This is a genomic window from Sorangium sp. So ce128 (assembly GCF_051525245.1).
Taxonomy (GTDB): Bacteria; Myxococcota_A; Polyangia; order Polyangiales; family Polyangiaceae; genus Sorangium; species Sorangium cellulosum_B.
In genome coordinates, this window is the sequence record NZ_CP150313.1 from 1,608,354 (window position 1) to 2,531,099 (window position 922,746).

Sequence of the window (922,746 nt, forward strand, 5' to 3'; positions counted from 1 at the left end):
ACAACAAGGCGTCTTGACCGCGCACGCCGGCTCCGCGCGGCGGGACCACGACAGGAGGCAGCTCGGGTGCGCACGCTTCGCTTCTACGGAACCTTCTCGCTCGCCGCGCAGCTGGCGCTCGCGGCGCTCGCCGGCTGCGGCGAGCGGTTCACGGCGGCCGGCGCGAGCGCCACGTCCACGTCGTCGAGCGGCGGCGAGGGCGGCGCCGGGGGCGACGGGGGCGACGGGGGCGGGGGCAGCGGGGGAGGCGGGGGCTCGGCCTCGTCGTCCGCCGCGTCGGGCGGGGGCGGCGAGGGCGGGTGCGGCGCGTGCAAGGAGGGGGAGTTCTGCACGGCCAGCGAGACGTGCGTCTCGTGCGCGGCCCGCGGCGGCGTGCTGTCGTTCGGCGCGCTCTCGGAGATCGAGGTCGCGGGGGCGATGCCCGCGTTCCCGCGCGTGCGCGCGGAGACCGGAGAGGGTGAGGCGACGCTCCGGCTCGTCTACACGGCGAAGTTCGGATCGGACGACACGAAGATCGCCACGGCCACCGGGCGGCCCTGGACGGCTGGCGAGGTCGTCTCCAGCTTCATCGTCGACGAGGAAGGCCAGGAGTCGGGCCCGCTCCTCCTGCCCCTGGACGCGCCCTCGCCGCAGGGCGGCTTCCCTGCGGGCTCGCTGCTCTTCGATCGCCTCCCCACCGCACCGGGCAGCCTCCCGCAGCTGCTCGTCGCGGATGGGCTGGAGGCGACCCAGGCGGGCGCGCTCCCCGCGCTCAACCCGGACGGGGGGAGCCGCTCGGTGGCGGTCGCCCACGGGCAGCGGCCCTCTTACCGGTACTGGTTCATGACCAGGCACCAGGACGCCGGCGGGACCGCGAGCCGGCTCGTCACGAGGCGCGCGGAGGACGCGGAGGTGCAGGTGCTCGACATCCACCTGCCAGGCGACTGCCCGGCGCAGGGAGACGACCTCGCCCCGTGGGTGACGCCCGACGGCCGCCTGCTCTTCTTCCAGGCGCCCTACAGCGCGCGCGGCGAGTGCGAGGAGGCGTCGGTGCTGCGGAGCTTCTACGTGGCGCTCGGGGACGACGGGCGGCCCGTGGACGATCAGCCGGCGAGGATGCTGCTGCCGAACCTGGACCCGAGCGTCGCCGTCATGACGCCGTCGCTGTCCCCGGACGAGTGCACGCTCTACCTGGCGTCCGACAAAAACGGGCAGCAGAAGCTCTACGCCGCCTCTCGGCGGTAGTCGGCGCGGCGAGCAGGGCCGCCTCGCGCCTACCGGGGGCGTGGGGAGAGACGGGGGCTCACTGCGCGCGGAAGCCCTCGGCGGGGCGGAGGCGCGCGGCGTAGAGGCTGGGGACGATCGTGGCGGCGAGGCAGATGAGGATGGCGATGCAGCCCGTGATGAGGAACTCCTGCGGGCGCGCCTGGACGGGGAGGCGGGAGATGAAATAGACCTTCGGGTCGAGCGGGAAGCCGTACACCAGGAGCCCCTTGCACACCGCCACGCCGAGCAAGAGGCCCAGCGTGGTGCCCGCGACGCCGATGATCCCGCCCTGGTAGAGGAAGATGCGCAGGACGGCGCCGTCCGTCGCGCCCATCGCCTTGAGGACCGCGATCTCCTTCTTCTTGTCGAGAACCACCATGATCAGCGTCGCGATCACCGTGAACGCGGCGACCACGATGATGAGCGCCAGCACCGCGCTCATGCCGATCTGCTGGATGCGCAGCGCCGTGAAGAGCCCGTGGTTCAGCTCCTCCCAGTCCATCGTGTAATAGAGCCCGCTGCCGAGGAGCTTGCTGATCTCGCGCGCGATGCCGCTCGCTTTGTCGATGTCGTCGACCTTCATCTCGACGCCGGTCACCGTGTCGCCCTGGTCGTAGAACGCCTGCGTCTCGTAGAGATCGGCGTACGCCAGCTTGGTGTCGTACTGCTCGAAGCCGGCCTCGAAGATCGCGATGACCCGGAATCGCTTGGCGACCGGCGGCTTGATGGCGCCGTTCGCGAACGAGAAGCCGATCGTGGGCGAGGTGACAGTGACGCACTGGCCGAGGTCGAGCGACAGGTTCTTCGCCAGCGCGGCGCCGATCACGATGCCCGGCATCCTGGCGATCTGCTCCTTGTCGGCGCAGGGGTCCGGATCGACCTCGGGCGGCAGCTCGTCGTCGTCCGGGAGAACGCTGCCATAGCCGCCCTGCGGCTCGATCGCGCCCCGCGGGGCGCCCTCGTCGAGCGCGACCTCCGCCTCCTCGGCCCCGGCGCCCGGCGCGCCTTCCGCCTCGGCCGCGGGCGTGAGCGCGGCGTCGCGCGCGGCCGCGGCGCGCTCGTCCTCGAGGATCCGCGCCTCGTAGGCCTTCAGCAGATCGAGCTCGGCGCCCGCGTCCGGCGCGAGCGCGCCCCGCGCGCCAGCGTCCGGCTCCAGGAGGGGGACATCGGGCAACGACGGCACGGCGCGCTCGGCGGGCTTCGAGCCAGGGCGCCGCAGCCCGGCGAGATCGCCGCCCGGGAGGATGTGACGGGGCAGGTCGAGCACGGCCGTGGAGGCGCCCTCGGCCCCCACGCCGAGGCTCCTGGCCGGGTCGACCCCCTTGACCAGGACGCCGGTCGCCGTCGCGTCGCCGTGCGTCAGCATCATGGGGTTGATGCTGAACGGCGCGACGCCGACGACGCCGGGAACCTTGGAGACCTGCTCCATGATCGAGCGGTACTCACGGAAGTCCGTCGAGTACTTGATCACCAGGACGTGCGCGTTGACGCCCAGGACCTTCTCGCGGAACTCCGCCTGAAAGCCCCCGGTCACGCTCATCACGGTCGCGAGCGCCGCGACCCCGAGCGCGACCCCGAGGATCGCGAACGTGGTGCCGACCGAGATGAACGCCCGCTTCTTGGAGCCGAGATATCGCAGCGCGACCTCGATAGGGTAGCTCATCGCGGTGCCCTCCTAGCAGAACGCGGCGCGCGCGGCACGCTGGGCCGCCATCGTCGGCGGCGGGCCGACACGCCGTCGATGCGCGCTCGCCGCGCCCTTTCGCGCGCGGGGTCCGCATGATCTCGCTTCCCGGACCGAACGCCTGCTAGAATCCAACCCTGTCGCAGCTGCCGGCATGTGGCGTGCACTTCTGCCCGCGAGCCTTTCATGAGCGCCACCAAAAACGAGCACCACACCGCGCGCAGCAGGGTCTTCAACGCCGAGGAAGGCGCGCTCGAGGAGCCGCCCCCGTCGCGCCCCAAGAGCGCGGCGGGCGGGCCTCGCTCGTCCGGTGTCGCGGCCGCGTTCGTTCCCTCCTCCATGGAGCCGAGCGGCGCAGACGACGACGTGCCGGTGGAGGTCGAGCTCCGCCCTTCGTCGAGGCCCTCCAGGGCAGGGTGGGTCGAGGGGCCCGCGAGCGAGGTGCCGCCGAGCTTCCGGGCGCCGCCGCCGCTGCGCCAGATGGCCCCGCGGTTCGGGCGGCAGAGCGAGCCCGACGCCGGCGAGATCAGCGGGCGAACGAGCCCGGTGCCGATCAGCGAGGGGGAGCCTTCCCTGGAGATCCCGCCGCCGGACGAGGTCGAGCCGCGCGAGCGGCGGCCGCCGGGCGCCAAGGACCCTTACATCGGGACCACCTTCGATCACCGGTACAAGATCGAGCGGCTGCTCGGCGAGGGTGGGATGGGGTTCGTCTACCTCGCCCGCCACAAGGTGATCGACAAGCGCGTCGCGGTGAAGGTGCTCCGCGCGGAGCTCGCCAGGGACCGCGAGATCTTCGAGCGCTTCGTGCAGGAGGCCCGCTCCGCGTCGAGCATCGGCAACCCGCACATCGTGGACATCTCCGATTTCGGCGACCTGCCGGACGGCTCCACGTACTTCGTCATGGAGTACCTGGAAGGCGTGAGCCTGGCGCAGCTCATCGACTCGCCGAACGAGCTGCCGATGGAGCGCATCTGTCACATCGCGCTGCAGCTGTCCGCGGGGCTCGCCGCCGCGCACGACGCCGGCATCATCCACCGCGATCTCAAGCCGGACAACGTCTTCGTGGTCGCCCGCGGCAGCGATCCGAACTTCGTGAAGATCCTCGACTTCGGGATCGCGAAGGTGTCGACGAGCACGACGACCAAGCTGACGCGCGCCGGCGCGGTGTTCGGGACGCCGCACTACATGTCCCCGGAGCAGGCCGCGGGGGCGCCCATCGATCACCGGACCGACATCTACTCGCTCGGCGTGATGCTCTACGAGCTCGTGAGCCGCCAGCTCCCGTTCAACGCCGACAACTTCATGGGGATCTTGACGCAGCACATGTACAAGGCGCCGGTCCCCATCCGCGCGCTCGTCGGCGGCCCCGACTGCCCGCCTGGGCTCGAGGCGGTGATCCTGAAGTGCCTCTCCAAGAAGCCGGAGTCGCGCTACCAGACCATGAGCGATCTCCACGCCGACCTCGAGCAGGTGAAGTGCGGGGGCGTGCCGGGCGCGGTCGCGGAGATGATGGCGCGCTCGGGCGGCTTCAACGTGCCGCACGATTACTTCAAGACCTCGAAGGTGATCGTCCCCGCGACGCCGCCGTCGCTCCCGCGCTCGCCTTGGCCCCGCTACGTGTGGGTCGCCGGGGCGGCGGCCGCGGTGGGGATCGTGACGGCGATCTTCGTCATCGGCGCGAGCGGGTCGGCCAGGGACAACGCCCAGAAGGCGCAGAAGCCGCCGGTCGAGGCGCCCGCCAAGCCGGCGCCCCCCGAGCCGCCGCCGGTCCAGAAGACGGTGGTGGCGCTGGCCGCGGTGCCGGAGACGGCGGTCGGCTACCGCAACGGCGTGGAGCTGAAGCTGCCGGCGAGCATCGACGTGGAGCACGGGCAGACGGTCACGATCGACATCCGGGCCGAGGGGTACCAGACCAGCACGGTGGTGCTCGACGGCACCGAGCCGAGCAAGCTCGTGAAGCTCGAGGCCGACGAGAAGAGCGGTCCGAAGGCGAGGCCCGGGGCGGGACGGCCGCCGGCGGTGCCGACGACCCGGACCCCCAAGAACCCGGATGTCCGGGACCCCTGGGCTCACCCGAAGAAGTGAGCGTGCGCTCGGCGGGGGCCCTGCTCGCCGTGCCCCGTGATAAGCCGCAGGCGTGACCCGGATCGATCACCTCATCGAGGCCGTCCCCGAGGACGTGCTCGGCATCTGTCGCCGCCTCCGCGAGCGCGGCAAGCGCGGCTGGATCGTGGGCGGCTGCGTGCGCGACCTGCTCCGCGGGCAGGACGCCAAGGACTGGGACGTCGCGACCGACGCGCGGCCGGAGGAGGTCGTGGCCGCGTTCCGGAAGGTGATCCCGACCGGGATCCAGCACGGGACGGTGACCGTCCTCGTGCGCGGCGTGCCGTACGAGGTCACGACCCTGCGCGGCGACGGGACCTACAGCGACGGCAGGCGGCCGGACCGGGTCGAGTTCGTGGACGACATCACCGCCGATCTCGCGCGGCGGGACTTCACCATGAACGCCATCGCGATCGATCCGGTGGACGGGCACCTCATCGATCCGTTCGGCGGGAGGAGCGATCTCGAGGCGAAGATCATCCGCGCGGTCGGGGATCCGGGCGAGCGGTTCGCCGAGGACGGGCTGCGGGTGCTGCGCGCGGCGCGCTTCGCCGCGACGCTGGAGGGCACGCTGGACCCCGAGACCGAGCGCGCGATGGGCACCGCGCGGTCGCACCAGACGTTCCGCTGCGTGAGCGCGGAGCGGGTGCGCGACGAGTGGCTGAAGGCGATGCGCGCGCGCCGCCCGAGCGTGGCGTTCGAGATCATGCGCCGGACGGAGCTGCTGGCGATCACCTGCCCGGAGATGATCGAGTCGGTCGGGTGCGAGCAGAACCGATGGCACGCCTACGATGTGTGGGGGCACGCGATGGCCTGCCTCGACGCGTGCAAGCCCGAGCCGATCCTCCGCGTCGCGGCGCTGATGCACGACATCGGGAAGCCGAGGACGCGCGAGTTCTCCGACAAGACGAAGGACTACACGTTCTACGAGCACGAGCGGGTCGGGGCCGAGATGGCCGACCCGATCCTCACGCGGCTCCGCTTCTCGAACGACGAGCGCGCGCGGATCGTGGCGCTCATCCGACACCACCTGATCTGCTACGACGACACCTGGACGGACGCAGCGGTGCGCCGCTGGCTCCGCCGGGTGACCCCGGCGCTGGCGCCGGATCTCTACGAGATCGGCGTCGCCGACGCGCTCGGCAAGGGGCGCGAGGCGACCGAGGACATCGCCACGATTGGGCGGCTCCGGGAGCGCGTGGACGCGCTGCTCGCCGCGGGCGCGGCGCTCTCCGCCAAGGATCTCGCCGTGAACGGCAATCGATTGATGAAGGAGCTCGGCATTCCGCCGAGCCGGCTCGTCGGCGAGCTCCTGGAGCGCCTCGTCGAGCTCGTCACCGAAGAGCCCGAGGCGAACACGCCCGAGCGCCTGCTCGCGGCGGCGCGCGAACTCGTTGCCTCGAAGAGCGCAGTCTAGCGCTACCCCCCGCCGCATCGTTGCGATTCCCGTCGCCGAGCGGCCGAGGGGAGCCGTCAGGATGGCTGTGCGCCGCGCTCGCTGCGTGTACCCGAGGGTGGTCTCGCCGGGCTGCCCTGGGGCCGCCGCGTCGTGCGGCGCTCCGGTTCACCCGCCCTCGGCCATGTCCTCGCTCCTTTGGTGAGCCTGTCCCAGAGGGCGAGTCGAACGGTCGTGGACAAGGTACCTTGACCGACAACGGTGGTCGGTTGTCTACCTCATGTCGGTCTAGATTATTTCATGCCGATCGCGTCCACTGGGACGTGAGTCTGGTAACATCCGTCGCTGCGCATTGTCGCGTTCCCCAATTTGGAGGTCATTTTGAAGCTCTCGACGAAGACGCTTGTTGGGCTGGTTGGTCTGGGTTTGCTTGCGGCGGCGGCAGCCATCGGTGGGTGCTCCGGCGGGGGTGGTGGTGAGGCGAACCCCGGCAATAGCGGCTCTGGAAGCGGCAGCGGCAGCGGCGGCAGCGGCAGCAGCGGCGAGACGTCCGGGAGCGGGATCGGGGACGGCGGTGGGTTCGATGTCGACGCAGGGACCGGGGACAAGGACGCGTCGCTCAATGGCGATACGGCGTGCATCGCGACCCGATTGCAGGCCGATTACCAGCAGCGCCCGGCCGACATCATCTTCATCATCGACAACTCGGGGAGCATGACGGACGAGATCAACAGCGTCCAGCGGAACATCAACCAGAACTTCGCCTCGATCATCGCGGCGAGCAAGATCGATTACCGCGTCATCATGCTCTCGAGACACGGCAGCTCGACGCTGGAGCAATCGGTCTGCATCGAGGCGCCGCTCGGCAGCGGGAGCTGCTCGCCGGTTCCACAGAACCCGAACACCAACCCGCCGCACTTCTACCAGTACAACCAGGATATCGGCAGCCTCGACTCGCTCTGCATGGCGATCGACACGCTGAAGGGGGCGATCCAGCCCCGGGGCGAGACCACGTCGCCCGGGTGGTCGCAGTGGCTGCGGATGGACTCGCTGAAGGTGTTCGTGGAGATCACCGATGACGGCGTCGACTGCACGACGACGTCGCTCGGCGCGAACAAGGAGGCCTTCGATGACGGCGACATCAAGCTCCTCGACACCGCAGATGATGAAAACAAGAACGTCGCCGGTGGCACCCAGGCGGCAGAGCTCTTCGACGCGGCCCTGACGGCGGCCGCGCCGGAGTTCTTCGGCTCGAAGGACGCGCGCAACTACAAGTTCTTCAGCTTCGTGGGCATCAAGGAGAACGACCCACTGACCGCCCCCTGGCCGCCGGAGGCGCCAGCCACCTGGGAGCAGTGCCGGCCAGACTCGGTCGATCCCGGGACGACCTATCAGGTCCTCAGCGTCATGACCGGCGGGCTGAGATACCCGATCCAGCAGCACGCCACCTACGATGCGGTGTTCCAGGCCATCGCAGACAGCGTGATCTCGGGCGCAAAGCTGTCGTGCGAGATCGAGGTGCCCAAGGCGCCGGATGGGCACTCGATCGACCTGAAGACGGTGCAGATCGAGTTCACGCCGAGCGACGGCGGGCAAAAGAAGACCTTCTCCCAGGTGAAGAGCCTCGAGGAGTGCGCCGGGGCGTCCTCGTCCTTCTACATCGAGGAGGGGCTCATCAAGCTGTGCGAGGACACGTGCGCCATGGCGGCGCAAGACAACACCGCGGGCATGGAGCTGCTCTACGGCTGTTCGGTCAACCCGAACTGAGCGAGGAGGCGCTCCCGGGCGCGACACCCCGGGAGCGCCGCCATTTCGGGGCGTCCGGCCGGGCGAGCCCTCTCCGTGGAGGGATCGCGGGAGCCAGGCGCCCGCACCTGCTACCCTGCGCGAGAGGCAGATGCGGGTCGATGTGGCGTGCCGTGCCGGCCACGGCGGGAGCGAAGAGCCCGAGACGGTCACCCTGGGGGAGCGCCGCGTGCGGGTGACGGAGATCCTCGACCGGTGGCCCGGGGGCGATCACCTCTACTTCAAGGTGCGCGGGGACGACGGCGCACGGTACATCCTGCGGCGAGATTTCGAGATCCTCGTCTGGGAGCTCGAGGTCTATGAGGCGGCCGAGGACGAGAGGGGGACCGGTCAGGGGTAGACTGGCCGGCCGCGCACGAACGCGCGCTGGACGGTCGCGTCGGACGCGAAGACGAGGTGGTTCAGCGTCTCGGCCTCGCCGAGCACGTGCTCGGGGAAACGCACGGCGATGAAGTCCGCCTCCTTGCCGACGTCGAGGCTGCCGACGACGCGGCCGAGGCCAACGGCGTCGGCGGTGCCCTGCGTGGCCATGACGAAGAGATCCGCCGGGGTCAGGCGGTCGCCGAGGCAGAGGGCGTTGTCGAAGGCGCTCGACATGCTGCGGCGCATGTCGAAGCTGCGGCCAGCGCCGACGTCGCTGCCCAGCCCGACCGAGACCCCGCGCGCGCGCGGGTCGGAGAGGCGCATGCGGCCGCTGCCCAGGAAGAAGTTCGAGTCGGGGCAGTGGACGACCGAGGAGCCCGTCTCCGCGAGGCGGTCCCACTCGCGCGGCGAGAGGTGAATGGCATGCGCGAGCAGGGCGCGCCCGGTGAGCAGGCCGACGCGGTCGTAGACGTCGACGTAGTCGCGCGCCCAGGGGTGCGCGCGCAAGGTGGCCTCGCCCTCGGCCGGGTTCTCGGCGACGTGCGTCTGCACGAGGAGGCCGTGATCGCGGGCGAGCCGCGCGGCCGCCTCCATCAAGGGACGGGAGCAGCTCGGGGCAAAGCGGGGGGTGATCGCGAACTCGAGGAGGCCGCCGCCCTCTCCGTGCCAGCGCTGCGCGAGATCGCGGGCGGCGGCGATGGCCTCGTCGCGAGAGACGCGGAGCGCCTCCGGGCAGCTCTGGTCCATGAGCGTGAGGCCGGCGATGCCGCGCAAGCCGGCGGCCAAGAGGGCGCGGAACAGCCGGTCGGTCGCGCCGGCGCACGAGCTGGAGAAGACCACGCAGGTGGTCGTGCCCGACGCGAGCAGCCGGCTCGTGAACTCGCCGGCGACGAGCGCGGCATAGGCCTCGTCGCGGAAGCGCGCCTCCTCGGGGAAGACCGACCGCTCGAGCCAGTCGAGCAGCGGGCCGCTGGCGCTGCCGATGATGCGCGTCTGCGGGAAATGGACGTGCGCGTCGATGAAGCCCGGCATCAACACCGCAGGCCGCAGGTCCAGCACCGGCCCGCGGAAGGCGCCCGGTGCGAACGGCGCTGCCTGGGCGATCCGACCGTCGCTGCCGACCACGAGCAGCGCGTCGTCGATGGTTCGGACCCGAGCGCCGTCCGGCGACGCGGGGATCGGGGTGAGCAGGCGACCGCGGTAGGCGCGCGGCGACTCCAGCGGCCGCGCGCTCATCGGATGGCGATCTCGCTCCGGCGGGCCCAGCCCATGAGCAGCTCGCCCCCGCCGTTCGTCATGACGAGGGCCCACGCGCCCGACTCGCGCACGATCATCACGATCTCGCCCGCGGCGATGGCGCCGACCCGTGTGCCGTCCGCCCGCGGCTCGTCGAGCAGCGTGATGCCGCGCGAGGCGATGCCCGCCTGGAGGCGCGCAGGCGCGCCCGGGTCCTCCTCGTCGTCGAAGGCAGGGCCGTCGTCGTGAGGGGATGGCCGCTCGTCCGAGCCAGGATCGTCGTCGAACGGGAAACGAGGGTGGACCTGCGCGCGCCGGTCCGCCGGGGAACGCCCATCGAGGAGGTGCGCGAACCGGCCAGCGCTCTGCGCCGGCGAGCGATCGCCGGCGACCGCCCGGAACACGACTGGCGCCGTCGGGAGCAGCACGACGACGGCGGCGGCGAGGAGCGCGAGCCCGGTCAGCCGATCGAGCTGGCGCGCGCGCGGCGGGGCCGGCGCGGCGCCCGGCGGCTCCGCCCGGGCAGCGAGGCGCGTGCCGGCGTGCTCGGCGCGCACGTCGCGGGGGCCAGGCGAGGCGCCCTGTCCGGCGGGGGGGTGGTCCATCAGCGCAGAGGATACGCGCTGCGGCGAGCGCGGTCGACTGCGCGGCGGCGCGAGCTCCGATGACGCTCGACCCGCCGCGCCGGCGAGCGCGTCAGCGGACCTCGCGCGGCAGCGGGGCGGCGGCAGGATCGCCGGAGACGGCGCGCTCCGCGGGGACGCCGATCGTGGCGCCGCGGTCCGCGCAGCAGCGGAAGCCCTGCTGGTAAAACATGTGGTTCTCGTCGTGCGAGCGGGTCGAGGGGCGGCAGCGCGTGCGGACAGGACCCCAGTAGCCGCCCTTCAGGATGGAGGGGCGCTCGCCCTCGCGGACGGAACGGGTCCACTCATCGATGTTGCCGGTCATGTCGTAGACGCCGAAGGGGCTCCGGCAGCGGGGCTGGACGCCCGCCGCCATGCCTTGCCAGAGCCGGTCCATCTCGACCATGGCCGCGGGGCCGCCCCGCGGGCGCAGCGCGGTCTCGATGTACGGGCGCCATGCCTGATCGACGACGCACGCTTCAGGCTCGCGGACGTAACCGTAGGGGTAGGGGCGCGCCTCCTCGCCCTCGCAGGCGAAGGTCCACTCGGCCTCGTCGCAGAGGCGCTTGCCCTCCTCGGCGCAGAGCTCGTTCGCCTCGTAGAACGAGACGAGGATGAACGGATAGACGCCCTTCTGGTTGGGGTACTCGTAGCGATCCATGCAGAAGTGCATCGGCTTCGTGTCGAGGTCCTTCGACATCGAGAGCCACTTCTCGCGATCGAACTCCGCGCACCGCTCGGGGTAATCCCTGCTGATCCAGTGCTTGCAGGTGGTCCGCTGCATCTCGTCGATGGAGCGCAGGTCGCCCTGGGCCTTCGGGGCAGGGTCGAGCTTCATGAGGCCGGAGACCTCGACCATGCCCGTCGGGCAGGTGCCGCGGGTGCCCTCGATCTGGTCGGTGGCCTCGCGCGACTCGGCAGGCGACGAGGCGATCTGCCAGTGGCGATCGCGCACGAGGCGCCACTCGAACCGGAGGCGCCGCGGCAGCGAGCCCGTGATGGCGCCCGCGCCGAGCGTCAGCGGCACCGACGGCGCCTCCGCGAGCCGCACGACGAGCAGCGCGAGCGAGGCGAGGCCCAGCGCGAAGCCGACGGCGACGGCGGCGCGCAGCGCCCTCGCGCGGGGGGACGCGGGCTTCCGCGTCGAAGGGGCGAATCGGTGCATGATCCCTCGCAGTAAACTCTACTGCGAGGGAGACTCGAAGGCAGACAACTTTTGGCGGAGCCGCCCGAGGTCGGCCTCGAAGCGCCGCTCGCCGGACAGGTCGCGGGTCTCCCGGGGATCGCTCCCGAGATCGAACAGGAGCAGCCGGTCCCGCTTCTTGCGCTGGATCACGAGGAGCTTGAGCTGCCCGTCGACGATCGCGGCGCGGCGCGCCGTGCGCGCGAACACCGGTCCCCGGGGCGCGCGCTCGGCGCCGGCGGCGATCGCGGCCAGGGAGGCGCCTTCGACGGCCGTGGCCTCCGCGCCGCCGACGTCGAGGACGGTGGGCGCGATGTCGACCGTGCTCACCGGATGCGGGTAGCGGCCAGGCGCGGCGCCGGGGAGGGCGATGACGAGGGGGACGCGGATCGCCTCCTCGTAGAGCTCGACGCCGTGCCCCACGGGGCCGTGCTCGCCGAGCCCCTCGCCCTGCGAGCCGTGGACGATGACCGCCGTGCGGCCGGCGCGGGGGCCCCTCGCCACGGCGTCGAGCAGGGCGCCGAGCTGCCGGTCGACGTAGGCGATCTCGCCGTCGTAGGCGGCGGTCCTGCCGGCGCCGAAGCGGATGCCGGGGTGGGCGAGGTAGCGCTCGTGGGCGTCGAAGAGGTGGAGCCAGAGGAAGATCGGCTGGGTGCGCTGGGCAACCCCCTCGAGGAGCTCGATGGCCTTCTCGACCGCGAGGTGGCCTGTCGCCTCGCGCTCCGGGTGGGCGTCGCCGTAGACGGTCTCGAAGCGGTCGAACCCTTGATCGAAGCCGCGCTCCTGGCTGATCCACGTGAACGAGCTGACCGCGGCGGTGAGGTAGCCGGCGCGCTTCATGCGCTCCGCGAGGGTGTCGTTCTCGGGCAGCAGCGTGGGCCACTCGCGGCGGTCGCGCGCCGCTCGGTTGAGGCGGCGGCCGGTGACGAGCGGCGAGATGGCCCGCTGCGTCTCGCTCGAGGCGGCGTAGGCGCGCTCGAACAGCACGCCGCGGGCCGCGAGCTCGGCGAGCCGCGGGCTGGTGTCGCGGCCGTAGCCGTAGGCCGACGTGTGGTCGGCGCGGACCGTGTCGAGCGTGACGAGGAGGACGTCGGGGCGCGGCGGCGCGGCGGCGGGCGCGGGGGACGCAGGCGTGGTCCCGGCGGGGGTGATGGTCTTCGTCAGGACGGCCGGGACGACCGCGCCGCCCTCGTCGCGCCCGGCGGGCGTGGAGGCGGCGCGCACGTGCGCGGCCGGCGCGGCTCCGGCAGGAGCGGCCGGCGGGGCGCCGGCGGGAGCGGTCGGCGCGGCTCCGGAAGCGGCGGCAGGCGGGGCGCCGGCAGCGGTGGCAGGTGGGGCGCCGGCGGCCGCGGTCGTCAACGTGCCGGTCGGCGAGCCCGCGACGGCCCTGGCGGGCAGGGGGGCGGCGCCCTCGTGGGCCCCGTCGCTGCAGTCCTGATCGATGCCGTCGCCCGGCGTTTCCCGTGCGCCGTGATACCGGGTGGGATCGCCCTCGTCGCAGTCGAGGCCGCCGAAGTGCGAGCCCATCCCGTCGCCGTCGCGGTCGGTCCACTGCTCGAGCGCGCTGAAGAGGGTGGCCGCGAGCCCGCCGCCGGCGCGCACGGCCTGGCCGAGCGGGGGGAACGACTCGATCCGGGCGGTCGCGGTCATGAGGACCAGGGCGGCGAGCGGGACGCCCGCGACGCCGGCGATGCGGCCGACGGCCGCGCTGAGGTCGACGCTCGAGACGAGCGCGGTCGCCACGAGCGCGATGGCGCCGTCGACGATGGCGGCGCGCACGGCGGCCCCGGCGTCGCCGGTCGTGCTGGCCGCGTGGGCGGTGAGCGGAGCGAACGCGGCGACGAGGGGCACGACGCCGATGGCCGTGCCGGCGACGGCGAGGAGCCACGGCTTCACGCCGCGGGCGGCGAGGCGATCGCCGAGCGCGACGAGGCGCTGGGTGACGAGCGCCGCGGCCACGACGCCGGCGAGGCCGAGGACGCCGAAGGTCGCGCCGGCGAGGCCTCGGTGGTGGGTCGTCGCCTTGAGGAGGGCGGCGAGCGCGGCGAGCACCGGGAAGGCGACGCCGATCCAGAGCGCGACGCGGAGGACGGCGAGCCGCTCGCCGCCCGTGCCGACGATGCCGCGGAAGCCGCGGCCGGCCGCGCGCGAGAGGATGAGCGCGAGCGTGACGAGCGGGAGCAGGACGGCGGTGCCGACGAGGAGCCCGTCGAGGAAGGACGCGCCGGCGCGGGCGGTGCGGAGCGCGGTCGGCACGGCGGAGAGCGAGGCGACGCCGAGGCCGAGCACGCAGGCCTCGCCGAGGCGGGTCGTCCAGGCGCTGCGGCGCGGCGGGGGAGGGGCCGACCGCCCCGGCGGGGGGACGGACCGCCCCGGCGGCGCGCTCTGCCGGGCGGGCGGGCCGCTCGGCGATCGCGGCGGGACGCTGTCATGAGAGCCGGCGGCGCTCGGCGGCGGCGGGGGACCTGGTTCGGCGGTGATCATGGGCACGCAGGGGGGGAGGGCCGCGGGGGCGCCTCGCGAGGGCCTGTCGCGCCTGGCCGCGAGGTCGTGCGCCCTGGAGAACGGGGCCTACCATCGGTGTACCGGGCCGCAAAGTATCCTGCGGGAGCGGACGAGCCGGGGGCGCCGGCGGCCGCAACCCGGAAGCGGCGCGCTCGCAGTCGAGGCTGCGCCACGCGAGGCCGGCAAGACGGCTGCACGGATGCGCCAGGAGCCTGCGCGGCGCCTGGCACGTGCCCGCTGGCGGGCTCCGCGCGGGTACGGCACGATGGTGGAGCCGTGTCGCTCCCCGCGCGCAAGCTCGCCACGATCGCGGATCTGCTGGCCGTCCCCGAGGCGCAGCGCTTCCACGAGATCATCGACGGCGAGCTCGTCCCGAAGGCGATGCCTTCGCCGAAGCACGGCGGCGCCCAGGCATCGCTCGCCGGGATCGTGTTCCGCCCCTACAACCGGCGGCCTGGCGGTCGCTGGCCAGGAGGGTGGTGGTTCGCCACCGAGGTCGAGGTGCAGTTCGAGGAGCACGAGGTCTACCGCCCCGACGTGGCGGGCTGGCGGCGTGAGCACCTCCCCGAGCTGCCCGAGAAGACGCCGATCCTCGTGCGGCCCGACTGGGTTTGCGAGGTGCTGAGCGTCTCGAACACGCGCAACACGCGCAATGACCTCGTGAAGAAGATGCGCACATACCACCGGTGCAAGGTGCCCCATTACTGGATCGTGGATCCAATGAACGAGGTGCTCGCCGTGCATCGCTGGATGGATGACGGATACCTGAACGTGCTCACGGCAGAGCGGGGCGAGCGCGTCAGCGCAGAGCCGTTCGACGCGATCACGTGGTCCGTCGGGGCGCTCTTCGGAGACGATCCGGACGAGGAGTAGAGCGGCGTCTCGCCGAGAGGGGGCACCGCGCGGTCGCGCAGAGCGCCCTCGACGGCGCGCCCCTCCCGGGCTGGTCAGGCCTGAGGCCGAGCCGGCGGGGCGTTCGTGAGCGCGCTCATCGGCAGTCCGCTGGACCAGCCCCTCGCCATGCCCTGCACCATGGCCTCGTAGTCGGTCGCCTTGCTCCTGCGATCCCTCGCCTCGCAGAGCGCAGGATCGGTCGCGAACAGCGAGCGCGCCAGGTCGCGGGCGCCCGCGTTGATCGCGGCGTTCTTGGCGTGGCGGCGCTTCGTGAAGGCGGTGAACGCCTCCTCGAGGGAGGCCGCGCTGCCCAGGCAGTCGGCCAGGTGCCAGGCGTCCTCGAGGGCCTGACTGGCGCCTTGGCCCGACGTGGGCAGCGCCGCGTGCGCGGCGTCGCCGATCAGCAAGACGTTGTCTCGATGCCACGCGTCGATGGGATCGTGATCGTGGACGTAGATCTTGTTCATGCGCTCGGGGGGCGTCTCCTCGATCAATTCCGGTATCGGGCTCGGCCACCCGCGGAAGAGGGCGCGGAGCTCGGCCCGGTAATCTGCTGGCTCCCTGCCCCGAGCTTCAGGGCAGGCCGCGGCGCCGGCCCAGTACGCCTTCGACCGAGATACGGGCACGACGCCGAAGCGCACGCCGACACCCCAGCAGTCCATCACCTCGATCTGCGATTCCGAGAACACCGCGCGATCGCTCTCGAACGTGCCAAGCCAGTTGACGAAGCCCTGATATCTCGGGCGATTGTCGCCGTGCACGAACGCCCTCGCGACCGATCTCATCCGCCCGTCCGCTCCGAGGATCACGTCCGCCGCGACGGTCGCTCCGTTCGCGAAGTGAACGCTCGCCGAGCCGGTGGCCGAGGGCTCGATGCGATCGGCGGCGTGCCCGTACCGCACGCGGACACCCAGCTCGGTGACGCGCGACAGCAGCGCCGCCTGGAGCTCTCTCCTCAGCACCGAGAGGCTCGGGGATCCCATGAGCTGGTCCAGCTTCCGGATGTCCAGCGCGCCGAGCTCCTCGCCGGTCCACGAGACCCTCCGCATCCGGGTCGGGCGCCCCGCCAGCCCGGCGACCGATTCCAGGAGCCCGAGCTCCTGGAGCACGAACGAGGCGTTTGGCCAGCAGACGATCCCCGCGCCGATGTCCGTCGGCGCAGCGTGTCGCTCGAAGACCTCGACCTCGAACCCCCGTCCGGCGAGGGCGATCGCCGCGCTCAGCCCGGCGATCCCGCCTCCAAGAACCGCACTCCTCAACATGAACCTTCCCGTGCTCTCTCGTGGCCTCCCTGCGACCACGACCCTTCCAGCGACGCTGCCGGGCGTTCCCTACCACATGCCCCGCGCGCCGCACGCGGGGCCGTTCCGAGGCCTGCGTCCTCGGTGACGCGTCATGTTCGGTCGCCCAGGCCCTCGAGCCGCGGAGGCCGCCCCCATCCGAGTCGCCGCTCCCGACCTCGACCCCACCTGGTCCGGACGGCGCAACGGCGGACACCGTCGGAGATGTGCGCCGGCGCAGCCGCGACCCCGGTTCTCCTTGCCCATGCCCCCCCGGCGACTTGTATCGTCGCAAAGACGCTGCCCTTGCTTCATCAGCCGCCCTGTCCTTCATCCCCTTCAAGGAGCTCTTCATGACGCCGCTGCGACGCCGCGCTTCCGTCTCGGCGCTGATCTTGCTCGCCGTGTCCGCCTGCGGAGACGACGATGTGGTGAGCGAGACCGGGCTGTCGTGCGGTCCAGGCACGAAGGCCGAAGGCGGCGTGTGTGTGCCTTCAGCGACGAGCCCCGGTGTCGTCTGCGGCGAGGGCACCGAGGACGTCGACGGCGCGTGTGTGCCTTCGGCGACGAGCCCCGGTGTCGTCTGTGGCGAGGGCACCGCGGACGTAGGCGGGGAATGCGTCCCGACAGCGCTCCAGCCCGGGCATTTCCTGAGCCCGCTGGTGCAGCTGCAGAGCTTGCACGAAGTCGGGAGCCATACGGATGAGGTCCGCGTCCGCGACGATGACTTGCTCCTCAATTGCAGCTACACATTCAACGTCATCGATGCGGAGGACCCCGCCGACATGGAGGTGCTCGCGGGGGGGCTCAAGCACACAATCCCCGGCGACACCCGCACGCCCGGCTGCAAGCACCTCGCCTGGGACGGCGATCTCGTCTTCACCACGCACCTCGGCAACATCCGGAACCCGGCCTTCCTGAGCGGCTGGGACATCAGCGATCCCGAGGCCCCGGTGCAGCTCCCCGTCCTGCAGGAGGAGGGGATCAGCTACGAGGGAGTCGACGTCGCGAACCACAACATCTTCGTGGGGCTGCACGGAGATGGCCTCGGCGTCTACCGCTACGACGGCGCGGTCGGGTTCACGCGGGTCGGCAGCCTGGGTGGATTCACCAATGCGTGGGGGGTCGCGGCGCGCGACAACCATGTCTTCGTCGCCGACGGCGTGGACGGGCTCGTCACGGTCGACGCGACGGACCCGACGGCGCCGGTGGAGCTCGGGCGCGTGGCGACCGGCGGCCAGGCGAAGGGCGTCGTCGTGGACGGCGACTTCGCTTATGTGGCGGCGGGCTCTGCGGGCGTCGCCGTTGTCGACATCTCCGACCTCGCGCGCCCGGTCGTTGTCGGTCGCGCCGAGATGCCCGGGACGCCGCTCCGCCTGGCCTACTCCGGGCGCCGCCTCTTCGTCGCCGCGTGGAACGACGTGCGCGTGTACGACGTGTCCACGCCCGCCGCCCCGACCTTCATCGCGGCCGTGCGCATCCCGAGGGCGTTCGAGTACGACGATCCGGATCGCGAGCTCCCCACGATGCGCACCTTCGGCGTCGCCGCCCGGGGTCAGGACGTGTTCATCGGCACCTGGGAGAACCCATATTCCTACCGCCTCGAGCCGGACCGCCTCGCCCCCAACCTCCGTCTCCCGGAATCCGCCGCGCGGATCGATTTCGGCCCGGTCGCGGCCGGGGACACGAAGACGCTCCCGCTCGAGGTCACGAACCAGGGGACGGCGCCGCTCACGCTGGTGGACAACTGGGTCAGCGGCTCCGCGTTCAGCGTCGAGCCGCGCCAGGCCCGGATCGCGCCCGGCGAGAAGATCGAGCTCAACGTGACCTACCTCGCCTCGGCGACGGACCAGGAGATCGGCTATCTCCACATCACCTCGGACGACCCTGCGGCCCCGGTGCGGAAGACCTACCTCGTCGGCAACGCGCCCGGCGTGAGCGTCGGGGCGCCCCTGCCCGCGACCACGGGCACGATGCTGGACGGCACGACATGGACCTCGGAGGAGTCGGCAGGGGGCGTGCTTCTGCTCACCTACTTTGCCACCTTCTGTCCGGTCTGCGCCAACCACCTGCCGGACACCGAGGAGCGGTTCTGGCGGAAGTACAAGGACCAAGGCCTGCAGATCGTCGCCCTCAACCCGAGGGAGCCGGTCGATCAGATCGGCCAGGTGCAGGCGTATTGCGACAACATCAAGGTCAGCTTCCCGGTCGGGCTCGAGGAGACCGCGAGCACCTACGCCGCCGTGACGTCCAATTTCCCCGGCCCCAACCCGTTCCCGGTCGACGTGATCGTCGGCAAGGACGGCATCGTCCGGTATGTCACGCATGAGTACGATCCGGATGCGATGACGGCTGTCATCGAGCAGGCGCTGGCCGAATGATGAAGCGCGCCCTGCTCCTGGTGGTCGCGCTGATTGCGTCCGGTTGCGACGGAGGCGGCGGCTCGACCAGCGGGGCGGGGGACGCCAGCGGCGGCGCTGCGACGGGCGGCGGCGCCGGAGGCGGCGGCGCAGCGACCAGCGGCGGCGGCGCAGCGGGAGGCGGCGGCGCGGCGGGCGGCTCCGGCGCCGGCGGCGCGCCGGCGGGTCCAGGCGTGACCGGCGTGCTCGCGGACGAGGCGGGACAGCCCATCGGCGGAGCCACCGTGCTGTTTTGCAATACCGCGGTCTGCTACTCGGACCGATCGAGGGCGGATGGTCGCTTCACCTTCCTCTGCGACGCGGAGCCGCCTGTCGACTTCGTGGTGAAGTCGATGGAGGACCCGGGCACGACGCCGCGCCGGGGAACGACCATGTTCCCGCTGCGCTTCACCGACGTGGTCACCGTCGACGCGGGATCGCTCTTCGTGCCGCACCTGCCCGCGGGCGCCGTCCTCGGGCCGAACAGCGACGATCCGCAGGTCCTGGAGGTCGGCGATGGCCTTCAGCTCACCGTGAACCGCGCCGCGCTCGCGGCGCCGCTCGGCGAGGCCCTCCACGACATCGCGGCCCGGAGGATCCCGCCGGAGCGCGTGCCACCGCTCCCCGATCTCGGCGGGGAGGAGATCGTGGCGGTCTACGCGCTCTACCCGTTCGCGACGACCAGCGACTCGCCCGTCGGGGTCCAGGCCCCCTCGGACCTGGCGCCAGGAACGCCCGTGAGGTTCCGGACCATGAGCGAGTACGACGGCAAGCTCTCGGCGCCGGCCGCAGGGGAGGCCGACGGCGCGGCCGTCAAGACGGCGCCGCTCTCCGGGATCGACGAGCTCACCTGGATCGTGATCTCCAGGTAGCGATCATCGCACCGCTGTTCCTCACGTCAGGACCGGCTTGATGTCGACGACCGGTGTGCCGTCGATGGCCTCGATGGGCCCGATGCGCAGGCGGTCGCCGTCGATGGCACGGACAAAGGCGGGATGGAGGCCGAGAGGGTTCGGTCTGTCCGGAGATCGCGTCGCGAAGACGCCCGTGAGCGGATTGCGCGCGTCGGACCGCGGGTGGACTCGGAGGACGTCGCGACGCGCCTGGTGAAACCACGTGATGACGATGATCTCGTCCCCGACGGCGAGGCCGTGCAGCCCTTCCGCCGCCCACGGGTACACCTCGATCCAGGCATCCGGCGCTCCCTCCGAGCCTTGCCTGGGCGCCTCGCTGCGCTCCTTGAGCAAGGACCGGATCACGCCGACCGGGCGCATCCGAGCGCCATCCAACGCCGCCTCGAGCGCCATCGTGCTCATGGAGGGGAAGGGAACGCCAGACGATGCACGGGTGTCAACGGCGAATCGTCACGCGCGCTAACTCTCCGGGTTTCAGCGTGATCGGTGTTCTAAACGATGCCTGCCATGCGATATTCCACATCGGTTATCGCGTCTGCCCCATGACGGATGGGATGCGGCGCCGGCCCGAGCGCGCAGACATCTTCGGCAGTGTGTCTCTGTCTTCACGGTCTACCGAGCTTCACGGTCTACCGAGGCGCCGACGAGGGCCCGTATCCCGCGCCGGCCTTCAGCCCGCTGTCCACCGTCGCGACGCCGGCGCTGGCCGCCCGCGAGGGCACGAGGACCGTCCTGCGGAGGCGTCGCCAGCGGGTGGCGGTGGAGAGCGCGGAGGCCTCGGAGGTTCGCTGATCCGAGGAAGCTCGGGCCACGGCGGCTGAAGCGGCGGCTCGAGGCGCGCGCGGAACCCGCTTGACGCTCGTCGCGCCCGCAAGCTATGTTCCCCGCATGCCCCGCGCGCTCCCCGCGTCCTGCGCTCGCCGCTGCTCCGAGGCCTTCGTCCTCGGCGGCGCGTCGCGCTCGGCCGCCGAGGTGGGTTCGTGCGTGGCAGGGCTGCGCTGGTGGCGCTGGTGCTCTACTAAGGCGGGCCCTTACCCCGGGTAACGCGCCTCCCTGCAGGGAGGACGACCTGAAGGAAAGAAGAAAGAGGGCCCGCCGAACAACGGTGGGCCTTTTCGCTTTTGTCCGCTATGCAGGGCGCCGCAGCGCGACGCCCGAGTCCCGAGGATCCGTGTCTGCCAGAACAGCCGTGAAGATGAGGAGAGAACCATGATGCATGCAGTCATCGATGCGCTCTGCGCCGGCGTCGACCTCTCCGCGGAGCAGACCGAGGCGCTGTTCCGCGACCTGATCGCCGGGGCGCTGACGGAGATCGAGCTCTCCGCGCTGTTCGTGGCGCTCAAGGCGAAGGGCGAGACCCCCGCCGAGATCGCGGGCGCGGCGCGCGCGCTCCGGGGGACGTCGGTGCCGTTCGCGCGGCCGGCTTATGTCTATGCCGACTGCTGCGGCACCGGCGGAGACGGGCAGTCCACCGTGAACGTGTCGACGGCCGTCGCCTTCGTCGCGGCCGAAGCAGGCCTGCCGGTCGCCAAGCACGGCAACCGCTCGGTCTCCTCCCAGTGCGGCTCCGCCGACGCGCTCGAGGCGCTCGGCGCCCGGCTCGACCCGCCGGCCGAGGTCTCGCGCCGCGCCCTCGATGAGGTCGGCTTCTGCTTCCTCTTCGCGCCGCAGTACCACGCCGGGCTCCGCCACGCGATGCCCGTGCGCCGCGCCCTCAAGGTGCGCACGATCATGAACCTGCTCGGCCCCCTCGTGAACCCGAGCGCGCCGCCGATCCAGGTGATGGGCATCTACGATCCGGAGCTCGTCACCCACGCCGCGCGCACGCTCGGCATGCTCGGGTGCCAGGCCGCGCTCGTCGTCCACGGCGGGGGGCTCGACGAGGTCGCCCTGCACGCCCCGACGCGCGCGGCCCGGCTCCGCGATGGGGTCGTCGAGGAGCTCTTGATCGACCCGGCCGACGCGGGGGTCGCGCCGGCGCCGATCGAGGCGCTCCGGGGCGCCGGCCCGGCGGCGAACGCGGCGTGGCTCCGCGACCTGCTCGCCGGGCGCGGCGCGCCCGCGCACCGCGACGCCGTCGCGATCAACGCCGGCGCGCTGCTCTGGATCGCCGGGCGCGCCGAGGGGCTGCGGGAGGGGACGGCCCTGGCGCTCGAGGCGCTGGGCTCCGGGCGCGCGGCGGAGCGGCTCACGCGCTTCGTGGCGCTGAGCCGGGACGGGGCCCAGGAAGCGCGGAAGGAGGCGAAACATGGCTGAGCAGGGCAATGTGCTCGCGCGCATCGTGGAGCGGAAGCGGGCGGACGTGGCGGAGCGCGAGCGGCGGACCCCGCTCGCCAGCCTGCGGGCGAACGCGCCGCCCACCTCGCGGAGCCTCCGGCGCGCGCTCTCCGCGCCGGGCGCGCGGTTCGTCCTGGAGTGCAAGAAGGCCTCTCCGTCCGAGGGCCTCATCCGGCCGGATTTCGACCCGCACGCCGTCGCCGCCGCGTACTACGGCGTCGCCGACGCGGTGAGCGTGCTGACCGACGAGCCCTTCTTCCAGGGCAGCTTCGAGATCCTCCAGGCCGTGCGCGCGGTCGTGGACGTCCCGATCCTCTGCAAGGACTTCGTCGTGGCGCCCTACCAGGTGATCGAGGCGCGGGCGAACGGCGCGGACGCGATCCTGCTCATGCTGTCGGTGCTGGACGACGCGACCGCGCTCCTGTGCCTGGGCGCCGCCGAGGCGCTCGGCATGGACTGCCTCGTCGAGGTCCACGACGAGGCGGAGCTCGAGCGCGCGCTCGCGCTGCCCGCGCCCGTGATCGGCATCAACAACCGCGATCTCAAGACGCTCAAGGTCGATCTCGCCGTCTCGGAGCGGCTCGCCCCGCGCGTGCCGCGCGATCGCATCGTCATCGCGGAGTCGGGCGTCGAGTCGCGCGCCCACGTGGAGCGGCTCGCGCCCTCGGTGGACGGGTTCCTCGTCGGCACGTCGCTCATGCGCAGCCCCGACATCGCGGACGCCGCGCGCGCGCTGGTGACCGGCAGGGTGAAGATCTGCGGCCTGACCCGGCCCGGGGACGCCCGCGAGGCGGAGCGGCTCGGGGCCCGCTTCGGCGGCCTCGTCTTCGCCGAGAGCTCGCCGCGGCGGGTGACGCGCGAGCAGGCCGAGATCGTGGTCGCCACGGCCGCGGGGCTGCCCTTCGTCGGCGTTTTCCTCAATCAATCCGTGGACTTCGTCGCCGATACGGCGCGGGCGATCGGGCTGCGCGCCGTGCAGCTCCACGGCGACGAGGACGCCGCGTTCATCGAGGCGCTGCGGCGCGAGCTCCCCGAGGGGTGCGAGGTCTGGAAGGCGGTCCCGATGGCGCCGTCCGGGGAGGCCGCCGGCGCGGCGGGCGCCGCGGGCGCGGCCGGCGAGGCGGGCGACGACGGCGCGGGCGCGGAGGTCGAGCGCAGCGCCGATCGGCTGGTCTTCGACACGCGCACGGCGGAGGCGCGGGGAGGCACGGGGCGGACGTTCGCCTGGAGCGCGATCGACGGCCACCCGGCGCGCGCGCGGAGCTTGCTCGCGGGCGGGCTGAACCCGGACAACATCGCCGCGGCGCGCCGGGTCGGGACGTGGGGGCTCGACGTCGCGTCGGGCGTCGAGCGCGCGCCCGGCGAGAAGTGCGCCGACCTGCTCGTGCGCCTGTTCGACAGCGCGCGCGGCCCGTCGCGCCACGACCATGACGCCGCGGCCCCGGCGGACCGCGCCTCCCCCTGACGGCAGCTCTCACGACGCACAACGCACAACGCACCACCGACGATCGAGGCAATCACATGCAGCAAAGCGGCCGCTTCGGCGCCTTTGGCGGCGCCTATGTCCCGGAGATCCTCGTGCCCGCGCTCGAGCAGCTCGAGCGCGCGTACCTGGAGGCGCGCGGCGATCCGTCGTTCGCGGCGGAGTTCGACGCCTTGCTGACGACCTACGCGGGGCGACCGACGCCGCTCACCCTGTGCCGCAACCTGACCGGCGATCCGCGCGTGAAGCTGTACCTCAAGCGCGAGGACCTGCTCCACGGCGGCGCGCACAAGACGAACCAGGCGCTCGGCCAGGGGCTGCTCGCGCGGCGCATGGGCAAGCGGCGGCTCATCGCCGAGACCGGGGCCGGCCAGCACGGCGTCGCGACCGCCATGATCGGGGCCCTGCTCGGCATGCCCACGCGCATCTACATGGGCGCGAAGGACGTCGAGCGGCAGCGGCTCAACGTCTTCCGGATGCGCCTCATGGGGGCCGAGGTGGTGCCCGTGACCTCGGGCTCGCAGACGCTGAAGGACGCCCTCAACGAGGCGCTGCGCTACTGGACCGAGAGCTACGAGGACACGCATTACCTGATCGGGACGGTCGCCGGGCCTCACCCGTTCCCCACGATCGTGCGCGATTTCCAGTGGGTGATCGGCCGCGAGGCGCGCGCCCAGATCCTGGAGGCCGAGGAGCGCTTGCCAGACGCGGTGGTCGCGTGCGTGGGCGGCGGCAGCAACGCCATGGGGATCTTCTCCGAGTTCATCCCGGACAAGGACGTGGCGCTCGTCGGCGTGGAGCCCGCCGGCCACGGCCTGTCGACCGCCATGCACGGGGCGACGCTCCTCAAGGGCCGCCCGGGGGTGCTGCACGGGTCGGAGACCTACATCCTCCAGGACGAGCACGGACAGGTCGCCGAGACGCACTCGGTCTCGGCGGGGCTCGACTACCCCGGCGTCGGGCCGGAGCACGCGCACCTCATGACGTCGGGCCGGGCGACGTACGTCGCGGCGACCGACGACGAGGCGCTCGACGCGTTCCAGCGGCTCGCGCGCAGCGAGGGCATCATCCCGGCGTTCGAGTCGGCGCACGCGATCGCGCACGCGCTGAAGATGGTGGCGGAGGCGGCGCAGGCAGGGCGCGAGACGGTGCTCGTCGTGAACCTGTCGGGCCGCGGAGACAAGGACATGGAGCAGGCGCAAAAGCTGCTCGATCCCGGGAGGTCGACATGAGTCGGGAGACGGTGACGACGCGCTACGATCGCGCATTCGAGCGGCTGCGGCAGCGCGGCGAGGGGGCGTTCATCCCCTTCCTGATGCTGGGGGATCCGGACCTCGCCACGAGCGCGCGGCTGCTGCGCGCGGCCGTGGAGGGCGGCGCGGACGCGATCGAGGTCGGGATCCCCTTCTCGGATCCGATCGCGGACGGCCCGACGATCCAGGCCGCGGCCGTGCGGGCGCTCGAGGCCGGCGTGAGGCCGGGCGACTGCATCGAGCTCCTGGCGCGGTTCCGGGCGGAGGCGCCGGAGGTGCCGATCGGCATCCTGACGTACGCGAACCTCGTGAAGCACCGCGATCTGGCGGGCTTCTACGCGTCAGTGGCCGCGGCCGGGGTCGACAGCGTGCTCGTCGCCGACGTGCCGGTGAGAGAGTCGGATCCGTACGTGGCGGCGGCGCGCGCCGTGGGGGTGGCGCCGGTGCTGATCGCGCCGCTGAACGCCTCGGAGGCCACGCTGCAGCGGCTCGCGGAGCGGTGCAGCGCGTACACGTACTGCGTGACGCGCAAGGGCGTGACGGGGGCGGACGAGCAGCTGCGCCTGGGCCACGGGGCGCTCTTCGAGACGCTGCGCAGGTTCGGCGCGCCGCCCGCGATCCTGGGGTTCGGCATCTCGAAGCCCGAGCACGTGCGCGACGCCCTCGCCGCCGGGGCGTTCGGCGTGGTCAGCGGGTCCGCGGTCGTGCAGCGGGTCTCGGCGAACCTCGGTGATCCCGAGGCGGCCGCGCGCGCCGTCGCGAGCTTCGTCCGCGAGATGAAGGCGGCGACGGCGCGCTGAGCGCGCCGGGTTCCACCCGCCGAGCCGGCCAGGTTCACGGCGGAGCGCCGTCGCTACCGCGCCCTGCGTGGTTCGCCTTTCGGGCGGCGAGCCGAGCTCACAGGCACGTGACGTCGCACAGCCTCTCCGAGAGCGCGACGCAGCCCTCGTCCCACCCGATCGTGCAGCAGAAGCTGTCTCCGTCCTCTCCGCACACGGTCTCGACGCAGCTGTTGCAGGTCGCGTCGAGGGGCGCGCCTTCCTCGCAGAGGTCGTGGGCGCACCCGCAGGCCCGCCCGCAGGCGGCGGTGAGGCCGGCGACGCAGTGGGTGTCCCAGTTGCTCATGCAGCACGCCGGGTCCTCCGCGCACAGCTCGGTCACGCACGGGTCGCAGGCCATGAGGAGGGGCGCTCCTTCCTCGCAGAGGTCGTGGCTGCACTCGGCCGGCGGGCACACGCCGCAGTCGGTGGCGCACGCCTGGCAGTTCTCCCTGTCGGGCTCGCACACGCCGTCACCGCAGACCGGCGGGCACACGCCGCAGTCGTCGGCGCACGAATCGCACGTCTCGCCGGTGTCACACCGCAGATCGCCGCACGCCGACGCCCCACCCTCTCCGCCGCCGCCGGCGGCGTCGCCGCCGCCGCCCGTCGAAGCGCTGCTCGCCGAGGCGCTGCTCACCGAGCCGCCGCCGGCCCCGTCGCCGCCGCCGCCGCCGCCCGCCGAGGCGCTGCTCGTCGAGGCGCTGCTCGTCGAGGCGCTGCTCGTCGAGCCGCCTTGCCCGCCCGCTCCACCGCCGCCTGTGGCATCGCCGCCCGCCGAGGCGCTGCTCGTCGAGCCGCCTTGCCCGCCCTCTCCGCCGCCGCCCGTGGCATCGCCGCCAGCCGAGGCGCTGCTCGTCGAGCCGCCTTGCCCGCCCTCTCCGCCGCTGCCCGTGGCATCGCCGCCAGCCGAGGCGCTGCTCGTCGAGCCGCCTTGCCCGCCCTCTCCGCCGCTGCCCGCCGATCCGCCGGCCCCACCTTGCCCGCCGGACCCGCCGGCGCCGGACGTGCTCGCCGCGCTGCTCGGCGCGGCGCTCTCGTCGTCGCCGCAGCCGGCGATCGTGAGGGTCGATGTCAGGGCGAGCAAAGCACACATGCGGAGTGAACGGTTCATCAGGGGAGCCTCGTCATCATCATGCGTTGGGAGCCGCCTCGCGCGCGTCGCGCGCGAGGCCGCCTGTCAAAAGAGCCCCACGGAGAAGTGGAGTGCACCGTCGATCTCATCCAGCTCGTCGCGCGGATCCAGGTTGAAGCCGTAGTCGAAGGCGAGGGGGCCGATGGGCGTGTTCACCCGCAGGCCGGCGCCGAGCCCGTAACGCAAGAGCCGCGGATCGAGGTTGACGTTCCTCGCCCTGATCCAGAGGTTGCCCGCGTCGAGGAAGAGCCCGAGCTGGAGCAGATCCGTCAGCGGAATGCGCAGCTCGGCGCGGGGGTTCACCATCACCGTCCCGCCGCGCGGGATATCGTCGGTCGATACCTCGGCGTCCCCGCCCAGCGCCTTTCTCGCCTCCTCGAGCCCGTCCTCAGGATACAGCGACTCGGCCAGATGGGAACGGAGCGAGTCGACGCCGCCGAGGAAGAACAGGCGATCTGGGTACGTCCCGCTCTCGGCCACGAGCGGCTGAATATACCCTCCGGACAGGCTCAGGGCGAGGGTGAGCCGCGACCGCGGCGCGAGGGGGATATAGCCCGACACACGGCCCGTGAATCGCAGGAAGTGGCTCTCGGGGAAGCTCGATTGGGCCCGGACCGAGGCGAAGGCGTCGAAGGCGTCGACGTGCTCGACGCCGCCGGAGAGGAGGAAGCCCCGGGTCGCGGCGAAGGGGGTGTCCCGCGTGTCCCAGGACGCGTCGATCCGCTGCGCCAGGGCGATCGTCTCGCCCTCGGGCATGCGCAGCTGGTCGAGGATATCCCGCTTGTCGGCGCCGACGGCGCCGGGGAAGAAGCCGACTTTGTTCAGCTCGGTCGACAGGGCGAGCTGCGTCGTGACGGCGCGCCGCGGGCGGTAGGTGATCGCGGGGATGATCGCCGTCTTCGTGACGCCGAAATCCAGCTGGTTGTCGCGCACGTTGATGCCCGCGAGCGACATGCTGACGAGCGGCCCGAGGCCGATGTCCGGGAGCGTGACCGAGACCGCGATGCGGCGCTCCAGCTGGTCGTCGATCTGGAGCTCCTCGTAGTGGCGGCTCGCCGCCTTGTCGACGATCATGAACTCGAACAGGTAGCTGAGCTGGACGCCCATCGTGAGGCCGATGGCGAGGCCGCCGATGTTGCGGTGTCCGTACTCGAAGGCGAGGCGCGCGCCCTCGCCGGTCGAGAACCCGATCTGCGGGTTGAGGTACTGCGGCAGCTGCTCGACCACGTGGATGACGACCCGCTTGTTCTTCTGAGGGACGTCGGGATCCTCGAGCGATATCGACACGCTGGAGAACGGGCCGAGCGCGGCGATGCGCTCCTCGCTCAGGCGGGCCTGCGACTGGCGGAACGGCGCGCCCTCGCGGAGCAGCACGCGGCGGAGGATCAGCTGCTCGTCGGTCCGTACGGCGCCCTTGACGACGATGCCGGTGACGAACACCCGATCTCGCTCCGAGACGATGAACCGCGCGCGGGCGCGCGTGCGGTCGGGCGAGGGCTCGATGGCCGTGCGGACCTCGGCGAACGCGTAGCCCAGGTCGCGGTAAGCATCCATGATGCGCAGCCGCGCGGCGTCGAGCGCGAGCGTCGAGAGGGGCTGTCCGACCTTCAGATCGACGAGGTCGCTGAGCCAGCGCTCGCTGAACGGCCGCTCCTCGGCGCAGAGGGCGCGGTCGCGCTCGCTCAGGCCGGCCTGGCCGCAGAAGCCCTTGTTGCCCTCGAAGGCGAGATCGTAGAGCTGGGTCTGCGGGCCGGGATGGACCGGAATGCGGAGCGTCACCTCGGGGGAGCACGCGATGTGCCGGGCGGCGTCGGGGCGGCACGTGAGGGCGGCGGGGACGGGCGGCTCGGGGAGGGGCAGCCCTTGCGCGTCGGTGAGGCACTGGGCCGTGACGCGCTCGGCGACCGGCTCGGGGATGCAGGCGCCCGGCGGGGAACGGCGCGAGCAGGTGGCGCGGAGCACGGAGACCGGGCCGACGACGGCGTTCAGGTAGCCCTTGCTGAAGTAGAGATCGCGAAGGTGCTTGAGGGCGCGCTCGTAGGTCTCCTGCGCGTACGTCATCGAGGGGATGAGCTCGACCGGCCTTGCCCGGCCGCCGGCGCCGCGGGTCGGGCCGAAGAGGTCCGAGATGCCTCGCGGGTCGGGCATCGAGAAGGCGTCGGCGCCGGGCAGGTCCTCCTCGAGGAAGCTCTCGATCTCGCGGCCGAGGTCGTCCGGGCTGAGGTCGCCCGTGAGGCAGGGGAAGACGCGCTTCGTGACGCGCACCTGGTCGTGCTCGCGGACGGTGAAGGTCAGGTAACGGACCGCATCGTCGGGCTTGCCGCCCAGCGAGGGGGTGACCTCGGCGTCGAGGAAGCCGCGCTCGACGTAGAACGCGCGGAGCCGATCGGTGAGATCGTTCGTCTTCGTCTCGGTCGTCTCGCCGAGATCGAGCGCGGCCTCGAGGGCGTCGTCGTCGAAGGCGCGGTTGCCGTCGAAGGCGGGGACGATGCGCGCGCCGGGCTCGAGGTAGACGTAGAGGTAGTTGTGCGGGCCGACCGCGAGCACGCGGTGGGAGACCTCGGCGTCGTGAAAGCCGCTCCGGCGGAGCAGCTCGGCCATCTCGCGGTCGGCCTCGGCGAGGGCGGGCTCGTCGACGCGGGCGCCGACGCCGAGGCCGTAGCTCTGCTTGAGCGAGCCGAGCTCCCGGTCCGCGCGCGGCGCCACGACGAAGACGCGCTCGGAGACCACGCGTGGAGCGCCGGCCTCGATGTCGAGGGCGAGGACGACCTGGGAGGGCTCGTCGGTGTCGACGGCGCGGACCGTGACGGCGGCCGCGGGGTAGCCGTGAAGCGCGTAGAACGCGCGGATGCGGGGGCTGATCTCGGCCAGCGTGGCCGCGGTGATCTCGCCGCCCTCGGCGATGCCGGCGGCCTCGAGGGTGTCCTGCCGGTCGAGCGCGCCGCCGGTGATCTGGACGTTGGCGATGCTCCGGCGGGGGACGACGAAGATCCGGAGCGCGGCGCCGTCCGGCACGAGGTACGCCTCGGCCGACGCGCGGGCGAAGTTGCCGGAGGCGAGCAGCTCGCGCATGGCGCGGCGCGCGGCGTCGGGGCTGAGCGGCTCGCCGAGGTCGACGCTGGTGACCGGCGACACGATCTGCCATCGGTCGCCCTGCGCGGTGACATCGATGCGGACGATCGGCTTGCCGACGAGCTCTCCCAGGGCCAGCGGCTGGCCGAGCGACGGCACGTCGGTGGCCTGGGTGCCGGCCTCGCCCGAGGGCACGGCACGTGCCGCAGGGTTGACAGGGTCGACAGGGTCGAGGCTGGCCTGACCGGGGTTGAGGTTGGCCTGACCGGGGTTGGGGCTGGCCTGACCGGGGTTGGGGCTGGCCTGACCGGGGTTGAGGCTGGCCTGACCGGGGTTGAGGCTGGCCTGACCGGGGTTGGGGTTGGCCTGAGCCGGACGTGCGGGGGTCGGGTCGGCGTGCGCCGGGATGGCGATCGCGCCGAGCGGCAAAAAGCCGAGCAGAAGGGGAATGAGGGTGGAACGGAAGCGAGCCATCAGGCGCGGAGCGCCGGGGGACGAAACGGAAATGAACCGGCGCCGGCGTGCACGACGGACGCAGCGTAGCCCGGTTGGGCGCTGGATGGGCAAGAGGCCGCCCGCGAGGCCCCGATGTGCGAGACGTGGGGCTCTCGGCGGGCAGAGCTCGTGCTAGCGTCGCCGCCCGTGCGAGGCACCGGATGAAGGACCTGGCGATGCTCGTCGGCGCCGTGGCGCATGACGCCAAGGTGGTGACGCTGTGGGAGAGCCTGCGCGAGCACTTCCGCGAACATGGAATCCTGATTGATTTCGCGCTGTTCTCTACCTACGAGCGCCAGGTCGAGTCGCTGATCCGCGGGCACATCGACGTCGCCTGGAACAGCGCCGTCGCGCACGTGCGGGTGAAGCGGCAGACCGAGGGCCGGTCCCGCTCGCTCGCGATGCGCGAGATCGATCGCGACTTCCACAGCAAGCTGCTCGTCCGCCGCGACGCCGCCGTCGGGGCGCTCAGCGATCTGGAGGGCAAGGCGCTCGCTGTCGGGAGCGTCGACTCGGCGCACGCGCGCATCCTGCCGCTCCACTTCCTCCGGCAGGCGGGCGTGGCCGTGGAGAAGATCCAGCTCATGCCGTTCGAGGTGGACGTCGGCAAGCACGGGGACACCGCGACGAGCGAGGTCCAGGCGCTCGCGGCGCTGCACGAGGGCAAGGCGCAGGCGGCGGCGGTCGGGGACGCGGTGTGGCTCGCCGAGCAGGCGAACGGCCACATCGACCTCCGCCGGGTCGACGTCCTCTGGACCACGCCGGCCTACGATTTCGCGATGTTCGACGCGCTGCCGGCGCTGCCCGAGGCGAAGGCCGAGGCGTTCCAGCGCGCGCTGCTCAGCATGACCTGGAAGAACCCGAAGCACCGGCGCATCTTCGAGCTCATGGGCCACAAGCAGTGGGTCTCCGGCCGCGACGACCGGTACGGCGCCCTCGACGCGGCGCTCGCCGCGGCCACCTGACGGCCGCGGATCGATCGCCGCGCGAGCGTCCTTCGAGCGCCGTCCGCGGCTCGAACGTCACTCGAACTCGAGCCGCCACCTCAGGTCGGCGCCCACGTTGCCGACCGGCGAGCTCGAGGCGTCGCTCGAGTTGTCGTACGACCCCTGGAGGCTCATCCGGTCGCTGAGCTTCACCTCGACGCCCGCGCGCACCTGGCTGCCCTGCGAGAGCCCCGTCGTCACGTTGGCGCGCACCGCGTCCGTGATGCGCTTGCCGATCGTCACCGTCGGCTCCGGGGCGCCGTTCTTGGACGAGTAGCCGGTGCCGAAGCGGAACTCGTCGATGAGGGGGACCATCGTCTTCACCGCCTTGTCGGCGCCCGTCAGCGACGAGAGCGCCTCGAGGCCCATGGTCTCGCCGAGCGACGACACGACGCCCTGGTTGAGCTCGGCGCGCGTCATGCCGAGCGTCAGCAGCAGGACGATGTCCTCCTGGCTGAGCGGCGGATCGCTCGTCAGGTTGAGCTGGAGGTTGTCGGCGTCGCCCTGGGCGTGCAGCTTGATGCGCCAGAGCCCGCTGGAGTTCGCGCTGCTGCCCGCGGCCGCGGCCGTCGGCGCCGTGGGCTCCGCGCCCGACGTCGCGTCCGCCGCGGCGGCGGTGCTCGTCGACGTGTAGCGGCGGTACTCGCTCTCGGCGCGCACGTCGACCTTGGGCGCGATGCGGAACGGATCGTCGAAGCGGACGTAGCCGTCCCGGACCTCGAACTCGGTGCTGCGCAGCATGAGCTTCGAGTCGGGCAGGATGCGCAGCGTGCCGCGCGCGCCGAAGCGCTGGTTCGTGCCCGAGAGCGCGAGCCCGGGCTGCGAGACCTCGAGCCGCATGTCGGCCAGATCGTTCGAGAAGCGGAGCGGGTTCGGCGAGGCGACGGTGACGTCGAACCGGACCACGTCGGCGGCGGGGTCGTAGGTCTGCACCGTCGTCCGCTGGCGCCCCGTGAGATCGCCGAGGTCCATGCTCATCAGGATGGGGCGCGTGTAGCTGAACGACGTGAGCGTGATCTTGCCCTCGACCCGCGGCAGGTTCTTCTCCCCCGACGCCTCGTCCTCGACGCCGGGCCGGAAGCTCGCCGTCAGGTTGGCGTTCGCGGTGAGGTTCACCCCGTCGGCGACCGGCAGCTTCACGCCGGTCGCCACGATGGATGCCTGCGCCGTGCCGAGGGTCAGGCCGCGCACCGGCATGTGCCCCACCGCGGTCACCGTGCCCGTGCCGACCCGCGCGCTCGCCTTCGTGAGGCGCACCTGGTCACCGCCGATCGCGAACTCCACGTCGATGTCGTCGAGCGACACCGGCAGGCCGACCACGTCGAGCTCTCCCTCCTTGAGCGTCGCCGAGCCGGTGTAGCGCAGCCCCTGGAGCGGCCCGGCCACCTGGACCTCGGCCTGCACCGTGCCCCGCGCGTGCCGGATCTGCGGGATGTCGGCGCTGAGCCGCGAGAGGCTCGTCGGGCTTACCCGGATCGCCACGTCGAGGTCCGGCGCCGTGAACACGCGCTTGACGTCGCCGGACGCCGTGAACGCGGCGGACAGGCGCGAGGCGGTGTGCGCCTCGAGGTGGAGCTCCGGCACCTTCAGCGTGTTGCCCGCGAGGCGGATCGGGCCGCTCGGGCTCGTGAGGTGGACCCCCTGGCCCTCCCGATCGAGCTTGAGCGCGTCGACCGTGAGCGTGAGCGCCGCCTGCCGGAAATCCGTGAGGGGGAGCCGCTCGATGTCGAGCGACCCGGTCATCGTGCCCTTCGGCGCCGCCGCGAGCGCGGCGCCCGGGATCAGGTTCGCGAGCGTGCCCAGGTCGAGCGCGTCCATGCGCACGTCCCCGTCCACGATCTTGCGCCGCTGGCGCGTGACGCGGAGCCCCTTCAGCGCGACCTGCCCGCCGAACAGCGAGCCGTTCGCGACGAGGGAGCCGTCGGGGAGGTCGCGCTCGTACTCCGCCGGGTCGAACGGCGCGCCCTGGGGGTTGCCGCAGATCGGCGTCCTGCCGATGACCTTCGGCGCCTTGTCGTTCGGCACGATCGTGAGCGCGACCCGCGAGGGCGGCAGGCTCGCGTGCGTGCGGCGGATGCCGACGCGCGAGACGTGCACGTCCGCGAAGCCGGAGAGCCTGCTCACGGTGCCGCCCAGGCTGGCGACGACCGACACCGAGCCGTCGAACTGCGAGGCCGCCGCCCCGAGCCCGTCGATCCGCGAGAGCGGGAGGCCGCTCGCGATGACGCTCCCCTTCAGCGCGCCGCCGTGCGCGACGGAGGCGCTCGCCAGCACGGAGCCCGTGCCCTTGCGCAGCGACGCCGAGCGGACGTCGAGCCGCATGCCGTCGGCGCCGGCGGCCTGGTCGTCCCAGATCATGTCGAGGTCGACCTCGCCCTCGTCGAAGCGCTCGTCGAGCAGCTCGACGCCGGTGAGCCGCATGCCCGCGTTCACGGCGAGGTAGCCGCCGCCGCAGCGGTCCTCGGGGCCGCCGAGCGCGAAGTGGGCGCGGGCCGTCCCGCTCGCGGTCGCCTTGTAGTCGGCGAACCGCGGATCCTTGTCGAGGCGGAGCACCTCGAGCAGGTCGCGCGCGGAGAGGTGCGGCGCCTCGCGCGTGTCGACGGTCGCGTCCACGACGACGATCCCCGCCGAGCTGTCGAGCGGGCGGCCCTTGGGCAGGTTGCCGGCCGGGTCGAAATCGATCTTGATCGACGGGACCCGGACGCGGCTCGCCCCGTGCCGGACCCGCGCGTTCTCGAGCGTCAGGGCGAGCGGCTCGAACGCGACCGGCGAGGGCTCGAGGTCGCCGATGGGGAAGCCGCCGAACACGAACTTCTCGACGCCGATCTCGCCGGTGAGCTTCGGGTGCTCGTAGGAGCCGTGCATCGCCGCCTTCATCGTGGCGACGCCGGCGAGCTCGAGCGCGGCGAGCGGCGAGATCTCGGCGAGGTCCACGCGCGAGCCCGGGTGGACCTCGACCCCGAGCTGGTCGTTGAAGCCGAGCGAGACGGTGGTCCTGAGGTGCGAGCTCGGCGTGTCGACCGAGAAGCCCGAGAGCACGACGGCGTTCGGCCGCACCTGGAACGAGCCGCGGACCGTGGCCTCCTTGACGCCCATCAGGCGCTTGCGGGCAGGGTCCTTCGTCGGGTGATCGAAGATGTCGAAGCCGTGCGTCTGCACGGCGAGGGGGCCCTCGAGGGAGAGCGGGGACAGCGTGCCGCCGAAGCGATCGAACCTCCCCTCGCGCAGCGTCCACGCGACGTGCGCCTGCGGGTGGACCGCGAGGTCGCGGAGCAGGCCGGGCAGCTCGACGTTGGCGAGGTCGATCGGCCCGGCCTGGAGCGGCACGCCCTTCTCGAACGGCTTGATCTCCACGCTCGAGATCTTCAGCGTGCCGTCGGCCCAGGCGACGTCGGTGTCGGAGAGCTGCACGGCGTCAGGGGTCGTCGAGACCTTGCCCGCGAGGCGCGTGGCGAAGACCCTGCCGTCGAGGCCCGGCCGGTCGAGCAGGAGCGTGCCCTTGAGGCGGGGGAGCGCCAGGCCGAGCGGCGCGGACGCCGCGTCGTACTCCGCGTCGACGTCGAGCGAGACCGAGCCGGACGCGGGCGGCAGGTTCACGAAGCGGTGCACGATCGGCACGGGGAGGCGCGCCCGCACGCGGCCCTCGATCCGGTGGGGCATGCCGTCGCCGAGGCCGACGGCGCGGAGGGCGCCGAGCTCGAGCTCCACCCGGCGCCAGTCGCCGTCCTGGAGCGCGCAGGGCGGCGCGGTGCCGGGATCCGGGTCGAAGTCGGTGGCGCCCTCGAGGATCAGCCGGCGGACGAGCGCGCGGCCCGGCTCGACGCGGACGCGCGTGTCGAAGCGGCAGACGACGTCCTCGTCGACGCTGTCCTCCTCGGCCTCGTGGCCGGGCGCGGGGTGCGTGCGGACGACCGAGACGAGGCCGGAGCGCATCGCGATCTCGAACGCGTCCGACGGCTCGGCGGAGACGTCGACGTCGACCTCGGTGGCCTGGACGCGGACGTTGTCGATCGTCAGGTCGAGCCGCGCGTCGGTGATGGCCACCGAGGAGAGCGGCGCGCGGTCGAGGCCGCCCCCGCCGCCCTTGCCGGTGCTCGGGAGGGTGAGGTTGCGGAGCTCCCCGTCCTTCAGCACCGCGCGGACGCGGGGGCCGATGATCTCGACGTCCCCCGCGTCGATGTGCCCCGCGAGCAGCGAGAACAGGCGCGGGCGGATGGCCACGCGCTCGAGCTCGAGGAACGGCGCGCCGCCGTCCGAGGAGTCGACGACGAGCCGGTTCAGGCCGACCATGAGGGGCCAGGCCTGGACGCGCACGTCGTAGCGGGCCGTGATGCCGAGCTCGCGCTGGAGCAGCGCCGCCGTCTCGCGCGCCGCCCAGGCCCGCACCGTCTCGGTGCGCACGAGGAAGCCGAGCGCGAGCGGGATCGCGCCGATCACCGCGAACACGGCGCACACAACGCGCACGGCGAGGCGCCCCCAGTCCCTGCGGGCGCTCGGCGGGGAGCCCTTTCTCCTCGTGCCGTGCATCGGGGCGCAGCTTAGCTGATGCGCGGTCGGACGCTTACGTGGGCGGGGGGATCCTGTGACGGGAAAATACCGGTGTGTGCGCGTCGCACCCGACCGGAAACGTGCTCCAGGGTGGAACGCCGCGGGGGCGCCGTGCGAGGCGCGCCGGGCCGGGTCAGCTCGCGGTGAGCTTGCGGTAGCGGAGCTTGCGGGGCTCGGCGGCGTCGGCGCCGAGGCGGCGCTTCAGGTCGGCCTCGTAGTCGGCGTAGTTGCCCTCGAACCAGACGACCTTGCTGTCGCCCTCGAAGGCGAGGATGTGGGTCGCGATGCGGTCGAGGAACCAGCGGTCGTGGCTGATGACCACGGCGCAGCCGGCGAAGTTGAGCAGCGCGTCCTCGAGCGAGCGGAGCGTGTCGACGTCGAGGTCGTTGGTGGGCTCGTCGAGCAGGAGGACGTTGCCGCCGCGGCGGAGCAGCTTGGCGAGGTGGAGGCGGTTGCGCTCGCCGCCGGACAGGTCGCGGACCTTCTTCTGCTGGTCGCTGCCGGCGAAGTTGAAGCTGGCGACGTACGCGCGCGAGTTGACCTCGCGCTTGCCGACGAGGAGGCGGTCCTCGCCGCCGGAGATCTCCTGCCAGACGTTGTTGGTCGGGTTGAGCGCGTCGCGCGACTGGTCGACGTACGCGAGCTCCACGGTCTCGCCGAGCCGGAGCGCGCCGCCGTCGGGCTGCTCGAGGCCCATGATCATGCGGAAGAGCGTGGTCTTGCCGGCGCCGTTCGGCCCGATGATGCCGACGATGCCGCCGCGCGGGAGCGAGAAGCTGAGGTCGTCGATGAGGACGCGGTCGCCGAAGCCCTTGCGGAGGTGCTCGGCCTCGACGACCACGTTCCCGAGCCGCTGGCCGGCGGGGATGTGGATCTCGTTCTCCTCGACCTTCTTCGACCTGTCCTCGGCGAGCAGCGTCTCGTAGGCGGCGAGGCGGGCCTTGCTCTTGGCCTGGCGGGCGCGCGGGGCCATGCGGACCCACTCGAGCTCGCGCTCCAGGGTGCGCTTGCGCGCGCTCTCCTGCTTCTGCTCCAGCTCGAGGCGCTTCTTCTTCTGCTCGAGCCAGCCGGTGTAGTTGCCCTCGTACGGGATGCCGGCGCCGCGGTCGAGCTCGAGGATCCAGCCGGCGACGTTGTCGAGGAAGTACCGGTCGTGGGTGACCGCGACGACGGTGCCGGGGTAGTCGTGGAGGAAGCGCTCGAGCCACGCGACGCTCTCGGCGTCGAGGTGGTTGGTCGGCTCGTCGAGCAGCAGGATGTCCGGCTTCTCGAGGAGGAGCCGGCAGAGGGCGACGCGGCGGCGCTCGCCGCCGGAGAGCTTGGTGACGTCGGCGTCGGGCGGCGGCAGCCGGAGGGCGTCCATGGCGCGCTCGACGACGCGGTCGATCTCCCAGCCGTTCGCGGCCTCGATCTTGTCCTGGAGCGCGGCGTACTCCTCGAGGAGCGCCTCCATGTCGGGGGGCGACTCGCCGAGCTTCGCGCCGATCTCCTCGAAGCGCTGGACGAGGGAGCGGACGTCGTGGACCGCCATCTCGACGTGCTCCTGCACGGTCTTGCCCGCCTCGAGCTGCGGCTCCTGGGCGAGGTAGCCGATGCGGATGCCGTCGGCGGGCTTCGCCTCACCGAGGTACTCGTTGTCGACGCCCGCCATGATGCGCAGCAGGGTGCTCTTGCCGGCGCCGTTCGAGCCGAGGACGCCGATCTTCGCGCCCGGGTAGAAGGAGAGCCACAGGCCCTTCAGCACCTCCTTGTTCGGGGGGTGCACCTTCCGGACATCCTGCATCGTGAAGATGAATTGAGGGGCCACGTCTTCGCCTGCCTGTGCGTGCCCGGCGCGCCGTGGGGCTCCGCTCGGCCTTCGAGCGGGCGCGGCGCTGGCCGGGCTGGGGGGAGAGGCCGTATGCGAGATCGCCGGCTGACGGTCAAGAGGGCGCGGAGGCGGCTGTAGGCGGGCGCGCAGGGCGCGCGTCGGGACGGACGGGCGGAGCTAGGCGCGCCGCGCGCCGCGCCCGAACGCCTGCTTGAGGGCGGCGAGGTCCTCGCGGCCGACCTCGCGCGTGGCGACGAGGACGGCGAGGTACACGAGGGCGACCAGGATCGCCTCGCCGAGCACGGCGATCTTGCCGAGCCACGGGAGCTGCGCGCCCACGGCGATCCCGGCGAGCAGCGCGGCGCCGACGCGGAGCGCCGTCCGGGCGGGGACGAAGCCGCCGGCGGCGCGGTGGAGCAGGGCGCCGCCGGCGACCGCGGCGGTGGCCAGCGCCAGCGAGGTGGCGACGGCGGAGCGCACAAGCATGTCGGGGCCGAACGCGGCGCGCGGGACGGCGATCGAGCAGCCGGTGGCGACGAGCAGGACGGTGGTGGCCGTGAGGGCGGCGGCCACGCGCTCCCGGTGCAGGCTGGTGAGCGCGGCCGAGGCGACGCCGAGGACGGCGAACGCGCCCATGCCGAGGGAGAGGACGCGGAGCGTGTCGCCGCCGCGGCTCCAGATCTCGACCGGGAAGGCGAAGCGCAGGACGTGCGGGGCGAGGCCCGAGATCGGGGCGCAGAGGAGCCCGGTGAGCAGGAACGAGAGGCGGACGCCCGTCATGGCGTAGCGGCGGACCGCCGCGCGATCGTGCTCGGCGTGCGCGCGGGCGAGCATCGGGAAGAGGATGAACGTGACCGAGAGGAGCAGCTGGTACGGCAGGAACGCGAAGAGCTGCGCGCCGCGGTAGACGCCGATGAGGTCGTCGGCGGCCTTGGCGCCGAGCGCGAGCCCGCTCGTGGCCTGCCCGAGGAAGCGGCGGAGGAGGAAGAAGTCGGTCTGGAGCAGGAGGTTCAGGAACGTCTGCGAGACGGCGAGCGGCAGGAGGAAGGCGGCGTGCTGGCGGATCGAGGGGCCGGCGCTGCCGGGGCGGCCGAGGCCGGTCCTGGTGAGCGCGAGGGGGACGATGACGGCGGCCGCGGCGACGAAGCCGGCGATCGCGCCGAGGACGCCGCTCTGGCCGGCGCGCAGGAAGAGCAGGGCGAAGGCGGCGATGCTCGCGGTGCGGAGCGCGCCATAGCCGACATCGAAGGCGGCCTGCGTGACGAAGCGCCGCTGGCCGTTGAGCGCGCCGACGAGCGGGGCGTAGAGGCCGTAGAGGAGCACGACGGCGGCGGCGAGCCGCAGCGGGCCGGCGACGTGCGGGGCCTCGGAGAAGTCGGCGATGGCGCCGGCGAGGAGCGCGAAGCCGGCGGAGACGACCACGGCGAGGAGGGCGTGCAGGGCGAGCGTGCGGCGGAAGGCGGCGGCCACGTCCTCTTCCGCGACGCTGGAGACGGCGCGCGAGACGCCCTGGATGCCGGTCGCGACGATGACGTTGTTGACGACGCCGACGCCCGCGAGCACGACGGAGACCGCGCCGTAGCCGTCCGTGCCGAGCAGCCGCGGGAGGATGAGCTGCTGGACGAAGCCGAAGAGGATGAAGGAGACCTTGGCGCCCGCGATGGCGAGGCCGCCGCGGCCGGCGGAGCGGGCGGTGGCGGCGGAGGGGGCCGGAGAGGCGGCGGCGGGGGCGGGGGAGGAAGCGGCAGGAGCCGGGGCGGCCTGCGCGGGGTCCGCGGCGGTTCGCGAGGGATCCGGGGCGGAGTGCGGGGGATCCGAGGGCGCCGGGGCGTCCGGCGGATGCGGCGGGAAGGGCACGGCGGCGCGCTGCACGGCGGCGTTGTCGCAGAAGCACGCCGGGCGGGCAATCTCGCGCGGAGCGGGCGAGCACACCGGGCGTCACGTAAACTTCAGCGGCGGTGCGGATTCGCTTGACGGGAAGGCCTCGCTGACTATCCTCGCGCCCGTCTCCAACGCATTCCAGCTTAGCTCAGTTGGTAGAGCAGGCGGCTGTTAACCGCCGGGTCGCTGGTTCGAGTCCAGCAGCTGGAGCTACTCCTGCGGGATCGCTGAAACGCGATCTCGCTCTTTTAGAACCGGCCTCGGAGAGCGATCTCCGGGGCCGGTTCGTTTCTGGCCCACGCTTCCGCGATCATCGGCGCGCACGACGCGCGCGTGGGTAGCGTTCGAGCAGAGAGCGCCGCGAGCGTGAAGGCGCGCGCGACGAGGGCGTTCTGCACGGCGCTCGCGCTCTCTCTTCTGTCCTCCGGATGAGAGAAGCCGAGAGCGGCTAGCAGCGGAGGGCCTTCGGGCGGGACGATGCCGTTGACGTTTAACTGGCCAGGCGTGCCCTGATACACTGTCAAGCTGTGATTGACCCCGAGAGCATGGCGCAGCTGCGCAAGGAGCTTCGGGAGCGGATGGTCGAGGACCGGAAGCTTCTGGAGGAGCTGCGCGCCGAGGTGCGCTCGGGGCTCGTCGATGCGCGACGGATCATGCCGAGGCAGACCACCGCCGTGTCTCTGGTGGGCACCGACGGCGGGAACAACCGCGTCGAGTTCGACCCCTTCATGGCGCAGCTCATTCGCGTCGTCGACTCGAGCAACAACGAGTACTGCCTCGAGGTCGTCACGCCAACGTCGGACCTCGTCGCGCTCTCGAAGCGCCACCTCGAAGACGGAAGCGCCAAGACCCCGCTCGGCAAGATGATGAAGTTCCTCGGCGTGACGTTCCTCTGGGAGCTGTCGCCGATGATCAAGAAGCCGCCGGCGACGCCCTCGCCAAGCTGGGTACAGGTCTACCGGGAGCTGACGGAGTGGGCGGTGCTCTTCTCGCTCCTGCGCGAGAAGGACTACGGCACGGACACGGTGATCGTCTGGGACGGCCTGCTGCGCAGCAAGGTGTTCTCGACGACGCTCTTCGCCGACCTTCGCAAAGGCATCGAGGAGGCCCTGCGCACGCAGAAGGCGAAGCGCCGTAACATCTACGTGGTCGGGGTCGCGAAGCACTCCAAGGTGCTCCAGCGATACCGGCTCGCCATGATGCTTGAGGGCACCATGCGCACCGACTACCCCTGCTACTCCGACGTTTCGCGCGAGCTGGAGCAGAACGCGTACGTCTGGTCCGAGTACGCGCGCGGCGGCGAGGTCGAGACCGGCGAGGTCAACAAGTTCGTCGCCGGCAAGATGTTCTTCGTGAAGTTCGGTGGCCGACCGCGCGACCCGATCTGGCCCGTCGATCTGCTCGAGACGCAGCTCAGCGACGCCCAGCTCATCTTCGGCAGCCTGCTCGCTGATGCGATCGAAGGCTTCCCGGTGCCGTTCTACCCGCGGTGCCTCCAGCGGGCGCACGAGAACGCCGCACTCGTCGACTTCGACATGGACATCCTCCAGCAGGGAATCGTGAACGCGATCCGCGAGTCCCTTGGCGAGAGCGCTCCCGTTCTCGACGAGCTGGCCCTCATCGACGCGGACCCTGCGGGAAAGCGGTACGGATAAAAAATGGCGGACCTCAACCTCTTCCCTGACGCCCAGGTCGTCGGCGTCTTCCGTGGCTTCCGCGAAGGTGGCATGGAGTTCCACGCCGACCTCGCGCTGCCCTACCGCACCGAGTTCCACAACACGCCCATGCACGGCCAGTTCTTGCTCGTGCAGCTCGAGACGCCCGACGAGGCCGTGCTCGGGCGCATCACGTCGCTCTCGTCCGAGGGGCGCCTGAGCGGCCCGTCTGGCGAGGACTTCAACATCCGCGCTGTGCGCGAACGGCGTGCCGTCCCCGAGGGGCTGCGCGAGGACTACCTGAAGTACCGCGTGAACATCCGCGTGCTCGGCGTCCTCCGCAAGAACAACGGTTCGCTCGTGTTCGTCCCCTCGCACCGACGCCTGCCGCACGTCGGCAGCCCTGTCGCGTTCCCCTCCGGTGCCGTGCTCCGCGAGATCGCGGGCCACAACCAGCTCGGCGCCGAGCTTGGGTTCTTCGCGCTCGGCGAGTACGTCTTCGCCAAGGGCGACGAGCGACTGAACGCCGAGAACTGGATGCAGCTCCGTGACCCGACGATCACGGTGAAGTTCGACATCGCGAATCTCGTGTCGCGCCGGTCGTTCGTCTTCGCGCGTGCCGGCTTCGGTAAGTCGAACCTCAACAAGCTGCTCTTCAGCGCGCTGTACTCGCAGACGCCCACTGTCGAAAAGCGCGGCGGCAAGAAGGTCCCCGTCGGCACGATGATCTTCGACCCCGACGGCGAGTACTTCTGGCCGGACGACAAGGGTCGCCCCGGGCTGTGTGACGTGCCCGCGCTCGAGAACCAGGTCGTCGTCTTCACCTCGCGCGCGGCGCCGAGCCCGTTCTACCAGTCGTTCGTCGCGGGCACGATCAAGCTCGACATCCGCCGCCTTCGCCCTGCCGACGTCATTTCGATCGCGCTGCCACCGGAGCGGCAGGACCAGCAGAACGTCAGCAAGCTGCGGGGGCTCGATTCGAGTCGATGGGAGCAGCTCGTCAACCTCATCTGGTCGGATCGCAACGGCGCCGACCTGGACGAGATCAAGGAGTTGCTCGGTCTCGCCGATGGCCAGGACGCTGAGGCTCTCGCTGCGCGCGGCAACATGACGAAGATCGTCTCGCAGCTTCATGACCCCGCGAGCCGGCTCCTCGACCTCCTCATTCAGGCGCTGCGCGACGGCAAGCTGTGCATCGTCGACGTCTCCCAGCTTCGCGGCGGCGCGTCGATGATCCTCTCCGGTCTCATTCTTCGCCGCATCTTCGACTGGAACCAGGAGCAGTTCACGCGCGCCGACTCTGCCAGCATTCCGACGATCGCCGTGGTCGAGGAGGCGCAGAGCGTGCTGAACGACAAGGCCTCGGCCGCCACACCCTACATCGAGTGGGTGAAGGAAGGCCGCAAGTACGACCTCGGGGCCGTGCTCATCACGCAGCAGCCGGGCAGCATCCCCGTCGAGATCCTCAGCCAGGGCGACAACTGGTTCATCTTCCACCTGCTCTCGGCGAGCGACCTGCAGAACGTGCGGAAGGCGAACGCGCACTTCAGCGATGATCTCCTGAGCAGCCTCCTCAACGAACCGCTGGTCGGTCAGGGCGTGTTCTGGAGCAGCGTGAAGGGCAACGCCTACCCGGTGCCGCTGCGCATCCTCTCGTTCGAGAAGATGCACAAGACGCGCGACGTCAGTTACTCGCTTCCGGCAGTCCAGAACTATGCGACGAAGCTGAGAGAGAGCGGTCCCACTGCCTCGCCCGTAGCTGCAGCACCACCTCGATCTTACACCACCACCGCTGACGTTCCGGCGCAGGTCGATGATGAGGACACGCCCAGCATCGCTGAGACGCCTCCCGACGCGCTTCGCTCCGACATCGACATCGCAATCGACGCGGTCGCGCAGGACGCTGAAATCAGGAAGTCACTGCTCCAGGGCAACGGCATCCCGTGGGGTGTATTGATGGGCAAGGTGAAGGCGGTGCTCCCCGCGAGCCTTCAGCAGGACAACAACCGCGTGAACCGCCTCATCGTCGAAATCGTAACGAAGATCCTCGGTGGCCCCCAAGACAAAGCCTGGGCGACCGAACAGCGAACGGTTCAGTCGGGGCGCTCGGTTCGGTTCATCATTCGGCGCTGACCCTCTATGCGGCTGGCGCAGCTGCAACAGTCAGTGGGCTCCAGACCAAGTCGTCATCGGCCGCGAGGGCAACCAGCTTCGCGTCGGCGCTCTTGGGGAACTTGAAGTCCAGGCCGACGCCAACGCCCGTGGGCGCGTTCGCGTTCACCGCCAGTTCCGGCACGTCGGCATCATCGACTCGTAGGCTCTGGATGCGTCCCCAGCGAGCTCCGGTGGACTCCACGACGACAAACACCGGTTGGCCGACGAAGAGCCTCTGAGCAGGCTTGTCGACGACGACGACCGTGCGGCCCCTGAAGGGCCCATCCCCGTCACGCAACGCCAGTTCGATGCGGCCGCTGGACGCTGCATGGTGGGTCTCCAGGTAGCGGCCGACGACCAGCCCGAAGATCGAGGTCGCCAAGCTCTCGATGAAAGCCACAGCCTCGCTCATGTCCGCGCCTCCGAGGAGGTTCATGGGGTTGCCTCCACGGTGGGCGACCTGGTTCCTCCGCTCGACGATGTCCTTCAGACGCTCGTCGATCACCGTTCGTTTCACGCCGTCCTGCGGCGGCGTGTCGAGCCCCTGCGCGGTGCAGTACCAGGCGACGATCGCGTCGGCGCGACATGCGCGGTCGCAGATCTGCTCGATGCCAACCGCACCGAAGAGAGCATCGACCTCGCCCGCGCGCAGGTTCGCGTCGTGCGCGATCACCACCGCCTCGTTCAGCTCGTAGGGCCTTGCGCCGCTCAGGCATTCGAAGAGGTTCTTGACCACGCCCAGCTCGCTGAGGCCGACGTAGCGGCTATACCCGCGTCGACCGCGCCACAGGAGTTCTGCCGTTCCGGCGAGATGCTTGTCCGTCAGCTTCTTCGGGAGGGCCGCGTAGTCGAGGCGCCCGGCCTCGAGCCGCACGTACGCGGTGACGAGATTCTCGACGAACTTCTCGAACGACGCGTACAGCGCGACGACGAAGGCCCCGTAGTCGAAGCGACGCCGGATCGAGACGTACTGCTGCACCACCGTGTCCTTGTGGCCCACCAGCGCGGCGTTGACCGGGTCGATCGACGCCACGAGCGCCTTCAGCTCGGCCAGCTCCGTGATGAGTTCATCCAACGTAGAACGCACAGGCAGGCTCCGTCGCGATCACTTTTTGGTCTTCGTGATCGCGGCGGCGAAGGCCTCGCTCACGCAACGGTTGCGGTCCTGGGTGTCCTTGAAGTTTGTGCGACGCCCAGAGAACAGCTCGTGATTCGTCTTGTACATGGCCTCGAGCTCGTCACGCAGGACGGCCTTCTTCGCGACGAGCTTCGCTCGATGCGGGACAACGTCGGCGCTGTTCGCCACGAACATCAGCGGGTCGTAGACGATCTTGGTGGGGCGCTTCGACGAGCCGCGCACCGTGAAGGCCTCGGTCCCCAGCACCTCCCAAAGGAAGGCCACCGTTGCCTCGAACATCGCCTTGTACTTGGCAAGCAGCGTCGGCGCGAAGCTGTTGCCCCCCATGATGAAGCGGTCGAGGAACTCGGAGATCTTGTTGAGGTTGAACTTGGAGGTGATCTGCCGGTACGCGAAGAAGCGCAGCACGAGTTCGACGTCCTCCATCTTCTCGAACATGCGCGTCCCCGCTTTGGTCGGCTCGTCGACGGCTTCGTCGGCCTCTTCTTCGTCGGTCTCCTTCTCCTCGGGCGACGGATCGAGCGGAATGCCCCACATGCGCCGGAAGCTCTCGTTCTCCGATAGCGCGAGGCACAGCGAGTTGAGCGGTCCGCCATAGACCGCGTTGCGGGTCTCTTGGCTGCCCAGCTTCACGCCGCCGGAGTTGAGGCGCTCGAAGACCATCTTCTTCAGCATCGCGGCCTGCTCCTCGGTCGTGGCCGTCTCCTTGAGGAGGATGATCGACGAGATGTAGCGGCGGTCGATGCCGTCTTTGACCTTTGACGGAAGTGTTGAGTAGGTGCGCCCATCAAGGTCCGACCAGTACTGCAGCCCGGTGAGCTCGAACTTGTCGGCGTAGAACTCGCTCAGCGCAGTCAGACGCTGGCGCCCGTCCATCACCTCGAAGCGCGCGAGCTCGCGCTCGTAAAGAAACACAGGTGGCACCGGTACGTTCATGAGGAACGACTCGATGAGCCGGGACTTCCGCTCGACGCTCCAGCGATGCCGACGCTGGTACTCGGGATCGAGCTTGTAGCGGAACTCCTTTTCACCGCCTTCGCCGTCGATCTTCTCCTCCAACATCTTGAGGATGCCAGCGAGCGGATAGCGCGCCTGCTCCGTGACGATGCGGATCTCGCCCTTCGCGTAGCGACTATTGAGCTCCTCGTCGCTGACCTTCTTCTCGGTCACGTCGTCGTCGAAGGAGACCTTCTCGCCCTTGAGGAGGTGGCTCGCCGCTGGCTGTTGCGTCTTCGCGCCTGCCGCCGCCTTCTTCTGGTTGCCCTTCGTCACTGGCTCTCTCCCTCAGGCACGGTGGCAATACACGTCATGTTCGGTGATCGCCTTCTTCGGCACGGCCTGGAACTGCCGCACCTGTCGGCGGCCGCTGTCGGAATCAGGCACGGCCTTCGCCGTCTTCATCCTCCAGCCGGAGTCGACCAGCGACTTCTTCAGCACGTCCATCGGCACGGCATCGCGGTCGTGTATGCCTCCGTAACGGATGATGAGCCGCGCGTCGTTGGTCGTGTGCTTGGCGACGTTCTTCCATACGCGCCCCATCTCCGCAGCGAAGTGGTCGGCCCCCGAGTGCTCGAGCTGCCCCTCGGGCTGGCGGTACTCGACGTAGTCGGGGCCGCCAAGGAACCAGAGCCGAAGCCACTGGTCCGGCAAGTACGTGCGCATGCCGAAGTACGGAGGCGAGGTGACCACGAAGCGCGCCTTGGGCGTGTCCGTGAACGTGTCGGCCACGCGGCTGTCGCCGAGCAGCACCTTGCCGCCGACATTCGGTGGCGGCTCCGTGAGGTAGCGGTCCGCCCTCGTCTTGATGATCGACAGCACGTCGACATCGACCGGCTGCATGCCTCGCGCTGTCCAGAACTTCACTGCGTACTTCGGCTTCGGGGCGAACGTCCTCGGCGACTGGTTCGAGAAGTACGACGGGGCCCCCTTGGGGCGCGGGCCGTGGAGCGCACCGAGCACGATCGCTCGCAGCAGGATGCGCGTGTCCGAGGAGCAATCCGCGAGCAGCGCCTCGCGGACCTGGCAGATCTGCACGAGTGTGTGCTCGTGGTACGCGAGCCTCCAGAACTCGCCCGTGGGCAACGACGTCGGCTCCTTGGCCGCCTTCAGGATGGCTCTGGCGCTCGCGGTGACTCCGCTTGGCGTTGCCGTGGCGAGCTTCGCCTGCGCGAGGGCGGCGGCCACCGGGCTGCTGTCCACCCCGACCGAGGGCATCTTGCGTAGGCGAGCGGCGAAGTTCGTGGTGCCGCGCCCGCAGAAGGGATCGATGACCCAGTCGCCTCGCTTGCCGTACTGCTCCAGCACGCGCAGCGGGAAGTCGAGCGGGTACATCGTGTAGTACGGGCAGACCGCGTTGAGAGCTTCGTTGCTCATGGAATGCCTCCGGCGGACGGACAAAGCCTCAGAGCAGCCGCCGACGGGGACGTGAGGGAGAGTGGGTGCTTCATGGCGGGCTCACCTCGACCCAGCCGATCAGCTTCGCGGCGTAGCTGCCGCCCTCGGGAACGATCTCCCGGTGCTACAGCTCGCGCTCGAGCATCGGCTCGACCTTCTCGTGGAGCAGCGCCTTGCGCGCTGATGCCGTCGTGCCGTTGACGTGGCCCGTGCGCGTGAAGACGCTCGCACCGAGCCGTTCGAGGCGCGAGTTGCGCTTGCCGTCGTCGCTCACGCCGAGGGGCAGCACGGTGGCGCGGTGCTCGCCCGAGGGCCCGCGCGTCTCGACAAGCCACCAGGTCAGCACGCCCGGGCCTTCGGAGCCCGACACGGCTACGCCGATGCTCTCGGGCGAGACGGCCTGCCAGCGCTTGATGGCCTCCTGCACAAGCGGATGTTCGAGGCCGAGGAGTTCGAGGTCGGCGAACGCGCACGCCCTCGTAGTCCGCGTCCTCCTTGATGCGCTCGGTCTTCACGGTGGCCGGGTCGAACACCATGTCGTCGGGTTCGACGTCGGCGGCGCAGACCTCGCGGACCACGCGCTCGAGGTTCCCGAGTGAGTTGTCGAGGCGGCCGAGAAAGTCGAAGTCCTTCGTCGCGCGCGCCAGCGGCGCGTCCCACACGTGCAGCATCAGCGCGCCCTTGAGGACGAAGCGCGCGCGGTGAGGGGTCGTCGCCAGCCGGTAGAGGAACCGCTCCATCGCGTAGTACTGGAGCAACTCCTGGAACGGTCGCTTCGAGGCGTGCGCGTGGTTCTGGAGACGAGCCTGCACCGAGGCAGCGAGGTTCGAGACGTTCTTGACGGTCACAGCGAAGCCTCCAGGTAGGGGCGCATCGCGCGCTCGACGTGGCGCATGCGGGCGTACTTCAGGACGACGTCGAGCTTCCTGCGGCGGCGTTCACGCCAGAGCCGCAGCGACTCCAGCACGACGTTCATGCCGAGCTGGTTCCGGTAGCGGAAGCAGTCGACGAGGGTCTTCTCGGGGTCGTAGATGCGAACTGGCGCGCCGTCGAGCTCGTGGGTCTCGATGCCCTCGTGGAACGCCGGCCCCGAAAACCAGAAGAACCGCGTCGGCGGGTAGTCGAGGCGCGGCTTCGTCTTTCCTCGCTCGAGCGCCACCTCGATCGTGTGCGGCACCTGCGTCGTCAGCTCGTGGAACGAGAGCGCCGAGATGAGGCAGAGCACGCCCTGCGGGACGCGCTTCGCCACCGTGACGATGTCCGGGTGCGCCAGCGGATCGAGCGACGCGAGGCGGTACACACCTCGGGAGATGGGCTCGACGACGCCGGCGTCGCGCAGGGCGTAGAGCGTCTTCCGGTTGATGCCCAGGCGCAGCGCTTCGGCCATGCGGAGGCCGCCGCCATGCTGGCGGAACAGCTCGACCTCGCGCTTGAAGACCTGTGCAGCCACGGGGACATATTGCCTGCAAACCTATATGATGTGAAGTGGTTTTGTCCCCACGCCTGGACCCGAGCGGGGTGACGAACGGCCCCGCACCCGTCGTGGGACGGTGCGAACGCTGGAGAGCGTCCCGGTCGTCCCTCTCCAAGTGCCTGAAATCCTGCGCTCGGCTTCTCGCTGGGACGGTACGAGCGGAGAGAACTCGTCCCGCAGAAAGCCCTGCGAACGGGTTGGTTACGAGCCACAAGTGCGGAGCCATTCCTCTCTCCTTGCGAACATCGCGGCGAGGCGCGGTTCACGGAGCGCACCGAGGCACATGCCTCGGGGGGCTTCGTCTCTTCTCCCGCGCCTGCGTTCCGCGTGACGGCCTCGCAGGCCGCGCCGGTTCGGTGGTAGACGGTTCGGCAAATGAGGACGCTCCTTCGGCGCCCTGGCCTCTGGCTCCTGATCGCGTTGCTCGCGGCCTCCACGATCGTGATGGCGGTGCGCGCGCGCGGACCCAAGGTGAAGGTCGCCGTGGCCGCTCGAAAGGATCTCGAGCAGCGCGTCGTCGCGAGCGGACGGGTGAGGGTGCCGACGCGCGTTCAGGTCGCGGCGTAGGTCCCGGGCCTCGTCGTCGCGGTCGGCGCGATCGAGGGGCAACGCGTGAAGGCGGGCGATCTCCTCGTGCAGATCGACGACGCCGAGGCGCGCGCGGCGGTGTCGCAGGCGAAGGCCGCCGTCGACCAGGCGAACGCGCGTGTCGAGCAGCTCCGCCGCGTCGGCGCGATCGTCGCGACAGAGGCGCTCCGTCAAGCGGAGACGAACCTCGAGCGTGCCGAGGTCGAGCTCGCGCGGGTGCGAGAGCTCTCGGCGTCGGGGGCGGTCGCTCAAGCCGAGCTCGACAACGCCCAGCACAGCGTCGAGCTCGCGCGCGCGCAAAAGGTCGCGGCGGAGGCGCAACGCATCGCGTCGACGCCGATGGGCGCGGACTCCCGCGTCGCGCTGACTGCGCTCCTCCAGGCGCAGGCGCAGTATGTCGGCGCGAACGTTCGCCTCGCGCAGACGCGGATCGTGGCGCATCAGGACGGCGTCGTGCTCACGCGCTCCGTGGAGCCCGGCGACGTCGTGCAGCCGGCGCGAACGTTGATGGTGCTCGCCGCGGACGGGAGCCCGCAGCTCGTCTTCCAGCCCGATGAGCGGAACCTCGCGTGGATCGCGCTGGGGCAGAAAGCGCGTGTCCGCGGACGCCTATCCGCAACAGGTGTTCGACGCCGATGTGAGCTACATCGCGCCTTCCATCGATCCGCAGAGAGGCAGTGTCGAGGTGCGCCTCGCGGTGCCGCGCGCGCCAGCCTTTCTCTTGCCCGACATGACCGTCTCCATCGATCTCTCGGTCGCTCGGCGCGAGAATGCCCTCATCGTTCCGAGCGACGCCGTGCGCGACGCGGCGACGCCGGCGCCTTGGCTGTTCGCGGTCGAGGGCGATCGCCTCGTGCGCAAGGACGTGAACTGGGCATCCGCGGAGAGGGCGCCGTCGAGGTCGTCGAGGACCTCGGCGAGGGGAGCGTCGTTGTGTTGCCCGACGGACGGGTCCATGCGCCGGGCCAGCGCGTGCGCACGGAGCTCGATTGAGATGCCGTTCGAATGGTTCGTGGCGCTGCGCTACCTGCGCGACGCGAAGGGGCAGACCGCGCTGATCCTCGCGGCGGTGTCGGTGGGCGTGAGCGTCATCGTCTTCCTCTCCGCGCTCATCAACGGCCTCCAGGTGTCGCTCATCGACAAGACGCTCGGCTCGCAGCCGCACGTCACGTTGCAGGTGCAGCGCGAAGCGGCGCGTCCGCTCGTCGACCCCTCGAACGATCGCGCCGTCGCGCGCTCCGTGCAGCCCGCGCCGCAGCGCCTTCGCTCCATCGACCACTGGCCGCTCGTCATGGCCGACGCGGAGCGCACCGCCGGCGTCGTCGCCGCGTCGCCGGCGATCGTGGGCGCCGGCTTCGCCGTCCGCGCCGAGGCGAAGAACGCCGTCGTCGTGCGCGGCGTCGATCCCGAGCGCTTCCTCGCGATCATCGACGTCCGGAAGCGCCTGCTCGGAGGTCGGTTCGACGTCACCGAGGGCGACGCGGTCATCGGCGCCGTGCTCGCGAACGAGCTCGGCGTCGGCGTCGGCGACAAGATCCGGATCACGACCACCGAAGGGATCGACGATGTCGTCGCGATCACGGGCATCTTCTCGCTCGGCAACGAGGCGGTCGACAAGACCTGGGTGATCACGTCGCTCCGCAGGGCGCAGACGCTCTACGCACTCCCCGACGGCGCGACCTCGATCGAGCTTAAGGTCGCCGACGTGTTCGCCGCCGAGGCCGTCGCGGGCGAGCTGCGCGGGAGGACGGGGCTGAAGGCGGACAGCTGGATGAAGATCAACGCCGAGCTGCTCACCGGCCTCTCGGCGCAGAGCAGCTCGAAGAGCATGATCCAGTTCTTCGTCGTCCTCGCGGTCGCGCTGGGAATCGCGAGTGTGCTCATCGTGTCGGTCGTCCAGAAGTCACGCGAGATTGGCATCCTCCGCGCGGTCGGCACGTCGCGGGGCCGCGTCCTGCGCATCTTCCTGATCCAGGGCGCGGTCCTCGGGCTCCTCGGGTCGTTCGTCGGATCGGCGCTCGGGGCGCTCCTGTCGAAGCTCTTCGAGGGCCTCGTGCGCGGGCCCGACGGCGCCCCGAAGTTTCCCGTGCAGCTCGATCTCGAGCTCTTCGTGCTCGCGACCGTCCTGGCGCTCGGCGTGGGGCTCCTCGCCGCGGTGCTCCCCGCGCACCGTGCCTCCAGGCTCGATCCGGCGTCGGCGATCCGCCATGGCTGATCCGCTGCTTGTCGTCGAAGGTGCGGTGAAGGAAATACGGCCAGGCCGTCGTCACGCGCGCTCTCGATGGAGTCGATCTCCGCATCGAGAAGGGCGAGTTCGCCGCGCTGATCGGTCCGTCCGGCTCCGGCAAGAGCACCCTGCTCAACATCATCGGCCTGCTCGATCGGCCGACGCGCGGGCGCGTGGTCGTCGACGGCAAGGACACGACGGGGCTCGACGAGGCGAGCCTCACCAGGCTTCGTGCGCGGACGCTCGGCTTCGTATTCCAGTTCCATCACCTCTTGCCGATGTTCACCGCGCTCGAGAACGTCATGCTGCCCGCCTGGGGCGACGAAGGCTTCCCTTCGTCGGCCATGAAGGCGCGCGCGGTCGAGCTGCTCGGAGCGGTGGGGCTCGCCGACCGGATGAACTTCAGGGCGACCGCGCTCTCGGGCGGCCAACAGCAACGCGTGGCCATCGCGCGCGCTGTCGCGCCGACCGCCGCTCATCCTGGCCGACGAGCCGACAGGGAACCTCGACACCGAGTCGTCGGCCGAGGTCTTCGCGTTGATGCGCCGATTCAACCGCGAGCTCGGCACGACGTTCCTCGTCGTCACCCATGATCCGCGCATCGCCGAGCAGTGCGACCGCGTCATCGAGATCGTCGACGGGCGCATCGCCAACGACCGCGCATGACGGTCATCCAGGCCCCAAGGTTAGAGAAATTGTCGCCTGACCTGATCCGCTTACGGCGGATCACGTCACCGGGGCCGGGGAGCGGAGACAGGCTTTGAGGTGAAAGAGTCGGCCTGTCTCACCCGATGTTGGCACAGAGGGGATGAGCGCGTTCTGGACGGCGTTCGCGCTCTCGGTTCTGTCCTCCGGAAGAGAGACGCCGAGAGCGTCTAACAGCAGAAGCCTTCGGGCGGGACGGAGCAGCTGACATTTAACTGGCTACGGGCGAAGACGAGCACGTGCAGCGCCCACGTTGGCGCGTGGCACGGGCCTGTTATTGAACGCCGGGGCACTGCTGTCCCGCGTGGGGCTCACGTCGGCGCGCCCTCTCCTTCGGCGTCCGTTGTGGCGACCTCGGTCATGTGCCCTGGGCGGCTCACGATGATGGCATCGACGACGCGCGCGTACTTCCGCATGCCCTCGCGGATGATCGCGTGGTCCTCGGAGTGGGCGCTGTTGTCCCAGACGAACACGAGCAGCCGATCGTAGAAGCCGGGCATCGTGAAGTAGTTGGAGTTGTCCTGCGCGATCTCGTTCACCGTCTCCTTCAGCGCGCTCCGCGTTCGAGCGAACTTCGCTTCAATGAGGAGCCGGAGCGATGGGATGCCGAAGTCGACTCGGGGCTGGATCGGACCGACCTGCGGCGCGTACTCCTCGCGCCTCAAGTCAGGGAAGATCGGAGCGAGCATCGCCCAGAGCAGCGCCTGCACGTGGTACTCGTTGTCGACGTGCCACTTCGCCGCGCGGCTGTTCTTCGTCTTCGGCTTGTCCTCCCAGGGCCATTGCTGAAGAGCACGTGGCGCTTCGGCGAGTAGCCGCGCGACCATCTCCGGCGTTGCCTGTCCCGGCAGAGCAATCGGTGCCGCACGTCGCGTCCAGTTGAGGGCCGCGAGCATCACCTGCGCGTGAAAAGCATCGTCGGGGAGTTCGTCGCTCTTCAAGCGCTCCAGCAGCGTCGTCGCATCAGCGTCGGAACTCGTGGCCACGCCGCGTGCGGCCAGCGCGAGACGGAGCTCGACGGCGCCGGACGTTGCATCGCCACGACCGGCACGGCCACCATCGCCAAGCCACCCGGGAGCGACCGTCTCCTTGGATCGCACGAGCACTTGTTCGTGCCAAGTCGCGAGCCAGGGGCGCTCGCGAGCGGCGAGGCCGAGGATGACGTGCGCAAGCCCATCGGAAATGACCGGCGCTGGAACGCCAGCGCGCTCAAGCGCGACTTCGACGAGCCATCGGAGCCCTTCGTCGAGGTTCGACTTGTCCACCTCCCACCCTGCCGCCTCCACGAGACATGCCAGAGCGACATGCTCATACTGGCGCAGAGGGTGCGTGAGCGCGTCCACGAGTGCCGACGGCGGTAGCTCCGCTCGCAACCACGCGACGAAGGCGGCCTCGAGCAGCGAAAGGTCGCCAGTTTGCGCGGTGAGCCGGAGCGCTGCCTCGGCCTCGCGAAGAAGGATGCCGGTTGCCGTCACAGGAACCACCTCGACGTTCCTACGTCCCCGCGAAGGACGTCCGGGTCCCAACGAGACAGGCTTCCAAGTCTGCCCAGGAGATCGGCGATCAGCTCCGCGTACAGTACCGTGATGGGCACGGACGTCGGGGTGAAGTTGCGCCACGAGAGCGCCGCGAACGCGATGGCTTGCTCGCTGAGGTAGTCGAGCTTCGTGAACGTCGAGCCTTCTTGGAGCTTGATGCAGACCGGGCGCGGAAACCCGACGCGGTCGTTGCGGATCTCGTTTGGCCCGAGAACTGCGACGAGAGCTTCGTAGCGGCCCAGTTGAACGACGGCCCCTCGCGGTGGAATCTGCTGCTGCTCGCTCGGGTCGAAGAGCAGGATGGGATGCTGCTCGGCGAGGTGAAGGAACGCGAAGTCGACCTTCAGCTCGGAGCCAGCAGCGGCCAGCACGGCGCTCTTCAGCGCGTCGATGTGCTTCCGTCTGAGGTCTTTGAAGCTGTGCAGAACGATGCGGACCGGGTCGCCCGTTCGCCAAGCCATTTCAGTTCGCACACGCTTGAATGCCGCGACCGCGCTCTCGACGACCGCGCCCTCGTGCTCCTCGTACTTCACCGTGCGCGAGGTCTCGGTCAGGTAGTACCTGCCATCGCCGCTGAACGCGGTGGTGAGACCGACGACGCGGTCGCGAGCGCCAAAACGGCTCGTTCCTAGGCTCGCACTGCCCAAGCCGAGAATCAGCTCATGCTCCTTAGTCTTGGTCTGGAGGAGCCAAGGAACACCTCCGAGCTTCGCGAAGACCTGAAGGCCGATCCCACCTAGCGCCCACTGTCGCTGGCTGGTCGGCTTCTTCATGGTTTCGACGCGGAACTCCTGCACGGGAACGTTGCGCGCGAGGAACTTCGCCTTCGTGACGAGGTAAGGATTCTCGTCGCCGTGAGCGTCCTGGGTATCGCTCGGCACTTGGACGAGCGCGAGCTGCCACCTCGAGCCTTCGTCGACTGACGCCTGGAACGCCTTCTCGTAGTCGGTCGCCGAGCTGCTCGCCGCCTCGAAGATCGTGAACGAAACCGCGCCAAGCTTCCACGTCTGCCTCAGAGGGCGATGCGAGCCCTCGCCATCGCTCAACGCGGTCAGGAACGCCTCCACCTCGCGGCGCCGAGCTCGCTCGCAGATGACGCAAGCCCGAATGCTGTTCCGCGCGCTCGCGGGCACGTGAACCGGCCCGGACTTGAAGAGTCCGCGCGTTGAGTCGGCTTCCTTGTTGCCCCCTACGATGTACCGAGGGAGCGCTGCTGTCGTCTGCCCGAGTTCGAGCCCGGTCACCCAGTCGCCAAGTCGCGCGCGCACGCCCGGCGCAATCTCGAAGCTGCCCTCGGCGAGGCGCCCCACGAACTTCGAGATGCGGTCCCATCGCTGGCTTCCCGTCGCGAGCAGATTCCGCTCATCCGACAGCTCTTCGTGTGCTTCGGCGCCGACGTAGTGCGCGACCAGACGAGGGAGCGCTGCCGGACCAAGATCCAGCGCCAGGGCCGACGCCTCGTACTGCGTTCGTTCGCTGCGCCGATCAGATCCGAGATGCACCGTCATCCCATCGACTCGAACTACCTGCCCGATCATCGTGGGGCGCCCATGCTTCGCGTCCGCAGGATCGAGACTGAGCACGTAGAGACCGCGAAGGTCGAACCCGTCAGAGATGAGGTCCGCGCACGTGGCGTCCCCCAAGTCCGAGTGCGTGATCGCGTCTACAACGAGCGCAGGTGCCGGACCTGCCTTCCGATAGACAGTGCGAGCTTCGATGCGGAAGCCCCGTCGCACATGAAGAGGGAAGCATCCCTGCGTACGTCGACCGAAGAGGGTGTTCGCGACATCGTTCTTGGGTTCGAGGGACACGATCGTTAGCGGCTTGCGACGAACGAGCGCGATCTTCGGCTTGATGACGTATCGCTCGAAGCCGCGCTCGACGAGCGCGTTGAGCAGCTTGCCAATGTCACGCACCGATCGCTTCTCGAACGCCATATCGAGCAGCTCGGCCATCGAATTGGTTCGTACCGCTTCGAGAGAATCGCCCCGCCGCCGGAAGACGTAATCGTTCCCGTGCGCGTCCTCGAGCGCACGATGGCGCTCTTTGTTGTAGGTCGCGAGCTTGCCGACGTCGATCTCTGCGTCGTCGACATCCACGAGAACGAAGTTGGTCTTCAGCGCCCCCAAGTCTTCTCCTTCGACAAGCGCTTCTCGATCACCTCCACGACGTTCCCGTCAGGATCGAGGCAGTGGAACGAGAGTTCGCCCCAGGGAAGTGGCACGATCGGGTGGACCGGCCCACCGAACGCGGATATACGCGCATGCGCTGCGCGAATGTCGTTGACGTGCAACTCAACGCGGTTCCTGCGGTTCGCGGGCTCCAGTGCGACAAGCCCACCCGAGAGTTCGACCGCCGTCTGCGCATCGACCAGGGAAAGCGCGCCGAACTGCACGAAGCGATTGCTCTTCCTCGCATGCGCGAGCCCGAGTCGTTCATAGAACGCAGTTGATGCTGCGAGGTTCGAGACCGTCAGCTTCACGCCTCCGGCACGCCCCTCGAGCTTCTCCTCGATGCGCGCCGGAGGCTGCTTCGCGGGAGGTTCTGAAGGTCGGCGCTGCGTGGCAGCCTGCGCCGTCTCCTCCTTCGAGTTCTTCCCGATCTTCGTGACGTACAGCGTCTGCCCATCCGACATCGCGAGTTGCCAGCCAGCCACGTTGATCGATGGCGTCGAAGGAGTGAGCCGATAGATGTCCACGACTCGCGCCCGCCGCGCGCCGCCGAAGTCGAGGTCGCCCGCGTGCCCTCGGACGAGGCTGTTAATGATGGTGTCGAGCGCCTTCGCCGTGACCGGAGGATGCTCGGGCGTCGCTCCCTCCGGCGTTGCTCGGGCCGCTACCTTATTCGCGATCTGACGAAGGTACTGGATGTCTTGCACCGCACCCCACTCGGGCGGCAGCCAGTCCGATCCCCCAAGCGCTCCGACAAGACCACCCGTCATCGCCGCGATCGTGTCTGTGTCCGAGCCAAGGGCGAATGCAGCCCGCAACACGCCCTGCAGCGGTTGCGCGGCATGGCGGGCAGCGAGGTAGGCCGCGGCCGCAGCGCTGATCGTGCCGGAGCCCTTCTCCTTACTGAACGCTCCCATGCGGTTTAGCACGTCGTCGTCGTCGGCGAGCGCGCCCTCCTCAAGCCCCTTGCGCGCGAGCTGGAGCAGTTGGCGCGTCTCTTCGACGACGCCGGCCCACAGCTTCTCGTAGTTGCGAAGCGAGCTGTTCGCCGCATCGAACCAATCCTTCTTCGCGGACGACGGTGCCGCCCCCCAAACCGATGGGGTGTCGAGCAAGGCCGTAAGGAGCTCGCCGAAGCCGACCGTGTGCTGAACGCGCAGGAGCCACCAGGCGGCATAGGCATACGCGGCAGCACCCACGAGCGCGCGCGGATGTCCATGGGTCGCGGTGCCGTCGACCAAGACGTCTTTGAGCAGCGCGCTCGGGTCATCGGCCTCCGCGTGGAAGACGGCGTGCGGGACGACGCGCATCGCAACGCCGTTGCCACCAGCCTCGAAGTAGCGCGCCACGCCCTCGACATCGGGCTGATTCCACGGCGCGACGCCGCGAACCCAGCTCGCTGCCGCTCGTTTCGTCGCGCCGCCACCGCCCCGCTCGTAGAGCGTCCAGAGGGGCAGCTCGTTCCTGGTGAAGTACGACCACCACGATGAGCCAGCCGTGAGGCGCGACCGTGCGATCGCCAGCGTGAGCTGCGTGTCGTCGCTGTACTCGCCCGCGCGGATGATCTCGGTGTGCGGGTAGAACCGCCCACCACTGCGCCGTTCCCAGTCCCGGAACGACGCAGTGGGCTGGATGCGGTGCTTGCGGCTGATGAATTCTTGCGGCCAACCGAGGGCATCGCCTGCAGCGAGCGCCGTGAACGCTCCTTCGACGCGAGATCGTGCGACTGCCGGCCGGTCCGTATTGCTGCTGCTCACAGTTGCCCTCCAAACTTGAACACCGTCTCCGACGGTGCGGTGCCGCTCAGGAGCCACGAGCTGAGCCTGTACGGATTGAAGAAGTCGGGTGCGATGACGATCGGCGGGATGTCCGCCTGAAGCTGTGTAAGCCTTGCGTGCTCGCGCTTGGCTTGAGGCTCAGAGGCGACGGCCACGCCAAGGATGTCTTCGCGCGCGACGCGATCGGGAATGAGCACCTCCGCCTGCTGGTCGGTGGTCAGCCACGTCGGCTGCGCTGCCTTGCGCGTAAACGTCTTGCCGTACGCCCCGGTCACCGACGGCGCGAACATCGAGTCGAAAGCGTGCTCGCCCTCCGCAACGCCGCTGCCGTAACCTGCTGCCGCGTTTCGCGCGGAGAACTTGGTTCCCGGCGTCCATAAGGGGTCCGGCTTGAGGAACAAGACGACCCAGTCAGCGAAGAGGCTCTCGTTCTCTCGCGCCTTCCGAAAGTACCAAGCGTTCGGGTACTGCACGGAGCAGCACACGTGGTCCGGGAACCCGTCGAGGCGCTGTGCGTCCGTCGCGTTGAAGACCGCCTTCTCATCCTCGCGAAGGCGAGCGGAGGACAGAACGCCGTTTGGATCGGTGGCGATGTGCACGAGGTTGCGGGAAGGTGTGAAGTGGCAGAGGCGCGAGATTCCGCGCGTTGTCACCTTCGCTCGAATCGAGGCGCTCATCGCTGGCTCCTTTGCAAGAGCCCGGCGGTGGTCGGCAGCAGCGGCGTCGAGTTGCCGGTATGCGTGATCACCAAGTTGGACTTGGCTCGGGTCACCGCGACGTAGAGGAGCTTCGTGTTGCGCGCGGCAGCGTCGTCAGGACCGAAGGCGGTGACATCGGGAGGATGCGGTAGCCGCGTGCTCGATGCGAAGGGCACCAGCACCGAGTCGAACTCCAGCCCCTTCGCCGAGTGGTACGTGCCGTAGAACAACCCCGGCCCTCGCGGCCATGCGTTGAGTTCTCGATGGAGCCGCGTCGGTGTAACCGAGACGAGGCGCGGAAGGAGTTGCTCAAGCTCCCTGTCCCGGAAGAGCACCGCGACCGTTCCCGTCTCGGCGAGCTTCTGCGCCCGCGCCGCAACGAACTGCATCTCCTCGGCCTCCGTCTTGAAGCCGACGAGGGCGGGCGGCGGACCATCGGCGGTCGGCGACTTAGGCTCGACGAGATCGGCGATGCCTCGGTAGTGACGAGACTTCGCAATCGCGAGAGCGAGCTGCGCGATCTGCTTGGTGTTCCGGTAGTTCTGCTCGAACTTCCAGATATCACGGTCCTGAACGTTGAGCCCCGCGCTGCGCCACGAGATCTTATGGCCGTAGATCTGCTGGGCCATGTCGCCGAAGAACGTGAGGCTGCCGTCGGCCGGGATTGCTGCGGCGAGCGACTGCAGCATCACGGGCGAGAAGTCCTGGCCCTCATCGATGATCACGTGCTTGTAGAAGCGTCGGGTGCTGTCATTCGCGAACTCTGAGACGACGGTCTGCGCGAGGTCGTCCCAGTCGTAGGGCTTGCCGTTCGCGTTCCGCAGCACCCGGTAATGCTCGTACGCCGTGAAGACCGCCGCTCGCTCGGACTGCGGAACACGAGCCCCCATGCGCCCGTCATCCTCCGCGTCGACGTAGTCGTCGGCCGAGCGAATGCCGTTCTGCGAGAGCCACTGGAATTCCTCGACGAGGAACTCGATTGGTAGGCCGAAGACGTGAGCGTTCCAGCCGGCCTGCTTCACGGCGTCGATGGCCTGCTGCCCGTAGGTGGCCGCAAGGTTCGGCGACGCGATGGCGTTGTTGGACATCTTGCCCCGATTCGCGAGGTAGCCGCGCGCGAAGTGGTGGTAGTTGCGCACGTCCACCTTGCCGAGGCCGGCGCCCAATGCTTGCAGGTATGCGACGAGGCACTTGTTAAACGTGACCAAGAGCGTGCGCCCGCCGTGATCTGTCGCCGGGTTGGCGAGGTACGCTGCACGGTGGATCGCCAGCGTGGTCTTCCCGCTGCCCGCGGTGCCCAGCACAACGGTGTGACCGGCTGCAGGCAGGGCCAGAACCTCTTTCTGACGGCCGACGGGACGTGGAAGCAGTGCGGTCATTGTCGAGCCTCTCGTGTTGCGTGGCGGGTTCCGTTGCGTCGGCGTGCGATTTCGGTGCGAGGCAGCACGCGCTGCTCCTCCAGCTCACGCCATCCAGGCACGTGCGCGCTCATGAGCGCCTTGAACAGACGCCCGTGGGTCGGCACGCGCAGGTGCAGCAGCTCGTGCGCGATGACAAAGTCCTGGAAGTGCGGGTCCTGGTCGACGAGGTCGCTCGCCAGCGTGACAGTGCCCGCCGACGAGCACGAGCCCCACTTCCGCCTCATGTCCTGCACGCGGATCACCCTCGGGTTCACGCGCAGTTTCACCGCCTCGGCCAAGGCCCGGCGTCGAAGTTCCTGCGTGGGGTAGAGGGAGCTCTTCATCATCGGCTACTCGGCGAGGAGCGTCGCAACGACTGGGTCGACGACGCGAGAGCGCTCGTCCTTCTGGAGCGCAAGCAAGGGTCGGTACCGGCTGGTGCGCAGACGACGCTGCTCGTCTGGGTTGATTGCTATATCGCTTCTTGCTGGTCAACCCCCTGGATTGCTGCTCTGATGTTCAGTGTGTGCTCGGCCCACGTTGCCGCGTGCGCGACAGCCCGGAGGGGCGGCTCGGCCCCGTCGACCGCTTCGAGCGCTAGGATGGCCTCCTGAAGATCGGGCGTGAAGAAGGACCAGGTAGAGCAGCTGCGTGACCCGCGCGCGTGAGCCCGAGCTTGCTCGCCACCGCGACCTCGTCGGCGACGAGGCCCCAGTCGATGGCACCCTGCAGGTCGTGCGCGAGAGCGAGCATCCGGGCGACCTTCGCGGGACGCCGGACCGGCTCGGGCTTCGGGGGGCAACGGCTGGTCGGTGAGGACCACGCGCGAGCTGCAACGGCTGAACAGCGTGCCCATAACGACGTGACGGTCCTGCGGCGTCGACGAGTCGGTGCTCGTCGTGCGGCGGTCTCCTGCGAGCGGGCGTCGGCGCTGAAGTTCACGACCTCGACGACGCCGGTCTCGTCCTTCACGCGCACCGTAGCGACGAGCGCACGCAGCAGGCTCCCGCGGCTCTCGGGCGTCATCAGGCTCCAGACGTTCGCGAAGTCGCGCAGCGCGCCGATCCTCCACGTCGCCTCCGCGTCGGCGGCCTCAAGGTCGGCGAGGTCGCGCTCGGTCTCGGCGAGCTGTCATGCGGCGGCGACGAGGCGATCGGCCTCGACGCGCAGCCCGGCCTCGGCGAGCTCGCCCGCGAACCGGGCATCCACGCGCAAGGCCCTCGGCGCCACCATGTGGCCCGTTGCCGGCACCCCCGCCGTTGGCGCCCCCGCCGTTCGCGCGCCCCGCCGTTCGCGCGCCCCGCCGTTCGGACGTCCTCCCCGCCCATCTGGACACCCCCACGCTTTATCTGAACATCCCGCCCTCCCATCTGGACAGGCGGTAGGCTCATCTGGATATGCCGCCCGCCCATCTGGACAGGGGTCGGGCTCATCTGGACATCCCACCCCGCCGCCTCACCTCCCGGCTCCCCCCACCCACGTCCAGATCCTGCTCCGTGCCGGACCTCTCCACGACCGAGCTCATCCTTGCCGCTTTGCGTCGTGGCCCGAGGGGCGCGGGTCGCAGGAGGAGGGGTCAAGCAGTCATGGCGAAGCAAGGACAGGACTTCGATCGCTGGGTCAAGGTCGCCGCCGGGTCGGAGCGGACCGACAACCCGCTGAACATTCCGTACGACATCGCTGTGCGCGAGGCGGTTGCCGCCGCGGCGTTCGTGAAGAAGTACTGGGAGCCCGACGGCGATCGCCCGGGCCTCAAGCGGGTCAAGAGCCGCCTGCCCGCATCGAGCGGCGAGGAGCTGCTCTCCATCGTGCACGCGGTGCAGGAGGCGCAGACGCGGCTGCTCCTCATCGTCGATCCGGCCGTGGCCGATCTCGGAGAGCGCGCCCGGTTCGTCGTCGATGAGCTCGAGTCGGCGCTCGAGTTCCTGCTCGACGACGATGTCGACGAGCCCGCCGACGCGCAGCTCGCGCGCATCAAGGAGTTCCACGCGCAGGACGGCCAGCGCTCGAGCGCCCTCTCCCAGGCGCTCCGCGATTACGCGGGGCTCGCGGAGTCGCTCAAGGACCGCCTGGTCGAGGCGGACGAGGCGTTCGACGTGCGCCTCATCGTCGAGGCCAGGAAGCTCGCGGAGGATCTGCAACGGCGGGCACTGGAAGCGGCCCCCGAGGCCGGCGCCTCGACCGCCGCGACCACGATCCGCAACCAGCTCCTGCACCTCATGGTCGGGCGCGTCGGCGCCATCCGGAAGACCGCGGCCCACGTCTTCCGGCGCCACCCCGAGATCGCCCGCGAGGTGACGAGCGCCTACGAGCGGCGCCGGCGTGCGGTGGCGCGGCGCGAGAAGGCCCGCAAGGCCACCGAGTCCGGCCAGGCCAACGGCAAGCCGGCGGCGACGCCCGCGCCCGCGACCCCCGCGCCCGCGACCTCCTAGGTATCGGCCGGCGCTCGGCCGCCGTCATCTCCGCCGGTTCGCCGTCCGCGCGGAAACTGCGCTCCGCGGCGCGTTCGCCCCCCATCCACCATCGCCCATCGCCGTTCGCAGCCATCTGAGACGACGCCGCCGGTTTGGGGGCGCCGGTAGCCGGTCGTTGCGCCGGGCCGCGGCTCGGCCGGGCGGCGGCGGCTCCGGCGAGCTCAGGCGATGCAGCAGAACGTGGACGGCTCGGCCGGCTGGAGCTCGCCGACGGGCTCGCCGCCCTGCGGCGCGCACGCGCCCGGCTCCACCGCCACGACCGCGGCCGACTTGCTGCCCAGGCCGACGCCGGGCGGTGTCACCCCGCAGAACGGAACGCTGGAGTCGACGAGGGTCGATGCGACCAGGTCCGTGCACGCCGCGTCGCGGTACACGGACGCCATGATCGTGCACGAGGCGCCGGTCGGCTCGCCGCAGCTGCATGGAGTGCAGTCGCGGCCGTCGAGCACGTCTTTATAGAAGACATGCCTCTGGGCGTAGCCCTTCGGACACTCGGCTTCGCCCTCGTGGTAGACGCAGGTCAGGAACCCGGGCGGCGCTGCCGGCGCGCACGTGGTCGCGTCGGCGCACGCGGTGTGCGCCCCGGCGACGCAGGCCGTCGCGCGCGTCGCCCACCAGAGCGCGTTCTGGGGGATGGGCTGCGGGGCTTCGATGCGCGGCGTACACGCGCCGGCCGTCATCGAGGGCGCCGCGATCGTCAGCGACTGCACGCAGGGCTCGCCGTTGCAGTCCTGATCGGCGGGGATCGCGGCATCGGCGGTGCAGGCGCCGTCCCATGCGTCGGGCGCGGCGAACGGCGTCGCGACGGCGTCGGGCTCGTCGCCGGCGCACGAGGACGACGATGCGGCCCACGCAGTGGGGAGCGCGCACGAGACCTCGGTCGGGTCGCATGCGCAGGTCGGGCACGCCTTCGGCATCTGCTGGAGATCAGCGAAGCCCTCGTACCCGCTCGTCGGTGCGTCAACGGGGCATTCGGGGGCAGCCTCCGGCGGGCCGAACCAGAGGAGCGCCGGGCCGGACCAGCCGAGCGGGGCGGGGGAGACGCACTGGCCGGAGCACAGCGCGCTGTGCTCCTCGCCGCCAGCGCCGCCCTGACCGCCGTCGCCGCCTTGACCGCCGTCGCCGCCCTGACCGCCGTCGCCGCCCTGACCGCCGTCGCCGCCTTGACCGCCGTATTTCTCGCACCACTCAGGATAGTGGGCGCGCTCTTCGTCCGTACATGGGCCATAGAGGATACCTGGCTCTTGGGTGCACCCAACGCTCAACAGCGCTCCTGTAAGGGCAACGCATGACACGCGCATGCGTGGAACCCTACTCGAACGATGGCCTTCGGCGCAAGGCGGGTATCGCCCTGCGAGCCTCGTAAGGTTTGAGCATTCGGCGGATTGAGGAAATTTTCTCATGCTTTCTCATCTTCGGGTACGGCAGATGTCCTTGCCGCCGGATCCCCGTCACAGGTTCAATTGTAGACCCATCCCGAACGCCACACCGAGCGCGGGAGCGCTCCAGGTCGCGCGTTCTGATTCGGCGATGTCTCCGCGGCGGAGGAGTGACCAGTCGACCAGGCGCTGAACGGCCTCGGTATACCCGTACCCAGAGAGGCTCTCTGAAAACGGCCACGTGACGCCCGCTCGCGCACCGATTCCGGCACGAAGACCCAGCAGGGATTCCGGGGTGATTGGAACCTCGGGCACCGCACGGAGCACGCCGAGCTCTCCGACGCCGCACGCGAAGAGAAAATGCCGGTGAAGGCACAAGGCAGCGTTCACGGTGAGCGCCGATGCCGTCACGCGCACGCTATCTACGTTTGTCGACAGTGACGAGAGCCCGCGGGCTTCCAGCGCGACCGACCATGCCGGCCAGCGTCCCGTGACCGCCAACGTCGGTCCAACCGCAACGCCGGGCGTCAGCCCCAGCGCCATCGTGGCGCCGGCGCCAACGCTCCACCGGAAGCGCTCCGCCGCAGCCTGCCCCGCACTGCTCGAGGGCGGCGCCCGCACGGATCGCAGCTCGCGCGCCGGCGCCGCCTTGCCCGGCCGGCGCGCGGGTGGCGCCTCGCTCGGCGGCAGCGCCGGCTGCCCCGCGCACGGGCGCTCGGGGGAGCATGGCGCCTCGGCCGGCGTCGCGGGCTCTTCCTGCGGGGCCGGCGTTGCCTGCGGCGGCGGGCGCTCGCCCGGGTCGTCGAGCTGCACGGCGATGGACAGGGCCACCATCGAAACCAGCGTCTTGCAGTCGCCGCGGGTCCTGTAGCCGTCGGTCCAGCGCAACCTGCCGCCGCGATCGCGAAGGTACATCGACGCAATGAGCTCGCCCTGCTCTTGTACTATCGACACCGCCATCGTGAGCGGAGCCTCCGCATCGAAGGGGTCGAAGCTCATGCGCCGGGCGATCTCCGCGCGCAGGAACTGCTCGTCGGGGCAGTGCTCTGTGCCCGGACCGCGCGTGAGATCGAGCCGCACGCGGGCCCGGCGCGGTCCGCGATCGGCCCGGACCGGCGTGGCCGCGAGCTGCGCGATGGCGACCGCGACCAGCGAGGCGAGCGTTGCGCGCCATGCCTGCTTTCCCCATCGCCGGCCGTTCGACGGGGGGCGCGCGCGTCGCGGCGGCTCTGCGCTCACGGCCGATCGTGCCCCGCCGTGCCGCCGGTCGTGGTGACCGGCAGCGCTCCTGCGCTCGACCGCAGCCGCTCGCGCAGCAACGTCAGCCGGCCGTGAGGAAACCGCTGAGCATGCGCATCAATGTGCTCCAGGGCGGCGGCTCGCTCGCCGTGCAACAGCGCCTGCCTGGCCGCATCGAGCAGCGCAAGCTCCTCGTCCAGCCGATCCTGGCTTTGGTCTGGGGGCGCCGGGGCGTACCTCGATCCTGCCGGCTTGCGCTGTCCTGGCCCATCGGTCGTCCGTGCCGCGGGCGCTCGGGGGCTCTGGGTGTCGTCAGGGCGCGTGGCGTCGTCGGCGCGCGGCGCTTCACCGAGAACGCTCCGGGGTCGCGGCTCCGGCGTCGGGGCCGGATGTGTGCTCCGCGCGACGAGGAGGGGTATCGCACCCGGGCCGAGGTGGCGCGCCCAGTCGACCGGTGCTCGAGCGAGCCAGGCGGCCAGGAGCACGCCGCCGGCGACGCCTGCCGCACCCCACCCGAGCGCCGGGCGAAGGGCCCGGGCGACCGGGCGCGCGAGGCGCACGAAGCGTGCTCGCCACCGTGTCCCATCGACGCGTGCTCCGGCGCTCGGCGCGGCCGGGTCGCTCGCGGGCAGGATCGTCTCGCGGAGCGAACGCAGCGAGGTCGCGGAGAACAGCGGGAGCACGAGGACGCTGGACCGGAGCGCCCGTCTCTCTTCGGGGCGCAGCCGCTTCTCGGCGGCGCGGTAGTCCCGGCGCGCGAGGCGCAGCCGGCTCGCGGCGGTGTGCTCGTTGAGCGAAAGGGCGCGCGCGATCTCGCGCATCGGGACATCGTACGCGTCGGCCAGGAGGAGGACGGCGCGGCGCTCGGGCGCGACCTCCGACAGGAGACGGATCGCGAGCGCGAGCCGCTCCTTCGCGGCGATGTGATGCTCGCTGCTCGCCGCGATGTCTGCCTCCTGGAAGCAAGCGGCGTCCGCGAGCCCTACAGGCACCTCGCGGCGCCGGTAGGCGCGCTCCAGGTGATGGCGGACCTGCCGCCAGGCGATCCCGAAGAGCCACGACGCCTCCGCCCTCCAGTGCTCGCCGAGGCGCTCCGGTCGCGCTGGATCGGGCATGCCCGTGGGTGTGCTGCGCGGCCGGGGAGGCGTGTCACCCGGTGCGCTGTCTGCGGCGACGACGGCGGCCTGCGCGGGCGCTGCGGCGTATCCCACGGTGTCTGGCGAGGCCACCAGGGCCGCGGCGCGCGCGCTGCTGGACCGCATCGGGTCGTACCGGGGGAAGCTGCGGTAGGCGCCCAGCAGGACGTCCTGGCACAGGTCGTCGAGGTCCTCCTCGGCGACCCCGAGGAACCGGAGCATACCAGGGAGGACATGAACGGCGGTTGTGTGCATGGATGTCCAGGCGCCGTGCTGGACCGGGTCGGCCGGAGGACGAGAAGGGCTCATGCTCAGAATTACGGGGCGTTTCTCGCAGCCGTCACAGAATCGGTCCGGGCCGAGGCCCCCTCCGACCCGATGCGGCCCCCCCTTCGACCCGGTGCGATCCCAGCTCGGACGAGGGGCGACCCCTCGACCGGGTGGGACGCCCGATGGGAGGGGAGCAGGTCCTCCAGCAGACCGGGGCGTCCATCTGCTGTGCGCCGCGTGGCGAACCTGCCCGACCCTCCGATCTTCCGGGAGTTCGATGTCGGCGCCCTGCGCCTCGAACGTCGTGATGTCACGATAGCGCGTGCGTGTGCTGGTTCCCCGTAAACGTGACGGCGGTGCGGGGACGATGACGTAGAAGGCGTGCCGGGCCGACGGGCCGAAATGCATGGATACCGGACCCGACTCGATCACCGACGCCGGGCAGCATCCTCAACGGCCCACGACGCCCGTAGCAGCTGGATCGCCGACCGCGGACGGCTCGTCGGAGCGCACCGCGCGAGGACAATCTTCCAGCCGTTCCGTGCGCTCACCGCCTCCGCGACGATGTCTGCGACCTCGCTCGCGTCCACCCGCTCTTCGGAGAGCGGCGCCGTCGCACCGTACTCCGCGGCGAGCGCACGGCGCTCGGCCGGGCCCTTGGCGCGCGCGAGGATGCACGCGTAGGCCTCGCACGAGTACGCGAACGTCTCGCGCTTGCGGTACTCGATGTCGAGGAGCCACTCCTTCGTCCGCGTCTCGCGAAGACCGACGGTCGCGCGCTTGCAGTTGTGGAAGATGTGCGCCGCCTCGTGAACGATGAAGTCGGCGAACGGATCGTCGTCCGCGAAGTACTCGGCCGAGACATAGCAGGTCGTCCCCTCGCTCAAGCCAACGAGGCGCGGCGCGTCCTCGCCGAGCAGATCCGCGCCGAGGCTCGCGAGGTACAGGTTGGCGAGCGTCCACGCCGAGCTGTCGTATCCATGCTCCAGCAAGAGCGGCTCGATGTTCGCGCTCGTGACGAACACGACCGACTTCTCGAGCGTCGCGAGCACCGCGTCCTGCTCGACCCGCGGGAACAGCCCCCGCACCATCGGCTCGACCTTGCCGCGCGTGATGGCGACGGCGTCGGCGTGCGGCAGGGATTCGTGCGAGAGTCCTTCGGCCCGCCGCCGCACCTCGCGAACGAGCGCGCCTCGGAGCTCCTCGTGGGCGCGGTTCGCACGCTCCATGAACTCGCCGGGCCATGCCGCGTTGTATGCGTCGGTCTCGCCGGTGCGGAGGTACCGCTCGACCTCGTCGGCGGCGCTGGGCACGTTGCTCACTGGCGCATTCTACTCGGGCAGCGCTTCCGGGCTGGCAGCAATCGACGCGGACGGTGCGCGCCGGGCGGCCGCTTTTGTGGCAAGGCGGCTATTCGACCCGATGCCGCGCGCGCCGAGCTTCAGAAGGAGACCTTGCCCGCAGCAAACCCCGCGATGAGCGGCATGGAGAGCGCGCCGCCGTGCCAGCGCTGATGCTCCACGGGGGCCTGCCGCCGCGGCTACCGCGCTCTGCGCGTGTGGGTGCCGCGGCTGTTCCAGGACCGCGCCATCGCCCGCGCCGGCAGCTCGTACGGCGTGAGCGTTGCGGATCCTACGAGGGAACCCGGGTGGCCCCATGACCCTGCAACGTGCCTCGGCCAGGGTGCTCAGCTCGTCCTGATCGTGAGCTCGTTGCCGCGTCCCGCGTCCAACGGGAGCGGCTGGGAGAGGTAGCCGTTCTGCGGGTCGCGCACGTAGTCGATATAGCCCGAGGCCTGCTCGAACGCGTTCTCGCCGATGATGATCGCGCCAGGCTTCAGATGCGGCTCGAGCAGCTTGAGGACGTCCAGATAAAGGGTGAAGGCGCCGTCGAGCAACACCATGTCGATGTCACCGCCGATACCCGACTTGAGGGTCTCTCGAGCATCACCGACCCGGAGCTCGACGATACCGGACAGCCCGGCGGCGGCGACGTTCGCCCGCGCCCGCTCGACCTTGCTGGGCACAAGGTCGGTCCCGATCAAGCGGCCGCCGCCCATATCGCGCAGCGCGGTCGCCAGATAGATCGTGGAGATCCCCATCGAGGAGCCGAACTCCACGATGCACTTGGCCTTGCATGCGCGGGCACACATGTAGAGGAAACGTCCAAGATCCGGGGAGACATTGAGGAAATTCTCCGCGAACCCGCGATACGTGCCTTTCAGATCGTCGGCTTCGTCCTTGAGGAGCTGGGTGATCATCTCTTCCCTGGTGGCCGCCTCGCTCGCTGCGCTGGCGGCCAGCGGCGCGTCCGCTGCCTCCGCTTCCCGATGAAGACGCTCGAGGACCTCTGCGACCTGGCCGTCGCTGATTGAATTCATATCTATAATCCATTTCCTTCTGAATGAACGGCCATGCGCGCGGCGCTTGGTCGTCGACTGGGTGACCAGGCGATTCCTTGCGACCTTCATGACCCTGCGTGATTGGTAACGTTTGACAACCGAGTCGTCCAGGACGATATTGGGCTCGATTTGAGACCTGCTGAGCATCGATGGGGGGCCGAGACCAGCCCTGGGATCGAGGACCAAACCGATGGAACTCCGTCACCTGCGCTACTTCATCACCATCGCCGAGGAGGAGAACTTCAGGCGCGCGGCAGAGAAGCTGCACGTATCGCAGTCGCCGTTGAGTCGTCAGATGCAGCAGCTCGAGGAGGAGATCGGCGCGGAGCTCTTCGAGCCATCGGGACGCGGCGTGAAGCTCACGCCCGCCGGGCGGCTGCTCCTGGACAGAGCGAAGACGATCCTCTCAGGCGTGGACGCTGCGGCGAAAGAGGCGCGGGAGACGGCCGAAGGCCAGATCGGGACGGTCACGATCGGCTTCGAGAGCGGCTCTGCGTATGTAGGGCCGTTGTCGACGATCCTCACGCGGTTTCGGGAGCAGGCGCCTCGAGTGAACGTGGAGCTCGTGCCCATGAGCAGCGCGCAGCAGTGGGACGCCTTGCGCGCGGGGCAGATCTCGCTCGGCTATGGGAACTACGTCCCGGATGACTCCTCGCTCCAGAGCGTCGTGCTTGCCCGGCATCGCCTGGGGATCATCGTGCCGGAGCAGCACCCTCTGGCGACCGAATCCATGATCAAAGTCAAGGACCTGGCGAACGAGCCCATGCTCATGGATCCGCGGAAGAGCAACCCTCGTTTGTATGACGACATCATCGCCGCCGTTCGCGCGCGCGGCGTGACCCTGAACGTGGCTTCGGAGATCCTCGACGGAGAAGCCCTGTTGACGCTCGTGGCGAGCGGCTTCGGATTGACCTTCGGCGCGGAGCCCGCGGCGCCCTTCCTCGCGGTCGGCACCGCGATCTGGAAGCCGGTCAGCGATCTCGGCCTGGAGATGCGCAACATTGCGATGTGGCGGCCCGACGCGCAGTCTGTCCTGCTCCGACCGCTCGTCGACCTGGTACGTGAATTCGGCGCCGCGCTTCGCGATCGGGAGATGGGACCGCGCAGACAGGAGAGCGAGCGCCGGCGGCGACCGCGACGCGGCTAGAAACAACGGGCCGAACGCTTCGAGGAGGGGGTCGCGCGGTGCGCTGCCTGCTAAATTAGCGTATTTGTTCGGATTTCTTCCCGTTTGGCGCTCTGGTTCACCGTCGACGCCGAGCGCATGATAGTGCTGCACGTGGCCCGGCAGCCGACGAGCGAGGCGGGCCTGCCCTCCCTCTTCCAGGAGCTCAAGCTCTTCCAGGAGTAAAAGATGACCGTGAAAGCCTTTGGTGCCCATGCCGCCGACAAGCCGCTGGAAGCGCTCGACATCTTTCGTCGCGCCCCGGGCGACCACGATGTGCAGATCGACATCGCCTACTGCGGTGTCTGCCACTCGGACTTGCACACCGTCCGAGGTGAATGGGCGGGCACGCTCTATCCGTGCGTTCCTGGGCACGAGATCGTGGGGCGGGTGTCCGCTGTGGGGGCCCAGGTATCTCGCTTCAAGAAGGGCGAGCTGGTCGGCGTCGGTTGCATCGTCGACAGCTGCGGCCGCTGCGCGTCCTGCACCGAGCACCTCGAGCAGTACTGCGAGAGGGGCATGACGCTCACCTACAACTCTCCGACCCCGGACGCCCCCGGGCACACGCTGGGCGGCTACTCCCAGCGGATCGTCGTCAACGACAAGCACGTTGTGAAGATCACCCATCGTGAGGATCAGCTGGCGGCCGTGGCCCCGCTGCTCTGCGCCGGCATCACCACCTATTCGCCGCTTCGGCACTGGAACGCCGGGCCCGGCAAGAAGATCGGCGTGGTGGGCATTGGCGGGCTCGGCCACATGGGCGTCAAGCTCGCCCACGCGATGGGCGCGCACACCGTCGCGTTCACGACGTCGGAGTCGAAGCGGCAAGACGCCAAGACCCTCGGCGCGGACGAGGTCGTTGTGTCGCGCAACGCGAACGAGATGGACGGCCACGCCGAGAGCTTCGACATGATCTTGGACACGGTCGCGGTGAGCCATGACCTCGACGCCTTCACGAGGCTGCTCAGGCGGGACGGCGCCCTGGTGCTCGTGGGCGTGCCGAAGGACCCCCACCCGTCGCCCGCCGTCTTCAACCTCGTGCTCAAGCGCAGGACGATCGCCGGGTCGACGATCGGCGGCATCGCCGAGACGCAGGAGATGCTCGATTTCTGCGCAGAGAAGGGGATCGTCGCCGACATCGAGGTGATTCCGATCCAGCGGATCGAACAGGCGTACGAGCGGATGCTCAAAAGCGACGTCAAGTATCGCTTCGTCATCGACACCGCCAGCCTGGCCGCCGGGCCACAGGGGTAAAGTCCTAGGTCATCGTCAAAGCTGAGGGGCGGCACTAGCCCCTTCGCCTCTTCCGTGGCTCGCGGCGCTGCCCAGCACGCCCGTTCCGCGCCACCGTCTCTTCCCCGCCTGCCACGACCTCCCGCACGCTGTCGCGCAACCAGCGGTGAGCTGGGTCCGCGTCCAGCCTCGGGTGCCACAGCAACGAGACGGTGATCTCCGGCGCGGCGAAGGGCAGCGCGAAGCTGAACAGGCCGTCGCGCAGGCTCCGGGTGTGGTGCTCCGGAACGGTGGCGATCAGGTCGGTCGCGCGCGCCAGGGCGATCGCGGTAGCGAACCCGCCGACGATGGTCACCACCTCGCGCGCCAGGCCGAGCGCGGCCAGGCTCTCGTCGATGCGGTCCTTGGCCACGCCGCGCCGCGAGAACACGACGTGGCGTCCGGCGGCGTAGCGCGCGGGCGTGATCTTCGCGTGGCCGAGGGGGTGGTCGCTGCGCACGACGCCGATGAGGCGGTCGCGGAAGAGCGCCTGCGTGCGCAGCTCGGGGCTGGTGTCTTCGTCGACGACGCCCGTCTCGAGATCGACGGCGCCAGTGCGCAGCGGCGCGCTGTCCTTGTCGGCCTTGGCCACGAAGCGCAACCGGACGCCTGGCGCCTCGGCACCGGTGCGCTCGATCAGGGCTGGACCGAAGCTCTCGACGAAGCCCTCGCTGGTGCGCAGCGTGAAGGTGCGCACCAGGCGCTTCAGGTCGAGCTTCTCGGCCGGCCGCAGGACGGCCTCGGCGCCCTGTACCAGGTGGCTCACGCGCTCGCGCAGCTCGAGCGCGCGTGGGGTCGGCACCAGGCCGCGTCCAGCGCGCACCAACAGGGGGTCGCCCAGGGTCTCCCGCAGGCGCGCGAGCGCCCGGCTCATCGCCGAGGGGCTCAGGCTCAGGCGTCGGGCGGCGCCGGTGACGCTGCCTTCCGTGAGCAGCACGTCGAGCGTCACGAGCAGGTTCAGATCAGGCAGCGACATGCCGCCAGGCTAGCAGAGGTCGGGGCGAACCATGGCGTCAGACGCACATAGTTGTTGCGATCGTTGCGCCTTCCGCAATCCGTGCCGGCGCTCTAGCTTCGACGTCGAAGGTCGGATCACCTCGATTCGAGCCGAGCCGGAGGCCACCCATGACCGAGAACGCCCTTGAACTGTTCGTCCATCGCACCCGCGCCAGCTGGGGACCGCTCAGCAGCGACCTTGTCGCCAGCTGTCGCAGCCACCTGGAACAGCTGGCGAAGGCGCACGCCGCCGAGCCCTGGCTCGCGGCGCTGCACGAGGAGGCGCCCGCGTCCAGGGAGCTCTACCGGGATGCGAAGCACGGCTTCGTGCTGCAGGCTCACACCGAGCAGGCCGGGCTCTATCGCCCGCCGCACGACCACGGCCGCGGCTGGGTGATCTACGCCCTGCAGCGCGGAGAGATCGCGATGTCGACCTACGCTCGCGTCGAGACCGGAGCCGGCGTCCAGCTGGTCAAGCGTGACGAGACGCTGCTGCGCGCCGGGCAGGCGCAGCTGTTCTTGCCGGGAGACATCCACGACACGCGCTGCGTCGCCGGCCCGGCGCTGCTGTTCCGCTTCACCGAGCGCGATCTCCGACAGGAAGATCAGGTCGCGCGGCGCGTGACCCGCTATGTCGAGCGCGACGGCGTCTGGACGGTGGGAACATGATGGCGCTGCGCACCTCGATCGCGGGCGCGCCCCTGCCGAGCGAGGCGCCCGATCAGGCGGCTTCCGGTGTGCAGGGCCCGGCGCGGGCGGAGGCGATCGCGTGCGTGCTCGCGGCCATGGTGCTTGTGGTGCTCTCCGCGGGCATCGCCAACGTGGCGCTGCCTGCGCTGGCGCACGCGTTCCAGGTGACGCCCGCCGCGTCGGTGCGCGTCGTCAGCGCCTACCAGCTCGGGCTGGTGATGGCTCTGTTGCCGTGCGCCGCGCTGGGCGAGAGCCTGGGCTATCGCGCCGTGTTCACGGCAGGCGTCGGGCTGTTCACGGGCGCGTCGGTGCTGTGTGCGCTGGCGCCATCGCTCCACTGGCTGGTCGCCGCGCGCTTTTTGCAGGGGCTCGGGGGCGCCGCCGTGATGGCGCTCGGGGTGGCGCTGCTGCGCTTCGTGGTTCCGCAGGCGCAGCTGGCAGCCGCCATCGGCTGGAACGCGCTCGCCGTGGCGCTGTCCTCGGCCGCGGCGCCCACGGTCGGCGCCGTGCTGCTCTCGAGCGCAAGCTGGCCCTGGCTGTTCGCCGTCAATCTTCCGCTCGGCGTGGCGGTGCTGCTCGCCTCGCGCGGCCTCCCCGAGGTCCCCGGCACGGCGCGGGCGCTGGACGCGACAAGCATGGCGCTGAACGCGGGGGCCTTCGGCGCGCTGATCGCAGGCGCGGAGCTGCTGCCGGCGGCGCCGGCGCTCGGGGCCGGCCTGCTCGCCGCGGCCGCCCTGAGCGCGACGCTGTTGCTCCGCCGCGAGCTGCCGAAGGAGGCGCCCCTGGTGCCGCTCGACCTGCTGCGCGGCCGTTCGTTTCGCGTCTCCGTGATCGCCTCGGTCGCGTGCTTCGCGGGACAGGCCTCGGCGCTGGTCGCGCTGCCCTTCTATCTGCGGCACGGCTTTGGCCAAGAGGCTCTGAGCACCGGGCTGCTGATCACGCCCTGGCCGCTGAGCGTGGCCCTCCTGGCGCCCGTCGCGGGCCGCCTCGCCGACCGCATCTCGACGGCCTGGCTGTGCGCGACGGGCGCGGGGTGTCTCGCGCTGGGGCTCGCTGCGCTCGCGCTGTCGCCGGCGCAAGGCAGCGCGCTTTCGCTGGTGCCGTTCGTGGCGCTGTGCGGCGCGGGCTTTGGCCTGTTCCAGGTGCCGAACAACCGCAACATGTTCCTCGCGGCGCCGCGCGCGCGGAGCGCCGCCGCGGGCGGCATGCAGGGCACCGCGCGGCTGGCCGGCCAGACGGCGGGCGCTGTCGTCATGACCTTGCTCTTCACGCTCATGCCAGTAGATGCCGCGCCGCGCATCGGCCTCGGTATCGGCGCCGCGCTGACGCTGAGCGCCGGGATCGTCAGCGCGCTGCGCGCTGGCTCGCACCGCAGCCATGACGGTGAGCGGATCGGCAGCTGAAAGCCGCGGTGTCTTGACCGTGACGGATACGAGCTGTCAGCGTCGGGGGCGCTTGAATCGCTCGCGCGAGCGCTCGACGTCTCCTCGGATGACGCAGCCCTCGACGTGATCGTTCACCAGCCCCATCGCCTGCATGAACGCGTACACCGTCGTGGGGCCGACGAACTTCCAGCCGAGCTTCTTCAGGTCCTTCGAGAGGGCGACCGACTCCGGTGACGTCGATACGGTCTGCGGGCGCGCGAGCCGCTCCGCGGCGGGCTCGTAGCGCCAGACGAACGCCGCCAGCGAGCCCTCGCGCGCGACGAGCTCTCTGGCGCATCGCGCGTTGTGGATGACCGCCTCGATCTTGCCGCGGTGGCGGATGATCCGCTCATCTCCGAGGAGCCGCTCGACGTCTCGCCCGGTGAAGCGGGCGATCTCGTCGACGTCGAAGCCGTGGAACACCTCGCGGAAGCTCTCACGCTTGGCGAGGACGGTGCGCCAGCTCAACCCGGACTGGAAGCCCTCGAGGCTCAGCTTCTCGAACAGCCGGCGGTCGTCGCTGACAGGAAACCCCCACTCGCGATCGTGATAGTCGATGAACTCCGGCGCCGCGCCGGACCAGCGGCAACGCGCTCGACCATCGGGTCCCACGATCGTCGCGGCGCTCATGGCGCGTCGCCTCGCAGGAACCCGAGCCGCTCGTCGACGCGAGACGGCGCGATCTCGAGGATCTCGGCGCTGACGACGCCCGCGGTGACGAACGGATCGCCGTTCACCCTGTCGCGGAGCTCGTCCATCGTGGTCCGATGCGCGAGGATCCCGCCGCCGCCGTGGGGCTTCAGGCTCCCGACCAGCACGAACACGCCTTCGTCGAAGCCACGCCGGATCCAGGCGTTGTGTTGCTCCATGTGCAGGCTGGCTTGACCCTTGTTGTCGGAGAACTTGAGAAGGACAAGAAACACGGCGCATGCTCCTGGGGTTACGGCTCACGTCTGCCGCCGGGGCGGCCACGTGTCGTCTTGCGTTGCGTCGCCTGGAGCCCCCGCTCTGACCGAGCGTCGGGGCCGGGCGGGCCGGCGCTGGTCGTCAGCGACAGCAACCACGCGTGCATCTGCTCCACTTCCTGCGCGATGAAGGTCTCGTCGTGGAAGGCGCTCGCCAGCGTGGCCACCCCCTGGCTCCGGGCCAGGAGGTGCATCGCGAGCTGATCGGCGTCGTCCGCCCGGCCGAGCAGGACGAACTGCCGACTCAGCCACGTCCGGAAGAGCGTGAACAGCCGGTTGGCTCCCGGTCGAGAAGGGTGGTCGAGCTTTGCGAGCTCAGCGCACAGGGTGCCAACGGGGCAACCGTATCGTTTGATGCTGGCGCGGTTCGCGATCAGGATACCGATGAAGCTACGTATGCGGTCCGCGGGGCTGTTCCCCTCGATCTCCCACCGATCGAGCATCTGCCGCGTGCTCGCGAGGCGCTCGTCGATCACCGCATCCAGGATCTCGTCCTTCGTCTTGAAGTGGTAATAGAAGTTGCCGCGTGAAATACCGACGGCCTCCGCGATATCAGCGAAGGATGTGTGCTCGTAGCCCCGTCGATAGAAGAGACCATCCGCCGCTTGAACGATCTGAGCGCGCGTCGTCGGGTTGCTCACAGCGTCGCCTCGCCGGACGGCCGCTGTCGCAGCCGCGGAGAGTCGATCTGGTAGGACGATTGTCCTAGGATGTCAAGCGTCGCTGCGTCCGCGCTGCCACGACTCGGGGCGCCAGCGGGCACGGGCGCGGACCGGCGGCGCCTGCAGCACCACCCCGCCGTCGCGCCGGTCGACACGCTGGAGCGGCGCGAGGGCCCGCTGTCATCCACGAGCGGCGGCCCCGGTCGTGTACTCCGCGAACAGCTCGCTCAACGCTTTCGCCATCGCGCGCATGCGCGGCGCCTGGCGCAGCTCTCGATGCATCACGACGTAGAACGGGACCGACGGACCCGCGGCGTCGAGCGCCACGGGCTCCAGACCCGGAAGATCGACGCCGGCCGCGTGCACGACGAGGCCCATGCCTGCCCGCGCTGCCTCGATCCGCGTCTCCACGGCGTTCGAACGAAGCGGGAAGTTCTGCGCGCCGCGCTCCACGAGCCAGTGGAAGGGGCCGAGTCCCTGGGTGACTCGCTCATCGACGATGAAGCGCTGGCCTGTGTAGTCGTCTCTCGTGACCAGGCGTCCGGGCAGATGCGCTGCCAGGTAAGCGGCGCTCGCGTACAGAGCCGGCTTGACCTCGCCGACGCGCTTCTCGATGAGCACGTTCGAGGCCGAACGACCCCCGCGGAGCCCGATGTCGGCCTCGCGCTCCGCCAGATCGACGAGCCGCGACTCGACCGACACCTCGACGATGGTCGTCTGGTCCTGCTCCCAGCATCGCCGCGCTGCCTGGGCTGCCACGGCGCCAAACCCCTCCGGCACGGAGAGGCGCACGGTGCCAGCTCGCTCACGATCGTGCGCCCCGAGCGCTTGCTCGAACCCGGCGGCGATGTTCACGAGCGCGAGGGCCTCGCGTTCCAGCCGCACCCCGTGGCTCGTCCGGTGGACGACGGAGCGCCCGAGCGCGCGCTCGAGCGTCGAGACGCGCCGCATGACCGTGGAGGCCGACATGCCGAGGCGCTGTCCGGCCGCGAGGAAGCTCCCGCGGCGGTGGACCTCGAGCAGCACACGACAATCGTCCCAGTCCATGGGACGACCCTGCCACCCCGACGGATCTTCGTCCATGCAAAACGGGTTTGTACCCGCGCAAAACCCCCGTGATGCGGCGCAGGTTATGCTGTCTCCATGAAAATGGCAGTGCTCGGTACAGGAGCCATCGGCAGTACATTCGCTTACCAGCTGGTTAAAGCCGGCCACGAGGTCACGGCCGTCGCGCGCGGCGCGCGGCTGGAGCGCCTGCGGGAAGACCGCGCCATTGTTCTGAGCGATGGCGCGCGCGCCGCTGTGGCCGTCGCCGGCACGCTCGACCCGAGCGTCCCGTACGATCTCGTGCTCGTGACGGTGCTGGCGCCTCAGGTCGACAGCGTCTTACCCGCGCTGCGACAGAGCGCCGCGAGACACATCATGTTCATGTTCAACACCTTCGAGCCGCTGGATCGACTGCGGGACGCGGTGGGCGCCGAGCGCTTCTCGTTCGGCTTCCCCGGCGGCGTGCTCGCGCATCTCATCGACGGCAAGCTGCGGAGGCGCATCCTGCCCGGCACCACCGTGGGCAATGCGGCCTGGGCGAAGGTGTTCGGCGCTGCAGGGATCCCGACCGTGACCAGCGCCGATATGCACGGATGGTTGCGCTCGCACGCCGCCATGGTGATCCCCCTCATGTCGATCGGCGTCGTCGTGGCGCACCGGAACGCCGGCATCACCTGGCGTGAGGCGCGCCGCTACGCCGCCGCGCTCGCCCAGGGGTTTCACATCGTGCGCGGCCTGGGCCACGCCATCGAGCCCACCGTGGTGGCGCTGCTCAGCCGTCTGCCGCGCACGCTCACCACCGGCTTGTTGTGGCTCATGAGCCGCACCCAGGAGCTCCGGAACCTCGGCGCGCTCGGCGCCGCGGAGCCCCGGATGCTCATCGACATGATGGCGACCGCGGTGCCGAATGAGGCCGCCGAGCTGCTGGCGATCCGCCCGTAGACTGGAGCTAGTCGCGATCGGCCGGCGCGCCGCCCGGGAAGTAGTGGCGGTAGGGTCGGCCGCCCTCCACGGCGCGATCGACGGACGGGCGCTCGCGCAGACGGCGGTAGTAGGCGCGCAGGTTGGGGCGGTCGTCGAAGGGGTGGACCCAGTCGGCGTAGAACAGCGACGGGGCGGCGGCGCAGTCGGCGAGGGTGAAGGCGTCGCCTGTCGCCCAGGTCCGGCCGGCGAGCTCGCCGTCGAGCCAGGCGTAGACCTTGTCCAGGGCGGCGCGGGCCTGAACCTCCCCGTACTCATCGCGCGGGTTGGACTGCATCTCGCGGATGCGGTTGTTCACGATCACCTGCATCGTATTCATGACGTAGTTGTCGAAGATGCGGTCGAACATCCGCGCCTGGAGCGCGGCGGCCGGATCGCGCGGGATCAGGCGGGCAGGACCCGGATGGGTCTGGTCGAGCCACTCGACAACGATGGTCGCCTCCCACAGGGCGAGGTCATCGACCCTGAGCACGGGGAACTTGCCGAGCGGCCAGAGCGCCGCCACCTCGGCGCCGGCCTGCGGGTTGGAAGGCTCCAGCACGCGCAGCTCGAAAGGGACGTGCTTTTCGTAGAAGGCGATGAATGCCTTCTGGGAGTAGGACGAGAAGGGGTGGGCGTAGAGGATCGGTGTCGTCATGGTGGCCTTGCTGCTTCGCGTGTCTGCGAGCGGTTCGTGTCTGCAAGCGTCCGGCGAGACCGTCGAGCGTTCCATCGGAGCGCCCGAAATTCTCGCAAAATCAGCCGGATCGATGTTCTAGCCGGGCCTCTGCGCGCCCCTCGCCAGCTCCTCGCCGAGCGCGTCCAGCATCTGGAGCCAGCTCGGGTGCGCGCCGGTCCGGCGAGCGAGCGCCTCGCTCACGTTCTGCTCGAGCCTCACGAGCGTCCGCCCGTTTCGCTCGACGAAGGTGATCGACACGAGCGTCTCCTCGGGCCAGTCCCGGTCGTGCCCCTGGCTCTCGGAGGAGACGGGATTCCCGTTCGCGTCAGCGATCCGCATGGTGAACGCGAGCCGCTCCGGCCGCACGACCTCGCGGTAGACACCGATGGTCCAGCAATCGCCGAACTGCGGGTTGTGGATGCACGAGTGGAAGCCCCCTCCCGGTCGGACGTCGATCCGCGCGAAGCGGATGGTGCACCCCCGCGGCGCGAACCAGCGCGCCAGCAGGTCGGGGTTCGTCCACGCATCGAACACCACGTCGCGCGGAAAATCGAACGTGCGCTCGATGAGGACTGTGGGCTCATGAGGGGTTTGAGAAAATTGCATCGTGACGTGATCACCCTTTCTTCGGCGGATGCAGCTCGTGCAGGAGGTCGTCCAGGCGGCCGAACGCCTCGTCCCAGTGCTGCCGGTACTGCTCGACCCAGCTCGCCACCTCCCGCATCGGCGCGGGATTGAGCTGGCAAACGTGCTGCCGCCCGTCGCGCCGCTTCTCGATCAGACCCGCTCGTTCCAGGGTTGCCAGGTGCTTGGAGATGGCCTGTTGCGAGATCTGAAACGGCTGCGCCAGCTCGTGCACCGACGCAGGCCCCGTCTTGAGCCGCACGAGGATCGCGCGCCGGGTGGCGTCGCTCAGGGCGGCCAGGGTCGTGCTCAGCGAATCCACAACCGTATGGTTGTGGATAGGCTCCCGGAAGTCAAGCGAAGGTCTTCCACCTCGAGATCTCGAGGTGGAAGACCCCCTGAAGGCGTCGTCGGACGCAAGGCTGGAGCTCGCCCGCCTTGCTGGCGCCGGACGCCACGGTCGCGCTGTGCGGATGATGTGCAATCAAATGGTTGCACTTCGTTGCGCTGCTTGGTATTGTGCATCCAGGAGGTTGCACATGGCATCGACGGACAGGATCGAGAAGCGGGTCACGCTGCGCGCGCCCGTGTCACGCGTGTGGCGGGCGATCGCCGACGCCCGGGAGTTCGGGCGCTGGTTCGGGATCGAGCTCGAGGGCGAGTTCGTCGCGGGCAAGACGCTCACCGGCACGTTCGGCGAGGAGCTCAACGAAGCCGCCATCATCGACTACCAGAAGAGCCGCGGTCTCCGGCCCTCGAAGGTGAAGCTCCCCGAGAAGGGCGCGGTGTTCTGCACGGTGGAGCGCATCGAGCCGGAGCGGTACTTCAGCTTTCGCTGGATCCCGTATGGCATCGACGCCGAGGCCGACCCGGACAACGAGCCGACGACGCTCGTCGAGTTCCGCCTCGAGGGGGTCGCTGAAGGCACCCTGCTCACCATCGTGGAGTCCGGCTTCGCCCGCGTGCCGTCGCATCGACGCGAGCGCGCGTTCCGCATGAACGAGGGGGGATGGGCCGCTCAGGCCGAGAACATCGCGAAGTATGTCGAAAGCGTGTGAACCGGCGGTCGCTGACGTCTTCTTCGCCCTCGGCGACGGGACGCGGCTGTCGGTGGTGACCCGGCTCGGCGCCGGAGGGGCGCTGTCGGCGACCGCGCTCTCCGACGGAGCGAAGGTGACGCGGCAGGCGATCGTGAAGCACCTCCGGGTGCTCGAGGGCGCGGGCCTCGTGACGCACGAGCGGCGTGGCCGCGAGGTCCTGTACGCGCTCGAGCCGCGGCGGATCGAGGAAGCCCGCGTGTTCCTCGACGGCATCTCCGCAGGCTGGGATCGCGCGCTCGAGCGGCTGCGCCGGATGGTCGAGGAGCCGTCGCCTCCGCCGAGGAAACGGGAAACGCGATAGAAGAGCGGCTTATCGGCGAGGTCCTGACCGAAGCTCCGCCGAGGTGCTGGGCCAGCGTTGACCATCTTGCGAACGGTTCGTATAGTTCCCCGCGTGCGCCATGTGACCCAGCCGCCCGCGCTCGACGAGGCCGGCCTCGAGCGGGCGCTGGAGCGGCTGCGGCGCACGGTGCGGCAGCGCGGCCTGAAGGGGTCGTCGGTCCGCGACTCCATCGCGCGCGCGGCGCTCCTCAGGCGAGGCCACTTCTCGGTCGACGACCTGCTGAAGGAGCTCCGCGAGAGCGGCGTCGTCGATGCCCACCCCGCCACGGTCTACCGGGTCCTACCCCTCCTGGTTGAAGCGGGGCTCCTCCAGATGACGCTCGTGTCGAAGGGCGACGGCGCGCGGTACGAGCGAGCGTTCGAGCGTGAACATCACGACCATCTGATCTGCACACGCTGCGGCAAGGTCGTGGAGTTCGAGTTCGAGGCGATCGAGGTTCTTCAGCGCGATGTCGCGGAGAGATTCGGCTTCCGCTTGACGGGCCACGTCCACGAGCTGCTCGGGGTCTGCAAGGACTGCAGCGCTGCCGGCGTCGAGGGCTGACGCGCGAGAGGCGCCCTGCCGGCGCCGCAGCGCGACCGGATCACCGGCGTGCCCGACCGCGAGGCAGGCGGCGTACATGAGCAGCGACCCGGACACCGCCGTCAGGTAGCCAGGCCACTCGATCCAGCCGGCGCTCAGGGCGACGAACGCGCCGACGAAGCCGAACATCGCCGCGCAGCCGGCCACGGCGACCCACCGGCCAAGGCGCCCCATGGCCGCGCACGCGAGCCCCCGGACCCGCACGCCGAACGTCCCCCAGGGCCCGTCCAGCGGAAGATCCGTCGAGGCCGCGCGCGCGAGCGCCCGGGCCCTCACGCGACACCTCGCCTCACGACGCTCATCACCTCGGTCGTCCTCCGCGCGTGGAGCTCCGCGGAGGCCTCTCCGAGCACGGCCCACAACGCCTCCAGGCTGGAATCGTCGAGCCGGACGGAGACGGGGCCGAGGTGAATCGAGATACCCCCGCAGTCCAAGCACCGCTGGACGTGCGCGACGCCGTTGTACGCGAGGGTTTCGTGACGACAGTCCTTCGGGTTTGACAAGTCGACCTCCCGAGCGAGACGGTAACGCGAATGATTATCATTTTCAACATGATCGCGCTGGGTGGCGACTGTGACTGGGTGGCGACTGACCGACGGATGGCCTCGCGACCGGAGATCCGGCCGTGACAGGGGGTCTTCGCTGCTCCTTGCTGAATTTTCAGGCTGAATCCGCGCTCGAGGAGGGCGGCGCGTCGCCGGCGCTGCGCGCCGAGGCGACGAACTCCTCCACGAAGGGCGACGCCGGTCGGGCGGAGAGCTCCTCCCAGGTGCCTGCCTGCGTCACGCGCCCTGCCTCGAGGACGGCGATGCGATCTCCCAGGAGCCGCGCGTCCGTGGCGTCGTGCGTGACGACGACGGTGGGGAGGGCGAGCGTCCGCAGGTAGTCCGAGAGGAACGCCCGGACCTCGCGGCGCGAGTGGACGTCGAGCGCGGCGAGCGGCTCGTCGAGGAGCAGCGCCCGCGGGCTCACGGAGAGCGCGCGCGCGAGCGCCACACGCTGCTTCTCGCCCCCGGAGAGCGCCTGTGTACGCCGGTGCGCGTGCGCGGCGATGCCGAGGTCGTCGAGCATGGCGTCGACGACCTCGGCGTCGGCCGCGCGCCCCCGCCGCGCGGGATCGCTCCGCACCGCGAACGCGACGTTCTCACGGACGCTGAGGTGCGGGAACAGCGCGTAGTCCTGGGGCACATAGCCGATCCCGCGCTGCTCGACGGGCACGTCGATCCCGGCCGCCGTGTCGAGGAGCACCGCCTCGCCGACCTCCACGCGCCCTCGCTCCACGGGCAAGATGCCCAGGAGGAGCGAGAGCAAGGTCGTCTTCCCGGCGCCGTTCGGCCCCACCAGGACGAGCGACCCGCCGCCGGTGTCGAGATCGGCGTCGATGCGCAGGCGCCCGATGCGCGCGGTCACGCGGGCGCGGAGGCGCTCCGCCGCCATCACCGCGCCGCCTCGGGGCGCTCGGCCTCGGTGGAGCGCCCCAGCACGGCCCGCACGAACAGGAGCAGCGTGAACGCCACGACGACAAGGACCATCGACAGCGCCTGCGCGGCGCGCAGCTCCGACTCGAGCGCCGTGTAGATGGCGAGCGGCAGCGTCTGCGTCCGCCCCTCCAGGTTGCCGGCGAACATGAGCGTCGCGCCGAACTCGCCGAGGGAGCGGGCCCAGCTCATCGCGGCCCCCGCGGCGAGCCCAGGGGCCGAGAGCGGCAGCGCCACGCGGAAGAACACCCGGAGCGGCGACGCGCCGAAGGTCCGCGCCACCACGAGGAGCCTCGCGTCGACCCTCCGGAACGCGCTGGTCGCCGCCTGCACGAAGAACGGCGCCGAGACGAACACCTCGGCGACGACGACCGCCGTCGTCGTGAACGAGACGGACCACCCCACGGGGTAGAGCCACCCGGCGAGGAGCCCGCGGCGGCCGAACGCGAGCAGCATCGCGACGCCGGCGACCGCGGGCGGGACGACGATGGGCAGCTGCACCACCGTCTCGACCGCGCGCGAGAGCCGCCCGCGCGAGCGCGCCAGCGTCCAGGCGAGCGGCGTCCCCAGGACGACCACGACGGCGAGGCTCGCGGAGGTCGTCAGGAGGCTCAGGCGCAGCGCGGGCCACACGAGGGGGTGGCGGAGCCCCTGCGCGACGTCCCCCGCCGTGGCCGTCGCGAACAAGGCCAGGATCGGGACGGCCAGGAAGGCCACGAGGACCGCGCCGACCGCGGCCAGGGCGACCCGCTCCGCGCGGAGGCGCCCGCTCACCGAGGCGCGCCCCCGCCGGAAGGCACCAGGAACCCGGCGCGCCACAGCGCCGTCCGGCCGGCCTCCGACGTCACGAGATCGATCCACGCGCGCGCGTGCCCGGGGTGCGCGGCGCCGGACACGACGGCGATCGGGTACTCGGCGAGGACGTTGACCTCGGGCGGGATCGCGACGACGACCACGCCGTCCTGCGCGGCCTGCGCGTCCGTCCTGTAGACAACGCCCGCCTGCGCTTCCCCGAGGCGCACCTTGGCGAGCACCTGCCGCGCGTTGGGCTCGCGCGAGGCGACCCTGGACTCCACGCGCGCGCGGAAATCCGCGCCCAGGGACGCCGACGCGCGATCGAGGATCTGCAGCGTGTAGCGGCCGATCGGGACCTCGGGGGTGCCGATGACGATGCGGGTCGCGGCGGGGAGGTCGGCGAGCCTCCGGACGATCGCGGCGCTCTCGCTCGCGACGACGAGGACGAGCTCGTTGCGCGCGAAGACGACGGGGCCCGCGGCGCGCTGGGATCTCACGAGCTCGTCCATGTGGCGCTGATCCGCCGAGGCGAACACGTCGGCCGCGGCGCCGTGCTCGAGCTGCGTGCGGAGCTCCTGCGTGCCGGCGAAGTTGAACGTGACCTCGACGCCCGGATAAGAGCGCTTGAAGTCCTCTCCCAGCGCGGTGAACACGTCCCGGAGGGAGGCGGCGGCGAAGACGACGAGCCTGTCCTCCCGCTGTGCGGACGCCGGCGGAGGGCGCTCGCAGCCGCCGAGGACGGCGAGGCACGCCGCGAGGATCAGGAGGGGGAGGGCGCGCACCAGCTGTCGTCGGGGGCAATTCATCCGGGAGACTCCTCTGTTCCGTCGTTCCCTGGCTCGGTCCGCGCCGTCATGCCGCTCGCACCTCGGCGACCCGCTCGCCCGCCTGCCGAGCGTCGTAGGCGAGCGCCGAGAGCTCACGGCGGAACTCCCCTGAGACGAGGACGTCGAGCAGGCGCTGCACCCTGCCGTCATCGAGCCCCTCGCGCGGGACAGCGAGGTCGTAGCGCTCCTCGGCCAGGGGCACGAAGCCGAGCCCGAACGCCATCGCCGCGTCGCGCGTCGCGACGCCGGTGTCCGCCGCGCCCATCGCCACGGCGCGCGCGACGTCGAGGTGGCCGGCGACCCGCAGGTGCGGCTTGCGCGCGAGCTCGAGCGGCAGCCCGTGGCCGCGGACCTCGCGCTCGAGGAGCCGCTGGGCGCCGGCGCCCGCCTCGCGGCCGGCGAGGCGCAGGCCGGGGAGATCGAGGTCGGCCACGCCGCGGATGCGGCCGGCGTCCTCGCGGCGAACGAGGAGGCCCGCCTCCCAGCGCGCCAGCGTGATGAGGACGATCGGCTCGGCGTGTCCGAGCCGGCGGACATCGGCGACGTTCGCCTCGCCGGTGCGCGCGTCGACGAGGTGGACGCCCGCGACGTGGGTCCGCTGCCGGGCCAGCGCCTGGAGGGCCGCGGTGCTCGAGCGGGGGAACCAGAGGAACCGCCCCGGCCCCGGCCTCGTGTTGAGCCGGTCGGCGAGCAACCCGAGGCCGGCCGCGCAGCCCATCACGACGACGTTCTCCTCGACCTCGGCGAGCGCCCGGAGCGGCTCGACGACAGCCCTCCCGCGCCGCTCGCCGGTCACGATGCCGTCCGCGGCCATCCGCACCGCGTCCTGCTCGAGGGGGTAGGAGACCCAGCGGTCCGCGATGCGCGCGACCGCGGCGCGGCCCAGCGCCGCCGGAGCGTCGGTCTCGGTCGCGAGGTCCGCCGCCGCGCTCGGCTCCCCGAAGAGGACCTCGACCGAGCAGTCGAGGGCGCTCGCGAGGCGTAGCGCGACGTCGACCGCCGGGGTCGCGCGGCCCGCCTCGATGGCGCCCACGCTCTGCCTCGTGAGGCGGGCGCGTTCGGCGAGCGCCACCTGGGACAGCCCGCGCGCCTCGCGCCGCGCGCGAACCCGGTTCGCCGCTCGGTCCGTCATGACGCACACTCTTTACACCGAGGAACGCTTGCTTGTCATCCGTCGGCGGCCCGAGGTGCCCCTCGTCCCCTCGACAGGTCGAGCCGCCTCGCTCGTCGCGCGTCGTCCTGCCACGCTCCCGCTCGCCGCCGGAGCGCGTCTCGCCGTGCTGTGTGGCGCCGGGGCGCCTTGCTCTTCGCGCAACGCGGCCTAGCCTTCGCGAAGTGGCTCAGCCCCACGGATCTGCCGACGCCCGCCGAGAGGACGGAACTTCGGTCATGCCGACGCGGACGCGCTTCGAGGCCACGGCGAGGATGGGTTACGCCATCCTCACCCTGCTCCTGGCGCTCGGCATGGCGTTCTCGGTGCGGCGCTTCTCGTCCGTGGCCGAGGCTCAGATCGATCGGCTACGCGCCAAAGAGCACGAGATCACGCTCGCTGAGCGGCTCCGGTGGAGCAGCGAGCTCATCGTGTCTGACGGCAGGGGCTACCTCATCTCCGGCGATCGCGAGCTCCTCGAGCAGGCGAAGAGCGCCAGGGCGCGCTTCGAAGAGCACGTCAGCGCGCTTCGAGACCGGGAGCTCAGCCCGACCGGTCTCCAGCGGGTGGCCGAGGTCGAGCAGGCGGCCAGGCACTTCGTCCGGATTCAGGAAGAGCTGCTCGCCGCCCGGCAGCGGACCGGCGACGCGAGCGAGCTCGTGCGTCGATTCGATGAGGAGCTGAGGCCGCGTCACCGCGATCTCGAGGGCTCCCTCGCCCGCCTCGTCGACCATAAGCAAGACCTCCTCAAGCAGCTCTACGATGACGCGAAGGCGGAGCGAGCCCGGCTGGAGCTGTGGCTCGAGGGCCTGCTGGGCTTGCTGGTGCTGGCCGGCCTGGGGATCGCCTGGTACTTCACGAAGCTCCTCGGCGGCCCGTACCACAAGGCGCGGGAGGCGCGCGACGCCGCGCGCCTGGCGCTGGCGGCCCGCGACGAGCTCATGGGCATCGTGGCCCACGATCTGCGCAACCCGCTCGGCGCCATCGCGCTGAAGGCCGCGTGGCTGCGGAGGGGCGCCGACTCCGAGCGAACACGGCAGCAAGCGGAGTCGATCGAGCACGTCTCGCTGCGGATGGAGCACCTCATCAGGACGATGCTCGACGTGACGACGATGCAAGCCTCCAGGTTCTCGGTGACGCCGAAGCCGTGCGCGGTGGAGGATCTCCTGCACGAGACCATGGAGATGTTCGGGCCGCTCTCCGAGTCGAAGCAGGTCCGGTTCGAGCAATCCCTGAAGGAGCCCGGGCTCGTGATCCGCGCGGAGTGGGAGCGCGTGCTCCAGGTGCTGTCGAACCTCCTCGGGAACGCGCTGAAATTCACGCCCAAGAGCGGCCAGGTGACCCTCTCGGTGGACCGGGACGGGGCGATGGCCCGCTTCGCCGTCCTCGACTCGGGGCCGGGGATCCCACCCCAGAACCTCACGAGCATCTTCGAGCGGTTCTGGAAGGACGAGACGCCCGGGAAGAAGGGCACCGGCCTCGGGCTCTACATCGCCAAGGGGATCGTCGACGCGCACGGCGGCCGCATCTGGGTGGAGAGCGAGGTCGGGCAGGGGGCCCGGTTCTACTTCACGCTCCCCATCGCCGAGGCGGCGGGGCACGAGGCGCCCGCGGCGGCAGAGGCGCCCGCGCCCTCGGCGGGAGGCGAGGGCCGCCCGCGCGGGTGAGGCGTCGATCCACGCGGCGCGCGGCGCGCGGCGGCGCCCGTGCCGCCCGGCGCTTCACGGCTGCCCGCCGGCCAGCGCGTCCTCCCGGACGCGCGCGTAGAGCAGCACATCGCCGAGCCGCCCGTCCTTCACGACGTGGCGGCGCATCCGCGCCTCGAGCGCGTAACCCGCCTTCTCGAGCACGCGGGCGGACGCCCCGTTCCAGTCGAAGACGCCGGCCTGGATGCGCTCGAGGCCCAGCTGCTCGAAGCCGTACCGCGTCAGCGCGATCACCGCCTCGGTCGCCAGCCCGCGGCCCCAGTAGGCCGCGCCGAGCCAGTAGCCGAGCTCCGCGGTGTGCCGGTGCACGTCGTCGAGGCGCTCGAGGCCGATGCCGCCGGCCGCCTCGCCGGCGACCACGATCGCCAGGGCCTCGCCGGGCCGCGCGCGCGCCGCGCAGTGGGCGATCCAGCCCTCGGCGTCGTCGCGCGTGTACGGGTGCGGAAAGCGATCGCGGAGGTTCGCCCAGACGCGGCGGTCGTTCGCGTTCTTCACGAGCGCGTCGACGTCGACCGCCGCCCAGGGACGCAGGGTGAACGCGGGCATCTCGAGGATCATGGCGTCTTTCCCTCCGGTCGAGCCTCGCCGGCCCGAGCCTCCGATCGATCGAAGAGCTTCACGAGGATCTCGCTCCCGATGCCGGTCGCGACCATCCGCTCGCGGCGGTTCGAGAGCAGCGCGCCGAGCCACGGCAAGGCGCCGCCGTCCCCGAGCGGGAGCTCGAGGCCGTCGTCCCGGCGGACGACGAGCTGGATGAACGGCCCGGCGTAGTAGCCGAGCCCCTGCAGCCGCCCGAGATCGTGCACGACCTCGACCTCGGGGCGCGCGCGGGCGAGCGGCTCGCTGACCTCGGCGACCCAGCGCTCGGCGCGCGCGAGGAGCTCGGGGCGGAGGCCGAGGGACCGCGCGGCCCCCACGAGATCCGCCGCGCGCCGCGGCAGATCGACGCCGGCCTCGCGCAGGGCCGCCTCGGATGACCCGGGCTCGTGCGCCTTCGCGCGCCGCGCCATCGCGTCCGCGTCGACTCCGCGCGCGCCGAGGCTCGCGCGGACCAGCGACGTGTCGGAGAGCACGACGCGCAGCCCCGCGGCGCGGAAGCCCGCGTGAGGCAGCGCGCGGACGAGGTCCGCCCAGACGACGAGGTGCTCGAGCAGGGCGCGCCGCTCGCACGCGTCGTCCTCGCCGCGGGCCGGCGAGCGGGCCGCCGTCACGAGGGCGAACAGGCGGAAGTGCGGCGTGAAGCCCGGCTGGGTCGTGGGCTGCATGCGCAGGACGCGCTGGCTCGCGCAGAACCGCAGCGGCTCTCCGCCCCGGCTCCCGCGCCGGCGCCGCGCGGCGTGCAGCGCGAGCCCCGTCGTGGGATCCGCGGCGACCTCGGCGAAGCGGACCGTCGCGAGCACGTTGTTCGGCTCGACGCCCGCGCACGCCGTGGCGCCGAGCGGCCCGATCGGGGCGAGATCCACCGCCTCGAAGCCCGCCGCCGCCGCGTACGCCGCCGCGTCGAGGGCGTGCAGCCGCCGGGCGTCCGCCGTCGAGGCGTGCGTCATGGGCGCGCGCTCCGCGTGATCGAGGACGTCGGCGAAGCTCCGCCGCAGCGCGCGCCGGCGCAGGCAATGGAGCAGGAGCGTGGTCAGCTCGTTGCCCGGGAGGTCCTCGGCGAGGAGCCGATCGAGCGGCTGACCGGCGTGCGCCTCGGCCGCCCGGCGGGCGATGCGCGACGAGAGCTCGCCCGTCTTGCCGTCTTCGAGCGGCCGCCGCGGGGGAGCGGTGGGCCGCTCGCGGGCGGTGGGCCGCTCGCGGGCGGTCAACAGCGTCGTGAGGTCATCGGCGGTGGGCATGGCTGGCTCCTCGTCGACACGGTGCCCGGGATCTGGCACCCTGGAAAGGTCCAGATCCGCCGGTTTCGATGGTGCCAGCGCGCTTCGCCTCTCACGCCGCCCACGCCTTCCTCCACCTGCAGCGCGGCGCGCCGGCGACGCTGGCCGCCCAGCTGGTCGAGCAGCTGCGCCGCGCCGTGCTGGACGGCGTCCTCCAGCCCGATCACCTGCTCCCGTCGTCCCACGAGCTCGCGCGGGAGCTCGGCGTGTCGCGCAACACCGCTGTGGCGGCGTACGAGGCGCTGGCCGCGGATGGCACCATCGTGGTGCGCCCTCGGCGGGCGCCGGTCGTCGCGCACGTGCCGGCGCGCGCGGGGTGGCAGAGCGCCGCCCGCGTCCAGCCGGCGGCGGCCGCGCCGCGCACGTCGAAGAGCGCGCGGCGGCTCTCGGCGGTGGTGCCCCCCGACAAGCTCGACGCGCTCCTCGGCAGCCGCGCGCGGTCGCGCCCGTTCGGCGTCGGCCTGCCGGACCTCGAGCTGCTCCCGTGGCGCATCTTCGAGCGGTGCCTCGCGCGCCGCGTCCGCTCGATGTCGGCGGCCGACGCGCTCGACCACGATCCGCGGGGCGCGCCGCTGCTCCGGCGCGCGGTGCTCCACCACATCGCGGTGGCCCGCGGCGTGCGCGCGACGGTCGACCAGGTGTTCATCACGGAGGGATCCCAGGCCGCGGTGGACCTGTGCTGCCGCGCGCTGCTCGATCCGGGCGACGCCGCCTGGGTGGAGGACCCGGGGCCGCTGGCCCTCCGCGCGGCGGTGCGCATGGCGGGCGCGCGGCCGATCCCGATCCCGGTCGACGAGGACGGGCTCCGGGGGCACGCCGGCGCGCATCGACGTCGGGGCGCTCCGCGCGCGCGGGTCGCCTTCGTGTCGCCGGCCTACGCGTTCCCCTCGGGGGCGCGGCTCACGCTGCCGCGGCGCATCGAGCTCCTGTCGTGGGCCGCCAGGGCGGGCGCCGCCGTCGTCGAGATCGACTACGAGGGCGAGCTGCGGTTCGACGGCACCCCGCTGCCCTCGCTCCTCAGCCTCGACCTCGAGGGCGTGAAGGATCGCGTGATCCACGTGGGGACCTTCAGCCGCTCGCTGTTCCCGGGCCTGCGGCTCGGCTTCATGATCGTGCCGCCCGCGCTGGTGCGCGCCGTGGCCATGGTGCGCGCGGCGTCGACGCGCTCGCCGCCCTACCTGCTGCAGGCCGCGCTCGCCGATTTCATCGACGAGGGCCACTTCGCGCGCCACCTCAGGAAGCTGAAGCAGGCGACGCGGCGCCGGCGCGACCTCTTGCTCGCGGAGCTCGGGCTGCTCTTGCCGAGCGCCGTCCGGGCGCGGGCGCCCGCGGGGGGCTCGGTGCTGACGCTCGACCTGCCCGCGGGCGTGGACGACGTCGCCATCGTCCAGGCGCTCGCGGCGCGGGGCGTGGACGCGCAGCCGCTCTCGCGCAGCACGGCGGCGCGCGCTTCGGCCCGCGCGCCGCGCGCGCCCGGGCTCATCCTGGGGTTCGGCGCGCACTCGGAGGGCGCGCTCCGGGATGCGGCGCGGACGCTGGCGGCCGTGGTGAGCGAGGCGATCGGCGCGGGCGAGGCCGGCGCATGGCCGGGGTCGCCGCCGCGATAGGACTTGTCCCCCAGGGACGCGGTACCGCCCGTCGTGAGCGAGCGCCGCGCCCACCGCCGCGCCGTACGAGCAGGGCTCGTCCGCGATCCGGCCCGCTGGTCCGGGCGCGTTCCGGAGAGCACGCCGATGCAGGCCATCGCCGTGTCACCGCCTGCCACACCTGACACCTGTCACACCCGGTCGGTGTGGCAGGCCCTCCGGCGTCGCAGGACGGGCGCGCGAGCGCCGAAAGCAGGAGCGGACCGCGCGCACGCGGAGATCGCGCGGGTCCTCGCCGCGAGGACGGGCTGGCATCGAAGTCGCAATCCGCGAGACCCGTGACCTCGTAGACGGAGGAGACGCTCATGCTGCTCAAGAAGATCGTGGGGATGTCCGTGCTCATGCTGTCGGTCGGCTCGGCTGGAGCCTGTGGCGGGCTCGAAGGCTCGAAGGGGACCGACGTGGAGGAGGTCGAGGCGTTCGCCGGCCCGATCGAAAACGAATATCAAGGGTTCGGGTGCGTTCCCGTGGCCATGTCGATGTTCGAGATGGAGGCGTACGGCGTCGGCTCGTCCTGTGCCCTCATCGGGCGGAAGAAGAACGCCGAGAGCCGCGCGATCGACGCGCTCGAGGCCCACGCGGAGAACGAGTGTGAGGCGATCCGGGACGATAACCCGGAGGTCTGGGACATCCTCTGTCGGGAGATCTGCGAGTTCAACGGGTACGACGAGACGACCGGCACGGGGATGTGCTCGTACGAGGTGACGGACACGGACACGTGGGAAGAATCCGGCTGTGCCATCGGCTCGCGGCAATACAACCAGCAGGAGGCCACCGTCCAGTGCGGCTGCGACTGCCTCATGGACCTCTGAGGCCGAGCGCGCGAGCGGCCCGGCTTCGCCCCTGGCAGGGCGATGCAGCGACGTCGCCAGTCCCTGGCCGAACGGCTGGCGGGCGGAGCTAGCGGCCGCCGGCGACGTCCAGGAGGGAGCCGGTGCAGTAGGAGGACTCGCTGGAGGCGAGCCACAGGATGGCGCGCGCGACCTCCTCGGGGCTGCCGGCGCGGCCCAGCGGCAGGCTGGCCTGGAGCCGCTCGACCCGCCCTGGATCGCCGCCGCTCGCGTGGATGTCGGTGTCGATGATGCCGGGCCTGACGGCGTTGACCCGGATCCCCTCGGCGGCGACCTCCTTCGCGAGGCCGATCGTGAGCGTGTCGACGGCGGCCTTCGAGGCGGCGTAGTCGATGTACTCGCCCGGGGAGCCGAGCTGCGACGCCCGCGAGGAGACGTTCACGATGGCGCCGCCCTTGCCGCCGCGGAGCGTCGACATGCGCCGGACCGCCTCGCGCGCGCACAGGAAGCTGCCGACGACGTTGGTCGAGAGGATGCGCTCCACCCGCGCCGCGGTCATGTCCTCGAGGCGCGCCTGCCGGTCGAGCACGCCCGCGTTGTTGACGAGCGCCGCGATCGGGCCGAGGTCGCGGTCGACGCTCTGGAACAGGCGCACGACGTCCTCTTCGCGGCTCACGTCGGCCGCGATCGCGAGGGCGACGCCGCCGTGCGCGCGGATCTCGTCGACCACCCTCGCCGCGGCGCCCTCGTCGCGCAGGTAGCTCACGGCGACCGCGTAGCCTCGGCTCGCGGCGAGCAGCGCGGTGGCGGCGCCGATCCCGCGGCTGCCGCCCGTGATGAGCATGATGTCGGCCATGGCGCGGGAGCCTACGCGAGCCCGCGGCGAGGCGGGGTGCTGTGAGGCTCGCGGTCGCGCTGGAGCGCTGAGCAGCTTGGAAACCAGAGAAATGAGCCGCCAAAACGCCAAGCACGCCAAGCAAGCCAAGAAGACATGAAGATGAGCCGCCGAGTCGTCAGGAAGACAAGAAGATGAGCCGCCAGGTCGCCAGGAAGACACCAAAATCTTGGCGTCCCTGGCGACCTGGCGGCTCAACTTCTTGCTGTTTGCATGCGGCTTCGACCCGCTGGTCGCTCTAGACTCGAGTCTGGTCGCCGCACCCACCGCGCGCCGCGGCCGCTCCCCGATGGCCCCGATCCGCCTGTGCGCTGCCGCTTTGCTCGCCGTCCTCGTCGCCGCGTGCGCCGGCCGGACCACGGCGGTTCCTCCGGCCGAGCCGGCCTTTCCGCCTGGCCTCCCGGCCCCCTTGCCGGAGCGCGCGCCTGCCGCGGGGGAGCCCCAGGCGTCACCACGTGCTGCCGCGGCCGAGGCCGTGGAGCCCGCCTGGGCGCCGCCGATCGTGCACACGCTGGCCGTGCTCACGGTGACCCGCAGCGTCGAGGCGGTGCTGTGGCCCGAGCCCTTCGCCGACCTTCGCGCGGAGCGATGGGGATACCACTATGGCGAGGCGCTCACGAAGCCGCCGCTCTTCGACGCCGCTCAGCCCGCCTTCCGGTGGGATCACGACCCGTGGCCGATCAACGTGGTCGGCCACGGCCTGCTCGGGAGCGAGATGTACCTCAGGGCGCGGATATGCCGCTTCGGCGCCCCGGCCGCGCTCGCGTTCGCCATCGCCGGAACCCACCTCTGGGAGTACGGCTACGAGGCCAACGGCGTCCGGCCCTCGGCGCTCGATCTTGTCTACACGCCGCTCGCCGGGGTCCTCCTGGGCGAGCTCCGGTACGCGACCTGGCGCGCGGCGGGGGGCATCGAGAGCGCGCCGGCGCGCCTGATCCTGCGCGCGCTCATGGATCCGTTCGGCGAGATCGAGCGGGGCGCCGGGGTCTTCGACTGCTAGTCTCGAGGTGGGCACAGCTGCCCGACACCGGGCAGCTGTGCCCACGTCGAGACTACAGCGGTTTCCGCCCACCTCTGCACCATGCAGAGCAGAGCGGCGGTCTCCCGCACAGGAGACGGGCCCAGATCGGCGTCTTCGGCGCGCAAGCGCACTCCGGTGCGCTGAGCACCGAAAACGTCGAGGTGGGCCCGTATCCGAAGCGGGTGACCGTCGCTCCAGGACCTGTCAGCAGAGATACGCGTAGAAGTTCCCGAGGGCGCGAAGCGACTCGATCACTTCCTGCTTGCCGCCCGCCAGAGCCGATTGCCTCCAGCGAATCGCTCTGTCGAGCATGGCTGCAATCCTCCGCTCAAGCTCGGGATCCCTCATGAGCGGCGCCCAGAGAAGCATGCCTGCGCCGCCGACACCTGCGCCACCGTATGCGACCCAGCTGGCGGGATTCTCCCGCCGGAACTGGAGCAGAAACCTGTGAGCCGATCCGTCAGAGAACTCCAGACTGTTGATGGTGCCTGAGCGCCACGTGACCAGGTCAGCCACGTCGAGCCCGTTCATCACCGTCGAGCGCCAGGTTGCTCCCAGGTCACTCGAGCTCCTGACGGCCTCGGGAATGAGCCCGTCACCAGCGTTGAGCTCCACCGATGGCAGCACTCCCACGAAAGCCCAGGTGCCGAACAATGCGCCGCGACGGTGTGAGCCTCGCAGGAGGTCCCCACAGTCGCAGCGGATCGTCCACCGCCCATCGTCCAACCGCACCGGCTTGCCGATGAGCGATGCGAGCGGCAGGCCACAGGCGTCGCACGCCGTGGGAGGTCGCCAACCGGGAACACCCTTGCGCGCGCCGAACGGAAGCCGCGAGAAACAATTGTCGCACAGGGTAGTGCCTGCCAGCTGGACGCTTCCCGCGGTAAACGGGCATTCGATGTGCGCATTGTGCAAGCCGGTCGCTGTCGCGCCTTCCAAGTGCCCACTCCTTTGCCGAACTTGGGGCTAGGAAATCGAGACGCGACTCGAAAGTCAAGCTCCTTGCCTCTGGTTCGGGATGTTCACTCGATTTCTACGCAGATGGCATCACCGAGCTCGCGAGAGTCGGTCGCGCGGACGCCGCAGCCGTAACCTGGACCGTCGATGGATCCCCCTCCACCGATCCTCGCAATCCCCCAGTACCCGACGTGAGTGCATATTTCATCCGAGTACGCGGAGGCGGTAGCGAAATCCACGTGCTCGAAGCCTTCCAGGCACTGATCTCCGCCTCTCACTACCGCGAAGGTGGTCCCGTCAATCTCAAAGAGCTGGTAGTTGGGCTTGCAGAGGATGTAGTCCAGCTCGCGGGTATCGTCGGCGTGCTGCTGGCAGTTGTTCCACGGGCCATCTATCGAGGACCCGTCTGCGATACGAAAGACCCCTGAATAGGGGAGCTCATCGCAGCGGGCGAAGAACGTCCAGAAGGCGTCGAGTGGGGTCAACGGTGTGTACCCTACGGGGCAAGATTCTCCTTCGTATACTCCGAACTCCAGCGCCTGAGCTTGAGCCGGTGCGCTCAGCGAGATGCCTCCGGCGACAAGGCCGCAGATCAGGGCACCCATGGGCATCGTGTGACAGAAGTGTTTCATTTGTTCGCCAATGTGTTGTTATGATGGGTTATGTTTCCAGGCCAAGCGCGTGGTCGTGCGCAGGCGTTCCTTGGTGCATCCTGGTCACGCCGCAAGATGCCCCGTGGGCTCCGCAGTGGAGAGCCCGCTCCGTGCTTCATCGGCCAGCGCGGAGGCATCATTCTCAGAAGCGGAAACGCTGTCAATGTCTAAACGGGCGTGTTGTTTTCGTGGATATCTCTGATTGGAATGGAATTGGCAATCTGATCCCAGTTACCCGGTCAGTGGAACAGGCCTTGCCTTTCGTCGAGCTCTGCAATTCGCTCGTGGGTCCCGGAGCTCGGCGAGGCGCGTGCCGCTCGCGATGTCGTCTCCCTTCACGGCAATCGCCAGCCTCGAAGAGCCGCAGCGCCCGCGCTCGATCTTCGCGCTGGAAGGACGCGCCCGGAGCATCGCGGCGAATCAGCGAGGGCAGGTTCCATCCGCCGTGATGTCCTCTGCACCGGCGGAGCCACATGATGAGCCCGCTGCAGCCCGAGGTGCGGAGGCAGGCGCATCCCACCCGCCCCGCATCCGCGCCGGGATCACGTCCAGAGTATGCGGCGACACGGCGGGCGACGCCAGACGGCGGGCTGGAACGGCGGCGTTCGAGAAATGAAACAGTGCTATCGAGCGCAGGGCGCCGCCTCCGCGCAGCGTCGCGCCGTACCCTGCGTGGCCATCGCCCCGCAGGAAGGTCGATTCGTGTGAGGACCGCCACGACCTCCCCGCGCTCCTGCAACACCAGGTCCTGTGACATTCAGCCGCGGCGGGAGGCCGTCGGCCGGGATGGCGGGGCAGAAGGCTACTCAAGTGTGACCTTCACAAAGGTGGACCGACTGGCGATGTCGCGCAATGCTTGAACAAACTGCCCATCGCGGAGTCGATCCAATGACCGTGTGTTGACGAGCTTGAGCTCACATTCGCCCGGCCACCCAGGACCGCCGTTCAGGCCGTCCCAGAAGGCGTCAAGGTTCCGACCAAAGTACGCCGCACCTTCCGGCTCTGCCGCAATGACGTACGCGGACCAGAAGTCAGCTTCTGTCTGGACGGGGCCGCAGTCAACAACGATGGATCGCATGCCTTCTCACTGTTCCTCGATGGGTCAACCGAAGCCGCCGGACCAGGTCTGTCGAGCTCGTCGCCTCTCGTGGCCTCCCCCACGAAAGGTCTCATGAATCGGCTCTGCGCCGCAAGGCCCCGATGCTGTCCAGCGCCATGGGGTAGGTCCGTCGAGCACCGGCGGCAGTCGACGCGTCTCCAGCGGGCCGGGGCGCCCTCCGCCGCCGCATCGCCCGCGACGAAGGGCCCGCGGCATCACCGGTTCCACCGTACAGCCACGCTGTACGCGCTGGTTGACATCGAGCACCTCACGCGATCCGCCTCCCTCCTTGAAAAGTGACGCTGTATCGACAACTTATCCATCTGTCGAAGGGCCGCTCTCGCGCCACGGCCTGCGGGCTTCGCTGTCGCTCTGGCGCCCGCTGCTGAACGACGGTATTGGGGATCGAAGATGCATCCCGCCTTCGCCGTCATTCAATTCGGTCCCTTTGCGAGCGCCTACCACTCGGCAGCGATGACCCCGGAGTTCAAGGAGGCGCTCGGCGCATTTCTGGAGAAGGAATTGCTGCCGCAGGTCGAACAGCCTTTCGACTCGACGAGCGGAGCCTTGGTGGCGGCCTACGACGCCGAAAGGTACTGCGGTCCGAACAGCGCGGTCCGCGACATCTACAAGTTTGAGTTCGCGTTCCATCGTTCGTCGGGCGATGACACGATCGAGGTCGAGCTGGTGTTCCATGCGCAGGCCAGGGCGTTCTCCGCAAGAAGGAGCAAGCCGCTCTACCTCTGGACTCCCGCCCGCCGCGATCGATACCAGGCGGAAGGTCGACAGCTCCAGCACCTCTGCAGTTGCATCGCGAGGCACGAGGGCGTGGAGGCCGTTTGCCCCTTGTGTTCGGCGGTGCTGAGCGTCCACGATTCGCCAAACCTGTTTGATGTGAGCTGCCCGAGCCGCTGCTTCAAGTACAACGTTCACCGAGATCCGGCGGACGGGCAGTTCCTGCACGGTCACTTCTTCCGGAAGGAGCCCGGTGATGTCTGACCCCGCTCCTGTCGGATGTCGCGCAGCTGGTAGACGCCGCCGTCCTCACGCCGATCTTCCTTGTGGTGAGGGCATGAGACGTCGGACGGCCACCGACGTTGCCAACCGACGATGTCGACCATCGCGAGCCTTCGCCGGCAGCGCACAGGGGCCTGACACGATCGCGAGCGCCCCCTGTGCACCGGCCTGGTATCGTGCCGGGAATGAGCATCCGGCACAGCGCCGTCTGGGGACGAGGTCGCCTGATTGTCATCGCGGGATCCGAGGGGCACGTGCTCCGCTCGGAGGACGGCGGCCAGCGCTGGAAGAGGGCGCAGACGTCCACCCGCCAGGACCTGAGCGCGCTCGCAGGCACCGGCGCGGCGCTGATCGCCGCCGGACACTGCGGGACCCTGCTGTCCTCGCGCGATGACGGGCAGCGCTGGTCCGACGTGGGCTGCGGCGCGACGGCGGACCTGCGCGGCGTCGCCCTGCGGGACGACGGCGAGGCCATCGCGGTGGGGCTCGGCGGGACGGTGCTCCGCTCCGGCGATCACGGCCAGACCTGGGGAGCCGGGCCGAGCCCCGGAGACCTCTGCCTGGAGGCCGCCGCGGTCGACGCCGAGGGCCGCTTCCTCGCGCTGGCGCTCGAAGGGCAGCTCGCCACCCTGCAAGGGGCGACATGGACGCGCCACAACGTCCCGGGCCGGAGTCCGAGGGCGCTCTGCGCGCGAGGCGGGCTCGTGATCGTGGGCGACGGCGACGGCCATGCCCACGCGAGCCGGGACGGGGGCGCCTCCTGGGAGTCGCATTCCACCGGGACCGGGCGCTCGATCAAGGCGCTGTGGCTCGGCGCCGCGGGCGTCGTGATCGCGTCCGGCGAAAGCGGCATCCTGGCGATCAGCGAGGACGAGGGCCGCACCTGGAGGCGCACCGCGCTCCGGTCCGATCAGCACCGCTGCGCGGCGTGGGGCGATGACGAGGGCGCGATCTGGTGCGTGGGAGAGGGCCCCGCCGCCCGATCCCTCGATGGCGGGAAGAGCTTCACCAAGGTGCCAGTCCAGGCAGGGGACGCGCCGCTCGACGGGCCCTGGGAAAAGGTGCCTGTCCGGGGGAAGTTCCGGGGTCTCTGGGTGCAAGTCCAGGGGGTCGTGCTGGTGGGCGACGGAGGCACCATCGCGCGAACCCACGACGGCGGCCAGACCTGGGAGAGGAGCGCCGTGGAGGACGCCGGCACGCTGATCTCCGTGTGGGGCAGCGGCGAGACGATCCTTGCCGTCGGCGAGGGCGTCTCGCAGATCCGGACCGAGGACGGCGGGCGCTCCTGGATCGACGTGACAGGCAAACCCGGCGGCGCCTCGGTCCACGGGCAGAACGAGACAAGGGCGTTCGCCGTCCTCGATGGCCGGGTCTGCCGCCTCGTCGCGGGCGGCTCACGATGGCTGGAGCTGGAGGTCCCGCGCGAGCCGCGCCTCCGCGCCGTCTGGGCAGGGCCGGAGCAGCGCGCCGTGGCGGTCGGCTCCGGCGGAACCATCGTCCGCACGATCGACGACGGCGCCACGTGGGAAGCCGCGGAGAGCGGCAGCTCCCGCGATCTGTCCGCGATCTGGGGCAGGGGCGACGAGCTCTTCGTGACCGGTGGACTGGGCGTCAGCGACGTGCTGCGCTCTCGAGACGGCGGCGCGACCTGGGCGGTGGTGGCCCAGGTCTCCGGCAGCCTCAGGAGCCTCTGGGGAGACGACGCCGGCACGCTGTGGGCGTGCGGCGCGCACGGCGTGCTCCTGCGATCCATCGATGGCGGCCACACCTGGCGAGGCGAGGCGTCCGGCACCTGGGGCACCCTGTTCGAGGTGCGCGGGGACGGGGCCGATGTGTGGGCGCTGGGGGAGAACGTCCTGCTGCGCCGGCGACATCGGGCGTCGACAGATTAACTGCCCGCACATTCCTCAGAAATACGTTCGAAACAGAGCGATTGCTACACCAGGGAGAGCCTCCTCGACGCGCTCGGTGAGGGTGGCCGACGCGACTCCATGGCACCGCGCTCTTCCCTCCGGCTCAAGATCGTCACCTCCGAGACGACCACGCACACCCACTGTCCTTACTGCGCCTTCCAGTGCGGCGTGGTCATGACGGATCGCGCGGACCACGCGGGGGCGATCGACGTCCGACCGGACGACGATTTCCCCGTCAACCGCGGGCAGATGTGCATCAAGGGGTTCACCTCCGCGGCGCTGCTCGATCACCCCGAGCGGCTGACCGTGCCGAAGATCCGCGGGCGCGCCGGCCGCCTCCTGCCGGCGCGCTGGGACACGGCGCTCGATTTCGTCGCCGAGCGGCTCCTCCGGCTGCGCGAGCTCCACGGCCCCGCGGCGCTGGCCGCGTTCGGCAGCGGCGCCCTGACGAACGAGAAGACCTACCTCCTCGGCAAATTCGCCCGCCTCGCCCTCCAGTCGCCGAACGTCGATTACAACGGCCGTTATTGCATGTCCTCGGCGGCCGCGGGGCACAACAAGGCGTTTGGCATCGACCGCGGCCTGCCGTTCCCCGTGTCCGACATCGCCCACACCAAGGCGCTCCTCCTCTGGGGCGCGAACTGCGCGGAGACCCTGCCGCCGATCATGCAATGGATCTTCGCGCAGCGCGACAACGGCGGCGCGCTCATCGTCGTCGACCCGCGGCGCACCGACACGGCGCGCGCCGCGGCGCTCCACCTCCAGCCCACGCCCGGGTCCGACCTGGCGCTCGCCAATGGCCTGCTCTACCTCGCCCTCGAGGAGAAGCTCATCGACACGGCGTACATCGCCGCGCGCACGGACGGGTTCGACGATCTCCGGCGCGTCGTCCTCTCGTACCACCCGGCGCACGTCGAGCGGCTGACCGGGGTCTCCACGCAGGATCAGCTCAAGGCCGTGCGGCTGCTCGCCGAGGCGCCGAGCAGCATGCTGCTCTCCGGCCGCGGGCCGGAGCAGCAGTCGAAGGGGGCAGACACCGTGCTCTCCTTCATCAACCTGATGCTCGCGCTCGGCAAGGTCGGCAAGCCGTACAGCGGCTATGGCTGCCTCACCGGACAGGGCAACGGCCAGGGGGGCCGCGAGCACGGCCAGAAGGCCGATCAGCTCCCCGGCTACCGGCATATCGAGGACGCGGAGCACCGGGCGGCCATCGCCCGCGTCTGGGGCATCGACCCGGCCGAGCTGCCGGCCAAGGGGAAGAGCGCCTACGAGCTGCTCGACGCGCTCGGCCCCGAGGGGGGGATCCGCGCGCTGCTCGTGTTCGGGTCCAACGTGGCTGTCGCGTCGCCGAACGCGCTCAACATCGAGCGGCGGCTCGCCTCGCTCGATCTGCTCGTGGTCTGTGACGCCTTCGTCAACGAGACGGCCCGGGACGCCCACGTCCTCCTTCCGGTCGCCCAGTTCGCCGAGGAGGAGGGGACGATGACGAACCTCGAAGGGCGGGTGATCCTGCGGCAGAAGGTCCGCCCCGCGCCCCCCGAGGTGAAGACCGATATCGAGATCTTCTGCGAGCTCGCGCGCCGCCTCGGCGCGGGCAGGCACTTCCAGTACACGTCCGCGGAGCAGGTGTTCGACGAGCTGCGCCGGGCGACCGCGGGCGCCAAGGCGGACTACAGCGGCATCACCTACGACAAGATACGCCGGCACCGAGGCGTCTTCTGGCCGTGCCCGTCGGTCGAGCACCCGGGGACTCCGCGCCTCTTCGCCGAGCGGTTCCATCACCCGAACGGCCGGGCGCGGTTCCACGCGGTCCACCACCGCCCCGCCGCCGAGCTCCCCGACGACGCCTATCCGCTCTACTTCACGACGGGCCGCTACAAGGAACACTACAACTCCGGCGCCCAGACGCGCCGGGTCTCCAAGCTCGAAGAGGCCAAGCCCGAGCCGAAGGTCGAGGTCCACCCCAGGCTGGCGGCGCGCCTCGGCGTCGTCGACGGCGACTCTCTGCTCGTCGAGAGCCGGCGAGGGGCGGTCACCTTCCGGGTAGCGGTCGTGCCTTCGATCCGGCCGGACACGCTCTTTGCTCCGTTTCACTGGGGCGGCAGGAAGGCCGCCAACATCCTCACCGTGCCGGCGCTGGACCCGACCAGCCGGATGCCGGAGTTCAAGGTGTGCGCCGTCAGGGCGCGCCGGGTCTCGGAGTCGAACTGATGCGAAGGAAGGACCTTGTCATCGTTGGCAACGGCATGGCGGCGTGCCGCCTGCTGGACGAGCTGATGTCGCGCGGCGCCAGGGACCGCTACGACATCACCGTCTTCGGCGAGGAGCGGGGCGGCGCCTACAACCGCGTCCTGCTCAGCAAGGTGCTCGCAGGGGAGGCGCCCGACTCCATCGTCACGAAGCCCCCCGCCTGGTACGAGCGGAACGGGGTGCGGCTCGTCAGCGGGACCTCCGTGGCGCGGATCGACACCGGGTCGAGGGCGGTCGTGTCGGCGGACGGCGCGCGCCATCGTTACGACGTCGCCGTGCTCGCGACCGGCAGCCAGCCGCTCGTCCCGCCGCTCGAGGGCATGACGACCTCGGAGGGCGATCTGCGCCAGGGCGTCTTCGTGTACAGGACGATGGACGATTGCGTCCGGATGCGCGGCTGCGCGCGGGCGGGCGACAACGCCATCGTCGTCGGCGGCGGGCTCCTCGGCCTGGAGGCGGCCAAGGTGCTGAGCGACATGGGCCTCCACGTGACCGTCATCCACGTCGCGAAGAGCCTCATGAACGCGCAGCTGGATCAGATGGGCGGCGACATGCTCGAGCAGCACATCGAGCGCTGCGGCATCTTCGTCCGCACCGGGCGCACCGTCGAGGCCATCTGCGGGGACGAGGCGGTCGAGGGCTGTCGCCTCGACGACGGCAGCGTCCTGCCGGCGGACATGGTCGTCCTCGCGTGCGGCGTCCGGCCTCGCGTCGACGCCGCGCGCGCCTCCAACCTGCCCATCAACAAGGGCATCGTCGTCAACGACACGATGGCCACCCAGGTGCCCGGCATCTACGCGATCGGCGAGTGCGCGGAGCACCGGGGCAGGCTCTATGGCATCGTGACGCCCATCTGGGAGCAGGCCGCCGTCCTCGCCGACGTCCTGACGGGCGCGAACCCGCAGGCGCGTTACCGAGGCACGAAGATGTATACCCGGCTGAAGGTGGCGGGCGTCGACGTCACCTCCATGGGCAGCACCGAGCCGGAGCTCGAGAGCGACGACGTGCTCCAGGTCGTGGAGACGCGGAAGAGCACGTACCGGAAGCTGATCCTCCGCGACGGGCGACTGTTGGGCGCCCAGTTCGTCGGCAACACCGCGGCCGCGGCCACGCTCGTGCAGCTCTTCGATCGCAACGATCCGCTGCCCGCCGATCCTCTGGAGGCGCTCTGCGCCGGCGGCGGCGCGGGGCCGGCGGCGCAGGCCGAGCGCATCGTCTGCAACTGTCACAAGGTCAGCGAGGCGACCCTCCGGGAGGCCATCGAGGGCGGCGCCTGCTCGCTCGATGCGGCGTGCGCCGCGACGAAGGCCGGCACGGGGTGCGGCTCCTGCCGCGGCGAGGTCGCCCAGCTCGTGGCCCGGCACGCGCCCTCGCCGGAGTACGAAAGCGGCCGCGCCGTGGCCGCCGGATAACGTGGAAAGCACGCCGGGGCGAGCCGAGCGGCGCGGAGGCGCCCTTGGCGCGCGAGGATCCGCCCCGCTATAGACGCCGGCGAATGCACCGCACGCCGCGCGAGCGCCTCCACGAGCTCTTCACCAAGGTCGACGCGTTCTTCGCGAGCGCGAGCGCCCGCCACGGCGGGCGGATGGCCTGCCGCACCGGGTGCAGCGACTGCTGCCGGCGGCGGTTCTCGGTGACGTCGATCGAGGGCGACGCGATCCGCGAGGCGCTCGCGGCGCTCCCGGAGGCCGACCGCGCGGCGCTGGCCGAGCGCGCGCGGGCGGGCGATCCGGGCGTGTGCCCGGCGCTCGACGGGGAGGGGAGGTGCGCGATCTACGCGGCGCGGCCGCTCATCTGCCGCACGCACGGCCTGCCCATCCGGTTCGCGCCGGCCAGCGAGCGCGCGCTGCCGGTCATCGACGCCTGCCCGAAGAACTTCGTGGGAGAAGACCTCCACGCCGTCGAGGCGTCGTCGGTCCTGGACCAGACGACGCTGTCGACGGTGCTGGCCGCCCTCGACATGGCCCACGCCGACGCAGCGGGGCAGCCGCGAGGGCAGCGCGTCGCGATCGCCGCGGTGCTCTCGGGCGAGGGGTAGCCGCCGCCGGGCCGTCGGCCTGATGACGAGCCGGTCCGGCTCAGCCGAGCAACGGTCGCCGGCGCCAAGAGGCTCCTGGCCTCGGCTTGCGTGCGCTCGCAGTGGCACAGATCAGGCATTGGCACAGGCCAGCTATGGCCCAATAATCTGGCTCAATATGGGCCAGGTGCTGAGCGTGTGCCCATGAGTACACGCTGATTTTCGGGATATTCAGGTTGGCCCGCGGGTTGCTTTCAGGTGGTGGCCCACTCTGGACCGATGGCAGGTCACGGCACACGCCGTCATCGGACCGGAGGGGCAGCTTATTGGGAGGATAGAATGACCAAGTCGATCAGAGGGTTTGGGTTGGTGGCGGCGGCTGGCGTGGTGTTCTCGGCCTTGCTCAGCGGTTGCGGCTCGCAGGGTGCCGATCGCGGGCCGGACGTCGGCTCGATCAGCTTGCCGCTCGCGGCCGATGCAGCGTCTGGAGCGCGATATCGGCTCCGCGACGCCACGTTCGAGATCTCGAACGGTTATTACTACTACGAAGATGAGAATACCTCGGCCATGGCTGTCGGTGGTGGCTACGGAACTGTGGTGACGGTCAGCAGCGAGGACGAGGATCCGGACGCGAGCTCCATCCTCGTCGATCTGGAGCAGGGCAACTACGGCGTCAGGCTCCTTCCGGGCTGGCACTTCGAGAAGGTCGAGGACGGCACGGTGACGGATCCAAACGTGGAGGCCACGCTGCTGTCGTCGCAGAATGTCTACGTTAACGTCTCGCCGCATTCGACGAGCTGGGTTCAGTATGCGTTCGGTATCGGGAGCAGCGAGCTGTGGCTCAACGGCAAGGTGAACCTCGACATCAACGTCTACGAAGATCCGGACGACTACTACTACGGCGGAAACGTAACTTCGGGCGGCCCCGGGGGTGCGGGCGGCGGCGACTACAGCTCTGGATACAGCGCGGCGGGGGTCGGCGGCAGCGGCGGTTATTAGCGCGGGCGAGAGGAGCTGAGCGGAGCGGAGCGAGCGACGTTCTCGCCCGTCAGCGAGGGCTGCATTGCACGACGCAGAAGGCCGTGGCGCCCTTGGCGCGGGCGCTCGCCTCGCACGACCGCTTCGCTTGCTGCGACGCCATGAAGCGGTCCTTCGCCGAGCCATTGCCGAACACCATCTGATAGTTGCACGCGCCCGCGAAGCCGCAGACGCGCACGGACGCGCTCGCCGTACACCACCAGGACGTCCCGCCCGCCGCGCTTCCGTTGCTCGGGCTCCCATTCGAGGAGCCCTCGCTCGGGGAGGCGGGCGTCCGCGCCGCTGTCGACAGAGGCGCCGGCGCCTCACCCGTCTCGTCGTCGGCACCAGGCGACGGGGCATCACCCGCGGCGCGGTCGCCGGTGGACGGGTCTTCGCCCGCCGCCTCGTCGGCCTCCTGGTCGGGGCGAAGCGGGGTGCTCGTCGACGTGGGCACCACCGGCGAGAGGCCGCCGGCGGTCGACACGCCGGAAGGCGTGGTCTCGACGACGGTTTGCTCCGGCGATGCGCTCGCCACCAGGTACACCGCGCCGCCGATCACGAAGATGGCGCCCACGCCCAGCGCGAACAACCCGCCGAGGACGATGAGCACGATCACGAGCGGCGACAGGCCTGACTTCGGGCGCTGCGGCGGCGGTGGAGGGTAGTAAGGCGGCGGCTGCGGAGGGTAGTGATGCGGCGGTTGCGGAGGGTACTGAGGCGGCTGCTGCGGAGGGTACTGAGGGCGCCCTGGACCAAACATCTCGCAGTCATAGCGCAGCGGAGCCGTCCGCGCTGCGTGAGACGAACACCCACGCTGTCGGCGAACGAGCGATGTCGCGTCGGACGAGCCCGCCCGCAGGGGCGCTGTCCGCGGTGGTGTCGCTCCGGAGCCGGCAGAGCGGCGCTCCGCGGCCCGCTCACACCCAGCCGGTCGTGGCGCGCAGGAGCAGCCCGAGCCCGAGCGACGCGCCGTTCGCGAGCGCCGAGGCCGCGATGGCGTGCGTGGCAGGCAGCTCGCGCAGCGCGAGCCGGTAGACGCCGAGCTCGAGCAGCACCGCCCAGAGCTCCGAGAGGGCCAGTCGCGCCGTGGCGCCGATCGCGAGCGCGGGGAAGATGAACCACACCGCCGGGTGACTCGCGAGGTTGGCGACGGCCACGAGCGCGGCGCGGCGGCCTCGTGCCCGCTCCGCCGCGCCGAGCAGCGGTGAGGCGACGGCGAGCTCGATGAGCAGCGTGAACGCGAACGCGCGCGCCCAGGCGGCCACCAGCGGATCGGTGAAGACACGGCTCATGGTGCGGCCGGCTGCGCGGCGATCTCGGGCCCGCCGCGGTCCGCCCCGCGCGCGCGCCCGGACCGCTCCTGGCGCGCCTCCTCGGCGCGCCGGCCGACGTCGCCGCGGACATAGAAGTACGCGAGCAGCGCGAGCTCCAGGTACCCGTGGAAGGAGGCGAGCGAGAGCACCAGGTTGCGCGTGCCGAGCGCGCCGCGCAGGGCGCCGAGCAGCACCAGGGCGGCGATGAGCGCCACGGCGGCGAGCCCTGCGTCCCCGAAGTCGCGCCGGAGCGAGCGCGCGGACATGCGGAAGGTGGTTGTCCGCTGGCCCGGGTGATCTTCCTGGGGAATGAGCAGCAGCCAGACCGCGTAATGGACGGACTGCAGGAACGCATAACATGCGGTGAGCGCGACCGCGGAGCGGGTCGGCAGCCCGGGAGCGAGCCAGTCGCTCGCCAGGAAGAGGTGCAGCCCGAAGGCGTCCAGCCAGCCGGCGCGCAGGGTGAGCGAGGTCATCGCCCCGCTCGCGAGGAGCGCGGTCCCGGCCAGCACGAGGCCGAGCGGCCAGGCGACCGCGCGCACCCGGCGGCGGAAGAGCGCGAGCCACAGCGCGAGCGCGACCAGGTTGTGCGCGTGCGCGAGGACGAGCCGGAAGCCGCGCGGCGCGGCGAGCGCCGCCGCCGACAGCGCCACGGCGGCGGCGGCGGCGAGCGCGACGCGCCGCCACGCGCGCGACGCGAGCGCGCCGGCGACGACCGCGGCGCCGAGCCAGGCGGCGAGCAATGCGTGCTCGGCGCGGAGCAGCGCCGCTGCCGAGCCAAAGAGCTCCTGGGCGCCCCGCAGCCCCAAAAGCGCGGCGCAGGCCGCCCAGACGACGCCGCGCCACCACGACGGCAGCCCGCGCCGCAGCACGAGGTAGCGCACGTCGGCCGCGACGTGCAGGACGCCGAGCAGGACGGGCCCGAGCACGAGCAGCGCGCTCGGCGCAAAGACCGCCATGGTGAAGGCGCCGAGCGCGTTGGCCGCGGCGAGGGTGGCTATCCTGCGATCGGGGCGCGCCACGACCGCGATCGCGAGCTCGCTCCTTCGGAGCAGGCCGAAGAGGCGCCGCCGCGCGCCGTCGAGCGGCGCGACGCCGCGCTCGAGCAGGCGGGCCACGCTCGCAGGCGGAGGACCGGGCGCGCGCACGGTCGACGCCCGGTTCAGCGGCGCCGGCGGGCGGCCACGAGCGCCGCGGCGCCGCAGAGCAGCATCAGCCCCGCCATCGCGCCGCCCGAGGCGGCGCCGCTCATGGCGCAGCCTCCGTCGTCCGATGACGCCTTGTCCGCGCCCGCGCTGCCGGCCGACGTCGCGTCCCCGCCCGAGGTCGACGTCGCGCTCCCGCCCGAGGAAATGCACAGATTGCAGTCGTATTCCATCGTGGTGAAGCCGCCGTCCTCGCCTGGCAGCGTTCGCTGGCACTTCTGCTGCGTGCACGTGCCAGGCTCGTTGTAAGCGGGCCCTGCGTTGTTACAGCTCGACCCCGGCGTGTCGCAGCTCTCGGGCGGCGGGACGTCCGCCCGCGCTGAAGAAGAGGTGAGCAGCGGCGCTGCGAGCAAGGCGGCGATCGCCACAAGGCACGAGGGCTTCATCATCCCGCCACTCTGTGCTTTTGCACGGAAAACCGCAAGAGCGGAGCCTCCGAGCCACGCTCGTCGCGCCTGGCCCTTGCCAGGGAAATATACCCGGGTAATATTGTCGGCGTCATGAGCGACCCGCCGACGTTGCCGACCTTCACCGCCTTTGCCGGCGCCGAGCGCGTCGTCCGCGGCACGCTGGAGGAGACGCTGCGCGAGGCCAAGAGGCGGCTCGACGCCGATCCGGAGCTCCGGCTCCTGATCTTCGAGGACGCCTCCGGGAAACAGGTCGACTTCGACTTCCGGGGCACCCTCGATCAGGTCCTCTCGCGCGCCAGGCCCGAGCGCCCGGCCAGGGCGGGCCCCGGGCGCCCGAAGCTCGGGGTCGTCTCGCGCGAGGTGTCGCTCCTGCCCCGCCACTGGGAGTGGCTCGAGCGTCAGCCGCAGGGGATCTCGGCCGCGCTCCGCAGGCTGGTGGAGGAGGCCAGCAAGCGCGCCCCGGACGAGGACCGCGCCCGGGAGGCGCGCGCCGCGGCCAGCCGCTTCATGTGGGTCATGGCCGGCGACCTGCCCCTGTTCGAGGAGGCGTCGCGCGCGCTCTTCGCGTCGGACAAGCGGCGCTTCACGGAGCTCACGCGCTCCTGGCCCGCGGACGTGCGAGAGCACCTGAACGAGCTCTTGCGCGAGGGCGGGGCCTTCCCTGCAGCGCGCGAGGGCAAGCCGCGGCGAGCGAGGTAGCCGCGGCCGCCGAGCCGCCATCCACGAGACGGTCAGATACTACCCGGTAAAAATATATGGACACCAACATCGAAGTCGAAGCGCCGTCCGCGCCGCGCGGCGTGCACGACATGACGCAGGGCAAGCCGCGCGCGCACGTCGTGCGCGTCATGCTGTTCATCCTGGCCGGCATGGCGATCCAGACCCTCTATGGCCTGATCGACATCTACTGGGTGGGTCGCCTCGGGAAGGAGGCCGTCGCCGCCGTGGCGGTCTCCAGCAACCTGATGTTCGTCTCCCTGGCCGCGACGCAGATGCTCTCGGTCGGCTGCGTGGCGCTCGTCTCGCAGGCGGCCGGAAGAAAGGAGCACGGCGAGGTGCAGCGCCTGTTCAACCAGGTGCAGAGCCTCGCCACGTGGGCGGGCGCCCTCTTTCTCGTGCTCGGCCTCGCGCTTCACCGCACGTACGCCGAGCGGCTCTCGGGAGACGCCATGACCGCCGAGCTCGCGAGCAGCTTTCTGCTCGCGTTCATTCCGGCGCTCGCGCTGCAGTTCACGATGGTGGGGCTCGGCTCGGCCCTGCGCGGCATCGGCGACATGAAGCCGGGGCTCGTGGCCCAGACCGCGAGCGTGCTGCTCAACATGGTCCTCGCGCCCTTCCTCATCTTCGGCTGGGTGTCGGGGCGCCCGCTCGGCGTATTCGGCGCGGGCCTCGCCACGCTCCTCGCGACCGCGGCCGCCGTCGTGGGGCTCGCCGTCTATCTCCTGCGCGGCAAGACGTTCCTTCGCCTCCGCCTCGCCGACTGGCAGCCTGACCTCCCCACATGGCGAAAGCTGGTGGCCATCGGCTTGCCCTCGGGCGCGGAGTTCTTGTTGCTGGCCGTCACCATGGGCGTGATCTACGTGGTCACGCGCCCCTTCGGATCGGAGGCGCAGGCCGGGTTCGGCATCGGGCTGCGGCTGATGCAGGCCGGCTTCATGCCTGCCGTGGCGATCAGCTTCTCCGCTGCGGCGGTCGTCGGCCAGAACTACGGCTCCAGCGCCTACGCTCGCGTCCGCGAGACCGCGCTCGAGAGCGTGAAGCTCGTGCTCGGGTTCATGCTCTTCTTCACCCTGGTCTGCCAGGTCTTCCCTGCGCAGCTCGTCGCGCTCTTCTCGCCCGCGCCGGACGTCATCGCGGCCGGCGTCGACTACCTCCAGGTGACCTCCTGGGGTTACTTCGCGAGCGGCATCGTGTTCGTCTGCGCCGGCGTCTTTCAAGGCCTCGGCAACACCTGGCCTTCGCTCGCCGCCTCGGGGGCGCGCGCGCTCGCGTTCATCCTCCCCGTGCTCGTCCTGAGCGCGCGCCCCGGCTTCCGCATGCACACCATCTGGCTCGTCTCGGTCGGCACCACGCTCGGCCAGCTCGGGCTCCAGCAGATCCTGCTGCGGCGCGAGCTCGCGCTCAAGGCGCCCGTATCGCCGTGACGCGCTGCCGGGGGGGGCGCAGCGCTCGGCCGAGCGCAGCTCAGGGACGTGCGCCCGCCGTCCTGGCAGGCAGGGCGCGCACCTGGTTCTTCCGCATGACCTCCGCCGTCAGGCGAGCCGCCATGGCGCGCGGCACGAAGCGCGCGAGGTTCGAGAGGATGTAATTGCCGAGGCCGTGGATGGCGTGGGTTCGCCCCGTCGAGAGGGCGCTCAGGCCGAGCCGCACGACGTCGCTCGCCTTCGCCTTGGCGCCCACGGCCGCGGCTTCCCCGGCGATCTCGAAGAACGGCGTCTCGGTCGCGCCGGGGCAGAGCGCGACCACCTTCACGCCCCGCTCGCCGAGCTCGGCCCAGAGCGCCTCGCTGAACGAGAGCACGAAGGCCTTGGTCGCCCCGTACACCGCCATCGAGGCGATCGGGTAGAACGCCGCCGTGGACGCGACGTTGAGGACCGCGCCGCGCGTCCTCACGAGATCGGGCAGGAACGCGTGGGTCATCGCGACGAGCGCGCTCACGTTGAGCGCGATCTCCTCGAGCTGCCTTTCGATCGGCGTCTCCTCGAAGCGGCCGTGGGTCGCGAATCCGGCGTTGTTGATGAGCAGGTTGACGGACACGCCGCGGCGCGCGACCTCGGCGTGCACGCGCCCGATCGCCCCCGCGCTCGTGAGGTCGTCGGCGATCACCTCGACGCGGACGCCGTGCGCGGCGCGCAGCTCGGCGGCGAGCGCCTCGAGCTTGTCGCGCGAGCGGGCGACGAGGATCAGGTGGCATCGCTGCCCGGCGAGCTGGCGGGCGAATTCGGCGCCGATGCCGGTGGAGGCTCCAGTGACGAGGGCGTTCCGGTTCTCGAAGGGGTGTCGCGTCATGCCTCCATGTGTAAGCTCTGTGTGGGTTCGCGAGAACGGACATCTTCGGGCATCGGAGTTCCACGGATGAAAAACGACGCCTTCTCCTGGGACGACCTGCGCGTGCTGCTCGAGGTCGACCGACGTCGCAGCTTCCTCGGCGCGGGCAAGGCGCTCGGGCTCTCCACCTCGACGGTCGGGCGGCGCATCGACGCGCTCGAGCTCGCGCTCGGCCGGAAGCTCGTGCACCGGACGACCGCCGGGACCTCGATCGATCCGGCGGCGCGCGCGCTCGTCGCGCTCGCCGAGGGCATGGAGAGGGAGCTCCGCGTCGAAGGGAGGGACGCGCGCGGCGCCGAGTCGCTCGAGGGCGTGGTGCGCGTCTCGATCAAGGAGAGCTTCGCGCGCCCGATGGCGAAGGTCCTCTCCGCGTGGCGGCGTATCCACCCCGAGACGCTGATCGAGCTCGCCTCGGAGGCGCGCCTCGCGGACGTGGCGAAGCGTGAGGCCGACCTCGGCGTCCGGACGGTGCGCTCGTCGTCGAAGGCGCTCGTCGAGAAGCGCCTCGGCACGTTCTCGTACGGCCTCTGGGCCTCGAACGAGTATGTCGAGCGACACCTGCGCGACGGCCACCTGCGCGAGGCGGACTTCCCGCGGCACGACTTCGTCGGCTACGACGGGCCGGGGCGGGAGTCCGAGCAGGAGCGGTGGCTCGTCGCCCGCGGCGCGCGTCGGTTCCCGTTCCGTTCGAGCTCGGACGACGCGATGCTCACGGCCGCGAGCGAGTCCCAGGGCATCTGCATCTTCGCGGACGCGCTCGCGCGCGACGTGCCCGGGCTGCGGCGGCTCGCCTGCGCGACGCCGCTCCCGACGGTGAGCGTGTACCTCGTGGTTCACCGGGATCTGCGGCGCGTTCCGCGGATCCGCGGCGTCGCGGGGGCGATCGAGGAGGCGATCCGCCAGATCGCCGTTCGGGAGAAGGCTCGCGGCTAGTTTCGGCCGCCAGGAGTCCGAAGGGAGAGTTCAACGCAAAGACGCAAAGACGCAAAAATGCATGAAAATTCTTTCTTTCTCTCTCTCTCTCTCTCTCTCTCTCTCTCTCTCTCTCTCTTGCGCCTTTGCGCCTTTGCGTTGAACTCTCCATCCCCCGAACGCGGCAGTTACAGCCTCAGAAGAGCACGCGCTCGACGCCCGCCGCGTCGAGGAGGTAGTCCCTGGACGCCTCGAGGCCGGCGCGGAGCCGGCCAAAGTTCACGCCGACGAGCTTGCCTCGCCATTTGCGGATGCTCCCCGCGACGATGACCGTGTCCACATTGCTACGGTCCATCAACGTCACCACGGCCCCCGGTACGTTGTTGAGCGGCGCCACATTGATGGCATCCGCTCGCAGCAGGATGATGTCGGCCTCCTTGCCCGGAGTCAGCGAGCCGACCTTGTGGGAGAGCCCGGCCACCCGGGCCCCCTCGACCGTGGCCAGGCGGATGACATCGCGGCACGTGAGGAGCTCGGGCAGATCCGTCTCTCCGGCCAGCGCGCGTTCGTTGATGAGCGCCCGCTGAAGCGTGAAGACGGTCCGCATCTGGGTGAAGAAGTCCGCGGTCATGGTGCACTCGACGTCGGTGCTGAGCGCGGGCTGGACGCCATGATCGAGCGCGGCCTGGATAGGCGGCATGCCGTGCCGCATGGTCATCTCGATCGGGGCCGCGATCGAGACGTTCGCGCCCGAATCGGCGATCGCCTGCCAGGAGGCCTCCGAGATGGCGCTGGCGTGGATGAACTCGAGATCAGGCCCCATCAGACCCTCGCTCTCGATCTGCTCGATGAGCGTGCCCTGGCCGATGCTGCCGACGAGGTGCGTCACGATGGGCAGGCCGTGCTGGCGCCCGATCGCCCAGGTATCGCGCCACGCGGGGTCGAACACCTCCCCGCCCATGGCCAAGGTCAGGAGCTGGTCGGTCGAGGAGAAGTACTGGCTCTGGATCCGATCGAGATCGTTCGGGAAGATGTTGCCGGGGCCCGCGCCCGGCGAGTACACGAAGAGCGCTCGGCGGCCCGATTCCTGCAGCCCATGGATGACGGCATCGGTGTGCTCCGGCGTGTGGCCCACCTGGGACGTGTCGACGACCGTCGTCACGCCGGCATCCAGCTGGCTGAGCGAGGAGGCCAGTATGGCGAGGAAAGCGTCCCGTGGTCGGAAGACCGGCGTGATGGTGAAGTGGATGTAGTCGAGGTAGTTCTTCTCGCCGTGCGGCAGCCCGTCGTTGGCCAGGAGGCCGTCCGAGAGGAAGCTCCGCAGCGCGGTCTGGTACTGGTGGTGATGGGTGTCGACGAACCCCGGCATCACGATCGTGCCCGCCGCGTCGATGATCTCCGCGCCTGGCGCGTGCAGGTGCGGCCCGACCGCGATGATCTTCTTGCCCTGCACGAGCACGTCGCCCCGGGCGAAGTCCCCCACGTTCGGATCCATGCTGAGCACGGCGCCGCCTCTCAGGATGTAACGCCGGTGCGGGGCGCCTGTCCCGTGCGGCATGTCCTCATCGTGCTCCGCCCTTCCCGTCGCCGCCGCGGGAGTCGAGAAGGCCGCCGCAGCACCGAGCGCTGAAGCTCCCACCGCGAGAAACCGGCGACGAGACGAGGCCGCCTCGCCTGGCTCTCGGTCGTGGTTCGAGTCGTTTCCACAGAGCTTCTGGCACATACCAAGTTCCTCCTGCTCAGTTCACGCGTCCTTCTGTCGTGCCCCCGCCTCTCGAGACACCGACCACTGCGTTCTGGTGGGCTGAGCAAAGCAAAGATTAACCCGGTGCGGAAGCCAGCGTCGAGCCTTGCGAGATCACCTGCCCAGCGCAATCATCCTCTCGTTTACCCAGTCGTCGCCGGCGAGGGGGTGCACGCCGGCCCCGTCCCGATCGAGCGCGAGGCCCACGGAGAGCAGCCCACTCTTCACGAGGAACGCTCCCCTGGGGGTCTGCCCGTCGGACTTCGTGAGCCGCCCGCGGATCGCGAGATCGCCCCCCTTCGCCTCCAGCAGCCTGAAATCGACGCCGGCGTCCGCGCGCCTCACCTTCGCGGATGCCTTGAGCCCCTCCATCGTGAGGAGCCCCGCGGCCCAGCCGGGAATGGCATCCTCTGCGTCGAGCAGCATCACGGCCGGCCGCGCGTCCTTGCATTCCACGCGGATCGCCGCCTCCATGAGCCCCCGCCTCACCTCGGCGTCCTCGATGTCGATGTGCGCCCACCAGCCAGGGATCGCCTCGCCCTCGTGCTCGATCGCGAGGTCCTCGATGTCGATGCGGCCCTTCCGCAGCTTGGCTGCCTGATTCAAGACGTCCGCCGCGTCGAGCGTCATGCGCGCCGCCACGTCGCCCTTCACCCTCGTCTTCTTCCACTGCAGGGCGCCGTGTTTCAGCAGCAGGTTCAGCGAGCCCGTCCCCCGGCCCAGCGGGTCGACCTCCAGGCTGCTCCGCATGAAGGCTGCGCCGCCGGTGAACCGCGGCGCGTCCGGCGCGGCGCCCTCGACGTTCAGCCAGCGCAGGTCCGGGATCGCCGCGGCGACGACATCCACCTTCGACGCGAACCCCGGCTGCAGCCGCAGGAGGTGGAGCTCCGGCGCGTCGAAGGTGGCGCTCGCCCTCTCCACGACGATGGGCGGCAGCCCGCTTCCCGGGCGCTCGAGCGTCGCGCGGGGCAGCGTCACGGCGAGGCGCGCCGCTCCGCGCTCGTCGACGCGGAGCGCCGCGCGCGCCTCGGCGGTCGCGCGGAGCGACGCGGTGGAGGCCACGAGGTGGCTCGTCTCGTAGGACGCGGTGCTGCCCGGCTCGACGCTCCCCCGGTTCACGACGAGGTCCGTCCGGAGCTCTCCGCTCCCGTCCTCGAGCCGGGGTCCGGCGCCCTCGCCCGCGGGAAGGGGGATGAAATCGAGCCCCGGCAGCTGCGCGTCGAGGCGGACGCGCGCCCAGGCGGTTTCGAGGACGTCGAGCCCGTCGACGTCCCGCGGATCGAACGTGCTCATCGTCACGTCGGCGTCGGCGTCGAGCCGCGCGACGACGCGATCGGCGACGTGGACCTCGCCCGACCGGAGCTCCAGGGCGACGGGCCCGACGCGAACGGCGCGGAGCGGCTTGTAATAGAACCCTCCCCGCACGCGACCGCCGCCGGCATACCGGACTTGCTGGATCCAGACCTCCTTGAGCGTCGTGTCGATGCCTTCCAGGTGCACCGTCCACAGGTTGTAGCCCTCGTCCGAGTTCTCGAGATCGTGCTTCGGCGGCAGCTCCGGCTTGAGCGGAGGGTTCGCGAACTCCGGGATGGGCGGCAGCGCCTCGATGTGCGGCGCCTCCAGATCGCGCTCGCTCGTCGGATCCACGAGCATCCGCATCCGGAACACGAAGCCCGTGGCGCGGATGTCCTCCGCATAGAACTTCTTCCGGAGGAGATCGGTCAGGTGGATATCGACGTCCGCCTCGTCGAGCTCCACCGCCCACTGAAGCACGCTGTCGGAGCCGCTGAGCCGGAGCTCTTTCACGTGAACGACGCCCGGCCAGAGGCTCCACGCCGACCCGTAATAGAGCGAGGCGTCGACGGGGTTGTAGCTGACGAGCCTCGCGATGAGCCCCGTGCTCAGCATGACGTTCACGACGACGACGTAGCCGAGCCAGAGCGCGAGAGGCAGGATCAACAGCGTTTTCAGCGCCCTCCTGGCCCGTGGCCCTAGCCGCCCGCTGAGCGCAGGTGGGGACTTCAGCGCGGCAGCTTCGTGCAGGAGCGCGTGCATGAGCCCATCCGATCGCACGGGCCATGCCGCGAGCTGAGCCGCGGCGCGAGGGGGCAGGCTCAAGCGTGGCCGTGGCGATCTGCCCCGTTCGTGGCGAAGGTCGACATGCGCGGACCGCCGGGAGGGCCCGCTCTCGCGCGGACGCGCCGGGAAATGGCCCTGCCGCGAGCGCTCGGCCCCCGTCGGACCCGACAGGCACCCGGCTTGCTAACCCCGCGAACGCCGGCGCTGGCGAGCCTGTCGCGTCGACGCAGCTGGAGGTCCGCTGGAGTCGATCTTCCGGCTTTCAGCCATCACCCGAGGTCATCATGAACCACACTGTCCATCACGACCTGAACGACGAAGAAGCGAAGAGCGCCGTCCTGCGGGCGATGGCGAAGTATTGTGATCGATACGCGGAGTACGCTCCCTCCATTTTCTGGAGCGACGAGCGGCGCGCGGATGTCGGCCTCTCCTTCAAGGGCTTCACGCTCTCCGGGCGGCTCGAGCTCCGGCCCAGGGCCGTCGACTTCGCGATCGACATGCCGCTGCCGCTGCGCATGTTCAACCGGATGGCGATCGCGGCGATCGACGCCGAGGTGAGGCGGTGCATCGATGACGCGCACCGCGATCGCGCGCGGCGGCGCGCTCCGAGCGCGGTCGCGCAGGAGGCGCTCTGAGCGGTCCGCGCCATGAAGAGCGGAAGCGCCACGACCACCCATGAAAGGCGCCGCCCGCGGAGCGCTCCGCGCCGCTCCGCCGCGAGTGGCGTCGTCCTCCGCCGGCGCCGCGTCAGCGTGTCGATCAAGTCCGTCGAGACGGTCGAGCTCGCCCGCGCGAACGGCGAGCTCGCGGGGACAGGGCAGCTCACCCCGTCACCGGTCGAGTCCGCCGAGTCGGCCGGGCTCCGGTACGTGAACGACGGTGAGCCGGGGATCTCCAGGCGAGGGGCGGGCAAGGGCTTTCGTTACGTCGACGCCGACGGCCGCCCCGTCAAGGACGAGGCGACGCTCGCGCGGATCCGCCGCCTCGCGATCCCGCCCGCGTGGACCGAGGTGTGGATCTGCCGGAGCGAGCGCGGGCACATCCAGGCGACAGGGCGGGACGCGCGCGGCCGAAAGCAGTACCGGTATCACCCGCGCTGGCGCGAGGTCCGCGACGAGACGAAGTACGACCGCATGCTCGCGTTCGGCGCGGCGCTCCCGGCGATCCGCGCGGCGACCGAGCGGGATCTCGCGCTGCCTGGCCTGCCGCGCGAGAAGGTGTTGGCGGCCGTGGTGCGCCTGCTCGACGAGACGTCGATCCGCATAGGGAACGACGAGTACGCGCGCGACAACGACTCGTATGGACTCACCACGCTCCACGACGAGCACGTCGAGATCGAGGGGAGCCTCATCAGGTTCCACTTCAGGGGCAAGGGCGGCAAGGAGCACGCGATGACGGTGCGGGATCGGCGGCTCGCCCGCATCGTGAAGCGCTGCCAGGACGTGCCCGGCCACGAGCTGTTCCAGTACATCGACGGCGAGGGCCGGCGGCAAAGGATCCACTCGGACGACGTGAACGAGTACCTGCGCTCGGTCGCGGGCCACGACTTCACGGCGAAGGACTTCCGCACCTGGACCGGCACCGTGCTGTGCGCGTCGTTCTTCTGCGAGATGGAGATCGCGAGCTCGGTCCGCCAGGTGAAGAAGCGCGTGGCGCAGGTGATCGACAGGGTGTCCGCCCGCCTGGGCAACACACGCGCGGTCTGTCAGCGTTGTTATGTCCACCCCGCCGTGATCCGCGCTTACACGGAGGGCGCCCTGCAGTCCCTGATCGACGCGGAGGAGGCCGTCGCGGACGGGGCGCTCGCGGCGCTCCGGCCCGAAGAGGCGAAGATGCTCCGGATCGTCCGCGGCTTCGGCGAGCGAGAGGCCGTGCCGCTCGTGACCCGCCTCCGCGAGAGCGTGCGCTCGGCGCGCGCGGTGAACGCGCGGCGAGCCGGCAAGAGCGCGAAGCGTCCCCCCAGGGAACGACGCGCCGCGGCCTGAGCCGCGCCGCGGCGAGCGCCGCAGCGGCCGCGCGGGGATGCGCCTCGCGCCGCTGTTCCCGACGAGTCTGCCGTGTCGTTGCGTCACAGCGTGATCGCCCCGCTGTGGCATCGTGCCGCGGACGCGACGGGGGCTGTTGCTGGGGTCGCGAGCGGCCCGCGATCTCGCGCCGGATACGCGCGCGGTACGGTTCGTGTTGTGCGTAGCTCCTTGGAAACCAGCGCGCGCGGCGCGAACCCTCAGCCAAGGAGGTCTGCATGGCGAGCCAGAGGTTGATCACCGGGATGGTGCGAGCACGTGGGGAGGCCGAAGACGTCGTCCGGCGCATCCTGGACAGCGGGCACACGCGACGGGACGTCTGCGCCATCGTGAGCGAAGCGACGCGCCGCCAGCACATCTTGCGCTCACGCGCATACGGTGCGGCCTCGCACGGGAGCGCGCTGACCTCCGTCCTCGCCGCGGCGAGCGCGGGGCTCGTGGTCCCGGGGCTGCGGCTCGCGGTGGCCGGCCCCATCGCGGTGAGGCTCGCGGACGCGAGCTCGGCGAGCGAGACGGCCAGCCTGAGCAGCGTGCTCGTCGACGCCGGGATCCCCGAGCAGAGCGCGCCGGAGATCGAGAGGCGCCTCAAGGAAGGCGCGATGCTCCTCGGCGCCCTCGCGCGCGACGAGAAGGACGCCGCGGCGCTGCGCGCGATCCTGCGAGACGCGGGCAACGGCGATTTCTGCGGCACGGGCAAGGGAGCCCGTGTGTTCGCCGCGCTGTGAGCCGCCGGCGCTCACCGCTCCGCGTCGCCGCTGGAGGGAGCCGCCGCTGGATCGATGAGCTCGCTTCATGACCGCGAAGTCCCGGACATTGGAACGGGACTTGAAGGGAATGAAAGGGTTCAGCCGAGACTGATGCAGTACAAGGCGAACCTGTACCCCTGAGGCAACAGGGGGCGCGCGCCTTCCCGCAGCGGCGACGATCCCTGGCGATCGCGGCTCCTGCGCGGACGTATGGCGTGGTGGCCCACCTTGGGAGGTAAGGAGGAGAGGAATCGGGCGTTCACCAGACATCTCAGGAGAGTACCCCATGGAACCGGTCGCATTCGCAGACGAGAGCGTGGGCCTGGACGGACTCATCGACGATGACTCGATCGAGCAGCTCAAATCGTTCTGCCGTGGCGAGATGTCCGCGGTCGAGACCTACCGTCAGGCCATCGCCGCGGCACGCCAGGGCTGGGTTGCTCACCACCTCCGGCTCAACCTCGCGTCGCACGAGGCGCGGGTGAAGGTGCTGCGCCGGCGGATCGAGGAGCTCGGAGGCGACCCCCCGGCGAGCTCCGGGCCATGGGGCGCGTTCGCCAAGGCCGTCGAGGGGACCGCGCTGGCGCTCGGCCACAAGACGGCGCTCTCGGCGCTGGCCGAGGGGGAGGAGCACGGCCTGAAGGACTACCGGAACGACATCGAGGAGCTCGACACCGAGTCGCACGCCCTGGTGCGGGACGTGATCTTGCCGCAGCAGGTGTCGACGCGCCGCTCGCTCGCGGATCTCAAGCGGCAGCTGCCGTGACGCGGGAGTTCGTCGGCGGATTGTTCGGGCGGGCCCCCCGTGCGATACTTTCGGGCGTATGGGCAGGGCTGCGCTGGACATCACCCGACTGAGCCGCGACGAGCAGCTCGACCTCCTCGACGAGTTGTGGGCGAGCCTCGGGCGAGACCCTGACGCGCTGCCTCTCAGCGACGCCCAGCGGGTCGAGCTCGATCGGCGCCTCGATGAGCTCGAGGCCGAGGGGCCGGTCGGGCTCACCTGGGATGAGGTCGTCGCCCAGGCGCGCGCTCGGTCACGGTGAGGCCGTACCTCGTTCGGCCCGCTGCCGCGGCGGACATCGCGCGGGCATATGCCTGGTACGAGCGAGAGCGCGACGGGCTAGGAGAGGAGTTCCTCGTGGAGGTCCGCGCGGCGATGCAGGCGGTCGTCGAGGCGCCGACGGCCTGCGCCGTTCTGCACCGCCAAACACGACGAGCGCTCGTCCGGCGCTTCCCCTATGGGCTGTTTTTTCGTCTGATGGATGACGTCGTCGTCTTCGTCGCGTGCTTTCACACGCGCCGAAGGCCCGAGTCATGGAAGCGGAGGCGCTGAGGGCAACTCCGGTATTGGGACGGGGGTGAACTCCCCCGCTCAGCCCTTCGCGTCGTATCCCGCCTGGAGCAGCTTCGCGATCGTGGAGAGCTGCATGTTCGACGTCCCCTCGTAGATCTTCCCGATCTTCGCGTCGCGGTAGAGCTTCTCGACAGGATAGTCCTTGGTGAAGCCGACGCCGCCCATGAACTCGATACAGAGCGACGCCGTCCGCTCGGCCACCTCGGACGCGAACAGCTTGGCCATCGCCGCCTCCTTCACGAACGGCTGGCCCGCGTCCTTGAGCCGCGCGGCGTTGTAGACGAGGAGGCGCGCGGCCTCGATCTCCATGGCGACGCGCGCAACCTGGAACTGCACGCCCTGGAAGCTCGCGATCGGCTGCCCGAACTGCTTCCGCTCGCCCATGTAGCGCATCGCGTGGTCGAACGCCCCCGCGGCCAGGCCGAGCATCTGCGCGCCGATGCCGATACGGCCCTCGTTCAGCGTCTCGATGGCGATCTTGTAGCCCTTGCCGACCTCGCCGATCACGTTGCCCTCCGGCACCTCGCAGTCCTCGAGGACGAGCTCACACGTGCTGGAGGCGCGGATGCCGAGCTTGTTCTCCTTCTTGCCGACCGAGAAGCCGGGGAAGGAACGCTCGACCACGAAGGCCGTGATGCCCTTGTAGCCCTTCGTCGGATCGACGTTGGCGAACACCAGGAACACCGAGCTCTCGTTCGCGTTCGTGATCCAGAGCTTGCGGCCGTTCAGGATCCAGCGGTCGCCCCGGCGCTCGGCGCGGGCCGCGAGCGCGAACGCGTCCGAGCCGGAGCCCGCCTCGCTCAGCGCATACGAGCCGATCCAGTCGCGGGAGAGCCGCGGGAGATACCTCTCCTTCTGCGCCTCGGTGCCCCAGCGGAGGAACGCATTGGCCACCAGGGTGTTCTGCACGTCGACGAGCACGCTCACGCTCGGGTCGACCACGGCGAGCGCCTCGATCGCGAGGATCGCGCTGAAGAAGCCCGCTCCAGAGCCCCCGTACGCCTCCGGGATCTCGATCCCCATGAGGCCGAGCTCGAACAGAGGAGGGAGCAGATCGTGGTCGAGCGCGCCCTCTTCGTCCATCGCCGCCGCGCGCGGCGCGACGCGCTTCCGGGCGAAATCAAGCACCGAGTCGCGGAAGAGGCGCTCCTCGTCGGAGAGCTGGGTGAGCGGGGGGTGGGACACGACGGTTTCTCCTTGTGGGCCCATGGCGCAGCGCGGCGCCGTGGCGGCGTCGCCCCACTATGCTACGCGAGGGCCACGAGCGAAAGCCGTTCGAGCGCGCCCCGCCCGGTCATCGCCGCAGCGCAACGCAGGCCACGCCGCGTCGGCGGCGGACGGGGCGCGCCGCCCCGAGCCGCCTCATCCGTGGTGTCGCCGCTCGCTCCGGGGCCGCGATCGTCCAGGCTGCCACGCGCGTTGCTTCACCTGGACGCTCACGCGCGCTTGCCCGCGGGCGCGTCGCGCCGGCGGCACCGGAGCAGCGTGTGGGCGAGGCCGAGGTGGTCGATCTCCGCCTCGACGACGAGGCCCGCCTCATCGACGCAACGCCGGATATCGGCGGCGCTGTACATGCGGCTGTTCCCGTTCGCCAGGCACGTGAAATACAGGGAAGAGCCGTGAAGACAGTGGACCGCCACCTCGTTCGTCTGCCGATCCCAGAACGTGTCGAGGATCCAGAGCACGGTCTCGTCCCCCATGGCCGACGCGGCCCGCCGGAGGATCTGGAGGATGTCCGCCTCGGAGAAGCACACGAGGAACTGGCTCATCCAGATGGCGTCGAAGCCCGTCGGGAACGCCTGGCCGTGATCCAGGAAGTCGATGGGGGTGCCCACGATCCGGCCGAGCAAGCCGTGCTGCTCGACGTTGACGCGCGCGTCCTCCAGCTGGCCCGGCAGGTCGAGCAGCGTGACGCGCACGTCGGGGTCGTGCGTGCAGCACTGGATCGCCCACCGCCCCGTGTTGCCGCCGATGTCGAGGAGCGTCCTCGGCCTCCGCTCGAACACGACGGGCAGCGCCTCGGGGAACGCGGAGTCGGAGTAGAGGTGATCGAACGCAAACCAGCTCTCCCTCACCTTCGGCGGGAGCGCCGGGAGCGCCTCATAGACCGTCGGCCACTCGCCAAAGACCTTCAGGCCAGCCGGCTTGCCGCCCTCGATGGCCTCGTCGAGAAAGCGCATGCCCTCGTAACAGACGTCATGGATGAAATCCATGTTGATGCGGGTCATCCTGTCATTCTCGACGATGAGCCCAACCCGCGTGATCGTGTAGCGCTCGCCACGCTCTCGCGGCTCTGCGTGGGCGTTTGCGCCGCCTGCGACGCCTGCGCGCTCCACCAGGCCGAAGCTCAGGCTCGCCTCCAGCAAGGTCTTGGCGGCATAGGCGGAGAGGCCGGTGTCCTGGGCCACCTCCGCCGGTGTCCTGCCGCCCTTGCCAGCGCGCTGGAGCGCTTTGAGGACGCCGCGGTTTCGCATCACCCGCGCCACCTGGAACATGACGGGCGCAAACGCGATGCGCTGGGCGGCGAGCATGGCGTCGAGGGTGGGATTCGGGGCGGGATCGTTCTTCATCGAGCTCCGGTCGTCGGGGGTGGGGTCAAGGCTAGCGTGCACCCTAGCGCTGGAGGAGCAAGACGAAGCCGCAGACGCCCGTGAACAGCAGCGTGCACTCTGCCCGACCCTCGTCGGCGAGCGAGATCCCCGTCACGCCGCAGAGCATGCCGAACACGAGGCTCGCCACGCTGATCCGCCGCCGCTGGTCGATCGACCGGACACGCGGCGGAGTGGGCGGTCTCGTGCGGTACGGGCTTGCCACCCCCTGATGATACCACCAGCGCCGCGATCACAAGGACGCCGCCGCGATGTCGAACAGCTCCTCGTCGGTGAGCGGCAGCGGGTTCGCCTTCATGCTGCTCGCCGCCCTGGCCTTCGCGACCAGCGCCGGGAGGTCCGCCTCATCCATGCCGTAGCGCCGGAGCCCCGGGATCGCGAGGTCACGGCAGAGCTCGCGGACCCAGGCGATCCCTTCCTCGGCGCTGGCTCCGGCGCGCCCCGTGACGAGCGCGGCCAGCTCGTCGAAGCGCGGCAGCGCGCGGTGAGCCGGGTCGCGCGCGCGCAGCGCCCGCAGGTTGACCTCCAGGACGGCGGGTAAGAGCGCCGCGCACACCGCCCCGTGCGGCGCGTCGAACATGCCCCCCGCGGGCCCCGCGAAGCCGTGGACCGCCCCGAGGCCGGCGTTCGCGAGGCAGAGGCCGCCGAGCAGGCTGGCGATCGCGAGGTCGTCCCGGGCCGCCGCGTCGGCGCCCTCCAGGACCGCGCGGCGCAGCGAGCGCACCGAGCGGCGGATGCCCTCGCGCGCGAGGCCGTCCGTGAGCGGGTTGCTGCGGCTCGACAGGAACGGCTCGATGAGCTGCGAGAGCGCGTCGAGCCCGCTCGACGCGAGCACCCCGGGCGGGGCGCCCGCGAGCAGGTCGGGGTCGACCACCGCGAGGCGCGGCAGCATGTGCGGGCTGCGCAGGCTCGCCTTCACGCCGGCCTCCCGCGACGCGAGCACCGCGTTGCGCGTCACCTCCGCGCCGGTGCCCGCGGTCGTGGGGATCGCCACGAACGGCACGGACGGCCTGGAGAGCGCTCCCCCCTTGCCGATGACCTCCAGGTAATCGAGCGGGTCGCCGCCGTTCGCGACGAGCGCGGCGATCGCCTTGCCGGCGTCGATCGCGCTGCCGCCGCCGAGCGCCACCACGACGTCGCACCGCTCGGCCGCGGCCCGCGACGTCCCCTCGCGGGCGACGTCCACCGTGGGCTCGCCCGCGACGGCGAAGCGCACCGCGGCGACGCCCGCCGCGGCGAGCGCGGCGAGGAGCGGCGCGGCGCGGCCGGGATCCTGCCCGGTGACGACGAGCGCCCGCGTCCCGCCGAGGCCCCGCACGGCCGCGGGCACCTCGGCGACCTTGCCAGCGCCGAAGGCGATGCGCGTCGCGGTGGCGAACTCGAAGGCGGGTTCATGTCCGGGAGGCGTCATGTCAATACCCCGCGTCGTCAGGGAAGACATTGACGTATTTCCGGCTGGTCCGCGGCTCGGCCATCATCTCCGCGACGGTGTCCCGCCACCGCTGGTAATGCGCCGTTTCCTTGTGTGCGGCCGGCGCCTCCTTGGTCCTGTAGACCTCGACGAGCACGAACCGCGCGGGATCCTCGGTGTCCTGGACGACGTCGAACCGGGCGATCCCCGGCTCCTTGACGCTCTCGCGTGCGTTCTCGATCGTCGCGCTCCGGAAGGCGTCGACGAGCTCGGGTCTGACACGTACATGCACATGCACGACGAACAGGCTGTTGGACATGCGCGCAATCTAGCTCGGGCGCGCTGCCGCAGGAACCCGGCTCGCGCCGCGGCCGGCCTTCCGGGAGAGCGCGCGGGCCGCGCCGGCTCGGCCGAGCGCGCTGCCTCCGGGCGGGGCGCGGCGGCGGATGGCAGGGCGGGCGCGCGGGTGGCGGCGCGGCCGGCAGAGCGCCGTCGCCCCCTGCGTGGACTCCCGACTTGGCCCGGCCGGCTCGCGCACTACGATCGTCGTGACCCGGCGTGCGGCTCGGCAAGCGTCGAGTGCATGAGCGCCGCGAGCGAGGAAGGTCGATATGGCGGATCCGACCATGGAGAGCCCGGAGCCCGATGCGGTGCGGTCCATCGCGCTGCATTCCATCGAGTTCAGGTCCGATCACGGTCTCCTGAAGGACTGCAAGGGGGAGAGCGGCTGGAGGAACGAGGGGGCCCTGTGCCCACGGCCGGAGTGGACGCCGGGGGGCGCCGTCCCCCTCTCGATCTCGATGGGCCGGCACATCGTCGTCCGGCTCGGGATCTCGCAGCGCGACGCCTACAGCGCGGCGGCGGCCGAGATCCGCGCCGTGGGGCCGGGGGGCATCGTCCTCGAGAGCCGCGGTAGCGGGGCCGTCGGCGCGCCGCTCGATCTCTTCTCCTCGCGGCAGATCGAGAGGAAGATCCAGAAGTTCAACCTCGCCCTGAGCTGGTCTGCAGGCGCGGGAGCTGCCGTGTCTCCCGCCCGGACCTCGAACGTCGTCTATGTCACGATGGGCAGGCCCCAGACCGACAGACAGGATGTCTGGCAGGAAGATGGGGTGACCTTGAAGCGGATGGACAGGGCAGTTTCCTGGATCGCGCCGATGGATACCCTCGATCCCCACGAGATCGTGGAGGGGGTCATGGCCAGGTTCCCGACGTACACGCTCCTGCCGAGCCCCAGGGTGCCCCGGCGGTACCATCACCCGACGTACGTGAACGGCGAGGGCGGCGCCTGGCCGATGACCGATCACGTGGAGGAGAGCGGGGAGTGCCAGGCGATCGTCCGCCTCCTCCGCGGCATGCTGCGCCAGCTCGGGATCCCGGGGCGGACGCGCATGATCGTGGTCTGGGGCGACCCCAACGTGGGCGGCGGGCGCAAGACGCTGTCGGCCGATGTCGAGCAGAATCCGTGGGCGGGGCTCGACGTCACGAAGGTCGAGGGCGGCCGCGTGTGGCGCGCCGCGCTCGTCGACGGGCCGGTGGAGGTGGGGAGGACCTATCCGGCGTCCCATACGCGCCTCCCCGACGGGACGGTCAGCCCGGGGCTCAACCGGTACGAGGCGTGCCTCGAGTTCTCCCACGGCGGCGTGACCAGGTATTACGCGGGCGGCGCCGGCGTGTTCGATTCCGTGGAGCCGATCCTGGGCGTCTTCTGGGGGCTCATCTGGTTCAGCTCGGCGCCGGACGAAGGGTTCCGCGTCGAGCAGATCGTGGCGACCTACAGAAACGGAGGCTGGGGATGAGCGCGCACGCATTTCAGAAGCAGGACGTCGACGCGAGGATCGCGGGGTGGCTCGCGGCCGTGGCGCGCGTCGCCCCGGAGGGCTTCACGCCCGTCGAGCGGTTCGACGACGTGCCGGCCCAGGCGCGCGCGGAGTCGTTCTACTGGTGCGACTCCATCTTCCGGGACGAGCTCAACCCGCACGGCGAGGCCGTGAACGCGCGCCACGCGTTCCATGCCGCCACGGACGATACGCCCGACCTGCTCCGCCACGAGTACGCCGCGGGCGGGCTCGGGTTCACCGTCATCGAGGGGCGCAACTTCATTCTCGTCCAGGTCGATCGCGCGAGCCTCGATATCCTCTCTCTCTGCGGTCCAGACCGCGCAGCCGCCGTGCGCCGGGTGGCCGAGGCGCTCTTCAACACGGGCGTGGAATCGAGCGCGGTGGGCATTCCGTTGACCTCCGGCCCGGCGGTCTGCCCGGACGCCGCCGAGACACAGGAGCTCGACGAAGGGACGGTGCTTTCGAGCAATCCGGCCGTGGACCCGGATCTCCTCACCTGCTGGAAAGACCGTACAGAGTGCGGTGTTCAGGGCGGAAGGCTCTACTTCCTCTGCTACAAGAAATCATCCCAGCGCGTGGGGTTCGCGAACGCGTGGCAATGGTTCGACGACCGGAGGGCCGGGGTCGGGTGAGGCGGGGGTAGGCGCGGAGCGCGCGGGAAAGCGCGGGAACGCGCGGGAACGTGGATCACCGCTGCGCCGGTATTGCGTCTGCGCGCCGCGCGCGGGATGTTGCGCGCGTGGCGGGACCACAGGCACCCAGGATCCTGATCTTCCCAGGCGGCCCCTCGGGCGCTGCGCAGGCGCTCGCCGCGGCGCGCGGCTATGTCGCGGTCCCGGCGCGGGACGTCGAGGCCGGGCTGGATCTCCTGGCGACTCAGCCGTTCGACGTGGCCGTGCTGGCGGACGAGGGGCCGCTCGAGGACACGCTCGCGCTCTGCCGGCGGCTGCGCGCGGCGCCCGGGGGCGATCGCGTGGCCGTGGTCGCCGTCACCGGGAGCGCGGGCGCGACCGCGGCGCTGCTCGAGGCGGGCGCGACGGTCGTGGCGGCGGCGCTCGAGCCGTCGATCGCCATCCAGCTCGACGCGGCGGTGTGGTGGGTGCGGCGGCCGTCGGCGCACGTGGCCGACCGGGCGCCCGCGGAGCGCGCGCTGCTCGAGCGCGCCGCGCGCTCCTTCCGCGACGCGTCCGCGGAGGTGATCGGCCTTTTCGTGTGGGACGCGGCGGGGGGCGTGCTCGACGCGAACGACGCGTTCCTCGGCATGGTGGGCTACACGCGCGAGGACGTCGAGGCGGGGCGCCTCAACTGGATGGCGATCACGCCGCCAGAGCACCGCGCCGCGGACCAGCGCGCCCTCTCGGAGGTCCTGAAGAACGGCGTCTGTCCGCCGTTCGAGAAGGAGTTCCTGGCCCGCGACGGGCGGCGCGTGCCCGTCCTCATCGCGCCTGCCCTGGTCGAGGGGGCGCGCGATCGGGGCGTCTGCTTCGCCTTCGACATGAAGGCGCGCAAGGCCGCAGAGGACGCGCTCCGGACGAGCGAGGAGCGCATGCGGCTCGTCGTGCGCGCCACGAGCGACGCCTTCTGGGACTGGGATCTCTCGTCCGGGCGCGTCACCGGCAGCGAGCGCATGCGGAGCTTCTATGGCACGGGCGGCGCCGACATCGAGGAGGACGCGGTGTGGTGGTTCGAGCGGGTCCACCCCGAGGATCGCGATCGCGTGATGAACGGGCTGCGGCGCGCGATGGAGGGGGATGGGGGGACGTTCGAGCTCTGGTACCGGTGCCTGCTCGCGGACGGCAGCTACGCCGACGTCCACGACCGGGGCATCGTGCTGCGCGACGCGACCGGCAGGGCGTACCGGATGCTCGGGGCCGTGTCCGATGTCACGGAGCGCCGGCAGATGGAGACGCGGCTCCAGCTCGCCGATCGCATGGCCTCGCTCGGCACGCTCGCGGCCGGGGTGGCGCACGAGATCAACAACCCCCTCGCGTACATGGTCGCGAACGTCGATTTCGCGCGCAAGGAGCTCCGCGCGAAGGGGGCCGGCGCGCGCCTCGACGCGCTCCTCTCGGCGCTCGACGAGGCCGCGGAGGGCGGCTCGCGGGTGCGGCACATCGTGGGCGGCCTGAAGACGTTCTCGCGGGCCGACGACGGCGAGCTCGGCCCGGTCGACGTCGACCCGGTGATCCAGCTGGTCCTGCGGATGGCGCAGCAGCAGATACAGAGCAAGGCGCGGCTCGTCCTGGCGCTCCGCCCGGTGCCGGCCGTCCACGCGAACGAGGCGCAGCTCGGCCAGGTGCTCCTGAACCTGATCGTGAACGCCGCCCAGGCGCTGCCGGAGGGGAAGGTGTCGGAGAACGAGATCCGGATCTCCACCGCCCCCGCGCCGCCCGGACGCGTGTGCATCGAGGTGTGCGACACCGGGCCAGGGATCGCGCCGGAGCTGCGGAGCCGCATCTTCGACCCGTTCTTCACGACGAAGCCCATCGGGGAAGGGACGGGGCTCGGGCTCGCGATCTGCCACGGCATCGTGACGAGCTTCCGGGGCGAGATCGACGTGGAGAGCGAGGTCGGCAAGGGCGCGTGTTTCCGCGTGCTCTTGCCTGTCCATGACCATCGCGCGGGGGCAGGAGAGGAGCGCAACGCCGCCTCGGGCGGGGCCTCTGATGAGCTTCCCGAGGAGGCCGCTCAGTAGGCGCTCCGCCGTCCTTGGCGGACGGGCTCCGACAGTCGGCGCGCCGTCCGTGCTCCGGCGCGCCGCGGGGCCGCTCCGCGGGACCGACCGCTTGCCAGGGCCGCGGCGTTCGCTCAAGTTGCGTCACCGGCCCCATGAACACTCGATCGGTCAGGGCCGCAGCTGGGCTGCTCGGCGGGGCGGCAGAGGAAGCGCGCCGCGCGGCGCAGTCCGGTCGTGAGGTTCGGTCATGATCGAGAAAACTGGCCGCATCCTGGTCGTCGAGGACGATCTGGATATCAGGAGCATTCTGACGCAGCTCCTCGTGTTCGAGGGGTACGACGTCGAGGAGGCGGCGGACGGCGCCGAGGCGCTCGCGCTGCTGCGGCGGGACGCGCCGCCCGCGCTGATCCTGCTCGATCTGATGATGCCGGTCATGGATGGGTGGCAGCTCCGCGCCGAGCTCCAGCGCGACCCGGCGCTGGCGTCGATCCCGGTGGTGATCGTGTCCGCCGACGTGCGGGTCGAGCAGGAGGCGTCGCGGCTGCGCGTCGCGGGCCTGCTGAAGAAGCCGCTCCAGATCGAGCCGCTGCTCGAGCTCGTCCACCGCATCTGCGGCGCGCCGGCGTGATGAGCCGGGCGGGGCGCGCGCCCATCGAGATCGCGCGCCTGGGCGGCGCTGGGGCGGCTCCGGGGGCCCTGATCAGGCTCCGGGGCGCGGCGCTACCTGACCGGCAGCGCCCGCGGCGGGCGCCTTCCCCTCCGCGAGGCGACCGGCGCCGTGCTCGTGGAAGTACTCCGAAAGCCGCCGGTCGGCCTCGTCCCCGAAGAGGAGCTTGCACGCCTCGCGGAGGCCGGGCGACCTCGCGAGCGCCTCGCGGCGGAGCAAGAGCGAGATCTTCGTGCGTCGCCGCAGGAAATCATCGAGCTTCGCGATCATCTCGTGCTTCGCGGCGTGGGCGACCTCGCAGCGCAGGTCGTCCGCCCCTTCGAACAGCGGATCGGCCATCCTCGGATCGCTCTGGATGTCCTCGAGCAGCCCGATCGCCTGCGCGCCATAGCGGCGCCATAGCCGCGTGCTGAGCGTCTCCGAGGCGCGCGGCGGCGTCAGCGCGTCGAGATCGAGGGCGCGCGCCTTGTGAAAGAACTCTTTACGAAGCGCCTCGCCCGGCTCGCCATACCAGCGCTGCGCAGGGCGGGGCAGCGCGACGCCGAGCCCCTGCACGGCGGCGCAGACCTCGTCGCCCACGTTGATGCAATCGGTGAGCTTGCCGCCGAAGATGCTCACGTGGGCCTGCGCCCCGTCCACCTCGAGGGCGTGCTTGCGCGAGAGCTGCAGCCAGTCCTCGCCCTCCCCGCCGCCCTCGACGGCCAGGGGACGCACCCCGCAGCGCTCCGCGATGACGTCGGCCTCGGTCAGCGGGCGGGGCAGGTTGAGGCGCTTGTTGATGTTGGAGAGCACGAAGCGCCGATCTTCGGGCGTCACCGCCGCGCGCGGGCCCTCGACGCGGGTGTCGGTCGTGCCGATGCACGTCCTCGAGCCCATCGGGATCACGAAGAACAGCCGGCCGTCGTCCGCGAAGAACGTGAGCACCCGCCGGCTCGAGGTGAGCCGATCCACGATGAGGTGGATGCCCTTCGAGAAGATGTGGCGGTGCCTCGTCCGCTGGCCCGTCAGCTCGTTGTGCGCGTCCACGAACGGCCCGCAGGCGTTGACGAGCACGCGCGACCGGACGGCGAGCTCCCTGCCCGACAGGACGTCGCGGGCGCGCGTGACCCACGCGCCCCCCTCGCGCCGCGCGCCGAGCGACTCGACGTAGTTGGCCGCCCGCGCGCCGTGATCGAGCGCCGCGCGCACGAAGCCCCAGACGAACCGCGCGTCGTTGTCGACCAGGTACGCGTCGGAGTACTCGAATCCTCCGTCGCAGCCGTCCAGGTTGATGATCGGCTCCTCCCGCGCGATCGCCCGGCGGGAGAGCAGGCGGGGGATGCGCGTGAAGAAGCTGCCGATGATCCAGTAGAGCCAGGTGCCGAGGAAGAGCTTGAAGAGCCCGTGGCGGAAGCCCCGCTCGTGCGCGGCGTAGAACCGGATCTCCTGCACCGACGACGGGTAGCTCCTGAGGAGGAGGTTCCTCGACGTGCAGAGCTTCCGCACGAGCGGAAACTCGAAGCTCTCCATGTACTTGATGCCGCCCCAGGCGAGGTTCGACGACTCCTGGCTGGTGAATCCGGCGAAGTCGCCCCGATCGATCAGCGCGACCTTCGCCCCCCGCGCGGCGAGGGCCGCGGCCGCGACGGCGCCGTTGATCCCGGCGCCGAGGACGAGGACGTCGAACGTGTCGCGGCTCAAGCTGTCGATGTTCGTGGCCCGCAGCATCGATGGCGATCCGGCGAAGGCGCGGCCGGCGCGCGCCCCATCTGCTCTATCACGTCCTCGCCGCCTCGGGGCGGCGGACGGCGCCCGACGCCTCGCTCAGCCCATCAGCCCATCGGCCCAGCTGCCGTCCTCACTGCGGTACGCGTCGGACGACGGCGCCGGCTGGACGCGGCGCGGGCTGCTCTTCGCCGCGGCGGCGTGGCCGGTGTGGAGGTGCTGCCAGCGCGCCATCTTGGTGTAGACGCCGCCCCGCCGCAGGAGCTCTCCGTGCCCGCCGTTCTCGACGATGCGGCCGCGCTCCATCACGAAGATCTGGTCGCAGTCGACGACCGTGCTCAGGCGGTGGCTCATCAGGACGATCGTCCGCTTCCCCTTCAGGGCCCGCAGCGCCTCGCCGATGGTCCGCTCGTGCTCGGCGTCGAGCCCGTCGGTCGGCTCGTCGATCACCAGGATGGGCGCGTCCGTCAGCAGCGCGCGCGCGATCGCGATGCGCTGCCGCTGGCCGGTCGACAGGTTGAGCCCGCCGTCGGCGATCGCCGTCCGGTAGCCGTCCGGCAGCGCCTCGATGAAGCCGGCCGCCCCCGCCATCTCGGCCGCCCTCCGGATCTCCGGGTCGGTCGCGGAGGGGCGGCCGTAGGCGATGTTCTCCGCGATCGTCGCCGGCAGGAGGATGCTGTCCTGGAGGACGAGCGCGATGTGCCGGCGCAGGTCCGCCACGCGGACCGCGCGCGTGTCGATGCCGTCGAGCCGCAGCGCGCCGCAGGTCGGGTTGTGGAAGCGCGGCAGCAGGCCGAGCAGCGTCGTCTTGCCGGCGCCGACCGAGCCCACGAACGCGACCATCTCGCCCGGCCGGATCGTCGCGTCGAGCCCGCGCAGCACCGGGTGGCCCGGGCGGTACTCGAACCCCACGCCATCGAGCGAGAGCGCGCGCGGCTGGGGCGGGAGGGTGGCCGCGTCGTGCCTGTCGACGACCGCCTGGTCGCGGTCCAGCACCTCGAAGACGCGCTGCGCGCCCGCGACGCCGCCCTGCACCGCGGCGCCGGCGCCGGTCAGCTTGCAGAGCGGGTCGTAGAGCATGCCCAGGTACCCGAGGAACGCCGTCAGCGCGCCGAGCGTCATGCCGGCCTCGCCCCCGCCCGCCCGGGCCTGGACGATGAGGTAGCCGCCGTAGCCGAGCACCAGCGCGCCGCCGAGCCCGAGGATCGAGCCCATGGCGAGCGTGTGGCGGAGCTCGTCGTGGTGGAGCCGCAGCCACGCCTTCACGCTGTTGCGCAGCGTCGTGTGGAAGCGCGCCTCCTCGTCCGCCTCGCGGCCGAACGCCTGGACGAGGCCGATCGACGCCATCGAGCGCTGGACGGACGTCGCGAACTCGCTCTCGACCTCCTTCGCCTCGGTGCACTTCTTGTGCAGCACGCGCCCGAACCTGACGTTCGTGAGGAGGAGCGGCGGGACGACCGCGAGCGCGAGCAGCGTGAGCTCCAGGCTGCGCGAGGCCATGATGCAGATCATCACGGCGAGCGTCAGCGCGCTCCCCATCACCGCGACCGCCACGTTGAGGATGCCGTGGAACCCGGAGGCGTCCTGGTTGAGCCGGTAGAGGGCGTCCCCCTGCGGCTGCGCCCGGTGATAGCCCATATGGAGCGCCTGGAGCTTCCGGTACACGTCGCGCCGCACGCGCGTGAGCCCGCCATAGCCGATGCGGAACGTGAGCAAGGCGCGGCCCATGCCCACGAACTCCTGCGCCACGCGGAGGACGAGCGTGAACGCCGCGAGCCCGAGGACGCGGCCGAGCAGGCTGTCCGGGAGCGGCGCGAGCAGGATGCGATGGACGAAGTCCCCCGCGCGCGGGCCGGTCGAGATGAGATCCACGATCACGGCGACGGGCCACACCTGGAGCAGGCTGATCGCGATCGAGACGCAGACCAGCACGGCGAGCGCCCCGAGGCGCGCCCACTCGCCCTTGAAATAGGCGCCCACCCGGACGAAGAAGCGGACCCGCTCCGCGCCGGCCGGCTGGCTGACAGCCGCGCGCGCGGCTGTCAGCTGCGCGGTCGTCCGCGGAGAATGCCTCGAAAACCTGACCCTGCCTTCGCGCCGAGGCGAAGGATGATAATGCTTGCGGTGAGCCGGTGCGCTCATGGTTCGCTGAGCTCTCTCCTGTCTACGGCTGAGGTGGTCGTCGGCGGCCCATCTCGGGCCCGGCCTGACGATCCATCGGTTACGACCGGTAGCGAGGTATCGCCGCTGGTGTAACAGCCCGACGCGGACGCGCTCTACGTGAGTGCCGGAGAAGAGGTCGGCGCTTGCTGATTTGCTGCGCGGTTGTCCGGGACTCCAGGGCCAGCGACGCCGGCGCGGCCAACGGCACAGGCCGACGGCGCGGCCGGCTCTCCGCGCCTACCCGCGAGTCCGGCTCTCGAGCAGCGCGAGCCTGCGGCCGAGGGCGCGCGCCGGCGCGAGGTCGAGCTCCGCCGGCGCGTGATCCGCGCTCGCCTGAGGCGGGCCGTCGCGCTGCGCGGTCCTGCTCGTCGGATCCATCTCCGCGCGGGCGGGGGCCTGGAGCAGGACTCCATGGCCGGCGAGGGAGGCGAGCGTCGCCTGGAGCGTCGCGCGCTGCGCTCCCTCGACCGCGGACGGCGAGCAGAACACCGAGGCTACCTTGCCGGCGAGATCTCCCGAGGGCTGCCTCGATCCGTCGAGGAAGCGCCGGATCTCCGCGCACATCGCGCCATAGCGCGCAGGCGAGCCGATGGCGATGCCGTCCGCCCAGAAGAGGTCGTCTTGCCGCGCCAGCGGGACGGAGGCGAGGTGTTCCTGCGCGGCACGGATCCGCTCATTCGCCGCGCTCCACCGGTCCTCGATCGCCGTCAGATCGGCGACGCGCCGGAGCCGCACGGTCGCTCCGGCCTGCCTGGCGCCCTGCGCGACGGCGGCCGCGAGCGCGGCCGTGCCGCCATAGCGGGAATAGAAGATCACGGCCACGTTCATGCCGAGCGCGCATGCAGCCCTCATACCGCCGTGATCACATGGCCGGAGCGCTTCATGCCAACCCCGATGAGCTCGCCGCGCGCCCCTCCATGGCATCGTCGAGAACGGCATGAGCGGCCCGCTGGCAGGCCCTGCAGCCGTGGATGACGCATGGCGCAGGGCGCGCGGCGCGATTCAAATTGCGCGTCGCGGCTCCACGCCTTATGGGTCCCTTGATGGTCCGGAGCGGATTGCGCAGGGGCGGCGGCGTCGATGTCCCGTGCGCCCCCGGAAGGGGGTGCGGCGCGGAGCGGGGCGATCCGCCGGCCGCGCCGCCGTGCCCTCCGGGCGCGATGGGGCGGAGGCTCGCCGAGCAGGGCCCCTCTCGACGGAAGACGATCTTCATCATCGAGGACGACCCAGGCGTCTGCGATGCGCTCGTGACCGTCCTGCGCGATGAGGGATACGATGTGATGACGGCCGGGGACGGCGCGGATGCGCTGGCCAGGCTCCGCGAGGCGCCGACGCCGGCGCTCATCGTGCTCGATCTGATGATGCCGGGAATGGACGGATACGCGTTCCGCGCAGAGCAGCTGCGCACGCCCGCGATCTCCGACGTCCCCGTGGTCGTGCTGACGGCGGGGGCGGCGCCGCGGGCCACGGAGCTCGGATCGGTCGACATCCTGAAGAAGCCTGTCGATCTCGTCGCGTTGCTCGACGTGGTCGGTCGCAACACCTGAGTCGGCGCCGGGACGCCCGAAACAAACATCGCTGAGAGCGCGGCGCGACGGGCGCGTTACAGCGCTCGTTTCCGCTTGCCGGGGCGGCGGTGCGTGCGTCATACGCAGCTCACCGCACGCGGTCGACAAGGGGAGAGATCATGTCGATGGCCCGGCGAAGCATCCTTTGCAGCGTATCCATGTTCAGCCTCGCTGCGCTCCCCGGATTGTCGGGCGGCTGGGGCGCCGCGCCGGACGGCGACGCTCCTTTGCCGGCGTCGGGGGACGCTCCGTCGCCGGCCAGCGAGCTGTCGAAGACGGTATTCCAGCACGGCGTGGCGAGCGGGGATCCGCTGCCCGATGCCGTCATCCTCTGGACGCGCGTGACGCCGGGGAAGGCGGGCGCGGTGGCGGTGACATGGCAGATCGCGCTCGACGCTGGCTTCACGCGGATCGTGGGCTCGGGGGCGCTCCTGACGGACGAGGAGCGCGATCACACGGTCAAGGTCGACGCCGGCGGGCTCGACCCAGGGAAGACCTATTATTACCGGTTCATCGCCCTCGGCGGATCGTCGCCCGTCGGGCGCACGAGGACGGCGCCGCGCGGCCGCGCCGGGCGGCTGCGCTTCGCCGTCGCGTCGTGCTCGAGCTATGCGCACGGGCTGTTCCACGGGTACCGGCACATCGCCGCGCGCCTCGACCTCGACGCGGTGATCCACCTCGGCGATTACATCTACGAATTCGGCGCCGGCCAGTACGGGAGCGCGCGGCATTACGAGCCCGCGCACGAGATCGTGACGCTCGCCGACTACCGCGCGCGTTATGCCCAGTACCGGCGCGACAGGGACCTCCAGGCGGCGCACCAGCAGCACCCGTTCATCACGGTCTGGGACGACCATGAGCTGGCGAACAACACCTGGAAGGGCGGCGCGGGGAACCACGCGTGGCCTGCCGAGGGCTCGTGGGAGGAGCGCAGGGCGGTCGCGCAGCGCGTCTACGCGGAGTGGATGCCGATCCGCGAGCGCGGCGAGGAGCGGCGCGGCGCCGGCCGGATCTGGCGCGCGCTGCGCTACGGCGATCTCGTCGACCTCTTCCTGCTCGACACGCGCTCCTGGGGGCGCGACCGGCAGGCCGACCCGAGCGACCGCGGGGCGCTCGAGGCGCCGGCGCGGACGATCCTCGGGCGCGATCAGGAGGCGTGGCTGCGCGCGGAGCTCGCGGGCTCGACGGCGGCGTGGAAGGTCATCGGCCAACAGGTGCTGATGGGCCAGATCCCGCAGGACCTGAACACGGACGCGTGGGACGGGTATCCGGCGGCGCGCCAGCGCTTCTTCGAGCTCCTCGACGAGGAGCGCGTGCGCGACGTCGTCGTGCTCAGCGGCGACACCCACGCGTCGTGGGCGATCGATCTCGCGCCGGCGCCGCTCGATCCGGCGCGCTACGACGCCGCGACGGGCCGGGGCGCGCTGGCGGTCGAGATCGCGGTGCCGGGGATCACCTCCCCGTGGCTCACCGAGGAGCAGGCCCGGGCGGCCGAGCCGCTGGTCCTCGCGAACCCGCACGTCAAGTACGCCGACCTGTGGCGCCGCGGGTACGCGATCCTCGACGTGACGCCGGAGCGCGTGCAGGGCGCGTGGTTCCTGTACGATGCGCCCGAGCGCCCGGAGGTCGACGAGGTGTTCGCCGCGGCGTTCGCCGCGCGCCGCGGCGAGAGCCACCTGCGCCGCGAAGAGGCGGCGGCGCCCGCCATCGACGACCCGCCCGAGGCCGCGCCTCGGGTGAGCTGACCTGGAGCTGACGTGCGGCGGGCCCGCGAAGCCCGCGAAACCACGCGGATTCTCCGCCGGTTGGTGATAAGATCCGTCCCCGCGATATGCTGTGCGGGCGTTCGGCTGGTCCTTTCGTGAGCTTCTGGCTCGCTGTCGCCGCGATCGGGTGTGCGGGCGAGCGTCCGTCGCAGCCCGAGGGGTGGGACAGCGCGGTGGCGCTGCGACCGGCGCGCGATCTCGACGCGAGCCCGGGGGTGCTCGAGGTCGATCTGACGGCGCGCGTCGAGGACGTGGAGATCGTGGCCGGCAAGAGGACGCCGACGTGGACCTACAACGGCGGGCTCCCCGGCCCGCTGCTGCGTGCCACGGTGGGAGATCGCGTGATCGTGCACCTCCGCAACGAGCTGCCGGCGCCCACGACGGTCCACTGGCACGGCGTGCGTTTGCCGGCGGAGATGGATGGCGCGCCCGGGCACAGCCAGCCCGAGACGCCGCCGGGCGGCGGCTTCACGTACGACTTCGTGGTGCCGGACGCGGGGCTCTACTGGTACCACCCGCACGTCGACTCCGCGGTGCAGGCGGGCAATGGCCTCTACGGCCCGCTGCTGGTCGAGGATCCGGACGAGCCAGCGGCGCTCGGCGACGAGCTCGTGCTCGTGCTCAGCGACGTCAGCCTGCGCGACGACGGCTCGCTGGAGGACCCGGAGGCGGGCGGCAACCTCGGCACGCTGTTCGGGCGCGAGGGCGACCTCCTGCTCGTCAACGGGCGCGTCAACCCGGTGATCGGGGCGCGCGCCGGGCTCAGGCAGCGGTGGCGCATCGTCAACGCGGCCAAGTCCCGTTATTATCAGCTCCTGATCACGGATCACCGCTTCACCCGCATCGGCGGAGACGGCGGGCTCCTGGAGCACCCGGTCGAGGAGGACAGGATCCTGCTCACCCCCGGAGAGCGCGCCGACGTGCTGGTGACGCCGCGCGGGGCGCCGGGCGCGACGCTCTCGGTGCGCTGGGTGCCCTACGATCGGGGCTACGGCACGACCTTCGGGAGGCCCGAGGTCGAGGCGTTCCGGCTGCGCCTCGCGGACGAGCCCCTGGCCGAGGACGATCCGCTCCCCGCGATCGCGCGAGGCATCGAGGCGCTCGACACGGCGGCGGCGAGGCGCGTCGATCTGCAGCTGACGCGGGAGGAGGGCCCGGGCGACCTCGTGATGGGCATCAACGGCGTGCCCTCCTGGGAGGCGGAGCCGCTCGTGGCGGCGGTGGGCGAGACCGCGGTGTGGACCATCGAGAACACGATGGAGTTCGATCACCCGTTCCACCTGCACGGCTTCTTCTTCCAGGTGCTCGGCGCCGATGGCCAGCCGGTGAGGCCGCTCGCGTGGAAGGACACGGTGAACGTGCCTGTGGACGGCGCGGCGCGCTTCGCGGTGCGTTACGACAACCGGCCTGGCATGTGGATGTTCCACTGCCACATCCTCGATCACGCCGACGCGGGCATGATGGGGATGCTGCAAGTCGTGCGATGAGCGCGGTGAGCGCGGTGAGCGCGGTGAGCGCGGTGCGAGCGGTGAGCGCGGTGAGAGGCGGCGGCGGGAGGGCGGCGAAGCGCGCGGAGCGGGACGCGGGGGGCGAGCGGTGCGCGGGCTGGTTGATAACAGGGCTGTAGAAAAACAGGGGCTCTGTCGGTATCTCGCACAACACATCACCTCCGCCGCGGCGGGAGGGGGCTGCGAGGGGAGGGGGATGCGAGGGGAGGGGGATGCGAGGGGAGGGGGATGCGAGGCGCGGAAAGGCATGATCCCGAGACGGGGACGCCCTGGATCGGGTAGGATGGGAGCGTGGTGGATCTCGATGTGATCTCGGACCGAACCTACGTGGCTGCGGGGGCGGACTTCGCGTTCGTGATCACCCGGCGGGGGCGGGTCATCACCAAACGCGTGCCGCGCGACATGCCCAGGGAGGGCCGCAGCCAGATCGTCGACGCGGCGCTGGGCCTCGGGGAGCGAGGGCGGCTCGGGTGCGTCGAGCTGCGGCGCGAGGATCTGGTGCCGTACGGGGGCGCGGCGCCCGTCGACGTGTACTTCGGCGTGGCCGCCGAGGCGATCCTCTGCGTGGTGATGCCCACGTGGGCGGACCGGCGGGACGTGGTGCCCGCGATCGAGCGCGGCCTGCGTGCCATCGACGAGGGGACCCTGGCGGCGCCGCAGCCGATCCGGAGCGCGCCGCGGCGCACCCGGTCGCGGCCGCGGGGGGAGGCGGTGCCTGCCTCAACGCGCCGGCCGGTCGCCGAGGTGCGCGAGGTGCCGCCGGCCATCTGCGGGGCCGCGGTCGTGTGCGAGGCGCCGGCCCCGGCCTCGAGGCGCCCGCCGCCGCCGTCGCCGCCGGCCCGCAAGCGGAGCGCGGTCGCGGGGCTGGCCCTCCTTGCCAACGGGGGACCGCCGCGGTCGCTGGCGCGCCCGGTGGCGCTGCGCGAGGCGCCGGCGTCGCCCGGGGCGCCGGCGCGGCCGGCCGGGTCGCTGCCGGACATCCGCATCGGCGAGGCGATGCTCGGGCGCGAGAGCCTCGACGCCATCGGGCGAGAGCTCGGCGGGGCGTGGCCGTCGGCGCCCGAGATCCGGGTCGACGCGGCGTCGGCGGGGGAGGGGGACGCGGCGGCGATCGGGGCGGAGATGCCGGAGCCCGCGCGGGTGGGATCGATGCCGGAGGCGGTGCGCCTCGAGCTGGTGAGCATCAGCCGCGAGAGCCTGATGGAGATCGCGGCCGAGGAGGGGCGCACGGCGGCGGCGGGGCCGAGGCCGTGGGTGCCGCTGGTGCGGCCCGCGCAGGTCACGCGGCCGTGGGAAGAGCCGCCCGAGGAGGCGGGGCGCATGGGCGAGGCCGAGCGCGGGGCCGGCGAGGCGGCGGCCGCGGAGCTGGGGGGCGAGGCGGGCGAGCCCGAGAGCCAGATCGTCGAGGTCGGGCTCGCGGGGCGGGGCGTTCGCGCGGGCTGAGGCGAGAGCGGGGGGAGCGTCTCGCTCGGCGCGGCGCGCTCGGCTTTGCCCACGGCGACGCACTGGCCGCGGCTCCCGTCGCTGGGATCGACGCACCAGGCGCAGCCGCCACGGGAGGCGCGCTGGCCGCAGTAGGCCAGCCGGTCCCCGGATCGAAGGCAGGCGTTTGCGCGGAGGCGAGCGGGATCAGCGCGAGGACGAGGCAGAGCATTCTTCTCACGGGGTGTCTCCTCCGGCATGGGCCAGGCGTAAGTGTCGCCTGCCAGGCGACGACCTCCCGGCGCGATGTGACTGCCGCGCGACAACTCGCTCGCCCACGGAGACTGCCAGTCACGCCGAGCACCACGAATCCAAGCCTCCCGCGCTCCCGGAAGCCCGCGGCACGGGCGCTGCAAAACGCGGCTGCGGGCGCGGACAGAGGGCGCCGTTCCCGACAAACAACAGTCGCCCTCCGGAGAACTCTTCACATGAGCACCACCTTCAAGAGCTTCCTCCTCGCCGCCGTGGCCGCCGTGGCCGCCGGTGCTGTCGCCGCGCCCGCCGCCGCCAGGACGACGACCGCCAGCGCCGGGACCACCATCGTGGCGTCCGATCGCGCGTGCTTCTCGGAGTACTGGGGCAACATCTACAACAACGGCTCTACCGGCTGCGCTGGCCCGCGTGCCTGGCTCGTCCCCGCCGTCGTGGACCACGCCGGCTGGACCAACTTCTCGGTGGGCGGCGTTGCCTTCAACCTCAGCAGCGACGTGAGCTGCCGCGCCATCGGCACGAGCTGGGACGGCTACGTCTGGGATCTCTATGCGGCGAAGTCGCTCACCTCCGTCAACGTGTTTCAGCAGATCAACGTGACGAGCTATCACACCGCCAACGGGTCGTCCTACCTGGCGTGCGACATCACGCCCAACGGCCGCATCACCACAGTGACGTACTGAGCACGACGGCCGGCCCCGGGAGCGAGCCTCCCCGGGCCGTCCCGCAGCGAGCGACACTTGCTCTGGAGACAGCCATGAAGAACGGTCATGTCATCGTCACATTCGTCGTGCTCGTCGGGGCCGCCGCCGGGCTCAACGTGATGAGCGAACGCCGGCACGAGCAGCAGCTCGCGGGCCTCCGCACCGAGATGCAATCGCTTTCCGTGTCGGTGGAGGCGGCGCAAGATCGCCCGCCGAGCAAGGTCTTTCTGACCGCGGCCGCGCCCGTGCTCGCGCAGCAGACGGCTCCGCTCGCTCCGGAGCCGGGGCAGGATGATGAGGACGAGGCGTCGCCCGGGAGCGACGCGCAGGACGAGCCGCCCCGCCCCACGCTCGAGCCCGCGGAGATGAAGAGCGAGCTCGACACGGTGTTCGCGTCCGAGCGCCCCGACCCCGCCTGGACCTCGGAGGCGAGCCGCACGGTCAGCTCCCGCATCGCCGCGGTGCTGCCCGAGTCATCGGCGCTGCGCAACGTCGACTGCCACGACAGCATGTGCCGTATCGAGACGAGCCACACCGACTTCGAGAGCTACCGGCGCTTCGTCCAGGGGGCCTTCATGACCCCCGGCTCCCGGATCTGGAACGCCGGCTTCTTCGCCTCGCCGCCGATGCCCGACGCGAGGGGCGAGCTGACCGCCACTGTCTACCTCGCGCGCGAAGGCGAGCCCTTGCCGGTGAGCATGGTGCAATGAGCAGCCGTCCGCGCGGGAGGATTGCCCATGGGGCGCTCAGGGACTCATCGTGGCGACGAAGACATCGGCGCCGGCCGCGTGGGGGATCGGCCCGGTCCCGAAGTCCGTCGGTCCCTCGGCAGCGCCGGTGATGGCGATCGTACCGTTCGGAGAGACGGCGATGTCGTTCGCGCTTGCGTCGAAGCTGCTCGTCCAGAGCGCCGTCCCGCCCGCGTCGAGCCTGGAGAGCCCGTCGCCGGCGATGACGATGCCGCCGGAGCCATCCAGGGCGATCGCATTGCCGAACGGGATCGAGCGGCTGAAGACATGCTCGCCCGCGGCGTCCAGCTTGACGAGCACCGAGCCCTCGGGGAGCACGCCGCCGCCGACGTCGACGGTCCCGTCGGTGTAGGCCGTCAGGAGGATCTCGTCTTCGGCGGTGACCGCCAGCGCGAGGGCCGACGCTCCGAGTTCCGCCTCGGAGGGATCCGAGGGGCCGAACTGGCGGCTCCAGACCACGCCGCCGGCCGGGGTGCGCTTCTGGACGGTGAACTCGTGAGGGCAGGGGCAGGACGGCTGACCGGAGATGGACGCGCTCGTCGTGATCACATTGCCGGCGCTGTCGACCGCGAGAAGAACGTTGTCGCTTTGGTGCTGGTAGTCGTTGTGGGACGGGATTGCCGTCGCGAGCGGTTGACTCCAGAGGATGTTTCCTGCGGGATCCAGCTTCGCCAGGGAGGGAGTCGACGGGTTCAAGAGCGGGGCAAACGCCACATAGGCACTCCCGAGGGCGTCGACGGCGAGCTGCCCGAAGAGCTTGTAACCGAACCGGTCTGACGCGACGGATCTCTGGCTCCAGATGTGATTCCCCTCGGGGTCGAGCTTGGCGACGAAGATCGCTTCTTCCCAGCCCGACGCCTGGAGCGCGCAGCCGCCGAAGCTCACGGCCGACATTCCTTGCCAGTATATGCCGGCTAGCAACACATTGCCATTTCCATCGACGGCGAGGGTGCGGCCGGTCTCCGCCAAGTCGCTGCCGAAGCGCTTGCTCCAGAGCAACGCGCCGGCGGGATCGAGCTTGAGGAGGAACACGTCCGTCTCACCTGCGCTGGTCAGCGGGCCGGCGCCGAAGTCGACGGTACCTTCGAAGGTGCCGATGACGTAGTAGTTGCCTGCGGCGTCGCTCGCGATGGACCAGCCGACGTCGGCGCCGGCGCCGCCGTATCCCCGCGACCATGGTGGCTGTGGAGGGCAATGGGGCTCGCCGTCGCAGCTCTCGTCCTCCGGTGTCACGCAGACCTCTGCGGCGGGCGTCACCTCGCCGATGCAGGGCCCATACCCAGCACCCTCGGGGAGGCATGTCTGCGTGCCAGGAGCGCAGCGCCCGACGCCCCGGGTCCCGGCGGGGCCGGTGTAACATGCGACGACCGAGCCTGGCACGCACGTCGCTGGCGGGTCGCCGCCGCCGTCACCGCTCGATCCTGCTCCGCCGCTGCTGTCGTCATCGCCGCCGCTTGCCGGCGGATTGAAGACGGCGACGTAGGCGTCGTTGGAACCTTCATAGGGAATCGGGCCGGTCCCGAAGTCCACGGGGCCACGCGCGAGACCGGTGACGGCGATCGCGCCGTTCGGGGACAGGGAGATATCCTTCGCATCTGCATCGAAGTCGATCGACCAGAGCTCCGTCCCGCTCGCGTCGAGCTTCGCAAGGCCGCGTCCGGCGACGACGATGTCGCCGGCGCGATCCAGCGCGATCCTGTCGCCGAAGCGGACCGAGCGGCTGAAGATGGGCTCGCCCGCGGCACCCAGCTTGAGGAGGACGGAGCCGGCGGGGAGGGTCCCGCTGCCGAAGTCGATGGATCCATCCGTCGTGCCCGTCACGAGCATCTCGTCCGCCGCATCAATCGCCACCGCGTGCGCCGTCACGCCGCCGCCGAACACAGGGTTCGCGCTGGATTCGAAATGTTGCACCCAGAGCGGCTCGCCGGTCGGAGTGTACTTGGAGACCACGAACCTGGTTGCAATGCCCTCGAAGCCTAAGCCGTGGGTCACCACCGCCACGGGGTTGCCGGCGCTGTCGAGCGCGAGCCGCGCGTCGCGGACGTAACCTCCTGGTAACGTCTCTATCCAGAGGTGGTTCTTGCTCGCGGCGTCGATCTTCATGAGGTGGGCGCGCTCCCACTGGAGGTACACGACATACATATCGCCGCGAGCATCGACGGCGATCTGCTCGACGGAGTGCACCGCCGGAAACGCGTAGGGACCATTGCTCCAGATGTGATTGCCGTCGGGATCGAATTGGGCCACGAAGAAGGATACCAACGGGGCGATGTCTGGGAGGGGGAGGGCACACCCGCCCAGATCGATGCTCGGCTGCCCGTAAGAGTCCATGTACACGCCGGTGAGGAAGACGTTGCCGTTCTCGTCGACGGCCACGGCGCCCCCCCGCTCGTCGAGATCGGTCCCGATGCGCTTGCTCCAGAGTACCGCGCCCGAGGGATCGAACTTGATAAAGATGATGTCCGTCCCTCCGGCGCTGGTCACGGGGCCGGTGCCGAAGTCGACGGTTCCTGTGAAGGTGCCCGAGACGTAGTAGTTGCCCGAGGCGTCGCTCGCGACGGCGAAGCCCTCGTCGATGCCAGGGCCGCCGAAGCCCCGCGCCCAGGCCGGCGGCTGAGCGCAATGGGGCTCGCCGTCGCAGCTCTCGTCCGCCGGCGTGGCGCAGCGCTCTCGAGCGGGTGTCACCTCGCCTGCGCACGCGTCGTAGCCGAAGCCGTCGGGGCGGCAGGTCTGCGTCCCGGAAGCGCAGCGCCCGACGCCCTTCGTCCCAGCAGGACCGGTGTAGCAGGCGACGACCGAGCCCGGCACACATGTGCCCGGCGAGCCGCCGCCACCGGTCGAGCCGCTGCCGCCGCCGGTGCCAGGCGCGCCGCCGTCGCCGCCGGTGCCAGGCGCGCCGCCGTCGCCGCCGGTGCCGGTGCCGGGTGTGTCGTCGTCGCCGCCGGTGCCAGGCGCGCCGCCGTCGTTTGATCCTCCCGCACCCTCTGTGACGCTGCTGCTGCTCGCCCCCGGAGAGCCGCCGCTGCCGTCTGTGCCTCCTGCACCGCCGCTACCCCCGCCGCGTCCGATGGGCTCGCACGCGGCGAGGCCAACCAGGGCCGTGATGGTCAGTGCGGATGCTGCTCGGGTGCGACCCGTGAGGCGCCAACCACGACGCGCAATGTGCTCGGCCATGACCGCTTCGTTGCTCGACATGAGCCACGTATTCATCCGGCCTCCACGAAAACGCGGATCGACCCCTCCCTGGCTCTGCGACCCCCGTCCCGCGATGTTCGCGCTCGCGTCGAAACTGACGCGCGACGTTGAACGCCGGATTGCTCGGGTCGCACCCGGGCACGCCCAGCTACGAGACATTCTCCTCAGGAACGACAGCGGCTCGATCGCCAGGCCGCTTTGGCCGGCGAAACCATGGAGGAGCTCGCCTGCGAGGAGCAGCGGCGTAACCCTCAGCGATTGTCACGGCTACGAACGTCCTTATGAGCAGCTCCCCCGCTCCTCCAGCGCACCTTTGCCATCATGGGGTCTGACGCGCCCTGGCACACGCCATGCATCGCTTCGGGCCGAGGCGCGACGGCGTCACACGATCGAGGTAACGCAATGGACAGTTAGGCGTGTAGGGAGCAAGCGAATGGGGCGGAAGTGAAGTAGGGGGGCGCGTGCGCTCTCGCGTCTCGCGCGATGAGGTTCGAGCTGCATGTGGTCAGGGACCATGCCCTCGGAGAAGAGAGGATGCGCGCCGTAGCTGTCGCCCCGTCCATTGAACGAGAATGCCTATGCAAGTGCGCGACATCGTGCCTGAAGTCACCCTGATCGCCACGCTGACGAGGCCGCCCTCGCGCTCCGGCGAGGAGCTCACGGCGCCGCCGGCCATCGAGCCGGCGCGGAGGTGACGCTCGTGAACCGGGGCCTCGAGCGTGGCCGCTTCGCGGCGTCCCCCTTGGGCCTGCCGTTCGCGCCGCTCGCTGACTTCGCGGTGGGCGACTACGCCATCGTGGTCAATGCGACACCGTGCGCGGGCCACGATGGCAAGTTCTCCTTCGATGTTCGAGGGCTGGCGAGGGGGGCTATCGTCGCGGATCTGGTGGTAGGGGCCGCGCCGACGCCGCTCGTTCGTGCCGCAGAGGCGCTGGGTCATACGGTGATCGATGGTCGAGAGGTGCTCCTCGTCGAGGCACGCCGCCAGTTCCGCCTGATGACCGGGCGGCTCATGGCGGCCGAGTCGGCGCGCGAGTTCCTCGACGGCCATGGCAACGAGCCTGCCGACGAGGCAGCGGAGCGACGGCAGGCGACCGCGTGAGGGGAGGAGAGGAAATCGAGTTGTCGGTGTTCAAGCTCCCTCCGGAAAGGCAGGCGCTCGTCGAACGCGTCCACGCCCTCGCCAGTGAGCGCTTCGCTCCGCGCGCGGGCCGCTATGACCGCGCGGCGGCCTTCCCGGCGGAGGATTTCGAGGATCTGTCCCGCGAAGGCCTGCTCGCGGCGGCGGTGCCGGTAGGGTACGGCGGGCTCGGGCTCGGGCCGCGCGGCGGCGACGCGCTCACCCTGTGGATGATGACCAAGGAGCTCGCGAAGGCCGATCTGTCGCTCGCGCGCTGCTGCGAGGGCCACGCGAACTCGATGGTGCTGCTCGACGCGATGGCGAACCTTGCCCAGAAGGAGCGGTGGTTCGAGGGCGTCGTGCGCCGAGGCGAGAAATGGGTCGCGTGGAGCGGTGAGCCGCAATCTCCGGCCCCCTGGAGAGAAGGCGCGGTTCGGCACCCACGTCGAGCGCGCCCCGGGCGGATGGATCGTCGACCGCTCAAGGTCTTCTCCACGAGCGCGGGCGGGGTCGAGTGGGCGATCCTGCTCGTGAACAGCGCTGGGCCCGGCGGCGCGAGGCACGCGCAGGGCTCGCCGGAGGCGCTGCTCCTGCTCGCGTGCGAGCTCAGCGATGGCTCGGTCACCTTCGACGGCTCATGGTGGGATCCTGTCGGCATGCGTGCGACCGTGAGCCACCTCGTGAAGTTCGACCGTACGTTCATCCCGGAGGCGAACCTGATCGGGGCGCCGGGGCAGTATCTCCGCGAGGGGTGGCAGACGGCGTTCACGCCCCATTACGCGTCGAGCTTCCTCGGCGCGGCGGAGGCGGCCTATGACGATGCGATCGAGTGCATCACGTCGCAAGGCAAAGGGGGCGATCCCTATGTGCAGCAGCGCGTCGCGCGCATGGCGGTGAACCTCGATACCGCGCAGCTCTGGCTACGCCACGTCGCCTCGCTCTGGGACGAGGCGCGCCTCGCCGACGCGCAGCTCGCGGGGGTCCGCGCGCGGCACGTCATCGAGCACCTCGCGGCGGAGACGGTGGACCACGCCATCCGCGCCTGCGGAGCCCGCTCGCTGATCCGCCCGAGCCCCGTGGAGCGCGTCCTCCGCGATCGCACGTTCTACCTGCGGCACGACAACGACGACCAGCTTCTTTCGACGATCGGAAGAGCGGTGCTGGGGCAGGTGTTTGACCCCTCGTTCTTCAAGCCATGAGCGCCGCGCTGCCATGCTCGCTCCGGCGAGGTGGCAGCCTCGTCCTCGCTGCCGCTCTCAAAGAGATCCATCACGCCGTCAGGGACCTGGTTCGAGAGGGCGCCCTGTGCTCGCACCGATGGACGTCCTCCTGAGGGGCTCTCGCCTCAAACGTCGGGGCGGTCGGTCCTCCTGAAGCGAGGAGCCTCGGGCGGATTTTTCTTTTGAATGATCCTGTGTACTCTCTCACCTCAAAACCTGCCTTCGCACCTCGAAAACGATGACCTGATCCCCTGCAAGCGGATCAGAACGGGCGATAGCGTCTCTGATACGGGGATGTGTAATGTAATTCACAGAATTCCGTTTCAGGGGCACGTTGGTGGCGAGGGGAAGTTTAGTGTGAGGCGAATTTTCTCATGGAGAGGTGCAGCGCATGAATCAACAAGCTCGAACCGTTTTCTCGGTAGTGCTCGTGGCAGCTTCGATGGGCGCGGCCGGGCCGGCCTATGCCGGCGTGTCCGTCTCGGGGAGTGTGACGCCCGCTGTCGTTGACCCGGGCGACCCGTGGGATCTCGGGGCGAATGCGCTGCTGGTCGGCAGCGCGCTCAACGCTGAGGAGCCCATGGGAGAGGTGATCGTCAGCCACCAGGGGACGTTGATCAGCGCCGGCGCCTCGGTGGCGGCGGTCCCCTACTCGAGCGGCAGGGTCCAGGTCATCGGATACGGTTCGCGGTGGATCAACCATGGGCAGCTCGCGCTCGGGCTTCGCACCGGGGCGTCCGGCTCGCTCCTCGTGAAACGGGGCGCCCAGGTGACCACCGACGACCTCGTGCTCGGCGTGCGCGGCTATTCGGCCTTCGGATACGTGCTCGTCGAGGGGTACGACGCCTCCCTGACGAGCCAGACGAACGCGTACATCGGCCGCTCGGAGGAGCTCAGCGTCCTCGAGATCAAGCAGGGAGGGAGCTTCTTCTCGAACAACGTATTCATCGCGACGTGCCAGATCTGCCAGGGCGACGTGAACGTCACGGGCTCCGCGACGAGGTGGGTCAACACGGGCGAGTTCGTCGTGGGCGCGAACGGCGGCGCGAGGCTGCGCATCGAGCAGGGGGCCCAGCTCTTCACCGCGAACGCGCAGATCGAGAGCCGCCCCGGCGGGCCCTACAACTTCGCGAGCTCGGCGATCGTGAGGGGCTGGGACGCCACCTGGACCAACGAGGGGCTGCTGCGCGTCGGGGCCGCCGGCCATGGCGAGCTCACGGTCGGCGCTTATGGAACCCTCGTGACGGAAGACACGGAGATCCGCTCCACGTACGGCTACGGGTTCGTCCGGGTGAACGAGCCCTACGCGTCATGGCGCAACAGCGGCGATGTGACGATCTACGCGACCTTCTCGATTTCCCCGTCGCTCCTCGTCGACGGGCGAGGCGAGGTCAGCATTGGCGGCCTCCTCCGGATCACGCCCTTGTTCGAAGGCGGAACGCCTGGCCCGGAGCCCATCGTGCGCCTCACGCGCGGGGAGCTCGTCGCGGGCGCGATCGAGATCCAGGCGCGCGACTTCGACTTCGCCGGCGGCCGCCTGAGCACTGGCAGCTTCGTCGGCGATCTCGCCAATATGCAGGCCGGCGCGCTCGCCGTGGGTGAGGTCTACACCTCGACGGACGTGGCCGGAGATTACAGCCAGGGCCCGAGCGCCACGCTGAGCGCCACCGTCGCGGGCCCGGGCGCCGCGCCGCTCCTGGTCGTGGACGGGGACGTGAGCCTCGATGGTGTGCTGAAGGTGGTCCCGGCAGGCGACACGGCGCCGTTCCAGGCCGGGGACACCGTCGCCCTGCTCGGCTGGAGCGGAGAGCTCACAGGGACCTTCGCTGACGTGCACATCGCCCTGCCGCTCGCCCCCGGGCTCGCCTGGGATACCTCCGCGCTGTACACGACCGGAGAGATCACCGTCGTGCCTTCCGCCTGAGCGGAGGCGCGGCGCGACGGGAGCTCCACGTCGCGCCGCGCTCGCCCGAGCGGCGACGGGCCGGCCGGCGTGACGTCACCAGGTCCGGGGCGCGTACGTTGCCTGCCGGATCGCTGGGGGGGTCGGTGAACGTGATTGTGGATTGCTTGACAATCCGATGGCCCTTCGCACGATTCGTCATCGTGGGGGAGCATGCGTACCGGACCCGACGATCAAACGGAGCCAGGCGCGCTCGTTGTCGACCATGCCCGCCACCCGGGGCCGGGCGAGCCCGCGCGCGCTGAGCGCCCGGGCCTCGGGCCGCATAAGGCCGCCTCGGGCTGCCCGCCGGAGCAACGTACGGACGATCTCGGGACGAAGAGCCCTCCGCCGGGGAGCGGCCGAACAACCCAGTCGAGCACGGTCGCGACCGACATCCCGACGGACATCGCTCGCAAGTGGCAGGAGATGACCGATCTCCTCGCGGAGATCCTGCGCGTCCCGGCCGCTCTGATCATGAGAATCGAGCCGCCGGAGATGGTCGTCTGCGTCTCCAGCGAGTCGAAGGGGAACCCTTTCGCGCCCAACGAACGAGCGCGCCTCGGCTCCGGGCTCTACTGCGAGAGCGTGATGAAGACCCGAACGCCGCTGCTGATCCCGGACGCCCTGAAAGACGAGCAGTGGAAGTCGAATCCGGACATCGAGCTCGGGTTGATATCCTATCTCGGCTTCCCGATCACCTGGCCCACGGGGGATATCTTCGGAACCATCTGCGTGCTGGATGACCGCGCGAACCATTACAGCAAGGCCTACCAGGCGCTCATGCAGCAGTGTCGCGACGTGATCGAGATGGACTTGAAATCCATCTTCGCCCTCGATGCTCGCCTGACAGAAGAGGCCCGGGCAAAAGAGCGGCTGGAGCAGCAGGTCGCCGAGCGCACCGCCGACCTGCGCCATGCCAACGCCCAGCTCAGGCAGAAGATCGCCGAGCACGAGCGGACGGAGGCGGCGCTGCGGAAGGTCGCGGAGGAGTGCAGGTGCGCGGAGGAGGCGTTGCGCACGAGCCAGGAGCTCCTGCGCGCCATCATCGACAGCTCGACGGCCATCGTCGCCGTCAAGGACATCGAGGGGCGCTACCTCCTCGTCAACCGCCGCTTCGAGGAGCTGTTCGGCGTCGCTCGCGAGGCCATCGTGGGCAAGCGCGACGATGACGTGTTCTCTCGGGAGCACGCCGAGGCGCTTCGCGCGTTCGACCGGCGGGCGCTCCTCGCCGGGACGGCGCTGAAAGACGAAGAGGTGATGCCCGAGGACGACGGCGTGCACACCTATCTCACCATCAAGTTCCCTCTGCGCGACGTCGCCGGCGTCCCGTACGCGGTGGGCGGCATCTCCACGGACATCACGGAGCGGAAGAAGATCGAGGCGGAGCGCGCCCTGGTCCTGGAGCACGAGCAGAGGGCTCGGACCGCCGCCGAAGCAGCGGTGCGGATGCGCGACGACTTCCTGTCGATCGCCTCACATGAGCTCTATACCCCCATCGCGGGCCTGAAGCTCGCCGTGCAAGGCTTGATGCGCGAGGCGACGACGCTCCCCGCCGGCGCGACGAAGCTGGCCAGGATGGCCGAGCGGCAGTGCCAGCGGCTCGTCAGGCTCATCGAGGATCTGCTCGACGTGGCTCGGATCCAGGCAGACAAGCTCGATCTGAAGCTGGGAGACGTCGATCTCCGGGCGCTTTCGCAGGAGGTCGTGGAGCACTTCGACGTGGAGCTGAAGCAGGCAGGAAGTGCGGTGAGTTGGCGGGCGGACGCGCCCGTGGTGGGCATGTGGGACAGGGCCCGTCTGGAGCAGGTGGTGACGAACCTGGTGCTGAACGCCATCAAGTATGGGAGGGGCAAGCCGATCGAGATCAGCGTCGCGGCCGAGGGCGAGGTGGCCAGGCTGGTCGTCGCCGATCGCGGCATCGGGATCGATGCGAGCTGCGCGCCGTACATCTTCGAGCGCTTCGAGCGAGGCGTCTCGGCGCAGCACTACGGCGGCCTCGGCCTGGGGCTGTACATCAGCCGCCGGATCGTGAACGCCCATGATGGCTCGATCCGGGTCGAGAGCGAGCTCGGCGCGGGGGCTGCCTTCATCGTGGAGCTCCCCCTGCGCCGGCGCTGCCACGCTCTGCCGACCGAGGTGTCTCTGCCGGCTGGAGGTCCCGATGAGCCCGCAGGATGATCATCACGACGGTGTCATGATCGTCGATGACGACGGCGGGTTTCGCTCCGTCGTGGAAGAGCTCTTGCAGGCATGCGGCTACGAGGTCGTCTGCGCGGAGAACGGCGCGGTGGCGCTGGATCTGCTCCGCCGCGGCCTCCGCCCGAGCATCATCCTGCTCGACCTCATGATGCCGGAGATCAACGGCTGGGAGTTTCTCGCGCTCAAGCGACGGGAGCCCGCGCTGGCGGACATCCCGGTGGCGATCCTGTCGGGCGTCGACTCACTGGAAGCCAGAGCAGCCACCCTGGACGTGTGTGCGCTGCTCAAGAAGCCGATCGATCTCGACACCCTTCTCGCCGTGGTCGCGAAGACACGATGAGCTCGTGTCGGGGAGCTCGTTCGGCGCTCGAGACATCATCCAGCGACGGCGTCGACCCCGGCGAGAGCGGCGAGGGGTCGCGCCCATGGCGATGGCTGGTCGCCCACGGCTGACCTGCTCACCCGCGCCGACCGGCGGCATCGAAGCGCGGAACCTCCGGGAGCTCCGGGGCATCGAGCCCCGCGAACGGATCGCGCCAGGCGTCGAGCTGCCACAGGCGCGCGTGCCAGGCCGCGACGCGCGGGTAGTCCGAAAGCGGCAGGCCGGCGAGATCCGCGAACGGAAGCACCGACGCCACGCGAAAGTCTGCATACGAAGCCGCGCTCCCGACGAGCCAGTCCCTGCCGCTCAGGACCTGTTCGAGCAGCGTCGCCGCTTCGGCAAACCCCGAAAGCCCCTCCGCCACGAGGTCGTCGCGGATGGGACCGAGCCCGTAGCGCTGCTTCGTCACCCGCTCGAAATGGACCTTGTCGCACGCGGCGACGAAGTTGTGCGTGCCCCAGCTCAACCAGCGGATCATCTCCGGTTGCGCGGTGCCCGTGCGCCAGAAGTCCGAGCCCGTGAGCTGCGAGAGGCGGCACGCGATCGCGTCTGTCTCCCAGAGCGACTGGTCCCCCTCGACCAGGATGGGCACGCGCAGGTTCGGGTTCAGCGCTCGAAACTTCTCCCGCTGTGACGGGTCGAGAGGAGCCGCGTGGACGTATTCCACGGGCGCATCGAGGTGGCGCGCCACGGCGACGGCGACCCGTGGATTCAAGTTTCGGCTGAAGTACAGTTTCATGGATCTTCCTCTCCAAGGCCCTGCGATCACAGGCCGCAGATGGCTGTTGCCCGATCAACTCCTCCATGCATCGACGATGAGGCCGCCCTGAGGTCACCTCTCGCTGTCGAGCATCGCCATCATGGGCGCGGGGTAGCGGGTGCCGGCGATCTCCTCCGCGGGGACGGCGGCCTCGAGCTCGGCGAGGTCGGAGGGCGAAAGCGCGATCTCGAGGCCGGCGAGGGCATCCTCGAGCTGCTTCCGCGTGCGCGCGCCCATCGTCGGGATCACCGTGACGCCCTGCGCGGCGCCCTTGGCGCGGACCCAGGCGATGGCGAGCTGCACGGGGGTGACGCCGCGCCTCTCTGCCAGGCGAACGAAGGCGTCGACGAGGGCCTGGTTCTTCCGGGCGTTGTCGCCCGAGAAGCGCGGCAGGTGGGCCCGCATGTCGCCCGCGCCGGCCGGCTTGCTCCCGGCCAGCAGGCCGCGCGAGAGCACGCCGTACGCGGTGACCGCGACGCCGAGCTCGGCGAGCGCGGGGAAGATCGTCGCCTCGGGGCCGCGGCTCACGAGCGCATACTCGATCTGGAGGTCCACGATCGGGTGCACCTTCGCGGCGCGGCGGATCGTCTCCACGCCCACCTCGGAGAGGGCGATGTGGCGGACATAGCCCGCCTTCACCATGTCGGCGATGGCGCCGATCGTGTCCTCGATCGGGACCGCCGGGTCCAGGCGCGCGGGCCGGTAGACGTCGATGTAGTCGACGCCGAGGCGCGACAGGCTATGGGCGAGGAAGCTCTTCGTCGCCATCGGACGGGCGTCGAATCCGAGGAAGGCGCCGTCGGGCGCGCGCAGGCCGCCGTACTTCACGCTGAGCACGGCCTTGTCGCGCCGGTCCTTGATGGCCCGGCCGACGAGCATCTCGTTCTTGCCCATGCCGTAGAAGTCGCCGGTGTCGAGGAGGCTCACGCCCCGATCGAGCGCCGCGTGGATGGTCGCGATGCTCTCCGCCTCGTCGCTCTCGCCGTACCAGCTGCCCCCGCCCATGCTCATGCAGCCGAGGGCGAGGGGGAAGACGGAGGGGCCAGTTTTGCCGAGCTTGGTGCTGTTCGTCGTCGTCATGCCGTCACCCTAGGCGCTCGCGTTTCATTGCTCCAATGAATAGTATGTATTCTCGACATGCCTGAAGTTTATGGGAGAAACCTCGACCTGAACCTGCTCCGCGTCTTCGCCGTCGTCGCCGAGGCGGGCAGCGTCACGGAGGCGGCGAGCCGGCTGTACCTGACGCAGCCGGCCGTGAGCGCCGCGCTCCGGCGCCTGACCGCGACGATCGGCGCGCCGCTCTTCGTGCGGAGCGGGCGCGGGGTCGCGCTGACGAGCCGCGGCGAACGGCTGCGCGCGTCGCTGAAGCCGCACCTCGGCGCCCTGATCGACGCCGCGCTGGCGCCGCCGACCTTCGACGCGAAGACGTGCGAGCGCACCCTCCGCCTCGGGCTCTCCGACACGGCCGAGGTGTGGCTGCTCCCGCCGCTCTTGCGCGCGCTCGAGCGCGAGGCGCCGCGCATGCGCGTCGTCGCCGTGCCCGTGCAGTTCCGCACCGTGGGCGCGGCGCTCGCCGGCGGCGTCGACGCGGCGATCACGGTCGCCGACGATCTGCCTTCGAACGTCCGCCGGCGGCGGCTCTTGAAGACCGGCTTCACCTGCCTGTACGACCCGCGCCACGCGCGCCTGCGCAAGCTGACGGAGGCCCAGTACTTCGCGCACGATCACGTCATCGTCTCGTACAACGGGGACCTGCGCGGCTTCGTGGAGGACCTGCTCGGCAAGACGCGGAGGATCCGGTGCTCCGTCGCGAGCTTCTCCAACCTGGGCGCGCTGATCGACGGCACGGCGATGCTGGCGACCGTGCCCGAGATCGTCGCCGACGACATCCGCGCCGTCAGGCCGCACCTCCGGACCAAGCCCCTGCCGTTCGAGGTCCAGCCCGGGTACATGGAGCTGCTGTGGCCCGCCGCCACGGACGACGACGAGGCGTGCAAGTTCGCGCGGGAGAAGATCGTCCAGATCGCGCGGCCGCTGAGCAAGAGATGACCGGCGTGCCCGAGGGCACGGAGGAAAGCGAAGCGCAGCAAGAGCTGCGTGCCCGCCCGCGCCGCAGCGGGTGACGCGGCGCTCGGGGCGGGCGCGAATTGGCCGGAGTGTGCGGAGCGCTGTGAGCAAGAGATCCTTCGCGAGGCGCTCCGGATCGCCGTCGAGCATTCCGTTGCTCGACCCAACGCAAGGGTTGGCTCGAAGGCTCGGCCGCCGGGGACAATACGAGGCGAAATCTCCGAAAGCCGCTCGCGAAGACGATTGGCACGCCGAGTGCTCATGGCGAGGGCGCGCCATCACGGCGCAAATCATCTTCTCGAAAAAGGAACCTAGTTATCGTGCGTACCATCTCGAAACTTCACCTCGGCTTTCCTCTCGCTGGAATTTCCGCCTCGTGCCTCCTGCCTGCTTGCAGCGGAGCGCCGGTGGAGGGCGGCGAAGAGAGCGTCGACTCCGCTTCCCAGGAGATCATCGGCGGCGTCGACGCCAAGAGCAACGCGCTCGACGCCATCGGCAGCCTCGGCGTCGCCCTCGAGGCGGTGAACGAGGAGACCGGCGCCGTCGAGGTGCAATACCGCCCCTTTTGCTCCGGCACCCTGATCGGCAAGTCGACCGTCCTCACCGCGAAGCATTGCGGCCAAAACCGAGGCGGAGGGCGACGAAGGCGAGGGGGCGTGCGCGGAGGACGGTTTCGATTGCATGCTCCGCATGTTCTACGACGAAAACGTCCTGCTCGCCGGGTACGAGGCTTTCGTGGGCGCGGGCGAAGGCGACGCGCAGACGTGTTATGGCGACTCGGGCAGCCCGCTCGTGCGTATGGCGGGCGGTAAGCTGCGCGTCCACGGCGTGGTCTCCGGCGGGATCTCGACGAACCAGCTCGCCTGCGATTACGGGACCGTTTACGCGACGCTCGGCCCCGACGTGCTCGCGTTCGCGAAGAAGGCGAGCACCTGGTCCGATCCCTGCGGCGACATCACGGTCGACGGCGTTTGCGAGGGCTTTACCGCCAAGCGTTGCACGGCGGTCGACGAGGGGCCGCGCCGGGTGACGACGACCGACTGCAGTCTGCTCGGGCAGACCTGCGGGCAAGACGAAGCCGGCGCAGTCGCTTGCGTGGATCCTGGCAACTGAGCGGGCGCCGGCGGCGGGGAGTGGCGGGAACGTCGTCTGTTCCAGCGCGATGCAGCGACGCCCTCCCCCCGCCGGTCCTCTGGGCACCGGATCGCTGAAGCCCGCCTGAGGCCGCCGCTCGGTGCCCGCCGGGCGGCGGCGTTTGCCGAGGGGCGGCTCCAGGCGTGGCTCTACGCGCCCGTCGCCCCGCGCGGCTGCCGCGCCGCGGCCGTCGCGTAAGGCGGCTCGCGGCCGGCGCGCACGGCGGCGAGATCGGCGCGCATCGTCCTCGCGTCGGGATAACGCTCCTGCTTGAGGAAGGCGAGGGCGCGGTCGACCACGGCGCACAGGCCGGGCGGCGCCGTGGGGGCGTGCATCGCGAGGGGCGGCGCCTTCTCCGTGGCGACCGCGATGAGCAGGCGCGCGTCGTCCAGGTTGCCGTGGATCGTGCGGCCCGCGAGCAGCCGGAACATCGTCGCTCCCAGGCCGAAGAGGTCTGTCCGGCCGTCGATCTCGCGGATGAGGCCCAGGGCCTGCTCTGGCGCCATGTAATCGTCGGTGCCGATCGACACGCCCGTCTTGGTCTTCGTCATCTCCGGCATCCCGGCGACGTCCTCGAGCAGCGGGTCGAGGACGCGCGCGAGGCCGAAATCGAGCACCCGCACCCGCCCGTCGTTGCCGATGTGGAGGTTCTCGGGCTTGAGATCGCGGTGAACGACGCCGTGCTCGTGCGCCACGATCAGCACGTCGAGGACCCGCTCGCCGAGCGCGATCACCTGACCGACAGGGAGCGTCCCGTGCCGGGCCATGCGGTCGAACACTGTCTCTCCCTCGAGCACCTCCATGGCCATGTAGACCAGGCCGTCCGCCGTGGCCGCGGCCTCCAGCACCTGGGGGAGCCCCTCGCAGAGCGGCGCCACGGCGGCCAGCGCGCTCCCGATCGGCCCCTCGCGCAAGAACCGCTTTCGCACCGCCTCGATCTCGGCGAGCTCGGCGTGCAGGAGCTTGACCGCCGCCACGCACCCGTCAGCCCGGCGGCAAAAGAAGACGCTCGCCATGCCGCCGACCCCGAGGACGCTCTCCACCGCCCAGGGGCCGATCCACGTGCCGACGCGCTGCTCTGCCAGCTCCTCTTCGGTCACCATGGAGCGATGCTACCACCGGCGGCTCCCCGCAGGGCGTCGTCCCGCAGGGCCTCGTCCGCGCCCCTCTTGCAGGGCCCCGGCCACGCGCCTCTTGCAGGGCCCCGGCCGCGTTCCTCGGGACGAGCGGCGCGTTCCTCGAGGCGAAGACTGCGCTCACCCTGGCGACCGCGGGTCAGAAATCCCGCCAGAAAGACCAGCCGTTGACGAGCGGTCGCCGGAAACAGCAGCAATCTTGCTAGCTTTCGCCTGTTTCGCCGCTGAGGAGGGCTCCGGTGTGGCCCATCGGGGCGCCCTGCGCCGCCGCATTGCCCGCGGTGAAGGGCTCGGGCAGCGTGTGGCACGGTGGGAGGCGAGCGGCCTGAGCGCCGCAGCGTTCGCGACGCGCGAGCGCATCGAAGCGAAACGGCTGGTCTGGTGGCGCTGGAAGCTACGAACGACACCGCCGGCAGGTTCGGCGGCAGGGATCGACTTCCTGCCCGTCCGGGTCGACGCGCAGCCCGCTCGACCGAGCCCGGCCGGCCCCATCGCAGCGTACGATGCATGCTCGCAGCGTACGACGAGATCGTCGCAGCATACGACAGGTTCGTCGTCGCGCACGACGAGTACGCCGTGGGGCACGATGAATACGTCGCCGTGCACGAGTACCCGTTCCGCGCCGCCCGTCCGAGATGGCCATCGACATGCGCCCGGATTTGATGTTGGGCGCGCCGCCGATGCAGCGCTGCTGGCCGCGCCGGCGGTCCAACGTCACGAGCGGCGTACAGCGCCTGGTACTCACTCGCGGGCAGGCCGCCGCCACGGGCCCGCTCCGCCGCGGAGGGGATGCGCTCCCCCTCGGTGCCCTGCCCTGCGGCTCGTCCTCGAAGGGCCTCGTCGCGGCGGAGATCTTCGCGGAGCTCGCGGCCTGGTGTCCGTGAAACGGAGCCTTCGGTCGCATCCGAGCTCGAGACCGGCACCGTGACAGGCCCGCTCGGTGCGGCGTCGAGCGCCACGCTCACGGTCACCCTCCCGCCGGACCCCGAGGTGTTGAGCGCTGTGCCCGCCGTCGTGATTCGCAGTGAATTGCTCGGTGATCCGGTCGACGCGCCCGGCGCGTCGGTCGAGGGCCCATCCGAGCACCCGACCACCACGGGCAGCGCGGAGAAGGCGCAAGCTGCCGCCGTGAGCGCAACGCGTGGCGCAGAGAGGGAAGTGCACTCTGGGTGGGCAGATCTCGGTGCGCACATGATAAAGTGAGACTCCAATCATCGGTGGGAAGTGTCAAGACGAGGGCGCAATATACATGCTGAAGGTGTCCTCCGGGCATGCCGCGCACCGCCGGTCCGCCGTGGGCGAGCCCTCGGCGCTCGCGAAGGTGCCTGCGGCGCAGGCCGTCCATGCGACGCAGCTCGTCTCGCCATCGCCATCGTGATCCCAGGTGCCCTCGGAGCACGCGGGGGCTCGGCCTCGGGTCCCGCGTCTCCGCCGGTCGTCGTCACCGGGTCGCTGCACCCGGAAGTCCACAAGAGCGCCACCAACAATCGTGCTCTCGAGCTGCTTTTCAAACGTGCCATATCGCTCCTCGATTTCGCGCGTAGTTGCAGCGCCGATGGGCGAATCACGCACCTTTGTCCCCGACGGCCGAGCGAGCTGAGCCGTGCCGGGATCGATCCCGAGGACGATCGCCCTGCGCGTACGACGGCCTGTCCTGTACGAAGCGAAAGGATCGTTCGGGAGCGACCGTGAGCGCTCACATCGGCGGCGTCAACCGAAATGGGCCGGCGACGAGCTCACGGCCGACCTCGATTGCCCGAGCAGGAAGACGTGAAACACAGGCTCGGTCGGGCCTCCGCCGGTGCTCGTGCCTCAGTATGACGACCCTGGTCCTGGGCAGCGCCAGCGGGGCCTCGGGACCAAATGTGAGCGTTCACAAACACGATGTCAATTCGAAACGGCCGCCGGCGACCGCCCTCGCGCCCCGAGGGCCGACAGGTCTCCTCCCGGAGCGCCGCGTAAAGAGGGGCGGGCATCGGGCCGCGGTCACATAGGCGCTGCAGCGCCGCCGCCACCGGCGCGCGGCGGCGCGACCTCGAGCTGGCGATGCGGGCACCACGCGCCGCGTCGCGCGCCAGCCGCCGATGCGCTGATCGGCTTCGAGCTCGTCGACCGGGCCGGCGATGATCGCGGCAAGGCGCCCGCACCTCTTGCCGCGGCGCTGCGGAGGAGCCCGCCAGCCTCGTGATCCCTCGGGACCGAAATGCTTACGGACCTGTCGATTGGAATTGACGGCGGACATGTGAGCGTTCACATTTGCGTCGAGGGGTGTCCCTGTTGCTGCGCATTGCTCCGGTCGCCACGCCTGCCGAGGCCTTCGTCGTCTGAACGATTTTTTGCACCAGCTTTGCTCGCTCGGTCGTCGCGGAAGCGATCGCTGAACGGTGGAGATTGGCATCGGGCCGAGGGGGCTCCACCAGAGAACACGGCATACCGCGCTCGCTCGGCGGCTATCGTGAAAACTCGAGTGCTGTTCACCGGCGACGGCCGCTTGGCGCGGCGTGGTCTCGCTTTGAATTTCCTGGATGCGATGCATTCGAGATCTGAAAGGAGCATCATGAGCAAGAGGATTCTGCAGTTGCGGCGCTCGCTCTCGGGCGCCGCCGCGTTGACCGTATCTCTTCTGTTTGGCGCCCTCACTCCAGGGATGGCGTCCGCCGCGGACTCCGTCGAGAAGCTGCAGGAGTTCGAGCTGGATGAGGTGAGCGTGACCGACGCGTACTACCAGAACATCTCTTCGAAAGAGCTCGCGTACATCATGAGCCTCGACCCCAACCGACTTCTGGCGGGCTTCAAGGCGGTGTCGCAAGGAAAGGACCCTGGGAGTTCGTCGGGCCTCAATCTCTACGGCGGGTGGGAGGGTGGCTGGAGCCTCTTGCGCGGGCACACCATAGGACACTACATGTCCGCCATGGCGCAAGCGTACAAACAGCTCAAGAACTCCGACGCGGAGCAGAGCGCCGCCATCGCGCAGAAGCTCGACTACACGATCGGTCAATTGAAATCATTTCAAGACGCGAGTCCCAGAGGATACCTGTTCGCGTCGCCGGAGACGCATTTCGACGTCATCGAAGGGAAGGCCAGCGGCTCCAGCTGGGCTCCGTGGTACACGATGCACAAGATCATTGCAGGCCTCATCGACGTCTACGAGTTCGAAGAAAATGCGACGGCCCTCGAAATCGCGAGCAAGCTGGGGGACTGGGCCTACAATCGCAGCTCAACCTGGAACGCGGACCTTCGAAGGAAGGTCCTGGGCGTCGAGTACGGCGGCATGAACGACTGCCTGTACGATCTGTACAGGCTGACGAACAACCCCAATCACCTCGCGGCAGCCCACATCTTCGACGAGGACTCGCTCTTCACGCCGATTTCTCAAGGCAACAACATCCTGCCAGGCAAGCATGCCAACACGCAAATCCCCAAGTTCATTGGCGCCCTGAACCGCTATCGAACGCTGGGCGAAACGGAGAACTTTTACCACACCGCGGCAGAGCAGTTCTGGTCCATCGTGTTGAGGGATCATACCTATGTCACCGGTGGGAATAGCCAGCTCGAGCATTTTCACGAGCCCAGGCAGTTGGACGCGCAAAGAGACAATGTGAACAACGAGACGTGTAACGCGTACAACATGCTGAAGCTTTCGAGAGGGCTCTTCAAGGCCACGGGGGACGTCAAGTATGCCGACTACTACGAGCAGACCCATATCAACGAGATCATGTCTGCCGTCAATCCGACGAACGGAATGACGACCTACTTCAAGCCGATGGGAACAGGGTTCTTCAAGGTGTTCGGCAAGCCGGAGGACACTTTCTGGTGCTGCAACGGAACCGGCATGGAGAACTATACCAAGCTCAATGACAGCTTGTACTTCCATGACGATACGGATCTGTACGTCAACATGTTCCTCAGCTCGACGTTGACCTGGACCGCGCGGGGGCTGTCGTTGAAACAGACCTCCAATTTTCCTCTCTCCGACAAGGCAGTTTTCGAGATCACCGCTGCCCCGGCCGATGCGGTCACGATCAGATTCAGAAAGCCCTCCTGGGTCGCTCGTTGTCAGCCCGTGACGATCACGGTCAACGGTCAGGCATGCGACGCAACGGAGGCGGACGGCTATCTCACGGTAGGTCGCACCTGGAAGCCCGGAGACAAGGTGGAGCTCACGCTGCCGATGGAGGTGAAGGTTTCGAGGCTTCCCGATAACCCCAATGCGGTGGCGTTCGTCTACGGACCGGTCGTCTTGAGCGCCGGTCTCGGGACGGAGAGGATGCTGTCGGAGCCCCAGTGGGCATCCGAGAAGGCCACCATTCCCGCTGGTGTTGTCATCAAAGACACCATCGGCATCAACAACGGCATCACGATTAACGAGTGGATCGCCGACATCGAGAACAACTTGGTTCAAACCCCGGGTAAGGTGGAATTCACGCTCCGGAACACAGACTCCAACAACGCGTTGACGTTCACTCCGCACTACCAGCGATACGCAGATAGGTACGGCATCTACTTCCGTCTCACCGGGACGGCGGGTGAAAACATCCCAGACGCCGGCGAATGCTCGCCCCCTCCTGGGACTGGCACGCTGTGCGATAGCGTCTCGCCTTCGGAGAGCGACGGCTCGACTGGTAGCGGCTCGACCGGCAGCGGATCGACTGGCAGCGGCTCGACTGGCAGCGGCGCGGCCGGCAGCGGATCGACTGGCGGCGGATCGGCCGGCGGCGCGTCCGAGGGCAGCTCCGGTGGCTCGGGGGGCGCGGATGATGGCACCAGGGACCAGGGCAGCTCGGGTTGTTCCTGCAGTCTCGGCCGTGATTCGTCGGAACGCTGGCAACTCGCCGCGCTGTTCGGCCTGGGCCTGGTCGCGTGGCGCCGGGGGAGACGTCGTGAGGCGCCGCAGGGGTCGCGGATCTTCGGTGCGCGATAAGCCTCGACATCTGCCAGCGCCCGAGTGATCTTCGCCACTCGGGAAGCATGAACATGGTTGGGCAGGGGCTCGACGAGAACGTGAACGTGTCGGTGCTCGACGGTGAGGCGCCGCGCCAGGGACCGTATCGTTGATCGATCGCGTCCGCCCGCGTCGTGAAGCCATGCAAGCGAGCTTCCGCCGGAAACAGCAGCAATTCCGATGGCTTCCGCCTGTTCGCCGCCGAGGTGCGGCTCCGCGCCGGATCTCGTCCACCCGCGCGTCGATGATCTGGCGCGCCCCGCTACAGTCGAGGTGGTGATGTCCGAAACCACATCGGCGCCCTCCGCATTCCGGACATCACCTCTCGACACCCGCCGGTTTGAATTTCAATTCTCCCGGGAGGGTCCTGGCAGCGCATGGGACCGTGATCGAGGAGGCGCGCCGGGGTGGCCGCCGACCCCTCCGCGGGTCAGCCAGAGCGCACGGATGTCCCCGCTGGCCATCACCAGGAGGATGAACCCGTAGAACGTCAGCCAGCCCAGCCCCGTGGCGATCCCGACGACTGCAGGAAGGACCCCCAGAACGACGGCCGGCAAGAGCAGCGACCGAACATAAGCGCGGCGGCTCAGCGGCGCGTGACATCGGACGAAGACCAGGAGCTGCGAGAGGCGGACGACGAGCTCGATCCGCCGCCACGGCACCCGCCCGAAGACGACATACCCGACGGCGTGCAGCAGCTCGTGCACACCCAGGCTGACCGCGAACACGAGGACGATCGCCCACCGCGACAGATCCACCGGGAAAGCAAAGGCGCCGCGATCGATGAGCTCCTCGTGGAGAGGTCTGCCCCACAAGAGGCGGTGCGGCACGAGCGTCGCGAGCGCAGCTGCCGGGAGGACCAGCGCCGCCGTCAAATACGCGCGCGCCGACGGCTGCGCGGCGCGCGCCGGCGGCGCGGAAGGGATGGAGGAAGGGGCGCCGCTCATGACTGGCTCGCTGCTCTCCGTCCTTCTCTCCCCTTCACGCGGTTCACCCAGCCTCGGCAAAGCGCTTGATCTCCCGGAGGAGGAGCAGCGCGTCGTCCCGCTTCGCGTCGGGAGCCCTCGTCTTGATGTAATCGGCAAGGGCAAGCCGCTCCCCTTCAGGGACCTTCCCCTCGGCGAGGCGCAGCATCATCGGATAGGTCCGATCCGGGAAGTAGACGGCTTGAATCAACCGCAGCAGCGTGCGCTCCGTCTCGGCACGGATCACCTGCTCCCGGACGGCACCCTCGAGCGCGATCCGTATGTTGACGAGAGGCACCGACGTCGCCCGCCCGCTGTCCGCGTCGTAGACGAGGGCCACCTCGTCTTCCGCCGTGAGGACCTCGGTGTGGTACATCTCGAAGATGCGCCCCACGCCGATCATGCCGTAAGGATGGAGCTCGACGGCGCGGAGCGCGCCCATGCTCGAGGAGCCGAAGACCTTGACGCCGGCGTCGAGCGCCGTCAGGAGCTCCTTGGGCGAGATGGCGAAGCTCTGAAAGAACTTCCCGTCGATGACGCCGATCAACCTGGGCGGCGCCTTCATCAGCGCGTCGATGTCGCCGCGGCGGATCGGCGGGCGGTAGTCCGCCTCCAGGACCCGCCGGGCGTCGTCCACCGGAAGGCTCGGGCCGATGAAGACGACGATCTGCTCAGGAGAGAGGGGCATTGTCCAAACCTCGCGGCCGGCGCAGGCGGTTCGCGTTCCAGTACTTCGTCGCGCGCTTGCCGATGCGACAGTGATCGGCGGCCCATGACTCGGCGCCCGGCACGATGACGCGCGTCACCGGGACGCCGAGGTCCGGATGCGTCAGGTCGACCTCGATCGCCGTATCGAGACCGACGGAGCGGAGCCTGTCCAGCATGAGCTTGATGTCGTCCAGCGTGTCCTCATTCCTGGTGCGCTCGACCTCCTGCAGCGACTTCTTCTCCTCGCTGGCCCGGATGAGCCAGTTTTTCTGGTTGATCCGGGCAACCCGCCTCGTGTGCGCCATGAACGGGGGGACGTCGTCGGTGGGCTCGCTCATGTCCTCGCGCACGCCCTGGATGTCCACCGCGCGGCTCTGCGCGACCTCCGTCAAGGCGCGTGTCGCGGCGATGATCCTGTCGGGGTGCGCCCCCGCGCCCAGGTGCGCGCGCGGCAGCGCGGGCGCGACGTCCTCCACGACCGTCGCGATCATCACCGGGATCCCCGTGTCGGACGAGACATGGCGGATCCGCGCGGGCAAGCCCGCGGCCGCGAACATCTCGAAGACCCTCTTCAGGTCCCCCTCGAACGTCGCCGGGTCCAGCTCCGGATAGAGGTCGCCGTCGTCGTCGAAGGGCTGCTCCGTGCTGCCCACCCACTCGATCTTCGGGAGGCCGGCCTTGGCGCGCGCGGCCTCCCAGTGCGCGCGGGGGAGCCAGTGAGAGAGCACCTCCGCGATGGTCCACGAGTCCCGCTCGATGATCTCGCAGAGCGCCTGCGACACCGCCTCTTCGTAGGTGTTGCCCGCCGAGAGGCCGTTGCTCGAGCTGACGGCGAAGCTGCGCAGCCCGGTGTCGAGCTCCGCGAACAGCCACGCGAGGTCGTACGGCACCAGGACCTCCTCGCCGGTGGCGAGGTCGTGCCCCACGGTCCACGCCGCCTCCTTTTCGTGCGTGTAGCCCTCGACCAGCGGCAGCAGGATCGTCTTCGGGTCGAGCGCACGGCGCTCCCTGGACAGCCGCGCATAGGACCCCCGGATCATGGGCCCGCGACCGCCGAGGCCGGACTGACGCTCGAAGGCTTCCATGATGGCGCCGGCCCTGGATCCCTCGTGGGTCGCCCCCTTGCCGTTGTAGACCGACAGGATGTCGCGGGATCGAGGCACCACCGAGCTCCACACCGGAAGGCCGATGCGGTCGAGACCGGTGATGTCAGCCACGCGGGTGATCCCCGCGCGCTTCATCAGCGGCCTCACGTGCTCGAGCGTCTCCTCCGGCGTTCTACAGCGGTGAAAATTGGGCAGCTTGGGCGAGCTCTTGAGTCGCATGTCGCTCCTCGAAACCGGTGAAGGTCATACGATGTCCAGCGGGGCGAAATCGTCCGACGAGCCTGGGTTCAGGTACGGGGACATCGGGTTCACCCCCCCGTGCTCGAGCTCGCGCAGGATGTACCGTCTCCGGCCCTCCGCGCTCTCGACAGCATCGGCGAACGCGCGCGTGAGGCCGCGAGCCACCAGGGTGCAACGATGCTGGCCGAAGCTCGGCCGGAACACGCCGTCCGTGGCCGGCTCCTCGGCGACGGCGATGCCCGGCGCGAGCGGGCGCGTGAGCGACGGGGTCTCCGCGTTGAGGTGAGCCCTGAAGGCGCGGACCATGCCTTCGAGGACCGGCTTGACCCGCCCGTAATCCTCGCGCAGGACGTAGGCCACCGCGGCGTCCGGGCGGGGATAGAACCGCGGATTGTTCAGGACCTTGAGCGAGAACTGCGACAGCGAGGGGCTCAACGCCGCCGTGAGCAGCTCGACGAGCGGCGGAGCGGCCTGCGGATCGACGTTGATGTAGATGCGCAGGAGCGGCTTGCCCGCTTCAGGGGCCGCCGGGCCCCGATCCCCGACGGCCGTGTAAAAGCCGGGGTACATGTAGGGCCGATGGTGGGGGAAGCGAATGGACACGACCGGGGGCGCGCCCGGCGGCACATCGCCGGCAAGGTCGCTCTCCCGCACGAGGAGCGTGATGCCGGCCTTGCGCGCGAGCCACTCCTCCTCGTGGCGACCGACGATCTCCCAACCGCCGTCGGCGTATCCTTTGCCTCGGTTGGCCGAGCGGAGCGAGAGGCCGAGCGCCTCGTCTTCGCGCGCTCGAATGGGGACCTTGGAGATCTCGTTGCTCCGCGCGTTGGCCGCCTCCCTGGGATCCCTCAGGTAGAAATGGCCGTAGATGAAGTGCGCGAAGCCCGCCGGAACAGCGGGCGCCCGCGCGTCCGGCGAGAGCGCCGGCAAGCCGTGGTCCGGATGGTCTTCGACGTCGGGCTGCGCGACCGGAACATGGACGAAGTCTCCATCACCCGACACGCGGAGCTCGGCGGCCATCCTCCCGAACACACGAAGGTACGGGTTGTTCGCTGCGGTGCGCGTCACAGGAGCCCCTTCGCGATGATCCGCCCAGCGTGCCTGGGCTGGCCGACCAGGGTTCGCCCCAGGTGCAGAGAGTAGAAGGCCGCCGGGTGGATCCCCCCGATGCTCTCGAGAGAGCCCAGGACGCGATGCAGCAGGAAGACCCCGGCGAGCTGCACACAGCGATCGATGAAGCCCTCGGGCCCGGACAGCGTGCGCCCGGAGGCCTCGGCGTAGCTCTCCAGAACCACCTGGATGGCGTGCTGGACACGATGGAACGGGATCGACGCGCCTCGAACCCAGGAGGCGAAGTCGCTGCCCTGTTCGGCGCGGATGGATTCGACCCAGTAGTAGAGGAGCTGCCCGATCAGGGCGCCGAGATCCCACAGCGGGTCACCCCAGCCGCCCATCTCCCAGTCGATGAACACGGGGCTCGGGTCGCCTCCGGCGGCGGGGTCGATCAGGATGTTGTCATCCCGGAAATCTCCGTGGATGAGGCAAGCGGGGCGCCACCCCGCGCGCGCCGCGCCGAGGGGCTCGCTGAGGGCCTGCATGACCGCGAGCAGGAGGACGAACCCGTTTCCCGGCGCGCTGGCGAGGTCGTCCGGCGTGATTCGATCGTAGCTCGGAACGGGGTTGATCGCCTGGTAGGTCGCGCGCTCCTCGTCCGTGAGCTCCGCCGCCGCCGATACGGTGTGCATCGTCGCGAGCCGTCCGGCGGTCGCGCGCAGCAGGGGATCGGCCGGCGGGACCCCGAGGGAGTGGATCGTCCGGTGAAGCGGCAGGCCCGCCGTCACGGTCACGTTGTCGGGCTCGTCGTAGACGACGAAATTCGCAAGGACGTGCCTGAGCCCTTCGAGATCTTCGCGCTGCGAGACGAAGCGCAAGAGCATCCCTTCTCGGCGAGCACCCACGGGGGGGATGGCGGCGAAGGGCTGCTTCAAGAAGAGCGGACGGTCTCCTTCGGTCTCGACGAGCGCGGCGAACGCTCGCCCCGACAGGAGCGTCACCCGGACGTCGCCGCGCGGGCGGAGCAGGCCGTGACGCACGAGCCACCCCTCGACGCTCGCAGCCTCGAGATGCTGGATGTTCCCCAAGGAAGCCAGCCGCGCGTCGCGGTGGAGAGGAGACGGGAGGCTGCCGCCCCATGTCATCCCACCGTTGGGGCCCTGCGGTGAATCTGACCGAATCTTGGTCATGAGAGGATATCGACGTCGACGAGGGGTTCAGGACGTGGGGGACGAGACGCTCGTCCCGGTCACGACATGGCAGCCTGCGAACGGAGGGGTCGAGCGCGCGGGCTCCGCGGCTACTTCAGGACCTGCGCGAGCGCCAGGGCCGATAGCAACGACGACTGCGCGGCTGTTGTGTAGTTGGCGAGCACGTACCGCTCGAGGGCCTCGGGCGTGATGTCACAGCCGAACAGGTCCATCTCGCTGGCGCCTTGCTCGGTCACCTTGTCGTCCTGCTTGATCTCTTGCATGGGAATGTTCCTTTGCGGTGAGAGAATCCATTGCTCGCCATGGCGGTAAAGGTCATGGCAGCATGAGCAACTTACGTAGCCATGTCGGTGCCCGTCAATCGATTTCCGGCGAGCGGACCCGCCGGAATGGCCATGCGGTGCGCGATGCGCGATGCGCCCTCGCCACGACGGCGCGCCGGCGGGCATGACGTCAGCGCAAGAAGTTACCAGGCCATCTGTAAATGGGGTCGAGAGAGCGATGCTGGAGGTCAGCGCCCCGTGGGCGTCCCCGACTGAGCGAGCGCCTGGACCGCTCGCCATAGCTGGGTCACCACGTCGCGATCCAGGCCGACGGTAGAGAGCTTCCCGAGGCACCCGGCGCAGATGTGACCGGCCTGGAGCTTGATAGCCACGTCGGCCTTCTGCTGGCAGAGGTCGAAGAGGCAGGCGAGGGTCTCGGTGTGCAACAGCTTCGCGGGCTCATAATCGGCGGAGAGGGCGTGCAGCCCGTAGAGGAGCAGCTCGTACGCCACGAAGGACGCGGCTGGCAAGGAGATGAGCTGATCCAGGCCGGCCAGCGAGATCACCGCCGTCCGGTGTCCCGGATGCCAGTGCGAGAACCAGCGGTCCAGCAGGGGCTGCTCCACGAAGACCACCTTGAGGGCGCCGGGATCCAGCGAGTCCGCGTAGGTGGCCAGCTCGTCCTCGCCGCGCTGCGAGAGCGGACCGGCAGGGATCGAGGCCCCCTGGAACGACACGTCCACGTCGAAGGCCGGCGCGCCCTTCACACCGCCGAGCGCCTGGGATGCCGTCCGGAGCAGCGGGCCCAGCCGGGCAGCCGTGGGGACCCCGAGGACCCGAGGGCCGGGCCGGGCGCGGCCGCGGCCGCGGCCGCCCATCTTCATGGCCATCATCGCGTCGTAATAATGGCTCTTCTTGCTCAGGGAGGACATCGGCCTGGAATAGGCGTCTCGCTCGGCGTCGAGCCGGTCCGCCTCGGCCCGGATCTCGGGATCCCCGTCGGCGTAGCCCCGGAGCCGGCTGGCCGCGTCGGCCAGCGTGGACGCGGCTTCCTGCCACCGGCGATCGTCGTTGAGCCCCAGGGCCACCCGGCGAGCGCGGGCGGCGTCGAGCGCAGCCGCGGCCCGGAGCACCTCCGGATCCGCCGGCTGGGCGCACGCCTGCTCCTCCGCGACCCGAGGCCATGCCAGCGTCCAGGGCTCCTTCGACAGCGCGCCGTCCCGGTCCGCGAGCGCGACGTCGACCAGGAGCGTCTCGCCGATCGCGCCGGCGGGGAAGCGCAGCCGGAACATCGGGGCCAGCACCATCCCGCCCGGGAGCGAGCCAAGCGAGAAAGAGCAAGTCCCGCCGTCGCGGGCGCAGGGGTAGTCATTGAGCGACTCCACCTCGACGCCCTCGGGCGCGCGGATCAGGAGCGCGGCGTCGCGGGCGACCACGGAGAGCACCTCGCCGATCTCCCGGCCGACGAAGCCGGGGAGCTCGTCGGCGCGCGCGGCGAAATAGAAGTTGCCGCCGCCCTCCTCGGAGAGGCGGCCCAGGAGGAATTCATTGAAGCCCTCGCCCAGGCCAATGGTGCTGGTGGTCACCCGGCGCAGCCGCTGGGAGCGGGCGTGGGAGGTCAGCTCGTCGGGCGAGGTGATCCCGTGGTTGGCCTGGCCGTCGGTGAGCAGGAGGACGCGGCCGATGGCATCCTCGGGCAGGTGCGCGCTCACCTCGGCGCAGCCGCGGAGCCAGCCGCCGCCCAGGTCGGTGTTGCCTCGCGCGGTTACCGTGTCGAGCGCGGCCTCGGCGCGGAGCCGCGCCCCGGGCGTGGCCTCGGTGGAGGGGATGGGCACCTCGACCTGGTGGTCGAAGGTGACCACGCTGAAGCGGTCGCCGGGCTGGAGGGTGCGGATGGCCTGGCGAGCAGCTTCCAGCGCGAGCCGGAGCTTCTCGCCGGACATGGAGCCGGAGCGGTCGATCACCAGCGAGAGGTGGACAGGCTTGCGGGCCTGGCTCCCCTCGGGCCGGGGTACCGTGATCTCCACCCGGAGCAGTCGCTCCGCGGGCTCGGCGGGGAGCCATGGTCGATCGGGGCGGGCGTTGAACATGGCACCATGGCACACCCTGCCCCGGGCTGCCGTCAACGGGTCGATGGCTCTCGCAGGCCGGCAGATCGCAACGGTTCGGCCCCACGGAACAGTCCTGCCAGGGATCTGCCTCGCGAGCCGGGAGAGAGTTCAACGCAAAGGCGCAAAAATGCACGAGATTTGTTCTTTTGGCGCCTTCGCGCCTTGTATGTTCCGCGAGCGTTCTGGATCCACGTCGTCGTCGTACCGAGGGGGGGCCGGGGGGGAGACCGGCAACCTGTGGATTTGTGGACAATTTCGCGGCGAGCCGCCACAAAGCTACGCGTGGCAGACCGTTCGCGCCTTGGTCTTGAGGCCGTCGCAAAGCATGGGTCGCCACGCCGTAGGTCCTGGATAAGCCCGCACGGCTGCCTGAGGCATAGCTCGCATCGTTCGCAAGGATGGGCTTCTGGGGCTGATGTTTCCGCGTTTCAGTGAGGGAAAGGTCGACGTGTCCACGTTCGTAGGGATCGATGTCTCGAAGGAGCACCTGGACTGGGCCGTTCATGGCTCCAGCGCAGGGGGGCGGCTGGCGCATGACGAAGAGGGCCTGCAGGCGCTGGTGGACCAGCTACGCGAGCTGTCGCCGACGCTCGTCGTGCTGGAAGCTACCGGTGGGCTGGAGATGCGGGTGTTGGCGGTGCTGAGCGTCGCGGCCGTGCCCGTGGCGGTGGTCAACCCGCTCCAGATCCGCAACTTTGCGCGCGCCACCGGCCGGCAGGCGAAGACCGATCGGCTCGATGCCAAGTGCATCGCGCACTTTGCCGCCGCCGTGCAGCCGCCGCTGACGCCGATGCCCGAGGCCACGACGCTGGAGCTGGAGCTGCTGCTGGCGCGCCGGCGCCAGTTGATCACCATGCTGGTGGCCGAGAAGAATCGGCTCTCGGGCTTGGTTGGGCCCCGCCGCGTCGCGCGCGTCGTCAGCAGCATCAACCGCATCATCGAGACGCTCGAAAAAGAGCTGAAAAAGCTCGACGGCGAGCTCAAGGACAAGATCGAAAAGAGCCCGCTCTGGCGCGCCAAGGACGAGCTGCTGCGCTCGGTCCCCGGCGTCGGGCCCGGCACCTCGCGCACGCTGCTGTTCGACCTGCCCGAGCTGGGCACGCTCAACCGCAAGCAGATCGCCGCGCTCGTGGGCTTGGCTCCGTTCAACCACGACAGCGGCAAGATCAAGGGGCGCCGAGCTATCTGGGGTGGACGAGCCTCGGTGCGATCGATGCTCTAGCCTGCATGCGCTTCAACCCCGTGATCCGCGCCTTCTACGACCGGCTGAAGACCGCCGGCAAGCCTACGAAGGTCGCCCTCACGGCGTGCATGCACAAGCTGCTCACCATCCTCAACGCGATGGTGAAGGCGAACCGACCCTGGCAGGTCGCCGCCGCTTGACAAAGAACACGGCTGCTTTGCGTTGAACTCTCTCTCCGGAGCCCTGGCAGGCGGTGCTGGCGACCGCCGCATCGACGCGCGTCGAGCTTCACGCCAAGGAGACTCCCTCGATGCCCGCCATGCACTCGCTCCCGCCGGTTCACCGCCCTCTCGAGGACGCGCTCGCGCTCGGCCCCGCGCTGCTCGCGCGCGCCCGCTCCGCAGGGGAGGCGCCCTGGCTCGCCGCCAGCCTCGTCGAGGGGCCTGCCGTGGTGCTGGGCGCGGCCCAGCGCGCAGCGCGTGTGGTCGACCTTGCGGCCTGCGCCGCGCGCGGCGCGAAGGTCCTGCGGCGCGCCACGACGGGCACCGCCGCGTTCCTCGGCGGGCGCGGCGTCGTGTGGACCCTCGCGCTGCCGCACGCCGCCGCGCTCGCGCCCGACGCCACGGCCCGGACGCTCCTCAACCGCAACGTGCGCGGCTTTCTCAAGGGCTTCTCCCGCGCCGGCGCGCCCGCCCATTACTTCGGGCGCGAGTGGATCTCGCTGCAGCACCGCCCCGCCGCGCTGCTCGGCCTCGACGCCACGCCGGACGGCGCGGTCCTCATCGAGGTCTTCGCGGGCCTCGACGCGGCGCCCGCGATCCCCCCGGAGCTCGCGGCGCCGGACGAGCGCGTCATCGACCGCTGGCTGGGCAAGGCCCCGGCCGCGCTCTCCGAGGTCCTCCCGGCGCGCCTCTCGCTCGAGGCGCTCGCGCGCGCCGTCGTCGAGGGGGTCGCCCTCCGCGCCGCGCTCCCGCTGATCGACGGCGGCGAGGCGCCCGAGCTCGCGGCCGAGCGCTTCCAGCCCGTGACCGCGCCCGACGACCCGGTGCCGCCGGGCGCCTCCGCCGCGGCGCTGGCGCGCGTGCCCATCGGCTGGATCGAGGCCGCGGCGCTCTCCGACGATCCGCACGTCCCGCACCTCCCGCACGTCCCGCCGGCGCGCGCGTGGCTCGGCGGCGACGTGCTCACGGCGCGCTGGCTCCTCGACGCGCTCGGCCGGGGGGATGCGCCGGCGCGCGGCGAGGACGTCGACGCCGAGGCCTCGCCGCTGGAGGGGGCGACCCTCGCCGACCTGCGCGCGCTCGCGCGGCGCGCGCTCGCCCTCGCGCCCGGGGGCTGATCCGCCTCAGGGGGGCGCCTGGCAGGGCGCGAGCTGGCTCGCCAGGGGCCCGAGCGCCGCGCTGGCCGCGCCCCCGGCGAGCAGGCCCGCCAGCGCAGGGCGCGGGCGAGGATCCGGATCGGGGACATGCCGCCCTCCGTCGAGGCGATAACGCCAGCGGGGACCCCGGGCGACGAGCTCGGCGATCGCGAGGAGGAACCGATCGATGTCCGCCGCGCTGGTGCCGACGCCGAAGCTCGCCCGCACCGCGAGGGGCACCGCCGCCGCGCTCCCGCTCGCCTCCGGCGCGCGATCCCCGGCGAGCGCCGTCATGAGCGGGTGCGCGCAGAACGAGCCGTCCCGCACGCCGATGCCGTGCTCGGCGCTCAGGGCCGCGGCGACCGCGCCGGGATGGAGGCCCCGGACATTGAACGTCACGACGCCGATCCGCGGGCTCTCCGGGCCCCACATCGCGAGGCGCTCGACCCCGGGCACGGCGCACAGGCCGCGCGTGACGCGGTCGAGCAGGCTCGCCTCGTGCGCCGCCACGGCGGACATGCCCACCTCGGAGAGCGCGCGGCACGCCGCCGCGAGCGACACCGCGCCGACCACGTTGGGCGTGCCGGCCTCGTGGCGGGGCGCGCCGCTCGCCCATTCGACGCCGTCGTGCGTGACGCGCCGGACCGCGCCGCCGCCGGCGAGGTAGGGGCGCGCGGCGTCGAGCCAGTCGCCGCGGCCGACGAGCACCCCGCCGCCGAAGGGGGCGTAGAGCTTGTGACCGGACAGCGCGACATAATCGGCCCCGATCCCGGCGAGCTCGATCGCGCGGTGTGGAGCGAGCTGGGCCGCGTCCACGGCGAGCCGCGCGCCGTGGCGATGGGCGACCGCGGCGAGCTCCGGGAGCGGCCACAGCTCGCCCGTGACGTTGCTCGCCCCCGTCACGGCGAGCAGCCGATGGCGTGAGAGCACGCCGCGCAGCGCGCCGTCGGCCCGCGCGATCGCCTCGTCCGCGCTCGCGGGCACCGGGAGGACGACGGACCGACCGCGCCTCCACGGCAGCTGGTTCGCGTGGTGCTCCGAGGCGAACATCACCACCGTCGTGTCCTCGGGCAGCGCCGCGGCGAGCAGGTTGAGCGCGTCGGTGGTGTTCCTCGTGAACACCACCGTGTCCTCGTCGCGCGCTCCCACGAAGTCCGCCACCTCCTGGCGAGCGGCGGCATAGAGCTCCGTCGTCACGGTGGACGCGAACCCCGCCCCGCGGTGCACGCTGCTGTACCAGGGCAACAGCGCCGCGACCGCGTCGAGCACCGAGCGCAGGCACGGGGCGCTCGCCGCGTAATCGAGGTTCACGTAGCCCACCCGCTCGCCGGTGACGAGCGGCACGGAGAGGTCCGCCCCGACGACGGGCAAAGGGAGCGCGCCGAGGGCAGGCGGCGCCGGCGCGCCCGCGGCAGGGCGCGAATCCACGAGGGAAGCGATCGACATACCACCTCACGAGTCCAGGGGACTCCGGGCGACCAGAGTCCGCGCTTGCCCGCCGCACATGCGGCCGGCCAGGTCGTCACCCGGGACACCCCACCGCGGATCGGAGGGTTGTCGGCCAGCGAGCCGGGGCTACGCGCTGGCGCTCATGACCTGCCGAACCCATTACCGCGATGGTTGCCTTGTGGCAAGGACCGGCTCGACCTCACAGCCGCCCGCTCGGCTGCGAACGCCGGTACGGCGGTTGCATTGTGAATCTCCGGGGCCGCACATCACGGTCAGCGACGCCGCCGGGAACATCGTGTCCTATACCTGCACCATCGAGTTCGAGGGCGGCAATGGCATCGTCGTCCCGGGGTACGGCTTCCTGCTGAACAACGAGCTCACGGACTTCAACATCCCGCCCGACCCGAGCTCGCCGCACCCCAACGCGGTCGAGCCGGGCAAGCGCCCGCGCAGCAGCATGAGCCCCACGATCGTCCTCAAGGACGGCAAGCCCGTGCTCGCGCTCGGCTCGCCAGGCGGGTCCACCATCATCACCACGGTGCTGCAGATCCTCGTCGGCCATATCGATCTGGGCCTCCCCATCGACAGGGCGCTCGCGGCGCCGCGCCTGTCGCAGCGCAACTCGGGCGACGGCGCCACCGACGCGGAGACGGCGTTCCTGAGCGCCCCGGAGGCCGAGGGGCTCGCGTCCCTGGGCCACGTCCTCTCCGACGCGGGCACGATGGGAGGCGAGATCGGCGCGGCCACGGCCCTGCGCTTCGACGGCGATGGGACCGTGACCGCGGTCGCCGAGCCGGTCCGGCGCCACGGCGGGAGCGCGATGGTCGAGCAGGAGCGGTGAGCGCGGCGCGCGCGCCCTCGGGGCCCGGACCCGACGGCTGCCCCGAGCCTCCCGGAGGCGGGGCGCTCAGGGCGCCGGAAGCCAGGCGCTGCGCCAGCGCGGTGAACCAGTCCTCGAGGTGCCACCTCCGCGCGATCCGGTCGGGCGAGGCCCGTCGCGCGATCCTGGTGTTGATGGGGCAGCAGTCGGCAAGCAACCGTGATGCTTCAGCAGCAACGGCATCGTGACCCGCGAGCGAGCGCCAGCGTTGATGCCGTCCACGCGCAATCGATGATCGGCTGCTCTGGCAGCTGTGCCAGTCGAGCTACCACGCTCCCGCGGTCGAGCTCGGCCTGTTCTGCCTTCTCGAGGGCGCCGCCCTCGACCCTCAGGAACCCTCGTGGAGCGCCGAGTGATGGATTCGAGGGTGCGGTCCGACAACGGATCTCGCCGGACCGCACCGTCCCTGGGTCGCGGGCGGCGCTCACGCCTTCCAGGCGTCCTTGTGGCTCGATATCCGAACGCACCCGCGCGTCGCTCCTTCAGGCTCGCTGTGCGTTGTTGCGGCGCACATCCTTTGCTTCCCTGCTACCTGTCTCCCTACCGCCTCCCTTCCAGCTGCCTTCGACCTCCATGAGCTCCCGGTCGCGGAGCTCGCGCGCCTGGTCCGCGCGCGATCGCTGTCGCTGCGGGGATGGCGCCTCCACTCGAGGCCGCGCGCTCCGGCTCCAGGCCCACCAGCGCCTGCCCGCCCGCATGCCACCAGCGCCGTGGCCGCGAACCTCATGGAGAGGATCCGGGCGAGCCGGTAAATCATCGCGACCGACAGGGACCAGATGCGTGCCTGTTGCAAATTTCTATTGGAGGTTCCGCCTGCTCTCGTGGTAGGGTGATCCTGCTCGGGGGAGACGCCCTGCTGGCAGGTGGCTGGCAGGTGGCTGGCAGGTGGAAGAGGGGGAGTCGTGCTCATGCGCGAGGGCACAGCCGCGCCATGTCCGCTGAATCGGATCGAGGGGGGCAACGATGCCGCGGAAGAAAATCCTGCTGGTCGACGATTCTCAGACCCTCCTGCGTATCGAGCAGATGGCGCTGAGCAAGCACTAGAGATCGTCTTCCGGACGAGCGACGGCGCCATCTCGATCCAGCCTCTGTGAGCCGCATGGACAGCGATCGCGACGAGCTGCTCCAGACGTTCACGCCAGAGGCGCACGAGCTCCTCGACGAGATCGAGCGCGCGCTGCTGCAACTCGAGACCGGCCGCGACGCTCACGAGGTCCTCCAGCGCGTCTTCCGCGCCACCCATACGCTCAAGGGGAGCGCCGGCTCGGTAGGCCTCGGCGGCTTGAGCGATCTCGGGCACGCCGCCGAGGACATCATCGAGGCGCTCTGCCGCGGCGAGCTCCCGCTCTCGACGCCCGTGGTCTCGCTGCTGCTCGAGATGGTGGACGCAGCCCGCCGGCTCGTTGCCGAGGTCGAGCGGGGGCAGGCCGAGCGCAGCACCTCGTACAGAGGGGTCGTCGCGCGCCTGGAGGAAGCGCGGCGCGGAGGGCTGAAGGCGGAGGAGGACGCGGGGGCGACGAGCGCGCGCCGCGCGACCGAGGACGACGCGGAGGGAGCGACCGGCATCAAGAGCATCCGTGTCGCCGTCGAGAAGCTGGATTGCATGGCGGATCTCATCGGAGAGCTCACCCTCGGCCGGAACAGGATCGCCCGGACGCTCCGCGCGGTGCGCGGCGACGCCGGCGCTGCGCTGCGCGACGAGATGGAGGAGCAAGATCGGCTCTGCAAGGAGCTGGAGGAGGCGGTGCGCGCCGCGCGCATGGTGCCGGTCGGCCCCTGGTTCCGGCATTACGAGCGCACGGTGCGCGATCTCGCCCACGCGCACGGCAGGCAGGCGCGCCTTCTCGTCGTGCACGGCGACGTCGAGGTGGACACGGCCGTGGTCGAGCGGTTCCGGGACGCCCTGACGCACATCCTGCGCAACGCGATCTGTCACGGCATCGAGCCGCCCGAGGCGCGGCGCGCCGCGGGCAAGGACCCCTGCGGCACGATCACCCTTCACGCCGCGCACGAGCGGGGCGGCATCGCGCTCCGGATCTCCGACGACGGCGCCGGGATGAGCCGCGAGCGCATCGCCGCCCGCGTCTGCGCGCTGGGGAGGCACCCGGAGCCCGAGGCGCTCCCCGATCATGAGCTCTTCAGCCTCGTGTTCGAGCCCGGGTTCTCCACGGCGGCGGAGTCGTCCCACCTGGCGGGGCGCGGCATGGGCATGGATGTCGTGCGGCGCAGCGTGGAGTCGATCCAGGGCACGATCCGGATCGAGAGCCGCGAAGGGCACGGCACGTCGCTGTCGATCCAGCTCCCGCTCACCCTGGCCACCATCGAGGGGCTCTCCGTCGGGATCGGCGGCGAGCGGTACGTGATCCCGCTCCGCGCGGTGCTCGCCTGCTGCGATCTGCCCCGCGGCGCGCTCGCGCACGGCGGCGCCCAGGGGCTCATGATCCGGCGCGGACGCGCGCTGCCGTGCGTCCGCCTCCGGGCGCTCTTCGGGCTCGGCGGATCTCCCCCGCCGGATGAGCGCGTCGTCATCGTCGCGCACGACGGCTCCGAGGCCGGCCTCGTGGTCGACCTCCTCGACGGCGAGGGGCGCACGGTGGTCAAGCCGCTCGGCCAGCTGTTTCGCCGCGTCCGGGGCATCTCCGGCTCGACCATCCTCGGCGACGGCAGCGTGGCGATGATCCTCGACGTCGACGCGCTGCTCGGCGGCGTCCTCGGGGACCTCGGCCCGGTCGAGGCCCCCGACGAGCGCAGGGCAGCGCCAGCGGCCGCCGGAGGCAGCCCAGGATGAGCCGGCGCCCCGGCGCGCAGGGCGCCCGTTTGCCATCTCTCTCCATGGAGGCGTCATGATCTCCGACGCGTCGAGCCCCGTGTCGCAATATATCTCCTTCATCATCGCGGGGGACGAGTACGCGGTGAACATCCTCCGGGCGCGGGAGATCGTCGAGCACAGCGTCACATCGCGGGTCCCGATGATGCCAGCGTGCATCGTCGGCGCCATGAACCTTCGGGGCCGCGTCGTGCCGGTCATCGATCTCGCGGTCAAGCTCGGGCTGCCGCCGACGAGGGTGAGCCGGTGGACGTGCGTCCTCATCGTCGAGACCGAGCTCGACGGCGAGAACACCCGCCTCGGCCTGCTCATCGACGGTGTGGGCGATGTGCTCACGCTCTCCGAGGACGAGATCGAGCACGCGCCGGCCTTTGGCGCGCAGGTGCGCGTGGATCAGCTGCTCGGGATGGCGAAGGTGGGCCAGAAGCTCGTGCTGCTGCTCAACATCGACCGCATCCTCTCGCCGGCGGAGCTCTTGGCCTCGACGACGCCCGGCCCCTCGGCCCCCGGGGCCCCGCCGGCGCTCCCAGGCGGCCACGGTGCGCCGGCCGGCGAAGGGGACAGGCCATGATCCCGCTCGCCGAGCTGGGTCCGCGCGCCCTCAGCGACGAGGAGTTCGCGCTGTTCCAGAGGCTCGTCAAGCACGCCTCGGGCATCGCGCTCGGCCCGCAGAAGAAGCCGCTCCTGCTCTGCCGCCTCGGGCCCCGGCTCCGCGCGCTCGGGCTCCGCAGCTTCGGCGAGTATTACCGCCGCGTGACCGCGCCGGGCGGCGAGGACGAGCTCGTGCACATGCTCGACTGCATCTGCACGAACGAGACCCATTTCTTCCGGGAGCGCGATCAGTTCGATCTCCTCGAGCGCGAGATCCTCCCGGCGTGGCACGAGAGCGCGGGCCACGGAGCGTCCTTCGCGCGCGGCCGCCGCCCGCTGCGCGCCTGGAGCGCGGCCTGCTCGACAGGGGAAGAGCCCTGCTCGATAGCGATGTCGTTGCTCGACAGCCTGCCCTCCCGGGATCGCAGCGACGCGGCGAGACAGGCGCCGCCACGGGCCGCGGCCGCGTCGACCGCCGCTCCGGGGATCTGCATCCTCGCGACGGACCTGTCCGTCCGCGCGCTCGACCAGGCGCAACGCGCGGTGTGGCCGATCGAGCGGGCCTCGGAGATCCCGGAGGAGCGCCTGCGCACCTACATGCTCCGCGGGACGGGCGCGAGCGCGGGCCTCATGAAGGCCCGGCCGGAGCTGCGCAGGCTCATCACCTTCCGGCGCTTCAACCTGCTCGACGCGGCACCCAAGCGATTCGGCCTGTTCGATCTGATCTTCTGCCGGAACGTCCTCATCTACTTCGACGCCGCGACGAAGGCGTCGATCGTGGCGAGGCTCATCGCCAGCCTCGCGCCTTCAGGGTACCTGTTCCTCGGACACGCCGAGGGCCTCCACGGGACGGACCACCGCGTGCGGTGCGTCGCGCCCTCCGTGTATCGGCTCCCGCCCCCGGCGGGGCTCGAAGGAAGCCGCACCACATCTAGCCCGGAGCATGCATCATGCTTGCGCATATCGGAGTAGGCCGGAAGCTCTACCTCGGCTTCGCCGCCATGGTCGTCATCGTCCTCGGACTGGCGGGCACGGCCTACCAGAGGTTCGCGGAGCTCGACGAGGCCCGCTCGTGGGACCAGCACACGTACGAGGTGATGCTCACGACGAGAGAGATCATGGCGTCGCTGCTCGACACCGAGACAGGAGAGCGCGGCTTCGTCATCACCGGGGCGGAAGCGTTCCTGGAGCCGTACCGCAGCGGGCGCGACCGGTTCGAGCAAAGCCTGAGCCGTGCCCGGGAGCTCACCAGGGACAACCCGCGCCAGCAGACGCGCCTCGAGAAGATCGACAAGCTCCACGACGAGTGGATCTCCTCCGTGCTGGCGCCGATCATCCAGTACCGCCGCAGCGCGGACGAGGCGAGGGCGCCGGCGGATCGCGCCGTCGAGGAGGTCAGGCAGGGGCGCGGGAAGAGCCTCATGGACCAGATGCGCGCGGCGCTCAAGGAGATCGACGACGAGGAGGTCGCCCTCCTCGGCCAGCGGCAGGCGGCGACGAACGCGCTCGTCAAGACGATGTACGTGACGCTGCAGATAGGAGGTCTGCTCGCGATCGTCGTCGCCGCCGTGCTCGCCCTCGTCTTCAGCAGGATGATCCTCTTGCCGCTCACCCAGGCGGTGTCGATCCACCAGCGCATCGCCGGGGGCGACTTCACGGGCCACGTCGCGGTGAAGAGCTCCGACGAGTTCGGCCAGATGCTCGGCGCCGTGAAGGCCATGTCGGAGCGCCTGGCGGGCCTCATCGGCGAGGTCCGGAGCGGCGCGGTCTCGGTCTCCTCGGTCTCGGTGCAGCTCTCGGCGACGGCGCAGAGCCTGTCGCAGGGCACCAGCGAGCAGGCGGCGTCCGTGGAAGAGACGATGACCAGCCTGCAGCAGCTGAGCGGCACGATCGCGAAGAACGCCGCCAACTGCAAGCAGGTCGAGGAGACGGCGCACCGGAGGACGAGGGACGCGGAGCAGAGCGGTCAGGCGGTCCGGGAGACGGTCGAGGCGATGAAGGCGATCACCCAGCGGATCGTGATCATCGAGGAGATCGCGTACCAGACGAACCTGCTCGCCTTGAACGCCGCGATCGAGGCGGCTCGCGCGGGCGAGCACGGCAAGGGCTTCGCCGTGGTCGCCACGGAGGTGCGGCGGCTGGCCGAGCGAAGCCGGGATTCGGCGAAGGAGATCGGCTCGTTCGCCGCGTCGAGCATCGTCGTCGCGGAGCGCTCGGGACAGCTCATCGCGGAGCTCGTCCCGTCGATCCGGGAGACCGCGGAGCTGGTGCAGGGCGTCGCCGTGGCATCCAAGGAGCAGTCGAACGGCGTGGCCCAGATCAGCGGGGCGGTGGAGCTGATAGAGCAGTCCACGCAGCGCAACGCGGCGATCTCCGAGGAGCTCGCCAGCACGGCGGCCGAGCTCTCGGCGCAGGCAGAGCAGCTCCAGAACGTGATGGCGTCGTTCCGCCTCGCGCAGGAGAGCGACGGCGACCCGGGCCAGAGGCCAGCGGCGCCGGGGCGTTTACCGGACCGCCGCGGCGGCAAGGCGCTGTGGAGGCCGCCGCAGAAGGGCCCCCCGAGCGGCGGCGCATCGAGCAACGGGCGCGCGTCGCGCGCCGCAGGCGATCAGGACTTCGTCCCGTTCTAGAGCGGCGGTCGCCCGCTTCGGATACGGGCCCACCTCGGTGTTTTCGGTGCTCTGCGCGCCTTCGTACGCTTGCGCGCCGAAAACACCGATCTGGGCCCGTCTCCTGCGCGGGAGACCGCCGCTCTGCTCTGCTCCTCGAAAAAGTGACGCTGTATCAGTAACTCATCGATGCATCGAGGAGGCCGCGTTCACTCCGCAGCCTGCGGGCGTTACAGCGCGCAAAGCCGCAGAACCCGCGAGCGGGCTCACGTCTCCTCTTCGATCACGTCCTGCGCTTCCTTCTTCATCGGCTTGTACTTGAAGATCGCGCGAATGATGCCGTGATCGTTGGTGCCGTCGGCCTTGTGATCCTCGAAGTTCAAATGATCATTGTTCACCGTCATGCCGTCGAACATCCATAAGCGTTTGCGGCTGTTGTCGTAAAACTCCTGGCTCACCAGGATGTGATCGAGCGATTCGCGTATGTCCTGATGGACATGCGTGTAGTAGACGTCCCTTGTGTCGCGATACTCCTGCAAGGTCTGCGCGGTATAGAGTGCGGTGTCCCCACCTCCAGCCGAATCGCCTACCAGGTACCTCGGTTGGCCTGTCAATACATTGGCAGTGTTGCTCTGCTGCCCATCGTTGATATCGCCGATCACGATGACGGGTGTATTGTTGCCCTTCATCTGTTCTGTCAAAAGGAAGCGAAGCGCTGCCGCCTCCGCCGTTCGACGGATCGTCGAAAGCGCCGACCCGAGCCCGGTCGAGTGCTTTGAATATGCAGTCCTGTCTGCCTTGAACCAGGCTTCGTTGAATACTTTCGTCGGCGCCTTGGATTTGAAGTGGCATACGTAGACATGAATCGCAGGGTCGTTTTCGCGCGGTTTTATCGTGAAGTGGAGGACCGGTCTGGAGAAGCCGCTGATGCCCACGTTGATGTCCGGCGTTTGCGGATCGTCGCCGCTGGATTGCAGAACGAATTTTCTGGGGAAACGCTCTGTCCAGCTCGGCTGGCCTTCCAGGAGTCCCTTGCGTACGATGGCGGCACAGACGATCTTCGTTCCCGTAGCCTCTGCCGGCGTCAGCACATCGTAATTTTCCGTCATGCCCGCGGTCTGCAAGCATTTGTTCAAGGAATCTCGGTGCCATAATTCCTGGAACCCGCAAACGTCGGGTTTCAGTATTTTTAGCTGCCGGGCGACCCATTTGAGCTTGAGATTGTATTGATCCTGGGTCCAGCCCTCCGGGTCCGAGTACATCGGTAATCCGGGTTCGTTGAGGTTGAAGAGGTTGAAGGTTGCAATGCTCAGCTCTCTCGAATTCATGGTCGTTTTATTTCCTCCAGGGGTTGCCGCTCAAGTATGAGCGACGAGTCCGACGAATCGTGGATTCGCCGTCCTGCGACGCTTCCTCCGCGTCGCTGCTCCAATGCGCGATGCGCCGCAGGTGCAGCGTCGGTCGGTTTACCATTGAGCGCCACAGGAGCCAGGAAATCCAAACGCGATCCGAATGTCAATCTCCTCGTCGTGGCCATCCCACCATACAGCCACGCTGTACGCGCTGGTTGACGTAGAGAACCGCATCCCTCCTGAAAGCGAGCTCGATGACGCGGAGCGGGCGGAGTAAGCGCTCCAGGTAGCCGCGCATGTCCGCATCGTCGTCGGCGACGATGCGCGTCCTCGCGCCCTCGGAGGTTTCACCGACCGGCGCTTGCATCGCGACGTCCGCGGCTCACTTCGAGGCCGCGACTCCGGCGAGGATCAGGTCGATCCCGGCGAGGAACTCTTTGCGGTCGTCGTGGCCGGCGAGGTGGGCGGCGACGTTTCGGGTGAACGGGTACTCACGGGCGTCGAGCTCGCGCCAGCGCGCCGCCGCCGCCTCGAGGAAGTCGACGCGGTTCGTCGACGGCGCGAGCTCGCGGCGCGCGAACTGGCTCGCCGTGGCGTTCTGGACGCTCACCCCGATGACGTAGCTGAGCAGCGTCGACGCCGCGGTGAACTGGGCGCTCCCGCGGACGCCCAGCGCCTCGACCTGGCGGCCGAGGCGCTCGTAGATCCGCAGCATCGCCGTCTCCCACGGAGCGCGTGAGAGCTGCGCACCCACCCACGGGTGCGCCTCGATCGCGTCGAACACGCCGAGCGCGACGCGATGGATCGCCTCGTGCGGCCGGGTCGAGCCGCGCACTTCGCCCATCGAGCGCGCGACCACGGCGTCGGTCGCGGCGGCGAGGAGCTCGCTCCTGTTCGTGACGTGCCAGTAGATTGCGCCCGGGCCCGTCGAGAGGCTCGTCGCGAGCGCGCGGAACGTCAGCCCATCCTCACCGTCCGCGTCCAGCAGCGCGATCGCCGCTTCGACGATCCGCTCGCGCGAGAGCGCATCCTCGCGGCGTTTCTCGCGCTCCGGCCCTCGCGCCGCCTTCTTCGCCACGGCTCCATCTTGACAGTTCTGGAGCGGCGTTCCAGGTAAATTAGTGGAACGATGTTCCAGGCTGAAGACCGAGAGGAATCAAGATGACTTCCATCACCATCATCGGCGCCGGACCGGGCGGGCTCACCCTCGCGCGCGTCCTCCACGTCCACGGGATCCGGGCGACCGTGTACGAGGCGGACGCCTCCGCCGAGGCGCGCACCCAGGGCGGGATGCTCGACATCCACGACTACAACGGCCAGCTGGCGCTCGAGGCCGCCGGCCTCTTCGACGAGTTCCGCGGCATCGTCCACGAAGGCGGTGAGGCGATGCGCCTGGTCGATCCGCGGGGCACGGTCCTCCTCGACCAGCCGGACGACGGCTCCGGCGTTCGCCCCGAGGTGCTCCGCGGCGACCTCCGGCGCATCCTCCTCGACTCACTCCCGCCTGACACCGTGCGATGGGGCCGCAAGCTCACGGGCGCGCGCGCGCTCGGCGACGGAAAGCACGAGCTCACCTTCGCGGACGGGTCGACCGTGACCACCGGCCTCGTCGTCGGCGCCGACGGCGCGTGGTCGAGGATCCGGCCGCTCCTCTCCGACGCGAAGCCCGAATACGTCGGCACCACCTACATCGAGACGTACCTGCTCGACGCCGACGCGCGGCATTACGCCAGCGCCAAGCTCGTCGGCGGGGGCGCGTTCTACGCGCTCACGCCCGGCAAAGGCATCATCACGCACCGCGAAACGAACGGCGTCCTCCACACCTACGTCGCGCTCACGAGGCCAAAGGCGTGGATCGAGGACATCGACTTCACCGACCCGGAGACGGCGCGGGCGCGCGTCGCCGCGGAGTTCGACGGCTGGGCCCCGGCCCTGACCGCGCTCATCACCGACGGCGAGACCGATCCGGTCCCGCGCATGATCCACAAGCTCCCCGCCGGGCATTGCTGGGATCGCGTGCCCGGCGTGACGCTCCTCGGCGACGCCGCGCACCTGAGCCCGCCCGACGGGGAAGGCGCAAACCTCGCGATGGTCGACGGCGCGGAGCTCGGCAAGGCCATCGCCGCGCACCCGAATGACCTCGAAGCCGCGCTCGCCGAATACGAAGAAGCGATGTTCGTCCGTGGAGCGAAGGCCGCCCCCGAAGCCGCGGCGACCTTCGAGCTTTGCTTCGGCGAAACCGCCCCGCACGGCCTCATCGCGTTGCTGTCGGGCGTCCACCCTCACCGGGGCGCGTCGCGCTTCCTGAACCACTTGGAGAGGTAGCGCTCTTCGAGGTCGATGAAGGCTTCGCGCATCATGGCCTCGTAGACGATGGCCTCGAGGACCCCAGGGCGCGGGGCGGGGGTCTGCTTTTGAATGAGCCCGGCCGGGACCTTCCGCGAGATCTTGTAGCTCGTGAGCAGCGGCTCCGCGTCTCCGGGCAAGATGAACTCCGTCTTGAAGAAGAACTTGAGCCCCATGATGATGAGCTGCGGCTTCTTGCTGGCGTGGGCGATCCCGGACGACTCGACGCGATAGCTCACCACGAGGGAGGGGGAGGTCACGGTGAGCTGCTCCTCGGCGGCGCCCTCGAGGGGCGGGCCCGGCTCGAAGGTGACGAACTCCGGCTCGAACCCCCGCGCGAGCCCCTCCACCAGGGCCGACGCGGTCCGCTTCTCCTGGGGATCGAGGCGGGTCGCATCCACGTAGCGGCTCGGCAGGGACGCGGCGCCGCTGAACATCGGGATCTTCCTGACGATCTCGTCGGCGCGCTCCAGGTCCTGCGACGGAAGCCGCCGGAAGCGGACCTGGACGGCCGGGCCGCGGAGGCCCTGCGGCGTGCTCCTGGGCCCCACGCGCTCCGCGTAGGCGAGGAGCCGCTGCACGAAGCCCGCGTTCTGCTCGCTCCCTTCGGGCATCTCGCTCTTGTACCGGTCGAGCGCGCGCGCATAGAGCGCGTGCCTGGCGTCGTTGAACGCCTTGTCCAGGCCGTGCTTCGGGTAGCGCTCCGCGAACGCCAGCAGCGCCGCGAGCGTACCCACCTCCCGCGCCCGCTCGAGCTCCGCGGCGAGCGCGGCGCGGCGGGCCGCGGCGACCTCGGCCTGGATGCCCGTCCTGGGGTAGGCGCGGAGGAAGTCGTCGATGGCCTCGACCGAGCCTTTCGCCACCGCGAGGCGCAGCTCGGCCCGCGGCAGAAGCACCTGCGAGACGACCTCCGCGTGGCCGCGGCCGCGCGCGACGTAGCTCTGGTACGCGGCCACGTCGTCGCGCTCCCGCGCCGCGGCGTACATCCGAGCGTCGCTCATCCGGTTGCGGAGGAAGAAGAGCCCCAGGCCGAGGGCCACGCCGACCGCGGCCGCGAGGAGCCATGCATAGCTCTGCCACCCCGGGACCTCGCGCGAGAGCGGGATCGGCGACGCGAACGGGCTCTCGATGGCAGGCGGCTCGAAGGGATCGAGCCGGCGCAGCTCCGCGGCGTCGGGCTTCGCCTTCATGCGGCTGCACGCCGCTTCGACCTCCCGGATCACGTCGTCCGAGCGCGACGGGTCCTCGAGGGGAAAGGCGTGCTGCGTGCCGCCGAACGTGAGGACCACGGCGCCCCGAGGGCCCGCCGAGACGCGCGAGAGCTCCGCGAGCGAGAAGACCCGGAGCCTGTGGTCGCGCGCGTCGACCAGGTTCGCGGGGAAGACGAACAGGCCGGGCGCGAACGGCAGCGTGATGAGGTCGGCGTTGTAGGCGAGCGCCCGGAGCACGCCGATGACGGTGATCGCGGCGAGCAGCACGTACGCGGCGGCCGCCGACGTCGGGTGGAGCGCGAGAACGCTGTTGACGTCGCCCAGGCCGGCCGCACAGAGCGCCGCCAGCAGGAGGCCCGAGGCGGCGCTGACCGTGAGCCAAGCCACGATGGTGCGCCGAGTCCCGAACCGGCTGACGATCGGCGCAGGCGCGAACCGCCCGCGGAACGCCTCGATCACGCCGTCCTGGATGGTACGCGGAAGCTTGTAGAAATTGATCTCGTTCATCGCGCTGCTCCCACTCGGCGCCGGAGCGCGGCGCCCTTCCACGCCTCGACCTGAATTCGACTCTAATGCATTTCGCCCCGGGCTCCGAGACCGGAGATGGCAACTCCTTGCAGCTGGAGCGTGCGGCGATGCGTCGACTTCTGCTCCTCTGGCACTTATGCAGCCTCGTCGGCGCCGGCGCTGCGGTGGGCTGCGGCGACGACGAGCCCCGGAGGGATCGAGCGCCCAGCGCCAAGGGCATGTCGCTGATGCTCGGCGGAAGATTTACAGGATCTCGAGCTCGCCGAAGCGGGGGAGGCGAGCGCCGCGAGGACCGGAGTGGTGGGGCAGCGCGCTCCCTGGGTGGGGATGGGTCATCCGTCCGTCTGCCAGCTCGAGCCCGCCGCCATTCCGTGGAGGGCCGCAAAGCCGCGATCGATCAGCGCGATGAACGCAGCGTTCGCCTTCTTCGCAGAGCCTCCGCGCTCGAACACGCGGATCGCTTCGGCGTACGCCGTGCGCCACGTCAGCACGACCATGCCGGCGACGAGCCGCGCGAGGCCATCGGGCTTTGGACCACCGAGCTCGACCGCGAGCCCCTCGACCACCTCGTCCCCGATCTCGCGGAGTCGCGCCTTGAGCGACGGGCTCGCCGCAACGACGCGCCACCAGCCGACCGTCTGGCCGTCGATGCGAGCGAACGGATGCTTCTGCTCGCACAGCCTGTCGACGAGGCGGCGGAGCGCGTCGATCGGCGGCTGCCCTTGCGGCCTCCCGCGGATTGCCTCGCGCAGGAGCAGCTTCACCTCGTCCTCGCGATCCAAGAAGAGGTCCTCCTTGCGCGCGAAGTAGTTGAACACCGTCATCTTGGAGACATTCGCGGCGGCGGCGATCTCTTCGACGGTCACCGCGTCGAAGCCGCGCGCGAAGAACATCGCCGTCGCGACGTCGGAGATCCGCTGCCTGGTCTCGCGCTTCTTGCTTTCGCGGAGCTCGCCCATGGACCAGATAATAGACCAAGATAAAAATTTTGTCTTGCACAAAGTTTTACCTGGTCTAATTTTACGTCATGATTCACAACGTGGTCATCGTGGGCGCTGGCCCGGTCGGGCTCTTCCTCTCGATCGAGCTCGCGACCGCGGGCGTGGCGCCGCTCGTGCTGGAGCGGCTCGCGGAGCCCGACCGCACGATCAAGGCGGCCGGGGTCGGCGCGGTGGCAGCCGAGGCGCTGGAGCGACGCGGGCTCGCGCGTGCGCTCGACGACGAGCGCCGCGCCACCATGGCGCTGATGATGCCGGCGCTGAAGGCCCGCTTCGGACCTGGACCGATGAAGAGGCCGGGAGGCCACTTTTCTGGACTGTTCTTGATCGACCCGAGCCTCCAGCGCGACCCGGAGCGCCACATGCGTCTCGTGCCGCAAGAGGCGCTCGAGAGGATCCTGATCGCGCGCGCGACGGAGCTCGGGATCGAGATCCGCCGCGGCGTCACGGTGGAAGGTTTCGAGCGGGACAACGACGGCGTGACCGTGCAGACGGGCGCGGGCCCGCTGAGCGCGAAGTACCTCGTCGGCTGCGACGGCGGCCGGAGCCGCGTCCGCAAGCTCGCCGGCTTCGAGTTCCCCGGCACCGATCCGACCATCACCGGCTATCAAGCCGTCGTCGAGCTCGATGCGCCCGAGAAGCTCGCGACGGGCTGGCACCGAACGCCGCGCGGCCTCGTCGCGTCAGGACCGATGCCGGGGCGCGTCTTCACGGCGGAGTTCAACGGGCCGCCACCCCATCGGGATGCGCCGATCACGAAAGCCGAGGTCGAAGCGGCGATCCAGCGCGTGAGCGGCACCGACGTCAAGATCGTGTCGATGACGATGGCGACGCGCTGGACCGACAACGCGCGGCAAGCAACGACCTACCGGATGGGTCGCGTCCTTCTCGCCGGTGACGCCGCGCACGTCCACTCGCCCTTCGGCGGCCAGGGCTTGAACCTCGGCCTCGTCGACGCCGCGAACCTTGGCTTCAAGCTCGCCGCGGCGGTGAAGGGGCGCGAGCATCTCCTCGACTCGTACACCGCCGAGCGCCATCCCGTCGCTGCGCGCGTCCTCGAGAACACCCGCGCGCAAGTCGCGCTCATGCGACCTGACCCGCTCACGAGCGCGCTCCGCGCCATCGTGAGCGACCTGATGCAGCTGCCCGAAGGCAATCGCTACTTCGGCGAGATGCTCACGGGCGTCGGCGTTCGTTACGACCTCGGTGACGACGACCCGCTCGTCGGCACCCTCGCGAAGGACGAGCTCCTCACGCTCGAAGGCGGCAGCGAAGAGCGGCTCTATGTGCTGATGGAGAAGGGCGGCGGCCTCTTCATCTCGCCTTCGGAACGGTCACTCCCGCAAGACGTGCACCATGCACGCACCAAAGACGGCCCGTCGGTGCTCGTCCGACCCGACGGCTGCGTCGCATGGACAGACGCGTCGTCGACGTCGCTCGACGACGTGCTCGCGCGCTGGTTCTGAATCAGCGCGACGCGCGCGTCGCCACGCCGCCGCGCCGCCGCCACCATGGTTCGGCGGATCGAGCTCGGGCAGGCGGCTCCATGACCCTGCGACGTGGCAGAGTCCGAGCCCGCCTCCAGGGCTACACGCATCGCCTTCCTCTTGTTTTCGTACCGACGACATCCGGCCTGGACTATCGTGCTCGACCATGCGCCCGCTGGCCCTGCTCTTCGGCTCGTGCACCGTCCTGTTTCCTCTCGCTTGCGGCCCTGCCCAGCCTCAGGGGGGCCCGGGAGCACCGCTGAAACCCCCGGGCGCCTCGGCGGAGGCGGGCGCAGCGGACCCCGCGAGCGAGGCGCCTCCGCTCGCCGTGAAGCCGCGAGGCGACGTCACCGTCACGCTGCTCTACACGACGGACGAACACGGCTGGCTCGAGAGTTTGTCCGAGGGCGGCGTGAGCCGCGGAGGCGCGGCCGAGCTGCTCGGGAGGCTCGTGAAGTACGAAGGGCACTGCCCAGGGCCTGTTCCCGCGGGCATCGAGGCGGCAGGGGCGCTCACGCCCGCCGCGCCCGAGGATTGCACCTCGCCGCGCACGCTCCTCCTCTCGGGCGGCGACAATTTCACCGGCCCCGCCATCTCGACGTATTTCAACGGCGTGTCCATGGCGAGCGCGATGGGTCGCATGGGTTATGCCGCATCGGCGTTCGGCAATCACGAGTTCGATTTCGGCGTGCCTCAATTTTCGAAGCTCCGTGACCTCGCGCGATTGCATTACCTCGCGGCGAACGTGAAGATCGACGACGCGAAGCTCGCGGGCGAGCTCGCCATCCGGCGTTACGAGGTCTTCGAGCGCAAGGGCGTGAAGATCGGCGTCGTGGGGCTCGCCGCAGCAGAGACGCTGAAGGCCGCGATGGCCGAGCGCTTTCGAGGGATCACGTTCGAGCCCACCGAGGCCTCGCTCGACAGAGCGATCCATGAAGCGCGGGAGACGGGAGCCGCCGACGTCGTCGTCGTGACCGCGCACGAATGCCCTGACGATCTCGTGCCCATCGTGACGAGACACCCGGAGTGGCAGCTCGCGTTCGTCGGAGGGGGCCATTGCCACAGGAAGATCGACGCGCGCGCGGGCGATACGCCCGTCATCACCCCCGGCTGGCGCCTGCACCAGTACGCCCGCGTCGCCATCACCATCAACCCGAACAATCCCCCGCGGGCTCGCGTCGTCACCATCAGCCATTCCATCGTCGACGTGGCCGCCGATCCGCAAGCCCCAGCGGATCCTCCGCTCGCGCGGCTCGTCACGGCGTGGAGAACGAAGGTCGACAGCGCGCTCGGGAAGGTGATCGGCTATTCGGAGGGAGGGATCGGCCCGGAGGAGGCCGTCGGCAAGATCGTGAGCGACGCCTGGCTCCACGAGCTCGGCGGCGACGTGGCGATCATGAACCGAGGCGGCGTGCGACAAACCATTCCGCGGGGGCCGATCTCGCACGCGACCATCTGGAGCGTGCTCCCGTTCGACAACCGCCTGGTGAAGGTGTCTATCGACGGCGCGTCGCTCGCGCAGGACCTCGAGGCGAAGTCGTTCATCATCTCCGGCGCGAAGAGAGCGCCAAACGGAAACTGGTCGGTGGGCGGCAAGCCGATGGATCCGAAGAAGCGCTACACGGTCATCATCACCGACTTCATGTACGGGGGCGGAGACGGCGCCGTCTTCGCGGCGCGAGATCCGAAGCCCGTGGGGACGGGGGTGTCGTGGCGAGATCCGGTGATCGCGTGGATCGAAAAGAAGAAGAGCGCGGAAGCGGGGCCGCTCGAGAGGAAGCTCCACGAGAGGCCGGCGCCAGCGGGCAAGCAGAGTCCGTGATGTGCCGAGCGATGGAGGCTGTGTGCAGACCGTGCCGACGTGCGCGCCCGTGGCGTCGCGCGGCTCGTCGGCAACGGTCGACACCACGTTCGAGGTGTCGCTGAGCTACCCGGCCGAGGACATCGCGTGGTTCGAGCTCGGCTACGACAACACCGCGCCCGGCCTGGGGGAGGACGGACAGCACCGTTCCCTGTTCCACAGCCCTGGTGCGCAGCTGTACCTCTCGATGACCCTGCTCCTCGATAGCCTCTATGCGAGGGCGACAACCCCGCCTGCCAAGCGGCTGACCGCTGCGCGCTGGGTCGGTGGATCCTAGGCGAGAGCGCCACGCTCGGCGCGCAGGGCGGCGGCCAGGGCCAACGCGGCTGTCCGAGCGGGCTCAGAGAGCGAGCTAGCTCACGGGTTCGCGTAGAAGTAGTAGGTCGCGCTGTAGTCGATGCGCGCCTCGGCGCCATCGTGCGCCTTGTCGCAGCCGTCCGCCGGAGCTTTGCCGCCCACGGTCTGAACGCGCTGAATCCACGCGACGTGGCTGAGCACGCCTTGCCCCTCGGCCGACTTGATCTCCAGGAGCAGCCAGGGGATCGCGGCGGTGTCGGGAGCATCGACCTTGGCCTTCATCGCACCAACGATCTTGCTGCCGTCTGCCGCTTCCCACGTCGGGCCGCCGTAATGCTTGCCCAGCGTCTTTCCTGCCTCGTCCGAGAGCGTCGCGTCCGGGGCTTTGAGCGTCCATTCGAATTTCGCCTTGGGCTCCTTCTTCTTGCCGCACACGTAGATCTGCGCGCCCTTGGCGTTCGCCTTCAATACGAGATTGGCCGTGCTCGGCGCCTTGATGGCATCGGGTGTTTCGGGGGGCGCTAGCTTGGGGACGCTCGCAGTCGCCGCGGGCTCGGCCGCGGGCGTCGTCTGCAAAGGTGGCGACGGCGCGGGCGCGACGGGCGCGGGCGCTTCGGCGCTCGCAAGCGGTTCGCTCGGCGGCGGGCTCGAGGCGCTCGGCGTCGATCCCGCGCAACCACAACCAACGACGATGAGTCCAATCGCATAACGCGCATTCATGATGAAGTCCTCTCTGATCGCGGCGGCACAGGGGCCAGGAAATCCAAACGCGATCCCAAAGTCAATCTCGTCGTGGCGGCCGTCCCACCGTACAGCCACGCTGCACGCGCTGGCGCAAATTTCTTGACAAAAAGAAATGGATTTGCGCGGACTATCTTCCCAATCGCGGCTCATTGCAAGGTGATGTCCAAATGCGCACACATGGCGGAGTTCTGGCATCGGCGTTCGTCATCTTCTGCAGCTATGCGTGCGGGGACGTTCCGTCCGATCAGCCCGTCGGTCAGGGCGGCGCCGGGGGGCTCGGCGGTCAAGGCGGCGTGGGCGGCGTTGGCGGCACAGGCGGCGTCGGCAGCACGGGCGGGAGCGGCGGCACAGGCGGCACGGGCGGGAGCGGCACAGGCGGCGTCGGCAGCACGGGCGGGAGCGGCGGCGCCGGCAGCACGGGCGGGAGCGGCGGCACAGGCGGCACGGGCGGGAGCGGCGGCCAAGATGGCGCAGACGGAGCAGGTGGGGGGGCGCCTCAGGCCGCGGAGACGATCGATTTTGATGTCGTCAGGTTCTATGCGACCGGATCGAGCTATGGCGGCACCCCATTCGCGCTCACGGACCTCAATGGCGATGGACTGGCCGACGGCGCGATGGCGCTACGCAGCGCGAATAGGGTCTCGGTGCTCCTCGCCGATGGCAAGGGTGGGTTTCTTCCTCGGACAGAGCACGTCGTGAATGGCGCGCACGACGTCGCCGTGGGCGACGTGAACGGCGACAGGAACCAGGATCTGGTCGTCACGCTCCTGAGCGCCGACGCTGGCGTCCGCGTCCTGCTCGGCAACGGCGACGGCACGTTCCAGGCCCCGATCTCGAGCCCGGGAGCGGACTACGTCTCGCCCGTCCTCGCCGACGTGAACGGAGATGCGAAGCTCGACATCGTGGCGAGCCGCAATGGCAATAGCATCACGATCCTGGCGGGGGATGGCGCGGGCGCGTTCACGACGTCGAGCACGCTCACCGGGACCACGAACTGTCGCTTCATCACGCTGGCCGACCTCGATAGCGACGGCGTGCGCGACATCGTCGGCTATGACACGGAGATCTCCGCGCCGGTCGTCAGCGTGCGCTTCGGTCAGGCCGGCGGCGCGTTCGGCCCCGTGACAAGGACCACGATCTCCGCGCAAGATGGCGTGCCGGTCGGCAGCGCGGCTGATCTGGCGGTCGGTGACCTCGACGCCGACGGCAACCCCGATATCGCTGCCGTGGATACGAAGGGAATGACCCTCTTGATGGGTAGCCCGTCGGGCGCGCTCTCGGCGACCAAGCGCGTCCCGGCCGGCCTCGCGCCGAGCGGCGTCGTCATCGGCGACTGGGACAGCGACGGAAGACAAGACATCGCGGTGGAGAGCATGGACGACTCGATCCTCAGCGTTTTTCGGGGTGACGGGCTCGGAGGGCTCGAGTCGCGGGTGACGTATTTCACTGGACACCGTGGCTCGCGCGTCCGGTCGGGAGATCTCGACGGGGACGGCAAAGCGGATCTCGTCATGTCGATGAGCGGCCTCGTGGTCGCGCGAGGTCGCGGAGATGGGACGTTCCACGCAGCTCCGGCGCTCCTCGGGGGCAAGGGCGCGAGAGGCGCGGCGCTCGGCGATTGGAATGAAGACGGCGAGGCCGACGTGGTCGTTGCGTATGCCGATGGCCAGTCGCTCTCGCTCTTTGTCGGAAAAGGGAGCGGCGCGTTCGATATGCCCGTGACCATGCCTGCCGGCGGTGTGGATCCGGAGCAGGTCGTCGCGTGGGACGTGAACGGCGACGGGCATCTCGATGTCGTGTTCGGCACCATCGCGGCGGGAAAGGTCGGTGTGCTCCTCGGTGACGGCGCAGGCTCGTTCGGCCCCGTGACGCTCCACGAGGGCGGGAGGAGGATCGCGCTCGCCGACATGAACGGAGACGGCGCCGCCGATATCGCCGCGATCACCTTCGAGGACGTGCGAGTGCTCCTCAATGACAAGGCTGGCGGATTCCTGCCGCCGATCGCGTATCCCGCGGGGATGAACATCCTGGATGTGACGGCGCGCGATTTCAATGGCGATGGGAAGGCGGATCTGGCGACGGCGAGCTACGACAGCGATGATATCCGGCTCCTCATCGGCGACGGAGACGGCACGTTCGAGGCGGCCACGAGCCTCCCGGTCGGCAGCTCCGCGTGGACCGTCGCGCCCGCCGATTTCACGGGCGACGGCGTGCTCGACATGGCTTTCGCGACGGTGGGCAGCGCGAGCGTCGTCGGCGTGCTCCCCGGCCAGCCACGGGGGATGTTCGGCGCGCCCATCACCATGCCGGTCTCCTTCCCCATCAAGGCAGCGCTCAGCACGGCGGATTTCGACTCCGATACGCGGCCCGATATCTTCCTTGCGCTCGGCGGCGGTGGGACTGTGGGTGTGTTTCGCGGCAAGGGCGACGGCACGTTCGACGCAGCGCTCCTGTATCAAAGCGTCTTCACCAGGGCGCTCGCGATCGGAGACGTGAACGCCGACCAGAGGCCGGACGTGCTCGTCGTCTCCGCCCCGGTCCAGCAGGACGGGAGCGTGAACGTCTTCATCAATATCTCTCATTAGGGCCATCTCAGGGCAGCGTGTCGTCGTCGTCGCCGCGCACCTCGGAAGACGCACACGCGACGAGCTGCTCGAACACCGATGCGTAGCCGTCGTCGGCGAGCGCGAACATCGCGGCCTTGGGGAACGGCCGGACCGCCTCGCGCACCCGCGCCAGCACCTGGTCGATGTCGAAGGGCCGCTTCCCGGGAGCGTCCAGGTCGGCGGTGGCCGCCTGGGAGGGGGCTCGCCTGCTGCTCACCTCGCTTTCTCCGCGTTGCCTTGCATCTCGCTCCCTCAGAGAAGCCATCTTCGAGCAGCGGTACCTCGATGACCAGCCCCCACGAGGCGGCGGGCGAAGGCGACGGGGACACTGCTGATGGCGCGAAGGGGCTCTGTGCCATCACGGCCGCGGCACACTCCGCGACGCGGATGTCACGGCTGCGGCCCTTCGAGCGCCGCCTCCGGCGGTAGCCAGCGCTGCCGCCGGCCTGGCACCACGCTTGCTCGACCCCGGCCACATCGGGGAGGGAAGCCCAATCGATGCAATTTGGGACCTTGGCTCCAGGTTCGGCCTTGCTTTTGGCAGTCGCGTTGACCGCATGTGGCGATTCCTCGGCCGTGAGCGCCGCCGGCGCGGGGGGAGCGCCGGGGGCTGACACGGAGTATCTCACGGAGCTCGTCACGCGCGACGACTACACTTCCCTGGCAGGCGAGGGCGCGGAGGTGAAGTACCTGACGATCGTCGACGGCCGCGAGCCTCCGGCGATGTTCGCCGGCGCAGCGTGCCTGTTTCAGAATACCGACGACCACCCGTACCATTTGCAGTTCCTCCGTACCTTCCCGGAGTACGCGGCGCTCGCGCCGGAACGTTATGCGGACATGGTGCTTCGCCGCGCCAGCCGCGTGATGTGGGGCGGCGGCCTGAAGCTCTACCCGGCCACGCCTCATCCTCTGACCGGAGCGGCGGGCGTGCTGGCGTACACGGTCTACAGCGAAGCCGCGCCCGATGAGCTCCTGACGGTCGACGACATCGTGCAAGCCGACCGGCGGCTCAAGAAGTGTAGTCCGTTCGCTGAGGACTTCCTGGTGTTCTCGCCGGATGGCTCTGCCCAGACCGCGGCGGTGCAAGCCATCGCCGGCGAGCTCGTGGCAGCAGGCGTCGCGCTGGTCGATCCGGATACGCTGTTGAGCGGGCTGTCCGCCGAGACGTACAGCGAGGGCGAGGCGTACGGTTACCTGAAGATCGTGGATGGCGCCGCCGCAGGCCGCGCCGGACCGCGCGACGTGCTGGTGATCGACGCGGCGCCGAGCGATCTGGGGCTGGTCGCCGGCCTCGTCACGCGGCAGCCGCAGAGCCTGGCCAGCCACCTGAACCTGCGCTTGCGCGAGAAGGGGATCCCGAGCGCCGCGGTGCCGGGCGTGTTCGACAACAGCGTGCTCCGCGCGCTCGCCCATGGGCTGGTCCACCTCACGGCCCGGGGCACCCACGTGGAGATCGAGCCCGCGCGCCTGGAAGACGCCGAGGCGTTCTGGAGCACCCGCCGGCCGCCGCTCGGAGAGCCCGTCGCGGACCTGGAGGTCGCCACGCCGGCAGCCCTGGCCTCGCTCGGCTCGGCGGATGTCGCGGCGTTCGGCACCAAGGCCGCGAACCTCGGAGAGCTGTCCCGGATCCTGCCCGAACAGAATCGCGTGGACGGCTTTGCGATTCCGTTCCGCGCCTATGCAGATTTCATGGAGCGGCGCGGGTTCAATGCCGATGTCGCGGCGCTGCTGGCCGATCCCCGGGTGTTCACGGACGCCGATACCAAGCAGCGCCGCCTGTCGGACCTCCGGGGCCGCATGCGCGCCGCCGAGCACGTGCCCGAATTCGGCGCGGCGCTCGAAGCGGCCGTTCGCCAGGCCTACGGCGCCGCGGGGCTGGTCACCCGGCTGCGTTTCCGCAGCAGCACCAACGCCGAGGACCTGCCGGGTCTGTCGGGAGCAGGTCTGTACGACTCCCGGAGCGGCTGCCTGGCCGACGATCTCGATGCGGACACGCTCGGTCCGTCGGCCTGCTTGAGCCCGGAGCACGAGGCCTACCTGCGCGCCGAGCTCGAGCGGCGAGAGCTCGAGCTCGCCGAGCACCCCGACCGGAGCCATCTGCTGCCGATCATCGAGGATCTGGAGCAGGACTTGACCGAAGAAAAGAGCGCCCTGCTCGCGGTGCGCCGGGTCTGGGCCAGCTTGTGGAACGAACGCGCGTTCGACGATCGCGAGTACCATGGCATCGATCACACCAAGGTGTTCATGGGCGTCGCGGTCCACCCCACGTTCGTCGGTGAACGCCTGGAAGCCGTCGCGCTCACGGGGCTCGAACCCGGCGCGCCGGAGCCTTTGTATCGTGTGGTCAGCCAGGTGGGAGAGGTGGGCGTCGCCGAGCCGCTGGATCCCACCGCCAGCCCTGAGATCCTGACGTTCCGGCGCTCTCCCGGCGGATCGCCGAGCGAGGTCACGCTGGTGTCACCGTCCTCGCTGGCGGCGCGCGGCGCTCGGCTCTGGTCCGATGCAGCGTTGAACGAGCTCGCGGGGCTGTTGTTCGTGGTGCAGGACCATTTCGCGGCCAGCGTGTACCCAAGCCTCGCCCCGCTGTCGCTCGACGTGGAAGTGGACGTCACGATGGACGGGCGCACCGTGATCAAGCAAGCCAGACCCTACACGCCATGATGGAGCCAGACATGACCTTGAAAACGATCCTGTACGGCCTCGGGTTCTCGCTGGCGTGCGCCGGCTGTTCCAGCTCCGAGCCGGGGAACGGAGCGAGCGCGGGCGGAGGCGGCGGAGCACCGCCGGACTCGAGCGACGCGCTGTGCGGCGAACGTCCCGGCGGCCGTCTCGGAGCGACCCACGTGCTGCGCTTCGAGGCCTCTGACGGGCGCGCGGTGGTCCAGCTCAGGCGGACCTGGGAAGACTTCGGTGTCGGCGAATCCTCCTTGTATCGATTGGACGGTTTCAGCGTATCGCTCGACGGAACGACGGCGTGCGTCGCCGAACCGAGCCGCCTCGAGTACGTCAACAGCCATCATAACTGGACGGACGTCGCGCGAGCCGATGCGGGCACGGCTCGCTACGAGCTCAAGTTCGATCTCGGCGCTCCGTTCACGTTCAGCGCCTTCGCCGCCGACGGCGCCGTGCTCGTCGACGCCGTCCCGATGATCTCGACCGGCAGCCCGGCGTTCTGTTGGGGGTGTCCTGCGCCGCTGCCCGTGTCGATCTCGGAGGTCATGCTCAACAACACGACCACGCTGGCGGATGAATCCGGCGAGTACGAGCCGTGGATCGAGCTGTTCAATCCGTCGGCGGGGGACGTCGATCTGACGGGCTGGACGCTGTCCGACGACTTCGCCGAGCGCGGCAAGTGGCCGCTGCCCGCCGTCACCCTTCCGCGTCACGAGGTGCTCGTCCTGTTTGCCGACGGCGATACGGACCAGGGCGAGCTCCACACGAGCTTTGCGCTCGATCCGAGCGGCGGCGAGCTCGTGCTGACGGCACCCGGCGGCGTGAGCGATGGCGGCCTCGTGCTCGAAGCTCAGGTACCCGGCGTGAGCCTGGCCTACCAATGGGCCGCGGACGGCTACGTCGTCGGGCCGCCGACCCCCGGCGTGAAGCCGCCGGAAGAATGATCGCGCCTTCGCGCTGGACCGTGCTGGCCACGCGCGCGCCGCCGCGCGCTCGCTCCCGGGACGCTGCCCGCCGACCGAGCTGGGGCATGGCTCGGCGTCAGCGAGGCGAAGATCGCAGGATGGGCAGGCGGCCGTCCGCCTCCCCAGCTGCACCAGCGTCGTCGAACTCGGTGAGGAGCAGCGTCTCTCCGTATCGCATTGCAGCGTGCGGCGACCTCACGCCCTCGGGGGCGGCGCGCCCTGCGCCGCAGAAGCCGCCGGCGCGGCCGCCGGCGCCGCCGGCGGCTGGGCTCCCTGGGATGCAGCGGCCGGCGGCGGAGGCGCGGTCACGGGCGCCGCGCCCGAGCAGCCCGCCAGCGTCACGACCATGATCGCGAGGGCCCCTGGCCATCGGTGGAATGTGCGGCGAGCCGCGCGTGTACGCTCCATGGACTGGCGCTCTCCTCTCTACGCCCGCGCGCTGTTCTCGAGCTCTGCACGCGCGGCGCTGACCACGGACATGAACTCGCGCGCGCGCTCCGTGAGGACCTCGTCCTTGCCCGCCGCGAGCGCCGCGGCGTCCACGAGCTCGCCGCCGACCCCGAGCGCCACGGCGCCGGCCTCGATGAAATCCCTGGCTGTCGTCAGGTTGACCCCGCCGGTCGGCATCATCTTCACCTCCGGGAGCGGCGCGCGGAGGGCGCGCAGGTACTTCGCGCCCCCCATCGCGGAGCACGGGAACAGCTTCACCGTGTCGGCGCCGGCGTTCCACGCGGTGATCACCTCGGTCGGCGTGAGCGCCCCCGGGAAGACCGCCTTCCCGAGATCGTGCGCCGCGCGGATGACCTCCAGGTTGAGCCCCGGGCTCACGATGAACTCGGCGCCGGCCTCGATGCACCTGCGGGCCGCGTCCGCGGTGAGCACGGTGCCCGCGCCGACGAGGACGTGGCCCCCCATCCGCGAGGCGATCTCGCGCATGACGGACAGGGCGTCGGGGACGGTCATCGTGATCTCGATGACCTCGATGCCGCCCGCGCACAGCGCGCGAGCGGCCCGCACGGCGAGCTCTCCGCTCGGCGCGCGCACGACGGGGACGATGCCGATCTCCTCGATGCGGCGGACGACTTGCTCCCTGTTCATCGCTCGATCCTCGCGCCGGCTCCGCTCATGGCCCTCCGCACCTCGGCGAGCGACGCCATCGAGGTGTCCCCCGGGGTCGACATCGCCAGCGCGCCGTGCGCGACGCCGCACTCGATTGCCCACTGCGGGCTCTGCTCGGTCAAGAGGCCATAGATGATCCCCGAAGCGAACGAGTCGCCGCCGCCCACGCGGTCCAGGATCTCGATGTCTCGCTGCGGGACCTCGTGGAACTCGCCGTTGTAGTACAGGATGCCACCCCAGCCGTTCACGCTGGCGGTCTTGGCCGTCCGGAGGCTCGTGGCGACGACCGAGATGTTGGGGTACGCCGCGACGACCTCGGAGATCATCCGGCGGAAGCCGCTCGTGTCGAGCTGGCTGTAGCTGCTGTCCACGCCGGACACCTCGAAGCCGAGGCCCGCGACGAAGTCCTCCTCGTTGCCGAACACGCAGTCGACGTACGGCATGAGGGCGCGATTGACCTCGCGCGCCCGCCGCTGGCCGCCGAAGTTCTTCCACAGCGAGGGCCGGTAGTTGAGGTCGTAGGAGATCCGCACGTCGTGCGCGCGCGCGACCTCCATGGCCTCGTGCGCCACGCCGGCCGTGGTCTCCGAGAGAGCGCAGAAGATGCCGCCGGTGTGGAACCAGCGCGCGCCGCGCTCGCCGAAGAGGGTCTTCCACGGCACGTCGCCGGGCCTGAGCTTGGACGCCGCGCTGTGGCCGCGGTCCGAGCAGCCGGCGGCGGCGCGGGGCCCGAAGCCGCGCTCGGTGAAGTTGAGGCCGTTGCGCACGTCCCGGCCCACGCCGTCGTAGTCGACCCAGCGCAGGAAGGACGTGTCGACGCCGCCCTGGAGCATCAGGTCCTCGATGAGGCGCCCGACGGCGTTGTCCGCGAGCGCCGTGACGATGGCGGTGCGGAGCCCGAAGCAGCGCCGGAGCCCCCGCGCCACGTTGTACTCGCCCCCGCCCTCCCCGACGTCGAACGTCCGCGCCGTGTGGACGCGGCGCTCACCCGGGTCGAGGCGCAGCATCACCTCGCCGAGGCTCACCTGGTCCCACTGGCAACCTTTTGCACTGCGAATCTGCATCTTCTTCTCCTCAACGGCTCATCCAGCCGCCGTCGACGACTGATGCCCCACGCGGCGCGCGTGGCAAGCGAGCCGGCAGCGTGCGGCGCTGCGCTGCGACTATGCTGGAAAACTTATCGAACCGTTCTCCAGCGTCGCTTCTCCAGGGTTGGTGATCGATCCCGATCCCAGGGACGAAGGGCCGCCGCGCATGATGGCCTGCTCAGGGAAGAGCGAAAAGAAACCCCAAGACAAATTGTGAACGTTCACATTCCGGGTGTCAACGAAAAAGGATCGGCGCGAGGCCATCCTCGATCCCGATGGGCGCGCAGCGGCGGCCGGCCACGGCGCCCATGACCCAAGGTCGAGGAGATGGCGGGTCGCCGCCGCCGCGCCGTCGTGTTGGTCGACGGCGACCACCGGGACCGAATCGTCCAGCCCGCCCGCGACAGCGGTGATCCCAGATGCTCTCCACTGGGATGGGCCCTTAACCGGGGGCAAGCGGATTGGAAATTGGAATCTACATCGAACATAGCCGCGGCCCGGTGCCCGCCTCTCTTGCCGCGGCGCTCCGGAGGAGACTTGCCCGTCACCCGAGTCCGAGCTTGGCCTCGGGGGCGGATTGGTGTTGACATCGCTCATGTGAACGTTCACATTAAAGCCTCCTTATTCTGCTTTGCCATGAGGGGGGTCGTCATGCGCAGCGACACCTCCGCTATCGGGATCGCGTTCGGCACCGACTCCAAAAAGACTCCACCATGAAAATACTCACGAGTATTCCGGCGACTTTCGCCAAGTTGTGCCTGATGATGACGCTCTCGCCGCTCGCGGCGTGTGCGTCGTCTTCCGCGACCACCGCGACGCCACCCGAGACGGCGGGCGACACGAGCAAAGCGGCGGCCCCGCTGGCCGTGCCGGCGAAGCAGCGTGGTCCGATCCTCGACACGCACATCCATCTCTACCAGGTCACGCGTCCGGGCGGCGTCGTTTGGCCGGAAGCCAAGCAGAAGCCGATTTACCGCGACGTGTTGCCCCCGGAGTATGAAGCCATCGCGAAGCAGAATGGCATCATCGGCACCGGCATCGTCGAAGCCAGCCCCGTCGTCGACGACAACTTCAAGGTCCTCGAGACGACGAAGGGCAACGACTTCTTCAAGTTCCTCGTCGCGCAGCTCGAGATCGGCTCGCCGAGCTTCAGCGCCGATCTGGCGCGCCTCGTCGCGGACCCGCGCGTGGTCGGCATTCGCGGCTTCCTCTGGAGTCCGAAGCTGGCGCTCGACGCCAAGCAACTCGCCTCGCTGGAGGAGCTCGCGGCCAAGGGCATGACCCTCGACATCATCAGCCGCGGCACCCTGAACCCGAAGGACAAGGTCGAGGCGCTCGCAACCGCGGTGCCCAAGCTCCGTATCATCATCGATCACCTGGCGGGCGCGAAGGGGCCGACGCCGGATCCGGCTTGGGTCGACGCGATGCAGCGGCTGGCCAGGCACCCGAACATCTACATCAAGTTCTCGTCGTTCTTCGACATGTACAACCCGGCCGCCACCGAGGACGATCCCTGGAAGGCGCCGACCGACCTCGCGGCGTACAAGGCGCACTTCGACGTGCTGATGAAGGCCTTCGGCGAAGACCGGCTGATCTGGGGCAGCAACTGGCCCGTGGTCGACATGGGTGGCAGTCTCGCTTCGGAAATCGAGATCGCCGAGCTCTACCTCAAGGAGTTTGGTCAGGAAGCACGTGACAAGGTCATGTACAAGAATGCGCAAAAGTTCTACGCGCGTCACCCCTGAACAGCGGCGTCCCGAGCGCCACGGCGAAGGCGGCGCCTGCCGCCCCGCTCACGGATCGTAGAGCAACGCCACGTCGCTTCGGCTTCGGCCATTCGACATGGCGCTCTGTTCTCTGGCAGAACGAAGCGGCCCCGGCTGCGGAGCGCGCCGTGAAAGCCGCGAGTGAACGAAGTCGCTCAGTGAGGCAATGACAGCATGAAAGCCCTGACGATCACCGGTCCGTCGGTTGCACAGGTGAGCCAGATCCGCGAGCCCAAACCGGCGCACGATGAGGTGTTGATCCGCGTGCAACGGGTCGGTTTGTGCGGTTCCGACTTGAACACGTTCTTGGGCAAGAACCCGATGGTGACGTACCCTCGGGTGCTTGGGCACGAGGTGGCCGGCACGATCGTGGAGCTCGGCTCGGGCGTCGAGGCGGACTGGCGCGTCGGTACCGACGTCACGTTCACGCCGTACACGGCGTGCGGCGGGTGTCCCTCGTGCCGCGCGGGGCGGCGCAACGCCTGCCGCGACAACAAGACCATGGGCGTACAGCGCGACGGCGCGCTGACCGAGCTCGTGGCCGTGCCGTACCAGAAGCTCTTCACGTCACGGAAGTTGAGCCTCACGGAGCTCGCGCTCGTCGAGCCGTTCTCGGTAGGCTTTCACGCCGCGGCGCGGGGGCGCGTCGAGGCCGATGAGACCGTGCTGGTGATGGGCTGCGGCGGCGTGGGGCTCGGGGCCGTCGCCGGCGCGGTGAGCCGCGGCGCGCGCGTGATCGCGCTCGACACGCAGGACGAGAAGTTCGCGCTCGCCCAGGCGCTCGGCGCGCGAGAGGTGGTGCTCGGGAACGCCGACGCACGCCAGCGCGTGATGGACCTGACGAACGGCGACGGGCCGGATGTCGTGATCGAAGCCGTGGGCGCGACCGCGACTTACCGCAACGCGGTGGATTGGGTGAAATTTTGCGGCCGAGTCGTGTACATCGGGTACGGCAAAGAGCCGGTGAGCTACGAGACCAGGCTGTTCGTGATGAAGGAGCTCGACATCCTCGGCTCGCGCAACTGCCTGAACGAGTTCTCGGACGTGATCGCCTTCTTCGAGCGACGCACGTTCGACCCGAGCATTTTGATCTCGAAATCGATCCCCATCGAAGGCGTGCCCGAGGCGCTCGCCGACTGGGCTGCCCACCCTGGTCGAACCTCCAAGATCATGGTGGGTATGTCGTGAGCGTGCGCGATTCGGCGCCCTCACTGAAGGGATTTCGGATGAAGACGATCCACCAGTTTCTGCGGATGAAGAACCTGCTCTCGAAGCACGATCCCGAGTCGACCGTGTCGCCGAGCGCGACCGGGAGCCTCGCGCACACGAGCCTCGCGTGGGTACGCGCCCGCTGAGCCGCCGGAGCACTGACATGGGCAATCCGATTCTTCAGTTCGGCACGAGCCGATTCCTGCAGGCTCACGCGGACCTTTTCATCTCGGAGGCGCTTCTCGCCGGCTGCGCGCTCGGGACCATCACCGTGGTGCAGACCACGTCGAACCCCGAAAGCCGCGCGCGCATCGACGCGCTGCGCGCGCAGGGGCGTCACCCCGTGCGGATTCGGGGGCTGCGCCGCGAAGAGGTCGTCGATACGACGATCGAATGCAGCTCGATCACGGAAGCGCTCGACGCGAACACCGATTGGCCGCTCGTGCGCGAGCGCTTCGCGAAGGATGCGCGCGTCGTGATCTCGAACACGAGCGACAGCGGATACGTCTGCTTGCCCGAGGACACGGCGGCATTGCTTGCGCCCGGCGCGGGCGTGCCGCGCGGGTTCGCCGCGAAGCTCGTCATCCTGCTGCGCGCGCGCTTCGAGGCGGGCGCCGCGCCGCTCACGCTGCTGCCTTGCGAGCTCGTCTCGAACAACGGTGACACGCTGCGTGCGCTCGTCGCCGGCGTCGCGCGCCAATGGGGCGCCGATGCCGCGTTCCTGCGCTACATCGAGAACACGTGCATCTGGGTGAACTCGCTCGTCGACCGGATCGTCTCGGAGCCGATCCGCCCCGTCGGCGCGATTGCCGAGCCCTACGCGCTCTGGGCGATCGAGCGGCGCGAGGGGATGGTGCTGCCGTGCCAGCATGAAGCGATGATCGTGACGGACGACCTGCTCCATTACGAACGCTTGAAGCTGCTGTTGCTGAACCTCGGGCACACCTACCTCGCCGAGCGCTGGCAGCTGGACGGGCGCCCCGCGGACGAGAACACGCTGCACGCGATGCGCGATCCGGCCTTGCGCGCCGATCTCGAGGCGCTCTGGCGCGACGAGGTGGTGCCCGTCTTCGATGCGCTCGGCAAGGGTGCTGCCGCGCGCGCCTACCTCGACGAGGTGCGCCAGCGCTTCCAGAACCCATTCCTCGATCACCGGCTCTCCGATATCGCGCGCAACCATGGCGAGAAGAAGCGACGCCGGTTCGGGCCCGTGATCGAGCTCGCGCGCGAGCTCGGCCTGAACCTCGATCAGCCCCGGCTGCACGCGGCGCTTCGCACGGCCGTGCCCGCATGAGCAGGTGAGGCTGCCACGGGCGGCTTCGCGCAATCGACGGGCCGCGCGAGCCGCCGCGATCGCCGCGCCGACAACCACGACAACCCGATGCAGTCGCCGTTGCACCACCCGCGCAACGTACCGCAAGGCAGCGCCGCTCGATGGGCAGCGCGCGAGAGCTGCCGATTGCACGAACAGACACCGTATCCAAGGAGACATGCAGATGAGGAAGATGCGTTGGGTCGTGCTTTTCCTGTGCTTTCTCGCCGTCGCCATCAACTACATCGATCGCGCCAATCTCGCGGTCGCGGCGCCCCAGATCGAGAAGGAGCTCGGCATCGGCCCCGCCCAGATGGGGTTTATCATGAGCGGCTTCTTCTGGACCTACGCGCTCATGCAGATGCCGTTCGGCTGGTTCGTCGACCGTGTGGGTGCACGCATCGCGCTGCCGATCGCCGTCGGCTGGTGGTCGCTCTTCACCGCGGCGACCGCCGGCGCGTCGAGCGTCGCGGCCATGTTCGGCTACCGATTGCTGCTCGGCGTGGGCGAGGCCGGCGCCTACCCGGCCTGCGCCAAGCTCGTGAGCCAGTGGTTCAAGCCGCGCGAGCGCGCGCTCGCGACGGGCATCTTCGACAGCGGTGCGCGCGTCGGCTCGGCGCTGTCGATTCCCCTCGTCGCGCTCATCATCGACACGCTCGGATGGAAGGCGGCCTTCATCATCACGGGCCTGTTCGGCGCGGTGTGGATCCTCGGCTGGGTCGTCATCTACCGCAGCCCCGCACATGGCGACATGACGGGCGAGCAGGACGTCGTCCACGCAGCGCCCGCCGAGGACGCGCAAAACAACGTGACGTGGGCGTCGCTCTTCCGCCATCGCACGCTCTGGGGCATGATGCTCGGCTTCTTCTGCCTCAACTTCACCAACTACTTCTTCATCACGTGGTTCCCGAGCTACCTCGTGCAAACGCGCGGCTTCTCGCTCAAGTCGCTCGGCACGCTCGGCATGATCCCCGCGCTGATGGCGATTCCGGGCGGCTGGATCGGCGGCTTCGTCTCCGACGCGCTCTATCGCCGTGGCTGGAGCCTCACCGCCGCGCGCAAGACCTGCATGGTCGGCGGCATGCTGGTGTCGTCGGCGATCACGTTGTCGGCATTGACCTCCAACATCCATCTGATGCTCGCCTTCTTCGGCCTCTCCTACGCGAGTCTTGCGTTCGCCGGCGCCAGCATCTGGTCCCTTCCCGGCGACGTCGCGCCCACGCCGCGCCATGTGGCTTCGATCAGCGGCATCCAGAACTTTGCGTCGAATCTGGCCGGCATCGTCATCACGACGTTCACCGGCGTGATGCTCTCGCTGACCAAGGGATCGTTCACGATCCCGCTCGTCGTGGCGGGCGGCTTCTGCCTGCTCGGCGCGTTCAGCTACCTCGTCATCGTCGGCAAGATCGAGCCGCTCCAGGTCGGCGCCGATCGCCGCGAGGTACCCCAGCCCGGCGTTTGACCGAGGTAGTTCGCCCAGTAGCGCAGCATGAGGCCGTCCGCCCGGCTGGGCGGCCGGAGGAGGCTAGGCGGGCCGTTCGACGTGCGGCGGAGCGAGGCCGAGCCTGGCCTCCGACAGGCGCCTTCGGCTCAAAGGGTGACGCCCCGCTTCCAGAGTGCGATCTCGCGCTCGCCGTTCTCCTCGGCGCGGGTTGGACGGCCCGAGGCGGTGGCCAACACCAGGTCCATCAGGGCGTCGGCGGCCGCGTCCATGGATTCGCCCGAAGCGATGCGGCCGGCGTCGAAGTCGATCCAGCGCTGCTTGCGCTGGGCTAGGCTGGAGTTGGTGGCGAGCTTGAGGGTCGGCGCGGGGAAACCGAGGGGCGTGCCCCGGCCGGTGGTGAAGAGGATGACCGTCGCGCCGGCGGCTGTGAGCGCTGTGGACGAGACCGCATCGTTGCCGGGGGCCTCCAGCAGAGCCACGCCCGGCGTGCCGCGGATCTGCCCGCCGTAATGGACCACTTCGGTCACCGGGGCGCGGCCGGCCTTCTGCACCGCGCCCAGGGACTTCTCCTCCAGCGTTGTGATGCCGCCGGCGATGTTGCCGGGCGAGGGGTTCTCCGACACCGGCTCGCCGTGGGCGATGAAGTAGCTCTTGAAGCTGTTCACCACGCCGACGATCTCCTCATAGACCGCCTCGCTCTCGGCGCGGGTCATGAGCAGGCGCTCGGCGCCGAAGATCTCCGGGATCTCGGTCAGGATGGCCGAGCCGCCGGCGGCGCAGACCTTGTCAGCGATGCGGCCCACCAGCGGGTTGGCGGTCAGCCCCGAGAAGCCGTCCGAGCCGCCGCACTTGAGGCCGATCACCAGGTCCGAGGCGGGGCAGGGCTCGCGGCGGTCCTGCTCGACGATCCTCACCAGTTCCTCGACGGCCTCGAGGCCCGCCTCGATCTCGTCCTCGGCCGTCTGGGCGGTGAACGACCGCAGGCGATCGGGATCGAGGTGCGAGGCGCTCCCGAGGAGCGGGCCGAGCTGGTTGTTCTCGCAGCCCAGGCCGATGATCAGCGCTCCGCCCGCGTTCGGGTGGCCGGCCAGAGCCACGGTCATCCGGCGGGTGGCCTCGAGGTCGCCCCCCAGCTGGGAGCAGCCGAAGGGGTGTGTAAGGGCGTAGACCCCGTCCACCCGGCCCTTGAAGCGTTTGTCCGCCTCGGCGGCCACCTTCTGGGCGGTGCGCGAGACGCAGCCCACCGTCGACAGGATCCAGATCTCGTTGCGGGTGCCCACCCGCCCGTTCTTCCGCCGGTAGCCCATGAAGGTGCGGTTCTCGGTGGCGGGCAGGGGCTCAGGGTTCGTGGGCTCGTAGGCGTAGGTGTCGAGGCCGGAGAGCGCGGTGGCCAGGTTGTGCGTGTGCACGTGGTCGCCCGGCTGGATGTCCACTGTCGCCCGCCCGATTGGCCAGCCATACTTCCGCACCAGCTCGCCAGCGGCCATCGCGCGCAGCGCCACCTTGTGCCCGGCCGGGATGTCGACGCGGGCGGTGATCGCGTCGGCCACCGAATCACCGGCGGTTATGCCGCGCACGGAGACGGCCACATCATCTCGGGGATCGATCTGCAACAGGGAGTCTGCCAAGCTCATGTCATCGACGGTAACCCGTGTCGTTTGGCGCGGCAAGTCCGCGCGACGCCGCAAGGACGCGTGTCGCGAGGAACCACCATGGCCAGGCCGCTGATACTGCACAAAGACCGCCTGTCCCCGCCCGGGCCTGCGGCGCGGGGCGTCGCGCGGCGACGGTCGACGGCGCGACGATGCAGAACAACGACGCTTCGTTCACGATCGAGCGGGAATGCGATCGTGGAATTCACCGCCTCGTGCTGAGCTCCCCACCTCGCTGCTCGTGCTCGATCCCTCCGCGAAACAGTCAGTCGCCGATCGTGTTCGCGCCGTTCAGGAGCGGTACGCCGAAGTTCGGCGTTCCGTCTGCATTCCATTCGAGCCGCTGGACGCGCGTGTGACGGTTCGGGTCGTAGAGCGGGTCCCCCGTGATCTTCTCGTAGTTCCGCGCGTGGTACACGAGCACGTCGATCGATCCATCCGCCGAGGTCGTGAACGAGTTGTGGCCCGGGCCATACAGCCCGTTTGCGCTGACGAACACTGGATTCTCGTTCTTCGTCCACGAGCTGGCGCTCAGCAGGTCGTCCGTCGCGCTCGCCGTGAGCAGGCCGAGGCAGTAGCGGTCGTCCGTCGCGCTCGCTGAGTAGCTGATGAAGACCCGCCCATTCCGCCCGAGCACGGCAGCACCTTCGTTGACCGCGAACCCCGCCGTCTCCCAGGCGTGCTCGGGCCTGGCGATCCGCACGTTGGGCCTGGCCAGCGTCCACGGGTTCACCATGGCCGCGATGAACAAGCTGCTGTTGTCGCCCACGACGCCGGGGTCCTCCTGCGCCCACACGAGATAGCGCTTGCCGTCGTGCTCGAACGTCGTCGCGTCGAGCGCGAAGGTGTCCGAGTCCGTCACGATCTGCCCTCGCTCGATCCACGTGCCATCCATCGGGTTGGCCGATGAGCTCTCGAGCGCATACATGCGAATGGCCCAGATGTCGGTCGAGCTTCCGGCGGCGAAGTAGATGTACCACTTGCCGTCGATGAAATGTAGCTCGGGCGCCCAGATGTGCGCCGCCATCGGGCCGGTCGCGTGCTTCGTCCAGACGACCTTCGGGGTCGCGCTGGCCAGGCCTCGTATCGTGGTCGCGCGCCTGATCTCGATGTGATCGTACGTCGGCACGCTCGCGGTGAAGTAGTAGTAACCGTCCGTATGCCGCTTGATGTGGGGATCGGCGCGCTGCGAGATCAAATAGCCGAGCGGTTCGAGCGCGAACGACGCCTCCGCGTTCTTGACCGCCGTGCCGTCGAGCGCGTGCGTATAGATCTGGTAGTTCAGGCGCCGGAGATGACGCGTCGCATCCGAGTACCACTGCAGCGAGACCATCGCCGGATCCCCGTTCAGCGCGGGCACGATCCGGAACGTGGCGTCCCTCCGGAACGTGATGGTATCCGTGAACGCGTCGATCCACAGAAGGTGACTCCTCTCTTCGGGTGGGGTCTGCCAGAGCCCGCCAGCCCGGTTGGACGCCTCATTCTGCAGCGGGTACCGGGTCGAATTCGCGCTGTCGACGTGCAGGTAGCGACCGCCGAAACCCACGGACTCGAACGACACCAGCGTCGGATCATCCCGGTTCGCGAGGCCGGGCACCACTCTCCACTGGAAGTCGGCAGGAACCTGGTTGTTCGCCCTGTCGTCGAGGTGGGTGATCATCGCATGATAATAGGAGTGCGCGACGTAGAGCGGGGCGTCGCTCTCCGTGTGCGTCGTCCGAAGCTGGTAACCCCCTCCGACGTCGTCGTCGAGATTGGAGAGCTCGAGAGCAGCGGGGGCGGCGAGGGCCGCAACCTCGGGGTCCTCGCTGGCCGGTGAGCCGAAGACGACGCGTACGGGCTGAGCTCCGTCGGCCTGCCAGTCATCGACGCTGCTCAAGGTCACGGTCTGCGCCGCGTTCCAGTTCGCCTCCGTGAACGTCAGGTCCGCATGGCTCAGCGTCGCCTCGGTCGTGTCGCTGACGCTGAGGGCGATCGTCACGGGCGCGCTCGGCTGCGATGCGAGGAGCACGGTGAATGTCACGGGCGCGCCGCGTTCGGCGAGGGGCCCCGACGGGTCGCTGACGACGATCGCTGCCGTCCCTGGAGCGTCGTCGTCCGTGTTCGTGATGTCGGCGGACGCCGCGACGAGGCCGTCGCACGCCGGGTCTGCAGAGACCGAGGGCCCGAAGCGGACGCGGAAGATCTGATCCCCGTCGCGCTCCGCGTCGTCCACCCCCGTGACCGTGATCTCTCGAGGGACGCTCCAATCCTCCATCGTGAAGGAGATGGTCGCCGGTGACACGGAGCCTTCGGTCGCATCCGAGCTCGAGACCGGCACCATGATCGGCGCGCTCGGGGCGCCGTCGAGCGCCACGCTCACGGTCACCCGCCCGCCGGACTCCGAGGTGCTGAGCGCTGCGCCCGCGGTCATGATCCGCAATGAATTGGTCGACGCGACCGGCGCATCGGTCGAGGGCCCATCCGAGCACCCGACCACCACGAGCAGCGCGGCGAAGGCGCGAGCTGCCGCCGTGAGCGCAACGCGTGGCGCAGAGAGGGAAGTGCACTCTGGATGGCAAGATCTCGGTGCGCGCATGATAAGGGGAAACTCTACCCGTCCGTGGGTCCGGTAGGATGTTCAGTAGTGGGCGATGATCGCGTCGAGCTCCGCCTGCGTGACCCGGACCGCGTTCGCGTGGCGCACGCCGGACGGAAAGCGGTACTGCGCGCTCGGGAGCTCCGTCCAAGAGCCCGGATCCGCGTCGAGATCCGTCGTGCTCCAGCACCCGAACACACCGCCGTTCAGGTAGTAGTCGGCGAACAGGTACCATCGATTCTGGCGCGGATCCTTGATGACAAACGGTCCCTCCGTCGCTCGTCTCCTGCTCTGGGTCGGCCCGCGCGTGATGTAGTCCGGACTCCATCGCGTGAACGTCGCCGGATCGAGCGCGAGCGTCGAGGAGCGCGCGATCTGGATGTCCTTGCCCGATCCGGTGAGCGCGCTCCCGCTACTGTCCGTCTCGTCCTTGAAGAAGAGGTAGTTGCGGTCATTCCATTGCGTGATCGTCGCGTCGATGACGCTGTAGCCCGGGTCGAAGAGCACGTCGGGTGTCGGGTTGACGATGGTGACGAAGTCCTCGGTGTAGCTGACGTAGATGCGGTTCGCGCCCGTGGTGTCGTTCCCGGACCAGATGATCGCATAGAGCTTGCGATCGGGGTCGTAATAAGCCTCCGGGGCCCAGGCGTGCATCGGGGTGGCCTCGGGGCCCGGGAGGTTCGTGAGCGTGATCAACCGGGGATTCGTGAAGGTGATGAGATCGGTCGAGTCCGCCACGAAGACCTTGGAGCTCGGATGGTTCCAGTAGTTCGAGTCGTTCTCCGAGAGCGTCCAGTCCGTGGCGATATAGATGTACGTTCCATCGTTCTTGCGGAACAGGAACGGATCTCGGATGTGATTCGTGCCCATCCCGGTGAGCTGGTACGCAGGCTGTCCATTGGCGAGGGTCGACCACTGAAGCCCGTCGGTGCTGTAGGCGAGATGCAGCGAATCGCTCGCCACGTCCTGATGCGGCCCGAAGTAGCTCAGCACCCAGGCACCCGGGGAGCAGCTGGTTGCGTTCATCGTGGCCGTGTGCTCGCCGTTCGTGCACGTGAGGCAGCTGCGGTCCGTGGTGCTGCTCCCCTCCGTGCCGACGAGCTCCCCTGGCACGCAGTCGGTCCACGCGACGCATGTCGTCGCGGGATCGGCGTCGTCGTCCCAGGTGCCGTCCGCGCAATCGACAGCCGCGGCGGTCCCGCCCGCGCAGTACGTGCCCGGCGAGCAGCCGTCACACTGCGCGGGCGTGGCGCTCGTCCCCGGCGCGGTCTGCCTCGTCCCCGGCGCGCAGGGCGTGTGCATCCTGCAGCTCGGCGCGTTCGTCGTGTCGCTGAAGGTGTCCTCCGGGCACGCCGCGCACCGCCGGTCCGCCGTAGGCGAGCCCTCGGCGCTCGCGAAGGTGCCTGCGGTGCAGCCTGTCCATGCGACGCAGCTCGTCGCGCTATCGCCATCGTGATCCCAGGTGCCCTCGGAGCACGCGGGGGGCTCGGCATCGGGTCCTGCGTCTCCGCCGGTCGTCGTCACGGGGTCGCTGCACCCGGAGGTCCAGAAGAGCGCCACTAGGAATCGTGCTCTCGATCTGCTTCCCAAACGTGCCATCTCGCTCCTCGGTTTCGAGCGTGGTTGCCTGTCCGCGATGACCGAGCGAGCGGAGCCGTACCGGGATCGATCCGAGGACGAGCGCCCCGCGCGCACGACGGCCTGTCCTGGACAAAGCGAAAGGGTAGTTCGTGAGCAATTGTGAGCGCTCACATCGGCGGCGTCAACCGAAATGGCCCGGCGACGGGCTCACGGCCGCCGTTCCCCTGGAGCCCATCCACCTCGACGCAGGTCCGACGCGGCTCGCCCAGGTGGTCTCGAGCCTGCTCGCGAAGTGGCCAGGCACGACGCGCCGGGCGGCCGTATCTGGCGCTCGGTAGAGCTGCATGGGGGGATGGTCGGCGACGGCATCAACGACGCGCCCGCGCTCGCCGGCGCGGCCGTGGGCATCGCCCTCGTCAGCGGTGCCGAGGAGCGGCGAGCTGGCCTACCGGATGACGTTCCCGACCCGAGGGGGCGACGCATCGCATCGTGACGCCTGCAGAGCTGCTCGCGCGGCCATCCACACGTGTTCCCCCGCCGAGGTACCCTCTTCTCCCTCGGGCTGGAGGACACCGCGGGCCGGTCGATTGGAATTGACGTTGTCTATGTGAGCGCTCACAATCTACCCGATCGGTATCCTCTTGCTTCGCCATGGATGGGTCGTCGTGAACACGGAGATCTTCGTCATCCGATGGATCTCGGCGCCGACTCCGTCCGGATGGTCTGCACCGCCATCGTCGGCAAGAGGAAGGCGGATCGCGTACGGAACCTTCTGTCACCTGAGGTGAGCGTGGCGATTCGCCAGCGACATCGCCGGCGTCATGTCGTCGCAGCCTTGCTTGGTTCGAGAGAGCAAATTTATACACAGGAGAGGACTCGATCATGAGCCGAAATTGGACTGCTTGGGGCGCCTTGCTGGCAGCCATGCTGGGGCCGGTACCCTCCGCGGGAGCGGCGACGTTGCAGCAGATCAACGGCTGGAAGGTGAGCGGTCTGCCTGGTGACGTGAGCATGTACGTCTACGTCCCGGACCGCGTGGCGCAGAATCCTCCGATTCTGACGCTGGTGCACTACTGCGGCGGGACCGCCAGCGCAGTGTTTGGTCAGGCGCGGGGCGGGGGCATCGTCGACGCGGCGGACGACCATGGCTTCATCATGGTCGTCCCCAGCAGCGGAAGATGCTGGGACGTCGTCTCGGACAAGACTCGCACGCGCGAAGGCGGTGGCGACAGTCACGCCATCAGGCAGATGGTGAAGTACGCGCTTGACACGTACGGAGGCAACGCGGATCGCGTCTATGCGACGGGAGATTCGTCCGGCGGCATGATGACCGAGCTCCTGCTTGCCCTCTACCCGGACGTCTTCAAAGCAGGCGCCGCGTTCGCGGGCATGCCGGCCGGGTGCCGCGCAGCCAACGAATCAGGCAACAACGGCGGATATAGCGGAGCGTGCGCGGGCGGCTCGGTGACCCACACAGCGCAAGAGTGGGGGGACATCGCCCGTACGCTGGCCCCGGGGTATGCGGGACATCGCCCGCGGCTGCAGCTTTTCCACGGCGACGCGGACACTACCATCAGGTACCCGAACCACACGGAGGCCATCAAGCAATGGACCAATGTTCTGGGCGTGGGCGCGAGCCCGATGTCGACGGATACGGGAGTCCGGCTCGGCAATCACGATGCGACGCGGCAGCGCTGGGAGAATGAGTGCGGCTACGTGGTCCTCGACGCGTTCACCTCGATTGGCGGCGATCACGGCCCCTCCGACGCGTTATTCCCCGCTGAGTACGTCATCCCCTTTCTGGGTCTCGACAAGACCGGGCCGGTCGATCCCGAGATAGAGCAGTGCAGCGGTGGGGCGGGCGGAAGCGGCGGCGCAGGCGGAACCGGTGGAGAGGGTGGGGGTGGCGGACAGGGGCAGAGCGGCGTGAGCGGCGGGACCGCCGGTAGCACGGGGTCGAGCGGCACCGCAGGCGGAAGCGGCACCGCAGGCGGAAGCGGCACCGCAGGCGGAAGCGGCACCGCAGGCGGAAGCGGCACCGCAGGCGGAAGCGGCGGGAGCAGTGGAACGGGTGGCGCCGTCACGGCCGGTAGCGCTGATTCTGGATCGTGCGCGGTCGGCAGGGCCGATTCGGGGGAGTCCGTCGGGACTTCCCTGGTTGCTCTGGCAGTTGCACTTTCGACCTTGATCCGTCGTCGTCGTCGGAGGACGGCGGTGGGGTGAACCTGAACCGGGACCACCGAGGGGAGAGTGGTAGCGGCGAGGACGCAGAGGGTGGCTCGTCGACGGGAGGTCTCGGTGGTGGCGAAACCTGCGGAGATTGGCGCGGCGCGTCCGAGCTCAGCGTACGCTCGAGGTCGCCTCGCTCGCCGGCGCCCGCTGCTACGGCCGGTCGGGGAAGCAAGGTGGGCGCCACTGCTGTAGCGCCCACCGCGGCACGTCAGCGCACCCGCAGTTGCGCCGCCGATTCACCGAGCTTCTCGCCCTGCGCATCGACCACATGCAGGTTGTACGTTCCGGCGCTGGCCGGCACGGCGATGGACGTCGCGTCCCCCGCCGCCTTCGTCATCGTCGCGCCCTCCGTGAACGTGCCGGTGCCGGCCGGCGCGAGCCAGACGGCGTTGGCCGCCGCGCCGGTGCTCCTGATCTTGATTGTCTTGGTGCCGGATGCCACCGAGGCGCTCGCCGGGAACACGTAGTCTTGAACCGCGAGCAGCCTGCTGGGGATGATGCCCCGGTGCTCTTCCTGGATGCCGGAGCTCAGGCAAATTTCGTATTGCGCTGCAGGCCACATGTTGTCCGGAACCGCGACCGGCGGGTCGATCCTGCTATCGGGCGGGTTGATGCCCATCTTGTTCACGGTGGCGTACGTCCTCAGGATGGTGAGGTGGTGCTTGGCCCCGAAATCCTCGCAGTTGATCGTGTATTTTACGCCGGGGTCGATGTCGAGCACGTTGTCGTTCTGCGTGATGTGCGCGCTGCCCTCGTCGTTGTGCAGGCCGTACGTGGGGCCGCTCGTCGCGGGCGGAATGCCCTTGACGTAGTTCTCGTTGATGGTCGTGCCCGGCATCTGACCTAGCGTGTAGACCGCGCCGCTGTCGTGTAGCCTGCTCAAGGTATCGATGAAGCGATTGTTGTTGATCGCATTGTCTTTGCAGGTGGTCGAGTCGGGGAAGTTCCGCCAGCCCCAGCCCAGGTTGATGCCGTTATAGGCCGTCTTCTGGATGTGGTTGTAGGTTATCTTCAGGCCATCCACGAAGAAGGCGGTGATGCCCGAATGGCCACCGAAACCCGGCAGTGAGCTCACGTCGTACAGCAGGTTGTTGCTGATGGTGTCGTTCTTACAGACGCCTTCGACACCCGGGCCGAACTTGTGGTGCGGGCCGGAGTCGCCCGCGTACAGGTGCTGCGGGTGGCCGACCGTGATGCCGCTGCCGGCGATGTCGGTGATGTAGTTGCCGACGATGCTGGAATTCACGACGTCGTTGATGAAGGAAATGCCCTCGTTGCCGCTGTGCTTCACCACGTTGCCGATGAAGTTGATCGAGTCGGCGTTGTTGACCGTGATCATCCCGGGCAGCGTGTCGATGATTTCGTACTTGCTGTTGTGCCAGTTGCCGTCGCCGTAAGCGACGTAGATGGTGGCGCCCTGTACCGTCGCTTTGCCGCGCGATCCGTCTACGCTGTATAGGTTGTAGTCGGTGTTGGCGAAGGTGATGCCCTGGAAGGTGAGGTTTTTGACGCGGCTAGCGCTGGAGGCGCCGACGATGTCGATCAGCTTCTCTGCGATCGGCGCCTGCACGTCGGCTTGAGCCATGTCTTCGCCCTGCCGCGGGTAGTAGTAGAGGGTCCCGGTCGTCTTGTCGAAATAGAACTGACCGGGTGAGTCCAAGAACTCGCGCGCGTTGTAAATCGTGTGGGAGCCAGAGACGCTGAAGCCCGAATTCCAGCCGGGGGTTTGCGCGATGGCGCCGTAGGGCTGTTGAAAGAGCAGCGCGCGGAGGTTGTCTGGCGTGGTGATGACATCACGAACGCAAACGATATTCTCGTTCCAGGTGGTGCCGTTCACGATCTCGAGGTCGTCTTTGTTGCTTGCGATGGCAGGTACCGCGTTGAGGTCGTACTTGGCGCCGTCACTGCCGCTGCCGGTCGCCCAAGCCCAGCTGTGCTGCCCGGCCGTCACGCTGTACGTCCCGACCCCTCCGCGCGACGTGACCCGCTTGCTCGTCATCAGGGCACGAGCATCGTTCACGTACAGGTTGCGCAGCTTCGTCGTTCGGTCCAGCTTGGCCTTGTAGATATTGCCTGCGTCCGGCGTCCATCCGGTCACCTTCGTCGCGCCGTTCAAAACGGGCTTTTCCCCGGGGTAAGCCTGATAGTAGATGCGATGGCCATTCGTGCCCGAGTCCGACGGCGCGAAGGCGATGGCGTCGGTGAGGCTGTACGTGCCACCTCGGAGGTAAACGTAGATGTCGCCGGTCATGTTGGCGTTGAGGGTGCGGACGGCGTCGCGCGCCTTGGTGACCGTCTCGAACGGCGCGCTGGCCGTGCCTGGATTGTCGTCGCTACCGGAAGGCGACACGTAGTACGCCGCCTGCCGCGTCCCGGTCTCGTCTGGAACCTCGCCGCCGCCGCCGCCGCCGCCCGTTCCGCCACCGGCCATCGCGCCGGCGCTGCCGCCGCCCCCGTCCGCTGCCGCTCCTCCGGCTCCTGCAGTGGCGTCGGCTCCGCCGGTTGCGCTGCCGCCAGCCGAGCTGTCGCCGCTGGCCAGGTTGGGGCTCGTCCCGTCCGATGAACAGGCAGCCAACCCAGCGAACGCCGTCAGGGATGCGGTGACCAGCAGCTTGACGTGACGAACGGTGGAATCGTGACTCTCACGCATGATTTCTGCCTCGAAGGTAAGGTGAGCCAGCCGCCCACGCGGAGCACCGCGCCGCTTCCAGATCACGTCAACTCAGTGAGGAACCGACCCGCAGCGACGCTGCCGCGAGCCCTGCCAGAGCCTCGCGAAGCAGAGATGCCGACCGAGCACGGGCGCCGGCACGCTCCTCCCACTGCATGCGCCTCACCTGGAGCCAGCAGCCCGACCGGCACGGCGAACGCGCACAATGAGAAAGGCCCGGTGCGCATGACGCACCTATCCAGGGCAACGCCAGAGGATACCTGGTGTAAAATGTGAACGTTCACACGGCTGGCGTCAATCGAAATGAACCGGCGCGCGGATGTGCTCGATCCGGAGCGGTGCGCAGCGGCGGCCGGCCGAGGCGCCCGCGTGAGCTGTCCCGCGAGCCCGGCTCGCGCGAGCTCGTGTTTTCCGGGGGACCTGGGCGGTGCTCGGGCACAGGACCAGCTCGGCCATCGACGATGGCAGCCACGCCTGGTTGTCGCCGCCGCGGTTGGTCCATCGCTTCAGCGCGATCCCGTCGGTGGTCGACTCGTCGGGGGCGTCCAGCACCTTGCCGCTCTTGACGCTGGTCAGTCGGAAGCAGCCCGATCCAATGCAGTTCACAGGCGGTCGATGGCCAGGTGGTCCCTGGCACGCGGGGTTACACGGCCACGTGGAGGGGCTGCACCACCGCCGCGAACACCGGGAGCGCCTCGCAGCGCGCCGCGTGCGCGGCCAGCGCCGGCCGCCTCGCGGCGTCGGTGAGGGCCGGGTGCGCCTCGGAGGCGAAGCGCAGCGCGCAGGCGACCGCGATGTCGGCGTGGCTGAAGGCGCCCAGCCACCAGGTGTCGCCGCGCCGGGCGGCGCGCTCCCGCTCCAGCAGGTCGAGCGTCTCGCCGATCTGCGCGGCGCAGCGCTCCACCCAGACAGGGCTCCGGCGCTCGCCTGTGCGCAGCACGTGCTCGTAGAGCAGGCTCACCGCCTTGTCCGCGAGCCCCGTGGCGAGCGCGGAGACCCGCAGCCCGGCGCGGCGCGCCTCGCCCGAGCGCGGCAGGAGCGCGCGATCGGGCCCCACCAGGTCGTCGAGGGCGTCGAGGATCGCCGCGCTCTCCACGAGCGGCTCCCCGCCGTCCGTCACGAGCACGGGGACCCGCCGGAGCGGGTTGTACTTCGCGATGGACTCCGCGTCGGCCCACACCGACCACGGGCGGTGCTCGTACGCGAGCCCGTAATGCTGGAGCGCCACGGCGACGCGGCGCACGAAGGGAGAGTCGTACTGGCCAATCAGGATCATGGCGGCTCGTTTAACCGAGCCTGCCGCGCGCGGCTACCAGACAGCGCACGTCCTGGTCGGCCGCATCGGCGTGCCCGGCGCGCACTTGAAGGCCTCGCCGAACTCCGGGAGGTTCGCGAGCGGGCCGTTGACGCGGAACCGCGGCGGGGAGTGCGGGTTCACCTGGACCATCAGCCGGAGCGCCTCGTCGCGCAGCTTGCCGCACCAGGACTGCCCGTGCGCGAGGAAGAACTGCTGATCTTCCGTGAAGCCGCTCGCGACCGTCTGCTCCGCCGCGCCCTTGCGCATCGCGCGGTACGCCATGAAGGCGAGCTTCACGCCCCCGAGATCCGCGATGTTCTCGCCCAGCGTCAGCTTGCCGTTCAGCTTCAGCCCCGGCAGCGCCTCGAAGGCCGAGTACTGCGCCTCGACGCACGCGGTCTTCTCCCTGAACGCCACCCCGACCTCCTTCGACCACCAGTCCTCCAGGTTGCCCTTCTGGTCGAACTGGGAGCCCTCGTCGTCGAACCCATGCGTGAGCTCGTGCCCGACCACCATGCCGATGCCGCCGAGGTTCACCGCCGCGGCCGAGCTCACGCTGTAGAACGGCGGCTGCAGGATGCCGGCCGGGAAGACCATGTGGTTGCGCTGCGGGTCGTAATAGGCGTTCACGGTGGGCGGGCTCATCTGCCACTCGTCGCGATCGAGCGGCTTGTCGATCTTCCCGAGGTCCCACTGCGTGTGGAAGGCGCGCGCGGCGAGCGCGTTCTTCGCGTACGATCGCGGATCGACCTCGAAATCGTAGGTCCTCCACTTGTCGGGATATCCGATGAGGTACGCCATCGCGGCGAGCTTGGCGAGCGCGCGCTGCCGCGTGCCCTCATCCATCCAGTCGAGCGCCCGGACGTTGCGCGCGAACGCGTCGCTGATCTGGTGCACCATCGCCTCGGCCGCAGGCTTGCTCGCGCCGGGGAAGCTCGTCTTGACGAACGGCTGCGCGAGCAGCTCGCCGAGCGCGTCATCGGTCGCGTCCACGCAGCGCTTCCAGCGCGGCCGCACCTCCTTCTGCCCGGTGAGCGCGGCCTGCAGCGTGAAGCTCTCGTCGACGAACGCCTTGGGCAGCGCGGGCGTCATGGAGCGCACCACGTGCCACGAGAGGTAGCTCTGCCACGCGGCGGGCTTCACCGACGCGAGCAGCCGGGAGAGCCCCTCGAAGAACCGGACGGAGGTCACGTTGACCTCCTTGACGTCCTGGAGGCCGAGCCCCTGGAAATACGCGTCCCACGAGAACGCCGGCGCTGCCTTCGCGAGCGCCGCCCGGTCGAGCTTGTTGTAGAGGCCCGCCGGGTCCCGCCGCTCGACCCGCGTCTTCGAGATCTTCGCGAGCTCGGTCTCGATCTGCACGACGTCGAGCGCCGCCGCCTTCGCCGCCGCCTCCTGCGCCCCGGCGAGCCGCATCATCCGCGCGACGTGCTCCTCGTAGGTCTTGCGGAGCGCCTTCGATTTGTCGTCCTCGTTGAGGTAGTAGTCGCGGTCTGGCAGGCCGAGCCCGCTCTGGTCGAGCTGCGCGATGACGCGCGTCGCGTCCTTCATGTCCTGCGCGGATTCGATGTCGAACAGCGCCCAGATGCGGCGGCGGTGGAGCTCGGTGACGAGCGCCCCGAGGCCCTTCGGGTCGCGCACCCGCCGCGCCTTCGCGAGGAGGTCCGCGATGGGCTTCGCGCCGGCGGCCTCGACCGCGGGCTCGTCCATGCACGCGCCGTAGTAGGCGCCGATCTTCTTGGTCACCGGATCCCGGTCGCCGGCGCTCGCGGCGTCCTCGAGGATGCGCCGGAGCTCCGCCTCGTTGCGCTTCTCGATCTCGTTGAAGCTCCGCATCCAGGCGGACTCGTCCCCCGGGATCTCGGTCTTCGCCAGCCATCCGCCGCACGCGAACTGATAGAAGTCCTCGCAGGGGTTCGCCGATCGGTCGAGCGCGGCCTCGTCGAGCCCGACGCTCTCGAGCTTCGTCTCGACGACAGGGAGGCCCTGCGGCGCCGGAGGCATCAGCGCCTTCACGGCGGGGGGCGGGGGCGCCGGCGGCGGGCTCGCGGCGGGGCCGCAGGCCGCCAGCGCGGAGAGGGCCACGGTGAGCGCGAGGGGAGCGGCAGGCTGTCGGAGCGTGCGCATACAGCGCTCTACCACAGGCCGGCCGTTGCGCGGGCCCGCGATGGCCGCCCGCCGCGGGAATCCGCCCGGAGCGGGCCGGCCTCACTCCCGGTCGAGCTTGCCCATCAGGCTCAGCGTGAAATAGGCCCCCATGTACTTGAGGTGCGGGCGCACCTCGAGGTGGACCCGGTACCAGCCCGCGCTCCCCTCGACCTCGGTCACCGACGTCCGTCCCTTGCGGAGCGGCCTGCGCGAGCGCACGGCGGGCGACACGACATCCATGTCCGCGACATACTGGCTGAGCCAGCTGTTCAGCTCGCGCTCGAGGTCGCCGCGCTCCTTCCAGGTGCCGATCTGCTCGCGCTGCATGACCTTGAGGTAGTGGGCGAGCCGGCTGACGAGGAAGACGTAAGGCAGCTGTGTGCCGAGCCGGTAGTTGACCTCGGCGGCGCGCCCCTCCTCGCTCTGGCCGAAGTACTTGGGCTTTTGCGCCGAGTTCGCGGAGAAGAAGCAGGCGTTGTCCGTGTCCTTGCGGAACGTGAGCCCGATGAAGCCCTCCTCGCTGAGCTCGAACTCGCGGCGCTCGGTCAGCATGATCTCGGTCGGGATCTTCGTCTGGATGGCGCCGAGCGCCTCGTACTCGTGGAGCGTGAGCCCCTCGACGGTGCCGCCGGATTGCGGCCCGATGATGTGCAGGCACCAGCGGTGGCGCGCGAAGCTCTCGGCGAGCCGGGTCGCCATCGCGTAGGTGGGCGCCCCCCAGCAGTACGCCGCGTGGTTGCCGACGACGTCTTCCTCGTAGGAGAACGCCCGGATGGGGGCGGTGCTCGCCCCGTAGGGCAGGCGCAGGAGGAAGCGGGGGAGGAGCAGGCCGACGTAGCGCGCGTCCTCGGACTCGCGGAACGCGGTGTACTTCACGTACTGCGGCCCCTCGAAGAGCGCCTTGATGTCGCCGAGGTGCGGCACCTTCCGGTAGTCCTTGAGCCCGAAGAACTGCGGGCCCGCGACGGCCAGGAAGGGCGCGTGCGCCATCGTCGCCACCGCCGCGCATTTCTGGAGGAGCGCGATGTCCTGGGGCACGGGGCCGAACTCGTAGTTCGAGATGACGGCGCCGAACGGCTTGCCGCCGAAATTGCCGAACTCCGACGAATAGACGATCTTGTAGAGGCCGCTCCTCACGACCTCGGACGAGTCCTCGAAATCCGCGAGCAGATCGTCCTTCGAGCAGTTGAGGATCTCGACGCGGATGTTCTCCCGGAAGTCGATGTGATCGATGGCGAACTTCAGGCCGCGCCACGCGGCCTCGAGGCGCTGGAACACCGGGTGATGCAGGATCTCGTCGATCTGCCGCGACAGCCGCTGGTCGATCTCCGCGATCCACAGGTCGATGAGGGCGCTGTCCAGCGCCGCGCCGGCCTCCGGGCGGCCCGCGACCTTGCCGACCACCGCCTCCACGCCCCGCTTCACATCGTGGTAGGCGCCGCTCGTGGGGGCGACCCTCGTCTCCGCCAGGAGCTCCGCAAGGAGAGAGCCATTGCTCCCCATCACCGGCTCTTCGTGCTGCCCCGCTTGCATGTCCGGAAATTTACCACGGTCGCTCGCCGGCTGGAAGCGACGGACACGCCGGCGCCCGCGCGCCCCGCCCCGCCCGGGCCCGGGGCGGCATGGCGCGGCGCTGCCACAGGAGAAACGCGCGCTCGGCGCGCCTCGGACGCCCGCGCGGAACGCTCCCTCAGCACGCGAGTCAGGTGTCGACCGGACATGAAAAGCCCATGGCGATGGCGCGACTGCAGTGTTACAAATCACATGTGGGTGCTCCCACGGAAGCCGAAGACATAAGGGCTTTCGTTCGAGTCTTCCCTCTCGCACTCCCGGAACAGGCGCCGACGCCCCCGCGTCGACGCCCGTCCTGGTCGTGGCCGCGCGGCGCCGCGCGGCGCCAGCGCCCCGAACGGCTCGGGACCGAGTGAAATGGGCAGTGGGAACACGGCGGGACAGCGGACATCGCCTGTCTCTATCTCTCCGTGTGCCCCGTGCCTGTGTGATCCAGATTCTCTGTCTTTCGGCGCGCGTCTGCGCGTCGTCGGCATCGCGCGCCTTCGCGCGTCGTCGGCATTCGGCACGCCAAGGCGCGCCATCAGCGTTCGGCGCGCCAAGGCGCGCCATGGGTCGTGGATTTCGAGGAGAGGAGTGGGGATGGAACGCCTCGGGCTCGGCATCATCATCGGGATAGGTCTCACCAGCTTGACGAGGATCACCCGTCCGACCGTCAAGAGGGCCATGAAGCTAGGCTTCGTCGCCGTGGACGCGATCAGGGGCGCGCTCGGCGAGGGCAGGGAAAGGCTCGCCGACCTCGTCGCCGAGGTGAGGGAGGAGATGGCGCGCCAGGAGCAGCGCGCCGGCTCGGGCGGCGCGCAGGGGTGGTCGCGCGCGGAGATGGAGCCGCCCGGGAGCTGACGAGTGGAATGTTCCGGTGACCCGGCCTCGCGGGCCGGGAGGTGAGCCATGCCGAGCGATCGAGGGGTCGTCATCATCCACTGGGTTCCAGGGCGCGTGCGCCTCGCCGTTCCCGCGCTGCGCAGGGACCCGGCGAGGGCGGAGGAGATCGCGGAGCTGGCGCGCGCCTGCCCCAGCGTCGTCGATGCGCGGGCGAGCGCGTGGGCGGGGAGCCTCACGGTCGAGCACGAGCCCGATGTCCCGCTGGAGGACGTCTTCTCCGAGCTCGCGCACATCCCCGAGCTCTCGGGTTGTAGCTGTCGCCCGATCGATGGGCTCACGCCCTCGCCCTGCGCGGCGCCCGCCGAGCCGCCGAGCCCGGGCCGGACGGCGCGCCTCGTCGTCCAGGCCGCGGACAGGCTGAACGCGGCGTCGCAGGTCGTCCCCCCGCCGCAGGTCGACCTCAAGCTCCTGGTCCCGGCGCTCCTCGTCGGGTCCGGGATGCTCCAGGTGCTGCTGCGGCGCTCCCCGGCCATGCCCCACTGGATCACCCTGGTGAAGTACGGGGTCGACTTCTTCGTGGTGCTGAACCACGGCCGTATCCAGAGCTTCTTCGCGGGCGCGAGCGCGGGCGCGGGCGCACCCACCGGCGGCGAGGCGGGGTGACGATGGCCGCGCTCCTGTCGACCGCGACCGAGCCGGTCTCGGTGGTCCATGCGATCCCGGGCAGGGTCCGCCTGCTGCTCCCGCGCCTCGGGAAGGACGCGGCCTTCGGCCCGCTGCTCGAGGCGGGGCTCACCGCCGTGCCCGGGGTCCTGTCCGTGCGCATCGCCGAGGGCGCGTCGAGCGCCGTCGTCGAGCACGACCCGCGGCACGTCGACCTCGACGCCATCGTGCGCGCCGCCGCCTCGGCCTCCGCCGCGCCGGCCCCGCGGGGGGCGCTGCGCGCCGCGCGCGCCGCCCGAGAGGCGCGCCGCGCGGCCGCCCTCGCGAAGCGCCCTCTCTACCTGTCGAGCGTCGGCATGGTCCTCTCGCTCGGCAGCTTCGTCTCGCCGCTGCTCGCGTACCCGTTCATCGCCGCGACGTCCGCGCCCATCCTCAAGAGGGCCTGGGACTCGGTGGTGCGGGACCGCAAGCTCAACGTCGACCTGCTCGACAGCCTGGCGATCGCGTCGGCCGTGGCGACCGGAAACGCCATCAACGCGGCCGGCATCATCTGGCTGGTCACGCTCGGCGACCACATCCGCGATCTCACCCAGGCGCGCGCCCGGCGCGCGATCAGCGGCCTGCTCGAGTACCAGCAGGACCTCGCGTGGGTGGTCCGCGGCGACGCGAAGGTGCAGATCCCGGTGGCCGAGCTCGCCGCCGGAGACGTCCTCGTCGTCTACACCGGCTCGGTCATCCCGGTCGACGGGACGGTCACGGACGGCGAGGGGCTCGTCGATCAGCAGACGCTGACCGGCGAGTCGATGCCCGTGCTCAAGGGCCCCGGCGACCGCTGCTTCGCGGCGACCGTCATCAAGGACGGCAAGCTGTACATCCGCGCCGAGCGGGTCGGCGGCGACACGACCGCCGCGAGCACGGCGCGGCTCATCGAGAACGCGCCCGCGCTGGAGACGCGCGCGCAGAACTACGCCGAGCTCGTGGCGAACCGGCTCGTCCCGCCGGCCCTCGCCTGCTCGGCGGTCGTGCTCGCCGCGACCAGGGACCTCGGCCGCGTGTCCGCGATCCTGACGATCGACTTCGGCACCGGCCCGCGGGTCTCGGCCCCGACGACGGTGCTCGCGTCGATGAACGCCGCGGCGCGGCGTGGGATCCTCATCAAGGGCGGCGCCTACATCGAGAAGCTCGCGAAGGTGTCGACCGTGGTCTTCGACAAGACGGGCACGCTGACCTCCGGCATCCCCGAGGTGACGGACCTCCTCGTCCACGACGCCCTGTCCGAGCGCGAGGCGGCGACCCTCGCCGCCGCGGTGTCCGCGCGGCAGACCCACCCCGTATCGCAGGCCGTGCTCCGGCTCGCCGAGGCGTGGTGCCTGACGATCCCGGACCGGGAGGAGTCCCGCTACCTCGTCGGCCGGGGCGTGCAGGCCAGGGTCTTCGGCAAGGTCGTGCAGCTCGGCAGCCCCCGCTTCCTCGACGAGCTCGGCGTCGCCTGCCGCGCCGAGCCCGGCGCCAGGAAGGCGCTCGAGGCGGCGGCGAAATCGCTCCTCTTCCTCGCCGTCGATGGCCGGCACGTCGCCACGCTCGCCTGCCGCGACGCCATCCGGGCCGAGAGCCGCGCGACGATCCGCAGCCTGCGCGCGCGGGGGATCGAGGATATCGTCATGCTGACGGGCGACAGCCGCGAGGTGGCCAGGCAGGTCGCGCTCGAGCTCGGCATCACCCGGTACTTCGCGGAGATGCTGCCCGAGGACAAGGCGGAGATCACGCGCCGGCTGACGCAGGAGGGCCGCACGGTCGCGGTCGTCGGGGACGGCATCAACGACTCCCCGGCGCTGTCGTACGCCGACATCGGCATCAGCGTGTCCGCGGGCGCCGAGATCGCCCGGGAGACGGCGGGCGTCGTCCTCGTGGAGGACGACCTGTCGAAGCTCGTCGAGGCGATCGACATCTCGCGCGCCGCGATGCGCCTCATCCACCAGAACTTCTCGATGATCCTCGCCGTGAACGCGGTCGCGTACGCGCTGTCGATCCCCGGGCTCCTCAACCCGGTCGCGGCGACGCTCATGAACAACGGCTCCGCGGTCCTCGCCTGCGTGAACGGACTCCGTCCGCTCATGGGGGCGCCGCGCAGGAAGGCCCGCGCCGGCGGCCCCTAGCGCGCTCGTCCGCGCGCCGCGCCGCAGCCCGGCACGCGCGCTGCACGGGGAATGGAATGGTTGGAATGCAGAGCGAGACGCGCGGCGGATCGAGATCGTCCGCCGCGGACCGGGCGCGCGCGGGGCGCCGGACTGTGCAATGGCTGCCCGGCGCGGCGCTCCTGGTGTTGATCGGCTGTGCAGCCGTGTCACGGGCGCCTGCCTCGCCGCACGTCGCGGCGGGGAGCCCGGAGGAGGCCGGCCGGTACCTGATCCTCGTGGGCGGGTGCAACGACTGCCATACGCCCGGCTGGGACCGATCGGGCGGCAGGCTCCCGACCTCGGAGTGGCTGACGGGCAGCGACGTCGGCTACCGAGGTCCGTGGGGGACGAGCTACGCGGCGAACCTCCGGATCTCCGCCCACAACCTCAGCGAGGAGGCCTGGGTGCGGATGTTCCGCGAGGCCGCCGGCCGGCCGCCGATGCCATGGCTCAACTACGTCACCCTGCACGAGGGCGACCTCGTCGCGATGTACCGCTTCATCCGGAGCCTCGGTGAGAAGGGCGTCCCCACGCCCCGCGCGGCGCCGCCGGAGGAGGAGCCTTCGACGCCGTACATCCTCATGGTCCCGCAGCAGCCGAAGAGCAGGCCGTAGTCATTCCCTCGCGTCGTCCCGCGTCAGGCGTGCAGGCCGCCGAGCGTCGCCGACGCCGCGTGGCTCGCCGCCGGCCGCTCGCAGGGCAGCTCCACCGTGAACCGCGCCCCCTCGTCCGGCCGGCTGACGACGCGCACCGCGCCGCCGAGCGCCTCGACGATGCTCTTCACGACGTGGAGCCCGAGCCCGAGCCCGCCGAAATGGCGGCTCGACACCGCGCGCTCGAACCGGTCGAACACGTGCGGGAGCCGCCCCGCCGGGATCCCGATGCCCTGATCCTGCACCACGAGCTCTGCCGTGCCGTCCTTCCGCGCGACCGAGACGTCGATCGGCTTGCCCGCGCCGAACTTGAGGGCGTTGTCGAGCAGGTTCGAGACCACCTGCTCCAGCCTGCTCCTGTCCCACGATCCCACGACGGACGGCTCGGCGTGCACGCTCACGGACGAGCCGGAGTGCGCGATGCGCTCGGTGAGCCGCTCCAGGACGTCGTCCACGACCTCCGCGAGATCGACCGGCTCGACGTGCAGCTCCAGCCGGCCGGTGTGGAGCTGCGACACGTCCAGCACGTCGTCGATCAGCCGGACGAGCCGGTGCACCTGCCGATCCATCCTTTGCAGGGCGCGCGCGAGGCGCTCGTCGGACGCGTGGTCTCCCCGGCGGAGCAACGCCTGGAGGCCGAGGCGCAGGGAGGTGACGGGCGTCCTGAGCTCGTGCGACGCGACGCTGAGGAACTCGTCGCGGACGCGCACCGCGTGCTGCGCCTCGCGGTAGAGGCGGGCGTTCTCGAGGGCGATCGCGATCTGGTCGGAGAGGAGCTCCAGCACGTGGACGCGAGCGCGCGTGAAGGCGTACGTGGTGAGGTTGTTCTCGAGGTACACCACCCCGAGCCGCGCCTCGTTCCGCTGGATGGGCAGGACCAGGACCGACCGCGAGCCGCCCTCGGCGAAGTGACGATCGCGGTCGCGCTCCGGCGCGCTGTCCGCGTCGTCGAGCACGACGATCTCGCCCGCGCCGTGCGCGCGCTCGACGATCCGCCGGGGTACCTCGCACGACCGGGAGAGCGGCGTGCGCTCGATGGAGACCGGGGTGGCCACGGACCCCTGGGCCCGCACGAAGAGCTCCCCCTCTTCCTCGAGCACGAGCGCCCCGCACTGCGCGCCGGCCGCCTCCAGGCAGACGCCCAGGAGCTTCTCGAGCAGCCGATCGAGCACGATCTCGCTCGAGAGGGTCTCGGCGGCCTTGAGCAGGCTGAGCGCGTCGAGGGCGACCGCCGGCAGGCGCTCCTCGGCGAGCTCGGGCTCGTCGCCGGACCCGCCGAGCCCGAACTCCTCCGCGAGCGCGCGGGCCTTCTCCGAGGCCCCCCAGCGGGCGAACCCCTGGCGCGCGGCGCGCAGGTACATGGCCGCGATCCGCGCCCGCCCGAGCCCGTGGTAGAAGCGCCCAGCCAGCTCGTTGCCGAGCGCCGCGATGTGGACGAACCCCCCGCGCGCCGCCGCCTCGACCGCCTCGTCGTACAGCGCTCCGGCGAGCTCGAACCTGCGCTCGACGCGGGCGATCTCCGCGTCGACGAGGAGGCGCCGCGGGCGGAAGTTCTCCGCGCAGCCCGACTCCCACCCTCGCAGGAGGCGCTGCAGGTCCGCCGCGCGCGCGAGCAGCGTGGCCCTCTCCCGCTCGTCGGCCTCATCGCACCGCCACAGCAGCGTGAGCGCGGCGTACAGCGTGTACTGGCACCCTGGGATGTAGCCGCCGAGGAAGTGAATGGACGGGGCCGACGCGTCGGCGTGCGCGGTGGCCTGGGCCAGGTCCCGGAACAGGTACGAGGCCTGGAGGCGCAGGATGTGATACACGCACTTCGCTGGCGGTTCCCGCTGCACCGCTTCGAGGAAGGCCCGCTCGTCGAACTCGGCGTCTTCGGGCGCGTTCCGGCCCTTCGTCAGCCCCTTGAGGCATCGGATCATCTGCCGGTAGGAGAGCTGGTAGAAGAGCGTCGACTTGTTGCCGGTCTGCTGGCTGAACGCGAACCCGTCGTTCAGGTCGACGAGCACGAGATCGAGCTCCACCCCTCCGGCGAACGAGTGCCCCATGAGCCCGGTGCGCGCGTAAGACGAGAAGCGGAGCTCGCCGGACGACAGGCCCAGGGCGATGATCTCGCGGAACGGCTCCCCGCCCGAGGCGAGCGGCGCGATCCACGGGTGAACGAACTCGTTGTACATGTACCGGGCGATCGTCTCCTGGGCGCGATCCTCGAACCTCCGCGCGAGCTCCACGGCGAGCTGGCCGAAGCCCTGGGCGCTCGAGAGGTCGCCCTCGGCCGCCAGGAGCATCGCGTGCCCTGCGTAGGAGAGGATCGACTCGCGCGCGTTGCCGTGCTCCAGCGCGAAGCGGACGCCGAGGGAGGTGAGGAGCACGAGCTGCTTCCGGTCCGCGAACCAGGCGGGGGCCACCATCTCGGCGAGGAGCCTCATGCGGGCCCGCTCTTCCGGGCTGGTCACGCGGGGGAGATCGACGAGCGACTCGGGCGGGCGCTCCGCGAGGTGGCTGGCGATGGCCCGCCGCTGGGCCGTGATCTCCGCGTCGAGATCCGCCGCCGACAGCTCGACCCCGAAGTGCGCGCGCAGCGCGTCGCGCCCCCAGCCGAGCGCCAGATCGTGCTCGCCGGTGATCGTCGCGCTCATGATCCGGAGCGCCTCCAGGTCGACCTTCTCCGGGATCGACGCCGCGTGGCGGAGCCCCTCCTCCACGAGCGCGCGGGCCGTCGCGTGTTGATCGGTCAGCGCGGCGCACTCCGCCGCGTCGCGGTGGAGGGAGAACCAGAGCTCGTAACGCGAGCGGAAGGCGCCTTCCGGCAGCAGGCGGAGGCCGCTGCGGAAGTAGGCGAGCGCCGGGCCGAAGGCCGCGGCGCGGCGCGCCTTCACGCCGGCGCGGTGGTTGAGCTGCGCGAGGTGGTCCCGCTGCGCCGCGTCGAGCAGCGCGGCGCCGAGGTTCAGCTGGTCCGCGGCGTCGAACAGCGCGGCGTCCGTCCCGTTGGTGCAGGTGGCCTCGAGGAAGCGGCCGATCTCCAGGTGCAGCTGCATCCGCAGCTGCTCCGGCCCGAGCTCGTAGGCCGTCTGCTGGACCCGGTCGTGGACGAACCGGATCGCGAGCCCCGCCTCGCGCTCGCACGTGCCGTCGGGCACGACGAGCCCCTCGCGGAGCGGCTGGACGAGCGATGCGGTCGTCTCGTCGACGGATCGGCCGAGCACCGCCGCGATGAGCCTGAGCTCCGCGCGCCTGCCGATGCACGCGGCGACCTGCAGGAGCTCCTGCGCCGCTTCGGGCAGCCTGCGGACGGACTCCGACATCAGCTGGACCACGTTGTCGGTGACCCCGACCCGCTCGATCCGGCCGAGATCCCACGTCCATGTCGAGCGGAGCGCGTCGAAGAGGAGCAGGCCTTTCTCCTGGAGCGACCGGAGGAGCTGGCGGATGAAGAAGGGGTTGCCCGCCGTCTTGGCGAGGAAGAGCTCTGCGAGAGGGCGCGCCCGCTCCGGTTCGCAGCGGAGCGCCTCGGCGAGCATCGCGACGACCGCCTCGACGCCGAGCGGGCCGAGCGAGAGGTGCGTCATCGGGGGGACCTGCGCGCCCCGGATCTCCTCGATGGTCTGGTGGAGCGGGTGCGCGGCGCCGACTTCCCTCGAGCGGTACGCGCCGAGCAGGAGCACGTGCTTGCTGCCCGGATCCGCGGCGAGGGCGCGGAGGACGCGGAGCGACGCGGAGTCCGTCCACTGGAGGTCGTCGAGGAAGATCGCGAGCGGCGGCCGCTGGCTGGCCACCGCGCGCACGAAGTCCTGGATCGCGAGCAGGAAGCGGTTCTCCGCGCGCATCGGATCCGCGGCTGACAGCGCTGGCGCGTCCCCGAGGAGCTCGGTGAGCTCCGGGCAGAGCTCGCCGAGGGCGCGGCTCCGCTCGCTGACCGCCTCCCTGAGCTGCGCGCGGCTCTCCTCCGGCTCGGCGCGCAGCGCGGCAGCGAGGGCGCGGAGCGCCTCTGCCAGGGACGCATAGGGGACGTTCGCCGCGCGCAGGTCGAACTTGCCCTTGATGAACCGCCCGCCCCGCTCGGCGACGGCGGCCTGAAGCGCCTCGACGAGGGCGGTCTTCCCGACGCCAGCCTCCCCGGTCACCAGCACGAGCTCCGTCCCGCCGTTCGACACGCGGGCGAGCGCGCCGCGCAGCGCGGCGAGCTCGCGCTCGCGGTCGATCAGGCGCTCGGGCAGCGGGAGGCGCCGCGCGAGATCCATGCGGCCGAGCTCGAACGGCGCGATGGTGCCTGCGGCGCGCCATCGCCTCTGCGCATCGTCGAGGTCCTGGGCGAGGCACTCGGCGCTCTGGTATCGCAGATCCGGCATCTTCGCGAGGAGCCGCTGCACCAGCTCGGAGAGGGCCGCCGGGACACTCGGGATCACGACGTGTGCGGGCACGGGGCTCCTCGCCATGTGGGCGTGCACGAGCGCGAGCGGATCGGGGTCCTTGAAGGGCGGCGCGCCGGTGAGCATGGCGTAGAAGGTCGCTCCCAGCGCGTACAGATCCGAGCGCGCGTCGATGAACCAGCAGGTGCGCCCCAGCTGCTCGGGGGACAGGAAGGGGAGCGCGTCGAGCTTCTCGAGCTCCACGGCGCGGGGCATGCTCGTCAGCTCGGCCGCGTCCGAGAAATGGACGAGGGTGACCTGCCCGTCCTCGCCGAGGACCACGCGGCCTGGGGCGATCGCGCGGTGGACGACGCCGCTCCCATGGATGCGCGCGCACGTCTCCGCGAGCGCGATGGCGACGTCGAAGAACGCGTCCAGCGCGAGCGGCCCTCGGGCGAGCCGCCGCTCGAGGTCCTCGGGGCCTGCGTCCTCGAGGAGCAGCGCCGGCATGCTCTCCGGGCCCTCCAGCGCGAGCGGCCGCACGACCCCCGGCACGTCGAGCCGGCGCAGGAAGGCGTGCTCGCGCAGCAGGAGGGCCGCCGCGCCCGGGGCTGGATGACGCCCCCGAACGGTTTTCTGCACGACCCTCCTCCCGGCAAGCCTCTGTCTGCGGAGCAGAAATCGGCTGCAGCGGTGGACCTCAGTCGCTTCCGCCCGAGTCATACGCGTTCCCCCTCGCGCGTTGCCGCGAGAATATAAAGCAGGATGTGTGCTGGTGCGAGCCGGGAAGTCCCGGGTCTCGTGATTTGGGAGAGACGTCGGGTTGTGCGCTTCGCGCCATCGCGCGGCGGCTCCGCCCACTTCACTTCCTCTCGGCACGACGACGCGCGCTGCGCGGCCTCACCCGCGTCGCGAGGGCACCCTCCAGCGGTCATTTGCCAGGCCGTCGGGCCGCGCGGGCAAGGGGTGAAACGGGCGGGGGTGAGATGGGCAGGCGTGAAAGGGGCAGCGCGGCGCTGGCCTCGAGCTCCGGCGACGACCGGCGACCGCCAATCCGGCGAGCGAAGGTGCTAGGATGAAGCTGCGCATGTACGGGGGGCGGGCGGCTGCCCCCGCGCCGATGCGCGCTGCGGGGAGCTTTGATGAACGCACCTGTCGTCGCAGGGGACGTGATCGCCGAGAAGTACCGGGTCGACAGGATCTCGGGCAGCGGTGAGCAGGGGACGGTGGCCTTCGCGAGCCACCTCGTGCTTCCGCAGCGGGTCGCGATCGAGCTCCTGCTCGCCGACGGCAGCCCGGAGCGCGTGGAGCGCTCGCTCCGGGAGGCGCGCGCGGCCGTGGCGCTCAAGGGGGAGAACGTCGCGCGGGTGCTCGACGTCGGCCAGCTCGCCTCGGGGGTCGCGTACATCGTCACGGAGCACCTCGACGGGCAGGACCTCGCCGAGCTGCTCCGCGGCCGCGGCCGGATCGAGCTCTCGGAGGCCATCGACTGGGTGCTGCAGGCCTGCGTGGCGGTGGCCGAGGCGCACGCCGCGGGGATCGTGCACCGCGACCTCGAGCCGGCGCGCCTGTTCCTCGCGACGACCCCCGGCGGCGCGACGCTCCTCAAGGTGCTCGGCTTCGGCGCGTCCAGGGAGCTGCCCGGCGCGAGCGACGGCGGCGCGCCGGCGCAGACGCGGGAGGAGCTCGGCGCGCCGCTCTACATGTCGCCGGAGCGGATGCGATCCTCGGTCGCCGTCGACGCCCGCGCCGATGTCTGGTCGCTCGGCGCGATCCTGTACCGGCTCCTGACCGGGCGGCCGCCGTTCGAGGCGAGCTCGCTCGCCGATCTCGCGCCGCGCATCGCGAGCGCGGCGCCGGCGCTCCCGAGCGCGCTGCGGTCCGACATCCCCCCTGCCATCGACCGCGTGCTCCTCTGCTGCCTCGAGAAGGACCCCGCGCGGCGGCCCGCGAGCGTGGCCGAGCTGGCGATCGCGCTCGCCCCTCACGCGTCGGCGGAGGGCCAGGATCACGTGGAGCGGGCCGCGCGGCTCCTCGGCGCGACGCTCCCGCCGCGCCCCCGCGCCTCGCTCCCGACGATCGGGCTCGGGCTCAGCGCGAGGCCCCGTCCGCCCGAGAGCGCCGGACCGAGCTCGGAGGCGGGCCCGGTGACCCAGCGGCACGGCGCGTACGGCGCGCAGGACACGGGGCGCAACAGGGCGCGCATCGCGCTGATCGCCGCCGTCGCGTCGCTGCTCGCGATCCTCGGCGTGGCCGCGACGCAGCTCAGGTGAGCCGGCGCCGGCCGAGCCGCCGCGGGCGCAGGAGCGCCGCCTCCGGCCCTCGCCGGAGGGGCATCGTCGCCGCGAGCGCGGCAGGCGTGGAGAAGCCGGAGAGCCGTCCTGTCTCCCACGGACGCGGTCGCAGATCCTCGCGGCTATGCCGAGAAAACGTGACATCCGCGTAGACCGGCTGTCGTAGAATCCGCCGCATGCCGCATTCTCTCCCGCATTCCGGGGGCGGTCTCGCTCCGCCCGCGCGCATCGGCAAGGTCGCATTCCTGGGGTATGGCCGCTTCGGTGCGGCGCTCGGGTCGTTGCTCCACGATGCGGGGATCTCGGTGCGCGCGTTCGACCCTTCCGCGGAGATCCGCGGCGCCGCGCGGGCCGCCTCGCTCCCGGAGCTCGTGGACGGCGCGGATCTCGTCATCGTCGCCGTCCCGGTGCCGGCGGTGCGCGAGGCCCTCCTGTCGCTGCGGCCGCACCTTGCGCCGGGGCAGCTGGTGGCCGACGTGGGCAGCGTGAAGAGCGTGCCGGCGAGCGCCATGGCCGAGGTGCTCGGCGAAGGCCGGCCCTGGGTGGCGACGCACCCGCTGTTCGGCCCGGCGAGCCTCGCTCGCGGCGAGCGCCCGCTGCGCGTCGTCGTCTGCCCGAACCCTGCGCACCCGGACGCGGTGCGCCGCGTCATCGCGCTGTTCGAGCGGATCGGCTGTCAGGTGCTGGAGCAGGCGCCGGAGGAGCACGACCGCGTCATGGCCTTCACGCACGCGCTCGCGTTCTTCATCGCGAAGGGCATGATGGACGCGGGCGTGCCCGCCGGCGCGCCCTACGCGCCGCCCTCGTTTCAGGGCATCGCGCACACGATCGAGACGGTGCGCGTGGACGCGGGGCACCTGTTCGCCGCGCTGCACCGCGAGAACCCCTTCGCGGGCGAGGCGCGCCGCCGCCTCATCGACGCGCTTGTCGCCGTCGATCGAAGCCTCGACGTCCCGACCAAGGACGCCGCGCCCGAGGTCCTCGCCGCGCTCGCGATCCCCGATCTCGGCGCGCTCTCTCCCGAGCTCCGCGAGGCGCGGGAGCTCATCGACGACCTGGATCTGGAGCTCGTCGGCCTGCTCGCGCGAAGGGCCGAGCTCGTCCAGCGCGCCGGGCGCGCCAAGGCCACGATCGGGGCGGCGGTCCGGGATCCGGTGCGCGAGGCGCGGCTGATGGAGTCGCGCCGCCGCTGCGCCGTCGAGCTCGGCCTCGACCCCGACGGCGTCGCCGAGGTCTTCGAGGTGATCCTCCGGCACTCGCGCTCGCTCCAGGAGCGGCGCTCCGCCGTCTAGCGCGCGGCGCAGGCGGCGGGCTCCTCACCACCGAAACTCGAGGCACACCAAGCGCGTCGAGCGGGTATCGACAGAGGGTCAGGAGAGCGTCGATGCATCGCTGTCCACGCCACTTGCGTCGGTTTTCTTCGTGTTCTCTCCGATTCTCGCGCTCCTCTCATGGCCTCTTCGAGGGGGAGCCTCGGTGGCGCACGAATTCCTCTTTCCACCCTGGCGTGCTCCGGTGTAGGGTCTGCGTGCGGGGATCATGCACCGGCGTCAGGCGCCCCCTTGTGGATACTGCAGGCGAGACCTGGGTCGCAGGTAAGACAGCGCCTCGATTACGATACGAGCTCGTCGGCGCAGCGCAGCGCACGGGAGGAGCTGGATGGATCTGCGGAGCGGCCATGCCGGGCGGGTCGAGCGTTCCGGGGCTGAGCGTGGCCGGCGTGCGCTCCGCGCGCCGGCGCCCCCGCGCAGGGCCGCCTCCGGGAAGGCTCTCCGGCGCCCAGGGGGCGCTCCGGCAGGTGGGCGGGCGTGCTCACCCTCCGCCGCGGGCGCGCGCTGCGTCCCTGCGGCGACGTGGTTTCCCCGAGCCTCCTCGCACGGAGCGCTGGAGCGGGCTGGAGCGGACGCGGCAGACGCCGCCCGAAAGCGGTGGACACCGCCCCATTCCTGAGGATGCTGCGAGGCTGGCCGCGGCGCTGACAACGGAGCAAGGGGGGCAAGGAGACGCGGGATGAGGGCAGAAGTAGGCAGAGTCAACATCCTGATCGTTGACGACAGGCCTGAGCAGCTCCTCTCCCTGGAGGCAGTCCTCGCGCCGCTCGGCGAGAACATCGTCAAGGCGGCGTCCGGGAGGGAAGCGCTTCGCCATCTCCTTCAGGAGGAGTTCGCGGTCATCCTCCTCGACATCAAGATGCCTGAGATAGATGGGTTCGAGACGGCGACGCTCATCCGCAAGCGGCGGAGCACGCTGCACACGCCGATCATCTTCCTGACGGCGCACACCGAGCGCGTCTATGTCGAGCGCAGCTATTCGCTCGGGGCGGTCGATTACATCATGACCCCGTTCGCCCCCGAGGTCCTCCGCACCAAGGTGTCAGTCTTCGTCGATCTCTTCAAGAAGACACAGAAGATCAAGCTCCAGGCGGAGTCGCTGCGCGCGCACGCGGAGCAGCTCCAGCGGCTCAACCGCGCCGCGCTCACGATCAACTCGGCCCTGTCGCTCGACGCCATGGTCGCGGCGATCACGGAGGCGGCCCGCGACGTCGGCGGCGCCCATCAGGCGATGACCCTCGTAAAGCTGGAGCGGCCCGGTGAGCGGGCGCGGACCGCGGTGTCGCTCTCGGAGCGGTACACGACGTTCCAGAAGGAGGCGCCTCCCCCCATCGCCGGCAAGCTGTGCGCGCTCGTCTGCGCCAGGAACAGGCCTCTCCGGCTGACCCAGCGAGAGCTCTCGCTGCACCCGGAGTGGCTGGACAACGGCGGGCAGAGGCCGCCGCCGCGGGGGTACCTCGCGGCGCCCCTCACCGCCGCCGACGGCCAGAACATCGGGACCATCCAGCTCTCGGATCGGAACGACGGCGAGTTCTCCGACGACGACGAGACCGTCCTCGTGCAGCTCGCGCAGCTCGCTTCCATCGCCATCCAGAACTGCGTGCACGCCGAGGCGCGCGAGGCGAACCGCATGAAGGACGAGTTCCTCGCCACGCTCTCCCACGAGCTGCGCAGCCCGCTGAACGCGATCCTCGGCTGGACGCACCTCCTGCGGTCCGAGCCGTTCGATGAGCAGCGGGTGTCCCACGGGCTCGAGGTGATCGAGCGCAACGTGGCCGCGCAGACGAAGCTCATCGAGGATCTCCTCGACGTCTCGCGGGTCACGACGGGCAAGCTGAGCATCAGCGCCGCGCCGATGGCGCTCGCGCCCGTCGTGGAGACCGCCATCGACGCGATCCGCCCCGCCGCCGAGGCAAAGGGCCTCACGATCGACGTCTCGCTCGACCCGGACATCGAGGTGAACGGCGACGCGGATCGGCTGCAGCAGGTCGTCTCGAACCTCACGTCCAACGCGCTCAAGTTCACGCGTCCCGGGGACCATATCCTCGTCTCCCTCCGGCGGGCCGGCGCGACGGCGGAGCTCACGGTGCGCGACACGGGGGAGGGGATCGCGCCGGATTTCCTCCCGCTCGTCTTCGAGCGCTTTCGCCAGGCCGACAGCACGAGCCGCAGGACACACGCGGGCCTCGGCATCGGGCTGTCCCTTGTGCGCCAACTCGTCGAGATCCACGGCGGCTCGGTCGTTGCCGACAGCCCTGGGTTGCACAAGGGGTCCACGTTCGTGGTCCGGCTCCCGCTCCTCGGGGTCGAGCGCAGCTCGCTCCCGGCGCTCATGAGGGAGGGGAGGTCGCGCTCGCTCGCTTGCTCGGAGTCCGCGTCCAACCTCGGCGGGGTCCGCGTCCTGCTCGTCGAGGACGACGCGGACGCCAGGGAGCTCCTTCAGGAGGTGCTGTCGCAGCACCACGCCGAGGTGACGGCCGTGGCCTCGGCCCACGAGGCGCTCGCGGCGTTCTGCGCGGATCTCCCGCACGTGCTCGTGAGCGATATTGCCATGCCGGGCGAGGACGGCTACGAGCTCATCCGCGCCATCCGCCAGCGCCCGCCGCAGGCCGGCGGTGATCTGCCCGCGCTGGCCCTGACGGCCTATGCTCGCAAGGAAGACCAGAAGCGCGCGCTCGAAGCCGGCTTCCACATGCACGCCACGAAGCCGATCGAGCCCGCCGCCCTCGTTGCCGCCGTGGCCAGCCTCGCGGCCCGGGCCCGCGCAGGCGACCTCCCCTGCGCCCGGGAGCGAGGGTCGAGCGAGGAGATCAACCCGTGAAGATCGCGCGGAGACGACGGGCCGCGGGCGCTCCATAGCGGCGCGCCTCCGCGTTCTCTGCCGCTCGCATATCCAACCTGAGCTCGCCCGCTACCTTGCCCGACCCGCCGGCGATATCGGGTCTCTCCCCAGCGTGCCTGCGCTCATGAGCAGGGACGAGGACCATGGCCGATGAGCATTGGGCCTGAGACTTGCACTTCATGACGCGAACGTGTCCTCATGACCAGACCGGGAGCCGACCCATCGGTGGCCAGACGAGGCGCGTCCGCGCTGCAGTCGGGCTCTGTTCGCGTGTTGCGCGGCGCCGGCGCCGCTCCTCCAGGTCGCTCACGCGAGGAGGCTTTGGCTCATGGGGCCCTCACCTCTGGAGGTCAATCCGTTATGGCGGATGAGCTGTCAGGCACAGTCGCTCTTCACGCGTCATGTTCGCCCGCGCCGATGTAGGCGAATGTGCTTGACCGGTGGGCGCTCACGGGGGGGCACCCACATGCAACGATGATGCAGTGAGACAAAAAGCTTGCGTAATCCAGTATGGTGGCCTATCGTCCACCATAACGGAATCGCCACGGAGTTGACACCGGCCCATCGAATGCAGCGTGCTCATAGCGCTTTTTAGGGCGCACATTTTGCGCGAATTTGCGCGGATTGAGTCGCTTGGCGGTGTGGAGCGGTGATCGGCGCGGGGTTCTGCCGAGTCATTCTTTGGGGGGGACAACCCAACGGAGAGAACGAACCATGAACGCTTCGAAGAGCATCTTTGCAAGCGCGCTGCTGCTAGGCGCGACCATGATGATGATCGGCGCCGGATGCGGCGATGACGGGGAGACCAACACCACATCCTCCTCGACGACGACGAGCTCGGCGTCGGGCACGGGCGGCGAAGGCGGCGAAGGCGGCGCCGGCGGCGAGGGTGGCGCGGGTGAGGGCGGCGGCACCGGCGGCGAGGGTGGCGCGGGCGAGGGCGGCGGCACCGGCGGCGCGGGTGGCGAGGGTGGCGCGGGCGAGGGCGGCGGCACCGGTGGCGCGGGCGGCGCGGGCGGCGCCGGTGGCGCGGGCGGCGCGGGCGGCGCCTGAGACGAGCGCGTCGATAGCGGCCATCCCCCGCCGAGCCCGCGGTACGGCGGGCGGGGGATAGGCTGCGGAGCGCCACTCATCACCTCCCGTCCCCATGCGCCATCGCGGCTGCATGGCTCGGTCTGGCTTTGTTCGGCGCTCTATCGCGATGTGCAGGTTCGTGGGATGCTAGCTCGACCGCCAGGCCAGCGCGTTAGGCGTGCGAACGTGCGCTGAAGCGAGCCGAACGACGCGGATGAGCCCGTAGCGCACGAAGTTGCGCCGCGCTGTAGGCTCGGGAATCACGGGTGGGCTGGGAGACGGCAAGTGCTTTGTGTCCTCCCACCGTCCCGTGGTGTCCCGAGCATTTTGATTTCAGAACATGTGCCTGTCAGCGCCGGCCTCGAGGGCTGTGTGCAGGACGGCGTCTGCGCTGCTGCCGCGCGCTCTACCGCGCTGCCACGTGTCTTTCGCGCTGCGGCGTATCTTGTTCGCACGACTGCGTTCCCCTTCGCGCTTGCACGCATCTCGGACGGAGCCATGGCGCGCGGACGCGCCCACGCTATGCATGTTTTGCGGCCCCTCTGGTGCCGGCGTCATGGATTTTCCAGAGGGGGTGTCCCCTCCGCGATGTGAGCTTTGCCCACGGCGCCCCGCGAAGCCTCGCTGAAGCTCTCCCCTTCCTGGCGAGGAATCCTGTCGGGTGGGATGGACCCCCCGGACGTACCTCGCTGTAGCGGGGCTAGCGCGCCTCGTTGCAGCGCCGAAGCTCGCTCGTGGGGCTAGCGTCGCGGTTGCACGCGCGGAGCTCCTCGGTGAGGCGAGCGACCTCGTCGACGAGGGCCTCGTTGCAGCGACGGAGCTCGCGCGAGGTGCTCTGCGCGTCGCGGTGGCGCAACGCGTTGTGCACGGCCACCGCCGCCTGCGATGCGAGGAGGCCGCAGAGCTCGACCTGGCCGGCGCGGAACGCGCCAGCGGTCGCGCCGTTCTCCGCGTAGAGCACGCCGGTGAGGCGGCCCTGATGCGTCATGGCGAGGCACAGGATCGATCGAAGGCCGCCCTCGAGCAGGTAAGGGTCGTCCGCGAACCGCTCGTCCATGGCCGCGCTGGTGAGGGCGATCGGCTGCTGTGTCTGGGCGACGTGCTGGACGACGCTCGCGGCGAGATCGGCGGTGGACTCGAGCGGCGTCGCAGGTCCGAGGCGGACCCCTCCGCGTTCGCCGTCGAGCTCGGCCTCGATGGTCAGCGCGCCGTCGCGCGCGAGGAGCAGCACCGCGCGCTGCGCCCCCGCGCTCTCGCTCAGGGCCCGGAGGAGCCGCTCGAAGAGGCGCTCCAGGACGAGCTCCCCGCAGATCGCGCGCGAGACGCGGAGGAGGGCGAACGCGTCGAGCGACGTGGGGCGCTCCGTGCTCGCCGGGAGCGCGGACTCCGGCGGACGGCTCTGCTGCCCGACGAGCGCGGCGCGCGCCACGAGGTGCGGGTACTTTCGCGACAGCTGTCGCGCTTTGGCCTGCGCGCCCCACCGCAGATAGCCCTCGTGGGCGTCGGCCATGTAGACGTGGGCGATCCTCTCCCTGCCGCTCGCCAGGTGGAACTTCGCGCAGAGCTCGCTGGCGAGCGCCTCGTCCCGGACGAAACCGTTCACCTTCGCCGACTCGATCGCCTGATCGTAGAGCTTCATCGCCGCGAGCTCCTCGCCGGCGGCGCGCGCGGACTCCGCGCGGAGGAGGAGGTGCTTGTGACGGTAGTTGTCCGGGCACCGCTCGGCCCACTCCGAGAACCGATCCCGGTAGCTCGCCACCGAGACGGTGGTCAGCTGCCGGCCGCGCGCCAGCGCGGGCGAGAGCAGCGTCAGGCAGGTGTAGAAGAACACCTCGGTCGCGAGGTGATCGTCGACGCCGCCCTGCATTCTTGCCTCGGCCAGCGAGCCCATCCGCAGCGCCCCCTCGTGGTCCTCGTTGAGGAAGCAGATCTGCTGCCGCAGCGCGTAGTGGACGCGCGCGGCGGCGCCGTGCGCCGGCGCCGAGAGCTTCGCTTCATCCCCTGCGTCGTCGAGATCGCCGTGGCTGGGCGGGCGTGACGCGCCGGCGCGCGTCGCGTCCATCAGGTCGTCGAGCGCGCGGCGCACCCCGGTCAGCGCGAGGGCGGCGAGCTCCTCCCGCGCGCGCCGCACCAGCGAGAGGAACCCGTCGACCTCGGCCCGCACCGCCTCGCACTCGTCGCCGAGCCCGAATCGAACGAGCGCGGTGTGGACGCACGCCTGGGACAGGTAGGTGAGATCGCCCGTCCTGTGCCCCGCCTCGAGCGCAGTCTGGAAGAGATCGAGGCTGGAAAGGAGGTGATCGGTGAAGACGCTGACGTGGGCTCCGAGCACGACGCGCAGCCGGCAGGAGAGCTCGGGCTGTCCGGACCGCTCGTTCATCTCGAGCGCGAGCTGGCCGAGCTCGTAGGCCTCGTCGTAGCGGCGGAGCACCCGCGCGGCGACCCAGGCGTAGGCCATGAAGCCGTACGGGGAAACTCCGCCGTGGCCGCGCTCCAGCGACAGGTTGACCTGCCTGGCCGCGATGAACGTGCAGAGCGGCGGGTTCACCGTCGCGGCGGGGAGCATGAGGGCCATGAGGAGCCGGAGCGCCGCGCGGGTCCGGGCGTCCGACGCCTCGGGCTCGTCGAGCAGATCCTTGAGCCGGCGCGTGCCGAGCGCGGCGCGCGCGGCCGCGAGCTCGGCGTCTGCCGCCGCCTTCCGCCCCGGCCCGTCCTCGGGGAGGGGGACGCCGAGCATCGCGAGGGCCGTCTTTCCGAGCGCCACCGCCTCGTCGAGCCGGCCCTGGGTTGTGTACACGGCGATGCGCAGCTCATGCGCCCTGGCCCGCTCGAGATCCGAGCGCGCCTCCGCCGCGAGCACGTCGAGCAGCGCCTCCGCGCGATCGAGCCGGCCGCCGAGGTGCGCGCACTCGGCCGCCTCCGCGTGCAGCGAGAAGGCGATCTCGTGGTCTCGCTTGAAGCTCCCGTCTGGCAGCGCCGCGATCCCGGCCTCGAAGAGATCGGCGGCCGCCGGGGTCGCGCCCCGCTCCCTCGCCTTGCGTCCCGCGGCGAGGTTCATCGCGGCGAGCGCCGCCCGCTCGCGCGGCTCGACGATCAAGGGCGCGCCGAGGTTCAGGTGGTGCGCGGCCTCGAAGAGCGCCTCGTCCGAGCGCTCGCGCTGCGATCGCGCCTCGGCCATGCGCCCGAGGCGGAGGTGGACCGCGCGCCGCTCCGCGTCAGGGAGGGCGGCGTAGGCGTCGATGTCGACCTTCAGCACCTGCGCACGCGCGGTGCGCTCGTCAGCGGGCTTGCAGAGCAACTTCATCGCCATCTCCGAGGCGATCGCGGGGGGCACCGGCGGCGAGGGCGGGGCGGGCGCGGGGGGGCCGCGCAGTCGCGCCTTCGCTCGCAGGGAGCTCCGTCGTGATCGTAGATGGATAGGGGGTCATGGAGCGGCCGGCGCCCGCGGTCGCGGGCTCCTCCAGCGGGAATACGTCCGCCGGAGTCGTGTGACAGCATCCTACCTTAAGTGGGCGTGGGTGCGCTACGGTGGTAGGCGCCCGTCTTTCCGGTCTGCGCGCGCCGCCGGCCACCCGGGGGAGCCGGGGGAGGGCGGCCTCGGGGTCCGCGCGAGCGCCCCGCCCGCGGCTCGCGGCTCGCGGCTCCCGACGCCCGCCCCGGCGTCAGGGCCGCCCGGCGTCAGGGCCTTGCGCGCGAGCAACCCTCCCCATCGCCTGCGCCTCGCCGGGCCAGGCGGCGTTCAAGATGCCAGTCGCTCGCGCCTCGACGGCAGCGGCGAGCGACTCGGCCAGATCTCGACCATCGATGATCTGGATCCGGAACAGGCGGTGTCCAGGGCGAGAGATGCCCTATCCATCTCTGTCGACGGCGCCTGCCAGTGCGTGAGTCGATCGAGCGCGCGACCGGGGTCGAATGGCCGGTGCGCCCGGGAGCGACGGTGTGAAGAGGACATGAAGCGGCGCTGAACGAACGCGTCCTCCTGCCCCGGATGAGCCCGCATCCAGCGAGAAAAGTTTGGATTTTTCAACTTCGCGAGAAGCTTGAAAGGCGCGGGCCATGGTCCGCATCCTGCAGTGTTTCCAGTGTGCCCGCGTCGAGGCGGGAGAGGAGATGCAGTATGTGGTCTGTCTTGAGAGCACGGAGCGCCCTCTGCGGCGCCATCTGCTGTGGCGCCGGGTGTATGTCCTCGGAGGCTGCGGACATTGTGGCGGAGGGCGAACCGGGAGGCGACAGCGGCGGTGCGGCGCGGGCGAACGCGGAGCACGCCTCGCCTCCCGGGATGTGCGAGATGGGGGCAGTCGGTCCCGGAGGCGTGTGTCTGGGTGCCGCGGTCGTACCCGGCGGGCGGTTGGCCGGCGCGGCCGGGCTCGGCGACGGCGAGCGGGCCGAGCGGGCGTGCCGGCAGAGATCGTTCAGCCGGCAGTATCCTGGCAAGGGTGCGACGCTGCGCGGCTTCACGATCGACGGTGCCGGCCGCGCGCTGCTCGCCGGCTCCTTCGAAGGGGAGCTGACCTTCGGCAGCACCCGGCTGCGGAGCGCGGGCGCGACGGACGCCTTCGTGGCCGAGCTCGACGCGTGCGGCGCTCCGCTCTGGAGCAAGCAGTTCGGCGACGGCACGGCGCAGAGCGCCATCGACGTGGCCGCGAGCGGCGGGGGTCAGTCGCTCGTGCTCGGCGATTTCTCCGGCACGGTCCGCTTCGGCGCCCACCGGCTCACGGCGGCGTCGCCCTCGGGCGCGGACCTGTTCCTCGCGAAGCTCGGCCCGCGCGGCGCGGCGAGCTGGACGGCGCAGATCTCCGCGGAGGAGGACGCGATCCTGAGCGGTACGGCGCTCGCCGCCGATGGCCGCGGCGGCGCGCTCGTGCTCGGCAGGCTGGAGGGGGCCGCGAAGGTCGCCGGCGCGCGGATCGAGCGGCGGGCCATCGGCGCCTTCGTCGTCCGGCTCGACGCCTCGGGTCGCTTCGCGTGGGTCAGCCTGCCGCCGAGCGGCTCCGACAGCGACGAGATCGGCATTGAGGTCGATCGCGACGGGAACGCGATCCTCGCGAGCCAGGACGGGCGGGGCACGGCGACGTTCGTGACCAAGCTGGACCGGAACGGAGAGCTCGTGTGGCACAAGCGGTTCCGTGGCTCGTCGGATCAGCTCGAGGAGGCGTACGACCTCGCCGTGGATCCAGAAGGCGCCGCGCTGCTCTCCGGCAGCGGCGTCTTCGGCGAGCCCGATCTGCCGGGCGGCCCGCGGCCGTTCGTCGCCAAGATCGGCCCGGATGGCCGCGTGATCTGGGTGAAGCGCTTCGACGCGCGGAGCCCCCGCCGCATCACGGCGAGCGGCGAGCGCGTGGTGCTTGCCGGCGATGCGCTGTGCGAGTCGGCGGATGAGCCGGCGTCGTGCAGCGCGTGGGCGGCCGGGCTCAGCTCCAGCGGAGAGGAGCAGTGGACCCGGCGCATCGGCGCGGACGTCCACGTCTCCGGGCTGGAGATGGACCCGTGGGAGAGCCCGATGCTGGCCGGGTCCTTCCAGGGCACGATGGCGCTCGGGGGCGAACGCCTCTCCAGCGACCAGGGCGCGCTCTTCCTGACCCGCTTGCCGGACCCGGGCTGACCGCGCGGGGGCGCTCGGGTTCTCCCGGAGAGATCGCCTGGAAAGCGCCCGGCGCCGGCAGACGGCGCGGCGCGGGTCCGGCTCACACGCCGAGCGCGCGGCGGACGGCGGCGACGATCTCCTCGGGGGTGCCGCCGACGTCGACGCGGATCGCGTCCTCGGGCGGCTCCAGCGCGGCGAGCTGCGTCGACAGGAGGCCGGGGGGCATGAAGTGATCCTTGCGCGCCGAGAGGCGCGCGGCGATCAGCGCTGGATCGCCGGTCAGGTGCACGAGGCGCATCCGCGCGGGGTCGACGAGCAGCTGCGCGCGGTGCGCCGCCTTGAGCGCCGAGCAGGCGATCACGGCGCCGCGCCCCTCGCCGAGGAGCTGGCGGATGCGCGCGGTGAGCGCCGCGATCCACGGCGCGCGATCCCGATCGTCGAGCGGCTTGCCGGCGCGCATCTTCTCGATGTTGGCGGCGGGGTGGAAGTCGTCGGCGTCGACGAGCTCCCATCCGAGCTCGCGCGCAAGGCGCGCCCCGACCGTCGTCTTCCCGGCGCCGCTCACGCCCATCACGAGCACGATCACGGGCGCCGCGCCTCTCCGAGGGCTGTATCTCGCGCTCTTCGCATGGTGGGAGCCATCCTATCATGGGCGGTCCGGCACGCCCCCTGCTGCGCCGGGCGCATGCGTAGGCCTCCGATCCCTGTGGTCCTGTTGCCATTTTCCCTGCTCTGCGCCGGTTGCTCCTCTGCCGGCGCCGAGCCGGAGCCGCGGCCCTCGCCGTCCGGGTGCGCCGATCCGGGCACCGCGGGCTGCGTCGTCGCCTCGGACAGGCAACGGGCCCGCGCGCCTCGGGTGCCGGAGGCCGACGCCAGGGAGCTCGCCCTCGGCAACACGGCGTTCGCGCTCGAGCTCTACCGCCGGATCGGCGCCGCGCCGGGCAACCTCTTCTGTTCGCCGTACAGCGTGTCGAGCGCGCTGGCGATGACAACCGCCGGCGCGCGCGGGGAAACGGCGGAGCAGATGGCGCGCGCGCTGCGCTTCACGCTGCCGCAAGCGCGGCTCCACCCGGCGTTCAACGCGCTCGATCTGGCGCTCGCGCGCCGCGGCGAGGGCGCCGAGGGGCAGGACGGCAAGGGGTTCCGGCTCCACGTGGCCAACGCGATCTGGGGGCAGGTCGGCTCCGCGTTCGTGCCGTCGTTCCTCGACGTGCTGGCGGAGAGCTACGGGGCCGGGCTGCACGTCGTCGACTTCGTCCAGGCGCCCGACGAGGCGCGGAAGATCATCAATGGCTGGGTGGCCGAGCGCACCGAGGACCGCATCAAGGACATCCTGCCTGAAGGCGCCCTCGGGCCCTCGACCCGGCTCGTGCTGACGAACGCCATCTACTTCAACGCTGCCTGGCAGTTTCCGTTCGAGGAGGAGGAGACGACTCCGGGGAGCTTCACGCTGGCGGACGGCTCCACGGTGTCCGTTCCGATGATGACCAACCACGCGCAGGTCCGTTATGGCGAGGGCGACGGCTACGAGGCGCTGGAGCTGCCCTACGACGGCGGCGAGCTGTCGATGGTGCTCGTGCTGCCGTCGGAGCTCGGGGGCTTCGAGGCGGGGCTCGATCGGGAGCGGCTGGAGGGCGTCCTCGCCTCCCTCGGGTCGCGGAGCGTCACGATGGCGCTGCCGCGGTTCAAGATCGCCTCGACCCTGGATCTCGCCCCGCCGCTCGAGGATCTGGGGATGCCCGCCGCCTTCTCCGATCGCGCGGATTTCTCGGGGATCGACGGCCAGGGCGGCCTGTTCATCACCGATGTGCTCCACGAAGCGTTCGTCTCCGTGAACGAGGCGGGCACCGAGGCAGCGGCGGCGACGGCGGTGGTGATCAGCGAGACGTCGGCGCCCGAGCCCGCCACCATCCGCTTCGATCGCCCGTTCCTCTTCGTCATCCGCGATCGCGCGACGAGCGCGATCCTGTTCGTCGGCCGCGTGGCCGACCCGTCCAGGTAAGAGCGCCGCGTCCGGACGAGCGAGGCATCCTGCGACAGGCGTTGCATCCTGTCCCATGGCGCCGCGTGCCCGCCTCTATTGAGGACGCGCGCCCTCCTCAATAGAGGCGGGGGACGAGCCGCGCGGACGTCCGGCGCGCGTAGTCGTCGTATTCCGGAAAGGTGTCGCGCAGCACGCGCTCCTCGTATCCCATGCGGATGACCTGCAGGATCATCTCGACCGTGTAGATCAGGACCGCGGCGATGGACGGATAGATCAAGACGATCCCCGTCCCCTGGATCAGGGTGGCGAGATAGACCGGGTGGCGCACGAGCCGGTAGGGGCCGCTCGTGATGAGGCGTCGCGCCTCGGGCATGACGCTGAACGACTTGCCCAGCCACCCGATGCTGACCACGGCGAGCGCCATTCCACCGATGATGAACAGCGTGCCAACCACCTGACGGCCGGGCATCGGCGGGGCCTTGGGCAGCCATGCGATGCTCGCCGGCAGCAGGCCGGCGGCGAGCGCGGTGATGCGAGGTACGATGCCGCTCAGCTTGCGTACAGGGCGGAGGCGAACGAGCGTGAACGCCGCGACGAGCAGCAGGTAGGCCTCGGTGGCCACGAGCGAGGCCACCGTCGTCCCGTACGTGAGCCCCCTGGGCCCGCTCCAGAGAAACAGGTGAGCATAGATATCGCGCCCGACGAACAGGGCGTTATAGAGCATGAGGACGGCGAGCGGCAGCCGCATCGCGAGGTCGTAGAGCACCGCGCCATTCATTGTATCCCCCCTTACTTCGCATCGTGAGAGGGAGGGCGAGCGAGGTCAAGCCAGCGGGGCTTTCGCCGCGTCGGATCCATCATCCATCCACCGCGGGCGCAGCGCGCTTCGACGGCGGCGGGGCCGCGGGACGATCGAGGTCTGTCGGAGACAGCGCCTGCGGGGGAGAAGGAGAGTTCAGCCGTATCGGAGCTTGAGGAGGAACACGGCGCCCGAGAGCACGAGGGTGACCGCGTTCGCGACGACGATGGGCACGTCCTGCGTGAGCAGGCCGTAAACGAGCCACAGGCCCACGCCGGTGACGAACGCCGCGTACATGCCGACGGAGATCGAGCGTGTGTCGCGCGTGCGCAGGGTGCGCAGCACCTGTGGAAGAAAGGAGATCGTGGTGAGGGTCGCCGCGACGAGCCCGAGCGTGGTCACTGCTGCTGGCGTCATCTGTTCTGTCGTATCCCTTCGGTTCGCCCGAGGTGCATAGGGGAGGCGTATCCGGAGAGACAGGGAGATAGGGATGTTTTGTCGACGCCTCCACGCTTCCACGTGGCGCGGCGTCCACCTTCGGGACTGCCGCGGCGCCCAGCTGGTCCGCCCGCCTGGGCGCTCACACCGCCTCGACCATCCTCTCCACCGCATCGCTGATCTCCCGCTCGTCCAGCGCCGCGAACCCGAGCCGCAGGAAGGGGCGCTTCTTGCCGTCGAACGCGAACCGCCGCCCCGCGGAGAACGCCACCTTCCGCGCGAGCGCGCGCTCGGCCCAGGCGTCCGCGTCGATCGCGGCGTCCACCTTGGCCCACAGGGCCATACCGCCGGCTGGCACGGCGAAGTCGAGCGCGTCGGGGAGCCGCGCGCGCAGCGACGCGACGAGCAGATCGCGCCGCGCCCGGTAGGCGCGGCGCGCGCGCTGCGCGTGGCGCTGCACCTCGCTGTCCTCGAGGAGCTCGGCGACGGCGCGCTCCACGGCGTGGTCGCCCTGCCGGTCGACGAAGGTGCGATGGAGGGAGAGGCGCTCGATCAGCGGTCCGGGGGCGACCACGAAGCCGATCCGGAGCCCGGGGGCGAGGATCTTGGACAGGGTGCCGATGTAGACGACGACGCCGGCCGTGTCCGCGCTGGCGAGCGGCAGCACCGGGCGGCCGTCGTAGTGGAACTCGTGATCGTAGTCGTCCTCGAGGACCGCGATCCGGCGGGCGCGGCAGAGCTCGAGGAGCGCGATGCGCCTGCCGGGCGCGAGCACCGCGGTCGTGGGGTACTGGTGGTGCGGGGTGACGTAGACGGCGCGCAGGCGCTCCCGCTCGGCGAGCTCCGAGAGCGCGTCGACGGAGAGGCCCGCGGCGTCGACCGGCAGCGGGAGGAGCCGCGCGCCGGCGAGGCGGAGCGCCTCCCACGCGGGGCGGTAACCGTAGGACTCGACGGCGACCGTGTCGCCCGGCGCGATCAGGGCGCGGGCGACGAGGTCGAGCGCCATCTGGCTGCCGCGCGTGACGAGGACCGACTCCGGCCCTGCGGCGAGGCCGCGCACCGCCGAGAGCATCGCGGCGAGGGCGGCGCGGAGGCGCTCGTCGCCGCGCGGATCGGCGTAGTCGAGCAGCTGCTTCGACCCGGCGTGCAGCGCGCGGCGGTAGGCGCGCGCGAGCGCCGCGGTCGGGACGAGGCGCATGTCGGGGAGGCCGCCGCTCATGCGGAGCGTGCCGGGCGGGATGATGGGCACGTGCCGGAGCGAGGTCGCGCCGAGATCGAAGCCGAGCCGCGCCGGCACCTCCGCCCGCGCGGCCGCGCGCCGGGCGAAGCCGCGGGGCGCCGGCGCCGGCAGCTCCGCCGAGACGAAGGTGCCGCGCGCGGCGCTGGCCTCGATCCAGCCCTCGGCGGCGAGCTCGCGGTACGCGGCGAGGACGGTGTTGCGATGGACCGACAGGGACCGCGCGAGCGCGCGGCTGCCCGGCAGCTCGGCGCCGGCGCGGAGCCGGCCGCGGCGGATGTCGTCGGCGAGGGCGCGCGCGATCTGAAGGAAGATCGGCTGCTGTGCGGCGGGATCGACCGCGAGGGCGAGCTCCCAGGGCATGCCAGCTGGTCTAGCAGAAATCGGCGAACCGGATCTTTCGAGAGTACCAGGTGCGCGCCAACCTCGGTCCATGCGCAGGGAGATTTTTCGCATGGAGAGGGCGGAGGCCGAGGCGCTCCTCGGGCTCGCGGAGGTGATCCACCTGGCGTCGACGACGGCCGAGGGCGAGCCGGTGCTGAGGACGGTGCACGGCGTCGTGGTCCGGGGCGCGATCGCGTTCCACGGCGCGCCCGTGGGCGAGAAGACCGAGGCCGTCGGCCGGCCCGCGGTGGTGTCGTGCGAGCAGGTCGTCGCGTCGATCCCGAGCTACTTCACCGATCCGGAGCGGGCGTGCCCGGCGACGACGCTCTACCGGAGCGCGCAGGTCCACGGGGTGATCGAGCGCGTGGACGATCCGGATCACAAGGCCGAGGTGCTGGAGGCGCTGATGCAGAAGTACCAGCCCGAGGGCGGGTACACGCCGCTCGACGCGTCGAGCCCGCTCTACCGCAAGGCCATCGCTGGGATCCTCGTGCTCGCGGTCCCGCTGTCGCGGCTCGACGGCAAGGCGAAGCTCGCGCAGAACCGGACGCCCGAGGAGCGGGCGCGCATCCTCACGAAGCTCTGGGAGCGGGGTGCACCGGGCGATGCCGCGGCGATCGAGCTGCTCCGCGGCGCTTGCCTGGACACGCCGGTGCCCGAGTTCCTGCAGGCGCCGGCGGGCTGCGTGCTCGCGTGCGCGCTGGGCCCGCGCGACGTGGCGGCAGCCGTCGATCTGCTGGAGGGCGGCTACTGGAACCAGGGCGTGTCGCGCGAGGCGATCGCGCGGGCGCTGCTTGGCTCGTCGGCGTGGGTGGGCGCGCGCGACGCGGCGGGCCGGCTCGTGGCGACGGCGCGGGCGATCAGCGACGGGAGCAGGCGCGCGTGGATGTACGACGTGATGGTCGCGCCCTCGTTGCGGGGCCGCGGCGTGGGCGAGGCGGTGGTGCGGCTGCTGCTCGGGCACCCCGCGGTCCGCGGCGCGAGCCACGTCCACCTGGGCACCCAGGACGCGCACACGTTCTACGCGCGGTTCGGTTTCCGTGACCGCGCGGCGCTGCCGCCGCGGCCGTTCACGTCGACGGAGATGGTCTTCGCCAGGGGGTGAGGGGAGCGTGGCTCGTCGCGCGGGGGGCGCACACCCGCACGACGCAGGGGGCATTACTGGATCGCGTGGTCTGCCTGGGTGGGCGGCGCGGTGAGCGAGCTCAGCGGTTGGAACTGCTCGCCTTGAAACGGGACGAACCCGTCTGGCCAGCGCGCTTCGAGCCGACCCAGCACACGATGGTGCAGCGGCGCCGGCGGCAGGTTCACCCTATCGACGAACACATCCATCGACACGCGGTAGTCGATGAGCTTCGCGATGTCCGGCACGAGGTAGTCTGGAATGTAGCCTAGCAAGCACTTGTCTGCGCTGCGGAGCGCGACGGCGTTGGGGTTCGCCTCGTTCTGCGCATCGAGCATCCAGAACAGCCGTTCTCCGGACACGAGGCGTGCGATGCGTTCTTCTGCGCCTGGGATGTACCGGACGCCGCGGAGGAGGAAGCGAGTTGTGTAGCCGCCTGTCTCGTCCTGCTCCGGCGCAGGTACCACTTCGATGCGATCCGTCTCCCGCCTGCCCCCGCTCCGCGCCAGGATCTCGACCGAGTCCGCCTCCGCGGGGTTAAGACCCAGCACTTGCAGATACGCCAGGTAATCCGGGCGGGTCGAAGGCATCACCCGATTTGAGAAGAAGGGGAACAGCGACGGGCTGCGATAGACCTTGTAAAGTTCGGGGAACGCAATGAACGGCTGGAAGCCCCGCTCCATCGCCTCCAGCGCACCCTGAATGTACTGGAATTCGTAGAGATCGCCGTCCGTCCCGCCGTGATGAACGAGCCGGGCGACCGGAATGATCGCGCTATGGTTCGAGTCGTACCATGTGACGAAGAGGGTTCGGCCGGCCGTCATGGATGCGTTTCCAGCAGTGAGGGCAACGCGCGGCGGTTGGTCGACATCACCGCAAGGGCGAGCTGGCGAGCCGGCTCGCTGATTCGATGGGCAGGGATGCGGTCCACGATGGAGGATACCGTAGCATGATCGGTTGCGCCGAGTCGCTCGAGCCAGTGCCTGCCGGCCAGCTGCGCGTGCCGCATCGCCTCCGCGAAGGCATCGAGCGGGCTCATTGGCGCTGGATCCTGGGCGTTCCGGTAAAGGGCCGAGCGCGCCTTCTTGCAATACGCATCGACGGAGCGCCGCCGGTCCCGGCCTTCGAGGCGTGCGCGCCGCTCTTCGTCCTTGAGCTCCCGGCCCAAGCTCGATGCGTGGTCAGAGCTGGGCGCGAGTGCCGCATAGCGCTCTGCCTGTCCGACGCGCACGAGCACGGCCCAGTTCTCGTGATGCCGATCGGTGTTGCCGATCAACGCGTCGAGCATGAGGTAGCCGAGGAACCAATCCACTGCCGTCGCGAGATCGGCCGAAGCTGTACCTTCGGGTGCACGAATGAAGCTCTGGCTGAGCGCGTCGAGCACAAGGTAACGGTGTGCTCGGACGCGCTAGGCAGCGTGCACGGGGTACTCCGGACGGCGCTCCTGCAACAGTTCGTTCCCATGCGCTAGAGCATGCTCGTCGTCGGTGATGGCAAGCGTAAGCGTCCCGGGTTGCCCCTCGTAGACGGCGAGATCCACCTCCGCATGTGGAACGCCGAGGGCGCCCGCGACCTCGGCGGCGATTTTTTCCGCCCAGTCTTCCCCAGTACTGGCGCGGGCGTACTTGAAGAGGTAGCGACGGTGGTCATCGGCGTGACACCAGAACTTGCGCTTGGTGCCCATGGGCTCCTCTCCAGTCCGCCAGACAGGAGAGACCTCGCGGATGGAGTACGCCTCTGCCACTGCATCACCTCGGAACGCAGTGCATGCTCACGAGCGCGTCGTCTGCCCTCGAACCCGCCAGTGCAACGGTCGAGCCGGCTCGCGACAGCGCCAGCGATGCACACGTCACCGACGCCGCGAACCAGGCGAACAGCAGCGGCGTATGAAATCTGAAAACCCTGCGCGCCACAGTGGATTCGAACCACTGGCCTTCGGCTCCGGAGGCCGACGCTCTATCCAGCTGAGCTAGTGGCGCATTCTCGCGGGGTTTCGCGAGGGCCCCGAACCTACCCAAGGCTGGGCTCAAGCGCAACCCCATTCCAGCATCTTCGCGCACCGCCGGCAGCAACCCTCCGGAAGGCGGACCTCGCAGCGGCGTCCGTGGGGGGCTCCTGGCCGGCCGCGCGCCATCCGCCAAAATTTGGCCACCGGCCCGTCTGTCCGGCATTCCGGGGGTATGGATGCCCGACAGCGAAGCTCCGCGCTCCCGGCCCCGGCGCGCGGACCCCTCCCGCTCGCCCTGGCCGTCGCCGCCCTCGCCCTGCCGGCCCTGTCGGCCTGCACCGGCGGGGAGAACGCCACGCCCGAGGGCATCATCAGCCTCTCCGCGGGCGCGGCCCAGAAGGCCGCCGAGAACGACCCCGCCACCCTGCCGCGCCCGGACGGGCCCCGGATCGGCGCCGTGCAGATGGTCGCGCCCATCTACGAGAAGGCGGACCGGCGCTCGGCCAAGCTCGGCTACCTCCGCGCGGGCGGGACGGCGCCCCGCGGGGAGAAGCCCGCCGCGTTCGACGACTGCCAGGGCGGCTACTACCGCGTGCTGCCGGCCGGGTTCATGTGCGCGGACAGTGACGCCACGATCGACACGCAGCACCCGATCGTCCGGGCGCTCACGCGGCGGCCCGACCTGTCCAAGCCGATGCCGTACCCGTACGCCTTCGTCCGGGCCATCGCGCCGAACTACTACCGGATGCCGTCCACGAAGGAGCAGCTCCAGTACGAGATGAGCCTGGAGCGGCACCTCCGCAGCTACAAGAAGCTCAAGAAGAAGTGGGACGAGGTCAAGGTCGGCGCCAACGACGTGCCGCTCGACCCCGCGGGCAACGCCGTCGCCGACCCGCCCGCGGAGCCGCCCGACCTCGGCGACAGCGAGCTCTTCGGCGGCAACGGCAGCGACGAGATCCCCTGGTTCTTCAAGGGCGGCCGGCAGCTCCCGAACATCTCGTCGTTCAAGGTCCCGGGCTACGCGATCATCACCAACCGGATCGCGCGCAAGGCAGGGCTCGCCCTCATCGACACCTTCATGGGCGACGGCGGGCGGCGCTTCGCCCTGACCACCGACGCGCGGCTCGTGCCCACCTCGAAGCTCAAGCCCGCCCGCGGCTCCACGTTCCACGGCGTCGACATGACCAAGGGGTGGGAGCTGCCGCTCGCGTTCGTGCACCGGCAGGACGCGAAGCGCTACGACATCTCCGGCGGCGAGATGGAGAAGGCGGGCGAGCTGCCCTGGCACACCGCCGTGCAGCTCACGGGGCGCTCGAAGAAGGTCGGCGGCGCCCGCCTCGTCGAGGCGAAGGACGGGACGTGGGTGCGCGACTCCGACGTCGCCATCGCGGTGAAGCCCTCGGAGCTGCCGTCGTTCGCGCAGGGGACCGTGAAGTGGATCGACATCTCGATCCTGAGCCAGACGCTCATCCTCTACGAGGGCAAGAAGCCCGTCTACGCCACCGCGGCGGCGACGGGCCGCGACGGGCTCGGCGACCCCAAGAAGACCTTCTCGACCGTGCGCGGGACGTTCCGGATCCGCGACAAACACGTCACGACGACCATGGACGCGCACGAGGTCGACAACAAGTTCGAGCTCCGCGACGTGCCGTGGGTGCAGTACTTCGAGGCCGGCTACGCGATCCACGCGGCGCCGTGGCACGACGACTACGGCAAGCCGCGCAGCCACGGGTGCATCAACCTGTCGCCGATCGACGCGCGCCGGGTGTTCCTCTGGACCGATCCCCCCGTGCCCGACGGATGGCACGGGGTCAGCGCGGGGAAGGCCACGGGGGAAGGGACCATCGTCCACATCCATCCCTAGAGCGGCGCGGCGGGGTCAGTCCTCGTCGGCCTCGGCCTTGAAGCCGCTCTCCTTGATCACCTTGTCCTGCACCATCGGCGGGCAGACCTCCAGGTGCTCGACGTTCATCGTGAACGTGCCTTTGCCCTGGGTCATGCTCTTCAGCTTCGACTCGTACTCGAGCACCTCGGCGAGCGGGACGAACGCGTTCACGATCGTCTGGCTCTCGACCGAGTCCGTGCCGATGATCCTCCCGCGGCGGCTGTTGATGTCGCCGATGATGTCGCCCATCGCGACGCTCGGCACCGTCACCGAGAGCCGCACGATGGGCTCGAGCAGCACCGGCGCGCACTGCGCGGCGGCGGCCTTGAAGGCCTTGCTGCCCGCCATCTGGAACGCCGCGTCCGAGGAGTCGACGTCGTGGTACTTGCCGTCGAAGAGCCGGACCTTGACGTCGATCATCGGGTAGCCCGCCAGGACGCCCTTCGACATCGACTTGACGATGCCCTTCTCGACCGAGGGGATGAACTGCCGCGGCACGGCGCCGCCCACGACCGCGTCCTCGAAGACGAAGCCGCCGCCGCGCGGCAAAGGCTCCATGTCGATGTAGCAGACGCCGAACTGGCCATGTCCGCCCGTCTGCTTCTTGTGCTTGCCCTCGATGTTCGTGGCCTTCTTCGAGATCGTCTCCTTGTAGGCGATGTGCGGCGGGCCGAGCCGACAGTCGACCCCGACGCGCCGGCGGATGCGCTCCACCGTGATCTCGAGGTGCAGGGCGCCGAGCCCCGAGACGACGAGCTCGCGGGTCGACGCGTCCTGGTGCACGCTGAGCCCCGGGTCCTCCTCGGTCAGCCGGTAGAGCGCGTTGCCGACCTTGTCCTCGCCGCCCTTGGCGTCGAACCGCACGCCGCGCGAGAAGAGGGCCGGCGGCAGCTCCGGCGCGGAGAGCAAGAACGCGTGCTTCTCGTCCGAGAGCGTGTGCCCGCTCAGCGTCGCCTTCAGCTTGTGCAGCGCCACGATGTCCCCGGCGCGCGCCTCGTCCACCTGCTTGTGGTCCTTGCCGACCACGCTGTGGATCTTGCCGAGCCGCTCCGAGCCGCCTGTGCTCGCGTTGAGCATCGTGGCGTCGGGCCGGAGCACGCCGGAGAGCACGCGCACGAACGAGGTGCGGCCGGCGTGCGGATCGATCGAGGTCTTGAAGACGAACGCCGCGGCCGGGGCCTCCGCCGACGACGGCCGCTCCGCGGCCTGCGGCGCGGCGCCGGGCTTGCCGGTCGGGACGACGCCGCTCCAGGCCGGGTGCTCGGTCGGCGGCGGCACGAGCTCGACGATGCCGTCGAGCAGCGCGGCGACGCCGCTCGGGCGGACCCCGGAGGCGAAGTAGACCGGGATCAGCGCCCCCTGGCGGACCGCGGCGCGGAGCCCCTGATCGAGCTCCTCCTGCGTGAGATCGCCCTCGGTCAGGTACCGCTCGGTGAGCTCGTCGTCGCTGCCGGCGACGTCGTCGACGAGCTTCCCCCGGGCCTTCTCGACGGCGCCCGCGGCGTCGGCCGGCACGGGAGAGCCCGCGGCCGCGGCGGGCGCCTCGGGTTTGTCGAGCCAGGCCTTCTTCGTCCGGATGGCGACGACCCCCCGGTGCTGGAGCCCCTCGCCGACGCGCTCCTCCATCACCGCGAGCGGCGCCTTGAGGCGCGCGCGGATCTCGGCGAGCACCTCGTCGGGGCGGGCGTTCTCGGCGTCGACCTTCGTGACGACGATCATGCACGGTAGCTTTGCGTCCCTCACCCAGCCGAATACACGCTCCGTGATCGGCTGCACGCCGTCCTTGCCGCTCACGACGAGGATGGCCGCGTCGACCGCCGCGAGGGCGAGCCGCGTCTCGGCGAGGAAGCTCCCCTCGCCCGGCGTGTCGACGAGGTTGACCTTCTTCCCCGCCCAGGCGAGGTGCGCGACGCTCGCCTCGAACGAGCAAACGTGCTCTTTTTCCTCGGCGGTCTCGTCGAGGACACTCGACTTGTCGTCCACCTTGCCGAGCTTGGCCGTCGCCTTGGCGACGTACAGCATGGCCTCGGCGAGCGATGTCTTCCCAGCCCCCTTGTGTCCGATGATTGCAACGTTCCTGATGTCCCCTGCCTCAGTCGTTGTCATCCCTCGTTCGTACCAATCCCCGTCGAGATCGAGAAGGCCGGCACGCGATTTTTGCGGCGCTTTCCTCGAGGCAGGAGGTCAACGAAGGCGGGCAGCGAGTCGCTCACCCGAGCTCTGCCGCGACGCGCTGCGGCGTGCTCTGGCGATTTGCGCTTGTCCGGCGCTGCCTGAGTGGAGCGCTCGCCCGGGAGCTCGGCGCACGAAATGAGCACTCTCCGCCTCGCGCTCCAGATGGTCCTCGGTATCGCGCTACCGTTCGCGCTGCAGCGCTGGGACCGACGGCGGCTCACGCCCGAGCAGCGCGGCGCTTGCTGGAACGGAGCGACCTGGGGCGCGGCCCTCTATGCGTTCGGCCCGCTGTCCATGCTCGGGTGGTGCTGGGTCACGCGCGGCGTCCAGCACGGGCGGCCGGGGGCGCGTGGAACACGCGGAACAGCGCGCTTCCGCGCGCTGAAGGCGCTCGGGCTCGGCGCGGCGTCCGCCGCAGCGCTCGTCCTGATCCTGAGCGGCGTCGATACTCTGGTCGCGCTCGCATTGGGGCTCCCGCCGTGAGCCGCGTGGATGGCACGCGGAACGCATGGAAGCGATGTCGATGGCTCGATGGCCCATGACAATAGCCGCGGATGCCGCTGATGGAGATGGCTGCAGGCCGGCCGGCCGGCCAGCTGGCCGGCCAGCCAGCTGCGCCAAAATGCGTGAAGAACGGACATTTTCGTGCCCGAGTGTCACTAGACGACACGTCATGGACGCGATAGCAGCACTCTGAATCTGTTATTCAGGGGACAGGCTTTGACTCTGTCCGCGGAGCTCGCGGACACACACCGAGGCAGTGCGTTGACGTCGCTGAAGCCCAGAGCAGAGGATCGCGCGGCCGCACGGGAGCGGACCGACGCGTGGACCGACGCTGAACGTGCGCCGCGGGCGGCCGAGGGCGGCCCGAGGTGGCAAGAGATCGTCGCCGGCAGGTACGCGGTGGAGACCCGGATCGGCGCCGGCGGCGTGGGCGTCGTCCAGCTCGCCACCGATCGCCTGTCCGGCCAGCGCGTCGCGCTCAAGCGCGTCGATCCGAGGCTCGTCGAGAACAGGCACGCCGTCGATCGGCTGCTCCGGGGCGCCCGCGCCGCGCGCGCGCTCAAGGGCAGGTACGTCGCGCGGATCCTCGACGTCGGGGTCGAAGGTGGCGCGCCGTTCGTGGTCAGCGAGTACCTGGAGGGCTCCGACGTCACGAGCTACCTGCGGCGCCGCGGGCCGATCCGGGTCAGGGAGGCGGTGAAGTACCTCCTGCAGATCTGCGAGGCGGTCGCCGAGGCGCACGGCATCGGGATCCTTCACCGGGATATCAAGCCCGAGAACCTCTTTCTCAGCTTCGGCGACGGCGCCCCGAGCGTGAAGGTCCTCGACTTCGGGGTGTCGGCCGTCGCCTGCGGTGTCGAGAGCGAGGGGCCGAACGCCGCCTCGGGCGCCATGCGGACGTCGCTGCTCTTCATGGCGCCGGAGCAGATGCGGTCGGCGGGCGGCATCGACGAGCGCGCCGACATCTGGTCGATCGGCGCGGTCGCCTACGCGCTGCTCTGCGGGGCGAGCCCGTTCGATGCGCCGACCGAGCTCGAGATCTGCACCAAGGTCCTGACCGAGCCGCCCGCGCCCTTTCCGGCGGGCGTCGAGCCCCCGGAGCTGCGGGCCCTCCTGCTGCGCTGCCTCGCCAAGGACCCGGAGGCGCGCCCCTCGGACGTCGCGAAGCTCGCGTTCGCGCTCGCGCGCTTCGGGGGCGAGGGCGCGGAGGACGCGGCCGAGCGCGTGTGGGAGGCGCTCCGGGCGGACGAGACCGTCCGCATGGCGACGCCTGCTCCGGTCGCCGCAGACGAGTGGGAGGCCGACACGCTGGCGGACCTGCCGAGGATGTCGCCCGACGATCTCATGAGCGACCTCGAGACGACGGCCAAGTGGGAATCTCCCGCAGGCCGTCTGTCCGACGCCACGCTGGTGTCGCACGCGGGAGCGGCGTGGGACGGCGGCGATCACCTCCGGGCGAGCCGGACTCCGCCCCCGCCGGTCCTGACGGTGAGCCCGCCGGAGCGCCGCTCCGATCCCCAGGCGGGCGGGCCAGGGCAGCCGCCGACCGCCGAGGACACGCCCGTTCCGCTCGGCCGCAAGGTCGTGCACCGCGTCAGCGACGGCGCGGCGCCTCGCGTCACGCCGGCGCTCACGGCGCGTGTCCTGGCCGAGGCCGATGCGGAGCGGCTCACGGTGGTGCGCCGGGGGCCGTCGCCGTGGCCCCGGCGGTTCGCGATCGCGTTCGCGCTGTTCGGGATGCTCGCGGGGGTCGGCGGCGTGTGGCTCGTGCAGATGCGCACGCTCGACGGAGGCGGGAGCGCGCTGCCTGCGGCGAAGGGGCTGGCGAAGCGCGCGGCTCAGGAGGCGCGCTCGTCGGTGGTGGCGGGACGATCGAGCGCGGCCGTCCCTGCCGCGCCGGAGCCCTCGCCCGAGCCCACGGCGGTCGAGCCCCCGGCGGCCGAGCTGGTTCCCGCGAGCGCCGCGGGTCCCGAGAGCGAGGCGCCGCGTGTGGCGCAAGCGCGAGGGGCCCGTCTCGACGCGCGGCGCCCCGAGGTCATCTACGACGAGGTCGAGCGCGAGCGGCGGCGGCGGCGCGAGAAGCTCGAGCGCGAGCGGGCGTGGCGTGAGGCGACGACCCGCGCGCGGCAAGAGCGCGACGCGTCCCGGCGCGAGCCGCCGCGGCCCGAGGAGGGCGCGGTTGGGCCGGCGCAGCCCGCCGAGGGCGCGCGCGCGCCGCAGCAACCCGCGGAGAGCGACGGCGCGCAGCGACCTCAGGCGAGCGACGGCGGGTGACGTCCGCGGCCCGGCGGTCCGCCTGCCTGGTATAAGGCGGACCGTGCCAGGGATGAGTCGAGGAGGTTACGCGCTCGCCCGCGCGGCGGGCGCCGCGCTCGCCGTGTCGGCGGCGGCGGTCGGCGCTCCTGTGCGCCCTGCGAGCGCCGCGCCGCAGGCCGCGCAGCAGGCGCCACGGGTCGCGCCGGAGCACCTGCCGTACGGCGCGGCGGGGTGGGCCGTGTCGGGCTGGGGCGGCGTGCGCGGCGTGACGATCGGGCCGATCGAGAACCTGCGTCACCCGGGCCGCGGCTACGGCACCGCGGCGAGCGGGCGGGCGATGGATGAGGCGGTCGCCATGGGCGCGACGTGGGTCAGCCTGACGCCGTTCGGCCGCGTGTGGGACGGCAAGGGCACGGGCGTCGATCTCGTCTTCGAGGCGCCGTTCGAGGAGAACCGGCGCAACGTGCTCGCGGCGATCGCGCAGGCGCACGCGCGCGGGCTCAAGGTGCTGCTCGTCCCGCACCTCTGGGTCGAGAGCGGCGAGTGGCGGGCCCAGATCGATCCCGGGGACGACGCCGGCTGGGCGCGCTGGGCCGAGTCGTACCGCCGGTTCCTGCTCACGTGGGCCGCGGTCGCGCGCGAGGGAGGCGCGGAGATGCTCAGCGTGGGCGTCGAGCTGCGGAGCTGGGTGACGACGCCGCGGGCGGCGAGCTTCCTGCCGATCATCGAGGCGGTGCGCCGCGTGTACCCGGGGCTGCTCACCTACTCGGCGAACTGGGACGACGTCGAGCACACGCTGATCTTCGACGCGCTCGACCTCATCGGCATCAACGCGTTCTACCCGCTGGCGGAGCGCGAGGGCGCGTCATTCGAGGAGCTCCTGCGCGGCGGGCGCAAGGTGGCGGCCGGGGTGGACGCCGTGGCGCGCGCGTGGGGCAAGCCGATCCTGCTGACGGAGATCGGCTACACCACGCGGCGCGATCCCGCCGTGCGCCCGTGGGAGTGGCCCGATCGCATGAAGGGCGTGGTGGTCGACCAGCGCTCGCAGGCCGAGGCCTACGCCGCGGTGATCGCGCCGTTCCTCGACGCGCGCACGTGCGCCGGCTTCTTCGTCTGGCGGCTCTACGCCGATCCGGACGACGTCTCGCAGGAGGCCGAGTGGGGCTTCTCGCCGAGGGGCAAGCTCGCGGAGCTCGTGCTGCGCGACGCCTTCGCCACCCGCTGGGCCGCCGACGGCCCCCGGCTGCCCGGCGACGCCCTCGGCGGGCACCGCGCCCGCACCCCGGGGCTCTTCGGCTGGGAGCTCGATCCCGACGAGCCCGGGAGCCTGTTCCCGTAGCCGGACGAGCGGACGAGCCGCTCCTTGCGGGACGATGCGCTCATGACGGCAGGCGGAGGGTGAAGGTCGAGCCCCTGCCTGCGGTGCTCGTCACCTCGATGCGCCCGCCGTGCGCCTCGGCGATGCGAAGCGCGGCCCACAGGCCGAGGCCGACGCCCGGGGCCACGCCGCTCGACGACGGGGCGCGGAAGTAGCGCTCGAACAGCCGTCGCTGATCGTCGGCCGCGATCCCCACGCCGCGGTCCGAGACCGCGATGGAGACCTCGGCGCCTACCCGCGCGACGGTCACCTGCACGGCGCCGCCCGCAGGCGAGTACTTGATGGCGTTCGCGACCAGGTTGTTGAGCACCTGCTCGACCCGGATCGGGTCGCAGCACAGCGGGACGGGCTCCTCGGGGAGCGACAGCCTGAGCTCGTGCGCGGTCGCGGTCGGGCGGTAGAGCTCCACGACGTCGCGGGCGAGCTCGCGCGCGTCCCGGGTCTCGCGGCGCAGCTCGAGCTCACCGCCCTCGAGCCGCGCGATGTCCATGAGGTCCGTGAGCATCCGGTCGCAGCGCGCGGCCTCCTTCCCGATGCGGGTGAGCATCGACCGGAGCCGCTCCTCGTGGGGGAGGGGCCGATCCGGCCGGAGGCTGTCGACCGTGAGCTTCAGCGCGGCGAGCGGGTTGCGCAGGTCGTGCGCGACGCTCGCGAGGATCCCGAGCTGCCTCTTGCGCTGCTCGGCCAGCGCGGCGGCCATCTCGTTGAACGCGACGGCGATCTCGCGCAGCTCGTCGAGCCCGCCCTGCGGCGCGCGGGCGTCGTGCGAGCCGGCCCCGTAGCGGTCGATCGCGGCGCGGATCGAGAGGAGCGGGCGATAGACGCACCTGCGCAGCTGCCAGAGCGCGAGCAGGACGCCGGCCAGCAGCATCCCGGCGGCCCCGAGGCTCACGATCTCCGAGAGCCTGTGCACCTCGTCGACGCGCTGCCGGGCGATCCGCGCCTCGGCGAGCCTGGTGGCGAGCAGCCGCTCGAGCGCGGCGAACGTACGGTCGACCTCATCGTGGGACGCCCCGGCCTCCCGGTGCTCCTGCGTTTGCGTGTGCGTGGCGAGGTAGCGCTCGATCTCCCGCTCGGCCTCCTCGAAGACGCTGGCGCTCTCCGCGGTGACCGGCTGCGCGCGGGCGTCCTCGAGCCACCGGGAGATCTCGCGCCTGGCGGTATCGCGCGCGCCGACGTGCTCGGGGAGCTGGGTCAGCGCCACGCGGGCGCTCTCGCGCTCGTGGGAGAGGAGGTGGACCTCCAGCTGCGTGATGGACCGCACCTCCCGGACGATGTTGAAGAGGCACGTGACCTCGCGGGTCATGTACGTGGCGCTGAGCGTGAACCCGCTCGCCGTCAGCAGCGCAAGGGCGGCGAGCCATGCGGTGCTCGCCGCCGCGAGCGTCTTCAGCTTCATCGTCGTCCCCCGGTTCCGGCCCAGGTCGCGCCGGGAACGAGCGGAAGCGTAGCGCCTCGAGCGCGCGCGGCCCGTCCGCCGGGCAATCCGGAGCTCAGGAGCCGCCGGGGAGGCGGCCGAGCCCGGGCGCTGCGGGAGCGGCGCGGCTCCCGTCGAGGCTGCGCTGCGCGCGGCCTCAGGCGTGCGTGGTTTCCAGGCCCTTCGGGTTCGACAGCGCCGCCCGCGCGATGGCCATCTGCCGCTCGAGCTCCGCGGGCGACGCCGGGGTCTCCAGGATCAGCGCCGCGTCGTCAGGGAGGTGGGCGGCGATCCGCTGGAATGCGTGCGCCGCGCTCTGGCTCAGGGCGCCGTGGCGGCTCCCCGCGTTCACCTCGCTCACGTGGAGCTGCTTCAGCCGCGTCCTGTGCTCCCGTACGAGGAAATGGGCCTCGGTCATCGTGCGATCGACCTGGTGCGCATGGCCGATATCGAAGCAGAACGACGCGTCCGGCAGCGCGTCGAAGAAGGGCCCGAGCTCCTCCACGGTGCGGCCTGTCCGCTTTCTCTTATCCATGTTCTCGATGGCGAGGAGGCCGCCGAGCTGCCGGAAGGCGCCGAGATCATGGAGCGTGTCGGGGTGGAGGACGATGAGCCATCCGAGCGCGGCCACCTCCGCCATGGCGTCGGCGACGGCGCGCTCCTCCGCCGCGTCGAAGCGGCTCGGAGCGTGGAACGAGACGTAGCCGTACCGCGACAGGTCGAGCGAGCCGAGGAGCCGGAGCAGCGGCTTGAGCTCCGAGATCCGCAGCGCGGAGAGCTCCACGGCGGTCGCCGAGCTCCCTTCGAGTATCGAGAGCGCTCGCTCGACGTCGCTGAGGGCGAGCGCCCCTGTCGAGTAGCCCACGGGTCGCATCAGAGCACCCCATAGGTCTGGAGGAGCATCAGAACACCCCATAGGTCTGGAGGAGCTTGCGGAGCTCGTCGTCTTCCTTGAAGAAGAGCCGGTCGAGCCCGCCCTGGAACTCACGCGCGATGTCCCGCACCCGCTTGAAGGTCGGGTCGCTGCCCAGCTGATCGTCCAGCGGCAGCTGCTTCAGCCGGCCGCGCTCCTCTTCGTTCGAGAGGAGCGCGAGGAACGCGTCGTAGCTGTCGAACAGCGTGCGCGCCGTCTCCGCGGAGATCGAGGGCCGGAGCAGCACCTCGGCCAGGCTCTCCAGGGGCGTCACCCGGATGCGCTCTCGCAGGAAGCGCACGAGCGCGGGCGTCGAGAGCCGCTCGCCATCGTCGGTCAACGTCGCCCGATCCTTGCAGAACAGCTCGAAGCCGAAGCAGGTGAGGAGCCCGCTCACGAAGATGAGCTTCCGCGACATCCTGAGCTTCGCGTTGCGGAGCGCCCAGCCCGAGCTGCGCTCCCGCTGCTTGTAGACGAAATCGACGGCGACCGTGCGCCAGTACCGGACGATGTCGTTCAGGAGGAACATCGGGAGGATCTCGCGCTTGCTGCCGTAGCGCAGCCCGCGGTCGTCCTCGATGTACCGCGAGAGCACGAGCCTGAGCACCCGCTCGTGGGCGTCCGGCTGGCCGATCGCGAGCGACTCCAGGAGCAGCAGGATGCGCTGGGTCGTGTTCTTGTTCGTGTCCTCCTGTCCGCCGATCTGGTGGAGGATCGGGTGGCTGAAGGCCACGTTGCCGAACACGCCCGTCGGGCCCGGCTCATGGAACTTCGCTTCCCTCAGGATCCTCGTGATGGCCTGGACCTGGCTGAAATGCCCCTCGTCGGCCTGACCGTCGATGAGCAGCGTCCAGTCGAGATCGCTGCCGGTCGTGTACTCGCCCCGCGCCAGCGAGCCGAAGACCACGACGCTCGTGTCGCAGGGGATCTGCTCGCGGAGCAGCGCCGCGAGCCGCGTCCGGGTCTCCGTCGAGAGCCGCGCGGCCGCCTCGATGCTCGGCCACGATCGCCCCGCCCTCTCGCCGATCCGCTCGATGGCGCTCCGCGGCGCCGCGTCTTCATCTCTCGTCATCGATCGCACCCTCGATCGCGGGAGCCGTCCATCGAGCCCACCGCAGCGCATTGCAGCGCGCCGCGTCGCGCCGCGCGCCTCACGCCCCGCCGTCGCCGGAGAGCGCGAGCCCGAACCACCGGTTCACGAGGTCATGGTGCTCGTCGAGGCGATCGCGGTAGCGGGGGGTGCCCTCGAGCGCGGCTCGCTCGAAATCGATCCAGTACAGGGCGCCCGTCTTCTCGCCGATGAGCACGTTGCCCAGCTTGACGTCGAGCGGCGCGACGCCGCGCGCGTTCATCGCCCGGACGATCTCCTCGATCCGGCCGCGGTAGGTCGCGCCGCCGCCGCTGGCGAACGCCTCGATCTCTCGCCGGTCGCGGTCTGGATCGAACAGCTGCCCGAGCGGCGCGAGGTCGATGTCGAGCACCTTCTCCCCGCGCTCGGCGACCTGATGTTGCAGCGTCCGTCCGCGCACATAGTCGAGGTAAAGGGTGCGCGTGGCGAGGCTGAGATCGCGAATCCTCGGGACGCTGGGGAGGTCGCGCAGGCGGAAGAGCGCGGCTGCTTCGTTGTAGAAGAAGAGACCGAGCAGGGCGAAGAGGTGCGCCTGGAGCGGCGCGTTCTGCGGCTGTCCGACGAAGCGCTTGCGGACGCAGACGTAGCCGTTGCGCAGCACGACGTGCAGCCGGTAGCGCAGGCGCGGCATCTTCTGGCTCCGCCGGTTGAAGAAGGCGACGTCGGCCGGGTGGACCGCGAAGGCGAAGCCGTCCTGATCGAGCTCCGCGAGCACCCTGTCCCCCGGGCCGAGCTCGGCGACCGATGGGATCTCGCTCGGGGTCACGGCGTCGGGCACGGGGAGCGGGTTCTCTGCGAGCCGGCGCGCAAGGAGCGCTCTGACCGTCTCGAGCCGCACGGCGAGCAGCCTCGTCGCGGCGTCCATGCCGGGCACGCGGCGCATGCCTTCGTCAAGGGCGCGCCGAAGCTCAGGGTTCATGCCCGTCTAGTAGCCGCTTCCGTTCGGCAAATCAAAAGGTGAGGAGACGGCGAGGCGAGGTGGTACGCTGATCCATCGATCTTGGGCGCGCGCGTCGGCGGGCGGCGACGCGCGCCAACGAGCGTGGACGAACGTCGACGAACGCGGACGAACGCGGACGAACGCCAGAGGCCACGACCGCCGGCGTGCCGGGTGGGCGTTTGGCAGCGCGTGTGGTGATGCTGGGTGCGGTTTGCGCTTCAACAGGGGACCCGATTCGGGTAGCAAGCCTTCATGGGGAATTCGACGCTGCGGATCGTCCATGTCGTGAGCAGCCTCAATGGCGGAGGTATGGAGCATTTCGTACTGCGCCTCGCCGAGGCGCAGCGGCGCCACGGCCACGACGCCTCCATCCTCGCGCTGCGCGGCGGGCCGCTGGCGGAGCTGGCGCGGCAGCGGACGCTGCCGACCACGGTGCTGGGCGGGCGCCTCCCCACGCGGCTCGCGCACGCGGCCCTCTCCTTCGCGCGCTCCCGCCCGCACGTCGTCCACGCGCACAACCCCACTGCGCTCCATTACGCCACGATCGGCAAGGTCCTTACGCGCGCGCGGCTCGTCTTCACCGATCACGCCCAGACGCGCGGGATCATCCGCGTTCCGTCGCGCTTCGAGTGGCGTGAAACGGACGCTGTCGTCGGCTGCTCGCAGGACACGGCCGACAAGAGCGGCGCGGTCGGCGTGGCCAGCAACATCTCTGTCATCCACAACGGGATCGACATCACCCCGGCCAAGCGGACGCGCGACGAGGTGCGCGCCGAGTTCGGGCTCGGCCCGGACGTGTTCCTTGGCATCATGCCCGCCGCGTTCCACCCGGTGAAGGCGCACGACGTGCTGCTGCGGGCGCTCGCGCGGCTCCGGGAGCGGGGCGTCGCGGTCGCGGTGCTCGTCGTCGGCGACGGCGACGAGCGCGATCGCATCCATGGGCTCGCGAGGGAGCTCGGGGTCCACGGCGCCGAGGCGCGCTTCCTCGGCTTCCGCAAGGACGTGCCCGATCTGCTCGTCGCCGCCGATTTCTTCACGCTGCCCTCGCGCGACGAGGGGCTGCCGCTCGCCGTCCTCGAGGCCATGGCGCGCAGCCTGCCTGTCGTGGTGACGCCGGTCGGCGGGGTCCCGGAGGTGGTGCGGCACGAGGAGCACGGCCTGATCGTCCCGGTGGACGGGCACGACGCGCTCGCGGACGCGATCGAGCGGCTCGCGAGCGATCCGGCGCTGAGGCGGCGGCTCGGCGAGGCGGGGCACGCGCGGGTGCGCGACGACTTCTCGTTCGAGAAGATGACGCGCAAATACGAGCAACTCTATCTCCGCCTCACGTGACAGGCGAGCGCGCGATGAAGGTACTCGTCTTCACCCATCATTACCCTTCCACGCGGCTGCCGACGATGGCGCCGTACAGCTATCACACGTACAGGGCGCTCGCGCGCCGCTGCGAGCTCCGGCTCGTGGCCCCGATCCCCTGGTGGACGCGCGCGCGCGGGGCGTCACGGGAGCTCTTCGGCGGCACGCGCGAGGCGCACACCGGCATCGACGCGCTGTTCCCCACGTACTGGTCGGTCCCGGGGCTGCCGAGCCTGCACGCGCGGGCGCTCCGTGCATCGCTCGGGCGCACGATGGCGGGGCTGCGGCGCGAGTTTCCGTACGACGCGATCCTGGCCGCGTGGGCCTATCCCGATACCGTCGCCGCGGAGGCGTTCGCGCGGGAGGCGGGGGTGCCGGTCGTCACGACGGTGCTCGGCAGCGACATCAACGAGCAGCCGAGGAACCCCGCGCTGCGGGCGCAGATCGCGCCGGCGCTCCAGCGCTGCGCCCGTGTGGTCGCGGTGAGCGGGGCGCTCGGGGAGCGCCTGGTGGAGCTCGGGGTGCCGCGGGAGCGCGTCGTGGTGCAGCTCAACGCGGTCGACGGCGCGCGGTTCGCGATCCGGGATCGGGCCGAGCCGCGGCGGCGCTTCGGCGTCCCGGCGGACGCGAAGGTGGTGCTGTACGCCGGTTATCACGTGCCCGAGAAGGGCGTGGACGTCCTCGTGGAGGCGATGGCGCACCTCGACCGGACGGGCCGCCGCGACATTCACCTGATGATGGTGGGCGGTGGCGAGCTGCTCGAGCCGCTGCGCGCGAAGGTGAGCGCGCTCGGCCTGGGCGATCGCGTGCGGTTGTTCGGCTGGGCGCTGCCCGTGGAGATCCCGGACTACATGGCCGCGTGCGACGTTTTCTGCCTGCCGAGCCGCCGCGAGGGCTGTCCGAACGTCGTCCTGGAGGCGCTCGCCTCGGGCCGCCCCGTCGTCGGAACCCGGGTCGGCGGCGTGCCGGAGCTCGTCCGCGAAGGGCACGGGGGCAATGGCCTCCTCGTCCCCCCCGGCGATCCCGGGGCGCTCGGGGCCGCGTTGGCGCGAGCGCTGGATACCGCATGGGACCCGGAGGCGCTGCGGGGCAGCGTGGGGGCGCTGTCATGGGACGTCGTGGGGGAGCGCTATCACGCGCTCCTGAAAGAGGTCCTCGGCGAGCAGCGCGGTCGCGGGCCGGGCTGAGGCGAGCTGTCCGGCTCGCGCGACGGACACGCCAACGTAAACGTGAACGTTTACGTGGTCGTGGTCGTGGTCGTGGTCGTTCACGGCCTACCGTTGACGACCACGACCACGACCACGTTCACGACCACGACCACGACCACGTTCACGACCACGACCACGTAAACGTTCGGAGGTAGGAGAACGCGGCGCGAAGATTGGTTAACGCCTACGCGCCGAGGGCCTGCGGTGTTGTCGGAGGGGGGAGTGGTTGCGTCAGCTCGCGCAGGGCGGCGGCTTCAGGCGGTGATCCCTGTAGTCACCGGGATTGCCCGTCTTCCCCTCGAGCGCGGCGATCGCGATATTGTACATCTCCCGCGCGGTCACGTAGTGGAGCACCCACTCCTTGCCATCGTTGTAACGGGTGGTGAGCTCCCGGTGCAGCTCGTGGCCCCCGGCGCCGAGCAGCGACGCCGCCTGCTCCTCGGGCGCGCCGTGCGTGTAGACCTTGACGAACACCCACTCGGGCCTCCCCTCGATATGGATGTTCTGATCGACCCACGTCTTCACCCGATCCGGCGTCGGCGGGTCGATCGCCTGGAGCGCGCCGTACTCCATCCGCATCCGCACCCGGCTTCCCCGGCGCGTCAGCGCGAGCGCGAGCGGGCCCTCGATCATCAGGATCCGGTCTTCCAGCACCTCGCCGACCTTGGCTCGCGCGCCCACGGCGTGGGCACTCCGGCGCGCCAGGTTGCCCGTCGGCCAGTAGATCTGGTTCACGATGGAGTGCTGCGACTCGTCGGGGGCCGACGGGAACGTGTAGTCGGCATAGCAGCCCGTCTCGAAGAGGAGCGGGAGCTCCGCGTCGACTCCGCAGTTCCGCGAGTCCCGCCCGGAGTTCGCCAGACACCAGTTGCCGTGGATGAACCCGTAACGCATGCGCCCGTCCGGGTCGCGCGAGAAATGCCCGTGCTTCCCCAGGATGTCCAGGTACCTGAGGATGTCCGCGCGCAGGTTCTCCTCCGTGTCGTTGTGGTGGTGCAGGTGCAGCTCCACCTCGCCGAAGCCGCGGCGCGTGAGGTCCGCCAGCGCGTCGAGCCACCCGGGCGTGTACTGCTCCCCCGGAAAGAAGAAGCTGTGACGCGGGTTCCGGCCGTCCGCGTCGCGGTACGCGCCGGCCATCTCGGGATACCCCTTCGACCACGCCCTCACCCGCGCGTCGCCGACCTCCGGTGTGGGGTTCTCCCACCCTGGCTCCCAGTGATCGCAGACCGCGAAGAGCAGGTGCCGCGGGCCGAGCGGACGCGGAGCACGGGCGTTCTCGATCCTCTGCCGGGCGTAGCCGCCGAGCCAGTTGTGAAGGTTCTTGTTCTTGAGATACTGGATCTTCGCCTGGAGTGTTCCGATCATGAGCTCTCTCGACCGCGACGCGTTGGACCGGCGGCCGCCGCGGCGGAACGGATACTAACCTGGCCCCCCCGGGCGTAGCCATAGCCGCCTCGGGGCCCGCAGCGATCAAGATCACCTCGCGGTCTCAGGCGACGTAGCGCGGAGCGCGGCCCACCTGCCCCCCGGACGGCGCGCGCGACGGGGCGTGCGTCGTGATCGTGCTCGCCGCGTTCGCCCCCTGCGAGGCGCACGACGCCGTCCTCGGCCCCGCAAGCAGCGAGCGCACGCGGCCCGCCCGCCACGGAAAGGGGTGCGCAGAGGCCATGGAAACTCAAGCACACCCCAGCAGAGCCCGAACGGCCGTCCCGAACAGCCACCGTGCGGCGAACCCTTGCGGCATGCATCGTGTCTTCAATTTTGTCGCCTGGCTGTTCGGTGAGCCGCGCCGCTTTGCCGAGCGAGGATGGCTGTGAGGGGGACAAATCGCCCCACCTGTGGCGATTTGTGCCGCCCAGCCTGTCGGCTGACCACCTACCGTTGTGTCTGTGGTGAGCATCCCAACGGGAGCCGCGCTGGCACGATGCCTGCTCTGGGGGGTGCGGACCGCAGCCATCACCGATAAGGAGCCAGGCATGATGTCAACCGCGATGACGCCGAGCGAAGAGATGGTTTCCCTCCCGCGGAGGGCCTCCCTGGAGTCACCAGCTTCGATGACCGAGGCGTGCGAGCTAGCCCGGCGGCTCGTGGACATGATCGAGCGCCTCAGGATGTGCACCCCGGAGGGCGATCAGGCCCAGGCGCTCCGCATCGCGGAGGGGATGGCACGGAGCGTCGCGGATGTCGTGACCGACGTCATGGGCAGCCGGCGCGCTCACGCCGCCTAGCCCGCAAATATGCCGGCCGGGGCGACGGGGCCCGAGGGGGCGCCGCGCCTCGATTGTGGATCCCGAAACCGAGACCAGCATGAGCTACAAGCGCAAAGGAATGCGCCCCGGGGATCCGTACCCGCTCGGCGCGACATGGGACGGCGCTGGAACGCAGTTCGCCCTCTTCTCGGAGAACGCCGAGGCGGTGGACCTGTGCCTCGTCGACGACGAGGGGAACGAGCAACGCCTGCCGGTCCGTCACCGCACCTCCCTCGTCTGGCACGTCTACGTGCCGGAGGTCGGGCCGGGGCAGAAATACGCGTATCGCGTGCACGGCCCGTGGGCGCCGGAGCGGGGGTTGCGCTTCAACCCGCGGGTGCGCCTGCTCGATCCGTACGCGAAGGCGCTCGCCTCGCGGGTCCAGTGGGACGCGGGCGCGTTCGCCCACCGGAGCGGTGAGCCCGACGGCGACCTCGCCATGGCCGAGGGGGAGGCGCTCGGCGCCCCGCTCGGCGTCGTCATCGACCCGTCCTTCGACTGGGGCGGAGACCGGCGCCCGTACGTGCCGTTCCACCGCAGCGTCATCTACGAGGCGCACGTCCGCGGCATGACGATGCAGCACCCGGAGATCCCGGAGGAGCTCCGCGGGACCTACCTTGGCATCGCCCACCCGGCCATCATCGGATACCTGCGGTATCTCGGCATCACGGCCATCGAGCTCCTGCCCGTGCACGCCTTCGTTCACGAGAAATTCCTGCTCGACAAGGGGCTACGGAACTACTGGGGATACCACTCGATAGGCTTCTTCGCGCCGGACGTCGGCTACCGCGCCGGCGCCGAGGTGGCGTCGGAGGTGCGGCAGTTCAAGGAGATGGTGAAGGCGCTCCACGCCGCCGGCATCGAGGTCATCCTCGACGTCGTCTACAACCACACGGCGGAGGGCAACCACCTGGGCCCGACGCTGAGCCTGCGCGGCATCGACAACCCGACCTACTACCGCCTCGTCCCTGGCAACGAGCGCTACTATTTCGACTACACGGGCACGGGGAACACCCTCAACGTGCGTCACCCGCAGACGCTCCAGCTGATCATGGACTCCTTGCGGTACTGGGTCCTCGAGATGCACGTGGACGGGTTCCGCTTCGACCTCGCGGCGGCGCTGGCGCGCGGCCTCCACGACGTCGACCAGCTCTCGAGCTTCTTCACGATCATCCACCAGGACCCGGTGCTCAGCCAGGTGAAGCTCATCGCCGAGCCCTGGGACGTGGGCCCCGGCGGCTACCAGGTGGGCAATTTCCCGGTGCGCTGGGCCGAGTGGAACGGTCGTTATCGGGACACCCTGCGCGACTTCTGGCGCGGCTCGGGCGGCATCGCCTCCGATCTCGGGTTCCGGCTCACGGGGAGCAGCGATCTCTACGAGAACAGCGGGCGAAAGCCGTACACGAGCATCAACTTCGTCACGGCCCACGACGGCTTCACCCTGGCGGATCTCGTCTCGTACAACGAGAAGCACAACGAGGCGAACGGGGAGGGGGGCTGCGACGGCGCCGACGACAACCGCTCGTGGAACTGCGGCGTCGAGGGGCCGACCGACGACCCCGAGATCCTGAAGCTGCGGGCGCGGCAGGCGCGGAACATCATGGCGTCGCTCCTGTTCTCGCAGGGGACTCCGATGCTCCTCCACGGGGACGAGCGGGGGCGCACGCAGCAGGGGAACAACAACGGGTACTGCCAGGACAGCCCGCTCACGTGGCAGCCGTGGGACTGGGACGAGCCGTCGCGGGCGCTCCTGGAGTTCACGCGCAAATGCCTCCGCATCCGGCACGAGCACCCGGCGCTCAGGCGCTCGATCTTCTTCAAGGGGCGCCCGATCCGCGGAGGCAAGACCTACGATATCCAGTGGTATCGCCCGGACGGAGAGCTCATGTCCGACGAGGACTGGTCGAACCCGTGCACGCAGTGCCTCGGCGTGTTCCTGTCGGGGGAGGGGCTCGACGACGTGGACGAGGAGGGCGATCGGCTGATCGACGACGACTTCGTCCTGCTGCTCAACGCGTCGCCGTGCGATCTGGGCTTCCTCCTGCCCTTCGCCGATGAGCCCAGGCCGTGGCAGCTCCTCGTGGACACCCAGGACGACGCCGCCGTCGAGACGCGGAAAGGCGGCGAAGAGACGGCGCTGGCGTCGCGCTCGCTCAAGCTCTTCCTCCGCAGCCGGCGCTCTGCATGAGGGTGCAGAGGGGGCGGGAACCGCTGTAGAGCAGGGCGCTCAGAACGCGTTGAAGGCGCCGAGGAAGAGCGGGGGGCCGGCGAACGCGGCGTCGAGGAGGGCGGCCGCCTTGGCGCTGCCCACCACGAAGCCCTGGCTCAGGAGATCGCGCGCCGAGGAGGCGCCGAAATAGATCTGCGTGAGGCGCTCGATGGAGAGCGAGAGGCGATCGCCCGCGGTGCTGCCGGGCGCCGTCTGGACGCCGCGCGCCGCGAAGGTGACGTCGAAGGCGCGCGGCGCGTCCGTGAACACCGGGTCCTCGACGTCGACGCCGATGGCGCCCCGGACGCCGTGCTTCCGCGGCGACGGGTGGAGCGCGAGCGCGGCGGCGACGTCGACGATGCGCCCCATCGCGCCCGCCGCCGTCAGGCCGAGGACGCTGCGGCGCTGCGCCGTGTGCGCGGGCGGGCACAGGCCGGGGTGCCGGGCCGCCGTCTCGTACACGATCGGCTCGTCGCGGATGCCGGGCTCGTCGAGCAGCGGGGCGCCCTGGCCGCGCGGGAGCGCCAGCTCCACGACCTCGTACTGATCGCCGAGCGCGCCGAGGAAGCCGATGAGCCCGCGGTAAGCGCCCGGCGTCGGCGCGTGGAGCTCGCGGACGAGCAGCTGCTGCGCGCCGTAGGCGCCGCCCTCCGGGACGTCGAAGAACAGGTAGCCGGCGATCGCCTTGGAGCCCGGATCCACGTAGACGGCGCCGCTCGGAGAGCGCTTGAAGACGCGCACGTCCCACCAGTAGTCGCTCCGCTTCAGCTGCCCGGTCGTCTCGGCCCGCGCGACGTCGTAGGCCTGCTTGATGAGCGGCTCGTCCCGCGGGCGGGAGAAGGCCCGCACGTGGCGGCGCAGCACCGAGTCCGGGAGCCGATCGGGGGAGGTGCGCACGACGTCCCGGAGCTCGCAGACGCCGAAGCCGAACCGCCGGTAGAACGAGAGCCGGAAAGGGTGGAGCAGGGTGAGCGCCTCGCCCCGGCGGCGCATGCGGCGGAGGCTCTCGCGGACGAGCCGATCCGCGATGCCCCGGCGGCGGAACTCCGGCAGCACCGCGACGGACGAGAGGCCCTGGAACGGCACGTCCGCGCCCGCGAAGCTCATCGTCAGGTCGAGCGAGGCGACGTACCCGACGAGCTGGCCGTCGGTCTCCGCGACGATCACGTTGTCGAGGGCGAGGTGCGCGTGCTCGGTGAAATACCGCAGCCACGCCTCTGGATCACCCGCCTGGAACGCGCGGTAGGCGACCGTCGCGAGGGTGCCCTCCTCGCCCTTGCGGGCGCTGCGAAACACGAGCTCATGGTTGGAACGGCTCGGGGTGCGGGTGCGCGCCATGCCGGTCAATCTACCCTGGGAGGTGCGCTCCCTGGGCCCGGCGGCCCTTCGGCGGCCCGGTGAAGCGCTTCGGACATCTCCTCGGCCGATCCGAAGCGGCCGGACGGCTCACGGGCAAGCGCCTTGACGAACCACGCGTCGAGGGCGGGCGTGATCTCGGCGCAACGCTGGCTCGGAGGCGAGAAGGTGCCGAGCCGGATGGCGCCGAGGAGGGCCTCGATCCCCTTCTGCTCGAACGGCGGCGCGCCGGTGAGCGCGTGGTACGCCATGATGCCCACGGACCAGAGATCCGAGCGGCCGTCGACCAGCTTCGGGTTGAAGAACTGCTCCGGGCTCATATAAACGAGGCTGCCGACCACCGCGCCCGTGTTCGTGAGCGTGGTCCCATCCGGGTCGACATCCCCCCTGGCCACCCCGAAATCGAGCAGCTTGACGCAGGTGCCTCCGCCGGTGTCGGCGAGGAAGACGTGCTCTGGCGTGATGTCCCGGTGAATGACGCCGAGCTTGTGCGCCGCGGTGAGCCCCGTGCAGAGCTGCGAGACGAGCGCGAGCGTCTCCTCCAGGGGGAGTCGCCCGGCGCGCGCTAGCCGGTCGGACAGCTCCTCGCCCCGCAGCAGCTCCATCACGATGTACGAGAGGCCGTTGGCGGCGACGCCATGTTCGTACACCTCGGCCACGTGAGGGCTCTTGATCCTCGCCATGAGCGCGCCTTCGCGGTGGAACCGGGCGACCGCGGTCGCATCGGTCGCGAGCGACGCAGAGATGAACTTGACGGCGACCTCCTTGCCGAGCCCGAGGTGATGCGCCGTCCAGATGCTGCCGACGCCTCCCATCCGGAGGAGGGTGTCGAGCATCAGGTGCGGCGCTACGTGGGAACCAGGCTCAAGCCGCATAGACAGTCAGTATGAATGATGCTCGCACCAGTGCACGTTTCTCTCTCTGTCCATCGGGCGGGCGGCCGGCTCAATACAGTCCATCGGGTGGTCGCCCGTCGGACATGAACTTCTTGGCCACAGCCGCGATCCGGCGCGCGGAGAGCTCCGGACGGACGGGGACGACGTGGGTGAGCAGCGCCGCGAGGTACGCGCCGTCGGGCTGAGGATCGGACGAATCGAGCCGCTCCAGCGCCTCGAGCGTCTTCACGGCGTGCGCCGTGAAGATGGGCCTCACCGCGGCGTCGAACGCGGCGAAGGGGGCGAGCTCGGCGAACGCGCGCCGGCGACCCGCGGCGTCGAGCTCCCGCGCGATCGCGAGCGCCGCGCCGACGTCGCGCGCCTCCACCGCCTGGAGCAGCCCGCCGCCTCGCGCGCGGGTAGCCGCCGTCGTAGCGGACGCGTGCGGCGCGGCGGCGTCCGCCTTGCGGAGCTTGCCGACGAAGCCGGCCGCGAGCACCGCGAGCTGCGCGGCCTCGCGCGGGAGGGCCTCGCGCCCGAGCGCCGCCGCCGCCTCCGCGAAGGTGACGGCGTGCGTGACGTCGAGCACCCCGACCTCGGCGTCGATGCGCGCTTCCCAGGCCGAGTCGAAGCGCGCGAGGCGGACGGCGGCGGCGTGGCCGATCGCGCCGAGCAGCGCGAGCGGCCCGGCGCCGCGCGCGAGCCAGCGCACGGTCGCCTCGACGGCCGGCTGCTCTCCGGCGAGCACCTCGGCCTCGAAGGCGGCGCGCTCCGCGCCCTCGAGCGGCGCGGCGTCCGGGCGCGTGGCCGCCGCGGCGCTGTCGGGGCCGGGCAGGGGCAGATCGGCGAGGCGCGCGAGCGCGGCGCGCGTGGCGGTGAAGGGGGGCAGGCTGGTGTCGGCGGTCGCCCAGGCGAGCTGCACCGTGGAGGCGGCGAGGACCTCGTCGGCGGCGGACGAGAACCGCTCGGCCAGCTCGAGCGCCTTCGAGAGGAAGATGGCGCCGTGCCCGTAGTCGTACAGGTGCTGCGCGACGAAGGGCATGAGCGCGCGGCGCGCGCCGGCCGTGCCGCGGATCTCGACGAGCTCGCGCATCCGCGCCTCGGCCTCGTCGCGGCGCTCCGCCGCGAGCGCCTCGCTCACCTTCGCCGGCTCGTCGAGCTCGAAGTCGGCGATGCGCGCGAGGGGCGAGCGCGCCCCCACCTTGCCGGGGCCCTTGCCGCGGGGGCCCAGCCGGGCCGACGCCTCGCCGATCGCGTGGGCGGCGACCACGAACGCCTCCTCGGCCGGGATCCTGCCGCGCTCGACCCAGGCGCAGAGGTCCGCGAGCAGGGCGAGGCCGTGGTCGAAGCCGTACTCGGCGCGCTCCGCCCCGTCCCTGGTGAGCACCTCGAACGCGAGGTGCAGGCTGCCGAGGCCGGTCTCCCCCCGGTGGAGCCCGAGCGCGCCCAGCCGGAGGCCCTCGCGCAGCGCGCGCGCCGGCTCGTCGCGCAGGATCGCCTCGCGCATGCCGGCGACGAGGCGCCGCACCTCGGCCGCAGTGTCGACGGCCCGGTTGAGCTGCACGCGCCCGCCGTCGATGCGGGTGGCGTAGCGCCGCACGGGCTCGCCGCCGAACGTGCAGGCGCCCGAGGCGAGCTCGAACTTCCAGTTGTGCCACGCGCAGGTCAGCACGCCGCCGCGCAGCGCGCCCTGCGAGAGCGGATAACCCTGGTGCGGGCAGCGATCGTCGAGCGCGTGGACCTCGCCGCCCCGGAGGACGCAGGCGAAGCGCCGCCCCGTGTCGTCCTTGCGCAGCACGGGCACCTCCGCCGGAAATTCGGAGAGGGGGCCCAGATCGATCCAGTCCGACTTCATGGCTTCTCCGCGCCGCGGCGCGCGCCGCGGTGGGTACGCGGCGCGCGTTGTGAGAGCGACGCGCATCGTAGCCGAGAGCGGGGCGGGGAGGGGCCACGAACGGGGCCGCCGCGAAAAGTTCCCTGTCAGGACCCGCGCCGCTCGTTCACCCCTTCACGCAGAGGACCTGCCGCAGCTCGGCGACGACCTCCACGAGATCGCGCTGGTCTTCCATGACGCGCTCGATCGGCTTGTAGGCGGAGGGGATCTCGTCGAGGACACCGCCATCCTTGCGGCACTCGACCCCGGCCGTCTGCGCGGCCAGGTCGTCGACCGTGAAGCGCCGCTTCGCCTCGCCGCGGCTCATCTTGCGCCCCGCGCCATGCGAGGCGCTCTCGAACGCCTCGGGGTTGCCGAGGCCGCGGACGATGTACGAGCGCGTGCCCATCGAGCCGGGGATGATGCCAAGCTCGCCCTTGCCCGCCCGGATCGCGCCCTTGCGCGTCACCAGCACGTCTTCACCGAAATGACGCTCTTCTGCCACGTAGTTGTGATGGCAAGTGATGGCTTCCTGGATCGCGAGCTCGGGGAAGTGCCGGCGGAGCACGCCCTCGGCGAGGTGGAACATGGCCTCCCGGTTCGTCCGCGCGTACCGCTGCGCCCAGAAGAGGTCGTGCCGGTAGGCCTTCATCTCCGGGGTGCCGGCGAGGAACACCGCGAGATCGCGATCGGGCAGGTCGCGGTTGTGGGCGAGCTTCTTCGCCGTGGCGATGTGGATCTCGGCGAGCTCCTTGCCGATGTTGCGAGAGCCGGAGTGGAGCATCAGCCACACGCCGCCGTCCGTGTCGAGGCAGAGCTCGATGAAGTGGTTGCCGCCCCCCAGCGTGCCGAGCTGACAGCGCGCCCGCGTGAACAGCCCCTGGACCTTCGGGCTCAGGCTCGCGAACTCGTCCCAGAGCGCGAGGCGCTCGAACCCCTCCGGCGGGGCGTCGTGGGCCGCGAACCCGACGGGGATCGCCCGCTCGAGGTCGCTGCGGATCCGCCGGAGGTCGTCGGGCAGATCGGCCGCGGTCAGGTTCGTGCGGAGCGCGCCCATCCCGCAGCCGATGTCGACGCCGACGGCGGCCGGCGCGACCGCGTCCCGCATCGCGATGACCGAGCCGACGGTCGCGCCCTTGCCGAAGTGGACGTCGGGCATGGCGGCGACGTGGTGGAACACCCAGGGCAGGGCGCTGATGTTCCGCAGCTGCTCCAGCGCGATCCCCTCGACCTCGTCCGGCCGGGTCCACAGCTTGATGTCCACGTTCTTGCCCTTGATCTGCGCGGGTCCCATCCGGGCAGAATAGCGCGGGGCGCACGCAGGCGAACAGCGAGGGACGCATGCGGTCGAATCGCGAGGGCGCGGGCGGGCGATCGCGAGGCGCGCGGCTACCCCGTTCGGCCTTGCGGGGCCTCTGGGTTCTTGATACGCGTCGAAATCGCTGCTTCCGGGGTCCTTGTTCATGCCGTCTGCTCGCGCGCTCTCCATCGCAACCCTGGCGATCTTTGCCGCTCTGTCGTGTGGGGCCACGAGCGGTTGTGACGGCTGCAAGCCGAGCGAGGACCCTGCGGCCGGGAAGCCCGCCGCCGCGGCTTCCGCGACGGCCAGCGCCGCGGAAGCCGCGGAAGGCGCGGAAGGTGCGGAAGGTAGACCGCGCGCCCTGCCCGCCGGCGACGACCGCTTCGCGGCCCAGATCGCGGCGAACCTACCCCGGGTGCCCGATCCGGCGATCCAGGCCCCGGAGGGCGGGAGCGCGGGCGCCGAGCTCGACAATGGCACCTTCCGCGATCGCGCCATCGCCTTCGTCCGCCAGGTGGCAGCGGGCGGTGACAAGGTGACGTGCGATCTCGCCCTCTCGTCCAAACGCCCCTTCCGCGCTGTCGTGATGGGCTTTCAGGAGGGGAAGCAGATCGCCCGCGGGGAGGCGTCGGACGCGGGGCTCTGCGTCGCGCTGAAGGGGGCCGCGCGCAGGGCCGTGGCCGCGGCGGGAGGCGCGCGCGAGGCGCTCGCGGGCGCGCGGCTGGTCGTGGAGCTTCCGGATCATCACGAGTCGATGGTGGAGAGCGTCGAGCACCCGGGGAAGGGCGTCGAGCTCGTCGAGGGGCTCGTGCCGGTGCGCGTCCTCGACAAGCCCCTCCTCGCGCGGCGCATCGAGGATGGCAAAGGCTATCTCCTGCGCGTCATCGATCCGCGGCACAAGGGGGTTCACAAGTACTACCACGCCCCCGCGGACCGGTTCGAGCGCGAGCTGCACACGATCTACACCGCGTCCACGGCGCTGACGCTGCTGAAGCTGCACGCCTACAAGCCCGACGAGCGCCTGCTGCGGCTGGCGACGGAGGCCGCCGGCTTCATGATGGGCATGCAGAGCCGCGAGGCGCGCGATCGCACGGCCGGCGGCTTCTTCTATGCGTTCGACCTGGAGCGCGAGCGGCCCGAGCGCCGGCTGGTCGTCGGCACGGCGTCGAAGTCGATCTTCACGCTCCTCGAGCTCCACGGCGTCACGAAGGACAAGAGGTACCTCGAGTCCGCCGTGCTCGCGGCCGAGTGGCTGATCTCGATGCAGCGGCCGGACGGCAGCGTGCGCTCGGCCCTGACCGGGCAGGAGGGCGGGGCGTGGAAGGTCCAGGGCAAGGACTCGACGCTCTACACGGGGCAGGTCCTCTCCGCCCTGTCGCGCACCTACCGGGCCACGAACAACAAGAAGTACCTCGACGCCGCGGCCCGGACCGCGGACTACCTGCTCGCCAGGATCGCGGAGAAGGGGTGTTTCCTCGGCGACGATTACAGGAAGCCCAACCCGATCTCGAGCTCGTGGGCGGTCCAATCGCTGCTCGACTTCGCGAAGGCCGGCGGCGACCAGCGCGTCGAGCAGACCGTCTTCCGCTGCGCCGACGACCTCGTGAAGCGGCAGTGGCGCAGGCCCGAGGACGCCTACCGCTACGGCCGCTGGCAGCGGTCGCTGTCGAGCAGCGGGAGCGGCTGGCTCGCCGAGGTGATGTCGGAGGTGTACCACCACTGCCGGAAGAAGGGCATGGAGGGCTGCGATCGGTACAAGGACGCGGTGGTCGCCGCGATCCGGTTGCTCTTGCAGTACACTTACGGTCCGGAGAGCTCGTTCGTGGTGAAGAACCCGCAGGCGGCCGCCGGCGGGGTGTTCTGGAGCGTCAGGGATCGTTATGTGCGCACCGACTCGGTGTGCCACGCGATGAACGCGTACCTCAACGTGATCGGCGAGCTCGGCGACGGCCCGCTGCTCACGCTGCCCGAGCGGCCCCTCGCCGAGCGGATGGCGCTCGCGGCGGAGGCGCCGGGCGCGGCGGACGCGGGGCTCCCCGAGGACGACGGCGAGGAGGCCGCCGCGGGGCAGTCCGGGCCGAAGGGCGAGGACGCGGACGACTGAAACGAAGTGACGTGGTTCCAGGAGAACTCCCCATGGCTCAGGTGAAGATTTACGGAATCAAGGAGAAGCTCAATCCGGTGAAGGAGGCCCTGTCGAGGGTGATCCACGCCTGCGTCATGGAGGCGCTGCAGATGCCGCAGGACAAGCGGGCGCATCGCTTCTTCCCGATGGAGCGCGAGGACATGCTGGCGCCGGGCGGGCGCACCGACGCCTATACGATCATCGAGATCTCGATGATCACCGGGCGCAGCGTGGAGACGAAGAAGAAGCTCGTGCGGCTCCTGTTCGACAAGATCCGGGACGAGGTCGGGATCGACCACCAGGACGTCGAGATCTGTATCTCGGAGTCGCCCGCCCACGACTGGGGGTTTCGCGGGATGCATGGCGACGAGGTCAAGCTGAACTACAAGATCAACCTCTAGCGTCCGGGCGCTCGCGGGCTTGCCCGCGCGGCAGCGCGGGCCGGGCGCCGGCGCGGCTCCGGCGGTCAGCGCGGCAGCACGGCCACGATGCGCAGCGGCCCGCCGGAGCCGGCGCGAATCTTCATCGGAAGCGCGATGACGAGCGCGCCTCGCGGGGGCAGCGACTCCATCGAGGCGACGTTCTCGAACGCCGGGATATCCGCCCCGAGCAGCGCCCGATGCGCCATGAAGCTCCTCGATGGGCCGTGATCGATGCTCGCCGTGTCGATGCCCACCGCCCCCACGTTCCGCTCGATGAGCGCCCGCGCGGCGTCCTCGCCGATACCCGGAAAATGCAGCGCCTCGGCGTGGCCAGGTCGATCGTCGCCGAGGTAGCGCTTCTTGTCAGGCCAGCGCGCGCCCCAGCCCGTCCGGATCATCACGATGGTGAGCGGCTCGATGGCGCCGTGCGCCCGCTCGAACGCCTCGATGTCCGCCGGGGTCACGAGGTAGTCGCTGTCCCTGGCCGCGGCGGCCGACACGTCCACCACCACCGCGGCGCCCACGAGGCGGGACAGGGGCACGGCGTCCGCGGTCGATTTGCCCTCGGCGAAGTGGATGGGCGCGTCGAGGTGCGTGCCGCCATGCTCAGGCGCGCAGAGCGTGTACGCCGAGTAGAAATAGCCGCCCTCGGTCTTGCCGTGGTGCACCGTACCGTGGGTGAATCCCGTCGTTGCCGTGGGCCAGTAGATGGTCTTGTCGTCGAAGGGATAGGTCAGGTCGACGAGCCGCGCGCCCTCGGGCAGGCGGATCTCGCTCGCGCCAGCGCCTCCTGGGGTGTTGCCCCGCGCTCCCGCCTGCTCCGCCGCGCAGCCCGTCGAGACCGCGGCGAGCACGAGTATCGTCGTGATCAACGTTCGCATCGAGCCCCTCCTGGCCGGCCATGCGACCGGCCGCGTGAGATGATTCTGTCACCGGCCTCGCGCCGGGGCATCGCTCCTGACGTCGCGCGCGGGAGAGAGTAACGCGGGCAAGAGCGCAGGGAGCGACGAGGACGGGAGCGAGGTGAGCAGCAGGCGATCGCGGCGCTGCTCGGTCGGCTCTATCTTGGCGGAGCCCCGCGGCTCGTGCGGCCGCGACCCGCACCCGCCATGGCGCCGCCACCTGCCTGACGCCACGCCACGCCCTGGATTCCCCGGATTTCGGCCGCCTGCGCCCCTGGTACGCGCGCTGCCATGGACACCGCGCATGACGCGCTGGTGCGCTGGCTCGCGGAGCCGCTCCGCACGTCGTGAGCTCCGCGGGACGATGGTTCTCCGCGCGCGTGATCGCAGCGATTCGATCCAGGTAGGCGTAGCCGCCGCACAGCAGCCGCAGCGGCGCAGCCCAGGTCGGGAGCGACCGTCGACCCGAGCGGGCCGGCCATCCGCGCGGGCGGCGGTCAGCCGATCCGGCGGGGCGCCCGCTTCTTGGCTCCGGCGTGCGGCGGGCTCTTGGACTCCCTCGGTCGCGGCGCCCCTTCGAGCTCCGCTTCAAGTCCCTTGAGGATCAGCGCCAGTCCATACCGGAACCGCGCGTCCGTGTCGGTGCTCAGGAGGTGCGGGAGCGCCGCCGCGAGGTGCGGGTAAGCTCCTCGCTCCACCGCCGCGCGGAAGAGCGCAGGATCGGCCTTGCCGGGGTCCGCTCCCGGGCGGACCACCAGGGCCTGCTCCTCGAGGGTGAAGCCGATCACGTAGTACACGATCGACCAGCACCCCCACGCCGCGGCGCGCGGGGAGAGACCGGCGCCGCTCAAGGCGCCGAGCAGCACCTCCGAGACCCGCAGCGTGTTGTCCTGCGCAACGTAGGTCCCCGCGAACACCCGCGCCCCATCGCGGTGCGCGAGGAGCGCCCTGCGGAGCCGCTCGGCCATGTCCGCCGCGCGCTCCATCCCCGAGAGCGCTGCCGGCACGCTCTCCGCGCAGCCCGCCAGCATGGCCTCCGCCATCGCGTCGAGCAGCTCCTCCTTGTTCTTGATGTGCCAGTAGAGCGTCGCCGCCTGGACATCCAGCTCCTGCCCGAGCCGGCGCATCGTCAGCGCGTCGAGCCCGACGTCGTTCAAGAGGCGCAGCGCCGTCGCGACGACCTGCTCACGTCGTAGTCGCATCGCCGGCCCTTCCCTCGTTCGCGCCCGGAAGTCGAAGCACGGCCTTGACTCTAACACCGTTCAATTTACTCTAACGTTGTTAGATTTTGGGACGAGGAGGTTTCAGTGTCGACGCAAAATGATGTTGTGGTGGTTGGAGGTGGCCCCGTAGGGATGTTGCTGGCCTCGGAGCTCGCGCTCGCGAAGGTCCGGGTCCGTGTGCTGGAGCAGCGGCGGACGCGCACCGAGCAATCGCGCGCGCTCACGGTGCACCCGAGGACCCTGGAAATCCTCGATCAGCGCGGGATCGTGGACCGCTTCCATCGCCGGGGCGTGCCGATGCCGGCAGGGCATTTCGCGTGGCTCGACACGCCGCTCGACTTCTCGCGCCTCGATACGCGGCACCCGTACACGCTGTGGCTGGCCCAGGCGCAGACAGAGGGGCTCCTGGAGGAGCGGGCTCGCGAGCTGGGCGTCGAGATCCAGCGTGGTCGCTCGGTCGTCGAGGTCGCGGAGAGGGGAGGCGAGGTCGCGCTGCGGGTCGAAGGCCCCGCGGGGCAGGCCGAGGAGCGCGCGCATTACGTGGTGGGGTGCGACGGGGCGAGGAGCGTCGTACGACGCTCGATCGGCGTCGGGTTTCCGGGCACGGAGACGACGGTGACGGCCATCCTGGGCGACGTGGAGCTCGACGAGCCCCCGGCCAGGCCGTTCAGGCATACGTGCGCGCGCGGCTCCGTGCTGGCGGCCCCGCTTCCACCCGGCGATCACGAGGGCGCCTATCGCTTCGTCGTGTTCGATCCGCAACGGGCGCACGTGAGCACGTCCGAGCCGGTCACGCTCGAGGAGCTGCAGAGCGGCGTCGCGCGGATCGTCGGAAGGGACTTCCGGATGCGCAATCCACGGTGGCTGTCGCGCTTTGGCAATGCGACGCGGGTCGCCGAGCGGTACCGGCGCGGGCGGGTCCTCCTCGCGGGCGACGCGGCGCACATCCACTTTCCCGCCGGCGGCCAAGGGCTCAACGTCGGGCTGCAAGACGCGATGAATCTCGGCTGGAAGCTCGCGGCCGAGGTGAACGGCTGGGCGCCGCCCCACCTCCTGGACAGCTATCATGCCGAGCGTCACCCCGTGGGCGTGGCCCTGGGGCGCAACACGGAGATTCAGACCAAGCTCGGCGACTTCTCGGAAGCGGGGCTGGCGCTCCGCCAGATGATGAGCGAGCTGCTCGCCATGGATCCCGTCAATCGGCGGATCTCCGAGATGATCAGCGCGCTCGACGTCGCGTATCCGGCCGGCGGGGCAGCGGAGGCGCACCCCTGGGTCGGTAGGCGGGCGCCCGATCGCGCGCTCGTGACGGACTCCGGCGCTTCGCGGCTGTACGAGCTGCTCCACACGGCCCGGTTCGTCCTGCTCGACCTCGCCGGCGCGGTCGATCTGCGGGAGGCAGGCGCGGCGTGGGGCGATCGCGTCGACGTCGTCCGTGCGACCGCTGCCCCGGAGAGCGATCTCGCCGCCGTCGATGCGATCCTGGTGAGGCCGGACGGGCACGTCGCTTGGGCGAGCGACGCTGCCCGACGGTCGACGCGGCTCGCCGATCTGAGGAGCGCGCTCGCGTCCTGGTGCGGGCCCGCGTGAGGCCGCGAGGGCGCGCTCACACCTTCGGCTCGGAAGAGGCGGAGAAGGTGGAGCGCCGGCGCTCGTTCGCCCGTTCGCGCGTTCAGCGCCCGCACGCTCCTGGGTTCGGCCTGGCGCGCCCCGACGCGAAGCGCTAGCGTCTGGCCAGGGTGCGCAGGGGCGCCCTCCCCGCCGGAAAGAAGCCTTTCACCCTGCGACGCGACGACCGCGAGTCACCTCGCACCGTCATGACCACGTCGACATCCTCGGGCCGAGGGAGCGGGTAGCGGCCGATTCGAGAGGAGACGTCCATGATGGATCCCGTTCGCGAGCTGAAGACCCGCGCTGAGCTGCTGCACAAGCAGCTCGCGTCGAACGACGCCAAGGCGCTCTTGCGCCTGCGCGCGCTGCCCGAGCTCGGGCGCGCCGACGAGGCCGCGCTCGCCGCGGCCGTCGCCGGCATCCGCCGGAAGCACTGCCTCGCGGTGGTCGCGCGCGAGTGCGGCTTCTCGAGCTGGGAGCGCGCGCGCCTCGCCCTCGCGGGAGAGCCCGGCGCGCCCGAGCTCGGGGCGCTGCTCTACGGCCGGGATGGCGGCGTGCTGCACCACTGGTTCGCGACCTACGAGGAGGCGCGCGCCCACGTCGAGGCGCTGCCGGAGGCGTCGCGCGGCTATCTCCTCGCGTACAAACACCACTTCTTCGTCGCCGATCGCGCGTTCGTCGCGTCGCTCGGGCTCGATCCCGGCGACCCGGACTGGCAGGCGATCGGGTGGGACTGGGCACGGCCCGCCGATCTCGCCGCGCGGAGCCGCCTCTACGCAAAGCGGCTCGCCTCGATGCGGGGGTGGGCATGAGCGCCCCGGAGCTGCACCCGGACCTCACCGCCGCGCTCGAGGCTGCTTTCCCGGGGCGCCCGGTCCAGGACGTGACCTCGCTCTCCGGCGGGTTCTCCGGCGCCGCGCTGATCGCGTTCGTCGTCGACGGCGCGCCGTACGTCGCGAAGCGCTTCGCGCTCGATCCGAGCGATCCGGAGCGCCCCGCGCGCGAGAGCGCGTGCATGCGCATCGCGTCCGAGCGCGGCGTCGCGCCGCGCCTGCACCACGCGGACGCGCGGACGGGCGTGACGATCATGGATCGCATCGCGGGGACACAGCTCCGCCCGACGCGCGATCCGGCGCAGATCGAGCGGGTCGCGGCGGCGTTGCGGCGGCTCCACGACGGTCCGCCGTTCCCGCGCAGCCCGTCGCGCATGGCCTTCCTGCGCTCCCTCGACGCGCAGTGCGCCGCGCTCGCAGGAGCGGGCCTGCCAGCCGAGCTCGTGCGCACGGTCGTCGAGCTCGAGCGTGTGAGCGCGCCGCACGCGCACGCCGCCGCGTGTCATCGCGACCTCAACCCGAACAACGTGCTCGTGGCGGCCGAGCGCGTGTACTTCGTCGACTGGACCCACGCGGGCGCGGGAGATCCGTTCATCGATCTCGCGCAGCTCGGCGTCTTTGCGTGCCCGCGGCCCGAGCAGCGCGAGGCGCTGCTCGAGGCGTACCTGGGGAGGCCAGCGAGCGACGGCGAGCGCGCGCGGGCGGGCCTTGCGCGCGCCGTCGCCCTCGCCTTCTACGCCGCGAGCTTCTTCTTCGGGGCAGCGCGCCTCGGCGGGCCGCCTCCTGAAGACGACGCGTCCCGCCCGCTCGCGGAGGTCCTCGCCGCGTTCGGCGCCGCGCCGGAGCGAACGCACCCCGGCGTCGTCGCCGCCGCCCTCCTGCGCGAGATGCGGCAGGAAGCCGGGGCGCTCGACGTCCTGCGCGGCTGGCCATGACGTCACGCTGACGGCGTGGGGCGCGGACCCCCGGCAAGGATCGCGGCCCACGGCGGTGCTGCCCGGCGAGCTCCGCGGCCCGGGTGACGCTGCCAGTCGCGCCGCGGCCTGACGGCTGCGCAGCACGACAGCAGTACGTTCAGGGAGACGCGGAGTCCCCTCGTGGGGACTCCTTGCCTTCTCCTCGGGTGAAGTGCGCTCGAACGGGCTGAGCTCGAGGTGCGCGCCACAGGAAGGCGCTCTGGCGTCGAAGGAACAATGACGCTCCTCCGTTCACGAAGATCAGGGCTTCAGCGAGGCAAGGTGCGTTGGGCGGCGGCGCGTGGGATTGCGATGATTGCGCCCGGTGCACCGCGCGGATAGCGTGGGTGCATGAGGAGCTGGGAGCAGCAAGTCCAGGCCGCGGCCGCGACGCTCGGCATCGCCGCGCGGGGCCGCGACGCGGAGGGCCTCATCGCGGGACGCCGCGTCTCCGTGGAGCTCAGCGAGAACCAAGACCATCCGTACGTCTTCGTCCATGGCTGGCTCCGGCCACCCCTCGATCTGGGCCTCGAGATGGACCGCCGGCTGACGACCCTGGGCATCGTGAACGCGGTCGTGACCGGCAGCGACGACCTCGACAGCGAGTTCTCGATCGCAGCGGATGACCCCTCCCGGACAGGGGATCTCTTCACCGTGGCGCTCCGCGAGCACCTCGTCGCGCTGCACCGCACGCCCTACGAGCTCCGCGTCCACGACGGCGGCTGCACGCTCTCCGAGCCGTACGGCTCCACCGATGAGGCGTGGATCGTGCGCGCCGCCCACAGCGCCGTGCAGACCGTCGAGCTCCTCGACGATGCGCGCGTTGGCCTCCGCGCCGCCGCGTCGCTCGCCGCGCACGCCGAGGCGCTCCGCGCGCTCGCCTCGGCGCGCGGCCTCGCCTTCGCGAGCGTGCCGCTCTCGGTCACGGGCCGGATCGAGGGGGGCCCCATCGAGGTCGGCTCGGCGCGCGCGGCGCGCGGCCGCCACCGGATCACCGCGCGCGCGAGCTTCGAGACCGAGCTCGGCCTTGGCCTCGCCGTCCGGCGCGAACGACTCCTCGACGGCCTCGTCACGATGCTGGGCGGGCAGGACATCGTCGTCGAGGACGAGGCGTTCGATCGCCGCTTCCACGTGCGCGTGGATCCGCGGCAGACCGACCGAACCCCGGCGCTGCTCGACCCTACCGCCCGTGTGGCCCTCCTCGCCCTCGACGAGCGCGCTGGCCCCGTTACCATCGACGATCGCGGCGTGACCGTGGGACCGATCGCCCCGTCGATCGCGCCGGACACGATGGTGTGGGCCATCGACACGCTCGACGAGGTGCGCGCAAGGATCGAGCGCAACCTCCTGCGTGGCCCAGGGGGCGGGCCCTACCGCTAGCGACGGCCAGAGCGCGAGCCCCGGTCTCGACGATTGCAGCCTTGTCCCGCTCCTCGGTAGCGCACGCGTCCGCCGGTCGAGCGCCTCGCACCGTGCTTCTTTGATATACAGGCCAGGACGGAACCGAGGTGCGGATGAACGGTGATGCGGATTACATGGCTGTCGTTGCGGAGAACCAGCAGCTGAAGCAGCGCATCCGGGAGCTGGAGGAGGCCGAGGAGGCGCGGGATCGCCTCCAGGCGGAGCTGCGCCAGAGCGAGGAGCATGCGCGCGTCTTTGTCACCTACAGCCCGGCTGCGGTGGCCATGTTCGATAAGGACATGCGCTACATCCTGGCCAGTCACCGCTGGCGGGAAGATTTCGGCATGAAGGAGAAGGACATCATCGGCCGATGTCATTACGATCTCTTCCCCGAGATCCCCGAGCACTGGAGGGCGATCCACCGGCGCTGCATCGCAGGGGCCTCGGAATCGAATGATGAAGAGCCCTTCCCGCGGGCCGACGGGAGCGTCGACTGGGTGCGCTGGAAGATCTTTCCTTGGTACAAGTCGACCGGCGAGATCGGCGGGATCATGCTGTTCACGGAGGTGATCACCGACCGGAAGCGGCTCGAGGATACGCTCCGGTTGCAGGCGAAGACGCTCCTGGAGCTGTCGACGCCCATCGTGCCCATCAGCCAGGGCGTCCTCGTGCTGCCGCTCGTGGGCGTGCTGGACGCGGCGCGGGCGCAGCAGATGATGGAGAACCTGCTGAGCAAGGTGGTCGAGCGGCAGGCGCGGGTGGCGATCATCGACGTCACCGGCGTGCCGCACATCGACGCGGCCTCGGCGAGCGCCCTCCTGCAGGTGGCGCGGGCGGTCCGGCTGCTCGGTGCGCAGGTCGTCCTGACGGGCATCCGGCCGGAGGTGTCCCAGGCCATCGTCAGCCTCGACATCGATCTCGCCGGCGTCGCGACCCGGCGCGACCTGCAGAGCGCAATCTCGTTCGCGACCGGGATGAGCCTGGCGCCCGCGTCGCCGTCCCAGCCTTGACGCACCTTGCCCGGGGGCTGCTGCTGGAGCAGCACCCGGGCAGCACGCGCCTGCTGCTCCCGCAGCAAGAGGCTGTCCGGTATAACGGATCCATGTCTTTTGAAGCGGACATAAGCCTGGTACGCCGCATGCAGAATCGCATGCAGGATGCCGAACGAAACCCGCAGCGGCGCAACGAGCGTCGAGCTGCATTCCTGACAGCGTGCGCGGCGTGCGCCGCGCGCGGCTGAGTTTCCTTCGCTGCCGGGAGGCGTCGGGGCCTTCGAGCCCTCTCTGTATTCTCCCCAGGGGCGCGCGCTGGAGCGTGAGGGCGCGGTCACAAGGCCGAGCGCATCGATGGTGCTTCCGCCCGACCTGCCCTGCTGGCCGCGGTGAAGGCTTGGTCCGCGCAGTGCAATGCGTCAGGACGATAGTTGACCTGAAGAGAGCCATGAAAGATCCAGTGACCGCGCTCGGCGCGGTCTCATCCACCCTCGCGATCACGACCCTGACGAACGCCCTCCCGGGCGCGCCAGCCGTCGTGTGGCGTCGGGTCGCGAGGCGCGCTGCGCGCTGCGCGCAGGCGCGCTCCGCGGCGCTCCTCCGGCGCTCGCAGCGGTTTGCGCCCCGCCGGCTCGGCGCTGACGTCGAGCGATGGACCGCCACGCGCTGTAGGGGCGCCGCGCTCGCGGCGCTCTAGCTCGAAGGCCTCTCACATTCTCAGCACAGGAGCGGGCGCCTGGTCGGCGCGCGGCCTCGTGCGCCCTGGGCGCGGCTGCCCGGCGCCGACGGCCGCCGCGCGACCGCGCGATCGCGCCATGGAGTCATCGTCATGAGCGTCTCATCCTCTCACCTCTCGCTGAAAGACGGCAAGAAGACCTCTCGCTCGCGGGTGGTGCGCGACAAGCTCGATTATCCGGTGATCGACACCGATCTGCACACGATCGAGTTCGCGCCGATCCTCGAGGATTACATCGCGAAGTACGGCGGCGCGAAGTCCGTCGACGAGTTCCGCGACGCGATCAACCGGGGGTTCGGCTACCTGAGCAACGAGTGGTACGAGCTCACGCCCGAGCAGCGCGCGGCGCAGCGCGCGGTCCGCCCGCCGTGGTGGGCGCTGCCGACGAAGAACACCCTCGATCTCGCCACGGTGTCGCTGCCCAGGCTGCTGCACGAGCGGCTCGGCGAGTCGGGGACGGACTACGCGGTTCTTTTCCCGAACGTCTCGACGTTCGCCACCCACGTCGGCAAGGAGGACCTGCGCCGGGTGCTCATCCGCGCGGTCAATGCCTATCACGCCGACGTGTACCGGCCGTACGCCGACCGCCTCACGCCTGTCGCGGCCATCCCGCTGCACACGCCGGAGGAGGGCGTCGAAGAGCTCGAGTTCGCCGTGCGCGAGCTCGGCCTCAAGGTCGCCCTCATCCCGGGCAACCTCCGGCGGCCGATCCGGTCGGTGGCCGAGAAGTACCCGTCGCGGCACCACCCGGACGTCGCGCGGCACGCGAACTGGCTCGACACGTTCGGCGTGGACAGCGAGCACAACTACGACCCGTTCTGGGCCAAGGCGGTCGAGCTCAGGACGGTGCTGACCACCCACTCCGCCGGGATGGGGTGGACCAGCCGCAGCTCGGTCTCGAGCTACATGTACAACCACATCGGCCACTTCGCCTCCGCCTCCGAGGCGCTCGCGAAGTCGCTCTTCTTCAGCGGCGTGACCCGCCGGTTCCCCGATCTCCGCGTCGGCTTCCTCGAGGGAGGTGCGGCGTGGGGCGCGACGCTGTTCGCGGATCTGGTGGGGCACTGGGAGAAGCGCAACGGCAGGGCGGTCCAGAACTACAACCCTGATCTGATCGACGCGAAGCTGCTGTACGCGCTCTACCAGCAGTACGGCGGCGAGGAGGTCGGGGCGCGGCTCGGCGATATCCACGCTGTCCTCGGCGGGGCGCTCGGCGTCTCGAACAACTCGCGGAGGCAGCCGCAGGACCCGGGCGCGCTCGACGACTTCGCGGCGGCGGGCATCGAGCGGATCGAGGACATCCGCGACCGGTACGTGCCGAACTTCTACTTTGGCTCCGAGGCGGACGACCCCACGATCGCGTACGCGTTCAACACGAAGGTCAACCCGCTCGGCGTCCAGCTCAACGCGTTCTGGGCGTCGGACAGCGGCCACTGGGACGTGCCGGATCTGACCGAGGTCCTCGCGGACACCTGGAGCCTCGTCGAGCGCGGGGCGCTCACGGAGGCGAACTTCCGCGATCTCGTGTTCACCCACCCCTACAACTTCTTTGCCGGCAAGAACCCCGGCTTCTTCGCCGGGACCGCGGTCGAGCAGAAGCTGCGGAAGAGCAAGGCGGCCTGACGTGGAGCGTCGGGCGGGGCGACGGAAGCAGCCCCGCCCGACCGTAGCTGTGAATCAACGAACCCCTCTGGATCCATTCATGCGTTTGCTCGACCGCTCAAGAACCGCCATTTCATCGATCCTCGCGACGAGCCTCGTCCTTTGCGTGACGCAGGCGAGCGCGCAGAACCCGCCCGGCAGAACCCAGGGCGAGCGTCCCGCGCCTGCGCCTGCCGGCGCGGCCCCTGCGCCTGCCGGCGCGGCCCCTGCGCCTGCCGGCGCGGCCCCTGCGCCTGCCGGCGCGGCCCCTGCGCCTGCCGGCGCGGCTGCGGCGCCTGCTGGCGCAGCCCCCGCCGCGCCGGGCGCCGCGACCGCCGCCCCGGCTGCTCCCGGCGCCACCCCCGGCGCGCCGGACCCCGGCGCCCCGCCCGCGGGCGACGCGGCCGCGGAGGCCTTCGTCGAGCCGGATCCCAACGCCGTCACGCGGGACGACCTGCAAGGGCTCGTCACCGACCTCGAGAACTTCAAGTTCCAGTGGCAGCGAGAGCGCGATCTCCACACCGCCCTCTCGACCCGCTCCCTCCTCGTCGGCGGCGTCATCCAGGCGCGCATCGGATGGACGGAGCAGCCGGTGAACACGGCGACCTCGAACGATCGCAAGGTGACGTTCGACACGGGCGCCGCGACGCTCACGTTCAATGGCATCCTCTACAAGGACTACGAGGAAGGCCGCAACCTGACCTACTCGGTGCGCTTCGGCGCCTCGCCCCAGCAGGCGAGCAACAACAGCTTCCTCAACCTGCTGGACGCCCAGCTGGCGTACTCCGTGCTCCCCACCCTCGCCCCCGAGGACTGGGTCCTGCAGGTCACCCTGGGCCAGCAGCTCCTGCCCTTCGGGCTGGAGGTCCCCGCGAGCGAGGAGCTGAAGCCGGTGATCACCAACGCGCAGTTCACGACGAAGCTCGGGCTGAACCGGCGCGACCTCGGGCTCATCGTCCGCGGCGACGTGCTGCCGCAGGTGGACTACGGCTACAACTACCGGGCGCCCCTCCTCGCCTACGCGATCGGCGTCATCAACGGGAGCGGGCCGAACACGCCCGACGACAACAGCGAGAAGGACATCATCGGCCGCCTCGCGTTCACCGTGCCGTCCGACTACAACTCCATCCTCCGCCAGATCACGCTCGGCGGGAGCGCGTACATCGGCTGGCAGAACACGTTTCTCAAGGACGAGAAGAAGACGCTGTCCGGCAAGGGCGTCAAGCGCCGCTTCGGCGGCGACATCTACTACAACCACTATCCGATCGGCGTCACCTACGAGTTCATCTACGGCCAGGACGACGTGACGCTCGGGACGACGGCGGAGGACCCCCGGAAGACGAGGCAAACCAGCCTGTCGCACGTGGCGACCTTCTTCTACAACTGGGGCGAGCAGTTCCTGAGGGGCTACCGCAACCAGGGCCGCTACGACGACTGGTGGCCGAAGACCTACCAGCCGTTCCTCCGCGTCGACCTCTTCGACCCCAGCACCGAGGTGAAAGAGAACCGGGTCGACGTCTACACGCTCGGCTTCAACGTCTTCTTCGCGGAGACGACGAAGTTCCAGCTCAACGTCAACCGTCGAGACGACCGCACGAGCACCGAGGGGGCCAAACACGAGGTCCTAGCCCAGCTCCAAGGCTCCTTCTAGAGGGGGGCTCACCCGCTTCGGATACGGGCCCACCTCGGCGTCTTCGGTGCTCGGCGTACTGGAGTACGCCTGCGCGCCGAAGACGCCGATCTGGGCCCGTCTCCTGTGCGGGTGAGCCCCCCTCTGGGGGCGGTGTGTGGCAATGAGTTCAGAGAGGAAATTTATGAGACGAGCTTTGATTTGGGTGCAGATACTGGTCGCGGCGATTTTGACGTTGACGACGCATGTGGCGCGGGCGGAGGCGCCTGGCGTTATCCGGGTGGCATTTGCGGGGGTGGGGATCGGGAACCGGCCGTTCGTCGGCGGTAGCAGCTTGAGCGTGGTGCACGCGCGGGGGCTCCTGGAGGAGGAGTTCAAGAAGGACAATATCAAGATCGAGTGGTCCTTCTTCAAGGGGGCCGGGCCCGCCGTCAACGAGGCGTACGCGAACCGGCTGCTCGACTTCGCGCTCCAGGGAGACCTGCCGTCGAGCATCGGCAGGGCGGGAGGGCTCAAGACGAAGCTCCTCGCGGGGGTGTCGACGAGGCAGCATACGTACCTCGCCGTCCCGGCGGACTCGTCGATCGCGTCGCTCGCGGACCTCAAGGGGAAGAAGGTCGCCCTCTTCAAGGGCACGAACCTGCAGCTCGCCGTCAACAAGATCCTCGCGGGCAGCGGGCTGTCGGAGCGCGATCTCCGGATCCTCAACATGGACAGCGCGACCGCGAAGGCGGCGCTGGCGACGAGGGACATCGACGCCGCCTTCGGCGGGTACGACCTGCTCACGCTCCAGGATCAGGGGGTCGCCAAGATCGTCTACTCGACGAAGAACGACTCGCCGGCCTACCTGCGGCACGCCCACCTGATCGTCACCGAGGACTTCGCGAACAAATATCCCGACATCACGAGGCGCGTCGTCAAGGTCGTCGTGCAGGCCGCCCACTGGATCGCGCAGAACGAGGCCAACCCGGCGCCGATCTACCAGCTCTGGTCCAAGTCGGGGGTGCCGTACTCGAACTTCAAGGCGGACCAGACGGGCGACTCGCTCAAGGTGCGCGCGAGCCCGCTGTTCGATGAATACCTGATCTCCCGCTACAGGGCGGCCGTCGCCGACGCGAAGCGGTTCGGCCTGATCAGGAACACGTTCGACGTCGACTCCTGGATCGATCTGCGGTTCCTGAACGCGGCGCTGAAGGAGCTGAACCTCGAGGGCTACTGGCCCGAGTTCGACGTGAACGGGAAGGTCAAGCACCCCGGGAGGTCATGAGAGGAGAGTGCGCGGCGAAGGGGCCTAGCGCAGGGCGGAACGCCACGAGAGAAAGGCAACCAAGATGACGCAGCAGGGAATTCAAGAAAGCCAGACCCAGGCCGGCTACAAGCTCGCGGCGCCCGACGTGGCGCTGCCCGCGGGCGGCGCCTCCCGGCTCCTGTCGCGGAAGGTGGGCAACGTCGCCGTGGGGCTCGTCTTCCCGGCGGCGCTCCTCCTCGCGTGGAGCTACGCCTCGCAGCGCGAGCTGATCCCGGCGCAGATCCTGCCCGCGCCAGGGCTCGTCGTGCAGACGCTGACCGAGCTCGCGAGCTCGGGCGATCTGCACACGAACATCGCCATCAGCCTCGGTCGCGTCCTCGGCGGCTTCGCCGCGGGCGGCGCGGCGGGCCTCGCGCTCGGCATCGCCATGGGGCTCTCGCGGCGGATCGAGGAGCACGTCCACCCGCTCTTCAAGGCGCTCGCGCAGGTCCCCGCGCTCGCGTGGCTGCCGCTCGTCATGATGGTGGCGGGGATCGGCGAGTCGCTCAAGCTGATCCTCATCGCGCAGGCGAGCCTCATCCCCGTGGCGATCAACACGTTCGAGGGCATCAAGAACGTGCCGAGATCGTACATCGAGGTGGCCCGGGTCTTCCGCTTCAGCCATGCTCAGCTGCTCCGGAGGGTCGTGCTCCCCGCCGCGGTGCCGTCCATCGCCGTCGGCATCCGTTACGGCCTGACGCAAGCGTGGCTGTCGCTCGTCACGGTCGAGCTCCTGGCCTCGTCCGAGGGCGTCGGGTTCCTGATCGTCTGGGGCCGCCAGCTGTTCCAGCTCGACGTTGTGCTCGCGGCGATCCTCGTCGTGGGGATCGTCGGGCTCGTGCTCGACAAGGGGCTCGAGGCGATCGAGGCCCGCCTCCTCCGCTGGCGGCGCGCCGCCCTGTAGCGGCGCGCCGCCCTGTAACACCTCACCGAAGACGCCCTTGTACACCTCACCGAAGATCACACACGATGAGCGCCATCACCCATGCTCTGATCCAGCCGCGGCTGCGGCGCGGCCTGGTCCTGCCCGTCCTGCTGTTCGTCGCGTGGCTCGTGGTCTGCCGCTACGAGCTCGCCAACACCCGCATCCTGGTCCCGCCGCTCGCGGTCTGGAAGGCCGCGAGCGCGCTGCACGAGAGCGGCGATCTCTGGGCACACCTGCGCGCCAGCCTTGTCCGGGATCTCCTTGGGCTCGCGCTCGGGATCCTCGCGGGCGGCGCCGTCGGCGGCCTGCTCGCCGTCTCGCGCACCGCCGACAAGCTGTTCTCACCGAGCTTCCACGCGGCGAAGCAGGTCGCGCTGTTCGCGTGGATCCCGCTCATGTCGGTGTGGCTCGGCGTCGGCGAGCAGGCGAAGATCGCCTTCATCGCGCTCTCCGCCTTCTACCCGGTCGTCGTGAACACCTATGAAGGCGTGCGCAGCGTCGGTGTCGAGCACATCGAGGTGGCGCGGGTGCTCCGCCTCTCGCGGTGGCAGATCCTCCGCAAGGTCATCCTGCCGTCCGCCGCGCCGTCGCTCTTCGCGGGCGTGCACCAGGGGCTCATCTACGCGTGGCTCGGCACGCTCGGGGCCGAGTACCTGCTCGAGCCCGCCCCCGGGATCGGCAGCCTGATGGTGGACGGGCGCGAGCGCTTCGCCATGGATGTCGTGCTGGTCGGGCTGATCGTGTCCGGCCTCGTGGGCTTCGGCCTGAACGCGCTGGCCAAGGCCGCGGAAGACCGCCTGTTGCGGTGGCGCGTCCGCGGCGTGTGAGCGTCGTCAACGTCGTCAACGTCTGATTCCGTCTGCTTCGTCTGCTTCGTCTGCTTCGAGGAGGAACTCATGGGCTCGCCTGGAGTCATCAACATTCGCGATGTCAGCAAGAAGTACGTGGTCAAGGACAAGCCCCTGGAGGTCCTCCGGGGGATCGGCCTGACCATTCACCCCGGCGAGTTCATCAGCGTCGTGGGCACGAGCGGTTGCGGCAAGTCGACGCTCCTCCGGCTCCTCGTCGGGCTGGACGGCGACTACGAGGGCGATATCCTCGTCGGCGGCGCGCGTGTCCAGGGGACGAGCCTCGATCGGGGCATCGTCTTCCAGGAGCACCGGCTCTTCCCCTGGCTCACCATCGAGCAGAACGTCGCGCTCGGGCTCGAGAGCTCGGCGTGGACACACGCGGAGAAGACCCGCGCGGTCGACGAGCACCTCGAGCTCGTGGGCCTGTCCGGGTTCAAGCGGGCGTACCCGCACCAGCTCTCCGGCGGGATGGCCCAGCGGGCGGCGATCGCGCGAGGGCTGGTCAACCGGCCGGGCATCCTGCTGCTCGACGAGCCGTTCGGCGCGCTCGACGCGCTGACCCGCGCGAAGCTGCAGCAGGAGCTCCAGCGCATCTGGCAGGAGGAGCAGATCACCATGATCCTCGTCACGCACGACGTCGAGGAGGCGGTGTTCCTCGGCGATCGCGTCGTCGTGCTCGAGCCGCGGCCCGGGAGGATCAAGCGCGTCGTCCCCGTCAGCGCGCCGCGACCGAGGTCCCGCACCGATCACGAGATCAAGGCCCTCGTCGACGAGGTGCGCGGCTACCTCCTCGAGGCCTAGCGCGACGGATCGAGGCGCAGCGTGACGGGAAGCCCGAAGCCATCTGGGACAACCGGTGGGGCCGCGCCAGAGAAAGATCTCTGGCGCATGGCAGGGCCATCCGTTATAATGGACGAACCATCCGCTATTATGGTGAGTGAAGCCCGATGACGATGCCCTTGCTCACGCTTCCCAACACGAGCTCGTTGGCCCTTTCTGTGCGCGCCAAGGCGCTTGTCTTCGAGGATCCACGCTCGCAGGCGATCCTCGAGCGGATCCGGCAGCTCTCGCCGAGCGACGCGACGTTGCTCGTGACGGGGGAGACCGGCACGGGCAAGGAGATCGTGGCCCGTCACATCCACACGTTGAGCCACCGGCGGGGGCGGCCCTTCGTGGCGGTGAATTGCGGCGCCTGGTCGGAGTCCCTCGTCGAGAGCGAGCTGTTCGGCCACGAGAAGGGCGCCTTCACGGGGGCGACGACCTCGAAGGCCGGGTGGTTCGAGGCGGCGGACGGCGGGACGCTGTTCCTCGACGAGATCGGGGATCTGTCGCTGCCGCTCCAGGTCAAGCTGCTCCGCGTGCTGCAGGAGCGCGAGGTGGTGCGGCTCGGCTCGCGCCAGCCGATCCCGATCGACGTGCGGCTCGTCGCGGCGACCAACGTGAACCTGGAGGAGGCGGTGATCGCGCGGAAGTTCCGCGAGGATCTCTTCTACCGGCTCAACGTGGCGACGCTGGCGCTCCCGCCGCTGCGCGAGCGGCCGGGCGACATCCTCCCGCTGGCGCGCTACTTCCTCGAGCTCTACACGCACCGGCTCGGCTCGGGGCCGGCCGTGCTCACGGCGGAGGCGACAGCGCGGCTCCTCGGGCACCCGTGGCCCGGGAACATCCGGGAGCTCGAGAACGCGATGCACCACGCGCTCCTGGTCTGCAAAGGCCAGGAGGTCACCCCGGCGGACCTGCGCCTCACGGCGCTCCAGCCGAAGGCCGGGGCCAGCATTCCTCCGCCGGAGCAGGGGGCGACGGACGCCGTGTCCCAGGTCAGGCCGACGCCGCAGGCGACGGCGCTGGAGGGCGCGCTGCTCGCGATGTTCGAGCAGAACCTGCCGAACCTGCACGAGCAGATCGAGGAGACGATCATCCGGACGGCGTACCGCTACTGCGATCGCAACCAGCTCCAGACGGCCAGGCTGCTCGGCATCAGCAGGAACATCGTGCGCGCGCGGCTCGCGCAGTTCGGGGAGCTGGCGCGCTACCGGGCGTCGCGCGGCGGGACGGCGGCCGCCGCGTTCGGGCGAGGGGAGGCGAGCCCCGCGCCGCGCGCCCCTGGGACGACCTGAGCGAACGTTGAGCCAGCGCGTCAGCTCGGCTGTGATTCTTCAACGCCACGCCTGCCTCGCCGGACGCGCAACGCTTGATTGAAGACGCGCTGGTGACGTCGACCAGGCCGTCGCGTCACCCGCTCTTCCCGGCTCCCAGCTCCCCAGCTCCGCTTCCTGCAGGCAGGGCCCGCAGCGCGGGCTCAAGTGTGGCTCGCGCCCGTGGAGGGCTGCCCGGCCTTGGTCTCGATCCAGCGCTCCAGATCGGCGCGCGAGGTCACGCCGCTGCGGCGATCGAGCTCTCGCCCTCCGTTGAAGAGCACGAAGGTGGGCACCCCCTGGATGCGCCGGCGCCCGGCCTCCGCCGGATCGGCGTCGGTGTCGAGCTTGAGGACCAGCACCCGGCCCGCATTCCTGCGGCCGAGCTCGTCGAGGGCCGGCGCGACGACACGGCACGGGCCGCACCAGGTGGCCCAGTAGTCGACAAGGACGGGGACAGGAGAGCTCGCAATCGCCTGCTCGAGCGCGGCCCCGTCCACCGGCTGCGGAGCGCCCGTCGTCTCGAGGTGAGCCTTGCAGCGGCCACAGACCGGCCGATCCTTGACCCTCTGGTCCGCAACCCGGTTGATCGAGCCGCAACGGCCGCAACGGTAGATAGCCATGCTCCTTCTCCTTGCCGTCGCCGCGTGCCGCGGCATTGCGAGCAACTTGGGTCCGGCGTACGCCTTGGCAACCAGGGGGCGTGCGCGCCGTGCGGCGGACGCGGCGGTCGGCGAGCCGGCTACCGCGGCGGGGCTTCGCAGGCCCGTCGCGTCACCTCGTGGCGGTAGTCGAACATCCGCTCCAGCTTGCGCCGGACGAAGAGGCCGCCGCCGAGCCGGCCGATCGCGCCGAGCGGGAGCTCGTACTCCACGCGGTCCGTGAGGTAGCAGCCGCCCGAGCCGTCGGGGTCCATGCGGTGCGTGTGCACCCAGCGCTTGAACGGCCCGCTGCGCTGCGTGTCCTGGAACATCCGGCCCCGCTCGTACTGCGTGTGCTCCGCGACCCAGCGCAAGAGGACGGGGCCGACGCGCGTCTCCACGACCACGCGCGCGCCGACGAGGATGCCTCCAGTCTTCTCCAGCACGCGCGCGTGCTCCCAGGGGGGCGTGAGGCGCTCGAGGGCGTCAGGCTCCTCGTGGAAGGCGAAGACCCGCTCGGGGGGCGCGGCGATGCGCGTGCGCTTCTCGAAGGTGGGCATGCGCGAGCATGGATCGCATCACGCCCCTCTTCGAGGAGCGCACGCGCATCACCGCCGCTCCTGGCGACAGCACGCCGGAGAGGGGATGTCGCTTGGTTGTTTCGCTGACGACATATTCTCACAGGAGCACGCGAGTACCGTCCGAACTTCAATCCACCCAGAGGAGAGCGTCTCATGATCAGGAAGAGCGCCAGAATGAGCACGGCCACGGCGCTTGTCGCGCTGCCTGTCGCTGCGCTGAGCGCGTGCTCCAGCGGCGACGAGGCGGTGCAGCCCGCGCCGCTGCCGGCCCCGCCGGCCGAGGATGATGCCGCGCAGCACGGCGTGCAGCTCGGCCCGCGGCCGTATTACCTCGTCGCGGACATGGAAGAAGGCGAGCTGAAGGAGACGCTCCTCTCGTGCTCCGAGGGGCCCTTCGAGCGCACCGATTTCTCCATCGGCCATCGCGGCGCTTGCATGCAGTTCCCCGAGCACACGAGGGAGTCGTACGAGGCGGCCGCCCGCATGGGCGCCGGCATCGTGGAGTGCGACGTGACGTTCACCAGGGACCGAAAGCTCGTGTGCCGTCACGCCCAGTGCGATCTCCACACGACGACGAACATCCTCGCGATCCCGGAGCTCGCCGAGAAGTGCTCGGAGCCGTTCGTGCCGGCCGACGCCGAGGCCGGAACGCCCGCGTCGGCGAAGTGCTGCACGAGCGACATCACCCTCGCCGAGTTCAAGCGGCTCTGCGGCAAGATGGACTCCGCGAACCCGGACGCCGCCACGGCCCTGGAGTACATGGCCGCGACGCCCACGTTCCGCACGGACCTCTACGCCACGTGCGGCACGCTGCTCACGCACGCCGAGAGCATCGAGCTCTTCTCGAGCCTGGGCGTCAAGTTCACCCCGGAGCTCAAGGTCCCGGAGGTGGAGATGCCGTACGAGGGCGAGTACGAGCAACAGGACTACGCGCAGCAGATGATCGACGAGTACAAGGCGGCCGACATCGACCCGAAGCAGGTGTTCGCGCAGTCGTTCCGCCTCGACGACGTGCTCTACTGGCTCGAGAGAGAGCCGGAGTTCGGCGCGCAGGCCGTGTACCTCGACGAACGCGTCGACACGGCCGAGGGGTACGAGGAGGCGGTCTCCGGGATGCAGCGCCTCGCGGATCAGGGCGTGAAGATCGTCGCGCCGCCGATGTTCGCGCTCGTGACGCTCGACGGCAAAGGAGGGATCGTGCCCTCGGACTACGCCGAGGCCGCCAGGGCCGCCGGCCTCGACATCATCACGTGGACGCTCGAGCGCTCGGGCCCGCTGGCGAGCGGCGGCGGCTACTATTACCAGTCGGTCGCGGACAGCATCGACAACGACGGCGACACGATGGTGATGCTCGACGTGCTCGCGCGCGACGTGGGCGTCCGCGGCGTCTTCTCCGACTGGCCAGCCACCGTGACGTACTACGCGAACTGCATGGGCCTCTGAGGCGGGGCGACGGGGGAGCGGGGCGCAACCGCGGCCGCCGAGCCCCCGGCGGCCTCTCGACGTGGCATCAGAACGCCCACGACCAGGTGACCGCGGCGGGCTCGGGGGGCGGGCCGGGCATCACGCCGGCCGCGTACCTGGTCTCGCTCGGCTGGATCGGGTGGACGGCCGCGATCGCGAAGCCCGTCACGTGGCCCAGGATCATGCCGGCGCCGACGTCCTGCCACGAGTGCGCGCCGGCGCCGATCCGCAGCGCCATCGTCACCACCGTGGCCGCCTCGGCGAGGGCGAGCGCGCCGAGGCGCGGCGCGGCGTCGCCGGTCGTGCGCAGCGCGAGGTTCAGGCGCGCGCCCGCGATGGCGGCCACCGGGGTCGTGTGACCCGAGGGGAAGGCGTCGAAATCGAGGTCGGTCTCGCCGCACCGATCGGTCCGCCACGAGCGCGGACGGCACCGGCCCGACAGGCGCTTGATCACGTTCGAGAGGCCGGTCGACAGCGCCACCGCCTCGACCTCGATGAGCGATGTCCTGAGCGCCCGCGAGTAGGGGCGGGGGACGCCGGCGCCCGCGAGGTAGCTGCCCTCGAGGGCGTACCCGCTGCCGAGGAGGAGCAGCGTGCCCGCCGCCGCGCCGGTGATATCGCTGGCGAGGCCGACCGCGTCGTTGCGCTCCTCGCTGGTGGCGGCGCCCCACCCGGAGCGCCGCTGCGGGAGCAGGTACGTCGCGAGCGACGCGGTGCAGGCCGCGGCGAGGGCCGCCTCGCCGCCCGGCGTGCCGAACGCCCAGTCCGGGGCCGCCGGCCCCGCCTGCGCGGCGGCGGGCGCGCTCCACGCCAGCGCGCACACGCAGGCGAGCGGCGCGGCGTACCTCACGGCTTCTTCGCTGCGGGGGGCGCTGCAGGCTTTGTGGGCTGGGGCGCGGCAGGCTGCGCGGGCGCCGCGGGCTTCGCAGCCTGGGGCGCGGCGGGCGTCGCCGGCTTGCTGGCCGCCGCCGGCTTGCCGGCCGCCGCCGCCGGTCCGGCCGTCACGCCTGGCGCCTTCTGCACGATGACCTCACCGAGCTGCAACGCCGAGAGCTGCTCTCCGACAGCGCCGGCGTCGCCCACAAGGACGACCCGGAGCTGCTCGGGCACGAGGTACTTCTGCGCGACCCGCTGCACGTCCGCGGGCGTGATCCGCTGGAGCCTCGCCGGTCGCGTCGCGTACTCGTCGAGCGGCAGATCGTAGACCGCGAGGCCCGCGATCGTCGACGCGGTCGCGTCCGCCGTCTCGAAGCGCGCCGGCAGCTGGCGGATGAGGTTCGCCTTGGCGTCCGCGAGCTCCTCGTTCGTGACGGGCTCCCGCCGCATCCGGTCGATCTCCGCGAAGATCTCCCTCACGGCGGGGCCCGTGTTCTCCCGCACGATGGCGCCGCCCGCGGAGAAGGGGCCCGCTCCGTGGCGCATGTCGAAGCCGGAGCGCGCGCCGTAGGTGTAGGCGTGCTTCTCGCGCAGGTTCAGGTTGAGCCGGCTCGAGAACTGCCCGCCGAGGAGGGTGTTCATCACGAGCAGCGCGTCGTAGTCCGCCGTCGCGCGCGGCACGCCCGGGAGCGCCACCGTCACGGTCGACTGCGTGAGCCCTGGCCTGTCGACGACCACGACGCGCGGCGCGCCGGCGGCGATCGCCGGCGGATCGGCGGGGATCGCCGCCTTGGCGGGGGCGGGCGGCGCGGAGGCCAGGCCCTTCCAGGCGCCGAAGACCCGCTCCACCTCCTTCACCGCGTCGGCCTTGGTGATGTCCCCGGCGATGGCGACGGTCGTCAGCTCCGGCCGGAACTGCGCGGCGTGGAACTTCGCCAGGGCGCCCGCCGTGATCTTCTTCAGCGCCGCCTCGGTGCCGATCAGCGGCGCGTTGTACGGGTGGCCCTCGGGGTAAAGGACCTGGGCCTGGGCGATGGAGAGGAGCGACGCGGGGCGATCGTTCATCTCGGCGAGCTGGGTGATGCGGCGCGACCGCTCGCGCTCGATCTCGGCCGGCGCGAAGGCCGGGTTCATGTACGCATCGCCGAGCAGCGTGAGCATCTCCCCGAACCGCGGCGTCACGCTCTGGCCCTGCACGCCGCCGCCGTCGAAGCCGACCGCGGACGAGAAGCTCGCGCCGAGCTTGCCGAGCGCGTCGCTGAGCGCGAGCGCGCTGCGGGTCCTGGTGCCCTGCATGAGCATCGCGCCCGCGAACGCGCCGACGCCCGGCTCGGCCTGATCGGCGCCGCGGACGGTCGTCACGTCCACGGCCACGATCGGCAGCTCGTGCCGCTCCACGACGAGGACGCGGATCCCGTTCGCGAGCTTCGCCTCCTCGATCTGCGGCGGCCGGAAGACCACCTCCGGCCCCGGGGGAGGCGGCGATTTGCGGAAGTCGTCCGCCGCCGCGGCGGCGGGCGGCGCCGCGGCGGGGGCCTGCGCGCCGGGGGGCGCGGGGGGCGGCGTCGACGTGACCGGAGCGCAGGCGGCGAGCGCCACGGCTGCGAGCGAGGCGGAGACGGTTCGTTTCATGCGCATGGGCTCAACCCCCCTTCGGCGCGGCCGGGCCGGCCGCAGGCTTGTCGACCGCGGGCTTGTCGCCAGCGGGCTTCATGATGGCCGGCGCGGCCGCCGGCTTGTCGGTCGCCGGCGCGGCCGCGGGCTTCGCGCCCGCCGGCGTGGCTGCGGGCGCCGCGACCGCGGGCTTCACGCTCGCCGCTGCCGGCGGCGCCGCGGTGGTGGGCTTCGCGCCCGCCGCCGCGGGCGTCGCCGCCCCGGTCTGCTTCACGAGGCGCCCGGCCTTCGGAGCGCCCGGCTTCGGCGTGACGAGGGCGATCACGCGCCTGCCCTGGGGCAGGAGATCCGCGGTCGCCTTCTGCAGGTCGGCGGCGGTGGCCTTCTCGTACCTGGCCACGTCCTTCGGGAAGTACCCCGGATCGCCGGTGAGCTGGTTGTAGTTGTTGATGGCGTTCGCGCGGGCCGTCACCTGCTCCATGCTGAAGACCAGGTCCGAGAGCACCTTGGCCTGGGCCCGGTCGTGCTCGTCCTGCGTCGGCGGCGCCTTGCGCAGCCGCTCGAGCTCGGCGTCGATGAGCTTCAGGGCCTGCTCGGGCGACTTGCCCTTCTTCAGCGTGGCCGTGATCTGGAAGGTGCTGGCGAGCTGGCTCGATTGCTGGAACGCGAAGACGTCCTGCGCGATCTGGAGATCGTACACGAGCTTCTTGTAGAGGCGGCTCGTCTTGCCCGAGGCGAGGACGTTGGCGACGAGGTCGAGCTCGGCGTCGCCGGGCGCGAAGCTCGGCGGCGTCACCCAGCTGATCGTCACGCGGGGCAGCTCGACGTCCGCCTCGATGTCGAGGCGCTTCTCGGTCGCGAGGTCGCCGGGGTCGGGCTTCGTCGCCACGGGCGGCGGGGCGCCCTTCGCGATGGGGCCGAAGTACTTCTGGATGAGCTCCTTCGCCTTGCTCCGGTCGATGTCGCCCGCCACGACGAGGGTCGCGTTGTTGGGCACGTAGAACGTCCGGAAGAAGGCCTTCACGTCGTCCATCTGCGCCGCGTCGAGATCCTCGGGCGTGCCGATGGTCAGCAGGTGGTAGGGGTGGCTCTCCGGGAACTGGGCCGCGCGGAGGAACTGCGGCACGAGGCCGTAGGGCGCGTTCTCGTAGTTCTGGCGGCGCTCGTTCTTCACGACATTGCGCTGGCTCGTGAAGGTCGCGTCGTTCGCGTGGTCGAGCAGCCACCCCATCCGGTCGCTCTCCAGCCAGAGCACCAGCGCGAGCTCGTTGGCGGGGACGGTCTCGAAGTAGTTGGTGCGGTCGGTGTTCGTCGTCCCATTGCGATCGCTCGCGCCGGCCCGCTCCAGGTACTTGAAGAACATGTCCTCGCCCACGTGCTTCGAGCCCTGGAACATGACGTGCTCGAAGAGGTGCGCGAAGCCGTTCTTCCCCCGGGGCTCGTCCTTGGAGCCGACGTGGTACCAGACGTTGACGGCCACGACGGGCGTGCGGTGATCCTCGTGCAGGACCACCTCGAGCCCGTTCTCCAGCGTGTACTTCTCGACCGGGATGGCGACGCTCACGCTGGTCGCCGCCGCCGCAGGCTGCGCCTTCGTCGCGACCGGCGCCGCCGCGGGCGTGGGCTTGGCCGCAGGTTGAGCCGCCGCAGGCTGCGCCGGCGCTGCGGCCGGGGGCGCGGCGTAGGCGGGCAACGTCAGGCCGAGCGCGGCGACGAGCGCGCTGGACAGGGACGAGAGCGCCCGGGGGCGCGTCCGTTCGGACCGATGGTGGGCTCGCATGAGCGCGGTTTTAGCGCAGATCGCCCGAGGTCGAGCGCAAACTTCGCTCGTGGAAAGGGAGGCGCGGCGCAGCGCGGTTCACGCTCGGCGCTGCGCTCCTGTCACTGGAATGGCGCGACGAAGAGCTGGTACGGCCCGAAATCCACCGGAGTACGCCCCTTCACGGTGATGGCGCCGAGGCTCCCTCCCGGTCGTGCCCCGTAAATCCGGGAGTTCACGCCCTCCCTCTCGCCCGCGCATGCGCTCAGCGGGCCGAAGCACTCGATGTTGATGGGATTGCATGCGTCGTCCGCGGTCTTGATCGTCATCGGGAAGTCGGTCAGGCCGCACGAGGACACCACGGTGGACATCCCCGGGCAGACCGGGACATAGAACGTCTGCTCAGGGCTGCTCGCGCCGCACACGGAGCTGGGAGGGATCGGCGCCCCGGTGGTGTCGCCGCTGACGAGGCCGCTGCCCGAGATGACCCCGGCCCTCTCGCCGAGGCACGACGCGCGCTGGAACCTGAGGCGGACCGTGCCGAGCGCCTCGGGGTGCGCGGCCTTGACCACCACCGTGTAGGTCCCGGCCCGGAGCCTGGCCGCGAAGTGCGCGCCCGGCGCGGCGTCGCCGCAGCTGCTGGCCGCGCAGCCGACGGGGGGGCCGCCGCACCCGTCGCCCTCGAGCACCGCGAGCGCCGTGTCGATGTCCGACGCCAGGGTGCCGAGGTACACGACCTCGTCGGACGGGAGCGTGAACCGGAAGAACACCTCGCCGCCGCTGCCGCCGCACGGCAGCGCGACGTCGGAGGTGTTCCCGGCCGTGATCTCCGCCGCGTAATCCATCGAGCCCGTCAGCTCCCCCGGCGTCTCGCAGCTGCCTACGCCCGGGATCGGCGCGCAGCCGTCGTCCGGGACGCCGTTGCAGTTCTCGTCGACCGCGTTGCCGCACACCTCGGGCACCGGGGAGGCGCACCCCTCGCCTTCGCAGCCGTCGTCGGGGAGCCCATCGCAGTCCTGGTCCACCGCGTCCCCGCAGATCTCCGGCTCGGGCTCGCAGGGCGCGAACGCCGGGACGTGGACGGGCACCTCGACCACGTTGTTCTCGATCGCTTGCTCGGCGATCGCGCCGATCGGGTTGACGGTGACGCGGAGCGTGTAGTCCCCCTCGGGCACGTCCGTCACGTCGACCCACTGGCACGGCGTGCCGACGTCGTAGGTGTCGGCCCACCCCGCGCTCAGGAAGTTGCACCCCATGCCTCCCGAGGTCGGGTAGCCGCGCGGCGCGGGGGACGAAGGATCGAGGGGCTCCATGTCGACGAGGCAAAACGCCTGCTTGTGCCCCAGGGAGACGACCTCGCCCTCCGCGTCCACCAGCCGGTAATCGGTGAAGTCCAGGAAATGGAAGTGCTGGTGGCACTGCGCATACTCGAATAGCGCGCTGTTGAACTCGGGCCCGGGGTCGAGGTGGCCGGGCCCTGCGTTCTCGACGCGCCCCTCGAACTCGAGGAGATGCCGCCGGCCGGGGCCGCCGATGCACCTTTCCATGAGCTCGCAGGCGTCTCTGGGGAACGTCTGGTACGAGAACCGGATCGTGTCGACGATGCGCTGCCTGTCCGGGCGCAGGTCGGGCACGATGCAGACGCCGGCCTCGCACGCGTGGCCGCCGGGACAGCACGCGCCGCCGCAGATCGCGCCGTCGCAGGCGGGGTAATCGACCGGGAGGACGATCGTGTTGTTGTCGAAGCGCGCCTCGGCGAGGGTCCTGCTCGGGTTCACGGTGATCTCGAGCTCGTAGAGCCCGGCCGGGACGCCGGTCACGTCGAGGGCGTTGCACGCCACGGTGCCGGGCTGCTCGACGTGCTCTCCCGGGCCGAGGCCCTGCGCGTCGCAGCCGTACTGGCCGCCTGGCATCGCGACGCAGCGCGCGTCGAGCTCGGCCTCGGCGACCACCGCGCCGCCCTGGCTGAGGCGCGCGCGGAAGAAGCGCGGGACGACGTAGCTGTCCTCGCAGAAGTTCGGCTCGAAGACGTCGCTCTCCGAGGGCGCGCCGAGGTCGAGCGGAACGTCGCCGGCGTTCTTGAGCGAGACGTGGAAGCGCATGAGCGCCCGCCGGCCGCTCGCGCCGAAGCAGCCATGCAGCAGCTCGCACGCGTCCTCCTCCACGCGGACCGTGGCGAACGTGACGGGCTCTCCTCGCTCCGGGGGCCCGAGCACGAGGTCCGCCGCCTCGCAGCCGCCGCGCACGCACGCGGCGCCGGGGCTGCAGCACGCCGCGTCGCCGCAGGCGCGCGCCTCGTCGCACGCGGCGGCGCAGCCCGACGGCTTGCCCTCGGCGTCGATGTGACACCGCGCGCCGCCGGGACACACGATGTCCGAGCCGGGGCAACGGATGCCTCCGGGCGCATCGCCGCCGCTCCCGCCGCCTCCCGGGCCCGAGGGCGGCTCGGTCGGCCCGTCGTCGCCGCACGCGGCGGCCGCCAGGAGCCATGAGCCCATCAACAGCGCTTCGACGACGTTCTTCATGTGCACCCTGGTCAGCAGTAGCAGACGAGCCGCGCGGGCCGGAAGGCGTGTGCCGCTCCGGCAGGCCGCCAGGCAAGCTGCGTATCGTGAGGGGGCGCGCGGGGAGAATCGGTACGGTCGAGCGGGGGCGCAGGATTTCGACCGGTCAGGGGCTCGGCAGCGGATACGGGAGTACCGCTGGATTGACGCCGAAGTTCCTTATGAACATGATCCGCGCGCCGCTCGCAGGGTCGGATGAGGCCCAATCTCCCAGGAGGACGGCGGTGAACCAGTAGTTCTGCACGGCTGCCGAGACGCTCCGGATGGCATCGGCCGAGCCGACCGGTCGAACGCCCACCCACTGCTGGCCGGCGCCGCGCGGCGCCGCGAACTCGGCGCCGGTGCTCGCGCTCGCCGACGCGTACGCGACGTCCGTGAGCACGGGTGTAAAGGTGTCGCCTCGGGTCCCGTCTGCATTGACCGACCAGTGGCCGAGATCCACCGAGGGCGCTGTCGCCGAGGCGTTGATCAACATGACGCGCGGGGTGGTGAACGTCCCGGGAAGCTCCGGCTGAACCCTCCACAGCTTGAGCTGCAGCGCCTTGTCGCCCGCCTCTCCGGTGGTGCCAAGCAAACCTCCCAGGTAGATCGCGCCGGGCTCCAGCGGGCCCGTCCGCTGAGCGCCGACCACCTTGACATCCGAGCCCGCCTCGCCGGCGCCGGGCGCGACGAGCGAGAGCGTCGACTCACCCGGCGGAAGATCGGTGTACGTCGGCGCCTGCGCATACCTCAGGTTGATGGCGACCCTCTCCGTGCCCGAGTACACCTCGAGGGGCGACGGCGTGGGCGGCAGCGATGCGTGGAAGAAATAGACGAGCGGATCCCGCTTGACGAACACGGCAGGCGAGTCGTCCCCTGCCGGGACGACGAGCAGGCCGTGTGCGCGCGTGTCGCTGGCGACGCGGGTCGGCTCCCCGGTCTCGATGACGAAGTACGATCGCCCACCGACGAGCGATGCCGCAGAGAGCGAGAACGGCGCCTGACCCGTCGGACCGAAGTTCCTCGACGCGGTGACCGTGATCGACCGGGTCGACAGGGGCACGAGCACGCCTTCTGGAGCGCTGGCGGTGAACCAATCGAGCGCCGCGGCGGCCGCGGCGCTACGGTCGATGTAGAACGATTTCGGATTCCACGAGTTGGAGTCGGCGCCCACGAAGCGCAGGGCGACCTCGCTGCATGAAGGCGTCGTGAAGTTCTCTTCTGCGATGAGAAGCCGCGGCGCCGTCGTGCCTGTCGTGCCCAGGATTCCGACGGCCACGATCGTGTAGCGCGTCCCAGGGGCGACCGTCAGTGGATCGGCCGAAATCGTGAGCGCGTCGCCTACGCCACCACCGGTTCCATCATCGCTCCGTGCCGAGAAGGTGATCGCGTCCGCCGTGACTTTGGCGTACCTCGTGACGGACGCGGCGACCACGCCGGGCGACACTGCCTCTGTGTCGGGTACCGGCGCCCCGTTCGCATAGAGGCGGAGCGCGGGCGGGTCGCTGACCCCCACCGGTGTGTTCGTGCGGTTCGGCAAGAGGGCGTTGATGAGCCGGATCTTGGGTTCAGGGTCGGTGTCCGGCGGCAGGCCACACTCCGCCGGATCGCCGCCGCCCGTGCCGCCTGTGCCGCCAGCGCCGCCCGTGCCGCCGGCGCCACCCGCGTCGCCGCTGCCGCCCGTGCCGCCAGCACCGCCCGTGGTGCTGGCGCCCGTGCTGCTGGCGCTGGCCGCGTCGCCGCCGCCGCCGCCCGTGCCGCCCGTGCCGCTAGCGCCGCTTGTGCTGCCAGCACCGCCCGTGCCGCCGGCGCCGCCCGTGCCGCTGGCGTCGCCGCCGCCCGTGCCGCTAGTGCTGCCAGCACCGCCCGTGCCGCCACCGCCCGTGCTGCCAGCACCGCCCGTGCCGCCGCCGCCGTCAGAGCTACCGCCCGACGAAGTGCTGGCGCTCGTGGTCCCACCTCCGCCTTGCCCCGACTGTGATGAGGTATCGTCGTCCCCGCAAGCGCTCGTGAAGATCGAAAGCCCGGCCAGCGCACCCACCATGATCAGCCATCGTTGACGCATCTTCATCGTAACACATCTCCGTGTAGCGCGTCGTACGCGCCAGAACGATTCACTACTTCGGGAACTTCAGCGCGCAGGCGTCACGCGGAACCGCGATGACTCCCTTCGTCAGCTCGTCACGCATGTAGATGTAGGCCATCACGCCGGCGTTGAAGACGGCTCTCCGGAGCCATGCGTCGACCTCCGGCGAGCTCGCGTCCGCGGCGCGGAGCTCAGCCGAGAGAGGGTTCCTGAGCGTGCACACGTCCCTCCACATGGGCACGCCGAACTCCGGAGCCACCGTATTGCTCAGGATGAGACTCCAATTCCCGCTCGCGGCCGCGGCGTCGTAACTGGCTCCGAACCGATGCGCATCGGTGCGGATCTCATCGCAGGCGGCGCGCGCGACGCCGAGCATGTTCGCCCTCGATCGCCTGAAGGCGGCCTTCGCGGTCTCCGGATCGAGCGGGATCGGCACCGCGGCCACGATCCGATTGCTGACGAAGACGTTGAAGAAGGTCCTCTCCTCCTCCGCGGTACGGCCGAACGAGACGGTGGTGCCCCCGGTCGCCATCCAGACGAGGTACTTCGCCGCCCCGTCGGGCCCGAGGTCGTTCTCCCCTGCGTCGGGCCCATGGAACGTGGCGAGGTTCTCGTTGGGTGCCCAGCGCGGGCCGAAGAGCCCGTCGACGAAGCTCGCCACCCTTGCCCCGGAGGTCGCGCGGAGCGCTCTGGCCGCGCCGGTCTGGGCGTCTCCGTAAATTCCATGGCAATTCGAGCAGATACCGGCGTAGATATGCTCCCCTGGGTTGGACCAGTAGATCGCGCTCCACGGCTGGCGCGGCCTCCCGGTTCCCGGATTGATCATCCACTGCTCCACCGGTTCGGGCTCCGGCGCGTCCCCGGGGAACGCGCAGCCTGGGGCGAAGAACCCCTGAGCATACACCTTCTTCGCCAGCGCCTCGTGCTCGCTCGTCACCTCCTCCGCGCGGATCCAGTCGTCGAGCTTCGTCTTCCAGTCGATGTTGCGCGGGACGTACGGATAGCGCTCGGTCGTGTCCTCGAGCACCCACCCGAGTTCGCGATGCTCCTCGCAGTCGTGAAGGGCGCGCGCCTCCGCGGCGTCCGCCGCGCGCATGGCGAGCTCGATCGCCTCCGGATCCCCCGGCGCCTCCCGTCCTCCGCGCTCGTAATCGCGCGGCACCGACGCCCACCAGCGCGCCACGAGGACCGGCAGGCGGCAGTCCACCGACGCCGTGTGCATCGGCATGTGGAGGCTGAAGAACGCGCTTGCCTCCTCGTTGTCCACGGGCAGGCCGAACGCGCGGGGAGTCCACGCTCCCGTGGGCAGGACGACGCGACGGTAGATCCCTCCGACCGGGATGGAGTTCTGGATGACGAGCTCATCGAAGGACGCAGGCACATCAGGAAAGTAGTGCAGCCCGTCCGAGCCCACGGTATCCATGCGAAACCCGAAGATGCTCCCGCCGGGCGACATGTCCAGGCCTCGCAGCGTCGCCTTGCTCGCCACCGCATAGCCGCGCGGGTTATGGCAATGGGCGCAGTTGCCTGCCATGTAGGCCTGCATGTTCAGCTCGTCGGCGTTGCGCGGTCGGCGGGGCAGCGCAGAGTCCTCCAGCTTGGGGAAGTCGTCGGGCGTGAGGGTCGCCAACGTGCCGCGCACGACACCGTACGCGAGGAGACGCTCGAGCTGATTGAGCTCGTCGGCGAGCACGTCCGGCGTGTAGACGCCGCCTTCCCCTTTGGGTCGCTTGTGGAGCTGGAAGGGCGTGATGCCAAGGATGAAGCTCTCGCTCTCCGAGCCCGTGTGGCACGCCACGCATCGCGTCGCGCCGGGCACGGCGTAGCTCTGCAGTGAGCCGGTGGTCTCGTCGGCCGTGTAAGGGCGGACGTAGTCGGGGAACGGATCTCCGTTCAGGTAGAGCTCCCTGCTGTCCGGTGACGCCGGATCGAGCCCGGTCCCGAGGAGCTTCGCGCTCGTCTCCTCCGCGTTCCACACGTACGTGCCGAAGATCGCGTCCTCGGCCTGCTCGCGCGTCACGATGATGCGTGTCTCCATCTTGCGGTATCGCGTGACGCCGTCGGGCTCGACCACGGCCCTGAAGAAGGTCTTGTAGAAGCGGGTGTTCGGGGGGATGCGGAGGCTCTTCGCCTCCGGGTCGTACGTGATGGCCTGCCCCGCCGGGACGTGCACGAAGCGCAGCTTCGCCGCGTCGTCCGACCAGAGAGGGTAGGTCGGCGCGTAGGCGAGCGTCCCCCTGCGCGCGAGCACCTCGGCGTCCAGCGAGACGAAATCGGTCTCCGAGAGCTTGACCGGGAGGTCCGCGAACGATCGCATCGCAGCGAAGCGCTCGTCCACCGCCTCGTCTCGACCGACGATCTCGGCGTCGGGGATGCAGCTCCCGAGCTCGGTCAGCGCATCGCCGATCTCGCGCGGGGTCACGAAATCTCCGTCCGGATCGACCTCCATGTCACCCTTCGGGAGGACGTACGTGCCGGAGGGGCAGCCCTGCGCGATCCACGCCTGGAGCCGCCGGCCGAGCGCCTCTTGCCCGCCGATCTTGTAGGGCATCTCCCCGCTGAGCATGACGTCAACGGGCGTCTTGCCGCTCTTGCCGCGCGCATTGCACAGGTTCTCCGGGGTGCCGGCGTAGGAGAAATCTCCTTGCTCTGCCGGGGCCTTGTGGCAGTTGCCACATTGAATCTCGATCTCCCCCGAAAGGTTGCTGAAGGTATCGAGGGCATCTTCGACCGTCGCCGAGTGGCGCTGAGGGATCGGTTCGTGCGATCGGGCCGGGGCGCATAGACGCGGCTGCGTGCCCCCCCCGTCACCGCCGCTGCCGCCGGTCCCGCCGCTGCCGCCGGCACCGCCGGTCCCGCCGCTGCCGCCGGCACCGCCGCTGCCGCCGGTCCCGCCGCTGCCGCCGGTTCCGCCGCTGCCGCCGCCGTCTCCTCCGCTGGTAGCGCCGCTGCCGCCGGTTCCGCCGCTGCCGCCGCCGTCTCCTCCGCTGGTAGCGCCGCCGCCGCTCGTGCCCTCCGGGGGCGAGATTTCATCGGTGTCGTCACCTCCGCAGCCGTACCCGGCCACGGACACGACCCCGAGCAACAGCACCATCGACCTCATCGTCACCCAACGCCGACCTTGACCCATCGTTGCCAGCTCCCCGGGCTCGCAGCGGCGAACCCCCTACCGTCGCAGCGGCCGAAATGACACCGGTGAGCTCCTGGAACAACCGTGAATGCCGGCTGTCACGGACCCGTGACGCCATTGCGGTCCCATCGACGTAGATGATTGCGCTTTCATTGATTTACGCGCCGCAAGCTCGCCTCCCCCGCCGGTCGCTGATGGGGAGTAAGCGTTCACCGGGCAGACCTCCCACGCTGGGCGGTGTTGCGGGGTGGGCTGCCGCTGGGGCTGTCGGTGCCGAACCTGTATTGCGTCGTAGGACGCCGTGCCGAGCTCGGAGCTTGGCAGCATTGCTCGTCGGCTCGACCTCAGTTCATCGATGCGTTCGTCTCACCAATCACGTGCCACGACGAACGAACTCTGGTATTACAGTTGCAACTGGCCGCCTTGCGAACCTGCCCGACGTTCCGGCAGTCCGATGTCGAGCTCGGCGAGCGTGTCGCGTCGACAAGGATCGGATCCTCGTCGACGCGACACGCTCGCCGCACGTTCTCGGACCGCCAGGATCTATACACGAACCGCTCCCCGCGGTTGCGGTACACACGAGCCTCTCCTCACGGTCCGGCGTGAGTTCGCGCAGCATTCGCTCGTGGCGGCCGTTCTGCTGCGGCTTGCCGGGCTCGATCCGCTCGGGATGAATGCCGAGCTTGATCCAGCTGACCGATAGCGCTGAGAGCCCACCAACGCCCGGCGTCGCAAACGGCGGACCGTTGTCCGAGCGGATACGGTGCGGCAGCCCGAACTCGCGGAACGCGCGCTCGAAGTGCGGGCGTACCGAGGCCTCGTCCGGCTTCGCCACGCCCTCGCACTTGAGCAAGTATCGCGACGCTTGATCCGTCAACGTGAGCGGGTGGCACCGGCTCTTGTCGCCGAGCGCAAAGTGTCCCTTGAAATCGGCGCACCATGTGTCATCAGGCGGAGCGCACTGCGCGAAACGCCGCGCCCGGGGAGGTCCCGGACGCGACGCGAGGACATGGGATAGTTGTATGCTCAGCTGGTTGGGCAACGGCGGGTTGGAGCTTTTGTGTCGGCGCGCCTCGCGAGGGCTGAACGCTGAGCGCGCGGCGGAGGCTCTTCGCCGGGTCTCACGTCCTCGTGCGCGGATATGTCTATGCGTGCCGCTCTGTGCTAGACGGTCAAGTCCCTATCTCCCGCGGCGCGCGGCGCTCAGCGGGTGATGAGGAGGGGGCGTGCCTGAGCGCGCCGCGCTGGCCATGTGCGTCGAACGGAGCGCGCCTGCCGCATGGATCGCGCGGCGCGCTCCGTCCTTCGTCATCAGCCTATCAGCTCACAGCGAGGAGGGGCACGTGGTGCCGGTGCTACCGCAATTGAGCGGCGTGCGGGGCGAGTTGGTCGTCGGGGCGCACGCGAGGAAGCCGTTGGCGATCAGGATATCCTCGAACGCAATAGCGTCGTTAATATCGTTCACGCCGAAGGCCCAGTCCAGGAAGTCCTGCTCCTTGATGTCGCGAGTTCCGTTGCCCTCGTTGAGGTACAGGAAGCGAGCGAGCGGGTACTTGTTGCTCGGGTCCGTGATGAGTTTGCGGATGTTGGCCTCTGTCGGCGCGACGCCGTTGATCACGAGGGGCTTGTTTTCGTAGGTGCCCGAGGCGACCTTCGCGTCGCCGCCCGCGTAGCCGATCGCATCGACGTTCGCGCCCACGAGCTTGCCGATGCAATCGGTGGCCGAGTCGGTCGCCGCGCAGGGCGTGGGCACGAGCGAAGAGGTCCCCGGCGTGTCGGTCGAGAGCCGCGGCCCGGCGATCGGGTCGTCCACCACGATCTGCACGTTCGCGCAGAAAGCCGTGCAGCCGGTGAGGGCCTTGAAGACTTCGGTCGTGCCCGAGATGTCGTCGCGGCGATACATCACGAGGGCGTTCGAGGGGTTCGTCGACCCCGAGGTGAACTCGCCCCACGTGTTGAAGCCGGCGCAGCTGGTGGCGTCCCCGTCGCCGTCGCCGCAGAACGCGCCCTTGACGTTCGCCAAGTTCGCGCCGGTCGCGGTCTGGTCCGCGTTCTTATCCGCCCAGATATACACGGCGTCGAGCGCGATGCGATTGCTCTTCTGACCAGTGCCACTGCTGTCACAAGAGCCCTGCAGGTCCCTGGACATCGGAGCGATCGTCTGCGCCTTCGTGTTGCAGGGGGCGGCGCCGGTGCCTTCCAGGCACTGCTCGCCTTTGCCCGACCCGGTACCGTAGTAGGTGAGGCCCGTGACGCCCGACGCGGCGATCGCGGCCGTGGTCGCGTTGAACAGCGTGTCCGACCCGTAGAAACCCCCGCTGATGAGCGCCTGCTGCGATTCGCCGACGAACTCCTCGTTCGTGCTGCCCACGGCGCACGCCGCGAGGCCGAGGACCGAGAGCGCCGAAAGGACCAATTTGCCCGTGTTCTTCATGTTCATCTCCATCGTTCAGAGTGACGGTGCGCCTGTGCACCTCGATCGTCTCGGTGCACCGGCGCACATCGATCAATGCAACAATCCAAGGAAAACCGCCTGGCCGCCGAAGCGCTCGCCGTCAGGCGGTCAAGTCTCTATCTCTCGCGACGCGGCCGCTCAGTGGGTGGTCACCGTGCGGATCTTGCCGAGGCGCCGCCCCAGCCGCTCGGTGAACCAGACGTCGAGGATGCCGCACCCCAGGAGCGACGGGCGCAGCGTGATCCCGAGCGGACGAGAGTTGGCGATCGGGAGATCGAACTCGGTGACGACGCCGCTCGTGGTGATGCGTCCGATCTTGTTCCCGAACTGCTCCGTGAACCAGAGATTGCCGTCCACCCCGAGGGTGATGGCCGTGGGGCCGCGGTCCAGCGCGGGGAGCGCGAACTCCGTCACGGTCCCGCTGGTGTCGATCTTCGCGATCTCGTTCGCGGTGGTGAACCAGATTTTGAGGTCGGGCCCGAGCGTCACCGCGTTGGGGTTCGAGGCCGAGGCCGGCAGCAGGTACTCGGTGACGGTTCCAGACGTGCTGATCCGCGCGATCTTGTTCGTGAACGACTCCGCGACCCAGAGGTTTCCATCGGCTCCAGCCGCGATCCCGCGCGGCTGGCTATTGGCGGTCGGCAGCGCGAACTCGGTGATCACGCCGGCCGGCGTGATGCGCCCGACCTTGTTGCCGAGGAGCTCGGTGAACCACACATTCCCGTCGAATCCCAGCGCGATCCCGAACGGGTTCGAGTTGCTCGTCGGGATGTCGTACTCGGTCACGACGCCGGTCTTCGTGATCGCCCCGATCCGGTTGGTCCCCGGCTCGGTGAACCAGATCCGGCCATCCGGACCGAGGGTGATGCCGCTCGGGTTCGATCCGGCCGCGAGCGGGTACTCGGTCACGTTGCCGCTGGAATCCGCGGCCGCGATCTTGCTGGCGGAGCCCTCGGTGAACCAGACGCGGCCGTCAGGGCCAAAGGTGATGTTCCCCGGCGTGGAGTTCGAAGGAATGGCGTACTCCGTGATGTCACCCGCGGACGCCGCCGGGCAATGCCCGGCGCTCGCGTGCTCCGCCTGCGCCACCAATGCGGCGCCGACCATCATCGACAAGGCAACAATCGACTTTTTCTTCATTTCATTCTCTATCAGGGTTCGAGGTTGAGAGCGTCTCGCGAGATCTCCTGTTACGAATCTGTGAATGCCGCGGCTACGCCGCGCGCTGACGTTGCTCGTCGAGAGCGGCGCTACGCGCGCTCGACCGCTGCCTCTTCGCGCTCACGCTCGTCAGCGGTCCGTCACGATCCCGCTCGGCGCCCCGTTCGGAACTGCGCTGGCAAACTGCGTGCACACCCGGTGCGTCCCCCATTCCCTCCCCGTAACCAGATTCCATCCTATGTCGATCCGTACCTGTTTGCTCGTAAGACGAGCCATGTAGCCGCGGAGCGAATCGCCTCCAGCGCGTCGCTGGGGTGTCGGCGCCAGGCGCGCGCGATGAGAACGCGACGCAGAGATCGCGCCTGCCGGACCCGCCAAACAGGTTGTATGAACGGCCATGGCTTCGTGGAGCTGATGGCCGGGCCCATTCGGGTCACCCCCACGATCGCGAACGGCCGCCGCGGCGCTGCCAGCCAGCGGAAGGAGGACGAGCCGCGCTCCCGCCTCTGCTGGTCACCCCGCGTCAGAATGCAATAGTGACGCGCTCGGAGGCTCACGCATTTGCGCGATTCGGGCGCGTCGATGCAATCGAGACCCGCACGTCATAGCTCGCTATGCGGGGGGGGACGGCCAGCCAGCCCCCCCCGGCGGCTTCGTGTGGGGCGGACTATAGTAGGCGCGAAAACGAAATGCGCGAAGTTTGTGTTACGTAATACCGACGTGTGTCCTGTGATGGCGTGATCCTGTTGTCCTCGATGGGCGAGCTGATGCATTCGAGAACGATTCGGCTGTCAGCTCTGCGACGGTCCTGTGCCGGAACGGTAGAACGCCAGCGCCGGATATCGCTTCTCGAGAACGATTCGGCTGTCAGCTCTGCGACGGTCCTGTGCCGGAACGGTAGAACGCCAGCGCCGGATATCGCTGCTCCTGCGAGGGCAGGCGTCGCGCCTTCAAGCAGCTGCGCCCGAGATCGGAGAGGGAGGGAGCGCGGCCGCCGGCGGCCCGCCCACGGCCGTGCGACCGGCGGCAGCAAGTTTCTCCTCGCCGTCACGAGGTCGTGTACTCTCGCCGACATGGCTCCCGTCGTCGTCATCACCGGTGCATCGAGCGGAATCGGTCGATCGCTCGCGTTCTCCTGGGCGAAGCGCGGCGCGCGCGTGGTGCTGAGCGCGCGCGGGCGGGACGCGCTCGAGGGGGTCGCCTCGGAGGTGCGCGCGGCGGGCGGCGCCGCCCTCGCGGTGGCCGGCGACGTGACCGTCGAGGACGACCGCAAGGCGCTCTGCGAGCGGGCGCTCGGCGCGTACGGCCGGCTGGACGTGCTGGTGAACAACGCCGGGCGCGGTTATTACACGCCATCGATCGAGATCGATCCCGCCGAGCTCGAGGCGCTCTACCGGCTGAACGTCGTCGCCCCCGTGCGCCTCGCGCAGCTCGCGATCGAGCCCCTCGCGGCCACGAAAGGCACCCTCGTCATGGTCTCCTCGATCGCGGGGCTCGTCGCGGCGCCGCGGATGGGCCCGTACGCCTCGTCGAAGTTCGCCCTGGAGGCGCTCGCGATGTCGCTCCGCGCGGAGCTCTCGTCGCGCGGCGTGCGCGTGCTCGTGGTGCGGCCAGGGCCAGTCGAGACCCCGTTCCACGCGAACGCCGTCGTGACCGACGACAACGTCGGCTACCGCCCGCCCGGCCACAAGAAGCAGAGCCCGGACGAGGTCGCCGAGATGATCGTGCGCGCCGTCGAGGCGGGCCGCGACGTCCTGGAGACGAGCCTGTTCGTGAAGACCGCGAGCCTCGCCGCCCGTGTGGCGCCTGGCCCCATGCGCTGGCTCTCGAGGCGGATGGCGCGCCGGTCGGGGTTCTGAGCGGAGCGCGCCCCTCCTGCCCCGGGAACGCCGAGCGGGTCGAGCACCCGAGCAAGCCGAAGGAAGGCGGGGGCGGGGAGGGGGCGCCCGGAGCGAGCTCCGCAAGGCGGGCGCTCAGAGCGAGCGCAGGATGGCGGGCGCTCAGAGCGAGCGCAGGAAGGCGACCACCGCGTCGCGATCTTCCGCGGGGAGCGCCACGAAGCGCTGCTTCGCGGCGTCCGCCTCGCCGCCGTGCCACAGGATCGCCTCGACGACGTTCCGCGCGCGGCCGTCGTGCAGCAGCTGGGTGTGGCCGTTCACGGCCTCGAGCAGCCCGATGCCCCACAGCGGCGGCGTCCGCCACTCGCGCGGCCCCGCGAGGTGGTCGCTCGTCGACGTGTCCGCGAGCTCTTCTCCCATGTCGTGCAGGAGCAGATCGCTGAAGGGCTGGATGAGCTGATCCCGCAGCTCGACGAGCGGGTGGCGGCTCCCCGTCTTCATCGAGGGGACATGGCAGCTCGCGCACCCTGCCTGGCTGAACAGCGCCTCTCCGCGCTGGACGGCCGGGTCCGCCGTGTCTCGGCGCGGCGGCACGCCCAGCATGCGCATGTAGACGGCGAGCCTGTCGAGATCCTCGTCGGAGAGCTCGGGATCTCCGCGCGTGCCGTCCTGGCAACCTGACTGCGCCTCGCCGCACTCCTCGACCGGGAACAGGCTCGTCGTCACGCCCATGTCCGCCACCAGCGCGTCGGCGACCTGGTGAGGCACGCTCACCTTGCCCGCCTTCCAGCCGAAGCGCCCTATCTGCAGCGCCCCCGAGACAGGGTCCGGGATCAGGTTCGGACGGCCCGAGATACCGTCCTGATTGCAGTCCATCCCGTCTGCGCGCTCGAGCACCGCGTCCTCTGCGATCGCCTCGAGGAGGCCCATGCCCACGAGCGGGCGTGCGACGCGGACCGAGTAGCTCGCGATAGGCCCTGCGGAGAGCCCGTCGAAGCGGAACGTGGGCTTTCGCAGGACGTACGGCGTGCCATCGGGGAACTGCCCGGGCTCCTCGGTGTAGGCCACGGTGGCCGTACCCTCGCTTTCGCCCCCGCCCTGCGCCTTGTCCTGCAGCTGCCGGCCGTAGCTCGGGTCGGCGGTGGGCCCGCCGTCGGCGTTCGCGCCTGCGCCGAACAGCTTCACGACGGCGGTCTCCATCGCCTCGCCGGGCTCGGGCGGGGCGCCGCGACCGTTGTTGATATGGCAGCTCACGCACGCCGCCTGGTTCGAGAGCGGCCCCGCCTTGCCGGCGTGCTCGTCGAAGACGGGGTTACCGCCCTCGCTGTGCTCGCCGGTGGCAAAATCCGTATGGAACAGGCGGCGCCCCTCGAGGAAGGGCTGGATGGAGCTCTCCTGGATGTTGAGCGCCATCTGCTCGTAATAGAGATGAGGCTCCTCGTAGATGTACGGTATCGTCCCGTCGCCGCCCGACAGGGCCGCCTCGTTCGGCTCGTCGAACGGCGTCAGCTCGCCGCTGCCGACGCGGTAGCGGAACGTGTCGCTGTAATAGCTCGTCCTCCCCTCGACGGTGCCCGCGTCAAGGAACACCCCGAACTCGAACTCGAGCAGATCTCCCGCGCGGATCTCCCTGCTGTCCCTGGCGTTGCGATCGACGACGAACTCCCAGTGGGTGCTCGTGATGCGCTCCATGCCGTTGTTCGAGTCGAACACGTTGCCTTCGCCCGAGTACCAGCAGCGGAAATTGATGGTCTGGTTGTTCGACGCGTTTGCTTTGGGGAGCCAGGTGAACTTGACGGTGCTGCCGCCCGCCGGGATCGTGTCCTCGACGATGAACTTGTAGCTTCGGTTCTCGAAATAGCGCGGCTGGTACGGGCTGAACTCTTCCTCTTTCTCGTGGCGCCCGCGCACGCGCCCTGCGGCCTCGAGCGTGATCGTCCCATCGGCGGCCGTCGTGGTGATCGGCTCGCCCGCCGCCGCCGAGGGGAACAGCGGGGAGATCTCGCCGTCCACGCCGGAGCACTCGCCGGGATCGACCTCGCCGCCGTCGCAGGCCGGCGCGGGCGGCGCTCCCGCGGAGAAATAAGCGAAGATCGCCTCGATGTCGGCCGTCGCTATCTGCTGCTCGCCGAAGGCCGGCATGCGCGCGTCTCCCGTGCGCTCCGTGCGCACCTGCGCCGTGAACTCCTGCAGGGTGCCGTCGAAGGCGAAGAGATCGGGAAACCCGCCGGTCGGCTTGCCGTGGGCGCTATGGCACCCGCCGCAGTTCAGCGCGAACGCCTGCGGCAGCGCTGGCCCGTCGCTCGTCTCCTCGCAGGGCGGCGCGCCTTCCGGACCGCCGCCGTCGCCCGGCGAGGGCGACTCCGGCGAGGGCGACCCCTGCGAGGGAGACGCGGGCGACAGGTCGCTCGAGCACCCGAGCTCTGCTGCGCAGGTCGCGAGCAGCCCGAGCACGACACGGAGACCCCCGGACACCAACCGACGTGAGCGGCTTTCGAACATCGCGTTTCGACCTCCGGTGTGAGCCCATCCATCGAGACCGTGAACGGCAGAGCTACCGCAGGATCTCCTCGAGGAGCGCGTTCGGCACGCCGCGGCGATCCTCGCCGAACGACGCGACGCCGAGGTTGTAGTACTGGTTCATGATGGTGAACCACAGATCGCGGAGCTGGCGATCCTGACCGAGGGGGCCATATGCGACGTGCGCGTCGTTCAGGAAGACGCCGTCGCCGCCCAGGAGGACGATGGGCAGATCGTACGCGTCGTGGTCGTGCGTACGCATCTCGCTCATGTAGACCATCACCGAGTGATCGAGCACCGTTCCATCCCCCTCGGGGATCGCGTCGAGCCGCTGCGCGAGCTGCGCTGTCTTCTGGCCGAGCCAGCAGTTGATCGCCGCGAAGTCGAGGTTGCTCTCCTCGACGACCGCGTAGCGGCCGCCCTCGTCCGTGGCGCCCAGGTTGCCGGGGCCGTGCTGGCAGGAGTGATAATGGAGGCTGCTGCCCTCCCTGTACTCGAGGCCCACCTTCGCGCGGACGTCGGCCGGGATGCACCGGTACTCGAACTCGGAGCGCGCGTCGTCGAGCATGTGGGTGATCACGCGCGTCACGTCGCATTGAATGGCCATGACGATGAGATCGATCATGACGTTCGCGTGATCGTCGTGTTTGTACTCGCCGGCTTCCGTGCTGTCGTTCTCGTTGAGCCCCTCCTGCTGCCCCGGCGGCTCGGGGACCACGCCGGGCTCGCCGATCGGGCTGCAGCCCAGGCTCGACGGGGTCATCGTCGACTGGACGCGGGTCACGTTCTTCTCGGTCTCTCGCAGGGCGTCCAGGTACTGCTGGACGATCTTGCGATCGTCCGAGCCTACCTTGCGCATGAGCGAGTTCGCGTCCCCGAGCACCGCGTCGATGACGCTCTTCTCGGTCGCCGCGCGGCGCTCCGCCTCGATCCTGGCCTGCTCGTCGGTCTGCCCTGGCACGGGGGGCGCGCTCGCGGCGCCCGCGTTGATGAGCGCGTCGAACACCGCCTTCGGGTTGACCGAGCGCTTCAGCGGCTCGCGCGGGCTCTTCCAGGAGACGGCCTGATTGTAGGCGTAGCTGCGCCCGTCGAAGAAGCCGGGCTTCACCCCGAGCCCGGTCTGGAGCGACGGGATGCGGGTCGCCTGCTCCGGGCCTGCCTTCTGGACGATGAGCTGGTCGACCGAGACGCCGTTGCCCACCCACTCGCCGAGGTCCTGCCCGGCGGCCCTCCCGAGCTCATCGGCGTCCACGCAGGTCGACAGCGCGGCCATGCAGCGCGAGTGGGACGGCTCGAGGAACGCGTTCTGCTCCTTGCTCCACGTGTGGTTGCCGAGGCGGCTTATCATGAGCATCTTCGACTTCACCGGCGCGAAGTGCTCGAGCACCCTCGGCAGCTTGAAATCGGCGCCCTTCAGCGTCTTGCCGAACGCGGGCGCCGTCTCCCACCAGTGGTGGGGCGCCCCGTTCGGGAAGGTGCAGAGCAAGAAGCGCTTCGGCGTGCCGGGCTCCCCCGCCCGCGCCCCGCGCGGCGCGAGGCTCTCGAGAAACGGCAGCGCCAGGCAGACGCCCGCGCCGCGCAACAGGTTCCTGCGTGTCATTCCGCGTTTCATGTGCGCATCGCTCCTTCGTGCCTGGTTCCGTGAGGAAACAACGCCTGCGGCTTCACTTCGCCACGACCTTCGCTGCGCGGAGGCGGAACGCCTCGCTGGTCACCACCTGCTTCACCAGATCCGCGATCGTCCCCTTCTCCCAGCGCGCGGCGATCACCTCGAGCGTGCGCCTGTCGCCGCCGATCGGGCGCCGGCGCAACGCATACGTGAAGAGCTGCTCGGAGGGGCAGATCCCCAGCTGGGGGTCCTTCTGGAGCTCCGGGATGAGGCCCGAGATGTCCTGGAACGCCGCGCCCCCGTACTCGCCTGTCGCGTCGACCGCGTCGCCGTTCGGGTACTCGGTCCGGTAGGCGCCGATCGCATCGAAGTTCTCGAGGCTCAGCCCGATGGGATCGAGGACATTGTGACAGCCCGCGCAGTCGGGCGACTCGCGGTGCTTCTCGAGCTTCTCGCGGACGTTGTCGACGGTGCCCGTGTCGCCTCCCGCGGCCTCGAGCTCCGGGATATCCACGCCGGCGGGCGGGGCCAGCTCGGCGCAGTAGAGCTGCGCCAGGATCGTCTTCGCGCGGGACGTGGGGGAGGTCCGATCGGCGCGCGAGGACAGCGTGAGGAACGCGGGGAGCGTGAGGAACCCGGCGCGCCCGGCCTCGGGGTCGTTCGCGTAGAGCGGCGCGAGCAGCGGGCTCTCCGGGTGGGGCGCCGTGAGGAACTCGGACCACGGCCGCTCGCCGGTCGTGAAGCCGGTGAAATAGGCGTTGGCCTGGTCGATCATCGCGCCCTTCATCTCGTCGTTCCAGCCGGGGAACAGCGCTGTGTCGACGCTGTGGCTCGGGAGCGTGCGGGTCCCGAGCCACTGCCCGAAGAAGTTCTGGAAGAACGCGGCGCTCTTCGGGTCGGCCAGCATGCGGTCCACCTGCTCCCGGAGCTCGTCCTCGGTGGCCAGCTCGTCGCTCTCTGCGGCGTCGAAGAGCTCCTCGTCCGGGAGCGAGCTCCAGAGGAGGTACGAGAGGCGCGACGCGATCTCATGGCCGCCGAGGGCGCCCGGCGATCGCTTCGAGTCGGGGCCGACCTCGATCCGCAGGAAGAAATTCGGCGACGTCAGCAGCGTCCGGACGACGTGCTCCACCGCCTCGACGGGGGACATCTCGAGGGTGGTGCGCGCGTCGTCGTACTGCGCCGCGTACCGGTCGACCTCCGCCGCCTCGAGCGGGCGCCGGAAGGCGCGCAGCCCGAAGCGCTCGATGATCTCGCGCGCGCACCCGTCGCCCGCGCCCTCCGCCGGGTCGCACACGAGGATCTGGGCGCGCTGCGCCTCGTTCGAGAACGCGTCGGCCGCCAGCTTCTTGGCGGCGTCGTAATACCCCTGGACGAGCACCTGCGAGAGGCTCGAGAGCGCGCTGGCGTTCGCGTCGAAGCCCTTCGCGCCGGAGGCGGGGAATCCGTCCGCCGGCCGCAGGCGCGTGCCCAGGAGGTGGGCGACCGTGTTGTTGTACTCCGATGCTGTCATGTGGTGCAAAGGCATCCCGCCCGGCGCGACGACGGCGTCGTCTCCGGGGTCCTGTCCCGGTCCCGGAGCGTCATCACCTCCGAGGATGCCAGTGCACGAGATGCTCAAGAGACATCCCCCGGCGGCGAGCCAGGGACCTGCGAACACTCGGTCAAGTCGGCACATCATGGTCGGCTCCCGCGTGTGGAATCAGCACTCTCCCCCTCGTTGCCGGAGCGCGCGCCTTTCGTGATCGAATCGACCGCACACCCGCGCTAGGATCAGCCTGTGTCGTGCGCGCGGAAGACTACGATGATGGTGCTGCTCCTCGGCTTGTCCGGATGTGGGGCAGATGTGGATATTGCGGTGGGCCGTATGACTCCGACGTCGGTCGTGGGCGGCGGCGGGGAAGGTGGTCGTGGCAGCGGGGAAGGTGGGCGTGGTGGCGGGGCGCTGAGCGGCGGTGAAGCGGGAAGCGGCGGTGAGGCGGGCGGCGGCGGGGAAGGGGGCGGCGGCGCGGCCCCTTGCGATGCGCTGCCGTCGCTCGCTCATCGGTACTCGTTCGACGGGGCGGGGGCGGTCGTCGCCGATACGGTCGGCGGCGCCGACGGTGAGATCTTCGGCGGCGCGAGCCTCGACGGCGGAGGGGTGCTCACCCTCGACGGAGAGGACGACTACGTCGATCTGCCCGCGGGTCTCCTCACGGGGTTGAGCGACGTCACCGTCATGGTCTGGGTCGCCCGCAACGGCGGAGGGGCGTACCTGCGCGTCGTCGACTTCGGCATCGGCAGCACAGGTGAGAATCCCGTCGAAGGCGACTCGAGCGTTGGGCGGTCCTACCTCGTCATCACCCCATCGACGGGCTTCGACCCGCCGGGTATCGCCGCGCTCGCGAGCGACAGCGGCGCCGCGGGCCAGGTGCAGGTCGCCACCGCGCCCACGCTCGATGACGCCGAGATCCATCAGCTCGCCGCGGTCTTCGACGGCGGGGCGGGGACCCTTTCGCTTTACCTCGACGGTGCGCTCCTCGGCAGCACGCCGGTCGGCTTTCCGCTCTCGGCGATCCAGGACGCGAACAACTGGCTCGGGCGATCCCACTTCGATCAGGATCCGTATTTCGGAGGGCGTTACGACGAGCTGCGCCTCTACCGCGAGGCGCTGGCCGGCTGCGCGATCGAGGCCGCGTGGCGCGCCGGCCCGGAGTTGCCCTGAGGCTCAGAAGGCCAGCGCGAGACCGAGGCGCGCGCTGAGGCCCGCGGCCGGCGGGCGGTAGACGATGCCGTCGAGGTTCTCGACGACGAAGCGGGGCCGCCTCAGCGGGACGACGGCGTGCAGCGCGCCCTCGACGCTCACGGGAGCGGCGATGCGCCATTCGAGCAGCGTCCCGAGCCCGGCTGCGAAGATCGGCGTCGTGAGGGTGAAGGGCTCATCGACGTCCCGCCCCCTGGAGCGGAGCCAGTGCTGGCGGCCGAGCGCGCAGACGTAGACGCGGATGGGGCGCTCGAGCGAGAGCGCGCACGCGTCGACCTCGAGGAACCAGAGCCGGAACTCGGCGCCTGCAGCCAGCCCCGCGATGTGGCTCGAGCTCGACGGCACCACGCCAGCCGCGCCGTCCGCGCGGAACCAGCCGCTGCGGATCCCGCCGCCCGCGGCGAGCCCGACGCCGATCGTCGGGACGAGCGCCTGCTCGAGCTGCGTGCTCACCCAGAGCGCTCCCTCCACGTCGCGCTCGGTCGTAGCGGACGGCCGCGCTGCCGCGGGAGGTGGGCGGCGCGGCGCGGGAGGCGGCGGGCGCGGCGCGCTGGCGGCGGGGGCGGCGATCGCCAGGGGCGGCGCGGGCTGCGCGGCGGCGCTCCGCGCGACCGCGTCGGGATCGATCGACATCGCGACGATCAGCGCCGCTGCCCGCGACATGGACGCGCAGTCGTCGCCATGGATCACCCGCTCGCCCGGCGCCGGCGCGCGGATGCGCAGGTCGAGCCGGTAGCGCTCGTCGCGCTCGCGAGCGATCGCGATCTCGACCTCGATCGGCTGGCGCTGCTCCGACGTTCCCAGCAGCCGGGCGATCTCGCTCCGGACCTCGTCGACCGGCGGGCACCCCGCCGGCGCTTCCCAGCGGAGATCGATGGTGCGCGGCTCGGCGGGCGCCGCGAGCGCGCGCGCGGGCAGGAGCCCTGCCGCGGCGATCAGCGCCGGGAGGATCGACGGCGCGTGCGCCCACCTCGATACGTGCACCCGCGCACTCTACTCCTCCTGTCCGCACGCGGCGCGCACGCGCGTCGCGAGCGGCGAGCCCGGGCTCTTCGCGAGCAGCCTCGCCGCGATCGCCCTGCCGGACGGCGCGCGGCCGGAGCGGCAGAGCGCGATCGCGCGCGACGCCTCGCGCTCGGTCGAGAGCACGCCCCTCGGGTACCGGCTGGCGTGCTCGTCGAGCTTCGAGAGCGCCTGCGCGAACTGGCCCGCCTGCAGCGCCTGCTGCGCGTCGCGGAGCAGCGCGATCTCCGCGTCGAGCCCCTCGGAGCCCTGCTTCGCGGCGGCCGCCGCCCGGGGCGTGCGCGACGCCGTCGCGCGCGCCGCGGCGGCCGCCGGGGGCGCGGCGCTCGGATCGGCCGGTGCGCCGGACGCCTCGGGAGCGTCGCCCTTGCTGGAGGCGCTCGCCTCGGCGGACGCAGGCGTCCCGTCGCTCGGGGCGCTGGAGGGCGCGGCGGCGTGCGCCGCGCGGGGCGCCTCGGCCGCGCCCGCCGCCTCCTCCTGCGCGCGTTGCGCGTCGGGCGCCTCGCCCGGTGTCGGGAAGTAGAGCGCGGCCCCCGTCGCGAGGCCCACGACCAGCGCCGCCAGCCCGATCTTCATCGGGGCGCCGAGCAGCGTGATGGCCGCGCCTTGTGCGACCGCGGTGCTCGCGCTCGCGGCCATGCTCGCGGCGGCGGGGCCGACCGCGTGCGCGGCCGCGCCGGCGCTCGCGGAGCCGGCGGCTCCGGCGCTCTCGGCGCTCACGGCCACGGCCGTGGCCGCCGTCCCTGCGAGGCCGAGCCTCGCCCACACGGCCGCGCGCGTCCGACGTCTGTCGTCGTCGGTCGGCTCGTCCTCGTCACGAAGGGCGTTCAGGAGCGCTCGCTCCCCGGCCCCGAGCTCATCCATTGCGGCCTCCTCGGATCCTGGCGTGGTGGCGGTGCACCGCGTCGGAAAACGCCTGTCGAGCGGCCCTCAGCCGCGCATACACGGTGTTGACGTTCACCCCGATGCCCCGCGCGATCTCCGCCGCCGACATCTCTTCCAGCTCGGCGAGGAGGAGCACCACGCGCTTCTCCTCGTCGAGCGACGAGAGCAGCTCGTGCGCGACGCGCGCGGCCTCCGCCCTCGTCATGGCCTCGTAGGGGCTGAGGTTGCTCGGCCCCGCGAGCAGCTCGGGATCCACGGTCTCTCCTGTCCCGCGGTGGGCGGGGCTCTTGCGGCGCAGCGATCTCCGGTGCGTCTGCACGACGTTCACGACGATCCCGAAGACCCACGTCTTCAGCGACGAGCGGCCCAGGAACTCCGGGAGCCGCCGGTGCACGACGACGAACACCTCCTGGCACACGTCCTCGTGCGCCGAGGCGTCCACGCCGAGCCGGCGCACGGTCCGCCAGACGAAGGGGAACATCTCCTCGTACACCTCGGCGAAATCGAGCGGCGCGGCCTGCACGCCGGCCGCGGGGACGGCGGGCACCGCCCCGGCGGGCGAAGGCGTCGACGGCGCGACCGCCGCGCGGGCCGTCACGGGCTGCGCTCCTCTTCATCGGCGTGCCCCGCTTCGCCGCCGGTGCCGCTGGGGTCCACGGGTCCGGCGCCGCCCTCACCCGCGCCGCTCGTCTCATGGAGATTTCCAGTGCCGCCGCCCGCGGTCGCCTCTGGGGGGAGCGTTTCCTCCACGCAAGCCGCGGAGAAGAGGATCCCGGGCAGGGGGCTGATACCGCAGAGGAGGGCCTGGCGAGCTCGGCGCATGGATCGAGGGGCTGGTTACCGGAGCCGCCGCGTTCCGTGAAGGAAAGTGGAGGGACGGGGGGCGACGTTCATCGGGCGGTCGTCGATGGGCTGGCGCTCCACGGCTCGCGGGCGGATCATCCGCTGCGGCGCACCGCGGCCGACAGCGCGCACCTCCGCGCGCTTGACGGCCGCGAGGAGCGCATCGAGGAAGACCGGATGACACCCCCTCGCTGGCTTGCCGCGCTCGCGGCGCTCACCGTTCCATTGGCGGTCTCGGCGACGGCCTTGACCCAGGGCGACGCTCCCCTCCCGCCGCCTCCTCCTCCAGAGCCGCTCCCGTCTGCCTCCGCGCAGCCAGCACCACCGCCGTCTCCTGCGCCGACACCGGTGCAGCCTGCGCCCGCGCCAGCGCCGGCGCCCGCGCCAGCGCCGGCGCCGGCGCCCGCGCCGACACCGGTGCAGCCGGCACCCGCGCCGACACCGGTGCAGCCGGCACCCGCGCCGACACCGGTGCAGCCGGCACCCGCGCCGACACCGGTGCAGCCGGCACCCGCGCCGACACCGGTGCAGCCCGCACCTGCGCCTGCACCCGCGCCTGCGCCGATTCCGGTGCAGCCCGCGCCTGCGCCCGCTCCCATGCCGTTCCCGCCGCCATCTCCCACGCCGGTGCCGCCTGCGCCGCGGCCTGCGCCCGCGCCGCGGTCGACACCGGCACCTGCACCGCCGCCCGCGCCGCGGTCCGCGCCAGCGCCTGCACCGCCGCCCGCGCCGCGGTCCGCGCCAGCGCCTGCACCGCCGCCCGCGCCGCGGGCCGCGCCGCCCGCGCACACGCCCGCTCCGGAGCCGCCCGCGCCGGTTCCGCCCGCTCCCGAGGAGAAACCGGAGGAGCCCGAGGACGACGAGAAGGACGGGATGCGCTTTCGTTTCGGTACGACGCTCGGCGGCGGGATCATCGAGTCACCCACGGGCGTGGGGGCCGTCTTCGCGCTCTCGGGCCGGCTCGGTGTCCAGGTCAACCACTATTTCGGGATATACTACCAGAACACACCGATGGTGACGCTCACCCCCGAGAGCACCGAGAACAGCGCTGGATTCGAGGCGGGGTTCATCGACTACAACTCGGTGCTCGCGGGCTTCACGCTGTTCCACTTCCTCGATCTCGGCGCGGGACCCTCCATGGATTACGTGGCCGTCGCGACCTGCGGCGCGGAGGTCCCGGAGGGCGGCATCCCGCTCCCGAGCGCCGGCTGTGAGAGCACGGCGGCCTGGTATTTCGGCGCTCACGCGCGGGGCGCCCTGATCCTCGGCGGCCTGGCCGGGAGCGGCGCGCGGCGGAGCGGCTTCGCCATCAGCGCGGATCTCCACCCGGTGTTCCTGCCAGAGGGGCCGACATTCACCTTCACGCTGGGCCTCGGCAGCGAGTGGTACTGAGACGAACGGCGCGCCGGAGCGCGGCGCGCCGCCTCGCCGGTCGAGCCGCTCCGCTCGCTCGGCGCTCCGGGCAGCGGCGGGCAGCGGTTTGCCCGTCCGCTGGCTGAGCGCCCTTCGAGTGGAACCTTCGTTCCCCAGGTCACGAGAGTTCCTTGCAAATACCCGGGTCGCAGGGGCCCTGCCTCACGTCTGCGCGGCGCTCGGCGCCAGCGCCTCTGTGGCGCGCCACCCGCTGTGATCCCCGACACCCCGACCCTGCGTTCGCGGCTCGCGAGGGTTGCTGTGTGGCGACCCGATGGACTACAATCCCATTGTCGGAGCGATTGTTGGCGGGACGCCGCACCGGAGAGCTGGACGCCACGATCGTCCTGCGCCAGTGGCAAGCGCCAGCAGGAGAGCGCCAGCGGCAGAGCGCCACCAGCAGAGCGCCAGCGGTACGCAAGCGGTAAGTAGAACGAGCGCGACGCGCGAGCTTTCGAGCTCGGTGGCAGGGAGCGAAGGCGCACCCATGGATCCGCTGTTTGTGCATGACAAGGTGAAATTGCCGGACATCACGATGCACCATCGCTCACCATGTAGGTCGACGAGGCATGATGTGTCGCGCGGATCCGGGGCGCCATCTGCTGGTCTCTCGGAGGCGCCATCTCTTGCTTACGCGGTGCGGGGGACATGCCGCCCCTGGGACTCGAGATCGAGCCCTGAGACCGAGGTGCGTGAGGAGCGTGTCAAGCGCTCGCCCCGGTATTGGGCGTGCTCGGCAGCGCCGGCGTGGTCGTGCTGGCCGGCTGCTGGCGGGGGAGCGGCCGTCGGGTGTCGTCACCCTCTCCGGCGTCCCCATTTCGCCAAGCTCGGTGGGACCGCGGGGGCGCCTCCCAGGGGGCGCTTGACAAAAAGGGTTAACCATCGGCTACGCTGCCTACCCATGATGACCGGGAGGGCATGAGCCTGGTGGAAACGAGCTGCAGGCGCTCCACGGGGGCACGGCGGTCAGCGGTCGAGCGGGCCCTGGGGCACCTCGCGTGTCGGGCGCGAATCGCAACCCGCTGGGCATCATCGTGGGTGCCACGAAGTAACCGCGCGGCTCCTCCGGTTCGGTGCGGGGGATTTCGCTCACTCCTCAGCACCCTCGCCGAGCGCGCTTGGCCCGACAGGACCGGAGTTCCGCTTCGCCGGGGGCTCCGAGCGACGCGCGCGCCGGTGGCACTGCTCGCGGCGGCTCTGCTCATCGGGTGCTGCCTTCTGCTGCTCAGCCCGCCTATCACGGCTGGGCCCGTGGCCACGCTCTATGTGTATGCGGTGACACCGCTCCGCGCTCGCGCCCTCGAGCAGAAGATCGAGGAGTCGATGCCCGGCGTCGATGTCACCGTGTTCGGAAAATTGAGCGATTTCAAGGCCGCGCTCGAGTCGGCGCCGCCCGACGCGGCCCTCTCGCCAAAGCCGGTCCTGGCTTCGCTCAATCGGACCGCCGACATCCAGGGCGTGAAGGCGGGGAACGACGCGGAGCAGTACCTCCTGGTCTCGACGAGGGCGCTGACCAAGGAGATGCTCTCCGGTCTCAGATACGGGATCGTCGATCTGGTCGAACGGAAATCGCTCCCTAAGTTCGTAGCCGGGCTGCTGGGTGTGAGCACCGCGCCTGAGGTCCAGCGCGTCACGAAGATCGAAGATCTTTTGCAGCTGCTCCAGTTCCAGACGGCTGATGCGGTCCTCCTCCCCGAGCGATTTCGTTCTGACTTCGAGTCGAGGAGCAAGATGACGTTCACGATCCTCAGCCTCTCGACGGCGAAGGTCGGGCTGGTGGCGGTCACGTTCCTGAGCGAGCGCCAGACGCTGGAGGGCGCGATCCGGAGGCTTCCGAAACACGTGCTGGCCGATCTGGGGGTTGACGAATGGAAGTAAGGTCGACGCGTCCCCTCTCTCGGCGCTCGCTGCTGCGGGCCTCCGCCCTCGCGGGGCTCGCGCTGTCCCTGAGCTGTTCGTCGGGCCCGGCGACACCCGTCGCCAGCGACCCGGCGCCGACGCTCCAGCCGCCGCCTCCGGACGCGAGGCCGGTCATCTCCGTCATCGCCCCCTCGGATCCGCAGCTCGACGACATGCTGAGATCGCTGCGCGTCGAGCTGTCCGGGGAACACCGTGTCATCATCTCGCTGCTGCGCAGCGAGGAGTCGGGCCCCGACCTCGTGGCGCGGATCGTCGCCCGCGATCGCCCGCGGGCGGTGGTGCTGGTCAACAACTCGACCGTGCTCCTGTATCGCGAGTGGGCGCGCACCGTTCCGACCCCGCCGGTCGCGCTGATCCTGATGGCGTCCTTCGCCGAGGAGCTCCAGCGCACCGTCCCCAACTCGGTCGCCATCTCCTACGAGGTGCCGGCGGTCACGGCCATGGTGGGCCTGCGGACGCTGGGCCTCGACGCTCATCGGGTCGGCGTCGTCTACCGCCAGGGCTTCGCGGATCACATCGCGCGACAAGAAGCGCTCATGCACGTCGAGAAGCTGGCCTTCGTCAAGGAAGAGCTCTCGAACAAGCCGCGCGTGCAGGACCTCCGCGCCGCGCTCGTGAACCTCCAGCGGGCGAAGGTCGACGCGATCTGGCTGCCGAACGACAATGGCCTCCTGAGCCCGAGGTTCTTGACCAACGTCTGGCTGCCCTATGTGGACCGGCTCGGCGCGCCGGTGGTCGTGGCCGTGCGTTCGCTCGTGAACGAGCACGCGGAGTTCGGGACGTTCGCTGCCATCCCCGACACCCAGGCGCTCGCGGTGCAAGCGGCGGATCTCCTCTACGAGCTCGCGGACGCCGACTGGAAGCTCCAGTCGTCGGGTGTCCGCCTGCCCATCTCGGTGAAACGCCTGGTCGACGTGAGGCTCGCACGGCGCTTCGGCCTGAATTCCAGTCAGTTCGGCCAGGTTGACTTTCTCATCGGTAGGTGAGCGCGTATCGGGGGGGAATGGAGGCGCCGTGCGATTACCTTTCCAACCGGGCACATGGTCACGATGCGACGGGCCAGCTCGAACCATCGAGCGCCCGGGCAGGCCTGCCATCTGCTGCTCGTCGTGTGGAGAGCGTCGCACGCATGGCTGCCGTCCCTGGAGCGCGCCGTCATGATCCGGGTGCTCGTGATCGATGACGACGAGATCGCTCGCGAGGCGATGCGCGCCGTCCTGGTCAGGGCCGGCTTCGACGTGGTCGAGCTCGCCACGCCCATCGGCGCGACGGCGGTCATCAAGCGAGACAAGATCTCCGTGGTCGCGCTCGACATCAACATGCCGACCATCAACGGCGACAAGCTGGCGAAGCTGCTCCGCGACAACGCGCAGCTCTCGAACCTGGGTATCGTCCTCGTCTCCAGCTGTGATATCGACAAGCTGAGCGCGATCGGCGAGAAGGTCGGCGCCGACGGCATCGTCTCGAAAGCGAAGCTGCACGTCGCGCTGGCGCCGGCGGTCGAGCGCGCGGTGGCCTCGCGCGCCGGGAAGACCAGCCCGCCGCCGTCTTCGTCTGCGGGGTCTTCTGCGGCGTCGTCCTCCTCTAACCCGCCGCCCTCGATGAGGCGCCCAAAGTAGAGTGCATGGCAACCCCGAACACCCACGGCTCGCTCCGCATCAAGCTGCTGCGCCTGATCCTGGGCGCGCTGCTGCTGCTCGGGGGCACCACGCTGCTCGCGAGCGGCGCGCTCATCTATTCGACGGATCGTGCGGTCCAGGCCAAGCGTGAGCAGGAGCTCCTGAGCGGTCTGGAAGAGAAGGCGCGCCTTCTCGGCTTCAATCAGGCGCTGGCCCTGCGCAGCCTGGTGGCGGACAACCTCTTCGGGGATGTCAAGGCGCTCATTCACCAGACCGTCTCGGAGAACAACGACATCGCCTACGGGTTGTTCTTCGACGCGGAGAACCGGGTCTGGGCGGCGAGCGGCCTGGCCCGGGTGCCCGCCTCGAAGGACGCGCCCAGCCCGGCGGCGCCGAACTTCACCGCGGCGGACCTGGAGTCCCTCGGGATCAGCACCGTGCACCCGTCCCGGCTCGCGCTGCGGCGGCGGCAGAACCCCCTGGGCGGGGAGGATGTCCTCGAGGTAGCGGCCCCGGTCATCTCGGAGGGGACCCACGCCGGGACCGTGATCTACGGCATCAGCACGAGGAGCGTCGTCGAGCGCATGGTCCAGGCCCGGGATCTCGCCGCGAACCGGCTCGTGACCACGCTCGGCCTGATCGTGGCGCTGATCCTCGGCAGCGGGGCGGCCAGCTATTTCCTCGTCAAGCGGGTCGCGGTCCACATCACCGAGCCGCTGCTCGCGCTGCGCACGGCGGCGGGGGCCATCGCCACCGGGCTCCGCTCGAGCGCGCCGCCGACCGAATCGCCCATCGTGGATCGGAAGAAGTGGGAGCGCGTGCAGATCACGAGCGGCGACGAGCTCGAGCTGCTCGGAGCGGCCTTCAACAGCATGGTCGAGGCGAACGAGCACGCGTTCGAGGAGCTGCGCGTGAAGACCGAGCAGGCGCTCGAGGCGTCCCGGATGAAGAGCGAGTTCCTCGCCAACATGAGCCACGAGATCCGGACGCCGATGAACGGGATCCTCGGGGTCATCCGGCTCATGCAGAACCAGTCGCTCGACGGCAAGATGCGGCGTTACGTGGAGACCGTCGACGCCTCCGCCAACACGTTGATGTCGATCATCAACGACGTGCTCGACTTCTCGAAGCTCGAGGCCGGCAAGTACGTGGCGCAGCACGTCTCCTACGATCTGCGCCTCGTCATCCAGGAGGTCGCGGAGCTGATGGCGAGCCAGGCGCACGAGAAGGGCCTCGAGCTCGTGTACCGCGTCGAGCGCCGCGTCCCCACGGGCATCGTGGGCGACCCCGACCGGTTCCGCCAGGTGCTCACCAACCTGGTCGGCAACGCGATCAAGTTCACCGATCGCGGCGAGGTGCTGATCGACGCCTCGATCTCTCAGCAGGACAAGGCCACGGCGCTCATCAAGCTCGCCGTGGTGGACACCGGCCCCGGCATCGCGCCCGACGACCAGAAGAAGCTCTTCGCCGCCTTCTCGCAGGTGGACGGCTCGCTGGTCCGCAAGCACGGCGGCACGGGCCTCGGGCTCGCGATCAGCAAGCGCCTCGTCGAGGTCATGGGCGGCGAGGTCGGCCTCGACAGCACGCCGGGGCAGGGCAGCCGGTTCTGGTTCACGATCAGGGTTGGTGTCACGGCCGGAGGCGAGCAGATCCGCTCCGCCGAGTGGGCGAGCGGGCGCCGCGCGCTCGTGGTGGAGAACAGCAGGAGCTGGCGCGACGTCGTGGTGGAGCACCTGGTGGCCTGGGGCTTCGACGCCGAGTCCGCGGCCTCCGGGAGGGACGCGATCAACCGGCTCGAGCTCGCGGTGCTGGAGAAGCGGCCGTTCAGCGCCGCCGTCGTCGGTGTCCAGATGGACGACCTCGGCCTCGAGGAGTTCCTCAGGACCATCCAGTCGGTCCCGGCGCTGCAGACGTTGCCCGTGGTGGCGCTCTATCACATGGGATCGAGCGTGACGTTGAGCGGGATGGACTCCAGCATGGTCACGCAGCTCCCCAAGCCGCTCCGCGTCTCCGAGCTGTACAACACGCTGCAGAGCGCGCTCACGGGCGCCTCGACCCCGCCGCCTAGCAAGCCCGGCGTGGAGCCGGGTAAGATCGCGAGCAAGCTCCCCGTGCTGGTCGTCGATGACAACGAGATCAACCGCTACGTGGCGATGGAGCAGGTCGAGCAGCTGGGTCTGCGCGTGGAGACCGCGTGCAACGGCCAGGAAGCCCTCGAGTGCGTCAAGCGAAATCGGTATGTCGCCGTGCTCATGGATTGCCAGATGCCCGTGATGGACGGGTACACCGCCACCCAGGAGATCCGCGCCTGGGAGCGCTCGAGGAATCGCCACACGGTGATCATCGCGCTGACGGCGCACGCGCTCGTCGGCGAGCGGGACCGGGTGCTCGCGGCGGGGATGGACGATTATCTGGCCAAGCCGGTACGCCCTCAATCTCTGCAGAAGACCTTGTGGCGGCACGTGGTCCTGAGCCGGGACGAGCCTGGGTCGTCGCCGTCTCCCTCCGGCCCCGAATTGGAGGCGGCGCGCGCGCCGGTGCTCGACCCGGAGGTCCCGCGCTCGCGGAAGCTGATCGAGCTCGTCCTCAAGAACGTGCCGGCGCAGCTCGACGGCCTGGAGGGGGTCATCCGGAGCGCCGTGGCTGCAGAGATCAAGGCGAACGCTCACAAGCTGAAGGGCAGCATGCTCTCGATCGGCGCGGCGCGCGTCGCGGAGCTGGCGGAGAAGATGCAGCTCGCCGCGGGTCAAGGCGAGCTGCCGCAGGCGGGCGACCTCGCGCGGCTACGTAACGAGTTCGACTCCGTGAGCGCTGCGCTGAAGGAGGAGCTCGCCGCGACCGCCAAGGCGACGTGACGATCGCGCCGAATCGACGATGGACGAATGTCTGGAGCCCACTGAACCCGCATGATGCTTGCCTCACTCGAAACCCGGTGGATGGTTGCGCTGGTGATCGCTTCGATCCCCGGTCTCGCATGGGCCCAGCCGACGACCGCGACGGCGCCGGGAGCGCCGAAGGCGGTGGGGGGTGAGCGCCGGAACGACGCGCTCGAGGACGTCGACCTGCTCCGGCTGCTCGACGTCGAGGTGTCCACTGCCACCAAGACGCTGGAGACCCTCGACGACGCGCCCGCCATCATGACGGCGATCACCGCGGAAGAGATCCAGCGCTGGGGATACACGAGCGTCGGCGAGGTGCTGGAGCACGTCGTCGGGTTCTATCTCATCGACGACCACATCCTGCCGAACGCCGGCGTGCAGGGGATGACGGGCGGGCTGGGGGCCGAGAGCGGCGGGATCAAGGTGATGATCAACGGGCGATCGGCGGCGTTCCGGACCACCAGCGGCAACTGGCTGGGCACGGAGCTGATCCCGCTGTCGGCCATCAAGCAGATCGAGATCGTCCGTGGTCCGGCGTCGGCGCTCTATGGCGCCGATGCGTTCCTCGGGGTCGTCAACATCATCACCCTCGATCCGGAGGACATTCCCTTCGTCGACGGCACGGTGCAGGTCGGCGTGACGAAGGACCACCCGCGCGGCCGTTTCGACCTCGTGGGCGGCATGTTCACCGACCGCTTCGAGATGATGCTGACGGCCGCGGGGGAGCTCGATGATCGAAGCGGCCTGGAGATGCCCACCCTGTCCCCGGCTCCCGTCATCCCGCCCTACAACGCGGGGCGCCTGGACGCCCAGAACCTCGAGCGCATGTCGGGGGTCGTCGGGGCGCGCATCGGGTTTCGCAATCCCGAGCGTGGGCATCACCTCAGGCTCAGCGCGTACTGGTCAGGCCTCCGGCGCGGCGGGGATTTTGCGCAATGGGCGCAGCTCACCGGCGGGACGGACGACGAGGGGAACCGTGCCGGCACGGTGATCAGCCTCCAGCAGCGTCGCGTGGCGGTCGACGGGCTCTTCCAGCTGAACCGGGAGCTCGCGTTCGCGGTGCAGGGGATGTACTTCCAGGGTGGCGTCCTGCCGGACGACCGCATCGACGTCGCCGGCGGCTGGTACTACATCGAGCGGCGCATGGCGTATCGCGGCGTGGACGCGAGCGTCGAGGCCCGGTGGATGCCGTGGGACCGATTCAACCTGATATTGAATCTGGAGTCCGTCTACGACAAGGAGGACCTGCCGTCCTTCCGTCGGGTCACCAAGGAAACGAAGCAGTCCTTCGGCTCGCCGGAGCGGGAGCAGCAATCGGCCGAGCTGGTCGACATCGGGGCGCTCCTTAGCGCCAACCTCAAGGTGCTCGATCCGTGGCTGAAGGTCACGGGCGGGCTCCGCTACGATCACCACAGCAAGTATGGCAATCAGCTGACCGGTCGGTTCGGGGCGACCTCGCACCTGGGAAAGACGGTCGTGGCCAAGCTGCTGTACGGCAGCGCCTTCAAGGCGCCGTCCCCGTATTTGCTCTTCGCCGAGCCCCTCGTGCCGGGCGACGTGATCGGGAACGAGCGCCTGTCGCCTCAGCTCATCCACACCGTGGACGCGGAGCTGACGTGGAGGCCTGCTGTCTGGGCCTCGGCGAGCACGGGGGTGTCGTACAGCCTCTTGAACGACAAGGCTGAGTTCGTCCCGCGGGGCATCAACCAGACGGCCCTGAACATCGCCAGCCAGAAGTCCTTGATCTGGGCGACCCGCGCCGAGCTGCGCCACGGCGACGCCTTCGGGGGCTACGGGTCGTTCGAGACCGTGCACTCCACCCGGGACTCCGGCCAGGTGGGGTACCAGGCGGATCTGGTCGGCTCGTCGATGGTCGCCTACCCGAGCTGGATCGCCCGCGCCGGCGCCTATGTGAAGCTGCCGTCGCCGAGCTCCGTGCCGCTGGAGCTCTCGACGCAAGGGATCCTCGTCGGGCCCCGGCAGTCCGCGGAGGCGAGCACCCTCGAGGCCGGCGGCGCGTTCGAGCTGCCCACGTACTTCAGGTGGAACGCCAGCCTGGTCGCGCGCAACCTGTGGATCATCCCGGGGCACGAGACGACCCTGGCCGTGCGCGCCAAGAACATCCTCGGCACCTTCGGCCCGGATCCCGGGTTCTCTGGCTTCGAGTACCCGCTCGCGCCGCGCGAGATCTTCTTCGAGCTACGACACCGTTACTGAGCTGCACCGCTCTGGAGCGACGGTCACCCGCTTCGGATACGGGCCCACCTCGGCGTTTTCGGTGCTCAGCGCACCGGAGTGCGCTTGCGCGCCGAAAACGCCGATCTGGGCCCGTCTCCTGTGCGGGTGACCGCCGCTCTGCTGCCGCTCTGCTCTGCATGGTGCAGAGGTGGGCGGAAACCGCCCTAGATCAGTGCTGGATCACACACCTGGCGTCAAAGTGATCGCCATCGACGAACTTGTCGCCTTTGATGGTCCACTTTTGCATGATGTGATTCTGGCTCGCCCCGTAGGTGTCGAACTCGTATTCGGCGGCCGCCCCGATGTAGCGGAGCGGGGTCCCCGCGCGGAGCTTGGCCATCGCGGCGTTCAGATCCCACCACAAGGCCACATCGTTCTTGGGGTCGTTGAGCTCGAGGATCTTCTGCCGCAGCTCATTCCCGGACGTGATGATCTGCCCGGTGGTGGCGTACCCGTACACGAGGCCCATCGCGATGAGGACGACGCCGTCGTAATAGAAGTGCGCTGCGGGGAACGGCACCTCGTCGTTCCACCGGCGGGAGAAGTGATAGGTGAAGGCGTCGGCGTTCCAGTGCGTGCAGCTGAGCGCCTCCCCGGTTGGGTCGTTGGGGTTGGGGCTGCACTCGCTCCGCAGGCTGAGCGAGGGCGAGACCCCATAGGAGTTCTCATCGAGGGTGCCTTGAGGGATGTTGGCGAGGAACACCTCGGTGTGCAATGCAGGGCCGAGGAGCCATCTGCCCGGACGCCCGTGGACGGTCCATTCGGTCACGATGGTCGAGGCGGCGGCGGGATAGGCGGCCAGCAGCGTGCGGCCGGCCGTCCGTTCTGGGTTGAAGGCGGCTTTGATCTTGTCCTTGTACGTCTGTGCGCCCGGCTTGAACGTCACCGAGGGGAGGATCCTGCCCTGGAGCGCCGCGAAATGGGTCGTGAACTCGGTGCTGACGGCGGTGTTGTAGTCGTCCCGCGCGGAGAGGCTATTGGCAGTGCGGACACCCTCGCTAACGATGTATTTCGCGAGCGCGCAGCCGATGCCGAACGGGGAAGGGGCGAGCCTCACCCTGCCGCCGTCGTCCTCACGGCGCGCGATGGAGGGCGCGGCATAGCTTGGCAGCATGTGGAGAAGGTTCTCCTTCTTCACCTCGATCGCGATGTCGCGGGCGAGCTCGTTCTCTTCGGGTCCTACCAGGTAGCGGACATCATCCGTGTAGATCAGCGAGAGCAGCTGGTCGAGCCCGCGCGCCTGGCTCGAATGGCTGTCTCGGCTCACGATGTCGAACGGCCTCCCTTCGAGCCCCCCCGCCGCGGTCAGGTCTTCGACCGCGAGCAACATGGCTTGCTCGAGGTTGCGGCCGACGGCCGACTCGCCCCCGGAGAAGGGGAGGAGGGCCCCAATTTTGATGGCGTTCTCGGGCTCATCGGGCTCATCGGGCGCCATCGACGAGCAGGACGCCGAGAGCAGGGACGCGAGTCCCACAATCAGCCCGGTCTCCACACAGCGCGTGCGTCGCCTGCGAGCACCCAGCCACGCGCCGGCTCGATGGAGGCAGTCCCGAACGGTAGGCATCCCAGTGTACATGGTTGTCCTTCTAGACGATGACATCGCATTGAGGGCGGAGCTGTCAAGGGCCGTGGGTGCGATGTGCACCACAAGGTTCGCTGTTTGCGTTTAGCGATCGATGCACGTAGAACGCGGCTGTCGGGCCGTGGTCAGAGCGTGACCGAGAGAGAGGGACCCCGGGTGGGGCCCCGGCCGCGGCGTCGTGCCGTGGGCGGCGCTCAGGTTGCGCCCCCGCTCGGATTGTGATGGACGCCCGCCGCTCCTCCGCGAAACCTTTGCGGACCGCCCGTGTCCAAGGAGACGTGATGCCCTCCAACCTTCGCTCGCACTTCGCCTTCAACGCCCTCGCCGCCGCGATCGGGCTCTCCCTCGCGGCCTGCGCCGGGGCGCCTCCGCCCGCGCCGAACGCGCCGGTTTCGCCGGGCGACGGTCGTCCGGCGACCCCGCCGCCGGCGCCGCTCCCGGAGGAAGAGGCCTTCGCCGTCCACGGCACGCTCAAGGACGAGTGGCTCCCGATCCTGAAGCCGGCGCCCTTCGACCCGAAGACCGCGCTGGTCCCCCCGGCGCCGGCCGGCGTGCCCGCCGCGCCGCGCGCCTGCGAGGCGTTCGTGCGGCGCGCCGCCGTCGCGCCAGCCCAGCCCTGCGGCGACGCGCAGGGCGCGATCGATGCGCTCGACGCCGCGCTCGCCGAGGACGACGCGGCGAAGCGCGACGCGCGGCTCGCGGGCGTCGAGGCGTGCGCGGGCCTCGAGGCGGGCCTCGCGCGCGCGCTCCGGGCCGAGCTCGCGCCCATCACCTGCGGCGACGCCATCGCCGCGCCGCTCCTCGAAGCGCCGCCCGGCGCGCTCCGGGGCGACCTCTACCAGGTGCTGCTCGGCCTGACGCTCTCCGCCCGGCTCGCGCGCACCGCGACCGAGCCGCCCACGCTGCGGCCGCCCTACGATGTCCAGCGCGTCCTCGCGTTCACCAAGGGGCCGCTCTTCGCGTGGGTGACGGAGCAGGCCCGGGCGATCGAGGATCTCGGGCGGCGCGGCGTCGAGCTTCCGTTCTACGCGAAGGGCATCGTCGCCGTGGAGTCCGGGCGGGCCGACATGCGGCTCGTCGAGGCGGTTCGGTCCGCGCCGCTGCCGGACGCCATGCGGAAGGACGCGGAGCTCGCGAACGTCTACTACGGCGAGCTCGATCAGCTGCTCGATCCCTGGAAGGCCCGCGGCCGTGACGCCGCGCTCGTCGGCCTGCGCGAGCTCTCGTCGGTCGGCGTCCTCCGCGACGCCCGCGTCGACGGCGCGCGCGAGATGCTCTCCCGCCTCTACGGCGGCCGGCGCGTCGACGCGCTGGACGCGCTGGAGCTGCCGCCGCTCGCGGCGGGCAGCCCCCCCTCGTCGGCCGTCGAGCGGCTCGCGGCCCGGCTGCCGACGTACTACGCGGGCCGCCTGATCGCGCCCGAGGCGGCGGCGCGGCCCGAGCTCCTGCGCGTCCTGCTCGGCCGGGGCGTCCCGCTCCAGCACCGCGCGGCGCTGCGCACCGCGCAGCTCTCGCCCGAGTCGAGGCTGCTCTATGCGAGGGCGCGGCTCGAGCTCGGCCGGCTTTACTGGCGGGCCGTGGACTTCGATCAGGCGACCGCGCTGCTCGCGGCGTGGCCCAAGGACACCCCGCGCCCCGCCGAGGCGACGGCGCTGCTCGCTGTCGCGCTCGGCCTGCGCAACGGCCCCGAGGACGCGGCGCTCATGATGCGGCGGGCGCCGCTCGCGGGGCTCGGCCTGGGCGACATCGCCGCGCTCGACTGGGTGGCCCGCGCGAAGCCCGCCTCGGCGTACGCGGGCATCGCGGCGTACGACGCGGCGCTCATCAAGCAGATCGCCGCCCCGCAGGGCGCGGAGGCGAGCTACTGGTCCGACGTGGCGGCGCGCTTCCGCGAGGCGCAGGCGCTCCTGACGGGGCCGCTGTCGAAGTCGGCGGAGGAGAGGGCGCGGGCGGCCGACGAGATCGCGCGGGCGGCGCGGTAGGGGCGGCGCGCGCTGGGTGGCGCGTCGGATCGCCGAGATCGGCTCCTTGCGAGCCCGCGCCGCCGGTGCCGGCCGCCCTACCCGAGGCGTTGGCGCTGCCAGCGATCTACGGATCGATGATCCAAGGACCGCCCGCGCCGCCAGCGCCGCCCGCGCCGTCGGTAGCCCCGTCGCCGCCCGCGCCGCCGGTAGCCCCGTCGCCGCCCGCGCCGCCGGTAGCCCCGGCACCGCCGGCTCCCGCGCCGCCGCCGCCCTCCTCGTTACCGGGGATGGAGCCGTTGCCCGCGCCGCCGGCGCCGTTTCCGGGATCCACGTACGGGCCCGGGTCGATGACGCCGCCGCCGATCGCGGCCAGATCGTAGATGAGGTCGGTATCGAAATAGACACCGATTGGCCTGTAGGCGATGCCAGAGCCCACGACGACGGTCTCTGCTGCATTGTTCTCCCAGTTCCAGCCGACGGTGCTGACGATATCCCAGGTGTATTGCTGGTAGACCGGATAGGCCGAGACCCGCGCGAGCGCGGCCGTGGGCACGAACAGGACCGAGGTCGCGTCGAGCGCGACGGTCGCGCTCACGTTGAACCCGACGGCCTTGGAGATCTGCTCGTTCGACGGCACGCAATCGTCCAGCGGGCCCGGTGTGGGCTGGGCGCCCGGGGACGTGTCGCCGCCCGACGTGGCCGAGGAAGGCTGAGGACCCCAGGTGCCGCCGCCCGGCATGCCTGGCGCGGGCTGATAGCTCCAGGCGCCGCCGCTGCCCGGCATTCCCGTCGAGGGCTGAGGGCCCCAGGTGCCGCTCGGCATTCCCGGCGCCGGCTGAGGGCCCCAGGTGTCACCGCCGCCCGGCATGCCCGGGAAGGGCTGGAAGACCCCGAACGGGTCGTCTTCCGAGAGTGCCGGGAAGGGCCAGAGGTTGTTGCGCGCGCGGCTGCCCGTCGTGCGCGCCGCTGGCTCGGGATTCGTGGGGGTGATGGTGTGCACCACGCTCACCGACGGCGAGACGCTCGCCGACACGGAGACGCTGAGCGTCCGCGGGCCGAACCCCTCCGCCACGCGGAGCAGGTGGGCGGCATCCTCCCAGTGGAACGTCTCCGGTAGAACGAGGACGTTCGTGATCGTCTGACCGAAACACAGGGACTGCCGGGCCTCGCCGACTCCGGCTCGTACGCCGCTGTCCGCGCGCTCGGGTACCTCGGACGCCTCGCGCGGGCTCACGCAAGTGATGGATGGAACGAGCATCATCGCCGTACCGAGCACGAGCTTCACGTCAGGAACGAACATGTGCACTCCCCTGGGTTGCAATCAACGCAGCGAAGAGACGAAGCCGAGCCGGCGTGCAGAGCGCCGAGGAGCCGATGGTCTCCCTCGGCCTCCCGAAACCATCGCGCAAACGCGGCAAGCACCCTGGGTCCAGGGGCGCGACCAGCTCGATGTGCATCGAATGCATCTCCAACGACCATGGATGCAAGAAGCGGGGATTGGCCGTGTGGGCGCACAGGTGGCGCCGCGCCCAGGTCCGGCGCAAAGCACGGTGTATGCGTCACCGCCCGGACTGCCTGCCCCTGAGAACCATACCGGAACATGCTCGGTTGCTTGTGTAGCCTCGCAGAGCACCTAGCATTACTGCGGGAAGTCGCCCCGGATCAGCAGAAAAACCGCCGAGGCCGCCAAGAGGCGAGGGGAAGGGCTGTTCCTGCATTTGCCCTCCTATTCCCCTGGTTCCTTGGCGCCCTTGGCGTCATGGCGGTTCGCCTCCCGACTCCCCGCAGTAGCGCTAGTTGCCTGCGAGCGGTCCGGGGATGTTCCGACCCGGCGCAAGGAACTGGCTGCCGTTCATCAGCCACGTGGCCATCAGGTCCTGTTTGGCATTGCCCCATAGCACGTCCGCCATGCCATCGAAGTTGAAATCGGCAACGCCCGACGCGGGCACCCACCCATCACCGAGCGGTCCGGGGATGTTCGGACCCGGCGCAAGGAGCTGGCTGTCGTTCATCAGCCACACGGCCATCAGGTTCTGTGCGGCGTTATGCCACAGCACGTCCGCCATACCGTCGAAGTTGAAGTCGAGCGCCGTGATGGTGACCCATCCGTCTCCGATCGGTCCGGGGATGTTCGGACCGGGGGCGAGCAGCTCGGTGCCGTTCATCAGCCATACAGCCATCAGGTTCTGTCCGGCATTGTTCCAGAGTATGTCCGCCATACCGTCGGAGTTGAAGTCGGCCGTTGTCGAGGCGATCCATCCGTCTCCGATCGGTCCGGGGACGTTCGGACCCGGCGCGAGCAGCTGGGTGCCGTTCATCAGCCACACGGTCGCCAGATTCTGTCGGGGGTTGTTCAAGACCACGTCATTCATCCCGTCAAAGTTGAAGTCGGCAGCGCTCGTCACGGCCACCCACCTGTCGCCGAGCGGTCCGGGGATGACCGGCCCCGGTGCAAGGAGCTGGCTGCCTTTCATCAGCCATATGGCCAACAGGTTCTGTGGGCTGTTGTACCAGAACACGTCCGCCATGCCGTCGTAGTCGAAATCACCAGCCGAAATCGCCTCCCACCCGTCGCCGATCGGTCCGGGGATGTTCGGACCCGGCGCCAGGAGCTGGCTGTCGTTCATCAGCCACACGGCCATCAGGTTCTGTCCGGCATTGTTCCAGAGCACGTCCGCCATGCCGTCGCGGTTGAAATCGGTCGGGTAGATGGGCTTCCACCTGTTGCCGTCCAACCGCTGCGCCGCCACGCCGGGCGATGGACTCTGGCCTTCGGAACGCAGACCATTGGCTTCGCGCTCGGCGCCATCCGCGCAGGCAAACATGGCACATATTGCAGGAATTGTGCTCATGAGATTGGCCACCATGACGAGTCGCATGCCCCTGCCTTCCTCTTGCGTTCGTGCACAGGCTCAGGCCGTCGATGCTTGCCAGAATAGCCAATGCGCGAAGATTGTTCCGTTACTCCTGGCGCACGCTGTGCGCCGCGGTGGCCATGCAAACATCTCTCACCTGCGACCACTCGTGCCGGGCGGTGCGCTACGACGACATCATCGAATATGGTGTAACGCAGTCGACAACGCCACCCGAACCTCATTGCGCTACGCAAGCGCCATCGCGAAGAGCCACCCTCTTCGAGGTCATCGCACGCCCTCGTGAGCCTTCTCCGCCTCGGTGGACACCCCGTAGGAACCCAGTGATCCTGGGTCCCCACGACGGCGGGTGACCTGGCTCCGCCGCCCGCCTACGCGGGCGGCGGAGCGGGTCAATGCCGCCGCTTGTTCTGTACACGCGACTGCGGCAGTCCGGCGCGGTTCTTCTGGAGGTAGCAGATCTCGACGAGCGTCGGCCACAGCTCGAGCGAGCCCTTGAACTGGCTGATCACGTCGTCGACGATGCGCACGAGGTTCTGCTGAAAGAAGTCAGGCTCGAACCCGTAAAAGGTCTTCTCGAGGGTCACGGCGAAGGTGCGCAGGGCGTCGGCGCGCTCGTGGCTCACGGTCGCCGCTGCCGCGCCGAGCACCCGCGCGTGGAGCGCGGTGATCCGTCCCAGGATCCGGTCGCAGTCCTCCGCGGTCACCTCGCCGCCATAGTCGAAGCCGATGCTGAGGTCCTCGATCTTCGAGAGGGTCGACTTGATCTTCAGCTTGAGGAGGTTCGACACCTCCTCGTTGAACACCTCGGCGGCGAGCGGGCTCCGCATATAGTTGTTCTTGACGTGCGTCTGGGCGGCGTCGACGTGGGCGGCGGCCACGCCTTGCTGCTGGATCCAGAGCCGGTAGATGTAGTCCTCGAACCGGAGCCGCGTCGGGAAGAACGGCGGCAGTCCGAAGCTGTTGTCATAGCCGGCCACGCCGCAGTCGATGCGCCAGTTCTTGTTGGTGACGGCGGGGCGGAAGTTGACGAGGACGTAGACGTCGCTCAGCTGGTCGAGCTCCACCTGCCCCTCGTCGTCGAGGAACAACTCCACGTAGTCGATCGCGTCGATGTCGTTCGTCCCGGACCGGAACGTCTGCGCGACCTTGACCACCGCGTCCTCGGGCACGTCGCCCGAGTCGAGGAGCAGCGAGTTCTCGCGGGCGAGGCCCTGCGTGGCGTTGGTCTCGAGGTCCATGGCGCTGTCGCGGAGCAGCTCTCCGCGCACGTGGTTCGACGGGACGTCCGTGACGCGCTTGCCCAGCACGTCGAGGAACGCAGCCAGGATGTCGAACGATTTCCGGGTGAAGCCGCCGCCGTTCGCCCTGATGAGCTTGCCCCGGCAGATCTCATCCTTCTCCAGGGACTCCGGGCTGTCCTCGACCAGCGCGTAGGGGCGCATGTCGTCGTCGGCGCTCAGCATGCGGCTGCCCAGCGTGTACATCAGGGTGTAGTTGCGGTTCCCGCCGTAGCTCGGCCGGAACAGGTTCCTGACGAGCGGCTCGAGCTTGCGGTCGCGGAGCCTCTGGTTCAGGTATGCGATGAACGCCTCCTTCTCGCGCGGGCCGACGTAGTAGAGGTCGCTGTAGGTCGCGGTCTCCTCGAGCAGCGAATAGTACTTCTGCTGGTTGTGGATGTTCGAGTCGTCGAAGACGATCATCGCGATCGCATGTCCGTTGCGCCAGAAGTGCTCGTCGTAAAGGTGGATGGTCTCGCCCACGTCGCGCAGCCGGTACGTGGGGATGACGAAGAGTGGTGGCCTGTTCTGCATGACGCGCGCAAAGCTAGGTCCGCCGGCTTCAAGAAACCGTCAAGAGGCGGTCGGACACCGTCAAGAGATCGTCAAGCCGCTCGCAGGCGCGAGGGGACGGCTGAGAGGCGCGATCCCGCCGTCTTGATACTTTCTTGACGGTGCGCCCCCTCAGTTTGATGGTCCCTTGACCCGCGCGGGACTACGTTCTGTCCCGCTCGGTCGGCGCGGGCGCCGCGGCGCCTGCGGCGTCCGATGGCCCCCGATGAGGTCGCCATGGACATGGTCTACCTGGGACTGACAGTCACCTGTTTTTTGCTGTTTGCAGGGCTCATCCAGCTCTGTGAAAGGGTCTGAGCGCCATGAACGCGTTCACCTGGATCTCGGGCACACTCGCCCTGGGGCTCCTGTTTTACCTGATCTTCGCCCTCCTCAAGCCGGAGCGCCTGTCATGACCGCCAGCGGCGCGCTTCAACTAACGCTCTACCTCGCCGTCCTCATCGGCCTCTCCGTCCCGCTCGGCACGTACATGGCGTGGGTCTACCAGGGCGAGCGCGGCCTCATGGCCAGCGTCCTCGGGCCGCTCGAGCGGCTCGTCTACCGCGCCGCGGGCGTGCGTCCCGAGCAGGAGATGCGCTGGAAGGACTACGCCTTCGCGGTGCTCGCGTTCAACCTGGCCGGGCTCCTCGTCCTCTATGCCCTCCAGCGGCTCCAGGGCGTCCTGCCGCTGAACGCCGAGGGCATGGCCGCCGTTCCGCCCGGTCTCGCGTTCAACACCGCAGCGAGCTTCGCCTCCAACACGAACTGGCAGGCGTACGGCGGCGAGTCGACGCTCAGCTACCTGACGCAGATGGCCGGGCTCGGGGTGCAGAACTTCGTGTCCGCCGCGACCGGAATGGCCGTGCTCGTCGCGCTGATCCGCGGGATCACGCGGAAGACAACGGACACCGTCGGGAGCTTCTGGGTCGATCTCGTCCGGAGCACCCTTTACATCCTCCTGCCGCTCTCGCTCCTGCTCGCTGTCCTCCTCGTGTCCCAGGGGGTCGTGCAGGGCTTCGGCGGGTACCAGAGCGCGTCGCTGCTCCAGGCCGTCAAGGACCAGGGCGGCAACGCGGTCGTTCATCAGGTGATCCCGATGGGGCCAGCGGCCTCGCAGATCGCGATCAAGCAGCTCGGGACGAACGGCGGCGGCTTCTTCAACGTGAACTCGGCGCACCCGTTCGAGAACCCCACGGCCCTCTCGAACTTCCTCGAGATGCTCGCGATCCTGCTCATCCCCGCGGCGCTGTGCCACACGTTCGGCCGGATGGTGGGCGACAGGCGCCAGGGCTGGACGGTGCTCGCCGCGATGACGGCCATTTTCGCTGTCCTCCTCGTCGCATGCGTCGCCTCGGAGCAGGCGGGCAACCCTGCGCTCTCCGCCCTGGGCGTCGATCAGGCGGCGAGCGCGCTCCAGGCCGGCGGCAACATGGAAGGGAAGGAGGCGCGCTTCGGCATCACGAGCTCCGCCCTCTGGGCGACCGCCACCACGGCGGCCTCGAACGGCTCCGTCAACGCGATGCACGACTCCTTCACGCCCCTCGGCGGGCTCGTGCCCCTCTGGCTCATGCAGCTCGGCGAGGTCGTCTTCGGCGGGGTCGGCTCGGGCCTCTACGGCATGCTGATGTTCGTCGTCATCGCAGTCTTCGTCGCCGGCCTGATGGTGGGGCGCACGCCGGAATACCTCGGCAAGAAGATCGAGGCGTTCGAGATGAAGATGGCGTCCCTTGTCGTGCTCTTCCCGGCGATTACGGTCCTCGTCGGCACCGCGATCGCCGTGATGACCGAGGGAGGGCAGAAGGGCGTCTTCAACCCGGGGCCGCACGGGTTCAGCGAGGTGCTCTATGCGTTCTCGTCCGGCGCGAACAACAACGGCAGCGCCTTCGGCGGCCTCGGCGCGAACAGCCCCTTCTACAACACCGCCATCGGCGTCGCGATGCTCGTCGGCCGCTACGCGGTGATCGTCCCCGTGCTCGCGCTCGCGGGCTCGCTCGCGAGGAAGAAGCTCGTGCCGGCCGGCCCGGGCACGCTGCCCACGCACACGCCGCTGTTCGTCGGGCTCCTGACGGGCACCGTGCTGCTCGTCGGAGCGCTCACGTTCGTCCCCGCGCTCGCGCTGGGCCCGGTGGTCGAGCACCTGGAGATGACGCGATGACCATGAACCTTCACACCTCCGGACAGGCGATCGCCAGGGCCAAGCCCGGCGCCCCCGCGCCCCCGCGCCCCGAGCTGTCGCCGCCGCCGAGGCCGCGCCACCCGTCCCGCGACGTGGAGGGGAAGAAGAGCGCGGCGAGGCCGCTCTTCGACCCGGCGATCGTCAAGCCGGCGATCGTCGCGGCGTTCCGCAAGCTCGACCCGCGCCACCAGGTGCGCAACCCGGTGATGTTCGTGGTCCTCGCCGGGAGCGCGCTCACGACGGCCCTGTTCGTGCACGCGCTCGTCGGGGAGGGCGAGGAGCCGGCCGGGTTCACCCTCGCCATCTCCCTCTGGCTCTGGTTCACCGTGCTGTTCGCGAACTTCGCGGAGGCCGTGGCCGAGGGCCGCGGCAAGGCGCAGGCGGACACGCTCCGCAAGGCGCGGCGCGACGTCGAGGCCGTGAAGCTCGCCCGCCCGGAGCGCGACGCGGAGCGGGTCGCCGTGTCCGCGTCGAGCCTCCGGAAGGGAGACCTCGTGCTCGTGGAGGCAGGCGCGATCATCCCCGGTGACGGCGAGATCGTCGTCGGCGTCGCGTCGGTCGACGAGAGCGCCGTCACCGGCGAGAGCGCCCCGGTGGTGCGGGAGAGCGGCGGCGACCGGAGCGCCGTCACGGGCGGGACGCGCGTCCTGTCCGACTGGCTCATCGTCCGCATCTCCGCGAACCCCGGCGAGGCGTTCCTCGACCGGATGATCTCGATGGTCGAAGGCGCGAAGCGGAAGAAGACACCGAACGAGATCGCGCTCGACATCCTGCTCGCCGCGCTCACGATCGTGTTCCTCCTCGCGACCGTGACGCTGCTGCCGTACTCGGTCTTCGGCGTCCGGGCGGCAGGGCAGGGGGCCCCGATCAGCATCACCGCGCTCACGGCGCTGCTCGTGTGCCTGATCCCGACGACGATCGGCGGGCTGCTCTCGGCGATCGGCATCGCCGGCATGGACCGCATGATCCAGGCGAACGTCATCGCCATGTCAGGCCGCGCGGTCGAGGCCGCCGGCGACGTGGACGTGCTGCTGCTCGACAAGACCGGCACGATCACGCTCGGCAACCGGCAGGCGACGGAGCTCATCCCGACGGACGGGGTCGAGGCCAGGGCGCTCGCCGACGCCGCGCAGCTCGCGTCGCTCGCCGACGAGACCCCCGAAGGGCGCAGCGTCGTCGTGCTCGCGAAGGAGAAGTACGGCCTGCGCGAGCGCGATCTCTCGACCCTCGGCGCCCGCTTCGTCCCCTTCACCGCGCAGACCCGGATGAGCGGCGTCGACAGCGGTGCGCGCGAGGTCAGGAAAGGCGCCTTCGACGCGATCGAGGCCTACGTCAAGGAGAAGGGCGGCGCGGTCCCGGCCGCGGTCCGCTCGGTGACGGAGGCCATCGCCCGCAAGGGCGGCACGCCGCTCGTGGTCGCCGAGGGCAGCGCGGTGCTCGGCGTCATCCACCTCAAGGACATCGTGAAGGGCGGCATCCAGGAGCGCTTCGGCGATCTCCGGCGCATGGGGATCAAGACGGTGATGATCACGGGCGACAACCCGCTCACCGCCGCGGCCATCGCCGCCGAGGCCGGCGTCGACGACTTCCTCGCGCAGGCCACGCCCGAGGCGAAGCTGAAGATGATCCGCGATTACCAGGCGGGCGGTCGGCTCGTCGCCATGACCGGCGACGGGACGAACGACGCCCCCGCGCTGGCGCAGGCGGACGTCGCGGTCGCCATGAACACCGGCACGCAGGCCGCGAAGGAGGCCGGGAACATGGTGGACCTCGACTCGAACCCCACCAAGCTCATCGAGATCGTCGAGATCGGCAAGCAGCTCCTGATGACGCGGGGCGCGCTCACGACCTTCAGCCTGGCGAACGACGTCGCGAAGTACTTCGCCATCATCCCGGCCGCCTTCGTCTCGACGTACCCTGCGCTCGGGCGGCTCAACGTGATGGGGCTCGCCACGCCGCGGAGCGCCGTGCTCTCCGCGGTGATCTTCAACGCGCTCGTCATCGTCGCGCTCATCCCGCTCGCGCTCCGGGGCATCCGCTACCGGTCCGTCGGCGCGGAGCGGATGCTCCGCAGGAACCTGCTCGTCTACGGCCTCGGCGGGCTCGTCGTGCCGTTCGTGGGGATCAAGCTCATCGATCTGCTCCTCTCCGCCCTCGGCCTCGCCTGAGGTCCCAAGGAAAGAACACCATGCTCGCGCACCTGCGACCCGCCCTCGTCCTCCTCCTCGTCCTCACCGGCCTCGCGGGGTTCGCCTACCCGCTGCTCTCGACCGCCATCGCGCAGGCCGCGTTCCCCCATCAGGCGAACGGCAGCCTCGTGCTCAAGGACGGCCGCGTGGTCGGATCGAGCCTGCTCGGCCAGCCGTTCGACCACGTGCGCTACTTCTGGGGCCGCCCCTCGGCGACGAGCCCTGTGCCCTACGCGGGCCAAGCCTCCGCCGGGAGCAACCTCGGGCCCACGAACCCCGCCCTGGCCGAGGCGGTCAAGGCTAGGATCGAGGCGCTCCGCGCCGCGGATCCGGAGGCCAGCGCGCCGGTGCCGGTCGATCTGGTGACCGCCTCCGGCAGCGGACTCGATCCGCACATCAGCCCCGCGGCAGCGGAGGTTCAGGTGCGGCGCGTGGCGCGCGCGCGCGGCCTGGAAGAAGCCGAGGTGCGCCGGCTCGTCGCGCGGCACACCGAGGGGCGCCTGCTCGGGCTCCTCGGCGAACCCCACGTGAACGTGCTCCTCCTGAACCTCGCCCTCGACGGCGCCCGCTGAGGAGAGCGCGAGGTGGTGGACGCAAGCGACGATCGGCCGGATCCCGAGGCGCTGCTCGCCGTGGCCCGCGAGGAGGAGGAGCGCGGGAAGAAGGGCAAGCTCAAGATCTTCTTCGGCGCCGCGCCCGGCGTCGGCAAGACGTACGCGATGCTGGAGGCGGCGCGGTCGCTCCGCGAGGAAGCGGTCGACGTCGTCGTCGGCTGGGTCGAGACGCACGGCCGCGCCGAGACGGAGGCGCTCCTCGACGAGCCCCCGCCGCTGCCGCGCCTGCCGGCGATCGACGTCGAGCACCGCGGCAGGACGCTGCGCGATTTCGACCTCGAGGCCGCGCTGAAGCGCCGGCCGAAGCTCCTCGTCGTCGACGAGCTCGCGCACACGAACGCGCCGGGGCTCAGGCACCCAAAGCGCTGGCAGGACGTCATGGACCTGCTCGACGCCGGGATCGACGTCCACACCACCCTCAACGTCCAGCACATCGAGAGCCTGAACGACGTGGTGGCGCAGGTGACCGGCGTCGTGGTCCGGGAGACGGTGCCCGACTCGATGATCGAGCGCGCCGACGAGCTCGAGCTCATCGACCTTCCCCCGGACGACCTCCTCGAGCGGCTGCGCGAGGGCAAGGTCTACCTCTCGGAGCAGATCGAGCGCGCGGCGACGAACTTCTTCCGCAAGGGCAACCTCATCGCCCTGCGCGAGCTCGCCCTGCGGCGCACCGCCGAGCGCGTCGACGATCAGATGCGCGGCTACATGCGCGCCCACGGGATCCAGAAGACGTGGGCCGTCGCCGAGCGGATCGTCGTCTGCGTCGGCCCGAGCCCCATGTCGGCGCGGCTCATCCGGGCGACGCGGCGGATGGCCGGCGGCCTGAAGGCGGAGTGGCACGCGGTCTATGTGCAGACGCCGGCCCAGGCGCGGCTGTCCGAGGCCGATCGCGAGCGGGTCGACCGGAACCTCGCGCTCGCCGAGCGCCTCGGCGCCACCGCGGTCCAGCTCCACGGCGCGGAGGTCGCCGGGGTGGTGCTGCGGTACGCCAGGCAGCACAACGTCAGCAAGATCGTCGTCGGCAAGCCGACCCACCCCCGCTGGAAGGATTTCATCTACGGCTCGCTGCTCGACGATCTCGTGCGGCAGAGCGGCGACATCGACGTCCACGTCATCCAGGGGGTGGCGGAGGCGGCGAAGCCGGAGCCCGGGCCGCCGGAGCGGCGCGGGCTCCGGCCGCTGGCCTACGCCTGGGGCGCGTGCGCGGCGGTGATCTGCACGCTGGTCTCGTGGCTCATGCACCCGTTCTCCGACCTGGCGAACCTGATCATGGTGTACCTGCTCGGGGTCGTCTTCGTCGCGAGCCGCTTCGGCGCCGGGCCCTCGGTGCTCGCGTCGGTGCTCGGCGTCGCCGCCTTCGATTTCTTCTTCGTAAGGCCGTACCTGACCTTCGCGGTCAGCGACCTCCGCTACCTCCTCACGTTCGCCATCATGCTGGGCGTGGGCCTCGTCATCGCCAGCCTCACCGCGCGCATCCGCGGCCAGGCCGAGAGCGCCAGCGAGCGCGAGCAGCGCACCGCGGCGCTCTACGCGATGAGCCGGGAGCTGGCCGCCCTGCGCGGGATCGACAAGCTCAGCCTGGCTGCCGCGCGCCATGTGCGCGAGGTCTTCGAGGCCGACGCCGTCGTCCTCCTGCCCGGCCCCGACGGCCGCCTCGCCGTCCGGGCGGGCACGGCCGAGGATCTGGTCGCGGGGGAGCAGGAGCGGGCGGTCGCGGAGTGGGCGTATGCGCGCGGCAAGGCCGCGGGCGCCGGCACCGACACCCTCCCGAGCGCGGGCGCGATGCACCTGCCGCTCCAGGGCTCCTCCGGGCCGATCGGCGTCCTCAGCGTCCGCGCGAGCCGACCGTGGCCGTTCCTCGACCTGAGCCGGCGCGAGCTGCTCGGCGCCTTCGCCACGCAGACGGCGCTCGCGCTGGAGCGCGCCCTGCTCGCGAGGCAGGCCCAGCGCGCCCGCCTGAAGGCGCAGGCGGAGGAGCTCCGCAACGCCCTCCTGAGCTCCGTCTCGCACGATCTGCGCACGCCGCTCGCCACCATCACCGGCGCGGCGGGGGCGCTGCTCGATGACGGCAACGACGGGGCGGCGCTCGACCCGGCCGCTCGCCGCGATCTGACGCAGACTGTGCTGGAGGAGGCGCAGCGGCTCGAGCGCCTCGTGCGCAACCTGCTGGACATGACGCGGCTCGAGTCCGGGGCGCTCGCGGTCAAGAAGGAGTGGCTGCCGCTGGAGGAGGTCGTCGGGGCTGCGCTGAACCGGGTCGAGGAGCACCTTCAAGGCCGGGAGGTCTCGATCGAGCTCGATCGGGCGGCGGAGCTCGTCCCGATGGATGGTGTGCTGATCGAGCAGGTGCTCATCAACCTGCTCGAGAATGCGCTCAAGTACTCGCCCGCCGGCAGCCCGATCGGGATCCGGGGGTTCACCGAGGGGAGCATGGCGATGCTCGAGATCAAGGATCGCGGTCCGGGCCTCCCGCCCGGCGAGGAGGAGACCATCTTCGAGAAGTTCTACCGGGGGCGTGGCCACACGCAGCGGGGCATCGGCCTTGGCCTCACGATCTGCCGTGGCATCGTGACCGCGCACGGCGGGCGGATCGCGGCGGAGAACCGGCCTCACGGGGGCGCGACCTTCCGCGTGATGCTGCCCATCGAGGGCCGCCCGCCGAACGTCGCGAGCCCGGAGCTGCCGGCGGCGGCGGGCGCTTGATAACGTGGCTGGGCGAATGTCGGACGCGTCCCCCCTCGTGCTGCTGATCGAGGACGAGCCGCAGATGCGCCGGTTCCTCCGCGCGATGCTGGCGGCCCGCGGCTACCGGCTCGTGGAGGCGGAGACGGGCAGCGACGGGATCGCCCAGGCGACGACGCGCAATCCGGATCTCGTGCTCCTCGATCTGGGGCTCCCGGACATGGACGGCCTGGAGGTGACCCGGCGGCTCCGGGAGTGGAGCGCCGTCCCCATCATCGTGCTGTCGGCCCGCGGTCAGGAGCAGGACAAGATCGACGCGCTGGACGGCGGCGCCGACGACTACCTGACCAAGCCCTTCAGCGCCGGTGAGCTCCAGGCGCGGCTGCGCGTGGCGCTGCGCCACGCCGCCAGCGCGGCGCGCGGGGCGACGGCGGAGGGCCACCGCTTCGCGGTCCAGGACATCGAGGTCGATCTCGCGCGCCGGGTCGTGCTGCGGGCGGGCGAGGAGATCCACCTGACCCCCATCGAGTACAAGCTGCTCACGACGCTGATACGGCACGCGGGCAAGGTCCTCACCCATCGCCAGCTCCTCGGCGAGGTGTGGGGGCCTGCCTACGCGGGGCAGGCGCACTACCTGCGCGTCTACATGGCGCAGCTCCGGCACAAGCTGGAGCGCGATCCGGCGCGCCCGTCGATCCTGATCACGGAGCCAGGCGTGGGCTACCGGCTCAAGAGCCCTTGAGTCGATCCTGGCATGTAGGGGTGGGATTGCCGGGAGCGCGCGGCGCGTGTCGACCGGTCACCAGCAGGCACCCTGCGGGCAATTGCCATCGGACGTGGCGTGGGTGTTCGTCCTGATCGTGCGAAGGCGCTCGCAGGGTAGCCAGTCAGCCGGCTAGTTGAGCGGCGGTGCGCCGCCCGGCGCCGCGCTGGGCGCCGCCGGCGCCGGCGTGCCCGCCGGTGCAGCGCCGGGCGGCGCGGCGTCGTCCGACGCAGCAGCGGTGTCGCTGGACGACGCCGCGCGGCCACGGCCCTTGTAGAGCGACGGCGCGATCGTGTCGGCATCCCCCTCGTCCCACCGCAGGTAGGCGACGGCGCGCCGGGTCTGGTCATAGGCGTGCACGAGCAGCGCGAACGCGCGCGCTCGCCTGTCTGCGGCCTCGGTCGGCCCGGGCCCTGCGCCGTGTTCTCTCACGCCGAGGGAGGCGAGCAGCTGCGGCCCGATCTCCCCGGCTCGCTTCACCTCTTCCTCGGTCGCCGCCGTCCTGCCGGCGATCTCGGACCAGCTGCCGCTGAACAGCGCCGACAGCGCGACGAGGTCGTTGGCTGTATCGATGTGCCCTTGTCCCGCGCGGATCTCCGCGACCGCCTCCGCGTCGAGCAGGCCGCGGCGGGCGAGCGCCTCCGCGTCGCTCAGCAGGTTCTCGCGGAGCGGGACCGCCTCTGCGAGGAGCGGCTTCACCGCGCTCTCGGGGTCTCTGCTGGACAGCCACATGAGGTGCGCGTGCCAAGCGGCGAGCGCGTAGGTCTCGAGCCGGTCGAGCAGCGCCAGATCGTGCTTCTGGAGCTGCTCCGCGATGGCGGGGCGCAGCGCGAGCAGGCCAGGCAGCACGCCCAGCACCTGGGAGACCGCGCGGGGGATATCGAGATTGATGGCGACGAGCCGATCCGGGTTCAGCGCCGCGATCTCGGGGAGAGCCCTGTCGAACGCCGCCGCCGCCTGGGGCGGGGCTGCGGGCTTCCTGGGAGCGGGCTTTTTCTTGATCGGAGTCGAAGGCTTGGCCATGAGGGGAGCACCTCTCGTTGATGTCCTTCGCCGGGCGCCAAGAGAACATGGACTGCCATGCTCCCCGACCCCCCGCGCTGGACGTGATGTGAGCGTCCGGCGCGCGCCGGACGTTCCGGCCAGGGGTAACTACGCATCGTGGGGTGTCAACGGTGCCGGCTGAATTCATGAACGAGGTGCCACCAGAGTCGTAATCTTGCGCCATGGCCTTCGCGCCTGCGTCGACCTGGAGCGAAGGCTGTGCCATCTGCGACGAAGGGCATCGACGGCGACCGCGGCCGGTGCGCCGAGGGCAGCGGAGCTAGCCAGGGAAGACCGCGGCCGGTGCGCCGGAGGCAGCGGAGCTAGCCAGGGAAGACCGCGGCCGGTGCGCCGGAGGCAGCGGAGCTGCCCCAGGAAGACCGTGTCCGGTGCGCCGGAGGCAGCGGAGCTAGCCAGGGACGACCGCAGCCGGTGCGCCGGAGGCAGCGGAGCTGCCCCAGGAAGACCGTGTCCGGTGCGCCGGAGGCAGCGGAGCTAGCCAGGGACGACCGCAGCCGGTGCGCCGGAGGCAGCGGAGCTGCCCCAGGAAGACCGTGTCCGGTGCGCCGAGGGCGGAGCGGGTCGCCTGCCACCGCGGGCGGCGTGCAGCGCGGGCGAGCCTCCAACCCCGCGCACCGGGAGGCGCATTTTACAAACAGCCCCGGAAAGCTCCGCGCAATTTGAGAATATGAGCGCACTTCTTTCCCCCGTTGAAGGCTCCTACCGCGACCACACATGGAATTCCGTTCACGCTGCCGCGGTGGAAATTCTCCCCCGCGCGCTTCGGCTCCTGGGGGTCGCCGAGCCCGACATCGACGACGTCGTGCAAGACGTCCTGCTCGCGGCGTACGAGAGCCTGGATCGGTTCGACCCCGGCTGGTCCCCGCCGGAGCGCGAGGCTTGGATCGCCAGCCATCCGCCGCGCCGGGACCGCCGGCGCCAGCACAGCAGCCCCGAGGCCCGCTGGGTGTTCGGGATCGCGTGGCGAAAGGTCAGCCACCACCTGGACCGCGCCTACCGCCGCCGCGAGGTGCCGGACGGCCTGCGTCCGGCGTCGCGCTACCAGGCCATCGATCCCGCGCCGCTCAGCGAGGAGCGCATCGCGGAGCAAGAGCGGCTGGAGGTCGCGAGGGAGGTGCTCTCGACGATCGCGCCCGAGCGGCGGGTCCTCCTGGTCCTTCACGAGGCCTACGAGGTGCCGCTCGTCGACATCGCGCGCGAGCTCGGCCTCAACTACAACACCGCCAGCAACCGGCTGCGCCTTGCCCGCGAGGACTACCGTGCCGCCGTCAAGCGGCTGCGCCCGGAGCGGCGACAGGCGCTGCGCGCCTGCTGGCTCGTGTTTCCCCTGGCGTCGGACTTCCTTGTGCGCGACGGCGGCGCGAGCACCGCCGTACCGCCGGCCGGGGTGCCGCACGCGCCTGCCGGACCGAGCCCGCGATCGTGGCTCGCCCGGCTCGGCCGCACCCTCGGCTCCGCCGCGGCGGGCGGCGCCGGGACCGCGGCCGTGCTGCTTGCCCTCGCCCCGTCGCGGCCCCTCTGGGCGCGCCGCTTCGAGGCGGCGCTGGCCTACGAGCTACCCGCAGCCAGCGCCGGCCATGCAGCACCCCCGTCGCAGCCATCGCAGCAAACCCTGGAATCGCGTCCGGTGGCGCCGGCGGTCGAGGCGCCCGCGCGCCCGTGCCCAGCCGCGCCGCGGGCGGCACCGCCGGCCGGCGAGCGGGAGGACGCCTTCGCGGAGGAACGCCGGCTGCTCGCCGCGGCGCAAGATCGCCTCTCCACGGGCGATCCCGCCGGGGCGCTCCGGCAGCTCGCCGCGCACGAGGCGCGCTTCCCCGCAGGCCGGCTGAAGTCCGTGCGAGAGCAGCTTCGCACGGCGGCCCGGGCGCGCCTCGCCCATCCGGCGCCGGGCGCGTCAGCAAGAGAGCCGGCGCGATGAGCCGGTCCAGGGCGAGACCGCGACCGGGGCTCGGCGCGCGACCGGCCCGCGGCCTCTGCGCCACCGGACCGCTCCGGGGCGCGGGGGGCTCGGCGCGCTTCGCCGTGGCGGCGGCCACCGTCCTGCTCGGCGCCGGGGACGCCCGCGCCGCGCCGGACGCGCCGCGCGCGGCGATTCGGATCGAGGTCGTGCGAGGCCCGGGCGCCGAAAGCTGCCCTGGCGACGCGTTCCTGCGCGCGGAGGTGGCGCGCCGGCTCGGCGCCGACCCGTTCCAGGAGGACGCGCCGCAGGTGCTCACGGTCCGCATCGCGCAGGAGGGGCCGGAGCTCACCGCCTTGCTGGCGCTGCGCGACGGCGCGGGCGATACCCGGTGGGCTGACGGGTTCGGCACCCGGAGCGGCTGCGAGGAGCTGCTCTCCGGCGTGGCCCTGGCGATCGTGGCGCGCGTCGTGAGCGCGCCGGAGCCCTCCTCGCCGCCGCCCGAGCCCTCCTCGCCGCCGCCGGAGCCCTCCTCGCCGCCCGCGGCGTCGCCCCCGCAAGCGCAGCGTGCCGCGCCGGAGCCACCTCGGCCGGCCGAGCCGTCGCAGGCGTCGTCTCGGCCGGAGACGGCGCCGGCTCCGCCGGAGCGGCTGCGGCTCGAAGCGGGGCTCGGGGCGACCCTGGGCCTGGGGATCACGCCGGGAGCCGCGGTCGGGATGACGCTCTCCTTCGGTGTTCGCCGGCACGACTGGTCGATCGCGGTGGAGGGACGCGGGCTCGTGTCCCTGGCGCAGGAGGTGGAAGCGGTACCCGTCCGCACCAGGGCATTCACGGCGGCTGCACTGGCCTGTCGTCGCGGCCAAACCCTGTTCGGTTGCGGGGTCGCCTCCATCGGCGTGGTCCGGTTCGTCCCTCGGGCGCCGTGGACCATCAGCTCACCCGGCCAGCCGATGCTCGGCGTCGGCCCGCGGTTCGGCGGCGCGTGGCCCTTGTCGGCCGGGTGGTCCGCGCACGCTTACGCCGAAGCTGTCTGGATCGTCGCGGACGCGGTTCTTCGACGCCAGAAAGATGGAAGTGAACCGCCTTCACCCGTCACCTGGTCGTCACCCCCGGTCGGCGCTGCGCTCGGATTCGGTATCACGGCAATGTATTGAACGAGCTCGAACGACGCCGGGGACCTTCCGCATCCAACATGACAATTTTTAGAAGAGATCCGCAATGTGGCATGCAATCGCCTGTGTCGTCATGCATCTCCGTTGTCAGCGTGAAGTCCCGTCAGGTAGCTTCTCCGGCATGCGCCTCTTCTCCTGGTTGTTCGTGGGACTGTTCTCCTTGGTGGGCTGCTCCGGCGACGCGATCATCCACGGTCCCTGTCAGCCTCAGGAATATGGCCACCCAGGCTGCCCGTGGCCCGAGCAAGGTGGCGGAGGGGCCGGCGGCGAGGGCGGTGCGGGTGGCAGCGGCGGCGGGGCCGGCGGTGGCGACGAGACTGCCTGTGCCGGCGATTGCGTCCCACCGGCGCCACTCGGCTGGTTCGGACCGGCGCTCCTCTGGTTTGGCCCGCGGGACCAGGTACCCGCATGCCCCGCCGCCGCGCCGAACGTCGGCTACGAGGGGTTCGCCGACCTGGCACCTGCGCCGCTCACCTGCGCGGCCTGCCTGTGCGATCCGCCTGACGCGGCCACCGCCTCGTGCCAGCTCCCGCTGGGCTGGTCGGCGCACACCTCGACCTCGACGACGTGTTCCGGCGACCCCGGCAGCGTCGAGACCACCTTCGCGGCGCCCGGCGGCTGGGACGGCGCCTGCACCGCCGAGAACGCCATCCCCGCGGGCCAGGACTGCGGCGGGCAGCCGTGTGTGAAGTCGATCTCGATCGACGCGCCCGCCGTGCTGGTCACCGCCGCCTGCACGCCGAGGGTCGACGAGCCCCCGCCGCCGGCGCTCCTCGACCCGTGGCAGACCCGGGCGCTCGCCTGCGTGCCCGGCGCCTATACCGAGTGCCTGGGCGATCGGAGCACCTGCATGCCCTCGCCGGACCAGCCCGGGGTCCCGCCGCCCGGCGGCTTCCTGACGTGCATCTTCCACGAGGGCGACGTGACGTGCGAGGCGCCGTACCTGGACAGGCATGTCTTCTACGGCGGCGCCGACGACACGCGCGGCTGCTCCGAGTGCGGCTGCGGGGAGCCGGAGGGCGCGTCGTGCATCGTCATGGCCTCCGTCTACAGCGACGGCGCGTGCGTCGAGCAGGTTGCATCGAACCTCGTCAGCTCCGTGGCGCCGTTCTGCGGGGTCACGCCGCCCGGCGTCGCCCTCGGCAGCAAGTCGGCGGAGGTCGTGGCCGTGGATCCCGGCGGCTGCGCCCCGAGCGGCGGCGAGCCGTTCGGCGAGCTGCTGCCGGCCGAGCCGTCGACGTTCTGCTGCCAGGCATAGGGCTCGCACCGGCATCACGCCTGCATAAGGAGGGGCGGCGCTCTCCAGGCGGCGACGCTTCCGCAATCTGGATCGGGTCGCCTCGCCCCAGCCTGAGCACTGCATGCGCGTCAGGAGCTCCCTCGACCAGGCGGACGGCGACATTGACACGGTCCCGAGCTCGCGGTGCCCGTAGAGCCTGATCCCCCCAGGAATCCGGGCTCTTCGTGCGTGGGAGGGGAGCTCAGCCGCCTCTCGTGACGAAGAACCGCAGGCCGTAGCGCAAAAGCGGCATGCTAGCCTCGTGAGGCGCCGCGATCTCGCTCAGCCACGCACAACCCGCAAAGTAGTCATTGGCCTGCGCCATGGACGCAATCCGAAGCGGGCGCACTGCGGACAGGTCGCGCAGCCGTCTACCGACATCGTTGATAGCGTCGCCGAGCGAGAAGCTGTGGATGAAGAACACCGTTCCATCCCCGGAGTCGGCATCGCGCGCGTTACCCTGGCGCAACTCGACGGCGTCGAGGTCGAGACGCGCCAGGGCGCGGTTCGCCTCCTCCACGCGCGCGGCGATGAGTTCAACGCCCCGGAGCGTGGCCTGGCAGATGAATCCGCCATAAAGGAGGACGCGGCCATCGCCCGCACCAAGGTCGTAGACGACGTCCCCTGGTCGCGGTGCGGCCCACCGGTAGAAGCGTCGAATCGAGGCGTACGACGCCCCCTCGTAAGTCGAGCATTCGTCGGGAAACTGAATGATTCGTTTGAGCGGAACAATGCCAGCTTCCACGCTCTCTATGCGAAGATCGAGCAGCTGATCAATCGCTGGGTCATCCAGCGGCTCCTCGGACGTTTGCCAGGCAAGCAGCTGCGCACGGAGGGATCGGAGGTCGAGGAATGTTGCATTCATCGAGATGCCTCGTGTCAGTCGCCCGCAAAGGTCGCGTCTGCGGGAGGGCCGTGCTCCCACAGCCAGCGCACCGCTTCTTCGAGCGCCTGCAGCGGATCGGGCTCATTCACGCCGAGCACTTCGCGCAGCCGGCAATCGCTGATCAGGACCGGGCTCGACACCTTGTAGGGGTGGTCGACCGCCGCGAAGGGAACCACCGCCGGCTCCCATTCCCAGTCGAACATACGTCCGATTACGGCCGCGAGGCCAGCGTATGTCCACGTATAAGGGTCGACGACATTGCAGGCCCAAAAGCCCCGCGGCGCACGCTCGACGGCTGCAATGACGGACCGGGCCACGCGATCGAGCGCGACCTGATGACATACCTGGACGCCGCGGTCAGGCAGCTCCAGGCGGCGCATGCCCGAACGGATCTTCCGGATCAAAGGCCACGCCCGCGATCGAGGATCGTTGGGCCCGTAGATGGCTCCGGGCCGCAGCCGTCGGCGAGGTTGGCTGCGTAGCGTGAGTCCAGCACGGCGACGTCACCGCCGCAATGAGGGCAACTCGTCGTGCCTGGCAGCACGTACTGCTTGCACCCGTGGCAGAGCTCGAGCACTGGAGGCACACTCCCCCCGCTCCGGCGCGGGCGCCCAGCTCGCCAGGCTGCAACGGCCACCACCGAGCGACGAGATGCCCAGGGCACCCAGAATCCTCACTCGGGCTTGCGTGGACGGTTTGCTATGTCGCGAACGCCGCAAATTCCGGCTCTGAGGCGCAGCTGCTGCTGCGGGTTGAGCGCCGCTGGGCGCCACGCTGCAGCCAGTGCGGGATGACCGAGGGAAGAAAGGCGCCGCCGGGCGGGTGGGACGACACGCCGGAGCCGGAGATGCCGGCCGAGGATCTCCTCTACTGGCCGGAAGGAGTGCCTGCGCTGCTGAGATGCAAGAAGCGAGGTCGTGGGGGCCACGACGGCGGCCGGTCTCGGATGGACTGGCGCTTGCCGTCCCAGGAGGCGCGTGAGCGGCGTGCCCACGGGCGAGGTCGCGCATCCCCCCAGGATCGGCGCCCGTGCCGCGCGCGCGGCGCAAGAGAGGCGAGCGTGACGAGTCGTGTGGTCGTGACCAAGTATCTGTGTGCCGCCGCTGCGATTCACGCCGTGCTCGGCTGCGCGGCCGGCGTCGACCTGCTCGACGAGGGCGGATCCGCGGCGACTGCGACGCCCACCCTCGGGGTCGCAGAACAGCGGGCCAGCACCTACGGGTGGAGGGTCATCGAGGTGATCGACTACAATTTCGACGGAAAGCAGGATTTGCTCTGGATCGACGCCGAGCGCAGCCTCATGGCCGTATGGTTCATGGACGGAGTCCAGCTGCTCACGCCGGGCCCGATCGTCCGTGGGCCGGCCGGAAGAGGCTGGATCGCCATAGGGCACGACTTCAACCTCGACGGCCTGGCGGACGTGCTCTGGCGTCACGATGAGCGGGACCTGATAACGATCTGGCTGACGGACGGAGGCCGGCCGTTCGCGCAGGGCCCGATGCTCCCCGGGCCGCGCGGCGGAGGCTGGGTGATCCGGCCGAACGACTTCAACCGCAACCTCGCCTCGGATGTGCTCTTTTACAGCGAGGAGCAGAACCTGATGACGGTGTGGCTGCTGGATGGCGTCCAGCTGCTCGCGCCGGGCCCGTTCATCCCGGGGCCGGGCGGCGACTGGGATATCGGCCCCACGCCGGACTTCAACTTCGATCGCATCGCGGATGTGATCTGGAACGACCAGGTGCACAACCTGATGACGGTGTGGCTGATGAGCAACACGGAGGTCCTCGGGCGGGGGCCGGTGATCCCCGGGCCGAGCGGCGAGGGATGGGACGTCCTCTGGGCGGCCGACTTCAACGCTGACGGCATGGCGGACGTGCTCTGGACCAACGAGGAGAGGGGCCTCGTGGCGATCTGGCTGATGAACGGCGTCGAGCTCCTCGACGCGGGGCCGGTGATCCCCGGGCCGATCGGCGACGGCTGGACAGCGGTCGCCGCCGGTGACGTCAACGCCGATCTGATGTCGGATGTCGTGTGGCAACGCCTGGGGACGAGCCAGGTTGCGGTGTGGTTGATGAACGGCACCCACGTCCTCTCGCCAGGGCCGGTGATCCTGGGCCCCCCCGGCGGCTGACCGACCCGGGCGATCCGCGGCGTGGTCACGTCAGTTCGACACGCCCGCCGCGCGCAGGCCGTCCCGGGCCAGCGCGTGCTTGGGCGCGATGTCGAGGACCCGCCGGAGCTCCCGCGCGGCGTCGCCGCCCTTGCCCATCTTGAGCAGCGACCAGCCGAGGCCCGAGCGCACCTCGACGTCGCTCGGGTACATCTCCGCGAGCCGGCCGTAGATCGTCGCGGCCTCCGGGTAGCGCGCCAGGTTGTACAGGGCGAACGCGAGCCGCAGGCTCGCGAGGTAGTTCGCGGGGTCGAGCTGCAGCGCCTTCCGCGCGGTCGCTTCCACGTCGGCCCACCGGCGCAGCGCCATCTGCGGGAGCAGCGCGCCGACGCGCGACTCGACCGATCTCGGCTCGAGCGCGCTCGCCCTGCCGTACGCGTCGACGGCCTCCTTGTTGCGCCCGAGCTTGTGATAGAGCCAGCCGCGGCGGAGCTCCGCGACGTATCCATCCTTCTGCGGCGCAGGGAGGCGATCGAGCGCGGCGAGCGCGTCCTGCGCCTTCCCGGCGGCCTCGGCGTCATAGGACAGCTGGAACAGGTCCGCCGGCCTCCCCTCCGCGTCAGCGGCCCCGGAAGGGACGCCGCTCAACGCACAACCGACCAGCATCACGAAGAACCATCGACTCGCTCTCATGACGTCTCCTCGCCGACTGACACGGTGAATTTCCTGCCGGCGTCCTGGACCCGCTCCGCCACCCGCGTGCGGCCCTGCGCCGTGACCTCGACCCTGCGCGGCCCTCGGCCCCTCGTGAGCTCCGCCCGCGTCCGCACGAGCGGCTCGCCGCGGCGATCGCGCCGCCGCGACTCGCCGAGGACCACGAGGAGGTCGCCCTCGCGGCGCATCCTGAGGTCCATCTCGATCCCGTCGCCTGGCAGGAAGGGGGCGACGAAGTCGGCGAGCACCCGGAGCGCGAACGCGCGGAATCGCCGCGCCGGCAGCGTGTCCGCCCAGCGGAGCGAGGCGCTGCCCTCGAGCGGCACCCGCGGGAGCGCCGCGCGCAGCAGGTGAACGACCGACGCGTCGTCGCCCACCGCGTCGAAGCTCGTGAACAGGTCGTCGCTCCTGCCGTAGAAGAGCGACGCGGCGCGGTCCTCCGAGCGGATCAGGAGCCGCCCGTAGACGTCGACGTCGCACGTGACGCGCTCGACGTCCGCGCCGACGCGGTACGCCCAGGTGTCGGCGCAGGTGAAGCCGAAGTACGCGGACACGTCCTCGTCGGCCTCGATGGAGCGCACGGCGTCGCCCTCCCGCGGCTCCAGGCTGGGCCAGAGCCGCGCCTCCTCGCCGACCGTGACCACGTCGCTGAACCGGCACGGGAGCGTCGGCGCGCCGAGCTTGTGGGTCGACTGCAGCTGGAAGTGCAGGTGCGGCTCGGGCGATCGACCCGAGCTGCCGGCGAGCCCGAGGACGTCGCCCCGCTTCACCCATTGCCCCTCCACGACCTTGAGCGTCCCGCGCGCGAGGTGCGCGACCATCGAGTACACGCCGGGCGCGTGGGCCACGATGACGTGGTTGCCCCAGTTCTGCTCGAGGTTCATCGCGCCGACGTCGCTGTCGGGCACGCTCGACTCGACCTTCACCACGGTGCCGTCGGCGGCCGCGACCACGGGCAGCCGGTGGCAGTGGAAGTCCTGCGGCGCGCTCCCGGCGCCGCGGAAGGCCCGGCCATCTTCGCCCATCACCTGGAAATCGAAGGCATGGCGCCATTGCTCCTTGTGCGTGAACGCGCCGTCGACCGCCTGCGTGCACGTCCACGTGCCGCGGAACGGGAGCCGGAAGCTCACGGCGTGCGGCGACTGCTGGAAGCGCGCGCGCCGCGTGCGGAGGTACGCGAGGTTCTGCTCGGGCGTGCCCGGGAGGAAATCCACCGCCTTGGGCCGCTCGTCGCGCGCGCGCCGACGCATCGCGAGGAGGACGGCGACGACGGTGACGTTGAACGGCAGGATCAGCGGCGCCGCGCCGAGCCGCGCGAGCGGCGCCATCGCGCCGGCGGTGACGAGCGCGGCGGCGACGGCGCCGGACAGGCCGAGCGCGAACGAGGACGCCGAGGGGACGAACCAGACGCCGCCCAGCCCGACCGCCGTGAGGACGGCGTTGTAGCCGAGCACGTCGAGCGCGCCGTCTGGGAGCGAGAGCCATCGCGAGGCGAGCCCGAGCGCCGCCGCGAACGCGAGCGCGGCGAGGAGCGCGGCGATCCGGCTGTGGACGAGGAGCGCGGCGAGCACCAGCGCGCCCGCGTCGGCGCGGGGCAGGAAGAAGAGGCCGCCGAGGCACCGCGCGAACAGCGCGATGGGCGCGGGGAGGCCCTCGAACGCGAGCGGGGCTTGCGCGGGCGCCGCGAGCGTGAGCCCGGAGAACGCCGAGGTGCTCAGCGTCAGGTGGAAGACGACGATGAACGGGAGCGACAGCACCGGCAGGCCGGCGGCGCCGCCGGAGCCGGGACCGGAACCGGTGAGTGAGCGCAGCGCCGCCGTGACCACCACGCACGCGGCGGCGCCGAGCAGCGCGACGGCGACGGCGGGGCCGTCCGCGGTGAACGACTGCGCCACGCCGAGGCCGACGAGGAGCGCGTTGTACGCGTACGACCCGTCCCTCACGGCGTCCTTCTCGAGGTCGAGGAGGAGCGCGGCCCCGTTCGCCGCGCACGCCGCGATCACGCCGAACACGAAGGCGCGAGGCACGGTGGCGGTCGCGAGCATCACGAGCAGCCCCACCGCCGGCGAGCGCGAGAACAGGATGTGCGCGTAGACCCGGAGGAGCGACTCCCCCATCTCGACGACGCCGCTCCTCGCGAGCAGCGAGCTCACGGCCGCCGCGACCCGGCGGCGCCGGGCCGTCCCGGTCGCGCGCGCCGCGCCGCCCGCGTCGCTCGTCGGCGCGGGGATCACCTGAGCCATGCCGGCACGTCCTCGACGGCGCGGAAATCGTCGAGCGTCTCCGCGCGGCGGATGCAGGAGGCGCCTCCCTCGCCCACCATCACCACCGCCGGACGGAGGGTGATGAACTGGTGCCACTGCGTCACGTTGTAGGCGCCCACGTTGCGGAACACGAGCCGATCTCCCGGGGACGACGCCGGGAACTGCATGGTGTCGCGCACCACGTCGATGTTCATGCACAGCGGGCCGAACATCACGGTGGGCTCCTGCATGGCGCTGAACTCCTGCGCCGGGACGACATCGTGTTTGTACCAGAACGAGGTGAAGAGCAGGTTGACGCCCGCGTCGAGCACGAGGCCGCTGCGCCCGTCGGGGAGGCGCTTCTTGGCCTCGACCGTCGCGATCAGGTACCCCGCGTCGTCCACCAGCGCGCGGCCCGTCTCGAGGACGAGCGTCGGGAGCTCCCGGGCGGGACAGTCGAGCTCTCCGAGGCCGTCGCAGATGGCCTCGGCGTAGCGCTCGAACGACGGAGACGCCTGCTCGCCGAGCAGGTACTGCGCCTTGAGCGTGTTCTTCGAGGCGAAGCCGCCGCCGAGGTCGAGGAACGAGAGCCGGATCCCGTGCGCGGCGCGTATCTCGTTGGCGAGGCGCGCCAGCTTGGACGCCGCCTTGCCGTAGGCGCCCGGGTCGAGGATGAACGTGCCGATATGGCAGTGCAGCCCGGTGAGCTCCATGCGATCTCCGCTCACGAGGCGGCTCACCGCCTCCCTGGCCTGGCCGGACTCGAGGTTCAGGCCAAACCGGCTCCACGGCGCGAGGCCCTCGATGTTCATGTTGACCCGGATGGCCACCTTCGGGCGCGCCTTGACCCGCTCGGCGACCCGCTCGATCCGCGCCAGCTCATCGAGGTTGTCGATGTGGATGATCGAGCCGCCGGAGACCGCGCGCGCGAGCGCCGCGTCGGGCTTGTAGGGGCCGTTCCAGTGGATCCGCTCGGCCGGGACGCCCGCGAGGATCGCCTTGTCGTACTCGAAGGGCGAGACCACCTCGGCCCAGGCGCCTTCGCGGTGGAACGTGCGGCAGATCGCCTCGAGGTAGTTCGTCTTGTACGACCAGGCGATCCGCACCTTGGCCCAGCGGCGCGCGAACGCGCCGTGGAGCTCGCGGTAGCGGCTCACGAGCGTCCGCTCCGAGAACACGAAGAGCGGTGATCCGTGCTGGGCGACGAGATCGGCGATGGCGACTCCGTCGATGTGGGTGAGCGGCCGCACGCCCTGGAGGCGGCCGAACTTGTTCATCGCCCCCATCTGGTGCCGGACGATGCTGGGCGATTCGTAGACCGGGCTATTCACGAGAGGCCTCCTGAACGGACGAGCTCGCCCGTCGTCACCATGCTCTGAAAGTCGCTGATCCGCGCGACCTGGTCGATCGAGATGCGGACGAACATCGCGCCGACCTCGTAGCCGCGGAGCGGCTCGATCGGCGCGCCCGCGGCGAGATCGACCACGGCGCGAGGCAGGTTCATCCCGGCCGCCACGCTCAGGTACACCCACGCCGGGAAGCGCGGGTTGACCTCGATGAGGTGATAGCGCCCGTGCGCGTCGCGCATCACCTCGACCTCGAAGGGGCCGCGCCACCGCGTCGCCTCCGCGAAGGCCTGCGCGATGCCGACGAGCTCGGGGTCGCGCACGGTGATGCCGGCCCAGCCCTTTCCCTTGTCGGTGAGGAGCATCTTCTTCATCGGCACGGCGCCGACGAGCCCGCCTTCTCCGTCGCCGACCGCCACCACATCGAACTCCTCCCCGGTCACGTGCTCCTGCACGAGGACCGGGAGGCCCCACTGGGCTATCACCTTGTAATAGGCCGACACCGCCTCATCGAAGGTCGTCGCCAGCGTCGCGCCGTAGAACACGCCCTTCACGTGGAAGGGGTAGGGCACCCGCTCGTGGATGCGCAGGAGCTCGTCGGCGTCCGAGAGGGCCGCCGTGCGCGGGACCCGGATGCCGGCGCGGGCGCCGAGCGCAGCGAGGCTCGCCTTCGAGCGGAGATCGAGCTGCTCGCGCGTGGGCAAGCAGGTGCCGATCCCCATCGCGCGCAGCCGCGGCGCGATGTCGATGAACGAGGGTAGCTCGGCGTCGAGCGTCGGGATGATCACGTCGAGCCCGACCCGCCGGTGGACGTACTCGAGGCGGGACACGAACGCTTCCAGGCCCTGCGATGGATAGGGGATCATGAACACGTCGCTCACGATGTCGCCGGCGTACGCGCCGGGATCGAGCGCGTCGTACGCGAGGCCGACGAGGCGAATCGAGGCGTCGCCGCCCGCGCGGAGCGCCCGGATGACGCCCACGCCGGGAGCGGGGTTGTCAGTCGCGTTGAGGCCGGTGACGGCGATGGTGCGGGGCCGCGTCTTCACTGGGCTCCCTCCGGCTCCGCGGAGAGGAGGCCGTGCTGCCGGAGGAGCTCCAGGAACTCGCCGACGTCGCGCGCCGGGTCGCCCCCGCGGATATCGAATCGCTCGCGGAGCCGGGCGGCGACCTCCTCGCGCGAGAGCCCCTCTTTCATGGCGTTGAGGGCGCAGAGGCCGGTGGGATTGACGGTGAACGTTGCGCCCGACGCGGGATCGAACACGAATCCGGTATCGCTGAGTGCAAGCTCTTTCAATCGCAGGATCGCGCTCACGCGAGCCTCCTCGTTCTAAGGGTGTTGGGGCGCCGACCGTGAAATTCTTAGAAAATTCACAGGGGGGCGGGGAGACGGGGAGGAGAGACTCAAAATACTCCCTGTCTCCCAGCCTCCCTGTTTAATTCGCTGAAAAGGGCCACGAAATGAGGGTATTCCTCAGGCCTCCAGCCGCGCCTCACCAGGTGCGGCTGGAGTAGTAGAGCGGGGCGCTTCAGGCGCGGCTGCCTGCCCTCCTTGTGCCCGCCGGGGGCGAGAGCGGGTCAATGAATTTGACGGTGTGTCGCGAGGAGGATCAACGCTCCATCAATGCTCGGTCGCGCCCTCGGCGCGGGCGCGCAGCCGGGCCGCGTAGACGCTGTCGCCGTGGCGTGAGAGGAAGTCGTCGATCGCGGCCCGCTCGTCGCTTCCGCGCCCGAGCTGGCGCAGGGCCTCGATGCGGCCATAGCGCGCCTCGGCGCCGAGCCCGCCGCGCCCGGCCGCGAGGTACCGCTCGAAATAGCCGAGGGCCGTGGCGGGATCTCCGCCGGAGAGCGAGAGCCGGCCGAGCGATACGAGCGCGACGCGCGCCTCGGGGCTGCCCGGATGGCGCGCGAGCAGCGCGAGGTACGCGGCCGACGCATCGGCGTCGCGGCCCGCGGCGAGCGCCAGCTGGGCGTCGCGCAGCAGCTCGTCGGCGCTCGGACCGGCGTGCGCCTCGCCGCGGTGGCCCTCGCGCGCTGCCCTCGGAGCGACCGCCGCGCCGGCGGCCTCCACCACGCCCGCGTCGGGCGGCGCCTGCGGCGCGGGCGCCGTGGCGGCGGGCTGGACGTCGAGGGAGCGCGGCGGCGGCTCGAGCCAGGCGCTGGCCTGCGCGGGCGCCGCGTCTGGCGCGCGCGGGGGCGGGGGCGCCACGTCGCGGTCGTTCATCAGCTCGGCCGCGAGCGCGGCCAGGAACGTCGCCGCGAGCGCGACGCCGGCGAAGGTGCCCGCGACCCCGCGCCGCACGATCGCGCGCCGCCTGGGGCGCTCCTCTGCCGCAGGGACGCGCTGCGCCCCCGCCTCGCCGGCGGCCTGCGCGAGGATCCGCGCGGCCAGGGCGTCGTCGTCCACGGGGCCGAGAGCCCCGCCGCGCCGCGCGCCGAGCCGGCCGAGGTCGGCCCAGAGCGCGGCTTCGCCGGCGAGCTCCGGGTGAGCCTCCTCGTAGCGGCGGCGGAACGCGGCGTCCTCGGGCCCGATCGGCGTCCCGCGACCTTCGGCCGCGACGATCGCGATCCAGCGCTCCTCGTCCGAGGCATGGGCCATCATGGTCTTCACGGCGATCTTCTCCGGCCGACGGCGATGTCCTGCCGGACCCGCTTTCGCAGGGCGGCGATCCCGAGGCGCAGGCGGCTGCGCACGGTGTCCGGGCTGACGTCGGTCATCTCAGCGATCTCATCGACGGTGTGTTCGAGCGCGTGGTGCAGGATCAGCGCCTCGCGCTGGGCTTCGGGCAGCTCCCCCAGGTAATCGCGCACGTGGCGCGGGAGCGCCTCCTGGGCGCTCCCGCGCGACGACGCCGGGACCTCCTCGGCGTCCGACAGGTCGCCTGCGATGGGGGCGTCGCGCCGCCGCAGGGCGCGGAGGTACCGCAGCACGGTCCGCACGGCGATGCGCCGCGCCCAGCCCTCGATGACGGCCTCGCCCCGGTACGCGGGCACGGCCCTCAGGATGGCGAGCATCGCCAGCTGCGCCGCGTCGTCCGCGTCGGCCGAGCGCCGCAGGAACGCCTGCGCGACCTGCCGGACGCCCGGGAGGAGCCTGGCCACGAGCCACGCCTGGGCCGCGGGATCACCCGCCCCGGCGCGGCGGGTCCGCTCGAGATCGATGGAAGAGACGAGGGGACCTTCGGCCTGGTGAGCGCGCGTCCCCTCCGTGACGCGCACACCCATGAGGAGAGCCTGTCCATCCACGATCACGGTGACCCTGTGCCTCCCGCGGGCACGATCGGGTCATTTTTATGAGGGTGGCCCGGCGCGACGGTGGCCCGGCGCGGCGAGAGCCCGCCGCGCCCCCGTCGTCACCGCCCCGCGACCGTACGAGGCGGGGCGCTCCGCGCGGCCGGCCCGAGCTCGAGGCCGATCCCACCGAGGAAGCGCAGGGGATCCGGCTGGAGATCGGCGACCCGCGGCGCGGGGGTCGAGAGCCGGTTCAGCGGCACGTCGAGGCTGGTCCAGAGGGCGATGCGGAGCTCATCGGAGATCCGGAGGCTCAGCCCCGTCGTGGGCGCGACGCTGATCAGCAGGTCGGTCACGCGCTTGTCGGACGAAAGATGCGGTCCTTCCGGCGAGGACGCTTCCGGCGGACCCGGCGATCTCCAGGGCGCGTGCGGCGCTCGCCACGCGCCGCTCCGCGAGACGACGTCGAAGGTGGCCCGGCCGCCGAGATGGAAGGCCCAGCGCCCGCTCCCGATGTCGAACCGGTGGCCCCCGCTCGCGAAGAGCGGTGTCCGATCGAGATCCAGATCGAGGCCCGCGCGCTCCACCTGGAGGTGCTGTGTGTCCATCCAGTCGTAGCCGGCGCCGACGTACGAATCGGGCGTGGGCGCCCACGACAGCGAGAGCGAGACGGCGCTTTGCCAGGGGACGTGCTCTCCGAACGTGCCGCCCGCATAACCGGCCGAGAGGAACCACCGCCGCCACCACGCGGCGTCGGCGTGCTCGAGCGTCGAGGGCGGCGGCGCGGGGCGCTCGTCCGGCGCTGGTGCGGGCCGCGATGGTGGCCGGGCAGGAGGGGCCGCGGGGGGCGCGGGCGCGTCCGGCGGCGGCGCGGCCTGCGCCGGCGAGGGCGCCAGCGCGGCGGGCGTGGCCTGCTCGGCGCCGCCGACGTCGACGCTCGCCATCCCGGCCCCGGTGATGGGCCCCTCCAGCGCCTCCGCCGCCGCCGAGCCCGCGACGTTCGCGAGCGCCTCGACTGCCGCGGACGTCCGCCCGGGAGGCGCAGGGAACCGCCGCGAGTACACGCGCTCTCCGCCGCGAGGGAAGAGATACAGGGCGAGCTCGTTGCCCGGACCCGCCTCGATCCACAGCGCGCCGTGCGCGGACCATTGCTCCACGAGCGAGCGCGCCGCCGCGACGCGCTCGTGCAGATCGAGCGCGGGCGCCGGCGCGCGCCGGACCACGTGGAGCCCGACGCCCGAGGGCCGGACGTGCGCCGCGACGAGCGCCGCGGCGTGCGCCTCGAGCGGCGAGCCCGGGCGCCCGGCGACGATCAGCACGAGCGCGCGCTGCGCCGCGGGCGCATCACCCGCGCCGGCGCGCTCCGGGGCGCGCGGCTCGTCCGCCGCGGCCGCGCCCGGCGCCAGCGCGAGCCACCCCGCCGCGAGCAGCGCGGGCGCCTTGCGCCGGCGCGCGGCGCAGCGGGGGTAGTTCGGTCGTGCGGCGCTCGACGTCATGACTCACGATCCGCGACGCGGTCCAACGTGTCCGGCTGACGAAGGAAGAAGTAGAGTCGACCCGTAGCAGCAAACGAGCGACGACGCCACCGCGCAGCACGGCGCCGCCGCGGGCGTTCGGCCTTCAGCTCAGCGCTTCGGCGCTTCACCGCGGCGCGCGGGCGGCGAGGCGGTACAGAAGAGCAGCACCGATGCGACAGATCCTCCACATCGACATGGACGCGTTCTTCGCGTCGGTCGAGCAGCTCGACGACCCGTCGCTGCGAGGCCGCCCCGTCCTGGTGGGCGGCGCCTCCCGGCGGGGCGTCGTCGCGGCCGCGTCGTACGAGGCGCGCGTCTCGGGCGCCCGCTCGGCGATGCCGATGGTCGAGGCGCTCCGCCGCTGCCCGCAGGCGATCGTGGTGCCGGTGCGGCACGCCCGCTACGCCGAGGTGAGCGCGCAGGTCTTCGCGATCTTCCGCCGCTTCACGCCGCTCGTGGAGGGGCTATCGCTCGACGAGGCGTTCCTCGACGTGACCGCGAGCCGCGCGCTCTTCGGCGACGGCGAGGCGATCGCGGCGCAGATCAAGCGCGCGATCCGCGACGAGACCGGGCTCACGGCCTCCGCGGGCGTCGCGCCCTGCAAGTTCGCCGCGAAGATCGCGAGCGATCTGCGAAAGCCCGACGGCCTCGTCGTGGTCCCCGGCGACGTCGCCGCCTTCCTCGCGCCGCTGCCGCTCGAGCGCATGTGGGGCGTGGGCCCGCGCGCGGCCGAGCGGCTGCGCGCGGCGGGGCTCGCGACCATCGGCGATCTCGCGCGCTGCCCCGCGCCGCGCCTCCACGAGCTGCTCGGCCCCGCGTGGGGCGAGCACGTGCGGCTGCTCGCCGCGGGCGTCGACGAGCGCGCGGTCGTCCCGGGCCGCGCGGCGGAGTCGATCGGCGCGGAGGAGACCGTGGAGGAGGACCTCCGGGGCAGGGAGCCGATCGAGCACTGGCTGCTCGATCTGTCGGGCCGCGTGGCGCGGCGCCTGCTCAAGGCGGGCCTGTCCTGCCGCGCGGTGGTGGTGAAGCTCAAGTACTCGGACTTCACGCTGCGGACGCGCCAGACGACGCTGTCCGAGCCGGTCAGCGACACGGACTCGATCTACACCTGCGCGAAGGGGCTGCTGTCGCGCTTCGATCTCTCGCGGCCCGTGCGGCTCGTCGGCGTCGCCGCGAGCGACCTGACGAGCGAGACCGGCGGCCCGACGCTGAGCCTGTTCCCGGTCGCCTCCGAGCGCCGCCGCCGCCTCGAGGGCGTCGTGGCGGAGGTGGCCGAGCGCTTCGGTGGGATGGGGCTCACCCGCGCGGCGCTGCTGGGACCCCCGCCCTCGGGCCGCGCGACGTCGCGCGCGGCCCCGGGCGAGCGCGAGAAGAAGAAATAGACGGTCTCGAGCTCGTGTAGAGTGGGACGATGGCTCGTATCGTCGATTCCAGGTGTCCGCGCTGCGGCGCCCCGCTGCCGATTCAGCCGGCGATGGATGCAGTCACCTGCCAGTACTGCGGTGCGCGGTCGCTCATCGATCGCGGCAGGAAGCCGACCACCGCGCCGATCCCGCAGGGCATGCACGTCGTCCGGGTCGCCCCGCCGTCCAGCAACGCGGCGGGGGTCATCGTGATGTCGGTCGTCATGGCCATGGTCGTGGCCGGCGCGGCCGCCGGCGCCTTCGTGTTCAGCGCGTCGGGGCCGTCCAAGGGCCGGTCGGCGCCGCTCCTCGGCCTGGGACCGAACACGTACTTCAGCGATCGGCCGATGCTCGCCGACGTGAACGGCGACGGCGCGCCGGACGTGATCGGCAAGAGCAACGTCCCCGCCGGCGAGGAGTGGATCGCGGCCTACGACGGGCGCGACGGCAAGCCGATCTGGAAGACGGCGGCGCTCACCAAGGACGCGGCCAACCACGAGGCGCGGCGCGCGATCGCCTCCGGCCGTCTGATCTCGATCGACGCGCTCGGCAAGGTGCAGGCCTATGATCTGCGCACCGGGACGCCGTCGTGGTCGGCGTTGCTCGGCGAGAAGGCGAGGCGGCTGTGCCAGGGCGACGGCGTCATCGTCGTCGAGACGGTCGACGACGTGAAGCACGGGCTCGATCCGGCGACCGGGACCCGGCGCGAGCTCGCGAAGGGCGCGGCCTGCAAGACGGTTCCGAGCTCGATCCAGGAAGAGGCGCCCGGATATCGGTTCGCCCGCTGGCACGAGTTCGACGAGCTCGGGCTGCCCGGGTCGCATGAGGTCGAGGGCATGTCGGTGAGCGGCGCGATCATCCCGAGCGGGCCCGGGCCGCGGTTCCTGCTCGGCGGCCGGAGCAAGGGCAGCCAGGTCGGCATGGTGGCCGCGGTGGACAAGAAGAAGGTCCTCTGGAAGATGGTGGTGCCCGGCGTCGACCCGCTGACCACGAGGCCCACGGGGGTGGACGCGGGGGCCTATGAAGGCGGGTTCCTGGTCGTCCCTTATGACATGAAGGATCACAAGGACGGCACGCGCCTCGCCTGCTTCGAGGCCGGCACCGGCAAGCGGCTGTGGGACGTCCAGGTCCACAAGAAGTCGCAGGTCTCGTCCGGGATCTCGATCTCGGCGAACGACGTCTTCTTCGCCAGCTGGACGGCGCTTTACGTGTTCTCGCTGAAGACGGGGCAACTCAGGTACATGATCGGGACCGAGTTCTAGGCTTCCGGCGCGCCCGCGGCAGCGCGGGCTCCAGGGCTCCCCGCCATGTCGTCCGTCCAGCAGAACCCCTGGCGCATCTGCGTCTACCACGGCGTTCAATCGCTGATGTTCCCGGCGGCCATCTTCCCGCTGTTCTGGACGCAGGACATCGGCATGAGCGTGGCCACCATGATGACCGTGCAGGGCGCGTTCAGCCTGAGCATCGCGCTCTTCGAGTTCCCGTCGGGCTACATCGCCGATCGCCTGGGCCACCGCCGCGCGCTCGTGATCGCCTCCTTTTGCATCCTGGCCGGCTGGGTCCTCTACGCGCTCTCGCGCGGGCTCTGGTCGGTGCTGCTCGCCGAGCTGGTGCTCGGAGTCGGGTTCTCCCTTGTCTCGGGGGCGGACTCCGCGCTCCTCTTCGACTCGCTGCGAGAGCAGGGCAAAGAGCACGAGTTCGCCCGCTGGTACGGCCGCATGCGCTCGATCGCGCAGATCGCCTCGGGGAGCGCCGCGCTCGCCGCGGGCTTCCTCTATGCGCGCTGGTCCCGCCTGCCGTTCGCGATGGAGGCCGCGGCCTGGGCGCTCGCGGCGGGGATCGCCCTCCGGTTCGGCGAGACGCGGCGCGCCGAGCCGAAGGTCGAGGACCACCTGGGCCGCATGCGCGCGATCGTGCGCGACGCGCTGTTCGAGCGCGCCGACTTCCGCGCGGTCCTGCTGCTCGGCGTCGCGCTCGCGCTCGCGTCGTACCTGCCGACGTGGCTCATGGCGCTGTACGCGACCGAGGCCGGCGCCCCGGTCGCGTGGATAGGCCCCATGTGGGCCCTCGCGAGCTTCACCACCGCGCTCGGCTCGATGCTGAGCGAGCGCGCCGGCCGCCGCCTCGGCATGACGGGGACGCTGCTCGCGTGCGTCGTCCTGGTGGCGGCCGGGTACCTCGGCCTCGCGCTCTCGCGCCACGTGCTCGGGGTCGCGTTCTATTTCCTGCTCACCCTCGTGCGCGGGCTGCACATGCCGCTGCTCCACCACGAGGAGCAGCGCCTCGCGCCCGACGGCGATCGCGCGAGCTGCGTCTCGCTCCGCAGCTTCCTCTTCCGCCTCGCCTTCGTGCTGCTCGGGCCCGTCGTGGGGATGGGCGTCGATCGCTACGGGCACCGCCCCGTGCTGTGGGCCTCGGGCGCGCTCCTCGTCGCGCTGACGAGCGCGGCGTTCGGCCTCTTCGTCGCGCGCGCGGCGCGGCGTGATGAGGCGCCGGCGCCGCGGTGCTAGGGCGCCTGTCATGAAGAAGATCGAGAGAGAGGACGAGGTGGACCGGCTCATCAAGCTCGTGGGCGCCGGGTCCTGGGACGTCATCCACGGGATCCTGGAGCGGCAGTTCTCCGTGCTCCACAACCGCGCTCAGGTGCTCATCGGTCTGTGCGGCATCGTCATCACCACGACCGGCTTCTCCGGCCGCCTCATCGCCGGCACCAGCCCCCACGCGCAGGGGCTGATCATCGCCGGCGTGGCGATCGTCCTGCTCTCCGCGACCCTGATCGTCTGGGGTGTGCAGCACATCCGCTGGCTCACCGAGCAACCGGGCGACGACCTGCGCGGCTGGCTCTTCGCCTCGCTCGCCTACCGCGATCGCAAGACAACGATCTACCGTGTCGCCATCGCGTTCCTGCTGGTCGGCCTCTCGTTTTATGTGATCGCCATTGCCATGATGCTACTCCACCCCACCGCGGCCCCGTCGTCGGGTGGGCGCTGAGCCCTGCGCCCCGATGACCGATGGGGCCTCGCCACGGGCACCGCGCGCCGCCGTCGCCTCGACATCACACCACGGCCGAGCAGCCAGGGACGCTCAGCCGCTGGCGCCGGCGGGCGCCCGCGCTCCGGACGCGACTTCGCAGGTGGCATGATGTGGCCTCTTCACGCGCATTGGCGCCGGCGTCGCTGATCGTGAAATGCGCTGAACTGTAACGACGGATCCACACGTCCGTGTTGTTGAGAAGTTGCTCTGTCCAGGATAGTCTCGTCCCGTGCTGTTTGGCTCGGAGGAGCTCGGGCGCGGTCGGAGCCGCTGAAGGCGAACGGCGGCATTGGCCGCGGGGCCTCGCGGGATGGATCTAGGAGGGGCTAGGATGAGAACAGTTCGTTCCACGGCGGGGTGTGGGTTGTTGGTTTTCGCGTTCGCCGTCATGGGTTGCACGGACAACCCCGCGAACCAGGACGGTACGGGCGGGGGCTTCCCCTTCCCCCCGAGCACATCGTCGGGCTTGACGGGCGCGACCAGCAGCTCGAGCGGCGCAGCAACCACCGGTGATGGCGGCGCAGGTGGTGGTGCCGGCGGCGGTGTGGGTGGAGGCGTCGTTGATCCGGGCGATGGCTGCCCTGGCTGCGCGCGGCTCTCCGTGCCGCTCACGAGGGCGATGCAGGCCACGCAGTTCATGATCTTCTTCCACGAGAAGGTCGACCTGACCGGCGCGACCGTCACGTTCCGCGTGAGGACCCGTGCCGGCACGAGCGGCGGTCTGCAGCCGTTCGTGCAGAACGGGGGCGATCTCGGCTATGCGAACATCGGCTACTCGTGGAATGCGCTTGCCGACCTGGGACAGTGGACGGAGATCAAGATCGATGTCGATGCGCTGGCTCCGACAAATACATTCTTCAACCGCACCGTGGTGGAGATGATCGGGGTTCAGGTCACGGCGGGCAACACGGGGCCCTGGGCCAATCCGACCGTTGTTGATGTCGACTACGTCACGGTCACGAGACCCGGCACAGGCGAAGGGGCTCCGAGCAGCCAGCGCTTCTCCTTTGGCCCCAGCGGGGAGCGCGGCGAAGGCGGCGCCGGGGGCGAAGGCGGCGCCGGGGGCGAAGGCGGCGCCGGGGGGATGAGCGGCGCAGGAGGCGCGGGCGGCACCAGCGGCGATGGCGGCGCGGGGGGTATGAGCGGCGCAGGAGGCGCGGGGGGTATGAGCGGCGCCGGAGGCGCGGGTGGGGTGGCCGGGGCCGGAGGCGCGGGCGGCGAAGGCGGCGGCAGCGCGAGCAGCAGCAGCAGCGCGAGCAGCAGCAGCAGCGCAAGCAGCAGCAGCGCGAGCAGCAGCAGCAGCGCGAGCAGCAGCAGCGCGAGCGGCGGAGGCGGCGGCGGCGGCGGTGAAGGCGGCGGCGGCGGCGAAGGCGGCGAAGGCGGCGAAGGCGGCGGCTCCAGCGTCGATGTGATTCATGTGAGGGGTCCGTACGAGTTCACGACGAGCGAGGAGCCGATGGTGGTCAACGACTACCAGCCCGTGGAAGGCTCGACGGTGACCCACGTCGCCCCGTGACCCCTGGCTATCCCGTGGCGCCCCCTGTACCCCGTCAGGGAGGTCCACGAGACACGTGTTGAAGCATCCATCTGCACCGATCTGACGACGATTCCGGACGCGACGGCGAGGGCTCGGCACGCTCGGCGAGCCGAGCGCGCTGCCGCGTCCGGAGGTGCCTTGAATGAACGAGGTGCGCTGTCGGTGGCGTCGTCGCGGCGACGACGGTCGCTGAGGCAGCGATTGGCATGAGAGCGGGCTGATCTGCGCTCTCGGGATGCCGCGCTGTGCTCGGGCTCGACTCCGCAGGTGGTCTCATGTGGCTGCCGCGCCTCGCTTTGCTCGACTCCGTAGGTGGTCGCATGTGGCCGCTGCGCCGCGCTCGGGCTCGACTCCGCAGGTGGTCTCATGTGGCTGCCGCGCTCGCAGCGGCGCCAGCGCCGAGCGATGCCAAGCGCGTTGGGTTTTGGTGACGGATTCGCACGTCCGGGCTGTTGAGAAAGTTGTCTGTCCAGGATAATGTCGCTGCTTGCGGGGCTGGCTCGGCAGAGATCGACTGCGGTGAGAGCCGCTCCGGCGAACGGCGGCTTCGGCCGCGCAGCCTCGCGGGGGCCTATCCAGGAGGGGTCACGATGAGATCAGTTCTTTCTTTGGCGTCGTACGGGGTGCTGGTCGGCGCGTTCGCCATGACGGGTTGCGGTGACGACGAGTCGACCGGCAGCGGCGGTGCGGGCGGGACGGGCGGCGGGAGCTCGTCCACCTCCAGCTCGTCGTCGAGCTCGACCAGCTCGGGCTCTGACGGCGGCGGCGGGGCGGGCGATGGCGGTTCAAACGCGGATGGCGGCGGGGGTGCGAGCGACGGCGGCGGCGGTTCGAGCGACGGCGGCGGCGGTTCGAGCGACGGCGGCGGCGGTTCGAGCGACGGCGGCGGTGGTTCGGGCGACGGCGGCAGCAGCCCGGGTGTCGGCGGCGGCGGCAGCTCGGGTGAAGGCGGCGGCAGCTCGGGTGAAGGCGGCGGCGGCTCGGTCCCGGAGGAGCGTTGCTCCGGCTGCGCGCGGCTGTCCGTGCCGTTCACGACCGCGAATACCGCGACGCAGTTCTTCATCGAGTTTGCCTCGCCGGTCGATCTGACGGGGAGCACGGTCACGTTCCGTGTGAAGACCCACGCCGGTACGAGCGGCGGCGTGCAACCGTTCGTGCAAAACGGGGCGGACCTGTTCTATGCGAACATCGGCTATTCGTGGAATCCGATCGCCGGGCTGGCAGACTGGAAAGAGATCACGATCGATGTCGACGCCTTGGCCCCATCGCGTCCCAACTTCAACCGCGCCCGGGTGAAGTTGATTGGACTCCAGCTCACGGCGGGCGGCACCGGGCCTTGGACCAACCCGACCGTCATCTACGTCGACTCCATCACCGTCACGAAGCCCGGCACTCCGAGCGCCGCGCGAGGCGCCGCACCGAGCGGCGAGCGCGGCGAGGGCGGCGCCGGCGGTGAGGGCGGCGCCGGCGGGTGGAGCGGCGAAGGTGGCGCCGGCGGCGAGAGCGGCGTGGGCGGCGCCGGTGGAACGAGCGGTGATGTCGGCGCCGGCGGCGAGAGCGGCGTGGGCGGCGCCGGCGGCGAGAGCGGCGTGGGCGGCGCCAGTGGCGAAGGCGGCACGGCCGGTGTCGGCGGCGAAGGCGGCACGGCCGGTGTCGGCGGCGCGGGCGGCGAAGGCGGCACGGCCGGTGTCGGCGGCGAAGGCGGCACGGCCGGTGTCGGCGGCGCGGGCGGCGAAGGCGGCTCGTCCGGTGTCGGCGGCGCGGGCGGCGAAGGCGGCGGCTCCAGTGGAGAGGTGATCCACGTGGTGGGTCCGTTCGAGTTCACGGCCGGCGCGGAGCCGATGGTGGTCGGCAACTACATGCCGGTGGCCGGCTCGTTGCTGACCCACATCGCCGAGTGATCCCGGGCCAGCCGGAGAGCACGCTGCACCGGACGCAGCGAAGCACGCACGGCGCGCCAGAGCATCCAACAGCCTGAACTCGTGACAACGCCAGCCGGAGGGGCTCGACAGCCCCCCGGCGAGCTTTCTCTGGTTGCGCCGGCGCGAGCTGCGCGATGAGAATGGCTTCGACGCGCCGAGACCCGGCGCGCTCGATGGATCGACCCACGGCGAGCTCAGGACAGCGTTTCAAGGAGGATTCGAATGAGAAAGATCGTCTATGACGTCGCGGTGACGGTCGACAACTTCATCTCGCACGAGGACGGCTCGGTGGACGGCTTCGCGATGCAAGGAGAGCACGCCGCCGATTACGTCGAGCGCCTGAAGGGCTACGACACCGTCGTGATGGGGCGAAGGACGTACGAGTGGGGCTATCCGTTCGGGCTTGTCCCGGGGAAGCGAGCCTACCCGCACATGGCACATTACATCTTCTCGAAGACCCTCCGCTTCGGCGAGGGCGCCGAGGTGGAGGTCGTGGACCGTGACGAGATTGCGGTCCTGAAGCGGCTGAAGGAGGGCGACGGGGCCGATATCTATCTCTGCGGGGGCGGCGCCTTCGCCGGCTTCCTCCTCGATCACGACCTCATCGATCAGCTCGTCCTCAAGGTGAATCCCATCGTCTTCGGGCACGGGGTCCGGCTCTTCGGCGGCAGCACCAGAAAGGTCGAGCTGGCGCTCCTCGGCGCGACGTCGTACACGAACGGCGTCTCGCTCCTCCGGTACGACGTGAAGCGCGGGGGCGCGGCCTGAGCGGCCGCCCGGGCGAGGGCGTGTCGCACGATTCCGTCGCGGCGCTTTTGTCGGGCGGGCGCTGAGCGCCGCAACTCGACGGGGCTGAGCCTGTTGCCGGGGCGGACAATACCAACAGGTTTGAGACAGGCCGCACGCCGCGTTCAACGACAAGGGCGGGACGCTCGTGTACATGCACGCTTAGCCTTCGCGCCGCTCTCGCGTGTCGAGCGCGTGAAGGACGCGTCTGGATGCGGTGCGCGTGGCGACGTGCATGGGGTCGCGAGCCTCTGGAGAGGCGACCGTTGCGCCTGTTCGCACCGAAGCGCGCGGAGCGTCGCTCAACGTGGCGGAAATTTGAACTTGACCGCGAGAAGCGAATCGACCAGATGGTGTGCGCTGTCTTTCAAATTTGCATCAACTTCTGATTTTTTTTGATCGAGAAGCGGGGTTCATCCGCGCCTGGGACGCGAGCCGCGATGGCGCATTTGGCCGGAAGCCGAGCTCTGCGTCGCCGTGTGCGGCGTGCGATCCCCGACCGCTCTCGATCGCAAGTCTCATCGAGCTCCATACCATGGGGGCCTGATGGGCTTTTCTTCCTGCCAAGGGAGTATCCATGACGCGTGTCCGTTTCGTGCTTCGGGGTTTACCTTTCGCATCATCCATATGGCTCACCGCGCTCCTCGTCGGAGCGATCTTCCTGAGCGGCCTCGGATGCGCGCTTGACGCCGGGCCGCCGGGGGGCGACGAGCTGCGTTTCCGCTTCCCTGGCCAGGCGGCACAGGTGCTCGAGAGCGACGAGGGGTTCGTCGCGGTCGACGAAGGCTTCGCGCTCGCCTCGACAGGCGGCTCGACCCGCGAGATCGAGGCTCTGTTCGAGCGCCGCGGCGGGCTGCAGGCCGCGCTGCCTGCGAGCGGAGAAGGGAAGGTCCGCTTCCATCTGCCCGGCGGCTTCGAGATCGGCGTGCGCGAGATCGGCGCCGAGGGCGAGGGCGCTGTCGTCGAGCGCGCCGTGGCGTATCGGCGCCAGGGCGGGACGTCGTTCTGGTCTGCGGTCGACGCTGGTTACGAGGAGTGGCTGCTCCTCGATGCCGGCGTGGCGCACGGCGGCGCACCGGTGGCGGCGTGGGAGGTCGACGGCGCGACGCTGCGACAGCAGGGCGACGCGGTCGAGGTCGTCGACGACGCGGGCGCGACGCAACTGCGGGTGACGGCGCCGGCGGCGTATGCGAGCGGCGGTCGGCCGGTTGAGGCGCGGCTCGAGATGCGCGGGGCGACGATCGCGCTGTGGGTCGACGCGGGCGGCGAGGAGGTGCTGGTCGACCCGGTGTGGGCGCCGACAGGAGCCATGAGCGCAGCGCGCTCCAGCTACACGGCGACGCCGCTCGGGAATGGCCAGGTGCTCGTCGTGGGCGGGCGCAGTCCGTCTGTGCTGGGGAGCGCCGAGCTGTACGATACGGCATCCAATACCTGGTGGTCGGCCGGAACGTTGGCCACGGCCCGCTACGGTCATACGGCGACGCTGCTCGGCAACGGCAAGGTGCTGGTCGTGGGCGGGAAAGGCAGCGGCTCGGTGGTCCATACGAGCGCCGAGCTGTACAATCCGGCATCCAATACCTGGACGGCGACCGGCGCGCTGGCCGCGGGCCGTGGCGGCCACACCGCGACGCTGCTCGGCAACGGCAAGGTGCTGGTCGCCGGGGGGGATAACGGCTCCGGTGTGGAGTTGGCGACCGCCGAGCTGTACGATCCGTCGACGGGCGTCTGGTCGCCCGCTTCAACGATGGGGGCGAGCCGCTCCGGGCACACCGCGACGCTGCTCGGGAACGGCAAGGTGCTGGTCGCCGGGGGGCAAAACGGCTCCGGTGCGGCGTTGGCGACCGCCGAGCTGTACGATCCGTCGACCGGCGCATGGTCGCCGACGGCCTCGATGACCGGGCCCCGCCATAACGCCACCGCGACGCGGCTCGTGAGCGGCAAGGTGCTCGTCGCGGGCGGTTACGACATTTCTGCCGACTACCTGCAGAGCGTCGAGATCTACGACCCGTCCTCGTCGCCACCCGCCTGGACGACGGCGACGCCGATGAGCAGCAAGCGCGGCGACCATACCGCGACGCTGCTCCCGAACGGCAAGGTGCTCCTGACGGGCGGGTGGAGCGCCCCCATGGTCGTCAGTGCAAGCGCCGAGGTCTACGATCCGGGAACCAACTTCTGGGCAGCGGCCGGGTCGATGAGCACCGTCCGCACCAGTCATACTGCGACGCTGCTGGGCAACGGCAAGGTGCTACTCGCGGGTGGGCTCAACTTTGGCATTCCATCCAGCACGTACTACTCGAGCGCCGAACTGTACGACCCGGCGGCCACGACGTGGGGGGCGGTCACGTCGATGTCTCACGCCCGCATTGCGCCGACCGCGACGCTGCTCAACGATGGCAGGGTGCTCGTGACGGGCGGTGACTCGTTGGGAACGAGGACCGAGCTGTACAATCCGGCGACGGACACCTGGGCGGCGGGGCCGTTGATGGCAACGGGACGCCAGTATCATACGGCGACGCTGCTCGGCAACGGCAAGGTGCTGGTCGTGGGCATTCGGAGCGTCGCGTCCCCCGCGAACGCCCAGCTGTTCGATCCCGCGACCGACACATGGTCGTCCGTAGGCTCGTCGACAAGCCCAGACCTCAACCGCATGGGGCACACCGCGACGCTGCTCCCGAACGGCAAGGTGTTGGTATACGGAGGGGTCAATCCCTCCGCCGCCCCCGACGACTACATGTACTCCTCGGCGCTGTTCAATCCGGCGAACAACGCCTGGTCGCCCGCCGACGACATGCCGATTGCCCATGCCTATCATGCCGCGACGCTGCTCCCGAACGGCAAGGTGCTCTTCTCGGGAGGTAGGAGCGAGTACGCAGCGCAGCACGCCGTTGCCGCGCTCTACGAGACCGATCTATGGACGGCCGTAGATCACATGGTGAAGAGCCGCGCCTATCATACGTTGACGTTGCTGAACACCGGCGAGGTGCTGGCGGTGGGAGGATGCGCCACGAACGTGACCCCGACCGTCGAGGTCTATAACCCGACGTCCGATCTCTGGTCCTCCGGTACTGAGCAGTTCTCCTATCGCTCGCATACCGCGACGCTGCTCAACAACGGCAAGGTGCTGCTCGCCGGGGGCATCGACAACACAGGGAACGTGACCCGGAACGTCTACATCTACGATCCCGCGACCGGTGACATGGACCTGACCGGGCAGATGAACGATGAGCGGTACGCTCATGCAGCGGTCCGGCTCGGGAACGGAAAGGTGCTGGTCGTAGGCGGCAGTGACGGCTCCGCCCTGCCGACCGCCGAGATCTACACCCCCTGACGTCGTTGGGGCGCCCCGTCCACGGGCCAGCCCGTCCGCCGACGACGCTGCCGGCGCGGCGCAGGCGCTAGCAGCGCGCGCCGGCCGCGCCGCCTGCCGTCCGCTTCCGCAAACCAGCCAAGATCCCGCGTGCGGCAGCTGAACAACGCCGCCGTGCGGCGCTTCCGCCCGCGAGGCGCCGCGCAGGTTGTGGGCGGCCGCCGCCTTGCACTCGACAATGATTCGACGATGACTCGACCACGCGGAGATCGCCCTCTACTACGCGCTCGGGAACCTGCCGGCGCCCGAATGGCTCACCCACAAATTTTTCTCAGGCATCTATGCTCTGCGGGGGCGGCGCCTTCGCCGGCTTCCTCCTCGATCACGACCTCGTCGATCAGCTCGTCCTCAAGGTGAATCCCATCGTCTTCGGGCACGGGGTCCGGCTCTTCGGCGGCAGCTCCAGGAAGGTCGAGCTGGCGCTCCTCGGCGCGACGTCGTACACGAACGGCGTCTCGCTCCTCCGGTACGACGTGAAGCGCGGGAGCGCGGCCTGAGGGGCCGCCCGGGCGAGGGCGTGTCGCACGATTCCGTCGCGACGCCGTCGTCGGGTCCGCCGCGGCGCTTTTGTCGGGCGGGCGCTGAGCGCCGCGCCTCGACGGAGCTGATCTGGTTACCGAGCTCACACGTTCGGGCTGTTGAGAAAAATTTCTGCCCAGGGTAGTTTGCGCCACGCGGCTGGCTCGGAGGAGCTAGCGGGCGGTGGCAACCGCCATGGTGAACGGCGGCCCGGGCTGCGTGGCCTCGTGGTGCACATCAGGAGAGGGTCAGGATGAGATCAGTTCTTTCTTTGGCAATGTGCGGGATGCTGGTCGGCGCATTCGCCATGACGGGTTGCGGTGATGACGACACCACCGGCAGCGGCGGTGCGGGCGGTGGGACCAGCTCCAGCACGACGTCGAGCTCCTCCCGCAGCAGCTCGACCAGCTCGGGCGGCGGCGAAGGCGGCGAAGGCGGCGCGGGTGGCAGCGACGGTGGCGCGGGCGGCGAAGGCGGCGAAGGCGGCGAAGGCGGCGCGGGCGGCAGCGACGGTGGCGCGGGCGGCGAAGGCGGCGCGGGCGGCAGCGCCCCCGACATCGGTCCCGGTCCGGAGGAGAGCTGCTCGGGTTGCGCCCGGCTGGCTGTGCCGCTCACCACGGCTTCCACGGGGACGCTGTTCCAGTTCGACTTCGCTCAGCTGGTCGACTTGACCGGCGCCACCGTCACGTTCCGTGTGAAGGCTCAGGCCGCCACCGGCGGTGGTCTGCAGGTCTTCGTGCAGAACGGCAATGCACGGAACGAAAATGAACAGAGCTGGGCGGGCGTCCCCTGGGCGTGGACGAGCTTCGGCGACCTGAAAGAGTGGACCGACCTCACCATCGACGTCGATGCCGCTGATGCGGCCGATGCCGCTGCCGGCGGGAAATTCGAGAGCACCGCGGTGAAGCGCATCGGCGTCAAGGTCGACGCAGGTGCCGAGGGGCCCTGGGCCAACCCGACCGTCGTCTATATCGACTCCATCACCGTCACGAGGTCGGCTAGCACGAGCGGTTCGGGCGGCGCGGGTGGTGCCGGCGGCGCGGGTGGTGCCGGCGGCGCGGGTGGTGCCGGCGGCGCAGGCGGCGAGGGCGGCTCGGCGGGCGCCACCGGCGAGGGCGGCTCGGCGGGCGCCACCGGTGAGGGTGGCGCTGGCGGCACGAGCGGCGAAGGCGGCTCGGCGGGCGCCACCGGTGAGGGCGGCGCTGGCGGTACGAGCGGCGAGGGCGGCGCCGGCGGCGCGAGCGGCGAGGTGGTTCATGTGATCGGTCCGTTCGAGTTCACGGACGGGCTGCAGGGCTTCCTGCTCGGCGATTACCAGACCGTGCCAGGCTCGAGGCTGGATCGGCTGGATCCCCTCGGCGAGTGATCCACGGGCCTGCGGCGCTCGCTCTCGCGCTGCTGCGCGGAGCGAGCGCCCGGGCCGCCTCCTCGATCATCGAGGGCGCGCTCCCCGGTGCGCCCCAGCCCGACCCAGCTTCCCCGTCTCACATAGCTGGGGGTGAGGGCTCTGTCCCAAGGCGGGCTCTTTTGAACCGCCAAGCCCGCCAAAGACGCCAAGAAAACACAAGAATCTTGGCGTCTCATGGCGTATTGGCGGCCCCATCCTTCCGGCGGGGCGCGGGATCCCCTCACCACCCGCTACGCTGACGCGGCATGATCCGAACCGTCCACACGACCCGCTACGTCACCCCGCTCCGAGAGGGCGGGTCGCTGCCGGCCCTCGTCGAGGCCGATGACGACGGGCTCTATGTCCTGAAGCTCCGCGGCGCCGGCCAGGGGCCGAAGGCGCTCATCGCGGAGCTCGTCGCCGGGGAGATCGGGCGCGCGCTCGGGCTCCCGGTGCCGGAGATCGTCTTCATGGAGCTCGACCCCGCCTTCGGGCGGGCCGAGCCGGATCCGGAGCTGTCCGACCTGCTCTCGGCGAGCGCCGGCTTGAACCTCGCCCTCGACTACCTGCCCGGATCGCTCGCCTTCCAGCCGCTCGCCGGCCCGGCGATCGACCCGGGGCTTGCGGCCGCCGTCGTCTGGTTCGACGCCTTCATGAGCAACGTGGACCGGACGCCCAAGAACCCCAACCTGCTCCTGTGGCACCGCCGCCTCTGGCTGATCGACCACGGCGCGGCGCTCTATGTCCACCACGCCTGGACCGACGCGACCGACCCGCGCGCCGACGCGGACGACCGCTTCCCGCTCGTCAAGAGCCATGTCCTGCTCCCGTTCGCGGGCGATCTCGCCGCGGCCGACGCCGCGCTGAGCGCCCGGCTCACGCCCGAGCGCATCGCGGGGATCGTCGCCGCGATCCCGGACGCGTGGCTGGCCGACCAGGACCCCCGCGCCCGGCCCTCGGGCGAGCGGCGGTCCGCGTTCTCGCCCGACGCGGCCGAGGCGCCGCAGCCCGACGCGGCGCCGGTCGCGGCGCGGCGCGCGGCGTACGCCGCCTACCTGACCCGCCGCCTCGCGTCGCCGCGGGGCTTCGTCGAGGAGGCGCTCGATGCAGCCCGTGCCCGGCGGTAGCCCTCCGGGCGCGCCCGCCGCCGACCCGTTCGATTACGCCGTGCTGCGCGTGGTCCCGCGCGTGGAGCGCGGCGAGCGCGTCAACGTCGGGGTGGTCCTCTTCTGCCGCGCCCGGGGGTTCCTCGACGCGCGCTTCGAGCCCGACGAGCGGCGCCTGCTCGCCCTCTGGCCCGACCTCGACCTGGAGGCGGTCCGCGGCCACCTCGACTTCATCCGCCGCGTCTGCGCCGGCGATCGGGCGTGCGGGTACGTCGCCGAGCTCCCCCAGGCCGAGCGCTTCGGCTGGGTGGTGTCCCCGGCGAGCACCGTCGTCCAGCCCTCGCGTGTCCACGCGGGCCTCGGCGCCGACCCGGCCGCGGCGCTCGATCGGCTGGTCGCGACGCTGGTGCGGCCAGGGCGGTCCGGACAGGGCTGATCGGCGCGGCGCGAGCCCGCGCTCCAGGGTCAGTGGCCGTCCTTTTCGCGGTTCATCGCCTGCTTCACCGCGGTCACGACGCCCAGCACGACCGCGCCGGCCGCGACGCCGACGATCATGTTGGCGAGCGACGGCACCACCGCGCCGAGCACGGCGCCGGCGCCCTGGGTCATGTCCTCGATGTGGTGGTGCAGCCACGGCACGCCGTGCGTCAGGATGCCGCCGCCGACCAGGAACATCGCCGCCGTGCCGGCGACCGACAGGCCCTTCATCAGCCACGGCGCCGCCTTCAGGATGCCGCTGCCGAGCGACTGCTGGAGACCGCCGCTCTGGCGGCTCAGGTAGAGGCCGGCGTCGTCGAGCTTCACGATGCCGGCGACCAGGCCGTAGACGCCCACGGTCATGAGCAGGGCGATGCCGGTCAGCACGGCGACCTGCGTGCCGAACGGCGACGCCGCCACGGTGCCCAGCGTGATCGCGATGATCTCGGCCGACAGGATGAAGTCGGTGCGCACCGCGCCCTTGATCTTGTCCCTCTCGAACTCGACGAGGTCGATCTTCGGATCGGAGAGCGCCTGCACGAGCTCGGCGTGGTGCGCCTCGTCCTCGTGCTTGCTGTGCAGCACCTTGTGGGCGACCTTCTCGAAGCCCTCGTAACAGAGGAAGGCGCCGCCGACCATCAGCAGGGGCGTGACGGCCCAGGGCGCGAAGGCGCTGATCGCCAGCGCCGCCGGCACCAGGATGGCCTTGTTGAGCATCGAGCCCTTCGCCACGGCCAGCACGACCGGCAGCTCGCGCTCGGCGTTGACGCCCGTCACCTGCTGCGCGTTCAGCGCCAGATCGTCGCCCAGCACGCCGGCGGTCTTCTTGGCGGCCACCTTCGTCAGCACGGCAACGTCGTCCAGCACGGTGGCGATGTCGTCGATCAGGGCGAGCAGGCTGCTTCCGGCCATGGAGTGAGGTCCTCGTCGGGTGAATGGGGTAGGGAGCGTAGGAGCGTAGGAGCGTAGGGAGCGTGGCGAACGTCACGGGCGGCGCCGCACGGCAGCCGTCGCGGTGGGCATGGTAGCGGGCGTCGGCGGCCTTCGGGTCGAAGATCCTGGGCGCCCACGTCGATCGGCCGGCCTGGCCGTCGGCGCCGCGCCGCGGCTCACGCGCTCTCTTCGATCCCCGACGGCGACTCCAGCCCCGGCGGCTCTTCCAGGCTGATGCGCCCGAGCCGGCCGGCGCGGAAGTCGTGGACCAGGATGTCCGACGCCTTGTGCAGGTCGACCGCCCCGCCGCTGCGCAGGCAGCCGCGGCGGCGGCCGATCTCCTCGATCAGCGCGGCGGCGGTCTCCGGCAGCTCCTTCAGCTTGTAGCGGGCGACGAGGAGCTCGGGGTAGCGCCGCAGGAAGTACCCCGCCGCGAACAGGGCGACGCTCTGGTAATCGATGGCCGTGTCGGGGATCGCCCCGCCCACGGCCAGGCGGAACGAGGCCGCCTCATCGTCGATCTTGGGCCAGAGGATCCCCGGGTTGTCGGAGATGGCCATGCCGGTCTTCAAGGTGACGAGCTGCTGGCTCTTCGTGACCGCGGGCTCGTCGCCGACCTTGGCGACCTTGCGCTCCATGAGCGCGTTGATGAGCGTCGATTTGCCGACGTTGGGGATCCCCACGATCATGGCCCGCACCACCTTGCCGGGGCCGTTCTTGGGGGGCGCGAGGCGCTTGCAGAGCTCCGGGATCCGGCGCCGCGCCTCGGACGACTGGCTCGCGGAGATCGCGATCGCGAGCACCTGGCCCCCCGGCGAGGCGCCGCGCTCCGCCTCGTCAGGCGGCGCGGCGCCCTCCGCCTCGAAGTAGCGGAGCCACGCCGTGGTGACGGCCGGGTCCGCCAGATCGCTCTTGTTCAGGACCTTGATGCACGGCTTCTGGCCGCGCAGCTCGGCCAGGACGGGGTTCTCGCTGGCCAGCGGCATGCGGGCGTCGAGCACCTCGATGACGACGTCCTGCGACGGCATCGACTCGGCGATCGTGCGCCGAGCCTTGGTCATGTGGCCTGGATACCATTGGATCGACATCCGCCGCGGAGCTCTATCACGCCCGGCGGGTCACGCGCACCCGTCCGGTCCGCAGGCCGCCCCCTCGGCGAGCGCCTGCTCGGGCGCGTCCGCCGCCTCGTCCCACGCCTTCTGGAGCACGCCGAGCAGGGCCTCGGCCGGCTGCGCGCCGGAGACGCCGTACCGCCCGCCGAACGCGAAGAAGGGGACGCCCGTGATGCCGATCGCGCGCGCCTCGGCCTCGTCGGCCCGCACCTCGCGCGCGTGGGCGTCGCTCGCGAGCGCCGCGCGGACCTCGTCCGGGTCGAGCCCCGCCTCGCCGGCGAGGCGCGCGAGCACCTCCGGCTCGCCGATGGCCTCACCCTCGGTCATGTAGCCGCGGAGCAGCCGCTCCTTCACCGCGTCCTGCATGCCGCGCTCGGCCGCGAGGTGGAGCACGCGGTGCGCGTCGAAGGTGTTGCCGGGCCGGACCTTGTCGAAGCGGAGATCGAGGCCGTCCGCCGCGCCCACCTCGGTCATCTGCCGGATCATCGCCTCGGCCTTGGCGACCGGCACGCCGTACTTCTTCGCGAGGCGCCCGGCGTAGGAGACCTCGGTGCCCTGCACGCGCTTCGCCGAGGGGTCGAGCTCGAACGCGCGCCAGACGACCTCGACGGCATCCCGGCGCGGGAACCTGGCGAGCGCGGCCTCCAGCCGGCGCTTGCCGACGTAGCACCACGGGCACGCGATGTCGGACCAGACATCGACACGGAGCTTCTTCATGGGGGTCAAGGTAGGGCGCCGCGGCGCCTCCGGCCAGGCGGCGTGCGTCGCGAGCCGGGGTTGGACAGTGGCGAGGTGCGCCAAGCCGCTCAAGAGATACATGCTTTGGCTGAGCGATGCGCGCGAGCGTTGAAAGGAGGTGATGTGTCGCCTGCTGGATGAGCCTTGCCGCGCAAGCCCAGCCGCGTCACGACGACGCCTGTGCATCCCGTCCTCGTCGCAGTTCGCGCCGTCCTGGCCGCGGGCCCGGTCGCCGCCGGTCCGCCTCCTGACCCGTGGCACGCATGGCTCCTCGTGGCGCTCGCGCGGCAGGTCGATCGGCAGCGCTGGCTGGTACGGGTCCAGCGTGAGCGCCTCTCTCATGCCTCCCGCCGTGGCGACGTACCGGGCATGCCGGGCTGGAAGTTTTACTTTCACGGCATCGGCCTCTGCCTGACGGCACCCGACGGCGAGACGATCGACGTCGATGATCACGGCGATGACGGCCTCACGATCGATCCTTGGTTCTTCACGCAGCGCATCCTGAGCCTCCCTTACCCCGCGCTCCCCGAGCGGCGCCTGCTCGCATTCCTTCCGACCGCTGACGCCATGACCGCCGCGATCGGCGAGCTCACCCGGGAGGGACTGCTCGTCCGCAACGAGCATCGGCACGTCTTCCGCGTCGTCCCTGAGATCGAGGAGAACGCCGGGGCGTTCGCCGCGATCGATTTCTCCGACGCGTCCCTCCGCGCTCGCTGGGCGGAGCACCTCGGCGATCACGAATTGCTCGCCGTCGAGCGGCCCTCGGCGGCCACCCAGGCGCGAGCCGCCGCGCAGCGCGACGCCTACAAGCGGTACTTGCGCGCGGGGATCGCGCGCGAGGCGACGGCAAGCGCGTTCATCGAGCCCCTCGAGACAGTGCTCGATCCGCCGGAGTTCGTCGATGTGTGCGCGGGGCTGATCGACGCGTCGGTGAACGCGACCTCTGGGCACGCGATCGAACGGCTCGACGTACACCCGGACTACCCGGTCTGCCCAGCGGTAGCCAGGCTGCTCGCCCGCGCGGATCCGGCGCTGCATCATCCCTACGCCGTGCACGCCGCGGCCCGGTACCTGCTGCGCCGCGGGATCGAGCGCGATCGCGCGGTCGAGGTGGTGCTGGCGTTCGCGGGCGTCGAGGTCGTCGCGGGCTACCTGGGCAACCCGTTCCTCGGCGAGCTTGCCCTGCTGCTCCTCGAGCACGCGCCTCCGCACGCGCTCGCCGCGCTCCGCCGGGGGCTGCGATCGAGCACGCCCGCGGTCCGGACGGACGTCGCCGCGGCGCTCGCGGCGCTCGGTCAGGCGTGGTGCCTTCGAGAGCTCCTGCTCGCGCTGGACGACGCAGCCACGTTCGAGGAATCGGCCTCCGTGCGGGCCGCGCTCTCGTGGATCGGATCGGACGAGGCGCGCGCGGCGGTCGCGCACTGGACGCAGACCCACGTCCTGCGGACGACGGAGGGCCCGGGCTATCGATGGGAGGAGATCCAGGAGGCCTGTGTCGATGAGTCTCTCGCGTACGAGTTCGACGAACGTCGCGCCTGGGCCGACGCGATCCGACCGGGGATCGATCCGGACTTCGACCGCGTGGTGTGGGGATGAAATGCAGGTATGCGCGCACGCGATCTCGATAAAGGGGTGCGGGGATGAGCACGTCACGCTGGAATGCCCTTCCCCCCGGGTGACGCGGCGCCGCCTCGCCGTCGCCCGGTCACCCCCGCTTACCGCGGCTCCCCCGCGCCCATCAGCGTAGAGAGGCTCTGCCGCTGGCGTCCCGCGCCGTCGAAGTTCGACGGGTCGAGCCAGCGCTCGAACGCCGCCTTCGCCGCCGGCCACTCCTTGTCGATGATCGCGTGCCACGCGGTGTCGCGGTTGCGCCCCTTGATCACCATGGCCTGCCGGAACACGCCTTCGAAGCGGAACCCGAGCCTCGCCGCCGCCGCCCGCGAGCCCGCGTTGAGCGCGTCGCACTTCCACTCGTAGCGCCGGTAGCCGAGCTCGTCGAACGCCCGCCGCATCATCAGGTACATCGCCTCCGTCGCCGCAGGCGTCCTCTGAAGGAGCGGCGAGTACCTGAGGTGTCCGACCTCGATCACGCCGCTCTTGGGGTCGATCCGCAGGTACGCCGCGACGCCGACCGCCCGTCCGGTCGTCGCGTCGATGATCGCATGGAACAGCGGATCATCGCCCAGGCACGTGGCGTCCATCCAGGCGCGGTAGTCCGAGAGGGTCGCGAAGGGCCCATAGGGCAGGTAGGTCCACCCTCGCCCTTCCGCGTCCGCCAGGTTGGCCGCATGGAGGTCCGCCGCGTGCTTTTCGGGGTCGAGCGGCTCGAGCCGGCACGTGCGCCCGATCAGGACCTCGCGCGGCGGCAGCGGCCGCGGCGTCCAGCCGGGGAGGGGGTGGCCGATCGGCTGCATCAGAGAATTCATGTGCTCCACGGGATCGCTATCTCCGCAAGGTGGTTTGCTCACGGCGCCAGCCGCGGGCGCCGACAGCCGCGGTTTACTGCGCTCCGATCGTCGCCGCCACCTTCTCCTCGATCCCTTCCCACGTCGCCGGCCGATCCGCCGTCGAGTAGGCCTGGAGCATCACCTCGCGGTCCCCGAGCACGACGACGTAGCTCACCATCTGCACGCCGTTCTTGAGCCCGTTCTTGACGCTCACCGCCGGCCGCCCGCCCAGCGTGACGCGCGCCGCCGGGCCCTTCGTGACGGTGTTCGCCGGCCGTTGCTCGTCGAGCACCTTGCGCTCCTGCTCGAGGAGGGCGTCCAGCTGATCGGGCGGCACCGGGCCCTCGAGCGGGAAGACGGCGACCTGGAACACGACGGGCGTCCGGGGCAGCTGGCCGTACGTGTGGAAGCGGACGCCGGACAGCTCCTCCACGGATGCGGCGCCCGCGAGCGCCTCCGGCAGGTCCAGGGCGACGCCCGTGTCCGCGACCGCGGTGCGCGTCAGCGCCGGCGGCGCGCGGAGCTCCCACGGGCGGCCGGCGGCGAACGCCATCGCCACGGACAGCGCCATCGCCGCGGCCGTCAGGGCGGCCGCCGCCGTGAGGAGGGGGCGCGGCCTCGGCTCGGCGTCCGCCGCGCGCTCGCGCCGGTCCACGGGCGTGAGGCCCCGGGGGAGGACCGTGACGACGAGCGCGAAGCCGACGACGCCGCCGCCCAGGTGCGCGAGAAGGTCGACGCCGGGCTGAAAGCTGTAGACGAGGTTGAGCCCGAGCGGCAGCCACGCGCGGCTGCGCATCTGCGCGATCATCGCGGGGGGCAGGAGCCCGTGCGGCCGGAGCGCGACGCCGATGCCGGCCGTCATGAGGCCCCAGATCGCGCCCGACGCGCCGACGCTCCACCGGTCCTCCAGCATCGCGCTCGCGAGCGACCCGCCGAGCGCCGAGGCCCCGTAGAGCAGGAGGAAGCGCCGCGGGCCGAGGAGCGCCTCGAGCATCGGGCCGAAGGACCACAGCGCCAGCATGTTGACGAAGAGGTGGATCGGGTCGGCGTGCAGGAACGCCGAGGCGAGGAGCCGGTAGAGCTCCCCATGGCGCACCGCCTCGCCGCTGTTGGCGCCCATGCGCCACAGCGCCGCCTCGTGGGTGCCCGAGCCGAAGGCGTAGCTCACGGCGAGGAGCACGGCGCACGCGATCATGAGCGTCGCCGTGACGCGGCGGCTGCCCCTCAGCCGGTCGGCGATCGCGCGCTCCTGCTGCGCCAGCGCCTGCCCCTCGGCGAGCGCCTCGGCGAGCGCCTCGGGCTCGAGCGGGCCCGCCTCGGCGAGGCGCTCGTGGGCCCGCTCGAGGGCCGGCAGGGCCTGCCCCTTCACGCGCGCGAGCCCGCCCGCGGCGTCGAGGTGGTGGAAGCCCATCGGCACGGGCTGCACGAACGGCGCGACCTTGGCGAGCGCGGCCTGGCCTGGGGCAGCGCCGCCGCCCACCAGCACGACGTGCGTCGGCGGCCCGCCCGGCTGCACCGCCTTCACGAGCGGCTCGAGCAGGGCGTGGAGCTCGTCGGCCGACGGGTCCCCCGGCGCCGTGACGAGCGCGATCTGGAGGGGCGCCGACCTGCCCGCGAGGAACGCCATGCCCGGGTCGCAGCGGAGCAGCACGAGGGCGTCCGGCCCGCCGAGCAGCGCGGCGAGCAGGCGGTCGCGTCGAGCCGCCGCGTCGTCCCCGGGCGCACGGTCCATGATCGGTAGATCCACCACGCTCGCTTCTCCTCCTGCTTCCTCCTCCTGCGAGAGGTCGCGCGGCGAGCGTAGCCGAAAGGCGGCGCGCGCAGGATCACGGAGCGCGCCCGGCGAGCTGCCGCGCTCGTCCCGGGCCGGCGCGCCCGGCCTCCTCGCTAGGGCATGTGCGACGCCCGCGCCGCGTGCGCCGCCACCTCGCGGCGGAGGGCCTCCGTGACCCCCGGCAGCTCCCTGAGCCAGTCCCGCGTCGGGCGATTGCGCATCAGCCAGGCGACGGCGTCGTCCATGGTGCTGAACACCTCGTAACGAAGCCGCGAGCGGCTCAGCAGGATGAACTCGATGGCCACGTTGCGCACGAGCGACGCCTTGAAGCCGTGGCCCTCGAACACCAGCGCGGCGCACATCCCGTGGGCCGCGAGCTCCCTGGAGAGCTCCGCGAGCGAGCTCCGGACCTCCCGCCCCGCCGGGACGGTGTTCTCCTCGAGGATGACCAGCGTCGCCTGCAGCTCGCTGCCGCGCTCGCGCAGGATGCTCCGGACCTCGCTCACCGCAGCTGCCGTGGTGTGCCGGCGCCAGATCTGGAAGAGGAGGCCCTTCCAGGTGGCGACGCAGTGATCTTCATCCAGCGCGTGGAGGAAAGGCCTCGTCGCCCAGCTTCCCCCCTCGCTGCGCGGCGGCGGCGAGCTCGCGGGCGGCGCGGGATCGTCGTGATCCCTGAGCGGCGGGGCCGCGAGCGTGCTGTTGAAGCAGGCGGTGACCGGGGCGGGCGGCCTCGCCGTGACCATGCCGGCCGGGGAGGCCTCGGGCGGAGGGAGCGAGCTTCGGCGACGCGCCGCCGCGGCGCCGAGCGACGCCTCCGGCGGCGGGAGCGAGGTGCGGCGACGCGACGCCGGCGCGGTCGACGCCGGCGCGGTCGACGCCGGCGCGGTCGACGCCACGCGCGCGGCGCCGTCGAGGAGGCGCTCGAGGACAGGGCACATCGCGGACGCGCTTTTGAAGCGGGCGAGGGGGTCGCGCTCGACACAGCGAGAGAACCAGGCGTCGAATCCGGCGAAGAAGGGCGGCAGTCCGAGCTCGCCCGCGCGCCGGCTCGCGGTGGGGATGGGCTCGAACAGGATTTCCCGGAGGAGCGACGGGACCTCTCGGCCCTGCCAGAAGGGCTTGCCGGTGAGGGCGAAGAACGCGAGGAGCCCGTAGGCCCAGACGTCGCTCTGGGGGAGCGCCCCCTGGCTCTCGCGCGCTTGCTCGGGGGCCATCCAGAGGGGCGTGCCGACGGCGGCCGTCAGCGAGGCGCGCGCGTCGGTGATGATCTTGGCGATGCCGAAATCGAGGAGCTTGACCCGCGGCGCGGCGCCGCCGCCGGCTTCCTCGAGAAAGACGTTCTCGGGCTTGAGATCGCGGTGAACGATGCCCGCGCCGTGCGCGTCCTCGAGCGCGCGCCCCAGCTGCCCGAGGACGCGGCGCGCCTCCGCGAGCGGGAGCGGGCCTGCCCGCGCGACGCAGGCCGAGAGGGTCTCGCCCTGGAGGAGCTCCATCGCGAGGTAGGGCAGGCCCGTCACGCCGTCGACGCCGGCGATCAGCACCTCGACGATGTGCGGCGACCCGATGAGCCCAGGAGCTCGCGCCTCTCGCTCGAAGCGGCGGCGCTCCTCCGGGTCGACGGCGCGCACCGGGTGCATGACCTTCACGGCGCGCTGGCGCGCGGTGCTGTGCTGGCGGCAGAGATAGACGCTGCCCATGCCGCCCGAGCCGAGCGGGCGCACGACCTCGAAGTCGCCGCCGATGATGCTGCCAGCTTGCAGGCCGTAGGGTGAATCCATGGCGCGGACCGAAGCGTTTGCGTACCGGAGCCCCCCGCGCGGGTCGCGCGCGATGCCGCCGATTCAATCATGTTGTCGGCCGCTGGCGAGCCGAAGACATCGCATCGTGTGCTGTTCCAGTGGCGTCGTCCCGGTCCGACCCGGTCACACCGGCGCTCCGTCCGTCGCTCGGGCGCTGCCGCCACCGCGCTCGCCGCGAGGATTGCTGAGCGAACGGTGCTTCGCCGTTGCAGTTGCAGAGGCGTGGACGGATCCGCGGCGCGCGGTGTCAGGAGAGCTCGGCGATGACCGCGTGGTGGTCGGACGCGGCGCCGACGTCGATGACGTCGGCCAGCGCGAGCCGGCCGGCGAGCCGCGGCGACAGCAGCACGTAGTCGGTCCGCGTCTCCACCTGCGCGCCGTCGCGCCCGCGCAGCGCGGTGAACCAGCGCGAGGAGCGCGGCCTCAGGAGCAGGGCGTCGGCCCAGCCGAACGCCTCGATCGAATCCATCGTGTCGAACCGCGGCGGGCTGCCGTACTTCTCGATGCCGGCCGCCGCGAGGCGCGCGCCGAGGTCCGCGGGGTAGGGGTCGCGGCGCGACAGCGCGTTGAGGTCGCCGGCGAGCGCCCAGAGGCCCGCGGCGAACCGGGCGGGCGGCACGAGGGAGAGCAGCCAGCGGGCCTCGGTGAGCCGGCGATCCTCGCTTCCGGCGTTGAGGTGGGTGCCGAGCACCACGAGCGGCTCGCCGCCCAGCGAGAGCTCGACCTCGACGAGGCAGTGCGCCAGCGCCTCGGGCGCGTGCACGCGCGCGCCGGCGAGCGGCGCCCGGCTGACGACGGCCACGTGGTTGCGCCTCCCGTTCGGGCGCGGGTTGGCGTTGCCCAGGACGGCGTGCCGCTCGCCGGCGGGCGCGCCGATCGCCTCGGCGACGGCCCGGAGCCGGGCGCCGTCCTCCCAGCCCACGCACTCCTGGAGGACGAGCAGATCGGGGTGCGCGGCGGCGACGATCGCGAGGATTGCCTCGAACCGATCCTCGCCGCCGAAGAGGATGTTGAAGGTCATGATCTTCACGGTCCGATCAGGCTAGCTCCTCCGAGGCCGGGGCGTGTGCGCGGAGCAGTCAAAAGGCGCGCTGAATCGGGTGGACGCAGCGCCCGAGACGGCGCACGAAGCGGGCATGGCCGGCGACGTCCTCCCGATCCGCAGCGACTCGCCGCTCTACGCCGCCGCGCTCCGCCTCCGGCGCGAGGTCTTCGTCGTCGAGCAGTCCGTGCCCGAGGACATCGAGATCGACGAGCTCGATGCCGTCGCGCAACACTTCGTGGTCCTCGACGGCGGCGAGGTCGTCGCGACGATGCGGATCGTGCCGTACGAGGGCGCGCTCAAGGTCGGCCGCGTCGCCGTCAGGAAAGACCTTCGCGGCGCGGGCCTCGGGCGGCGGCTGATGGAGGAGGCGATCCGCGTCGCCGGGGCCGAGGGCGCGCGCGCGCTGGTCCTGAACGCCCAGGTCGCTGCAGCGGCGTTCTATCGCAAGCTCGGCTTCGTCGAGGAGGGACCGATCTTCGACGAGGCGGGGATCCCGCACACGAAGATGGTCCGGCGGATGGCCTGAGCCCGCGGGCGCTGGGGATAGGAGTCCTGCCGGGGGGCGACGGCCCTCTGCGTGCTCGGCGCGCCACAGCAGGTCGCGACCTCTGCCGTTCCATCCGCGGCCGGACGGACCCCACGGTTTCGCCTGGGCTGCCCCTGTACCGATCGCAGACCCGAAGATGCCAAAAAACTCGTGGAGCGCGGCGCTGGGAGGCGTGACGAGAGGGCAGCGCGCGACTCCGCGCACGTTGCGCATCGCGGTGTTCGAAGACAATCTACCTGATCGATGATGTCGAAAGCGGGCGGGCGAAGCAGCGGATTGGACGGGCCTGGCCGCCCGCGCGAACGCCTTGGCTCACCTCTGCTCGGCTGGATCGGGATCATCCCACGAGCCGCGTGCGCCATCACCGTCGTGACCGCCGGGGCCGTCCTGGTGGGCTGGTGGCTCGATGTTCAGACTCTCAAGAGTGTTCATCCGACCTTCGTGACCATGAAGGCGAACACGGCGCTGGCCTTCCTTGCCGCCGCCGCGTCGCTGTGGCTCCATTGCCGCGCGGGAGCGAGCCTGTGGACGCGCCGGCTTTCGCGGGCGTGCGCCGGCGGAGTCGCTGTCATCGGGCTGCTCACCTTCCTGGAATACGCGCTGAACCAGCCGCTCCATGTCGATCAAATCCTCTTCCGGGAGGGGCCGGGCGCCGTCGGCACCCCTCACCTCGGAAGGATGGCTATCACGACGGCCATCTGTTTTCTCCTCCTCGGCTCGGCGCTGTGGCTCCTCGACGCGGAGGCGCGGGGCGTGCGCCGGCTCGTCTTCGCGATGGTCGTGCCGATCGCGTTGTTCGGGCAGCTGGCGGTGCTCGGATACGTGCTCGAGGTCGGGTATCTCTATGGCGTCGGAGCGACGACCGAGATGGCGTTGCATACGGCGCTGCTCTTTCTGGTGCTGTCTGCCGGCGTCCTGTGCGCGCGGCCCGAGCTGAGCGGCGTCGAGCTGCTGATGAGCGCGGGGGCAGGCGGCGTGATGGCACGCCGCCTGATTCTCGCCGCGTTCGGCGCGCCGTTCCTCCTCGGCTGGGCGATCGTGACGGGGCGGAAGCTCGGCCTCTACGATTCGGCGTTCGAGTCGTCGCTCCTCGTCGTCGGCTGCATCGTCCTCATCGTGCGCCACCTCTGGAAGAGCGCTGCCGCGCTGGAATGCATCGACCGGGATCGGGGGAGGGCCGTAGAAGATCGCGGCCGACTCGCTCTCCGTGAGGAGGCCGCGCAGGCTGCCGTCCGAGAGAGAGACGAGTTCCTCTCCATCGCGTCCCACGAGCTCAGAACGCCCATCGCCGCGCTCCAGCTCACGCTGCAGGCGCTGGAGCGCAGGCTCGGCGGCGACGAGCCGGCGACCCTCCGGCACGACCCCACCGCCCGAGCGGTGGAGGGGAGCCTTCGACAGGTCGCGCGGCTGACGCGGCTCGTCGATCAGCTGCTCGATCTGTCGCGCATCAAGGCGGGGCGCCTCGAGCTCGAGCCGGAGAGGGTCAATCTCGCCGAGGTGGTGCGTCAGGCCGTCGAGCCCCTCCGGGGGGTGCTGATGCAGGCGGGCTGCTCGCTGCGTCTGCACGTCGAGCGCGAGATCCTCGGTTGCTGGGACGCGCTGCGGATCGAGCAGGTCGTGACGAACCTCGTGTCCAATGCGCTGAAGTATGGCGCGAACGCCCCCGTCGAGCTCAGCGTACAGCGACGCGGGGACACGGCGGTGATCGCGGTGCGCGATCATGGAATCGGCATCGCCCCCGAGAACACGGCGCGGATCTTCGAGCGGTTCGAGCGCGCTGTCTCGTCGCGCGACTACGCCGGGGTGGGCATCGGCCTCTTCATCGCCAGGCAGATCGTCGAGGCCCACGGCGGCTCGATCCGGGTCGAGAGCGCGCTCGGCATGGGTTCGACCTTCGTCGTCGAGCTGCCCATCGAGCACGCGGTGGAGCCGCTGGAGGCAACGCGAACCCGGCCGGAGCGGAAGCGCTCGCAGGCAAAACGACGCTCGCCGGAGAGGACGAAGTCCGTCGTCGAAGACGATGCCGAGCTGAGTGCCAAGCTGGTCGACCTGCTCGACAAGCCGTCGATTCCTTGAAGAAGCCTATCCAGATCGACAGGTTGCTCCGCATCGTCGACCGGCCCCGCTCGGAGCCCGCCCCTCCCTCTCCGCCGCTCTGCCTCACGAGAGGCTCTCCGGTGTACGAGACAAGTCGAGCCCTCGAAGGCAGAATTCTGCTCCGACGAGCGGCGCCGTCCGCTGTCGTGGGATGATGGCGTCATGAGCTCTGTACGCCGCTCCGTCACGCTCGCCCGTTCTGTCCCCATCGTCATCGTGTATCTGGTCCTCGCGGCGTGTGGCGGGGAGCCGGGCCCAGGCGTCGCGTCTGCCGAGGAGATCGGCGTCATCGAGAAGGGGGCGTGGATCGAAGGGCGTGACGGTGGGGACAGCGCTGTCGCGTGGGGCAAGTCGGTCTGGGTCTATGGCGATACCGTTCTCACGCAGGCTGACGAGGCCGGGACGAACTGGCACCATAACTCGTTCGACATCTCGGACGATCTCGACGCGTCCGACGGCATCGGTGGCTTCTCCTCGCCGGCCGACGGCGTGGGGGCGCCGGGGTATTTCATCGCGCCCACCGCGGACGAGCAGGCGTTCAACGACGCTCACGCCGGCGATGACTGCGCCGAGGCGCCGTGCGGCGCCCGCTGGGCCGTGTGGCCCGGCGCGCCGGTGTTTGACGCGGCGCGCGACCGGGCCTTGATCCCTTACGGCCTCATCTACGCGGAGCCGGGCGACTTCAACTTCCGTGGCGTGGGCCAGTCGTTCGCGATCTGGGAGGGCCTCGATGAGGCGCCGGAGCGGCCGATCGTCGATGCGAGCGCGGAGCACCCCGATCTTCTCTTCGGGGAAGGGGACCCAGGCTGGGGCGCCGCGCTGGTCACCCACGGCGATGACCTGTACACCTTCGCGTGCGACGGCAGTCTGTCCAAGCCGTGCAGCCTCGCGCGCGTGCCGCTCGAGACGCCCCTCGACCGGGGCGCCTTCCGCTACTTCGACGGCGATGGCTGGAGCGACGACGCCGGGGATGCCGCAGAGCTGTTCGACGGCGCGCCCATCATGTCCGTCTCGTACTGTGAGCACCTCGGGGCGTGGCTCGCGGTTTACTCGCCCCCGTTCGACCACCGTATTGTGGCGCGCACCGCGCCGGACCTCACCGGCCCCTGGTCGGACGAGGCCACCCTCTATACGGCCCCCGAGGAGCGCGCGCCGTACGACTCGGTTCATCACGCAGAGTACGAGGAGGACGGCGGCCGGGTGCAGTACATCACGTACTCGCGGCCGACGAGCGGCTGGTTCGGGTCGGAGTTCGCGCTCGTCCGCGTCGTGCTGAAGTGACGGGCGAGCGCTCGCCGCCGCTCGTCACCCCCTGTCGCAGGCGGCCGAACGGATGCGGCGCGACGCGCGTTCTGCTCTGCATGACGGGGTTGGGGACGCCGTCTACGTTCGGTTGGCGATCGACCTACTCTCGGAGGGGATGACCATGACGGCAAGAGCTTGGCTGGTGGCGCTCGCGATGTTCACGGTTGCCGGGTGCGGGAGCGACGGGGGAGAGACAGGGAGCGCGACGTGCACGGGTGCAGGGTGTGCGTGCAGCGGGTTCGACTGTGAGTGCGTGGCGGGCGCCGATTGCAAGACCGAGTGCGGCTCGACGTCGTGCTCGCTCGACTGCACGACGGACGCCAAGTGCAACGGCAGCAGCGAAGGCGCGCTCACGCTCCAGTGCATCGACACGAGCGAGTGCAAGGGCAACGGCGGCGACGGCAGCGTGATCACGTGCGCGGAGCAGTCGAACTGCGACCTGAAGGCGGACGGCGGATCCACGGCGGTCTGTCGAGATCAGGCCACGTGCAAGTTCAACCTGGGCCCCGGCGCCACGATCCGGTGTGAGGACGAGAGTCACTGCGATCTCAAGTGCGACGTCGATTGCGTTGCGACGTGCGCCGAGACGGCGGAGTGCAAGGTGAGCTGCGGCGCTGACAGCACGCCCGGCGTGACGTGTCCAGACGGACGGCTGGTATGCGGCGCGGACTGCTGAGGGGCAATCTCCCGCGGGAGCTCAGCGGGTGAAGCGGCGGATGGCGTGCCGGATCTGCTCGGGCGCCATGGGATCCGTCGACAGGGCGCTGTGCAGCACGAGGCCCTCGATCAGCGCGTCGAGCTCCCGCGCGGTCACCGGGTCGAAGTGGAGCTCCAGCGCGCGCCGGCTCCGCAGCATCCAGGCCTGGGTGACGGCGCGCAGCGCGGGCCTCCTGGCGGCGGCGACGTAGAGCTCGACGCTGAGCACCAGGTCGCGCTCCGAGCCGAGCAGGGCCGTGGTGAGGTGCTCGACGAGGAGCTCGACCGCGGCCCCGCGGTCGCGCGCGGCGCGCATCTGCTCCTCGAAGCGGGTGGCCATGTCGTCCGCGTGCCGGGTGAACGCCGCGGCGAGCAGCTCGTCGATCGAGGCGAAGTGGTACGTGGTCGAGCCGAGCGGCACGTCGGCGGCCCGGGCGATCGAGCGGTGGGACGCGCCGGCGACGCCCTGCTCGGCGATCACGTCGAGCGCGGTCGCCAGGAGCCGCTCCCGGCGCCCGGGGTCGTGGCGGCGGGCCCGCCGCGCGGGGGCGGCGCGCCTCGCCCTGGCGGCGCTCATCGCGCTTCCGTCACCCTCGCGCCTCGCCCGGCGCCTGCGCGGCCCCCGCGGCGTCGAGGGCGCGGATCACGCGGGCGGGGTTCCCGACCGCGACCACGTTGGCCGGCAGGTCGCGCGTCACGACGGAGCCCGCGCCGACCACGGTGTTGTCGCCGATGGTCACCCCCGGAAGCACGATGGCGCCGCCGCCGAGCCACACGTTGTTCCCGATCGTGATGGGCTTCGCCGCCTCCCATTTCTGCCGCCGGGGCTCGGGCTCCACCGGGTGGGTCGGCGTCAGCAGCTGCACGTTCGGGCCGATCTGCACGTCGTCGCCGATCGTGATCGGCGCGACGTCGAGCGCGACCAGCCCGAAGTTCGCGAAGCAGCGCGCCCCGAGGGTGATGCGCGAGCCGTAGTCCACGTAGAACGGCGGGCGGATCTCGGTGCCCTCGCCGATCGCGCCGAGCAGCTGCTCCAGCAAGCGGCGGCGCAGCGGGCGCTGCCGTGGCGACGTCGCGTTGTAGGCCGCCATGAGATCGAGCGCTGCCGCGCTCTGCTCGGCGATCTCGGGATCGTCGGCGATGTAGAGGTCGCCAGCGAGCATCCGCTCGCGCATGGACCGGGGATCGTGAGAGGTCGCCATATGGACGAGTGTACACTCCATAGGAACGGATGTCCACATCGGCGGCCGGGACGAGCGCGTCGGCGTTCAGGCGAGGAGCGCGAGCGCAGCCAGCCAGCCAGCCAGCCTGGCGAACGACGCTGCTGCGATGTTCCATCAAATCATGTGCGCAGGACACGCCGGTGGGCGCGGCGCTCGCTCGCTCGTGCGCGGCCGCCCCGGAGAGGTCGATTCTCAGGGGTAGACATAGGGCGCGTCCAGCCCGAGCGGGAAGCCGAGTTGCCAGTACGCGAGAAGGAACAGCGTCCAGGCGACGAGGAAGGTCACCGAGTAAGGGACCATCAGCGCGACGAGCGTGCCGATCCCCGTACCCTTCACGTACTTCTGGCAGAAGACCACCACGAGCGGGAAATACACCATCAGCGGTGAGATGATGTTCGTCGTCGAGTCCCCGATCCGGTACGCCGCCTGCGTGAGCTCCGGCGAGATGCCGATCGACATGAGCATGGGCACGAGGATCGGGGCGAGCAGCGCCCATTTCGCCGACGCGGACCCGATGAGGACGTCGGTGATCGCCGTGAGCAGGATGACGCCCACGATGGTCACCGCGCTCGGGAGCGCCAATGCCTGCAGCCCCGCGGCGCCCTTCAGCGCGAGGAGCGCGCCGAGGTTCGAGCGGTTGAAGAGGTAGATGAACTGCGCGGCGAAGAAGGCCATGACCAGGTAATAGGCCATCGTGCTCATCGTCTTGCTCATGCCGTCGATCACGTCGCGGTGGCTCGTGAACGTGCCGGCCGCGTAGCCGTAGACGAGCCCGGGGACGAGGAAGAAGAGGAAGATGAGCGGCACGATCGCGCCCATGAGCGGCGCGCCGCTGACCGTGAGCTGCCCGCTCGGCGCCCGCAGCGGCGACGAGGCCGGCACGCTCGCCGCGACCAGCAGCGCGACGCTGGCCACCATCGACGCGAGGGCCAGCCAGAGCGCGCGCGCCTCGCGCGGCGTGAGCGCCGCCGTCATGCGCTGCTCCCCCTCGGGCGCGGCGTCCACGGGTGTCCGGGCGACGCGCGGCTCGATCACGCGGTCGGTGACGTACCAGCCGACCGCGACGATCACGAGGCAGGAGGCGCTGCAGAAGAACCAGTTGCAGAGCGGGTTCACGGTGCGCTTCGGGTCGAGGATGCTCGCGCCGGCCTGCGTGAGGCCCTGCAGCAGCGGGTCGAGGCTCGACGGGATGAAGTTCGCGCTGAAGCCGCCCGACACGCCCGCGAACGCCGCGGCGATGCCCGCGAGCGGGTGCCGGCCGGCGGCCTGGAAGATGACGCCGCCGAGCGGGATGACGAGCACGTACCCCGCGTCCGCCGCGGTGTGGCTCGCGATGGCCACGAGGATCAGCATCGGCGTGAGCAGCACCCTCGGCGTGACCGCGAGGACCTCCTTCAGGCCGGCGTTGATGAACCCCGAGCGCTCGGCGATGCCGACCCCGAGCAGGGCCACGAGCACAACGCCGAGGGGCGGGAAGCTCGTGAAGGTCTGCACCATGGTCGAGAGGAACTCCGTGATCGCCTTGCCCGAGAGCTGGCTGTGGATCACGAGCGGCTGCTTCGTGCGCGGGTCGATCTCGCTGAACGCGAGCGTCGCGAGCGCCGCGGAGAGGACCACGACCACCGCGGCCAGCAGGACGAAGAGCACCGCCGGATCAGGCAGCCTGTTGCCGGCGCGCTCCAGCGCGTCGAGGACGCGGCTCGCCCCGCGGAGCTCGGCGCGGGGCAGGGGAAGGGACTGCTCGGGTTGCTCGCTGGACATGCGCTCATCTTAAAGCGATCACCCCGCGGAGCGTGACGCGCTGAGCCCTGATCGGTTGCTCGGGCCGGCGCCGGTGTGCTTGTGCAGGAGCAATGGATCAGCACCGATTGCTGCTGGAGCAGCAATGGGCGCCAGGGCCGCCGCGCAGATCAGAGCAAATGGCGCGCTTTGATCTCGAGATACCGGTTGATGAGCTGCCCGGTGAGCTGGCCGGGCGCGACGTCGAGCACCAGCGCGCCGTGGTTCTTGAGGTCGCGCACGAGCCGGTCGCGGAAGCTCGAGAGCTCGGCGGCGGCGCCGCGCGTGTACGGGTCGGCGTCGCCGCCCTCGACCAGCGCGTCGATCTCCACGTCCCGCAGCAGCACCATGAGCGGCAGGTGGCGCGGCATCACCCCGCGCATCAGGCGGAGCAGCTCGCTCGCGGCGACGTCGTCCACGACCTGCGTGAAGAGCACGATCAGGCTCCGCTTGCGCACGCGCAGGCCCACGTGCTGGAACGCCGAGCCGTAGTTGGTCTCGACGAGCTCGGGGTAGAGGTCATAACCGGCGGAGAGCACGTGCTTGGCCGCGCCCGCGCCGCTCACCGGGGGCGCGTAGCTCTTGATGCCGTCGGCGAAGGCGAGCAGGCCCACGCGGTCGCCGCCGCGCGCGGCGACGTGCGAGAGCATCAAGCTCGCGTTGAGCGCGTGATCGAAGAGCGAGAGCCCCTGCGTCTGCGCGGTCATCAGGCGGCCCGCGTCGAGGAGGAAGAGGAGGTTCTGGTTGCTCTCGAGCTGGTACTCGCGGCTGATGATCTTCTTCTGCCGCGCGGTCGCCTTCCAGTCGATGGAGCGGAACTCGTCGCCGCGGCGGTACTCGCGCAGGCGCTCGAACTCGCTCTCGCCGCCGCGCTTGCGCGAGGCGCGGAGCGCCGACGGATCGCGATCCTGGCGCGCCATGAGCTCGAAGGTGCGCACGGCCTGCACGTCGGGGTACACCTTGACCGGCGTCTCGGCCGGCACCGTGACCTGCCGGATCCAGAGGCCGAACGGGGAGAGGTAGCGCACGTGGTGATCGCCGATCGTGTGCGCGCCGCGGCGGGTGGGGCGCACGTGGTAGCGGGCCGTCGCGCGCTCCCTGGGCGGGAGCTCGAGCTTCACCGGCAGGTCGTCGCTCTCGGCGTGATCGAAGAGATCGTCGGCGACCTCGATCGAGAGCTTGCGGCGGGAGAGCGAGCGGATCTCGAGCGTGATCAGGTTGGGGCGCCCGATGGAGAGCACCGCGGGGGCGTGGCGCTTCACCGTCACCAGCGGCCTCCGCGCGAGGAGCGCGTCGATCGCGGCCCAGAGCGCGATGCCCGCGTCCGCGGCGAGCATGGGCAGGAGCAGCGTGCGATCGACGAGCGTCGCCACCGCGAGCCCGAGGGGCACGATCGCCAGCAGGACGAGGGCGCGCGAGGGGATCATCGCGCTCAGGCCGCCGTCTTCGGCACCTTGGCCTCGCGGAGGATGTCGTCGACGCAGTCGTCGGCGCTCACGCCCTCGATCTCGGCGTCGGGGTGCAGGATGAGCCGGTGGCGCAGGATCGCGGGCGCGAGCGCCTTCACGTCGTCGGGGATGACGTACTCGCGGCCCTCGCTCGCGGCCATGGCGCGCGCGACCGCGAGCAGGCCGATCGACGCGCGCGGCGAGGCGCCGAGGTAAACCGAGCGGTGCACGCGGCTCCGGCCGACGATGTCGGCGATGTACTCGATGATGCCGTCGTCCACGCGGATCCGCGCGAGCCCCTCGCGCATCTCCACGAGCTCGGCGGCGGTGGCGACGCGCTGGATCTCGAAGCGATCGAGGCGCGCCGCGTGGAAGCCGTTGACGTGGTTCTTGAGGATCAGCCTCTCGACCGCCTGCGAGGGGTGCTTGACGTTGACCTGGATCAAGAAGCGGTCGAGCTGCGCCTCGGGCAGCGGGTAGGTGCCCTGCGACTCGATGGGGTTCTGCGTGGCGATGACGAAGAACGGATCCGGCAGCGCGCGCGTGATGCCGTCGGAGGTGACCGCGAGATCTTGCATCGCCTCGAGCAGCGCGCTCTGCGTCTTGGCGGGCGCGCGGTTGATCTCGTCGGCGAGGAGGAGCTGCGTGAAGATCGGCCCCTCGTGGAAGACGAAGCGGTCTTCCTTCTGGTTGAAGACGTTGCCGCCGGTGACGTCGCTCGGCATCAGATCGGGCGTGAACTGGATGCGCTTGAAGGTGGCGCCGAGCACGTGCGCGAGGGTGCGCACGAGCAGCGTCTTGCCGAGGCCGGGCACGCCCTCGATGAGCACGTGACCGCCGGCGAGGACGGCGACGAGCGTGTGCAGGATGAGATCGTCCTGGCCGAGGAGCACCTTGCCGGCCTCGCGGCGGAGGAGATCGAAGCGATCGCGGAATTCAATCGGGTTCATGTCGTCTTTCGATCGGAGGTTCGCTGACCGGTCGCGTCGAGGAAGCCCTGGAGCTCGCGCACGAGCTCGAGATCGGCGGCGGCGCCGTCGCGCGAGCGAGGCGAGGGCCGCGCGCCGCGCGCGCTCTCGGGCGCGCGGAGCGACGAGGCGGGCGCGGCGTCCTCGCGGGCGCCGGAGGCCTCGACCAGCACGCGCATCACCTCGGCCTCGGGGCGGCCGGTGCGCGCGGCGATCGCCTCGGCGAGCGGGATGAGGCCCCGCCGGCCGGAGCGGTGCACGCGCTCGCGCAGGCGATCGAGCGCCCAGCTCGCGTAGAGGCCCGCGGCGTGGCGCGAGGCGCGCGCGCGCCGGTAGGCGAGGCCGAGCGCGCGGGCGTGATCGGCGAAGGCGCGCCGGCCCGCGGCGGGCGGATCGCGGAGGCGCGCGAAGGCGCTGCCCTTCCAGAGGTACAGCAGCGCGAGGAGCAGGAAGAGCTGCGCGATCACGGGCCAGAGGTTCGCCTCGCGCACGGCCTCGAAGGGCGTCTCGGCGCCGACGCCGGTCCACTCGTCGACGATCTCGACCTCGGTCGCGTACGGCGCGAACCGGAGCAGATCGAGGAAGAGCTGCGCGTTGTCGGGGGCCGCGAGCGAGACGTTCGACACGAGGCGATCGTCCGCGACGACGACGACCTTGCCCTCGCCGAGGCGGCGGACGACGCCCGCGGTCGAGGACGATTCGCCCCGGAGGATCATGTAGAGGTCTTCGGGCTCGTCGCCGTTCGCCTCGACGAGGCGCTTGCCGGGCGGGAGCGAGGCGCGGAGCCCGCGCGACCAGTCCGCGGCGAGCGCCGTCGACGTCTCGGCGTCCTGGGCCACGCGCAGGCCGAGCTCGACCTCGTCGGGCAGGCGCGGGAGCCCGGCGAGGAAGAGCGTGCCGCCCTTGTCGCTCACCCACGCGAACAGGTCCTTCCACGTCGCGTCGTCGATCGTCGCGCCCGGCAGCACCACCAGCGCGAGCGCGCGCTCGGGCGCCGCGAGCGCCTCGCCGCGGCGCCGCGCCTTGAAGCCCTGCTCGTCGAGCACCTCGAGCACCGCCTGGGTGCCCGAGGGCGACCGATCGCCGCCGCCCTCGTCGCCGCCGGCGTGCGGCGTGCAGGAGACGCAGGAGAGCGCGGCGGAGAGGCCGAAGGCGACGAATGCGAGCGCGAGAGCCCGGCTGACGAGCGGGACGACGCGGTCCATCACCGCGCGGAAGATCGGCTCGGAGGGCGGCGTGACGCCGAACTGCACGCCCTCCACGTCGCGCACGATCGATCTCATCGCGCCCTTGAGATCGGGCCGCTCGCGCAGGCTGCGCACGTAGTCGCCGTTGGTGCGAGAGGGGTGGATCTCGATGAGACCATCCCCGTCGAGGCGGCGCAGGAGCGCGGCGTACGCGTCGTCGATCGCGCGCGCGTGGTCGCCGCGGGACGCGTGGCTGCGCGCGCGCGCGAGCAGGCGCTGCACGTCGGTCTCGACCTCGCGCCTCGCCGTCTCCTCGGGCGTGGGGCCGCGCGCGGGCGCCTTCTCCTCCTTGGCCTCGTCGGCGGGCGCGCGATCGCGGAGCAGGTTCTTCAGCAGCGCGTGGATCACCCCCCCGAAGAAGACCACGAGCAGGCCGATGAAGAGCACCGACGCGAAGAGGCTCATCCCCGAGAGATCGACGCGCATCTCGGGCCCGGGGCGGCGGCGCTCGTCCTCGTTCGGGCCGCGATCGGTCGGCGCGCGGCCCGCGCGATGTTTGCCGGACGCGTCGCGGCCGCCGCGGCCGGACACGGCCGATCGCGAGAGCTCGACCGGGGGCAGCTTGCACGCGGCGGGGAGCTCCGGGCACACGTCGCTCGATCCGGCGATGATCGGGCACCACGCGTGCTCCTCGGGGGTGAGCGGGTAGTCGTCCTCGTGGCAGAAGCGGTAGCGATCGTCCTCGAGGACGTCGCGCACGCTCCAGTGAACATTCTTTTCCGCGTCCTCCGCCCGGGCGTCTCGCGCGAGCGGCGCGCCCGCGGCGAGCGCGAAGAGGGCGGCGAAGAGGCGCGCGCGGCGGCTCACGCGGCGGCCCTCTTCTCGCTTTCGCGCGCGGCGATCGCGAGGAAGCGGAGCTGGATGTCCCAGCCGTCGGCGCGCGTGCGCGCGTCGATGTAGTGGAGGAAGCGCGCTGTCGCGACGTACGGGATGCCGGCGAAGAAGCCCGCGAGCGCGAAGGGCGAGCCGCCGTCGTCGAGGAGCGCGCCGAACGGCTTGCCGAGCTGGAGGATCGCGTCGACGAGCGACTGGCCGAGCAGCTCCACCGTGAGCGCGACGCCGGCCTGCGCGAGGAGCAGCGCGATCAGCGCGCCCAGGACCGCGGCGACGCGGCCGGTGACGAAGCGGCTGCTGCGCTGGATGGCGTCGCCGGCGTGCGCGGCCTCGAGCAAGCTGGCCTCGTGCACGAAGACGAGGCGCGGCCAGGCGAGGGGTAGGCCGAGGAACATCGGGAGCGCGGCCGCGGCGAGCAGGAGGCGGCTCAAGAAGAGCATCCACAGGTACGACGAGAGGCGCGCCCTGAACAGGCGGAGCACCTGGCCCGCGCTGAGCTCCTCAGAGAAGAGCAGGCGCCCCACCGCGACGGTGAACACGCCCTGCGCGACGCCGCCGAGCGCGATCGCGACGCCCCACACCCCGAGCCACGACCAGCCCGCCGCATGCCGCAGCGCGAGGCAGCCGGCGAGCATCGGAAGGAAGAGGATCGCCGAGAGCCGCGCGTAGAGGCCGAGCGCGCGCGACATGCAGAGGCGGCAGGCGAGATCGAGGATCTCGGAGAGCGGGCGCGGGCGCAGCACGATCGCGGAGGCGCCGAGGTTCATCGCGAGGCCTCCTTCGCGGGGCGGCCCGCGAGCGCCAGGTAGAGGACGATGAGCAGCGAGAAGACGCCCGAGGCCGCCCACTTCACCGGCGGGGGGAGCCCCGAGGGGGACCAGAAGCCCTCGATCCCCGCGGCGATCAGCAGCATCGCCGCCGCGCCGAGGATCTGGCGCACGATCGACGGCGCCGCGCGGCGCAGCGAGCCGACGCGCGTGCGGCCGCGCGTCTCGACGAGCGCGTAGCCCATCTCGAGCCCCGCGCCGCCGGCGATCACGATCGCGGTGAGCTCGAAGGGCGCGTGGCTGCACATGAACGTCCAGATGTTGCCGCCGTGGCCCACGCTCATCACGTGGCCGACGACGGTGCCGGTGAAGAGGCCGTTGTAGATGAGGAAGAAGATGCTGCCCGCTCCGAAGAGCACGCCGGTGGCGAAGCAGCGGAAGGCGATGCCGACGTTGTTGAAGACGTAGAACCCCGCCATGCCCGTGTCGGTGCCCGCGTCGCGCCCGCTCGGGCCCTCGCTGTACATCTGGGCCATGCCCTGGAGCACCGGGCTCGGGAGCACGTGGGTGGCGAACTCGTCGGAGGCGAGCGCGCCCGCGATGCCGACGAGCGAGGGGAGGAAGAAGAGCGCGCAGGCGATCGCGAAGAAGCGGCCGTTCGCGCGCAATGCGCGCGGGAAATCGCGGGTGAAGAAGGTGACGATGTCGGGGAGGCGGAAGGGCTCCGCGCCGTAGAGCGTCGCGTGCGCGCGCGCGGCGAGCGCGTCGAGGTACGCGATGAGATCGGGCGTGTAGCGCGCCGCGCGCGCGCGCATCAGATCGGTGCAGAGCGAGCGGTAGAGCGCGGCGAGGCGCGAGATGGCGGCGCCGTCCTTCTTGGCGAGCGAGCCGCTGTCGTGGAGGAGGAGGCCATCGAGCTCCTGCCAGTCCGGCCTGCGGGCCGCGACGAACTCGTCCTGGGAGCGGGCGCCGATCACGCGCTCACCTCCTTCTTGCGCTTGCGGCGGGGCTTTGGGCCGCTCGCGGCCGCCTCCTGGCCGCCGCGGTGCGCGTGCGCGCGGTGGTGGAGGACGCCGAGGAAGCGCGTGGCGTCCTTGTAGCGGACGCCCATGCGCTGCGCGAACACGGGCGCGGTCATCTCCGCGAGCTCGCTCGCGCGCGCGGGCGAGAGGCGATCGAGGCGGCGGAGGAAGAGCTCGATGGCGTCGAGCTCCTCGCCCGAGAGCGGGAGGCGCGCGGGCAGGCTTGAGAGCTCCGCGGGGCTCGGCGGCGGTCGGAGGACGAGCGGGCCGGCGACCGTGTGGCGCGCCTCGACGATCACGAGGGTGCCGCCCACGAGATCGCCGAGGCGGCGGAAGCGCGGATCACGGCCCATGACGGCGAGGCCGACCGCGTACGTGCCGAGGAACGAGAGCGGATCGATGAACGGGGGGAGGAGATCCGCGGCGCGCAGCAGGTTGCGCAGCAGGCTGTCCCCGAAGCGGAGCGGCTGGCCGCCGTCGGTGACGACGCGCAGCGAGAGGGCGCGCTTGCCGGGCGTGCAGCCGCCCCAGAGGGTCTCGAAGAAGACATAATACCCCCACTCGATCGCGAAGAGGACCAGCAGCACGAAGCCCGTCGACGCGCCGCGCAGCGCTGGCCCCACGGCGACGCCGCCGATCGCGGCGAGCATCCCGATCGCGAAGACGATGACGCCGCGCACCACCAGATCGATGAGGTACGCGAGCGCGCGCCGCGCCGGGCCCGCGATCTGGTGGCGGAACCGCACGTGCTCCGGCGTCTCGATCTCGGCGCTCGTGTCGAGCGGCTCGCGGAGCGTCTCGCGATGGATCATGCGGCGAGGAGGGCGATCAGGATCCCGCCCTGGGCGGGGCGAGGACGACCTTGGTGCCGGCGATGCGATCGTGCAGGCAGCGGCGGTCATCGCTGAAGATCATGAGGCCGTCGACCAGGTTGACGATCGAGCTGAGCGCCTGGCCGACGGCTGGGATGAGGCCGGGGAGCGCGATGAGCCAGTTGCGGACGATGACGCCGGACACGAAGTCGACGCGCGAGCCGTCCGCCTTGATGATCTTGATCTTCGTCCACTTCTTCCCGAGCGTCTGCCCGCGCGTGGCGATGAGGTACCACTGGTAGATGACGAGCGGGAGCGGGCCGAGGAGCGCGCCGACGCCGATCATCAGGTAGAGCTTCCCTTCGGGGTAGGGCGTCCCCTCGTCGGTCGCGACGCCATCCATCGCGCCGGTGGCGACGAGGAGGATCACGGCGGGGATCACGGAGCCGACGAGCAGCAGGTTGTCGAGGATCCGCGCTCCGAGCCGCGTGCCGCGTTCGGCGAGGATGTGCTCGTCCGGCTCGTCCTCGCCATAGGAGCGCGCGTCGTCGGTCGTCGGTGCGGCGTACGGGTTGTACTCGTGCCTGGGATCGTCGAGCTGCATGCCCCCTCCTCCTCGTCGGAATTGCATCACCCGAGCGGCAGCGCGTCAATCGGCCGAGCCGCTCGGCCCCACGGCGCACGCGCGGCGGCGCCCGGCCACGGGCTCCCTGAAAGACGAGCACGTCGGCGAGCCGAGGGCCGTCCCCCCGGCGGCCACCGTGGACGACCTCCTGACTGCACCGCGTGAAGTCACGTGTGGAGTCGTCGACGAGTACAAAGGTCGTCGCTCGGCCCCGCCGGCTGGGGGTAAATCGACTGTTCATGCAACCACGGAATCCTTCGCGTGGACTCCGTGCCATGGCATCAGGGGCTCACGCAGGTCGCAGCGTGCGATTTGCGCTCTGCGCCTGCTAGGGCGGATATCGGTCGGGCGCCCGGGGGAGCGAGAAGGTACCGCGGATCCGCTCGGCCGGGCGGTTCAGGCGCGCGCTCATGGTCGCCTCGAAGGTGCCCTTCACAGGCGCTCCGACGCTCGTGAACCCGGTGACCCTGAGCTTCGCGGTGTCCGAGGTCCACTCCGACCCTGTCTTCGGATCCAGGAAGCGCACCCGGATCACCTCGAGCTCTCCCGGCAGCTTGAGGCCGGTGGCGACGATATCGAAGTGCGTGCCTCCCGCGCCGCACGAATCGAGGATGAGCCGCGGCGCCTTCGCGTCGGGATCGAGGACCTCCGCGTAGGGCCCGGGCATGGGATCCGCCACCTCGTAGGTGAACTGGCACGGACCCTCGAGTCGACGCACGCTCCCGCCCTGCTCGATCTCGATGCGGCCGTCGCCGCCGATGCGCGATCCGCGCCTTTGCAGAGCGGCGCCCGGCTCGGCGCTCGGGGCAGAAGGCGCTTCGACCTTCGGCAGCGCCGAGGCGAGGGGCTGGGACGGCGCGGGGGCGCGCGCGGGCGAGGCGGGCGGCGCGGCCGCCGGAGCGGACGACGCCGGTTCTGCGGTGGTGCGGTCCCGCTCGGGCGACGACGGACAGGCAAGGAGCTGCGATGCCACGAGGCCGATTGCCCCGACCTGGCTTGCCGCCCGCCTGCGCGCGCCGCTCAGCGCCGCCTCTCCTGTCCGCTCACCCCTTGTTCCGCCCACCCCGCGACCTCCGGTACTCGTCGAGCTCCTCGCGGCCTGCCTTCCCGTTCCGCTCGAGCGTCTTCAGCCAGCCGTCGCGGTATTCCCGCATCGTCTCCGCCACTGTCTCGGCGACGACGAGGTTGCGGTACCACTTCGCGTCGGCCGGCACGATGCACCAGGGCGCGTGCTTGGACGAGCAGCGCCGGAAGACCTCGTCGTAAGCCTCGGTGTACTCGTCCCAGTGCTCCCGCTCTTTCCAGTCGTTCACGTTGAGCTTCCACGCGGTCGACGGGTTCTCCTCGCGCTCCAGCAGCCGCTTCTCCTGCTCCTTCTTGCTGATGTGCAGGAAGAACTTGATCACGATGGTCCCGTGCTCGGCGAGCAGCTCCTCGAAGTCGTTGATGTGACCGTAGCGCTCTCCCCACAGCGACTTGGGCGCGAGGTCGTGCACGCGCACGACGAGCACATCCTCGTAGTGAGAGCGGTTGAAGATGGCGAACTCCCCCGCGCGCGGCGCCTGCCGGTGGATACGCCACAAGAAGTCGTGCTCTCGCTCCTCCTTCGTGGGCACGCCGAACGAGCTCACCGTGACGCCGCGCGGGTTCAGCGCGCCGACGACGTTCTTGATCGCCCCGTCCTTGCCGGCCGCGTCGCGGCCCTGAAGGACGATGAGGATGCTGTGCGTCCTCGCTCCCCACATGAGCTCCTGCAGCTCGAGCAGCTCTTCGCCGAGCTCCTTGAGCCGCTCCGCTGCCTCCTGCTTCGTCGCGTCCCGAGGCGGATCGGTCGAGACGTCATCGAGGCGAAACTTCGAATCAGGCTTCGTGAGTCGCGTGATGGGCATGCCCGCGAGCCTACACGATCCCGCAGCGTCGCCATCGCCGGAGTGACGCGCGACGTCACGGCGCCGCGGCGGCGGCGAGCCGCCCGATACGGACGAGCGGGGCGCCAGAGGGGAGGCGAACGCGACAATCCCCTTCATGCTTGGCGAGGATGATGGCAGGAACGCGCGTTCAGCGCGCTGGCGCCGCCTGGATGTTTTCGTTGAGCGACGGCGCGGAGCGAACGTATCCTGAAGAATGGGATTCCGCGCGACGAACCGCCGTCCACCGCCTGACGAGGCCCACCGGATGCGATCTGCCGGCAGGACGATTCCAACGCTGCCGTCGGGGAACCTGCTCGGTCACTACGCTGAGTTTCGCCGCAATCCGCTGACGGTCCTCTCGCGCCTGGCGGCGCTCGGACCGATAGGGCGGATCCGGCTCGGACATCGATTCCTGCACCTGGTGAACGATCCCGAAGGGGTGCGTCAGGTATTGCTCGACGGATCGGACAGCTTCGTTCGGGGCGCGGGCAGCCCCGACGTGCTGCGGCCGTTCATCGGCAGCGGCGTGCTGACCGAGAGCGGCGCGGCCTGGAAGCAGCACCGACGGGAGCTGCAGCTGCCGCTCGTCGGCGCCATGCAGGACAGGAACGCGCAGGCGGCGGCAGAGATCGCGGCGCGCGAGCTGCCGCGGTGGCAGCAGCGCGCGGACGCCTCGTCCGTCCTGCCGATCTCGGTCGAGATGATGAAGCTGACCTACCGCGTGACCACGCGGGTGTTCTTCGGCGTCGAGACCGACGAGCGCGAGGCCAGCGAGTTCGTCGAGCAGTTCGGGATCGCGCAGGTCGACGTCTTCCAGATCCTCGCGAACGGCGTCCTGTCGCTCCGTCATCTGCCGACCCGCGGCAACCAGAGGGCCCGCTCCGCCAGCGCGGCGCTGCGCGGGATCGCCGCGCGGCTCGCGCGCGACGCGGTCGACACGGCGGGCAACGGCTACATGGCGCGCGTCCGAGCGTCGGCTGCCGGCCACGAGCAGCGGCTTCAGGGCTGCCCTTACCATCGGCTGCGCGGCAGCGCGCCGGACGCCGCGCGCGCGCAGGTCGTCGACCAGGTCATGGGCGTCCTCGTCGCGGCGCCCGAGAATCCGTCGAACACGCTCACCTGGTGCCTGCACCTCCTCGCCGCGCATCCGGACGTCGAGGCGCGCCTGCGGGCCGAGGTCGACCGGGTGCTCGGCGGGCGCGCGCCGACCTCGGCGGATCTTCGCAGGCTCGAGTACTGCACACAGGTGTTGCAAGAGACGATGCGGCTCTACCCGGGGGCCTGGGCGTTCGAGCGGGAGTGCACAGAGGAGCGCGAGGTCCTCGGCCATCGGCTGCCGCGGGGCGCGGTGATCGTGGTCTCGCCCTACCTGCTCCATCGCCGCGCGGACCTGTGGCCGGACCCCGAGCGGTTCGACCCGGATCGCTTCGCGCCCTCGCGCGCCGCCGCCATTCCCAGGCATGCTTTCCTGCCCTTCGGGCTCGGCCCCCGGCGCTGCGTCGGAGAGCGCCTCGCGCTCGTCGAGATGCAGATCCTGTTGCCGATGCTGCTCCAGCGCTATCGCTTCGACCGGGCGCCGGGCGCCGCCGCCGATCCACACCCGCTCTTCACGCTGCGCCCGCGTGACGGTCTGCGCCTGCGCATATCGGCGCTCGCCGACCGCGCGCCGCTGAAGCCGCCTGGGGTCGCGGAGGCGCTGGCGGGCTACCAGGGCCGCTCTGCCGCGATCCAGACCAGAGACCCCAGGCCGCCGGGGCCGATGACGGGGTCGGGTGACCGGTAACCCGGTGAACCCGTAAGCGTGCGGACGCGTGGACCCGTTGACGCGTGGATCTGTTGACGCATGGACCCGTTGCCGTTGACGCGACGAGCGGACAGCCACGTCGGCGGCGCGCGAGGAAAATCCTGTTGCAGAAATGAAATGAACTACGTACCGTCGAGGTCGGAAGGGCATCGCCATGCGCCTGTCCTCGTCCCTCGGGTGCTTCCGATGGTGCGCCTGGCGAAGCTTCTGCCGTGGAAGGGGGCGCGGATGACGCACGCTCTTGGATTCGACCATTTCTTGGCTCGGATACGGCCTGCCGCGCCGAACGCGTGATGTTGGTCTCTGCCCCTGTCTCCCGGCCCCCAGCGGCTCACCGGCGGCGCACCGGCGTTCAGCTCGGCATCGGCGTCAAGCTCGCCGCAGCGACCGTGGTGGTCCTCACCAGCGTCACCGTGCTCGTCGCCAATCAGGTGATCCAGAAGACACGAGATGACCTCGTGTCGGCGAAGGCGAACGCCGCGTCGATGATGGCGGATCTGCTCTCGGGCTCCCTGACCGCGCCGCTCGATTTCGGCGATCGGGACACGGCGCAGGGCGACCTCGACCAGCTCCGGTCGAACCGCGCGCTCATCGCCGCGGTCGCGTGGGGCAGCGACGCCGAGCCCGTCGCCAAGGTCGGTCAGCCGGAAGGCGGCCTGTCGGCGTTCACCGCGCGTGGCGCCGAGAACCAGGTCCTGGAGCGCGAGATACGCGTCACCCGCCCGATCGTGCGCGACGACGGGCGGCGCCTCGGGACGCTCGTCCTCGTCTTCTCCCTCGAGCCCGAGAACGCCGCGTTCGCCGCGGCCCGCCGCAACATCCTCGAGTTCGCGGGCATCGTCGGCGCGATGACGGCCTTCCTGCTCCTCGCGTTCGCAAGGTGGCAGATCGTGCGTCCGCTCTCGAGGCTCGTCGACGCCGCTCGGCGCGTCGGGGAAGGGGACCGCGCCGTCCGCGTGAACGTCCGCACGAACGACGAGCTCGGCCGGCTCGCCGACGTCTTCAATGCGATGAGCTCTGCCATCCTCGAGCGCGAGGGCAGGCTCGAGATGGCCACGGAGAGCCTCCGCGAGCTCTTCGACAACATGCGTGAGGCCATCGTCGCCTTCGGCCCCGACGGCCGGCTGGGCAGCGAGGCCTCGAGAGAAGCCAGGCAGATCTTCGGCGACCGCGCCGCGGAGGGCAACCACGTCGCGGAGCTCCTCTACCGCGGCGGGCCGCTCTGCGTCGAGAGCCAGGCGCTCCGGCAGTGGGTCGACGCGGCGTTCGACGCCGAGGTCGACGCGTTTCCGGAGATCGCCGAGCTCGCCCCGCGCGAGGTGTGGTTCGAGCGCGCGCCGGGCGACCGGAGGTTTTTGCGGATCGAGTTCTGCCCCATCGTCTCCGGCCAGAAGATCGCGCGCATCATGCTGCTCGCGACCGACCAGACCGAGCTCAGGCGCCTCACGGAGAGCGTCAAGACGAAGGACGAGGAGCACGCGCGCCAGATCGCCGCCATGCGCCGCCTCATCGCCGGCGGCGGCCAGGTCTTCGTCCGCTTCATCGAGATCTCGCGCGAGCGAGTTGCCCGGTGCAGCGAGATCCTTGGGCCCGGCGGGGAGCTCGGCCCCGCGGACATCGACGAGCTCTTGCAGCAGCTGCACACCATGAAGGGCGAGGCCCGGTCGTTCGACCTGGAGCGCCTCGCGGACGAGATCATGACGCTCGAGGACGAGCTCTCCAGGGTCCAGGCGCGCGCGCGCTCGGAGGACAGGCCCTCGGTCGAGGGGCACTCGGCGTCGTGGCGCTCGCGGCTCACCCGCGTCGCGGACGAGCTCACGCGCGCGCAGGAGACGTTCGTCGACGCCTCGCCCGTGGGCAGCGCGATCCTCGACCAGATCACGGTCCGCCGCACGGACGTCACCCGGCTCGGCGAGCTCGTCGGCCCGCAGGGCGGCGAGGCCGCCGAGATCGTCCGCCGCCTCGCGGCCCGGCCGTTCGGCGAGGTGCTCGCGCCGCTCCTCGAGCGCGTCCCCCGCTGGGCCGAGCGGGAGGGCAAGCGCGCCCGCCTCGAGATCGACGGCCGCGAGGCCTCCATTCCTTCGGATCTCGCCCGCTTGCTGCCGGGCGTGTTCCTCCACCTCGTGCGGAACGCGATCGCCCATGGAATCGAGCCCCCCGACGCGCGCACCCGGATGGGCAAGCCCGAGGTCGGCGTGATCCGCGCCAGCTGCATCGAGGACCGGTCGCGGCCCACCCTCCTCGTCGAGGACGACGGTCAGGGCATCGACTTCGACGCCCTCGCGACGAGCGCCGGCGTCGATCCGAAGGATCTACGCCGGACGCGCGAGCTCCTGTTCACCCCCGGCGTGAGCACGAAGGGCGACGTGAGCGACCTCGCGGGCCGCGGCATCGGCCTCTCCGCGGTCCGCGCCGATCTCCTCTCGGTCGGCTGGCTCATCGAGGTGGACGCGTCGCGCCAGACCGGCACGGCGTTCGTGATCCGCCCCCAGGCTGTCCCTCTCAGCAACGGAGAATGACTCGATGTCACACGGCGGACGCATCCTGGTGATCGATGACAGCGAGATCGTGCTGATGCGGATCCGCGTCGAGCTGTCGAGCGCGGGCTACGAGGTGGTCACGACGACGCAGCTCGTGGGCACGGCCCGTCACCTGCGCGGCTGCGATCTCGTCATCGTCGACTTCTTCATGCCGGGCCTCGACGGCGCCGCCGTCCTCCGGTCGCTCAAGGCCGCGGTGCCCGAGGGCGAGAAGCCGCCGCTCTTCTACCTCTACACCACGGACGCCGAGGCCGGATCGCGGTACGCGGAGCTCGGCTTCGACGGCGTCTTCAGCAGGAAAGGCGATCTCCTCGCCCTCACCCCGCAGGTGCAAGCGGCGCTCCGCATCCGCAAGCTCGCCGGCCTGTCGCGCGGCAAGGAACGCAAGACATGACGCCTCGCCGGCGCGCCCTCGTGCTCGGCCTCTTCGTCGCGGCCGCCCTCGTCCCGTTCCATGTCATGGCGGAGCCGGCGACGGCGCCCTTCGCCGTGCAAGCGGAGATCGTCACGCGCATCCTGCCGTACGACAGGGGCTTTCCAGAGCGGGTGAAGGGACAGGTCTCTTTCCTTTTGCTCTCTCGGGCGGGCGACGCGGACTCGCTGAGCGCCGCGCTCCAGATGAGGAGGGCGCTGAACGACATCGGCAAGGTGCGTGACAAGCCGATCCGCGTGGAGAGCGCCGAGTACTCGAGCGCGTCCGAGCTCGCCGCGACGTGCCGCGCGCGCGACATCAACGTCGTGTACATCTCCTCGGGGCTCGGCAGGGAGGTCGCCTCGATACGCGGCGCGCTCACGGACACGGGCATCCTGAGCTTCGCGGCCGTGGAGCCCTATGTCTCGCAGGGGGCCGTGCTCGGCGTCGACGTCGCGGACGGCAAGCCGCGCATGAGCATCAACCTCGCGCAGGCCCGGGCCCAGCACATCGACTTCCCTGCTCCCATCCTCAAACTGGCAAGGATTTACTGAGTGAGCTCGACCCGTCTCGCACTGCTCTGCGCCGCGTCGCTCGCGTGGTCGACCGCTGCCCCGCGCGAGGCGCGGGCCGAGGACGTCAGCTCGCTCCTCGAGATCCTCGAAGAGAACGTCGTGTCCGGCGCCTCGCGCTCCGCGGAGCGCGAGAGCGACGCGCCCGCCATGTCGTCGGTGATCACGGGCGCGCAGCTCAAGCTCTTCGGCATACGGCGCCTCGCCGACGCGCTCACCTTCCTCGCGAGCGGCGTCTTCGCGCACGACCGCATGTCGGTCCCGGAGGTCGGCGCGCGCGGGGTCGCCCTGACCCGGGACTCGAACAGCCACGTGCTGATCGTGCTCGACGGCATGGTCGTGAACGAGCAGGGCGGCGGCGCCGTCTTCCTGCACGATATCCCGATCGAGATCGTCGACCACATCGAGGTGGTCCTGGGCCCTGGCTCCGTGCTCTACGGCGCGCAGGCCATGCTGGGGGTCATCAACGTCGTCACGAAGAAGGCCGCCGATCACCAGGGCATCCGCGCCTCCCTGACGCTCGGGGCGTCGCCGCCGCTCGACGAATCGGGCGACATCAGGGCGCCGGACCTCGAGGGCGTCGGGGGCGAGGGCACGGCGGCGCTCGCCTTCGGGCGCCGCCTTACGCTGCTCGGGCAGCCCGCGGGCGTGGTGGCGGCGGTCGACATGCACCGCTTCGAGGGGCCCGAGGTGAGCTTCCCGAAGCAGCGGCTCCCGGTCCTGGCGGACGGCGTGTCCGTCATGGATCTCGGCTCGCACGCCGAGCCCGGCTTCTGGGGCGGCACGGTGGAAGAGCAGTGGTTTCGCCGCAAGGCAGGCGCCTTCGTGCGCCTCGACGTCGGCGACCTGAGCGCCGTCGCGCAGGCGACGCGCTCGTCGTGGGCCGCGCCCTTCATGGATCTCCACGAGAACCGCGTCGGGGCCTATGACGACGCGCGCAACGACAACACGCAGACGCTCGTCCTGACCAGCGTGCGTTATCGCGCCCGCCTGAGCGAGCGGCTCGAGGGCGTGGCGCGCGGCTACTTCGGGTTCAGCCGGATCGAGCGCTCGCGCTACGTGGTGGGCCACGACCCGCTGGTGCCGCACGTCCCGATCGACGTGCTCGATCCGGAGCAGTGCCCGCGCGGCCCGTCCGGTCCCTGCCGGAAGGACGCGCTGTTCCTCTCCCGCTGGGTCGGGCTGGAGCTCCAGGCGCGGTACGACTGGGCAGGCGACGGCGCCTTCACGACCATGGCGGGCCTCGATGGGCGCCTCCGCACGTCGGCCTACGAGTTCGTCGCGTTCGACGAGCTCACGGGGAAGAGTTATGGCTCCGACCCGGCGCGCACGCGCTGGCACGGCGGCGGACACCGTCTCGAGGACGAGGCCGCGCTCGGGGCCTATGTGCAGCAGACGCTCCGCCTGTTCCGGCCCCTCTCGCTCAACGCCGGGATCCGGGTCGACCTCGACTCGCGTATCCCGCTCGAGTACGTGGCGAACGCGATCTCGCCGCGCGCCGCGCTGATCCTCACGCCGGACGAGCGCGTGTCGCTCAAGCTCATCTATTCGAGCGCGTTCCGCGCCCCCAGCTTCGTCGAGCTCTACACCGTGAGCGGCAGGCTCCTGCCGAACCCGGACGGCCTCAAGCCGGAGAAGGTCTCCTCCCTGGAGGCGGTCTCGTCGTTCCGGAGCGGCGCGTACTCCTTCACGGCCGGCGGCTTCTACTCGGACTGGCGGGACGTCATCGAGCTCCAGCTCCTGAGGGCGAAGGCGCCCAGCGTCTCGAGGTACAACAACGTGCCAGGCATCGAGAACTACGGCGCGAACCTCGGCTTCGAGACGAGCTTCCTCGAGCGGAAGCTGCGCGTCGGCGTGAACTCCACGTTCGCCGCGACGCGACGCCGCATGTCCGCCGAGCAGATCACCCGGAACGCGCGGTTCGGCACCGGCGACGACGTCCCCATCACGGTCGCGCCGCAGGTGTACGGCAACGCCCGCGTATCGTACGAGGTCGGCTCTGGCGCCGTGTCCCTGGCGGCCGCCTACATGGGCCGGCGGATCGCCGACCAGGCGTACTATGGCGGCGATCCGTCGAACATCGCCCCTCGCCCCGAGGTGCCGCCGCAGCTCGAGCTCCGCGCGGCGGTGACGGGCGCGATACCCGGGGTGAAGGGCGCCGGGTACACGCTCGGCGGGCAGTACGCGTTCTCCGCCCATGAGCCCTACGTCGTCGGGCCCAACCAGGGGCAGCCGCGCTACCTCGTCGAGAGCGGCCCCACCGCGGATTTCGCGTTGAGGAACCGCCTCACGCTCTTCGCCGGGATCGAGCTTCACCTCGACGACGACGCCGCAGGCAGCCCGGCCGCGGCGGCCAGGCCCTCCTCCATCGCGACCGTCGGGCGCGCGAGCCACGGAGCTTCACCGTGAAGAGCACACGTTTTCCCGCGCTCCTCATCCGCCTGTCGGCCACGACAGGCCTCCTGGCGGGGGGCTGCGTCGAGGTCGGCCACCCCATCGAGGTGGGCTGCTTCGTCGAGGACGACAACCCGAACTGCTTCGACACGGGCGTCTCCGCGAGCTCTTCTCAGGCGAGCGGGACCACCGGGGCCGGCGGGGCTGGCGGAGGCGGCGCGAGCGCCGATGGCGGAGGCGGCGCAGGCGGGAGCGCCGATGGCGGGGGCGGCGCAGGCGGTGACGGCGGCTCTGCGGGCTCAGGCGGCTCGGGCGGCTCAGGCGGAGCCGGGCTGTGAGCGCGCCGGCTATCGCCTCATCACGGTGGATTGCGTCAACCTATCGCCCCATGAGGGGCCGAATCGTCCACCGTGGAGTCATCTCCGACGGTACCCTACTGTCGATTGGCATGCTCTCCGGCTGGAACTCGCATGGTCGGCATCGTTGGAACGAGGACGTAAAAGGCGTTGACAGTCGATCCTGTTTGCCATAGTCGTAATGATGCAACTCGGCTGGACCGCCGTGTCCCTGTCGTGAAGGGGGAGCGTGCACGACCGAAATTTCTCTGGCGGTCTTCTCCTGCCGACGCGCATCAGGGAGCCATCGACATGAAGGCGAGCGCCGTCCTCATCGATGTACCACGAGAAACGAAGTGTGATCTCCTGCCCTGACCGGGCAGGGAGCTCTCGAGAGAAGTCCCCCCGATGCCCGCGATGAACGAGACCGAGGCCAGCCGGATGCAGGGCGCGACGATCTCGCGAGCCCAGCGGATACTCGACGCCTTGCCGGTGATCGTGTGTGTTCTGGACCTCGCGGGACCGCGGCTCACGGGGCATAACGCCGCGCTCGTCCGGGCGCTCGGCTGCACGGAAGAAGAGCTCCTTTCGCGGGGCGTCGAGGCGCTCTCGGCGCGAATTCACCCCGACGATCTCGCCGGCCTCGCCGCGCGCGCGGCCGAGCTCGCCGCGGCGCGCGACGGCGGGGTCGTCGAAGGCGAGCTGCGGGCGCGCAGCATCGAGGGAGGGCAGCGCGAGCGCGTCTTCGCCGTGCGCGCGGAGGTCTTCACGCGAGGGGACGACGGCGCCGTGCGCGAGGTCGTCCTCTTCGCAGAGGACGTGACTGCGCGAAAGCGCCGCGAGCAGGGCGGCCGAAGGAGGGACGCGGTGTTCGCGGCGCTCTGCGACCGCGCCCCTGTCTTCATGTACGCGAAAGACCGTGACGGCGCCTTCCTCCTGGCGAGCCGCTCGACCGAGGAGCTCGTCGGGGCGACCCCGGGCAACATGCTCGGAAAGACCGATAGGGACTTCTGTCCGGCGGAAGTTGCGTCTATTTACAAGGACGTCGATGACCTGGTGCGGAGGACCGGCGCCCCGTTCGAGGCCGAGGAGATCGTCCCGCAGGCCGAGGGCGATCGGACCCTGTACACGATCAAGTTCCCCCTCCGCGGCGAGGGCGTCCCGGAGGGCGCGGTCGCCGGGATCTCCGTCGACATCACGCGGGTCAAGGCCGCGGAGCGCGAGCGAGAGGTGGCGCGGGACGAGCTGATCGCGGCGCAGCAGGACACGATACGGGAGCTGGTGACGCCGCTCTTGCCGATCGCCGAGGGGGTGCTCGTGATGCCGCTCATCGGCTTCTTCGACAGCGCGCGGGCGAGCCGGATCATCGAGACGCTGCTCGAGGGCGTGGAGAGGCACTCGGCTCGCATCGCGATCATCGATATCACCGGGGTCAAGGCGGTGGACGTCCAGGTCGCCGAGATGCTCGTGCAGTCCGCGCGCGCCGCCGGGCTGCTCGGGGCCCAGGTGGTGCTCACGGGCATCCAACCGGCGATCGCGCAGACGCTCATCGCGCTCGACGTCGATCTGCGGGGCCTGGTCACGGCGGGGACGCTGCGGAGCGGCATCGCGTATGCGGTTCCGGTCGGGCAAGCTCGCGGTGGACAGGAGCCGCGCCACTTGCGCCGCGAATGAGCGCGAGGCGCGCGTAGCCCGCGCCATCGCAGGGGGGGTCCCGGATGTCGGCGCGCGCACAGCCGCGCTGAACCGTCAGGGGACGGTGAAACGGGTCGAACGATATCGAGAAAAGGAGGGGATTCATGGTTCATCGCGCCATCTCTGGGGGCATCTTTCTGGCGACCAGCGCGCTTGCCTGCAGCTCGGGCGAAAGCACGGCGGAAGCGCCGCTGACCATCGCTTACATCACCCACAACAAGTGCAATCGGTTCCACGATCTGGGTCGCGCGGGCGCCGCGCAGGCGCAGCGCGAGCTGTCGACGACGAGCACGCGGCCGGTCAACGTGATGATCCTGGACCCTGAATGTCCGGAGCTCACGGAAGACGGCAAGCCGCTGGACCCCGACGACGCCTGCTACCTTTCCCGGCCGCAGATGAAGGTGCTGCAAGAGGTCATCGACCTGAAGGTGGATGCGATATCCGTCGATGTCTTCGACGGTGTCTGCGAGAACGATCTCGTCAACCAGGCGGTGGACGCCGGCATCAAGGTCGTCACGTACGGCGGCGACGCTCCGGCCAGCAAGCGCCACACCTACTACGGCATGGACAACAAGGCCGCTGCTGCCTTCCTCATGGATGCGCTCGCGACCATCAACGGGAAGACCGGCAAGGTCGCCTTGCAGACGATGATGGATGACGACGGTAACGGAGTCTACACCCCCACCCCCGCGGGGACGTTCATCGACCGGCTCGCCGGCTTCTCCGAGACGCTGAAGAAGTACCCGGACATGACGAACGCCGTGAGCCTCCCTTGCGTGTGCTGCGACTACGCGATCCCTTTCTGCGCGCAGACCGCGGAGGAGGCCCTGGAGATGGACCCGGAGATCACGGGCTTCTTCTTCTCCTACAGCAAGCTCCTCGGCGAGCCCGACCTCGCGAAGAACGCGCCGCTCCTCACCGCGAGAGCGAAGGAGAAGACCATTCACTCGGTGGCCTTCGACACGCTGCCGGAGTACATGGATCGCATGCGCGCGGGGTACGTGGATGTGCTCCTCGGTCAGAAGCTGTTCGGCTGGGGCTACGATACCGTCATGCTCGCGTACGATCTGGCCACCACCGATCGTCAAGTGAGCGCCTTCACCGACGCTGGCTGGTACGTCGTCTGTCCGAACAACCTGGAGGAGTTCGAGCGCAACACCCAGGCGATGGACTACCGGACGCCCCTCTCGAAGTGCAGCTTGCTCCCCTGAGCCTCGCGTTGCTCAGCGCGGCAGGCCGCATTGCGTGACGCGCGCCGCGATCGTCGCTTGCGCGGGTGGGCCAGGCTACGGCGCCGCGCCGGCCTGCCGGCCGGCTGGCCGCGACAGCGAGGCGGCGCCGCGTCTTCGGTTTCGCCGCGCGCGCGCCGTGGCTATCATGGGTCGAGCTCTGGTCCGCGCGTCCGCCGCCGGGCCTGGAAGGAGCCGCCATGAGGAGAGGCCTGCCGCGATGAACGAGACCAGGGCCAAGGAGCAGCAGGACGCGCTCAGCGCGCGAACCCAGAGGATGCTCGACGCGGCGCCGACGATCCTGTGTGTCGTGGGCCTCGACGAGCGGCGGCTCATCGCACATAACGCCGCCCTCGCCCGCTCGCTCGGCTGTACGGGCGAAGAGCTCTCGACACGCGGCGTCGAGGCGCTCTCGGAGAGGATACACCCGGGCGACATGGCCGGCCTCGCCGCGAGCGCGGAGCGGCTGAAGCGGGCGCGGGACGGCGAGGTGATCGAGGGCGAGCTCCGGGCGCGAGGCGGCGAGGGAGACGAGCGCATCTTCGCCGTGCGCGCGGAGGTCTTCGCGCGAAGCGAGGATGGATCCGCGCGCGAGATCTTCCTGTCGGCAGAGGACGTGACAGAGCGAAAGCGCCGCGAGCAGCATCTCCACAGGAGCGAGGCGCTGCTGGCGACGTTCTGTGATCACGCGCCGGTCCTCATGTATGCAAAGGACGGGGAAGGAGCCTTTCTCCTGGTGAGCCGCTCGGTGGAAGAGCTCGTCGGGGCGACCCCGGGCAGCATGCTTGGAAAGGCCGATAGCGACTTCTTTCCATCGGAAGTTGCGTCTATTTACAATGACGTCGATGACCTGGTGCGCAGGAACGGCGCCCCGTTCGAGGCCGAGGATCCCGTCCCTCACGCCCGAGGCGAGAAGACGTTCTACTCGATCAAGTTCCCCTTCCGCGGCGAGGGCATCCCGGAGGGCGCGATCGCCGGGATCTCCGTCGACATCACGCGGGTCAAGGCGGCGGAGCGCGAGCGGGAGGCGGCCCGGGACGAGCTGATCGCGGCGCAGCAGGACACGATACGTGAGCTCGTGACGCCGCTCTTGCCGATCGCCGAGGGGGTGCTGGTGATGCCGCTCATCGGCTTCTTCGACGGCGCGCGGGCGAGCCGGATCATCGAGACGCTGCTCCAGGGGGTGGAGAGGCACGCGGCCCGCATCGCGATCATCGATATCACCGGGGTCAAGGCGGTGGACGTCCAGGTCGCCGAGATGCTCGTGCACGCCGCGCGCGCCGTCGGGCTGCTCGGCGCCCAGGTGGTGCTCACCGGCATCCAGCCGGCGATCGCGCGGACGCTCATCGAGCTCGACGTCGACCTGCGGGGCCTGGTCACGGCGGGGACGCTGCGGAGCGGCATCGCGTACGCGCTGAAGCGAACGTGAAAGCCGGCCGACGCGTCGGATTTTGTTGACGCGTCGGAGATTTCCGACATATTGAGGACATGGCTGAAGTCGACGTGTTCTCGGCGCTCGCCAACCCGGTGCGGCGCGAGATCCTGATGCAGCTCCGCATGGGACCTCGCGCCGTGAACGACCTCGCGCGTAGCTTCGACCTGGGCCGCCCCGCGGTGTCCGAGCACCTCCAGGTGCTCCGCAAAGCGCGCCTCGTGCGCGAGGAGCCGCGCGGACGCGAGCGCTACTACCACCTCGATCCGCGCCCGCTGAGCGAGGTCGACGAGTGGCTCGACACGTTCACTCAGTACTGGAAGACGCGCCTCGCCGCCCTCGAAGAGCTCCTCAACGAAGAAGGAAAAAAATGAACGCCCCCGCAGTCATCCACCTCGAACATCGTTACTCAGCACCTCCGTCCGCCGTCTGGCGGGCGCTCACGGATCCGGAGCTGCACGCGCGCTGGTGGGCTCCGGGCGACGTCAGAGCCGTCGTTGGACACCGCTTCGAGCTCGACATGGGACCCTGGGGCAAGCAGGCCTGCGAGGTGCTCGCCGTCGAAGCGGAGCGGCTGTTCTCGTACCGGTTCGCCATCGGCAAGCTCGACACCCTCATCACGTGGCGCCTCACGCCGGAAGGGACGGGCACGCTCCTCACGCTCACGCACGAGGGCTTCAACCTCGACTCGGCGAGCGGCAGGAGCGCGTTCGAAGGCATGAAGCCTGGGTGGCCCAAGGTGCTGGAGAGGCTCGGAGCGACGCTCTGAGCGACCGCCGAGCGAAGCCGGACACCGGACCCTCGACGATGGTGTACCCGTCCAGCGTCTCGAAGCTCGCAAAGTGCTGATCGCCGAAGCTGCGGACCCGCAACGAGGCCCCGTCGGGTTGGTTGAACGGGAACTCCTTGCCGTGGAACGGAGTGCTCATCGTCTGTCTTCTCGCTGGCCGGTCAGGCCGGGGGAGACACTCGGTGTCGTCGTGCCTATCACGGCGCCTAACCCGCTTGTGGGCGCCCAGTCCGGCAGGCTCCGCTGGAGCCGCAGGCGCTCGGTCTCGGACAGCGCCTCCGCGATCACCTGACACACGGTTCGGCTCGCGCGATTGGTGCAGCTCACGCTCAAGGACACGCGCGGGAAGCTCCGAGCCGCTATTTGCTTTCTTTCTCTCTTTCTGCCCATGCGCTGACGCTCGAACGGATGCCCAGCCGGACCGGCGAGCTGCGCGGCGCTGATCCTCAAGCACCCTTCCCGGCCTGCGGACATGAAGCGCGCCGCATCCAGCGCGGCTGCCAGCGAACCCCGGTAGTCGCCGTGCGCCGGCCGTAGAGCGTGTCTGCTGCGGACCGAAGCCGCCGAGCGCAGACAGGGCAAGCCGTCGCTCCCGGGAAGCATCCTGTTGCGCGATCGCGCAACGGAGATGACCGGCCGGCCCGGCGGAGCCTGGCACAACGGGCCTCGCAGAACGCTCCGCGCCGGGCATCGCGGAGCGCGCGTTCGGGTGAGGACGGAGTGGCATGGGATGTGATTGGGCTTCCACCCGGTCGCCCGCGCCGCGAGCACACCTCCCGGCGAGCGGGCGATCCACCGGAGAGCGATATGAAAAGAACTGTGCACGGCGTCGCTGGGACACTCGCGCTCTGCCTCGTCTCGACCTTCTTCCTGTCCACGATGCTCGCGGAGCTCTCGGGGAACGTCGAGACCATCGTCACGGTCAAGCGCGGCATCCTCTACGGGCTCGCGCTGCTGATCCCGAGCATCGCGGCGGCGGGGGGCAGCGGCAACTTCCTGGCCCGCTCTCGCAGGGGCAGGATCGTGGACGGCAAGCAGAGGCGCATGAAGTTCATCGCCATGAACGGCCTCCTCGTCCTGGTGCCGTGCGCCTTCGTCCTCTACCGGCTCGCGAGCCGGGGGAATTTCGGGCCGCTGTTCGTGGGACTCCAGGCCGCCGAGCTGATGGCTGGGGCGACGAACATCTACTTGCTCAGCAAGATGATGCGCGACGGCTTCAGGCTGAGCGGCCGCCTGGCCCCTGCAAGGGCGAGCAGCAGAGAGAGCTGAGTCGCGACACGAGGATTGATGGCAATGAACACAAGGGACAGGAACCTGCAGATGAACTTCTACCAGCACACGATCGAGGTCGCCGCTGATGTCAACGACGCCTACGCGCTGTCGGCCGAGGTGGAGGCGTGGCCTCAGATCTTCCCGCCCTGCAAGGGGGTGAGGGTCATCGAGCGGACCGATAGCTCGCAGCTCGTCGAGATCACGGCGCTCGCAAATGGCAAGCTCATGACCTGGCGCTCGACCAGGGAGCTCTTCCCCGAGCAGCGCGCGATCTCGTTCCGCCAGGTGCAGCCGTCGCCGCTCCTCAGGTCCATGGAAGGGTCCTGGCGATTCTTCCCGGTGCAGACCGGGACGCTCATCGTCCTGGAGCACCGGTTCGAGATCAAACCGGACGTTCGTGGGCTCGTCGACGGCGTGTCGACGCCCGAGGAGGCGCTGCGCTTCATGTCGAAATCGACGGACACGAACAGCAAGCGCGAGCTTCAGGCGATCAAGCAAGCGCTCGAGTCGAGGACGTTCCATGGCCTGCAGAGCGAGCTCTACGGCGAGTTCCAGGAAGAGATGGTGATCGCGGCTTCGCCCGAGGCTGTGTACTCGCTCCTTGCGCGCGCACAGGACTGGCCGCAGGTGCTCTCGCACTGCCACCGCGTCGAGATGCGATACGACGACGGTCAGCACCAGGAGTTCATCATGACCGTGGACGTGAAGGGGCAGATGGAGCAAATCCGGTCGATCCGACGCTGCACGCCGCACGCGAGCATCAGTTACTTCCAGCCGGAGCCGCCGCCGGCGCTGCGCCGACACAGCGGGAAATGGCTCATCGAGCGCGTGCCAGGCGGGGTCCGCGTCGTGTCATGGCACGCCGTCGAGCTGAGGCCGGACGGGATGAAGCAGGTCTGGGGCGATATCAGCCCCGGCGACGCCTTGGCGCGAGTGACCAAGGCGATCAACGACAACAGCCGCGGTACGATGCTCGCGATCAAGGGACGCACCGCGGAGCAAGCACAGGGGAGATCGTCGTGACGAATCAGGGTCGGAAGGTCGCTCTCATCACGGGTGCGAGCCGCGGGATCGGCAAGGCGGCGGCCGTGAGGCTCGCGAGGGACGGATTCAGCGTCGCTCTCCTCGCGCGTTCGAGGCAGCAGCTGGAGGCGACCAGCGCCGAGGTCCGCGCCGCGGGGAGCGTCGCGACGATCGGGATCTGCGACGTCACCTCGCCGCAGGAGGTCGATGCGGCCGTCCAGGCTGCCGTCCGGGAGCTCGGGCACATCAGCGTCCTGCTCAACAACGCGGGACGGGGCGGCGGAGGGATCACTGCCGACATGAACGTCGAGCTGTGGCGGGAGATCATCGACACGAACCTGAACAGCGTATTCTACGTCACCAGGTCGGTCCTCAACCACACCCCCGAGGGCACGTTGAAGACGATCCTCAGCGTCGCGTCGACCGGCGGTAAGCAGGGCGTGATCCACGCCGCGGCGTACAGCGCGTCGAAGCACGGGATCATCGGCTTCACCAAGTCGCTCGCCCTCGAGCTCGCGCCTAAAGGCATCACGGTGAACGCCGTTTGCCCGGGGTTCGTGGAGACCGAGCTCGCGGAGAAGGCGCGCGGGAATTACGCAAAGATCTGGGGCGTGAGCGTCGACGACGCGAAGAGGCGCATCGAGCAGCGCGTCCCGATCGGTCGCTACATCGACCCCGACGAGGTCGCGGAGATGGTGGCTTACCTGGCGTCGGACAGCGCCCGCGGGATCACCGGACAGGCGATGAATATCTGCGGTGGGCTTGGAAATTATTGATGATGACCGGTGTCGGGCAGACACATGGCTGGCGAGAGGTTTAGATATCGTGAAGTTCGTTCAGAAGGGTAATCGTCGTAGGGCAGTCATCACCGGACTCGGGATCATCGCTCCCAACGGCATTGGCGTCGAGCAGTTCTGGGCTGGCGCGATGGCCGGCCGGTCCGGGGTCCGCGCGATCGAGAGCTACCCGGTGGACGGGTTCAAATCGAAGATCGCCGGTCAGGTCCAGGGATTCGACCCGAGGGCGCACGGCCTCAGGGAAGATCAGCTTCGGCGGCTGGACCGATATGCGCAGTTTGCCGTCGCGGCGAGCAAGATGGCGATGGATGACGCGGCCTTCGCCGGCGGCGTCCCTGACCCCGACCGGTTCGGTGTCTGCATCGGCAACGCGATCGCCGGTACGAGGTTCATGGAAGAGGAGTTCCTGGCCCTGACGGAGCGCGGCACCGCGCCGTACGATCCGACGTGGGTACAGCGCTCGCTCTATCAGGCGTCCACGTTCAACGTGGCCTCGGCGGAGGTCGCCGGCCTCTATGGAGCCCGCGGGCCCTGCTGCACGCTCAGCACCGGTTGCACGGGCGGCCTGGACGCCATCGGGCTGGCGCTCGACACCATCCGCACGGGCGATGCAGACGTGATGATCTGCGGCGCGTCGGAGGCGCCCATCACGCCGATCGCGCTGGCCGCGTTCGACATCCTGGGTGCCCTCTCGAGCAGGCGCAACGACTCCCCGCAGCGCGCCTCGCGGCCGTTCGACGATCAGCGCGACGGCTTCGTGCTGGGCGAGGGCGCCGGGGTCCTGATCCTCGAGGAGCGGGAGCACGCACTGCGGCGCGGGGCCACGATCTACGCCGAGCTGGGCGGCTTCGCTTCGTGCAACAACGCGTACCACATGACCGACCTGTCCTCGGACGGGATCGATCTGTCCCGCGCGATGAGGCTTGCGCTCCTCGACGCGGACATCGCGCCGAACAAGGTCGATTATGCGTGCGCGCACGGCAGCTCGACGAAGCAGAACGACACGAACGAGACGGCGGCGCTCAAGCTGACGCTCGGAGATCACGCCTACAAGGTGCCGGTGAGCTCGCTGAAGTCGATGGTGGGGCACCCCCTGGCCGCGGCCAACGCGCTCGAGAGCGTCGCCTCGGTCCTCTCCATCCTCAAATCCGAGATCTTCCCCACCATCAACTACGAGAACAAGGACATGTCCTGTGATCTGAACTACGTCCCCAACGAAGGTATCCAGCGGAGAGTGGACGTCGTCCTGAAGGCGGCGAGCGGCTTCTCAGGAATCCACAGCGCGCTGGTGTTTCGCGCCCCGAGCTGAGCAGGAGCACGACAGTGAATCGTCAGGTAGTAATCACCGGAATTGGGCTCCTCGCCCCGAACGGAGTCGGTAGTCGAACGGTCTGGTCCAACACGCTGAACCGGAACGGCGCCGTGCGCAGGGTGACGAAGTTCGACACCAGCCGCTTCCCGGCCGTCTTCGGCGGCGAGGTGACCGGCTTCGAACCCATCGATTTCATGCCGTCCCGCCTGGCCCGCAAGCTGGACCCGTACACGCAGTACGCGATCGCCGCCTGCGCGATGGCGCTCAAGGACGCCGAGGTGGACCTCGAGAAGGTCGATAGGCAGCAGTTCGGCGTTTACGTGGGCAACTGCTTCGGCGGCTGGACGGTGACCGATCGCGAGCTGCGGCACCTGTACACAAAAGGGGTGCGGGACGTGAGCCCCCACCAGGCCACCGCCTGGTTCCCTGCCGCGCCGCAGGGGCAGGTCTCGATCCTGTTCGGGCTCCGCGGGCACAGCAAGACCATCGTGTGCGATCGCGCCAGCGGCCTGGCCAGCGTCGGATACGCTGCGCGGAGCATCGCGCAGGGCCACTGCGACATCATCCTCGCCGGCGGTACGGAGGCGGTCATGTCGCCGCTTCCCTACTCTGCGTGCCTCACGGAAGGCATCCTGAACCAGGACCGGGACACGCCACCCGAGGCGGCGTATCGCCCGTTCGACGCCGGTCGCCACGGGCTCGTCCCGGGCGAGGGGGCGGCGTTCCTCGTGCTGGAGGACCGGGCTCACGCCATCCGTCGGCGCGCCAGGATCTACGGTGAAATCAGGGGCTTCGGCCTGTCCAGCGACGCATGCCACCCCGCGCCGCTGCCGAGGGAGGAGCGCGGCCTGAGCATCGCGATGCGCAAGGCGATCGACGAAGCCGGGATCGAGCCGAGCGACGTCTCCTTCATCATGGCGGACGGCATGGCCACGATCGACGGAGATGCGCAGGAGGCCGCCGCCATCCACAAGGTGTTCGGCGCGCTCGGCAGCAAGGTCAAGGTGACGGCGCCTAAATCGATGTTTGGACACCTGTACGGCGCCGGCGGCGCGATGGACGCCGCCCTCGCGGCCATGGGTCTCTTCTCTCAAACCGTCCCGCCGACGACCAACGTCGACGCGCTCGACGCGAGCTGCGACCTCGCGGTGACCACGGACGCGATCAAGGACGGCGAGCTTCGCTTCGCCCAGATCAACAGCCGCGGCTCCGGCGGCATGAACGCGTCGATGATCATCGGCCAGGACCGGAGATAACGAAACTCGAACCGCACAAGAACGTCAGACAACGTGATTTAACAATGCAGAGGCAAGCGATGCAGAGTGCTCAGACCGTCGATATGCAGGTGAAGAAGATCCTCGCCGAGTTCCTCGGGAGACCCATGAAGGACCTCTCGGACGACGCCTTGCTCCAGGACGACCTGGACGTGGACTCGACAGAGATGATCGAGATCGTGTGCGCGGTGGAGCGGGCCTTCCAGGTCAGGCTCGGGGACGGCGCGGAGAAGGCGCTCAAGACGGTGGCGGACATCCACAGCGCCGTCGACCGCGCGAAGCGTTCGTGAACCCAGCGGGGGAGAGGGCTCACGGGATGATCATCGGTGTCGGCGTTGATTTTTGCGTGATCGATCGCATCGCGGCGGCGATCGAGAGGCACGAGGGCCGCTTCGAGGAGCGGCTGTTCACCGCGACGGAGCGCGCCTATTGTCGCATGCGGGGCTCCCCTGCTCAGCATTTCGCTGGCCGGTTCGCCGCCAAGGAAGCCTGCGTCAAGGCCCTCGGCGCGCCGGCGGGGCTGGCATGGCACGAGCTCGAGGTCATCCGCGCCGAGGGCGGACGGCCGACGCTCGAGCTCTCCGGCGCGTCGCTGAAGATCGCGAGGGAGCTCGGCGTCGAGAAGATACATCTGACCATTTCCCATCAGGCGAACTTCGCGGTCGCCACTGTCGTGGCAGAACGGTGACGGTGAGGGCGAGCACGCCTGGGATGCCCGGCGAGAGGAGACGTTGATGCCAGCGTTTTTTGTACCGCAGATCGGCGGTGACAGGATCAGCACGGACCGGGGCGAGGTCCGGCTGGAGCACCCTGCTCCAGGCGTGCTCGTGGTGCGCTGCAGCGGCCACGGGGAGGCCGCCTTCGTCCCCCCGCTGGTCAGCCTGTTCGAGGCGCTCGCCGCGTCCGGCCACCCGGCGGACCTCTTCGTGGACGCCGAGCGCCTCACGGACTTCGACCGCGAGTACCGCACCGGGATGGTGATGTGGATCAAGCGGAACAGGCCACGCGTCCATTGCATCAATGTCCTCGTCCGGTCCAAGTTCGCGGCGATGGGCGTCTCGCTCGCGAGCCTCAGGGAGCGGGGCCTCCTGGTCCCGTTCGTCCGTCGCGAGGATTTCGAGGACACGCTCCGAGCGGTCGTCGAGCAGAGGACTCAGGACGCGGGTCACGCGCAGGGCGTCGGCTTCGTGGAGCCGATCGCGTAGCGCCGGTCGGAGCGGAACCATGGCCGACCAGCCAACAGGGCGAATCATGTAACGCGCCCGCGAGGGCGTGAAGAGAACGGGTGTAGAGCGATGAGACAGAGCAAGGTTGCGGTGGTGACGGGGGCGTCACGCGGGATCGGGGCTGCCGTTGCGAGACGGCTCGCGCGCGACGGCGCGGACGTGATTGTCAATTACACATCGAACGAGGTGGCTGCAGCGCGCGTGGTCGAGGACATCAGGGGCATGGGACGGCGCGCGACCGCGGTGCGCGCCGACGTCTCCAGCGTCGAGGAGATCAAGGTGCTCTTCGAGCGCGCCGCCGCGGCGTTCGAGCGGGTGGACGTCCTCGTGAACAACGCCGCCGTGTTCGAGGCGTGCGCCCTGCGGGACGTGAGCCGGGCTGCGTTCAGCAACATCTTCGATCTGAACGCGCGCTCGGTGCTCTTCGCCTCCGAGGAGGCAGCGCGCCTCATGGGCAACTCCGGGAGGATCATCAACATCTCCTCGGATCTCTCGTGCATGGCCATGCCGGGGACGTCGCTGTACGCCGGCGCCAAGGCGGCGATCGAGGCGTTCACGCGCGTCCACGCCGCGGAGCTCGGGCCGCGTGGGATCACGGTGAACGCGATCGCGCCGGGTATCATCGACACCGACGCGCTGCGCACGCAGATGACCGACGAGAGGATCCAGGGGGTTGCCTCGATGACGCCGCTCGGCAGGGTCGGGACGCCCGAGGACGTGGCCGACGTCGTGGCCTTCATCGCGTCCGACGACAGCCGATGGATCACGGGCCAGGTCCTCCACGTGAACGGCGGCGTGTTGATGAGGTGAGCGCACCTGGCGGGGAGTCACCCGGAGGTCGCCCTGCGCGCTCCAACTCCAGCGAAGAGCGCTGCCATGATGCTGAGGCCCGTTCGTCCCCACTGCCACTTGGACCACGACGTGATGACCTCGGGCACCTCCCGGACGTCGATCGTCTTCCCGATCAGAGCCTCGTTCGCGCGTGCGAAGTAGAGAGGCAACAAGATGAGCGTGCCGGCCATGCACGCGGTGGCCAGCCCCCACGGCAACGGGTGCTGCTTCCGCTTGATGGCGCTGAACAGATTGTATCCACACGCCACCGTTCCCCCGACGTTCAAGGGGAAGAGCGTCATGCCCATGCGCGGTCCATGGACCGCGAACCAGTCCAGGAACTCGCTCGGACGCATGGATGAAAAACTGGAAGCCACGGCGGTCGACACCAGCAGGCTGCCGCCGGCGAACGCGCTGGTGAACACAACGGAAGCGACCTCGAGTGCTCGTGCCATCCTATGACCCTCCCCGCGCCCATCGCACATGCTTCCGTGCTCGTGGCGCATGCCTGGGACCGGCACGCCGGCGTGGGAGCTCCGCGGCCGGCTCTGCCACGCGTCGTCATTGTAGCAGCGGTGCGCCCGGGCGGCATCGAGCGATGCCTGGCTTTGCGCACCGGGACGAACGAGAAGCGGTGGGCAGGATGATCCCCCGATTCCGCGGGCAACCCGAGGGGGCGGGAAGGCAGGGATGGCATGGATAAAGAGGAGGGCGACCACGCCCGGCTTCCTGGGGGCGTCGAGGTTCCATCCTGAAACGAGTTTGCGCTGAGGCCGCCGTCGGCCGGCCAGTGCTGGGAGTGAGGATCATGGTCACCCGTTTCGATTTTTTTACCCTGTCCTCGGCGAGCGCTCACCCCGCGAGGGCAGGCGAGCAGCTCCTGCGCCGGGGGTGTGGACGCGCCGGCTTCTCCGTTGCCATCGAGCAAGATGACCTGGATCGCGATGGCTATGGCACGGCACCGTACGTTCTCATGACGGTCTCGACGACGCCGGATCGACTCTCTCGAGATGACCCCATGGACGCCTCGTCGCCGCAGCCGTCGCTCAGGCTCGACGCTCGCACGGTTGTCCGCGCTCGCGGTCGTCGTGACGGGATCGCGATCACCCGAGCGAGCTCCTCGGCTGGCGTCCTGCTGATCACGCTGTGCGCGCTGACGCCGCAGGATCGCGCGCGCTTCCTGCGGCAGTTCGACCGCGCGACTGCCTATATGGTAACCCAGGCAGGGTTTGTCATGAGCCGCCTGTTCGAGGCTGTGCCCGGCGAGCGCGCGGGCTGCTTCGTGAACGTCGCGCGCTGGACCAGCGTCTCCGCGTTCCAGGCTGCGTTCGCGAGCCCCGCGTTCAAGGCGATCGTCAGCGGCGGCTTCCAGCCGAAGAGCCAGATCATGCTAGCCCACCTGCCCGCATCATTGACCAGATTGGCATTCACATGATCGCACAAATAGACATCGTAGAGACCGACAGAGCCGACGCGCTTCGGCGGTCGTGGGTTGGAGCAGCCCGTGAGCTGGCCGCGTGCCCCGGGTTCCTCAATGCCCGGCTTCACGTCGTCTTCAAGCGCTTCAACGCGCGCGGATACGACCTGATCAGCGTTGTTCGATGGACCGACATCAACGCTCACTACGCTGCCCGGGCGGCCGGCCTGGAGCGGCCGCTGGAGGCCGATCGCGGCATCAACCTCTACGGGCTCGTCGATCGGAGCGAATTCGTGGAGCAGCCGGCGCGAGGATCGCGCCTCGTCATCACCAATCCTTACCGCATCCGGCAGCCACAGGCGGCGGAGAACGCGATGATGTGGGGCGCGACGAAGGCCCTCATGGCCGGACGGGATGGGCTCATCTCCGCAGAGCTCTTTCAGACCTACCACCCGGAGCACGACGCCTACTACTTCATCAGTCGCGCCGAGTGGGAGAGCGAAGACGCGTTCATGAAGCAGCTCGCCGGCAAGGACTACAAGAATCTCGTTGCCCCGTTCGAAGGTACATTTCAGATATGCCTGTCACACGTCGTCGATGAAATCGCGAAGGGCGGATGAAGCCCTCGCCGCTGACACCCATCCACAGTGAAAGAATTTGATCCATGGTTATGGTCATCGATCTTCTTGAGACAAGAAACCGCCCCGTCGCGGCGGATGCGTGGCGCGCCGTGTGCTCCTTCCTCTCCGAGCAACCAGGCTTTGAGGGGGGGCAGCTGCTCGAGATCTTCCAGACGCTCAGGCCACGCACCGGCTGGGAGATGGTGAGCGTCTGCCGGTGGAGCTCGGCGGAGGACTGGGAGCGGGCCCGCGCCGCGGTGAGACAGAGCGCAGAGCTTGTCTCGGTGCTGGGCGCGGCCGGCACCAAATTCACCGGTTTCAAGATGGATCTCGTCGACGGCTCCGAATACCGCTTCCGCCCGCCTTCCGGCAAGTTGGTGCTGGTCGACCTCATGTTCCTGCCCGAGGAGCGCATGGCAGCTTATGCCGCCATGTGGGCCGAGGCGGCGCAGACGATGAGCCAGCTCGCCGGGTACGTCAACTCCAGCCTGTACCGGACCAAGAACCTGGCTGACGAGGTCAAGTTCATCAACGTGGCGGAATGGGACAGCGCCGAGCGCTTCTTCGCTGGGATCCACGGCGACCGCTTCGTGTCGATCGTCGAGCCATTCAAGAGCGATTTTGCTCTCCATCTGAGCCGCCGCGTCGCGCTCTACACGGCGCCGCGCTGAGGTCTGGACATGATCTACTGGATAGACGTCGTCGACGCCGTGGCCGCGCCGAGCTATGCCGAGCGCTGGCAGGACCACGCGCTGGCCCTGCGGAAGCGGTGCGGCCTGCGAACTGCAGAGTTGTTCCATGTGTTCGAGCCGATCCGCGACGTGAATTACACGCTGCTCTCCGTCTACGCGTTCGATGACACCGATGTCGGCGAGGCAGCGCTGGGTGGTGTGTCGCCCCGCGGTGCATCGGCTGGCCTCGTCCAAGGCACGAGGTGCCGACTGGGTGTCATGTTGTCGGAGCTGTCCCGGGGGCTCCCTGGCCACGCGTGGCTGATCAATCCTTTTGAGATCAGCGAGGCCGACATCCCGGACGTCCTCGCGATGTGGGACAGGGCCAAGGACCACATGGCAGCGCACCCGGGCTTCCTGAACGCCCGGCTGTTCCGCTCCGCCGCCCCGTCGGCCAGGTACCGCCTGTTCAACGTCTCGCAATGGCGTAGCGCCGAGGACTTCAAGGAGTCTCTGCGTGATAGAGCGTATGACCGCCATCGAGAGAGGTCGATGACATATCGGCTCCATCCCTCGTTGTGCGCGCAGGTCCAAAGTATCGGCTTCGATGGGTGATCCGCGTGGCTATTGGTGTGTTGGCTGGCGGCTCGTCAGGCTCGATGCGACCAGCCGCCCCCATCTGTGTGGCAGAGACCGCAGCGCGGCGGCTGCGTTGCTCGTGATCGACAAGGAGAGGACCATGTCTCAAGTGGCGCTCGTGACGGGCGCGAGCCGCGGGATCGGACGAGAGATCGGGCGCTGGTTCGCCAGCCGTGGCTTCGATCTCATCCTCGTGGCCCGTGGACGTGCATCGCTGGCAGAACGCGCGGAGGCTCTGCGCCGGGAATATGGAAGGACGGTGAGCGCCGTCGCGGTGGACCTGTGCGATTTCGACGCCGCGCGCGGCGCCGTTCAGGCGGAGCTCAGCCGCTGGGGGCGCCTCGACGTCCTCGTGAACTCGGCCGGCATATTCCGCTTCGGTACCAGCAGCATGGCGATGGAAGATCTCGACGCGATGCTGACGACCAACGTGAAGGCGGTACACAACCTGTGCGTCGCCTGCCTGGGCTCGCTGGCCGAGGCTGGGTCGGCCCACATCTTCAACATCGCGTCCGTCACGGGCGTCGAGCCGTTCGCTGTCGTCGGCGGTTATGCGGCCAGCAAACACGCGCTGGTCGGCTACGGCCGGTCTCTGGCACGGGAGCTGTTGCCCAAGGGGATCAAGGTGACGACGTTGTGCCCGGATGTGGTCGACACCGACATGGCGGCCGGGTCGGGCCTCCTGGCGGAGCAGATGCTCGCCACGACGGACATCAGCCGGGCGATCGAGTTCGTTCTGTCGCTATCCAATGCGGCGCTCGTCGATGTCCTGGTGATCGGAAGCAAGCCTGTCGCGGGCAGCGCGCGCACGGAGGCGTGACTCGTGGAGCGCTTCAGGGCGTTCGCTTTCGTGACGCTGGAGGTCGGTCGTGGCTCGACCGGGGGCGCGTGGGGAGGGAGGTCGCGCCACGGCCCCTCGTCGCCCTGCCGGGCTCGCGGTCGACAGCTCCAGGTCGGCGCGTCAGCTGAACGACCCGAGCCCGCGGAACCTCCGGTACCGATCGTCGACGATCGCCTCCGTCCCGAGCTCGTCGAGCGAAGCGAGCGTCGTCCAGAGGGCCTGATCGAGCAACGCCGCGGCGCCGTCGTAATCCTGATGGGCTCCCCCGGTGGGCTCCTCGACGATCGCGTCCACGACCCCGAGCCGCAGCAGGTCCGGCGCGGTGATCTTGAGCTGCGCAGCCGCGTCGCCGACGCGCGCGGGGTCGTGCCAGAGGATCGCCGCGCAGCCCTCGGGCGAGATGACCGAGTAGCAGCCGAACTCGAGCACCAGCACGCGGTTGGCGAGCCCGAGCGCCAGCGCGCCGCCGGAGCCTCCTTCGCCGATGATGGTCGCCACGATCGGCACCTGCACCCGCGCCATCACGGCGAGCGCCGCGCCGATCGCCTCGCTCTGCCCGCGCTCCTCGGCGCCGAGGCCCGGGTAAGCGCCGGGGGTGTCGATGAACGTGAGGATCGGCAGCCGGAACCTCTCCGCCAGCTCGTAGAGCCGCACGGCTTTCCGGTACCCCTCCGGGTGCGGCATGCCGAAGTTGCGCTTCACGTTCTCCTTCGCATCGCGCCCTTTCTGGTGCCCCACCACCACCACGCTGCGGCCGTGATACCCCGCGAGCCCGGCGACGACCGCGCAGTCGTCGGCGAAGCGGCGATCCCCCTTCAGCTCGCACCAATCGGTGAACATCCGTTGCACGTAATCGAGCGTGTGAGGACGGTTCGCGTGCCGCGAGAGCTGCACCTTCTGCATCGGCGTCAGCGCAGCGAAGACCTCGCGCGCGAGCCGGTTCATCCTCTCCTCGAGCTCGGCGAGCTCCGCCACGAGGCTCCGATCGGACGCGACGAGCGCGCGCAGCTCCCGGACCCTGGCGATGAGCTCCGCGACCGGCTTCTCGAACGGCAGGACGACATCGGCCATGAGGATCTCCCCGGTAGCTCTGGCGCGCAGCCGGTCGCGGCGTCACACCCGCGGTGTCGGAGCGCCGGACGTCGCCTGAGAACAACGCACCCAGCTCGCTACCTAGTCCTCCTTCGCGTCGGTGGACACCCCTGATGGCACAAGGAGGCAGGGATGGGACGGAGAACGAGGAGGGCGTTCACGCCCGGGTGCAAGGCGGGGGCGGTCCGGCTGGCGAACGCGGGCACCCGGAGCTCGAGGCGCCCAGCCTGGTCACGGGCGCGCGGTCATGGACGCCGTGCCATCCGGGCCGTCCGGTGCCATCGGGCCGGACGCGGCGCGCTGCAGCTCCAACGTGACGGCCTCGACCAGCGCGGCCGCGAGCAAGACGAGGCGCGACGCCTGATGTCCTTGAGCGAGCAGCTCGCGAACGAGCGACTTTGCCACGATCTTGGTCGCACGCGCGGTGTCCTCGGGGCCTGGCGCCCCGCCGATGGCGTGATCTCGGCCAGTCGCTGCCTGCGATGGCTCGAGCTCGATGTCTTTCGTGTTTGACATGGTGCTCTCCTGCATTCGTGTGCACGCCGGGGTCGGGCTGGTCTCTCGGGCCATCGCCCACTCGCCGGCACCTGACTCCTCGGACCTCTGTGAGGGCCTCTTCGTGGCATTAGCAGTCTTTGTGCCCGGCGCGCCTGCGGCCGCGGGCCGCCGTCTCCGCGCGATTGCCTGCGCCGGGCGCATAGGCGAGCGCCGCGCGCGGCGCTCGCCACCATGGTGGCTTGCTCGATCAAGCAAGATGCTGCAAACGGCGCCACGCGGTGGGGGTATCCACCAACCGCTCCTCCGCCGGCAACGGCGCGAGGGCCCTCAGGCAACGCAACACGCGGAGACGGTGCAAGATTTGCCCACCAGGACCTCCGTGTTATCACTATTTGCAGACATGAATGCATCCGAGAGCGCCACGGAGGTCATCCGACATCACCACGACGGAATCCGTGCTCCTGCCGGCAGCATCGCCCCCGGGACGACTACCCCCCGCCCCTCCGCCACCTCGACCGCGCTCTTCCGCCCCACCCGGTACGGCGCCTCCATGCGCTCGGCGAGCCGCGCCGCGAACCGCCGCCTGCGAGGTGCTCGCCGTCGAAGCGGAGCGGCTCCTCTCGTACCGCTTCGCCATCGGCAAGCTCGACACCATCATCACGTGGCGCCGCGCCGGTTGGCGCGTCATTGCAGCGTGCAGATGAGCCGCTGACCGCGCACGGAGTAGGCGCCGTCGCGTTGCTCGATCCAGGCGACCAGCAGCTTGACGCCGAGCTGCGCGACGGTCGAGCCGAGGATCTGCGCGCTGCTGCCGTCCGGAAGGGAGAAGACAGGTTGGTTGGGGAGCACGCTCTCACCTGTTCGCGTGAACCAGCCCAGGTTCACGCTCTTTCCAGGCGGCGGCACCAACGTCAAATACACGTTTTCGCCGTCGCTCGCGACGGGGCCCGGGGGGTTGTACTGGTCTACATTCTGGAGCTTGAAGACAGGGATAAAGCCGGGCGGGGGAACCTGGCCGAGCGACAGGAAGTCCTTCACGACGCCTACCTCCGCCGAGAGGGCGAGCCTCGGCGGAGGAACGAGGTGCACCATCAAGAGCGTGACGCCGTCGCCCTCGGGCAGCGGGAACGCCCCGAAGAAAGACTCCACCTCGTCAGGAGACGGGCTGAACTGGATCTGGTGCGCCACGCCGAGATCGGCGCGCGAGGCGCCCGTTCTGAAGAACGCCTCTCCGGTCGCGTTGTCATCCAACAAGAGGAGGTGCTGGCCGTTCGTGACGGTGTAGTAGTGAACGTTGAGCGAGGCATCGGTACGTGGTCCCTGGGCCACCAGGGTCGGCGCAGGTTCGGCCGATCCACCGACGACGAGCGCTCGCGTCGAGCCGCCCGGCGCCGCGCAGGTCGCGGCGTAAAGGGTGTTATCGCCCGCCTGGACGAACGCCATCGACGTTGCCACGTTGGGGCTCGCGCACTCCGGTGCGAGCGCGGGAAACCGCTGGAACGTCCCCTCGGACGAGACGCCGTCGGCGGTCGTGGGGAAGACGAGCTGCCCGATCTCGTACCCCACCCTGCCCTGAAGGATGACTTGCCCTCCCGATTCGCGGCCGGTGACGAAGGCCGCGCCGTCGGTGAAGGGGAACTCCGTCTTCGACCCGGCTGGCTCTCCGATCTCGTGCACCGTCCCGATCACGAGCCGGCTGGCAGTCTTGTCGACGACCGAGGCAAATACGCGATCGGGTCCGCTTGCCAGCACGAGCGAGGAGGTGTCGACCTCGTGGCCGCCGAGGTCTTCCGACGTGAGGATGTCGAACGGCTCGAGATCGAGGGCGCACCTCGCCTCGGCCGGCTTGCAGACGCCGTCCTGACAGACGCCGCTCGGGCACTCGGAAGCAACGCTGCACGCTTCGTCGCCGCTGCCTCCTTGGTTCAGCTCCGCGTCGGCGCGCACACCCGCGATGATCTGGCAGCCGGCGACGAGCAATGCGCCCCCGACGATGACGAGCCCCCATGGTCGCATCGGGCGCATCTCAGAAGCTACCTCGCAGCGACAGCCCCGCTGCTCCCGCCCGGACCGGAGGCTCCAGGCGCACCTCCAGCACCGTCGACGGCGCGGCGTCGCTCGACGGCGCGGTCAGGAACACGACCAGGCCCGTGATGAGCGCCGCGCCTCCCGCCGCGAACGCCACGTTGGAGATGTTGGCGGTCGTGTTGGCGTCCTGATGGAGCTTGACCCCCTCGGCGTCACAACGGGGAGGGTCGTCGTCGGTACACCCGTGCTGGCTGCGCGCCTCGCTCACCTTCGAGAGCGTCTCGACACCGAACACAGCGCCTACCGCGATCCCCGCCAAGCTCACCCCGCCCAGCACGAGCCCAACGGTCCGCTGCGCGCTCCACGAGCTCGCCGCGGGCGCAGCGCTCGTGGCCGCGGGCGCGGGCGCTCCCCGCCCTGGCGCGGGCGTGTCCTCGAGCAGAGGGACGCGCACCGTCCTCTGCCCTGGCTTCGGCTCGACGACCACCTTCGCGCTCCATGCCTTCTTGCCAGGCGCCACCGCCGCGATTGCATGCTCGCCCGGATCGACCGGGATCGCCGAGCCGAACATCGCCGCATCGAGCGGCTTCGCGTTGCGCCGCACCTCGAGCCCCTCGACCCGGGCCTCCGGCGCCACCTCGATGACGAGCCTCGAGAGCTGCGGCTCGAGGAGGCCAGCACGCCGCCCCGCTTCCTTCGAGCGCCGCCCGTCGCCCGCTTTGCGCGCCATCGCTTCGGCGTCGTTGAAGGTCGCCCAGGCGCTCGCCGTCGCGCCATTGAGCTCGTAGCAATCCGCCAGGGCGAGCAGCGTCCCGGCCATCGGGTCCAGCTTCTGGCTGGCGGCGAGCTTCGAGCACCCCAGGGCGTAGCTGCCCTGCTTGACGAGCGCGCGCCCCTCGCGGAAGAGCACATCGGCGGCCGCCCGGTCCTCTGCGGTCGGGTCCGCGAGGACGCGCGGCGCGAGCGATAACGACAGGATCAGCGCACCCGCAGCGGTGACACTGCGCTTCACACGCATCGGTCCTGGGCCACGCACCGATCCCAGTATATTGGCACCCCGCGCCGTTGTCCCAGGGTTAGCGACGCTCGTCGTACGAGAACGCCGGCTCGGGCTTCGGGGTGAGAAGGTCCTTGGCCGGGGGCTTCGCCCGCAGGGAGGGCTTCGTCGCCTTCAGCGCGGCCGTCGCCGCCGGCGAAGGCGAGGTGGGCTCCGCCTGCGCTTTCGCGCTCGCGTCGGGAGAGGCGGGCGCGGAGGGGGGAGCTGGAGGTTCAACGGGCGCAGACGGGGCCGCGTTCAACGCCCCGAAGGAGGCCGCCGGCGGGCCTGTCGGTGCCGGGGATCGCGCCCCCTCCTGCCGCCCCCCCCAGGCGATCACCGCCAGCGCAGCGCCCGCGAAGAACGCACCGCCGAGGAGAAGGGGAGCCCAATAGCGCGGCTTCGACAGCAGCACCTCGAAGGCCGATAGGGCTCCATGGCGCCAGGACGCGGTGGGCGCTGTGTCCGCCATGGCATCCGGCGGGCGCGGCGCGATCGACCCTGCTGCCCCGGCGCTGGCCGGCGGCGAGGAGGCCGCCACGCGCCGCGGCTCCGGCGCGTCTCTGGCTCCCGGCGAAGACGACCGCGACATGTTGAGCACCCGCCAAACCCGCTCCGGATAGCCCCGCGCTCGCAGGGGCGCGTGAGGCGCGAGGGCGCCGGCGAACGCTGCCACGTCGTTCCAGCGCTGCTCGCGCTCGTGCATCATGCACCGCTGGATCACCGCGTCGATCTCCGGGGGCACGTCGCTCCGGCGCTCGTGGAGCGGCGTGGGCTTCGCCGCGAGCATGCGCCCATAAAACTCCGCCAAGGTCTCCGCGTGAAACGGCGTCTGCCCGGCGATGAGCTCATACAAGAGGACGCCGAGCGCCCAGAGGTCGCTGCGCGCGTCGACATCCTTCGGCGAGCTCATCTGCTCGGGCGACATGTAGTAGGGGGTGCCGAGCTGCTCGTCGTCTTCTGTGAGGGCGAGCTCCGCCCCGCTGATCTTCGAGATCCCGAAGTCGAGGACCTTGATGCACGGCGCGCCGCTGACGTCCTCCGTGACGAAGAGGTTCGCCGGCTTCAGGTCGCGGTGCACAATCCCGGCGGCGTGCGCCTCGCCGACGGCTTCACACGTCTGGAGAACGTACTCCACGGCGTCGTCGAGCGAGAGACACCCACTCTCCTTGAGCAACGCGGCGAGATCACGCCCCTCGAGGAATTCCATGACGATGTACGGCGCGCCGCTTTCGAGCGTGCCGACGTCGAACACGCGGGCGACGTGCTGGCTGCGCAGCCGTACCGCCGCGCGCGCCTCGCGCAAGAAGCGCGCGCGCGCGTCGGCGGAGACGTGGTGGGCCGAGCGCATGAACTTGACGGCGACGCGCTGGCCGAGCTCGACGTGGACCGCCGCAACGACGACCCCCACGGCCCCCGCGCCGAGCAGACGCTCCACGCGGTACTTGCCCGCCACGACGTCGCCGGCCCGCACCGGGGCGTTGATCATGGCTTGCCATGTGGTCTCAGCGGCTCCGGGAGGTCAAGCGTCGCTTGATGGGCTCGCGCGCGTGCCGCCGCGCTATCCCTATAAAGCTCGCTGGCGACTCCCGGTAGGTCCAGCGCCGGCCGCCTGAGCCCGTGTCACGTCCGCTGGGAAGCTCGTCGTGAAATGAAATCGCCCGGACGCTCTGGCCCGTGAGGAGACAGGCGATTCCTTCGGCGAAGCTCACTGCCCTCACCGACTACCCCGCGCGCGCGTAGCGACCCGGAGGCTGGCCCACGTGGCGGCTGAACGCGGTGCTGAAGGTGCTCGCCGAGCCGTAGCCGACGCGCTCGGCGACCTCGGCGATCCCGAGATCGTGCCGGCGGAGCAGATCCCTCGCGACGGCCATGCGCCAGGCGAGCAGGTATTCCATGGGCGGCATGCCCACGGTGCGGGTGAAGCGCTCGAAGAACGCCGAGCGCGAAAGGGCCGCGGTCTTGGCGAGCTGGGCGACCGTCCACGAGCGCGCGAGCTGAGCGTGCATCTGCCGTATCGCCGGCGCGAGCCGCGGATCGGCCAGCCCGCGCAGGAGCCCCGGAGGCGCGTCCTCAGCCGAGGTCGACCGCAGCGCTTCGATGAGCAGCACCTCCACGAGCCGCGTGAGCACGAGATCGCGCCCCGATCTCTGCTCGTTGGATTCGTCGCCCACGAGCCGCACCAGCACCGAGAGGCGCTCGATGCCGCGCACGTGCAGCAGCGCTGGCAGCAGCGACACGAACAGCGCCGCGTCGGGCGAGTCGAAGAGGAAGTAGCCGCCGAGCAGCCGCACGTCCGGGCGTCCACCGCGCGTCCCGTGGCGGACTTCACCCGTCGGCGCGGGCGTCACCTTCGGGTCGATGCGCTCCGGCCTCACCGGCTCGAAGCCCGACAGGGTGAACCCCGGCGTCGCCGGCAGGAGCACGAAGTCGCCCGCCTCGAGCGTCAGGGCGCGCTCGCCGTCGACGGCGAGACGACAGCTGCCCTCCAGCACGGCGCAGAAGCTCGGCTGGCCGAAGTCCGCGTAGCGGACCCCCCAGCGACCGGCGCCGCTGATGCGCTTCGAGAACACGGCGCGCGGCTGGAGCAGCGCGATGACCTCCGAGAGCGGGTCGTTCATGTCCGGACTCTAGCAAACGAAACGTGGACTACCAATGATAGATAGTCCAGCGCGCCGCCGCTATCTTCCCTTCATGAACACTGTGCTCATCACGGGTTGCTCCTCGGGATATGGACTCGAAACCGCGCGCCACTTCCACGCGCAGGGCTGGAACGTCGTCGCCACCATGAGAACGCCGCGCGAGGACGTGCTGCCTCGGTCGGACCGGCTGCGCGTGATCGCGCTCGACGTGACGAAGCCCGAGAGCATCGCGGCTGCGCTCGAGGCGAGCGGGCCCATCGACGTTCTCGTCAACAACGCCGGCATCGGGCTCCTGGGCGCCTTCGAGGCCACGCCGATGAGCACGGTGCGCGATGTGTTCGAGACCAACACGTTTGGCGTGATGGCGATGACGCAGGCCGTGCTGCCCCAGCTCCGCGCGCGGCGATCGGGCGTGGTGGTGAACGTGACGTCGAGCGCGACGCTCGCGCCGATGCCGCTGGTCGCCGTCTACACCGCGAGCAAGATGGCCATCGAAGGGTTCACCGCGTCGCTCGCGTTCGAGCTCGAGGCCTTCGGCGTGCGCGTGAAGCTCGTCGAGCCGGGCTACGGCCCGACGACGCGCTTCACGAGCAACGGGGGACCCCGCATGGAAGGCCTGATTCCCGACGCCTACGCGCCTCTCGCGCAGCGTATCTTCGCCTCCTTCGGGCAGCCGGCGCTGGTGACGAGCGAGTCCGACGTGGCCGAAGGGGTGTGGCGCGCCGCGAACGACGTATCGGGGCAGCTCCGTTTCCCGGCCGGTCCCGACGCGGTGGCGCTGGCCCTGGCCAGATGAGCGACCCCATGGGGCACCGGGGCTGGTCGCCCGCGCTTCATTCGTTCGTGAACTCGCCGCAGCGGCCGCTCCCGCGGCAGACGCCGCTCGCGCAGCTCTCGTGTCGATGACACCGCCGGCCGGGCGCCAGCTTGCAAGCGCCCGCGCCATCGCAGACCTTGTCCTCCAGCTCGCAGTCCGGCTCGTCCTCGACTCCGGGGCCGAGGGGCGAGCACGTGCCGACCGACCGCGCGACGTTGCAGGCCATGCAGGTCTCGTCGCAAGCGGTGTCGCAGCAGACGCCGTCGACGCATTTCCAGCTCGCGCAATCCCTCGGCCCGCCGCACGCCCGGCCGTTCGCGCCCCTGCACGCGCCCGCTGCGTCGCAGGCGCGGCCCTGGCCGCACGGCGAGCCTGCAGCCACGACGTGCGTGGCGATCCCGCGTTGACACCCGTCGCTCGTGCATGGGTCGCCGTCGTCTTCCGCGTCGGCGCCGTCCGGCGCAGGATACGGCTGTCCCGCAGCGCAGGTGAGGATCTGGCAGTCGCCCGCGATCTGCCCGGACGGCAGGGCCGGAACGCCGTCGAGCGGGACGTTGACGCACGCGCCTGCGGTGCACGCGTCCGCGGTGCATGGATTGTCATCGTCGCAGTCGGTCGCCTGCGTCTCGGCCGCGCACGCAGGGGCCTCTCCGTCCCAGCCAGCGCCGGGGTCACCCGCCCCGACCCCGTGATCCCCGCCGCTGCCGGCGCCCGCGCCGCCGGAGCCCTGGAAGCTGCGGGCCCTGGGCGAACAGCCCGCCAGCGCGACGACGAGGCACAGCGGCACCGATGTCGCCTGCACGCGGCTCGTGCGGCGGAGCGGAAGTGCTGAGATGTGAAATGTCCACATGCGCCGAACTCTACTGTCGGTCCAGCTCACCCGCTAATCAGACTTCTTCCTTCGAGCGGCCATGGACGAACGGCGCGCTCGGTTTGCTGGCGGCGGAGCTCGCAGCTGGGATTCCGCTCCGTTCGAGGCGCGCCACCGCCGTCCGGCTCACCACCCCACCGCATCTGCCCGCCGTACACCCGTGTCGCGCGCGCCGCGCACGCAACACCGCTTCTCCTGATCTTCTCTCTGACGTACAAGAACGGAGAACTTGAGTACGGCCCTCAGACGAGGCGCGGCGCCTCGCCGATCTCGCCGCCGCGCCGCGCCGCGAGCGCCTCGAGGAGCGCGATCCACGCCCCGGGCCCATCGAGCGTCAGGCCGGGCTCGACCGCGGTGTCCGGCCGCTCGGACGAGGCGATGTAGACGCCCACGCCGCCGATCGCCCGGGCGTGGGCGATCGCCGGCTCGTCGGTCGTGTCGTCGCCCGCATAGACCACCAGCGTCCCCGGCGGCAGCCGCGCCAGCAGGAACGCGAGGGCGCGGCCCTTGTCGTGCGCGGCGTCCCGGGCCTCGTGGATGCTGCGCCCCCTCATGACCACGAACCCCCGCCGCGCCGCCGCGTCCGCCCACGCCCCGAGCGCGTCGAACGCGGCCGGCCGGGCCTCCGCCGGGACGAGCCGCCAGTGGAGCGCGATCGAGCAGCGCTTGCGCTCGACCCACAGCGCAGGGACCCGCCGCACCGCCTCGTCTGCCTCGCGCTCCAGCGCGTCGAGCGCCTCGGTCGGCGACTCCGCCCGGTACACGAGCTCCCCGCCCGGCGTCGCGATCTCCGCCCCGTGCTCGCCCACGCGCCACGCCGCGCCGACCGCCGCGGTGCGCGCCGCGACGTCCTGGATCGTCCTCCCCGTGACGATCGCCACGGTCGTGCCCGGCGCCCGCGAGAGCGCTTCCAGCGCCCCGAGGGCGCCCGGCGCCGCCACCGCCCCGCCCGAGACCGCGGTGATCTCGGAGATGGTCCCGTCGAAGTCCGTCGCGAGCAGCAATGACGGCGCGGCCGCCGCGCGCTCGACCAATTCAAGAACGTCCATGCTGCACCAGATCTACCACTGGGCACGCCAGGAGCACGATGGCAAAGCCGGCGCGATCGGGAGCGACCCGGTGGCCGGCTTTGCTGCTCCACGACGGACAGGTCGCCGCCGCGCGCCGCGCGCGTCAGAACCGGATGATCACCTCGTGGACGCGGCGCCCCTCGGTCTTGCCCTCGGTGGACTCCGCGGGCGCGGCGTCGCCCGCGGGCGACCCCTCCGCGGCGGCCGCCGGCTCGTCCGTCTTGCACTCGTACTTCACGCGCCACTCGGTCTTCTGCACCGTGTGCGTGCTCTCCTGCTTCCGCTTCTTCGGCCCGAAGAAATCCTTCTCGCGGCGCTCGCTGGACTCCGACACGGACTCTTCCCCGACCACGGTCTCGCCCTCTTCGACGATCTCGTAGCTCTCGGGTCCGCCGCAGGTCGTGGCCATCGTCTGGCTCGCCTTCTGCATGGCCACCTCGCGATCGCCCAGGATCGCGAGCTCGCCGCCGACCTTCGTCCGCCTCACGACGCGGACCTCGCCATACGGCTGCCACGAGCACGCGGCCGTGGAACAGAGCGCGCACGCGGCGATCAATGCATGAATCGCAGAGAATTTCATGCCTTGCACCAGTACCACCCTCGAAATGACGAGGGCAACAACAAAGCGCGGGCGGTTCCGTGCAAAACCTGCTACCGGCGGCGCGCTCGTCTGGTCGGTTGGTCGCCTGGTCGGTTGGTCGGTTGGTCGGTTGGTCGGTTGGTCGGTTGATCGCGTCGCGCCGTCGTAGCGGTCCAACGTTGCGTGGTCGATCGAGCGCGCGCCTGCTCGCGCCGGGGCACCGGATCACCACCCGCTGCTGCCACGGCAGCAGCGAGGGAGCTCTCGGCCCCGCGTTCCGGCCCGCTCCGGCGCGGCATGGGGGTTGCTGACCGCGGGTGTTCGCCGGCGCGGATCAACAGGCTTGATCCGCGCCGCGCACCGAGGTCCAACTGCGCTCCTTCATCGACAAGAACCGCTTCCTGCTGGTGTTCGCGGCGCTGTCCTCGGTCATGGGCCTCAGCGTCGGCGTGGCCAAGGTGAGCACGACGCTGTATGCGCTGGAGCTCGGGGCGAACGAGGCGCTGCTCGGGCTGATCTCCGGATCGCAGAGCGTCGGGGTGCTCCTGATGAGCATCCCCATCGGGCTCCTCGTGGATCACCTCGGGCCCTCGCGGCTGTTCGTGCTGGGGAGCCTCGTGGCCGGGTCCCTCTACATGGCCTTGCCGGCGGTCCCGTCTCCGGTGTTCCTGCTGGCCTTCACGACGGCGATCAGCTTCTTCATGCCGATGCGCTTCGTCTCGCTGAGCACCGTGTTCATGAAGCAGCTCGAGACGGTGGGCGAGGGCAAGGCCGGCTGGTACCGCGGCACGCATATGGTCGGCATGTTCCTGCTCGGCCCCATGCTCGCGGCCAGCCTCACGAAGGCGCTCGGCTTCTCGGGCACGTACCGGCTCATCGGGCTCTCGTTCCTGATCACCGTGCTCATGTCGCCGATCGTCTTCGGCCCTTACACGGCGCGGTCCGCGCACCCTCGAGCGCTCCGCCTCTCCGGCGTCCGCTCCGACCTCGCCCTGCTCGCGCAGGACGTCGAGCTGCGCAGCGTGTGCCTGATCGAGTTTGCGGCCCAGTCGATCAACTCGTTCTTCATGTTCTTCATCATCCCCATCGGCGTCACCGTCGCCCACCTGACGGCGGCCGAGGCGTCGGGGCTCCTGGCCTGGCAGGGCGTGACGTTCATCTTCGCGCTGTTCGCGCTGGGGGGCCTCGTGGGCCGGGTGGGGCACGAGCGCGTCTACCTCGCGAGCCTGGTCCTCGTCCCGAGCGCGCTCCTCTTGCTCGGCCTCTCGCGCGATCTCATGCCGCTGCGGGCCGGCGGCCTGCTGCTCGGCCTCGGGCTCGGCATCCTCCAGATCGCGAACCTCACCCGCATCGCCCGGATCGGCGCGCGGGCGGGGCGGGGCAAGGTGGCCGGCTTGCAGGCGCTCGTGGGGCCGTCCGGTGGCCTGTTCGGCAGCACCGTGGGCGGCCTCCTGGGCCGGAGCCTGGGGCTCCAAACGATGTTTCTGCTCCTGTCCGTGTTCTTCGGCCTGCTCCTCGCCGTGGCGCGCAGGACGTCCAGCGCGGCGGCGGCGGCGAGCACCGCGCCCGCCGAGCCCGCCGCCGCCGAGTAACGGCCGAGGAGAGACAACCACCATGCGAGAGCTCGACACGCCATCTTCGATCGCCACGACACGCCGCAGGCTCGCGGCGGCCCTCTGCGCCGCGCTCGCGCTCGCGGCCTGCTCGAAGGGAGGCCCCGGCAACGGCGACGGCGCCGCCGGCGACTACGAGGTGCAGGAGCTGCGCTATCAGGGGTTCTCGGGCATGGTCTCGGTGCCCGAGCTGGCGGAGGATCTGGGGTACCTCGCCCCGATCAAGCTGAGCTACGTCGGCAACACGATCAGCGGGCCGCAGGACATCCAGACCGTGGTCACCGGAGACACCGATCTCGGGCAGGCGTTCAACGGCGCGGTGATCAAGCTGATCGCCGCCGGGGCGCCGCTCCGGGCGGTGGTGGGCGGCTACGGGATCGACGCGAAGCGGTGGAGCGGCTTCTACGTGACCGAGGACAGCCCCATCCAGGCGGCGCGGGACCTGATCGGCAAGAAGGTCGCGATGAACACGCTGGGCGCGCACCACGAGCTGATGCTGAAAGAGTACCTGTCGCGGCAGGGGCTCACGAGCGCCGAGATCGCGCAGGTCACGCTGGTGGTGCTGCCGCCGGTGAGCGCGGAGCAGGCGCTTCGACAGAGGCAGGTGGAGGTCGCCGTCCTCGGCGACATCCTGCGCGACAAGGCGCTGGAGCGCGGCGGCGTCCGGGCGCTGTTCTCGGATCACGAGCTGTTCGGCGAGCTCACCGCCGGCAGCTACGTGCTGAGCAAGCGATTCTTGAAGGAGAGCCCGAACAGCGCCCGCAAGTTCGTGGAGGCCGCGGCGCGCGCCATCGAGTGGGCCCGGAGCACGCCGCGCGAGGAGGTGGTGGCCCGCTTGCAGCGGATCATCGAGCGGCGGGGCCGCAACGAGGACGCGTCGCTGGTGAAGTACTGGACCAGCCTGGGCGTCGCCGGCAAAGGCGGGCTCCTGTCGGCCGGGGAATACCAGATCTGGATCGACTGGCTGGTGAAGGACGGCGACCTCAAGGCGGGGCAGATCAAGGCCGAGGACCTGTTCACGAACGAGCTCAACCCGTTCGCGGCGACACAGGGGAAGTGACGGCGCCGGCCCCGGCGCGTCCCGCTCGCCACCGCTTGCGGTAGAGGAGGAATTTGCCGTGGTTCACGGCCCGTGCGCGGTGGCGCTGGCCTCTCCTACGATCGCCGCCGGAGGATGTGCTGGAGCAGCTGGCGCGAGACGTTCAGGAGCTTTGCCGCCTTCCGGCGGTTTCCTCCGGCGCGCGCGAGCGCCTCGTCGACCATGACGGTGCGCACCTGCTCCTCGACGTCCTGGATCGACGCCCGCCCCACCGCCGCGCGCACCTGAGGCCGGAGATCGGGCGGCCGGCTCAGCGCGTCGTCGATCGTGCGCTCCAGCTCCTCGAGGCGCAGCGGCTTCGCCAGGAACGAGCGCACGCCCATCTGGGCGAGCCGGAACGAGACGGCCGGGCTCGCCGAGCCGCTGATGGCCACGATCGTCGGCGCGACAGCGCAGGTCATGGCCCGCTCCACGACGTCGACGGCGTTCCCGTCCGGGAGCATCACGTCGGCGATGATCCCTTGAAACGCCCCGCCTGCGAGCGCGCTGTGCGCCTCGGCCACCGACGCGCACGCGACGACCTCGGCGCCGCGCGCCTCGAGCGCCTCGCGCAGCGCGCGCCTGAGCCTCGCGTCATCCTCCACGACCAGCCAGCGTAGCATCGTGTGGTAGCATGCCCCCGGTTCATGGGGGCGCATAGTCTCAAGCGGGCGGAGCTGGCCAGCCTCCCGGCGCTGTCGGCGCCGTCGACTCGCGCGCAGCTCGACGCCCTCATCACGCGCGAGGCGCTGCGGGGTGAGCGCACCGCCTCGATCGCGCGGAGCGTCTTCTGCGCGGCCCTCCTCGCGCGGTTCCTCGCCGTCGGGGGTTTGACGCCGTCAGGCTCTCACGCGCGCTCGCTCATCGAGGTTCCGCTGCTCCTCGGCGCGGTTGCCGCCTCGCTGTACGTGTGGTGGCGGAGCCGGAGGACCGATGCCCCTCCTCACCTGATCCTCGTCTCGGTCGGCCTCGACGCGCTCCTGTGCTTTCTGGCGCTGCTGCCGAACGTGCTCTGGCCCTGGGACGGTTACCCGGGAATCTTGCACCTGCCCGATATGGCCGCGCTCCTGATCACGGTGTCCGTGAGCGCGTTCCGGCTCGTCCGCCGGGCGGTGCTCCTCGCGACGGCGGCGAACGCGCTCTCCGCGCTCGTGCTCATCGTGCTCGACCGCGCGCTGAACGGCGGCCAACACGACGACTTCTGGGCGCCGGCGTCGCTGTTCTTCCTCCTGCTCCTGACGGCCGCCAGCGCGGCGCTCCTCGCCACGATGCGCACGGTCCGCGTCGTCGAGCTCGGGGCGCGCTCCACGCTGCGCGCCGAGCGCGCGCAGCGGAACCTGAGCGTCATGCTGCACGAACACCACGACGTGAAGACCTCGCTCTCGGCCGCCCTCATCGACACCGATCTCCTCCGGCGCGAGCTCCTTCGGGTCGAGTCCGCGAGCGCAGAGCGCATGTTGCGGAAGCTGGAGCAGCTCCGCGAGAGCGTCGAGGATGTCGCCTCGACCATGGGGCACATCCGCGATCGGACGATACGCGAGCTCGACGCGCTGCGCGCGACGGCCCCCGCCGAGATCGGCGAGGCGACCCGCGGCGCGCTCCGGGTCGTCCGGCGGCGCTACCAGGCGGTGAAGGTCGACGTCACGGATCGCGCGGAGCGCACCGCGGTCCTGTTCGCGGGGGGGCACGACGTGCTGGAGCGAGTGCTCCTCAACCTCCTCGTCAACGCGTGCGAGGGGACGGGCGAGCGCGGGGCGTCCAGCGTGACGCTGGACGCGCGCCCGCTGGGCGGCGGACGGGTGGCCATCGAGGTGAAGGACGACGGCCCCGGGTTCCACGACGCGCCGAGCCCGAAGCCGGGCGGGTCCGGACAGGGGCTCGGCTTCGTGGCCGGCATGGTGGAATCGAGCGGTGGGCTCGTCCTGCGCGCCAACCTCCCGGAAGGCGGCGCCAAGGTCACGATCGAGCTGCTCGAAGCGCCTGTGTGACGACGGAGCGCGCGGCGCGCGGACAGGGTGGCAAGAAAATTTGCCCTCATCGCGCCACTGGCCATGCGGTACCACTCGGTGGCGAAGTGGGTACTCGCATGGACTCCGTCGCTCGCAAACCTCTGAAGGATAACTTGGCATGAAGAAAACAAGCCCAATGACAGGTCCTGCGCTGGCTCCAACCTGGATTGCGATCGCCGCGGCCGCGGTGACGTTCGCGGCCCCCGGCCCCGTGAGCGCGCAGGCGCGGCGTTCGCCGATCTTCGATTCCGCGCTGAACGCTCCCGGCCGACCGCTGCGCGGGTTCGCCGATCTCCACACCCATCCGATGGCGCACCTCGGCTTCGGCGGGCACGTGCTCCACGGCGCTCCCGACGTCGACGTGCTCATGGCGCCGGGGACCATCTACGACCCCAGCGGTCAAGGCGTGTCAGGCGCCACGTGCAATGCGTCGGCGCGGCGCGCCGCCAGCATCGCGGAGGCGCTGGGGACCAGCTACAGCACCCACCGGGGTCACGATTTTCTAACGAACAAGTGCGGGAATCATGTCCGCCAGATCGTGCTCGGGGAAATGGCGAAATCCTACGGCATCCGCTCGTTCGAGGTCGAGCGCCCCGTGGGCTATCCGACGTTCGCGCACTTCCCGGCGCATAACGATATCCTGCACCAGCAGATGTGGGTCGACTGGATCCGCCGCGCGAAGGAGGGTGGTCTCCGGGTGATGGTCGCGCTGGCCGTCAACAGCCGCACGCTCGCCCACGGCATCGAGGCAAACCCGCCCGTCGACGACAGGGCGTCGGGCAATCTCCAGATCGAAGAGCTCGTCCGCTTCGTCGGCAAGCACGACGCGTGGATGGAGATCGCGCGTTCATCCGCCGATCTCCGGCGCATCGTGGAGAAGAACAAGCTCGCGGTGATCGTCGGTGTCGAGCTGGACGACATCGGCAACTTCGTGTGGAACAGAGCGTCGCCCACGGAGGCCCAGATCCGCGCGGAGATCAAGCGCCTCCACGTCCTCGGCGTGCGCTACGTGTTCCCGGTCCACCTCACCGACAACCTGTTCGGCGGGACCGCCGCCTACGAGGACGAGGTAGCGCGCGCCAACCGCTTCCAGACGGGGAAATGGTGGGACCTCGAGTGCTCCCGCGGAGAGGGCATCACGAAGCAGATCCAGTCGGGGAACGACCTCTTCAAGCTGATGAAGCTCGGCGACGCCGGCGGTCACATCCCGCTCCCGAGCTGCCAGCCGGGGGAAGGCCACAAGAACCGGCTGGGGCTCCTGCCCATGGGCCGCGTCGCCCTCAACGAGATGATGAGGCTCGGGATGGTCATCGACATCGATCACATGTCGCAGCGGATGGTGAGCGACGTGCTCGCATTCACCCGAACGACGCCCGGCGGCGCGTATCCGCTCGTCTCGGGGCACAACGGGCTCCGCGGCTCGAGCGGCAACGAGAACGGCCGGACCAACGCCCAGTACACCGAGCTCGCCGCGCGCGGCGGGCTCGCGGGCGTCGGCTTCGGCGACTCCGATGCACGGACCTTCCTGCGGAACGCGGCCGCCGTGGCGGCGATCACGTCAGGCGGCAAGCCGCTTCAGATCACCCTGGGCTCGGACATCAACGGGATGGTCGTCATGCCGCGCTCTCCCGAGTGCCAGGCGCCCCGGGACCAGGTGGTGACGGTGCCAGGCGACGCCTGGAACCACCCGCCCGCGCAGCTCCGGTGCACAGGGGCCGAGATCGACGTGCGCTCAGCGCGCATCGGCTGCCTCGACATCCAGACCAGCGGAAACCTGACGGGCCTCGTCGGCCGCGCCTGCAACGACAAGACGTCCTGCTCTTACAAGGCGCCGACTCCGGACGAGTACAGCCGCGCCGGCGTCCAGGCCGCGACGCGCGCGTTCTGTACGCAGGCCATGGAGATCGTGTACCGGTGCGTCGATCCGGCGGCCGAGGCGTGCGTCGATTACTCGAGCTTCCCCAGGGCCCGGATGGGGAGCCGCTCGTGGGATTACAACGAGGAGGGGGTCGTTCACATCGGGCTCTTCCCGGATTTCCTCAAGCACGTCGAGGCGCTTCCGGGCGGAGAGCAGCTCATCGACCGGCTCTACAGCGGAGCCGAAGGCTTCGCGCAGATGTGGGCGAAGGCCGAGACGGTCGGCCGCTCCGTCCCCTGATCCGCGCACGTCCGTCCCGGGGTTGTGGGACCCGACCCGGGTTGGCCCTGCGCGGCAAAGCTGCGCCGCGCCGCCGACCTGGGTCGGGTCCTGGTCCCGCCGCTACTGGCGCATCCACGCCACGAGGAACTTGGTCGTGTTCGCCCCCGGGTTGAACGCGTCGCCCTCGCGGATGCTCGCCGAGAACTCGATGGTCCGGGGCCCGGTCTGGGACGCGCTGAACCCGACGGCGCCGTTGTGGCCATCGATCTGCACGGTGATCGTGCCGGCGACGATGTCCGTCGCGCTCGTGATCTTCTTGAAGCAGCCCCGCGTACCAGGCCAGCCGCTGTTGCAGGTCACCGACGTGAGGCCGATCTGGAGCGCCTGCTCCGCCTCTTCCACGGTCTCCTCGCTCAGGTCCTCCTCGCTCAGGGCCTCATCGCCCTCCTGCGCGATGCAGCCCGCGAGCGCCATGGAGGCGAGGACGGCGATCATCCCGCTGAGCTTCGTGAGAAACCTCATGCCTCGGCCCTTTCCGCTCGACCGAGCTCGTCGGTCATCTTCGGATCGGGCCGCGGTGCAGTCGTCCTGGCCTTCGAGGAGTGTGCCTTGTGCGCTCTTGATGTCGTGTGCCATGCTCTGCCTCCATTCATGCTTTCGGTGTCCGTCGCTCCAGCGGGGTGGCCGTCGCGTTGCGGAGCTCGTACGAGCACCGTGATCTGGTATGGAGGTGGTACCGCACGGTCAGAGACGCGATAAGGGCAAACGTTCTTGCCCCACCTGGCAATGGTCCGGCTCGCGCCTCGTCTCCGCGGGCCGGGTCACCAGGCGAGGGACCCATGGACCTTGGTCATGACCTCGTTGGCCCGGATGTCACCGAGCATCCAGTCGAACTCCTCCCAGGAGATCTTGCCCGTCGCCGGGTCGACGGTGAAATGGTCGTACTTCGGCAGCCCGTGGTTCGTGAGCAGGATCGTGAACATCTCGCGGCTCGGCTCGGGATCGACCACGATGAGCGTCCCTGCGGCGCCTGTCTTGCTGTAGGCGACGGTCGATGTCGACTCCCCGCCGGGCCACGTGCCTGCGTCCCACATCTCCCAGCCGTACCCCTTGCGCGAGTAGATCAGGTTCTCGGAGTACGTCCAGGCCGACCTGTTGAGGTGGAGCGAGCCCGTCTGGGTCGTGGTCATGTCGAGCACGGCCTGGGCGGGGAGCAGGGTGGCTATGCAGAGGTTGAGAGGCCACTGGTTGCAGCTGTAGGCGTGCTTGCCCCGGTTCAACAACATCTGGGCGAACTTCGCCAGATCGCTCGCGGTCGAGAACAGGCCGTCGCACCCGGTGAGGTGCTCGGCCGGGTCCGGGCCGTCCCCTTCGAGGAAGTAGTCGGTCTCGTCCTGCACCTCGCCCCGGAGATAGCGCTCGCGCGCCGCGGACCACGCCGTGCCGACGAAGCGATCCTCCTTCTCCGGCATGTTGAGCCACGGCTGAAAGCCCGTGTCATTCATTTGCAGCGGGTCGAAGATGTAGGTCTTCATCAGGTTCTGGAGCGAGTCGCCGCCGACCGTCTCCAGCACGTGGCCCAGGATCCGAAAGCCGAGATCGCTGTAGACGACCTTCGTCCCCCGCGGGTGGGCCAGCGGCGCGTCGAGCATCGAGTGCCAGGGGTCGGCGTCGTCGAAGAGGCCGTTCGGGTTGGTGTCGTCGAAGTAGTCGATATCCTCCCCCGATACGTAGCTCATCAGATCCTTGATCGTGACAGAGCTCTTGTTGTTGACCGAGGAGACGGCGAACTCCGAGAAATACGTCGCGACCGTGTTGTTGATGTTGAACCCCGGGTAATCCCCGGACTCTTGCATTCTCATCGCGAGAAAGACGGTGAACGGCTTGGTCATGGACTGGAGATCGAAGATCCCATCGGGCGGCATCGGCACCGAGGGCATGCTCGGATCGTCCTCGTTCAGGCCGTCTCTCGTCCCCACGGCGGTGTGGAGCACGACCCGGCCCCGGCGGGCGACCAGGAGGACCGCGCCATTGATATCCCCGTCGTCCACCGCATTCTCCAGCTCGTTGACCGCCTGGTCGAGGAGGGCGCTGGACAGACCCACCGATTCCGGTGTGCCCGGGCGGACGGAGTACCTGATCGCCGGCTCCAGAGGGTACGTGTCCTGGGCGTGCGCCGACGGCGCCATGCCGACGATGGCGGCGGCCGCGGCTCCACAGAAGATCAAGCTACTGGCTCTCATGTTCGCGATTCCTTCCTTGAAGGGTGCTGCAGCCTCAGCGCGGGGCGGGGCGAAGGGCTATCGGGGTCATCGGCTGCGGTCTCGGAGCGCCTCTTGGCCCGCGCCCCGTCAGGGGCTTATCCACCCTTCGTGCCAGCGGGCCGCACGGCGCTCCGGCGAGCAGCGCACCCCGCGCGGCGCGCGCGCCGTGGTGGCCGCGACGACGGCCGGGCGCCCCTCGGGAGCGGCCGTGGCGCCGCCTGCAGTCCGCGAAAATGCGTTTTATATCAACTACTTGCGAGGACCATGACGCCCCCGGTAGCGCCGCGCCGGGCGCCGCCCCCGCCTGGCGCCGCGCCGGTCGCGAGGGGGAGGGGAGAGGCTCGGCGCGCTGCTGCGCCGCACGAAGGCACGCTCGCGGAGCGTGACATCGTGACGTTGTCACGGCGTGACATCGTGACATTGTCACGGCGTGACATCCAAATCTTGGCGTCGTATGGGGTCTTGGCGACCCCATCATTCCGGCAAGGTGGGGTAAGTCCCCCACCACCCGGCGTTCTTCAGGACGCTGCTTGCCCAGGAGCTCGACGCGAGCGAGGCTGGCTTCAGCGGTTAGGCCCGCCCGGAGGCGGGGGCGGCGGCCCTTCAGGGAGGATCTCGACCGCCATCCCCTCGCTCAGCTCCGCGCTCGCGAGCTTCACGACCCGCTCGCTCCCGTCGAGCCCGGTCGACACCTGGATCGTCGCGCCCGTGTCGCGCTCGACGACGATCGGCGCGAAGCGGATCCTGCTCCCGGGGTCGATGACGGCCACGCGGAGCCCCTTCGCGTCGTTGTAGAGCGCCGTCGCCGGGATCTCGAGCACGCGGTGCGGCGTGGGCAAGGTCAGCGCGACCTCCGCGTACATGCCGGCGAGGAGCCGGCCGTCGGGGTTCGGCACCCGCACCTCCGTGTTCATCGTCCGGGTCGCCGCGTCGAGCGCGCCGGCCGTGCGCGCGATCGTGCCCTGGAACGGCTGCCCCGCGAACTCGCGCACCGTGACCTTCGCCGGCGCGTCGACCCGCACGCTGGGCGCCACGTCCTGCGGGACGCCCACGAAGACGCGCACGGGGTCGGTCGCCGCGACGGTGAAGAGCGGCGTCCCGTTGCCCGCCGTGACCAGCGCCCCGCGCTCGGTCGTGCGCGAGGTGACCGTCCCCGCGAACGGCGCGGCGACCTTCGCGAACTTCTTCTGATCGAGGATGCGCTGGACGTTCGCCTGCTGCGCGGTGATCGCCGCGCGCGCCACGGTGACGCTCGCCTCGGCGACGTGCGCCTGCCCCTGCCGCTGCTCGAGCTCCTCCTGCGGCGCCACGCCCGCGGGGACGAGCTGCTCGTAGCGCTTCACGCTCGACCTCGACAGGTCGCGGTTGGCCTCGGCCTGCACGAGGCCGGCGCTCGCCTGCACCAGCTGCGCGCGGGCCTGAGCGAGCTCCTGATCGAGCTCGGGCGTGTCGATCTCGGCGAGGATCTGCCCCTCCTCGACCTTGTCGCCGATGTCCGCTGTCCACCTCCGCACGTAGCCGCTCACGCGCGGGTAGACGACCGTCTCCGCGAGGGGCTGGATGCTGCCGGGCAGGACGAGCGCCCGGTCGCTCGACACCGGCTGCGGCGCGACGACCCCCACGCGCGGGGCCGCGCCCTCGGCGGCCCGCGCGCCCTGCTCGAGCGCGGCGCGGGCGTTCCGGCGGGGCAGGTAGGCCGCGGCGAACGCCGCCCCGAGCACGACGACGAGGCCCACGCCGAGGGCGAGGCCGCGGGTCCTCGTCAGCACGGCTGGCGGCGGCAGATCGAACCCGAGGTCGTCGGCGGGGCTGCCCGGGGGCGGGGGGGCGGAGGTCGGGGGGGCAGCGGAGCGGCGGGCGGGGGAGCTCATAGGTCCTCTGCGAGCAGGTCTCTGGCCGGGGCCTTGTTCCTGAGGAGGCTGTACATCACGGGCACGAAGAAGAGCGTGCTCAGCGTCGCGACGAGGAGACCGCCGATGACCGCCCGCCCCAGCGGGGCGTTCTGCTCGCCGCCCTCGCCCAGGCCGAGCGACATGGGCAGCATGCCGAAGATCATCGCGAGCGCCGTCATGAGCACCGGCCTGAGGCGCGTCATGCCCGCGGCGAGGGCCGCTGTGCCCGCGTCGCGGCCCAGCTTGCGCTGGTCGTTCGCGAACGTCACGACGAGGATGCTGTTCGCCGTGGCGACGCCGACGCACATGATCGAGCCCATGAGCGCGGGCACGCTCAGCGTCGTGTGCGTCACGAACAGCACCCACGCGATGCCCGCCACCGCGCCCGGGAGCGCCATCAGGATGATGAGCGGGTCGAGCCACGACTGGAAGTTCACGACCATCAGCAGGTAGACGAGCACGACCGCGAAGAGGAGCCCGTAGCCGAGCCCCGTGAACGAGGTGTCCATGCTCTCCGCCTGCCCCTTGATGGTCACCTTCGTCCCGCGCGGCAGCTCGGGCCTGAGCTCGTCGACGACGCGCGAGACGGCGCCCGCGACCGAGCCGAGGTCGGTGCCGTCGACGTTCGCCTGGACGTCGAACGTCCTCGCGACGTTGTAATGGGTGATGTTCGCCGGCCCGGTCGCGCGCGACATCGACGCGACGTTGGACAGGAGCTGGGGGCGGCCGTCGCCGGTCGACAGCGGCGTGGCGTTCACGTCGTCGATGGACCCCATCGCGTACTGGGGCGTCTGCACGGCGACGAGGTACTGCACGCCGCGCTTGTCCAGCCAGTAGGTAGGCGACGTCTGCCCGCTCGACGAGAGCGAGACCAGCACGTCGCTCGCCACGTCGCGCTGGCTGAGCCCCAGCTGGTCGGCCATCGTGCGATCGACGTCGATGCGGAGCTGCGGCCTCGCCGGCACCTGCGCGAGGTGGACGTCGACGGCGCCGGGGATCCTCTCCATGCGATCGGCGATCTTCAGCGCGACGGCGTAGGTCTCGTCCTCCTTGCCGATCGGGCCGACCACCTGGACGTTGATGGGCGCCGCGAGGCCGAAGTTCAGCACCTGCGTCGAGATGTCGGGGGCGAGGAAGAAGAACGTCGTGTCGGGGTACGCCGCGTTGAGCCTCGCGCGGAGCGTCCGGACGTGGTCCGCGGTGGGCCGGTGGTGCTCCGCGAGCGCGATGAAGATCTGCCCGTCGGCCGACGAGATCTGCGCGCCCTCGCTGAGCGACAGGTTGATGCCGCTCGCCGGGATGCCGATGCTGTCGAGCATCGTGCGGATCTCGCCCGGCGGGAGCGCCCCGCGGATGGTCTCCTCGATCCGGGCGAAGCGCCGCTCGCTCTCCTCGAGGCGGGTGCCCGGCGGGCCGCGCACGTGGAGCTTGATGAGCCCCGCGTCGACGGTCGGGAAGAAGTCGCGGCCGAGGAGCGGGATCAGCGCGACCGAGGCGGCGACGAGCGCAAGGAACGCCCCGACGAACAGGGCGCGGTGGGCGAGCGCCCAAGCGAGCCACCCGCCGTACGCCGCCCGCAGCCGGTCGAACGCGCGGTTGAACGCGGCGAAGACGCGCCCGAAGAGGCCTCGGGGAGCGGCGTGGCCGTGCGCGTGCTCCGCCGCCTCGCGCTCGAGCAGGAGGCGCACGAGCGTCGGGACGAGCGTCCGAGACAGGAAGTACGACGTGAGCATGGCGAAGACGACCGCCATGGCCATCGGCACGAAGAGCGACCGCGCGGCGCCGGTGATGAAGGCGACCGGCACGAAGACGATGCAGATGCAGAGCGTGGAGACGAGCGCCGGGACGGCGATCTCCTGCGCCCCGTCGACGATGGCGCGCAGGAACGGCTTCCGCTGCCCGAGGTTCCTGTGGATGTTCTCGATGGCCACGGTCGCGTCGTCGACGAGGATGCCGACCGCGAGCGCCATCCCGCCGAGCGTCATCACGTTGAGCGTGTGGCCGAGGGCGTTCAGCGCGATGATCGAGACGAGGATCGAGAGCGGGATGCTGATGACGACGATGAGCGTGCTGCGCCAGCTCCCGAGGAACAGCACGATCATGAGCGCCGTGAGCCCCGCGGCGATCAGCGCCTCGTGCACGACCCCGGAGACCGCGGCGCGGACGAACACCGACTGATCGAAGAGCAGCGAGACCTTGAGCTCCTTCGGGAGCTTCTCCAGCGTGGCCGGCAGCATCGCGTGGATGCGCGAGGCGACGTCGAGCGTGCTCGCGCTCCCGTTCTTGAGGATGCTCAGGAGCACGCTGCGCTTGCCCTCCACGTGCACCATGTTCGTCTGCGGCGCGCTCCCGTCGCGCACGCTCGCGACGTCGCGGAGGGTGATGGTCCTGCCGTTCACCGTCTTGAGCGGCAGCTTCCCGAGCTCCTCGAAGGCCGCGGGGCTGCTGTTCATGATGACGGGGTACTCGTTCTCCCCCATCTTCGCCGTGCCGGAGGGCAGGGTGACGTTCTGCAGCCCGAGCGCCGCGTTCACGTCGCGCGGCGACAGCCCCCAGGCGAAGAGGCGCTGCGGGTCGATGTCGACCATGATCTGGCGCTGCTTGCCGCCGTACGGGTACGGGATCTGCGTGCCCCGGATCGTGGCGATGTCGGCGCGGATGAAGTTGACCGCGTAATCGAAGAGCTGCTGCTCGCTCAGCGACTCGCTCTCCAGCGCGGCCTGGAGGATCGGCACGTTCGAGGCGCTGTAACGGATGATGAGCGGCGGGCTGATCCCGGGCGGCATCTGGCGGATCGCGGTCTGCGAGATCGCCGTGACCTGCGCCGTCGCGGCCTCGATGCTGGCGCCGGGCTGGAGGAAGATCTTGATGATCGAGATGCCGGTGAGCGACTGGCTCTCGATATGATCGATGTCGTTGACGGTGGTTGTGAGGAAGCGCTCGTAGTTGTTGACGATGCGCTTCTCCATCTCCTCGGGGGGGAGACCGCCGTAGTTGAAAATTACCGACAGGACCGGGATGTCGATGTCCGGGAAGATGTCCGTCGGCATCCGGGCGACGGTGAACACGCCCAGGATGACGATCAGCATCGACATCACGATGAACGTGTACGTGCGTTGAAGCGCGATCCGGACGAGCCACATGGGCCAATTCCCGTCCCCCTCCGGAGCGCCCCGGCCGGGGGTGGCGCCTGAGGGCAGGCTCCGCATTTAGGGTGCCCTTGACGTTCGTCCAATCTATTCTTTCGTATCACACGATACCTTCAAGGTATGGATCTACGCCACCTCCGGTACTTCACGGCCGTCGCCGAGGAGCGGCACTTCGGCCGCGCGGCGCAGCGGCTCGGCATCGCCCAGCCGCCGCTGAGCCGGCAGATCCAGGATCTCGAGTCCGAGCTCGGGTTCTCGCTCTTCGATCGCTCGCGGCGGCGCGTCGAGCTGACGCCCGCGGGCGCGGTGCTCCTCGCCCATGTCCGGCGGGTCTTCGACGCGCTCGATCTCGCGGTGCACGAGGCCCGGCGCGCGAGCGTTGGCGAGACGGGGCGCCTCGTGGTCGGGTACCTGTCGTCGCTCGCCTACAGCGGCATCACCGAGCTGGTCCGCACCTTTCGCGGGGAGCTCCCCGCGGTGGAGCTCGCGCTCCGCGAGATGCCGCCGCAGGAGCAGATCGAGGCGCTCAAGGACGGGCGCATCGACGTCGGCTTCGTGAGGGCGCCGCTCCACGACGCCCGGCTCGCGTCCGAGTGCGTGCGGCGCGAGCCGCTCCTGGTCGCCCTGCCGGCCGATCACCCGCTCGCCGCGCGGAAGCGCATCCCGCTCGAGCTCCTGTCGCGCGAGCCGTTCGTCGTGTTCCCGCGCCAGCGCGGGTCGGCCTTCTTCGACCTGGTGATGGGGCTCTGCCGCGCGGCGGGCTTCTCCCCGCGCATCGCGCAGGAGGCGCTGCACCTCGACATCCTGAGCCTGGTGGCGGCGGGCTTCGGCGTCTCTATCTTGCCGGAATCCATCAAGAATGTCGGTCGCAAGGGGCTCGCGCTGCGCCCGATCGTGGGCGCGCCGTCGACCGATCTGCTCGTCGCGTGGCGCGCCGACGACGCGTCCCCCACGCTCGAGCAGTTCCTGTCGTTCGTGCGGCGGGTCGGCGTCAGCAAGGGCAAGCCGCGCGCGGCGCGCGGCGCGCCGGGGGAACCGGGGGAAGGCAAGCGCCGCCGCCGTGCCCGCGGGGCCGCCGCGGCGAGGCCAGACGCAGCGGAATAGCGGAGCCGAGGCGCGGCGCGCGCCGACGGATCAGGCCCGGGGGACCCGCGGCGCGTCGAGCGGCTGCCGTTTGCGGCGCAGCGCCGAGAGCGCGCTGCCGAGGGTCTGGTGGAGCGTCATCCCCTGGAGGTCGATGCCGAGGCGGATGAACCCCTGCGCGACCTGGGGCCGCATCCCCACGACGATGACCTCGGCGCCGAGCAGGAGGGCGGCGCGGGTCGTCTTCATCAGCGACGCCGCGACCTGCATGTCGGCGAAGGGCACGCCGGTGATGTCCATCAGCAGCACCTCGGCTTCCTTTTGGCTGAGCTCCGCGAGCACCACCTCGAGCACGTGGCGCGCGCGCTCCAGATCGATGGCGCCGACGAGCGGCACGAGCAGCACGCCCTGGTCGAGCGGGATGACCGGGCACCCGAGCCGGCGCACGTCGTCCGCGAGGGCGCGCTCGCGCTCGTAGGCGGCGCGCGCCTGCTGCTCCTGCGCGACCAGCGACTCGATCAGCGACGCGCGCTCGAACGCCGCGGTGAGCATCGCCACCCACATCTCCATGTCCCGGTGATCCAGCCCGAGCGGGCTGCTCACCGGGGCGCAGACGGCGAGGATGCCGCGATCCTCACCCTCGCTGCGGAGCGGGATGAGCCGGAGGACGTGGTCGCTCCGCCGGGCGGCGGCAGGCAGCCAGTCGCCGCGCGGGAACGCCTCGGCCGCGACGCGCGCGCCCGCTTCCGGCGTGGCGGCCGCCGCTCCGGGGGAGCAGCTCTCGACGACCCGCAGCAGACGACCCGAGTCCCCGGGCGCCTCCCACACGGCGAGGCAGCCCCAGCTCATCTGCACCGCGGAGAGCCAGCTCAGCTTGCTCCCGCTGCCGCCCGCGTCCGCCAGGAGCGTCTCCCGGATGACGAGGTTGATGTCGAGCAGGCCGTTCAGGTAGTCGGCGCGGGCCGCCTCGATCGCGACCCGGCCCTCCATCATGGCGCGCCGGGCCGCCCGGATGTACGCCGCGACGCGCCGCTCGGCGGCGGCGTCCCCCGCGCCGCGGAGCATCGTCTGGCCGGCCCGCTCCAGCCGGTCGACCATCTCGAGGAGCTGGTCGATGTCGGGCATCTGCTCCGCGGCCTCTCGCCAGGCCCTCTCCAGCGCCGCGGCAGCCGGGCCGGGCCTGCCCCAGACGGCCGCCTCGAGCCCGAGGACCACCTCCGTGGCCCCGGGCCAGGCCTCTTCCGGCGGCGAGCTCGGATCGAGCGCCGTCGAGGCGCTCGCGAGCGCGGCGAGCTCCCGCGCGAGCGCGCCGGCCCGCGCAGCGGCGCTGCGAGCCGACGCGGGCGCGCTGGCCGGCGCCGCGGCGCTGCGGGACGACGGGGGCGCGTCGCGCAGCGCCGGGGCGGGCGAGCAGCCGCAGGAGCGGCGCAGGACCAGGGTCGTCGGCGCGATGTGCCCCGCGCAGGGGAGCTCCCGCCCGGCGAGGAGGTCGATGAGCAGCTCGGCGGCCGTCCCGCCGAGCCGGTCGAACCGCTGGCGGACCGTCGTCAGCGGCGGCGACGCGTACCGGGCCGCCTCGATGTCGTCGAACCCGACGAGCGCGATGTCCTCGGGGACGCGGATGCCTGCCTCGGCGAACGCGTCGAGGACCCCGAGCGCCTCCTTGTCGGCCGACATGAACATCGCGGTGCAGGTGACGCCCTCTTCCAGCAGGCGCCGCACGGCGAGCCGCCCGCTCGCCCGCTCGTTGTTCGGAAGATCGAAGACGAGGTCGGGGTCGAACGAGATGCCGCGCTCCTCGAGCGCGTCCCGGTAGGCCTGGAAGCGCTGCCGGATGTCCTCGTGCGCCATGTGGCCCGCGAAGACGATCCGCTCGTGGCCGTGGTCGAGCAGGTGGCGTACGGCCGAGAGGGCGCCACCGTGGTTGTCGGGCAGGACGTAGGGACAGCGCGCGTCATCGTTTGCGCGCGCGCTGAGCGTCACGACGGGCCGGCCGTCGTCGAGGAAGGGATCGAGTTCCGCCGCGTCGATGAGCGCGATCCACCCGTCGACCTGGTCTCGCGCGAGCCGCAGCCTGTGGACGTCTCGCGGGGACGCCCTGATGGCGATCACCCGATATCCGGCGCGCGCCGCGGCCGACTGGATACCGCCGAGAAGCTCGCAAACATAGCTGCCCCAGATGTCGGGGCACATGATGCCGATGGCTCTATCGAGCGACATGGTGGCAGCATCCTCGGTGGTCCTCAGCGCCCGCGTCCCGTCGTGACGCGATCACAAACGCAACCTGGTAGCACGCGACACCCGTGTGGCCATGCCGCTCTGCGGCGCGCTCGCGGCGGGAGCGGGCGCTCGTCGTCGCGAGCTCCAGCGTTCCCGCGTCCCCACGTCCGGCTCCCGGTCGCCTGCTGATGGCCGTGCTGTGCGGCAAGCGGCGCGAGTATCGGATGGACGGCGATGCTTGTCAGCTCCGATTGTCGCGCGCCGGAAGGGCGCCGCGGCGGGCGGCCTCAGGGGGCCCGCGCCCCGCTGGCCGATGTCATGGTCTCCCCTGCCCGGACTCCGAAACGCACGTGTCGTCCTCGGAAGAGCACACTTTGCCTGTGCGCAGGTCCACGAAGTACCACGCGAGCGTCATCAGCATCGGGGAGGGGTTGCACGGCGGGGCGAGGTGCATCCGGACGTGCGCGCTCGCCCTGTCGACGCTCTCGGGCCGGAAGGCGATGCAGGAGGCGCCGGCGGGCCCTCGTTGCTTCAGCGCCCAGGCCCTGGCCAGGAGGACGGCCCTTTGCCCCTTCCGCTCCAGGTCCTGAAGAAATCGCTCGATGGGCACGTAGGCCTTGCCGTCGTGCCACATCGCCGCGCCGCGCCGCATATCGACGCGGAATCGCTCCGTGGCGCAGATGCGGCTCGCCGGGGAGCACGTCTCCCCGGCCCGGGCGACGAGATCGAAGGCGTGGCCGTGGGACGCCTCCAGCGTGAGCGAATCGACGCCGGACCACTTCCATTCGAGCAGCTGGCCGAGCGCGGTGACCGCCGGGTGATGGTCCCGGTACCAGCTCGCCTTGAACGCCGCGTAGCCGCGGAGCTCGCCGTTGTCGTCCCACGAGAGCTCGCGCGTGCGCCTGTCGACGCGGAAGCGCGCGAGCCGCTTGCGGCCGTCGGGCGAGAGCACGGACACGTGGAGGTGCATGGCCGTCTCGTCCTCGACGCGCAGCTCGGTCGTGCCTCCCCAGGTGATGGCGTCGTCGATGAAGCGCTTCTCCAGCGCCGAGACGGCTGCTCTCAGGGACCCCTCGCGCGCGGCGAAGAACTCGCGCATCGGCCGGGGCGCCGCCTCGTCCCACCAGCGCACGGTGCCAGCGCGCCTGTCGACGGCGAACGTGGCGAACGGCGCGAGGCGCGCGCTGAACGGAGCGCACTGGACGGGGCCGCGCTCGCGCCGATGCAGCGCGACCATCGCCAGCCCGGCTGCGTCCTGCTCCGGCGCCAGCTCCCAGCACTCCGCCGGCAGCTTCTCCACGCTCACCCGCGGCGTCAGCCACATGTCCTGATCGTCGGCCGCGCTCGTTCTCGGGGCGGCGAAGAACGGGGCGAGCGCCGCTCTCACGAGGTCCGTGGCGTCGTCCGTTGGGGGGGCCGTTGGGAGGGCTGTTGGAGCGCCGCGCGTCACGGGCCGCGCTGCCGGTCGAGGTACCAGAGGTCCTCTTGCCTCGGGCGCGGGGGCCGCGCACGCCGTGAGCGCGAGCGACAGGCAGGCCGCGCAAGAGAGGGCCAGTCCGCGCAGGCGCCGCCGCGCCGGCCGCGCGATCGCCGCCGCGGGCATCCTGCTCTCGGCCGAGCCGCTGCCCGGACCTCTCATGGCTTCACCCTCGAGAACACGCGCTCGACGCAGCGGTCCGCGCCCTGCTTCGCCAGGAGGACGTGGGTTGTCGCGGTGGACCGGGCGAGGCCCGGGCGCGTCAGCCACAGCTCCACGTCCTCGCACTTCGTGGGATCCTCCCCGTCGGGGCCCCCGCACGCGCCGAGCTGCGGTGTCGACGCGAGCCCTGGCAGCGCTGCGCGCAGCTCCCGGTGCCAGCGCTCGCCCGCGGACGGCGACGCCGCTGCGCAGAGCCAGCGCTCGGCCTCTGCCCACTCGATCCCGAGCCAGGCGACCACGAACGACTCCGCGTCAGGGGCGAGGGGCGGCGCTCGACGCACGCTGTCGCCTTCCACCGTGTAGCGCGCGGCGAGGGCGTCCCAGCGCGGGTACCATGGGAGGAAGGTCGGGTCGCCTGTCCAGCGCAGCGTGAAGCCCCCGGCGGACACCGCGAGGGTATAGCCTGCCGGCATGTGGAATCGGAGGCTGTTCGCGAAGGCCGCGCGCGGGTGCAGCGGGTCAGTTCCCTCCAGCAGCACCCTCGTGGTCAGCGTCCTCCAGAGCGAGACACAGGACGACTCCGCGCTCGAGACGGCCAGCGCCCAGCGCCCCTTCGGTCGGCCCGCAAGGAAGCCGTAAGACAGCCGGTTTCCCTCCGACGTCCGCTCCGACAGATTGCTCTCGTGAGCGAGCGCGAGGCGAAAGCCCGCCCGGCCCCGCTCGAAGACGTAGAGAGACGAGTCCTCGCCGCACGGGACCGCGAGCGTCAGGAGCGCGACGCGGAGCTCGGGGTGCGCCGCGGGCTGCTCGATGCGGAGGTCGAGGAGGCTGCCCCACCGCCGTTCCTCGCCGGCGGGGCGGACGCCGAGCCGCCCGAGCTCCGCCATCGCCCGCGCGCGTGCGTCGGCCGGCGCGCCCTCGACCGCGTCGAGCGCGCGCCCGACGACGCCTCGGAGCTCGGCCTTCAAGGCGCGGAGCAGCGCGGGAGCTCCCGCCGGGGACGCGCTCAGCCCGATGCCTTCCGCGCTGGTGTCGAGCGCGGCGAGCGCCTGCATCGTGGCCACGACATCGGGTGGAAGCGGCGCTTCGCCCGGGGCTGGCCCTGGCGGGGGCGCCGGCGTCCTCTGGCGCTCCGCGGGCAGCGGGCGCGGTGGTGTTGCGTCTTCCCGCCGAGGCGGCGCGGGTGACCGGCGCGCTCCGCTCACGGGCAGAGCTCCGGGTGGAGCTCCTCCCGTGCAGGCGAGTTGCCAGAGCAGCGCGGCGGCCAGAACGCCGCCTCCGGCGCGCAAGCGAGGAGCTCGGGGTGGGCTCGGGGACATCGGCGCAGCCTAACGCCGATCCCGGGTTTCCGATTCCTTCGGCGGCGCCTTGGTCGCGGCTCAGGTCCCGTGCGGCGAGTGTTGCTCGGAATCGCTCGAAAAGAGAAACGCCTGCTGCTCGAGGGCCACCCGCCCCTTGCGCTTTGGCCGGCGCGGCGGCGCCCCGGACTCCGTCGGCTCGCCCTCGGTCTGCTCGGCGCAGCGCGGGCAGACGGCGGGCGGCGCGGGCGGCTCCGGCGCCGCGATCTCGAGCCGGGGTGGCAAGGGGGGGGCCGGCGCCGCCTCGGGCTGCTGGGGTTCGACCGGATCCGCCCGCTCGATCTCGGCGCGACCGCGCGCGTGCTCGGCGGTGACCAGGGCGCGGAGGGCGCGGGCGGCGGCGCGGTGCTCGGCGGCTGCCCGGCGCAGGCGCGCGACGAGCTCCAGCGCTGCCCGCGGCGGCGCGTGGAAGCGGGCGCGCTCGCGGTGCGCGCAGCCGTCGTGGGCGCCGCCGCTGCTGCCGCAGTCGACGCAGATCCGCTCGAGCGAGAGCGGCTCCCGGATGGCGGAGGTCGGCTCGTCCGCCGCGGTGTCGTCGGGCGGGAATGCGTCGATGGGTTCCTCGGCGGGCGGCAGCTCTTCGACGACGACGGCGGCGGCGGCCTTGCGGTGGCGCATGCCGATCGGCTAGCAGATCATTGAACGGATGTACAGTTGTCCCTGGCGCTCGTGGCGCGGCGGACCGTCCGGGCTTGGCGGACGCCCGGGCATGGCGGACCAAGGAAACGTCTGTGTCTGCCGTGTCCATTGTGATTGAATCCCTGGTTCATGGCTCAGGATGCGGTCACGCGGCTCGGCAGGGAGGCGCTCTCGCAGTACACCCGCGATGAGCTGATCGAGCTGGCTGACCGCGAGCTGGCCCGCACGGCGGAACCGCTCGTGTTCCTCGCGGAGGCGTCGCGCCGTGAAGACGCGCTCGACGACCGGATCGCGTCGCTCTACGAGCGCGCGCTGCGGTCTCCGTCTCCGCTGGTCAGGTTCCATGCGGCCTGGTGCGTATACGACACCAGAGCTTGCTGGGCCCGGTTCATCCCCGTCCTGCAGGCCGCCCGCGAGGCCGAAGACGACGAGCCGAACCGGGAGAACATCGACGTCGTGATCGACCTTCTGCAGACCGAGCTCCGGGAGGAGGAAGAGGAGCAGATCCGGTGGGCGCACCGGGGGCTCGCTCGCGTCGAGTACGACGTGACCAGGCGGCGAGCGCTGTCCAGCGAGGAGCTCACGGCGCTCAAGCAGGCCGTCGACTTCCTGCGCATGCCGTACGATATCTACCATTGGTACTCCGAGCGGAGCCTGAACATGTCGCTGGAGCGCGCGCTCGCGTCGCTTCGCCAGCTCGAGCGCTGGTGGGACGAGATCGCGCCTTCGTTCCAGTCCGAGTCTCCCTATCGACACGCGGATCCGTTCATGGACGAGGACGGCATCCACCCGCTGGGGGCCTATATCATCAGCAGCCAGTTCCTGTGGCATTATCACGAATCGGAACAGGCGGAGCGCCATCTCCTCCGCTCCTTCCACCTGGCGGAGACGCTCGTGACGAGGGCGCAGGGCGGAGCGGCTCCGGTCATGCCTCGCGCGCCCCTGAAGGAGCGGTATCAGGACAGCGTGTCGCGTTGCTACCATGACCCGCGCCTCTACACGATCAACCATTTCTACCTCGGAGAGCTCTACGAGCGTCGGGGCGCTCATGAGCAGGCCGCGCGGCACTACGCGCGCTTCGCCGAGCTCGAGCCCGATTTCTCCCCGAGGAACTCGTACTCCTCCCACCCGGATTACTACGACGTGAAGCGGTTCTATCCGGGGACGGTCGAGGCGTACGGCAGGCTCGGGAACCTGTACCGCGATCGGCTGGGCAATCCGGATCGGGCGCGGTTCTACTACGAGGAGGCCCTGCGGCTGAGCCCGTCGCACCACACTCCGTACCGGGAGTACGCGCGCCTCCTGCAGCAGGCCGATCCTTGCGGGGCGCTCGACCTCCTGCGGCAGGAGATCGAGGTGCTGACCTCCTATCCGGATCCCGATCCAAGCCCGAACTCGCGCTGTCTTCCGTTCGAACCTCGGGAGGTGGTCCAGCGGTTCCATGCATGGCGCTCTCACCCGATGGCGCCGCGCCACGACGTGGACGTCATGGCGCGGTCGGTTCTCCGGTTCCTGAAGCGCCTGTCTGTCGAGCCGTACCGGTTTGCGTACTCCCAGTGGAATGAGCTCGCCCAGCAGGTGGAGAGCGCGTCGTCTCCGACCGCGTGACCCCCGGCGCCGTCGGGGCGCTGCGTCCGGCGGGGGGCCGACGTGGTAGCCTGCCGGCATGATCCTCACGCTCGCGCCGCTCGCGCAGAGGAGCGCGCTGCCCCGGCCAGCCCGGGGTGTCCGGCTCGCGCGCGCGGCCTTCCTCGCCGGGGCGGCCGCGGCCTCCCTCGCGCTCGGCTGCCAGGGCATCCTCGGCATTCACGACGTCTCGCGCGACGGGGCCGGCGGTGACGGCGGCGCCGGCGCCGGCGGGGCCGCCGCGTCGGGCGGAGGCGGCGGCGACGACCTGTCCGCGCACGGCAGCGGCGGCGGGGCGCCGCAGGCGGGCTTCTCGATCGCGCTCGACCCGGCGGCGGCGCGCGTGGCGCGCGGCGGCTCGACGTCGCTCACCGTCGCCGTCTCCCGCTCGGGCGACTTCGTGGGCGACGTCGCGCTCTCGCTGTCGGGCCTGCCGAGCGGCGTCACGGCGAGCCCGGTCGTGGTCCCGGGCGGCGAGGTTACCGGCGTGCTCACGCTGACCGCGGAGCCGCTCGCGGCGATCGGCGGTGCCGCGCCCTCGCTCGTGGCCAGCGCGCCCGGGCTGGAAGATCGGGAGCTGCCGGTCTCGCTGCTCGTCGCCGATCCGCCGGGGACGCTCGATGCATCGTTCGACGGCGAGGGCATCGCCACCAGCGGCACGCCCCACGAGGCGCGCGCCATCGTCGTCCAGGAGGACGACAGGATCCTCGTCGCAGGGGTCGATGGGGACACCTGGGGGCTCGCGCGCTTCCTGCCGAGCGGCGTGCTCGATCCGGAGTTCGGCACAGGCGGCCTCGTCGTCGGCCAGAAGGGGACGGTCGAGTCGCTGGCCCTGCAGCCCGACGGGCGCATCCTGGCGGTGGGGACGCGCGATCACCAGCTCGCGGTCGTCCGGTTCCACGGGAATGGCGGGATTGATCAGGCCTTTGGCGCCAGCGGGGTCGCGAAGCTCGATCCGGCCACGATCAGCGACTCGGAGGGGTTCGATGTCGCCGTCCAGAGCGATGGCGCGATCATCACCGTCGGTGTCGGCCCCGGCAACCGCGGCATCGTCGCGCGGTTCTCCTCGACGGGCGACTTCGATCGCGACTTCGGCGGCTCGGGCCTCTTCTCGATGGACGAGCGGCCGCTGCACTCCGTCGCGCTCGGCGAGGACGATCACATCGTCGCCGGAGGGACCGAGCGGGACGCGGGCCCCACCTTCCTCGCGGTTCGGCTCGATCGCGACGGGGTGCCCGATCCTGGCTTCGGAACGGGCGGCATCGCCTATCTCTCGCAGACGCCCTACAACGATTCCGACCTCGCCCTCGGAAGCGACGGTAAGCCGGTCCTCGTGGGGTACGCGCTCGACGGCGTGAATCACTATGCCTTCGCGCGCTTCAACGCGGACGGCTCGGCGGACACGACGTTCGGCGGGACTGGCATGGTGAACGCGAGCGGTGAGGAGAGGCCCTATGTGCGGGGCTATGGCGTCGCCCTCCAGGCCGACGGCAAGATCCTCGGCGCGGTCGCGGGCGGCACCCCGAGCTCGGGCATCACGGCCTCGATCCTGCGGCTCCTGCCGGACGGCTCCAGGGACGCCGGGTTCGGCGCCTCGGGCGCTGTCGTGCTGGACGACCATCCGGACCAGAACTACCTCTACGCCGTCACCGTCCAGCGCGACGGCCGCATCGTGGCCGCGGGGAAGCGGTCGAACCTGGGCCTCATGGTCGTGCGCATCTGGGATTAGGCGCTGTTCGTGCCCGCCTGCACCGTGAACCCGACAGTTCGACGACCCAGCGACCAGGGTGTACCGGCGCCAGCCAGGGGAGGGGATGCTGGCGCGCGCAGGCAGAGCCACGAGGACTCCCCCTGGCTCCCCCGGCATGCCGTTGCCGGCCGGGCTTGCCCTGGCCGGGTTGATGGGCGATAGGGAGGCGAGATGACGACGAGGAAGGCAGCGGCGGGCGGAGCCAAGCGCCGGGTCGCGCGGAAGCTGGGGCCGAGCAAGGGCGCCCGTGGCGTCTACTTCTTGTCGCTCACGCTGGAGGACGTGCGCTGCTTCGGGCCGGCGCAGACGCTCGACCTGTCGAACGGCGAGGGGAAGCCGCGGCAGTGGACCGTGATCCTGGGGAACAACGGGGTCGGGAAGACGACGCTGCTGAAGGCGCTCGTCGCCAGCCGGCCGGTGTTGGACGGAGAGTTGGCGGGGTACGTCTCCTGTCACATCCTATCTGGCTCGCCATCAGCTTTCTTTATCAACGATGGAGAACTGCGGCGCACCTCGGCAGGAACTGCAACCCTCGAGAGCCGTATTTCGTTCGGTGGCCTGATCTCGGTACCTGGATCCAGCTTCCGCACGGAAACGCTGCGTGCCAGGGTCGAAGACGGCGGTGGCACAATCAAGGCTTCCGAGCGGGTCGAGTTGGCCGATCTGTTCTGCGTTGCCTATGGAGCCTCGCGTCGCATGGGCGCGAGCGCCTTGACGGATCCCCGTGGCGACGATCCGATCGCTACCCTCTTCGACGAACACGTTCCCCTGCGCAACGCCGAGGAATGGCTCCTCCAGGCCGACTACGCCGCGAACAAGCCCTCTCCGCACCAGGCGCAGGCTCGCGCCCGGCGGGACGCGGTCCGGTCGATGCTCATCGAGCTGCTGCCCGAGGTCGAGGACATCCAGATCCTCGCCGATCTGGACGATAACCCTGCACGCCCCCGCCCCGGTATCCTGCTCGATACGCCCTATGGCCGGGTGCCCCTCCAGGGCCTGAGCCTCGGCTACAAGACCCTTCTCGCATGGATGGTCGACTTCGCCAGCCGCCTCTACGAGCGTTACCCCGACAGCGAGAACCCCCTCGCGGAACCGGCGGTGGTCCTCGTCGACGAGATCGATCTGCACCTGCATCCGGCCTGGCAGCGGAAGCTGCTCAGCTATCTCTCGGAGCGCTTCCCCAACGTCCAGTTCATCGTCACCGCGCATAGCCCGCTCGTGGTCCAGGCGGCGGAGAACGCCAACATCGTCGTCCTGCGTCGTGAGGGCGACCACGTGGTCATCGACAACAGCGGCGCGGCGGTCCGAAACTGGCGGGTCGATCAGATCCTGACGAGCGACCTGTTCGGGCTGCCGAGCGCGCGGCCGCCTGTGCTCGACGCGCTCCTCGCCGAACGCCGGGAGATCCTGACCAAACCCCGCCTCTCGACGGCCGATCGACGCGCGCTCGAGCGCGTCGAGCGAGAGATCGGCGAGCTGCCGACCGGCGAGACGCCCGAGCAGATGGAGGCCATGGACATCATCCAGCAGGCCGCGCGCTCGCTGAAGAAGGCCGGTGGCGGCGCGTCCAGATGATCCGGGTCAAGAAGCCGGAGCAAGCGCCCGGGAAGCTGCGAGACAAGGCGCCCGCGGCGCGCGCGGCCGTCTGCGCTTCGTACCGCGGCGCGCGCGCATCGATCCAGCGCGGCGCGGCGACGCTCGACTTCGAGGTTGCCGTCTATGCCCATCCCGCCGTGAAGACGGCGCTGGAGGCGGCTCACCACGGCAAGTGCTGCTACTGCGAGTCGAAGGTGAAGCACGTCGCTCACGGGGACGTGGAGCACTATCGGCCCAAGGCCGCGGTGCAGCAGGCGCGGACGGCGCCCGTCGAGCGCCCGGGGTACTACTGGCTGGCGTACGCGTGGGAAAATCTCCTCTTCTCGTGCGTGCTCTGCAACGAGAAGCACAAGAGGAACCTGTTCCCGTTGCGTGATCCCCGGAAGCGCGCCCGCTCGGCGCGCGCCAAGCTGGCCGCGGAGGCGCCGCTCCTCGTTCATCCCGCGCAGGAGGATCCCGAGCAGAGCATCGGCTTTCGCGACGAGTACGCCTATGCCATCGAGGGGGATCCGCGCGCCGAAGCCACGATCGACGAGGTGCTGCAGCTCAACGAGCGGCCATCTCTCCTGGAGCGCAGGCGCGATCACCTCGCGAGAATCCGCCTCATGCAGGTGATCGCGGGCCAGCCAGAGGTCGAGCCTGCCGTGCGGGCGCAGGCCCGCGCGTGGCTCGATCGCAGCGTCGCGGACGACGCCGAGTACGCGGCCATGAGTCGAGCCGCGCTCCGCTCGCCCTCACCTCGCCGGGACGCCTCCCCGCTTGCGCGCTGACCCTCACTCCTCCCGCAAGAGCCCGTAGCGGGCGAGCTTCCGGTACAGCGTCATCCTCGGGATCCCGAGGCTCCTCGATACCTCGCTCACGTTCCAGCGGGAGAGCTCGAGCGCGGCGCGGATCCGCTCCTCCTCGGCGCCCTGGTGCTCGGCGCGCGACCGGCCCCGCGGCGCGGGCGCCGCCGCCGGCAGCTGGATGTCGGCGGCGCCGATCTCCGGGCCCGGCGAGAGCACGCACGCGCGCGAGAGCACGTTCTCGAGCTGCCTCACGTTGCCGGGCCAGCCGTACGACGAGAGCCGCCGGAGCGCGCCCCGGGACAGCCGGAACGCCGGGCGGCCCTGGCGCGCCGCGAGCTTCTCGACGATCGCCTGCGCGATCGCCGGGATGTCGTCCGGCCGGTCGCGCAGCGGCGGCAAGCGGATCTCGATGACGCTGACCCGGTAGTAGAGGTCCTCGCGAAAGCGCCCCCGGGCGACCTCCTCCCGCAGATCCCGGTTCGTCGCGCAGACGACCCGCACGTCGGCCACCGAGACGCTCCGGTCCGACCCCACCGGGCGGATCGAGCGCTCCTGGAGCGCGCGGAGCAGCTTCACCTGCACGCCGAGCGGCACCTCCCCGAGCTCGTCGAGGAACAGCGTCCCGCCCCGCGCCGAGACGAACAGCCCGCCGTGATCGCGGACCGCGCCGGTGAACGCGCCCTTCACGTGGCCGAAGAGCTCCGACTCGAGCAGCGCCTCGGGCAGCGCGGCGCAGTTGACCGCCACGAACGGCCCGTCCCGCCGGGGCCCGCCCGCGTGGATCGCGCGCGCGACGAGCTCCTTGCCCGTGCCGCTCTCGCCGGTCACCGTCACGGTCACGTCGCTCTCCGCGACGCGCTCGCAGAGCGCGAGCACCGCGCGCATCGGCGCGCTCCTCCCGGCGATCTCCGGGAAGTCGCGGCGCGCGTCCGCCCGGGTCCGCTCGAGCTCGTGCGAGAGCCGCTCGATCTCGTCGGCCTGCGAGCGCATGAGCTCCGCGACCCGCCGCTGCTCCTCCTCCAGGGCCCGCGTGCGGTCCCGGAGCTCGGCCATCAGCCTGCCGTTGTGCAGCGCGACCGCGATCTGGTCCGCGAACGCGCCGAGCAGATCCGCGTCGCCCTCCGCGAACTTGCCGCGCTGGAACCGGTTGTCGAGGTAGACGGCGCCGAGCACCGCGCCGTGCGCGCGGATCGGCACGCACACGATCGACCGGAGCCGCAGGCCGTGCACGGACGCGTTCCCGTGGAACCGCTCGTCGGCCAGCGCGTCGACCGTGAGCACCGCCTCCCCGCGCTCGACCACCCGCTTCGCGATCCCGTGGCTGAACTTGAGCTGGCTCTTGCCGACGCGCTCGCGATCGAGGTTCCGCGCGACTGCGACCTCGAGCCTGCCCTTCGCGTGGCCTCCCGGTTCCGGCGACGGCGACGCGAGAATCACGAACCCCCGCTCGGCGCCGGTCAGCTCGATGGCCGCGTCCATGGCGAGGCGGAGCACCTCCTCCGCGTCGAGCGTCGAGCTCAGGCGCCGGTTCACCTCGAGCAGCTTCAGCACGAGCTCCATGCGGGCCCCCGGCGGCGCGGGCCCGCCGCGGAGCGCGGCCCGCCGGGGGTGCCGCCAGAAGACCTCGGCGAGCTCGGCGGGGAGCGTGCTCCCGATGCGCTCCCAGCACTCGAGCGCGGCCGTGCGGTGCCGCTCCGCCAGCGCCGCCGCCGACCGGAGGCGGAGCACCTCGGCGGACACCTCCTCGTGCTTCGCGTGGAGCTCGAGCTGCGAGACCCTCGCCACGAGGCCCGCGCCCCGCTGCACCTCCGCGAGGGCCGCGCCCGTGTCGCCGCGGGCCAGCGCGAGCTCCGCGCCCGCCGTCGCGTGGCGCAGCGCGAGGTCCGCCGCGTCGGCCTCCCGGAGCAGCGCCGCGGCCTCGGCCAGCCGCGCGCCCGCCGCGGCCCTGTCCCGCGCCGCGAGCGCGACCTCCGCTGCGTGGATCACCGCCTCGCACGCCTCGCGCTTCGAGCCGCGCGCCGCGTGGCCGGCGCGGGCCTCCTCGAGCAGCCGCGTCGCCTCGCCGAGCGCGCCGCGCGCGGCGGCGATCTCCGCCGCGAGCCCGAGCGCCGCCACGGCGATCTCCTCGGGGGCCCTCGGGCCCTCGGGCGCTCGCATCCGCGCGACGGCGAGCTCGGCGCGCTCGAGCAGGCCGACGTCCGCGTGGATCTTGGCGAGGTTGAAGCGCAGGGTCGCCTCGGTCCGCTCCTTCGCGAAGGCGATCGCCGCCCGGAGCCCGCGCTCGTAGCAGCGCAGCGCCGCGCCCCAGTCGCCGAGCTGGTGCCTCGCCGTCCCCAGGTTGAGCGCGGCCGTCGCGAGCAGGTCGCCGAGGCCCTCGGCCTCGGCCAGGTCGAGCGCCTCCTGGAACCCGCGCGCCGCCAGGGCCGCGTCGCCGGCGCGGTAGGCGTGGAGCGCGTGGTAGCTGAGCGTGCGGGCGCGGGCGCGGGGCGAGCCCGACGCCGGCCGCAGCGCGACGGCGCGCGCCAGGCTCTGGAGCGCCCCGGCCTGGTCGCTCAGGTACCCGAGCGCGAGGCCCAGCGTCTCGGCCAGCTCCGCGGCGGCCTCGCGCGCCTCGCCGCTCGCGAGGGCGCCGTCGGCCTCGCGCGCCTCGCCGCTCGCGGGCGCGCCCTCGACCTCGCGTGATCCGACCGCCGCGAGCGCCCCCTCCGCCTCGCGCCGGGCCTCGTCGTAGCGGCCGAGGCGCAGCAGGCAGCGCGCGGAGAGGCTCGCGAGCCGCCCGCCCCAGGGCCCGGGCGAGAGGGCCCGCGCGCGCCCGAGCTGCCAGAGCGCCCGCTCGACCTTGCCGAGCTTCTCGTAGCAGCGCGCCGCCCGGTACGAGAGCTCCGCGCCGACGTCGGCGGGCGGCCCCGCGCGCCTCGCCCGCGCGAGCAGCGAGAGCGCGCGCCGCGGGTCGCCGGCCGCCTCGATCGCGGACGCCGCGGCCACGAGCGTCCGCGGCGCCGGCAGGACCTCGCAGGCGGCGTCCGCCGCGCGCACCCAGGCGCGCGGCGCCCACTCGAGCATCGGCCCGGACGCGGCGAGCGCCCGCCGCGCCGCCTCGTGGTCGCCCGCGAGCACGAGCGCCCTCGCCCGGTCCGCCGCGCGCTGGCTGCGGAGCGCCGGGCCGAGGGCCGCCTCGTCGGCGCCGGCGAGCTGGGCCGCCATCGCGGCCGCGATCTCGCGCACGACGCCCGCGTCGAGCCAGGGCAGGAGCGCCCTGGCTTGCCCGGGCTGGCCGAGGCGGAACCCCTCGCCGTCGAGCCGCGCGAGCCCCGCGGCCTCGATCGCGTCGAGCGCCGCGCGCCCCACGCCGAGCGCGGCGGCGGCCTCGGGCCCGAGCGGGTCCGCGACCGCGAGCGCCGCGAGGGCGCGCGCCTCGCCGCGGTCGAGCGCCGCCACGCGCCGTCGCCAGAGCTCCGGGGTGCCCGTCGTGTGGACGAACCTGTCGAGCTCCGCCTCGCTCAGGCTGCGCTGCGCCAGCGCGGCGCAGAGCTCCTTGAGCGCGCGCGGCCGGCCGCCGCTCGCGCGCAGGAGGTCCGACGTGCGCGCCGCCGTGGCGAGGGGCGCGGTCCAGACCCGGACCGCGTCCTCGCCGAGCGGGCCCAGCGGCAGCTCGACGACCGCGCCGCCGCCCACGTCGAGCCGCTCCGCGGAGGCGATCAGCCAGAGGACGGCGTCGGTCGGCTCGGTCGATCGCACGAGCGCCTCGAGCAGCGCCCGGTCGTGCGCGCCCAGCCTGTGGGCGTCGTCGATCGCGAGCACGCGCGGCCGGCGCGGCGCGGGCAATCCGTACGGATCCCGCACATCGCGCGAATCCCCCGGGCCGCGCGCCGCCTCGCCCTCGCGCCCGCGCGCCCCCGCGAGCTCGCCGCGGGCCCCGAGCAGCGCGTCGACGCCGGCCGGGAGCTTCGCGCCGCCGAGCGCCCGGACCAGCAGCGCGCGCAGCGGATCGTCGCCGCGGGGCGCGCCCTCGACGACCTGCGCGCGGAGCTGCGCGCGCCACTTGAGCTCGCGGAACAGCCGCGATTTGCCCGCGCCTTCCTCGCCCGTGACGATCACCGCGCGCGGCCCGCGCTCGCCGCGGAGCAGCGCCTCGAGCGCCGCGCCGAACGCCTCGACCTCGCGCTCCCGGCCGACGATCTCGCCCGGCTCGCTCACGACGGCGGGCGCGCGCCGCGGCAGGCCGCCCGCGGAGAGGGCCTCGAGGACCTCCTCGACCCCGGAGGGGCGGCTCGCCGGATCCTCGGTGGTGAGCCGCTCGGCGAGGCGGCGAACGGCGGCGGGCGGCGCCCCGGAGAGGAGCGGGAACAGGGCCTCGAGCGTCCGCCCCACCGCGAAGAGATCGGAGCGCGCGCTCGGCGGGGCCCCCCGGAGGAGCTCTGGCGCGAAGAACCGCGCCGTCCCCGAGAGGTCCCCCGCGTCCGCGCGCATCCTCCGCGCCGCGCTGAGGTCGATGAGCACGCCCGCGCCGTCGTCCCGAACGAGGACGTTCTCGGGCTTGAAGTCGCCGTGGACGATGCCGGCGCCGTGGAGCCACCCGAGCGCGTCGAGCGCGTCGAGCAGGACGGGCAGGGCCGCGCGGAAGGCGCGCCCCCGCGCGTGCTCGGCCAGCGTCCGGCCGCGGATGAGCTCCGTCGTGGCATACGTGAGCGGCTGGCCCGGCGCGCCGCCGGACGTCGTCCGGGCGAAGTCGTACGCCCGCGGGAGGCGCGGGTGAGCGCAGGCGGAGAGCAGCGAGAACTCCCGCCGGAACGCCTCGAGCGCGCCCGCGGAGCCGAAGCTCAGCGATTTCATCGCGACGTCGCGATCGAAGAGCCGGTCGCGCGCCTCGTAGACCGAGGCGAGCCCGCCGCGCCCGAGCGCGCGCACGACCTCGTAGCGGCCATCGACCACGGCCCCTGGCGCAATGCCGTGGTGTACCATCGGTACAATATGGTACAGAATGGTACAAAATGGGGCCGCGATCTCCGCGGAAAGCAGCGGATCGCATTGGCGCGACTCTTGAACAGAGGGGCGGCGTGATGCGCTGGCTTGCGGTCCTTCTCGTCGCTTGCGCCGTCGGGTGCGGGGTGAACCCCATCCCGGAGCCGCCCTTCGAGCGACCGCCGGCGCTCGCCGGCGACGTCGTCGGCGCGGTGTGCGACGAGTGCGACGGCGCCCCGCTAAAGCTCACCGGCGCGCCCGGGAGCGTGACCGACGCCGACGTGGTCTGGGCGGTGAACCTCGACGGGACCGCGCCCCCGGTCGTCGCGCCTGTCGCGGGCGACGGCAGCTTTGCGCTCGACATCGACGGCCTCCGCGGGAACGAGCTGCGCCTCCAGGCGCGGCGCGGCGCGCTGCGCTCCGAGCCGGTGGACCTCATCGCCGGGGCCGGCGCCCTCGAGCCGTCGCCTCGCCCGCTCGCGGACTGCTTCGAGGTCGAGCGCGAGCTCGCCCTGCCCGAGGCGGCCGCCGGCGCGACGTCCAGCAGCGCCGTCGCGCTCGCGCACGCCTGCGGCGCGCCGCTCGCGATCGACAGGATCGCGCTGCGCGCCCCGGCGCCCGAGTACAGCCTCGAGGGAACGGCGGCCCCCGTCGTCCTCGAGGCGGGGAGCGCCGGAGAGCTCCGCGTGGTGTACCGGCCGACCGGCGCCGCCGCGCGCGAGGAAGTGGCGCTGATCGAGGTGTCTTCACCGGAGGTCTTCCGGCGGGCGGTGACGCTCTTCGTGCCCGGCGCTCCCTGAGTCGATTCCAGCTCTCTGCTCCTCCGGGAGGCTCGAGACGGGCCTCGAGGGGGAGGTGCATCTCCCAACCCACACGAGAAAGATACGGAGACCAACATGCGAGCCTGTGCCTTGTTGCTTCTTGCGGCCTCTTCGATCGTCGGACTGCTCGGCTGCGACCCTCCCACGGGCGGCGGCGGGGCGTGCCCGGATCCGAGCGATCCGGGCGTCCACTACGTCTCTCAAGATCCGGACGAATGCGCGCTCATCGACTTCGTCTGCGCGGAGGGACAGCGGCTGATGACCGAGCCCGGGTGCGGCTGCGGCTGCATCGACGAGGAGCCGCCCCCCGCGTGCCCGGATCCGAGCGATCCGGGCGTCCACTACGTCTCTCAAGATCCGGACGAGTGCGCGCTCATCGACTTCGTCTGCGCGGAGGGACAGCGGCTGATGACCCAACCAGGGTGCGGCTGCGGCTGCATCGACGGGGAGCCCACGTGCCCGAACGAGGGCGATCCAGGCGTCCGTTACGTCTCTCACGATCCGAACGAGTGCGCGCTCATCGACTTCGATTGCTCACCGCCCGAGAAGCTCTTCTCCAGCGAGTGCGGCTGTGGCTGCGTCGGCCCCGCGCCGGAGACCTGCCCTGACGCTGCGGATCCGGACGTCCGCTACGTCTCTCACGATCCGGAGTACTGCCACCTCGTCGACTTCATCTGCGCGCCGGGAGAGGAGCAATTCTCCGACGCGTGCGGCTGCGGCTGCGTCGGCCCGGCGCTCCCCGTCGGGCGCGCTCAAGGCAACTGACCGCGCCCGCGGTCTGCCGCCCTGAGAAAGGTGCTCGCACGGCCGTCCTGCGCGGCCGGCGCCGCGCGTGAACCTCGGCGGAAGCAGCCGCTCAGGATTGTTTACATGCGCGCACCCATCGCATCACACAGGATCGAGCGGCGGCTGGCCCACGCGCGAAGTTCTTGAGTCGTTTCATCCAGGACGGTGATAGGCTCGCCCGGGGGATGAGGGGGCGAACGCGACCGGGATGAAGACTGGGCCTGTCGATCAGCGCACATCGAAGGTGATCGGCGTCGCGTCGGTCTTCCTCGACAATTCCTTCAACACCACGGCCTTTCGAGGCATGCACCGCGCCGCGCGAGCCCGGGGCTACGAGCTCCTCCTCATCTACGCGACGCCTCGGCGCGTCTTCGAGCGCGGCGTGGCGCTTCGCCAGGTGGCCGGCTGGATCGCGATGTACAACATCGACGGCCTGGAGGAGCTGCTCTCCGATGGGAAGCCGGGCGTCATCTTCTGCGCGCCCCCGCTCGGGACGCGCTGCCCGGTCGTCCGTGCGGAGAACCACGATTCGATTCACGTGCTCGTCGATCACCTCATCCGGCTCGGACATCGTCGGATCGCTTACATCGGCATGACGGGGTCGGACGATTTCCACGAGCGGGGCAGGGCATTCGATCAGGCGATGCGCGCGCGCGGGCTCGAGGCCGACCTCAACCTGCTCTCCGAGTTTCACGAGTGTGCGATCTTGTATACCGAGCAGCGCTTCCACGAGCTGCTCGCGCGCAATGGCAAGTTCTGTACCGCGATCGTGGCGGGCAACGACGAGATGGCGATTGGCGCCATCAACGCGATCCGGGCAAACGGCTACCGCGTGCCCGAGGACATCGCCGTGGTGGGGTTCGACGACATCAACGCCGCCCAGCACTGCGATCCGCCGCTCACCACGGTTCGGCAGGACCCGGCGCTCCTCGGGAGCACGGCCGTCGAGCGGCTCATCGACTTGCTCGACGGCCTCCCCCCTCGTGAGCTCGTGACCCGCGGCCCGGCCGAGCTGGTGGTGCGTCGCTCGTGCGGAAGCGGCCACGCCGCGTGGAACGCCGCGCCGGTCGCGCCAGCGATCGAGGCGCCGGAGGGCGGCTGGCAGCACGCGCTTTCCCGGCAGATGAGCCTCCTCCTGGATGGGTCGGGGCGCTCGCCGTCCGGCGACGCGCCCCTCGGCTGGCCCGAGGCGGAGGTGATCGCGCAGGGCCTCGGCGCGGCGCTCGCCGGGGAGGAGCCGCTGGACGTGGGGACGCTCCAGCGCGCTTTCGTCGCCGGGGTCGCGCAAAACGACAAGATCGAGGTCCTGCTCGCGGTGGTGAAGCTCGTCGAGCAGACCGCCGCGCGGCGGCTCGCCGGCGCGCCGGAGCCTGAGGCCGCGCGCCGGCTGGAGACGTTCCTCGACCGCGTGCGGCTCGCGCAGCAGCGGGCCCTCGCTGCGTGGGAGCGGCGGAACGTGAGGAGCCTCGAGCGGCTGGTCCGCGCCAAGGTGCACATGAGCAGGCTCCTCGCCTCGAAGCACGCCTGGACCGAGGAGCGCCTGGAGTGGCTGGCGCAGACCTCCGTCGGCGTCGGGTGCGTCGCGCTCTGGGCGGATGCGTCGGGCTCGGCCGAGCCGGAGTTCCTCGTCCACTCCGTGTACCCGAGCGATACGGCCTTGACCGCGCTCGTGGGGCACCGTTATCCGGCCCCCCACTTTCCGCCGCCCGCCCTGCGCGCGGCTGCCTTGCCGGACGAGCCGGGCGGCTATCTCCTGCTGATCCCGCTCGTGAGCGCGACGCGCGACTGGGGGACTCTGGTGCTGGGAGGCCTGCACCTGGAGAGCTTCGTGGACAACCTCCATCCGCTGGCCATGTGGGTGTCGCTCCTGATCGCCGCGTTCGAGCACCATGACATGGAGGCCACGCTGCACGCGGAGCGCGACATGCTGGCGGCCGCCTACGAGCGCGAGCGCGCGCTGGCGAGCACGGTGCGGGAGCTCGGCTGTCCCGTCATCCCGCTGCTGCCCGGGGTGCTGCTCGTCTCGCTGATAGGCGCGATCGACGCCACGAGGGCGCAGCAGATCATGGAGGCCGCGCTCTCTGGCGTCGCGCGGGAGGGGGCGCGGTGGGTGCTGCTCGACGTCACCGGCGTGCCGTACGTCGACGAGGCGACCGCGGCGGCGCTGGTGCAGACGGCGCAGGCGACCCGGCTGCTCGGCGCGCGCGTGAGCCTCGTCGGCGTCGGGCCCAGGATGGCGCAGGGCATGGTCGGCCTCGGGATCGAGCTGCACGACATCTCGATCTTCCAGTCGCTGGCCGCCGCCATCAGCGAGCTGACCAGGCCAGAGAAGAAGACGAAGGCGAGGCGGGCAGAGTAGCGCCGCAGGGCGCGCCGAGATCGCTCGAATCACTTCATCAGGAGCTTCACCGCCGCGCGCCCGGCGGCCTCGGTCAGCCGCCGCATGTAGTCCCAGTTGAGCTGATCGACGCGGTCGCAGCGCTGGTGGTAACAGGGGTTGCCGTCGTCGCCGAAGAAGTCCTGCGATATGGCCACGGCCGGCGCCCCGTAGCGCCAGAACGCCGAGTGATCGCTGCGGTTCGTGCAGGCGTCCACCCGGGTCAGCCCGAGCTCGCCGTGCGACGCGGCCTCCTCGACAAGCGCGGCCAGAGCGGACGACGTGTTCTCGTTGCAGTGGATGACGTGATAGTGCCCGTCGTCGTTGGAGTCGTAGCCTGTCATCTCCAGATCCAGGACGCCGACCACCTGATCCATCTGCCCGTTCCGGTAGAGCTTGCTCGCGTAGGCCCGTGAGCCGAGGAGGCCGTCCTCCTCTTGATCGAAGGCGACGACGCGGAGCCCGATGCTCAGCTTCGCGTCCTTCAGCGCGCGGGCGATGGCGAGCGACGACACGATGCCTGAGCCGTCGTCGTCGGCGCCGGCGTTGCTCATGGAGTCGTAGTGCGCCGAGAGGATGAGGACGCGCGACGGATCGGCGCCGGGCCTGTCCGCCGTCAGGTTGACGCCCCGGCTCCAGCCGCTTTGATAGGCGTGCTCCTCGACGGTGAACCCGATCGCCTCGTATTGCTGGCGCATCCAGTCGCGGGCGAGCGCGCGTCCGTCCTCGGAGCCGCGCTCGCGGATGACCGCCGAGCGGCCGCCTATGGTCACCGGCGCGGCGCCGGAGAGCTCCTTGAGCCGCGCCTCGAGGAACGCGGCGTCGATGTGGAGCTCGGGGAGCTCGGCGGCGTCGCCGTCGAGCCGCGCGCGCGTCCCGGCCGGAGCGCGGGTCCCCTGTGCTCCCGGAGCGCGCGACAGGGCCACCTCGTGCGCCCCGATCGGCTCCGCGTGAAGGCGGTGCGAGCCGAGCCAGTCATGGGGGTCGCGGCCCGTCGGGACGGCGACGGCGGCGATCCCGCCGACGCGCGCGCGCTCGCCCGGGAGCGTCGCGCTGGGCAGCGGCCCCTCCACGAGGTAGAGCGAGGCCCCGCGCTCTTCTCTCAGAGTGACGCTCTGCCAGGCGTCATCGACGCTGGCGCGGGTCACGACGACCTGGCCAGTCTCTGTCGCGAGCCGGTTCAGGAACGTGCTGACCGTATCCTTGCCCACGTGCGAAACGTGGATCTCTCCGGCCGCCGGCGCGCCCGGATCTCCGGACGCGCACGACGTCGAGACGAGCGCGAAGGCGGCACACAGCGCGGCGACGGCGCTCGAACGATTGCGGCAGGTTGTCATGGCGTCTTCCCCTTTCGGCGACACCGTACGGATCTCAAACGAATTATCCAAGCACTATCTCGCGATGAGTCGAGCTTTGGATCGGGCCGCGTCAAATGCAATGAGGGACACATGACCGCTCCACCGGAGCTCTGGAGTCATGGTCCAGCTCGTCAGTCCGTGCGCGATGACGAGGCCGCTCGGCCTGTTCGCGCAGACAAGCGTCCCGCTGTCCGGCGCTCCAATCCTCGCGCCGCGTTCTCCTATATCCCAACGTTTACGTGGTCGTGGACGTTTACGTGGTCGTGGACGTTTACGTGGTCGTGGACGTTTACGTGGTCGTGGTCGTGGTCGTGGTCGTGGTCGTCAACGATAAGCCGTGAACGACCACGACCACGACCACGACCACGTTTACGTTTACGTTTACGTTTACGTTTACGTTTACGTTTACGTTTACGTTTACGTTTACGTTCACGTTCACATCGGCTCGGGTCACTCTTCGGGCGGGGTTCCGTCTCGCAGCGAGAGCTGCCCTCGCCGGCAGGTATCGATGGCGGACGCGAGGATGCGCATCGCCTCCTGCGGCGCGTGGAAGCCGGACGAGTTCTCCGCCTCGGCGAAGTCGACGAAGAACTGACACTTCCGCTGCGCCGCGCGCGGCCCCGCGAGCGCCTCTTCGGCCATCCCGGCCTCCTTCGCCCGGCGGATGTCGCTGATGAGCGCGGTCACGGCGTCCATCGCCCTGCTCCGCGCCTCGAAATGGCGCGACTGGATCGTCTCCACGCGCTGCCGGAGCTCGTCCTCGGGCCACTTGTGGCACGTCTGGCACGCGCGGTTCACGTTGAGGAGCGGGCTCTGCACGTGGTGATCGCTGATCTTCGTCGCGCCGACCCGCTGGTAGGGCATGTGGCAGTCGGCGCAGGCCACGCCGGAGCGCGCGTGGACGCCCTGATTCCACATCTCGAACTCCGGGTGCTGCGCCTTCAGCACCTTCGCGCCCGACTCCGCGTGCGTCCAGTCCGAGTGGCCGCTCTCCTCGTAGTAGGCGTAGATCTCGTCGACCTTGAGGCCCTTCGCCCACGGGTACACGAGCCGCTTCTCCGGGCCCTTGAAGTAATACTCCACGTGGCACTGGCCGCAGACGTACGAGCGCATCTCCTGGCGCGTGGCCATGGTGTTGACGTCGTAATCGGCCTCACCCATCGACGCCTTGAGCGCGCGGATCCCCTCGATGAACCCCGGCCGCGTCACCCGGAGCTGCATCGACTCCGGGTCATGGCAATCGATGCACGAGACCGGGTGCGTCACCAGCTTGCGCGCCTCCGGGAAGGGCATCTGGTTCATCGCCTCCCACCCCCGCATCAGGTCGCCGCCGCCGAGCTTCTTGTACGGCACGTACACGGACGCATGGCAGTGAATGCAGGTGCCCGGCTGCTTCGCCGCGATCTGCCGCTCGGTGTACACCTGATCCTCGAGCATGTGGGCGTGCCCGCGCTCCTCCCGGAAGTCGCGCGCGAAGGCGTAGCCGGCCCACATCGTCTTCAGCCGCCCGTCCTCCTCGAGCTTCGATTGCGCGACCACGCTGCGCGGATCGGCGTCCGTCGGCGTGCGCGGCACCGCCTCGCTCCCGCCGAAGCGCGTGCGCTTCTGGTCGACCGTGCGCCGGTAGCCGTCGTACTGGAGGGGGAAGTTCTTCCCCCAGACGGCCGGGTCGTCTATCGTGTCGTCAAGCTCGACGACGCGATAGAACGGGCTCTTCGCCTCCTGCTTGTGCTCGAAGATGTTCACCAGCAGCGCGGCGATCCCGGCGGTCGCCGCCGCCGCGGCGAGCGCCGCGAGCGGCAGGTAGCGCCAGCGCGCCGGCCGCTTGCCGGCGCGCTCGCTCTTCTGCGTGGATCCTTCGTCCTTCGGCTCCGTCATCGATTCCATCCCTCGTGCAGCGGGCGCCCCTCAGTGCAGGTGGCCCACCGATTCATGGCAGCGCACGCACGAGAGCCTCGCGGCGCCGTGGTGCTCGCTGTCGATCGCATCCACGACGTCGCCGTGGCACCCGCGACAGGCCTCCTCCGTGATGCGTAGATTGCTGGGCTTGATCCGGATCGGGTCCGGGAAGCGGCCCGAGGTGAAGGCGAACGAGTGCCAGAACCCGTTCGACGCCTTCGTGGCATATTTCCCCAGGAACGTGTGCGGCGCGTGACAGTCGTTGCACCCTGCCACGGCCCGGTGGCTGGAGCGCTGCCACCCGGCGAACTGCTCGTTCATGATGTGGCAGTTGGCGCACGCCGACGGATCGCTCCCCAGGTACGAGGCCCCCTTCGCATAAACGAAGGTGTACCCGCCGAGCCCGGCGGCCACGCCGAGCGCGACGCAGAGCGCGAGGAGCAAGGCCCCCGTGGAGCCGCGCCCGCCGCGCGCTCGCTCGCGCGCCGGCGGCTCCGGCGGTTCATCTCGCCGTTGCCCTTCCGTCATGGAATCTTGCTCGTGGGTCATCTATCGCCGGACCGGTTCATCGACTCTCGATCCTCGACCCGCCACTTTGCAAAGCAGGTGCCGCTACGTCTCGGCCGGAGCGACGATCGACGGTCCGGCGGCGGGGACGAGCCCACTCGGCGCGAAGGGCGACCGCGGGACGCCTTGCGGCCCGGCCCACGCGGCCGCAAGGCGTGCGCAGCGGTGCAGATTCCGCGCTGGCGGGCGCGCTCCCTGCGGCCGCTGTTCCCGCCGCGGCCCGTCTGCGCTAGGGAGATGGCCAGGAGACGTCACGTGACCGCCCCGCGCGACACGCAGCCAGCCGCCGCCACGCCCGCGAGCGCCGGCCTGCCTCCGGCGAACCACCGTATCCGGCTGCCGGATTTCGAGCTCGGCGGCGCGCTCACGGCCGAGCAGCGGGGCTTCCTCGACGAGCACGGGTTCATCCGCTTCCGCGGGTTCGAAGGTCGCGGCGCGGTGCGCTCGCTCGTCGAGGAGGTCGAGGCCGTGGACCGGCGGCTCGTCGGGGAGGGCAGGGCGCACATCAACGGCGTCCCGCTCCTCTTCGGCACGCGGAAGGACGGCTCCCGTTACATCCAGCGCATGGTGTTCGCGTCGCTCTTCGGCGAGCGCCTCCGCGCCTTCCTGCGCGACCCTCGCTTCGGCGCCATCCTCGATGTGGCCGGGCCGGGGTACCGGATCGGCGCGCGGGAGCGCGACGGGCTCGTGGTCAATCATTACCGCAACGAGGAAGGGTCGACGCACCGGCGCCTCGGCTGGCACACCGACAGCCTGCGCGACCTCTTCTATCTCGAGAAGCCGCGCCGGTACCTGAACGTCGGCTTCTATCTCGACGACTCGCCCCTCTCGAAGGGCGGCGTGCGGCTGATCCCGTCCTCTCACCGACAAGGCCTCTTCGAGATGATGACCCGGAAGGCCTATTTCCTCGACCACCGGCCCGATCCGGACGAGTTCGCGCTCGAGGCCGCGGCGGGGGACCTCACGATCCACGACGGCCGCATCTGGCACCGCGTCGCGCAGGCCACGGCCACGGGCGACGCCAGCCAGCGGCGCGTGATGTACCTGCCGCTCATGAGCGGACCGCTCAAAGAGAAGCACGAGGGCAGCCCCACGCCCCTCTATTTCCGGCTGAAGCGGCTTGCAGGGTACTGAGCGCCTCGAACGGCGTTATCGCGTCGACGAGCGCCCGCTCGGAAGGAACAGGTGATATGACGACAGCTGCCCCGCACCAGAAGACGCCGTTCACGCCGTACCAGCGGCGGCTGTTCTGGTTCCTGAGCGTGGCCTCGTTCTTCGAGGGCTACGACTTCCTGGCGCTCACGCAGATATTGCCCAACTTCGGCGCGCAGATGGGCCTCTTGCCCCGCCACGAGGGGCTCCTCGTCGGGGTCATCAACTCGGGCACGATGATCGCGTATCTGCTCGTGCGCAAGGCCGACCAGTGGGGGCGGCGGCGGGTGCTCTCGGTCACCATCGCGGGGTATACGATCTTCTCCGTGCTGACGGCGTTCTCGCCGAACGTCTATGTCTTCGCCGTCTTGCAGCTCCTCGCGCGCATCTTCCTCCTCGGGGAGTGGGCGGTCAGCATGGTGTACGCGGCCGAGGAGTACCCGAGCGATCGGCGCGGGATGGTGATCGGCGTCATCCAGGCCTTCTCGAGCCTCGGATCCATCGTGTGCGCGGGCGTCGTGCCGCTGCTCCTCGCGACGCCGTACGGGTGGCGCAGCGTGTACCTCGTCGGCGGCATCCCGCTCGTGCTCATCGCGGTCGCGCGGCGCGGCCTGCGCGAGACAGCGCGGTTCGAGCAGGCGGCGGCCGAGCGAAAGGGGGAGGGGACGCCGCCGTTCACGCGCATCCTGCGCACGCCGCACCGCGGGCGGATGCTGCAGCTCGCCTTGATCTGGGGGCTCACGTACGTTTGCACCCAGAACGCGGTGACGTTCTGGAAGACGTTCGCGCTCCGGGAGCGCGGGCTCAGCGACGCCGAGGTGGGCGGCAGCATCACGTTCGCCGCGCTCGTCTCGATGCCGCTCATCTTCGCCTCGGGCAAGCTGCTCGACGTGGTGGGTCGCCGCAAGGGCGCGGTGATCATCTATGTGCTTGCGGCCGCCGGCGTGCTCGGCGCTTACTCGCTGGGCTCGCGGGGCGCTCTCACGGCCGCGCTGGTCTTCGCCATCTTCGGCGCGAGCGGGGTGCTCCCCGTGCTGAACGCCTACATGACCGAGCTCTTCCCCACGCACCTCCGGAGCGACGCGATCGCCTGGTCGAACAACCTGCTCGGCCGGATCGGCTACATGCTCTCTCCGATCGCCGTCGGCTTCGCCGCGGAGGAGATCGGCTGGGGACCGGCGGTGTCCGCGACGGCGCTCTTCCCGCTGGTCGCGCTCGCGCTCATCCTGTGGCTCCTCCCGGAGACGCGCGGCAAGGAGCTCGAGGAGACGGCGCGGGTATAGCCCAGCTTCGTGTGTCAGAGATCCGGCCAAGGATTGCCGACACGCTACAAGACGTCGAGAAGACCACAAAAATCTTGGCGTCTTGTGGCGTCTTGGCGGTCTCCAGCATCCTGGTAGGCTGGGGTAAGCACCACACCACCGGGCGGTGAGCGCAAACGAGCGGGCTGATATGTGGTTGCTGTCGGAGGCTCACAGGCTGCCGAGCCGACCCGGCTGGTGAGCGTGACATGACTGAGCCCGCCCGCGAGGCTCAAGCGATCGCCGCGGCGACCGAGCGGTTCCGCACCAAGCAACAGGTGTCGAGTTCCTGCGGTCTGGAGTTCGTCATCAATTAATTTGGTGGGAGCGCTGGGCTGGTCTAGATCCGCCCCGTCCGAACGATCCCGAACGGTCTGTACGGAAGAGCCCGACCAACGCGTCGTCGCACGTCTGTGTGCGAGCGGCCGAGGTGCGTCCGGAATGCAGACCGCCAAGACATTCAGGTCGCCACGTCGCCCCTATCGACGTCGCGCGCGAGAAGTCAGCGAATATGCAACCTTTCACGCTGCCCGACTTCTACATGCCGCATCCGGCGCGCCTCAATCCGCACCTCGAAGGTGCGCGCGCGCATACCAAGGCCTGGTCCTACGAGATGGGTATCCTGGAGGAGAACCCGCAGGGAAAACCCATCTGGACCGAGCGCGACCTCGACGCGCACGACTACGCGCTGCTCTGCGCGTACACCCACCCCGACGCGCCCGCGCCCGAGCTCAATCTGATCACGGATTGGTATGTCTGGGTGTTCTTCTTCGACGACCATTTCCTCGAGATTTACAAGCGCACCAAGGACATGCGCGGCGCCAAGGCGTACCTCGACCGCCTGCCGCTCTTCATGCCCGTCGTGCCCACGGGGACGCCGCCGGAGCCGACGAACGTGGTCGAGCGCGCGCTCGCGGACCTCTGGGCGCGGACCGTCCCGCTCACCTCGGTGCACTGGCGCGAGCGCTTCCTCGAGGCGACGAAGAACCTGATGCTCGAATGTATGTGGGAGCTCGCCAATATCCAGGAGAACCGCGTCGCGAACCCGGTCGAATACATCGAGATGCGCCGCAAGGTCGGCGGCGCGCCCTGGTCCGCGGGCCTCGTCGAGATCGCCGTGGGCGCCGAGGTCCCGGCCGCCGTCGCCGCGACGCGCCCCCTCGAGGTCCTGCGCGACACGTTCTCGGACGGCGTCCACCTGCGCAACGACCTGTTCTCGTACCAGCGGGAGGTCGAGGACGAAGGGGAGAACGCCAACTGCGTGCTCGTCCTCGAGCGTTTCCTCGGCGTGCCCACGCAAAGGGCGGCCGATCTCACGAACGAGATCCTGACGTCGCGGCTCCAGCAATTCGAGAACACGGCGCTCGTCGAGGTGCCGGCGCTCTGCGTGGAGCACGGGCTGACGCCGGCGCAAGCCGTCGACGTCGCCAGGTACGTGAAGGGGCTGCAGGATTGGCAGTCTGGCGGCCACGAATGGCACATGCGGTCGAGCCGCTACATGAACGAAAACGCGGACAAATCCGCGGGCGTCCCCGATTTCCCCGGGACGCCGACGGGGCTCGGCACCTCGGCGTTCCGGATCAGGCTCACGCCCGCCGCCCTGGGTTTGCAGCGGATCAAGACCCTCACCCACGCCCCGTTCCGGCCTGTGGGCAGGACGCCGCTCCCGAAGATCTACATGCCGTTCAAGCTCCGCTTGAGCCCGCATCTGGCCGCAGCGCGCCGGAGCACCGTCGAGTGGGCCCGAAAGTTCGCGATGCTCGACGTGGTGCCGGGCGTCTTCGGGTCCGGGATCTGGGACGAGCGTAGGCTCATCGGCTTCGATTTCGCCATCTGCGCCGCGAGCATTCACCCGGACGCGTCCCCGCACGAGCTCGACCTGACCTCGGCTTGGCTGACGTGGGGGACGTACGGCGACGATTATTTCCCGCTCGTGTTCGGCGCGGCGCGGGACATGGCGGGCGCGAAGCGGTTCAACGCCCGGCTCTCGATGTTCATGCCCCTCGACTGCGCGGGCGCCCCGGTGCCCGAGAACCCGGTGGAGAGCGGCCTGCTGGATCTCTGGATCCGTACAGCTTCCCCCATGTCGATGAAATCGCGGCAATCGCTCCGCCGCAGCGTCGAGACCATGACCGGGAGCTGGCTCTGGGAGCTCCTGAACCAGACCCAGAACCGGATCCCGGATCCGGTCGATTACGTCGAGATGCGCCGCAAGACGTTCGGCGCCGATCTCACGATGAGCCTGTCCAAGCTCACGCTCGGCGATGTGGTCCCGGCCGCCGTCTTCCGGACGCGGACGATGCGAGGGCTCGACAACACGACGGCCGACGTGGGCGGGTGGATCAACGATCTCTACTCGTACCGCAAGGAGATCGAGTTCGAGGGCGAGCTCAGCAACCTCGTGCTGGTCGCCGAGCGGTTCCTCGAATGCGAAGCGCAGCGGGCCAAGGAGGTCGTCAATGACCTGATCACGGCGCGCGTGCTGGAGTTCGAGCACATCGTCGCGACCGAGCTGCCCCGCATCCTCGACGAATTCGACCTCGACAAGGCGGCCCGCGAGGCCGCGCTCGGATACGTCGAGAAGCAGCGATTGTACATGGCTGGCGTCCTCAACTGGCACGTCGTGACGAGCCGGTACGTGGACGCGGAGCTCGAGCGCCAGCCGATCGAACGGGCGATCGATGGCGCGCGTGGGTTTGGCGCCTCTGCGGCGCGTATCAGCAGCTTCTTCGGCGCCGGAAGAGCCGGCGCCGCGGCTCCTGCTGCGAAGGCGGATCTTTCAATGGGTACGGCGCGGTCCGTGCCGGTGAAGCAGGGGCGGCCCTAGCCGTCCGGGAAAGAGGGACTCATGTCTATCACAGGGAATCTGGGTTCGATCGATCAGCACCAGACCAGCCTCGCGACGGCGGCCGCGAGGCAGCTCGCGACGACGACCAAGTCGGCGCCGCAGATGCAGGGCATCTCGTCGCGGTGGCTGGTCAAGCTCCTGCCGTGGGTGCACGTCAACGGCGTGTACCGCGTGAACCGCCGCCTGAGCTATGCGGTGGGCGACGGACGGGTGACGTTCACGAACACCGGCGCGAAGATCCAGGTCATCCCGCAGGAGCTCTGCGAGCTGCCGCTCCTCCGCGGTTACGATGACGTCGAGGTCCTCACCGCGCTGGCGAACCGCTTCGTGCAGCGTGAATACAAGCCCGGCGACGTCATCACCGAGCGCGGCAAGGAGGCCGATCACATCTGCCTCATCGCGCACGGCAAGGTCAACAAGATCGGCGCGGGCAAGTACGGCGATGAGACGGTGCTCGCGGTCCTCGCGGACGGCGACCATTACAGCTACCAGGCGCTCCTGGAGGCGCAGGATTACTGGACGTTCACGGCCAAGGCCGTCACGACGGTCACGGTGCTGACGCTCCAGCAGAACGCCTTCGAGGAGCTCGTCGCCCAGCACCCGTCGCTGAAGAAGCACCTCGACAACTTCAAGGCGCTCGCCGCGAAGAAGCAGGACAACACGGGCGAGGCGGCGATCGAGATCGCGGCGGGCCACTCCGGCGAGCCCGTCCTCCCCGGCACGTTCGTCGATTACGAGACCTCGCCCCGCGAGTACGAGCTCAGCGTGGCGCAGACCGTGCTCCACATCCACACGCGCGTCGCGGATCTGTTCAACGAGCCGATGAACCAGACGGAGCAGCAGCTGCGCCTGACCATCGAGGCCCTGAAGGAGACCCAGGAGCACGAGCTCATCAACAACCGCGAGTTCGGCCTCCTGCACAACGCCGACCTGAAGCAGCGCATCCACACCCACAGCGGCCCTCCGACGCCGGACGACATGGACGAGCTCCTCGCCACGGTCTGGAGGGAGCCGTCGTTCTTCCTCGCGCCCCCGCGGGCCATCGCGGCGTTCGGCCAGGAGTGCAGCCGCGTCGGCGTCTATCCGCAGAGCATCGAGGTGAACGGCCACCGCGTCCCGGCGTGGCGCGGCGTGCCGATCTTCCCGTGCAACAAGATCCCGGTCTCGGAGACGCGGACGACCTCGATCCTGCTCGTGCGCGCGGGCGAGAAGAACCAGGGCGTCATCGGCCTGCACCACGCCGGCATTCCGGACGAGGTCGAGCCGAGCCTCAACGTGCGCTTCATGGGGATCAACGACAAGGCCATCATGTCGTACCTCGTCAGCCTCTATTACTCGACGGCCGTGCTGGTCCCCGACGCGCTCGGCGTCCTGGAGAGCGTCGAGATCGGACGCGCCCACGAATGAACCTCGAGCGGTAGCCGCCCCGCGTGTGCCCCGTGCAGGCGCGGGGCACACGCGGAGCGCTCTGCTCTCCGAAGCGCGCAGAAGGAAAGGTACGTCATGGCAAACGCCGAAATACTTGGGATCGGGGACGAGGTAGAGCGTTCGAGCCTCGGGACGCCGGGGGCGCGAAGGCTCGCGACGACGACCAAATCGCACCCGCAGATGCAGGGGATCACGCCCCGGTGGCTCTTGCATGTCTTGCCCTGGATCGAGGTCAAGGGCGGCACGTATCGCGTGAACCGCCGGCTGAGTTACGCCGTCGGCGACGGGCGGCTGAGCTTCGGCAACGTCGGGGCGAAGGTGCAGGTGGTCCCGCAGGAGCTCTGCGAATTGCCGCTCTTGCAAGGTTTCTCGGACGACGCCGTGCTCGATACCCTGGCGAGCCGGTTCATCCAGCGAGAGTACAAGCCCGGCGCGCTGATCGCCGAGCGCGGGAGACCCGCGGAGACGATCTTCCTGCTCGCGCACGGAAAGGCCCAGAAGCTCGGCGTAGGCAAGTACGGCGCCGACACGATCCTCGACGTCCTCGCGGACGGGGACCATTTCGGGGATCAGTCCGTCATCGAATCGAACGACGTATGGACCTATTCGGTCAGGGCCGTCACGCCGTGCATCGTGCTCGAGCTCCCGCAGCGCGTCTTCGAGGAGCTGATCTCGCGATCCCCGGCGCTCCACGCGCACGTCGAGTCGCTCAAGGAGCGGCTGAAGAAGCCGCAGGACAAGCTCGGACAGGCGGCGATCGCCCTCACAGCCGGTCACAAGGGCGAGCGCGCGCTCCCGGGGACGTTCGTCGATTACGAGACCGCGCCGCGTGAATACGAGCTCAGCGTCGCGCAGGCGATCCTCCGGCTCCACACGCGCGTCTCGGATCTCTTCAATGATCCGATGGATCAGCTCCAGGAGCAGCTCCGCCTGACCGTCCAGGCCCTGCGCGAGCGGCAGGAGCACGAGCTCATCAACAACCGTGACTTCGGCCTCCTGCACAACGCCGACCTGAAGCAGCGCCTCCATCCCCGGAGCGGCCCTCCGACGCCCGACGACATGGACGAGATCCTCTGCCGGCGCCGCAAGTCGCAGTTCTTCCTGGCGCACCCGCGCACGATCGCCGCCTTCCACCGGGAGTGCAGTCGCCGCGGCATCTACCCGACCAGCGTCGAGCTCTCCGGCATGCAGGTCGCGGCGTGGCGCGGCGTCCCGATCCTGCCTTGCGACAAGATCCCGATCAACGAGGACAAGACGAGCTCCATCCTCGTCATGCGCACGGGGCAGGAGCATCAGGGCGTCATCGGCCTCCGCCGCACGGGCCTCCCCGAGGAGATCGAGCCCGGTGTCTCGGCCCGCAGGATGGAGACCGACGGAAAGGCCATTACCTCGTACCTCGTGAGCACCTATTACTCCGCCGCGGTGCTGGTGCCCGACGCGCTCGGCGTCCTTGAGAACGTCCAGATCGGGCGGTAGTCTCCACGGCACCGATGACTCTGCATCTCGACCTGCTCCTCCACAACCTCGTCGCGCTGTGCATCGCGATCGTGGCGCTCCTCCTCCTCTCGGAGCTCGTGGTCAGGCTCATCCATCGGGGCTACGCCTTCGCCTTGCGCTCGCCGGCGCTGGAGCACGTCACGGCCGACGAGCGCAAGTCGTTCCGACGTCGCGTCCGTCGCCGCGCGCTCGTCTGGGTCGCGCTCGTCGGCGCCGTGCTCATGGGCGGCGCGGCGTTCGCCGTGGTTCGCGGAATTCGCGCCCTCGACGTGATGAAGAGCGCGCTCGTCGGGCTCGCGGGAGACGATCCCGCGATCGCCAGGATGCGGTTGCTGAGCGCGCTCGGGATCGCCGTCGGCGCGCTCTTCGTCGACGCCCTCGCCCGGGGGCTCGCCGACGCGCTGGGAAAGGCGGTCGCGCGCTCGGACTGGCTGGAGAAGCGGCGCGAGCCGGTCGCAGAGGTCACGATACGCCTGCGCAAGGCGCTCCGCGTGGTCGTCCTCGGCGCCGCCGCGGTCCTCCTCACCGAGAAGCTCGCGCTCGCGACGGGGACCCAGCGCGCCGTACTGCTCGCCAGCTACACGCTGGGCGCGTTTTACGTGAGCCGCCTCGCGACGGGGATCGGATACCTCCTCCTCGATGTCCTCTTCGACAACTCCACGAGGCTCGCCCGTCTCGAGAGCCCTCTCAGGTACCTCGGGAACCTGTCGCACCTGCTCGGGATCACGAAGCGCGTCGTCGATTATTGCGTGTACATCACGGCGGCGACGTGGGTCGCCGACGCGCTCACGCCCGACACGTGGCTCTCGCAGGCGGGGCGGGTCGGGCTCCGGATCATCGCGATCGTCTATGCGAGCCGGGTCCTCGTCGAGATCTGCGTGCTCCTCATCAACGACCTCTTCCTCGGGAAGGTGGCGGAGGAGAACCCCCAGACGCTCCAGCAACGAAAGACCCTGGTCCCCGTGGCCATGGGCTTCGTGCGGTACGCGATCTACTTCTCGGCTCTCGTGATGGGCCTGCGCGAGGCTTCCATCGATCCCACGCCGCTGCTCGCCGGCGCCGGCGTCATCGGCGTGGCCATCGGCTTCGGCGCGCAGACATTCGTGGGGGACATCGTGGCCGGCTTCTTCATCCTCTTCGAGAACCTGCTCCTCGTCGGGGATCTCGTGGAGATCGGCGGCATCCAGGGGCGCGTCGAGGAGATCGGCGTTCGTATCACGAAGATCCGCGACGAGATCGGCGTGCTCCATTCGATCCCGAATGGCGAGGTGCGCAAGGTCGCGAACCATTCGCGATCCTACGTGAACGCGGTGGTCGACGTGCACGTGCCTTACGAGGAGGACGTGCAGCGGGTGCGTGAGCTCCTCGCGAGGGTCGCCGAAAAGGAGGTCGAGCTGCAGACGGGCGCTCCGGGGCAGGTGGACGTCGGCGTGGAGGAGCTCAACGAGGGTTCGATCGTCCTGCGTATCAGCGCGCGCGTGCCGCCCGGCAAGAACAAGGAAGTGAACGATGCGCTGCGCGGCCGCGTCGTCGAGGAGCTTTGCAAAGCGCAGGTCAGCGCGCCGCGCCCGCGTCGAGCCGTCCTCATCGACAGCCAGCTCTCCGTCAAGAACCCGCCCAGGCGAGAGATCGAGGAATCCGCGCCCGTCATGCCTTTCTCGCCCACGAACGACGACTGACGAGCGGCTCGCCTCGCGGCCGCGCTCAGGCCCCGACAGCGCGAGGCGCGCCGTGTCCTCGATCGGGTCCCTCCTGCCAGGAGCACAAAACCGGCGGGAAGCGAAGCCAATCAACGGAGGTCCACGGCGTCCCTTGCTCCATCGAGGTGTTCGAATGGACCTTGCCAGATCCCTTGTCCGCCCGGGAACGTGGCTCGCTGCCGTCTTCCTGGCGTCGTGCGTGGCCGCGTGCTCGGGCGCCGATCCCGCCGCTCCAGGGCAATCGCCGCCCGACGACACGGAGCTGCAGCCCGAGCCTCCGACCGAGCCCGAGCCCGAGCCGCCGCCAGGCCCGCCGATCGACGTCCAGCGCTACGAGGTGACGGGAGAGTTCGACTGGAGCCGGGGGCGGCTGGTCGCGACGGTCGCGGTGACGTTCCTGCCAGGCGACGACGGCCTGCGCTCGCTGCGCCTCGACAGCGCGGTCGCCGAGGTCAAGGCGGTCCGGCTGGCCGGGGGCACGGATCTGCCTTTTGCGGTCGACGCCGAGCTCCGGGCGCTCCTCATCGACGTCTCGCGCGTGCCTGACATCTCGGCGGACCAGGCGATCACGCTGGAGATCGACTACGAGGCCGCCGAGAGCGACGCGCTCCACGCGATCCCCGCCCGCCGGGGGGACCCCGCCGCGTCGCGCGCTGTCTACACGCTCTCGGAGCCGCTCAACGCCGCGCTCTGGATGCCGTGCCACAACACGCCCGAGGACCGCGCCGTCTTCTCTATCGACCTCGGAATGGGCGCACAGGAGACGATGATCGCGAACGGCACGCTCGTCTCCGACGAGCAGGGCGCGTCCGGCCGCCGCATGAAGTACGCGACGGACTACACGGTGCCCATCTATCTCATGGCCTTCGCGATCGGCGACTTCGAGGTCGAGGGCACGATGAAGGGGAGCCTCCCCGTCTCTGTCTGGCACCGGCGCGGCGTCCCGGGCGATTACGACCGTCTGCTCGACGAGGTGGTCCGCTCGATCGGCCTCTTCGAGGAGCTGCTCGTGCCGTATCCCTTCGAGAAGTACGCGCTGGTGCTCGTACCGGAGTACGGCGGCGGCCTCGAGAACCTCGGCATCACCTTCCAGGGGGAGTCCCGGAGCACCGCTCCGACCAGCTCCGGCGACCTGAGGCTCACGATCCACGAGCTCGGCCACCAGTGGTTTGGAGACCTCGTGACCGTCGAGACCTGGGACGATCTGTGGATCAAGGAGGGCATGGCGACGTTGCTCGCAGAGGAGGGCGCGCGCCTCTACCTGGATGAGAGCGGCGAGGGGACGCTGAACGGCGACTCCTTCGCGGCCGTCGTGGACTCCCTCATCGTGGATCCGGACCGCGATCCCGACGACAAGTACACGAGCGGACCTTACGGCCGCGCCGCGTGGCTGCTCACCCAGATCCGGAGCCTCATCGGGGAGGAGTCTTTCTGGGGCACGCTGCGCGACGTCCTCAACGACCACCGCTTCGGCGCCATCGGTACGGACGAGTTCCTCGGCGCCTTCGCGCGGCACCTCGGCCCCGACGCGACCGCCCGCGCGCGGCGGGCGCTCCGGGCCAGCGCGCTCCCGCACCTCGATCTCGGGCGGTCCCCCTCCGGCGGCGTGCTCGTGACGCTGCGCGATCCGGACGGCGCGCTCGTCGCGCCGCTCGAGCTGCTCTGGATCGCGGACGACGGAACGACGCGCTCGCAGGTGCTCGAGCTCGATCAGGGCGCGGACGTCGCCCCGCAGCAGGAGGGCGAGCTGCTGATCTTCGATCCGCTCGACCGCCACATCCCCTGGTTCTACCTGGTCGACGACTCCAGCCTGGATCCGGAGGGCCACGCGGCGCGCTTCTCCTCGTTTCGCCTTCCCACGAGCCCCTCGCAGGTCGCGAACCTCCTCGAGGCCGGCGGCGTCCACCAGACGGCCGCCCTCAACGTCGGCTTGCCGGAGACCCTGGCCCCGGGCGCGTTCGCGGCCTTCCTCGACGGTCTCGACGCCGAGGACGCCAAGGGCGTGGCGGTCGCGGCGGCGTGCGTCAGGGCCGCGGATCCGGCGCTGGATCCAGCGCTGCGCGCGGCGTGGTCGAGCGCGCTCGCGCCGCTGCTCGCGGGGCCGCCCTTCGCGCGCTGGACCGAGTTCACGCCGGGGCTGGAGTACGGGGCGTGCGGCGAGGTCGTCGACGCGCTGGCGCTCTACGCGGACGAGTGGTCGGCGCTCGCGGCGGGGCCACCGGCCGGCGACCTCTCCGACGCGCACCTGCAGTTCCTGTACAACTTCGAGCTGCCGCTCGAGACGGTGGTATCGGCGTGGGGGAACGTCGCCAGGCAGTCCAGCTCGCTGCGCGCGCGCTCGCTCGCCATGACAAGGATCCGCCTCGACATCGATCGCGCTCGGCCGGAGCACGTCCCCGCCCTCCGCGCCTTCTTCGCCGAGATCGTCCCGTCCACGGAGGTGTTCGACCTCCTCTACCAGGCGCTCGACGGGCTGAGTCGCACGAAGGCGCCCACCGCGACGGAGAACGCGGAGGCCCTGGCCGCGCTGCGCCAGCAGCTGCGCGCGGCGTCGACGACGCCCCTCGACGGTTTGGTGGTGTGCGTCGCCCACGAGCTGACCCAGGGCGACGCCGCGGCGTGGAGCGAGTTCGTCGGGGGCCTCGACGGCGTGGAGCTCTCCGCCGAGGCCGCCGCGATGCTCGCGGACCCGTCCAGTTGCTGAGGACGACGCCGCGCCTCGACCCATCCGATCCGTCACGTGCAGGCGCGCGAGGGCGCCGTCGCCGGCGCTGCGCGGCCGTGTGCCGCGCGACGGCCGCGGCCGCATGGCGCGGCTGCCCGGGGCCATGGACAATCAGCGCATGCCTCCCGGCGCTCCCGCGTCCGCCTCCCCGCGCCACGGCGCGATCACCGACGTCGCCGGCATCGAGGTCGGCCATTTCACCGACAGCCGCCGCCCCACGGGCTGCACCGTGGTGCTGGCGCGCGAGGGCGCCGTCGCCGGCGCGGACGTGCGCGGCGCCGCGCCGGGCACGCGCGAGACCGACGTGCTCTCGCCGTTTAACGTGGTCGAGCGCGTCCACGGCGTCCTGCTGGCCGGCGGCAGCGCCTGGGGCCTGGACGCGGCCTGCGGCGTGATGCGCTGGCTGGACGAGCGCGGCGTGGGCATGACCGTCGGCCCCGCCCGGGTGCCCATCGTGCCCGGCGCCGTGCTGTTCGACCTGGCGCTGGGCGACCAGCGTATCCGTCCCGACGCCGCCGCTGGCTACGCCGCCTGCGAGGCCGCGTCGAACACGCCGCCCGCCGAAGGCAACGTGGGGGCCGGGGCCGGCGCCGTGGTCGGCAAGATCTTCGGCTTCCACCGCGCGATGAAGGGCGGCATCGGCGGCGCCTCCGTCTGCGTCGGCGGCGTGACCGTGGGCGCCATCGTCGCCTGCAACGCGCTGGGCGACGTCGTCGACCCGGAGACGGGCCAGGTGCTCGCCGGCGCGCGCACGGAGCGCGGCACGCACCTGCTGGACACGCGGCGCGCGCTGCTGCGGGGCGACACGCCCAGGCCCATGCTCGCGGGCAGCAACACAACCATCGGCGTGATCGCCACCGACGCCGTGCTCACCAAGAGCCAGGCCTGCCGCCTCGCCACCGTGGGGCACGACGGCCTGGCGCGCGCGATCAACCCGCTGCACACGCTCTCCGACGGCGATGCCCTCTTCGCGCTGGGCACGGGCGCGTCCGGCGCGACGCTCGGCATGATGACTCTGTGCGTCATGGCGGCCGAGGTCTGCACGCTGGCCGTGGTGCGCGCCATCCGCGCGGCGCAGGGCGTGACGCTCGGCGCTGCGTACCTGCCGGCGGCGGGCGACCTGGAATGAAGCCTGTCGACGCGCGCTGAAGCCAGTCACGGTGCTGCGCTCGAAGCCGCGACTCGTCCTCGTACTTCCTCGTACTTCCGCGACGGAGGCCGCGACTCGTCCTCGTACCTCCGCTGCGGAAGCCGCGACTCGTCCTCGTACTTCCACTACGCTGGTCAGAACCACGGAGGGGTGACGGTAGCGACAATGGATCCGCCGGACGGAGCCGCCGCGCGAGGGGCCTTCGCCGCCGCGATCCGCTCCCGTGATGTCGCCGTGGTCGGGGGCGCCGAGAGCCCGGCGGACCTCGCATGCCGTGAAGCTCGCACGCACAGCTGAGAGGAGATGAGGACAAGGATGCCCACCATTGCGATCGTCGGCGCCGGCGTGGCCGGCCTGCATCTCGCGCTGCACCTCCAGAAGGAGGGCCTCGACGTGAGCCTCTACGAGGAGCGCACGCCGGACGAGATCCGGACGGGGCGCCTGCCCAGCACCGTCGGGCTCTCCCTGCTGACCCGGGAGCGCCAGCGGGCGCTCGGCGTCGCGCACTGGGAGGGACCCGAACATGCCACAAGGACCATCCGGATCCGCGTCGCGGCCGCGCCGCCGATCGACTTCGTCGGTCGCCTCGCGGATCAAGCGCTCTTCATCGACATGCGGGTCTATCTGCCCCAGCTGTTCGAGGACTTCGTCGCGCGGGGCGGCCGTGTGGTGAGGGCCTCGCTCGACGCGGCCGGCGTCCGCGGCCTCGCCGCGGCGCACGACCTCGTGGTCGTCGCCACGGGGCGGGCGGGCCTCACGAACCTCTTCCCGAGGGTCCCCGAGCGAAGCCCGCACGCCGCGCCGATGCGGCGGCTCTTCGCGGGCATCGTCCGCGGGCTCCGCATGCCGCCCGGGCCGATGGAGTTCATGTTCCAGCTCTCCCCGGGGCACGGCGAGATCTTCGAGAACCAGTACATCACGCTCGGCGGGATCGTGCCCTCGCTGCTCATCGAGGCGATCCCCGGCGGCGCGCTCGAGCCGATCACGCGGATGCGCTACGAGGACGATCCGGCGCGCTTCGACGCGGCGCTGCTCGACGCGGTGCTCGCGCACGCGCCGCTCACGGCCGAGCGCGTCGACCGGGCGAGCTTCGGCGTGGCCGGCCCGCGCGACTACCTGACGGGCGCCGTGACTCCGGTGGTGCGCCGCGCGTACGCGCCCCTCGGCGGCGAGAGGTTCGCGCTCGCGCTGGGCGATCTCCACATCACCCACGATCCGATCACGGGCCAGGGCGCGAACATGGCCACGCTCGCGGCGTCGCTCGCCGCCGAGCAGATCGCCGGGCAGGCGGCCGCCGGCGCCGCGTTCGACGAGGCGTTCTGCGCGGACCTGGAGGATCGCCTCTGGAACGGGCTCCGGGCGGCCACGGAGTGGACGAACGCCTTCCTCCTGCCGCCGCCGGACCACGCGCTGGCCCTCCTCGTCGCGGCGTCGCGCAGCCAGCCGGTGGCCGACGCGTTCGTCACGAACTTCTCGTACCCGGACCGCCAGTGGGCGATCCTCTCATCGCCCGAGGCGACCGCCAGCTTCATCGCGAGCCACGCCTGACGATCAGCTGAAGCGCGCCCGGATCGGCGCAGGGCTCTCGCAGATCGGGCACGCGTCCGCGCGCTCGGCGATCTTGCCGCAGTCCTTGCAGTCGACGCGATAGCCGTGGAAGCCGGGGTCGTGCAGCTCGACGCTCGTCTGTGCCCTGTCCGCGCGCTTTCCCTCGTATTTCACGCGCATTGGCACGAACGCGATATAACGCACCTCGATGTGCTCGCACCGCGAGCACCGCTCCGGCACCGCGTACGTGTTGGTCGTCGTGAGCCCGCGCGCGAGGCCGCCTTCGGCGTGGCACCTCGGGCAGCGGTCGTCCGTGAACACGAGGTGCTGGCACGCGCCGCACGTGATCTCGTACAGCCCGTCGACGAACATCTCGCCCTTGTAGACCCACTTGACCGGCCCGACGGGCTCGCCCTCCATGAGCGGCACGAGCCCGTCGACATACGAGCGCAGGTTGAGCTTCTGTCCCCCGCACGCGGGACACCCCGCCTCGACCATCTCGGCAAACGCACGTTCGGAGAGCCTGCTCATGATCGTCGCCTTCTAGCACGCCTCGTCGGCGGGAGGACCGAAATGGCGGGGCCGCGCCAGGGCGGCGCCCTTATGGGCCCTGGCGCGTCGCGCTGGAGGGGCCAGCCTCCACACCTGGAGGCCTCGGCCTCCAGGGCATGGCCTCCGAGCGGGGCCCGGACCATTCCAGCAGGCACCCGGGCATCACGCGGAGCCGGCGCTCGCTCCACGACCAAGCGCTGCGAGAGTGGGGATATGCCGCCCGGCGCGCGGCCTCCGGCGGTGCCGCGCATGGCCCCCAGCCGTGCCTTCAGCGCATGGCCTGACGATTGCTATTACGTTCATCCGTCGGTCGCACGGTCGGTCAGGCGATTCCCACCATGACGTCGAGGGACGGGAAGAGCGCCTGCCCGGCATCCCCATCCTCGCGCTCGCGTGAGACCAGCGCGCAGGCCTGCCGGCGCGGAGGCGCTGCGGCCGCGCGTGCCGTCGAGGGGGCGAGGGCGCCCGAACACGAACCGAACCCGAGGTGAACCATGTCGTCGGTCTCCATCAAAAAAGCGATGATCTTCATTCTCATCGGCGCGGCCGCGGGCTGCGCCGTGCCCGCCGAGAAGGACGCGCCGGAGGAAACGGCGGTCGAGTCGCAGGCCGTCGAGTGCAGCAAGGAGTGCATCCTGGCGATGGTGAACAGGCAGCTCTCGCTGATGGGCGAGTTCGGGAACGAGGAGGAGTTCACGCGGGCGCTCAGGGAGCTCGTGGCCATCGGCCCGGCGGCCGTCCCCGTGGTCGCCGAGGTCTACAAGGCGTGGTCGGTGTCGGTCCCGCCGGACAAGGCCGAATCGGCGAGGCCCGGCGAGATGCGCTGGCGGGCGGCTCACCTCCTTGGCCTGCTCGGCGCGCGCGACGGCATCAAGCCGCTGAACGAGATCGCCACGACGAAGCTCCCCGACCCCGAGGCCGACGAGCAGCTCTTCGCGGATGAATACCGCGTTCGCCTGCGCGCGATCGCCGGGCTCGAGGCGCTCGGCGCCGCGGGGGAGCTGAAGGCCATCTACGCCGCCGGCGACCTCCTGCGCAACCCGGCGGCGGCGAGCCTCTACGCCCTCGGGATCGACGTCGGCGGGATCCAGCTGATCGACGCGCGCAAGGCGCTCGCGGACGATATCGCCGACATCAAGGATTACAACCCGAACAACGGTCGGCCGGCGCAGCCGGAGAAGCCCGGATCGCGGGTATTCAAGGTGGCTCCTCGGACCGACACGCCTGCCATCACTCGTTGAGGGATCGATCATGAAAACCACGATCAGCGCCATTCTTGCGTCTTGTTTGCTCCTCGGCGTCGCCTCCGAGGCCCGCGCCGACACCTGCGACACCGTGAGGGGGACCGATCCCGGCGTGATGACGAGCTTCTGGTGCACGCAGCCGTGGATCGACTTCTTCTGGGACGCGTACGATTTCGACAAGGGGGACTGGGACAACGGCTTCGGCTGGGAGGCCGCGTGCGACCGGAGGCGGCCGCTGGCGCGCACGTTCCAGGCGATCCAGCTCCTCAACTATGCGTCGCCGAACGAGCCGCACCAGACGAACGACTTCAACGGAAACATCCTGCGCTGGGGCGGCAACTACACGATTCGTGAGTTCGACGAGCTCGACGCGCGGTGCGGGGACGGGTCGAAGCGGGCGTACACGACCTGGGGCGGGTTCGACGACTACACGGAGCTCTACATCCCGTTCTTCTACAACGAGAACGTCGTGGAGCGCGCCGGGACGTTGATCCACGAGTCGCGGCACTCGGACTGGTGCGGCCACAGCGGCAACGACGGCAGCAACAAGTGCCCTGCGAAGAGCGAGTCGTGCGACGAGAAGTACCTGGATGGGTGCTCCGGGATCGGGTCGCCCAGCGGGCGGGGCGCGGACGGCTATCAGGTCCTGTGGCTGTGGTGGTACGCTTTCGAGGCCGACGCGCAGCACAGCTCGTCGACGATGAAGGCCTTCGCGAGGGACGAGGCGAACCGGATCCTGAACACGATGTTCGACGTCAATCCCTGCTTCAACATCACGAGCAATGGCAGCAAGATCATCACATGTTAGGAGGGGGGTGCTCGGCGGCCTCCTGTGGGGCACGCTGTGCCTCGCAGGGTGCGCCGGGCATCCCGGGTCGGACATCCCGCCGGCGCCCTGGGCGCAGCTCGAGGTGAACCGCGGCGCAGGCGACGAGACCGTCGTCTGGATCGAGCTGAGCGGCACGTTCGAGGGGCACCAGGGGACGACGGCGCTCCGCGGAGAGCTCAGCGCCGAGCAGATCTCGGCTCTTCGAGAGCTGTTCCGGGACGAGCGGCTCGCGATCTACCGGAGCGACGCGCTGCCCGCCGACGGCAGCGTCGACCTCGCGGGCACCGCCGAGCGGCCGATCTTCCGCGTCGTGGTGCGCGAGGAGAGCGACGCGATCCGGGCGGGCTCGGAGAAGCTTTCGGCGTATTTCGCCGAGGGGGCGCAGCGCGCCGAGACGACCGAGATGCTGCGAGAGGTCAAGGCGATCATCGCCGCAGCGGCGCAGGTCCCTTAGTACCACAGCCGCACGTCGCGGAATCTCCGCGGATTTCGATGGGCGGGCGGGCGATCGTGACGCTTGGCTTGTCCGCACACTGGTGGAGCCCAGCTCGTTTGGCGCTCACCGACGTGCGGCTGTAGTACTAGAGGCAGTACCCATGACGCCCTCAGATCGTCCTCACGTGCCGTCGAGCCTCTCACGCGGTGAGCCGATGGCGGCCGGCGAAGCACTGCGCAGGCTGCGAGACGGCAATCGCCGCTTCGTCCAGAACGTGCGGAGCGTCGACACAATGCTCAGCCAGGCCGCACGCAACGCGCTGGTCGCAACCCAGGCGCCGATCGCGATCGTCCTGTCGTGCTCGGACGCGCGCGTCCCGGCCGAGCTCGTGTTCGACCAGGGGCTCGGGGACCTGTTCGTGGTGCGCGTTGCCGGTAACGTCGTCGCCCCGACGCTGGTCGGCAGCGTCGAGTATGCGGTCGCCGCGTTCGGCACGGCGCTGGTGATCGTCATGGGGCACACGCACTGCGGCGCGCTCGCCGCGACGCTGGACTGGATGACGGAGCGCGGCGCCCCGCCCTCCGGGGCTGTCCACGAGATCCTCGCGCGGATCAGGCCGGCGGTCGAGGAGGCAAGGCAGCCCGGCCTCGACCGCGCGGCGATCCTCGCCGCGGCCACGCGCGCCAACGTGCGCGCCTCGGTTCGGGAGCTCAGCCAGAGCGGGCAGCTGGCCGAGATGGTCGCGCGCGGCGACGCCGTCGTCATCGGCGCCGAGTACTCGCTCGCGACGGGCGCCGTGGATTTCTTCGACGACGTCCCGACATGAGCGCCCGGCGCGTCCTGCCCGGCTCGGACTTCTGGTACGAGGCGTTCGCGCTGCAGGGCGCCGTCGCAGCGCGGCTCCTGCCGCGGATGCTCGTCTTCGCGCTGGCGGCCGTCGCCTCCGTGCTGGTGCACCAGCGGGCACCTTCCGTCGCCCTTCGGCCGGAACCGATCGAAGCATCGACCGTGGACGCTGCCTGAGGTCGTGACGCTGGTCGGCGCGCCCGACGCCGCTTTCGTCCTCCGGATCCGCGTCACTCCTCCCGAATCAGCGCCTCGATCGCCTCGAAGACGCGCGGCACGACAGGCAGGCTCGGATCGGTGTACGCGTCGGCCTGCGACGCGTTCGACAGCGTCGCCTCCTTGAGCGTGTGGCTCATTCCCTCGACGATGACGAGCGTCGCGTCCGGCCGCGCGCCGGCGAGCCGCTCCGCGTCCTCGACCTTGGTCTGGAGATCGGTCGTCCCTTGCAGGAGGAGGATCGGCGCCGTCACGGCCGCGAGCTCCACCGCGGGGTCGTGCTTCATCCAGGAGATGACGAACGGCTGCACGCTCGGCCGAAACAGGCTCATGAACACCTGACTTTGCGGGATGTCCGTGACGAGCTCCCCGGCCTCGAGCTGGTCGAGGATCGCGTTTGCCTTCTCGCGATCCTCGTCCGGGAGGCCTTCGAGCTGATCGCGCAGGACATCGCCGATGGGCCGGCCCGCGCCGGCGATCGAGACGAACCCGTCGATCTCGGTCTCCCGGGCGACCAGCATACCGAGCAGCGAGCCCTCGCTGTGCCCCACCACCGTGATCGTCGCGAAGCGCCCGTCCGCCCGGAGCTTCTTCACCCACAGGCCGGCGTCGTCGGCGCCCATCTCGAACAGCAGCTCCTGCTCCGTCCGGGGGGCCGCGGAGGCGCTCGCGCCGATGCCGGCCTTGTCGTAGCGAATCGACGCGACGCCCCTGTCCCGGAGCCCTTCCGCGAGGAGCCTGTACGTGTCCGGCTCGATACCCGCGGCGACCTGATTGCCGTCCCGGTCGGTCGGCCCCGACCCGGGGATGATCACGACCGCAGGGAACGGCCCGCACCCGGCCGGCACCACGAGCGTGCCAACCAGCGTGCCTCGCGCGTTCTCGACCGTGGTCCTGGCGCTGGACGCCGCCGGACACTCCGGCGCGTCCGGCGTTGTCGGCGTCTCCGTGTCAGGCACGTCCGTGTCGTCAGGGAGCGCGCCGCTCCCGCCAGCGGACGACGCGCGCTCTCCGGCGCCGCAGCCCGCGCAGAGGGGCGACGACGCGAGCGCGGCGGCGCACGAGACGGCGAGCGCGGCGCGGCGCGCCGGGACCACGAGAACCGATCGCAATGACATGACGAGCCCTCCGAATTGAGAGAGAGGTGCAGCGCCGCCCGGGGCGCACCGGTGCGCCCTCGCGGTCGCGCGAGCACCGCAGAGCGCGCCGCGCGAGCTGGGCGGCGCGCCGGGGAGATCGATGACTCAGCCGAGGTGCGCGAGCGCGACCTTCGAGAGGATCTCCGACAGGAGCACGAGGCCGATGAGCCCCGCGATCAGCGGCGCGCCCCGCAGGCCAGAGGCGTTCCTGAAGCCCCGAACGAGGAGCGTCAAGGACCACACGAGACACACCGTTCCGAGGACGGCGATGACGGCCAGCTCGGGGGTGAACGCGGGCGCGCCCGCCGGCAGCCGCGGGGCGAGCAGGCCGAGCGCGACGGCGGCGAGCGCGAGCGGCGCGCGCGACAGCCCGATCACACCGAGAAAGTCGATGAGCCGCACGCGGCGCCGCAGGAGCCGCGCATACGTCCAGAAGAGCAGGGCGGGCAACGGCCACGCGACGACCTGCTCGAGGAGCGCCGTCTGGTACGGGATGACGGCAGGCGCCGCGTGCAGGTCGAGGAAGCCGTCGAAGCGAACGCCGAGCCTCGTGACGGCGACGCTCAGCGCGGCGACGGCGAGCCCCGCCGCGGCGGCGAGCCCCCCGCCGAAGCGCTCGAATGGATTCAGCGCGAGCCGCCATCCGCGCAGGGGAGGCCGCGGCGACATCGTGGCGAGCAGCCGCTCGCCTTCCGCGGGCTTGATGACGTTGTCGCGCACGAGCGCGCGCACTCTCTCGTCGGGCGTGGTCATCATCATAATCCCACCTTGCGCAGAGCCTCCTCGGCCTCCTTCGCGGAGAGCCTCCCCTTCTCGAGCGCATCCAGGATCTCGTGCCGGCGGCGCGCGACGCCCTGCTCCAGCGCGTCGAGCCGGCCAATGATCTCGTCGAGGCGATTTCGCACCGTCGGGTAGCTGATCTGAAGGACCTGAGCCATCGCCTTCAGGCTGCCTGAAGAGCGCACGAACGCGGTCACGAAGGCGAGATCGTCCGGCGACAGCTGGAGCAGCGCGGGGATCTCGAACTGACCATCCAGGTTGGTTCCGCAGCTCTGGCAGCCGAGCCGCGTCGCGCGCAGCTCCCCATCACAGCTGGGACATCGGACGACAAATCTTGCCACGGGATGAGTGGATTATCCTCACCGAGGTCAATATTGTCAATGTCGATGTGATGAAAATTGATCCGAAAATCAATTTTGTTTAGGAACCGCCCTCGTCATGTGTTCGGCGCGGCTTCGGCCCGCCCGGGGCGCTGCGGCTCGCGCCGCTCGCGACGGCTCAGCGCCGCTCGCGACGCCGCGCGGACGCGAGCGCCGCGATGAGGCCGAGGCCGGCGAGGGCCATGGGCGCGGGGGCCGCGGGCGAGCCGGCGGTGCGGCAGCTGCAGCCGTCATCGCCCTCGGCCATCTCCACCTCGTCCGTGCCGCCGGTCCCCGCGCCGGTGGAGCCGGCGCCGGAAGCGGCGGAGGAGGAGCTCGAAGCGCTGGGGCCGGGCGCCACGTCGCCGCCCGCGCCGTCGCTGCCGCCCGTGGCGCCGCCGCCGGCGGTCCCGGTGCTCCCGCTCCCGCCCGAGCCGTCCGCGCCGCCTGCACCGCCCGCGCCGCCGGAGCCGCCCGCGCCACCGGCGCCACCGGCGCCACCTTCCCCGGAGGAGGGCAGCGCGGGACGGACGTCCTCGAGGGTGTCCCCCTCCACGGCGTCATCGAGGACGATGACGGGGCTGTCCGTGAACTCGGACGGGTTGCGCAGCAGGCCGATCTGCGTGAAGTGCGCGTTGTTGTCGGCGAGCGTCTGCGCCTTTCCGCCGGTGACGACCTGCTTGCCGTCGAACCACACGTCGACGGAGCCCTGGTTCGGGTTCGTCGACCACCGGATGTGCAGCGCGATGCGGTGCCACACGCCGGGCGTCACCGCGCCGTCCGCCTCCCAGTGCACCTTGTTGTCGGGCTTGCGGGTGGCGAAGCTGATGTGCTGTCCAACGACCTCGAACGACATCATCTGGTTGTAGCTATTTTCGGACTCCCAGTATCCGATCTGCGTCGGCGGGTCGGCCGCGAGCGCCTCGGGGAGATAGAAGCTCCAGGCGAAGTAGGTCTGGGCGCCCTCGGCCGTGCGCCCGGCGGCCGGCTTGTGGTTCAGCTCGACGCGCTTGATGCCGTTCGACCACCTCGCGTCGTTGGTGAGCTGGACCCTCCCGGCCCTCGTGCCCTGGAGGACAGGCGACGTCACCACGGAGATGTGCTCGCCGTTCAGGGTCGTGTTCCACTGGTTCAGATTGCCCGTCTCGAAGTCTCCGGTCCAGACCGGCGCCGCGGAGGCGCCCGCGGTGAGCGTCGTCGCCAGCGCGGCTGCGGCCAGGGTGGAGAGCGAGCGGCGAGGTCGCCGCGCGAGGAGCGCTCGGGAGGGGGCGAGCAGGGATCGATGTGCGGTAAGGAGATCGGTAGAAGTCATGGCGGGATTCGACGCGTTTTCCGGCCGGCAGTCAACCGAGAAGCCGCGCGTCGCCGCCGGCGCGGCGCGGCTCCTCGGGCTCTCCAGCGCGTCGCGGGCGCGTCCTCCAGCGCGTCGCGCGCGCGGCGGTCATCGCTTCAGGCGGAGAGCTCGATCCAGAGCGCCCGAGTCTCGCGCGACCGGAGGTGGATGAGGCGCTCTCCGGTGTTGAGGGCGTTGCCGGGACAGGTCCAGGGCTCGAGGCAGACGAAGTCCTTGCCCTGCAAGGTCCACACGACCCAGTGGGTGAACTCGGGCGAGCCGCGGACGGCGATGCGCACCCCCGGGGCGCCCTCGATCGAGAGCGCGCTCTCGGTGGAGCCGTGGTCGAGCAGGTGGAGGTCGACCTCGGGCCGGGTCAGGTCGAAGCCGGAGAACGGCGCTTCCTGCTTCGTTGTGTTGTCGAACGCGCGCGTCGCCCGCGTCTCGATCGAGGCGCGGGCCTTGTCCGCCTGGGAGACGGCGAAGTAGGGGTGAAACCCGACCCCGAACGGCATCGGCGGCGCGCCGTCGCCTGTCTCGTTGGTGATGCGCATATCGATGCGGAGCGCCCTGCCGCGCAGCGTGTAGGTGAACTCGGCGCGGAAATCCCAGGGGTACTGCGCGCGCGTCGCCTCGCTCGACCGGAGGACGAGGCGGGCGTACGCGCCGCCCGACTCGAGGGTGCCATGGTCGTCGAGCGACCACGGCAGGGTGCGGGCGAAGCCGTGCTGGCGCATCTGGCCCGCCGCGCCGGCGGCGGACCAGGCGTCGCCGGCGAGCTTGCCGGGCGAGGGGAAGAGCACCGGGTTGCCGCCGCGCACGTTGGCGGTGCGATCGTCGAACGTGCCGCGATCGAGGTAGAGCAGCGCGCGGCCGCCGACGGTCAGCTCGGTCAGGATGCCGCCGCGGGCCGGGGCCAGCACCGCGCGGCTCGCGGCGTCGCTGTCGGCGAGCTCGATGGTGGGAATCGCGCCTTCGACTTCCTTCACGCTGAACATGACTCCTCCGGTCTCTTCAGTTGCTTTGCAGCCACGCGAGCAGCCCGACGATCAGCGCGAGCGCCGCGATGGGCAGCGCGATCCACCCGAGGACCGTCGCCCAGCCGCGGCGGAGGGAGCGGCCGCCGCGATCCTCGCACGCGAGGCAGATCGCCCAGACGCGCGCGCCGCCCTCCGTGAGCACGCAGCAGTCGCCGCACACGGGCGCGCCGCAGCGCGCGCACGGCCCCGCCGCCTCGGCGCCGCAGCGCGTGCAGCGCGCGACGGCCCCGCCGCCGCCGTCGTGAAAGATCAGGCCGCCGGACATGGGGCTGCGCCCTCCGGCGGCGGAGACGAGCGCGTCGATGACCGCGGGCGCGCGCGAACGGGGGGCTCCTCGTGGACGGGCACGGACGTCTCCACCGCCGCGATTCTGCAAGCTTTGTGGGCTGCAGACAACGCTGGAGACGACAGGGCGCGCTGGGCCTTTGCCAGGACGGCGCGCCGCCTGACGCTGCGCTGCGCGCGCCTGCGTGGCAGCGCCGCGAGCGCGCCCCCTGTGAGGAGTGCGCCGACCGCGGCTTCCGCTATCCTTGGGCCATGATCGTCGGCGAGGAGCTGGAGCAGCTCCGGTTGCTCCTCTGGAACAGGGAGGATCACGCAATCACGGAGGAGGAGGCCCTCGCGCTGTACGAGGCGAACCGGCAATGGGTCGATCGCGCCTCGATGAGCGAGCGCGAGCGGCGCTTCTTCGACGATCTCGTCGCGCGGTACGGCCGAGGCGTATTCAATGGCTGAGCGCGACGAGCACCGGCGGATCCTCGACCTGCTCACGTCGCTGGATGCAGCCTTGCTAAGGCAGTCCGAGTGCTGGTTTGCGGGCGGGACGGCGATATCGCTCCGCTGCGACGAATTCCGCATCTCGCGTGACATCGATTTCCTCTGTGCCTCCCGCGAGGGGTACAGACAGCTGCGGCAGCGCGTCTACGAGGCCGGCGTTCGCGGGCTCTTCGTCGCCGACATGGCGGTCCGACGCGAGCTGCGCGCCGATCGCTACGGTATTCGGGTCGTGCTCGACGTGGGCGGCGCACCGATCAAGCTCGAGATCGTCAGCGAAGGCAGGATCGAGCTTGCTGGGGTCGAGGACCCGGCGCTGCCGGTGGCACGCCTCGCCGACGAGGATCTCGTCGCCGAGAAGCTCCTCGCCAACGAAGACCGTTTTCTCGACGATGCCGCACTCGCACGCGATGTCATCGATCTCATCTTGCTCGAGCATGTGCTCGGCGGGCTGCCGCAGGCCGCCTGGGACAAGGCGCGCGACGCCTACGGGCCTTCGGTCGAGGACGCGTGGAGCCGCGCGCTGCGCAGGTTGTGCGATCAGCCTGCGTGGCGTGCGCGAGCGCTCGAGGCGCTGTGCGTGACGCCCGAGGCGAGGGCCGTGGTCGAGGCGAGGGTCGAACGGGAACGATGACACGCCCGAGCGGCCGAGGCAGCTCGCTTGTTCGTCGGTCGCGGCAGCCCTCCTCAGCGCAGGCCGGGGAGGGGCAGGGCCGGGAGCGAGTTGCCGATCGCCGTGACGAGCTGCTCGTGCGTGATCGTCCCCGCGAGGCGGAACGGCACATCCACGTTGAGCGTCTCTCCGCCGATCGCGACGGTGCCGCTCACCTGGTACGGGATACCGCGGCTCTGCGCCGCCAGCGCCGCGATGCTCGTGAGGTCCTGCCACTTCACCGAGATCGGCGCCTCGATCCGGGTCCACTTCTTCGCGGGCAGCTCGAGCGGCGTGAGCGCGGTGACCGTGCCGACGTCGTACTTGCCGTCGAGCAGCACGTTCGCCTTCATCGAGCGCGTCGAGAGATCGATGCTGTTCGGGTTGTACGCCTGGATCTGGACCCGCAGATCGATGCCCTGGATGGTGACGGCGGTCACCGTCGCGAGCTCGGGCTTGAGCGTCGGCGGCTCGGGGCGCGAGCACGCGACCAGGGTGACGGCGGCGACGAGGAGAGGCGATCGCACGGCGGGAGATGTGGCGCGGATCTCCATGGAGCTCAACGGAAATCGGGCGCTCCACCGGGCCTCGTCCGCGTCCCGCCGATCGCTCGACAGCCCCAGCGCTCGCGCCTGCGCTTCCGCCCCCGCGGGAACCCTGTCGATCTGCTATGCCCGGCGCATGGGCATCCTCCCGCTCGCCGAACGCCTCGCCAAGAAGGCGCTGAACAGGTCCGGGGTGCAGAGCCGCTGGGTCGACACGTCGGTCTGCAGGCTGCACCTCTACGATGCTCCGGGCACGGGGCCGCTCCCGACGGTGGTCCTGCTCCACGGCATCGGCTCCTCGGCGCTCCCGTACGCGCCGGTGCTGCAGCGACTCCGGCGGCGCGCCCGCCGCGTCATCGCCGCGGAGTCGCCTGGGCACGGGTGGAGCGCGGCGCCGGCGTCGTCGTTCACGCCGGAGTGCCTCGCCGCCGCCATGCACGAGCTGCTCGACCGCGAGCTCGACGAGCCGGCGATCGTCGTCGGCAACTCCCTCGGCGGCGCGGTCGCGGTGAGCTACGCGCTGAGCTCGCCGGACCGCGTGCGCGCGCTGGTGCTCGCGTCGCCGGCCGGCGCCGGCATGGAGCAGGCCGAGCTCGCCGAGCTGCTCGCGGCGTTCAACCTGCGGTCGCGGGCCGACGCCCACGCGTTCTTCGCGCGCCTCTACCACCGCGTCCCGTGGTTCACCCCGCTCATCGCCGGCGACGTCGTGCGGACGTTCTCGCGCGAGACCATCCTCTCCTTCAGGCGCTCGGCCCGGTGCGACCACGCGTTCACGCCCGAGCAGCTGGGCGCGCTCTCGATGCCGATCCTGCTGATCTGGGGCCGCTCGGACCGCCTGATGCCGAGCGCCAACCTCGAGTACTACCGGCGGCACCTCCCTCCGCACGCGGAGATCGAGGAGCCCGAGGGCATCGGGCACTGCCCGCAGGTCGACGACCCGCGCCGCTTCGCCGAGCGGATCGCCGCGTTCGCGTGGTCGGCGCGCTCGACGGCGTCGCCGGGCGCGGCGCCGTCGCCCTCGAGCGCGGCGCCGGCGGCGTAGGGGGCGGCGCCGGCGCCGGGAGAGGCGCCGGCGTCAGGCGTCCTCGGGGAGCGCGCCATGCCGCTTGAGCAGGGCGCGGGTCAGGCTGCGGCGCAGCGGCATGATGCGCTCGCCGTCGCTGCCTGTGCCGAGGAGCACGGTCGCGAAGAAGTAGGTGTCTGCCCCGCGCTCGACGTAGCCGACCAGCCAGCCGGTGCTCGATCGCTCGTCCATCTCCATCCCCGTCTTGCCGCGCAGCGTGTAGGCCGGCGTCTGCTCCAGCACGAGGATCCGCTTCACGATGTCCACGCTCCGCGCGGAGCAGGGCAGCGCGCCGGCGCGGAGCCGCCGCAGGAAATCGATCTGCTCGTGCGGGGAGATGCGGAGCCCCCCGGTCAGCCAGAACTGGTCGATGCCCCCCGAGATGTCGCGGTTGCCGTAGCCGAGCCCGTCGAGGTGCGCCTGCATGCGCTCGGGCCCGATCCGGCGCGCGACCTCCTGGTAGAACCAGACGACCGAGTGCTTCATCGCCGACGCGAGATCGTGATCGCGGTTCCAGTCGGGCACGCGGCGCTGCACCCCGTCCCACCGCAGCGTGAAGCGCTCGTCCGGGATGACCCCGGTCTCCAGGCCGATGATCGTGTTCGGGATCTTGAAGGTCGAGGCGGGCACGTACCGCGCCGCCGCGCGGTCGGGGTTCACGACGCGGGTGACGCCTCGCGCGGCGTCGAACAGGACGAACGCGCCGTCCACGCCCTCCGCGCGGAGGAGCGCCGCCCCGCCCTCGTCGATCTCGGTCCGCGCCGCGGCCGGCGCGCTCGCGCCCGGCGCCGCGGCCGGCGGGGCCGCGGCCGGCGGGGCCGCCCCGCCGCTCGCCGCCGGGGGAGCTGACGGCGGCGGCGGCGCCGTGGCGCAGGCGCTCGCTGTCGTGACGATCGCGAGGAGCGCGCAGGAGAGCAAGGGACGCGCCGAGGCTAGGGCGCGGCGCGAGAGGCACCCGGGGAGCGGAGAAAGCATGGCGCCCTCAACGCGGCCGGGGGCCGCGCGCATTCCCGAGCCATCGCCGCGGTCGTCACCGCCGTCGCCCCGCTCATTCCCGCGCCGCCGCCGCGGTCGTCGCTGCCATCGCCGCCGCGGTCGCCGCCGTCGCCGTCCGCTCGCCCTCCGAGAAGTCGACGTCGATCCCGATGATCTTCATGAGCCGCAGCGCGTTCGCGCTCGTCACCACGCCGGGCTTCAGCTTGTAGTCGAAGGTCATCCTGTCCTCGACCACGAGCTCCTCGAAGTGCATGTTGCGCACCCGTCCCGCGGTCTCCTGCTCCAGCACGGCGAGCCCCATGTCGTGCGACGAGACCGCGCCGATGGCCCCCCGCGCGACGAGGTGCCGCACGACCGCCCTCGCCCCGATCTGGCGCTCCCGCGCGTTCGTGCCGTGGAGGATCTCGTCGAGCAGGAACAGCACCCGCTCGCCGCCGTTCGCGCCGTCGACGACGCGCTTCAGGCGGGTCAGCTCGGCGTAGAAGTGCGAGACGCCGTGCTCGAGCGAGTCCTTGATCCGCATGCTCGTCCGCACGCGGACCGGCGAGAGCGACAGCGACGAAGCGCAGACCGGCGCGCCCGCGAGGGCGAGGGCGGCGTTCACCCCGACGGCGCGCAGCAGCGTGCTCTTGCCCGACATGTTGGATCCCGTCACGAGCAGCGCGGCGCCCGCGCCCTCCAGCGAGACGTCGTTCGTCACCCGCCGGTCGCGCGGGAGGAGCGGGTGGCCGAGCCCAGCCGCCGTGAAGCGCGGCTCGCCGTCCTTCACGTCGGGGTACGCGTAGTCGGGGTTCTCGTGCGCGAACGTCGCGAGGCTCGCGAGCGCCTCCATGTGCCCGAGCGTCCGCATCCACGCCTTCACGTGCCGGCCCGCGCGCAGCTTCCACCGCTCCAGCGCGAGCGCGCACCACACGTCCCAGAGCAGGAAGAGGTTGGCGACGATGTGGACGAGCCCGCTGTGGCGCAGGTCCGAGTAGCCGACCCGGCTCTCGAGCGCCGTCATCTCCCGCGAGGCGAGCACGCCCGAGGGCCCCGCGAGCTCGGCCTTGAGCTCGCGGAGCAGCGCCGACGAGAACGCCTGCTCCTCGACGCGGGCGAGGATCGGCCGGTACCGGGCGAACGGCGCCTCGCGCGACGAGGCCGCGGCGACGATCGGCTCGACCGCGGGCCGCAGCAGGACCAGCACGAGGATCTGGGCGGCCAGCGGCAGGAGGTAGGCGTGGCGGAGCAGCCCGAGCTGCTCCGCGGGGATGAACCGCGGCGCCGCGAGCAGCGCCAGCGTCAGCGGCACGAGCACCTTCGCCGCGGTCAGGAGCGCGCTCACCGGCAGGCCGCCGGCGCGGGCCTCCGGGCCGAGCAGCGCCGGGGGCGCCTCGGCCCACGCGATGAGCGGGCCGGCCTCGCGCCCGCGCGCCCCGGCCTGCATGCCCACCACCGCGAGATCCTCCCGGAACGCCCCGAGGCCGGCGAGCTCGCGCACCGCCTCCTGCCGCGCCGCCACGGCGGTCGCCGGGGCGGGCTCCGCGAGGAAGGCCGCGAGCGTGGCCTCGCCCTCGCCCGTCTGCGCCACGTTGAGCAGCTGGAACAGCGACGCCTGCCCGAACACGTCGAGATCGCCCGCGTAATCGTGGTCCGGCGCGGCGAACCGGTCGCCACGCTCCGGGAAGTCCGCGAAATCGCCGGCGACCCGCCGCTTGCCGCGCACGTAGAGGCCGATGCGCTGCTCGAGCTCCGTCATCCGGGTGACGAGGCGCGCGTGCGCGACGAGCAACCCGAGGAACACCGCGGTCACCGCCCCGGCGGCGTACGTGACCCACCGCGGCACGTCGCCGAAGAGCGCGTACCCCCCGGCCACGGCCGCCGCCAGGAACGAGACCCCGCGCAGCAGCGAGAACGTCTTCGAGCGGCGATCGAGCGCGCTGGCCTCGGCGCGCAGGACCGAGAGGCGATCATCGTAGGCGGACAGGACGCGCTGCGCGACGGCGTTGGGGGGCGGCTCCACGGGGCCCTCTCCATAGGCCACCGCCGGCCGTGCATCCAGCCGGAGGGGGGGCCTCACACGAAGGACACGAAAGCTTTGAAGCGTCCTGGCTGGCTGCTCGTACAATGCCGCCCATGGACCAGAACCTGCTGGAGCGCCTCAAGGCGTACACCGTCGTCGTCGCGGACACCGGCGACATCAACTCGATCGAGAAATTCCGCCCCCAGGACGCGACGACGAACCCGTCGCTCATCACGGCGGCGGCCCAGATGCCCGAGTACGCCGACATCGTGAGCGGCGCGCTCGCCTGGGGCCAGAAGGAGGCGGGCCGGGGCAAGGAGCCGGGCGACGTCGTGAGCTTCGCGTTCGACCGGCTCGCCGTCGACTTCGGCCTGCGCATCCTGAAGATCATCCCCGGCCGCGTCTCGACCGAGGTCGACGCGCGCCTCTCCTTCGACACCCAGGCGACCATCGAGAAGGGCCGGAGCATCGTGCGCCTCTACGAGGAGGCCGGCGTCTCGCGCAAGCGCGTCCTCATCAAGATCGCCTCGACGTGGGAGGGCATCCGCGCGGCGGAGGTCCTCGAGAAGGAGGGCATCCACTGCAACCTCACGCTGCTCTTCGGGCTGCACCAGGCGATCGCGTGCGCCGAGGCAGGCGTGACGCTCATCTCGCCGTTCGTCGGGCGCATCCTCGACTGGTACCTGAAGGACACCGGCCGCACGAGCTACGCGCCGGCCGAGGACCCCGGCGTCGTCTCGGTCACGAAGATCTACAACTACTACAAGAAGCACGGCTACAAGACCGAGGTGATGGGCGCGAGCTTCCGCAACATCGACGAGATCAAGGAGCTCGCCGGCTGCGACCTCCTGACGATCTCGCCGAAGCTGCTCTCGGAGCTCGCCTCCGCGCGCGGCGACCTGCCGAGGAAGCTCGACCCCGACGCGGCGCGCGCCCTGCAGATCGCGAAGATCCCGATGGATGAGGCGGCGTTCCGCGCGATGCACGCCGCCGACCGGATGGCCAGCGACAAGCTGAGCGAGGGCATCGACGGCTTCGCGAAGGCGCTCGCCTCGCTCGAGGTCCTGCTCCGCGAGCGCCTCCAGCAGGGGGCCGCCTCCTAGGGCTGGCGACGCGCGACGCGCGACGCGCGACCGCGACGCGCGCGCAGCGGAGCTCCGGGGAGCGGGCCCGGGTGCCCCGCGCGCCGCACCTACGCGGCGACCCCGCGCCGCGTAGGTGCGCGTGCGTGCGCCTGCGTGCGCCTGCGTTGAGGAACGGAGGCGCGGGAAGAAGGCGGAGGGCCGGCTTGCATGTGAGCCACCCCGTCCTCTAGGATTCGACAAACTGGACGAATTTCGGGCAGCATTCGATCGCCCGCGCTGCGCGTGGTCGACTGCGGTTCTCCGGGAGGCTCCTCATGGAGCCGCCCTTTTCGCGATGGCATCGAGGAGGCGACGTTGAAGCTCACGTCACAGGAGTACTGGGAGAACCACTGGAAGGGCTACGTCGGCACCGACGATCTGGGTGGCGGCTGCGAGATCTACGACGACGTCGCTCCGTTCCTGCCGCGCGGGGAGGGGTTGTCGTTCTTCGAGATCGGCTGCGCACCAGGCCGTATCCTTGTCGACTTCTGTGGGCGCCTGGGGTTCACAGCGTACGGCCTGGATTACGCCTGCGACCCGGAGGTCGTCGAGCAGGAGATCCGGAAGCGCGGCATCAAGGTCGGCAAGATCGAGAAGGGGGATTTCTTCAACTGGAAGCCCCAGCAGAAGTTCGATATCGTTGCTTCCTTCGGGTTCATCGAGCACTTCGATGACGCCGGGGCGGTGATGGATCGGCACTTCGAGCTGGTGAAGCCGGGGGGCACCGTGGTCGTGGGCATGCCGAACTTCGCCGGCGGGCAGAGGGCGCTCCACTGGCTGCTCGATCGCAAGAACCTGAAAGGCCACAACACCCGCATCATGAACCTGCCGTTCCTGGAGGCCGCTGCCCGCCGCAACGGCGCCGAGATCGTCCAGGCCCGCTACACGGGCGGCCATTTCGATTTCTGGCTGGACGACGAGGCGCCGCTCCTGGCGCGGCGTGTCGTCTGGAAGGTCGTCCCGCCCCTCAAGGCGATCGCGCGCCGGGTGGTCCCCGGCGAGACGAACCCCTGGTTCTCGCCCTTCCTGTTCGCCATCTACCGGGCGCCCCTGCTGCCCGCAGGGACAGCCGACGCTTGAGCCTTTCCCCGATGAGCGAGCCGAGCCAGAGCGCCGCCACCCCGCCGGCTGTCCGCGATGCAGACGCCGATCACCGCTTCCGCGAGAGCGCGCGGCGCCACGGCTGGGATCCCGACGATCCGTGGGTCGGGGGGTATGCCACGTGGGAGTGGCGCCGCAGCCGCCACGCCTACGACGACCTCTTCACGTCGGTCCGCGGCAAGAAGGTGCTCGAGTTCGGCTGCCACTTCGGCGGGACGGCGGTCGTGCTCGCGACCCTGGGCGCCGAGGTGACCGCGCTCGACGTCGACCCCATGTACGTCGAGCTGGCGCAGCTGAACGCCGAGCGCCACGGGCTGTCGGACCGGATCCGCGTTCATCACGTCCCCGACACGACCGCGATGCCGTTCGCCGACCGGGAGTTCGAGCTCGTCTCCTGCAACAGCGTGCTCGAGTACATCCCGCCCGAGCGCCTGCCGGCCGTCCAGCGCGAGATCGATCGGGTGCTCGGGCCGTGGGGGTTCATCGTCATCCTGGGCACGAGCAACCGCCTCTGGCCGGTCGAGTGCCACAGCCGCCGTATCCTGATGAATTACGTGCCTCGGCTGCTGCGCCCGCTGTTCCCGGGCAGGTCGATCTACAGCGTATTCCCCTGGGAGCTCCGGCGCGGGTTCGGCGACTATGTCGACATCTCGCAGCAGGATCGGGGCCGGCTGATCGTCGACCTGAAGGCCAAGATGGGGCTGTCCGGGCCGCGGCTCATGGCCTACTCGGCGGCGAACCGGCTGCTCGGCCCGCTCGGGATGCACGTGGGCTTCGTGTCCCCGACGATCACGATGGTTCTTCAGAAGCGCGGTGAGGGAGGAGCTGGCGATGGCTGACGGGAGGACGCGGGTATACATCACCGTGGACGTCGAGTGCGCCGAGGAGCGCATCCTGGGCGATACCAAGTCTCCCGCGATGGGCTACGACCTCCGGATCTGGGGCCGCTTCGTCAACCAGCGCGAGCCCCTCGGCATCGAGCTCATCATGCGCGAGCTCGAGGCGTACGGCCAGCGCGGGACGTTCTTCGTCGAGGCCATCGGCTCGTACAGCTTCGGGATGGACGGGCTGACGAGCGTGTGCCAGGCGCTCCACAGCCGCGGCCACGACGTGCAGCTGCACGTGCACCCCGTGCAGCGGCGCGCGGACTGGCACACCCGGGGCGAGCCCCGCGTCTCCGACGACATCGCCGACTACCCGGTCGAGGAGCAGACGCGGCTCCTCCTCGAGGGGCGCGACCTGCTCGTGCGCGCGGGCGTCCCGGCGAGCGAGCTGCTCGGCTACCGCGCCGGCAATTTCGGCGCGAGCAACGACACCTGGCGGGCGATGAAGCGGGCGGGGCTCGTGCTGAGCAGCAACTACAACCCCTGCTACTTCAGCAAGAACTGCAAGATGCAGTATCCGGGCGCGCGGCTCGGCCTCTTCGAGACGCCCGAGCCGGGGGTGTACGAGCTGCCGGTCACGAACTTCATCGAGCCCACGAAGCGCTTCAGGCACCTTCAGATCACGGCGGTGACGCTCGACGAGATCAAGCACTGTCTCCTCCGCTACCGTGCCCTCGGGGTGAAGGAGGTCACGCTGGTGACCCACTCGTTCGAGTTCTATTTCCTCGACTCGGCGGAGGCGCGCCGCGGCTTCCCGAACCGGCTCAACGTCGAGCGGCTCCGCGGGCTCTGCCGCTTCCTCGACGAGAACTCGAAGGACTTCGAGGTCGACACCGTGGGCGCCCTCGCGGGCCGGCTCTCGGACGCGGCGTCTTCCACGCACGGCGCGCGCGGTGTCGACGAGGGCGCGCCGCCCTCGCTGCAGTTCCCCCACTCCAACGCGATCCACCACGCTCGCCGCGTCGTCGAGCAGGCGTACAAGCGCGTGGCGCAGCGGTTCACGTTCGGCTAGCTCCGTCGGCCAGGGGCGGCCGGGCTCCTGCTCCGCCGCGCGGCGGATCGCTCACCCGGCCCCCGCGCCCCTGCTGCCCTCCACGCTCGCGAACGTCGTCGACGATGGCGCCCCGCCGCGGTGCTAAGTAGCGCGTATGCGGCTCATCGGACAGATCCACGTTTCGCTCAAGGGCAGCATCATCCAGCGCAACCCCACCGTCTGGGAGAAGCTGAAGCGCAGCTTCGGCGCCACGGTGGATCTCGACACCGATCGCGTGCGCGTCGAGCTCGAGGCCACCGCCGTGGTCGATCAGGTGCGGGGGGCGCTCGTCCAGCTCGGGGTCACGAACGCCCTCTCGCTCGTGATCGACGACACGGTCATCTTCCAGGACACCGACGGGAAGCCGGACGATCTTCCCGATCTCGTGCTCGCGCTGTCCGAGCATTCCGCCGTGTTCGGGCGCGGGTTCAGCGAGCTCAGGTTCGCCGCCGAGCACGAGGAAGCAGGGCTGCACCTGGTCATCGAGACACGGGCGCGCACCGAGCACGCCGACGACGAGCCGGCGGGGCTCGTCTCCATCGGCGGGCGCCTGCGGGATCTCGAGCCGCGAGCCGGCGAGTCCGCGGAGGACTACCGCCGCCGCGTCGAGCCCCTGGCGAAGGATCCGGCGCTGTTCGAGGCGGCGCGGCTGCAGTTCGAGTCCTTCGTCGGGCGGGTCGAGGGCGCCCTCAAGGCCACGATGCCGGAGGCGCGCGTGGAGCATCACCACGCCGACGCGCGCGTCGTGCACTCTCCTGCGGGCGATGGCGCGGGCGCCGAGCGGCCTCCCGTGGGCCCCACGCACCCGGGTTATGACCCGTTCGTCGTCTATTACCCGCCCAGCCCGCTGGGGATGATGCTGGACGTGATGCTCATCACCTCGTTCATGCACATGCTCACGCCTCCACACGTCCTCTTCGTGAACCCCGCGGGCACGATGCTCGGCACAGCGCAGGAGGCCGCCGAGAATCCTGACCTCTTGAACGGCGCGGATCGCGGCGGCGATGACCTCTCGGCGGGCGACGAGGGGGACGGGGCGGATGACGGCGATCCGTGGGGTGATGACGGCGGCGGGGTCGATGACGGCGGTGGGGTCGACGACGGCGGCGGGTTCGACGGCGATTTCGGCGATTGAGCCGCTCGCGCCGGCGCGCCGGGCCGCGGCGAGGCGCCGCGGCAGGGCCTCGCGCGTCTGTCGCGCGTAGGTTCGGGCGCGCAGCCCGCGACGCGCTGACCTCGCGGTCGAGCGGGCTCGTCCGGCCATGGACGACGACTGGCGATCATGGTACGCCGCGCTACGGCCGTGACCGGCGCTGGCATGAGCATCTATCGCGCTGGCGTGTTGATGGTCGCGCGCGCCGAACCCTGGACTGGAGAGCGCGATGAACAAGAGCGAGGCGGCGCTTCGGAAGCAGCCGCAGGTGGCGGGCGGGGGAGATCCGGAGATCGCCAGAGAGGTCCGTACCATCATTGCAGAGCGATGTGGGATGAGCGTCGATGCCGTGACTCCGGACCTGTCGCTCGAGAGCGGCCTCGGCGTGGATTCACTGGCGCTCATCGAGGTCAATGTCGCGCTCGAGGAGCGATTCCAGATCGTGGCGCCCGATTTCGCGGCGCCCGATCAGGCGCAGATCAGCACGGTCGGTGACGTCATCGCCTTCGTCGAGGCGCAGATCGCGGCGCGGGGCGGCCGGGGAGGGGCGCCTTGATCGCCCCGCGCACGCGCGCCGAGCGCGAGGCCGCCGTCCGGACGCCCGAGGAGCAGCGGGAGCACGAGCGGCGCGAGGTCGCCGCTCATTACCAGAACGACCCGGAGATATTCTCCATGGTCCTCGACAGCCGCCTGGCCTACGCGACGGGCATCTTCCTCGATCCCGCCGAGAGCCTCGAGACGGCGCAAGAGCGGAAGTACGACTGGGTCCGCCGCGAGCTCGACATCCACCCCGGAGAGCGCGTCCTCGACGTGGGGTGCGGCTGGGGCTCGAACCTCATCTATCTCGCCGAGCACACCGGCGGGAGCTTTCAGGGCGTCACGCTGAGCGACAAGCAGCGGCAGGAGGCGCTCCGCCGCGCCGACCGGGCGGGCGTCGCCTCGCGGGTCCGCATCGACCTCGCTCATATCGAGGACATCGACCTCGCGCCCGAGTCGCTCGACGCCGTGCTCTTCGTGGGCAGCATCGTGCACATGCACAACCGCGAGCGGATCCACCAGAAGATCGCCGCCGCGCTGCGCCCAGGCGGCAGGCTGCTCATCTCCGACTGCTATTTCCCGGCGCGCGCCCGCGGGGACCGGGAGAGCGCTGCGACGCAGTACATCTTCGTCGAGGCGCTCGGCTATTGCCGCCTGATCTCGCTGGCCGAGGAGCTCGGGATGATCGAGCAGGCCGGCCTCGATGTCCGGCGCGTCGAGGATCTCACGAGCTCCTACGTGCACACGGTCGCCCGGTGGATCGACAACGTGCGCACGAACCGCGCCCGGATCGACGCCCGCGCTCCCGGCTTCTCGCGGCTGCTCCAGACGTACATGACCGTGGGCCGGCTCTCCTTCGCGCGCCGCACCGCGCTCGAGTACATGATCGTGGCGACGAAGGGCGGCGGCCGCGAGCGCCTCGGCGTCGCGCCCTCGCCCGAGCCGGGGCGCGCGCCGTGAGCCGCGGGCTCTCCGCGCGGACGGTCGCGGGCCTGCTCAGGGCGCGGGCCGAGGCGACGCCGGATCGATTCGGGTTCTATCACAAGCAGCAGGGCGAGTTCGTCGGGTGGTCGTGGGCGGAGTACTGGCGCCGCGCGTGCGCGGCGGCGTCGGGCCTGCTCGCGGCGGGGGTGCGCCCGGGCGATCGGGTGCTCCTGCTCGTGACGGACGTGGAGGTGGCGGTGCCGTGCCTCTTCGGCGTCTGGGTGCTCGGCGCGGTGCCGATCCAGGTCGGGGTGCCCTATCGGCTCACGGACGTGGCGGCGTTCCTCGGCGAGCTCCGGAGGACGGCCGCCCGCGTCGGCGCGCGCGCGCTCGTGGTCTCGTCCGCGCTGCTCGGCTTCGCGCAGGGCGAGGAGGGGGCGGACGGCCTCCTCCAGCTCGCCGCCGAGCCGCTGCTCGACGCGCCCCTCGCGGGCTCGCTGCCCGATCCGGAGCGCGCGCCCGGGCCCGCGCTCATCCAGCTCACGAGCGGCAGCACCGGGCACCCGCGCGGCGTGGTGATCCCGCACGAGCGGCTGATGCTGCACCTCGACGCGATGAGCCAGCGGCTCACGGTGCGCGGCGAGGGCGCGGGGGGCGTCTCGTGGCTGCCGCTCCACCACGACATGGGCCTCGTCGGCGGGCTGCTCTTCCCGCTCTTCAACGATTTCCCCGTTCACATGCTCTCGCCGCTCGAGTTCCGGACGCGGCCGTTCTCGTGGCTCGCGGAGATGTCGAGCATCCGGGGCGTCATCTCGCTCGGGCCGCCGAGCGCCTATTCCATCTGCATCGGCCTCGCCCGCCGCGCCGTCGAGGCGGGCCTCGATCTCGGCGCGTGGCGGTGCGCGATGATCGGCGCCGAGCCGATCTCCCCTGCCTTGCTCCGCCGCTTCGCGGAGGCGTTCGCGCCCTGCGGCTTCCGCGTCGAGGCGTTCTTCCCCGTCTACGGGCTGGCCGAGGCGACGGTCGCCGTGACCTTCCCCGACCTCTACGCCGCGCCGCGCGCCCTCACGGTGGATCGCGGCCTGCTGGAGCGCGAGGGCCGCGTCGAGGAGGCCGCGCCTGGCCCCCTCTCGCTGGAGCTCGCCGGCGTCGGCAGGCCGATCCCGCACACGGAGATCCGGATCGTGGACGCCCAGCGCGGCCCCGTCCCGGAGCGCACGGTGGGGGAGATCGAGGTGCGCTCGGAGACGGTGATGGAGGGCTATTTCAACGAGCCCGAGGCGACCGCCGAGGCGCTCGTGGGCGGGTGGCTGCGCACGGGCGATCTCGGGTTCATCGATCGCGGGACGCTGTTCGTCACCGGCCGGAAGAAGGAGGTGATCATCAAGGGCGGTCACACGATGATCCCCGCCGTGATCGAGGAGATCGCCTCCCGGGTCGACGGGATCCGGGCCGGGTGCGTGGTCGCGGTCGGGCTGTTCGTCGAGGAGCGCCAGACCGAGTCGGTCTACGTGGTGGCCGAGACGCGCGCCGAGGCGTCCGAGCAAGCCGGCCTCGCGGAGCGCGTGCGAGAGGCGCTGCGGGCGAACGGCGTCACGGTGGACCAGGTCGTCCTGGTTCCGCCGGGCGAGCTGCCCAAGACGACGAGCGGCAAGCTGCGACGCCGGGAGGTCGCCGAGCGGCTGCGCGCGGGGGCGCTTCGCTGAAGAGCGCGCCGGCCCCGCCACCCCACCATCCGTCACCAACGTGAACGTGGTCGTGAACGTGGACGTGAACGTGAACGTGAACGTGGACGTGGACGTGGACGTGAACGTGGTCGTGGTCGTTCACGGCCTATCGTTGACGACCACGACCACGACCACGACCACGTAAACGACTACGACCACGTAAACGTTCGGATGTAGGAGGACGCGGCGCGGATTGGCCGATTTCGCGGGCGCTGCAGGGCGGTGCGCGATAGATCCCGGAATCGCTCTCCGGAGCACAACCGAACGGGACCGTCCATGTTGAGCAGCCTGCGAGACCACGAGTCCACCTGTCCCGCCCCGCTTTCGCCCGAGGCGCGCGCGTGGGAGCTGGAGCAGCTCCGGGCGCTCGGCCTCGAGGACGACGACTGGTGCTCGGACGATCAATGCCCCTTCTGTGCCGGGCGGCCCCTGTCCGTGGAGAGCAAACGAGCGCACGGGTGAGCGGCGCCCTCGGTCGGGGCCGGGTCACCGGCGCGAGCGGCCGGTGACCCGCGCGGGGATCACTCGGCGATCTTCCCCTTCACCCACTTGCCCGACTCGGTGAGGTCGTTGTCGGTCCAGTTGCCCATCTGGTTTGCGTTGGGCCTGAGCGCGGAGCACGCCTCGGCCTTGTCGCCCAGCGACCAGTTGGCCCAGCTGATGTTGTGCGCGTCCAGGAAGTCGAGCCAGGTCTGCGACTCGCCGAGGTTGAGCTGGCCGTTGCCGTCGGCGGAGCAGGTCCCCCACTCGGTCACGAACAGCGCCAGCTTCTTGTTGATGGCTTTCTGGGCCTTGTCGCGCAGCGACCCCTTGTGCGTGTTGGCGTAGAAGTGGAGGGTGTACGCCACGTTCTGATCGCTGAGGGGATTGTCCGCGGCGATGTCGACGTCCTGCGACCAGTTCGGCGAGCCGACGATGACCAGGTTGTTCGCGCCCTGGCTCCGGATCTCCGAGATCACCGCCTCGGCGTAGGACTTCACCGCGGGCCAGGTGTTCGTGTTGAGGGGCTCGTTGAAGACCTCGAAGATGACGTTGGGCGTGTTCTTGTAGGCCTGCGCCACCTCGCGGAAGTAGCTCTTCGCCAGATCCAGGTGCTGGTGCGCGTTGTGATCGTGCCAGTCGAGGATGACGTAGATGCCCTTCGCGATCGCCGCGTCGGCGATGGTCTTCGCCTTGGCCTTCTGGGCGCCCGCGTCCTGGAGGTACCCGTCTTCGCCCTCGATGCCCATGGCGGCGCGGACGACGGTCGACTCCCAGTTGTCCGCGATCGAGTTGACGACATTGCCGTTGTAGTAGTTGCTCCACTGGCTCCAGAACAGGCTCATGCCCTTGAGCTGGACCGGGGATCCGTGCTCGCCGACGATGTTGCCGTTCATGACCCGGAGCCGGCCATGACGCTCGGCCGGCGTGCCGTCCGTGGGCACCCCCCCGGTGCTCGCGCTCGTCGTGGACGAGGCCGATGTCGTCGCCGAGGTCGTCGAGGCGCTCGAGGTCGTCGCGCTCGCGGAGGTCGTCGAGGCGCTCGAGGTCGTCGCGCCCGCGGAGGTCGTCGAGGCGCTCGAGGTCGTCGCGCTCGCGGAGGTCGCCCCGCCGCCGCCCGCGCCGCCCGCGCCGCCCGCGCCGTCGTCCGTCCCCGCGTCACCGCAGCCGATCAGCACGGTGGCTTGCAACGCAACCACCGCAAGGCCGAATGACCACTTCGACCTGCCGAGCACACCGCGAAGCAAAACACTTTTCATCATGTCCTCCAAGAGAAGTATCCGGATGGCGCGGCATTAAAAGGGCAGTTCAGCGCCATGGCAAGCCCTCTGCGTGCCTCTGATCAAGGGATAAAATCCACGCTGTTTGTATGGCAGAATACAGTATTGGTGCGCGCAGGTTACAACCGCGGCCGGTGGTCTCCAGCGAGAGCGTGAGGCGAAGCCTTCACGGGCGCCGATCTGAGGGAGCTGTGGTGTGCAGGCAGCAGAAATTTCGCAAAAAATATGCCAGTTGCGGAGCCCGTGATGCGGACGCTGCTGCGCTGCGTCTCTGGTCTGCGCGCGGGCTGTGCCGCGCGGGTCCACGCAGGCTACGGTGTTCCCCTTGGTGGTCGGGTGACCACCCTGGGCAACCGCCTATCCATGCGCAGGGCGTCAATATCGCTCAGGAAATTGCGAGCGAGCGCCTCCGCAATGTCAAGCCGCGAGCGCCGCGCCCGTCGAGGCGCTCGTCACGTCGGCACCGGCACCGGGGGCGGCTCGTCGTCCGGCGCGATGCAGGCGGACAGGTCGAACAGCATGAAGAGCAGCGCCTTCTCCTGGGCGGTCAGCTCATGCGTCGCCCCGTCGCGGTCTTCACAGCCGCTCGGGAACGGCGCCCCGGCGACGTCGCTCGCCGCCACGTGGATGTCCGTGTACACGAACCTGCCGCACTGCTCTTCTTCCGGCGCGCCGATGGGCGTGTTGAACGTGAAGTATTTGACCCCCGCGGGCGCGTCGAAATCGGTGTTGGCCTCGTTGTAGAGCCACCGCGTCGCGATCTCCTCGTTCACCGAGTCGACCCAGTGCTGCGGATCGTCGATCTCGATCTGCCCGGGCACGGTCGACGCTCCCACGTTGGCGAGCCAGTCCCGGAGCGCCAGGCCCTTCGGGAACGTGGTGTCGACGAGCACGGGGAGCCCGTCGTCGGGATCGCTCTCCTCGTCCCATTCCGCCGTCTCCGGGAACCGCTCCGGCCCGAGCCGGAGCCAGGTGTTGTGCCAGTGCGACGCGAACACGCGGCCTCCCGCGGAGGCGTAGTCGAACATCGCTCGCAGCGCGGCCTCCGGCTTGTCGTCCCCGAACTCGGATCCCTCGCACGACAGGATCACCATGTCGTATCGACGCAGGTCGTCGAGCGAGCCCCAGAACTCCCGCGCGAGGGAGAAGGGGGCGCCGTCGTTCAGGCCGTCTCGGTACCTGCTCGTCGCGCTGTCGCCCTCGATGGCGCGCCCGGCGAACAGGTTCACCCGCCCGTCGCCCGCCTCCGGCGTGAACTCCGACGCGTCGATTCCCATCTTGTACAGCAGGCACTCCAGCACGTCCGAGCCGCCGGTCGTCAGCGCGATCTTCGGGAGGTGGCCCTCCGCCTTGCTGCGCGGCAGGCGGACCGTCCTGTCCACGGTCGGGTTGTCGACGCACCCCTCGACCTTCGGCAGCGTGATCTGGCGCCGCCATTTGCCGAGCTGGACGACCAGCGGGATATCCACCCCGACGGGCACGTTCTCCAGCACGAAGCGCCCGTTCGTGTCCGTCAGCGCGGTCGCGATCGGATCGCCGGAGAGCGTCACATCGCACCGATCGCAGCTCGCCCCGTCGGTGATGGGCTCAAGCTCCCTGTTCGGGACGTACACCGTGACGTTGTACAGCGGGAGTTTGCCCGCGGGCTCGTACACGGTGCCGCTCACGGTGGTCGTGCCGCTGCCTGGACAGGCGATCTGCTGGCACTCGAGCCCTTCGCACCCGCCGCTCGTGACCCCTGACCCGCCGCTCCCCGCCAGGAAGGGGATTCCCCCGGAGCCGCCCCCCGCAGGGAAGGGGATTCCCCCGGAGCCGCCCCCACCCGCGCTCTGGTCGGCTCCGCCGCCGGACGTCGCGCCGATCGTCCCGCCGGAATCGCCGCAGGAGCATCCGCCAGCGACAGCCGGCGCCATGGCCGCCGCGGCCAGGAGCCATCGGGCGCTGCCGTGCACTATCCCCATTTGATCCTCCAGGCGCAGAAGGACGAGTGTGCCCTGTTCCGCCCCTTCCCAGAGTAATCGAACCGCGGGGACACGGGAAGGGACAACCATGCAAGGATGCGAGCGAGAACACGCTCTTGCGTGCGTTGACGGAAGCCCTCCTCTCCATCTGCGCCACCGGGGGCGGCGCGGGGCAGTCGGGTGTCTTTTGCTCGGTCTTGCTCGGTCTTGCTCGGTCTTGCTCGGTCTTGCTCGGTCTTGCTCGGTCTTGCTCGGTCTTGCTCGGTCTTGCTCGGTTTCGCTCTGCCTCGCTAGGTTTCCGTGCGATCGCGCGGACCGTGAGGAGATAGGCGACAGCGGCACCAACCTTCGTTCCGCGTACCACCGCGCCCCGCGGCCGCGCGACCACACCGCGCGGAACAGCGGGGAACAGCGGGGAACGGCTGCGAACAGCGCAGGACATCGCCGGACATCGCGGGACTTCCCGAGACCGCGCGACGGCGCCGGCGCGGCCGTGTTCCGTCATGGCGAGATGCCCCTCGGCAGAGTAGGATGCGGCGCTTTGCAATCGGTCCTACCTGCCCCCGCTCTCCCTCGCCCGCGTTTGCTGGAGATCACCTGGCCCATCTTCAGCGAGAACCTGCTGCACATGCTCGTCGGCGTGTTCGGCGTATGGCTGGTCAGCCGCCTCTCGGACGAGGCCGCCGCCGCGTACGGGCTGTCCAACCAGATCATGTTGACCTTCATGATCACCTTTCGCTTCGTCAGCGTCGGCGCGAGCGTGGTGGTCACCCAGTATCTCGGCGCGCGGGACCGCGCCGGGGCGGAGCAGGTCGCGCGGGCGTCGCTCGCGGCCAATCTCTGGCTCGGCGTCTTCAGCTTCGCCGTCATCGCGATCGGCGCGAGGCCGCTGCTCGAGCTGATGCGCCTGCCGCCTTCCCTGTTCCCTATCGCGGAGCCTTATCTGATCGCCGTCGGCGTGATGCTGGCGTTCGACGCGGTGAATTTCTCGATGGGCTCGGTGCTGCGCGCGCACACCTACACCCGCGACACGCTGCGCCTCATCGTCGTCATGTACATCGTGCAGCTCGCGCTCAGCCTGCCGCTCATGTTCGGTGTCGCCGGAGCTCCGGGGCTCGGCATGATGGGGCTCGCGCTGGCCGCGGTGGTCGGGCGCGCGCTCTCGTTCTGGATGCACCGGCAGCTCTGGATCTCGCGCCTCGGCATCCGCCCGACCTTCGAGGATTTCTGGCGCATTCGCCCCGAGCGCCTCCGCGAGATGCTGCACATCGGCCTGCCGGGGGCGGGCGAGAACGTGGTCTATCGCATCAGCTTCATGATCATCCTCGCGATGGTCGCCAACATGGGGCCGACGGCGCTCACCACCCATACGTACACGATGCAGATCATGCACTTCCTGCTCCTGTTCGGCATGGCGATCGGCTTCGGGACCGAGATCGTGGTCGGGCACCACATCGGCGCCGGCGATCTGCAGGGCGCCGATCGCCTGGTGCGCGGCGGCCTGGCGATCGGGTTCTGCGTGTGCGTGAGCCTGGTGATCGCCACCGCGCTGCTCGGCCCCCACCTGCTCGGCCTCTTCTCGCGCGATCCCGAGGTGATCGCCACCGGCTCCCGGCTGCTCTGGCTGACCCTCCTCGTCGAGCCGGGCCGCACGCTCAACCTGGTCGTCATCAACGGGCTCCGCGCCACCGGCGACGCCCGCTTCCCGGTCGGGTTCGGCGTCTTCTCGATGTTCGCCGTGGCCGTCGGGCTGTCCTGGCTTCTCGGCGTCCACCTCGGCTGGGGGCTCGCCGGCGTCTGGGTCGCCTACGCCGCCGACGAGTGGGTCCGCGGGCTGGTCATGGCCGCGCGCTGGCACTTCCAGGGCTGGGTGCCCCACGCGCGGCGCACCTTCCGCCGGGTGCGGCTGAGCAGCCGCCCCGCGTGAGCGCTCGCGCTTGCGCTTGCCGAGCAACCGCCCCGAGCAAGGGTGAAGCGCCGCCCGGCGGAAGGCGGCCGGGCGCCGGTCATCCCGCGGGCGCGCTCACCTTCTCGGTGACGGCCATGCACAGCGCGGCCACGCCGCGCCTCGGGACGGTGACGAGCTTGTCGCGGAAGCTGGCGCGCTGATCGGTGTACAGCTTCGACACCTTGTGCGAGAGGATCGTCGAGCTCCAGACCGCGACCACGTCCGCCCAGCGGAGATCGGCGTCGGCCTTCGTCGCATTGCGGTGACCCTCTCCGTCCACGATGCGGATCTCGACCTCGCCCGCGAGCAGCTGCCGCAGGTCCTCGGACGTGCCTGGTCCGCCGCCGACCACGAGCAGCCTCCGCAGCCCGCGCGCGTGGAACGCGCCGATCATCGCGAGCGCTGCCCGCTTGTTCGCCGAGCTGCCGCAGAGGTCGCAGACGGCGTCGGTGCCGACCTCGACCACGCGGAGCCCGGCCTTCGGCGGCAGCTTCGCGCACTCGGCGCAGCGGCGCTCGACCCGCTCCTCCGCCGGCGCCGACGGCGGGGGGCGACCGAGCGCCTGCTGCGCCTGGCCCGCGAGCTCCGCCGGGAGGAAGTCCGCGGGGTGGCGGAGCTCCGTCGCTGGCGCATGCTCCGCGAGCCAGAGGAGCAGATCGGTTTCTGAAATATTCAGAGATTTTGCGAGGTTGCGCACACGGACGGATCGCGCCATTGCGACGCGACTGTGACATGTGCAGCACCGCTGCGCCCTTTTCTATCGCAGGGGTGGTGGCCTCGGGCTGGCCCCGATGTGGCCCGGCATGCCCGGCTCAGTCGAGGGCGGCGGCGCGGCGCAGCCCGTGGCGCTGGAGGAGGCGGTGGAGGTACATCCGGTCGAGCCCTGCTTTACGCGCGGCGCGGCTCACGTTGCCGTTCGACCACTCCAGCAGGGCGGCGAGGTAGCGCCGCTCGAACTGGTCGATGATCGCGTCCTTCGCCTCCTTGAAGGGCATCTCGATGTTCGCGGCGGGCTCCTCGGGCGCGGCGCCCGGCGGCGCGGCGCCCGGCGGCGCGGAGCTGCGCTCGGGCGGCGCCGCCCCCATGGAGGCGCCCTCGCCGAGCACGACGCGGCGCTCGACGTAGTTCCTCAGCTCTCGCACGTTGCCGGGCCAGTCGTAACGCTTCATGTCCTCGATGACCTCGGGGGGGAAGAGGTGCACCTTGTCGATGGCGCCGAGCTCGTTCAGGAAGCAGTGGACGAGGAGGCCGATGTCCTCCTTGCGCTCCCGCAGCGGCGGGACGCGCACGGTGAGCACCGAGAGGCGGTAATAGAGGTCCTCGCGGAACCTGCCGCTGTTCACCTCGCGCTCCAGGCGCCGGTTCGTGGCGGCGATCACCCGGATATCGACCTTGCGCACCCGGCTCTCGCCGAGCCTGCGCACCTCGCGCGAGGCGAGGGCGCGGAGGAGCTTCGGCTGCATCTCCAGCGGCAGCTCGCCGATCTCGTCGAGGAAGACGGTGCCGCCGTCGGCCTCCTCGAAGGCGCCGGCGCGGTCGCGCGTGGCGCCCGTGAAGGAGCCGCGCACGTGGCCGAACAGCTCGCTCTCGATGAGGCTCGGCGAGATGGCGCCGCAGTCGACGATGACGAGCGGCTTGTCGGCGCGGGCGCCGCGCTGGACGAGCTCGGTGGCGATGACCTCCTTGCCCGTGCCGTTCTCGCCCTCGATCAGCACGTCGGGCGCGCTCTTCGCCACGCGATCGAGGACGGGGAAGAGGCGCCGCATGGGCACCGACACGCCCTGGAGCGCCCCGAAGCTGACCGCGCGCGCGAGCTCGGTCTCGGCGACGGCGTCGGCGTCGCGGATGCGCACGACCGACTCGCCGAGCTCGATGCGGCACTCCGGCAGGATGGCGTCGGCGTCGCGCACGCGGACGCCGGCGATGGTCGTCCCGTTGAGCGAGCCGACGTCCGTCAGCCGGAAGGTGGACTTCACGCGCTCGAGGATGCAGTGGAAGCGGGAGACGGCGCGGTCGGCGAGCACGAGGTCGTTGCTCTGGTGGGAGCCGATGCGGATGAAATCGCCGTCGAGCACCATGGCCCGGCTCGCGGGCTTGCCCCCCTCGCGCTCGACGCACAGCTCGATCCGGGGCACCGCGAGCACCTCGCCCTTCGCCATGCGGGGCTCCGTGGAGGCCGCGAGGCTCGGCGGGCCGGGGTCGTCGGGCGTGGCGGGGGGGCGCGGCATGCGCGCCATCTTACGCGCGAGCCTGTGCTCGTCCAGAGGTGGCCCTGCCGGCGGCTCAGGGCGAGAGGTCGCCGCCCGCCGCCTTGAGCCACACGACGGTGGCCCCCCACCCGCCGCGGGAGGCCGGGGCGTCGCGGAAGCCGTCCACGGCCGGGTGGCGGGAGAGGACGGCCCGGACGACGCGGCGCTGCACGCCCTTGCCGCGGCCGTGGATGATGCGCACCTCGCGGAACCCGCGCAGCTGCGCCTCGTGGAGGTACTCCTCGACCACCGAGGCGACGTCGCGCGGGGCGAACGTGTGCAGGTCGATCGCGTCCTCGATCGGCATGACCACGACGTCGTCGTCGCCGGGCGGCTCGGGCGCCCCTTCGGGTGGCCCGGCCACGGGCGCCCCGATCTCGGCGAGGTCGGGCGGCGCGGGCGCGCGGGGCGAGAGCGCGCGGTCGAGCCATGCGCGGAGCCGGCGGAGCATCCGCGCGGTGTAGCCGAGCCGGAGGCGCCCGCCACCGCGCGCCGACCGCGGCGCATGCCGGCGCGAGGGGCGTCGGCGCCGGTGCCGCAGCGGGATCACGGCTCGTCCCGACGAGCGGGCGGTCCGCTCATCGGCAAGCTCAGTCGGAACGTCGCGCCGTTTCCAGGAGGGGAGCTCACGGCCAACGTGGCCCCGTGGGCGGCGGCGATCCTGCTTGCCAGGTACAGCCCGAGGCCGATCCCCGATGCATGGCCGTTCGTGACGAAGCGGTCGAAGATGCGGGGAAGGATCTCCGGCGGCACGCCGGATCCGCGGTCGACGACGTCGACGTGGACGTACTCCATCCCCTTTATCAGCTCGCTGGTGAGCTTGATGAGGACCCCCTTGCCCGGGGGCGAGTGCTTGATCGCGTTGCTGACGAGGTTCTCCAGGGCCTGGCGAAGGCGATCCCTGTCGGCCACGACGACGAGCTCGGGCGGGCCCTCGACACGGATCTCGACGCTGGGTGTCCCGAGCGCAGCGACGATGTCCCGCGCCACCGAGACCAGGTCCATGGGCGCAGGCGCGATCTCGAAGAGGCCCTGCTCGATGCGCCCCACGTCCAGCAGATCCGAGATGAGCTGACCGAGCCGGGCGACCGAGCCGATCGCCCGGTCGGCGTCGCGCACGTCGTCGGCCCGGCCGTCGAGCTCCGCGCGCCGCTGGAGCATACCAAGGCGGCCCATGAGCGGGCTCAGGTAGTTCCGTAGATCGTGCGCCAGCACGGTGATGAGCTCCTCCGCGGCCTCGCGCCGGCCTTGCGCGAGCGCGGCGGAGGTGACCTGCTCGACGAGCTCCGCCCGGTGCGTCAGGGCGCCGATCCAGTGCGTGGCCGCGCTGAGGAAGCGGAGATCCTCGTCGGAGAAGAACTCCGGCGCGGCGGAGTGAGCAGAGACGACCCCGCGCCGCTCGCCCTCGACGACGAGCCCGACCGCGATGTGCGACCGCACGCCGAGCTCGTGGACCAGGCCGGGCAGCTCGCCGGGCTCCTGCTCCGCATGCCCGGTGATGTGGGGATCGCCGGTCGTGAAGACGCGGGCGATCGAGCCGCCGTTGGCGACCGGGTGGATGTCGAGCCCGAGCGACCGCTGGAGCCGGCCCATGGGCGTGTTGCTCGTCCCCAGGGCGTGCAGCGTCTTCCTGCTGGGGTCGAAGAGGAAGATGTCGATCTTGTCGGCGCCGAGAGCATCGATGAGGAGCTCACTCGCCTGGTTGAGCGACCGCCTCAGGTCGGCCGCCGGCAGCTCGAGCAAGCGCTCGAGTGTCGATATCAGCCTACCTTCCTTCGAGGTGGCTTCCTTTCCGTACATGCTGCTTTCTCGCTCCGTGATCCGCTCGACGCCGTGCGCTCGGCAACGGCGCGTGAGCAGAAGATGGATGGTGAATTTCGTCGTTATGACGAAGCTGTCGTCGAATCGGTAGATGTGCGCGGCGCTGGCTGCCGCTCCGGCGCGGGTCCAGGCGAGCGACCGGCGACACGGACGAGCTCGGGCCGACGCGCGCGGCATCTCGGACAGAATGACGCGCGCGGTTCCATGCGCACGCGCCGTGAGCTCGCCGGCGCCGTGGCACCCGCGGTTCTCACGGACACGGCGTGCAAGCGCGGAGGCGGGACGCCGGCCGGCCACGATTGACTCGCACGTACGGGCCTGCGATCGTCTCGCCCGGGGACGCCGCCATGCTCACTCGCTTGCTTTCGCTGCCCCTCGCCGCGCTCGCCCTCGCCTGTGCCTCGCCGGAGCCTGCGCCCGCGGCCTCGCCCGCGGGGCCCGCTGCGCCTGCGCCGCCTCCGGAAAGCGCCGTTCTCCTGTCGAGCGGTGACCCGGGCTTCGACCACGATGTGTCGGGCGTCGTCGGGGCGCCGCCGCCTGCGTGGGACGTGGGGCCTTGGTACAACTCGCCGCCGCTCACGCCGGCGGCCCTTCGGGGCAAGGTCGTGCTGGTCCGGTGGTTCATGTCGCCGAGCTGCCCCTTCTGCAGCGCCACCGCCCCGGCGCTCAAGGCGCTGGACGAGCGTTATCGTGAACGAGGGCTCGTCGTCGTCGGGATGTACCACCACAAGGATCCCGAGCCCCTCGATCCCGAGGCGGTCAGAGGCTACCTGGCGCACTTCAAATACACCTTCCCGGTCGCGATCGACCCGGACTGGCGCACGCTGAAGCGCTGGTGGATGGATGGCCATCCCAAGCGACAATACACGAGCGTCAGCTTCCTCCTCGATCGAGCGGGGCTCGTGCGGCACGTGCACCTCGGGGGCAAGCTGGAGCCCGCCACCCCCGAGTTCGCGGCGGTCGAGGGGCGCGTCCGCGCATTGCTCGACGAGCCCGCGCCCTGACACACCACGTCCAGCATCGTCTCAGCCGCTGGTTGCCGGCGGCGCTCCCGCAGGCCGCTCCGAGGAGCGAGATCGCGCAGAGCGCGCCCAGAACGTCGAGACGATCCCTGGCGAGGGCATGGTTACGCGGCATTTCTTTCGCTATGCGGGGCGACCGCTTGCGACCGGCGTGACGCGATTCGACCGGCCGGCGATCTGGCCTGGAGCCGGCTCACGCAGACGATGCCTTCGGCGGTGTGAACGGCGTGCAGGGGCCGCTCGTGCGTCCGAGCGTAGACCAGGACGGCCCTCACGAGATCGAAGAATGTCTGTCGCCTGCAGCGAGCGGCGCGCTGCCCTTCCCTTCGACCTATTCGTGGTGGCACGACGAGCGCGCCGCACGGAGGCCCGCCGCGCTGGAGGAGCGGCGTCGCTCTTCCAGACAGCGGCGCCGAGGCGGGTGAGGGGTGCCGAGCAGCTCAGCGCTCGCTCGCGTGCGCAATGGTCTCGATCATGCGCGGGATGGCCACGGAGATGAGGATCCCCAGGTTCGCCCGCTTGTTGTCCACCAGCATGCCTTGGAGCAGCTTGCCGTGGTTGACCACCACCACGGTGTGGTTGCCCGCCATGTCGAGCAGGTAATACCGCCCTAGCGGAGGGAAGTTCGAGTCGCGCAGCGAGCTGTCCAGCTCCTCGGTGATGCGCGTGAAGAGGGCCACCGCCACCGGTTGCTGGTTGAAGCCGGCGAGCGACAGGCCCGCCGAACGTTCCCAGATGTCGGTGGCCAGCAGCCCGTCGCGGAGGATGTTGCGGAGATCATGGACTGCGGCGTCGAGGACTTTGGTATCGATCATCGTGCTTCCGTCGCTCCTGGGCGCGCGCGCCCGCATTGAAAACCCGGATGTACTACAGCCCGCGCAGGGTCGTCGCGAGCGCCTCCTTCAGCTGCTCGAACGACCGCGTGGAGAGAGCCTCGTCGCCGACGGTGCCGAGGCAGAAGCCGCCGCGCGTCGTGCGCGCCTCGACCCAGGACATCATCTGCGCGCCCAGCCAGAGCGCGCCCGCCGTGGCGTCGACGCCGGGGATGGAGCGGACGCCGACCAGCGCCGAGAGCAGCGGCCCCACGAGGGACACGTGCGCCTCGGAGATGCCGTGCGCCGCCAGCGTGAGGCCGTTGTCGTCGGCCACGAAGGCGCCCACGCACGGATGGTGATCGAGCGTCCAGGCGACGAGCGCGTCGAGCCGATCGGCCGGGTTGTCGGAGGTCTGAACGAGGCGCGGCACCTCCTTCACCTCCTTCACCTCCTTGGGCGCGGCCTTCGCCGGCACGGGCGCCGCCTTCCCCGGCGCGCCGGCGCGCGCTGCCCCCATGGCGGTCACGAGCGTCGCGGGCTCCCGCGACCGCGTCGCGGTCACCCGCGCGAGGAGCGAGGTCACCCGCTGCGCGTCAGTCCACGAGACGGATCGGACCGTCATCCTCGCCTCCTGCATTGGAGCCCAGGCGCTCCTCGATCTCGGCCACCAGCTTGTCGAACACCGCGGAGACCGCCGGAGGGCGGCGGCTGAGCAGGCCGAGCGGCACGCCCGCGCGGCTCGCCTGGAGGAACGTGCTGTCGCGCGGGACCGCGGTGTCGAAGACCTGATCGCGGTAGAGGGACCACAGCTCCTCCAGCGAGGCCAGCAGCACCGGATCGCGGAACGAGCTCATGGTGCCGACCACGCCGAGCAGGGAGCAGGCGGAGCCGATGTCGCGGAGCCGCGCCAGGAGCTCGAGCAGCCGGGGCATGGCCCGCAGCGCGAGCGGCTCGCACTGCGCGACGGCGATGACGCTGTCCACCTCTTCCAGCGCGATGCGCGACATCCCGCCGAGCCCGGCCGGCGTGTCGAAGAGGACGAGGTCGAAGTCGCGCTGGCTGTGCTCCAGGATGCGCCCCACGATGTTGGCCTCGCGCGCGTTGATGGCGAAGCGATCCTCATCGAGCGCGTCGACGGGGCCCATGGGCAAGAGGCAGAGCTCCGGGAGCCGGGTCTTCACCAGACCCTCGAGCGGGGGGCCGCCTCGCGCGAGGTTCGCGGCCAGGCCGGGCCGGTCGCTGACGCCGTCGAGCGACATGCCGATGGCGCCCTGCAGATCCGTGTCGACGAGCAGGGTCCGCGCGCCTCGGCGCGCGAAGGCGAAGGCGCAGTTGAGCGCCACGGTGGTCTTTCCGACTCCGCCCTTGAGGCTGGCGAATGCGATGGATCGGGTCATTTGGGGTATCCGAGCTTGCGTAGCTGTTCCAGGTTAGCGCGCACGAGGCTGGATGCGGGGTCGAGCGTCGAGAGGTCGATGAGGACGCAGGCCGCCTCGCTGTAGCTGCGTTCCATCAAGAGGCGCCGCGCGTCGGAATTGAGCTGCTTGATGCGGGCCGCGCGCTGCTCCGGCGAGATGAGCGCGATCTCGATCCGCCGCGACGAGATCGGCGGCGGCGCCTCCACGCTGCCTTCGTCGATCCGGCGCAGCGAGTCGAGCACCAGCTCCGCCAGATCCTTGAAGATGGTGCGCTCCTTCGTCGAGCCGACGGCCGGGGTGACGCGCACACGCATCTCAGGGCGGATGAGCCGCGCGAACGCCTCCTCACCCACGCCGAGACCGTCGAACGCCGTCCACACCTGGCCGCGCCGCACCTCGATCAGACCCACGTCGGCGCTCGCGTTGCTGACCACGAGGACGTGCGATTCGCCGGACATGCAGATCATCTGCAAGAAGTCGACGGGCACGAAGTTCATCCCGATCGGCGCCGACTGCGCGCCCGCGGCGTGCGCCATGAGGATGAGCGTCTCCTCGGCGATGGGCCACGTCACCCGCGTGGTGCTCGCCGCTCCCGGGACCTCCACGCCATCGTTGACGGCGAGCACCAGCCGCGCCGTGCGGCGGAGGAGCTGCGCGACGGCGTCCTCCGGCCCACCCGGGAGCGACGGCGCATAGATGATGAGCTCCGCGCTCTGCACGCCATCGAGGGCTTGATCGAGCTCCTCCCAGGTCGCGGCGCCGAGGGCGCTCACCGGCGCCTGCCCGGCGATGACGCGGATGCACCGCATGCGCTCGCGCAGATCGGGAACGGCGACCACGACGATGGCCATCAGCCTCCCGTGTCGCGCCGCACTCGGCGCAGCATGACCGACGACGCCGTATCACCCGGGCGCATGCGCGCGCACGCCTCGAACGCCTCGATCGCAGCGTCGTAGCGGCGCTGCACGAACGCGGCGGTGCCGCGGGCGAACGCCTCGCGGTAGAGCCGATCCTCCTCGGTCTCGTACACCCGTGGCGTGAACGGCGCGCTCGCGGGGGGAGCTGGCGCGCTCGCGGGGGGAGCTGGCGCGCTCGCGGGGGGAGCTCCCGGCGGTCGCCGATCCAGACCGCGCTCCGGCATGGTCGGCGGCCCCGGATCGGCGCCGGCCTCGGACGGCAGCGTGTCCAGCTGCGGCCTGAAGGAGACCGACGGCCGGTCGCTGAACGGCGACGCCACCTCCCTCCCCGTGTAGAGGCCGACCAGCACCTGCAGCGTGCGGAGCCGCCCGAGCGGGCACATTTGAATGATGTCGTCGAACGTCGAGGCGCCGTCGATGTACCGCGCCACCAGGAGCGCGTCGGGCGAGCGACCCGCCGACACCGGGATGGGTCCCGCCACCTGATCGAGGCCGCCGAGCCGCTTGGCGTAGGCGCCGGCGAGGAACTCTTTGATCCGCTCGATGCTCGCCTGCAGCTCGCGATCGCCGGGCGACTCCGAGCGCGCCCGGTACAGCACCGCCAGCGCCTCCTCGTAGCGCTTCTCACGGACCAGCCGCACGATCTCCGCCCGCATGGGTCCGCTCTTCGGGAGCGCGCGGCTCTCGGGTTCCACCATCAGAGCTGAGTCGTGTTGGTCTTTCACGGACAACTGGCAAGTTACATGCCTCGACGGCCGGCATTCAAGCTGTTTGGCTGCACCTTCGCGGCGGCCGTCCTCGGTCGGCGCCGTCGATACCGGCGCGCCATCGTTCAGGTACGCGCGTGTGGGACCAGCCAGCACCCCACCAGAACACTGGGAGCCGCGACATGCGCCCCATGTGAAGGCGGGGGAGATATGGGACGAGGCAATGACCACGGCCCGCTTCCACATTCGGTCCATTGAGTCGCCACGTGCTCTCGGGCGTCCCGCAGGATCAATCGTCAGCCAATCGCGAACGTCGCAAGCCGTATCGCACCTCAGCGCCGGTTCGCCCACCGGCCGCCGTTTCAAATTTGAATGGTGATCCCAAAATTGTGGGTGCAACTTACGTTGGGCTTGCGCTACAGTGGATGCACCGGCTGGACGCACCCCGCAGCGTTGCAGAAACGTCTGAGGTGGTTGGTGGAAAATTCCAGTAATCGAGCAGCAATCGAGCTCGGAATGCAGCGCGAGGGGAGAGCGCAGGATTTCAACCGAGGTGAGGTCCAGCAGCGTCCATGCTCGGTGCGTCGTGATCTTGCCTTGAGGCTTCTCGAGGCGCTCACGGCGCTTGGTTCACGCAAACAGAGGGATTGTTCAACTAACTGACACCCCACAGCCGAAAAGGAGATCGCTCATGCGGCAGGTCTTGCGGCACATCTTCGAGAAGAAGCAGGCATACGCTCGTCTACCCCTGTTCGAGCACATGCGTAACGAACTGCTCGATCCGAGCGAGCGGCTCGCGTTCTATCCATGCATGGCGTACTTCATCCTGAGCTTCGGTGATCTGAACAAATTCGTATTACGGGAGGAGCACGCCGCGGACAAATACCAAGAGATGGTCAACGCCCACACTCGCGAGGACGACCATCACTGGCCGTGGTACCTGGAGGATCTGTCCAAGCTCGGCTACGACGTCGAGGGCCGGAGCACGGACCTGCTGCACTTCCTCTGGGGTGAGGAGACGATACAGAATCGGATCCTCACCGCGCGGCTCACCGCGCTCATCAAGGGCACGACGGGCCTCGAGCGGCTCGTCATCATCGAGGCGATCGAAGAGACCGGCAACGTGCTCTTCGGGGCGATGCTTCCCCTGGCGGAGGCCCTGGAGAAGCGCCTCGACACGCAGCTGCGCTACTGCGGCTCGTTCCATTTCGAGCGCGAGTCGGGCCACGCGGTGAACGCCGACCACGCCGAGCTCGCGCGCATCCCGCTCGACGCCGAGACGCGCGCGCGGTACATCGCGCTCGCGGACGAGGTGTTCACGATATTCGAGCCGTGGACACACGAGCTCTTGCGCTATGCCCTCGCGCACCCCGTGAGCGCCCCCGTGGCCGACCCCGAGACGGACGGCGTGAGCCAGGTGATGACCCGGTCGTCGGTGCTCGCCGCGTGAAGCAGCGCGGTTAAGCCTCGCCCGTCGCACCGCCCCCTCTACGGGACCCACCCCGGGCGCTCGTCATGCGACGAGCTCTCTGCACAAGACGTTGACGCTCATCTTGTCCCGACAGCGGTCGCCGACCGCGCGAGCGGCGGGGGGGCCTCACGGCGCGCTCGCCGCGCCTTCCGCCCCGACGCGCGGCGCGGCGCGGCGTCCCGCTTGCCGCGCCGGCTCATCCACACCACATCCACCACCTGCATGGCTCCAGAACGCAAGACGCACCGCGCCCTCACCGTCGCCGGGCTGATCCTGGCCCTCGCCATGGCCGCCCTCGAATCGACCGTCGTCGCCACCGCCATGCCCACCGTGATCGGCGATCTCGGCGGGATTCACCAGTACGCCTGGGTCACCACCGCCTACTTGCTCACCTCGTCGGTGCTGGTGCCCATCTGCGGCAAGCTGTCGGACATCTACGGCCGCAAGCCGATCATGCTCTTCGGCATCGCCGTCTTCCTGCTCGGCTCGATCGCGAGCGGCGCGGCGCAAACGATGCCGCAGCTCATCGCCTTCCGCGCCCTCCAGGGGGCCGGCGCCGGGGCGATGCAGCCGATGGCGATGACCATCTCGGGCGACATCTTCGATCTCAAGGAGCGCGCGCGGATCCAGGGCGTCTTCGGGGCCGCCTGGGGGCTGTTCGGCATCATCGGCCCGATGGTGGGCGGGCTCATCGTGCACTATTTCTCCTGGCGCTGGGTCTTCTACGTCAACATCCCGTTCGGTGTTGCGTCCGTCGCGCTCGTGGCGACCTCGTTCCACGAGCGCATCGACAGGCGGCCTCACGAGCTCGATTTCCTCGGCGCGGCGCTCCTGTCCGCCGGCGTGGTCGCGCTGCTGCTCGCCACGGGGAGGCTGGGCGGGGAGACGACGCTGCTCGCGGCGGTCGCGTCGGCGGCGCTGTTCGCCGCGTTCTTCGCGGTCGAGCGCCGGGCCCCCGAGCCGATGATCCCGCTGCCGCTCTTCCGGCGCCCGGTGATGCTCATCTCCAACGTGGCCGGCGCGATCCTCGGCGGCGCGATGATGGGCACGATCACGTTCGTGCCGCTCTTCGTGCAGGGCGTGCTCCGCGGCACCCCCACCGACGCCGGCAGCGCCATCGCGCCGATGCTCATCGGCTGGCCGGTCGCGAGCGCGATCGGCGGGCGGCTCATCCCCCGGGTCGGGTTCCGCCCGCTCATCTGGATCGGCCTCGGCGTCACGGCGACGGCGGGGCTCGCGCTCGCGCTCGGCGGGGCGCACGACACGCCGCTGATGCTCCGCGCGACGACGCTTGTCTTCGGCGTGGGCATGGGGCTGTCCAACGTCGCGCTGCTCATCGCGGTGCAGAGCAGCGTCGCGTGGGATCAGCGGGGGATCGCCACCGCGAGCACGATGTTCTCCCGGCTGCTCGGCGGCGTCGTGGCGGTGGGCGTCATGGGCGGCGTCCTGACGGCCCAGCTCGCGAAGGACCCGTCGATCCCCGCGGACGCCGCGAGCCGGCTCCTGACGGCGGAGGGGGCGCGCGGCCTCGATCCGTCGATCCTCCAGCACCTCGGGGAGGCGCTCACGTCCGGCCTGACCACGGTGTTCTGGATCATCGCGGCCATGGGGGTCACCGGCTTCATCGCGGCGCTGTGGTTCCCCCGCGTGCCGCTCCAGGCCGCCGGGGAAGACGCGGCCGTCGCGCCGCCGAGCGAGGCCGGCGTCGGGTGAGGCGACCCGCCCGCGTCGCCAGGGACGGGGCTCGATCCAGCGCACATGGGCGCGTATGAACGGGGGTGGATGAGGTGGCGGTCCCGGGGGATCACGGTGGCGTGCGGGCTCGCGCTCGCGCTCGGCGGGGCGGGGTGCGAGGACCAGCGCTTCGTGATCGGCGTGTTCGCGCCGGGGCAGGGCGGGGGAGGGGGGGCGGCGGGCGCGCCGGAGCGGCCGACGTTCGATGCGCCGGCGGCGGTGGCGGAGCTGAACAGCGACGCCAGGGAAGAGGACCCGACGCTGACAGGCGATCTCCTCGAGATCTACTTCATGTCCGATCGCAGCGGCAGCCGCGATATCTGGGTGTCGCGGCGGGCGGCGCCAGGCTCGCCCTGGGAGGCGCCGCGCGCCGTGGAGGCGCTCAACAGCGCCGATAGCGTCGAGGACACCCCCTGCGTCTCCGAGGACGGGCTCAAGATCTGGTTCTTCAGCGAGCGCGCTCCGAAGGGCATCTGGCGCGCCGAGCGCGCCGGCCGAGACGACCCGTGGGGCGCGCCGGCCCGCGTGGACGCGCTCGTCGCCGGCGACGGCGAGGTGATGTCCCCCCACGTCGATCCCTCCGAGCTCCGCGTCGTGGTCGGCGTCGAGCCCCCGGGCGCCGAGACGTACATCGCGATCGCGTCGCGCGAACGCCCGGAGGACCCCTGGGGCGCGCTCGCCCCGCTCGCCGGGCTGGACGGCGCGGGCGACGAGCACGCTCCGTTCCTGTTCGACGAGGGCCGCCAGATCCTGCTCCGATCGAGCCGCGAGGGCGGAGGAGACCTGTTCTGGGCGCGACGGCCGTCGACCGAGGCGGCCTTCGAAGAGGCGGAGTCGCTCGGTGAGCCGCTGAACCTTCCCGCAGAGCGCGACACCGATCCACACCTCTCGCCCGACGGGGCCGTCCTGTTCTTCGCGTCGACGCGGAGCGGGGTGGCCGACATCTACGAAGCTCGGCGCGTCGCACGATGATTCGTGGCATCGCCGTCTCGGTGTAAAATTTCTGCGAAGACGGTTTTTGACGCTCCACGAGAAGCTCGAGCAACCCATGGTTGATCGTGGGCGCTCCGGCCCACGTGGGAGAGCGGGACGACTCGTCCCGGAGGACATCGAGCCGACCTCATGGCCAGCACCTCGACGGATGATCCGCCCATGGATCCTCAGGAGTTCACGATGCGTCTCACGCTTTGCCGATCACGGCGGCGACGGGTGTCCTCGCCCACGTTGAGCCTCCTGATAGGCGTCGTCGCAACGCTCGCGGGCTGCAGCACGGAGCCCTCGGCGCAGGGCTCCGTGTCAGGCGGCCAGGACAGCGGCGCCACCGGCGCCGGCGGCACGACCACCGCTTCCTCCACCACGGCGAGCAGCGGCGCGGGAGGCCATCCGAGCGCGACGTCCGGGGTGGGTGGCGCCGGGGGCACTGGCGGGAGCGGCGGCGCGGGCGGGAGCGGCGGCGCCGGAGGCAGCGGCGGCGCTGGCGGCAGCGGCGGCGCGGGCGGGAGCGGCGGCGCGGGAGGGGCCGCGGACAGGTGCGCCGATGCCCTCTACGACCCGGCGAGCCCGCCAGAGGCGCTGCCCCTGTCCGGGAACCTGGGGACCCACGACCCGGCCATCATCCAGGCCGGCGACCGCTACTACCTGTTCCAGACGGGGGACAGGCTCCCGATGAAGAGCTCGTCGAACCTCACCGCGTGGCAGGCCGCCGGTCGGGTGTTCGACGCGAAGCCTGCCTGGCTGGAACAGAGGGTTCCGGGCGTGAGCGACCTGTGGGCGCCCGATATCTCGCGCTTCGGCGACACCTACCATCTCTACTACTCCGCCTCCACGTTCGGCAGCAACCGGTCGTGCATCGGGCACGCGACGAAGGCATCGCTCGACTCGGCAGGTCCCTGGACGGACCGCGGCGCCGCCATCTGCTCCAACGACGGCGCGGCGCGGGACGACTGGAACGCGATCGATCCCAACGTCGCGATGGACGAGGAGGGGACGCCGTGGCTCGTGTTCGGGAGCTTCTGGGGCGGTATCAAGATGGTGAAGCTCGCCCCGTCGGGGGAGCGGGCCGACAAGGAGCTCCACGCCCTCGCCGCCCGCCCCGACGCCCGCGGGGCGCTCGAGGCGCCCTTCATCGTCCGGCGCTGCGGCTTCTATTACCTGTTCGTCTCGTTCGACGCCTGCTGCCGTGGGACGGACAGCACGTACAAGATCGCCGTCGGTCGTTCGAAGAGCATCACAGGCCCGTACGTCGACAAGGAGGGGACACCGATGATGTCCGGCGGCGGCAGCATCATCGTGGAAGGAGGCTCCCGCTGGCGAGGGCCCGGGCACAACGCCGTGCTGTTCTCCGGCGATCGCGCTTACAACGTCTATCACGCCTACGACGCGCAATCGAACGGCGCCCCCACGCTGCGGATCTCCGATCTGGCGTGGGACACCGACGGCTTTCCGCGCTCCGGAGGGCCCTAGTCGCGCCACCGCCGCCGGGCTCCGCGCTGCGCGCCCTGCTGATCGGGACTCATGGACTCCACCGTCGTCGCCAGAATGCGAAAGCCCGTGACTGACCTCCACGCGCCGCCGGAGGGGGCGCCTCCGCGGGCGGACGAGCTGCTCGGGCTCGCGCGCGCCGCCGCGGGGCGCGATCCGGCGGCCATCCGCACGCTCATCACCGAGCTCGGCGGCGCCATGTTGCGGAGCGTGCGGAAGGTGCTCGGCCCGCATCACCCCGACGTCGAGGACGTGACCCAGGAGGCCGTGCTCGCGCTGCTCCAGGCGCTGCCGTCCTTTCGCGCGGAGTGCACCGTGCTCCACTTCGCCAACCGGATCGCCGTGATGACCGCGCTCGGCGCGCGCCGGCGCCTCAGCGTGCGCGCGCGCTTCGACGAGCCGGGCGCGCCGATCGACGTGGCCCCGGACGAGAGCGGCGCGTCGCCGTTCGCCGAGGCGGTCTCGAGCCGGCGGCGTAAGATGGTGCTCGAGGTGCTCGACAGGATGCCCGAGGCGACCGCGGAGGCGCTGGCCCTCCATTTCGTGCTTGGCTACACGGTCGACGAGATCGCGGCGCTCGCCCGCGTCTCTCCGAACACGGTCTGGAGTCGGCTCCGGCTCGGCAAGGAGGCGCTGCGGCGCGCGCTCGCCAACAACGCGAAGCTGGCCGAGCTCTTCCGGGGCAGGGAGACATGACCGCCGACTGTCGGAGCGAGCTCCTCACGCGGGTGCGCCGCGGCGTCGCGACCGAGCCGGACCGGCTCGCCCTCGACGCCCACCTCGGCACCTGCGCGTCGTGCCGGATGAGCTGGGTGCTCGCGCTGGACTTCGACGCCGCGGGCGCGGCGGAGCCCGGGGACGCAGAGCTCCTCGCGCGCATCGCGAACGTCGCGATCGGCGGGGCCGTGATCGACCTGCCCTGCGAGGGAGCGCCGGCGCGGCGGCGGCGCGAAGGAGCGCCCGTGCGGCTCGCGAGCGCGCCCGTGCGGCCCGACAACGACGTCCGGCGCGGAGACGGCGGCGCTCGGCCGGGGACCCTCCTCGCGGGGCGGCGCTGGGCCGGATGGACGCGGAGCGCCTGGCTCTGCGCCGCGGCGGCCGTCCTCGTCGCCGGGGTGTCGCTCGCGACCTCGGCGCTCGTCCAGCCGCGCCCGGCGGCGGAGATGGGGCGGAGCGCCCGCCTGCTCGATCCCTCGCTGCGCGCGGCGGTGTCCCGCGCGCGCGCCGCCGAGATTTTCGGGGCCGGTCCGTCCGACGGCGAGGCCGCGCCGGCGCCCACCGGAGCGGCGCCGCCGGAGCTCGCGCCGGCCGCTCCGAAGCCGCGCGAGGCCGAGCGCGGGCCGAGCGCGGCGGCGTCCTCGCCGAGCGCTTCTCCGACCGCCTCGACGGCGGAGCAGCTGTTCCGGGAGGCCAACGACGCGCGGCGCGCCGGCCGCTCCCGGCGCGCCATCGAGCTCTACCGCGCGCTCCAGAAGGGGTTCGCGTCGTCGCCCGAGGCCACGCTCTCCCTCGTGTCGCTGGGCGGCCTGCTCCTCCAGGACGGCTCGCCTGCCGCGGCGCTGGCGCAGTTCGACCGGTACCTCGGCGTCGCCGGCCCGCGCCCGCTCGCGGTCGAGGCGCTCTATGGCCGCGGGCGCGCCCTGCGGGCGCTCGGGCGCGCCGGCGACGAGGCGCAGACCTGGCGGCGCCTGCTCCGGGAGCACCCGGGTTCGCCGTACGTCGAGCACGCCCGCCGCCGCCTCGCCGAGCTCGGAGGGTGATCACGGAGCGAGCGCCGATCTGGCTCGGGGTCGCCGCGGCGATCGCGCTCTCCGCGGCGCGCGCCACGGCCATGGAGGAGGGGCCTTCGGCGGCGTCCGCGTCGCCCGGCGCGCCGGTGGTCGAGATCGTGCTGACGGGCCCCGCGCCGAACCTCGGCGCGATCCGGGCGGCGCTCGAATCTCAGGCGCTCTCCGCGTTCACGCTCCGGTTCCGGGTCGCGCCGACGTTCGACGCGGCGGCGCTCTTCGCGGCGCGGGCCTCCTCCGGGGTGGCCCTCTCCTGCTGGATCGACGTGAGCGATCCGCGCCGCGCCGCGCTCTACTTCACCGATCCCGTGGCCGATCGCTTCCTGGTGCGCTCGATCGAGCTCTCGGGCGGCTTCGACGAGCTCGATCGCGAGTCCGTGGCCCAGGTCGTGGAGCTCTCGCTGCGGTCGCTGCGCGGGGGCGCGCGCGCGTCGCTCGATCGGGATCAGGCGCGCGCGCTCGTCCTCCGCCAGGCGGCGCCTGCGGGCCAGGCGGCGCCGGCGGGCCAGGCGGCGCCACCGCCACCGGGCGGCGCGCCGGGCCAGGCGGCGCCGCCGGGAAGCGCGCCGGGCCAGGCTGCGCCGGCGCTGCGCGGCGCGCTGGAGCTCGGGGCGTTCTACGGCGTCACGGTGCACTCGACGGAGCTCGGCTGGACGCACGGCCCCGGCGTTCGCGTCGCGCTCGGCGGGAGCTCGGGGCGGCAGCGGCTCGCCCTCGACGCGCTCATCCAGTACCAGTTCGAGCGCCGCTACGAGGAGCCGCGCATCGGCCTCGATCTCCGCACGATAGCGCTCCGCGCGGGCGCCTCCTGGCTCTACGCCCTCACGCCCGGCGCGAAGCCGCTGGAGCTCGGCGCGCGGCTCGGCGCGGGCCTCGATCACGTCGAGGCGGCGCCGCGGCCAGGCAGCGCTGGCGCGCCGTCGTTCGTCCCCGCCGGGGCGAGCGCCTCGAACGCGCTCGTGCTCGTGGCCGGCGCCGTCGCCAAGCTGCCGCTGAGCCGCGATGTCCGGCTGTTCACGGAGCTCTTCGTCGAGCTCGATCCCGCGCGCGTCCGCTACGATCTCGCGCTCGAGCAAGGGACCGAGACCGTCCTTGCGCGGTACCGTTTCCGGCCTGGCGTGCTGCTCGGCGTCGAGCTCTGACGGCGTCGCGTCGGCCTGGCGTCGAGCCGTGGGATGGTCATTGTTATGAAAATTTGCGCTTTGACGCGACGGCCAGGCGCCCGCGAGAAAGTCGAACGACGCGTGATTGATCGCAGCCGCCTCGGCGCACGTGGGGAGGACAGAGCGGTGCTTTGTGGTGGTCGCTTCGCGGTCTCTTCAACCGCGTTGACCACGTACGTCCCTCCGGGCACGCACCCGACGCGTGCTCGTCGTGCACTGTCTTCCTGCAGGAGCTCGTCATGCGAATTCGGACCATCTTCATGACCGTCGTGCTTCATTCTTTCGTCGCCGGCATCGGCTTCGCGTCGGGGGGTTGCAGCTCGGGAGACCCCGACGATCACCCCGCCGCGCAGACCACAGGCAGCGGCGGTGGCGGCACCAGCGCCAGCGCCAGCACAAGCGCAAGCGCCAGCAGCGGTGCGGGCGGTGCGAGCAGCGCTTCCGGCCCCAGCGCCGCGGGTGTGGGCGGCGCGGGAGAGGGCGGCGGCGGTGCGGCCGGAGGGGCGACGAGCGCTTCAGGCGGCTCGGAAGGCGGCGGCGGGAGCGCCGAGCTGCCGGATGTCACGGTGTACATCGCCGGCGACTCGACCGTTCAGACCTACGTGAACAGCGCCCTTCACCAGGCGGGCTGGGGCCAGATGCTGGGAGAGTTCTTCGATGAGCGGGTGCGCGTCGAGAACCGGGCCATCGGCGGCCGGACCGCGCGCCGGTACATCGACGAGGGCCGCCTCGACGACGTCCTCGAGGACATCCAGAGCGGAGATTACTTCCTTGTGCAGTTCGGCACGAACGACAGCAACAAGACCGCGACGTACGAGCACGACGGCGAGACCATTCCCTATTACCTGGACCCCGCGACGGACTTCAAATCGTACCTCGAGCAGTACATCACGGGCGCGCAGGAGCGCGCCGCGACGCCGGTGCTTGTCACCCCGCCCCCGCGGCGATCGTGCTCCGGGGACAGCCACGAATTCGGCAACGGCCTGAGCGCCTATGCGCAGGCGATGCGGGAGCTCGGAGACGAGCTGGACGTGGCCGTCATCGATCTCAACGCGAAGACGCTCGCCCACCTGAACTCGATCGGGTGTGTGGCGGCGGGCGAGGACTTCTTCCTCGTCCGGGCGGACGGCTCGGTCGACGGAACCCATTTCAACGAGACCGGCGCCCGGGTCATGGCGGGCCTGGTGGCCGACGGCACCGAGGACGCCGGCCTGACGCTCGCGCAGTACCGGAAGTGACCTAACACCACAAAATCTTGCCGTCATGGCGCCCCCCACCGGCCACCAACCTGGTCGTAGTCGTGGTCGTAGTCGTAGTCGTGGTCGTGGTCGTAGTTCGTAGTTCGTAGTTCGTAGTCGTAGTCGTGGTCGTGGTCGTGGTCGTGGTCGTGGTCGTCAACGACTCGGCCGTGAACGTGAACGTCACCAGGAAGTCGCCGCTCTGATCTCCCACGATTCTTCTCGGCCAGCGCCCTCTTCGTGAGCAGCGACAATCGTCGGTCAAGGTATCGGCCTAACGTTCACGTCCACGAACGTGTCGTCGACGACCACGACCACGACCACGACCACGACCACGACCACGACCACGACCACGACTACGATTACGATTACGTTGATGATTGATGAGAGGGAGGGGGGCGGGTTTTGGACCTTGAGCGCGACCGAACGGGCTTGGTGAACCCCGATGGGGAGTTCCTTTACCACCCTCGCGTGGGCCGACCCGCCGCCTGGCGCGTCCGCGTCACCTCACATGGATGTCCGGCTTCGGGGGCGCCGCCATTCCGCCGCCGATATGGAAGCTCGGGTGGGGCGGCTGGTTGTAGGCGGTCTGCTCCGAGCTGACCTGCATGCGGTACTGGGGGTCGTGCATCAGCGTGTAGAGCCGGCGCGTCGTCACGTTCGTCGTGGTGTACAGCCGCAGCGCCGAATTGTCGGACTCGCGCCACACGATCTCCTCGCGCCAGTCGCCGAGCAGGTCGGCCGTGAGCGCCGGCGTCGACTTCGTGCCGTTGTTCGAGGCGCACTGGCTGCAGCTGAGGAGCGAGCCGCCGCCGTACTTGGTGATCGACGTGTTGTTCTGCAGCTCGCGCAGCTCGTCCGCGTCCCACCAGATCAGGAAGTTGGCCGACGCGGGCTGGCTCCCGACGTTCGACCCGCTGGTCGCGGACAGGAGCCCTCCCGTGGAGTTGGTCCACATCTCCGCGCCGGCGTTGCTCGCGAGCACGTCGCCCGCCACGCCGCGCCCGGTGTCGGCCCCCGTGACGGGGCCCTGCTTGAGGATCGCGCAGGAGTTCGCGTCGTGAATGTCGTAGGTCGGCTTGGTGCCGTCCTCGTGCGGCATGAACACCTCGAGCCCCGGGCGTGAGAGGACGAAGTCGCTGACGTGCAGCGCGTCGCCGTGCCCGAGCGCCGTCGAGCACTTCCGGGTGCCGTTGCTGTCGATCGTCGAGGCCCCGTAGATGACCTCCTGCGCCCCGTCGGCGTCGACGTCGGCCACGACCATCGAGTGGGCGCCCTGGCCCGTGTAGGCGGTGTTCGCGTTGCTGTCGGCCTTCCAGATCTGGGTGAGCTTGCCGCCGCGGAAGCTCCAGGCGGTCACGGTGGCTCGCGTGTAGTAGCCGCGGGCCATCAGGATCGCCGGCTTGCCGCTCGCGTCCTGGCCTGTCCCGAGGTCGCTCACGAACGCCGCGCTCGCGAGGAACCGATCGACCCGGTTGCCGTACGAGTCCCCCCACGAGGAGACCGTCCCCCGGGCCACATCGAAGGCGACGGTCGCGAGCTCCGCGCCGCTCGCGCCGCTGAACACCGTCAGGTACTCGGGGCCGGTGAGCACGTAGCCCGCGGCGTTCCGGTAGTCCGCCGCGTCGTCGTCGGAGGCCGCGGGACCTCGGCTGAGGTAGGCGCCCGCGCCGTCGCGCGTGCCGGGAGCGGTCTTCACCGCGATCTCCGCGTTGCCGTCGCCGTCGAAGTCGTACACGACGAACTGCGTGTAGTGCGCGCCCGCCCGGATGTTCCTCCCGAGGTCGATGCGGAAGAGGCGCCGCCCGTCGAGCTTGTAGGCGTCGAGGTAAACAGGCCCCGTGCAGCCAGCCTGGGAGTTGTCCTTGGCGTTCGAGGGATCCCACTTGAGGATGATCTCGTACTGCCCGTCGCCGTCGACGTCTCCGACGCTCACGTCGTTCGCGGAGTACGAGTAGCTCTCGCCGGCGTTATCGCACTTCGATGGAGTCGTCCCGCCCGCGGGGGCCGTGAGGGGGATGCGGAGGTAGTTCTGGCCCCAGGTCGCGGCGGCGGGGGAGGCGGCCTGAGCGACGCCGCCGACGACTGCCCGGACCGTGTAAGTCGACGAGCTGGTGCCGGCGGTATCGAGGGTGTTGGTGCTGTTCGTGACGTTCGCGATGCGCGTGCCGTTGCGGTACACATCGTACGAGATCGCGCTCGGGTTCGCTGCGTCGTACTCGTAACCGAACATCCGCCATCCGACGTAGACGCCGTTCGAGACCTTGACGGCGACCACGCCGCGATCGAGGTCCTCCATCTGGTAATGCCCGGTCGGGGCGGCGCCGCCGCTGCCGCCGGAGCCGCCCGCGCCGCCGGAGCCGCCGGAGCCGCCGGAGCCGCCGGAGCCGCCGGAGCCGCCGCTGCCGCCGGAGCCGCCCGCGCCGCCGCTGCCGGTGCTGGCACTGGTGCTGCTGGCGCTGCTGCTGCTGCTGGCGCTGCTGCTGCTGCTGGCGCTGCTGCTGCTGCTGGCGCTGCTGCTGCTGCTGGCGCTGCTGCTGCTGCTGCTGCCGGACCCGCCCGCCGTCACGCTGGTGAGCGCTGGGCGCTGCGAGGGGCCGCTCGCGTTGGCGCAGAACCCGAAGCTCGTCGATGCCCCCACCGCCAGGGTCGCGTTGTGCGCTGCGGGCGTGGCGACCAGCTGCGACCCGCTCACGCTCGTGGTGGCGCTCCACGCGTTCGTGAGCGTGGAGCCGTTCAGGTTGGTGGTGATCCGCCAGCTCGTCGTCGTCGTGGTTCCCGTGTTCCGGATGGCGACGTCGGCGCAGTACCCGGTCCCCCAGTCCGACGCGACCGTCAGCGTGGCGGTCAGCCCGTCGCCCGTCAGCGGTTGATCCCAGGCTTCCTGTTGCTCGAGCCCCCCTTCGGGCCCGTAGGCGTCCTCCACGACGCACGCTCCGAGGAGCACGAGGGCAGCGGCGGTCGCTGCCGACAAGCAAGTTCGCATGGAAAGTTCCTTTCAGAGCACGCGGAGCGCGAGGCGATCCGCGAAAGGTCCTCGGCTTCCAGCGCCGGTGGCCCTGGGGCCGGCGGCGCTCGGAGACCGAGGATCAATGAATGACCTCCATGGTTGCTCGAGCAGCTCGGGCCCAATCACGAAAGCCACTCGTCCTCCGCGTTTTTCGGCAGATGGGAGTTTTTGCGGCGTACGAGAATGCGTGATCGTCCCGCGAAGCCTGATGATGGCGGGCGCCCACCGAGGTTCCCTTGCCCGCGATTTCTCGACATCTTCTCGACATCCCTTGCCGATCTCGTGCAGACGAGTGACCGTGCTCGTCCACGACGATCGCCGCCGCCACCGAGGCAGCGCCGGAGCCGCCGATTCTCGTCGGACACCGGGAAGGGGTGGCGTGTGTGAGCCTGCGGCGGCGTGCTAGCTCGACCACTGCCCACAGATAGTCCACACGGTGTGGACAAATGTTCAGGCGTCTGTGTGGCCGGGCGCTGCCGGTGGGCCTGGCTGCTGGCGCGCCTGCTCGGCGCCCGACGTCAGCGGAAGCCGGACCTGCCGCCGCGCCCGCGAGCCGCGCCAGGGATCAGGGCGCCGGCGGGCGGATCTGCTTGCGGACCTTCTTGCCTCCGCAAATCCCGCACGTCTCTGCCATCTGTCGGGTGTACTGTACTTCCTGTGCGCGAGCAGGCGTTCTCTCGCGTCCCGGCGAGAAATGTCGCGTCAGGCGCGGCGCGGAGGCCCAGCGCGGGGCCAGGCGTCCGCTGATCGAGCTGGGTGAGAGCGGACGAGCTCCGCTGCCCTGGCTCGGCCATCCCTCGCGGCTCGCGCCTGCTGCGCGCGGCTCGCGCAGCTCGGCGGAGGACGTGCCAAGCTCCAGCTCACGTGGGCTCGGTCTCGCGGTGCGACGCCTCGCTCACGCGACGAGGGCGGGCGCGGCTAAAGGCACTCGGACTCGCACGACTGCGCGCACTGGCTCGGCGTGAGCCGGCCGTCCTCGCGGCACAGATCCATGCACGAGTCGTAACACGCATCCGAGTTGTTCCGCACGAAGTTCACGGTCACGGTCCTCGCCGCCGACATCGTCACGAAGCAGCCGTTGCCCAGGACGCTGTCGCACCCGGTGAACACCACGTCGTGTCCCGCCGACGAGGCCAGGAGCATCACCTCGCTGCGCGTCGGGAACGCGGCAGAGCAGCTCGAGGTGCAATCGAGGTTCAGCGGCGTGCTCACCACGCGGCCCGCGCCGCTGCCCGCCGCGCGGACCACGCTGAGCGTCGATGTGCCCAGCTGCGGAGGGGTGACCTCCAGGAACGACACCGCGCTCGCCAGGCCGGCCCCGAGGTCGAACGTGGTGCGCGTGTGGCTCTGGCACGCGCCCGCGCCGGTGTTGCCGCTGCCGGCGTCGCTGCACACGCGCGCCGTGAGGGACGGAGGCACGACGAGCGATACGATCCGGTTGTCGCCGATCGCGTTGAGCGCCGCGCCGGCCCAGCGGCCAGCCCCGAAGCTCACGCGGGTGCCATAGAGGTCCTTCTCGGTGAAGGCCGTCACCACGCGCACGACCTCCGCGTACGAGGTGCCCGCGAGCACGGTCGTGGGCGTCGGCTCATCGTAGAACCGGCAGGTCCCGACGCCGTGCCCGCTCGTCCCGCCCTCGTCCGTGCACACGCGCACGCGCGCGCCCGGCGGGACGTAGATGGAGCGCGTCTGGTCGTTGCCGACCCCGGAAAAACCCCCGGTGTTGGCGCGGTGCTCCCCGTAGCCGAAGGCCGACACGCTGCCCCGGTAATCCTGCTGGCTGAAGAGCAGCACCATCGGCTCGATCTCGACGAACGAGATCGCGTTCCTGTAGGCGGCAGGCACGTTGTGCGCGCCCCCGTACTCGATGGTCGGGTTCTCGATCGTCGCGCAGCTCCCGCCTGTCCCGCTCACGCCCTCGTCGATGCAGTAGCGCATCCGGCTCGCGGGCGGCAGGCGCACGCGCGTGATGCTGTTGTCGCCCACGCCGCCGAGGTGACCGAAGCTCGCTCGATGGCGGCCGATCCCGAGCTCCTGGGCGCGGCCGTCCTCCGCGGAGACGCTCGCCCGGCCGAGGATGCCGGCCGAGCGCATGCAGCGATCGGCCATGTGGGGGACGCTGTGGAGCCCTTGGTCGTACTCGCCTTCAGGATAACCGCAGCTGTCATGGCGATAGTCCTGCTGGTGCATCGCCTCGTGCCAGATGACGCCCGCGACGCCGGCGCGCTCGAAGTCGCTCATCCCGGCGGCGGCGACGCCGTCGAGGTAGCCCCTGTCGATGTCCATCCGCTCGTGGGAGTCGCCGTACCCGTCGTACAGCGCGTGGCCGATGGCGTCGGTCAGGTCGGTGCACGTGGCCGTCACGTCGGCCACGTTGCCGCTGCGCATGACGTTGCGGACCTTGGTGTGCTGGGTGCTCCTCGGCTCGTTCGCGAACGGATCGTCGCTACCCTGGTAACAGGGCTTGTACCACTCCATCATCCGGTACCGCAGGCAGGCGTCGAACTCCTTGGTCATCGCGATCTGCCGGCCGGCCTGGTGGGCTTCCTCGAGCACGTCGCGCTGCGCGAGCGTGCACGAGCTCGTGTTCAGGTCTCCGTACAGCGCCTCTTGCGCCTCGGCGATCTCCGGGCCCGCGGGCTCCTCGATCGCGTCGGCCCCGCACCCGGCCAGCACGGCGGCGATACCAAGTAAAAGCGACTTCGTCTCTACCCTGTTCATGGTCGTTCCCTCGAGTGGCCCTGCCCGAGCCATCCCCGGAGCGGGGCGCTCGGGCGAGCGTGCCGGGCTCATCGCAATCGATGTGCCCGGCCCCTCGGGCGCGGCGCACCGGCGAAAAAGGCGGGAGATCGAGGCCCGCGCCGCGCGGCCTGCGGGCGTCCGCCGGCGCGTTGCGCGAAGGTTCGCTCAAGCTGGGCGGAGGCTCGCTCAACGGATCGGGCTCGGCCAGAGCCCCGTGGCGGCGAGCAGCTCGACGGCCCGGCTCATCGCCTCGATGAGGCGACCCATCTGGCCGCGGTCACGCCGCGAGCCGATGCTCTATCTCGATCGGCGTGAGCTGCGGCGGCTGCTCGTCGACGACGAGCGTGCTCCCCGGGTGCCGGCGGACGAGGTCCTCCGTGGACTCGATCGCTTCCTGCACGGTGCCATACGGGAGCGAGCGGGTGACGTATCCCTCGGCCGCGACCACCCAGCCCCAGCCGTCGGGGTCCGGCATGACGTGGTAGGCGAATCTCTGTGTCATGGCGTGTCCTCCCTCCGGCAGGGTGAGCCCGGCGCGCGCGAGCCGCAAGAGATCGGCGCTCGCGAAGGCCCTATCGCTGGCGGCGCTGCACCTCCTTGAGCGCGAGCTTCGAGATCGCCCTCAGGGTGTCGAACACGCCGCGCCCGCTCGCCGCCGCGGCCTCGAACTCGGGCGCTCCGCCCGGGTTGAGGAGCTCCCGGAGCTCGTCGATATCGGCGATCCCGTCGAGATCCCGCTTGTTGTACTGGACGACGAACGGCAGCCGCCCGGGCGAGCGGCCCTCCTCGGCGAGGTTGTCCCACAGATCGGCCATCGACTCGACGTTCGCGTCGAGCCGGGCGCGCTGAGAGTCCGCCACGAACACGACGCCATCCAGCCCCTTCAGGATGAGCTTCCGGCTCGCCCTGTAGAAGATCTGGCCCGGCACCGTGTAGAGCTGAAGGCGCGTCCGGAAGCCCGACAGGCCCCCGAGATCGAGCGGAAGGAAGTCGAAGAACAGCGTGCGATCGCTCTCGGTCTTGAGCGAGATGAGCCGCCCCTTGGCGCTCGGCACCGTCCGATCGTACACGTAGTGAAGGTTCGTCGTCTTGCCGCAGAGGCCGGGCCCGTAATAGACGATCTTGCAGTAGATCTCCCGGCTCGCATAGTTGATGAACGCCATCGGCGTGCTCCTCCAGAGTCGACGTTCGAGGGGGAGGCAAGGCCGGTCCCCGCATTGAAATTGAAAGCGACCGGAGGCCACCGCATTGGAAGCGATGGTCGCGGTCGTCCAGCGCAATGAAAACGAAGGCGGCCACCGGTGCCCGCGCTGGAAGCGGCGTCCGTGGTCGATCCCGCGCCGGGAGGCGAGGCGCTGGCCGCCCCCCACGCGTCCCGGCGTCCTGCGCCGCGCCGGGGGCGCCCCGCGCGCCGCGAGGCGCGCCCCCGGCACGTCGCGCGGCGCGCCGCGCTGCTCGCTCCCCGGCGCTACGTCACGCGCGGCCGGCGGCGAGCGGACGCGCCGCTGCTGCCGCCGCGAGCGGCGCCGCGCCGGCGGCGATCACGAAGACGCGTCGGCGATCGCGTGGAGGGCCGCCACGAAGCCCTCCAGGGAGGCGTCGCGCGCGTCGCTGTGCTTCACCAGCCGCTCGTTCACGGCGATGAGCTCCACCACGTCCGGGCTCGCGCCCGGGACCCGCCGGAGCTCGTGCACAGCGCGGCTCACCCGCGACGGCGGGTCGAGGCACGCGAGCGCCGACAGCGCCGCCGTCGCGCCCGCCTCGCGGCCCGCCGCGAGGGCCTCCCGCGCCATCCCGAGCAGCACCAGCGCGAAGGCGACCTGGATCGCCTCCAGGAAGCCGCGGGAGACCTCCTTGCCGCCCTGGCTGGCCTCGCTCCACGCGAGCGTCACGAGCTCGCCTATCTCCGAGAAGGCGCGCCTCGACATCAGCGTGGAGAGCGTCTCCAGGCCGTGTTTGTCCCACGCCGCCCGCGTCGTCAGCTGGCGCGCGAGCCAGGAGAGCGCGGCATACGCGTCGTCCCCCGCCCGGATCGCGCCGAGCGCGATGTCCATCAGCGCGGCCCGCGCCACGCCGTGCGCCTCGAGCCAGCCGAGCAGGTTCGCCCGCTCCGCGCCCCGCGGCGTCCGGCGCGCCTTCTCGAGGATCGCGTCCCGGAGCGCCGGGGGAAAATGGAGGATATCGACGCTCCAGTCCTCGTCCGAGCCGCGCGCGCGCTCCATCGCCAGCGCGGCCAGCGCGTCGTCGTCGAGCGAGAGCGCCCCGGCCCGCCTCGCCGCGAGGATCTTCGGGACGGGCAGATCGCGCAGCGCGGGGCGCTCCCCGTTCAGGCCGTCGAGCTCGTCCCCGTCGAGCAGCGGCGGCAGCCCCTTGTGGACCTTGGGCGCGAGGATGAACCCCGAGGGCCACTGGACAGGCTCGCGCCGGCAACGCTCGAGCACGCGCTCGTAGATCCCCGCCGGGACCTTGCCGCGCACGAGATCCGACAGCTCGATCCACTCCTCCTCGTCGAGCACGAGGCGCGGCACGCCGAGCACCTCGTGCTGGAAGTGCGCGGGATCCTGGATCGCGAGCCGCGCGAGCTGCCGGATCACCGGCCCGCTGAAGCCGCTCTCGCAGCGCGCCCTCCAGCGCAGGAGATCGGATGTCCCGAGCTCGTCGATGTGCTCGGACAGGAAGGCATGATCGTCTGGCTCCAGCGACGGCTGACGGAGCACATGAAAGAACGCGACGGGACGGGCACGGCCCCGGTGCGCGCGCACCAGGGCCTCAATCTCCGCCTTTCGCATGGCGCGACCTCATCACCCGAGACCCCATGTGGGATCAGGGACACTCTCAGGTCCATCGTCGCCAGGCGCAAGCGCGGCCCGTCATGACTCGTCGGTCGGTGGAATGACGGATCCTGTTCCTGACCGGTATGCCCAGGGTAGCGCCGGCGCGCCCGCTGTCAACGCGCTCGTCGCTGCTCAATCTTCGATGCGCCGCCGCCGCGGCTCCCGGCCGCTCGCGGGCGGCGTGACGTCGTGCGAGAGCGGCAGCTCGACGGAGAAGGTCGAGCCCTTGCCGATCTCGCTCGCGACGCTCACCCGCCCTCCGTGCGCCTCGACGATGGTGCGCGTGATGTAGAGGCCCAATCCGAGCCCGCCGTAATGACGCGACGAGACGCCCCGGCGATACCGCTCGAAGACCTGCTCTCGCACGTCGGCGGGGATGCCGATGCCATGATCGGTGACCGAGAGCCGGGCCGTCTCTCCGTCCGACGCGATGGTGAGCTCGAGCGGCTTGCCCCCGCCGAACTTGATGGCGTTGCTCAGCAGGTTGGTCACGACCTGCTCGATGCGCTGCGCGTCCCAGCGGCCGACGACCGGCCCGGCGGCGCGCACGTCGAGCGCGCAGCCCGCCCGCGCGAGCTGGTCGTCCAGGTACGTGGCGACCTCTCCCACGATCGCGCGGAGATCGATCTCGATCGGGTCGAGCTCAAGGCGCCCCGCGTGGATGCGGGAGACGTCGAGGAGCATGTCGACGAGGGCGACGAGGCGCTTGATCTGCCGCTGCGAGAGATCGACCGACGCGCGCGCCCGCTCGATGCCCTCCGGGCCGCGCGAGAGCTTCTTCTCCATCGAGTGGACGGCGAGCTGCAAGCTGGTCAGCGGCGTCCGGAGCTCGTGCGAGGCGACGGAGAGGAACTCGTCCCGCGCGCGGACGGCCTCCTCCGCGCGGGCGCGCGCCCGCTGCTCGTCCGCGAGCAGGCGGTCCCGCTGCTGCTCGGCCTGCACGCGCGTCGTGACGTCGCGGAAGCTCCAGACCCGCCCGACGATGCGCCCGCTCACGCGCTGAGGCTGGGAGTAGCGCTCGAAGACCCTGCCGTCGTCGAACGTCAGGGTGTCGATGCCGCTCGCCTCGCGGGGGTCGTCGACGCTCCCCGTCATCCTCGCTTCCTGGAGGAGCCGCTCCGAGTCCGCGAGCTGATCGAGGCAGAGCGCCAGGCGGTCGTCCTGCGAGAGGAGCACCTGCTCGGGGATCCCCCACATCTCCCTGAACCTGCGGTTGTGCCGCACGGGGCGGCCCGCGTCGTCGACGACCAGGATGCCGTCCGCCGTCGAGTCGAGCGTGGCCTCGAGCAGCGCGTGCGAGTGGCGCAGCATCTCCTCGGCGCGCTTGCGCTCGGTGACGTCCGTCGCGATCCCGCACACCGCATACGACGTCCCGTCCGGATGGCGCAGCGGGAACTTGAGGGAGAGGTACGCGTGCAAGCCGTCGGGCGCCGGAACGAACTCGTCCCTCTCGATGGGGTGATCCTCCCGCAGCGCGGCGAGATCGTTGGCGCGCACCGCGTCGGCGATCTCGGTCGGGAACAGCTCGTGGTCGGTCTTGCCGAGGATGTCCTCGCGGCTCACGTGCACGACGTCCTCGTAACGGCGGTTGATGAGCAGGTACCGCCCGTCCGGGGCCTTGACGAACACGACGGCGGGCGTGTTCTCGAGGATGGCGTGCAGGAGCGAGCTGCTGTCGTGCAAGGACGCTTCCGCGCGCCGGCGCTGCGTGTTCTCCTGCTGGAGCTCGCCGTAGAGCCGCGCGTTCTCGAGCGAGATGGCCGCCTGCGACGCGAGGACATCGAGGACGCCCAGCTCCGCGGTGGAGAAGGCGCCCGGGACCAGGTTGTTCTCGAGGTAGAGCAGGCCCATCGCCTCGTCCTGGCGCACGATGGGCACGCCGAGGACCGAGCGCCGGCGGCGCACCGCGTCGCCGAAATAGGGATCCATCGCGAACCGGTGCGGCGCGGCCGCGTCGGCGATCGCGATGGGCTTGCGGGTGCGGAGGACGGCTGCGCAGAGCGACAGGGGCACCTGCGACGGCGCCGCGAGGTGGCCGGCGGGGCCGAAGGCCCACTCGCCATCGCCGCTCGCCTCCGCCAGGACGAGGCCCTCCGGCGTCGAGAGGAGCAGGCAGCCGCGCTGCGCGCCCACGTGCTCCATGGCCACGAGCAGGAGCCGGGCGTGCAGCTGGGGCAGGACCAGCGCGCTCGAGATCTCCTGCGAGGCCTTCAAAATACCGAGCATATCCAGGTATTTGACGTCGCCACCCCCGGACGCGGGCCGCCGCGCGAGCTCGGGGTGCTGCTGGAGCAGGGCGCAGACCTTTGCCCGCGCGCCCCAGGCCTCGTAGCTGTCGCGGGCGCGCGCGAGGTAGGCGCTCGCCGCCGTGTCGAGCCCCCGCTGCTCGTAGAAGCGCGCGCAGAGCTCGCTGGCGAGCGCCTCGACCTCGACGAACCCGCCCGCGCGGGCGCCCTTGAGGGCCTGCTCGTACCCGCGCTCCGCGGCGAGCTCGTCGCCCGAGAGGCGCGCGAGCTCGGCCGAGACCAGGGCCACCTGGTGTGCGAAGTTCTCCGGGGACGCGTCCGCCAGCGCCGCCAGGTGGGCGAGGTGCGCGCGCACGGCCTCGAGGCAGGCTGGCGGGGGCGCGCGAGCGTGGCCGGCGGAGCGCGCGACCGCCGCGTAGAAGTGAACCTGGGCGGCCCCGAGGAAGCGGCGCGCGGCGTGCAGCAAGGCGCCCGCGCGCTCCGCCGCTCCGGCGGCCTCGCCCAGATCGCCGAGGAGCACGCGCGTCTGCAGGTCGAGGAGATGGCCATAGAAGGCCCTGATCGGCGCCCTCCGCGCGAGCTCGTCCGCGGAGCGCTCCGGAGGGCGGCCGGGCGCGGGTGGGTCGCGCAGCCGCGCGAGCAGCCGCAGCTGATCGCGGAAGATGTCCTGGTCCACCGGGCCGCAGGTGCGCTCGGCGAGCGCGAGGCGCCGCGAAGCCTCCTCGGCGACGTCGTCGAGGGAGTCGCCGACGAACAGCTGAAACGCGATGAGCTGGTGGCCGAAGTAGCACGAGAAGGGGTAGTTGCCGGCGGAGAGCGCCGCGTCCAGCTCGCGCCGCGCGAGCTCCAGACAGCGTCGGACAGGCATCTCCAGGTAGCCGAGCAAGACGATGAACGTGAAGCTCGCCCTGGGCCTGTAGGGCGAGTGCTCCTCGCGCTGGGCGAGCCGATAGCCCGCCTCGCCGAAGGCGAACGCGTCCGCGGGGCGCCCGCGCCGCTCGGCAAGGACGAGCCCGAAGGTCGCGTAGGCCGCCGCGGAGCTGCTCGTGTTCCCGTGCGTCAGCGAGAGCTCCACCGCGGCGCTGGCGGCGGCCGCCATGACGTCCCAGCTCGCGTGGTAAGCGGGCTGGTACAGCGTGGCGGCGAGATCGCAGACGGCCCGGGCGCGCGGGTCGGTCATGGGCGGCAGGTCCGGGAGGGCGGCGATGGCCAGGGCGCCGCCCTCGAGGCGACCCAGGACCGCTGCGACGGCGGCGTCCACCGCGGCGGCCTCCGGGTGGCGCGGCAGGGGGAGCCCGCAGTTGCCGAAGCCCGCGACGCAGCTCTCGACGGCAGCGTCCATCGCGCCTTGCGCGACCTGGATCTCGGCGAGCAGGGCGTACACGGTCGCGGCCACGCACCGCCCGGAGGCGCGCTCGCACAGCGACGCGCAGATGCGCTCTGCGGCCGCGAGCTCGCCGGTCGCGAACCGGCACTGGGCCAGCGCGAAGTCGAGCTCGAACGCGAGCCCGGCGCGCGCCGCCTCCCCGCGCGCGCCCGCGAGCAGCTCGGCGCCCAGCAGGAAGAACCCGATGGCCGCGGCGTGGTGGGTCGCGGCCTGGGCCTTCCGGCCCGCGCGCAGGTTGAGCTCGGCGGCCCGCGCCCGCTCCTCCGGGGACGTGATCCGCGGCGCTCCGCGGGTGATCTGGCGCACGATCTCGAAGAGCTGGGCCTCGACGCGGTCGGGCGGGAGGCCGTCGAGCAGGGCGCGCGCGGCGGCGAGGTGCGCCTCGGGCCGCTGCTCGGCGGGGGTGAGCTCGTAGGCGACCTGGTGGATGCGGTCATGCAGGAAGCGGATCTCGCGGTCGATCCGGACGATGAGCCGCAGGGCGAAGGCCGCCTGCAGGCGCTCGATGACGGCGTCTTCCGGGCAGCCGAGGAGGAGCGCCAGCGTCGTCAGATCCGCGGCGTCGCCGAACAGGGCGAACCGCCGCAAGGCGTCCTGCGTGCCCGCGTCGAGGCTGCGGAGGTTCGCGGCGATGATCTCGGCGACGTCGTCCGAGCACGCCTTCGCCCGGATCTTCTCGAGATCCCACCGGAACGCTCGGGCGGTGGTCGAGAAGCGGATCAGCCCTTCCTGGTGGAGCGTGCCCGCGAGCTGCGCGATGAACAGCGGATTTCCCCCTGTCTTCTCGTGGAGGCTCGCCGCGAGCGGGGCGACCTCCTCCCGGGGGGCGCGCAGCGAGTCGGCCACCCACGAGGTCACCGCGTCGGCGGACAGCGGGGCGATCGCGATCTCGGTCACGGCGACGTCCTGCGCGCGGAGCCGGCGGATCATCCGGCGCACCGCGTGGGAATCGGAGACCTCGTTGCTCCGGTACGCGCCGAGGATCAGCGTGTCGCGGACGTCGGGGTCGGTCGCCCAGCGCTCGACGACCTTCAGCGTCTCGGCGTCCGTCCACTGCAGATCGTCGAGGAAGACGATGAGCGGCTTCCCCGGCCGCGCGAGCGCGCCGAGGAGCTGGCGGAGCGCCAGCAGGAACCGCGCCTCGGCCTCGGGGGGCGGGATCTCGGGCGGCGGGCTCTGCTGGCCGAGGATCCGGGCGAGCGCCGGGAGCATGCCGGCCAGCAGCGACGCGTTCGCGCCCAGCGTCCCCGCGAGGCCGCGCTGCAGCTCCGCGCGCGACGCTTCGCCCTCTTCGAGGGCCTGGACGAGCGCGCCGTCCAGCGCCGCGAGGAGCGCCTCGCACGGGGCATGGCGCGGGGCCACCTCGCACCTGCCGCCGGTGAAGCGCGCCGCGGGCGCCCGGACCGACTCGCCCAGGTGATGGACCAGGCGCGTCTTGCCCACGCCCGGCGGGCCCGAGATCAGGACGAGCTCCGTCCGGCCATCGCGCCCGACGCGCGCCACCGCGCCCTCCAGCCGCGCGACCTCGCCGGCGCGGCCGTAGAGCCCGGGGGTCAGCCGCAGAGGCGGCGGCACGTCGGCGAGACCCGGCTGGAACGGCGCGATCCGCCCCTCCGTCCGGAGCGCCTCCCGGCACCGGACGAGATCGTGCTGGAGGCCGGCGGCGCTCTGGTACCTGTCCTCGGGGAGCTTCGCGAGCAGCTTCAGGACGAGCTCGGCGACGGTCGAGGGCAGCCCGGGCACGGACACGAGCGGCGACGGGGGGACGACCGCGGCGTGGCAGTAGAGCCATCCCAGCAGATCGTTCGCGGCGAACGGCAGCCGTCCGGTGAGGAGCTCGAACAGGATCACCCCGAGGGAGTAGAGGTCTGACCGGTGATCGATCGCGACGCCGAGGCGCCCGCCCTGCTCGAGCGACAGGTAGGGCCAGGTGCAGGGGGACGGACGGGCCGATCGGGGGCTACACCGGCCCGGCGAGAGCGACCAGGGGCTGAACCCGGTCAGCTTGATGGCGTCGCCGGGCAGGAGCATCACGCGGTGCGGGGTGAGGCCGAGGTGGACGATCTGCCGCCCGTGGATCGTCGCCAGCGCCCCGGCGATGCCGGTGGAGAGCCTCAGGAACCGGCCGAGATCCATCGGGGTGCCCATGAGGCGGGCGAGCGGCGTCGCTCCGTCGTCCTGGATCACGAGCGCGGGCTGGCCATGGAACGTGCAGATCCGCGCCGCTTCCATGGCCACGTCGCAGCCGACCAGCCGCGTCGCCTCCAGCTCGCGCCGCAGCGCCTCGTACTCGGCCGTCGAGGGGCGAGCGACCTTCAGGGCCTTGACGAGGACGCTCCGCCCCGCCGGCTCGCGCGCCCGGTAGAGCGCGAAATCCGGTCCTTCGTCCAGCACGGCCTCCGCGAGGTATTCGGTCGCTGTCTGCATGGCTCTGGCGTGCTGGGCGTCACACACGTCTCCGGGGCGCGGCTGCGCTCGAAAGCGCCTGCGCTGCGCTGCCGATCGGCAGGCAGGATCGGTACCAGCGGTGAGCGGTCGGCGCCGCGGCGGTCCAGGCGTCCGATGATCGACTCGACGCGTCGGCTGCGGCGTGACGGCCGGTCAGGGCGAGCCGCGTCGATCGCAGCGCCGTCGGGCGCTGCCTGCCGAGCTCGGCCTTGAGCAGAACCCTCACCGTATCGTCCGCTGGCGCGCGAGAGCGCGAGTGACGGGGGGAGAGACGACGGGAGAGGAAGCGGGGGAGACGTCAGGCCACGAGGGCCCGTGACCCCTCGGGAACAGCGCGTTCATTCGTCCGCGGTCGTCCACGGTCGTCCAGGATGTCATCTGCTTGCGTCATCCCGCAATCGATTGCGCTTCCATTCCAGTCGTGCCAACTCCATTGAAGGGGACGCGCCGGACCTCTCAGCTGAAACCAGCGGCCAGGTAGCAGCTCTTTTTTGCGGTGCAGCTCGAAGGGGAGACGGCAGGTCACGCTGGCGTACAAATTGCGAGCCTTCACGCCAGACGCCCACGCTGCATGCGCCTCCGGTCCTCCGGGGGGCAAACGCCGTGGAAGGATTCGTTCTTCACGAAAGCAAGGTTGAGAAGAGCCATGATCGATCAACGACGAGCGGTCAACCGCAGGATGTTCTTGCAAGGGATGACCCAGTTCGCCTCGGTGGCCGCCGCGGCGCCCGCGCTCGGTTCGGACCCATGGAGAGGCGCCTGCTCGACGACGCTCACCGCGGGGCGGCCCGAGGACGTGAGCATGAGCTCGGAGCGGCTGGAGGACGTCTTCGCGCGGATCCAGCGCCGCGTGAACGACGCCCTGTTTCCCGGCGCCACCGCGCTGGTCGCGCGGCGCGGGGTCATCGTGGGTCACAGGGCCTTCGGCAGCAAGGTCGCCGGCGCCGACGAGCCGGTGACGCTCGACACGATCTTCGACGTCCAGTCGATGAGCAAGGTGCTCTCGACCGCGGCGGCGGCCCTCGCGCTCGTGCAGGAGCGCGTGATTCGGCTGGACGCGCCGGTCGCCAGGTACCTGCCGGAGTTCGCCGCCAACGGAAAGGCGGCCGTCACCGTCTACGACATGCTTCGTTACTCGTCCGGTCTGCCGCTGGACAACCAGTGCTTGGATGAGGACGTCGAGACGGCCTGGTGCATCATGGCCGAGACGCCGCTCGAATACGCGACGGGCAGATCGGCGCTGTACAGCGATCTCACCTACCGCCTCCTCGGCCGCATGATGGAGGCCGCCGCGGGGGATGATCTCGACGCCATCGCGAGAGAGTGCGTCTGGCGCCCTCTCGGCATGAGCGACACGATGTACAACCCGCCCCCGGAGCTCGTCGAGCGCGTCGCGGCCACGGGGTACTCCGCCCGCCGGGGCTGCCTTGTGCGGGGGCAGGTGCAGGACGAGCAGGACTTCGCGCTGGGCGGCATCGCCGGCTGTGACGGCGTGTTCACCACCGCGCTCGATGTCGCCGTCTTCTGCCAGATGATCTTGAACGGCGGCACCTATGGCGGCGCCGAGGTCCTGCGGCCCGATCTGGTCCGGCAGATGAAGAAGAACAACACGCCCTACGTGACGGAGGCGGAGACCGACACATCCCCCATCAACAACCTGCTCCTCGCCCCGAAGGGCCTCGGGTGGGAGATGCGGACGCGGCGCTTCTCGAACGGCGGCATGCGCCTGTCGCCGCGCGCCTTCGGCAAGGCGGGCGGCGCCGGCACGTTCATGTGGGTCGATCCGGATCTCGAGATCATCGGCGTCCTCCTGACCAACCACGGGCTGCCGCAGCCGTTCGACGAGCTCGGCTGGAACCGCATGCTCGACAACGTCGGTTGCACCGAGTTCTTCGACGGCATCATCAACGCCGTGCACGGGTGAGCGTCGGCGCCGTCCACCCGGTTGACGGCGGCGCAGATGGTTTGATATCCGTCCAACGGGTCAGCTAGGTGGGCCGCGGCGGCGCGGGCCCGGACGGAGGTCAGATGAAACTCTACTACTCGCATAACTCAAACCCGCGTCTCGCCGTGGCAGTGGCACGGCATGTCCAGGCGCCGGTGGAGTTCATCCGCGCGGCCCCGTTCGCGCCGGACCAGATCGAATTCTTCCGAACGCTCAACCCCAACACCCGCGTCCCGATCCTCATCGAGAACGGCACGCCCCTCTGGGAAGCCGATGCCATTGCCTGTCGCCTGTGCCAGCTGACTGGCTCGGAATTTTGGCCCGCGCCCGCTCGTCTTCCGGAGCTCTTGCGCTGGCTGAGCTGGGCGCACCAGCACTTCAATCCGCCGGCGAGCGCGCTCTACTTCGAATACATCGTCAAGCCCACGTTCACGACCGACCGAGAAGAGCAGTCCGTCATGGACCGGCACGTGAAGGAGTTCCGACATTTCGCCGAGATCCTGAACGGTCTGCTGAAGGGCCGCCGCTGGCTGATCGACGACAAGCTGAGCTATGCCGACTTCCGCGTGGCTTTCGTCTTTCCGTATGCCGCACGCGCGCGGCTGCCCTTGGCCGACTACCCCGAGGTGCAGCGGCTGTCGAACCAGCTGGACGAGCTCGAGGCCTGGCGCGAGCCGTTCAAGGATCTGGAGGGTTAGAAGAGGAATCCGCGGGCGCGCGCGGCGGCTGAGCGACCCTGCCGCGGCTGTCTGCTACTTCGCCCAGAGCACCGAGAGATCGAGCTCGATGGCCTCAAAGGGTTCGACGCGGACGCGAGCGGCGTCGCGGTGGATGACAGCGGGCCCCCAGCGACGATCCGCATCGAGCACGTGGACCTCGAGAGTCCGCGCGATCGGGTCGACGAGCCACGCGTACCGCACGCCCTCGCGCGCGTAGATCGGCATCTTCTCGTCGCGGTCGACATCCTCCGTGGATGCGCTCAGGACCTCGCAGATCCAGTCGGGAGCGAGCGGGAAATACGCCGTCTCGGGCAGCTCGGGCATGCGCTCGCGGCGCCAGCCGGCGAGGTCGGGCACGAGCGCGTCGATCTCGCTCGGCGCGTCCGGATCGGGGAAGTGGAGTTCGGGCTCGACCAGGAGGGTCCAGCCGCCGGGCCCGCCGCGACCGCGGTCGAACGGGCCGAAGAGCTCCCCTTGCAGCGCGCTCTCCGCCCTGGAATGCCGCGGTGCCGGCCGGGGGAACACGTGCAAGGTGCCCCCGATGAGCTCCGCCACCTTGTTCGCTGGGACGGCGTCGAGGTCGGTGTAGGTGGCGCGGCGCTGCTTCTCGGCGGGCTGGCCCATGACCGGAGACTGCCCGGGGGCGTGCGGCGAAGCAAGGCGTGGACGGCGCTCTCGTGCTCGGGCAGCTGGTGCAGGGCCTCGAGGAAGGCAAGGCGCCGCTCCTGACGCTCGAGAGCGTGCTGCGCCGCCTCGTCGGAGAGCGCGGAGGCGTGCAGCCCGCCGAGGACCACGGACGGTGACGCCCTCGGCGCGCAGCGCGTCGGCGAGCGCGCAGGCGTCCGCGCGAGCTCCTCGTCCTTGACCCGGACGCCGCTCATCGCGAGCAGAAGCGCGCGACGCGATCAGCACCCCATGGTCGTCGTGCAAGGCATGTCGCGTTCCTTCCCCGCGGAAAATGAAGTTCGTGCGAGATGTGGTCGGCGCCGAAACCGCGCGCGGTGGGCGCCGTAGACGGGGGCACGGGCCGCGGAGCGAAGGCGGCCCCTTCGATGCGTGGATCGATGATCGAGATCTCTTGGCCGCCGCACGAGGGTGGGCCGATCGCATCAGGGCACGGTCGTCCGAGGTAGGCGTGGCGATTGCCGCGTGAGGCCCCGGGATCGCATCGTTTCCGCGTCCTCGCGGGACGGCTGTGGCCAACGTGCCACCCATTGCCGGTATCCTGCTGTGCAATAGCTCGTTTCCCGTAAAGGCATAGGCTGGACGTGACGAATCACGGTGTGCGTCTCGCGAGCCGTGCGACGCTGGCTCACGACGCTCCCGTGGGGAGGAGAGCATGACCAAATCTGCAAACGTCGATGACCCGGGCGCCGCCGCGCACACAGGGGAGATCTCGCGCCGCTTCTTCTTGCGGGCGTTCGCCGGGGGCGTGGCGGCCCTGTCGGGTGCGTGCGATGGGATGACGCCTGTCGAGGAGCCTGCGGCGGAGGCGCTGTCGGAGCTCACGCGGGCGACCGGGGGGCAGCTGGCGGATCTCATCCGCCGGAAGCGGGTGTCGTCGCTCGAGGTCGTGGAGGCGCACCTGGCGCGCATCGCGAAGATCAATCCGCGGCTGAACGCCGTGGTGAAGCTCCGCGCCGACGAGGCGAGAGCCGAGGCGCGGGCGGCGGACCAGGCCCTGGCGAGAGGCAAGCACCTCGGCCCGCTGCACGGCGTGCCGATGACGATCAAGGATTCGATCGATACCGCCGGCGTCGTGACGACCGGCGGGACGAGCGGGCGAACGAATTTCGTTCCCGCAGAGGACGCCACCGTGGTCCGGCGCCTCAAGGAAGCAGGCGCGATCCTGCTGGGCAAGAGCAATACGCCCGAGATGACGTGGTCTTACGAGACGAACAATGCAGTGTACGGGCGCACCAACAATCCCTATGGCCTCGACCTGTCGCCGGGCGGCTCCAGCGGGGGGGCGGGCGCCATCGTGGCCGCGGGCGGCTCGCCGTTCGACGTGGGCAGCGACACCGGCGGGAGCATCCGCGTGCCGTCGCATTTTTGCGGGATCGCCGGGCTCAAGCCGACCTCCGGCCGCATCCCGCGGACGGGCCATATCGTCCCGGCGGAGGGGCTGCTCCAATCGTTCACCGTGCTCGGGCCGATGGCCCGCTCGGTCGACGATCTCTGGCTGCTCTTCAGCATCCTGGCGGGGCCCGACTGGCGCGACGCGGCGCTGATCCCGGCGCCGCTCGGCGACCCGAAGCACGTGCGGCTCAGCGAGCTGCGGATCGCGATGCACACCGACAACGGGATCGCGACGCCGGACGCGGCGGTGCGCCAGGCGGTGGTGGACGCGGCGGCGGCGCTGGAGGCCGGCGGCGCGCGGGTGGAGTCGAAGAAGCCCGACGCGCTGAGCGACGTGCTCACGATAGACGCAGACATCTTCCGGGCGGACGGCAGCGCCTGGCTGAAGCGGCTCCTGGACCTGGCCGGGACCACGGACCCCGGCGCCGAGGTGGACGCAGCGCTCGCGAGCGAGGCGCTGTCGAGCGGTGAGCTGACCGCGGCGGTCGAGCGGCTGGACGCGTGGCGAGGGCGGATGCTCGGCTTCATGAAGGATGTCGACGCCATCGTCTGCCCGCCCTGTGTCCTCGAGACGTTACCCCACGATGCGTGGGTCGAGCACGGGGTCTACGCAGGATTCAGCTACTCCTTCGCTTACAACATGACAGGGTGGCCGGCGGTCGTCGTGCGCGCGGGCACCTCGTCGCGAGGAACGCCGGTCGGCGTCCAGATCATCGGCCGCCCCTTCCGCGAGGATGTCGTCCTCGCCCTGGCCGGTCACATCGAGCGGGAGCTCGGCGGCTACCGAGCGCCGATGATCTGACGGGAGCTCGGTCCGTTCTGCCTTGTCGGTCCGGGGGGGCCTCCGCGGGCCCCAGCCCGACCCGTGTCGGGTTCCCGCATCTCTCGACGGTGCTTATCTCGACGACGCTCCGGACGAGGGGGGACGCGACTACCGGGGGACCAGCACCGACACGCTGTGGGCCGGCATCGCGTAGGTGAACGCGTTCGTGGCGCGCGGCGCAATGGGATCCGCAGGCACGAGATCGGCCTTGGTGGACGTGAGTTGCCACGCGTCGATGGCCGTGTAGCTCTCGTGGGCGGCGAGGGTCACCGCGGCCGTGAGCGGCGCAGCGGTCTTGTTGATGGCGACGAGGACCATTCGGCTCGGATCGGCCTCATCGATGCTCGCGTACACGGTGGCCTTGGCGACGTCGCTCGTCTCGGCGCGGACGGACGTATCGCCGAAGCGCGCGCCCTGCCCGTCGTAGCTCGTGAAGGCGCGCACGCCGGCCCGGAGCATCGAGACCTCTTCGCCGGGATCCCAGATCGTCGCGAGGAACACGCCCTCGCGGCCGAAGACGCCGAGGGCGTCGGCCTGCGCGATCGCGCCGGAGATGTGGTTGCCGCCGCCGTAATTGTACTCGGTGATGCCGAGGGCGGTGCCCGGGTAATGGGCGTCGATGAGGCCCTGGAGCCAGGGGATGAGCGTGATCGGGCCGTTCACGACGTCGTTCGCGATCCAGCTGTCCTCGACGAAGGTCGGGTCCCAGAGCGAGCGCGGCGCCTGGACGCGGGCCTCGACCGACTCGGGGGAGGCGTCTGAGCCCGTGAGGCGCTCGCCGTTCGCGTAGATCTCCGTGTACCAGTGCAGGTCGAGCACGTCGACCAGGCGGCGCCCCTCGCTCATCTCGGCGGCCTTCATGGCGTCGAGCCAGTGCTCGATGAAGTTGCCGTCCGCGTCGGGCGCGTCCTGGAGGCTGACATAGCCCGAATACCCGTAGGAGACGAAGCCGGTGACGAGCGCGCTCGGCGCGACGTCCTTGATCGCGGAAGCGAACTCGATGTTCTTGTCGACGAGCTCGGCGTAGCGCACCGGCTCCGGGTGGATGCGCTCGTGGCTGTGATTCCAGAGGTCGGGCTCGTTGTCGAGCGAGAACAGGACGCTCGCGACGTCGCCTTCGAAGGCGTCGGGGAAGGCCTGCTTCATCCAGGCGACGAACTCGTCCTGGTACACGGCGTTGTCGTCGAGATCGGGCGACGAGGAGAAGGGAGCGCCCTTGCGCGCAATCGTCGGGTGAAAGCGGGTCTCGAGGTAATTCGGCGTCTGCTCGACGTCGCCGCCGCCGTCCTTGTCCGCCGCGACATAGCCGCAGATGGGGATGGTCGCGATGAAGGCGGCGCCGTGCGCCAGCGCGCTCTCGGCGTGCATGCGCACCGCCTCCCCGGGGACATCGCCGTTCGGGCTGTTCCCGACGAGGTGCGCGTCGTTCTGGTGCATGTAGTCCGAGCCGGCGTTGGAGGCGTTGTTCTCCCAGTTGTACGCGGTCATGCGGTTGCCGCCCATGCGCACGACGGTGGTGCCGCGCTGCTCGCCGTCCAGGTCTTCGGCCCAGTTGGCGCCATAGATGAGCCGGCTGATGGGGCGCACATCCCGATCGGCGCGCACGGTGAAGGTGACATCACCCGGCCCGGGATCGCCGGGCTCGACGAGGTTCGCCGGAGGATGGCCGCCGGACCCGCCCTGACCGCTGCTGGCCGTGCCGGTGCCGCCGCCAGAAGCGCCGGCGCCGCTGCTGGCCGCGCTGGTGCCGCCGCCGGAAGCGCCGGCGCCGCCGCTGCCAGCAGAGGAGGTGTCGGCGTCGTCGCCGCAGGCGAGGAAGGCGGCAGATGAGAGGAGGACCAGCGTGGCGTGCAAGAAGGGAGCATGTCGAGGAAGCATGCGGTGCATGGTATTCCATCCCTCCGCGGGATCGCGGCGCGTGCTGGCGCGGTCAGACCTGGATGCCCGCGAGCGGCGACGTGACCCGTCCCGCGTCGACGCCGATCTCCGTCACGTTCAAGCCCATGATCTGGGCGACCGTCAGGAGCGCCTTGCTCAGGTTGTCGCCGGGGAAGTTGCGGTGCTCGTCGCCGCGCAGCCGCCCTCCGGCTTTCCCGGCGAAGAGCACCGGCCATTCCGTCCTCGTGTGCACTTTACCCCACGCGGTGTCGGACGTGACGTACACGAGCGAGCTGTCGAGCAGGTTTGAGCTGCCGTGCGGCGTGCTCTTGAGCTTCGTCAAGAACTCGTTCAGGCAGCGCATCGTGTACATCACGCCCTTGTCGACGCGAGGCTGACTCGATTGATCCCCGGCATCTCCGTGGCAGATGGTGTCGTGAAAGTCGTCGTTCATGTCCTGCGCCAGGTGCCGATAGTAGACGTGCGCGGCGGGCAGCGAGAACATGAACGAGAGCACGCGGGTCCGCTCGCAGGCGAGCGCGAGCGCCGAGAGCTCGACCATGGCGGTGTTCACCGCAGGGGGGGCCTCGCTCTGCGCATCCTTGCCGGCGGTGGGGGCCGTCGGGCTCTTGCACGCCGACGTCGGGCCGCCGCCGGACGGCATGGTCTCGAGGCGCTGCTCGATGGCGCGGATCGACTCGAGGTGCTCCTCGATACGATGCCTGTCGGCCGCCCCGAGCCGCTGCCTCAGGCTCGCGCCGTCCTGCAGGACGGAGTCGAGCACGCTCTTCCGGACGTTCGCGAGCTTCGCGGCCTGCTCCGCGCCGTCGTCGCTGGGCTCGGGCAGGCCGTTCATGAACAATCGATTGAACACGGCCTTTGGATCGAACTCCGGGTTGTTGCGCGCGTTCGGCCCCCTGTGCGAGACCGTATGCAGCGAGTCCGGAGCGCCGTTCGGCGTCGCCGGCGTCACCCCCACCTCGAGCGAGCGGTACGGCGCCCCCTCCGAGATGGCGTTCGCGACGACCTGATCGATGGACGCGGCCCGCACGGCGTTCCCGCTGAGCGGCGCGCCGGTCGTGGCCCCCGCCGACCCCGTGGGGTGCTCTGAGCCGGAGACCACCAGCTTGTTCTCGAGGCCGCTGATCACCGTGAGATACGACTTGAGATCCGCGAGGGGCTCGAGCTCGGGGCTGAGGTCCCAGGCCTGACCGGAGCCCGTGCGCGTCGGCTTCCAGCGACCGGGCAGCGTGCCGTTCCCGAAGAACCACGTGACGTAGAGCGGCGAGACCGGGGTCTTCGTCTGAGCGTGCGCCGTGCCGCTCTCGTTCAGCATGATCTCCAGCAAGGGGAGCGGGATGGTGACGGCGGCGCCCGTCGCCAGCATGCCCCGGAGAACAGTTCGTCGGCTCAAAGCTTTGTTCGTCATTGGGGGTACCTGCGATCAGGGTTGGGGGGCGACGGACGAGAAAGCGTCGTTGGTCACGACGTCGAGGACCAGCTCGCGCAGCTTGTACCCCGACCCTTCGAACGAGGCGGTCAGCGCGTCCAGCACGCGCTCGTCCACGTCTCTCTCCTCGTGACCCGCTGCATACGTGTAGTACTTGCGGACGAGGCACTCCGCGACCGAGGCGTCCGAGCTGAGGGTCACGCCGAGCGCGCGCGCGTCGGCGACCGGCACCCCGTCGAACTCGCCGCTCGGGTCGATCGGCAGGCCGTGGTCGGTCGTGCGGAAGCGGCCGATCGCGTCGAAGGTCTCGAGCGGCAGGCCCAGCGGGTCCATGTACGAATGGCAGCCGGCGCAGGCCGGCTCGGTCCGGTGGATCTCCAGGCGCTGACGCTTCGTGAGGGGCTTGTCCGCAGGCGGCTCCGGGAGCTCGAGGGCGACGTCGCCGGGGGGCGGCGGGATGGGCGTGCACATGAGGGCGTCGCGCATGAACTTGCCGCGCAAGGTGGGAGAGCCCTCCTTCTGGTTCGCGAACTGCGAGAGGAAGCCCGCTTTGCTGAGGATCCCGATGCGCGGGCCGTCCGCGGGCAACGAGCGGACCTCGAAGGCGCCCGAGCCGAGGCCGGCCGCGTCGAGACCGTAGAGCTGGGCCAGCTCGGTGTTGACGACGACCTTCGTGGTCGAGAACAGGTCGAGCGCGCTCGTTCGATCGTCGAACGCGAGGACCTCCCAGGTGCCTCGCATGTCGCGGACCATCGCCGCTCGCAGCGCGGGGCTATACTCAGGAAAGAGCGCCGTGTCTTTTGCCTGCGTGCTGATCCGATCGAGCCGCATGTACTCCTCGGCGAAGGCGCCGACCGCCTCGCGCCCGGCGGGCGCCTCGAGCAGCCGCGTCGCCGCCGCGCGGATCCCCTCCACCGTTCCGAGCGCCCCGCTCGCGGCCTGGTCGAGCAGCTCCTGGTCTGGCAGGCTGTTCCACACAAGGAACGCGAGCCGGGACGCCATCTCGTAGCCCGTCAAGCGCAGCGACCCGTCGGCGCTCGGAGCGCCGAGCTCCGGGCGATACAGGAAGTTCGGAGACGTGAAGAGGGCCACCGTCGCCCAGCGGGCCCCCTCGACGGCGCTCTCGAGCTCGGCCGCGGCCTTCGTGGCGACGGCCGCGAGCCGGTCGACCTCGGCGGCCTCGAGCGGGCGGCGCCACGCGCGAAGCCCCAGCGCCTCGATGAAGCCACGCACGCAAGCGTCGTTCTCCGCGCCGCTGGGCGCGCAGCCGATGAACCGGTCTCGCCTCGCGGGATCCGAGAACACCGCGTCGACGGCGCCCTCGATGGCCGCGTGGTACTGCTCGACGCCTCGCTCCGAGGTCACGACGGTCGCGGCGCCGACGACAGCAAAGTTCCCGTTCCAGCTGTCGGCGTCGAGCTGATGGATATCGACCTCGACGCCCAACATGTCGCGCACGGCGTTGCGGAACTGCGTTCTCGTCAAACGGCGCAGCATCCCGGCCGCGGGCTGGAACGGCGGCGGGTCCGAGCCCGTCGGTGATCCGTCGCCGTCGACATCCGAGTCCGTCGGTGATCCGTCGCCGCCGACAGAGGATGACCCAGCGCCGTCCGTCGTGTCACCCAGCGCGCCCGTGCACGCGGCCGCGAATGCGAGCGCGCAAACGGCGGCGACTTCTCTCGAGAAACGGAGCTCGTGCGAGGACGGCTTCTTCATCTTGCTCTCCGATGATGCGACCGGGTGACCCGGCGGACCGTACCGAGGATTTCTCGACCCCCGTCGAATCGACGAGGTCTGTGGTGTCCTCCGGTGGCTCACCCTCGGTAAGAACACCAAGCACCATCGCTCGGCCATCGCTTTCGCGGCGGTCGGGCGAACGGAGCTCCAGAATCGACAAGAACTCGATTGGATGACGAAGGGCGCGGCGCGCAGGGCGACCCGCTCGTGCGCGAAGCTAAAGGATGCCCCTTGAACCAAATGTGAACGATCACATGGTCGAGGTCAACGCCAATCGACCGGTCCGCGCAACTCCGCGAGGCGAGGGAGGGCAGGGCTGGCGAGCTCCTCCGGATCGCTGCGTCAAGAGGGCGGGCGCCGGCCGCCGCGATCGCGCGAGGTGCGCCTGCGCCGGATTTGTGAACGTTCACAAATTGGCGAAACGGTATCTTTTTGCTTCGACCTGAATGGGATGTGCACGTCGTTCGAGTGTCCGGATGAGCGACATCCCCTCCGCTGGTGCGCTCGACGGAGGGGGCATCGGCGTCAACCAAGCGCGTTCAGGGCCCTGAGCGCGACCGAACGAGCTCGGGTAACACCGATGGTGTGGGTACTTTGGCTGAAGGCGGGGCTTTTTTGAGCCGCCAAGACGTCATAAAACACCAACAGAAATCTCGGCGTCCCATGGGGCCTCGGCGGGGCCATCGTTCCGGCAGGGCGGGGGAACTCCCCACCACGCGTTGACGGACGCGGGCGCGGGCGCGCTGTGCCCCCTTCAGTCCGGATCGAGCGCGTATACGGCCGTGGTCGTCTTTCGCCCCGTCAGGTTGCGCTCGCCCAGCGCGCGCAGCGGGAAGGCGTCGCCGGCGAGGTTCCGGGTCGCCTCGGAGACCAGCACCTGGTTCGGCGCCGCGATCGCCTCGAGCCGCGAGGCCACGTTCACCACGTCGCCTATCACGGTGTACTCCATCCGCTTGTCGGAGCCGATGTTGCCGACGATGGCCTCTCCGGAGTTCACGCCCACGCCGAGGCGGACCTCGACGTCGTACCGCTCGCGCCACTCCTCGTTCGCCGTCTCGAGGAAGCGCATCATGTCCTCCGCGGCCGCGAGCGCGCGGCGCGCGTGATCCTCCTGCGCGATCGGGGCGCCCCAGACGGCCATGACACAGTCGCCGATGAACTTGTCGACCGTGCCCCCGTGCCGGAACACGATCTCGGTGAGCATCGAGAAGAGCTCGTTGAGGAGGGCGACCATCCGCTCGGCGTCGCGCGACTCGGCGAGCGGCGTGAAGCCGACGACGTCGGCGAAGAGCACCGACACGGCCGCCCGCTTGCCGCCGAGGGCGAGCGGGTGCTCGCCCCGCACGATCGCGTCGACGACGGCCCTGTCCATGAACCGGCCGAGATCGCCGCGCAGCTTGGCCTCCCGGGCGATGTCCGCCTCGCCCTGCTCGAGGTCCTGGGCCATGCGGCCGAGGGAGGTCGTGAGCTCGCCGATCTCGTCGCGCCGCCCCCGCAGCGCGTCGCCGAGCGCGATCTCGCGCCAGCGCCGGGCGCCGATGAGCCGCGCCTGCGCGACGAGGTGGAGGATCGGGCGCGTCACGTGGCGGGCGGTGACGAGCGCGAGGGCGAGCGCGAGGACGAGCGCGCCCGCGGCGACGGCGAGGCCGCGGCGCCGCATCTCGTCGAGCGCGGCGAAGGCCTCGGGCTCGGGGCGCCAGATCGCGACCGCCCAGCCGAGGTCGGGCACCGTCTCGATGGCGCCGATCATCCGCTGGCCGCCCTCGTCGTGCGGCGCGAGCACGCCGATCCTGTCGTTCAACCCCGCGCCCGAGGGGAGGTTGCGCCAGATCGGCAAGGACGAGACGTCGCTGCCCGGCGCGACGCCCGGCACCCCGAACGCCGCGATCGCCTGGCGGTCGTGGCCCGCGATGAGCAGGCGCACCGCGCGGCTCCCGAGGCGGCGCCCGGCGATCACCTCGAGGTTGAGCCCGAGCATGTCGAGCGGCACCTCGGCGACCACGTAGCCGGCCGGGCCGCCCGGGGGAGGCGGCGCCGCGGCGCCGGCGCCCGCGTCCCCGGCGGGCCGCACGCGGGCGACGAGGAGGCCGCGGGCCGGCCCGATCACGCCGAAGCCGACGCCGCGCTCGTCAGCGAGCTGGCGCAGCGCTGCCGGCGCGGCGGGGACGTCCGCGTCGGACGACGCCTTGCGGATCAAGGTGCTGATCCCCGCGTCGGGCACCTCGAGCCGCACCGCGTCGACGAGCCCGCGCGTCGCGACGAGGGCGCGCACCGACGCGACCGCGTCCTCGTCCCGGATGGCGCCGCCCGCGGCGTGGCCGAAGATGGCCGCCGCCGCGACGGCGTCGCTCTCGACGTCGCGGATGAGCTGGATCGAGGCCGAGGCCACCTCGGAGAGGATCGCCGTCTGCAGTCTCTCCTCGGAGGTCCGCACGGCGCGCCGGTTCACGTCGATGAGGAGCGTCACGGCGACAGCGACGGGGACGAGCGCCATCGCCGTGAAGAGCGCGATCGCCTTCGTCTTGAGCGAGAATTCCCTCACGTGGAGGCCTCCGCGGGCGATGCGTCACTCAAGAGGACCGTCTTTCCAGCCGGCCGCGCCCTCGTCGGTGCGCTTGCGGATCTGGAACTCCACCCTGCGGTTCCTGGCCCGGCCGTCTTGGGTGCGGTTGTCGGCGAGGGGGCGGCGCGCGCCGAAGCCGCGCGCTTCGAGGCGGCGGGCGTCGATGCCGTGCGCGGTCAGCCACGCGACGACGGCGAGCGCGCGGCGCTGCGAGAGGCTCAGGTTCGCCTGGGCGGCGCCCTGGTTGTCCGTGTGGCCGTCGACCGCGACCCGGGCGATCTCGGGGTGCTCCTCGAGGACGGCCGCGACCTCGGAGAGCAGCTCGAAGCTCTCCGGCTCGATCTCGGCCCGGCCCGTCCGGAACTGGACCTGCTGCAGGATCACGATCTGCGAGCCCTCGATGCGCACGGCGAACGGGCAGCCGTGCGTCGCGCGATCCTCGCTCGGCTTGCCGCGCTCGTAGGGGCAGGCGTCCGCGGCGTTGGGGATGCCGTCGCCGTCCGTGTCCGCGGGGCACCCGTGCTTCGACGCAGGCTGGGACCCCGCGCTCGCCGGTGCTGCGGACGTGGGTCGGGACCCCGCACGCGCAGGTGCCTCCGACGTGACCCCAGACCCCGCGCCGCCCGGTCCCGCGTCGGCGGCCGCGCTGCTGACCCCCGGCACGTCCGGGCAGCGATCGTCGACATCGTAGATCCCGTCGTCGTCCCGGTCCGGCGGGCAGCCGCGGCGGAACGCCGGTCGGGCGCCCGCCGCCGCGGCCGGCGGGCGCGCCTCGCCGATGACCCGGGGGCAGGCGTCCTCCGCGTCGGGGACCGAGTCCCCGTCGAAGTCGGCGGCCGGAGGCGCGGCCCGCGCCGCGCCGTGAGCGCCCTTCGTCCCGGTGGACGCGCCGGCGACGGCCGAGGGGGCAGCGGCAGGGGGCGCCGACGGAACGACGTCCGCGGCGACGCCGAGCGCCGCGAAGAAGCGCGCCTTCGGTATGCCGGGCAGCCGCCCGAAGCCAGGGCCCGCGCCCGCGTCGAGCGTGAGGGGGCCGAGCGACCAGCGCGCCGTGAGCAGGATCTCGGCCCCCGCGCGGCCCGGGACCTCGAGCGCCGACCCCTCGCCGGCGGCGGCCCAGACGGAGAGCTCCGACCCGAGCTGCAGCGGGCCTTTGCGGACGCCCGCGCCCGCGGAGAAGAGGACCTCGCTGCCCGTCAGGCTGTCCGCCGAGGCCTTCTGGAACCGGCCCCCCGCCGAGGCCGACCAGCGGAAGCCCGGGTGCTCGGCCCCCACGATCACCCGCGGCGCGTAGCGCACGGCGCCCGCGCCGGCGAACGCCGCCTCGTCTCCCGTCGGCAACCAGACGGAGAGCCCGAGCGCCGCCGCCGGCCGGAGCCCCTCCTGGGGCAGGAGCGTCACCCTCCCTCCCGCCTGGAGATCGCCGAGCGTGGCGCCGCCGGCGGGCGCCGTGACGCGGATGCTCCCGAGCGCGCCGGACGCGCCGCCCTGGTCCAGCACGAACGGCGCGTCGAGATCGAGCTTGATCCGGCGCAGGAGCTCGACGCTCGCGAGCGCGTGGAGGATCGCCTGCCGGCCCACCCACGTTACCGACCCGGCAGGCGCAGTCCCGCGCAGGCTGAGGGGTTGATGAGCATAGGAGAACAGAAGTCCGACCGCGGGCCGGAGCTCCCCCGATACGCCGGCAGAAGGGACAGTGGATAGCCCGTCGCCCGCGGGCGCGGGAGCGAGCCTGTCGAGCGCTGTGGCCTCCTGCGCTGCGGCCGGCATGGAAGCCGTGGCCGCTGCGACGAGCAGCGGGGAGGCCAGGAGGGGCGCGATGACGCGCGCCGACCAATACGCCATCGGTCTGCTCGTATCCTATTGCCTGGTCCCTTGCAACGCCGATCTCGATCCGGTAGCGTGCCGCTGCCGTGGCACCGTCAAATGGCCAGTCCGTCGCTATCGCGGTGCTCCTCGGCTGCGCCACCCACGCTGCGATCCACGTTGGATACGTCGGCGTGTCGAGCGCCGGAGAGCCGACGCCCGGATATCCGGAGGCGGTCATTCAATGGGGCGTGCAGGCGGGAGAGACCTGCGACGACATCGCGGCGGTCCTCTACGGCTCGTCCAGGCATGCAGGGCTGATCCAGCGGTACAACCGCGTCGCGTGCGGCCCGGGCACGACGCTCGCCGAGGGGCTCACGCTGGTCCTCCCGGCCGAGGTGACGTCGATCCCCGACGCGAAGCTCCGGTCGATGCATCCGGACGTGCGCGCGCGCCCGGCCGGCGGCGCCTGGTCGCCCGCGGCTCAGGGGATGCCCCTGCTCACGAACTCGAGCGTGAACACGCTGGATGAGGGGAGGGCAGATATCGAGTTTGTGGATCGGACTCGGGTGCTCCTCGCGCCGAATACGCTCGTCGTCATCTACGGCACGGCGAGCCGAGCGCGGGTATCGAAGACGCCGCCCGCGGCCGTCGAGCTCGCGGACGGCGAGGTGAAGGCCGCGCTCGCCGCGCTGCGGGGCCAGTCGGTCGAGGTCGCCGCGAGCGGGGGCGGCCGCGTGAGCGCGTCGTCGCGGGACACGGTGGTGCAGCGGCGCGGGGAGCGGACGACGGTCGCGGTGTTCGACGGCAAGGCGGGCGTCACGTCGGGCGGCCTCTCCGTCGTGGTCCCGAAGGACCACGGCACCCGGTTCGTTGGCAGAGCGCCGCCCGCGCGCCCGCGCCCGCTGCCGGCGCCGATCGAATGGACGACCGCGGACGCCGCGCAGATCGCGCTCGCCCCGGAGGGGCTCGGCGTCCTGTCGGCGTCGTGGAAGCCGGCGCCGGCCGCGGCCGGCTACCGCGTCGAGATCGCGCGCGACCCGGAGTTCAACGATCTCATCGCCCGCGAGGAGGTGAAGCCGGACGTGCTGTCGTTCCGCGCGGAGAAGATGCCGGCAGGCGCCTATTTTCTCCGGGTCCGGGTCGTCGATCGCGAGGAGTACCTGGGGGTGGGCGCGGTGCGCAGGTTCCACCTCGTCGCCGCGCGGGCTGCCGGGGGCGTCGTCCCGGCGGCGCAGGAGATCACCGCGAACCCGTACGGGATCATCGAGCTCACGCCGTCTCCCGAGCTCGAGCTCTCGCTCGACGACGGCCCGTTCGGCCCCGTCCCCGAGCGCATCGATCTGCTCCAGCGCGCCCCGCGCGCGCTCCGGCTGCGCGAGCGCGGCAGCGCGGTTCCCGGCGCGGCGACGTCGCTCCCGGTCCGGTACACGAAGGTGGGCGCGGTGGTCTCGGCCTCGCGCGCGGCGGCGGCGACGCCGGGCGGGCCGGCGATCGAGGCCCGGGTCGAGCTCGAAGGGCTCGCCGGGGTCGACGTCGCGCGGCGGGTGGCGCCGCGGCTCTTCGCCCACCTGCCGGGGGGGGTGCGCTCCGTCGCGCTCGCCGGCGGCGATCGCGGCGGCGCCCTGACGGCGCGGATCCCGCTGCCCCGGGAGGCGCTGCGCCCCGGCGAGCCGCTTCGCGTCCGGCTCGACGTCGCCGACGGCCGCGGCGGCGTGATCGGGACGAGCGACGCCGAGCTGCCCGCCGAGCCCGAGGCGCCGCGCGCCGCGCCTCCGCCTGCGCCCCCGGCCGCGCCCGTGCTGGGCGCGTACCTACCGCTCCTGCCGATGTCCGGGGTGGCCGACGGGCTCTGGCTCGCGCCGACGCCGCCCTCGGTCGCCGCCGTCGGCGCGGCCGCGGCGCGCTCCGGGGGCGGCTGGGTCGCCGCGGGGCAGGTGCGCGCGAGCGGCGCGATCGGCCCGCTGGGCCTCGACGTCGCGCTCCGCTCGAACCCGGCCGGTGCGGGGGATGGCGCGGGCGCGGGCAGCACCGGCTGGTTCGGCGCGCGCGCGCGCGTCCTGCGCCTCGGGCGCTCGGAGCTCGAGCTCGGCCCCACGCTCCGCCTGGGCGTGCCCATGGCCGACGGGAGCCCGCCGCTCCGCATCGAGCCCGGGATCGCGCTCGGCGGCGCCGCGGGCCGGCTCACGTGGGTGACCGATGTCGGGGCCCGCATCCGCGCCTCGGGCGACGGCGCGGCGGTGGGGGCGGGCGACGGCGCGGCGGGGGGCGAGGGCGCGGCGGCGGATGGCGAGCCGGCCACGCCCGCCGTGCAGGGCTTCCTGCTGGCGGGGGCGACGGCGGATCCGGCGCCGTGGCTGCGGCTGCACGGCGCGCTGGATCTGCACATCGTCTACCGGGAGGTCAGGGCGGACGACGTGCTCGGCGGGCTGTCGGCGGGCGTGGAGGCGGGCGGCGCGCTCTTCGGGGCGCTGTCGGTGCGGGTGAGCCCGTGGCGCGACGAGGGCGAGGGCCCGGTGACGGCGCAGATCGCGGTGGGCTTCCGCGAGGCGTCGCCGTGAGCGCGGGCGACGGCGAGCGCCCGCCGCCGGACGGGGACCCCGACCGCACCGTGCTGAAGGGCCAGCGGGCGCCGGACGGGCGGGCGCCCGCGCCTCGAGCGCGCGCCGACCGCTTCGCGGCCGCGGAGACGCTCCTCTCGGATGAGCCCGGCGCGGGCGCGCCGCAGCGGGCGCGCGCCGGGCGGGTCCTCGGCGGGAAGTACAACCTCGTGCGGCTGCTCGGCGCTGGCGGGATGGGGGAGGTCTACGAGGCGGAGCACGTGCTCCTCGGCGTTCCGGTCGCGGTGAAGACGATGCACCCGCACGTCGCGATCCTCCCGGAGAGCCGGCGGAGGTTCTTCCGCGAGGCGCGCGCCGCGTCGCGGCTCGTGCACCGGAACGTGGTCAAGGTGCTCGACCTCGGGGGCGACGAGGACGGCGGCGACGGCTCGATCTACCTCGTGATGGAGCTGCTCAAGGGGCAGTCGCTCGGCGCGCTGCTCCGGGCGTCGCGCGAGCTGCTGCCGCTCGCGGAGGTCGCGGCCCTGTTCGCGGACATCCTCGACGGCGTGGGCGCCGCGCACGCGAGCGGCATCGTCCACCGCGACCTCAAGCCGGAGAACGTGCTGCTCGCCGAGCAGGACGGCGAGCGCGTCGCCAAGGTCGTCGACTTCGGCCTGGCGCACATCGACGACCCGCTCGACGCCGGGCCGACGCTCACCTCGAAGGACATGGTCGCGGGCACGCCGGAGTACATGAGCCCGGAGCAGTGCCGCTCGCTCGCGGTGGGCCCGAGCACCGATCTGTACGCGTGCGGCTGCATCCTGACGGCGCTGTTGCAGGGAACGCCGCCGTTCGTCGGTCTCCCTGCGGTGGAGCTCATGGCGATGCACATGTTCTCGATCCCGCCGCCGCTGCGCCGGCCGCCGGGGGCTCCGCCGGTCCCGCCGCTCCTGGAGCGGCTCCGGCTGGATCTGCTGGCGAAGCTGCCCGAGAAGCGCCCGGAGAGCGCCGCGGCGGCGCGGTCGCGGCTCGACGAGGCGATGTCGCGGGAGGCCGAGGCGCGGCGGCTGCCCGCGCGCAAGGCGGACGCGCCGCTCGGCGGCCGGGCGGAGCGGGCGGAGGCCTGGCCGGACGGCGAGACCGCGCAGCTCGCGTCCGTGCCGGAGCGTACGGTCGCGCTGCTCCGGCTCGCGCCGGCGGGCCAGGGGCTCAGCGAGGCGTGCGAGATCGGGCTCGACGCGCAGGGGATCCACCTCGCCGAGGTGCCGGACGCCGCAGCGCTGCTCGATGCGGGGCTCGGCGTGGCGGTGATCGACGCCGGCGCCGACGTGGAGGCCGCGTGCGCGCTGCTGGAGGCGCTCGGCCGCGCGGCGCCCGGCGTGCGCGCCGTCGTGTGCGCGTCCGGGCTCTCCTCGGACCGGATGAACGCGCTCGTCGCGGCGGGCGCCGCGGACGTGGCGCGTTATCCGGTCGCGCCGGACGCGCTGTCTCGCAAGATCGCGCGGGTCGTGCGCCGGGGGCGCTAGCGCCAAGCCCCTCTTCTGCGACTTGCGCGACGCGTTTACTGCGTCAGACGAACGAGCTTCACGCTATCCACGGTGACGGCCGCGGTTCCTGCGTTGCCGATGTTGAAGTCGAGGAGCGCCGCGGAGTCCTGCGGGACGTTCGGGAGCTCGAACGAGTAGATGACCCATTCGGGGCCCGCCGCCGCGGTCACGCGACCGTAGCTCGCCCAGTTGTTGTCGCCGTTGCCGTTGCGTCCCAGGTTCACCACGAACGTGCGCACGTCGTCCGCCTTGGCGCGGAATGTCAGCAGGTAGCTTCCCGCCTGCGGCAAGTTGACCGTGGTGCGAGCCTGGATGTGCCACATGTCGGAGCCGGGCTGCTGCACGTTGATGCGCATCTGGCGGCCGCTCCAGTCCGCCCACGCCGAGGCGCCGTTCCAGTTGAGGAGCTGCCAGCCGCTGCTGCTCTGGTTTCCGGCGAGCGTGGTGTTGGTCACATTATCGAAAGAACAATTCGTCACGAGGTTGAGAGGATCTCGGCAAGCGTCGATCAGGCTGGCCTTCTCGTGGATCACGCCGCCCAGCAGGCCCGAAAAGGCGCGCCAGCCGAGCACCAGGTCATCACCTACGAGGCCGATGGGATCGATGCCGCCGTACCCGCTGTTGGAGCTGTTGACGCTCTTGTAGAAGTCGCGAATCAGGCCGGTCTCGTAGGCCCACTGCCCCGACGCGGCATCGCGCTTGTAGAGCGAAAGGCCCTCGTCTCCACTGCTGACCGTACTGGCCAACGTGTCGCCGTGAAGCGCCAGGTGCACGTGCGGGTAGGCAGTCTCCAGAGACTGGTGCGCAGAGATCGCACCGTCGGCCGCCACCCGGTAAAACGAGAGGTGCTGCTGCGGCATGACGACGTTGACGAGGAATGTCGCGCCGGACGTGACAGCCAAGTTCCCGGAAGCCATGGCGAGACTTCGCCCGAAGGCGCCGGTCGAGAAATAGCCGTTCGTGTTGGCCACGGCGCTCCAGGTGCTGTTGCTGGCATTCCTGCGGAAGATGCGGACCGAGCCCAGCTCGGCCCCGGCGGTGCCACCCTCGGACCACGGCGATCCGACCGCGACAAGGTCGCCGTCGATCGCGACCGCGGCGCCGGTGAAGCGCTCGTCCGGCTCGTCGAGCGAGAGCTCGAGGACCCACGTGTCGTTCGAGGTGTTGTAGCGGTAGATCTCGAGCACGCTGTGTCGCTTGTAGCCGATCACGAGGTAGTCGTCGGACAGGGCGAGCGCGATGTCTTTGAAGCTGTTGAGCGCGGGGTAGGTGAGCGGGATGCGAGTGAGCGCGTGGCTGATGTTCTGTCCGTTCTCGCGCACCGCGCCGTTGCAGTTTCGCTGACCGCTGACCAGGGGACACTCCGCCCATGAGCCGTTGCTGTTCCGGGCGATGAACACGGAGTTCGCATGCGGAGAGTTGGCGGCGTTCGAGCCTCGCGTCGCGAACGCAAGGAAGCGATTCGAGATGGCGAGCTGGCTCCCGGCCTGGAGGTTGTGCTGGACGACCCCCGGGAACTGGTAAACGCGCGCGGGCGTGGCGCTCGTCCCGTTCATCAAGTAGACGGCGCCCTGCATCGTGCTGGGGAACGTGGGCTCTGCCTCGCCGCTGATCTTCACGTGCTCTTGAAGCGCGCCGACCAGCGTGAAGGTTCCTGCCCGCGCCATGGTTGTCCCGGCTTCGGGGTACGCAGTGTTGCCGTGCGGGGTAGGCTTACCCACGACCACGCCTGCCGACGCCTGAGCGGCGACCAGACCGACACAGCTAGCGAGCACGCCAGCGAGGCTTCTAAACTTAATCTTCTTGGAAACCAACATCATGAACCAACCTTCTTCTTCGAAACGAGGAAGCGCAGGCTCAGGGCTCGCGCGCACGGGAAGCGTGCATCGCGACTCCAAGCTGCGTCGATCCTCTCCATCACTACATCCGTCAATCGCCGCGTCGCACCGACGGGGATGAAAGTAAACAAGCCCGATCCTTCAAGCCGAACCCTCCCGAGCGCGCCTCCCTCTCGTGCTGATGACGGAAAGACCACGCCGCCGAGCCCTCAAGCCCCGCGCGCCTTCGCTTCACGCCGGCCATCACGCGCGCTCACCCCGCGGGCGGAGCCTCGGCCTCCGCCGCTGAGCGGCCGGCCCTTCTAGGGCGAAGTCGACACGTAAGGCGGCTGCATCGGGCTCGAGTTGACGATTGTGGACGCAATGGGCGGATACAGCCGCAGGTACTCCTGCTCTTCCTGGTCGCACTGACGCGAGAGCGCCTCGCAGCTCGAATGTATGCTCCTAAGCAATACTTCCCGCCAGACGCGGCCCAGATCGAGCCGCGCCCCGAAGCCGGTGGCGAGCGATCCAAGCAGCGCCAGCATCGATGCAGGCGGAAAAGTGTTCGATGCGAGCGCGGCCGTCAAGCTCTGGCGAATAAAATTTCATCGTCTGAATCTTGAGTTCAATTGTGAAGAGTTGTAAAGAGAGGCCCGTTTGCGCCGAGCGTGTGACAGGCTCGTCGGGGGCGCTGCGAGGGCCTCGATTGGACATCTGTCAACTCGCGTTCACGGCCCGCGCGGCGCGATGAACGAAGGCATGCGCCGATCGAGGCGAACTCGCCTGGCGGATGAGCGGCGACGCGTCGGCCGAGCGCCGCTCGCGCTGCCCTTGCGCTCCGCAGGCCGCTGCGGTGGGTGAACGACGGACGCGCGCCGCAGATTGGGCTCGACAGGCGCCGCCTTCGCCGAGCAGCGTCCCGTTCTCGATCAGGTAGATAGGGCGCAGCGCATCCCAGGTGTCGCGCTTCATCGCGGGCACATCCCAGCCCCGGCTCCCCGATGTGCTGGGCCTCGTCGACGCGACCACCGACCGGCTCCTCGCCTTCCTCGCCCTCTTCGTGCATCCGGGACAGTTACCCTCGGTGGCGTGCACCGGAACGTGGTCAAGGTGCTCGACCTCGGGGGCGACGAGGACGGCGGCGACGGGCAGATCTACCTGGTGATGGAGCTGCTCAAGGGCCAGTCGCTCGCGGCGCGGCTCCGGGCGTCGCGCGAGCTGCTGCCGCTCGCCGAGGTCGCGGCCCTGTTCGCGGACATCCTCGACGGCGTGGGCGCCGCGCACGCGAGCGGCATCGTCCACCGCGACCTCAAGCCGGAGAACGTGCTGCTCGCCGGGCAGGACGGCGAGCGCGTCGCCAAGGTCGTCGACTTCGGCCTGGCGCACATCGACGACCCGCTCGACGCCGGGCCGACGCTCACCTCGAAGGACATGGTCGCGGGCACGCCGGAGTACATGAGCCCGGAGGCTATCGCCCCAGTCGAGGTGCGACACCACGATGGCGCGCTCCACGGGCTCGTCCGTGATCACGACGAGCGCCCGGTGAAGGAGCATCGCGACGAGCAGCGGCTTCACCACATGGCCGATCCGCCGGTTCACCGCGCTCTTCGGAGACGATCGCGGGGACGACGACGAGGTCCGGGCGAGCGCGCGACGCGGGCCGATGAGCGCGTCGAAGCCCGGCATCCATGCGTGCAGCGCGCTCCCGCCTGCGGCCACGAGGCGCGGATCCGGCTCGATGCGCCCCCCCGGGAAGTGCAGGAGCATGCCGCCGCGCGCGAGGTGACGCGCGGCGACGCGGAGCGCGAGGCCGGCGCGCGCGTCGGGCTTCGCTGTGAGGAGGTGCGCCGAGACGTGGGAGAGGCGAGGAGCAGATCTCGCTCGGCGGCGATGACGGCGAGGTCGTCGCGCCCGACCGCCGAGAAGAGCGCGAGGGCGTCGTAGATCCCCGGGTCCCGGCCATCTCGCCCCGCGATGCGGACGATCTTCCCGAGGTCGGCGGGCGGTCGAGTGTTCACGGTTCGGCGGAGGAGGATACGCGTATTGCGCTGGGAGGGCGCTCATCGCTATCGTTGGAGGTATGATGCCGAAGCGTCGAACCCTCGCATTCTGGACCGCACTCACCATCGGTCTCATCGTCAATGCCTGTAGCTCGACCAACGGCGGAAGCAGCGCCGGCGGAGGGCAGGGGAACGGTGGCCCGGGTGGCGGAGGGGACCATGGCGGCTCGGGTGGAGGAGGGGACCATGGCGGCTCGGGTGCCGGAGGGATGAACGACGACGCCGGTGTCCCCTTCGACGAAGGCACCAACCCTTGTTCATCGCAGGACAACCCGGCCGGCGAGGTGAAGGAGCTCGCCTGGCCGGCTGCATCGAACACCGGGCACACGATCGAGCCGGGTCAGACGCTGCGCTTCAAGTGGAGCGGCACGCACAGCGTCGTCCAGGTCGCCGACTGGGACGGCACGCCGATCGATGCGAGCCTCGGTCGGAGGATCGACAGCGGCGCGCCGACGAACGACGGGACGTTCGACTGGAACGTCGGCGGATTCGCCTGTGGCTATCGCCCCGGCCTCTACTACTTCAAGGACGGCGCGGGTGGCGGTGGCGTCACGGCGGTGTCCCTCACCGAGCCCGAGTTTGGACAGAACCACTTCGATCCAAAGCCTTGCAGCACGCTCTCCGACGTCACTGCCTACGGTGGGCGGTACGCCTCGTACGCGGGCCGCGAGGACTGCACCATCCACGAGGTCAACAACTTCCAGACCGAGCCGCACTACGACTGGGTCGATCCGACCTTCGCGGCGCAGCAAGGCGATCTTGTCCTCTTCCGCTGGACCGGATACCACAGCGTCGTCCAGGTTCACGACGTCACTCAGGACACGCTCTTCGGTCCGGGCGGCATCACGAGCGGAGCGAAGCGCAATTGCGCCGGAGGTCCGAACTATCTGTGCTCGAACGGCTCGTCGTCGCTCGGCGAGCACATGATCGACACGACCGACTGGCGCCCTGGCATGATCCACATTTCGGACGAGTGCGCGTACAACCATGCCGACTGCCCGAGCAAGACCGGAAACCCGAGCCCCACCGGGGTCAACATGCAGTACTTGCTCCGCACGCGAAGCTCTCCGATCGTCGGTGCGAAGGGGAGCTGCTGCGCGATCGACAAGGGCAAGGGCCAAGCATGCCGCGTCGTCGACTTCTACAACGACCGCGACGGCTTCCAGTACGAATACAACGTCGGGGTCAACCGAGGTGACATCGTTCGCCTTCGCTGGTCCGGCAAGGTGCGCATGGTCCAGGTGCAGGCCGCGCCCGGGAGCGACGAACCCAGCACGACGCCGCTTGCGGGCGGACTGTCGGCGCCCGAATACGACTGCGTACCTGGGCCGAAGGGCTCGTGCATCGGCGGCGACGCCAGCAGGGCGGAGCTGATCCTCGACGTCGACGCGGCCATCGAGAGCGGGAAAGTGCACAACGGAGGCGGCGAGACGTTTTTTCTCTTCCGCGCCTTCGGAGAGAACATGGACGGCTATTCGTCGGCTGACGCCAACGTCAGCCTCTATCTCGCGCAGGAGACGCCCTACTCGGACAACGACGCGTGTCCTTGAGCGGCGCCGGGCCGGCGAGCAGCGACGCGCGAATAACGCCCTTCTACTGAGCGCGCCGTCGCGCCGCTCCGGCTCGCGCCGGCGACCCGGGGGCTCAGCTCGTCCACACGGTCGGGCGCGAACGGCTCGAGCGCGGTGCGCGAAGGGCAGAGGCCAAGCCGCTCGTCAGGGTGCCCCTTTTTCTGTTCTCTTCTCGTCGGCCGCTTCGAAAAGACGAATCTGGTCGGCCTGGGCTTTCTTGAATGAGGGGCGATCCGTCACACGGGTTACATAGGCCTCGGTCGCCGGCCGATCACCGAAGGCGCGGACCTCCCGGACCCGTAGCACATCCGCCATCAGCAGGTCTGCGACGGTGAAGCGGTCGGCCGCGAGCCACTCTCGCTCGCTCAGTATCTTTTCGAGCTGGTCGAGGCGCTTGCCCATCCATCCGGCAAGTTGATTGTCCTCATCGCCGCATATTTTCAGGAACCACCACGGTACGGTGACCATCTCGATCGAGTTGAGCGCGGCGATCGTCCATTGCAATGTTTCCGCTTCACCGGCCGGATCAGGCGGCATCAGTTTGTCGCTCTTCCGGGCCAGATGCAGCAGCCCCGCGCCGCTTTCGAATATCTCCAGCTCTCCGTCGTTCAGGAACGGAGCTTGGCCAAACGGCTGGCGCTCGAGATGATTGGTCTCGCGACCATCGAACGGGATCGTTTTGACCACGTAGATGAGGCCGGCTTCCTCACACGCCCATCTCAGCCTCAGATCACGCACAAAACCACGAGGGCCTTCAGGCACCCAGTCGTAGGTCCAGATGATCAGTTCGCTCATCGCAGCAAGCCTTTCCTGGTTCGGTCGGCTGGGAATAATCCTCAACGTGGTGTGAGCAGTATTGCACGGCCGAGTGAACTCGTTGGATCTGTTGGTTTTTATAGGCGGATCAGTGGATCGTACTTTTTGTACGTTGTGTCAACCGCCGGTCGTTGGCAGAAAATTCTTGACAGGTCGGCATGGCTTTGCGCGGCCTACCCTCGCACAGATCGCATCCCCTTCTGCTTCATGTCCGACGAGCACAGCGCGAGGCTCGCGCAACATTGGCAGATTCTCGACGATCTCGTCGGCCAGGGCCTGGACTGGCGCGAGCTCTCGCCCCGTCAGGAATAGCCGTGCGCCTTCTTTGGCGGACGCGGCGCCGCTGGCGCCGGCCGCGCCGTAAATCGCCGTGATTTCGTTGCTTGGCAGCATGGACTCGCTCATGAGGTGGGCAGCTCCGACGGCACGCCGAACAGCGGGTACACCTCGGGCAGCATGAAATGGTCGACGGTCGCGATCGCGCCGTCGCGCGTGGTGACGAGCTGAATCGCCGACAGGGTGTGTGGCCCGCCGGCGGCTCGGGGACGATAGAAGGCCAACGCCGGTTGTCCGTTCGCGGCGATGCGCAAGTGCAGGAATTGCCGAGGGACGATGCTGCCGAACATCCGCCGGTAGAAGCGCTCGTTGGCGGCGCGCCCGGAGACCCAGGTTGGCGCCGGCGGCATGGTGGTGCGCATCTCTTCGTGGAACAACGCGACCAGGGCGTCCAGGTTCGCCTCCTCGAAGGCGCGCACGTACTGTTCGAGCAAACGCAGATCCACTTGCGTGGTCGTCGCGATGTCGACCGGCTCCGCCCCGCCGAGCTTGCTGCCGATCGCGCTGCGGGCGCGGAACAAGGCGCTGTTCGCGGCCTCCACGCTCGTAGCGAGCGCCTGCGCCGTCTCCGCCGCCGACAGTCCGACCACGTCGCGCAGCAGCAGCGTCGCCCGCTGCAGCGGGGACAGGCATTGTAGCGCCGCCACGAAGGCCAGGGCGACGCTCTCCTTGAGCGCGTAGCGCGCTTGGGGGTCGCGCTCCTCGACGCCTTCCAGCCAGGCGCTGGGCATCGGCTCCAGCCAGACGGGCTCTTCGACGCGCGGCAGCGGCGGCTTGGCGTCCTCCGTCGCGGGGAACGCGTCGGTCGGAAACAAGCGCCGCGGCCGGCGCTTCAGCTCGTCCAGGCAGACGTTGGTCGCGATGCGGTAGAGCCACGGCTTGACCAGCGCCTCGTCCTCCAACGAATCCTTGGCGCGCCAGGCGCGCAGCCAGGTCTCCTGCACCACGTCGTCGCCGTCGTGCGCGGAGCCGAGCATGCGGTAGCAATGCAGGCGGATCGCGCCGCGCAGGGGCTCGACCGATTGCAAGAACGTGGCGTCGTCTTTAGGCGGCATGGGGCCTCATGGCGGCTTGGGCGTCGGCGAGGGCGCGGCGCATGCTATCGCGGCCGAGCACGCGCGTGAGCCACGACTCGAGGTGCGGAAACTCGGCCAGCGAAAGCCCGCACAGGGGCGCCAGGCTGTAGTGCGACGCGAGCGCGAAATCGGCGAGCGAGAGCGATCCGGCCAGGTAGTCGCGCCCGGACAGCGCCGCGTCGAGCACCTTGCTGAGGTGCGCGAAGTCGGCGCTGCTGGTGGCGATGACCGCCTCGTTGGGCGCACCCTGGCCGGTCAGGCGCTTCACGATGCGCTCGAACGCGACCGCGGTCATGGCCGGTCCGAGGTGCGCGAGCTGCCAGGCCAGCCAGCGATCCAGCTCGGCCTGGGCCCGCGCCGTGGCCGGCACCAGGTCGCCGCCACATTTGGCGGTCAGGTAACGCATGATGGCGGTCGACTCCCAGAGCACCAGATCGTCGTCCACCAGCACCGGGACGCGCCCGTTCGGGTTCAGCTCGAGAAATTCGGGCGCGCGGGAAGCTCGTTGAAATAGGTCGACGTGGACCGGCTCGAACGAGACGCCGAGCTCGTAGGCGACGGCGCGGACCTTGCGGCAATTGGGAGAAAACGCGAAATCGTACAGTTTCATGGTAATCTTGGCCTCTCCCATCCAAGACTGCCGCCGAGGCCGAAACTGTTCGGGGGCCGCGAAAGTTTTTTCAACGGCGCCCAGTCCGGCCAGGAGCGCGTCCACCTGCTCCAGCAGCGCGGCGGCATCCTCGTAATCGCGAGCGCGCCCGCCAGGTCCGCGTCGCTGCGCCCGTCGCAGCGGAGCGCCCATCCGCAGCCTGCGGGGCGCGGGTGAAGCGAGACCCCCGCTGGTGCTCCGGACAACAAAGAATGCGCTTGCCAGGCCGATCTGTGAGGGCATCATGGCCACCTGATCCCCCGGATTCGCTCCGAGAGCCGCAAGCATGCCTTCGCAGACCCTCTCGACGAAGCTCGCCCCGCTCCTGCCGGAGCGCGGCGGCGCAGCGCTCCGGACAGCTCTACCGGGTGGGCGGGGTGATCTTCGCCGGGGCGCTCGCGGCCTTCCTCGTGGCCCCCGCCGTCGCGCACCTCGTCGGCCGCGGCGTGGAGCCGGCCTCGACGCTGCCTGTCTTCGCGCTCGCCAGCGCCTGCCTCGGCGCGGGGTTCCCGCTCCTGTGCCACTTCGGGATCCGCGCGGACGAGCTGGCCGGCCACGTCACGATCGTCCGGCCGCTCATCGAAATCCGCGGAGATTCGGCGGCGTGCGGCTGTAGTACTAGGGCAGATTGGCGGAAGAGACGTTCCAGGTCCTGTCGGTGCAGAAGCGGCAGCTCGCGCCGACGAGCATGCCCTTGCCGGTGGCCGATTCGTCGCCCTTGAGCCACCAGTTGAGCCACGCCAGGTTGACCTGAGTGAACTCGCCGCCGTTGCGAGCCCACAGGTCGCCCCCATGGTCCGCGCCGACCTTGGCGAACATCATGACCGGGATGTCACCTCGGGCGGCGATGTTCTCGAAGTCTCTCGCGCCGTTCTCGTGCGCGCCCAGGCTATCCGCGGTGCCGGTGACGATCAATACGGGTGTGTGAATCGATTCATAGAATGCCCGATTCACCGAGAAAGAGCCGCTGCTCGTGTGTCCCCAGGTCGTCATCCTGGGATCTGCGGCGGTCCCCGCCGCCATCAAGCCGCCGCAGGAGAAGCCGTTCGCGGCGACCTTCGTGGTCTCGATCTTCCGGTAGAAGGCGCTGCAAGGCTTCTCATTCTCGGCGATCACCCAGTCGACGTAGGCGAGCAGCACGTCGCCGCCGCCCCCGAGCTCGCGGTTCGGCTCCTTGCCTCCCGGTGTCCCGTCCGCCACCACGACGTAGCCATGCGACGCAATCTCGACCATGGCCGCCTCAGTCGCGAGCCCGTCTCGCGAACATGCGCCCTGCCCCCAGACGAAGATCGGATACTTGGCGTTCCCACCGAGATCCTCCGGACGAAAGATGGTGCCCTGGTTGATGCCCGGGTCTGAATTCGTCTCGACGACCACCTTGTGAGGGCCGCTCCCCGACCGGCTTCCACCGGCCGGTCGTGACTCGGTGCACGTGCCGGTAAAGCCGCCGCCGTCGCCGCCCGAGCCTCCGTTCCCGCCCGCCATCTCCCCGCCGCCGCCGCCGCCGCCGGCAGGCGCTCCTCCGCCCGCGCCCGAGCCGGAGGGGTCAGACCCTCCGGCGGTGCTCTGCGAGCTGCCCGAGCCCGAAGGCAGAGGCCCGCCGGTGGTGCTCGCCTGCTCGCCGCCCGAGCCGCTCACGCTCCCTCCTGCGCCCGCCGGGGCTCCGCCGCTCCCCCCGACGTCGCCGTCGCCATCGGAGCCGCCGCAAGCGCCGACGATCATGCCCAGCGCGGCCAAGGTGAAAGCCAAACTCGATTTATTTCTCATAACGACACCGTATTACCTCGAGCGATCGAAGAAATGGACTCCACTCGCGTCTCTCCGCGATTCGAGTCGCAGGTGGCCTGGTGTGCCCCCGAGGCGTCGCCCTCGGCTCGACCCACGCTATAAGTCTTTGTCGCAGCTCGGATGCGGCAGAACCCGGCCCGGCGCCGGCCGGGGGGGGTCGCGATATGCAATCACGACGCGGGGCGAGCGCAGGGCTGCCTGAGCCGACGGCAGAATACGCAGTTTGAAGTCGAAATGGTCCAGGTTGAACAGCCGATCGGACCGGTCCCCCGCGAACGCAGGCGAAGGTCGTGCACGCCATCGGCCGGTGTCATGGAACATTCGATGTCTATCTGACCTTGCCATCCTCCCGCGGTGCTGACGGGGCACGTGGACACGGGTCTTCAGGCGCCCCACGGACCCTGGCGGCACGCCGTCGATCGTCAAAGCAAAAGGAGGCCCCTCGAGGAGGAAAGTGAACGCTCACATTCCCGATGTCAATTCCAATCGACCGGCCCGCGGCCGTCCTCGATCCCGAGGGAGGACGAGGCTGGCGGGCCTCCTTCGGAGCGCCGCGTCGGGTCAGGGCTCGTTCGGAGCGCCGCGTCCGGAGGGGTGGGCGCAGGATCGCGATCTTCGCTGGTCCGCTCGGCCGGCCCTGAGGCGACGTGGCCATGGCCGCGTGTGTGTACGTTCACAAATAGGGGATGGAACGGAATGCGCTGGAGGCTGGAGAGGCTAAAATCTCTTGACATCCGCAAAGCAGCCGTGTTCTTTGTCAAGCGGCGGCGACCTGCCAGGGTCGGTTCGCCTTCACCATCGCGTTGAGGATGGTGAGCAGCTTGTGCATGCACGCCGTGAGGGCGACCTTCGTAGGCTTGCCGGCGGTCTTCAGCCGGTCGTAGAAGGCGCGGATCACGGGGTTGAAGCGCATGCAGGCGACGCTCGCCATGTAGAGCATCGATCGCACCGAGGCTCGTCCACCCCAGATAGCTCGGCGCCCCTTGATCTTGCCGCTGTCGTGGTTGAACGGAGCCAAGCCCACGAGCGCGGCGATCTGCTTGCGGTTGAGCGTGCCCAGCTCGGGCAGGTCGAACAGCAGCGTGCGCGAGGTGCCGGGCCCGACGCCGGGGACCGAGCGCAGCAGCTCGTCCTTGGCGCGCCAGAGCGGGCTCTTTTCGATCTTGTCCTTGAGCTCGCCGTCGAGCTTTTTCAGCTCTTTTTCGAGCGTCTCGATGATGCGGTTGATGCTGCTGACGACGCGCGCGACGCGGCGGGGCCCAACCAAGCCCGAGAGCCGATTCTTCTCGGCCACCAGCATGGTGATCAACTGGCGCCGGCGCGCCAGCAGCAGCTCCAGCTCCAGCGTCGTGGCCTCGGGCATCGGCGTCAGCGGCGGCTGCACGGCGGCGGCAAAGTGCGCGATGCACTTGGCATCGAGCCGATCGGTCTTCGCCTGCCGGCCGGTGGCGCGCGCAAAGTTGCGGATCTGGAGCGGGTTGACCACCGCCACGGGCACGGCCGCGACGCTCAGCACCGCCAACACCCGCATCTCCAGCCCACCGGTAGCTTCCAGCACGACGAGCGTCGGCGACAGCTCGCGTAGCTGGTCCACCAGCGCCTGCAGGCCCTCTTCGTCATGCGCCAGCCGCCCCCCTGCGCTGGAGCCATGAACGGCCCAGTCCAGGTGCTCCTTCGAGACATCGATCCCTACGAACGTGGACACGTCGACCTTTCCCTCACTGAAACGCGGAAACATCAGCCCCAGAAGCCCATCCTTGCGAACGATGCGAGCTATGCCTCAGGCAGCCGTGCGGGCTTATCCAGGACCTACGGCGTGGCGACCCATGCTTTGCGACGGCCTCAAGACCAAGGCGCGAACGGTCTGCCACGCGTAGCTTTGTGGCGGCTCGCCGCGAAATTGTCCACAAATCCACAGGTTGCCGGTCTCCCCCCCGGCCCCCCCCTCGGTACGACGACGACGTGGATCCAGAACGCTCGCGGAACATACAAGGCGCTTGGGCTTCCTGCCCGCCGGAGGTCTCGATGTCGACCGCTCGACCGCGCCCGGCCAGCGAGGCGACGCGACGAGGCGGAGGCTCTGCTGCCGGCTGCGCGCCGCGCGCGGAGCCCCGGAGGAGACGCCTCCTGCTCGTCCCGCCGGTGGCGTCCAGCAGGAGAAGGGCGGCAGCGCCGGTTCACCAGGTGACGCGGTAGGTACAGGAGTCGGCGCCGCGCTTCCGCGACGGGCGGGACTCGTCGAGCACGACGTCGACGCGCGGCCTGACCCCGCGCGACGCCGCTCGCCGCGCCGTGCCGAGCAGGATCCCACGATCGAGCTCCGAGGGATAAGGCGTATCGCAGACCATGATGATCTGGTGCTTCTCCGGATGACAGCGGTAGTGGCCGATCCCCTCCCGCATGACGCCGGTCGCCGGATCGAACATCACCTCTCCGTCGAGCCTGTGATTCATGTGGTATGCCACGTCGATGATCTGGAGGGCATCCACCATGGTCGGCGGCATGGCCGGCCACACGGCGTGATCCACGATCGCCTTCCCGATGCCGAGCAGCGTATGGTCCCCGGTCGCCCGGGCCACGCCCTTCAGCATGTCGAGGAGCATCTGGAGAGGGTACCACTCGCCCACGACCAGCTCGGACACGCCCAGCGTCGAGAGCACCTTCTTGCCGATGTCTCCGTGCGCCCCGAGAGCCGTGGCGACCGACGCGAAGGTGGCCCCGGGGCCCTCGAGCCCGGGATGAGGAGAAACGTATTGAACCATATCCGATGGTGGTTGAGGCGCTCCTTCCGCCGACGACCGACGATATCGAACATCGCGCGATACCGCAAGACGCCCTGCTCCGGAGAGCCGGAGCCCTGGCTGCCTCGCCGGCGAGCCAAGCGATGTTCGTGAGCTTCACGCCAGGCCTCGTCCGGCCGTCCGTCTTCTGTCGCTCGCCCGTTTGCCCGCTCGCCCGTCCGCGCTCCTGCCTTTGGCGTGGACGTGGAGGTCGATGTAGGAGGACGACCCGTCGACCCTCGCTGCCGGCGAGGACGATCTCCGGCGCGCGGCGTCATGCGACCAGGGGCCGGGAGATCTCGCCGGCCTGCTTCGCCTGGACGATGGCCTGAGCGAACCACAGGTACTCGTCGAGGAACCTGTCGGCCGCCTTCGCGACCTGCTCGCTCCTGAGCTGGAGCGACTCGTCAAAGGCGCTCTGGACCTCCGGGACGAGCAGCTTGAGGGGCAGGGGGAATGCTCCCAGGCTCAGGATCACGTGCTGGAGCTGCGTCGAGGCGTTGATGCCCCCGAGCTTCCCCGCGGAGACCGCGACCACGCCGATCGGCTTCTTGCTGAACTCCTCCCAGAAATGGTCGAGGGCGTTCTTGAGCACGCCCGAGAAGCTCCCGTGGTATTCCGGCGTCACGAACACGAGCGCGTCCGCCCCGCGGAGGCGCGCGCTCAGACCCTGAACCGTCGCCTGGAGCTGCGGGGGGCGACCCGACCGGTCCTCCAGGATGGGCAACGGCGTCTCCGCCAGATCGATCCGATCGGCCTCGGCGCCCCGCTCCCGGAGCTTCCGCTCCAGGTGATGGGCGATCTTGTGCGACTGTCTCCCGCTCCTCACGCTGCCGGTCAAGATGGCTACCTTCATGGTGGTGCTCCCCAGGAGGACGTTCTCCCGATGCGACCAGGGTAGATCCGGGATGTCCGCCTGCTGGAGGCGGCGCCAATCCATTGGACAATGGTCAATCCGTCGTCAGGGCCACGCCCCGCGGGCGCTCGCGCCCCGGGCCGCGCCGGCTCGATGCAGCGTGTGCATGAGGTCCATGGCGCATATGAATTGGTGCGCGCCTCACGAGGAAGTAGATCCCCCTCGCTGAGAACAGGACGAGCGTGCCACTCGGAGGTCCTTGCTTGTCGGGCGTCAGAACCTTGCTCGACGCCGGTCAGGCATTGACACGTCGTCATCGGGCCCGCCCGGTGATCCTCGCTCTGCCTCGAACACTTGGGAGCTTGTCATGAGAGCGAACCACTTCATCATTGCTGCTGGCTTGTTGTCCGTGGGGGCCGCCGCGGGGTGCGCGGCGCCCGCGCCTGCCGGGGAGGAGGCCGCCGGCGAGGCCCGCTCCGAGGTCATCTATGGCCAGGATGACCGCGAGGAGCCCTTCACGTACGCGGATCCCGCCTGGGCCGCGCGGGCGCTCGACTTCACCGTGGCGCTCGTCCCCGCGTCGGCCGTCGACGACTCGGACCCGAACGACATCCAGATCGCCGGGCCCACGTGGGCGGGGCGCGACGGCGTGTGCCTCGACGAGCGCTTCGCGTCCCAGCCGGCGCTCGCCGACTGCAGCGGAACGCTGATCGACGACGACCTGGTGCTCACGGCCGCGCACTGCATCAACAACTGCAACAGCAGCCGCTTCGTCTTCGATTATGCGATGACGCCGTCCGGCCAGCTCGGCCAGATCACCAGCGATGACGTCTACAGCTGCGTGGACTTCGTCAGCTATTACCAGGACCGGCGGGGAGCGGACTACACGGTCGTGCGGCTCGATCGGCCGGTCGTGGGGCGGACGCCCGCCGCGGTGCGTGTGTCGAGCGATCCCCTGGCCATCGGCACGCCGCTCGTCGTGCACGGCTTCCCCCGCGGGTTGCCGCTCAAGCTGGCCGACGGGGCCGCGGTCCGGAGCAACGCGCCGAGCCTCGACTTCTTCGTCGGCAACCTGGACACGTTCGTGGGCAACTCCGGGTCCGGGGTGTTCGACCTGAACACGAAGGAGCTGGTGGGCATCCTGGTGCGCGGCGAGCGTGACTTCGTGCAGGACGGCGACTGCGTGCGTCCGTTCACCTGCGCCGACGACGCGTGCCGCGGCGAGGACGTGACCTATGCCTTCCGGGCCATCCAGGCCATGTGCGAGCGCACGGCCTCGGACCTGTGCTCCTGCGGCGACGGCGCCTGCGGCCCGCTCGAGAGCCCGGCCTCGTGCGCGAGCGACTGCTCCTGCGGCGACGGCGTCTGCAGCAGCGGCGAGAGCACCACGTCGTGTCCGGCGGACTGCCAGCTGGAGGTGCTGTACGACTCCCACGCGCCGCAGCCGAGCTGGGTGACGCCCGGGATCCAGGTGCGCAACACGGGGAGCGAGAGCGTGTACCTCGCGGGCTCGACCGTGCGGTACTACTTCAGCCAGGAGCCGCCCGGCCCGCTCGAGGCGACGTGCTGGGGTTGCTCGAGCGAGCTCGAGATGAGCTTCCACGAGGTGCCCGGCGGCGGCTGCGCGGGCGCGACGCATTACCTCGACGTGCGCCTCCCGTTCCTCTCGGTCGATCCCTCGTCCTCCACCGACCGGTTCAACATCGCGTTCCACGCGTCGAGCTGGCAGGCGTTCAACCAGTCGAACGATTACTCCCACGCCGGGGGCAGCTGGAACTGGGCGCCGAACCCGAAGATCACGATGTACCGGCTCGGCTCCAGGGTCTTCGGCGACGAGCCCTGCCCGGGCCTCTTCATCCCGCCCGCCAACTGACCGCGGCGTCTCGTCCGACCCGCCTGCTGGACGCGGGAGGTAGCTCAGGGCGGCGGCGCCCTGCGCTTCAGGGCCCTTGGCCGCTCGATGCGTCGCTGCTCCACGACGCGGGACGCCTCTGCTCATAGCGGCCGATGATGAAGAACGGCAGGTACGAACAGGCCGTTGATGGCTGCATGGTAGATCAGAAGTAGTGAGCGCGCATGTCGTCGACGAGGCCCGGTTGCTCCGGCTTCCAGCCGAGCAGCGCACGCGTCGCCTCGCTCGAGGTCCGGTTATCGAGCCCGACGGCCATCGACATCCATCCGAAGTGAGCGCCTGCCTCAGCGGCCGGCACGCTCTTCGTCGGCACACCGGTGCCTTCGCCGAGCGTCTCCGCGATCGCCCGCATCGTGATGCCTTCCTCGGCGGTGCCGTGCAACACGGATCCCGGCGGTGCGCTCTCGACGGCGAGCCGGTACAACCGCGCCGCATCGTCGCGATGCACCGCGGGCCAGTGATGGTTGCCATCGTCGACGTAACCAGCGGTCTTCTTCTCGCGAGCCAGCTTGATCAGCATTGCGATGAAGCCCTTGTCACCAGCGCCGTGCACCGTCGGAGCCAGCCGGATGACGCTGCCACGCACTCCGCGCTTCGCAGCATCGACCACGAGACGTTCGGCCTGCAACCGGACCGCGAACGGCGAGCTCGCCGGCGACTCGTCCGCCTCGAACGCGACCTTGCCGGGCTTCGAGACCACCAGCGTGCCGTTCGTGCCGACGAACGCCTTGTTCGTGCCCGCCATCGCGTCGAGCATCGCGCTGATGGCGTCGCGATCGATCCGGTTTATCCCATGGAAGTCCGAGAAGTCCATGTGGAACGCCAGGTGGATCGTCGCATCGGTCGCGCGGACGCCCTCGACGAGGCATCTCGGATCCCTGATGTCGCCGCGATAAACCTCCACGCCCTGCGCATTCAACTTGTCGGCGCCCGCATCGCTGTGCGCCATGCCGAGGACGCTGTGGCCGGCCCGGCGCAGCTCCTTCAGCACCGCCGTACCGATCCAGCCAGTCGCGCCGGTGACGAACACTCGCATTGACTTGGTCATGCGAGGACCGTACGTTCGGACAGCTCGTCCGAAAAGACGGGCTCCTATACTGGTATGGCGGCTACCACCCTCCCCACGTTCCTGCGCGACCGCCGCGGGCGCGTCCATCCCGCGACCACCGCGCGCCGACGCACTCCCGGATTGCGCCGCGAGGAGGTCGCCGCCCGGGCCGGCGTGAGCATCACCTGGTACACGTGGCTCGAACAAGGTCGCGGCGGCGTGCCATCGGACGACGTGCTCGAACGCCTCGCCCGCGCCCTCGAGCTCGACGATACGAACCGCGAGATGTTGTTCCTGCTGGCGCACGACCGCCCGCCGCCGCGCAAGCCCGCGCCGCCCGTGGCGGTCACGCCGTCGCTCCAGCGCGTGCTCGACAACCTCTCCGTCCCTGCGTTCGTGAAGACGCCGACGTTCCAGATCGTCGCGTGGAATCGCGCGGCGGTCGCGGTGCTCGGCGATTATGCGGTGGTACCGGAGCGCGACCGCAACTTGCTGCGCCGGGTCTTCCAGCCGGGTTCAGAAGACAAGGTGCACGACGTCGAAGACGTTCGCCGCACCTGTCTCGCGTCGTTTCGCGTCGACATCGCGCGCGCCGGCCAATCTGACGAGGCGACGGCGCTGATCGACGAATTGATGGAGACGAGCCCCGACTTTCGCCGCCTGTGGGACGAAGGTGAGATCCGGTCGCACGCCGGGTTCCAGAAGCGGCTCGTCCGTCCCGACGTCGGCGAGATCGTGCTCGAGTCGTCGGTGTTCCACGTCGAAGGCAGCGACGGCCTCTCGATGCTCGTGTTCTCACCCGCGAACGAGGCAAGCGCGCGCGCCATCGCGCAGCTGGTCCAACGGTCCGGAACCTGACGACGATCCGAACAACGACCCGCCGGTGAAGACGGCCCTGTTTTGCACGGGTTGTCACTCGCATTGACGAGCCGCTGGCAAGCGGCTCCGACGCCGACGGCGGACGCGCGGGTGACCGGGCGGGCGGGGATTGGCAGCCGACCGAGGTGCGGCGGGTGGAACAGGAACGCGATCTCGCCGGTGGCCGCGACGCTTGACGACGGGGGGCCGGTCTCGATGTTGCGCGCATGGGGCGACCATCCACCGGGCGACGTCCGCAGTTCCCTTCCACCGTGCCACGACCGGTCCGGGCGCGCGCGGGGCGCACACCGACGGAGCGGACCCCGTTGGCGGTGCGGACCTTCGGCGTCGGCGTCGACGAGGCGACGAGGGCGCACGTGCGCCAGACCCTCGGGGCGAAGCTCGGGCGGTTCGCGCCCGACATCGAGCGGCTCACGGTGCGCTTCACGGACGTGAACGGGCCTCGCGGCGGCGTCGACGTCGCGTGCGACGTGAAGGTCGTCCTGAGCGGGCACCCGAGCGTCGTCTACCAGATGCGAGGTCGAGAGCCGCGCGAGACGATCGACAGAGCCGTCCCGGGGATCGTACGGGCCGTGCAGAGCGCCCTCGAGCGCGCGCCGCGCGCCGCGTCACGCGCGCCGGCGCGCGGCCCGAAGCCCACGGCGCGCGCGGCGAAGCGCGGCGCGGCGGCCCCGGCGCGGCCCGGTCATCCATCGCCCGAGGGCAGCTTCATCGGGCGGCGCGTGGGGCGCAGCAAGGAGAACCTCGAGCGCGCGCTGGAGCGGCCCGAGAAGTCGCGGCGTGACGTTCCCGTCGACACGGCCGCTCCGGGGCAGAGCGCGACCGACCGGAAGGCGGGCGGCGGCTCGACGGCGCGGCGTAACACGATGCGGAGGACACGGAAGGCCACCGCGACGCTCGAGGACTCGGCGCAGGACCGCCCGTCGCGCAAGTCGACGCGCAAGAGCGCCAATCGCGCGAAGCAGGGCTCGAAGCTCCAGCAGCGCCAGGTCCGGCGCGCGGCCGCTCCGAGCACCAGGGCCGCGAAGGCCGCCGCCCGCTGATCATGCGGTGCGCTGCTGGCCGCCCTCGGCCGTGAAGCCTCCCGCGAGCGCCAGGCACAATGTTCCCGCCGGCGCGCTGGCACGGACGATGCTCGAGGCGGACGCGGTCCCGGCCACCTCGTCCTCGCGCGGCGGGTGACCGACGGGACACGCGTGCTCCACGAACCAGAGAGGTCGCCCATGGTTGCTCCGCTCGGAGAGTCCCCGAGGTCGCTTCGCTTTGCGCAGGTCGACTTTCACACCGTGCGGCAGAACCGCGGTTGGTTCCTGGCGATCGGCGTGGCCTCGATGGTGCTCGGGGTGCTCGCGTTCGTCATGCCCTTCGTCGCCTCCCGGGTCACCGCCATCGCCCTCGGCTGGTTGATCGTGCTCGCCGGCGTGGCCGAGGGCTGTCACGCCATCCAGAGCCGCGGCTGGGCCGGCGCCAGCTGGGAGCTCGTGAGCGCCCTGGTGCAGGTGGCGTTCGGGCTCCTCCTTGTGGTCGCCCCGATGACCGGCAAGCTCGCGCTGATGGTGATCGCCGCGGCGTACTTCGTCTCCGAGGGCGCGCTCAAGCTCATCCGCGCCTATCAGCACCGCGGGCTGCGGGGCTCGGGATGGCTCGTGTTCGACGGCATCCTGGCGCTGGGGCTCGGGATGCTGATCATCACGGGCGGCGTCACCACGGCCGTGAGGGTGCTCGGCTTGCTCGTCGGGATCAGCCTCCTGACAGGCGGTATGTCGATGATCCTGATCGCGCTGGGCGGCGCTCGCGTGCTCCACACGCGACCGTGAAGAGGCCATCTCCGCGCCGTGCAGAAGGGCACACCCCTTGCTCGGGGCGAGGAGCGCGGCGAGCGCGAAGGCCAGGTTGGCAAACCGGACACACTTCATATCGCAAGCAAGAAAGCTCATCCAGGATCTCGCGGCAGGACGCTACGACGCCCGCCTGCGAGGAACACGGAAGGTGTGCGCCGTGCAGCTCAGCGACGACGAGCGCGTCGTCGTGGAGATCGCCGACGGGTCCTTCGGAATCGCGCCCGAGGGCGCGATCGAGGACTGCCAGCTCTCGTGCTCACTCGACGATTTCCTGCAAATCTTTCGCGGTGAACAGAACCTGATCACGGCGATCATGCAGGGACGCGTCGGCGTGCGAGGAGACCTGGGCGTCGCCCAGATGTTTCAGAGCGTCTTCTCCCCGGGAGATCAACAGGCTCCGGAAGCGACGCGCTGAGCCACCGTCATCGGAGGGGGCCCCATGGAACGGCAAGTGAGCATTCTGGACGGCGGCACGTTCGTCGTCAGCGATCTGCGCGGCAACATCGAGCACTCCGTCAGCCGGCCGCTCGGTCTCTTTCACCTCGATACGCGCTTTCTCTCCGAATGGATCCTGACGATCGACGGCGTCGTCCCGGCCGCGCTGTCCACCGACGACGTGCAGTACTTCCAGGCCCAGTTCTTCCTCGTCCCGAGGCCCGCCGCGATGTACGTCGAATCGACCCTCTCGATCGTCCGGAGCCGGTTCGCGGGCGATGGCTTCCACGAGGATCTCCTGCTCATGAACCACGGCAAGCTCCCCGTCGAGCTCGAGGTCCGCATCCAGGCCGGCGCCGATTTCGCCGACCTGTTCGAGGTCAAGGACATGCTCCCGAAGAAAGGGGAGCGCTATCACCGCATCGAGGACAATCGGCTCGTCCTCGGCTATCGACGCGAGCGCTTCGTGCGCGAGACGTGGATCTCCGCCTCGCAGCCCGCGCAGATCGATCCGGGCGGCTTGACGTTTCGAGTGAGCATCGCGCCGCACGGCCGCTGGAGCACGTGCCTCGACGTCGTGGCGGCGATCGACGGCCTCGAGGAGCGGCACACCCGGGTGAAGTACGCCCACGGCGAGAGCCACGCGCGCCCGAACATCGGCATCAGCCTCGAGAGCTGGATCGACCACGCGCCGCGGCTCCTCACCTCGAACGAGACGCTCGCCCGGACGTACGAGCGGAGCCTCATCGACCTGGCCGCGCTGCGCTTCTTCTCCAAGCTGATGCCGGACGCCGCCATTCCGGCCGCCGGTCTACCGTGGTTCATGGCGGCCTTCGGCCGCGACAGCATCATCACGAGCCTGCAGGCGTTGCCGTTCGTCCCCGAGCTCTCGCGCTCCACGCTCCGCTATCTCGCGCGCCGCCAGGGCAGCCGCCGGGACGACTTCCGCGACGAGGAGCCGGGAAAGATCCTCCACGAGGTTCGCTGGGGCGAGCTGACCGCCTTCGAGGAGCGGCCGCACTCCCCCTACTTCGGCTCTGCCGACTCGACGCCGCTCTTCCTGATCCTGCTGGACGAGTACGAGCGCTGGACCGGCGACGCGGAGCTCGTCCTGTCGATGGAGCACACAGCGCGCGCCGCGCTTCGATGGATCGATGAGTGGGGCGACCGCGACGGGGACGGGTATGTCGAGTACGACACGCGCAACCCCGAGACCGGCCTGGAGAACCAGTGCTGGAAAGACTCGTGGGACTCCATCGTCTTTCATGACGGAACGCTCGCGCGGCGGCCTCTCGCTTGCTGCGAGATCCAGGGCTACGTCTACGACGCGAAGGTGCGCGGCGCCCGGCTCGCGCGCGAGTTCTGGCGGGACCCCGAGCTGGCGGCGCGCCTGGAGCGAGACGCGGCTGAGCTGAAACGTCGATTCAATCAGGACTTCTGGCTCGACGATCGCGGGTTCTTCGCGCTCGCGCTGGATGGCCAGAAGCGCCGGGTCGACTCCTTGACCTCGAACATCGGCCACTTGCTCTGGAGCGGTATCGTCGAGACATCCAGGGCCGAACGCGTGGTGGAGCACCTCCTCGGACCGCATCTGTTCAGCGGCTGGGGGGTGCGCACCATGGCCGACGACGAGGGCGGGTACAACCCCATCGGATATCACGTGGGCACGGTCTGGCCGCACGAGAACTCGCTGATCGCGCTCGGGCTCCGGCGTTACGGCTTCAGCGTGGAGGCCGGGCGCGTCGCGACGGGCAACCTGGCTGCGGCTCCCTTCTTCCACTACCGCTTGCCGGAGGCGTTTGCCGGGTATCCACGAGAGCTCACCAGTTTCCCTGTCGAGTATCCGACCGCGTGCAGCCCCCAGGCCTGGGCCACCGCGGCTCCCTTGCTCTTTCTGCGCGTCGTGCTCGGGCTGGAGCCGATGGGCAATCGCCTGCTCATCGATCCGGCGGTCCCTGCCGAGCTCGGAGAGATCCGACTGCTCGACATCCCCGGGCGCTGGGGCAGGTGCGACGCCTTCGGTCGAGCGCGCCCGGAGTCGGGGCTCAGGGCGGCGTGAATCGCCTTGGCGACGGCCAGCTCGTGGCCGTCGCCATGGATTCGCAAAATCCGCGCAGGCAGCGTCGTCCCCTCTTCCTGCGAGCACCTGCCCGCCCGTCGTCGTGTGTTCACGAGATGCATCATTGGACGGGCAGCAACGGGGCCACGCCCCGGTTCTTCACGAGCACGACCAGGAACTTCGCGGGCTTCTTGGTGCTCGCGTTCCGGCCGACGGTGTGGATGTCGTTGGGCCCCTCGTAGAAGGTCTGGCCAGGGGTGAGCGTCACCTCCTTGCCGCCTTTCACGCCCATCACGATCGAGCCCTCGAGGACATAGATGAAGCCGTGGGCGTCGTGACGGTGCACCGGATCGGCGCCGCCGGGGGGGTAGTCGACGAGGAGCATCATCACCTCCTTGCCGGGGATGTTCGCGAGCTCCTTCGTCAGGAGCTGCGTGACGACCGGCTCGGGCGCGGCGACAGCGGGGCGGGCGAGCAGGCCCACCGCGACGGTCGCCATGGTGGCGGCGCTCTTCACGAACCGCGAAGTGCGAGAGGCGAAACGGAGATTCTGGAGCATGGGATCCTCGTGGTCGGTCAGGGAGACTCGTCGATCGCGAGCGCCTTCTGCGCGGCCGGGTCGGCGCGCATGCGTTCGCTGAAGCGGAGAAGCTTGAGGGCAGCGAGGAACTGACGCGGCGTGAAGATACGCTTGAAGGCCTTGTGCATGTCGGCGTTGAGGAACGCTGCCCAGTGCATCACCTCGGCGCGAGCACGCGGCGTGCCGTCGCCGAGGTGCCGCGTGTCGGGGAACGATCCGCGAGTGAGCGCGCGCCGCGCATGTGAACGCGCTTCACCTGCACTGCCAGGCACCGGAGAACGGTGCCGTCGATTCATGACGGGCTCGTCGCGCGCCCGAGTCATGAATGCGCCGCGGGGGCCCGGTGCTCCGGCGCTTCGCGCTCATGGCATATTTCCGTCAATGGCGGCGCAACCTTCGGCGCGCGTGACGGCGTGAGCTCGAGCCGCACGGCTTCGCCGGGCGCCAACCCTCACCCCAGGGCATCGCCTGAGCATATACTGGGTGGCGGAGGTTCGGTCATGCCGGTGCGTAGCAGGCGGGTCTGGTGTTGGGCGCCGATTGCGGCGGCAGGGCTCGTCGCAGCAGGAGGCCCATTGGCTTGCGGTAGGGTGCTTCTTGACGATCCAGGCGTCGCGGGCGACAGGGAAGGCGGAAGCTCCTCCGAGGTCGACGGCTCCGGGGAGGCCGGGAACACGGCGTCAGGAGGAGGTGTTGGAGGAAGCGGCGCGGGCGGAGCCACGGGCAACGGCTCCGGCACGGGTGGCCTGTCCGGATCGGCTGGGTCGAGCGACGGCGGCGCGTCAGCGAGCTCGGGCGGCATGGACGCGGGCAGCACGAGCGGCGGGGCTCCGGATGGAACCGGCGGGAGCGCGGGGGCGCCCGCGGAGCTGGATTGCGCCACGGCGCGGCCCATCTCGAGCTCGCTCGATTTGAAGTACCAGGTCGACGTCGACGAGTTGCCGCTCATCTCGGAGGTCCAGGGGGACCTGACGCTCAGCGAAGGGGTGAACCGGCTGCACCGCCTTGGCTGTCTGCGGCGCGTCACGGGCACGATCACCATCCGGTACACGCGTAATCTGCCCACGCTCGAGGGGCTCGAGCGGCTCGAGTCCATCGCGGCGGGGTTGACGATCGTGAACAACGATACGCTCGCGAGCATGACGGGGCTTCAAGGCCTGAAGGCGGTGGATGGCTCATTGAACATCCATTCGAACCTCCGCCTCGCTGACCTGGGCGGACTCGAGAGTCTGACGACGGTGCGCCATGGCATCCAGATCGAGAACAACCCCGTCCTGGCGAGCCTCGCCGGGCTGCGCAACCTGACCGGCACGGGCGCGGTGGCGCTCAAATCCAACCCGGCTCTCAGGAGCTTGCAGGGCCTCGACGGCGTGAGTCAGCTCGCCAGCCTCTTCGTCATCGGCAACGCGAAGCTCGAGAGCCTCGATGGGCTCTCGGCGCTCGAGACGATCTACCAAGATCTCACCATCGGGAGCAACCCCGTGCTCACTTCCATCAATGGACTCTCTGCGCTCCGGGCGATCGAGCAAAATCTCACCATTTCAAACAACCCGGAGCTCACCAGCATCGATGGACTCTCTTCGCTCGAGCGGATCCACTACGGTCTCGAGATCACGACGAACCCGAAGCTCCCCACCTGTGAAGCGGAAGATCTCCGTGAGCGGACCGGCGTTCCACGAGCGTCCGTGATCAACAACGACGACTCGGCGACGTGCCTCTGACCCGGGGCGTGGCGCGCAGTTGCGCGCGGGGCTGCGCAGCTGCGCGGGCGTTCGCTCGACGCGCCTGGTGAGCGAAGGGCACCGCCGCGCCGTCTACCAGCGCAGGAGGCGTCCCTGCCGGGTCTTGCTCGTCAGCGCGCCGTCCTGCGCCACCACCGAGTCGCCCGAGCTGGCTGACCGGCATCGCTTTAAGATCTGTTTAAGGAGCGCCCCCGCCGCCCGCTCCCATAGTTCCTCCGTACGGCGAAAGCGCCCGCCGAACGGAGGACCTCATGCCCCGCTCCATTGTCGCTCCTTTCCTCTATGCCGTTGCTCTCCCCGCCGCCCTTGCCGCCTGCGGCTACGTCGAGATCGCCCCGTACGGCACCTCGGGTGGCAGCGGCGGCGGTGCTGCCGTCGCGGGGAGCGGCGGCGGTGCTGCCGTCGCGGGGAGCGGCGGCGGTGCTGCCGTCGCGGGGAGCGGCGGCGGTGCTGCCGTCACGGGGACCGGCGGCGCCGGTGCCGGTGGCGAGGATGCTCCCTCGACCGGCTCGACCAGCACATCGACCGGCCCGGCGCCGGCTCCCTCCTGCGCTGCCGCAGAGTGCGCCGTGCGCATCGCGGAGGGCGCTCCGAACTGCGCCATCACCGCCTCCGGAAAGGTCTTCTGCTGGTGGCGCGGAGTCCTCCGGCAGGAGCGCCTGGCCGGCCCGGTCGAGCGTCCGGGCCTCGGCGACGTCGTCGCTGCGTCTAACCATCCCATGCACATGTGCTTCCTCCACGCTGACGGGCGCGTCTCCTGCCATGGTTCGGACATCAACGGGCCGCTCTTGCTGCGCAGCATTCCCGAAGAGGAGATCAGCGAGGTGCCCGTCGTGCTTCCGGAGCTCGAGGGGGTCGTCCAGCTCTCCGTGGGTTTCGAGTATGCCTGCGGCGTCCTCGGCTCGGGCAACGTCATCTGCTGGGGCGACCCCTTCTCGCCGTTGCTCGGCGTCGAGGGCGCCGGGCGGATGGAGGCGCCGGTCCCGGTCACGGTCACCGGTGTCGACGACGCGGTGCAGGTTGGGGCGAGCATCATGCACACTTGCGCGCTGCGGGGCACTGGAGAGGTGGTGTGCTGGGGACGGCTCACCACCGGTGAGACGACGGACACGGCCGTGCGCGTCGAGGGCGTCGAGGGCGCCGTCGAGATCGCGGTCGGCTGGTCCAACGACTGCGCCCGCCTCGCGACGGGCAAGGTCGTCTGCTGGGGCAGCGATGGCTCCTCCTCGCACGCCGAGCCGGTCGAGGTGCCCGGGCTCGACGATGCGATCCAGGTGAGCGCCGGGTACTCCCGGTACTGCGCGCTCCGGCAGGGCGGCAGGGTCGCCTGCTGGCGGTTCTCCGCGAGGATGACACTGGAGGCGATCGACATCCCGGAGGCCGTTCACGTCACTGCCGGCTACAAGGAAGCCTGCGCCGCCCTCGCGAGCGGCGAGATCGCCTGCTGGCCCACGAGCAACAGAGATGTTTACGTGTTCGGGCTGTAGCCTCGGCGCTCTTTTACAGGGTCGTCCGGACACCGTCGCCGCGGTGGAGCCCGAGCGCGCGCGCCTCGCCTCGGAGCAGCGCCCGGCGTACCTGGTCGCGGCCGTCGAGAGCCCGCGCCGAGACGACGGTCCGGAGACCTGGCGGGACTCTTCCGCGGGGGCGAACCGTCGCGATCCGGTGCTTTGCCCGGGATTTCAGGGAGGCCTGACGACGGATCGCAGCCCGTCGGTGGGGGTGGGCCCAACCCGGGCCCAACCGGCGAGCCTCGATCCTGGGAAGCTCGCGTCGGCCGACGCGTCGCCTCGGGCCGTCGTGGTTGCCTCGCTCGCCGGCACCCTGAACCGCGCCGTCGTCCTTGGGGATGAGGAGGCGGCGCGGATCGTTCACGAGGCGATCGGTCGGCTGCTCGGCCTGGTGCCAGCACCGGAGGGGAGAGAAAGGTCGCGCCGACGGTAGCAAGCCGCATTGACGAGGCGCCCGGATAGGACAGGTGCGGAGCGGGCGAGCAACTCGCTGCAGCTCGATGAGATCATCGCGCTCTACGTCGGCAAGATCATGAACGACCCGCTGCCTGTCGCCCTGGTGCACAACCATCACCCCATGGTGCCCAGATCGACGCTCGAGGTCGGCTCTCGGTTGACGCTGCACGGCCTCGACTCCGAGACCTTGCACGGACACCTGGGGAAGCTGAAGGCAGAGGCGAAGAGAGAGGCGGTCCGGGGCAAACGGTGATCACGTGATCACGTGATCACGAGGGGCGGTGAGCGTGAGCGCCGAGGAGGCTCCGGGTGAGCGGCCCGCCGTCGACGAGCAGCTCGTGCAGCGCCTCCTTGAGGTGCTCCTCGTCGACCGCCGTGCCGCGCCCCGCGTCGGCCGCGAACAGCGCCGCCCGCCTCAGGAGCTCGCGGATGAACGCCGCGCTCACCCCCTCGGTCCGCGCGATGAGCGGCGCGAGGTCGTCGCCCTTGAGCGAGAGGCCGCGCCCGTAGAGCGCGAGCAGCTGCCGCCGGCAGTCGGCGTCCGGCAGCGGGATCTCCACGGCGAGATCGATCCGCCCTGGCCGCGCCGCCAGCGCCGGCTCCAGGGCCTGCGGGCGGTTGGTGGTCAAGACGAAGATCACGTCGGTGTCCTCCGCGAGGCCGTCCATCTGGTTCAGGAGATCGAAGAGCAGCGGTGAGCGGCAGCTCGTGTCCGCGCTCTCGCGGTCTTGGGCGATGATATCGACGTCCTCGAGCACCACGAGCGAGGGCTGGAGCGACCGCGCCATCGCGCAGGCCTCCTTGAGGAGCTTCACCCCGAGCCCGGTGACGAGCAGGGTGGTGCGCTCCCGCATCTGGCCCGCCAGGTACATCGCGGTCAGGGTCTTGCCGGTGCCCGGGGGCCCGTAGAGGAGCAGCCCGCGCTTCAGGTGTCGCCCCGAGCTGAGCAGGATCTCTCTGTGCCGGGAGAAGCCGATGGTCGACCGCTCGAGCCGCGCGAGCAGCGCCGCGGGCAGGATGAGCGTGTCGCGCTCGATCCGCGGGAGGCTCTGGAGCTCGATCTTGGTCGCGGCCGAGAAGCCGTCCGTGGTCTCGCTCAGGGTGACGACGCGGCTGCGGTAGACGTTGAGCCGGCGCATCAGGACGCGCAGCTCGGCGAGGAGGCGCTGGGCGCGCTCGTTGTCCCCCGCCATCAGCTCGACGGTGAGCTGGCTGCGCCGGAACCCGGCGTCGCTGGGGCCGCGCACCAGGAGCGCGAAGCGGTCGCCCCCGCGGGCGAAGAGATAGAGGCCGCCGACGACGCAGGCGATGAGGCGCTCCGCGTCGAGGTGGACGTTGCGGTACTGCACGGGCCCCTGCGAGGGCGGCGGTCCGCCGATCCCGGGCATCGCCGGGGGCGGCGAGAGGAGATCGGGAAGGCTCACCCCCCGGAACATGTCGCCGCCGGAGACGCCGAGCAGCTCGGAGGTGAACTCGCCGTCGCGGAGGTGGGTATCGATTGCGAGCTGGAAGTTCGGGTGGTCCGAGGCCGGGAACTCCTCGGCGACAACGGGGAGGGTGCGGGGGTCGGCGCCGAAGTGCCCGCGGAGGCGGCCGAGGAAGAACGGCTCCTGCGCGGCCTGGGCCGCCGCCATCGCGCCCATCAGATCCGTGAGGGAAGGCGTGGGGGTTTGGGGCTTGTCGTTATCCATGGTCTTGTCGCCAGCGTGGGGTGGACAATCTCACACGAATGAGTGAACTCAATGTTCCGTTCCTCGAACGCCGCCGTTCCAGAACGCCCCCTGACATCGTTCCGGCCATCTTCGCATACTCCGGACGTAATCCTCAGCGTCGCGGCGACGGGGCGGCGTCCCTCCTTATGGCGACGCGCGCGAGCCGCCCACCGCCTTGGCGCCCCGCAGATATGCTCTCTCGCACGCTCGATCTCCTGTACCCTGCGGGCATGCGACCTTTGGTCCAGGGGCTCGCCTCCGCCCTCGCGCTCTCCTGTTCCAGCGGCACCTCGCCCGAACACGCTGCTCCACCTACCACCGCCGCTTCCACCCCTGGCACCAGCCCGACCATGACCTCGAGCACACCTACCTTCGTCGATCTCGTTCTGACCCTTCCCACCGGGCTCACCCTCCAGGCCGATACCCGCGAGGAGGTCTCCTCCCTCATCCCGGGGAGCCCCGCCGTGGAGCACTTCCGGAGCTACCAGGACGCCTCCGGACAGGGCCTCTATTTCTTTGCCTGGGAAGGTACACCTACGCGCGACCGAGGCCCCATGAAAGCCGTGGAGACCTGGAAGGTCCAGGTGGGCTCCGCCGAGGCCACCGTCAGCCGCACCAGCCACTTCTTCGGCCATGAAAAGGAGGTCCTCGTCGCCCACTTCGAGGGTCCTCCTCCCGCGCGCCGCAGGTACATGATCTACACCACCCGCCTCGACCGCGCCGCGTTCGATGCCCTGCTCGTGGCCATCCGTTTCTCCCCCAAGTGATCGGCCGAGCACCTCGCGACCTTTGTCGCGCACGCGGCGCGCACCTCCACGGCCCCGTTGCCGAAGTACGCTGTCGCCGCCTTCGCACCCGCGTCGCCCGCGCCTGCGTCGCCTAGAGTTGTTCGCAACGTCGCGCTACGTCGATTGGGCCGTGCTCATGAGACGCACCTTCGGATTCGATGCTTTGCGATGCCCGAGATGCGAACGGAAGATGCGCGCGCGTTCCACGAACACGGACCCAAACACATGCGGAGAGCGGCGCATGACAGCCCTATAGGCTAAGTTTTCCCGAGCTCCTACCAGAGCGACACTGAGCGGCGCTCTAGGGGCAGAAGGCCGGAACGCAAACCAGGTCGGCGCCGCTGCTGTCGCACTGCCCCGAGGCGCAGTCGCGGCCGCTCTGGCAGGTTTCTCCGTCGTCGAGCAGCGCCGCGCAAAGCCCCGAGCTTTGCCCCTCGGGGATGTCGCAACGCAGACCTTCCTTGCAGGAGAAGGTGAGGCAGGTGGAGCCCTCGCTCCCGTCGCCCAGGGCCACGCACTCGCCCTCCGAGCAGTACGCGGCGCTGGGGTCGCAGAACTCGACCCCTCCGCAGCTCTCGCCCGGCATGCGGCGGTTCGGGCTGGTGCAGGACATGCCCGCGGCGGCGTCGAGGCAGACGGCGCCGTCTTCGCAGACCTCGTTCTCGTCGAAGCACTCCGCGCCCGCGGCCGTCGGGGGCACGCAGGTGCCCTCGCCGGCACCCGAACCCGACGCCTTGCACCAGAGGCCGGCAGCACAGGTCGTGAGCTTGCCGGTGCCGTCGTCGTTCACGACCAGCCCGCAGGGTTCGTCGGCCCCGGCGCTCGTCTCGCTGACGCTGAGCGACATGCAGCTGCCGTCGACGCAACCAGCTCCGTCGGCGCCGGCTGCGGAGCAATCCTGGCGGCTCTTGCACGCGGCGCCTGGTGCACCGCGCTCCTGACACGTGCCGCCGCAGGCGCTGCCAGCCCCGCCACAGACCGCAGAGCCGGCGCACTCGACATTCTGGCGGCAGGCGCCGCCGCTCGCGACGTCCCCTTCGAACACGTCTTCGCACACGAGCTGGAAGGCGTCGCCGAACTCCTCGGCTTCGTAGACTCCGCAAAGCTCGGGGACGCGATTCACGCAGCGCCGGGCGGCGTCGGCGTCGTAGGAGAGGTCGCCGTCGGTGACGCCCTGGATCCAGGGGTTCACCATGGCAGCCACGCTCGACAGCATCCCCGCGGTGCATTCGTCTACCGTTCCGCGCAGGGCGCGCAGCACGAGCGCGTCCTCGTTGGGCTCGAGGCAGCCGTGCAGCAGCTCGCACGAAGCTCGCGTGAACGCCTCGACGAAGCCGTCCATCGCGAGCGGCCCGGCCGCGGTCGTGCCGCCTTGGCCCGAGCCCCCTGTTCCGCCCTTCGAGCTCGAACCGCCGCTGCCGCCGTCATTGCCTTGCTCGCCCTCGCCGCAGGCGAAGGCGAGCAGGCAGCACCAGAGGCCCAGGCAACAAAACCCCCTAAATCCAATTCCCATGTCCCTCAGGGTCTCACGGCGCCTCGACCCGACAAAGAAAAACGGGACTGCGATCACCATGACCGCAGCCCCGTGACGGTCGGAGCACGCGCATCCTCCGTTCGCATCTCGGGCAGCGCAAAGCATCGAATCCGAAGGTGCGTTTCATGAGCACCGCCCACTCGACGTAGCGCGACGTTGCGAACAACTCCCCATCGAGCAGCCGCCCCCAGTGCAAGACCGAGATCAGGGTCGGCTCAACTCGCACCGTGGGCTCGGCATGCGCGAGCGACCTCGCTGAGAGCGCCGGCGGAGCGCACGGCGACGCGGGCGCGGGCGATGCGGGCGCGGCGGGCAGAGGCGCGTGCCCCGCGCACGGCTCAGACTTCGCGGAGCGGGACGGAGGTTTGGGTGTCACGAGAGAGCGCCACGACGAGCGAGGCGCGAACACGCCATGGTATCTCACAAGCGGGATCTTCGGCGGAGGAATCAAAGCCGCGAGCCGGGCCATGAACTCCATTGGACTCATGACGCGGTGAGTGCGTCCCCGCCGAGGTGTGCGACCGCCTCGGCGGCGATGCGGTGCTCCTTCGGGGCCGTGGCGCGCGGCGTCGGTGAAGTCGACGACGACCACCGCGCCGTCCGGGCGGAGCGCCGCCTTCAGCTTCGCCGCGTACGCGGGGCGGTCGGGGATGTGGTGCCAGGTGTTGACGACGAGGATGCGGTCGACCGAGCCGGGGTCGAGCCCGGGATCGTCGGGGCTGACCGTCCGGGCGGTGACGTTGGCGAGGCGCTCGCGGGCGGCGCGCTCCGTCATGTAGCGGCCCATGTCCCGCTCGATGTCGAGGCCGATGACCGCGCCGGTCGGCCCGACCGCGCGCGAGAGGTGCGGCAGGAAGTAGCCCGTGCCGGCCCCGAGATCGGCGACGCGCATGCCGGGGGCGAGCCGCATGGCGGCGATGACCTCCGCGGGCTTCTGCCAGGCGTCGCGCTCGGGGCCCTCGAACGCGGGAACCCAGTCGTCGGCCCGCTCGAAGCGGTGCACGAGCGGTCCTCCGCCGTGGGCGTGCCCGCCATGCCCTCCGTGGTGGCCGGCGTTGCCGCCGTGGCGGCCGGCGTGCCCGCCGTGGCGGCCGGGGTTGCCGCCGTCGTGGCCGGCGTTGCCGCCGTGGCGGCCGGCGTGCCCGCCGTGGCGGCCGGCGTGCCCGCCGTGGTGGCCGGGGTTGCCGCCGTCGTGGCCGGCGTGCCCGCCGTGGCGGCCGGCGTGCCCGCCGTGAGCGCCGGCATGACCGGCTGGACCGGCGCCGTGCTGCCCGTGCGCGGGGGCCTGGTCAGGGGAGGCGGCGTCGGGCGTGGCGCTGCAACTGCTGAGGAGCGCGGTGAGGGCGGCGCAGGAGGCGGCGGGGCGAAGGCGGCGGTGCATCCGCGCTCCCTACCAAGAACCGCGGGCCGGAGTCCCCTGCGGGGCGCTGTCGCGCAAGTTGCGCAAGCTCTCGCCCATTTGAGCAAGCCCCTGCCCGATCCGGACCGCCCGGGGACCGCGGAAAGGCGTGAACCCCGCAAAAGCCGCGTGGCCCGACTCCTGCCAAGGGAACCACGCCTCCGCAACACGGCGACGGACCCCCGATGGCGCGTCGCCGAGGCCTCCTCGACACGGCGATCGCCGCGTCGAGCAACGCGTCGATCCTTCGCTTCGACGCTGCGCATGTCGCCGCCGCGGAGGGAGGTGCTCGTGCATTGCAACCGCCTCGCCGGGAACGGCGCGGCCCCATGGAGAGACATCATGAACGTTCAGCGTCGTATCAACAATCATCGATTCGCCTCCGCGCTCTGGCTCGCGCTCTCGATGGCCCCGTTCGCCGCGGGCTGTCAGGTGGAGGTGGCCGACGAGGCCGTCGAGCCGATCGCCTCCGAGGCGCAGGAGGCGAGGGCAGGCGGCACCATCTCGGTGGCCCTCTGCGGCGGCCTGCTCGGCCTCACCTGCAAGCCCGGCTTCTTCTGTGATTACGAGATCGATGCCATGTGTGGCGCGGGCGATCAGTGGGGCGCCTGCACGCCCATCCCGAAGATGTGCACGAAGGAGTACGACCCTGTCTGCGGCTGCGACGGCAAGACGTACGGCAACGAGTGCGCGGCGAACGCGGCGGGCGTGTCGGTGGCGTCGCTCGGCGCGTGCGGGGCTCCCGAGGAGCAGGCGTGCGGTGGCATCGCCGGCCTCGCGTGCGAGCGCGGGTTCTTCTGCGACTACGGCCCGGAGGCCCAGTGCGGCGCGGGCGATCAGACGGGCACCTGCGAGCGCATCCCGGAGGCGTGCCTGGACGTGTACGACCCGGTCTGCGGCTGCGACGGGAAGACGTATGGCAACGCCTGTTATGCGAACGCGGCGGGCGTGTCGGTTGCGTCGTCCGGCGAGTGCGGGGATGTCGGGGAGCAGGCGTGCGGCGGCATCGCCGGCCTCGCGTGCGAGCGCGGGTTCTTCTGCGACTACAGCCCGGAGGCCCAGTGCGGCGCGGGCGATCAGATGGGCACGTGCGAGCCCACCCCGCAGGCCTGCCTCCATGTGTACGACCCGGTCTGCGGCTGCGACGGGCGGACGTACAGCAACGCCTGCACCGCGAACGCAGCGGGGGTGTCGGTGGCGTCGCGCGGCGCCTGCGACGCGCGCCTGTGAAGCGCGGCGCCTGCGACGCGCGCCTGTGAAGCGCGGCGCCTGCGACGCGCGCCTGTGAAGCGCGGCGCCTGCGACGCGCGCCTGTGAAGCGCGGCGCCTGCGACGCGCGCCTGTGAGTGGGCGCTTTGGGCACCCTCTGCCACACCGGCGGTGGAGCGGATGATCCGATCGACGCACAGCAGGGCGTCGGCCCCTCGATTCCCCTGAATCGAGGGGCCGACTGCGCCTCGCACCGCGCTGAAGGAGGCGCGAAACCGCCTCCCGCGTGCGCATTTTATGACACAATCGTAGCATGATTGTCATAAGATCGCCCCGGGACTGCCGAGCTTAGGAGCGATCGATGAACGTAAGAATCCTGCATTATCTTCGAGCCGCCGCCGGAGTGGGTCGAGGCCTGCAACGGGCTCGTCGTCGGCGACGACTGCACGATCGAGCGGATAGGAAACCATAGAGCTCTCGCCCGTGGGGTGCTGCCGTTCGGGGCTGCGAGGGCAAGTTCAGATGATCGAGGATGCGGCGCACCACCGCTGAGTCGGTGATCGTGGAAAGCACGCGCATCCTCCGTTCGCATCTCGGGCAGCACCGTGGGCTCGGCATGCGCGAGCGACCTCGCTGAGAGCGCCGGCGGAGCGCACGGCGACGCGGGCGCGGGCGCGGCGGGCAGAGGCGCGTGCCCCGCGCACGGCTCAGACTTCGCGGAGCGGGCCGGAGGTTTGGGTGTCACGAGAGAGCGCCACGACGAGCGAGGCGCGAACACGCCATGGTATCTCACAAGCGGGATCTTCGGCGGAGGAATCAAAGCCGCGAGCCGGGCCATGAACTCCATTGGACTCATGACGCGGTGAGTGCGTCCCCGCCGAGGTGTCTTCAGCAAGTACGCTATACGCCCATCGGGCAGGAGCTCGATTCGATCGAGTGCGAAGGCCGGGCGGGAGCAGTACCGCACGCGCCTCTCGCGCCCCTGATCGTCATCCGCTGCGATGCGGCACTGTTACCCGATGGACTACGTAGCGTGGAGCCCTGGTCGCACGCCGATGCTCAACGAGTTCCTCGAGGGCGTATTCGCGGATTGCAGTGAAGAGGAAGCGGCAGCCAGAACCGCGCTGCTCCAGGAATTCGTGGGCGCCTGCCTCATCGGTGATGCCGTTAGATACCAGCGCTGCCTGATTCTATACGGCGAGGGTGGTAACGGAAAAAGCGCGGTGATCAATCTTGTGCGCGCGATGTTCCCACCAGGCGCACTGGCAAGCTTGCCGCCGCAACGATGGACGGAACGGTTTGCGCTGTCCGCCCTAGAAGCCAAGCTGGCTAACTTCGTGTCGGAAACACCCACCGGAGAGACCCTCGACGGTGGGGCGTTCAAGGCAGTGGTGACGGGTGATCCGGTGATGGCGGAACGAAAGCACCGCGACCCTTTCGAGTTCCGGCCGGTCGCGGGGCACATGTTCAGCACGAACTGGCCGATCGCAGCATCCGATTTCTCCGCGGGTTTTTGGCGGCGGCCTATGATCCTGCCCTTTGCCCGAAGATTCGATACGGCACCGGAGAGAAAGATAGCGCCCGAGGCGCGCGTCGTCGAACAAGAGCTGTCCGGGGTTGTTGCTTGGGCTCTTGAGTGCCAGTTCGCAGGCTCATGGGGCCACCTGACGGCGTTTTTCGCAGGGTCATGGGGCCACCCCAATCGCAGGAGGATGGGGCCACCCGCGCGGGGGCGTGACCCAGTTTTTCGCAGGGTCATGGGGCCAGCTTCCGAGGTTTTTCGCAGGGTCATGGGGCCAGCTCGGGACGCCGCGGTCGGGATCTGAGACGGCCTCCTTCCGACGACGGCGCGGGTCGCCGTCGGAAGGAGGCCGATGCCCTACCGAGAGCTGATCATGGTTGACATCAAGGAAATGCTCCGCCGACGTGCGGCGGGGCAGAGCGCGCGTCAGGTGGCGCGCGAGACGGGGTTCGATCGCAAGACGGTCGGCAGGTACTTCGAGGCTGCAGCGACGCTGCCACTGCCACGCGACCGCGAGCCAACGGACGAGGAGGTTCATGCGATCGCCCAACGCGTGCAGGCGCGCCCGACTCCCGACGCGAGCGAGGAGTGGAAGCAGATCGGCGAGCATCGCGTCCGTATCGAGGCCTGGCTCGCTCAATCTCGCCCGCTGAAGCTGCGGAAAATCCACACGCCGCTCCAGCGCGACCACGCCGTCACGGCGAGCTACGACACGCTCTGGCGCTTCGCCAGGGAGGAGCTCGCGTGGCGCAAGAAGACGCCGACGGTTCGTGTCGCGGATACCGAGCCCGGCGAGGTCGCGCAGGTCGACTTCGGCCTCATGGGCAGGCTGTTCGATCCTGCGACGCAGCGAGTTCGCAACCTGTGGGTGCTCGTGGTGACGCTCGTGTACAGCCGCTACCAGTTCGTGTGGCCGTCGTTCGACCAGACCACCGCGGCGGTGTGCGCGGGCCTGGACGCGGCGTGGCGGTTCTTCGACGCGATGGCGCGCGTGATCATCCCGGACAACATGAAAGCCATCGTGCTGCGCGCCGACGAGCTCGCCCCCGTGCTCGTGCCGGCCTTCCTCGACTACGCGCAGACGCGCGGGCTGTTCGTGGATGCCGCGCGTGTCCGGTCGCCGAGAGACAAGGCGCGTGTCGAGAATCAGGTCGCCTACGTGCGGGAGAGCTGGTTCGACGGCGAATCGTTCACGAGCCTCGACGACGCGCGCGCGTCGGCTGAGCGGTGGTGCCGCGACGTCGCCGGCGCGCGCGTCCACGGCACGACGCGCGAGGTGCCGCGCGAGGTGTTCGAGGCGCGCGAGAGGAGCGCCATGAAGCCGGCGCCGGCATCACCGTTCGACGTGCCGCACTGGACCGACGCGAAGGTCCACCCCGATCATCACGTGCAGGTGCTCCGGTCGCTCTACAGCGTGCCCACCCGTCACGTCGGCAGCACGGTGCGCGTCCGCGCCGACAGCGCGTCGGTGAGAATCTACGCCGGCACGGAGCTCGTGAAAGCGCACGCGCGCGTCGCGCCGGGCAAGCGTTCCACCGATCCGAGCGACTACCCCATGGGCAAGGACGTCGCGGCGGTGCGCGACGTCGCCTCGCTCATCGCGAGCGCGAAGAAGTGCGGAGTGCACGTCGGCGTCTACGCTGAGCGACTGCTCGCGGTGCCATTGCCCTGGACGCGCATGCGGCTGGTCTACGCGCTGCTGCGTCTGTGCAAGAAGTTCGGTAACGGGCGTGTCGAGGCGATCTGCCAGAGCGCGCTCGCGTTCGATGTCGTCGACGTGCAGCGCGTGGCGCGCATGCTCGAGACGGCGAAGACGCCGGCGTCACCGTCCACGGGTCAGCGCACGGTCGTCGCGCTGCCCGCGCCGCGGTTCGCGCGCAGCACGGAACACTTCGCGACGCGCATGCCGGTGGCTGCCGCGACCAGGGAGGACTCGTGATGAGCTCGATCGATGTCGACCCTGCGCTCATCACGGCGCTCAAGCGCCTTCGTCTCGGCCGCATCGCGGCGACGCTGCGCGAGCGTCTCCTGGTCGCCGAGAAGCAGTCGATGGGACACGAGGAGCTGTTGCTCATGCTGCTCACCGACGAGATCGCGCGCCGCGAGGCCAGCGCGACGGAGAGCCGCGTACGCGACGCCGGGCTCGACCCGGCCATGCGCCTGGAGCTCTGGGACAAGACCGCGAAGGTCAGCTTCGACAAGCGTCTGCTCGGCGGGTTCACGAGCCTACGCTTCCTCGAAGAGCACAAGCACATCGTCATCCTCGGCTCTGTCGGCGTGGGCAAGACCTACCTCGCGAACGCGCTCGGACACCTCGCGTGCCAGCACGGCTACAGCGTGCGCTTCTTGCGCGCGGACGCGATGCTGCGCAGGCTGCGCCAGAGCAGACTCGACAACTCACGCGACGCCGAGATGGTCGCGCTCACGACCGTCGACCTGCTCATCCTCGACGACTTCGCGCTCGAGGCGATGAACAAGGAAGAGAGCCGCGACGTGTACCAGCTCTTCCTCGAACGCACAGGCAACGCTTCGATGATCGTCACGAGCAATCGCGACACGGCTGAGTGGCTCGCGATGTTCGACGACGTGCTGCTCGCGCAGAGCGCCGTCGATCGGTTCAAGAACGCGGCGTTCGACTTCATCATCGACGGGGAGTCGTACAGACCGCGGCTCAAGCCGAAGCTCGACGAGAGCACCACGGCCGCGCTGGTGCCCGCGCGCAGCAAGCCGCCCACCCACCCACGCGGCAGGCGGCGATGACCGCTGCGGCCCCGGCGAGGACGTCGAGCCTGGGGCCGCGCCTCTGACCCCTCGCTCCGATCGGCGTGCCTCGCCCACCCTCGTCGATGGGACCGCTGGTGTCGCTGGGGGCGGGGCGAACCTGCCTGCTCCTGAGCGTCGCGGACCCTGCCGGGATCTACCGGGGGCCTGGGTGGCCCCATGACCCTGCGAAAAGAGAGACGTCGCCGGTCGCTGCGCGCCCGGCTCCGGGGACCTCGACACGCTTCGCGGTCTCGGGCATGGTCGAGACCGATCACGGCGTCTCCCCCTGGCCCCATGACCCTGCGACGGGGTGGCCCCATGACCCTGCGACGTGGCAAGAAAACCTCGTGATTACGAGGCCTTAGGTGTAATTCAAAAAAAGATCGCCCCGCGTGTCGATCGCGTGGTCGCCCGTTCGTCGTGACGGTGGAGACAGGGGCCGGGCAGTCGAAGCCGGCGGGGCGCTCCTCTTCGAACCGGAAGGAAACTCGACGATGCGATTCATGATCACCGCGGCACCGGCGACCGACGACGCGAAGCACGACGCACAGGCAGCGGCGGATGCGCCCCCGGACGAGGCGCTGTTCGCCGCGTACATGAAATACAACGAAGACATGCAGAAGGCCGGCGTGCTGGTCGCGTCCGAGGGCCTCAATCCCGCCGGGGCGCGCGCGCGCGTCGGGATTTCGGGGGGGAAGCGCGTCCTGCTCGACGGGCCCTTCGCGGAGTCGAAGGAGCTCGTCGGCGGCTTCTACCTGATCGAGGTGGGCTCGAAGGAAGAGGCGATCGCCTGGGCGCTGCGCTGCCCCGTCGGGCTCGGCAGCGCCGAGGTGCTCACGATCCACCAGATGACGGAGCTCTCGGACATCCCGCCGCGGTTCAGGGAGATCATCGCCGAGGTGGCGCCGACGTGGAGCGTGTCCTTCTCGAGGGCGCAGTAGGCCGGGCGACGAAGCGCCGGCGTCATTGGCCACGTGTCTGTCGATTCAGCGCGCGGTCCCGCGGAAGGGGTGGCCAGGCGTCACTTTCAGCCCCGCGCGGCATCTCCGGTCATCAATGTCCAACCCGGCCCGACCACGACCGACAGAGACCCCGGGAGAAACCGGCGCGCCGACGTATTACCGGGAGGTCTACCCCATCGTCCGGCAGACGTGCGTGGGTTGCCATGTCGCGGGCGGCATCGCGCCCTTCCGCTCGAGGAGTCGGCGACGGTCGTGTCCTTGGCCAACCGGATCCGCGACGTGACCCGGAACGGGTCGATGCCTCCCTGGGCGCCGAGCGAGCTGTTGGTGCGGCAATACGACCAGCATCCGACCTCGTTCGGCGGCGGCCCACGTCCCTCGTCGGCACGAGCGCCCCTTGGGGACGTGCCGCGGAACAGGGCGTCGTAGAGTGCGTGGGCGTCGGCTTGGATGTGACCCGATTTGTGTTTCAAATTACATGATAGCGGTCTGGGCCGATGGGCGTTCGATTTTTCTCCCCCGCGTTTTTTTCAGCGATGAGTTTCCTCGGGCAGCGGGGTCTATGGGGTACAGCCGGTCGCGATCATGACGCCGGCTGTCGCCGGGGACGGCGGCGGCGCTCGGGGCATGCGCTCTTCGTCGCCGCCGCGACCGGGAAGAGCGGTTCGAGCCGCCGGATGAGACGCTGCACGAGCTGTCACGAAGGGAGAAGGAATATGGTCATGAAGCGCGTCTTGATCGCGATGTGCCTGATCGTCGCTGCATGTGGGGGTGAGGAGGACGACGCGCCCGTCGCGTGGGAGGACATGAGCTTCGATCAGCGCTTCGCGTTCATGGAGGATGTCGTCCTGCCGGAGATGAAGGAGACCTTCGTCGCGTTCGACGCGAAGTTCGAGGGAATGACGTGCGTGACCTGTCACGGCAGCGGCGCGGCCGACGGGACCTTCGCGATGCCGAGCCCCGACCTCCCCCCGCTCCCCGCCACCGAGGAGGCGTTCGCCGAGTACGTGAAGGATCCGGAGATCGAGCGGTGGGGCACATGGATGTTCGAGACGGTCATGCCTCGGATGGCCGATGTGCTGCAGATCGCCGCGTACGACCCGATGACCAACACCGGCGACTTCTCGTGCAATGGCTGCCACACGCTTGAGGGCGTCGAGCAGTGAAACCGCCGGGCACGCCGCCGGCGGAGATGCAAACGTAGCGGATGGGTGGGTCTCGAAGTCGAGCGTGAAAGGTGAAAGGCTCCGGCGGCGACAGCTCAATGCGCTCGGCAGGCAGATGCTCGGGCAGCTTTTGCCGTCCGTGCGGGCGGATGTGACGCCCCTTGTCCCCGCCTCCGGATGAGCTGCCTGGCGCTGCGCCATCGCCCTGCGGCGGAGGGCGCCCCGCTCGGCCACACCGGAGCCGCCCTCAGCGTCGAAATAGACGGAAACCATAAAAATTGCTACTGTTTCCGGCGGCCGCTCGTCATCGATCGGTATCTCTGGCGGGATTTCTGACATGCGGAACGATGGAGCCATCGCTCATCTCGCGCTCCGGCGCGATCCTGTTGAAGCGGTCGGAACCGAACGTCCCTGAGCGTCAACGAAGGGTATGGCCGCCCCGCCTACCTGCGCAGGAGGCGCCCCTGCCGGGTCTTGCCCGTCAGCGCGCCGTCCTGCGCCACCACCTCGCCGGTGATCAGGACGGCGCGGATCCCCGTCGGCGGCGCGTCGGCCCGCCGCGGCGTCGTGTTGTCCGCCACCGTGGCCGGATCGAAGACGACGAGATCCGCCCAGTGCCCGGGCAAGATGCGCCCCACGTCGCGGAGCCCGATCCGCTCGGCGGGCAGCGAGGTCATCCGGCGCACGGCCTCCTCGAGCCGGAACAGGCCGACGTCGCGGCTGTAGTGGCCGAGCACCCGCGGGAACGTGCCGAACGACGCCGGGTTGTGCTGGCCGCGCCGGGTGAGGATCGCGTCGGTCTCGAACGCGCAGAGCGGGTGCGAGAGCACGGCCCGGAGCGGCTCGTCGTGCGCGTCGACGCCCGAGTACGTGTTCAGGAGGACGCGCGCCTTGCCGTCGCTCACGCGGGCGACGTGCACGTAGGCGTCGAACTCGCTCCCGCCGAGGCGCCCCGCGATCGCCTCGAAATCGAGCCCCTCCAGCGCCGCGAGCTCCGGCGCTCCGCCCCAGAGCAGCCGGATGTCGGCATACGAGAGCCCGAGGAGCCGCCGGAACATCGCGAACTCCCGCCGGAGCCGGCGGAGGACGGCCGGGTCGTCGATGCGGGCGCGGAAGCCGTCGAGCACCCAGGCGGGGAAGAGGGCGTTCACCGTGGTGTTGCCGACCGTGTAGGGGAACGCGTCGAAGGCGGCATCGACCCCTCTGTCCACGGCCCGCTCGATCGCGCGGAGCACCCAGGGCACCGTGGGCCACGTCCGCCGGCCGATGAAGATCTGGTGCGAGAGCTGGATCTTCGCGCCGCTCTCCTCGGCCAGGCCGAGCAGCTCGCGGACGGAGCGGAGGTTGTGCGGCGGGCCGAGGAGCAGCGGCCTGTAGAACGGCGATATCCACGTGTAGGCCCGGCCGTGGACCGTGAACACGCCCCCTTCGTCGGCCACCGCCCGGAGCAGCGTCAGGAGCTCGTGCCTTCGCGCGAAGACCCCGGGCGTGTAGGCCAGCCCGGCGGAGAGCCCGAACGCGCCCTCGCGGAGCGACGCGCGCGCGAGCGCGCAGAGCGCGTCCATCTGCTCCGGGCTCGGGGGAGCGGCGCTGTTGCCCATGACGGCCTGGCGGAGCGTGCCGTGGCCGACCAGGAGCGCCGCATTGACGAGCAGCCCGCCGGCCTCGAGGGCGCTCAGCAGCTCGCCCATCGAGCGCCACCGGTAGGCGAGCGCTCCGTCCTTCAGGATCTCCGCGGAGTGCTCCACCAGCGGAATCGACGCCTCGGTGACCGGGGCAGGGGAATGGCCACAATTGCCCGCGACCACGGTCGTGATGCCCTGGGCGACCATCGGCGCGAGGACGTCCTCGTGGTCGGGCAGCGCGAGCAGCCAGTCGACGTGCGAGTGGATGTCGATGAAGCCGGGCGCGACGGCGAGCCCGCTGGCGTCGAGCGTCCGCCCTCCCGCGAGCGCGCCCGGCCCGGCGATCGCGGCGACCTTGCCCTTCTGGATCCCCAGGTCCGCCACGTAGCGAGGCTGGCCGCTGCCATCGAGGATCGTTCCCCGCGAGATGACGAGATCGAAGTCCATCTGCACGCCTCCTCGAGAAGCTCGTTCGCGGACCACGCGGAACCGTGGAAAGCCCACCGGACCGGGGCATCGCCGTGGAGCGGAGCATGAGCTCCGCGCGGGCTGCGCGCCCCTCGATCCGGGCTCCGTGGCGCTCGCGCCCCGGCGGCCGCGCGCTTCGAGCCGCTGCCCTGCCAGCATGAGCCCGGGCGCTCGTCCGGTTGCGCTCGCGCCGCGCGCCCCTCGCATGAGCCCGCCGGTGTGCAGCCCGAGCCCAGCGGCCTGCCCCGGCCGGGTCCAGGCCGCGTCGCGCAGTGCAGTTCGCTCCGGGCGACCGCGCGAGATCGCCTGGCCCCGCGATTGTATCCGCGGCTGTCGCAGTCCTGCTGCGGGTCGACTCGACCCGCGAGAGACCGGGGGAGTCCATGGATCGAACAGCGAGCGCGCCTCGAGGCGGGCGTCTCTCTCTGCGCCCGCTCGCCGAGCGGCCGCGGTGCAGCATCGTCATTCCCTGTTACAACGAGGAGCGCTACATCGAGGACGTCCTCCGCTGCGCCCTCGAGCAGCGTTATCCTCCAGAGCTCCTCGAGATCTTCGTGGTCGACGGCGGCTCGACCGACAGCACACGGGAGCTCGTCGGCCGCGTCGCGGCGGAGGATCCACGGGTGACGCTCCTCCACAACCCCGACCGGATCCAGGCCGCCGCGATGAACATCGGCATTCGCCGGGCGCGAGGTGAGGTGATCGTCCGGATGGACGCCCACGCCGACTACGCCGGCGACTACGTGGCTGCGTCGGTCGCGGCGCTCCGGAGGACCGGCGCCCTCAACGCGGGCGGCGCGGCGCGGCCGCGCCACCGGAACGGCTTTCAGCGGGCGCTCTGCGCCGCGCTCTCGAGCCCCCTCGGCGTGGGCGGCTCGGCGTACCGGGACCCGTCGCGCGAGGGGTTCGTCGAGTCGGTGTTCAACGGGGCTTTCCGGCGCGAGGCGTTCGAGATCGCCGGCCTCTACGACCCGGCCGCCATCACCAACGAGGACGCCGAGCTGAACCAGCGCATCATCGAGGCTGGCGGCGCGGTCTACCTGTCCCGGGAGATCGTCGCTCATTACTACCCGCGATCGTCGTTCGCCGCGCTCGTCCGGCAGTATTTCGCGTATGGCAAGGGGCGCGCGCGCACCCTGATGTGCCGCCGCAGGTTCCTGTCGCTCCGGCCGGCGCTGCCGTTCTGCATGGTGACGGCCGGAGCGCTGCTCGCGCTCGCGTCAGCGCTCGCGCCGGCGGTCCGCCCGGCGCTGGCGCTCGCCTCGCTCGCCTATGCCGCGCTCGTGATCGCGGAGTCGCTCCGGCTGGCGCGGCGCGCCTCGCCGCGCGATTTCCCCCTGCTCTGCGCCATCTTCCCCGCGGTGCACGCCGCGCACGGGCTCGGGTTCTGGGCCGGCCTGCTCCGCGGCGCGCGGGACGGCGCTGGCCGGCGCGAGGCCGAGCGCCTTCCGGCGCCGTGAGCGCGAGCAGCGCGGGTGATCCCCGGGTTCAGCGGCTCGGACGCGGATCGAGCGGCGGCGCGGCGCGTTGATCGCCCGCGTTCGCTTTGGTATGTTTGCGCCGTGAGCGTACGCGGGACGCCGTTTGCATCGTTCTCCTCGGCCGCGGCCGAGCTCATCGAGCTGTCCCGCTTTTGCCATGAGCGCGGCTGGACGCCGGCCACGAGCGGCAATTTCTCCGCCCGGCTCGGCGACGGCACCCTCGCGATCACGGCGTCCGGGCGGCCCAAGGGCGCGCTCGGCGTGTCGGACATCGTCGTCGTCAACGCGGACGGCCGCCTGACCGGGCCCTCGCCGGCCCGCCCGTCGGCCGAGACCGCGCTGCACTGCCAGCTTTACCGGCACTCCAGCGAGATCGGCGCCGTCGCGCACACCCACTCGCGGGCGGCGACGGTGCTGTCGCGCCGGTGCGCGCAGGAGGGGTACGTGACCCTCTCGGGCTACGAGGTGGCGAAGGCGCTCTCCGGGATGGCGACGCACACCGCCACGGTGCTCCTCCCGGTCTTCGTCAACACGCAGGACATCCGGAAGCTGGCGGAGGACGTCGATGCGTTCATGTCGGCGCATCCGCCCGTGTACGGCTACCTCATCGCAGGTCACGGCCTGTACACATGGGGCTCGGACATCGCGAGCACCATCCGCCACATCGAGGCGATCGAGTTCATGCTGGACTGCGCGCTGCTGGAAGGAGGGCTATCATGAGCCGATTGCGGGTTTACCGGGAGAGCGACCCGACGAGGGCCGACGAATACACGACGCTCGAGGACATCGCCCGCGTCGCCGCAGAGGCGCAGATCCGCTTCGAGCGCTGGTCCGCCGAGCGCCCGCTGCCGCCGGGCACGGCGCAGGAGCAGGTGCTCGAGGCGTACGCGGGGCCGGTGAAGCAGCTCTCCGAGGCGTGCGGGTTCGTGACGGCGGACGTCGTGTCGGTGTCGCCGGGCACCCCCAACCACGCCGAGCTCAGGCGGAAGTTCCTGGACGAGCACATCCACACCGAGGATGAGGCGCGCTTCTTCGTCGAGGGGCGAGGGCTGTTCTGCATTCATCACGGCGAGCGCGTGCTCTCGTTCCTCGTCGAGAAGGGCGATCTCATCAGCGTACCGGCCGGGACGCGGCACTGGTTCGACATGGGGCCGGAGCCCTCGTTCACCTGCATCCGGTGGTTCTCCGACCCGAAGGGGTGGGTCGCCGAGCACACCGGGTCGGACATCGCGTCGCGCTTCCCGCGGCTGGAGGCGTGAGCGTGGCGGCGCTCTCTGCGCGCGCGGTGCTCGTCGACATCGAGGGGACGACGACCGACGTGCGCTTCGTGCACGACACGCTGTTCTCCGTGGCGCGCCGGGATCTGGCCGCGTACGTCGCGGCGCACGCCGGGGGCCCGGAGGTCGAGGCCGCCCGGCGCGCGGTCGCGCGCGAGCGGGGCGAGAGCGAGCAGGCGGTGAGCGACGGCGAGCTCGCGGCGGCGCTGCTCGCGTGGATCGACCAGGATCGCAAGGAGACGACGCTGAAGGCGCTCCAGGGCAAGATCTGGCGCAGCGCCTACGAGTCGGGGGGGCTCCGGAGCCACGTGTATGCGGACGTGGAGCCGGCGCTGCGGAGATGGCGAGACCTCGGGGTGACGCTCGCCGTGTTCAGCTCCGGGTCCGTCGAGGCGCAGCAGCTCCTCTTCCGGCACACGACGGCCGGCGATCTCACCGGCCTGTTCACGGCGTTCTTCGATACGACGACCGGGCCGAAGCGAGAGGCGGGCGCTTACCAGCGGATCGCGGAGGCGCTCGGGCTGCAGCCGGGAGAGGTGCTGTTCCTGTCCGACATCGTGGCCGAGCTCGACGCCGCGGCGGCCGCCGGCATGCGCACGGTGCAGCTGCTCAGGCCGGGGACGGCGCGGGACGCGGAGAGCCGCCACGCCGTCGCGGAGCGCTTCGACGACATCGCGCCGTAGCTCGCCCGGCGGCGGCTCGTTCCGCTTGGCGCGTGAGTGACCGCGCTGACATCCTTGGCACGCATGCTTCACGGCAGACTGCTCGCCGGCCGGTTCGAGGTGATCGAGCTCGCGGGAACGGGAGGGATGGGCACTGTCTACCGGACCGTGGATCGCGCGAGCGGCGATGTCGTCGCCGTGAAGCTGCTCGGCGATCTCGACGCGCAGGCAGCGGCGCGCTTCGGTCACGAGGCGCGGGCGCTCGCCACGCTCGATCACCCGCACGTCGTGCGTTACGTGACGCACGGGGTGGCGCCCACCGGGGAGCCTTACCTGGCGATGGAGTGGCTCGCCGGAGAGAGCCTCTCCATCCGGCTGTCCCGGCGACCGCTGGACGTGGAGGAGAGCGTCGCGCTCGTGCGCGCGGTGGCGGATGCGCTCGGCGCCGCGCACGCGCGCGGGATCGTCCACCGCGACATCAAGCCGAGCAACCTGTTCCTTCCGGGCGGGGCCGCCGACCGGGTGAAGGTGCTCGACTTCGGCATCGCCTGGCTCTCGGGCGCCTCGGCGCGGCTGACGCGGACGGGGGCCCTCGTGGGCACCATCGGCTACATGGCCCCCGAGCAGGCCAGCGGGGAGCGCGCGCAGCTCGACGCGCGCGCGGACGTCTTCTCGCTCGGGTGCGTGCTCTTCGAGTGCCTGACGGGTCGTCCGGCGTTTCACGGGCGGCACTTCATGACCATCCTGACCAAGCTCCTCCAGGAGGAGCCGCCGCGGGCGAGCGCGCTGCGGCCCGAGGTGCCGCAGGCGCTCGACGAGCTCCTGGCGCAGATGCTGGCCAAGCGCCCGGAGGGGCGCCCGGCCGACGGCGCGGCCGTGGTGCGCTGCCTCGACGCGCTCGGCGCCTCGACGGCGGGCGGCGCTCGCTCCAGCCTGGCCGCCGTCGAGCTCGTGACCGCCGCGGAGGTGTGGCTCTGCTCGATCGTGGCCGTCGGGCCGGCGGACGTCAGCGCGCCGGCGTCGACGGAGATCGTGCCCGCCGGTCGATCGCAGCGGAGCGCGGTCGCCGCCGTCCGGCACGAGGCCTCGCCCCTCGGCGCGGTCGTGCAGGAGCTGGCCAGCGGGACCGTCGTGGCGATCCTCGCGGCGGGGGCGGGCGCGGGCAGCGCGACCGACCAGGCGGCGATCGCGGCCCGCTGCGCGCTGCGGATCCGCGCGTCGGTCCCCGGAGCCAACGTCGTGCTGGTGACGGGGCGCGGCGAGTCGACGGGACGATCGCTGCTCGGCGAGGTCCTGGACAGGGCGGCCGCGCTGCTCGACGACGCGGCCGCCCGGGGCCGCCCGGGCCGCCTCCGCGTCGCGGTCGACGCCGTGACGCGGGCCCTGCTCGACGCGCGCTTCGAGGTCGCGGAGCAGGACGGGCTCTCCTGGGTGGAGGCGGAGCGCGAGGTCGCCGACGGCGCGCGCAGGCTGCTGGGCAAGCCGAGCCCCTATGTCGGGCGCGCTCGGGAGCTGCGCAGCCTGCTCGATCTCGTCGAGGAGAGCTTCACCGAGCAGCGCGCCGCGGTGGCGCTCGTGACCGCGGCCGCGGGGGTGGGCAAATCGCGCCTGCGTCACGAGCTGGTCCAGGCGCTGCGGCCGCGCCATCCCGAGCTCGTGCTGGGCGTCGGCAGCGGGGACTCCATCGGCGCGGGCTCCGCGTTCGCGATGCTCGCCGGGTCGCTCCGGGGCGCGCTCGGGATCGCGGCCGGCGAGGCCCCCGAGGCGCAGCGGGAGAAGCTCGCGCGGGCCGTGGGCCAGCTGTTCGCGGGGGAGCAGCAGCAGCGCGTGGCCTGCTTCCTCGGCGAGCTGCTCGGCGTTCCTCTCGCCGACGGCGGGCCGATGGTGCGGGCCGCGCGGCAGGACCCGGCGCACATGGCCGACCGGATCCAGGAGGCCTACCTGGACTACGCGCGCGCCGTGACGAGCGCGCGGCCCATGCTCGTCGTCCTCGAGGATCTGCACTGGGGAGATGCGCCTTCGGTGAAAATTTTCGATCACGCGTTGCGGGCCCTCTGCGAGCGCCCCTATGCGGTGCTCGCGTTCGCGAGGCCCGAGGTCCACGAGCTCTTCCCCCGGCTCTGGATCGAGCGAGGGCTCACGCAGATCCGGCTGCGCGAGCTGTCCGCGCGGGCCGCCGAGCAGCTCGTGCGCGGCGCGCTGGGCGCGTCGGTCGCGCCGGGGACCGTGGCGGCGATCGTGGATCGGGCCGCGGGAAACGCCTTCTACCTGGAGGAGCTCGTCCGGGCCGTGGCCGAGGGGCGCGGCGGCGCGTTGCCGGAGACGGTGCTGGGCATGGTCGAGGCGCGCCTCGCGGCGCTCGATCCCGAGGTGCGGCGGCTGCTCCGGGCGGCGAGCGTCTTCGGGGACGTGTCGTGGATCGGCGGCGTGAGCGCGCTCCTCGGCGCGCGCACCCTGGCGTCGGGGCCGAGCGACGCGGACGCCTGGGCGGAGCTCTTCGATCGCGAGATCCTCGAGCGCCGCCCGAGCTCGCGCTTCGTGGGGCAGGAGGAGATCGCGTTCCGCCACGCGCTCCTGCGGGAGGGGGCTTACGCGATGCTCACCGAGCGCGACCGGGCGGTCGGGCACAGGCTCGCCGGGGAGTGGCTGCTCTCGGCCGGCGAGCAGGATCCGATGGTGCTGGCCGAGCACTTCGCGCGCGGCGGGGATGGGCCGCGCGCGGGGGGGTTCTACCTGCGCGCCGCCACCCTGGCGCTCCACGGGGCGGACGTGCAGGCGGCGCTCGCGCGGGTGGAGAAGGGGATCGCTTGCGGGGCCGAGGGCGAGCGGCTGGCCGAGCTCCACCTGCTCCGGATGAACGCCTTCATCTGGACCGACGACGCCGCGCGCGCCCACGCGAGCGCGCTCCAAGCGCTCGAGATCGCCGCGTCCGGGAGCCTCGCTTCCTGGCGTGCCCTGAGCGGCGCGATGTACTGCGTCGCGCTCTGCGACGACCGGCGGGCCGTGGAGGTGCTGATCCCGCGCCTCCTGGCCGAGGAGCTCCCCGTCGACGTCCTGAGCCCGGAGCTCGCGACCCGGATCGTCTTCAGCCTGCTCTGGGACGGGAGGACGGCGCTGGCGGAGCGGATCGTGCGCCGGCTCGAGCTCGTCATCGCGCCGGCCGTCGAGGGTGATCTCCATGCGGCCCTCTGGATCGAGCTCACCCGCGGCTTCTGGCGCTGCCATGCGGCGCGGGACCTGTGGGGAGCGCTCCAGGCGAACCTCGCCGCGGCGCGGCGCGCCGAGTCCCTCGGCAGCGGGCTGTTCGTCGCCTGGGCGTGGATGCTGGTGGCGATCGATTACACGAGGCTCGGCGACATGGCCGCCGCCGATGGGTGCCTCGATCGCGTGCTCGCGACAGAGGGCCTGCCCGACTACGTGTTCACGACCTCGGTGACGTGCCGGATCGTCTCGCTCCTCGAGCAGCGCAGTCTCACCGAGGCGGTGGAGATGTCCAGCAGCCTGCTCCAGCACATGCTCGCGCGCGGCCATCGCAGCCGGAGCGTGATCCCGCGGCAGCTCCTCGCCGAGGGGCGGCTGCTCCTCGGCGATCTCGCCCAGGCGGAGGAGGAGCTCTGCGCGGCGGGGGATCCGGCGGTGATGGCGCCCTTCGCCGGGGCCGTGCATCTCTCGTTGTTCGCCGAGATCCGGCTGCGGCAAGGGCGGACGGAGGAGGCCTGCGCGATGGCCGGCGAGGCGCTCGCGCTCCAGCGGCAGGCCGGCACGGTCTTCCTGATGCGGCAGGAGGTGATCCCTGCGCTGTACGCCGAGGCGCTGCACGCGAAGGGCGACGCGGAGGCGGCGCGCGCGGTCCTCCGAGAGGAGCGCGCGGCGCTGCTCGCTCGCGCGGCCAGGATCGAGGAGCCCGCGTTCCGGAGGAGCTTTCTCGAGAACGTATCCGCGAACGCACGGACTCTGACGCTCGCGCGGGCGTTGCTCGGGGAGTGAGCTCGGACGGCTGCAGCGGAGCCAGCGGTGGAGGGCGTGCTGCGCGGGGGGGCGGCGGGGCTGTCCCACAAACTCGCGCCTTTTGGGGGGCCATTGCCCGCTGTGCGGGAGGCGAGATCGGGGGGCGACCGGCTGCGCTGCGGGCCGGCGCTCGGGGTTTGTGGGGGCCTGCCCCGCCGCCCCCCCGCGCAGCACGCCCTCCACCGCTGGCTCTTTCCAGGGGGCCGCCAGATCGAGGTGCTGTACAGTCGGGCGCGGTTGGCCGCGTGAAGAGGGATCGGGTCATGAAGGATCTGGAGAATTTGAGACCGCCTGCTGTGCTCGAGGAGATCGAGCGGGCCACCGCGGAGATCGGGTTTGCCATGGCGAGTGACAGGCAGACGGGCTCGATGCTGCGTACGCTCGCCGCCACCAAGTCGGGCGCTTTCCTCGAGCTCGGGACCGGCACGGGCATCTCGACGTGCTGGATCCTCGATGGCATGAATGCCATTTCCACGCTCGTCTCCGTGGAGCACGACGAGAAGGTCCAGGCCGTGGCACGCCAGCACCTCGGAGGCGACCCCCGCCTCACGCTCAAGAACATGGATGGCGAAGCCTTCTTGCGCTCGGTCCGGGGTCAGCAATTCGAGCTCGTTTTTGCCGATACATGGCCGGGCAAGTACTACGCCCTCGACGAGGCGCTGAGCCTGATCAAGCCCGGCGGGCTCTATGTCATCGACGACATGCTCCCTCAGCCCAACTGGCCTGATGACCACGCCCCCAAGGTGGCAGAGCTGATCGCCGCGCTCGAGCGACGCCAGGATCTCGTGCTGACCAAGCTCTGCTGGTCGTCAGGGCTCATCATCGCGACCAGGATCGGTAGCGCCTAGAGAACGACGGGGCCCGGAGCTGCCGGCAGCTCCAGCGACGGCTGTCACAGCAATCCTGCGCCGGCCCAGAGCCCGGGCTCGTACGCCACGAGCGCGTCCACGTCGTCCGAGGCGAGCACGAGGAAGCTCAGCGGAGAGAAGCCGAGGAACAGGTGTGAGGTGATCGGGAACTGGATCCCCCACCCGAAGCGAGCGCCGAAGGCGCCCGCGCTCTCGAAGTAGGGGGAGTCGAAGAAGACGCGGTGGTAGCCCGGCGTGATCCCGACCGACATCTCGACGTGCGATCCGACCCCCATCACGAGCCGGAGGGGCACGCCGATTGCGAGCTGGTTGACGTCGGTGGTCGAGACGGTCCGGAGCTCGGCGCCGACCTCGAAGCGGCGCGTCTCGCTCAGGCGGAGGCGCGCGAGGACGTCGAGATCCACGGACGTCCCGTCCTTCACCGCGAAGCGCCCCGGCACGAAGTAGCCGGAGATCCCGAGCGAGAGCGCCATCCGCCGCGCGTTGGCCTCCGCCTGATGACCCGTCGCGGGCCGCTCCGCGGCGGGCCCCGGCGACGTATCCGGGGTGCGCCTCTGCGGCTGTGCGGCAGCCGCGGGCGAGGGAGGGGGGGACGCGGGGTATCCGCCCGCCGGCGGCGGGTAGTAGGGGTAGGCCGCGGGAGGGCCACCTGCGGGCGGCGGCGGATAGGGGTAGGGCGCGGGGTACCCGCCCGCGGGCGGCGGGTAGGGGTAGGGGGCGGGATACCCGCCCGCGGGCGGCGGCGGGTAGGGGTAGGGCGCGGGGTACCCGCCCGAGGGCGGCGGGTAGGGGTAGGGCGCGGGGGGCCCGCCCGCGGGCGGCGGCGCGTACGGGTGGGGCGCTGGTGCCGGCGACGGCCTCTGAGCAGGCGCCGGAGCCGGCGCGGAGCTCGCGGCCGCGGGCGTCGCTGCCTCGGGCCTTGCTGGCGCGGGCGGCGCGGGGCGAGCCGGCTGGGCCGCTGCCTCGCCCGCGGCGAGGCTCAGGGAGGCGAGCGCCACCAGCGCGGGCGCCACGGCGGCGGCGCGCCGCGCGCTGCGAGCCCGACGCGCCAGCACGACGGCCGCCGCGAGCCCCAGCAGGAGCGCCAGCGAGACGAGCTGGCCGGTGCTGAGTCCCCCGTACACGCCGCGCCCGGCGTCCCCGCGGAGGAGCTCGATGAAGAACCGGCCCGCCGCGTAGAGCGCGAGCCATGTCCCGAACGCGCGCCCGTCCCGGTGCCCCCGGACGAGCCAGAGGGCGGCGAGCGCGCTCGCCATCGCCCCGAGCGCCGCCTCGTAGAGCTGCGTGGGGTGCACGGGCAGGCTCGGCGCGCCGAGGGGCACCCAGCCGGCCGCCGTGTGGTCCGCCGCCGCGGGGCTGCCGGCCGGGAACCGGACGCCCAGCGCGCCCCCGGTGACGCGGCCGTAGTCGCACCCCGCGAGGAAGCACCCGGTGCGCACGCAGGCGTAGGTGAGCCCGAGCCCGGGCACGAGCCGGTCGAGGAACGGGAGCACGGCCGCGCCGCGGCGGTAGAGGACCAGGCCGGCCACGGCGACGCCGGCGATGAGGCCCCCGTAGGCGGCGCGGCCGGCGTGGAGCACCGGACCCCACGAGCCCCCCGCGACCGCCTCGGGCGCGGCGCGCAGCGCCTCGAAGACGTAGCCGCCGAGGAGCGCCGCGACGTAGCCCGAGAGGAGCGCCCGGCCCTCCACGGCCACATCCCCTCGATCCCGGCGAACGAGCCAGAAGAACGCCGTCGCCCCGAGGAGCCCCGCCACGGCCACCATCACCGCGTAGGTCGGCGCGAGCCACGGCGGCAGGCCGTGGCGCTCGAGCCAGAGCATCACCGCCCGGTTCACGGCCGCCTCCGGATGTGCAGCAGCATGTAACCCGCGGGCAGGAGCAGCCAGAACGCGGCGCCGAGGGGCACGGGCGCGCCCGGGAGGCCTCCTCCGGGATCGCGCCGGCCGGCGCTCAGCTTGCAGCTCGAGTTGCTGCCGGTGGATGGATCGCCGTCCTTGCAGTTCTGGTCGCAGTCGCGGCAGTTCTGGTTGCAGTCGTGGCAGTTCTGGTTGCAGTCGCTGCAGTTCTGGTTGCAACCCGCGACGTCCTCGTTGCAGCTGTCGCAGCCGCCGCAGCTGCCGCAGCCGTCGCTGCTCGACGTGCCGCTCGGCGCGCTCGGGGTGACGGCCGGGACCGTCGGGCTGCCGTACTGGAGGCAGCGGTCGAGCAGGGCCATGCAGCCCTCGTCCCCGGCGAACGCCAGCGCGCCGTCGCGCCCCGCGATCGGCAGCGCGGCGCACGCGCCGCTGCCCGCGGACAGGACGCACTCCTTGACCCCGTTGATGCTCAGCAGCGCGAGGATGCAGAGCGCCTCGGCGTTCAGCGCCCCGCCGTTGACCCAGGAACACTCCGCCTGGGCGTCCGCGAACGTCGGGTCGGTGCGGTCGTGCTCGCACTGCCCGGCCACGGCGCAGGTGCATACGTCCCGCACTTCGGCGGCGCACTCCGCGACGGACGAGGGGAGGTGATAGGGGTTGAAGCGCACGGATCGCGGCTCGCTCCGGGGCCACGCGGGCATCGCGGCGCCGTCCGAGGGGGCGGGGAGCGCGGGCGCGTCCTCGGGCGAGAGGGCGCTCAGCGCGACGAGCCACGCGGCGTTGACGTACACCGTGTGATCCTGGGCGATGACGCCCGCGGGCAGGCCGGTGACGCGGACGAGGTCCTGCGCGTCCGCGCGCCGCGCGAGCTCCGCCAGGATCTCGCCCGCCCGGCCGCCGAGCGCCGCGTCCTCCAGCGGCGCGGTCTCCGGCGATGCCGGCTGACCCGCGAGGGCGGGTCGATCGAGCGGCCCTTCGGACACGTGTCCCGCCGCGAGGGAGCGAAGCACGAAGCCCTCCTCGGACGGCTCGATCGCGCCGAGGACGATCGCGTCCTTCCCCACCGCGTCCCGCGACGCGTCCGCGCTGCGGAGCAGCGCGGGGACGCTCGCGATCTCCGCGCCGTCGATCGCCGTCTCGTCTCCTTGCTCGCCGTGCGCCTCCTCCAGCCGCACCGCCACGTCGCGCAGGACCTCTTCCGGCAAGGTAGCGAGGACCTCCGGCGCGGCGCTCAGCGCGTCGCGCAGCGGCAGGTCGTCGTACGGCGGTGTCTCCGCGCCGCACGCGCCGAGCGCCGGGAGCGCCAGCAACGCGACAGCACGGAGGATCGCTCTCTCGATGAAAGCCATTGTTCGCATGCCCCTCCCTCGAACCCCACCAGGCGCGCGAAGCCCGACACGGTGCGCGCTGCTCGACCGAGCGCGCATCAGGCCTGCGAGGCGCCTGCGACCACAGTACCAAAAGATCTCCCCACGAAGATCGCCGTAATTCACCGGTGAGCGATGGAGCCCTGTGTGCGAGCCGGTGCTCGGTGCAGCCGCCATGGCGTCCGCCCCGCAGGAAGGGGCCTCAGCGCCCGGCCAGATGCGACCGGCCGCGCTCGGCCCGCCGGTTCATCCACCGCACGGGCGTAATGTTGCCTGGACCACTTGCTCGCGCCGGGGGCTCTGGGAGAGGACCGTGCGCATCCGGAATGAGGGTGAAGACACCATCGTGTCCCACGGCGCGCGACGTTGACGTGGGCGAAGGTGCCGAGTCGAATCCGCCGGAACCGCTGCGGTCGTGAGCGCCCCGCTGCTTTGCGCCCCCTGCCTCAGCGTGACAGGCGCGCCGTCAAGTACTGACGCATGGACATCGGCGCTCGGCCGAGCAGGCGCTCCAGGGTCGGATCCACCGCGGCGAACTCGCGCTCTCGGCTCGCCGCGAACATGCCCAGGAAGAGGTCCGCCCGGTGTTCAGGGGCGCCGTGAGACACCATCTCTGCCCTGAACGCGTGATCGCTGACGGTCACCCGCGCGATCGAGCGCCCGGTGAGCTCCGAGGCGATCGCCGCGATGTCCGCGAGATCGAGGGCCGCGGAGGCGGTGAGCGGCGGTGTCACCCCGTCGAGGCGCGCCTCGTCGGTCAGCGCGATCACCGCCGCGTCGGCCAGGTCGCCGTGCTCTGTCCACGAGACCGGGCCGTCTTCTGGCGCGAGGAGCTTGCCCGTCTCGAGCGCCCGCTCGAGGAGCATGAGCGCGGACGCCGCATAGAACCCGTTGCGGAGCGAGGTGAAAGCGACCCCCGACCTTTGCAGCGAGGCCTCGGTGGCCGCGTGGTCGCGCATGGGCGCGAAGCGGGACGTCGGGCTCGAGCCCATGTGGCTCGTGTAGAGGACGCGGCGGGCGCCCGCCGCGCGAGCCGCCTCGAGCGCGGCTTCATGCTGGCGCACCGCGGTCTCGCCTGCGCTGTTGATGGAGACGATCAGGACATGCGAGGCGCCCTCGAAGGCGTGGCGCAGGCTCGCGGCGTCGTCGAAGGCCCCCCGGCGCACGCGGACGCCGCGCTCGGCGAGCGCGCTGGCCTGCTCCGGGTCGCGAACGCTGACGCCGAGCCGAGCGGCGGGCACGCGCTGAAGGAGCCGCTCCATGATGGCTCGGCCGAGGTGACCGTTGGCTCCAGTGACGATGATCATGACAACCTCCTGCTGCGTTCGGCGCAGCGACCCTGCGCGGTCATCCCAAAGATCACGCGGGCGCGGCGCTCCGTTCCCCGCGTGGCCCGGTGACGATGGGCTTCTTCACGTCGTCGAGCCTAGCGGCGGCCGCCGGAGCGCATTAGTGTGCCTGGAGGGAAGGGACTGTTGCCGTGGACGCACGAATCGATCTGGATCTGAACGACGCCGCGCTCCTCGTGCGCGTCGTCCGGACGCGCAGCTTCTCGGCCGCCGCCCGCGAGCGCGGCGTGCCGGTCTCCACGGTGAGCCGGCGCATCGCGCGGCTCGAGTCCGCGCTCGGCGTCCGGCTCCTCGAGCGAACCACGCGGCGGCTGGAGCTGACCGAGGCCGGGCGCGCGTACTTCGGCCACGCCGAACGGGCGATCGACGACCTCACGCAAGGCACGCATCTCGTCCGCGAGCTCCAGAGTGAGCCGCGCGGACGCGTGCGGATCCTGGCGCCGATCACCCTCGGCGCCGCGGTGGCGAGCGTCGTCTGCACCTATCTCGCGAAGCACCCCCGCGTGTCGGTCGACCTCGAGATCGATTCACGGCGGGTCGACCTGCTCGCCGGGGGCTTCGACATCGCGATTGTCCCGGGCCACGTGGAAGACACCACCGACTTCGTGGCGCGAGAGCTCTGGCGGGCGACGCGGAAGCTGCTGTATGCGAGCCCTCGCTACCTCGAGGCGCGGGGCGTTCCCCAACGGATCGAGGACCTCGCGCGTCACGATTGCATCGCGGTGCACGCGACGGACGGAATGGCCACGTGGACGCTCGGGCAGGGGCGCCGGAGGCGACGCGTCGCCTTCGAGCCCCGCTTCTATGTGAGCGAGTCCTCCGCCGCTTACCGCGCGACGCTCGCGGGCGTCGGCATCGCGATGCTCCCGGAGGTGTTCTGCGCCGAGGACGTGGCCGCGAAGCGCCTCGTCCGCGTCCTCAAGGGCTACGAGGCCGAGGCCGGCGGCGTCAGTCTCCTCTATCGCGCGCATCGCGCCCTGACGGCCGCCGTCCGGACCTGCATCGACCACCTCCTCGGGGAGCTGCCGGCGACCGACCCGGCGCGCGCCGGCCGCAGCCGCCGCGAGTAGGTTGCGAAACCGATGCCGATGTCGGCCGTAGCTGGACCTGACGGCTGGATCGCTCGCCTGGGCGAAGGAAGCCGCAAGGGAGGAATCCATGATCCGTTCCAGAGTCGGCCTGTTGTTCTCGCTCTCGACGCTCGCCCTCGGAGCTGTGCAAACAGGTTGCGGGAGCCCCGACGTCGAGCCGCTCGATGACGTTTCGTCGACGTCCGAGGCGCCCGCCGCGCGTACCGGGTTCATCGCCCTGACCCCGATCTCCGCGGACAGGACGCCGGTCCTCCATCACCTCGCCGGCGAGCTCCAGGCGACGTCGGCGCAGGGCGCCCTGGACTCGCTCCGCTCCGGCGCCGCCGAGCGCAGCGACCTCCTTCGCCGAACGGGCGCGGTGATCGCCGACATGGACGAGCTCGGTGAGGCGGATCTCGCGACCTACCGGTCGCTGGTCGAGGCTGCGAGCGCGGCCGGGGTCCCGTTCGTCTTCGAGAACGTCCGCGACTCGGCGCGCATGGCCGCGGTGTTCGGCTACGGCGTCGCGGGCGACGTGGCGATCGTGGAGCCATCGCGCGGGGGAACGCGGTTCGACATCAAGCTCTACGGGAACATCGAGACGACGCCGGTGAAGTCCCCGTCCGCCACGATCAAGGTGAGCCACGAGGCCGCTACCTTGTTCCCCGAGGAGCTGGCGGCGCGCGCGCCGGACCGTGAGCTCGCCGGGCAGGCCGCGGAGGGCGCCACGCCCACGGCCGGTCCGTCACGCGAGGACGTCGCGGCCCAGGTGACGGCGCGCATCCGCGCGCTCGCGGCTGCGCCCGTCGTGCAGCCGTTCGCCCTCTCCGTCGCGAGCGCGGCCCCTCCAGGCACCTACCGCCAGTTCATCGTGAACGGCTCCTCGTGGTGGACCGTCCCCGGCACCTCGCAAGTCGCGACCCTGGATCTGAGCTACGAGGTCGAGCTCGTCGCTTCGACCACGCCCAACAACAAATTCATGGTCATCACCGGCGTGGGCGCGGGAGCAAACCCGGGACCGCTGAACACGAACAGCAACTTCAACCGGGGCTATTACCAGCAGCAGCTGAACGTCAGCGTCGTGCCTGGCAGCACGGCGCTGAGCCCGTACGCCCACGTGCCCAGCTCCCCGAACGGGCAAAACTCGTTCACGCGCTCCGTCGGCTGCAGCGTCGGCGCGCAGGGGGGCACCGACGCGGCCAGCGCCAGCTTCTCGTGCAGCTTCCAGGACAGCGCCACCGTGTCCTTGTCCGACTTCACCGCGATCGATCAGAGCACGGGCCTGACGTCGGCCTGGAGCTACCGGATGACCTCGGCGCAGGGCTATCCGTACTGGAACCCCGTCGACCTCATCGACCAGTGGACCGGGACGCTCCACACGCTGCCGTTCCTGGCGGTCTCGACCCTCCAGCCGACGTATCAAACCGTCTATTCCGCGCCGAGCTCGTTCAACGGCAAGGTGCCGCTCTCCGTCATGCACACCCAGGTGCTCCAAGGGATCTATGTCGACTGGAACTTCTTCTACGTCCAGGCGCATCCTCAAGGCTACTCGGTCTCCCCCAAGCTCGACACGACCGTGGACTTCGGGAGCGTGAGCAGCACCAACCCGGCGGTGACCTTCACCAACCAGAACAGCGGCCTCAACATGGACGTCTATTACTCGGAGACGACGCCGCTCTCGCCGATCATCCAATGGCCTGCGACCGGCAACCCCAACCAGAGCTTCGAGCTCATCCCGACGGGAGACCCCGACGGGAGCGTGTTCATCAAGCCGAGGCACAGCGGGCTCTGCTTCGACATCTATTACTCGAGCCTCGACGACGGCGCCGAGCTCATTCAATACACCTGCACGGGCAACCCCAACCAGAAGTTCGTCCTGCGGCCGGTGGGCGCTTATCGGTCGATCATGAACGTGAACAGCCAGAAGTGCCTGAGCGTCGAGGATGCCAGCGCCGCGGGCTATGCGCAGATCGTTCAGGAGCCCTGCAACACCGCGCTCCCCGAGCAGCTGTTCCTCCCGCGCTGAGGCGCGCGGCGCTACCCTGCTCCCTATCGAGCAGCGGGAGGGGGGGCGCTCCCGCGCTCGCCGGAGCCCTCGCCGCCGGTGCCGAGCGACCTGACCCACCGCCCAGCGCAGCGTTGCCGCAGGCGCCTCCGGCCGCCCGGCGCACCGCCCCCGCCTCTCCCCGGCCGGCCGTTCCCCTGCTGCTCCCTGGTCCCCGGGCACGCCTTCCCACCCCGCCTCGACCAGGATACGCTCGTGGTGCTCTTACGTTTGCGTCCAGGCCGGGACGTCTCCGTCCAAACGTGGTCGTAGGAGATCGGGCTTTTCCACCGGCCAGAGCGGCCCGCGAGCAGTGTCGTGGGTCGCCTGGAAGCGAGACCCGCTCCGGTCACTGGAGCGCGGAGGAGCACGGCGGGCCAACGATGACGAACCATTCCAATGAACGGAGAGATCGATGATCGGATATGTCACGCTGGGCACGAACGATCTGGAGCGCGCCGCTCGTTTCTACGACGCCTTGCTGGGCGGGCTGGGCGCGACGCGGCTCTTGCAGATCGAGCGGTTGATCATCTGGGCGGTGAAGCCGAACGCGCCCGCGCTCGCCGTCGCCCTGCCCTTTGACCACCAGCCGGCCACGGTCGGCAACGGGGTGATGGTCGCGCTCGTCGTCGATAGCCCGGCCAAGGTGGACGCGCTCCACAGCAAGGCCCTGGAGCTGGGCGGCAAGGACGAGGGCGCGCCGGGGCCGCGCGGACAGAGCTTCTACGGGGGATATTTCCGCGACCTGGACGGCAACAAGCTCAACTTCTTCACCATGGTGCGCTGAGCTCCACCCGCCGGCCCGTCTTCCGCAGTCGGCCCGCGCAGCGCCGCGAGGCGGCGCTCGTCTCTCGAAGCAACCGCTTGGAGCAGGCCCACGACGACCCCGCCTGCGTGCGGCGGTGTTCAATGTGTACGCTCGCGCGGCGCGCGGCGCGCGGTCACGTCCGTCGTGAATACGCAGCACGGGCCTTGAACGCTCGCGCAAAGAATGATGTAAAAACATCATGCCGGCGCTCCTCGTCAAGACCGTCGATGTGATCACCCTGAACGACGCGGGCGATGTGCTCCGCGGGGTCGACATCGCCATCGAGGGCGGTTCGATCGTGGCCGTTGGCGAGGCGCCCCCCGGCTTTCTGGACGGATCTCGCCGGGGCCGTGGATTTTGCCCGCCGCTTCCAGGGCGCGGCCGGCGGCCGGATCAAGTCTTGCAGAAGGCCCACCTCCGCGACGCCGAGGCCCTCCCCGGCGACACCGTGCTCCGCCTGGCCTCACGGAACGGCGCGCGGGCCCTGGGCTTCGAGGCGAGCGGCGTCATCGCCCCGGGCGCCCCGGCCGACGTGATCCTCTTCGATTCCCGCCGCCCTCACCTCCGGCCTCGCAATAGCCTGGTCGGCAACCTCGTGTATTCGGCGAGGTCCAGCGACATTCGCCACTCGATCATCGCGGGCCGGCTCGTCATGAAGGACCACGAGCTCCTCACGCTCGACGAGGAGCGAATCCTCTGGGAGGCGGAGCGCCGCGCGTTCGCCATGCTGGGCCGCGCCCGGGGCACGGCGCTGCGCGAGTACCGCGGATAACGGCTCCCTCCGGCCATGAGACGATTGTGGGTCGACCGTGAAGGCGAACCGCGCCGGCAGCGGTCCGGCCGACCTCGAACACGGCCCCGGCGAGATCCGTCGCGGCCGAAATCGACTCGAAGCGCGCCTTCCGCCGCGCGAGCGAATCCATGATGAATTTGATGTACCTGTAAGTAGCGTGCGCCTCGGCTTGGCGCTGGCCGCTCGAGAGATGATGGGGTTCCGGCGTCAGCTCCCTGGCGTTCCGCTGCATAGACCATTGCGTGACAGGGCGGCGGAATTTCCGAGTCCACGGGCAGTTCAGTCTTGACTTCAAAAAAATGACGGCTTCACATGGTGTAGAAGGCGCTATCGCGCGTTCCATTCAACACCCGTCGGTCACCGGCTCCAAGGGGGGAGCGCATGCCGGATGATTCATCACCATTCGAAGCAGTGAAGTAGGGTTTTGATACTATCTCACAGGCGGGCACCGGCCGTGCTCAGCCGATGGATGCGGGAGGCAACATGCCGCTGAAGAGCTATGGCGTATTGAAGGGTACAGTGATCGATCGGCGTTTCGCGTCGGGAGCGAACCCGCACTATCAGATCCACGTCGTGGACGACACGATAGACTATCGCATCGCGGTCAATGTGCAGTCGCAGGACGGCTCCCAGGTCGAATATGTCGTCAAGTCCCATTTTGCGCACCCGCTGCTTCAAGAGATCCACGAGCTGAAGCCGGGCTTTCATCCGCTGGAGAGCAAGCCGGGCGGGTTCGGGCTCGACTTCATCCGGGGGAACCTCGTGGATCGGACGGAGTTCGTTCCGCTGCCATTCTCCGCCCCGGGCCCTGACAACGACCTCAACGAGAAGCTCGACCACTACGTGCAGCGGGCGATGGCCGACGAGACGGCGCTTCTGTACGCCTTCGGGGAGCGCTGGGGCCCGGAGAACGGGAAGAAGGACAAGATCTTCGGCTTCCTGCCGGGAAACGGCATCCACGATATCCACATGAACCAGGGCAACGACGCCCGCTTCAAGAAGGACGACGGTGTCTGGCAGGACGGCGGCCTCCTCATCCACTTCCCGCGTGGGGACCAGTGGGTCGCGATCTTCCTGAAGTTTCAGACGCAGGCGTGGCACACCGACGACCAGACGGGGCACACGCTCGACATCCCGGTATCCGGACCGCCGTCGGACGTGGCCGGTGGAGGCGGTGGGCTCCCCACGGTGGAGCAGCCCGACGGGATCGTGCGGATCGTCGCCGCCCTCGTGAACGATGCGCGTACGCCCGAACGGGAGACCGTCACACTGGTGAATACGTCGAACCGGAAGATCAACCTCGCTGGCTGGTCGCTGGCCGACAAGGCCAAATCGAAGATGGCGCTCACCGGAGAGCTTCAGCCCGGCGGGCTGACGACGGTCGTCGTCCAGGCTCCGATGGTCCTCTCCAACAAGGGCGGGCTCATCACGCTGCTCAACGCGGAAGGGCTGAAGGTCGACGGCGTGTCCTATACGAAGCAGCAGGTGAGCAATCCCGGCTGGACGATCGTGTTTTGATGCCACGCGGTCGTTCGCGTGTGGCGAGCGTTAACGAGACTGTTACCAGCCGTCCATCGGATTGACGCAGCGGCGCGCGGAGGGCGGAGGGCGCGCCGTTCAAGCGTTCTTCCGCCGCATCGCCTCTCCGGTGCTGTTGACATGCCGAGCAGCTCATCGTAGCCCTTGATCCGGGCGTGCATCGGTGCGAAAACTCGACCGCCTCGACTCGATATGGCTGGTTGCGCGCGGAGAGGCATCGGCCGAAGCGGCGCTCGGAAAGGTGTTCACGATGACAGGTCGAGTCGGACGGATAGCGTCGATTTCCTCGCTGATTCTGGCCATGACCGCGCTGACCGCGTGCGGCGATGACCAGGGCGGCACGGGCTCATCGACCTCCAGCTCCATCTCCTCCTCCAGTTCCTCAGGCTCAGGCGGCAACGGGGGAGGCGGCGAGGGAGGAGGAGGCGCGGGGGGAGGCGACCAAGGGGGAGGCGGCGAGCAGGGGGGCGGCGGCTCGGGAGGAGCGCCCGCGACGCCGAGCGGAGCCACGGCCGACCTCGCGCTGCTCGAGACCACCGATCTCCATACCAACATCCTCGGCTTCGATTACTTCAAGCTGGTCGCTGAGCCATCGATTGGCCTCGAGCGCACCGCGACCCTGATCAACCAGGCGCGGGACGAGTTCTCGAACACTCTCCTGATCGATAACGGCGACACGATCCAGGGCACTGTCCTCGCCGACCATCAGGCGCTCGTCGAGCCGATCGCGTGCGGCGAGACGCTGGCCATGTACAAGGCCATGAACCACCTCGGGTTCGACGTCGGCGGGATCGGCAATCACGAATTCAACTTCGGCCTCGCCTTTCTCTCGCAGGTGACCCACACCCCGTTCGACGTCGACGGGCTCGATCTCGCCGCATCGGCGGACTGCGAGGGCCCTCGGTTCCCGCTGGTGAACTCCAACGTCTTCAGCCTGAAGACGAGCGAGACGCTCTTCCCGAAGACCGTCCTCGTCGAGAAGACCCTCACCGCGACGGCGCCGGGCGGCGGCGCCATCGAGAGCGCGGTCAAGGTCGGCTTCATCGACGTCACGCCGCCGACGATCCTGAGCTGGGACAAGAAATGGCTCGAGGGCAAGGTCTTCACGAAGGGGGTGCAGGAGGTCGCGGCCCCGCTGGTGGACGATCTCCGCTCCAGGGGGGCCGAGCTCGTCGTCGCCATCGTCCACGGCGGCCTCGACGACTCGCCGTATACGCCTACCCTCGAGAACCAGGCGTGGCACCTCGCCCAGGTGCCCGGCATCGACGCGATGCTCATGGGCCATTCGCACCAGATCTTCCCCAACCCGAGCAGCACCGTGGCGCAGTTCAGCCTGCCGGAGGTCGACAAGGACGCGGGCACGGTCGGCGGCGTCCCCGCCGTCATGGCGAATTTCTGGGGCCAGCACCTCGGTGTCATCAAGCTGGGGCTCACCCACGACGGCGAGGGCTGGACGGTCGACAAGGCGAAGACGGTCGTCGAGGCCCGGCCGATCGCCACGACCTGCAAAGGGGGGCTCCCCGAGGCGTGTGATTCAATGCAGCGCTGGCGCACGGGGGCGTCCTGCGCGTTCGCGACGCTCTGCGACGCGCAGCCGGACAAGACGAAGGTCCTCGTCGCGGCCGACGCTTCCTTCGCGCCGCTGCTCGACGCCGAGCACCAGGCGACGGTCGCCTACGTCAAGACGCCCATCGGCACGAGCGATTTCGCGATGTCGTCGATGTTCGCCGACGTGGGGGACGCCAGCGCGATCCAGATCGTGAACCAGGCCCAGGCCGACTACATCGCCCGCTACATCGAGGAGAACCTGCCCCAGTACGCGTCGCTCCCCGTGCTCTCGGTGAGCGCGCCGTTCAAGTCCGGCTTTCAGGGTGGCAACGACTACACCGACGTGCCGGCGGGGAGCATCGCAATCAACAACGCGGCCGATCTCTACCTGTACGCGAACACGGTCCAGGCGGTGAAGGTCACCGGCGCGGACATCCTCGACTGGCTGGAGAGGGCCGCGACGCGCTTCAATCCGATCGATCCGAGCAAGACGGAGCCGCAGCCGCTCATCAACAGCGCGATGCCCGGATACAACTTCGACATGTTCACGGACAGCAGGATCACGTACGAGATCGACGTGACCCAGCCGCTCCCGCCCGCGGGGATGAAGGCCAGCGGCCGGATCAAGGACCTCCAGTGGAACGGCGAGCCCATGGATCTGGCCGCGGAGTTCATCGTGGCCACGAACAACTACCGCGCGAGCGGCGGCGGCAGCTTCCCTGGCCTCGACGGGTCGAAGACGATCTACGCCGCGCCGGACACGAACCGCGACGTGCTCATCACGTACATCAAGAAGGTCGAGAACCTCACGCGGGCCCAGAACGGCTCTGCCCGCAGCTGGCGCTTCGCCCGGGTCACGACGATGGGCCCCGTGACCTTCACCTCGGCGCAGAACGCGCTTCCGAAGGCGGAGGCCGCCGGGCTGACCAACCTCTCGCTCGTCGCGCAGGATGACGGCAGCGGCAAGATGCTCTCGGTTTACTCCATCGACCTGAGCCGGTGAGCGCCCCGCGTCCCGTGCGGCTCGCTGTGCTTGTCGGCGGCGTCCTCGTGCTCGGCGGCGCCGCCGCCCTGTCCCTTGGAGGGCTGCGCGAGGGCGATCGTCCCGAGGCGGACCGCCCGACGGCCGCCGCGGCGCCCTCGCCGCCGTCGCGCCCTGGGGCGCCGCCCCCGAGCGGCATGGAGGCGCGGGCGCTCGGTTTTCGCCTGCTCACGCTCGCGGATCCCGGGGAGGTCCTCGCCGGGATGGATTCACTCGCGCGGGCGGCCGAGCAGGGAGACGTCGAGGCGCAGGTCTCGCTCGGAAGGATCTACCTGAAGGGGCTTCCGTCGGTCCCCAGGGACGCGGCGCGCGCCCGCGCCTGGCTGCTGCGGGCCGCCCCCTCGCAGCACCCGAGCGCCGCGTATTTCCTCGGCGTGATGAGCCAGAACGGCGATGGCGTGAAGGCGGACCCCGCGGAGGCTGCGCGCTGGTTCGAGAGCGCGGCGCGCGGAGGGTCGCCGGACGCGATGTTCCTGCTCGCCAATGCGTACCGCGCGGGCGCCGGCGTGCCGAGGAATGACAGAAGAGCCGTGGAGCTCTACGAGAGCGCCGGCGAGCGGGAGCACCCTGCGGCGCTCCAGGCGCTGGCGATGGCCTATCGCTATGGTGAGCTGGGGCTCGACCCCGACGAGGCCGAGAGCCGCCGGTACACGATGGAAGCCGAGCACGCCATCCAGCACCGGCAGGCTCCTCCGTAGGCGGCAGGCCCCCGAGGAAGCGTCACCATGGGTGAGGCATGCGCCCGCGGCGCTGCCCACCAGCACGGTCTTTGCCCACGTCATCCAGGAACGATTCGCCATCATCTAGCCACCGGGTTCGCCGCAAACCTTATCTCGCCTGCGCGCAGCGCGAGCATGCAAAAGTCGCTCTCGTTCATCGGTGCCGACGACGCATCGTGGCCTCGGTTCAGAAATCGTGTGCGCAGGCGTCAAGCTCTCGATGGCACATCTCCGCGATGCATGGCAGACACCTCACGTTCATCCCGAGCCCCAGGCACTCGCTCGACTCGCACACCTCGGCGCACGGGCCTTGGCACATGCAATCGACGAATGTTTGGTAAAGCGCCTGCGAGCTCACGCCGTTTGGGCCCACCGTGCAGTAATCGGAGGCCGGACTTCCGAATTCGGCTATCGCGCAAGGCTTGCAGCCGGGAGGGCTGGGCTGGACCGTGCCGTCGGCGGTTTCATCTGATCCGCATCCGGCGAGCCACGCGCCGAACACCAGCACAGAGATAGTCGAAACGTCTCTCCTCATATCCGCTCCTCCAGTCCTCCATCCCACCACGTCCACAGAGTCCGCAGACGAGAGATCGCCCCTTCGAGTCCGCTCTCGACCGTTTCCGCCCGCGCAGGCAGCGCCCGCTGTAGCCGTGCTGGCAAGCACGCTGCGCTTGGGACAGGGTCAAGGGAGAGTTAAGTACAGCGTGAGCCTATCCTGATCGTTGACCACGCGTCTGCACGGGGCAGCCATAGTGGCGGGATCAGGGCTCGCCCTGAGGCCAGGGCAACCTGACCCAGGTTGGGGTAGCAGCCGCCCTGTACATAACAGAGGTGGCGCAGGTGAGCTCATGCCTGGCAGCAGAAGGTCGACGGTTCGGCCGGCAGCAGCTCGCCGGTGGGCTCGCCGCCGCTCGGGGCGCAGCCGCCGGGATCGACGTCGACGACCTCCGCCGACTTGCTGCCGAGGCCGATGCCGGGCGGCGTGACCCCACAGAACGGCGCCCTGGAACTGACGAGGGTCGAGGCGACCTGCTCCGCGCACGCCGCGTCGCTGTAGACCGAGGCCATGATGGTGCAGGAAGCGCCCTCCAGCTCCCCGCAGCCGCACTCGGAGCAGCCGCGCCTGTCCTCGGCGCCGCCATAGAAGACGTGCCGGTCGAGGTAGGGCTCTTCGCACGTCACGTCGCCCTCGTGGAAGATGCACGTCAGGAAGCCGCCGGGCGGCGGGACTCCGGGCTGGTCCGGCGAGGGCATGCAGGTGCTGCGGTCGCCCAGGCACTCCGTGTAGGCGCCGGGCACGCAGGCGAGCGCCCGGGTCAGCCAGGGATCGAGGAGCGCCGGCGGCGGGGGCTCGTCGACCCTCGGCGTGCAGGCGGCGGTGGCGGTGACCAGCACGACCGGCGCGTCGATCGAGATCGACTGCACACACGGCTGCCCGCCGCAGTTCTGGCCCGCGGGGACCGCGTTCGCGGCGGTGCAGGCGCCGTCCCAGCCGCCGGGCGCCGCGAAGGTGGTCTCGACGCTGCCGGGGTCGCCGGAACACGTCGTCGAGGTCGAGGTGTGCGCAGACCAGCCCAGCGGGAGCTGGCACGAGGCGGTGGCCGCTTCCGGCGGATCGCACAGGCAGGGCGCGCAGGCGAGCGGCGCGGGCGCCAGGTCGGCGAACCCCTCGTAGCCGACGTTCGGCGCGGCGGCGGGGCATGCGGGTACCTGGTCCCGCGGGCCGAACCAGAGGAGCGCCGGTCCGAACCAGCCGAGCGGCGCCGGTGGGACGCAATCGCCGGCGCAGGCGGTCTCGTCGCCGCCGCCTGTCCCGCCTTCGCCGCCGGCATTGTCGGCACCGCCGCCTCCGCCCTCACCACCGGCACCGCCGCCCCCTTGCTCGGGCCAGGGGCAGCCAGGGTGGCCGTATTCCTGGGGCTGACAGGGACCGGTGATGGTCGGATCGCCGGGGCAACCTGCCAACAAGAGGATTCCGATGAGCATGGACGGGACGATTCGCATCTCGAGCAGAGTACTCAAAGACGCCTTGCGCTGACAACGGGCGGCTCTCGCGAGACAGTCGTTCACGTCGAGCATTGTGGATTCCCTTTGATGATTCTCATGTTTCTTTGACTTCTTGCGAGAAGGACACGATGTGGACGAGCCTGTTCAGAAGGCTGCCGTGATTCCGAGCCCGAGCGTCGCAGCGAGCGGAGGTGACGACCACATGATGGCTCCAGGGACGTTGCGCGGATCGCTCTGCCGCCGGAGCACGGCGTCCGCCACGATGACGGTGGCCTCGGCGTATCCGTGCGCGGACCACCTGTCCGAGAGGGCCCAATCGCTGCCGAGCCGCGCCCCGCACCCTAGCAGTGCGTCGTTGCGCAAGGCCAGGTTCCACGGGCTCCGAGCGGCGAACCGGACGACGCCCACGGATGCGACCCCGCAGCCGAACAGGCGGCTGCTGCGAAGACAGCCCACGGCAGCCATCGTGAAGGCGCTCGTGCCGAGGGGCACCGCTTCGACCTCCTGCACCAGGGAGACGAGCCCTCGCCCCTCCACCGCGATCGACCAGGCGGGCCGGCGAACGCCGAAGGACAACGTCATGCCAGCCGCGGCCCCCGGCGTGATCCCCAGGCCCAGGGTCGCGCCGAGCCCCGCTTCGAGCCGCAGCGGCTCCGACGGGGATGGGGCTGCCTCCGGCGGTGTTGGCCGGGCAGCTGAGCATGCCCCGGCAACCGGGGACGGTTGTGGCCGGGAAGCCGACCATGGTTCCGGCAACCGGATCCGGTTACGGGCAGACAGCTGAGCAGCGGCGGAAAACCGGATCCGGTTACGGGCAGACAGCTGAGCAGCGGCGGAAAACCGGAGCCGGTTACGGGCAGACAGCTGAGCAGCGGCGGAAAACCGGAGCCGGTTACGGGCGGGCAGCAGAGCAGCCCTCGGGGAGCCGGATCCGGTGATGGGCAGGCAGCAGAACAGCCCTCGCGCAATCGGGCTGTCCGAACCTGTAACTTTCCACCTTCCAGGTCCCGCACACCCCCCGTCCCGCGGGACGCCAGGCGTGCGAGAGGGCGCCGGGCAGCTCCCCCGTCGACTCGCAGGCATGAATGCCCTTGAGCAAGATTACGACGTTGAGGGGCACGCGTCCTGAAAATCACCCGGAAGATGAATTGACACGAAAGCGAGCATGATTATCCCTGCCGGAACGTCCGGCGTGTTCCGGGCGTTCACATCACATCCAGCGCGGGGGGTAGGGGGCATGGCGTATCCATTCTTTCGCCGCTCCGCGACGGACATCAACGAGAGGTAATCCCCTCATGGCCAGACCGTTCTCGAACAAGAAAAAGGCAGCTCCCAAGAAGCCTGCGACCCCGCTCCTGGCGGCGAAGGCGTTCGACGATGCCCTTCGCGAGATAGAGGCGCTGAGCGCCGATCGGCTCATCACCATCAACCTCGATATCCCGCGGGTCGTCTCCCAGGTGCTGGGGGTGCTGCCCGGCCTCCTCGCGTTGCGCCCCGCCATCGCCGAGCACCTCCAGAAGCATGATGTCGCGCTGCTCGACCGGCTCGAGACCTACGCGCTCGCCGCGTGGTACGCGCACCTCCTGTGGCTGTCCAGCGAAGGCGCGGAGAACGCGCTGAAGCCGCTCCTCGAAGAGGCCGTCCCGCTCCGGGAGAACCTGCTGAGCGACGCCGAGGCGCTCGCCCGCCGAGGCCTGCTCGACGCGGAGACGGTCGCGGAGATCCGCGCTGGACAGGGGCACATCGATACGGCCAACGATCTCGTGGCGCTCTCGGCGCTGTTCAGCGGGAGCTGGCCGGAGATCGCCGGGAAGACGGCGGCGACCGAGAAGGAGGTGAGCCGCGCCGGAGAGATCGGGCCGCAGCTCCTCGCCGGCCTCGGCGTGAGGGAGCACGGCAAGGGACCCGGGCCCACCGAGGCGGCGGACAAGCGGGCGCGCGCGTTTGCGCTGCTCGTGCACGCCTACGATCAGACGCGCCGGGCCATCGCCTATCTCCGCTGGGACGAGGGGGATGCCGACACGATCGCGCCGTCGCTCTACAAGGGCCGCGGTGGTCGCACGGCATCATCGAGCGACGCCGCCGCGACGCTCCAGGACGCTGGCCCGCCCGGCCCGACGGCACCCTCATCGCCCGGTGCCGCACCGCCCGGGGGAGCGCCGGGCGCGGCAGTCTCCGGCGCTCCGTCCAACGGCGCGCCGCCTATCCTCTAGTTAGTTCCCGTCCCGAAAGTCGCATCTCCGCGTGGCCTCGGCGTGGGGGAGACGAGCATCCGTACAGTAGGAACGGCAGGGCGGAACGTCTCCCGGCGCCGGAGCGCGCCGCAGACGCACCACGGCCGGGGAGCAGGCGCACGAGTCCTGACGGCCCGCGCTCGCGGGGCCCAAGATCGGCCAGCGATCGTGAACGCGCGCGCTACCCGGCGGAGGCGCGTGCGACGATCAGCAGGTTGGCAGCGAGAACCGAGCCCAACACATACGCTTTGAAGGATGTGCACGTGCGCCAGTCGCAGCGGTCGAGACCGAACGATCTCTTAAGGAATGAGATGGTGGCCTCGACCCCAGCTCTAAAATTGCGCAGTGCTCGGTAGAGCCGCGGGCTCTTGGTCATCTCGTCGACGGCTATTCCTTTGCCCTTGCTGAACGCGACGTCGCGGACGCCGAGACCCTTGACCTGTTCAAGATTTGCTCTCGAGGTGAAGCCGCCATCGAACGCCGCCTGGTGCGGAGGCTTGCCACAGATCTCGATGTGCCGCTCAACCATCCCCACCGCCATCGAGGAGTCCGTGGGGTTGCCCAGCGGCACAACGACGTCGAACACGACGCCTGATTTGCCGGCGGAAAAGAACACTTTGTGACCGTACATGGTCTCGCGGTTGTCCTTGACAATCACGTCGACATGCGGCTCGAAGATCGACACGATCTTCTGCTGCGCTGGAACGACCTCGCCCTCCAGCACACGACGGCGGGTCTGCTCGATCACGTGACGGGCGGCCGCGAGATGGTACTGCATCTGCCTGTTCAGACGGTCAATCTCGTCGCGTTGCGGTGTCTGTACGCGTACCTGCCGCAACGCCTCCACTGCGCGGAGCGCCGCCCTCGTTACTTTCTCTGTGAGCCTGATCAGGTCTCGATACAGCGGCTGACGTTCTTCGGCAGACCTTGCGCGCTTGATCTCCAGAGAGCGCCGCTTGGCTGCTCGGCGGTGGTCCTTCGACTCGACCTTCACCCATCGTCGAGCGCGGCGCAGCAGCCGTGTGAGTACACGAACGCTGTCCTTCAGGAGCGAGGAATCGCTCGGCTCGTGGATCGCGGCACGCACTACCGTGGAGTCGATGCGCGTGCGCTTACCATCATCAACTCCCTCACGAATCGCATACGCCACGATCATCCGATGAATCGCCTCGAGCGTCTGCTCCGAGACCGCCTTGATGTTCCGCTGTAGCGTCGATTTGCTCGGAGCTCGATCGGCCATCCCGAAGCCGCAAAAGGCTCGGTACGTCACCGAATCAGCGAGGTGGAACTCCAGCTCCTCGTAGCTGAGGTCATGCATCTGCTTGAGGAGCAGCACCCGCAGTACCTGCTCGGCGCTCAACCCCTGCCGTCCCCTGTCGCCGTCGATCCCTGCCCCGGTCAAATCCGTGAGCACGACGTCTGCTGCGGCAGGCACTTGCTCCAGGACTGCCGAGATTGTCTGGAGCTCCCTGGCGTGAGGATGCTCGATCGAAGGCGGAACAAGCGGTCGCTGCTGAAAAAAGGCTTTGCGCATCGGAGTGCCGTCCTCCCTGACGGTGCTGGGGGACCACACGGCGGACAGGATCCCTCCGATGGACAAATTCCGCTTGGGGCGCGAGTTTTCTCACCAAATCGATGCGACCTGGACCCGGCCGGCGATGCTGGCGCCTTCAGCGGCCGAGCGCGTCGGCATCCCGCGGTCAGTGAGGGCAGCGGTCCGCTCGCCGCCAATCGAGCTGCGGGTGCGCCCCCAGCGCCACGTGGACCCTACAAAGCAAGCTGTTTTCGCTTTTCGGGACGGGAACTAGTTAGTGGCCTGCGGCGTCCCGGTCCACGTCATCTCCGGGGCGCTCGCATCGCAGCGTGCTGTCGCGCCGGGTTGAGCGCCAGGATACCCCGTCGAGACGCGGCGCGACTGTCGCGGGCCGGCGCTGCCTTTCTGGCATGCGCATGCGTTAGACCCGACCGCCTTCCAGACGCCGCGCCTGTTGCTCGAACCAGCGTGCGAACCCCTCGGCGGCTGCAACGAGCCCGGCCCGCGACACCTCCACGCCGCGGCCCATGTGCCCGGGTAGCTGGCGAGAGAGGATGCGAATCGAGCCGCCGGGCGGACAGAGGATGAATGCTTTGCATCCGGCGAACTGCTCGCCCCAGTTGGTCAGGAAATCGTGGGCGCTCCAGAACGTCCAGTCCCGGCGGCGCTCCTCGGCCGTTCGGGTATCGGGCACTTCGACGTCTCCATGATGGCCGTACAATAGCCCGTCGAGGAAGTTCCAGGCAGCGATGTCGTCCAACCCGGCCAGCTTCTCGGACCACAGGCGGTCGAGGTTGGAGGGCAGCGAGCGAAAAGAGCGGTAAGCCGGGTACAGCGCACAGTGCGACTCCCCGAGGTCTCCGAGAGCCACCCCGCGGCACCAGACGCACATGCGCCCCCACACTGCGCTCGGGGGCTCCAGGTTGGGCTCCACGTCCGCTTCGATGGCGAAGTCCTGCCGATCCCCGAACAACATATCGACTCAGCCTCCTGCCGCGCAACGTTCTGTCGACCCAACGGCTTCGAATTCACCGGCGAAGCCCGCTGACGAAACGTCCCAGCCTACCACGAGTAGCCGGACGATGGAGGCGCGTCCGCGCGGCGAGACGGCGGGCTTCGTCCGGTGCAATTCGTGGTTGGGCGGCTCGCGCGCCGGGTTGGCGGATCGGTTCACCTCCTGAAGCAGGACGTGTCTCCATCTCCGCCCGCGGGCCCCCTCTCTGTGCTTGCACCGATGGACGCGCGCCTCGATTTCGTGGCGCTACGGCCGTCGAGGCGCGAGCGTGGGCAGCTCCGCGATGTGCGGGCTCTTCAGCATGCCGTTGCCCGGCTCGAGGAGCAGCGCCCGCGCCTCGCCGGCGCGCGTCTCGTCGGGTACGTTCATGAAGGCACGCACCGCGTAAAACGCGAGGTCGTCGCAATGCTCGGCGAGCGGAGAGACGCGTACGAGGCGCGTGGCCTCCACGCATCGAACGGCGCGCGCGAGGTACCACTCGCCGGCGCGTGCATACGCGACCGAAGGAGGCACATCCAGCTTCTCCGGAACCTTGCATCCACCCCCGCGTTCCACGGCGCGCTCGATCTTGTAGAGCAGATAGCACTCGCTCGGGTGACGCAGGTCTTCTCCGCGCTCGCAGTAATGGCGCTGGAGGGTCGGCAAGCGATTGACGAGCTCGTCATGACAGCTCGGCCGGGGAGGGTCGATCTGGCTTCCAAGCAGGTTCAGGCCCGCGAGGTAGAGCATCGCGGCGACGATGCCGGCGTCCTCGCGGGGGTGCGCGATCGCGATCTCGCCGGCCACCCGCGTGGCCTCCGGCCACTCTCCAGCGCCCCACAGCGCGCGCGCCCGCGCCAGGGCGCGTACGGCCGGGTCGTTCTCCTGATCGGGGCGGGCGGCGAGGAGGCGATCGGCGTCCACGAGGAGCTCGGTCTGCTCCTTGGTCGGGCGGATCGCTTGGCATACGGCTCAGGTCCATCCGCCGGATTCGGCCATCGCAAGAAGGGGTGGCGCCGCCCGACAGCCCGCGCCCGGGCGGGGCGCGCTCGTCCGAGGCTCTCGATCACCGAGCGAGCCAGGCGCTGACAGGGGCGATGACGCGCTCGCTGAACGCCTCCTTGTCCAGCGCAGCGCCGAGATCGACGCGGAGGTAGCGGTAGGTGCAAGGGCGCCCGCCGGCGTCGAGATCGTGATCGTTTCCGTCGTAGAGGGTGTCCTCCTGTCCGCTCAAGGACGACCAGATCTGGTTCCACGGCAGGTTCCGAACGGAGGAGCGCATCAGGCTGATCTGCAGCTCGGAGCCCGCCGCTCGCGCGTCGCCGAAGCGCGTCGGATCCGGCTCTCCACCGCCGTCGCGCGTGAAGCCCGTGTCCGACACGACCTCGAGGACCACGCTCCGCGAGGTGCTGGCCGATGACTGCCAGACGAGCTGGAGGCGATACGCAGGCAGGAAATCCCAGGCCCAGTACTTGCGCCGGAAGAACTCCGAGGTCGATTTCGGGTGACGCGAGAACAGGGACGGGTCCCAGCGCTCGAACGTGAGCCCGATGCCCGCGAGCGCATCGGACAGCTCTGCCAGCCGATCGAAGACGCGGCGCTGAACCTGGTGGACGAGCCGATAGCTCTGCCTCACGAGCGCCATGTCCATGCCGCCGTCCCCCGCGGTCGTCTCGAAGCTTCGAGGCGTCGCGGTGGCGGCGGCGGGCGGGGCGGGCGCCGCCTCGGTGACGAGCGCGCGGTGTGCGACCCGGGTGACGGGAGGGACCATCACCTCGACCTCGTCGGCGAGGAACGCGAGGGGCCCAGCGGGGGCGGGGGACGGCGCGGCTGCCATCTCGAGGCGCGCGGTGGGCCGAGGGGCGCCCGCCATGAGCGGCGGCGGCGTGGTGGGCTCCCGGTTCCCGGCGGAACCGAGGGCGTGGACGAGCGCCACCAGGGGATCGCCGAACTCCTCGAATGTAAGGAACTCGATGCAGCTCAGGTCCCTCAGGCGCCGCTGGGTGTCGCGCAGCTCGCGCGCCCGGACGAGCATGTAGTGCGGCCCCGCGGCGCCGCCGAATGCCTCGTGGACCCACGCGATCTGGTTGCCGAACATCGCGTCGTCGAGGCTGAAGCCGACGAACAGGAACGTGCGCGCCGCAAGGAGGTGCCGCAGCGCCTGCAGCGCGCCGCGGTAGCGCACCTCGTCCTCCTGGCTCGGGTACAGCTCGCGGTAGCCGTCCGGCGTCAGGATCAGCCGCTGCGGCTGCTGGATGAAGCCGTGCAGGTGCCAGACCGTCGGGCGATCGATCTCGTCGCGCAGCATGGCGGACGGCCATGGACACGCCGGCGCCGACGAAGGGCACGACGAACCGGTCGCGCAGCGCGTCCTCGAGCGTCTTGGGAATCGCGATCAGGGCGCGCGATGTTGCCGGTTCCGGCCCCGCGCGACAAGGCATGAGCGCATCGCTGACGCGCGCGGCCGCCGCTGCGCGCAGCAGCCGCTCAGCTCATCTCCAGGAACAGCCGATCCGGATCCTCCAGGTACCCGATGATCTCGTAGGCGAACGCCGCCCCCACATGGCCGTCGATGATCCGGTGGTCGAACGACAGCGACACCAGCATCACCTCGCCGATCACGATCTGCCCGTCGCGCACCACCGGCTTCTGCTTCATCTGGTGGATACCCAGGATCGCGACCTCGGGGAAGTTCAGTATCGGCGTCGCGAACAGCCCCCCTTGCTGTCCGAGCGACGTGATCGTGAACGTCGAGCCGCCGAGATCCTCCGGCTTCACCCGCCCCGACTTCGTGTCCTCGCCGAGCCGCGCGATCTCCTGCGCGATCTCCAGCACGCTCCGGCGATCCGCGTCGCGCACGACAGGCACGATGAGCCCGGCCTCGGTCGCGGACGCGATGCCGATATGATAGCTCTTCTTGACGACGATCTCCTGCGCGGCCTCGTCGAAGGCGCTGTTCAACGTCGGGTGCTTCTTCAGCGCCGCGACGACGGCCTTCACGAAGAAGGGCAGGAAGGTCAGCTTGACGCCCGCCTTCTCGGCCAGCGGCCGCAGGCGCGCGCGGCGCTCCTTCAGCGCGGAGACGTCGCACTCCTCGACGAAGGTGAAGTGCGCCGCCGTGTGCTTCGACCGCGACATCGCCTCGAAGATCCGCTTGCGCACGCCCCGCAGCGGGATGCGCTCGTCGCCCGGCGCCGAGGGCAACCCCCGTCCGCGCTCCCCCTCGGGCCGCGCCGCCCCGTGCCCCGGCTCCTCGCCCAGCTGGCCGGGCCCCGCCGCCGCCGGCCTCGGCGCCGCCTCGGGCAGCGCCGGGGCCGCCCGCCTGGGCGCCGCCTCGGGCAGCGCCGGGGCCGCCTCCTCGGGCGCCTCGAGCGCCCGCACGTCGTCCTTCGTCACGCGGCCCGCCGGGCCGGTCGGCGGCACGCGCCGCAGGTCGACCCCGAGGTCGCGCGCCAGCTTGCGCGTCGCGGGCGTCGCGAGCGGCTTCTCGTTGAAGTAGGCCGCCGCGCGCGCGCCCGCGCCGATGCTGCCGTTCGCCCACGCCGACCGCGCCGGCGCCACCAGGTTCATCCCCGGGAGGTCCTCCCGGATGTCGCCGACCGCCGTCGCCGCGGGCTCCGCAGCCCCGGACTTCGCGGCCGCCGCCGCGGGAGGCTCCGCCGGGCCGGGCTTCGCAGCGTCCTTTCGCACCCCCGCCCCCGACGCGGGGGGCGGCGCCGCCGCGGGCCGGTCGTCGAGATCGAACACGACGAGCACCGAGTGGACCGGGACGACCCCGCCCACCTTGCCCCGCGTCTCCACGATCCGGCCCGTGCGCGGCGACGTGATCGTCACCGTCGCCTTGTCGGTCATCACCTCGACCATCGGCTGGTCCTCGGCGACCATGTCGCCCGGCGACACCAGCCAGGTCACGATCTCGCCCTCGGTGACGCCCTCGCCGATGTCCGGAAGCCTGAACTCGTACTTGCCCATGCGTCAGTACCTCGCCGTCTCCAGGATCGCCGGAAGGATACGATGGGACAGAGGGAGATACTCGTTCTCGAGGGTGTACGGGAACGGGGTGTCGAAGCCCGTGACCCGGAGCGGCGGCGCCTCCAGGTGGAGGAACGCCTTCTCGTTGACCAGCGCGACGAGCTCGCCCCCGAGGCCGCAGGTCTTCGGCGCCTCGTGCACCACGATGAACCGGCCCGTCCGCTTCACCGACTCGATCACCGTGTCGATGTCGAGCGGCCACAGCGTGCGCAGGTCGATCACCTCGCACTCGACGCCCTGAGCGGCCGCCTGGTTCGCCGCGTCGAGCGCCTCGTAGAGCATCGCGCCCCAGACCACGAGCGTCACGTGCCAGCCCGGCCGGACCACCTTCGCCTGGCCGAGCGGGACCGTGTACTCGCCCTCGGGGACGTCGCCCTTCGCGGCGCGGTAGATGCGCTTCGGCTCGAAGAACAGCACCGGATCCGGGTCCCGGATCGACGAGAGCAAGAGCCCCTTCGCGTCGGCCGGGTTCGACGGGCACACGACCTTCAGGCCCGCCACGTGGACGAACTGCGCCTCGGGCGACTGCGAGTGGTAGTGCCCGCCGCGGATGCCGCCGCCGAACGGCGTCCGGATGACCAGCTTGGACGGGTACTCTCCCCCCGAGCGGTAGCGGTACTTCGCCAGCTCGGACACGATCTGGTCGTACGCGGGATAGATGAAATCGGCGAACTGGATCTCCGGGATCGGCACGAGCCCGTAGAGCGCCATCCCGATGGCCGTCCCCACGATCCCGTTCTCCGAGAGCGGCGTGTCGATCACCCGGTCGTCCCCGAACTCGTCGAACAGGCCCTGGGTCACGCGGAACACGCCGCCGACCTTGCCGACATCCTCGCCGAGCACGACGACCCGCGCGTCCCGCCGCATCTCGTGGCGTAGCGCGTCGTTGATCGCCTGGACCATGTTCATCTGAGGCATGCTCTTCGTCTCCGTCTCTCGGCCAACAGGTGGGGGTACAACCTCACCGGCGCCCCGGCCCCCCGAGGGTCCCCGCCGATCGCGGGCAGCGGCGCCACCCCCGCCGCGCCGCCGTCCGGCGAGCCGCCACGCCGACGCCGCCGTCCGCGCGGCCTAGTGGCCGCCGTGGCCCTTGGGCCTCGGGCCCGCCTTGAGCTGCTCCCGCTGCTCCACGAGGTGCCAGGGCGGCTCCGCATAGACGTCCTCGAACATCGAGTCGAGCGGCGGCGGCGGGACCTTCTCCGAGACCGCGATGCAGGCCTTGACCTCCGCGTCGACCGCCGCCTCGATCTCGCGATCCTGCGCCTCCGTCCAGCCCTGGGTGCGCTCGACGTGCCGCCGGAGCCGCGCGATCGGATCGAGCCGGCGCCACGGGTCGAGCCACGCGTCGGGGCGGTACGCCTTCGGGTCGTCGCTCGTCGAATGGCCCGACAGGCGGTACGTCATCGCCTCGATGAGCGTCGCGCCCTCGCCGCGCGAGGCGCGCGCGATCGCGTCGCGCGTCACCTTCACGACGGCGAACACGTCGTTGCCGTCGACCCGCACCCCGGGGACGCCGTAGGCGACGCCCTTGCTCGCAAACGTGTTGCTCGACGTCTGGCGCTCGGTCGGCACGCTGATCGCCCAGCCGTTGTTCCGGCAGAGGAAGATGACCGGCACCTTGAACACGCCAGCGAAGTTCAGGCCGCTGTGGAAATCCGACGAGCTCGTCGCGCCGTCGCCGAAGTAGGCCAGCGTGACGAGCTCGTCGCGCTTCAGCTTGGCGGCCCACGCGAAGCCCACGGCCTGGGTGATCTGCGTGCCGATGGGCGAGCTCACCGAGCCGAAGTGGCCCTCGCGGTAGGTGTAGTGGTCCGGCATCTGCCGCCCCTTCACCGTGTCGTTCGCGTTGCCGAACATGTTGTCGATGTACCGCTGGAGCGGCAGCCCTCGCCAGAGCGCCGCGCCGAACTCGCGGTAACACGGGAACACCCAGTCCTGGGGCCGCGTCGCGGACACGCTGCCGAGGACCGCAGCCTCCTCACCCAGCGAGCCGATGTGGAACCCGATGCGCCCCTGGCGCTGCAGCGCCACGAGCCGCTCGTCGAGCAGGCGCGTGCGCATCATGGCCTTGTAGAGGGCGATCACCTCCGATGGCTCGAGCTTCGGATCGTGCGCGGGGTCGAGCGAGCCGTCGTCGCGCAGGACCTTGATCACGTCGTCGGCACACGTATCGAGCGGGTGCCGCGCGACGGCAGCCTGCGGCTCGAGGCTTGCCCCTGAGACGTTCGGCGGGCGGTCGGTGGAGTACGTCGCGGTGCTCATCGGTTCGCGGGACACTAACCAAAGGCGCTGCCCGAGACCAGTGCCCAGACGCGGCGTACGCTCATTCGCTTTACGCGTGACGTTGAGGTGACGTTGACTCGTCGCAGCGATCGCGCTCGGGGTTTGACTCGCCGCGGCGAGCTCGAACCCGCGCGCGCCCTGATGCGCGTCTCCCGCCGTACGCGGCGGCGCTGATGTCCACGCTAGACGTTCACGGGCTCGGCTGCCTGCGCGAGGGCCTCGTCGACGGCGGCCACGTCGAGCTTGAAGCCGCGCGCGAGCTGCTCGAGCACGCCGTGCTCCTGCGCGCTCACGCCGCCGGAGGCGTGCGCCATGGAGGCCGCCACGCGGAGCACCTCGCGCTGGTGCTCGGTCCGCGCGATCGTGCGGGCGACCATGCTGATGCGCTTCTCCAGCCCGTCCTCGGCCAGCATCTCGCCGAGATCCGCGAGGAGCGCCTCGAGCTGCTTCTCGTGGACGAGGTTCTGGCAGGCGCCGGCGACGATCGCCTGGAAGCGCCCGCGCTCCTCGTCGTCGAAGTGGCCGTCGGCGTTCGCGACGAGGAACGCGGCCTCGATGATCGTCTCGAAGAGCGCCACCGCGGCGGGATCGAAGCCGGTGGGCATCGTGATGTCTTCGATGGGAGGGCGCGCGCTGTAGGCCCTCGCGGCCTGGGCCAGGATCGACGCCACGCGCACGCGAGGCGTCTCCGAGCCGAGGCGCGAGGCGCCTGGAGTGATGCCGCCGAGGCGCCTGTTGATGGGAGCGGACATCGTGGTGTTGGACCCTCCTGCCGTCCAATACGCTCGGCCAAACGCCGGGAAGCGTCAAGGCGCTTGCTGAGCGGTGCTCGCCCGCTTCGGATACGGGCCCATCTCGACGTTTTCGGTGCTCAGCGCACGGGAGTGCGCTTGCGCGCCGAAAACGCCGATCTGGGCCCGTCTCCTGTGCGGGTGAGCACCGCTCGGGTGGGCACCGCTCTAGCGGCGGACGAGGGAGGCTGCAGGGACGAGCCGCGCGGGGCTCGCCGACGCCGTCGCTGGGCCGTCGAGCGGACGGGGCTCGTCCGGATCGAGCTCTGCGGTGAGGCGGGCGGCCTCGCGGCGCGCCACGGCGAGGCGCTCCTCGAGGAGCGCCTCGACGGCTGCCGGGCCTGCGGGATCCTCGCCGGCCGGGGAGGCGCCGGCGGGCAGCGCCGCGCCGCCTCGGTCCATCAGGCTGCGGACGAAGACCTCGGCCGCCTTGTAGCTCGACCGAACGAGCGGCGCGCTGGCGGCGTAGAGGAAGCCCATCTCGAGCGCCGCGCGCTCGAACGCGGCGAACGTCTCGGGCTCGACGAAGCGCTGCACGGGCGCGTGCTTCGAGGAGGGGCGGAGGTACTGGCCGATCGTCACGATGTCGACCCCGGCCTCGCGCAGGTCGCGGAGCGCCTCCAGGACCTCGTCGTCGGTCTCGCCGATGCCGACCATGACCGAGCTCTTGGTGAGCCGCCGCGGCGCGGGCGCGCCGGCCTCCGCGGCGTCGGCGGCGAGGCGCCGCTGGCGCTCCTTCGCGCGCCGGAGCACGGCGAGCGACTGGTCGTAGCTCGACCGGACGTCGCGGATGACGCGCGTGATGCGGCGGACGACCTCGACGTTGTGGGCGAAGACGTCGGGCCCGGCGTCGACAACCATGTCGACGGCGCTCATGTGGCCCTGGAAGTCGCCGACAAGCGTCTCGATGAGCAGGTCGGGCCGGAGAGCGTGCAGGCGGCTCACCGTGCGGGCGACGTGCTCGGCGCCGCCGTCGAGCAGGTCGTCGCGGTTGACCATCGTCATCACGACGTACTGGAGCGAGAGCCGGGCGATGGCGCGGGCCACGTGCTCCGGCTCGCGCACGTCGACCGCGCCGCGGGGATCGCCCGTCGTGACCGCGCAGAAGCGGCAGCCGCGCGTGCACACGTCGCCGAGGAGCATCACCGTCGCGGTCCCCTCGCGCCAGCACTCGCCGACGTTCGGGCAGCGCGCCTCCTCGCAGACCGTGTGGAGATCGAGCTTGCGGAACGTCTCCTTGAGGTGGTGGTAGGTGTCACCCCCGGGAGCGCGGACCTTGAGCCATTCAGGTTTGGGCGAGAACTGCGCCATCAGGGGTGTCCTTAGCCCATGCGGCGGGGGAGCGCGAGGGGGAGGTGCGCTAGCCGGACGGCGGCGCGGGCGGCACGGAGCGGCTGATCTCGCGCGTCGTCAGCTTGCCGCGCTCGGTGAAGACGGCCGTGACGAGCTCCGCGGGGGTGACGTCGAAGGCCGGGTGCCGGACGGGCACGCCGGGCGGGACGACGCGGCGGCCGCCGACGACGGCGAGCTCGTCGCGGCTCCGCTCCTCGATCGGGATCGACGCGCCGCTGTCGGTGGCGAGGTCGATCGTGCTCCACGGGGCGGCCACGTAGAACGGGATGCCGTGGTGGCGCGCGAGGCAGGCGAGGCCGTAGGTCCCGATCTTGTTCGCGACGTCGCCGTTCCGCGCGATGCGGTCGGCCCCGACGACGACGGCGCCGATCTCGCCCTTCTGCATGAACCACGCGGCCATCGAGTCGGAGATCACCTCGACGGGGATGCCGTCCCGCTGGAGCTCCCAGGCGGTGAGGCGGGCGCCCTGGAGGTACGGGCGGGTCTCGCACGCGAGCACGCGGAGCGCCTTGCCCTCCTCGATGGCGGCGCGGATCACGCCGAGCGCCGTGCCGTAGCCGCCGGTCGCGAGCGCGCCCGCGTTGCAGTGGGTGAGGACCGTGCCCGACTCCGGCAGGCGCGCGGCGCCGGCGCGGCCCATCTGGTGGCAGGCGGCGACGTCTTCCCGGTGGATCTCGCGGGCGAGCTCGGCGAGCTCCCGCGCGCGCTCCTCGCCGCGGCGCCCGGCGTTCTGCAGGGCCGCGGCGATCGCGCGCCGCACCGCCCACCCGAGGTTCACGGCGGTGGGCCGGGCCGAGGCGAGGTGCTCCCCCGCCGCCCGCATGGCGGCGACGTAGCTGGAGGCGCCCTCGTCGCGGGCGGCGCGCGCGGCGAGCGCCATCCCGTACGCGGCGGCGATGCCGATGGCCGGGGCGCCGCGGATCGCCATGGTCCGGATGGCCTCGGCGACGCCGGCGGAGTCGGTCACGGTGAGGTAGCGCTCGCGCTCGGGTAGCTCGCGCTGCTCGAGGAGGAACACGCGGTCGTCGCCCTGCGCCAGCTCGACGGCCGAGTAGTCGGCGCCGGAGAGGGCCGCGGCCGGCTCCCAGGGCGGCGCCGGCCGCACGCCATCGCCTGGCCTCGGTGTCTGCTCTGCTTCGAAGCTCGTGCCCATTCAGCGCCTCCCGTTCGAGCGTGACGGCTCCCCTGGCGATCCGTCGTCCGGCCCCTGCGCCTCCGCGCTCGCGGCGAGCCGGCCGCGGATCTCCTCCGCGACGGTCGCGAAGTCCTCCGCCGCGTCGCCCTTGCGGCCCGCGAGGTAGGCGCGGAGCGCGTCGGCGGCGAGCAGCGCGAGGCTCGCGTTGATCCCGCGCGCCGTGAGCGCCTCGATCACGTCGCCGTTCTTGAGCAGCGTCTCCAGGTCATCGAAGACCGCGGCGAGCTCTGGCCCGGGATCGATGCCGCCGCCGGCGGCGGGGCGCGTCTTCTTGTCGTCCTCGCGGGTCACGGGTCGCGCCTCATGGGTGTTTGGTGGTCGTCGCCTTGGGGATCGCGGTGAAGGGGAAGTGCGGCGGCTCCACGCCGGGCACGCACTGGTACTTCGAGAAATCGGTGACGCCCTCCTCGCGGAGCAGGGCCTCGTCGATCCACGCCTTGCCGCGCCGTGCCGACGGCTCGCGCGAGAGCAGCGCGAGCGTCGCGTCGGCGAGGATATCCGCCTTGCGCCAGAGCTCCGGGCCGCCGAGGCCGAAGTTGATCGTGGCGAAGCTCTCGATCGCGGTCGCGGGCCAGAGGGCGTGGGCCGTGATGTTGTGCTCCGCGTACTCGCCGGCGATGGCGTCGGCGATCATCGTCATGCCGAATTTGGAGACCGCATAGGCCCCGTGGTGGGCGCAGGCCTCGGCGTCGACGGGGGGCGACATCATGATGATGTGGCCGTATTTTTGCGCGATCATCTGGGGGAGGACGGCCTGCGAGAGGGCGAACGACGCGCGCACGTTGATGCCCATGATGAGGTCGAACTTCTTCATGGGTGTGTCCACGACGTCGGCCCACCAGAGCGCGCCCGCGTTGTTGATGAGCGCGTCGATGCGCCCGAGGCGCTCGACGGCCGTGGCGACGGCGCCCCTGCAGGCCTCGTCGTCGCGGACATCGAGCTTGATGGGCAGCGCGCGGCGGCCGAGCTGCTCGACCTCGCGGGCGACGTCGTGGATCGTGCCCGGGAGGCGCGGGTTCTCGGCGACCTCCGTCTTCGCGGCGACGACGATATCCGCGCCTTCTCGCGCGCAGGCGAGGGCGACGACCCGTCCGATCCCGCGGGAAGCTCCTGTGATGAAGACAACGCGGTCCTTGAGGCGCATGGTCGGCGGTCATAGCACAGGAGCCGCCGCGGGTGCGGCCTCGCGGTTCGCAGTCGAGCCGCCGTGCTGCGGGGTCGCCGCGCTGTCATCGGGGCGTCAGGCCGTCAGGCCGTCGGGGCGCCTTTCCACCTTTCCACGAGCGCGGCAGCCGGCCTGCCGCGCGGATGAGATGGCGCGCGCGTACGGCGGGAGGCCACATCCACCACCACCCCGCGCGTGGCGCAGGGACGAGCTCTGCCGCGGACGTGAGCGGGCGAGGGCCCTCAGGCGAGCGGCGTGGCGGTGCGGCGAGGAGCGGGGGAGTCGCGCGGAATTTCATGGGCGTTCGATTGACCTGCTGCCGACATGCGGCCTGTGGCTCCCCGCGGCGCGCGTCGACGCGCGATCCACGGCGGGCGGAGGCTCGCAGGGTGTCGTCGCCCCCACGGGCTTCTGATCGCGGTCTGTTGTCGGACACGGACACCCACCCTTCGGACCAGGGGAGATGTTGTGTCCTGATGGCTCCATGTCTCACACCGATTTTGCGTGAAGAAATCCTGTGTCGTCGAGCTCCGGGGAGCTCGGTTTCATGGGTCTTGAAAAGATCCAGCGATCCGGCGGCAAATCATGCGTGCCAGAGTGTTTCGTATCTGGACATGCCAGCGGTCAGGTGACACCGTGGTGTGAGCGAATCGAAGGGAGGCGCTGCGCTGCGTGGGATCGCGCTGTGCGCTACTCCGCCCCCTGAACAACGCTGTACTGGGGTGGCCCGTCGAGGTGTCGTGTGCCCCGGCGTACGTGCTGGCGCGAGCCGCGACGCAGGGGCGGGCCGAGCTCGGACGGGCCCAGAGAACCAAGGAGCATGCATATGAGCGCTTTGCACAGGACGCTTGTCCTCGCCTTCATCGCTGGCTGTTCTGCAGTCGGCTGCCTCGCCTCGACCGAGGTCGACGAGGAGCCGTCGGCGGAGCTGTCGGAGGACCAGTCCTCGCCGCTCGCGGGGGCGGTCTGCGATACCGCGTCGGAGGGCTCGGATGTGGAGCTCTCCTGTCCTGCCGGCGAGGTCATCACGGCGATCCAGTTCGCGAGTTATGGCAGGCCGCGCGGCGTCTGCGGCGGCTACGCGGCCACCTCGTGCAACGCGCCGACGTCGAAGGCCGTCGTGGAGCGCGCGTGCCTCGGAAAGGCGAGCTGCGCCGTGCGGGCGAGCAACGCGACCTTCTCCGGTGATCCGTGCAGGAGGACCGCGAAGCGGCTCTACGTGCAGGCGGCGTGCGGCCCCGCGCCGGGCAGCGGCGCGGGAGGCTCGACGAGCGGCACCGGAGGCGCGGGAGGGGCGGGAGGCGCGACGAGCGGCACCGGAGGCGCGGGTGGCGCGGGAGGCTCGACGAGCAGCACCGGAGGCGCGGGCGGCTCGACGAGCAGCACCGGAGGCGCGGGCGGCTCGACGAGCGGTGAGGTCTGCGGCAATGGGGTTTGCGGCGCGGGCGAGGACTGCTCGAGCTGCTCGAGCGACTGCGGCGCATGCCAGGTGTGCAGCGGCGCCGGGCCCAGCACGACTCCGCTCGACACCGAGGAGCAGGCGTTCCTCACCATCATCAACCAGTATCGCGCGCAGAACGGCCTCGGGGCGCTCTCGGGCTGCACCTCGATGAACCGCGCTGCTCAGGGGCACAGCGAGGACATGCGCGATCAGAACTACTTCTCGCACACGAGCCTCGACGGCCGGACGCCCTGGACCCGCATGTGCAACGCCTGCTACGAGCTCGGCTGCGGGGGCACCGCCATGGCCGAGAACATCGCCGCTGGCAACTCGACGGCCCAGGCGACGTTCACGCAGTGGAAGAACTCGGACGGCCACAACAAGAACATGCTCGGCTCCGCCTACAAGGTCATCGGCATCGGGCGGGCGACCGGAGGCGGGACCTACGGGTCCTACTGGACCACGGTGTTCGGCGGCAGCTCCGAGGCGAGCTGCAATTAGGCCAGGCACCCGCGGCGGTGTCCGCCTGCTCGCAACAGCGTGTCACGCATGAGGCGTTCTGCCATGGCGGGGCGGCGCGACCCGGGAGCCGAGGTGGCCCGGGCCGCGCCGCGCTCCACAGCCGGAGAGCAGCGGCCGAGTGGCGGCCTGGTGATTGCTTCACACCGGGACGGTGGAACAGCAGACCTCCGCGAAAACACATGTCATCTATCTCCTTGGTCCGTACCGAATTCCCGGCTTCCACGGGGAGCGCAACGTGCGTGTCTACCTGCCCGACGAGGGGGCGCGTGACGGGCGGCCATCGCCTGTGCTCTTCCTGTTCGATGGGCAGAACGTCTTTCACGACGACCCCTCCTACAGCGGAGGGTGGCACCTTCACGAGGCCGTCCATGATCTCGCAAATCGAGGTCTCGAAGCGCCGGTCCTGGTGGGGATCGATCACGGCGGACCCGAGCGGTTGACGGAGCTGTCGCCGTTCCCGGGCGACGGAAGCGAAGGGAAGCTCGACGAGTATCTGGGCTGGCTCACCTCCGAGATCGTGCCGGCCGTACAGGAGCGCTTCGCGGTGAGGCGCGACCCGGCCAGCACGGCGATCGGCGGCTCATCCATGGGGGGCCTCGCGGCGCTCTATGCTCATTGGCGTTGCCCCGACGTGTTCGGGGCCGCGCTCTGCATGTCGCCGTCGCTCTGGTTCGCCGAGCGCAAGATCTTCGACGTCCTCGCGTCTCTGGCCGTCCCGGCGAGCTCGAGGCTGTACGTCGACGCCGGCGCTCAGGAGGACGGGGGCTCGGTGCTGCGCGACGCCGCGCGGCTGGTCGAGCAACTTCGCCAGCAGGGCTACAGGGAGGACAACCTGCTGTTCTGCCTGGACGAGGACGGGACCCACTCCGAGGACGCGTGGCGCCGGCGCGCCCCGGGGGCGCTGCAGTTCCTGTTCAGCGGGGACGCCAGGGAGCCGCAGAGCGGCGTCGGAGCGCCGGAGGGGTCGCAGCAGGCCGCCTGATCTGCTGCGCTTCGGCGCTCTTCACACCGGCGGCCCAGGCCCGACCGTCCCCTACCGCCGCCCCTTGCTCCGCTTGCGCGTCCCCTGGACGATGCGCGCCGCGTAGCGCGGTATCGGGGCGGTCGCGCCGAGCGCCGCGGACAGGCGGTCGACCTCCGCATCCGAGAAGGACGCCTTCCGGAGCGCCGCGATCGCGTCCGCCACGACGTCGCGCGACTCGGGGCGCTCCGCCCGCGTTTTCTCCTCCAGCCAGCGCACGACCTCGGGGAAGCGGCCGGCGAGGGACGCGATCTGCGCGGGCATCCCCTGCCGGAGGAGGCGCAGGCCCTGCAGCCGCTCGTCCGCGCGCGGGGAGCGATCCGACAGCACGAACGCCTCCTCGAGGCGCTCGACCACCTCCGCGCCTGCCGAGAGGCTGGCGAGCAGCGTGCGCTCGGCGAGCGCCTCGAGCGCGACGTACGCCTGCAGGTAGCCGTCGGTCCAGGACGAGAGCTCGCCGACAACCGCGTCGCCGCGCGCCGCGATGACGGCGCGGAGCGCCGCCACCACCCCGTCGCGCACGACGCGCCGCGGGTCCTCGGCCAGCTCCTCGAGCGCCTCGAGCGGATCGAGCCCGCCCTTCCCGCGGCGCGCGCCGCCCGCGCGCGGCGCCTGCCCCGCTCCGCCCGCCGGCGTGGCGCCCTTCACCGCGAGCGACGCGAGCGCCTGCGCCGCCACGATGAGCGCGTACTCCTCGGTGGTCGCGCAGAGCGCCCGCACGAGCCGCTCGGCCGGCGCGCCGCGGTCCGCGATCGCCGCGCCGACCGCCCGCGCGAGATCCAGGTTCACGCGCGGCAAGGGGGCGTTCGGCCCGAGGTCGGGGCCTGGCGCGCGCACCCCGCCGCGCCGGGCGGGCAGCCCGGAGCTCCGATCGAGCAGCGCGAGCAGCTCGGCCGGGTCGCCGCTCTGCACGGCGCGCTCGATCGCCGCATCGATTTTCGGGTTGCGCAAGGCGCCCGGGGGAGTCGCCCCCCGGCGCGTATCCGAGGTGTCAGCCATTCAGAACCCCAGGGAAAGACCGACCTCCGGGGAGAGGACGGTGGTCACGGCAGGAAAGGTGAGGCTCGCGCGGAGCGCGAGGTTCAGCGAGAGGGCCTCGATCGGCGCATAGGCAACGCCCGCGCCGACCGACGCGAACCCCTGGCCCGCTTGCCGGGTCGCGGTGAGCGTCTGTCGCCGAGCCTCGACTCTGCCGCTCGCTCCCGGCCTCGTGCAAGGGCTCGTCCTGTCGGCAAGGTCGGCCCCGCAAGCGGTCGCGTCCTCGAGGACCTCCACGTCGACCTCGGTGTCGACCTGCGCGACCCCGGCCGCGGCGAGCACGAACGGGCGCGCGCCGAGCTGCTCGAAGGGCCGCGCGCCGAGGAAGTACTGCGCGCGCGCCTCGAGGTGGAGCGGCAGGAACGAGGCGCCGCCCTCCGTCGTGCCGCCGGCCGCGAAGCCGACGCGGCCGCCGACCGTGAGGTTGTCGAGGACCAGCCGATCGTAGGCGATCGCCACCCGCAACGTCGCGAGCGCGAAGCCGAGGTTCACGTCGTTCGCGACGTCCGGCGTCGGCGTGCCGTCGTACCGGGTCCCGTCGCCGCGCAGGCACACGAAATGGTCGCTCCGCTGCGACGCGACGGTGCACACGTCCTGGCCGGAGAGCAGCGCGACGTCGGGTGAAAAGGTGAGGGTGACCCAGCTCCTCCGGACATCCGGCGCGGCCTCCGCGGCGGCTCGCGTGACGCACGCGCCGCCGACACAGGCGAGCCCGCGGTCGCACTGCCGGTCGTCGAGGCACTGCCGCGGGCGCTCCTGCTCCGGGGCCGCGCACTCCGCCGGCGGAGCGTGGCCGGGCCAGCGGGGCGGCGCCGAGCTGATGCTCTCCCTGATCTGCGTGACCAGCGGGGCGTCGCGCGTGCCCGCGCTCGCGAGGATCGCGCCGTCCTCGTCGACGGCCGCGACGTGATAGAGGAGCTTTCCCGTCCTTCCCACCGCGGCGCAGGGCACGTTGATGCCGAACCCCTGGCCCCGCAGCTTCTTCATGACGAGGGAGCGGACCTCGCGCTCCCCGGGCGCCAGGTACCAGACGGTCACCTGCTTCACGCTGGGCAGCAGCTCGGCGGGGACCTCGGCATGGAGCGGGACGGGCGTGCGGACGCGCTGCTCGGGCATCGGCGCGATCTGGAGCTGCGCTTCCGCCGCGCCGGGCGCCGCGGGTGACCCGGTCGCTCCGGCCGCCGCGGGCGCTCCGCCCGTTCCAGCCGCCGCGGGCGCCCCGGTCGCCCCGGCGCCGGTGGCCGCGCGCGCCTGCTCGAACGCGGAGGAGACCTCCGGGGTCGTCAGATCCGGGTCCAGCTTCGCCGAGGGATCGACGCGGAGGGCGTCCGCGAAGGCGCCCCGCGCGTCCTCCAGCCCCTTTCTGCTCTGAGCGAGCACGGTGCCCAGCGCGACCAGCAGCCTCGCCTTGACCGCGGGCGAGCAGCCCGACTCGCCGCAGGCGTCCAGCGCGGCCCGGAGCTTGCGCTCCGCCTGGGCGAACCGCGTCTCGAGGTAGTCGGTCCCCATCGCCTCCTTCAGGGCCGCCTCCGCCTGCGCGTTCCGCGGCGGAGCCTGCGCGGCCGCGGCGCCCGCAGCGAGCCACCCGGCGAGGCTCCCCGCGATCGCGAGGGACGCGCGCGGCGCGCAGGAAACAGGGCCGTGGCGTGCGGACATCGGCGCGCAACGTAGCCCACCGGTGTGTCCGCGAGCGCCAGAAAAGCTTGGGGACGGGAACCCCGCTCACCCGATCCTGGAACACGCCACGCGCAGGAGGGACAAATAATCCACAGGTTGTTCCCAGGTTGTGGAAACCCCGTGGGACCCTGGCAACTCAGTTGCCCGTCCTGCGCTGATCGCGGGGCGGCAGCCCCTCCAAGCCCCGGCGCCAGCCGAAGCCAGCCCGGGCATGGACGCGCCGCCCACACCGATGCAACCGATTTTGCTGCGATTTCTGGCGCTCCGTGGCCCGGCGCGCCTCCCAACTTCCGGGCGCTAAACTCCCTCCTTCGGAACCAATCTGCAACCCAAAAATCACGCTCCCGAGCCCGGTTTGACAGTCCACATGCTTGTCCACAGATTGGCCACCTGATGGCCCCAGACGGCGCGCAGGTTTCGTGTCGGATGGGGGGCGCCGGGCGAGTTCTCGCTTGTCTTTCGGGTGGCGATCGACATGCGATTGACAAGCTCGCGATGACCTGGGTGGGGGAGGCAGCGGGCGCCGGGGCTCGGCCGGAGCGCCCGGCGAGCGGCCATCCGGCGGACGCGCGGGCGCCGGGGCTCGGCCGGCCGGAGCGCCCGGCGAGCGGTCCATCCGGCGGCCGTCCGGGTGAGGCGGGCGCGCCGGGCGCGGTGTCGCTGGGCCGCGCGGCGCCGCGGCCGGCGTGCTAGCGGGTGCGCATGCGCGTTCCGGAGATCCCCGAAGAGATGGCGTCGCCCCTGCGCGCCGGCGACCCGCCGGCGCAGGTCGCAGGGCGCCCGCTGATCCGGAGGAGCGCGCGTGTCCCACGTTGGAGCGCGCGGCTTGCCGACCACGACGCGGCTTCGCTCGCGGAGCTGCTCCGCCGGGCCGGCGGCACGGCGTCAGCGGCGCGCGCGGTCTCCGGCAAGGTGGTGCGCCACGCCTTCGGCGCCGAGCCGGGCGCGCCGGTGCCTGCTCCGGCCTGGGACGCGCGCGCGCTCGCCGCCCTGGGCGTGGGGGCCTGGGCGCACGAGGCGTTGCTCGCGCTCGATCCGGCGCCGTCGCTCGAGATCGCCGAGCGGGCGCCGGCGCAGGACGACACGCTCCGGCTCGTCCTGCGCGCGCGCGACGGCGCGCTCATCGAGTCGGTGCTGATCCCGGGGCCCGCCCGCACCACGCTCTGCGTCTCGAGCCAGGTCGGCTGCGCCCGGGCCTGCTCGTTCTGCGAGACGGGGCGGCTCGGGCTCGAGCGCCAGCTCGCCGCCGGCGAGATCGTCGATCAGGTCCGGATCGCCCGGGCGCTCGCGGCCGAGCGCGGCGGCGCGCCCCTCAGGAACCTCGTCTTCATGGGGATGGGCGAGCCGTTCGATAACCTCGGCGAGGTGCTGAAGGCCATCCGGCTGCTCACCGATCCGCGGGCCTTCCGGTTCGCGCCGTCGCACGTCACCGTGAGCACCGTCGGGGTGGCGGACAAGATCGAGCCGTTCTTCCGCGAGGCGCGGGCGGAGCTCGCCGTCAGCCTCAACGCCCCGGACGACGCCCGCAGGCAGGCGATCATGCCCGTGAACGCGCGCTTCTCGATGGCGGCGCTGAAGGAGGCGATCGCGCGGGCGTTGCCGCAGGGGCGGCGCGTGCTCTTCGAGTACGTGCTCTTCGATCAATTCAACGACGCCCCGGAGGACGCGGATCTGCTCGCGGCCTACGTCGCCGGGCTCCGGTGCAGGGTGAACGTCATCCCCTGCAACCCCGGCCCGGATCCGGCGCTGCGCCCGCCGTCCGCCGCGCGGCTCGACGCCTTCGTGGCGCGGCTTTCCGGCCATGGCGTGACGACGCTGGTGCGACGGCCGCGGGGGCGCGACGTGGGCGGCGCCTGCGGTCAGCTCGCGGGGATGGCCCGCGTCAGGCAGCCAGAGCCAGCGTGAGGGCGGCGCCGCGGGCGAGCGGGGCCCCGACGCGGAGCGCCCCATGGCCCGCCGCGAACGTACGGGCGATCTTCCCCGAACGCTGGTCCATCCGGGCGAGCACCGCGCGCTTGCCCGTCTCGCCGGTGTGCCCGAGCGTCGCGAGCAAGGAGAGCAGGTCGGTCCATACCCGGTCGCGCCAGCCCCTCAGCAGAAACATCACGACGCTCGAGATGGCGCGCTCCACGTCCCGGCTGAAGGTCGCGATCCGGGCGAGCGGGCAGCCATAACGAGCGCGCAGGATTGCGAAGATTTCCGGCATCGCCGCCGCGAGAATTTCATTCACAAGGTCGTGGTCGTGACGGTAGCGGTCGAGAAGCCGGGCGTCCTGCGCCGCGCCGTGCTGGACGATGTTCCGGTAGAGCCCGAGGGCCAGGTCGTAGTTGATGTGCGCGTTGATGCCGAGCAGCCCGTGCACCGCCGCCGCCGCCCCGCCCGCGCTGGAGCACTGGAACGCGACGTCCCACGCCTCGACGCCCGTCGACCGCCCGTCCAGCGACGCCGCGAGGGCCGTCAGGTAGTACTCGCAGAAGATCCCCGCCAGGCGCGAGATCCACGCCGGCTCGAGGAACCGGCCATCCGAGCCATCGATCGCCTCTTTCACGCGGCGCGTGATCACGGCGTAGACGTCGGGGAACACCGCCCGCGGGTCGTTCCTCTCGCGCAGCCGCGCGGCGACGGTCTCCAGCGCGATCAGCGCCTCGGAGACGTTCGCTGGCGCCATCGTCACGCCCTTCAGGACGGGATGACGCGCGGTGGACGCCGCGGGACGGGACGCAGCCAATGACCGCGTCTGCTCGCTCCTCACCAGGGGTCGATCCGAAGTAAGGGTCTTCATGGCTGCGCTGAGCGAGCGAATTCAAGGATCGTGCCCGTATGTCCGGTCCGCAGTCGTACACAGCCACGAGATGTACGAGGGCACGTACAGCGGAGCTCGATCGTGCGTGATCACCGCCGGCATGCTCGTTCGCCAGATCTCCCTTCACATCGGATTTCCTGCGAATCCAACGGAGATCGCTCGCCCGTACATCCGGGCGAGCGCGCGAGGTCTCGGTGACGCCACGCGGCTACCTGCGGCGGACCGTCGCGCGGTGGCCTCGTCAGCGTCGTGTCCCCGACACGGTGCGAGCGCAGGTCGGTACCAAAGTGCCCCATGAGGCAGTTTGTGACGCGCGGACGGGTCCCCTCCAGGCAAAATGCGGGATCCCCCGACGTCCGCGCACCTTGGTGACCTGGGGCGCCGGTGTGTGCTGCGTCGGGCGGGCGTTTTCGGGTTTCGGCCGGCCGGGTGATGCGCCGTATCCTGGCGCGGAGCGCTCCGCGCCTGCGCGCGGCCCTCGACGCCGCCTGGCGGCGGCGAGGGCGGTTGCGCTCCTCCGCGGATGCCCCTGCCGAGCACCATGAGCTTCCTCAAGATCGTCTGTTCCGAGCCCAGAAACGACCTCGCCTCCTTCCTCCAGTCGCTGCCGATCGAGCCCGCGGGGCCGGCCATCGCGCTCGTGATGGGCACCGCGGATCTTGCCTATCCGCTCGTGGCCGCGCGGACCTTCCTCGCGTCGGCGAGGGAGGTGGGCGCGTCGCACCTCCTCTGGGTGGCGCCGTACTTCCCTCCCTCGAGCCGGGTTGGGCAGCAGATCCGCGACGCCGAGGCGTCCCTGCGCGCCTCCGGCCAGGCGGTGACCACGGTGTGGCACGGACCTCTGCTGAGCGCGCTCAACCTCTGGCGCGAGGACATCCGGCTCCGTCGCACGCTGCCGCTGCCGCTGGGCGGCGGCGCGTTGCCCTGGGTGGCGCCCGCGGACGTGGCCCGCAGGGCGATCCGCGCGCTGGAGCAGCCCGCCGCGCCGGCGCCCGTCGTGTGCGGCCCCGCCGCCTCGGGCGCCGAGGTGGCGGCCGCGCTCTCCCGCGGCCTCCGCGCCGGCCTGATGAGCGAGCGCTTCGCCTGGCGCCGGTTCGAGGAGATCGATCGCGACCACGACCGCAAGCTCAGCGAGGATGAGCTCCTGCCGTACCTCACCGGCCTCGGGATGCGGGCCGACGAGGCGAAGGCGCTGCTCCTGGCTGCGGACACGACCGGGGACGGGACCGTCGACTTCGAGGAGTTCACCGCCGGGCTGCGGGGGCGGCTCGACAACCTGGTCCAGCAGCTGCTGCGCGAGGACCCGTTCGAGCTCCGGTACGTGGACACGCCGGCCGATCGGGCCGCGGCGGCGCTCGTCCAGACGGGCCTGCGGAAGGCGGCGGCCGAGGCGCTGATCGAGGGCTGGGCGAGCCTGGCCAGGGAGGGGATCCCCGCGGACGTCCGCGGGTCCGACGAGGCCTGGCTCGAGCTGCCGCCCGCGAGCGTCGATGCCTGGGCCGAGCGGCACGCGCTCGATTTCGTCAACGTCCACCTCCTGCCCGGGCAGGGGCTGCTCTCCCGGCGCGAGGGGGTCGTCGAGAGCAGCGCCGCGATGGGCGCCCTGGCCGGCAAGGAGGCCGCGATCTCGAAGATCGTCGACGGCGGCGGCCGCATCCTGTCGCTCTCCCGCGCGCTCGACGGGAGCGGCGTCTCGGCGCGGTGGCTCGACGCGCCCATGGAGAGCCTCCGGTGGGTGCCGTGCGGGGATCGCGACAAGCGACGCGCGCTGCTCCTGTCGAGCGGGCAGCTCACGGGGCTGCACGTCGAGGGGGAATGGAACGACCTCCCCTCGGCGATGCGGCTGCTCATGGCGCGCGGCCCGCTGCCCGGCTGGCAGCTAACGACGTTCCGGGAGCTCGGCGAGCTGAAGATCGATCAACCCGCGGCGCTGTTCGAGCCGAACGAGGTCGTGTGCAACTGCGCCGGGGTCAAGCGCGGGCAGATCACGAGCCTCATCGAGGCCGGGTGCGCGACGCCCGCCGAGCTGTCGGAGCGGACGCGGGCGGGCCAGATCTGCGGCGGCTGCGCCCCGGCGGTCGCCGAGATGTTCGGCGGATCGAGCCTCCAGCAGGCCGAGGTGAAGGCCGCGCGGGAGCTCTCCCCCGGGATCTTCCAGATCACGCTCTCGCCGGTCGGCGGCGCGCCGGCGGCGTCGGTGCCCGGGCAGCACGTCCTCGTGCAGGGCTACCTCGATCGGCGCTGGGTGGCGCGCGCGTACACGCTCTCGGCGCCGGCGCGCGCCGGCGGCGACTACGAGATCACGGTGAAGCGCGAGGAGCTCGGGGTGTTCTCGCGGTGGCTGTGCGAGCGCGCCGCGGCCTCGCTGCTGCGCGCGTCGGCGCCGAAGGGCAGCTTCGTCCTTCCGGCGCCGCCCGTGGAGCGGGTGGTGTTCCTCGCGGGCGGGATCGGCGTCACGCCGGCGATGGCGATGCTGCGGGCGCTCGACGGCAGGGCCGGCCGCCCCGACGCGCGGGCCTTCCTCCTCGACTGGTCGGCGTCGCGCGCCGCGGATTTCGCCTATTTCGAGGAGGATCTGCGGGCGATCGCCGGCCGTACGCCCGGCGTCGCGCTCCGCTTGCGCGCGACGAAGGCGGAGGGGCGGCTGTCCAGGGAGCAGGTGGCCGAGCTGTATCCTTACCGGCCGGGATCGCAGGCGCTCGTGTGTGGTCCCGATGCCTTCATGCGCGACGCGCAGGAGCACCTGCGCGCGGTGGGCTGGCCGCCGGACGCCATCCAGCGGGAGCTGTTCAGCTCGAACGTCGACACCGCCGGCGAGGTCCGCCCGACGCCGCTCCGGCGCGCCGGCGTGGCGCGGGCGGTCGGCGGGGTGTGTCCGGTCGAGCACGGGTCGTTTCACGTGACCCCCACCGCGCCCGAGGCGGTGCCGACCGAGGCCGAGGCGTTCCTGCGCCAGTGCTACGCGGAGCTCGGGGTGCCCTCGGCGGTGGACGAGCGCTGGCAGGAGGTGCGGGCGAGCCTGGAGAAGCACGGGACGTACACGCACCTGCCCGACGAGCTCGCCTATGGCGCCCGGCTCGCGTGGCGCAACAGCTCGCGCTGCATCGGGCGCTTCTTCTGGTCGACGCTCCACGTGCGCGATCTGCGCCACCTGAAGACGGAGGAGGAGATCTTCCAGGCGCTGGTGGAGCACCTCGATCTGGCGACGAACGGGGGCGACATCCGGGCGACCATGACGGTGTTCAGGCCGGGTGAGCCGCGGATCCGCATCTGGAACGGCCAGCTGGTCCGCTATGCGGGCTACCGGCTCCCGGAGGGCGGCGTCCTCGGCGATCCGGGGAACGTGGAGCTGACGGACCAGGCGCTCGCGCTGGGCTGGCCGGGCGGGGAGCGGACGCGCTTCGATCTGCTGCCGCTGATCATCCAGATCGGCGACGGCCGGCCGAGGTGGTTCGAGCTGCCGCGGGAGAAGGTGCTCGAGGTGCCGATCGAGCACCCGCGGTATGCGTGGTTCGCCGAGCTCGGGTTGAAGTGGCACGCGCTGCCGGCGGTCTCCAACCTGGCCCTCGATCTCGGCGGGATCCAGTACACGGCGGCGCCGTTCAACGGCTTTTACATGGGCACCGAGATCGGCGCGCGCAACCTGAGCGACGTGACGCGGTACGACCAGCTGCCGCTCATCGCGGATCGCCTCGGGCTGGACCGGACGCGCAGCGACACGCTGTGGCAGGACGCCGCGCTGGTCGAGCTGAACGTCGCGGTGCTGCACTCGTTCCGGCAGGCCAAGGTGCGGATGATGGACCACCACACGCTCTCGGAGTACTTCAAGAAGTTCGAGCAGCAGGAGCGGCAGTGCGAGCGCCCGGTGTATGCGGACTGGACGTGGATCGTCCCGCCGATGTCGGCGTCGACCATGGCGGTGTTCCACACCAACATGGAGAACAAGATCCTGAAGCCGAACTACCTGTATCAGGACGATCCGTGGAAGGAGCGGAAGGGGTAGCGGCGAAGGCGCATCCACGAGCGGACGCCGGAACCTGGTCTGGTACCCGCCGTACGTCGTGGCCGTTGAGGAGGGGCGGATCCCGGCGGGGGCCCCGCTTCCTCGTCGCTGAGGGAGCCCACCTCGCCAAGGGCGCCCTGCGCGGTCGCGGCGCGCGTCAGCGGCCGCGGCCGCAGCGGAGCCGGCCGTTGTCGTTCTCGATGTCTCCTCTGCACCTCCTCCAGTCCACCATCCGTGTATTGTGGAAGTTGCCCCTCCGATCCTCGCAGCGGGCGAACAGCGTGCCTCGCTCCGTCCGGACGTTCCTGCACGTCTGGAGATAGGAGCCGCGTGGCGGACGACCCCTGTCCTGGGCTTGCGCCACATCGCTGCTGGACAGCACGGCGGACAGCGAGAGCGCGCCGAGGATCAGCGCGACGAGCATACTCTTCATGGTTCCCCCCTTGGCACACCGCCCCGCAGAGCGATGCAGTTGAGGATTGTCTAGGGCGCTCGCTCCGGAGGCGCAATCCTGCTGGAACTGGGGCCTCGAGACTGAGCCAGAGCGTTCGAGCCGCAGAGGCATCGCGGTTGCAGAGGCGAGTGGAGAGCCGGAGCGCTGGTCTTTCTGTTCTCTCGAAGCGCTGATTCTCTATGTCGCCATGGATCGAGCTCTCTGCGTCTTCCAGGAATGTCGGCCTGCTCCTGCTCTGGCATGCGGGGGGCGCACGCTGATGGCGCGTCCAGTGCGCTGGGATGTGATATGCGAGGATGAATAGACGGGGCAGGGAATGAAGACATCGCGCGGATCCTGGTCGGAGCCTGGCCTTCGCGCGCAGCTCATCGCGCTCATGGACACGGTGTTCCCCGGCCTGGCGCAGGTCATCGATCGAGCGCGCGCGCTCGGCGCCGCCGGCGCCGGTGCGGCGCGTGGAGCTCTTCGCCTGCCCGGACGCGCTCGGCGTGGCGGGGACGGCGGAGCCGCACGTCTTCGTGGACGGCGACGATGCCATCGGCGGCGCGGGCGCGTCGCGGCGCATGGTGCGAGGGGCCTTTCCGGAAGGGACGCTGATGCTGCCGCGGCCGTTCCGGTGCTGAGGAGCGCCGGCCGCGGCGCTCTGCGCAGGACCTGCTGTGCGCTGGACGCCGCGATCGCCTGACCGAGCCACCGCTCCAAGGTCGCGAGGTCGGCGCACGCCTCGATGCGCGCCTCATCCTCCGAGGCGAGCGGGATCTGCCGGTGTGCGAGCGCGCGGCGAAGGGCTGCGCGTGCCTCGTCGAGGCGGCCGTCGAGGCGACCCTCGTCGGCCAGCCGCTGCCTCATCCGAGGATTGGCCGCGAGCAGGACCTCGAGGAGCCGTCGCTGCCGCGCGTCGATCTCCGGGTCGTCGGTCCTCGCGAACCTCCACAGGAGCTCCTCATGGATATTCGTCGAATATGGGCAGGTGCTTTAGCATGCCAGCACCCATTCAAGCGGCCGGTGTTGTGATACCCAGCGGGCGAACTCGTCGAGCGGCTGCCGCTCGAAGCACGATGAAATGTGCAATTCTCGAAACAACCGGGCTGTTCCGTAAAGCGCCTGTTAGGCGCGTTGCAGTCGATATCTCGCAATCAATGGCTTCGCAGAGTCGTTGAGATCATGTTATGCAGGTCGGCGTGAGAGCCTTATTGAAGATTGCGATTTGGGTCACGTCGGCTGCCGTCGGCTTGAGCAGCGCCGGTTGCGGAGACGAACACGCACCTGCGTCAGGAAGCCAATCCGGCGGCGGCGGAGGGGGGGGCGGCAACGCCCTCGGCAACGACGGCTTCGACAGCGACGGCCCCGGCAGCGACGGCCTCGGCTGCGGGGGCCGCGGCGGCGCGGCGGCGTCGTCCGCATCATCGAGCAGCGCAGCGGCGTCCAGCTCGGCCGGCGCCGGGGGAGGGGAAGAGGGACAGCGCGACAGGTTCGGGATAGCGATGCTGCGGCCCACGCTGCCTTCGGGCAAAGCGTGGTTCTCGACCTGGGACAACGGCGTCGCGCGCACCTTTTCGGGGATCGACCCGCGCGATGCCTGGTTCGACGCCAACCACGGCGATGCGTCCTATCGCACCGACGGCCGGGGCATTCTCAAGATCAGCGGCAGCGTCCCGCGGATGTACGTGCACGACCCCGCGCTCGCCGACCAATGGCGCGACGTCGAGGTGACGATGTATTTCCAGCGGGTGGCCGACGACGGGACAGCCTGGGGCGGCCTCGTCTCTGTGGCGCGCACCAACCACGGCACGATCGGCGACGAGGACGTCAACAAATGCGACACGCGCGGGATCGCCGCCCGCATGCGCTACGACGGCAAGATCGATTTCGAGAAGGAGATTAATCACCCCGCCTCCGCGGCCATCCTCAGCAAGAGGTACTGGGAAGGTGGCATGCCGAAGAATGTATGGATCGGGTACAAGCACCTCGTCTACGACCTGCCGAGCGGCGATGTGAAGCAGGAGCTCTGGATCGACAAGACCGACGGCGCGCGCGGAGGCACCTGGGTGAAGATCCACGAGCACGTCGACAAGGGGACCGACTTCGGCGTGGGCCGCCAGCCCTGTAAGCGGGGCATCGATCCCGCAATGAGGCTCACGCGGGCGCGGACCCGAGCGGGGTCGGAGACCGGCAAGCCCAACATCAGCGTCTATTTCCGGAGCGACGGGGTTGGCACCAACGGGCTCCTGTACAAGAAGGGCAGCGTCCGCGAGATCGTGCCCTGACGGCGCCCGCGCAGGAACGCACGAGCGGACGAGGGAGAGCGCGAGCGACCGGTTCCTGCGGGAGCGCCGGGGTGGCTAGGATATGCTCGGCGGCGGATGACCAGTTCGTCGCCGAATCCCTCCGGAGCCCCGCTCGGGCACGGCGCCCGCCTCGGTCCCTTCCGGCTCGTCCGGCAGCTCGGCAGCGGCGGGTTCGCGCCGGTCTGGCTCGCCGAGGAGATCTACGAAGGCAGGAAGCTCCGCGACGTCGCCATCAAGCTCTTCTTCGTGCCTGAGCAGCTCGCGGGCTCCCCCGACGCGACCGCCGCGTGGCGAGACACGATTCTCGACGAGGCGCAGGCGCTCTGCCGGGTCGAGCACCCGAACGTCGTGCGGTTCTATTCGTTCCAGCGCGACGACGCCCTCGGCGTGGTCGGCCTCGTGATGGAGTATGTGGCCGGCACGAGCCTCGATGAGCTCTCTCGCGAGGCAGGCCGCCTCCCCGAGCGCGCCGTCCTCGAAGCGGCGTCCGCAGTCGCCTGGGCGCTCTCCGCGGTGCACACCGCCGGGCTCGTCCATCGGGACGTCAAGCCCGCCAACGTCGTCCGCGGGTCGGGCGTCTACAAGCTGATCGATTTCGGGATCTCCGGGGGAAACGCGCGGAGCTGGGTCGAGCGGGGGCTCGCCGCCCCCACCGGGCCGCCGCCCACCGTGGCGGTCGACGGTTACTCCGGCACGGTGCTGGCCGAGGAGCCGGCGGGCGCGACCATGACCTTGAGCGTGCCCGCGGTCGCCGGCGGTGTCCGGGAGCTGGGCTCCGTGCTCGCGGGCACACCCGGCTACATCGCTCCAGAGTGTGCCGTCGGCCAGTCCGCCACGCCCGCCAGCGATCTCTACGCGCTCGGCGTCCTGATCTTCCGCCTGAGGACCGGCAGCCTCCCCGCCGAGATCGAGCAGCGCAGCGGGGAGCCCGCGCACTGGCTCCTCGTGCCGCGGCGACCGGCTCCCCCGCTCGAGGCGCTCGTGCCCGACCCGACGACGGCGACCGGCCTCCTCTCTCGCCTCACGGCAACGCTGGTCGCCCTGGATCCTCAGAGCCGCCCCCGGCACGCCGATCAGGTCGCGCGCGAGCTCGATCGCATCCTCGCCGCGCTCGATCCCGAGCTCGCCCCGCCAGGAAGCAAGGAAGGATCGCAGCCGCCGGTTCGCGGGTCCGACCGGTCCGCGCGGCCGCCGCCCGAGGACCGTCCCGCGCGTCCGCCGCCCGAGGACCGCCCCGCGCGTCCGCCGCCCGACGGCCGGCCGCCGCTCCTCGGGCGGCGAGCCGAGCTCGACGCGATCGCGCGCGCTGCGCAGGCCGCGCAGGAGGGCCGCGTGCGCGGGATCGTGGTGGGCGGCCACCAGGGGATCGGGCGCAGCCGGCTGCTCGATGCGGCGGTCGAGCGCACCGGATGGGACCTGCGCCACGTCGTCCGGCTCCGGTGCCTGCCCGAGCGGCGGAGCCCGTTCTATCCGCTGCGCCGCGCCGCCGAGGAGCTCGGCGAGAGCGACCTCCCCGAGCTCCGCGCGCTCCCCGCGGCGCTGGAGCGGGCGCTGTCTCCGGCGCTGCTCCCCTCCGCGGACGAGGTCGCGCACACGGTCGAGGCCATCGAGGACGCGCTGCTGCGGGCGAGCGCCCGCGAGCCGCTGCTGCTCCTCGTCGACGATCTGCAGTGGGCCGACGCGGCGACGCTGGAGCTGATCAAGCTGCTCCTGCGGCGCGCCGCCGCGGAGGCGCAGGGCCGGCTGCTCGTGATGGCGGCAGCGCGCAGCGAGCCGAGCCGGCCGGCGCCCCTGCGCGCCCTGCTGGGCGAGGTCCGGGCGCGGGTGTGTCCCGGGGTGACCTACCTTGGCCTCGCGCCGCTCGACCCTGAAGCCGCCGCCGAGCTCGCGCAGGCGGTGGGCCGCGGCCTGCATCCAGAGGCCACGCAGGGCGGGGCCGCGGCGCTCGTCGTCCCGCTCGCCCCGCTCGCGCCCGCGCTGGAGCGGGCCGTGGTCGCGACGTCCGGAGGCGTGCCCTTCTACATCGTGCACGCGCTCATGGCGTGGCACGAAGGCGGCGCCCTGGCGCTCCGCGACGGGATCCTCTGCGCCGCGGACGACCGGGCCCTGCGGGGGGAGGTCCCCGGCGTGGCCGATCTTCTCGAGGCGCGGGTGGCCTCGTTCGCGGCCGACAGCGCCGCCGAGCGCAGCGCCCTGCGGACCCTCGCCGCGGTGGCGCTCTGCGGCGGCGGGCTCGGCGTCGACGTGCTCCTGCGCGTGGTGGGGGACGACGAGCGCGCCGAGGCGGCGCTCGAGGCGCTCGGCGGGTCGGGCGTGCTGACGGCCTCCGGCGACGCGCAGGAGTACAGCTTCCCGCAGGAGATGCTGCGGCAGGCGGCGCTCCACCTGACGCAGCGGCGGCCGTGGTTCCAGCGGCTGCACCGGGCGCTGCTCGACGCGCTCGCGGAGGGCGCGCAGGGGCGCGTGGACGCGGGGCTCCTCGGCGCGGGCTACGAGCGGCTCGGCGCGGTGGCCGAGGCGCGCCGCTGGCTCGGCCGCGCGATGGCCGAGGCGGCCGCCGCGGGGCTCTTCGAGGAGGCGGCGGCGTTCGCGGATCGGCTGGCCGCGCTCGCGGCGGATCCCGAGGTGCGCGCCGGCCTCGAGATCGACGCGGTCCGGGCGCTCATCCAGGGGCGGAAGCTCGAGGAGGCGAGCCGGCGGCTCGCGCGCCTCTCGGAGCACGCCGTCGTGGCGCGCGGCGGGCCGCTCGACGTGCGCCGGCGCATCCACCGGCTCGAGGTGGCGCGCGGGCTCAGCGAGGCGGGGGCCGATGATCCGGGGCTGCTCGCCGACGCGGACGCGCTCGGCGAGGCCGCGCTCCGCTGCGAGGCGCGGATGGCGCTCGCGGGGGTCGCCGCCGGGGATCGCGCGATGGAGCTCGCGGGTGAGGCGGTGGAGCTCGCGGCGGGCGCGGGCCCCGCGGCCGAGCTCGCGGCCCGCGTGCTCCGGTGCGAGCTGAACTACGCGCAGAACCGCCGCGATCACGAGCTGCTGGAGCGCGATCTCCAGCGCGCGCTCGCCATCGCGGCGCCGCTGGCCTCGGCGTGGCACAGGGTCCACATCGGCGGCGATCTCGCGGTGCTCGAGGCCGAGCTCGGGCGGATCGGCGTGGCGATCGACCGGCTGCGCAGGCTCGTCGCCGAGGCCGAGCAGCAGGGGATGCGGGGCCAGCTCCGGCTGCTCCTGCAGAACCTCTCGGCCTTCCTGATGCGCGAGGGGCGCGCCGCCGAGGCGGCGGAGGTCGCGCGGCGGACCGCGGAGCTCGCGGCGCAGGACGGGGACCCCGCGCTCCGCGCGGCGGCGCTCTCGCTCCTGGCGGCGGCGCTCACGCGGGCGGGCCGCCCCGCCGCCGCGCTGGAGAGCGCGGATCAGGCCGAGCAGCTCCAGCGGGCGCGGGGGGACCGATACCACGCGCTGACGCTGCTCCGGCGCGCCGAGATTCACTGGGAGCTGGAGCGGGTGGGGGAGGCCCTCGAGGACGCGGTGGAGGCCCGGCGCGTGGCCGAGGAGCACGGCGACGACAGCATCGCCGCCGGCGCGCGCCTCTGGGCGGCGCTGCGCCGCGCGCAGCTCGTCAAGAGCGAGGCGGAGCGCCGGCGGCTCGTCGGGGAGGTGCGCGCGTCGAGCCCGCGCGTCATCGGCCTCCTGCGGGGCCTCGTGCCGGAGATGGCGGCGTGGCTCGACGAGGGATGAGCACTTCGCCGGCTTGGGCGCCATGGCCGGCTCGAGAAAGCGCGTGACGACGCAAAGGCGGACGAGAAAGCGCCGGAGCGCGAGTTTACCCTCGCCCAGCTCGTCGTTCTCCTTCTCGCAATCGTCGTTCACGACCGGCGCTTCGCACCAGGGCGCCTCACGTCTGCCGAGCTTGGCGTGCAAGCAGGCGTCGTCAGCGCTCTCGTCGCGCGCTACCTCCGAGGTCGCCGGGCGACACGCGAGGACGTCAGAGGCTTCGCGCAGGGCGACGTGATCGTTGCCCACGACATCTTCGAGATGTCGATTGAGGACGTGGCCGAGCAGCAAGACGCGCCGGTCAGCACGGCTTACAGGTGGCGCTCCCGCGGGATCGATGCGCTGATCAGGGCGCTGCGGCCGCGGCGAGGGTGAGCGACGGGCGGACCTGAACGCCTTGCCCCGCCGCCCGCCCACGGGCAGGCTTCCGTCGTGGGCCAGTCCGCCGAGAAGCAGCGCCGCGCGACGTACGCCGACCTCGAGGCCGTCCCGCCGAACAAGGTGGCAGAGCTCATCGGGGGCGTGCTCCGCGTCATGCCCCGGCCGGCGCCGCGACATGCGAACGCCGCGTCGTCGCTGGGGGCCGACCTGCACGGCGCCTTCCAGCGCGGGCGAGGGGGCCCCGGCGGCTGGTGGATCCTGGACGAGCCCGAGCTGCACTTCCCCGACCCGCGCGCGCCTGGTGAGATCGACGCGCTCGTGCCGGACATCGCCGGCTGGCGCCGCGAGCGCATGCCCGAGCTGCCCGAGACAGCGTACTTCGCGCTCGCCCCGGACTGGATCTGCGAGGTCCTGAGCGCCTCCACCGAGGACGTCGACCGCGACGAGAAGATGCCGATCTACGCGCGCGAGGGCGTGCGGCACGCGTGGTTGGTCGACCCCATCCAGCGGACGCTGGAGGTGTACGTGCTCGGCGCGGATCGCCGCTGGGGGCCCGCGGTCGTCCACCGCGACGCCGCCCGCGTTCGCGTCGCGCCATTCGACGCCGTCGAGCTCGATCTCTCGGTGCTCTGGGCGAGCTAAGGGATCCCCTTGTCCGTCACGGAGCCGGGAATCCATCGCCCGGCGGATGGTTGATGCGGCCTGATACCGCCGGCTCGCGTGCGCTGGCGTTGCCGGCCCTTCGGGTGCAGGATACGCCCATGGGCAAGCCCGCGCTCGATCTCTCCAAGCTCACCGCAGACGAGAAGCTGGATCTGATCGATGACCTCTGGCGAAGCCTTTCTTCGGACGACCTGCCTCTGAGCTCCGAGCTCCGCGCTGAGCTTGACCGCCGCCTTGATCGCCTCGATCTCGAAGGCCCCGTCGGTGTCCCGTGGGAGGACGTCCGTGCCGAGATGACCACCGACGAGCTGTGAGCCGCGTTGTCTTCCTCGCCGAAGCTCGCGCCGAAGCCCTCGAGACCTTCCGCTGGTACGAGGAGCAGCGGTCTGGGCTTGGCGCCGTCTTCCGGCGAGAGCTGGACGACGCCATCCAACGCATCCGGAGCGCACCGCTCGCGTACCCGCCGCTGTAGCGAGACGTCCGGCGCGTGCTCGTCGAGCGTTTCCCGTACGCGGTCTTCTACCTGATCCTGCCCGCCGCCATCGTGGTTGTTGGAGTGATTCACGGCCGCCGACATCCTCGCGAGTGGAAGCGCCGAGCGTGAGCGAATTCCGGAATGGCAACCACCCATCCGATGAAATATCGTTCTGTGCTCCACGGGGGCGCGTTCTGGAGGGGGTCGCGCGGCGGTTCGTCGCGCGGGAAGGCGCAGGGGCGGGCGCGCGTCAGCCGCCTGACTCGATCCAGCAGCCGTTCGCCTGTCCTCCCCACGCGCCCGAGAGGTGGAACTTGTCCGGCGGGTAGACGCCACCCGGGGGGCGCCCCGCGACGGTGATGCGGCGTTCGTGGTCATAACAATACGAGCCGCTCAGGTAAAGATAGCGATCCTTGCCGCCGTTGATCGTCGTATTGAGCGTGACCTGCGTCCCACTCACGGTCTGCCAGCTTCCGCCGACGCGCCTTTCCATCTTCACCGTCAGGTCGTCGTTGCCGTCGCCCTGGCTGACGAAGCACGCCCCCGCGACGATGCGCGAGTATTTGCCCAGGTAGCCGCTCGCCGTCCAGCTCGGCAACGACGTGGTCATGCTCGGGAGGTGCTCGGAATCGTCCACGCCGCCGAACGAGAGCGCCTCATTGTCGAAGTAGCTCTGCCACGACGCCGCTGCGCAGTTCCCGGCGGTCACCTCCGGCCCCGCGTCGTAGACCACGGAGAGCATCCGTGTCCCGCCGGTGATCGAGACGTGCTGCTCGAAGAGCCGCGGCGCGACGTCGGCCGAGGCGTCGGCGCTCAGCAGAACCTCGAGCGGCGTGATCTCGGTCCCGTCTTCGTGGACGAGCGGCATGAGCTTGTCGTCCTCGGGCGAAGAGACGACCAGGACGCCGATCTGGGGCGCCGCGCTGCTCGGATCCTCGTCGATCAGCGATACCGTCCCGACACGCGGCACCACGAATCGATTCAGCACCTTGCTCTCGATCCTCTCGATGGCCTGAGCGGGCTGGTTGCCGGCGCTCTCCTCGGGCGTTTCCCGCCCGAAACCGTGCGAGGCCTGGCTCGCGGACGCCTCCTCCGAGACCTGCCCCGTATCGCCCGCCTCGACCGCGCAGCCTGCCGCGAGCAGCGTAGCTGCGACGAAAACACCCGGAACGCGCCTATCGTTCAACATACTCGCCTCCATTTCTGGTGAGGTCCCCTGCGCATTCCGAGCAGTGCATTGGCCGTACCTGCGCGCGCACGGCGCTGATCGCCCGGATTTCAGCCCATCAGGAGCGAGCGACGTGGGCAACGTGGAACAACGTCGTGACGCTGTCACGCAGGCGCGACGCCGGGTGTCATGCCCGTGCGACAGGGGCCCGCCTGCGGCGCTCGCCGCCGTCGCGGTCCACGCGGACGGCGCGGACCTCCGGCTCGACGTCGTGATGTCGCTCTTCGTGTCCGGCGCCGATCCGGCCGCCCTGCAGGAGCTCGCCGCGTTCGGTGAAGAGCGCGGAGGCCCGGAGGGCCGGTGCTCCAGGTTCGACGCGAGCCCCGTGGTGTCGTCCCGCGGCGGCGCGCCGCCGTCCCGGCGGGGAGCGCCGCGAGCGCCTTCCCGGAGGTGCTCTGCTCGGCGCGGATCATCGCGGCCATCTCCGCCGGCGGGGGAGGGAGCGGGCGGCGAGGCGGCCGGCGAGGGGGATCCGCGTGGCCACCGTCGGCCCTGGGAGAAGAGCGTGGGGGCAGGTCGACCTCGCCGCGACCAGCCGCGAGCTCCTTCTCGTGCCGCCGCGCCACGGTCGACCGGGCTCTGGTCGCCCGGGGTACCCGGCCGTCGGCGCGAATCTTGCGCGACGACACGCCGTCGCCGTCCGAGACCTGGCAACGGGAATACGTAGTTACGCAGCGGCGGCCGATCTGCGGGATGACGGGGATAGGTCGCGGAAGGTCACAGCCTATCTGCGGGATCATGGAGATAGGCCATGACGAGCCGCGACGTATCCTCGGGAATATGGAGATAGGGTGCCTTGGTTCGCGGCCTACATGGGGAAATGCGTAGATATGTCGCGCATCACAGCTGATTGCGACGTTGGGCGGGCGTCGACCCGAGATGACCGAACCCCGGGAGCCGCCATGAATGTGCAGCGATGCGGTGCCGCTCGTTGGCGGCCGGCACGGGGTGGAGCCTGTCGATCTCCGTAGCGACGCGACCCGACCGCGGGCATGGTGGGCGCTGTGACGACCACGCCCCACGACGCGCTGTTCAAGGGGGCTCCTCTCCCGGGTGTCGGCGTTACGTCAACGGGCACGTGGGGCAGAATGGTACTTGGCCGCAGGAACGCCGCGGGAACCCCTTTGGATCCTCTACGTTCCACGTGCTACGGTGGGCGGATGCGCCAGATCAGAAAAGCGGATTCGAGATGACGCTGATCCTCTCGACGGGCAGCCGGGACTACATCATCCAGGCATGCGACCGGCGACTCACGGCCGGCAAGATGCCCGTCAACGACGACGCCACGAAGATGTCCAACCTGGTGTTCGGGAACGGATGGGCTCCGCTCGGCGGCGCACGCGCGGGCTGATTGGCAGGGCGTTCGGCGAATACAGGAGATGTATGCAAAATGGGTTTATCGGCAAAAGCAAAGAAACTCGTCGCTGAGATCGCGAATGGAAACGTGATGTTGGGCGACCTGCGAACGCGTGGCAAAGAGATTAAGAAAGACCACGACCTGGCAATGGAGCTTTGGTCAACGGGCGAATACTACCCTCGTCTGCTCGCGACCCTCATCTTTGATAAGAAGCTCCTCACAGAAAACGTCATCGATCAGCTTGCGTCGGATGTGCTTCGGCATGACGCGGAAGAAAGCAGCCAATTGGCTGACTGGCTGTTGGCAAACCAGCTCGCCAAAGACAAGAAACTGGTCTCCCTTATCGCGACGTGGGAGAAGGGTTCTTCCCCGATTTTGCGTCGCTGGTTCTGGTATCACCAAGCGCGCTTGCGCTGGGTCGGGCAAGCTCCTCCCGGTAATAGTGCAGAGCTGCTTGACTCCCTGGAAAACGATATGGCTGATGCTGAGCCCGTGGTTCAATGGGCAATGAACTTCTGCGCTTGCCAGATTGGTGTTCACGAGCCTGAATTTCGATCCAGATGTATCAAGCTCGGGGAAGCATTGGGGCTCTACAAGGACGACCATGTCGCCAAAAACTGTACGCCGTCATACCTGCCCGAGTTTATCAGAATCGAAGTGGCCAAGCGTGAATGACACCGAAAGGGACAAATAGCATCGTGGGCCAGCCAGGCAGCCACGCCGAACCAGGCGCTGCACCTGACCGGCGGGGCATATAAGCATTCCCAGATTCGTAACTTTCAGGGAGGTTGTCGCCTCCTCAGCCTGGCAGTCACCGCTCGCTCACCCCGGCGCGTCGGCGCGCTCACCACGAGAAGCGCAACGTGACCTCATCCGCGTCTGGCTGGTCGAACGACCAGCCCGTCTGGGTCGCGTCGACCTGCTTGCCGGTCACCTGCTCCAGCGCACGGCCGGCGAAGCCGACGCACAGCGGTCCGAGGTGCTCGAACCCTGCGACCTCGGTCACGAGCAACGTCGCCTCGTTCCGATCGATCTGCGAGCAATCCACCCGCAGCGTCCCGCCGACCATATCCTGCGCCCAGAAGTCGGGGAACTTCCGGAGGAAGAGCCGAGCGTTCATCACCCTGAGAAGCAGCTTCATCAAGGTGTTCGCTTCCTTCTCGAAGACAGTCCGGCCGCACCTCACGACGTCCAGGTAGCTCTGCGATGGCTCGTTGTGAACCTGGACGATGCCGCGCAGCACCTCGACGTAGTAGGCGCGAGGGTACCACGCCGCGCTGGACATGGTGGCCAGCGCCCTCCTGAGTTCCTGAGAGAGCCCGTGACGAACCCGGCGGACCCCAGCCTCGTCACACAGCACGTCCGAGTAGGCTGCTGCATTGAGTATCAGAGAGCCCCGGGTCATCGGTTCTTGCATACATGCACTCTCGTGGAAGATCTCGCTGACACAGCAGAAGAAGAGAGCGACGGGTCGCCTCCGTCAAGGCGGCTTGAGCGCGCAGGTAAAGGAAGCCGGATCGCAGCGCGAGGAAGTGTGGCGCGGCACACCGAAGTGGCGGGCCTCGCCGAGCGTGGAGAAAGTCCTCGCCAGGCTGGAGGCGGAGCGCCGGCGGCTCGTCGGGGAGGTGCGCGCGTCGAGCCCGCGCGTCATCGGCCTCATGCGAGGCCTCCTGACGGAGATGGCGGCGTGGCTCGACGGGGGGTGATCACTTCACGGCTTGGGGGCCGTCGTGCCCGGGTTGTAGTGCACGATGATGCCGCGGTCCTTGTTGCACTTCTGGACCTTCTCGTCCCACACGCAGCCCGCCGGGCACGGCTGCACGCTGGGATCGCCCGTGGGGCAGATCTCGGCCTCGCCTTCCTTGGCGGCGGGCTGCTCGGGCGCCTGCGCGCCTCCGCAGGCAGAGAGCACCCAGGTCAGGACGGGGAGCACCAGAACGATCGCCGATCGACGCATGCAGACCTCCACGAGCCCGCGATGGGTGGGCTCCGGCGTCGACGTCTACCAATTCCCAGCCCTGCGGGGCCAGCGCTTCCGCGCGACCAGGACGAGCGCCGCGGCGAGCGCGGCGAACGCGGGCGGAGCGCTCGGGCCGCCCTCGCCGGCCGCGCAGGCGCACCCGCGCGGGTTCGCCGCCGCGCGCGGGAAGGCCGGCGCGACCTGCCTGCCGTCGAGCGCGGCGCCCTCGCCGGAGGTGATGAAGCCGGCCCACGCGTGCGGGTGCGGGCGCTCACGCCGGATCTGGAGCTGCGCCGACCGCAGCGCCTCGCTGCGCCCTCCGCCGCGCGCGAGCGCCGCGTAGTAGGACGTCATGAGATCCCGCGTCGCCATGTCGCCGACCTTCCACAGGCTCATCACCTGCGTCTCCGCCCCGGCGAGCAGCAGCGCGCGGCGGAGCCCGTAGACCCCGTCGCCGCGCGGCACCTCGCCGAGGCCGGTCTCGCAGGCCGAGAGCACCACGAGCTGGGTCCCGTGGAGGTCCAGCGAGGAGATCTCGAGCGCGGTCAGGATGCCGTCGTCCTCGTCCGAGCTGCTCCGCCGCGCGTTGGCCCCGGCCAGCGCCAGGCCCGAGCGCAGGAGCGGGTTCTCGCGAAAAGCGTGGCCCTCGATCTCGGCGCCGCGGGTGCTCGCCGGCTCGCCCGGGGAGCCCTGGTCCGGGAGGAAGAAGCCGTGCGTCGCGATGTGCAGCACGCGCGGCCGCTGCGCCCGCTTGAGGGCCTCCTCGGTGGCCGACGGGCCGGTCAGGACCGTCGCGCTGGCCAGCGCGCTCCGCACCGCCTCCGCCTCGCGCTCCGTGCCCGGCAGGGGCGGGAAGCGCGCCCCGGCCAGCTCGGCGGAGCGCAGCCCGCGCGTGGCGTCGTCGTCCGGCGCGAGCTCCGAGAGGCTGCCGAACGCGGGGTCGGCGATGACCAGCACGCCTCCACGTGGCGCTCCGGCCTGCGGCGCCACGGCGCCCGCGGCGCGCAGCAGATCTCGCCCGCTGGTCAGGTAGGTGAAGGAGGCGCGGTCGATGAGATAGCCGCCCTCCTCGTCGACGAGCGCGGAGAACGGCACGAGGTTCAGCGCGCCGTCCGGGCTGAGGAGGAGCCAGCGCGCGGGGCCGAGGGCGCCCCGGATCGGCTGCATCACGAGCGCGTCGAGGTGGCGCGCGCGCTCCCGGGGGTCTCGCTCCGGGTTCGAGAGGTCCCGCGAGAGCTCCGCGGCCGCCGCGTCGATGGCGGCGGCGTCGCCGAGATCCACCCCCGTGACGCCCCCGCGCCGCCCGACGACATAGGCCGCGTAGCGAGGCTTGCCCCACGTGGGCCTCACCGGCGGCCCGAACGGGTCGTGGGGCCGGTACTGGACGATCTCGACGAGCGCCGCCCCGTCGGGGATCGCCGCCTGCACGCCCTCGACGGTGATCGGCGGCTGCTTCGCGTCCGCCGGGCGCGCGGCGCGCGTCCGCGCGGCGAGCTGGAACTCGAGCCGCTGGCGCTCGGCCTCGAGCTGCTGCACCTCGCGCTGGTGCTCCTCGGCGGGGAGGTCTATCGGGCCGCGCGTGATCGCGGTGGACAGCTTCGCGTCGAGCTGCGTGAGGGCGGCGAGGAGCGCCCGGCCCTCGGCGTCGAGGCTCTGCCGCAGCGACGCGAAGCTCTCGGCGATGGCGTCGAGCGCGAGCCCCTTGCGCCGGAGGATCGACCGCAGGGCGAGCCGCGCCGCGGCCTGGTCGCGCGGGGCATCCTGGAGGTGCAGCGAGAGGGTCGCGTCGGTGTCGCGCTGGACGAGGCCCATGTAGAGGCGCTTCTGCCGCTCGGAGCCCCTCGCCAGGTTGGCCCGGGCGCTCCGGTCCTGGAGGCCGGCGGCCCGCTCGCGCGTCCGCACGGCGACGGCGGTCCGGCCCTGCGCGACGTACAGGTTCGCGAGGTGCCCCAGCGCGCGGACGATGGCCGGGTGATCCGGCGCGAAGACCCGCTCGCGGATCACCAGCGCCTGGAGGAGCAGCGCCTCCGCCCTGGGATCACCTTTGCGGGTGAAGAGCACGCCGAGCTCCTCCAGCAGATCGGCGCGCACCGCGCTCTGCGCCGGGAGCGCGGGCTCGAGCCGCGGGCGAAGGTCGAGGAGGCGCCGCTCGGCCTCCTCGACCTGCCCGCGCCGCAAGGAGAGCTGCGCGGCGCGCAGATCCGGGATCGCGTAGGCCCACCCCGAGCCGCCGGTGGCCTCCCTGAGGATCACGCGCATCCTGTCGAGCGCCTCCGCGAAGGAGCGCAGCGCGCGTCGCTCCAGGTACAGCCGCGCGAGCGAGTCGACGGCATAGAACTCTCCCCAGCCCTGGAGGAGCGGCTGGGCTCGCTTCAGGAGCTCCTCGGCGCTCTGGAGGTCCCCGAGGTCCAGGTAGACGTTGCCGAGCCGGGCATAGAGCATCCCTTCATCGTTGAAGGAGGGCTGCTCGCGCGTCAGCCCCCGCACCAGCAGCGCTTCGGCGCGCGCGTAGTCGCCGTAGCCGAGGTAGAAATGCGCGAGCTCGTGATCGAGCTGGGAGGTGCCCTCCAGCAGCGCAAAGTACCTGTCGGCGAGGGCGGCGCTCTCGGCCAGATCGTCCCTCTCCACGGCCGTTCTCCAGCGCTGGCGGGCCGCGGAGAGGTCCTCGCTCGCCTGCTCGGCGGGGCTCGGCTGCGCCGCGATGGGCGCGGGCCGGGCCGCCGAGACGAGCGCCGCCACGGCGAGCGAGAGGAGCCGCCCGCGGCGGCGGGCACCGCGCGACGAGGTTGACCCGAGCGGGGTGCGTTCTGCCGAGCGGCGGGAGCGAGGATCGATGTCGCGGTCGGCGCGCTCGGGGCGGCGGGGTGGCATCGCGGAGCAGCGTAATCTGCCCCTGCGCGCCTCGTCGACCGTTCGGCTAGGCTCGCCGCCCTCGTCGCCCATGCTCCGCTCTCGACTGATGATCCTCGCCGCCGCGGTCCTCTGGTCCACCGGAGGGGCGGCCATCAAGCTGATCTCCCTCGACGGGTGGCAGGTCGCCTCGGCCCGCGCGTTCATCGCGGCGCTCGCGCTGGGCCTGGCCATGCCGGGCGCGCGCCGCCTCCCCTCGTGGCGCACGCTCGGCGTCGCGGCGATCTACGCCGCCGTCATGGTGCTGTTCGTGCAGGCCACCAAGCTGACGACGGCGGCGAACGCGATCTTCCTGCAGTCCACCTCGCCCGTGTACGTCCTCTTGCTCAGCCCCTGGCTGCTGGGCGAGCGGCCCTCGCGCGGCGAGAGGATCGCGGCCCCCATCTTCATCCTGGGCCTCGCGCTCTTCTTTCTGGATCAGCTCTCGGCGCGGCAGCTCCTCGGCAACGCCCTGGCGCTCCTCTCCGGGCTCGCGTTCGCGCTGTGCATCATGAGGTTCCGCGCCGCTCCGGACGACAACCCCGCGGTGCTCGTCTGGGGCAACGTCCTCGCGTGGCTCGGCGCGCTGCCGATGGCCCTGGGCGGCGCGGCCCGCCCGGGGCTCGTCGACCTCGGGCTCCTCGTGTTCCTCGGCGCGGTGCAGATCGGCGTGGCGACCGCCCTGTTCAGCCGCGGCATGCGCCACACGCCGGCCGTCGAGGCCTCGCTGCTGGTGCTCCTGGAGCCGGTGCTCAACCCCGTCTGGGCGCTCCTCCTCGTCGGAGAGCGCCCCGGGATCTGGTCGACCGTCGGCGGCGCCGTCCTTCTCGGCGCCACCGCATGGCGGGTCCTGATGGCAGCGCGCGCCACGCCGCAGCAAGCGCCGGCGCCGAGCAGAGGAGGATGAACGTCGAGGCGTGACCGTCGACGCGTGAACGTCGACGAGACGGAGGAGGCTCGAGTTTGGCTGGATCAGGCCCGCCGCGGGGCGCGGCGAGCCGCTGGAACGGCGTCGCGGCCGCCCCTCGCGGCCGCGGCGCACCTCACTTCGCCTCGACCTTCACGTTGGCGTTCGCCTTGAAGCTCGCCTTCCCGCCCGCTCCGCCGCCGTCGTCGTCCGCGGGCACGGTCGCCTTCAGCTCGAACGACGGCGGGGTGTTGGGATCGCACTCCGGCGGCGGCCCGAACCCGTCGGCGTTGAACTTCCACGCGAGCGACCCCGAGGCCGACGGATCCTTCTGGATCGCCTTGATCTCCACCTCGTGCTCCCCCGCGCGCGCCGGCGTGCAGTACGAGAGCAGGTAGAAGCGCTTCATGTGCGCCTCGATCTTCGCCGCGATCTTGTCGAACGACTCCTTGACCTTCGCCTGGTCCGCCGCGAGCTCGGTCCCGTCGCGCCCGATCTCGTCGAGCCGCGCCTTCTCGATCTCGGCGCCGACGCCGACGACGAAGATCTGGTAATTCTCGTACTCTTCCTTCTTGAGCTCGTTCAGCATGTCCTCGCGGCTCACGCGGTTCGCGCGATCGGTGCCGTCCGAGAAGACGACGAGCGTGCCGAACTTGAGGGGGCGCCGGTCCTTGTCGAGCTGCTTCTTGAGCTCCCGGATGCCCTCCACCACGCCGCCGTGGAGGTTCGTCGACGTGTCCTTCGGCTTGTAGCTCCGGAGCCCCTCGAGCCCGCCCTCGACCGAGCCCTGCGCCTCGGTGAACGGCACCACCGAGTGGATTTTTACCTCGCCGTCGAACGCGTAGACGCCGACCTTCTGGCTCTTGCCCACCCGATCGCTGAACGACTGCGCGGCGTCGACGAGGGCGTCGGCCTGACCCGACTCGGTGATGCTGCCGCTCATGTCGACGAGCAGCATCGTGTACATGACCGCCGCGACCTCGGGGTTCTGGATGGTCTGCTTGCTCTCGAACTTCGAGACGATCTCGCCGTCCTCGTAGATCTCGAAGTCCTCGGCCGTGAGGCCGCCCACCGGCTCGTCCTCGCCGGCGTCGACGCTGAAGAACACCCAGACGTTGTTCGGCTTCTTCTGGGCGGAGTTGATCCGGGTCACCCGCAGCCCGCCGCCGCACGCCACGCTCGACAGAGCGAACAGGGCGGCGAGCAGGATCCGGAACGCTGGAGAACAAAGGAGGATTTTCACGCGCGCGATTAGCGCGCATCGGACGCCGCGATGTCAATTCGCTGCCGCAGGCGGCCCCTCCCCGAGGCCGCCCCGCCGGGCGGGCACGGCCGCGCGGCCGCGCCGGCGGGGAGGGCGGCGCCCCACCCCGAGGCGCTGGCCGCGCGGCCGCCTCGCCGATCGTGCAGGGAGGCGCTCGCGCTGGTTTACTCCGGGAGGGAGACCGCCGTACATAGGCCCGCGCGCCTCGAAGACCGCGCGCGTCGCCTCCGGGCGCTCAGCGAGTTGGTCTCCCCGGGCCGATTTCCGTTACCCTGTCGCCGCATGGCACGCATCCTGATCGTCGAGGACTCGCCGGCAATGCGAGCGTACATCCGCTCGACGCTGGAGGACCGCGTGCTTGGGCTCGCGGGCGACGTCGACATCGTGGAGGCCGTGAACGGCTTCGACGCGCTACGGCTCCTGCCGCGCGGCGCGTTCGACCTCGTGATCACCGACATCAACATGCCCGACATCAACGGGCTCGAGGTGATCCGCTTCGTCCGGCAGAGCGACCGCTACCGGCACGTCGCGATCCTCATCATCTCCACGCAGGCGACCGAACGCGACATCCAGCGCGGGCTCCGCCTCGGCGCCGACCGCTTCCTCCCGAAGCCGTTCACGCCCGAGGCCCTGCGCGACGCGGTGGTCGCGAGCCTCGACGCGCGGGCCGAGGCGCCGCAGGCCGGCGCCTCGCCGTCCGCTGACGGCGCCGCCGGCGTCGACGATCGCGCCTCCGCTGCCTCCCCGCGCGCGGAGGAGCCCGCGGCCCGCGCCAAGCAGCCCGGCTCCGGCGAGGGAGGCGGCGGCTGATGGTCGAGAGCGGCGATCGGGCGCGCGAAGAGTTCTTCTCGGAAGCGCAGGAGATCGTCGAGGGGCTCGGGCGCGACCTCCTCGCGCTCGACGAGGCGGTGCGGACCAACAAGGTCGACCCCGACGTCATCAACGACGTCTTCCGCGCCGTGCACACCCTGAAGGGGCTCGCCGGGCTCTTCGGCGCGACCCGGATGGCCACCCTCTCGCACGAGCTCGAGGAGCTGCTCGACAACCTCCGCCTCGGGCGCATCGAGATCAGCGCGTCGGTCCTCGACCTCCTGTTCCGCAGCGTCGAGCTCTACGGGCGCATCCTCCAGAACGAGAAGGACGGGCGCGACTCGCCGATGCCCGAGGTCGACGACCTCCTGCGCCAGCTGCACCAGGACGCAGGCCCGAGCGCGGCCGGCCTCCCCGACGACAACTACGATCTCGATCCCGGGCTGCTCTCCGTGCTCACCGAGTACGAAGAGCACCGGCTGCGCACGAACATCGCGAGCGGGATGACCCTGTTCCGGCTCCGCGTGCAGTTCCACCTCGCCACGATCGATCAGGCCCTCGACGACCTGAAGATCACCGCGAAGCCGTACGGCGAGATCATCACCTACCTGCCGACCGGCGCGGGCGCGGACCAGGACTCGATCGAGCTCGACATCCTGATGGCCTCGCGCGCGCCGCTCGAGGAGCTCCAGCGCGCGCTGCACCAGGCCGGCGCCGCCGTCGAGGAGATCCCCCGGCGCAACAACAACGGCCACGGCCGGGTCGCCCCGCCGGGCATGCCGTCGATGTCCGCGGCGCTCCGGGGCGGCGCGCCGACAGGCGTGTCGCGGGCCGTCGACCTGACCGGCTCGATGTCGGCGGCGAGCCCGCCGTCGAGCGCGCGCGGCAACCGCAAGGGGGAGCTCAGCTCCATCCGCTCCGTCGCGCAGACGGTGCGGGTCGACATCCACAAGCTCGACCGGCTGATGAACATCGTCGGCGAGCTCGCCCTCGTCCGCTCCGCGCTCGGCCGCCTCGTCGAGCGGCTCCGCGCGGCGCCCACCGAGCGCGAGCTCTCCCTCGATCTCCACAGGCTCCAGCGCACGTTCGACCGGCACCTCGCCCAGATGCAGGCGGGCATCCTCGAGGTCCGGATGGTCCCGCTCGGGCAGGTCTTCGACAAGCTCGCGCGCGTCGTCCGCCAGATCAGCCGCGACGCCGACAAGCTCGTGAACCTCGTCATCACGGGCGCCGAGACCGAGGTCGACAAGCTCATCGTCGAGGAGCTCAGCGACCCGCTCATGCACATGATGCGCAACGCCATCGACCACGGCATCGAGTCGAAGAGCATGCGCGAGGCGGTGGGCAAGCCGGCGGTCGGCACGATCGCGCTGAACGCCTTCCAGAAGGGCAACCACGTCGTCATCGAGATCGAGGACGACGGCAAGGGCATCGACGTCGACAAGCTGCTCGACGCCGCCCTGCGCCGCGGCGTCATGACCCAGGAGGACGCGCGGACGACGAGCTACCGCGAGGTGCTGAACCTCATCTTCCAGCCGGGCATCTCGACCAAGACCGACGTCAGCGAGATCTCGGGGCGCGGCGTCGGGATGGACGTCGTGAAGACGAACATCAGCAAGCTCGGCGGCGTCATCGACGTGCACAGCGAGCCCGGCATCGGCACCAAGATGACGGTCACGCTGCCGATCACGCTCGCGATCATCAGCGCGCTCATCGTCCGGGTCGCCGACCGGCTTTTCGCGATCCCGCTGACCAACGTGCAGGAGGCGGTCGCGCTCGACGAGGCCACGGTGCGCCAGATCGACGGCCGCGAGATGATCACGCTGCGCAACAGCACGCTCCAGCTCTGCTACCTGGCGCGGCTCTTCGGCCTGAACGAGGAGGAGGAGCTCAGCGCGCGCATCGCCGGCCTGCTCGGCGGCGCGCGCGGCGGCTCGGCGGCGCGCGCCGCGGTGGGCGGCGGGCGCCGGGGCGACGGCGGCCGCGCGACGCTCGGGCTCCAGGGGGGCAGCAAGCGCAAGTACATCGTCGTCGCGTCGGTCGGCGCGCGCAGGCTGGGCCTCGTCGTGAGCACGCTCATCGGGCAGCAGGACGTCGTGATCAAGGCGCTCGGCCCGTCGCTCTCCTCGGTGCGCGGCTTCTCCGGCGCCACCGAGCTCGGCGACCAGCGCATCGCGCTCGTCCTCGACGCCCCCGCGCTCATCGAGGAGATCCTCCACGGCGGGGACCGGCAGCGCAACGATCCGCGGAGCACCCATGGCTAACCTCACCCGAAGGCCCGCCCGGATACCGGTCTCGAAGCGGAACTCGCGCGCGCAGGCGAGCGGCCCGCGGACCGAGTACCTCGCGTTCACGCTCGCGGGCGACACCTACGCCGCGCCCGTCTCGCTCGTGCGCGAGATCCTGAAGCCGCCCCCGCTCACCCCGGTGCCGCGCGCGCCGGACTCGACGATGGGCATCGTCAGCGTGCGCGGGCAGCTCGTCACCGTCATCGATCTGCGGCGGCGGATGCGGCTGCACGAGAGCGCGGCGCAGCGGCGGGCGCGCATCCTGCTCGTCGACGCGGCGAACGGCGAGACGCTCGGCCTCTTCGTCGACGAGGTCCAGCAGGTCTACCGGCTCGCCGACGCCGAGATCGAGCACGCCGCGACGGCGCTCGGGGGGGACGTGGCGGGCTACATCGCCGGCATCGCCCGGCCCATGCACGGGGCGAGCGCGTCGGATGGCACCCAGGGCGAGGCGCAGCCGCGCGTCATCATCCTGCTCGACCTGCAGGCCATACTCGCGTCCTAACGGACGATTCGTCCGCGCCCGGGCGGCTCGTAGAGCCCGGGCGCTCGGAGGCTCAGATGCCGTTGACTGGAGAGCGCAGCCGTCCCGACCCGCAGAAGAGCCTCGTCGGCTTTGTGGTCGGCGACGTCCACTACGCGATCGACATCACGCGGGTCCGCGAAATCGTGAATCCGCTCGAGGTGACCACGCTGCCGCACACGCCCCCCGAGGTCGCCGGCGTCGCGAACCACCGCGGCGAGGTGGTGCCGGTCATCGAGCTCCGCGTGCGCTTCGGGCTGCCTCCGGTCGATCCGACCCGCAGCACCAAGTGGATCCTTGTCGACGTGGGGACGCATACGGTGGGGCTCGTGGTCGACGCGGTGACGGAGGTCTTCGGGACGAGCGGCGATTACCGGCCGACGCCGCCGGTGGGCGGCAGCAGCGATCTGCGCGGCATCACGGGGGTGACGACCCACGACGAGCGGATGATCTTCGTGCTCGACGTCGGGCGCTTCATCGAGCTCGCCCTCGCGCTCGCCGCGTCGGGCGCCCTCCTGGAGGCCCCGTGAGCCGCGCGTTCGACGATCTGGGTCCGTTCGAGGGCCCGCGCGCGGGCGACGCGGGCTCCTGGCCGGCCGAGCCGGAGTCCATCTCGCCCAGCGTGCGGAGCACGCCGATGCCGATCGCGGTCATCGCCGCGGCGCTCTCCGCGGACGACGCCGAGGAGCGCCGCCAGGCGGCCGCGCGGCTCGGCAGGGCCGACGTCGTCGAGGCGCTGCCGCTGCTGCTCCGCGCGCTCGGCGATCCCGACTGGCGCGTCCGCAAGGAGGCGACCTACGCCTGCCACCGGCTGATCCAGGCCGCGCCGGCCTCCGCGCCGGCGCAGGCCGCGGAGGGGGAGCGGCCGGCCTCACACGGCGCCGGCGCGGAGGGCGAGCGGCCGTCCGCCCCGCAGCTCCTCGTCGAGGCGCTCCTCGACGCGCTTCAGAAGAGCGAGGACGTCGGCCTCAGGAACGCGGCCATCGAGGTGCTCGGCTACTGCGGCCGAGACGCCACGCCGGCGCTCGTCGACGCGCTCGGCGCGCTCGCGGGGGACGAGCGCAAGCTCGTCGTCGACGCGCTCGGCCGCACGCGCGACCCGGCGGCGCTCGACCCGCTCTACGCGGCGCTCGCCGAGCAGGACGACAACCTGCGGCAGAGCGCGATCGAGGCGATCGCCGGGATGGGGCTCATCGCGCGCGAGCGGGTGACGGACATCCTGTACGAGCGGCTCTCCGATCGGGATCGCTTCGTGCGGCTGACCTCGCTGAACGGGCTGAACGGGCTCGAGGCGCCGGTGCCGTGGCGGGTGCTCTCGTCGCTCATCGACGACCCGATCCTCCGGCCGGCGGCGCTGGTCGCCGCGGCGCTCGCGGAGAGCCCGGAGGCGCCGCGGGCGCTCTGCGCGGCGCTCGCGACGGCGCGGGGCGGCGCGTTCGCGCAGCTCGTCCGGGCGCTCGCGCGGCTCGCCGAGGGGCCGCTCGCGTCGCACGCGGTGGACGCGCTCCGGGCGGCGCCGCCCGAGGTGGGCGCCCGCCTCGTGCAGGCCGCCGCCGGCGCGCCGGGCTCGGGCGGCGCGGAGCCCCCGTCGTGGCGCGGCCTCGGCGCGGATCCGGTGAGCGGGCGCGCCCAGGCGCTCTTGCTCGCGGCGATGGCGCGCGCCCCGGGCGCGGCCGACGCCGCGGTGCAGGCCATGATCGAGCCCGCGCTCGTCGAGACGGCGCAGCGCGCGCTGGGGCTGCTCGGCGCGGAGGCGCTGCCCTCGGTGCTGTCCTACCTCGAGCGCCACATCGATCCCGACCCGGATCTCTGGGAGGGGGTCGACGACGCGACGGCCGCGCTCCTCGACGGCGCCGTGGCGATCGCGGAGCAGGGCGGGCGCGAGGGCGCGCTGGACGGCGAGCGGCCCGACATCGACGCGACGCTCGCCGAGCTGCTCGGCGCGGTGCGGCGGTCGGTCCGGAGCCCCTCGACGCTCGTGGCGACCAGCGCGCTCTACGGGCTCGCGAAGATCGGGGCCGCGGTCGACTTCCCGCTCATCGTGTCGCAGACGCGCGCGATCTCGCTGCCGGTGGCGCGCGCGGCGGAGAGCGCGCTCGCGGGGCTCACGGAGCGCTACCCCGGGACGGCGCGCGAGCTCGCGCGCGGGCTCGCGCTGGCGGAGGACACCCAGCTCGCGGCGGCGATCGTGATCGAGGCGCTCGGCGACGCGGAGCCGGAGGAGATCGCGTTCCTCACGAGCGCCGCGTCGGCGGGGGACGTGCGCGCGCGCCGCGCGGCCGTGACCGCGATCGCGGCGGCGGCGGGCGTCTCTGCGCTCGACGTGCTGAGCCTCTCCCTGGCCGACGAGGAGCGCGAGGTCCGGCTCGCCGCGGCGCGCGCGCTGGGCCGCCTGTACGCGTCGCTCTCGGACCGCGCGAGCGACGAGCGGGCGCGCGCGCGCGAGCTGCTCGGGCTGGTGCGCGCGTCGGGGGAGCCCGATCTCATCGCGGCCGCGGCGCAGGGGGGCGCGCCGTTCCGCTCGGATCCTCCCTGGAGCGACGCCGCGGAGCGGCCGAGCGCGCCCGTGGCGATCGACGGCGGTGAGGCCCCGGCGTCCCCCTCGGGGATGACCGGCGGGCCGCCGTCGGGGAAGGTGCTGTGAACCGGCGGCGGGACGACGAGATCCGCCTCTTGCCTGACGAGTTCCAGAGGCTGCGTGACCTGTTCAACAAGCACTGCGGGCTCCAGTTCGGGCCCGAGGCGCGCACGTCGATGGAGCGCCGGCTGCGCGAGCGTGTGGTCGAGCTCGGGCTCTCGTCGTTCGCGCAGTATTACGAGTACCTGCGCTTCCACAGCCGCGGGCGCGCCGAGCTCGACGAGGCGCTCGAGCTCATCACGGTCAACGAGACGTATTTCTTCCGCGAGGACTACCAGCTGCGCGCGCTCATGACCGAGCTCGTGCCCATGATCGTCAAGGCGGGGGGCGCCAAGGGCCGGCTGTCCATCTGGAGCGCGGGCTGCTCGACGGGCGAGGAGGTCTACTCGATCGCGATCGCCGCGCGGGAGTCCGGCGCCGCGGAGCGCCGCGAGGTCCGCATCTTCGGCAGCGACATCTCCCGCCGCTGCGTGATCGCGGCGCGCAGGGGGGTGTACGGCGCCTCGTCGTTCCGCGCGACGCCGCCCGAGCTCAAGCGCCGCTACTTCGTGGAGCGCCCGGACGGGTTCCACGTGGTGGACGAGCTGCGGACGCTCTGCCAGTTCGGCCACCTGAACCTGCTCGACTCGTCGCGGGCGGCGGTGATCGGGCGCGTGGACGTCATCTTTTGCCGCAACGTCCTCATCTATCTGGACGAGGAGTCGCGGCGCCGCGTGATCGACATCTTCTACGAGCGCCTCTCGTCCGGCGGGTTCCTCCTGCTGGGCCACTCCGAGTCGCTCCTGAACGTCACGACCGCGTTCGAGCTCGTGCACCTTCGGGAGGATCTCGTGTACCGCAAGCCGGCGGCCACGCTGCGTCTGGGGATCCCGGAGATCTCGCCCGATCGGGGCGGCCCGGAGCGGGGCGGCGGGGAGGAGGGCGGATGAGGCGCCGACGAAGTCGAGGCTGCGCAGGCGACGGTTGGTCCCATGGCGCTCCGGGTGGGGTAGAATGAACCTCCGGCGGAAGGTTTTGCGCTCATGACATTCGCTCCCCTGCGCGTGCTCGTCGTCGACGACTCCGCGTACAACCGGCGCAACATCGCCGAGATCTTGAGCGGAAGCGACGAGATCGAGGTCGTGGGCAAGGCCGGTGACGGCGACGACGCGCTCCGTCAAGCCGCGCAGCTCCGGCCGGACGCGATCACGCTGGATCTCGAGATGCCGCGCATGGACGGCTTCACCTTCCTCCGCATCCTGATGGCGAGGCAGCCGACGCCCGTCATCATCGTCTCGAGCTACAGCCACAAGGAGAACGTCTTCAAGGCGCTCGAGCTGGGCGCCGTCGACTTCGTGGCGAAGCCGGACCGGCAGTTCACGGCGGACGCGCAGATCCGGCGGGAGATCATCCAGAAGGTCCTGCTGGTGCGCTACCTCCGCCCCCGCTCTCCGATGCCGGCCGCGCCGGCCCCGGCGCGGGCGGCGCAGCCTGCGTCGCCGCGCGCGGTGCAGGAGTCGTCGCGGCTCGGCGTCTCGCTGCGCCACCTCGTGGCGGTCGGCTCGTCGACGGGCGGGCCCACGGCGCTCCTCGAGATCTTCAACCGGATCCCGGATCGTTTCCCCGGCGCGATCTTCATCGCGCAGCACATGCCGGACAAGTTCACCCGCACGTTCGCGGAGCGGCTCGATCGGAAGGGCGGCCTCCGGGTGGTCGAGGCGCAGAACGGCGAGCAGGTGGTGGCCCGCAAGGCGTATGTGTGCCCGGGTAGGATGTGTATGGAGATCGCGGTGACGCCGGGCAGCGGGGTCGGGCTGAGCGGCGACATCCGGATCCGGGTGGGGGCGCCGGCGCCTGGGGACCGGTACGTTCCGAGCGCGGACCGGCTGTTCCGGAGCGTGGCGCAGGTGGGCGGCAGCCGCGCGGTGGGCATCATCCTGACGGGGATGGGCGACGACGGGGTGAACGGCGCGCGGGCGGTCCGCGCGGCCGGGGGCACGGTGGTGGCCGAGAGCGAGGACTCGGCGGTGGTCTACGGCATGCCCGGGGCTGCGGTGCGGGCCGGCGTCGTGAACGAGAGCCTGCCCTTCACCGCGATCGGCGACTTCATCGCGCTGCTCTCCTGAGCGGCGGTCACCCGCTTCGGATACGGGCCCATCTCGACGTTTTCGGTGCTCAGCGCACTGGAGTGCGCTTCCGCGCCGAAAACGCCGATCTGGACCCGTCTCCTGTGCGGGTGACCGCCGCTCTGCGACGCTCGTACCAGGGCGGGTGGGAACCGCTCTAGGGTGAGCTGGGTTCCAGCGGGCAGCCAAAGTTGACCCCTCGGGCGCATCGTGAGACAGGTCGGTCCCTGACATGCGGATCCGACGCGCCGCACGCAGGCTTGTATGTCTTGGCTGGTTGGCCGCCCTCTCGGGCGTCGCTTTCGACGGCCTTGCGGCGCCTCCTTCGGAGGTAGCGGGGCCTGCGGCCGGTGCGCCGAAGGCGGAGCCGGCGAAGGCCGACGCGGCCAAGGCGGAGCCGGCGAAGGCCGACGCGGCCAAGGCTGAACCGGCGAAGGCGGAGCCGGCGAAGGCGGAGCCGGCGAAGGCTGAACCGGCGAAAGCTGAGCCCGCGAAGGCGGAGCCGGCGAAGGCCGACGCGAAGAAGGACGGGCCGGCCGAGGGCAAGGCGGAGAAGCCGGCGCCGGTCAGGGTGGCGGCCGTGTCTGGCGGGAAGGGCGGCGCGAAGAGCGCGGCCAAGGCGCCGGCGAAGGCCGCTGCGCGATCGAAGCCGTCGAAGAAGGGCGCGGCGAAGAACACGCGCAAGGCGGGGGAGCCGGGCGCGCCGGACGAGGCGGCGCGGCGGGTCATCGCCGGCACAGCGACGCCGGCGGGGGCGAGCACAGGCGAGTCGCCCGAGCTCCGCACGCTGCGCGCGATCGACCTGGCGCTGTTTCCCGGCGCGGCCCCGAGCGCCGGGCCCGCGTGGCCGGTCGACGGCACGCTCCTGCTCGGCGCGGGCGAGCCGCGCCTCGAGGTCTCCGGCCTGCCGCCCGCGGGCCTGCCCGCCCCGCTGGCGGAAGCGGAGGAGACCCGCGACATCTCCTGGCTGCGTCAGCTCGAGCTGCCCGAGATCCCGGTCCGCTGGGACGGCCGGGTGGTGCGCTACCTCGAGTACTACAAGGACGACCCGCGCGGCCGCTCCGCCGTGGTCACGTGGATCAAGAAGAGCGGCCGCTACGGCGCCGCCATCCGCCGCGTCCTCCGCGAGCAGGGGCTGCCGGAGGATCTCCTCTGGCTCTCGCTCGTCGAGAGCGGCTTCGACCCGACCATCCACTCCCCGGCCGGCGCGGCAGGCCTCTGGCAGTTCATGCCGGAGGGCGCGCGCATCTATGGCCTCACCGTCGACCGCTGGGTCGACGAGCGCCTGGATCCAGAGCGATCCACCTTGGCGGCGGCGCGGTACCTCTCGGATCTGCGGCGGCGTTTCGGCGGCTGGGAGCTCGCGTTCGCGGCGTACAACATGGGGTACGGGGGGCTGCTCGCGTCGATCCGGAAGTACAACACGAACGACTTCTGGGAGCTGTCGCGGCTCGAGGCGGGGATGCCGCTCGAGACGGCGCTCTATGTACCGAAGATCCTCGCGATCGCGATCGTGGCGCGGAACCCGGCGGTGTTCGGCTGCGACGACGTGGAGCTCGATCCGGCGGTGACGTTCGACAAGATCTCGCTGGGCTCCGGGGTGTCGCTGCAGGCGGTGGCGGCGGCCTCGGGCGCGGCGGCGCCGGAGATCGAGGCGCTCAACCCGCAGCTCGTGGCGAAGCGCACGCCGCCGTCGCCGGTGGACGCGAAGGACCAGGCGCGCTGGGAGGTCCGGGTGCCCGCGGGTGCGGGGGCGCGCGCGGCGAAGTCGATGCCGAAGCTCCTGGAGCGCGAGCCGAAGCTCGAGCGTTACCTGGTCCGCTGGGGCGAGTCGCTCGACGACATCGCGACGTTCCGGCGGACGACGCGGTGGACGTTGCAGACGTTGAACGGCCTGCGGGCTGGCGAGCCGGTGCGTCCCGGGGCGCTGCTGTTCGTCCCGGCGGCGGAGGGCGTCGGGGCGGCGGCGGCCGAGCACCTGCTCGCGAGCGGCGCGCCGCTGTCGTCGGAGGGGAAGCCGGTCGTGGTGGTCCCGGCGCAGCGCTTCTCCTACGAGGGGCGCCGGCGGGTGTTCTATCGGGTGGTCGCGGGCGATGCGCTGCGGGATCTGGCGGCGGTGCTCTCGGTGACGCCCGACGAGATCTGCCGCTGGAACACGCTGGCGCCTGGGGCGTCGCTCCATGAGGGGATGACGCTCCAGCTGTTCGTCCCGAGGTCGCAGCGCCACGACGGCGTGTTCTTGCTCGACGAGGGCGGCGCGCGCGTCATCGAGGTCGGCTCGGAGGAGTTCTTCGCGCACTTCGAGGGGCTGAAGGGGCGGAAGCGCATCGAGATCGCGGTGCGAGAGGGGGATTCGTTCAGCAAGATCGCGAGCCGGTACGGCCTCAGCGTCGGCAGCCTGGAGCGGATCAACCAGCGCTCGCGGCGGAGCCCGCTGATGCCCGGGGATCGGCTGGTGGTGTACGTGCCGACCTCGCGACCGGACGACCCGGCGCCGGTCGAGCCGCGCGAGGATGAGGTCCGCGTGGCGTCGGCTCAGGCCGCGGGCGCGGTGGACGACGGCGACAAGGCGGCGGCCGAGCCGGTGAAGTCGGCGGTGCTGCTGACGCCCGTGGCGCCCGTCGAGGCGGGCGCGGGCGAGGGGAAGCCCGGCGGCGCGGCGGCGGCGGGCGCGGGCGACCTGGCCGGAGCGAGGCCGGAGGAGAAGAAGGCCGCCGAGGGCGAGAAGAAGCCGGCGGCGGATGGAGCGGACGACAAGAAGTCCGCGGGGCGTGGCGCCGCCGAGCCGCAGCCGGCGGGGCGCGCCAAGGGAGCGCAGGACAAGGAGAAGCCCGCGTCTGGCGCTGGCACCGCGCTGTGAGGTCCGGGTGAGCTCGGGCTTCCAGGGGGCGAGACCCCCGCCTCGTTGTCTCAGGTCTTGCCAGAGGGCGTCGCCCCGGTCTCGTCCCGCCCGTGGACGCCGGCGGGCGGGCTCGTCGCCTCCACGGCGGTGAACGGTTCGATGATCTTGTAGGAGTGCGACGCCCCCTTGGGGACCGTCCAGGAGTCGCCCGGCTCGAGGCGCACCATTTGCCCCTCGATGAGCAGCTCGGCCCGTCCAGCGATGACGAACCCTACGGTCTCGTAATCCCGCGCGGTCGGCTGTTTGGCGTCGCCTGGCGGCTCGCGTTCCCAGAGCCGCATCGACACCTGGATCCCGGAGGCCAGGTATTTTTGTCCCATCTGGCCTGTCGGAGAGCGGCCGGAGGAGACCTTCATGACGGTTGTGTCGCTCATGTGCGCCTCGCTTTCCTCCACGAGTGATTTGCCGGTTGGCGACGAGCGTGGGTCCGCGCCTGGCTAGAGCGAATCGGGCTTCTCCCTCTTTCCTCGTCGGTTTTCTTCGTGCGTTCGTCCTTGCAGGGAACGTATCGCGCCAGGGAGATCTGCTGTAGGATGCCCGCACAGGAGGCTGTCCCGTGGACCTGGGGACCGGATGTCATGTCGCGCGGGCGCAGGTGGTTGACGGATCGCGCGGCGTGAGCGCTGGGCGGCGGGGGCGTCGTGGGTGCGCCGTGGCTCGCATCGCTCTGCTGGTCGCGGCCGTCCGTGCGCGCTCCGTGACGGCGGGGCGCGCCGCGCTTCCGGAAAGCCGATGATGCCCTCGCCGAAGAGCTCGACATTGCTCGCGTCCGGTGTGCTGATCGACAGGAAGTACCGGCTCCTGCGCCAGATCGGCGAGGGGGCGATGGGCGTGGTCTGGGCGGCGGTGAACGTGGCGACGGCCCGCGAGGTGGCGCTGAAGCTGATCCACCGGCCCGAGACCGAGTTCCGGCTGCGGCTGCAGCGCGAGGCGCGCAACTGCGGGGCGCTGCGGCACCGGAACGTCATCGACATCTACGACATGGGGGAGACCGAGGCCGGGGAGCCGTTCCTGGTGATGCAGCTGCTCACGGGGGAGACCGTGGCCGAGCTGCTCGCGCGGCGGCGCCGGCTCGACCCGCCCGTGGCGGCGTCGATCGGGCGAGACGTGGCGAGGGGGCTCGCGGCGGCGCACGCGATGCACATCATCCACCGCGATCTGAAGCCGGCGAACATCTTCCTGCACCGCGAGCCGGACATGGACGAGCCGGTGGTGAAGGTGCTCGATTTCGGGGTCGCCAAGAACCTCTCGGTCAACGACGGCCTGCACACGGTGCAGGGCGGCGCGGTCGGGTCGCCGCTCTACATGAGCCCGGAGCAGGTGAGGGCCGAGCCGAACGTCGATCACCGGGCCGACATCTGGGCGCTCGGCGTCGTGTTGTTCGAGATGCTGACGGGCATGCGCCCGTTCCAGGGGGACGCGCAGGCGGTGTTCATGGGGATCTTGACGGGCGAGATCCCCACCGTGTCCAAGTACCTGAGGCGGGTGGACCAGGGGCTCGTCGACCTGATCGCCCGCTGCATGCGCAGGGATCGCGCGGACCGGATCAGCTCTGCGGCGGAGGTCGCTGCGCTGCTCGATCGGTACGCGGAGCGCGGCGTGGGTCCGGGCAGGGACGCGGCGCTGCGGCAGTCGTCGCCGGAGGGGCGGGGGGCGCTCCCGGACGAGGATGTGGACGGCGGCTGGGAGGAGTCGCAAGGCGGCACGGTGGCGCTTGCGGCGCAACCTGGGTTGGCGCTCGCGGCGCAGCCTGCGTCGGTGGCGCAACCCGGGTCGGCCCTCGCGGCGCAGCCTGCGTCGGTGGCGCACCCCGCGTCGGCGCTCGCGGCGCAGCCTGCGTCGGTGGCGTACCCCGCGTCGGTGGCGAACCGGTCGGGGAGCGTCGAGGGGGGCGCGGGAGCGCTGCCGCTGGCGCTGCTCGGTGGGGGGCCGCGGGCCCCGGTGCCGGTGCAGGAGTCGCCCGAGGCGCACAGGTCGCTGGGGCCGGGGCAGGGGGCTGCGGGGCCGGCGTCGGGCATGAGCCGCGCGGCGGATGGGGGGCCAGCGTCGGGCGCCGGCCATGCGGCGGGCGCGGTTCCTCGGCGTCCGGGCAGCTCGGGCCAGCACCTGGCCGCGGCGTCCGTGGTGCGCGCGCTGCGGGACGAGGACGTGGCGACCTTGCCCCTCACGCGGCGGAACGCGGATGCGGCCGGGGCCGCGGGGCCGCGCGCCGGGTCGGGGACCTATCCGGCGGCGGGGCCTGCCGCCGCTGCGCCTCGGCCCCCGTCGTCGTCGGTGGCGGCGTTTGCAGCGCCGGAGCCGTCCCAGGCGAGCGCGGCGCAAGCCGCTCCGGTGCAGCCTGCGCCCGTGGCGGCGCCGCAGCAGGGCTCCTGGGCGATGACGGTGCGCATGAACGCGCCGCCGATGCCAGAGGCAGGGGCGGGGCCAGGTGGCCTCGGCCCTGCTGGCGCGCTGCCGCCGGGAGGCATCTCCGCGCAGCCGAGCTGGAGCTCGGCGCCGGCCGCGAGGCTCGGCCCGGAAGCGGGCGCGAGCGCCTCGGACTCCAGGTCGGGCGCGACCACGGCAACGGGCGCGCCGCGCCAGGCCGGGAGCTCGTCGACGACCCCGCTCGTCTCGAACCACCCGTCGGTCCATCAGGTCGGGGTGCACCAGGCCCAGGACGCTCAGGAGCGGGCCCCGCACGGCGGCGAACCGAGGCGCAAGCGTACGGCCGCGACGCTCGCGATCGTGGCTGCTGCGCTGTCGCTGATCCTCGTGGGGATGCTCATCTCGCTGAGGTCGCCGGAGACGTCGTCGGCCGCGCCGGAAGTGTCCGGGAGCGCGATGCCGTCGTTGGACCGCGCCGGAGGAGACACGGTCGCCGCGCCGGAGCGCGGGGGAGCGCCGTCGCGGAACGAGGAGCTCCCAGCGCAGGAACCCTCGGCGCCATCCGCGGAGGCGCCGCCGGGCTCCTCGGCGCTGGCGCCGCCGAGCTCCTCGGCGCTGGCGCCGCCGGGCTCCTCGGCGCTGGCGCCGGCCGTGCCCTCGGCGCCGAGCGCCCTTCCGACGAGCAGCGCGGCCGGCGCGTCGGCGCCAGGAGGCGGCGCGGGCACGGCGCCGGGGGCGGCGAGCGGCGCGAAGCCGGGCAGCTCGACGCTCGGGGCGCCTCCCGCGACACCGCAGCCCGCGAAGGCTGCTCCTGCCCCATCCGCGGCCTCGTGCGCTCATCTCAGGTTCTTGGCGAAGAAGCAGTGCGAGGCGAAGCTCAAGAAATAGACTCGGCCTCTCCGCGGCTCGGGGCGCCCCTCCCGAAATGACGCCACGGTAACGCCGCGATTCCTGGGCAGCGACGACGTGGCGAAGATCACGTGCGCTGAGCGCGTGCCCACACCGGAAGCGCCGGAGCCGGCTTCGCGCTCTGCGAGCCCGGCCGGCAGCTTTTCTTGACGGTGCGCTGCCTCACCTGCGACACTTCTTCCAAGCACCGTCGACCTGCTGCCACGTCCGTCCTCCAGCGAGACCACCCCATGCAGTCCCCTTCGGCTCCTGCCGCGCCGCCGCCAGGTGCGCTCATTTGCGGCAAATACCGCCTTCTTCGGCGGATCGGCGAAGGGGCGATGGGCGTCGTCTGGGCAGCGCACAACGAGGCTACCTCTCGGGAGGTCGCGCTCAAGCTGCTGGTGCGGCCCGACCCGGAGCTCCGCGTCCGGCTGCTGCGGGAGGCGCGCGCTTGCGGCGCCGTGAGCCACCGGAACATCGTCGATATCTACGATGCTGCCGAGTCGGAGAACGGCGACCCGTTCCTCGTCATGCCGCTGCTCTCCGGCGAGACGCTCGCGTCCTTGCTCAAGCGCAAGCGCAAGCTGGAGATCCACGATGCCTCGCGCATCGCTCGGGACATCGCGCGCGGCCTCTCCGCCGCGCACGAGCGGGGCATCATCCACCGCGACCTGAAGCCGTCCAACATCTTTCTCCACACCGAGCCTGGCGAGGGCGACGCCATCGTCAAGATACTCGACTTCGGCGTGAGCAAGTTCCTCGCGGGTCCTCAACAGGTGAAGACCGCGACAGGCATCCTCATCGGCTCGCCGGCGTACATGAGCCCTGAGCAGGTGCGGGCGCAGAGCGATATCGACACGCGCGCTGACCTCTGGGCGCTCGGCGTGGTGATGTTCGAGATGCTCACGAGCAGGCGGCCGATCCAGGGCAAGGCGCATGAGCTCCTGAGAAACGTGCTGCACGGCGACATCCCGGCGGTGTCCCAGTCTGTCTGGCAGATCGATCCCGGCCTCGATGCCCTGGTGACGCAGTGTCTCCAGCGCGATCGCGAGAAGCGACCGCGCTCGGCGGCCGATGTCGCGGCGGCGCTCGAGCCGTTCGTCACGCCGTCGGCGCCGCAGCGCGCGCCCTCGAGGCCGGGGTCGTCGCCGGAGCTGCGGCACGAGATCCCGCAGCAGCTCGGGCGAGGGTCGTGGGGTGGGGCCGCTCCCGGGCGGTCGCCGACGCCGGCGACCGGGACGCCGCTCCCGGCGTCCGTGGCGCATCTGCAGGCCCCGCAGGGACACCCGAACACGCCGGTGTCAGGGCCGCGCGGGGCGGTCGCGGCGCCGCAGCAGCCGGCGGCGGGCGCGTGGCCGGGGCAGCCGGCGGCGGGCGCGTGGCCGGGGCAGCCGGCGGCGGGCGCGTGGCCGGGGCAGCCGGCGGCGGGCGGGGCGGCGGCACCGGGGCATCGGGAGCGGATGGCGAGCAATCCTCTGCTGGGGGACCGCGGGACGATCAAGATGTCACCCGAGCAGGCGGCCGCCTATCGATCAGAGTCCAGCGCGTCGCTGGCGCGTCCGGCCGCTCCCCTCGGACAGGCGCTGTCGCTCGGCGGCACGGTGCCGCTCGATCCGCTCCCCGAGCCGAAGAGGCCGCTTCCTGTGCCCGCCCGCTCGCCTGTCGTGTGGATCGCGATGGCCGTGGTCGCGGCGGCGCTCCTCCTGGGGATCGGCATGGCCGCGGGGTATCTCTTGCGGCGCGGCGAGGTGGAGCGGCCGAGGGACCCCGGCGGAGAGCGTGCTACCTTCCGCGTCGCCCTCTCGTTTGCGCTAGGTAAAGCGACCTCGCCCGCCGCGGCGACGCGCCTCGACCCACCCTGCTGAGCTCGATGTCCACCTCCTTCACGCAGATCGCTGCTGGCCTGGTGATAGCCGAGAAGTACAAGCTTGTGCGGCGGCTGGGAGAGGGATCCATGGGCGTCGTGTGGGCGGCGCTCAACCTGTCCACCTCGCGTGAGGTGGCGTTGAAGCTGATTCACCGCCCGGATCCCGAGCTCCGGAGGCGGCTGCAGCGTGAAGGGCGCAATGGCGGGGCGCTGCGGCACCGCAACGTCATCGACATGTATGACATGGGGGAGACCGAGTTCGGCGAGCCCTTCCTGGTGATGCAGCTGCTCACCGGAGAGACGCTCGCGGACCTGCTCGTGCGCAGGCGGCGGCTCGACGCGGACGTGGCGGCGTCGATCGGGCGAGACGTGGCGAGGGGGCTCGCGGCGGTGCACGCGCTGCACATCGTCCACCGCGATCTGAAGCCGGCGAACATCTTCCTGCACCGCGAGGCCGACGCGGACGAGCCGGTGGTGAAGGTGCTCGATTTCGGGGTCGCGAAGAACCTCTCCGTGAATGACGGCATCCGCACGGCGACGGGCGGCGCGGTGGGATCGCCGCTCTACATGAGCCCGGAGCAGGTGAGGGCCGAGCCGAACGTCGACCACCGGGCCGATATCTGGTCGCTCGGCGTGGTGCTGTTCGAGATGCTGACGGGCATGCGGCCGTTCCAGGGGGACGCGAGGGCGGTCTTCACCGGCATCCTGACGGGCGAGATACCGAAGATCTCCCGGTACGTGCGGCGGGTGGACCCGGGGCTCGTGGAGCTCGTGGCGCGGTGCATGGCGCGCCACAGGGACGAGCGGATCGGGTCGGCGGCGGAGGTGGCGGACCTCCTTGATGGGTACACGGCGGCGGGGGCGAGGGCGGCGGGATTTGCCGTCGGGGGCGGGGGCGGCGGGCAGGTGGCGGCGATGGAGGCGCCCGCGTTTCCCGGCGCGGCGCCGGCAGGGGCGGCGGTGTCGCCGACGGCGAGCGGGGCGGCGGTGTCGCCGATGGCGAGCGGGGCGGTGGTGTCGCCGATGGCGAGCGGGGCGGTGGTGTCGCCGACGGCGAGTGGGGCGTCTGCGCCGGAGTGGAACGCCGAGCTGACCCAGAGGCTCGAGCCGGAGGCCATGGCGAGCGCCGAGGCGGCGCTGGGCGCGCCGCCCGCATGGGGCCACGGTGAGCCGGGGAAATCGACGACCGCGCCGCTCGTGCCGGGCCCGGAGGCAGGCCGAGGCGCGCAGCCGTCGCCCTGGGCAGCGCGCGCAACGCCGGTGCCTCTGCAGGCGCCGCGGACGCCGCCGCGGCGGCAGGCAGGCTGGAAGCGCCTTCCGGGCCCGGCTATCGCGGCGCTCGCCGCCGGCGCGGCTGGCCTGGTGGGCGCAGCGCTCTTCGTCGCGCTGCGCTCGCCAGCGCCCGCGGAGAACGCAGCTGGGATCGAGGCGCTGCCGGAGGCCGGGATCGAGAGCGCGGCAAGGCCGCCGGATCCGCCGACCCCGCCTGCGACCGCTGCGCCTCAGGCTTCGGTGGCGGCTGAGCCGCCCAGGGTGGATGAGCCGGTGGATGCCGGCGGGGCGAACAGCGCGCCGGACGCGGGGCCGGCGGGCGTGGAGCCGGCGTCGGTGGAGCGGAGTCAGCCGGCGGTGGAGGCGCCGACTCCAGCGGCGGCGGCGCCGGTGGTCACGACGCCGCCGGCTGCTGCGGCGCCCGCGCCGGTGCGGTCGGTGGTTGCGGCGCAGCCCAGGAGTCAGCCTCCGGCGCAGCCCGCGCCCGCGCCGTCGCGGTCTGCGCAGCAACCGGCCGCCCGGCGGCAACCCGTGGATCCGTGCGCGGGCAAGACAGGGTTCATGCGGACGAACTGCCTGCGGGACCAGGCGAAGAAGAAGGACCCCTACGCTCCCTGAGCGGTGTTGCGCGCGGGCGAGCCAGGCATCCGAGGAACTGAGGGCGCATGTCGCCTTCGGCAGGACAGCAGACCCGAGCCTGGCGATCCCTGGCTATTGGCCGGCCATCTTAGGCTTTGAAAAAGCGGTCGTAGGCTTCGGACGATCGGTTCGAACGTTCGAAGATCGGTGGAAGGCTTCAGAAATCGGTCGGACGCTTCGAACGACCGGTGCGAGGCGTCCAACCATCGCGGCCCCGCAGCCAGAAGTCGAGGCGGGGTAGCGGACGGAAGTTATCGATGGCGCGCATCCCTGGAACCCGGGCGGGTTTCGGTCGAACGATGTGCGATGTCCCTGCGAGGCTGTCGAACGTCTGTCGGAGCAGACCGAGGCGGAGATGCCGGCGGGGCATCACGGCTCTGGCGCAGGCGGTGAAGCCCCGAAATCCAGGAGCGGGAGCGCTCGCCCCGGGGCGCCGTCCTGCGCGACGGCGCTGCCTTCGCCGCCGGCGCCGGGCGTGCCTAACTCAATGATGGTGCCGTCGAGCGACGGGATAGTCTCCGACGTGCCCAGGAAGGCGATGCCGAGGGAATGGCCGCCCAGACCGCTGCCGCCGTTGCCGCCGTTGCCGCCGTTACCTCCCCGCCCGCCCCCACAGGCATCACGAACGGAATTGTTGGGACTAAAATTCTGGCCCACCCCGCCCTTCCCGCCGCTTCCACCCGACCCGCCGGTCTGTCCGGCAGCGCCGTCGCCGCCCCTGCCGCCATCGCCGGCGATCAGATGGACCTCATGGAACGTGAGTTTTGAGCTGAGGCTCACCAGGGCGATGCTGGACCCCCCTGGAGCGCCGCCCTTGCCGCCTGCACCGCCGCAGCCGCCAGCGCCGCCGTTGCCGCCGCTGGCGCCGCCGTTGCCGCCGTTGCCAGTGATCGTGGAGCATTCGGTGCTCCCGCGGGAGCCTCCGCCGCCCCCGCCGCCCTGGGCGGTCTTCCCGCGTTGGCCATCACCGCCGGGTTTACCGGCGTAGCCGATGCTGGAGAGCTGGCCGATGCCGCGTGCGCCTGCGCCAGCTACGCCAGGGTCGCCGTCGCTACCCCTCCTGCCCGCGCTGCACGTCGCGGTTGAACTATTGTATCCACCGGCGTTGTCGTTGTTCTTCTCGTCTGGATAGCCTATGTCACCGGAGGTCCCGCGGGCATCCAGGCCATTTCCTCCCTGACCGCCGCGCGAGTCGTCGGTGGTATCCATGGTGGTGCCGCAATCATTCGCCTCCGGCGGTGCTGTTGCCACCGCAGTTGCCGAGCAAGCGGGATTGCCGTCGCTGCCGTCGGGTGCCGGTTCGCGCGGCGAAGGAGGTGCGGCCCCCGAGGCCCCGGGGGCTGCATCCCCTGCTTCGAGCACGCACCGGACCAGGTCGACCTTGGAGTGATCGGCGATCGCTGCGATGGCGGAGGTCCCTGCGCCCTCCTCGGCGATCGACGGAGCGATGATATGGAGATCCTCCAGGTGCACCGTGCCGCCGCCGACGCGCGTCGTCAGCGGCACGGCTCCGGGCGTCGCCCTCAGCGTGGTCTTCGGTTGATCCCCCCACCGCCAGTTCGCGGTGCAATCGAGCGCGCCAAAGACGGTCACGCTCGAAGTCACGGTGAGCGTTTCCTCGAACTCCTCGGCGCACGCGTACACGCGTCGCCCGCTCTCGTCCTCGCTCTGCGCGGCGAGCGTGATGGCCTCGGCGAGCGTCTTTACCGGTGCCTCGGGCGTCCCGTTCCCGCCGTCGCTCGCCGTGGCCGACACGAACACGCCGCAACTCGCGTCCGCGGTCCAGTCCTGGTCGCTGGGCACGCACACCAGGGGCGGCGGCCCTCCGCCTGTACCCCCTGCGCCTGCGGCACCCCCGGCCCCAGCGGCGCCGCCCACTCCTGCGCCGCCGGTTCCAGCGGCGCCGCCCGCCCCGGCGCCGTCGCCTGCCTCGCCACCCCTCCCGCCTTCGTCTCCACATCGATGCAGCTCGCTGCAGTCGGGGCCGAGGCAGCTCGTTGTCTGGCTCGCCACCGCGAACGACGCCAGGACCAGCGTCGAGGCCCCGCGCGCAGCCAGCCGTATCCCCCTCTTGATCGGTCGGTTCATGGGGTCCTCGACTCAGAAGGCGCCGCCCGCGACGAGCCCGCCGCCGCCCGGCAGCACGAGCGGTGCGAGGCGCACCTGGTGCTCCGGCTCGCTCGGCGCCGCAGCGAGCCAGACGTAGCCGAGCGTCCCGATCGCGCTGGCGCCTGCGCCGACGAAGCTCCACAGGGCCAGGTTGCTGAAGAGATATTGATCGTCGACCAGCGAGCGCAGCTCGCCGCACTCCTGCGTCTGGTTGAAGCCAGCGGGGTACCTGCAGTCGACGGCTTCGCCCTCCATGGCATCGACGATGCGCCACTGCCGCTTCGCGTCGCTCGCTTTGCCGTTGGCGACGAGCGTGAACACGACGCCCGCGACCACCCCCGCGCCCGTCGCGACCCCGCCGCCGACGAGCGCGGCGCCGCGCACATCCATCCCTGCGTCTTCGCGCGAGGTGGCTGGCGTCGCGACCGCCGGCGCGGGGGGCGGCGCCAGATCGAGGGTGACGCGCTCTTTCCCTCCCTCGCTCAACCGGATCGTCTTCGTCACCGGGCGCTGGCCCCGCACGGTCGCGGTCACCGTGTGCTCGCCGGGGTCGCGCTCCACCGGCCCGGTTTGTACGACGCGCTCACCGTCCAGCGTCAGCTCCACCGCGCCCGGCGCCACGCCCGCGATCGCGATCTCCAGGGTCGGGATGCGGGATGCGAGCGCGGTGAGCTCGACCCGAGCGTCCGCCTGGGCCTGCTGGAACTCCTGCGGAGCGCTGGCGGCGAGCGGCTCGTCCACGACGCGCTGGTAGAGCGAGCGCGCCTCGAGCAGGCGGCCGAGCCGCTCGCAGGAGCGCGCCGCGAAGAGCAGGAACGGCGGCGCGTGGACCTGCGCGTCCGCCTCGCGGAAGGCTGCGAGCGCCTCCTCGTAGCGGCCGGCGTTGAAGTGCTCCCAGGCCTTGTCGGCGAGGGCTCGGGCCGCCGCCTTGGTCTGCGCGGTCGACGGGGCCGGCTGGGAAACCGCAGTGGCCGGCACGGCCGGGAGCGCGAGCACGAGGAGCAGACCCAGGCGGAGTCGTCGGCGGGATCTCATGGCGGAGAGGTGCATGGGAGCCGTGGGCGGTCGAGTTAAGTTTCAGCGTGTCGAAGAGGGCCGTCGGAGCTCTGCGCGGGCGAGCGGCAGACCGAGGCGGAGATGCCGGCCGGGCATCACGGCCCTGGTGCAGGTGGTGGAGACGCGAAGTCCAGGATCGGGAGCACTAGCCCCGCGTCGCCGTCCTGCGCGACGGCACTGCCTTCGCCGCCGGCGCCGGGCGTGCCTAACTCAATGATGGCGCCGTCGAGCGACGGGATGGTGTCCGGCGTGCCCAGGAAGGCGATGCCGAGGGAATGGCCGCCCAGACCGCCGCCGCCGTCGCCGCCGTTGCCGCCGTTGCCTCCGCGCCCGCCCCCACAGGCATCACGAACGGAATTGTTGGGACCAAAACTCTGGCCCTCCCCGCCCCTCCCGCCGTTTCCACCCAACCCGCCGGTCTGGCCGGTAGCGCCGTCGCCGCCCCTGCCGCCATCGCCGGCCATCAGGCGGACGTCCTGGAACGTGAGTTTTGCGTTGAGGCTCACCAGGGCAATGCTGGACCCCCCTGGAGCGCCGCCCTTGCCGCCTGCACCGCCGCAGCCGCCAGCGCCGCCGTTGCCGCCGCTGGCGCCGCCATCGTTGGCTCCAGGGCATTCGGTACTCCCGCGGGAGCCTCCGCCACCCCCGCCGCCCTGGGCGGTCTTCCCGCGTTGGCCATCACCGCCGGGTTTACCGGCGTAGCCGGTGCTGGAGAGCTGGCCGATGCCGCTTGCCCGCGCGCCAGCTATGCCAAGGTCGCCGTCGCTACCCTTCCTGCCCGCGCTGCACGTCGTGGTTGAACTATTGTATCCCCCAGCGTTGTCGTTGTTCTTCTCGTCTGGATAGCCTATGTCACCGGACGTCCCGCGGTCATCCAGGCCATTTCCTCCCCGACCGCCGCGCGAGTCGTCGGTAGTATCCAGGGTGGTGCCGCAATTATTCGTCTCCGGCGGTGCTGTTGCCACCGCGGCTGCCGAGCAAGCGTGATTGCCGTCGCTGCCGTCGGGTGCCTGTTCGCGCGGCGAAGGAGGTGCAGCCCCCGAGGTCCCGGAGGCTGCATCCCCTGCCTCGAGCACACACCGGACCAGGTCGACCTCGGAGTGATCGGCGATCGCTGCGATGGCGGAGGTCCCTGCGCCCTCCTCGGCGATCGATGGAGCGATGATATGGAGATCCTCCAGGTGCACCGTGCCGCCGCCGACGCGCATCGTCAGCGGCACGGCTCCGGGCGTCGCTTTCAGCGTGGTCTTCGGTTGATCCCCCCACCGCCAGTTCGCGGCGCAATCGAGCGCGCCAAAGACGGTCACGCTCGAAGTGACGGTGAGCGTTTCCTCGAACTCCTCGGCGCACGCGTACACGCGTCGCGCCTGCTCGTCTTCGAGCTGCGCGGCGAGCGCGATGGCCTCGGCGAGCGTCTTCACCGGTTCCTCGGGCGTCCCGCTCCCGCCGTCGCTCGCCGTGGCCGACACGAACACGCCGCAGCGCGCATCCGCGGTCCAGCCCGGGTCGCTGGGCACGCACACCAGGGGCGGCGGCCCTCCCCCGGCACCTCCGCTTCCCCCAGCACCTCCGCTTCCGCCCGCGCCCCCGCTCCCCGCGGCGCCCCCGGTCCCTCCGGCGCCCACGCCCCCCGCTCCCCCGGCGTCACCCCCGCTCTCGCTGCAGAACATGGGCTTGTGCTTGCAATCGTCGTGGTTCGAGTACGGGAAGCAGCCAGCCAGATCGAGGGCGGCGGCCGTCGTTCCGAGGACGAGCAGCGCGGCGGTACGAGCAGTCCGAGGCATCAGCCATTCTCCATCGTCTTGAGTTCAGATCCCGGTCGTCAGAACGCCCCGCCCACCGAGAGACCCACGTCGTTGAGTCCCACCCTGGGCGTCACCTGCACGCGCGCCTCGGGGCCGCTCACGAGGGCATAGAGCAGCGTTCCGAGGCCAACCGTCCCGGCCCCCGCGAAGCTCCAGAACGCCACGTTGCTGTACAGCAGCTTCTCGTCGACCGCTTGGCTTTGCTTTGTACACGCCGCTGGAGCGGGCCGGGCGGTGCACGGGTTCCGATTTCCGGCGAGCAGCGCGGTCTTCTGCGTCTCGGCATCTCCGGCCCGCTTATTGGCCAGCACCGTGAAGAGCACGCCCGCCGCGGCGCCAACGCCGGTCGCGACCCCACCCGTGACGAGCACCGCCGTCCTCCCGCCGCCCCACGGCACCTCGGGAGCCGGCGAGCCGCTCTGTTCCGCGCCGGCGCGCGTCGTGTCGGGCGCCGGGGTGCGCTGCAGATCGACGACCACCGCCTCCGTCCCGCCGGCGGTCGCCTCGACCGAGCGCGTCTGCGGGACATACCCGTCGAGCTTCGCCCCGACCTCATGCCGCCCCGGATCGAGGAACACGGGATCTGCGAGCGGCGCTCGCCCGACGCTGGCTCCGTCGATGGTCACCTCGGCCCCGTCCGGCGCGACGCGGACCGTGACCGCCGCGACCTGCGCCCGCGCCTCCTGCAGCGACGCCTCCGCGCGCTGCCGCTCCTGGACCTTCGTCGCGGGGGCCTCGCGGAGGTAGCGCGTGAGGTACTCGGCCGCGTCGCGGGGCTTGCCCACCCGGAGGCAGGCCACGCCCAGGTTCGAGGCGATCTGGTAGTGCGGCTTGAGCCCCCACGCCGCGAGGAACGCCGCGTGCGCGTCGGCCCACTTTCCCGCGTTGGCCGCCTTCACCCCGTCTTCGAAGAGCTGGCGCGCCTTGTCCGTCAGCGCGTCGCTCTCCTGCGCCTCGGCCCGAGGGGGCGCCGGCTGTGCTCCGGCGGCAGGTGCCAGCAAGGCGACGGCGATGCTCAAGGTCCACAGCAGCGGGCGGTTCGTCGTCATAAGGAGTCCAGCGGTGTTCCAGGGAGCTGCGGTTCGGAAGACGCGTACAGCCGTACTTTACCCACCCTGGAGCGCAAACCGTACTTCTTCCGCGCTGTGACGGAAGCTTTTGTCCACCCGTTCCACGCAGGGCGTGACGGTGCAGCGGCTCCGCAGCACGCCGCCCTGCCGCCGTGCTGCGCGGCGACGGCCTCGGCCCAGGGGCTTCCCGGAAGGAGAAGCGTGCTCTCGGAGCTCTGGAGACCGCTGCTCCCCTCCCTTCGACTTCCCTCAGATCCCCCAGCGCGGCTTCGTTTGCTTCGACGTCTGCGGCGGGCTGGGGGTTGTCGGCGGAGACGGTCGCCGAGGGGATGTGCTGTGGGGGGCGGTGCCGCTCGGGGGCTGTGTGGCGGCGGTTGGCGCGACAGGGACGCGATCGTCGCTCGGCGCGCCGGTGCGACCCGCTGCCGGCGCGCCGGCGCGAACGGCCGCCGGCTCGCTGAGCGGCGTGGAGTCCTGCGCTGATGGCTCGGAGGCGGTGTCCGAACCCGCATCCGTCGCCGGCGCAGACGGCACGACGAGAGGTGCAGCGGCCGACGTCTCTGCAGCAAGGCGACTCGCAGGGGGCGCGGGCGGGGCGTCGCGGGGGGTGATCTCCGGGCCGGAGACCGCGAGCTCGGCGGTCGCCGGGGCGTCTGCGGGAGACGGAGCCTCGGCCTGCCCGCCATAGTACGCTCCGAGCGTCACGCCGAGCCCGCTGACGGCAGCCGCGGCGCCCGCGGCGATGAGCCACGTCGTCCACGCGACCGAGCGCCGTCCACCGGACGGCTTGGCGGGATCGATCGTGCCAGTCAGCGTGCCCGCCGAGACAGAGCCCGCCAGCGGCGCCGGGGAAGAGGCGAGCGGCCCGCCGGGGGTCGTGCCGCCCGGCCCCAGTGGCATTCCGGGCAGGGGCGTCGCCGTCCCTGGAACGAAGCCGGTGGGGGCCAGGGGGAACGGTCCGTGCGCGTCGGACACGGAGGACGCGAACCGCGGCGCGCCCGCGATGCGCGCGAACTCGTCGACCAGCTCGCGGACGGTCTGGAACCGGTGGGCCCGATCGCGCGCCAGCGCCCGGTGGAAGAAGGCGTCGATGGTCGGGGGCAGGCCGGGGGCGAGCTGGGTCGCGGAGGGGATCGGGTCGACGAGGATCCTGGTCATGACCTGCGCGAGCACATCGCCGGGGAAGGGGAGGTATCCCGTGACCATGCGGAACAGGATGACCCCGAGCGCCCAGAGGTCGCTGCGCGCGTCGACGTCGCGCTCGGCGCGGAGCTGCTCCGGGCTCATGTAGTGGGGCGAGCCCATCACCTCGCCCGTCGTGGAGGCGTCGGCGACGAGCTTCGAGGTGGTCTCCTTGGCGATGCCGAAGTCGAGGAGCTTCACCATGTCCTCGTCCTCGCCGTCGACGCGCGCGAGGAAGAGGTTGGCGGGCTTGAGGTCGCGATGGACGAGGCCGGCGTCGTGCGCGCTGCGCAGGGCCTTGCCGGTCTGGGCGAGGATGCGATGCGCCTCCAGCAGCGGGAGGCGGCCGCGCCGCAGGAGGCGCGCGTTGAGGTCCTCGCCCTGGAGGAGCTCCATGACGAGGTAGGGGACGCCCTCGTGAATGCCAAAATCCTGCACCTTCACGACGTGCGGGGTCCTGAGCTGGGCGGCCGCGCGCGCCTCGCGCTCGAAGCGGGCGCGGAACGCGGGCGAGTTGGCGTAGGCCGGGTCCATGAACTTGACCGCGACCGGCGTGCCGAGCTGGAGGTGGTGCGCGACCCAGACCGAGCCCATGCCGCCGCGGGAGAGCGGGCGATCGAGGCGGTACTTGCCGATGAGGACGGAGCCGGCGCCGAGGTGCATGGGCGGGAGTTCGGGAGGAGGGAAGAGGCTAGCGGATCCGGGCGTGGGAGAGGAAGAGGACGAAGGCGAGCGGGGGTGGATCGGGTGGCGGCGGCTGGCGGAGGGAGGCGCGGGGCAGGCGGCGATGCGATGGCGACCGGGATTCTCCCGATGCGGGCATGGCGGACGGAAGCTCCGGCGCGCGGCTGATGCTGAGGTCAGGGGTGCTGACAGCGTGTCTGTGCTCCTCTCGGTGGAGCGATGACACCTCGGGAAGCGGTCCGCGCCGAGCGACGCCGCTGGCGCGACCGCGGGGCCATCGGGGGAGCGCGAGATGCACGAGGGGCCATTGATGGGGCCATGGCGTCACGGGGAGGCGAAATCGAGCGTCGACTCCTTGGCTCCGGGGGCGCCGTCGCCGTTGCTCCCGTCTCCCTCGCCGCCGAGGCCGGGCTCGCCGAGCTCGAACTGGAGGTCGTTCGCGTCCATGGGCGGCGGCGTGCCACGAAAGGCGATGCCGATGGAGTGACCGCCGCGGCCACCGCCGCCGCGGCCGCCCTGACCGCCCTGACCGCCGCGGCCGCCGTCGCAGGCGTCGTTAAGGCCGGAGGAGTCCGATAGCGCCTTGCCGCCCGGGCCGCCGGCGCCGCCATCGCCGCCGCGCTGCCCTGGAGCGCCGTCGCCGCCCTTGCCTCCGCGGCCTGTCTTCAGGGTGACATCGTGGAACTGGAGGGTGGCGTCGAGGCTGATGAGCGCGATGCTCGCGCCGCCCGCGCCGCCCCCGAGGCCGCCCTTGCCACCGCAGCCGCCCGCGCCGCCCGAGCCGCCGCTGGCGCCACCGACTCCTTTGGCATTGGGATCAGGGCAGGAACGCCCGGGGTTGGGAGTGGTGGGAACACCGCGAGCGCCGCCACCGCCGCCGCCACCTTGAGCCGTGTTTCCGGGCATGCCGGAAACGCCGGATAGGCCGATGTAGCCACCTTGTGTGAGGGTACCGAGAGCCGTGGCCCCGGTGCCTGGCCCGCCGGGCGTGCCATTTGCGCCAGCGTCGCCGGGGCGGCAGAGAGTTCCTCCTGCCGTCTGCCCGGCTCCGCCATTGGCCGAGCCACCCGGTGTGCCATCACTGCCAATGACACCGTTGTTCGGCTGTCCTACTCCGCCAGCGCCGACGATGGAGACCTCGCCCCCATCTTCGCAGTTGTTGACTGGCTCGGCGCCACCGGGGATAACAGCCGCCGTACACCCACCTTCACCTGGGTTCCCATCGCTACCGCGCGTGGCGCTGTTCGTGTCTTGGCTTTGATCGGCGCCAGGTGCGGCATCACTTGCCTCAATCGTGCAGCGCGCCAGCGAGACCGTGACACCATCGGCTACGGCCGCGATGGACGACGCACCGGACGTCAGAACGGATTCAGCAAGGACATGCACGTCCTCCATCCGAACTGATCCGCCCCCATGCATCGTGAGAGGGATGGTCCCAGCCTCGGCCGTCAGCGTCGTCCGCTTCTGATCGCCTATCCAGGCCCAGCCGTTCGCGCAGTCGAGTCCACCAAACAGCGTCACAGCTGCCTGGATCTCGACCTTCTCTGTGAACGTCTCGGCGCAGGCATACACGTTCTTCTTCGTGGCATCGGGGAGGGCGGTCGCGAGGGCGATGGCTTTCCCCAACGACTTCACCGGCGCGTCCGGCGTCCCGGCGTTCTCATCGTCCCCATCGGCCCTCACGAAGATCCCACCACACAACGCGTCGGCCTTCCACCCTTCACCCTCTCCTGGCACACAGTTCGGCGGCGGATCCGGCGGCCCTCCTGCTGTTCCGCTGGGGGCACTTTCCAGCGCCAGGATCTTTATCTCAGACTCGCTGTCGCATCGAGGCCCTATGGATCCCATGGCCATCGTCGCCAGGAGGATCACAGCAGCAAGATGGGCACGACGACGCATGGTACGGCCTTCTCCCTTCGACGTACGTAAGCTCAAAAACTTCCGCTGAGCGAAACCCCGGCAGTGCCCGGTCCGAGGAGCGGCGCCACGCGTGCGCCCTGACCCGGTTTCGGAGGCTCGGCATTCATCGTTACCAGTCCGTAGACCAGCGTGCCGACCCCGACCGTGCCTCCCGCGACAAGGCTCCAGAACCCGATGTTGCTGAAGTGGATCTCGTCGAGCACCGCGTCCTTGAGCTCCCTGCACTTCGGGACGTCCCCGTCGGGGCATAGACGCTCGCCGTTCCAGCGACCGCTCAGCTCGTTCCTGACCTCTTCCGCGCGATCGGCTCGATTGCCGGCGAGCACCGCGAAGACCACGCCGGTCACGATGCCGGCGCCCGCCACGACCCCGCCCGTGACGAGCAACGGCGTCCGCAGCTCATCGCGTGGCGCCACCGGCTCCACCACGAAGGGACGCGCTCCCACGCCAGCGACCGGCGCGCGCTCCAGCTGCACCACCACCGTCTCCGCACGACCCGCGACCGCCGCGATGCGACGCGTCGCAGGCGCATACCCCTCGAGCTTCGCCCCGATCTCGTGCTTGCCCGGTGCCAAGAACACCCGATCCGCGAGCGGCGCCTTGCCCACGACCGCCCCGTCGACCGTCACCTCCGCCCCTGCCGGCGTCACCTGTAGCGTCACGGATGCGACATTCGCGAGCGCCTCCTGCGTCCGCGAACCGGCGTTGCCTGCCCTCCGCTCAGCCGCCAGCGGCGCGCCCAGGGTGACCTGATCGATCTCGACCCGTTCCCTCGGTCAATTGAACATCCCGGGTCAAGGGACGGCGTCCAGGCCAGCGTACGACCAAGGTGTGAGTGCCGGGATCACGCTGCACCGGGGTAGAACGCTGGATGGGCAGGCCATCAAGCGTCATCTCCAGCCCGGCAGGAGTGGCACCCGTGATGGTGACTTCCACGGTCGGGGTGCGCGCTTCAACCTCGGCAAGTTCCTCCGTTGCGCTGGCTTTCGCCTCCGCGAACGCGGGTGGAGCGCCAGGGGCAAGCTTCTCGTCCACGATGAGCCGATATGCGGCGCGGGCGTCGAGCAGGCGTCCCAGCTTGACATTGCAGCGCGCCACCATGAGCAGGAACGCGGGCGCATGGGCTTTCGCCTCGGCCTCACGAAAGGCGTGGAGCGCCTCCGTGTATCGATGAGCCTCGTAATGGTCCCAGCCCCGCTCGGCAAGCGCGACGGCGACGGCTTTGTCCTGCTGCGGCGAGGCTCCTGTGGTTTGCGCCGCAGCAGGAGATGCGCAACACATGCTGGCCAGGAGCAGGTAGATTCCTGTTGAGCCGTACCTCATTGCGCTCTCCGTCGCAGGAGCCGTCCTTGTGAAGGCTGAATTCGTCCGCTCGCAGAGGATGCCAACGGTGGCTCCGCTCGGTAGCACGATCTGAACGACGTCACGCCGCCGGTCCGGCACGATTGGTCCGGGTCGATACTGTCGATGGACGTCGACTCAGGCCCGAATCGCATGTGTATAGGAGTGCTGAGCCTGGCCATCACCGTATGTTATGACATGCCGCTACATGGTTCGCACAGCGTCGATCTGCCTTGTCGTCCAGTGAATGGCCGATGCATGGGCACCGTGCTCTAGAATTCGAGTCTATCCTCCCGCAGACCTTTCTTACCGTTGTGGTCGGCGTCGCTTCCGGCGCCGCCATCGCCAGCTGTGCCAAGCTCGAACGTCACGCCCGTGAGAGCGGGCGGCTTACCTTGGAATGCGATTCCGACGGAGTGACCACCGCGTCCTCCGCCGCCTGTGCCGCCGTTGCCGCCTGTCCCACCTGGGCCCCCGTCGCATCCATGGAGCAGATTGCTCGATCCGTCAGGAGCTTCCCCCCGCGGGCCGCCCATTCCCCCCATTCCGCCGTTCTGTCCAGGGCCACCGTTGCCGCCCTTGCCCCCGTTGCCTGTCTTGATCGTGACGTTATCGAATAAAAATTCGGTGTTGATGCTGATGAGGGCGATGCTTGCGCCACCTGGACCGCCACCTCTGCCGCCGGCCCCGCCACAGCCGCCCGCGCCGCCTGAACCGCCGCTGGCCCCTCCGAGCGGCGGCGTGCCATCTGGGCACGCACGCGGTGGACTGGTTGTTGACATCGGAACGCCGCGAGCGCCGCCCCCGCCGCCCCCGCCTTGGGCTGTGGTGCCGGGAGTACCAGGAGCGCCGGAAGCGCCGATGTAACCCTCGGGCGTGATGCTGCCGTCGTCCGTGGCACCGTTGCCCGGATCTCCGTTCGTGCCATTTACACCGGTCAGGCCGGGCGCACATGAGTTCGTTCCTACTTGCCCGAGGCCGCCGTTCTCAGTGCCAGGGGTCCCTTGGTCTCCCCTTCCACCGTTATCAGGCCGCCCAGCCCCGCCGGCGCCGCCGAAGGAGTCATCGGCTTCATCCAGTGTATCGCAACGGTTGGACGTAGGCTCGCCACCGTTGACGGTGCTCTCTGAGCAGGCATCCTTTCCTGAATTGCCCTTCGCTCCCGCGCTGGCAGGTTCTTCGTTCTGCGCCTCGTCGAACCCGGGTGCTGCATCCACGGCTTCGAGCGTGCTGTGCCTCAGCTCCACCAAACGCACGGTTGAGGCCACTGCGGCAATTGATGACAGCTCTGGCTTTGCGGGACCGTCTTGCGGGACGCCTTTGGGGGCGATCACGTGCACATTCTCCAGGTGCACGACTTCCGGGCTGTTCTTTCCTATGATCTTCAGGGGTATCGTGCCCGCTGGAGCCGATATCTTTGTCCGCGTCGTGTCGTTCACCCAGTGCCAATCAAGGCCATTTTCGGTCTTGTCGCAGGTGAGTCCACCGTAGAGCGTCGTGCCGGCTGGAACTTCAACGGCCCCATCAAACTCCTCGGCGCATGCATATACATGCTTCCTGTTGGACTCGGCGAGGAGAAGCGCTCGCTTAAGAGATTTGACAGGCTGCTCGGGGGTGCCGTCGTTGTCGTCGTGACCCTGAGTGTGCGATACGAACACGCCGCAGGTCGTTGCTGCGGTCCAGGTGTCGCGTTTGCTGGGCTCACACCCTGAAAGCGTCGGATTGTGAATAGGAGGCTGGTCGTATTTCTCGTCGGAGTATTCCAGAGAGACGATGCATCCAGCGTGAATGACGCCGATGGCCGTCATTGAGAGAAGGATCATGGAAGCGAAGTGGGCACGACGGCGCATGATGCAGTCTTCTCCCTTTCGACTCTGTTCAGGTCAAAAAGAGCCGCTGGCAGAAATCCCAGCAGTTTGCGGCCCCCAAAGAGGTGTCACCTGCACGCTCCTGCCTGACGCTGCGGATTCCATCGTGACGAGCCCATAGACCAGCGTGCCAACCCCAACCGCCCCGCCTGCCACGAAGCTCCAGAGTGCCGAGTTGCTGAGAGTCACCCTGGCGTCCACTGCATCGCTCAGGTCTGCGCATTTTTGCGGATTCGCCGCCGGGCATTTATTCTGTTCCTGATCTTCCCGAATTATCTCAGCTCTCAGTCGCCTTGCGTCGCTGGCCCGCCCGGTCGCGAGCACCGTGAAGAGCACGCCCGCACCCACGCCGACTCCTGCCACAACGCCACCCCCGACGAGGACCGCCGTTCGCACGTTGTCCCGCGGCGGAATTGGCGCCGTTGGACCCGTGGATCGGGGACCCTCCACCCCAGTTGCTGGCGCGCGCTCGAGCTGGAGCACCACCTTGTCGATCCCGCCCGCCACCGCGACGATCGGTCGTGTCACAGACACGTATCCGTCGAGCCTCGCGCCGATCTCGTGCTTTCCCGGATCGAGAAACACAAGATCCGCGAGCGGCGCCTTCCCCACGGCGGTCCCATCGAGCGTCACCACCGCCGCTTGCGGCGTGACAGCCACCGTCACGGATGCGACCTTCGCGAGCGCCTCCTTCAGCGACGCCTCGGCGTTCTGCCGCTCGTTCACCTTGGTGGCCGGCGCCTCGCGCAGATACCGCGTCAGGTACTCTGCCGCGTCGCGGTGCTTGCCCAGCTTGAGGCACGCGACCCCCAGATTCGACGCGATCTGGTAATGGGGCTTGATCGCCCACGCCGCGAGGAAGGACGCGTGCGCGTCGGCCCATTTCCCCGCCGCCGCCGCCTGTCTCCCCTCTTCGTAGAGCTGTCGCGCCTTGTCCGTCAGCGCGTCGGTCTCGCCGGCGGCGGCCGCGGTGGCCGGCTGCTGCGCGCCCGCCGCCTGCGTCATCAACGCCACGGCCACGCTCAAGCTCCACAGCAGCGGTTGCTTCCTCATCGTCGGAGTCATCAGAACTCAGGCTTCCCTTCGGGGAGAGGCGGGACGGCAGTGCTCGACGGCGGCACCTTACCCCCTCTGGGCTTCGCGTCCAAGCGCCCCGGCGCAGTCCCACCTACCTTGGTGTTCCTTGTCCGCCCCGATGGCTGCGTCTTCGGCGGAGGCTCATCCGCCTGCGGCTTCGCCGTCACATCCGGCGGCGCCCACGGCGATGGCAGCGCGGTCGTGGCGGGCGACCCCGTCGACGCCGCGCCGGCCTCGGCGCTCGGCCCTGGCGCCGCCGCGCTCCCCGCGGGCGCCGCCACGCCCGGCCCCGTCGCTTCCGGCGTCGCCGTCCCACCCCCGGGCGTCCCCTGCGATACCAGCACCGCGACCATGCCCGCCACGGCTACGAAGCCGAGCCCCGCGACGGCCCAGATCCACGTCCGCGACGACGCCGGCTTCTCCACGATGACCGGGATCTCGTCGCGCTCTTCCAAGCCGGGGGCCGGCATCGGCCCCGCCGGCGCGCTCCACGCCCCGCCGCTCGCCGCCCGCCCCGCAACGCCGCTCGCCGCCTGCGCCGGCACGGCATTCCCCGCCGCCGCCTGGCCCATCCGCACGGGCCCCGTGCCTCCGGCCTCGACCCCCGCCGCCAGCGCCGCGCTCCCCAGCAGCTTCTCCGAATCGATGACCAGCGTCCCCTTCGGCCCAACCTGCTGCGACGCCGGCCCCGCCGGCCCCGCCACGCCCTTTTGCGACGGCGGCATCGACCCCGGCACCCGCCGCTCCTGCAGCGCCACCCCTGGCATCGCGCCCGCCACGCCCACCGGCCCCGTGCCGCCCTGCTGCGCCGCGAACCGCTCGCGCCACCCGCCGCCGAACTGCGGCTTCTCCTCCACCTCGGCCAGCGGCCGCGCCCCGAACATCCCGCGCGCGATCTCCCCCTCGTCCTCCGAGACCTCCTCGATCCGGATCAGCACCCCGTGCCGGTCCTCCATCGTGACGTCCCGCTCCCGCACGAACCGCACCGATACCCCGCCCGGGATATCCGCCTCCCGCCCGCTCGTGATCGACGTCCACTTGATGTTCGACCGGTACAGCACCGTCGCGATCTTCGCCGCCGCGAGCGCGATCGACCCGAAGGGCTCATCCGGCTTGTGGACGATCACCACCCGCTTCGGCTGCGCCCCCTCGTCGGCCACCCAGTCCCACGTCGCGCCGCTCCGCCGGAGATACGGCAGATCGCCGAACTCCTCGACATACCGCTCCAGCACGTGCGCCACCCGCTCCGGCGCCTCCCGCACCGCACTCACGTACTCGCGGTAGAACATGCCCGCCGACGAGTTCAGCTCCGTCGCGTTCATCACGTGCCGGTAAAACGTCGCCGACGCCTCCAGCAGCGTCGCATACCCGAGGTCCCGATCCACCGCGACGATCCCGTGCGCGAACGGCGGGTTCCCCCGCCCGGCATGGTCGACCGCCCCGCCGATCCGGAAGCCGAAGATGAGCCCCACCGCCCCGTGGCCAGGCTCGTGCTGCGTGTCATCCCTCGACAGATTGCCAATCGCGAACGCGTGCGTCGCCCCCGTCGCAGGCTCGATGTACTTCATCAGCCGCGCCAGGTGGCTGAACTGCGTCGTCGTGAGGGGCCCTTGCGGCACCTCCGGGCAGTACATGAAGTCGATCTGGTGCCCCGGGATGTTCCCGTGCAGCACGTGATACCACGCCGCGTCCGCCGGCGCGCGGTACCGCGGGATCACATACCCCGAAGCGCCCTCGCTACCGTACATTGGGCCTGACCTGCTGCGGCACCGGCGGGGCAGGGAGCGCCGCGGTCCGCGACAACGCCGAATGCCCGCTGATGTCCTGCTTCATCCGCTGCAGGAGCTGCGGATCATACGCGTTCTTCGGGAGGATCTTCTCCACGAAGTGCGAGAACAGGTGATGCGTGCTGTGCCCGTAGCTCGCCGACCCGACGAGCACGCGAATGTCGATGTTGTTCTTGTACCGCTCCAGGCTGTCGATGAGCGTCTTGTAATACCCGCGCGCCTCCCGCTCCACCTCGGCCGGCGTCCCGGACAGAACATCGGACTTGTTGATGAAGAGCACAACCGCCTTGCACGAGGCCAGCGTCTTCGGGCTGAAGAAGAACTGCAGCGACTGCGGCTGAAACTCCCGGAGCTGCTCCTGGATCCGCGACGGCTCGACCTTCTGCCCGTCCTTGCCCGCCAGATCCACGACCATCAAGAGCCCATGGACCTCCTCCATGATGAGCTCCTGCTGCGCGTCCACGATGTGCTCGCCGCCCCAGTCGCCGACCTCGAACACGTGCTCCGTCAACACCTCTTTCGTGAGAACGTGGCTGACGGTCCGCTCGTAACGCTCGATCTTCGTCCCCTGCAGCGTGCCCAGATCCACGAGAGGATTCGCCCACTTGAGCGTGAGCGACGTCTTGCCGGTCCACTTGATGCCGAGCGTCAGGATCTTGTACCGCTTCTGCGTGATCTTCGGCCGGCTCTCGAGCTCGCTCTTGTACCAGTCGATTTCCTTCTGCTGGGCGTCGAGCCAGTCGACCTTCTGGCGATCGTCGCTCCTCGCGATCTCGAGCGCCTGCTGGATCTGCCCGTACTGCGCCCGCAGCTGATCCAGCTGGCCCTTCGCCTGCCGGAGCGCCTCGATGTGCTGGTTCGCGTCCTGAAGCTTCCGCTTCAGCTGCGTGGCCTGCATCAACAGGAACACGGCGCCTGCGCCGCACGCCACCGCAATCAACCCGAGCACTATCGGTAGAACAACCTGCTGCATGGCTTACAATCCTCGCGCCCCGCCGGGCGGGCTATCCCGCCCTGTCCTGTCCCGCGCGGCCGGAAGAACGGCAAGCGCGGACCGGCCTGAATCCTGAGAAACGCATCAGACCACGGCTCGCCGCAGCGTACAAGTCCGAGGTAATCCCCAGCACGAGCCATCACTTCACTGTCCGCCACCGGACGCCATGTCCCCACAGACACAGGATCCGCGCCCTCGCGCCGCTCCCGCTACCGGCCTGTCCCGATCACCTCGCGCCACCGCCCTTGCGGGTCACCCGCGGCAGCGCCGTCCTCGTCTCCGGCGCGAGATCCAGCGTGTCCCGCTCCCCGGCCGCGAGCCGCAGCGCGCCCGCATACGCGATCATCGCCCCGTTGTCCGTGCAGCTCGCGAGCGGCGGCACGAACAGCGCGAGGCCCCGCCGCTCGCACGCCGCGGCCATCTTCGCGCGGAGCCCCTGGTTCGCCGCGACCCCACCGCCGAGGACCACCCGCCCGATCCCCTCGGCCCGCGCGGCCCGCACGGTCTTCTGCACGAGCGCGTCGACCACGGCCCCCTGGAACGCCGCGCACAGGTCGCGGAGCGCCTGCCCCTCCGGCCGCCCCCGCTTCGCCACATGCCGCGCGACCGAGCTCTTGATGCCCGAGAAGCTGAACTCCAGCGACTCCTTGCGCGCCATCAGCGCCGGCACCGCGTCCGCCGCGGCCGCCGCGTCGCCCCCGGCCGCAAGCCGATCGACCACCGGCCCGCCCGGATAGCCGAGGCCGAGCAGCTTCGCCACCTTGTCGAACGCCTCGCCCGCCGCGTCGTCGCGCGTCGCGCCGAGCTCCCGGATCGCGCCGATCGCCGGGCCATCCACCCGGTAGATGGCCGTGTGCCCGCCCGAGGCGAGCAGCGCCACGTACGGGAACGACGGCCGCTCGCGCTCGTCGGAGAGCGGCGCGCCGCCCCGCCGCAGGAACACCGCGAGCAGGTGCCCCACGAGGTGATCGACGCCCACGAGCGGCTTGCCCGCGGCCCACGCGAGCCCCTTCGCGGCCTGCAGGCCGACGAGCAGCGCCCCGGCGAGCCCCGGCCGCGACGTCACCGCGACGCCGTCGAGATCCGCCGCCGAGACGCCCGCGCGCGAGAGCGCCTCGCGCACCACCGGGACCACCGCGCGCGCGTGGTCGCGCGCCGCGACCTCGGGCACGACGCCCCCGTAAGGCGCGTGCAGCGCCACCTGGCTGCGCACGACGTCGGAGAGGACGTCGCCTCCCTCGGTGACCACCGCCGCCGCCGTCTCATCACACGATGTCTCGATCCCTAGAACCCGCATGTCCCTGCCCGCCGCGTCAGCCTGAAATTGCCAAACACCTGCCGCTGCCCCGCCGCCTCTGCCTCGCCCGACGCGAGCGGCGCCCGGCCAGGCCGGAGCAGGCGGACCTCGACCGACGCGTCCGTGCGCAGCGACAGCACCGCGAGCAGCGGCTCCGCCTCCGGCTCCGACGCGTCGACCGCGTAGATCGCGTTGCGCTCCCGGCCCTCCCCGAACTCCAGCCGCGACAGCGGGTCGTGGGCGAGCGCGCCGATCGGCCGCAGCGGCGCGCCGTCGAGCAGGCGCCGCTCGGACGTGGCCCCGTCGGGCGCCTCGTAGGTCCACAGCGCGCCAGGCGGCTCCGGCCCGTCGAGCGCGTCCGCGTCGAGCGTGAGCCGCATCTGCACCCGCGGGCTCAGGCCGGCGCGGAACGCGCCGCCCAGCGTGATCGCGCCGCAGTACGCCTCCCCGTCGGCCGTCGAGAACCGGCTCAGGTCGTCGCAGCCGGCCGCCCCGCCGGCGCTCATCGCGCCGGCGAGGGCGAGCGGCGCGAGCCGCAGCGCGCGGCGCCGCGGCCCGGGCGGAGCGGCGCGGCTCAAGGCGCGGCGCTCCGCATCAGCTCGGCCGCGGTCTGCCGGACGCGCGGCTCGGGATCGCTCGCCGCGAGCTGCCGGAGCACCGGCGCCGCCGCCGCGCGGTCCGCGGAGGCGAGGGCGCGGGCCGCCGCCTCGCGCACCAGGGCGTACGCGTCGGCGCGGGCCGCCTCGCCGAGCGTCTCGGCCACCTGACTGGGCCTGCCGCCGCCCGGCGCGCCGAGCCGACCCAGCGCCTCCGCCGCGCGCACGCGCAGCGGCCAGCTCGACGAGGTCCGCAGGAGCTCCGAGACGGCCGCGATCGTCGGCCCGTGCCGGACCGCGCCGAGCGCCGCGAGCGCCGCGCGCCGCACGCTCTCCTCGGGATCGCCGAGCGCGTCGACCACCGCGGCCTGCGCCTCCGGCTCGGGCCGGGTCGCGAGCAGCTCGACCGCGCGCGTGCGCACCTCGATCGCCGGGTGCCGCACGAGCGCCACGAACCCGCTCACGACCGCCGCCGCGATCCCCTCCACGGCGGCCTCCACCTGCCGCCTCGGCTCCGGGGCGAGCGCGGCGCGCCCGTCCGTGAACGGCGCGAGCCCGAGCGCCGCGACGCCCCCGCCGGCGCCGCGATCGCCGCCTGCCCCGCCCGACACGGCCGCGCCGCGCGACAGGATCGCGTCCGCGACGACCAGGGCCCGCTCGGGCGACGTCGCGACCGCGGCGACCGCGGCCTTCTGCAGCGCCGGGCCGAGCGCCACGAGCGCGGCCGCGCGATCCTCCGGGCCGGGCGGATCGGGGTCGAGCCCCGCGAGCACGCCCTTCACCGTCAGCGCGCCGTCCGGCACCGGCAGCGGCTCGCGCGTGCGCGGGTACGCGCGCCGCGTGAGCGCGACCGCCGCCGACACCGCGGCGGCGCGCAGCCCCTCGTCCGACGAGAACGCGCCGGCCGCGATCGCCTGGGCGGCCCCGCCCGCGGCGACCGCCTCGGCCTCGCCGGCGCCGCCGCCCCCGGGTCCCGCGCTGCCGCCGCCGCCGAGCCGCGCGAGCGTGATCAGCGCCGCGCGGCGGAGCTCCGGCTCGCTCGAGTCGGCGAGCGACATGAACAGCGCGGGCCCTTCGCCGCCGCCCGCGAGCTCGCCCAGCGCGCGGACCGCGGCGGCGCGCGGCACGGAGCCGGCCTCGGGCGTCCTCGCGACCGCGGACAGCGCCGCGGCGTGCTTCCGGTCGTGCGTCAGCCCGAGGCCGACCGCCGCGAGCGCCCGCACCTCCGGCGCCGGCGACGACAGGAGCCGCGCGAGCAGCGCCACCGCCTTGGCCGCAGGCCGCCCGCCGCCCGCCGCGAGCCGCGCCACGCCCCAGGTCGCGGCGACCGCGACCGCGTCGTTCGGCAGCACGCTCGCCGCCGCGTCGCGCGGCGCGAGCATCTGCTCGTAGCGCTCCAGCATGGCCGGGTCGCGCAGCGCGCCGCACGCGATCATCGCGCGGGCGCGCAGGCCCTTGTCGGCCTGGCCGACCGCGAAGTTGTAGAGCGCCGGCCCGGCGCCCTTGTTCTCGACGTAGGCCAGCACCTCGATCGCGACCTTCTGCTGCGACTCCTTCTCGTCCGCGAGCGCGTCGAGCAGCGGCTTCACGGCGCGGGCGCCGATCTTCGCGAGCTCCGCGCGCGCCGCCGCGCTCGCCGCGCGGCCCTCGCCGCGGACCTTCTGCATCAGCGGGAAGGTCATCGCGCCGTAGAGCTCCACGAGCAGCCGCCGGTACAGCGGCTTCTGCGGGTTGCCGACCGCGACCGGCAGGAGCTCGCGCTCGAGCACCTCGAGCGAGCCCCTGCCGAGGTTCACCTGCATCGACATCCGCGCCGCGCGCGCGACGAGCTCCTCGTCGTTCGACGCCCTCACCACCCGGCGGAAGAGCCGGTCGGCCTCGTCGGCCTGCCCCGCGGTGAGCAGCAGCTCGGCGAGGTCGAAGTACACGGGGAACAGCCGGTCGTTCTTCGCGAGCGCCTGCCGGTACTCGGCGATCGCGCGCGGGAAGTCCTGCCGCCGGCGGTACATGTCGCCGAGCTTCTGGTGGCCGCTCGCGTCCTCGGGCGACAGCTCGACGGCCCGCGCGGCGTACCGGATCGCGTCGTCGTCGCGGTACAGCTCCGCGGCGTACTGCGCCATGCGCTGGTAGAACTCGCGGGCCCGCTTCGGGTTCACCTCGACGAGCTTGCCCAGCACGTCGATCGCGCCGAGGAGGTTCTGCTGGAGCACGAGCACGCGCTCCAGCGCGAGGAGCGAGTCCTCGTCGCCCGGCGCGGCCTGGACCAGCCTCCGGAGCGTGGCCTCGGCGTCGGGCAGCCGGTGCAGCTTGCGCTGCACCTCCGCGAGCAGCCGCCCCGCCTCCAGGTCGGGCGGGGTCGCGTTGAAGCGCGCGGCGAGCGGCGCGACGCGGCTCGGCAGCTCGTGGGTGAGCGACCAGAGGCTGACGATGTGGGTGCGCGCCTCGCGCGCGAGCAGCTTGTCGTTGCCCGCCCCGGCGAGCAGCTGCTCCCAGAGCTCGCGCGCCTCCGTGTAGCGCGGCCCCGCGTTGCCGAGCGCGCTCGCGGTGCGCTCCAGCGCGATCGCGAGCGCCTTCTTGTAGCGGCTGTTCGCGGGCTCGAGCTGCGCCGCCTCCCGGAGCGCGGCGAGCGCCTCCGCCACCATGTCGTGGTCGAGGTACACCTCCCCGAGCGTGGCCGCGGCGCGCGCCCGGCTCGGCACGACCTGCTTGATGCGCGCCCACGTCTCCAGCGCCTTCTTCTTGTCTCCGGCCTGGAAGTACCGGTCGCCCAGGTCGACGAGGTGGCTCGGATCGCCGCCGGCGGCCCCGGCGAGCCGCTGGAGCACCTTGAGGGCCCGGTCCTTCTCCTCCACCCGCTCGTAGAAGTCGGCGACGGCCGCGAGCGTCTCGGCCTCGTCCGCGACGCGCCCCTCGAGCTGGGTGAGCAGCGCGAGCGCCTTGGGCCGGTCGCCCCGCTGGATGAGCGTCTCGCACAGCTCGAAGACGAAGTCCGCGTTGCCCGGGGCCGCCTTGATCAGGAGCTCGTACTCGCGGATCGCGGCGTCGAGCTCGCCAGCGGTCTGGAGCAGGTGGACGAGCCGGAGCCGCGTGTCGATGTGCTTGCCGTCGAGCGCGAGCGCCCTCCTGTAGATCCCGATCGCCTTGTCGACGTCGCCGGTCTCCTCGTACAGGGCGCCCAGCGTCGCGAGCCGCTGGAAGTCCTGCCCCTTCTCGGCCTCGAGGATCGCGATGAGCTCCGCGAGCTTGCCCTCGGCGCGGAACGCGTCGGTCATGATGAGCAGGATCTCGGCCCGCACCCCGGCGGCGCTGCCGGCGATGGCGAGCGCCCGCTTCAGCACGGCGAGCGCCTCGTCCATCTTCTTCTGCTTGGCGAGCGCCTGCCCGAGATCGCGCAGCGCCGGCGCGAGCGCCCGGTTGTCGCCGGCCGCCGCCTTCACGAGCTCGCGGAACTCGGCCTCGGCGCGCGCGTGGTGCCCGCGCGCGGAGAGCTCGCGCCCGAGCTCGGCCTTCACGAAGAGCGAGCCCTGCGCGTTCTTCACGAGCGCGTCGTGCTGCGCCTTGGCCGCCTCGAAGTCGGAGAGGTCGAGGCACAGCGCGAGCAGCGTGCGCCGGGTCTGCTCGACGTCCGCGGGGACCTTGAGCAGCGGCAGCGCCTTCTCGTAGTGCGCGCGCGCGCGGGCCTTGTCGCCGCGATCCGCCTCGAGCTGGGCGAGCGCCATCATCGCCGCCGGGTCCCCGGGCCGGTCCGCGATGGCGGCCTCGTAGGTCTTGATGGCGTCGTCGTAGCGCCCGTCCTGCTTGTAGACGCCGGCGAGCACGACCTTCGAGGCCCAGGCGTCGGCCCCCGGCTGCGCGGCGCGGCGCTCGAACTCCTCGACGAGCTTCTTCAGGTTCCCGTCGCGCTCGCGGTAGAGCTGGGCGAGGCGCTGGAGGGGGAAGGGCGCGCTCGGCTGGCTCATGACGATGGCCGTGTAGCGCGCGATCAGCGCGTCGCTCGACGGGCCGCCCCGCTTCCCGTCGCCCGTCTCGGCCGGCTCCGGCTTCGCCTGCGGCGGCTTCGCGGGCTGAGGCCGCGCGGCGGGGCCAGGCTTGCTGCCGCCGGGCTTCGGGGCCTTCGGCCTGGGCCGCTTGCCGCGGCCGGACGGATCGAAATCCGCGGCCTCGGCGTGCGGGATCGCGAGCGTCGCGGCCGCGGGGATCAGGACCGCGAGGCAGCCGGCCAGAACGTGGGATCGCACCTGGGTAGGGTAGACCGACGGTGCGCGGCGGGCCACGCGGAGCAGCGGCGGCGCCGGGAACGGGCGCGATCGGGGCGGCGCGGATGCGGGACATGCGAGGCCGCTGAGCTCAGCAGACGACTTTCCAATTCCGGCCGGGCCCTTGACGCGCCGGGGGCGGCCCGGGACAGTCCCCCGCGCGCCCTGGTGGCGTCGACCCCATCACGTCGAGCGATGGCCCCTGCGCGCGGCGAGTCGCCATGCCCTTCGTCCCAGCCCGCGGCCAGTCCGATTGTCGCGAGCTCCGCCGCGCGGGCGCAGGACAGGATATGTCGACAAGACGCCCTTGATAGGCCAGCTCCCTGCTCGTCACGGTGATATCCTATCAGGACCCCGCCGGCCGGGAGCCGGAGAAGCTCTATCACGGCTTCATCCTTGGCCTCCTCGTGCAGCTCGAGGGCGATTACGACGTTCGCTCGAACCGCGAGTCCGGCCTCGGCCGCGCGGACATGCTCGTGCGGCCGCGCGCGCCGGGCCGTCCAGGCGCCGTGCTGGAGCTCAAGGTGCCACAGCGAGGCGAGACCCCGGAGCAGGCGCTCCTCGCCGCGGCGCGGCAAGTCCGCAATCGCCGTTACGCGGTCGAGCTGGTCGCCGCCGCCCCCGTGCACGAGCTGGTCGCGGTCTTCGACGGAAAGCGCGCCTGGGTGAGGCTCGTCGATGAGGTACTCGGCGCCAAGGACGGACACGCGCCGGGCCAATCGACTCGGGCAGACGTGGAGTACATCGTTGTTCGTATGTGGTGAGGCGCACAACCTCGGATCCGCCCTCGCCGCGAGCTCACCGGCTGCGGTCCCTGACGTTGCCTTGCTTACAGCACAATTTGCTGACGGGGAGCGCTGCAGTTCTGGATATCCTCGGTCGCTGCGATGAGCTCGTCCGAAGCACCCCACAGGCGAGCGCTGCGGCTCTCTGAGTCGTCTCGGGGGTACCGCTGATGCGCGCTGGTGACATCGTCGCCGACCGCTTCGAGATCGAAGGGCACGCGACCTCCGGCGGCATGGCGCAGATCTTCCGCGCCCGCGATCGGCTCACGGGCGAGCCGGTCGCGCTGAAGATCCTCCAGCGCACGGGCCCGCAGGAGTCGCACCGCTTCCGCCGGGAGGCTCACGCGCTCGCCGCGCTCCGCCACCCCGGGGTCGTCGGGTACATCGCCCACGGCACGACCGAGGGCGGCGAGCTCTACCTCGCCATGCAGTGGCTCTCCGGCGAGACGCTCGCCGAGCGCTTGCTCCGCGAGCCGCTCACCGTCCCCGAGAGCCGCTCGCTGGGCGTGCGCGTCGCCTCCACGCTCGGCGCCCTCCACCGGCTCGGCATCGTCCACCGCGACCTCAAGCCGAGCAACCTCCTGCTCGTCGGCGGCTCCGTCGACGAGGTCACCCTCCTCGACTTCGGCGTCGTGCGCGTCGCGGACGCCGGCCAGGAGCTCACCATGCCCGGCGTGATGCTCGGCACCCCCGGCTACATGGCCCCCGAGCAGGCGCGCGGCGAGGTCGCCATCGACGCCCGCGCCGACGTCTTCGCCCTCGGCTGCATCCTCTACCGCTGCCTCACCGGCCGGCCCCCGTTCGTCGGCAACGACGGCCTCTCGGTGCTCGTGAAGGTCCTCCTCGAGGATCCGCCGCGGCTCCGGGAGCTCCGCGGCGAGGTCCCGGCCGCGCTCGACGACCTCGTGACGCGCATGCTCGCCAAGGCCCCGCGCGACCGTCCCCGCGACGGCGCGGCCGTGGCCGCCGAGCTCGGGTCGCTCGGCGATCTCGCGCCAGCCTCGCGGCGCGGCCTCCCCCTGCCCATCGGCGGCCCGACGCCCGAGCTGACGACCGGCGAGCGCCGGATGATCTGCCTCCTCCTCGCCCGCGACGGCGCGCTCGACAGCGACGCTACCCGGTCCGAGGGCGAGGACGCGCTCCGCGTGCGCGCGCTCAGCGCCCTGGCCGAGCGCCACCAGGGCCGCCTCGAGATCATCGAGGCGCGCTCTCCCGTCGTGGTGCTGTCCGGCCTCGTCGCGCCGACCGACCTCGCCGCCCGGGGGGCGCGGTGCGCGCTCGCGATGCAGGTGCTGCTCGGCGGCGCGCCCGTCGCGCTCGTCTCGGGGCGCGCCGAGATCACCGCCCGCTCTCCGATCGGCAAGCTCATCGATCAGGCCGCCGCGCTGCTCGCCGGCGACGAGGCGCGGCTCGGCGTGGTCCGCATCGACGAGGTCACGGCCGGCTTGCTCGGCGCGCGGTTCGATCTCGGGTCGGATCACGCGGGCCATCTCCTGCGCGGCGAGTGCGACGACCTCGAGGCGGTGCCGCGCCTCCTCGGCAAGCCGACGCCGTGCGTGGGCCGTGACCGCGAGCTGTCGCTCCTGGAGGCGACGTTCGTCCAGTGCATCGAGGAGCAGACCCCGTCCGCGGTGCTGGTGACGGCCCCCGCCGGCATGGGCAAGTCGCGCTTGCGCGTCGAGCTGCTCCGGCGCCTCCGAGCGCGGGACGAGCCCATGGCGGTCTGGATCGCGCGCGGCGACCCCATGAGCGCCGGCTCTGCCTTCGGCCTCCTGGCGCAGGTGCTCCGCCGCGCGCTCGGCGTCGCCGACGGCACGCCGGCCGCGGCGGTGCAGCGCAAGATCCGCGAGCGCGTCGGTCGTCACGGCGAGCGCGGCGCCCACGTCGCTCCCTTCCTCGGCGAGCTCGTGGGGACGCCCTTCCCGGACGAGGCCAGCGAGGCGCTCAGGGCAGCGCGGCGGAGCTCCGTGCTGATGGGCGATCAGCTGCACCTCGCGTGGGAGGAGTTCCTGCGCGCCGAGTGCGCGGCGCAGCCGGTGCTGCTCGTCCTCGAGGACATGCACTGGGGCGACCTGCCCACGGTCGGCATGATCAACAGCGCCCTCCGCAACCTGCGCGACGCGCCTCTCATGGTGCTGGCGCTCGGCCGGCCCGAGGTGCGCGAGATGTTCCCGAAGCTGTGGGCCGGCCGCGGCGTCCAGGAGATCGAGCTCACGGGGCTCTCGCGCCGCGCCAGCGAGCGGCTCGCGCGCCAGGCGCTCGGCGGCGCCCTCACGGAGGAGATCATCGGCACGCTGATCGAGCGGGCCGACGGCAACGCCTTCTTCCTGGAAGAGCAGATCCGCGCTGCCGCAGAGGGGCGAGGGGCCGCGCTGCCGGAGACGGTGCTGGCGATGGTGCAGGCGCGGCTCGAGGCGCTCGATCCAGAGGCGCGGCGTGTCCTCCGGGCGGCGAGCGTCTTCGGCCAGAGCTTCCGGCCCGCCGGCGTCGCCGCGCTGCTCGGCGGCGCCGACGCCGAGGTGGCGGTCCGGCTCGCCGAGCTCGTCGAGCGCGAGGTGATCGCCCCGAGGCGGCCGCCTGGCCGGGGCGGCGCGCCTGGTGAAAGCCTCTCCTCCACGTCGTCCGCGCGCGGCAGGTCCGGGGACGGGCCCGAGCGCGAGGCCTCGCCGGCGCGCCGTGCCGGGGCGCCCGAGCCTGGCCCTCCGATCGAGGCGGGCGCGGACGACGCCGAGTACAGCTTCCGGCACGGCCTTGTGCGGGAGGCGGCGTACGGGGCGCTGACGGAGTACGACCGGCGGCTCGGCCACCGGCTGGCGGGCGAGTGGCTCGAAGGGGAGGGGAAGGGCGACGCGGCGGAGCTCGCGGAGCACTTCGAGCGCGGCGCCGAGCCGGGGCGCGCGGCCGCGTGGTACCGGCGCGCGGCGGAGCAGGCGCTGCGCGGCAACGATCTCCTCGCCGCGATCCGCCATGCCGAGCGCGGCCTCGCGTGCGGCGCGACCGGAGCAGAGGCGGGCGGGCTGCTCCTCGTCGACGCGGAGGCCCGCGTGTGGCGTGGCGATTTCGCCGTGGCCGAGCAGCGCGCGCTCGACGCCGTCGCGCTGTTCGAGCTCGGCTCGTCGTCCTGGTACTCCGCCGTGACCTGGGTGGTCACGGCGGCTGGCAAGCAGGGGGCCTTCGATCGCGTGGAGTCCTGGGTGGCGACGGCGCGAGGCGCGTCGCCCCGCGAGGGCGCGCTGACCGGGAGGGACGTCTGCCTCGTCGAGGGGGCCAACTGGCTCGCCTTCGGCGGCCGCTACGCGGTGGCGGACGGGATCATCGAGGCCCTCGAGCGCAGCGGGGAGGAGGAGCGGCCGCTCGACGTCGAGGTGCTCGCCAGGCTCTACGAGGCGCGCGCCATCCGCACCATGACCTCCGGCGATCTCGGCGCCTGCCTCGACGGCATCGAGGCGGCGCTCGCGGTGTTCGAGCGGAGCGGCGATCGCCGCAACGCGTGCTCGCTGCGGGTGAACCTGGGCGCCATCACCATGGAGCTCGGGGACTACGAGGGGGCCGAGGCCGCGCTGCGCGCCGCGCTCCGCGCGGCGGAGCAGATGGAGCTCACGGATCTGGCCGCGGTCGCCCGCACCAACCTGGGCAACGTGATGAGCGCCCGCGGCAATCTCGACGAGGCCCGGCGGGTCCAGGCCGAGGCGATCGCGACGTTCCAGCGGCTGGGCGATCCGAGGGCCGAGGGGATCGCCCGCGCCTACCTGGGGAAGGCGGCGCTGCTCGGCGGCGATCTCGGCACCGCCGAGGCCGAGGCCCGCGCGGCCGCGGAGCTCCTGCGGAGCGCGCCGCCGATGCGCGCGGCGGCGTGGGCCCTCTCCGCGCGGGTCCTGCTCCGGAAGGGTTGCGCCGAGGAGGCGCTCGCCCTCTCCGGCGACGCGCTCTCGCTCCTGGAGTCGCTCGGCGCGGTCGAGGAGGGCGAGTCGCTGATCCGGCTCGTGCGGGCCGAGGCGCTCTTCGCGAGCGGCCGGCAGGCCGAGGGGCTCGACGCGATCGCGCGGGCGCGCCGCAGCGTGATGTCCCGTGCCGGGCAGATCTCGAATCCTCGCTACCGGGATCAGTTTCTGTCTGCGCTCGACAACGGCGAGACGCTCGCGCTCGCGGCGCGCTGGCTCGGCGATAGCGACGGTCCATGAACTCGCGCCTCGTCACACGTGGGACTCCCTGCTCGCGGCTCTTCCAGGAGCCGTGTGCTGCCCACGAGCGCGCCTGAACGACCGTTTCCTCGCCGTTCTCACGACGTCACCGCAGGCGCGGAATTTTAGGGTTCCTCCGGAAAATTCGTTGAGGAAATTCCTGATGCGTGTTTCATTTGTGAGGAGGGGGCTATGCAATACCGTTTCAAACTCGCAATCTCGTTGCTGGGCCTATCGTGCGTTCTCCCGGCCTGTATCGGCGAGGCTGACCCCCTGGAGGCAGCCGGCGGCACGGCGGAGCAAGAGATGGTGACGCGGAATGCGTTCACGAAGGAAGCGCTCGTGGAGAGTGCGTTCGCGACAGACACGCTTGCCACGGAAGCGCTCACGGGCAACGCGCTGACGAGCGACGCAGTCGCGAGCAGCAGCGATGTCATGAGGGCGCTGCGCGATCCTCTGGCTCGCGAGTTCTTGACGTACGTGGCGAGCTGCGCGCTCCCGGAGGGGCAATCCGTGCAGGTCTCCCTGGACGGCGAGACCTATACCTTCGGGGGGAGCATCGGTCTTGCCGTCGAGTGGGGCCGAGCTCATGGGAAGTGCAACGCTCACTGCCAAGGCTGGGTCTCGGCCTGCATGCTGGCCAGAATCAACGATGTCGGGCAAAGCGTGCCCATCTCGATGCGTGGCAAGCACAAGGCCCTTGACTCGGATCAAGCGGAGCGGGATGCCTTCCCTCGGCGGGAGGCGGCCTATTTCGGCGACCTCTTCGCGCCGGAGCAGCGCCGGTTCGCGTGCAAGTCGCCCGGCTCGACGCTCATCAGCCGCGTGTGCGGCGGGACGGGCGTCGACACGCAGGGCTGCATCGTCGACGTCCTCGGCGACTGCGACGCCATCTGCGGCGCTCCGACGTCGGACGGCAGCTTCCCGAACTGCGTTGGCGGTGGCCATACGACGCCGACGACGGTGACCGTCTTCCGGGAGTAGCGGGTCCGGGTTTTCGTCGCGTGCGCCTCGTCGGTGGCAAGCGCGACGGCCACGGGCTCCTCTCAGCTGCGTTCGCCAGCGCGTGATTTTCCGGCAGCAGCAGCCGAGTCGGCCCCTCACCTGCGCCGCCGCCCGGTTCGCCGCGCGCCTCGCCTCGGGCTGACCCGCTGCGGACGCCTCCCCGCGACGGCTCGCCGCTTTCGTACTATGGTCGCGCCGCCATGAAACGAAGGCTGCCCGCCCCGCTCGCCTGCCTGCTGCTCGCCGCCTGCGCCTCCTCGGCACCCCGACCGAAGGAGCCGCTCGGCCAGATCCCGGAGGCGACGACCACGGCGAAGCCCGAGTGGCTTCCCTTCCGCATCCGCGCCGGCAAGAGCGTCGCCGCCGATCCGCGCGAGAAGCACTTCGCCGAGCTCCGGCAGCTCACCTTCGGCGGCGAGAACGCCGAGGCCTACTGGTCGCCCGACGGCAGGAAGCTCGTGTTCCAGTCGACCCGCGACGAGAACAAGTGCGACCAGCAGTACATCCTGGATCTGGAGAGCGGCGAGGTCCGCCGGGTCTCGAACGGCCAGGGCAAGACCACCTGCGGCTACTTCCTCTTCCCCGCGCCCGCGGCCTCTGCCCAGGCGCGCGTCCTCTTCGCCTCCACGCACGCCGCCGGCGAGGCGTGCCCCCCGAAGCCCGACCACTCGCAGGGGTACGTCTGGCCGCTCGACGAGTTCGACATCTACACCGCGAGCGCCGACGGCTCGGATCTCCGCCCCCTCATCCAGGGTAAGGGCTACGACGCCGAGGCGACCGTCGCGTTCGACGGCTCGCGCCTCGTGTTCACGAGCACGCGCGACGGGGACATCGACCTCTACACCGCGAAGCTCGACGGCTCGGACGTCAAGCGCATCACGAGCACGCCCGGCTACGACGGCGGCGCCTTCTTCTCCCCCGACGCGACCAAGCTGGTCTGGCGGGCAAGCCGCCCCACCGGACCGGCGCTCGACGACTACCGCGCGTTGCTCGCCAAGGGGCTCGTGCGCCCCAGCGCGCTCGAGATCTTCGTCGCGGGCGCCGACGGGCAGAACCCGCGCCCGGTGACGAGGAACGGCCGCGCCAACTTCGCGCCCTACTTCCTCCCGGACTCGCGGCGGATCCTCTTTGCCTCCGATTTCAGCACCCCCCAGGGCGCCCGGGGCATGCCCAACTTCGACCTCTACCTTGTCGACTCCGACGCGCCCCCGGCGGCGGACGGCGTGCCGCCCGTCGAGCGCGTGACCTTCTACGAGGGCTTCGACAGCTTCCCCATGTTCTCTCCGACCGGCGAGCACGTCGTCTTCGCCTCGAACCGGCACGGCGCGAAGCCCGGCGAGACCAACCTGTTCGTCGCCCGCTGGGTCGAATGACCGCGCCGCCGTCGCGGACCCGCGCGCCGCTCGCGCTCGCGTCGGCGTGCGCGCTCGCGGGCTGCTCGGGCGCCCCGGCGCAGCCGCCCCGCCCTGCCGAGGCCACCCTCCCGTCGATGGACGCCGCCGGCGCGGCCTACACCTCGCCCGCGCGCTGGAGCTACCATCCGGCGGCGCCCGACGCCGCGGTCGCGTGGGCGCCGTTCGCCGGCGCCGGCTGCGTCGTCGTCGCCCAGGGAGGGCAGCGATGGACGGTGACGCCCGATCCACGGACGTCCACGCCGCCGCCGAGCGCCGCCGGGCCCGCCGCGCAGGCCGGGCGCTGCGCCGGCCAGGGCAGGACGAGCGCCTCGCCTGCGCCGGAGGAGCTCACCGCGATCGTGCGGCGCTCGCCGGCCTCCTGGATGTTCGTCGGCGCGAGCGGCGCGATCTACGAGGCCTCCTCGCCGCTCGGCCAGCTCACGCGGGCGCTCTCTCCGCCCGAGCCGCTCCTGCAGGTCGCGGGCGCCGGCGGCTCGCTGATCGGGGTGACCCGGGGCGGCGGGGTGCTCCGGTGGCGCGAGGAGCTCGGATGGAAGCCGGTGCTGCTCGACGGCGCCGCGGGGCAGGGCGGGGCCCCGCCGCGCGCCTTTGGCGTCGCCATGGCCGACGGCGGCCGCGCGCTCGTGCTCGCGCTGCCGGAGGCGCTGTTCGCCAGCGAGGACGGCGGGGGCACCTGGTCGCGCGCGCCGCTCCCGACGATGGGCCTCTCGCGGGTCGGCGCCCTCGGGGGCGAGCTCCTCGCCGAGGGGCTCCTCGCGTCGGCGACCTGGGATCCACGGCGCACGCCCGCGTTCTCCCGCAGCGCGGCGACGCTCCCGCGGGCCGACGTCGAGCTCGACGTGACGACCCCGCGCGCCCCGTCCGCCTCCGCCGTCTCGATCGGGCGGGCGGCGATGAGCGGCGATCGCTATGTCGAGGCGGTCCGCCCGGAAGACGCCGGCGCGCCGTGGCTCTTCGCGAGCGGCCCCATCGAGGGGCCGCTCAAGGAGGCGGCCATGCCGGGCACGGGCGACTGCGGGAGCATCAAGCTCGGCGCGAACGGCCGGCGCGTCGTCGCGGTGTGCGCCGAGCCGGACGGCGATCGCGTCGTGGCGCGGGTGCTCCGCAGCGACGATGGCGGCGGCGCGTGGTCGCCGGCCGCCACGCTGGAGACGCCGGACATCGACCAGGTCGGCGTCGCGGTGGCGCCCGATGGCGCGGCGCTCCTGACCGGCGTCTGCAAGCCGAGCGACGGCGCGGACAGCTGCAAGCCGACCGCGCCGCTCCTCCTGTCCCACGACGGCGCCCACGACGAGGATCGCGCCGCGGTCGCCCTCGCGGCGGCCCCCACGCTCGGCGCGCCCGCCGTGCTGCCCGCGTTCTCGGCGGACGGGCGCTCCGCGTATTTCCTCGGCTTCCGCGGCAAGGACGAGCGCCTCGCGCTGTTCGTCTCGCACGACGGGGGCGAGACCTTCGCGCCGCGGCCGCTCGACGCGACCGCCGCGCTGCCCGCCCCGCAGGCTGGCGGCGCCGAGGACGAGGACGAGGAGGGCGGGCCGGGCGACGGTCCCTCGCCGGAGGGGTTCGACGTCGTCGAGGAGAGCGCGCTGCGCCCGGCGGAAGACGGCGCCGTCGGCCTGCTGCTCTCGGAGCGCGGCTCGCTCACGTACCTGACCGCCGACGAGGACGGCCGGGTGCTCACGGCGACGACCCCGCCGGCGGAGAGCGCGGCGCTCGCCGGCTTCGGGCGGCGCGTGCTCGCGCTCGCGTCGCGCGCGCGAGACAGCGGCGATGACGTCGCGGCGCTCTGGGAGTCGCTCGACGGCGGCGTGAGCTGGGCAGAGCTCCCGGAGATGCCGGCGCTCTCGCGCGAGGTCTCCGAGGCCCAGCTCGCCATCACATGCGGCGCCAGCGGCTGCCTCTTCGGCGACGTGGCGACCCGCGTCGGCTGGGGCGGCCAGGCCGACGGCGCGCTGCCGCGCGCGCCGGAGCCGGCCCCGCGCGCGCAGCCTTCCGCGCGCACGCCCATCGTCTGCGAGACGCTGCCGTCCTCGAAGTGGACGCGCGTCGACCACGTCGACTCGAGCGGCCTCGGCCTTCCCGACGGCGACGAGCTCTTGCGCGGCCGGTCGGTGTGGTCGTTGCTCACGCGCGCCCCGAGCGGCGCCGTCGACGTCGTCTCCGCGATGCTCCCCGAGTCCGGCGCCGGGGAGGCGCGGGTCGTCACGCGATCGCTGCTGCCCGCGGTGCCGGCGGGGCTCGGGCGAGCGCGGGTCGCGACCAACGTCACCTCCCAGATGGAGGGCTACGCCGTGGCGCGCCTGCGGATCCCAGGCGGCGCGGCGGCGCCGGGGGCCCCGATGCGCAACGTCGAGGTCGCCTGGGAGAACTGGATGGATGGCACCTCGGGCCGCGGCACGATCCCCGACGCCGGCCCGTTCGAGCTCGGCGACGTGAAGGTCGTCCCCGACGCCGCGCGAAAGCCGCGCGCGGGCGCCCGGCCGCAGGCCGGCCCGGGAGGCGCGGCCTCGCGCCGCGCGCCGCCCCCCGACGACTTCTTCGATCCCGCGCTCCTGTCGGTCTCGCTGCGCGGGCTCTTCATCAGGCCGCACTCCGACAGCGCTCAGTCGGCGCTCACGTTCTTCTACGAGCCGCCGGGGAAGCTCCAGCGCTTCGACTTCCCGTCCTGGCCCGCGTCGGGCCTTCACGGCAGCCTCGACGTGCGCGCCGATGCGGTCCTGGCGGACGGTCAGCCCGTCGGCGTGGGGATGGTCCGGCAGGCGTCGAACGGCCCGATGATCGGGATGCTGCTCGCCCACCGCCCGGCGCCTCCTGCCGGCGCGTCCGCCGCGCCGGGCCCGGGCGCCGCGTGGGTGATCGATGCCGTCTCGGTCGCTCCGCCGGCGGACCGCGATCGGATCGTGCACACCGACTGGACCTACGCAGGACGGTCGATCGGCGTGGCGACGCTGGTCGCCCATCCCGGGCACGCGGCGGCGTGGTCGATCTTCCAGCCGTTCCGAGGGGATGGCACGCTCGGCCCCGCTCAGCCGCTGCCGACGCCGTTCGACCTCGGAGACGCGCCGCGCCCCTGCTCTGCCGCCGAACGCGCGGCGACCGCGCGCCAGGAGGCGCCGCTCTTCCTCGGCAGCACGGCCTTGTTCCCGGGCACACGCCACCCGGTGCTCGTCGTGGACGCCGCTGGTCCCTCCAGTCCGCCCGAGGTCACGGTGCTCCTGACCTCCACCACGGTGCTCCACGGTACGCCTGCCGCGCCGTGTGTTGCGGGCTGGGAGGCACGAGCGATCGGACGGGCGCCCCGCTCTGCGATCATCCCCGGCGATCTCGCCCAGGCGTGGTTGTTCCGGGCCGCGGCGGGCTCGGCGGTCGCTGTGGGCGGATCGAGCGGCCCGGCCGTCGAGCTCCGCCCGATGGTGTGCCGCTTCGATCCCGGCGCGGAGGTCCCGGAGGCGGTATGGAGTGAGCCGGGCATGGCGCAGCCCGCGCGTTGAGCGACGGCGGAAAAACAAAAACGACGAATGAAACGAAGCTGACGGTGAGATGAAACGATCCCGGATCCTGGCTCGCGGTAACCTTCTAGCGACTCGCGTGTGCGCTTCGGCGCTTGCGTTCGCGGTCCCTGCGGCGATAGCCTGGCCTGCCTAAACGGGAGGCGGCATGATCCGGAAGCGACGGCGGTTCGAGCTCAGGAAGACGCTGTTCCTGCTTCCGAACCTGATCACGCTCTCATCGATCTTCTGTGGCTTCGATTCGATCCGGCGCTCCGCGACCGCGCACTCGGAAGATGATTTCTACCGCGCCGCGCTGCTGATCGTCTTCGCGATGTTCTTCGACACCCTCGACGGGCGTGTCGCGCGGATGACGAAGACCCAGAGCGCCTTCGGCCTGCAGATCGACTCGCTGGCCGATATTGTCTCGTTCGGCGTGGCGCCGTCGATGCTCGTGTATCAGTGGACGCTGCACCGCTTCGATCTCGCGGGGCTGCTCGTGTCGTTCATCTTCACGGCCTGCGGCGCGGTCCGGCTGGCGCGCTTCAACGTCCTCTCCATGGGTGAGGCGGGCAAGCCCACGAAGCCTTCGAAGTACATCGTCGGCCTCCCGATCCCGGGCGCGGCGGGCATCCTCGTCTCGATCGTGGTCGCGAACCACGCGGCCGCCGGCGCGATCGGCGGCGAGCGCTACGCGTCGGCGATCCTCGTCACCACGACGATCCTGTCGCTGCTGATGGTCTCGACCATCCGGTTCCGCTCTTTCAAGGATCTCCGGCTCAACGTCCGGACGGTGCTCTTCGTGGCGTTCGCTGTCGGGTCGAGCGCGGTGATCTCGACGCAGCTGCAGCCCGCGTTCGTGCTCGTGTGGTTGCTCGGCTTCTACGTGCTGCTCGGGATCTTCGAGTCGCTCTGGCACCTGCCTGCGCGGCTCCGCGGCCTGCGTCGGGACTCGGTGCCTCCGCCCACGTTACCCCCTGCGGCCTGAGGCACCTGCGGCCTGAGGCGCGTCGGCTCGGGCTCACCCCTGGTGGCCGGCATCGCGACCCAACCGCTCCGGCTCATTTTTGAGTAGACTGCGTGCGATGAAGAACCGCGTGTTCTTTCCGCAGGCCGCGCTCGACGACTGGATCGCGAGCGACCGCGTCGATCTGAACAACGACGAGCTTCTGATCAAGACCGAGGGCCGCCGCTACAAGATCATCGAGGCGATCCGCGTGCTCCGCGAGGTGACGGGCTCGGCGGACATCCACGAGGTCCTCGGCAGGGTCAAGACGCGGGCGTTCCTGCGGGAGCTCGGGGCGGAGATCCTCGAGGGGTCCATGATCATCGGCGACAACGCCTACGACGTGATCCCGGGGTTCATCGGCGCCCCGGTGGGCACGTTCGCCGAGCACCGCAAGGCCGCCCCGGCGGGGACCGCGACCAGCAGCAGCCCGACGAGCGACGAAGAGCTCCTGGCCGCGTTCCTCACCAGCAAGATGTAGCGGCGCCGCGCCCGGTTGCTTGGGCGCCGCGCCCGGTTGCCTCGGCGCCCCCGCCGGCGCGCTACACCCGGTGGCGAGGCGCTGCCGATACGGTCTCTAGCGCCCGCCTCTCCCGGCGCATCCGCGCTGTCAGGCCTCGGCCTACGAGAGTACGCTCCCGCCTCTGCGGCCGGCGGGCCATCCCCGGTGAGGCAGGCTATAACGGGGCCATGCCCGAGGTCATCTCCGGGATCAGCTTCGCGCTCGCCCTGCTGTTCTACAGCGCTGCCAGCGCGCTCTTCTTCCTCGACGTCGCCCGCAGCCGCGCCCGGCTCCCCTCCACGGGCGACCTCGCGGGCCTCTTCGGCGCGGGGGCGCGCGTCCACGACCCCGGCGCTCGGCCGAGCGCTGCGGTCGCCGCCTCCGCCTCGCGGCACGCGCCCTTGCTGCTCGGCCTGGGCGCCCTCGGGCACGCGACCTACGTCACGCTCGCCAGCTTCGTCGCGCGGGTCTGCCCGGTGCACTCCGTTCATTTCATGCTCTCGGTCGCGTCCCTCCTCGCGATCGCCGTTTACCTCGTCGCCCGCCCTCGCTTTCGCATCGACGCGCTCGGGCTCCTCATCGGGCCGCTCGGGCTCGCTTTCCTGCTCGGCACGTTCTTCCTCGGAAAGCCGCACCCCGAGCCGAAGCTCAGCCCGCTGTTCATCGCGGCGCATGTCATGGCGAACCTGCTCGGGATCGCCCTCTTTCTGCTCGCCGGCGCCTCCGCGGCGCTCTACCTCGTCCAGGAGAAGCGGCTCAAGCGGAAGCGGCATCTCGAGCGCATGGGCAACCTCCCGGCGCTCGACACGCTCGACCGCGCCATCCATCGCTTCCTGAGCGCCGGCTTCCCCTTGCTGACGCTCGGCATCGTCACGGGGACGTACTGGGCGCACCAGCTCGAGATGGGCAACGCCGAGGAGGTGATGCGCGCCATCTTCGGCTACGCCACATGGCTGCTCATCGCGCTCGTGCTGCTCTTGCGCGCCGCCGCTGGCTGGCGCGGCCGCCGCGCGGCGTACGGCACCATCGCGGGGCTCGCCTGCGCCGGGGCGGTGCTCGTCATCTATCTCGTCCGTCCCGCCGCGGGGCTCGGAGGCTAGCGCAGGTGATCTTCGTCGGGCTCTCCCACAAGACCGCGCCCATCGAGGTGCGCGAGCGGCTCGCGATCGGGCGGGATCGGCTGCCCGAGGTGCTCGCGCGCCTCACGGCCCACCCTGCCATCGGAGAGGCGCTCGTCCTCTCCACCTGCAACCGCGTCGAGATCTACGCCTCACCCCGGCAGCAGGCGCCCGCGCCGCCCCGCCCCGGGAGCGCTCCGCCGCCGTCCGACGAGGAGCTCTCGCGCGACGACGAGGCGCTGCGCGCCGCCGTCGCGACCCTCGTCGGCCTCGGCGGAGACGCCGTCCGGGGCCACCTCGCAGGCCGCGTCGGGAGCGATGCCGTCCTCCACCTCTTCCGCGTCGCGGCGTCGCTCGACTCGATGGTCGTCGGCGAGCCGCAGATCCTCGGACAGATGAAGGAGGCCATCGAGGTGGCCCGCGGGGCGAAGACCCTCGGCGCCCGGCTCGGCCGCGCGGCTCACCGCGCCATCAAGGTCGGCAAGCGCGTGCGGACGGAGACGGCGATAGGCGCCGGGCAGGTCTCGGTCTCCAGCGTCGCCATCGATCTCGCCCGCCAGATCTTCGCCGATCTCGCCGGTCACACGGCGCTGCTCATCGGCGCCGGCGACATGGCCGAGGCCGCCTCGAAGCTCCTCGTCCGCGCCGGCACCCGCCTCATCGTGGTCAACCGGAGCCCGGACCGCGCCGCCGCGCTCGCCCGCGAGGTCGGCGGCGAGCCTCGCCCCTGGGCCGACCTCGAGCGCTCCGTCATCGACGCCGACATCGTGATCTCGTCGACCTCGAGCCCCAATTACGTGGTCACGCCCGACCTCGTCCGCCGAGCCCGCAAGGCCAGGAAGGGCAGGAGCCTGTTTCTCATCGACATCGCGGTCCCGCGTGACATCGACCCCGCCGTCAACAAGCTCGACAGCGTGTACCTCTACGATGTCGACGACCTCTCGCAGATCGTGGCGCAGTCCGTCGAGGGGCGCGCCGCCGAGGCGGCGCGGGCCGAGGCGATCGTCGCGGACGAGGCGCAGGCCTTCGAGGCGTGGACGCTCGAGCGCGCCCTGACGCCCACGATCGTCGGCTTGCGGGCCCGCACGCGATCCATCCTCGCCGCCGAGGTCGAGCGCAGCCTCTCTGGCAAGCTCCGGCACCTCGGCGTGGCCGAGCGCCAGGCCCTCGCGATGATGATCGACGCCGCCACGAACAAGCTGCTCCACGTGCCCACCACCCGACTCCGCGCGATGGCCGGCGATCCCCGCGTCGCCGAGCACGTCGACTCGCTCCAGGAGCTGTTCGACATCGACGGCGCGCCGTCCGAGAACGCCGCCGCCTCGGCGCTCGCCGAGGGGGAGCTGCGCGGCGCGGTGGACGGGCCTCCCACGCCTCGCTCCGCCCGCGGGGCAGCGCCTCCCGCCTCCGGCGCTCGAGGCGGTGCCTCGCCCCGGCACGCCGATCCGCGCCACCAGGCGGCAGAGGACAACGGCGTTTACGCGCGGCAGCCCGGCGGGCGCCCCGCCGAGGCGGGCGTCATGGCCGTCGCGAATCCAGCCGCGGCCGTGAGCGCAGCTGGGTTAAAGGGAGCGTGATGCCCACGGAGCTCACCCTCGCCACGCGCCGCTCGGCGCTCGCCCTCGCCCAGTCCCGCGCCTTCGCTCGTTCCCTCGAAGCGGCGGTGCCCGATCTCTCCCTGCGCGAGCTCGAGGTGGTGACCTCGGGCGACAAGACGCAGGATCGCTCGCTCCAGGACATCGGCGGCAAAGGGCTGTTCATCAAGGAGCTCGAAGAGGCGCTCCTGGACCGGCGCGCCGACTTCGCGGTCCACTCGATCAAGGACGTCCCCGCCGAGATCGCCCCGGCGCTGTGCCTCGCCTGCATCCCCGCGCGGGAGGACCCTCGCGACGCGCTCGTCACCCGGAGCGGCGCTTTGCTCGCGGAGCTGCCGGCGGGCGCCCGGGTCGGGACCTCGAGCCTCCGCCGGGCGGTCGCGCTGCGCGAGGCGCGCCCGGATCTCGTGATCGAGCCGGTCCGTGGCAACGTCGACACCCGGCTCCGCAAGGTGTTCGACGGCGTGTTCGACGCCGTGGTGCTGGCGCTCGCCGGCCTGAAGCGGCTCGGCCTCGAAGGCCGCGCCACGGAGGTGCTGTCGCCCGAGGTGTCGTTGCCCGCGATCGGACAGGGCGCGCTCGGCATCGAGTGCCGCACGGCGGACGACGGCGTGCGTGGCGTCCTGGCGACGCTCGCGGACGCCGAGACCACGATCTGCGTCTCTGCCGAGCGAGCCGTGATGGCCGCGGTGGAAGGCAGTTGCCGGACGCCGGTGGCCGCCTATGCGGTGCGGGACGGCGACGCGCTGTGGCTTCGGGCGCTCCTCGCCGAGCCCGACGGCTCCCGGTTGCGAAGGGCGGAAAGGCGCCTGTCGTGGCCCGGAAACACGCATGAAGCCGAGCGCCTCGGAGCGGACCTCGGGGCGGAGCTCAAGAAGGGTTGATGCGTGTAACTCGACTGGAAGGCTGCCACGTCCGGAACATTTCTAGAATGGAATTGATAAGGGATCTCCGCACCATGCCGGGATGAACGGTCCCCTGGCGATGGGATCGCCAGCGCTCGGCGCGCCGGCGCCTCCAGGCGGAGCCCGTCGGCCCGCGCCTTGCGCGCCGCCGCCCATGACCGGCGCGTTCGCCGCGCGCTTCCCGCGCGGGCGCGACCGTGCGAGACGACAGCCCACCGGCGGTTTCCCGCCTCCAGCGCTCCATGCCGGGCTACGTCGCCCTCGTCCTCCACGCTCACCTGCCGTACGTGCGTCACCCCGAGCACGTCCGCTCCCTGGAGGAGCGCTGGTTCTTCGAGGCGCTCTGGGAGTGTTATCTCCCCCTGCTCGGGGTCCTCGATCGCCTCGCCGCCGACCGCGTCGTCGCCCCGCTGACCCTCTCCGTCTCGCCGTCGCTCCTCGCGATGCTGCGCGACGAGCTGCTCCTTCGCCGGTTCGAGGACCACCTCCGCCGGCTCACCGCGCTGGCGGCCCGGGTCGAAGCCCGCTTCGCCGGGAGCGGCTTCGCCGGGGCCGCCGCGCTCTACCGCGCGCGGCTCGCGGACGCGGCGAGCTCGTGGGAGGCGCTCGGCGGCGATGTCCCGGGCGCCCTGGTGCGCCACGCCGGGGCGGGCCGCGTCGAGCTCCTCACCACGGCCGCGACGCACGCGTACCTGCCCGGACTGCTCGCCACGCCGGCGTCGATCCGGGCGCAGCTGCGGCTCGGCCGCCGCGCCTTCGCGGCCTTCACCGGCGCGCCCGAGCCTCGCGGCCTCTGGCTGCCCGAGTGCGCTTACGCGCCGGGCCTCGACGCCGATCTCGCGGCGGCGGGCGTCCGCTTCACCGTGCTCGACGCCCACGCGCTCACGCTCGCCGCGCCGCCTGCGTCCGCCGGCGCGTCCGTCCCGGTGCTCTCGCCTGCCGGCCTCGCGTGCTTCGGGCGCGATCGCGACAGCGCGCGCGAGGTCTGGTCGCGCGACGCCGGCTATCCGGGTCACCCGGTTTATCGCGAGTTCTACCGCGACGTCGGGCTCGACCTGCCCGAGCGCGAGCTCGAAGGGGAGGTCGGTCCCGACGGCACCCGGCTCATGACCGGCCTCAAGCTCCATCGCGTGACCGGGCCCGGCCCCGACAAGGCGCCGTACGACCCGGCCCGCGCCTCCGCGCAGGCGCGCGCGCACGCCGCGGACTTCGTGGCCCGCCGCGAGGCCGCGCTCGCGTCGATCCGCGGCGTGAACGCCCCGCCCATCCTGGTGGCCCCCTACGACGCCGAGCTCTTCGGCCACTGGTGGCTCGAAGGGCCCGAGTTCCTCGAGCACGCCCTGCGCCGCCTCGCGGCCTCGGATCGCGCCGTTCCGATCGCGCTCGGCGCGTACCTGGAGCGCCATCCGCCCGTCGAGGTCGTGGAGCCTGCCGCCTCGACGTGGGGCGAAGGCGGGTTCGGCGCATTCTGGACGGGCCCGAGCGCGTCCTCCCTGTGGCGCCACGCGCACCACGCCGAGCGCGCCGTGCTGGGCGCGCTCTCGAGTTGCCGCCACGCGGGCGGCCTGCCCGGCCGCGCGCTGGACCAGGCGATCCGCGAGCTCCTCCTCCTTCAATCGAGCGACTGGGCCTTCATGATGTCGGCCGGGGAGATGGCTTCCTATGCGGAGGCGCGCGCCCACGCCCACGCGACCCGAGCCCGCCGCCTCGCGTACCTGGCCCAGCAGCCCACGGCTTCGCCCTCCGACGTGGCGTGGCTCGACGCGCTTTGCGCGCTCGACCCTTTCCTCGCCGAGCTCTCGGGCCCTGTGCTCCGAGGCGCCTTCGACCCGTGGCGCTGAGCCGGCGTTCCTCCGCGCCGCTCGCCTCCGGCTCTCCCGCGCTCCAGGGGCAGATCTCTTTCCGGTAAAGAAGAATTAAATTGTGTTAAAATATTGTGCGAAGGTACTTCGCATGATCGCCGACCGTCCTCGCCACGGCGGTCGACTCGGTGGGAGGGCGTGTGCGCCCCGCGGCGGTGCCCTCGGCGCCTCTTTTCGGGAGGGTGACCCGCGATTCACCCGCCCGTTTCATCGCCGGCCGCCGGCCGCGCGACCCGGCGCACATCACCCAGCACGTTTTTCGCGGTCATGGCGGCATGAAGTGCGAGAGGGACGGAGACCTTGTCCGGAACACCCCCTTGATGACCGGCCGGTCAGCACCCTAGTGTGTTGCCCGCCAGCTTTGCTCCTGGACCGCACCGGCAGGCGCTGGCAAAGAACCGGGCGGACTCCCCATGACACATCCTCCTTGCGGACCCGAGCGCCGTTTCGCTCGATGGGCTCTCGGCGCTCGTAGCGCCGCATCGAATCACTCCCGCGCCGCCGTCGTCGCGGCGCTGCTCGCTGCGCTCGCGGTGCCCACGTTGACCGGCTGCCGCCGCCCCGAGGCGGACGCGCAGCCGTCGCCGGCGCGCGACACCGCCGCGCCACGCCAGAAGCCCGCGGTGCACTTCGGAAAGGTGATCGCGCGCCCGCTCGCGCAGACGCTGGACGTCAGCGGCACCCTGGTCGCCGACGAGACGAGCGAGGCGGCGACGCAGATCGGCGGCTTGGTCGTGAGCGTCGCGGTCGACGTGGGCTCACGGGTCAAGAAGGGCGATCCGCTCGTCGTGCTCGACGCGCGCAACGTGGCGCTCCAGTCGCAGGCCGCGTCCGCGGCCGTCGCGCAGGCGCGGGCCAAGCTCGCGCTGCAGGACGGCGCGTCGCCGAAGGGCATCGATCCCGACCAGGTGCCGGAGGTCCGGGCCGCGAAGCAGAGCATGGAGCTCGCGAAGTCCGAGGCCGAGCGCGTGAAGCAGCTCTACGACCAGGGCGCCGTCCCCCAGTCGACCTGGGACGCGGCGCGCACGCAGGCCCAGAACGCGACCGCGCAGTATGAGGGAGCGGTCAACGGCATCCGCGCGACCGTCGCGGCGCTCACGTCCGCGCAGGCGCAGGCGGGGCTCGCCTCGAAGGCGGTGTCCGACACGACGGTGCGGGCGCCCTTCGACGGCGCGATCGCCGAGAAGCGGATCAGCGTCGGCGAGTACGCCAGCCCGGGCCGCGTCGTCGCGGTCGTGGTCCGCGACAACCCGCTGCGGCTGCGCATCGACGTGCCCGAGGCGGACATCGCGCACATCGAGGTGGGCAAGCCGGTCAGCGTCTCGGTCGCCTCCTTCCCCGATCGCCTGTTCCCGGGCGTCGTGAAGCGGATCGGCGCGAGCCTGAAGGCCTCGTCGCGCACCCTGCCCGTGGAGGCCGAGTTCGACAACAGCGAGGGCAAGCTCCGCCCTGGCCTCTTCGCGCAGGGGCAGCTGGCGCTGACCGGCGAGTCAAGAACGGCGATCCTCGTCCCCGAGTCGGCGGTCGGCACCTCCGGGACGAGCGCGCGCGTGTTCGTGAAGTCGGGCGATCGCGTGACGGAGCGGCTCGTCAAGCCCGGCCGCAAGATCGATGGCCTCATCGAGGTCGTCGGTCCGCTCGCCGAGGGGGATGAGGTCGCGATCGACAAGGTGAGCGAGCTGGCGGACGGCATCGAGGTCGCGGCGGCGCAGTGAGCCGAGCGCACCGCGCGCCCCATTACTGAAGAAAGGTAGCGACCATGCAATGGCTCGCGGCAATCTGCATCCGTAGGCCGGTTTTCGCCTCGGTGATCGTCCTGCTCCTGACGGTGCTCGGGGCGTTCTCCTACTTCGGCCTCGGCGTGGACCGGTTTCCCAAGGTCGAGTTCCCGTTCATCGTCGTGACGACCGTCCTCCCCGGCGCAGCGCCCGAGGAGGTCGAGACGGAGCTCTCCGACAAGATCGAGTCGGCGGTCAACACGATCAGCGGCATCGACGAGCTGCGCTCGGCCTCGGTCGAGGGGCTCAGCCAGGTCATGATCTCCTTCCAGCTCGAGAAGGACGTCGACGTCGCCGCGCAGGAGGTGCGCGACAAGGTCGAAGGCATCCTCGCCGATCTGCCGGAAGGGATCGATCCGCCGGTGGTCGGCAAGCTCGATCCGGATGCCGCGCCGATCCTCACGCTCGCCGTCTCGTCTCCGAAGGCGGACGTCCGCTCGGTGACGGAGTTCGCCGACAAGACGCTCCGGCGCGAGCTGGAGTCGCTCGCCGGCGTCGGACAGGTGCTGCTCATCGGCGGCCGGAGCCGGCAGATCAACATCTGGATCGATCCGGAGAAGCTCGAGAAGTACTCCCTGACCGGCGGCGTGGTGGCCCAGGCGCTGGCGAGCCAGAACGTCGAGATCCCGGCCGGCCGGATCGAGCAAGGGGGCAGGGCGCTCACCCTGCGGACGCGCGGCCGCGTGCAGTCGGTCCAGCAGATGGCGGACATCGTGCTCGCGAACCGCGACGGCTACTCCGTCCGGCTCGGCGACGTCGCGGAGGTCCAGGACGGCATGGCGGAGCCGGAGTCCGCCGGCTTCCGCGGCCTCGATCCTGCCGTGCTCCTCAGCATCCGCAAGCAGAGCGGGACGAACACCGTCGAGGTCATCGACGGGCTGAAGGCGCGGATCAGCGAGGTGGAGAAGCGCCTCCCCGAGGGGTACAGCATCGCCGTCGCCCGCGATCAGTCGGAGTTCATCAAGAACTCGGTCCATGCGGTCAAGGAGCACCTCGTGCTCGGCGCGGTGCTCGCCGCGATCATCGTCGCGCTCTTCCTCGCGAACGCCCGCAGCACGCTCATCTCGGCGATCGCCATCCCGACGAGCATCATCTCCACGTTCGCCCTGATGAAGGTGGCGGGCTTCACGCTCAACGGGATCACGCTCCTCGCGCTGACGCTCGCGGTCGGCATCGTGATCGACGACGCGATCGTCGTCCTCGAGAACTGCTACCGCTGGATCGAAGAGAAGGGCGCGAGCCCGTGGGAGGCGGCGCTCCAGGGCACGAAGGAGATCGGCCCCGCGGTGCTCGCGACGACGCTCTCGCTGATCGCCGTGTTCCTCCCGGTCGCGTTCATGAGCGGCATCGTCGGCCGCTTCCTGAACTCGTTCGGCCTCACCATGGCGTTCTCGATCCTGGTCTCGCTGATCGTGAGCTTCACGCTGACGCCCATGCTGTCCGCGCGATGGCTGAAGAAGCCGGAGAAGCACGACGCCAGTAGCTCCAAGGAGTCGCGCTTCTACGGGCCGATCGAGCGCGGCTACATGGCGATCCTCCGCTGGTCGATGGCGCACCGCTGGGTGATCGTGCTCGCCTCGCTCCTGGCGCTGCTCTCGATCCCGGTGCTGGGGGGCATGGCCAAGTTCAACTTCCTCCCGGTCGAGGACGAGTCGCAGTTCCAGGTCAGCATGCGCGCGCCCGAGGGCGTGAGCCTCGACGGGACGCGCGTCATCGCCACGCGGATCGCGTCGGACATCGAGAAGCTCCCCGGCGTGCTCTACACGCTGACGACGATCGGCGACGATCCGCAGAAGACGCCGAACCTCGCCACCATCTACGTGAAGCTCAAGCCGGCGGATCAGCGCGCGCTGTCGCAGCAGGACCTCATCGATCGCGCTCGTCGCGAGCTCACTCCGCAGTTCGACGCGGAGAAGCTCCGTGCGAACATCGGCGTCGTGCCCGCCTTCTCCGGCGGTCAGAGCACCCAGATCGCCTATCAGGTGCAGGGCCCCGACCTCCAGAAGATCGGCCACTACTCCGACGCGCTGCTGCAGAAGCTCAAGGCGATCCCGGGCGTCGTCGATCCGGACACCTCGCTGCTCGTGGGCAAGCCGGAGATCCGCGTGGTCATCGACCGCAAGAAGGCCGCCGATCTCGGCGTTCAGGTCGGCGACGTGGCCAGCACCCTGCGGCTCCTGGTCGGCGGGTACAAGGTGTCGACCTACAACGAAGGCGGGGAGCAGTACGAGGTGCGCGCGCGCGCGCTGTCGAGCTTCCGCTCCGACAAGGAAGGCCTCGCGAAGATCACGGTGCCGTCGACCAAGCTCGGCGCCGTGACGCTCGACAACGTGGTGTCGTTCGCCGAGGGGACGGGCCCGTCGCGCATCGAGCGGTACAACCGGCAGCGGCAGGTCATGCTGACCGCCAACCTCGAGGCGGGCTACTCGCAGCAGACGGTCATCCAGGAGCTCGACAAGGCCGTCGCGGAGATGAACCTCGCGTCCGGCTACTCCGCTGGCCCCGTCGGCGCGTCGAAGGAGCTCATCAAGATGATGAAGAGCTTCCTCGTCGCCCTCCTCCTGTCGCTGGTCTTCATGTACCTCGTGCTCGCGGCGCAGTTCGAGTCGTGGCTGCACCCGATCACGATCCTCCTGTCGTTGCCGCTGACGGTGCCGTTCGCGTTCATCGCGGTCATCATCTTCCGGCAGTCGCTCAACATCTTCTCGCTGCTCGGCATCGTCGTGCTGTTCGGCGTCGTGAAGAAGAACTCGATCCTCCAGATCGATCACACGATCAAGCTGCGCGAGCACGGCTTGCCGCGGGCGCAGGCCATCCTGGAGGCGAACCGCGACAGGCTCCGGCCGATCCTGATGACCACGCTCGCGTTCGTCGCCGGCATGATCCCGCTCGTCGTCTCGAGCGGCGCGGGCTCGGGCACGAACCGCGCGACCGGCTTCGTGATCATCGGCGGGCAGACGCTGGCGCTCCTCCTGACGCTGCTCGCGACCCCGGTCGCCTACTCGCTGTTCGACGACGTCTCCTCGTGGCTCAAGCGGATCCTGCCCTTCATGCGGGGCAGCGACGACCAGGGCGAGCCGCGCGGGGCGGGGGAGGGCGGCGTCGCTCCGGCGGGGGATGGGGTCGTCGCGGCGGGGCACCGCGGCGCCGCGGCGCGCGCCGCCGTCGCGCACGACGCGGGCCGGCCGGCGCCGGCGCAGCTCGACTAGCAGCAGCGCTCCGGGGCCGCGGCGCGCCGCGCCCGGCCCCCTTCATTACCGCGGCGAGGCGCCGCTCACTGCGCTTCGCCGTGGACCTTGCGCAGGATCACCTCGAGCAGCCCGTCGAACGCGTCGCGCATCGCCCAGGCCTGGGCGGCCTCGTCGTCGAGGCCAGCCGCCTTGCGCCGTCCCTCGACGAGCGCGTTCCTCGGGCCCCTGCACGCGGGGCCGAGCCGGCGCTCCATGTCGAGCGAGGCGCCGGCGTAGACGTGATAGCAGGACGCGAAATCCCCCTGGTTGTAGAGGGGCGAGCCGACCTGGATCGCGCCGTCCATCGTGCGCGCCAGCACGAGCAGGTCACCCTCGGTGCAGCCGCGGAGGATCGCGAGCGCGTGGTGAGGCACCGATCGCTTGACCGCCGGCAGCCCTTGCTCTTCGTCGGCCGTCTCGGCCGCGAACGTCGAGAGCGGGACGGGATCGGGGCGCACGAGCAGCCGCTTGAGGTAGTCGGCGGGCACGCCGAAGTTGAGGTTCTGCCCCTGCGTCGAGACCGCCGCGGCGACGCCGATCACCTCGCCGTGCTCGTTGAACAGCGGGCCGCCCGAGGAGCCTGGCGCGATCGGCGCGGAGATCTGCAGCAGCGTCAGCTCCGGATCCACGACGCGGACCGCGCTCACGAGGCCGTTCGACACGGTGTCCGCGAGGCCGAGCGGATGGCCGATCGCGACGACCGGATCGCCGGGGCGGACCGCGCCGCTGTTGCCGAGGGAGAGCAGCGGGAGCCTCCGAGGCGCGTGGATCCGGACGATCGCGAGATCTCGAGCCTCGTCGAACGCGAGCACCTCGAGCACCGGGTGCTCGCTCTGATCGGAGAGGACCACCTTGAGGTCCGGCATCCCGGCGACGACGTGGAAATTCGTCGCGATCCAGCCGTCCTCGCGGACGAGGAAGCCCGCCCCGAGCGAGCCGTCGCCGCGGATCGTGACGACCGCCGGCATGGCGCGCGCCGCGATCTGCGCTGGCGTCATCGCCGCGGGCTGTGACGCGGAGATCGCCGGCTGGCTTGCCGAGCTCGCGGCGCAGCCGAGCGCCGCGATCGCCGCCGCGGCGACGAGCGCCGAGACGCGCGGCCAGGCGCGCCGCTGCGGGGGTCGGGGGCGCGATGGAGGAGCGGCGCAGGAGGGCCGGTCGTCGTCATGGAGCTCGCCTGGCAGGCTGCGGTGGTTCATGTCGCTCCCCGAGGCCGCCGCGTGAGCGACCTCCCTCCAGCAAGCGTAACGAAGACCCGACGGATCGTCTCGCGCGCCCGGAGAAAAACCGGTCGTGGCCGCATATGCTGTCGCGGTGAGCCAAGACCACGACGCGCGTGATCCTATCTTCGCCCTCAGCGACGAGTTCGTCGAAGCCTTCGCTGCCCGCTGTCCTGCCCATGCCACCCTCGCGGGCATCCCCTGCGACGAAGGCGCCTGGAACGACTGGAGCCCGAGCGGCGCCGCGTCCTGGGCCTCCACGGTCGCGTCCTTCCAGGAGCGGCTCCGCTCGCTGCCGCCGCCGCGCTCCGGGGCGGAGGCGCGGTGGGGTCGCCTCGCACGCCGTGTCATGGCGGATCACCTGGAGGAGCGGCTCGACGATTTCCGTCACGGCGAGCACCTGCGCGATCTCAACAACATCGAGTCGGCGTTCCAGCACCTCCGGATGGTCTTCGACCTCATGGATGTCCACAGCGCTGCCGGCTGGGAGGCCATCGCGTCGCGCCTGGAGGGCCTGCCGCGCGCGTGCGACAGCTACCGCGCTTCGCTCGAGGAGGGGCGCCGGACGGGCCAGGTCGTCGCGCGTCGCCAGGTGTTCGCCGTGATCGAGCAGGCGCGCTACCAGGCGGGCGACGCGTCGTTCTTCCTCACGCTGCCGGCCGCTCACGAGGCGTCGGGTCGCGGCGCGGGCGCCGGCCGCGCGCGCGTCGTCGACGGCGTCGAGCGGGCGCGCGCCGCGTTCGGCGCGCTCGCCGGCTACCTGGAGCAGACGTACCTGCCGAGCGCGCGCGCCGCGGACGCCGTGGGAGAGGAGCGCTACCTGCGCCTCTCGCGCCGCTTCCTCGGCGCGAGCATCGACCCGATCGAGACGTACGCCTGGGGGTGGTCCGAGGTGCACGCCATCGAGGCCCAGATGGCGCGCCTCGCCGCCGAGATCCTCCCCGGCGCGTCGCTGTCCGAGGTGATCGATCTGCTCATGACCGACCCCGCCCGCTGCGCGCAGGGCGCCGACGAGTTCCTCCGCATCATGTCCGAGCGCCAGCGAAAGGCGCTCGCCGATCTCGACGGCGTCCATTTCGACATCCCGGCGCCCATCCGTCACATCGAGGTGAAGCTCGCTCCGCCGGGCGGCGCGCTCGGCGCCTACTACGTGCCCCCGAGCGACGGCTTCAAGCGGCCCGGCACCGTCTGGTATGCGCCCGGCACGAAGCAGGCGTTCCCGCTCTACGAGGAGATCACCACGGCGTACCACGAGGGCTTTCCTGGCCATCACCTGCAGTGCGCGCTCCAGGTGCACCTCGATGACCGGCTGAGCCGACTCCACCGCTTCCTGGTGACGAACTCCGGCCACGCCGAGGGGTGGGCCCTCTACGCCGAGCAGCTCATGTACGAGCTCGGCTATTTCGAGCGCCCCGACTACGTGCTCGGGATGCTCGCGGGCAAGCTGACGCGCGCCTACCGCGTCGTCCTCGACATCGGCATGCACCTGGAGCTGCCGATCCCCCGGGACGCGCCGCTCCACGCCGGCGAGCCCTGGCGCTACGAGATCGCCGTCGAGTACCTCCAGCGCCGGGCCTTCCTCCCGCTGGATCACGCGCACAGCGAGGCGACGCGCTACCTGGGCTGGCCGGGGCAGGCGATCTCCTACAAGGTCGGCGAGCGCGTCGTCCTGGAGCTGCGCGACACGCTGCGGCGCCGCCACGGCGAGGCCTTCGATCTGAAGGCGTTTCACGCCAGGGTGATCGGCTCCGGGTCCGTCGGGCTCGACCACCTGCGCGAGATCGTGCTCGACGACGCCGCGCACTGAGCGCGCGTCAGACACGCGCTCGTCAGACACGCGCGCGCCGCCCGCCCGCTTCGCGCCTCGACGCGCGGCCACGCGCGTGCCAATCGACGCGGGTGAGCGCTCCCCCAGCGAACGAAGCCCCCGAGGCGCGGCCGGACGGCTCGGACCTCTGCACCGCGTGCGGCCTCTGCTGCACGGGGCTGCTCTTCGACGTCGCGCCGCTCGAGGAGCACGAGCTCCCGCGGGCCGAGAAGCTGCGCCTGCCGCTCGCTTGCAATCGGTACCACGACGCCTTCAGCCTGCCGTGCCCCTGCCACCTCGACAGGAAGTGCACCGTCTACGAGATGCGCTTCTCCGTGTGCAGCAGCTACGAGTGTGGCCTGCTCCGGCGCTGCAAGGCGGGCGAGGTGCCGCTCGGCGAGGCGCTGTCCCGCGTCGAGCGCGTGCTGCGCCTGACGGACGCGGTGCGCGCGCGGGTGCCGCCGCTCGAGCCGCCGCGTCCGCTCTGGGACGAGGCCCGCGAGCACATCCGCCGGCGTGACGCCGAGGACCCGTCGCCGGCGTGGCAGGGCGAGCGCGGCGCGCTCGTCGCCGCGCTCGGTGAGCTCCGGGTCGCGTGCAGGGAAGGGCTCGATCCGTAGCGCCGGCGCCTCGCGAGGGCCGCGGGAAATGGTCTTTCCCGTGCCGGGGTCCAATCCGCGGGGCGCTTCAACGTGCTTTGGAGATCTCCCTCTCCCTGTCCTGCAAAGATCTCCAGGGCCCCCAGGACACCGACGAGCGCGGAGACTCCCATGCTTCGTCCAGGCCGAGCGTGATCCGCCCTCGACTGCGCGGGCCGCGCCCTCGTCAACATGCCTGTCTCGGCCTCCCGGCGGCCGGCTCCACGCCGTATATACGACCCATGGAACCGACGATCCGCCGGCTAACCAACAAGTATTCTGCCATCACTGCAGTGATCAGCTTCGTCACTCAGCCCATTCCCGGCGCAGATGAGTTGATCGTGGTTCCCATTCATTACTCCTTCTCCGTGTCGCTGACCCGGCGCCGGGGCGCGCCGCTCCGCAGGGCTCCGTGGCTGCAGGTGAGCAAGATCATCTGGGGTGGAGCGGCCGTAAGGCTCTTCGCCAACTTCACGCTCGGCCTCGTCCCGGTCGCCGGTCTCTTCTCCAATGCGGTCACCGCCGTCGCCTTGACGGAGTTCCTGGGCCGCTACCTCGACGCCGCGCTGAGCAGCGAGGCGCCGCCTCCCGCGGTCTCCATCAGGGCCATCAGGGATGCCCTGCGGAACCCAAGGCGAGCGCGGGGCGCTCAGCGGTTGTGGTTCAGGATCCGCCGCGCCGTCCGGGAATCCGTCCCTGCGCCGACTCCTGGTTGAGGCGCCTTGTCCCGCTGGACGGGAAGCTCGGAGCTCGCGCGGCCTCGGGGTGCCCGGCGGTCGTGACGCGGTCCACGGCCAAGGAATCCGCGGCGCCGGGTCATCCGCCGCACCCTCTCCCGCCTGCGCGCCGCGTTGACGAGCGCGTCGCCGGCGCGCCCGACGCGGAGCCGACCTGGGGCCGGCGTGGAGCCGCCTCGGTCCGCCCGCGCGCGGCGGTCTCGCCTGGCGTCTCTCCTGGCGATCGCCGCCCAGATCGAATAGATCCCCGGCCATGCTCTCCGAGACCCGCGAGAAAGTCCTCGACATCAAACGGCGCTTTGAGGCGCTAAGGGGGCATCTTTGACGTCCCCAAGCTCGAACGGATGCTCCAGGATCTGACCCAGACGACGCTGTCGTCGGGGTTCTGGAACGATCAGGAAAAGGCCCAAGCCGTCCTCCGCAAGCGCGCCCAGGTCGAGTCGAAGCTCGAGATGGCGCAGCGGCTCGGCCGCGAGATCGAGGATCTCGCGGAGTACCTCGAGCTCGGCGCTGCCGAGGGCGACGAGGGCGTCATCGCCGACGCCGACGCGCAGGCCGACGCCATCGCCGGGCGCCTGCGCAAGGTCGAGCTCGATCGCATGCTGTCCGGCCCCGCCGACCGCGGCAACGCCATCGTCAGCATCCACCCGGGCGCCGGCGGCACCGACGCGAAGGACTGGGCGTCCATGCTCCTCCGCATGTACCTGCGCTTCTGCGAGCGCCGCGGGTACAAGACGGAGATCATCGACTACCAGGACGGCGACGAGGCCGGCATCGACGCCGTCACCCTCACGGTGAGCGGCGACGCCGCCTACGGCTATCTGCGCTCCGAGGCCGGGGTCCACCGCCTCGTGCGGATGAGCCCGTTCAACGCCGATCACACGCGCCAGACCGCGTTCGCCGCCGTCGAGGTCACCCCGGACAGCGACGACGAGATCAACATCCAGGTCAACGAGAAGGACATCGAGATCACGACGATGCGCGCCGGCGGCAAGGGCGGGCAGAACGTGAACAAGGTCGAGACCGCCGTTCGCCTGCGGCACCTCCCGACCGGCCTCAACATCGTGTGCCGCGCCGAGCGCAGCCAGCACCAGAACCGCGCGATGGCGATGAAGGTCCTCAAGGCGAAGCTGTACGAGATGGAGCTCCAGAAGCGGGATGCCGAGGTCCAGGCCTACAACGCCGCGAAGAGCGCTATCAACTTCGGCAGCCAGATCAGGAACTACGTCCTCGCGCCCTACCGGCTCGTCAAGGACGTGCGCACCTCCACCGAGGCCACCGACGTGGACGCCGTCCTCGACGGCGATCTCGAGGGCTTCATCGAGGCCTACTTGCTCGCCGCGGCCGGCGGTTCGCTCAGGAAGGGCGGCTCCGTCGCGGAGGACGACGCTCCGTGAGCCAGCAAAAAGACAGACCGAATGACAAGAAGACCGAGCGGCTCGTGAAGGAGGCCGCCGAGGCCGCGCGCGCCGAGGAGACGCTGATCGCCACCCGCAAGGCGAAGGCGGCCCGCCTCCGCGCCCGCGGCGACAACCCGTTCGCCAACGACGTCACGGGGGGCGAGCCGCTCGTCGAGCTCGCGGCCGTCCGCGCCCGCTTCGACGGGGCGCGGGCCGCGGCCGAGCCGAGGCCCGAGGGCGCGGCGCCCGAGCGCTCCGCCTCCTCCGCGGCGGATCGCTACGATCCGGCGCGCGTCGAGCCGGTCCCGTTCCGCGTCGCGGGCCGGGTCCTCTTCGTGCGCTCGTTCGGCGGCGTCACCTTCGTCCGGCTGCGCGACCGAACCGGCGAGCTCCAGCTCTACTGCGAGCAGGGGAGCCTCGCCGATTTCGAGCGGCTGGAGGACGTCGACCTCGGCGATTTCGTCGAGGCCCGCGGCGTCGCGATGGCGACGCAGAAGGGCGAGCTCTCGATCCGCGCCGAGCGTCTCCGGCTGCTCACGAAGGCCTACCGCCCGCTGCCGACCAAGACGAGCTTCAAGGACGTCGAGTCGCGCTACCGCATGCGGTACGTCGATCTCGTGGCCAACCCGCACGTCGCGGGGGTCTTTCGCGCCCGCACCGCGATCGTCGCCGCGCTGCGCGAGTTCCTCGACACCCGCGGCTTCCTCGAGGTCGAGACCCCGACGATGCACACGCTCGTCGGCGGCGCGGCCGCGAAGCCGTTCAAGACCCACCACAACGCGCTCGACCTCGGGCTCTTCATGCGCATCGCGCCGGAGCTCTTCCTGAAGCGGCTCGTCGTCGGCGGCTTCGAGCGCGTCTACGAGATCGCGCGCTGCTACCGGAACGAGGGGCTGTCGACGCGGCACAACCCCGAGTTCACGATGCTCGAGTACTACCAGGCGTACGCGACGTACGAGACGCTGATGGACGCCACCGAGGCGATGCTCCGCCACGTCGACGCCCGCCTCGCCGAGCGGCTCCCGGCCGAGCACGCGGCCTGGGCCGCGCAGCGCACGTACTCGCTCGAGCGCTTCGAGCGCGTCCCCATGGCCGAGGGGATCGCCCGCGCCCTGTCGAAGTCGGGCCTGCCGGCCGACGTCCCGCAGCGCGTCGCCGCGGACGACGCCCCGATCAAGGAGTGGGCGAAGGCGGCGAAGGCGAGCGGGCGCGAGATCGACTGGACGAACTTCCGCGCGGGCGCGAAGAAGTGCGAGTCGCCTGGCGAGCTCATCTTCTGCGCCTACGAGTACGTGGTCGAGCCGTTCCTCACGAGGGACTACCGCACGGAGGCGGGCGACAAGAGCGTCCCTGTCTTCATCATCGACTATCCCTTCGAGGTCTCCCCGCTCGCGCGCAAGAAGGACAGCGATCCCTCGCTGGTCGACCGCTTCGAGCTCTTCATCGACGGCCGCGAGCTCTGCAACGCCTTCAGCGAGCTCAACGACCCCGAGGACCAGGACGCGCGCTTCCGCGCGCAGGTCGAGAAGAAGTCGCGGGGCGAGGAGGAGACGATGGATTACGACGCCGACTACGTGCGCGCCCTGGAGCACGGCCTCCCGCCGACGGCGGGCTTCGGCATGGGTGTCGATCGCCTGACGATGCTCCTCACCGGCGCGACCTCCATCCGCGACGTCATCCTGTTCCCGCTCCTCCGTCCCGAGACCGACGCGTGATCGAGCTCTCCAGGTCGTTGCAGGCCGCGCTCCTCGCCGCCGTCGCTCTGGGCATCGTTCTTCTCGCCTGGCGGGGCTACACCCGCTTCGACAAGAAGGGCGAGCTGGAGCCGCGGCGTCCCGGCGTCGTGCGCGTCGGGGTCGTGGTCGCTCTCACGGGCGCCAGCCTGCTCGCGCTCACGCTCGTCGCGTCCAGCGGGCGCGCGAAGGGCCTCGCGCTCATCGGCGCCTTCTTCGCGAGCAATACGGAGAGGATCGCCCCGCTCGTCGCCGCGCTGGTCGTGGCCGGTGCCCTTCGGCTGTTTCGGGCCAGGACGGGTGCGGACAACGCCCGGTGGCTCTCCGGCAGGTGGGGGTCCAAGGTCCGCGTGGGGCTCCGCGTGCTCGGCGCGATGTCCCTGCTCGCCGCGCTCGCGATCGTCGTCCTCTGGGTCGCGGTCCTGCCCATCCAGCCGACCTTCAGGTGGATCCTTGGAGGCATCCTGTTCGGCGCGGGCGCGGGCTATCTGGTCGCCGGGAGCCGCCCTGTCCGCAAGGGGCTCTATCGCGCGCTCGGCTGGTGGTGGGGCGCGCTCGTGGGCGTGGCGTTCGGCGTCACCGCGACGCTCACGGCCAGGATGCCCGTCGGGAAGGGCGCGTCGTTCAATCCCACGGATCAGATCATCCGTTTCACCGCGCTCGTCTCGAGCGTCGTCTTCCTGTTCTTCGTGCTGTCGGCGCTCCTGCCGATCGCCCTCGACGCGCTCGAGCGCCGGAGCTTCGTGCCCCACGTGGCCGCGCGCCACGTGCGCGCCTCGAAGAGCGGCTTTCTCACGGTCATCTCGGTCCTGTCGATGGCCGGTGTCGCGGTCAGCTCGTGCGCCCTGTGCTCGGTGACGAGCATCATGGGCGGCTTCGGCGCCGACCTGAAGCGCAAGATCCTCGGCAACAACGCGCACATGGTCGTCGACGCCTCCCGCCCTGGCGGCTTCGGCAACTGGGACGACAAGCTCACCCAGGTGCGCGTCGCGCTCGCGCCCTACGGAGGCGCCGCGACCCCGGTCGCGGCCGGCGAGGCGATGGGCTCCAGCGCCTCGAACACCGCGGGCGCGCTCGTCCGCGGCATCGATCCGGACACCATCGGGCAGGTCATCGACCTCGCCAAGAACATCGAGGTCGGCAGCTTCGACTACCTGCGCGAGCCCGAGAAGCTGACGAGCCTGCCTCCCGAGGAGATCATCGGTCGAGGTCCGGGCGGGGAGCCGTACTTCAAGGGGCCGGACTTCCGCCAGCCCACGGACGTCGACCCGTCGGTGCGTGACTACCTGAAGCAGCAGACGCGCGTGTACCCGGGCGTCATCATCGGCCGCGAGCTCGCGAAATCGCTCCACGTGCTCGTCGGGGACGAGGTGACCCTCCTGTCGCCGATGGGCGAGCTCGGCCCCACGGGCGTGATGCCGCGCTCCCGCAAGTTCCGCGTCGCGGCGATTTTCTATAGCGGCATGTACGAGTACGACGTCACGCACGCGTACGTCTTGATGGAAGAGGCGCAGAAGTTCTTCAGCCTCGACGACAAGATCACCCACATCGACATCCGGGTCCCGGATCCCGAGCGGGTGCAGGAGGTCCGCCCGGCCGTGGAGGCGGCCGTCGCCGCGAGCGCCGCGCTCGACGAGGCGCCGGAGGGAGGCAAGCCGCCGCAGCAGCTCCGCGTCCGCGACTGGATGGAGATGAACAAAAACCTCTTCAGCGCGCTCAAGCTGGAGAAGATCGCGACGTTCATCATCCTGTCCATCGCCATCGCGGTCGCGAGCTTCTGCATCGTCTGCACGCTGCTCCTCATGGTGACCGAGAAGGGCAAGGAGATCGCCGTCCTGAAGGCGCTGGGCGCCTCGGACAACGCGGTGATGCGCGTGTTCATGCTCGAGGGCGTGATCATCGGCGCCATCGGCACGATCTACGGTGTCGGCACCGCGCTCGCGGTCTGCACGGGCCTGTACTGGTTCGGTGTCCGGCTCGATCCGGACGTCTATTACATCGACCGGTTGCCCGTGAACGTGAACCTCTCCGACTACGCGATGGTCGCGGTCGCGTCGATGCTCATCTGCACCATCGCCACCATCTACCCGGCCCGCGCCGCCTCGAGGCTCTCTCCGGTCGACGGGCTCCGCTACGAGTAATCACTCCATGTCCACTCCGCTCGTCGTCGTCGAAGACCTCCGCAAGACGTTCGTTCACATGGGCCGCGAGCTCCACGTGCTCTGCGGCATCGACATCGTCATCAACCAGGGCGAGGTCGTGGCGTTCGTGGGCCCCTCGGGCGCCGGCAAGAGCACGTTCCTCCACTGCATCGGCACGCTGGACCTCCCGACGAGCGGCCGTATCCGCCTCGGCAACGACGAGCTCACCGGCCTCCCGGGCTCGCGGCTCGCGGCGATCCGGAACCGGACGATCGGCTTCGTCTTCCAGTTCCACCACCTGCTCCCCGAGTTCAACGCGGTCGAGAACGTGATGATGCCGGGCCTCATCCAGGGGAAGACGCGCCGCGAGATGGAGCCGCTCGCGCGCTCGCTGCTCGCCGAGGTCGGGCTCGCGGCGCGCGCGACGCACCGTCCGGGGGAGCTGTCGGGCGGCGAGCAGCAGCGCGTGGCCCTGGCGCGGGCGCTCGTCCTGTCGCCGAAGCTCCTCCTCGCCGACGAGCCGACCGGGAACCTCGACACCGCGACGAGCGACTCGATCCACCAGCTGTTCTTCGAGATGAACCGCAAGCACGGCACCACGATCGTGGTGGTGACGCACAACCTCAGCTTCGCCGAGTCGATGCCGCGCGTGGTGACCATGCGCGACGGGACGATCGAGAGCGATCGCATCGGCAGCGAGCGCGCCGCGGCCCTCGGGTACCGCGACGGCTCAGCCGGATAGCCGCTCGCTCAGGAGCTCGGCCGCGCGCAGCGACATGGCCATGATGGTCATCTGCGGGTTCACGCCGAGCGACGAGGGGATCGCGCTTCCATCACACACGTAGAGCCCGGCGACGTCGTGCGCCTGGTGGTCCGGCCCGAGGCACGATGACCGCGGATCCACCCCGATACGGCACGTCCCGAGCGGGTGGAACGCGGCCACGTCGAGGTCCCCGGCCTTGATCTGCCGCGCCTTGAGCCGCTCGAGGTCCGCGGGGCCGTTCACCTCGTCGCAGCCGGCGACGAGCGGCAGGACGCGCCGCGCCCCCGCGGCCAGGAACACCTCGCAGAGCAGCTCGACCCCGCGCTGCATCTTGGCGACGTCCTCCCGGTTCATCGTGTAGAGCACGAGCGGCGTGCCGCCGATCCCGGGCCTCACCTCGCCGCGGCTCGTGTCCTTGATCATGAACCCGAACGTCGCGAGGTGCGGATACCGCTCCATCAGCTCCGTGTAGCGATGTCCCGTCCAGGGCACGGCCAGCGCGGCGACGTCGAACGGGAGCGAGCCTCCCTCGAACATCAGCCCTTCATCGGCGAAGTGGTCGATCTGGTAGCCCTGCGGGATGCCTTGCCACTGATCGATCCGCTCATCGAAGAGGGCCATCACCTTCGACGCCGGGTGGATCGAGAGGTTCTTTCCCAGCGCGCCGCTCGACAGGCACGCTCCGCTCCGGCGCAGGAGCAGCGGCGTCATCAGCGCGCCGCCGGCCACGACGACGGCCTCCGCCCTGACCACGAGCCGCGGCCCCCGCCCTGCGCCGCTCGCCGCGCGGCCGCCGTGGCCTCCGGCCCTCGTGTCCCCCCCGAGCACGGCAGTCGCCCCCCGCGCGCGGCCCGCCACGAGTTCGATCGTCCTGACCCGCGCCGCCGTGATGAGCTGCGCGCCCCGCTTCAGCGCCTCGGGCACATAGCTCACGTCGGTCGAGCGCTTGGCCCCCGTTGGGCAGCCGAAGCAGCAGATCCCCTGCCCATCGCAGTCCGGCGCGTTGCGCTGGAGCGGCCCGTGCCGCAGCCCGAGCCGCTCCGCCCCGCGCCGGACGATCGGCCCGATCGCCCCGAGGTGCAGCGGGTCGGCGGGGGCGACCTGGAGCATGCGCTCGACGCGCTCGTAATAAGGAGAGAGCCCGCCGGACGAGAACTCCGCAGGGAGCCCCATGCCGTCTCGCCACGACGCGAAGGTGCTCTCCGGAGCCCGGTAGCAAGTACCGGAGTTGATCACGGTGCTCCCTCCGACGGCGCGCCCCGCGAACACCGGGATATTCACGTTGCCGAGCGTCATGTCGAGCCCGTGGTCGCGGTACATCTCCCGGTAGGCGCGCGCGGGCCGTCCGGTGAAGCTCGAGCGGCGGTGGAAGTCGCCCTCCTCGAGCATGAGCACCGCGTGTCCGCGCGACGCGAGCTCGTAAGCCGCGGCCGCTCCGCCGGCGCCGGTGCCGATCACGAGGACCTCGCACTCGAGCTCCAGGTCCTCCTCGACCTCGCGCCCGTCGGTCACCTGCGCGAGCCAGCGCGGCGCCTCGTCGCGCACCGTGGGCAGCTCGTAGCGGCAGCCGACGTGCTTGAACATCTCGGGCTGGTCGTAGTGGACGAACCTGAGCGGCGTGAGCGCGGCGCGGAGCAGCGAACGCAGCGTCCGCGCCCGGCTCTGCTCGAAGCCGCGGAGCACCGCCATCCGCTCCTCGAGCGGCAGCGCCGACAGCGGCCTGAGCCGGAACGGAAGGGGAGCGAGCTCTATCGCCCACAGCGCCGCGCGCACCCCCTGCGCCAGGTGCGGCGGGATCGAGCCGAGCCAGGCCGCGAGTCGGCTGGCGGTCGCGGCGCCCGCGCCGTCGAGGAAGCGGCCGGGCGGCATCGCCGCCTCGGCGAGCGCGGCGGCGATACGCATCTCCCGCCCAGAGAGCCTGGGCTCCGCGCCGCCGTTTGCCTCGGGGGCCCTCTCCGCGCCGGCATCCTCCCTCGGTGTCCCGGGCCAGCGTTCCCTCCGCTCCAGCGCGGGCAAGCGCCCGAAATCGAGGTCCAATCCAAGGGTCATGGTCCTCCGAACCGCTCGTGAAAACTTCTGTTAATTCTGTAGCAACAGAATCGTCGCGATGCAAGGCGACCTGATCCGCTGGTGGACGTGGCGCGCAGGCGGGCTGATCCGCTGCTCTTGCGCGCGCTGGACGTGGAGCGCAGGCGCCCTGTCACGGCATCGGCAGGACCCAGATCGGCGAGCGAGGCTGGAGCTCGAGGTGCTTCCAGGCGTCCTCGGCGATCGCCATGCCGAGCTCTCCCTCATCGCGGAGGCTCGCGGCGACCGCGCGAAAATAGGGGGCATCTGGGCGCTCGATCGCGAGGATGCCCTTCGGATCCGACGGGCTCGGGGTGAACGGGCGGCCCGCCTTCGCCCGGCGCGTATCGCGCACGAGCGAGATTTCGTCCATGCGGGCGGTGAAGTGCGGCCCTCCGTCGAACGGATCGACCCTGTGGGCATAGCGGAAGCCGACGCGGCGGAGCAGCTTCTCCACCCCCCGGGTCTGCGCCCCGACCTTCCCGATCACGCGCTGCGCGTCCTCGGGCAGCAGCGAGGCGTAGATGGTCCCCTCGGGGAAGAGCCCCTTGATGAACTCCTTGTTCTTCTTGGAGAGGAGATCCGCGTCGGCATAGCTCATGTCGGTGAACTTGCGCCCGAGCGCTTCCCAGAGGTGGCTTGTCCCGTCCGGCTCGAGGGGGGGCATCAGCTCTGCGAGGATCTCGTCCTGGAACAGCGCGGATCGCGCGGCCATGTAGAGGAAGCGAACATAGGAGATCATCGTGCCGAGCCGCTCGGGCCCTTGCCGGTACTCCGGCATGAGCACGAGCCCGCCGATCTCCGTGGGGCCGTTGTACGAGTAGCCGATGCGCAGCACGGTATGATGGAAGTGCTTGTCGATCGTGGCCGAGTACTTCTCCTCGTCGAGCACGTCGAAGAAGATGTAGGGGATGCCGCGCCGGCCGAGCTGCGCGATGATCATCGACGTCCCGACGATCATGCCCTTGTCGCCCTTCGTCAGGTCGACGAGCACGAAGACGTATTGGCGGAGGCGGGGATCCTGGATCGCCCCGTTGAAGCTCTTGTGGCTCTCGGCGATGATCTCGTGGATTGCGTCACGGTTGTTCGGCAGGTTGACCGAGTTCAGGTGGCGCGCGACATAGAGGAGCTGTTCCTCGTCGCCGGTCACGGCTGCGCGTATCTCGAACGAGACCATCGCCGGAAGCCTACGCGTGGCGCCCGTCCTTGGCCATTGCTCCGGAGGCCGTGCGCACGGCGCAGAGCGGCGATCGCCGCTCGCCCTGGCTGGCCGGACAGCTCGAGCCTGGCGCGGGACGTCGCGCGCGTCAGCCGAGCTCAGCGCGCGACGCTTCGTCCGTGGCGTCGAGCGGCGGCTCCGCGCGTCAGCCGAGCTGAGCGCGCAGCGCTTCGTCCATGGCATCGAGCGGCGGCTCCCGCCCGGTGTACAGCCGGAACTGCTCTGCAGCCTGGTGGAGGAGCATCCTCCCGCCGTGAACGGCGGTCGCTCCGCGCCGACGCGCCGACGCCACGAGCTCCGTGATCATCGGTTTGTACACGATATCCATCATCAGGAGACCTTCCCGCAATACCTCTTCCGGGACAGGGCTTCGCGGATCGACCTCGGCCATGCCGAGCGACGTGGCGTTCACGAGGACGCCGTGGTCGGGCGAGAGCGCCGCTGCGTCGAGCGGCACGGCCGCCCCGCCGATCGCCGCCGCGAGCTGCTGCGCCTTCTCGAGATCGCGGTTCGCCACCGTCACGCTGGCGCCGCGCTCCGCGAGCCCGAACGCGACGGCGCGCGCCGCGCCGCCGGCGCCGAGGAGCAGCACCCGCGCGCCCCCGAGCTGCGTCACCTCCTCGAGCGCCCGCACCGCGCCGATCCAGTCGGTATTGTAGCCCCTGAGGCGCCCGTCGTTGTTCACGATGGTGTTGACCGCGCCGATCCGCTCGGCGACGGGATCGAGCTCGTCGAGCAATGGAATTACCGCCTGCTTGTAGGGCATCGACACGCCGAGGCCGCGGATCCCGAGCGCGCGCATCCCGCGCGTCGCGCCTTCAACATCGGTCACCGCAAAAGGGATATAGGTAAAATCGAGTCCCAGCGCGCGGTAGCCGGCGAGGTGCATGGCGGCCCCTGTCGTTACCGGATGACGCGACATTGATCCGCAGAGTGTGAGGCGGCCCAGAGCTTGGGAGAGTGGTGCAGTCGATGAAGTGCAGCCGTGCATGCAGCGAAGCTGGCCTGTCTCGAGGGCGGATGCTAGCCCCGCCAGAGATGAGCGAGCCCAGCGTTCCCCGGCCGGCGGTGGAGGCCGCGGCGGTGTGCCTCCAGCCCGACAAGGCCGGACTTTTCATGCTTCGATCCGATCGCGCGCTCGCGCGGCGCGCCTACCAGACGGTCGCGCCGCTCGGGCGGAGCCTCCTCAAGATCCTCGCGGCGCTCGCGATCCTCACGCTGGGTCGCTCGACCCTCGCGGACCAGTACCACGTGCCCACCGGCTCGATGTGGCCGACGATCGCCCCGGGCGATCGCATCCTCGTCGACAAGGTCGCCTACGGGCTCCGCGTCCCGCTCACGGATCACTACCTGTTCGAGCGCAGCGGGCCGAGCGCCGGCGACGTGGTGCTCTTCGCGGATCCGCGCGGTGGGTCCACCCTCCTCGTCAAGCGGGTGATCGCGCTCCCGGGCCAGACGGTGATGCTCCGGCAAGGCGTGCTGTACGTCGACGGTGCGGCGCAAGCCCTCGAGCAGCTCGGGGACGGCACGAGGGTGGAGCACCTCGGCGAGGTCACACACGCGGCCGGCGAGCCCGACTTCGACGCGTTTGGTCCGGTCGTCGTCCCGCCGGACCACCTCTTCGTGATGGGCGACAACCGCGCCGCCTCGCTCGACAGCCGGGCGATGGGGGCGGTGCCGAGGGAGCTGCTGCGCGGCCGCGTGCTCCGCGTCGTCTATCACCATGACGCCGCGGGCTTCGATCTGTCCCGCGCGCTGCGGAGCGTCGACTGAGCGGCTGCTCTAGGCTTCCCTTCTTGCCACCATCTCCCTGAGCTCATCGCCGCTCAGGGTCTCGACCTCGTAGAGCCGGGCGGCGACGCGCTCGAGCGTCGGCCGGTGCCCCTGGATCAAAGCGCGCGCCCGCGCTTCCGCGTCCGCGAGGATCCGCGCGACCTCCGCGTCGATCGTGCGCGCGGTCGCGTCGCTGCACTCCCGCGGCCCTGCGCCGGACGGCATCGCGCCCTGCGCTTCGCCGAGGAACGACAGCGGCCGGCGCGGCTCGAGCGCCGAGAGCCCGACCCCCTGGCCCATCCCGAGCTCGCGGACCATGCGACGCGCGAGCTCGGTCGCGTTGAGCAGATCGTCCTGCGCGCCGGTCGAGAGGTCTCCGACGGCCTCCTCCTCGGCGACGCGCCCGCCCAGCAGCACGACCAGCCGATCGAGGATCTCCTGCCGGCTCCACAGGTAACGATCCTCGCGCGGCTGCTGGATCGTGTACCCGAGCGCGCCCGGCCCCCGCGGTACGATGGACACCTTGCGCACCGGATCCTGCGTCGGCAGCAGCGAGGCGGTCAGCGCATGCCCCACCTCGTGGTAGGCGACGACGAGCTTCTCGCGCGCTCCGAGCCGCCTGCCACGGCGCTCGAGCCCGGCGAGCCCGCGCTCGATCGCCGCCTCCAGGTCGCTCTGTCCCACCGCCTCCGCGCCGCGCCGCGCCGCGAGCAGCGCCGCCTCGTTGACGATGTTCGCGAGGTCGGCGCCGACGAGCCCCGCGGTCTGCGCCGCCACGGCGTCGAGATCCGCGCCAGGCTCGAGCGCCACCTTCCTCGCGTGCACCGCGAGGATCTCCTTCCGTTCGGCGAGATCGGGCCGATCGATGTGGACCCGGCGGTCGAACCGCCCTGGCCTGAGCAGCGCCGGATCGAGGATCTCGGCGCGGTTCGTCGCGGCGATCACGACCATGGCCGTGTGCGCGTCGAACCCATCCATCTCGGTCAGGAGCTGGTTGAGCGTCTGCTCCCGCTCATCGTGGCCGCCGACGGACCCGCCGAGGCCGCGCACCTTGCCGACCGCATCGAGCTCGTCGATGAACACGAGGCAGGGCCCCTTCTCGCGCGCCTGGGAGAAGAGATCGCGCACGCGCGCGGCGCCGACGCCGACGAACATCTCCACGAACTCCGACCCGCTTGCGCTGAAGAAGGGTACGCTCGCCTCTCCCGCGATCGCCCGAGCGAGCAACGTCTTGCCCGTGCCGGGCGGCCCCACGAGGAGCACCCCTCTGGGCATCCGCCCGCCGAGCTTCTCGTAGCGCTCGGGCGCTTTGAGGAAGTCGACGATCTCGCCGAGCTCCGTCTTCGCCTCGGCGTTGCCGGCGACATCGCGGAACGTCGCGATCGCGCCCCGCTCCTCGTAGAGCCGCGCCTTGTGCTTGCCGAAGGCGGTCGCGGCGCCCGAGATGGTCCCTGCCGTCGTTGCACGGCGCGACACGAGGTGGCCCATCGCCGCCAGACCGGCGAGCGGCAGCAGCAGCCAGAGGTACGGCGGCAGCCCCAGCTCGTCCGCGACGCGCGTGTACGGGATCCCTCGCCGGTCGAGAGCGGCGAGCAGATCCTTCTCGGTCTGCTCGATGCGCCCCGTGCGGTAACTCTGCGGCGCACGCGCGCTCAGGCCGGGCACCGCGCGTCCGATGTACATGTCATCCCGGATCTCGATCTCGGCGAGCTCTCCGCTCTCCGCGAGCGAGCGGAAGCGCGCGTAGGGGATCCGGCCGTCGGACGCCGCCATCACCTGAAGCAGCAACGCCGAGCCGAGCACCAGGACGAGAACAATCCAGAGCGACCGCATGCTCCCGCCTCCGCAAGGACAGGCGACATGGCCGGCGAGGCCGACCTGTCGTCACGGTGCGCCCTGCACGGAGCCTGCCAAGGCGGCCCGTGCACCCTCGCGGCAAGCGCGGCAAGCCGAGGCGTCGCTCGATCCGCCGCGCAGCGCCGAGCGCGCCCGGCGCGCCATGGACGCCCGGCGCGAGCCGATCAACCCTCGCTGCATGGGGAGAGCTCTTTTCTTGATCATGGTCATGGGTCCGTTGTCGACGTTGCTGCTCGGATGCGGAGGGGCCTCGCCGCCCACGATCGAGCAGCCCGAGCCTGCGCGGCCGGAGGAGCGGGCGCCGGCGGCCGAGCCCACGAACGATGCCGCCCAGGGCGCCGCGACGCCGGAGGCAGACGCGGAGCCGGGCGCCGCGGCGCCGTCGCCGCCGCGTCGCGACGACTCGGTGCCCGACGACTACGCGCTCATGCATGGCGACTGCGTGGATCTGGGCAAGCGGCTCACAGTGCTCACGCGCTCGGAGCAGGTCGCGGCGCTCAGCGCCAAGCTCACGGCGGAGCAGCGGGGCGAGACCGAGAAGAAGATCGACGCCGTCGCGGCCACGCTGGGGGAGCAGTACGCGCAGTCGTGCGAGCAGAACGTCGGCAAGAGCGTGGATCCGAGGTCGCTCAAGTGCGCGTTCGACGCGCGGACCGTCAGGGCGTTCGAGGCCTGCCTCAACGCGCCCCCGCCGTCCAAATGACGCCTCGGCGACGCGGCGAGCGGCGGATGACGGCGCGCTCGGCGGAGATATAATGGGCGTCTCCCATGGACGCTTCGCTCCTCGATGACCCCTGGATCGCCGCTCAGGTCGACGCCGCCGTGGCGCCTTACGTGGGGCGCCTGCCCGCGCACGAGATCGCGTGGATGCGCGAGCAGCTCGTGGAGGTCTTGCTGCACGACGAGGAGGCGAGCCGCCTCCTGCGGCGCGCGCATCCGCGCGAGGTCGACGAGAGCGGCGAGCGGGCGTTCGGGGTGCTCGGCGCAGCGGGGCGCGCCAAGGCGGGATAGCGGTGCGCACTCCGGAAGACCGGCTCCTCGCCGAGGGGCTCGACCTGCTTCAGCTGGTCGCGAAGCGCATCGCGCGCCGTCTGGGCCGCCGGATCCCGGTGGAGGACCTCGTCGCGCTGGGGCACCCGGCGCTGCTCGAGATCGTGCGGACGCACGATCCGAGCCGATCCACCTTCGAGGCCTACGCCAAGCGGAAGCTCCGGTGGGCCATCTTCGACGGCGTCCGGAGGGAGACGCGCTGGCGGTCCGCGGCCGCGCGGGCCAGCGCGCTCGCTGCGTCGGCGCGCTTCGCCGAGGGACGCGGGGCGGACGACGACGCCGACGCGCCTGCCACGCAGGAGGCCTACGCCGCGCGGCTCGGCGATCTGCTCGCCGGGCATGCGGCCGCGATGGCGCTCGGCCTGCTCTCGAGTCACGGGGACGTCGCCGCCGTCCCCGACGCCGCGGACGACCCGGAGGAGCGCGCCTCTCGCGCCGAGCTCGCGCAGGCCGTGCGTCACGCCGTGCGCGAGCTCCCGGAGCGCGAGCGCACCCTCGTGGAGCGCCACTACTTCGACGACGAACGCTTCGATCAGATCGCGCAGGATCTCGGGATCAGCAAGAGCTGGGCGAGCCGGCTGCACAGCCAGGCGATCGAGCGGCTGGGCGAGCTGCTCCGCACAGCGCGCTGAGGCGCGGGCGCCTCGCCGCCCGCCGGCGGATGCCGGTCAGCGCTGCCGGCTCTGGAACGAGCGGAGATACGGGGCCCGCTCGTCGTCGCTGACCGGCTCGTTGCTGATCACCCGGTGGTCGCGCGGCAGGAAATACACGAGCCGGACCGTCATGTGATCCTTCGCGACGGTCAGCTTCCCCTTGCGACGGAGCTCCGCGGCCTCCTCGAAGCTCTGCGCCTTCGGATCGTAGGCGATCATGTGCAGATCGGACCCGAACGGCGCGGGCAGATCTTCCACCTCGACGATCTTGTAGATGCGGATCCCTCCGCTCTGCTCGGCGGCTGCGACCACGGCGCCGATCACCAGATCCTTGCCCGTCGGATCGGAGGTCTCGGGCACCGGGGGGGCGCGGTCACATGCAGGCGCGAGCGTCAGGATGCCGGCGCACACGGCGGCGAGCGCGATCGACCTCATGGGCGCTGAATAACATCGATGCCACCCGGCGCAAGCGGCGACCGCGCTGTTGCCCGGGTTGCGCTGTTACGCGGGTTGCGTGGTTACACGGTTACACGGTTACACGGGGGCCTGCAGGCCAGGCGGGGGTTGCGGGCGTCGGTGGCGCGCTGCGACGTCGTACGTCGTCCGCCGCCTCGAGTCGGTGTCGTGGTAGACGGCGCGCTCGACACGGTGATCGGGAGCGATCCCTGGAGGAGTGCGATCATGCGACTCGAGGACACGAAGTTCGTCGTCACAGGTGCTGCCCAGGGGCTGGGTCGCCACTATGCGCTGCGGCTCGCGGAGCTCGGGGGCCAGGTCGCCGCCGGCGACATGAACGAGGAGGGGCTCGCGTCGCTCGTCGAGGCGAGCAAGGGGCTCGCCGGCAAGGTCCACGCGCGGGCGGTCAACGTGGCGGTGGAGGCCGAGGTGGAGGCGTTCGTCCGCTTCGCGCACGAGGCGATGGGCGGCCTGAACGGCCTCGTGAACAACGCGGGCATCCTGCGGGACGGCCTGCTCGTCAAGAAGGACCGCCAGACGGGCGCGGTCGTCAAGCTGAGCGCGGCGCAGTGGCAGGCCGTCATCGACGTCAACCTGACGGGGGCCACGCTCATGGTCCGCGAGGTCGTCGCGAAGATGATCGAGACCGAGCAGAAGGGCGTCATCGTCAACATCAGCTCCATCGCGCGCCACGGCAACCGAGGCCAGTCCAGCTACACCGCCGCGAAGAGCGCGCTCGCGGCCAACACGAAGACCTGGGCGCTCGAGTTCGCGCCGTTCGGCATCCGCGTCGGCGCCGTTGCGCCCGGCATGATCGAGACGCCCATGACGCAGGGCATGCACCAGAAGGCGCGCGACGCCTTGGTCGCCATGATCCCTGTGGGCCGCATCGGCGTGCCCGAGGACATCTGGCAGGCCGTGCGCTTCGTGATCGAGTGCGAGTACTTCAACGGTCGCTGCATCGACGTCGACGGCGGCCTCACGATGTGACGCCGTCACGCGGCCGACCGCTCCGCGCTGGGCGTGCGTTCGCGCCTCGCCTCCCGGCCGCGCTCGCGCGGCGTCATCTTCCGCCGGTCTGACCGGCTGCATCCCTGCCCGATCCCTCTTCCTTCGGCGCTCCTGTGGCGCTCGACCGACCGAGCGCTGCTCGGCGCGTTCGATCGAGCGCTGCTCGGCGCGTTCGATCGAGCGCTGCTCGGCGCGTTCGATCGAGCGCTGCTGGCTCGATCCAAGGGGATCTCGAACCACGAGCCAACTCGGCGATCCGCCCGGGCGACATTCCCCTTGACGTTCCGATATTGAAAGCTATGTTCAATATCAATCCCACCCGTTACGTAGCCGGGGGTCTGCATGTACGTCTGCCTCTGCATGGGCGTCTGTGATCGAGAGATTCGTGAAGCGATGAGCGAGGGCGCCTGCTCTGTTTCGCAGGTCATGGAGTGCACGGGCGCCGGTACGCGGTGTGGCTCCTGTCGGCCGACGATCGCCGAGCTTGTCGGCGAGCGCGATGGCGCCTCGACGCCGCGTCGCCTGGTGATGGCGCCGGTCTCCAGCGCAGCTTGATCCTCCGGATTGACCGGCAACAGCCTCGATGCCCTGGTTTCCGTCGGAAGCGACGGCGGTGGCACCTATTTCCTTAGAAACTTCTTGCGCACCTCCACGGACCTCGCGCATTTGTGCGGGGCGCTGGCGTTCCAGCCAGCGTCCCCCCGCCCAACAGGGGCGGGGTCCGCACGACAGGCATGAGCGCGAGAGGGGTCCGATGAAGGGTGCAAAAGACGTCGTTGATGCGTTGAACGAGGTGCTTGCCGGAGAGCTCGTTGCGATCAACCAGTATTTTCTGCACGCGAAGATGTGTTCGCACTGGGGCTTCGTCACGCTCGCTGCGCACGGGCGCGCCGAGTCGATCGACGAGATGAAGCACGCTGATGCGATCATCGAGCGCATCCTCTTCCTCGATGGGCTGCCCAACCTGCAGCGCCTGGACACCCTGCACATCGGGCAGAGCGTGCCGGAGCAGCTCAAGAGCGACCTCGATCTCGAGTACCACGCGGTCAAGCGGCTCAACTCGGCGATCGCCCTCTGCCGCGACAAGGGGGATCGCACCAGCGAGGATCTCCTGGCCAAGATCCTCGAGTCCGAGGAGGAGCACATCGACTGGCTCGAAACACAAATCGGGCTGATCGAGAAGCTCGGCGAGACCGCCTACCTCGCCCAGCAGATCCGCGAGTAGGGTAGGGTGGGGGTCGTCCCTCGCGCAGCGAGCGTCCCCCGTGCACCTTCTGGCGGCGGAGGTCGTGCTTGACGTACGATGCTCTGGACGCATGTCCAAGGCGCCGCGGACGACCGTGCTCGCGCGCTTACGCGCCAGCGCGGCACGTCGGTCGTGATCGTCGCGCCGCGCTCGTTTCCCGGAGGAGGATGCGCGCGGCGGGGGAAATCCATGTCGAAGATTCTTGTCGTCGATGACCAGCGGAACATGCGGACCACGCTCGCGATGATGCTGCGTGGCGCCGGGTACGAGGTCGATGAGGCCGCGGACGGCAGCCAGGGCGCCGATCTGGGCGCCAAGGGGGCGTACGACGTCGTGCTCACCGACCTCCGGATGGGCGGCTTCGACGGGATCGGCGTCCTGCGCGCGGTGAAGGAGTCGAACGCGAACACGGAGGTCATCGTGATGACCGCGTACGGCACCATCGAGAGCGCGGTGGAGGCGATGCGGCTCGGCGCGTTCGACTACATCCAGAAGCCGTTCTCGGAGCAGGAGCTCCTCGTGAAGGTCGAGCGCGCGATCCAGAACCGGAAGCTCACCGGCGAGGTGCAGCTGCTCGCCAGCGAGTTCAAGGAGCGCTACCGGTTCGAGAACATCGTCGGCCGCTCGCAGGCGGTCCGCGAGGTGCTCGGCCGGATCGTCAAGGTCGCGCCGACCGACGCGACGGTGCTCATCACCGGCGAGAGCGGCACCGGCAAGGAGCTCGTCGCCAAGGCCATCCACGCCAACAGCAAGCGCGCCGACCGCCCGTTCGTGCCGGTCAACTGCGCCGCCATCAGCGAGACGCTCCTCGAGAGCGAGCTGTTCGGCCACGCGCGAGGCTCGTTCACGGGCGCGATCTCGGCGAGGAAAGGGCTGTTCGAGGAGGCCGACGGGGGCACGTTCTTCTTCGACGAGATCGCCGAGACCCCGCTCACCTTCCAGGCGAAGCTGCTCCGCGCGATCCAAGAGAACGAGATCCGCAGGGTAGGCGAGAACAAACCCATCAACGTCGACGTGCGCATCATCGCCGCGACGAACCAGGAGCTCCTGACCGCGGTGTCGGAGAAGCGGTTCCGCCAGGACCTCTACTACCGGCTGAACGTCGCGCGCTTCGTGCTCCCGCCGCTCCGCTCACGTCGCGAGGACATCCCGATCCTCTGGGAGTTCTTCCTGGAGAAGTACAACCGCAAGATGACCTGTCGCGCCCGCGCCGCCGACGGCGTCATCGAGGCGCTGACGCAGTACGATTTCCCCGGCAACATCCGCGAGCTCGAGAACATGGTCGAGCAGGCGGTGGCCCTCTCGGGCGGCGGCCTCATCAGCGTCGACGACGTACTGCCCGCCGCGATGCAGCCGAAGCGCGCGCCCGAAGCCGGCGGCAGGCTGCTCGCCGACGTCGTCGACTGCGCCGAGCGCCAGGCGATCGAGGCCGCGCTGCGGGAGTGCGACGGCAGCCGGGAGCGCGCCGCCGAGGTGCTCGGGATCAGCGCGACCACGTTGTGGCGCAAGATGACCCGCCTGACGATCACGTATCCCCCGGGCTGAAACGGCGCCGGTCTGTCGAGCGCCTTCCTTCGCCCACCGGCCGGGCTCAGCAGCTCGCTTCCACGCGACACAGCGACCTCAGGCGGACCGTGCTCGATGGGCCGTGCTCCCTGGGCACCGCGACATGCTGCCCATCGAGCTCAGCCTGCATTCCTCCGTTCGGGCCGTATGGATGCGGCCGCTCGATCCGAGCAAACCACCTGACTCAGCAGTAAATCGAGGGAGGTAGCCTACGCGAGATTGCATCTTTGCAATGATGCAGCGTCGGGATTTGCCTTAGTGCAATGAGGCGCCCGATGTAGACTGTGCTCTTCTGTTTCACTTTGGCGTTGGCAACCGCAACGCGTCGATTCGGGAACTTGGCCCGGTGATTGCTAGACAAGTAGGCGTATTGGATGGCGGCGATCGCCGCAGGAGGACGCTTAATGGCCCGCATGCTGATCGTGGACGGTGAGAATTCCCAGCGTCGCGCTCTTTCGGCAGGGCTAAGCGTCGAGGGGTTCGAGGTCGTGTTCGCCGCCTCCTTCCAGGATGCGCTGCTCACCCTCGGCTCGTCCCCGATCGATGTGGCGATGATCGATCTGATGATGCCGGACCTGAACGGCCTCGAGCTCGCGCGGCACATCCGGCATGCGTTCCCGAGGGTGCGGGTCGTGCTCTCCAGCGCGTATCACCTCTCCGCGCGCCAGGTCGAGCGCGCCGACTGCGGCGCGGTGGCCTTCGTCCCCAAGCCTTACCAGGTTGGCGAGATCTGTCGCTTCCTCCGCGCCAAGACGAACGTGCTCACGCCCGCGTCGTGCTAGTAGCGCGGCGTGCGCTGCGAGCTGCTCGACTACGAACTCCCTGAAGCGCTGATCGCTTCGCGGCCCCCCGAAGAGCGCGACGGAGCGAGGCTCCTCCTGGTCGATCGCGGCCGCAGAGCGGGCGAGGTGGAGCACGCGGCGATCCGCGATCTCGACCGGTACATCGAGCGCGGCGCGCTCGTCGTCGTCAACGACACGAAGGTCGTCCCCGCTCGTCTGTTCGGGAGGAAGCGCGGCACAGGCGGGCAGGTCGAGCTCTTCCTGCTGCACCGGCTGGACGGGGCGCCGGCCGGCGCGGAGGACCTCGGCGGAGGGCCGCAGGAGAGCGCGCCGCGGTCCGAGCGCTGGCGGGCGATGGGGCGCGCCTCCAAGCCGATACGCCCGGGATCGGTGCTCGATATCGAGCGCGACGGCGCGCTGGTCGCGGAGGTGCTGGAGCGCGCCGAGGACGGCGTGCTCACGGTGCAGCTCTCCTCGCCCGCGGGGCTGTCCGTCGCCGCTGCGATCGACGCGTACGGGCACGTCCCGCTCCCGCCCTACCTCGGCCGCGGCGACGACGCGTCCGATCGCGAGCGGTACCAGACCATCTTCGCCCGGGTCCCAGGAGCGGTCGCCGCGCCCACGGCGGGCCTCCACCTCTCGCCCGGCCTCGTCGAGCGGCTCCGCGCGAACGGGGTCGAGATCGCGAGCGTCACGCTGCACGTCGGCCTCGGCACGTTCCAGCCGGTCACGGTCGACGATCTCGACCTGCACCCGATGCACGCGGAGGTCTACTCGATCCCGGACGCGACCGCGGGCGCGATCGCGGGGGCGCGCGAGCGCGGCGCGCCGGTGATTGCGATCGGCACCACCGTGGTTCGCGCGCTGGAGTCGGCCGCCGATCCGGCCCGCGCAGGCCTCGTGCGGGCGCAGTCCGGGGAGACGCGCCTCCTCATCCAGCCGGGCTATCGGTTCCGCGTCGTCGACGCCCTGCTGACCAACTTCCACCTGCCGCGCTCGACGCTGCTCGCGCTGGTGTTCGCCTTCGCCGGCCGCGAGCGCACGCTCCTCGCGTACCGCGCGGCGATCGACGCCGGCTACCGCTTCTACTCGTATGGTGACGCCATGCTGATCCGGGGGGTGGACGCGCCATGAGCCGGACGCCTGGCTTCTCCTTCTCCGAGCTCGCGAGGGACGGGCATGCCCGGACGGGCGTGCTCTCCACGCCGCACGGCGACGTGCTGACCCCGACGTTCATGCCCGTCGGCACCCAGGGCAGCGTGAAGACGTTGACCCCCGCCGAGGTGGCCGCGACCGGCGCGAGGATCGTCCTCGGCAATACGTACCACCTGTGGCTCCGCCCTGGCCCCGAGCTCGTCGCGCAGCTCGGCGGTCTGCACGCGTTCACCCGCTGGCCGCACGCGATGCTCACGGACTCCGGGGGCTTCCAGGCCTTCTCGCTCGCCGAGCGGCGCACCCTCGTCGAGGACGGCTTCGTGTTCCGATCGCACCTCGACGGCGCTCGCAAGGCGCTCACGCCCGAGGTCGCGATGGAGGTGCAAGGGCTGCTCGGGGCCGACATCGCGATGCAGCTCGACGTGTGCCCGCCAGGCGGCGCGCCGCGCCCAGAGGTCGAGGAGGCGTGTCGCCTGACGACGCGCTGGGGGAAGCGCTGCCTCGCCGCGAAGCGCCCGAGCCAGGCGCTCTTCGGCATCGTGCAGGGCGGCACCTCGGTCGCGCTGCGCATGGCGCACGCCGATGAGCTCGGCGCCTTGCCGTTCGATGGGCTCGCCCTGGGCGGCTTCTCCGTGGGCGAGCCGATCGCGATGATGCACGAGGTCGTCGCCCAGATCGGGCCGCACCTCGACCCGACGCGCCCGCGCTACCTCATGGGCGTGGGGACGCCGCTCGACCTCGTGCACGCCATCGGCGCCGGGGTCGACATGTTCGACTGCGTGCTCCCCACCCGGAACGCGCGGAACGGGCAGGCGCTCACGCAGCACGGCAAGATCGTCATCAAGCAGGCCCGCTACAAAGAAGATCGTTCGCCGCTCGATCCGACCTGCGCTTGCCCGACCTGCGCCGGTGGATACAGCCGCGCGTACCTGAGGCACCTCTACATGGCCGGCGAGATCCTGGTGCTGCGCCTGATGACGGAGCACAACCTCCACCTCTATGGCCGCCTGATGCGAGAAGCGCGCGCGGCGATCGCCGAGGGGAGGTACGCGGCGTTCGCTCGCGAGTGGCTCGGCGCGAGCGACGCCGGTAATGCAAACGACGCGAACGAGACGGTGGGCGCGACCGAGTAAGACCGAGTAAGACCGAGTAAATGGAGTGACCCTACATCGTCGCCATGGCCTCTTCGATGCGTTCGCGGAGCGGGCGCAGCGGGCGCCGTCGCGCCGCCGGCGCATCGCCTGCGCTGCCCGGAGGGTTCCGGAGTAACATGGGCGGATGGTGAGCTCTCGCCTCTGGCGTCGGGACGCGCGCTCGGATCCGCGCGCATCGGGCGGCGTCCTGGCCGCGCTCGACCCGGCCGTATGCCCGAGCCGCCGGCGCACGAGCCCGAGCCGGTCGTGTCGGTCGGATGGCCGCCTTCGCGCGCGGGTCGCGTGCTTGCCCGCGCATTCCTCGTCCATTAGCCTTCGAACTCGGCCCGCGGAATGACGCAAGACGCCAACAAGAAGCCGCTCGGACGCATCCTCCTGCAGCAACGGGCGGTCACCCAGCCCCAGCTCGAACAGGCGCTCCTCGACGCGCGCGCGAAGGGGGTGCCCCTCGCCACGAACCTCATCGAGAGCGGCACCGTCTCCGAGGTCGCTGCGCTGAAGGCCCTCTCCGAGCAGAGCGGGGTTCCTGGCATCGATCTCAACCAGGTCTGCATCAAGCTGAGCGACCTCTCCATCCTCCCCCGCGAGATCGCCGCCAAGCACAAGCTCCTTCCCGTGCTCGTGCGCGAGGATCGCATCCTCGTGGCCATGGCCGCGCCCGCCGACAAGAAGGTGATCGACGAGCTCGAGTTCGTGACCGGCAAGCGCGTCTTCCCGTACATCGCGCTCGCGGGCCCCCTCGTGCGGACCATCGCGGCCGCCTACGACATGAAGGAGCAGGGCGAGCCGTTCTACGTGGGCGCCAAGTGCCCGCCCGAGGTGCTGAAGCGGGCCGGGCTCGGCTCCACGGCGTCGTCCGCCTCCGAGGCGCCGCCCGCGCCCCCGCCAGCCCCTGCGCAGCCCGCGCCGCGCCGGCCCGCGTCCGCCGTGCCCCCGGCGACGGTGGCCCAGGCCCCGGTGGCCCAGGCCCCTGCGGCGCCTGCTCCCAGCGCCGCCCCGCCGCCGCGGCCCGCGCCGGAGCGCCCGCGCGACGACGCGGAGATCTCTTTCGCCGATCTCACCGACGATCCGAGCCCGCCTGCCGCCCCGTCGCCGGCCCGCCTCTCCTCGGCGGGGCCGCCGCTCGTCGTCGACGACGCCATGCGGAGGGCGGCGGCGGCCGACGAGCTCACGGACACGGATTTCGGCACCGCAGACCGCGATCTCTCCGTCGTCGAGTCGCTCCCGGGCGCAGGCAAGGCGCCGCAGGGCGATCAAACGACGATCCTGGTCGTCGACGACGAGCCGGAGATCCGGAAGCTGCTCCGTCGCATCTTCGAGGAGCGTGGGTACCGCGTGGAGGAGGCCGATCGCGGGCTCCTCGCGCTGCGCATGGTCAAGGAGAATCCGCCCGACGTGATGATCCTCGACGCCATGCTGCCGGAGGTGCACGGCTTCGACATCGCCCGCCGCATGAAGGGCACCCAGCGCTACGGCCACATCCCGATCATCATGATCTCGGCCGTCTACCGCGGGTGGCGGTTCGCGGAGGACCTGAAGTCGAGCTACGGCGTGGAGGCCTACATCGAGAAGCCCTTCCGCGTCGCCGACGTCGTCGCCGCCGTGGAGAACGCGCTCCAGGCGCGCTCGATCCGCGGCGATCAGGACCGGATCTCGGCGGAGGCGGAGCGCCTCCTCGCCGCGGGGATCGCGGCGTATCGCGCGGGCGATTTCGACAAGGCCGTGCGGCACCTGCGCGAGGGCACGGCGATCGACCCGCTCGCGTACCGGCTGCACTTCCACCTCGGCCTGCTCTACGGCAAGCAGGGGCAGCTCTACGATGCCATCCAGGAGCTGGAGACGGCGCTGCACATCAACGGCAAGCACTTCCCCGCGCTGAAGAACCTCGCCGTGCTCTATCAGAAGGCCGGGTTCCGCAACAAAGCCATCGAGACCTGGGAGCGCGCGCTGGGCGTCGCCCCCGATGACCCGACGCGGCAATCGATCAAGGAGCACTTGCTCGGGCTGCTCTGACCGCCTACCCCATGTCGTCTGGGGCCAAGCTGTCGTAGACTGCGCCATTCCACCGGCAGGCGCGTCCTTGGATGAAATTCATCTGCGATAACTGCAAGGCCAAGTACCAGATCGGTGACGAGAAGGTCGCCGGCAAGATGGTGCGGATGCAGTGCCGGCGATGCGGGCACCTCATCCAGGTCAGCGCGAGCGTCACCGAGAGCTCCGTGGCGCGTGCTCTTCCGGTCGAGCCGCCGCGCGAGGCGGGCGACGATGCGCACGTCGCCCCTCCGAGCGACGAGGCGCCGGCGGCGGACGGGGGCGCGGCGAGCCCGTTGAAGCCGCCGCTGGCTTCGTCCCTGGGCCACGGCGCCGCGCCTGCGCCGCCCCGGCCGGCATCCCAGGCCCTGCCGCGCCCGGCGGGCGCTCCTCGACCTCCGGTCGCGCCGCGTGCCGTCCCCGGACCGGCGTCGAGCCCGCGTCCGGCGACCGCACCGCAGGCCTCCCCGGCAGCCCGGGCTGTCCAGCCGGCGCCCGCGGCGCCGGCTCGTTCCCCTGCGCCTGCCGCCAGGGCGGCGGAGCCCGCGCCGCCGGCGGGGGCCGCCGGCGCGTTCACGCGCGCGATGTCCAATGACCGCCCGCTCGGGAAGGCGCCGGCCGTGCGCGCCACGGCGAGCGAGGACTGGTACGTCGGGGTCGGCGGCGTCCCGCTCGGCCCGGTGCGGCTCTCGGTCATTCGCGACAAGGCGCTTGCCGGCGCGGTGGACGGCGAGTCGCTCGTCTGGCGCGAGGGCTTCGATGAGTGGCAGCCCCTCAAGAACTTCCCGGAGCTGCTCGAGATCGTCACGCAGGCTCAGTCCACCCGCCTGTCCCCGCCCGCGCGCCGCATCAGCACCACGGGCTCCTCTGTCGGTCAGCCGCAGGCGTCGTCGGCGAAGGCGCCCTCCTCGTCGAGGGTCCCTGCGCTCGGGGGGGCCGCGCCCGCGCGCACGGCGACGCGCGAACCAGAGCCTCCTGGCCTGAACGAGCAGGCCCCGGCGGTCGCCGCCTTCACCGCGGCCGGGACGCCCGCTGTGTCGGCCCCGCTGCCCGTGCCAGTCGCGTCGGCCACGTCCGTTACGTCCGTCTCGCGCGTCACCCCGGTTGCGCCAGCAGCGAGCGCGCCGGCCGCATGGCCAGGAGCGCCGGCAGGCGCCGGGCGGACCCACGCCGCGGGCGCTGCGCCGGTGGAGGTGCTCGCCGATCCCTTCGCGGCCGATCGGACCGACCCCGTCGCGTTCGCGCCCGGACCCGAGCTGGCCGCGTCCGCCTCGACCGAGCTCGCTCGCGGGGCCGGCGGCCTGGCCGCGGGCGGGTCGCCCTCTGCGGCGGCGCCCACGGGTGGCCTGGCCGCTGGGGGTGCGCGCTCTGCGACGGCGCCAGCAGGCGGAAGGCTGACCGCGGGGGGCTCGCCCGCCGCGCCGGCAGGGGCCCTCTCCGCCGCGGAGCCCGCACCTCTGGTGGCCACGCCTGGCAGCCTGGTGGAGACGGTCGCGCCAAGGCGGAGATCGGGCATGAGCCCGCTCGCATACGCCTTCATCGCCATGGCAGCGGCGTTCGGTGGCGTCTCCGCTTTCGTCCTGCTCTCCCCGAAGCCGCAGCCCGTGCAGGTCGTGACCGCCCCCCCGCCGCAGAGCCAGCCGGCGGATTTGCCCACGGCGGCCCCGCCGCCGCCGCCGACCGTCGAGCCGGACGCACCTGCACCGGCCGAGACGGCTTCCGCCCGGCCAGAGGTCGCTTCGACGGGCAAGGCGGGCGGCGTCGCGAGCCAGCGCCCTCCGCCGGACAAGCCGGTCGCTCCATCGGCCTCTGCTCAGCTCGACCGGTCCGGGTTCGGCGCTGGGGTCCCCGGCCCCTCGTCAGGGCCGGGCAGCCAGGGGGCCGGCGCCGGTTTGACCCCGCTTTCCCAAGGGGAGATCTCCGGCGTCGTCGAGTCGAACCGCCCCAGCGTCCGCCGCCACTGCTGGCAGCCCGCCCTCGACGCGCGCGCCAGCAACGCGGCCAGCACCGCCAGGGTCTCCGCTTCGGTGGTCATCGCCGCGTCGGGCGCCGTCCAGTCCGTCTCGGCCGGCGGATCGGAGAAGGATTACCCCGGCCTGTCGAGCTGCATCGCCTCCCGGATCAAGTCCTGGCGGTTTCCTCCTTCCTCGGGTTCCACCCCCGTAACGATTCCGTTCGTCTTCGCCGCGCAGTAAGCCCGCTGCTCAGCAAGGATGCACCCCTGTGGAGCGAAGGCCGCTCGATCGGGCGCTTCGCTTTACGCCTGCCCAGGCAGGCGGTAATCGACGCGCTCATGGCAGAGCGCAAAGTCCGAATCCTCGTGGCGAAGCCCGGCCTGGACGGCCACGACCGCGGCGCCAAGGTGGTCGCCAGGGCACTCCGCGATGCGGGCTTCGAGGTGGTCTACACGGGCCTGCACCAGACCCCCGACATGATCGCCTCCGCCGCCGTGCAGGAGGACGTCGACGCCGTGGGGCTGTCGATCATGTCCGGAGCGCACAACACCCTCTTCCCCGCGGTTATCGAAGCGCTCCGGAGCCGCGGGGCCGAGGACATCGTGGTGTTCGGTGGGGGCATCATCCCGGACGAGGACATCGCGCGGCTCCAGAACGCCGGCGTGAAGGGCGTCTTCACCCCCGGGACCACCCTGAAGAGCATCGTGGAGTGGGTCCAGACCAACGTGACCCCCCACAGCTGACCGCCGCCGCGGCGCGCTTCCCCACTCTCCCCCACCGCGGCGCGCCTTCCCACTCTCCCCACCGCGCGCCTCCCCCGCCCGGTTTCCCCCAGAGCCACACGCTCGCTGAGCCCGCCCGGTAACCCGGCTACGCACCCGTTCGCCCGACCGCGAATCGACGTGCTCAGGGCGGCGATCCGTCTTGCTTGCTTTCCGTCTTGCCAGCGTCTGCCCGACGCGTTCCAGCCCACCTCCGAGCGGCTCCCCACTTCCTCCCACGGCACTTCCCGGGAGCCATTTGTCGATAAATCGCGCTGTTTTGTGGGGTATGACCTTGAGGGTTTATGTCCTACATAGGTGGCGGATGAGGTCCAGAAATCTCCCAAACTGTTGACACTCGGCACCTCACTCCGTAGCGTGGCGGAGCTTCGTGGGAAGAAGTGGCAGAGAATGTCACGACGCGGCGTGCGCCCGGTGGAGCAACGCGTCGCCAACCCCTCGGCGGGACGGACCAGCCGGAGCTGGGGTCGATGAGCACGATGTTTCGCGGTCACTTCGAGCACGCGATCGACGCGAAGGGGCGCACGAGCCTCCCTTCGCGCTTTCGCGACGTGCTCGCGGCCGCGAACGACCTGCGGATGGTCATCACCCCGGCCCTCTTCGACCCCTGCCTGCACGCGTACCCGATGAAGGCCTGGGAAGAGCTGGAGGCGAAAATTGCAGCACTTCCACAATTCGATTCGAACGTGGTCGCCTTCCGGCGCCGTTACCTGTCCGCGGCCGTCGAGTGTGACCTTGACAAGCAGGGCAGGATCCTCATCCCGCCGTCTCTCCGCGAGCACGCGGACCTCACGAAGGACGTGCTGTGGGCGGGCATGGGCCAGACGATCGAGCTCTGGTCGCAGGAACGGTGGAAGGCCGCTCAGCAGATGAGCGAGGTCGAGCTTCAGAGCTTCAAGAACGCAATCGCGGAGCAGTTCCGCCTATGAACGTCGTCAATGTAGTCCCCATGCACCTGCCTCCTCCGCCGCCGCGCCCGCGCGCCGAGCAGCACGTCTCCGTCCTCGGCCGCGAGGTGCTCGCCGCGCTCTCGCCGAGCAGCGAGGGCGTCTATGTCGACGCCACCCTCGGCGCCGGCGGCCACACCGCGACGATCCTCGAGACGCCGGGCGCCCGGGTCATCGGGATCGATCGCGACGAGCGCGCCCTCGCCATCGCGCGTGCCCGGCTCGCCCGCGCGGGGGATCGGGTGACCTACGTTCACGGCGAGTTCTCCGAGATCGAGCGGCACCTCGCGGCCCTCGGCGTGCCGCAGGTGGACGGCCTCGTCGCCGACATCGGCGTGAGCTCCATGCAGCTCGACGACCCGGCCCGCGGCATGAGCTTCCGCGCGGAGGGGCCGCTCGACATGCGGATGGACCCGAGCCGCGGCGAGACGGCGCTCGAGCTCATCGAGCGGCTCAGCGACGAGGAGCTCGCGGACCTCATCTACCGCTACGGCGAGGAGCGCCGCAGCCGGCGGGTCGCGCGCTGCATCAAGCAGGCGGCCGACAGCGGCGAGCTCGTGACGACGCTCGACCTGCGGCGCGCCGTGGTGCGCGCCGTCGGGCCGGCGCGCATCGGCGGCGTCGATCCGGCGACGCGCACGTTCCAGGCGCTGCGCATCGCGGTGAACGGTGAGCTCGACCAGCTCGAGGCGCTGCTCGAGGCGGCGCCCAGGATCATCGCGCCGGGCGGCGTGCTCGCCGTGATCTCGTTCCACTCGCTGGAGGACCGCATCGTCAAGCGCGCGCTGCGCGAGCCGGAGGTCTGGGAGCCGCTGACGAAGAAGCCGGTGACCGCGGGCGACGACGAGGTCGAAGGCAACCCGAGGGCCCGCAGCGCGAAGCTCCGCGCCGCGAGGCGCGTAAGCGGGGCGGAGGCGCTCGCGTGACGCAGCAGCGTCCGTTCCTCATCTTGTGGACGCTCGCGGTGGCCGCGACGGTGGCGGCGTTCATCGTGCACCTCGCGCTGCGAGGGCGCACGGTCGACCTGGGATACAAGCTCGGGCGAGCGCGCGCCGAGCAGGGGCGGCTGCGCGAGGTGAAGCGGGTGCTCTCGCTCGAGGCGGCCAGCTACGAGACGCCGCAGCGCGTGGAGATGGTCGCCCGCTCGCTGCTCGGCATGACGCCGCCCCCGCCCGAGCGCGTGATCCCGGTGCGGGGCTACTCCGCGCCGCCCGGCGAGCGCGAGCCCGAAGGCGAGGAGCCCGGCCGCGCGCCGCCGAGCGGAGGGCAGCCGTGAAGAACCTCGATCCCCGGCGCGCGCGGTGGATCCGCATCCGCATGGGGCTGCTCTGCGGCCTCATGGCGCTCGGCTTGGGCGGTGTCGTGTCCGGCGCCTACCGCATCGAGGTCGAGGACGGGGACGCGTGGTACGACCTCGCCGAGCGGCAGCGCCAGCGGCGGCTCCACATCACGCCGAAGCGCGGCACCATCTACGACCGGAACGGCGCGCCGCTCGCGGAGAGCGTGGAGGTGCCCAGCGTCTCCGTGGACGCGGTCGAGATGCTCCGCGGCATCGAGGAGAAGTACGTCCCGATGCGGATCCAGCAGTACGCGGAGCGCATCGCGCAGGCGCTCTCGCTGCCGCTCGAGGAGGTCGTGGAGAAGCTCGGCCGGCGGCGCCGCTTCGCCTGGCTCAAGCGCCGCATCTCCGAGCAGGAGGTCGAGAACGTCCGCGCGCTCGGGGACAGGACGCAGCGCTACCCGGTGCGCGGGCTCGTGATCGAGGGCGAGGGGCGCCGCTTCTACCCGAACCGCGAGCTCGCCGGCCCGCTGCTCGGCTTCGTCGCCACCGACGGCGAGGGCAAGGAGGGGATCGAGCTCAGCCTGGAGCACGAGCTCCGCGGCAACGCGTCCGAGGTGCGCGGGCTCCGCGATCGCTCGGGCCGGCTCATCTTCTCGGAGGGGATCGAGGACGAGCAGGCGCTCGCCGGGCACAACGTCCACCTGACGATCGACAAGGGCATCCAGTTCACCGCCGAGCGCGAGCTCGAGGCGGCGATGAAGACCTACGAGGCGCTCGGCGGATCGATCGTGGTCGTCGATCCGGAGAGCGGCGAGATCCTCGCCATGGCGAGCGCTCCGGGCTTCAACCCGAACGACTACTCGCAGAGCGATCCAGGGTCCCGGCGCAACCGCTGCGTCGTCGATCGCTTCGAGCCCGGCTCCACGATGAAGGTGTTCGCCATCGCGAGCGCGATCGCGGCGAAGAGCGTCTCCCCCAGCGCGACCATCTACTGCGAGGAGGGGAACATGGCGATCGACAACGTCGTGATCCACGACACGCACATTCACAAGTGGCTGACGGTGCCGCAGATCCTCGCCCAGTCGTCCAACATCGGCACGGCGAAGATCGCGCTCGGGCTCGGCGAGCAGCGGCTCTACGAGGGCTTCCGGCGGTTCGGCTTCGGGGACCTCACCGGCGTGCCGCTGCCGGGCGAGTCCGTGGGCGTGCTGCGGCCGCGCGGCCGCCCGTGGGTCCAGGTCGAGACGGCGGCGGCCTCGTTCGGGCAGGGGATCAGCGTGACCACGCTCCAGCTGGCGATGGCCACGGCGGCGGTCGCCAACCACGGGCGGCTGCTCGAGCCGATCCTGATCAAGCGGGTCACCGACGGCACGGGCGTCACGCTGTCGGAGCCGTCGCCGCGCGTGCGCCGCGACGCGGTGCCGGCGCCGATCGCGCGGATGATGTCGGAGATGCTCGTCGCGGTGACGGAGGGGGACGGGACCGGCGTCGAGGCCGCGATCCCGGGGTTCCGCGTCGCGGGGAAGACGGCCACCGCGCAGAAGATCGATCCCGCGACGGGCAAGTACACCGACACCCACTACGTGGCGTCGTTCGTCGGGTTCGTCCCGGCCGAGCGGCCTCGGATCGCCATCGCGGTGGTGCTCGATGAGCCGATGGGCGGCACGTACGCCGGCGGCTCGGTCGCGGCGCCCGTCTTCCGTCGGATCGGTGAGATGGCGCTGCGCTACCTGGGCGTTACCCCGCGCGGGAGCGTGCCGATGAAGCTGTCGGAGATCAGCGAGCAGTCCGGAGAGGACCTCGCGGCGAGCACCTATCAGGTGCTGAGCGAGGCGCGCGCCGCGGCCGCGCCGATCTCGACGGGCGTGGTCACGCCGTCCGCGCCGCTCAAGGCGGGGGAGCTGCGCGTCCCCGATCTGACGGGGCTGCCGCAGCGCGAGGCCGTGAAGAGCGCCGCTGCGCTCGGGCTCGATCCGAGCGTCGAGGGCACGGGGCGGCTCGCGCGCCAGGAGCCTCCGCCCGGGACCGTGCTGCCCAAGGGATCGCCCCTGAAGCTCATCTTCGAGCCCCCCACATGACGGAGCACGATCACAAGGAAGCCAGCCTGGCCGAGGTCGAGCTCGCGCTCCGCCTCGGCGACGTGCTGCTCGAGATCCCGGGCGCCGCGCTCTCTCCGGCGGGCGCCGCGGACATGGTCGTGACGGGCGTGCACCTCGACTCGCGCAAGGTGAGGCAGGGGGACATCTTCGTCGCGCGCGCGGGCGCGCGTGACCACGGCGAGCGCTTCATCCCCGAGGCCGTGGCGCGCGGCGCGCGGGCGGTGATCGTCGCCCGCGGGAGCGCGGCCGACACGCTCGGCGCCGCGCGCGTCGAGGTCCCCGACGTGCCGCTCGCGCTCGCTCAGGCCGCCGCCGTGGTCTACGGACACCCGACCTTCACGCTCGAGGTCGTCGGCATCACCGGTACGAACGGCAAGACGACGACGGCCCACCTCGTCCAGGCCTGCATCGATCGGTGCGGCGGTCAGGCCGGGATCGTCGGGACGCTCGGCTACCGCTTCGGCGATCTCGATGTCCACGCCTCGCACACGAGCCCCGAGGCGGACGAGCTAGCCCGCGTCGCCGCCGCGATGGTCGCCCGCGGCGCGACGCACCTCGTGATGGAGGTGTCATCGATCGCGCTCGCGGCGAAGCGCGTCGATGCGGTCCGGTTCCGGATCGCCGTCTTCACGAACCTCACGCAGGATCACCTCGACTACCACGGCACGATGGAGGCGTACGCGGCGGCGAAGGCGCGCCTGTTCGTTGATCTCGGCCCCGGCGCCGCGGTCATCAACGTCGACGATCCCTTCGGGCGGCAGCTCGTCGAGATGCTGGCCCCCGGCGGGCTCTCGCGCCCGACGGCGGCGACGCTCGCGCGCTACTCGGCGGAGGTGGGCGTGGGCCCGGACGCCGCGGAGATCGCCCCCGTCGAGCTCGCGCACAGCGCGAGCGGCACGTTCATCCGCGCCCGCACGCCCGTCGGCGAGGTCACCATCCGCTCCCACCTGCTCGGCGCGCACAACGCGTCGAACCTGCTCGCCGCCCTCGCCGTGGCCTACCTGCTCGGGTTCGACGTCGGTGACGCCGCCGCGGCGCTCTCGTCTCCGATCCAGGTCGCGGGCCGCCTGGAGCGCTGCGATACCCCCGGCGCCGACGATGTGATCGTGCTCGTCGACTACGCGCACACGCCGGACGCGCTCGCCCGCGTGCTCGCGAGCGTGGGTGCCCTCGGCGGCGGGCGCGTCCTCTGCGTCTTCGGGTGCGGCGGCGACCGCGATCCGCTGAAGAGGCCGCAGATGGGCGAGGCGGTCGGCCGCGCCGCCGACGTCGCCATCGTCACCAACGACAACCCGAGGAGCGAGGACCCGCGCGCGATCGCCGACGCCATCCTGCCGGGGCTCGCCGCCGGGCGCGCGCGCGTCGTCGTCGAGCTCGATCGAGCGCGCGCGATCGAGCGCGCGGTGCTCGACGCCGAGCCGGGGGACGTGGTCCTCATCGCCGGCAAGGGCCACGAGCCGTACCAGATCATCGGCGGCGTCACGCTGCCGTTCGACGATCGCGACGAGGCGCGGCGCGCGCTCGCCGCGCGCCGCGCGCGCTCCCTTGACGAGCGGCCGTCGCACGGAGGTGCGGGGTGATCTACGAGCTCTTCTATCCGCTCAAGTTCCACTACGGCTGGCTGAGCTGGCTCAACGTCCTCCGCTACATCCCGTTCCGCACGATCATGGCGACGATCACCGCCATGGTGCTGACGTTCGTGCTCGCGCCGTGGTTCATCCGCGAGCTCCGGCGGAAGCAGATCGGGCAGGTGGTCCGCGCCGAGGGGCCGGAGACGCACAAGATCAAGGCGGGCACGCCGACGATGGGCGGCGCGCTCATCCTGCTCTCCCTGCTGCTCCCCACCGTGCTGTGGGCCGACCTCAGGAACCCCTTCGTCCTCGCGACGACGGCCGTCACCGCGGGCTACGGCGTCATCGGCTACCTGGACGACTTCCTCAAGATCAAGCGGCGGAGCAGCGGGGGCCTGCCCGGGCGTTACAAGCTCATCGGCCAGGTGCTGATCGGCGGCGCGGCCGTGGCCTACACGTTCCTGCTCGCGTCCAAGCTCCCGCCGGACTGGGCGGAGATCAGGACGCGGCTCGCGATCCCGTTCGTCGCGTTCTCGAAGTACCCGATCGAGCTGCCGCTCTACGTCTACATCCCGTTCGCCGTCTTCGTCGTGGTCGCCACGTCGAACGCCGTGAACCTCACCGACGGCCTCGACGGCCTCGCGATCGGCCCGGTGATCATCAACGCGGGGACCTACCTCATCCTCGCGTACATCGTCGGCGCCTCCATCGCGAGCTTCTCGCTCGCGGCCTACCTCGACATCCCGGCGATCGCGTCGGCCGGCGAGCTGTCGGTGTACTGCGGCTCGGTCATCGGCGCGGGGATCGGGTTCCTCTGGTACAACACGTACCCCGCCCAGGTCTTCATGGGGGACGTCGGGTCGCTCGCCCTCGGAGGCGGGCTCGGGATGCTCGCCGTCTTCACCAAGAACGAGCTCCTGTCGATCATCCTCGGGGGGATCTTCTTCATCGAGACGGTCAGCGTCATCACGCAGGTCCTCTCGTTCAAGCTCACCGGCAAGCGCGTCTTCTTGATGGCGCCGATCCACCACCACTACGAGAAGAAGGGGTGGGCGGAGCCCAAGATCATCGTCCGCTTCTGGATCATCTCCATCCTCCTGGCGCTGGTGTCCCTGGCGTCGATGAAGCTGCGGTGAGGGCATGATGGACGTCCGCGGGCGAACAGTGATCGTCGTGGGTCTCGGCCGGAGCGGCGTCGCGGCCGCGCGCCTCCTGAACGCGCGCGGCGCGCGCGTTATCGCGAACGACGGCGCGCCGCGCGAGCGGCTCTCCGCCGCGGCCGCGGCCCTCGAGGGCGAGGGCGTCGTCCTCGCGCCGGGAGGGCACGAGCCGGCGCTGTTCGACGGCGCCGACCTCGTGGTCGTCTCGCCGGGCGTGCCGTCGTTCCCTGCGCTCGACGCCGTCGCTCGCTCCGGGCGCGAGGTCATCGGCGAGCTCGAGCTCGCGTCGCGCTTCGTGTCGGCGCCCGTCGTGCTCGTCGGCGGGACCAACGGCAAGAGCACGACGACGGCGCTCACGGGCGCGATGCTCGAGCGGGCCGGCCTCCGCACGTTCGTCGGCGGCAACTTCGGGACCCCCCTCGCCGAGGTCGTCGACCAGACGTGGGACGTGCTCGTCCTCGAGATCTCGAGCTTCCAGGCGGAGCGCGTGCCGACGCTGCACGCGCGCGCCCACGCGCTGCTGAACATCACGGACGATCACCTCGATCGCTACGCGAGCTTCGCGGCGTACGCCGACGCGAAGGGCAACCCGTTCGAGCGCATGACGCCCGACGACGTGGCGGTCGTCCCCTTCGGCGACGAGCTCGTCGCCCGACAGGCGGCGCGCGGGCGCGCCCGCGTCGTGACGTTCAGCGCGCGCGACGCCCGCGCGGACGTGAGCGCCGCGGGGGGCGCGATCGTCGATCGCGTCGCCGGCGCCCGCTACCCGCTGGATCGCGTGCGGCTCGCGGGCGCGCACAACCTCGCGAACGCCTGCGCCTCCGTCGCGCTCGCCGCCGCGCTCGGCGCTCCCGCGGCGGCGATCGGCGACGCGCTCTCGGGCTTCGAGGGGCTCGCGCACCGGACCGCGCTCGTCGCGGACGTCGACGGGGTCCGCTATTACGACGACTCGAAGGGGACCAACGTCGGCGCCTCCGTCGCCGCGCTCTCCGGCCTGATCGAGGCGAAGGCCGTCCTGATCGCGGGCGGGCGCGACAAGCTCGGCGACTACGCCCCGCTCGTGTCCGCGCTGCGCGAGCGGGGGCGCGCCCTCGTCGTCCTCGGCGAGGCCGCGGACCGCATCGCCGCAGCGGCCGCCGGCGTCCTGCCGATCGCGCGGGCGGGCTCGATGGTGGAGGCGGTCCTCGCCGCGCGCTCCCTCGCCCGGCCGGGCGACGCGGTGCTGCTCAGCCCCGCGTGCTCCAGCTTCGATATGTTCCGCGACTACAAGGACCGCGGCGACGCCTTCGTCCGCGCGGTCCGCGAGCTCCAGGGAGCTGGCGGCGGGGCCGCCGGGGAGGTGGCGTCGTGACGTCGTGGAGCAGCGCGTTCGGCGCGCGCGCCGACGCACCCAAGAACCGGCACGTCGGTCCCCCCGACCAGGAGAAGGCGGCGCCGGGCGGGATCGCGGCGGCCGCCGAGGCCTTCTGGAAGGTGCGATCGAGCCCCTCGGGCCCGGTCGACGCCCTCCTCGCGGCGGTCGTCACGGCGCTCATCGGCTTCGGCGTGGTGATGGTCTACAGCGCCAGCGCCGTCGAGGCGACGGTCCGCTACAAGGACGCGCAGTTCTTCCTCAAGCGTCAGGCGGTCTACGCGGTGCTTTCGATCGCCACGATGTGGATCACGAGCCGCATCGATCACCGCCGGCTCAAGGTCCTCACGTACCCGGTGCTCATCACCGTCACCGGGATGCTCGTCGCCTGCGTGGCGGGGCTCGGCCACAAGGCCGGCAACGCCTACCGCTGGATCTCGCTCGGCCCTGTCCACGTGCAGCCGGCCGAGGTGGCGAAGCTCGCGATCGTGCTCTGGCTCGCCTACTCGCTGTCGAAGAAGGCCGAGCGCATCAAGTCGTTCTCGGTCGGCTTCCTCCCGCACCTCCTCGTCGTCGGGCTCTTGATGCTCCTCTGCCTCAAGCAGCCCGACTTCGGAAGCGCGGTCGTGCTGCTCTTCCTGACCTTCACGCTGCTGTTCGTGGCGGGCGCGCGCGTCCCGTACATCGCCGCGTTCTCCATGCTGCTGGCGTTCGCCGGCGCCGCGCTCGTTCGCTTCAGCGGGTACCGCTACGCGCGCTACCTCGCGTGGATCGACATGGACAACAACCGCGCGGACCTCGCCTACCAGCCGTTCCAGTCGGTCATGAGCTTCGGCTCGGGCGGGCTCTTCGGCCTCGGCCTCGGGCGAGGGCTGCAGGTGCTCTACCTGCCGGAGGCGCACACCGATTTCGTGTCCGCGATCGTCGGCGAAGAGCTCGGCTTCGTCGGCATCGTCGGTCTGTGCGCGGCATACCTCGTCATCGTCTCGCGGGGCGTGAAGATCGCCCTCGAGGCGGCCGACGACTACGGCAGCTTCATGGCGTTCGGCATCGCGACGCTCTTCGGGGTGCAGGCGATGACGAACCTCGCCGTCGCGATGGCGATCCTCCCCACGAAGGGGCTCACGTTGCCGTTCCTCAGCTATGGCGGCTCCTCGTTGCTCGTGAACGCCGCGGCCGCGGGCATCCTGCTCAGCATCAGCCGATCGCGGACCGTCGTGGCCCCCGAGAAGCGCGGCGAGGCGGGCGCTTCGCCCGTCCCGCACGCGCCGAGCGCGTCGGCCGTGGTCGCCGCGTCGGCCGAGGAGGGCGGCGCATGGTGACCGTGCTCATCGCCGGAGGCGGCACCGGCGGCCACGTCTTCCCGATGATCGCCGTGGGCGACGCCGTCCGCGCTGCGGCGCCCGACGCGCGCGTCGTCTACGTCGGCACCGCGCGCGGCATCGAGGTGCGCGTGATGGGCGAGCGCGGCGACAACCTCGAGCTGCTCCACGTCCTGCCGCTCCGCGGGGGCGGCCTCTCCGGCTTCGTGCGCGGCGCTGCCCGCGCGGGCAGCGTCCTCCCGGAGGCGAGGCGGCTCGTCGAGCGGCTCGACGCCCGCGTGGCGCTCTCGCTCGGCGGGTACGCCGGCGGACCGGTCTCGCTCGCTGCCCGCTCGCTCGGCGTTCCGGTCGCGATCCTGGAGCCGAACAGCGTCCTCGGACTGTCGAACCGGCTGCTCGCGCCCATCGTCGATCGCGCGTACGTCGCCTTCCCGGAGACGGCGCGCGCGCTGCGCCCGAGCACCGTGCGCCTCTTCGGCGTCCCCCTCCGGCGCGCCTTCGCCCGCGCCCCGTACGCGCCGCGCGAAGGCGCGCTCCGCCTGCTGGTTCTCGGCGGCAGCCAGGGCGCGCTGGCGCTGAACGACGTCGTCCCTCGCGCGATCGCGCGAGGCCGCGAGCGCGGCGTCGACCTCGAGGTGGTGCACCAGACGGGCAGGGATCGCGAGGCCGCGGTCCGTTCGCTCTACGCCGAGCTCGGCCTGGCAGGGCGCGCGCGCGTCGTCCCGTTCATCGACGACGTGGCGGAGGCGCTCGCCGCGGCCGACGTCGTGATCGCCCGCGCGGGCGCGTCGACGCTCGCCGAGCTCTGCGCTGTCGGGCGCCCTTCAATCCTGATTCCGTACCCGTTCGCGGCCGACAACCACCAGCTGAGGAACGCGCAATCCATCGAGCGGGCCTCCGCCGCGGTCGCGATCGCCCAGGGCGACGCCACCGAGATGCGCCTCGCCGACGAGATCGCCCGGCTCGCGGCCGCGCCGGCGCTCCGGGCCCGCATGGCGGACGCGGCGGCGGCCTTCGCCACGCGGGATGCCGCGGCGCGCGTCGCCGCCGATCTGCTCGAGCTCGCGCGGGCTCCGCGCCACCGCGCGCTGCGCTTCCCCACCCTCGGAGGGCGCGCGGCGCGCGCTGGCGAGGCGCAGCGCGGCGCCGTGACGAACCAGGCCGCGCCGCTCGGCGCTGGCCTCGGCTGGGAGGAGGCAGGCTGATGTTCCGCGGTCGCGTTCGCCACGTCCATTTCGTCGGCATCGGGGGCGTCGGGATGAGCGGCCTCGCCGAGATCCTGCGCTCGCTCGAGTTCGAGGTCTCCGGCTCGGATCTCAAGGAGAGCTCGACGACGCGGCGGCTCACGTCGCTCGGCGTCCGGATCGACATCGGCCACCGCGCCGAGAACGTCCGCGGCGTCGATGTCGTCGTGTACTCGAGCGCCATCCGCCCCGAGAACCCCGAGCTCACCGAGGCGCGCGCGCTCGGCACCCCGGTGATCGGGCGCGCGGAGATGCTCGCCGAGCTGATGCGCGTGAAGTACGGCGTCGCGATCGCGGGCTCGCACGGCAAGACCACCACGACCTCCCTGGTCGCCACGGTCCTGCGCGCCGCCGGCCTCGATCCCACCGTCGTCGTCGGCGGCAAGATGGCGGCGCTCGGCACGAACGCGCGGCTCGGCGCCGGTGACCTGCTCGTCGCCGAGGCCGACGAGAGCGACGGATCGTTCCTGCGGCTCACCCCGACGATCGCGGTCGTCACCAACATCGACCCCGAGCACCTCGATCACTACGGCACGCACGAGCGCATCAAGGACGCCTTCGTCGAGTTCGCCGCGCGCGTCCCGTTCTACGGGCTCGCCGTGCTCTGCCTCGACCACCCGCACGTCCAGGATCTGCTCCCGCGCATCCCGCGCCGCCACGTCACGTACGGCGTCTCGCCGCAGTCGGACTACTCGGCGCGCGGCATCCAGTTCCGCGGCCTCGAGACGAGCTTCAACGCGTACCGCCGAGGGGAGCCGCTCGGCGGGTTCACGGTGAAGATGCCGGGCGCGCACAACGTCCTCAACTGCCTCGCCACCATCGCGGTCGCGGACGAGCTCGAGGTGCCGCTCGACGTCACCAAGCAGGCGCTGGCCACGTTCGGCGGCGTCGCTCGCCGCTTCACCGTCGTCGGGTCGATCGGGGGCGTCACGATGATCGACGACTACGGCCACCACCCGGCCGAGATCCGCGCCACCATCGACGCGGCCCGCCGGGCGTTCCCCGGCGAGGATCACCGCGTCGTCGTGGCCTTCCAGCCGCACCGGCACACCCGCACGCGCGATCTCTTCGACGAGTTCACGCGCGCCTTCAACCAGGCCGACGTCCTGCTCGTCACGGACATCTACGCCGCGGGCGAGCCGCCGATCCCCGGCGTCACCGCGGAGCGCCTCGTCCAGTCGATCCGGGAGCACGGCCACCACGACGCGCGCTTCATCGCCGACAAGGCCGACCTCCCGGAGGCCCTCGAGAAGATCGCCCGGCCCGGCGACGTCGTCATCGCGCTCGGCGCGGGCGACGTGAACGCGTGCGTGCGGGGGCTCAAGGCGCGGCTCGAGGCGAAGTCGCCGCCGCAGGAGGGCAGCTCATGACCGAGCGTCCCAGCGCGCCTCCGCCGAACCGCCGCCGCTCGCTGCCGTCGGTGCCCGCGGCGCCGCCGGTCCGGGCGGACTCGCGCGGCTCGAAGCCCGAGCCCGTGGCGGCGGTGCCGCCGAAGAACGAGCGCGTGCGCGCGTCGACCCCGTCGTCGCACGAGTCGCCGGCCCCGCCCGCGACGAGCGTCTCCGTGCGCCCGCCGCGCGCGATCGACCGCGGAGAGCGCGCCGCCGAGGGCGCGCCCTCGGCGGCGCGCCCTCGGCGGCCGATCGCGCGCCACCTCCGCGCCCTGCAGCTGCTCGCGGGCGCCGCCGTCGTGCTCGTCGCCTCGACCGCCGTCGCGTGGGGCGCGCGCCGCTACATCGTGTCGAGCCCTCGCTTCGCCGTGCGCACGGTGCTCGTCGACGGCGTCCAGCGCCGGACCGCTGAGCAGGTGGCCAGCTCCGGCGGCATCGAGGTGGGCAAGAACATCTTCACGCTCGATCTCGAGCTCGCCGGCGCCTCGATCGCCACCGACCCCTGGGTCGAGAAGGCGACGGTCACGCGCAGGCTCCCCTCGACGATCCACGTCGACGTCGTCGAGCGGGAGGCGCAGGCCCTGGTCGCGATCGGCGGCGATCTCTACCTCGCGACGCGCGACGGCGAGCTCTTCAAGGAGCTCGCTGGCGACGACCCCGTCGACCTCCCGATCGTCACGGGGATCACCGGCGAACAGGTGGCGCGGGATCGCCCCGGCGTCGTCATCGCGGTCCGGCGCCTGCTCGACGTGGTCGAGGACCTGGAGCGCGCCGGCGTCGCGCGCCGCTATCCGACCCAGGAGCTCCACGTCGAGCGGGACGGGTCGATCGTCGTCACCATCGGAAAGGAGGCGATCTCGCTCCACCTCGGGCAGCCGCCCTACCGGGACAAGGTCGCCCAGGCGTCGCGGGTGCTCACCGAGCTCGCCCAGCGAAAGGCGAACGCGTCGGTGATCTTCCTCGACAACGACGCGCACCCCGAGCGCGTCGTTGTGAGGATGAGATGAGCGCCGTCGGGCCCGCTCTCCGCGCCGGCGATCGCCGAGCAAAACTTGGCCGGTGCTGCTGGCTCATGGCAGCGTCGTGCCCGCCTTACACGCGCATGGGGCTCGTCCCCGCATGAGGTGGTGCACGCAATGAAGAGCCGGATGGAGACTACTGAGATCGTCGTCGGACTCGACATCGGGACGACCAAGGTCTCGGCGGTCGTTGGCGAGATCGACGCTGATGGGATCACCATCCTCGGGGTGGGCAACGTCCCGTGCCGCGGCCTGCGGAAGGGCGTGGTGAGCAACATCGACTGGACGGTGCGCTCGATCGCCGAGGCGATCGAGGCCGCCCAGACGATGGCGGGCGTCGAGATCCGCACCGTGTACGCCGGCGTCGCGGGCAGCCACATCCGCTGCCAGCAGTCCGACGGCGTCGCCGCGGTCTCCGGCGGCGAGGTCACGCGTCTGGACGTCGAGCGCGTCCTCGAGGGCGCGCGGGCCATCCCTGTCGACGCCGATCGTCAGATCCTGCACGTCCTGCCGCGCGAGTTCACGGTCGACAACCAGGACGGCATCCGCGACCCGGTCGGGATGAGCGGCGTCCGGCTCGGCGTGAAGGTGAACCTGATCACGGCCGCGACCTCGTGCGTGCAGAACGTCGTCCGCTGCGCGGAGCGCTGCGGCCTCACCGTGGCCGACGTGGTACTGGAGCCGCTCGCCAGCGCCGAGGCGGTGCTCTCCGAGGACGAGAAGGAGATCGGCGTCGCCATCATCGACATCGGCGGCGGTACGACGGACCTGCTCCTCTACGTGGACGGCGGAATCGCGCATGCCAGCGTGATCCCGGCGGGCGGCAACAACGTGACGGCCGACATCGCCGCCGGGCTGCGCACGCCGATGGGCGAGGCCGAGCGCCTGAAGCGCAACGCCGGCTGCGCCCTTGGCCGAATGGTGGGCGACGAGGAGGAGATCGAGGTCCCCGGCGTCGGCGGACACATGCCGCGCAAGGCGGCGCGCCGCGTCCTGTCGGACATCATCGAGCCGCGCGTCGAGGAGATCTTCGCGGTCATCCGCAAGCGGATCGAGGACACCGGGATGCTCGAGCAGCTCTCGGCCGGCGCGGTGGTCACCGGCGGCGGCGTCCTCATGGAAGGGATGACAGAGTTCGCCGAGGAGATCCTCGGGATGCCCGTGCGCCTCGGCGTGCCGGTCGGCGTGCGAGGCATCACGCAGCTCGTGGCCGGCCCGCAGTACGCGACGGGCGTGGGCCTCGTTCAGTACGGCGCCAACGCACTCGCGCAGGCGCGCGCGCTCACGCCGGTGACGCTCGACGCCGGCCACGCCGGGCGCGCGGAGATCCGTCGCGAGAAGCTCCGCGAGCGCGAGTCGCGTCGAGATGTCGTCGAAGAAATGGCGATTGAAAAGAGGTCGAGCGGGAGGTTCTGGAACTGGCTTCGAGCAGCATTCTAGGCATGACGTGGCAAGAGAAAGTTGTTAGAGAATTGGGTTTGAGAGGATCCGATAGCGCACTGGCGATCCCTCTTGAACGCGAAGTCAAGAGGGTTTGAAACGCGGTGTTCGAAGGGGAAGAGGCGCCCCTCCGAATGCCGTCCGGAGCGAGGACGTCCTCGCGCACTGAGGGTTCCGCGCCGCTCGACCTCCGTAGGGGTCGGCGCCGGGCCGAGCGGCTAGCTGTACTTCCCCGGGAGGAGTTCATGAGTTTCTCCATCGAGTTTGCCGACGAGCACACCGGGTACGACGCCCGGATCAAGGTCATCGGTTGTGGCGGTTCTGGCGGCAATGCAGTCAACACGATGATCAACTTCGGCCTCGAGGGCGTGGAGTTCATCGTCGTCAACACCGACGCCCAGGCGCTCGGATCGAGCCTCGCCCCGACCAAGCTCCACATCGGAGCGAGCGTCACGCGCGGTCTCGGCGCGGGCGCCGATCCCGAGAAGGGCCGCAAGGCGGCGCTCGAGGACGTGACGCGGGTGAAGGAGTGCCTCCAGGGCGCGGACATGGTGTTCGTCACCGCGGGGATGGGCGGCGGCACGGGCACGGGCGCCGCGCCGGTCATCGCGCAGCTCGCGCGCGAGGAGGGCTGCCTCACCGTCGGCGTCGTGACGAAGCCGTTCTTCTTCGAGGGCAAGCAGCGCTCGCGCCGCGCCGAGCTCGGCCTAGCGATGCTCGCGGAGCACGTCGACACGCTCATCACGATCCCGAACCAGAAGCTCCTCTCGCTGGGCGACGAGGACCTCTCGTTCGTCGAGGCGTTCCGCAAGGCGGACGAGGTGCTCTATCAGGCGATCAAGGGCATCAGCGATCTCATCACGCAGAACGGGATCGTGAACGTCGACTTCGCGGACGTGAAGACGGTGATGTCGAACATGGGCCGCGCGCTCATGGGCACCGGCTGCGCGAAGGGGCAGGGCCGCGCTCGCCTCGCCGCCGAGATGGCCGTCAGCTCGCCGCTGCTCGACGACATCTCGGTCGAGGGCGCGACCGGCGTGCTCATCAACATCGTCGGCGGCCCCGACATGCGGATGCGCGAGATCGAGGAGGCCGCGACGCTCGTGCAGGAGCAGGCGCACGAGGACGCGAACATCATCTTCGGCGCGACGATCGACGAGAACATGGGCGAGATGATCAAGGTGACGGTCATCGCGACCGGCTTCGACCACCTCGTCGCCGAGGTCCCGCAGCAGCTCGCGAGCGCCGCGCAGCCGCGCGCCACCGCGCACTCCATCGGAGCGTCGCTGGCCGCGGCGGCCGGGCCGATGTCGGGCCGCTCCGCCCCGAGCGCTCCTCCCATGCCCATGACGCAGCGCCAGCCGCACCGGCACGAGGAGGTCGCGTATCCGACCACCCGTCGGCCCGCGCCGCAGGTCCAGGCGGCAGGCGGCAGCCCGCGCGACCGCGCGAGCTTCGTCCCTCCGCTCGACGCCGACTGGGACACGCCCGCGTTCCAGCGCCGGGGCCAGTAGAAGCGCCGCAGCCTGCACGGAAGGCGTCCCGGCGCGCAGCCACCGCGGGCGTTCACGCTGTATTACGCGTTGACAGGCGCGCACGACGACTTATGGTCTGCCGGCACCTGTGCCCGCTGTCGGGCAGGATCGACGCGGCGGTCCACGATTCATGAGTGAAAAGCGCGACTTCTACGAAGTTCTTGGCCTCGCGCGAGACGCGACGCCTGACGACATTCGCAAGGCCTATCGTCAGGCTGCGTTGAAGAACCATCCGGACCGGAACCCCGGCGATGCGTCGGCGGAGGCCCGCTTCAAAGAGGCCACCGAGGCGTACCAGGTCCTCTCCGACGAGGAGAAGCGCAGGCGGTACGACCAGTTCGGGCACGCCGGCCTCGAGGGGATCGGCGGCGCGGCCGACGGCGACATCTTCTCCCACTTCCAGGACATCTTCTCGGAGTTCTTCGGCGGCTTCGGCGGCGGGCAGCGCCGGCGGCGCGGGCCCGCGCGCGGCCAGGACATCCGGGTTCAGCAGCGGCTCTCGCTGCGGGACGCCTTGCTCGGCTGCAAGCGGGAGGTCGTCCTGCGGACGCCGGTGGCGTGCGACGACTGCTCCGGCTCGGGGGCGAAGCCAGGGACGAAACGCAAGCCGTGCGGTACGTGCGGCGGCGCCGGGCAGGTCTCGACCTCGCGCGGGTTCGTGATGTTCACCCAGACGTGCCCTGAATGCTCGGGCGAGGGCTCGGTCATCAAGACGCCGTGCGCCACCTGCAAGGGGTTCGGGGCGGTCGAGAAGACGCGGAAGGTCGTCGTCAATTTCCCAGCCGGCATCGACGGCGGCCAGCGGCTCAGGGTGCCGGGCCAGGGCATGCCGGGCGCCCAGGGCGCGCCGCCCGGCGATCTGTACGTCGACGTCGATCTCGCCGCGGACGAGCGCTTCGAGCGCGACGGGCTCGACCTCATCACGCGGGCGCCCATCTCCTTCGCCGACGCGGCTCTCGGCAGCACGGTCAAGATCGACCTGCCGGACGACACGGTCGTCGACGTCGAGGTCCCGGCGGGCGTGCAGCCCGGCGAGGTGATCTCGGTCAAGGGCAAGGGCGCGCCCCGGATCGATGGTCGCGGCCGCGGAGCGCTCCAGGTGGTCATCCAGGTCGAGGTGCCGCGGAACCTGTCGCCCGCAGCGCAGGAGCTGCTCCGCAGGTTCCAGGACGAGGTAGCCAAGCACCAGCCGGCGGCGAAGGCGGCGACCGCGTAGGTCTGCTGGTCGCTCGAGCTCCGGCCAGCGCTGCGGCGGCAGCGGCGCGGGGCGGCGCTGCGTGGCGACGAGGTCGGGGTCGCGCGGGCTCGTCGCAGAGCCGACGCCCACCGAACTGGCAGGATTTCTAGCGCCAGGCGCGAGCGTGCGCCGCGCTCAGCGCGTCGTGCCGATCCAGGCGCCCGCGCACGCGAGGCTGAAGGCGATGGGGGCGAGCGCGGCCGCGAACACGACGGCGACGGGGGCCGCGAGGCCGAGCAGCACCAGAGAGCCCAGGATGGCGAGCGCCGCCGAGGCGGCCGGCTCGAGGACGCTGCCCGTCGACGAGGCCCGGGCGACGAGATAACCAGCCAAGGGGAAGGCGGCGATCGCCGCTGCGACGAGCAAGAGGAGCGGCGCCGCCGCGGCGGCCGAGGCGTCGCCCCTGTCCACCGCCGCGAAGTCGACGCCGAAGCGATGGCCGAGCGCGATCGCGATCGCGAGCGCGGTCGTCATCACCCCGACCGTGACGAGCGCGCCGAAGGCGATCCACGTGAGCGTCACCGGTCGTTCGGTGCGCCTGAGCGCCTCACGCAACGTTCCGAGCGACGGCGGAGCGATGCGGGGGAGGAAGCGGCGCTCCCTGCGCTGCGAGCTGTGCGGCGACGCGCCTCGGCGGAGCAGGTCGCGGGCGGCGAGGAAGGTCACGAGGCCGGTGCCGAGGAGCACCGGCGCCGCGATGACGAGCGCGACCGGGCGGCACGCAAAGACGATGTAGTCGTAGGCGCCGTTGAGCACCATCGCGCCGAGCCACGCGGCGTTGAAGCGACGGCCGCCCAGCGGCCGCGTGCGCTCACGGCCCAGCGCGTAGCCCCAGAGCGAGGCGAAGAAGAGGTGCCCCGGCACGGCGAGGAGGGCCCGCGCGATGTCGAGCGGCTCCAGCGGCCGGCCCCACAGGTACACGGCGTTGTGGGCCGACACGAACCCGAGCGCCGCGGCGGCCGCGTACACGAGCCCATCGAACGGCTCCTCCACCGCGCGCAGCCGCGCGATCGGCGCGACGGCCGCCACCTTGAGGCCCTGCTCCAGCGGCGCCGTGACCACGAAGATGTAGACGAGCGTGACGGCGTCGAGCGCGCTGGCGACCTTGTCGACGCCTTGCCAGCGCTGGAGGAACGTCTCGATGAGCAGCGCCGGCACGAACGCGAGCGCGCCGAGCAGCGCCGTCCCCACCGCGAACCGGCGCCTGCCATAGAGGCGCTGCGACCAGACGAGGAGCGCGGCCAGCCCTCCGAGCGGCGCTGCGACGGTGGCGAGCCAGAGGAGCGCGGCGGCGGCGTTCATGGGCGCGAGGGGCGGGGCGGTGGAGCTGGCTTCGCTGCGGCTAGAAGTGGAGGCCGGCGACCGCGGTCAGGGCGAGCGCCGAGCCCACGCTGGAGCCCTCGGCCGCGAGCAGATCGGCCTTGGCTTGCTGAGGCGCGGCGGCTCCGCCCTTGATCCCTTCGATCGCGGCCGAGGAGAGCCCCGGCCTGGTCAGCGCCAGGAGCTCCCAGCTCGCGTTCGCGCCGATCGAGAAGACCGGCGACAGGTAGAGGTCGAGCCCACCGGAGACCCTTCCGTAGAAGCCGCGGATCGCGATGGCGTCGGCCGCGCCGCTCACCGCGCTCTTGACGCTGCCGAGGCCGGCGTAGCCGAAGCCCAGATCGACGTGCGGGTCGAGCTTCCCGAGCGGCAGGTGCATGCCGACCTCGCCGCCCAGGGTGAAGAGCTGCCAGTCGCTGAAGAACCCGACCCGTCCGCGGGCGCCCAGCGTGAAGTACAGGAGCCGGACGCCAGCCCCCGCGCCGATGACACCCCCGTTGGCCGCGCTCGAAACGAACCCGGCCGTGAAGTCGTCCTCGTCGATGTTGAACGTCTGGAGGCCGACGTTCTCGTAGCCTCCCTCGACGTTCAGCCAGACGATCTCGAGGCCGCGCCCCGAGTCCCGCTCCTTGGCCTCGTCGAGGCGCTGCTCTGTGCCGTCGGGGGCGGCGGGCTCCGGCTCGGGCGTGGTCATCGGAGGGGGCGGCGCCAGGCCTCCGGCCTGCATCGATGGATCGTACGGGTTCGGCTGCGCGGCCGCGGCGCCGGCGGGCGAGGCGGCGCTCGGCGAGTTCCCCAAGAGCGGCTGCCCCTGCTGTGCCAGGGCCGCGGACGTCATGGAGGCCGACGTGAGAACGGTGAGCAGGCAAAGCGCGCGACGAGAGATCATTCGTCCTCTTCCTGGATGTTCCCGTCGAGCCCGTCGGTTCGTCCCGTCGATTCCACGGTCTCGGCGTCCCCTGTGGATGAAACGGGCGGGCCAGGCACCCGGTAGCCACCGTCGAGCCAGCGGCCGAGGTCCACCAGCTTGCACTGGGGCGAGCAGAACGGAAAGACCGGGTTCTCGGGCCTGGGCCCCGCCGACTTGCGGCAAATCGGGCACCTCGCGCCTGCCAAAGCTCCCATGCGGCGTAAGGTAGCAGCGTCCATTGCGGGCATGTAGCCCGCGCTCGGTGAGCAGTGGGCCCGCGCTCGGTGAGCAGTGGGCCCGCGCTCGGTGAGCAGTGGGCCCGCGCTCGCCGGCATGTGGCCAGCGCTCGGTGAGTGTGTCGCCCGCGCCCAGCGCGCTGGACCGAGGTCGCTGGAGCGATGCCCGCTCAGCGCGCCGGGACCGCGAGGTAGCGGGGCGCCCCGTGGCGTCGTACCCGCAACAGGAGATCCTTGTGTGCCGCCGCGCCCAGGCGCGCGGTCAGGTCGGCGCCGCCCCGCACCGGCGCGCCGTTCAGGTCGAGCACCACGTCGCCCACCTCGAGGCGGCCAGCCGCAGGGCTCCGAGGCGCGATCGACTCGATGCGCGCTCCTTCCAGGGCGTCGCTCGCCAGCACGCCGAACGGCGGCTGCTCGGCGTCCCTCGGCGCGCGATCCTCGAGCGCGCGCCAGCTCGACGACGGCTCGTGGGGGGCCGAGGGATCGAGCTTCATCGTCGCGCGCCGGTCCGCGCCGTCGCGCTTGTAGATCAGCTCCACCTCGTCTCCCGGCTTGGCTCGCCGGAGCATGCGCGCGAGCTCGCGCGCGTGCTCGACGCGGTGCCCCTCGACCGACGTGATCACGTCGCCCGGCCTGAAGCCCAGCCGCGATCCGGGGCCGTCCGGCTCGACCTCCGTGATCAGCGCGCCCATCCGCCCTGGCAGCCGGAGCACCCGCGCGAGCTGCGAGGTCACCTCCTGGAAGCTGATCCCGATGCGCCCCCGGTCCACGCGGCCCGTCTCCCGCAGCTCGGGCAGGATCTCGAGCACCTCGTCGATCGGCAGGGCGAAGCTGATGCCGCGGCCATCGGCGTGGATCGCCGTCGCGATGCCGATCACCTGCCCCGTGGCGTCGAAGAGCGGCCCGCCGCTGTTTCCCGGGTTGATGGCGGCGTCGGTCTGGAGGAAGCCGTCGAGGTTCCCCGTACCCATGGGCCTCGACGTCGCGCTGATGATGCCCCGGGTCACGGTCGGTCCGAGCCCGAACGGGCTCCCGATCACGATGACGCCGTCGCCAGGCCGGACCGGCGCGCTCGATCCGAGGGAGGCGACCCGCAGCGACCCCGCTCCGAGCAGCTTCAACAGCGCCACGTCGAGCGTCGGATCCCGCCCGACCACGGTCGCCTCGAAGGCGCGCTCGTCCGAGAGCTGCACCTCGATGCCGAACGCGTCGCCGATCACGTGATCGCTCGTCAGCACGAGCCCTTCTTCGGCGATCACGAACCCGGATCCGATCGCCCGCTCCACCCGCTGCACACGGCCGTCGAACGGGAGCGCCGGGCCCGCGCGCCCGTCCGGAAACGAGGGCGCGCGCAGGGTGGTGACGGTCACCACCACCGGCCGCACCTGCTCGATCAGCGCAGGCAGGGTCATCGCGCCGCGGGCCGCTGGCGGCTCGGGCGGCGATTCCGCGCGCAGGACCGAGCACGGCGCGCTCGCCGCGCCGCGGGGCGATGGAGGGGGCGAGAGCGCGGCTGCCCGGTCGTCGCAGGCAGCGAGCGGTGCGGTCCCGAGGAACCCGACACACGCCCATGCGGCAGCGCGGAGCCGTCCCACGGGCCGGACGTAGAGCCTCGAGGCGCGACCGCAAGCGCGCAAGGAGTGGCCGCTGGAAAGCGCTCCGCGCCGCGGCCGAGCTGCTCCGTGGGCCGGACGAGGCGGCGCACGCGCGGCCCGCTGGCCGCTCAGCCAGGAGGCGCGCCTCGCGCGGCCTCCGTGCGCACCACCTGGACGACGACCTCCACCAGGCGACCGCCGGGCTGGACGAACGACGCCTTGCCGCGCCCCCCTTCGAAGCGCCACGCCAGATCGGCAGGGGCGCCTGTCTCTCCCGCGCCTTCGCCGACGCGGACGACGGCGCTCACCTCCAGCGTCTGCTTCCCTGCCGTCACGGCGCCCCGCGCCACCGCGAACGTCCCGCCGCCGAGCAGCGCGATTGTCCGCTTCGCCAGGTTGCTCAGGTGTCGCGCGGGCTCTTCCCCTCCGGGCTCCGGACGCCACGTTGCGATGTGCCCGGCGTCGTCGATGTCGATCACGAAGCGCGCCTTCCCCGCGCTTCCGGGCGGGAGCGTCGCCCAGATCGGGTCCGCCTGGCACGCGGGCGGGATGGCCCTCGTGAAGGCGCGCCCGAGGTTGCGCACAGCGCTGACGCCGGCCGCCCCGAAGTCGCCCTCGCCGTCCTCTCCGGCGCCAGCGCTCGTCCGCGCGGCGGCGGAGCGCGCCGGTGCGCCGGCTTCCCCGTTCACCGCGGGCTCCCGGCGTCGCTCTGCGGGCCGGGGCGTCGCCTTGGGCCGGGGCGTCGCCTTGGGCCGGGGCGCTGCCGGGCCGCGCGGCGCGGCCGCCATGGGCGGCGCCGGCTCGCCGCCGGCCTCTGCGGGGCGCTCTGCAGGCGCCGTGGGCCGGCTGGCATCGGCCGGAGCGCGCGCCGTTGGCATGCTCATCGGCTCGCCGCGCTCGCCGGCCTCGTCGCGCCCGCCGCGAGCGTCGCTCGGGCGCGCCGCGCCACCGCTGCCCGGCAGCGCGGCCGTGAGCCCGGTCCAGAGATCGATCGGCTCGCGCTCCGCCGCTGGCTCGGCGGGATCGCTGGCGGGCACCTCCGGCCCGAGCCGCGCCGAGCTCCACGCGCCCAGATGGACGAGCGCCGATACGAGGAGCGCCGGCAGCATCGCTCGTTGATCGCGCATCGGCTCGCACCCCGCCCTTCGGCCCAGTCGGACGCGCAGCGGCCCCAGCGCCTCGCCGAAGCTCGTTGCCCTTGGCCCGAGGTTCTGCCAGACAGCATCGCGGCTGCAACGTTCCCGAGCGCGCCTTGAAGCTCCTCGCCCTCTCGACCTCGACCCCGCGCGGCAGCGCCGCCCTCTTCGAAGCAGCGGACGTGGACCTGCACGCCGAGGCGGCGGCGTCGCGGGGCGGCGCGCTTTCCACCGCCGGCCTCGCCGCGGCGCCGGCGGCCGGCGCGCGGCTGCTCGCGGCGACGACCTACGCCGACCTGCACGGGCACGCAGAGCGCATCTTCGGAGCCGTCGACGAGGTGCTCGCCGCGGCAGGCCTACCGGCCGCCGCGGTGCAGGCGCTCGGCTGCGACGTGGGGCCCGGCTCGTTCACCGGGGTCCGGGTGGCGGTCGCGGCGGCCAAGGGCGTCGCGCTGGCGCTGGACGTCCCGGTCGCCGGCGTCACGTCGCTCGAGGCGATGGCCGCCGCCGCCTTCGCTGCTGGCGCGGCGGGCCCCGGCGATCTCCTGGTCCCGCTGATCGACGCCAAGAAGGGGGAGGTCTTCCTGGCCGCCTTCGATGCGCCCGCGGCGGCGCCTTCGATCCCGCCGCGCCACCTGCCGCGCGACGCGGTGTTCGATGTCGTGGCCGAGCTCGCCGCGGGGCGCCGCATCGTCGTCGTCGGCGCCGTCGCCGAGGAGATCGAGGCGCTCCGGCCGCTCGCCGCGCGGGGCGACGCCCTGGATTTTCCCGACGCGACATGGATCGGACGCCTCGCGATCGACCGGCTCCGGGCGGCCGCCGCGGGCGGCGAGCGCGGGCCAGCGGCGGCCCCGCACGATCCGGCGCTCCTGGAGCCGCTCTATGTGCGCGCGCCGGACGCGAAGCCGGCCGAGCTGGGATACACTCCGCCCCGATGATCAGCTCGCCTGAAGGGGACGGCGTCGCACCCGACGCGGAGCGCGAGGCCTCGAGCCCCAGCGACGCGGAGCGCGCTCCGCCGCTCGCCGCGGCAGCGGAGCCTGCTGGCTCTCCCTCCGTCCCCGCCGCGTCGCGCGACGAGCCCGCCGCCCTGTCCGCCCCCGTGGAGTCGGCCGAGCCGGGGCCCGATCCCGAGCGGCTCCGCGCCCGGTTCGGCCGCCCGTTCGAGGCCGGCGACGTCATCTTTCGCGAGGGCGAGCCCGGGACCGAGGCATACCTCCTCGAGGAAGGGCGGGTCCGGCTCATCAAGAAGGTCCGCGGCGCCGAGCGCAGCTTGATGGTCCTGAAGCCCGGCGATCTGTTCGGCGAATCCGCGCTCCTCGGCGGCGCGGCGCGCTCGTCGACGGCGATCGCGCTCTCCCGCGGGGTCGCGCTCGCGCTCGATCAGGGCACGCTGCAGAACCTCGTCGAGCGCAACCCGGCCGTCGCGCTGCGTATCATCAAGCAGCTCGTCGGTCGGCTCCGCGACGCGGAGGACCAGATCGAGATCATGATGCTCAACGACACGCAGTCGAAGGTCGTGAACGCGCTCCTCAAGCTCGCGCAGCAGTCGCGCGCCACCGGCGGCGCCGCATCGAACGGCGCCTCGTTCGCGATCTCGCCGATGGAGCTGTCCACCCGCGTCGGCCTCGACGTCGACACGGTGAAGCGCGCCGTCCAGCAGCTCCGGGAGGGCCAGTACCTGCGCGTCGCTGACGAGCGCCTCGAGATCCCGGATATCGAAGCGCTGCGGAGGTTGTTCGGCCTGCTGGGTCTCAAGGACGAGATCCGTGGCGAACAGTGACGAGCAGGAAGCGCCTGCGCCACCATCCTACGCCGACCTGACAATTGCTGGAAGCCGAATCGGGATCCTGAGAACGCGCCGCGTCTTCCTGGGAGATTCGCAGGTTGACGTGACAAGCGGCCTGGTTTACTCAGGGTTCCCCGCAGGGCAGGCGAAGTCCCGTCCTGACAATGTGCCGCGCCGCGGCATCGTTCGGCAGCGGATTCAAGATCGCACATGACCTCGCAGCGACACAGGACAGCAGCGACCCGCGCGGGGTGCATCCCCAGCGCGGCTGCTGTCGTGTCGATGGGGTCGCTGTTGTCGTTTGCGTCCGTCGCGTCCATTGCGCCGCTCGCGCTCGCGTCGTGCGGTGGCGCGCAGCCCTCGGCGCAGACGAGCGACGCGCGGTCGCTCGCGGAATATGATCTCGCGCGCGACTCGTTCCAGCGCGGCCGCCTGCGCGAGGCGCTGGCGCACGTCGAGCAGGCGCTCTCGCACGACGAGGACAACGCCGAAGCGTCCTATCTCGGCGCCTTGATCCTGCTCGGCTTCTGCGCGGGTGATGCCCACTCCAGCGACTGCCGCTTCGACAGCGCCGAGAAGATGGCGCGGCGGGCCCTCGAGGCGAACCCGGAGATGCGGGACGCGAAGAACGCGCTCGGCGTCATCCTCGTGCATCAGCGGCGCTACGACGAGGCGATCGCGGTGCTCAAGCCGCTGACCGAGGACATCCTGTACGCCTCGCCGGAGAAGTCGTGGGGCAACCTGGGCTGGGCGTACCTGCTCAAGGGCAGGAACGACGAGGCGATCGACGCGCTACGCCGCGCGATTGCCGCGCAGCCGCTCTTCTGCGTGGGGCAGTACCGGCTCGGCCTCGCCTACGAGAAGCGAGGCGAGCTCGATCTGGCGCGCGAGGCGCTGACGAGGGCGGTCGAGACCGACCAGCCGGAGTGCACGCGGCTGCAGGACGCGTTCGACGCGCGCGCCCGCATCGCCGAGAAGAGGGGGCTTGTGGACGACGCGCGCGCCGATCTCGAGCGGTGCCGGGAGATCAACGCGACGACGCCCGTGGGGCAGCGCTGCGCTGCACAGTTACAGACGTTGCAATAGGGCCTCGGCGCGCCGCTCTCCGAGAAGTACCGCGGGGTGCGCTAGGGGGTTGAGCAACGGTTCTCAGGGTGAGTAGAGTGACGACCGAATGACGATGGGTGGAATGGGATGGAGTCGATCGGACGCTACCTGAGACGCACGCGTGAGGCCCGAGCCATGAGCGTGGAGGAAGTCGCCCGCGCCACGCGCATCCCGGTGATCTCCATCGAGCGAATCGAGGCAGATCATTTCGACGACCTGCCCGGCGAGGTGTTCGTTCGCGGGTTCTTGAAAGCGTACGCTCGCGCGGTCTCGCTCCCGATGGAGGAGGTGTTGGCCCGATATACAGCGAGCCGCCGGATCGCGCTGGTGACACCGCTGCCCATCGCGGCGCCCGCGCGCCGCACCCAGAGCAGGCGCTTCGGGGTCGCGATCGCGTTCGTGTTGCTGCTCATCCTCTTCACGCTGGCGCTCAGCATCGTGCTCAGGCCCCGCGGCCACGACATGCCGCCGGAGCTGTCGGAGGGCACGCTCGCGAGGGCTCGTACCTCCCTCTCGGCCTGAGGGCCAAATTTTCGCCGGGCGCTCGCGCGCGGTTCGCGCCATAACCGCCGGTACCTCCCATGCCTCGATCGGTTCGCCCGCGGACGGAGCGCCTCCGGACCGGGGCGCTTCTGGTCCGGCGTGTCCCTTTCGGTGAAGCCGACCTCCTGGTCGGGCTCTTCACCGAGCAGGGGGGGCTCATCTCTGCCACGGCGCGCGGCGCGCGCCGCTCGGCCAAGCGCTTCCCGGCGCTCGAGCCGATGCACCTGCTCCGCGTGACGCTGGAGATCCGTCCGGGCGCGGAGCTCGCCCAGCTCACGGAAGCGGCGATCGAGCGCCCGCGCCTGCGCCTCGCGGGGGATCTCGGGCGCCTCGAGGTGGCCGGGCGCGCGCTGCGCTGGGTGCGGGAGATCGCGCCGGCGCACACGGCCGAGCAGGCGGCGTGGAGCGAGCTGAACCAGCTGCTCGACCGCCTCGACGAGGTGTCCACGGCCCCTCCCCAGGCGCTGCTCGTGGAGGCCGGCCTGCGCCTGCTCGTCGCGTTCGGCTGGGGCCTCGAGCTCGCGCAGTGCGTCCGTTGCGGGCGCGCCTGCGACACGACGCAGTCGGCCTGTGCCGACCCGGCGCGCGGCGGCCTCGTCTGCCGGGCCTGTGGCGGCGGTCCTGTCGTGCTGCGGCCGGAGCCGAGGGAGCGGCTGCTGGCAGCGATGCTCGGCGGCGCGCCGATCCCGGAAGAGGACGTCCCGCTCGCGCTCGACCTCGTCGAGGGCGCGCTCACGGCGCACGCGAGTGGGGGCTAGAGCGACCGACGGCCACCCGTCTCCTGCGCGGGCGGCCGCCGCTCGGCGGCTCTTCTAGTGGTTCGGAGTCACGCCACGGCTCGCCAGAAGCGGGTCATCGCGCGCGGTGCTTCGAGCGGCCCCTCGATCTCCACGTAGGGCCGGCCGGGCGCGGCGCGAGGGAACGAGAAGCTCCCGGTGTTCGCGTAGCCGTCGCCGAGCGCCTCGCGGTGCGTGTGGCCGAAGACGACCAGCTTCGCGCCGGTCGTCCTCGCGACGCGGCCAGCGCTCTCGGCCAGGCGCTCGGTGACCGTGCCGGCGTAGCGGTTGTGCCCGTTCGCCCAGCTCGCGCCCATCAGCAGCGCGCCGAGCCCGAGCGCCGCGGCGCCGGTCCCCCGCGCGCCGAGCCCGAGCGCCGCGATCCCGGCGCCCATCGACAGCGTCGCGATCACGCGATCGAAGTACAGCCGCGTGAACGTGCGCGCTGCGCTCTCCAGGGTCGGGGTGGCCCCGAGCCCGACGAGCGCGTCTGCCATCGCGCGCGGCACCCCGAGCTCGTGCGCGAAGCGCTCCATGGCCGCGGCGCCCACCGTGGCCTCGCCTCCCGCGCGGTAGAGCGGGCCGCTCTTCAACATCGCGCCGATCGCCGCGTGGAAGTAGCGGTAGATGACGTAGGGCGCGCGAGGGCCGTACCAGGTGAACGCCGAGAGGAACAAGCTGAGCGGCGTCTGATCGTTCGCCTGCAGATAGCGGTGCGCGCCGGTCGGCGCGATGAACTCCTCGACGAAGTGAACGCCGAGGCTGCGCTCGCCGACCACGAGCGGGTGAGCCGGGGCGTTGTCCGGATCGTACAGGTGGCCGTGCTCGAGGTGGATCGCCCCCTCGCGGAAGAACCAGGGCGTCGTCCGGAGCCGCGACCGTGCCTCGCCGGTCACCTCGAGCGCCTCTGCCAGCGCCACGGGGAAGTCGGGCGCCCCGACCTCGGCGTCGTGGTTGCCACCCGCCAGCCAGAGCTCGCCGCCGCGGTCGAGGTGCTCGGCGAGCGCCGCCCGCGCGGTCGGGTGCGCGAGGAGCGCCTCGCGCAGCGCGCGCGGCCGGGGCATCCAGGGCGACTCGGAGGAGAGATCGAACAGATCGCCCGCGACCACGATGCGTGCCCCGCGGTGGGCCTCCACGAACCGGGCAAGATCGGCGGTCACGTCGCGCGGCGTCTGGCGCACGAGATGGAGATCGGCGAGCACGACTGTGCGGCGCTGCGTCATAACCTTCCTTATCCATCACGTCCGTCCAGGCGCTGCAACTCGCCGCCAGCCACGCGATCTCGGCTGGTGGCCATGTGGACGAGGGCTGCCCACCGAGCTCAGCGCTCCACCGAGCTCAGCGCCCGTCTGTCCCATCCGTGACGCTCGCGTCGCGGCCCGATGTCGCTGCCGGGATGCGGCGCTTCATCCTTCATCACCGTCACCGTTGCCGCGCGGCCCTGGCACGGGCTCGACGCCTGCGCCGCTGCGTCCCATGCAAGCAGGCATGGAAGGCTCGGCGCGGACGCGACCCTCGGCCCAGCGGGTGAACGGTGGACTGCTCGCAGAGATCACCCGTGCCCTGAGGGGCAAGGACATCGAGGCCCTCTCCCGGATCTACGCGGAAGACGCCGTGATCGAGGAGGTGAGCAGCCGTGATCCGCCGGCCCACCCCAGCGTCACCAGCGGGAGGCACGCGATCCTGGAGCGGCTCAAGAGCGACCTCTTCCGCGATCCGGTCTCGGGCTGGGAGCGCCAGCTCGACACGACGGAGATCCTGGACGGAATCGAGACCGACGAGGGGCTGGCGTACATGGAGGTGCGCGTCTATGCGGCCGGCGATCGGGTCGTCGCGCAGCACCTGGCCCGCAAGAAGAACGGCCTCATCGGCCACGATCGCGTCGTCGTCGCCTGGGACGCGGACTGAGCCAGCGCCAGCGAGCGGCGGCGCCCTCACGCGCCGGCGAGGGCTGCGCTGCTCGCGCGGCGCCGATGTAGAGTAGCGCCGTGACCACCGCCGTCCTCCTCAGCTGCCACGGCACCGTCGAGCGGCTCGACGATCTGCCCGCATTCGTCACCAACATCCGCCGCGGCAGGCCCGCCCCGCCGGAGGTGATCGACGAGGTCCGCCGCCGCTTCCAGGCGATCGGCGGCTCGCCGCTCATGCGCATCACGCAGGCCCAGGCGGACGCGCTCGCTGCGAGGCTCGGTCTCCCGGTCGCCATCGCCGGGCGCCTCTGGCACCCGTATCCGGCCGAGGTGCTCGGCGCGCTCCACCGCAGCGGCGTGAGGCGCGTCGTCTCGCTGCCGCTCGCGCCGCAGTCCGTCGACGTCTACCACGCCGTCGTCCGCGACGCGGCTGCCGAGCAGGGCGGCATGGAGGTCCGGTGCGTGCCCGCGTGGGGGCTCGAGCCGGCGCTGATCGACGCCTTCGTCGAGGTGATCGACGAGGCGCTCGCGCGCATCCCCGAGGAGGGCCGGGCGAAGGCGGCGGTGATCCTCTCCGCCCACAGCCTCCCGCAGCGGATCATCGCCGCCGGAGATCCGTACGAGCGCCAGTTCCGCGCGATGGCCGCCGAGGTGGAGCGCCGCATCGCCGCCCGCGGGAACCCGGTGCTCGTCGCCTTCCAGAGCCAGGGCATGACCGGCGACGCCTGGCTCGGTCCGGATCTGCGGTCGACGTTCGACGGCCTCGCCGCGCGCGGCGTGCGGGAGGCGCTGATCGCGCCGATCGGCTTCGTCGCGGATCACGTCGAGACCCTCTACGATCTCGACGTGGAGGCGCAGGTCTTCGCCCGTGAGGCGGGCCTCGCGCGGCTCTCCCGGGCGCCGGCCGTGAACACGCGGCCGCGCTTCATCGACGCCCTGGAGGCGCTCGTCCGGCGCGAGCTCGCGCAGGCCGCGCCGTAGGCGGCGCCGCGCCGGCTCAGCGCTCGCTGACGCGGCGCTTGCGCGGGAGCCTCGACACGGTCGCGCGGAGGAGCCCCGGGGCGTGCCTCGAGAGCGACACCCCGAGCTTGCCGTGGGCGGTCACGATCACCTCGGCGCGCCGCGCGGCGATGCCGTCCATGATCTGTCGCGCCGCCGTCTGCGCCGGCATGACGAGCCAGCGCGGCACGGGGTCCGGGGTGCCCTCGTGCAGGTTGCCCGCGTTGTCGATCTGGCGGATCTCGCTCGCCACGTACCCCGGCGCGACGTGCGTGACCGCGACGCCCTCGGCGTGGAGCTCCGCGCGCAGCGTCTCGGCGAGGGCGCGCACCGCGAACTTGCTCATCGTGTAGGCGCCCACCGCGGGGACCGCGAGGTAGCCCATCACGCTGCCGACGAGCGCGACGCCGCCGCGTGATCGCTTGAGCTCCGGCAGCGCGGCCTTCACGGTGCGCAGCGCGCCGAAGACGTTGGTCTCGAACTGCCGGCGGAAATCGTCGAGCGCGAGCTCCTCGACGCGCCCCGCCACGCCGAACCCGGCGTTCGCGATGGCGACGTCGAGCCCCCCGAACGCCTCGCTCGCCTGCGCGACGGCGCGCTCCACGTCGCCGTCGCGCGTGACGTCGCACGGGGTCGCGAGCGCCTCGCCGCCGGACCGCCGGATCTCCGTCGCGAGCGCCTCGATCCGCTGGGCCCGCCGCGCCGCGAGGACGACCCGGCCGCCGCGCCGGGCGACCTCCCGGGCGAGGGCCTCGCCGATCCCCGACGACGCGCCCGTGATGAGAACGACCCGCCCGGCGAGCTTGCTTGCCATGGACGCCCGCATACCACGATCGCGGGAGCGCGCGCCCTGGCGCGCCCTCGCGCGCTCGCTCATGCTCGGCCTTTCGCCGTTCGGTCGCGCCGGTGGCGTCGGTTACGATGGCCTCACCCGGGCTCGACCGGGCGCCGCGTCTCAGCGTAGGTTTGCGTTCGTTTGCGTTCGTTTGCGTTCGTTTGCGTTCGTTTGCGTTCGTTTGCGTGCGTTCGTGCACGATTGACGAACGGTCGCGCACGGGGTGACATGCGAAACCACTCGATCCGCCGCTCTCTTGCCGCTCTCCTCGTCGCCGCCACCTGCGCGGCCGCCGCTCCCGCCTCCGGCGAGCCGTCCCCCTCGCTTTCGCGCGCGGAGGCGCTCCTCGCGCAGGGCGACTACGCGGAGGCCGAGAAGGTCATCCTCAGCCTCCAGGGCGGGAAAGAGCGCGCCGCGGCGCTGCTCGCGAAGGCGCGGATCGAGCTGCTCACGGGCCGCTACGACGACGCGGCGAAGACGGCGAAGGCCGCCGCCGCGCTCGGCAAGGAGGCGCGGATCGCCGCCGCGCCGCTCCGGGCCCAGGCGCTCGCGCGCCGCGGGAGGATGGCCGAGGCGATCGCGGCGGTGCGCGAGGTGGAGCGGGAGGACGAGGCCCGCCGCGCGCGGCTCGTGCTCGGCGAGCTCCTGATCGAGTCGGGCAAGCGGGGCGAGGCGCGCGCGCCGCTGATGACGATCATCGACGACTACAACGATGACAAGATCACCGCGAGCGACGCGGAGGGGCTGTCGCTTGTCGGGCGCGCGGCGCACCTGCTCCGGAGCGCGCGCGACGCGAACGACGCGTTCAACGCGGCCGAGAAGGTCGGCGGCAAGCAACGGGTCGAGACGTTGCTCTGGCGGGCCGAGCTGTTCCTCGACAAATACGACCCCGGCCACGCCGGTCAGGTCGTGAAGGAGGCGCTCAAGCTCACCCCGAAGGATCCGCTTTGCCGCGTCGCCATGGCGCGCGTCAAGCTCGAGAGCGCGATGGACTTCGGCGGCGCCGACAGCGAGGTCGCGCAGGCGCTCTCCGTGAATCCGAACCTCGCCGAGGCGTATTTCGTCCGCGCCGGGCTCGCGCTCCGCGACATGGACATCGACGCCGCGGACGCCGCGGCCGACCGCGGGCTCAAGGTGAACCCGAACGACCTCGCGCTGCTCTCGATCAAGGCGGCGGGCCGCTTCCTCGCCGACGACGCGGCCGGCTTCGAGGCCATCAAGGCGAAGGTGCTCGGCCTGAACCCGGAGTTCTCGCGGTTCTTCCAGATCGTCGGCGAGTTCGCGGAGTGGGAGCATCGCTACGACGACATCGTCAAGATGATGGGGGAGGCGACGCAGGTCGATCCGAACGACGCGAAGGCGCACGCCACGCTCGGCCTGAACCTGATCCGCGCCGGCGACGAGAAGAGCGGCGTGCTCTCGCTCCAGACGGCGTGGGACAAGGACCGCTTCAACGTGCGGGTCTTCAACACGCTGAACCTCTACGAGAAGGACATCGCGGCGCAGTACGTGACCGTGGAGGGGCAGACGTTCCGCGTCCGCTACCACAAGCAGGAGCGCGCGATCCTCGAGCGGTACGTGCCGCGCATGCTCGAGGAGGCCTGGGGCTCGATGGTGAAGCGGTACGGCTTCACGCCGAAGGTCCCGGTCTCGATCGAGCTCTACGCGTCGACGGAGAACTTCAGCGTCAGGACGAGCGGCCTGCCCAACGTGGGCATCCAGGGCGTCTGCTTCGGCCAGACGCTCGCGGCGTTGAGCCCGGCGGCGGGGGAGTTCAACTGGGGGAACGTGCTGTGGCACGAGCTCGGGCACGTCTTCGCGATCCAGCTCTCGAAGAACCACGTCCCGCGCTGGTTCACCGAGGGGCTCAGCGAGTACGAGACGATCGTGCGGAGGCCCGAGTGGCACCGTGAGGAAGATCCGGCGCTGTTCGCCGCCCTGAAGGGCGGGAGGATCCCGGCGGTCGACGGGTTCAACCGGGCGTTCACGCACGTCGACGACATCGAGGACGTGACGATGGCTTACTTCGCGGCGAGCCAGATCGTGGTCTTCATGGCGGGCGAGTTCGGCTTCCCGAAGGTGGTCTCGATGCTGCCCCGGTGGGCCGCGGGCAAGCGGACGCAGGAGGTTGTGAAGGAGTCGCTCGGGATCAGCGCGGAGGAGCTCGACCGGCGCTTCCGCGCGTGGCTGAAGCCCCGCCTCGAGCGTTACGAGAAGCAGTACGTCCCGGATCTGCACGCGCCGCCGCTCGACGAGGCGCGCAAGGCGGCGGCGCGCGCTCCGAAGGACGCGAAGCGGCTCGTCGAGCTCGCGCTCGCGCTGTTCGAGGACGGGCAGCGCCAGGAGGGAGAGGCGGTGCTCGCCGAGGCGATCCGGGTCGACCCGAAGCAGCCCGACGCGACCTACCTCAAGGTGCGGGCGGCCTTCGCCGAGAAGAAGCCCGACGAGGCGGCGAGGCTCCTGAGCAAGATGATCGCCGACGGGAACGACGGCTACGTCGTGCGGATGAAGCTCGCCGATCTCGCCGAGCTGAAGAAGGACGCGGCGAAGATGAAGGCGAACCTCGAGGCGGCGTCGCGCCAGGATCCCACGCAGGCCGAGCCGCTCCAGGGGCTCTACGACCTCGCGCGCCGGCAGAAGGACGCGGCGGGCGAGCTCTCGGCGCTGCGCCGGCTCGCGCTCCTCGACCAGCACGATCGTCGTGTCTGGCGGCGGCTGCTACGGCTGCTCGTGGAGCGCGGCGCGTGGGAGGAGGCGCGCAAGGTCGGCGAGGGCGCGATCTTCGTCGACGTGGCGAACCCGGAGATCCACCGGCTCTATGCGCGGGCGCTGGCGCGCACGGGGCGGCACGTGTCGGCGATCTACGAGCTGAACAGCGCGCTCCTGTCCGGGCCGAAGCCGGGGGATGCGGCGGAGATCTACGGGGAGCTCGCCAAGGCGTACGCGAAGATGAAGCGGGACGACTACGCCAAGCAGGCGCTCGAGTACCAGAAGGCGATGAAGGGCGCGTCGCCGCCTGCGCCGCGGGCGATGCCGGATTGAGGCTCGGGCGATGGGAGAGGGGAGGGCGGAGATCCCGGCTGCACGCGCCGGAGGGGGTCTCCGCGCGGCAGGGCGCGGGTGGGCGCTCGGCCATCCGCCGAGGCGGGAGCGTGGAGCTTGCGCATGCACCACCGCCCGGCATGTCTCCCTTCGGGCCATGCCATCTGGGACGTTTCGTCGCGCGCCACACAAGGCGCGCCTGAGACGTGGAGCCCGCTGGAACCTTATGGCACCTCGGTCGGTGCTCGCCGCGCCCACCCGCGCCCTGCCGCGCGGAGACCCCCTCCGGCGCTCACGTGGTGCCAGAGCAAATCGCCGCGCGCTGGGTGAAGATGCGCGGGGTCCGGCCCCGCAGGCGGACCGGAAACGGTTACGGGGAGGCAGCTGGGAGCCCTCGGCGAACCGGAAACGGTTAGGAGGAGGCAGCTGGGAGCCTTCGGCGAACCGGAAACGGTTATGGGAAGGCAGCTGGGAGCCCTCGAGGAACCGGACACGGTCTGGGGGAGGCAGCTGGGAGCCCTCGGCGAACCGGAAACGGTTAGGAGGAGGCAGCTGGGAGCCTTCGGCGAACCGGAAACGGTCGACAGTACCGCCTTACTTGATGGCACAGCGCCTTCTGAAGCCTGGCTGGCGATTTATGCGACAGGCTCTGGTGTGTCGTCTGCCGCTCCGGGGCAGACGCTGCTGGGCGAACATTTCTCCACGGCCGATTCTCACCGCGCGGCAAGCAGTCATGCGCTCGACGCTTCCTCTTGCGCGGAGCGCGGGGCACCGTCGCTTGCCGCCGGCTCGGCGGTTGCTTGCTCCCGCTGCTTCCGCACCGCGCGCGCGATGAGGGGCGCCCAGTGCGCGAGGCCCTCCGGGCTGAGCTCGCCCTCGCAGTACATCCGGTACCACTCCTGCCGGACGGAGACGATCTCCTCGCCATGGCCGAGCTTGAGCCGCTTCAGCATGGTCTGCGCGCGATCACGGAGCTCGGGCGGGCAGCGATCGGTCAGCACCATCTGGCACGAGGGGAGGATCACCTCGAACCAGCCGTCTCCGACCTCGAATGGATCCAGCACCTGGTCGGAGCGGAGCGCGCTCTTGCTGCTGTTGATCCACGCCGCCGCGTAGCGGAAGTTGGCCCATTCGTACGCGAGGCTGGGATCTTCATCGCGCGAGATGAAGTGGTCAACGGTCCCCGGGGTCGAGAGCCACATCGCGGTGTAGCCGCACAAGCCCTTGAAAGCTGCCCGGAGGTCGCGCGCAGCGCGCCGCCAGTAGTCCGGCATCCTCTTGGCGCCGCCCTCGGCGAGCCACCGCTGGCCGGGCTGTCGCACTCTGACATCGAAGTCCGCGGGCTCAGGCGTGCGCTCGAACGGGATCATGCGCCCGCCCGCTCCCGGCGCACGATCCAGCGCGGCCAGAAGCGATCCTGATCCGGCAAGAGGCGCATGAGCTCCCGATGGATCTCCTCCTCGGTCCTGAGCCCGTCCGGCAGAGCGCTGGTCTCGCCGCGCATGAGCGCCTCTGCAGCCTCGATGGCCCGCTCCGCCTCGATCGAGCGCGCCTGCTCCAGGCCGAACACCGGGGACGTGAGCCACCCGATCGCGTCGCCGCGCTTCGCCCAGGGGAGCTCGCGCACGGTCACGTCAGTGCCGTTGAGCTCGAACACGAACAGCTTGTCCCTGGCCGGCTTGAAGTGCGGCTCCATCGACGCGAGCACGAGGGGCGAGTGCGTCGTCAGCAGCACCTGCGGGCGCATCGACGGGGAGAGCCCGCTCAGGGCACCGAGGAGCGCAGGGACGATGTGGCGTTGCCACCTGGGGTGCAGGTGCGTCTCGGGCTCCTCCATCAGCACGACGATGCGCTCCGAGGGCTGCCAGCCGATCAGGCGTGACGCCTGCACGTGCTCCGACCAGGACCACGCGATGAGGTAGGAGAGCGCGAGGATCCGCTTCATCCCGGCCGACGCGTGGATGATGGGGATCGTGCCGTACGGCAGCTCGACGGTCGGGAACTTGCGCACGTCGTCAAGGTAGAGCCGCACCGGCTTGCCGGGCTTCATCGTCTCCTCGGGATGAGAAAGCTGATCGAGCACGCGGCAGAGGAGCTCGAACGGGTGAGCCCCGTCGTTGTCCGCCGCCTCGAGCTGCCACGTCACCCAGTCCTGGACGAGCCCGTTGCAGACGGGTTTTCCCTCGTGAACGAGCCCGTCCCAGAGCTGTCTTTCCTCGAAGAGATAGGGCTGCGGATCGGGCGAAGGCGACGACGAGAGCCGGTACAGAGCGCTGCCCATCGAGGGAATATTTCGACAGGGATCCCAGACGGAGCACGCGCCATTCGTACGGACGTGGAGTACCGGGACCAGGCCGCGCATCCACGAAGATATGACCACCCCGGAAGGAGTATTGGTCCAGCTGCGGCCCATGTCGCGACCGAACCTGTCGCGCCACTGCTGAGCAACACGATCGTACTTGCTTTCGAACTGCTCGAACTCGGTGCCCGGCTTGGCTTCCCCGGAGATGCGTGCGCTCGCCTCCTTACCCGGCTGTGGCAGCACGGGCCGCTCCGTCCACGTTCCGGTGAGCGCCCACCAGGCGACCTCCAGCACGAAGCTCTTGCCGAGCCCGTTGTCTCCTGTGAGCACGTTCAGCCGCTCGCCGAGCCCCAAGTCGAGCTGGTCGGCCGGCCCCACGCCTTCCAAGTGCAGCGATCGCAGCATCTTGGTTCCGCGTACCACACCCGTCGCGGTCCAGGCCATGCGTCGTCCGTCCCGTCCCGCGTCTCCACTCCCGTAGCGCCGAGGGGAGGGTCTGCGCGGCGGCCGCGGGTGGGCGCGACGAGCACCGACCGAGGTGCCATAAGGTCCCCAGCAGGCTCTACGTCTCAGGCGCGCCTTGTGTGGCGCGCGACGAAACGTCCCAGGAGGCAAGGCCCGAAGGGAGACATGCCGGGCGGTGTTCTCAGCGTAAGCTCCGCGCTCCCGTCTCGGCGGATGGCCGAGCGCCCACCCGCGGCCGCCGCGCAGACCCTCCCCTCGGCGCGGCCCCCCGGGAGGGCCGCCTCCCGTGGCGCCCTACTCGTCCTCCGCCTCGCCCTTGTCCCCCCGCAGCCCGAGCGCCTTGAACTTCTTGTACAGGTGGCTCCGCTCGAGCCCGAGCCCCCGGGCCGTCGCGGCCATCTGCCCTCCGTGATGGCCGAGCGCCTCCTCCAGGATCGCCCGCTCCGCCTCCTCCGCGAGCACCCGGAACGGCACCCCCGGCCGGAAGAGCCCGCCCTTCATCGCGGCCTGCTGCCCTCCGAGGCAGACCTTCACGTCGCCCTCGTCGATCGCCTCGTCGGGCGTCAGGATCACCAGCCGCTCGATGATGTTGCGCAGCTCCCGCACGTTCCCCGGAAAGCTGTAGGCGACCAGCACGCTCATCCCGCCGTCCGTGAACGCCATCCCGGGCCGATCGTTCGCCTGCGTCGCGAGCGCGAGGAAATGCCGCGCGAGCAGCGGCACGTCCTCGCGCCGCGCGCGGAGCGGCGGCAGCGACAGCGGCAGCACGTTCAGCCGATCGTAGAGATCCGGCCGGAACTGCCCCTCCCGGCACGCCGCCTCGATGTCGCGGTTCGTCGCCGCCACCACGCGCACGTCGACCTTGATCGTCTCGTGCCCGCCCACGCGCTCGATCTCCCGCTCCTGGAGCACCCTGAGCAGCTTCGCCTGCATCGCGAGCGGCATGTCCCCGACCTCGTCGAGGAACAGCGTCCCGCCGCTCGCTCGCTCGAACTTGCCTCGCCGCTGCTTCGTCGCGCCCGTGAACGCGCCGGCCTCGTGCCCGAACATCTCGCTCTCGATGAGCTCGCTCGGGACCGCGGCGCAGTTCATCTTCTCGAGCGGCCCGCGCGCCCGCTTCGACGCGCCGTGGATCGCGCGCGCGACGAGCTCCTTGCCGGTGCCGCGCTCGCCCGTCACGAAGACCGTCGCGGTCGCCTTCGCCGCGCGCGCGATCTGCTCGCGCAGGTCGAGCATCGCCCGGCTCGCTCCGATGAGCTCGCCGACCTGGCCGGTCTGCGTCCGCAGCGCCTTCGCCTCGGCCTCGGCGCGGACAAGGCGAAGGGTGTTCTCGAGCACGAGCAGCAGCCGATCGGTCGAGAGCGGCTTCTCCAGGAAGTCGATCGCCCCGAGCCGCGTCGCGCGGACGGCGGCGTCGACCGTCGCGTGGCCGCTCATCATCACGACAGGCAGCTCCGAGCCCAGCGCGCGTATCCGCTGGAGCAGCTCCACGCCGTCACCGTCGGGCAGCGAGACGTCGAAGAGCGCGATGTCGTAGCTCCGCTTCGCGAGCTTCTCCTCTGCAACCCCGACGCCGCCGGCGACGTCGACCGTGTAGCCCTCGAGCGACAGGGCCTTCTGGAGAGTCGTCAAGATCGCCCGCTCGTCGTCGAGCACCAGCACATGTCCGCGCGGCATGTCTGCCACCGTAGCGCGGAACCGCCGCGGCCGATGCCCGCCGGCTGCGCGCCTGACGCTGGAGCGCGGAGCACCCGGCCGGAGCGCAGGCGCACTCCGCCGGAAGCCGTGCGTGAACGGGCGTTGAACGTGCGTGAAACGGCCGTGGAGTGCGTCGAGCGTGCGTCGGCGGCGGCAAGAATCCATGGCGGCGACCCGACGCCCGAGGCAGCGTGTGGCGGCGTGTGGCGGCGCGTGCACCGCGCGCTCCGGGACCGGCGACGTCAGCGCCACCGGACCAGGTTCCGCGCCGCCGCGCGTGGAGAAAGGGGGATCCGGCTTGCGCGCGCTATGGTAGCTTGGCCCAGGATGTCTCCCGACGGTCTCGCGACGGCGGAAGGAGATCTGGAGCGGACGCCGTTCGCTCATCTTTTCGTCTATGCCGTCGAGCATCGGCTGACCGGCGCGCTCATCCTGGTGGAGCCCACGGGCGCCGAGCACACGCTGCGGATCGTCCGGGGGAACCCCGTGAAGATCCGTCCGAGCGACGGGTACGCCCGGTTCGGGGAGATCCTGCTCGAAGAGGGGGTGATCACCGCCGAGATCCTGGCGGAGGCGCTCGCGACAAGGGGCCTCCTGGGGGACGTGCTGCTGCTGTCGGGGTGCGTCGACGCCGCGACCATCGACTGGCTCGCCCAGGTCCAGTTCGTGCGGCGGATGGTGCGCCTGTTCGATCTGCCCCCGGAGACGAAGTACCGCTACTTCGACGGCCTCGACGCGCTGGCCGAGTGGGGGGGAGATCCCGCGAAGGTCGATCCCCTCGCGCTCCTCTGGGCGGGGCTGCGCGAGCACGGCGAGCGTTCGACGCGCCTCCAGCGGACCCTGGAGCGGATCGGGGCCGTGCCCCTCCGCCTGCACCCCGCCCTCGAGCCTGGCCGCTTCGGTTTCCGCGAGGGCGAGCTCGCGGTGATCGAGGCGCTGGAGAGCTCCACGCCCACGCTCGCCGCGCTCCTCCGAGCGGGGGTCGCGCCGGAGCCGACCGTGCGCAAGCTCATCTACGCCCTGGCGATCACCCGCTACCTCGATTTCGGGACAGGCGTGCCCGTGGGCGCGGAGCTCTCGTCCAGCGTGCCGCCCGCCAGCGCGGCGAGCCTGTCGCTCGGGCGCGTGCAGCTGCGCGCGACCGTCCATCGCGTGGGCGCGGCCGCGCCGGATCCGGCCGGCGCCGGGGAGCGCGCGCCGGTGCTCGCGCGCGGTCGCCGCCGAGATCGCCCATCCTCGGAGCCGTCGCCCATCTCGACCGTCGCCGGCGCTTCACCGCTCAGCGGAGGCTCGCTCTCCGCGGCGGTGGCCGCCGAGCTCGCCAGCGCCGCCGGCCTCGACGTCGGCCGCGCGGCGAGCGAGCCGTCCGAGACCGACAGGGATCGCGAACCGTGGGGATCGCTCGCTCCGACCGACGAGGGCGCCGTCGGCGGCCCGCCGCGTCCCGACGACCCCTGAGGCGAGCCACCCGCTATATAGGCCGCCGCGATGCCTGCGCCCGCGCGACGCCTGCTCCCCGCTCAGGTCCACCTCCCCTCCGGCGGCGTGGCGCGCCTGTCGGACGCCGCCGCGCGCGCTCGCGCTTCGTCCGTCTTCGGCGCTCCCGCAGGCCGCGGCGGCGGCGAGCGCGCATCCATCGGCAGGTGCGCGCTCGACGTGCAGGTCCTCGCGGGCCCGTCGGTCCTGGCCGACGCGCGCGGCGCGCCGCTGGATCCTCTCGGCCTCCCGCTCACCGACGCCCATGTCCTGCGCGCGCTCCTCGCGTCTGCTGGCGTCGTGCCCGAGGAGCCAGGCGCCTACACCTGCGAGAACTGCAGCGCTCCGTTCGAGGTCGCTCCGTCGGGCCTGCTGGAGATCGGGCCGTTCACCGATGGCGAGCTCGACGATCCCGAGCTCGATCTCCCGTTCGACTTCGGCGTGTCGCACCCGATCCCGGCGCTGCGCGTGGGTCGCGCCGTCTGCCGCGTCGTGCGGCTCGTGGAGCGCACCGTCGAGGAAGCGATGCCGCTCCTCCGCCTGCCCGACGACGGCGTCCTGCGCGTCACGCCGTCGCTGGTGGTGGCCATGGGGATCGCGGCGCTCGGCCGCGAGCGCCGCGCGCCGGTGATCGCCGACGCGCTCGCCGGTGCTCCCGACGAGGCGTGGGCGGCGATCGTCGACCTCTACCACGAGGCGCGCTACCCCGCGCGGCTCCTCGCCGTCCACCGCTGCCAGGGCTGCGGCGCCCGCAACGATCTCGACGTGCCGCTCGCGCGGGAGCTCGCGCGCGCCCCGCTGCGCGCTCCCGGAGCGGACGCGGACGCGCTCGGGGAGCCCCGCTCGACGAGGGCAGGGACGAGGGCTCGGGCGAGCCCCTCGAGCGCCTTTCCGGATCTCGACGGCTTCGAGGCGCGCGTCCGCGCCGCGGCCGGGCGCATCTACGAGGCCCGCGGCGTGCGGAACATCGATCTCTTCATCGACGCAGGCGTGCCGGCCTGCGACGACGGAGGCGAGCCGTTGCTCGGCTGCTACACGCCCGGGACACCCGCGGATGCGCTCGGGATCGCCCATCCTCCGGAGATCCGGATCTTCTACCGGACGTTCCGGTCGGAAGCCCGCGAGGATCCCGGCTTCGACATCGACGCGGAGATCGAGGAGACGATCGACCACGAGGTGACACATCACCTGCACCATCTGGCGGGCAGCGATCCGCTCGACGACGAGGAGCGCGAGCAGATCGCGCGCGAGGAGCTGCGCCGGGTGGGCCACGCCGAGGCGGTGCGGCGCGCCCGGCGCGGCGCCCTGTCGGACGTCGCCGGCTTCGTGCGCGCGACGTGGCCGGCCTGGCTGATCGCGGCCGTCGGAACGGCCCTCGCGTGGTGCGCAGGCGGGCGCTGACGTCCAGCGCCGCGCGGGGCGAGCATGACCGTGCGCCCGCCGCTTTCTTCGAAGCGGGAGGATGAGCTGTCTATACTGCCGGGACAGCAAGAAGATGTGCCGGGGAATACCGGCTCCTCGAGCGCGCTGTGCTCTTGCCGAGGATCGTGAAGACGAAGAGCTCGCCGGCCCGCACGGCCGGGTCCACCAAAGCGCCACGTCCAGCCAAGCGGGGTGGCGGTGCGCAGAACCGCCGGGGAAGTCCGGATGCGGTCGAGAAGCGCCGGGCCGCGCGCCGGTTCAACGAGCTGCTCCTGGGCGGCGGCGGCCGCGCCGGAGACGGCCGTACCGAGCGCCGGCGCCAACGCCTGCTCGCCGAGCTGGCCGAGGGCGTCGCACGGCGAGGCAAGCGTGCGCTCAAGCCGATCGACGTGCTGTCGCGCGTCGAGGAGCTCCTGGAGCTGGGCGAGCCGCTCGCCTCGATCCGCAAGGCGTACCCGCCCCCGCCCCCGGTCGAGGTGACCGCCGAGCTCGTGGAGGGCCTGAGGCACCTCCACCGCGCCTACGGTTTCTCCGCGGACGTGTACCGGTTCGTCGGGCTCGACGCGCACGCGCTGCGGAAGGCCGGGGTGCTGCGGGGCGGCGAGCGCGGAGGTGAACGCGGGGACGAGCGTGGCGTGTCCGCCGAGGCAGCGCGCCGCGGGGCAGCTTGACCTTGCCTGCCGGCGCGGGGATAACCCGCTCCGATGCCCGCGAGAACGCTGAAGCTCCACCTCGGCGCGGCCGCCATGGCGGTCGTGTGCGCGGCGTCGACCGGCCTGTCGCTCCGCGCTGAGGCCCAGCCAGCGGCCGCTGCGGACGCCCTGGTGGCGCGCGTCGGCGACGCGGCGATCATGGCGTCGGAGGTCGAGCGCAGGCTCGCGCAGGTCCCGCCGTTTCAGCTCCAGACCTTCGGGCGCACCCCGGAAGAGATCCGGAAGAACTTCGTCAACCAGGTCCTCGTGCGCGAGCTGCTCCTCGCCCAGGGGGCCGCCGCGCAGAAGCTGACGGAGCGCGCCGACGTGCAGGATCGCGTGCGCGGTGTCCTGCGCTCCGCGCTGCTGCAGCGGATCCAGGCGGAGGCGGCGGCGAGCTCCCCGGTGACGGACGAGGAGGTCCGCGCCTATTACGAGGCCCACCGCGACAGGTTCAGCTCGCCGGCGATGGTGGCGCTCTGGCGCATCCTCGTTCCGACGCGCGGGGAGGCCGAGGCGATCCTGGCCGAGCTGAAGAAGGACCCGTCACCCCAGCGTTTCAAGGAGATCGCGCGCGAGAAATCGCTCGACAAGGCGACGAGCATGCGCGGCGGCGATCTCGGCTTCGTGGCGTCCGATGGCACCACGTCCGAGCCGGGGCTGAAGGTCGACCCGGGGCTCCTCTCGGCTGCCGCCGGGGTGAAAGACGCGGAGCTCGTGCCCGAGCCCGTGCCTGAGGGCGATGGCTTTGCTGTGCTGTGGCGGCGCCAGAGCAGGAAACCCGTGAGCCGCTCGCTCGAGCAGGAGGCGCCGTCCATCCGTCAGATCCTCGCGCACGGCAAGGCCGAGGCGCAGGTGAAGCAGCTCCTCGATCGCCTGCGAGTGCAGGACGTCTCCGGTCACGCCCCCGAGCTCGTGGACCTCATCGACATCACCTCGACGGGGGATCTGCAGCCGAAGAGGCGCCCGGGCACCCTCGCGAGCGGTCGGCGTCCGGGCGCGCCTCCGCCCTCGCCCGTGCCGCGTCACGACATGCGCTGAGGCTGCCGGCGCGCACGGATGGGCGCTCGAGACCCGCGGGGGCAACGCCGCCGAGGGCGACACCCCCGAGGGCGCTGAACGGCGTGTCAGCTGAAGGCGATGGCGAGCGCGATGGCGGCGAAGCCGGAGGCGATGGTGAGCGCGAGCGCGGCGATGCTCCCGGCGCGTCGAGCGCGCTCCGCCGCGTCGGGGTGGAGCGCGTAGACGCCCAGGAGCAGCGCCATGGACGCCTTGCCCGGTACCCGGAGCGAGGCGGAGAGGACCTGCTCGGCTCCCTTGGTGCCGCCCGTGATGAGCATGGCCAGCGCGCCGAGCGGGCCGGCCATGAGATCCCAGCCGCACGCGTAGAGCCCGAAGCGGAGCGCGCGCCGGCGCTCTGGCCGCGCGCCCTGGCGCCGTGCCCCGAGGTCGAGCGCGGCGCCGTGCAAGGTGTGCGCGAGCACCATCCACACGGTGACCGCCGGAACGCCGATCGCGAGCCACTGGAGGGCGCTCGCGCGTGCGGCCGGGTTGCGAGCCAGCTCCAGCGTGAGGCTCGGCAGCGCCAGCGCGACGAGGGGCAGGAGGGCGGCGATCATCGACAGGATCGCGAGCGTCTCCGCCAGCAGGGCGAAGCGCATGGCCGCGGGGAGCGCGCCGTCGGGGATCGTCGCGAAGAACGTCTCGGCTCCCAGCGTGGTCGCCCTCGAGGTGGCCCAGAGCCGCGACCAGACCCCGCCGATCGGGCGCTCCCACGGGACGATCGCGACGACCCCCGAGCCCTCGTCGCTCGCCGCGGAGCACCCGGCGCAGTCGGGCTGTCCGCAGCACGCGCAGAGCACCGCCGCGGGGACATCGAACGTCTCGTCGTCCCGCGAGAGCTCACGGCGTCCGCTGGCAGATCGCTTGGCCATTGCGCACCTTCGAGCAGCGGACAAAGGCCACTCCCATCAAGGTTACGTCGCGCGGGCGAGCCTGTCGACCCGAGATACCACCGGCCACGCGCTTGGCGCGTTCTCTCCGCCAGCTTCCAGCTTCCCGCGCCGCGTGGTTCCGGCGCGTCCTCCGGGCTCCGATCGGCGTCGGCGTTGCGTTGGCGCGCGCGCAAGGCGTCTTATCGCGGAAGACGGCCTTCGGTTGACCTGGCGACCTGGCGACCCGGCGACCTGGCGACGTCGGAACACCGGTCGTCATCGGTCAACGCGCGGGGCGTGCGCGCTGCGTGCTCAGTGCAGCACCTCGTTGCCCCGCCGCCGCTGCCCCGTGGGGAGGTCGTCGATCCTTCCGCCGAAGAACGCCGCGGTGAACAGCGCGAGCAGCGCGATCGCCCCGGTCGCGTAGAGCCCGTAGCCCCACGTGAAGCGGATGGGACGGAGCAGCGTGCTGCCCGGCGTGAACATCAGGCGCATCGCGACGGTGACGAGGGCGACCGCGGCGAGGAAAGCGACGGCCACGCGGGCGCCGCGCATCTTGTGGATCGACCTCCGGGTCAGCGCGAGCGGGATCATCACGAAGAACGCGACCGCCGGGGCCCACATCCAGCCGAGCCGTCGCGCGAGCCCGAAGCCGCTGAGGTCGCGGAGCTCGGGGGCCGTCTCGTGGATCCACGGCGCGAAGAACGCCGCGAGCCCGAGGAGCGCGAGCGCAAGCAGGGCGCCCCGGCCGCGCCCGGCGTAGGTCCACGGGAGCGGTTCCATGTGCGGCGGGAGCGGCTCGTCAGGCTCTTCTTGGAGCGCGTCGTACGAGGGGGGAAGCTTCGCGAGCGCCTCCAGCCGGAGGCCGCAGGCGGGGCACGTGGACGCCTCTTTCGCCTCGAACATCTCCCGGCAGAAGGGGCAGGCGTGAAGCCCGGTCATCGAGGCGGGAGGATAGCGCACGACGAACGGCGCGCGCGGGAGACGCCGCGCGGGGCGGGGGACGCATTCCGGGGTTCCACCGGGGCGGGGCTTAGCCCATAGTTGCGTCCCATGGGCAAGCGTGATCGGCTCTCGGACGATGAGATCGCCGGGTTCGTCGCTGCTCACCCGGGCTGGGTGCGAGCGGGCGAGCAGATCGAGCGGAGCTACTCGTTTCCGGATTATGGCACCGGCGTTGGGTTCGTGATGCAGATCGCCCTCCTGGCCGAGCGGCGCGATCATCACCCGGAGATCGCGCTGTCGTGGGGCAAGGTGCGGGTCGCGTGGTCCACGCATGACGCTGGCGGTCTGACCGCGCTCGACCTGGAGCTGGCAGAGCTGACCGACCGCTTGAGCGCGGGCTGACGCTGCGCGTGGGCAAGGTGCTGGGGATGCTCCCGAGCGAGCTGCTGCAACGTCTGGATCTGGGGCTGGAGGGGGACCTGCCGCACCTCGAGGAGGCACTGACGCATCCGAGCTTCTCGAACGAGCAGCGAGGTGGCCGGCGCGTGGACAACCAGCGCCTCGAGTTCCTGGGGGACGCCGTGCTCGGCCTGTGCGTGACCGAGCTCCTCATGGAGCGCTTTCCGGGGGCGAGGGAGGGGGAGCTCTCGATGATGCGCTCGGCCCTGGTCAACACGGACGCGCTGGCGGCGTGGGCGCGAGGGATCGAGCTCGGCGCGGCGCTCCGGGTCGGGCGCGGCGCGGAGGTCGCCGGGGAGCGCGACCAGACGAACGTGCTCGCCGACGCCACCGAGGCGCTCGTCGCGGCTCTGTACCTCGATCGCGGCTTCGAGAGCGCGCGGGCGCTGAGCCGGAAGATCGCCGCGAGCCCGCTCGCGCAGCTCGCGAGCGGCAGCCTGCTCGGGCGTGACGCGAAGAGCGAGCTGCAGGAGCGCGTGCAGGCGCGCGGCGCTGCGTCGCCGCGCTACCGCCTGATGGGCACGGAGGGGCCCGACCACGACCGCGCGTTTCTCGTCGCCGTCGAGGTCGACGGCCAGGTCATCGGCACCGGCCGGGGCCGGTCGAAGAAGCTTGCGGAGCAGGCGGCCGCGCGCGCCGCGCTCCTTTCGTGCGCCGCGCCGGAGCCCTCGGCCGCAGCATCCGATGGACGGGCAGCCGCCGAGGCCCTGCAAGGTGCGCCCGAGGGCAGGGGGGGCCCGCCATCCGGCGAGGTGTCCTCCGAGCAAACCGTGAACGACCGAGGACCCAGTCGATGATCCGTCACCTGATGCTTGCTTTCACCGTCGCGCTCTGCTCGCTCTTCGTCGCGCTGCCGGCCTGGGCCGGGAGCTACCTGGACAGGGCGAGCCTGCTGCTCGACGAGGCGCGCAGGGAGGGCGACATGCTCCTGCCGCGGACCCATGACAAGGAGCTCGTCATGGTGGTGCATGCGCTCGCGGAAGCGCGCGCCCGGGTGGCGAGCAAGATGGAGTGCCCCAGCTCCGTCTCCAAGGCGCACCCGCACCTCCTGCTCGTGCTCGAGAACAGCGAGCGCGCCGCCGACGCGGCGGCTCAGGGCAACTTCAAGAAGTTCATGGAGCACCTCACCGTGGCGCGGAACGAGGACCGCGCATTCCGTGCGCTCCTCACCGAGCTCGGCTACGCGCTGCCCGATCTGAGCTCGAAGCGCTGAGGAGCGCAGCGAGCCGCGTCCGCTCGAAGCGGGTCTGCGCCGGAGGGCTCCTGGCGAGCGTCCCCGGCGCAGCGGGTCTCAGAACATCGCGCCGAGATCGATCCCGAGGGTCCACTGCGACCCGAGCCCGGCGAACTTGTTCTCGCCGTCGATCTCGTTCGCCTCGCCCTGGTTCGCGTCCTCGGGGCTCACGATGTCGGTGATGAAGTGCGCGCCGAGCTTGACCATCTGGAACCGCAGCTGCGCGCCGAAATGGAGCCGGTGGCGGTTCATGCGCACGGCGTCGAACACCACGGTGTTGTTGAAGTCGGCCTGGGAGCCGCCATCGCACACCGGCTGGCCGTCGTGCGGGAGCGGGTTGCCGTCCTGCCCCTGCACCGGGTTGGCAGGCGAGTTCACCCCTCGGAAGTTGCAGAAGTTCACGGCGTCGGTGTTCGGGGTGAGATCGATGAGCCCCGAGTCTCCGAAGATCCGGAGCCACTGATAGCCGGCGTAGGGGGTGATCACGACCGTGCCGGCGATCGGCAGGGGCTTCGAGATCACTGCGTCGGCGCCGGCCACGGTCAGCTGGAACTCCTCGGTCCCGGTGACGCTCCGGACGCTACCGCCGACGGCGAGCTCCGGGAGGATCGCGGGGAGCCCTCGGCGGAACCCCTCGAACAGCGACCAGCGCACGTCGGCGCCCGCGCTGACGAGGCTGGTGTTGGCGAGGAACCCGACGGCGCCGGTGAGCTCGAACCCGAACGGAAAACCCTTGCGGACCTTGAGGGAGTAGTGCTGCAGGAAGGAGTCCGGGCTCCGGTTCTCGATGGAGAAGTTCTTGCTGGTCGGATCCTGCGGCCCCTGCGTGCCCTGCTTCCAATAATCGGCGTCGCTGTCAATCTTCGTGTAGTTGGCCTCGATGCCGATCTCGAACCCGCCGTAGCCCGTGGTCCGCGCCGAGTGCATCGCCGATGGCGCCACCGCGAAGCCGTACTGCGCGATGAGCTTGGCGAACGCAGCGTCGTCGGTCAGGCAGCGTTGATAACGGGAAGCGGGGTTGTAGTAGAGGCCACCCTCCGGCCCCGTGATGCGGCAGGGCACGGCGGCGCCGCCGAGGCTCGGCTCCGGGTCGCGCACGAGCCGCGCGAGCGCCGGATCCATGGCGTCGGCGGCCGCGAGCGAGGACGACGCCACTCCTGCGAGGGCAATAGCCGAAGCGATCCAGCACGATGCGCGCATTCCGTGTCTCCGAGGCGGGAGGCTACGTGTCCGCTCGTACAGCCGTCAAGCGAACAGAGGGGCCTCCGTCCGTTCGGTTCGCGTTTTCCGCGCGACCGCGTGGGCCGGCTATCTGTCGAGGCGGCGCTGGCGAGCCAGGCCGCGCGCGCGATCCCCCGCTCGGGGGTTGCGGCGCGCGGTCGCGTCGCGGAAAGAGAGGGCGTGCTCAAAGATGGTCGCCCCCGGCTCCGTGCGGCGCCGCTCGATCCGCCGTTCCGGATCGTGCTGGTGGAGCCGGAGATCCCGCAGAACACAGGCAACATCGCGCGGCTCGCCGCTGCGACGCAGAGCCCCTTGCATCTGCTCGGGAGGCTGGGGTTCCGCATCGACGAGCGGAGTGTCCGACGCGCGGGGCTTGACTACTGGCACCTGGTCACGCTCGAGCAGCAGCTCGACATCGCCCACTTTCGCCACCATCACCCGAAGGCTCGGCTCCGCCTCTTCAGCGCGGTGGCTCCGCGGAGCTACCTCGACGCGGACTTCCGGCCTGGCGACGCGCTGGTGTTCGGCAAGGAGAGCGTAGGCCTCGACCCCGAGCTCCTCGCGCGGATGCCGGACGACGTCTTCGGCATTCCCACGCTGGGTCCCGTGCGCTCCCTCAATCTGGCCAACGCGGTGTCCATCGTCCTGTACGAGGCGCTCCGCCAGGTGGGCGCGCTCGCCAGCGCCGCGCCGGGGTGACGGCGCGTGCGCGTAGGCGCGCGCAACATCCGGTAAGAGCGCGATCCGCCGCGACGTCACCCTGGGGCCGGCGGCCGCGCGCCGTGGACGTCGGCGACGCGTCGTTCTAAGGAGAGGGCCGCATGGTCATGCACCGGCAACCCGCGCGACAGGACGCCCGACGGCCGGGCGCGCGCCTCGTGCGTGCCGGCGTGGCGGTCGCGCTCTCGGTCGCGGCGCTCGCCTCCGCCGGATGCAGCAGGCGGCCTCCGAGCGGCACGCCCGACGGCGCCGTCCGGGAGCTGGTCGCTCGCCTGCGCCAGCTGCACGGCGACCCGGCTGACGCCAAGGCTGCCTTCGAGCTCCTGTCGCGCCGCGCTCGGGACAACCTCGCGTCGCGCGCGCAGCGCTACAGCGCCGCGACCGGCAAGGCGATCGCGCCCGAGGCGATGATCACGCCGTCCCGCTTCCTCTTGCGCTTCGAGCCGCAGCGCTACACCGCCCAGATCGCCGGCGCCCACGCCCTCGTGGACATCGCCGGCCTGCTCCCGGGAGAGCGCGTCCAGGTGCCCTGCGTCTACGAGGACGCGGGGTGGCGCGTCGATGTGGCGCTGCCCCCGCTCCCTCCCGTGCAGAAGCGACCGGGCAGCGATCTCTGAACGCGCCCGGACCGATGGTGCACGGAATTCCCGGCCCACAAAAGCCCGGAGGCCGGCAGTGCCGGCCTCCATCGGCAGCGGCCGCAAGGCCGCTAACCATGAGGTAACGCCTCAGTTGGCGAGAAAGATCGCCTCGATCTCGGTCTTCACCTGCTCTTCCGTCTGACCTCGGGCGATCGCGATCTCCTTCACGATCAGCGTCCGGGCGGTGTCGAGCATGCGGCGCTCACCGAACGAGAGCTGCTTGTCCGTCTTCAAGCGATAGAGGTCGCGTAGCACCTCGGCGACGTCGTAAATAGAACCCGTCTTGATCTTGTCCATGAAGCCGCGGTACCGACGGTTCCAGGTCTGGTTGTCGAACGCGATGGTACGCTCGCGGAGGATGTCGAAAATTTCTCGAATTTCCTGTTCAGAGATGACCTGGCGAAGGCCGACCGCGCTCGCGTTGCTGACTGGAACCATGATCTTTCGATCCGTGTCCAAGATGCGGAGAACATAGAATCGCTGACGGTTGCCAGCGATGTCCTTCTCCTCGATGTTGACCACCTCGGCCACGCCTTGGGCCGGGTAGACGGCTTTGTCGCCCACCTTGAACTGGATCTCCGAACGAGCCTGCATATCGTCTCCTTTGCCTTCCACCCCGCCGTCCTTTTAGTTTTTCGTCTGCCTCCCGAAATCCCTTCGAGGGGCGTACGCTGCACATGCGGTTGAACCTGGACCCGCAGAACCGACACACACCGTCACGCATTCCGAGAAAAATTTCGAGAAAAGAGCCATGAGCCGCCGCTCGAGACCGCTGTGCGAGAGGCAGGAACGCGAGCACCCTCCATGACCCGCGAGAGGTCGGTGCTCTGGCGTGCACGGCGGAATCTTGACAAACGGCGGTTGAAGCGGACGGTTGCGGGCGGAAGGGATTGAGGTTGGGGGAACGGCCCTCTTGAAAAAGGGCCGGTTTGCGCCAGGCGCGCGCACTCTAGTGAGCCGGCCGAGATACGTCAACGAAAATCCCCGTGGTTGAGCCATCGTGGCGTGATCACTCTGGTTTTTCCTCGAGGTCGGGCGGGGTGACAGTGTGTACCGATGGAGGCATCGGCGTGGGTGCGCGCCGGCTCACCCGCCTAGTTTAGGGCAGAGCGGGCCTCTCCGGGAGAGGTGGCGGACCTGACCTGGGTGGGATGACTCGAAAATGTGACGGACGCGACGGACCTGGGGCACTGAGTCCGTCCAGCCTTCAAACGAGCCGGGGTGCTCAGGCGGCGCTGAGGCGTTCGGCGAGCCCCCAGCGGACGCCGCGATCCGAAGCGACGAGATCGACGGGAGCTCCGGCGAACCTCGAGGCCCACGCGAGGATCTCCTCGATGAGCACGCTGCCCGCCACGATGACGTCCGCGCGCGCTGGATCCAGCGCGCGCAGCTGCCTGCGCGCGGCGAGCGGCAGGGAAGCGAGGCGGGACGTGATGTCCACGATCTCTGCCCCGGATACCCGCGCGCCATGCACACGGGCGCCGTCGTAGGGGGCCACGTCGCGCACGAGCGCGGCGAGGGTCGTCACCGTGCCCGCGACGCCGACGAGGGTGGGCGCCGCGAGCTGGGGCACGGCTGGAAGCGTCGCCAGCGCCGCCCGGACGTCGGCGCGGACGGCCTCGAGGTCCGCGGCGGCCGGCGGATCCGTGCGCACGTGACGCTCGGTCAGGCGGACGCTCCCCACGTCGAGGCTCACCGCCTGCTCCACCGCGCCGCCGGCGCCGCCGACGATGATCTCCGTGCTACCGCCGCCCACGTCGACCACGATCGTGGGACCGCGGGCCGGCAGGTCGAGCCCCGTCAGCGCGCCGGCGTACGTGAGCTCTGCCTCCTCCGGCCCGGAGATCACGCGCGGCGCGACGCCGATGAGCTCGCGGGCGCGGGCGATGAACGCCTCGCCGCCGGCGGCGTCGCGCATCGCGCTGGTGCCGACGGCGTCCACACGCTCGACCCCCCGGGACCGGAGCTCCTCCCCGTAGCGGGCGAGGCAGGCGAGCGTGCGCTCCACGGCCTCGGGCGCGAGCGCGCGCGCCGCGTCGACCCCCTGGCCGAGCCGGGTGATGGTCGCGCGCTCGACGAGCGCGACGAGCTCACCCCCGCGGCGCTCGGCGATGAGCAGGAGGACCGAGTTCGTGCCGATGTCGATGGCCGCGACGCTCATGCCCCGAGCCTTACTGGGTGAGCGTCTTCAGGTCGAGCATCTCCTCGACGTTCGGCAGCACCACGAGCTCGCAGCGCCGGTTGGCCTGCTTGTTCTCCGGGGTGTCGTTGGGCTTCACCGGGTCGGTGTCGCCGTAGCCGGAGGCGCTCCACCGCTCGGGCTTGAGGCCGCCGCCGGCCTTGTCCTCGGGCTGGAGCAGGAACGCCAGCACCTCGCGGGCGCGCATCACGCTGAGCCCCCAGTTGTCCTTGAAGCGGCCGCCGGCGAGCGGCGCGTTGTCCGTATGCCCGGCGACCTGGAAGGAGCGCGCCGACAGGCCGGAGTCGTTGCGGATGACCTCGGCCACCTTGAGCAGGATCTCCTGACCCTCCTTCTTGAGCGTCTCCCGTCCCGAGTCGAAGAGGACGTCGCCGGGCAGCTGGATGACCATCCGGTTGTTGCGAACGGTCACGCTGAGCCCGAGCTTGGTGAGGGCCTGGAGCTTGTCCCGCAGGACCTCGAAGCGCTTCTTGATGTCCTCGAGCTGCTGGGCACGGCGGCGGAAATCCTCGAGCGCGCGCGCCTGCTGCTCGAGGTTCGCGTTCAGGTTGGAGATGTCCACGCCCGCTGCCTTGAGCTGGGACTTGAGCTGCTCGATCCGGGCCGCCGCCTCGTCGAGCTCGCTCTTGGCCTTCTTGTTCTGCGCCTGCTCGGCGCTCAGCTGGGTCTTCAGGCCCTCGATCTCGCGGATCTTCGCCTGCATCTCCTCCTCCGAGTAGCCGCACCCGAGCGCCCCCGAACCCGCAAGGAGCGTTGCGCCAAGCAACAACCACGACGTCGAGCGACGAACCAACATACCTTTCCTCCTAGAGCAGCCTAGAGCAGCGCGGCGCTCGGCCATGAGGGGCGCCGCGCAGGCGGCGCGACCGTAGCGAGGCGAATGGCGCCGCACAAGGCTCTCTAGAGCCTGCGCAACGCTGGACCTCCGTGCGACCATGAGCGAACCGGCGCCGTTTGCCGCGCCGTGCAGGCGCGCGATCGCCAGGAAGGAGCGCGAAGGGGCAAGACAGACATTCGATAAGTTGTCAACGAAAATCAATCGTACGGTTCGGTCTGGTTGCTTTCACCACGGCCTGCTCCGACGTTTACCCTCGCAACGCTTGCGGACCAGTTTGCCTGGAACACACGGGATACATCGGTTTAGGGCCTGCAAGATTTTCCTTGACCATCACCATGCGTGGCAATATACGTCGTGCAACATCTGTTGCCTCGGTAAGGAAACTGTAGCGGAGAGGACGTTCGGCGATGTCCGCCGTGCCGTGCCGGGGCGAATGCAGGAGGATTTCCAATGGCTGCTAAGAAGACCGCGAAGAAGCCTGCGAAGAAGGTGACGAAGTCGGCCAAGAAGCCGGCCGCCGCGAAGGCCGGGAAGGTCGCGAAGAAGCCGGCGCGGAAGGCAGCGAAGAAGGCCGCCCCGAAGCGCGCCGCCGCCAAGAAGACCCCGAAGCGCGCCGCCGCCAAGAAGCCGGCCGCGAAGAAGGCCGCTCCGAAGCGCAAGGCGAAGGCCGCCGGCAAGCGGGCGGCTGCGCCGAAGAAGGCGGCTGCTCCTCGAGGACGCGCCGCCGCCAAGCGCGCGCCGGCCAAGGGCGCGAGCACCCGCGGCGCGCGCAAGAGCACGCCGGCGCCTGCTCCTGCGAGCACCGGCCCGTCCGACGAGTCGGAATAAGGCGACACGACACGGGAGCGCCTCGGGTCTTCCAACAGAACGAGGCGCAGCGAGCCGACCCGCCGATTGCGACCAGATAATCCGTCTTACAAGACCATCGGGGGGTGAGGACGCCGCGGATCCGGACGCGCGGGTCCAGGCCGGAGGCGCGCGCGGGTGGACGATGTCCCCGCGGCTGCGCCGCCGCCTGCGGCCACGGTGGCCGGCATCGGCGTGCGGCGCGCTGCGCCTGTTCGCCGGGGTGCCGGAGCGGCGGGTGGGGCGCGCGCGCCCCGCTCAGCGACGGCGGACTGCGGGGGAGCTCCCAGGATCTGCGAGCGGCGCTCGTGCTCTCGGTGCGCTCTGAGGGTGCGGCGGCGCGGCCCGCGAGGGGCGCTCAGGTGCGCTCGCCGAGGTAGAGCCGGAGAGCGCGCGCGGCGCCCTTGCGATCGAACGGGACGCCGGCGAGGTCCTCGCGCTTCGAGATCTGCTCGAACAGCTTCATCAGGAACTCGAAGAACGCCTCGCACTCGCGGATGGCGGCGTCGAGCCGCTGCGGATCGAGGAGGTCGCTCTCCTCGAGCGCCGTCATCGCGGAGACGAACGCGTCGACGTGGGGATAGTCGCCCACCCGGAGCAGCGGGTAGCCCATCGCCCGGAAATACGAGAGGAACTCGCGCACGAACGCGAAGCTCGCGATGCCGGTCCATCGATCGGGCGCCGGGCCCGTGTTGCGCGCCTTGCTCGCGAACGCGCGCGCGATCTGGGCGAACATCCACACGTCGCGTCGGAGGCGATCGCTCGTCGCGCGCCGCGCTGCCTGATCGTCGAAGACGCGGCCCTCCTCGAGCTTCGCGCCGAGCGACCTGCCGAGGAACAGGATCGCGTTCTGCAGCGCGGGGCGGAGGCCGTGCGAGACGGCGCGGAGGCGGACGCGGTACTCGGACTCGCTCACCAGCGCGTCGGCGGGCGGGAGGTCGTGCTCGAAGGCGCGGCGCATCTCGAGCCGCAGGTTGGCGGCGAGCCCGCTCAGCGCGGCCTTCGTGGAGAGGAGGCGGTGCCCCTCGGCGGCGAGCTCGTCGTGGCGCGCGACGATGTCGCTCGCGGGCACGCGCAGCAGATCGCGCTCGAAGCTGTCCGCGAGCAGCGCGCCCGCTCGGCGCCGGAGGTAGTTCGAGAGCGCGCGGGCGTCGCTGCGCAGGACCGCGAGCACGAGGTACCCGCGCCCCGCCACGCGGTGATCCGAGTGATCGAGCGCGATGGCGTCGAGCAGGCGGAGGTACCTGAGCATCCTGAACAGCGCGAGGAACGTGAGCGCCACGAGCCGGTGCGCCTGCTCGCCGGGCACGCGGTGGATGAGCTCGAGCACCTGCGTCGACGGGATGCGATCGAACTCCGGGCGAAACTCGAGCGCGTGGAGCGGGTTGAAGAACGTGCTCTGGGCGATCTCGCGCATCGCCGTCGCGAGGTGGGCGTAGAAGAGCCTGAAGCTGACCCTCGGCAACCGGAGCAGCCCGCCCGCGACCTCGATGAGGTTCGTGAAGCCGTGCCGAAGCACGAAGAGGCTCGACTCCGGCGACTCCTGCGCCATCGTCGCGTGGAGGAGGCGCGTGCGCGCCGTGTCCTCCGGGAGCACCGTCTCCAGGTAGCGCTGGAAGACGAAGGCGCGATCGCGATCGCCGAGCATGGTGCGCGTCAGCTGGACGACGCGCGCCATGCCGTCGCGGGCGTGCTGGAGGTGCTCGCGGAAGTCGTGGCTGACGATCGTCTGGCGCCGCCCGGCGCCCGGGTGGTTCCGCGGGTTCGCGAAGCAGGCGACGCCCTTCAGGAGGATCTCGAGCTCGAAGAGCGTCTCGTCCTTCTTGTCGGCCGCGAGGCGCGCGAACCACGCCTCGCGCGCTTGCTGCTGCTCTCGCCTCAGGCCGCGCGTGTCGCGGAGCAGCTCGGCGTAGGCGTTGCGGCCGGGGTGGCCCGAGCCGCGCAGGATCCCCGAAGCGTCGCTCGACACTGACGTGCTCCTCGCAGGCGGCGCGCTGCTAGTAGTTGCGTCGCTTGAAGTCGAAGGGGTAGGTCAGCACGGTCTCCTTGCCGCTCGGCGAGCGCGCCCAGGTGATCGACTTCGCGAGCTCCTCCATGCAGGACTCGACCTGCGGCGCGGTCACGTCGCTCTTGTCGCGCACGATGCCCGCCTCCTCGAAGGTCCCGTCGGGCTTCAGCTTGAGCTGCCACGTGATCCTGCCCTGCGCGCCCGGGTGCTTGCGGGCGTAGAGATCGAAGCAGCAGCGGAAGCCGTCGCGCCTCGCCTTGATCGCGTCGACGAGCGGCTGCAGCCGATCGCTCGATCCGGCGTCGGCGGAGGTCGTCGCGTTGTTCATCACGACCCCGCCGTCCGGCGGATCGTTCGTGATCTCGGAGGCGATGACCTTGCAGTCCTCGACGGTCTCGGGGGCCTTCTTGCGGCTCGCAGGCCGGTCCGGCTGCGCGGGCGCGGCGGCGCCCGGGTCCGCGGCGCCCGGGTCCGCGGCGCCAGGGGACGTCGGCTGCGAGGCAGGCGGCGGCGAAGCGCCGAGCGGCGCGCTGTCAGGCGGCGAAGGCGGCGGCGCGGCGCCGCTCGAGCAGGCAGCGAACAGGGCCGCGGCGAGGAGGACTCCGGTGAACACGGCGCTGGCGGTGGCGCAGGGACGCATGGCGCGCATACTAAACGGTTCGGCTGAGCGGAGGCGAGGCGCCTTGCGTTTTTCTCCCCTCCCGCCGGCAATCTGAGCTCTCCTCGACGGCCGTCTTGAAGATCCCGCTGTGCTTCATCGCGGCCGCCGCCGTCGCCGTCCTCGCGCCGGCAGGCTGCGATCCCATCGCGGAGCCGCAGCTGTGCGGCCAGATCCCCCAGGGAGGGTGCCCCGTCGGCCGGGGGGGCACCTGCGACGATGCCGCGTGTCGTGCGCTCTACGACTGCCTCGAGGGGGCCTGGACGGAGGCCGAGGCCTGCGATGCCGCCGGTGAGCCTGCCGGGGACCGGGATGCGGGCGCGGGTGGCGGCCCCGGCGCGTGCGAGGTCGTGACGCTCGATCGCAGCGGCGAGGCCGCGGGCTGCTCGCCCGCCCTGCAGCAGCCGGACTGCCCGGCGGATGCCGCGGAGACCTGCGTGGGGACCGCGTGCTGGACCGGCTGCATCGACTTCTTCCTCTGCACCGAGGAGGGGTGGAGAGCGATCGCTTACTGCGACGAGCAAGGGCGCGTGACCGTGGCGCCGTGAACGATCAGCTCGTCGGCGCCTGCCTTCGGCGCCGAGGAGAGACCCACGGGGGAGCCCGTCAGCCGGCCCTGAGGAAGGGGCTCCACTCGTCGAACGAATGCGGCAAGCCGATCAGGATCTGCATCGTCGCTGACCATCGCGGCGGCAGAGGCTGGCGGATGAGCCGCATGCTGGCCTCGTCCGGCGTGCGCCAGCCCTTGCGGAGGTTGCATGTGCGGCACGCGGTCACGAGGTTCTCCCAGGTGTCCTCGCCGCCGCGCGACCGGGGGAGCACGTGGTCGATGTTGAGATCGCGAACGGGCGGGCGGCGCGCACAGTACTGGCACTGGTGCGTGTCGCGGAGCATCACGTTCTTCCGCGTCAGCCGGATCGTCGGGCGCCGCATGCGGTCGTACCGGCGGAGGTGGAGGACGCGCGGCACGCGGAGCGAGCCGCCGACCACGGGGAGGCCATCGTCCTTCTCGCGCACCGGCAAGCTCCGCCACGCCGAGAAATCGTGGAGATCGCCGACCTCGTCGACGGCGAGGGCGGCCCCGCCGAAGAGCAGCAGAAAAGCGCGACGCGCCGTCGTGATCTGCACAGGTTGGAAGAAGCGGTTCACCACGAGGACCGGGAGATCGAGCGGCTCGGTCCTACGCTCGTAGCGGAACCCAGAAAAACCGTCGCCGAGATCGAGCTCCTCGTGAGGAGAGCCCCCCGGGACTGTAGCTACCCCGTCCGGCACGCTGGGCAGTGTAGCAACGAAAGCTCCGGTGAACATCCGGCGCTGCACGGCGGCGTTTCTGCTGGATCTCTGCCATTGCCGCGCGGCGAATCGGGCGCGACGCCGCGCCCTGAGCCGTCAGGGCATCGCCTCGAACCCCCGGCGCCCGCCCTGTCGAAGCTCGGGCTGCGCGCCGGAGCCCGGACGTCACGGGCCGGGCGTGCCGCGCGCGACGCTCCGCGCGGATCGCTTTCGATCGGGCGCCGTATTCGCTAAGACGCGTCCATGTCGAGGGACGGTCGTCTCCTGGGTCGAGCCGCCGTGGTGGGGAAGCAGGTCGGATGACGGAGCAGCGCGAACGGGTGGGGCCCGAGCGGGCGACCGGCGCGGAGCCCCCGGCAGGCTCGCCATGGGATGATCCGATCGAGAGTGCGCCGCTCGTGTTCCTCGATCTCGAGATGACGGGCCTCCGCCCCGAGAGCGATCGCGTGATCGAGGTCTGCGCCGAGCGGACGCGGGGGGATGCGTGCGAGGACGCGATCACGTCGCTCGTGCGGCCCGAGCCGGGCGTGTTCGGCAACGCGCACGTGCACGGCATCGATCCGCGGGAGCTCGCGGGCGCGCCCACGTTCGCCGAGCTCTGCGATCGCATCGACCAGGTCACGGAGGGCGCGGTGCTCGTCGCGCACGCGGCCGCATGGGACGTGGCGTTCCTCGAGGCCGAGTTTGCGCGGGCGGGCAGGGCGAGGCGCCTCCCGTGCTACCTCGACACGCTCGTCCTCTCCCGCCGGGCCTTCGCCCTGCCGAGCCACAGCCTCGCCTCCCTCTGCAGGGAGCTCGGCGTGCACCGCGAGCGCGCTCACCGCGCCGAAGACGACGTCCATGCCCTGCGCGCCGTGTTCCGCAAGATCGTGGAGGTCCTCGCGCCGCGGACGCCGCGCGACCTGTGGCACGTCCGGATCGGCGAGCGCCACGCCCGCCCGGCGCTGGTGGCAGCGGCGGTGCGCGCGGCCGAGCATGCCGCCACCGTGCGCGTGAGGTACCGTCCGGCGCGCCGGGGGCCGGAGGAGCTCGTCGTGTGCGTAACGGGGGTGCGAACGGACCTCGACCCACCCCGGGTTCTCGGCTATCTGCTCCCGTCGCGCAGCCGTCGCGAGCTACGGGCCGATCGCATCCTGGCGATCGAGCCGATTTCGCCGGGAGAGCTCGGGCCGGACGGCGTGCCGCAAAAGGCCTGAGATCCACGTGCGAATCCACTCGAACCGAACCTCGCCGACGAGAAGCTCCCTCGCCGTCCGCCTCGGCGGCCTCCTGACCGCGACCTTCCTCGCCTCGTGCTCGAGCATGATCGGCCCGGAGTCCGCCCGCCCGCCGGCGGCCGAGAAATGGCTCGCCCGCGCTCGACAGGAGTTCCAGTCCGCCGACGTCGAGAACGCGCGCGATGCGGTCTCGAGGGCGCTGACGATCGTCCCGACCGACACCGAGGCCCGGCTGCTCGCGGGGCGCATCGCGCTGGCCCGGCTCGATTACGCCGAGGCGCTGCGCCTCCTCAAGGGCGTCGCCGGCTCCGAGGCCGCAGGGCTCCGCGGGCGCGCGCTCTGGTACAAGGGCGATCTCGACGCCGCCGCCGACGAGCTCGAGGCGATGCTCGACGATCCCGATGTCGTCGACGAGTGGGCGAAGTCGATCGCCAAGCTGGCGAGGCGCGGCGCGGGGCGCGCGCCGTTCACGGTCTCGGGCGCGCTCCTCGCGGCGATCGAGATGCAGCACGTCAGCCCCGCGGCCCCGTTCTTCGTCGTCCCGCTCGAGATCGACGGCGAGTCGGCGCTCGCGATGGTGTCGACCGGCACGGGCGAGGTGGTCCTCGACAGCAGCACGCGCAAGGAGCCGAGCTGGGTCTCCCTCCGCTTCGGCAAGAAGCTCGAGATCAACGACGTGCCCGCCCTCACGCAGGACCTGTCGGGCGTCTCGAAGCAGATCGGCGCGCCGGTCAAGGCGCTGCTCGGGGTGAACCTGCTCCGCCGCCTCAACGCGACCATCGACTACAGCGGCTGGCAGTTCGTCGTGCGCAGCTTCTCCCCGCCGGCGCCGCCCGACGCGACGCGCGTCGACGTCGCGTTCATCAAGGGCGGCGGCATGGTGCTGCGGAGCAGCCTCGGCCCCGACAAGTCGGTGCAGGGGCCGCTGCTCATCGACACGTCGATGACGTTCCCGATCGCGCTCGACAAGGAAGGCTGGAAGAAGGCCGGCTTCGAGGCCGACGGGTTGAAGCGGGTCGAGCAGGATCCAGAGCAGAAGCTGAAGCAGGGCGTCGTGCCGATGCTGCGGCTGGGCGCGCTGGAGATCCCCAAGGTCCCGGGCGTGTACGGGGCGCCGCTCCAGGCGGTCGAGAAGCAGCTCCAGCTCGATCTGGACGGCGTGATCGGGGCGGGGCTGCTCGCCTACTTCCGTGTCACCTTCGGCGACGGCGGTCGGCTCATGTGGATCGAGGACGACACCGCGGTGAACAAGGTGCTCCGGGGCAGCGCGCCGGCGCCCGTCAACGAAGGGCAGGCCCCCGCCGGGCCGCCAGCAGAGGGCGCCGGTCCAGCAGGCGCGCCCGGCTCACCTGCGCCCCAGGGGCCCGCGCTCCAGGCGCCGCTGACCCCCCCCGCGGCACCCCCCGCGGCCGCTCCGAGGTCGACTCCGCCTGCGGCCGCTCCGAAGTCGGCGCCGCCCGCGAGCGCTCCCAAGCGGACGCCGGACCAGTGAGCGTCATGTCCAAGGATCTGTTAGCGGTTTACGCGGGGAGCTTCGATCCGATCACGTTCGGTCACCTCGATCTGATCCAGCGGGCGTCGAAGCTGTTCGGTGAGGTGATCATCGCCGTCGGCCGGCATCCGACGAAGCACCCGCTGTTCACGTACTCGGAGCGGCTGGAGCTGCTGCGCCAGACCACGAGCGAGGTGACGAACGCGCGGATCGATTCGTTCGAGGGGCTCCTCATCCAGTACTGCCAGCGCGTCGGCGCGCGGGTGATCGTCCGCGGCCTGCGCGCGGCGACCGACTTCGAGTACGAGCTGCAGATCGCCCACGCGAACGCGGACATGCTCCCCGGCGTCGATACCGTGTTCCTGCCGACGCGCACCCACTACGGCTTCGTCTCCGCGTCGCTCGTGCGCGAGATCGCGAGCCACGGCGGCGATGTCAGCCACTACGCGCCCGCCGCCGTCTGCGACGCGCTCCGGGCGAAGTTCGGCGCCGCGAAACCCTGAGCGCCCGCGCGCTCAGTAGGTGCCGAACGGGGTCGGCATCAGCAGCAGCACGAACAGGAGCAGCGTTACCACGGCGATCATCTTGCGCGCCGGCGACAGCTCGCCGGCCTCCGTGGGAGGGTGCTCCCGCCCACCGACGTGCAACATCAGGTGGACCAAGCCGAACCACGTGAGCCAAGGCATCCCGTTCGCGACCGCGGAGATGAGCGCGTCGGACAGCCCCTCCGTGATGAAGTGCCGCGTGAAATAGGCGACGTTGCCGACGAAGAGCGCGAGCATCAGGAGGTGCGCGGCGCGGCTGTAGCGGTCCTGCTCTTTGCCGAACAACGCGTACGCGACGTGCCCTCCGTCGAGCTGGCCGACGGGAAAGAGGTTGAACGCCGTGATGAGCAGCCCGGCCCACCCCGCCATCGCCGTGGGGCCGAGGAAGACGTCATGGGTCTCGGGGATCGGGCCGACCGCGAGCCGCCTCAGCAGGAGATACAGGAGGCTGCGCCCCTCCTGCAGCGCAGGTCCGGAGCTCGCGTGCACCTCCGAGTGCATGAGGCCCACGAAGAGGACCGGGAGCGCCACCGCGAGGCCGGCCAGCGGGCCGGAGGCGCCGATGTCGAGCAGCGCGTTCCGCGACTTGATCCTGCCCTTCATCGAGATCACCGCGCCCATCGTGCCGAGCGGGCTCACCACCGGGAGCGGGATGAAGTAGGGGAGCGACGCCTCCACCCCGTGCGCGCGCGCCGCGAAGTAGTGCCCGAACTCGTGAGCCAGCAGGATCGACAGGAACGGCACCGCGAACGGCCACGTCTGCGGCAGCGCCTTCACGAACGAGAGCGCGCTGTCGTCGTCCGGCGTGATCGGGGTCCAGAGGGTGCCGGCCACGAACACCGAGACGACCGTCAGGCAGAAGAGCGCGAGGTTCTTCTGCCATCGCAGCGGGGGCGGGTGCGAAACGGCTGCTGCGCTCGGCTCTGCGGAGCTCGTCGCCGCAGGCGCCAGCTCGGCGTCGAGGTCGAGCGTGCTCGGGGTGGAGGATCGACGGTCGTCGGTCATGCGGCGCCTAGCGTGGCCGCCTCCTCGTCGCCGCTCAAGCGATCCACGTGCGCCTGCGCTCAGGACGGGCAGTTCGCCGTGCTCTAGGAGCGCACGCCGCGCTGCTGGGCGGCGCGCGGCCTTGCGGTGGCGGTGTGCTGCTCGCCTGGCCCCGGGACCCTTGACCACGCCCGCTGCAGGCTCGACCAGGTCTGCGCGCACACCGATGACTTTGCGCGTCATCTCGCTGCGCCACGGTCCTCCTGTGGCGTCGGCCCGGTCGGTGGGAACGGTCGCGGCCGGAGCGCTGCGCTGCAGCGGGGCGCGCGATGCGGCCGCCCGATGGTACGGGCGCGAACCTCTCCTGGATGCGCGCAGGCTGGCCAGCGCTCTCTTCTCCGCCGCCGTCGCGTCCGTGTGCCCTCCGTGCCCTTCGGCAGGCGCGACTGCGCTACGATCGATCCCATGCCTCCCGCTCGCGTCGCCGCTGAAGCGCTCGTGGGCAAGCTCCTCTGCGACAAGTACCGCGTCGTGCAGCTGCTCGGCAGCGGCGGGGTCGGGCACGTCTACCTCGCGGATCGCGTCGGCAGGCCGCGTGAGGCCGCGGCGTCGCGCGTCGCGGTCAAGGTCCTCCGGGCAGAGCTCCGCGACGATCCGCTGCTCGTCGCGCGGTTCGAGCGAGAGGCCGGCGCGGCGTCGCGCGTCCGTCATCCCAACGTCCTCTGCGTCGATGCGCTCGAGCGTGCCGGCGACGCGCCGTGCTTCGCGATGGAGCTGCTCGTCGGGCTCGATCTCGCCGACACGCTGACGTTCACCCCAGCGCTCGTCCCGTCTCGCGCGGTCCGGATCGCCGCCGACCTCGCCTCGGGCGTCGACGCCGCCCACCGCGCCGGGGTGATCCACCGCGACGTGAAGCCGGAGAACGTGTTCCTCGTGCACGCGGCGGACGGGCGCGAGATCGTCAAGCTGCTCGACTTCGGCTTCTCGTGCATCCAGGGCCAGGGCGCCGAAGGCCCGCTGCTCCCCCGGGTCGTGGGGACGCCGGAGTACATGGCGCCCGAGCAGGCGCAGGGCGCGCCGGCGGCGCCCGCCGCCGACGTCTACTCCCTGGGCATCGTGCTCTACGAGATGCTCGCGGGCCGTGTCCCCTTTCAGGGCCCGTACCCGGCCATCGCAGAGAAGCACGGGCGCGAGCCGCCGCCGCCGCTGCACCGGGTACACCCGGGGCTGCTCATCTCGCGCGAGCTCGACGCCGTCGTGCGCAAGGCGCTCGTGAAGGACCCCCGCGGCCGGTTCGCCTCGATGGCGGAGCTGCGGCATGCGCTGCTCGCGACGCCCGAGGCCCGCGCCGGGACGTCGTCCGCCGTTCCGCCCGACACCGGCGCGCCGCCGCCCCCCGGCGTCGGGCACTGGGGCACCAAACCGTGAAGCCCGCTCGCTCCGGAGGCTTCCGTCGGCCTCCCTGCGCCTCGGCTTTGCTCTCACGGCGAAGCCCTGCTAGACGGCCGTTACCATCTCTTGTTCCGGGCGACAGCCGGATCCGCTCGTCAGGCCGACACTGGCCGCGGCGAGCGAGCCGGCGCGGTTCGGAGGTCCGCGGGCGCGGGCCTCATCTGCGCGGGTCGGTTCTCCAGCGAGTACTGGAATCCCAGAATCGCGCGCCAGTCGTCCTCCACTCCCTCCAGGCTCTGCCTGGCGCTTTCTCGGTTGCTGACTATGGGTCGCGCGACCCCATCACCTGATAACGGTACAGCGGCGTTTCAAGACGCCGAACTCCCGATGTACGAGAGCCGCAGCGCCTTCGGGCCACGCGCTGGGCCCGAGGGCGAGCTCATGCCGACGGACACAGGCGCCCTCGACGAAGATCCGTTCCGCGTCGAGCTCGTCGACGAAGACATCCCCACCCCGCGGCGCTACCAGGTCGTCTTCGACGAGGCGCGGATCGATCCGGACGTCCAGAAAGTCGTGCGACGCCTCGTACGCCACGGCTTCCAAGCCTACCTGGTAGGCGGTTGTGTGCGGGATCTGCTGCTGGATCGGCGCCCGAAGGACTTCGACGTCGCCACCAGCGCGCGGCCGGAGGAGGTCCGCGAGCTGTTCCGCAACTCGCGCATCATCGGCCGGCGGTTTCGCCTGGTGCACGTCCTCTTCCAGGGCGGGAAGGTCATCGAGGTGGCGACCTTCCGCCGCAACCCGAAGGAGGACTCCGAGGAGGGGAGCGAGCTGCTCATCCGCAGCGACAACGCGTTCGGCGTCGCGCACGAGGACGCGCTCCGCCGCGACTTCCGGATCAACGCGCTCTTCTACGACGTGGAGGCGCGGCAGATCCTCGACTGGGTCGGCGGCATGGAGGACGTGCGCCGCCAGGTGGTCCACACGATCGGCGATCCGGAGACGCGCTTCCGCGAGGATCCGATCCGCATCCTGCGCGCGCTCAAATTCGCTGGTCGGCTGGGCTTCGCGATCACCCCCGACGTCTACGATGCGGTCGTCTACTGCCGGGACGCGCTCGCGCTCGCGGCGCGCCCGCGCCTCTCGGAGGAGATCCTGCGCCTGCTGCGCGGCGGCCAGGCGCGCCGCACCATCTACCTCGCGTGGGAGACCGGGGTGCTCGACGTCCTCCTGCCGGAGGTCTCGGCGCTGCTCTACGACGATCGCGGCGATGACGGCCCCGGCCAGCGCCTCTGGCGCGTGCTCGACTACGTCGACCGGCGCACCGCGGCGGATCGGCCGCTCGACGACACGGTCCTCTGGACGCTCTTGCTCCTCGAGCCGATGAAGGAGGCCTGCGACGGCGTCCGCGACCGCGCGGCGGCGGTCGCCGATTTCCTCGAGCCTCTCATCGACCGGCTGGCCATCTCCCGCCGCTACGCCGACGGCATGCGGCGCATCGTCGCCGTCCTGCCGAGGCTCGTGGGCGGTCGCGCTGGCCGCTTCGCGCGGACGGACATCTTCCAGCCCGCCCTCGACGTGCTCGCCGCCGAGCTCACCGCGCGCGGAGAGTCGACGGAAGCGATCGACCGGCTGCGCTCCGCCCCGCACCCGCGGCGCCAGCACGCCGACGCCGCGCAGTTCCGGCGCTGACCGGTGATCGACGTGGGCGACGTGGGCGACGTGGGGGCCGCCGGCGCCCCCGGCGCGATCGAAGATGGCCGTCGGGCAGGTAGCTGACGGCAACCGACCAGCCGCCGTGGAACATCACCGGGGTTTCTGGTTTCATAAGAGGCCCCTGATGTCCTCTCCGGTCGCACGCCTGCGCCCTGCTGCTCCCCCGGCTGTCCCCGCGTCCAGGCGCCGGTTCGGCGGCTCGGCGCGCAGCCTGCTCGTGTTCGCGCTCGCCTGCGCCGTGTCGCGGCTCGCCGATGCGCAGGCGTCGCTCCTGCACGAGTTCATCGCGCCGGATCCCGCGGAGGACGTGTCGCTCGCCACGACGACGCTCGACGGCGGGCTCCCCGCGGCGATCCAGACGCCGAGCGGCCTGGCCACGGCGCCCGACCCGCAGCGCCCGCCGTCGAACCAGCAGCAGGTCTACAGCAACGTCGGATCCGATGCCGGCCCCGACGCGTCCTACGAGCCGGATCGAGACACCCGCCGGCCGAACGTCGAGCGCTACGACGATCCGTTCTCCCCCGCGACCGCGCCGTTCAAGCGGCTGCAAGCGTACGACGCCGTGAGGGCGGACTACTCGCTCATCGTCCGAGATCGGAGCCTGAAGACCGTCAAGGCGGACAGCGCCGTCTCGGCGGGCGACGAGGCGTTCTACGGGGACATCGCGGTCGATCTCGTGCCCAACGAGCCGGTCCGGATCCCGACGGTCGGGCCGGACACGCGGCTCGTGCGGATGCACGTGAACCCCGATACCCCGGTCGTCGTCCTGCGTGACGGCGCCGACAACTGGTTCGTGCGCGGCACGAAGAGCGCGCGCGTCCGGCTCATCGTGCAGCTCGCCATCGCCCGCGCGACCTTCGGCAGCGAGTTCGCCGACGTCGGCTGGAGCAAGCTCGAGCCCTTCCGCGGGCCGCAGGAGGCCTCCCACGAGGCGGCGTTCAGGCAGGTCGCCCAGGCGATCGGCATCTCGTCCGCGATGCGGCCGCGCGACGTCGTTCAGAAGATGGTCGAGTACTTCCGGTCGTTCGCCCCGTCGGACGACCCGCCCAAGGGGAACGGCGACATCTACCTGGATCTCGCGCTCTCGCGAAAAGGCGTCTGCCGCCACCGCGCCTTCGCGTTCCTCGTCACCGCCCTGCACATCGGGATCCCCGCGCGGATGGTCGTCAACGAGGCGCACGCCTGGGTGGAGGTCTTCGACGGCTCGCTCTGGCACCGCATCGACCTCGGGGGGGCCGCCCTCAACATGGACCAGGAGGTCGATCCGAGCCGCCCGCCGCATGTGCCGCCGCCGGATCCCTACAGCTGGCCGGAGCAGCGCGACTCGGGCCAGGATCTCGCCGACCGCACGCGCGCCGAGCAGACGCAGCCGGGGCCCGCTGGCCCAGGGGCCGGGAGCAGCGGCGCCGCCGTGCCGCCGCCCCCTGCGCCCTCGCCCACGAGCGATGCGGCCGGGCGCGCGGCGGAGAGCACCGACGTCGTCGTGACCGCGCTGGACAAGGACATCCGCCGCGGCTTTCCCCTCCACCTCCAGGGACAGGTCAGCAGCGCCGGGGCGCCGTGCGGGCACGTCCGCGTCGACGTGATCCTGACGGGGACCGCGGCGCCGCAGGGCGTGACGGTCGGCTCGCTGTCGACCGACGACCGCGGCCGGTACGACGGGGCCGTCGTGATCCCCGGCGATTTCGCGCTGGGCGAGTACGATCTCGCGGTCGCGACGCCGGGCGACGTCCGCTGCAAGGCCGGCCGCACGGAAGCTGCCGCCCCGTGAGCGACGCGCCGGCATGCGCCCTCTCGCCCCCGCGCGTCGCGGTGGGCGCCGTCGTCATCGATCGCCGGCCGGACGCGCCTGACGCGCCGCGCGTGCTCGTCGTCAAGCGCGCTCGTCCTCCCCTAGCGGGCTCCTGGTCGCTTCCGGGTGGGCGCGTGGAGCCCGGAGAGCGGCTCGCGGACGCCGTTGCCCGCGAGATCCGCGAGGAGACGGGCCTCGACGTCCGCGTCGGTCCCCTCGTGGAGGTCGTGGAGATCGTGGCGACTCCCTATCATTATGTGATCCTCGATTATCTGTGCGAGTCGATCGGAGGCGCCCTCTCTCCAGGGGACGACGCCTCCGAGGTGGCCCTCGTGCCCGTCCCCGAGCTGCCGGCCTACGGCCTCACCGACGTCGCGCTCCGCGTGATCCATAAAGCCCTGGCGATGGCGGCCGCCGGCTGAAACGGCGCGATCCAGGGAGCGCCCGACTTGGCGCGGCCGTGGCGTAGGTGGGATGTCGCAGAAAGGGCGACTCTCCATGTCGAACTTCCATCGTTGGACAGCAACAGCGTTATTTTGCTGCCCTGCCGCTCACGACAATCGCCGGTGGCAGCGCTAGGTTGGATGTGGGTGCAGGAGTGAGCGCTGGTTCGGCGATCATGAGGGGATTGGTGGTCGTCGTGGCGGCGACCCTCGTCTCTTCTCCTCTCTGCTTCGCGCTGCCTTGCAACGATGGCGCTGGCCTGTTCGCGCTGCCCGCGCCGCGCGTCTCGCGCGTCTCGCGCGCCGCCGCGCCTCTCGGCGTACCCGAGGGCTCGGGCTGGCTCCCGGCGCGGGTCGCGCGCGCCCTCTCAAGGACCGTCGAGCGGGTGGCGCGTTCGGGTATCACCCCGATGTTCCTTGGTCTGCACGGGTTCGGTGTGACCGTGTCCGGCGAAATGTGATGAACGCGGTTACCGCGGATGCAACATGCGTTTCGCTGCTCTGCTGAGCGATCGCGGCGAGCGCTGGTCGCGCCCGTCGGCTCGAATTTGCGCTGTGTGGTGACCGCTGAGTCTGGATTGCGGCGCTTCTGGAGACATCGTAGACCGAGAAGTCTATGAGCCCGACGCGGAGAGCGAGGAAGGAGGAGCAGAAGGAGGAGCGGCGGCGGTTCATCATCGACGCAGCCTGGCAGCTGTTCCAGGAGACCCCCTATCCCGAGGTCACCATGGCTCAGGTCGCCGAGCGCACCAGGCTCGCCAAGGGCACGCTCTACCTCTACTTCACCACGAAAGAGGAGCTCTTTCTCGCGGTCGTCGATCAAGAGCTCGCGAAGTGGTTCCACGATGTGGATATCCATCTGACGCATTTCTGCGCCTCCCGCGGTGACGCGGGCGCGGCGCGCCCTCGGCCCTCGCGGGCCCGCCGCGGCGCGCCCGGGGCGCCTGCCGAGGACGCGTCGGCGAGCGTCGCCTCGATCCTGTCGACCACCCTCGCCGCGCGCGACGCGATGACACGCTTGCTCGGCATCCTCCACAGCGTGCTCGAGCAGAACGTCAGCTACGAGGCCGCGCTCCGCTTCAAGCTCTCTCTCCTGGGTCACGTCGAGCGCACCGGGGTGCTGCTCGAGCGGTGCCTGCCGTCGCTCGCTCCCGGCCATGGCGGCCCGACCCTCATCCGGATGTACGCCCTGCTCATCGGGATGCGCCAGGTCTGCGATCCCAGCGACGTGATCCGCGATATCCGCAGCCGCCCCGATATGGGCCTCTTCCGGATCAACTTCGGCGAGGAGATCCGGGCGTCGTTCGCGCTCCTCCTGAGCGGCGCGAGCGCGCCGCCGCTCGCGCCCGGGCGGCTCGGCGCCCCGGCGCTCCGCGGGTTGAGCTCAGTGGAGCGGCGCCGCCCGGAGGGGTGAGGGGCGCGCGTTCACCACGGATCCCGCGCCGACATGGGCGGCAGGTGATCGGCGAACGGCTGGTTGAGGATGCGGGCGATGACGGACTTCCACGTGGTCATGTCGTTCTCGAAGTCCTCATGCCGCCGCGCCTCGGAGCCGTGGGGAGGGGGCCTCGTGTTGGGCCCCTTGATCCACTCCGCCCTCGGAAACACGACGGGCCGGTCGTCCTTGGTCTCCGTGAGCAGCGAAAGGACGTCGGCGTTCTCCGGATCGAGGAGCCCCGCCTCCATGCCGAGCAGCGAGACGCCGCTCGTGCCGGGCACCCGCGGGCGCCGCTCGAGAGCGTTCGACACCAGGTAGAGGAGCGACCTGCCGTACACCTCGCAGTGGTCCTGGAGCTCGGCCTCGTCCGTGAGCGTGAACAGGGCGAACCGGCGCACCATGCCGCTCTTGATAGGCGGCATGTACGTGTCGCGGAACGCGTCGATGGCGCTCGCCGGCGCGAGCAGGGAGAGCGACTCGATGGGGAGACCGAGCCCGAGCTGACCTCGCATCGGGCCGCCCTCGATCTTCTTGCCCTTCTCCGAGGTGACCAGCTGGACGAGCGGCGCGAGCAGGAAGGTGCCGCTCGAATGGGCGACCAGGTGGAGCTCGATCTTCGGATCGCTGTCCATCAGCGACGCGAGGCGGCCGATCATCTCGCGGACGCCGCCGTGGTCGGCGTCCATCGTCGCGTCGCCCGCGGCCAGCTTCATGCGGTCCCACTCGGCCTTGCCGCCCATGCGGCGGACGAGCGGCTCGAGGGCGTCGTCGCGCCGATCGATCATGAACCCGAACGCCCTGGGATCGTAGCCGTCGTGGCGGCGCCCCTCCGTGGCGCGATGGAGGATCTCGAGGAGGCGGGGGTAGTGGTCGGTCTCCCAGAGGAGCTCGATGGGGTAGATCTCGTGCCCGAGCAGCTTCGGCCGGAGGCGCGACATCCGGTTGATCGCGTCGATCTGCCGGCGCAGCCCGCCGCCCGCGATCAGGACGAGCCGGCGGCGCTTCCATGTCGCGGTTGCGCTCAGGAAATCCTCTTCCATGATGATACGGACGTCGTCCGACGACGTGCCGTAGGCTCCGCGCTGCTGGAGCTGGCCGTGCATGTCGACGCTGACGAGGTGCGGCCGCAGGCTGGCGAACGTCCGGCTGGTGGACGTGAGCGGGCGGAGCGAGCGCGCCTGGTTCAGGCGGATCGGGACGCCGAGCCGCCCGACCCACGCGTCGAAGCCGTATTGAAGCCAGTCGTCGTAACAGAGTCGACCGAAGCCGCCCTTGCCCCAGCCGACACCCCACGAGTTCTGGAGCCAGAAGCCCTCCGCGTCATACCCGATGATCGCGAACGCGTGACCTCCCCAGGGAGCGATGAAGGGGTTCGTCCTGTCGACCGTCGGGATGATGCCGTTCCTCTGGGTCCCATAATACCAGCCGTTGAACGGGATCAGCGCCGAGGCCGCGATGATCCCGACCTCCGCGAGGGCGCTGTGCATCGCCGGGAGGTCCCTGTGGTTCACCCGTTGATACAGGCCGAGCGGCCGGAGCATCGCGTCCACTGCGCGCTCCGGGGTGAGCGTGCCGTGGAGATCGTTCGCGTCCCACGGCCAGTGCTCATCGGAGCAGATACCGTGTTTGTGCCAGCCCTTCATGGCGCCCCTCAGGCTGGATCCCCTCGCGTCGTCCTCGCCGGGGTACTCGTCGTAGCGGCGCGCCATCGTGTACACCATGTTCTGGCTGACGAGGCTGCGGTCCGGCGAGACCCGGCGCCTGCGCAGCAGGTAGTGCGCCACGGTGGCGACCGTGAAGCCGGTGCAGCCGTTGTTCTTGCCCTGGTCGAGCACGGGCACGCCGTACTCCACGAAGCGCTCCGGGGGCATGATCGGAGGCACTTCCACCATCGTGGGGCGATAGAGGGTGTCGCGGAAATCAAGGACGTCAGCGCGCGCGTCGGTCGTGATGTCCCCGTGACGCCCAGCGAAACGCTCGGAATCGATCATGGTTTCTGATCTCGTGAAGTCGCTGAGTGTCGCACGGGCGGCGCGCGGGGCAAAGTCGGCGGCGCCCGCCCCCTCGGGCGAGGCTGCTCGTGCTAGCGTCGCCCGAGTCGGCGCCGCCAGCGCCGTCCGGAGGTGGGATGAGCGAGGACAGCCGCGCAGGGGCAGGCGAGGGCGCGCAAGGCGCCATCGAGGCGGCGCTCGAGGCCGAGGTGTTGCAGCGGCTCGCGTCGTTCCGGGCGCGGCTGGGGAGCGAGCTCGGCGCGCTGTTCGATGAGCTCGCCGCGCGCCTCAGGCTGTTCGAGGGTGAGCCGGGCGAGGGCTACTTCTCGCACCCGACGGCGCTCCCGGTGCTCGAGCTTCCGCTCTGGGTCGCGGCGCGTCCCGGCGGGCCGGCGCTTGCGCTGGACCCTGGATCTCCGGCGCTTCCGCCGCTCGCCGTCGACCTCGCCGAGGCAGCAGCGGTCGGGTACCTGCACGTCCGGATCGAGGACGACCTGCTGGACGAAGGGGTCGGTGAGCCTGGAGCGACGGTGCTCCTGTCCGGGGCGTTGTTCGCTCGCCATCAGGCGTTGCTCGCCCGCTCGCTGCCCGGCGGGAGCGCGTTCTGGGGCCTCTTCGAAGACGTCTGGCTCGGGTATGGCGAGGCAATGCTCCTCGAGCGGCGGCTCCACCGCGGCGCAGGCCCGCGGGACGGCGCCACGTTCCGGCGGGTGCTTGCCCGTTCGCGCCCGCTCGTGCTCCCGGCCGCGGCGGCCCTGTTCGCGCTGTCGCAGGCCGAGCACCTGGCCGCCCTCGAGGAGTTCGTTTCCGCCCTTGTTGCAGCGCATCAGCTGTTCGCGGACCTGCTGCACGCAGAGAAGGATCGTGCGTTCGGCAACACAACGTATGTGCTCTCCCGGCTCTGGGCGCTTGCCGAGGCGGATGCGGCGTCGCCGAGCGGGGCCGACGTCTCCGGCAGGGGGCCTTGTCGCGCTCAGGAGATGCGCAGCGCGGCGGCCCTGCGCGCGCGGCTGTTTGCGCGCGGCGGCTTCGACGCCATCCTGGAGGAGGCGCGCTGTGAGCTGGCTCGCGCCGAGGTCGCCGCGGGGGCCCTCGGGCTACCGGAGGCTGCGCGGTTCTGCAGGGAGCGCGAGCAGTACATGGTCGCGATCCAGCGGCGGGTATTCCTCGCGTTCTTCAGCGCGCTCGCCGGCGAGCCCGCCGTCGCGCCGCGGTGAACCGGGGTGTCGTGCGCGGACGCAACACCCCGCGAGGACGCGAGGACGCGAGGACGCGAGGACGCGCGGACGCGCCTGCTTGTACTTGCTCGCCGTTTGGAGGTCTCCTAGCCTCCCGAGCGAGAAAGCGAGGAGTCGTGACGTCGAAGAAATCAGAGGCAGAGCTCATCGGTCGTGCCGTCGTGGATTCGAGCTTCCGCCAGCAGCTCCTTGCCGATCCCGAGCGCACCATCCAGGCGGAGGGGTACGACGTCGGCGCGGAGACGCTCCAGCGCATCCGGGATGCCGCGACCTCGACGCCCGAAGCGGTCGATGCGGCCATCTCGGCCGCGGCGCGTGAGGGCGGAGTCGGTATGTGACGCTGTCCCCTGCTGGAGGGGTGACCGCCGCCTGGCCATGGCTCGACCCGGGTGACCGGGCTGTGTGCGAGCGCGCCTGGTCGGCGCATCTGTCATCAGAGGGGGCGCTTCAGCGCGGTGAACCGGCGTGGGGAGCGCTCGCGATCGAGCGCAGCGTGGGCACACCGCCGGGGTACAGCGTCCCGTGGGCCAGCTGGGCGCTGCGGCTCTGCGGGCGGGTGTCCGCGCGCGACGCAGCCGCGGACGTCGCCATGGCGGTCGCCGCGGTGGCCGCCGGGGGCATCGAAGGCGCTCCTGACGCGCTCGCGCGGGGCGCGCTCGCCGCGCGTCTCCTCGCGCAGCACGCGGACGACGCGCGCGCGTACAGGTGGCTCCTGGGCCTGGCCGACCTGGCGGACGCTACGTGGCGCGAGAACCCAGTGATCGAGATCGACGGCTCCGGCGCCATGGCGGCGCCCACCGCCGCCGGCGCGCGCGAGGCCGTGGCCCTCTGGACGGCGCCCGCGCTCGTCGCAGGCGACGAGCTCGCGCCCGCCCGTCGCTTCGGAGAGGCCGTGGCCGAGCCGATCTGGCTGCTGGACGGGCTCGTGCGCCTCTGGATCGATCCGATCGCGCCTGACCTCGCAGCGCCGACGCTCACGCCGCTCTTCGCGCTCTGGCTGCGCGGCGCGGGGCTCGCTCCTCCGCTGCTCCGCGCGCTCTCGGGCGAGCGCGCGTCCCGCGTGCGCCGCGGCGAGATCCACAGCCTGCTCGCGACCCGCCCGTACCGCGCCGCGCTCGCCGCGCGCATGCAGGAGACGCTCGCGTCCGCCCGTGAGGTGGTGGCCACCTCCCCTCGAACGAGCCCGAGCGCCCGCGGCCTCGCCGAGGCGCAGCGCGAATTCCTCGAGGCGCTCGGCGAGCGCCTCCGCTTCTTCGAGGGGCTGATGTGTTTCCGCGATCTCCTCGGCCCCGGCGCGGCGCTCGGGCCGCCGCGCGCGCAGGGCGAGCCGGCGCCGCCCGACGAGGCGCGCGCGGATCTGCAGGCGGCGGTGGCGTTCCTCCTGGACGCCGCGCCGTGGCGCGAGTCCTGGGAAGTGCAGCGCTTCGGCGTGCTCGGGTCGAGCGAGCAGCCGGTCGGGCACTGGTTCGTCCGGGCGACGATCCTGAGGGCGCTGCTCGAGATCGGGGAGGTCGGGCGCGACGTCCGCGCCGACGCCGCGGCGTTGATCGAGGAGATCCCGGCGGGAGAGCTCCGCTACTTCACCGCGTTCCGTGACGTCCCGCCGGACGCCGACCTCCTCGGCGTCGTGCTCGAGCTGGTCGCCGAGACGGGCGCCGCGAAGGAGCGGGCGGAGTCGTGGATCGAGGTCATGCTGGCCAACGTGGGTGAGGACGGCGTCGTTCCGACCTGGTTCTACCGCGGGCCCGCGGGGCCGACCACGCCGGGCGTGGCGTGGGCCGGCGACGACTGCGCGGCCGTCCGGCTGAACCTGCTCGTGGGCCTGCTCTCGTTCGACGCTGAGCGGTTCGCGCGGCTCATCGACGCGAACGCGCGGCGCGTGCTCGACGCCGCCTCGGAGGGCGGGTTCGAGGGCGCTTGCTTCTACGATGCCTCGTACACGGACCTCGCGTTCCTCCGCTTCGCGCGGCTCTACCGGGGGAGGGCGGGGGACGCGCGGTGGGCCGACGAGGTCGCGGCGGTCGAGGCCGCGACGCTGTCGCGGATGCTCCGATCGCAGCGGCTCGACGGCGGCTTCGGGGCGCCGCTCTGCACGGCCGCGTGCCTCGAGGGGGCCGCGACGAGGGAGCGGCCCGATCCGCTGCTCCTCGAGCGAGGGATGCGTTACCTCGGCGAGCGCCAGCTCGTGGACGGCTCCTGGCCAGCGGAGCCGCTCTACCGGGTGCCCATGAAGCGCGGTCGCGAGGGGCACCACCAGGGCAGAGCGCTGACGACCGCGCTCTGCGCGCGTGGGCTCGCCGCCGCGCGGTCCCGGCTGCGGCGCGGGGGGGAGCGGCGCACATGAGCATCGAGAAGTCGCCCGAGATCGTGCGGATCATGGAGGCGCAGGAGATGCGCGGCGAGCAGATCGTGAACCACATCCGGTTCGCGTTCGCGCTGCTCAGCGCCGCCACGTTCATGCACGTGTGGACGATCAACACGCCGGCCGCCAACCAGATCTTCGCGATTCTGACCGGCGGGTACCTCGCCTACTCGCTCGTGCTCTACGCGTTCTTCCGGCTGCGCCCCGGCGTCTACGCGGGCTGGCTCAAGTACGTGAGCATCTTCGTCGACCTCGCGCTCCTGACGCTCACGGCCCTGGGGAGCGCGAGGAACCACTCCGGGATCATCGAGTACTTCACGAGCTACCTCGCGACCGTCTACGTCCTCTGGAACCTGATGTCGGGCTTCCGCTACAGCCTCGCGGCGTGCCTGTACTCGGCGGGGCTGTCGGCCCTCTTCAACTCCGTCGTGCTCGCCGTCACGGTCGGCTCCGGCGCGGTCCCGATCAGCCCGGTGTCCGTCTACGGAGAGAACGCGATCAACATCGCGGACCAGTGCCAGCAGATCCTCTTCATCGCGCTCCCCGGCGTCGTCGCCGGCATCATCGCGCGGATGTCGCGCAACCTGGTCGTGCGGGCCGAGGTGGAGTCCATGGCCCGCCTCCGGCTCGAGCGCGAGAAGCAGGAGCTCGGCCGGTACCTGTCGAAGGATCTCGTCGACTTTGTCCTGTCCGATCCGAGGCGGCTCAAGCTGGGAGGCACGCGGCGGCACGTCTCGGTGATGTTCACCGACATCCGCAACTTCACCCCGCTCACCGAGTCGGTCGAGCCGGAGGCCGTGGTCTCGTTCCTGAACGAGTACTTCACGGAGATGGTCGAGATCGTGTTCCGCTACGGGGGCACCCTCGACAAGTACATCGGCGACGGGCTGATGGCGGTGTTCGGCGCGCCGCTCTCCGTCGAGGACGCGCCGAAGCGCGCCGTGATCGCGGCGATCGAGATGGTGCAGGCGCTCGAGCGCATGAACCAGCGGAAGCTCCTCGGCTGCGGCGAGATCCAGATGGGCGTCGGGATCGCGACCGGCACCGTCATCTCCGGCAACATCGGCTCGCTCCAGCGCATGGAGTACACCTGCATCGGAGATACAGTAAACACGGCCGCGCGCCTCGAGCAGTTCAACAAGGAGCTCGGCTCCAAGATCATCATCTGCCAGACGACGTACGCGACCCTCGACGACTGCGTCCCGGCGCAGCCGACCGGCGCGCTGAGCATCCGGGGCAAGAGCCGCCAGGTCCACCCCTACATCGTGGACTACATGGAGCTGTCTCCGGCGCGCCTGAGCGAGCTCCGGAGAGAGCTCCTCTCGAGGGTCCGTCCCATGGAATCGATGCCGCCGCGGGCGCCGGCGGCCCTGCGCAGCAAGGAGTAGCTGAAGGCTCGCGGCGCGCTGCGCGATCGGGGCGAGAGGGTCACGAGGGCGTGGCGCGGAAGCGCCGGACGCGCGCCGAGCCGGGGCCGCCGTCCTGCGTCGACAGGCCGAGCGCCGTGCGCGCCGGCGCGTGGAGGCGCTGGAGGACGCGATCGAGCAGGCGGAGCGCGCCGTCGCTCATCTTCACGCCGCGCGGCGAGCGGTAGCCGAACGCGACGCCGTCCACGACCTTATAGGCGTTCTCCGTGGGTGAGGCGGGGCGCATCTCGACGACCAGCGCGCCGTCGCGCGTCTTCATGATGACGACGATCTCGCCCGGGCGCGCCGAGGCCTCCACGAACGTCCACCCGCCGGAGGTCGCCTCCTTGATCCCGAGCTCGAGCACGCGCTGCAAGTCCTGGCCCGCCGGCGCGAGCGTCGCCGCGCCTTCGACCCGGATCTCGGCGCCCGGCGGGACCACGCCGCTGCCGAGCGGCATCGTGGGCCGCCGCATCTCCCGAGGCCCGGGGAACGACCACATGTCCGGCGTGATCTCGCCGCCTTCGCGGTAGGCCATCTCGATGAGGCGGCTGCGCTCGCGAGAGAGCGCGTCCTCGGACCAGCCGAGGCAGGAGCGCATCATCAGCGTGAAGGGGTCGAAGCGGAGCTCGAACGAGGCGGGCGCGCGGACCATGAGGTCGTCCGGAAGGACGAGGCTGTGGAAGATGCGGACCTTGCACGGGAGCTCGCGCGCACGCTCGAGCGTGCGCCGGAACGTGATCGGGCCGTCGCCCGGGAGGCCGAGGAGGATGTCCACCTCGATGTCCGTGAACGTCGAGAGCTCCTCGATCACCTTCGCGAACTTCGACTCCCTGAAGGGGCGCTGCGTGCCGTCGCCCGTCTCCTTGTTGAGCGGCGGAAGCCGCGCGTCGAGCGACACGCGCGCGACGCCGCGGAGGAACTCGAGGTGCTCGTCGTGCACGTGCTCGGGATCGATCGATGCCGTCAGCGTCGCCTGCTTGAAGAAGCCGACCTGCTTCTCCGCGGCCACCAGGTTCCGGAACGCCTCCGCGCTCAGGTTGAGCGGGGCGTCGACGATCTGCGCGCCCGGCGCGCCGGCGGCGCGGAGCGCGCTTAGCTCTTCGACGAGGTAGGCCTCGGAGAAGACGCTGCCAGCGTCGCCCGCGGAGACGCCGCACGTCGCGCAGCTCATGGCGCCCCCGCGGCAGATCTCGAGCGGGACGATGCGATCGGTCGGGAGCAGCTTCATCCGGATCGGCGAGGGGAGCGCGTCGGGCGCCACGTAGAGGGGGTCGCCCGTCGAGACCCAGCCGCCGGCGGTGGACACGTGCAGCCCCGGCACGGCGCGCAGCGCATCGGGAGAGCGCTCGCTCAGCCGGACGATGTCCCGGAACGTGAGCTCGTTGCCGTGCACGAGGGCGTCGATGCAAGCGGTGGCGTCGCGCCAGGGCGCGAGCGCGAACATCGCGGGGCGCGCGAGGGGCCCCCACAGGGCGATCGTGCGCCCCGGCCGGTTGCGCTGCAGGTGGCGCGCGATCTCGATGAACGTGGGGAACGACCAGACGTGCGCGGCGAGGCCGACCACGTCCGCGTCCACGGTCTCGACCTCCGCGACCCACGCGTCGAGATCCCTCGTCTGCGCGTCGATCACGTGGATCGGCACGCCGGCGAGGTCCGGATCGGCGAGCAAGGAGGCCTCGACACGACGGACTCCATGGCTGGACGGCGCTCCCCCACCGTCCGGCATGGTTGGCTCCATCGCGAGTAGCGCGACGCGGCGTTCGCCAGGCATCCATGAGAGTCTACCAGGGTGTCTCCCCTGTCGGGGAGTCCGTTCGCGCTCTCTGTCTGCTCTCGCTCCCCGCCCCCCGGTCGGTTCCTTGCGCCCGGAGTTGCTCCTTACTACCCGGAGTTGCATCCGGCGCGCAGTCGGGCTTTCATATTGCCCTGGGCGGGAGAGGGGGAACGGAACGTACCGGATCGGCAGACAGCGGCGGACTGTCGGGCTGCGCACTTGGTGGCGTGGTCGTACGTGTGGCGCACCGCGGCGAGCGCTCCGGTGTGTCCGGGCGATTCGTCACACCGGGGGCATCACCGAGGTTGCTCGCGCTGCGCTGGCTGCTGGCCAGCGGAGGCTCGGGCAGCGTCGAGCGCCCATCCCGTCCTCCCCCAGCATGGGAAGAGAGGGCGCGCTGCCCTGGCGAGCGACCCCCGCTACTGAAGAAAGCCGAGGGGAGCCATGTGTGGCAAGCACGTGATCCTGGTTGCGGAGGACGACGTTGACACCGCGACGATGCTGGAAGAACTCCTGACCCTGGAAGGGTACGAGGTCGAGCTGACCGCCACCGCGCGCGCGGTGCTCGATGCGCTGGCGGAGCGGCGCTTCCACGCGGTCCTCCTTGATCTGACGATGCCAGGCATGACGACGGACCGGTTCGTCTCCGAGATCGAGGGGCTCGGCACGCCCTCGCCCCTCATGATCTTCTCCGCCCGCCTCCCTCACGAGATGCAGGCGATCGCCGAGCGGCTGCATGCGGCCGCGCTCATCCCGAAGCCGGTGGACATCGACGTCCTGCTGGGCACCCTCTCGAAGGTGGTGCTCGGTTCGCTCGGCTCAACAGATATCGACCGTTGACGCTGCCCGTTCGGACCACGTCGCGAGCGCCTCGGGCCGTCGTTCCGGCGGACGCCGGGCTGCTGCGCCCTCCGGCGCCGGTGGTAGGATCGCCGCTCATGACGTGGATGGCGACCAAGCCGCGCTGCGCTCACCCTGGCTGGCCGCAGATCGGGCACAGAGCGGCTTCGCCGGAGCGCCACCGTGCTGTAACATCGGGCTCGACCGCCGACGATCGATCGCCGTAATGCGTACGCCCGTACCCGCCTGCCAGAGCTGCCGGCTCAACCAACGTCGACCCCGCGTGGTTGTATGGCCGCACGGGCGACGCGGGAGCGGGCTCCGCTCCGAGGCGCCTTTGCGGCGCTGATTGCCGGAGAGAGACGTAGAGAGACCTTCATGAGCCCCCTTCCTCGCAGAAAGAGCCTCATCAAGCGGAACCCGAGCAGGGATTCAGGGCTTTCCCTGTTTCGCCGTGACGTCAGGCTTTCGCATAGTGGTTGATGCACCGTGCCTGCCACTCCCTTGAAGAGGATCCTCGTTGTCGATGACGATCCGGATATTCGAGAGACCCTCGCGGAGCTCCTGCAGGAGGAGGGGTACGCCGTCGCGTCGGCGGCGCACGGCGGCGAGGCGCTCAGCGCGCTGAGAACGGATCCGAGACCCGGGCTCATCCTGCTCGATCTCATGATGCCGATCATGGATGGCTGGCAGTTCAGGGCGGAGCAGAAGAAGGATCCGGAGCTCGCCGCGATCCCGGTGGTGATCATCTCCGCGACGGGCCGCGACGAGTTCGTGTCCTCGCTCGGCGCGGCGCAGTTCCTGAAAAAGCCGATCAACCTCGAGCAGCTACTCGCCGCGGTCGAACAGCACTGCCGGTGACGGCGCGCCTGTTCGTCTACGGCACGCTGATGCGCGGCGAGCGCGCGCATGCGCTGCTCGGGCGCGCGCGGTGCCTCGGGCCCGCCCGCACGGCCCCGTCGTTCGAGCTCGCCGATCTCGGCGCCTACCCGGCGCTCGTGCGCGGGGGCTCGGTCGCGGTCCTCGGGGAGCTGTACGAACCGGACCCGGAGGCGCTGCCCTCGCTCGACCTCTACGAGGACTGCCCCAACCTCTTCAACCGTGAGCCGATCGAGCTCGACGGGGGCGCGCTCTGCGAGGCCTACCTGATGCCCGCAGGGCAGGCGCTGGGGTGGCCTCGGATCGCCTCGGGGGACTGGCGGACACGGCGGCGATGAGCGCGTCAGCCGGGGCCCGCGCGGCGCGCTGGCCGCAGCCCGGGTGGACCGGCCGGGTCGATCTCGGGCGCCGTCCTGTCCTCGACGACGAGCAGCAGGGCCGGGAGCTCGCCCTCGTCGGCCTGGAGCCGGAAGGCTGAGAACGAGAGCGTCCTGCGGCCGGCGTGCGCGAGCACGGCCTCGAGGCGGAAGTCGACGAGCGCGGCGCGGCGGTGGAGCACGTCCCGGAGCTGCTGCTCCAGCTGCGGGGTGTTCCATCCGGCATCGATGGCCGAGAGCGATCGTCCCTCGATGTCCCCGAGCGGGACCATGAACTGCTCGCAGTAGCGCCGGGTGACGGCCCGGATCCGGAGCTCCCCGTCGAGCAGGAGGAACGGATGGCGCAGCACCTCGAAGACGGCGGAGAGGCCGTCGCGCGCGCCCGCGAGCTCGCGCGCCGCGCGCCTCGGCGCCTCGCTCTCCAGCCAGCAGATCACCGCGCCGTCGACCTCGTCGTCGGTGGTCCGGGAAGGGCGTGCCCGCATGAGATAGCAGCGCCCGTCGCGGTCCTCGACGTGCCGTTCGACGGTGCTCATCGTGCCGAGCACCTCGGCGACGACCGGCGCGATGTCGGCCACGCTCCTCGACTTCACCTCGAGGATGGACCTGCCCACGTCGCTCGCGGCGAGGCCGAGCAGCTTGTCGGCGGCGCCTGCGATCCGGCGGATCCGTAGGTCCGCGTCGACCATCAGCATCGGGATGTTCATGCCGCCGAGGAGCTTGCGCAGCTCGTCGTTGGCGAGGCCGAGCGCGACGTTGCTGCTGCGGAGCTCCTCGTTGATGGTCGTCAGCTCCTGGTTCGCCGACTCGATCTCGTCGTGGGCGCCCGCGAGCGCGTCGTTCACCCTGTGCAGCTCGTCGTTGCTCGCGAGGATCTCGTCGTTCGTGCACAGGAGCTCTTCGTTCGTCGCCTCGAGCTCATCGATGAGCGACTGGAGGTACTCCCTCGTGGTCACGAGCTCCCTGCGGAGCTGGACGATCTCCAGATCCTTCTGGGCGTCGCTCGGGGCCGGGTCGCTGCCCGGCCGGTCCAGCCGCGCGGCGCCCGACTCGGAGAAGGTGACGAGGAAGCAGCGCCCTTGCGGGAGCCGCACCTTGAGCGGCCAGACCTCGACGTCGACGTACCGGATCTTCTCGTCCTGCCTGACCTTGATCTGCTCCTTGCGGGCCATCGCCCCGGAGTTCATCGACGCGTCGATGGCGGCCCGGATGCCGAGGACGAGCCCCTCTCGGGCCATCTTGAAGAGGTGGAGGCTCGCGTCGCCCGGCGACGGCTCGAGGTAGGGCCCCGTCTTGCCCCGGAACTGGACGATCTGCATCTCCTCGTCCACGACCACGCCGGCGGGGGCATAGCGCGCCATGACGAAGGCGTCGGCCTCCTTGCGCACCGCATCCATGCCGAGCCCCTCGGGCTCCCGCGGCCTCTCCGACGCCAGCGCGACCACCGGCGCGCCGGGCAGAGCGGGCGCGGTGAGGGCGAGCGAGTGGGCCGCCTCCGACGCGGCGCGCTTGCAGAAGATCCTGTGGGTCCTGTCCACGACCCCGAACAGATCGGGCGCCGTGGTGAGGCTCTCGGACGAGCCGAGGAGCAGGAAACCCGTGGGCTTGAGGGCCTGGTGGAACGTCTGCAGCAGCCGGCGCTGCAGGCTCGGCTCCAAGTAGATCATCAGGTTGCGGCAGCTGGTGAGATCGAGCTTCAACAGGGGCGGGTCGGCCGCGGCGTTGTGGCGCGAGAAGATGCACAGATCGCGGACCGATTTGTTGACCTGAAAGCCGCCTTGTACCCTGACGAAGAAGCGGCGCAGCCGGCTGGGAGAGACGTCCATCGAGATGCTCTCGATGTAGATCCCGGACCGCGCCTGCTGGATGGCGGCCTCGCTCAGGTCGGTGCCGAAGATCTGGATGGCATGATCGGTCGCGTCGGCTTCGAGGAACTCGAGCAACGAGATCGCGAGAGAGTAGACCTCCTCGCCCGTCGAGCAGCCCGGCACCCAGATGCGAACAGGGGAGTCCTGCGGCCTGCTGTGCATGAGCACCGGGAACACGTGGGTCTTCAGCGCGGCGAAGGCGCCCGGATCGCGGAAGAACGTGGTGACCTTGATGAGGAGGTCCTGGTAGAGATCCTCGATCTCGCCGGGGTGCGCTTTCAAATGATCCAGGTAATCCTGGAGGGTGGCGAGCCGATGGAGCGTCATTCGCCGCTGGATGCGCCGCCTCAGGGTGCTCTTCTTGTACTGGCTGAAGTCGACGCCCACCGCGGCGTGAAGCAGCCTGAGGAGCTTGCTGAGCTCGGCGTCCATGCCGAGGGGCGCACCCTGCCTGAGCCATGGAGCGAGGACGTGCCCGGGGCGACCCATCCGCACGAGCTCCGCCGCGATCTCCTCGACGCTGAGGACGAAGTCGACGCCTCCGGCCGCGATGGCGCTCCGCGGGAGCGCCGGCCGCTCCGCGCCGCGCGGGTTCTCCGCGAAGGTGACCCCGCCCTCGGCCTTCACGTCCTTCAGCCCCAGCGCGCCGTCGCTCCCAGCGCCGGACAGCACGACGGCCACGGCGCCCGACCCCAGCTCGCCCGCGAGCGAGCGCAGGAAGAGATCGCCAGGGCCCGGGCCGCCCTCGCCCCGCGGCGCGAGCTCGACGCGGAGCCCCGCCAGCGTCGCCTGCGCCTCCGGGGGCAGGACCTGGACGCGACCCGGCGCGAGCTTCATCCCTGATCGGAGCTCGGCCACAGGGAGAGGGCTGCTCTGCGCCACGAGCTCGAGGAGGGGGAGCTCCCCTGGATCTGCGCTGTAGATCAGGACGAGAGAGAGGCTGGTATCTCTGCTGGGCAACCGCCGGAGGAGCTCCGCGATCGCGCCGCGTCCGCCCGCCGAAGCGACGACACAGACGACGGGAAAGCGCAGCTCACCCTCGGGGCGCGGCTCGCCCGCCGCGGCGCTCTCGCCGGCGTCCTCCGGCGGGACCGGCGCGCGCCCCGGCGCGGATGCCCTGCCGGCCTGGGGCGCGGCGTCGCTCGGGCCCGGTGCCCCGAGTTGCGTCCGGCGTGACTTCTTCTGTTCGGGCATTGTTGGCTTGAACGGTTGGGCGCTCTCTCACGCGTCTCGCGACGGCGAGAGCCTGACAGGGACTAAGCCAGGGTTCCGGTGGGCGGTCGGTCAACGATGGCTGTCGTCGTCCATGTCGCGCATGGGACACGGCGCCTCACGGTCATCTCACCATATCAGCGCGCGCCTTCCAGGCGCTTCAGGAGTTGCTCGAGCCGCTCGATGATGTGTGCGGATCGGTCGGATACCACTCGGGCAGAATCGTTGAGCCTCATCAGTGTCATTTCATCCATTCTCCCGCCGGGCTGGAGCCTGGTCATGGCCTCCAGCGCGGCATCGTGGCGCGCTCGGGCGACCTGGGCTGCCGCCATCGCGCGGCGCAGGCGTGCGCGCGGCGGCTCCAGGTTCTCGACCCCGGACCACCTCCTCTCCGGTGAGACGTGCCGCGCCTCGCCCTCGGCTCGCGCCAGGTGATCGGCGGGCGCCGCGAGCGGCGGCGCAAGCACCTCGGGCGCCGCGAGCAGCGCGGGAGCCTGCGCCCCTCGCGGCGATCGATCCGCCTCGCTGTTCCCCGCGTCCTGCGTGCGCTCCGTGCGCTTGCCATCGGTCGGAAGGCGGAGGTTGACGCTGATTTGCTGATCCTCGGCGGGCCCCCCGGCGTCCTCCCACCCACGTTCGTCGACGATCTGCTTCGTCGCGTCGTTGACGAGGAAGACCTGATCGGCGTCGTGGAACCGCTCTGCCCGCAAGGCCTGCAGCGCAGACCGGGCCGTCTCGAGCGAGCGGATGTGCTTCGTGAGCGCGAGCCGCCTGCCCCGGAAGCGAACGTAAATGCTGTAGCTGGTCTGGGGCGCCATCTCTATCGCCTCGTGGGCCCGGTCGCGTCATGTGGTGTCTGCGCTCTTCTTGACAGCAGCTTCCGGGGTGCAGCTCGCCATGGCGCCGGGCCGAGCGGGCGAGCCCCCTGCTCCATGAGGTTCTCACGGATCTCTCGCCGTGAGCCCAGGGCGCGAGTTCTGGGCGCGCGTCCTGCTTGCGGTCTCACGCCTCCGGTACCGCCGTCAGCAGCACCAGCCTCCCGGCGGTCTGCTCGGCTGTTCTGCAGGCGGTGCGCACGAGCTGCCACTCTGCCTTCACGAGCTCCGCCATGAGCGACCTGTCCTGACACAGGGCTTTGCTCAGCGACTCCTCGGCGTCTTCGCCGAAGGACAGCACGCGTATCGCGATGGCGAGCGCAAAGTCCTTGGTCAGCCGGACGCGCAGGTCGACGTCCGGCGTGGAGACGTGGAGCGCGTGCTCGGCGAGGGCGACCTCGATCCTGTCCGCAATCGACCTTGCGGTGTCCGCACGCCACTGGATCGAGCGGCAGGTCTGCCGGAGCAGCTCCTGGATTAACCGTCTATCACGACCCGTCTGGTTGCCCATTCCGCCCCCCCTCGACAGTTCCGTTCTTCTGCGGAGAGCCGTCCAGAGAGTGCCTGCGACCGGCCAGAGCGCGCGACGGTCAGCCTGGCGCGATTGAACGAGCAGGACCGCTCCCCAAGGCTGCGCTCCTCCCGAGTTGCCCGAGCGGTTCCCCCTCCGGCTCCCCGCTCCACCCCCTCACTGTCCCGCCGAAAATCCCGTTGACTGCTAGCTGTAGCTCAGCTGCTGCCCGACCGACCGCTAGGGCGATATGGAATCGTTCGTCAGGGATTCCCTGTAAGCTGTCCTGGTACCGCTGAATCTCCGGCCGGTTTATTCAGGCAAAGCCCTACACCTAGGTCACCTAGGTCGTCTTGGCCTTGGAACGACGGCGCTCGCTGCTCGACGCCGAGGCAGGTGGCGGGGCGGCGGCCTGCCGCGCGCTGCGCGGGGGGGCTTCCATGACCGACAGGTCAGCGACGGCGCGCACCTCCGGGGCGAGCAGGCCGTGCGTGAAGAGCTGGAGCACCTGCGCGGCCCAGGCGGCGATGTCTGGCCTGGACGGCGCGTCGATGAGCTTGCGCACCAGGCGATCGAAGGCGCCGGAGATGAGCGCGGCGATGACGCTGGGCTCCAGATCGCGCCGGTAGAGGCCGATGTCGATCGCGTACCGGAGGCGGCCCTCCACCTGCCGCGCGACGCGCTGGGCGAACTCGTCGATCAGGTAGGCGTACGGGGTCCCACCGCCTCCCGCCAGCATCATCCTGAGGAGCGCCCGGTTCTGCCAGCAGAACTCGAGCACCTCGAGGTCGTGGGCGAGGACCCGCTTGAAGTACTCGTTCACCGACGCTCGCTCGGCCTCGAAGACGATGGGCGGCGGCTCCACGCAGTCGGCGAGGCGCGCGATGAAGGTCTCGACGATCTGCTTGAAGCAGTCGTCCTTGCTCTGGAAGTGCAGGTAGAACGCGCCCTTCGAGACGCCTGCGCGCTCGGTGATGTCCTCGACCCTCGCCGCGGCCAGGCCGCGCTCGGTGAAGGCAGCCTCGGCGGCGCGGAGCAGCTCGATCCTGGCGCGGCGATCGGCAAGGCGGGGCATTCTGACTGGTCGGTCAACGTCGGAGGACCGTGGCACTATGGGAAGGCTGCCGGAAGCCGTCAAGGCGCTCGTCGGCCGCGCTCCTCGCGACGCGGCGCGTTCGACCGCGCCGCGTCGCCCATGGCACGAGCGATGCTGCGGAGGCGGTCATGGCGACCGTGGCGAGACGAAATGCAGCAGGGCGTGGCGTCGGCGAGGCGACGGCGGCGGCTCTCGTCCCCAGCCCTCCTTCGTTGCCGAGCCTGCGTGAGGCCGCCGCGCGGTGCCGGGCGTGTCCGCTCTGGGAGCGTGGGACGCAGACGGTGTTCGGCGAGGGCGCGGCGCGATCGGACGTGCTCCTCGTCGGCGAACAGCCGGGCGACAAGGAGGATCTGGCCGGCAAGCCGTTCGTGGGCCCGGCGGGGCAGCTGCTCGATCGCGCGCTCGAGGCGGCGGGGATCGAGCGGCGCCGGGCGTACGTGACCAACGTGGTGAAGCACTTCAAGTGGGAGCCGCGCGGCAAGCGCCGCATCCACATGAAGCCGGACGCGCGCGAGATCCGCGCGTGCCTGCCGTGGCTCGCCGCGGAGATCGCGGTGGTGCAGCCGGCGATCGTGGTATGCCTCGGCGCGACGGCGGCGCAGGCGCTGCTCGGCGGCTCGTTCCGGGTCACGCGCGAGCGCGGCAGGATCGTCGCCTCGCCGCTCGCGCCGCGCGTGCTGGCGACCGTGCACCCCGCGTCGATCCTCCGCATGCCGGACGAAGCGACGAGGCGAGCCGAGCTCTCCCGCTTCATCGAGGATCTCACCGTGGCGGCGCGCGCGCTCGGCTGAGCCGGCGCGCGCCGCCTCCTCGCGAGGCGCGCTCTCGATGGAGTAGGATTCGCCCGCGATGACGATGAGCCCACGACCGGTCCCTGCCGCAGAGCGCCCCGCGTCCTCTCCGATGGCCGAGCGCGCCCACCTGGGGAGCTCGAAGAAGATGTGGCCGCTGATGCTGGCGGCGCTCGGGGTCGTCTACGGCGACATCGGGACGAGCCCGCTCTACGCGATGAAGGAGTGCTTCAGCCCCAGCAGCCCGCACCACGTCGCTCCGACGCCCGAGAACGTGCTCGGGGTGCTCTCGCTGATGTTCTGGTCGTTGATGATGGTGGTGACCGTCAAGTACGTGACGTTCATCACGCGGGCCGACAACGAGGGCGCGGGCGGCATCCTCGCGCTGCTCGCGCTCGTCCCGAGCGGCGATCGCAAGGGCGAGGGCCGCGGCCTCCTCGTGCTCCTCGTCCTCTTTGGCGCGGCGCTCCTTTATGGCGACGGCGTGATCACGCCTGCGATCTCGGTGCTCTCGGCCGTGGAGGGCCTCGAGATCGCGATCCCGAAGCTGGACCCTGCCGTCGTGCCGATCATCACCTGCGGTGTGCTGCTCGCCGTGTTCCTCGTGCAGAAGCGCGGCACGGCCGGGGTCGGGTCGATCTTCGGGCCGGTGACGCTCGTGTGGTTTGTCACGCTCGTGCTGCTCGGGGCCAAGGAGCTCATCCGCAGCCCCGGAGTGCTCCGGGCCGTCTCACCGACCTACGCGGTGAGCTTCTTTGTCGAGAACCAACTGCATGGCTTCCTGATCCTCGGCGCGGTCGTCCTCTGCATCACGGGCGGCGAGGCGCTGTACGCCGACATGGGGCATTTCGGCCGCGTGCCGATCAAATACACCTGGTACACGATCGTCTGGCCCGGGCTGCTCATCAATTATTTCGGCCAGGGCGCCAAGCTCCTCGCGGACCCCACCGCGGCGGCGAACCCGTTCTATGCGCTCGTCCCGTCGTGGGCGCTCTACCCCACGGTGGCGATCGCCACCGCGGCGACGGTCGTCGCGTCCCAGGCGCTCATCTCCGGGGCCTTCTCGCTGACCCAGCAGGCGGTGCAGCTCGGGTATTTCCCGCGTGTCACGGTGGTCCACACGTCGAAGGACGAGGCGGGGCAGATCTACATCCCCGAGGTGAACAGCGGGCTCCTGATCTCGTGCATCGTGCTGGTCCTCACCTTCAAGAACTCGAGCGCGCTCGCGGCTGCCTACGGCATCGCCGTCACGGGGACGATGGGGATCACCACGGTGGTCTATTACGTGGTCACCCGGAAGACGTGGGGTTGGCCGGTCTGGAAGTCGCTCCCGCTGGCCGGGCTCTTCCTGGTGATCGATCTCGCGTTCTTCGCGGCGAACAGCGCCAAGTTCTTCCACGGGGGCTGGGTGCCCATCGTGATGGGCGCGGCGATCTTCACGGTGATGACGACCTGGAAGACGGGGCGCAAGCACCTCGCCGCGGCGATCAAGTCGGCGATCTTGCCGCTCGACATGTTCCTCGAGGACGTGAAGCGCGTGAAGCCGCACCGGGTGCGCGGGACGGCGGTCTTCATGGCGTCGAGCCCGGAGGGCACGCCGCCGATCCTGCTGCACCACGTGAAGCACAACCAGGTGCTGCACGAGCAGGTGGTGCTCCTCTCGATCCAGGTGACGAACGTGCCGGAGGTCCCGGCGGAGCGGCGCACGACGGTGATCCCGCGGGGGGAGGGGATCTACCAGGTCACGGCGTGTTACGGCTTCATGCAGACGCCGAACGCGCCGTCGGTGCTCGAGGGGTGCAAGCGGCACGGGCTCGACATCGATCTCGGGAGGACGAGCTACTACCTCGGCAGGGAGACGCTGCTGACGACCGGGCGCTCGAAGATGTCCCGGTGGCGCAAGGGGCTGTTCGCCTTCATCTCGCGGAACGCGCGGCCAGCGACGGCGTACTTCGGTCTGCCGCCGAACCGCGTGGTCGAGCTCGGAATGCAGGTCGATTTTTAGGGGTGGGCGCGGGGTTCAGGGCCCCGTGTACCGTGCGCGCGGCCGGAGCATGTACCCCGCCTCCCGCTGCTCGAACGCGTGGGCGATCCAGCCGGCGGCGCGCCCCACCGCGAAGAGCGCCGCCGCCGTGCCGGCCGGCAGGCCGAGCGCGGCCGCGATCGCGACGAGGCCCAGGTCGAGCGACGGCGGATCGAGGCCGGCGTCGCGCAACGCGTCGACGAGCGCGAGCACCGTGCGCAAGGCCGCGCTCTGCGGGGCGAGCGCGCGGGCCGTGTCGAGCAGCAGCTGGGCGCGGGGGTCGCCCTCGGGGTAGAGCCTGTGCCCGACGCCGGCGATGGGCTCGCCGCGGCGCAGCCGCTCGTGGACCGCGGCGGCGGCGCGCTCGGGCCGGCCTGCCTCGGCGACCAGGGCCTCCACCCGGTCGGTCATGCCGCCGTGCCTCGGGCCGGAGAGCGCGGCGAGCCCCGCGCTGACGCAGGCGTAGAGGTCGGCGCCGGTGGAGGCGGCCACCCGGACCGCGAACGTCGAGGCGTTCAGCTCGTGATCGGCCGAGACCAGGAGCGCGCGGTTCACGGCGCGCTCGGCCTTCTTCGAGGGGTTCGCGCCGAGGGCGATGAGCAGCCGCCGCGCCGCCCCGTCGGCCTCGAGGGCGTCGGTCGCCCTGCGCGCGTCCCGCCCGAGGCCCACGAGCGCCGCGAGCGATCGCACGAGGGCCCGCGCCCGCGCGCGCTCCGCGTCGCCCGTGGGGATGCGCCCGTCGCCCGAGGGCGCGCCCACGTGGCGGGTCGCGTCGTGCGCGCCGAGCGCGGGCACCACGAGCGCGAGCGCGACGAACGGCGGCGCGCCTTCCGGCAGGAGCGCCGCGAGCTTGGCCGGGCGGACGCTCAGCCGGCCTGGCCGCGCCGTCGGCGCGCCCTCCGCCGGCAGCTCGCCGGTCCAGAGCAGCTCGGCGACCGCCTCGAAGGGCACGTCGTCGAGCGCCAGCGCGACCGCCTCCTTGCCCCGGTAGACGGGCCCGCGCGGGCCGATCGCGGTGAGCGCCGACTCGAGCACCGGCTCGCCCCACCGGAGCGCCTCGGCGGCGACCGGGCCGTGGCCGGCGCGCGCGTCGTGCCGCGCCTTGAGCCGCTCGATGTCCGCCCGGAGGTAGAGCCGCGCGCGCCCTCGCCCGCCGGGCACCCCCCGGAGCACGCCCCGGCTCGCGTACGCGTAGAGCGTCTCCCGCTTCACGCCGAGAAGCTCCGCCGCCTCGGCGCCGGTCACGTATGCCGAGGGCCGCTGCCCCGAGTCAGGTAGATCCACCATGAGCGCCCATCAACGTTGCATCCATCCTGTCTTCCGATGCACGAGGCGCCAGCGTCGCGCGCGCCGGCGACACCCGTCCCTCTTAACACCGCCCTCCTCGGCTTCCTCCGGGATTCTTCCTCGACGCGCTTCGAGACCGTGCATGGTTGATTGTACAATCAAGATTGATCAACCTCGTGCGGTGCCCAAGATGTCGTCAGCGGAGGTGATCGGAATGAGGGATGTGGCGGCGCCGCTCGCGAGCGGCCTGGAGGGCGTGGTGGTGGCGGAGACGCGGCTCTCGGAGGTGGACGGAGAGCGGGGGAGGCTCACCCTGGCGGGCCACGACGTCGAGGCGCTCGCCGGCGGCGGCGGGGTGACCTTCGAGGACGCGTGCGGGCTGCTCTGGGGCGGCGCGTTGCCCGGGGCGGCGGAGCGGGAGTCGATCCGGCGAGCGATCGCCGAGGGGCGGACGAGGGCCTTCGCGCTGCTCGGGCGGCTCGGGGACGCGCTCCAGGCGGGCGACGGGATGGATGCGCTCCGCGCCGCGGTCGCGCACCTCTCGGGCGACGTCCCGCCCGCGGCGATCGCCGGGGCGGTCGCGACGCTCGCGGCGGCGTGGGCGCGGTGCTGCGCGGGGGAGGCGCCGGTCGCGCCCGATCCGGCGCTCCGGCTCTCGGCCGACTACCTGCGCATGGCGCGGGGGGCCGCGGCGAGCGAGGCCGAGGCGCGCGAGCTCGACACGTACCTCGTGACGGTCTCGGATCACGGCATGAACGCGTCCACCTTCACCGCGCGCGTGGTCACCTCGACGGGGTCGGACGCGATCTCGTCGGTTGTCGCGGCGATCGGCGCGCTGAAGGGGCCGCTCCACGGCGGCGCGCCCGGGCCGGTCCTCGACATGCTGGACGCGATCGCGGCGAAGGCGGGCGAGGGCGGCGCGCCGCCCCCGGGCTGCGCCGAGCGCTGGATCCAGGCCGAGCTCGCGGCGGGCCGGCGGATCATGGGCATGGGCCACCGGATCTACCGGGTGAGGGATCCGCGGGCGGCGGTGCTCGAGCGGGCGATCGAGCGGCTCGAGCGGACGGCAGGCGGCGCGCGGAGCGCCCGGCTCGCGCTGGCGCGTGAGGTCGAGCGGGCGGCGGAGGCCGCGCTCCGCGCGCGGCACCCGGAGCGCCCGCTGCGCGCGAACGTCGAGTTCTACACGGCGGTGCTGCTCGACGCGCTCGGGCTGCCACGCGCGCTCTTCGCGCCGACCTTCGCGGTGGGCAGGGTCGCGGGCTGGTGCGCGCACATCGACGAGCAACGGCGCGCGGGGCGGCTCATTCGCCCGAGCTCACGCTACGTCGGGGGCGTCCCCGGAGCGGTAGCTCCGCCGCATTGAGGCGTCGGGCCCGCCGCGTGCGCGGCGAGGCTGCTGGCAGGAGCGCTCGTCGCCGCCGGCCATGAGGTCGACCTGCCCAGGTCGGACTTATTGAAGAGTCCGTGACGGCATTCGCTTCCTCCCCGCCGTCCTGCCATCCTATCCGCACAGAAATTGCCGGAGAGGCCGTTCCACAGCCCTGGAAGGACAAAAGGAGAACGCGCCGGGCGCAGGTAGGACGTTGTTCGTCCTGCAAAGTTGGCAGCCTCGCGGGGCACTGTTATCGTGTTCAGTATGTCGTCCGCCGCTCTTGCCGCTCCGCTTGCCCGGGACCTCCTGCGCCATACCCTCCCCGAGTTCGAAGCGCGCGCCAAGACGCTCCCGCTCGGTCTGCGGGAAATCAACGACGCGCTCCCGGAAGGGGGGCTGCCGCGCGGGGGGGTGGTGGAGCTCGCCGCGCCGCGGGGGCTGGGTCGGTCCACCTCGCTCGCCCTCTCCGCGTGCGCGTCGGCGCAAGCGGAGGCGCGGCTGCGCGGGACGAGCGCGACGGCGGGGGCGTGGTGCGCGTGGATCGACCCGAGCGGCTCGCTCTTCGCGCCGGCGGTCGCGCGTGCGCAGGTCGATCTGAGCCGGCTGCTCGTGGTGCGGCCCCCGCCGGAGGTGCTCGCGAAGGTCGCGGTCCGGATGGCGATGAGCCGGGCGTTCGCGGTGCTCGTGATCGACGTGGCCGGGGTCCCGGGGGCCTTCGGCCAGGGCGCGGGGAAGGGGGAGCGGAGCGCGCCCGGGGCGGGGCGCGGCGAGGAGGACCTCGCGCGCTGGGTCAACGTGGTGCGCAAGCTCGCCCTGGCGATCGAGGGGAGCGACGGGACGATCCTGCTCCTCACCGATCGCCAGGCGGCGCGGCCGATGCCCTTGCCGGTCGCGATGCGGCTGGAGCTCGAGCAGGTCGCCGAGAACCGGTTGATGGTCCGCGTCGCCAAGGACCGCCGAGGGCGCGTGACCTCGCCGACGCCTGTGGTGCTCGGGGAGCGGCTCGGGGACAAGGCAGAGCGGACGGCGGGCGGCGAGCCGCGGCCCGCGCTGTCGCGGGCGTGAGGGAGGAGAGGCGATGGCGGTGAGGCGCATTGTGGCGATCGTGCTCCCGCAGCTCGCGTGCGAGCTGGTGAAGCAGCGTGGGCCGGTCTCGCCGAGCGGGAAGGCGCCGCTCGCGGTGATCCTCGGTGGCGAGGATGACCGCCGCGCGGCGCTCGCGCTGCAGCCCGAGCGCGAGCCGCAGGCGCCGGCGGCGGTGATCGACGTGGTCGACGACGAGGCGAGGCGGTACGGGGTGAGGCCGGGGCAGAAGGTCGTCGAGGCGGCGGCGCTGGTCGCCCACCTCGCGATCCACCGGGTGACGTTCGCCGAGATCGACGCGGCGCTCGGCCGGGTCGCCGAGGTGGCGCTCGGGCTCGGGGCGACGGCGGCGATCCAGCTCGGCGAGCAGGGCGCCCCGCGCGCCGGCGCGGCGCGGGCGAGCCGCGCTCCCGAGCGCGCCGCGAGCGAGGCGCGGAGCCCCTGGGGCGACGGCCCGTACGACACGGTGTGGCTGGACATCACCGGGGCGTCGCACCTCGTCGGCGGCGAGGAGGCGCTGCTCGGCGAGCTCGGCGAGCGCGTCGCGGCGCTCGGCCACCGGGCGCGGCTCGCGATCGCCGACGGGCCGCGGCTCGCGCAGGCGCTCGCGCGCTTCGGCGCGCACGCGGACGGCGGGGGAGGGGCGGAGGCCCCGATCGCGCCGCCGGGCAAGGGGGCGCAGGCGATCGGGCCCTTGCCGGTGCAGGCGCTCCCGGTCGAGCGCGAGGTGGCGAGCTTCCTCGTCCGGCTCGGCGTGCTCCGCGTCGAGGATCTCGCGCGCCTTCCGCGGGCGCAGGTGGCGGCGCGGCTGGGTCCGCGGACGGCCGACGTGATGGAGCTCCTCGCCGGCCGCGATCCCGTGCCGCTCCTGCCGTTCGAGGTGCCCCGGCTGCTCGAGGAGGAGGTGCTCTTCGACGAGCCGATCGAGAGCGCCGAGTCGCTCCTGTTCGTGCTGCGCGGCATGACGTCGCGGATCGCGTCGCGGCTCGCCGCGCGCGGGGAGGCGTGCGGGCGGCTCAACGTGGCGATCGCCTACGATCGCTCGATCGCGCGGCTCCGCCTCGGCGAGCGCGAGGACGACGGCGCCGCCGCGGCGCTCCTGGAAGACGACGGGCGCGGCCCTTCGCTGCGCTTCCACGTCGACATGCCGGTGCCCCTCTCGGACGCGGGCGATCTGCTCCGCCCGCTGAAGGCGAGGCTCGAGCGGATCGAGCTCGCGGCGCCCGCGGTGGGGGTCCACGTCATCGCCTCGCGCATCGCGCGGGCCCGCCGGGTGCAGCTCGATCTGTCGCGCGACCGGTCGGCCGATCCCGACAGCCTGCCGGCGCTCCTGGCCGAGCTCTCGGCGGAGATCGGCCAGGAGCGGGTGGGCATCCTGGAGATCGCCGACGCGCACCGCCCCGAGGCGCGCTCGCGGCTCGTGCCGGCCTCAGGCGAGGCGGCCATGACGCGCGCGTCCGCCGCAGCCCGCGCGCGCGCCGCGGCGGATCGGGGCGCGGCGGAGCAGGCGGGGGGCGCCGACGCGCCGGCGCTGGAGCCCGCGCGGCTCCTCGCGCAGCCGATCCCGCTCGGCCGGGTGGGGCGCGGGGCGATCGTGGCCGTCGACCGGCATCTTTACGCGATCGAGCGGCTCTCCTTCGTGATGCGGATCGACGCGGTGGAGTGGTGGACGCCCACGCCGGCGTCGCGCGATTACGCGCGCGCCTGGCTCGTCTCGGGCTCTCCGTCCGGCAAGGCCGCCCCGGCGCGCCTCGGCGAGCTGCGCCCTCCTCGAGACGGCGCGAGCGCGAGCTCCTGCGGCGAAGCGTGGATCTACGTCGACCGCGCGACGGGCGAGGCCTTCCTGCAGGGGTGGTGCGAGTGAGCGCCGGCGCGTCGGTCCCGTTCGTGGAGCTCTGCGGCCGCTCCTGCTTCTCTTTCCTGGAGGGCGCCTCGCACCCCGAGGAGCTCGTGCACCGCGCCAAGGAGCTCGGCCTCGAGGGGCTCGCGCTCTGCGATCGCGACGGGATCTACGGCAGCGTGCGCGCGCACACGGCGGCGAAGAAGGTCGAGCAGCGGGTGATCGTCGGGGCCGAGCTGACGCTGGGCGCGCCGCGCGGGGGCGCCGAGCGCGCGCCGGAGGTCCGGCCGTCGGTGGTCCTCCTGGTCGAGGACAGCGAGGGTTACGCGAACCTCTGCCGCCTGCTCACGATCGCGCACGCGGAGTGCGAGAAGGGGATGGCGAGCATCTCGGCGGAGGCGATCGCGGCGGCGCAGCGGGGCCTCTCCGCGATCGTGCCGCTCGATCCTCTCGTGCCCGCGGGCGTCTCCGGCGCGCTCCTCGGCACGCTGCGCGACGCGTTCGGCGAGCGCGCGCTCGTCGCGACCTGGAAGCACCTCGACCGCCGGGACGGCGAGCGCGTCGCGGCGGCCCTCGCGGCGGAGCGCCGCTACGGCCCCTGCGTGGTGGCGACGGCGCGCCCGCTCTATCATCACCCGTCGCGCAAGCCGCTCGCGGACGTGCTCGCGTGCATCCGGACCAAGACCACGCTCGATCAAGCGGGGACGCGGATCGCGCCGAACGCGGAGGCGTACGTGCGGTCCGGCGCGCAGATGGCGGCGCTGTTCCGCGATCATCCGGCCTGGGTCGCGCGCACGGTGGAGGTCGCGTCCCGCTGCCGCTTCTCGCTGTCCGAGCTCCGCTACAGCTTCCCGAGCGACGCCCTCTGCATGCCGGGGGAGACGTCGGATCAGGCGCTGCGCCGCCTCACCGAGGAGGGCTGCCGCGACCGTTACCCGGAGGGGGCGCCGCCTCCGGTGCGCGCGCAGATCGAGAAGGAGCTCGCCTTGATCGCGAAGCTCGGCGTGGCGCCCTATTTCCTCAGCGTGCAGCAGGTCGTGAAGATCGCGCGCGCGCGGCAGATCCTCTGCCAGGGCCGCGGGAGCGCGGCGAACAGCGCTGTGTGCTTCGTGCTCGGCGTGACGGCGGTGGACCCGGCCCGGTCGAGCCTGCTCTTCGAGCGCTTCCTGTCGGAGGAGCGCCACGAGCCTCCGGACATCGACGTCGATTTCGAGCACGAGCGCCGGGAGGAGGTGATCCAGGCGATCTACGAGATGTACGGGCGCGACCGGGCGGCGATGGTCTCGGAGGTGATCGCCTACCGCGGCAAGAGCGCGCTCCGCGAGGTGGGCAAGGCGTTCGGTTTCTCGGCGGATCAGGTCGATCGGCTGAGCGGCCTCGTGCTTCACCACGAGGCGGACATCACCGAGCAGCGGGTCAGCGAGGCGGGCCTCGATCCGGATGACGTGCGCGTCCGGCAGGCCGTGATGATGGCGAGCGCGCTCGAGGGCTTCCCGCGCCACCTCTCGATCCACGTGGGCGGCTTCGTGCTGTCGTCGGAGCCGCTGCATCAGGTGGCTCCGGTCGAGCCTGCGCGGATGGAGGGCCGCACGGTGATCCCGTGGGACAAGGACGATCTCGACGATCTCGGCTTCTTCAAGATCGACGTCCTGGCGCTCGGCATGCTGACGGCGATCCGCAAGGCGCTCGGGTTGATCCACTCGGACCGGTACGCCGGGCTCGCGGGTCCCTTGGTCCACGCGGCACGGGACCCCGCGTCCGCGGGTTCCTTGGTCGACGCGGCAGGGGATCCTGCGCCCGCGGCGGCCTCGCTCCACGCGGGCCGAGGCGCCGCGTTCGATCCGATCGCGGCGCTCGCGCAGATCCCGCCGGAGGACCCGGCTGTCTACGAGGCGATCGGCCGGGCCGACACGGTGGGGGTGTTCCAGATCGAGAGCCGCGCGCAGATGGCGATGCTCCCGCGGCTGAAGCCGAACAAGTTCTACGATCTGGTGATCGAGGTGGCGATCGTGCGCCCCGGGCCCATCCAGGGCGGGATGGTGCACCCCTACCTGCGCCGGCGGACGGGGCAGGAGCCGCCGGTGTCCCCGCACCCGTGCCTGGATCCCATCCTGGAGCGCACGCTCGGCGTTCCGCTCTTCCAGGAGCAGGTGATGCAGATCGCGATGGTCGGCGCGGGCTACACGCCGGGCGAGGCCGACCAGCTGCGCCGCGACATGGCGGCGTGGAAGAAGCACGGGCGCCTGGAGCGGCACCGCGGGCGGCTCATCCAGGGCTTCGCCGAGCAGGGGATCTCGGCGAAGTTCGGGGAGATGCTTTACCAGCAGATCCAGGGCTTCGGGGAGTACGGCTTCCCGGAGTCGCACGCGGCGAGCTTCGCGCTCCTCGTGTACGCGTCGGCCTGGCTCAAGGTCCACCACCAGGCGGCGTTCACCTGCGCGCTGCTCAACGCGCAGCCGATGGGGTTCTACAGCCCGTCGGCGCTGGTGCAGGACGCGCAGCGGCACGGCGTGGAGGTGCGGCCTGTGTGCGTGGTGCAGAGCGCGTGGGACGCGACCCTGGAGCCTTCCGCCGAGCCCTCGGCGGGCCCGGCGCTGCGCCTCGGCATGCGGCTCGTGAAGGGGCTCGGTGAGGCGGCCGTGGCGGCGATCGTGGCGGCGCGCGAGGAGGCGCCGTTCACGAGCCTCCCGGATCTCGTGAGGCGCACGGAGCTGAAGAAGAACGAGGTGGAGGCGCTCGCAGAAGCGGGCGCGCTCGCCGCGCTGGTGCCTGCCCGGAGAGAGGCGCTCTGGCGCGCGCGCGCCCCCCGCGTGGAGGGGTTGTTCGAGGGCGTTCCGATCGAGCAGGACCGGGACGTCGGGCTCCCTCCGCTCAGGCCGCTGGAGCAGCTCGCGCTGGACTACGGGCGCGTGGGTCTGTCGCTGCACGACCACCCGATGCGGCACGTGCGGCGGGCGCTCAAGCGGCGGCGCGGTGCCGGGCGCGTGCGGACCGCCGAGGAGATCAAGGCAGCGCGCGACGGGGAGAGCGTGCGGGTCGCCGGGATGGTGGTGGGACGCCAGCGGCCGGCGACCGCGAGCGGCGTGACGTTCATGACGCTCGAGGACGAGACCGGCGTGGTCAACGTCATCGTCCAGCGGCAGGTCTTCGCGGAGTACGAGCACGTGGCGAGGAACGCGGCGCTCTTGCTCGTCGCCGGGCGGATCGAGCGGCAGGGCCAGGTGATCCACGTGCTCGCGCGCGAGCTCGATCGGCTGGAGCTGCCCAGCGGCGAGGAGATCGCGCTCAAATCGCGCGACTACCGCTGAGGGCGCGCCGACGTCGCGCTCCCGGACCGCGGGGCGATCGGCGGCGCGTGAGGAGAGCTCGCGCGCTCGTCAGAGGGGCGGCGACGACCTCGTCGACGCGAGCGCGCTCGTCAGCGGGCGGCGACGACCTCGTCGACCAGCGAGAGCAGCGTCGCCGCGTCGAACGGCTTCAGGAGCAGCCGGGCGTTGACCTGCTGCAGGAACGCCTTGCTGCGCTCCGTGAAGGCGCCTCCGGTCAGGAACACGACACGGCGCTGCTGCTCGGGCGCGTACTCGGCAAGCGAAGTGTAGAAATCCATTCCCGTCATATCGGGCATCATGAGGTCGCACAGGATGGCGTCGTAGCGCTCTCCGGCGCGGATCCGGCTGAGCGCGTCGCGCGCGCTCGCGGTCGCGATCGTCTCGTGCCGTGGCTCGAGCGTCCCCGCGATCGCCCGCGTGAGCAGCGGCTCATCGTCGATGATGAGGACCCGCTGCCGCTGCGCCGCCTCCGGCGTGAGCGCGTCGAGGCTGCCGTTCTCGCACGGCCACCTCGACGCGCACGAGCCGGGCGCAGCGGAGGCGGGCGCCTCGCCGGCCGTGGCGGCGGGAAGGACGAGGCGGAACGTGCTCCCCTTGCCGGGGCGGCTGTCCACCTCGATCCGACCCCCCAGCGCCGTGACGATGGAGTGGCAGATCGCGAGCCCCAACCCGAGCCCTTCGCCAGCTTCCTTGCTCGTGTAGAACGGCTCGAAGATCCGCTCGAGCGACTCGGGCACGATCCCGGCGCCCGTGTCGCGCACCTCGACGACGACCGACCCCTCGGCGTCGCAGCGGGTCGAGAGCTCGATCTCGTTCTGCTCGGCGAGCCCCTCGGGGATGGCCTGCGCGGCGTTCACGATGAGGTTCAGGAAGGCCTGCGCGAGCCGCGGCTCGTTCGCCTGGACGGGCGGCACCTCCTGGAAGCTCCGGACGACGCGGGCGCGGTGCCGGATCTCGTTCATCGCCATGTGGACGCAGGAGTCGAGCACCCGCCGGGGGTCGACCGGCCCGCGTCGGTCCTCCTCGGCGCGCGAGAAGCTGTGGAGATCGCGCACGATGAGCCGCACCCGCTCGGCGCCCTCGCGCGCGTCCTCCAGCAGGCTCAGCACGTCGGAGAGCTCGCTCGATGGAGCGCGGCCGTCGCCGTGAGAGCGCGCCCAGGGGCCGCCGCGCGCAGCGCTATTCCGGCGATCGAGCGAGCCGATGCGCCGGATGGCCGCGTCGACGTTCGTGATGACGAACGCGAGGGGGTTGTTGATCTCGTGGGCGACGCCGGCGGCCAGCGTGCCGACGCTCGCCATGCGGCCGGCGCCGACGAGGCGGGCCTGCGTCTGCGCGAGCGCCTGGCGCGAGGCGGCGTCGCGCGCGGCGCGCTCCCGGACGACGGAGAGCCGCGCCCGGGGGCCCGCGCCGTCGCCGCCCGCGAGCAGGAAATCGCTCGCGCCGGCCGCGAGGATGCCGTCGATGTCCCCGTCGCGCTCGGTGATCGCGAGGACGAACACCGCATCGCCGCCGGGCTGCGCCCGCACGCGGCCGCAGAACGCGGCGGCGCTGGCGGGCTCGCTCCAGTCGACGGCGAGCACCGGCGGCGCCTCGCTCAGGCACCGCTCCAGGGCGCGCGCGGGATCGGAGGTGACGCCGACGTCCGGCACGTGACGTCGGATCAGCGCTTCGAATCGCTCGCTCGCCGCGGCGCGCCCGCGGAGGAGCAGGATGGCGGCCGGCTCCGCGCAGCCCATCGACGTCCTCTCAGCTGTCCTTCGAAGACCCGTTTCAGGAGTCCTTCGAAGATCCTTTACCGCATCTCCATCCCGGCGTGCAGGCATGGTGATCCGTTCCGCTGCGCCTGCCAGGCGCCTCGCCGGTCTCCTTCGAGCCGCGCGCCCGCCGGTCGGCTCGCCCGCTTCGCGCGGCTATCGAGGGCTGGCCGTCGCGTCGTCGTCCGGATCGCCGTCGTCGGCGACCCTCGTCGCGCCGTCCGTGAGCGGCGGGTACAGGCTCTCGACGAACTTCCCGGAGAGCCGCCCCGCGAGGTGTGCATCCATCCGCGCCATCGCCTCGCGCAGCCGATCGATCTCGGCCGAGAGCGCTGCCTTGAGCGGCTGGCGCTGCGCCTGTTCCATCCCGGCGAGCTCCGCCTCGGCCTCCGCAAGGCGCGCGCGCGCCGCGCCGCCCGCCTCGCCCGCGTCGGGTTCTCGGACCAGGTACTCCGCGACGCGCACGCGCCCGCGGTAGCGGACCCGCGTCCGCTCGAGGAAATCCCGGTACGGCTTCACCGCCCCGCTGAGCGCCTGCACCGCCGCCGCGAGCGCGCTCGCCTCGCCCTGGAGCGCCTCGCGATCGGCGCCGGAGAGCGCCGGGTTGTGCTCGACGTGGGCCTCGAGCGTCGCCAGCACCTCGCGGGCCCAGCGGAGGTGCCGGAGCCCCGAGGCGCCGCGCGACATGCGCCGCCCGGCCGCCCCGTCCGCGCTCACGCCACCGCCGCCGCCGGCGCCGCCTCGCGCTCCGGGCGCTTCGCCGTCTCGTTGATCTTCACGCTGACGAGCTTCGAGACGCCGGGCTCCTGCATCGTCACGCCGTAGAGCACGTCGACCGACTGCATCGTGCGCTTGATGTGCGTGATGAGGATGAACTGCGAGTGGCTCGTCATGCTCCGGATCCCCTCGTTGTAGCGGGCCACGTTCGCCTCATCGAGCGGCGCGTCGACCTCGTCGAGGATGCAGAACGGCGACGGCTTGAACTGGAAGATCGCGAAGATGAGCGACACCGCGGTGAGCGCCTTCTCGCCGCCGCTCATGAGCTCGATGTTCCCGAGCTTCTTGCCCGGCGGCTGCGCGAGGATCTCGATCCCCGTCTCCAGCATGTCGTCGGGGTTCGTCAGCCTGAGCTCCGCCTGCCCTCCGCGGAACATCTTGGGGAACAGCGCCTTGAAGCGCGCGTTGATGCCGTCGTACGTCGTCTTGAAGAGCCGCTTCGACTCGCGGTTCATCTGGGCGATCGCCTTCTCGAGGTCGTCGATCGCCTTCTCGAGATCGGCCTTCTGGCTCGAGTAGTACGTGTACCGCTCCTCGGCCTCGGCGTGCTCGCGCACGGCGTCGAGGTTGACGGGGCCCATGCGGTCGAGCAGCTCCGTCAGCTCCTGGATGCGCGCGCGGTGCGAGGCGTCGGCGGGCGGCCGCTTGTGGTAGTCGCCGACCACGCGGGCGAGCTCCAGCCCGCGGAAGCGCTCGCGCACCCCCTCGATGAGGTGGTCGTGCTCGACCCGCAGCCGCTCCAGCGCGAGCTCGTGCTTGCGGAGCCGCTCCGACACCTCGGCCAGCTCCTGCCGCAGCCCGCGCAGGTCGGCCTCGCGCACCCCGTGCGCCTGCCGCGCCTCGTCCAGCGAGCGCCGCGCCTCGGTCAGCGCGGCCTGCGCCGCGTGCGCCTCGGCGACGGCGCAGACCAGCGCCTCGCGCGCGATCATGATCGTCGCCGCGGCCTTCCCCGCGCCCACGGCGCTCTCCGTCCGCTCCTGGTCGAGCCGGGCGATCCGGCCCCGGAGCTCGTTGCACGACCGCGTGAGCCGCTCGACCGTGCCCCGCGCCGCCGCGGCGCGCTCGCGCACGCGCGCGAGCTTCACCTTGCGCTCGGTCACGACCGACTGCTGCCCGAGCACCCGCTCGCGCCACTCGGCCGCGACCTGCTCGGCGTGCTCGAGGCCGGCCGCCGCCGCCTCGCGCGCCGCTCGCCCCGCCTCGAGCTTGTCGCGAGCCGCTTGCTGCTCGCTCCCGCCGGCGTCGAGGTTGTCGGCGAGGTCCTCGAGCTCGGAGCGCACCACGCCCTCGCGCTTCTGCGCCGCGGCGAGCTGCTCCTCCGCCCGGCGGAGATCCTTCTCGGCCGTCACGAGGGCGAGCTCTCCCTCGTGCGCCTCGCTCCGCGCCCGCTCCAGCGCCGTCCCCACCTCGGTGATGCGCAGGCGGAGCTTCTGCTGCGCGTCGAGCAGGGCCGTCACCTCCTCCGACTTGGTCGCGACGAACTCGTGCAGCGCGCGCATCTCCCGCTTCTGCTCGATCATGCCGGCCGCGACCGCGTCGCCAGAGCCGCCGCTCACCACGCCGTCCTCGCGGAGGACGGTGCCGTCGAGCGTCACGAGCGTGCACCCCGCGCCCTCCGCCGCGAGCCGCGCCGCGACCTCGGCGGATGCGACGACCACCGCGTCTCCCACGAGCGCGCGCGCCAGCGCCTCGTCCTCGGGCGCGAAGACGAGCCGGTCCACGAGCGGCCCGAGCACGCCCTCCCCGCGCGGCGGCCGCCGCGCCGCGCCGGCCACGAACGAGGGCCGCGCCGCGATCACGCTCGCCCGCCCGCGGTTGTTCTTCGACAGATCCGCGAGCAGCGCGATCCCGCGCTCGACGTCGCTCACGACCGCGCACTGCAGCCGGTCCCCGAGCAGCCCCGCGAAGGCCGCGGTCAGCTCGGCCGGCGCCTCGATCCGGTCGGCCACGAGCCCGAGCAGCGCCGGGTCCTTGGTCTTGAGGAGGTTCTTCACCCCGGCGCCGACGCCCTCCAGCCGCGCGTGCAGCTCCTCGAGGGCGCGGAGCCGGTTGCGCCGCTGCCCGAGCTCGTTCTTCGCGTGCTCCACGGCGCGGTCGCTCGAGACCGCCTGCTCGCGCAGCGCCTTCATCTCTGCGTCGAGCCGCGTCCGCTCCTCCGCCGAGATCCGCTTCCCGTCGGCGAGCTCCGCCACGTTGCGCGTCAGCGACGAGCGCCGCCGCTCGAGCTCCTCCGACTCGTACATCAGCCGCCCGAGCTCGTCCTCGAGCTTCGCCCGCCGCTGGCTCATCTCCGTCATGCGCCGATCGAAGCCGGCGAGCGACGCCTCGGCGGCCGCGACCGCCGCGGTGGCCTCGGCGGCCCGTCGGCGCAGGGCGGCGACCTCGTGCTCGGCGGTCCGCTCTCCGTGGCGCAGCTCCTCGAGCCGCTCGTGCTGCTCGAGCGCGAGCTCGCTCTCCCGCGCCTCTTCCTCGTCGACGCCGGCGAGCTGCGCCTCGAGCTGCGCCTTCTCTGCGCTGAGCTCCTCGACCGTCTTCTCGAGCTCCCCCTGCTCCTTGGCCGCGGTGACGAGCCGCTCCTCGAGGTGCCGCAGGCGGTCGCGCGCCCGCGCGATCTCCGCCTCGTGGGTGCGCACCTGGTTGTCGGCCGCGAACGCCTCGTTCTGCGCGCGCTCGGCCCGCTCCTCACAGGCGAGGGCCTCGAGCCGGGTGACCTCGATCTCGGCCTCGCGCGCCGAGAGCGCCGTGCGCGACGCCTGCTCGCGCTCCGCGTGCGCGGCCCTGCCGAGCGACTCGTGCTGCGTGAGCACCGTGATCTCGAGGAGCTTGTGCGACGCCTCGTGGAGCACGAGGTCCTCCAGCTCCTTGCGGTAGTTGACGTACCGCTCGGCCTTGGCCGCCTGGCGCTTCAAGGACGCGAGGTTCCGCTGGATCTCGGAGACGATGTCCCCCACGCGGAGCAGGTTCTGCCGCGTCTGGTCCATCTTCTGCTCGGCCTGCTTCTTCCTGGCCTTGTATTTCGTGATGCCGGCGGCCTCCTCGATGAGCATTCGCCGGTCCTCGGGGCGCGCCGAGACGATGAGCCCGATCTTTCCCTGCTCGATGATGGAGTAGGCCTTCGTGCCGACGCCGGTGCCGAGGAAGAGGTCGGTCACGTCCTTGAGCCGGACCTGGGTCTTGTTGATGAGGTACTCGCTCGTCCCGTCGCGGAAGAGCCGGCGCGTCACCGCGATCTCCGCGTAGTCCCGGTACTCCAGCGGCAGCTGTGACGCCGCCGTCGGCTCGCTGTTGTCGAAGGTGAGCGTCACCTCGGCCATCCCGTGCTGGGCGCGGGTCTCGGAGCCGTTGAAGATGACGTCCGACATCGACTTGCCGCGCAGGTGCTTCGCGCTCTGCTCCCCGATCGCCCACCGGATGGCGTCGACGATGTTCGACTTGCCGCAGCCGTTGGGACCGACGATGCCCACCACGTCCGTATCGAAATGGACCACCGTCCGGTCGACGAACGATTTGAACCCGCTGATCTCGAGCTTACGAATGCGCATGACGTCCCCGGGACCGGCCGGGCGGGCTTAAACGTATCGTCACAGCACGCCACGTACCGTCACAACTGGCGTCTCGGGGTCTACGTGGGCTGGCGCCGCGCGGCAAGAGCGGAATCCTGGCTCCTCACGCGCACGGAGGACCAGGTCTTGCGCATCCCGCTGGTGCAGCGATGTCCGAAGCGCAAGGTGTGCTTCTGGCAGCCGCCTTGACAGGTGGCTAACGTGGCCATACTCCTCGGGTTGTTCCGAGGAGTAGAAACATCATGCCCACTTACGAGTACGCCTGCACATCTTGCGCGCATGAATGGGAGGCCGAGCAGTCCATCAAGGAGGCCGCGCTCTCGGAGTGCCCGTCGTGCCTCAACGCGACAGCCCGGCGGCAGATCTCGCGCGGCACGGGCTTCATCCTCAAGGGCAGTGGCTGGTACTCCGACCTCTACGCCTCGGGGTCGAACAAGCCGCCCGCGAAGTCGGACGGGGGGTCGGGCAGCTCCTCAGGGTCGGAGGGGGCGAGCTCGGACTCCGGGTCGAGCAGCGCCTCGCCGGCGAGCGGCAACACCAAGAGCGACTCCAGCGCGTCGTCCCCCTCCGCGGCGGCCTGACGCCAACTCGGCGAGCAGCGACGGGGGTGTGGCCAGCGCGGCGCAGCGCGCGGTGGCGCCGTCGTGGTGCGCCGGCAGTGCTGCGTGCCCACCGGCGCCGGGCGCGGTGCTAGGGTGCCCTGGATGGATGAGAGAAAGCGACTTGAGGAGCTCCGCCGGCAGCTCACGGAGCTGGATCAAGAAATCCTTCGCAGCATCGAGCGGCGGGCTCGCATCGCGCACGAGCTTGCCAAGTTGAGGACAGGCACGGCCCGGTTCGCCCCCACGGCCGACGCAGCCCACATGCAGGCGCTCGAGCGCGCCGCGACGCCGCCGTTCCCGCAGCGCGCGGTGCGGCCGATCTTCGTCGCCATCGACGCGGCCTCGCGCGCGTTCGAGGTCGCGCCCCGGGTGGCGTACCTGGGGGCCGAGGGCGACTATGGCTGGACCGCGGCGCACGATCACTTCGGGATCGGAGGCGAGTTCGTCCGCGCCGACAGCCCCCTCGCCGCCATCGAGGAGGTCGCGCGCTCGCGCGCAGACTTCGCGGTGGTCCCGTACGAGTCGTTCAAGGAAGGGCCGATCTTCCCGACGATCCAGGCGATCGGCGGCGCCGATCTCAAGGTGGTCGGCGAGCGCCAGCTGGTGCAGGCGCTCGACCTCGTGAACCGGACGGGCAACCTCGCCGACGTCGAGCGGGTGTACTCCTCTCCTCAGGACCACGTGGCCTGCGTGAACTACCTCGAGCTCCAGCACCCGCGCGCGCTGGTGCTCGACGTGCGGGGCCCGCAGGCCGCCTGGGATCTCGCGGCGGAGAACGAGGGCAGCGCCGCCATCGTCCCCCGCGGCTTCGCGGGCGGGCAGGAGCTCAGGGTCGCCCGCGAGAACGTCGGCGACGAGGGGGAGCTCCGGATCCGCTACGCGGTGCTGTCCCGGCTCCCGTCGCCGCGCTCGGGCCACGACGCCACGGCGGTCCTCTTCAGCGTCCACGATCGACCCGGCGGGCTCCACGACATCCTCCAGCACTTCAAGGAGCGCAGCTGCAACCTCCGGCGGGTCCACTCCCGCCCCGTGCCCGGCGAGGGCTGGGACTACGTGTTCTACGTGGAGGTCAGCGGACACACGACCGATCGGGCGCTCGTCGCGGCGCTCGAGGGCGTGAAGCGCGAGACGAAGATGCTGAAGATCATCGGCTCCTTCCCGCTGGAGCGCCCCGACCCGCCGCACGAGCGAGCTTGATGACGAGCGTGATGGTGCGGACGCTGTTCCATTCCCGAGGCGCTGCCGCCCTGCGCCGCGCGGCGGGCGCGATCGCGATCGCGGCGCTCGCCCTCCAGGCGCTCGGCGGCTGCGGCGGCGCCGACGACAGCCTCGCGCTGGTCGGCGGAGAGAAGATCGACGCGACGGCGATCGATCGCGACCCCCTGGCCGTCCTTCCGAGCGGCGCGGTGATGCTCGGATACCTCGACGCGGCGGCCATGTTCACGTCCGGCCTGGGAGGCGAGGTCAACCAGATCGTCACGAGCCTGCTCCCGCTGGGCCCCGAGTCGAACTTCGTCCCGTCGCGCGACATCGTGAAGGTCTACGGCGGTCTCTATGCCATGCAGGGCGCGGACTTCTGCGCCGTGATGCAGGGCAACTTCGACGTCGACGCGATCCGCCGCTCCGCCGACGCCAGGTCGGTCACCGTGATCGGCGCGCCGCTCGTGAAGACGCGCTACGCGGACAACGATCTCTTCACGGCCGGCAACGTCGGCTTCGTCGTGCTCACGCCGCACACGATCCTCACCGGCAACGAGACCGGGATGCGGCGGGCCCTCGATCGGCTCCGCTCCGGCAAGCTGACGCGCTCCGTGCCTTCGTGGATGGTCGAGCTGCTCGGGACCAAGGGAGCGTCGTTCGCCGTGGCCGGCGACCTCTCGAGCCAGGCGGCGGTCGCGTCTGCGGCGGGGCAGTTCCCCTTCCTCGCGGGGCTCCAGTACGTGCGCGTCATCGGCAACTTCCAGCCGCCCGGGGTCAACTTCGCCGGCGCCCTCACGTACACGGACCCGCAGAGCGCGGCGAACGGCGCCGTCGCGCTTCGCAACCTCGAGCAGATCGCCAGGATCGCGACGCTGCTCTCCTCGTGGGGCTTCGGCTACGGCTCGGTCCCTCCGATGCAGGTCGCGCAGCGCGAGAGCGACGTCGCGTTCACGCTGCCCCTCGGCGAGGGGATCGTGCGCATGCTCCTCCGCACGGTCGCCGACACGGTGCGGAGCGTGGCGCTCGTGCGCTGACTCAAGCCTTGCGGAGCGGCGCGCGCGAGGGCGGCGCGGCGTGGGCGGGGTCGTCCGGCCACGCGTGCTTCGGGTAGCGGCGGCGGAGCTCCTTCGCGATGGCGGGATAGTGGCGCGCCCAGAACCCCGACAGATCGGTCGTGACCTGCACGGGGCGCTGGTTCGGCGCGCACAGGTGCAGCACGACAGGCACCCGGCCACCGGCGACGCGCGGCCCCTCCGCCATGCCGAAGAAGTCCTGCAGCCGGGACGCGAGCGACGGCGGCGCGCCCGCCGCATACTCGAGGCGCGCCCGCCGGCCGCCGGGCAGGACGATCGACTCGGGGGCGAGCTCAGCGAGCGCTCGCGCCTTCGCGGGGCCCAGCGAGGCCTGCACGGCGCTCGAGAGATCGGCGTCGCGGAGCTCGGCGAAGCTCCTGCGCCCGTCGCAGAGCGCCTCGAGCGCGGCGAGCACCGCGTCCTCGCCCACGTCGGGTAGCGCTGCGTCGGGGCAGTGCGCGCGCACGAACGCGACCCGCAAGAGCCAGCTATCGAGGGCGTCGCCCTTCACGAACGCTCGCCACCCCTTCGCCCTCGCCTGCGCCGCGAGCTCCCGCGCCGCCGCTTCCGCCAGCGGACCGCCGGCGCCGGCGGCCGGCCGCGCCTCGTCGAGCACGAGGGCGTCGTACGACAGCCGGCGAACGACCTCGACGCGCTCCGCGGCGGCGTTCCACGTCGTCTCCGTCGTGTCCCGGATCGCGTCCGTGAAGAGGTCGAGCAGCCAGTCGGCCTCGATCGCGCTCGCCGCCCGGACGACCGTGCGCGCCGAGCGGCCCTCGCTGCGCTCCTCGATGTCGACCGCGACCACGAGATCGACCTCGTCGATGACGCTCGCCTCGGAGAGCGCGGCCGTCCCGCCGGCGGCGAGCACGACCTCCCGTCCGGTCCGACCCGTCGCGCTGGTCGGCCGGCGGAGGCGCCCGACCCGGTCGGGGTATCCGGAGAGGATCGCGATGCGCTGGGCGATCTCGCGCGCCTCGACGGTCTCCGGCGGCGCGGCGCTCCGGTGATCGGCGAGCCGCGAGAGCTGCTTGCGCGTCCGCTCCACGGTGAGCGCGCGCGCCGGGTCCACGCCCAGCCACCGCAGGCGGTCCGCCGCGAACCGCGCGCGATCCGCCTCCTCGAAGGCCTGGAGCGCGGCGAGCAGGTCGGAGCTGTGCCGCGCGTCGCTCCTCCGACCATGGGGCTCCCGCGCGCCCGACGGCGCGCCGAGGTCGCGCTCCGCGACGAGCGCCGCGAGCGTGCACCCGTCGCCGGCGACGCCTCGCCGCTCGGCCTCGACGATCATCCGCGCCTGGCGCGGGTGCGCCGGGAAGCGAAGCATCCGCCGTCCGGTCGGTGTCACGCGCCGCCCCTCGTCGAGCGCGCCGAGCCGCACGAGCAGCGCCTCGGCCGCGGCGAGCCCGGCGGCGGGCGGCGCCTCCAGCCACCCGAACGCCTCGAGATCCGTGACCCCGGCGGCGCAGAGCTCGAGCACCGTCTCCGCGAGGTCGAGCCGGCGGATCTCGGGCGCCTCGTGCTCCGGCCGAGAGGCGAGATCCCCGCGCGTGTAGAGCCGGAGGCAGCGGCCGGGCCGCGTCCGCCCGGCGCGCCCCGCGCGCTGCGCCGCGGAGGCGCGGGCGATGGGCGCGACGCGGAGCGTCGGCAACCCCGACCACGGCGCGTGCGCGGCCACGCGCGCGAGGCCGCTGTCGACGACCGCGACGACACCATCGATGGTCACGGAGGTCTCGGCCACGTTGGTCGAGAGGATGATCTTTCGCCGATCGGCAGGGCGCACCGCGCGGTCCTGCTCGGCCGCGGACAGCGAGCCGTGGAGCGGCAGGAGCAGCAGGTCCTCGCTCTTCGCGATGGCTGCGCACGCTTCCATCGCCCGCCTGATCTCCGCGGAGCCGGGCAGGAACACCAGCACGTCACCGTCGAGCCCCTCCTCGATGAGCTGCCGCACCGACGACGCGACAAGGCTCTCGAGCGTCCTGTCGCCCCAGTGCGCCGGGGCGCGGCGGTCGCCCGCGGCGTGCGTCGACGGGCTCACCCGGGCGCTCGGCAGGTACTCGATCGCGACGTCGAACATCCGCCCCTCGGCGCGCAGGGTCGGCGCCACCGAGGCCCCCGCCGCTGTGGTTTCGTGGCCGCGCTCGGCCTCGGCCGCCGGGGCGGGCTGCGCCTCCGGCCCGCCGAGGAACGCCGCGATCGGCCCGGCGTCGAGCGTCGCGGACATCACCACGAGGCGGAGATCGGGCCGCGCGCCGCGCTGCAGGCGCCGGAGCAGCGCGAGCGCGACGTCGCCGGCGAGGTGCCGCTCGTGGAACTCGTCGAGCACCACGGCGCTCACGCCCCGGAGCTCGCGATCGACGAGGAGCCGCCGCGTCAGCACGCCCTCGGTCACGAAGCGGACGCGCGTGGCCGGGCTGGACGCCTCCTCGAAGCGCATCGTGTAGCCCACGGTCTCGCCCACGCGCTCGCCGAGCTCTTCGGCCACGCGCCGCGCGGACAGGCGCGCCGCGAGCCGCCGCGGCTCGAGCACCAGGATCTCGCCGCGCTCCGCGAAGCCCGCGTCGAGCAGCGCGCGCGGCACGCGGGTCGTCTTGCCCGCCCCGGGCGGGGCCTCGAGCACCACGCTCGGGCGCGCGCGCAGGGCCGCGCAGAGATCGGGGAGGATCGGATCGATCGGCAGCGGCTGCATGGCTTCGGCGCTCTCCGCGCGATGGGCGCGCGGCAGCGGAGCCTAGCAATCCTTGGCGCGCGCGGACCTGTGATACTCGTCGAATTGCCGTGAGCGCATCGACCGATCCGACCCATCTTTCAGCGACCGCGCTCGCCACGCTCCTGGCGGCGCGCGAGATCAGCTCCGAGGAGCTCACGCGGGCGCACCTGGCGCGCATCGAGGCGCTCGATCCGCGGCTCCGCGCCTTCACCCAGGTGCTCCGCGACGAGGCGCTCGCGGCCGCCCGCGGCCTCGACGAGGAGCGCCGTCGCGGGGACATCCGCGGCCCGCTCCACGGGCTCCCGATCACCGTGAAGGAGTCGCTCGACATGGCCGGCATGGCCTCCACGCTCGGCGTCGCCTCCCGCAGGGGGCATCGGGCGACCAGCGACGCGACGGTGACCGCGCTGCTCCGACGCGCGGGGGCCGTGATCCTCGGGCGCACGAACGTCTCGCAGCTGCTCCTGTACAACGAGGCGCGCAACCCGCTCTTCGGGCAGACGGCGAACCCGTGGAGCCTCGATCACAGTCCGGGCGGCTCGTCCGGCGGCGAGGCGGCCGCCATCGCGGCGGGGATGTCGCCGCTCGGCATCGGAACGGACATCGGCGGCAGCATCCGCGTCCCCGCGCACTGCTGCGGCATCGTCGGCCTCAAGCCCACGCTCGATCGCTGGACCAACAAGGGGAGCAACACGGCGCTCCTCGGACAGGAGGCGATCCGCGCGCAAATCGGACCGATGGCCAGGAGCGCCCGCGACCTCGCGCTCGTCATGTCCGAGCTCGATCCCGCGTCGATGGCGGAGCTCGACGTGCGCGTGCCGCCGCTCCCGATGGTCGAGCCAGCGAGCGTCGAGGTGGCGCGCCTGCGCGTCGGGTTCTACTGCGACGACGGGCTGGTGCCTCCCTCGACCGCCGTCGCCCGCGCGGTCGCGAAGGCGGCGTCGGCCCTGCGTGCGCGGGGCGCGACGGTCGTGCCGTTCACGCCGCCCGGGATCCCCGACGCGGTCTACGCGTATTTCGCGGCGCTCTCGGCGGACGGCGGCGCGACGGCGCTGTCGCTCCTCGACGCCGGCGAGGACGGCAGCAAGGGGACGGACATCGACGTCTCGCTCCGCTCGCTCCGCACGATGGCCTCGCTCCCGCCGTTCGCGCGCCGCGCCGCCGCGCGCGTCGCTGGTCTCGCGGGCGAGCGGCGGCTCCAGCGTCTCCTCGAGGTCACCGGGCCGAAGTCGGTCTCGGAGTTCTGGCGCACCACGCACGCCCTGCGCGAGGCGCGCGCCGCGATCGCGTCGGCGATGCGCGCCGAAGCGCTCGACCTGCTGCTCTGCCCGCCGTACGCCACGCCGGCCCTGCCGCACGCCGCGTCGCGCGACTTCGTCCTCGCGGGCAGCGCCGCGATGCTGTGGAACCTCACGCAGTTCCCGGCTGGCGTCGTCCCCGTGACCCGCGTGCGGCCCGAGGAGGCGCGCCGCGAGCGGCCGCGCGACCGGCTGGAGAAGCGGGCCGCCGAGGTCGATGCGAAGAGCGTGGGCCTGCCCGTCGGGGTGCAGGTGGTCGGCTTCCCCTTCACCGAACACCTGGTGATGGCCGCCATGATCGCCATCGAGGACGAGCTCGCCGGCGAGGCCGATCGGCCCGTCACGCCTGTCTCACCGCCTTCGCTCGCCGGATGACGCGGCGAACGCCGGGAGCCGGCTGACCAGGACGACACCGGAGCTCGATGATGCCGCCGCGCGGTCGCTGTCCGGCGCGTCCACAGTCGACAAAAGCTGAAGCCCTACAAAGCCGAAAGGTCCGCCGGAGAACCTCTCCGCCGGACCAGTCGGGGCGAGTGGATTCGAACCACCGACCCCTTGACCCCCAGTCAAGTGCGCTAACCAGGCTGCGCTACGCCCCGAGCCACTCCGCCGCCACGTTTCGGTGCGGAGCGAGGGCGCACCGTAGTCGAAGCCTTGGGAATTGCAAGGGCATCGCATCGAGGATCGCAGACTCGCTCCAGACGGGGCGTTTGGCGCTGGATGCAGCCGGACGCGGGGCGCGGATCGTCCGACGAAAATGCCGGGGCTCTCCGCGCGACGTCGCGGGCGCGCGATCCGAGCGGCGCGGTCAGATGCTGCGGAGCGCGGCCGCGAGGCCCTGCGCCGTGCTGTCCGCGACGAGGATCCCGTCGTCGCACCTGGCCCATGCGACCACGTCGCCCGCGTCGCAGGCGATGACCGGCACGCCGAGCGCGCGCGCCTCGCGGATCACCGTGGGGGCGGCCTCGTGCGATGAAGGGTGCAGCAGCACGTCTGCTGCGCCGATCCATGCGAGCGCTTCCCTCCGCGGGAGCGTGCCCGTGAAGCGCACCGCCGCGTTGCCGTCGCTCGTCGACGTGATGCCCGCGCCGCGCGAGCTCCCTGCATCGAGGTCGCCGTGGCTCGCGAGGCGCTCGAGCGCGCCGCGCTCTGGACCGTCTCCGACGACGACGAGGCGCAACCCGGGTCCTGCAGCGCGCACCGCCTCGATCGCGAGCTCGACCCGCTTCGTCGGGATCAGCCGGCACGCGACGACGGCGAGGCGCTCGCCGGGGCCCTTCACGATCTCGCGACGGAGCGCGGCAGCGCGCCCCGCCACCGGCGGCAGATCGAACACGGGGGGCTCGACGCGCGAGGCGAGGTCCAGCGCGCGAGCCTGCTCCGGAGCGAGCGAGCCTGCGAGCGCGTCGCGCAGCGCGCGCGCCGCGAAGACGAAGCGCGCGTCGCGCCGGAGGAGCGCGCCCACCACCGCGCCGCGCGCCGCGCGCGGCGCGCGGAGCAGGAGCCGGACGTCGGCGCCGTGCGCGTGCACCTCGAGCGGCGTGCGCGGAAGCGCGAGCAGGAGCGGCCACGCGCACGGGATGATCCAGTGCGCCACCGCGCGATCGACAGGCCCGATCTCACGGAGCCGCTCGAGCACGCCGGCCGCGAACGGCGCCATGGAGAGCAGCCGGAGCGGCGACTCCCGCGCGCGCGCCACGGCGCCGGGCCACGCGAACAGCGCGCCCCCGCCTGCCCGATGGACGACGAGCCGGCCGTCCCGAGAGGGTGGATCGAGGATCGAGCCGCCGGCGGCGATCACGTGGACCTCGGCGCCGCTGCGCGCGAGCACCTCCGCCGACGACCGCACGAAATGGCCGGAGGGATCCTCTTCGCTGACCGGATAGGACGTCGTGACCACCACGGCGCGCATGGGGACCTCACCAGGCTGGACGCGGCGCGGGCACCGCCTCCGCGTCGCTCAGGCGCGCAGCCGCGGTTGCATCACCCTGCCGGGGCAACTGCTGGACGAACAAAATGACAAGACGCAGAGCACGCCGCGGACGCTCGAATCAAGCGTCCGTGTGCGTCTTCTGCGTCTTGGCCAGCTGCTCTCGCGCGAGGGGCGGTCGCTCTATGCGACCATGTCCATCTTCGACCGCTTCCGACGGCGGCGAGCGGCCTCCGAGGCCTTCTTCCGTCGCTTCACGGACGGCTTCATGTAGTGCCGGCGGCGCTTCAGCTCGCGGAGGATCCCCTCGGCGGCCATCTTCCTCTTGAGATGCTTGATGGCGCGCTCGATACCCTTGTCGCCCACGGCGACCTCGAGCGGTTTGCACTGAATGGCGTCGGTCGGCATGTCTCGAAGCGTCCTCTGCTGGGAAAAAAACTGGCCCAGTTGGCGGGCAGAATGCAAGCCGGCGGGGGGCCGGCATCGCGGGGCGCGCACTATGGCAGAGGCCTTCTAGCCTCGCAAGACCTCCCGACGGCCGCGGAGCATGACGTCGCGGCGCGACGTCCGGGCTGTTTCGGTGGTTTCACCTGTTCCACCTGTTTCAGCTGCCCCGCCTGTTCCACCAGGCTCGCCAAGCTCGTCTGGCTCGCCAGGTTCCGCCGAAATCTGCATCAGGCCCCGGATTTTTCGGCTGTCCGTCGGTAATTATTGGGACTTGCACCTGAGAAACTTTCTAAGTACACATCTCGCTGTGGCCACCTCGCGGACAGCTGCTGGAAAGGGGGCCGCGCCCCGCGATGTCCGGGGGCGCGCGGTCGGCTTCGAGCGCAGCGCGGTCGAGGAGGATACCCGGAGCGCCTCGATGCTGGCGTGCGTGCGAGCCTCGGGGCTCAAGCTGACGCCGCAGCGCCTGGCGATCGTGCGCGAGCTCGCGGCGGATCCGACGCATCCGACGGCGCAGGAGCTGTTCGAGCGGCTCCGGCCGGCGCTGCCGACCATGAGCTTCGCCACCGTCTACAACACGCTCGACGCGCTGGCGTCCGCGGGGCTGTGCGTCGCGCTGTCGCTGTCGCCGGGCGCCTCGCGCTTCGACCCGAACATGGCGGCGCATCATCACGCGGTCTGCGATCGCTGCGGGCTCGTCCGCGATGTGCCGTGCGAGCCGGTAGGCCCATCCGCCGAGCGCTCGGACGAGATCGCCCCCGCGCCCCTCACGGCCGCGCCCGGCTTCGAGGTCCGCGCGGTCGAGCGGATCTACCGGGGGCTCTGCGCTGCCTGCGCGAAGGGCACCCGGGGTGGCGAAGGCGCGCGGGGCAAGGCGCAAGACGCCCGGCGAAGCGCGGCGAGCAGTCGACTCCGCCCTGCAGAGGCTCGAGGGGCGCGGCGCCCTGGGCGTGTCTAGCGGATCCACCGCGCCGCCGAGCCGACCTGCGCGGGCACCAGGGACTCATCATCCCAGCCGTTCAACCGAAGGAAGGAGAGCGAACCCATGACAAGCAAGCAGCTTACGGGCACGAAGACGCACCAGAACCTGAAGGACGCGTTCGCCGGGGAGTCGCAGGCCAACCGCCGCTACCTGTACTTCGCAAAGGTCGCCGACGTCGAAGGTCGCCCCGATGTCGCCGGTCTCTTCAAGGACACGGCGGACGGCGAGACCGGCCACGCGCACGGCCACCTCGATTACCTCAAGCAGGCGGGCGACCCGGCGACCGGCTTGCCGATCGGCAGCACGGAGAAGAACCTGAAGGCCGCCGTCGCCGGCGAGACCCACGAGTACGAGACGATGTACCCGGGCTTCGCGAAGGAGGCCCGCGACGAGGGCTTCGACGACATCGCGGAGTGGTTCGAGACGCTCGCGAAGGCCGAGAAGTCTCACGCCGGGCGCTTCACGAAGGCGCTGCAGTCGCTCGACTTCTGAGATCGACCGACGCGAGCGCGCGAGCGCTCCGGGGCGCGCCGAACCGACGGCGACTCGACCCGGGGCGCGCGCGCCATCGCGCCCCCGAAGGCCGTCCGGCGCCGGGCCGCGCGGCGAGCCGTCCCTTCGCGCCGTACCCCATGTTGACGATGTTGAGAGGAACCGACCAGTGAGCGTCATCCGGCGTGCACCAGACCGTCCACCGGCGACCTCGCCGAACGACGAGCGATATCTCGAGCCCCGCGATCTCGAGGCCGAGCTGCGGCGGACGTTCCAGATCTGTCACGAGTGCCGCATGTGCGTCGGCTATTGCGGCTCGTTCCCCGAGCTCTTCGCGCGCGTCGACAGGGACATCGAGGCCGGCGTCGCCGAAGGCGCCGAGGCCCTCACCTACGATGACTTCAAGGCTGTCGGCGACGAGTGCTGGCAATGCAAGCTCTGCTACATCAAGTGCCCGTACACGGCCGACGAGCACGCGTACGAGCTCCTGGATTTCCCGCGCGTGCTCGCGCGAGAGCGCGCGGTGCGCGCCCAGCGGGAGGGCATCCCGCTGGTGGACAGGATCCTCGGCGAGCCGCAGCTGATCGGCGAGCTGGGCTCCGGCGCCGCCGCGCCGCTCGCGAACTTCGTGCAGGCGAGCCGCCTGCTGCGCAAGGTGCAGGAGAAGGTGACCGGGATCTCGTCGGAGTTCCCGCTCCCGGAGATGGCGCGTAGGCCGTTCTCGTCCTGGTTCGCGGAGCACGGCGCCGCGGCCGGCGCCGGCAAGCAAGGCGACGTGGTGCTCTTCGCGACCTGCTACGGCGAGTACAACACGCCCGCGGTCCCCGAGGCGGCGGTCCGCGTCCTCGAGCACAACGGCTACGCGGTGCACGTCCCTGGCTGCTCCTCGGCGGACGATCCGCGAGACACCCCTGCGGGGGCGCTGACGTGCTGCGGGATGCCGAACCTCGACGGCGGCGATCTCGCGGCCTTCACCGCGAAGGTGAAGCACAACGTCGCGCTCCTGCTGCCGCACGTGCGCAGGGGGAGGAAGATCGTCGTGATCGGCCCGACGTGCGGCTACACGATGAAGAAGGAGTGGCCGGAGTACCTGCAGACGGCGGAGGCGCGCGAGGTCGCGGCCGCGACGGTCGACATGATGGAGTTCCTCGTCCAGCTCGGCCGCGAGAAGAAGCTCAACCGCGAGTTCAAGAAGGGGCTCGGCACGATCGCGTACCACGCCGCGTGCCACCTGCGCGCGCAGAAGATCGGCTTCCCGGGCGCCAGGGTGCTCGGCGTCGTCCCCGACACGGACGTGCGCGTCATCGAGCAGTGCTCGGCGGTCGACGGCACGTGGGGGATGAAGGCGGCCCACTACGAGACCGGGCGCAAGTACGCGTCGAAGCTCGTGCGCGGCGTCGCCGGCGCGGACGTCATCGTCAGCGACTGCACCCTCGCGGGTCTCAGGATGGTCAAGGAGAACGGCGCGAAGGTGCTGCACCCGGTCGAGGCGCTCGCCCACGCGTACGGGCTCGGCCCGACGCCGTGAACCTCGGTCCGAAATCGTCAAGGAGAGGAGCGTCATGCGTCCCATCGATCGCAACGAGGTGCTCGGGATCGGCGAATACGAGGCGATCCGCGAGCGATTCCGCAGCCGCATCATCGAGGAGAAGCGGCCCCGCCGCGTGCGGATCGGAGACCACCTGACCGCGGTGTTCGAGAACCGCGACTCGGTGCTCTTCCAGATCCAGGAGATGCTCCGCACCGAGCGCATCACGAGCGAGAGCGGCATCCTCCACGAGATAGAGACGTACAACGATCTCATCCCGGGCGCGGGGCAGCTCAGCCTGACGCTCTTCGTCGAGATCCCCGATCGAGCGCTGCGCGACCGGATGCTCATCGATCTGGTGGGCCTCGAGGACACCGTGTCGATCGAGGTCGACGGCGTCGCCGCGCGGGCGCTCGGCAAGCGCGACGGATCGATGGAAGACCGCACGACGGCCGTGCATTACCTCAAGGCGGATCTCCCGGCCGAGGCGCAGGCCGCGATCAAGGCGAAGAAAGCGACGGTATCGCTCGTCGTCGGGCACCCGCGCTACGCGGTGAAGGCACCGCTCGGGAGAGCGACCCTGGAGAAGCTCGCCGAGGACCTGTCCTAGCCGCGATGGTCTCCCTCGAGCGCCCGATCAAGTTCGAAGACGTCGACGCCGCGAACATCGTCTTCTTCGCGCGCTTCCTCAACTACGCGCACGAGGCGATGGAGCGGTTCTTCGCGCCGCTCGACGGAGGCTACGCCGGGCTCATCCTCGAGCGGCGGATCGGGCTGCCGGCGGTGCGGGTCGAGGCCGACTACGCGGCGCCGGTGCGTTACGGCCAGGCGCTCCGGATCGAGACGTCGATCGCCCGTATCGGCCGGCGGAGCGCCACGCTCCGGTACCGCATGCACCGCGCCCATGACGGCGTCCTGTCGGCGGAGCTACGGCACACGGTGGTGACCACCGACCTCGTGCAGCTGGTGTCGGTCCCGATGCCGGAGGACGTCCGGGCGCTGCTCAGCGCTCACCTCGAGCTCGAGCAGGCGCCCTCCAGCGCTGGTCAACGGGCGTGAGCGCGCGGCCGACGCGCCCGCGGGCGCGGGCACGCGCGAGGACTGAACCTGAGGCGAAGGCGCGATCGCTGCTGAAGCGGCGCGTCGAGCTGACGCTCCTCCGCGACAGGGCGCACTACGACGCGCTCGTGATGGGCGCCGTCGCGAACGCGCGCGTCTCCGTGTGGATCGCGACGGCCAACGTGAAGGAGCTGCGCGTGGAGGCGCCCATCGGATCGAGGGCGCGGGCGCGCGGCCGGTACATGTCGTTCCTCGAGCTGCTCGACGCGCTCGCCGCCCGGGGGGTCGAGCTGCGCCTGCTGCACGCCGGTGTCCCGTCGCGCGCCTTCCGCGCCGAGCTCCGCCGGCGGCCCCGGCCGCCGATCGAGATGCGGCGCTGCCCGCGGGTCCACCTGAAGATGATCGCCGTCGACGGCGCGCTCCTCTACCTGGGCTCTGCGAACCTCACCGGCGCCGGGCTCGGGGCGAAGGGCGAGGGGCGGCGAAACTTCGAGGCGGGCGTGCTCACCGACGACGACCTCCTGCTCGACGAGATGCAGGCGACGTTCGAGGCGATCTGGACGGGCGCCGAGTGCAAGGGCTGCAGGCTCCGGCCGCTCTGCCCGGGGCCGCTCGACCAGCTCGACAAAATCCCGTTGCGCTGACGGTCCCGATGGCCGATGAGCAGCGCATGAGCACCGCGGGACCGGACCCCTCCGACCTCGATCGAATCGCCAACGCCGCGCTCGCGCGCGTGGACAGCGGGATGCTGCTCGGGCTCGGCACCGGGCGGGCGTCCGAGGCCTTCATCCGCCGCCTCGGGGAGCGCGTCCGCCGAGGGCTCCAGATCAAGGGCGTCGCCACGTCGGAGCGCTCGGAGGCGCTTGCCCGCCGCGAGAACATCCCGATGGTGTCGCTCGAGGAGGTCGAGCGCCTCCACGTCGCCGTCGACGGCGCGGACGAGGTGGCGCCCGACCTTGGCCTCATCAAGGGCCTCGGCGGCGCGCTCCTCCGCGAGCGCGTGGTCGCCTACGAAGCCGCGCAGTTCATCATCCTCGTCACGCCCGAGAAGCTCGTCGAGAAGCTCGGCTCGCGCGTGCCCATCCCCGTCGAGGTGGTGCCCTTCGCGAGCACGACGGCCACGCGGCACCTGATCGCGCTCGGGGGCAAGCCGGCGATCCGCAGGAACGCGGACGGGTATCCCTTCCAGACCGACAACCACAACTGGATCCTCGACACCGCGTTCGGCCCGATGGACGCGCCCGCAGCGGTCGACGCGCGCATCCGCAAGATCCCCGGCGTCGTCGACACGGGGCTGTTCCTCGACATGGCGACCCTCGTGCTGGTGGCGGACCCGGGCGCCGTCCGCGAGCTGACGCGTCAGCGCTAGCTCCGCGCGTCACGAATCCCGTCGGGGATCGCTGGCACGCGGGGCCAGGGAACACGGCCTTCGGGCGGGCGGCGCCAGCGCGGCGCGCGCCCGCCCATGGCGGGACCTCTGACAGGCGGAGCTAGCGCGCGTGGCGATCGAGCCTGCGGGCCAGGTCGTCCAGCGCGAGGTTGCCCGGAGCCCCGAGCGACACGCGCGCGCGGAGGCTCGCCGCGGCGTCGCCGGCCGGGAGCGCCGCGATCTCGGACGCGACCTTGCGGTAGGCCTCGCGGAAGGGGACGCCCTCCACGGCGAGCTCGACGGCGCGATCCGTGGCGAAGCACTCCGGCGTGATCGCGCGGGCCATGCGCTCCCGATCGAACGCGAGCCCCTCGACGAGCCGCGGCAAGAGGCGCGACGTCGCGAGCGCCTCGTCGAGCCCGCGCATCGTGGGGCCCTTCGTGAGCTGGAGATCGCGGTGGTAGCCCGACGGCAGCGCCACGATGGACTGCACCTCGGCGAGCGCCCCCTGGACGACGGAGCACGCCGCGCGCATGAGCTCGACGACGTCGGGGTTGCGCTTCTGGGGCATGATCGACGAGCCGGTCGTGAACGCCTCCGGGAGGCGGATGAACGCGAGCTCGCTCATCGCGAACAGGCTGAGATCCCACGCGAGCCGGCGGCTCACGGCCATCACCTGCCACGCGGCGGCGAGGATCTGCGCCTCGATGATGCCGCGCGACGTCTGGGACGCGAGCGGGTTCAGCGCCACGCCGGCGAACCCGAGCTCGCGCGCGACGCCGACGCGATCGAGCGGGAGGTTCACGCCGAAGCCCGCGGCGCCCCCGAGCGGGCAGCGATCGACGAGCGCCCGCGTCGCGCGCACCACGTCGATCGCGTCGGTGAGCCCCTCGACGAACGAGGCGGCCCAGTAGCCGACGGACGACGGCACCGCCCGCTGCAGGTGCGTGTAGCCGGGCATCGGCGTCTCCGCCTCGCGCCTGGCGAGATCGAGCAGCGCGCGGGCGCCGGCCGTCGCGTTCTCGGCGAGCTCGTCCAGCGCGTCGCGCTCGTACAGGCGCGTGGCGACGAGCACCTGATCGTTGCGGCTCCGGCCGGTGTGCACCTTCTTGCCCGCGTCGCCGATGCGGGCGACCAGCGCCGCCTCGATCGCGCTGTGGCCGTCCTCGTCGTCCTCGGTGAGCCGCAGCTCGCCGGCCTCGTTCTGGGCCGCGAGCACCTCGAGCTCGCGGACGAGCGCGTCCCGCTCCGCCTCGCTGAGCACGCCGATCCGCGCGAGCCCGCGGACGTGCGCGATCGTGGCCCGCAGGTCGTACGCGAGCAGGCGCTGATCGAGCTGCCAGTCGTCGCGCGAGGTGTAACGCAGCATCTGGGCGTCGGTCGCGCCCCCTTTGTCCCACAGTCGTACGCTCATTCAGCTCCCCAGGCTCTCGTCCACGAGAGCACGGATCTCGGCAAGCTTCTTGGCCTTGCCCTCGTCCAGCGGTCGCGGCTTCGCCGCGCCGGCCGCGGGCGCGAGCTCTCGCTCGATCTCGCGCAGCTCGTCCTCCGCCGTCCGCGCCGGCCGGCGCTTGCCGAGGCCGAGCGCGCGGGCCAACCAGCTCCTCGACTCGCCGATCGCGTAGTCGTCCGCGGCGATCCGGTCTGGCGCGGCGCGCAGCATCCGGACGAGCGCGGCGTTGGAGCTGACCCATACGGCGGACTCGTCGAAGTGGGCGCGCGGCGTCACGTCGAGGTGCCGCGCGGCGGTCCGATCGGGCACGTCGTGCAGCCGGCAGTAGACGGCGAGCGCGAGCGCGAGCTCGTCGACCGGCATCTTGGTCGCCGAGTGCACTTGCACGCCGCCGCAGCCCTTCGCGTACAGGTAGGAGCCGTTCGTCGCGAGGACGCCGAAGCCGAGCAGCACGGCGGCGAGATCCACCGCGGGCTCGCGGTCCGACGGCGCGAGCGCGTCGAAGGCGCCGGCCTCGCTCAGGAACATGTACGCCACGGCGCGCACGAACGCCGTCGTGAGCACCGTGGGGTTGCGGAGCTCGCCCGCGGAGAGCGCGACCCGGTACCCGCCGTCGCCGCGCGGGGCGACGCGCTCCAGCTTCGACTCCAGCGCCATCCCGCCGCATGCGCCGCTCGAGCAGCTCACCGTGCTGGCCTGCCCCTCGGGGGTGACCACCGCGAGCTCCACCGGGACATCCTGGAGCCCGGCGTGCTCCTGGACCCGCAGCATCAGCGCGGCCACCGTCTTTGGCGAGCCGTCGAACGCGTCCGGGAAGAACTCGGCCGTCGGCTGCACCAGCCCGCGCACCGGCTCCGCGCCGTGCTGGAGGAGCGTTGCGGTCGTACGAAGGATCCAGCGGATCTGCGGTTCGTCCGGGAGGTCCATCCAGCTACTGTATGCCACCGCTGCGCGGCGGTCGCGCGGTAGTTCCCAGGTAGCGGCAGCGGAAGGCGGGCCGGGCGGCAAGGCCTGGCTCGGGGACGCGAATTTTGGCGTTTTTTTGTCCATGCCACTTCCTTTTCGACGGCGGTCGGCGACCGCGTAAAGTTGTGCCCCCATGACGGAAGAGGCGAAGGGCATCTCCGAGAGGAAAGCGGATCACATCGAGCTCTGCGCGACCGGCGATGTCGGGTTCCGCGCCAAGACCACGCTGCTGGAGCAGGTCGAGCTGATCCACGACGCGTTGCCGGAGCTCTCCCTCGACGCGATCGACACCTCGGTGCTGCTGCTCGGGAAGCGGCTCCGCGTCCCGCTCCTGATCGCGGCCATGACCGGCGGGACGGAGCGCGCGCGTGCGATCAACCGGGAGCTCTCGCAGATCGCCGAGGAGCGCGGGTACGGCTTCGGGCTAGGGAGCCAGCGGGCGATGCTGAACGGCGACGTCTCCGCCACCTACGAGGTCCGCGCGCACGCTCCGACCACCCTCGTCCTCGGGAACATCGGCGCCGTGCAGGCGCGATCGCTGTCGACGGAGGCGGTCGCCGAGCTCGTGGCCCAGGTCGGCGCCGACGCGCTCTGCGTCCACATGAACCCCGCGATGGAGCTGGTCCAGCCGGGCGGCGACCGGGACTTCGCCGGTGCGCTGGATGCGATGGGCCGGCTCGCGAGCGGCCTCAGCGTGCCGGTCGTCGCGAAGGAGACCGGCTGCGGGATCGGCCCAGGGACGGCGTACCGCCTGGTCCGGGCGGGCGTTCGCGACCTGGACGTCTCCGGCGCTGGAGGCACCTCCTGGGTCGCCGTCGAGGCGGCCCGCGCCGAAGGTGCGGCCCGCTCCCTCGGTGAGGCGCTGCGCGAGTGGGGGGTACCCACGGCCGCCTCGGTGCTCATCGCCCGTACTATCCGTCCTCGCTTCAAGACGATCATCGCGACCGGGGGCATCACGAGCGGCCTTGACGTCGCTCGAGCGCTCGCGCTCGGCGCGCATGCGGCCGGGATCGCACGCCCGGTCCTCCAGGCGTTCGTCTCGGGGGGACGGGACGCAGCGGTGCGGTACCTCGAGAGCGTCGAGGCCGAGCTCCGGGCGGTCATGCTGCTCGTCGGCGCGCGCGACGTCGCGTCGCTCCAGAAGGCACCCGTGCTGCTCGGACGGGAGCTGCGCAGGTGGACCCGGTTGCTGAAGCAGATGAAGCAGATGGAGAGGGCGTAGTCGTGGCGGTGGGGGCAACGGGGGTAGGGGGGCCGAGACGGCGGGGTCCGGTCCCCGGGGTAAGGCCGGCGGGGCCGAACCGACGTTGTCGGCGGGGACGACAAGGCGCCCAGCGGTCGCTGTCCTTGGCGGGGGCGCCGGGCACGCCTCTGGCGCGCGCTCGACGCTTCCGTCCGGTCAGCCCCGCATGATACGGTCCGAAGCTCTGGAGAACCCCGGGATAAAATGACGGAGAAAAAAGGGCGTCCGAGCGATCGTCCCCCCGAGGACCTGAAGAAGGAGCGCGATGCCTTCATTCAGCAATTCTTCCGCAAGGGGGCGCAGCTGACCGAGGAGCTCCTCCGCGAGAACGAGCGCCTTCGTGACAAGATCTCCGAGCTCGAGTCGGAGAACGGCAAGCTCCGCGCGCACCTCGCGAGCGACTCGGCCATCCGCGATCTGCTCCGCAAGATCGAGGAGCTCGAGCAGGAGAAACGCGACCTGGTGACGCAGTCGGTGCGGATGGTGGCGGCCTCGGACCGCTTCAACAGCCGCTACTCGGAGGCGGAGGGAGAGCTCGCGAACCTCGCGAACCTGTACGTCGCGCTGTCGCAGCTGCATGCGGCGCGCAACGTGCGCCATGTCCTCCGCAACCTCAAGGAGCTCCTGGCGCAGTTCCTCGGGGCGGGCGCCTTCTCCGTGTACCTGGCGTCTCCCGATGGTAAAGAGCTCGTCTCGATCGCGAGCGAAGGCGTTGCGGTCGAGGAGATCGTGCGCATGCCGGTGACCGAAGGCGTCGTCGGCCAGGCATTCTCGAAGGGGGAAATCTTCTTCGACGAGACCAAGGACGTCTCCAAGGGGAGCATCGAGGATCCCGCTGCAGTGATCCCGCTCGATTTCAACGGGCGCACCGTGGGTGTCATCGCGATCTTCAGCACGCTCCCGCAAAAGACGGAGTTCGTGAACGTGGACACCGAGCTCTTCAAGCTCCTCGGGGCCCAGGCCGCCCCCGCCCTCATCAACGCGCGGCTCTTCACCGACGCCGGCCGGAAGGTGCCTGGCGTCCAGGCATTCCTGGACCTGGAGGACTGATCATGGCCGAGTACTCGTGTCTGATCGTTGAAGACTCGCCCATGATGCGGCAGCTCTTGGTCTTCGCGCTGGCGCGCGTGAAGAACCTCCGCGTCACCGAGGCAGACGATGGCGTCGACGGTCTCCGCAAGCTCGCCTCGACCAAGTACGACGTGATCATCACCGACATCAACATGCCGATCATGGACGGGCTCAAGCTCGTCAAGCGCGTGCGCACGGATCCGGTCCACAAGGACACCCCGATCATCATCATCACCACCGAGGGGTCTCAGGAGGATCGTCAGCGCGCGTTGCAGCTCGGCGCGAACGCGTACATCACGAAGCCGATCCAGGCCCCGCAGGTCATCGCCAAGGTCAAGGAGCTCCTCAAGATCGACTGAGGCGCGCGCCGGCGGCCGCGCCCCGTCGCCCGCGTTCTGCGGGCGCACGATTCCATTCACCGGCCACTCGGGCGGCGCGGCGCCCTGCCGCGGCTGTGCGGGTCGGCGCTGGGATGAACCCGCGCCCCGCTCTACGGCTTCGGGCCGAACTTCAGGAGCACGCGGTTGCGGCCGGTGCGCTTCGCCTCGTAGAGCGCCTCATCGGCCGCGGCGATGAGCTCCATGCCGGTCTGCACCGCGAGCTCGGGGTGCGCCGCGACGCCGACGCTGATCGTCGTCGGCATGCGAACGCCCTCGTGCTCGAAGACCGACCCCTCGATGAGGATGCGCAGCCGCTCGCCGAGGATGCCCGCGTTCTCGAGCCCCACGCCGCGGCACAGGATGCCGAACTCTTCACCGCCGTAGCGCGCGAACACGTCCTCGGTCCGCACCGTGTGGCTCGCGATCTTGGCGATCCTCGCAAGCACGTAGTCGCCGGCGAGGTGCCCGAAGGTGTCGTTGATCCTCTTGAAATGATCGACGTCGAACATGAGCAGCGACAGGTGCGCGCCGTGCCGCCGCGCATAGGAGACCTCGGTCTCGAGTCGATCCAGGAAGTACTTCTTGTTGAAGGCCTTGGTGAGGGCGTCGCGCAGCGCGGCGTCGTACATCTGCTGCTGAAACGACTCATCCAGGTGGTCGTGGTAGGTGAACTTGAGGATGGTCGTCGAGCCCAGGCGGATCTTGTCGCCGTCGTGCAGGGCGACGCGCGTGATGTGCTCGCCGTTCACCATCGTCCCGTTCGAGCTGTTGAGATCCTCGATCAGCACCTGGCTGTCCATCTGGAGGAGGCGCGCGTGGCGCCGCGAGATGCCGTCGTCGTTCAGCCGGATGGTCGCCCCGGATGCCCGGCCGATGACGATCTCGGCGCCCTCGACCCGGTACATCTCGCCGACGTTCGAGCCAGCGAGCACGATGAGGTAGGCGCGGTCCTTCGGCGAGCGCGCCGGGATCTCCTTGTGGAGCTCCCCAACGTTGGCCACCCGCGTGGCCTCGAAGTCATCGTCGGGGAGGTAGCTGCCCATGCTCCCTGAGGATGATCCTAAATCCTTGAAATAGGTTCAAGCGGGAGGGCATGGCACAGGCGATGTTCCCTGTCGGGTAGGGTGCGTGACGGAGCGTCGCGCGTTTCGCGCGGATCGAGCGTTTCCCACCCCTTGCGCGCGCTCCCGACGGAGCGCTCCCGCGCACCTGCGCGCTCACGCAGCCCTGCCGAGCGGCACCACGAGCTGCTCGACCCAGAGCTCGCCCGCTCGGAGCTCGACGAACGTCGCGTCGGCGTGCCCCGTGCCATACGCGGAGACGGCACCGCTCCGCACAAACTCGCCAAGCTCGCCAGGAGCGCGCGCACCGACACGCACGTGATCGACGGTGCCCCGCACGTCGCCCCGCAGCGAGCACGGCGCTTCACCCACCGAGCCGACGTTGATGATGCGCACGCCGCCCACCATCCGATCGAACGGGACGTGGGAGCCACCACAGATCACGACATCCGCCGGATCGTCGCCGAGCAGGGAGAGCACCTCCTCATCGGTCATGTCGTGAGAGATCGGCTCGAGCGGATCCGCCGGGGAGCCGTGGACCAGGACGAGCTCGCCGCCGTCCTCGAGCGGCAGGCGGTACGTCGGGGCGAGCCGCGCCAGCCGCGCAAGGATCAGCTCGCCGAGCTCGGTGCGCGTCTGGGACAGGCGATCGAGCCGCGCTCGCTCGTGCTCGCTCCGCGCCCTGACCTTGTCGAGGTCCAGCGTCGCCAGGGCGCGATCCGATACGCCCTGTACGCAAACCGCCTTGGCCTGGGTGAGCCGGCGCCACGTCTCGAGCGGCTTCGGGCCGGGAAAGCAGAGATCTCCGGCGACCAGGAGCTGGGTGTACCCTCGGCGCTCGGCCGTGGCCAGGACCGCCGCGAGCGCGTCGGCGTGGCCGTGAATATCCGAGACGCAGAGCAATCGCACCCGGCGAGCATAGGATCTGAGAGCGACGCCGCCAAGGCGCGAGGTGGGGCCAGGTCGCGATAAACCGGCGGTCGGGCCCTGCGGAACCGCCGTTCACGCCCCCACGGTCTTGCTAGCCTCCCGCCATGCAACAGGTCTCGAGGCTCCTGGAGATCGCGAGCGCGATCGATGAGCAACGCGTGAAGGACCGCGCCGAGCGGCTGTCGTCTCGGCTTCGTCCCGGGACGATGGCCTTCGCCATCGCGGCGCTCCTGACGGCCGCCTACCCCGCGATCGGCGCGATCATCGAGGCGAATCCGGACATCGTGGAGCGGCTCGCGGCGGAAGGCCACCAGACGGCGCGCGATCGCGCCACGTACCTGGCGCGGATCCGGAGCCGCGTCGGCGACGTCTCGGACACGGACCGCGTCCGGCGGGAGCTCCGGCGCGTGGCGCGCGAGGAGCGGATCCGCGTCGCGCTGCGCGAGCTGCTCCCGCCGTCGGCGGGCGGCGCGGACATCGACGTCACCGCGCGCGAGCTCACCGCGCTCGCCGAGGCCACGATCGAGGTCGCGCTCGCCGAGGCCGTCTCCGCCGTGACCGCGCGGTTCGGAGAGCCGCGCACCGCGACCGGCGCGCGCTCGAAGTTCGTCGTGCTCGGGATGGGGAAGCTCGGCGGCGACGAGCTCAACGCGGGCTCCGACGTGGATCTGATCTACCTCTACGACACGGACGACGGCCACGTGGGCCTGCCCGGCGACCGCGCCGTCTCGGTCACCCTGCACGACTTCTGGGCCCGCGTCGCGCGCCGCCTCACGTCGACGCTCGAGGAGGTCACGGAGGACGGCTTCGTCTGGCGCGTGGATCTCCGGCTCCGCCCCGAGGGCCGGAGCGGTCCGCTCGTCAACTCCCTGGCCGCGGCCGAGCGCTACTACGAGTCGTTCGGCCGCCTCTGGGAGCGCGCCGCGCTGCTCCGCGCCCGCGAGATCGCCGGCGATCTCGACTTTGGCGCCGAGGCGCTCGAGGTGCTCGGCCCGTTCGTGTGGCGGCGCCAGGTCGATCCGCAGCTCGCCGTCGACATGATCGAGCTCGTCGATCGCGCTCGCGCGGAGCTCCCGCACGACGCGTCGCGCGACCTCAAGCTCGGCCCGGGAGGGATCCGCGAGGCGGAGTTCTTCGTGCAAGCCCTGCAGCTCATCTGGGGCGGGCGCGAGCCCCGCGCGCGCGCGCAGGGCATGCTCGACGGCCTGCGGCGCCTGCGCACCCTGGGGTACGTGACCGACCGGGAGGGGCGGGAGCTCGTGGAGGGCTACCTCGCGCTCCGGCGCGCGGAGCACGCGGTGCAGTCCGCGACCGGCGTGCAGACGCACCTCCTCCCCGACAGCGATGCGGAGATCACGCGCCTCGCGCGGACGCTGCGCTTCGAGGACGCCGCGGCGTTCCTGGCCGACACCGCGCAGCGCCGGGGGCGCATCAAGGCCCGGCTCCTGTCGCTCCTGCCGAAGGGGAGCGCCCGGCCGTCGCGGTGGATCGACGCGATGGCCGCGCTCGACCACGGCGATCGCGACGCGTTCGCCGAGGCGCTGGCGAAGCACGCCGTGCTCGTCCTCGGCGGCGAGCCGGCGGCCGCCGCCGACGGCGCCGCGCCCGGGCTCGCCGCGCCGCCGGAGCCGCACGCCTCGCTGACGGCGCGCTTCCGCGACGTCGCCGACGATCTCTTCGAGCTGTCCCGCCACCCGGACGGCCTGCTCGGGGCGCGCAGCCGCGAGGCGTCCTCGTCCCTCGCGGAGACGCTGCTCGCCGCGGTGGTCGACGCCGCCGATCCGGAGCAGGCCGCGCGCTTCCTCCGGCTGTGCTTCTCCCGCATCAGGCACTCCTCCGTCTACGCGCGCATGCTCGGCGACGAGCCGCGCGCGCTCCGCAGGCTCGTCGAGGCGCTCGGGTCGAGCGCGTTCATCGGCGACGCCATGGTGAGGTACCCCGAGCTCGTCGACGCCGTCCTGTTCGCGCGCGGCGCGCCGAGCGCCGAGCTGATCCGACACACGATCGAGGCCAGCCTCAGCGAGGCGTCGCCGGACGAGGATCCGGAGGAGGCGCTCATCGGGGCGCTCCGGCGCGCCAAGGCGCGCGTCACCATCGAGGTCGGCCTCGCCGATCTGAGCGGCGAGGTCGGCACGCGCGAGGCGACGCTCGCGCTCTCGGATCTGGCCGACGCGTCGCTAGAGGCCGCGACGCGCTTCGCGCTGGGGACGCCGCCGGGCGAGCCCGTGCGAGGGCTCGCCGTGATCGCGATGGGCAAGCTCGGCGGACGCGAGATCGGCTACGGCTCGGATCTGGACGTCTTTTTCCTGTTCGACCCGGCGTGCGCGCCGCCCGGCGAGCAGGGGGCAGCGTCCGACCCCGGCACGTACTACGGGCGGCGCGCGCGGCAGATCATCCGGCTCATCTCCATGTCGCACGCGGCGGGCCCAGGCTACGAGCTCGACACGCGCCTGCGCCCGTCGGGCAGCCAGGGGCTGCTCGTCACGTCCGCCGACTCGTTCGCTCGCTACCACGGCATCCGCCGCGCCGACGCGGCTTCCCCGGCGCCCGCGGAGCCGGAGTCGTCGCCGGGCGCGCGGCACATGCGCGCGGCGATCTGGGAGCGGCTCGCGCTGATCCGGGCGCGCGCGTCGGCCGGCGATCCCGAGCTCGGGGCGGAGGCGATCGCCATCGCGCACGAGGCCGCGTACCTCCAGGCGGACGACTTCGATCGGATCGCCGACGAGATCCACCGGCTCCGGCTGCGCATGGAGCGCGAGCTCTCGCACGAGCGCCGCGGCCGCCGCGACTTCAAGCTCGGGCGGGGCGGCCTCGCGGACATCGAGTTCGCGGTGCAGCTCCTGCAGATCCGGCACGGCGCCGATCCGCGCGTCAGGACCACCGAGACGCTCGCGGCGATCGACGCGCTCGCCGCGGCCGGACACCTCTCGGCCGAGCACGCCGAGACGTTCCGGGACGGCCACGCGTTCCTGCGCAAGCTGGAGCAGCGGATCCGCATCGTGCACGCGGACGCGTCGCAGCTCCTCGAGGAGGACGCGCCCGGGGTGCCGACCCTCGCGCGTCGGACGGGCATCCGGGGCCGCACCGCGGCCGAGGCCGCGCGCGAGCTGCTCGCGCGCTACGGCGCGATCACCGAGCGCGTACGCCGGGCGTACGCGGCCATCGTCGCGGGCGGCGCGGCGCCTCTCGGTGAGGCGAGCGAGGCGCGAGAGGCGAACACGGCGAGCGCGGGGGAATCGGGGGAGCCGGGCGAAGACGAGCGCTGACGGTTGCCGTTGACCCTTGTCGGACGCGGTGGAATGCCAGGCGTTCCGATGACCACCCAGAGCGAGCAGAGCGCACGCCCGTCCGTCGGGCACCGTCATGTCACCGGGACGACCTCCCTCGACAGCCTCGTCGGCGCGCACCCGGGTGCGCTGAGGCAGTTCTACGAGGCAGGGAAGCCGGCGGATCCGGCGGAGCTCGGCGATCTGCCGCGAGGGCGCCTGCTCGCTCTGCAGCCGACGGCCGGGATCCACCTGGCGACGCGCCCGCTGATCACGGCGCTCGCGTCGCGCTGGATGCCCTGGAAAGGGAACGAGTTCGACCATGGCGGCAACTCCGGCACGAACGTGGTCTTCGGGAGCCGGATCTGCCGCTTTAAGGCGCAGCTGATCCCGTCGGAGCTCGACGGCGAGCCGACGCTCGCGCTGACGTATGGCGAGAAGGCGTTCGGCAATCCCTGGCCGGTGAGCGCGGTCAAGGACGAGCTGCGGACCGTGGAGGCCGGGCTCGCGATCGGGCCGATGCTGCTGAAGTGGCACGAGCGGTGGCACGCCGTGCTCTGGTTCGGGCTGACCCGCGTCGATCCGCAGTAATCGGCCGGACCGGCCCGAAGTAGGCTCAGGCGAGCCGGAGGCGCGAGCGTCGCTCGTCGCGGGACCTCGCTCGCGGCGCAATTGCGCAAAGCGCGTCGCCAGAGAGAAACGCGCTCGTCACGAATCATCGATCCGTCAATCCTTCTTGTCATTGCGTCACGCACCATGTCGGACGCACGGAGATTCACTGTCCAGGCCGTCCGACCGCGCGACACGCATGTCCTTCGCGGACGCGGTAGTCAGAGGTATCAGGGCTCGCCCTAATAACCCATCGCTCCATTCCTGCTCTTTGCTGGACATACTTCCCGATTTCTACAGTCTGGCATACGATAGAGACTGGGCGGCAGCAGAGCACCTTTGCTCGCGTCGCCGGGAGGCTCGAAATGGTGACTTGGTCGGGCAAGGCGGGAGTCTTGATGGCTGCGATCGCTGTAGCACCGGGCGTCATGGCTGGCTGCTCCTGCGGAGATACCGGGGGCACGGCGCCTGTAGCATCCGGCGGCGCGGGGCCTGGCGGTGGGGGTGGAATTGGCGGTGGATTTGGCGGTGGCTTCGGCGGCTTCCCGGCGATCGCCAGCGGGGGCGGTGTCGGAGGCGAAGGCGACTGCGAGGGCCTCGAATGCCAGCAGGTCGAATGCGAGAACGGGGCGAAGACCACGGTGAGCGGCACCGTGTACGACCCCTCGGGCAAACTGCCGCTCTACAACGTGATCGTCTACGTCCCCAATGCGCCGCTTGAGCCCATCCCCGACGGTGCGACCTGCGATCAGTGCAGCGCGACGCTCTCCGGCTCACCCCTCGTGACGGCGCTGACCGATACGGAAGGAAAGTTCGTCCTGGAGGACGTGCCGGTCGGCGAGAACATCCCGCTCGTCGTGCAGGTGGGCAAATGGCGCCGCGAGATGACGCTCCCCGTGGTCGAGCGATGCGAGGACACCGAGACGGACGCCGGGATCATCCGGTTGCCGCGCAACCAATCGGAGGGACACATCCCGAAGATCGCGCTCACGACGGGCGGCGCCGATCCGCTCGAGTGCTTGCTGCACAAACTCGGGATCGATGAGAGCGAGTTCACGCCGGAGACCGGGACCGGGCGGATCAACCTGTTCGCCGGCCGCGGGGACGTCGATCACGAGGTGACGACGCGGTATGCGGATCGCCTGAATCAAGGCGTGGAGTTCACGCCGGCCACGAGCCTCTGGGGGACCGTCGACGCCCTGAGCCAGTACGACATGGTGATCCTCGCCTGCGAGGGCGACCCGTACGTGGAAGACAAACCCGGGCCCGCGCGCCAGGCCATGTTCGATTATACCTCGCTCGGCGGGCGCGTGTTCGCGTCCCACTGGCACAACGTCTGGCTGAAGCGGGGGCCGGCGCCGTTCCCGGACACGGCGGTCTGGGACAACGACGTCACGGACCCGGAGAGCCCTCTCACGGCGCTCGTGGACACCACGCTCCCGAAGGGGCAAGCCCTCGCGGAGTGGCTCGTCAATGTCGGCGCGTCGGACGTGCCCGGCGAGATCGTGATCAACGGCGCGCAGCATACGGTGAGCGACGTGACCGAGGACATCTCGACCCGGTGGATCTATTACAACGAGCCCGAGCCGGCCGGGGTCCAGTACTTCACATTCAACACGCCCGTCGACGTCCCAGAAGATCAGCAGTGCGGGCGTCTCGTATTCACGGACATCCATGTCTCTGCGGCGGACCTCACGGGCCCGCCCTTCCCGGAGGGGTGCTCCACGGAGGAGCTGAGCGCTCAGGAGAAGGCGCTGCTCTTCATGCTGTTCGACCTGTCGTCCTGCATCGTGCCCGACGACGAGCCGCCGCCGATCCCCATCCCGCAGTGACCCGCCTCGCTCGCGTCCACCGCGCCGCCGGCGCCCGCGCGCCGGCTCCGGAGCCCCGCCGGCGCTGAAGGACGCATGTCGGTATTCTCCTGAACTACGTCGTCTCCATCCCGAGCTGCCCCGCAAACGATCCTTGATGATGGGCGGAGAGCGTCCTCTCCGCTCGATCCGGCGAGCGCCGCGGGCCATCGGGGTTCGCCTTCGTTCCTCTCCGGGATGTCCTGTTGCTATCCGCCTCGCCTGATCGCGGGAGACCACGAGCCGGGGAGCCTCTGGGCTACATCGCCCGCGCCGACGACGGGACACGCTGCCGCGCTGCGCAGCCATCTCGCCGCGCTGCGCTCCGCGTACGCCTCGGAGATATCGATTGAGCAGACGGAGGCGTACGAAGACGACAATCATGACGACAGCCGAGACAAGACGCTGTCGCGGTGGGAAGCACCACGCAGATACGGAATGTCATCCATGCATGGTCCGGGGATCCTGCTAGGATGAATCTCGCCCGCAGTGCGGGGTTACATCCGGAGCGTGGGTCGCTGGTCTTCGGCTCGGCAGAAGGAACATTCCTACGATGGTCCAGCATCGCCCTAAGCCAGCGGCTGCATGTCGGACCATCGAGCGTTGGCTTCGCGAGGGCGGTCGTGCTCCGCGGTTGCGCGGGGCGTCGCAGGAGACGGGGCGCACGGAGGCGCTTCCGCTGCAGGGCGAGATGGGGGGGATGCGCGGGGTGATGGAGGGCGATGAAGTTCAGGTCTGTCCTGCGCCGCCGCCGCCGTCCTCGCGCCGGTACCTGTTCAGCCGGCGCGGCGACGCGGGCTGCCCGCTCTGCGCGCGGCGCGCGCGGTCGACGATGCCAGGCCTCGGCGGGGCGCCGTATCCCTTCCTGGCCGCCACCTGGGTGGTCCTCATGGTCGGCGAGCCCTTGCCGTCACCGCCCTGATCGCGCGCGGGCGTGGCGTCGTGCGCGTCAGCCGCGCTGCAGCGCACGACGCTGCGCTCCGGGAGCGTTCGTCGCCAGCGCGGCGGAGCGGGCGCGCGCCCACCTCTCCCGTTGGCCGCGAAGGTGGCTGGCGTGCCGCTGCGCCCGGAGGTGGGGGCCTCGCGCGGAGGCTCGACGGCCGAGCATCTGCCGGCGCCCTCTTGGGATGGGATGTGATGGGAAAGGTGCGACTGGGCGCTCCGCGGCGAGCGGCGCGCCCGACGCTGCAGCTCAGCTGGCCGCCGACCGCTTGCCGGCGGTCGCGCGCTTCTGCCCCGCCCTCTGCGCGCCCGGCTGCGCCGCCTTGGTTCGCCGCGCGGCTCCGCGTCCGACGCGGGCGCTGGCCGACGGCTTCCTCATCGCTGCTGCGCGCTGCGGCGCCGCGCGCTTCGCGCCCGCGGCGCGCGTCGTCTTGCGCCCGCCGGCCGGCGTCGCGCCCGCGGCGCGCGTCGTCTTGCGCCCGCCGGCCGGCGTTGCGCCGGCCGCGCTCCGGCCGCGCCCCGCCGCGCTACCGGTGGCGGTCCGCTTCCTCGTCGTGGCCGCCCTCTTGGCCGCGCCGCTCTGCTGCCGGCTCGTCTGTCCGGCGGTCGCCTTCCTCGGCGCGCTGCTGGTCTTCTTCTTCTCCGCCGCCGCGGTGCTCCGCGCCGTGCCCGGCCGCGCCGCGGCGCTCGCTCCTGCCTTGCTCGCTCCCTTCTTCGCCCGGGTCACCCGCCGGGTCGGCGCAGCGGCCATCCGTGCGCCGGCAGCGGACTTCGTCCGCCTGCGCGGAGCCTTCCGACCCGCCTCGCCCTGGGATATCGCGGGCGCAGCTTGCTCGCGCTCGCCGCTCTGGACCCGCTTCCTCTGCTTGGACGTATCCTTTGATGTCTCGCCTCTCGGCATTGCGCCCTCCCCCCGAGCTCTCTCGACATGAGCTCGCTCGTGGACTCATGGTGCCACAGCCTTCCCTCTTTCCCGGTCGGAAAGTCGGCGGGAAGCACCGGAATCGAAATCAGGATCCGCTGTAGCCAACCCCGGCGGAAGCGCCTATTGCGCGTCAGGCGCTCGGCAAATCCGCGCTCCAGACCCGCGGGCGCGGCGAGCCGCACGCCCGCGTGAGACCCGCTCCCCTCGCGCCGCCATCGCGCCCCACGCCGCGCGTCAGAAGCAGGTGCCGCCGCCGCAGCTCCTGCCCACGCAGCGCAGCAGCTGCAACGTCTCCGGGCTGTGGATGCACTGGAACCCGCAGACGGCGGGGCCGCTGCCCTCGTCGAGGCAGCCGAAGAAGCACGCGACGTCGTCCGCGCAGGTGGGGCTGAGCAGGCACTGGCTCAGCTGCGCGCAGCAGCGCTCGGCCACGCATCCTCCGCAGCCCGTCCCGTCCGATGGGCAAGCGGGGCCGCCGCAGAGGCCGTTCTGGCAGCTGCCGTTGCAGCACTCGCCGGAGTCCGCGCACGGCTGGCCGTCGCGCGCGCCCGGGGGCCGGCAGACGCCGTCCTCGCACGCGCCGCTGCAGCACGCCTCGCCGGACGCGCAGCGGCTGCCGTCTGCGGCGCACTCGACGCAGACCAGCCCGCAGAGCCTGGGGACCTCGCCGACGCAGATCTCGTCCCAGCTGGTGGTGCAGCAGAACGGGTCGAACCGGCAGAGCTCGGCCGCGCACCCGCCGCAGTCCGCGGCGAGCGGCGCGCCGATCTCGCAGGGCGCGTGCGAGCACGCCGCGCCCCCGCACACGCCCTGCGCGCAGACGCCGGAGCAGCACGCGTCGGCCGAGCCGCACGCGACCCCGTCCGAGCTGCACCCGCCGCAGATGCCCGCGTTGCAGCGCCCGGTGCAGCAGTCCACGCTCTGGTCGCACACGGAGCCGTCGGGCGCGCACGCCTCGGCGCAGACGCCCGCGACGCAGGCGCCGCTGCAGCACGCGTCGCCCGCGCTGCAGCGCGCGCCGTTCGGGATGCACGGCGCGCGACATGCGCCCTCCACGCAGCTCAGCGAGCAGCACTGTCCCGCGGACCCGCACGCGCTCCCGTCCCGGAAGCAGCCCCGTCCGCAGGCCCCGCCCATGCAGACCCCGGCGCAGCACGCCGCCGCGCTCTGGCATGGCGCCCCGTCGGCCGAGCAGCCCTGCCCGCAGAGCCCGCCGGTGCACAGGCCGGCGCAGCAGTCGCCCGGGGCGGCGCACGGCGCGCCGTCCCGCGCGCAGCTGTCGCCGCCGCAGATCCCCTGCGCGCACGCGGCGCTGCAACAGTCCGCCGCGCCCTGGCAGGGGAGCCCGTCCTCCCGGCACACCGGCGGGTCCGGGGGCGGCGCGTCGGGGGCGCCCCCTGCGCCCGCGAGATCGGGCAGCCCGACGAGCTGCTCTCGGGAGCCGCACCCGAGGGCCAGCGCCGCGAGGACCACGAGCACGAGGAACACGAGGAGGGAGCGCGCTCGGAAAAGCACGGCGCGGAGGCTAACACGGGGGGCAGTTCACGACGGGCGGGCGTGGCGGTGGGGCAACGGCGAGGACGTGGGGAAGTGGAGATGGAGATGTCGAACGGAAGCGGGGAAGCGGCGCCGCCGCGGCGGGAGACCTCGGCGGCCCGCCGAACGTGCGGACCCGAGGCGGCTTCCGATGCTACACTCGCGAGCGTGTCGTTGAAGATCGACCAGGATCACGGGCGCTTCCGTCAGATCGTTCGCGGCCGCATCCGCGAGAACCTGCGCAAGTACATCTCGCAGGGCGAGCTCATCGGACGAAAGGGGAAGGACCTCGTCTCGATTCCCATCCCTCAGATCGACATCCCGCGCTTCCGCTTCGGCGACAAGCAACGCGGCGGCGTGGGGCAGG

730 protein-coding genes, 3 tRNA genes, 7 pseudogenes and 1 riboswitch (2 of these 741 running past the window's edge) are annotated in these 922,746 nt (G+C 71.0%); of the genes and pseudogenes, 407 read left to right on the forward strand and 333 right to left on the reverse strand.

The genetic code is table 11. The annotated features are described in order from the left end of the window. Nucleotides 1–17, forward strand: partial view of a 4Fe-4S binding protein gene (locus tag WME82_RS06175; protein WP_438042052.1) — the end only. It extends 1,915 nt beyond the left edge of the window; the window shows 17 of its 1,932 coding nt (coding positions 1,916–1,932); its start codon lies off the left edge, out of view; its stop codon occupies nucleotides 15–17. A 49-nt stretch (nucleotides 18–66) separates the two neighbouring features. After that, nucleotides 67–1,224, forward strand: a complete 1,158-nt coding sequence (locus WME82_RS06180) for a hypothetical protein (protein ID WP_438042053.1) — start codon at nucleotides 67–69, stop codon at nucleotides 1,222–1,224. Between the two features lie 58 nt (nucleotides 1,225–1,282). Here the strand turns inward: WME82_RS06180 and WME82_RS06185 are convergent, their stop codons facing one another. Further along, entirely contained in the window at nucleotides 1,283–2,908 is a 1,626-nt protein-coding gene (locus tag WME82_RS06185; protein ID WP_438042054.1) for an ABC transporter permease, read from the reverse strand. A 207-nt stretch (nucleotides 2,909–3,115) separates the two neighbouring features. Here WME82_RS06185 and WME82_RS06190 point away from each other — a divergent pair, with 207 nt between their 5' ends. The 4 genes from WME82_RS06190 to WME82_RS06205 all read left to right on the forward strand — a co-directional run bounded on the left by WME82_RS06190 (nucleotide 3,116) and on the right by WME82_RS06205 (nucleotide 8,574). Beyond that, the gene (locus WME82_RS06190) at nucleotides 3,116–5,014 is read left to right on the forward strand and encodes a protein kinase domain-containing protein (RefSeq protein WP_438042055.1); all 1,899 of its coding nucleotides are present in this window, start codon (nucleotides 3,116–3,118) and stop codon (nucleotides 5,012–5,014) included. A gap of 52 nt (nucleotides 5,015–5,066) precedes the next feature. Beyond that, entirely contained in the window at nucleotides 5,067–6,449 is a 1,383-nt protein-coding gene (locus WME82_RS06195; RefSeq protein WP_438042056.1) for a CCA tRNA nucleotidyltransferase, read from the forward strand. 360 nt (nucleotides 6,450–6,809) lie between these two features. After that, nucleotides 6,810–8,195, forward strand: coding sequence for a hypothetical protein (locus WME82_RS06200; protein WP_438042057.1), 1,386 nt, complete (start codon nucleotides 6,810–6,812; stop codon nucleotides 8,193–8,195). A gap of 142 nt (nucleotides 8,196–8,337) precedes the next feature. After that, a complete protein-coding gene (locus WME82_RS06205; protein WP_012233726.1) occupies nucleotides 8,338–8,574 on the forward strand; it encodes a hypothetical protein in 237 nt (78 codons plus the stop codon). On the opposite strand, the gene WME82_RS06210 is transcribed toward WME82_RS06205, so the two are convergent. The 4 genes from WME82_RS06210 to WME82_RS06225 all read right to left on the reverse strand — a co-directional run bounded on the left by WME82_RS06210 (nucleotide 8,565) and on the right by WME82_RS06225 (nucleotide 14,123). Continuing rightward, nucleotides 8,565–9,833, reverse strand: a complete 1,269-nt coding sequence (locus WME82_RS06210) for a guanine deaminase (protein WP_438042058.1) — start codon at nucleotides 9,831–9,833, stop codon at nucleotides 8,565–8,567. The two genes, WME82_RS06205 and WME82_RS06210, sit on opposite strands and share 10 nt — an antisense overlap. Beyond that, on the reverse strand, nucleotides 9,830–10,438 hold the full coding sequence (locus WME82_RS06215) for an SH3 domain-containing protein (RefSeq protein ID WP_438042059.1): 609 nt from the start codon (nucleotides 10,436–10,438) through the stop codon (nucleotides 9,830–9,832). Before WME82_RS06215 ends, WME82_RS06210 begins: the two co-directional genes overlap by 4 nt. Nucleotides 10,439–10,529: 91 nt before the next feature. Next, on the reverse strand, nucleotides 10,530–11,621 hold the full coding sequence (locus tag WME82_RS06220) for a formylglycine-generating enzyme family protein (protein ID WP_438042060.1): 1,092 nt from the start codon (nucleotides 11,619–11,621) through the stop codon (nucleotides 10,530–10,532). Between the two features lie 18 nt (nucleotides 11,622–11,639). Next, nucleotides 11,640–14,123 (reverse strand): sulfatase-like hydrolase/transferase, encoded by a 2,484-nt coding sequence (locus tag WME82_RS06225; RefSeq protein WP_438042061.1) that lies wholly within the window; start codon nucleotides 14,121–14,123, stop codon nucleotides 11,640–11,642. Between the two features lie 297 nt (nucleotides 14,124–14,420). Here WME82_RS06225 and WME82_RS06230 point away from each other — a divergent pair, with 297 nt between their 5' ends. Beyond that, nucleotides 14,421–15,017 carry a Uma2 family endonuclease gene (locus WME82_RS06230; RefSeq protein WP_438042062.1) on the forward strand — a complete coding sequence of 199 codons (597 nt, stop codon included), beginning with the start codon at nucleotides 14,421–14,423 and terminating at the stop codon, nucleotides 15,015–15,017. A gap of 74 nt (nucleotides 15,018–15,091) precedes the next feature. On the opposite strand, the gene WME82_RS06235 is transcribed toward WME82_RS06230, so the two are convergent. After that, nucleotides 15,092–16,300 (reverse strand): FAD-dependent monooxygenase, encoded by a 1,209-nt coding sequence (locus WME82_RS06235; protein ID WP_438042063.1) that lies wholly within the window; start codon nucleotides 16,298–16,300, stop codon nucleotides 15,092–15,094. A gap of 371 nt (nucleotides 16,301–16,671) precedes the next feature. On the opposite strand from WME82_RS06235, the gene WME82_RS06240 reads away from it, so the two are divergent. Both WME82_RS06240 and WME82_RS06245 read left to right on the forward strand, forming a co-directional pair. After that, nucleotides 16,672–18,699 carry a redoxin domain-containing protein gene (locus WME82_RS06240; RefSeq protein WP_438042064.1) on the forward strand — a complete coding sequence of 676 codons (2,028 nt, stop codon included), beginning with the start codon at nucleotides 16,672–16,674 and terminating at the stop codon, nucleotides 18,697–18,699. Further along, nucleotides 18,696–19,589, forward strand: coding sequence for a hypothetical protein (locus tag WME82_RS06245; RefSeq protein WP_438042065.1), 894 nt, complete (start codon nucleotides 18,696–18,698; stop codon nucleotides 19,587–19,589). Before WME82_RS06240 ends, WME82_RS06245 begins: the two co-directional genes overlap by 4 nt. Nucleotides 19,590–19,610: 21 nt before the next feature. Here the strand turns inward: WME82_RS06245 and tsaA are convergent, their stop codons facing one another. Continuing rightward, complete coding sequence (gene tsaA, locus WME82_RS06250; RefSeq protein ID WP_438042066.1) at nucleotides 19,611–19,991, reverse strand: tRNA (N6-threonylcarbamoyladenosine(37)-N6)-methyltransferase TrmO; 381 nt, start codon at nucleotides 19,989–19,991, stop codon at nucleotides 19,611–19,613. A gap of 852 nt (nucleotides 19,992–20,843) precedes the next feature. On the opposite strand from tsaA, the gene trpD reads away from it, so the two are divergent. The 4 genes from trpD to trpA are packed head-to-tail and all read left to right on the forward strand — an operon-like array spanning nucleotide 20,844 to nucleotide 25,444. Beyond that, a complete protein-coding gene (trpD, locus tag WME82_RS06255; RefSeq protein WP_044967908.1) occupies nucleotides 20,844–21,887 on the forward strand; it encodes an anthranilate phosphoribosyltransferase in 1,044 nt (347 codons plus the stop codon). Continuing rightward, nucleotides 21,880–23,373 carry a bifunctional indole-3-glycerol-phosphate synthase TrpC/phosphoribosylanthranilate isomerase TrpF gene (trpCF, locus tag WME82_RS06260; protein ID WP_438042067.1) on the forward strand — a complete coding sequence of 498 codons (1,494 nt, stop codon included), beginning with the start codon at nucleotides 21,880–21,882 and terminating at the stop codon, nucleotides 23,371–23,373. The genes trpD and trpCF overlap by 8 nt, the downstream gene beginning before the upstream one ends. Nucleotides 23,374–23,429: 56 nt before the next feature. Continuing rightward, nucleotides 23,430–24,623: a tryptophan synthase subunit beta gene (gene trpB / locus WME82_RS06265; RefSeq protein ID WP_438042068.1), complete on the forward strand. Its 1,194-nt coding sequence runs from the start codon at nucleotides 23,430–23,432 to the stop codon at nucleotides 24,621–24,623. After that, a complete protein-coding gene (gene trpA / locus WME82_RS06270) occupies nucleotides 24,620–25,444 on the forward strand; it encodes a tryptophan synthase subunit alpha (RefSeq protein ID WP_437867950.1) in 825 nt (274 codons plus the stop codon). The genes trpB and trpA overlap by 4 nt, the downstream gene beginning before the upstream one ends. Nucleotides 25,445–25,541: 97 nt before the next feature. Here trpA and WME82_RS06275 read toward each other — a convergent pair whose 3' ends face one another. Next, nucleotides 25,542–26,576 (reverse strand): hypothetical protein, encoded by a 1,035-nt coding sequence (locus WME82_RS06275; protein WP_438042069.1) that lies wholly within the window; start codon nucleotides 26,574–26,576, stop codon nucleotides 25,542–25,544. A 66-nt stretch (nucleotides 26,577–26,642) separates the two neighbouring features. Then, nucleotides 26,643–30,143: a POTRA domain-containing protein gene (locus WME82_RS06280; RefSeq protein WP_438042070.1), complete on the reverse strand. Its 3,501-nt coding sequence runs from the start codon at nucleotides 30,141–30,143 to the stop codon at nucleotides 26,643–26,645. Between the two features lie 182 nt (nucleotides 30,144–30,325). Here WME82_RS06280 and WME82_RS06285 point away from each other — a divergent pair, with 182 nt between their 5' ends. Continuing rightward, complete coding sequence (locus WME82_RS06285) at nucleotides 30,326–31,129, forward strand: phosphate/phosphite/phosphonate ABC transporter substrate-binding protein (protein WP_437744596.1); 804 nt, start codon at nucleotides 30,326–30,328, stop codon at nucleotides 31,127–31,129. Nucleotides 31,130–31,186: 57 nt separating this feature from the next. On the opposite strand, the gene WME82_RS06290 is transcribed toward WME82_RS06285, so the two are convergent. From WME82_RS06290 to WME82_RS06300, 3 genes are all read right to left on the reverse strand, one after another. Beyond that, nucleotides 31,187–35,677, reverse strand: coding sequence for a translocation/assembly module TamB domain-containing protein (locus tag WME82_RS06290; RefSeq protein ID WP_438042071.1), 4,491 nt, complete (start codon nucleotides 35,675–35,677; stop codon nucleotides 31,187–31,189). A 154-nt stretch (nucleotides 35,678–35,831) separates the two neighbouring features. Next, on the reverse strand, nucleotides 35,832–37,505 hold the full coding sequence (gene ettA, locus WME82_RS06295) for an energy-dependent translational throttle protein EttA (RefSeq protein WP_438042072.1): 1,674 nt from the start codon (nucleotides 37,503–37,505) through the stop codon (nucleotides 35,832–35,834). A gap of 180 nt (nucleotides 37,506–37,685) precedes the next feature. Further along, nucleotides 37,686–39,440, reverse strand: a complete 1,755-nt coding sequence (locus tag WME82_RS06300) for a lipopolysaccharide biosynthesis protein (RefSeq protein WP_438042073.1) — start codon at nucleotides 39,438–39,440, stop codon at nucleotides 37,686–37,688. An 86-nt stretch (nucleotides 39,441–39,526) separates the two neighbouring features. On the opposite strand from WME82_RS06300, the gene WME82_RS06305 reads away from it, so the two are divergent. The 3 genes from WME82_RS06305 (at nucleotide 39,527) to WME82_RS06315 (ending at nucleotide 43,177) form a co-directional block, all read left to right on the forward strand. Beyond that, nucleotides 39,527–39,599 (forward strand) — tRNA-Asn (locus tag WME82_RS06305). Nucleotides 39,600–39,916: 317 nt separating this feature from the next. Next, a complete protein-coding gene (locus tag WME82_RS06310) occupies nucleotides 39,917–41,044 on the forward strand; it encodes a hypothetical protein (RefSeq protein ID WP_438042074.1) in 1,128 nt (375 codons plus the stop codon). A 3-nt stretch (nucleotides 41,045–41,047) separates the two neighbouring features. Beyond that, entirely contained in the window at nucleotides 41,048–43,177 is a 2,130-nt protein-coding gene (locus WME82_RS06315) for an ATP-binding protein (RefSeq protein WP_438042075.1), read from the forward strand. 4 nt (nucleotides 43,178–43,181) lie between these two features. Here the strand turns inward: WME82_RS06315 and WME82_RS06320 are convergent, their stop codons facing one another. From WME82_RS06320 to WME82_RS06345, 6 genes and pseudogenes are all read right to left on the reverse strand, one after another. Next, nucleotides 43,182–44,273, reverse strand: a complete 1,092-nt coding sequence (locus WME82_RS06320) for a HEPN domain-containing protein (RefSeq protein ID WP_438042076.1) — start codon at nucleotides 44,271–44,273, stop codon at nucleotides 43,182–43,184. Between the two features lie 30 nt (nucleotides 44,274–44,303). Continuing rightward, entirely contained in the window at nucleotides 44,304–45,506 is a 1,203-nt protein-coding gene (locus tag WME82_RS06325) for a DUF262 domain-containing protein (RefSeq protein ID WP_438042077.1), read from the reverse strand. A 114-nt stretch (nucleotides 45,507–45,620) separates the two neighbouring features. Then, entirely contained in the window at nucleotides 45,621–46,709 is a 1,089-nt protein-coding gene (locus WME82_RS06330; protein ID WP_438042078.1) for a DNA methyltransferase, read from the reverse strand. Nucleotides 46,710–46,854: 145 nt separating this feature from the next. Beyond that, complete coding sequence (locus WME82_RS06335; protein WP_438045039.1) at nucleotides 46,855–47,157, reverse strand: hypothetical protein; 303 nt, start codon at nucleotides 47,155–47,157, stop codon at nucleotides 46,855–46,857. 34 nt (nucleotides 47,158–47,191) lie between these two features. Beyond that, nucleotides 47,192–47,470, reverse strand: a pseudogene (locus WME82_RS06340) (nucleotidyl transferase AbiEii/AbiGii toxin family protein); the annotation flags it as partial. Nucleotides 47,471–47,574: 104 nt separating this feature from the next. Then, nucleotides 47,575–48,180 (reverse strand): type IV toxin-antitoxin system AbiEi family antitoxin domain-containing protein, encoded by a 606-nt coding sequence (locus tag WME82_RS06345; protein ID WP_438042079.1) that lies wholly within the window; start codon nucleotides 48,178–48,180, stop codon nucleotides 47,575–47,577. Nucleotides 48,181–48,579: 399 nt separating this feature from the next. On the opposite strand from WME82_RS06345, the gene WME82_RS06350 reads away from it, so the two are divergent. The 4 genes and pseudogenes from WME82_RS06350 to WME82_RS06365 all read left to right on the forward strand — a co-directional run. Then, nucleotides 48,580–48,771 carry a hypothetical protein gene (locus WME82_RS06350; RefSeq protein WP_438042080.1) on the forward strand — a complete coding sequence of 64 codons (192 nt, stop codon included), beginning with the start codon at nucleotides 48,580–48,582 and terminating at the stop codon, nucleotides 48,769–48,771. A gap of 360 nt (nucleotides 48,772–49,131) precedes the next feature. Beyond that, nucleotides 49,132–49,347 (forward strand): annotated as a pseudogene (locus WME82_RS06355) (efflux RND transporter periplasmic adaptor subunit); the annotation flags it as partial. A gap of 40 nt (nucleotides 49,348–49,387) precedes the next feature. Next, nucleotides 49,388–51,007 (forward strand): FtsX-like permease family protein, encoded by a 1,620-nt coding sequence (locus WME82_RS06360; protein ID WP_438042081.1) that lies wholly within the window; start codon nucleotides 49,388–49,390, stop codon nucleotides 51,005–51,007. 47 nt (nucleotides 51,008–51,054) lie between these two features. After that, nucleotides 51,055–51,685 (forward strand): annotated as a pseudogene (locus tag WME82_RS06365) (ABC transporter ATP-binding protein); the annotation flags it as partial. Between the two features lie 350 nt (nucleotides 51,686–52,035). Here the strand turns inward: WME82_RS06365 and WME82_RS06370 are convergent. The 6 genes from WME82_RS06370 to WME82_RS06395 are packed head-to-tail and all read right to left on the reverse strand — an operon-like array spanning nucleotide 52,036 to nucleotide 59,653. Beyond that, nucleotides 52,036–53,208 (reverse strand): hypothetical protein, encoded by a 1,173-nt coding sequence (locus WME82_RS06370; RefSeq protein ID WP_438042082.1) that lies wholly within the window; start codon nucleotides 53,206–53,208, stop codon nucleotides 52,036–52,038. Beyond that, nucleotides 53,196–55,391: a Piwi domain-containing protein gene (locus WME82_RS06375; protein ID WP_438042083.1), complete on the reverse strand. Its 2,196-nt coding sequence runs from the start codon at nucleotides 55,389–55,391 to the stop codon at nucleotides 53,196–53,198. The genes WME82_RS06370 and WME82_RS06375 overlap by 13 nt, the downstream gene beginning before the upstream one ends. After that, nucleotides 55,379–57,190, reverse strand: coding sequence for an ADP-ribosylglycohydrolase family protein (locus WME82_RS06380; protein ID WP_438042084.1), 1,812 nt, complete (start codon nucleotides 57,188–57,190; stop codon nucleotides 55,379–55,381). The genes WME82_RS06375 and WME82_RS06380 overlap by 13 nt, the downstream gene beginning before the upstream one ends. Next, nucleotides 57,187–57,888, reverse strand: coding sequence for a DarT ssDNA thymidine ADP-ribosyltransferase family protein (locus tag WME82_RS06385; protein ID WP_438042085.1), 702 nt, complete (start codon nucleotides 57,886–57,888; stop codon nucleotides 57,187–57,189). Before WME82_RS06385 ends, WME82_RS06380 begins: the two co-directional genes overlap by 4 nt. Next, nucleotides 57,885–59,288, reverse strand: coding sequence for a 3'-5' exonuclease (locus WME82_RS06390; RefSeq protein WP_438042086.1), 1,404 nt, complete (start codon nucleotides 59,286–59,288; stop codon nucleotides 57,885–57,887). Before WME82_RS06390 ends, WME82_RS06385 begins: the two co-directional genes overlap by 4 nt. Continuing rightward, nucleotides 59,285–59,653, reverse strand: coding sequence for a M48 metallopeptidase family protein (locus tag WME82_RS06395; protein WP_438044864.1), 369 nt, complete (start codon nucleotides 59,651–59,653; stop codon nucleotides 59,285–59,287). The genes WME82_RS06390 and WME82_RS06395 overlap by 4 nt, the downstream gene beginning before the upstream one ends. A gap of 1,242 nt (nucleotides 59,654–60,895) precedes the next feature. Between WME82_RS06395 and WME82_RS06400 the strand changes: the two genes are divergently transcribed. Further along, on the forward strand, nucleotides 60,896–61,741 hold the full coding sequence (locus WME82_RS06400) for a hypothetical protein (protein WP_438042087.1): 846 nt from the start codon (nucleotides 60,896–60,898) through the stop codon (nucleotides 61,739–61,741). 203 nt (nucleotides 61,742–61,944) lie between these two features. Here WME82_RS06400 and WME82_RS06405 read toward each other — a convergent pair whose 3' ends face one another. The 5 genes from WME82_RS06405 to WME82_RS06425 all read right to left on the reverse strand — a co-directional run bounded on the left by WME82_RS06405 (nucleotide 61,945) and on the right by WME82_RS06425 (nucleotide 68,187). Further along, a complete protein-coding gene (locus tag WME82_RS06405; RefSeq protein ID WP_438042088.1) occupies nucleotides 61,945–63,048 on the reverse strand; it encodes a hypothetical protein in 1,104 nt (367 codons plus the stop codon). Between the two features lie 186 nt (nucleotides 63,049–63,234). After that, on the reverse strand, nucleotides 63,235–64,401 hold the full coding sequence (locus WME82_RS06410) for a hypothetical protein (protein ID WP_438042089.1): 1,167 nt from the start codon (nucleotides 64,399–64,401) through the stop codon (nucleotides 63,235–63,237). Continuing rightward, complete coding sequence (locus tag WME82_RS06415) at nucleotides 64,398–65,846, reverse strand: sigma factor-like helix-turn-helix DNA-binding protein (RefSeq protein ID WP_438042090.1); 1,449 nt, start codon at nucleotides 65,844–65,846, stop codon at nucleotides 64,398–64,400. Before WME82_RS06415 ends, WME82_RS06410 begins: the two co-directional genes overlap by 4 nt. A 389-nt stretch (nucleotides 65,847–66,235) precedes the next feature. Then, nucleotides 66,236–67,129: a hypothetical protein gene (locus WME82_RS06420; protein WP_438042091.1), complete on the reverse strand. Its 894-nt coding sequence runs from the start codon at nucleotides 67,127–67,129 to the stop codon at nucleotides 66,236–66,238. A gap of 365 nt (nucleotides 67,130–67,494) precedes the next feature. Further along, nucleotides 67,495–68,187 carry an O-methyltransferase gene (locus tag WME82_RS06425; protein ID WP_438042092.1) on the reverse strand — a complete coding sequence of 231 codons (693 nt, stop codon included), beginning with the start codon at nucleotides 68,185–68,187 and terminating at the stop codon, nucleotides 67,495–67,497. A gap of 211 nt (nucleotides 68,188–68,398) precedes the next feature. Between WME82_RS06425 and WME82_RS06430 the strand changes: the two genes are divergently transcribed. Together WME82_RS06430 and WME82_RS06435 are read left to right on the forward strand one after the other, a co-directional pair. Then, the gene (locus WME82_RS06430; RefSeq protein WP_438042093.1) at nucleotides 68,399–69,355 is read left to right on the forward strand and encodes a LysR family transcriptional regulator; all 957 of its coding nucleotides are present in this window, start codon (nucleotides 68,399–68,401) and stop codon (nucleotides 69,353–69,355) included. Between the two features lie 207 nt (nucleotides 69,356–69,562). Then, nucleotides 69,563–70,627 (forward strand): NAD(P)-dependent alcohol dehydrogenase, encoded by a 1,065-nt coding sequence (locus WME82_RS06435; protein WP_438042094.1) that lies wholly within the window; start codon nucleotides 69,563–69,565, stop codon nucleotides 70,625–70,627. A gap of 34 nt (nucleotides 70,628–70,661) precedes the next feature. Here WME82_RS06435 and WME82_RS06440 read toward each other — a convergent pair whose 3' ends face one another. Beyond that, nucleotides 70,662–71,621: a LysR family transcriptional regulator gene (locus WME82_RS06440; RefSeq protein ID WP_438042095.1), complete on the reverse strand. Its 960-nt coding sequence runs from the start codon at nucleotides 71,619–71,621 to the stop codon at nucleotides 70,662–70,664. A 149-nt stretch (nucleotides 71,622–71,770) separates the two neighbouring features. Here WME82_RS06440 and WME82_RS06445 point away from each other — a divergent pair, with 149 nt between their 5' ends. Continuing rightward, nucleotides 71,771–72,310, forward strand: a complete 540-nt coding sequence (locus WME82_RS06445) for a hypothetical protein (RefSeq protein ID WP_438042096.1) — start codon at nucleotides 71,771–71,773, stop codon at nucleotides 72,308–72,310. Then, nucleotides 72,307–73,734 (forward strand): MFS transporter, encoded by a 1,428-nt coding sequence (locus WME82_RS06450; protein ID WP_438042097.1) that lies wholly within the window; start codon nucleotides 72,307–72,309, stop codon nucleotides 73,732–73,734. The genes WME82_RS06445 and WME82_RS06450 overlap by 4 nt, the downstream gene beginning before the upstream one ends. Before the next feature lie 36 nt (nucleotides 73,735–73,770). On the opposite strand, the gene WME82_RS06455 is transcribed toward WME82_RS06450, so the two are convergent. The 4 genes from WME82_RS06455 to WME82_RS06470 form a co-directional block, all read right to left on the reverse strand. Beyond that, on the reverse strand, nucleotides 73,771–74,385 hold the full coding sequence (locus WME82_RS06455) for a DNA-3-methyladenine glycosylase I (RefSeq protein WP_438042098.1): 615 nt from the start codon (nucleotides 74,383–74,385) through the stop codon (nucleotides 73,771–73,773). Then, entirely contained in the window at nucleotides 74,382–74,678 is a 297-nt protein-coding gene (locus WME82_RS06460) for a YciI family protein (RefSeq protein WP_438042099.1), read from the reverse strand. The genes WME82_RS06455 and WME82_RS06460 overlap by 4 nt, the downstream gene beginning before the upstream one ends. Nucleotides 74,679–74,695: 17 nt before the next feature. Beyond that, on the reverse strand, nucleotides 74,696–75,361 hold the full coding sequence (locus tag WME82_RS06465) for a TetR/AcrR family transcriptional regulator (protein WP_438042100.1): 666 nt from the start codon (nucleotides 75,359–75,361) through the stop codon (nucleotides 74,696–74,698). 201 nt (nucleotides 75,362–75,562) lie between these two features. Further along, nucleotides 75,563–76,429: a LysR family transcriptional regulator gene (locus WME82_RS06470; protein ID WP_438042101.1), complete on the reverse strand. Its 867-nt coding sequence runs from the start codon at nucleotides 76,427–76,429 to the stop codon at nucleotides 75,563–75,565. 96 nt (nucleotides 76,430–76,525) lie between these two features. Between WME82_RS06470 and WME82_RS06475 the strand changes: the two genes are divergently transcribed. Further along, nucleotides 76,526–77,371 (forward strand): ketopantoate reductase family protein, encoded by an 846-nt coding sequence (locus WME82_RS06475; RefSeq protein WP_438042102.1) that lies wholly within the window; start codon nucleotides 76,526–76,528, stop codon nucleotides 77,369–77,371. A 7-nt stretch (nucleotides 77,372–77,378) separates the two neighbouring features. Here WME82_RS06475 and WME82_RS06480 read toward each other — a convergent pair whose 3' ends face one another. From WME82_RS06480 to WME82_RS06490, 3 genes are all read right to left on the reverse strand, one after another. Continuing rightward, nucleotides 77,379–78,047 (reverse strand): glutathione S-transferase family protein, encoded by a 669-nt coding sequence (locus WME82_RS06480; protein ID WP_438042103.1) that lies wholly within the window; start codon nucleotides 78,045–78,047, stop codon nucleotides 77,379–77,381. A gap of 117 nt (nucleotides 78,048–78,164) precedes the next feature. Continuing rightward, nucleotides 78,165–78,674: an SRPBCC family protein gene (locus WME82_RS06485; protein WP_438042104.1), complete on the reverse strand. Its 510-nt coding sequence runs from the start codon at nucleotides 78,672–78,674 to the stop codon at nucleotides 78,165–78,167. A 10-nt stretch (nucleotides 78,675–78,684) separates the two neighbouring features. Further along, on the reverse strand, nucleotides 78,685–79,014 hold the full coding sequence (locus WME82_RS06490) for an ArsR/SmtB family transcription factor (protein WP_437744628.1): 330 nt from the start codon (nucleotides 79,012–79,014) through the stop codon (nucleotides 78,685–78,687). Nucleotides 79,015–79,231: 217 nt separating this feature from the next. Here WME82_RS06490 and WME82_RS06495 point away from each other — a divergent pair, with 217 nt between their 5' ends. From WME82_RS06495 to WME82_RS06505, 3 genes are all read left to right on the forward strand, one after another. After that, on the forward strand, nucleotides 79,232–79,750 hold the full coding sequence (locus tag WME82_RS06495; RefSeq protein ID WP_438042105.1) for an SRPBCC family protein: 519 nt from the start codon (nucleotides 79,232–79,234) through the stop codon (nucleotides 79,748–79,750). Further along, a complete protein-coding gene (locus WME82_RS06500; RefSeq protein WP_437984795.1) occupies nucleotides 79,734–80,093 on the forward strand; it encodes an ArsR/SmtB family transcription factor in 360 nt (119 codons plus the stop codon). Before WME82_RS06495 ends, WME82_RS06500 begins: the two co-directional genes overlap by 17 nt. Nucleotides 80,094–80,186: 93 nt before the next feature. Beyond that, nucleotides 80,187–80,678, forward strand: coding sequence for a Fur family transcriptional regulator (locus WME82_RS06505; protein ID WP_437744631.1), 492 nt, complete (start codon nucleotides 80,187–80,189; stop codon nucleotides 80,676–80,678). Nucleotides 80,679–80,989: 311 nt separating this feature from the next. On the opposite strand, the gene WME82_RS06510 is transcribed toward WME82_RS06505, so the two are convergent. The 5 genes from WME82_RS06510 to WME82_RS06530 form a co-directional block, all read right to left on the reverse strand. Continuing rightward, nucleotides 80,990–81,220 carry a hypothetical protein gene (locus WME82_RS06510; protein ID WP_438042106.1) on the reverse strand — a complete coding sequence of 77 codons (231 nt, stop codon included), beginning with the start codon at nucleotides 81,218–81,220 and terminating at the stop codon, nucleotides 80,990–80,992. 157 nt (nucleotides 81,221–81,377) lie between these two features. Next, the gene (locus WME82_RS06515) at nucleotides 81,378–82,154 is read right to left on the reverse strand and encodes an ABC transporter ATP-binding protein (protein WP_438042107.1); all 777 of its coding nucleotides are present in this window, start codon (nucleotides 82,152–82,154) and stop codon (nucleotides 81,378–81,380) included. Further along, entirely contained in the window at nucleotides 82,154–82,969 is an 816-nt protein-coding gene (locus tag WME82_RS06520; protein ID WP_438042108.1) for an ABC transporter permease, read from the reverse strand. Before WME82_RS06520 ends, WME82_RS06515 begins: the two co-directional genes overlap by 1 nt. Beyond that, nucleotides 82,966–83,796 carry a molybdate ABC transporter substrate-binding protein gene (gene modA, locus WME82_RS06525; protein ID WP_438042109.1) on the reverse strand — a complete coding sequence of 277 codons (831 nt, stop codon included), beginning with the start codon at nucleotides 83,794–83,796 and terminating at the stop codon, nucleotides 82,966–82,968. Before modA ends, WME82_RS06520 begins: the two co-directional genes overlap by 4 nt. Nucleotides 83,797–83,842: 46 nt before the next feature. Further along, nucleotides 83,843–84,949: a substrate-binding domain-containing protein gene (locus WME82_RS06530; RefSeq protein WP_438042110.1), complete on the reverse strand. Its 1,107-nt coding sequence runs from the start codon at nucleotides 84,947–84,949 to the stop codon at nucleotides 83,843–83,845. A 257-nt stretch (nucleotides 84,950–85,206) separates the two neighbouring features. Between WME82_RS06530 and WME82_RS06535 the strand changes: the two genes are divergently transcribed. Next, complete coding sequence (locus tag WME82_RS06535) at nucleotides 85,207–86,634, forward strand: ATP-binding protein (RefSeq protein WP_438042111.1); 1,428 nt, start codon at nucleotides 85,207–85,209, stop codon at nucleotides 86,632–86,634. 54 nt (nucleotides 86,635–86,688) lie between these two features. Here the strand turns inward: WME82_RS06535 and WME82_RS06540 are convergent, their stop codons facing one another. Both WME82_RS06540 and WME82_RS06545 read right to left on the reverse strand, forming a co-directional pair. After that, nucleotides 86,689–87,231, reverse strand: coding sequence for a GNAT family N-acetyltransferase (locus WME82_RS06540; RefSeq protein WP_437744638.1), 543 nt, complete (start codon nucleotides 87,229–87,231; stop codon nucleotides 86,689–86,691). Then, nucleotides 87,228–88,511: a hypothetical protein gene (locus tag WME82_RS06545; RefSeq protein ID WP_438042112.1), complete on the reverse strand. Its 1,284-nt coding sequence runs from the start codon at nucleotides 88,509–88,511 to the stop codon at nucleotides 87,228–87,230. Before WME82_RS06545 ends, WME82_RS06540 begins: the two co-directional genes overlap by 4 nt. Nucleotides 88,512–88,579: 68 nt before the next feature. Here WME82_RS06545 and WME82_RS06550 point away from each other — a divergent pair, with 68 nt between their 5' ends. Then, the gene (locus WME82_RS06550) at nucleotides 88,580–90,157 is read left to right on the forward strand and encodes a PLP-dependent aminotransferase family protein (protein ID WP_438042113.1); all 1,578 of its coding nucleotides are present in this window, start codon (nucleotides 88,580–88,582) and stop codon (nucleotides 90,155–90,157) included. 344 nt (nucleotides 90,158–90,501) lie between these two features. After that, the gene (locus WME82_RS06555) at nucleotides 90,502–91,008 is read left to right on the forward strand and encodes a hypothetical protein (RefSeq protein ID WP_438042114.1); all 507 of its coding nucleotides are present in this window, start codon (nucleotides 90,502–90,504) and stop codon (nucleotides 91,006–91,008) included. 88 nt (nucleotides 91,009–91,096) lie between these two features. Here WME82_RS06555 and WME82_RS06560 read toward each other — a convergent pair whose 3' ends face one another. Next, a complete protein-coding gene (locus tag WME82_RS06560; RefSeq protein ID WP_438042115.1) occupies nucleotides 91,097–91,843 on the reverse strand; it encodes an SDR family oxidoreductase in 747 nt (248 codons plus the stop codon). A gap of 328 nt (nucleotides 91,844–92,171) precedes the next feature. Here WME82_RS06560 and WME82_RS06565 point away from each other — a divergent pair, with 328 nt between their 5' ends. Then, complete coding sequence (locus tag WME82_RS06565) at nucleotides 92,172–92,882, forward strand: DUF3943 domain-containing protein (RefSeq protein WP_438042116.1); 711 nt, start codon at nucleotides 92,172–92,174, stop codon at nucleotides 92,880–92,882. Between the two features lie 225 nt (nucleotides 92,883–93,107). Here the strand turns inward: WME82_RS06565 and WME82_RS06570 are convergent, their stop codons facing one another. From WME82_RS06570 to WME82_RS06580, 3 genes are all read right to left on the reverse strand, one after another. Next, nucleotides 93,108–93,842: a hypothetical protein gene (locus tag WME82_RS06570; protein ID WP_438042117.1), complete on the reverse strand. Its 735-nt coding sequence runs from the start codon at nucleotides 93,840–93,842 to the stop codon at nucleotides 93,108–93,110. Between the two features lie 83 nt (nucleotides 93,843–93,925). Further along, nucleotides 93,926–94,465, reverse strand: a complete 540-nt coding sequence (locus WME82_RS06575) for a hypothetical protein (RefSeq protein WP_438042118.1) — start codon at nucleotides 94,463–94,465, stop codon at nucleotides 93,926–93,928. Between the two features lie 850 nt (nucleotides 94,466–95,315). Next, nucleotides 95,316–95,591, reverse strand: coding sequence for a barstar family protein (locus WME82_RS06580; protein WP_438042119.1), 276 nt, complete (start codon nucleotides 95,589–95,591; stop codon nucleotides 95,316–95,318). 432 nt (nucleotides 95,592–96,023) lie between these two features. Here WME82_RS06580 and WME82_RS06585 point away from each other — a divergent pair, with 432 nt between their 5' ends. The 6 genes from WME82_RS06585 (at nucleotide 96,024) to WME82_RS06610 (ending at nucleotide 103,808) form a co-directional block, all read left to right on the forward strand. Then, nucleotides 96,024–96,611, forward strand: a complete 588-nt coding sequence (locus tag WME82_RS06585) for a hypothetical protein (RefSeq protein ID WP_438042120.1) — start codon at nucleotides 96,024–96,026, stop codon at nucleotides 96,609–96,611. Between the two features lie 203 nt (nucleotides 96,612–96,814). Continuing rightward, the gene (locus WME82_RS06590; protein ID WP_438042121.1) at nucleotides 96,815–98,521 is read left to right on the forward strand and encodes a WD40/YVTN/BNR-like repeat-containing protein; all 1,707 of its coding nucleotides are present in this window, start codon (nucleotides 96,815–96,817) and stop codon (nucleotides 98,519–98,521) included. Between the two features lie 99 nt (nucleotides 98,522–98,620). Beyond that, nucleotides 98,621–100,753 (forward strand): molybdopterin oxidoreductase family protein, encoded by a 2,133-nt coding sequence (locus tag WME82_RS06595; protein WP_438042122.1) that lies wholly within the window; start codon nucleotides 98,621–98,623, stop codon nucleotides 100,751–100,753. Continuing rightward, nucleotides 100,753–102,204, forward strand: a complete 1,452-nt coding sequence (locus WME82_RS06600; RefSeq protein WP_438042123.1) for an FAD-dependent oxidoreductase — start codon at nucleotides 100,753–100,755, stop codon at nucleotides 102,202–102,204. Before WME82_RS06595 ends, WME82_RS06600 begins: the two co-directional genes overlap by 1 nt. Before the next feature lie 83 nt (nucleotides 102,205–102,287). After that, a complete protein-coding gene (locus WME82_RS06605) occupies nucleotides 102,288–102,830 on the forward strand; it encodes a YkgJ family cysteine cluster protein (protein WP_438042124.1) in 543 nt (180 codons plus the stop codon). Nucleotides 102,831–103,148: 318 nt separating this feature from the next. After that, the gene (locus WME82_RS06610) at nucleotides 103,149–103,808 is read left to right on the forward strand and encodes a hypothetical protein (RefSeq protein ID WP_438042125.1); all 660 of its coding nucleotides are present in this window, start codon (nucleotides 103,149–103,151) and stop codon (nucleotides 103,806–103,808) included. 49 nt (nucleotides 103,809–103,857) lie between these two features. Here WME82_RS06610 and WME82_RS06615 read toward each other — a convergent pair whose 3' ends face one another. From WME82_RS06615 to WME82_RS06630, 4 genes are all read right to left on the reverse strand, one after another. Then, nucleotides 103,858–104,445: a hypothetical protein gene (locus tag WME82_RS06615; RefSeq protein ID WP_438042126.1), complete on the reverse strand. Its 588-nt coding sequence runs from the start codon at nucleotides 104,443–104,445 to the stop codon at nucleotides 103,858–103,860. A gap of 301 nt (nucleotides 104,446–104,746) precedes the next feature. Then, nucleotides 104,747–105,121: a hypothetical protein gene (locus WME82_RS06620; protein ID WP_438042127.1), complete on the reverse strand. Its 375-nt coding sequence runs from the start codon at nucleotides 105,119–105,121 to the stop codon at nucleotides 104,747–104,749. Further along, the gene (locus tag WME82_RS06625) at nucleotides 105,118–106,260 is read right to left on the reverse strand and encodes a hypothetical protein (protein ID WP_438042128.1); all 1,143 of its coding nucleotides are present in this window, start codon (nucleotides 106,258–106,260) and stop codon (nucleotides 105,118–105,120) included. Before WME82_RS06625 ends, WME82_RS06620 begins: the two co-directional genes overlap by 4 nt. 44 nt (nucleotides 106,261–106,304) lie before the next feature. Next, complete coding sequence (locus WME82_RS06630; protein ID WP_438042129.1) at nucleotides 106,305–106,736, reverse strand: hypothetical protein; 432 nt, start codon at nucleotides 106,734–106,736, stop codon at nucleotides 106,305–106,307. Between the two features lie 111 nt (nucleotides 106,737–106,847). Between WME82_RS06630 and WME82_RS06635 the strand changes: the two genes are divergently transcribed. Both WME82_RS06635 and WME82_RS06640 read left to right on the forward strand, forming a co-directional pair. Continuing rightward, nucleotides 106,848–107,456: a DUF2239 family protein gene (locus WME82_RS06635; RefSeq protein WP_438042130.1), complete on the forward strand. Its 609-nt coding sequence runs from the start codon at nucleotides 106,848–106,850 to the stop codon at nucleotides 107,454–107,456. Between the two features lie 56 nt (nucleotides 107,457–107,512). After that, entirely contained in the window at nucleotides 107,513–108,901 is a 1,389-nt protein-coding gene (locus WME82_RS06640) for an MATE family efflux transporter (protein ID WP_438042131.1), read from the forward strand. Between the two features lie 40 nt (nucleotides 108,902–108,941). On the opposite strand, the gene WME82_RS06645 is transcribed toward WME82_RS06640, so the two are convergent. Next, entirely contained in the window at nucleotides 108,942–109,766 is an 825-nt protein-coding gene (locus WME82_RS06645; protein WP_438042132.1) for an SDR family NAD(P)-dependent oxidoreductase, read from the reverse strand. Between the two features lie 66 nt (nucleotides 109,767–109,832). Here WME82_RS06645 and WME82_RS06650 point away from each other — a divergent pair, with 66 nt between their 5' ends. Continuing rightward, nucleotides 109,833–110,738 (forward strand): LysR family transcriptional regulator, encoded by a 906-nt coding sequence (locus tag WME82_RS06650; protein WP_437744659.1) that lies wholly within the window; start codon nucleotides 109,833–109,835, stop codon nucleotides 110,736–110,738. A gap of 175 nt (nucleotides 110,739–110,913) precedes the next feature. On the opposite strand, the gene WME82_RS06655 is transcribed toward WME82_RS06650, so the two are convergent. Together WME82_RS06655 and WME82_RS06660 are read right to left on the reverse strand one after the other, a co-directional pair. Then, the gene (locus WME82_RS06655; protein ID WP_438042133.1) at nucleotides 110,914–112,440 is read right to left on the reverse strand and encodes an amidohydrolase family protein; all 1,527 of its coding nucleotides are present in this window, start codon (nucleotides 112,438–112,440) and stop codon (nucleotides 110,914–110,916) included. 135 nt (nucleotides 112,441–112,575) lie between these two features. Further along, complete coding sequence (locus WME82_RS06660; RefSeq protein WP_438042134.1) at nucleotides 112,576–114,420, reverse strand: hypothetical protein; 1,845 nt, start codon at nucleotides 114,418–114,420, stop codon at nucleotides 112,576–112,578. 404 nt (nucleotides 114,421–114,824) lie between these two features. On the opposite strand from WME82_RS06660, the gene WME82_RS06665 reads away from it, so the two are divergent. The 6 genes from WME82_RS06665 to WME82_RS06690 all read left to right on the forward strand — a co-directional run bounded on the left by WME82_RS06665 (nucleotide 114,825) and on the right by WME82_RS06690 (nucleotide 118,646). Beyond that, nucleotides 114,825–115,175, forward strand: coding sequence for a polyhydroxyalkanoic acid system family protein (locus tag WME82_RS06665; RefSeq protein WP_437868393.1), 351 nt, complete (start codon nucleotides 114,825–114,827; stop codon nucleotides 115,173–115,175). 12 nt (nucleotides 115,176–115,187) lie between these two features. Further along, on the forward strand, nucleotides 115,188–116,525 hold the full coding sequence (locus tag WME82_RS06670; RefSeq protein ID WP_438042135.1) for a DNA topoisomerase IB: 1,338 nt from the start codon (nucleotides 115,188–115,190) through the stop codon (nucleotides 116,523–116,525). A gap of 257 nt (nucleotides 116,526–116,782) precedes the next feature. Further along, complete coding sequence (locus WME82_RS06675) at nucleotides 116,783–117,289, forward strand: hypothetical protein (protein WP_437744664.1); 507 nt, start codon at nucleotides 116,783–116,785, stop codon at nucleotides 117,287–117,289. A gap of 307 nt (nucleotides 117,290–117,596) precedes the next feature. Next, nucleotides 117,597–118,076: a DUF2383 domain-containing protein gene (locus tag WME82_RS06680; RefSeq protein ID WP_012233797.1), complete on the forward strand. Its 480-nt coding sequence runs from the start codon at nucleotides 117,597–117,599 to the stop codon at nucleotides 118,074–118,076. A 58-nt stretch (nucleotides 118,077–118,134) separates the two neighbouring features. Further along, nucleotides 118,135–118,356: an addiction module protein gene (locus tag WME82_RS06685; protein WP_012233798.1), complete on the forward strand. Its 222-nt coding sequence runs from the start codon at nucleotides 118,135–118,137 to the stop codon at nucleotides 118,354–118,356. Beyond that, the gene (locus tag WME82_RS06690; protein WP_437298257.1) at nucleotides 118,353–118,646 is read left to right on the forward strand and encodes a type II toxin-antitoxin system RelE/ParE family toxin; all 294 of its coding nucleotides are present in this window, start codon (nucleotides 118,353–118,355) and stop codon (nucleotides 118,644–118,646) included. Before WME82_RS06685 ends, WME82_RS06690 begins: the two co-directional genes overlap by 4 nt. A 39-nt stretch (nucleotides 118,647–118,685) precedes the next feature. On the opposite strand, the gene WME82_RS06695 is transcribed toward WME82_RS06690, so the two are convergent. From WME82_RS06695 to WME82_RS06715, 5 genes are all read right to left on the reverse strand, one after another. Next, complete coding sequence (locus WME82_RS06695) at nucleotides 118,686–119,852, reverse strand: acyl-CoA dehydrogenase (RefSeq protein ID WP_437761164.1); 1,167 nt, start codon at nucleotides 119,850–119,852, stop codon at nucleotides 118,686–118,688. Between the two features lie 251 nt (nucleotides 119,853–120,103). Then, nucleotides 120,104–121,237, reverse strand: a complete 1,134-nt coding sequence (locus tag WME82_RS06700; protein WP_437744666.1) for a class I SAM-dependent methyltransferase — start codon at nucleotides 121,235–121,237, stop codon at nucleotides 120,104–120,106. Between the two features lie 43 nt (nucleotides 121,238–121,280). After that, the gene (locus tag WME82_RS06705; protein ID WP_437868400.1) at nucleotides 121,281–121,481 is read right to left on the reverse strand and encodes a hypothetical protein; all 201 of its coding nucleotides are present in this window, start codon (nucleotides 121,479–121,481) and stop codon (nucleotides 121,281–121,283) included. Between the two features lie 27 nt (nucleotides 121,482–121,508). Continuing rightward, the gene (locus tag WME82_RS06710; protein WP_438042136.1) at nucleotides 121,509–122,687 is read right to left on the reverse strand and encodes an iron-containing alcohol dehydrogenase; all 1,179 of its coding nucleotides are present in this window, start codon (nucleotides 122,685–122,687) and stop codon (nucleotides 121,509–121,511) included. A 1-nt stretch (nucleotide 122,688) separates the two neighbouring features. Further along, a complete protein-coding gene (locus WME82_RS06715; RefSeq protein ID WP_437298262.1) occupies nucleotides 122,689–123,006 on the reverse strand; it encodes a putative quinol monooxygenase in 318 nt (105 codons plus the stop codon). A gap of 292 nt (nucleotides 123,007–123,298) precedes the next feature. Here WME82_RS06715 and WME82_RS06720 point away from each other — a divergent pair, with 292 nt between their 5' ends. From WME82_RS06720 to WME82_RS06735, 4 genes are all read left to right on the forward strand, one after another. Continuing rightward, on the forward strand, nucleotides 123,299–124,483 hold the full coding sequence (locus WME82_RS06720) for a hypothetical protein (protein ID WP_438042137.1): 1,185 nt from the start codon (nucleotides 123,299–123,301) through the stop codon (nucleotides 124,481–124,483). Further along, on the forward strand, nucleotides 124,480–125,157 hold the full coding sequence (locus WME82_RS06725) for a hypothetical protein (protein WP_438042138.1): 678 nt from the start codon (nucleotides 124,480–124,482) through the stop codon (nucleotides 125,155–125,157). The genes WME82_RS06720 and WME82_RS06725 overlap by 4 nt, the downstream gene beginning before the upstream one ends. Nucleotides 125,158–125,264: 107 nt before the next feature. Then, nucleotides 125,265–127,220 (forward strand): ATP-binding protein, encoded by a 1,956-nt coding sequence (locus WME82_RS06730; RefSeq protein WP_438042139.1) that lies wholly within the window; start codon nucleotides 125,265–125,267, stop codon nucleotides 127,218–127,220. A 229-nt stretch (nucleotides 127,221–127,449) separates the two neighbouring features. Beyond that, entirely contained in the window at nucleotides 127,450–127,830 is a 381-nt protein-coding gene (locus WME82_RS06735; protein ID WP_437298266.1) for a response regulator, read from the forward strand. A 72-nt stretch (nucleotides 127,831–127,902) separates the two neighbouring features. Here WME82_RS06735 and WME82_RS06740 read toward each other — a convergent pair whose 3' ends face one another. From WME82_RS06740 to WME82_RS06750, 3 genes are all read right to left on the reverse strand, one after another. After that, nucleotides 127,903–129,576, reverse strand: coding sequence for a glycerol-3-phosphate dehydrogenase/oxidase (locus WME82_RS06740; protein WP_438042140.1), 1,674 nt, complete (start codon nucleotides 129,574–129,576; stop codon nucleotides 127,903–127,905). A 96-nt stretch (nucleotides 129,577–129,672) separates the two neighbouring features. Continuing rightward, on the reverse strand, nucleotides 129,673–131,715 hold the full coding sequence (locus WME82_RS06745; RefSeq protein WP_438042141.1) for an ABC transporter ATP-binding protein: 2,043 nt from the start codon (nucleotides 131,713–131,715) through the stop codon (nucleotides 129,673–129,675). Nucleotides 131,716–131,973: 258 nt separating this feature from the next. Then, nucleotides 131,974–132,588, reverse strand: coding sequence for an NAD(P)H-dependent oxidoreductase (locus tag WME82_RS06750; protein ID WP_438042142.1), 615 nt, complete (start codon nucleotides 132,586–132,588; stop codon nucleotides 131,974–131,976). A gap of 191 nt (nucleotides 132,589–132,779) precedes the next feature. On the opposite strand from WME82_RS06750, the gene WME82_RS06755 reads away from it, so the two are divergent. The 6 genes from WME82_RS06755 to WME82_RS06780 all read left to right on the forward strand — a co-directional run bounded on the left by WME82_RS06755 (nucleotide 132,780) and on the right by WME82_RS06780 (nucleotide 139,684). Then, the gene (locus WME82_RS06755; protein ID WP_438042143.1) at nucleotides 132,780–133,283 is read left to right on the forward strand and encodes a response regulator; all 504 of its coding nucleotides are present in this window, start codon (nucleotides 132,780–132,782) and stop codon (nucleotides 133,281–133,283) included. A gap of 179 nt (nucleotides 133,284–133,462) precedes the next feature. After that, complete coding sequence (locus WME82_RS06760; RefSeq protein WP_438042144.1) at nucleotides 133,463–135,049, forward strand: alkaline phosphatase D family protein; 1,587 nt, start codon at nucleotides 133,463–133,465, stop codon at nucleotides 135,047–135,049. Between the two features lie 116 nt (nucleotides 135,050–135,165). After that, nucleotides 135,166–136,557: a multicopper oxidase family protein gene (locus tag WME82_RS06765; RefSeq protein WP_438042145.1), complete on the forward strand. Its 1,392-nt coding sequence runs from the start codon at nucleotides 135,166–135,168 to the stop codon at nucleotides 136,555–136,557. Between the two features lie 312 nt (nucleotides 136,558–136,869). Then, nucleotides 136,870–138,021, forward strand: coding sequence for a hypothetical protein (locus WME82_RS06770; RefSeq protein ID WP_438042146.1), 1,152 nt, complete (start codon nucleotides 136,870–136,872; stop codon nucleotides 138,019–138,021). 467 nt (nucleotides 138,022–138,488) lie between these two features. Continuing rightward, complete coding sequence (locus tag WME82_RS06775) at nucleotides 138,489–138,953, forward strand: hypothetical protein (RefSeq protein ID WP_438042147.1); 465 nt, start codon at nucleotides 138,489–138,491, stop codon at nucleotides 138,951–138,953. 74 nt (nucleotides 138,954–139,027) lie between these two features. Next, nucleotides 139,028–139,684 (forward strand): hypothetical protein, encoded by a 657-nt coding sequence (locus WME82_RS06780; protein WP_438042148.1) that lies wholly within the window; start codon nucleotides 139,028–139,030, stop codon nucleotides 139,682–139,684. Nucleotides 139,685–139,720: 36 nt separating this feature from the next. On the opposite strand, the gene WME82_RS06785 is transcribed toward WME82_RS06780, so the two are convergent. Next, a complete protein-coding gene (locus WME82_RS06785; RefSeq protein ID WP_438042149.1) occupies nucleotides 139,721–142,933 on the reverse strand; it encodes a hypothetical protein in 3,213 nt (1,070 codons plus the stop codon). Nucleotides 142,934–143,618: 685 nt separating this feature from the next. On the opposite strand from WME82_RS06785, the gene WME82_RS06790 reads away from it, so the two are divergent. The 5 genes from WME82_RS06790 (at nucleotide 143,619) to WME82_RS06810 (ending at nucleotide 149,742) form a co-directional block, all read left to right on the forward strand. Then, nucleotides 143,619–144,020 (forward strand): hypothetical protein, encoded by a 402-nt coding sequence (locus WME82_RS06790; protein WP_438042150.1) that lies wholly within the window; start codon nucleotides 143,619–143,621, stop codon nucleotides 144,018–144,020. A 26-nt stretch (nucleotides 144,021–144,046) separates the two neighbouring features. Then, nucleotides 144,047–145,237, forward strand: coding sequence for an acyl-CoA dehydrogenase family protein (locus tag WME82_RS06795; protein ID WP_438042151.1), 1,191 nt, complete (start codon nucleotides 144,047–144,049; stop codon nucleotides 145,235–145,237). A gap of 451 nt (nucleotides 145,238–145,688) precedes the next feature. Continuing rightward, nucleotides 145,689–147,182 (forward strand): hypothetical protein, encoded by a 1,494-nt coding sequence (locus tag WME82_RS06800; protein ID WP_438042152.1) that lies wholly within the window; start codon nucleotides 145,689–145,691, stop codon nucleotides 147,180–147,182. Nucleotides 147,183–147,374: 192 nt separating this feature from the next. Then, nucleotides 147,375–149,381: a sensor histidine kinase gene (locus tag WME82_RS06805; RefSeq protein WP_438042153.1), complete on the forward strand. Its 2,007-nt coding sequence runs from the start codon at nucleotides 147,375–147,377 to the stop codon at nucleotides 149,379–149,381. Further along, nucleotides 149,365–149,742, forward strand: a complete 378-nt coding sequence (locus WME82_RS06810; RefSeq protein WP_437744683.1) for a response regulator — start codon at nucleotides 149,365–149,367, stop codon at nucleotides 149,740–149,742. Before WME82_RS06805 ends, WME82_RS06810 begins: the two co-directional genes overlap by 17 nt. Before the next feature lie 118 nt (nucleotides 149,743–149,860). Here WME82_RS06810 and WME82_RS06815 read toward each other — a convergent pair whose 3' ends face one another. Together WME82_RS06815 and WME82_RS06820 are read right to left on the reverse strand one after the other, a co-directional pair. Then, on the reverse strand, nucleotides 149,861–150,523 hold the full coding sequence (locus WME82_RS06815; RefSeq protein WP_437744684.1) for a glutathione S-transferase family protein: 663 nt from the start codon (nucleotides 150,521–150,523) through the stop codon (nucleotides 149,861–149,863). Nucleotides 150,524–150,616: 93 nt separating this feature from the next. After that, a complete protein-coding gene (locus WME82_RS06820; RefSeq protein ID WP_438042154.1) occupies nucleotides 150,617–151,624 on the reverse strand; it encodes an aldo/keto reductase in 1,008 nt (335 codons plus the stop codon). A gap of 57 nt (nucleotides 151,625–151,681) precedes the next feature. On the opposite strand from WME82_RS06820, the gene WME82_RS06825 reads away from it, so the two are divergent. Then, nucleotides 151,682–152,593 (forward strand): LysR family transcriptional regulator, encoded by a 912-nt coding sequence (locus WME82_RS06825; protein ID WP_438042155.1) that lies wholly within the window; start codon nucleotides 151,682–151,684, stop codon nucleotides 152,591–152,593. 329 nt (nucleotides 152,594–152,922) lie between these two features. Here WME82_RS06825 and WME82_RS06830 read toward each other — a convergent pair whose 3' ends face one another. Then, the gene (locus WME82_RS06830; RefSeq protein ID WP_438045040.1) at nucleotides 152,923–153,165 is read right to left on the reverse strand and encodes a hypothetical protein; all 243 of its coding nucleotides are present in this window, start codon (nucleotides 153,163–153,165) and stop codon (nucleotides 152,923–152,925) included. A 136-nt stretch (nucleotides 153,166–153,301) separates the two neighbouring features. On the opposite strand from WME82_RS06830, the gene WME82_RS06835 reads away from it, so the two are divergent. After that, the gene (locus WME82_RS06835; RefSeq protein ID WP_438042156.1) at nucleotides 153,302–153,724 is read left to right on the forward strand and encodes a trypsin-like serine protease; all 423 of its coding nucleotides are present in this window, start codon (nucleotides 153,302–153,304) and stop codon (nucleotides 153,722–153,724) included. A gap of 170 nt (nucleotides 153,725–153,894) precedes the next feature. Here the strand turns inward: WME82_RS06835 and WME82_RS06840 are convergent, their stop codons facing one another. Continuing rightward, nucleotides 153,895–154,848, reverse strand: a complete 954-nt coding sequence (locus WME82_RS06840; protein WP_438042157.1) for a serine/threonine-protein kinase — start codon at nucleotides 154,846–154,848, stop codon at nucleotides 153,895–153,897. On the opposite strand from WME82_RS06840, the pseudogene tnpA reads away from it, so the two are divergent. The 3 genes and pseudogenes from tnpA to WME82_RS06855 form a co-directional block, all read left to right on the forward strand. Further along, nucleotides 154,847–155,338, forward strand: a pseudogene (gene tnpA, locus WME82_RS06845) (IS66 family insertion sequence element accessory protein TnpA); the annotation flags it as partial. The gene WME82_RS06840 and the pseudogene tnpA overlap by 2 nt on opposite strands. Nucleotides 155,339–155,388: 50 nt before the next feature. Then, nucleotides 155,389–155,544 (forward strand): hypothetical protein, encoded by a 156-nt coding sequence (locus WME82_RS06850; protein ID WP_438045041.1) that lies wholly within the window; start codon nucleotides 155,389–155,391, stop codon nucleotides 155,542–155,544. A 1,792-nt stretch (nucleotides 155,545–157,336) separates the two neighbouring features. Then, the gene (locus tag WME82_RS06855) at nucleotides 157,337–159,802 is read left to right on the forward strand and encodes a beta-L-arabinofuranosidase domain-containing protein (protein WP_438042158.1); all 2,466 of its coding nucleotides are present in this window, start codon (nucleotides 157,337–157,339) and stop codon (nucleotides 159,800–159,802) included. A 368-nt stretch (nucleotides 159,803–160,170) separates the two neighbouring features. On the opposite strand, the gene WME82_RS06860 is transcribed toward WME82_RS06855, so the two are convergent. The 7 genes from WME82_RS06860 to WME82_RS06890 form a co-directional block, all read right to left on the reverse strand. After that, nucleotides 160,171–160,770: a DUF3267 domain-containing protein gene (locus tag WME82_RS06860; protein WP_438042159.1), complete on the reverse strand. Its 600-nt coding sequence runs from the start codon at nucleotides 160,768–160,770 to the stop codon at nucleotides 160,171–160,173. Between the two features lie 43 nt (nucleotides 160,771–160,813). Further along, nucleotides 160,814–161,476 (reverse strand): TfuA-related McrA-glycine thioamidation protein, encoded by a 663-nt coding sequence (locus WME82_RS06865; RefSeq protein WP_438042160.1) that lies wholly within the window; start codon nucleotides 161,474–161,476, stop codon nucleotides 160,814–160,816. Continuing rightward, entirely contained in the window at nucleotides 161,460–162,821 is a 1,362-nt protein-coding gene (locus WME82_RS06870; protein ID WP_437868433.1) for a YcaO-like family protein, read from the reverse strand. The genes WME82_RS06865 and WME82_RS06870 overlap by 17 nt, the downstream gene beginning before the upstream one ends. 24 nt (nucleotides 162,822–162,845) lie before the next feature. Beyond that, entirely contained in the window at nucleotides 162,846–163,910 is a 1,065-nt protein-coding gene (locus WME82_RS06875; protein WP_438042161.1) for a T3SS effector HopA1 family protein, read from the reverse strand. After that, nucleotides 163,907–164,983 (reverse strand): phosphotransferase family protein, encoded by a 1,077-nt coding sequence (locus tag WME82_RS06880; RefSeq protein ID WP_438042162.1) that lies wholly within the window; start codon nucleotides 164,981–164,983, stop codon nucleotides 163,907–163,909. Before WME82_RS06880 ends, WME82_RS06875 begins: the two co-directional genes overlap by 4 nt. Before the next feature lie 212 nt (nucleotides 164,984–165,195). Next, entirely contained in the window at nucleotides 165,196–165,369 is a 174-nt protein-coding gene (locus tag WME82_RS06885; RefSeq protein WP_437868441.1) for a hypothetical protein, read from the reverse strand. 248 nt (nucleotides 165,370–165,617) lie between these two features. Next, nucleotides 165,618–167,459: a vWA domain-containing protein gene (locus tag WME82_RS06890; protein WP_438042163.1), complete on the reverse strand. Its 1,842-nt coding sequence runs from the start codon at nucleotides 167,457–167,459 to the stop codon at nucleotides 165,618–165,620. Between the two features lie 436 nt (nucleotides 167,460–167,895). Between WME82_RS06890 and WME82_RS06895 the strand changes: the two are divergent. Together WME82_RS06895 and WME82_RS06900 are read left to right on the forward strand one after the other, a co-directional pair. After that, a pseudogene (locus WME82_RS06895) lies at nucleotides 167,896–168,863 on the forward strand (IS110 family transposase). Nucleotides 168,864–168,973: 110 nt separating this feature from the next. Continuing rightward, nucleotides 168,974–170,002, forward strand: coding sequence for a lipoyl protein ligase domain-containing protein (locus WME82_RS06900; RefSeq protein WP_438042164.1), 1,029 nt, complete (start codon nucleotides 168,974–168,976; stop codon nucleotides 170,000–170,002). Nucleotides 170,003–170,008: 6 nt separating this feature from the next. On the opposite strand, the gene WME82_RS06905 is transcribed toward WME82_RS06900, so the two are convergent. After that, a complete protein-coding gene (locus WME82_RS06905; protein ID WP_438042165.1) occupies nucleotides 170,009–171,466 on the reverse strand; it encodes an aminotransferase class V-fold PLP-dependent enzyme in 1,458 nt (485 codons plus the stop codon). Nucleotides 171,467–171,502: 36 nt separating this feature from the next. Beyond that, nucleotides 171,503–171,617: riboswitch (SAM riboswitch) on the reverse strand. 90 nt (nucleotides 171,618–171,707) lie between these two features. Here WME82_RS06905 and WME82_RS06910 point away from each other — a divergent pair. From WME82_RS06910 to WME82_RS06930, 5 genes are all read left to right on the forward strand, one after another. Further along, a complete protein-coding gene (locus WME82_RS06910) occupies nucleotides 171,708–172,310 on the forward strand; it encodes a gamma-glutamyltransferase (protein WP_438042166.1) in 603 nt (200 codons plus the stop codon). A gap of 1,138 nt (nucleotides 172,311–173,448) precedes the next feature. Continuing rightward, a complete protein-coding gene (locus tag WME82_RS06915; protein ID WP_438042167.1) occupies nucleotides 173,449–175,137 on the forward strand; it encodes a chemotaxis protein CheA in 1,689 nt (562 codons plus the stop codon). Between the two features lie 55 nt (nucleotides 175,138–175,192). Then, nucleotides 175,193–175,747: a chemotaxis protein CheW gene (locus WME82_RS06920; protein ID WP_438042168.1), complete on the forward strand. Its 555-nt coding sequence runs from the start codon at nucleotides 175,193–175,195 to the stop codon at nucleotides 175,745–175,747. Beyond that, nucleotides 175,744–176,739, forward strand: a complete 996-nt coding sequence (locus WME82_RS06925) for a CheR family methyltransferase (protein ID WP_438042169.1) — start codon at nucleotides 175,744–175,746, stop codon at nucleotides 176,737–176,739. The genes WME82_RS06920 and WME82_RS06925 overlap by 4 nt, the downstream gene beginning before the upstream one ends. Beyond that, entirely contained in the window at nucleotides 176,718–178,397 is a 1,680-nt protein-coding gene (locus WME82_RS06930; protein ID WP_438042170.1) for a methyl-accepting chemotaxis protein, read from the forward strand. The genes WME82_RS06925 and WME82_RS06930 overlap by 22 nt, the downstream gene beginning before the upstream one ends. A gap of 245 nt (nucleotides 178,398–178,642) precedes the next feature. Here WME82_RS06930 and WME82_RS06935 read toward each other — a convergent pair whose 3' ends face one another. Next, nucleotides 178,643–179,704 (reverse strand): endonuclease/exonuclease/phosphatase family protein, encoded by a 1,062-nt coding sequence (locus WME82_RS06935; RefSeq protein WP_438042171.1) that lies wholly within the window; start codon nucleotides 179,702–179,704, stop codon nucleotides 178,643–178,645. Nucleotides 179,705–180,110: 406 nt separating this feature from the next. After that, nucleotides 180,111–180,806 carry a TetR/AcrR family transcriptional regulator gene (locus tag WME82_RS06940; protein WP_438042172.1) on the reverse strand — a complete coding sequence of 232 codons (696 nt, stop codon included), beginning with the start codon at nucleotides 180,804–180,806 and terminating at the stop codon, nucleotides 180,111–180,113. Nucleotides 180,807–180,889: 83 nt separating this feature from the next. Here WME82_RS06940 and WME82_RS06945 point away from each other — a divergent pair, with 83 nt between their 5' ends. Then, entirely contained in the window at nucleotides 180,890–182,053 is a 1,164-nt protein-coding gene (locus WME82_RS06945) for an FAD-dependent oxidoreductase (RefSeq protein ID WP_438042173.1), read from the forward strand. Here WME82_RS06945 and WME82_RS06950 read toward each other — a convergent pair. Next, on the reverse strand, nucleotides 182,011–183,792 hold the full coding sequence (locus tag WME82_RS06950; protein WP_438042174.1) for a hypothetical protein: 1,782 nt from the start codon (nucleotides 183,790–183,792) through the stop codon (nucleotides 182,011–182,013). The genes WME82_RS06945 and WME82_RS06950 overlap by 43 nt on opposite strands. Before the next feature lie 353 nt (nucleotides 183,793–184,145). Further along, nucleotides 184,146–184,814 carry a TetR/AcrR family transcriptional regulator gene (locus WME82_RS06955; protein ID WP_438042175.1) on the reverse strand — a complete coding sequence of 223 codons (669 nt, stop codon included), beginning with the start codon at nucleotides 184,812–184,814 and terminating at the stop codon, nucleotides 184,146–184,148. Between the two features lie 26 nt (nucleotides 184,815–184,840). Here WME82_RS06955 and WME82_RS06960 point away from each other — a divergent pair, with 26 nt between their 5' ends. The 3 genes from WME82_RS06960 to WME82_RS06970 all read left to right on the forward strand — a co-directional run bounded on the left by WME82_RS06960 (nucleotide 184,841) and on the right by WME82_RS06970 (nucleotide 188,436). After that, entirely contained in the window at nucleotides 184,841–186,277 is a 1,437-nt protein-coding gene (locus tag WME82_RS06960) for an FAD-dependent monooxygenase (protein WP_438042176.1), read from the forward strand. A gap of 187 nt (nucleotides 186,278–186,464) precedes the next feature. Beyond that, nucleotides 186,465–188,120, forward strand: a complete 1,656-nt coding sequence (locus tag WME82_RS06965) for a bifunctional metallophosphatase/5'-nucleotidase (protein ID WP_438042177.1) — start codon at nucleotides 186,465–186,467, stop codon at nucleotides 188,118–188,120. 22 nt (nucleotides 188,121–188,142) lie between these two features. Beyond that, on the forward strand, nucleotides 188,143–188,436 hold the full coding sequence (locus WME82_RS06970; RefSeq protein ID WP_438042178.1) for a hypothetical protein: 294 nt from the start codon (nucleotides 188,143–188,145) through the stop codon (nucleotides 188,434–188,436). 80 nt (nucleotides 188,437–188,516) lie between these two features. Here the strand turns inward: WME82_RS06970 and WME82_RS06975 are convergent, their stop codons facing one another. Continuing rightward, a complete protein-coding gene (locus WME82_RS06975) occupies nucleotides 188,517–189,350 on the reverse strand; it encodes a DUF3455 domain-containing protein (RefSeq protein ID WP_438042179.1) in 834 nt (277 codons plus the stop codon). A 17-nt stretch (nucleotides 189,351–189,367) separates the two neighbouring features. Here WME82_RS06975 and WME82_RS06980 point away from each other — a divergent pair, with 17 nt between their 5' ends. After that, nucleotides 189,368–191,785 carry an FG-GAP repeat domain-containing protein gene (locus WME82_RS06980; RefSeq protein WP_438042180.1) on the forward strand — a complete coding sequence of 806 codons (2,418 nt, stop codon included), beginning with the start codon at nucleotides 189,368–189,370 and terminating at the stop codon, nucleotides 191,783–191,785. Nucleotides 191,786–191,792: 7 nt separating this feature from the next. On the opposite strand, the gene WME82_RS06985 is transcribed toward WME82_RS06980, so the two are convergent. After that, a complete protein-coding gene (locus WME82_RS06985) occupies nucleotides 191,793–192,023 on the reverse strand; it encodes a hypothetical protein (protein ID WP_438042181.1) in 231 nt (76 codons plus the stop codon). A gap of 359 nt (nucleotides 192,024–192,382) precedes the next feature. Here WME82_RS06985 and WME82_RS06990 point away from each other — a divergent pair, with 359 nt between their 5' ends. Next, a complete protein-coding gene (locus tag WME82_RS06990; RefSeq protein WP_438042182.1) occupies nucleotides 192,383–194,467 on the forward strand; it encodes a PEP/pyruvate-binding domain-containing protein in 2,085 nt (694 codons plus the stop codon). Nucleotides 194,468–194,478: 11 nt separating this feature from the next. After that, complete coding sequence (locus WME82_RS06995; protein ID WP_438042183.1) at nucleotides 194,479–195,423, forward strand: lamin tail domain-containing protein; 945 nt, start codon at nucleotides 194,479–194,481, stop codon at nucleotides 195,421–195,423. Nucleotides 195,424–195,639: 216 nt separating this feature from the next. Here the strand turns inward: WME82_RS06995 and WME82_RS07000 are convergent, their stop codons facing one another. From WME82_RS07000 to WME82_RS07010, 3 genes are read right to left on the reverse strand one after another with little or no spacing between them, the layout of a single operon-like run. Beyond that, nucleotides 195,640–195,852, reverse strand: coding sequence for a hypothetical protein (locus tag WME82_RS07000; protein WP_438042184.1), 213 nt, complete (start codon nucleotides 195,850–195,852; stop codon nucleotides 195,640–195,642). A gap of 18 nt (nucleotides 195,853–195,870) precedes the next feature. Further along, on the reverse strand, nucleotides 195,871–196,542 hold the full coding sequence (locus WME82_RS07005) for a bifunctional 4-hydroxy-2-oxoglutarate aldolase/2-dehydro-3-deoxy-phosphogluconate aldolase (RefSeq protein ID WP_438042185.1): 672 nt from the start codon (nucleotides 196,540–196,542) through the stop codon (nucleotides 195,871–195,873). Beyond that, nucleotides 196,539–197,627, reverse strand: coding sequence for a PfkB family carbohydrate kinase (locus WME82_RS07010; protein WP_438042186.1), 1,089 nt, complete (start codon nucleotides 197,625–197,627; stop codon nucleotides 196,539–196,541). Before WME82_RS07010 ends, WME82_RS07005 begins: the two co-directional genes overlap by 4 nt. Before the next feature lie 737 nt (nucleotides 197,628–198,364). On the opposite strand from WME82_RS07010, the gene WME82_RS07015 reads away from it, so the two are divergent. The 5 genes from WME82_RS07015 to WME82_RS07035 all read left to right on the forward strand — a co-directional run bounded on the left by WME82_RS07015 (nucleotide 198,365) and on the right by WME82_RS07035 (nucleotide 203,400). Next, nucleotides 198,365–199,396 (forward strand): amidohydrolase family protein, encoded by a 1,032-nt coding sequence (locus WME82_RS07015; RefSeq protein ID WP_438042187.1) that lies wholly within the window; start codon nucleotides 198,365–198,367, stop codon nucleotides 199,394–199,396. Nucleotides 199,397–199,591: 195 nt separating this feature from the next. Further along, nucleotides 199,592–200,605, forward strand: a complete 1,014-nt coding sequence (locus WME82_RS07020; RefSeq protein ID WP_438042188.1) for a zinc-binding alcohol dehydrogenase family protein — start codon at nucleotides 199,592–199,594, stop codon at nucleotides 200,603–200,605. Nucleotides 200,606–200,643: 38 nt separating this feature from the next. After that, nucleotides 200,644–200,772 (forward strand): hypothetical protein, encoded by a 129-nt coding sequence (locus WME82_RS07025; protein WP_438042189.1) that lies wholly within the window; start codon nucleotides 200,644–200,646, stop codon nucleotides 200,770–200,772. A gap of 17 nt (nucleotides 200,773–200,789) precedes the next feature. Continuing rightward, the gene (locus WME82_RS07030) at nucleotides 200,790–201,920 is read left to right on the forward strand and encodes a mannitol dehydrogenase family protein (RefSeq protein WP_438042190.1); all 1,131 of its coding nucleotides are present in this window, start codon (nucleotides 200,790–200,792) and stop codon (nucleotides 201,918–201,920) included. Between the two features lie 202 nt (nucleotides 201,921–202,122). Next, on the forward strand, nucleotides 202,123–203,400 hold the full coding sequence (locus WME82_RS07035) for an MFS transporter (RefSeq protein WP_438042191.1): 1,278 nt from the start codon (nucleotides 202,123–202,125) through the stop codon (nucleotides 203,398–203,400). Nucleotides 203,401–203,528: 128 nt separating this feature from the next. Here WME82_RS07035 and WME82_RS07040 read toward each other — a convergent pair whose 3' ends face one another. From WME82_RS07040 to WME82_RS07050, 3 genes are all read right to left on the reverse strand, one after another. Further along, nucleotides 203,529–205,016 carry a UxaA family hydrolase gene (locus WME82_RS07040; protein ID WP_438042192.1) on the reverse strand — a complete coding sequence of 496 codons (1,488 nt, stop codon included), beginning with the start codon at nucleotides 205,014–205,016 and terminating at the stop codon, nucleotides 203,529–203,531. A gap of 283 nt (nucleotides 205,017–205,299) precedes the next feature. Beyond that, nucleotides 205,300–207,447, reverse strand: coding sequence for a family 43 glycosylhydrolase (locus WME82_RS07045; RefSeq protein ID WP_438042193.1), 2,148 nt, complete (start codon nucleotides 207,445–207,447; stop codon nucleotides 205,300–205,302). Between the two features lie 207 nt (nucleotides 207,448–207,654). Continuing rightward, a complete protein-coding gene (locus WME82_RS07050) occupies nucleotides 207,655–209,136 on the reverse strand; it encodes a hypothetical protein (RefSeq protein WP_438042194.1) in 1,482 nt (493 codons plus the stop codon). A gap of 939 nt (nucleotides 209,137–210,075) precedes the next feature. On the opposite strand from WME82_RS07050, the gene WME82_RS07055 reads away from it, so the two are divergent. After that, nucleotides 210,076–211,416, forward strand: coding sequence for an extracellular catalytic domain type 1 short-chain-length polyhydroxyalkanoate depolymerase (locus WME82_RS07055; RefSeq protein ID WP_438042195.1), 1,341 nt, complete (start codon nucleotides 210,076–210,078; stop codon nucleotides 211,414–211,416). A 217-nt stretch (nucleotides 211,417–211,633) separates the two neighbouring features. Here the strand turns inward: WME82_RS07055 and WME82_RS07060 are convergent, their stop codons facing one another. The 5 genes from WME82_RS07060 to tssC form a co-directional block, all read right to left on the reverse strand. Further along, a complete protein-coding gene (locus tag WME82_RS07060; RefSeq protein ID WP_438042196.1) occupies nucleotides 211,634–214,141 on the reverse strand; it encodes a right-handed parallel beta-helix repeat-containing protein in 2,508 nt (835 codons plus the stop codon). A gap of 249 nt (nucleotides 214,142–214,390) precedes the next feature. Next, the gene (locus WME82_RS07065; RefSeq protein WP_438042197.1) at nucleotides 214,391–214,702 is read right to left on the reverse strand and encodes an RICIN domain-containing protein; all 312 of its coding nucleotides are present in this window, start codon (nucleotides 214,700–214,702) and stop codon (nucleotides 214,391–214,393) included. Between the two features lie 37 nt (nucleotides 214,703–214,739). Then, nucleotides 214,740–215,372 (reverse strand): glutathione S-transferase family protein, encoded by a 633-nt coding sequence (locus WME82_RS07070; protein WP_438042198.1) that lies wholly within the window; start codon nucleotides 215,370–215,372, stop codon nucleotides 214,740–214,742. A 33-nt stretch (nucleotides 215,373–215,405) separates the two neighbouring features. Continuing rightward, entirely contained in the window at nucleotides 215,406–217,520 is a 2,115-nt protein-coding gene (locus WME82_RS07075; RefSeq protein ID WP_438042199.1) for a M13 family metallopeptidase, read from the reverse strand. Between the two features lie 81 nt (nucleotides 217,521–217,601). Further along, nucleotides 217,602–219,074, reverse strand: coding sequence for a type VI secretion system contractile sheath large subunit (tssC, locus tag WME82_RS07080; protein ID WP_437744724.1), 1,473 nt, complete (start codon nucleotides 219,072–219,074; stop codon nucleotides 217,602–217,604). 621 nt (nucleotides 219,075–219,695) lie between these two features. Here tssC and WME82_RS07085 point away from each other — a divergent pair. The 4 genes from WME82_RS07085 (at nucleotide 219,696) to WME82_RS07100 (ending at nucleotide 223,392) form a co-directional block, all read left to right on the forward strand. Further along, nucleotides 219,696–219,956, forward strand: coding sequence for a hypothetical protein (locus tag WME82_RS07085; protein ID WP_437744725.1), 261 nt, complete (start codon nucleotides 219,696–219,698; stop codon nucleotides 219,954–219,956). Between the two features lie 48 nt (nucleotides 219,957–220,004). Beyond that, nucleotides 220,005–220,601: a hypothetical protein gene (locus tag WME82_RS07090; protein WP_438042200.1), complete on the forward strand. Its 597-nt coding sequence runs from the start codon at nucleotides 220,005–220,007 to the stop codon at nucleotides 220,599–220,601. Nucleotides 220,602–220,603: 2 nt separating this feature from the next. Next, the gene (locus WME82_RS07095; RefSeq protein ID WP_438042201.1) at nucleotides 220,604–222,757 is read left to right on the forward strand and encodes a heavy metal translocating P-type ATPase; all 2,154 of its coding nucleotides are present in this window, start codon (nucleotides 220,604–220,606) and stop codon (nucleotides 222,755–222,757) included. 65 nt (nucleotides 222,758–222,822) lie between these two features. Continuing rightward, on the forward strand, nucleotides 222,823–223,392 hold the full coding sequence (locus WME82_RS07100) for a cytochrome C (protein WP_438042202.1): 570 nt from the start codon (nucleotides 222,823–222,825) through the stop codon (nucleotides 223,390–223,392). Nucleotides 223,393–223,415: 23 nt separating this feature from the next. On the opposite strand, the gene WME82_RS07105 is transcribed toward WME82_RS07100, so the two are convergent. Beyond that, complete coding sequence (locus WME82_RS07105) at nucleotides 223,416–228,500, reverse strand: sensor histidine kinase (RefSeq protein ID WP_438042203.1); 5,085 nt, start codon at nucleotides 228,498–228,500, stop codon at nucleotides 223,416–223,418. A gap of 419 nt (nucleotides 228,501–228,919) precedes the next feature. Between WME82_RS07105 and WME82_RS07110 the strand changes: the two genes are divergently transcribed. The 4 genes from WME82_RS07110 to WME82_RS07125 all read left to right on the forward strand — a co-directional run bounded on the left by WME82_RS07110 (nucleotide 228,920) and on the right by WME82_RS07125 (nucleotide 235,297). Continuing rightward, nucleotides 228,920–230,050 (forward strand): serine/threonine-protein kinase, encoded by a 1,131-nt coding sequence (locus WME82_RS07110; RefSeq protein ID WP_438042204.1) that lies wholly within the window; start codon nucleotides 228,920–228,922, stop codon nucleotides 230,048–230,050. 197 nt (nucleotides 230,051–230,247) lie between these two features. Further along, entirely contained in the window at nucleotides 230,248–231,363 is a 1,116-nt protein-coding gene (locus WME82_RS07115) for a prephenate dehydrogenase/arogenate dehydrogenase family protein (protein ID WP_438042205.1), read from the forward strand. Between the two features lie 718 nt (nucleotides 231,364–232,081). Continuing rightward, nucleotides 232,082–234,223 (forward strand): response regulator, encoded by a 2,142-nt coding sequence (locus tag WME82_RS07120; RefSeq protein ID WP_437915192.1) that lies wholly within the window; start codon nucleotides 232,082–232,084, stop codon nucleotides 234,221–234,223. Between the two features lie 735 nt (nucleotides 234,224–234,958). Beyond that, the gene (locus tag WME82_RS07125) at nucleotides 234,959–235,297 is read left to right on the forward strand and encodes a hypothetical protein (protein ID WP_437744733.1); all 339 of its coding nucleotides are present in this window, start codon (nucleotides 234,959–234,961) and stop codon (nucleotides 235,295–235,297) included. A gap of 721 nt (nucleotides 235,298–236,018) precedes the next feature. Here WME82_RS07125 and WME82_RS07130 read toward each other — a convergent pair. Further along, nucleotides 236,019–238,622: a GAF domain-containing protein gene (locus WME82_RS07130; RefSeq protein ID WP_438042206.1), complete on the reverse strand. Its 2,604-nt coding sequence runs from the start codon at nucleotides 238,620–238,622 to the stop codon at nucleotides 236,019–236,021. A gap of 984 nt (nucleotides 238,623–239,606) precedes the next feature. Between WME82_RS07130 and WME82_RS07135 the strand changes: the two genes are divergently transcribed. Then, nucleotides 239,607–240,920 carry a hypothetical protein gene (locus WME82_RS07135; protein ID WP_438042207.1) on the forward strand — a complete coding sequence of 438 codons (1,314 nt, stop codon included), beginning with the start codon at nucleotides 239,607–239,609 and terminating at the stop codon, nucleotides 240,918–240,920. A gap of 82 nt (nucleotides 240,921–241,002) precedes the next feature. Here WME82_RS07135 and WME82_RS07140 read toward each other — a convergent pair whose 3' ends face one another. Then, entirely contained in the window at nucleotides 241,003–241,488 is a 486-nt protein-coding gene (locus WME82_RS07140; protein WP_437744737.1) for a gluconokinase, read from the reverse strand. 99 nt (nucleotides 241,489–241,587) lie between these two features. On the opposite strand from WME82_RS07140, the gene WME82_RS07145 reads away from it, so the two are divergent. After that, nucleotides 241,588–242,904 (forward strand): serpin family protein, encoded by a 1,317-nt coding sequence (locus WME82_RS07145; RefSeq protein ID WP_438042208.1) that lies wholly within the window; start codon nucleotides 241,588–241,590, stop codon nucleotides 242,902–242,904. Nucleotides 242,905–243,001: 97 nt separating this feature from the next. On the opposite strand, the gene WME82_RS07150 is transcribed toward WME82_RS07145, so the two are convergent. From WME82_RS07150 to WME82_RS07160, 3 genes are all read right to left on the reverse strand, one after another. Beyond that, complete coding sequence (locus WME82_RS07150) at nucleotides 243,002–243,664, reverse strand: methyltransferase family protein (RefSeq protein WP_438042209.1); 663 nt, start codon at nucleotides 243,662–243,664, stop codon at nucleotides 243,002–243,004. A 177-nt stretch (nucleotides 243,665–243,841) separates the two neighbouring features. Continuing rightward, nucleotides 243,842–244,102, reverse strand: coding sequence for a SemiSWEET transporter (locus WME82_RS07155; protein ID WP_437744740.1), 261 nt, complete (start codon nucleotides 244,100–244,102; stop codon nucleotides 243,842–243,844). A 163-nt stretch (nucleotides 244,103–244,265) separates the two neighbouring features. Then, complete coding sequence (locus WME82_RS07160; RefSeq protein ID WP_438042210.1) at nucleotides 244,266–245,723, reverse strand: PLP-dependent aminotransferase family protein; 1,458 nt, start codon at nucleotides 245,721–245,723, stop codon at nucleotides 244,266–244,268. 91 nt (nucleotides 245,724–245,814) lie between these two features. Here WME82_RS07160 and WME82_RS07165 point away from each other — a divergent pair, with 91 nt between their 5' ends. Then, entirely contained in the window at nucleotides 245,815–246,849 is a 1,035-nt protein-coding gene (locus tag WME82_RS07165; RefSeq protein WP_438042211.1) for a GNAT family N-acetyltransferase, read from the forward strand. 53 nt (nucleotides 246,850–246,902) lie between these two features. On the opposite strand, the gene WME82_RS07170 is transcribed toward WME82_RS07165, so the two are convergent. The 4 genes from WME82_RS07170 to WME82_RS07185 form a co-directional block, all read right to left on the reverse strand. After that, the gene (locus WME82_RS07170) at nucleotides 246,903–247,691 is read right to left on the reverse strand and encodes an HIRAN domain-containing protein (RefSeq protein ID WP_438042212.1); all 789 of its coding nucleotides are present in this window, start codon (nucleotides 247,689–247,691) and stop codon (nucleotides 246,903–246,905) included. Continuing rightward, nucleotides 247,688–248,251, reverse strand: coding sequence for a hypothetical protein (locus WME82_RS07175; protein WP_438042213.1), 564 nt, complete (start codon nucleotides 248,249–248,251; stop codon nucleotides 247,688–247,690). The genes WME82_RS07170 and WME82_RS07175 overlap by 4 nt, the downstream gene beginning before the upstream one ends. Before the next feature lie 24 nt (nucleotides 248,252–248,275). Further along, entirely contained in the window at nucleotides 248,276–248,551 is a 276-nt protein-coding gene (locus WME82_RS07180) for a HipA family kinase (protein WP_438042214.1), read from the reverse strand. Nucleotides 248,552–248,772: 221 nt separating this feature from the next. Then, nucleotides 248,773–248,846: transfer RNA gene (locus WME82_RS07185), tRNA-Arg, on the reverse strand. 201 nt (nucleotides 248,847–249,047) lie between these two features. On the opposite strand from WME82_RS07185, the gene WME82_RS07190 reads away from it, so the two are divergent. Continuing rightward, complete coding sequence (locus WME82_RS07190; protein WP_437744744.1) at nucleotides 249,048–250,679, forward strand: L,D-transpeptidase; 1,632 nt, start codon at nucleotides 249,048–249,050, stop codon at nucleotides 250,677–250,679. 15 nt (nucleotides 250,680–250,694) lie between these two features. Here the strand turns inward: WME82_RS07190 and fusA are convergent, their stop codons facing one another. Next, nucleotides 250,695–252,806: an elongation factor G gene (fusA, locus tag WME82_RS07195; RefSeq protein WP_438042215.1), complete on the reverse strand. Its 2,112-nt coding sequence runs from the start codon at nucleotides 252,804–252,806 to the stop codon at nucleotides 250,695–250,697. Nucleotides 252,807–253,010: 204 nt separating this feature from the next. Here fusA and WME82_RS07200 point away from each other — a divergent pair, with 204 nt between their 5' ends. The 3 genes from WME82_RS07200 to WME82_RS07210 all read left to right on the forward strand — a co-directional run bounded on the left by WME82_RS07200 (nucleotide 253,011) and on the right by WME82_RS07210 (nucleotide 256,974). Next, nucleotides 253,011–253,358 carry a transcriptional regulator gene (locus WME82_RS07200; RefSeq protein ID WP_437744746.1) on the forward strand — a complete coding sequence of 116 codons (348 nt, stop codon included), beginning with the start codon at nucleotides 253,011–253,013 and terminating at the stop codon, nucleotides 253,356–253,358. A gap of 282 nt (nucleotides 253,359–253,640) precedes the next feature. Then, on the forward strand, nucleotides 253,641–255,653 hold the full coding sequence (locus WME82_RS07205) for a protein kinase domain-containing protein (protein ID WP_438042216.1): 2,013 nt from the start codon (nucleotides 253,641–253,643) through the stop codon (nucleotides 255,651–255,653). 52 nt (nucleotides 255,654–255,705) lie between these two features. Continuing rightward, nucleotides 255,706–256,974 (forward strand): glycoside hydrolase family 113, encoded by a 1,269-nt coding sequence (locus WME82_RS07210; RefSeq protein WP_437744748.1) that lies wholly within the window; start codon nucleotides 255,706–255,708, stop codon nucleotides 256,972–256,974. Nucleotides 256,975–257,014: 40 nt separating this feature from the next. Here the strand turns inward: WME82_RS07210 and WME82_RS07215 are convergent, their stop codons facing one another. The 4 genes from WME82_RS07215 to WME82_RS07230 form a co-directional block, all read right to left on the reverse strand. Then, nucleotides 257,015–258,412, reverse strand: coding sequence for an ATP-binding protein (locus WME82_RS07215; RefSeq protein WP_438042217.1), 1,398 nt, complete (start codon nucleotides 258,410–258,412; stop codon nucleotides 257,015–257,017). Nucleotides 258,413–258,587: 175 nt separating this feature from the next. Then, the gene (locus WME82_RS07220) at nucleotides 258,588–259,304 is read right to left on the reverse strand and encodes a TIM barrel protein (RefSeq protein ID WP_438042218.1); all 717 of its coding nucleotides are present in this window, start codon (nucleotides 259,302–259,304) and stop codon (nucleotides 258,588–258,590) included. A gap of 28 nt (nucleotides 259,305–259,332) precedes the next feature. Then, nucleotides 259,333–260,415, reverse strand: a complete 1,083-nt coding sequence (locus WME82_RS07225) for a nucleotidyltransferase domain-containing protein (RefSeq protein WP_438042219.1) — start codon at nucleotides 260,413–260,415, stop codon at nucleotides 259,333–259,335. 79 nt (nucleotides 260,416–260,494) lie between these two features. After that, complete coding sequence (locus WME82_RS07230; protein ID WP_437298356.1) at nucleotides 260,495–261,391, reverse strand: hypothetical protein; 897 nt, start codon at nucleotides 261,389–261,391, stop codon at nucleotides 260,495–260,497. 273 nt (nucleotides 261,392–261,664) lie between these two features. Here WME82_RS07230 and WME82_RS07235 point away from each other — a divergent pair, with 273 nt between their 5' ends. Next, entirely contained in the window at nucleotides 261,665–262,744 is a 1,080-nt protein-coding gene (locus tag WME82_RS07235; RefSeq protein WP_438042220.1) for a glycosyltransferase family 4 protein, read from the forward strand. Nucleotides 262,745–262,758: 14 nt separating this feature from the next. Further along, nucleotides 262,759–263,952, forward strand: coding sequence for a glycosyltransferase family 4 protein (locus WME82_RS07240; protein ID WP_438042221.1), 1,194 nt, complete (start codon nucleotides 262,759–262,761; stop codon nucleotides 263,950–263,952). A gap of 252 nt (nucleotides 263,953–264,204) precedes the next feature. Here WME82_RS07240 and WME82_RS07245 read toward each other — a convergent pair whose 3' ends face one another. Beyond that, a complete protein-coding gene (locus WME82_RS07245) occupies nucleotides 264,205–265,338 on the reverse strand; it encodes a hypothetical protein (RefSeq protein WP_437744755.1) in 1,134 nt (377 codons plus the stop codon). Nucleotides 265,339–265,949: 611 nt separating this feature from the next. Between WME82_RS07245 and WME82_RS07250 the strand changes: the two genes are divergently transcribed. Together WME82_RS07250 and glgX are read left to right on the forward strand one after the other, a co-directional pair. After that, a complete protein-coding gene (locus tag WME82_RS07250) occupies nucleotides 265,950–266,201 on the forward strand; it encodes a hypothetical protein (protein ID WP_437744756.1) in 252 nt (83 codons plus the stop codon). Nucleotides 266,202–266,280: 79 nt separating this feature from the next. Further along, complete coding sequence (gene glgX, locus WME82_RS07255; RefSeq protein ID WP_438042222.1) at nucleotides 266,281–268,410, forward strand: glycogen debranching protein GlgX; 2,130 nt, start codon at nucleotides 266,281–266,283, stop codon at nucleotides 268,408–268,410. Between the two features lie 39 nt (nucleotides 268,411–268,449). On the opposite strand, the gene WME82_RS07260 is transcribed toward glgX, so the two are convergent. From WME82_RS07260 to WME82_RS07275, 4 genes are all read right to left on the reverse strand, one after another. Beyond that, nucleotides 268,450–269,769, reverse strand: a complete 1,320-nt coding sequence (locus WME82_RS07260) for a GNAT family N-acetyltransferase (RefSeq protein WP_437744758.1) — start codon at nucleotides 269,767–269,769, stop codon at nucleotides 268,450–268,452. Between the two features lie 5 nt (nucleotides 269,770–269,774). Next, a complete protein-coding gene (locus WME82_RS07265) occupies nucleotides 269,775–270,623 on the reverse strand; it encodes a serine/threonine-protein kinase (protein WP_438042223.1) in 849 nt (282 codons plus the stop codon). Nucleotides 270,624–270,732: 109 nt separating this feature from the next. Further along, the gene (locus tag WME82_RS07270) at nucleotides 270,733–272,517 is read right to left on the reverse strand and encodes a Rieske 2Fe-2S domain-containing protein (RefSeq protein ID WP_438042224.1); all 1,785 of its coding nucleotides are present in this window, start codon (nucleotides 272,515–272,517) and stop codon (nucleotides 270,733–270,735) included. 145 nt (nucleotides 272,518–272,662) lie between these two features. Then, complete coding sequence (locus WME82_RS07275; protein WP_438042225.1) at nucleotides 272,663–273,829, reverse strand: RtcB family protein; 1,167 nt, start codon at nucleotides 273,827–273,829, stop codon at nucleotides 272,663–272,665. 169 nt (nucleotides 273,830–273,998) lie between these two features. Between WME82_RS07275 and WME82_RS07280 the strand changes: the two genes are divergently transcribed. Both WME82_RS07280 and WME82_RS07285 read left to right on the forward strand, forming a co-directional pair. Then, nucleotides 273,999–275,939 carry a D-glucuronyl C5-epimerase family protein gene (locus tag WME82_RS07280; RefSeq protein ID WP_438042226.1) on the forward strand — a complete coding sequence of 647 codons (1,941 nt, stop codon included), beginning with the start codon at nucleotides 273,999–274,001 and terminating at the stop codon, nucleotides 275,937–275,939. Nucleotides 275,940–275,971: 32 nt separating this feature from the next. Next, complete coding sequence (locus WME82_RS07285) at nucleotides 275,972–276,361, forward strand: tautomerase family protein (protein WP_437869141.1); 390 nt, start codon at nucleotides 275,972–275,974, stop codon at nucleotides 276,359–276,361. Nucleotides 276,362–276,426: 65 nt separating this feature from the next. Here the strand turns inward: WME82_RS07285 and WME82_RS07290 are convergent, their stop codons facing one another. Both WME82_RS07290 and WME82_RS07295 read right to left on the reverse strand, forming a co-directional pair. Next, nucleotides 276,427–277,263: a cyclase family protein gene (locus tag WME82_RS07290; protein WP_438042227.1), complete on the reverse strand. Its 837-nt coding sequence runs from the start codon at nucleotides 277,261–277,263 to the stop codon at nucleotides 276,427–276,429. A 518-nt stretch (nucleotides 277,264–277,781) separates the two neighbouring features. After that, nucleotides 277,782–278,486, reverse strand: coding sequence for a TetR/AcrR family transcriptional regulator C-terminal domain-containing protein (locus tag WME82_RS07295; RefSeq protein WP_438042228.1), 705 nt, complete (start codon nucleotides 278,484–278,486; stop codon nucleotides 277,782–277,784). Nucleotides 278,487–278,615: 129 nt separating this feature from the next. Here WME82_RS07295 and WME82_RS07300 point away from each other — a divergent pair, with 129 nt between their 5' ends. From WME82_RS07300 to WME82_RS07360, 13 genes are all read left to right on the forward strand, one after another. Further along, nucleotides 278,616–280,097: an FAD-dependent monooxygenase gene (locus WME82_RS07300; RefSeq protein WP_438044865.1), complete on the forward strand. Its 1,482-nt coding sequence runs from the start codon at nucleotides 278,616–278,618 to the stop codon at nucleotides 280,095–280,097. A gap of 290 nt (nucleotides 280,098–280,387) precedes the next feature. Beyond that, complete coding sequence (locus tag WME82_RS07305; protein WP_438042229.1) at nucleotides 280,388–280,930, forward strand: hypothetical protein; 543 nt, start codon at nucleotides 280,388–280,390, stop codon at nucleotides 280,928–280,930. Beyond that, entirely contained in the window at nucleotides 280,927–281,886 is a 960-nt protein-coding gene (locus tag WME82_RS07310) for an aminoglycoside phosphotransferase family protein (RefSeq protein WP_438042230.1), read from the forward strand. The genes WME82_RS07305 and WME82_RS07310 overlap by 4 nt, the downstream gene beginning before the upstream one ends. Before the next feature lie 372 nt (nucleotides 281,887–282,258). Beyond that, nucleotides 282,259–283,287, forward strand: a complete 1,029-nt coding sequence (locus WME82_RS07315; RefSeq protein WP_438042231.1) for a hypothetical protein — start codon at nucleotides 282,259–282,261, stop codon at nucleotides 283,285–283,287. Between the two features lie 155 nt (nucleotides 283,288–283,442). Further along, on the forward strand, nucleotides 283,443–284,318 hold the full coding sequence (locus tag WME82_RS07320; RefSeq protein WP_438042232.1) for an STAS domain-containing protein: 876 nt from the start codon (nucleotides 283,443–283,445) through the stop codon (nucleotides 284,316–284,318). A gap of 430 nt (nucleotides 284,319–284,748) precedes the next feature. Further along, a complete protein-coding gene (locus WME82_RS07325) occupies nucleotides 284,749–284,997 on the forward strand; it encodes a hypothetical protein (RefSeq protein ID WP_438042233.1) in 249 nt (82 codons plus the stop codon). A 132-nt stretch (nucleotides 284,998–285,129) separates the two neighbouring features. Next, nucleotides 285,130–286,659, forward strand: a complete 1,530-nt coding sequence (locus WME82_RS07330; protein WP_438042234.1) for an amidohydrolase family protein — start codon at nucleotides 285,130–285,132, stop codon at nucleotides 286,657–286,659. Nucleotides 286,660–286,738: 79 nt separating this feature from the next. Further along, nucleotides 286,739–288,328, forward strand: coding sequence for a hypothetical protein (locus tag WME82_RS07335; protein WP_438042235.1), 1,590 nt, complete (start codon nucleotides 286,739–286,741; stop codon nucleotides 288,326–288,328). Between the two features lie 163 nt (nucleotides 288,329–288,491). Beyond that, nucleotides 288,492–289,574 (forward strand): ABC transporter substrate-binding protein, encoded by a 1,083-nt coding sequence (locus WME82_RS07340; protein WP_438042236.1) that lies wholly within the window; start codon nucleotides 288,492–288,494, stop codon nucleotides 289,572–289,574. A gap of 64 nt (nucleotides 289,575–289,638) precedes the next feature. Then, nucleotides 289,639–290,499, forward strand: coding sequence for an ABC transporter permease (locus tag WME82_RS07345; RefSeq protein WP_437744776.1), 861 nt, complete (start codon nucleotides 289,639–289,641; stop codon nucleotides 290,497–290,499). Nucleotides 290,500–290,564: 65 nt separating this feature from the next. Continuing rightward, nucleotides 290,565–291,347, forward strand: a complete 783-nt coding sequence (locus WME82_RS07350) for an ABC transporter permease (protein WP_438042237.1) — start codon at nucleotides 290,565–290,567, stop codon at nucleotides 291,345–291,347. Nucleotides 291,348–291,416: 69 nt separating this feature from the next. Further along, nucleotides 291,417–292,172: an ABC transporter ATP-binding protein gene (locus WME82_RS07355; RefSeq protein ID WP_437744778.1), complete on the forward strand. Its 756-nt coding sequence runs from the start codon at nucleotides 291,417–291,419 to the stop codon at nucleotides 292,170–292,172. 152 nt (nucleotides 292,173–292,324) lie between these two features. Next, entirely contained in the window at nucleotides 292,325–293,488 is a 1,164-nt protein-coding gene (locus WME82_RS07360) for a sigma-54 interaction domain-containing protein (protein ID WP_437747953.1), read from the forward strand. Nucleotides 293,489–293,670: 182 nt separating this feature from the next. Here the strand turns inward: WME82_RS07360 and WME82_RS07365 are convergent, their stop codons facing one another. Further along, entirely contained in the window at nucleotides 293,671–294,129 is a 459-nt protein-coding gene (locus WME82_RS07365; RefSeq protein WP_438042238.1) for a thioredoxin family protein, read from the reverse strand. A 119-nt stretch (nucleotides 294,130–294,248) separates the two neighbouring features. Continuing rightward, a complete protein-coding gene (locus WME82_RS07370) occupies nucleotides 294,249–294,707 on the reverse strand; it encodes an SRPBCC family protein (protein ID WP_438042239.1) in 459 nt (152 codons plus the stop codon). 195 nt (nucleotides 294,708–294,902) lie between these two features. Here WME82_RS07370 and WME82_RS07375 point away from each other — a divergent pair, with 195 nt between their 5' ends. Beyond that, a complete protein-coding gene (locus tag WME82_RS07375) occupies nucleotides 294,903–296,171 on the forward strand; it encodes a glycerophosphodiester phosphodiesterase family protein (RefSeq protein WP_438042240.1) in 1,269 nt (422 codons plus the stop codon). A gap of 67 nt (nucleotides 296,172–296,238) precedes the next feature. Here the strand turns inward: WME82_RS07375 and WME82_RS07380 are convergent, their stop codons facing one another. From WME82_RS07380 to WME82_RS07420, 9 genes and pseudogenes are all read right to left on the reverse strand, one after another. Continuing rightward, complete coding sequence (locus WME82_RS07380; RefSeq protein ID WP_437869303.1) at nucleotides 296,239–297,042, reverse strand: phosphatase PAP2 family protein; 804 nt, start codon at nucleotides 297,040–297,042, stop codon at nucleotides 296,239–296,241. After that, on the reverse strand, nucleotides 297,039–298,700 hold the full coding sequence (locus tag WME82_RS07385; RefSeq protein ID WP_438042241.1) for a M16 family metallopeptidase: 1,662 nt from the start codon (nucleotides 298,698–298,700) through the stop codon (nucleotides 297,039–297,041). Before WME82_RS07385 ends, WME82_RS07380 begins: the two co-directional genes overlap by 4 nt. Before the next feature lie 10 nt (nucleotides 298,701–298,710). Further along, entirely contained in the window at nucleotides 298,711–300,462 is a 1,752-nt protein-coding gene (locus WME82_RS07390; protein WP_438042242.1) for a M16 family metallopeptidase, read from the reverse strand. 101 nt (nucleotides 300,463–300,563) lie between these two features. Continuing rightward, entirely contained in the window at nucleotides 300,564–302,966 is a 2,403-nt protein-coding gene (locus WME82_RS07395; RefSeq protein ID WP_438042243.1) for a lysyl oxidase family protein, read from the reverse strand. Nucleotides 302,967–303,111: 145 nt separating this feature from the next. Then, nucleotides 303,112–305,055 carry a DUF4397 domain-containing protein gene (locus WME82_RS07400; RefSeq protein ID WP_438042244.1) on the reverse strand — a complete coding sequence of 648 codons (1,944 nt, stop codon included), beginning with the start codon at nucleotides 305,053–305,055 and terminating at the stop codon, nucleotides 303,112–303,114. 46 nt (nucleotides 305,056–305,101) lie between these two features. Then, the gene (locus WME82_RS07405; protein ID WP_438042245.1) at nucleotides 305,102–308,164 is read right to left on the reverse strand and encodes a hypothetical protein; all 3,063 of its coding nucleotides are present in this window, start codon (nucleotides 308,162–308,164) and stop codon (nucleotides 305,102–305,104) included. A gap of 640 nt (nucleotides 308,165–308,804) precedes the next feature. Further along, a pseudogene (locus tag WME82_RS07410) lies at nucleotides 308,805–309,152 on the reverse strand (DDE-type integrase/transposase/recombinase); the annotation flags it as partial. A gap of 372 nt (nucleotides 309,153–309,524) precedes the next feature. Next, nucleotides 309,525–310,640, reverse strand: coding sequence for a hypothetical protein (locus tag WME82_RS07415; RefSeq protein WP_438042246.1), 1,116 nt, complete (start codon nucleotides 310,638–310,640; stop codon nucleotides 309,525–309,527). 153 nt (nucleotides 310,641–310,793) lie between these two features. Further along, nucleotides 310,794–311,795, reverse strand: coding sequence for a Vgb family protein (locus tag WME82_RS07420; protein ID WP_438042247.1), 1,002 nt, complete (start codon nucleotides 311,793–311,795; stop codon nucleotides 310,794–310,796). Between the two features lie 1,094 nt (nucleotides 311,796–312,889). On the opposite strand from WME82_RS07420, the gene WME82_RS07425 reads away from it, so the two are divergent. Then, complete coding sequence (locus tag WME82_RS07425; RefSeq protein ID WP_438042248.1) at nucleotides 312,890–313,675, forward strand: SDR family NAD(P)-dependent oxidoreductase; 786 nt, start codon at nucleotides 312,890–312,892, stop codon at nucleotides 313,673–313,675. Between the two features lie 141 nt (nucleotides 313,676–313,816). Here WME82_RS07425 and WME82_RS07430 read toward each other — a convergent pair whose 3' ends face one another. The 3 genes from WME82_RS07430 to WME82_RS07440 all read right to left on the reverse strand — a co-directional run bounded on the left by WME82_RS07430 (nucleotide 313,817) and on the right by WME82_RS07440 (nucleotide 319,293). After that, nucleotides 313,817–316,129, reverse strand: coding sequence for a di-heme oxidoredictase family protein (locus WME82_RS07430; protein WP_438042249.1), 2,313 nt, complete (start codon nucleotides 316,127–316,129; stop codon nucleotides 313,817–313,819). A 79-nt stretch (nucleotides 316,130–316,208) separates the two neighbouring features. Continuing rightward, nucleotides 316,209–317,786 (reverse strand): DUF1552 domain-containing protein, encoded by a 1,578-nt coding sequence (locus WME82_RS07435; protein ID WP_438042250.1) that lies wholly within the window; start codon nucleotides 317,784–317,786, stop codon nucleotides 316,209–316,211. Nucleotides 317,787–317,838: 52 nt separating this feature from the next. Beyond that, entirely contained in the window at nucleotides 317,839–319,293 is a 1,455-nt protein-coding gene (locus WME82_RS07440) for a DUF1592 domain-containing protein (protein WP_438042251.1), read from the reverse strand. Between the two features lie 354 nt (nucleotides 319,294–319,647). Here WME82_RS07440 and WME82_RS07445 point away from each other — a divergent pair, with 354 nt between their 5' ends. Continuing rightward, on the forward strand, nucleotides 319,648–320,484 hold the full coding sequence (locus WME82_RS07445) for a LamG domain-containing protein (RefSeq protein WP_438044866.1): 837 nt from the start codon (nucleotides 319,648–319,650) through the stop codon (nucleotides 320,482–320,484). Nucleotides 320,485–320,487: 3 nt separating this feature from the next. Here the strand turns inward: WME82_RS07445 and WME82_RS07450 are convergent, their stop codons facing one another. The 4 genes from WME82_RS07450 to WME82_RS07465 form a co-directional block, all read right to left on the reverse strand. After that, entirely contained in the window at nucleotides 320,488–321,507 is a 1,020-nt protein-coding gene (locus tag WME82_RS07450; RefSeq protein ID WP_438042252.1) for a hypothetical protein, read from the reverse strand. A gap of 9 nt (nucleotides 321,508–321,516) precedes the next feature. Further along, nucleotides 321,517–322,410, reverse strand: coding sequence for a hypothetical protein (locus WME82_RS07455; protein ID WP_438042253.1), 894 nt, complete (start codon nucleotides 322,408–322,410; stop codon nucleotides 321,517–321,519). Then, entirely contained in the window at nucleotides 322,403–323,029 is a 627-nt protein-coding gene (locus tag WME82_RS07460; protein WP_438042254.1) for an RNA polymerase sigma factor, read from the reverse strand. Before WME82_RS07460 ends, WME82_RS07455 begins: the two co-directional genes overlap by 8 nt. A gap of 459 nt (nucleotides 323,030–323,488) precedes the next feature. Then, nucleotides 323,489–324,028 (reverse strand): hypothetical protein, encoded by a 540-nt coding sequence (locus WME82_RS07465; protein WP_438042255.1) that lies wholly within the window; start codon nucleotides 324,026–324,028, stop codon nucleotides 323,489–323,491. Between the two features lie 119 nt (nucleotides 324,029–324,147). Here WME82_RS07465 and WME82_RS07470 point away from each other — a divergent pair, with 119 nt between their 5' ends. The 6 genes from WME82_RS07470 to WME82_RS07495 all read left to right on the forward strand — a co-directional run bounded on the left by WME82_RS07470 (nucleotide 324,148) and on the right by WME82_RS07495 (nucleotide 333,322). Beyond that, on the forward strand, nucleotides 324,148–324,666 hold the full coding sequence (locus tag WME82_RS07470; protein ID WP_438042256.1) for a hypothetical protein: 519 nt from the start codon (nucleotides 324,148–324,150) through the stop codon (nucleotides 324,664–324,666). Between the two features lie 1,197 nt (nucleotides 324,667–325,863). Then, the gene (locus WME82_RS07475) at nucleotides 325,864–326,565 is read left to right on the forward strand and encodes a hypothetical protein (protein WP_438042257.1); all 702 of its coding nucleotides are present in this window, start codon (nucleotides 325,864–325,866) and stop codon (nucleotides 326,563–326,565) included. Continuing rightward, nucleotides 326,556–327,593 (forward strand): hypothetical protein, encoded by a 1,038-nt coding sequence (locus WME82_RS07480; protein ID WP_437744802.1) that lies wholly within the window; start codon nucleotides 326,556–326,558, stop codon nucleotides 327,591–327,593. Before WME82_RS07475 ends, WME82_RS07480 begins: the two co-directional genes overlap by 10 nt. Nucleotides 327,594–327,656: 63 nt before the next feature. Continuing rightward, nucleotides 327,657–328,226, forward strand: a complete 570-nt coding sequence (locus tag WME82_RS07485; protein ID WP_438042258.1) for a response regulator — start codon at nucleotides 327,657–327,659, stop codon at nucleotides 328,224–328,226. A gap of 5 nt (nucleotides 328,227–328,231) precedes the next feature. Continuing rightward, nucleotides 328,232–331,081, forward strand: coding sequence for a response regulator (locus WME82_RS07490; protein WP_438042259.1), 2,850 nt, complete (start codon nucleotides 328,232–328,234; stop codon nucleotides 331,079–331,081). A 93-nt stretch (nucleotides 331,082–331,174) separates the two neighbouring features. Further along, nucleotides 331,175–333,322 carry a TonB-dependent receptor plug domain-containing protein gene (locus tag WME82_RS07495; protein WP_438042260.1) on the forward strand — a complete coding sequence of 716 codons (2,148 nt, stop codon included), beginning with the start codon at nucleotides 331,175–331,177 and terminating at the stop codon, nucleotides 333,320–333,322. Between the two features lie 190 nt (nucleotides 333,323–333,512). Here WME82_RS07495 and WME82_RS07500 read toward each other — a convergent pair whose 3' ends face one another. Beyond that, on the reverse strand, nucleotides 333,513–334,817 hold the full coding sequence (locus tag WME82_RS07500) for an ABC transporter substrate-binding protein (RefSeq protein WP_438042261.1): 1,305 nt from the start codon (nucleotides 334,815–334,817) through the stop codon (nucleotides 333,513–333,515). 389 nt (nucleotides 334,818–335,206) lie between these two features. Here WME82_RS07500 and WME82_RS07505 point away from each other — a divergent pair, with 389 nt between their 5' ends. Next, nucleotides 335,207–336,907 (forward strand): hypothetical protein, encoded by a 1,701-nt coding sequence (locus WME82_RS07505; RefSeq protein ID WP_438042262.1) that lies wholly within the window; start codon nucleotides 335,207–335,209, stop codon nucleotides 336,905–336,907. A gap of 106 nt (nucleotides 336,908–337,013) precedes the next feature. Here the strand turns inward: WME82_RS07505 and WME82_RS07510 are convergent, their stop codons facing one another. The 3 genes from WME82_RS07510 to WME82_RS07520 all read right to left on the reverse strand — a co-directional run bounded on the left by WME82_RS07510 (nucleotide 337,014) and on the right by WME82_RS07520 (nucleotide 341,576). Next, on the reverse strand, nucleotides 337,014–338,189 hold the full coding sequence (locus tag WME82_RS07510; protein ID WP_438042263.1) for a hypothetical protein: 1,176 nt from the start codon (nucleotides 338,187–338,189) through the stop codon (nucleotides 337,014–337,016). Nucleotides 338,190–338,682: 493 nt separating this feature from the next. Then, on the reverse strand, nucleotides 338,683–339,768 hold the full coding sequence (locus WME82_RS07515) for an FG-GAP repeat domain-containing protein (RefSeq protein WP_438042264.1): 1,086 nt from the start codon (nucleotides 339,766–339,768) through the stop codon (nucleotides 338,683–338,685). A 386-nt stretch (nucleotides 339,769–340,154) separates the two neighbouring features. Continuing rightward, a complete protein-coding gene (locus WME82_RS07520) occupies nucleotides 340,155–341,576 on the reverse strand; it encodes a hypothetical protein (protein WP_438042265.1) in 1,422 nt (473 codons plus the stop codon). A gap of 341 nt (nucleotides 341,577–341,917) precedes the next feature. Between WME82_RS07520 and kdpF the strand changes: the two genes are divergently transcribed. Genes kdpF through WME82_RS07550 form a run of 6 tightly spaced genes read left to right on the forward strand, consistent with a single transcriptional unit; the run spans nucleotide 341,918 to nucleotide 349,997 of the window. Continuing rightward, nucleotides 341,918–342,010, forward strand: a complete 93-nt coding sequence (gene kdpF / locus WME82_RS07525) for a K(+)-transporting ATPase subunit F (RefSeq protein WP_438042266.1) — start codon at nucleotides 341,918–341,920, stop codon at nucleotides 342,008–342,010. Continuing rightward, nucleotides 342,007–343,749: a potassium-transporting ATPase subunit KdpA gene (gene kdpA, locus WME82_RS07530; protein WP_438042267.1), complete on the forward strand. Its 1,743-nt coding sequence runs from the start codon at nucleotides 342,007–342,009 to the stop codon at nucleotides 343,747–343,749. Before kdpF ends, kdpA begins: the two co-directional genes overlap by 4 nt. Then, nucleotides 343,746–345,938 carry a potassium-transporting ATPase subunit KdpB gene (gene kdpB / locus WME82_RS07535; RefSeq protein WP_438042268.1) on the forward strand — a complete coding sequence of 731 codons (2,193 nt, stop codon included), beginning with the start codon at nucleotides 343,746–343,748 and terminating at the stop codon, nucleotides 345,936–345,938. Before kdpA ends, kdpB begins: the two co-directional genes overlap by 4 nt. A gap of 20 nt (nucleotides 345,939–345,958) precedes the next feature. Next, nucleotides 345,959–346,531 carry a potassium-transporting ATPase subunit KdpC gene (gene kdpC, locus WME82_RS07540; RefSeq protein ID WP_438042269.1) on the forward strand — a complete coding sequence of 191 codons (573 nt, stop codon included), beginning with the start codon at nucleotides 345,959–345,961 and terminating at the stop codon, nucleotides 346,529–346,531. 12 nt (nucleotides 346,532–346,543) lie between these two features. After that, nucleotides 346,544–349,276: a DUF4118 domain-containing protein gene (locus WME82_RS07545; protein WP_438042270.1), complete on the forward strand. Its 2,733-nt coding sequence runs from the start codon at nucleotides 346,544–346,546 to the stop codon at nucleotides 349,274–349,276. A gap of 16 nt (nucleotides 349,277–349,292) precedes the next feature. Then, nucleotides 349,293–349,997: a response regulator gene (locus tag WME82_RS07550; RefSeq protein WP_438042271.1), complete on the forward strand. Its 705-nt coding sequence runs from the start codon at nucleotides 349,293–349,295 to the stop codon at nucleotides 349,995–349,997. Between the two features lie 153 nt (nucleotides 349,998–350,150). Here the strand turns inward: WME82_RS07550 and WME82_RS07555 are convergent, their stop codons facing one another. Beyond that, a complete protein-coding gene (locus WME82_RS07555; protein WP_438042272.1) occupies nucleotides 350,151–351,041 on the reverse strand; it encodes a hypothetical protein in 891 nt (296 codons plus the stop codon). Between the two features lie 781 nt (nucleotides 351,042–351,822). Here WME82_RS07555 and WME82_RS07560 point away from each other — a divergent pair. From WME82_RS07560 to WME82_RS07570, 3 genes are all read left to right on the forward strand, one after another. Beyond that, nucleotides 351,823–353,001, forward strand: coding sequence for an RNA polymerase sigma factor (locus WME82_RS07560; protein WP_438042273.1), 1,179 nt, complete (start codon nucleotides 351,823–351,825; stop codon nucleotides 352,999–353,001). Then, nucleotides 352,998–354,134, forward strand: a complete 1,137-nt coding sequence (locus WME82_RS07565) for a hypothetical protein (protein ID WP_438042274.1) — start codon at nucleotides 352,998–353,000, stop codon at nucleotides 354,132–354,134. The genes WME82_RS07560 and WME82_RS07565 overlap by 4 nt, the downstream gene beginning before the upstream one ends. Nucleotides 354,135–354,273: 139 nt before the next feature. Next, nucleotides 354,274–355,410: a hypothetical protein gene (locus WME82_RS07570; RefSeq protein WP_438042275.1), complete on the forward strand. Its 1,137-nt coding sequence runs from the start codon at nucleotides 354,274–354,276 to the stop codon at nucleotides 355,408–355,410. Nucleotides 355,411–355,633: 223 nt separating this feature from the next. Here WME82_RS07570 and WME82_RS07575 read toward each other — a convergent pair whose 3' ends face one another. Beyond that, nucleotides 355,634–356,296 (reverse strand): class I SAM-dependent methyltransferase, encoded by a 663-nt coding sequence (locus tag WME82_RS07575; protein WP_438042276.1) that lies wholly within the window; start codon nucleotides 356,294–356,296, stop codon nucleotides 355,634–355,636. A gap of 14 nt (nucleotides 356,297–356,310) precedes the next feature. After that, nucleotides 356,311–356,697, reverse strand: a complete 387-nt coding sequence (locus tag WME82_RS07580; protein WP_438042277.1) for a hypothetical protein — start codon at nucleotides 356,695–356,697, stop codon at nucleotides 356,311–356,313. 698 nt (nucleotides 356,698–357,395) lie between these two features. Between WME82_RS07580 and WME82_RS07585 the strand changes: the two genes are divergently transcribed. After that, nucleotides 357,396–358,448, forward strand: a complete 1,053-nt coding sequence (locus WME82_RS07585) for an FG-GAP repeat domain-containing protein (RefSeq protein ID WP_438042278.1) — start codon at nucleotides 357,396–357,398, stop codon at nucleotides 358,446–358,448. Nucleotides 358,449–358,478: 30 nt separating this feature from the next. On the opposite strand, the gene WME82_RS07590 is transcribed toward WME82_RS07585, so the two are convergent. The 8 genes from WME82_RS07590 to WME82_RS07625 form a co-directional block, all read right to left on the reverse strand. Then, nucleotides 358,479–359,120, reverse strand: a complete 642-nt coding sequence (locus WME82_RS07590; protein WP_437716293.1) for a tetratricopeptide repeat protein — start codon at nucleotides 359,118–359,120, stop codon at nucleotides 358,479–358,481. Then, the gene (locus WME82_RS07595; RefSeq protein ID WP_438042279.1) at nucleotides 359,117–361,384 is read right to left on the reverse strand and encodes an urea transporter; all 2,268 of its coding nucleotides are present in this window, start codon (nucleotides 361,382–361,384) and stop codon (nucleotides 359,117–359,119) included. Before WME82_RS07595 ends, WME82_RS07590 begins: the two co-directional genes overlap by 4 nt. Then, on the reverse strand, nucleotides 361,372–362,715 hold the full coding sequence (locus WME82_RS07600) for a diaminopimelate decarboxylase (RefSeq protein ID WP_437869571.1): 1,344 nt from the start codon (nucleotides 362,713–362,715) through the stop codon (nucleotides 361,372–361,374). Before WME82_RS07600 ends, WME82_RS07595 begins: the two co-directional genes overlap by 13 nt. Then, nucleotides 362,712–363,779 carry an ATP-grasp domain-containing protein gene (locus WME82_RS07605; RefSeq protein ID WP_437744827.1) on the reverse strand — a complete coding sequence of 356 codons (1,068 nt, stop codon included), beginning with the start codon at nucleotides 363,777–363,779 and terminating at the stop codon, nucleotides 362,712–362,714. Before WME82_RS07605 ends, WME82_RS07600 begins: the two co-directional genes overlap by 4 nt. Further along, nucleotides 363,776–364,045, reverse strand: a complete 270-nt coding sequence (locus WME82_RS07610; RefSeq protein WP_437744828.1) for an HPr-rel-A system PqqD family peptide chaperone — start codon at nucleotides 364,043–364,045, stop codon at nucleotides 363,776–363,778. Before WME82_RS07610 ends, WME82_RS07605 begins: the two co-directional genes overlap by 4 nt. A gap of 306 nt (nucleotides 364,046–364,351) precedes the next feature. Next, on the reverse strand, nucleotides 364,352–365,332 hold the full coding sequence (locus tag WME82_RS07615) for a tetratricopeptide repeat protein (protein ID WP_438044867.1): 981 nt from the start codon (nucleotides 365,330–365,332) through the stop codon (nucleotides 364,352–364,354). 5 nt (nucleotides 365,333–365,337) lie between these two features. After that, nucleotides 365,338–365,955: an RNA polymerase sigma factor gene (locus WME82_RS07620; RefSeq protein ID WP_437744829.1), complete on the reverse strand. Its 618-nt coding sequence runs from the start codon at nucleotides 365,953–365,955 to the stop codon at nucleotides 365,338–365,340. Between the two features lie 128 nt (nucleotides 365,956–366,083). Further along, the gene (locus WME82_RS07625) at nucleotides 366,084–367,457 is read right to left on the reverse strand and encodes a hypothetical protein (protein WP_438042280.1); all 1,374 of its coding nucleotides are present in this window, start codon (nucleotides 367,455–367,457) and stop codon (nucleotides 366,084–366,086) included. 191 nt (nucleotides 367,458–367,648) lie between these two features. Here WME82_RS07625 and WME82_RS07630 point away from each other — a divergent pair, with 191 nt between their 5' ends. The 7 genes from WME82_RS07630 (at nucleotide 367,649) to WME82_RS07660 (ending at nucleotide 376,141) form a co-directional block, all read left to right on the forward strand. Then, the gene (locus WME82_RS07630; protein WP_438042281.1) at nucleotides 367,649–368,860 is read left to right on the forward strand and encodes a DNA polymerase IV; all 1,212 of its coding nucleotides are present in this window, start codon (nucleotides 367,649–367,651) and stop codon (nucleotides 368,858–368,860) included. Nucleotides 368,861–368,952: 92 nt separating this feature from the next. Next, nucleotides 368,953–370,143 (forward strand): outer membrane protein assembly factor BamB family protein, encoded by a 1,191-nt coding sequence (locus WME82_RS07635; protein ID WP_438042282.1) that lies wholly within the window; start codon nucleotides 368,953–368,955, stop codon nucleotides 370,141–370,143. Nucleotides 370,144–370,188: 45 nt separating this feature from the next. After that, on the forward strand, nucleotides 370,189–371,391 hold the full coding sequence (locus tag WME82_RS07640) for an MFS transporter (RefSeq protein WP_437744833.1): 1,203 nt from the start codon (nucleotides 370,189–370,191) through the stop codon (nucleotides 371,389–371,391). 10 nt (nucleotides 371,392–371,401) lie between these two features. Further along, nucleotides 371,402–371,872 (forward strand): hypothetical protein, encoded by a 471-nt coding sequence (locus WME82_RS07645; protein ID WP_438042283.1) that lies wholly within the window; start codon nucleotides 371,402–371,404, stop codon nucleotides 371,870–371,872. 373 nt (nucleotides 371,873–372,245) lie between these two features. Then, nucleotides 372,246–373,430, forward strand: coding sequence for a hypothetical protein (locus WME82_RS07650; RefSeq protein ID WP_438042284.1), 1,185 nt, complete (start codon nucleotides 372,246–372,248; stop codon nucleotides 373,428–373,430). A gap of 482 nt (nucleotides 373,431–373,912) precedes the next feature. Then, entirely contained in the window at nucleotides 373,913–375,352 is a 1,440-nt protein-coding gene (locus tag WME82_RS07655; protein WP_438042285.1) for a hypothetical protein, read from the forward strand. 243 nt (nucleotides 375,353–375,595) lie between these two features. Further along, entirely contained in the window at nucleotides 375,596–376,141 is a 546-nt protein-coding gene (locus tag WME82_RS07660; protein WP_438042286.1) for a dihydrofolate reductase family protein, read from the forward strand. A gap of 637 nt (nucleotides 376,142–376,778) precedes the next feature. Here WME82_RS07660 and WME82_RS07665 read toward each other — a convergent pair. After that, on the reverse strand, nucleotides 376,779–377,060 hold the full coding sequence (locus tag WME82_RS07665) for a hypothetical protein (RefSeq protein ID WP_438042287.1): 282 nt from the start codon (nucleotides 377,058–377,060) through the stop codon (nucleotides 376,779–376,781). 24 nt (nucleotides 377,061–377,084) lie between these two features. Between WME82_RS07665 and WME82_RS07670 the strand changes: the two genes are divergently transcribed. From WME82_RS07670 to WME82_RS07690, 5 genes are all read left to right on the forward strand, one after another. Beyond that, nucleotides 377,085–379,487 carry a Kelch repeat-containing protein gene (locus WME82_RS07670; protein ID WP_438042288.1) on the forward strand — a complete coding sequence of 801 codons (2,403 nt, stop codon included), beginning with the start codon at nucleotides 377,085–377,087 and terminating at the stop codon, nucleotides 379,485–379,487. Between the two features lie 320 nt (nucleotides 379,488–379,807). Beyond that, a complete protein-coding gene (locus WME82_RS07675; RefSeq protein WP_438042289.1) occupies nucleotides 379,808–380,023 on the forward strand; it encodes a dihydrofolate reductase family protein in 216 nt (71 codons plus the stop codon). Between the two features lie 308 nt (nucleotides 380,024–380,331). Further along, on the forward strand, nucleotides 380,332–381,411 hold the full coding sequence (locus tag WME82_RS07680) for a hypothetical protein (protein ID WP_438042290.1): 1,080 nt from the start codon (nucleotides 380,332–380,334) through the stop codon (nucleotides 381,409–381,411). A 287-nt stretch (nucleotides 381,412–381,698) separates the two neighbouring features. Then, nucleotides 381,699–382,559, forward strand: a complete 861-nt coding sequence (locus tag WME82_RS07685; RefSeq protein ID WP_438042291.1) for a HipA family kinase — start codon at nucleotides 381,699–381,701, stop codon at nucleotides 382,557–382,559. Then, on the forward strand, nucleotides 382,537–382,974 hold the full coding sequence (locus WME82_RS07690) for a DUF3037 domain-containing protein (RefSeq protein ID WP_438042292.1): 438 nt from the start codon (nucleotides 382,537–382,539) through the stop codon (nucleotides 382,972–382,974). Before WME82_RS07685 ends, WME82_RS07690 begins: the two co-directional genes overlap by 23 nt. A gap of 29 nt (nucleotides 382,975–383,003) precedes the next feature. On the opposite strand, the gene WME82_RS07695 is transcribed toward WME82_RS07690, so the two are convergent. The 3 genes from WME82_RS07695 to WME82_RS07705 all read right to left on the reverse strand — a co-directional run bounded on the left by WME82_RS07695 (nucleotide 383,004) and on the right by WME82_RS07705 (nucleotide 385,777). Beyond that, the gene (locus WME82_RS07695; RefSeq protein WP_438042293.1) at nucleotides 383,004–383,927 is read right to left on the reverse strand and encodes a DUF808 domain-containing protein; all 924 of its coding nucleotides are present in this window, start codon (nucleotides 383,925–383,927) and stop codon (nucleotides 383,004–383,006) included. A gap of 197 nt (nucleotides 383,928–384,124) precedes the next feature. After that, nucleotides 384,125–385,036 (reverse strand): ribosome biogenesis GTPase YlqF, encoded by a 912-nt coding sequence (gene ylqF, locus WME82_RS07700; RefSeq protein WP_438042294.1) that lies wholly within the window; start codon nucleotides 385,034–385,036, stop codon nucleotides 384,125–384,127. Between the two features lie 30 nt (nucleotides 385,037–385,066). Beyond that, nucleotides 385,067–385,777: a DsbA family oxidoreductase gene (locus WME82_RS07705; RefSeq protein ID WP_438042295.1), complete on the reverse strand. Its 711-nt coding sequence runs from the start codon at nucleotides 385,775–385,777 to the stop codon at nucleotides 385,067–385,069. Between the two features lie 294 nt (nucleotides 385,778–386,071). On the opposite strand from WME82_RS07705, the gene WME82_RS07710 reads away from it, so the two are divergent. Then, nucleotides 386,072–387,394 (forward strand): DUF6896 domain-containing protein, encoded by a 1,323-nt coding sequence (locus WME82_RS07710; protein WP_438044868.1) that lies wholly within the window; start codon nucleotides 386,072–386,074, stop codon nucleotides 387,392–387,394. A 119-nt stretch (nucleotides 387,395–387,513) separates the two neighbouring features. On the opposite strand, the gene WME82_RS07715 is transcribed toward WME82_RS07710, so the two are convergent. The 4 genes from WME82_RS07715 to WME82_RS07730 all read right to left on the reverse strand — a co-directional run bounded on the left by WME82_RS07715 (nucleotide 387,514) and on the right by WME82_RS07730 (nucleotide 392,839). After that, complete coding sequence (locus WME82_RS07715) at nucleotides 387,514–388,224, reverse strand: GNAT family N-acetyltransferase (RefSeq protein ID WP_438042296.1); 711 nt, start codon at nucleotides 388,222–388,224, stop codon at nucleotides 387,514–387,516. A gap of 73 nt (nucleotides 388,225–388,297) precedes the next feature. Next, the gene (locus tag WME82_RS07720; RefSeq protein ID WP_438042297.1) at nucleotides 388,298–389,977 is read right to left on the reverse strand and encodes a rhomboid family intramembrane serine protease; all 1,680 of its coding nucleotides are present in this window, start codon (nucleotides 389,975–389,977) and stop codon (nucleotides 388,298–388,300) included. Nucleotides 389,978–390,132: 155 nt separating this feature from the next. After that, a complete protein-coding gene (locus tag WME82_RS07725) occupies nucleotides 390,133–391,797 on the reverse strand; it encodes a protein kinase domain-containing protein (RefSeq protein WP_438042298.1) in 1,665 nt (554 codons plus the stop codon). Between the two features lie 268 nt (nucleotides 391,798–392,065). Then, nucleotides 392,066–392,839, reverse strand: coding sequence for an endonuclease/exonuclease/phosphatase family protein (locus WME82_RS07730; RefSeq protein WP_437747955.1), 774 nt, complete (start codon nucleotides 392,837–392,839; stop codon nucleotides 392,066–392,068). Nucleotides 392,840–392,918: 79 nt separating this feature from the next. Here WME82_RS07730 and WME82_RS07735 point away from each other — a divergent pair, with 79 nt between their 5' ends. The 4 genes from WME82_RS07735 to WME82_RS07750 all read left to right on the forward strand — a co-directional run bounded on the left by WME82_RS07735 (nucleotide 392,919) and on the right by WME82_RS07750 (nucleotide 397,488). Beyond that, nucleotides 392,919–393,389, forward strand: coding sequence for a GNAT family N-acetyltransferase (locus WME82_RS07735; protein ID WP_437744849.1), 471 nt, complete (start codon nucleotides 392,919–392,921; stop codon nucleotides 393,387–393,389). 468 nt (nucleotides 393,390–393,857) lie between these two features. Next, nucleotides 393,858–395,486: a sensor histidine kinase gene (locus WME82_RS07740; RefSeq protein WP_438042299.1), complete on the forward strand. Its 1,629-nt coding sequence runs from the start codon at nucleotides 393,858–393,860 to the stop codon at nucleotides 395,484–395,486. A gap of 183 nt (nucleotides 395,487–395,669) precedes the next feature. Further along, a complete protein-coding gene (locus tag WME82_RS07745) occupies nucleotides 395,670–396,788 on the forward strand; it encodes a DUF4185 domain-containing protein (protein ID WP_438042300.1) in 1,119 nt (372 codons plus the stop codon). A 145-nt stretch (nucleotides 396,789–396,933) separates the two neighbouring features. Beyond that, nucleotides 396,934–397,488, forward strand: a complete 555-nt coding sequence (locus WME82_RS07750; RefSeq protein WP_438042301.1) for a hypothetical protein — start codon at nucleotides 396,934–396,936, stop codon at nucleotides 397,486–397,488. Nucleotides 397,489–397,509: 21 nt separating this feature from the next. On the opposite strand, the gene WME82_RS07755 is transcribed toward WME82_RS07750, so the two are convergent. The 12 genes from WME82_RS07755 to WME82_RS07810 form a co-directional block, all read right to left on the reverse strand. Then, complete coding sequence (locus WME82_RS07755) at nucleotides 397,510–398,085, reverse strand: TetR/AcrR family transcriptional regulator (protein ID WP_438042302.1); 576 nt, start codon at nucleotides 398,083–398,085, stop codon at nucleotides 397,510–397,512. Nucleotides 398,086–398,095: 10 nt separating this feature from the next. Continuing rightward, entirely contained in the window at nucleotides 398,096–398,710 is a 615-nt protein-coding gene (locus tag WME82_RS07760; protein ID WP_438042303.1) for a sugar O-acetyltransferase, read from the reverse strand. Between the two features lie 213 nt (nucleotides 398,711–398,923). After that, nucleotides 398,924–400,492, reverse strand: coding sequence for an AbgT family transporter (locus tag WME82_RS07765; protein WP_438042304.1), 1,569 nt, complete (start codon nucleotides 400,490–400,492; stop codon nucleotides 398,924–398,926). A 149-nt stretch (nucleotides 400,493–400,641) separates the two neighbouring features. Next, nucleotides 400,642–401,937 (reverse strand): DUF58 domain-containing protein, encoded by a 1,296-nt coding sequence (locus WME82_RS07770; RefSeq protein WP_438042305.1) that lies wholly within the window; start codon nucleotides 401,935–401,937, stop codon nucleotides 400,642–400,644. A gap of 5 nt (nucleotides 401,938–401,942) precedes the next feature. Then, complete coding sequence (locus WME82_RS07775; RefSeq protein ID WP_437298446.1) at nucleotides 401,943–402,908, reverse strand: AAA family ATPase; 966 nt, start codon at nucleotides 402,906–402,908, stop codon at nucleotides 401,943–401,945. Continuing rightward, nucleotides 402,905–404,980, reverse strand: a complete 2,076-nt coding sequence (locus WME82_RS07780) for a DUF4350 domain-containing protein (protein WP_438042306.1) — start codon at nucleotides 404,978–404,980, stop codon at nucleotides 402,905–402,907. The genes WME82_RS07775 and WME82_RS07780 overlap by 4 nt, the downstream gene beginning before the upstream one ends. Further along, nucleotides 404,977–405,774 (reverse strand): hypothetical protein, encoded by a 798-nt coding sequence (locus WME82_RS07785; protein WP_438042307.1) that lies wholly within the window; start codon nucleotides 405,772–405,774, stop codon nucleotides 404,977–404,979. The genes WME82_RS07780 and WME82_RS07785 overlap by 4 nt, the downstream gene beginning before the upstream one ends. Then, on the reverse strand, nucleotides 405,771–406,751 hold the full coding sequence (locus WME82_RS07790) for a stage II sporulation protein M (protein ID WP_438042308.1): 981 nt from the start codon (nucleotides 406,749–406,751) through the stop codon (nucleotides 405,771–405,773). Before WME82_RS07790 ends, WME82_RS07785 begins: the two co-directional genes overlap by 4 nt. Further along, nucleotides 406,748–407,608, reverse strand: coding sequence for an RDD family protein (locus tag WME82_RS07795; RefSeq protein WP_438042309.1), 861 nt, complete (start codon nucleotides 407,606–407,608; stop codon nucleotides 406,748–406,750). Before WME82_RS07795 ends, WME82_RS07790 begins: the two co-directional genes overlap by 4 nt. A 16-nt stretch (nucleotides 407,609–407,624) precedes the next feature. After that, nucleotides 407,625–408,212 carry an RDD family protein gene (locus WME82_RS07800; protein WP_438042310.1) on the reverse strand — a complete coding sequence of 196 codons (588 nt, stop codon included), beginning with the start codon at nucleotides 408,210–408,212 and terminating at the stop codon, nucleotides 407,625–407,627. 349 nt (nucleotides 408,213–408,561) lie between these two features. Further along, the gene (locus tag WME82_RS07805) at nucleotides 408,562–409,206 is read right to left on the reverse strand and encodes a hypothetical protein (RefSeq protein WP_438042311.1); all 645 of its coding nucleotides are present in this window, start codon (nucleotides 409,204–409,206) and stop codon (nucleotides 408,562–408,564) included. Nucleotides 409,207–409,276: 70 nt separating this feature from the next. Continuing rightward, on the reverse strand, nucleotides 409,277–410,122 hold the full coding sequence (locus WME82_RS07810) for a PPK2 family polyphosphate kinase (protein WP_438042312.1): 846 nt from the start codon (nucleotides 410,120–410,122) through the stop codon (nucleotides 409,277–409,279). Nucleotides 410,123–410,408: 286 nt separating this feature from the next. On the opposite strand from WME82_RS07810, the gene WME82_RS07815 reads away from it, so the two are divergent. From WME82_RS07815 to WME82_RS07910, 20 genes are all read left to right on the forward strand, one after another. After that, on the forward strand, nucleotides 410,409–411,926 hold the full coding sequence (locus tag WME82_RS07815) for a cytochrome P450 (RefSeq protein WP_438042313.1): 1,518 nt from the start codon (nucleotides 410,409–410,411) through the stop codon (nucleotides 411,924–411,926). A gap of 314 nt (nucleotides 411,927–412,240) precedes the next feature. After that, a complete protein-coding gene (locus WME82_RS07820) occupies nucleotides 412,241–414,466 on the forward strand; it encodes a HAMP domain-containing protein (RefSeq protein WP_438042314.1) in 2,226 nt (741 codons plus the stop codon). 4 nt (nucleotides 414,467–414,470) lie between these two features. Further along, the gene (locus WME82_RS07825; protein WP_438042315.1) at nucleotides 414,471–414,881 is read left to right on the forward strand and encodes a response regulator; all 411 of its coding nucleotides are present in this window, start codon (nucleotides 414,471–414,473) and stop codon (nucleotides 414,879–414,881) included. After that, nucleotides 414,878–415,453, forward strand: a complete 576-nt coding sequence (locus tag WME82_RS07830) for a YfiR family protein (protein WP_437869676.1) — start codon at nucleotides 414,878–414,880, stop codon at nucleotides 415,451–415,453. Before WME82_RS07825 ends, WME82_RS07830 begins: the two co-directional genes overlap by 4 nt. Next, complete coding sequence (locus tag WME82_RS07835) at nucleotides 415,454–417,880, forward strand: TonB-dependent receptor plug domain-containing protein (protein WP_438042316.1); 2,427 nt, start codon at nucleotides 415,454–415,456, stop codon at nucleotides 417,878–417,880. It abuts the gene before it with no gap. Beyond that, complete coding sequence (locus tag WME82_RS07840; RefSeq protein ID WP_438042317.1) at nucleotides 417,877–418,203, forward strand: hypothetical protein; 327 nt, start codon at nucleotides 417,877–417,879, stop codon at nucleotides 418,201–418,203. Before WME82_RS07835 ends, WME82_RS07840 begins: the two co-directional genes overlap by 4 nt. Before the next feature lie 405 nt (nucleotides 418,204–418,608). Then, nucleotides 418,609–419,874, forward strand: coding sequence for a PAS domain-containing protein (locus tag WME82_RS07845; protein ID WP_438042318.1), 1,266 nt, complete (start codon nucleotides 418,609–418,611; stop codon nucleotides 419,872–419,874). A 125-nt stretch (nucleotides 419,875–419,999) separates the two neighbouring features. Beyond that, entirely contained in the window at nucleotides 420,000–421,106 is a 1,107-nt protein-coding gene (locus WME82_RS07850) for a substrate-binding domain-containing protein (protein ID WP_438042319.1), read from the forward strand. 238 nt (nucleotides 421,107–421,344) lie between these two features. After that, a complete protein-coding gene (locus WME82_RS07855) occupies nucleotides 421,345–422,553 on the forward strand; it encodes a PAS domain-containing protein (RefSeq protein WP_438042320.1) in 1,209 nt (402 codons plus the stop codon). Nucleotides 422,554–422,612: 59 nt separating this feature from the next. Then, complete coding sequence (locus tag WME82_RS07860) at nucleotides 422,613–422,930, forward strand: ArsR/SmtB family transcription factor (protein WP_437744872.1); 318 nt, start codon at nucleotides 422,613–422,615, stop codon at nucleotides 422,928–422,930. Further along, nucleotides 422,927–423,325: an SRPBCC family protein gene (locus WME82_RS07865; protein WP_438042321.1), complete on the forward strand. Its 399-nt coding sequence runs from the start codon at nucleotides 422,927–422,929 to the stop codon at nucleotides 423,323–423,325. The genes WME82_RS07860 and WME82_RS07865 overlap by 4 nt, the downstream gene beginning before the upstream one ends. 828 nt (nucleotides 423,326–424,153) lie before the next feature. Next, nucleotides 424,154–424,615 carry a hypothetical protein gene (locus WME82_RS07870; RefSeq protein ID WP_438042322.1) on the forward strand — a complete coding sequence of 154 codons (462 nt, stop codon included), beginning with the start codon at nucleotides 424,154–424,156 and terminating at the stop codon, nucleotides 424,613–424,615. 24 nt (nucleotides 424,616–424,639) lie between these two features. Beyond that, nucleotides 424,640–425,641, forward strand: a complete 1,002-nt coding sequence (locus WME82_RS07875) for an aromatase/cyclase (RefSeq protein WP_438042323.1) — start codon at nucleotides 424,640–424,642, stop codon at nucleotides 425,639–425,641. Beyond that, complete coding sequence (locus WME82_RS07880; RefSeq protein WP_438042324.1) at nucleotides 425,638–426,417, forward strand: SDR family NAD(P)-dependent oxidoreductase; 780 nt, start codon at nucleotides 425,638–425,640, stop codon at nucleotides 426,415–426,417. Before WME82_RS07875 ends, WME82_RS07880 begins: the two co-directional genes overlap by 4 nt. A gap of 49 nt (nucleotides 426,418–426,466) precedes the next feature. After that, nucleotides 426,467–427,747, forward strand: a complete 1,281-nt coding sequence (locus tag WME82_RS07885; RefSeq protein WP_437744877.1) for a beta-ketoacyl-[acyl-carrier-protein] synthase family protein — start codon at nucleotides 426,467–426,469, stop codon at nucleotides 427,745–427,747. A gap of 14 nt (nucleotides 427,748–427,761) precedes the next feature. Beyond that, nucleotides 427,762–429,006 (forward strand): beta-ketoacyl-[acyl-carrier-protein] synthase family protein, encoded by a 1,245-nt coding sequence (locus WME82_RS07890; RefSeq protein ID WP_437744878.1) that lies wholly within the window; start codon nucleotides 427,762–427,764, stop codon nucleotides 429,004–429,006. 59 nt (nucleotides 429,007–429,065) lie between these two features. Continuing rightward, nucleotides 429,066–429,314 carry a phosphopantetheine-binding protein gene (locus WME82_RS07895; protein ID WP_437869688.1) on the forward strand — a complete coding sequence of 83 codons (249 nt, stop codon included), beginning with the start codon at nucleotides 429,066–429,068 and terminating at the stop codon, nucleotides 429,312–429,314. Between the two features lie 26 nt (nucleotides 429,315–429,340). Beyond that, complete coding sequence (locus WME82_RS07900; protein WP_437744880.1) at nucleotides 429,341–429,712, forward strand: holo-ACP synthase; 372 nt, start codon at nucleotides 429,341–429,343, stop codon at nucleotides 429,710–429,712. 46 nt (nucleotides 429,713–429,758) lie between these two features. Further along, on the forward strand, nucleotides 429,759–430,229 hold the full coding sequence (locus tag WME82_RS07905) for a hypothetical protein (protein ID WP_438042325.1): 471 nt from the start codon (nucleotides 429,759–429,761) through the stop codon (nucleotides 430,227–430,229). Between the two features lie 90 nt (nucleotides 430,230–430,319). Beyond that, nucleotides 430,320–431,060 (forward strand): glucose 1-dehydrogenase, encoded by a 741-nt coding sequence (locus tag WME82_RS07910; RefSeq protein ID WP_438042326.1) that lies wholly within the window; start codon nucleotides 430,320–430,322, stop codon nucleotides 431,058–431,060. 17 nt (nucleotides 431,061–431,077) lie between these two features. On the opposite strand, the gene WME82_RS07915 is transcribed toward WME82_RS07910, so the two are convergent. Next, nucleotides 431,078–431,536, reverse strand: coding sequence for a hypothetical protein (locus WME82_RS07915; protein WP_438042327.1), 459 nt, complete (start codon nucleotides 431,534–431,536; stop codon nucleotides 431,078–431,080). Between the two features lie 353 nt (nucleotides 431,537–431,889). On the opposite strand from WME82_RS07915, the gene WME82_RS07920 reads away from it, so the two are divergent. The 5 genes from WME82_RS07920 to WME82_RS07940 all read left to right on the forward strand — a co-directional run bounded on the left by WME82_RS07920 (nucleotide 431,890) and on the right by WME82_RS07940 (nucleotide 435,248). After that, nucleotides 431,890–432,516, forward strand: a complete 627-nt coding sequence (locus WME82_RS07920; RefSeq protein WP_438042328.1) for an antibiotic biosynthesis monooxygenase family protein — start codon at nucleotides 431,890–431,892, stop codon at nucleotides 432,514–432,516. Next, nucleotides 432,513–433,118, forward strand: a complete 606-nt coding sequence (locus WME82_RS07925; protein ID WP_438042329.1) for an antibiotic biosynthesis monooxygenase family protein — start codon at nucleotides 432,513–432,515, stop codon at nucleotides 433,116–433,118. Before WME82_RS07920 ends, WME82_RS07925 begins: the two co-directional genes overlap by 4 nt. A 44-nt stretch (nucleotides 433,119–433,162) precedes the next feature. Then, nucleotides 433,163–433,789 (forward strand): hypothetical protein, encoded by a 627-nt coding sequence (locus tag WME82_RS07930; RefSeq protein WP_438042330.1) that lies wholly within the window; start codon nucleotides 433,163–433,165, stop codon nucleotides 433,787–433,789. A gap of 9 nt (nucleotides 433,790–433,798) precedes the next feature. After that, entirely contained in the window at nucleotides 433,799–434,404 is a 606-nt protein-coding gene (locus tag WME82_RS07935; protein WP_438042331.1) for an antibiotic biosynthesis monooxygenase family protein, read from the forward strand. Between the two features lie 124 nt (nucleotides 434,405–434,528). After that, nucleotides 434,529–435,248, forward strand: coding sequence for an SDR family NAD(P)-dependent oxidoreductase (locus tag WME82_RS07940; protein WP_437744888.1), 720 nt, complete (start codon nucleotides 434,529–434,531; stop codon nucleotides 435,246–435,248). A gap of 141 nt (nucleotides 435,249–435,389) precedes the next feature. Here the strand turns inward: WME82_RS07940 and WME82_RS07945 are convergent, their stop codons facing one another. From WME82_RS07945 to WME82_RS07970, 6 genes are all read right to left on the reverse strand, one after another. After that, nucleotides 435,390–436,340 carry an acetyl-CoA carboxylase carboxyltransferase subunit alpha gene (locus WME82_RS07945; RefSeq protein WP_437744889.1) on the reverse strand — a complete coding sequence of 317 codons (951 nt, stop codon included), beginning with the start codon at nucleotides 436,338–436,340 and terminating at the stop codon, nucleotides 435,390–435,392. Between the two features lie 252 nt (nucleotides 436,341–436,592). Further along, a complete protein-coding gene (locus WME82_RS07950; RefSeq protein WP_437915298.1) occupies nucleotides 436,593–436,877 on the reverse strand; it encodes a hypothetical protein in 285 nt (94 codons plus the stop codon). Nucleotides 436,878–437,543: 666 nt separating this feature from the next. Next, entirely contained in the window at nucleotides 437,544–438,875 is a 1,332-nt protein-coding gene (locus WME82_RS07955) for a hypothetical protein (RefSeq protein WP_438042332.1), read from the reverse strand. A gap of 10 nt (nucleotides 438,876–438,885) precedes the next feature. Then, on the reverse strand, nucleotides 438,886–439,905 hold the full coding sequence (locus WME82_RS07960; protein ID WP_438042333.1) for a hypothetical protein: 1,020 nt from the start codon (nucleotides 439,903–439,905) through the stop codon (nucleotides 438,886–438,888). Nucleotides 439,906–439,963: 58 nt separating this feature from the next. Next, a complete protein-coding gene (locus WME82_RS07965; RefSeq protein ID WP_438042334.1) occupies nucleotides 439,964–441,412 on the reverse strand; it encodes a serine/threonine-protein kinase in 1,449 nt (482 codons plus the stop codon). A 235-nt stretch (nucleotides 441,413–441,647) separates the two neighbouring features. Beyond that, nucleotides 441,648–442,544: a cupin domain-containing protein gene (locus WME82_RS07970; protein ID WP_438042335.1), complete on the reverse strand. Its 897-nt coding sequence runs from the start codon at nucleotides 442,542–442,544 to the stop codon at nucleotides 441,648–441,650. Nucleotides 442,545–442,617: 73 nt separating this feature from the next. Between WME82_RS07970 and WME82_RS07975 the strand changes: the two genes are divergently transcribed. Beyond that, nucleotides 442,618–443,361, forward strand: a complete 744-nt coding sequence (locus tag WME82_RS07975; protein WP_438042336.1) for an SDR family oxidoreductase — start codon at nucleotides 442,618–442,620, stop codon at nucleotides 443,359–443,361. A 37-nt stretch (nucleotides 443,362–443,398) separates the two neighbouring features. On the opposite strand, the gene WME82_RS07980 is transcribed toward WME82_RS07975, so the two are convergent. The 3 genes from WME82_RS07980 to WME82_RS07990 form a co-directional block, all read right to left on the reverse strand. After that, nucleotides 443,399–444,184 carry a hypothetical protein gene (locus WME82_RS07980; protein ID WP_438042337.1) on the reverse strand — a complete coding sequence of 262 codons (786 nt, stop codon included), beginning with the start codon at nucleotides 444,182–444,184 and terminating at the stop codon, nucleotides 443,399–443,401. 311 nt (nucleotides 444,185–444,495) lie between these two features. After that, a complete protein-coding gene (gene otsB / locus WME82_RS07985; RefSeq protein WP_438042338.1) occupies nucleotides 444,496–445,302 on the reverse strand; it encodes a trehalose-phosphatase in 807 nt (268 codons plus the stop codon). Between the two features lie 124 nt (nucleotides 445,303–445,426). Further along, nucleotides 445,427–445,903, reverse strand: a complete 477-nt coding sequence (locus WME82_RS07990) for a hypothetical protein (protein WP_437869706.1) — start codon at nucleotides 445,901–445,903, stop codon at nucleotides 445,427–445,429. Nucleotides 445,904–446,310: 407 nt separating this feature from the next. On the opposite strand from WME82_RS07990, the gene WME82_RS07995 reads away from it, so the two are divergent. After that, nucleotides 446,311–447,495: an MFS transporter gene (locus WME82_RS07995; RefSeq protein WP_438042339.1), complete on the forward strand. Its 1,185-nt coding sequence runs from the start codon at nucleotides 446,311–446,313 to the stop codon at nucleotides 447,493–447,495. A gap of 22 nt (nucleotides 447,496–447,517) precedes the next feature. Beyond that, nucleotides 447,518–448,576 (forward strand): ABC transporter substrate-binding protein, encoded by a 1,059-nt coding sequence (locus tag WME82_RS08000; protein WP_438042340.1) that lies wholly within the window; start codon nucleotides 447,518–447,520, stop codon nucleotides 448,574–448,576. A 95-nt stretch (nucleotides 448,577–448,671) separates the two neighbouring features. On the opposite strand, the gene WME82_RS08005 is transcribed toward WME82_RS08000, so the two are convergent. Then, nucleotides 448,672–449,217, reverse strand: coding sequence for a response regulator (locus tag WME82_RS08005; RefSeq protein ID WP_437744902.1), 546 nt, complete (start codon nucleotides 449,215–449,217; stop codon nucleotides 448,672–448,674). 24 nt (nucleotides 449,218–449,241) lie between these two features. On the opposite strand from WME82_RS08005, the gene WME82_RS08010 reads away from it, so the two are divergent. Together WME82_RS08010 and WME82_RS08015 are read left to right on the forward strand one after the other, a co-directional pair. After that, nucleotides 449,242–450,582 carry an ATP-binding protein gene (locus WME82_RS08010; protein WP_438042341.1) on the forward strand — a complete coding sequence of 447 codons (1,341 nt, stop codon included), beginning with the start codon at nucleotides 449,242–449,244 and terminating at the stop codon, nucleotides 450,580–450,582. 139 nt (nucleotides 450,583–450,721) lie between these two features. After that, complete coding sequence (locus WME82_RS08015; protein WP_438042342.1) at nucleotides 450,722–452,761, forward strand: membrane dipeptidase; 2,040 nt, start codon at nucleotides 450,722–450,724, stop codon at nucleotides 452,759–452,761. Nucleotides 452,762–452,863: 102 nt separating this feature from the next. Here WME82_RS08015 and WME82_RS08020 read toward each other — a convergent pair whose 3' ends face one another. The 4 genes from WME82_RS08020 to WME82_RS08035 form a co-directional block, all read right to left on the reverse strand. Continuing rightward, entirely contained in the window at nucleotides 452,864–453,265 is a 402-nt protein-coding gene (locus WME82_RS08020) for a hypothetical protein (protein WP_437744905.1), read from the reverse strand. 299 nt (nucleotides 453,266–453,564) lie between these two features. Next, nucleotides 453,565–454,986, reverse strand: a complete 1,422-nt coding sequence (locus tag WME82_RS08025; protein WP_438042343.1) for a serine hydrolase domain-containing protein — start codon at nucleotides 454,984–454,986, stop codon at nucleotides 453,565–453,567. Between the two features lie 584 nt (nucleotides 454,987–455,570). After that, nucleotides 455,571–456,878, reverse strand: a complete 1,308-nt coding sequence (locus WME82_RS08030) for an efflux RND transporter periplasmic adaptor subunit (protein WP_437915307.1) — start codon at nucleotides 456,876–456,878, stop codon at nucleotides 455,571–455,573. Continuing rightward, nucleotides 456,875–460,042 (reverse strand): efflux RND transporter permease subunit, encoded by a 3,168-nt coding sequence (locus WME82_RS08035; RefSeq protein WP_438042344.1) that lies wholly within the window; start codon nucleotides 460,040–460,042, stop codon nucleotides 456,875–456,877. The genes WME82_RS08030 and WME82_RS08035 overlap by 4 nt, the downstream gene beginning before the upstream one ends. 126 nt (nucleotides 460,043–460,168) lie before the next feature. On the opposite strand from WME82_RS08035, the gene WME82_RS08040 reads away from it, so the two are divergent. Then, complete coding sequence (locus WME82_RS08040) at nucleotides 460,169–461,152, forward strand: LysR substrate-binding domain-containing protein (RefSeq protein WP_438042345.1); 984 nt, start codon at nucleotides 460,169–460,171, stop codon at nucleotides 461,150–461,152. A gap of 30 nt (nucleotides 461,153–461,182) precedes the next feature. Here the strand turns inward: WME82_RS08040 and WME82_RS08045 are convergent, their stop codons facing one another. The 4 genes from WME82_RS08045 to WME82_RS08060 form a co-directional block, all read right to left on the reverse strand. Beyond that, nucleotides 461,183–463,351 (reverse strand): substrate-binding domain-containing protein, encoded by a 2,169-nt coding sequence (locus tag WME82_RS08045; RefSeq protein WP_438042346.1) that lies wholly within the window; start codon nucleotides 463,349–463,351, stop codon nucleotides 461,183–461,185. A 316-nt stretch (nucleotides 463,352–463,667) separates the two neighbouring features. Continuing rightward, on the reverse strand, nucleotides 463,668–464,675 hold the full coding sequence (locus WME82_RS08050) for a hypothetical protein (RefSeq protein ID WP_438042347.1): 1,008 nt from the start codon (nucleotides 464,673–464,675) through the stop codon (nucleotides 463,668–463,670). Nucleotides 464,676–464,986: 311 nt separating this feature from the next. Further along, on the reverse strand, nucleotides 464,987–466,054 hold the full coding sequence (locus tag WME82_RS08055; RefSeq protein ID WP_438042348.1) for a hypothetical protein: 1,068 nt from the start codon (nucleotides 466,052–466,054) through the stop codon (nucleotides 464,987–464,989). Nucleotides 466,055–466,369: 315 nt separating this feature from the next. Beyond that, nucleotides 466,370–466,966, reverse strand: a complete 597-nt coding sequence (locus WME82_RS08060) for a hypothetical protein (protein ID WP_438042349.1) — start codon at nucleotides 466,964–466,966, stop codon at nucleotides 466,370–466,372. Between the two features lie 150 nt (nucleotides 466,967–467,116). On the opposite strand from WME82_RS08060, the gene WME82_RS08065 reads away from it, so the two are divergent. The 5 genes and pseudogenes from WME82_RS08065 (at nucleotide 467,117) to WME82_RS08085 (ending at nucleotide 472,729) form a co-directional block, all read left to right on the forward strand. Further along, a complete protein-coding gene (locus WME82_RS08065; protein ID WP_438042350.1) occupies nucleotides 467,117–468,595 on the forward strand; it encodes a hypothetical protein in 1,479 nt (492 codons plus the stop codon). A gap of 58 nt (nucleotides 468,596–468,653) precedes the next feature. Next, nucleotides 468,654–470,342 (forward strand): hypothetical protein, encoded by a 1,689-nt coding sequence (locus WME82_RS08070; RefSeq protein ID WP_438042351.1) that lies wholly within the window; start codon nucleotides 468,654–468,656, stop codon nucleotides 470,340–470,342. Nucleotides 470,343–470,534: 192 nt separating this feature from the next. Next, nucleotides 470,535–470,813: pseudogene (locus tag WME82_RS08075) on the forward strand (AAA family ATPase); the annotation flags it as partial. After that, nucleotides 470,796–471,938: an AAA family ATPase gene (locus WME82_RS08080; RefSeq protein ID WP_438044869.1), complete on the forward strand. Its 1,143-nt coding sequence runs from the start codon at nucleotides 470,796–470,798 to the stop codon at nucleotides 471,936–471,938. The pseudogene WME82_RS08075 and the gene WME82_RS08080, both read left to right, overlap by 18 nt. Continuing rightward, nucleotides 471,935–472,729 (forward strand): hypothetical protein, encoded by a 795-nt coding sequence (locus tag WME82_RS08085; protein ID WP_438042352.1) that lies wholly within the window; start codon nucleotides 471,935–471,937, stop codon nucleotides 472,727–472,729. The genes WME82_RS08080 and WME82_RS08085 overlap by 4 nt, the downstream gene beginning before the upstream one ends. 3 nt (nucleotides 472,730–472,732) lie before the next feature. On the opposite strand, the gene WME82_RS08090 is transcribed toward WME82_RS08085, so the two are convergent. Then, the gene (locus tag WME82_RS08090; protein WP_438042353.1) at nucleotides 472,733–477,709 is read right to left on the reverse strand and encodes a sigma 54-interacting transcriptional regulator; all 4,977 of its coding nucleotides are present in this window, start codon (nucleotides 477,707–477,709) and stop codon (nucleotides 472,733–472,735) included. 98 nt (nucleotides 477,710–477,807) lie between these two features. On the opposite strand from WME82_RS08090, the gene WME82_RS08095 reads away from it, so the two are divergent. The 3 genes from WME82_RS08095 to WME82_RS08105 all read left to right on the forward strand — a co-directional run bounded on the left by WME82_RS08095 (nucleotide 477,808) and on the right by WME82_RS08105 (nucleotide 481,675). Further along, entirely contained in the window at nucleotides 477,808–478,509 is a 702-nt protein-coding gene (locus tag WME82_RS08095) for a hypothetical protein (protein WP_438042354.1), read from the forward strand. 96 nt (nucleotides 478,510–478,605) lie between these two features. Beyond that, entirely contained in the window at nucleotides 478,606–479,295 is a 690-nt protein-coding gene (locus tag WME82_RS08100) for a hypothetical protein (protein ID WP_438042355.1), read from the forward strand. Nucleotides 479,296–479,524: 229 nt separating this feature from the next. Next, nucleotides 479,525–481,675, forward strand: a complete 2,151-nt coding sequence (locus WME82_RS08105) for a substrate-binding domain-containing protein (RefSeq protein ID WP_438042356.1) — start codon at nucleotides 479,525–479,527, stop codon at nucleotides 481,673–481,675. Nucleotides 481,676–481,704: 29 nt separating this feature from the next. Here WME82_RS08105 and WME82_RS08110 read toward each other — a convergent pair whose 3' ends face one another. The 3 genes from WME82_RS08110 to nrfH all read right to left on the reverse strand — a co-directional run bounded on the left by WME82_RS08110 (nucleotide 481,705) and on the right by nrfH (nucleotide 485,478). Then, a complete protein-coding gene (locus WME82_RS08110) occupies nucleotides 481,705–483,030 on the reverse strand; it encodes a M28 family metallopeptidase (RefSeq protein WP_438042357.1) in 1,326 nt (441 codons plus the stop codon). A gap of 471 nt (nucleotides 483,031–483,501) precedes the next feature. Then, complete coding sequence (locus WME82_RS08115; protein WP_438042358.1) at nucleotides 483,502–484,929, reverse strand: ammonia-forming cytochrome c nitrite reductase subunit c552; 1,428 nt, start codon at nucleotides 484,927–484,929, stop codon at nucleotides 483,502–483,504. Between the two features lie 30 nt (nucleotides 484,930–484,959). Then, a complete protein-coding gene (nrfH, locus tag WME82_RS08120; RefSeq protein ID WP_437869726.1) occupies nucleotides 484,960–485,478 on the reverse strand; it encodes a cytochrome c nitrite reductase small subunit in 519 nt (172 codons plus the stop codon). Nucleotides 485,479–485,772: 294 nt separating this feature from the next. Here nrfH and WME82_RS08125 point away from each other — a divergent pair, with 294 nt between their 5' ends. The 9 genes from WME82_RS08125 (at nucleotide 485,773) to WME82_RS08165 (ending at nucleotide 500,866) form a co-directional block, all read left to right on the forward strand. Continuing rightward, nucleotides 485,773–486,651, forward strand: a complete 879-nt coding sequence (locus WME82_RS08125) for a phytanoyl-CoA dioxygenase family protein (protein ID WP_438042359.1) — start codon at nucleotides 485,773–485,775, stop codon at nucleotides 486,649–486,651. 56 nt (nucleotides 486,652–486,707) lie between these two features. Then, nucleotides 486,708–487,952 carry an MFS transporter gene (locus WME82_RS08130; protein WP_438042360.1) on the forward strand — a complete coding sequence of 415 codons (1,245 nt, stop codon included), beginning with the start codon at nucleotides 486,708–486,710 and terminating at the stop codon, nucleotides 487,950–487,952. Nucleotides 487,953–488,481: 529 nt separating this feature from the next. Beyond that, a complete protein-coding gene (locus tag WME82_RS08135) occupies nucleotides 488,482–490,797 on the forward strand; it encodes a family 2 encapsulin nanocompartment cargo protein terpene cyclase (protein ID WP_438042361.1) in 2,316 nt (771 codons plus the stop codon). 21 nt (nucleotides 490,798–490,818) lie between these two features. Next, nucleotides 490,819–492,225, forward strand: coding sequence for a family 2B encapsulin nanocompartment shell protein (locus tag WME82_RS08140; RefSeq protein ID WP_438042362.1), 1,407 nt, complete (start codon nucleotides 490,819–490,821; stop codon nucleotides 492,223–492,225). Nucleotides 492,226–492,321: 96 nt separating this feature from the next. After that, entirely contained in the window at nucleotides 492,322–493,722 is a 1,401-nt protein-coding gene (locus tag WME82_RS08145; RefSeq protein ID WP_438042363.1) for a family 2B encapsulin nanocompartment shell protein, read from the forward strand. Nucleotides 493,723–493,736: 14 nt separating this feature from the next. After that, the gene (locus WME82_RS08150; RefSeq protein WP_438042364.1) at nucleotides 493,737–495,422 is read left to right on the forward strand and encodes a mechanosensitive ion channel family protein; all 1,686 of its coding nucleotides are present in this window, start codon (nucleotides 493,737–493,739) and stop codon (nucleotides 495,420–495,422) included. A gap of 154 nt (nucleotides 495,423–495,576) precedes the next feature. Further along, entirely contained in the window at nucleotides 495,577–498,147 is a 2,571-nt protein-coding gene (locus WME82_RS08155) for a M1 family aminopeptidase (RefSeq protein ID WP_438042365.1), read from the forward strand. Nucleotides 498,148–498,286: 139 nt separating this feature from the next. Next, nucleotides 498,287–499,297: a P1 family peptidase gene (locus tag WME82_RS08160; protein WP_438042366.1), complete on the forward strand. Its 1,011-nt coding sequence runs from the start codon at nucleotides 498,287–498,289 to the stop codon at nucleotides 499,295–499,297. Between the two features lie 336 nt (nucleotides 499,298–499,633). Continuing rightward, entirely contained in the window at nucleotides 499,634–500,866 is a 1,233-nt protein-coding gene (locus WME82_RS08165; RefSeq protein ID WP_438042367.1) for a styrene monooxygenase/indole monooxygenase family protein, read from the forward strand. Nucleotides 500,867–500,869: 3 nt separating this feature from the next. Here the strand turns inward: WME82_RS08165 and WME82_RS08170 are convergent, their stop codons facing one another. Continuing rightward, nucleotides 500,870–501,397, reverse strand: coding sequence for a hypothetical protein (locus WME82_RS08170; RefSeq protein WP_437744930.1), 528 nt, complete (start codon nucleotides 501,395–501,397; stop codon nucleotides 500,870–500,872). A gap of 542 nt (nucleotides 501,398–501,939) precedes the next feature. On the opposite strand from WME82_RS08170, the gene WME82_RS08175 reads away from it, so the two are divergent. The 5 genes from WME82_RS08175 to WME82_RS08195 all read left to right on the forward strand — a co-directional run bounded on the left by WME82_RS08175 (nucleotide 501,940) and on the right by WME82_RS08195 (nucleotide 504,950). Then, entirely contained in the window at nucleotides 501,940–502,659 is a 720-nt protein-coding gene (locus tag WME82_RS08175; protein ID WP_438042368.1) for a hypothetical protein, read from the forward strand. A gap of 10 nt (nucleotides 502,660–502,669) precedes the next feature. Next, nucleotides 502,670–503,470: a hypothetical protein gene (locus WME82_RS08180; RefSeq protein WP_437744932.1), complete on the forward strand. Its 801-nt coding sequence runs from the start codon at nucleotides 502,670–502,672 to the stop codon at nucleotides 503,468–503,470. Nucleotides 503,471–503,477: 7 nt separating this feature from the next. After that, nucleotides 503,478–503,945: a hypothetical protein gene (locus tag WME82_RS08185; protein ID WP_438042369.1), complete on the forward strand. Its 468-nt coding sequence runs from the start codon at nucleotides 503,478–503,480 to the stop codon at nucleotides 503,943–503,945. Between the two features lie 142 nt (nucleotides 503,946–504,087). Continuing rightward, complete coding sequence (locus WME82_RS08190; protein WP_438042370.1) at nucleotides 504,088–504,753, forward strand: carbonic anhydrase; 666 nt, start codon at nucleotides 504,088–504,090, stop codon at nucleotides 504,751–504,753. After that, entirely contained in the window at nucleotides 504,750–504,950 is a 201-nt protein-coding gene (locus WME82_RS08195; protein WP_438042371.1) for a hypothetical protein, read from the forward strand. The genes WME82_RS08190 and WME82_RS08195 overlap by 4 nt, the downstream gene beginning before the upstream one ends. A gap of 53 nt (nucleotides 504,951–505,003) precedes the next feature. Here WME82_RS08195 and WME82_RS08200 read toward each other — a convergent pair whose 3' ends face one another. From WME82_RS08200 to WME82_RS08225, 6 genes are all read right to left on the reverse strand, one after another. Continuing rightward, nucleotides 505,004–506,107: an alpha/beta hydrolase family protein gene (locus WME82_RS08200; protein WP_438042372.1), complete on the reverse strand. Its 1,104-nt coding sequence runs from the start codon at nucleotides 506,105–506,107 to the stop codon at nucleotides 505,004–505,006. Nucleotides 506,108–506,233: 126 nt separating this feature from the next. Further along, nucleotides 506,234–506,887 (reverse strand): YIP1 family protein, encoded by a 654-nt coding sequence (locus WME82_RS08205; RefSeq protein WP_438042373.1) that lies wholly within the window; start codon nucleotides 506,885–506,887, stop codon nucleotides 506,234–506,236. Continuing rightward, a complete protein-coding gene (locus WME82_RS08210; RefSeq protein ID WP_272101125.1) occupies nucleotides 506,884–507,249 on the reverse strand; it encodes a DUF2089 domain-containing protein in 366 nt (121 codons plus the stop codon). The genes WME82_RS08205 and WME82_RS08210 overlap by 4 nt, the downstream gene beginning before the upstream one ends. A 157-nt stretch (nucleotides 507,250–507,406) precedes the next feature. Continuing rightward, on the reverse strand, nucleotides 507,407–508,579 hold the full coding sequence (locus tag WME82_RS08215) for a polysaccharide lyase (protein WP_438042374.1): 1,173 nt from the start codon (nucleotides 508,577–508,579) through the stop codon (nucleotides 507,407–507,409). A gap of 137 nt (nucleotides 508,580–508,716) precedes the next feature. Then, nucleotides 508,717–509,598, reverse strand: coding sequence for a galactose mutarotase (locus WME82_RS08220; RefSeq protein ID WP_438042375.1), 882 nt, complete (start codon nucleotides 509,596–509,598; stop codon nucleotides 508,717–508,719). A gap of 16 nt (nucleotides 509,599–509,614) precedes the next feature. Next, nucleotides 509,615–509,905: a hypothetical protein gene (locus tag WME82_RS08225; protein ID WP_437869746.1), complete on the reverse strand. Its 291-nt coding sequence runs from the start codon at nucleotides 509,903–509,905 to the stop codon at nucleotides 509,615–509,617. Nucleotides 509,906–510,177: 272 nt separating this feature from the next. Between WME82_RS08225 and WME82_RS08230 the strand changes: the two genes are divergently transcribed. Both WME82_RS08230 and WME82_RS08235 read left to right on the forward strand, forming a co-directional pair. Next, complete coding sequence (locus WME82_RS08230) at nucleotides 510,178–510,375, forward strand: hypothetical protein (protein ID WP_437907871.1); 198 nt, start codon at nucleotides 510,178–510,180, stop codon at nucleotides 510,373–510,375. Beyond that, complete coding sequence (locus tag WME82_RS08235; protein ID WP_438042376.1) at nucleotides 510,368–511,048, forward strand: nucleotidyl transferase AbiEii/AbiGii toxin family protein; 681 nt, start codon at nucleotides 510,368–510,370, stop codon at nucleotides 511,046–511,048. Before WME82_RS08230 ends, WME82_RS08235 begins: the two co-directional genes overlap by 8 nt. Nucleotides 511,049–511,101: 53 nt before the next feature. On the opposite strand, the gene WME82_RS08240 is transcribed toward WME82_RS08235, so the two are convergent. Beyond that, nucleotides 511,102–511,593, reverse strand: coding sequence for an LEA type 2 family protein (locus WME82_RS08240; protein ID WP_438042377.1), 492 nt, complete (start codon nucleotides 511,591–511,593; stop codon nucleotides 511,102–511,104). A 154-nt stretch (nucleotides 511,594–511,747) separates the two neighbouring features. Between WME82_RS08240 and WME82_RS08245 the strand changes: the two genes are divergently transcribed. Continuing rightward, a complete protein-coding gene (locus WME82_RS08245) occupies nucleotides 511,748–512,653 on the forward strand; it encodes an alpha/beta fold hydrolase (RefSeq protein ID WP_438042378.1) in 906 nt (301 codons plus the stop codon). A 33-nt stretch (nucleotides 512,654–512,686) separates the two neighbouring features. Here WME82_RS08245 and blaOXA read toward each other — a convergent pair whose 3' ends face one another. Both blaOXA and WME82_RS08255 read right to left on the reverse strand, forming a co-directional pair. Further along, nucleotides 512,687–513,649: a class D beta-lactamase gene (gene blaOXA, locus WME82_RS08250; protein ID WP_438042379.1), complete on the reverse strand. Its 963-nt coding sequence runs from the start codon at nucleotides 513,647–513,649 to the stop codon at nucleotides 512,687–512,689. Nucleotides 513,650–513,722: 73 nt separating this feature from the next. Next, nucleotides 513,723–515,672, reverse strand: coding sequence for a MutS family DNA mismatch repair protein (locus WME82_RS08255; protein WP_438042380.1), 1,950 nt, complete (start codon nucleotides 515,670–515,672; stop codon nucleotides 513,723–513,725). Between the two features lie 113 nt (nucleotides 515,673–515,785). Between WME82_RS08255 and WME82_RS08260 the strand changes: the two genes are divergently transcribed. From WME82_RS08260 to WME82_RS08305, 10 genes are all read left to right on the forward strand, one after another. Continuing rightward, the gene (locus tag WME82_RS08260; RefSeq protein WP_438042381.1) at nucleotides 515,786–516,775 is read left to right on the forward strand and encodes a transaldolase; all 990 of its coding nucleotides are present in this window, start codon (nucleotides 515,786–515,788) and stop codon (nucleotides 516,773–516,775) included. Between the two features lie 336 nt (nucleotides 516,776–517,111). Further along, nucleotides 517,112–517,876, forward strand: a complete 765-nt coding sequence (locus tag WME82_RS08265; protein WP_438042382.1) for a class I SAM-dependent methyltransferase — start codon at nucleotides 517,112–517,114, stop codon at nucleotides 517,874–517,876. Between the two features lie 11 nt (nucleotides 517,877–517,887). Next, the gene (locus tag WME82_RS08270) at nucleotides 517,888–518,736 is read left to right on the forward strand and encodes a methyltransferase domain-containing protein (RefSeq protein ID WP_438042383.1); all 849 of its coding nucleotides are present in this window, start codon (nucleotides 517,888–517,890) and stop codon (nucleotides 518,734–518,736) included. Then, complete coding sequence (locus WME82_RS08275; protein ID WP_437869753.1) at nucleotides 518,729–519,793, forward strand: polysaccharide deacetylase family protein; 1,065 nt, start codon at nucleotides 518,729–518,731, stop codon at nucleotides 519,791–519,793. The genes WME82_RS08270 and WME82_RS08275 overlap by 8 nt, the downstream gene beginning before the upstream one ends. Nucleotides 519,794–519,929: 136 nt before the next feature. Further along, the gene (locus WME82_RS08280; protein ID WP_438042384.1) at nucleotides 519,930–520,949 is read left to right on the forward strand and encodes a hypothetical protein; all 1,020 of its coding nucleotides are present in this window, start codon (nucleotides 519,930–519,932) and stop codon (nucleotides 520,947–520,949) included. 247 nt (nucleotides 520,950–521,196) lie between these two features. Next, nucleotides 521,197–521,523 carry an acyl carrier protein gene (locus tag WME82_RS08285; RefSeq protein WP_049876196.1) on the forward strand — a complete coding sequence of 109 codons (327 nt, stop codon included), beginning with the start codon at nucleotides 521,197–521,199 and terminating at the stop codon, nucleotides 521,521–521,523. Then, complete coding sequence (locus WME82_RS08290) at nucleotides 521,520–522,464, forward strand: SAM-dependent methyltransferase (protein ID WP_438042385.1); 945 nt, start codon at nucleotides 521,520–521,522, stop codon at nucleotides 522,462–522,464. Before WME82_RS08285 ends, WME82_RS08290 begins: the two co-directional genes overlap by 4 nt. Beyond that, complete coding sequence (locus WME82_RS08295; protein ID WP_438042386.1) at nucleotides 522,461–524,134, forward strand: AMP-binding protein; 1,674 nt, start codon at nucleotides 522,461–522,463, stop codon at nucleotides 524,132–524,134. The genes WME82_RS08290 and WME82_RS08295 overlap by 4 nt, the downstream gene beginning before the upstream one ends. A gap of 40 nt (nucleotides 524,135–524,174) precedes the next feature. After that, a complete protein-coding gene (locus WME82_RS08300; protein ID WP_438042387.1) occupies nucleotides 524,175–524,300 on the forward strand; it encodes a hypothetical protein in 126 nt (41 codons plus the stop codon). A 131-nt stretch (nucleotides 524,301–524,431) separates the two neighbouring features. Continuing rightward, complete coding sequence (locus WME82_RS08305) at nucleotides 524,432–524,617, forward strand: hypothetical protein (RefSeq protein ID WP_437744952.1); 186 nt, start codon at nucleotides 524,432–524,434, stop codon at nucleotides 524,615–524,617. 59 nt (nucleotides 524,618–524,676) lie between these two features. Here the strand turns inward: WME82_RS08305 and WME82_RS08310 are convergent, their stop codons facing one another. Next, nucleotides 524,677–525,579 carry a glycoside hydrolase family 5 protein gene (locus WME82_RS08310; RefSeq protein ID WP_438042388.1) on the reverse strand — a complete coding sequence of 301 codons (903 nt, stop codon included), beginning with the start codon at nucleotides 525,577–525,579 and terminating at the stop codon, nucleotides 524,677–524,679. Here WME82_RS08310 and WME82_RS08315 point away from each other — a divergent pair. Next, complete coding sequence (locus WME82_RS08315; RefSeq protein ID WP_437869756.1) at nucleotides 525,572–525,934, forward strand: hypothetical protein; 363 nt, start codon at nucleotides 525,572–525,574, stop codon at nucleotides 525,932–525,934. The genes WME82_RS08310 and WME82_RS08315 overlap by 8 nt on opposite strands. A 433-nt stretch (nucleotides 525,935–526,367) precedes the next feature. On the opposite strand, the gene WME82_RS08320 is transcribed toward WME82_RS08315, so the two are convergent. Next, the gene (locus WME82_RS08320; protein WP_438042389.1) at nucleotides 526,368–527,876 is read right to left on the reverse strand and encodes a carboxypeptidase regulatory-like domain-containing protein; all 1,509 of its coding nucleotides are present in this window, start codon (nucleotides 527,874–527,876) and stop codon (nucleotides 526,368–526,370) included. A 541-nt stretch (nucleotides 527,877–528,417) separates the two neighbouring features. Here WME82_RS08320 and WME82_RS08325 point away from each other — a divergent pair. Further along, nucleotides 528,418–529,803, forward strand: a complete 1,386-nt coding sequence (locus WME82_RS08325; protein ID WP_438042390.1) for an MATE family efflux transporter — start codon at nucleotides 528,418–528,420, stop codon at nucleotides 529,801–529,803. A 79-nt stretch (nucleotides 529,804–529,882) separates the two neighbouring features. On the opposite strand, the gene WME82_RS08330 is transcribed toward WME82_RS08325, so the two are convergent. The 4 genes from WME82_RS08330 to WME82_RS08345 all read right to left on the reverse strand — a co-directional run bounded on the left by WME82_RS08330 (nucleotide 529,883) and on the right by WME82_RS08345 (nucleotide 533,873). Beyond that, on the reverse strand, nucleotides 529,883–530,521 hold the full coding sequence (locus WME82_RS08330) for a hypothetical protein (RefSeq protein ID WP_438042391.1): 639 nt from the start codon (nucleotides 530,519–530,521) through the stop codon (nucleotides 529,883–529,885). 115 nt (nucleotides 530,522–530,636) lie between these two features. Beyond that, the gene (locus tag WME82_RS08335) at nucleotides 530,637–532,052 is read right to left on the reverse strand and encodes a sigma 54-interacting transcriptional regulator (protein ID WP_438042392.1); all 1,416 of its coding nucleotides are present in this window, start codon (nucleotides 532,050–532,052) and stop codon (nucleotides 530,637–530,639) included. Nucleotides 532,053–532,107: 55 nt separating this feature from the next. After that, nucleotides 532,108–532,524 carry a Smr/MutS family protein gene (locus WME82_RS08340; RefSeq protein WP_437744959.1) on the reverse strand — a complete coding sequence of 139 codons (417 nt, stop codon included), beginning with the start codon at nucleotides 532,522–532,524 and terminating at the stop codon, nucleotides 532,108–532,110. Between the two features lie 95 nt (nucleotides 532,525–532,619). After that, nucleotides 532,620–533,873 carry a GAF domain-containing sensor histidine kinase gene (locus WME82_RS08345; protein WP_438042393.1) on the reverse strand — a complete coding sequence of 418 codons (1,254 nt, stop codon included), beginning with the start codon at nucleotides 533,871–533,873 and terminating at the stop codon, nucleotides 532,620–532,622. A 368-nt stretch (nucleotides 533,874–534,241) separates the two neighbouring features. Here WME82_RS08345 and WME82_RS08350 point away from each other — a divergent pair, with 368 nt between their 5' ends. Then, nucleotides 534,242–534,898 (forward strand): TlpA disulfide reductase family protein, encoded by a 657-nt coding sequence (locus WME82_RS08350; protein WP_438042394.1) that lies wholly within the window; start codon nucleotides 534,242–534,244, stop codon nucleotides 534,896–534,898. Between the two features lie 458 nt (nucleotides 534,899–535,356). Here WME82_RS08350 and WME82_RS08355 read toward each other — a convergent pair whose 3' ends face one another. The 5 genes from WME82_RS08355 to WME82_RS08375 are packed head-to-tail and all read right to left on the reverse strand — an operon-like array spanning nucleotide 535,357 to nucleotide 538,722. Next, on the reverse strand, nucleotides 535,357–535,731 hold the full coding sequence (locus WME82_RS08355) for a hypothetical protein (RefSeq protein ID WP_437550764.1): 375 nt from the start codon (nucleotides 535,729–535,731) through the stop codon (nucleotides 535,357–535,359). A gap of 52 nt (nucleotides 535,732–535,783) precedes the next feature. Beyond that, nucleotides 535,784–536,353, reverse strand: a complete 570-nt coding sequence (locus WME82_RS08360; protein ID WP_438042395.1) for a hypothetical protein — start codon at nucleotides 536,351–536,353, stop codon at nucleotides 535,784–535,786. Continuing rightward, entirely contained in the window at nucleotides 536,325–537,128 is an 804-nt protein-coding gene (locus WME82_RS08365; protein WP_437550767.1) for a ParA family protein, read from the reverse strand. The genes WME82_RS08360 and WME82_RS08365 overlap by 29 nt, the downstream gene beginning before the upstream one ends. Further along, a complete protein-coding gene (locus WME82_RS08370) occupies nucleotides 537,125–538,000 on the reverse strand; it encodes a DUF4388 domain-containing protein (protein WP_437744964.1) in 876 nt (291 codons plus the stop codon). The genes WME82_RS08365 and WME82_RS08370 overlap by 4 nt, the downstream gene beginning before the upstream one ends. Next, nucleotides 538,000–538,722: a TRP-like protein gene (locus tag WME82_RS08375; RefSeq protein ID WP_437744965.1), complete on the reverse strand. Its 723-nt coding sequence runs from the start codon at nucleotides 538,720–538,722 to the stop codon at nucleotides 538,000–538,002. Before WME82_RS08375 ends, WME82_RS08370 begins: the two co-directional genes overlap by 1 nt. A gap of 742 nt (nucleotides 538,723–539,464) precedes the next feature. On the opposite strand from WME82_RS08375, the gene WME82_RS08380 reads away from it, so the two are divergent. The 8 genes from WME82_RS08380 to WME82_RS08415 all read left to right on the forward strand — a co-directional run bounded on the left by WME82_RS08380 (nucleotide 539,465) and on the right by WME82_RS08415 (nucleotide 548,647). Further along, nucleotides 539,465–540,223, forward strand: coding sequence for a hypothetical protein (locus WME82_RS08380; protein ID WP_437869765.1), 759 nt, complete (start codon nucleotides 539,465–539,467; stop codon nucleotides 540,221–540,223). A 243-nt stretch (nucleotides 540,224–540,466) separates the two neighbouring features. Next, nucleotides 540,467–541,957: an MDR family MFS transporter gene (locus WME82_RS08385; RefSeq protein ID WP_438042396.1), complete on the forward strand. Its 1,491-nt coding sequence runs from the start codon at nucleotides 540,467–540,469 to the stop codon at nucleotides 541,955–541,957. Nucleotides 541,958–542,026: 69 nt separating this feature from the next. Beyond that, nucleotides 542,027–542,950, forward strand: coding sequence for a hypothetical protein (locus WME82_RS08390; RefSeq protein ID WP_438042397.1), 924 nt, complete (start codon nucleotides 542,027–542,029; stop codon nucleotides 542,948–542,950). A 237-nt stretch (nucleotides 542,951–543,187) separates the two neighbouring features. Continuing rightward, nucleotides 543,188–544,441, forward strand: a complete 1,254-nt coding sequence (locus WME82_RS08395) for an arabinan endo-1,5-alpha-L-arabinosidase (RefSeq protein ID WP_438042398.1) — start codon at nucleotides 543,188–543,190, stop codon at nucleotides 544,439–544,441. Between the two features lie 87 nt (nucleotides 544,442–544,528). Next, a complete protein-coding gene (locus WME82_RS08400; RefSeq protein ID WP_437550779.1) occupies nucleotides 544,529–545,155 on the forward strand; it encodes an RNA polymerase sigma factor in 627 nt (208 codons plus the stop codon). Further along, a complete protein-coding gene (locus WME82_RS08405; RefSeq protein ID WP_438042399.1) occupies nucleotides 545,152–546,219 on the forward strand; it encodes a tetratricopeptide repeat protein in 1,068 nt (355 codons plus the stop codon). The genes WME82_RS08400 and WME82_RS08405 overlap by 4 nt, the downstream gene beginning before the upstream one ends. Next, on the forward strand, nucleotides 546,216–547,388 hold the full coding sequence (locus tag WME82_RS08410) for a hypothetical protein (protein ID WP_438042400.1): 1,173 nt from the start codon (nucleotides 546,216–546,218) through the stop codon (nucleotides 547,386–547,388). Before WME82_RS08405 ends, WME82_RS08410 begins: the two co-directional genes overlap by 4 nt. A 260-nt stretch (nucleotides 547,389–547,648) precedes the next feature. Further along, nucleotides 547,649–548,647, forward strand: a complete 999-nt coding sequence (locus WME82_RS08415) for a rhamnogalacturonan acetylesterase (RefSeq protein ID WP_438042401.1) — start codon at nucleotides 547,649–547,651, stop codon at nucleotides 548,645–548,647. A 23-nt stretch (nucleotides 548,648–548,670) separates the two neighbouring features. Here the strand turns inward: WME82_RS08415 and WME82_RS08420 are convergent, their stop codons facing one another. From WME82_RS08420 to WME82_RS08455, 8 genes are all read right to left on the reverse strand, one after another. Further along, entirely contained in the window at nucleotides 548,671–548,901 is a 231-nt protein-coding gene (locus tag WME82_RS08420) for a hypothetical protein (protein WP_438042402.1), read from the reverse strand. Nucleotides 548,902–548,908: 7 nt separating this feature from the next. Beyond that, a complete protein-coding gene (locus tag WME82_RS08425; RefSeq protein WP_438042403.1) occupies nucleotides 548,909–549,112 on the reverse strand; it encodes a hypothetical protein in 204 nt (67 codons plus the stop codon). 37 nt (nucleotides 549,113–549,149) lie between these two features. Further along, nucleotides 549,150–551,633, reverse strand: a complete 2,484-nt coding sequence (locus tag WME82_RS08430; RefSeq protein WP_438042404.1) for a cellulose binding domain-containing protein — start codon at nucleotides 551,631–551,633, stop codon at nucleotides 549,150–549,152. 942 nt (nucleotides 551,634–552,575) lie between these two features. After that, a complete protein-coding gene (locus WME82_RS08435; protein WP_438042405.1) occupies nucleotides 552,576–554,378 on the reverse strand; it encodes a hypothetical protein in 1,803 nt (600 codons plus the stop codon). A gap of 298 nt (nucleotides 554,379–554,676) precedes the next feature. Next, entirely contained in the window at nucleotides 554,677–554,901 is a 225-nt protein-coding gene (locus WME82_RS08440; protein WP_438042406.1) for a DUF2188 domain-containing protein, read from the reverse strand. A gap of 70 nt (nucleotides 554,902–554,971) precedes the next feature. Beyond that, nucleotides 554,972–555,562 (reverse strand): GTP-binding protein, encoded by a 591-nt coding sequence (locus tag WME82_RS08445; protein WP_437744976.1) that lies wholly within the window; start codon nucleotides 555,560–555,562, stop codon nucleotides 554,972–554,974. A 378-nt stretch (nucleotides 555,563–555,940) separates the two neighbouring features. Then, nucleotides 555,941–557,188, reverse strand: a complete 1,248-nt coding sequence (locus WME82_RS08450) for a hypothetical protein (RefSeq protein WP_438042407.1) — start codon at nucleotides 557,186–557,188, stop codon at nucleotides 555,941–555,943. A gap of 177 nt (nucleotides 557,189–557,365) precedes the next feature. After that, entirely contained in the window at nucleotides 557,366–563,293 is a 5,928-nt protein-coding gene (locus WME82_RS08455; RefSeq protein WP_438042408.1) for a PAS domain-containing protein, read from the reverse strand. Between the two features lie 667 nt (nucleotides 563,294–563,960). Between WME82_RS08455 and WME82_RS08460 the strand changes: the two genes are divergently transcribed. After that, nucleotides 563,961–565,238: a serine hydrolase domain-containing protein gene (locus WME82_RS08460; RefSeq protein ID WP_438042409.1), complete on the forward strand. Its 1,278-nt coding sequence runs from the start codon at nucleotides 563,961–563,963 to the stop codon at nucleotides 565,236–565,238. A gap of 104 nt (nucleotides 565,239–565,342) precedes the next feature. After that, nucleotides 565,343–565,957, forward strand: a complete 615-nt coding sequence (locus WME82_RS08465) for a glutathione S-transferase family protein (protein WP_438042410.1) — start codon at nucleotides 565,343–565,345, stop codon at nucleotides 565,955–565,957. 54 nt (nucleotides 565,958–566,011) lie between these two features. Here the strand turns inward: WME82_RS08465 and WME82_RS08470 are convergent, their stop codons facing one another. Beyond that, nucleotides 566,012–566,602, reverse strand: a complete 591-nt coding sequence (locus WME82_RS08470; protein WP_438042411.1) for a Uma2 family endonuclease — start codon at nucleotides 566,600–566,602, stop codon at nucleotides 566,012–566,014. A 38-nt stretch (nucleotides 566,603–566,640) separates the two neighbouring features. On the opposite strand from WME82_RS08470, the gene WME82_RS08475 reads away from it, so the two are divergent. Together WME82_RS08475 and WME82_RS08480 are read left to right on the forward strand one after the other, a co-directional pair. Further along, the gene (locus tag WME82_RS08475; RefSeq protein WP_438042412.1) at nucleotides 566,641–566,781 is read left to right on the forward strand and encodes a hypothetical protein; all 141 of its coding nucleotides are present in this window, start codon (nucleotides 566,641–566,643) and stop codon (nucleotides 566,779–566,781) included. Between the two features lie 536 nt (nucleotides 566,782–567,317). Beyond that, a complete protein-coding gene (locus WME82_RS08480; RefSeq protein WP_438042413.1) occupies nucleotides 567,318–568,859 on the forward strand; it encodes an amidase in 1,542 nt (513 codons plus the stop codon). Nucleotides 568,860–568,988: 129 nt separating this feature from the next. Here the strand turns inward: WME82_RS08480 and WME82_RS08485 are convergent, their stop codons facing one another. The 5 genes from WME82_RS08485 to WME82_RS08505 all read right to left on the reverse strand — a co-directional run bounded on the left by WME82_RS08485 (nucleotide 568,989) and on the right by WME82_RS08505 (nucleotide 578,353). After that, entirely contained in the window at nucleotides 568,989–570,758 is a 1,770-nt protein-coding gene (locus WME82_RS08485; RefSeq protein ID WP_438042414.1) for a glycoside hydrolase family 44 protein, read from the reverse strand. Between the two features lie 52 nt (nucleotides 570,759–570,810). Further along, entirely contained in the window at nucleotides 570,811–572,172 is a 1,362-nt protein-coding gene (locus WME82_RS08490; RefSeq protein ID WP_438042415.1) for a DUF1552 domain-containing protein, read from the reverse strand. A 30-nt stretch (nucleotides 572,173–572,202) separates the two neighbouring features. Further along, nucleotides 572,203–573,924, reverse strand: coding sequence for a DUF1592 domain-containing protein (locus WME82_RS08495; RefSeq protein WP_438042416.1), 1,722 nt, complete (start codon nucleotides 573,922–573,924; stop codon nucleotides 572,203–572,205). Nucleotides 573,925–574,699: 775 nt separating this feature from the next. Next, a complete protein-coding gene (locus tag WME82_RS08500; RefSeq protein ID WP_437869783.1) occupies nucleotides 574,700–576,487 on the reverse strand; it encodes an adenylate/guanylate cyclase domain-containing protein in 1,788 nt (595 codons plus the stop codon). Between the two features lie 24 nt (nucleotides 576,488–576,511). Further along, the gene (locus WME82_RS08505; protein WP_438042417.1) at nucleotides 576,512–578,353 is read right to left on the reverse strand and encodes an OmpA family protein; all 1,842 of its coding nucleotides are present in this window, start codon (nucleotides 578,351–578,353) and stop codon (nucleotides 576,512–576,514) included. A 155-nt stretch (nucleotides 578,354–578,508) separates the two neighbouring features. Here WME82_RS08505 and WME82_RS08510 point away from each other — a divergent pair, with 155 nt between their 5' ends. Next, on the forward strand, nucleotides 578,509–580,875 hold the full coding sequence (locus WME82_RS08510; protein WP_438042418.1) for a FecR domain-containing protein: 2,367 nt from the start codon (nucleotides 578,509–578,511) through the stop codon (nucleotides 580,873–580,875). Next, nucleotides 580,872–582,383: a serine/threonine-protein kinase gene (locus tag WME82_RS08515; RefSeq protein ID WP_438042419.1), complete on the forward strand. Its 1,512-nt coding sequence runs from the start codon at nucleotides 580,872–580,874 to the stop codon at nucleotides 582,381–582,383. The genes WME82_RS08510 and WME82_RS08515 overlap by 4 nt, the downstream gene beginning before the upstream one ends. A gap of 35 nt (nucleotides 582,384–582,418) precedes the next feature. Here WME82_RS08515 and WME82_RS08520 read toward each other — a convergent pair whose 3' ends face one another. Together WME82_RS08520 and WME82_RS08525 are read right to left on the reverse strand one after the other, a co-directional pair. Continuing rightward, on the reverse strand, nucleotides 582,419–584,224 hold the full coding sequence (locus WME82_RS08520; RefSeq protein ID WP_437744990.1) for a carbohydrate binding domain-containing protein: 1,806 nt from the start codon (nucleotides 584,222–584,224) through the stop codon (nucleotides 582,419–582,421). 320 nt (nucleotides 584,225–584,544) lie between these two features. After that, nucleotides 584,545–584,811, reverse strand: coding sequence for a hypothetical protein (locus tag WME82_RS08525; RefSeq protein WP_438042420.1), 267 nt, complete (start codon nucleotides 584,809–584,811; stop codon nucleotides 584,545–584,547). Between the two features lie 502 nt (nucleotides 584,812–585,313). On the opposite strand from WME82_RS08525, the gene WME82_RS08530 reads away from it, so the two are divergent. Continuing rightward, nucleotides 585,314–586,168 carry a protein kinase domain-containing protein gene (locus WME82_RS08530; protein ID WP_438042421.1) on the forward strand — a complete coding sequence of 285 codons (855 nt, stop codon included), beginning with the start codon at nucleotides 585,314–585,316 and terminating at the stop codon, nucleotides 586,166–586,168. 325 nt (nucleotides 586,169–586,493) lie between these two features. Beyond that, the gene (locus WME82_RS08535) at nucleotides 586,494–587,834 is read left to right on the forward strand and encodes a hypothetical protein (RefSeq protein WP_438042422.1); all 1,341 of its coding nucleotides are present in this window, start codon (nucleotides 586,494–586,496) and stop codon (nucleotides 587,832–587,834) included. 165 nt (nucleotides 587,835–587,999) lie between these two features. On the opposite strand, the gene WME82_RS08540 is transcribed toward WME82_RS08535, so the two are convergent. The 9 genes from WME82_RS08540 to WME82_RS08580 all read right to left on the reverse strand — a co-directional run bounded on the left by WME82_RS08540 (nucleotide 588,000) and on the right by WME82_RS08580 (nucleotide 596,240). Next, complete coding sequence (locus WME82_RS08540; RefSeq protein ID WP_438042423.1) at nucleotides 588,000–588,650, reverse strand: glutathione S-transferase family protein; 651 nt, start codon at nucleotides 588,648–588,650, stop codon at nucleotides 588,000–588,002. Nucleotides 588,651–588,788: 138 nt separating this feature from the next. Then, entirely contained in the window at nucleotides 588,789–589,076 is a 288-nt protein-coding gene (locus WME82_RS08545) for a hypothetical protein (RefSeq protein ID WP_438042424.1), read from the reverse strand. After that, nucleotides 589,073–590,062 carry an RNA polymerase subunit sigma-70 gene (locus WME82_RS08550; protein ID WP_438042425.1) on the reverse strand — a complete coding sequence of 330 codons (990 nt, stop codon included), beginning with the start codon at nucleotides 590,060–590,062 and terminating at the stop codon, nucleotides 589,073–589,075. Before WME82_RS08550 ends, WME82_RS08545 begins: the two co-directional genes overlap by 4 nt. Further along, nucleotides 590,052–590,885 (reverse strand): glutathione S-transferase family protein, encoded by an 834-nt coding sequence (locus WME82_RS08555; protein WP_438042426.1) that lies wholly within the window; start codon nucleotides 590,883–590,885, stop codon nucleotides 590,052–590,054. The genes WME82_RS08550 and WME82_RS08555 overlap by 11 nt, the downstream gene beginning before the upstream one ends. 208 nt (nucleotides 590,886–591,093) lie before the next feature. Then, on the reverse strand, nucleotides 591,094–591,312 hold the full coding sequence (locus WME82_RS08560) for a hypothetical protein (RefSeq protein WP_438042427.1): 219 nt from the start codon (nucleotides 591,310–591,312) through the stop codon (nucleotides 591,094–591,096). 38 nt (nucleotides 591,313–591,350) lie between these two features. Beyond that, on the reverse strand, nucleotides 591,351–592,481 hold the full coding sequence (locus tag WME82_RS08565; RefSeq protein ID WP_438042428.1) for an alpha/beta hydrolase family protein: 1,131 nt from the start codon (nucleotides 592,479–592,481) through the stop codon (nucleotides 591,351–591,353). 796 nt (nucleotides 592,482–593,277) lie between these two features. Beyond that, nucleotides 593,278–594,258, reverse strand: a complete 981-nt coding sequence (locus WME82_RS08570) for an IS110 family transposase (RefSeq protein ID WP_438042429.1) — start codon at nucleotides 594,256–594,258, stop codon at nucleotides 593,278–593,280. Between the two features lie 439 nt (nucleotides 594,259–594,697). Next, nucleotides 594,698–595,282, reverse strand: coding sequence for a hypothetical protein (locus WME82_RS08575; protein ID WP_438042430.1), 585 nt, complete (start codon nucleotides 595,280–595,282; stop codon nucleotides 594,698–594,700). A 292-nt stretch (nucleotides 595,283–595,574) separates the two neighbouring features. Next, nucleotides 595,575–596,240: an NADPH-dependent FMN reductase gene (locus WME82_RS08580; RefSeq protein ID WP_438042431.1), complete on the reverse strand. Its 666-nt coding sequence runs from the start codon at nucleotides 596,238–596,240 to the stop codon at nucleotides 595,575–595,577. A gap of 283 nt (nucleotides 596,241–596,523) precedes the next feature. On the opposite strand from WME82_RS08580, the gene WME82_RS08585 reads away from it, so the two are divergent. Then, entirely contained in the window at nucleotides 596,524–598,029 is a 1,506-nt protein-coding gene (locus WME82_RS08585; protein WP_438042432.1) for a trypsin-like peptidase domain-containing protein, read from the forward strand. Between the two features lie 184 nt (nucleotides 598,030–598,213). Here the strand turns inward: WME82_RS08585 and WME82_RS08590 are convergent, their stop codons facing one another. Continuing rightward, nucleotides 598,214–599,116 (reverse strand): SDR family oxidoreductase, encoded by a 903-nt coding sequence (locus WME82_RS08590; protein WP_438042433.1) that lies wholly within the window; start codon nucleotides 599,114–599,116, stop codon nucleotides 598,214–598,216. Nucleotides 599,117–599,170: 54 nt separating this feature from the next. Between WME82_RS08590 and WME82_RS08595 the strand changes: the two genes are divergently transcribed. The 5 genes from WME82_RS08595 to WME82_RS08615 all read left to right on the forward strand — a co-directional run bounded on the left by WME82_RS08595 (nucleotide 599,171) and on the right by WME82_RS08615 (nucleotide 604,330). Continuing rightward, nucleotides 599,171–599,974, forward strand: coding sequence for a helix-turn-helix transcriptional regulator (locus WME82_RS08595; RefSeq protein WP_438042434.1), 804 nt, complete (start codon nucleotides 599,171–599,173; stop codon nucleotides 599,972–599,974). Nucleotides 599,975–600,300: 326 nt separating this feature from the next. Beyond that, entirely contained in the window at nucleotides 600,301–601,038 is a 738-nt protein-coding gene (locus WME82_RS08600; protein ID WP_438042435.1) for a hypothetical protein, read from the forward strand. 180 nt (nucleotides 601,039–601,218) lie between these two features. Then, the gene (locus WME82_RS08605) at nucleotides 601,219–601,812 is read left to right on the forward strand and encodes an HdeD family acid-resistance protein (RefSeq protein ID WP_438042436.1); all 594 of its coding nucleotides are present in this window, start codon (nucleotides 601,219–601,221) and stop codon (nucleotides 601,810–601,812) included. Between the two features lie 76 nt (nucleotides 601,813–601,888). Next, the gene (locus WME82_RS08610) at nucleotides 601,889–602,251 is read left to right on the forward strand and encodes an SCP2 sterol-binding domain-containing protein (protein WP_438042437.1); all 363 of its coding nucleotides are present in this window, start codon (nucleotides 601,889–601,891) and stop codon (nucleotides 602,249–602,251) included. A 24-nt stretch (nucleotides 602,252–602,275) separates the two neighbouring features. Next, nucleotides 602,276–604,330, forward strand: a complete 2,055-nt coding sequence (locus WME82_RS08615) for an amylo-alpha-1,6-glucosidase (protein WP_438042438.1) — start codon at nucleotides 602,276–602,278, stop codon at nucleotides 604,328–604,330. Between the two features lie 121 nt (nucleotides 604,331–604,451). Here WME82_RS08615 and WME82_RS08620 read toward each other — a convergent pair whose 3' ends face one another. Both WME82_RS08620 and WME82_RS08625 read right to left on the reverse strand, forming a co-directional pair. Beyond that, nucleotides 604,452–604,889, reverse strand: coding sequence for a cupin domain-containing protein (locus WME82_RS08620; protein ID WP_438042439.1), 438 nt, complete (start codon nucleotides 604,887–604,889; stop codon nucleotides 604,452–604,454). A gap of 17 nt (nucleotides 604,890–604,906) precedes the next feature. Further along, a complete protein-coding gene (locus WME82_RS08625; protein WP_438042440.1) occupies nucleotides 604,907–605,206 on the reverse strand; it encodes a hypothetical protein in 300 nt (99 codons plus the stop codon). A 294-nt stretch (nucleotides 605,207–605,500) separates the two neighbouring features. Here WME82_RS08625 and WME82_RS08630 point away from each other — a divergent pair, with 294 nt between their 5' ends. The 3 genes from WME82_RS08630 (at nucleotide 605,501) to WME82_RS08640 (ending at nucleotide 608,872) form a co-directional block, all read left to right on the forward strand. Then, on the forward strand, nucleotides 605,501–606,631 hold the full coding sequence (locus WME82_RS08630) for a hypothetical protein (RefSeq protein WP_438042441.1): 1,131 nt from the start codon (nucleotides 605,501–605,503) through the stop codon (nucleotides 606,629–606,631). Between the two features lie 272 nt (nucleotides 606,632–606,903). Further along, nucleotides 606,904–608,139: an RCC1 domain-containing protein gene (locus WME82_RS08635; protein ID WP_438042442.1), complete on the forward strand. Its 1,236-nt coding sequence runs from the start codon at nucleotides 606,904–606,906 to the stop codon at nucleotides 608,137–608,139. 466 nt (nucleotides 608,140–608,605) lie between these two features. Next, nucleotides 608,606–608,872: a DUF6999 family protein gene (locus WME82_RS08640; RefSeq protein ID WP_438042443.1), complete on the forward strand. Its 267-nt coding sequence runs from the start codon at nucleotides 608,606–608,608 to the stop codon at nucleotides 608,870–608,872. Nucleotides 608,873–608,888: 16 nt separating this feature from the next. On the opposite strand, the gene WME82_RS08645 is transcribed toward WME82_RS08640, so the two are convergent. Continuing rightward, nucleotides 608,889–610,310 (reverse strand): AAA family ATPase, encoded by a 1,422-nt coding sequence (locus tag WME82_RS08645; protein WP_438042444.1) that lies wholly within the window; start codon nucleotides 610,308–610,310, stop codon nucleotides 608,889–608,891. 371 nt (nucleotides 610,311–610,681) lie between these two features. On the opposite strand from WME82_RS08645, the gene WME82_RS08650 reads away from it, so the two are divergent. Continuing rightward, nucleotides 610,682–611,098 carry a hypothetical protein gene (locus WME82_RS08650; RefSeq protein ID WP_438042445.1) on the forward strand — a complete coding sequence of 139 codons (417 nt, stop codon included), beginning with the start codon at nucleotides 610,682–610,684 and terminating at the stop codon, nucleotides 611,096–611,098. Nucleotides 611,099–611,420: 322 nt separating this feature from the next. Here WME82_RS08650 and WME82_RS08655 read toward each other — a convergent pair whose 3' ends face one another. Further along, nucleotides 611,421–612,632 (reverse strand): hypothetical protein, encoded by a 1,212-nt coding sequence (locus WME82_RS08655; protein WP_438042446.1) that lies wholly within the window; start codon nucleotides 612,630–612,632, stop codon nucleotides 611,421–611,423. 13 nt (nucleotides 612,633–612,645) lie between these two features. After that, nucleotides 612,646–614,034 carry a methyltransferase domain-containing protein gene (locus WME82_RS08660; protein WP_438042447.1) on the reverse strand — a complete coding sequence of 463 codons (1,389 nt, stop codon included), beginning with the start codon at nucleotides 614,032–614,034 and terminating at the stop codon, nucleotides 612,646–612,648. A 360-nt stretch (nucleotides 614,035–614,394) separates the two neighbouring features. On the opposite strand from WME82_RS08660, the gene WME82_RS08665 reads away from it, so the two are divergent. Beyond that, a complete protein-coding gene (locus WME82_RS08665) occupies nucleotides 614,395–615,282 on the forward strand; it encodes a Kazal-type serine protease inhibitor family protein (RefSeq protein WP_437992924.1) in 888 nt (295 codons plus the stop codon). 274 nt (nucleotides 615,283–615,556) lie between these two features. On the opposite strand, the gene WME82_RS08670 is transcribed toward WME82_RS08665, so the two are convergent. Beyond that, nucleotides 615,557–616,228 (reverse strand): transposase, encoded by a 672-nt coding sequence (locus WME82_RS08670; protein WP_438042448.1) that lies wholly within the window; start codon nucleotides 616,226–616,228, stop codon nucleotides 615,557–615,559. An 88-nt stretch (nucleotides 616,229–616,316) separates the two neighbouring features. Here WME82_RS08670 and WME82_RS08675 point away from each other — a divergent pair, with 88 nt between their 5' ends. From WME82_RS08675 to WME82_RS08695, 5 genes are all read left to right on the forward strand, one after another. Beyond that, nucleotides 616,317–617,087 carry a DUF5906 domain-containing protein gene (locus tag WME82_RS08675; RefSeq protein ID WP_438042449.1) on the forward strand — a complete coding sequence of 257 codons (771 nt, stop codon included), beginning with the start codon at nucleotides 616,317–616,319 and terminating at the stop codon, nucleotides 617,085–617,087. Between the two features lie 48 nt (nucleotides 617,088–617,135). Beyond that, nucleotides 617,136–618,722 (forward strand): IS21 family transposase, encoded by a 1,587-nt coding sequence (gene istA, locus WME82_RS08680; RefSeq protein ID WP_438042450.1) that lies wholly within the window; start codon nucleotides 617,136–617,138, stop codon nucleotides 618,720–618,722. Beyond that, nucleotides 618,722–619,543, forward strand: coding sequence for an ATP-binding protein (locus tag WME82_RS08685; RefSeq protein WP_438042451.1), 822 nt, complete (start codon nucleotides 618,722–618,724; stop codon nucleotides 619,541–619,543). The genes istA and WME82_RS08685 overlap by 1 nt, the downstream gene beginning before the upstream one ends. Nucleotides 619,544–620,040: 497 nt before the next feature. Next, nucleotides 620,041–620,487: a YciI family protein gene (locus WME82_RS08690; protein ID WP_437745010.1), complete on the forward strand. Its 447-nt coding sequence runs from the start codon at nucleotides 620,041–620,043 to the stop codon at nucleotides 620,485–620,487. A 743-nt stretch (nucleotides 620,488–621,230) separates the two neighbouring features. Continuing rightward, a complete protein-coding gene (locus tag WME82_RS08695) occupies nucleotides 621,231–621,674 on the forward strand; it encodes a hypothetical protein (RefSeq protein ID WP_437586157.1) in 444 nt (147 codons plus the stop codon). A gap of 443 nt (nucleotides 621,675–622,117) precedes the next feature. On the opposite strand, the gene WME82_RS08700 is transcribed toward WME82_RS08695, so the two are convergent. After that, the gene (locus WME82_RS08700) at nucleotides 622,118–623,746 is read right to left on the reverse strand and encodes an N-acyl-D-amino-acid deacylase family protein (protein ID WP_438042452.1); all 1,629 of its coding nucleotides are present in this window, start codon (nucleotides 623,744–623,746) and stop codon (nucleotides 622,118–622,120) included. 404 nt (nucleotides 623,747–624,150) lie between these two features. Between WME82_RS08700 and WME82_RS08705 the strand changes: the two genes are divergently transcribed. From WME82_RS08705 to WME82_RS08730, 6 genes are all read left to right on the forward strand, one after another. Next, the gene (locus tag WME82_RS08705; protein ID WP_438042453.1) at nucleotides 624,151–625,227 is read left to right on the forward strand and encodes a glycosyltransferase family 2 protein; all 1,077 of its coding nucleotides are present in this window, start codon (nucleotides 624,151–624,153) and stop codon (nucleotides 625,225–625,227) included. A gap of 102 nt (nucleotides 625,228–625,329) precedes the next feature. Continuing rightward, a complete protein-coding gene (locus WME82_RS08710; RefSeq protein ID WP_437745018.1) occupies nucleotides 625,330–625,968 on the forward strand; it encodes a methylthioribulose 1-phosphate dehydratase in 639 nt (212 codons plus the stop codon). Further along, a complete protein-coding gene (locus WME82_RS08715; protein ID WP_437769548.1) occupies nucleotides 625,965–626,507 on the forward strand; it encodes a 1,2-dihydroxy-3-keto-5-methylthiopentene dioxygenase in 543 nt (180 codons plus the stop codon). The genes WME82_RS08710 and WME82_RS08715 overlap by 4 nt, the downstream gene beginning before the upstream one ends. Nucleotides 626,508–626,509: 2 nt before the next feature. Continuing rightward, a complete protein-coding gene (mtnC, locus tag WME82_RS08720; RefSeq protein ID WP_438042454.1) occupies nucleotides 626,510–627,208 on the forward strand; it encodes an acireductone synthase in 699 nt (232 codons plus the stop codon). Nucleotides 627,209–627,271: 63 nt separating this feature from the next. Beyond that, complete coding sequence (locus tag WME82_RS08725) at nucleotides 627,272–631,174, forward strand: protein kinase domain-containing protein (RefSeq protein WP_438042455.1); 3,903 nt, start codon at nucleotides 627,272–627,274, stop codon at nucleotides 631,172–631,174. Nucleotides 631,175–631,458: 284 nt separating this feature from the next. Continuing rightward, nucleotides 631,459–632,043, forward strand: coding sequence for an O-methyltransferase (locus tag WME82_RS08730; RefSeq protein ID WP_438042456.1), 585 nt, complete (start codon nucleotides 631,459–631,461; stop codon nucleotides 632,041–632,043). A gap of 44 nt (nucleotides 632,044–632,087) precedes the next feature. Here WME82_RS08730 and WME82_RS08735 read toward each other — a convergent pair whose 3' ends face one another. The 3 genes from WME82_RS08735 to WME82_RS08745 form a co-directional block, all read right to left on the reverse strand. After that, the gene (locus tag WME82_RS08735; protein ID WP_438042457.1) at nucleotides 632,088–633,902 is read right to left on the reverse strand and encodes a prolipoprotein diacylglyceryl transferase; all 1,815 of its coding nucleotides are present in this window, start codon (nucleotides 633,900–633,902) and stop codon (nucleotides 632,088–632,090) included. Then, entirely contained in the window at nucleotides 633,899–635,281 is a 1,383-nt protein-coding gene (locus WME82_RS08740) for a hypothetical protein (protein ID WP_438042458.1), read from the reverse strand. Before WME82_RS08740 ends, WME82_RS08735 begins: the two co-directional genes overlap by 4 nt. Nucleotides 635,282–635,736: 455 nt before the next feature. Then, complete coding sequence (locus tag WME82_RS08745; protein ID WP_438042459.1) at nucleotides 635,737–636,597, reverse strand: NAD(P)H-binding protein; 861 nt, start codon at nucleotides 636,595–636,597, stop codon at nucleotides 635,737–635,739. Between the two features lie 173 nt (nucleotides 636,598–636,770). Between WME82_RS08745 and WME82_RS08750 the strand changes: the two genes are divergently transcribed. From WME82_RS08750 to WME82_RS08780, 7 genes are all read left to right on the forward strand, one after another. Then, complete coding sequence (locus WME82_RS08750; protein WP_438042460.1) at nucleotides 636,771–637,709, forward strand: LysR substrate-binding domain-containing protein; 939 nt, start codon at nucleotides 636,771–636,773, stop codon at nucleotides 637,707–637,709. 88 nt (nucleotides 637,710–637,797) lie between these two features. Beyond that, a complete protein-coding gene (locus WME82_RS08755) occupies nucleotides 637,798–639,735 on the forward strand; it encodes an RICIN domain-containing protein (protein ID WP_438042461.1) in 1,938 nt (645 codons plus the stop codon). Nucleotides 639,736–640,168: 433 nt separating this feature from the next. Further along, nucleotides 640,169–640,540: a VOC family protein gene (locus tag WME82_RS08760; RefSeq protein ID WP_437745030.1), complete on the forward strand. Its 372-nt coding sequence runs from the start codon at nucleotides 640,169–640,171 to the stop codon at nucleotides 640,538–640,540. A gap of 220 nt (nucleotides 640,541–640,760) precedes the next feature. After that, entirely contained in the window at nucleotides 640,761–641,333 is a 573-nt protein-coding gene (locus WME82_RS08765; protein WP_438042462.1) for an amidohydrolase family protein, read from the forward strand. 504 nt (nucleotides 641,334–641,837) lie between these two features. After that, nucleotides 641,838–642,872, forward strand: coding sequence for a DUF2278 family protein (locus tag WME82_RS08770; RefSeq protein WP_438042463.1), 1,035 nt, complete (start codon nucleotides 641,838–641,840; stop codon nucleotides 642,870–642,872). Between the two features lie 322 nt (nucleotides 642,873–643,194). Beyond that, on the forward strand, nucleotides 643,195–645,444 hold the full coding sequence (locus tag WME82_RS08775; RefSeq protein WP_438042464.1) for a 5'-nucleotidase C-terminal domain-containing protein: 2,250 nt from the start codon (nucleotides 643,195–643,197) through the stop codon (nucleotides 645,442–645,444). Then, the gene (locus WME82_RS08780) at nucleotides 645,441–646,181 is read left to right on the forward strand and encodes a tetratricopeptide repeat protein (RefSeq protein WP_438042465.1); all 741 of its coding nucleotides are present in this window, start codon (nucleotides 645,441–645,443) and stop codon (nucleotides 646,179–646,181) included. The genes WME82_RS08775 and WME82_RS08780 overlap by 4 nt, the downstream gene beginning before the upstream one ends. Before the next feature lie 867 nt (nucleotides 646,182–647,048). On the opposite strand, the gene WME82_RS08785 is transcribed toward WME82_RS08780, so the two are convergent. Continuing rightward, nucleotides 647,049–648,188, reverse strand: a complete 1,140-nt coding sequence (locus WME82_RS08785; protein ID WP_438042466.1) for a hypothetical protein — start codon at nucleotides 648,186–648,188, stop codon at nucleotides 647,049–647,051. A gap of 165 nt (nucleotides 648,189–648,353) precedes the next feature. After that, on the reverse strand, nucleotides 648,354–648,791 hold the full coding sequence (locus tag WME82_RS08790; RefSeq protein WP_438042467.1) for a hypothetical protein: 438 nt from the start codon (nucleotides 648,789–648,791) through the stop codon (nucleotides 648,354–648,356). 713 nt (nucleotides 648,792–649,504) lie between these two features. Between WME82_RS08790 and WME82_RS08795 the strand changes: the two genes are divergently transcribed. Continuing rightward, nucleotides 649,505–650,422 carry a hypothetical protein gene (locus WME82_RS08795; RefSeq protein ID WP_438042468.1) on the forward strand — a complete coding sequence of 306 codons (918 nt, stop codon included), beginning with the start codon at nucleotides 649,505–649,507 and terminating at the stop codon, nucleotides 650,420–650,422. A 202-nt stretch (nucleotides 650,423–650,624) separates the two neighbouring features. Here the strand turns inward: WME82_RS08795 and WME82_RS08800 are convergent, their stop codons facing one another. The 12 genes from WME82_RS08800 to WME82_RS08855 all read right to left on the reverse strand — a co-directional run bounded on the left by WME82_RS08800 (nucleotide 650,625) and on the right by WME82_RS08855 (nucleotide 663,769). Further along, complete coding sequence (locus tag WME82_RS08800; RefSeq protein ID WP_438042469.1) at nucleotides 650,625–651,977, reverse strand: ISNCY family transposase; 1,353 nt, start codon at nucleotides 651,975–651,977, stop codon at nucleotides 650,625–650,627. Nucleotides 651,978–652,398: 421 nt separating this feature from the next. After that, nucleotides 652,399–652,953 carry a hypothetical protein gene (locus tag WME82_RS08805; RefSeq protein ID WP_438042470.1) on the reverse strand — a complete coding sequence of 185 codons (555 nt, stop codon included), beginning with the start codon at nucleotides 652,951–652,953 and terminating at the stop codon, nucleotides 652,399–652,401. Nucleotides 652,954–653,238: 285 nt separating this feature from the next. After that, nucleotides 653,239–653,895: a hypothetical protein gene (locus WME82_RS08810; protein ID WP_438042471.1), complete on the reverse strand. Its 657-nt coding sequence runs from the start codon at nucleotides 653,893–653,895 to the stop codon at nucleotides 653,239–653,241. A 142-nt stretch (nucleotides 653,896–654,037) separates the two neighbouring features. Next, nucleotides 654,038–655,279, reverse strand: a complete 1,242-nt coding sequence (locus WME82_RS08815) for an SIR2 family NAD-dependent protein deacylase (RefSeq protein ID WP_438042472.1) — start codon at nucleotides 655,277–655,279, stop codon at nucleotides 654,038–654,040. A 179-nt stretch (nucleotides 655,280–655,458) separates the two neighbouring features. Next, nucleotides 655,459–656,943, reverse strand: a complete 1,485-nt coding sequence (locus WME82_RS08820; RefSeq protein WP_438042473.1) for a dihydrolipoamide acetyltransferase family protein — start codon at nucleotides 656,941–656,943, stop codon at nucleotides 655,459–655,461. Nucleotides 656,944–656,946: 3 nt separating this feature from the next. Beyond that, nucleotides 656,947–657,921 (reverse strand): alpha-ketoacid dehydrogenase subunit beta, encoded by a 975-nt coding sequence (locus WME82_RS08825; protein ID WP_437869858.1) that lies wholly within the window; start codon nucleotides 657,919–657,921, stop codon nucleotides 656,947–656,949. A 153-nt stretch (nucleotides 657,922–658,074) separates the two neighbouring features. Then, nucleotides 658,075–659,265 carry a thiamine pyrophosphate-dependent dehydrogenase E1 component subunit alpha gene (locus WME82_RS08830; protein ID WP_437745038.1) on the reverse strand — a complete coding sequence of 397 codons (1,191 nt, stop codon included), beginning with the start codon at nucleotides 659,263–659,265 and terminating at the stop codon, nucleotides 658,075–658,077. Between the two features lie 203 nt (nucleotides 659,266–659,468). After that, nucleotides 659,469–660,038 (reverse strand): tellurite resistance TerB family protein, encoded by a 570-nt coding sequence (locus WME82_RS08835; protein ID WP_437745039.1) that lies wholly within the window; start codon nucleotides 660,036–660,038, stop codon nucleotides 659,469–659,471. Nucleotides 660,039–660,245: 207 nt separating this feature from the next. Then, a complete protein-coding gene (gene lipA / locus WME82_RS08840) occupies nucleotides 660,246–661,388 on the reverse strand; it encodes a lipoyl synthase (RefSeq protein WP_438042474.1) in 1,143 nt (380 codons plus the stop codon). Nucleotides 661,389–661,437: 49 nt separating this feature from the next. Continuing rightward, nucleotides 661,438–662,583, reverse strand: coding sequence for an S-methyl-5-thioribose-1-phosphate isomerase (gene mtnA / locus WME82_RS08845; protein ID WP_438042475.1), 1,146 nt, complete (start codon nucleotides 662,581–662,583; stop codon nucleotides 661,438–661,440). Then, entirely contained in the window at nucleotides 662,584–662,916 is a 333-nt protein-coding gene (locus WME82_RS08850; RefSeq protein ID WP_437915407.1) for a hypothetical protein, read from the reverse strand. Nucleotides 662,917–662,926: 10 nt separating this feature from the next. Next, nucleotides 662,927–663,769 (reverse strand): SDR family oxidoreductase, encoded by an 843-nt coding sequence (locus WME82_RS08855; protein ID WP_437745043.1) that lies wholly within the window; start codon nucleotides 663,767–663,769, stop codon nucleotides 662,927–662,929. An 847-nt stretch (nucleotides 663,770–664,616) separates the two neighbouring features. Here WME82_RS08855 and WME82_RS08860 point away from each other — a divergent pair. After that, nucleotides 664,617–665,732, forward strand: a complete 1,116-nt coding sequence (locus WME82_RS08860; protein WP_438042476.1) for a CAP domain-containing protein — start codon at nucleotides 664,617–664,619, stop codon at nucleotides 665,730–665,732. A 172-nt stretch (nucleotides 665,733–665,904) separates the two neighbouring features. Beyond that, nucleotides 665,905–666,735, forward strand: a complete 831-nt coding sequence (locus WME82_RS08865; RefSeq protein ID WP_438042477.1) for an alpha/beta hydrolase — start codon at nucleotides 665,905–665,907, stop codon at nucleotides 666,733–666,735. A 51-nt stretch (nucleotides 666,736–666,786) separates the two neighbouring features. Here the strand turns inward: WME82_RS08865 and WME82_RS08870 are convergent, their stop codons facing one another. Continuing rightward, on the reverse strand, nucleotides 666,787–667,725 hold the full coding sequence (locus WME82_RS08870; protein WP_438042478.1) for a hypothetical protein: 939 nt from the start codon (nucleotides 667,723–667,725) through the stop codon (nucleotides 666,787–666,789). Nucleotides 667,726–667,773: 48 nt separating this feature from the next. Continuing rightward, nucleotides 667,774–669,468 carry a hypothetical protein gene (locus tag WME82_RS08875; protein ID WP_438042479.1) on the reverse strand — a complete coding sequence of 565 codons (1,695 nt, stop codon included), beginning with the start codon at nucleotides 669,466–669,468 and terminating at the stop codon, nucleotides 667,774–667,776. A gap of 723 nt (nucleotides 669,469–670,191) precedes the next feature. Here WME82_RS08875 and rlmN point away from each other — a divergent pair. After that, complete coding sequence (rlmN, locus tag WME82_RS08880) at nucleotides 670,192–671,394, forward strand: 23S rRNA (adenine(2503)-C(2))-methyltransferase RlmN (protein WP_438042480.1); 1,203 nt, start codon at nucleotides 670,192–670,194, stop codon at nucleotides 671,392–671,394. Here rlmN and WME82_RS08885 read toward each other — a convergent pair. Continuing rightward, the gene (locus tag WME82_RS08885) at nucleotides 671,372–672,157 is read right to left on the reverse strand and encodes a DUF5995 family protein (RefSeq protein WP_438042481.1); all 786 of its coding nucleotides are present in this window, start codon (nucleotides 672,155–672,157) and stop codon (nucleotides 671,372–671,374) included. The genes rlmN and WME82_RS08885 overlap by 23 nt on opposite strands. Nucleotides 672,158–672,833: 676 nt before the next feature. On the opposite strand from WME82_RS08885, the gene WME82_RS08890 reads away from it, so the two are divergent. Then, nucleotides 672,834–676,295, forward strand: coding sequence for a nitric oxide synthase oxygenase (locus WME82_RS08890; RefSeq protein WP_438042482.1), 3,462 nt, complete (start codon nucleotides 672,834–672,836; stop codon nucleotides 676,293–676,295). Between the two features lie 157 nt (nucleotides 676,296–676,452). Here WME82_RS08890 and WME82_RS08895 read toward each other — a convergent pair whose 3' ends face one another. Continuing rightward, nucleotides 676,453–676,728: a hypothetical protein gene (locus WME82_RS08895; RefSeq protein ID WP_438042483.1), complete on the reverse strand. Its 276-nt coding sequence runs from the start codon at nucleotides 676,726–676,728 to the stop codon at nucleotides 676,453–676,455. A 476-nt stretch (nucleotides 676,729–677,204) separates the two neighbouring features. Between WME82_RS08895 and WME82_RS08900 the strand changes: the two genes are divergently transcribed. The 5 genes from WME82_RS08900 to WME82_RS08920 all read left to right on the forward strand — a co-directional run bounded on the left by WME82_RS08900 (nucleotide 677,205) and on the right by WME82_RS08920 (nucleotide 684,163). After that, nucleotides 677,205–677,372 (forward strand): hypothetical protein, encoded by a 168-nt coding sequence (locus tag WME82_RS08900; protein WP_438042484.1) that lies wholly within the window; start codon nucleotides 677,205–677,207, stop codon nucleotides 677,370–677,372. Between the two features lie 570 nt (nucleotides 677,373–677,942). Next, complete coding sequence (locus tag WME82_RS08905; protein ID WP_438042485.1) at nucleotides 677,943–679,016, forward strand: hypothetical protein; 1,074 nt, start codon at nucleotides 677,943–677,945, stop codon at nucleotides 679,014–679,016. Between the two features lie 96 nt (nucleotides 679,017–679,112). Continuing rightward, the gene (locus WME82_RS08910; RefSeq protein WP_438042486.1) at nucleotides 679,113–682,769 is read left to right on the forward strand and encodes a serine/threonine-protein kinase; all 3,657 of its coding nucleotides are present in this window, start codon (nucleotides 679,113–679,115) and stop codon (nucleotides 682,767–682,769) included. Nucleotides 682,770–683,237: 468 nt separating this feature from the next. Further along, nucleotides 683,238–683,828 carry a Uma2 family endonuclease gene (locus tag WME82_RS08915; protein WP_438042487.1) on the forward strand — a complete coding sequence of 197 codons (591 nt, stop codon included), beginning with the start codon at nucleotides 683,238–683,240 and terminating at the stop codon, nucleotides 683,826–683,828. A 119-nt stretch (nucleotides 683,829–683,947) separates the two neighbouring features. Further along, on the forward strand, nucleotides 683,948–684,163 hold the full coding sequence (locus WME82_RS08920) for an addiction module protein (RefSeq protein ID WP_438042488.1): 216 nt from the start codon (nucleotides 683,948–683,950) through the stop codon (nucleotides 684,161–684,163). 411 nt (nucleotides 684,164–684,574) lie between these two features. On the opposite strand, the gene WME82_RS08925 is transcribed toward WME82_RS08920, so the two are convergent. Then, nucleotides 684,575–685,513 carry a hypothetical protein gene (locus tag WME82_RS08925; protein ID WP_438042489.1) on the reverse strand — a complete coding sequence of 313 codons (939 nt, stop codon included), beginning with the start codon at nucleotides 685,511–685,513 and terminating at the stop codon, nucleotides 684,575–684,577. A gap of 1,228 nt (nucleotides 685,514–686,741) precedes the next feature. On the opposite strand from WME82_RS08925, the gene WME82_RS08930 reads away from it, so the two are divergent. Both WME82_RS08930 and WME82_RS08935 read left to right on the forward strand, forming a co-directional pair. Next, on the forward strand, nucleotides 686,742–686,903 hold the full coding sequence (locus WME82_RS08930; RefSeq protein WP_438042490.1) for a hypothetical protein: 162 nt from the start codon (nucleotides 686,742–686,744) through the stop codon (nucleotides 686,901–686,903). A 39-nt stretch (nucleotides 686,904–686,942) separates the two neighbouring features. Then, nucleotides 686,943–687,584, forward strand: a complete 642-nt coding sequence (locus WME82_RS08935; RefSeq protein WP_438042491.1) for a DNA alkylation repair protein — start codon at nucleotides 686,943–686,945, stop codon at nucleotides 687,582–687,584. Nucleotides 687,585–687,753: 169 nt separating this feature from the next. On the opposite strand, the gene WME82_RS08940 is transcribed toward WME82_RS08935, so the two are convergent. Next, complete coding sequence (locus WME82_RS08940) at nucleotides 687,754–688,194, reverse strand: hypothetical protein (RefSeq protein ID WP_438042492.1); 441 nt, start codon at nucleotides 688,192–688,194, stop codon at nucleotides 687,754–687,756. Between the two features lie 205 nt (nucleotides 688,195–688,399). On the opposite strand from WME82_RS08940, the gene WME82_RS08945 reads away from it, so the two are divergent. Then, complete coding sequence (locus tag WME82_RS08945; RefSeq protein ID WP_438042493.1) at nucleotides 688,400–688,615, forward strand: hypothetical protein; 216 nt, start codon at nucleotides 688,400–688,402, stop codon at nucleotides 688,613–688,615. A 5-nt stretch (nucleotides 688,616–688,620) separates the two neighbouring features. Here the strand turns inward: WME82_RS08945 and WME82_RS08950 are convergent, their stop codons facing one another. Together WME82_RS08950 and WME82_RS08955 are read right to left on the reverse strand one after the other, a co-directional pair. Then, the gene (locus tag WME82_RS08950) at nucleotides 688,621–688,866 is read right to left on the reverse strand and encodes a hypothetical protein (RefSeq protein WP_437915426.1); all 246 of its coding nucleotides are present in this window, start codon (nucleotides 688,864–688,866) and stop codon (nucleotides 688,621–688,623) included. A gap of 45 nt (nucleotides 688,867–688,911) precedes the next feature. Beyond that, entirely contained in the window at nucleotides 688,912–691,740 is a 2,829-nt protein-coding gene (locus WME82_RS08955; RefSeq protein ID WP_438042494.1) for a CHAT domain-containing protein, read from the reverse strand. Nucleotides 691,741–691,810: 70 nt separating this feature from the next. Here WME82_RS08955 and WME82_RS08960 point away from each other — a divergent pair, with 70 nt between their 5' ends. After that, nucleotides 691,811–692,665 (forward strand): DMT family transporter, encoded by an 855-nt coding sequence (locus WME82_RS08960; RefSeq protein ID WP_438042495.1) that lies wholly within the window; start codon nucleotides 691,811–691,813, stop codon nucleotides 692,663–692,665. A 136-nt stretch (nucleotides 692,666–692,801) separates the two neighbouring features. Here WME82_RS08960 and WME82_RS08965 read toward each other — a convergent pair whose 3' ends face one another. After that, nucleotides 692,802–693,908 carry a VWA domain-containing protein gene (locus tag WME82_RS08965; protein ID WP_438042496.1) on the reverse strand — a complete coding sequence of 369 codons (1,107 nt, stop codon included), beginning with the start codon at nucleotides 693,906–693,908 and terminating at the stop codon, nucleotides 692,802–692,804. 303 nt (nucleotides 693,909–694,211) lie between these two features. Here WME82_RS08965 and WME82_RS08970 point away from each other — a divergent pair, with 303 nt between their 5' ends. The 8 genes from WME82_RS08970 (at nucleotide 694,212) to WME82_RS09005 (ending at nucleotide 705,153) form a co-directional block, all read left to right on the forward strand. Continuing rightward, nucleotides 694,212–694,739, forward strand: coding sequence for a response regulator (locus WME82_RS08970; RefSeq protein ID WP_437745072.1), 528 nt, complete (start codon nucleotides 694,212–694,214; stop codon nucleotides 694,737–694,739). Further along, complete coding sequence (locus tag WME82_RS08975; RefSeq protein ID WP_438042497.1) at nucleotides 694,739–697,003, forward strand: chemotaxis protein CheA; 2,265 nt, start codon at nucleotides 694,739–694,741, stop codon at nucleotides 697,001–697,003. The genes WME82_RS08970 and WME82_RS08975 overlap by 1 nt, the downstream gene beginning before the upstream one ends. After that, nucleotides 696,996–697,532, forward strand: a complete 537-nt coding sequence (locus WME82_RS08980) for a chemotaxis protein CheW (RefSeq protein ID WP_012234230.1) — start codon at nucleotides 696,996–696,998, stop codon at nucleotides 697,530–697,532. Before WME82_RS08975 ends, WME82_RS08980 begins: the two co-directional genes overlap by 8 nt. A gap of 56 nt (nucleotides 697,533–697,588) precedes the next feature. Further along, nucleotides 697,589–698,080 carry a chemotaxis protein CheW gene (locus WME82_RS08985; RefSeq protein ID WP_012234231.1) on the forward strand — a complete coding sequence of 164 codons (492 nt, stop codon included), beginning with the start codon at nucleotides 697,589–697,591 and terminating at the stop codon, nucleotides 698,078–698,080. Next, a complete protein-coding gene (locus tag WME82_RS08990) occupies nucleotides 698,077–700,194 on the forward strand; it encodes a HEAT repeat domain-containing protein (RefSeq protein ID WP_438042498.1) in 2,118 nt (705 codons plus the stop codon). The genes WME82_RS08985 and WME82_RS08990 overlap by 4 nt, the downstream gene beginning before the upstream one ends. Further along, nucleotides 700,191–701,117, forward strand: coding sequence for a CheR family methyltransferase (locus WME82_RS08995; RefSeq protein WP_438042499.1), 927 nt, complete (start codon nucleotides 700,191–700,193; stop codon nucleotides 701,115–701,117). Before WME82_RS08990 ends, WME82_RS08995 begins: the two co-directional genes overlap by 4 nt. Nucleotides 701,118–701,210: 93 nt before the next feature. After that, a complete protein-coding gene (gene cheB, locus WME82_RS09000; RefSeq protein WP_272101288.1) occupies nucleotides 701,211–702,293 on the forward strand; it encodes a chemotaxis-specific protein-glutamate methyltransferase CheB in 1,083 nt (360 codons plus the stop codon). Between the two features lie 277 nt (nucleotides 702,294–702,570). Next, a complete protein-coding gene (locus tag WME82_RS09005) occupies nucleotides 702,571–705,153 on the forward strand; it encodes a transglycosylase SLT domain-containing protein (RefSeq protein ID WP_438042500.1) in 2,583 nt (860 codons plus the stop codon). 50 nt (nucleotides 705,154–705,203) lie between these two features. Here the strand turns inward: WME82_RS09005 and WME82_RS09010 are convergent, their stop codons facing one another. Continuing rightward, a complete protein-coding gene (locus WME82_RS09010) occupies nucleotides 705,204–705,569 on the reverse strand; it encodes a cupin domain-containing protein (protein ID WP_437869898.1) in 366 nt (121 codons plus the stop codon). Between the two features lie 358 nt (nucleotides 705,570–705,927). Between WME82_RS09010 and WME82_RS09015 the strand changes: the two genes are divergently transcribed. The 3 genes from WME82_RS09015 to WME82_RS09025 all read left to right on the forward strand — a co-directional run bounded on the left by WME82_RS09015 (nucleotide 705,928) and on the right by WME82_RS09025 (nucleotide 712,210). Next, nucleotides 705,928–708,450 carry a protein kinase domain-containing protein gene (locus WME82_RS09015; protein ID WP_438042501.1) on the forward strand — a complete coding sequence of 841 codons (2,523 nt, stop codon included), beginning with the start codon at nucleotides 705,928–705,930 and terminating at the stop codon, nucleotides 708,448–708,450. Between the two features lie 251 nt (nucleotides 708,451–708,701). Next, nucleotides 708,702–710,318 carry a protein kinase domain-containing protein gene (locus WME82_RS09020; RefSeq protein ID WP_438042502.1) on the forward strand — a complete coding sequence of 539 codons (1,617 nt, stop codon included), beginning with the start codon at nucleotides 708,702–708,704 and terminating at the stop codon, nucleotides 710,316–710,318. Between the two features lie 5 nt (nucleotides 710,319–710,323). Next, a complete protein-coding gene (locus WME82_RS09025) occupies nucleotides 710,324–712,210 on the forward strand; it encodes a protein kinase domain-containing protein (protein ID WP_438042503.1) in 1,887 nt (628 codons plus the stop codon). A gap of 390 nt (nucleotides 712,211–712,600) precedes the next feature. On the opposite strand, the gene WME82_RS09030 is transcribed toward WME82_RS09025, so the two are convergent. From WME82_RS09030 to WME82_RS09100, 15 genes are all read right to left on the reverse strand, one after another. Next, nucleotides 712,601–714,034 (reverse strand): hypothetical protein, encoded by a 1,434-nt coding sequence (locus WME82_RS09030; protein WP_438042504.1) that lies wholly within the window; start codon nucleotides 714,032–714,034, stop codon nucleotides 712,601–712,603. 297 nt (nucleotides 714,035–714,331) lie between these two features. Further along, on the reverse strand, nucleotides 714,332–715,375 hold the full coding sequence (locus WME82_RS09035; protein WP_438042505.1) for a tetratricopeptide repeat protein: 1,044 nt from the start codon (nucleotides 715,373–715,375) through the stop codon (nucleotides 714,332–714,334). 116 nt (nucleotides 715,376–715,491) lie between these two features. Next, nucleotides 715,492–716,817, reverse strand: coding sequence for a hypothetical protein (locus WME82_RS09040; protein ID WP_438042506.1), 1,326 nt, complete (start codon nucleotides 716,815–716,817; stop codon nucleotides 715,492–715,494). 401 nt (nucleotides 716,818–717,218) lie between these two features. Beyond that, a complete protein-coding gene (locus WME82_RS09045) occupies nucleotides 717,219–718,250 on the reverse strand; it encodes a PEGA domain-containing protein (RefSeq protein WP_438042507.1) in 1,032 nt (343 codons plus the stop codon). Between the two features lie 270 nt (nucleotides 718,251–718,520). Continuing rightward, a complete protein-coding gene (locus WME82_RS09050; RefSeq protein ID WP_438042508.1) occupies nucleotides 718,521–720,116 on the reverse strand; it encodes a serine/threonine-protein kinase in 1,596 nt (531 codons plus the stop codon). A 345-nt stretch (nucleotides 720,117–720,461) separates the two neighbouring features. After that, nucleotides 720,462–722,036 carry a PGRS family protein gene (locus tag WME82_RS09055; protein ID WP_438042509.1) on the reverse strand — a complete coding sequence of 525 codons (1,575 nt, stop codon included), beginning with the start codon at nucleotides 722,034–722,036 and terminating at the stop codon, nucleotides 720,462–720,464. Nucleotides 722,037–722,068: 32 nt separating this feature from the next. Continuing rightward, on the reverse strand, nucleotides 722,069–722,719 hold the full coding sequence (locus tag WME82_RS09060; protein ID WP_438042510.1) for a PEGA domain-containing protein: 651 nt from the start codon (nucleotides 722,717–722,719) through the stop codon (nucleotides 722,069–722,071). A 58-nt stretch (nucleotides 722,720–722,777) separates the two neighbouring features. Further along, nucleotides 722,778–723,380: a hypothetical protein gene (locus WME82_RS09065; protein WP_438042511.1), complete on the reverse strand. Its 603-nt coding sequence runs from the start codon at nucleotides 723,378–723,380 to the stop codon at nucleotides 722,778–722,780. A 290-nt stretch (nucleotides 723,381–723,670) separates the two neighbouring features. Next, nucleotides 723,671–725,248 carry a PGRS family protein gene (locus WME82_RS09070; RefSeq protein ID WP_438042512.1) on the reverse strand — a complete coding sequence of 526 codons (1,578 nt, stop codon included), beginning with the start codon at nucleotides 725,246–725,248 and terminating at the stop codon, nucleotides 723,671–723,673. Nucleotides 725,249–725,281: 33 nt separating this feature from the next. Continuing rightward, complete coding sequence (locus WME82_RS09075; RefSeq protein WP_438042513.1) at nucleotides 725,282–726,319, reverse strand: PEGA domain-containing protein; 1,038 nt, start codon at nucleotides 726,317–726,319, stop codon at nucleotides 725,282–725,284. A gap of 11 nt (nucleotides 726,320–726,330) precedes the next feature. Further along, nucleotides 726,331–728,091 (reverse strand): hypothetical protein, encoded by a 1,761-nt coding sequence (locus WME82_RS09080; RefSeq protein WP_438042514.1) that lies wholly within the window; start codon nucleotides 728,089–728,091, stop codon nucleotides 726,331–726,333. Continuing rightward, nucleotides 728,081–729,103 (reverse strand): hypothetical protein, encoded by a 1,023-nt coding sequence (locus tag WME82_RS09085; RefSeq protein WP_437745090.1) that lies wholly within the window; start codon nucleotides 729,101–729,103, stop codon nucleotides 728,081–728,083. Before WME82_RS09085 ends, WME82_RS09080 begins: the two co-directional genes overlap by 11 nt. A 247-nt stretch (nucleotides 729,104–729,350) precedes the next feature. Further along, on the reverse strand, nucleotides 729,351–730,421 hold the full coding sequence (tsaD, locus tag WME82_RS09090; protein ID WP_437745091.1) for a tRNA (adenosine(37)-N6)-threonylcarbamoyltransferase complex transferase subunit TsaD: 1,071 nt from the start codon (nucleotides 730,419–730,421) through the stop codon (nucleotides 729,351–729,353). Then, nucleotides 730,409–730,999 (reverse strand): hypothetical protein, encoded by a 591-nt coding sequence (locus tag WME82_RS09095; RefSeq protein ID WP_438042515.1) that lies wholly within the window; start codon nucleotides 730,997–730,999, stop codon nucleotides 730,409–730,411. The genes tsaD and WME82_RS09095 overlap by 13 nt, the downstream gene beginning before the upstream one ends. After that, nucleotides 730,996–735,255, reverse strand: coding sequence for a HEAT repeat domain-containing protein (locus WME82_RS09100; protein ID WP_438042516.1), 4,260 nt, complete (start codon nucleotides 735,253–735,255; stop codon nucleotides 730,996–730,998). Before WME82_RS09100 ends, WME82_RS09095 begins: the two co-directional genes overlap by 4 nt. Nucleotides 735,256–735,608: 353 nt before the next feature. Between WME82_RS09100 and WME82_RS09105 the strand changes: the two genes are divergently transcribed. The 13 genes from WME82_RS09105 to WME82_RS09165 all read left to right on the forward strand — a co-directional run bounded on the left by WME82_RS09105 (nucleotide 735,609) and on the right by WME82_RS09165 (nucleotide 758,122). Next, entirely contained in the window at nucleotides 735,609–736,037 is a 429-nt protein-coding gene (locus WME82_RS09105; RefSeq protein WP_438042517.1) for a PD-(D/E)XK nuclease domain-containing protein, read from the forward strand. Nucleotides 736,038–736,228: 191 nt separating this feature from the next. Further along, nucleotides 736,229–740,239, forward strand: a complete 4,011-nt coding sequence (locus tag WME82_RS09110; RefSeq protein WP_438042518.1) for a protein kinase domain-containing protein — start codon at nucleotides 736,229–736,231, stop codon at nucleotides 740,237–740,239. 306 nt (nucleotides 740,240–740,545) lie between these two features. Continuing rightward, nucleotides 740,546–741,223: a hypothetical protein gene (locus WME82_RS09115; protein ID WP_437745095.1), complete on the forward strand. Its 678-nt coding sequence runs from the start codon at nucleotides 740,546–740,548 to the stop codon at nucleotides 741,221–741,223. A 221-nt stretch (nucleotides 741,224–741,444) separates the two neighbouring features. After that, entirely contained in the window at nucleotides 741,445–742,617 is a 1,173-nt protein-coding gene (locus tag WME82_RS09120) for a TolB family protein (RefSeq protein ID WP_438042519.1), read from the forward strand. Continuing rightward, entirely contained in the window at nucleotides 742,614–746,150 is a 3,537-nt protein-coding gene (locus WME82_RS09125) for a hypothetical protein (protein ID WP_438042520.1), read from the forward strand. The genes WME82_RS09120 and WME82_RS09125 overlap by 4 nt, the downstream gene beginning before the upstream one ends. A gap of 166 nt (nucleotides 746,151–746,316) precedes the next feature. Further along, nucleotides 746,317–747,135: a CDP-diacylglycerol--serine O-phosphatidyltransferase gene (gene pssA, locus WME82_RS09130; protein ID WP_438042521.1), complete on the forward strand. Its 819-nt coding sequence runs from the start codon at nucleotides 746,317–746,319 to the stop codon at nucleotides 747,133–747,135. A 97-nt stretch (nucleotides 747,136–747,232) separates the two neighbouring features. After that, the gene (locus WME82_RS09135; RefSeq protein WP_012234257.1) at nucleotides 747,233–747,634 is read left to right on the forward strand and encodes a hypothetical protein; all 402 of its coding nucleotides are present in this window, start codon (nucleotides 747,233–747,235) and stop codon (nucleotides 747,632–747,634) included. A 209-nt stretch (nucleotides 747,635–747,843) separates the two neighbouring features. Next, nucleotides 747,844–748,755, forward strand: a complete 912-nt coding sequence (locus WME82_RS09140) for a cytochrome C assembly family protein (protein ID WP_438042522.1) — start codon at nucleotides 747,844–747,846, stop codon at nucleotides 748,753–748,755. 5 nt (nucleotides 748,756–748,760) lie between these two features. Next, nucleotides 748,761–750,350 carry a glutamyl-tRNA reductase gene (hemA, locus tag WME82_RS09145; RefSeq protein ID WP_438042523.1) on the forward strand — a complete coding sequence of 530 codons (1,590 nt, stop codon included), beginning with the start codon at nucleotides 748,761–748,763 and terminating at the stop codon, nucleotides 750,348–750,350. Beyond that, nucleotides 750,347–751,252, forward strand: a complete 906-nt coding sequence (gene hemC, locus WME82_RS09150) for a hydroxymethylbilane synthase (RefSeq protein WP_438042524.1) — start codon at nucleotides 750,347–750,349, stop codon at nucleotides 751,250–751,252. The genes hemA and hemC overlap by 4 nt, the downstream gene beginning before the upstream one ends. A 263-nt stretch (nucleotides 751,253–751,515) precedes the next feature. After that, entirely contained in the window at nucleotides 751,516–753,114 is a 1,599-nt protein-coding gene (locus tag WME82_RS09155) for a glycoside hydrolase family 57 protein (RefSeq protein WP_438042525.1), read from the forward strand. A 554-nt stretch (nucleotides 753,115–753,668) separates the two neighbouring features. After that, nucleotides 753,669–754,850: an efflux RND transporter periplasmic adaptor subunit gene (locus WME82_RS09160; protein ID WP_438042526.1), complete on the forward strand. Its 1,182-nt coding sequence runs from the start codon at nucleotides 753,669–753,671 to the stop codon at nucleotides 754,848–754,850. Between the two features lie 44 nt (nucleotides 754,851–754,894). Then, nucleotides 754,895–758,122, forward strand: coding sequence for an efflux RND transporter permease subunit (locus tag WME82_RS09165; protein ID WP_438042527.1), 3,228 nt, complete (start codon nucleotides 754,895–754,897; stop codon nucleotides 758,120–758,122). A gap of 65 nt (nucleotides 758,123–758,187) precedes the next feature. Here the strand turns inward: WME82_RS09165 and WME82_RS09170 are convergent, their stop codons facing one another. Beyond that, nucleotides 758,188–759,342: a S1C family serine protease gene (locus WME82_RS09170; RefSeq protein ID WP_438042528.1), complete on the reverse strand. Its 1,155-nt coding sequence runs from the start codon at nucleotides 759,340–759,342 to the stop codon at nucleotides 758,188–758,190. Between the two features lie 115 nt (nucleotides 759,343–759,457). On the opposite strand from WME82_RS09170, the gene WME82_RS09175 reads away from it, so the two are divergent. From WME82_RS09175 to WME82_RS09205, 7 genes are all read left to right on the forward strand, one after another. Beyond that, nucleotides 759,458–761,170, forward strand: a complete 1,713-nt coding sequence (locus tag WME82_RS09175) for a DUF885 domain-containing protein (RefSeq protein WP_438042529.1) — start codon at nucleotides 759,458–759,460, stop codon at nucleotides 761,168–761,170. Between the two features lie 92 nt (nucleotides 761,171–761,262). Continuing rightward, nucleotides 761,263–761,790: a hypothetical protein gene (locus tag WME82_RS09180; RefSeq protein ID WP_438042530.1), complete on the forward strand. Its 528-nt coding sequence runs from the start codon at nucleotides 761,263–761,265 to the stop codon at nucleotides 761,788–761,790. Between the two features lie 260 nt (nucleotides 761,791–762,050). Beyond that, on the forward strand, nucleotides 762,051–762,524 hold the full coding sequence (locus WME82_RS09185; RefSeq protein ID WP_438042531.1) for a hypothetical protein: 474 nt from the start codon (nucleotides 762,051–762,053) through the stop codon (nucleotides 762,522–762,524). A gap of 274 nt (nucleotides 762,525–762,798) precedes the next feature. Beyond that, nucleotides 762,799–763,942 (forward strand): peptide chain release factor 2 gene (prfB, locus tag WME82_RS09190; protein ID WP_438042532.1). Its coding sequence is split into 2 segments (ribosomal slippage): nucleotides 762,799–762,867 and nucleotides 762,869–763,942, totalling 1,143 coding nucleotides; the frame shifts between segments, so codons are not numbered across the junction. Continuing rightward, on the forward strand, nucleotides 763,939–765,660 hold the full coding sequence (lysS, locus tag WME82_RS09195; RefSeq protein ID WP_438042533.1) for a lysine--tRNA ligase: 1,722 nt from the start codon (nucleotides 763,939–763,941) through the stop codon (nucleotides 765,658–765,660). The genes prfB and lysS overlap by 4 nt, the downstream gene beginning before the upstream one ends. After that, nucleotides 765,657–767,819 carry an FtsX-like permease family protein gene (locus WME82_RS09200; RefSeq protein ID WP_438042534.1) on the forward strand — a complete coding sequence of 721 codons (2,163 nt, stop codon included), beginning with the start codon at nucleotides 765,657–765,659 and terminating at the stop codon, nucleotides 767,817–767,819. The genes lysS and WME82_RS09200 overlap by 4 nt, the downstream gene beginning before the upstream one ends. 7 nt (nucleotides 767,820–767,826) lie before the next feature. Further along, entirely contained in the window at nucleotides 767,827–768,561 is a 735-nt protein-coding gene (locus WME82_RS09205) for an ABC transporter ATP-binding protein (RefSeq protein ID WP_272101325.1), read from the forward strand. On the opposite strand, the gene WME82_RS09210 is transcribed toward WME82_RS09205, so the two are convergent. The 3 genes from WME82_RS09210 to WME82_RS09220 all read right to left on the reverse strand — a co-directional run bounded on the left by WME82_RS09210 (nucleotide 768,550) and on the right by WME82_RS09220 (nucleotide 772,757). Continuing rightward, complete coding sequence (locus WME82_RS09210; protein ID WP_438042535.1) at nucleotides 768,550–770,631, reverse strand: FAD-dependent oxidoreductase; 2,082 nt, start codon at nucleotides 770,629–770,631, stop codon at nucleotides 768,550–768,552. The two genes, WME82_RS09205 and WME82_RS09210, sit on opposite strands and share 12 nt — an antisense overlap. A gap of 151 nt (nucleotides 770,632–770,782) precedes the next feature. Beyond that, nucleotides 770,783–771,826, reverse strand: coding sequence for an arginine N-succinyltransferase (locus WME82_RS09215; protein ID WP_438042536.1), 1,044 nt, complete (start codon nucleotides 771,824–771,826; stop codon nucleotides 770,783–770,785). 187 nt (nucleotides 771,827–772,013) lie between these two features. Beyond that, nucleotides 772,014–772,757 (reverse strand): shikimate dehydrogenase, encoded by a 744-nt coding sequence (locus tag WME82_RS09220; protein WP_438042537.1) that lies wholly within the window; start codon nucleotides 772,755–772,757, stop codon nucleotides 772,014–772,016. 149 nt (nucleotides 772,758–772,906) lie between these two features. Here WME82_RS09220 and lepB point away from each other — a divergent pair, with 149 nt between their 5' ends. Further along, nucleotides 772,907–773,641, forward strand: coding sequence for a signal peptidase I (gene lepB / locus WME82_RS09225; RefSeq protein ID WP_438042538.1), 735 nt, complete (start codon nucleotides 772,907–772,909; stop codon nucleotides 773,639–773,641). A gap of 9 nt (nucleotides 773,642–773,650) precedes the next feature. On the opposite strand, the gene ftsH is transcribed toward lepB, so the two are convergent. Next, the gene (ftsH, locus tag WME82_RS09230; protein WP_438042539.1) at nucleotides 773,651–775,474 is read right to left on the reverse strand and encodes an ATP-dependent zinc metalloprotease FtsH; all 1,824 of its coding nucleotides are present in this window, start codon (nucleotides 775,472–775,474) and stop codon (nucleotides 773,651–773,653) included. Nucleotides 775,475–775,706: 232 nt separating this feature from the next. Between ftsH and WME82_RS09235 the strand changes: the two genes are divergently transcribed. The 3 genes from WME82_RS09235 (at nucleotide 775,707) to WME82_RS09245 (ending at nucleotide 777,180) form a co-directional block, all read left to right on the forward strand. Then, complete coding sequence (locus WME82_RS09235) at nucleotides 775,707–776,201, forward strand: hypothetical protein (RefSeq protein ID WP_438042540.1); 495 nt, start codon at nucleotides 775,707–775,709, stop codon at nucleotides 776,199–776,201. A gap of 65 nt (nucleotides 776,202–776,266) precedes the next feature. Then, nucleotides 776,267–776,509: a hypothetical protein gene (locus WME82_RS09240; protein ID WP_012234278.1), complete on the forward strand. Its 243-nt coding sequence runs from the start codon at nucleotides 776,267–776,269 to the stop codon at nucleotides 776,507–776,509. Nucleotides 776,510–776,511: 2 nt separating this feature from the next. Continuing rightward, nucleotides 776,512–777,180: a sigma-70 family RNA polymerase sigma factor gene (locus WME82_RS09245; protein ID WP_437869933.1), complete on the forward strand. Its 669-nt coding sequence runs from the start codon at nucleotides 776,512–776,514 to the stop codon at nucleotides 777,178–777,180. A gap of 36 nt (nucleotides 777,181–777,216) precedes the next feature. Here the strand turns inward: WME82_RS09245 and WME82_RS09250 are convergent, their stop codons facing one another. Continuing rightward, entirely contained in the window at nucleotides 777,217–777,636 is a 420-nt protein-coding gene (locus WME82_RS09250; RefSeq protein ID WP_438042541.1) for a hypothetical protein, read from the reverse strand. A gap of 246 nt (nucleotides 777,637–777,882) precedes the next feature. On the opposite strand from WME82_RS09250, the gene WME82_RS09255 reads away from it, so the two are divergent. From WME82_RS09255 to dnaJ, 24 genes are all read left to right on the forward strand, one after another. Further along, the gene (locus WME82_RS09255; RefSeq protein WP_012234280.1) at nucleotides 777,883–778,647 is read left to right on the forward strand and encodes an SDR family oxidoreductase; all 765 of its coding nucleotides are present in this window, start codon (nucleotides 777,883–777,885) and stop codon (nucleotides 778,645–778,647) included. Between the two features lie 363 nt (nucleotides 778,648–779,010). Beyond that, entirely contained in the window at nucleotides 779,011–779,223 is a 213-nt protein-coding gene (locus tag WME82_RS09260) for a (2Fe-2S)-binding protein (protein WP_012234282.1), read from the forward strand. A 199-nt stretch (nucleotides 779,224–779,422) separates the two neighbouring features. Then, on the forward strand, nucleotides 779,423–779,893 hold the full coding sequence (bfr, locus tag WME82_RS09265) for a bacterioferritin (RefSeq protein WP_012234283.1): 471 nt from the start codon (nucleotides 779,423–779,425) through the stop codon (nucleotides 779,891–779,893). Nucleotides 779,894–780,103: 210 nt separating this feature from the next. Continuing rightward, entirely contained in the window at nucleotides 780,104–781,459 is a 1,356-nt protein-coding gene (locus WME82_RS09270) for a sigma-54-dependent transcriptional regulator (RefSeq protein WP_438042542.1), read from the forward strand. 395 nt (nucleotides 781,460–781,854) lie between these two features. Next, nucleotides 781,855–782,262 carry a response regulator gene (locus WME82_RS09275; RefSeq protein WP_437745121.1) on the forward strand — a complete coding sequence of 136 codons (408 nt, stop codon included), beginning with the start codon at nucleotides 781,855–781,857 and terminating at the stop codon, nucleotides 782,260–782,262. Between the two features lie 9 nt (nucleotides 782,263–782,271). Then, nucleotides 782,272–783,396 (forward strand): tRNA preQ1(34) S-adenosylmethionine ribosyltransferase-isomerase QueA, encoded by a 1,125-nt coding sequence (queA, locus tag WME82_RS09280; protein WP_438042543.1) that lies wholly within the window; start codon nucleotides 782,272–782,274, stop codon nucleotides 783,394–783,396. Further along, entirely contained in the window at nucleotides 783,393–784,550 is a 1,158-nt protein-coding gene (gene tgt, locus WME82_RS09285) for a tRNA guanosine(34) transglycosylase Tgt (RefSeq protein WP_438042544.1), read from the forward strand. The genes queA and tgt overlap by 4 nt, the downstream gene beginning before the upstream one ends. A 354-nt stretch (nucleotides 784,551–784,904) precedes the next feature. Further along, the gene (locus WME82_RS09290; RefSeq protein ID WP_437869938.1) at nucleotides 784,905–786,584 is read left to right on the forward strand and encodes a response regulator; all 1,680 of its coding nucleotides are present in this window, start codon (nucleotides 784,905–784,907) and stop codon (nucleotides 786,582–786,584) included. Between the two features lie 71 nt (nucleotides 786,585–786,655). Beyond that, a complete protein-coding gene (locus tag WME82_RS09295; protein WP_438042545.1) occupies nucleotides 786,656–788,797 on the forward strand; it encodes a GYF domain-containing protein in 2,142 nt (713 codons plus the stop codon). Nucleotides 788,798–788,895: 98 nt separating this feature from the next. Then, nucleotides 788,896–789,300 carry a cobalamin B12-binding domain-containing protein gene (locus tag WME82_RS09300; protein WP_012234290.1) on the forward strand — a complete coding sequence of 135 codons (405 nt, stop codon included), beginning with the start codon at nucleotides 788,896–788,898 and terminating at the stop codon, nucleotides 789,298–789,300. A 509-nt stretch (nucleotides 789,301–789,809) separates the two neighbouring features. Then, nucleotides 789,810–790,268 (forward strand): division/cell wall cluster transcriptional repressor MraZ, encoded by a 459-nt coding sequence (gene mraZ, locus WME82_RS09305; protein ID WP_012234291.1) that lies wholly within the window; start codon nucleotides 789,810–789,812, stop codon nucleotides 790,266–790,268. Then, entirely contained in the window at nucleotides 790,265–791,212 is a 948-nt protein-coding gene (gene rsmH / locus WME82_RS09310; RefSeq protein ID WP_437745127.1) for a 16S rRNA (cytosine(1402)-N(4))-methyltransferase RsmH, read from the forward strand. The genes mraZ and rsmH overlap by 4 nt, the downstream gene beginning before the upstream one ends. After that, nucleotides 791,209–791,562, forward strand: a complete 354-nt coding sequence (locus WME82_RS09315) for a hypothetical protein (RefSeq protein ID WP_438042546.1) — start codon at nucleotides 791,209–791,211, stop codon at nucleotides 791,560–791,562. Before rsmH ends, WME82_RS09315 begins: the two co-directional genes overlap by 4 nt. Further along, on the forward strand, nucleotides 791,559–793,646 hold the full coding sequence (locus WME82_RS09320; protein ID WP_437745129.1) for a penicillin-binding protein: 2,088 nt from the start codon (nucleotides 791,559–791,561) through the stop codon (nucleotides 793,644–793,646). The genes WME82_RS09315 and WME82_RS09320 overlap by 4 nt, the downstream gene beginning before the upstream one ends. Beyond that, complete coding sequence (locus tag WME82_RS09325; protein ID WP_438042547.1) at nucleotides 793,643–795,247, forward strand: UDP-N-acetylmuramoyl-L-alanyl-D-glutamate--2,6-diaminopimelate ligase; 1,605 nt, start codon at nucleotides 793,643–793,645, stop codon at nucleotides 795,245–795,247. The genes WME82_RS09320 and WME82_RS09325 overlap by 4 nt, the downstream gene beginning before the upstream one ends. Beyond that, nucleotides 795,244–796,374 carry a phospho-N-acetylmuramoyl-pentapeptide-transferase gene (mraY, locus tag WME82_RS09330; RefSeq protein ID WP_437745131.1) on the forward strand — a complete coding sequence of 377 codons (1,131 nt, stop codon included), beginning with the start codon at nucleotides 795,244–795,246 and terminating at the stop codon, nucleotides 796,372–796,374. The genes WME82_RS09325 and mraY overlap by 4 nt, the downstream gene beginning before the upstream one ends. Nucleotides 796,375–796,378: 4 nt before the next feature. Next, nucleotides 796,379–797,749, forward strand: a complete 1,371-nt coding sequence (gene murD, locus WME82_RS09335; RefSeq protein WP_438042548.1) for a UDP-N-acetylmuramoyl-L-alanine--D-glutamate ligase — start codon at nucleotides 796,379–796,381, stop codon at nucleotides 797,747–797,749. Further along, the gene (gene ftsW / locus WME82_RS09340) at nucleotides 797,746–799,071 is read left to right on the forward strand and encodes a putative lipid II flippase FtsW (RefSeq protein ID WP_437869944.1); all 1,326 of its coding nucleotides are present in this window, start codon (nucleotides 797,746–797,748) and stop codon (nucleotides 799,069–799,071) included. Before murD ends, ftsW begins: the two co-directional genes overlap by 4 nt. Then, nucleotides 799,065–800,276: an undecaprenyldiphospho-muramoylpentapeptide beta-N-acetylglucosaminyltransferase gene (gene murG, locus WME82_RS09345; RefSeq protein ID WP_438042549.1), complete on the forward strand. Its 1,212-nt coding sequence runs from the start codon at nucleotides 799,065–799,067 to the stop codon at nucleotides 800,274–800,276. Before ftsW ends, murG begins: the two co-directional genes overlap by 7 nt. Continuing rightward, nucleotides 800,276–801,685, forward strand: coding sequence for a UDP-N-acetylmuramate--L-alanine ligase (gene murC / locus WME82_RS09350; RefSeq protein ID WP_437716583.1), 1,410 nt, complete (start codon nucleotides 800,276–800,278; stop codon nucleotides 801,683–801,685). The genes murG and murC overlap by 1 nt, the downstream gene beginning before the upstream one ends. Continuing rightward, the gene (locus WME82_RS09355; RefSeq protein WP_438042550.1) at nucleotides 801,682–802,713 is read left to right on the forward strand and encodes an FtsQ-type POTRA domain-containing protein; all 1,032 of its coding nucleotides are present in this window, start codon (nucleotides 801,682–801,684) and stop codon (nucleotides 802,711–802,713) included. Before murC ends, WME82_RS09355 begins: the two co-directional genes overlap by 4 nt. A gap of 141 nt (nucleotides 802,714–802,854) precedes the next feature. Then, a complete protein-coding gene (gene ftsA, locus WME82_RS09360) occupies nucleotides 802,855–804,165 on the forward strand; it encodes a cell division protein FtsA (RefSeq protein ID WP_438042551.1) in 1,311 nt (436 codons plus the stop codon). Nucleotides 804,166–804,410: 245 nt separating this feature from the next. Beyond that, nucleotides 804,411–805,679, forward strand: a complete 1,269-nt coding sequence (ftsZ, locus tag WME82_RS09365) for a cell division protein FtsZ (protein WP_437745137.1) — start codon at nucleotides 804,411–804,413, stop codon at nucleotides 805,677–805,679. 151 nt (nucleotides 805,680–805,830) lie between these two features. Next, complete coding sequence (dnaJ, locus tag WME82_RS09370) at nucleotides 805,831–806,916, forward strand: molecular chaperone DnaJ (protein ID WP_437534265.1); 1,086 nt, start codon at nucleotides 805,831–805,833, stop codon at nucleotides 806,914–806,916. A gap of 156 nt (nucleotides 806,917–807,072) precedes the next feature. Here dnaJ and WME82_RS09375 read toward each other — a convergent pair whose 3' ends face one another. The 5 genes from WME82_RS09375 to WME82_RS09395 form a co-directional block, all read right to left on the reverse strand. Beyond that, nucleotides 807,073–808,239, reverse strand: a complete 1,167-nt coding sequence (locus WME82_RS09375; RefSeq protein ID WP_438042552.1) for a PrsW family intramembrane metalloprotease — start codon at nucleotides 808,237–808,239, stop codon at nucleotides 807,073–807,075. Nucleotides 808,240–808,279: 40 nt separating this feature from the next. Next, the gene (locus WME82_RS09380; RefSeq protein WP_437745139.1) at nucleotides 808,280–809,146 is read right to left on the reverse strand and encodes a hypothetical protein; all 867 of its coding nucleotides are present in this window, start codon (nucleotides 809,144–809,146) and stop codon (nucleotides 808,280–808,282) included. Continuing rightward, a complete protein-coding gene (locus WME82_RS09385; RefSeq protein ID WP_437745140.1) occupies nucleotides 809,143–809,382 on the reverse strand; it encodes a DNA gyrase inhibitor YacG in 240 nt (79 codons plus the stop codon). The genes WME82_RS09380 and WME82_RS09385 overlap by 4 nt, the downstream gene beginning before the upstream one ends. A gap of 191 nt (nucleotides 809,383–809,573) precedes the next feature. Continuing rightward, a complete protein-coding gene (locus WME82_RS09390; protein ID WP_438042553.1) occupies nucleotides 809,574–810,998 on the reverse strand; it encodes a trypsin-like peptidase domain-containing protein in 1,425 nt (474 codons plus the stop codon). Between the two features lie 128 nt (nucleotides 810,999–811,126). Further along, on the reverse strand, nucleotides 811,127–812,125 hold the full coding sequence (locus WME82_RS09395; RefSeq protein ID WP_438042554.1) for a hypothetical protein: 999 nt from the start codon (nucleotides 812,123–812,125) through the stop codon (nucleotides 811,127–811,129). A 125-nt stretch (nucleotides 812,126–812,250) separates the two neighbouring features. Between WME82_RS09395 and tsaB the strand changes: the two genes are divergently transcribed. The 5 genes from tsaB to recO all read left to right on the forward strand — a co-directional run bounded on the left by tsaB (nucleotide 812,251) and on the right by recO (nucleotide 816,331). Beyond that, entirely contained in the window at nucleotides 812,251–813,072 is an 822-nt protein-coding gene (gene tsaB / locus WME82_RS09400) for a tRNA (adenosine(37)-N6)-threonylcarbamoyltransferase complex dimerization subunit type 1 TsaB (RefSeq protein WP_437745143.1), read from the forward strand. Next, nucleotides 813,069–813,917: a Crp/Fnr family transcriptional regulator gene (locus WME82_RS09405; protein ID WP_438042555.1), complete on the forward strand. Its 849-nt coding sequence runs from the start codon at nucleotides 813,069–813,071 to the stop codon at nucleotides 813,915–813,917. Before tsaB ends, WME82_RS09405 begins: the two co-directional genes overlap by 4 nt. Before the next feature lie 216 nt (nucleotides 813,918–814,133). Continuing rightward, complete coding sequence (locus WME82_RS09410) at nucleotides 814,134–815,009, forward strand: tetratricopeptide repeat protein (protein WP_438042556.1); 876 nt, start codon at nucleotides 814,134–814,136, stop codon at nucleotides 815,007–815,009. Between the two features lie 108 nt (nucleotides 815,010–815,117). After that, on the forward strand, nucleotides 815,118–815,552 hold the full coding sequence (locus WME82_RS09415) for a helix-turn-helix domain-containing protein (protein WP_044964367.1): 435 nt from the start codon (nucleotides 815,118–815,120) through the stop codon (nucleotides 815,550–815,552). A gap of 59 nt (nucleotides 815,553–815,611) precedes the next feature. Next, nucleotides 815,612–816,331 (forward strand): DNA repair protein RecO, encoded by a 720-nt coding sequence (gene recO / locus WME82_RS09420; RefSeq protein WP_438042557.1) that lies wholly within the window; start codon nucleotides 815,612–815,614, stop codon nucleotides 816,329–816,331. 68 nt (nucleotides 816,332–816,399) lie between these two features. Here the strand turns inward: recO and WME82_RS09425 are convergent, their stop codons facing one another. Continuing rightward, complete coding sequence (locus WME82_RS09425) at nucleotides 816,400–817,572, reverse strand: hypothetical protein (RefSeq protein WP_438042558.1); 1,173 nt, start codon at nucleotides 817,570–817,572, stop codon at nucleotides 816,400–816,402. Between the two features lie 265 nt (nucleotides 817,573–817,837). Between WME82_RS09425 and WME82_RS09430 the strand changes: the two genes are divergently transcribed. Beyond that, on the forward strand, nucleotides 817,838–818,257 hold the full coding sequence (locus WME82_RS09430; protein ID WP_437745148.1) for a hypothetical protein: 420 nt from the start codon (nucleotides 817,838–817,840) through the stop codon (nucleotides 818,255–818,257). Between the two features lie 80 nt (nucleotides 818,258–818,337). Continuing rightward, nucleotides 818,338–819,240, forward strand: a complete 903-nt coding sequence (hemH, locus tag WME82_RS09435; RefSeq protein WP_437745149.1) for a ferrochelatase — start codon at nucleotides 818,338–818,340, stop codon at nucleotides 819,238–819,240. Nucleotides 819,241–819,256: 16 nt separating this feature from the next. Here the strand turns inward: hemH and WME82_RS09440 are convergent, their stop codons facing one another. Then, nucleotides 819,257–820,072: an SDR family oxidoreductase gene (locus tag WME82_RS09440; protein WP_437745150.1), complete on the reverse strand. Its 816-nt coding sequence runs from the start codon at nucleotides 820,070–820,072 to the stop codon at nucleotides 819,257–819,259. A gap of 249 nt (nucleotides 820,073–820,321) precedes the next feature. Here WME82_RS09440 and WME82_RS09445 point away from each other — a divergent pair, with 249 nt between their 5' ends. Further along, the gene (locus WME82_RS09445; protein WP_438042559.1) at nucleotides 820,322–823,135 is read left to right on the forward strand and encodes a tetratricopeptide repeat protein; all 2,814 of its coding nucleotides are present in this window, start codon (nucleotides 820,322–820,324) and stop codon (nucleotides 823,133–823,135) included. 731 nt (nucleotides 823,136–823,866) lie between these two features. Here WME82_RS09445 and WME82_RS09450 read toward each other — a convergent pair. From WME82_RS09450 to WME82_RS09460, 3 genes are all read right to left on the reverse strand, one after another. Next, nucleotides 823,867–824,457, reverse strand: coding sequence for a hypothetical protein (locus tag WME82_RS09450; RefSeq protein WP_438042560.1), 591 nt, complete (start codon nucleotides 824,455–824,457; stop codon nucleotides 823,867–823,869). Nucleotides 824,458–824,501: 44 nt separating this feature from the next. Beyond that, nucleotides 824,502–825,842, reverse strand: a complete 1,341-nt coding sequence (locus tag WME82_RS09455; protein ID WP_438042561.1) for an AAA family ATPase — start codon at nucleotides 825,840–825,842, stop codon at nucleotides 824,502–824,504. Nucleotides 825,843–826,196: 354 nt separating this feature from the next. Then, nucleotides 826,197–827,579: a sigma-54-dependent transcriptional regulator gene (locus WME82_RS09460; protein ID WP_437745153.1), complete on the reverse strand. Its 1,383-nt coding sequence runs from the start codon at nucleotides 827,577–827,579 to the stop codon at nucleotides 826,197–826,199. Between the two features lie 348 nt (nucleotides 827,580–827,927). Between WME82_RS09460 and WME82_RS09465 the strand changes: the two genes are divergently transcribed. The 4 genes from WME82_RS09465 (at nucleotide 827,928) to WME82_RS09480 (ending at nucleotide 832,231) form a co-directional block, all read left to right on the forward strand. Further along, nucleotides 827,928–829,058 carry a hypothetical protein gene (locus WME82_RS09465; RefSeq protein WP_438042562.1) on the forward strand — a complete coding sequence of 377 codons (1,131 nt, stop codon included), beginning with the start codon at nucleotides 827,928–827,930 and terminating at the stop codon, nucleotides 829,056–829,058. 30 nt (nucleotides 829,059–829,088) lie between these two features. Then, nucleotides 829,089–830,477 (forward strand): metallopeptidase family protein, encoded by a 1,389-nt coding sequence (locus tag WME82_RS09470; protein WP_438042563.1) that lies wholly within the window; start codon nucleotides 829,089–829,091, stop codon nucleotides 830,475–830,477. A gap of 146 nt (nucleotides 830,478–830,623) precedes the next feature. Further along, nucleotides 830,624–831,169: a hypothetical protein gene (locus WME82_RS09475; RefSeq protein WP_438042564.1), complete on the forward strand. Its 546-nt coding sequence runs from the start codon at nucleotides 830,624–830,626 to the stop codon at nucleotides 831,167–831,169. 33 nt (nucleotides 831,170–831,202) lie between these two features. Then, entirely contained in the window at nucleotides 831,203–832,231 is a 1,029-nt protein-coding gene (locus WME82_RS09480) for a peptidylprolyl isomerase (protein ID WP_438042565.1), read from the forward strand. 86 nt (nucleotides 832,232–832,317) lie between these two features. Here WME82_RS09480 and WME82_RS09485 read toward each other — a convergent pair whose 3' ends face one another. Further along, the gene (locus WME82_RS09485) at nucleotides 832,318–833,124 is read right to left on the reverse strand and encodes a hypothetical protein (RefSeq protein WP_437745158.1); all 807 of its coding nucleotides are present in this window, start codon (nucleotides 833,122–833,124) and stop codon (nucleotides 832,318–832,320) included. A gap of 312 nt (nucleotides 833,125–833,436) precedes the next feature. After that, nucleotides 833,437–834,066 (reverse strand): hypothetical protein, encoded by a 630-nt coding sequence (locus WME82_RS09490; RefSeq protein WP_438042566.1) that lies wholly within the window; start codon nucleotides 834,064–834,066, stop codon nucleotides 833,437–833,439. Between the two features lie 111 nt (nucleotides 834,067–834,177). Between WME82_RS09490 and WME82_RS09495 the strand changes: the two genes are divergently transcribed. The 3 genes from WME82_RS09495 to WME82_RS09505 are packed head-to-tail and all read left to right on the forward strand — an operon-like array spanning nucleotide 834,178 to nucleotide 835,741. Beyond that, nucleotides 834,178–834,471: a 4a-hydroxytetrahydrobiopterin dehydratase gene (locus WME82_RS09495; RefSeq protein WP_437298751.1), complete on the forward strand. Its 294-nt coding sequence runs from the start codon at nucleotides 834,178–834,180 to the stop codon at nucleotides 834,469–834,471. Between the two features lie 26 nt (nucleotides 834,472–834,497). Then, on the forward strand, nucleotides 834,498–835,325 hold the full coding sequence (gene rnc, locus WME82_RS09500; RefSeq protein ID WP_437745160.1) for a ribonuclease III: 828 nt from the start codon (nucleotides 834,498–834,500) through the stop codon (nucleotides 835,323–835,325). Beyond that, a complete protein-coding gene (locus tag WME82_RS09505; RefSeq protein ID WP_438042567.1) occupies nucleotides 835,322–835,741 on the forward strand; it encodes a hypothetical protein in 420 nt (139 codons plus the stop codon). The genes rnc and WME82_RS09505 overlap by 4 nt, the downstream gene beginning before the upstream one ends. A gap of 78 nt (nucleotides 835,742–835,819) precedes the next feature. Here WME82_RS09505 and WME82_RS09510 read toward each other — a convergent pair whose 3' ends face one another. After that, nucleotides 835,820–836,917 carry a hypothetical protein gene (locus tag WME82_RS09510; RefSeq protein WP_438042568.1) on the reverse strand — a complete coding sequence of 366 codons (1,098 nt, stop codon included), beginning with the start codon at nucleotides 836,915–836,917 and terminating at the stop codon, nucleotides 835,820–835,822. A gap of 246 nt (nucleotides 836,918–837,163) precedes the next feature. Here WME82_RS09510 and WME82_RS09515 point away from each other — a divergent pair, with 246 nt between their 5' ends. After that, a complete protein-coding gene (locus WME82_RS09515) occupies nucleotides 837,164–837,682 on the forward strand; it encodes a tRNA (cytidine(34)-2'-O)-methyltransferase (protein ID WP_438042569.1) in 519 nt (172 codons plus the stop codon). A 128-nt stretch (nucleotides 837,683–837,810) separates the two neighbouring features. Continuing rightward, nucleotides 837,811–838,320: a hypothetical protein gene (locus WME82_RS09520; protein WP_437745164.1), complete on the forward strand. Its 510-nt coding sequence runs from the start codon at nucleotides 837,811–837,813 to the stop codon at nucleotides 838,318–838,320. A 111-nt stretch (nucleotides 838,321–838,431) separates the two neighbouring features. Here the strand turns inward: WME82_RS09520 and WME82_RS09525 are convergent, their stop codons facing one another. From WME82_RS09525 to WME82_RS09535, 3 genes are all read right to left on the reverse strand, one after another. Next, the gene (locus tag WME82_RS09525) at nucleotides 838,432–838,938 is read right to left on the reverse strand and encodes a CarD family transcriptional regulator (RefSeq protein ID WP_012234339.1); all 507 of its coding nucleotides are present in this window, start codon (nucleotides 838,936–838,938) and stop codon (nucleotides 838,432–838,434) included. A 631-nt stretch (nucleotides 838,939–839,569) separates the two neighbouring features. Next, complete coding sequence (locus tag WME82_RS09530) at nucleotides 839,570–840,505, reverse strand: Ppx/GppA phosphatase family protein (protein ID WP_438042570.1); 936 nt, start codon at nucleotides 840,503–840,505, stop codon at nucleotides 839,570–839,572. Between the two features lie 10 nt (nucleotides 840,506–840,515). Continuing rightward, the gene (locus tag WME82_RS09535; RefSeq protein ID WP_437298758.1) at nucleotides 840,516–841,340 is read right to left on the reverse strand and encodes an OmpA family protein; all 825 of its coding nucleotides are present in this window, start codon (nucleotides 841,338–841,340) and stop codon (nucleotides 840,516–840,518) included. A gap of 492 nt (nucleotides 841,341–841,832) precedes the next feature. Here WME82_RS09535 and WME82_RS09540 point away from each other — a divergent pair, with 492 nt between their 5' ends. Then, nucleotides 841,833–842,210: a hypothetical protein gene (locus tag WME82_RS09540; protein ID WP_012234342.1), complete on the forward strand. Its 378-nt coding sequence runs from the start codon at nucleotides 841,833–841,835 to the stop codon at nucleotides 842,208–842,210. 376 nt (nucleotides 842,211–842,586) lie between these two features. On the opposite strand, the gene WME82_RS09545 is transcribed toward WME82_RS09540, so the two are convergent. Next, nucleotides 842,587–844,197: a hypothetical protein gene (locus tag WME82_RS09545; RefSeq protein ID WP_437745166.1), complete on the reverse strand. Its 1,611-nt coding sequence runs from the start codon at nucleotides 844,195–844,197 to the stop codon at nucleotides 842,587–842,589. 28 nt (nucleotides 844,198–844,225) lie between these two features. Continuing rightward, nucleotides 844,226–844,876: an AgmX/PglI C-terminal domain-containing protein gene (locus WME82_RS09550; protein WP_438042571.1), complete on the reverse strand. Its 651-nt coding sequence runs from the start codon at nucleotides 844,874–844,876 to the stop codon at nucleotides 844,226–844,228. Nucleotides 844,877–844,971: 95 nt separating this feature from the next. On the opposite strand from WME82_RS09550, the gene WME82_RS09555 reads away from it, so the two are divergent. After that, complete coding sequence (locus tag WME82_RS09555) at nucleotides 844,972–845,442, forward strand: hypothetical protein (protein WP_438042572.1); 471 nt, start codon at nucleotides 844,972–844,974, stop codon at nucleotides 845,440–845,442. Nucleotides 845,443–845,500: 58 nt separating this feature from the next. Here WME82_RS09555 and WME82_RS09560 read toward each other — a convergent pair whose 3' ends face one another. Beyond that, on the reverse strand, nucleotides 845,501–846,202 hold the full coding sequence (locus tag WME82_RS09560; RefSeq protein WP_438042573.1) for an HNH endonuclease: 702 nt from the start codon (nucleotides 846,200–846,202) through the stop codon (nucleotides 845,501–845,503). A gap of 284 nt (nucleotides 846,203–846,486) precedes the next feature. Here WME82_RS09560 and WME82_RS09565 point away from each other — a divergent pair, with 284 nt between their 5' ends. The 3 genes from WME82_RS09565 to coaD are packed head-to-tail and all read left to right on the forward strand — an operon-like array spanning nucleotide 846,487 to nucleotide 849,399. Beyond that, nucleotides 846,487–847,383: a 3'-5' exonuclease gene (locus WME82_RS09565; RefSeq protein ID WP_438042574.1), complete on the forward strand. Its 897-nt coding sequence runs from the start codon at nucleotides 846,487–846,489 to the stop codon at nucleotides 847,381–847,383. A gap of 7 nt (nucleotides 847,384–847,390) precedes the next feature. Then, complete coding sequence (locus WME82_RS09570) at nucleotides 847,391–848,896, forward strand: tetratricopeptide repeat protein (RefSeq protein WP_438042575.1); 1,506 nt, start codon at nucleotides 847,391–847,393, stop codon at nucleotides 848,894–848,896. Nucleotides 848,897–848,901: 5 nt separating this feature from the next. Then, a complete protein-coding gene (gene coaD / locus WME82_RS09575) occupies nucleotides 848,902–849,399 on the forward strand; it encodes a pantetheine-phosphate adenylyltransferase (protein ID WP_012234349.1) in 498 nt (165 codons plus the stop codon). A gap of 12 nt (nucleotides 849,400–849,411) precedes the next feature. Here coaD and WME82_RS09580 read toward each other — a convergent pair whose 3' ends face one another. Continuing rightward, entirely contained in the window at nucleotides 849,412–850,446 is a 1,035-nt protein-coding gene (locus tag WME82_RS09580; protein ID WP_438042576.1) for a site-2 protease family protein, read from the reverse strand. Nucleotides 850,447–850,890: 444 nt separating this feature from the next. On the opposite strand from WME82_RS09580, the gene WME82_RS09585 reads away from it, so the two are divergent. From WME82_RS09585 to WME82_RS09610, 6 genes are all read left to right on the forward strand, one after another. Next, nucleotides 850,891–851,853, forward strand: a complete 963-nt coding sequence (locus WME82_RS09585) for a serine/threonine-protein kinase (RefSeq protein ID WP_438042577.1) — start codon at nucleotides 850,891–850,893, stop codon at nucleotides 851,851–851,853. 405 nt (nucleotides 851,854–852,258) lie between these two features. Next, a complete protein-coding gene (pcnB, locus tag WME82_RS09590; RefSeq protein WP_437745173.1) occupies nucleotides 852,259–853,509 on the forward strand; it encodes a polynucleotide adenylyltransferase PcnB in 1,251 nt (416 codons plus the stop codon). A gap of 148 nt (nucleotides 853,510–853,657) precedes the next feature. Next, the gene (locus tag WME82_RS09595) at nucleotides 853,658–855,304 is read left to right on the forward strand and encodes a transglutaminase-like domain-containing protein (protein ID WP_437870012.1); all 1,647 of its coding nucleotides are present in this window, start codon (nucleotides 853,658–853,660) and stop codon (nucleotides 855,302–855,304) included. Beyond that, complete coding sequence (locus WME82_RS09600) at nucleotides 855,301–855,747, forward strand: NUDIX hydrolase (RefSeq protein WP_437870014.1); 447 nt, start codon at nucleotides 855,301–855,303, stop codon at nucleotides 855,745–855,747. The genes WME82_RS09595 and WME82_RS09600 overlap by 4 nt, the downstream gene beginning before the upstream one ends. A 197-nt stretch (nucleotides 855,748–855,944) precedes the next feature. Then, nucleotides 855,945–856,229, forward strand: coding sequence for a hypothetical protein (locus tag WME82_RS09605; protein WP_438042578.1), 285 nt, complete (start codon nucleotides 855,945–855,947; stop codon nucleotides 856,227–856,229). 155 nt (nucleotides 856,230–856,384) lie between these two features. Then, nucleotides 856,385–857,182, forward strand: a complete 798-nt coding sequence (locus tag WME82_RS09610) for a TetR/AcrR family transcriptional regulator (protein WP_438042579.1) — start codon at nucleotides 856,385–856,387, stop codon at nucleotides 857,180–857,182. 11 nt (nucleotides 857,183–857,193) lie between these two features. Here the strand turns inward: WME82_RS09610 and WME82_RS09615 are convergent, their stop codons facing one another. Next, nucleotides 857,194–859,197 (reverse strand): C1 family peptidase, encoded by a 2,004-nt coding sequence (locus WME82_RS09615; protein ID WP_438042580.1) that lies wholly within the window; start codon nucleotides 859,195–859,197, stop codon nucleotides 857,194–857,196. A 137-nt stretch (nucleotides 859,198–859,334) separates the two neighbouring features. Here WME82_RS09615 and WME82_RS09620 point away from each other — a divergent pair, with 137 nt between their 5' ends. From WME82_RS09620 to WME82_RS09635, 4 genes are all read left to right on the forward strand, one after another. Then, entirely contained in the window at nucleotides 859,335–860,414 is a 1,080-nt protein-coding gene (locus tag WME82_RS09620) for a geranylgeranyl pyrophosphate synthase (protein ID WP_438042581.1), read from the forward strand. Nucleotides 860,415–860,551: 137 nt separating this feature from the next. Then, the gene (locus tag WME82_RS09625; RefSeq protein ID WP_437534351.1) at nucleotides 860,552–860,773 is read left to right on the forward strand and encodes a Franean1_4349 family RiPP; all 222 of its coding nucleotides are present in this window, start codon (nucleotides 860,552–860,554) and stop codon (nucleotides 860,771–860,773) included. Between the two features lie 155 nt (nucleotides 860,774–860,928). Continuing rightward, nucleotides 860,929–862,779: a hypothetical protein gene (locus WME82_RS09630; RefSeq protein WP_438042582.1), complete on the forward strand. Its 1,851-nt coding sequence runs from the start codon at nucleotides 860,929–860,931 to the stop codon at nucleotides 862,777–862,779. Further along, entirely contained in the window at nucleotides 862,776–864,185 is a 1,410-nt protein-coding gene (locus WME82_RS09635) for an adenylate/guanylate cyclase domain-containing protein (protein WP_437745181.1), read from the forward strand. Before WME82_RS09630 ends, WME82_RS09635 begins: the two co-directional genes overlap by 4 nt. Nucleotides 864,186–864,225: 40 nt before the next feature. On the opposite strand, the gene WME82_RS09640 is transcribed toward WME82_RS09635, so the two are convergent. Continuing rightward, nucleotides 864,226–865,932: an oxidoreductase gene (locus WME82_RS09640; protein ID WP_437745182.1), complete on the reverse strand. Its 1,707-nt coding sequence runs from the start codon at nucleotides 865,930–865,932 to the stop codon at nucleotides 864,226–864,228. 492 nt (nucleotides 865,933–866,424) lie between these two features. On the opposite strand from WME82_RS09640, the gene WME82_RS09645 reads away from it, so the two are divergent. The 3 genes from WME82_RS09645 (at nucleotide 866,425) to WME82_RS09655 (ending at nucleotide 868,037) form a co-directional block, all read left to right on the forward strand. After that, nucleotides 866,425–866,820 (forward strand): response regulator, encoded by a 396-nt coding sequence (locus WME82_RS09645; protein ID WP_437328491.1) that lies wholly within the window; start codon nucleotides 866,425–866,427, stop codon nucleotides 866,818–866,820. A 489-nt stretch (nucleotides 866,821–867,309) separates the two neighbouring features. Further along, nucleotides 867,310–867,681 (forward strand): response regulator, encoded by a 372-nt coding sequence (locus tag WME82_RS09650; protein ID WP_012234363.1) that lies wholly within the window; start codon nucleotides 867,310–867,312, stop codon nucleotides 867,679–867,681. Further along, a complete protein-coding gene (locus WME82_RS09655; protein ID WP_438042583.1) occupies nucleotides 867,678–868,037 on the forward strand; it encodes a gamma-glutamylcyclotransferase family protein in 360 nt (119 codons plus the stop codon). Before WME82_RS09650 ends, WME82_RS09655 begins: the two co-directional genes overlap by 4 nt. A gap of 5 nt (nucleotides 868,038–868,042) precedes the next feature. Here the strand turns inward: WME82_RS09655 and WME82_RS09660 are convergent, their stop codons facing one another. The 4 genes from WME82_RS09660 to WME82_RS09675 form a co-directional block, all read right to left on the reverse strand. Continuing rightward, the gene (locus WME82_RS09660) at nucleotides 868,043–871,138 is read right to left on the reverse strand and encodes a CheR family methyltransferase (protein ID WP_438042584.1); all 3,096 of its coding nucleotides are present in this window, start codon (nucleotides 871,136–871,138) and stop codon (nucleotides 868,043–868,045) included. Between the two features lie 155 nt (nucleotides 871,139–871,293). After that, complete coding sequence (locus WME82_RS09665) at nucleotides 871,294–871,974, reverse strand: hypothetical protein (RefSeq protein ID WP_438042585.1); 681 nt, start codon at nucleotides 871,972–871,974, stop codon at nucleotides 871,294–871,296. 184 nt (nucleotides 871,975–872,158) lie between these two features. Next, nucleotides 872,159–872,542, reverse strand: a complete 384-nt coding sequence (locus tag WME82_RS09670; RefSeq protein WP_437745186.1) for a hypothetical protein — start codon at nucleotides 872,540–872,542, stop codon at nucleotides 872,159–872,161. A gap of 343 nt (nucleotides 872,543–872,885) precedes the next feature. Beyond that, nucleotides 872,886–873,617 carry a TetR/AcrR family transcriptional regulator gene (locus WME82_RS09675; protein WP_437745187.1) on the reverse strand — a complete coding sequence of 244 codons (732 nt, stop codon included), beginning with the start codon at nucleotides 873,615–873,617 and terminating at the stop codon, nucleotides 872,886–872,888. A gap of 149 nt (nucleotides 873,618–873,766) precedes the next feature. Between WME82_RS09675 and WME82_RS09680 the strand changes: the two genes are divergently transcribed. Further along, nucleotides 873,767–874,429: a UdgX family uracil-DNA binding protein gene (locus tag WME82_RS09680; RefSeq protein ID WP_437745188.1), complete on the forward strand. Its 663-nt coding sequence runs from the start codon at nucleotides 873,767–873,769 to the stop codon at nucleotides 874,427–874,429. A gap of 58 nt (nucleotides 874,430–874,487) precedes the next feature. Beyond that, entirely contained in the window at nucleotides 874,488–876,434 is a 1,947-nt protein-coding gene (locus WME82_RS09685; RefSeq protein ID WP_438042586.1) for a potassium transporter Kup, read from the forward strand. A 15-nt stretch (nucleotides 876,435–876,449) separates the two neighbouring features. On the opposite strand, the gene WME82_RS09690 is transcribed toward WME82_RS09685, so the two are convergent. After that, the gene (locus WME82_RS09690; protein ID WP_438042587.1) at nucleotides 876,450–877,739 is read right to left on the reverse strand and encodes a citrate synthase family protein; all 1,290 of its coding nucleotides are present in this window, start codon (nucleotides 877,737–877,739) and stop codon (nucleotides 876,450–876,452) included. A 214-nt stretch (nucleotides 877,740–877,953) separates the two neighbouring features. Here WME82_RS09690 and WME82_RS09695 point away from each other — a divergent pair, with 214 nt between their 5' ends. The 4 genes from WME82_RS09695 to WME82_RS09710 all read left to right on the forward strand — a co-directional run bounded on the left by WME82_RS09695 (nucleotide 877,954) and on the right by WME82_RS09710 (nucleotide 885,342). Continuing rightward, complete coding sequence (locus tag WME82_RS09695) at nucleotides 877,954–879,102, forward strand: citrate synthase (protein ID WP_438042588.1); 1,149 nt, start codon at nucleotides 877,954–877,956, stop codon at nucleotides 879,100–879,102. A gap of 273 nt (nucleotides 879,103–879,375) precedes the next feature. Then, nucleotides 879,376–880,176, forward strand: a complete 801-nt coding sequence (locus tag WME82_RS09700; RefSeq protein WP_438042589.1) for a recombinase A — start codon at nucleotides 879,376–879,378, stop codon at nucleotides 880,174–880,176. A 13-nt stretch (nucleotides 880,177–880,189) separates the two neighbouring features. After that, the gene (locus tag WME82_RS09705) at nucleotides 880,190–882,058 is read left to right on the forward strand and encodes a DinB/UmuC family translesion DNA polymerase (protein ID WP_438042590.1); all 1,869 of its coding nucleotides are present in this window, start codon (nucleotides 880,190–880,192) and stop codon (nucleotides 882,056–882,058) included. Further along, nucleotides 882,055–885,342 (forward strand): error-prone DNA polymerase, encoded by a 3,288-nt coding sequence (locus WME82_RS09710; protein ID WP_438042591.1) that lies wholly within the window; start codon nucleotides 882,055–882,057, stop codon nucleotides 885,340–885,342. Before WME82_RS09705 ends, WME82_RS09710 begins: the two co-directional genes overlap by 4 nt. A 110-nt stretch (nucleotides 885,343–885,452) precedes the next feature. On the opposite strand, the gene WME82_RS09715 is transcribed toward WME82_RS09710, so the two are convergent. From WME82_RS09715 to smc, 3 genes are all read right to left on the reverse strand, one after another. Then, a complete protein-coding gene (locus WME82_RS09715; protein WP_438042592.1) occupies nucleotides 885,453–887,102 on the reverse strand; it encodes an ATP-binding protein in 1,650 nt (549 codons plus the stop codon). Nucleotides 887,103–887,276: 174 nt separating this feature from the next. Continuing rightward, a complete protein-coding gene (locus tag WME82_RS09720; protein WP_438042593.1) occupies nucleotides 887,277–887,837 on the reverse strand; it encodes a hypothetical protein in 561 nt (186 codons plus the stop codon). Then, nucleotides 887,834–891,439, reverse strand: a complete 3,606-nt coding sequence (gene smc, locus WME82_RS09725) for a chromosome segregation protein SMC (RefSeq protein WP_438042594.1) — start codon at nucleotides 891,437–891,439, stop codon at nucleotides 887,834–887,836. Before smc ends, WME82_RS09720 begins: the two co-directional genes overlap by 4 nt. A gap of 263 nt (nucleotides 891,440–891,702) precedes the next feature. Between smc and WME82_RS09730 the strand changes: the two genes are divergently transcribed. The 3 genes from WME82_RS09730 to WME82_RS09740 all read left to right on the forward strand — a co-directional run bounded on the left by WME82_RS09730 (nucleotide 891,703) and on the right by WME82_RS09740 (nucleotide 894,296). After that, nucleotides 891,703–892,041, forward strand: a complete 339-nt coding sequence (locus WME82_RS09730) for an FmdB family zinc ribbon protein (protein ID WP_437870045.1) — start codon at nucleotides 891,703–891,705, stop codon at nucleotides 892,039–892,041. Nucleotides 892,042–892,164: 123 nt separating this feature from the next. Further along, nucleotides 892,165–893,259, forward strand: a complete 1,095-nt coding sequence (locus WME82_RS09735) for a bifunctional chorismate mutase/prephenate dehydratase (protein ID WP_437745199.1) — start codon at nucleotides 892,165–892,167, stop codon at nucleotides 893,257–893,259. Beyond that, nucleotides 893,259–894,296, forward strand: a complete 1,038-nt coding sequence (locus WME82_RS09740; protein ID WP_438042595.1) for a hypothetical protein — start codon at nucleotides 893,259–893,261, stop codon at nucleotides 894,294–894,296. Before WME82_RS09735 ends, WME82_RS09740 begins: the two co-directional genes overlap by 1 nt. A 1-nt stretch (nucleotide 894,297) precedes the next feature. Here the strand turns inward: WME82_RS09740 and WME82_RS09745 are convergent, their stop codons facing one another. Then, on the reverse strand, nucleotides 894,298–897,021 hold the full coding sequence (locus WME82_RS09745) for an ATP-dependent RNA helicase (protein WP_438042596.1): 2,724 nt from the start codon (nucleotides 897,019–897,021) through the stop codon (nucleotides 894,298–894,300). Between the two features lie 89 nt (nucleotides 897,022–897,110). On the opposite strand from WME82_RS09745, the gene WME82_RS09750 reads away from it, so the two are divergent. Next, on the forward strand, nucleotides 897,111–898,715 hold the full coding sequence (locus WME82_RS09750) for an amidase family protein (protein WP_438042597.1): 1,605 nt from the start codon (nucleotides 897,111–897,113) through the stop codon (nucleotides 898,713–898,715). Between the two features lie 149 nt (nucleotides 898,716–898,864). Here the strand turns inward: WME82_RS09750 and WME82_RS09755 are convergent. The 3 genes from WME82_RS09755 to rpsU form a co-directional block, all read right to left on the reverse strand. Continuing rightward, nucleotides 898,865–898,939: transfer RNA gene (locus WME82_RS09755), tRNA-Pro, on the reverse strand. Between the two features lie 209 nt (nucleotides 898,940–899,148). Then, a complete protein-coding gene (locus WME82_RS09760; RefSeq protein WP_438042598.1) occupies nucleotides 899,149–900,252 on the reverse strand; it encodes a glycosyltransferase family 4 protein in 1,104 nt (367 codons plus the stop codon). A gap of 201 nt (nucleotides 900,253–900,453) precedes the next feature. After that, nucleotides 900,454–900,678, reverse strand: coding sequence for a 30S ribosomal protein S21 (gene rpsU / locus WME82_RS09765; RefSeq protein ID WP_012234386.1), 225 nt, complete (start codon nucleotides 900,676–900,678; stop codon nucleotides 900,454–900,456). Nucleotides 900,679–901,147: 469 nt separating this feature from the next. Here rpsU and WME82_RS09770 point away from each other — a divergent pair, with 469 nt between their 5' ends. From WME82_RS09770 to rpiA, 7 genes are all read left to right on the forward strand, one after another. After that, entirely contained in the window at nucleotides 901,148–901,675 is a 528-nt protein-coding gene (locus WME82_RS09770; RefSeq protein WP_438042599.1) for a Fur family transcriptional regulator, read from the forward strand. Between the two features lie 87 nt (nucleotides 901,676–901,762). Beyond that, entirely contained in the window at nucleotides 901,763–902,191 is a 429-nt protein-coding gene (locus WME82_RS09775) for a rubrerythrin family protein (RefSeq protein ID WP_437745205.1), read from the forward strand. Nucleotides 902,192–902,360: 169 nt separating this feature from the next. Next, nucleotides 902,361–903,719 carry a hypothetical protein gene (locus WME82_RS09780; protein ID WP_438042600.1) on the forward strand — a complete coding sequence of 453 codons (1,359 nt, stop codon included), beginning with the start codon at nucleotides 902,361–902,363 and terminating at the stop codon, nucleotides 903,717–903,719. Between the two features lie 34 nt (nucleotides 903,720–903,753). Continuing rightward, nucleotides 903,754–904,329 carry a DUF3501 family protein gene (locus WME82_RS09785; protein WP_437745207.1) on the forward strand — a complete coding sequence of 192 codons (576 nt, stop codon included), beginning with the start codon at nucleotides 903,754–903,756 and terminating at the stop codon, nucleotides 904,327–904,329. A 5-nt stretch (nucleotides 904,330–904,334) separates the two neighbouring features. Continuing rightward, on the forward strand, nucleotides 904,335–904,778 hold the full coding sequence (locus tag WME82_RS09790) for an acyl-CoA thioesterase (protein WP_438042601.1): 444 nt from the start codon (nucleotides 904,335–904,337) through the stop codon (nucleotides 904,776–904,778). Then, nucleotides 904,775–905,422: a phospholipase D family protein gene (locus WME82_RS09795; protein ID WP_438042602.1), complete on the forward strand. Its 648-nt coding sequence runs from the start codon at nucleotides 904,775–904,777 to the stop codon at nucleotides 905,420–905,422. The genes WME82_RS09790 and WME82_RS09795 overlap by 4 nt, the downstream gene beginning before the upstream one ends. 26 nt (nucleotides 905,423–905,448) lie before the next feature. Continuing rightward, a complete protein-coding gene (gene rpiA / locus WME82_RS09800) occupies nucleotides 905,449–906,147 on the forward strand; it encodes a ribose-5-phosphate isomerase RpiA (RefSeq protein WP_437745210.1) in 699 nt (232 codons plus the stop codon). 121 nt (nucleotides 906,148–906,268) lie between these two features. On the opposite strand, the gene argH is transcribed toward rpiA, so the two are convergent. Together argH and WME82_RS09810 are read right to left on the reverse strand one after the other, a co-directional pair. Next, nucleotides 906,269–907,561, reverse strand: coding sequence for an argininosuccinate lyase (gene argH, locus WME82_RS09805; RefSeq protein WP_437745211.1), 1,293 nt, complete (start codon nucleotides 907,559–907,561; stop codon nucleotides 906,269–906,271). Beyond that, nucleotides 907,562–908,527 carry a hypothetical protein gene (locus WME82_RS09810; RefSeq protein ID WP_438042603.1) on the reverse strand — a complete coding sequence of 322 codons (966 nt, stop codon included), beginning with the start codon at nucleotides 908,525–908,527 and terminating at the stop codon, nucleotides 907,562–907,564. Between the two features lie 172 nt (nucleotides 908,528–908,699). On the opposite strand from WME82_RS09810, the gene fni reads away from it, so the two are divergent. From fni to WME82_RS09825, 3 genes are all read left to right on the forward strand, one after another. After that, on the forward strand, nucleotides 908,700–909,788 hold the full coding sequence (fni, locus tag WME82_RS09815; protein ID WP_437745213.1) for a type 2 isopentenyl-diphosphate Delta-isomerase: 1,089 nt from the start codon (nucleotides 908,700–908,702) through the stop codon (nucleotides 909,786–909,788). 225 nt (nucleotides 909,789–910,013) lie between these two features. Further along, nucleotides 910,014–910,859, forward strand: coding sequence for a GAF domain-containing protein (locus tag WME82_RS09820; protein ID WP_272101442.1), 846 nt, complete (start codon nucleotides 910,014–910,016; stop codon nucleotides 910,857–910,859). A 2-nt stretch (nucleotides 910,860–910,861) separates the two neighbouring features. After that, entirely contained in the window at nucleotides 910,862–911,239 is a 378-nt protein-coding gene (locus tag WME82_RS09825; RefSeq protein ID WP_012234398.1) for a response regulator, read from the forward strand. Nucleotides 911,240–911,370: 131 nt separating this feature from the next. Here the strand turns inward: WME82_RS09825 and WME82_RS09830 are convergent, their stop codons facing one another. Beyond that, nucleotides 911,371–912,303, reverse strand: a complete 933-nt coding sequence (locus tag WME82_RS09830; RefSeq protein ID WP_437745214.1) for a diguanylate cyclase — start codon at nucleotides 912,301–912,303, stop codon at nucleotides 911,371–911,373. A gap of 174 nt (nucleotides 912,304–912,477) precedes the next feature. Next, entirely contained in the window at nucleotides 912,478–913,230 is a 753-nt protein-coding gene (locus WME82_RS09835) for a metallophosphoesterase family protein (RefSeq protein WP_437745215.1), read from the reverse strand. A gap of 125 nt (nucleotides 913,231–913,355) precedes the next feature. Between WME82_RS09835 and glnE the strand changes: the two genes are divergently transcribed. From glnE to WME82_RS09855, 4 genes are all read left to right on the forward strand, one after another. Beyond that, complete coding sequence (gene glnE, locus WME82_RS09840) at nucleotides 913,356–916,517, forward strand: bifunctional [glutamate--ammonia ligase]-adenylyl-L-tyrosine phosphorylase/[glutamate--ammonia-ligase] adenylyltransferase (RefSeq protein WP_438042604.1); 3,162 nt, start codon at nucleotides 913,356–913,358, stop codon at nucleotides 916,515–916,517. Nucleotides 916,518–916,565: 48 nt separating this feature from the next. Continuing rightward, on the forward strand, nucleotides 916,566–917,108 hold the full coding sequence (locus WME82_RS09845; RefSeq protein ID WP_437745217.1) for a hypothetical protein: 543 nt from the start codon (nucleotides 916,566–916,568) through the stop codon (nucleotides 917,106–917,108). A gap of 446 nt (nucleotides 917,109–917,554) precedes the next feature. Further along, nucleotides 917,555–918,958: a carboxypeptidase-like regulatory domain-containing protein gene (locus WME82_RS09850; RefSeq protein ID WP_438042605.1), complete on the forward strand. Its 1,404-nt coding sequence runs from the start codon at nucleotides 917,555–917,557 to the stop codon at nucleotides 918,956–918,958. A 718-nt stretch (nucleotides 918,959–919,676) separates the two neighbouring features. Beyond that, entirely contained in the window at nucleotides 919,677–919,898 is a 222-nt protein-coding gene (locus WME82_RS09855; protein ID WP_438042606.1) for a hypothetical protein, read from the forward strand. A 270-nt stretch (nucleotides 919,899–920,168) separates the two neighbouring features. Here WME82_RS09855 and WME82_RS09860 read toward each other — a convergent pair whose 3' ends face one another. Both WME82_RS09860 and WME82_RS09865 read right to left on the reverse strand, forming a co-directional pair. Further along, on the reverse strand, nucleotides 920,169–920,669 hold the full coding sequence (locus WME82_RS09860) for a hypothetical protein (RefSeq protein WP_438042607.1): 501 nt from the start codon (nucleotides 920,667–920,669) through the stop codon (nucleotides 920,169–920,171). 408 nt (nucleotides 920,670–921,077) lie between these two features. After that, entirely contained in the window at nucleotides 921,078–922,358 is a 1,281-nt protein-coding gene (locus WME82_RS09865; RefSeq protein WP_438042608.1) for a hypothetical protein, read from the reverse strand. A 189-nt stretch (nucleotides 922,359–922,547) separates the two neighbouring features. Between WME82_RS09865 and WME82_RS09870 the strand changes: the two genes are divergently transcribed. Beyond that, nucleotides 922,548–922,746, forward strand: the start of a protein-coding gene (locus WME82_RS09870) for a DUF444 family protein (RefSeq protein ID WP_044964401.1). It continues 911 nt past the right edge of the window; only the first 199 of its 1,110 coding nucleotides appear in the window; its start codon is at nucleotides 922,548–922,550; its stop codon lies beyond the right edge, outside the window.

Bases quoted from the DNA above. Each gene is read 5' to 3' on its own strand.
- WME82_RS06480 (WP_438042103.1), bottom strand. From the start codon at position 78,047: ATGACGACACCGATCCTCTACGCCCACCCCTTCTCGTCCTACTCCCAG.
- WME82_RS08345 (WP_438042393.1), bottom strand. From the start codon at position 533,873: ATGTACGGAAAGGAAGCCACCTCGAAGGAAGGTAGGCTGATATCGACA.
- WME82_RS06545 (WP_438042112.1), bottom strand. From the start codon at position 88,511: ATGCCCACCGCCGATGACCTCACGACGCTGTTGACCGCCCGCGAGCGG.
- WME82_RS09115 (WP_437745095.1), top strand. From the start codon at position 740,546: ATGGTGACGCGGAATGCGTTCACGAAGGAAGCGCTCGTGGAGAGTGCG.
- WME82_RS08785 (WP_438042466.1), bottom strand. From the start codon at position 648,188: ATGCTCATCGGAATCCTCTTGTTGGCAGGTTGCCCCGGCGATCCGACC.
- WME82_RS08335 (WP_438042392.1), bottom strand. From the start codon at position 532,052: ATGCCGCGCCCCCCCGCCACGCCCGACGACCCCGGCCCGCCGAGCCTC.
- WME82_RS07115 (WP_438042205.1), top strand. From the start codon at position 230,248: ATGCCGCATTCTCTCCCGCATTCCGGGGGCGGTCTCGCTCCGCCCGCG.
- WME82_RS07395 (WP_438042243.1), bottom strand. From the start codon at position 302,966: ATGAAGAACGTCGTCGAAGCGCTGTTGATGGGCTCATGGCTCCTGGCG.
- WME82_RS07480 (WP_437744802.1), top strand. From the start codon at position 326,556: ATGGAAGTAAGGTCGACGCGTCCCCTCTCTCGGCGCTCGCTGCTGCGG.
- WME82_RS08595 (WP_438042434.1), top strand. From the start codon at position 599,171: ATGGCGGCTACCACCCTCCCCACGTTCCTGCGCGACCGCCGCGGGCGC.
- WME82_RS07325 (WP_438042233.1), top strand. From the start codon at position 284,749: ATGAAAGATCCAGTGACCGCGCTCGGCGCGGTCTCATCCACCCTCGCG.
- WME82_RS08550 (WP_438042425.1), bottom strand. From the start codon at position 590,062: ATGCCGCCTAAAGACGACGCCACGTTCTTGCAATCGGTCGAGCCCCTG.
- rpiA (WP_437745210.1), top strand. From the start codon at position 905,449: ATGAGCACCGCGGGACCGGACCCCTCCGACCTCGATCGAATCGCCAAC.
- WME82_RS08100 (WP_438042355.1), top strand. From the start codon at position 478,606: ATGCGAGCCTGTGCCTTGTTGCTTCTTGCGGCCTCTTCGATCGTCGGA.
- WME82_RS08545 (WP_438042424.1), bottom strand. From the start codon at position 589,076: ATGAGCGAGTCCATGCTGCCAAGCAACGAAATCACGGCGATTTACGGC.
- WME82_RS07820 (WP_438042314.1), top strand. From the start codon at position 412,241: ATGTTGGTCTCTGCCCCTGTCTCCCGGCCCCCAGCGGCTCACCGGCGG.
- WME82_RS08925 (WP_438042489.1), bottom strand. From the start codon at position 685,513: ATGTTGAACGATAGGCGCGTTCCGGGTGTTTTCGTCGCAGCTACGCTG.
- WME82_RS07930 (WP_438042330.1), top strand. From the start codon at position 433,163: ATGGTTATGGTCATCGATCTTCTTGAGACAAGAAACCGCCCCGTCGCG.
- WME82_RS07950 (WP_437915298.1), bottom strand. From the start codon at position 436,877: ATGTCAAACACGAAAGACATCGAGCTCGAGCCATCGCAGGCAGCGACT.
- WME82_RS07550 (WP_438042271.1), top strand. From the start codon at position 349,293: ATGTCGGACGCGTCCCCCCTCGTGCTGCTGATCGAGGACGAGCCGCAG.
- tssC (WP_437744724.1), bottom strand. From the start codon at position 219,074: ATGCAAGCGGGGCAGCACGAAGAGCCGGTGATGGGGAGCAATGGCTCT.
- WME82_RS09825 (WP_012234398.1), top strand. From the start codon at position 910,862: ATGGCCGAGTACTCGTGTCTGATCGTTGAAGACTCGCCCATGATGCGG.
- WME82_RS08665 (WP_437992924.1), top strand. From the start codon at position 614,395: ATGAACGTTCAGCGTCGTATCAACAATCATCGATTCGCCTCCGCGCTC.
- WME82_RS08000 (WP_438042340.1), top strand. From the start codon at position 447,518: ATGCGAGAGCTCGACACGCCATCTTCGATCGCCACGACACGCCGCAGG.
- WME82_RS08485 (WP_438042414.1), bottom strand. From the start codon at position 570,758: ATGCTTCCTCGACATGCTCCCTTCTTGCACGCCACGCTGGTCCTCCTC.
- WME82_RS09405 (WP_438042555.1), top strand. From the start codon at position 813,069: ATGATCAGCTCGCCTGAAGGGGACGGCGTCGCACCCGACGCGGAGCGC.
- WME82_RS06835 (WP_438042156.1), top strand. From the start codon at position 153,302: ATGTTCTACGACGAAAACGTCCTGCTCGCCGGGTACGAGGCTTTCGTG.
- WME82_RS08820 (WP_438042473.1), bottom strand. From the start codon at position 656,943: ATGGGCAAGTACGAGTTCAGGCTTCCGGACATCGGCGAGGGCGTCACC.
- WME82_RS07160 (WP_438042210.1), bottom strand. From the start codon at position 245,723: ATGCCCTGGGAGCTCGCCCTCGCGGTCGATCCCGCCGCACAGCAGCCG.
- WME82_RS08160 (WP_438042366.1), top strand. From the start codon at position 498,287: ATGCCTCCCGGCGCTCCCGCGTCCGCCTCCCCGCGCCACGGCGCGATC.
- WME82_RS06185 (WP_438042054.1), bottom strand. From the start codon at position 2,908: ATGAGCTACCCTATCGAGGTCGCGCTGCGATATCTCGGCTCCAAGAAG.
- WME82_RS09810 (WP_438042603.1), bottom strand. From the start codon at position 908,527: ATGGACCTCCCGGACGAACCGCAGATCCGCTGGATCCTTCGTACGACC.
- WME82_RS07860 (WP_437744872.1), top strand. From the start codon at position 422,613: ATGGCTGAAGTCGACGTGTTCTCGGCGCTCGCCAACCCGGTGCGGCGC.
- WME82_RS08015 (WP_438042342.1), top strand. From the start codon at position 450,722: ATGAAGAAAACAAGCCCAATGACAGGTCCTGCGCTGGCTCCAACCTGG.
- WME82_RS09775 (WP_437745205.1), top strand. From the start codon at position 901,763: ATGACAAGCAAGCAGCTTACGGGCACGAAGACGCACCAGAACCTGAAG.
- WME82_RS06775 (WP_438042147.1), top strand. From the start codon at position 138,489: ATGAGCACCACCTTCAAGAGCTTCCTCCTCGCCGCCGTGGCCGCCGTG.
- WME82_RS07955 (WP_438042332.1), bottom strand. From the start codon at position 438,875: ATGCGACCATGGGGGCTCGTCATCGTCGGGGGCGCATTGCTCGTCGCC.
- WME82_RS07800 (WP_438042310.1), bottom strand. From the start codon at position 408,212: ATGCAGCTCGACGATCCCAGGCACGAGTACAACCCGTACGCCGCACCG.
- WME82_RS08430 (WP_438042404.1), bottom strand. From the start codon at position 551,633: ATGCGAACTTGCTTGTCGGCAGCGACCGCCGCTGCCCTCGTGCTCCTC.
- WME82_RS07365 (WP_438042238.1), bottom strand. From the start codon at position 294,129: ATGGCTATCTACCGTTGCGGCCGTTGCGGCTCGATCAACCGGGTTGCG.
- dnaJ (WP_437534265.1), top strand. From the start codon at position 805,831: ATGAGTGAAAAGCGCGACTTCTACGAAGTTCTTGGCCTCGCGCGAGAC.
- WME82_RS09380 (WP_437745139.1), bottom strand. From the start codon at position 809,146: ATGATCTCTCGTCGCGCGCTTTGCCTGCTCACCGTTCTCACGTCGGCC.
- WME82_RS06665 (WP_437868393.1), top strand. From the start codon at position 114,825: ATGAACCACACTGTCCATCACGACCTGAACGACGAAGAAGCGAAGAGC.
- WME82_RS06385 (WP_438042085.1), bottom strand. From the start codon at position 57,888: ATGAGCGCCTCGATTCGAGCGAAGGTGACAACGCGCGGAATCTCGCGC.
- WME82_RS08030 (WP_437915307.1), bottom strand. From the start codon at position 456,878: ATGAGCTCCCCCGCCCGCCGCTCCGCTGCCCCCCCGACCTCCGCCCCC.
- WME82_RS06435 (WP_438042094.1), top strand. From the start codon at position 69,563: ATGACCGTGAAAGCCTTTGGTGCCCATGCCGCCGACAAGCCGCTGGAA.
- WME82_RS06950 (WP_438042174.1), bottom strand. From the start codon at position 183,792: ATGAACGAGATCAATTTCTACAAGCTTCCGCGTACCATCCAGGACGGC.
- rnc (WP_437745160.1), top strand. From the start codon at position 834,498: ATGCTCCCGAGCGAGCTGCTGCAACGTCTGGATCTGGGGCTGGAGGGG.
- WME82_RS06445 (WP_438042096.1), top strand. From the start codon at position 71,771: ATGACCGAGAACGCCCTTGAACTGTTCGTCCATCGCACCCGCGCCAGC.
- WME82_RS07850 (WP_438042319.1), top strand. From the start codon at position 420,000: ATGGTTCATCGCGCCATCTCTGGGGGCATCTTTCTGGCGACCAGCGCG.
- WME82_RS09560 (WP_438042573.1), bottom strand. From the start codon at position 846,202: ATGTTCACCGGAGCTTTCGTTGCTACACTGCCCAGCGTGCCGGACGGG.
- murD (WP_438042548.1), top strand. From the start codon at position 796,379: ATGATGGACGTCCGCGGGCGAACAGTGATCGTCGTGGGTCTCGGCCGG.
- WME82_RS07390 (WP_438042242.1), bottom strand. From the start codon at position 300,462: ATGCGAGCCCACCATCGGTCCGAACGGACGCGCCCCCGGGCGCTCTCG.
- WME82_RS08035 (WP_438042344.1), bottom strand. From the start codon at position 460,042: ATGTGGCTCGTCCGGATCGCGCTTCAACGCACGTACACGTTCATCGTG.
- WME82_RS08650 (WP_438042445.1), top strand. From the start codon at position 610,682: ATGACCTCGAGCACACCTACCTTCGTCGATCTCGTTCTGACCCTTCCC.
- WME82_RS07940 (WP_437744888.1), top strand. From the start codon at position 434,529: ATGTCTCAAGTGGCGCTCGTGACGGGCGCGAGCCGCGGGATCGGACGA.
- WME82_RS07575 (WP_438042276.1), bottom strand. From the start codon at position 356,296: ATGAATGCAACATTCCTCGACCTCCGATCCCTCCGTGCGCAGCTGCTT.
- WME82_RS07470 (WP_438042256.1), top strand. From the start codon at position 324,148: ATGCGCTTTCGTTTCGGTACGACGCTCGGCGGCGGGATCATCGAGTCA.
- WME82_RS07570 (WP_438042275.1), top strand. From the start codon at position 354,274: ATGCGCCTCTTCTCCTGGTTGTTCGTGGGACTGTTCTCCTTGGTGGGC.
- WME82_RS08215 (WP_438042374.1), bottom strand. From the start codon at position 508,579: ATGACTTCTACCGATCTCCTTACCGCACATCGATCCCTGCTCGCCCCC.
- WME82_RS07555 (WP_438042272.1), bottom strand. From the start codon at position 351,041: ATGGCCAAGCCTTCGACTCCGATCAAGAAAAAGCCCGCTCCCAGGAAG.
- WME82_RS08105 (WP_438042356.1), top strand. From the start codon at position 479,525: ATGAAGACTGGGCCTGTCGATCAGCGCACATCGAAGGTGATCGGCGTC.
- WME82_RS08825 (WP_437869858.1), bottom strand. From the start codon at position 657,921: ATGCCTCAGATGAACATGGTCCAGGCGATCAACGACGCGCTACGCCAC.
- WME82_RS06920 (WP_438042168.1), top strand. From the start codon at position 175,193: ATGATCTCCGACGCGTCGAGCCCCGTGTCGCAATATATCTCCTTCATC.
- WME82_RS08725 (WP_438042455.1), top strand. From the start codon at position 627,272: ATGCTTCACGGCAGACTGCTCGCCGGCCGGTTCGAGGTGATCGAGCTC.
- murC (WP_437716583.1), top strand. From the start codon at position 800,276: ATGTTCCGCGGTCGCGTTCGCCACGTCCATTTCGTCGGCATCGGGGGC.
- WME82_RS07635 (WP_438042282.1), top strand. From the start codon at position 368,953: ATGGATGCAGTCACCTGCCAGTACTGCGGTGCGCGGTCGCTCATCGAT.
- WME82_RS07675 (WP_438042289.1), top strand. From the start codon at position 379,808: ATGCTCTGCGGGGGCGGCGCCTTCGCCGGCTTCCTCCTCGATCACGAC.
- WME82_RS07270 (WP_438042224.1), bottom strand. From the start codon at position 272,517: ATGAAGTCGGACTGGATCGATCTGGGCCCCCTCTCCGAATTTCCGGCG.
- WME82_RS07230 (WP_437298356.1), bottom strand. From the start codon at position 261,391: ATGAACCCTGAGCTTCGGCGCGCCCTTGACGAAGGCATGCGCCGCGTG.
- WME82_RS06915 (WP_438042167.1), top strand. From the start codon at position 173,449: ATGGACAGCGATCGCGACGAGCTGCTCCAGACGTTCACGCCAGAGGCG.
- WME82_RS06575 (WP_438042118.1), bottom strand. From the start codon at position 94,465: ATGGGTGCCCTGATCTGCGGCCTTGTCGCCGGAGGCATCTCGCTGAGC.
- WME82_RS08460 (WP_438042409.1), top strand. From the start codon at position 563,961: ATGATCGATCAACGACGAGCGGTCAACCGCAGGATGTTCTTGCAAGGG.
- WME82_RS07815 (WP_438042313.1), top strand. From the start codon at position 410,409: ATGCGATCTGCCGGCAGGACGATTCCAACGCTGCCGTCGGGGAACCTG.
- WME82_RS07875 (WP_438042323.1), top strand. From the start codon at position 424,640: ATGAACACAAGGGACAGGAACCTGCAGATGAACTTCTACCAGCACACG.
- WME82_RS08195 (WP_438042371.1), top strand. From the start codon at position 504,750: ATGAGCGCCCGGCGCGTCCTGCCCGGCTCGGACTTCTGGTACGAGGCG.
- WME82_RS07660 (WP_438042286.1), top strand. From the start codon at position 375,596: ATGAGAAAGATCGTCTATGACGTCGCGGTGACGGTCGACAACTTCATC.
- WME82_RS09055 (WP_438042509.1), bottom strand. From the start codon at position 722,036: ATGCGTCGTCGTGCCCATCTTGCTGCTGTGATCCTCCTGGCGACGATG.
- WME82_RS06645 (WP_438042132.1), bottom strand. From the start codon at position 109,766: ATGACGCGACACCCCTTCGAGAACCGGAACGCCCTCGTCACTGGAGCC.
- WME82_RS07975 (WP_438042336.1), top strand. From the start codon at position 442,618: ATGAACACTGTGCTCATCACGGGTTGCTCCTCGGGATATGGACTCGAA.
- WME82_RS07360 (WP_437747953.1), top strand. From the start codon at position 292,325: ATGCCCTTGCTCACGCTTCCCAACACGAGCTCGTTGGCCCTTTCTGTG.
- WME82_RS07515 (WP_438042264.1), bottom strand. From the start codon at position 339,768: ATGCGACTCGTCATGGTGGCCAATCTCATGAGCACAATTCCTGCAATA.
- glgX (WP_438042222.1), top strand. From the start codon at position 266,281: ATGAGCTACAAGCGCAAAGGAATGCGCCCCGGGGATCCGTACCCGCTC.
- WME82_RS07155 (WP_437744740.1), bottom strand. From the start codon at position 244,102: ATGACGCCAGCAGCAGTGACCACGCTCGGGCTCGTCGCGGCGACCCTC.
- WME82_RS07335 (WP_438042235.1), top strand. From the start codon at position 286,739: ATGCGTTTGCTCGACCGCTCAAGAACCGCCATTTCATCGATCCTCGCG.
- WME82_RS09170 (WP_438042528.1), bottom strand. From the start codon at position 759,342: ATGAACCACCGCAGCCTGCCAGGCGAGCTCCATGACGACGACCGGCCC.
- WME82_RS07485 (WP_438042258.1), top strand. From the start codon at position 327,657: ATGCGACGGGCCAGCTCGAACCATCGAGCGCCCGGGCAGGCCTGCCAT.
- WME82_RS09440 (WP_437745150.1), bottom strand. From the start codon at position 820,072: ATGGCAAGCAAGCTCGCCGGGCGGGTCGTTCTCATCACGGGCGCGTCG.
- WME82_RS08090 (WP_438042353.1), bottom strand. From the start codon at position 477,709: ATGGTACACCACGGCATTGCGCCAGGGGCCGTGGTCGATGGCCGCTAC.
- WME82_RS08745 (WP_438042459.1), bottom strand. From the start codon at position 636,597: ATGATCATCGTCACTGGAGCCAACGGTCACCTCGGCCGAGCCATCATG.
- WME82_RS09705 (WP_438042590.1), top strand. From the start codon at position 880,190: ATGGCGGTGAGGCGCATTGTGGCGATCGTGCTCCCGCAGCTCGCGTGC.
- WME82_RS09290 (WP_437869938.1), top strand. From the start codon at position 784,905: ATGACGCAAGACGCCAACAAGAAGCCGCTCGGACGCATCCTCCTGCAG.
- WME82_RS09430 (WP_437745148.1), top strand. From the start codon at position 817,838: ATGGAAGGCTCGGCGCGGACGCGACCCTCGGCCCAGCGGGTGAACGGT.
- WME82_RS06850 (WP_438045041.1), top strand. From the start codon at position 155,389: ATGCTCGCAGCGTACGACGAGATCGTCGCAGCATACGACAGGTTCGTC.
- WME82_RS08575 (WP_438042430.1), bottom strand. From the start codon at position 595,282: ATGGTTCAATACGTTTCTCCTCATCCCGGGCTCGAGGGCCCCGGGGCC.
- WME82_RS08985 (WP_012234231.1), top strand. From the start codon at position 697,589: ATGCCGTTGACTGGAGAGCGCAGCCGTCCCGACCCGCAGAAGAGCCTC.
- WME82_RS06735 (WP_437298266.1), top strand. From the start codon at position 127,450: ATGATCGAGAAAACTGGCCGCATCCTGGTCGTCGAGGACGATCTGGAT.
- WME82_RS09605 (WP_438042578.1), top strand. From the start codon at position 855,945: ATGAGGGGATTGGTGGTCGTCGTGGCGGCGACCCTCGTCTCTTCTCCT.
- WME82_RS06610 (WP_438042125.1), top strand. From the start codon at position 103,149: ATGACCAAGTCGATCAGAGGGTTTGGGTTGGTGGCGGCGGCTGGCGTG.
- WME82_RS08910 (WP_438042486.1), top strand. From the start codon at position 679,113: ATGACCAGTTCGTCGCCGAATCCCTCCGGAGCCCCGCTCGGGCACGGC.
- WME82_RS09505 (WP_438042567.1), top strand. From the start codon at position 835,322: ATGATCCGTCACCTGATGCTTGCTTTCACCGTCGCGCTCTGCTCGCTC.
- WME82_RS06715 (WP_437298262.1), bottom strand. From the start codon at position 123,006: ATGTCCAACAGCCTGTTCGTCGTGCATGTGCATGTACGTGTCAGACCC.
- WME82_RS08835 (WP_437745039.1), bottom strand. From the start codon at position 660,038: ATGTCCGCTCCCATCAACAGGCGCCTCGGCGGCATCACTCCAGGCGCC.
- WME82_RS07350 (WP_438042237.1), top strand. From the start codon at position 290,565: ATGAGCGCCATCACCCATGCTCTGATCCAGCCGCGGCTGCGGCGCGGC.
- WME82_RS07320 (WP_438042232.1), top strand. From the start codon at position 283,443: ATGGCTGTCGTTGCGGAGAACCAGCAGCTGAAGCAGCGCATCCGGGAG.
- WME82_RS07920 (WP_438042328.1), top strand. From the start codon at position 431,890: ATGGTCACCCGTTTCGATTTTTTTACCCTGTCCTCGGCGAGCGCTCAC.
- WME82_RS07240 (WP_438042221.1), top strand. From the start codon at position 262,759: ATGAAGGTACTCGTCTTCACCCATCATTACCCTTCCACGCGGCTGCCG.
- WME82_RS07130 (WP_438042206.1), bottom strand. From the start codon at position 238,622: ATGAAGTTGCTCTGCAAGCCCGCTGACGAGCGCACCGCGCGTGCGCAG.
- WME82_RS09240 (WP_012234278.1), top strand. From the start codon at position 776,267: ATGGACGCTTCGCTCCTCGATGACCCCTGGATCGCCGCTCAGGTCGAC.
- WME82_RS07695 (WP_438042293.1), bottom strand. From the start codon at position 383,927: ATGGCCGGAAGCAGCCTGCTCGCCCTGATCGACGACATCGCCACCGTG.
- WME82_RS09680 (WP_437745188.1), top strand. From the start codon at position 873,767: ATGGCGACCGTGGCGAGACGAAATGCAGCAGGGCGTGGCGTCGGCGAG.
- WME82_RS07005 (WP_438042185.1), bottom strand. From the start codon at position 196,542: ATGAACAGGGAGCAAGTCGTCCGCCGCATCGAGGAGATCGGCATCGTC.
- WME82_RS08025 (WP_438042343.1), bottom strand. From the start codon at position 454,986: ATGAGAGCCAGTAGCTTGATCTTCTGTGGAGCCGCGGCCGCCGCCATC.
- WME82_RS07690 (WP_438042292.1), top strand. From the start codon at position 382,537: ATGCAGCCCGTGCCCGGCGGTAGCCCTCCGGGCGCGCCCGCCGCCGAC.
- WME82_RS06485 (WP_438042104.1), bottom strand. From the start codon at position 78,674: ATGCAATTTTCTCAAACCCCTCATGAGCCCACAGTCCTCATCGAGCGC.
- WME82_RS07040 (WP_438042192.1), bottom strand. From the start codon at position 205,016: ATGAGCTTGGCAGACTCCCTGTTGCAGATCGATCCCCGAGATGATGTG.
- WME82_RS08465 (WP_438042410.1), top strand. From the start codon at position 565,343: ATGAAACTCTACTACTCGCATAACTCAAACCCGCGTCTCGCCGTGGCA.
- lepB (WP_438042538.1), top strand. From the start codon at position 772,907: ATGAGCGAGCCCAGCGTTCCCCGGCCGGCGGTGGAGGCCGCGGCGGTG.
- argH (WP_437745211.1), bottom strand. From the start codon at position 907,561: ATGAGCGTACGACTGTGGGACAAAGGGGGCGCGACCGACGCCCAGATG.
- WME82_RS09850 (WP_438042605.1), top strand. From the start codon at position 917,555: ATGGCTGGCTGCTCCTGCGGAGATACCGGGGGCACGGCGCCTGTAGCA.
- WME82_RS08690 (WP_437745010.1), top strand. From the start codon at position 620,041: ATGCGATTCATGATCACCGCGGCACCGGCGACCGACGACGCGAAGCAC.
- WME82_RS09235 (WP_438042540.1), top strand. From the start codon at position 775,707: ATGGGTCCGTTGTCGACGTTGCTGCTCGGATGCGGAGGGGCCTCGCCG.
- WME82_RS08830 (WP_437745038.1), bottom strand. From the start codon at position 659,265: ATGAGCACCGCGACGTACTCCACCGACCGCCCGCCGAACGTCTCAGGG.
- WME82_RS08435 (WP_438042405.1), bottom strand. From the start codon at position 554,378: ATGAACAGGGTAGAGACGAAGTCGCTTTTACTTGGTATCGCCGCCGTG.
- WME82_RS07445 (WP_438044866.1), top strand. From the start codon at position 319,648: ATGACTCCGACGTCGGTCGTGGGCGGCGGCGGGGAAGGTGGTCGTGGC.
- WME82_RS06810 (WP_437744683.1), top strand. From the start codon at position 149,365: ATGAGCCCGCAGGATGATCATCACGACGGTGTCATGATCGTCGATGAC.
- WME82_RS09080 (WP_438042514.1), bottom strand. From the start codon at position 728,091: ATGTACGGTAGCGAGGGCGCTTCGGGGTATGTGATCCCGCGGTACCGC.
- WME82_RS07680 (WP_438042290.1), top strand. From the start codon at position 380,332: ATGCTGGTCGGCGCATTCGCCATGACGGGTTGCGGTGATGACGACACC.
- WME82_RS06680 (WP_012233797.1), top strand. From the start codon at position 117,597: ATGGAACCGGTCGCATTCGCAGACGAGAGCGTGGGCCTGGACGGACTC.
- WME82_RS07720 (WP_438042297.1), bottom strand. From the start codon at position 389,977: ATGGACCGTGCGCCCGGGGACGACGCGGCGGCTCGACGCGACCGCCTG.
- WME82_RS06220 (WP_438042060.1), bottom strand. From the start codon at position 11,621: ATGCACCGATTCGCCCCTTCGACGCGGAAGCCCGCGTCCCCCCGCGCG.
- WME82_RS08350 (WP_438042394.1), top strand. From the start codon at position 534,242: ATGCTCACTCGCTTGCTTTCGCTGCCCCTCGCCGCGCTCGCCCTCGCC.
- WME82_RS06650 (WP_437744659.1), top strand. From the start codon at position 109,833: ATGAAAAACGACGCCTTCTCCTGGGACGACCTGCGCGTGCTGCTCGAG.
- trpD (WP_044967908.1), top strand. From the start codon at position 20,844: ATGCATGCAGTCATCGATGCGCTCTGCGCCGGCGTCGACCTCTCCGCG.
- WME82_RS07705 (WP_438042295.1), bottom strand. From the start codon at position 385,777: ATGAAGAAGCTCCGTGTCGATGTCTGGTCCGACATCGCGTGCCCGTGG.
- WME82_RS07935 (WP_438042331.1), top strand. From the start codon at position 433,799: ATGATCTACTGGATAGACGTCGTCGACGCCGTGGCCGCGCCGAGCTAT.
- WME82_RS09820 (WP_272101442.1), top strand. From the start codon at position 910,014: ATGACGGAGAAAAAAGGGCGTCCGAGCGATCGTCCCCCCGAGGACCTG.
- WME82_RS07855 (WP_438042320.1), top strand. From the start codon at position 421,345: ATGAACGAGACCAGGGCCAAGGAGCAGCAGGACGCGCTCAGCGCGCGA.
- WME82_RS07265 (WP_438042223.1), bottom strand. From the start codon at position 270,623: ATGCTCGACACCCTCCTCCGGATGGGAGGCGTCGGCAGCATCTGGACG.
- WME82_RS08605 (WP_438042436.1), top strand. From the start codon at position 601,219: ATGGTTGCTCCGCTCGGAGAGTCCCCGAGGTCGCTTCGCTTTGCGCAG.
- WME82_RS06290 (WP_438042071.1), bottom strand. From the start codon at position 35,677: ATGCACGGCACGAGGAGAAAGGGCTCCCCGCCGAGCGCCCGCAGGGAC.
- WME82_RS07415 (WP_438042246.1), bottom strand. From the start codon at position 310,640: ATGAACATGAAGAACACGGGCAAATTGGTCCTTTCGGCGCTCTCGGTC.
- WME82_RS07440 (WP_438042251.1), bottom strand. From the start codon at position 319,293: ATGACAGCATCGGAGTACAACAACACGGTCGCCCACCTCCTGGGCACG.
- WME82_RS07755 (WP_438042302.1), bottom strand. From the start codon at position 398,085: ATGAGCGCCGCCAGGGCGAGGCGCGCCGCCCCCGCGCGGCGGGCCCGC.
- WME82_RS08480 (WP_438042413.1), top strand. From the start codon at position 567,318: ATGACCAAATCTGCAAACGTCGATGACCCGGGCGCCGCCGCGCACACA.
- WME82_RS08130 (WP_438042360.1), top strand. From the start codon at position 486,708: ATGACGACAGCTGCCCCGCACCAGAAGACGCCGTTCACGCCGTACCAG.
- WME82_RS09520 (WP_437745164.1), top strand. From the start codon at position 837,811: ATGCACCGGCAACCCGCGCGACAGGACGCCCGACGGCCGGGCGCGCGC.
- WME82_RS07715 (WP_438042296.1), bottom strand. From the start codon at position 388,224: ATGAATTCTCTGATGCAGCCGATCGGCCACCCCCTCCCCGGCTGGACG.
- WME82_RS08935 (WP_438042491.1), top strand. From the start codon at position 686,943: ATGGGTTTATCGGCAAAAGCAAAGAAACTCGTCGCTGAGATCGCGAAT.
- WME82_RS09385 (WP_437745140.1), bottom strand. From the start codon at position 809,382: ATGGGAGCTTTGGCAGGCGCGAGGTGCCCGATTTGCCGCAAGTCGGCG.
- WME82_RS08040 (WP_438042345.1), top strand. From the start codon at position 460,169: ATGGATCTACGCCACCTCCGGTACTTCACGGCCGTCGCCGAGGAGCGG.
- WME82_RS09670 (WP_437745186.1), bottom strand. From the start codon at position 872,542: ATGGGCAACCAGACGGGTCGTGATAGACGGTTAATCCAGGAGCTGCTC.
- WME82_RS07795 (WP_438042309.1), bottom strand. From the start codon at position 407,608: ATGATCCATCGCGAGACGCTCCGCGAGCCGCTCGACACGAGCGCCGAG.
- WME82_RS06935 (WP_438042171.1), bottom strand. From the start codon at position 179,704: ATGAATTCGAGAGAGCTGAGCATTGCAACCTTCAACCTCTTCAACCTC.
- WME82_RS09415 (WP_044964367.1), top strand. From the start codon at position 815,118: ATGGAGTCGATCGGACGCTACCTGAGACGCACGCGTGAGGCCCGAGCC.
- WME82_RS09790 (WP_438042601.1), top strand. From the start codon at position 904,335: ATGGTCTCCCTCGAGCGCCCGATCAAGTTCGAAGACGTCGACGCCGCG.
- WME82_RS08370 (WP_437744964.1), bottom strand. From the start codon at position 538,000: ATGGCCATCGTCGTGGTCGCCGTTCCCGATCTGCGCGAGCGCATGCGG.
- WME82_RS06805 (WP_438042153.1), top strand. From the start codon at position 147,375: ATGCGTACCGGACCCGACGATCAAACGGAGCCAGGCGCGCTCGTTGTC.
- WME82_RS07280 (WP_438042226.1), top strand. From the start codon at position 273,999: ATGCCGTCTGCTCGCGCGCTCTCCATCGCAACCCTGGCGATCTTTGCC.
- WME82_RS07625 (WP_438042280.1), bottom strand. From the start codon at position 367,457: ATGACGTCGAGCGCCGCACGACCGAACTACCCCCGCTGCGCCGCGCGC.
- WME82_RS09690 (WP_438042587.1), bottom strand. From the start codon at position 877,739: ATGGTGGATCTACCTGACTCGGGGCAGCGGCCCTCGGCATACGTGACC.
- WME82_RS06710 (WP_438042136.1), bottom strand. From the start codon at position 122,687: ATGACGCCTCCCGGACATGAACCCGCCTTCGAGTTCGCCACCGCGACG.
- WME82_RS08645 (WP_438042444.1), bottom strand. From the start codon at position 610,310: ATGGATAACGACAAGCCCCAAACCCCCACGCCTTCCCTCACGGATCTG.
- WME82_RS09635 (WP_437745181.1), top strand. From the start codon at position 862,776: ATGAGCATCGAGAAGTCGCCCGAGATCGTGCGGATCATGGAGGCGCAG.
- WME82_RS08800 (WP_438042469.1), bottom strand. From the start codon at position 651,977: ATGCGCAAAGCCTTTTTTCAGCAGCGACCGCTTGTTCCGCCTTCGATC.
- WME82_RS09085 (WP_437745090.1), bottom strand. From the start codon at position 729,103: ATGCAGCAGGTTGTTCTACCGATAGTGCTCGGGTTGATTGCGGTGGCG.
- modA (WP_438042109.1), bottom strand. From the start codon at position 83,796: ATGAATTGCCCCCGACGACAGCTGGTGCGCGCCCTCCCCCTCCTGATC.
- ftsA (WP_438042551.1), top strand. From the start codon at position 802,855: ATGGAGACTACTGAGATCGTCGTCGGACTCGACATCGGGACGACCAAG.
- WME82_RS06745 (WP_438042141.1), bottom strand. From the start codon at position 131,715: ATGAGCGCACCGGCTCACCGCAAGCATTATCATCCTTCGCCTCGGCGC.
- WME82_RS09530 (WP_438042570.1), bottom strand. From the start codon at position 840,505: ATGAGCGTCGCGGCCATCGACATCGGCACGAACTCGGTCCTCCTGCTC.
- WME82_RS07580 (WP_438042277.1), bottom strand. From the start codon at position 356,697: ATGCGCCGCCTGGAGCTGCCTGACCGCGGCGTCCAGGTATGTCATCAG.
- WME82_RS06440 (WP_438042095.1), bottom strand. From the start codon at position 71,621: ATGTCGCTGCCTGATCTGAACCTGCTCGTGACGCTCGACGTGCTGCTC.
- WME82_RS08275 (WP_437869753.1), top strand. From the start codon at position 518,729: ATGGCTGACGGGAGGACGCGGGTATACATCACCGTGGACGTCGAGTGC.
- WME82_RS08520 (WP_437744990.1), bottom strand. From the start codon at position 584,224: ATGATGTTGGTTTCCAAGAAGATTAAGTTTAGAAGCCTCGCTGGCGTG.
- coaD (WP_012234349.1), top strand. From the start codon at position 848,902: ATGTCCAAGGATCTGTTAGCGGTTTACGCGGGGAGCTTCGATCCGATC.
- WME82_RS06930 (WP_438042170.1), top strand. From the start codon at position 176,718: ATGCTTGCGCATATCGGAGTAGGCCGGAAGCTCTACCTCGGCTTCGCC.
- murG (WP_438042549.1), top strand. From the start codon at position 799,065: ATGGTGACCGTGCTCATCGCCGGAGGCGGCACCGGCGGCCACGTCTTC.
- WME82_RS08505 (WP_438042417.1), bottom strand. From the start codon at position 578,353: ATGGCGTATTGGTCGGCGCGCGTCATCGCGCCCCTCCTGGCCTCCCCG.
- WME82_RS09070 (WP_438042512.1), bottom strand. From the start codon at position 725,248: ATGCGCCGTCGTGCCCACTTCGCTTCCATGATCCTTCTCTCAATGACG.
- WME82_RS06350 (WP_438042080.1), top strand. From the start codon at position 48,580: ATGAGGACGCTCCTTCGGCGCCCTGGCCTCTGGCTCCTGATCGCGTTG.
- trpA (WP_437867950.1), top strand. From the start codon at position 24,620: ATGAGTCGGGAGACGGTGACGACGCGCTACGATCGCGCATTCGAGCGG.
- WME82_RS08220 (WP_438042375.1), bottom strand. From the start codon at position 509,598: ATGTTCAGCGTGAAGGAAGTCGAAGGCGCGATTCCCACCATCGAGCTC.
- WME82_RS08580 (WP_438042431.1), bottom strand. From the start codon at position 596,240: ATGGATTGGCGCCGCCTCCAGCAGGCGGACATCCCGGATCTACCCTGG.
- WME82_RS07640 (WP_437744833.1), top strand. From the start codon at position 370,189: ATGTCGTCCGTCCAGCAGAACCCCTGGCGCATCTGCGTCTACCACGGC.
- WME82_RS08535 (WP_438042422.1), top strand. From the start codon at position 586,494: ATGAACGACGACGCCGGTGTCCCCTTCGACGAAGGCACCAACCCTTGT.
- WME82_RS09020 (WP_438042502.1), top strand. From the start codon at position 708,702: ATGCAGTCCCCTTCGGCTCCTGCCGCGCCGCCGCCAGGTGCGCTCATT.
- WME82_RS08740 (WP_438042458.1), bottom strand. From the start codon at position 635,281: ATGCGAACAATGGCTTTCATCGAGAGAGCGATCCTCCGTGCTGTCGCG.
- WME82_RS07110 (WP_438042204.1), top strand. From the start codon at position 228,920: ATGAACGCACCTGTCGTCGCAGGGGACGTGATCGCCGAGAAGTACCGG.
- WME82_RS08235 (WP_438042376.1), top strand. From the start codon at position 510,368: ATGGCTGAGCGCGACGAGCACCGGCGGATCCTCGACCTGCTCACGTCG.
- WME82_RS07630 (WP_438042281.1), top strand. From the start codon at position 367,649: ATGCGACAGATCCTCCACATCGACATGGACGCGTTCTTCGCGTCGGTC.
- WME82_RS06670 (WP_438042135.1), top strand. From the start codon at position 115,188: ATGAAGAGCGGAAGCGCCACGACCACCCATGAAAGGCGCCGCCCGCGG.
- WME82_RS09375 (WP_438042552.1), bottom strand. From the start codon at position 808,239: ATGAACGCCGCCGCCGCGCTCCTCTGGCTCGCCACCGTCGCAGCGCCG.
- WME82_RS07750 (WP_438042301.1), top strand. From the start codon at position 396,934: ATGACGGCAAGAGCTTGGCTGGTGGCGCTCGCGATGTTCACGGTTGCC.
- WME82_RS07210 (WP_437744748.1), top strand. From the start codon at position 255,706: ATGAGTCGAGGAGGTTACGCGCTCGCCCGCGCGGCGGGCGCCGCGCTC.
- ylqF (WP_438042294.1), bottom strand. From the start codon at position 385,036: ATGTCGATCCAATGGTATCCAGGCCACATGACCAAGGCTCGGCGCACG.
- WME82_RS07565 (WP_438042274.1), top strand. From the start codon at position 352,998: ATGAGCCGGTCCAGGGCGAGACCGCGACCGGGGCTCGGCGCGCGACCG.
- WME82_RS08450 (WP_438042407.1), bottom strand. From the start codon at position 557,188: ATGCGAAAGGCGGAGATTGAGGCCCTGGTGCGCGCGCACCGGGGCCGT.
- WME82_RS08045 (WP_438042346.1), bottom strand. From the start codon at position 463,351: ATGTCGCTCGATAGAGCCATCGGCATCATGTGCCCCGACATCTGGGGC.
- WME82_RS06740 (WP_438042140.1), bottom strand. From the start codon at position 129,576: ATGCTGCGGGCCACGAACATCGACAGCTTGAGCCGCGACACGTTCGAC.
- WME82_RS06675 (WP_437744664.1), top strand. From the start codon at position 116,783: ATGGCGAGCCAGAGGTTGATCACCGGGATGGTGCGAGCACGTGGGGAG.
- WME82_RS07590 (WP_437716293.1), bottom strand. From the start codon at position 359,120: ATGAGAGCGAGTCGATGGTTCTTCGTGATGCTGGTCGGTTGTGCGTTG.
- WME82_RS07730 (WP_437747955.1), bottom strand. From the start codon at position 392,839: ATGACCTTCAACATCCTCTTCGGCGGCGAGGATCGGTTCGAGGCAATC.
- WME82_RS07250 (WP_437744756.1), top strand. From the start codon at position 265,950: ATGATGTCAACCGCGATGACGCCGAGCGAAGAGATGGTTTCCCTCCCG.
- WME82_RS09015 (WP_438042501.1), top strand. From the start codon at position 705,928: ATGATGCCCTCGCCGAAGAGCTCGACATTGCTCGCGTCCGGTGTGCTG.
- WME82_RS07235 (WP_438042220.1), top strand. From the start codon at position 261,665: ATGGGGAATTCGACGCTGCGGATCGTCCATGTCGTGAGCAGCCTCAAT.
- WME82_RS08685 (WP_438042451.1), top strand. From the start codon at position 618,722: ATGAGCTCGATCGATGTCGACCCTGCGCTCATCACGGCGCTCAAGCGC.
- WME82_RS06495 (WP_438042105.1), top strand. From the start codon at position 79,232: ATGGCATCGACGGACAGGATCGAGAAGCGGGTCACGCTGCGCGCGCCC.
- WME82_RS07315 (WP_438042231.1), top strand. From the start codon at position 282,259: ATGAGGAGCTGGGAGCAGCAAGTCCAGGCCGCGGCCGCGACGCTCGGC.
- WME82_RS08695 (WP_437586157.1), top strand. From the start codon at position 621,231: ATGAAGCGCGTCTTGATCGCGATGTGCCTGATCGTCGCTGCATGTGGG.
- WME82_RS08775 (WP_438042464.1), top strand. From the start codon at position 643,195: ATGACCGCGCTGACCGCGTGCGGCGATGACCAGGGCGGCACGGGCTCA.
- WME82_RS09830 (WP_437745214.1), bottom strand. From the start codon at position 912,303: ATGGGCAGCTACCTCCCCGACGATGACTTCGAGGCCACGCGGGTGGCC.
- WME82_RS08860 (WP_438042476.1), top strand. From the start codon at position 664,617: ATGAGCGCTTTGCACAGGACGCTTGTCCTCGCCTTCATCGCTGGCTGT.
- kdpA (WP_438042267.1), top strand. From the start codon at position 342,007: ATGACCGCCAGCGGCGCGCTTCAACTAACGCTCTACCTCGCCGTCCTC.
- WME82_RS09270 (WP_438042542.1), top strand. From the start codon at position 780,104: ATGTCGAAGATTCTTGTCGTCGATGACCAGCGGAACATGCGGACCACG.
- WME82_RS08115 (WP_438042358.1), bottom strand. From the start codon at position 484,929: ATGACGGAGCCGAAGGACGAAGGATCCACGCAGAAGAGCGAGCGCGCC.
- WME82_RS06425 (WP_438042092.1), bottom strand. From the start codon at position 68,187: ATGAATTCAATCAGCGACGGCCAGGTCGCAGAGGTCCTCGAGCGTCTT.
- WME82_RS07165 (WP_438042211.1), top strand. From the start codon at position 245,815: ATGGAGAGGGCGGAGGCCGAGGCGCTCCTCGGGCTCGCGGAGGTGATC.
- WME82_RS08165 (WP_438042367.1), top strand. From the start codon at position 499,634: ATGCCCACCATTGCGATCGTCGGCGCCGGCGTGGCCGGCCTGCATCTC.
- WME82_RS08260 (WP_438042381.1), top strand. From the start codon at position 515,786: ATGGACCAGAACCTGCTGGAGCGCCTCAAGGCGTACACCGTCGTCGTC.
- WME82_RS09300 (WP_012234290.1), top strand. From the start codon at position 788,896: ATGGCAGAGCGCAAAGTCCGAATCCTCGTGGCGAAGCCCGGCCTGGAC.
- WME82_RS06820 (WP_438042154.1), bottom strand. From the start codon at position 151,624: ATGACGACGACGAACAGCACCAAGCTCGGCAAAACTGGCCCCTCCGTC.
- WME82_RS07745 (WP_438042300.1), top strand. From the start codon at position 395,670: ATGAGCTCTGTACGCCGCTCCGTCACGCTCGCCCGTTCTGTCCCCATC.
- WME82_RS08875 (WP_438042479.1), bottom strand. From the start codon at position 669,468: ATGTCCGCACGCCACGGCCCTGTTTCCTGCGCGCCGCGCGCGTCCCTC.
- WME82_RS08770 (WP_438042463.1), top strand. From the start codon at position 641,838: ATGCCGCTGAAGAGCTATGGCGTATTGAAGGGTACAGTGATCGATCGG.
- WME82_RS08655 (WP_438042446.1), bottom strand. From the start codon at position 612,632: ATGGGAATTGGATTTAGGGGGTTTTGTTGCCTGGGCCTCTGGTGCTGC.
- bfr (WP_012234283.1), top strand. From the start codon at position 779,423: ATGAAGGGTGCAAAAGACGTCGTTGATGCGTTGAACGAGGTGCTTGCC.
- WME82_RS09730 (WP_437870045.1), top strand. From the start codon at position 891,703: ATGCCCACTTACGAGTACGCCTGCACATCTTGCGCGCATGAATGGGAG.
- WME82_RS08560 (WP_438042427.1), bottom strand. From the start codon at position 591,312: ATGAGCGGCCGGACGATCGTGACGTGGCCGGCCAGCTCGTCCGCGCGG.
- WME82_RS08135 (WP_438042361.1), top strand. From the start codon at position 488,482: ATGCAACCTTTCACGCTGCCCGACTTCTACATGCCGCATCCGGCGCGC.
- WME82_RS09580 (WP_438042576.1), bottom strand. From the start codon at position 850,446: ATGACCGACGACCGTCGATCCTCCACCCCGAGCACGCTCGACCTCGAC.
- WME82_RS07615 (WP_438044867.1), bottom strand. From the start codon at position 365,332: ATGATGGCCCATGCCTCGGACGAGGAGCGCTGGATCGCGATCGTCGCG.
- fusA (WP_438042215.1), bottom strand. From the start codon at position 252,806: ATGACAACGACTGAGGCAGGGGACATCAGGAACGTTGCAATCATCGGA.
- WME82_RS08730 (WP_438042456.1), top strand. From the start codon at position 631,459: ATGAAGGATCTGGAGAATTTGAGACCGCCTGCTGTGCTCGAGGAGATC.
- WME82_RS08585 (WP_438042432.1), top strand. From the start codon at position 596,524: ATGAGAGCGAACCACTTCATCATTGCTGCTGGCTTGTTGTCCGTGGGG.
- WME82_RS09410 (WP_438042556.1), top strand. From the start codon at position 814,134: ATGACCTCGCAGCGACACAGGACAGCAGCGACCCGCGCGGGGTGCATC.
- WME82_RS06400 (WP_438042087.1), top strand. From the start codon at position 60,896: ATGGCGAAGCAAGGACAGGACTTCGATCGCTGGGTCAAGGTCGCCGCC.
- WME82_RS06395 (WP_438044864.1), bottom strand. From the start codon at position 59,653: ATGAAGAGCTCCCTCTACCCCACGCAGGAACTTCGACGCCGGGCCTTG.
- WME82_RS07105 (WP_438042203.1), bottom strand. From the start codon at position 228,500: ATGACTCGGGCGGAAGCGACTGAGGTCCACCGCTGCAGCCGATTTCTG.
- WME82_RS08200 (WP_438042372.1), bottom strand. From the start codon at position 506,107: ATGTCATTGCGATCGGTTCTCGTGGTCCCGGCGCGCCGCGCCGCGCTC.
- WME82_RS07075 (WP_438042199.1), bottom strand. From the start codon at position 217,520: ATGCGCACGCTCCGACAGCCTGCCGCTCCCCTCGCGCTCACCGTGGCC.
- WME82_RS06780 (WP_438042148.1), top strand. From the start codon at position 139,028: ATGAAGAACGGTCATGTCATCGTCACATTCGTCGTGCTCGTCGGGGCC.
- WME82_RS06755 (WP_438042143.1), top strand. From the start codon at position 132,780: ATGGTCCGGAGCGGATTGCGCAGGGGCGGCGGCGTCGATGTCCCGTGC.
- lipA (WP_438042474.1), bottom strand. From the start codon at position 661,388: ATGGCGCAGTTCTCGCCCAAACCTGAATGGCTCAAGGTCCGCGCTCCC.
- WME82_RS08005 (WP_437744902.1), bottom strand. From the start codon at position 449,217: ATGCTACGCTGGCTGGTCGTGGAGGATGACGCGAGGCTCAGGCGCGCG.
- WME82_RS07425 (WP_438042248.1), top strand. From the start codon at position 312,890: ATGGCTCCCGTCGTCGTCATCACCGGTGCATCGAGCGGAATCGGTCGA.
- rlmN (WP_438042480.1), top strand. From the start codon at position 670,192: ATGCGCGTTCCGGAGATCCCCGAAGAGATGGCGTCGCCCCTGCGCGCC.
- WME82_RS08675 (WP_438042449.1), top strand. From the start codon at position 616,317: ATGCTCAACGAGTTCCTCGAGGGCGTATTCGCGGATTGCAGTGAAGAG.
- WME82_RS06865 (WP_438042160.1), bottom strand. From the start codon at position 161,476: ATGCCCCTCTCTCCTGAGCAGATCGTCGTCTTCATCGGCCCGAGCCTT.
- WME82_RS06655 (WP_438042133.1), bottom strand. From the start codon at position 112,440: ATGTGCCAGAAGCTCTGTGGAAACGACTCGAACCACGACCGAGAGCCA.
- WME82_RS06620 (WP_438042127.1), bottom strand. From the start codon at position 105,121: ATGAGCCGTGTCTTCACCGATCCGCTGGTGGCCGCCTGGGCGCGCGCG.
- WME82_RS09165 (WP_438042527.1), top strand. From the start codon at position 754,895: ATGCAATGGCTCGCGGCAATCTGCATCCGTAGGCCGGTTTTCGCCTCG.
- WME82_RS06975 (WP_438042179.1), bottom strand. From the start codon at position 189,350: ATGAGCCGCGATTGGGAAGATAGTCCGCGCAAATCCATTTCTTTTTGT.
- WME82_RS07895 (WP_437869688.1), top strand. From the start codon at position 429,066: ATGCAGAGTGCTCAGACCGTCGATATGCAGGTGAAGAAGATCCTCGCC.
- WME82_RS07275 (WP_438042225.1), bottom strand. From the start codon at position 273,829: ATGGGACCCGCGCAGATCAAGGGCAAGAACGTGGACATCAAGCTGTGG.
- WME82_RS07385 (WP_438042241.1), bottom strand. From the start codon at position 298,700: ATGAAACGAACCGTCTCCGCCTCGCTCGCAGCCGTGGCGCTCGCCGCC.
- WME82_RS08110 (WP_438042357.1), bottom strand. From the start codon at position 483,030: ATGACAACCTGCCGCAATCGTTCGAGCGCCGTCGCCGCGCTGTGTGCC.
- pssA (WP_438042521.1), top strand. From the start codon at position 746,317: ATGATCCGGAAGCGACGGCGGTTCGAGCTCAGGAAGACGCTGTTCCTG.
- WME82_RS08170 (WP_437744930.1), bottom strand. From the start codon at position 501,397: ATGAGCAGGCTCTCCGAACGTGCGTTTGCCGAGATGGTCGAGGCGGGG.
- WME82_RS08190 (WP_438042370.1), top strand. From the start codon at position 504,088: ATGACGCCCTCAGATCGTCCTCACGTGCCGTCGAGCCTCTCACGCGGT.
- WME82_RS09425 (WP_438042558.1), bottom strand. From the start codon at position 817,572: ATGACGCAGCGCCGCACAGTCGTGCTCGCCGATCTCCATCTCGTGCGC.
- WME82_RS07340 (WP_438042236.1), top strand. From the start codon at position 288,492: ATGAGACGAGCTTTGATTTGGGTGCAGATACTGGTCGCGGCGATTTTG.
- WME82_RS09025 (WP_438042503.1), top strand. From the start codon at position 710,324: ATGTCCACCTCCTTCACGCAGATCGCTGCTGGCCTGGTGATAGCCGAG.
- WME82_RS07965 (WP_438042334.1), bottom strand. From the start codon at position 441,412: ATGATCAACGCCCCGGTGCGGGCCGGCGACGTCGTGGCGGGCAAGTAC.
- WME82_RS07085 (WP_437744725.1), top strand. From the start codon at position 219,696: ATGGAACGCCTCGGGCTCGGCATCATCATCGGGATAGGTCTCACCAGC.
- WME82_RS07015 (WP_438042187.1), top strand. From the start codon at position 198,365: ATGAAAATACTCACGAGTATTCCGGCGACTTTCGCCAAGTTGTGCCTG.
- WME82_RS07295 (WP_438042228.1), bottom strand. From the start codon at position 278,486: ATGCGACTACGACGTGAGCAGGTCGTCGCGACGGCGCTGCGCCTCTTG.
- WME82_RS09760 (WP_438042598.1), bottom strand. From the start codon at position 900,252: ATGCGCGCCGTGGTGGTCACGACGTCCTATCCGGTCAGCGAAGAGGAT.
- WME82_RS07220 (WP_438042218.1), bottom strand. From the start codon at position 259,304: ATGCGACCCGTGGGCTACTCGACAGGGGCGCTCGCCCTCAGCGACGTC.
- WME82_RS07810 (WP_438042312.1), bottom strand. From the start codon at position 410,122: ATGCCCATCACGCGACTCACGAAGCCTGATTCGAAGTTTCGCCTCGAT.
- WME82_RS09610 (WP_438042579.1), top strand. From the start codon at position 856,385: ATGAGCCCGACGCGGAGAGCGAGGAAGGAGGAGCAGAAGGAGGAGCGG.
- WME82_RS06285 (WP_437744596.1), top strand. From the start codon at position 30,326: ATGAAGGACCTGGCGATGCTCGTCGGCGCCGTGGCGCATGACGCCAAG.
- WME82_RS09295 (WP_438042545.1), top strand. From the start codon at position 786,656: ATGAAATTCATCTGCGATAACTGCAAGGCCAAGTACCAGATCGGTGAC.
- WME82_RS07990 (WP_437869706.1), bottom strand. From the start codon at position 445,903: ATGAAATTCTCTGCGATTCATGCATTGATCGCCGCGTGCGCGCTCTGT.
- WME82_RS07125 (WP_437744733.1), top strand. From the start codon at position 234,959: ATGAACGCTTCGAAGAGCATCTTTGCAAGCGCGCTGCTGCTAGGCGCG.
- WME82_RS09585 (WP_438042577.1), top strand. From the start codon at position 850,891: ATGCCTCCCGCTCGCGTCGCCGCTGAAGCGCTCGTGGGCAAGCTCCTC.
- WME82_RS07030 (WP_438042190.1), top strand. From the start codon at position 200,790: ATGGGCAATCCGATTCTTCAGTTCGGCACGAGCCGATTCCTGCAGGCT.
- WME82_RS07520 (WP_438042265.1), bottom strand. From the start codon at position 341,576: ATGCAGAACAGGCCACCACTCTTCGTCATCCCCACGTACCGGCTGCGC.
- WME82_RS07830 (WP_437869676.1), top strand. From the start codon at position 414,878: ATGACGCCTCGCCGGCGCGCCCTCGTGCTCGGCCTCTTCGTCGCGGCC.
- WME82_RS09695 (WP_438042588.1), top strand. From the start codon at position 877,954: ATGAGGGATGTGGCGGCGCCGCTCGCGAGCGGCCTGGAGGGCGTGGTG.
- WME82_RS09470 (WP_438042563.1), top strand. From the start codon at position 829,089: ATGCCTGCGCCCGCGCGACGCCTGCTCCCCGCTCAGGTCCACCTCCCC.
- WME82_RS09640 (WP_437745182.1), bottom strand. From the start codon at position 865,932: ATGCCGGACGGTGGGGGAGCGCCGTCCAGCCATGGAGTCCGTCGTGTC.
- WME82_RS06565 (WP_438042116.1), top strand. From the start codon at position 92,172: ATGGCCCCGATCCGCCTGTGCGCTGCCGCTTTGCTCGCCGTCCTCGTC.
- WME82_RS09125 (WP_438042520.1), top strand. From the start codon at position 742,614: ATGACCGCGCCGCCGTCGCGGACCCGCGCGCCGCTCGCGCTCGCGTCG.
- WME82_RS07020 (WP_438042188.1), top strand. From the start codon at position 199,592: ATGAAAGCCCTGACGATCACCGGTCCGTCGGTTGCACAGGTGAGCCAG.
- WME82_RS08930 (WP_438042490.1), top strand. From the start codon at position 686,742: ATGACGCTGATCCTCTCGACGGGCAGCCGGGACTACATCATCCAGGCA.
- WME82_RS07370 (WP_438042239.1), bottom strand. From the start codon at position 294,707: ATGCCCACCTTCGAGAAGCGCACGCGCATCGCCGCGCCCCCCGAGCGG.
- WME82_RS08975 (WP_438042497.1), top strand. From the start codon at position 694,739: ATGGTCGAGAGCGGCGATCGGGCGCGCGAAGAGTTCTTCTCGGAAGCG.
- WME82_RS09665 (WP_438042585.1), bottom strand. From the start codon at position 871,974: ATGGCGCCCCAGACCAGCTACAGCATTTACGTTCGCTTCCGGGGCAGG.
- WME82_RS08355 (WP_437550764.1), bottom strand. From the start codon at position 535,731: ATGATCGATACCAAAGTCCTCGACGCCGCAGTCCATGATCTCCGCAAC.
- WME82_RS06235 (WP_438042063.1), bottom strand. From the start codon at position 16,300: ATGTTGAGGAGTGCGGTTCTTGGAGGCGGGATCGCCGGGCTGAGCGCG.
- WME82_RS06225 (WP_438042061.1), bottom strand. From the start codon at position 14,123: ATGATCACCGCCGAACCAGGTCCCCCGCCGCCGCCGAGCGCCGCCGGC.
- WME82_RS06245 (WP_438042065.1), top strand. From the start codon at position 18,696: ATGATGAAGCGCGCCCTGCTCCTGGTGGTCGCGCTGATTGCGTCCGGT.
- WME82_RS06980 (WP_438042180.1), top strand. From the start codon at position 189,368: ATGCGCACACATGGCGGAGTTCTGGCATCGGCGTTCGTCATCTTCTGC.
- WME82_RS07025 (WP_438042189.1), top strand. From the start codon at position 200,644: ATGAAGACGATCCACCAGTTTCTGCGGATGAAGAACCTGCTCTCGAAG.
- WME82_RS07785 (WP_438042307.1), bottom strand. From the start codon at position 405,774: ATGAACCTCGGCGCCTCCGCGATCGTGCTGCGCCCGCGCCCGCTCTCC.
- WME82_RS09620 (WP_438042581.1), top strand. From the start codon at position 859,335: ATGAGCGAGGACAGCCGCGCAGGGGCAGGCGAGGGCGCGCAAGGCGCC.
- glnE (WP_438042604.1), top strand. From the start codon at position 913,356: ATGCAACAGGTCTCGAGGCTCCTGGAGATCGCGAGCGCGATCGATGAG.
- trpCF (WP_438042067.1), top strand. From the start codon at position 21,880: ATGGCTGAGCAGGGCAATGTGCTCGCGCGCATCGTGGAGCGGAAGCGG.
- WME82_RS06210 (WP_438042058.1), bottom strand. From the start codon at position 9,833: ATGAGCGCGCGGCCGCTGGAGTCGCCGCGCGCCTACCGCGGTCGCCTG.
- WME82_RS07595 (WP_438042279.1), bottom strand. From the start codon at position 361,384: ATGGCTCAGGTGATCCCCGCGCCGACGAGCGACGCGGGCGGCGCGGCG.
- WME82_RS08540 (WP_438042423.1), bottom strand. From the start codon at position 588,650: ATGAGCGAACTGATCATCTGGACCTACGACTGGGTGCCTGAAGGCCCT.
- WME82_RS06535 (WP_438042111.1), top strand. From the start codon at position 85,207: ATGCCGACGCGGACGCGCTTCGAGGCCACGGCGAGGATGGGTTACGCC.
- WME82_RS08555 (WP_438042426.1), bottom strand. From the start codon at position 590,885: ATGGGCGCTCCGCTGCGACGGGCGCAGCGACGCGGACCTGGCGGGCGC.
- WME82_RS07865 (WP_438042321.1), top strand. From the start codon at position 422,927: ATGAACGCCCCCGCAGTCATCCACCTCGAACATCGTTACTCAGCACCT.
- WME82_RS07120 (WP_437915192.1), top strand. From the start codon at position 232,082: ATGAGGGCAGAAGTAGGCAGAGTCAACATCCTGATCGTTGACGACAGG.
- WME82_RS06900 (WP_438042164.1), top strand. From the start codon at position 168,974: ATGCCCGCCATGCACTCGCTCCCGCCGGTTCACCGCCCTCTCGAGGAC.
- WME82_RS06595 (WP_438042122.1), top strand. From the start codon at position 98,621: ATGGCACCGCGCTCTTCCCTCCGGCTCAAGATCGTCACCTCCGAGACG.
- WME82_RS07740 (WP_438042299.1), top strand. From the start codon at position 393,858: ATGAAGGCGAACACGGCGCTGGCCTTCCTTGCCGCCGCCGCGTCGCTG.
- WME82_RS07845 (WP_438042318.1), top strand. From the start codon at position 418,609: ATGCCCGCGATGAACGAGACCGAGGCCAGCCGGATGCAGGGCGCGACG.
- blaOXA (WP_438042379.1), bottom strand. From the start codon at position 513,649: ATGCTTTCTCCGCTCCCCGGGTGCCTCTCGCGCCGCGCCCTAGCCTCG.
- WME82_RS09255 (WP_012234280.1), top strand. From the start codon at position 777,883: ATGCGACTCGAGGACACGAAGTTCGTCGTCACAGGTGCTGCCCAGGGG.
- WME82_RS08245 (WP_438042378.1), top strand. From the start codon at position 511,748: ATGGGCATCCTCCCGCTCGCCGAACGCCTCGCCAAGAAGGCGCTGAAC.
- WME82_RS09490 (WP_438042566.1), bottom strand. From the start codon at position 834,066: ATGACCGGGCTTCACGCCTGCCCCTTCTGCCGGGAGATGTTCGAGGCG.
- WME82_RS09460 (WP_437745153.1), bottom strand. From the start codon at position 827,579: ATGCCGCGCGGACATGTGCTGGTGCTCGACGACGAGCGGGCGATCTTG.
- WME82_RS07505 (WP_438042262.1), top strand. From the start codon at position 335,207: ATGCCCTCCAACCTTCGCTCGCACTTCGCCTTCAACGCCCTCGCCGCC.
- WME82_RS08305 (WP_437744952.1), top strand. From the start codon at position 524,432: ATGTTGAGCAGCCTGCGAGACCACGAGTCCACCTGTCCCGCCCCGCTT.
- WME82_RS07055 (WP_438042195.1), top strand. From the start codon at position 210,076: ATGAGCCGAAATTGGACTGCTTGGGGCGCCTTGCTGGCAGCCATGCTG.
- WME82_RS09740 (WP_438042595.1), top strand. From the start codon at position 893,259: ATGACGAGCGTGATGGTGCGGACGCTGTTCCATTCCCGAGGCGCTGCC.
- WME82_RS06945 (WP_438042173.1), top strand. From the start codon at position 180,890: ATGACTTCCATCACCATCATCGGCGCCGGACCGGGCGGGCTCACCCTC.
- WME82_RS06785 (WP_438042149.1), bottom strand. From the start codon at position 142,933: ATGAATACGTGGCTCATGTCGAGCAACGAAGCGGTCATGGCCGAGCAC.
- WME82_RS06700 (WP_437744666.1), bottom strand. From the start codon at position 121,237: ATGAAGAACGATCCCGCCCCGAATCCCACCCTCGACGCCATGCTCGCC.
- WME82_RS06580 (WP_438042119.1), bottom strand. From the start codon at position 95,591: ATGCGATCCATCGTTGTTGACTGCGGCCCCGTCCAGACAGAAGCTGAC.
- WME82_RS06815 (WP_437744684.1), bottom strand. From the start codon at position 150,523: ATGAAACTGTACTTCAGCCGAAACTTGAATCCACGGGTCGCCGTCGCC.
- WME82_RS07070 (WP_438042198.1), bottom strand. From the start codon at position 215,372: ATGATCCTGATTGGCCAGTACGACTCTCCCTTCGTGCGCCGCGTCGCC.
- WME82_RS09645 (WP_437328491.1), top strand. From the start codon at position 866,425: ATGTGTGGCAAGCACGTGATCCTGGTTGCGGAGGACGACGTTGACACC.
- WME82_RS07260 (WP_437744758.1), bottom strand. From the start codon at position 269,769: ATGGCGCGCACCCGCACCCCGAGCCGTTCCAACCATGAGCTCGTGTTT.
- WME82_RS08660 (WP_438042447.1), bottom strand. From the start codon at position 614,034: ATGCACCGCCGCCTTCGCCCCGCCGCCTCCTGCGCCGCCCTCACCGCG.
- WME82_RS09445 (WP_438042559.1), top strand. From the start codon at position 820,322: ATGCGAAACCACTCGATCCGCCGCTCTCTTGCCGCTCTCCTCGTCGCC.
- tsaA (WP_438042066.1), bottom strand. From the start codon at position 19,991: ATGCGCCCGGTCGGCGTGATCCGGTCCTTGCTCAAGGAGCGCAGCGAG.
- WME82_RS09495 (WP_437298751.1), top strand. From the start codon at position 834,178: ATGGGCAAGCGTGATCGGCTCTCGGACGATGAGATCGCCGGGTTCGTC.
- WME82_RS08970 (WP_437745072.1), top strand. From the start codon at position 694,212: ATGGCACGCATCCTGATCGTCGAGGACTCGCCGGCAATGCGAGCGTAC.
- WME82_RS06390 (WP_438042086.1), bottom strand. From the start codon at position 59,288: ATGACCGCACTGCTTCCACGTCCCGTCGGCCGTCAGAAAGAGGTTCTG.
- WME82_RS06720 (WP_438042137.1), top strand. From the start codon at position 123,299: ATGGCGGATCCGACCATGGAGAGCCCGGAGCCCGATGCGGTGCGGTCC.
- recO (WP_438042557.1), top strand. From the start codon at position 815,612: ATGCCTCGATCGGTTCGCCCGCGGACGGAGCGCCTCCGGACCGGGGCG.
- WME82_RS07770 (WP_438042305.1), bottom strand. From the start codon at position 401,937: ATGATCCCCTCGCGCGCCCTCGTCCTGCTGGCGATCGTGCCCCTCGGG.
- WME82_RS08050 (WP_438042347.1), bottom strand. From the start codon at position 464,675: ATGTGGCTGACGCCGCGGGTGAGCGTGGAGAAGCTGCCGGCGGAGTGC.
- WME82_RS08495 (WP_438042416.1), bottom strand. From the start codon at position 573,924: ATGAAGAAGCCGTCCTCGCACGAGCTCCGTTTCTCGAGAGAAGTCGCC.
- WME82_RS08635 (WP_438042442.1), top strand. From the start codon at position 606,904: ATGCCCCGCTCCATTGTCGCTCCTTTCCTCTATGCCGTTGCTCTCCCC.
- WME82_RS08280 (WP_438042384.1), top strand. From the start codon at position 519,930: ATGCGGCTCATCGGACAGATCCACGTTTCGCTCAAGGGCAGCATCATC.
- WME82_RS09250 (WP_438042541.1), bottom strand. From the start codon at position 777,636: ATGAGGTCGATCGCGCTCGCCGCCGTGTGCGCCGGCATCCTGACGCTC.
- WME82_RS06960 (WP_438042176.1), top strand. From the start codon at position 184,841: ATGATTCACAACGTGGTCATCGTGGGCGCTGGCCCGGTCGGGCTCTTC.
- WME82_RS06415 (WP_438042090.1), bottom strand. From the start codon at position 65,846: ATGAGCCCTTCTCGTCCTCCGGCCGACCCGGTCCAGCACGGCGCCTGG.
- WME82_RS08180 (WP_437744932.1), top strand. From the start codon at position 502,670: ATGAAAACCACGATCAGCGCCATTCTTGCGTCTTGTTTGCTCCTCGGC.
- WME82_RS08795 (WP_438042468.1), top strand. From the start codon at position 649,505: ATGGCCAGACCGTTCTCGAACAAGAAAAAGGCAGCTCCCAAGAAGCCT.
- WME82_RS08175 (WP_438042368.1), top strand. From the start codon at position 501,940: ATGATCTTCATTCTCATCGGCGCGGCCGCGGGCTGCGCCGTGCCCGCC.
- WME82_RS07970 (WP_438042335.1), bottom strand. From the start codon at position 442,544: ATGAACGACCCGCTCTCGGAGGTCATCGCGCTGCTCCAGCCGCGCGCC.
- WME82_RS08755 (WP_438042461.1), top strand. From the start codon at position 637,798: ATGATCCGTTCCAGAGTCGGCCTGTTGTTCTCGCTCTCGACGCTCGCC.
- WME82_RS09485 (WP_437745158.1), bottom strand. From the start codon at position 833,124: ATGGCCAAGCGATCTGCCAGCGGACGCCGTGAGCTCTCGCGGGACGAC.
- WME82_RS06240 (WP_438042064.1), top strand. From the start codon at position 16,672: ATGACGCCGCTGCGACGCCGCGCTTCCGTCTCGGCGCTGATCTTGCTC.
- WME82_RS08145 (WP_438042363.1), top strand. From the start codon at position 492,322: ATGGCAAACGCCGAAATACTTGGGATCGGGGACGAGGTAGAGCGTTCG.
- WME82_RS09615 (WP_438042580.1), bottom strand. From the start codon at position 859,197: ATGATCGATTCCGAGCGTTTCGCTGGGCGTCACGGGGACATCACGACC.
- WME82_RS08365 (WP_437550767.1), bottom strand. From the start codon at position 537,128: ATGACCCGATCCATCGCATTCGCCAGCCTCAAGGGCGGAGTCGGAAAG.
- WME82_RS08405 (WP_438042399.1), top strand. From the start codon at position 545,152: ATGACCGCCGACTGTCGGAGCGAGCTCCTCACGCGGGTGCGCCGCGGC.
- rpsU (WP_012234386.1), bottom strand. From the start codon at position 900,678: ATGCCGACCGACGCCATTCAGTGCAAACCGCTCGAGGTCGCCGTGGGC.
- WME82_RS08625 (WP_438042440.1), bottom strand. From the start codon at position 605,206: ATGAATCGACGGCACCGTTCTCCGGTGCCTGGCAGTGCAGGTGAAGCG.
- WME82_RS07095 (WP_438042201.1), top strand. From the start codon at position 220,604: ATGGCCGCGCTCCTGTCGACCGCGACCGAGCCGGTCTCGGTGGTCCAT.
- WME82_RS08815 (WP_438042472.1), bottom strand. From the start codon at position 655,279: ATGCTGCGCGACGAGATCGATCGCCCGACGGTCTGGCACCTGCACGGC.
- WME82_RS07000 (WP_438042184.1), bottom strand. From the start codon at position 195,852: ATGGAGCGTACACGCGCGGCTCGCCGCACATTCCACCGATGGCCAGGG.
- pcnB (WP_437745173.1), top strand. From the start codon at position 852,259: ATGCCGACGGACACAGGCGCCCTCGACGAAGATCCGTTCCGCGTCGAG.
- WME82_RS09010 (WP_437869898.1), bottom strand. From the start codon at position 705,569: ATGAGCGACACAACCGTCATGAAGGTCTCCTCCGGCCGCTCTCCGACA.
- kdpF (WP_438042266.1), top strand. From the start codon at position 341,918: ATGAACGCGTTCACCTGGATCTCGGGCACACTCGCCCTGGGGCTCCTG.
- WME82_RS07135 (WP_438042207.1), top strand. From the start codon at position 239,607: ATGGGGGCAGTCGGTCCCGGAGGCGTGTGTCTGGGTGCCGCGGTCGTA.
- WME82_RS06555 (WP_438042114.1), top strand. From the start codon at position 90,502: ATGCTGCTCAAGAAGATCGTGGGGATGTCCGTGCTCATGCTGTCGGTC.
- WME82_RS06725 (WP_438042138.1), top strand. From the start codon at position 124,480: ATGAGCGCGCACGCATTTCAGAAGCAGGACGTCGACGCGAGGATCGCG.
- WME82_RS06890 (WP_438042163.1), bottom strand. From the start codon at position 167,459: ATGTTCAACGCCCGCCCCGATCGACCATGGCTCCCCGCCGAGCCCGCG.
- WME82_RS06760 (WP_438042144.1), top strand. From the start codon at position 133,463: ATGTTCAGCCTCGCTGCGCTCCCCGGATTGTCGGGCGGCTGGGGCGCC.
- WME82_RS06965 (WP_438042177.1), top strand. From the start codon at position 186,465: ATGCGCCCGCTGGCCCTGCTCTTCGGCTCGTGCACCGTCCTGTTTCCT.
- WME82_RS09685 (WP_438042586.1), top strand. From the start codon at position 874,488: ATGACGATGAGCCCACGACCGGTCCCTGCCGCAGAGCGCCCCGCGTCC.
- WME82_RS07650 (WP_438042284.1), top strand. From the start codon at position 372,246: ATGAGAACAGTTCGTTCCACGGCGGGGTGTGGGTTGTTGGTTTTCGCG.
- WME82_RS07035 (WP_438042191.1), top strand. From the start codon at position 202,123: ATGAGGAAGATGCGTTGGGTCGTGCTTTTCCTGTGCTTTCTCGCCGTC.
- WME82_RS08060 (WP_438042349.1), bottom strand. From the start codon at position 466,966: ATGCGCCACCGCAAGGCCGCCGCCGCCGTCGTCGTCGAAGAGCTGCCG.
- WME82_RS09050 (WP_438042508.1), bottom strand. From the start codon at position 720,116: ATGCACCTCGGCGCCGGCTCCGTCCTCATCGGCAAGTACCGCCTCGAT.
- WME82_RS06430 (WP_438042093.1), top strand. From the start codon at position 68,399: ATGGAACTCCGTCACCTGCGCTACTTCATCACCATCGCCGAGGAGGAG.
- WME82_RS06600 (WP_438042123.1), top strand. From the start codon at position 100,753: ATGCGAAGGAAGGACCTTGTCATCGTTGGCAACGGCATGGCGGCGTGC.
- WME82_RS07945 (WP_437744889.1), bottom strand. From the start codon at position 436,340: ATGGCCGATGTCGTCCTGCCGTTCGAGAAGCCGGTCGCGGAGCTCATC.
- WME82_RS07310 (WP_438042230.1), top strand. From the start codon at position 280,927: ATGAGCGCCCCGGAGCTGCACCCGGACCTCACCGCCGCGCTCGAGGCT.
- WME82_RS06925 (WP_438042169.1), top strand. From the start codon at position 175,744: ATGATCCCGCTCGCCGAGCTGGGTCCGCGCGCCCTCAGCGACGAGGAG.
- WME82_RS08070 (WP_438042351.1), top strand. From the start codon at position 468,654: ATGATCCTCACGCTCGCGCCGCTCGCGCAGAGGAGCGCGCTGCCCCGG.
- WME82_RS06280 (WP_438042070.1), bottom strand. From the start codon at position 30,143: ATGGCTCGCTTCCGTTCCACCCTCATTCCCCTTCTGCTCGGCTTTTTG.
- WME82_RS08805 (WP_438042470.1), bottom strand. From the start codon at position 652,953: ATGTTGTTCGGGGATCGGCAGGACTTCGCCATCGAAGCGGACGTGGAG.
- WME82_RS07510 (WP_438042263.1), bottom strand. From the start codon at position 338,189: ATGTTCGTTCCTGACGTGAAGCTCGTGCTCGGTACGGCGATGATGCTC.
- WME82_RS06550 (WP_438042113.1), top strand. From the start codon at position 88,580: ATGGTGCCAGCGCGCTTCGCCTCTCACGCCGCCCACGCCTTCCTCCAC.
- WME82_RS07375 (WP_438042240.1), top strand. From the start codon at position 294,903: ATGAGCACGGCCACGGCGCTTGTCGCGCTGCCTGTCGCTGCGCTGAGC.
- WME82_RS08380 (WP_437869765.1), top strand. From the start codon at position 539,465: ATGCGGCAGGTCTTGCGGCACATCTTCGAGAAGAAGCAGGCATACGCT.
- WME82_RS09260 (WP_012234282.1), top strand. From the start codon at position 779,011: ATGTACGTCTGCCTCTGCATGGGCGTCTGTGATCGAGAGATTCGTGAA.
- rsmH (WP_437745127.1), top strand. From the start codon at position 790,265: ATGAACGTCGTCAATGTAGTCCCCATGCACCTGCCTCCTCCGCCGCCG.
- WME82_RS06995 (WP_438042183.1), top strand. From the start codon at position 194,479: ATGACCTTGAAAACGATCCTGTACGGCCTCGGGTTCTCGCTGGCGTGC.
- WME82_RS06450 (WP_438042097.1), top strand. From the start codon at position 72,307: ATGATGGCGCTGCGCACCTCGATCGCGGGCGCGCCCCTGCCGAGCGAG.
- tsaD (WP_437745091.1), bottom strand. From the start codon at position 730,421: ATGCGGGTTCTAGGGATCGAGACATCGTGTGATGAGACGGCGGCGGCG.
- WME82_RS08225 (WP_437869746.1), bottom strand. From the start codon at position 509,905: ATGTCCGGCGGCCTGATCTTTCACGACGGCGGCGGCGGGGCCGTCGCG.
- WME82_RS08230 (WP_437907871.1), top strand. From the start codon at position 510,178: ATGATCGTCGGCGAGGAGCTGGAGCAGCTCCGGTTGCTCCTCTGGAAC.
- WME82_RS08960 (WP_438042495.1), top strand. From the start codon at position 691,811: ATGCTCCGCTCTCGACTGATGATCCTCGCCGCCGCGGTCCTCTGGTCC.
- WME82_RS07355 (WP_437744778.1), top strand. From the start codon at position 291,417: ATGGGCTCGCCTGGAGTCATCAACATTCGCGATGTCAGCAAGAAGTAC.
- WME82_RS09860 (WP_438042607.1), bottom strand. From the start codon at position 920,669: ATGGCCGCTGCGCCGACCCGGCGGGTGACCCGGGCGAAGAAGGGAGCG.
- WME82_RS08980 (WP_012234230.1), top strand. From the start codon at position 696,996: ATGGCTAACCTCACCCGAAGGCCCGCCCGGATACCGGTCTCGAAGCGG.
- WME82_RS08010 (WP_438042341.1), top strand. From the start codon at position 449,242: ATGGGGGCGCATAGTCTCAAGCGGGCGGAGCTGGCCAGCCTCCCGGCG.
- WME82_RS08790 (WP_438042467.1), bottom strand. From the start codon at position 648,791: ATGACGTTGTCCTTCGGCGTTCGCCGGCCCGCCTGGTCGATCGCGGTG.
- WME82_RS09480 (WP_438042565.1), top strand. From the start codon at position 831,203: ATGCCCGCGAGAACGCTGAAGCTCCACCTCGGCGCGGCCGCCATGGCG.
- WME82_RS06585 (WP_438042120.1), top strand. From the start codon at position 96,024: ATGCATCCCGCCTTCGCCGTCATTCAATTCGGTCCCTTTGCGAGCGCC.
- WME82_RS07725 (WP_438042298.1), bottom strand. From the start codon at position 391,797: ATGGATTCACCCTACGGCCTGCAAGCTGGCAGCATCATCGGCGGCGAC.
- WME82_RS08085 (WP_438042352.1), top strand. From the start codon at position 471,935: ATGATCCGGGTCAAGAAGCCGGAGCAAGCGCCCGGGAAGCTGCGAGAC.
- WME82_RS07330 (WP_438042234.1), top strand. From the start codon at position 285,130: ATGAGCGTCTCATCCTCTCACCTCTCGCTGAAAGACGGCAAGAAGACC.
- WME82_RS07045 (WP_438042193.1), bottom strand. From the start codon at position 207,447: ATGACCGCGGGCGCAGCGCTCAGCACCTCGGAGTCCGGCGGGCGGGTG.
- WME82_RS09395 (WP_438042554.1), bottom strand. From the start codon at position 812,125: ATGCGCGATCAACGAGCGATGCTGCCGGCGCTCCTCGTATCGGCGCTC.
- WME82_RS06470 (WP_438042101.1), bottom strand. From the start codon at position 76,429: ATGGACTGGGACGATTGTCGTGTGCTGCTCGAGGTCCACCGCCGCGGG.
- fni (WP_437745213.1), top strand. From the start codon at position 908,700: ATGACGGAAGAGGCGAAGGGCATCTCCGAGAGGAAAGCGGATCACATC.
- WME82_RS06560 (WP_438042115.1), bottom strand. From the start codon at position 91,843: ATGGCCGACATCATGCTCATCACGGGCGGCAGCCGCGGGATCGGCGCC.
- WME82_RS09215 (WP_438042536.1), bottom strand. From the start codon at position 771,826: ATGGTCTCGTTCGAGATACGCGCAGCCGTGACCGGCGACGAGGAACAG.
- WME82_RS07170 (WP_438042212.1), bottom strand. From the start codon at position 247,691: ATGACGGCCGGCCGAACCCTCTTCGTCACATGGTACGACTCGAACCAT.
- WME82_RS09525 (WP_012234339.1), bottom strand. From the start codon at position 838,938: ATGCAGGCTCGTTCGGAGATCCAGTTCAAGGTGGGCGACAAAGCCGTC.
- WME82_RS07910 (WP_438042326.1), top strand. From the start codon at position 430,320: ATGAGACAGAGCAAGGTTGCGGTGGTGACGGGGGCGTCACGCGGGATC.
- WME82_RS08140 (WP_438042362.1), top strand. From the start codon at position 490,819: ATGTCTATCACAGGGAATCTGGGTTCGATCGATCAGCACCAGACCAGC.
- WME82_RS08445 (WP_437744976.1), bottom strand. From the start codon at position 555,562: ATGGCGTTCATCAACTATGCGAGCCGGGAGATCTACTGCAAGATCGTC.
- WME82_RS06905 (WP_438042165.1), bottom strand. From the start codon at position 171,466: ATGTCGATCGCTTCCCTCGTGGATTCGCGCCCTGCCGCGGGCGCGCCG.
- WME82_RS08940 (WP_438042492.1), bottom strand. From the start codon at position 688,194: ATGTCCAGCGCGGCGTGGTACCCTCGCGCCTACTACGTCGAGGTGCTG.
- WME82_RS08950 (WP_437915426.1), bottom strand. From the start codon at position 688,866: ATGCGTCGATCGGCGATCGTTCTGGTGCTCCCCGTCCTGACCTGGGTG.
- WME82_RS07760 (WP_438042303.1), bottom strand. From the start codon at position 398,710: ATGGCGACCTCTCACGATCCCCGGTCCATGCGCGAGCGGATGCTCGCT.
- WME82_RS08570 (WP_438042429.1), bottom strand. From the start codon at position 594,258: ATGTTTCCGCGTTTCAGTGAGGGAAAGGTCGACGTGTCCACGTTCGTA.
- WME82_RS08470 (WP_438042411.1), bottom strand. From the start codon at position 566,602: ATGGGCCAGCCCGCCGAGAAGCAGCGCCGCGCCACCTACACCGACCTC.
- mraZ (WP_012234291.1), top strand. From the start codon at position 789,810: ATGAGCACGATGTTTCGCGGTCACTTCGAGCACGCGATCGACGCGAAG.
- WME82_RS07245 (WP_437744755.1), bottom strand. From the start codon at position 265,338: ATGATCGGAACACTCCAGGCGAAGATCCAGTATCTCAAGAACAAGAAC.
- WME82_RS06640 (WP_438042131.1), top strand. From the start codon at position 107,513: ATGGACACCAACATCGAAGTCGAAGCGCCGTCCGCGCCGCGCGGCGTG.
- WME82_RS08440 (WP_438042406.1), bottom strand. From the start codon at position 554,901: ATGACACAGAGATTCGCCTACCACGTCATGCCGGACCCCGACGGCTGG.
- WME82_RS09660 (WP_438042584.1), bottom strand. From the start codon at position 871,138: ATGCCCGAACAGAAGAAGTCACGCCGGACGCAACTCGGGGCACCGGGC.
- WME82_RS08855 (WP_437745043.1), bottom strand. From the start codon at position 663,769: ATGCGCCTCAAGGACCGCGTTGTCTTCATCACAGGAGCTTCCCGCGGG.
- WME82_RS07145 (WP_438042208.1), top strand. From the start codon at position 241,588: ATGCGTAGGCCTCCGATCCCTGTGGTCCTGTTGCCATTTTCCCTGCTC.
- WME82_RS09355 (WP_438042550.1), top strand. From the start codon at position 801,682: ATGACCGAGCGTCCCAGCGCGCCTCCGCCGAACCGCCGCCGCTCGCTG.
- WME82_RS09185 (WP_438042531.1), top strand. From the start codon at position 762,051: ATGGAACCGACGATCCGCCGGCTAACCAACAAGTATTCTGCCATCACT.
- WME82_RS08095 (WP_438042354.1), top strand. From the start codon at position 477,808: ATGCGCTGGCTTGCGGTCCTTCTCGTCGCTTGCGCCGTCGGGTGCGGG.
- WME82_RS09325 (WP_438042547.1), top strand. From the start codon at position 793,643: ATGACGGAGCACGATCACAAGGAAGCCAGCCTGGCCGAGGTCGAGCTC.
- WME82_RS09220 (WP_438042537.1), bottom strand. From the start codon at position 772,757: ATGCACCTCGCCGGCTACCGCGCGCTGGGACTCGATTTTACCTATATC.
- WME82_RS07665 (WP_438042287.1), bottom strand. From the start codon at position 377,060: ATGGAAGCGGACCTTCCCTTCTCCGCTCGCAGGCAGCGCGGCCTGCAG.
- WME82_RS06455 (WP_438042098.1), bottom strand. From the start codon at position 74,385: ATGAGCGCCGCGACGATCGTGGGACCCGATGGTCGAGCGCGTTGCCGC.
- WME82_RS07420 (WP_438042247.1), bottom strand. From the start codon at position 311,795: ATGAAGAAAAAGTCGATTGTTGCCTTGTCGATGATGGTCGGCGCCGCA.
- WME82_RS09700 (WP_438042589.1), top strand. From the start codon at position 879,376: ATGTCGTCCGCCGCTCTTGCCGCTCCGCTTGCCCGGGACCTCCTGCGC.
- WME82_RS06630 (WP_438042129.1), bottom strand. From the start codon at position 106,736: ATGATGAAGCCCTCGTGCCTTGTGGCGATCGCCGCCTTGCTCGCAGCG.
- WME82_RS07960 (WP_438042333.1), bottom strand. From the start codon at position 439,905: ATGCGTGTGAAGCGCAGTGTCACCGCTGCGGGTGCGCTGATCCTGTCG.
- WME82_RS09205 (WP_272101325.1), top strand. From the start codon at position 767,827: ATGTCCACTCCGCTCGTCGTCGTCGAAGACCTCCGCAAGACGTTCGTT.
- WME82_RS07090 (WP_438042200.1), top strand. From the start codon at position 220,005: ATGCCGAGCGATCGAGGGGTCGTCATCATCCACTGGGTTCCAGGGCGC.
- WME82_RS08620 (WP_438042439.1), bottom strand. From the start codon at position 604,889: ATGCTCCAGAATCTCCGTTTCGCCTCTCGCACTTCGCGGTTCGTGAAG.
- WME82_RS07915 (WP_438042327.1), bottom strand. From the start codon at position 431,536: ATGGCACGAGCACTCGAGGTCGCTTCCGTTGTGTTCACCAGCGCGTTC.
- WME82_RS08320 (WP_438042389.1), bottom strand. From the start codon at position 527,876: ATGGGGATAGTGCACGGCAGCGCCCGATGGCTCCTGGCCGCGGCGGCC.
- WME82_RS06840 (WP_438042157.1), bottom strand. From the start codon at position 154,848: ATGGTGACCGAAGAGGAGCTGGCAGAGCAGCGCGTCGGCACGTGGATC.
- kdpC (WP_438042269.1), top strand. From the start codon at position 345,959: ATGCTCGCGCACCTGCGACCCGCCCTCGTCCTCCTCCTCGTCCTCACC.
- smc (WP_438042594.1), bottom strand. From the start codon at position 891,439: ATGCGCATTCGTAAGCTCGAGATCAGCGGGTTCAAATCGTTCGTCGAC.
- WME82_RS07925 (WP_438042329.1), top strand. From the start codon at position 432,513: ATGATCGCACAAATAGACATCGTAGAGACCGACAGAGCCGACGCGCTT.
- WME82_RS06750 (WP_438042142.1), bottom strand. From the start codon at position 132,588: ATGAGGGCTGCATGCGCGCTCGGCATGAACGTGGCCGTGATCTTCTAT.
- WME82_RS09855 (WP_438042606.1), top strand. From the start codon at position 919,677: ATGCGCGGGGTGATGGAGGGCGATGAAGTTCAGGTCTGTCCTGCGCCG.
- cheB (WP_272101288.1), top strand. From the start codon at position 701,211: ATGACATTCGCTCCCCTGCGCGTGCTCGTCGTCGACGACTCCGCGTAC.
- WME82_RS06605 (WP_438042124.1), top strand. From the start codon at position 102,288: ATGCACCGCACGCCGCGCGAGCGCCTCCACGAGCTCTTCACCAAGGTC.
- WME82_RS06515 (WP_438042107.1), bottom strand. From the start codon at position 82,154: ATGGCGGCGGAGCGCCTCCGCGCCCGCGTGACCGCGCGCATCGGGCGC.
- WME82_RS06885 (WP_437868441.1), bottom strand. From the start codon at position 165,369: ATGCAAGAGATCAAGCAGGACGACAAGGTGACCGAGCAAGGCGCCAGC.
- WME82_RS06315 (WP_438042075.1), top strand. From the start codon at position 41,048: ATGGCGGACCTCAACCTCTTCCCTGACGCCCAGGTCGTCGGCGTCTTC.
- WME82_RS09595 (WP_437870012.1), top strand. From the start codon at position 853,658: ATGTCCTCTCCGGTCGCACGCCTGCGCCCTGCTGCTCCCCCGGCTGTC.
- WME82_RS08285 (WP_049876196.1), top strand. From the start codon at position 521,197: ATGAACAAGAGCGAGGCGGCGCTTCGGAAGCAGCCGCAGGTGGCGGGC.
- WME82_RS08760 (WP_437745030.1), top strand. From the start codon at position 640,169: ATGATCGGATATGTCACGCTGGGCACGAACGATCTGGAGCGCGCCGCT.
- WME82_RS07225 (WP_438042219.1), bottom strand. From the start codon at position 260,415: ATGACGAGAGATGAAGACGCGGCGCCGCGGAGCGCCATCGAGCGGATC.
- WME82_RS08375 (WP_437744965.1), bottom strand. From the start codon at position 538,722: ATGCGGGCGGAGATCGTGCGGCTGGTCCGTGAGAAGCGCTACGAGGAG.
- WME82_RS08955 (WP_438042494.1), bottom strand. From the start codon at position 691,740: ATGCCACCCCGCCGCCCCGAGCGCGCCGACCGCGACATCGATCCTCGC.
- WME82_RS07400 (WP_438042244.1), bottom strand. From the start codon at position 305,055: ATGAAGATGCGTCAACGATGGCTGATCATGGTGGGTGCGCTGGCCGGG.
- WME82_RS07870 (WP_438042322.1), top strand. From the start codon at position 424,154: ATGAAAAGAACTGTGCACGGCGTCGCTGGGACACTCGCGCTCTGCCTC.
- WME82_RS07345 (WP_437744776.1), top strand. From the start codon at position 289,639: ATGACGCAGCAGGGAATTCAAGAAAGCCAGACCCAGGCCGGCTACAAG.
- WME82_RS09210 (WP_438042535.1), bottom strand. From the start codon at position 770,631: ATGACCCTTGGATTGGACCTCGATTTCGGGCGCTTGCCCGCGCTGGAG.
- WME82_RS08920 (WP_438042488.1), top strand. From the start codon at position 683,948: ATGGGCAAGCCCGCGCTCGATCTCTCCAAGCTCACCGCAGACGAGAAG.
- WME82_RS08715 (WP_437769548.1), top strand. From the start codon at position 625,965: ATGAGCCGATTGCGGGTTTACCGGGAGAGCGACCCGACGAGGGCCGAC.
- WME82_RS09035 (WP_438042505.1), bottom strand. From the start codon at position 715,375: ATGAGATCCCGCCGACGACTCCGCCTGGGTCTGCTCCTCGTGCTCGCG.
- WME82_RS09540 (WP_012234342.1), top strand. From the start codon at position 841,833: ATGGCTGCTAAGAAGACCGCGAAGAAGCCTGCGAAGAAGGTGACGAAG.
- WME82_RS08270 (WP_438042383.1), top strand. From the start codon at position 517,888: ATGAGCGAGCCGAGCCAGAGCGCCGCCACCCCGCCGGCTGTCCGCGAT.
- kdpB (WP_438042268.1), top strand. From the start codon at position 343,746: ATGACCATGAACCTTCACACCTCCGGACAGGCGATCGCCAGGGCCAAG.
- WME82_RS08765 (WP_438042462.1), top strand. From the start codon at position 640,761: ATGCCGGCGCTCCTCGTCAAGACCGTCGATGTGATCACCCTGAACGAC.
- WME82_RS09135 (WP_012234257.1), top strand. From the start codon at position 747,233: ATGAAGAACCGCGTGTTCTTTCCGCAGGCCGCGCTCGACGACTGGATC.
- WME82_RS08615 (WP_438042438.1), top strand. From the start codon at position 602,276: ATGGAACGGCAAGTGAGCATTCTGGACGGCGGCACGTTCGTCGTCAGC.
- WME82_RS08890 (WP_438042482.1), top strand. From the start codon at position 672,834: ATGAGCTTCCTCAAGATCGTCTGTTCCGAGCCCAGAAACGACCTCGCC.
- WME82_RS09745 (WP_438042596.1), bottom strand. From the start codon at position 897,021: ATGCAGCCGCTGCCGATCGATCCGATCCTCCCCGATCTCTGCGCGGCC.
- WME82_RS06860 (WP_438042159.1), bottom strand. From the start codon at position 160,770: ATGAGCGGCGCCCCTTCCTCCATCCCTTCCGCGCCGCCGGCGCGCGCC.
- WME82_RS09550 (WP_438042571.1), bottom strand. From the start codon at position 844,876: ATGCGTCCCTGCGCCACCGCCAGCGCCGTGTTCACCGGAGTCCTCCTC.
- WME82_RS08150 (WP_438042364.1), top strand. From the start codon at position 493,737: ATGACTCTGCATCTCGACCTGCTCCTCCACAACCTCGTCGCGCTGTGC.
- tgt (WP_438042544.1), top strand. From the start codon at position 783,393: ATGAGCCGGACGCCTGGCTTCTCCTTCTCCGAGCTCGCGAGGGACGGG.
- nrfH (WP_437869726.1), bottom strand. From the start codon at position 485,478: ATGACGGAAGGGCAACGGCGAGATGAACCGCCGGAGCCGCCGGCGCGC.
- WME82_RS09845 (WP_437745217.1), top strand. From the start codon at position 916,566: ATGACCACCCAGAGCGAGCAGAGCGCACGCCCGTCCGTCGGGCACCGT.
- WME82_RS09735 (WP_437745199.1), top strand. From the start codon at position 892,165: ATGGATGAGAGAAAGCGACTTGAGGAGCTCCGCCGGCAGCTCACGGAG.
- WME82_RS07775 (WP_437298446.1), bottom strand. From the start codon at position 402,908: ATGAACCCGATTGAATTCCGCGATCGCTTCGATCTCCTCCGCCGCGAG.
- mtnA (WP_438042475.1), bottom strand. From the start codon at position 662,583: ATGGGCACGAGCTTCGAAGCAGAGCAGACACCGAGGCCAGGCGATGGC.
- WME82_RS07150 (WP_438042209.1), bottom strand. From the start codon at position 243,664: ATGAATGGCGCGGTGCTCTACGACCTCGCGATGCGGCTGCCGCTCGCC.
- WME82_RS06500 (WP_437984795.1), top strand. From the start codon at position 79,734: ATGTCGAAAGCGTGTGAACCGGCGGTCGCTGACGTCTTCTTCGCCCTC.
- WME82_RS07765 (WP_438042304.1), bottom strand. From the start codon at position 400,492: ATGTCCAGCGAGCAACCCGAGCAGTCCCTTCCCCTGCCCCGCGCCGAG.
- WME82_RS09535 (WP_437298758.1), bottom strand. From the start codon at position 841,340: ATGTTGGTTCGTCGCTCGACGTCGTGGTTGTTGCTTGGCGCAACGCTC.
- WME82_RS08205 (WP_438042373.1), bottom strand. From the start codon at position 506,887: ATGATGATGACCACGCCCGACGAGAGAGTGCGCGCGCTCGTGCGCGAC.
- WME82_RS06635 (WP_438042130.1), top strand. From the start codon at position 106,848: ATGAGCGACCCGCCGACGTTGCCGACCTTCACCGCCTTTGCCGGCGCC.
- WME82_RS07200 (WP_437744746.1), top strand. From the start codon at position 253,011: ATGAGCACTCTCCGCCTCGCGCTCCAGATGGTCCTCGGTATCGCGCTA.
- WME82_RS06215 (WP_438042059.1), bottom strand. From the start codon at position 10,438: ATGGACCACCCCCCCGCCGGACAGGGCGCCTCGCCTGGCCCCCGCGAC.
- WME82_RS09785 (WP_437745207.1), top strand. From the start codon at position 903,754: ATGCGTCCCATCGATCGCAACGAGGTGCTCGGGATCGGCGAATACGAG.
- WME82_RS07455 (WP_438042253.1), bottom strand. From the start codon at position 322,410: ATGGATGAGCTCGGGGCCGGGGAGCGAGCGCTCCTGAACGCCCTTCGT.
- WME82_RS09565 (WP_438042574.1), top strand. From the start codon at position 846,487: ATGACGGAGCAGCGCGAACGGGTGGGGCCCGAGCGGGCGACCGGCGCG.
- WME82_RS08895 (WP_438042483.1), bottom strand. From the start codon at position 676,728: ATGAAGAGTATGCTCGTCGCGCTGATCCTCGGCGCGCTCTCGCTGTCC.
- WME82_RS09065 (WP_438042511.1), bottom strand. From the start codon at position 723,380: ATGAGGTACGGCTCAACAGGAATCTACCTGCTCCTGGCCAGCATGTGT.
- WME82_RS09275 (WP_437745121.1), top strand. From the start codon at position 781,855: ATGGCGGCGATCGCCGCAGGAGGACGCTTAATGGCCCGCATGCTGATC.
- istA (WP_438042450.1), top strand. From the start codon at position 617,136: ATGCCCTACCGAGAGCTGATCATGGTTGACATCAAGGAAATGCTCCGC.
- ftsZ (WP_437745137.1), top strand. From the start codon at position 804,411: ATGAGTTTCTCCATCGAGTTTGCCGACGAGCACACCGGGTACGACGCC.
- WME82_RS08590 (WP_438042433.1), bottom strand. From the start codon at position 599,116: ATGACCAAGTCAATGCGAGTGTTCGTCACCGGCGCGACTGGCTGGATC.
- WME82_RS09675 (WP_437745187.1), bottom strand. From the start codon at position 873,617: ATGCCCCGCCTTGCCGATCGCCGCGCCAGGATCGAGCTGCTCCGCGCC.
- WME82_RS07180 (WP_438042214.1), bottom strand. From the start codon at position 248,551: ATGGGCACCAAGCGCAAGTTCTGGTGTCACGCCGATGACCACCGTCGC.
- WME82_RS07190 (WP_437744744.1), top strand. From the start codon at position 249,048: ATGGATGCCCGACAGCGAAGCTCCGCGCTCCCGGCCCCGGCGCGCGGA.
- WME82_RS07490 (WP_438042259.1), top strand. From the start codon at position 328,232: ATGGCAACCCCGAACACCCACGGCTCGCTCCGCATCAAGCTGCTGCGC.
- WME82_RS08700 (WP_438042452.1), bottom strand. From the start codon at position 623,746: ATGGACTTCGATCTCGTCATCTCGCGGGGAACGATCCTCGATGGCAGC.
- WME82_RS07900 (WP_437744880.1), top strand. From the start codon at position 429,341: ATGATCATCGGTGTCGGCGTTGATTTTTGCGTGATCGATCGCATCGCG.
- WME82_RS09110 (WP_438042518.1), top strand. From the start codon at position 736,229: ATGCGCGCTGGTGACATCGTCGCCGACCGCTTCGAGATCGAAGGGCAC.
- WME82_RS07405 (WP_438042245.1), bottom strand. From the start codon at position 308,164: ATGGTGCTGTTGCTCGGGGTCGTGTCCGTGGCCGGGTACGGCTGCGGA.
- WME82_RS08390 (WP_438042397.1), top strand. From the start codon at position 542,027: ATGAGGTGGCGGTCCCGGGGGATCACGGTGGCGTGCGGGCTCGCGCTC.
- WME82_RS09455 (WP_438042561.1), bottom strand. From the start codon at position 825,842: ATGCTGCGATCGCTGCACTTGGAAGGCGTGGGGCCGGCCGACCAGCTC.
- trpB (WP_438042068.1), top strand. From the start codon at position 23,430: ATGCAGCAAAGCGGCCGCTTCGGCGCCTTTGGCGGCGCCTATGTCCCG.
- WME82_RS07215 (WP_438042217.1), bottom strand. From the start codon at position 258,412: ATGAAGCTGAAGACGCTCGCGGCGGCGAGCACCGCATGGCTCGCCGCC.
- WME82_RS09075 (WP_438042513.1), bottom strand. From the start codon at position 726,319: ATGAGGAAGCAACCGCTGCTGTGGAGCTTGAGCGTGGCCGTGGCGTTG.
- WME82_RS07100 (WP_438042202.1), top strand. From the start codon at position 222,823: ATGCAGAGCGAGACGCGCGGCGGATCGAGATCGTCCGCCGCGGACCGG.
- WME82_RS08020 (WP_437744905.1), bottom strand. From the start codon at position 453,265: ATGAGGTTTCTCACGAAGCTCAGCGGGATGATCGCCGTCCTCGCCTCC.
- WME82_RS08360 (WP_438042395.1), bottom strand. From the start codon at position 536,353: ATGACGGTCCGATCCGTCTCGTGGACTGACGCGCAGCGGGTGACCTCG.
- WME82_RS08385 (WP_438042396.1), top strand. From the start codon at position 540,467: ATGGCTCCAGAACGCAAGACGCACCGCGCCCTCACCGTCGCCGGGCTG.
- WME82_RS06475 (WP_438042102.1), top strand. From the start codon at position 76,526: ATGAAAATGGCAGTGCTCGGTACAGGAGCCATCGGCAGTACATTCGCT.
- WME82_RS07825 (WP_438042315.1), top strand. From the start codon at position 414,471: ATGTCACACGGCGGACGCATCCTGGTGATCGATGACAGCGAGATCGTG.
- WME82_RS09120 (WP_438042519.1), top strand. From the start codon at position 741,445: ATGAAACGAAGGCTGCCCGCCCCGCTCGCCTGCCTGCTGCTCGCCGCC.
- WME82_RS07905 (WP_438042325.1), top strand. From the start codon at position 429,759: ATGCCAGCGTTTTTTGTACCGCAGATCGGCGGTGACAGGATCAGCACG.
- WME82_RS07435 (WP_438042250.1), bottom strand. From the start codon at position 317,786: ATGAAACGCGGAATGACACGCAGGAACCTGTTGCGCGGCGCGGGCGTC.
- WME82_RS08065 (WP_438042350.1), top strand. From the start codon at position 467,117: ATGGCTCAGGATGCGGTCACGCGGCTCGGCAGGGAGGCGCTCTCGCAG.
- WME82_RS06330 (WP_438042078.1), bottom strand. From the start codon at position 46,709: ATGAGCAACGAAGCTCTCAACGCGGTCTGCCCGTACTACACGATGTAC.
- WME82_RS07010 (WP_438042186.1), bottom strand. From the start codon at position 197,627: ATGCAGATTCGCAGTGCAAAAGGTTGCCAGTGGGACCAGGTGAGCCTC.
- WME82_RS07645 (WP_438042283.1), top strand. From the start codon at position 371,402: ATGAAGAAGATCGAGAGAGAGGACGAGGTGGACCGGCTCATCAAGCTC.
- WME82_RS08885 (WP_438042481.1), bottom strand. From the start codon at position 672,157: ATGGCGCCAGCGAACGTCTCCGAGGCGCTGATCGCGCTGGAGACCGTC.
- WME82_RS07620 (WP_437744829.1), bottom strand. From the start codon at position 365,955: ATGGGTGTGCGCGTCACGGAGGGGACGCGCGCTCACCAGGCCGAAGGT.
- WME82_RS08455 (WP_438042408.1), bottom strand. From the start codon at position 563,293: ATGCAGACAGCGACCGAATACCTCGCGGAGGCCGTGCTGGACGAAGGA.
- WME82_RS08155 (WP_438042365.1), top strand. From the start codon at position 495,577: ATGGACCTTGCCAGATCCCTTGTCCGCCCGGGAACGTGGCTCGCTGCC.
- WME82_RS07285 (WP_437869141.1), top strand. From the start codon at position 275,972: ATGGCTCAGGTGAAGATTTACGGAATCAAGGAGAAGCTCAATCCGGTG.
- WME82_RS06590 (WP_438042121.1), top strand. From the start codon at position 96,815: ATGAGCATCCGGCACAGCGCCGTCTGGGGACGAGGTCGCCTGATTGTC.
- WME82_RS06870 (WP_437868433.1), bottom strand. From the start codon at position 162,821: ATGCGACTCAAGAGCTCGCCCAAGCTGCCCAATTTTCACCGCTGTAGA.
- ftsH (WP_438042539.1), bottom strand. From the start codon at position 775,474: ATGCGGTCGCTCTGGATTGTTCTCGTCCTGGTGCTCGGCTCGGCGTTG.
- WME82_RS06825 (WP_438042155.1), top strand. From the start codon at position 151,682: ATGCCTGAAGTTTATGGGAGAAACCTCGACCTGAACCTGCTCCGCGTC.
- WME82_RS06275 (WP_438042069.1), bottom strand. From the start codon at position 26,576: ATGAACCGTTCACTCCGCATGTGTGCTTTGCTCGCCCTGACATCGACC.
- WME82_RS09140 (WP_438042522.1), top strand. From the start codon at position 747,844: ATGCCCGAGGTCATCTCCGGGATCAGCTTCGCGCTCGCCCTGCTGTTC.
- WME82_RS07685 (WP_438042291.1), top strand. From the start codon at position 381,699: ATGATCCGAACCGTCCACACGACCCGCTACGTCACCCCGCTCCGAGAG.
- WME82_RS09155 (WP_438042525.1), top strand. From the start codon at position 751,516: ATGCCGGGCTACGTCGCCCTCGTCCTCCACGCTCACCTGCCGTACGTG.
- WME82_RS06685 (WP_012233798.1), top strand. From the start codon at position 118,135: ATGGGCAGGGCTGCGCTGGACATCACCCGACTGAGCCGCGACGAGCAG.
- WME82_RS08415 (WP_438042401.1), top strand. From the start codon at position 547,649: ATGCGAATTCGGACCATCTTCATGACCGTCGTGCTTCATTCTTTCGTC.
- WME82_RS06190 (WP_438042055.1), top strand. From the start codon at position 3,116: ATGAGCGCCACCAAAAACGAGCACCACACCGCGCGCAGCAGGGTCTTC.
- WME82_RS09045 (WP_438042507.1), bottom strand. From the start codon at position 718,250: ATGACGACGAACCGCCCGCTGCTGTGGACCTTGAGCATCGCCGTCGCC.
- WME82_RS07290 (WP_438042227.1), bottom strand. From the start codon at position 277,263: ATGCGAACGTTGATCACGACGATACTCGTGCTCGCCGCGGTCTCGACG.
- WME82_RS08340 (WP_437744959.1), bottom strand. From the start codon at position 532,524: ATGCTCCGCCGGCTCCGCGCATGGCTCGACCGCGCGCTCTCGCCCCGC.
- WME82_RS09715 (WP_438042592.1), bottom strand. From the start codon at position 887,102: ATGGGCTGCGCGGAGCCGGCCGCCATCCTGCTCCTCCGCGGGCGCGCC.
- WME82_RS07305 (WP_438042229.1), top strand. From the start codon at position 280,388: ATGATGGATCCCGTTCGCGAGCTGAAGACCCGCGCTGAGCTGCTGCAC.
- WME82_RS06530 (WP_438042110.1), bottom strand. From the start codon at position 84,949: ATGACGGACCGAGCGGCGAACCGGGTTCGCGCGCGGCGCGAGGCGCGC.
- WME82_RS08705 (WP_438042453.1), top strand. From the start codon at position 624,151: ATGGATCGAACAGCGAGCGCGCCTCGAGGCGGGCGTCTCTCTCTGCGC.
- WME82_RS06540 (WP_437744638.1), bottom strand. From the start codon at position 87,231: ATGATCCTCGAGATGCCCGCGTTCACCCTGCGTCCCTGGGCGGCGGTC.
- WME82_RS09465 (WP_438042562.1), top strand. From the start codon at position 827,928: ATGTCTCCCGACGGTCTCGCGACGGCGGAAGGAGATCTGGAGCGGACG.
- otsB (WP_438042338.1), bottom strand. From the start codon at position 445,302: ATGGACGTTCTTGAATTGGTCGAGCGCGCGGCGGCCGCGCCGTCATTG.